Source organism: Oligoflexus tunisiensis, from assembly GCF_001748245.1.
In the GTDB taxonomy this organism is placed as follows: Bacteria; Bdellovibrionota_B; Oligoflexia; order Oligoflexales; family Oligoflexaceae; genus Oligoflexus; species Oligoflexus tunisiensis.
The window spans coordinates 2,316,471-3,239,216 of sequence record NZ_BDFO01000001.1 but is presented as its reverse complement, the minus strand read 5'-3'; the positions used below and the strand labels follow the sequence as shown (position 1 = coordinate 3,239,216).

Sequence of the window (922,746 nt, the reverse complement as noted above, 5' to 3'; positions counted from 1 at the left end):
CAGTCCCTCTTCCATATCGGTGGGAATCCGGTCGACCAGAGCGTCCAGGGCCCGGTCCTTCCATTCCAACAGACCACAGCCTGACAATAAGAAACAAAAGAGCAGCAAAACTCGCATGCCATGCCTCCCAGGGAACACCGCCTTTCACCATAAAGGAATCGCCTGCCGAAGGCGAGAACGAAAAATTCAGGTTCGCATGACTTTTCGGCCGTCTGCGCCGCTGAAACCATTGCCCAATCCGGGCAAAACCACTATAACCCGGCAAAGGCCGCATAACGCAGGCCAGGCGGACCCTACGAGGAGCGATACCGGTGCGATTCATCATCCTCTCCATTTTCCTGATCCTGTTATCAGGCTGTGTCACCACCCGTTCGGTCGCCACGCTGGCGGAAGTGGAACAGGCCAACGCTGAAGGTGAACTCCTGCTGGTGGAACCTGCCTTCGCTCAGGAACTCCTCAAGGCACCTCTTTCCAAGCCGCTCCTTTTGGAATTTTACGCGGACTGGTGTGGGCCTTGCCAGACCCTGAGGCGTCCGCTTCAGCGCGCAGCCCGCGATGGAAAGGGTCGCTATCTGGTGGCCAAGGTGGATGTCTCGCATCGGCCCGAGGTCATGGACACCTTTGGTATGCGAGGTTCCTATCCGTCCTTTATCCTGCGGGCCCCGGGCAATCCGGAGCCTTTGCGGAAATACGGCGCCGATAAATTCGAGGGTCTGGTCACCTGGCTGAAGGATGAGAAGAAATCCATCACCGCGCCTTTGAAGTTTTCAGAGTCCAAGGAGCGACGTGGTTACAAGGCTGTTCTGGTGGCCGGCAGTTCGGGCAATGCGAATTTCATTCAGGAGCTGTATTTCATGCAGCGGATTCTGGTGGATAAAGGCCTCAAGCCCGAAGAGGTCGCGTGTTTTGCTGCGGCCCCCGACTTTGTCGAATATCATCTCGACAAGGAGCAGTTCGAGTCGCTCAAGCCTTTCATTCAAAACTGTCGTCTGGCGAAGCGTGAGGCCATCCTCGCCACGATTCAGACCTCGATCAACCAGAACCCGGATCAATTTTATCTTTATGTTTCTTCGCATGGCGCCGCCCCGGTGCCGGCAGAAAACAGCGAGCGTTATAAGGAACTCTGCTTGAGCCAGGCTCCCGCTTTGGTTCTGGATGAAGAGGAGGAAGGCTGCCAGGCTTTGCAGGATCTCACGCCCGACGCCCTGGCGGCGGTGATGATGAGCGCCAGCGCCACCAAAAAATATATCATTCTTCAGGGCTGCTATACGGGTGGTTTCATTTCCACGACCAGCGATCCCGCGGAAAACCCCAGCTCCCTCGCCGCTCTTCCCCGGATGACCATTCTCACGGCCTCACGTCCGGATCGAACCAGTTTTGGTTGCCATCCGGGCTGGGCCATGACGATTTATGGTTACGCGGTGATCAGGACCCTGGCGGGTTCGCAGGCTTCGCTGGACGCAATCCCCTGGGCGGAGATTGCACGGGATGTGGACCAGCATGTGCAGGACGAGGAAAAGAAATTTTCCATTCCCACTCGTCTCAGGTCGCATCCGCAGTTCTTCCAAAATCCTTGACCAGGACCAGGCCGCGGCGAAGAAGTCAGGTTTACGGTCGGGGGGGCATTTGATAAAGTAAGAACTTCAGTTAATTTTGAAGAGATCAGCTCCATGCTTACCCTTCGCCAGCTCGTCAATCGCCGCCTGCTGACTGCATTCATCATGGGTGTGGCCTCCGGCCTTCCCCTTCTGATTACCATTACGCTCATGCAGGCTCGCGCGAAAGACGCGTCCGTCAGCCTTGAGAACATTGGTCTCATGTCGCTCGTCGGTCTGCCCTATACCTTGAAATTTGTCTGGGCTCCTCTGTTTGACCGCTATGCCCTGCCCTTTCTCGGTCGGCGGCGTGGCTGGATCATCGCGACCCAGGTGCTGCTGATGCTGGCCATCTGGGGCATGGGGCTCACGAATCCCGCCCAGGGCGACTTCGGACTTTGGGCCTTCGTGGGCATGGCCTTTCTCGTTACCTTTTTCAGTGCGAGTCAGGATATCGTGATCGATGCCTACCGGCGCGAGGATCTCACGACCGCGGAATTGGGCCTCGGTTCGTCCTATTATATTTATGGTTACCGCCTCGGCATGCTGGCGGTCAGCGGCGGCGGCTTGATCCTGGCCGACATCCTCGCCTGGCCGGTGGTGTTCTTTATCATGGGCGCCTGTCTCATTCCCGCGATTATCGCGACCTTTTTCTCGCCCGAACCTGTGGTCACCGAAACCCCACCCCGCACCCTGCGCGAATCCGTGGTGGAGCCTTTTCGTGAGTACTTCTCGCGTGACCAGGCCTGGCTGATGCTCTGCTTCATTCTTCTCTATAAGGTCGGTGATAATCTCGCTGCTGCGCTCACAACGCCCTTCTACCTGGATCTCGGCTTCAGCAAGACGGAAATCGGTGCGATCGTCAAACTCTTCGGTTTTTGGGCCACTCTGCTCGGCAGTTTCGTGGGTGGTGTCGTGCTCCTGAAGATCGGCATCAACCGCGCGCTCTGGCTCTTTGGTTTTCTGCAGATGGTGTCCACCGCGGGTTTTGCGATTCTCGCCTCACGCGGTCATGACCTTGTGATGCTCGGTGCTGTCATTTCCTTTGAAAATCTGGCGTCCGGAATGGGGACGGCGGCTTTCGTGGCCTTCATGGCGAGCCTGGCGAATAAGCGTTTTACGGCTACCCAGTACGCGCTGCTCTCAAGCCTCATGGGCGTTCCACGCGTTCTGCTCAGCTCCGCCACCGGTTTTTTAGCGAGCAGCATGGGCTGGTTTTGGTTCTTTACCTTCTGCACGGTCGTCGCCGTTCCTGGCATGATGATGCTGGGACGCTTTGCTCCCTGGCGCCAGAAGGATCCCGTCGAGGCCCTGCCGGAATCGTCCTCCGAAGCCGTGGTGTAATTCCCTGCAATATTGCGAGTCATGGGACGTCCTTGGTAGGTTAACATCCCTTTATCATCAAGGAATCCCATGCCATGACAGCCATTACGATTACCCAGACGGACATCGCCAAAGCCAAGGCCACCAAATTTATTGCGGACGTTTACACCCGCATGATCCTCGCCGTTCTGGCCTCGGCCGTGGTCGGCTACGTTTCTCTGCAATCCGGCCTGCTCCTGAGCGGCCTTATCAACATGGGTCGCGGTCTGACCCTTGGGATTTTTGGCACCCAGCTTTTGACTGTGATTGCCTTTCAGGGTTCGGTCTTCAGCATGAAGCCGGCGCTGACCCGGGCCCTCTTTGCCGTATATTCGGTGGTGACCGGTTTGACTCTCGGCTTGATCGGATTGCTGTACACTCTGGATTCCATCCTGATGGTCGCCGGACTTTCCGGCGCCTCGTTTGCCGGTCTTGCGATCTATGGGAAAACCACCCAGCGCGACCTGGGCCCCATTGGAACCTTTGCCCTCTCGGCTTTGATCATGCTCATGCTCTATGGTTTGGGTATTCTTCTCGCCTCCTTTGTACCCGCGCTGCAGCCCTACATGGACGCTGCCATCAAATTGCACGCTGTGATTGGGGCTGTACTTTTCTCGGCTCTCATCGCCTATGAATCTCAAAAACTGCGTACCGTGGCCTGGAAGCTGGCGCAGCAATCGGCGCATGATGATGAAATTGAAATCTTTGTGAACAGCGCGGCTTTGAATATGTATATGAACTTTATTGGACTCTTCCTGAGTTTGATGCGGCTGCTCGGCAGTCGCCGTTGATTTGCGCACGGACCTTGAACTTGTTATAAGAGCAAACATCGTCCCCACCCACACACGAGGTGCCCGATGCGTGCTCTTGCCTCTTTCCTCCTGCTCGTCAGTCTCACTCCCGTTGGCTATTCCCAGGTCTGCGAACCCCTGCACAAGGGTTTTCCGGACGCCAGGCTGGAGAGCATCACGCAGGGGGTTCTCACCATTCCGGCCAGCGAAGCCACCTTTCGTAGTGAAACAACCTTCAAGGATCTGCCGCGCTTCTGTCGCGTGCGAATCCAGCACCGGCCCAGGCCAGACTCCGACATTGGTATGGAGGTCTGGCTGCCGGAAACAAACTGGAATGGCCGCTACCTTCAGGTCGGGAATGGAGGATTTGCCGGCACCATTCATCATCATAGCCTGGTTCATTATCTGAAACGTGGCTTTGCCGTCGCTGGAACGGATAATGGTCACAAGGGTTATGATGACGACACCCGCTGGTCCATCGGTCATCCCGAAAAAATCGTGGATTTCGGTCATCGGGCTGTGCATGAAACCAATCAGCTGGCGCAAACCGTCGTTCAAAAATTTTATGGAAAACCCGCGGTTTTTCGTTATATGACCGGCTGCTCCGATGGAGGCCGTGAAGGTCTGATGGAAGCGCAGCGTTATCCCGAGGACTTCCACGGTATTCTTGCAGGTGCCCCGGCTCTGCGGTGGACGCATGGTTTCACCGCACTTCTGCATGTCCGGCAAGTGCTCGACCGCCTGCCGGATAAACTGCAGCCCGCGCATATTCAGGCGCTCCGCCTTGAGTCTCTGAAGCAGTGTGATGCCGCCGATGGATTGAAGGATGGCATCGTCGATCCGATGGCGTCCTGTGAACCGAATTTCAAAGGCCTTATGTGCCCAGGTCCCAAGCCTTGTTTTTCAAAACAGCAGATGGCGGCCGTGCAGGCGATTTACGATGGCCCCCAAGGCGTTCACGGTTTCCGTTACACCCAGGGTTTTGAAGACGGACCCTTTCAATGGCCCACCTGGTTTACCGGCCCGACCATGTGGGGTGCGCCGGAACCTTTGGCGAACAGTCTTTCCTATGCTTTCTTTGGACCGATGGTTTATCAGAACGCAAAGCTGGATGTTCTCCAAATTTCCGTCCAGGAGGCTGTGGCGAAAGCGGATCGCGAACTGGCGTCGATTCTAAATGCCGATCGGGATACGTTATCACGCAAGCGTTATAAGATCCTTCACTATCACGGCTGGGCGGATGCGGCCGTCCCTGCACAACATTCGATCGACTATTACACGAAGGTTTTAAAGAAATATCCACAGGCTCAGGATTTTTACCGGCTCTTCATGGTGTCGGGCATGGGTCATTGTTTAACCGGATCCGGTCCGCAAATTTTCAACGGCACCGTGGATAATCAAGGTGCCCCGGAGGATCCGGCTCATGATGCGCTGCTGGCCCTGATGGATTGGGTGGAAAAAGGCCGCGCGCCCGAGGCTCTGATCGCCACGCAATTCGTGGATGATGATCCGAAAAAACCCGTGCGCCGAACCCGACCTCTCTGTCCTTATCCGCAAAGAGCACGATGGGATGGCAAGGGTGATCCCAACCTGGATTCTTCCTTCACCTGTCGCTAGAGCTTCCAGAAACCTGGACATCCCTCCATATTCCTGCACAAGGGCTGCCTTTGACGGCTGCCCAGTCAAACCCCGTATTGAATTTTTTGCAAGGACTTAACTCCCGCCGTCTCCTCATCCCACCATCCAAACCTTTTGGCCCCGTATTTGCTCTCTGATAGACACAGAACGCAACCAGACTTGCCAATTCGACAAGTCGGATTGTTTGTCATGGAGGACACTATCATGAAACCGTTCATCCTCTGGATGATCACCGGCCTGGCCGCGACCGGCACGAGCCAGGCCTGTCCCTTGATCTATGCTCCTGTTTGCGCCGATCCCCCGGGCAAGGGTCCCGCCGAGATTTTCAGCAACAGCTGTGTCGCCGAATCCGAGGGCTATATCCCGCGCCCTGAAGGGGCCATGATTCAGTTTGATATCGTGGGCGAGGAGTTCTGGGTTTATACCACATCGGCATCAGCGATAAGCGACGCGAAAGGCCTTCTCACCAACGGCGGTACGCTGGTCCCGATGATGACCCTGGCCGATGGCGCGTCCTGCAGTGGCTCCTGGACTTTTCATGCCGTTCCTGATTCTCTCACCTTTGAAAGCCTTACGATTGAGCTCTGCGACGGCCGCCCTTCCTATGTTGAAGCCAACAAGGCGGAATGGCTAAGCACGGTGAAAAGCTTCTGTCCATGGGCTGCGAAGGTTGTTGGCGTTTACGATCTACCCTAAGGAGTTTCTATGAAATTCGTATCAACCGTTCTCGGCGCGCTGCTGCTGCCCTTTTCCTCAGCCATGGCTGATTTGCAGCCCCCCAGGCAGGAGCCCCTGCTCGGATTGCGGGTGAGCAGCAAGGGCATCACCTATTTTGTGTACACTGCAGGCTGCACCCAAAAAAGTGATTTTGAGGTTTACACGCTGGAATCCTATCCGCCCCAACTGAATCTCGTCAGGATCAAGCCGGACACCTGTGATGCTTATGTTCCCGATGGCAAGGCGATCTTCTATCGCTGGGAGGAGGTGGGTCTGCCGCGAGGATTCCCGTTCAAAGTGAATAACCCCGTGCAGAATTTTGTGGTTCCTGATTAAGCGGACCGGCGGCCCCGCTGTCCGCCACATGACGGGCAGCAGGGACATCCGCATCCTCAATCCAGCCAGCGCAGTTCTTTCACGATAATGGCAGGACGGGCGCCTGTTTCCAAACCTGGCAATTCAATGAAATCGCCTTCCACTTCAAAAGGCAGACCATTGAGCCGCGACAATATCCTGCGGTCCTCGCGGGTGACAACCAGCTCATAGCTGACATCCGGGTTTTCAAAGGTCCGCAGAGCGATGCCGGTGGTTTCGCCACCGATGGCCACGATTCCTGTCACGACCTGACCGCTGACCGTGATCGACTCATACTCACCGATCACGCAGGAACCAAGTCTTGCATCATAACGACTTTCGACGGGGCAGAAACAGCGGCTGGGTTTGCCCCAGGGATTAAGGTCCTTGGTGCAGCCAAGGTTTTCGGTTGGGAAGATTTCAGCACCTTGAGCGGCGCTGGTGACACTGATGAGACTGAAAAGAATGGCATTGAAAAATTTCATAAAACGTCCTCCTTGTGATGGGACTCAGTGCTACCACGGTTCCGCGCGCAAAGTGGAGAGCTGGCTGGCCAATTCAAGTCTGATTTTTGAGGAAGAAATTTTCCAAACCCTATCACGGAATATGGTCTGAATATTGTTTGGGAAAAGGCTTTCAACCTGAATCGACCAGGAGTCGAAAAAATGAAACAACGGCTCACGTCTTCAATTCTTTTCAATCTGATGGTCACGGCCGTTCCTGCCTGGGCTGCCGGGGAGGAACTCTTCCCCAAGAGCCTGGCCCAGTGGCAAACTGGAACTCTAAAGAGAGCGGCGCTCAGGTCGCGCGATCCGGAGCGCCTCTTTCCCTCTTAAAGCGCGACCGTAAATTCCGTCGTGCCCGTCAGCTGGCTCCTGTAACAAACCGCCGTTAAGCCTTCGGTATCCTCGATCCCGGCCTCCACCAGCTGCTGCCGGAGACCCGGAATGGGGCTCGCACAGCTCTCCGCCGACTGCGCCCAGACCTGATCCTCCACCGTCACCGAACAGGACGTGGTCGTCGGGACAATGCCACAGGCCGGCTCGGAACGCTTCATCAGGGCCTGAGTCACCGAGCAACGAATCAGCGCCGGATCATAGTCCACTCCCGCGATGGTCAGCTTCTTTTTCAAAGCGATCCGGGCAAAACACGTGTTGCTGCCCTCAGCCGAATACTCTTCATAGCTGCAAACAGCCGGCTGATAAACCATGGGACACATGGGTGTTGGAGGAAACTGCACCGCCTCGAGCTGAGCGGAAAGCCCGAAGAGACCCAGAGCCAGGGCTGCCATACGAAATGCTGTCATGTGAATTCCTTTCTCCAATTGCGTTGGCCCTTTGGAGAGCAAGATCAATACCAGGCAAACTTCCGCAGAAATTCAACGGTGGGGCAGCACCCCTCCGCCTCCTGATGGATACGACTCTAGGAATTTTGTCCAGACACGGGGACATATCCGTTCAGAGGTATGGACATGGCCTGTCGCCGCTTGAGAAGACGCAGGCGCGATTGGAACGCCTGAATCCAGGCACCATCATCGGGGGCCTGGGCCATGATAATGGGAAGCGCAAGTTGGATGGCGCGGTCGATCACCTGTTCATTCCGGCTGATGATGAGTTCAGCCTGGGGCAGGGCCTCCGGATCGGCACTCAATTCGAAAGGATCCAGCTCGGCCTGGGACACATGCTGCGCGGCCACGGCCTTCAGCTCATCGTCCAGCCAGATCAAAGGGGAATGGGACTGGTTCAAACGCACGATCGGAGCCACCGGGCCAGGCCGCGTTTCGCTTTTTTGAGCAGCGATGACCGCGTTGGGGAAAATCAGCATAAAGCGCGTGCCCTCCGCGCTGGAGCTCACATCCACACGCCCTCCATGCGCGCGCACCGTGTCACGGACGATGCTGAGGCCCAGTCCATGCTGCGGCTGGGATTCATGCCGGCGGAAGACCTGCACCTGCTCCGCCGGCATTTCAGGTCCATCGTTTCCCACATCAACGATCAGATCCTGCCCTTGATCCTGAAGCCTGACCTTCACCTCATTGGCTCCGGCCTGAAAGGCGTTCAGGACAAGGTTGGCCAGGGAACGTTCAAATTTATCAAGGTCCAGATAAAGCTGCAGCGAGGGCGGCATGTCGAGCTGCAGTTGCGTGGGAGTCGGGGCAATCGAGGCCAGAAAATTCTGCAGATCCTCGGCCGTCAGCGTATGCGATTCCATGCGGATCAGGCCTTCCAGTTCCGCTTTCTTCAACTTCTCGATCATGGCGTAGAGCCTTTGCAGATGGCTCTGCAGCTGGGGACGAAGTTCCAGAAACTGAGCCGGGTCCTCGACGTAGGCCACGCGCTGAAAAATCATGGCCGGGAGTTTCAGATCATGGCATATGCGCGCACTGAGCCGCCCAAGGGCCGCCTCCTTATGATGTTTTAACTGCTCGCGATAATAGGTCGCCACATGCTGGCGGAACACCCAAAAGACAAGAAAAAAAATCAGGAGAGCGACGAGCCCGACAAGGAACACGTAAGGAAAGTAGTGCAGCAAGGAATAACGGTAAACAAGGAACGCGAAGCAGTTCTGTTGATCGGCTCGGAGACAAATGGGAATTTCGATGGACGCACTCAGGGCGGGCGGCTCATTGCCGGTTTCCGCACCGAGTACGAAGAGCGTTCGGGTTCCACTGCGGAAGGATATCTCGGAAAAGTTTTCCCCGATATTCTGCTTCAGGATCTTGAGCACCGTGGCGTTGTTGCCGATCAAGAGATCATTGCGCACGGTCTGACTCAGATGCTTCGCAAACTGCCGTTGCAAATGGTTGCGAATGCCCATGCTCAGCAGCATCGCCACCATCATAAAAAAGCCAAGGGCCAAAAGGCCCCGATAAAACAGACGACGCAGGAGCGGTCTCAGTTCAAGATCTTCAGGATCACTCAGCATAACGGATCAGATGAAAGGGATTGGCGATGCTCAAGGGGGAAAAATTCATGACCCAGGGCTTCCGGATCAAAGCACCCGTATCATAGTTCCAAAGGGGAATCACCGCGGGATTGGTCCAAATGGATCGCAGATGAGCTTCCTTCAGAAGGGCCACGCGCTTCTGGGTGTCCTGCTCGGTCACATACCGGCGAATCCAGACATCGGGACTCACGCCGCCGGCATCGAGCAGCCCGGTGACCAGCATCGTGCGGATGGTTCCCACTTCCTCATAGGTGGAAAGGTCATAACTTTTAAAGCGCAGATCGACCGGAGCGTCCGGCTTGGAGGCAAAGACCACCGGCCAACGCAGGAGCCGCCGCTTCAGGCAAGGCACGAGCTGCTCGCTTATATAATTGGGAAAGCGGATACGCACTTCCCGGCTCAGAATCGTGATGCGATGATTCTTGCGCGCCGTTTCCAACGACGCTTCCTCGGCCGGTGTGAGCATGCCGACGCCGGAGGGTGGAATCAGGACGTGCGTCGGGCGCCGCACATGATCCTGCCTGGCTGAGGCGAGGCAGAGGCGTGTGGCTCCCTGCAGGCGCAGGATGATCTGCCGACGTGCCTCGACCGTATGCCGCTTGCGTCCTTCCGGAGTGAAAAGGAGAAGACCCACGCCCATCGGCAGGGTCGTGATGGTGTTGACCTGATCACCAAGGTTTTCGGCGAGCGTTCGAAATTCAAAGGGATTCAAGGCCGAAAACCGCGCGGCATGGTCAATCCTGTTGGTCAGAAAATCCTCGGTCAGGCTTTCAGGACTGGCATTCAGCCCGGGAATCAGATGAACTTCCTGGGGCATGTCCGGCTTGTAATTAAAGTGATAGGGATTGGCTCGCAGAATGGTGCGCGCCAGATCCTGGTTATCCAGGGTATAGGGACCGGAACCGGCGGCATGATTCTGGATCGTCACGCCATCGGGCGCGAGGGCAGCCTGCGGCACGATGCTGGTATCCACCGCCGTCAGAAGCTGTGGCAGGATCGCCAGAGGATCGCGGGTTTGAATGGTCAGCACCTGACCATCCGCCTTAAGGCCAGGACAGGCGTCCTGGATGCTTTTCAAACGCTTCGTGTGACAGAATTGTTCGACGTAAAATCCGTCCGCATCCTGCTGCAGAAAGGCCGCACGTTTCAAGGAAAGCGCGGCATCAGCGGCCGTGATAAACTGCCCATCCGCCCGACGATGTTCACGCCGCAGGGTCAACACCATGGTGTGCGGATCCTTCCAGCTGAAGCTTTCGGCCCAGCCCGACTTCAACTGCGCATTGGCATCCAGTTCCAGCAGCGGACTGTAGAGGGCCTGCACCATACTGGACTCAAAATCCATTTGCGTACGCGCAGGGTCCCACGCGCTGGTCCGAATCGGATCATCAGGATAATCAACCTTCAGCGCGGGAAGGGAGGGCTGTCCGCCCACCAGCCATTCGCGGCCGAAAAAAGTCGCAACGCTGACCAGGGCCAGCGTGATCCCAGTCCAAAGAATTATTTTTTGTCGGCCGTGGCCTCGGCTTGGGCTTTGCAAGGCTGCTCGATTCCTGTTCCTGTTGTTCCATGTAGCACGGCCTCAAGCGCAGCAGGACTGCCCTGCTCGTGCTTATTGCAACCGGTCGCGGCCATCAGGCCGACTACAGATTGTATATCACAATCAGGCAGGCCAGGTACACAGAGAGGAACAACAACCACCGCTTCATCGGGCCTGGCGTGCACCTGAGTCGCCAATCCCACAAGACCCACAGCCATGAACAGTTTTTTACAAATCATACTTGGAGCTCCCTTGGAAAAATGGATTTCCATTCAGACGCCGAGGATTTTCCTGCAGGCCATATTTTTGCCTTTTGGCTGCCAATGAACTGCGTGAAACCCCCAGGGCGCGAACAGCATCGTTTACAGTCGTATGACGTGTCAAGGCACAATTTATTACAATTCTTTCGTAATCTTCGAGTGCCTGATCGAGTGGCACGTCCTCGGTGAGAGCGCGCATGACCTGACGAATCATATCAGAAGAAACGAGTGAGCTTTTGTTGACAAAGGAAGTTTCAGCTGTCTGCTGTCCAGGCGCCAGCATGGTTTTGAACACCGGCAGGTTACGGGCTGTGATCTCTTCGACGTTATAGGAGCTCATCACGACAAGGGATTGCAGAGCTCGATAGAGCTGGCGGATATTGCCTTGCCAGTAGTAACCGCGACAGCGTTCGATGATGTTTTGCAGTTCCTGTTCCGGAACCGGAATATTTTCCCGGGCAAAGAACAGACGCACCAGCTGGGGCATTTCATCGAGGCGGTCGCGCAGGGGCGGCAGCGCGATATCAAGCCCGGTGATGCGCATTCGGAGGTCGAGCAGGAACTCATCGCGTTCGGTCGCGGCGTCGAGGTCCTTGGTGCTCGCGGCGATCAGCTGAAAGCGGGAATATTGAACCTTGGTGGAGCCCAGAGGTTCATACGAACCATCATTCAGCGTGCGCAGGAGTTTTTGCTGGCAGTCCTTCTCCAGGGTATGAATCTCATCCATAAACAGGATGCCGCCGTCCGCTTCCCCGATGTAGCCAAGATAATTCGCCGTCGCGCCCGTGAAGGCTCCTTTGCGATGTCCAAAGAGCATCGACAGAGCCATGCTGCTATTCAGCGTTGCGCAGTTCACCGCCACAAAGGGAATCTCCCCTTCCGCCTCCCGCCGATGCTTGTGAATGAGCCGCGCGAATTCTTCTTTTCCTGTGCCTGTCTCGCCATAAATCACGACCGGCAGGCTCCGACTGCGCGCCACCTTGCGGGCAATCTCCCGAAAATTCGCGGCGAGCACGATCCCGTCCTCGGCCTGCAGATCCGCATAGGTCGGATGCCCACGCCGCAAACCATCCAGGTTGGCCTGCTGGTTGCGATTCTGCATGGCATTTACGATGGCGATCTTGAGATCTTCTGCACTCAAAAGCGGCTTACGTAAAAACCCGTAGGCACCGTTCTTCAGCGCCTGTTGATAAATATCGAGGCTCGGATCGGACGAGGTCGCAATCGGGAGGATCTGCGGCGACTCCTGATGAGCCAACTTGATAAGCTCAAGCCCCTCAGCGCCAGCGAGCCGCTGGGATAAGTGGACATCGACCAGCATGATATCGAACGCGCTCTTCTGCAAGAGTTCCCGCGCGCTTTCAAAGTCCAGTGCGCCGCGTGTTTCAAACCCGGCTGCCTTGCCGAATTCCAGGTAGTTTTGCAAGACAGCTGCTTCGTCTTCCACAATCAGGAGTCGTTGACCTGCCGCTTTCATGTGCCCACTCTCAAGGATGTGTTCCGAAAAGGTGCCAAGGGTAACACCATTAAGCGACTAATGTCCAGACCACGGTGGACATGGGTTGCGTCTGATAACATTGGCGGAATGAGGGTTTGGCACCCTGCTGACTCGCACTTCATGCGCACTTCCATTTCAGCCTGCATAAGCCACCTAGGGATAAATAGCAGAGTCCCCTTCCGGGTTGCTGTTGACTCTTGCTGTGGAGATTTCTATGGGGCACCTCAAAACCTTGGCACCATTGCTTTTCATGACCCTTGCAGCCGCCAGCTGCCAGCCAAAGGACCAGAATCACAGGCACCGCGGTATTCCAGAGGAAGCCGTCCCGGGCAGTTTCAAAGTTGTCCTCGATAGCTGTATTCCGGAAGCCGAGAGGCTGCCGCATCTCAGGACAAAAAGCGAGGAAGTCGGCACGCAGATCGGCTGCCAGGTCTCCAGCGTGGAGGCCCTGTCCTTTGAAAATCCGGTCGCTGACCTTCGCATGACTTATCACGTGCAATTTGATAACTGCTCCATGGACACCGAAAAGCTGCAAAAAACTCTCACGATCTTTGAGGAGATGAGCGGTATCAAGGAAGTGGAAGCTGAAGCGGTCATCACCTCCACTGAAGAGGAGGATGCCGTGGGGAGTGACCCCTTGCGGAGCAAGCAATATTACCTTAACACCATCCACCGCGATGAGGCTTGCAAGGCTCTCGCAGCCAGCAGCGCTCAACCCGTGATCGTCGCGGTCGTGGACACCGGTGTGGACATGGATCACCCAGATCTGGTCGATAGCTTTCTGCGCGATTCCAAGGGAAAAGTCATTGGCGCGAATTTTGTCGGCAAAGGCAGCCGCAACGCCCCCGATGACAAGTGGGATGATCCGCGCGGGCACGGCACGCATGTGGCAGGACTGATCGCAGCGACCGCACGCAATGCAAAAGGCATGGCGGGTGTGGGCGCCTGTGCTCCGATTAAGATCATGCCGGTGCGCGTGCTCGGCAGCAATGGAAAAGGCAGCACTCTGACGATCGAACGGGGTGTGGAATGGGCCATCGCCAAGGGCGCGGACATCATCAACCTTTCGCTCGGTGGCACCCGCTTTTTCAAAAGTGCGAGGGACCAGCACCGCAGCAGTCTCTATGAACTGGCCAAATCCAAAAATGTGCTCGTCTTCGCTTCGGCCGGAAATAGCTCGTATCGGCTTGGAAAATACTACGAAGTTGTGGACGAGGATACGCAGAAGAAGCTGAAGGGTTACGTCTATTCCTTTCCAGGAAGTTATGACAATGTCGTCACCGTCGCGGCGACCAATTCGAAAAATCAGCTGACCGGCTTTTCGAATCGCGGGTACGGCGTTGATATCGCGGCTCCTGGCAGTCGGACGCTCTCCACCTACCCGGGCGGTACTTACCGCAACATGTCAGGAACATCGATGGCGGCGCCGATTGCAGCGGGCAGTTATGCTCTCGTGCTCAGCGGTGTTCGCCAATCCAAAACGAAACGCTTCAGCTATGATCAGATTTATCCGCTTCTGACGAAAGCCACAGGCGGGGCGCTTTTAAGCAAAGATGATGTCTTGTCCAAAGGCGTCGTCGATGTTCAAAAGCTTCTGCTGACGGCGAAGGATAAGTTTGTTCCCGAAGTCGTTCCTGATGAACCCAAGCCGGAGGATCCGAAACCCGAGGATCCAAAACCCGTGGACCCGATTCCCGACACACCGGCTCCGGACACGACAGCCCCCGAGGAGCCAGCGCAACCGCCTATGGACACCTGTACCTTTGAGCGGTAACACGCGCCAGCTCCGGACATGCAAACCACCGACAGCCGTCGACAAGTCAGCCCACCGACACGTCAGCCCCGGAGGGGCCTCTGCCAGCCACCGACACGTCAGCCCACCGACACGTCAGCCCACCGACACGTCAGCCCCGGAGGGGCCTCTGCCAGCCACCGACACGTCAGCCCACCGACACGTCAGCCCCGGAGGGGCCTCTGCCAGCCACCGACACGTCAGCCCACCGACACGTCAGCCCCGGAGGGGCCCTCTGCTAACCACCGACACGTCAGCCCACCGACACGTCAGCCCCGGAGGGGCCGCAGATGCCCTGGACACCTGCATATCTTTGAGGATTTTCCTCCCGCCTGTTTCCTCTTACGATGAACCGAATGGGCCCTTCGGGCCCTTTGGCTGAGGAGACGCCTCATGGCAACGACACCAACAGAATCCGAACCCTCGTCCGGAAATGAAGAGTCCCTCGATCAGCTGATGGCCTTGGCCATTTCACTTGGCATTCCCGTCCATGACGGAGTCAGCCGCGAGGAACTCCTCTACGCGATTCATAAAGCCCAGGGAGGCGACGGCGGGCTCAGCATTTAAGCCCGCTCTCAATCCTTACGGATTGTTGAGATCGTTGATACACGTGTTCATCAAAAGATCCACCGGTGCAAGGCAGGTCGGATTCGGAATATAGTCCCCGCGGAAGGGCAGTATCATCCGCTTTTTCTCATGCACGTCATTCACAGCCCGACCATAAAACAGGTTGAATTCCTCCCGGTTCAGGCGGCCACCCGGAGTACTGAGCGCCACCCAGCGGCTGGCAAACGGCTGCCTCGTCAGGAGCTGATCGAGCTGCTTCTGATCGATCTGCAGTTCCTTCATCACATCCTCGCTGGTCAAATCCTGATGGTAGTAACCAAATCCGAGCTGCACAACATCGGGCTGGAACGGATCGATATTCATCTTTTTCAAAGCCGCGAAATGGATCTTGTTATCATCGTCGATGGCCTTTCTCAATGTCGCTTTGTCGACATAAAGTTTGCTGACCTTATCCTTTTCCGACTGCGAGAAGTTGGTCGATACCTGAGCGAACTCGCGAACATTGTCGTCCTGAACCAAAAACCCACGCGCATGACAGGACATACACGAGAATCCGTTGACGATATTGGACTGCAGGCGCCGCGGCCCATCCTCCTTGCGCACCACCGTCTGCGGTCCACGGTCAATGGAATTCCCCTGGCCGTTCAGGAGGTAATAACCCAGCATGCCGTTCGGCAGATGGAAGATCACTTCGCCACCGTCCTGTTCAAAGGCGCGGTTTTCAAAGCCGATGCCGACGGGACCCAGCGGATTGTTGAAGATATTCTGGTTGTCCTCTTCCAGAGCGAAGTCATAACTCAGCCAGTAACTGCGTCCGGATTGGGAAACATGGCGCTCGATGATACGGTTCTGAGAGGATACGTTCGATCGCTTGAAACCTGACCGCATCACGGCATTGTCCCGGATATTGCGGAAGGCGTCGATCCCGAGCCTGTTCTCCAGGGATTGAACCGTGTTCGGCAGATTCAGGAATTCCTGATAGGGAACCGGCAGCGTCGCGGTGGCGACAAACCAGTCGGCACGGACCATATAAGCTTGCGTTCCTGTGGCCTGACGAAGGAAGTTATGATCGGCGGCCGCGGTCGCTGAGGTCGGATCGCTGGCCACGTTATTAAAGGTTTCCATAAAGGGATAGTACGACTCGACCGTATTGTCGAAGTTATCGCGATTCATGTCGATGGCGTTCAGGTTCACCCGTACCAGGACGCCCTTGTCCCCGACCGGAGTTGGTATTACGATCTCATCGGCAAAGGAAAGGCTGTTGATGGTCTTGTTCAAGGCCATGTTCAGAATCGCCATCTTCTTGTCGGGCAGCCCGCGATTGTAAACATTTTGAAAGCTGAAATATCGGGTGGTGGCGCGCTCGGCAGCGGGAACATTCTGTTCCAGATCCTGCCGCATCATGGTCAGGAGCGTGGCATCAGGAATCGGCGTGCGCGGCTTCGAACCGAGCGAAAGGATCCAATCCCGTACCAGTTTGCGATCCTCTTCCGAAACCGTCTGGCTCGGAGGCATGTTGCCTTGCGGCGCGAGGGTCGTGTATACCAGCGAGGCGTCCGGCTGTCCGGGCACCAGGTAACGTCCACTGTCGATCATTCTTTGCTCATCATCCGCGCTATCAAAACCGCCCACCGGGTTTTTCAGATTATGGCAGGCGGCACATTTTTGCTTGATGAAGGTGAATCCCTTATCCTCCTCCATCGGCGACGGGCCTCCTTCCTTGGCCAGAATGGGGTTGGATTCCCCTTCCGCCACCGGTGCGACCGTATTGTCTTTGGGTTGATCGGACGACACCGAACTGGTGCTGCTCTTTTGAGGAGGCCTGACACACGCCACCGGCAGGATCAGGATGCCACCAACGAGCAGAATCTGAACAAAGTTGCTTGCATGGCCACAAAACTTCATAACGCACTCCCCTGGAAAATGGATGCAACAGTCCACGGCTGCCTGAGTACAGCATGTTCTGTATGAACTCTGTTCTTTGGAAACAAGCCACCCCTGAGGCATGCACGCAGAACGCGAGCTTGCAAAAAGCCAAAGGTAGCATCTGTTTAGCTTATGGTTCGTTCTGCTTTATACAATTTGAGTGCCAAACCTTACTGGCCGTAAAGCCAGCTAAATCCGCATAACTGCACAGGGCGCCGGCGGGAAGCGCGGGACCGACTCCTGAAATTTCATTCAGGTTTTTCCGATTCCGCCAAAATTTTTTCCACTGTTCGCTTTCCCAACATCCTCGGGTTTCAAGGGTTTAGGATTCAAAAGGTCGGCGGGCGTCACAATTCAGACGATTATGTCCGGAGTTCGATCATACGCTGCCAGCGTCTCGGTATTAGTTTGCAGCCAGTACGAATTACGTCAGAAAAAATTGCTGTCTTTCCAGGATAAATTCGTCAAAGCACTCTGACACAACAGTTTGGGATGAAAAAAATTAACAAAGCGGCGCTGAAAAACCGCTTGCCCGGTTCACCATTTTGTTTGTTATAACTACGATCATAATTCGTCCCGCGTGCGAAGGTCTTCATCCGCGGCGCCCTGTGGCGTTGGCCAGGAACCGGCACGCCTTGAAACCACTCAGGAGAAACAATGCGACTTTCATGGACAGCAGCAGCACTGACTCTTGCTCTGGCATCAACGTCAGGGGCCTGGGAGCGCCCCGTGGCCAAGGATGCCTCACTGATTTCCCAAAGTCTTTGCTGTGGGTCAGGCGTAGCCGATCAAAATTTCGGCTTCCAGGCTACTGTCGATGCCGGTCGTTATCATCATCAGGCCCGTGCTCTGCTCGGCTTTGATCTGAGCGGCATCACGGCGAATGATCGGGTCTGGCTCGTGCTTCCTGGCCAGACCGTGGGCGCGGGACTGCCGGATTTTACTCTGAGTCTTGTGCAGGGTGACTGGAATGAAGCGACAGTGACCTACAACACGGCGCCTGACAGTGAACCGCTTTCCCTGCCGGCATCCTGGGTGGATAACCATCTGCGTTTTGATGTCACAGACCAGGTGCATGCGGCGCTGCAAAGTCAGCTCGTGCAGCTGAGCTTTATTGTGGATGCCCAGGGTTCCACCAACCTTTTCATTCCCTCACGGGAAAACGCCAGCGGCTTGCGTCCCGCCTGGCTGGACGTGACAACGGGTCAAACCCCGTCGGATGAAGGCTGACGAACCGTGTCCCCTTCACCGGCGATCTGAATGCAACGCGACAACAGGCTCAAGGTTGAGTCTGTCTGCATCTTTATTGCCTTAAGGGGGTACACTATGATGTTTTTGAAACAGGCGGTTCGCTGGATCCTGCCAGGGCTTCTCGTCGGCTCCATCTCAGGACAGGCCGAGGAGTTCACGGCGGATCGAATTCCCATTCAGGTTCGCAACAACTGTCCCTTTACTCTCTGGATTCATGCCTTCGGCTCCCAGGAGGTACTGGGACCGGATGATGCCCCGCTTACGACCGGGGCCACCCGCGTTTATCATGCGCCTTCCCTCTGGACGGCGGCCCGGGTCGAAGCTTATAAGAACGGGCCCAGGCAAAATCAGATTGAAAAGGTGGAAATGACCTTCGATCGCAATCCTCATGGCGAGCAGGTCCTGCATTACAACATCACGTATGTGGATTGGGTTGGACTGCCGGTCTCCGTATCCTCCATCGGGGGCGGCGGAGACTGCCGTCCAGCGGGCTGTAACCGGCCTGTCTCGCAGATTCTGAATGGCTGCCCCGCGCATCTCAGGACGGCCGACAAATGTCTCTCCGCCCGCACGTTCTGCCTGGACCCTGGCACGCGGCATCACGCCTACTGTCGGGCGCTCGATGGCAGAATCAATGAATGTGCGGATCGTTACGGGGACTGTCAGGGGGCACGGGGAGCCAGCACAGCCGAGGTTTATGCATGTTCCGGTCCGTTCTTCAGTCAAAATCCCAAGTACTGTGCCGCCCTCAATCGCGGCATGCTGCATGATCCCTACAATGTCAACACGGGGAATTACTATAAGAACCCACCCTACAATACCTATGCGCGGTGGGCACATGAAACCTGTCCTGGAATCTATGCTCTGGCGTACGATGACTTTCCGCCGGCAGCTGAGGAAAGTGGGTTTCACTCCTGCGTGAATGGGCAGCAGTTGAATATCACCTTCTGCCCTGCAGGTTGATACCGGGTCCATCCTACCGGTCGACCCCAAAGCGGGGTCGGCCTTTTCCTTTCAAGCCAGCTTCAGCGAGCGCGCATAGATCCCAAGAATGGTCAGCACATCCTCGCGGTGATTCACCAGAATCGCCTCCGGTCCCTGGCTGAGCAGACCCTTTTCTTCAAACAGCTGAAGGAACTGCTCCATCTTCTGCCAGGCTCCGTCCACTTCCCAAGGGAGATGATACATCTGCTTGAGGGCTTCATACTGACTGAAAAAATCCTCCCGGATCGCGTCCCGCAAAACCATGTTGGAATTCACGAGGTGCCGCGAGAGTAGGTGAGGAATGACAAAGCTATGGATCACGTTATTGCGGATATAAGTCGACCGCAGACTATCCATCGGCGCAAGGAAGACCTTTTGTGCCTGGCGTCGATCGCCCTTCCGCAGGTTCCTTTGCGCGGCTGTCACCTGTGGTGAACGTCGTTCACTGCGGCGGCGACACTGGTTGAGATAAGGTATGGCCGCGAGCGTGTCCTCCAGGCTCGCTGCCGAATGTTTGAATTCCATGCCATAGGCCTTGGCCCAGAATTCCGAGGTCGTATCCACATAAGCCATCAGCTCACCTGCCGACAGGGCTCGTCCCTGGCTGGCCAGGAGGGCCGTGGCAACCAGCGAGCCGGGCGTCAGCGGCGAGATGCGATTGATCTCAACGCAGGCATAGCGGGCGATACGATGAGCCAGTTCACGAATCCAGGCATCAGGTATGGCCTCGTTTCGCGTCACAGGCAGGGATTTCCAATCCGGCCGATGCGCATCCAGAACATCATTCAGGAAGATAGGCGCGCCGGCCTTCAGGTAGGCGCTACCCTTGGGTGGTGCGCTGATGATCGCTTTCAGCAGGCTTCTGGCTTTGCTCCACAGGCTCCGCTGCTTCCGGGCACTCACATGCTGGTCAAAAGCCTTTTTATGTTCCTCATCCAGAGCGTTCCGTTCCTGACGGAATTCAAAGATATGCTCCAGATAAGAGTCTCCCTCGACCACAAAATCATAGGTGATGTTGATCGGAACAAACACGATGGGACGAGCCTGCTGCTCGACATAGGCATTGATGTACTGGGACACGATACCGGCCTTGGGCTGCAGGACCTCGCCCGTTTTGCTACGAGTTCCTTCCACAAAGACCATATGGGGCTTGCCATAACGCTGCATGGCGTTGATGTACTGATAAAGGATCGCGTTATAAAGAGGGTCCATCTTCTTGCGACGAATAAAGTAGCCAGAGACCATTTGAATGATCCTGACCGGAAAGAAATTCAGATGATTGCTGGTGGCGATATAGGGCGCTTCGATCTGATGTTCATAGAGCAGATGCGAAATCGCCAGGAAATCGATATGGCTGCGATGGGTCGGCAGATAAACCACCTGGTGCTTCCGTTCCAGCTCCAGCATGCGCTCGACGCCTTCCAGTTCCACGCGGAAGAAAAACCGCTTCAGGGCCTTGAATACCACGAAATTCACGAGCTTCGAGTAAAAGTAATGCCGTTCCCCGATGATTTCCTTGAGATACTTTGCGGCCAGCTTTTCACCGTCGACGCCGGACTCTGTCATCACGCCGACGAATTTTTGCACCTCAGGGGAATGGAGAACCTCACTCTGCATGACATCCCGCGGCAGGATATGATAACGGGAGTCCTTGCCTTTCAGCTCATCCAGACCGTGGGCGGCGTGGAAGATAGCCCCGACCTCCTCGCTGATCGCGCGGAAAGCCTGGTACCGGTCTTCGTGCGCGGCCAGCACCTCGTGCAGGGCGATGGCATGGAGCGGGCCTTTGGCGTTCTTCGGCTCCAGCACATAAAGCATCGCCTCCTGACCTTGTACGACCTGATCCATCATCTGCCAGAGCAGGGTTTGAAACCTATGGTTGGGAAAAAAGCGAAAGCTCTTTTTCCAGAAGGGAACCAAAGGCGCCGACCGCCACTGCGGGAAATGCGAGCGGAAGAGGCTCCAGCGATCCCGGAAGCGGCCTTTGTAGCTCACGATCGCTACTGTTGACTGTGAGGCTTGGACAGGTTGCAGCAGAGAGGAAACCATAAAAAGAACCCCTTGACTCCGTTGAAGCATCACCCGTGATTCTTACAAGACATCAATTTTATTAATGGGTTGCTTCACAATATGATGCAAAAAACCATCCAGACTTAACGGGATGATTTTTCACAGCAACTCTGGCGTCAGATAGCCCAAGGGTTCGACAGAGGTGTATTTTCTGACAGTCATTCCAGGATCCTATCCCTCGCGTATGGAACCGGAGGCCAGGTAGCCCCGCTCCAGGGCCTGCCAGTGGAGAAGACTGAGCTGAAGTTCGTGCATGCTCTGCTGCCAGTTGCCAATGGCCTCGCGCTTTTCCCGTTCGGCATCCATGAGAGGCTGCAGCCCGATCACACCCGTTTCATAGAGGCGGCGCTGCGCATCATAGAGCTGACCGGCCTGCTGATAGGCTGCACGGGAGTACCCGAGCGATTGGTGCAGTTCCGCAATCAGGTTGCGCAGACGCTCGGTTTCCATGTTCACTTCATGGCGGGCGACCTCCACTTCACGATGGGCCGCATTCTTTTCTGCAGCTGCCGCGCGGATCAGGTGGTCCTGAGAGCGATCCCAAAGATTCCAGGAAAATTCCAGCTGCAGCGAGGTACCGTTGGCTTTGCTGAGAGCTTTTTGGTCGGCATCATCGAGCAGCCAGCTTCGGTTTTGATCGCGTCCCAGCGTGCCCACCAGATCAATCTGCGGCATGAAGCGGCGGCGATAATTCTGATCCAGAGTGATCTCCGCGCGTTTTTGCTGAGCGATGGAACTTTTTTCCATGAGGGTCGGTCCGGGAACCGGTTTGAGTTCCGGCAAGGCCTCGGGCAGGGGAAGGGCCGCCTGGGTCAGCGCCTCGATATCCTGCTTCAGACCCTCGGGGGATTCCTGAGGGCCGAGAACATTCAGGAGCTTATGATAAGCCTGCTGCCTTTCGATGGAAGCCCGGGCCGCGGAGGACCGCGCCGCACTTTCCCGCATGCCTGCCAGGTGGATATCAATTTTTCCGACCTGGCCCGCCTGAAATTTACGTTCAGCCAGCGCACGCAGTTCCTCGGCATCGGCCAGCGAAGCCGCATCAATCAGCTGCCGAAAATAACGGAAATTATAGTCGAGCGCGGCCTCGGTCACGCGGAACGTGAGCCCTTCGCTTTCGTGAAATTTCCGAATTTCGGCCAGCGTCGCGTCCTGCCTGGCAAGATCCACCTGACCGGCATCCTGCCCTCCGCGCCACAGGTTTTCCCTGAGCACAAGGCTCATGCTGTGGCCGTCCGCCTGCGATTTCTCCTCGTTGTTCAGGTCTTGCCGTTGCTCCTGCCTGGCGCTGGCATTGACGGAGAGAGTGGGCTGATAATGACCCTGTGCGGCATCAACTCGGGCGCGGCTGGCCTGCAGTTCGGCTTCGCGGATCTTCAAAGCGGGATGCGAATCCATGCCTCGTTTTACAAGGCGCGCCATGGCCGCTTCTGCTTCCTTGGCCGCCGCGGAATCCTTGCTGGCATCAAGGCCGAGCAGTTTCGCAACATCCTGCATGCGCTTCGTTTGAGCGTAACCCGGAGCCGCCGCGAGCGCCGCCAGCAGAACCAATATCCATGAAGAAGACGATGACATAGGACTCCTTTTCATTCACTTCGCAGCGCTTCGCTGGGATCAAGCTTTGAGGCGCGCAACGCCGGCATCATTCCAAAGGTCATACCGCACACGACGGCGGTGCCAAGACCCAGGATCAAACCCAAGGGATTCAAGAGCAGCTGCCGCGGGATCACTTCCGGCAACGCGGCATGACCCACGAGAGCCACCACATTGCAAAAGACCGCGCCAATCACGGTTCCCACCACACCCGAGACCACACAGAGCAGCATGCATTCCACCAGAAACTGCCAGACGATATCCCGGCCGGTGGCGCCCAAGGCCTTGCGCAGACCAATTTCCTTGATCCGCTCGGCGATCGTGACCAGCATGATGTTCATGATCCCAATCCCACCGACCAGGATGCAGAGACCGCCGATGAGAGTCGTCAAGGCCTGAAAAATCGTAATGAAGAGCATGATCTGGCCGATGAATTCCTCGGGAACTTCGGCGCGGAATGGATACTTCATGGCGGTTTTCAGCCGCAGATAATGCACCACCGAGTCCGCCAGCCAGCGATGGGAAACGCCGGGCTTGGGAACGACCGAGATCCAGGTGCTGCGTTTGTCAGTGGTGTAATGCATCAAGAGGGATAAAGGCACGAAGATGCGGGCATTGATATCCTTCTCGCTGAACGTGGTATCCCGCTTGCCCAGCACACCGACGATGGTCACCGCCGTTTGCAGGCGACCGCGCAGCGAGATGATTTCGCCCAACGGAAACTCGGGATTCGTGTAGCGACCCGCATAGTGTTTGGGGAACATCGATTCGGCAAAGTCCGAACCGACCAGCGCCACGGCCCCGGCTTTATCAAATTCATGGGGGGCGATCATGCGCCCCTTGGTTATCTTAAGGCCTTGATCGACAAAGTCATGCAGACTGCCAAGACTATCGAGCTTGACTTCGGTCGAGACTCCTCCCACGACAGCATTCTGATTGAAGTCCCCCCAGAGCATGGAAACGCGTCCATAGTCGGCAAAGGTCGCCTGCAGACTGGGAAGATCCTGATCAACATGCACACCCTGCCAATACCCGTTGGTATTCGTGCGGGAGGCCTGATAATCAAGCCCTATGTAAATGCGGTCGGCCCCGACGCGATCGAAAATTTTGAGAATGACATCCTGCGCCGCGGTCCCCAGCGTGAGCATGGTCGTGATCGAGGTCACACCAATAATCAGCCCAAGGCAGGTCAAGGCTGAGCGCAGTTTCGAGGACACCAGAGCCTGCCAGGCCTGACGCAAGGGCGCCAGCGATTGCCATTGGGAAAACCAGCCCGGCCTGGGAACATCAGGGGTGGAAGGCTTTGGGGCTGCGTCCGTGTCCAGGGGTATTCCCGGCTGCTCAAAGTCTCCGACGATCACACCGTCCTTGAGTTCAATGCGTCTTTTCGCAACGCGGGTGACTTCGGGATCATGCGTGATCAGAATCACCGTACGGCCTTCAGCATGAAGCTGCGCGAAAATTTTCATGACCTCGGTGGAACTATGGGAATCCAAAGCACCCGTCGGTTCATCCGCAAGGAGCACGGCGGGGTTGAGCAGCAGGGCGCGGGCAATCGCGGCTCTTTGCTTTTGTCCGCCACTCAAACTCGTCGGCAATTTCAGAGCCTGATCCTGGATCCCCAGGCGGCCCAGCAATTCCATCGCCCGTTTTTGATACTCAGCCCGCACGGTGGCGGTCGGCCGCGGCTGCATGTAATTAAGCGGCAGCATGACATTTTCCAGAATGGTCAGACGCGGCAGGAGGTGAAACTGCTGAAAAACAAAACCGATGGTACGGTTGCGCAGGGAAGCCAGGGCATCCGGCTCAAGATTCGCCGTGTTTTCCCCGCTCACGGCAAACACACCTTCCTGGCTGGTGGCCAGAGTCCCCAGAAGATTCATGAGAGTGGACTTGCCGGAACCCGAGGCACCGGTGATGGCTACGAATTCGCCCTGTTTGATCTGCAGCGAAATATTTTTCAGAGCCAGGAAAGCGGCAGCATCACGTCCATAACGATAGGAAAGTTCCTGAATATCGATCAGCGAAGCGGAATCTTTCACTGCTTCACCACCTCTTTTTTCGGAGCCGCATTTTGCGTGCCCTGGGCGACATCAAAAATCTGCGGTGAGGCAAAGTCGATTTCCATCACCTGATCGCCTTCCTTCAAACCGGAGACGATCTGCACATCCGTAGCGTTCACCGCTCCGGTTTCGACCGGTGCATAGCGAAAGCCCGAAGCTTCCTTGGCATCCGGCAGCCGCACATAGGATTGCGTGGGAAGCATGAGCACGCAGGACACAGGCAGCGTCAGAGCATTTTCCTGCTCTGCGAAAATCAAATCCACGGTCGCATTCATCTCAGGCAGGAGGCGCGCATCCTTTTGATGGATGCCCACATAAACATCGAAATAGGTGTAACCCGCCTTGGATTCCGCGCGGCCCTGGCCCCCGATCTGTTCCACGCGACCGTCGTAGGCCACATCCGGATAAGCATCCAACCGCACCTTGACCGGCAGACCGGCCTTGACGAAACGCAAATCCGCTTCCATGACCTTGATCTTCACCTGAATATTGGTCATATCCGCGACCACCATCACCATGCGCTCGTTGCTCCCGCCGATTTCCGAGACGCCGGCGCTCATGCCAGCGCCACCCAGAACAAAGTCACCGGGCCTTTTATCCACAAGCGTGACAATCCCTTCGATCGGCGAACGCACATAGACGAGTCCAGTCGAGACGGCCGACTTCCGCACCGTGGGTTCCGCCTGGGCCAGTCCCAGATTGGCTTCCATGATACTGAGCCGTTGCCGGGCTGAAGCCAGCTCCAGTTTGAGTTTTCCGAGTTCACTTTCCTCACGAGCCACCTGATCCACGCCAATCAAGTCTTTAACCAGATTCTTATTTTTGACGAGTTTTGCGGCCGAACCGACTTCATGCTCCAAGGCCCGGACGTGCGCGCGCAGATTCATGAGATCCGTTTGTCCGGCGGCTTCCAATTGCATGGTGAAGAGGCGGTCACCGGCTTGAACCTTGGCGCCTTCCTTGACGTCGAGGGAAATGATGCGCCCCGACTGTTGCGCGGTCACCACCATGGTCTTTTCCGGAACGATCTTGCCTGAGAGCTGCAGCGTCTGAGCTATGTTTTTTCTTTGTACTTTGAAGAACTTGGATGCGTCCTGGGGGTTGGATTGCATCTGCTTCCAGCCGATGGCAGCCAGCACAAGGACCACGAGGCCCAGACCAGCCAGAAATTTCCGACGACGGGTGAAAGGTCCCGGCTTGAACGCTTGGATTGACATGACATGCATCCTTAAAGGTTGGAAGGGAAAAGGTCTTCGCCTAGGTTCAGACGAAACCCTGGTCTGCAATATTGCAGAACCGTCCATGAAATTCACCTATGACTTGCTGAAATCGTCCGCGGAAGTAAGAGATCGGACCGGCTGCTGGCTCGGGGACCCCTTGCCCAGCATGGGCTTCCCGGCACAGTTCAATTTCTTTGAATTCCTGCCGATACGTCCATGGTTGCCCTGACTTACCTCACGTCGGACAAAGATTCATGATGAGAGCCGTGCTGCATTTCATTTCTTTTCTCATATTACTGATGCCATCAGGCTCCCTTGTCGCGCAGCCTGCTCTCACTCTCAGCACCTCGCACCAGGGTGAACCGATTGGCTTTCATCTGAGCTACGTCCTTGTCTCCGATGATCAGGCATGGGCTCGGCCGCCTGCGTCTCCCCTGCCCGCCCTGGCCGTCAACACCAGCCCCACACTGGATGCCGGCTTTCGGAAGGGGACAGCTTATGCGCGTTTGATCCTCCGCAACGAATCCCAGGTGCCGCGCACCATTTATCTGGAGCAGCGCCACGTCTTTACCCCATCCATCCAACTTTTTGACGAAAACTCTCAAGCACTGCACACGCTGTCTTACGCGAACACAGGCACGCGGCTGGCCGGGCAGATCCATAACTTTCCGGTTTTCAGACTCCAGGTTCCTCCCGGTGAACACACCTATTGGTTTGAGGTGAGAGGTGTTCCCAAGCGTTTGAACCTTTATCTGTGGGACGAAAACAGCTTTCAGGAGGGAGGCCAGGGGCAATTCATTCTGCTCATGATGCTCATGGTCATCCCTTTGATCTTTATACTGCAGCATCTTTTCCTCTTCCTGACGCATCGCGATCCCACGCACCTGGCCTATGTGCTTTTCCTTTCATCCGTCTGGGCCATGAGTGTGATCAGCCTGGGTCTCACCCGATTCATTTTTTCTGAGGCATGGAGCGCGTGGCTTTATCAGAAGGGCATTTACCTGACCTACCTCTTCATATCCATCACCGCTCTGCGTTTTTGCCAACTGATCATCCCGAGGGATCCGACCCCGCGCCTGGACCAGGCCTTGAAAAAGTGGGAACGGGTCCAGCTGGCTTTATTGTTCATTCTGCCTTTTCTGCCGTTTGGCGCACATTTTTTGAACGTCCTGCTGTTCCCTCTGGGCAGCGGACTCGTGGCCGCTCATTTTCTGGTCTGCTCGCTCCGTTCCGGTCAAAGGGTGGCACGCTACTACATTGTCGGGGCCACACCCATGCTTTTTCAGCTGTTTTATAGTGTCTCAATAATCTTTCTGAATGCGCCCTATCTCGGGCTGCTGGAGCTGTTAACGCCCATCAGCCAATCCTCATTGGCCTTGGCGCTTTCGCTCGGTCTCGGAAAACTCATCGAGCAGAGGGAAAAGAGCGACTCCGAAAAGATCGCGCGCCTGAACCAGGAACTGCGCGAGCACCTTTTGAACGTGGAAGAGATCGTGGCCTCGAAAACCGCCAAGATTCATTCCATCCTCGCCCATATCAAGCAGGCGATTTTCACGATCAATACGGATGGCCGGCTGGATTCTGAATACTCGGCCGTGGCCACGGAAATTTTCCGCGATCGCAACATCGATGGGGCCGATGCGGTGGAACTGTTTTTCGATCGCACGGCTCTCACAGGCGATCAGCTGTCGCAGATACGCAGCGCTCTGGTCAGCGTGCTGGGCGAGGATGCTGTCAACTTCGACTTGAATCGCAGTCTTTTTCCCTTTGAACTGATTCGGGAACTCGCGGACGCCAGCCAGCAGATTCTGGAATGTGATTGGATTCCCGTGATCAATCAGGAGGGAAAAACGGAACGCATCCTGGTCGCCATACGGGATGTGACCGAACACCGCAAATTGCTGGCGCAGAACCAGCAACAAACGGAAACTGTGCTCATTCTCAATGAACTTCTCAATGTCAATCCTCTGCAGATGAGCCGCTTTTTCCAACAGGCCCAGGAATACCTGGATCAAAGCCTGCCGGCCCTCACCCTCCTGGCTCATGGAGACAAGGAATCCCTCGCGGATCTCTTCATCAGAACACATACACTGAAAGGCATTTCGCGCCTTCTGCATTTTAAACAACTCACGGACATCCTTCACAGCATCGAGGATGAATTGCAGAAAGCACGCAACCATACTTTGACCGGCGATAGTCTCGAGAGGAAATTTCAAACCTTTGCTGACCTTTTGCAGCGTTTCCAGGAGCTGTCTGCATCGCTCTTTCGCAAGGATGAGGCCTCCGCGGCTTCCCACGAGCCCCAAAAGGATTTGCAAAAGGCTCTGCAGCTCCTGGATGGTCTCTCTCTTCCGACTCAGGTCCGCGAGCAACCCGCTTACGGACAGCTGCGGGAAACCCTGGAAAACGCCTGTCTTGTGTCTATGGATGGTTTTTTGGACGAGTTGCGGACAACCCTAAGGCAACTCGCCCGCAATCTAGCCAAAGCCGAGCCCGTTCTGCAGATCGAGCAGGCTGCAGTGCGTCTGACACCCAGGCAGGACATTGTTCTGCGCAATATTTTTATTCATTTGACCCGTAATGCCATGGATCATGGAATTGAAACAGACGCGGAACGCATTCAGTCCAACAAAGCGCCGGGTGGCACCCTGATGCTGTCCATTCAACCCAGGTCTCATCACATCATCATCCAATTTTCTGACGATGGCCGGGGCCTCGATCTGGAGAGCATTCGGTCCAAAGCCGACCGCCAGGGTCTGATCCCAGCCGCCCGTGCCTGGAGTGCAGAGGAGCTGGCGGATCTCATCTTTGCGGACGGCCTATCAACGCGCGACAACGTCACGGAAATCTCGGGACGCGGTGTGGGGCTTTCTGCTGTCAGAAAGATGCTGGAGGATGCCGGTGGTTCCATTCGCGTGGTTCTGCGGGACAGCCAGGGGTCCACGCGTCGCTTTTACTTTGAAATGACCCTCCCCAAATACGACGTGCGAAGGACTCCGGATGCGGCCTGAACTTTGCCTGCTCAGGAATATTACCAATTAATCCGACACAAAAGAGTCTGGTTCTTCCTGCAAACAACCTTATATAACGGGGTCTCAGGAATCGGCCGGATCCGCTGGCTCTGTATCCCTGCTTCTTTTTGGAAGGAGATTCTATGAGGCTGTTTGTTCTGCTTGGTTTTCTCGGATGCTCAACTCTGGCGCAAGGCGCTGTGAAAAATCTCATCCTGGTTGTCGGCGACGGCATGGGCTATGGACAGGTCAAGGCGGCTGGCATGTACTTTCATGGGCGGGACGGGACTTTGAATTTTGAAGCCTTCCCGCACAAAGGCGATATGACAACGGCATCGGCTTCCGACAAGGTCACCGATTCGGCCGCCGCTGCCACGGCAATGGCGACCGGCGTGAAGACCATCAATGGTTATGTCGGACGTGATGCCAAGGCGCGTGATGTGCCCAACATTACGGAAATCGCCAAGCTCGCGGGAAAAAGCACCGGGCTTCTGACGACTGTGGCCGTCTCGCATGCGACCCCTGCGGGCTTCGGCGCCCATGAGGATTTTCGCGAGAAAACCAATGGCATCGTCGACAGTCTTTTGAGCGACGCGCGGCCCAATCTTTTGTGGGGCGCGGCCACGGAAATCAATCCCGAATGGGCTCAGTACAAGGGCTATTCCTTGATTTCCACGCTCAGCGAAATGGAAAACCTGTCCCCGGATCTGGGCCAGCGCCGCATCGCAGGACTCTTTGGCAATAACGAGCTGGCCTGGGAGCAGGATCCTCAGGGCCAGGCACCCCGACTGCATCAGATGACCCGCAAAGCCTTGCAGATGCTCAGCACGGATCCGGATGGATTCTTCCTTCTGGTGGAAGGCGGCAAGATTGATTGGGCCTCGCACCATGCGGATCTCCAGAAGACCGTTCACGAGGTCAAAGGCCTGGAGCAGAGTGTCGGCGAGATTCTGAACTGGATGGAAGGTCGCACTGATACGCTGCTCATCGTAACAGCGGATCATGAAACGGGTGGATTGAAAGTGGGATCGAGTCGCGGTGTGCGCAACCTCCCGGAGTATCAGTGGACCATGCCCAAGGCCAGCGATGGAACCCTTTCGCACAGTGCCGCGAATGTTCCGGTTTACGCGATCGGCGCCGGCGCGGAGGCCTTTGCCGGATCGCTCGATAACACGGATATTTTCCATCGCAGCATCAAGGCCCTAGGTCTTGAGTCCATCCATCGCATCATGAGCCAGAATCTTTAATATTTCGAACGTCGTGGCGAGGGCCCGGGCGGCCCTGCCTCATGATCAACGCAGTTCCTTGGTATCCGGCTGCATAGTCCCGCCCTGAACACCCCAACCCACAGCCACACCCTGCGGATCAATGTCGTCAGGGAAATGGACGGCGGATATATCATTTTCCTCGGAAAAATAAGCACAGGACAGCGAACCCTGAACGATGGCAGCATAGCCGACATGGGGACACTCTTCATCGATCAGAATTCGGCTCCGTGTCTCGCCCTCTTTTTGCAATTGCAGCACAAGATGATCAAGACCCTGCTCATCAAAAGTCGGTTCCAGTTTGAAGGTATAGGCTCCCACCGTCAGGGAAGTTCCTTGCGCCGGATGAAAGAGCAGATTGCAGCGGAACTGATCCTCATAGCCGCGCATGATGCGCCGGTAACACTTCAGCTGGTCCGGAAAATAAACAACATCCAGACGCCGGCGAGGATTGGGATACGCAAAATCATAGGTCTTCACTTCGGAATAGAAAGAGAAGATCTTTTTCGCCTTGCCGCCAAAGATCGCCACCATAAAATCCTGGCTGGACTCATAGGCCGCTGCACTGATCGGAGGCAGCGGCGGGATGACTTTGATCTCCGTAGGAATGGGCTCATCCCGTGGTGGCACGGTATGGGGACTGGCGGCCTGCGCGGCCCCGAGACTGAGGCTGGCGATCAGGGAGGCCGCCAGGATTTCACATTTCAAGAACATCGACATACTCCTTTCCTGTCTGACAAATCGAGGAATAGGCGATATTCCCGGCCGCGACAAGGCAGGATTCCCCCCAAATGCGCTAAGTGTTTTCAGATGGAAAACATCCGGACGTTATCCCGCCAGATCGTGGCCCTGCAGGACCGGTTGGCTGGCCTCAGCGTCCGCCCGCGCGTCGAGCAGCTGATAGCAAAGGAGGGTGGCCTTGGGGTCATCGCGCACCGTAAGGCCGCGGTCCCGCAGATCGACTTTGACAAACCTGCTGCGTTCATCGGCTTTCAAACTGCTCCAGACCCTCTCCTGAAGAATCAGGACACTGGACGGCGGCCTTTGTGGGAATAGGGAGTTGCGCATGGCTTCATAGCGCGTGGCCAGAACGATGGACCGTCCATGCAGGTCGTATTCCTTGGCCCCCGATTCCGGGTAAAAGCCTGCGATGGCATCAAAGGCGATGCCAAGTCCGCAGTGAATGGGTTTGTCATATTCGAGCTGCCGCACTTCATCCTTAAAGACCTCATGAAAATCCAGCGCGAGGTCCACCGCGTCCCGGGCGAGGGACTCACCGTGGGAGCGGAAGGGATAGCCGACACTGCAAAGAAAGCCATCCCCCATCTCCTTGATCCGGTAACCGCGGGCGGCCATATCAATGCCGTTGTAACCTTCCATCATGATCGTGTTGCAACGGGCAAAGATGTTGCGCAGAAATTTTTTCAGATTTTCGTGCTGAATCTGCGAGCTGCTGATGATGTCAAAGCAGATCACGCAGGCCTCGCCAGCCGCAGTCGGCATGGTCTGTTCCAGCTCCCTGGCGCGTCGGATCATTTGGATCTGATGCGGGTAGAACACCTTCTCCATTTGCCGAAAGGCGTGGCGGATGGCAGTGATGCGCGATCGGGCCAGCAACGCCACAGGGGTGAAGTGCACAAGCTGAAAGAGCATGAAGATGATGGTGAATTTCTCGTGCAGCGTGAAGTCCCCAAACGCCACCATGGAATGGAAGACAAACACAAAGTAGACTCCGCCATAGAGCAGAAGATTCAAAAAGCTGGCGCCACCCATAAAGAAAGACACGAGGCCATAGGTAAACCAGAAGTACCCTGGATAGACATTGATGACATCCGGCAGCTGCCGCAGCATGGTACATGTTCCAACCGTCCCGTGAATAAGAATGAAAAAGAACGTCAAATGTTTGACGAGGAGTTTTTTCGTCTTTCTTTCGGTGGCAAAGCGCATGGGAAGATTAAGGAAGAAAGCCAGTGAAAACGGGATGGAAAGGAGGAAATGATTGAAAATGTAGGCGAAGAAATCAAACCGGACCTCAAAGCCCCCCAGCGAAATGAAGAGGTGGGTCATCAGGGCTGCGACCGCCGCGCAACCAACGGCCGAATAGGGTCCTATTCCATTCAGTATGCGTCTTTTACTGAACTTAATAAGAGGTTTTTTGGTTTTTTGGGAATCCACTCCGTCTCCCGAATTCTTCGACCTCAGTAAGAATTATCGGAGTCCAGCATGGGGACTTTACCGGAGGGGTTTGCGGGTTCATGCAGGCATCGTGAAAGAGGCCTGCACGGCGGCTTACAGGGTTTTATTCACACCAGCCGATCAATTTCAGCGTGGTATCGGCGGTCACCGTCACGGTCTGTTCCACGACGCCGCAGAAAGCACCATCGCCCGTGACGCGATAGGTTCCAGACGGGACCAGAAAGCCACTTTCCGATTCACTGATCTGCCCCTCCTCCAGCATTTCGCCGCTTTGGATATCCTGCATCAGCACACGCACATCGTGGGAACTCATGGGCTGACCGCTGTAATAATCCTGCAGAGTATAGGTGACTTTAAAAAGTGGATCCTGATCCGCGGCAAGCGCCGCCCCGGCCAAGGACAATCCGAAGAGACCTGTCAGGAGAATGTGAGCCGGATTTTTCATAAGACATCCTTTCGTGTGGATCTTCTGCGCCGTTGCACACGATTTGTATAAGCGTCACCGCTTCTTGTCAAAAGAAAATATCCAGCGTCCTGGCCTTTGGACATCTGTCCTTGGCCATGGACATGAGACGGTTAAACAGCCTGAAGCAGACTCTCCGTATGAAGCTGATCAAATAGTTCGGATGGCAGGGTCACAAGAAAGGAGAACGCACAGAAATGATCCCGCGGTGTCTCAAGCCGCAGGGAGATATCGCCTCCCATGCTGCGAATAAAGCGTCGCACTGCATCCATGCCCACCCCGCGTCCGGATATTTCGGTGACCTGATCCGTCGTCGAGAATCCGGAATGAAAGATGAGGTCCGCGATCAACGCGTTGTTGTCCTCGTCCGGCGCGCGCAGAAGACCGCGCCCTCGTCCTATCTCACGAATCCTTTGCAAATCAAGACCCCGCCCATCATCGGCATAAACGAGCACGACCGTGGACTCACGACGTTCCAGCGCGATCGTGATCCGCCCCTGCCGGGACTTGCCGGCCCCCTGCCGTTCCGCAGCTGTCTCCAGCCCGTGATCCATGGTGTTCCTGAACAGATGGACAAATACATTGCGGAACAAATCCTCACACTGGCTCCCGAGGCGAATGCCACGCGTATCGATCTGAACCTGAGGCACCTCCTTCTTCAGATCCTTGGCGAGGATCGGGAGGCAGGCACTGATCTCTTCCAGCACCTCGCGGGCGTCCCGGAAGATTTTATAGTGGAACAGCGCCTTGACTTGTTCAATCCCCTGCATGGCTTCGGCCGGCAGGGCCACCTTCATGGTGGACCGGCAAAGATCCTGATAGGCCGCCTCGATCTGCTCAATGCGAAATTCCACCACATGACTGTGATCGATGCTGCGACCGAGCTTTTCCTCAGCGATCCTCTCATAGAATGCGACCATCTCCAGCGCCTCCTCCAGATCCTGGCGCATTTTATCCGCGTTCCAGGGGGCATTGCTGTTGGCCTGAAGATGGGCATAGTACTGTTCCACCTCGTGGAAGATACCCGCCATTTTCTTGAGACACAGCGAGCGGGCCGCGCCCTTGATCGTATGCATATTGATAAAGAGCATCTTTAAAACGTCCAGGTTGCGCTTCTGAACACCCTGGGAACGCGTCAGCTTGAAATTTTCCTGGATGAGGTCACGGCAGGACTGAATAAAGCGCAGGAATTTTGTGGTGGGAATGGCCAGGATTTCCCCCAGAAATTCCAGTTCCTCCTTCTGATCCCGCGCAAGCTCCTGGAGTTTGCGGATCTCGGTGACATCGCGCATGGTCACCAGAATCTTGTCCACCTCTTTTTCGGCGTTTTCAATGACGTTCCAGGTGAGGTCGAAAATCTGCGGGGAGCCTTCAACGACAGGACGCCTGAGTTCCAGCGGCAGGGACTCGACATTCATATCAAAATTGATCCGCTCCTCCCCGAGCGAGGCTGCGAGACAGCTCTCGGCACGGCTCCGTTCATCGGAGTTCAGGTGACTGCTGCCGAAGATGAGATCGGCAGCCTGGGATTTCTCAAGATCCTGGCCCCGAAAAATTTCCCGCAGATAGCGGGAGTGGTAACGATGGATCCTGAAATCCGACTTGATCATGAAGATGCCCAGCGGAATATGTTCCATGATCGAAGTCAAATCCCGGGTCTTTTCGGCCACCAGGGCCTCAAGGTTCTGATTGTTTTCTTTCAATCTATTTTTCAGGTGATTGATCTGATCCGCGAGGCCAAGCGAAATGATAATCATTTCAAAACAGAGGCCGATATTCAGGGAATTTTCCGTCAGAACATTGCGCCCGATGGTGTCATACTCGGCCAGAACCCAGACGAGGCTGGCCGCTGCAAGACCGAACCAGCCGAGCACGTAAAAGCGCATGACCCGGTGCCGGTGCGGGGGAAAAAGGTACATGATCGAGAGGCCCAAGACGGCCACCAGGATAAGGTTCATATCCGTCAGATAAAGAACCTGCTTGCTGAAGCCCATCAGCAGGAACGTGCCACCGGCCAGCCCAATGACCGTGACAACATTGAGGAGGCGATGCAGAAGTGGATACAGGGCTTTGATGTTCAGATAGGCTTGCGCGAAAATGATGGCGGTCGCCACCGAATAATTTCCAAAGGCCGGTGCCAGATAATTCCACTGATCGCTTTCCAGAAGATAATACGAGAGCCCATTCAAAAGAAAAATGTCCGCGAACAGACAACAGGCGGCCAGGGCGTGCAGGCAAAAGACGGCATCCCGTGTGAGGACAAAGAGCCCAATATTGAAGATGAGAAGACCCGCGATGATCCCAAAGAGCAGGAGCACGGCGAAGATGGTGCGATCGGTTTTTTCCTGCATTTTCAGGCTTGTGGGTTCCAGCTGCAGGCTCAGATCATCCTGCAGGCTGAACTGCATTTTGAGCAGAACAACCGTTTCCTGCCCGGGTGCCAGAACCAGATGAAGAACCGGCAGACGAGCCTGCAGGCGCGATAACGCAGGAGCTTCATCGGATGCAGGGGGCAGTGCGAAATACTCGAAATGCTTGAGCACCCTGTTATTGACCTGAATCCGAACCGCCCGCGGCTCCGGCGCGCTGTTGCGCAAAGCCACGCGAACCCAGTAATGGCCGTTGTGATAACCGCCCTCCATCAGGTCCTTGGCTTTCTTTCCAATCACAGGAAAAAGCTTCAGAATCTCTTCGGGTGTGGCCTGACCTTCCTGTTCCAGGAGGGCCCATGCGAGCGGCGTGATATCCTGCCTGGCCTGCAGAGCCGCCACATCCAGGACGGATGTCTCCTGAGCCTTCGCTGATCGCGCCAGCAGACAAGAGATCAGCATGAAAATAAGCATGAAAAGACGCATAAGTTTCAACCTTTGTGTGGATTTTTGCACATTGGCCTTAAGCAGTATCAATGATACCGCAATATCGCACACGCGCGTAGGGCCAGCATCAACCGCAAGCCGAACGCGGTCCCCAGCGGACAGTTATGCCATTGTCGGTCCTAACTCGACTGGCGGTCACCAGTCGCTGCAAATCAGGGCACACTCATTCCCCCAACCCCTCGCATGGAGATCCCAACCAACATGATTTGATTCTGATCCCCAAGTTGAAGTGATTGTTGAATTTGATGTGTCCACCATTGCACCGAGTTGTCTATGAAACCTATTGCAAAATCCCTATGGGTCGCGCTTTTCGTCCTGACCGCCTGCGGCCCGACCCGATCCCCTGAAACAGCCAATACCAGTCAGCTGGCCAGCCTCACCGTTGGAGAGTTTAAACCCGCGGCAGGTCAACCCCAGTGGACGGACGTGAATGTCCAATTCGATCAGCTCAGACCGGAACAAAGCCGCATCGAAAAAACCTTTCCGCAAACCGCTTTTGCCCAGGGCAAAACCGAGGATCTCGAACTGAAAGTCCCCTATGGAGACTATCAGCTGCGCCTGACCTACAAAGGTGCGGATGACAAGGTACTCTATCGTTCCTGCGCCGATCAGGACGAAACGGTTCATGAGATCAAGTCACCAGAATACACCGCCCAGGTCAAAATCTGCGCGGAAAACAGCCAGGATCCCGGCGGCAGCGTGGACATCAAACCGTCCAGCGCCGTGACCATCACACCTGTTCCAGGTGGAACAACGCAGCCGGAGCCCACAACGCCAACACCCCCAACGCCGGCACCGGGCGGTGGCAACCCCGGCAGCGGTCTGGGTGCCCGTCTTTTGATCGGTTACTGGCACAACTGGGATATCCCCGAAGTGAAGTACATCCGTCTGCGGGATGTGTCGCCAGCCTGGGATGTGATCCAGATTGCTTTTGCTGAACCTGCCAGCCCTGGTTCCGCACGAATGAATTTTGCTCCGGACAGCCGTCTGACCACGCCTGAACAGTTCAAGTCGGATGTCGCGTATCTGCAAAGTCAGGGCAAAAAAGTTCTGATTTCCATCGGTGGTGCGAATTCCCACCTGGAGCTGAAGACGGATGCGATGCGCGCGGAATTCATCGAGAGCATGCTCGGCATCATCAACACCTATGGTTTTGATGGCCTGGATCTCGATTTGGAAGGGGGTTCCTTCACCCTGGCCGCGGGCGATACTGACTTCAAAAATCCCACGACTCCTGGGGTGAAGAACATGATTGCCGCCGTCAAGGAAATCCACCGCCGTCTGAACGGCAAACTTCTGCTGACCATGGCGCCGGAGACAGCGTATGTTCAGGGTGGTTATGGCAACTACGTGAATGCCTGGGGTGCTTATCTCCCCGTGATTCACGGCTTGCGTGATCTTCTGACTTTCATCCATGTTCAGCATTATAACACCGGTTCGATGAACGGTCTGGACGATCGTGCCTACTCGCAGGGCAGCGCGGACTTCCAGGTCGCCATGGCTGAAATGCTGCTAGCCGGTTTTCCTGTGGGTAGAAATGCGGCGGCCGTGTTTCCTCCCTTGCGTGCCGATCAGGTGGCCATCGGTCTTCCCGCTGTCGGCCCGGCTGCGCCCGCTGGTGGTTTTACCTCCGTCGCCGATGTTCAAAAAGCGTTTCTCTATCTGGCCAAAGGTCAATCCTTCGGTGGCCAGTATACGCTTAAAAAAGCCGGTGGCTACCCGGCCCTCCGTGGACTCATGACCTGGTCCATCAATTGGGATGCGAAGAATAACTTCGAGTTCTCAAGAAACCATCGGGACTTTCTGAATCGTCTTCCGTAAGCTGAAAGGAGTCTCTGAACACCTGTTCAGAGACTCACCCCCGCCTTGAATAAACCGCCTGTAATTCGCGACAGGACTGCTGTCGGCGAAACAAAACAGAAAAATTTTCTGTCATAAAAAAGTTGTCCAACCTTGCTTCGAGTGTTAAACAAACTCACGTCCATTCCCATTCACGGGAATGATATCTCTCACGGGAAATAACGATCAGCTTGCGCACGCTCCGTGCTGCATCCAGGGTGGCCACATGGATGCCGGCTGTCGCATATTTCCAGGATGAAATGTGAGATGTTTCTCAGGAAAGGCAATTTTTTATGAATTCAAATCCTCTTTCCATTGGACTGATCTGCGCTCTCGCTCTGATGCCTTCCGCTGCCTGGAGTTCCTCCAGCATCGACTGCGTAAAGTTTGAGACCAGTTTTTCGGAAACGACCCAGATCGCAGGACTCACGCTTGTCAACCAATGTGGGCGCTCACTCGACTTTTCCGAAGCGCGTATTCAATTCTCGGGGACCCAGGCCTTGAGCCAGCCCTGGGGTCAGAATCCAGCCTATTTCAGCTGGATCGGCTGGCAGGCGGATGAGCATGGCTTCCATTATAAAAAGGACCAGGCCGCCACCTGGATTCGGGTGAACCTTCAGCATGGCGACAGTCTGAAGTTGAATTTCAATGCCAAATCTCAGCCGCAGAATCCTCAACTTTATCTGGGCACGTACACACCAGAACCCCAGCCGCAACCTCAGCCGGAACCGGAACCTCAACCGGACCCCCAACCTGAACCCCAGCCGCAGCCTCAACCGCAGCCTGGCACAGGGAACAAGGAAATCGTCGGCTATTACGAGAGCTGGAGTGCCGGCTGGGCCTCGAGCGGGGCGGATCATAGTCTTTCGAAGCTGCCGCCTTATATCACGACCGTGCTCCTGTCCTTTGTCAGACCTGAAGTATCGTATCGCGCCGGACAGAATTCCTGGCTGGGAACCGGGATGGACTTTTCCTCGGATTTTGCCGTGGTCAAGGATGCGATTCGAATCCTGAAGACCAAAAATCCCCGCACGAAGGTTCTGCTGTCGGTCGGTGGGGCGACCTATGGAAACTGGTCGCAGGTGAATCCCGAGAGCGTGGCCGCTTTGGTCCACGATCTGGGTGTGGACGGTGCTGATATCGATTATGAGCCGGCCGGAGGCGCCTGTGCCTGGGGCACCGGAGGTCAATCGTGTCCGGATGATCAGCAGTTCATCCAGATTATTCGACGTTTCCGTGCCGCCCTGCCCCGCCCTTATATGGTGACCACTGCGGCCTGGAGTACGGGAGCCTTCGGTCCTCAGTCGTATGAGGCCAGCCAGTTCTCAGGGAATTTGATCGGCGCCAATTTTGGTTTGTATGTGAATCCGTTGAAAGAGGTGGGGCATCTTTTTGATGCTGTTTACATCATGTCCTACGATGCCGGCGGCCCTCAGGCCCCGCATGGCAATCCAACCGGTTATGATCCCAAGCTGGCTTTCGATGCTTATCGGAAACTCTATAAAGGCCCATTGATGCTGGGCGTTCAGGTTCCACCTGAATCCTGGGGCGGTCATGTTTCGACGCCGGAAGAGGCCCAGGATCGGGCGCGCTATGTGTTGAGCCATGGTGGGCAGGGTATGATGATCTGGTCGCTGCAGAAATCAGGGAACCCCTCGAGCAGCGCCTTTGTCCAGGCCATGTGCCGGACGTTGCAGCTCTCCGGTTGTGATCAACCACTTCCCGCAAGATAAGGTCTTTGAGGTTGCCGGGCTTGGCCCGGCACCTTATCAAAAACCATACTTCTCCTGCAGAGCCTTCACGGCTTTCTGTTCAGTCTGCAGGAACTGATCAAAGGCCGTGATGAGGTCAGGGTAACGAAAGCTGGAAAAATGATAATGGCTTTCCACCAGCGGCATGTGTTTGGGATCGGGCACCAGCCCCTCAGGTTTCCCCATTTCCTTGAGATGATAGCGCGCGACTTCCAGCGCAAGATTCCCCCCGTCCACGCGTCCACTCATGATCATTTGAATCAGACTGACCGCACCGGGAGCATCCGACACACGCAGGCGCCCGGCCTTGATCTCCTCCATGTGTTTCCAGGGCTGAAAGCCAATGATAATGCCCAGCGTGCGGAGCGGCTGTCCCAGGCGGTCGGGTCTGACCATGATCGCATCCTGAAATGTGAGCGCAGGTCGGGAATGGTGCACCTTGAAGCGTTTACGGTCGGCCGAAACCCATTTGGGATTATCCGGAAAAATGCAGTCCACCGTGCCCTTCTCATATTCCTTGATCAAGCGGCGAATCGGATAGGGCACGTAGCGGAATTCTATCGCCTCGTGACGGGCAAACATATCCAGAAGATCACGGGTATAACCGGTGAATCGTCCGTTCTTCAAACTGAAAATTGGGGGATAGTCCACATCCTCCACACCGACCTTGTAAACGGCAGGCGCGGCCCTGGCTTCCCCAAAGCCTGTCAGCAGACTCGCCAGGAAAAACATCCAAACTCTGGTTCTGGTTCGTGCAAATTTCAACATGATACCCATTCCGATGCGACAAGGGTTCCTATCCAGGATATCCCTGAATGGAAAATCCATCCACCCTTGAAACCTGCGGAATGGGTATATTTCCGGGCCCGGCGGCCCGAATCGCTGTTATGATGGCCGCTTCGCGGCGGCATACATCAGATCCGTATGTCGACTCCACTGCTGAACGTCGTCGGGCAGGGCCGGCGAGGTCAGGCGTTTACCGGTTATTTCGAGGACCTTCCCAAAAGGCAGGACTTTTTTCCTGCGAACAAAGACGCCTTTGGCCAGCACAGTCGCCTTCAGGGCATCGTTCTGATAGAAGTCATGACGGAAAATCCACGAGCGCTCGTCCCAGCCCAGGATGGTGCTCTTCACCTTGAACTTCCGAAAGGGGGCAATCTCCTTATAGTTGACCAGCTGCTGAGCGGTCAGAACCGGAGTACAGCCCTGACTGACCAGCCTGCCCAGCACGCCCTGATCAAACATGGCGGAAATTCGCGCCAGATCGCAGAAGCTTGCATAACGCGAGTTCGTGATATGCAGGTGAAAATCACAGTCGTGCGGCAGGCACCAGAATTCCGCCTCCGTGGTTTCCAAAAGGGGCAGTTGTCCGGGCTGTCCGATTTTTTTCAAGACAAGCAGCAGAAGTCGAAAGATAAGATTCATTTCCCCTCCCAATCTTTGGAAAGACGTGCGACGACTTTCAAACCGGATTCCACTCCGGCTTCATGCCAGCCGTAACCGAAATGCGCTCCGCAATAGTAAATCCCGTGCCGCTGTTCATTCAGCGCTGGCATTTCCTTGTGCGTGGACAAAGCCTCGGCGGTATAGCGGGCGATTTCCACATCACGAGCATGGATTTCCTTGGAGGAATCGATGGGTTGAATCGGGGCCCAGCTCACGACCACATCCTTATCCAGGCGCGGATGAAGCTTGCTGACGAGATAGGAGGCACCACAGCGGTCGCCACGAGGATCGATGAACGGATTCCAAAAGCCGCGATGGATGCTGCGAGACGGCAGGACAGACTTGTCCTTGTGAATGGACATCCGCAGGGTTGAATATTTCCAAGGGCTCAGGATGCGATGCTCGAGCCGGGTCGGTTCCTTCAGGAGACGCAGGGCAGAAGCCGGAGGCGTGGCCACGATCACGGCATCGAATTCCTGAGTCGGTTGATTTTTATGATGTACGAGCACCTTGCCGCCGGCGGTTCGTTCAATCGACCGCACGTTGGCTCCGGTGTGGACCCTGCCCTTGATGCTCTCCTGCAGCCTGGAAATATACGTGATCGTTCCATTTTCCCAGCCGCGCCAGGCGGTGAGCGAGGAATGATGGAGCAGCTTATGATGATAAAGATGTTCCACCAGAAAACGCGCCGGCATCTGCCGGATTTCGGCTGGAGGCAAACCCACGAACATATGAACCATCGGCACCACAAGGCAGGTGATTTCGTATTCAGACATCCGGATTTGCTGAAGGAACTCATAAAAATTCAAGGAATCGATGCCTGAATTCCGAACGTTTTCCACCACGCCGCGCGACAGCTTCTTGAGAGAGGCCACGGTCTTGAAAATCGTCATAGGCTTGGCGAGCATACCGGCCGCCTTATAGGTCATCATGAACTCAACGCCCTTGTCCGTGTGAAAACACAGATCCTGTTTGAAGCGCTGCGTTTCACCATAAACGCCCAGTTCCTTGATCAAACGTACAAAGTTTGGATAGGCCTGCTCATGAAACGAAATGACCGTGGTATCCATGTTCACACCGTTATGCCGATACGTGTGGGCATGGCCACCGACCCGGTCCTGGGATTCAAACAGCGTGATATCAAAGGCATCCTGCTTGCTTAATGTGTAGGCTGCCGTCAGCCCTGATATGCCGCCACCGATGACAGCAATTTTCTTTTTTGCACTTGTCATGCTTCCTCCCGTTTTTTTTTAGGCGATAGTGGGAGCAGAAAATGCAAAGTTCAGGTAAAACCCTCAAGACATTGAAATTTTGTGATTTTTTGGTAAGAAAAGACGCCAAAAACTGTCCAGAACCTGGCGCTCGTCCATCAGCTTGACAAAGGCCAGGGCCCGGTTTTGGGCGGCGTGCCAACATCTTGTGTGCTATACTTGAGGGCAATGCGAAAAAAGAAATTGGGATAAGGAAAGTGGTTGATGCAAAGAAACTGGCTCTGCCTGATATTTGCAATTCTTGTATGCCTGGCGGCAGAATCACGAGCCGCCGTCACCGTCAAGGATGGTGTTCTCGATCTGCGCGGCGTGTCACTCGATGAGCCGATTATGGCCCGTGGCCAATGGGAGTTTCACTGGAATCAGCTGCTGACTCCCGATACCGTGACGACCGCTACGGCGTCCAAGACCTATATCAAAGTCCCCGGCCTTTGGAATCAGGGCCCAGCCGACTTTCCAACCCTGGGCTACGCCACCTATCGCATGACGGTGCAACTGGATCAGCCCAAACCCATTGCGCTCTTTTTCCCGCCAGGGTTCTGGTCCTCTTCGCGTATTTTTGTAGGCGGCAAGGAGATTGCGAACTTTGGTGTGGTGGGCACCGATGCCAGCCGCTCAAGCGGGGCCGTGGGCCGCAAGATTTATGAATTCACACCCGAGTCGACCGAATTTGATGTCGTCGTGCAGATCGCCAACTTCGAGATTTTTCTGTGCGGCATGGTCACCCCTCCCCACGTGGGAACGCTGGAATCGATTACGGCCATGCGTTCGAAGTCGATTTCCATCGACCTCTTTGTGATTGGCGCGCTGTTCATCATGGGCATGTATCACATCGTTCTCTATGTTCTGCGAACCGAGGATCCCTCGACCGTCTGGTTCGGTGTGCTTTGCCTCAGCGTGGCTGTTTATATGGCAATGGCCATGGATGGCGCCCTGACGATCTTTTTCCCGAACATGCCCTTGCCGACCCGCCTGCGCATCTTTAATATGGCCTGGATCGCGGCCGTGCCTTCGTTTGTCTGGTTCACGTCCTTTGTGTTCCGTGATAAGTTTTCCCGCCGGGTCTGCTGGGCCGCGAGCGCCATTGCTCTGGGCTACTTCGTACTCATCACGGGCACTTCGCACCGGATTTTCGTTGATATCGTCAACTATTTCCATGCGGTGACGCTCGTTCTGGTCGTCTACTGCTTCTATGCCATCGGTCGGGCCTGCCGCAGTGGTGCGGAAGGGGCCTGGGTCTTTCTCGGCGGAGTTCTTATCATGGCCTTCACCACAGTGCACGATGTGCTGGCCATTCGGCAGATCGTCGTCTCACCCCCGCTCACCGGCCTCGGGCTTCTGGGTTTCATTTTTTTCCAGTCGACCATGATTGCCATGCGCTTTTCCAAGGCCTTCACCCGCGTGAAAATCTCCGAACAGGAAATCCGCGGCCTGTCCGAAGATCTCAAGCAGGAACACGCCAAGGTCAAGGCGCTCAACAACAACCTCGAACGCCTGGTCGATGAGAAGACCCGGGATATCCGTTCGATGATGGAGCACATTCCCTTGGGCGTCTTCATGATCCAGACCGATCATAAGATTCACAAGGATCATTCCCGGTATATGGATTCGCTCTTCCCGCAGATCGATACGGAAGCGATGGAAGCGACCGATATCATCTTTGCCCGCAGCACGCTGAGCGCCGATGAGAGGAACCAGGCCACCGCCAGCATCCAGGGCATCCTGGGCGATGATGTGGTCAACTTCGAAGCCAACGCTCACCTCCTGCCTTTGGAACTCAGAGAGATCATCGGATCCACGGAACGGATCTTCGATCTGACCTGGAATGCCATCGAAACGTCCACAGGGGAGGTCGATAGAATCCTGGTCACCATGCGCGACGTGACCGATCTCAGGCGCCTGCAGGAACGCAGCCGGGAGCAGCAGGAGGAACTGGAATTCATTGGCGAGATCCTGCGTATTCCGGCACCACGCTTCCTGCGCTTTCTGCGCTCCTGCCGTGATTTCATCGAGGAGAATGAAAAGCTCATCCACTCGCATGGCATCGAAAAACGCAACCTGGAAATCCTCAAGGTGCTCTTTGTGAACATGCATACGGTCAAGGGATCCGCGCGCTCCCTTTACCTGAAAAAAATGTCCCAGGTCTTTCATGAGATCGAGCAGTATTATGCCCACCTGCAAAACCATGAATCGGCCGTCTGGGATGTGACGAAGATGGCGGCGGATTTGGAAGAGGCCAAAAAGATCGTGGCGCTATATGAAACCATCGCCCGGGAGAAGCTGGGGCGCAGTTCCGAGCAGAACCGCCTCGTCGAGTTCCCGGTCGATGCCATTCGCTCGCTTTACAAGCGCCTGCAGGCCGCGACGGCCCGGAAAACCCTGCCTCAGGATTTGGCCGAGGTCATCACGCAGATCCGGATGCTGCTTCACGTCAAGATCTTCAAGGACGCGCAGCTCGTGTTCCAGGAAATCTTCGGCTGTCTGCCGGTGCTGGCCAAGGATCTGCACAAGGAGATCCCCGCGGTGCAGCTGGAAACCCATGGTTTTCTGCTCAGCGATCAGGCCGATGAACTGTTCCGCAGTATCTTCGTCCACCTTCTGCGCAACGCCATGGATCACGGCATTGAAACCCCGGCCGAACGCCTTGAGGTTGGCAAGAACGCACAAGGCCGGATCACCATCACCATGGAAAGGCAGGACACGCGCATGCTCCTGACTTATGGTGATGATGGACGCGGTTTGCATCTCAGTCGGATCCGCGACATCGGTCTGAAGCGTGGGCTTCTGAGCGCAGAAGAAGCCCATGAGCCGCAGAATATCGCGAACCTGATCTTCGACTCCGGCCTGTCCACAGCCAATCATGTGACCGATATCTCAGGCCGCGGCGTCGGCATGGATGCTGTCAAACGCTTTATCATGCGGGCCGGCGGTCATATCAGGATCCAACTCCTGAATCCAACGAACGCGGCCGGCGATTTTTATGCCTTCCGCTTTCTCGTCGATCTGCCGTTTGAGCTGTTTGAAGAGCATCCTGGGGACGCATTGAAGACGCTCGCGTCCGTGTCCTGAGCTTCTACATCAGACTCGCCGGAGGATCCTTCGGCACAGTCCAGACATAGATCGTTTTCCCGTCAACGCTTTCCACTTTCTCGGGTTTCCATTCCCCCATGTGGAAGGCGTGCGAGACGACCTTGGTTCCCGGTTTCAGCTCTTTCAAAAGCTTGGGCCGCAACTTGCGGTTGATTTCGGGCAGAAGATAAAGCGTCACCACGGTGGCTTCGCTCAGATCCGTTTTAAAAAGATCCTCCTGCACGAAGCGAACCTTATCGGTGACTCCGGCCTTCCGGGCATTCTCATTCGCCTCCTGGATGCGGACCGGATTGATGTCAACGCCGACGGCACGGGCTCCATACTTCTGAACAGCCGTGATGGGAATACGTCCATCTCCACTGCCAAGGTCATAAACCACATCATTCTTATCCACCTCACCCAGCTTGAGCATCGCATCCACAACCGGCTGCGGGGTCGGTACATAGGGAACATCCCCGGGGCGCTCCTGGGGCTTGAGGTCGTTGTCGGTGCGTTGGATGGCTGCAGGCTGGGGAGCCGCGAGGCCCCAGCTGAATTCAGCCAGGACCACACATCCTATGAGAGCGGTTTTTATCTTCATATCAGGTCACCTTGTAATGGAAGATTAACAATGGAAAATTCCTATGATGATCAGGATGCCTCGTCCTAGTGAACCAGAGGTTTTCGGGAGACACCCTCGCCTAGAAAAAGAAAGGGAATGCCGAGCACCACCACCACGACGCCCACCATCGCTCCAATTCCCGTATAGGCCAGGCTCGAATAAAGGAGATAGCCGCTCGCTGCACAGAAGAGCAAGGGCGTCAACGGATAAAGCGGCACGCGAAAGGGTCGTTCGACATGCGGTTCGCGATGCCTCAGGATGAATAGAGACACGCCCGACAACAGAAAGAAAAACCAGAATACGGGCGCTGTATAGTCCACCATGGCCTCAAAACCACCGCGGGTCATGGAACCAAAGGCCACCAGGGTCAAGGCAATGATCGCCTGAAGAACATAGGCAACGATCGGGGCGCTGGCCTGCGCCTGCCAATGACTCATGAATCGGAAGAACATGAAGTCCTGTCCAAGAGCGAAGTTCGTGCGTCCGCCCGTGAGAATGGAGGCATTCAAGGAACCAAGGGCGCAGATCACCACGAGCAAACTGATGAAGACCGCACCGGAGTCTCCCATGCTCTGGCGCAAAAGGCCGGCCGCGACCGCATCGGATTTCGCCATGCCTGCCCGGCCCAGACTGTGGAGGAGCGCCGCATTCACCAGCAAATAGATCACGGTAATGATGCCGATGCTCCAGACGAGCGAGCGCAGGATATTGCGATTGCGGTTGCGAATCTCGGCCGATATGAACGCGGCCTCGTTCCACCCTCCATAGGAAAGCAGCACGAAAACCATGGCGAGACCCAGGCTGCCCGAACTGTTCGCCATGGGGGCTATGATGCTGGGCGCAGCCGTAGAATTTGAAAGACCCACGATGATAAGCAGGGCGAGTCCCACGACCTGGGCCGCCGACAGAAGATTTTGAGCCCATTTCCCGAGCTTCAGACCGATGATATTCAACGAGGTGAAAAGAACGATGACCAATGCCGCATAAAGCGAACTCGACCGCGGTCCCAGGGACCAGATCTGGGCCGCATAGTCACCAAAGACAAAGGCCAGCAGGGCAATGGAACCGGTCTGCACCACAGCCATCCGCGACCAGGCGAAAAGAAAGGCGGTCTGATGACCAAAGGCCTTTTTCAAGTAGTGATAGGTTCCACCGGCATCCGGATAGGTTGTAGCGAGCTCGGCATAGCACAGGGCCCCGACCAGCGATATGAGGCCTCCAGCCAACCAGAACAGCAGAACCGCTGTTGCGCTCGAGGCATTGGCCGCCACCAGGGACGGGGTCTCGAATATGCCCGCGCCGATGACGATACCGATAATGATGGCAATGGCATCGATGAGATTCAAGGACGGACGTGGAGCAGAAGCTTGAGCATCCGATGCTGCACCTGGCCGCGAAATGGGTTCGGGTCCGTCCATAGTGTCCCTCCCTCAGCGAAGTTCCAGCAGGTAGTCCTGCTCCTTGTTGTCTTACAGAAGACGGCTCGCCAAAACAATCCTTGATCTCCCCCAAGCGGCGTCCACCTCAACCGCGATTCTGGCTTCACTTCTGACAGCGAACCGCCGTCTCGATTTCGTCTCCTCATGCAACGCTCGGACTTGATACGAAAATAAACGGATGCCCAGAGAATTGACGGCATCAGCGTCCCGGGCTTCCTTTTAAATTGTTTCAATTATTATTAAATTGTCAGGAATTCAAAACCGGATGCCGGCGCCAAAGGTCTCGCGTGCGATCACGCGGTTACCATTCCCTTGGAATTGCAGGGCTTCCTGCATGCTCTACTCTGTGGCGTTGCCCTTGCATAGGCGCTTTTTAAAATCAGAGGTCGCACATGAAAATAATGGTTTTCACTCTCCTGCTTGGCTGTCTTTCCATCGGCTGCTCGAAATGGGAAGGAAAAAAGAAGAACCTGGTTGCAGGTACGGCCACCCAAGGTGGGACCGGGGCAGCAGCCGAGGTCGAACTTCCCCTCGCCTTGCGACGCATTACAAAATCTCAGTTTCTCAATACAGTGCGGCTGGCCCTGAGCCCCGAGCTTGTCTCCCGAACCGCCTTGCCGGAGGACCCGACCAAGGATGAGCTGATCGCAATCGCCACCCGGAATTCGGTATTTTCCCTGCGTGACGCCGAGCTTTATAACAACGCCGGTTGGGACATCGCGGGTCAATTCACCGAGTCGGCCGACATGTTCAGCCGGCGCTTCGATTGCGCCTGCAACGATATGAATCGGGCCTGCCTCGCCAAAGGCCTTGATCCCATTGCCAAAGTTCTTTTCCGTGGGCGGTTTGATGATGCCGATTTTTATCTGAAGCTCTTCGAGGATGTGACGAGCAATCTCACCAAAGAACCCAGCACCACCCCGACGACCACGACCCCCAGCTGTCAGGGCGCGCGCACCGTGCTCGCCGCCATGATCGGTTCACCGCGGACCTTTTACTATGATTATCCGCTCGCTTTCGAAGTCCAGGGCATCAATGATGAGCAAAAGAAAACGCTGGGACTTGGCGTGGCCAACCAGCTGTCCTATTTCCTCTGGAATAGTCCACCCGACGCCAAACTCCTGTCGCTCGCGGAGTCCGGCGCTCTCGCGGATCCCAAGACCCGCTCCGAGGTCATTCGTTCCATGGTCAACGACGCCAGCCGATTCAACGCCGGGATGAAAGCCCTGTTCGACGACTGGCTCGCGATGCACGCGGTGGAAAAGATCGCGGACACAGCCAACGCTCAGGCTGATATCGCCAAGGCGGCCCTCGTGGAATACCGGGCCCTGGTCGACACCAGCTTGAAGAGCACGGATTTCCTGAACACATTCTTAACCTCAACAGCAACCGTATTGGATGCCAACCTCGCCACAGTCTATGGCGTCGCCGCGAGTGCCACGACGCTGCCGGCTACCGATCGCGCAGGCTTTCTGACCCGTTCCGCGTTTCTCTTGCGGTCCGGTCCCGGTGCCACGTCGCCGACCAAGAGGGGGCATTACATTCGGGGGCACTTTCTCTGTGAGGATATTCCTCCCCCACCCCCTGGTCTGGATTTGACCACGGGCGTACCCCAAACGGAGGACAAATATGAAATTATCAAAGCCCGTTTGAACAACAATAACTGCAAGAGCTGTCATGTGCTGATGGATCCTCTTGCGATTGGTCTGGAAGGCTACGGTCCCAATGGGCAGGGCGTTCCATTCCCGAATATCGCCTCCTATCAGCTGTCCGCCAGCGTCTTCGAACAACCTTACAGCGGTGGGGCTGAATTGAGTCAGATCCTCGCAAAAAATGACAAGGTGCTCACCTGCTTTGCCAAAAATGCTTTAAGGATCGGACTTGGCAAAATGGAATCGGTATCGGAAAAAAAGGTGATCGAGGAGGCTGTCGAGTCCTTCCAGAACGGTGAAAACAAGGCATTGAGTGAACTGATTTTCCAACTCTTAAGCGGCATCATGTAAGCCAAGGCAGGAGCACACGCTATGTTTTTACGTCAAAAAAGACTTGATCGACGCACGATCATTCGGGGCATGGTCAACGGCTCTCTCATCACGCTCGGCCTGCCGCTGCTTGAGATCATGCTCAATGATAACGGTGATGCTTTGGCCCAGGGCCAGGAAATACCGAAACGCTTTGTGCTCTTCTTTTTCGGTGCAGGCGTTTCCAATGACTTTTTCCCGACGGCCTTTGGCAACACCTGGACTCTGACCACACCGCTTCAGGCCCTCGCGGCCTATCAGGCCCAGTTGAATATCGTCTCCAACATTTCCGTTCCCAATCGTGGTCTGGATCCTCATGCCACCAAGTATTTTATGCAGCTGTCCGGCAGTTCGCCAACCCAGGAACGGCATTCCTATCCCACGCTGGATCAGTACATCGCGGAAAAAATTTCCGCGAAGCAGACTTATAAATCGGTTCAGTTAAGGATCAGCAACTCAACGGATTCCGATGGCATCGTCGAGAGATCGGATGTTCTGTCGTATCAGAGCATTCCGGGACAGAACGGACTGGTCCCTCTGCCCCCTGAAATCGATCCGGCCGCGGCGTTCAATCGCATCTTTGGTGGCGTTCCTGATAAGCGGGAATTTCTAGCCAAAATGCTGATGATGAATGCGCTCAAGGAGGACAGCAAGAAACTGATGTCGGCCGTGGGCAAAAGCGACAAGTACATCATTGATGAGTTCCTGGGCAGGGTCAATGATCTTGCCAAGGTGATCGACGACAAATATAAAGGCACCTGTGATCCCAATGCCATCACCGTTCCTCCCAGTATTGATGTCAACAACCTCGATGAAAGAATGCGGCTGATGTCCGCCATCACCACCCATATGTTCCAGTGTGATTTGACCCGCGTGGTCTCCATTCTGCACTCGGCTCCGGCCAGCAGCCAGATCTATCCGAGCGTGGATGCGAACAACCATCATCACGAGTTGACCCACCGTCGTGATGCGGCCAAAATCTCGGCCATTTCCGGCATTATTATGAATCATCTGGGCATGCTGCTGACCTCACTGGGCAATGCCACCGAAGGGGATCACAAGATCCTGCAGCAGACTCTCGTCTATGCGGTTTCGGAAGAGACCTTCCCCTTCCATCAGTTTACGCGTGTGCCCATTATCATGGCCGGCGGTGCGGGCAACCCTGCCTTCAAAGGCGGTGTCCACATCAATGCAGCCACCGCAACGCCTGTGCGTGCGGCCTTGACCGCACTGAAAGCCCTGAATATCGACCCCAAGGACTGGCCGCATGATGATACGGCCGTTACGGATAAAACCACCGGACATTTCGCGGAGGTTTTCTAAATTCCAGACGGGCAATCCTTTGCCCGGTTCTCACTCCTAAGTATTTCTATCCATATGCGTTTCCCGATACGCAGCCTTCCGCACATGCTAAAATAAAAGCAAATTGACGACATCCCGTCCCGCGGAGACAACATGTTGGTTCGTCCTCAAAGGCTGCATACTTTCATGGTGCTGATGGCTTTCCTGCTGCTCCCATTCATGCAGGCTGGTCAGGCCATGGCGGTTCCATCCGTCCAGGCCGGGAACGGCATCTTTGAATTTTCAAGCTGGGATTTCACCGCGCAACCCATCGTTCGGCTCGAGGGTGACGTGCCTTTCTATTGGCAGTCGTTTCAGATCTCGGCTCCCGATCCTGGTGCACGGGAGGAGCGCATCCGTATCCCGGGCTCGTGGCATAAGGTCAGCGACCGCCCCCTTTATGGTCACGCGACCTTTGCCTTCGATCTTGTCAGTGACAAGGAGCGGGCCGTTGCGATTGATTTTGGCTTGATCGGAATGTCCCATCGTATCTATCTCAATGGCCAGCTGGTTCATGCCAATGGCCAGCCCGCAGCTGACCCAGCGAAGTATCAGATGGCTTCGGCCAACAAAATTCTCTTCAGCTTCACTCTTCCCGCGGGTTCCACGCGACTGGCCATTGAAGTGGCGAACCATGATTACATCCTTGCGGGCCTGACCAAGCCCATATTCTTTGGAACGCCGGAAGCCGTGCTGGCCAATCGCCTCCTGCCCTTGCTCCCAGCCTTTCTTCTGTTCGGCGCCTACCTCGCGATCGGGCTCTATCATTTTGGACTTTATTCCCTGCGCCGCCGCGATCGCAGTTCCCTTTATTTTGGACTTTTTTGTTTGGCCTCCATCCCCAGTATACTGGTCAACAACCAGGTCAATAGCCTGGATATGATCATAACCCATTCGGTCGCCTTCGCCGTCCTCCTCGCCAGTTCCCTGGCTCTGGCCATGGCTTTCCTCGGGCTTTTCCTGGCCTATCTTTATGAAGATCGGGTGCCGCGGATCGCATCCCAGGTTCTGATGGGCGTTTATCTGATTCTGTCGGTCGGCTCCTTCTTTCAACTCAGAACCTTCCTCGCGCTGCTCGTCCTGCTTATGGCGGTGGGCCTGCCCGCCGGTCTGGTCTTTGTCTTTTCCATTATTCGGGCTGTGCGGGCCGGCAAGCAGGGAGCCGTTCTGATGCTGGTTTCCATCTGCACCGTGCTGCTGACAGCTGTTCAGGACTATGCGAACTTCAACGGATGGATTCAGTCCATTCCTCTGTCGGCGATCGGTTCGCTCGCGTTTCTGATGATTCAATCCTATCTGCTTTCCGCCCGCTTTTCCCGGGCCTTCACTCAGGTCGAGATCTCGGAGCGCGAGGTGAGGCAGCTCTCCGAAAAAATTCAGGCTCAGCACGATCATGTGCTGGCCATCAATGAAAACCTGGAGCAGCTGGCCGAGGAAAAGACGCGGGAAATCCGGTCCATCCTGTCCCACATTCAACTCGGTATTTTCGCCATCCAACCGGAACGCTTTCAGATTCATAAGGATCACTCGCAGCACATGCGGGAAATCTTTGAGGTGGATGACGTCAGCAGCCTGAATGCCTGTGATCTGCTTTTTGCCCCGAGCAACCTGAACTCAGACGAGACGAGCCAGGCCGTCAGCGCACTGGAGGCCTGCCTCGGAGAAAACGCTGTGGTTTTCCAGCTGAACAGCCACTGTCTGCCGCAGGAGATTCAGTATCGAGTGCCGTCGGGCCGCCTGAAGCTTCTTGAACTCAGCTGGCATCCGGTGACCGATCAGGACGACAGCATCGAAAAAATTCTGGTCACGGTGCGGGATGTCACCCAACTGCGCGCCCTGGAGGAGGAGGCTCAGGATAAAAAAGAGGAACTGCAATTCATCAGTGAACTTTTGAATATTTCTGCGGAGTCCTTTCGCCGATTTATGCAGAATGCCGATGATTTTATTAAGGAAAATCGCAAGCTCATCAATTCCCAGAGCATCCAGTTCAAGGACATGGAGGTTCTCAAGGTTCTCTTTATCAACATGCATACCATGAAGGGCGCCGCGCGTTCCCTCTATCTGAAAAAGATGACCAAGGTTTTCCACGACGTGGAACAATACTATGCGCAACTGCAAAATGATCCGGCTGTGCATTGGGATGTGCAGCGCATGAACCTCGATCTCGATGAGGCTGAGGCCATCCTGCGAACCTATGAGTCCATCAACCAGGGCAAGCTGGGGCGCAAAACCCACGGTGAACGGGACGTTTCCCTTTCGGAATCGGTACTGATGCAGCTCTACCAGGAATACCGGATCGCGAGCGCGCGCCGCGAGGAAGCCCCCAACTTTCTGCAGTCCCTGCAGTCGTTTTTCATCAGCTCGCTCTTTACTCCGATGCACCAGCTCCTGACGGAACTCTGCCAATGTACGGAAACTTTGGCCAAGGATTTGAAAAAAGAAAAACCCGTGATTCACCTTGATGTCACGGATCTCCATATCAATGGAAACGGAGACCGCCTGATCCGTAAGATTCTCGTGCATCTTCTCCGGAATTCCATGGATCACGGTATCGAGGAGCCGGCCGAGCGTCTCCGGAAACATAAACCCATCAACGGCACGATCTGCATGACCGCTCATTGGCAGGACACGGCTGTGGTTCTGACTTATCAGGATGATGGTCGCGGCCTGGACCTGGAGCGCATCTGCAGCCTGGCTCGGGAAAAAAAGCTCATCAGGGCGACCGGCCAACTCACACCGCAGGAAGCGGGTGAACTTATTTTTTATCCCGGACTTTCGACAGCCAGCCAGGTGAGCGATGTATCCGGACGTGGCGTCGGCATGGATGCCGTCCGCAGTTACCTTGAAAAACTGGGAGGTTCCATCACCGTGCAGTTCCCTGCGGCCACACCATCCGCTCAAGGATTCCAGCCCTTCCTCTTCGAGATCAGACTGCCTGGGGATCTTTTCTCACAACCTCTTGCGCGACACGAAACATCTGCTGCCTGAACAATTCCTTCCTAAACATACAATTTGCTAAGAGCTTCTGAATAAATATTTGCAACGCCCTACCGATAGACTGGGAGTTAAGAAGGAGTACCGCGGTTTGAAATCCCAGATACCAGGAATTACTCTTGAAGCTGAGCCGATTGTATCGGGCCGCAATATCGTCTTTCGTGCCCAGGATGAGCAGGGACGATCGCTGATAGTCAAGGTTCTGGGAGAGGACTACCCATCGGCCCAAAGGATCGCCCGGTTCCGTGCTGAATTTAACATGGTCACTACACTCCAGGGTCCTGGCGTGGAGAAGACCGTTGGCCTGTATCCCTGGGAAAATACGCTGGCCATGGTGCTGGAAGACAGCGGCCCCGATCTGCGCGGGGTGTTGGATGGCCAAACTCTCGCATTGCCTGAATTTTTCGACATCGCCATTGCCGTGGTGGAAGCCATCCGCACGGTTCATACGGCCCGGATCATTCACAAGGACATCAACCCGAGCAACATCTGCTGGAACCGGGAGAGCCGGGACCTTCGTTTAATTGACTTTGATATCGCCACGGAATTCGAAGCCGAAGGCCAGGCGAACGAAGCGGCCCTGGAAGGTTCGCTTCCTTATCTGGCTCCGGAACAGTCCGGACGCATGAATCGGAAGGTCGATTATCGCAGCGATTATTACTCGCTGGGCATTACTTTTTACGAAATGCTGACCGGAAAGCTGCCGTTCCAGGCCGAGGATACCCTGGAGTGGATTCATCAGCACCTGACCAAGGAAGCTGTCCCCGTTTCTGACGTTCGGTCCGATGTTCCACGCGCGGTTACAGCCATTATCAGCAAGCTGATGCGTAAAAATGCGGACGAACGCTACCAAAGCACCTTTGGACTCCTGCATGACCTGCGCCTCTGCCGTGAGGCCTGGCTGAAGGGTGAAGTCAACCCGCCCGACTTCAAGGCCGGAGCCTGTGACGTTTCCGAAAAATTTGCATTTCCTCAAAAGCTCTATGGACGTGAGGCGGAATCCAAAGTCCTGACGGAGGAACTGGCGATCGTCAAGCGCGGTTCGAAGCGCCTGGCTTTTGTCCTGGGTGATGCGGGTGTGGGTAAATCCGCGTTCGTGAAGGACCACTTCCGCCTGTCCCTGGACCAGCACACCTACTTTGTGGAAGGACAGTTCGAGCAGGAGGCCAAGGATACCCCGTTTTACGCCTTCCGCATGGCTCTGCAAAATCTGGCGAAATCCCTGCTCTTGGAGCAGGAAGACGAACTCCAGCGCCTCCGCAAGGACCTGGCCACCGTATTTGAAGGTCAGGCCGGTGGCCTTTTGGCCCTCGCTCCGCAGCTGGAATGGATCATCGGCCCGCAGCGCGGCAACGAGGATCTCGACGGCGAAATTGCCCGCAACCGCTGTATTTATCTTTTGATTCAATTTTTCAAGACAGCGGCCCGGAAGCAAAGACCCATCCTTCTGTTCCTCGACAATATTCAATGGGCGGATAACCCCTCAATCGAACTCATGCGGCAAATGGCAGCCCAGGATCTGCGTTATCTGATGATCCTGACCGCCGGGCGCGATCATGAACTGAAAAACGACGCGCCTCTCCTGCAGATGATGGAAGAGATCAAGGAATTGTCGGACGTTCAGATCACGCGGCTCGAGCCCCTGCCCCTGCCCGCCATCCGGCAGTTTCTCGCGGACACGCTGGCCAGCACCGAGGATCGGGTGGACGCCCTCGCCAGTCTTCTGGTAGACAAAACCAACGGCAATCCCTTCTTTCTGCAATCGCTGCTCAAGCATCTTTATGAAGACGGCAGCATCATCTTCGACCAGGAACAAGGGATATGGAGCTGGGACGTCGCGGCGATCGCTCAGATGGATATCAGCGACAACGTCATCGACGTCATTTTGAAAAAACTGGCTCGTCTTGAGCCTGACGCGCAGGAGATGTTGAAAATCAGTGCCGTGATCGGCACCCGCTTCCGCAAGGACGTCCTGCTCGCCATTCGTGGTCAACTCAAAGAGGATCTCATCGAGCAGGCGCTGCATGACAGTCTGCGTGAAGGTTTCCTTATCAAGGAAGCTTCCGACAAAGCGGAACTCGAAACCTATCGTTTCTCCCATGACCGGATTCAGGAGGCTCTCTATGCCCTGGTTCCGGAAACCTCCCGGGTGGATCTTCATTTGCTGGTCGGCCGCCACCTCTTCCACAACGCACCCGAATCCGAGCGGGAGGCCTGGGCTCCCGAAATCATTCGCCACCTGAACATCAGCATCAGCCTCGTGGATACGGCCGAGGAAAAATTCGAGCTGGCGCGCCTCAACTATAGCGCCGGTGTGAAAGCCTTCCAGGGCACCGCCTATGACTCGGCCAGCGTCTATCTGCAAACGGCGCGCGACCTGACCCAGGACATCGGTTGGAAACAGGACTATGACCTGGTTTACCAGATTCATCTCAAGCTTTGCGAAAGTCTTTACAATTCGAACCGCATCGAGGACGCTCACGCTGTTTATCTCACGGCACGCGAGAAAGCCCAGACGCCGATTGACCAGGCGCGTCTTTGCCTATTGCAGGCGTTGCAACTCAATCTATTGGGGCGTTTGGACGAATCGCTGGATGAGAGTTTGACCGCTCTTCGCCTGCTCGGAGTCCGTCTCAGTCGCTCGCCCAATCCGCTCGGTATCGTCCTGTACCATTTCAGAATCAAACGTCACATGACGCCTGACTTTTTCACCGACTACCAGGCGCGTCTGAAACCGCTGGATGACTCGATTACCCTGAAGATGAAAATCCTGCGATTCCTGACTGTGATTGCCTATCAGCTGAAACTGGAAAACCTGATGGCCACCGGGGTCGTGCTGGCGACTTATTATTCCTGCCGTCATGGGTTCACCAAGGAATCGGCGTCAGCCTTCGTCAATTACTCGGTGATCCTGAGCAGTGTCTTCCGGGAATTCGACATTCCCCCCAAAATCTGCGCGCTCGCTGAAACACTCGACCAGCATTTTGATAGCGTCGATGAACGACCTTATCTCAAATTTGTCATAGCCTGCTTCACCACCAGTCTCTACGGTTCCCTGGCCGACTGCCAGCAAGCGGCCGTCGAGGGTGAAAAATGGGCTTTTCAAATTGGCGACCTGACCCATCAGATCTACAACCGCAATGCCATGATCACAGCACGAAACTTCGTGTTCCAAATTGATCCTGATACGACTTATCTGGAAAGCAAGGTCCACAATATCACCGACACCAGCCCTTATTGGATCTATTTAACCTGGTGTATGCCCGGTCTGGCCCTGGCGGGATTAACCGAGGACCCCACGCGGTTCGATAGCAAGTATCTGCGTGAAGCCACGATCTATGAAAGAAGCGCAGCCAATCCCATTGCCTTGACGGCCCTTAACCTGTTCAAGACGATGCTCGGCGTCATCATGGACAACAAGGAGCTGGGCTTTCAGTATGGCTTGAAGAGTCTGCCCGTTCTGAAGGCCATTTTTGGGCTGACCGAGCAGCTGATGGCACCCTATCACTTTTTGGGTTTCAGCCAGGCCTACCGGCTCCTGGATGCCACTCGTCAGCGTAAGACGCTGCGGGTCCTGCGCCGCATGCATCACCGCATCGAACGCATTGCCCGGAAAGTCCCCAGGAATCTGCAGATGGTGCAATGGCTGATGGAAGCGGAACTGGCACGGATCGCCGATCAGCGTGAGCTGGCGGGCACCCGCTTCGATCAGGCCATCCATGCCGCGCAGCAGGCTGGCTATACCGGATACGTGGCCCTGTTCAATGATATCGCCGGCCGTTTCTATCTCGAAATCGATCGACCCCGGATTGCCGGACTCTATCTGAAGGAAGCCTATTTCCACTATGATCTTTGGGGCGCCAAGGTCAAGCTGGAGGACCTGAAGAACAAGTATGAGGATCTTCTGGGTGAACGGGTGATCAAGCGGGAGAGCAGTTCGCGGACCCAGGTGGCACGCACCACGACCATGATGCGAACGACCGTGCTCGGGACCCGGAATGATACGGCCGGCTCGGAACTCGATCTCATGGCGGTCGTCAAGGCTTCTGAGATTCTGGCCAGTGAAGTCGTCCTGGAATCGCTGCTCGACAAGTTGATGCGAACCACCATTCAAAGCACCGGCGCTCAGAACGCGACCCTGATCCTGAAAGAGGACGATAGCTTCCATGTCTGCGCCACCATCCGCGATGGCCAGGAATCGGGGCTCATGGACATCCCTTACGAAGATTATGAGCACATTCCCCGCTCTCTGATCCAGCTCGCTCTCAGGAGCAACGAACCGGTCGTCATTGATGATCTGAACAACCGCAATGAACTGCTGAGGGATCCCTATATCGCCCAGCATCATCCGCAGTCTCTGCTCTGTGTTCCGATCGTCAATCGGGCCCAGATCGCTGGTGTGATCTACGTCGAGCACATGTCGGTTCAAGGGGCCTTCACCGTGGATCGGGTCAAGGTCCTGAGCGTGATTGCCTCGCAGGCCGCCATCTTTATCAGCAACGCCCGGCTCTATGCGAGCCTTGAAGAAAAGGTCGCAAATCGGACCCGGGAATTGGCGAATAAGACCCGTGATATCCAGACCATGTTGCAGAACATCATGCAAGGGATCTTCACGATCAAACCGGATATGAAAATCCACAGTGAATATTCCGCCTATCTGGAAACGATATTCGGCATGCAAGGCCTCGCGGACCGCGAGGCTATGGAACTGCTCTTCGATCGAACCGACATCAGCGCGGACAAACGCAACCAGGTCAAGGCCGTCGTGGACTTCTGCCTGCACGGGGGTTCGCCGCTTGAATTTATCGTCAACAATCATCTCCTTGTGCGTGAACTCATGCGCAAGGCGAATAACGGCCATGATCAGTTCCTGGAACTCGACTGGCAGGCCATCGAGGGTGAAGACGGTCGGCTGGACAAGCTGATGGTTGTGGTACGGGACGTCACCGAGCTGCGCGAACTCCGGCACGAGGCCGAGCAGCAGCGCCGTGAGCTGCATATCCTGTCGCGACTGATCAGTATCGGCTCACAGCAGACCGAGCGTTTCTTCCGCAATTCCCACGAGAAACTTGCGGCCAACATCGTCATCCTCCATACCGACAACCGGGTGTCACTCGATGAGCTGAAGCTGATCTTCCGGAATCTGCATACCGTCAAAGGCAATGCCCGAACTCTCGGATTCGATGAAGTGGCTGAGGCTGTTCATCATGAAGAGGAGATTTATGCGAAGGCTCTGGCGGGCGATAGTCTGACTCAAAGCGGCAAGGAACTTTTGGAAGGCCAGCACCGTTGCATCGAAAGCCTGGCTGTCTATGAACGCGTCTATCAAAAAACCCTCAAGGACCTGCAGAGCGCACCAGGGGTCCAGGATACCTATCGAGCCTTCTACGAGGAGGTCGGGGATCTGCTGAGCCGCGGGGATACTCAGGATTTGCGCATGCAGCTCACTCAGTGCCTCGAACGCTACCGCATGGAAGGGCAATCGGTGTCACTCGAATCCGTGCTCTCCACGATTCGTGACTCCCTGCCGAGCCTGGCAGAGGAACTGCATAAGGCCATGCCCATCCTTAACGTTGCTCCGTGTCCCGCACGCTTTTTGCCAAATGCTGCGGATGTCATCGGGGATGTGATGATGCATTGTATTCGCAATGCTCTGGATCATGGGATCGAAGTTCCTGACGTCCGGATAGCCAAAGGCAAGAACGAGCAGGGCACCATTACCCTGGACTCCAAAATGCAGTCGGGCTGGCTCCTGCTGCGTCTCTACGATGATGGTCATGGCATCAATTTGCGGGCCCTGGAAGAGAAAGGTCGCAACCTGAAACTGCTGCACCCTGGAGCGGATGATGATGCCATCGCCTCAATGGTTTTCGTGGAAGGCCTGTCCACCAAGGACGGGGTGACCGCCATCTCCGGCCGCGGCATCGGCATGGATGCGGTGAAGATGGCCATCGAAAGCCTCGGTGGATCCATTATGATTGAATTCCTCGGACCGGCCACCGCGGAACGGCGCCGACCTTTCTGTTTGCAGATGGCGCTGCCGGCTTCATGCCTGGCTGGCGACGAGAAGCAGCAGACCGCGGCGTGAGGCGGGGCGTCGTCACCGCCCCTGCTCGAATCAGGGAGACGGAGCGCGGGACGCCAGAATCTTCTCCGTCCCACCCGCCTTCCATGCCAGGACCTGATATTCAGCGTTCGTATTCACACCAAAATATTGATGCGTGCATCCATTCGCGCCTGGCCTCAAAACCCCGGGCGTCTGCTCAGCCAGGTCATCCGCAATCTGCAAATTGCGACAGCTATAAAGCGGGTTGCCATTCGCATCCATGCCCATGGCCACAGCATTGGCTGGCCGGTCGCCGTTGGACGCAGGCACCCATTCCAAATAATCGTCGAACACCCCAGCCGTGATACGGAGCACATCATTTTTATATTGGAGGGTATCCCCGTCATCCGACTGTGACTGCAGGGAATTGCCATTCATGGTCGCATAACATATGGATTTGTCGGCATCGCGGAAGTGCTCAATCATCTTGCCAGGAATGACTTCACCACCGGCATAGACCCGGCAAACAAAAAGATCATCCGTCTGTTCATCCTGGGTGCCGCCTACAACCGCACCGGCAGGAACCTTCGCTCCATCCAAGGCCATCCATTCCAGAAATGAGGACGCGACCGGTGCCCATTCCTGATACTTGACTCCCGCAGCATCCTGAACGGTGACGAAGAATCGGATGGCTTCCTTTTGCGCCTGAACCTCCGCCAGAGACGGAGCCTTCAGATTGATGGCCACATGCCATTCCACACTTCCGTTAATCTCCGCAAGCAGGACCTCCAGGTTACCCGGACTCGGGAGCTGATAGCTCCAGGTCGTGCTGCTAAATTTCGCAGCAAGATTAACCTTGCTGTTGCTCACCTTGTCACGCAGCGCACAGCTCACGACGGCTTCCGGAGCACTTTCGGTCGGAGGTAGAGTTTCGATACATAACAAATAGGATCCTGAGATATTGGAGGGGGGACTGACCTTCTCTTCCGCAGTGGCAGGCTCGGCCGTCATGGGAATCGAAGGGTCGGCCTCAGGCCGCTCTCCGGGTGCTTCCGGAATTTCATTGATGGAGACCGTATGCTGCTCGATGTTGCTGTTCGCAAGAGTGGGACCCATGTCGATGATGGAACTGTGACAGGCGATGCCCGAAAAAACGAAAAATAATACTATGCAGCAGAATTGCAGCACGTCGCGCTCCTCTTGTGTGCCTGATGACCTCTTCTACGTATCGGAGCGCAGCGTTTGCGACTCGAGAATTCTCAAATCTCGACCTGATTTCAGGGGCCTGGCGCTAAAAAACCTAGGCTCCGTGCCGCGCCTGGGCCGGGCCATGAGGCGTGACCGTTGGGTCGGATGATTCATGCGATGCCGCCGGACGCTTGCGCAGGCGCCGCATCATGGAATCCCTCCAATCGGCCAGCGTTTCATAGAATGTGGGAATCACGAGCAGGGTCAGAAAAGTCGAGGTGATGACCCCACCAATCACCGCACGTCCCAGGGGAGCGCGAAAATCGGCGCCTTCGCCTGTCCCAAGAGCCACCGGCAGCATGCCAACGATAATCGCAAGGCTGGTCATCACGATGGGCCTGAGCCTTGTGCCCCCGGCCTCCACGATAGCCGTCTTGCGATCCTTGCCCTCCTGTTCCGCCCACTTGGCAAAGTCGATCAGGAGGATCGCATTCTTTGCGACGATCCCCATCAGCAGGATCACGCCAATCATCGACATGAGGTTCAGTGTGGATCCGGTCACCCATAAACCCAGCATCACACCGATCAATGACAGAGGAAGCGAAGCCATGATTGCAATCGGATCGAGGAAGGAACTGAACTGCATCACAAGAATCATATACATCAGCATCACCGCAATCCCCAGGGCCAGCAGGATGCGACCGAATACCTCGTTTTGATCCTCCGCTTCCCCGCCCTGCGTGATGCGGTAACCGGCCGGCAGCTGCATCGCCGCCACGCGCTCCTGAATGAACGGAACCACCTCCGAAATGGGTCGTCCGTCCGTGTTCGCCCCAACGGTGATCACCCGCTGACGATCGAGGTGACTGATTTGAGCAGGCCCCTGGCTCAACTGCACCCGCGCCACCTGCCCGAGTGGGATGAGCGTGGGCCCTTTCGTTCCGGAAACAACCAGCGGCAGGGCTTCCAAATCAGCCGGACGTTCGCGCGCTTCGGGAGTAAAGCGCACCATCACATCACGCGTTTCACCCGTAGGATCCACCCAGTCCCCGGCGTCAATGCCGGCAAAGGCCGGGCGCAGAGATTGGGCCAGTTCCCCGACAGTCAAGCCCAGCGTGCCGGCCAGCGCGCGATCGACAGTGACTTCAATTTCAGGTTTTTGTCCCTTGGTTGACAGCCCCACATCCACAGCTCCCGGTATCTGCTTCATCTCCTGCTGCAGATTTTCTGCAATACGATTGAGTTCACGCAAGTCTGGACCCCGCACTTCCACCTCGATTTGTTTTTGAGGGCCAAAACCCCCGGTACTGAGGGAAGCGGTGACGCCACCGATACGCTGAATCCGGCCGCGCATTTCATCCGAGATTTCATGCTGGCTCCGATCCCGATCTGCTTTCGGCACGAGGCGCACATATATACTCGCCTCATCCACCACCTCACCTTGCGCCCCGATGCTGGCATAGGTATACGCGACTTCCGGAAACCCGGCCGCAATGCGGGCAGCCTCCTCGGTCTTGAGACGCGTATAATCAAGGTTCGAACCCGGAGGTGACTCCAATTCAATCGTGAACTCCGAAACATCCTGCAGGGGAAAAAATCCACTTCCGATAAGGCCGACCGCAGGCATGGCCAGCGCGGCCACGAAGGAAAGTACCGCAATGGCAAACATCGCTAGCTTGTGCCGCAAGGCCCATTCGATAATCCGCTTATAGCCCTCCGTCTTTCGATCAAACCAGCGATTGAAGATGTCCAGTTTACGGCTGATCCAGGTCCGCTTGCCACCTTCCACCTCGGGGTCACTCCATAGGGCTGAAAGCATGGGATCCAGGGAAAAGGAAACAAACAGCGAAACCATAACAGACGAGGCGATGGTCAAGGCGAAAGGCGCAAACCACTGCTCGGCGACTCCACCCATAAAAGCGATCGGCACAAAGACCACCACGATGGAAAACGTCGTGGCCGCCACTGCCATCCCGATTTCGGACGTTCCTTCGCGCGCGGCCGTCACATGATCCTTGCCCATTTCCATGTGCCTTACGATATTCTCGCGAACCACAATCGCATCGTCGATCAGAATACCGATGGCCAGCGAAAGCCCCAGAAGGGACATCGAATTGAGGGTAAAGCCAAAGGCCCAGACAGCGATGAATGACGCCAGCACCGAAACCGGCAACGCCAGACCCGTGATCACGGTCGATCGCCACGAGGCCAGGAACAGGAAAACGACCAGCACGGTCAGCGCTGCCCCTTCCAATAGCGAAGTTTCCACATCGGCCACCGACTGCTGAACCCGGACGCCGGAGTCGCGGACTATGCGCAGTTCAACGCCTTGCGGAAGCGTCTTCTGGATCCTTTGCACTTCCTCCCGAATCTGATCACTCACAGCCGTAGTGCTGGCATTTGTACTTTTCTTGATATCGATGCCGACCGCCCTCTGTCCGTTAAAAAGGGCCAGGCTGCGCTGTTCTTCCGATCCGTCCCGAACATCGGCGACATCTCCGAGTCGGACGACGCGACCCTGGATCGTCGCAATGGAGACCTGCTTGAATTCCTCGGGCCCTTGCAGGCGTCCAGCCAGTCGGATGGTCCGCTCATCATATTCACCGGTCAGACGCCCGACAGGCGTTGCAAGGTTCTGGCTCTGCATCGCCTGCACGACCTGCCCGACGCTGACGCCTGCGGCCTGGAGCGCCAGAGGCCGGATCTCCACCGTGAGTTCGCGTTCGACGCCCCCCACCACCGTTACGTCCGCAACACCGGTAATGCCCCGAAGCTGGCTGACGATACCAGGATCGGCAATGCGGGTCAGCTCGCCTCCTGAGCGGGTGGACGAGGTCAGAGTCAGGGACACAATGGGAAGATCCTGAGGATCGAAACGCGTCAGCGTCGGTTCCTCCATTTCAGGCGGCAGGTCCGCGCGAATTTCAGAAATTTTATCCCGGATGTCCTGGGACGCCTCCTGCAGATCCTTTTCAAACACAAAGATCACAATGATGTTGGCGAAGCTATCCATGGAAGTTGAAAGTATCTCATCGACTCCGGAAATCGCGGCGATCGCCTCCTCCATTCGATCCACCACCTCCCGCTCCACCGTTTCCGGAGCTGCGCCCGGGTAAGGGACAGCAATGCTGATCACCGGGGGATTCACTTCGGGAAATTCATCGGTATCCACAATCACCAGGGCAATGGCACCAAAGACGATCAGCGCCAGGGTCGTGACGATGGTGACGACCGGATTTTTGATGGCAAAATTGGAAATCCACATGAAGTATCCTCTTCAACTCGCATTGGCGCCCGTGAGCCGCACCGGAGCTCCTGGAGCTATGGATTTGGCAGCTCCTGTCAAGAGCACATCACCTTCATTGATATCTCCCTGTATTTCCACGCGTTCCGTTTGCGGGTCCCTGAGACCGATCTTGACTGGAACCTGCTCGGTCCGTCCGTCCCGGATGCGCATGACGCTGGGGTTTTCGTTGATATTTTCGATCGCGCTCACCGGCACGACCAATGTTTCACGCGTCTCGGCACTGATACGCCCTTCCGCAAAAAGGCCGGCAATCAGCTGACCACCGGGGTTGGGAATCGCAATCAAAATGGGAATCTGACGGGTTGCAGGATCAGCGGCCGGGGCGATCTGCTCGATCGTCCCCGTAAAAATCTGATCGGGATAACCTCGAACCGCAAAGGCTACCGGCGTGCCGATCTTCAAAATGGGCAAGGCGTCGCTGGGTACGGAAGCTTCCAAGCGCATGCTGGAGGGATCGATCACGGTAAAGAGGAGGGCTCCAACAGTCACCACATCCCCTTGATTCACAGCCTTTTCGCTAATGGCTCCATCCATCGGCGATCGTACGGTGGCCGCCTCCAATTGTTCCCGCGCCTGCGCGAGCTGCGCCCGGGCTTGCGCCACCCGAGCCGAGGCGGTCGTCCGCGCACTTTGAGCGACTTCGAGATCTCGCGGCGCGAGCGCCCCACCCTGCACGAGCGCTTGCGTTCGTTCGGCCTGGCGGGCTGCGTTTTGCAGCTCGAATTCTGCGGATCGCAGCGCCGATTGCGCCGAAGCATAAGCATTGCGCAGCGCGGTATCTTCAATTCGTGCCAGGATCTGACCACGGGTCACAGTCCTGCCCATATCAACTTCAACGGACGTGACCGAGCCGGAAATTTCCGCCCGGACGCGGGCCTGCTCGCGTGGTTCCAGGGAACCCGAAAGCCGGGGGCCGGAGCTGATCGCCTCACGACGCACGATGATCGTATTCTCCGGGCCAACCAGCATCGGTGTGGGTTCCTCAGGGGTCGCGCCATTTTCCGCATTACGCTTGCAGGATCCCGAACAGGCGGCTGCGATCATGAAAAGAACAAGATAGTGTTTCATGCTGATCAGATGAATGGAGCGCATGGAAATCCCTCCCCCCTAGTTCGGCACCGTGCCCACTCCTTGAGCTGCTGGCGTCGTTTCCGTGGGTGCTGTGTTCGCAGTCCCTGACGAGAGACTGCCGGTATCGCTGCGCACAATGCTGGCAGCGCTTAATGGAAGATGAGGCAATAAAGTGAACCGCACACGGGCCACCTGCAGATCGCGGGCGGCGCGGGCCCGGTTGGCCTGAGCCTGCTGCAGTTGCAGACGGGAATCGGCCAGTTCCAGTTGCGTGGATATACCATCACGATAACGAATTTCTGCAATTTGATAAGCACGCTCGGCCTGGGAAACGGTCCCCGCGCTTGCTTCCCATTGGGCCTTCGCGGACGCCAGCTGATCCGCAGCACTGCGGGCATCCAACGCCGCCTGTTCCCGTATCTGCCGGGCGCGGGCCTGGGCTTCCTCAAGGTCGGCGGCAGCGCTGCGCTGTTCGCCCTGGATACGCAATCCGCTGAAAATAGGAACGGTCAGCTGCACTCCGGCGGTCCAGTTCCGAAACCACTCCTTCGATTCCGGCAGACCGGACTCGGGATAGGCCGCCCAGCCATAATTAGAAACAGCGCTGATGTTGGGCCAATGCTGTGATTTCGCCAGATCAACTCCGGCCTCGCGCATTTCAACCGCCGTCAAAGCCTGTTCGACCACCAGACGGGAATCCTGGTCCTTCCGGGGCTCCGACAGATGAGCCGTCTGACGGGCAACGGAGGTCAGATCACGCATCTGTTCCTCTTCCAGTGTGGAGGTCAGAACCAGATCCTTTTCCAAAGGAATGTCGAGAAACTGTTTCAGGCGCAGGAGGGCCTGATCTCTCTGCATGCGTGCTGTCAGAAGCTGAGGCCGCTGATTTTCAACGGTCACCTGAGCCCGCAGCACATCGAACTCCGGGCGTGTCCCCTGTCGACCGCCGAGCTTGACCTGCTTGAGTGTGATCTCCGCCTGCTGCAGGGCGGCCTCCGCAATCGTGACAAGCTGCTGGCCCAGGACCGCATCATAGTAACCCTGTACGGTCGTCAGCACGGTCAACGCCCGGGCTGCATCCAGATCCAGTTCAGCGATTTTTCGAGCTGCGTTGCTCATACCCTGGCGGGCGAGACTCCGGCCGCCTGCAAAAATATTCTGCGACAAGGTAAACCCCGCGCGCCAGGTGTTCTCTTGAAAAAAAGGCATGAAACCGGTTCCTGCAGTTGGACCCATCATGCCTGAAGCGGCCAGATCATCAACATCCGGTTCCAGGAGACGATCATAGGACAGGGATCCATTGATCTGGGGATACCATTCGCTGCGCGCCTGCATTTGCTGCGCTTCGGCCCGCTTGACGGCAGCGACCGCAGCGGTGACATCTTCGCTGGCCCGTTCGGCAAGGCGCAACGCATCTTCAATGCTGAGCGTGACAGCAGCCGGGCCAGACGTTACAGGAGCGCGAGTCTCCTGAGCCAGACCCATTCTGTATGGGAAGAAACAGAAAGCCGCGAAGGACAGATTGAAAAGCCAATTCATGACATGACTCCCGGGTGTCCGTGTCAGGCATCGAATTGCAAAAGCCGAAGGACGAACGCCATTGAGAGCGTTTCCATCAATACTTCGGGAAAATCGTGTGCAGGAGCCATACCAGATTTCACGCTTGCGCCGCAGAACAGGATGAAGGGCCGATGCAAACTCAACCATGAGAATGGGCCGAATCGAATCTGCGTCACCCGTCGTGACACGGAAAACTGCCTTGGTAAAGTTTGACCAGCCTTGTCCTCAGCAGGACATCTGTCGCAATTCAGGCACTCATACCTTTGGGGTTTGTTATAAGCCCCGGATGTTCGTTATAAGGGATCGAGGAGGGCCCTTCTGTGCGTACTTTGATGAACCTTTTGATCCTGAGTCTCCTGCTGCCGGCCGCTTGCCACAAGCGTACTTCACCGGACGTCAAGCCCAGCCCGCGCGACCAGAACCTCGAAACACCAGTCACGCCTGCGCCGCAACTTACGGCTTTCCATTGGACCTATCAGGAAGATCCGCGCGATATCGTGAGTCCCGGTCGTGGTTTCTATTCCTGGAATACGGGTGATCAGGACAAAGGCCTGGCGTTGATTCGCGTTGTGCTGACCTCTTATTGCGGCACCGAAATCCTGGATGAGAGCGTAGGCCGGAACCTCGAACAGCGCTTCGCTGAAGTGCGTCAGGTACCGGGAAAACAGGCGATCGTGCGAGTCATCTACGCCGACGATGGTGTGCTCAATCCTTGCGGTCTGGCCGAAGCGGCCCGCCCTGAACTCGCGATCCAGCATCTCAAACAACTGGCCCCTATTTTCAAAGCTCATCGATACGACATCGCGTTCTTTGAAGCCGGCTTCTATGGAATGTGGGGCGAATGGAACAGTGAGTATGCACCGAACGGCCGTGGCTATGCGGAGGATCCTCAGCTCCGTTTTCAGCTCGTGCGGGCTCTTTTGGATGAACTCCCCGATGATTTCCTCATCATGATCCGGCGGCCGCGCTTTCGGGCTGAGCTGGAAAGCCGCCTGACGCCAGCTGAGATGAAGCGCCTCGGCTTTCATAATGATTGCTACCTGGCCTCGGAAACCGACATGGGCACCTATGATGGTGACCGGACGCCGGATCAGTGGAAGGATATGATCGCAACATTATCACGCCAGGGTCAGGCGATCGGCGGTGAAACCTGTGTGGACAATCCGGTTTACACCAGTTGTGAGGCGGCTCTGCAGGATATGGAGCGCCTGGGCATGAGCTATCTGAACACGGGCTGGAACGCGAAGGTGCTGGACCGCTGGAAAACGGAAGGCTGTTATGATGAGGTGGCCACCCGTCTGGGCTATCGCTTTATCCTCGAATCCGCGAAGGCTGTCGTCAGTCCCGACCATAAGCTGACGCTCGACTTGAAGATCCGAAACGATGGGTTTGCCCCGGCCTATCATCCTTTCCGTCCTGAGATCGCCGTGGTCAATGCCGCAGGCGTATCGCAGGCTTTGGAATTGGGATCCGGAGAGGGCCTTGACCCTCGTTCATGGCTTCCCGGTTCAACTCAATCGGTGCGCCTGCAGGCGGACGTTTCCGTCGTGCCCGCCGGAACCTTCGAAATTGAGCTTCGCTGGTCCTACCAGGGCCGCATTCTCCGTTTCCCTGTCCAGTCCGTTTGGGACGAAAACCGCCAGACCTATCGTCTGGGATCGATGGAAATGGTTCGCTTTAAATCCTAACAGCCGGTTCTTTCCCCCATCGATACGCCGAGTATGTTCGAAATACGACTGAAGTAATTGATACGCGCCTGAACCTGAGCGGGGTTACGACCCCCGCATTCCAAAGCGCCATTGATGGTCCGGATGGTTTCACCGAAGCCGGCACCGCTCACGATTGCGTTGTGACTGGTCATCGTTCCCGCTCCGGTTTGGGTCATCCAAAACCAGATAGCCGTCTGCCAGGCGACTTTGGAATCCTGAGCCACCAAATCCGGATTCGCCAGAATATCGACGCCGATAACTCGGGAAGCCGCGCCATAGTTATAGTTCCAGCTCAGCTGGATCGGGCCGCGACCGTAATACTGCTTGCCAGGGGCGCAAGGCGAGACCGTATTGCTTTGATCGCAATAAAGAGGCCAGTTGGCTCGATTGATTTCTTCCACGTACTGAAGATGACCTGATTCGTGCTCGATATTGGCCAGGAAAGCGGCCACTTCACGCTTGCGGATTTCTTCGCTGCCTTCCTTGGCAAAGCCCGGATAGGAGTCGATAGCCGACGCCAGACCTTCATAAGTATAGAACGCGAGGCGATTCGGGAACATCGTGTTAAACATGGCTTCGGTCAGGATACTGCGGAAACCGCTACCGCTTTGACCTGCATTCGGAGCCGGTGCGGGAGCAGGCGCGGGTGCGGGAGCAGGATTTTGCGGATCCGCACAGCTTCCCACTTCATCCCAAAACCAGGTGCTGATCACGGGATCATAACCGGGGTTGGCATGCGTGGCTCGGTAAGTTTTTCCATTGTAGACAACCAACGCACCGGCCGCATAAGGAGTTCCGGCCTGCCAGGCCTGTGTGCTGCTGCATGAGGTCGTTGGTCCGCCGCTGCACGCGGTTGGTTCCCAGTACCAGGTGCTGATGGTGGGATGATAGCCAGGGTTATCATGTTCGGCAACATACGCCTGGCCGTTCAAGATGACTTTATCGCCCGTCCTATACAATTGACCTTGGACCCACTGTGGATAGTTACAGCTGGTGCTGGCAAGGTTGGAAGATGTGCCCGGTTTCAAACAGCCTGAAGCAAAAACGAGGGGAAGGGAAAGCGCAAGCAGAACAAGGGCTGGTCGCATACAAAAGGCTCCTGTCTTTCTAAAAAAAACGAGTCCGTCCGGCTAAGTGCCGACGAACTTTCTTACTTGTCGGAAGAATTTGAACAACCTTGAGATAATTTACTGAGTTGCAGAAATTCCACGATTTTCCCATTGGAAAACGGACACATGACATCCGATTCGACCCCTGCCCTTCACTCCGTCCGCAGCAGGACGCGGATGCCCGAAAAACTTCACGAGAAGTAAAGGCACCTGTTCCCAATGATTCACCTGGATTACTTGAAGCATGCCCAACGCTTCATATCCCCTGGGCGGCCGATCTCAACAACTCAAGACCGGCGCCGAAGATTTGGTGTGGAGGTCTGCCATGCAATGGTTAAGAATACCGCTTATTTTCCTCACCCTGATACTGGGTCTGCCCGGAGCTGCATACGCTGACGCAAGTCCCATTTTTCAGGTCCAGGAGAAGATTCAAGGCGTCAGCCTTAACCCGCATCTGGAATTCTTCGAAGATAAATCCTCGGCCCTTACGATCGAACAGATGCTGGATCCTGCAACGCAGCCGCAATTCTTTCGTCCCGATAAAAAAGTTCTCTCCTTCGGCTTCACCCCTTCCGTCTGGTGGGCACGATTCCAGCTGGAGAACCCTTCCGCAAATCCGCGCCGCATCCTGATCCTCCAGCATTACCCGCTTCTGGATGAAATTGAATTTTATGCCGTCGCTGATGGCCGCATACTGAAACGCCTTCTCAGTGGAGATATGGGACAGCGTGAGACCTCCGACCCGGAGTATCGATCCCCACTCTTCACCCTCGACGTCCCACCTGGAACCGCGACCGTCCTTCTGCGGGCCAGGTCCAAAGGTCCCATGAATTTCGAGATCCAGGCCTATTCGGAAAGGGAATTTCATCAGCATCATAAAATGGAATATACCTTTCTTTTTTCGATGCTGAGCGTGCTCTTCGTGATGGCCCTTTATAACCTCCTGATCTATCTGCAGCTCAGAAAAACCGTTTATCTGATCTATGTGGCCTTCCTCATCACCATGATGCTCCAGCCACTGTCCTATTCCGGGCTTTTCGCCGAACTGCTGCCGCAGTGGCCCTTTCTCTTGAATGAAGGCTATCTGATCGATGGGAATGCCTCATCCTTTTTAGCCTGTCTCTATCCCATCTACTTTCTTTCCTTGCGCAACCGGCACCCCTGGTTGACCAGGTTCTGCGTCTTTGGGATGATTATGGCGACTGTTGCCACCATAATTGCTCTCCTCCTGCCCTATGAGATCGCGGCGATCATGGCCGGAAGCTGCTCCATGTATGCCTCCTTCGCTACGCTCGCCTGCGGCGTCACCTGCTCCATCAAACGCTACCGTCCGGCTTATTTTTTCACCGCGGCATGGTCCTCCTTGATCTTCGCCAATCTCCTGCGGATTCTCACAGCTTTCAGTGTTCTGCCCTGGCTCTTCGTCACGGAATGGGGCACCTTGATCGCCTCGGTGTTTGAAGTCACCCTCCTGTCTCTGGGTTTGGCGGATAAGATCCGGCTGACCGAAAAGTCGGCTCTGGAAAGAATCGGCAAACTCAACACGGATCTGCAAAAGGAGCACGCCAAGGTCGTGGCTCTGAATGAGCACCTGGAAGAAAGAGTGGAGGAGCAGACTCGCGAAGTGAAATCCATACTCACGCATATTCAGATGGGTATTCTGGTGGCGAAAGGCGACCAGCTGGCGATCACGCCTGCCTTCTCGGATCATACGAAGTCCATCTTCCACACCCAGCAGGTGGAAGGCCAGGATCTGGTGGAGTTCATCTTTCAAAAGACCCGACTGAATGCGGATCAAAGATCACAGATCCGCAGTCTTTTGAACAGCTGCATGAATGAGGATGCCATCAACACGGAATTGAATCTGCACGCCCTGCCCCTGGAAGTGGAATGCTTCGATGGATCGGATGGGCAGCTGCTTCAACTCGACTGGAATCCTGTCGTCAACGATGAAGGCGTGGTCGAAAAGATGCTGGTGACCATCAAGGACGTCACTCGCCTGAAAAAACTTGAAAGCGTCGCGGCAGAAAAATCCAAGGAACTGGCCTACATCGGCGAGATTCTGGAAGTTCAACCAGCCATTTTTGATCGCTTCGTCGAATCAAGCCAGAAATTTCTGGCCGAGAATGAACGCCTCATCAAGGCCAACCGCAGGATGAATCAGGACATCCTGAAAATTCTTTTCATCAACATGCATACCATCAAAGGTGTGACCCGCTCGCTGGGTCTGCAACACCTGACGCCTGCGGTTCATGAGGCCGAGCAGAATCTGGCTGCCCTTATGAAGGACGAAAAGCCCTGGAATCAGGCCGCCCTGCTCAAGGATCTCGAGGCCGTCCAGGACCTTCTGGATGTCTACCAGACTTTGAGTCAGAACAAGCTGGGACGCGATGGTTCCGGTCGTCTCGGGATCACACCCGATTATGCCGACAGCCTCGCGCATTTCTTCGGTCTGGTGGAAAAATTCGGCCCCGCGGACTTGCGAGTGGGCGCCAATCCTCTGAAAAAAGTGATCGAAGACCTGATCCTGATACGGGCCGAGACTCTCTTCCGCGAGGTTATGGCCAATGCTGATATGCTGGCCCGCGACCTTCATAAGGAATATCCTCAGATCGAGATCGACGACCAGGGTATTCACCTGAGCCAGCTCGGGCAGAACCTCATCCGTCACACCTTTATTCATCTCGTCCGCAACACCATGGATCATGGCATCGAGAGTGCCGCGGAGAGAGTGGCCCAGGGCAAAAATCCGGCCGGCCTGATCAAGGTGCAGCTCAAGGTCGTTCAGGACGAGCTGATCATCCAGTATACGGATGACGGAGCGGGATTGAACCTTGCAGCTCTGCAGGATCTGGCCCGTGCCAAGGGTCTGCTCAGACCGGACAGTCAACCGTCACCGCTGGAAACAGCCTGGGTCATCTTTGAGCCGGGGCTTTCCACCTGCCATGCGGCGAATGAAATCTCGGGACGCGGCGTCGGCATGAGCGCGGTGAAGGAATACATTGAAGACGCCAAGGGCTCGGTTCATATCCGACTGTTGGATAATCCCTACACCCGGCGTCCCGGCTTTCAAAACTTCATGTTGGAAATCAACCTCCCGCCCGCATGCTTTGTCGTGAGGGAAGCGAGTGAAAAACGATTCAAGACGTCAGCCTAGGTCGCTGGCCCGGGTCAACCGGCTGATGGCCTCCGGGCTCAGCTCAAGCCTTGGTGCCTGCACCAGGTCGCGCAGCTGCTCCCGAGTCGTGGCACTGACGATCGGGGCCGTGATGCCCGGCCGATGCAGAAGCCAGGCCAGGGACACTTGAGTGGGAGTGGAACGGGTTTCCGCCGCCACCTCGTCCAGGGCCTGAAGAATACGCAGGCCGCGCTCGTTCAAATACTTGTTCCTGATCCCCTGACCACGAGGGCTCTTGTTCACATCGGCTGCGGATCGATACTTGCCGCTCAGAAAGCCGCTGGCCAGGGAAAAATACGGAATCACAGCGAGGCCTTCCTCTCGACATAGTGTCTCCAGACCACTCTCATAGTGGGCTCGATCATAAAGATTATATTCGGGCTGCAGAGTTTCATAGCGATGCAGGCCGCGGCTCTTACTGATTTTGAGCGACTCGGCCAGGCGATCAACTTCGTAATTGGATGCCCCGATCACCCGGACCTTGCCCTGCTGAATCAAGGCATCAAAAGCAGCCAGCGTCTCGTCAAGAGGTGTTTCCCGATCGTCCTGGTGAGCCTGGTAAAGGTCGATGTAATCGGTCTGCAGGCGCTTCAAGGAGGCCTCGACCGCTTCCATGATATAAGCCTTTTTCAGACCTTTTCGGTCGGGCCCCATGGGGCTGCCCACCTTGGTCGCCAGCACGATGCTGCGGCGATTGCCGCGCGCCTTCATCCATCGGCCCAGTATGCTTTCCGACTCGCCACCCTGGTTGCCGGGAACCCAACTGGAATAAACATCCGCTGTGTCGATGCAATTGAATCCTTCTGCGACGAAGGCATCGAGTATTTCAAAGGAACGAGCCTCATCAATCGTCCAGCCAAAAACATTACCGCCGAAAACAATGGGAGCGATCTGCAGATCGGTTCGCCCGAGTGCACGTGGTTTCATCAATCATTCCTTTCCCTGGTCTGATGTTCCTCTAATCTTCCTGGGCCAGCATTTTTAAACCGTCGATGATGGCAAGATTGATTTCATCACGGTTCTCCAATACCAGGGTCATTCCGGAAGCATAGAGAATATAGGTTCCGGCCCAATGATCTTCAAGCATTAACCCCATCCCGCGATGGCAAGTCAAGGTAATGGTGGTGCCGGAATAGTGGGTCAAATTCAGCTTAAAGGTTGTGCGCGCCGGCCCGCGATAGGTCGTCTCACTTTTTTTGGCGCCTTCCTTGTCACAATTCGCATGATGAGGTTTATGCAGCGTCGCCAGGCAGGCTGGACAGATGCGAATGCCCCAAATTTCACAGTTGAGCAGATTCAGCTTGCGCACTCCGCAGTGATAACAATGCGGAACGACAGCGCTGACGTCATTTCGTATGGGTTGATTTTTGTTCAAGATATTTCCATACCTCAAAGAAAGATTGCGCTCTCCTCCTTGAATCGGACTCCCGGACAACAGACTTGAACAAAAAGCTTTCGCTGAGCTTTTATTCATAAAGACCATAGAGTTTTTACCGATAATTGAGAGCCGGAAGGAGATTTCGATGCGCATAGGGCTCGTGGATAAGGACCGCATGGTCCTGCAACTTGTTACACAATACATGGCGGATGCTGGTCATGAGGTTGTGGAAGTTGATCCTGAAACCTTGTCCACCTTTGCGGACAGCATGGATCTCTTTGTTATTGATCTCGCCCTGAACAATCAGGTCGGAGTTGGCATCTACGATGAGCTCCGCCAGCTTCCTGGTCATGAACGCACACCATGTCTGCTCATTTCGGGGCGCGTCACCACCCACAGCGCGATGACCGTCCGTGGTGATCCCGCGGCCAGTCTCTTGCTGAAACCCTTCACCCGCGATGTCTTCCTTGATTGCCTGAAACGCTGTCTGAGACACAACCTCACCTGGCGGAGCGGGATGCATGCCATTATCGTGGAAGAGGGTCAGGATGATCTTCAGGCGCTTTCCCCGCAGGAGATCCTGGAGGACTGGCGGAAGGACCTGATTGTCATTGAACAGAGCTTTCATCAGCTGAAGCGCAAGCTCCAGATGGATCCCCGGGAGCTGCTGGACCTGGAACGAAAAAGGCGCCAGGACAACCCCGATGCGGGTCCTTTGGATGAAAAAGCCTTGCGCTCCAGGATTATGCAGGAAACCCTATTAAAATCCATCCTGCTCGTCGTTCGGGATGAAAGCACGTCCAAGCCCATGCTGGAATTGTTTCGTCAAAGGGGCATTTTCGAAGTGCATTGTTTCGAAGACGGAAACAGCGCCTGGCAGGCTCTGCAGGATCAGCGCTATGATCTCATCATCCTGGAGTGGCAGGGCAACATCGCCCTCTATAATCGCGTGCGTGACAATCCCGGTACCAGAACCATTCCGATTCTGGCTCTGACCAATGACACCGAAGAAAAAATCGTTCAGGCTTTGATTGAGGATGACCTCCGCCTGGCCCAGGAGCATCGGCCCATTCCCCTTCAGAAATTGCAGGACAGCCTCGTTCAGCTGGTGGCCGCCTCGCTCTGCTACGAGGAAATTCATAGTGCCCTGGAACGTATCCTGCAGAATTCCTGTCCGCTGGATGTTCTGAAAAATCTGGTGCGGGATCTTTGTGAGCGATTGCCTCAGCTGCAGCTGCATATCCTGGACGTGGCCTATGAGCTGGCTCAAAAGGAGCGCTTCAACGACGCTGAAAAGATCGGCCGCGTCCTCCTCGATCGGCCTGAGTTCATGGTGGGCGCTTCCACTCTGCTGGCCAGGATTTATCATCTGACCCAAAGGTCGGAAGCTGCCAGCGATATCCTGCGTTACCTGACCGCCCTCGCCCCCGATCGCATTGATCGTCTGCTCCTGGCGGCCGAGGCGGAAATTGCCATGCTGCGGCCTCAATCAGCAGACAGTTATATTGCCAAAGCACAGACGATCGATGCGGAGCATCCCCGTGTTCAGGCGGCCATGGTCATATCCGAAAGCATGGCGGAAATCACCGAAGAACTCGGCAGTTCCCAGGCCATGCGGAGTTTTGCAAGCCTTCTGAATGTCGTGGGCGTGACACTGGCGAAATCCGGTCGATCGACCGAAGCCGAACGCTACTATCTTTCCGCCCTGGCTTTTGTTCAGGATCGCATGGACAAGGCCCGGCTTCAGTACAACCTGGGCGTCAATTACCTGCGCAGGAAGGAAAAGGACAAGGCCATGGAGCATTTTATCGAAGCCAATCGCCTCGCCGATGGCAACCTGATCAAGGCCAGCGCCCATCTTCCGCCCACAGGTTCCGACAAAAAATAACAAATCCTCCCCATGGCTCTGCATAAACTAAGGTTCAGCGTGCGCTCTTCCGAAGACTTTGCTGGGGAAATAGGGGTGCAATGCATGAAATGGCTGCTGATCCTGGCGACTCTGGCAAACCTGTCCAGTGGCTGCCGCGAGATCAAACCTGAAGAGCCGCTCTATGGCTATGGAACCGAACCGGAGCAGACGACCGGCGCGGATGCCATTCTTTCTCAACAAACACCTCACAATATTACGTCCGCTGTGGGCATGACGCTCGCAGCTTTTGGTGCCGCCAGTCGTGAATGGCAAACGATCGATCAAATGCTGCAGGCTGAGGATTGGCAGGAAGTGGCCTGTGATGCTCTCCCGGCCGATGCCACGAGTCCGGGCGTTGGCGCCCACGTTCTGGATGCGAATGGCTGGATCACCGAACTGCCGCTGAAAGGTCGCTGTGTGGGAACCAGGCTCTTTCAAGGCGCCAGGGGCAGCTATCCGAGCGGTCGCTACCTCGTCCGATTCTCAGGCGGAGCTTCGCTCTCCGTAGCCGGTGATGCGAATGCCGTGGCCTCCCTCGGGACTGAGCTTGCGGCCTTTGATGTGGTGACGCCCTCCGAGGCCGGCGTGCTGCTCAAAATCAGTTCTCTGACGGCCGGCAATCCGATCCGGAATATTCAGGTCATTGCTCCCGGAGGCGTCTGCGGAAAAAGCCTGACCGAACTTCTGCCTTTTTCCTATTGTCGAACCGATCGTGGGGGCAGCGGCTCCTGTGGCACAGGTCTGACCTGTTTTGATTTTTCAAAAATCACCATTAACACTTCGGAAAGCAATGATTTGAGTCAGTTCAATGACCTTGTCACAGGTCGCAGCAAGGTCTTCTTTCATCCCCTCTTCCTGCAAAGCCTGCGTCCCTATAAATCCCTGGGCTTTCGGCATTGGCTCATGCCGGCCGGCCGCTTTGCTCGCGACCTTGGCACTTTGAATTCCAATGTTGCTCACTTCGCTGAGGATCGTGGTGCACCACCGGAGATCGCGGCGACCCTGGCGAATCTTTTGGAAGCTGATCCCTGGATCAGCATTCCAGCGGATGCCTCCGAGGAGCTGGTCACGACCACAGCATCTCTCTTCAAAGCCCGCCTGAAGTCCAATCTTACCGTTCACCTCGATTATGGGGGAGAATTTTGGATTGAAGGGTCCGTAGCGCGTGATTATATGACCCTGGCGGCCGAACTGTTGCACCTGCCCTCTTATGAAGTTTTCTATGTGCAGCGTCTGTCCACCTTCGCGGCCGCCTGGAAATCCGCCTTTGGAACGGAAGCCGCTCGGATTCAGGTGGCCGGCTTTGTAAATGCTACAGACACGGAAATGCCGGCACGCCTGCAGACGGTCGTCACACCGCCTCCGTTCACGTACTTTGCCACGTCAGCCCATTTCCTCGCGCCCGCCGTCGAGGGCATCGATGAGGAAAGCACAGCCGACTTTTTTGAGGCCATCACTGGTGGCCCTGGTGTTGCTGCGGAAGAATCCTCCTTTGGTCAAACTCAGGCACGCCTGCAGGCCCTGGCCAGCGCAGTATCCACCCTGGGTCTTCCTTTGGTGGCCTATGGCAGTGGGCCGGCGTTTACCCCGGCCTTGACCTGGGACGACGCGCGGGATCCTCTTCGCAATGATGAGCGCATGGGGGCCTTGATCAGCCTCAATCTTCAGACCTGGAAGGACCTGGGAGGCCGACTGATCTTCTTTGACAAAAGCGCGGATGACACGCGCACGGAATCGGGATGGGGCGCCTTGCGCACCCAACAGGATTCCCGCTCCAGACTTGCCAATGCCTTGCGTGAATTTATCGAAGCCAATCCCTGCTGGTGGGAAGGATGTCAAACAACGACCACACCTTGAGCCTGATCAGCGACTCTTCAGGTCATAGGCCACACTGAGGCTGAGACCCTGGTCCTGAATGCGATCCGCACCACGATTCAGGTTGGCGAGATAACCGAACAAGCCTCCCAGATGCACTTCAAAGCGCTGAATCCTGATCGCGAAATCAATGCCGTACGTGAGGGACGGAGCGGATTGCCAGATGAGGCTGCGATCCATGTCCACGGGAACGCTCACACTGTCACCGAGGCTTTCCGCGAGCTTTTCATTGCCATCCTTGATGGAGCCGAGCTGTACCTGGCGGTGGTTGATCCAGGGAAAGACCGTAAAGCGTTTCGCAAGGGTGGCCGCCACGTTAAGACCAAAATCATAGGCGCGCACATCATATTTCAAGCGGGTGCTCGGCGAATCCGTGGTGGAATCCGTGCGCGTGCCCCGGGTTTCCTCAACTGCCGATAGACTGCGGCCACCGACGATCAGCGTGCCACCCAACCAGTTGGGAAGTGAACTCGAACGTAGGGAGACAAATCCATAGATCCCCACGCCGGTGTATTGGGTTTCGCTGTACTCTTCATGGAATGTTCCGGCCGATGTATCCGACTCCGCTTCACGATCGAGGTACTTGACCTGACGCTTGCCGGCTTCGCCTGTGAAGCCGATGCCGAAGCGGTCGGCGGAAAAGGCGATCAACGGCAGGACCGACCAGCCGGTCATTTCCAGGCGTTGATCCAGCTCACTAAAATCCTTGGGCAAATCATCCTGTGAGGGTGCCACGATCAGATCCACCAGCTCCATCTCAAGGGACAACGATATGTTGTCGCGCTTCGGCGTAATGTGATGATTGGGAGCTGACGCCAGGAAGGAGGAGCGGGATTGCCGATGCTTGCCATAGGCATCCTGAAATTCCTGTCGTTCGGCCTGGCTTTGCGTGCTCTGAGCCCAAGCATAATGCGGCAGCACGCAGAGAGCGCACAGCACCACATTTCTTCTGAAGCCTTGAACTCTCAACACGGACATGATCACCCTTTCCCGGAACTGCCGTTCCTAACTTTCTCGGTTGATTTCAGGCCTTTCTTGACATGCCCCCCAACCCACAGCCGATCGTTGGCAATACATACCACAGCAATACCACTCACCCCATTCGAGGGGTTTGTTCATTGCATGGAAAAAGTTAAGTTTTGCTAAATTCCAAAGAATTCACGCATTTCTTCGTTGATGCCGTTGGTCTCTAATTGGTATGGTTCACACAATTTCCCATCAAGGTCTTTGCCGTCGATCGAGGCAGACCCACATTTGAATAACGTGATGCTTTGGAGAGGATCAAAATGAATTGTTCCCCCTACCGTTTCCCTGTGTTTTTTCTTTTGCTCGCCGGTTTAAGTTCCTGCTCGGATGTTTCGGATGGCTCGCGCGTCAGCGGCACGAGTGCTCCAAGGGCGTTCCAGCGGGAAATTGTCGGCTACTATCAAAGCTGGAGTTCAGGCTGGGCGTCCGAAGGCAGCCAGCATCAACTGGCGAAGCTTCCTCCCTACATAACGACCGTGCTTCTCTCCTTCGTGCGCCCGGAAGTTTCCTATCGGCCTGGTCAGCAGTCCTGGGTGGGAACCGGTCTCGATTTCTCCTCCGACTTTCAGGTGGTGAAGGATGCCATCCGTATTCTGAAAACCCGAAATCCGGGGACCAGGGTGCTCCTTTCGGTTGGCGGCGCAACCTATGGCAACTGGCATCAGACCAACACCAATGCGGTGGCGGCTCTGGTGAAAGATCTCGGCGTGGATGGTGCGGATATCGACTATGAACCGGAAGGAGGGGCTTGCTCCTGGGCGGTCGGCGGCACATCCTGTCCCAGCGATCATGAGTTCATTCAGATCATTCGAAAATTCCGCGCGGCTCTCCCACGGCCGTATGTGATCACCACCGCGGCCTGGAGCACGGGAGCCTTCGGCACCGGGAAATATCCGGCCTCTTCGTTCAAAGGCAATCTCATCAGCGGCAACTTTGGGCTTTACATCAATCCCTTGAAGGAAGCCGGACAGGACTTCGACGCCATTTACATCATGACTTATGATGCCGGTGGCAAGTCCGCACCTGCAGGAGCCCCGACAGGCTATGATCCTAAAATGGCTTTCGATGCCTACCGCGAACTCTATAAAGGGCCTTTGATGATGGGCGTGGAAGTGCCGCCCGAAGCCTGGGGTGGTCACGTCTCCACTCCCGCGGAAGCGCAGGATCGTGCGAACTATGTGCTGAGCAAAGGGGGCAGCGGGATGATGATCTGGTCGCTGCATAAGACCGGAAATTACACCGCAACCCAGTTCGTTCAGGCGATGTGCCGCACGATGCAGCTCCCGAGTTGCGAGAGTGCCCTGCCCTGATTCAGGCGGCCATCCCATCAGCCGCGCTGGGAAAAATTTCCGTGGGGAAAGTCAAAACAAAGGCAAAGGGCCGATAGCCGGCGATCGCAGGACGATCGTCGGTGAATTGAATCGCGATTTGCCCGCCAAGGTCCTCAACAAAACGCCGAACGGCAGGCATGCCAATGCCTCGTCCTGATATATCACTGATCTGACCGGCCGTGCTGAGTTCAGGAAGAAAAATCAAATCCGCTACCGCTTCATCTTTGTAGAGCTCAGGACCGGACAGCAGCGCCCGCTCCTCGGCCAGCCGTCGCAGATGCTTCAGATAAAGCCCGCGCCCATCATCCGCAAATTTCAATTCCAGATATCCATGGCGTTCCACGACCGAAACCTTCAAAAGCCCCCGCTCTGACTTGTCAAAGGCCCGTCTTTCCTCCGGCGTCTCAACTCCGTGGTCCAGGGAATTTCGAATCAGGTGCAAAAAGATATTCCGCAGCGCCTCCTCCCCCTGCGGCGTCACCCACAGGCGCGGCAGTTCCCATTGAACAATTGGGGGGGCCTTGCCGAGATCGCGGGCCAGGGACTGAGCCGAGGCAAAAATATCCTGCATCAGGGTTTCCATATCCATGAAAAGGCTCGCACGCAGAGCCCGTGCTACATGTTCGACCTGAGTGGAGGCCGGCAATTTCCGCTGCTCCAGCTGCTGGAGTATCGCGTGAATTTCCAGCGTCACGTCACTGGCCAGTGCAACCGCCTGGGACTTATGAGCCAGGCGCCCCAGTTTCTGCAAAGCGATCGTCTCATAACGACTCAAAAGTTCGTCGGCCTCGCTCAGTCCCCCAAGAACCTCAGCCTGATCCAAACCGGCCCCGGTGTCCTTGAGCATGTGGCTCAATCTCTGTTCCACGCGGTGCAAGGTTTCATTCAGCTGCCTGAGCTGCAGGGAACGGGCCGTGCCTTTGATCGTATGAACATTCATAAAGACAGTCTGAATCAAAGCTCTCAGATCCGACGATTTCCTGTCGAGGAAGAGCTGTCGACTCTCGCCCAGGTAGCGACGACTGGCCGACAGAAAGCGTTGCCAGCTCCGCTCATCACAGCCCATGATTTCACTGGCGATCCGCATGTCATGATCTTTTTCCTGAGCCTTCTCTTCCATCTCCCGCAGATGGGTCACATCATTCAGGGTCACCAGCAGTTTTTCAATGCCGTTGCTGCCGCTGATCGGACTCCACTCCAACTCCAGCATGAGCCGCTGGCCGGAGGTTGCCTGCCAGCGCAAGGTCCGGGGGAGCAGATGCTCATTGAGAGAGAAGGCGACATCCGCTTCCCCCAGGATGGCCTGCAGAGCATTTCGTATCTGATCGCGCTCATCCTCACTCAGCTGGCTTTGATTCAGCAGAAGCGGCAGCAGGGGAACCTGCTCCAGATGATCCCGCTCGAAAAGATTCTGCAGAAAGCGCGAATGGTCGCGATTGATGACGGCATCGCGTCCGGAAATCGTGCAGATACCCATCGGGATATGCTGCATGATGCTTTTGATATCCCGCGTTTGATCAAAGACCCGCTGCTCCAGAGTCTGGTTCAAGGTCTTGACCTGATCCCGCTCGACAGCCAGATCATCCTTCAGCAGGATATTCTGCAGGGCTATTGCACCCTGGGTCGCGACCGATGACACGATCTCGAGACTGCGATCATCGAACAATTCATAGAGCTGGGTGTTGGCCAGATAACAGTACCCATAGTTTTTGCCTTCATAGGCCAAAGGCACAATCATGGCCGAACCCTGTGGTCTTTTATCGGCAGGATCCCGCACGGAAGGACGCACGAGGGGCGTCGCGAGGCTGCGCTGCATACTGGTCGTGGCGAAATTCCAGTCGACCAGGCGCGCGAAGCTCTCGGAATTCCCCAATTCAATATTGCGACCCACTTTGGGTGTCCAGCTGCCGTTCTCGTGGAAAATCAGGACAGCCAGCTCCGAACCGGTTGCAAGGCAGAAGGAATCCAGGATGGCTGTTTCCAGTGCATCCCGATCCTTGATCGCGCTCAGTTTCAGGAATATGTTCAGAAGGGCCTTCACTTCCAGCTGCTGACGAATCTGTCCAGGCTTGCGATTCGTCCCGCTTCGGTGGGTACTGGTCAGCCTTTGGCTGGTCTCCTGCTGCACCCTTTGCCGTTGCAATGCCATGAGCAGACGATCACAAAGACTTTCATGATAGCCCCAGTGGCGCTGGTAGAAATGATCCTTTGCCAGCCGCAGCATGACCTCAGCCTCTTCCGGATTCCGCTTCTTCTCCCAGCCTCCCATCGCCAGCCGTCCTTCCGCCACAACCGAGGCCCAGCCCTGTTTGCCGGCTATGCTGATGCCTCTTTGCAGACAGAAACGTCCCAGTCGGGGCCAGCCAGCGGCATAAAACCATTCCCCCGTCACGGCCCAGGTCTGTGGCCGATAGATATGGGCACGCAGAACCTGGTTGAGCCACGCGGCAGCGATAATGGGCAGGGCTTTGCGCAATTTTTTCAGATGAACGAGAGTTGAGGCATAGACGATCGGCGTGTAAACCGCATAGGCTGACCGGTGCACGCGGATAAAGTAGTTGCGGAAGGCTCGTTTCAGAAGTTCTTCCGCCTTTTCAAACTCGCCCCTGAAGTAATGAACCTCCGCAGGCCCCAAGGCAGCAAAGACGGAATCGATGGAATCATAACCCTGATCACGAATCTCCTGCTCGGCTGCCAGACAGAGGGTTGTATAGGTCGTCACATCCTCGTCCAGCCCCTCCTCAAGAAAATGCCGGGCTGTGATTCCAAGAAAGGTAGGGGCCGACCGCACTCTTTTCCAGAGAGCGATCAACTCGCGCGTGCGCACGCCGGCCTGCCCCGTTTCGCCACCAAAGTAATCAATCTGAATCAGGCCCAAAAGAGCGATCGATCGCCAGAAGGATTCGCCCACGGTTTCCAGATAGCGGACAGCCTCCTCCAGCTTCTGCTGCGCCTCCTGCAGCCGACCGAGTGGAAAGTCAAAGCAGTAGCCCCAGCAGGACAGGGCGTAGCCTTTCAGCATGGGATTGGCCATCTGATCGAAATAGTCATAGGTCTTCTTGAAAAGTTTGGCGGCGGACCGTTCAAAGCCAAACGGAATCAGAATAATCGCCCAGTAGAAGAGCATGATATTGCGGTATTCGTTGTCCTTGTATTTCAAAAGCTCCCAGGTCCTTGGGATGAGATTGGCCATCGCCACAATCGGACGCATAAAGAAAATGGGAATCTCGTATTTGATAAGCAGACGAAAGCGGATGCGTTCAAAGTCCGTTTCCAGTTCACGCGTCTGCCGGCCGAACAGTCGAAAGTAAAGCACATAAAGGAGCAGAACAGGCGTCATGACCAGGATATAGAGATAGGCCACCAGCTCATTTTTGATCACGCGGTCGCCCAGCAGCTCCAGTCCATTGATCGAGGCCTCCAGAGCTCTTTTATAGTCGAAGAGGCTCATGCAGTACTCAAGCTGCTTGGCAAAGATATGCGCGCGTTTCAGCGGATCCGTCAGCGATTCCAGAATCTGGTCATAGAGGGCAATGGCCTCGGCGATCTCCTCGGAAACAGCCAGGGTATCCGCCAGCAGCTCGAGGTATTCGATGCGCTCCTCCACGGTTCCATCCGGACTGGCGGCGACCGCAGCAGCCGCAGCCCGCAGATAATCCTTGGCCTTGTCATAGGCAAAGAGGCGCCGGGCCGCCTGAGCCGCTTCAAACAGCGTGCGGCGCGCATAAGGAGGTAAAGCCTGGGAACGCGTGTGACACAGGTGCCAGGCCGCTTCGAAATGGAAACTATCACGGGCATGGATGGGGATCGTTTCGAGATGCCGGGCGCACCAGAGTCCATACTCGCGATGCAGGAAAAGTTTATCCTCGTTCGTTAGCAGGCTGTAGGCCGCTTCCTGGATACGGTCGTGAAAGAAGGCAAAGCCGTCCGGATGCGGCTGGAGCAGATGCTTTTCGAGCAGCTCCCGATAGCCACGCTCAATCATGCCTTCATGCGAAGCGTCCGCTCCCGGCTTCCTATGCTGCGCAAAGGCCGGCAGGATTGCCTGCAAGGCCTCGCGCTTCATGACAACCCCGGCCAGGCTCGCGATTCCGATCAGCCATTGGGTTTGTTCCGGCAGCGCACGGATACGCTGGGCCACCAGCCCAGCCACGCCAGCGGAAAGTTTGGCATGAAGGATGCGTTCCTCATGAAAGTACCAGCACTTGTCCTTGTCATCGAGAGCATAGACTCCCGACTGGATCGCCGACTTCAGATATTCATAGATGGAAAATGGATTGCCTTCCGTGAATTTGTAAGCCACCTCCTGAAGTTTCGCCACCTCCGCACCGCTTTCGTCGAGAAGCTGCTGAATCAGGGAATCCGCATCGCTTCGGCTGAGCGGGCCAAGCTCCATCACGCTGGTCGGGCAGACATCCAGGACGCTGGTGGTCAGGGCGTGGTCCGGGCTCACTTCATTGGATCGGTAGGTGCCAAGGAGCATCAAATTCGGAATGGCGTCCTGTTGCATCATTCGGACCAGTTCGCCCAGAACGCGCAGACTTTGCCAGTCCGCCCACTGCAGATCATCCACCAGAAGCAGATGCAGTTCACCTGCGGCAGGCAGAAGACTGATGAATTCCGCCAGCGTGCGATTGACGAGATCAAAGTCGTTGTCCGCGAGTTCCGCTGAATGATGAACCGGCAGAAGATCCCGGTAACAGGGAAAGCGTTTTTGAATCAGACCGATGCGTTCCCCCAGGCGTTTTTCCACAGCCTTCTGCCAATGGATCAGCTCGCGGGCGCTCAGCTGGGTCAGGTATTGGCTGTGTTCGGCAAAGAGGACCGAGACCGCGCTCAAAGGAAGATTTTTTTCGTACTCGGAGTATTTCGCAAAACTGATATAGGCCTTCTGCTCGCGGGCCGCATGCAGAACCTCAAAGGCCAGCCGGGACTTCCCGGTTCCGGATGGGGCTCCGACAAAAGCCACGGCCGAGCCGCCCCCCTGGGCTGTTTGAAAGAGGTCTTTTAAATGATTCAATTCCTGGACCCGGCCGACCATGGGAATGTGATAATTCAATTCCCGAAGCTTGTCCTTGGTGCCCAGGGCAAAGGGTGCAATCGTCGAGCCGCCGTCCAGACTTTCCAGGCAACGCTGGATATCGGCCAGAAGACCGAACGCGGAGTGATAACGTTCCTCCGGATTCTTGCGGAGGAGCTTGCTGATGATCCCGCTCAAGGGGAGCGGAAAGTCAGGCAGAATTTCATGAAGAGGCCTGGGCACCTCATGCAAAAGGCGATTGATCAATTCCCGGCTGTCCGAGCCATGGAACGGCGGACTGCCACACGCGGCTTCATAAAGCGAAACGCCCAGGGCATAGAGATCGCTGGTCGCGCTGCCGGCAAGTTTTCCAAAGCCCGTGCGCTCGGGAGGAAGATAGGCCAGGGTCGCAACCCCATCATTACGGTCGAGGATGTTTCCCTCAAGAAATCCGGCGTGACCGAAGTCCACCAGGACAAGTTCGAGGGGCTTCTCGCGGCGCAAACACAGGTTGCTGGGTTTGATATCGCCGTGAAAAAGGTTTTCCTGATGCATGGCAACCAGAACGGAAGCCACCTGCTGGGCGATGGAAACGATTTCCCGGGGACTCAGAAGGGAGGTTTTGCCGTCAACAGCCTCCTTGCGAGCCGCGATAAGTCGGGCCAGGTCGCCTTCGGGTATGAATTCTTCCACGATAAAAGGCATGCTGCCATCCAGTTCCACGGCATGAATCTGAATGGCATGAGGATGATTGATGCGACTAACAGCAAGGCTTTCGCGATGGACCAGCTGGATGGCGTCGAGCTCAAATTCCCGAAGCTTTTGCGGGTCAAAACATTTGATCGCAACGTAGCGCTGCGTGCCCTGGCTTCTCCAGATGGCTCGATAGACTTCGCCAATACCACCTGAGCCGAGATGCTGGACTATTTCCAGTTCGTCTCCGCGCAGTTTCTGCCCTGGACGTAATAAATTTGGCAAGCGTCAACTCCTGATCCATCCGTGGAATGAGATCGGAAGAAACCGGGCCCTGGATGAGTCCGCCATTTTTCGCATGCAATTTGCAGGCACACGGTACGGACATTCCTCTCAAAACCCTAGCGTAAGGGAGCTCAACAATGGAAACGCAGATAGCGGCAGGAATCAATGAGCATTCTTTCCAGAATATTCTCAAAAGTGTGAACGATGACATGCAGGTCTGCATTCAAAACTGTCTGACCTGCCATCAAACCTGTGAGCAGATCATGGTTTATTGCCTGGAACGCGGCAGTGTCTATGCTGCACCAGGTCATATAAAAACCTTCAGGGACTGTGCCGCCACGTGTGCACTGACGGCCGACTTTCTGATCCGTGGTTCGGATTTTCATACCCGCATCTGTTCAGTGTGTGCAGAACTCTGCACGGCCTGTGCAGAAATTTGTGAGCGGATGTCGGATGACGCCATGATGGAAAAATGCGCAGACGTCTGTCACCGCTGTGCGGCCAGCTGTCGACAGATGGGCACGTATCAGCATTAATTTATTACGGACCATGGTCCTATATTTGCATAGTTCATTGATTGCGAATTACATAATTCTGTGAACAGGTTCAAGGAACACACCATGGAAAATCTGTTTCAGTCAAAGAATGACCTTGCCCTACTCACGCGGCCCCATGCCAACCCCTGTTTATCCCTCTACGTTCCCCTGGCCCGGGGCGGCAATCGGAAAGGAGATGAACTCAAGCTTGAACAATTGAAGCGTCAGGCGGAAATCATGTTGAACGACGGAGGCCTCCATAGCAGCAAGGCCTCGGAACTTGTCCAACCGATTGAGAACCTGCTTGAGGATGGAATCCGCCAACTGAAAGGAGAGAAAATTGTTGGCCTGGCGTTTTTCGTCGCGCCGGATATTCAGAGGACCTATCTGGCTTCGCATGCCACGCCCGAAAAGGTTACAGTGGACAACCACTTTGATCTGAGGCCACTGGTGGATCTCCTCCCCTTGGAGGATGAGTTCTTCGTGCTGGCCATCAATAAAAATCAGGTGATTCTGTTTCAGGGCGCCCAAGGAACGCTGACGCCCATCTTTCTGCCTCCGGGGGCCTCGCCCGAGCTCTACGATCGCGCCGCCACGCATGCGCTCACGCCCGACCCGGAGATCGACGAGTCAGGCTCCCTGGCCGCATCGAATCTGGTCGGCAAACTCTATTCCACCGTTTCACTCGACCGTGATTTCAAGTTTGTCGACGAATACATCCGTAACGTCTGTCATGATATCGATCAGTATCTGAATGGTAAAAAGGCTCCCCTGATCATTGCCTCGACCGAAGCGCTGAAACCCATTGTCGAGAAACACCTGAAGTATCGGCACGTGGCCAGCGAGGAGATCCGCACTCCCACGTCCCCCGATCGGAGCAATGCTGCGGAATTGCATCAACAGGCTCAAAGGATTCTGGAACGTTTCCATAACGAGGAAAAACGCAAGCAACTGGCACGCTATCGGGAGGTGGCCGGCACACGATTTTCGGCAACGCTGGTCGCCGATGTCCTGCAGGCCGCTCGCACGGGACAGATCGAGGTGCTGCTGGCCTCCGCGCGGCGCAATCTTTACGGCCGCTACGACCGCGATACCGGTGAGGTGGAAATTCATTCCGAGCGCAAGGTCACGGATACGGAACTTGTGTCGCTCGCTGTCCAGGAAGCCATCAATCATGACGCCAGAGTCTATCTGGTCGATGATGCCGATCTTCCGCCGGAAAGCCCGCTGGCCGCCATCCTCCGATGGTAGTTGACATAAACGATTCCATTCAGACGGCTGCGGAGCGCAGAGCATGCGCTCCGTCGCGCCTCGGAATGGCAACTCAGGACAGAGGAGGAGTTGTTTTTTCAAAAACGTGATAGCATGCCGACAGGTCAGCTGAAGGATCATCCCACATGATGGATGCCATGTCAGAAATCGTCGCTTTTTTGCAGGGTTTTTCGCAGGATTTTGGACTCAGCCGTTGGATCTTTCTCCGGCTCCTGGGTCTTATCTATGGAGTAGCCTTTCTGTCACTCATCGTGCAGGTGCGCGGCTTGATCGGCGAGCATGGCATTCTTCCGGTCACAGATTATTTGGATTATGTCAAAAAACGCTTAAACGGCGACGCCTGGCGCATCCTCCCCACGGTTTTCTGGATGGATGCGCGGGATCGCACGCTGCTGGGCGTCTGTGCTCTGGGTCTTGCGGCCTCCTTCTGTCTCACCATCGGTTTTCTGGAACTGCCTTGCCTGATCCTGCTTTTTATCAGCTATCTCTCGCTCACCATCGCGGGTCAGGATTTTCTCTCCTTCCAGTGGGATATTCTGCTGATTGAAACAGGGTTCCTGGCCATTTTTCTCACGGGCGACCTTTCTCCCGTCATTCTTCTCCTGTTCTGGTGGCTTCTCTTCCGCCTGATGTTTGAATCCGGGGCCGTCAAGCTTTCCTGTGGCGATGAAACCTGGCGCCACCTGACGGCCCTTGACGTTCACTATGAGACGCAGCCTCTCCCCCATCGCGTGGCCTGGTATGCTCACCAGCTGCCCCGGTTTTTGCAAAAGATCTCGGTCGGGCTTGTTCTGGTGATTGAAATCCTTCTCCCCTTTTTCATCTTTCTGCCGCCGCCGTTTCGTTGGATCGCCGCCCTGGGTCTTGTGCTTCTGATGGTGCTGATCTTTTTCACGGGGAACTATAATTTTTTCAACCTGCTGACCCTGGCCCTCTGTGCTCTGCTGATCGATGACAGTGTCTGGCTGCGCCTGCTGCCGGCTTCGCTGCTGCCGGCCATGCCGGAGATTCCGGTGACAGCGGAGGCTCAAAGCCTGCCTCTTCTCTGGCTCGTGCACCTGATTCTGGCCTTGGTCATTCTCATCGTAAGTCTGCCGCAGGTGATTCAGGCTGCCCTGCCTCAGGTGAAAACGCCCGGCTGGATGGAACGGCTGCAGATTTTGATCCAGCCCTTCCATCTCATCAACAGTTATGGATTGTTCCGGCACATGACCGTGACGCGTCCGGAGATCATCATCGAAGGCAGCATGGATGGTGTGCACTGGAAGTCCTATGAATTCCGCTATAAACCAGGAGATCTGCGGCAGCCGCCACGCTTCGTCGCACCGCATCAGCCACGACTCGACTGGCAAATGTGGTTTGCGGCGCTGAGCTCCTTTCAGTCGACCCTCTGGTTTCAAAGCCTGCTCATCCGTTTGCTGGAAGGGTCGCCGGAGGTGCTGCGCCTGCTCAAGCATCATCCCTTTGAAGGCCCGCCGCGTTACATCCGCGCCCTGCTCTATGACTATAAATTTACGACCCTGGCGGAGCGAAAACAAACCGGGGACTGGTGGAAGCGAACCCTGCTCGGCCGCTATTCGCCCACTCTGATGCGTCGCGATGCGGAGGAGAACAGCGCACCATGACCCAACCGGATGCTGTTGTCATCGGCTCGGGACCGAATGGACTCGCGGCCGCCATAACCCTGGCCCGTGCGGGTCTCAAGGTCACCGTTTATGAAGCAGCTGCCCTGCCGGGCGGCGGGATGCGTAGCGAGGAACTTACGCAGCCAGGCGTTATTCATGACGTCTGCTCCGCGGTGCATCCGCTGGCTGTCGCGTCGCCGGCCTTTCAAAGTTTTCAACTCGAACGTTTCGGGCTGGAATGGATTCAGCCACCGGTGCCTGCCGTGCATCCTTTGGATGGTGGACATGCCGTGCGTCTCGAACGTGATGTGTATGCGACCGCCGCGGGCCTCGGAGCCGATGAAAAAAATTACATCAAGGCTTTCGAAAAATACGTCCAGCATGTCGATCCTTTGCTCAAGGACGTTCTGGCCCCGCTGCATGTCCCGCTTCATCCCTGGCTCTATGCGCGATTCGGTCTCAAGGCTCTGCACTCGGCCGAGGCCTTTGTGCAGCGTTCCTTTCGCACGCGGGAGGCCCAGGCTCTCTTTGCCGGCGTCGCCGCGCATTCATCCTTGCGATTGGATGCTCCCCTCAGTGCCGCGGTGGGTCTGATGCTCAGCATCGCGGGACACGCCTACGGCTGGCCGATACCTCGCGGCGGCAGTCAGAGCATTGCGCAGGCCCTGGTCGCCTGTTTCAAAGAGGCTGGCGGAACCCTGCAGCTCAACCATCGCATCACCAGCGTGGATGAGCTGCAGGACGCGAGTCTTAAACTTTTCGATGTGACGCCCAGGCAGCTGGTGGCGCTCTGTGGTGAGCATCTGCCGCGGAGTTTCCGCCAAAGGCTTTTGAAATTTCGTTATGGGCCCGGGATTTTTAAACTCGATTGGACGCTGGACGCCCCGGTGCCATGGGCATCACCCGCCTGTCATGAAACGGCCACGCTGCACCTCGGTGGCGATTTTGCCGAACTGGCTCGCAGTGAGGCTCAGGTCAACCAGGGTCAGATTCCGGATCGACCCTATGTGCTGGTTGCCCAGCCGAGCCTGTTCGATCCCACGCGCACGGGAGATCAACGTCATACGCTCTGGGCCTACTGTCATGTGCCGGCGCAAAGCCTTGAGGATATGACCGAACGGGTGGAAGCGCAGATCGAACGTTTTGCGCCTGGTTTCAGGAAACTCATCCGGGCACGCCATGCCATGAATTCCGCAGACATCGAGCGCCATAATCCCAATTACATAGGCGGCAGTATATCCGGTGGGCTTATGGATTGGCGTCAGGCCTTCGCGCGTCCCGTGCTGGCATGGAACCCTTACCGCACACCTCATCCACGTATTTTCCTGTGTTCCTCCTCTACCCCTCCTGGACCGGGCGTTCATGGGATGTGTGGCGCGGCGGCCGCGCGGACGGCCCTTGCCTCCCTCGGGCGAGTCCAGCGGACTTCACAAAAATCACCAGGTCAATAATCAACAGGTTCCGTGCCTTGAATTGAACTGGAAAATTTTTGCGTCATCCCCTAGAACAGCCTGTCTCACGCAACCATGAGGATCCCATGACGTTCATCCGTAACCTGATTTTTGGCCTTCTTTGTTTCGGAAGCTGTTCCATGGCCTGGGCCGCAAAAACCCCCATCATTATCGACAATGATATGGCCATCGATGATTGGGTCGCCATGCTTTACCTCCTGCATCATCCGGATGCCCAGGTTTTGGGTGTCACCGTTACCGGAGCCGGGGAAGCCCATTGTGAGCCGGGTGCCCAGCATGCGGTAAACCTGGTCGATGTCACGCCGCACAAGGGCATCCCGGTGGCCTGTGGGCCGGAGGAACCCATGGATGGCTTCCATCAGTTTCCAGCTCCCTGGCGCGAGGGCGCGGACACCTTCTATGGTGTTTCCCTCCCGGTCAGCCCACGCAAGCCTGAGAAACAATCGGCCCCTGATCTTCTCATTTCCCTGCTGGAGCGGTCCGAAGCCCCTGTGCGGCTGGTGGTCCTTGGGAATGCCACGAACGTTGCGCTGGCGTTGAGAAAAGCCCCTCAGATCAAAAAGCGGATCGAACGCATCCACTTCATGGGCGGGTCCGTCTGGGCCGGTGGCAACATCATCGTGCCGAACTTTACCGACCAATATAAAAACAAAAGCGCCGAGTGGAATATCCTCATCGACCCGATCGCCGCGCGGGACGTTCTGGAATCCGGTGTGCCGGTGACGCTTGTCTCTCTCGATGGCACCAACCACGTAAAGGTTCTGCCAGCTGATGCGGTCGCGATGAAAAAAGCCGCGAAAAGTGCAGGCGCGAAATTTTTCAGTCGCATCCTCGACAAAACCAAATGGTTCATCGACTCGGGCGAGTATTATTTCTGGGACGCCCTCACGGCTGCCGTGGCCCTCCATCCCGAATACTGCACATCGCAGGACCTTCCGCTGGAAGTGGTGGTGGCCTATTCAGACAAAACCAACGGGGTTCCCCTGCCCGCCTTCAGCAAGGTTCGATGGGATGGCAAGGAGCGCCGGAACTTCGATCCCTACTTCACCGGGCAGACCATCCTCTCGGATCGCGGGGCCATGACCCGGGTGTGCGTGGCCGCAGACGCGAAAACGTTCAAGCAGGACCTGATTCGCACGATCAATTTGTTTTGACGCAGTTTTGCCTCCCGCCTGGCCCGAAATTTGCGAACGATGCGGTGAACTTGAACACCTGGACGTGGAGGATTGAATGTGAAAGATCTCATTCTCATTAAAACGTATCCGGGCAGGACTGAGGCGGACCAGCTGCGCGATTTCCTGCTGGAGCACGGTGTGGCTGCGGTCATAGTGGCGAATAAAACCCCGCGTTCCGGCAACGATGAAACCGCAACGACAGAATTCTTCGACGTCAGGGTGCCGGCCGTTGACGTCGCCAAAACCATAAGCCTTCTGACCCCGGCTGGGGTCAATCCGCTGCCAGCCGATGAATTTGTTGATATGGAGGACGTTGCCTCCAGCACGGAGGCAAACCTTTTGGCTGAAGTGAATCGGCTTCAGGAGAAGCTCGCGGATATGACCGATAAGTACCTGCGTGCATGTGCCGATATTGAAAACATGCGACGGCGGCATGAAAGGGAGCTCCAGCAGAACACCCGATTCAGCCTTGAAAATCTTTTCAAGGATGTCATTCCCGTTTTGGATGGATTTGACAAGGCCTTGCCCGCCGAGGATGCCGTCGGCCCTCAGTTCAACCGCAATGAAATTGAAAAGACCTTCTATCAGGGCATGGTGCAGCTGAAGGATCAGCTCGCGGCTGTGTTCAGGAAACATGGCCTCAAGGAAATCGATGCCTCGGGCGCCTTTGATCCGAATGTCCACCATGCGATCAAGACCCTGGAATCGCACAATGTGGAGGCGGATACCGTCGGGGAAGAGTACGCGCGAGGCTATACTCTCAACGAAAGGGTTCTGCGCCCGGCCATGGTCAGTGTGGTGACGCGGAAAACTGAGACCGAACCGGAAAAGTCAGGGGCGAAGCCTGGAACATCCAAGGCAGCGGAAGACGAGCGGACCTTGCACTGACAGACAGCGGCATGTCGTGCCCGATGGGGGCCCCCGGAGGGGGCCCTATGCGGCATTCAGATGAATCAATCCCTATTAGCTGGCGCTGGCAGTACCGGCTTGTTCAGGAGTCTCAGGCTGTTCAGGTTCTTCACCTTCAGCTGGAGCATCTCCTTTGGATGGTTCTTCGCCTTCAGAGGGCTCAACCTGGTCTGTAGGTTGCTCACCTTCAGAGGGTTGTTCGCCCTGATCGGTGGGTTGTTCACCCTGATCGGTGGGTTGTTCACCTTCAGCTGGTGTTTCACCTTGATCTGTAGGTTGTTCACCTTCAGCTGGTGTTTCACCTTGATCTGTAGGTTGTTCACCTTCAGAGGGCTGTTGTGCTGGTGTTTCACCTTCGGCTGGAGTTTCGCCTTCAGAGGGTTGTTCACCCTGATCTGTGGGTTGTTCACCCTGGTCTGTGGGTTGTTCGCCCTGATCTGTGGGTTGTTCGCCCTGATCTGTGGGTTGTTCGCCCTGATCGGTTGGCTGTTCACCTTCAGCAGGTTGTTCGCCTTCAGCAGGTTGTTGTGCTGGTGTTTGAGCCCCTTCCGTGGGTTGCTCACCTTCAGCGGGTGCCTTGCCTTCTTCTGCAGGTTGCTCACCTTCAGCGGGTGCCTTGCCTTCTTCTGCAGGCTGCTCACCTTCAGTGGGTGCCTTGCCTTCTTCTGCAGGTTGCTCACCTTCAGCAGGTGTTTCACCCTGATCGGTAGGCTGCTCACCTTCAGCCGGGGTTTCACCCTGGTCAGTAGGCTGCTCACCTTCAGCAGGTGTTTCACCCTGATCGGTAGGCTGCTCACCTTCAGCAGGTGTTTCACCCTGATCGGTAGGTTGTTCACCTTCGGCGGGTGTTTCGCCTTTAGCAGGTGTTTCACCTTCAGCTGGGGCTCCTTCGGTCTGACCTTCCGTTGGATCTTCACCCTGAGAGGTTTGCTCCCCTGGTTGGAGGAACTTCTGGGCATAGAAAGCTTCCAGTCGACGGATATTGGCCAGTTCAACTTCATTCCGTCCTAATTCCAGACTCCATTGCTGGAATTCCGTGCGCAGTTTCTGATAGTTGTCCTCAGCATCGGCAGCTGCCTTCATTTGCGAGGAAATGTTCACGTCCGCCAGGGAACTGATGCCGGTTGTCACCGTTCCAATGGATGACTGCAGACCATCCACGCCTTTCTTAAGCGACTCGACCTCGGAATTGGCTTCCGAAATCTGGGCTTCATGGTTATGGATGTTGAGATCAGCTTCGATAATCTGATCCTGGATCTGGTCGAGGCGGTCCATGATCTGCTCACGACCTTCGAGGTCGCTGGCAGGCAGGCCTGTCAACTGACGCACGAGCTTGGTCCGGTTTGCGATCAGATCTGCTCTTTCTTTCTGAGCCTTGGCCAAGGCTGACTCATGTTGAGCCAGTTCCGTCTGGGCATCCATCAGGCTTTTCTTCTCAGTCTCAATCTCTTTCGCCTTCGCGAGATAGGACTGGATGGATTCCAACTGCTGTTGCTCATCCGCGGTCAGGTTGGACTTCTGCTGCAGTGTGTCTGCCCTTTCCTGCAACATGCGCTCTGTGCCCTGCAGCTGGCCCTTGGACGATGAGACCTTGTCCAGCGCGGCCTCGATTCTGCTTACGAAGGACTCTTCCTTCTGGCTGAGCTCCTGCCCTTTCTGTTGGAGACGGGCGCGAACCTGGTCGAATACCTGGGGCAGCTCGTCAAGCGATTTCACCTGGTGTTCGATCACGAATTTCAGAAGCATCTCGAAGCCTTCAGCATCCGAGAGCGCCTGCTCGGTCTCAGCGTATTGCTCCTTGAGATCATTCAGCTGTTCATTCAACTGTTCCAACTTGCCTTGCTGAGACGCTGCGTTACTGGGATTCTTCTCGATATCCTCTTCGATCGCTTCTATCTCAGCTTGTATCCTGCTGATTTCAGCACGGAACCGTTCTGCAGAAGTTAGCAGTACGGCTTTCTCGGCGTCGGACATTTGATTCAAAGCTGCAACCTGATCAGCCGGGGCGCTTGGCTGAACGATATTTGTTTGCGCTGCCGGATCCTTATCACCTTTGCTGCCTTGCCCGCAGGCGACCAAACCAAAGGCTAGCGCGAGACCTACCGCGATATTTTTCGATGCTTTCATCTTTTACACTCCTGTTAAGCAAAAGAGGCAAACACATCATGAAATTTAGATAAGCTTCTCTCACCCAGATGTAAATAGATAAGAACACCAAAAAGGACTTCATTTTACGCAGGCGGAATGCGAATGCATGAGCTTCATCGATCGCTGCATCGCAGTTCATTCATCATGTTTTTCCGCATACACCAATGTTGCTCAACCACAGTCCAGGATTGATGTTGCCAGCTCAACCATAGGCCGATAAGTCTCGATAAAAATTTATCTCTTCGGATGGAAAGTCGATTTCGGATTTGAGAAAAACGACAGGACGGAAGTTAAATTCCGCGAGGAAAGATAAAAAGTGAGATGAAGCAGACGGGAGACAGTTGTTTCGCCATCAGTTCGAAAAGGTGATCCCTGCCAGAAGGCAGGGATCGGGAAACCCTTACTTCAGCTGGGGATAGAGGGCATGGATACCGGCAATGTCACCTTTTGAAAGTTTGCCGGCTGTCAGGTTGCAATAGGACATGACAGAATCGTAGTCCGGGCGACCGACGTAATCTCTTTCACCGCGTACTTCCTTTTCATTCGGATACTCCCGACTATCACCGTCCCGATCCACGCAATCCGGCTCACCAGGATGGTAGTCGGTCCGGGTATGCTCGTGCAGGAGACCGAGGGCGTGTCCGATTTCATGCAAGAGGACACTCCGGGTCGCCAGCACCACAGTGTCTCTTTTTTTAGACGGTCCTTCCGGATATTTATGGTCAAGCTTAATGAAGAGGGTCGCTCCACCTTCGCCATCCAGACTCTTACGCGTCATTCCTACTTTCGATCGCCCCCCACCATAGGAATAGGAACTGTTATTCCAGTTGTATTCATTCCTGAAGCGGACCCGGATGATGTTGTCATTCATGTCATCGCTGGTGCAGTCGCGCCATTTCTGAAAGGCCACGCCCGCGTGCGCGAATTGGTTCACTGTTGTCTTCAGGAGGTCATCAAAAAGATCATCATGCACTGCGTTTCTGTTGAGAAAACAGATCGGGATGAGCCTTGGGTTGGGCCAGCGCCGGGCATCCACGTCGATGACGGATTTCGTGTCGGAATCTTCTGGCGTTTGGGTTCCACAGCCCAGGGAAGAAAACAGGATGGACAAGGAAATGATCTTCAGAATTCTCACGGCATATCTCCTCAATTGTGGTCCGCATCCTGCCCGCAGAAAGTGCAGAAAGGATCTGACCGCATCTTATGATGCGGCACCATAGGTGATGTGGATTCTGATATCGATTTTGAGTTTCTGTAGTTCATGATCACAGAACATGAATCTGTACAGCATCCTGTGATTCGAAAAATGTGAATGGAATATTTTGATTCGCTCAGGATAGTGCATGTCACTTTTCAGCAAGCCGCAGATCATTCATTTGCAATATCCCAGGACAGAAAAACCAGTGAAATTTCATCGATTAATACTAGAACAGCCTGTTTTTGTAGCCATTTTCAGACAAATTAAAGGACAGAAAAATTTAGCCGTTAATGTATTTCGGAAGGGCATGCAGGGGCATTGCTCAGTAGGAAAAAGGCTGTGCTTCATGACTCGAAAACAGACAACGGTTGAAGAAAAACTGAAGGTCCTCGCATTGGCTGAAATCATTGGCAACATCTCGGAGGCCTGTCGCCTGGTGGGCATCGCCCGATCCAGCTTTTATCTCATGAAGGCTGATTTTGAAAAACATGGCCTCAAGGCCCTCGAACCCAGGCCGCGTCGCAAACCCCAAATGCCCAATCAGGCGAGTGAGGAACTTGTCCAAAAGGTTTTGGACCTGACGCGCGAGTTCCCCAGTTATTCCTACAATCGCATGGCGGCTCTGCTGGTATCACAGGGGATGCAGATCAGTGGTGGGGGCGTGCGCAAGATTTGGGAACGGCATGGGCTTCAGACCAAACTCAAACGCTTTCTGTGGGTTGAAAATGAGGCGAGCGCCGGTCGGGGGAGAATGTCCGATCGCTCCAAAAAGCTGCTGAGGGAGCTGAGGCAGCGCGCCCGATACGAGGACAATAATTCACCAGAAATATGAAAATCATGTGATTTAACTGACTGATTTATATGGATTATTAAAAAATTCTAAAGGACAGTTTTTCTTCTGCCGTTAAGAAGGAATGATGAAGAAAACCCTGCTCATGAAAATCACCGAAGAGGTCAAACCGTCCAGTTTCCTGGACTACAAAAATTATTTAGCCACTCTGTTTGCTCTCTTGAAAAAACATACCGAAGGCTATTCCTATATGAAATTCGCTGAAGACCTGGGTTTTTCAGCGACCAATGTCCTGAGCCACATCATTCAGGGGCGCCGGCCCTTGACGACAAAATCGGCCGAAGTCATCGCCAGGAGCCTCAACCTGCGGGGCGTGGAGCGGCTGTATTTTTTCACGCTCGTGGACTACATCAATGCCAAGGTTCCCGATGACAAGGACGGGCATTTCAAAAAAATCTGCGATCTAAAAAAGGAAGTCCTGGCTGCACCTATCGAAAAGGAAGCTCTCTCCTATTTCTCGGAATGGTATCATCCGGTGATTGGGGAGATGACCCGTCTGCCGACCTTCGAATCCGATCCGCACTGGATTGCCAAAAACCTGGTTGCCCCCATCCGGCCAGCTCAGGTTGAAAAGAGCCTGGATCTGCTCGAGAACCTGGGCATCATCGCGTTCGACGAGGGTCAGAACCGGCATATCCGCTGTGATCGCAACATTGCCACCGGGCATGAGGCCCAGGAGATGGCGGTCGCCAGTTTCCATCAGGAAATGATCAATATCGGGCGACAGTCCATTTCGAAAGTCGAGCAGGAGCACCGCGATGTCAGTGCCGTGACCGTATGCATTTCCAAGGACGGCATCAAAAAGATCAAGGCCATGATTCATGAATTTCAGCTCCTTCTTCTGGCGGAAGAGGAGCGTTGTCAGGAGGCCGAGCAGGTGTATCAGGTCAACATCCAGTTCTTCCCCCTGACCAAAATCAAAAAGAGAGCCTAGGATGCGTTTCCTTAAAACAATGGCCCCTTCCCTTCTTACGCAAGCGTTTTGCCTCGCGATCACGCTGGGCTGCGGCATCATCATTGGCAATCCTCCCTCCGTGACAGAAGAGAGGACGGTAACAGGTTCCGCCGGCGTCGGAAATCTCAGCAACGCGCAGGTGACTCTCTATCGCTTAAATGAAGATGGAAGCCAGGGCACGCTCGTCGGCGCCACTCAAACGGATGCCAAAGGAAACTTTTCCATCACAGTAAAATATTTTGGGCCAGTGGCTTTTGTTGTGACAGGCGGTCAGTACCAGGACCCGGCCAGCGGCGAAACCGTGCAGCCAGGATCCACCGCAATTCTACGTGCGGCTGTCGGCGGCATCCGCGCCGATGATGCCGTCAACATCCATGCGCTCACCACCCTGGCGGCTTCCAAGGCCCTGCAGTCTCCTGGCACCGATCTCATAACAGCGATTCGCAAGGCCCAAACGGACGTTGCCGAACTCTTCGCCATCTCCGACGTCGATATCATCGCCGTGCGTCCTGGGGATCTCACTCAACCCGGCAGCCTGGATGCCACAGCCAGCGAAACCCGGCTGGGCCTGATCCTGACCGCCTTCAGCCAAATGCTCAAAGACGAGGGTCAAAAGCCAACCCAGCTGCCACTTCTAATAAATGCCCTGGCAGAAGACTATAAGGACGGAAAACTGGATAACCTGGTCCAGGGCGCCCCCATTCCCGGCACCTCACCTGTCAATCCCAAAACGGTTCTCGAAAAGCTCGATCCGGCGAAACGGAATTTCCTCGACAGTCCACAAAATAAATCCGGTGTGAAAAACCCGGACAGCGGAACCAGCGGGCAGACCCAAACCCAAAACCCACCTGAGGCTCCCGAGCCAGGCGGATCCGGTGGCCCCGGCAACGGGCCCGGAGGCGACGGTGGAAATGGTTCCCTGCAATAAAGTGTCAGTTGGGATGTCCTGACTCCGTTCTCGAAAGATTTTCGGAGGAAATTTTCTGTGATTCTCAATATTTTCAAGGCCGGATTCCCGTTCATGCTCCTGACTACTGCTTCCCTGTCATTCGCACAAGGCGCCCCCTTGGAGAAATTGGCAGCGCTACAGCAAGCCAAGATAACTGCTCTGGAAAAACAGCTGAGAAATTCGGCCTTTGTCGTTGGCTCCATCCAGCAATCCTTCCTGACGGAATCTCAATTTCGCTCTTTGATGGGCGAGGGCTGGGTTCTCTGCAATGGCCAGGACATCAGCCAGTCGAACCCAAAATCAAAATGGATTCAGGTGACAGGAAACTCACGCGTCCCTGACTGTGCCGGCAAATTTATCAGAACGCTCGGCGGGGAAAGCATGCCGCTGGGTGAAACACAGGCTGACGCCACGGCCGTTAATAATATGAGCGCGAGTTCATCGACGTCTCTGGCCGCAGCCATGTCCGTGACCGTATCGGGCACCCTGGAAGGACAGCTGGACACTCGTGGTCATAGCGATGCAGGGAGTCGCTGGTTTTGGGGGAACGGTGGCTCAGGCGGAAAGTTTTCCATCCAAAACGGAGCCATCGCCGGCGGAGGATTTCATGAAATCTTCCCACGCGTCAGCGGTTCCATGCACGGAAACGCCAGCGGCGGATCATGGTCAACCTCCACACAATTGAAATCCAGTGACAGCGAAACCAGACCGCTCAACATTACGGTGAACACCTTTATCAAGGTGGATTAAACTTCCGATTTTCTTCATGGGCTCTCCAAGGCAATGGAGAGCCCAGGCCTTCACTCCTCTCACAGCTCAAAATATCCACAGCAGATCCGCGAAGCTTCTCCAAGGTCTGCTGTTAAATTCATCCCCTCGCAACTCCGATCATAGACCCAGCTGTTATTGATGAAGCAGGCACAGGACTCCATATTTTCCCCTGAACCGCGGTGAATACATGCGGCCAGATAGTTGTTCCCATCCGCACAATCCTGCCACTCCATGCGGGAGGCGCCGGTCCATCCGCCCTTTCCGTCCTGCCAAAGACTGCTCGTTCCGGTCACCACGCAGGCCGGCCCTTCAGCTTCCGGGCCAGGTTCCATTCTTAAGCTGCCGTATGCGGCGCTGGACAACAATCCAACACTGGAAAATACACTCATCAGCTGGCTTATTCTCATCATGAGGTCCTCCATCCTCGCATCCTACCGCTGCATCTTGCCTCTTCACCATGCCTGGAAACACGTAGGAGCCAGTGTTGCCGCGGTTTCATTCTTTACTTTCCTTGCTCTTGTCGACATCATGCAAAGAATGGGCGCGCCTCTTGGATCGCCCCGCCCCCTTTTCAACCAGGAAAGGCAGCACCTATGCAAAATTCCGATATGAGTCTGGCACCCATTCCAGGACAATCTGCAAAAGAGCCCGTGAGCGATCGCGTCAAGCCTGCGAGCGACAAAAATCGTGTCGATCCCATCGCGCGTAGCAGTGAGCCGGGCCGCAAAGGCGAAGACAGTTTCTATGTACCGCCCAGCCACCTGCATCCCGAGCGTTCGACCGCTCAAACCGCTTTTGAAAACCCGCTCACAGCCTCCAGTGGCGGCGGGTATGGTCTCGATCATTTTCTGGACAAGGGATCAGTCGGTGAATCCGCCGCGGGCTCGCCGATGGAACAAACACCCGATAGGGAACAGCAGGTCAAGGCTCAGGTTTCCGACGTTGCCCATCGTGTCTCGCAACGCGTGAAAGGACGCAGCGATCAGGTCGATCAGGCCATCCACCGCAAGCCCTATATGTATGCGCTGGGTGCCCTGGGAGCCGGCATTCTCGTGGGCCGATTCCTCCGGTCTTCACGTCACTGACAACGTCAACGGTTCCCTTCCCATCGCATGGCAGCGGAGGGGAACTCTTACCCTGATGTATTGCTGAAAACCTGTCTCCATCCGATACGCCCATAGCCGGAAATTTTCACGAGGGATCAGGTGCAATCAACCTGCCTTGGGATCCTCCTGACCTTGCTCACCTGGGTTCATGCTCAGGGTGTGCAGGCGCAGGAGCATGCCACATTCGAATTGAAGGATTGGGAGTATCACTGGGGCGATTTCCCGGTGCGTCCCGAACCTTTTCATTTTCAAATCCCGAGGGAGCAGGCGCACTGGACGCCTTTTGAATCCCCTCTTCTGCGTCCCCCCGGGCGCGGGCAGCATACCATCGGCTGGCTGCGGATTCGGCTGCCGGAACATCTTGAGCTGCACAATCCTGCTGTCTTCATTCCTGGATTTGACCTCGCGGCTCATGTCTTTCTCGAGGACACTCTGCTCTTTCAGTATGGAAGTACGGAATTTGAAGGTTTTCGCCATGCCTTGATACGACTACCCGCGGATTATAAGGGCTCATATCTTTATGTGCGGCTCTTCTCCGACCATACCAATCTGGGGCTCTTCCGCGGCGTTTCTCTTGGCAACCATGAACAACTGATCATGGATATCATCCAGAGCAACGCGGAGATGTTTGGGATTGGCCTCTTCTTTCTGGCCACCGCCCTGGTGATGGGCCTCGTGTTCTGCCTCAACTGGAAACGCAAGGAAATCCTGGCTCTGGCCTTGACCTTTGTCTGTTCGGGTTTCGTTCTCCTCTTTGTGCCGACCAACACCCTCTCCCAGTTCTTTATGCCCTCCTATCTCTTCAATCATCTGCTCTTTCAATTTTCCATGTATACCGTTGCAATCCCCTACTCCCTTTTTGTCGAGCGCATGTTTCCGGCCCGAAAAGCCCACGGCTTTTCCCTGTTGCGTGGCGTCGCCCTCACATATGCGGTCGGCGCCCTGACGCTTTCCCTGGGCGGATGGATCCCTCCCATGTCCACCCTTCTGCCCGGTGAAATCCTGATTCTGATCGCCTGTGCCGTGGTCATGACCCGTGTGGTGCAGGCCGTCTGGCATCGGGAACCGCACAGTCTTATTTTTGGACTGGGTTCCTTATGTCTGCTGATAGGCACCGTCCGGGATGTTCTGGTGGAGATGGGTCTGGTCTCGTTTGCCACCCTTCCGATCTCGCTGCACTATTGGGTGCTGTTTTTTTTCCTTTGCATGATCGTGGCCCTGATTCGCTCGATCACCAGAACCTATGATCTGGCGGATCAATACCTGGGCGAAGTCAAACGACTGAATCTGCAGCTGGAAAAGAAGGTCGAAGAGCAGACGCTTGAAATCAAGATGATCCTGCAAACCATCGAGCAGGGTATTCTGATAGTGGATCAACAGGGCTGCATTAAACAGGATCATTCCCACTATGCACTGCAGCTGCTCGGTGAATCGGAGCTGGCCGGGTTGAGCCTCGATCAGGCGGTCCTGGCGAAAACGGATCTCGCCGACGATCAAAAGCAGCAGATTCATCACATCCTGACCGCTTTGATTCAAGAGGATATCCTCACCTGGGAGGTCAACAGCCCAGCCTTTCCCAAATCCTTTCATCTGAAAACGAACCATGGACGGCCCCGGGCGATCGAGGCGGAATGGACGCCGTTCTTTGATGCCGAGGAAAGGATCAGTCACATCCTCTTAACGCTCCGCGACGTCACGGAGATTCTCCAGTACCGGCAGGAGGTCCTGGCCCACGAAGAGGAATGGAAAAACCTGGAGGAGCTGGTGCACGTGCCGGCTGATCGCTTCCGTATGTTCATGGAGCAAAGCCTGCGTCTCGTCCATGCCTGCCAGAGAGCCCTCGCCCGGGACCCGATCCGGGATGCTTTCAAAGTCAGCCTGCGGCATCTACATACATTAAAAGGCAATGCCCGCACCCTCGGTCTCCGCCGTTTGTCGGGGGCCTTCCATGCGTGCGAAGAGAATCTGCTCAGGAAAAGGCGCTCTGAAGATGAGGCCTCGCTGCATCCCATGCTTCTGCAGGAAATCCAGGTCCTGGAGTCGCTCCTTCATGAATATCAACGCCTGAACGATTCTGTACTGGATCGCGGCGGAGGCAGCGTATCCCCAAGTGAAAAATCCAAACCTCGAACTCTCGACTCCCTTATCGCGGATTGCCAGCCGGCTCTGGCGCGCACGGCTCAGAGTCTGAACAAACCGATTCCAGAGGTTGACCTGCACGGCGATACGTTCGTGATCCCCGATGGCCTTTATCAGGATCTCAAGGATGCCTTCCTGCATCTTTTCAATAATGCCCTGGATCATGGCCTTGAGGATGCCGAGACGCGCCAGCGTTCCGGCAAGCCCGCCGCAGGTCGCATCGTCCTCTCCGTCTCGCTTCAGAATGATGCCATCGGATTGGAATGGCGGGACGATGGCCGCGGATTGGATCTGAAGGCCCTGCGGAAAAAAATGCCCACGATTCAAAAGGATGAGGAGCTGGCGGCGCTTATCCTTGAGGATGATATCTCCACCCGGAATTCGGTTTCGGAAATCTCAGGCCGTGGCCTGGGTTTGGCCGCCGTTCGTCAGTTCTGCCAGGACCATGGCGGCAGCATCAGCATTCGTCTGGATCCTGCACAGCCCGGCTCCGATTATCGAACCTTCGCCTTTATTCTTAAACTCGGGCGAGCCCTTCTGGAAAAGGATTCCGCGGCATGACCGCCATCCTTAATTCACCGGCTGAATATCCTCATAGCGCGTCACCGGACGCAGAGTCTGCCCCGTCTCAAACCTGAGTTCCTGAGCCGAAAAACCCACCCGAATCTTCGGATCGGTGAAGACGTTTTCGGTGTCCTCCCAAAAGTCGGGGATGACCGTTCGTTTCATTCGCAGCGGCTCCCCCGATTTCCAGGAGATGGCCTTCATGCTGAGAGGCCATTCCTTGATAAGCCCGCCATCGGCTGCGGTCACCGTCACCTGACCCTGAATCGCCGTAATGGTCTCCGGAAAAAGATTCCTGCAGGTGACATCCAGGATCAGCGACTGCCGCAGCCCGAGCAGCTTTTCCTCATATTGAAGGCTCGCCCGACATTCCAGGAATTGGGCCAGCTTTTCCAGCACCTGCTCATTATATCGGCTCAAATAATGCTGCTGATCCCGAGCGTACTCATCCAGCGTCGTGGCGAGGCCTTCCAGACCCATGATCTGCCAGCGCTCGTCCTTTCCCAGCACCAGCAGAAGATTATAGGTCCTGTTCAACCTCGGGACATGAACCTCAAGGTTGGCCAAAGCCCCTGCTCCCCGTCGCGCCACGGAACCAATTTCGAAAACGGTCGCCTCACGAAAAAAATCCCGCGTGGCCAGCAGATTGCCCAGGATCGCATCGGCTGGATCCGGAAGCCTGGTATCCCTGAACCGCGCTTCTATTTCTCTCTGAACCAGATGCAGCTGCTGCGGTTTCAACACCTGACCCACATTGGATTCGATCGTACTCGCCAGCGCCTCCCACCCGCTTCGGGCTGACTCACGAATGCGTCTGGAGTTTTCCGCATCCTCGATGGAGCGGATCACAGCAGGGAGATTGACGTAGGAATAGAACGTGGCCAGATCGCGGCGTGCGGCGGCGCGGCTGATGCGATAGAGGGCGTACTCCGGCGTTTGAAGGACATAAACAAAAGCGACGATAAGTCCAAGCCCTAGGACCACAATCAGCCATTTGGACCTTTTTACCGCCTGGATCACGACATGGGATTGCTTCTTCATCGGCTGCCTCTTTTCCTTGTCCAGAAATCTTTACATAGTTTGGCCTCAACAGAAAACCTCAGATGATCCAGGGGGCTTGTCTAAAAAACAGCCACACCGTACTATGAGATTTCAAGTCTATGATATTCCGGGCACTTCAGCTAATCTGCTGTCAGTCTCATGCGAAGTCAGGGAGAGCATCCATGGTCTCAGTTGAAGACATCGAGGGGTTCGCGGCGTCTCCCCATCACAAAATCCTCGCCGCCATCATCCAGGGCGAGACAGGAATGTCGAGCGCCGGTTTTCCGACGATATCGGAAATTTCCTTTCACCTGTGGATGACGAACGTCCCGCACCTCTTCACACAGGGCTCGGCTCTGCTGGACTGGTTACAGACGATCGAGGAAGGAATAGCGCGCACCACCCCACCCTCGAGCCAGGCGGTCGAATCCTGGCTTCGGGCCATCAAGGTTCTCGAGACGGTGATTCAAACGGCTGCGGTGACCGCACCGACCGATCTCTGGCTGATGAAACATATTCTGACGAGTCATCATCGAGCGGGGATCCTGAAGCTGCTCCAATCACGCAAGGTCGTTTGCCTTCAGGATTTGGCCTCCAGCCAGGGCCTGAGCATCCAGCAGCTGCGCTACGATTTTCATTTCCTGAAAAGTCGCGCTGTGGTCACGGATGCTGACGGAGACGATGGTTGCGCGCTGACGTCCCATCCGCAGATTCAAAACCTGATCGATGCATTTGAGCCGCTTGATCCGGCCGCTCCTGTCAATTGGCTGCCTCTCTTAAACCAGTGCTTCGCCGGGCAGACTATTAGCCGGGAGGACCGGCAGCAGCTCACCGATTTCCTCACGATGCCCGAGGAGCTCAAGCCGGCTCCCAACTGGATCCCCGGGCGGCTTGAAATGGAACTCGGTTATCGTCTTGTTCCACTCCTCCTTGCCTGGCGCAATAGCCCCTACCATCAGGCGAGTCCGGAATGCGTCATACCCGAGAAGGTGGTCCTGTCCCATCTCATGAACGCCTGCCTGATGCAGGCGGGTCTTGTCCATGAAGGCAGCAAACCCACAGCCCTCGGCCGGCGTGTGCTCGAACGCGGCCCCGGACCCTTTGGAATCATCCACGCCTATCACGAATACATGAAACATCATTCCGCTCTCCTCCAGGGCCAGAGAGGGCAGACCTGGGTCGCGCGCGGGGAGAACGTCGCAGCGAGTCAGGATGCGAACCGCAAGACCTTCCTGATGATCAATGACAGCATCGATCGCTTCATGGCTCGGCATAATTTCCAGATGAAAGTGTTCATCGAACATGCGGTGGGCCAGGGAGAAGCGACCCGGCAGCGGTATGCCCGCAGTGGGGCCGATACCATTCAATATTTCGGTGCGGATCTTGAGGACGCAGCGATCGATCGGGCTGTCGAAGCCCAAAAGCGCGGGGAGCTGCCACCCAACATGCGCTTTGTCAGGAAAGCCGATATCGGTGATCCGGGCTACCTCATCAAACCGCTGGAAGCCTGGGGCGTGTCGGTCCAAGGGGCGATCATGGTGGTGGGGAACGGTTTCCATGAAATCAGATCGCAGACCAACGAGAAAATGATCGCCGTCTTCAAAGGCTACAATGAAGCCGGGATCCTCCTGATTTTCACCGAGGAATCCGCCCTCAGTGATGACGATCTCCTCCACACCGGCTGGAACACCTATCACGCAGGCTTCCGTTTCGTGCATGAAATTTCAGGTCAGGGCCTGCGCCCGGCCTATGAATACGATAAGGAAACCGATCGTCTGAGCTGGCGGGCCTGCCTGGAGCGTGCGGGTTACTGGGTCCATCCCAGCTATACAACCCAAACGCGGACCATCTATCCGGTGCCGCGTGCGAATGGATACAATCCCGCGATCAGTGTGAATTATTTTTGCATTCCCACCTGGCTCGCGGGCAGGGTGCGGGAGAATTGATCGTCAGGCTGCGAGGCTCACGTGCCTGGGGCCTCGCAGCCAGCGCTTACTGAAACTTGACCGTAATCTTTCCATCCGCATGAACGGTTGCATGCAGCATCGCTTTGGAATTGTAGGCCGCATGAGTCCGGCCGTCCTTATCCACAGCAATAATTCCACCTGAGCCACCGGCTTTCACCAGTTCATCCTTGATCAAGGCATCCGCCGCCTGCGCCAGGGTCTGACCCTGATAACGCATGCGCGCGGTGATATCATGGGCCACAGCATAGCGGATAAAATACTCGCCATGACCGGTCGCCGAAATCGCTGCGCTGCGATTATCCGCGTAGGTTCCGGCGCCGATGATCGGCGAATCCCCGACACGGCCAGGGAGCTTGCCATCATAGCCTCCGGTTGACGTTCCAGCGGCCAGGTTTCCACAGCGATCCAGAACCGCGGCCCCCACCGTTCCAAATTTTTCTTCATTCTTCGGGGGCTTCACAAAAGCCTTCTTTTCCTTCACATCGAAGTATTCGGGCTTCACCATACGAATCTCATGCTTCGCGGCAAAGTCCTCCGCCCCACCAGCCACGAGCAGCACATGTTCCGACTGCTCCATGACCGAGCGGGCGGCCAGGATCGGATTTTTAATCCGGGTCACCGCGGCCACAGCGCCCGCTTTAAGATTGGTGCCATCCATAATCGAAGCATCCAGTTCGTGCTTGCCCACGCTGTTGGCGATGGACCCGCGCCCGGCATTGAACAGGGGATCATCTTCGAGTATGACGATGGCTTCGGTCACGGCATCCAGTGCCGTGCCACCTGCCTGCAGTTTTTTATGCAGGCGGCGCATCACATCCTCCATGGCCGCGCGATAGGCGGCTTCATTTTTCTTTTTGAAATCCCAGTCGCCGGCACCCCCGTGGACAATCGCGGCAAATCCTGACTGCTTTTGACAGGGAACCGCTTTTCCTGCCGGCGCGGCATCAGCGGCCATAAGATAGGGGGAAATCAGGAACGAAAGAAGCGGAAATCCAATGCGTGCTTTCTTCATCGTACAGACACCTTACTTGGAATGGGCTTGAGTTTTCCTGCCATGAGGGAAATGAGCCGATCAGGCTGCACCGGCTTCGTTATATAATCAGAAAAGCCGGCCGCCAAGGCTTTATCCTTATGCTCGGTGAGGGCATGAGCCGTAAGAGCCACGATAGGAAGTGTGCAGCCCGCTGTCCGCAGCCTGGTGACGGCCTGATAGCCATCCATCAGCGGCATTTGAATATCCATCAACACGATGTCATAAATCCCGTCCTTTAACCTTTCCACCGCCTCCAAACCGTTTTCGACCACATCGACCTGAACACCGGCCCGTTTCAGATGGGCGACGATCAGGGTCACGTTGTCTGGGGAATCCTCGGCCAGCAGGGCCTTCACCCCCGCAATGCTTTGGACGGCCTGGGGTTTCGGTTCCACAAAACGCGAGGTGAGTTTCGTTCGATCCGACGTTTCCACCTTGATCTGAATCTGAAATGTTGAGCCGAGACCGGGACTGCTTTGCAGCAGCTGCACATCCCCTCCCAGAAGCTGCGCAATTTTTTTGGAAAGGGCCAGACCCAGGCCCGTTCCACCGTATTTCCGCGTGTGACTGCCATCGGCCTGGGTAAAGGGCGAAAAGAGGCGCTGTTGCTGTTCGGCGCTGAGGCCGATGCCGCTGTCCTGAATCACCAGCTTGAAATCGCGACCATTCGCTATCATATGCAGACGCACCTGGCCTTTTTCCGTGAATTTAATCGCATTGCCGAGGATGTTGTAAATGATTTGCCGCAAGCGCAAAGGATCGGAATTCACAACCTCCGGAATGGGACCGTCTGACGTCACGGTTAAATCAATGCCTTTTTCCATGGCCTGGGGCTTGAACTCGGCAATCACCTCGGAAATCAAATCCGGCAGCGAGAAATCAACGTTTTCCACGGTGAGCTTGCTCGCTTCAACCTTGGAAAGATCCAGAATGTCATTGATGAGTCGCAGGAGATGCTGACCATTACGTTGCAGGATCTCCAGACAGTGTTCGCGCTCGGCGGGAGTATTCTCCTGAATGGCGAGCAATTCGGCAAAACCCAGCACCACACCGAGCGGTGTCCGCAGCTCGTGGCTCATGTTGGCGAGAAACTCACTCTTGGCCTGGTTGGCATTTTCCGCTTCCGCCCGGGCCGTCTGCGCCTGCGTGAGGTGCTCCTTCAGGTCTTTTTCCCTCTGCTGCAAAAGCTGAGCGGCACAAAGCAGTGAGTCCCGCAGCTGTTCCACTTCACCCACGAGAGATGACTTCACAACGGGAACCTCTCCTTTCGCCAGGACTTTGGCGCCGTCCGCTGCGGATCGGATATTCTTCGCCAGGCGGCGGGAATAAAGGAGAGCAATTCCACCAAAGACGATCAGCAAAAAAATTCCGGCCGTCATCGTCAGGTTCATGGAACGCAGACCCATGCCTTCCAGAACTTCGACCGGCACAGCGATGGACGCTGTCCAGCCGGCAATCGGCGTTCGATAATAGGCAATATAGACTTTTTTCCCTTCAAACGCGCGGTCCCGCACCAAACCCTCATCTTCGCCCGCTATGGCATTCAAGAAAGAGGTCCGCGCGGGCTGGCCAATAAATTCATCGGGATTCTTCGATCGAGCGGCTACCGTGCCCTGAGTATCCACGATGGTCCGGGTCCATTCCTCCCCTGTGGTATCTGATTTTTGCTCGATGATGTTCTGCAAGGAGTCCGTCGCGATAACAGCGGACAGGATATAGACCAGCGAATCACCGACATAGACGGGAATGCGTATCGGAAAAGCATGGCGACCCCGTGGTCCGCGCGCGATATGTCCTACAGTGGGTTTTTTCGTGTCGACCACCTGTTTGAAACTTGCGGCGTCGGCCGGTCCCGTAAGTTTTTCGCCATAGCGACGGGCGGCATTGATCAGAATGTGTCCTTCGGTATCATGAACCAGAACCGTGAGCCATGAGGGCTGGGACTGAAGGATCCGGACAACTTCGGCATGAAAAGCTTCGAGGTTCCCCTGTTCAAGATGCACAGAGACAGCAAGCGATTGCAGTGTGCGAATCGTCGCCTCAATTTCCTGATCCACCGAGGAGCCCAAACCCTGAGCGGACTGAAGCAGGGTTCGCTCACTGGCCTGACGTTCCAGTCTGCCGAGCCAGTTCACCATGATGGAGGAAAACAGAAAGGCCGGGACAAGGGCGGAGAGCACGAGAATGACAAGATGCCAACTCAGTGAATATGGTTTTTTCAACAGAGCCATGTCTGTCTTATCCTTTCATTGAGTCTCATCAAATTCTCTTTAGCAACGATTAGGATAGTTTTGCACTTATGCCAAGGAGTTTATGACTTACAGCCATGGGAAGGACTGCTGCGTCGGGAAAGGACAGCTGGCTAGCCCAATCTTTGCATGCTTTTTTTGACTGAAGACGTTAAAACTTGTGGGGCAGGCGCCTTCACGCACAACGTCACCAAACACGATTATAACTCAAATAAACAGCACTTGTGATAGGCAGCGAGCTCCCATCTGTGGGTCGGATCTGCGCGGTCTATCGATCGTATATGACGCAAGGACTTCAAATTATGAACGACGAGAGCCATCACAAGACACAGGACGACACACGCGCGGCGACGGGAATCTCTGGTCTGGACGATATCCTTTGTGGCGGCTTTCCCAGGAAACGCGTTTATCTGATTGAAGGGGATCCGGGTTCCGGCAAGACAACTCTGGCTCTCCAGTTTCTCCTGGAGGGCATTCGCCTGGGTGAGTCCGGCCTTTACGTCACGCTATCAGAAACCAAGGATGAGCTGACGGCTGTTGCGGCGTCCCATGGCTGGTCCCTGGATAACATCACCATTCACGAGCTGGCGCTCCCGGAAGAAAAGCTGACGCCGGGCGGTCATTACACGTTTTTTCATCCCTCCGAAGTTGAACTCGGAGGTACGACCAAATCGATCCTGGCTGAAGTCGAAAGGGTCAATCCCGCGCGGGTTGTTTTCGACTCGCTGTCTGAAATGCGCCTTCTCGCGCGAGATCCCCTGAAGTATCGCCGGCAAATCCTGGGCCTCAAGCAATTCTTTATCGGCCGAAATTGTACGGTCCTTCTGCTCGAAGATCGCACGTCGTCGGATGGTGATCTTCAGCTGCAAAGCCTGGCGCATGGCGTTGTCATGCTCGAACAGCTTTCCCCTCTGTACGGCGCAGAAAGGCGTCGGCTGCGTGTGATCAAACTCCGCGGTGTTAAATTTCGCGGCGGTTTTCATGATTTCACGATTGAAAAAGGCGGGCTGGCCGTCTTCCCACGCCTCGTGGCGGCCGAACACGGGAACCAGGCGGCCCGACAATCTTACGCGCGGTCTCTCGCGTCAACAGGCATTCATGAACTGGATCAGCTGTTGGGAGGTGGCTTGACAGCGGGAACCAGCACACTGGTCATCGGCCCGGCCGGTTCAGGCAAGTCCGCACTCGCGACGCAACATGCTACCAACGCGGCCCAGCGCGGCGAACAGGTCGCCTTCTTCGCCTTTGATGAAAATATTCACACACTCCTGGAACGGGCCGAGGCGACGGGCTCGCGCTTCCCCGAATACCTGGTGAGCGGTCACATCAAACTAAGGCAAATTGATCCCGCGGAACTCTCGCCCGGTGAATTCGTTCATTACGTCCGCGAGTCTGTGGAGAAGGACGGCGCCCGCACGGTGGTGATCGACAGCCTCAACGGCTACCTGAATGCCATGCCCGAGGAAAAATTTCTTGTCATCCAGCTGCACGAACTCCTGACTTACCTCAACCAGAAGGGTGTTGTCACCATTATGATCGTCGCCCAGCATGGCATGATCGGGTCAGCCATGCAGGCTCCTTTTGATGTGAGTTATCTGGCCGACACGGTGATCATGCTTCGTTATTTCGAAGCCTTTGGCAGTGTAAAAAAAGCCATTTCGGTGGTCAAACGACGAAGCGGCGGACATGAAACTGCGATTCGGGAATATAAACTAACGGCCAACGGGCTCGTGGTGGGTCTCCCTCTCGAAAACTTCCATGGAATCCTAGCCGGCGTACCGCAGATATTGGGAGGGGAAAAGGATAACGGCCGTGAATCATGAAACGACGAACGATTTAAGGGTCGTGATACTGGCTGCTTCCGACGCGGATGCGACGATAACGCTGCGGGTGCTCAACGAAGCGAATCTGCTGGGCAAGGTCTGCGCCTCCATCGAGGAACTCGAAACGGAAATCAAAAAGGGCGCCGGCGCGCTCCTGATCGCCGAGGAGATGATTTTTCCCTTCGGTTTGCAGCCGCTTAAACAGAGACTCTCCCTTCAGCCCCAGTGGTCGGATATCCCGATTATCGTGTTGACCCGTGAAGGTGAGATGACGGAGGCCAGCTATGAAATCATCAGGGCGATTGACGAACTTCGTAACGTGACCCTTCTCGATCGACCCGTCCGGCTGATCACGCTCCTGAGCGTCGTTCGCGGTGCTTTAAAAACCAGGATGCGGCAGTATGAAATGCGGGACCTCCTCGAAAAATACAAGAAGAAGTCGGACGATGCTGAAGCGGCAAACCGGGCGAAAAGTTATTTTCTGGCGAATATGAGCCACGAAATTCGAACGCCTTTGAATTCCATTATGGGCTTCGGCGATCTTTTGCTGGACCCTTGTACGACCGATGAGGATCGGGAGGAATTTGTCGATGCGATTCAACGCAATGGAAAATTGCTCCTCCAGATCATCGACGATATTTTGGATCTTTCCAAGGTCGAGGCTGGGCGGCTGGTTTTGGAAAGCGTTCGCACGTCACTCCCGGATCTCCTGACTGATGTCATGCGTCCCATGAAGCAACAGGCCTTTGACAAGGGCATTGAGGTCAACCTTCTGGTCAGCCCCAATGTTCCGCGCACTCTGGTTACCGATCCCACGCGTCTCAAACAAATCCTGCTGAATATTATCGGCAATGCCATCAAATTCACGCAAAGGGGTCTGGTGGAAATTCACGTGATGACGGTTGTGGACAGTGACAGCGGTCATCTAAAGCTGCAGTTCACAGTCAAGGACAGCGGGCGTGGAATTCCAGAGGAACAGCAGTCGCAGCTCTTCCAACCCTTCATGCAGGCCGATGCGTCCACGACGCGAAAGTACGGCGGCACAGGCCTGGGCCTCGTCCTTTCCCGACGCCTGGCCACGACTCTCGGTGGCAGCCTTTATCTCCAGGAGAGTGCGCTGGGTGTCGGCTCCACCTTTGTCATCACGATTGAGGCGAAGCTACCCGAAGGTTCCTTTCTGGATACGGTGGACCTTCCAAAAGCGGCAGGCGATTCTTCCAGCTTCAATGCCAGACTTTTACAGGGCGTGAGTGTGCTGGTCGTCGAGGATGTGCCGGACAATCAGCATCTGATCAGTCAGATCCTTTTCCGTAACGGTGCCAAGGTTGATCTTGCCGAAAATGGACAGATCGGGGTCGAAAAGGCCCTCGTGCAGGATTACGATATCGTGCTCATGGACCTTCAGATGCCCGTTAAGGATGGTTTCCGGGCCACCGCCGAGTTACGCCGCCACGGCTATCAAAAGCCGATCGTGGCCCTGTCAGCGGCCGCCATGGTTGAGGAGAGGGAACGGGCCATTTCCATCGGCTGCAGTGATCACATCACCAAACCCATTAATGTGGCCGGATTGCTGAAGGCTGTGTGTGTCCATACCGGGCGGGGGTGAGGCAGGCAGGCTGTAGGAAAGGACCGACCAGGGTCGGTCCCGGCGCTTACTGATGCACAGAAATAATATGGTTGCCGAGATACTTGAGCCAATCGTAGGACCGCACGCTGTATTTAGGCGAACGAGCCCCGGGCCCCAGGGAATCTCTTACGTAGAACACTCCCTTTTCGCGGCAGCCACCGTCGCGATCCACAGCAGCCTTGACTTTCGCACCGTACAGAGCTTTGGCCTTGTTGTAGTAGCTGCGAACCATTTGGCAGTTTTCTGAAAGCTCATCATCATAACCGACCACGACGACCACATGCCAGAAGTCGCTATGATTGTAGGTGACCAGAACGGGGCGATTTTTCCGCAATTCGCTCTTCACCGTTTCAACCTGGGCCTCGTCCATGACGGTGACGGCCCACTTGGTATTGTCGTTCAGCGTGGTTCCACCAAAAAACGAGGTCCCTTTGATGGTGGGAACGGCAACCCTGTAGACATCCGGAGTGGGTCGATTCCAGTTGATCTGGGCATCGTAGCCATCATAGCTATTCACAAAGGGAAAGTCCTTGCTCAGAACGGCTCCATTGCCGTTATGGTTGAAGGCCATGATCGGAGCGAGTGTGTCTCCATAACCATAACCGATCGCCGTATTGATCGTATAGGGTTCCGAAAGGTCCGAAGCGCCGTCGTTGGAGGTGTCCACCGTCTTCCCCTCGGCGTCCTTCCACTGGTTCAGGAGAATTTCCAGGGCTCCCGTGGCGGCCATCAGGTTGCATGTCCCGGCGTTTTCCTGATTGGGCGACTGGATCACATAGTTCAAAAGGCTTTTGTGATAGCTGTCTCCGGCCCCGCTGCGGATCATCTCACCAGGCTGGCGCAAACGGAACGTCACAAAATAGAAGGGCTCCTGGTTCTCGGAAGCATCATTCGGGTGTTTGACGGAGAGTTCCAGATCGCAAACGTCCTCAAACTCCTGGCTGCACAAGGCTGTGACCGCGTTGTTGGCGAATTTACCGATCTCAACCTCTTTGTCCTGACCGTTCCACAGAATCTTGTTGTCCTTGAAACTGATGAAACCATCCTCCCGATAGCCACGCTCAAAGGTTTTTCCGTCCGGCGCATGGACGAATGTGACTTCATCCTGTTTGCATGTGGCAAGGTCCATACAGGCTTTTAATGCGACCTTATCCTTGAGGCTGGGATCGATCGACAAGGTCTTCAGGGAAGCATCCTGCTTCCCTTCTCCCTGAATCCCGCAGGCCGTCACGCCTAGAAGTGACACTTGAGCGCAAATCATCAAAATCCGTTTATTCATGAGACCCCCATCGTTTCATCCACAATAGCTGGCGCTGGATTTTTTGAAAAAAAAATCCCCGGTCACCCGAGCTGTTGGATGAGTTGTATCTTTCACTATCTTTCTTGAAAAATTTAATACAGGAAAAAAACAAACCTGGCGATAAGAAATTTTTCCCCATTGCTCGGCTGCAGCCGTGTTGTGCTGTCTCCCGCCGGACAACGTGGAGATTTCCTGGTCGCAGGACGCGCGCGGGGCGCCGCAACGAAATCGTCGCGTATGACAGACGCTGACGGCATCCTGAGATCTTAAGCTGCAAACAATTTCATCGGGGGCGATCGTGTGGCATTCGGGGGACCGGCGGGTCCCCGCTGCGTATTAAGGCAAAGTCTGCACAAACTTCGCCTTGAATTTATCCAAGGCTGTCGCGCGAACGGTGGCGATTTCAGCCGCGTTCAAGGTCCAGCCTGTGGTCCCACTGGCCAGAAGGTTGGTCGTGTTCTGCCGATGCGGCAAACCCAGTTGATGGCCGATTTCATGGGCTGTGGTCCGTCCCTGTTCCGCTTCATCGGCCGAGACAGGAATCTTGTCACCAGGCTTGGCTCCCTTGAAATAACGGGGAGCCGGGGCATCGGCGGGACGCTGGTCATCGACCTTGTTGAGACCGACGTTATCGATCACATAGATTTCCAAAGGCGCTCCGCCTCCATAGCTGATGCCATTGACTCCCGGGTTATTGGGAATCTGCGGAACGAAAAACACATCCATATTTTCCGTAGGATTCATATCGGTCGTATAGGTCGGCAGGATTTCAATTTTCGCCTGCTGCAGAATGCGCTGCGCTTCGGCAATCACCGGGCGGAGCTTTTCCTCGCTTTGCCAGACGTTGGAACCACCCAGATGAAAGACAACGGGGAAACTGAGAGTCTCAGGATCAACAGTAAATTGCGGCGCTGGAGTCGGCGTTGGGTCTGGCTTGGGCTCTGGCGTGACCGGGTTCGTATCGGTCGCCGTGTTGGAATCATCAGACGCATCGGCTGGGTCGGATCCGGTTTCCGATGTGTCGGTCGCTTCCGAATCAGCTGGTAACGTGGATTCTGTCGGCGGGGGATTGCGTTCAAAACTGGGTTTGTAGGAGTCGGAACAGGCGCTTAACATCGCGAGGAGAGCGAGAATCAAATGCGGTTTCATCATGTTCGGCCTCGGCTTCGTGGTTTCTAAAAATCCGCTCAGCAAGACCCGTTCCTAATTTTTTGCCAATGATCGCAGGACCGTAATGCCCTCCCCCTGAAGAGAGGCGAGACAAGGCGTTGGAATTCTGGACAATCCTGTGAGTTGGAGGGCACCTAGCCGGCGAGACTATACTGCTGGTTTTTGTCGAGCTGCGCTCGGAAGAGGTGCGGAGGAAGGTCGATCACCAGGACGAAGGGAACATAACCCCTCGCATTCGGTTCGCGGAGTTCCAGACGAACCCGGGCCCCATGATCCTCGAGATAACTTTTGACCGCGTCCATCCCCACCCCACGACCGGAAATGTCATTGGCCGTTTCCTTGGATGAAAGACCGGGATGGAAAATGAGCTGGCAGACCGTCGCCAGATCGGGTGCGGGCTCCGCGGCCAGCAGGCCTTTCTCAAAGCCCCGGCGCCGAATCGCTTCCACATTCAAACCCTGGCCATCATCCTGAACGCGCAGCGTGAGCGTGCCATCGTCGGCCGCCTCAAGCGCGACCATCAGATGACCCTGACCCGGCTTGCCCGCCTTGGCCCTGACTTCAGGCGTCTCGATGCCATGATCCATGGCATTGCGAGCGAGGTGTATCAGCACGTCCTTGAGCAGACGGGTACCTTCCGGTGTGAAGGCGATCTCAGAATCCGGCAGGGTCACCATCGGTTCGGCCTTGCCAAGGTCTCTGGCCAGGCGGGGCAATTCCGCCACCGCGTCCGTGAAAAGCTTGTGACAAGGCGTATAGTATAACCGGGCCAGGCCGTCCCAGAGTTCCTCGCGCACCTCGTCGCAATTGTCGGGATTCAGGCCCTCAAGAGCCTGCAGATAACGGCTGATCATCGGCATTGTCAAACCGCCCTCCGGATTGCGACCCAGTCGCGTCCTGGCCGTGTTTTCATAGAGCCCAAAGGCCTGGCGCACAGCCCGCAAATCATGTCGCAGTCGTTCGGGGTCAACCTTGACAAGATCCTGCTGCAGGGCCGCAAGATAATCTTCGGCCTGATGAACCTCATGGGCCAGCTGCCGCAACCCCAGGCTGCGCGATGCTCCCTTCAGCGTATGGTAGGCGATAAAAGCCCGATTGATGGCCTGAGTCTCGAGCCGGGATTCGCCCAGAATTCTCTCGATTTCGTCGAGGTGTCCGCGGGCCGCCGTCAGGAAATCTTCAAAGGGCTTAAGGCCTATCGTCATTATTTCATTCACCATCCGCATCTCTTCGCGGCCGAGGCGGGCTTCACCTTCAAGTGCTCTCAATTCCGTTACATCGCGGATGGTCACCAGAATCTTTTCCACCCTGCGGGCTTCATCGGCCACGGGGTGCCATTCCAAAGCCAGAACCTTGCGGCCCGTCCTGCCATGGAATGTCAGTTCGGGGATCAGGCCCTCATGGTTCATCTGATAGTTGAGAATGTCCTCGCCAAGGCTGGCCTCAAGCACGGAGAGGCACTGCGATTTTTCATCCGCATTCAGCTCACAGCGATGGAACAGGAACTGCGCGATATTCTGCCCTGAGATCTGTTCCGTCTCGAAGATATCCTCGAGATACCTGGAATAGTGCTCGCCGATAGTTTTGTCCGGATGCACGGTCAGGATACCCTGTTGAATGTTGGCCATGATCAGCTTGATTTCCTCGGTTTTCTCGCGCACCTTCTCCTCAAGCTGCTCATAAAGCTCGACGCTTTCCAGCGATACCGCAGCCTGCGAGGCCAGGAAATCGACGATGCGGGCCCGTTCGCTGTTAAACGCGCCCGGCACGCTGTTGTTTTCAAGATAAATCAATCCTGCCAGGCGCCCCATGCGCATGATGGGCGTTAGCAGAATGGACAGCACCTTGTTTTCGTGAATATACGGATCGTCCTTCAGGTGCTTGTCTTCCCGCGCATCATGGATAATGACCGCTTTGGGAAGGCGGGTAAAGGACTCGAGCAGCTTCTGGGAGAGCGCAGGACAGCTCCGTGCCTTCTCCCGTTCAAAATCCTCCGCATGGGCTTTGGAAAGCTTCCTGGCGCGAACATGAAATTGCCGGTCATTGTCGTCGATCGTGATGAGAAGGACTTTCTCGGCGCCGGAGTTTTCCACGAGAAATCCGAGCAGCCGGGACAGAAGGCCTTTCACACTGATTTCCGATGACAACGACTGGGAGACCTTCATAACCGTATTGAGATCAAGACTGATGCCACCTGACCTGCCGGCCATCGCCGTGGTCATGGTCAGATCTTTCTGGGTCAACAGCATGGAGACCGATTGAGGCAGACCGTCTTCGGGTAAAACGTCCGCATGCTGAACAAGACCCTGGGCCGCAGCCCGCGCATATATCCTCGGATGCTCGTCCTTGACCCGATTGAAAACTCTCGTGGCACCAAACTGCAGCAGGGCGTTGAGGCATTGAGCCAGGTAAACGTCCTGGAGTTTTTCCGTCCCGACCGCTTTGATATAACGGAACGCGGTGAGGACCGCGATGCATTCCACTTCCTTGGAGTAGCTGCGGGCTTCGGCTATGGCAGCATCATAGAGCCTCAGCGTATCAAGAAAAGGCCGGCCGCGCAGCCGGGCATATTCCGCCTCAAAGAGCAGGGTCGCATACTGGAAATTGGCGGGATTATGCCGGGCCCATTTTTTCATTTTTCCATGAATCACGCCCAACTTATAACGGATGCCGAGCCTCTGCCCCGGGGAGACGGTAGAATATCGGGCGGCACCGATCAGAAAAAACAGGAAATGGGCCCAGAACTCCTCGATATTCCCGACCAGAGCCAGATGACCATAGGTGGTCCTGATTTCGGCATAGGCCTGTTCCATCTGACCATTAAAATAGAGAACCTTGGCCCTGTAGATATTGGGTATGGCTTCATAGGCTGCTGACGAGAAGGATTTGCCATCCCTTTGTTCAATGTAACCTTCCCAGTCCAGACTGTCAGGCCCGGCCGTCAGTCCCTTCAGATTGTAATAAACACCCTTGCCGAGGCGCGTGCCCAGAATGATATCGGCGCTCTGGGATTCCTTGATGGCCTTTTCGTGCTGGTCCACCGTCGTAATAAAATCGTCAACGTGGTTGAGCGGCGGATAGCTGGCCAGCTGGTGGAAAGACAGGAAGGAAAATTTATTGCCCGATCGCAGGGCATAGTCATTGGATTTTTGAATGACAGGAAGGATCTGCCGTTGGTTGAAATGCCAGAAATAGATAAAGCCTTCATAGAGCAGATAGGTTTTTGATTTCCAGGCCAGGTCTTCATATCGCTCCGCCACGGCCAGGGCCGCTTCACCGAATCGCCTGGCCTCCTTCATGTCACCTAAAAAGTGGAGGAGGATGGAATAGGTTGCGTAGACGTAGGACACCTCAGCCGTCAGCCCGTGGCGCAGGGAGAGCTGGATAGCCTTCAGAACGTAGAGGAGCGAGGCATTCTTATCATTCTGCCAATAATGGAAAATGCAGCAGATGATCAGCAGGCGAATCCTGTACTGCAGCATCGGATCCTGGATGGCCGCGCCTTCGAGAAGATCCTGATCCGTCTTGCCGCGAAGAGCGAGCTTGACCTTGATGATTTCCTGGAGAACATGGAGATCATTGGGCCTGGCCGGCAGTTTGATGCCGAGGACCTTGTTGGCTTCCGCAAAGATCTTCAGCCCCTTGCGATGCATATAGAGGCCTTCGAAGTGAGTCATCTGAAGATCAAAGATGCGAACCTTTTCCAAATCCGTCCTTGCGTTGGCGATGAGCTCCTGGCCATACTCCTGGGCCAGATCCGCCTGGCCCGTGAAGAAGGCCAGATCACAGAGTTCGAACAGCGTGGCGCTTTTCAGCTCATAGGCCGTCTCAAAGGTGTCATCCTGCAGAAGGGTTTCCGCAGCTTTGACGAGATTGAAAGCCGCCTGAAAGGATGCGGAATTCTTTGCGATCCTGGATGCCTCCAGGTGGACTCTGACGGCGAAGTGCCGTTCCTCCCGCGTCGTGATCAGATGAAGGGCTTCGCTGTAATGCCGGGCGAGCTCCACCGGCTTGTCCGCACGACCTGCGTCCGCGGCCAGCATGCGGGCAATCTTGAGATGGGTTTTCTGTTTCACCTGCGGATCCAGGGAATCGCAGGAGGCCTGCTGGATTCTGTCGTGCTGGAATTTTAACAATACGTTCGTTTCGTTTGCATCGGACTCACCTTCCGTATCGGACACATAACGGTAGTGGCGGTCGAGGGGAATCACGAGATCGGTTTTGATGGCCGGTTCAAGGTCCCTGAGAACCTGAGCGCGATTCCGCTCGAGCACCAGCGCCAGCGTTTTAAGGTCAAATTCATTGCCCAGGCAGCCCGCTATCTGCAGCGCCTCGACCGCGGCGGCCGGAAGTTTTCTCAGTTTCTCGATCAGGAACGCGACGACATCGTCCGGAACCGGATGCCTTCTGATCTTTTCGATATCCCACAGCCAGCTTCCACTCTGACGATCGAAATGAATAAGGTTTTCATAGAAGAGATCGGTGAGGTATTCCTTGATGAAGAACGGGCTGCCCTCAGTCTTGGTGTGGATGATCCGGGCCAGATCGCCGACCTCGTCCTTGCGCCGATGCACAGCCTCGGCAATAAGGTGAGCGACCGCATCCTGATCGATCGGACCCAAGGTCAGGCTGCCCGGTTGAAAGCCCTCCTCCTCCAGCGATTGAATCATGCGGGTGAAGGGATGAGCCGGGTCCACCTCATTATCACGCCAGGCGCAGATGATAACCAGGTGTCGAATCTGGTTCGACTGGACCAGATCACGGATCAGGCTGATCGAAGCAGTATCCGCCCACTGCAGGTCATCGAGGAACATCACCAGCGGATGGTTGCGCTGCGCGCAGGCCCGGAACAGACTGACCAGCGTCAGCCGCTGTCGAGCCTGCTTTTGTTCCGTATTCAACTCCTGCAGATCCGGCTGCCGCCCCAGGATGGATTCAAAATCAGGGGCGAAGTTGATGACCAGCTGGCCATTGCCATTCAAGGATTTGACAAGGTTTTCCCGCAGGACCCGGTAGTCGTCCTGAGGACGTCGCACGATATCCTCGGCCAGCCCGGTGAGGATCGAAGGCAGAGTACTCAAGGGTGAATTACGGGCAAACTGTTCGAACTTGCCCTGGATGAAGAAGCCTCGCTTTTCGAAGATCCTGGCCTTCAATTCACCAACGAAGCGCGATTTCCCAATACCCGAACGTCCATTGATGAGCAGGAGTTCACAGCTTCCCTGGCAGGCGGTATCGAAGGCGCTGAGGAGAACCCTCAGTTCCTGCTCGCGACCATGGAGCTTTTGCGTCAGCGTGAACTTTTCCGGGATATCGTTTTGGGCGATGGGAAAGACGGCCACCGTTTGCGTGCTTTCCAATTCCTGACAGCAGCGATCCAGGTCAGCGATCAGAGCGTAGGAGCTTTGATAGCGTCCTTCCGGATCCTTGGTCACGAGTTTGGCGATAATATCGGCGATCGCCCGTGGCACCTTGGGATTCACCTGATCCGCCCGCCGCGGCTTTTCCGCGAGGTGGCAATGCACATAACCGAGGTGATCCGCGGCCGTGAACAGCGGCTGCCTTGTGATCAGTTCAAAGAAGGTGATCCCGAGCGAATAGAAGTCGGTTCGATAATCCAGGGCGCGGGAGATGCGACCGGTCTGTTCCGGCGAAATATAAGGCAGGCTGCCTTCGAGCTGGCCTTCGGTCGGGATCTCCTGGCTCTCCTGCTCGAGCTCCGAGGAAATACCCAGGTCGATGATTTTGGTTTCCAGCGTCGTCGGATGAACCAGAATATTCCGCGGGGTAATGTCCTTGTGGATGATCTTCTTCTCGTGCAGCGCGGCGAGCGCCTGAGCCGTGGCACGTGCGATCCGGGTCGCCTGCAGGACTGTAAAGGGCCTCGCTTCCATATACCGGGCGGTGTCGATGGCCTCAAAATCCTCGAGGACTATGGCCACCAGCTGGGGGCTGTCCAAAAATTCGAGGGCCTGAATGACAAAGGGCGAATCCACGAGATTCAGGAGCCGAAATTCACGCTTCAAACCCGCTTTTTCGTGCCCACTCCTCTCAAGCTGGACGAGGACTTTGATGATCACCGGCTTCTGATCTTTTTCACGCACGGCCTTAAGGATTTTTGAATGCTTCGAAACAAAAATCTCGTCTTTGATTGTGTAGCCCGGAATACGGATCATCATGAGGCTCCGAAAGCAGCGCAGCCACTTGTGACTTCAACACAACTGTTTCGGCGCAAAACGTGAAGATCGACTCTTACTTTTTGAGGTAGCGCCCTTCCTGAGGTGCCAATTTATACGTGAAAATCCTTTTTTTGAGCCCGCGTCTGCAGAAGATCAGCATTCCAGGCTTGTCAATTTAGTCAAATTCTGTTAGTGTCGATAAATTCCTCCCCAGGAGAAATTTCGTAAGAACGGAGCCGAATGAAGATTATTGTATGTGGATCCCAAGACTTCCAGAATAAGCAACTGCTCTCCAAGACTCTTCGCGAATACACTCAACGGCACAAAGTATCGATTATCGTTCTTGGTCAGGCACATGGCGCGGAAACCATGGCGGCCGAGTGGGCGATGCAGAACAATGTGCGTTTGTCGATCGTTCCCACGAATCGCAAAATGCAGGCTGTTGAAGCGACGGAAGATCGCAACAAGCGCATCGTCGAGTCCAACCGCGATGCGGCCGCTGTGCTGCATTTCATGGGCTGTGAAACGTCAGAAGACCTCTGCCAGAGAGCCCTTCGTAACAACATCGTTGTGGATGACGTCGTCGGCTGCTGAGCTGATCAGCTGGAAATGCTCACATTCCAGTCACCTTAAGACTTTGATGAGAAAATTATCTCCAACCGGAACGCTCGCAGGGTTTGCCTTTATGACGAAGAGTCAGTAACCTGAAATTGTGTTCCGGAATGATAATCATTAAAGCCGTGGGTGAAACTATGGGTGACAAGAGTCCTAAGGACAAAGCCAAAAACCAAAAGAAAAAAGATGACGCCAAGGTCAAAGCCCAGGAGCAGGCTCAGGCTGAGCGCGATGCCAAGAGCAAGCTCAACGCTCCCAAGGGCAAGTGACGCCGCACCGGGCTGTTCATTTTTGGACAGCAGAACCACGTTCTGCCGTCCGGGACGCTATGGATTTTGAGCAGGAGACTCGGGATTCAGAAGCGGAACGGTCCATAATTGATTCGGCTCCTCATGGCATTGCCAAAGGTGAACGTTTGTTTCCGTTCGCCAGCCATTCCCCGTATTCAAATCAATATCAAGACAGCGCCCGTCGATCCTGGATCGAATGCTGAACCATCCCTCACCGATATCCACCCGATCGAACTGTTGGCTGATGCTGTCCGCACAAGGCGCGACGAGGACGTTATTGCCCTGAGTCCACGGTTCAGTCGCTTCAGCATCAATATCCAGGCATTGGCCGAGCGCTTGAAATTTGTGGACCGTCTCCCCGGTATCAAGCTGAACGGGAACCAGGGTAAATTGCTGATGATCGTCGCCATCACAGGTCGCGACTTCCACGTTGCGATCCGTTCGCCAGCCAGCTGCCGGATCATCATTGACGGCTAGACAAAGGTTTTCCTTGTAGTTGCTGCGAATCACTTCCGCTGACGCCCAGGGACTGCCACAAATGGTGAGAAATAAGCATAGAATCTTTTTCACGTAGAGCTCCCACAGAATTTTCAAGAAGTTGTGAATCCTGATCAATGCAATAAATTTGGATTTTTGTAAAGACGTGAAAATCCGTATGGCTGGTTCATGCCATTCGGTTTCGAAGGTTCAGCGCAGCGCCCTGTCTAAGGCCGGGCAAGAATTTTCATAGTGCCTGATGCTTTCCAGGTGAGAACCTGATAATTGTTTCTAAATTGAAGGGCCAGCTGAAATTCATGGACGCATCCCGTCGCTCCCGGCCGTAGAACACCTGGCGTTTGATCGGCAGGTAACGCTCCATCATTCTGTACGCCGCGGCAGGAATAAAGAGGTCGGCCCTGAGCATCCAGTCCCGTAACAAAAGCATTCGCAGGTGACTGACCATTCGCGGCCGGCACCCACTCAAAGTATTCATCGAAGGTTCCTTGACTGATCAGGAGCACATCGTTGGGCACGAGCAGGGTCTGAGCATCTTCACTCTGTGATTGGATGGCATTCCCAGCCGCCGTGATCGAGTAGCAGATGGATTTGCCGGGATCATTATAATGAGTCAGGAGTTTACCCGGCAGGATCTCGTTCCCTGTATGGAGGCGGCATAGATAAAGGATAGCCGTCGTGCCAATCCATGTTCCTCCCGCTGCTGCCTGACTCGGCACAGGATTTCCGCCCAAAGAGTCCCACTGAATAAAGGGTAAACTGGTCGTGTCGGTTGCCTTGGAACGGACCCCAGCCGCGTCCTGCGCGTCCAAGGAAAATTTTATCGCTCCGATCTGCGCGGCCAGGACCGTTGCATCGGTTCCTTGAATGGAATAGCTCACGTGCCACTCAGGACTCGTTAAAAGCTCCGTGATGGTGACGCTCAAACTGCTGCCCACCGGCAATTCATAACTCCAGCTGGAGCTGGCAAATCGAGTCTTGATATCGACCTTGCTGTTGTTTTTCTCATCCCTTAAAGCACACCGCGCGGCGGCTTCGGTCGCACCAGTCTGCATGGGTTTGGTCAGTTCGCAAAGCAGATAAGCGCCAGCAATATTGGTGGGAGGCGCCACCTTCTCCTTCTCATCTTTATCACCTTTATCACCCTTTTTACTGTCCTCGCTTTGAGCAATGGGCTCGCCTGCGGGTTCCGTCGGCTGTAAATCAACCTGCTGTGACGTCCCGGGCGTTTCAGTGGGTGAAACAGGCCCTTCCTTCAGCTTTAACCCACGGCAGGAGATGGCTGCAAATAGAATTGGAAAAACAGCAAAAGCAAGCCTCGGCATTGCGCCTCCCGCAGTGAATACGTGTGTTTGGTGTACGTATCGGATCATTTGGCTTTCAAGCCGAGGCACGATCAATTTATCAATAATATCCCCGCATAACAGTCAGGTAATTTTCTGTTGGGGGAATCCCCTGAAATCGTGGCTTCCGGGCGCAAGGATTCGATATTTCCCGCGATTGACCGATACGAAACCCGGGCCGATGCGGGAGAAAAGAAGGGTGCGTTCCGGTTTTTGGATACATTTTATAATCCTGACTTTCCTAAGCGGTCTTCCTGCTTTGGCGGTCGCACAACCGATCCAAAACGGAAGGGCCGATCTTACGGAATGGTCCCGCTATCGCATTACGGAGAGTGTTTCCCTGGAAGGCGACTGGGATTTCCACTGGGAACACCTCTACGATCCGGAGGAAGTGAAGACCGTGCCGGTCACTGAGCACCTCAAGGTGCCCGCGGCCTGGACCAGCTGGCACAAATCCTTTGGCTATGGAACCTATCGCGCTCAAATCAAAGTCGCAGTGGAAGATGACTATGGCCTCTTCATCTCAGGCATCTCGAGCGCGACACGCCTGTGGGTGAATGGCAAACTCCTCTTCGAAGCCGGTACCGTCAGCACCGATTCCAGGACCCATAAGCCCTCCCGGAAGATGGGAGTCATTCAACTGCCACCGGCGACGCACTATGATATTGTCATCTGGGTGTCCAACTATGAGCATGTGAACGGGGGCATCAAGATCCCCCTTCGCTTCGGCCTTTACAAGGGACTGGCCGCGGATATTCAGAGGCACACCCTGCTGGATGCCTTCGTGATCGCCGCGATCTTTGCGATCGGCCTCTTCCACCTCGTGACCGCCATGATTCGAAGCGACATCATCCCTCTGTCACTGGCTCTGCTTTGCTTCACGATTTCCGTACGTGCCAGCTTCACAGGCATGCGCGTGATCGATGCCTTTTTCGATATACCCTTTCTGGTCTCTTACAAAATCGAGTATGTATCGTTTTACCTGGTAGGCACTCTATGCGAGCTGTCGATCATGTTCCTTTTCTATCAGGACTATCCGAAGAAGCTGCTCCCGTTCCGCATCGCCTGCCATGCTTTGATCTATCCCCTGCTCTTCACGTCCCTCTTCATCATGTCCAAGTATCTTTGGATCGTCAGCATCCATAGCCTGGGCATCATCGGCTTCGGCATGTATACGCTGCTGCAGGCCGTCCGCAGAAAACGGGTGGGGGCGGGCTGGCTCTTCAAGGGCGCGATCTTCTTCTCGGCAATTGCGACCTTCGATATCATTCAGTCCCTCATGGTCGAGCGCAAGTATATCTACTTTCTGCCGCTTGGTTTTATCGGCTTCATCCTAAGCTTCTCCGCGTCCATCGCCCAGATCTACAATAATATTCAGAAGACCATGCTGGACGCGGTGGAATCGAAGCACCACACGCTCGATCAGCTGAAGAAGATCGTCTACCCTCATCAGATCGAAATGATCGGCGATGGCGAGCCCATCGAGAAAACCATGCCGACCAGTCAAGGCGAAGCCTGCGTGATCAGCTTCGACATCATCAGCAGCTCCAAGATCCAGCACGAGAAGGCCAAGGAATTCTTCCGCAAGGTGTTCATGCGCTGCAGTGAGATCATGATGGAAGGATACGACGGCGTGGAACTCAAGGCCGCCGCTTATCGCATCAAGGAAATGGGCGACGGCTTCCTCTGCAGCGTCGGCTACCCTTTCAAATCCTTGACCGGGCACATGGCTCAGGATGCGCTGAAACTCGCGCAAGAGTTTGCGAGGATCTTCCATGAAGAGGCGCGCCGGCTGGAATATCCCGATCTTCTGTCCTGCGGGGTCGGACTGGCCCTGGAATCCATCGAGGGTTTCTATCCGGCTTCAGGGACCAAGGAATACGATCTCTACGGCAAGGCCATCGTTCTCGCGACCCGTTATGAGGGCATGCGCAAAGCCATCGTGAAAGAGGACGAGCAGTCCTCGATCATCATCCTCCAGGAACGGGTTTATTTCAGTCTCAGTCCGGAGCAGCGTCAGTCATTCCAACTCTTCGATCTGGAGGCAGCCAAGGCCGCCGTGCGCGACGACCCTGCTGCGAAACGGCTGTATTTCCTGAAGCTCTTTGATTCAGCGACCGTGGAATCACCCGACCTTTCAGAGAAGAAAGCATCCTAAAATTCTCACTCCCCTTTCCGCAACAGGTATCGCAGGGTGAGGCCATGCCCTACAAAAGCCGTCAGGACGTGGACGCCCGGCAGCCAAATATAGGGAAAACGGGCGACGAAGGTATTCGCGGGCTCATTCATGAATACGCGGAAAGGCACAGGAGCGGACAGTATGGCTATGATGACAATATTCAGCAGTAGACCAAAGGCCAGAACCCACTGCACCCAGGCCCAAACCCGCGGTCGCGCCAGGCGATTCCAGACAGCGGCCAACAGCAGAGCCGTGACCGCTGCGATGATATCGTAGTTGCGTCCATGCCAGGTCATCTGAATGGGAGCAAGTCCTTCGCGCCAGGCCAGGTCGAGAAGAATCTCCGGCAGAATACGAAAACCCTGCAGCCCCACCAAAGCCCGTAGCGGCACTGCCGTGATAACCCTTCCTCCCCATGGGGACAGGACAATCAAAACAGCTCCTATCAAAAGGCCTGCTACAAAAAACATCAATGGGGGTGGAACGCGCGAGAAATCACTCAACACACCCGATAAGCCGAGCGCCGCCGTCAGCAGGAACACCAGGGAATACCCGAAAAAACCCAGCCAGACATCATTACGCGACGGAAGATAACGCCAAAATCCATAGAGAACCACGGCTGCTGTCGCCAACGCGGAACAAATTGTGAAGATCGCCGTCATCGTCTTAACCTCCAGATACCTTATGGAACATATTGCCAAAAAGCGACAGAGGTGGAAAGCCAAAGCATGGATGGAACCCACTTTGTGTTGCATGAAATCACATTTCAATCTGCGAAAATCTGTGTGATAAAAGCAAAAAAGCTGCCACTTCGAATGCCTAACACATTCGAATCATGTCTTGCACATTCAAACGAGGGGGAATTATGAAAAACCTGATCGCCATGACTTTGCTCTGCGCCTTCAGCATTGGAATGGGATGCCAGGACTCGAAATCGATAAGGCCGATTGAACAGGAAAACGAGCGCACAAAAGACGAAGAATCTCCCAAGCTGCTTGAAGAAACGCCACGTGATCCCGAACGATCATCCCTATCATTCATTCGTCAGGACGGTCGCTTCTGGGTTGATGCATTGGGCAAACAGATGCGCCTGCGGGGAACCAACCTGGGGAACTGGCTTCAGCTCGAATTCTGGATGATGGGTTCGCCCATGAACACGGATGCCGGCCCCATCGGCGATCAGTGTACGCTGGAAAATGAATTGGAAAAACGCTTCGGCGCCGCTGAGAAAGAGCGCCTGATGGCTGTTTATCGCGACAGCTGGATGACCGCACGGGATTGGGACATCATTCAATCCCTGGGTCACAACATCGTGCGTCTGCCTTTCATGTACAATCTGGTTGAAGATCAATACAAACCCTACACGCTGCGATCCGATGCCTGGGTCCACCTCGATCGGGCCATTGATGAAGCGGAAAAGCGCGGCATGTATACCATCATTGATTTGCATGGCGCGGTCGGCAGCCAGGGCTGGGAGCACCACTCCGGCTGCGCGGGCAAAAACCAGCTGTGGGGATCCCAGGAGTATCGCAAACGGACCCGCTGGCTTTGGGAGCAGATTGCTGAACGCTACAAAAATCGCGCGGCCGTAGCTGGTTATGGACTTTTGAATGAGCCCTGGGGTACCGATCCCACAACCCTCGCCAGCTATATGGCTGACCTCTACACGGCGATTCGCGCGATTGATCAGCAGCATATCATCATTCTTCCTGGCCACAATTCAGGCATCGACGCCTATGGTGATCCGGCCAAACGCGGCATGAAAAACGTGGCGTTCGAAATGCATTTTTACCCGGGATTTTGGGGCTGGGGTGAAGGTCAGGATCCCGTCGAAGTTCATCGCGACTGGCTGTTCTGCGGCAGCTCAGGAACGGGCGGCGTCTGTGACTGGAATCGACGCTTGACGGACCTGAACACCCCCTTTCTGGTCGGCGAATTTCAGCCCTGGACGGCTTTGGGGAATCTGGGTGGAGCGATGACAAGACTTCACTATGATACGTATAACGCTTTGGGCTGGGCGGCGACCAGCTGGGCCTATAAAACCGTTTCGCGTTCGGGCTCTGATGGATCCAACGGTTGGAATTGGGGCACGACCACCAATCATGCCAAAGGCGGAGACTTCCCCAGCATCAATATCAGCAAAGCGGATAAAAAAGAGATCGAGGACTATTTCCGCAAGTTTGCCAGCCAGCCTCTCCTGGTGAACGAAACACTGCGCTCGGCCATGACGCGCGAGGCACAGATCGGAGTCCGTAATGAAGCCGAACATTTCAGCTTTCATAAAGGCGTCAGTATTGAAAAATCGTCCGACGCGGACGGCGGGCTCAATGTCGCCTATGCCGATGATGGCGACTGGATGAGCTATCCGATTCACATAGCCAAAACCGGCCGCTATCGGCTGGAACTGCGTGTGGCATCGCCTCATGCAGGCGGTCAGGTGATCGTCGGACGCAATGGCAAGGATCTCGTTTCCGCAGCCGTCCCTCAAACCGGAGACTGGCAGAAGTGGCAAACGCTCGCCACAACCGTGCAGCTCGAAGCCGGTCAGCAGGATTTAACAGTCTGGGTGGAAAAAGGCGGTTGGAATTTCAACTGGTGGGTTCTGACTCCTCAATGACCTTTGGATAATTACACGCAGCTTCGCCTTCCCACTGCGCTCGCAGGAGCGCAGAGGTATTGAAACGATATCCCGTATGTCCTACCATCAATAAGATCAATCAAAAAAAACAGAGGAGAATAGGTGATGACTCACATGCATCAGCGCATTTGTTTTGGACTGTTGACGTTTGCCTTGGTCGGATGCAGCAAGGATGATGACAGCAGCGAAACTCCAGCGACAGCGGCAACGGATACGGTCGTTGCGAGTGAAGTTGTGGCAGCGGCCAAGGACAAAATTAACGACAGCCTGATCATGGCTCCCGGCATGACCAGTCTTCACTCCCACGGTTTACTCAATACCGCATGGACCACAGCCAGTCTATCCAACGAGGCGGGAGAGGATTGCGATGCCATGTCAACACCGAAGGGACACATCCAGGAGTTACAGGATGACACCTGTACCATATCCCCCATTTTTGACCTCAACAATCTTTTTGATGTGCTGTGTGCCGTGACCAACTCTGTGGAAGCGGATGCCACCGGCCTGCCCAAAGCCGGCACATCCACACCGACGGTAACGGCAGCTATTGCAACCGAGTGTGGCATCCCCGATGCCGAGGGCTTCGAAATGCCGACAACTGTGGAGGACGTCGCCGACAACGACAACTATCAAAAGAAAATAGAAGTGACAACAGCCAGTGACAGAACCATTTATATGGGAAAAAACGGGGACGTGGTCAACCTTTCCTTCATGTATGGCGACAGCTCCACGTACCGGGGTTTTTATTCCTATGATCCGGCCACCAAGGAAATGCAATTCGAACTGCAGGCCCACAATGATAGCGCAAATCAGATGACCTTTTTCCGCATCTTCCGGAATGAGGAAGAGACCATTCCTGAAGTAAAAATGGTGGGCTCTTTCCATGATCAGGGTTCCAGCAAAAATGTCCGCTGGACTCTGTATGGCGCAGCGTCCGGCGACAGCAAAATTGCCATTGAAATGGCCTGGAAAGGTCAAACCTCGGGAACCGACCTGAAAACCTGCATCGACCGAGCGGATTACAGCGCTGACGGCACATCCTCCACCTGTGATGATTTCTCAGCCCCTGCGGTCGCTTCCTTTCAGACACTCATGGATTCCATTGTCTCCTCCTTCGGAGGCAAAACTACAGCGGAATACGAGGCCACGTTCGATGCCGATGATCTCGTGAACTTTAATGATGAGACGATTCAGTCCGCGACGCATGTCAACTAAAATCTCCGGATCGGTGGGGGCACTCCCCCACCACCGTGGACCGCAGTTTCATTGAAGCCCGAATCCATAAGGATGGAGCCCGGCCCAGGCCTGCGGCAACCGTCCGGTAAATGGGTAATCACCGAAAAGCACATCCGCGATGCCTTCACCCTGACTGCCTGGCAGCCAGGCCGCGACGAGCGCCTGCCATTGATCCAGTTCCTGGGCAATATCCATGGGCCGTCCCGAAAGGAGCACCACCGCGAGTGGACCGGAGAGGGCTTGAACTTTTTTCAAGAGTTCGCGATCTTCAGCAGGAAGAGTGAGGTCATCGCGATCGCCGAAGTATTCCGCATAAGGCTTCTCTCCAACCACCACCAAACGCAGACTCCCCTTGCCGGCACAGGCCCGATTCTTGAAAACGCCATCCGCCGCATAAATCAACGTCATGCCTTTGGCCCTGGCCGCTGCACGCAAACCGTCCAGAATCGTGTTGGCACCCGGCGTTTTGGATTCATTTCCGATCGTTCCCTGCCAGCCCGTGGTCCAGCCTCCGACCTGAACGCCAAAATCATCGGCCTTCGATCCCGCCACGCAAAGGGTCTGATATTTCGCAGCCGCAATCGGCAGAGTTTGCGCTTCATTCTTTAAAAGCACCAGTGATTTCCGCACCGCTTCGCGCGCCAATTGCCGATGGCTGCTCAGCCCCAGGGTGCCTTCAGGTATGGTCACGGGTACCTGATCCGCACCCAGGGCCGCCAGACCCAGGCGCTTTTTCACGCGCAGAATACGGACGACGGCATCATTGATGCGTTCCTCGGCAATGCGCCCATCCTTGACAGCCTCCAGGAGGAGCTGATGCGCACGGGCATAACGATAGACGGGATCATCCTGCGAAGGGGCCAATTCCAGCTGCCCCTGCACCATGATCATATCGATGCCGGCCTGGACAGCCTGGATCAGCTGATTTTGATAACGCTGCACGGGATCCTTCACGTCAGGCACGGGCAATTCATCAATGGCATTCCAATCGGATATCACAAAACCCTTGAAACCCAATCCGCCAGCTTCAGGAGATCCCTTCAGATAATCCGTGATCAGACTGCGCTCGGCATGCATCTTGACGCCATTCACGCTGTTATAGGACACCATGATGGTATCCACTCCCGCTTCAACGGCTTCCATAAAACCCTGGCCATGCAGGGCGATGAGAGTCTTCATGTCCCCGCGCGTGTCACCCCGATCAATGCCGGGTTTGGATGTCGTCAGCTGGGGAAAACCCGTTCCCCAAATCGTTCCGCCATCGCCCAGAAAATGTTTGGCCGTGGCGGCCATATAATGATTCCCAACCCTGGTCTCCTGCAGGCCCTGGATATAGGGCTGAACCAGAAGCGTCTGCAGCTCAGGCCGTTCCCCGAAACTTTCATACGCCCGTCCCCACCGCACATCCCGCGCGACGGAGACCGCCGGTGCGAACGTCCAGTTGAACCCTGTACTTAAAACCTCGCGTGCCACAACACTTCCAATTTTCTGGAGAAGCTCCGGATCGCGGGTCGCACCCAGACCTATATTGTGCGGGAAAACAGTGGCTCCCCGCACAAGTCCATGACCATGCACGGCATCCACTCCGATCAGAAGAGGCAGACCGGCAGGCGAAGTCAGGGCCTCAGTTTGAAAGCGGCTCAACTCCTTGCGCCAGGCCTCAGAGGTATTCGGAGTGATCAAGGAATCCCCACCCGCGAGCACCGATCCGAGAACGAGTTCGCTGATCGGATGCTCGTTGCGATCCATGGCTTTTTTGATGTCGAGAACTTCAGCCTGGATCATCTGCCCGATTTTTGCAGGCAGACTGAGGCCGGACACATAGGTTTGAATCTGCTTGTCCTCAGCAGGCGTGGCCGCCATCAATGAGCTGGTGGCGCTTCCAAGAATAAGCAAGGAAACGAGTCGTGAGAGTTTGCTTGTAAACATGCTATCGGCTCCTTCACTGGAAAATTGGAGCCAAGCTACCTGGATTTAGTTTGTTAGGAAAACAAAATCGAAGGAATGAGGGATCGCACTCATTCCAGGATGAGGGCATGACTACGTTTTGATTAGACGTCTGGGATTATGTCGCTCTCGCCAGCGACTGCTTCCATGCCGCCACCTTCTGACGAAACAGGTCCCTGCCGGCCAGAAACTGAGCGTGACGATGACCATTGCTGCCGCTCGTATGGGGGAAGCCCCAGAGCGTTCGCGCTTCAAGAGTCGGGTCCTGTCCGGCCAGCTCGCGCAAAACGCGTCCCGGATACTTGCCCATGGGAACGATGAGAGTTTGACGGCTCTGGCGCTGAACATGCGCAAGGAAGAGGTGCTGGATCATCGATTGCAGCCAGGGATCCTTATGGGCCGCATCCGTCCCGCCATAGTTCCTGAGTTCAGATCCTACAAAAACGGGATAACGCAGCATGGAATAGGCGGCCATCAGATCCTGTCGCGTCGTGAAAAGTTCGGCGGCTGTCGGCAGCTGCAGAGCGTCCGCCACACCGATGTCATCCAGGTAACGAATCAAATTCAAACGCGTGGGACCGGCGAACACGACGTTTCGATTGAACAGCGATTCATAACGCTCACGATCGCCGTCCGCCTGCTGCCAGGCTTCATAGGCCAGCCGCGCTTGAGCGAAACCCGGAGTCAGCCCCACCATCAGCAGCGGGACCACGCGCGGACGCTGCAACCCGAACGGAGCATAATAAACCTGCAACCGGGACGTCTGATGGAGGAGCAGCGCATCCGGAAGGTCACGCGGCGACGCCAGGTGTTTCAGATCCAACGAGCGGCAGACCTGAAGCAGCTGAGGCTCCTTCCGTCTGGCAAAGTCCTGCCAATCCTCTGCGGTCGGCGTCATGGTTTGTATTGTCTTGCCAGATTGCATACGGTGGCAATCAGTTCATTGTTCAGGACCGGTTTACCCAAAAGAGTTTGGAATCCGCAGGCCATCAGCTCCTGGCGGCTCAGCGCCCCGGCATAGGCCGTCAGAGCGATCGATGGGATGGCACGCCGTCCCTGTTCCCGCTCCATTTTGCGAAGGGTTTGGATGAATTTCAAACCATCCTCCTCCGACCCGAGATTGATATCACAGAGCAGGACATCCGGCTGCCTGCGTGACATCATGTCCAGGCCTTCCATGGCCGACTGAGCGACCATGACCTTCGCGCCAGCCCGCTCCAGCAGGGTCTGCAGAAGCTGCCGTGCATCCGGCTCATCGTCGATGACCAAAACCTTGCAGCCTTTCAATTGGGTGGACCTCTCCTTCTGGTCCATCTCCATGTGTTTCACATGGGGCGATCGTCCATCATCCAGCACAGCGGCGGCCATGGGAATCCTTACGGTAAACGAAGCGCCATGACCCTTGCCCGAACTGTGAGCCGCAACCGTGCCTCCATGAAGCTCGGCGATATGTTTGACGATCTGCAGCCCAAGGCCAAGACCCCCTAATTTCTTCGCCATCGCTATGTCCTCCTGCCTGAAGCGATCAAAGACATAGGGCAGAAACTCGGGATTGATTCCTTGTCCGGTATCAGAAACACAGAATTCAATCATGGAAAGATGCCGGCGGACCACCAGCTTCACTTTTCCGCCTTCTGGCGTGAACTTGATGGCATTGGACAGAAGATTCCAGAGAACCTGCTTCAGGCGCCCATGATCTCCAGCGATGGACGTCAGGTTTGGATCGACATCCGTCTGCAGCGTGACGCCTTTCGCCTGGGCGCTGAATCGGACCGAATCGGTGGCATCCACGACCAGCTCGCTGATACTGACGACAGAAAAATCCAGACTCAATTTTCCCGTGATGATCCTTGAGACATCCAGGAGGTCAGCGATCAACTGGGCCTGCGTCTTCGCATTGCGCGTGATCGCGTCAATGGCATGATCGAATTCCGGCGTACCCTGCTCCTCAAAGCGCAGGAGTTCAGCATAGCCGACGATCACATTCAAGGGCGACCGCAACTCATGGGAAACGACGGCCAGAAAATCATCCTTGGCTTGATTCAATTTTTCCAAATTCGCCGACCTGGCTTCCAGCGCCGCATTGATCTTCTGCATCTCCTTGTGCTGGATGACATCGACCACGCCGCGTCGCAGATCATCAGCGCTTTCCAACTCCCATGCCTGCCAGGGTTCAGCCCGCATGTGAAGCGCCTCTTTCCAGATTTCAAAGGACTTCCGTGGCGTCAGATGCCTGGCGCCATCCTGCTCGACAGCCTTGTGTGGATTGCCACCCCACTTCACGGTCTCTATGATCTCGGGCCGAAACCAAAGAATAAAATGCCCCTGGATGGCATCCACCGTCGCGGCCAGGACCCCGCAGGCGACAGCCTTGAACGCCTGAGCGGGTGGATAAACCCTCGGCAGATCATCCGCATGAAAGATGCTTTCGTTTTCCTTTTGATTTTGCTGCAGCCAGGTCCTGAGGCTCTTCAGTTCCGCAAGACCCGGCGTCGCCCCGCAAAGGTTGATCTCCTCGCCAACCATCAATGCGGCCCCGCCTGAGCTGATAAGATCGAGCAGATTCGGCTTCGACTCCACAAGCCCCTTGGCCACCCCTTGCTGAACCACATTGCGGAGCAGATGAGCCTTGATGGAGTGAGTCTTCAGTTTCTGTTCATAGATGTCCTGGGACTCCAGCTTGATGAGGTGGACCGACAGCGCCTGGCCTATGAATTCACACAGGGTCCGCTGAGCATAGGGAACGTATCGAGCCTGTCGGTCCGTGCAGCTGATCAGACCCCAAAGCTCGTTGTCCTTGATGATCGAGATGGACATCGAAGCGCGCGCGCCGAAGTTTTTCAGATACTGAATATGAACAGGCGATACGCTGCGAAGAACCGAACCACTCAGGTCAAGCGGTTCACCAGTCAGCGGATTCATCTCGGGCACCAGAGCGGCCGGTTCATAGAGGGCATCCGGAATGATACGAAGCCAGTTGCGAAGGTAGAGCTGGCGGGCCTGCGGTGGAATATCGGACGCAGGATAATGTAGGTCCAGGAAGGAATCCTGATCGTCCGCCTTCGTCTCCCCCACAACGTGACCGTTCCATTCACGGTCAAACCGATAGATCAGCACCCGTTCAAAACCCGTCAAGTCATGAACCATGCCGGTCGCCTGCGCAAAGGCGTCCTGGAGCGTCCGGGTCGACTGAATCAAGTGGGTCAGCGATCGAATACGGGCATGAAAGGCATGGGAATCGCTCGGCCCGGCCAGGTCGGTGGGTTCCAGCTCCAAGACGCACAGCCCGTTGCTGCGATGCAAAATTCCGTCATATTTTTTACCGGATGTCCTGATTTCGATATCAAGCGGATTGCACAGCAAAAGATTATCAGCCGTGAGCGCACCGCGAATCCTTTCGGTACTGGCGGCTGTCAGCTGATCCTCAAGGGTTTGTGTGAGCGCCTGCTCCGGAGTCGATCCGAGTATCGCCTCGCAGTTGGAAGAGACCTGGATCAAGCGACCGTCCGCTTCCATGAAGGTCAGAAGCAGTCCGTGTGGCTGAATTTTTCCCGGAATATGGATGGGCTCCTGGGCGCAAATCGCGAGTGCTTTGTCGAGTTCTTCCTGATTCATAATCCCCCCTCATCAGCCCATGCAGTGACACAGAAGTATGAATTTGTCCAGGAGTTTACGCCGCGACTTGGTGTCTGGGGGAAATTGAGTAGGCTCACAAAAAAGCCCGGACCCTGGCTGGACGGTCAGCTAATCGCGTTCCAAAAAATAGCGTTTTCACGCGGAATTCTGCAGGAAACTGAACCATCTTAGCGTTCCTGGACAGAATAAAAACTTTACTTCAATAAACGCTTTCCTTGGTCCTACAACGCATGTATATAGCGGCTTCGTTGAATACGCGCTTAAGAACACTTTGGAGGATATCTCATGTTACGCATCACTGCTCTCAGCATCTGTCTTCTCGTCAGCAGCAGCGTCCTGGCCAGCTCCCCAGTTAAAAGATGTGAGCAAGTCAATCAAGGCGGCGAACTCAAAGTCGTTTGCGAAGTCTACGTTGACAGAGAAGCCGTGTTGAGAGACGTGTCCATCACTCCAGCCAACGGCGGCATCAACCCACAATTTTCTGCCCAGACCGTGAGCGGTATGGTTGTCCTTGGCAGCAACAAGTGCGAAGCACAAGGTCTCAAGGCTGCTTTTGTCACAAAGAAAGTTAACGGAAAGAATCTGCTGGTCGCTCGCGTCTCCGGCTGGCGCCCTGAATTCCGTTTCTGCACCTGGGAATACCAGCCCGTTCTGGTTCCTGTTGAGACCACGGTGCGTGGCAACGTCAACCTCATCGCCAACACCATGATCAAGAACGTGGATGAATTCGGCACTGAAGTGGCTCTGAATTCGCCTTGCTTTGAGCCAACGTGGTGCACCATGGAATACGAGCCATATGTCTGCTCCATGGAAGGCATCAACCGCCAGTTCGAAGGCAACAATGAGTGCATTGCCCGCGATCAGGCCCGCCGCAGCGCCTGTTTCCGCAACGTGGACGTGAGCAATCTGAGCTGCGAAGCTCTTCCATCCGCGATCTTTGCCCCTATCGAGACCCTGGAATAATTCTGACGAACGTTGGGCTGCCGTGCACATGGCGGCAGTCCTGATCTGGTTCCGGTAAGTTTATTCTTCTTCCTAATTTTCTTCGCTTTTCCACCCGACTCCACGGAAAATTGCCTCGATCACCAGCGCCTTACCCCCCTTAAATATTGAGCATATTATTCCGTCTTGCCGGGTTATCAAGTTCCCGCCCCTTGCCGCCGATAAGTATCGTGAAACCATATAGCATTTTTCACCGTGTGGGGGGCCTCGATGTGTTACCAAAAGTAAAACTATTGCCCTGTTTTCTCATGATGAGCCTGGCGACCGCTGGGTGCGTCAAGTCCAAGAAAGTCAGCGAATCCGAGCCTGACCAGGCCATCGCAGGCGACAGCGAAGGCGAAGGCGAAAAAAACGACAGCTCGGTTCTCTCAACATCCACTGACAACCTCGAAAAGGCGGAATCGCCATCAGCTCAAGGAAGCAATCCGGCGCTGGACAAACCCAAAACCTATAAGAAACTGGATCAACCCTGGTCCCTTGATCTGGTCAACGAGTGGGTGCGGCTGGACCAGGCCAAACGAGGAGCGGATGCTCCCTTCATTAAGTACACCTACCTTCCCGAAAAATTTCTGGTCAACGAAACCGAGACGAACTATGCACGGATCGGTATCGCCAAGGCTTTGAACTCTCTTGCGATCGAGGCCGAGGATATCATTCCCCTGGAGGATATCAGCGGTCATGGTCTCGCCTTCGCCCTGGACATCAGGAAATTTCTGTCTGGGGATGCGGCCACCAAATGGAATTGGATAGCCCAGGGGCAGCCCATCGCGCTGGGAGGCGGCGGCTTTCAGGATCTGGCAGGCCCCTTAAGGCTCGCAGCCTTTGACCCGGCCGCTGTAGTGCCGGCCGACCGCCTGGCCTATAATGCGCTGCATGGCGGGATCTATACGGCCCTCTTGGACACGCCTCCCCTACGTTCCAATCTGGAAACGCAGCTGGGCCTAGGCGAAAGGACGACGAAGCTGGCGTTCGAGCATGGCATCACGTTCGGCATTCGCTACGCGGAGCGTCGGACCTTCACTCAAACCTATAAAAACGGCCAGACCCGGGAAGGGTTCTATTGGATCACCTTTGATCCCTTTGATCCAGGTCCAGGTCTGGATGATGTTCTCCCCTGGAAGGAAAACGGCGGCCGCGTTCCGACCTTCAACGCGACCGGTCTGATGGTCGACTATCGGACGAACGTCGCCACGGAATCCTATTATTCCATGAAGAATGGCCTGTTCGCTTACTATGTCTGGGGCAGCAATGATCAAAGGCGGTCCCGAGCCGACCCGCGATTCGTTGTCGATCCCTTGCATCGGGACGACGCGAACGCCCCGCAGGACGTTGTCACCGGCCTGTGCGCCAACTGCCATGTGAACGGCGTTCAGGGGGCCTACAATGAGATGGCGGAAGCCATTGAGAAGACCACGGTCACCAACCAGGCGGCCATAGATTTCTGGACACCGAATGGACAGTCTTACGCCACCTTTCAAAAAGATCGAGCCATCTTTAAGAAGGCCATGGAAAAGATCATCCTCAGCATTTCGTCCGGATCGGGTCTCTTTAACGAGAAGATCGTGGAAGGTTCCGATCAGAAGGAACCTATCTACTATCTTCTGCGCTATATCGGCAATCATTCCGGCGATACCACGGGCCTGAGACGGCGGCGCGCCGATGGCGTTATCCCCGGCCTCAACGGCAATGTGGGGCAAACCACTCCTTCCGCCCCTATCAACCGTGTTCTCACGTTTGCAGCGGATATCCTGCCGATCCTGAGCTCCACGAGTCCCGGGAAAAACTATCGCTGCACCCTTTGTCACGCGAATTTTTCCAATGAAGCGAACCTGAGTGCCGCGACATTGGATTCCATCATCTCAACCGTGACGCTGCAGTACATGCCGGTCGGTACCGGAACGGACAAACTTGGCCAGCCGGATATTGATGTATTGAAGGCTTGGAAAAAGCAAAAATTTGGGATTTAAAGATTGCGGCTGACCCCGGATCGGGGTCAACATTCTGGAATCAACCCTTGATGTCTTCAACCCTCATGCTGGACGGATAATACCGCTGGGCACGCACCAGTTTCTTTCCAGCCTGCTGCGGGGTCGGCGCGTCCTTGTCAATATGATAAACATGCCATTCAGCTTTTTCCCTGTCCATGGAAACGAGCGTATACCCATAATAGATGGCTCCAAAATCCGTGAAATGAGGATTCACCAGCTTCAGTTTGTCATCGAATATACGTTCGGCCAGCCAGCCTTTGGTGTAGTGGGATCCCACAAAGTTATAAACGCGATCCAGGAACGTCTTTTTTCCTCCGGGCGCTGCTTTCGCCGACAGCTGCAGACCGAGGGCGAAATTCGCGGACGTGATGGACGGCGTCATCAACTCAAAGCCCACCACGTTGTCCTGATCCGAGTTGCTGGCTTTGTTGTAATTGATCTTCACGAATGAACTCAAATACGTATGCAGATCACCGGTGAGCACGAACAGATTCCTGACGCCCCGATTCTTCAACTCCCGCAAAACCTTTTGCCGTTCGCCGTGGTAACCATCCCAGGCATCATATCCAGCCAGGAGCATGAGCGTTCGGTGGGAAATCCTTTCCAGGACTCCAAACTGGGAAAGCAGAGTCTGATTGCCCCAGAGTTTCCAGTGGGCTTTGGACTGAGCCATGCCGTTGACGAGCCAGCTGCGCTGCTCGGCCCCCAGCATCGTATGGCTTGCCGGGTCGTCCGTGGCCTCCATCGCAGCGTCGGCCATGCTATCAACCTGCGGAGTTCGATAGCTGCGGGTATCGGTCATGAAAAGTTCGGCCAGGTTGCCGAACTGAAATTTGCGGTAGATCTTCAAAAAGGCAAAGGGGTGGCTGGCATTTTCATCGAGCTGCACCCGGGCCGGAACATATTCGGTCCAGGCCTTTTGAGCAGCAAGTTTAAGGGTACTCAGGGCCGCGGCACCCGCCTCGAAATAGGGATGGGCTGGTGTCACGGACAGCGTATCCTTTTCATAGTTCCACGCGGCATTATCAGCAGTTTCATGGTCATCGGCCGTGATGATCCAGGTGTGGTTTTCCATCGCACGCTGCAGACTGCGATCCCGGCGATAGGTCTTGTAAATGGTGCGATAGTCATCGAGGCTCAGGGCCACGGAGTTGGGAATATCCACCCGGCGGGTGTGGTCATCCATATCCGGATACTGAGCATATTCATAAATAAAGTCACCGACGTGTATAACAAAATCCAAATCCTCGTTCGCAAGAGCATCGAAGGCATGGAAGTATCCACAGGAATAATCCTGGCAGGTAATCAGGGCATACCTGATGTGATCAACATTCTGATCCGGGGCCGGTGCTGTCTTGCAGCGTCCGATGCGACTGCTGACGCCGCGATAGATGAAGCGGTAGTAATAACGTGTGCCAGGTTGCAGCCGGGCTTCCGGCTTTTCATCAAGATCCACTTTGACTGTAAAATCGTAGCTCGCTTGCACCGTGTTGCCCGCCACGGTTCCCAGGTAGAGAACGTTACGGAACGAGGCGTCCGTGGCGACCTGAAAATACAGGGGTTCTTCCGGGTCCTGAATCACGTCAGGGTTCAGCCTGGTCCAAAGGATCACGCCTTGAGGCGTCGGATCACCCGAGGCTATGGAACAAGGGAAATAGCGATCGGATTCCAGCGTCGAGGATTCCGCAAAAAGCACTTTGGGTAAACTGATCGTGTAAGATGCTGAAAAAGCAAAACCAAGTGTTTTGATGAAGCTACGACGATGAAAGCTCATGGGAATTTCCTTGCTCAAATGATGCGCTCTCCTACCATTTACGAGTATGCCATTCAAGCATTTTGATGAGGCAAGCGGCGCCTGCTGAAGACCTGGCGCCAGGGAGCCTCAGCAGGCGATGGCCTCAGGTTATGAAGCCTGGCAGAGATTCGTGGCCAGCTTAAGATTCAGGGGCTGCCATTGACCACTGGCACAGCTGTGGAATTTCTGTCCATCATAGATCACATCACCTTCCGCGTATTCCGTATTCCCGTGTTCGCACGAAGACGAAGTTGGTCCCAGGATTGGTCTCCAATTGCCGTTGTGACATTCAACGATCTGCGTGCCATCAAAGATAATGCTCCCTTCCGGATGCACTGTCCCTGCCGCGGTGCAGGATCCGCTCCCGGTCCCCGGGACAGCAAGATCGCCCTGAAGGAAACTTTCCCAGGCGCGATTCGCGGCGAACTCGGGTCGTTGGCTCAGCACCACCAATCCGTCCCGATCATCCTGTTGAATCTCTGTCGCTGTCCCCGCCCCTCCCATCATCAGGGCGCCTGGGTCAACTCCTTCGTCATAGCTTCGATCGCATTGATAATAGCTCGGCGCATAGAGATCACAGAGCCCCCACAAATGACCCACTTCATGCAGGATCACGTGGGAATAATCAAAACCAACCGAGGCTATGCCGGGGCAAATCATGATCCTTCTTGTATCAGGATCCGCGAACGCCACCCCATCGCAGAATTCCCTGGTAACTTGCACGGTGGCGGATTGCGCGTTGCCCTGCTGACAAGGAACGACGTTGAGGTGCCTGTCTCTTCTGATCACAGCCGCCCACTTTTTAATGGCCGCGATGGTGACCTCCTGGTCTGTGCCGCACACCCGGATCGTTTGCTGCGGAGGAACGTTGATCAACCAGTTCTGATAACCAGGCGACAAGGGTATATGGGCCCAGTCGAGTTCCGACACAGGTTGATTCGCAGCACGACAATGGCTTAACAGCAGAGATGTGGAGGTCAGCAGCAGTGTGGTCCATACTTTCATAAAAGGAATCTCGCTTTTTACATGTGAGGTTTTTGGCAAAGCACAGCCTTTCCCTCATGCCATAGAGTGAAAACTCCCAGGCAGAAGGTAGGTACCATGCCGTTACAACTGTTTTCTGAAATATCTTTTCGGTTTTGCAAAACATCTAAAAAGATGCGGTGAGACTTACAAGGAAAGCGGAACACATGTAAATTAAACCCTGGTAAATCTGCAAATTCCAGACAGCACGGTAGGACCGCACAGTCCGTCAACGAGCCATCACTCAAGTCTGCCGCAAAAATCCAGTCCGGGCGTTTGCTTCATAAGGGAGGGCGTCGTTCGCCAGCTCCTGCTGAGAACGATATTTTCCAACCACGCATGAATCCCTTTGCGGACGTGGCTTTCCTTGTGTAAGGAAGCCGCTGGTCATGCGCTTGTGTCATGATAATTTGATAAGGAAATTCCAGTGAAATCCTCCCTCAGCCTGACTTTTCTCGCCCTTCTTCTGGCTTGCGGCCAGCCCCGCATCGAAAGTGTGGATGACAAAGTTCTGGAACAGGCCAACGCCGACAAAGCCGCTGCGAGTTTAAAGCAGGCGCAAATCGCCCTTCTGGGCACCTGGCGCTCCTCCTGTGTGGAAACTGCCGAAAGCACCGCCTCGCTTTATGAATATGCTCTGACTCAGGATGGTCAGGCCAGCCTTGTTAGCTTCGAGTATGGGACCAGGGACTGTAAAGGTGAGACTGTTCAATCCACCTTTTTAAGCGCCAGCTGGACGCTTATCCCGGTTGCGGACACGGAGAGTTTCACGCTTGAATTCAAATGGAAGGATGGCAAAAAGCTTGATTCTCAATATCGCCTCGCTGGCAACAGTGCCGAATTCCCCAGGCTCTTTGAACTCAGGGATCAAAGCGATCTTGCGCTGGTAGAGCTGAAGGAGAAGGATCATTTCCTGACCCTGGAAAAGGTTCCTGCAGGCGAGGCCGAGGAGCTGCGCAAGAAATCAGAACTCCTGGTCATGGAATACGCCACGAGTCTTCTGAAACGACCCGGCACGTGGGAAAGCGCCTGTGCTGATGGCAAGCGCAGTATTCTTACATTTAAAGTAGGGAACACCATCACTCTGTCCCACACCAGTGCTCTCTATGATGACAAGGATTGCAAAACTCTCAAAGGGGATGAATCCAGAATCAGCGAGAAAAAGTTCACCATGGCTGCGGTGCCCGATCTCGCTCAAAAGAAAATCGTTCTCGACGCTGACGGGAATCAGGGTACGCTCAAAGTTTCTTTCGACAGGATCGACCAGTTGGAACTCAGTGACCTGATCAACGGCAAGAACACGCTCACCCTTTATCGCTATGCGGCGTCTGCAGGAGTCACTCCATGAAAGTCTGGACGCTTGCTCTTTTATTGCTCAGCAGCGCCGTGCTTGCCGAACCGATCCCCTATCGGCAAAGCGTGCTCAAGCACGGCGTAAATGCCTCCGCCTATGGTGAGGCTGTCTTCCAAAAGGATGAGTTTCTGAAAATGGATTTGGCCAGTGCCCGGGTGCAGGGCGGCTGGCTCCTCTCGCGAAACAACCTGTTCGCCACCACCCTTGGAGCGTCCTATACCGGGCTTCTTGGCAATGCTCAAAAAGGAGAGCAGGGTGTGGTGGAATATCGCTACTACGGTCCTGTTTTCGAGGTCATCGCGCTGCCTGAATCACGTTTGACCCCGATTTTCAGCTATTCCTACGAGCATGGCTTCGTCAAACGGAGCACATCCAAGGATGGGCTGGATTATGGATATACCACGATGAAAATGCAGGAGCTGCGTTTCATGCTGGCGCTTTCGGTGGGCCGTTACCAGCAGCTGATCCTTGGCACGGCCGGTCAGGACATTCAGCACAGGCATTTTTATAAGTATGACGCCGACGGGGACCTCTACCGGCGCCGCGGTCGGAGCCAGGAAAACTCGCGCTCGTATTTTGCTGGTTTCCGTCTGGCCGCTTTCTAGTGAAAAAGACCAGCTGGATCCAGCGGGCTGGTCATCAGACAGGACCTCGGCCGCCTTAGGCGAGGTCGTTCCCGCGCCTGTAGGATCCAGGCTGCACCTCCCGAATGGTCCGTTCTTTTTTTCAGCTCCGGCATGACCCTTGCTTTCTCTCCCCATCGTGTGTTCTCGCCTGTGCGATTCGCACACGTGTCACTTATTCAAAGGAAACCGTCATGACCAAGGATGCAACTATCAGGGACGTTGTTGGAGTCAGAAGCCGCATTTCGTGGGGGGCAGTCTTTGCGGGTTTTTTCATAGCCCTTGTGTCTGTTGTTTTGCTGACGAGTCTGGGCTCAGCCATCGGCTTTACGGCTGCTCAGTCCGACGGCGTAGGCCTGAATCAAATCACAACGGGCGCGGCCATCTATGGCGTGATCATCACGCTGATCTCACTTTTCGTGGGAGGATGGGCAACGAGCCAGTGCGTGGCGCGTGAAACCAGGCTGGAGGCCGCGTTCTCAGGAATGGTCCTCTGGGGTGTTACGTTTCTGGCATTAATCCTCCTGGCCCTGAACGGCATCAGCCTGGGGCTGGGATCCGTCATGGGCATCAATACATTGCTCAGCAACCACATGATGACCATGGAAATCCGCGGGATGGCTGAGCACCTTGGTCTGACACCGGATCAGTTGACCCTGTTCCAGGAAATGATGCGGGATACGATCAATCAATCGAATGTTGCAACCGCAACCTGGTGGTCGTTTCTGGGGCTGATCCTTTCTGTACTGGCCACGGTCCTGGGGGCAGTCGCCGGCAGCGGTCCGACTCCATCCCTGCGGAAAACCATTCCCCGTCATTCGGTCAAGGGGGCCCAGGTCGTTCGTACGTAAATGGAAAAGGCAGGCCCATGCCAGCCACCACCGAGGGGGGCGCGGAAAAGCCCCATCCCCCTCATCGCCCCGCGCGTCATAGCCTCGCGCCATCTCCTCACATCGTCGCCTCACATCGTCGCCTCACATCGTCAGCTCCCTCACGTCAGCTCCCTCACGTCAGCTCCCTCACGTCAGCTCCCTCACGTCAGCTCCCTCACGTTAGCTCCCTCACGTTAGCCCCCTCACGTTAGCCCCCTCACGTTAGCTCCCTCCTCACGTCACCCTCCCCCTCACGTCATCCCCGAAGGGGACGTATCCCTCCACCCCAAAGGGGCCCGACCGTCACCCATGTAAATACGGATGCCGGGAACCTCCACTTTGGATAGGATTTGCTAAATCTCCACAAGAGATCGAGCGCAAGGTGGCCTTTCAGTACGATCAAACAAACGGAGCCAGGTATGCCGATTTCAACAGATAGGCTTTCTGATTCGGAGATCTCAAAACTATCCCCAGCCGGTCAAACCCTCATAAAATTAAGGGATCGCATCGAGAAAAAATGGGCGGAAAAAGCCCGTCAGGAACTCAAGTCAGCAGCCGATTTGGACACTCCCATCCTGATCGAAACGTTCCCCGGTTATCTGGAAAATATAGCGGAATCTCTGACTCCGAATTACCCACGTTCCAATGCTAGTGAACTTACGACAATCGCGCAGGAGCATGGCGGAGAACGAGCGCGACTCTCAAGCTTTGACCTTGACCAGCTCATTACCGAGTATCATCTCCTGAGGGATACCATATTTGAGGTCATGGAAGGTGAAATCAACCTTTCCGCAGAGGAAAAAGCCATCATTGAATCCTCCATTAACATGGGAATTCGCGAGGCGGTAACAGCCTTCGCCCTTGTTCAAAATAATATTCGCGAACAGTTTATTGCAACCCTGAGCCACGATATGAGACAACCCCTCAACACCATAAGCATGGCGGCTCAAATGTTGCCTGAGGAACCTGTTGACGATGACGGCTTTGATGCGCGCACCATGATTTTGAATGCCGTTCGAAAAGCCGATGCGCTCATCCAGAACCTATTGGATGCGACCCTCATTAAAACCGGACAACGCTTACAGCTCGAATTCAGCGAATGTGATATGCGCCAAATCATAGACGAATCTGTGAAAGAGCATGCGTTGGATCAAAAAGCCCGCATTGAGGTTCACGGAGAATCCGTCATAGGACAGTGGAGCCCGCGCGAGCTGGAACGCGCCATCGATAATCTCATAACAAATGCAATTAAATATGGCGACCTAAGTCAACCCATCCGCATTAATCTTACAGAATACTCTGGAAGGGTTATGGTTTCCGTCCATAACGAAGGAAAACCCATTCCAGCCGACGAGCAGGAGACTATATTTCAGGCCTTCCGAAGATCCCAGGCCGTTCAAAAAGGCGACAAGAAAGGCTGGGGCCTTGGCTTGCCTCTCGTGCGAGGGATAGTTGAAGCGCACGCCGGAAGCGTTCATGTGGACAGCTCTGAGGGCCGCGGCACGACATTCATAATCGATATGCCCAAGGATGCCCGCCCCTATCAGAACGCTCCTGTCCTGCACTGAGCCCCTCACCTGGCCGCCATTTCAGGGTATCAGCCAGGCTTCAGCCATTCTTCGGGCCAAAAGGAACTCGGGTTCTCTTCACCGGCCCAGTAATCATCGATCTCCTTGCCGTCCTGGGTAATCCGTCGGGGATTCCGTTCGATCCGCTTGTGCGAATCCGGATACTCACAGACGTCAGCCTTGTTGCGATTGGACAGGGCGAAAAACACAAAAGGCTCAGGACCAGGGTTAAAAAACTGATGACAGACCCCGGTCGGAAAGAAAATCAGATCGCCGGTCTGGACCCGACGAAAATTCCCATCCTGCCGCAGCACGCAGGAGCCCTGGAGTGCGATAAAGAGTTCCTCCTCACCCTCATGCCGATGATAAGGGCAGGAAAATTTCCCAGGATCCAGGGTCTCCAGATGGAAACCCAGCGCCTGAGCTCCCCATTTCTCAGCCAGAGGCCACTCGGCGCCCCCATAATTATCGCCATGGCTCCAGGGCTCAAAATTTTCCAAGCTGAGTTTCTGTAGCGAGACGATTCGTTCCATTCTTCACCTCTCTTCCGAAGTATCACCGACGTCATTGCTGAAAGAATGTACCCGAACGACCCGGATAACTCCATACGGAAGGCAGGATAGGTTCGCGCTTTAGGTCTTTGCTCTTTTAGCGTTCGCGCATGGCCTCGCGGGCGGACGACACAATGGGTTTCAGGAGATATTCCGCCAGAGTCTTCGTCCCCGTTTTGATTTCGGCTTCCAGGCTCATGCCGGGCAGAATGGGTTGGTTGCCGAGCGGCGACTCCAGAAGGCGTCCCGGGATGATGGCCTGCGCCCGATAAAACAGGTCACCCGAACTCGCCTGACTGGAAATAGGCGCAATCGAAACGAGCCTGGAATGAACGCCACCATAACGCGCATAATCATAACTGTGAATTTTCAAAAGCACTTCCTGTTGAAGCTGAATGTGGCCAATCTCCGTGGCAGGGATCTGCACTTCGGCCACCAGCCTGGATGTTTCCGGCACGATCTCGCAAAGCGCCTGGCCGGCCTGAAGCACCTGGTTCGGCATGATCTTGAAATTGTAGATCCAGCCGCGAACGGGCGCTCGGATTTCATTATCCTTCAGATAGCGCTCCACCTGCTCAATGCGATATTCAAGATCCCGGATCTGACCCTTGAGTTCTTCACGGCTCATCTTCATATTCAGAAACGCCAGCTTGGAATTCAGCCCCTCCCGTGTCAGCTGCTTGCGGGTCCGATACTGTTCATCGAAATAGCTTTTACGCTTCCGGGCTGTTTCAAGCTGCAGTTTCAAACTCCCCCGTTCATCCTCCAGAATGCTTTTGTCCAGGACCGCCAGTGTCTGGTTCTCAGCGACCAGTTCCCCCTCCTGAACCAGCACGTGACTGATGCGGCCGCCCTTCGGGTGCTGCACCCGGAAGACTTCCTCAAAGGGCAGGACCTTGCCCTGCGCGACTGTCACTTCATCAAGGTAGGTTTTGTTAACCCAAAACAGAGTGGCCCCCACCAGCATGATAATCGCGATCACGCTATATTTCTGCCAGATCATCTGGTTTTCTTCCTGTTGCAGGAGCGAAGCGTCGAAACGAGGACTATAGCGTCTTCGAAAAAGGCTCATGGTTATCTCCCTGCCGCTTTTTGTAAGATCGTGGTCATTTCCTGGGGCGATCCGAAGAACTGGACGCGACCCGAGTTCAGCCAAAGCACCTTATCACACACCTCAAAGTAATCCGTGTTCTTGGAGGCAATGATGATGGTGGCCTTGCCTTTGAGGGACTTGATCACCTGCATGATCTCATTGTTTTCGCCCTGCACGGCCCCCGGATTATCGAGCAGCCAAAGCTTGGAATCCCGCAGGAGCAGCATGGCAAGATTCAACCGTTTCAGAAACGATTGACCCAGGTGCGCCTGCTCCTGGCGGTCCAGTACAGTATCCAGCTGCCTGGGCAGCGATCGTATCCCTTCCCAAACTCCCAGTTCACTCAGGACTTTTTGCACTTCAGCGTCCGAGGCTTTGGGCGCATACATCTCGAGACTCTGCCGAATGGTTCCCGAGAAAACGGTCGGTTCCTCGGGCAGGTAGGCGATGTTTTCGCGGAGGAAGGTCGGGTTGATCTGACGACTGTGCTTATTATCGATCAAGACCCGTCCGGCCTGGGGTATGTAGAGACCCAAAATAAGCTTCAGGACCGAGGTCTGGCCGCTGCCACCGTGACCAAAGATCACCAGAGTTTCATTGGGCTCCACCTGAAAATTCACACCGAGCAGAGCCGGATGAGCATCATTCGAGTATTTCAGGGAAACCTGCTGGAAATGGACGCTGCCTTTGATTTCCTTATCGATCTCATAAGCGTCTTCGGAAATCTCTTCCAGCGGGAGCGCCATCAGGCGATCCACCTGGCCGATGGTTTTTTTCACTTTATCGATCTGCAGCAGAAACGAGAAACCATTCCGCATGGGGGCCAGGATTTTCCAGGTCAGGAGCATCGCTGCCATAAGGCTGCCCGTGTCCAGCGACCCTTCCTTGACCCGATGCACCCCGATGATAATGGTCGCAAGTCCGGTCAGCGTTACCGTGAAATAGGAAAACGAACTCACCAGACTTGTAAGACTGGCTGCCCGGAAGATGCTGACGGAAGCACGTCGGGCGACTTTCAGGAAGCGTTCCTGCCAGAACGGAAGAAGATACTGCACCTGGATCTGTTCCAGATTGTTCAGCGTATCCATGAAAAAGTCGTGCCGTTCCTTGCCATGCTTCGACGCTTCCGAGGAAGCATACTCGATTTTCTTCCGCATCAGATAACCGAAGACGGCAAAGATCGCCAGAGCGGAGAGCGGCACCAGGGCCAGAGGGCCGGCGAGCAGGAACATGGCCAGCACCATCATCAGAGCGAACGGAATATCCAGGAGGGCATCCGTTCCCAGACCTGGAATGAACTGCTGAATGGTATCAAAATCCCGAATCCGGGCCATCTGGGCTGCCACCGAGGCCACTTCCGTATAGGAGGGCGGCAGGTACAGAATGCGTCGCATCACCTGGCTTCCAATCAGATATCCAACGCGCGAGGAAAGATAATTCAGGACCTGACTGCGGGTCAGGCGAATGACAGTCAAAAACGAAATATAGAGACCCAGCCCATAGAGAATGTTCAGCAGGTTCTCCAGGGATTTGGCGGCTTCAATCTGGTTAAAGACGATAATGATGATGAACGGAGCCACAATATTTAGAAGGTTGATTAAGAACGAAAGGGAAAAAACGTAATAACCGTAAGCTCTGAAACGCGACACCATGCGGGTGAACCAATCGCTCTGGCTGTCATGCAGCGAAACCTCATCCTTTTCGAGGCGTTTGAAACGGATCGTCTCATGAACAGCGCCGCTTCGTTTCAGCTCCACCTTCTGCTCGCCCAGGATATCGAAACCCTCCAGGCTTTTTTCATGCAGCTGGACCAGCAGAAGGGGCCGCATTCTATGCATCACGATGCACGGCAGCTCATCCTGGGTCAAGTCCTTCAGGGCCAGGCGGTCCCGCATGGGAGCAAACCGCAAAGCGGCGAGCGTCTGCAGCAGGTCGTGCAAGGTCATCTGGTATTTATCGCCCCTTATGAATTTCTCCAGAAAGGACCGATTGCCCCGCCAGCGCAGGCCATCCAGAATCAGAAAGAGGCTGTGATAAAAAGGACTCAGAGCCCGTGGCTGGAGTTGTGGCTTCATGCAGCCCCCTTCCGAACCGGCACAGGGTGCGGCAGGCTGCCGATGATGTTGCTGTTCATGATCCAGGCTTTCAGGAGACGCTGGCGGAACAGCTCATCATGGATGAGAATGTGTGACTTTGCATAATCCTCGTAGTCGAGGATCATCTGCAGAAAATGAGCATCCTCTATGGTCTGAGGAATGTAAGGGGTGCCCCAGATCTCGATCATCTTCGCGCATTCCTCGCGATCATAATGCCGAAGTTTGTCGTAAAGTTCCTGCATGGCAGTTTGCAGCCAGACATGATCGCAGCCCTCCTTGCCCGGCTGAATGGTCTGGAAACCAAAGATGTGGGCAAAGATCTCGCCGGAAAGCGACCGCTCCCGTCCATGGAACATATAAGTCAGAATCCACTGCAGGGCATCATCAGGCCTCCATCCCGTCAGCACGTTGTCCAGCACCTTATGGAATGGGTAGTCCTTGTTATCAAAGTCGAGCTGATGCTGAAGCCAGGCCCGCAGGAGCCGGCGCTTATGAACAAGGAAACCCTCCCTCCCCTCAGAGTAGGCACTCTGCACGGTCTGCTCCACCTGGATGAAAAGCTCCTTATGAGCCGCGTCGTGCGAGGCCATCTTTTCCCGATTCAGGATCCTGGCAAAGTCCATTTCATTCTGGAAAAGGTTTCGGATCTGACTCATGCCCTCGCGCTCACTCATCCCCTCTTCCACCAGATGCATCAGGTTCAATAAGGATCGCGTGATCTGCAGCGTATTGCGATCAATAAAACCACATCCACTCATAGGTTGCAGCAATACCATAGCCTCATAGTCACCTGTGGCTGAGGCATGGTCCAACGCCTCCTGCAACATATGATCCTGGTTCATCCTTTTGAAATGAGCCAGGAACGGGTGCATGATTTTCGCATGAAGTTCCATCTCGTCGATAAAGTGTCCCTTGGCCAACTCACTATGCAGTTTGACAAGGCCCTGATAGATCTGCCGCTTGTGCTCCTGGTCAACCTTGGTTTTCAATCCCACATTCTGATGGATAATCTGCTCACGGCTCAAATAGGCTTCAAAATAGGCGGCCAGGCGCTCGAACTTGGCTCGGAGCAGCTGGGGCGAGATTTCAAACGTCGCATGCTGTTTGCTGGCAACAATGGAGTTGCGGCAATCAAAAGCACAGCGAAGAAGGGAGCGCCGATCCCAATCCAGCACGGTGATTCCCGTACCTGGCATAATGGGTGTCAGGTCACGCCAGTCCCTGGCCGTGAGGACGATCCAGTTTTCGAATCGTTGACGATCAAGCGAATGCGTTTGTTTTCTATCCGTTTGACTCATGGCTAGGCGGCCCTTGATTTTTTGTCCGAGTCCCCTTGCGGCGACCTGTTTTTCTCGAGTTTTCGCAATCTGCCATTCTCTATCGTATAGAGGCTATCCATAAGATTCAGAACGTCTTCATGATCTGAAACCACTACCAGCGTACACAGTCCTTTGATTTGCTTCAGCGTATCGAGGAAGAGGATGCTCGTCTCAATATCCAAACTGCGGTCGAAGTGGTCAATGAGAAGGATACGGGGACGTGCGGCAAGTGCCTTGATGAACGCAACGCTTTTCAAAAGACTGAGGGGAAAGGTCCGGTTTGAGGTGCTTTCCACAGCCGATGTATAGCCCTGATCGAGTTTGGCAATCCGGGAATCCAGTCGCAACATGGATGAAGCCTCGATACTGGCGGCATGAAGGCTTTGATCGAATCCACTCAGGTTATCCAGAATATTTCCGGTCAGAAGCTTATGCTGTTCCGATAGAAATTCCACAGTACCAAAGAGCGAAGCTGGGTTGATGGCGGAAAGGTCATAATCATCGAGATAGATTTGCCCTTGATTGGGTTTCAGCCAGCCGGAAATCAGGCGCAGGAGCGTCGTCGTTCCCCGCGAGCCACCGGCCTTTATTCCCACCATGGAGCCGGCCGTAATGGAAAGGTTGAGGTTTTCAAAGACCGGCTGCTGCGCGCCCTCATATTTAAAACTCACATTGATCATGCGCACATGGCCGGCAATGCGGTCGGGCGCACTGGCCTTGCCAGCGGAATCGGAATTATAGAGTTCGTAGATCTCATGGACCTTCTGCCGCGCCAGGGCAAATTCGGAGTTTTTCAGCCAGAAGGTGCAGATATGAATCACGGGTCCGATCGAACGACTGCCGATCAGCATGCAGGCGATCATCAGACCGATCGACATTTCACCCTGATAGACGGCAACCGCTCCGAAGGCAATCACACCGAACTGCGTGATCTGGGGCATGATCGTGTGAAAGATGTTGGAGATATGGTTCACCATACCAAATCGGAAATTATTCTGATTGTGCTCATTTTGAATGGTCTCATAGCGAGCCAGAAGTGGTTCCTCGATAGCCATGGCTTTGATGAGATGCATGCGCGAGAAGATCTCCAGCGCCCACGACATGCGACGATTCTGCGAATCATCCTGCCGCGCCCGATAGCGCTCATAGAAGATTTTATTCAGCGCGGTTATCGTCAGCATGCTCACGTTAATGACCACCATAAAGCGTGCGATGTCACTATTCAGAGTAAAGAGGAGCCACGTATAGAGAGCCACCATGGGCAGTTCCAGGACGACTTCAAAGATCTGCATGAAGTAGCCATTTTTAAGGTTTTGAATCGCCTGAATGCGGTCCAGATGGACCGTAGTGTCATCGCGCGAGAAGCGGGCGATATCGGCTGTCAGGAACGCTTCGTAGGCTCGATGGATGAGTTTGAATTCATAGCAGCTCGCGGCCCAAAGGTTAATGCCGTCGCGGGCATAGCGCAGGAGGGTTTCACAGGCCACGGCGACGACCGCTCCGACCGAAAGCCAGAGCAGGGTGCTGCCCGACTGCGAGGGAATGATGCGATCATAGACTTGCATCACAAAGAGCGGCATGGCGAGGCCGAGGACATTGATCCCGGTATTGGCCAGCACCAGATAAGGCAGCTCGCGATACGACTCCTTCAAAAAGCCCCACAGCGAAGCGGGAGGAATGGGTGACCGATGTTTCCTCATCCGCCCTCCCCTGTTTCCTGGAGCAGCCGCGAGACGGAATCCCGATAAAAGATCAGGTTCCAATAAGCCAGCCAGCTTTCAAAGGTATGGCCAAGGAGATCGCTCTCAGCCTGGAAGAGGTTATCCTGAGCCAGAAAAAGTTCGGACTGCGTATTGGCCCCTTCGGCGAATTGCCGTTTGGTATGTTGAAAATGTTCTCGAGCCGACTGCAGGGCAGACTCAAAAAATCGACGGGAGTCGAGCAGAACCCGTAGACGCTCCCGTGCTATCTGTTGATTCGATAGAAGATCACTTTGCTGAGCCTGCAGATTCAAGCGGGCCGACTGCAAAAGCGAGCTGGCCTGGGAGCTTTCGTGCTGCGTAACGCGCGCGGCATCAATGGGCCAGACGAAGTTCAAAGCCAAAGAGCTGCGGACACCCTGATTCTCATCCATGAAGTCCCGATAAAGAAGGCCTTCCAGTTGCAGTGTCGGGCGGGTTTTTGATTGAATCAACCGCAGGTCGGCCTGGGCCACTTCGATATCGGCCTTTGAAACATTCAGCAGAGGCGTCGAGGCGTTGGGACGGCTCTCAAGGGCTTTGGCCCAAACGGATTCAGGTGGCAGCTGCAGGGTTTCAGGAACAGGGCAGAGGCAAAGCCGGTAGAGGTTCAGTTTCTGCTCCATGATCTTATTCTTCAAAAGGGCAATGTTGGCTCTTGAGCGCTCGATCTGGGAATGAATCTGACTGGCATTGGTGAGATTCAGTTCGCCGAGTCTAATGCGGCGCTGAATCACGGCTTCCTCTTCCAATTGCAGGGTCAACTGCTGGGTTTTCAGGGCCGCCTCCGCCAGGTATTGCGCCAGCGTAAAGAACGCCGTTCCGGTTTCAAACAGCAGGCGTTCCGTGGCATCCTCCACCTGAGCCCTGGCTCGTTTGCCCAGCAGGCTTTCCCGTTCCTGGGTTCTTGGCAGTTTTTCATCATAGAGAGGCTGCAACACACCCAGCTGAAGCTGGAGGCTATCCGAGGAGCGGGTCATTTCCCTTTCGGTCAGAGGCAGATCATGCAGGCGGCTGCCTTCAACCGCCAGCGTAGGATACCAGCCGGCGTCCGCGCGCGATTTCGCATAGCCCTGGGCCGCGGCCTGGGCCTCCTGGGATTTCAAAACGGGGCTATTGAGTTTGGTATTTTTTAAAAAATGAAATAGGTTCGCGCTGGTTTGAGCCTCGGCAGCAGGGGTTAGCCAGCCCAGGATCAAAATGAGTCTCTGAATCTTTTGCAGATTAAGAGGCATTGAAACGTTTCGCTCCTTCCCTGGTACGAAACATGATTCTCCAATTCCAACCATCGGTATAAATTTGCGAAGTCTATAGACAAAACGTAGGGGGTGCCCAGGCTTTCATCACCCAATTCGTAAGTCTATGTTATTGATATTACAGATCTTAATAGCCAAGTTTTGATCCCGCTGAAGAACGGTCGATGGGGGTCTTATAGAAGAGGAAGCAGGGCTTTCATGGGATCCTCCAAAGGAGCTGCCAATGGCTTTTAAGAATTTAAATAATGAATCCTTGAACCAAGCCGTGGTGAACGCCGAACGGAGCGGAGGCGAATCCCAGGACTCTGATCTTCTCGGTGAGATGGAAATCCGGCAGGACAATCAACAACTGAAGGCTCAGGAGCATGGCAAGATCCATGAAGAGAAGAACGATAGCGAGCGCGATATCCTGACCAATTTTACCGGTGGCAACCTTGCCACGGAAAAGGCTTCGGAAGGCTCAACGTCGCTCCATGCAAACACCCAGGAGCGGAGCACGGTTTCATTCAAGATGACAGAATCCGAGGTAGCCTTCAGCGGGCCATTGAATGGTAATGGTTCGTCCTCGTCATTCGCCGTGCGATCTCCAGCAGGTTCCAGCCCCACGCAATTCTCGCAGGAATCCCAGATTGGGTCCCATACCGCTCCGCGGACCAACACATCGTCCGCCGATGAGAATCAGGCTGATGGGCCCCGTTTCGGTGCTAACCTTGTCACTCATGAAGTCACGGCAGAGGAGCCGGCTGCAGCGGCTCCAACCCAGCCGGGAACAGCTTCTCATACTGCACCTGTTGAAGGCGGAGCCGATACAACTGAGGCTCAAATTATAACGGAATCTGGTGCGACACCAGATGAGGCAACCGAAGCTCAAGCCCCTACCGAACCTGTCACCACTCCGGCTGAGACAGCCACTGTGGAGCCGGGTGCTTCTGCTCCCACTCCAATGGAAAGCAGTGCACCAGCCCATGAAACAGCGACGACTCAGACCAGCGCAGCGCCTGAAGTAACAACGGATTCTACAACCCAGCTTTCGACTAACACAGACGCTCAACCTACAGCGGAAAATGCCCCCATCAGCGAGACGACACCTTCTGCGACGGATGCCTTGGACAGTGCACCTGTCATGGAAGCTTCCCCTGCCGTGGATATGGCTCCAGTAACTGACAGTGCCCCAGCCTCTGAAGCAGCCCCAACAACAGACACGATTCCACTTGTGGACGCAGCTCCTGAAATGGAAGCCTCAACCGAAGAAGCACCAGCGGTTGAAACACCTGCTGAGGTCGATACAACTCCCATTGCTGAGTCCGCTCTACCCAATGAATCGACGGCCCCGGCCATGGAAGCCACCGCACCTGTGATGGAAGCAACACCGGCTGTTGAAATACCACCTGAAGTCGACACAACTCCCATCGCTGAGTCCGCACCATCAGACGAGACGACAACTCCTGCGATGGAAGCAGCACCGGCTGCCGAACCCTCTCCTGTTGCTGAGACAAGTCCAGCAACAGACCCAGGACCGGACTCTGCTCCCCTCGTGGACACGACCCTTGCGATGGAAGGAGCCCCTGCAGCCGAGCCTGCAAGTCCAATTATGGAAGCAGCTCCGATATCGGAAACTGCGCCAGAGATGGAAACATCGCCCGTCGCTGAAGAAGCTCCACCAGCAGAACCAATCCTGGATTCCACTCCAATTGTGAACACAACCCCTGCAATGGAAACTTCACCTGCAATAGAAGTTCCCCCTGCAGTCGAGCCTGCGAGTCCCGAAACGGAAGCAGCTCCGATATCAAATACAGCGCCGGTGATGGAAACATCACCAGTTGCGGAAGAAACTCCAGCAGCCGAACCAGTCCTGGACCCCGCTCCTATTGCTGAGACGGCCCTGACAGTGGAAGCGTCGCCAGTTTCGGAAACAACACCTGCTGCCGAGACTTCGCCCATAGCAGAATCTGCCGCTGAACCCGCACCTTTGGAAACAGCTCCTGTCGCAGACACAACACCAGTACCAACGCCTGCTGTGGAAACCGCCCCTGCGGTCGAACCCGAGCCAGTGCTCGAAAGTTCCCCAGCGGAAGCGACTCCTATCGTGGACAGCAATCCGGTCTTCAGTCCAACACCAGATGTTGCACTTGCCGATAATACGGCACCTGTCATCGACCCAGCTCCAGTCGTTGAGACGGCTCCTGCTACAGAAACAGTAGCTGAAACAGCGCCTGCTGCCCCAGCTACAGAAATGCCTCCAGTGGCTGAAACAGCACCTGCTGTTGAGCCAGCGCCTGCTGTTGAGAATTCACCTGTTATCGAAACAGCCCCTGCAACTCCAGCAGCACCAGTCGGCAAAGATTCGCCTCTCGACCATGACAACGGCCGCGGTAACGACTCCAAGCACGACCGCGACGATGACGATCGCGATTCCGGTAAAGACAAACGTTCCGCTTCGGAAAGAGACTCCGACCGGGACGATAACAGAGACCGCGGCAACGACCGCGCCGATGACGATCGCGATTCCGGCAAAGACAAGCGTTCCGCTTCAGAAAGGGACTCCGATCGGGATGACAACAGAGGTCACGGCAACGACCGCGACGACAACAGAGACCGCGACGATGACCACCGGTCAGGCAAGGATTCCGACCAGGACCACGATCACGGCTCCGGCAACGATTGGAAGCTCACAGCGAATATGGACGACAGCAATTCGAGCGCCGAGCATGACATTCATGATCTCTTCGTCTCCGAGATTCAAACGAACCATTTAACCATCGATCAGGCTCTTGAGCCCGACGACAGCCAGCACACAAGCAGCATGCAGGACGCATCATGGTTCAGGAACGACGACTTCGACGACGACGATCATGGCAAAGGCAAAAAAGGCAAGGATCACGACGACGACAAACACGACAGCCACAATGGCAAAAACAGCCACTTCAGTGATGTCGACCATGATCCTGTTGAATACAACAACGATTACGGATCGCATCACCATTAATCAATAATCATGAAGCCCCGGCCCAAACCGGGGCTCTTCATTTCGTCCGCCTTAACCCGCCTCTTCCATCGACCCGGGCTGGCGCCAACGAACAACCAGAAACGTACAGTCATCGTCCGGTGGATGCGTCTTGCAGATGGATTGGTTTGCCGCCAGGATTTCGTCTTTAAGGTCCTGCGGGCTCTTATCATAGCTTAAAAGCTTCCCCAACGCCTTCTGGGTGAGAACCCGGTTATCCGGTCCCTGATTCTCGATCAGACCATCGGAATAGAGAAACAGAGTATCATGAGGAGCCAGTGTCACCGAACGCACCATCATCTCGTGAGGCCCGGGAAAGCCCAAAGGCGTTCCCGGCTGCAGCAGGACTGAAACCCGCTCCTTGCCGATCAGGAAAGGCGGCAGATGCCCGGCATTAAGAAAGGTGAACTGACCCGATCGAAGATCAAGACAGGAAAAGAACATCGTCATGCCACGGTCCATCTTTTGACTGGCATCCAGAACCGCCTCATTCGCCGCCTGATAGAGTTCCTTCAGGACCTCCTCGGCACTCCAATGGAGCCCCTTCTGACAAACGACCGACAAACCACCTTTGACAGCGCCCGCCACCGCGATGGTGACAAGGGCAGCCGGCACACCATGGCCTGTCACATCACCGACCAGGCAGTAGAGTCTCTGCGAGGCTTCATCAAAATGGACACCAAACCAATCCCCTCCCGTGAGCTCGGCCGGTTGAAAATGATAAGCGATCTCGACTCCGGGAACGCGCGTCGCGTCATAACCCAGGGCCTTGTATACGTCCTGGGCCTGGGCCAGCGTGGACTCAATGGTCAACCGGGCTGAGGTTTCCCGGGCCAGAGCTGTTCGCGAGAGCGTATTGCGCACCCGGAGAACCACCTCCTCGCTCAGGATAGGCTTGGCCATATAATCATCCGCGCCCAGCGTTAAACCAAGGAGCCGATCCTCCTGCGAAGCCCGCGCCGTCAGCAGGATGACGGGAATATTTCTAAGCTCAGGATTCTGTCTGACTTCAAGCAGAATATCCTCACCCGAAAGGCCGGGCATCATCAGGTCCAGAAGCACCAGATCCGGCTTGTTCGCCTTGATTCTCTCAAGCCCCTTGCGACTGTCGGTAAATATCTCGACCGGATAGCGATGATGGGCCAGGATCTCTCGAATCACATCACAGTTCACATCGTTATCATCGATGACAACGATATCGTAGGGTTCAGGGACAGGGGCCAGTGCCTCCGCATGACCCGGAACCACTCCTGCCGAAACGATGGACGGAGTCGCCACGTTCGACGGCTCCATGGACTTTTGAACTTCAAAATGCACATCCTTTTGCTCAGGAACTACAATCTCGAATGTGCTCCCCGCGCCCAGCCGGGAGCGGAGCTGGATCGTGCCTCCCATAAGGTCGACGATTCTCTTGACCATGGCGAGACCGAGTCCGGTCCCCTCGTAGGCCCGCCGCGACCCTTCATCAACCTGCTTGAACTCCTCGAAAATGATATCCCTCTTGTTCTCAGGAATTCCGATACCGGTATCCGAAACCCGGATCGTGACGTGTCCTCCCCCCAGTTCCAGGTCCAGATGCACGTGATTGGGCCGCTCCGGGTCACGGAATTTGAAGGCGTTTCCCAGAAGGTTCCGAATGATGGCCATCAGCTGATCGCGATCATTGATGAACAAGGGTTTATCCGCAGCTCCCCATGAGACGCCAAAGGTGAAGGACAGATCCGGAGATCGAATCTGCAGGCTTTCCGCCAGGAGTATGGCCTGTTCCTTGACTTCTTCAAGCGGGATGCGTGAGTTGCAAAGTTTAAGGTGCCCCGTCTGGGACTTGGCCAGATCGAGGATGGTATTGACCTGGATCTTCAGCGACTCCGTCAGATTCCGGACTTTTTTGAGTTTTTCCCTGACCTTTTCGCTGGTCTCGCCATAGTGATCCTTTTGCAGAAGATCGATGTAACCGATCACCCCATTAAGAGGCGTCCTGAGCTCATGGGATGTGTTATGGAAGAAAATCGTGCGCGCACGCTCCTTCTCCATCAGGTCCCGGTTCAAACCTTCAATCTTCAGCCGGTTCTCGATCTGCTCCAGCTCCCTCTTCTGAAGATCCACGATGAGTTTTTGATTCATGGCGTCAGCCTCCTCCTGGGCCAGGTTTATGCGATCCGCAAGGCCCAGCGACAGGAGCACGACTTCCATCAGCGAGCCGATCTGCAATCCATAGTCGGTGAGGAAGTTGGATGGCAGCAGACCGGCACTGGCCAGGGCAAACAGAAAAACGCCGACCAGCAGGGACGAGAAGGCAATGAGAAAGTATTTGGCGGGTCTAAAACCCATGCGAAGACGCACGATGTTGGCAAGGAAGACGAAAATAACGAAGAACATAACTCCGAAGGTCACGAGCTTGATGGCTACATCATATCCCAGAATAAAAGCCGAAGCGATGGCCACCAGCGAATAGATTCTGAGAGCGAGGAGTACCCAATGGAGTCGCGGCGTATGGGTCTTCGTGTTGAGGTAACTCGCCATGAAGAGCGTCAGGGTCGCGAACGACAGCGCCTCCAGCACCGGCACCATAAACCCATTCCAGGCAGGATAGGTTGGCCATATGTATTGGAACCCGAAGCCATTCAGGGCCAGCATCGCGAGGCCGTAGCTGGTGATGTAGAGCACATAATAGAGATAACTGATACGACGGATCGAAATATAAATGAAGAGGTTATAGAGAACCATGACCAGCATGATGCCGAAGTAAGCGCCCAGGGCGAGCATTGATCCGCTGACATGCTCCGTAAAGGGCTGGGAATGCCAGAGAGTGAGAGGCAGTTTAAGAACTCCCATGGACTTCACGCGAAAATAAACCGTCTGGATGCCGGCTCCGGGGATGATAAAGGTAGGGTTGCGATAATTCATGTCCCGCTGCGCGAACGCAAAGCGGTCCCCCGAATGCCGTGCCGACCATAGGCCCTTGTCCTGATAGTAGACCGAGATTTCGTCCAACGGCGGGTAGTCGACCTCCAGGATCCAGGAACTTTCGAGGCTGGGACTTTTCATCTGCAGACGAAACCAATAGGCGGATTTCGTATAACCGAAGTTCGGCACATCCACTTGGCTTTTTTCCCAGGTGAAATTCCCCGACTCATGACTGACGTCATCAATCGTGAGCGCACCGGAGGGGTCTTCAAGGATCTCCAGGTAGGGTCCCAGAAGGTATTTTCCCGTGCCGGGATCAAGGACCAGGTCCGGCTGAGCATAGGCTGCTTCATGCAGCAGCATGGCGAAGAGGAGACCCGTGAAACAGAGTATATTGAAAAGGCGTCTGTTCAGGTTCGGCTCCTTGGCAAGGGGGGCTTGGGATCGCTTCGCTTGAGGATCGACGGTCGCGGGAAAATTTTAAGCCATGAATCTATAATTTTGCGTATGACGAAACACCTCAGAGTGGCCGCGACCGATAACCTATAATATCCAATACTTTCCATGCTTTAGATAGGTAAGAATGTCTTAAGTTTCCCGCTGGCCGTCCGATAAGGATAGGTCGAACACAATTTATTTTCCTCGCGCGCCGGCACACCGCGGGAGGATGTGTGAGATCATTGAGGAAAGCCTATGTTCCGCTGGAGAGTTTTGACAACTCTGATCCTGTGTGCCGCCTGTGGATCGTCGCATGATCCGCCTGGCAGTCGGACCGCACGAACCCGATCCGAAAAACCCAAAGTCATCCTTGCCTATGAAGTCACGCGACGGCCTGGTGAAAGCCTCCGAGCCATCAGCCAGCGCTATCGTGCACCTTTAAGTCTGCTGGAGCGATTCAATCCGCGTGAAGGTCACGGCCGGCGCGGACGCAAAGTCTATATTCCGGTTGCCAGCCTGACCAATCTGAAGAAGCCTTCGGGCAAAAAACTTCCGAAAATTGTCAAAGTCATGCGCGATCCATTCCTGAGGCCTGTGAAGATAGGCGACTGGTCGGCAGCTCTGCAGGAGAATTTTCAAAGTCTTGACGAATGGTTTCTGCCTGATGAGTCCCAGCGTTTGCGCTTTCCGGTGGAAGGCTATATCTCGTCGGGATTTTCCTGGCGTTGGAATCGTTTCCATAAGGGCATTGATATAGCAGCTCGCGCGGGTACTCCGATCCTTGCAGCCCAGGATGGTGAGGTCACGTATCGCGGCTGGAAACGTGGATTTGGTCTTCTCGTGATCATCGAGCACAAACAGGGGAAAACCTACTACGCGCACTGTCGATCGACCCAGGTCAAAGCCGGTCAGAGAGTTTCCCGCGGGGATGTGATTGCTCAAGTCGGCGCGACAGGACAATCGCGAGGTCCTCACCTGCATTTTGAGTATCGTGACAACAGAAATCAGCCGGTGGATCCCACGCCTTTTCTGTTGCCACCCTGTTCACAACCTTTGATCCTGGCGACGCAAGCGCCTCATTGCCAAAGCTCGAAAATGTAGAATTGAGACCGATGGGTCAGGTATTTGATCCATCCACCATAGTTTGAAGTTTCTGCAGACCCTGCTCGAAATTCGTCCCAATCATCTTATCCATATCCATGAAAAGGCAGGCTGTCTTCGCGAGAAGATTCTGAGGCATCACAACTTTCCAGGATACCCTGGTGCCCTCGGCTATGGGTTCCAGCTCCATAATGGAAACCTGTGACATTTCCATGGGTTTCAGATAGGTCAGTTGGGTTTTCACGAGACGATTGGGAATGCTCTCAACGATCTCCGATTTTCCAATTCCCATATCCCCTGTGCTTTCCCATGAGGCTTGCGAGCCTACGCCTTCCGCAGGACCGTTGTAGCTCATCTTCAACGCAGGATCCATGGATACCCAGGGCATCCATTCATTGGATTTCTGCGAGCTATTCAGATAAGGGAAAATAACCTCGGGACCTGCTTTGAGGACAATCTCCCGGGATACTTGCAACTCGTTCGGACGGGTGGATGCATAGATCAGAACTCCCACGACGATCAGCGCCAAAGCCAAAAGAATCTTTTTCAACATAAACGTCCCCGAATATTGATAGTTTCATCTATCGTAGAGGCCAGGAGCGCATTTGCCAAATGATTTTCTGACGAGGCACCATCCCCTGTCGCCAGACCTGCTGTACACCCGGTACTTCCCGCAAAAAGGCTGCGGCCCTAGCATTCCCGTCAACAACTTGTCCAGTGAATTTTTTTCCATCGACTCACCTAATGTCTCACGTTAGAACAAACTCGCTCTGATAAAGGTCCCACATGGGTTTGGGCAATTCGCCTAGCCGTATCCAAACCTGTCTCAAAGATTAAACAGCGAACACCATAAGGCCCGTATGTGCCTGTGGGGAAGGCTGTGCCTTCACGGGGCCGATGCAGAAACATCCATCTGTAAAATTCCGAAGGAAACTTCCGGCAGTCGGAAGGTATTTGAGTCGTATAGAGAGGATAAGAAGATGCTACACCTGAAGAGTTTCCTTGATCTGAAGATGATCCTTCCCACGATGGCACTCTCCGGCATGATAATCGGCTGCGGTGCGGATCGCGAATCAAGCGCTCCGAAGATCGTTGGCGGCAGTGTTGTGGGATCGTCTGCGAGTGGACCGGAAAGGGTTTCCACAGTTGGACTCAATGGCTGCACCGGCACAATCATTGCCAGGGACTTGATCCTTACAGCCGCCCATTGTTACAACCCTGCGGTTCAGGGAGGCTATGTCCTGTTCGGCACGCGATTCAATGGTAGTGATCGACAAGTCCTTCGTATTGCCAGCGCTACGGTCAATCCCGGTTATTCGGGCACCGACAATGATATCGCCATGCTGAAACTCGCTGGCGAAATCCCAGCAGGATATAAACCCGTGAAGCTTCTCCCTTCCTCGTCTCCTCTTCAGCGTGGTGAAGCGGTGCGGCAGGCCGGATACGGCAGCAACAATCAGCCCAATTCTTTCGGAACTCTGCGAACCGTGGATACTCGGGTCGTGAGTGTCATGAGTCGCGGCAGCATTCACGTTCAGAACGGAAGCACGGCCGCCTGCAGTGGTGATTCCGGTGGTCCCCTCTATGCGGTAAGGAACGGCCAGTGGTACACGAGCGGCATTGCCTCGACAGCATTCGTGGATAGCTCAAAAAAATGCACAGGCGGGAATTATTATACGAGCGTCAGCCACAATTATGACCTGATCTTGAGCATGGCCCAAAGGCTCACCGGACGTCAGGCCCCGCTTCTGGAAGTCGACTCGTCCGAATCGGAATCGGCGGGTGATGAGGCTTCGCCCGATTCCTCCGCTCGATTTCAGGTTCTTACAGATTTGAATCAATCAGGCAAAACCTTGAGCATCCAGCTCCAGAATATTTCTGGCCGCGCCGTCCATGGTTGCTCGTTTGGTGTGACTCCCATTCGTAACTACGGAGGGCAATACGATGTGACCTACAATCTCTGGACCGAGGACGTCCAGGAGGTCGCCGACAACCAGCAGGTCCAGGCTCAGTTCCATGATCCTTATGAAGGTTTGCAGGGATACGGAAGCATCAAGAGCGCGACCGTCCGCATAACCTGCAAGGACTGAAACCGGCCTGCTCACTCTCTTAAGCCTGCATAACGATCCGTCGCAGCCACCAGAGCCCGGCAATTGCCGGGCTCGCCGGCGGCATGTCCGGCGTCAGGCACGATCATCAGCTCAGCCTCGGGCCACTTCTTATGCAGGGTCCAGGCCGATGTCAGCGGGCACACGACATCGTAACGACCGTGAACGATGGTCGCAGGAATATGCCTGATGCGATCAATGCCTTGCAAAAGAAAATCGTCCTTGTCAAAGAAGCCCTTGTTGACAAAATAGTGGCATTCGATGCGCGCGAAAGCCAACGCGAACTCCGCTCCATCGAAGCGATCCACGAACGCTGCCTCGGGCATCAGCTTGCTGGTCCGCCCTTCCCAGACGCTCCAGGCCCGTGCGGCTCGCAAGCGAACTTCGGGATCATCCGATGTCAGACGCTTATAATAAGCCGACAGGAAATCATGCCGCTCGGCTTCCGGTATCGCATCGCGGTAGGCTTCCCAGGCGTCAGGGTAAATTTCGCTGGCGCCGAACTGATAGAACCAATCAATCTCCTGTTTTCTGAGCAGAAAAATCCCACGCAGTACCAGCTCGGTCACAGCATCCGCGTGCTTTTGAGCATAAGCCAGAGCCAGGGTGCTCCCCCATGATCCGCCGAAAACCTGCCAGCGTTTAACCCCAAGGTGTTGTCGCAGGGCCTCCATATCGGATACGAGATGCCACGTGGTGTTCTCTTCGAGGCAGGCATGCGGCGTGCTCTGGCCGCAACCCCTTTGATCGAAGAGAATGATGCGATAAAGCTCGGGATTGAAAAAGCGCCGGTGACTTGCATCCGTTCCGCCCCCGGGTCCCCCGTGTACAAACACAACGGGTTTGCCTTGCGGGTTGCCCGACTCTTCAAAATACAAGTCGTGGATATCGGAGACTCGCAATCGACCCTTACGGTAGGGCTCGATCATGGGATATTGCCAGGTCACAGGATCACGTCGAAGCGCCATAATTAACACTATCCTTTGCCTCGGAATTCGGGAGGCCGTTGGGTTGAAAGTTTCATGTCCTGCTTAACCTATATTCGCGCTTCGAGGCAACAGGAGGCGGGCCCTGCATTTTTCTGCCAGCTTGTTCTTTTCCAGGAAATGGGCAACATAAGGGGCAAATTGGAGGGAGTAAATATGGCTACACCGCAACATCCCAAAAAGGAACGTTCATCCGACAAACCGCAGTTCAAAACTGCGGATTCGGATGGTGAGGAATCAGAAAAAGGCAAGATAGGCCTCACTCCAGGTTTGGCTGAGGGAGACCGGGAAACGGTCGACGAATCCATCAAGCAGCATGAGCAAAAGGGGGATCTCTAACCTCGCGGACAAGGGCAGACGACCTCAGCGTCGTCACCCCGACCCGGCAACGTCACCGATCCCAGCGCCGTCACCGATCCCAGCACGTCACCCCCGAAGGGGGCCGGTTACTCGTCGTTGATCTTCACCTGATACAGAGACATCTCAACCCTGGCATTACCACTAACACCGCTCCGAACCCCAGGCGCATACTTCTCGATCGTATTAATCGTATCCATGTAATCATCGTCATCCGTAAACGTCCCGGCTGGGAGCGCATCCACGATCTTGCCAGCCAGCTGTCCGACGATGCCGGCAATGGCAATCGTGGTGGTCTGGGTCGGATCGATAATCGACGTCACGATGCTGGTGGCGGCTGTGATGAATATTTTGGTCAGATCAGCATAGTTATGGCCTGAATCATGTTCAAAAAACGCGATATTCGCGATCTGATAGCGATTCTTCGGCCAGAAGTGCACGATTTGACGCAAATCATAGCGCTCACCATCGTAATCAACCGACGGAAACTCCACGAGTTCGCTCGTTCCCTTGCCGTCCTTGCCGATAAAGCTGACGACCCCATAAACCTCGGCACCGCCTTTGATCCATGGTTCATGATCATCCGAGAATTCCAGAGAATTCAGCATCAAGCCGCCGTCCGCCGCCGGATCATCAGCCAGTCTCAGTTTGATAGCCCCTTCGATTTTCTCGGAAAATCCAAGAGTGATAAGCGGGAAAGCCAGGGCCTCCACGTTGTCCGTTCCATCCACCAGGTCCTTGCGACCTTGCTTATCGACAACCTCAACTTCCTTCAACTCGCCGGAATCATCCGAGACGTCCGGGATAAAGGCCCACTGCGGCGACGCCAGGCCGCGTTTGTTATTGGGATCCACGAATTTGAGCACGAGCCGGTTATATTCCTCGGCCGTGAAAGCTTCCCGAATGATCTTCACTTCCTTGTCGCTCAGCCCGTAGTAGTCTTTTTTCGCAATGACCTCGCTGAGTTTGAGTTCATCATTGGCCCGGGTTGCCGCATCAACATCAGCGATCAGTTTATCATTCGCCGTCGAGGCGATACTTTGGACCGCGCTTTTCTGTTCGGTATGGCGACCGCAAGCGACACTGAGGGCAGCGAGCATGATTCCGACTGTGATTTTTTTCATGAGGGTTCCCCATTGAAGTGGCTTCTACTCGGAGTTTCAGCAAAGACTATGCCCTGCGGCGCGGCCATGATTCCAGTGAATTAAGGTAAATCGTATGTTGGAATTCTCGACAGTTTGTTTAAAAGGACTGCAAATTTCCAGGCATTGGCAACGGGGGCCACAAGCTTGCGTAATTTGATCGCATAAGTCTGTCTAACGCGAACCGGGGACAGGGGCAAAGGTCGGAAGGGCCCCGGGCGCATGGGGGTACATTTGCATCCCATTCCAGCTGGGTCTACAAAGAATTCCAGCCTCTTCATTTTTCTCGACACCAGCGTAAAAGTCATGAGAATAGCGGACCTAGGGATAAGAACCAACAAAGGATAAAAGAAACCTTATGGCAGAAAAAGCAGAAGCAGCCTCATTAAAGCGAGTGTTTGGCTTAACCACGCTTGTGATCTACGGAGTCGGCGATATCCTCGGCGCTGGAATTTATGCAATCGTGGGAAAAATTGCGGGCCTTTCGGGCTCTGCAGTTTGGATATCATTCCTGGCCGCCATGGCCGTCGCAGCATTGACCGCATTAAGTTACGCTGAACTCTCCAGCCGCTTTCCCAAAAGTGGAGGCGTCGCCACCTTTGTGCAAAAAGCCTTCCGCAAGGACTGGCTCTCCCTGCTCGTGGGCTGGCTGATGTTTTGTACCTGCCTCGTTTCCATGGCCACACTCTCGAAAGCCTTTTCGGGTTATTTATTGGCCTTTGCCCCGATGATTCCACCCGCCGCTATCATTCTCGCCCTTTTCCTGGGTTTGGCATTCGTGACGTTCTGGGGCATGCGGGAGTCTTCTGGGCTCAACATTTTTTGCACGACGCTCGAGGTCTCCGGACTCATTCTTGTCATTCTGGTTTCCATCCTTTTTCTAACGGGCATTGAAGGAGGCGCCGCCGGAGCTGCTTTGCAAAACGTTCCCAGTGCCGCCGGCGAAGGCCTGGGCTGGACTCCGATACTGCAGGGAGCCGCGTTGGCCTTCTATGCCTTCATCGGCTTTGAGGATATTGCCAATGTCTCGGAGGAAGTGAAAGATGCGGAGCGGAATGTTCCAAGAGCCATCCTGCTTGCTTTGGGAATCGCCGGGATCATTTATATCCTCGTCGCCTGGCTTGCGGTTCGTGTCGTCGGCCCTGCGGAACTCGCGACCTCAAGCGCCCCGCTCCTCGACGTCGTGCGCCGGGCGGAGCCTGATTTCCCGCCCATAGTCTTCTCAGTCATAGCTATGTTTGCAGTCCTCAATACGACTCTCCTCAACATGGTCACAGCGTCCCGGCTGCTGTTCGGCATGTCCCGGGAAGGAATACTGCCGGCCTGGCTAGGAAAAGTGCACCCCAAACGCGCGACGCCTCACCGCACGCTTCTTGTGATCCTTCCCGTCGCGATCTTCCTGGCCCTCTCCGGTACTCTTCAGTTCCTGGCGGGAACGACGGCAACCCTGATCCTAGCGATGTTCTGTCTGGTCAACATTTCCTTGTTTGTGATTAAACGTCGGGAGCCAAGGACAGTGGGCTTTCAGATTCCTCTTCTCATACCCATTTTAGCTTTCCTTTCCAACATAGCGCTCGCCGCCTTTGCCTCACAGGAGAGCCATATCCTGGCCATCGTGTTCACAGCTGTCGGGGTTCTGTTGGTTTTCATCAATCTGGTTCTTAAAGGCAGGCGTTTGCAGCGTCTCCGGAATTAGCCAGGCCTGGAGGGCGGTTCAACCCGCAGAATCGTAAGCCTTGACCAGAGTACTGCGTTCCCGGCTCGCGCGGGTCTCAGGCAGGTGCTTGAAATAAAGCCTTTTGGCGGCAGGGTCATCCCGAACAACAAGTCCTTCGTCGTGCAGGTTGTACTCCGTGAACGTGTTGGCCTCCTGCTCGTCAAGGCTGAGGAAGACCCGGGCCTGCAGAATCAGAACGCTGGCGTTGATCCGGCTGAAGATAACCTTCCTCATGCCTTCATACCGGGTGGCCAGGACTATGGATTTGCCGTACAGATCGTATTCCTTGGCGCCTGTTTCCGGATAAAAACCCGTGATATGATCCAGGGCTATTCCTATGCTGCAGTAAATCGGCTCCCGGTAACCAAACTTTTCGACCTCTTCCTGAAACGCATCATGAAACAGGGTCGCGACGTCCAGAGCATCCTTGGCCATGAATCCGGTTTTGGACTTGAACGGATAACCGATGCTGCAGAGGAAGCCATCGCCCATTTCCTTGATGCGGTAAGCATTGGCCGTCATGGTATCGGGATCATAGCCACTCATCATGATTTCATTGCATCGTCGAAAGACATTCCTGAAAAAGTCTTTGGTCTTTTCATGCTGGATGGTGGAGCTGGCGATGATATCAAAACAGATCACGCAGGCCACCCCTGGGTGGGTCGGCATGGTGGATTCGAGTTCCGCCGCCTTCTTTATCTGGCTGATCTGATGCGGATAGAACACCTTCTGCAGCTGCCGGAAGGCATGCTCGTTTTCCTGATTCATCTTTTTCTCCTGCAACCTGGCCTTATAGCTGGTGGCAAAAGAGAAGAGGATAATCTCGAGGGAGAATCCAATAAACCCCGAGAAGTGAAACGCATAGTCCACCGGAAACAGGAGCTGTATGAAGCCGACGATAAACCCAATAAAGAAGAGGGACCAACCATAAACAAAGAACGCCGCCGGTTTGTAACCCTGTTTCGTTCGGACGAACGCGCAGGCGATGGCGACGGTAATCAGGAAGGGGGCAAAGAAGATGGCCATGCCGCCTGAAGTACTGAACATCGACCAGGTGACACCCGCCACGTGAAGCAGAGTCAGCGCAAGAAAAACCTTGTAGAGTTTCGGAGTATAGGTCTTCAGATTCAGAGCCGACGATTTAAAAAGAAAGAGGAAAATTCCGCTGATAATGATCGGCAGCCGCCAGAACAGGTTCATATCCGGGTGCGGAATGCTGCCCGCACCATAAGCCAGTATCGTGGCAAAGCCCAGGACGTAGGGGCAGTAATAAAGAAAATAAAGGTTTCTGAAGAAGTAGAACATCGACATGTTGTAGACACACATGGCGATGGCGATCCCAAAAATCACTCCATAGAAGTTTCCTCGCCAGAAGTGCTGCACAGCAAAGTCGGTCGACTTCAGCAGTTGATAGCGGATTTTGGTCGCTTCATAGGTGCTGTTCGACACTTCGATAATGATGGTATTGATCCCCGGTTTGAGGCCGATCTCAAAGGTTGGCTTCGGCTTGAAAAAGCTCTCTTTGACGACAGCCCCGTCAGCATTCACAAGAATCATTCTGAATCGCGTGAGAGGATCAAACGTAAAATCGTGAGCCAGCGTATAATTCCCGCTGACCTTCGAATCCAGGATCACCCGGGCAAAAACCTTCTGGTGACTGTCCGTCTTTGTTTTGATGTCTTCGGATTCGGAAACCAGCCAGCCCAGTTCAGAACTGGCCGCCACGTCCTCGATCGTCAGGCTGCCTGAGTTGTCAATATAGTAGGAAAACGGGGCGCCTACCTTGACGACTTCATCCTTCTCTTCAACAGCAAGAATCGGCGCAGCTCGCGCCAGCAGGGGCCGCGTGATCCACGTTGAGCCGCTGAGTATAAATACCAGCCACCCAACCATCAGCTTAGGAATACACATAGGACACCCGTCTGATCAAACCGATTTATAGGACTGGAATATCCACCTTGTTTTGCCTGGTTCATCAAAATATGCATGAGCAGACAAGGAACGACGACGCTTATCATTTCTCGGGCTGGCGCTGGTGTTTCTAAAGAGCAGGAAAAAAAATTAACGTCCCATGGAAAACCACCTAACCCAATCTTTTCATCGAGGCAGAGTCATCAGCAGCAGAAGCCCGCAAAACTATGACAGTACGGAAAGGAACGAAATCCATATTCCCAACATCCACGCTTTGCGCCACCGCGGGATCCAATGGCTCCAGATAAATCACGGACCCAAAGGGTTCCAACAGGAGGCGCACGGCATTCATACCCATGCCCCGTCCGGCCAGATCGGAAACCGCATCCGCCGTGGAAAATACCGGGGCGAAAATGAACTCGGCCAGCTGATGAAAGGTGAGCCGCTGGCGAGGCGCAATCAGCTGGAGTTCGCACGCTTTCTGCTTTATTTTGGCAACATCCAAACCAGGGCCATCGTCGTAAATGGTCAGGCGCTCCAGCTCCGATGCGCCCTCCATCCCCACATGCAGGGTGCCACGCTCCGCGCGCACGCCATGCACCAGGGAATTGCGGAACAAATGGCCCAGGGCATCCAGCAGCGCATCACGCAATTCCACCGGGCAATCAAAGGCCCGATCCGCCTTAAGAATGAGGCTGGGGGTTGCCTTGCCCAGGCTCTCCGCAAGGCGCAGCTGTTCACGCCCCAACTGTTCAATCCAGTCCTTCAGATCCCAGCCCAGCTTGGAGCGGATCAGAAGACGGATATCCTCGCGGACGTTCGCACCGGACTCCAGCCAGAGGCGCAGGGTGCTCGTTTCCGAGGCCGAGAAGAGGCTGAAGGATTCCTCCTCCTCCTGACCGAAAAAGCGCAGAAAAACCTTGCGATAACGCTCCAATTTGGTCTCCAGCACTCTGAGGCGGGCAACCAGCTCGATACGATCCAAAACATGGTTTTCCGTTAAGGCAAGCCGCAGCGGCTCTTCAGTTGCATGGCAGAGGTCGGAAAGCTCCTTGAGATGCAGCTGCCGCGCATTGCCCTTGAGCGTATGCAGGTAAACAAAAATTGTTTTCAAAGACGTCATCGTGATCTCGCGATCGCAGGCCTGGAACATCAGTTCCATGAGTTTTGTCTGCTTATGCAAAAAACTCTGAATCATGGTCTTGGGAGCAAAAAGGAATTCCCTGAGGATGCGGAAGTCCTCTTCCTGTTCACGCGATTCGGCTTCAAGCCTTTGCAGCTCAGTAACATCATGGATGATCCCCAGGAACTGCACGATCTGCCCTTGATTTTCAATCGGATGCCAATGAAGGCGATAGGTCCTGTTATCGGCGCTGAGGAATTTTTCAGCCATGTGCTCACGATTCAGTTCCCAATTGATGCAGTCCTCGCCGAGCGAGGCTTCCAGTATCGAATCCACCATGGCCACTTCCTGAGCCGGCATTTGAAAACGCTGGGTGAAAAGGTCCAGAATGGGTCGTTCGGTCAGTCCCCTTCCGGGAAAAACAGCCTGGAGAAAATTCGAGTAAGGCGGCGTGATGGTTTTGGTCCGATCGATAATAAACAGCCCTTCCGGTATGTGATCCATGATATGGCGGATTTGGCTGGTTTGTTTCTCGACCTCCGATTGCAGGGAAACGCTCAGATGGGCCGCTCGACTGTAGGCGCTGGCAAAGCGCTTGGCCAAAAGCTGGCTTTGAAGGAAAACAAAGAGCGTTCCAGCAAAATGTCCCAGTCGTATGGATCCCCCCATGCGCGAATGCAGGATTTCCAGGACGAAGATAACAATAGGAAGGATCGAGGCAGCCAGCATGTAATAGGCGCCTTCCTCCTTGTTCCTTATGGCCCGAATTAGAAGGCGGACGAGGTAGACGAGATTAAAGACAGCGAGGATTTGAATCAGGAGAACGTCGGTGCGCACATGTTCAATCGTTCTGAAGCAGCAGGAGAGCATGTAGAGGACGCTCAAGGCGCACATGCCCAGGACGATGTGTTTCGAATGCGTCACGGACCTGAAAGTCGTTGTGATGAAGGGCAGCATGGCGAAATTCAGAAGCCCAACCGAGAGATACTCCATGCGCCGGGAGAAGTTATAGATCAGGGATGTTGCCACCGGATCCAGGAGTTCACACAGGATCATCTCCACACCTACAATGCGGAGGATGAGCCCGAGGCATATCAAAGCTAAAAACAGGCTGGGGTAGTCATCGCGTCGCCGAACAAACATCATGGTCATGTAGAAGACCATAATAATCAACGAGCCGCTGGTGGCATAGACCAGGCTGGAATGGATATGCTTCTGTGTTTCGAGCGTATGACCAGGGGCAATTCGAGGCTCGGACCAGAGTCCTCCTGTATCGCGTCCCTGGAAGGAGAAGTTGATCACCAGAAACCAGCGCCCCTCAGGTCCCACCACCAAAGGCACGATGCGTCGGATCGCGGTTCGCAGCTCGGTGTCTTCGCTCAGGCCTTCCTGCCCGCCCGAGATGAAAAGCCGCCGCTCAGGTTCAGCTGCATTCCAGAGCCAGGCTGTGTAACCATGATTCAGAAAATCAAGGCTGAGCTGATAAAAACCCGGTGTCAGAGGAGGCAGCGCGTACCAGTAAGCACCGATTCGCTTGAAACCGGCATCAGAAGGGGCCATCCCATCAAAGATCCAGGGATATCCGATCGCCTGACCATCGGCAGGAGGCGTGCCGCCTTGCACTTCCTCCCAGCTGAGCCAGCGGTTGAAGACGAGCCGACCTTCTGCAATTTTTTCCTGAGCCGGTGCTCGCCCGGTCCAGGCCAGGATCATCAGCATAAAGGTCAGAATAAACTTTATCATGCTTACCCTTTGCGGCCAGCTCCCGCAACATTGATCAGGCACTGCGTTGCAGTCGATCCCAGTCCTGCTCCTGAGGTGGAATATCAATCTCAAACTGGGTCCCAAGCCCTGCCTGAGAAAACACCGTAATGGTGCCACCCAGCTTTTGCACCAGCTCCTTGACCGCATCCATGCCCACACCCCGTCCAGAAAATTCCGTGACCTCATCACGCGATGAAAGCTCAGGAAGAAAAAGCAGTTCGACTTTCTGCTGCTGGGTCGCCGCCTGGGCCTTATCTTCCGTCCAAAGTCCAGCCTGGACAGCTTTTCGGGCCAGCTTGTCCGCATTCACACCCTGGCCATCGTCCCGAATGATAAAGTGAAGAACGCCATCAGCCTTGCGATAAGCGGCCCATTGGATGGTGCCTTGGGCCGGTTTACCAAGCTGCTTTCTCACGTCCGGGCTTTCAATGCCATGGTCGACACTGTTGTGGAGGATATGATTGAAAACGGCATCGAATTTCTGCACCTCGAAGGAGGCAAGTTCGGCGCTATCCGGAGCAAAGGTGAGCATCACCTGCTTGCCGAGTTTCTCGGCAGTGCTTTGCAGATAATGCTCATAGCGCGCGAAAACCTCCTGGAGTGGCTGGCGCAGACAGTCCGTCAGCAGCGATTGTAAAGCGGAATCCCTCTGCACGGTCGCATACTGCATAATCTTTTCAAACTTCGATTTGATCATACTGATGCGGCCCGCCCGCAAATTCAGACCCAGAACCTGGGCTATGTCGGTCGTTTCAAATTTCCAATGATCCTTGATCTGCTCCCACGCTTGCAGAACCGAGGCCCCGTGCACGCCATGATCTTCGATCAAGGACTCGAGATTATGGATTTCCGTGGCCAGATAACTGAACTCGGCGGTGGCCAGCGTGCCCTTCAACGAATGGAGGTCGTGTTTCAGCTGCCGGATTCCCGCAGGGTTTAAAGCCTCCAACTTCTGCTGAAAAACTGCATCCACTCGTTTGAGGATTTCCACGGCTTCATCCCGAAACGCCAGGTAATCCTCGGTGCGTGCGGCAGCTCTTGTGATTTTCTTGACCCGTTCGGCCTGGAGGAGAGCGTCCTTCTCCTGCTGCAGCTTTTGAGTCACATCCGCCACGACCACGACGACGCGTTCCAACCCACCTTTGGCATGACGGAGGGGGCGATATTCAAGATGAATGATGCGCTGGTCAGGAAGGACCAGAACCTTGGGTAAAAGACTCAGGGGAGCGGAGAGGTCCTGGAAATAATCTCCGTGGGACTCATCCCAGAGCATGCGGAGACAGGAGGCCACATTCTTACTGGCACCTGGAGCGTACTGGCTGACAAAGTCCTGCAGGTTCCTGATGTCCCCGCTGCCTGGCAGGATGGTCAGCAGAGCCTGCGACCGTTCTTCAGCGATCCGGCCCGTGCTGTCAAAAAAGAAGAGACCTTCACTGAGAACATGCAGCAGACTCCGGGTATTGTCATCGGACCTTTCCACCTGGCGCGATAGAAGGGTGATCGTTGCGGTGATCAAAATGATGCCAAGCAAAAGGGTAACGCTGACATGGAGGAGAGAGCGCATATTCTTTTCATGCAGCTCTTCGCTGGCTTTCTTCAGGTCTTCGGCGCCGATTTCCGCCAGCTCACGGATGAGCGCTTCATAGCCCTTTTTGTGGACCTCGTACTGATCAAAGTACATCGCGCGGGCCTGATCCACATTCTCAAATAGTTTTTCCAGAACCCGGGAGTCGATCGGCCTCAGCTTCTGCTCATCGTACTCCTGGAGTTTGCGGAGCAGGTCCTGGAGGCGCTCCGAACTGACTTCCTGCTGCAGTTCATTCAGAAGCTGCTTATGGTCATCATAGGCTTCAATTTTCTTGGCCGAGAATTTTTCAAGCTGATTCGGGTCGATCAGCATGGCTTTGGATGCATCGTCCTGCAGCAAAAGGAGTGACAGAATACGATTGGTTTTGGATTCGATGCGCAGGACATCAGCCAGATGCGAGGCATTGTTTTGAAGTCCCCGTAACGTCATGGCACTGACCGCTATGGAGACCAGGATCAGGGGAACCACCAAAGTCAGGTGAAACTTTGTAGCCAAGGGCAGTTTTTTTTTGACTAAATTAAACAAATAAAACTCCGATCCCCTTGAAAGACGTTCCAACTGCTGTGGAATCGGCAATTTATCGAAAAAAATTAGGGAAAAAAGGGCCGTGCGGAGCATTTTCGTGACATGTTTGACCCTGGGATTTGTGCTGGCTTCGCAGGACGCAGGGGCGTCCGGCGTGGATCAGGCCACCAGGAAACTCTATAAAAGACCTTCGGGTATCCCTTTTCCGAAGGACAATGCTCACTCGTCCGCGCGGGAATCCTTGGGAAAAACCCTGTTTTTTGATCCGCGCTTATCCGGATCCAATTGGCTATCGTGCGCGACCTGCCATAACCCAGGCCTCGATTGGACCGATGGTTTACCCAGGGCATTGGGTGTTGGTATGAAGCCCCTGCCCCGCCGGACCCCAACTCTTTTGAACCTCGCCTGGAGCGAGCTGATGCTGTGGGATGGCCGGTCGCACTCGCTGGAAAGTCAGTCGCTCGAGCCCTTGGCCTCCGAGAGTGAAATGAATATGCCTCCGGAAAATCTCGTAGCAAAGCTCCGCAAGATTCCAGGGTATGGCGCGCTCTTTGAAGCGGCCTATCCTGAAGAAGGCTTAAGCATCGCCACGGTGACCAAGGCTTTGGCAACCTTTGAACGGACCATAGTTTCAGGCACCGCTCCCTTTGATCGTTGGATTCAGGGCGAGGAAAAGGCTCTGACGCCTGCAGCCGTGAGGGGATTTGCTCTGTTCAATGGGAAAGCCCTCTGCTCACGCTGTCACAGCGGATGGCGATTGACAGACGACAGTTTTCACGACATCGGTCTGCCTGATGCCGATCTGGGGCGTGGTGCAATCCTGCCCGACGTTGAGATCCTGCAGCATGCTTTCAAAACTCCCACCCTACGCAATGTCGATCGACGGGCTCCGTATATGCACGATGGCAGTATTGCGACGCTGGTCGACGTTATCGAATTTTATGATCAGGGCGGCAAGGCCAGGCGTTTGAGCCAGGCCGAAGACGTGCGTCCACTGGGTTTAACAAGCCAGGAAAAAGCCGATCTTTTGTCCTTTTTAAAAACCCTGACCAGTGCGGACAAATCGGTCGTCCTTCCGATCCTGCCGCGATAGCTTGAGAGGGAAATCATGTCCCATGGAATTTCAGCAACATTGGCTCTGTTCCTCGTGTGCCCCACCCTCTGGGCCAAGGATCACGTCATCACGCAAAAAGGTCGGCAGTTCTCCAGGAGCAAGATCGTTATCCACCCCGGGGACACCATCGTCTTCAAGAACGATGATGACACTCCCCATAATGTTTTCACGACCAGCGAGGTCATGAAATTCAACCTGGGCGTGCAAAAGGCCGGCACCGAGCTGCGTCATGTATTTTCAAAGGCCGGGGAAGGCGAAATTCGCTGTGCCATCCATCCTAAAATGAAACTCAACGTTCGTGTCAGCAAATAAGGCGAATTCCTCAATTCTTCACCGAATAAACCGTTTCTCCGGGCGGAATATCCTTGATCGTATGCACCCATCCATTCCTATCATGGAAATTTACGCTTAGGGCATGATCCCGCGAGGGATTGAAAGCTACGAACGTATACCGCCCGTGCTTTTCAAATACTCCATAAGCCGGTGCATCGGCTCGAAAGCCTGCCATGGGACGTCCAAGCTGATTCAGATTGTGAATAAAATGATAAATAATGGACCAGGTCTCGTGATCGTGAAGTGGACTATATTCCTGCCCCGGAAGCCCCGCCATCTCACCGAACTGATAGCGTTGCACGGCGGCCTGCGGGTCGACCAGCGCCTGAAAATTCAGCATGGTTCCATGCCAGGTGTCGAAATCAGTGCCTTTCGCCTGTCTGTTGGTTTGGGACATGAAATCCCATATTTTCCGGGTATAACTCCGATTCAGACCCATATGGAGTGTGGCTGGAGTCAAGGGAAGCAGCTGAATGCCAAAGTACTCTTCAATGTTCTGCGAACCCCAGTGAGTTTTAAACTCATAGGCGCCTTCACGGAGGATGCCAACCAGAGGAAAATCATAGGCAGGATGATGAACGTCACCATCAACATCAAGCCAGTACTGATCGACTGCCGATCGCTCCGTCCAGTAGAGATAGAGCCCAAGATCACGATACTGCTTTTGTCCGGTCACCTGGCCCCACTGGTAAATGGCCTGCCACGCATTGAGCGCCTCGGAGCTGGATTCGAGATCATTGCCATCATAATAGCCGAACCAATAAAAGCCACTGGCATAACTGCGGCCGGAATAAGGATCAAAGGCACGGAGGTAGGGAAATTGGCGATCCTGGCGATCTGGTGCCGCAATATTCCGAATCAAGCTTTCGACGGCCCAGCCATAGTCTTTGATAAATTGAGGATGATATTTCGCCAGGAGAGCGGCCGCATGAATCCAATAACCATAGTGCAGATGATGATCATTCAGAGCCGGCGTGCCGTAGGAGGCCCGCCAGCCCACAATGTGTCCCCAGTCGCCATGTGTCGGCAGATAGTTTGAAAAATACTTGTAAGGCTGATTGTCCGCCCAAAAGGTTGGCTCGGAACCTGGACTATAGGTAAACCAGTCGGCGAATTCATTATAAAGCCCTTGCACGATCTCATCATGCAGCCAGTCCATGCCAATGGCCTCGGCAACAGCCAGCGACTGAGCCGCTCTTTGCAGCGCTTTGCCGGTCCCATAAGTATCGACGCCAAACGCGGACTTCACATAGTCTTCCCAGACGATCCACTGTTGATGCAATTCGGCTGAATAGCCCACCGATGCGGAGGGCTGGTTGAGGGTCAGGAGGATGCCTTGATTCTGAAGTTCTGTTCGGAAGCTTAACCCTTTCCAAAGCCGCATCGAACCCCGAAGCGTGGCGTAGGATCCCAGGGAATTCTGCCCTCCCGCGGGCATATTTTTGTATTGGTGCGGGAAAAGTGTTGTGAGCACTTCCGAACTGAATTCGGGTCGCGTGAGCTTTGTTTCAAACCTGAATTCCGTCCTGATAAGAGCCTCCTTCTCCACATGAGTATAGGAAGCCCGGGTTCCCACGATTTTCGCATAAGCATGCTGATAGAAGAGTTGGAAGTCCTCACGTCGCGGCAGGAGCGCCGTGCTCAATTCATTTCCATTCCCTCCAATGATGACCTCCAGATATTCCCCCTGTCGGCGCCACTGGGTTCCCGCCGTGCTAAAGAAGCCCCAGAGGCTGCTCTCCTGGCTGACAGGATGCAGAACCTGCACCAGAATGCGATCCCCAACAAACTGTTCGCCATCCCGCAGGATGGGCTGTCCCTGACCATTCGTAATGTCGATGCGCCCGCCATGACTGTTCAGGCGGATGCGCGGTTGCCCATTCTGAAATTCAAAATAACTGTAAGGCGAGCCGGCGGTCATGGTTGTGTACATCCGGTGACCGCCAGCATCCGACGTTTCTGTGACGATGTGCCAGTCACCATAAGCGTGAAGCCGGCTTTTGGTCGAGGCGCGTTGCATGGAGCTGTTCCAGATCATGAATTGACTCTGCACATCGGAGCCTATCGTCCGCACCTTGCCAGCCGGCAATTCCGTAACGCCCTGCGTGCGTTCCGTGGGCTTTCCGGCCCCTCTGAACGCCACGGCAATCCCAAAGGCTTCACCCTCCGCGGGATATTCATGAATAGCGGAGCTATAGAAAAGCGGAAAAGGCGACATGGTCTTGACTTCATCGCGGACCAGAAGATTGCTCCACCATGTGTTCGATGGAACGGGGCCTTGTATTTGCGAAGTTTTATTAACAGGACGTCGCGCCTGGAATGTTTCCAGCGAATCCTGCGAACCGGATACATGAGCTGGCGCAAAGCTTCCAAGCTGGGCCTGAAGGCCACCACTCCAGACCCAGAGACAAGCGTAAAATACCCAACCCAACCCGTTTTTCATCGGCATGTGATGATCCCCCCTCAGTCAAAAAAGCAATGCTATTTTGTTTGTCATGAAAACTTATCAAGTGAGTGCTGGGGACAGTTCTATATCCTTGGTTCGCAGACCGCAATTTCTAACATTTTGTTTTGTTTTCATGATTGACCTAAATTCACGATGTCATCTGGAGGTAGCGAATCTGAATGAATGAATGAATGAATGAATGAATGAATGAACGTGCAGATTGAATAATCCCAAAAACATGATACATGAAAATGTATCTGATATGACTCCAGGAGATAACCATTGAAGATTGGAAATTTCATATCATCAAAAACAGGGTTAAATCCCTTTCCAAGGTTCACAGGATTCTTCATCCTGGTATTCATCTCAGGGCCTGGCTTGATCAGCTGCATGGGCGAAACGGATTCACCTCGTCCAGCTCATCGCACCGATTCAAGCGCTCCGGTGCCGAACAGTGAACGTCGTGGCGCTGGCACGAAGCCTCTCGTCGCAGTCGACGGGGAGTTCTTCCCTCTCTATGATCGCAACTCTGCCAGGCAAATAAGTCAGAACAAGATCGTCGATGGCATTGCGTACACATATTTTGGTTCAAGAGTGGCTGAACGCCATGTGCGGGAGTCATCCAAATTCCCTGATCCTATTGCCAAAGCCATCATAGGCCGCTATCTGGGCTTTCCAGCCTTCTATTTCGAGCGGCGCAGCTTTGGTGTTGAAGTCATCGACAAGTCAGGAGCTGGTATCCCTGAAATCGTTTTCAATATCACTACGAATTGGCCGATGGACGGCCTGGGTGAAGCCGTTAAGCGCCCTGGAATAACGGGTCGATATTTCTATTCGGCAGCGACCTCTCTCAATGACTATTTCGCGTCAGGCATCTTTGAAGATAAAAGTCCCTCCGAGAACCTGCCTGACGGCCCCTACCTCTACCAGCATGTTCTGCGGAGTGATTTGATAAAACCCGGAGCCTTTATGGAGGTGGAGTTTACGTTCAACCTCCATGCTAAAGACGGTGTTGGTGGTATTGGAGGACCTCCACGCGGGGATGCCAACTATTATTCCCCCGCCTGGCTCTTGCGTTTAAGCGAACCAGGAGTCATCGCCTGGGAGGAAACTGGCGTCAATCCGAGTCAATCGCTGTTCGACGGTCGGGCTGGTCTCCCCCTCCCCGCCAATGCACTCAGCGGCGGTACATTGACCAATTCCGCGGATACCAGCGACGAACTTGAATTCATGCTGGGGCAGCCTGCTCTGAATATGGCACCACAGAATGTGCAAGTTTTTGTCGAAGGCCGCCGACTCTTCCATACAAACTTCGAGAACGGGGAGCATTCCGACAAACGCAACGGAATACTCGACCAGGCTATCGGAAAAGCGGGTCCGCTTTTCGTCGAGACGTCCTGTATTGCCTGTCATGTCAACAATGGCCGTGGGCTACCGCCGAAGGAGGGTGAGCCCATTCACAATATGGTCTTCAAAGTTGGCGAAGCTACAGCTGATCGAAAGTCCATGCCTCATCCTGCATTTGGAACGAACCTGCAAGTGCAGGCTATCAAAGGTATGCCTGAGTCAACTGTGACGGTGGCTTATGAAAGAATCCAAGGTCAATTCGCAAGCGGTGAGGCTTTCGAACTGAGAAAACCAAAATTTACATTCTCGGCGGCGAATATCCGCCAATTCTCGCCGCGAACCACACCGCCGCTGATTGGTCTTGGGCTTATCGAGGCTATTGATGAACAAACGATCATCAGCAAGCAGGAAGGTTTGCCAGGGAGAGCCAGTCTCGTCAAAGATCCAGAAAATGGGCTTATCAGAGTTGGCCGTTTTGGATGGAAGGCCGAAAAAGCCTCTCTTCTTCATCAGGTTGCGGGGGCTTTCCGCGATGATATGGGCGTGAGCTCGGCAATCTTTCCAGACAGGACAGAAGTGGATCCAGAAGTTGACACCGCAAGCCTTGTCAGGATCGTGAGCTACCTTGCAACAACCGGCGTTCCTCCAAGACGCGATGTGAATCATCCTGAAGTCATAGCAGGAGAAGCACTCTTTAAAAAAGCCGGATGCGATGGCTGCCACACGCCGGAAATCAGGACCGGCTCGAACCATCCTTTTGCCGAACTGCGCGATCAACTCATTCGTCCTTATTCAGATTTCCTCTTGCACGATATGGGACCGGAATTGGCCAGCTCACTGCCGGGCGAGTCTGCCCAGGGTGTGGAATGGCGAACTCCACCTCTCTGGGGGTCTGGTTTAACCAGGCATGTTTCAACCACTCCCGTGCAGGTTGGGCCCGATAAAATTGAATATGGTACTCAGCAGGAATCCTATCTTCATGATGGCCGTGCTCGCACACTCATGGAAGCTATTCTGTGGCATGGTGGGCAGGCTGAAGCATCGAAGGAATATGTCAGGACCCGAATGAATAAGACCGAGAGGGATCAGCTGGTTCGCTTTCTGAATTCCCTGTAATGGGGACAGGAACGTTGGGGGCATTCCAAATGCGCACGTCGAAATCCATGGAAAGGCTCAGGGCGCGGGTTGAAGCCATCATGAATCGATTTCAAGCCGCCACGCCTATCCCGCCGCTGGGTCTCATTTACAAGACTCCTTATCAGCTTTTGGTCTCCATGATCCTTTCTGCCAAGAATACGGATGCCATGGTCAACAGCGTGATGGGGCCCCTCTATGAAAAGGAATTCACGCCCCAGACCGTGCTGAATCTAGGCCCGGATGGTTTTCTCAACCTCATCCGCAGAATCGGATTGGCTCCGACCAAAGCCCGTAACATTCATAAAACCAGTCAAATTTTAGTTGAGCGTTTCGGTGGAGAAGTCCCTTCGCGTCGCGAGGATCTGGAAAGCCTGGCGGGAGTGGGACGCAAGACGGCCAGCGTGCTGTTGGGCGAACTCGAGGGTGAACCTATTCTCGCTGTCGATACTCACGTGTTTCGCGTCACGGCGCGCCTTGGACTGCATAATGAGCCGACACCGGAAAAGGCTGAAAAGGTGCTTCTGCAAATCATCGATCCCAGGTATCAGCATGGACAACATCGGTACTTCATAGTCCATGGTCGGCAGACCTGCAAAGCTTTGAAGCCGCTCTGTGATCAATGCATCCTGAGTGATCTGTGCCCGAGTTATGAAATCCTGCGCCCCCGACCGGAAGGAATGCCGCCCAAGCGTTCGCGGCGATTGAACACGCGCCCCAGCGTCCGTTCATGAGGCGAACGTCTGCAGCTCAGGAATACTGCCCAAATGCGACGAGGCGCTGTCTCTCATCACAGATTTCGAAGGCATTGCCATTGAAATGGAAGTCGAGGACCTGATCGACCAGAGCCGGACGAGCAAAGGTAATGGATATCGATTCGGCCGGCGAACCTTTCACCTGCGTGGCATAATGCAGAGTCAGGTTCATAACCCCAAATCCTTGCAGGAAAGGGCGTTTCTGCCCACAGAGCCGGGCGCCCCAGGTCGTGGTATGGATGATATTGTGATCACCGGAAATACGGCCGTAATCGAGTCCAGCCTGGGCTCCGAGACGATGCTGACGTTTGACCGTGTTGCCATCCCAGGTTTGCCAGCTGCTCATGCGCTTCGAAAGTCCCCGGAAGCGCTCGGCGAGTTCCACCTGATCGGAGGCTATCCCTTCGAGAAAGTGCGGCGGACACTTCTTCACGAACCAGAAATCCTTATGCACGCGCACCACGCGGCCGTTCTCATCCGCAAGTTCCGTTCTCATGATGAGGATACACTGGTTCTTGCGGGGGACAACGTCTGACAGCTCCATCTTCATCGTATAGACACTGTCGGGTTTTACAGTCTCGAGCGGGGCGGTCAGCTCGTAGTTCGACTGAAGGTGCAGGATCGTACTGAAGTTGATCCGCAGTGCGCCCAGAATCCGGAACAGGCAGAAGGCGCCTGCGCTGTTGTAATAGGTCAGTGGAGCCTGGATGTGATCCTGGGTCTGCGCAATGAATTGATGCCAGTCGTGGCGGTCCAGCTCACTGAAGCGAACCTGGGCCGTGGCGGCCGGCACTTTCTTCCGCAAGCGAGGCCGATGCCTGCGGGCCATACCGCGAATCAGTTCGCCGAAGTACTGGGGCCGGTAAAGAGGGCTTTGAATATCGACCAGTTGCGGCTGAATTCCTGCCCCGATCGGTTGCTTCAGAAGTGTACTCAACGACTTTACATAAGCAAGATTCATGACACATCCATGCATTGTGATGAGGGCCCGGACCGGACGTCCACCGGGCATTCCACGTCATCATTTGAAGGAAACGCTGCTGGTTGGCAAGGATAAAATGAATGGATAAGTCAATCTAATGCATATCCGATCCTTCCAGGGACAGGATTGCGCTCGGGGGTTCCTCCAGGACAAAACTTCGGTTCTTGTCATGCACCTGACAGACCAGTTTCATCCTTGAGGGGATAGTACAAAGCATTCGAGGTTGCGGGCCCCTCGAACATGAATCAACGACAAATGATGGAGCGTCAACATCGGGCACGAGGTTGTTCAAGAACAGCACCTGACTGTTGTTCTTGCAAAAATCGGAATCCAGGCACGCGAAGTCCTCCGGAACAACACCGGGAACAGCATGGCCCTGATAGTAAACCTGTTTGGAATCAACAGCATAATTTGGATTGATTTTATCCAATGTCAGCGATCCTGGGTCAGCTCCGACGACGATCTCACCATTGAAGTAGGCATGATTCTGGTCCTTGGCCCAACCGGATGCCAAAGCTGTGAAGCTGCTTCGATCCGCGCTCTCCAGGACCTTACTCAAAAAATAAACTCTTGAGTTGTCCCAGGCATAGCTACCGAGCGCTTCAAAGCTGGCAAGATCGAGAGGCATGAGCCGCTCATCCCGATAATAGACGGCAAGTTTGCTTTGCTGGAAGGATGGCGCAGATTTCATGGATTTTGGCTGAAGGGCCTCGTTCAGCTCGCTCAGAAGCTCAGATGGGATGACACCAGTCAAGTCGGGGGAAACCTCCCGAACGCAGCCCAGATCTGGCGATGCCAGGATCTCGGACGAGCCGTCCGATCTCTTAATCTTTAATCTGATTTGACGAAGGTCATAGCCTCTTGCGGAAGTCTTACAGACGACGCTGCGGTCAAACATCGATTTCGGAGCGCCGGCCAGGCTTGCAAAAATCGGCTCTTTCAAATCATCACCATTGAACAAAAAAAACTTATCAGCTGAGTCGCTGCCGCAGCCGCTGTTGACGAAATTGGAATAGGAATAGGTCACGCTTTCGAAAGGCGAACTCGATGCCAGGCCAGGTTCTTGCTGTAAATCAGAGTTTTGATCCCGGTTCCTGCTGCATGCCATCGGCATCATCAGCTGCACACCGAGAGTTACCAATGCTCTCCAGCTCGTCACAAACTCTCCCTCTAATCTTGAGAATGTACGGAATAACTGCAAAAAATGCGCCATTCACAACCTACTGGAAATCAAGACTCGCGAGCGCCCATGCTGTGAACATGGATAAACTTTGGAACAGCTGAGTCAGCAGGATCGCTAGTGTAGACCCACAATCATCTGCTGGCAGGTTCCATTGGAAAGGCAACACGTGAGATCACCACCATCCCCAAGCCTGCCGGCTTCATCAAAATAGAGCGCATGCTCCTGGGAGATGATCAATTCCTTATCCTGGCTTGAAACCAGATTCAAACATCGTTGGAAAGTCACCTGGTAGCTATGATCCCCTTTCGGCGACTGAACCGTAATGTCCATTTTTGCATCCGAAACGGACGACCCGGCCGGGAAATCGAAGGCGAACTGTTGTCTAATGTAAGGAAGATAACTTTCCCGCGAGAGAACCATGGGAATGATGGTTTTCCCTGCAGCTGCGACCTTGACCTGTTGGTCACTGCTGGTGGTCATCTTGAGGATGATCCTCCTTTCCCCTGGTTCCGTGTGAATCCGTTCGCATTGAACAGCCAATTCATCAGGACCCGAGGAACCGAGCGGAGCGCGCTCCAGGATCGCACCGGCAAGCTGAGGCGTGGGCACAGGCTGGGGGTCAGCCGATACGCTGTCTCCTTGCGTCGGGCCGACAGCGAAGTTGTAATTCACAATCATATGACGAAAATCGTCACTGGGATAACCTACGCTGCCTGCAAAGTCGCAGTCCTTGAAACTCAGTGGCCCACTGCTGGCCTCATCATCATTCACTGCAAACTTGAATTGGAGGCTTTGATTCCGTTGAGCCGGCGTCAGGATATGCCGCAAGCGGCTGAGCCTGGCCTCTGACCCTGGCACAAATTCGCCGCCTCCGTCGGACCATTCCGCGCTTATCCTGGCATTTTTATCAGTAAGGGATGGAGCACTGAAAACATAGGCGGTCATGGTATAAACGGAAGGATCCAGGACTTCGCGCTGAGGCAGGGAGGCGGTCGTAGCCTGATCCTCATTTTTGCGGGCGCAATGAGGCAACAGGCACAAACAGGCCAGGATAAGTCCCCGATTTCTCATGAAGTCGATCCTCTATTTTTCCTGACCTATCGGCATTTCAGGGATTTTCTTGATAACTCCAGAAAAACTTAACCCGCCATAACCTAGGCTGATGCCACCGATTGTGCTTTGGGCTTATACGGCTTCATCAAATTGATCAGATGCCGGGCGCGAAACGGCCCGAGCACACGGATGGCCGTCAGGACGCCCGCGCTTAAAGCCCCGCCGACTCCACAGGTCACGATGTCCTGCCCTGTCAGGTACAAATTCCGAACGGGTGTGTCGGTTCTCAGCCAGCGCTCCTTAAAGCGCTGGGGGTCGTGATTGATGCCGTAGATCTCGCCCTTCTGATAGTTGCTGAAATGAGCCGTGGAAAGTGGACTCGAAAGTTCGGTGTAATGGATTTTGTCTTTCAGCTGAGGGAATTTTTCCAAAAGGATGGAGAGCAGGCGGTCCGTGATATCCTGCTTCAGTTGCTTGTATTCAGAACCGCGTTTTTGCCATTTCGTGTCCTTCCACTTCTCGAACCATTGATAGGGTGCCGGGACCACCATCTCGATGGTGCCTTTCCCCGGATGCTTCGTCTCCCAAGCGGGATCTTTGCTGGAAGGAAAGGAGATATAGACGACCGGGAACTCCAAGCCAGGTTCGGGCATGAATTGGGCCAGATTCGCATCATGATGTTCGTTGGGGTAAATCCAAAGGTTGGTCGTGGGAATACCGAGCTCGCGAGGGTTGACCTTGAGCCCGATATAAAGACACATATGGGCAAAAGAAGGGCTTACGTACTGGAGATTCTTCAGATATTCGCCTTTGACGGAACATGTGTCGGGTAAGAGCTTTTGAAAGGTATTGATGACGCCAGCCCCGCTGACGACGTTCTTCGCATGAATAATGCGCCCATCCACTAATTTTACGCCCGTCGCTTTATTTCCCTGTGTGACAATGGACTCCACTTCGGCGCTTGTGATCAACTGTGCCCCATGATTACGCAGCACGGCATCCAATTCCTGCGCGATCACAGCCGAACCACCCACGGGATAGGCGGCACCATTGAGATAATGTTTCGCAACCATGGCATGGATGACAAAACTCGACTGGCTGGGAGGCAGACCGTAGTCGCCCCACTGCCCTGTCAGCACCGCAATCAACTTGCGGTTTTTGGTCAGCCCAAGAAGAACCTCCTCCGTGGTTTGCGATGCATAATGCAGAAAGTTAGCGGTGAGTTTTTTATGAAGAATTTTTGCCAACCAGGAGGGAAGAGCGTGTTCCATGAAATACGAGGACGAGCTTCGGTTGGCTTGTTTGACCAACTTCAAATATTCAATGATCGCGTTTCTTTCCTCAGGAAACCTCTGGATCATCCGTTCCCGAAAGGCGTCCTCGCCCTTCACATAGTCAAAGGATTCCGAACCAATATAGATGCGATCATAGACCTCTTCCATCTCAGCCCACTGGATGCGTTGATCACTGATGTAATCAAACACACGACGCAGGGTGGACCCCTCGCGATGGACGTCGCCAATATAATGAACACCCACGTCCCACTCATAACCCTTGCGTTCATAGGTATGAGTAAACCCACCGGCTGTGTAATGACGTTCCAGCACCAGGACCTTTTGCCCAGCCTTGGCCAGACAGACTGCGGTCGTCAGTCCCCCGATCCCGGATCCTATCACGATAGTATCATAATGATTTTCAAGGCTTGCCCGACGTAACAACGTTCCGATCGTCATGCGCACGACTCCTGTATTGACTCTTCTTCCTTCTGCATACTATACGAATGTTGTCACCGTCAACATCGGGAGCGGATCGCGAGGAAATGACCAAAAAATATCATCATGGTGATCTCAGGGAGGCCCTGATTGCTGAGACCCTGGAAATGCTCCGCAATGACGAAGGCGCTTTGATTGGCTTTCGTGAACTGGCGCGGCGTCTGGAGGTATCACGCACGGCACCCTATCGGCACTTTGAAAGTGTGGAGCATCTTCTGGCCGTGGTCGCGGAGGAGGGTTATCGGAAATTTGTGGACGCTCTGGAACTGGTGACAGCGAATAGAAGCCTGTCTTCAAAAGAACACGTTTTGGAGCTCGGCGTTGCCTATATTAACTTTGCCCTGGATAACTCGTCCCACTATCGGCTGATGTTTGATCCCAAGTTCTTTCAGGACGAGCGTTTCAGAGAAATCAAACAGCTGTCCTCGAAATCCTTTGGCTTTCTCAAACAGGCGGTGGCCACCTGCCTTCCACCCAACTCCACGGAAGAAGACACGACCCACATGGCGAACCTCGCCTGGGCTATGGTCCATGGAATGTCGCGCCTTTTCATTGATGGTCAATGGAACAAGATACATGACCGGCAGGATTTTATCCGCAGGTCCTGCCGGCAGCTGCTTGCGATCCTATAAATCGAGACATCGTTCAAGTCGAAGCATTTTGTGATAGAGGCTGTGATGAATCGTCCTGCCGTCTGTATCCGCTTGTCTCAGTCAGACGCTCCCGAGTCCGTTTCGCAGCCGCAACCATCCTCGCGAGCGCCGCTTCCACTTCCGGCCAGCCGCGGGTCTTAAGACCACAGTCTGGGTTGACCCACAACCTGGCGACCGGCAGCACCTCCGCCGCGCGCTGGAGCAGTTCCTCCATCTCCTCCTGCGTCGGGACACGGGGAGAATGAATGTCATAAACTCCGGGTCCCACTTCATTGGGATATTGGAAATGACCAAAATCCTGCAGGAGTTCCATGTGCGAGCGCGAAGTTTCGATGGAGATGACGTCAGCATCCATGGCTGCAATGGCTTCCAGAATATCACCGAACTGCGCATAGCACATATGCGTGTGAATTTGCGTTTCACAGCGAACGCCGCTGGTGGCCAGACGAAAGGCATCGACGGCCCACTGCAGATAAGCGCTCCTTTCTCCGCGTCTGAGGGGCAGCCCCTCGCGGACGGCCGGTTCATCCACCTGAATAATGGGAATGCCAGCCGCTTCCAGGTCGACAAGTTCATCGCGCAAGGCCAGAGCCAATTGCATGCACGTCGCGCTGCGCGGCTGATCGTCCCGCACAAAGGACCATTGCAGTATGGTGACGGGTCCCGTCAACATCCCCTTCATGGGCCGGGTTGTCAGGGATTGAGCATAACGGGACCATGCGACGGTCATAGGGCCCGTGCGCCGGACATCACCATAAAGAACCGGTGGTTTAACGCAACGCGAACCATAACTCTGCACCCAGCCATTCTCCGTAAAGGCAAAGCCTTCCATCTGTTCACCGAAGTATTCGACCATATCATTGCGCTCGAACTCTCCATGCACCAAAACATCGAGCCCCAGTTGTTCCTGCCGTGCGACGCAGTTCTGCGTTTCCTTCTCAAGGAACTCCTGGTAATCCGCCTCACTCATGCGTCCCGCCCGCCAGGCAGCCCGTGCGCCGCGTACATCTCCTGTCTGCGGAAATGAACCGATCGTGGTCGTCGGCAAGAGAGGCAGGCCCAGGCGCTGTTTCTGCTGTCGATTCCTCACCACAAAAGGCTCGCGCTGCAGCATGGCCGGTGTCAGTTCCCTGAGTCGCGTCTGCACTTCGGGCCTACAGGTCAGGGGTGATCGGGCCCGGGTGGCCACGGCATGTCGGGCTTCGACAAAGAATTCATTCTGGGGAAAGTTCTCCGTGGCCGCATCAGCCAGCGCCTTGATCTCGTGAAGTTTCTGTGTTGAGAAAGCCAGCCAGCTGCGGATGATGGGATCCAGGCTTGTTTCACGGCTTAAATCCACGGGGCTATGGAGCAGCGCACAGGAGGGCGCGATGATCACCCGATCCGTGCCGAGCTGAGTGACAGCCCGCCTGATCAGTCGATGAGCCCGATCCAAATCCGTTCGCCAGATATTGCGGCCGTCGACAACACCGAGTGAAAGGATCATCTTGGAGCCTATTTCTTTCAGAACGGAATCGAGCTGCTCAGGAGCACGCACCAGATCAAGATGCAAGGCTTCAAAGCCTGATTCCAAGGCAAGGGCAAGGTTATCGCCAAGACCACCGAAATACGTTGTCAGGACGATCCGGGGCCGTGCCTGATCCCCGCTCAGGAAAGCAAAGGCCTGACGATAGGCTGCCCGTTCCAGCTCATCCAGATCCAGGGTGAGGCAGGGCTCGTCCAATTGTATCCACGAAACCCCTTGCTGTTCCAGCAGGCCAAGGAGCTGACGATAGCAAGGAAGCAAGGCCGTCAGAAGTTTCAAGGTGGAGTCACCCGTCTCCTGGCTGCCAGCCCATTTGGAAAGCTTGAGAAAAGTAACAGGACCAGGAATCACTGGGCGAACCTCCAGACCGAGCGCCCGAGCCTCTTCAATCTCGCGCAGAATCTTTTCGGGACTCAGCGTGAATGTCTGCTGGCGTTCCAGTTCGGGGACGATGTAGTGATAGTTGGTATCAAACCATTTGGTCATTTCCAGAGCCTGCAGATCGATCCCGACTGCAGCGTCCTGGAGCCCCCGGGCCATCGCAAAATATCGGCTCAGAGGGTCTGTGATTTCCTGGTAACGCTTGGGAATGACCCCAAACAGTTCGGCCGCATCCAGGATATGGTCATAGAGCGAGAAGTCATTGCTGGGGATAAAATGGATGCCCGCCTCTTTCATGATCAACCAGTGCCTTTTACGCAGGCTCAGGGCGTCTTTCTGAAGATCCTCAGCCGTCGATCGTCCAGCCCAATACCCCTCAAGGGCTTTCTTGAGTTCTCTTGCCAGTCCGATTCTTGGAAAACCCAAATTGCTTGCCGCTACAGTCATGGTCCATCTCCATTGATTATTGTCTAGCCCAAAGTTATTGCCCAGAGTATTAAAGGATTGCTCCTTAATAAAATTAAATGGATTGAAAGTAATGTGTAATGAAACTTAACGATATGGATCTGAATAAACTGGCTGTTTTCATGGTGGTCGCCCGTCTGGGAGGCATTTCAAAAGCCGCTGCTCAACTGCGGCTCACACCCTCCGCTGTCAGTCAGAGCATTAAGAATTTGGAAGACAGCCTTGAAGCGCGACTGTTTGATCGCGTGGGGAAGAGTTTTCATCTATCACCCCAGGGCCAGAAACTTTACGAGGGACTGGAACACTATCAAACCGGTTTGAGTGAAGCCCTCAGCCGCGTGCGCGGCAGTCGCCACGCGATCAAGGGTGTGATTCGCCTGGGTGTCTTCTATGGATATTCGAACACGGATCTCGCGGCCTTTTTAGCCTGGATGCATCGGGAAAATCCTCAGATTCAGATCGATATCACCTTTGCGGCGCCTTCGGAATTGGACAGGCTGGTGCATGAAAAGCGTCTGGATTTTGCGATTAATCTTTTTCGTTCGGAACGCTCGTTGGGACTTGAGCAAACGGAAATCCTGGCCGAAGAACTCTGGCTCGTGTCCGCTCAGAAACCCCCGCGGCGCTCGCTCGAAACCAGCGAGCTGCGCAAGGCCCCCTTTATTGATTACTATCGGAAGAGCCAGCTCATCGCAGCGTGGACTCAGCATCACTTTGGCAAGAGGATTCGTGACTTTAACGTCGTTATGCACGCGGCTCATTCCGAGCTCGTCGTCCAATTGATACTGAAAGGTGTTGGTATTGGAATTGTGGCTTCGTCAATAGCCCGCCCCCACGTCGAGGCCGGGCGCCTCTTCGTCATCCGGGGTCGGCAGGCGCAATTGAAAAGTTCGATTTGGATTAAGGAGCAAACCGGATCTGACAAGGATCCAGCTCGCCTATTCTTCCGGGATCATCTTTTACGGTATTTTCACGAATGAACTTTACGATCCCTTGCATGTGATCAAGGCGGAGCAGTTTTCCTGTACAAACTCGGGCAGACTCGATGTCGGATTTTTCGTCACATAGGCTGAAAGATAAGCATCGGTATCGGGATTCACATCCATCACCAGTTTGGAAACATCTTCAGTCCGGCAGATGGCGGGATCATTCTGAACAAAATGCCGCCGACACATCAAAGGTCGCGCGCTATAGATCCTGCAATTCTGATCATCTCCCAGGAAAATACAACGTCGTTCTTCATAGGAAAGCTTCTGAAACGAGCCGTTCTTCATGGCAGAGGCCTGTTTCTCGAGTCGACCGGTATCGACTTCAATCCTGTTTTCGGCAAGATGCTGCCTGATCTTATCCCCTTCAAGCGTTCCCAGATCCACTTTCTGATGACAGCAGGCGCCGCAGCCCGCTTTGCAGGAAATCGGCGGCCGCGCTCCAAGCGACACCTCATTCAGCACGATCTGAATTTTGCCCAGGGCCACTTCATAAGCATAGTCAGCATCCATGCTGCGGAGCTGTTTTTCGTAACTTGCCAATTTCTGATCGAAAAAGTCTATTCTGTCAGGATTGCTTGAAATCCTGATCAGGACGCCATGGGACGTTAAATTAAAATCCACTGGCTTTGGCTTCGAGGGGGCTTTCCGGTCTGCCTTGGAGCGCTTGCTCATTCTGCTTCCTTCTCGTGGTTCTCTCGGGGCATCAGGTTTATTGTAGCAAGATCACCCGCTCAAAAGCACCGGCTGCCCCTGCGTTGAGCATCTCCGCCGCAGTCTCTACATATTTCATGGCACTTGTCCCCAGGCCTGCTTGCTCTATACTACCGCAGGAAATTCAGCGGAAATGGTGAACATCAACATGGGAGCATTCATGCGACTCTTTCGCTTCCCGAAAACGGGAAATTTGGACGATCTGACCCTCATGGAACAGGGCATACCAAAACCAGCGGAGCGTCAGGTCCTGGTGCGACTCCGGGCAGCTTCGCTTAATTACCGCGACCATGCAATTGCGATGGGACGCTATGGGATGGGGGTATCGCCTGAGAATCTCATTCCCCTTTCCGACGGAGCGGGAGAAGTCGTCGACCTTGGTCCTGGCGTCACCCGGTGGAAGACGGGCGATCGAGTGGCCAGCACGTTTTTTCAGGCCTGGCCGCGTGGCGAGGCTCAACCGGCCGATTTCGCGACAGCGCTCGGTGGTGCCATCGATGGCGTTCTTACCGAGTACAGGGTCTTCGATGAAAACGGTCTGGTGCACCTGCCGGCCAATCTCTCGTTTGAGGAGGGAGCCACGCTTCCTTGCGCGGCTGTCACAGTCTGGAACGCGCTTTTTACCCAAAGGCCTCTGCGTGCTGGTGAAACCGTGTTGACGCTTGGAACCGGTGGTGTCTCCATGTTTGCGCTTCAGCTCGCCCGGGCCGCAGGGGCTCGTGTGCTCATCACCTCATCGAGTGATGAAAAGCTGGAGCGTGCGAAACAGCTGGGGGCGTCAGGCACTGTCAATTATAAAACTCATCCCGAATGGGACAAGGAAATCCTGAAATTGACCGACGGACGCGGGGTGGACCATGTCGTCGAGGTCGGAGGGCCTGGCACGCTGCAGCGTTCATTGAATGCCGTTCGCATCGGTGGCTTTGTTTACCTGATCGGTGTGCTCACCGGGGGTGACATCAATCCTCTTCCCATACTCGGAAAGAATGCCACGGTGCGGGGCATTTATGTCGGCTCCAGGGAAATGTTTGAAGCCATGAACAGCGCCATATCCGTGAATGGCATACAGCCCGTCATCGACAGGGTTTTTTCGTTCGAAGAGACCAAGGATGCCTATCGGCATCTGGCGAGTGGCTCGCATATGGGAAAGGTCGTGATCCGTTTCCCGTAACAAAATGCGTTGCAGGCTTATGGACGCCAGAGCGTCGGCGGTTCATGCCGGCTCTGGCCTTATCGCTCGAGTCGCGATGTTTTTAGAGTATCTCGATATATCCATCCGTTCCATTCACCCGGATTCTCTGCCCGTCTTTGATCAGCTTGGTGGCATTCTCCACTCCGACAACGGCTGGCAAGCCATACTCACGCGCGATAACGGCTCCATGGGTCATCAGTCCACCCACTTCGGTGACCAGGCCTTTAATCGATACAAATAATGGTGTCCAGCCAGGGTCCGTGAAAGAGGTGACCAGGATATCTCCATCATCGAGATTGGCAACTTCCATGTTTAAGATGACCCGGGCTCGTCCCTCTATAACTCCGGAAGAAACAGCCAGCCCGACAATAGCGCCAGCTGGGAGATTTTCCCGCTTGTACTCACCTGTGAGTATTTCGCCATCAGACGTGATAACCCGTGGGGGTGTTAGCTTTTCAAATAGTTTGTACTCGTCTTTTCGTCTGTTGATGACCCCATAATCCAGTTTGCGGGTGCGTACGACTTCCCGCAGTTCTTCAAACGTGAGATAGTAAATATCCTCTTTTTCATGAATAAGGTTGGCCTGTACCAGTCGTTCGGCTTCTTTAAGTAAAGCCTGTTTATAAACAAGGTAACGACTGATCATGCCGTATTTTGGATATTCACGGTAACCGATGAAGTTCCGGATGAGGCCGATCACTCGTTTTGTTTCGTTGGCCTTTTGTTCTCCGTCCGGCAGTTGCTTCAATCGATCCAGTATCTCCTGTTCTTTTTTCAAAGCCTCCTGGAGCCCTTGCTCAAATTTTTGATGACTGGCATTTGGACCGAAAGCCTTGATATTGCCAAGTATCATGGGGATAAGTGTGGTCGGTTTTTCACTCCAACGCGTTTTGGTAATATCGATCTCTCCGCTACATCGCATTCCGTATTTGCTGAGATAATCACAGATGGCCCGCTGAATTTCCTTTCCACCTTCAAACCTGACCAGCTCATCCAGGAAGTTATCCTCTTTAACATGCTGCAGGTAATCAATGACTTCGGGATAAGGACGAATCACATCGGCGACATTCAATAGATCCAGGCCCATTTCCGAAGTGATATTGTTCGGAACAGATTGAGAAAGCGTATCGGCTACGTTTTTTTCACCCAACCACTCGCTCATTTTCTCATTGATCCATGATGAAGCATCCATAGCCGTCATGAACACACGGCGGCCCAATGGGTCATACAAAAACTTCTTGAGTTGCTGAATATCCTCTTGAATAAAATCAAATAAATCCGCCCCTGATTTCGTTTGGATGCCTTGTTTTAACTGTTCGATCGAAGTTTGGCAGTTTTTAATCAAATCAGGAACGATCGTCGGATCGTATTCAATTTGAGCCTGGAAGCCTGCCGGTGGCTGACCTTGGTTGGGGTTGCCAGGGCTCACTCCTTTGTTATCATCTGGCAACAATTTTACAAAGTCCCGCTCAATTATAGTCGTAAATATACCTTTCATGAGCGGATCGGATTTTCCCAGAACATTGACTAACATGTTCCTGCCGACAGACGAAGACAGTTGCTGCCTGATATCAACAAACAACCTGCCACCCGCTATACGCATGGGCGCAGGGGTGACCAGAAGGAAAAAAGACAAACCCAAGGGTTTCATGGGATCAGTCATCATCTGTTGATGACCGACAGATACATAGACATGATTTTCCTGATCATTCGCTTCAGGAATCGGGTATAAGGTCGTGATGGGCCGACTCTGGACTATATAAAACGTCTCATCAGCCAAACACCATTCGATGTCTTGAGGATGACCGAAATGTTCTTCGATCGTTCTGCCTAATCCCTCAAGCTGGAGTATTTGCTCATCCGTCAGTGCCTGCTTAGTCTGCCTTTCAGGCTCAATCCCCTGTTCTTTCGTCCCGCCATCTTTTAAGGGATAAATAGCCAGTTTCTTAGTGGAGATCGTCTTATGGATAATCTCGCCGCCGCGCACTTTATAGTTATCGGCACTCACCAGGCCGGAGACCATGGCCTCACCAAGTCCGAAGCTGGCATCAATGGATACGATTTTCCTATTGGAGGTGACAGGATCAGCCGTAAACAGGATTCCCGCCACCTGTGGGAAGACCATCTTCTGGACAACCACGGACAGGTGAACTTTACGGTGGTCGAAACCATTTCGAAGGCGGTAAATGACGGCTCTCTCGGTAAAGAGGGAAGCCCAGCACTTGCTGATATGCTTGAGGATGGCATCCATTCCAATAATGTTCAGATAGGTATCCTGCTGTCCTGCAAAGGATGCCGTCGGCAAATCCTCTGCAGTGGCGCTGGATCGGACCGCATACGCATTTTTTTCACCAAGTCTGGAGAGGTAGCGTGTAAGTTCCTCAATCAAGTCCCGAGGAATGGCTATCCCTTCGATGCCCTTGCGAATCCTGGCACTCAGCTCACGGATTTTCACTAGGTCTTCCATCGTCAGAAGCGACAACTGATCCAGCCATTCATTGATTGACGGCGTTTCCCCAATAACTTTTTTAAAAGCTTCAGTGGAAAGGCAAACGCCGTCCGGTACGTTGATTCCTTCAATCCTGGCAAGCTCTCCCAGGTTCGCGCCTTTGCCCCCGACCGTGGCATGCTTTGTTTTATCGATTTCCTGAAAACGAAGTATGGTGGAACTCATATTTTCCATCTGTTGAGAGGTGGACGAATATTGCTGACTCAAATTTTATATGTGTTGGATTACCATATTATCCATTTTATTAGGCAAATATCCACAACTGATTTCACAGGCCTTCCCCTTCGACCCGACGCGTCCCACGCTTCAGGCTGCTGTCAACCAGCCAACCTTTACACAAATAATTTTTCTGCAGCAATTTTTGATCCGGGTCGTCGAATCAACAGAAGTCCTATCAACCTGACGAGGAAAATATGCAAAAGTTAATGATTCGGCTCCTTCGAGTCTCGTCTCTTGGCGCTGCCTTCCTGAGTCAACTTTCAATCGCCAACGCTGCAGAAATCGGTGTGAATGCCGTTCAAAACTTCGGAACATGCGCGAATCATCTGCCAAACACCGTGGCGGATGCCGCAGGGTTCCTGGACCATCGACCGGGTGACTTGACAGCCAATTACTTCTTTGCCGATGACAATGTCTGGCAGCAGGATTGGACAACAGCGGATTATACCAGCAGTGGGGACACCGCAACAGGCTTTGCCGGCGCTGACTCCAGCATGCTCACCTACCTGGCCACGCATGGTGACAGCTCCGGCGGCATCTATTACGGATCACTCTCCCAGGCGCAGGGCTGTTCCTTTAATAACTCCAACATGTCGCTCGGCGACGCCAAAAACCGCTATCTCTTCCTTTCGACCTGCTATGGCCTGATGCTTGGCAATGGCCAATATCTTCCCGAACATCCGGCCCATTCAGCTGAGGACCTGCAGCAGACCTGGGACAAAGGTCTTGTTGGGACACGCTGCATTTTCAGCTATGGGACGGTCTCTCTTGATAGTGCTGATTACGGCAAACTCTTTTGGGAGAAATGGAACCAGGCAGGTGTTACGAACGCGAATGCCTTTCTCAATGCGAGCTGGGCTGTATCCACGCGGCAGCAACCCGTCGTCATGTGCTTCGGTCGTGATCTGAACGACGCCAATGGGAAACTGGATGAGACTGTTTTCAGCTACGATGCCAGCAGTTATGGATACAATGCCTGGACCTGGTATGATCCCGTGGCCTTCCGCGCCGGCCCTGATGCTTCCTTACGTCGGGCCGATGTGCCACGTCGCATCCGATTTACGCGAGCCACAGCGGACGATGCCGCCCTTGCTTTTCCTGCTCTCCCGCGTCGCGCGGCACGCAAGACATCGTCGTTCGCCAGCGATCGACAGGCTTCGCCTCTTGACGGGGAAAATGTTCTGGTGACGACCAGAGGCTGGCGTTACGTCAAGCCTGATCGTGACTTTGGCGATCCGCGTCCACGGTCCGTTCTGATCACGGATGATGATGCCATTCGCATCGCTCAGGCGAGCCTCAATCAGCTCCGTTTGCAGGGAACAGACGGAAACCTCAAAGTCGCCTATGTGCGGCAACAGAAAGCTGCTGACTCGGTCCATCCTCAGCCGACGGTCATCAATCGGATGGTGGCTTTCGAACAGGACGTTGTGAATGGATACTCCATGCTGGGCTCGGATGGAAAGCTCTTCGTTTCCGTCGACGCAGCGGGTGAGGTCAGAGAAATTGAGGACACCCGGATCAAGTCTGTAGCCACTGCGGATCGGACACGCGATGCAGGCATCACGGTCGCTGCAGATGAAGCCGAAAAAGCTCTTATGGCCTTGGCCCGGAAGCGCTGGCCTGGGGCGAAAATTCTGGCTGCTCCCCTGGAGACGGGTTACCTTGCGGACGGTGAGAACACCGCGCGTCTTGTGGCTCGTCTGGCTTTTACAGCGACCCAGGGGAACTTTTCCAAGGCTGATGAAGTGACTCTGCCGCTCCAGTGAACCTTTCGATCGGGAGGGCTTCTGTCCTCCCGACTGGCCCCTACCCCCTTCCCCGCCTCCTATCACCTGGGATGACTCATTTTTTTTCTCCGTGTTTGGTTTTCCGTAATAAGACCTGCAACATGCTGCTTTTCAATTTAAAAGCGGAATTCCTGCCAAGGTCATGGAATTTGTCCGATACGTTTTTTTGTATATGCCACACATCAATAAACTGTTGAAGAGGCTCAAAGCATGATAAAACGCGCTTTCATTGCGACCACTTTGCTTGCCATCATCGCCCAGGCCTGCGGGACCGGCACGGAATTGCACCACAGGCAGAACAACAGCCCGTCCGCTGAGGATCATTCCCCGAGCGAGCCCATGGACGAGTCCGCTGAGACCAATCTCGTAAAAATACCCATCGGTCCATTGAAAGAAAAAATCTGGTCCGCGATTCAATCCGAACGGCAAAAACATCTGGACGCCTACCTCAGGACAAATCAGGAGGCACTGGATTCCTTTACCAAAGCGCCGGTGGGTTTTAATGGAACGCCGGCTGTAATTTTGCGTCTGCTGCCCGATGTGCTTCCCGGTTTGTGGTCGGATGCCTCGGTCGCGTCGTTTACCGGTCTTTTTAAGAGCAAGCCGACGGATCCATTCTACTATGGGATGAGTCTCACCAAAGCTCCAGGCACCGCGCCGTCTCCTTCAACAGTCCAGTTTACCTGCGCCGCCTGTCACACAGGTCGGGTGATCGGCGCCGATGGAAAGATAGACATTCTGGTCGGCGCGCCGTCAACACAATTTGATATCAACGGCTATCGGACTCTGCTCACGGCCTCTGTGAGTCATCCGGATTATCTTTATGAAAAGTTCCGTGATGCGCTGTTGAGCAAAGCGGATGGGATGCTTTATGGTCCTGACCGTATTGCGGATGAGCGCATGGATAAAGCCATTTTCATGAGCGGTCCAGCAGGCGGGCCGACGGTGGGGCAAGCGATCGTCTCCCAGTTCAAGTCCACGCTTCTGCAACGCGGTGCTTTCGTGCAGCAGACTTTGGGTGCCTACAGCTATCACGGCGACATGAGCCTTCTGAAAAACAGCCCGGGTCGCGTCGAGGCCTTTGGCTTTGCCACTCTCGCTTTCCTGCCCATGCAGGAATTCCAGGCGGATCCCACCGCCACGGTGCAGAAGTACTTTGCCGTCAATCCCTCCATTGCGGACATCATGAGCGTCTGGCGTCAGGCGGATCGGGTTTCGGCTCAGTGGGATGGCAACATCCGCAATAACCTTATTCGAAATTTGGGTGCCGAACTCGGCGTTGCCGGTGACCCGCGTGTTGTGAACTTTCAAAATGCGGTGCTCACAACTCCATTTGTGGCTGATTTGCCGGCGCCGGTTTACCCTTTCAAAGTGGATCTGAAACAAGCCATCCAGGGTTTCGGCATCTATCTGAAAGCCTGCGCGGGCTGTCATGAAAGAGAAACCTTCATGGGCGTCGACGAGGTCGGTACCGAGCCTGGACGTGCCATGGGTTTAACTCCAGACGCACGTCTCCTTCTGGTCAAGAATCTGAAAGCGTCCTGCAGTGATCTGGCCAATCCGGACTGCGAGGCTCCGGATGAGGATATCATCGTTCCCCGTCAGGACAAGCCTGGATATCTCTCTTTGCCTCTGACTGGCATTTGGGCTCGCGCTCCATACCTGCACAACGGCTCCGTTCCAACCATGGCCCATCTTCTGGTGCCTTCAACGCGTCCGTCTTCCTTCAGGACGGGCAACCTGAAGTATGACGAAGACAAAATGGGTTTTGTCTGGAATCAGGACGGCAAGCTCTATGACACCTCATCCCTGGGCTATTCGAATCAGGGCCACGCTGATATCAAGAAATTCAACGGTGGCATTGATTTTGGCAAACATCCCAAAAAACTGAAAGCCTTGATCGAGTATTTGAAGACGCTTTAAGAGTTTCGGCTGTCGGATCAGCACGTGGTCCGACAGCTCAGGCCGCATCCTTCCGGCTTTTCTCCTCGAGGAGGATAAACACCGGAATGCGCCCCTTGCCTTTGATATCCCGTTCACCCAAGGGCTGAAACTGGAAGCTGCCCTGCAGACGCTGATAGGTGGATTCCGTAACCTGAATTTTGTCAGGCACACCCGACGATTCCATGCGGCTTGCGGTGTTGACCGTATCACCCCAAAGGTCATAAAGAAACTTTTTCGTGCCGATCACGCCGGCCACAACCGGGCCGGTATTGATGCCGATGCGCACCTGAAGCCGCTGACCGCGCGACCTGCTGATTTCCTGCAGGGTATGCAGCATATCGAGGGCCATGCGAGCCACGGCTTCGGCATGATCACTGCGCTTCTCGGGCAGTCCGCCCACCACCATATAAGCATCGCCAATGGTTTTGATCTTCTCCAGGCCATGCTTTTCAGCCAATTTATCAAAGGCCGAGAAAACCTCGTTGAGCATGTTGACCAGATTTTCCGGGCTCACCTGAGTGGACATTCGGGTGAAATCGACGATATCCGCGAAAAGGATCGTAACTTCCGCGTAACTTTCCGCGATGACTCCCGACTGTTCCTTCAATTTGTTGGCAATCGCATCAGGCAGAACATTGTGCAGAAGGCGCTCGGATTTGCCTTTTTCCGCATCGAGCAGCACATGCAAATCTTCGTGGGTCTTCAGCATTCGGTTGATGGAATCCGACAGCTGGCCGATTTCATCGTTGCCATTGGCAGTAATCCTGCGGCTCAAATCCTGGCCTTCGCCCAGGGCCACCACCTCGGCGGACAGACGCGTCATCCGGGAAAGGACAAAGCGTTCCAGAAGCCAAAGAATCATCGCCGAGAAAACACTGGCGCAGATTACAACAGCGGTGATGAGATAATAGAGACTTTTCTGGCCCTGCATATAGATCGTGCGCGGCAGATCCAGGATCATGTAAAGGACGGGCTGTCCATCGAGATCATGAATCAGCTCAACCGCAATCAGATTCGTGTCATTGATGGGCTGGATCACGCGCGCGTGATTCGCTTTCAGGTTTTTGGTAACTTCGTGAAAACGGCTGTTAGCGTTCCGGCTCTGCACCGCCTGCCATTGAAGGTTCAAGCGGGTCTGCTCGGCCAGACGTTGATTTTCAGGCTCCGAAAGCAGACGGCCGGTCACCATCACCCCCATCGTGGGTCCATTCAGATTACTCTGCAGGATTTCCCTGGCCACCACCATCATGACCCCCTCCGGAACCTGCAGGAGTCCGCTGATCGCAGTTCCGGGCTTCTGAGGACTCAGCCGGGGGAGACGGGAGCGAATCGCATGTTCCCACGCCGAGGGAACGGCCATGTTCTCTTTTTGCTCCAGATCAAAGGCGCCCTTGTAAACGACGTGTCCCTTCACATCAAACAAGAAGAGAAAATTCCAGCGCGTATTGCTGTAAGTTGAGTCCACAAGGTTCACGTCCGCGAAGGTACGATCCTTGGTGATCATATAGTTATAGAGATCATCCCAATAACTGTAATCCTGGGTCGTTCGATCCATATTCTCAAGCGAGCCCATCAGAGCATTCATGCCACGATCGAGATTCTGCCCGGCATCTGAGATTTCAATCTGTCGATAGCTTTCAAGAAGGATGAAGCGGAGGCTGACTGTCAAAACCACCAGCAGAATGGCCAGAGTCATGCTGGTAATAACGAGTGTTTTTAAACGTAATGACATAAGCTCCCACTTCGCGCAAAGTCCATGGGGGAAGGGATCGGTAGAAAGAGAATGAACTGAATTCACTTTTGAATTTTTACCAACAAATGCCATTTTCTTTTTGGCTTTCGCATGGCCTGTGTCCGTTTAGGGAAAGGCGAATGTCTTTATTGATCATGTCTAACACCCTAAAAAGCTTGACACTTTTCCGTTTTATTCATAAACATTCCAGCATTTTCCGATAATATACGATACCCCGAACGGTAATTCAGTGTGCGAGGACATCATGATTGGCTCGATGTTCAGTGTATTGGCAATCCTCCTCGCGTTCCATTCCGCCTGCACCAAGGTGTCTCCAGCCAGTCAGGGCATCTGGAACGATAGCGTCTCTCTCGTGGAGCTCATTCTGACTGATAAACTCGAAGTTTGCGGTGAAGAGAAGATATTCACATATCCAATGAGCGGTCGTCAGCTTACTGCAAAGCGCATTGAATTGTTCAAGTCAATAAAACCCATAAGATTTGATGCATCGTGTCCTGGTACAGACAGTCTTGTCAGTCGGGAAGCTCTTGTCATGAGTCCCGGCGCTCCAGGAGAAATCCTTTATGCAACGAACCGCGACGCCTGCCTTTACTCTCGAAACTTCCAGGGTGAACTTCGAATCTTATCCGACGCGGATTTTGCAAGAATCCTGTCAGAACTTACCCCGAAACGCATCGGACTGAGAAACTACAAGAAAAATGAAACTGACGTCTTTTATGGGCCAGAATTCGACAGTGAGAGAGGGCCATTCGGTATTGTGCTGGAGGGTGCCGAACCCACTCATTTCCAGCCTTATGGTGATTTGTATGGAAAGGACGAGGTATCGGTGTGGTACATGGAAAACCGGATCGACGGCGCCGCCCCTTCCACGTTTACCCCTCAGGACCAGGGGTGGTCACGTGATGCGAGCCATATATTCTTCAAAGGCGTGGCCTTGCCTGATGTCGATCTGAACTCATTTCAGATCATCCGTGGCAATTATTCCAAGGATCAAAAGTCCGTTTACTATGAAAGCCGGAAGATTGCGGGAGTCGATCCCCTCACGTTTCAAGCCTACGCCCTCGGTACCTACAGCCGGGATCGCGACCTTATCATTTTTGACGACAAGGTCCTGGAAGGCGTGGATTCGGCAACATTTACCGTGACCCTGCACTATGCAAGGGACGCCCGATCCATCTATTTCGGGGGCAAGAGATTGGACTTGGATCCGACGACCTTCAAGGACTTTAACAATGGATATTTCGGCGATGCGAACAAGGTCTACTTTCAGGATATTCAACTGGCAGGCGCTGATCCAGCAAGTTTTGAGACTACGCCTTGTCTGGGTCTCGTTGGAACGAATGCTCAGGCTTTGACTTTGCAGTGCCGTTACTCTGATTCATCCTGCATCGCGAAAGACAGGAATCATCAATACCGAAACGGCATCCGACTGCCTTGATGGAAAAGGCATTACTTCCCATGCGCCAGGTCCATGGCTGGGAAGGACAACTCCGTCAGCCAACCAAAGTGATCGGAAAGATGCAGCGTTTCCACTTTTCCATCCACCGCGATCTCAAAAGTTTCCTCAATTGCCGTACCACTTCTCAAACCCTTGATGTCTGCGCCAGCGACGAGGATGAAGTCGATCCTGCTGCTCGGGGCATAGCCGCTGATATCCGTCCCACCTGAGACCTTCGTACTTCGTTTGATCTGTTCGTTACGCTCGTTGTCCCAGGTGAAGCATGACGGGGCGCAATGGGACTTTGCAAGGTCGAAGCTATCCATCATATGAAGGCTTTGAGTCAGTTCGTTGTATTCGGGAGTGAGCCTGGACGGATCGAACTGGCCGCTGCCGGCATCCCAGACATACGGATGTGTATTGATATCTCCTCCGAAGATTTTGTAAGGACTCGATCCAGCTTTGACCATACTTGATATCTGGCGTATCTGCCCGAGCATGGTCGCCTGCCGTGTGAAATCAAAGTCTTTTCGTTTCAGGTCGAAAGGCAAATAACTGGTCTGCGAGGTGAGAAGATCGATGCGACCGATCCGAGGGACGTTGACCGTAACTTTGAGAACACCTTTGTTGGCAAACCGGTCATTGCCGATAACCTCATCAAAGGATTTAAATTGCGGTTCATTGATGATACTGATGCCGTCTCTGACGAGGATAAGAAGACCGTTACCAAGGAAGTACGGAGGCCACCAGGAACGCGATTCCATGTCCGCCGCGAGATAGCCGCGTTTCCGCATGGCTTTCACCAGGGATTTTCTATCGCCCTTGCTCCATACCTCCTGCACGAAGATGATGTCCGCTGCCGTCCTGGACAACGCATCAGGAAGGTGATTCAGACGCGCTTTAAGGCTTGCGTTGGAGTTGTCGTCGGCCCCAAGAAGAAAGGCATTGTAAGTCAAAACCACGAGATTCGCTCTGGAACTGACCTTTGCAGAGTCATCTCCACGAGCAGGAGCGACCACGACGGATATAAGCAGGACAATCAAGAATTGAAGGGAACGCAACACAAAAAGGTCCTCGCATTGATTCGCCGAAGGTCCCTCTTCGAGTCGATGTCTGTCGTTGATGCCACTGTGAATGATAGGTTCATTACAAGAACCATGCCAGGAAATTGGCTTATGATTTTACTTGATGGATTGACAAGGCTTTAGACATCGTATGGCACGTTAGAAAGGGTGTGCGCGGGCAGGGGATGAGGCAGATCCGATCGAGTGAATTCAAAGATCTGGGAACTCTCCTGGCTGGCAAAATTCAGGTCCACGAAGCTTTGAGAAGCACTTTGTGCTTCAACCTTATAGAGAGTCCTGACGATGGCTGTGCACCACATGCCTGAGGAACACTTGATTCGCTATCAATTCAGGTTCGAACCGGCATCCTGAATCCTGCCATTCCTTCCTCGTGTCTCACCATCCAGCCCCTTATGCCTTGCCTTTGGCATGAGGGATGGGTGGACTGTTAACGGAACTTCCCCCGGAATGAACCCTCGATCGCACTATCGCTCAGATTAATCCAGAGCTTGATATCCAAGCGGTCCACCAACGCCATGACCTCATTCACCTCCCCGTCATTCAAAGGGACGCTGAAAGCATAGCCCTGGCTGCATGCCGTGGCACCGTTGGCGAAAGCCCCGGTATTGGCACTGGCCGCCCACTTCGGAGCATTGGCGCCGGCACTGATATTGCGACAGAGGAAATTGAAGTTCGCCGTACAAGCGATATCGTTCATGCGACCCAGAGGGCCGCTGGTGAGACCCGAAAAGTTCTGATGATTGATCTTGCCATTGAGTGGCACAAACTCCACACAGTCTTCTTCCGGGTTGAGGCCGTTGGGTTCACCTCCCAGCCAGTAGACCAGTGATGGGGCAAGACTGATCGAGCCACCGACAGTGGTCGTGAGTGTGGCGGAAAGGAAGCCAGGGACACTTAAAACCACCTGCACTTGGGATAAGGGCATGGTTGCTAAATTTTCCTGCACAACCCATTTCAAAGCCAGAAGATCCTGGTTAATGATGCCAAGCGGACTGCGATTGCCCTGGGCATCAATCTTGTAAAACGCGGCACTGGCTATCGGCACCGTCACCTCGAGCAACGGCGCCACTTCACAATCCATGCGATAGCTCTCACTTCCCTGCTTTTGACCATCCTGATAAAGACAGGTGAGGTAGGCTCCACCGATGGGCACAGGTTCCATCGCGGTCTTGTTATCGATGTCATCATCATCTTCTTCCACCGCAGGAGCTGGCTCAGACTGTTCCGCGACCACGCCCGGAGCCTCTATACCTTCTGAACTGACCGTAGTGGGCTGAGACACGATATCTTTTCCGTCATAAGGCTTCTCGCCACTTAACCCAACACCCTCGCCTACTTTATGACTGGAATTGCAGGAGCCCGCCAGGGCCAGAGTCAAACCAATAATTACGGTTATTCGCTGCTTGGGCATGCAATCCTCTCGTTTTGTCTATTTCTCTAAATGACTTATCGGAAGAGGCCTGCAGCCGCTGCTAGTTTTCCATATTTTTATCGTAAAAACAATGGCTTATCATCTTTGATTTGGGTGCAGGCGGAGAATGATCTTACGCTCTCCACCTGGTTCGGGTGCTCATCATTCATTACGGCGTCGTGATTTTACCCTGAAGATACTGACAAATGGCACCGTTGCCTCCAGCGGTCACCGGTGCGAATACATTCTGGATATTATACCAGTTGGGGTATTCCATCTCGCTGCGCAAGGCTTGAAAACGCGCATCGCCGGCCAATCGTAGTTTGCCCACAAGCTGCGTGGCAAGCGGCAGTGTCGACGCAAAAGCCTGCTGGAGGAAAGCATCATTGGCCGCCAGGGCCGCCAGGCTCTGGAGAGTTATCTGATCATCGAGAGTCACGCCGCCACCATACCAGAATCCACGTGGTGTACCAGGCCCTGTCGTGGCTGTCGAGCCAGGCTCCTCAAGATTCAACTCCTTACCCGGGTCAATGCCAAGCAAACGGTAGAGTTTGTATTTGGCATCCAGTCCAGTGTCATTGCCGTAGCGAGCGCTGAAGGCGGAATCGGAGCTCAGCCTTTGACTATATAATTCGGCGACGCGCTGATCGATAGCCTGTCCTGCTGGGGCACCCCTGCAGGTCATGAAGTCGCCATAGGCAAGGAGAGCCCACTTGAGAGATTCATAGGCCGGATGTGATTGAAGCCGAATAAAAGCGCCATAGGACACGGTATTCTGCAGCGAGTTCTGAAAATTGGTGTTGGGAAAGTTATAAGCGCGCTCGTTAACGGCCGTAAAGCTGGAGCCATCAGCTGCGGCTTTGATCTTCAAGGAGCTGTAACGAGGACTGGGCAGTCCCTGTTCGACAAAGGCCTTGAAATTCTGCTGGTCCTCGCTCGCGATCTGGTTGATATGATCGAGATAAACGCCTGGCCATTTGGGGTATGACCCCCAGATGGGCCGTGCCGGCTTCCCGTGACAGCCTTCGCACTTCGTGGCATCAAGGTCGAGCTTCGGTCCACCTTCTGCAAAGGTCAGAGTCCCATATTCATAGAGACCCGTGGCTTCATTGAATGAAGCGAACTCGACGGTTTTGGCCTGTTCGTCTCCTGGTACGCCTAACATAAAGCGTGCATCCCAACCATAAAGGATCTGCCGCGGCCTTGTACCGGTCGCCATCTGCTGGGAGCGGCTGGCATGGACCAGCACGAAATTCCCAAGATAACCGGCCGGCAAAGACGCAAGCAGGCGATCAATGCCGCCCTCGGGCTGCTTCTGAGCCAGAGCCAGGAGTGCATCAGGATCCAGGGTGCCAGCGACGGTAGGGATTCGCTTGGAAGGCGTGGAACCGCCTCCTGCCTTGTCACCAGGCTGGCTCCTGGTGCCCCCTGTTTCGGTAGGGCCATCGGTCCCTTGATTTGGGTTGGTCATTGACGGATCAGTGTTGGGCCGCTTGTCAGTTGCTTCCTGCGGCTTCGGGCTTTTGGACGAACAGGAAGGGGCCATGGCCGTTGCAAACGTGCAGAACGACAGAATTCGGATGAAGTTTTTCACAGCAGAGAGTTCCATTCATGGGTGCCAGGACCTCAACACAGTGCTGAGGCCTGGCCGCCTATGCAGATTCCTTGCCGCTTCCAGCCAACCCCTTTCGCTGAACTCAGTTTGCGATGGCATCCACGTCGAACTCGGTAAAGAACGTACCCTGTCCCACATTCGCCGCGACCCACATCAGATAGCGGTAGGATCCTAGAGAGCCTTCGGAACCGGCAACCGATGAACCGTGAATCCCTCCATCACCCAGAGGACTGCTGTTGACTTCCGCGATCAGACTCCATTCCGCAGGTGTCACTTTCGAAAAGTCCGGGCGCTCCTTCGTCGAACCAAAGAGGGCAAAACGTTGGGGGGCACGATCGGATCGGTGATAGGAATAGGTATTGATGCGGGCAATCGCGACCGGCTTTTTCAGATCCAGGATCATGCGTCCCTGGACCCCATCGTACCAAACACAGCGGTCGGTATCATCGCTCGAACGCGCAAAATCCCCATCATGCAGCCGCGGAAGGAGCTGGCCCTGGGCTCCGGACTTTTCATGAGGGCGAGGCCCTGCATACTGCACGGTGACTCCATTGCCACTGCGTGCATCGGCAAAGTCATTGTTCCTTGGCGGGCCCATTTTCAGCTGATCAAATGATTCCTTCCTATCCACGCTGGCCTGAGCCAACGGAGGCCCAAAAAGCGGTTGATAGGAATACGGCTGCAGGACATTGCGCCCTTTGAATTCATCATAGAGAGGTTGAGCGGCCCGGGTCGCATCATTGGGATTTTTGGCCAAGGTTACAGCGAAAATCTTGATCTTCGGATTGTCAGGAAGGGTGAACTCCCTGGTGTCCCGGGGCAGCTTGAAGCCATACTTGAACAGATAACTGAAGATCCAACTGTCATCCCGGCCATCTGCCAGATGCCTGTGCGTCGCAAACCAGGCGATAGGATCCTTTTTGATAAAACCAGGCTGGATATCCTTGACGCGCGCCTGATCAATCCATGTTCGTCGGTCGAAGGTTCCCAGAAAACCAAACCACTTTTGAATGGATTGAATCACCGGCCGGCCCTGAAGCCGGAATGTTGCGGATGTTTCCTCATCGGCAGCAGCCAGCACATAAAGTCGATCATAATCTCCCGGAGGCAGTTGAATCGTCTGTCCCCTTGCTGTCACAGCATTGGCCTGTCCCGAACCGGTGGGTCCGAGTTGGAACAGGATATCCTCGCTGACGAGTGTCTTCGGGAAAAGCTCCGCAGGATAGCTGGCTCCTGCGTCCGACATGGACCCATCGGTTTTTTGGTCGGCAGGGCTGGCCACATCCTGATCGAACACCAGCGGAACAGGCATCGACTGCGGCAGGGTCTCTGATGAAGAAGGATCGGACAGCCTCACAGCAAAGCTGCGTGGGCTGAACCTGCCGATGCGGAGCTGGAGGCTATGGCCGGAGTATGATACTTCCCCGATCTTTTGCTCCTGCCCATTGACCTCGTAGGCCTCGACAATGGAAGCTGGAAAGGTCAGCTCCACACCATCATGATCGAGCCCGGCGAGCTCCTGCAATCTCACGATGAAAATATTCCCGGAGTCCTCGGCTCGTTTGATTGCTCGAATCGCGACCTGAGCTGTATTGAGCGACGCGAAAGAAAAGGCCTTGCCGAGCGCACCATCATGCTTCCCGGTTTCGAAGGCCAGGAGAGGCTGATTGAGGGCAGCACCTTGCCACATCGATTGTCCCTCTCGCCAATCGCCAGCATGTCCGTAGAGGGCATAGGTGAATTCATGATGTCCCCAATCCTGGGTCGCATTCCAGGGGTGTCCCCCCAGTTCTGTGTTGGGAGTATAGAGCAGAGTCAGACGGAGCGTGTTATCAGAAGGCTTGTCCGAACCATACTTGCTATCTTCGAGGATGGACACTCCATAACTGCCATCCGTATCCGTGAGATCGAACCATTGATGCGAGGGGACCTCATACTTTTTAGGATCGTTGCTCCCGCGCTGAATGGTTCCCAAACCCATGTTATAGGTGGCCTTGGCCTGACTCACGGTGAGCGGAAAGGACGCCTTCAAGGATGAATTGCGGGTCAACCAGTCAATGGAAGATTCAATTTCAACCCGCCGCGAACCACGAACGAGTTGAATGCGCTGGCTGAAGATCGAGTTCTGAGCTCGCCGCTTGATTTCAAGAGAGACGCGGACAGGGCCTTTCTCCACGATCCTCACCTCAGCAGGTCCATCGACATAGGCATAAGGTGGCTTCTGTCGGTCTTTCCAATCCATATTCCAGGCCGGGTAGGCGCTCGGCTTTTCATAAAGGAATTCGAGTCGAGCCGGGCTGGCCAGCATTTCCCTTTGATGGGCCTTGTCAAAGACGCTCGCGATATCCCCCGCCTCGTTCAGCTGAATTCGATATTCATCGCTTTCGAGGAACTTTTCCGTGATGCGCAGGCCTGATTCCGGGTCGGAAAAGGCCTTGGTCGCGGGCCGAACATCATAAACCGCGGCACCGACCGCGGGGACTTCTGCCAGGAACACGAACTCGATCAGACCTGGAGTCCGATTCAGGATCTGTGAGGGTACCTCGCGTCCATCCCGGTCGAACACCCGAATGGCCGCTGGGGCTTTCTCCTGAGCGGGATCATAGTTAAAACGCGCTTTGACAGGATCATGGCGGGCTATGGAGAGGGGATTATACACCACGAGGGCTCTACCGTCCGCACTGGTGTCGAGACTTCGGGATATCGCTCCGATCGCATTCCCAAGAACGGACGCGAAACCGTTCAGGGCGACAACTTCATTGTTGTAGGCATAATCATAGGCCTGAGGAATGCTGGTCCCGGTCACCATATCATGCATTTGACTGGAAAGGACCTTGTTCCAGGATCGATTGATCTTCTCCAGTGGATATTGAGCAGAACCCAACCACGCGGCTGTTACGGAGGCTTTCTCCGCGCTGTCGGCCAGAAGCTCGTTTTTACGATTCCATCGCTTCATATAGGCCTTGGACGTTAAGGTTCCCGCGGAGTGTTCGGTGAGGAGCAGATCTCCCTTGTAGCGCGGGAGGCGGCTTTGCTGCTGGGGGGTAATGTCCTTGAAGATCTGATCCGCTGAGTTCGCGACAATCCGCAGCGGTCCATCCTGTCCCATACTCTGAATCAGGTGAAGGATATCACTCTCGCGCGGGGCGCCTCCTTGATCTCCGACACCGTAGTAGTGATAGTCGGCAAAGACTCCGTACTTCTGTCCATTTTCCTCGACCCTTTGCAGCCACGAGGGACTTTTATTCAAGTCCTCATGGATTCCCCCAACATACTCTCCGGGGTTCAGAGCCGCGACGATGGAGCGGCCGTCAGGACCTTCCCACATGCCCAGATTGAAGGGAATCCCGACCGCGGATCCCCAGGTCAACTTTTGCGTCGAAAACCCTCGAAGCCCGGCATGAGCCAGGACCGAGGGCAAAGATGCCGGAAAACCAAAGCTATCGGGGAGCATGTAGTCGACGCTCTCGGTGCCGAATTCCTTTTTGTAGAACTGATTGCTATAGAGAATATGGCGAAATATGGATTCTGATGAAGGGAGATTGACATCGTTTTCATCGACATTCGAACCGACGACAAACCACCGCCCCTGTTTCACATAGTCTTTCAAGCGTTCGTAAGCGCCAGGATAGTATTCCTTGAACATCTGATACCGGGCTGCCCCGGTGAAGTTGAAGCGATAGTCGGGATACTTCTCAAAACGCTGGAAATTCTGCTCCAACGTATTGCGCAGATATTCATCGATCGTATCCTTATAAGTCCATTGCCACTGCGTATCAAGATGAGCATAGCCAACGACATAGAGCACCTTCTCCTTCGATAGATCCAAAGTTCGCTCCTGGAGCTCCGGAATCATGCCGACAGCCGTTCCTTGGAAACCGAGACCCAGAAGCACAAGCGAAAGACTCATCCAGGCTTTATGCCGATGTGCCTTCATGAAAACACTCCCTAGTTTGAGGCCAGTGATCTGGCTTGAACAAAAGTTTCGGACGAATATTGTCGCCCGACTATAGGGGTGTTCCGTCATCAGAAACAATAGCAGCAGAATACCATTTATTGGACTCCTGATTCATGGGCCAGCAGATCCTGACAGAGAAGCGCATGGATCGCCTGAGGACTATTCTCCGTCCGAAGCGCATGACGGAACTCCTCACGCATCACTTTCCTCGCAAGGTTGGAGATAACCTTCATATGCTGCTGGGTCGCGCCTTCCTTCATGGCAATGAGGACAATACAGTCGACTGTCCCGGCGCTCGATTCACCCCAGGCAATCGGCGCCTTCAGACGCAGGAAGGCTATGGAATTGGCGGTCACCTGTCGCGACTTGCAATGAGGAACAGCGAATCCGTAGCCAAGCTGAGTCGCATAAACATCCTCGCGAAGCCAGATATCCTCCTCAAGGGCAATGGAATCCCGGGTTCTGCCGTTCCGATCGAGGCGATGGACAAGCTCGCGGATGGCCTCCTCGCGATTCTCACAGTCGGCTCCCAGGATAACCAGGTCCACGTCCGTAAGATCACGCGCCTGATCCTCCCAAAAGCATTCCAGAACAGTTTTGACATCATGCGCTGTTCCTTGTGCGAGAAGCCGGTCGACGAGTTGCACGCACGACGCTGGATCCTGGCGCTCCACCGCCATCCTGATGTCTGGAATTTTCTGACTGGATAGACTGATTTCGTCGACGCCGAGACCGAGCAGAATCGGAACCTTATCGACCTGCTGGCCCATCTCACCGCAGAGACTCACCCGCACACCCCGCGCATGGGCATCCTGGACGACCTTGCGAAGGAGCCTCAAAAACGAAGGATGGAGATCATCATAGAGGTAGGCGAGCTTTTCACTTTGACGATCGCAGGCGAGGAAGTATTGCAGGAGATCATTGGTCCCGAGACTGATGAAATCACAGTTCACGCAGACCTTATCCAGAGCGAAGGCGATGGACGGTATCTCAACCATAAGGCCCACGCGTATGCTTCGATCAAAAGCGATTCCCTCCTGATCGAGTTCCTGCATGATGGATTCCAGCCTGGCCCGGAAACTCAACCATTCCTCCAGACAGCTGATCATGGGAACCATGATACGCACATGGAACTGGGCGGAGACTCGCAGTATGGCACGGATCTGGTGACGAATCAGAGTGGAATACTCATCATAGAGCCTTACGGCTCGGTATCCCAGGAAGGGGTTCGCCTCGGGCGGAATCTTCAGATAGGAAAGTTCCTTGTCGCCTCCGACGTCCAGCGTTCGGATCGTGACAGGTTCCGGATGAAAACTGGCCGCGACAGCCGCATAGTCACGGTACTGCTCCTCCTCGTCGGGAGCCTGATCCCGGTTCAAAAACAGCAACTCCGTGCGGAGCAGTCCCACACCTTGCGCACCCTGGATGCGGGCGGCAGGCGCTTCATCGCGAAAACCAATATTGGCCCGTATCATAACCGGGACCTGTGGATGGGTCCGCGCAGTGCTGCAGAGTTCCTGCGTCTGCTGGCTCCGAATCAAGGATGCTTCGCGCCTCATGTAGCGTTGAATGACAGGACTGAGGCTGTGGAAGATCGCCCCCCACCGTCCTTCGATGATGATCTCCTCACCTTCCCTGATACCGCCTGAAGCCAGGTCTGCCACGACCAGTGGAATACCCAGCGAGCGGGCCATCACCACAACATGGGATGTGGGTCCACACTCCTGCAGGCAAAGACCCTGCAATGGCGCACTACGGAGCCAGAGAAGTTCACTGGGATTCAGGCTTTCCGCCAGGCAAATGAAAGGCCCTTCGGGAAGCGGTCGTTTCGAGGCGATCGTCCTGCCCAAAAGATTTTCCAGCACCTGCTCCGCGATATCATGAATATCGATCCACCGTTCCCTGAGATAGGCCGTTGTCGATTGCTGCAAAAGTTCCTTGTACTGATCGCGGATCCTCATCACGGCCTGACTTGCGGTGTATCCGCTCGCAATGGCATCGCGCAGGTGAACAAGCCAGTCCCGGTCTTCCAGAAGGGAAAGATGGGTTTTCATGATGGAGAAAATTTCTGCGTTCTCCTGCAACTCAAGATGGGCAAGCAGCTTGCCTTTAACACACTCCATCGCCTTGTCGAGGCGCTCCTTCTCATTCCGTGTGCTGGTGAAGACCTCCTGGGAAGCCAGATCATCGAAGGATGGTGTCCTGAGAAAAAAAGCTCTGCCGATCGCCACGCCTTCGGCCAGAGGTCGAGCCGCTATGAAGTCGGGTTTCAGATTCCTGAGAGAGCGAGGCAGGCGCAGCGAACTGCCCTGAGGTTCGGTCTCAACAAGAGGTTCTTCCCGGGCAGCCAGGTCCTCCTGGACGAGTTTCGTCAACGCATCGAGAGCCTCCTGGCTGTCTGCGCCCGATGTTTCCAGAAGGCACTCGTCGAGCCAGCGAAAATCAGCAGACAGAATGGAGAGGACGCTTTTCGCATCTGCCCTGCGCCCGTTCCTGCCATTGCTCAGGTGAATGTCTGCAGAAAAGAGACTGGCTGTGCTTCTGATGGCCTCAGCAGGCCGCGCGTGCAAACCCTGCTGCAAAGAAATGGCAAAGCGGTACTGGCAACTCATAGGAGTCATAAGCAGAGGCTCGTGAATATCCCCTCAGGATTTTTCAGAGCGTCCTGGACGGAGACTTTGACCTTGCGGATCGCCTCGAATCGCTCCGGGGCTTCAATGGCAATATCGCTGGCCAGGATTGCCAGGTCGGCACTCTCGATATCCTTGACGGTGATAGGATTTTCGATACCCATGGCTCCCTGGGTCTCGACTTTGATGTGGTGCCCTAGCTTTTTCCCTATTTTTTCGAGCTGCTCGGCGGCCATGTAAGTATGGGCGATTCCAGTCGGGCAGGCCGTGACGGCAACGATATTCATGCATGTTCCCCTTTCTGCAGAAACGAATGTCTTTTGAATAAATTGATCAGGAGTGCCGTCGCACAGGATCCGATCGCAATAGCCACAACATAAAACAGTTTATTGTCGACCACAGGAAGAACGATTGGACCGCCATGGGGCGCATGATCGCCGACTCCGCCCAGCATGGCGACGACAGCACCGATCATCGAGCCGATCATGATACAGGGTATGACGCGAAGCGGATCCGCGGCTGCAAAAGGAATGGCCCCTTCGGTAATGCCGATCATGCCCATCGCGAGACTTGCCATGCCGGCCTCTCGCTGCTCCTGCGTCCACAGCTTTTTAGCCAAAAGGGTGGCGAGACCCAGTCCGAGCGGAGGGATGCAGATCGCGGTGGCAATGGCTCCCATGATCGCATAGTTGCCCTCCTTGATCATGGCGGCTCCGAAAAAGAACGCTGTCTTGTTAATAGGTCCCCCCATATCAAAGGCGATCATGGATCCTAAAATCATAGCCAGGACAACAGCATGCCCTTGGTCCATGGTTCTCAGCCAGGAACTGACCTCCGCCATGAGCCCCGCGATGGGAACGCCGATGACCTTGAGCATGAGGACACCCACCAGCAGGGAGGACAGGATGGGTATGACAATAATCGGCATGATGGGTTTGAACGCCGGAGGTATCTTGAGTGTTTTGATACGGTTGACGACGAAGCCAGCGCAGAGACCGGCAACGATAGCTCCCAGAAAACCGGCACCGATGTCATTGGCCAAATACCCTCCCACAAATCCAGGAGCCAGGCCCGGCTTCTGAGCGATCGACCAGGCTATGTGAGCGGCGAGGACGGGCAAAAAAACCGCAAAGGCGGCCGTACCAATCGTCATGATCATCTGCAGGAGAGGCGAGGAACTAAAGTCAGGACCTTTCGGTCCCATGGGAGCCAGCGCGATCGCAGTGGCAATCAGGATTCCTCCGCACGCGATGATAGGCACGGCAAATGATACTCCTGTGAGGAGGTGCTGCTTCAGCTGCAAGAGATTTTCCTTGATCCGGGCCTTCTGCATCGGCTCCTCCTCCTTAGTGAAATTGGACTAATGAACCCGTGTGACATGACGATCAACCCGCGTAGACCTGAGTTATCCAGGTATAGGTGATTCTTGCGCTTGAAAAAATAGGAGACATGTACCATTTATTGGACCATCGTAACCCCTGTCAGGATAAGGGCGCATTTCCCATGATGGAGAGCCATATCGTGCATGATTCACTGCAGACCTTCCTGGATGAGCATCACATCCAGGGCCTCCGTGTCGCCAAAAATTCGATTCCGCCCCCTCCCCTCGCCTATATCGTCAGGTTCCCCCGTCTGGCGATCACATTAGCAGGCACTCATAAGATGGAGCTGGAGGTCGCAGGCGCCCCGCAAATGGTCACGTCCTATCCAGGTGATGTGGTCTTCATTCCGGCCAACTGTTGGAACAGGCCGGACTGGCAAGCGAATGGAAAGGTTTTGAATATCCTGTTCGGCAGAAAGCAGATAGGACTCAGCCTGGTTCAGCAGAGCATACCACTGGACACTCCGGAAACGGTGGTGAAGTCCGCTATTCCCGGATCTCTCGACCATGCCTCGCACAAGATCCTGGAGGCTCTGCATGACTTCGGGCAGCAGGCTACGGCCGACGCCATCTGCCGGTCGCTCGTCCAGGCTCTGCTGCATGCCTGCATGCGTTCCATGAATGATTTGCCGAAGGCCCAACAGAACAAATCGAAGGTCACGTTTGAGTCGATCTGCGCTTATGTGCACGAGAACTTCTCCAAGCCTATCTCCCGCGAGCAGGTTGCGGACGCATTTGGACTTAGTCCGAATCATGTGTCGCGCCTCTTCCGAAAGGAAGGCTACATGACGTTCAGCGATTATCTGACTTTTGTTCGGATCGATCGCGCAAAATACATGCTGCGTTCCTACCTCGCGATGAATTTGGATGAGATCGCGGCGTGCTGCGGTTATCAGGATACGAGCTATTTCTGCCGGATCTTCAAGAAGATCACACGCAAGACGCCCAGCTCCTATCGTTTCATGGGGGATGAACAAGCACCATGCAACTAATGCCCAGCTTGCCGCCACTATATGTCAGTGGCACCCGCAATTCAACGCAGCCTCGAAAGGCCAAAAAAATCCATGGCTAGGATCAGGCTCGCATTTGCTCTCCTTTTAATGTTCCGACTTTCATCGGCGCATGGAATGCCATCTGGGGCTCCCCAGGTTTTGGATCTATCCGACTGGGATATGGGAAGACAACCCACCCTAAACATCACCGGACCCTGGGATTTCTACTGGCAACAGCTCCTGGAGCCCCAAGACTTCGCAGCAGGGACGCTGCCAGAAGCTCAGCAGTTACCCATCCCAACATCCTGGGCCAGCCAGAAGCTGGGTAATAATACGATTGGCCCCAACGGATTTGCCACGTATAGGCGTGTTGTTAAAATTCCAAATACCGATCGCGCCCTGGCCCTGCGGATTTTGGAGATCACCAGTGCTTATCGGCTCTGGATCAATGGCAAGGTCGTGGCCGAAGCCGGCCTGGTTGGAACGGAGAAGGACGCTTCGCAGCCTTCAAGGAAAACCAGGATCATTTATCTGCCCGCCCATGCCGATGAACTGGACCTCATCCTGCAGATATCGAATTATCACCACCGCAAGGGGGGTGCTCACTATGCGATTCAAATCGGAACAGCAGAGGCGATCAACGACGGTCTGCATCTGAATCTTTCCATTGATGCGATTATCGTCGGCGGCCTTCTGCTGATGGCGGTCTATCACTTCGCGCTCTTTTTTATCCAGAAGAAAAACTATTCCGCACTCTCGCTCTCCGCCATATGCCTGTTTATCGGCATGCGCACCATCGTGCAGGGCAAGGGACAGTTAGTGGATATCTTTTTTCCGCAGGCCTCGTTTTTTTGGACGTATCGCATCGAGTACCTGGGCTGGTATGCGAACATCGCCGTGATAGGCGGGTTTGTGCAACTCGTTTTTCCTAAGGACAGAAAACCCTGGATGTTCTGGCTCACATGGGTACCCAGCGGCCTTCTGGTGCTGCTGGTGCTGGTCACGGACCCTTCGGTTTTCACCCGCAGCTTTTTAGCTGGAGCCGCCCAAACCGCCCTTGCCTGTTTTATCAGTCTTTGCGTTCTCTCCCGAGCGGTTTATTACCGAAGAGAGGGCGCCCTGCTTTATCTCGTCGGTCTTGGCATATTCTTCGCCAGCGTCTTCTATGATCTCTTCATGACACTCGGCTATCTGATCATCACGCCGAGCTATCTAAAAGCCAGCATCAACTATACCCCTTTTGGGCTCTATATCTTCCTGCTCATGAAATCCATCCTTCTCGAACGGAATTTCACCAGCGCCTACTACCGCGTGCAGAATGCCGAACGTGAAGTATCCGAGCTCAATATCAAGCTGCAGCATCATTTGACCAATGTGGAAGCCATCGTTGAACAGAAGACGCGTGAGATCAAGTCGATACTCAAGAATATCAAGCAAGGCATCTTCCGCTGCGTATTCGATTCCAACAGCAATGCCTGCGTCGCCGAAGGTTACTCCCCCTACCTGGAAGAAATCCTCGGCACGAGGAACCTGGCTCTGCAACCCATCAAACGCGCTTTGTTTCATTCCAGTCAGTTGAGCAGCGACCAGGTGGATCAAATTGAAAACGGCATCAGGGCCTGCCTGGGCGAAGACATTCTGATGTTCGAAATCAACTCCCACCTCCTTCCAAGGGAATCGACTCTTTCCCGCAGCCAGGGCGTCCAGATCCTGGAAATTGACTGGCACCCCATCGAAGACGAGCAACACACAGTCAGCGAAATCCTGGTCACCCTGCGTGACGTCACGGCCATGCGCCAACTGCAAAGGGAAAGCGAGAGCAAGAAAACCGAGTTGAAATTCCTCCTCGAAATCATTGCTGTCCCCAGGATGCACTATTTTGCATTCATGCGAACCAACCAGACCTTGATTCACGAATCCCTCAGTCTCCTGGCATCCGATCAAACCAGGGGATCCCTGCGTCGTATCATGATCAATCTCCATACGGTCAAGGGTGCCGCACGATCCATCGGTTTCCAAAGTACCTCGTCTCTCATCCATGAAGTCGAGCAGAAATTTGCTGATGTGATGAACAGGGTGGAGATCAGCCCGGAGGAATTGCAGAAAGCCCTTCACTCCGTCGTTGATCATCTGGCAACCATCCATGAGCTCGGCAGGAAGGTTTTTGAGGATAGGAAGGAGTCTAACGAGGGCAGCACCCGCTATGCGATGCTGGAACAGTGCCTATGGGAGCTCCACAAACTCTTCTTCGCGGACCGGGTTCCACCCCTGGAGCTTTTCAAGGGCATCCAGGTCCGCATGCAACGCTGCCTCTTTGATCTGGCTGGCCACTTCCTTGGCCATGTTTTTGACGACAGCATTTCAAACCTGGCCGAACAACTGAACAAACCTATGCCTCGGGTTCGCATCCACGATCCCGGCATCGCTCTTATGTCTCCCGCTCGCGATCTTTTGCAGAAAGTCTTTATTCACCTGGTTCGCAATTCTCTCGATCATGGCATCGAAAGCCCCGAGGAACGCCTGGCAAAGGGCAAGACTGCGGAAGGGAATATTTCCGTCGATCTGATTCAGCAGGCGGACGCGCTCTTGATCCGCTATCGTGATGATGGACGTGGTTTGAACTTGAAGAAATTGCGTGAGATGGGGACGCAGGGCTCGCTCCTTTCCAAGGATCAACTCACGAACCCTTCAGAGATCGCGGCTCTGATCTTCCGTTCGGGCCTTTCCACCAAGGATCAGGTCGACGAGATATCGGGGCGCGGCATAGGCATGGATGCGGTCAAAATCCTGTTAGAGGAAAACTGCTGCCGCATTGAAATCAAACTCCTCGACAGCTCCGAAATGTGCCCGTTTGAAATCCAGATCAGTCTGCCCCATGAACTTTTCCTGCCAATGGCACCCCAACTTGAAGCCGCATGAAGGCGTTCAGCTGAAATCCTGGAGCGCATATTTTCCCTCAAAGCCTGCCGAAGTTCGGAGTTGGTCGATGGTGCATGACCAACCCGCGATTTCAAATCTTGCGGAAAAACATAAAAAAACAATCTTCTGTTTCTACCAGGACGCGGTAAGTTCTAATAACAGTCGAGCTTGCATAAGCCGAATTTAGACTTTGCTCGCAGTGAAAGTGTCTGCACGGAATCATTCAATCGTAAAAAGCTGGAGGTCTGCATGCAAACCCCAAGATTTTCAACATGGATCATCTGCGTCCCGCTAGCTCTCTCTCTGTCTTCAGCATACGTATGGGCGGTAGGGCCACGAGCTGAAAACCCGATTTATGCCGACTGGACGACCGATGCTCCAGGTGTTGAGCACCACATTAAGCCTTCCGACCTGCCCGTTCCGGCAACGTTCACGGCTCCCGAAGGATCGGTGGGCAGCAGCGCTGCCGTTATTAAGCCGCCGCAGGGTGCTTTGCCCAAAGTTCCGGATGGTTTTACGGTGGAGGTTTTCGCCAGCGGATTCAATCAGCCACGTACGATGAGGGTCGCGCCGAACGGCGACGTTTTCCTCTCGGAGAGCGGTGCGGGACGGGTGCTTGTCTTCCCTGCAAAAGCGAAGGGCGTGCCGCAGACTCCTGAGGTCTTCGCGGAGAATCTGGATCGTCCTTACGGGATTGTTTTCTATCCTCCCAACAACCCCAGGTTTGTGTATGTCGCGGCGGCGAACCAGGTTGTTCGCTACCCGTATCGCAGTGGTCCTGCTCAAGAGGGGCTCGCCGAAGTCATCATCGACAATATTCCAACGGAGCGACACTGGACGCGCGATCTGGCGATTTCTCGTGACGGGAATCGCCTGTTCCTCGCTGTCGGCTCAGCGTCGAATCTGGGGGGAGACATGATGAATATACAGCCCGCGAACATCGAGCAGTATGAAAAAACTCATGGCCTTGGCGCGGCCTGGGGCGAAGAGGAGAACCGTGCCGTGGTGCGCGTCTTCGATCCGGAGGGAAAGGAAATTCGCAACTATGCCACGGGATTGCGCAACTGCTCGGGCCTTGCGATGCAGCCCGAGACAGACAATCTGTGGTGTGTGGTGAACGAACGCGACCACCTGGGCCCATACCTGGTTCCCGATTTCATGACACGACTGCGGGACGGTGACTTCTATGGCTGGCCCTGGTATTACATCGGCAGCAATGAAGATCCAGCGTTGGCAGGAAAGCGCCCCGATCTGAAAGGTCAGGTGCAGGTGCCCGATGTTTTGATTCAGGCGCATTCATCGGCTCTGAGTGCGGCTTTCTACGATCAGAACGCTTTCCCCGCCGAGTATCACGGTGATGCCTTCGTCGCGCTGCATGGCTCGCATAGCCGCCCCCAGAGGACGGGATACAAAGTGATCCGCGTTCGCATGAAGGATGGCATCCCTACCGGTGGATATGAAGACTTCATGACTGGATTCGTGGTGGACAACGATACGGTCTGGGGTCGACCCGCTGGGGTTGCCGTTACAAGCGACGGCGCCCTGCTGGTGAGCGACGATGCGAACGGCACAATTTTCAGGGTGTCGCGTAAATAAAGTTGGGTTGAGACTCAGGGGAAATATTATTCCCAATCAGGCGTCCATGGTGAAACCGGGATGCCTGGTATTGATTTGGACTGGTTGAAGGATCAATCCTGCTAGTAACCCATCGCGGCCCCATCTCCACGAGGATCGGCGCCTCCTTCGAACAGCCGGCTTTTGCGGTCTATGCGAATCGCCTGGGCATGCCCCAGCGTGCCGTCCCACGGGCCGGCCATCTTCACCGGCTGTCCTCGCAGTCGCAGCTCACGCACCGTCTCAGCATTGATGCCTGGCTCGAGCCAAAGATCGTGCGACTCCATGCCCCAGGTGCGACCCATGAGCCAGCGTGGTGCTTCAATCGCTTGCTGCACATCGTATCCGAAGTCGATCAAGCGAGTTAGCAGAGCCGCCTGCGTTTGCGGTTGACCTTCGCCACCCATGGTTCCGAAAGCCAGAACCGGCTCTCCGTCCCGGAGCATCATCGCAGGGATGATGGTGTGAAAGGTGCGTTTGCCTGGCTCGAGCCGGTTGGGATGCTTGTCGTCCAGTGAGAAGAAGCTCCCACGGTTCTGCATGACGATCCCGGTGTCACCGGCTATCACGGCCGAACCGAAATCGTGGTAGATGGACTGGATGTTGGAGACAACTAGCCCGCTTGCATCACAGGCGCATGAATACACCGTGTCGCCGCCGGGGCTGCGCCTGTCGGACCTCGCGCCGTACGGCACTCCCGCTTTGATTTGATCGCTAACCAGCGCTCGCTTCGCGTTGATCAGTTTGCGACGAGCGCTCGCGTAGTCCTTGGAAAGCAGCTGATCGAGAGGGATTTGGACGAATTCGGGATCCGTCAGCCACTCATCGCGGTCAGCGAACGCAACTTTCACCGCCTCCACCATATGATGATAGTAGTCGGCGGTTCCGTCGCCCCAGGTTGAGACGTCGAACCCTTCAAGCAGATTCAAAATTTGCAATGCGGAAAAGCCTTGCGTGCTCGGTGGCATTTGAAACACTTCATATCCGCGATACGTGGTCGAAATCGGCTTGACCCATTGCGCCTTATAACTGGTGAAGTCTTCAGGGCTCAGCGGCGAGCCCGCGGGAGCCAGCGCTGCACAGATGCTTTTCGCGATGGGCCCCTCATAATAGGCTGCGCGAGCACCCGATTCCGCCAACTGCTCAAACGTGTGAGCCAGCCTGGTCTGAACCAGTCCGGAACCTTCCCGCTGCACTTTGGTTTCGGGCAGAAAGATACGAGCCGTGTCCGGAAATTGTTGAAGAATCGACTCATCCGCGGCGAGCCAATCGGCGAGCGAACGGGTAATAGCGATTCCATTACGTGCATACTCAATAGCATCTGCAAAGAGAGACGCCCATTGAAGCTTGCCATGGCGCTCATGAGCGGCGCGCCATCCGTCGACGGCGCCTGGAGTTGTCAGAGCGGCCAGTGGACCGCGGGCCGGAATCTGATCCGTGCAGCCGTGCTTCCGGAAGTAGTCGCGCGTGGCCTTGCGGCCTGCGGGTCCGCTGGCGTCAAGCGCCTGAACACCACCGGTGTCAGGTCCTGCAATCAGCCAGAAGCCATCTCCGCCGAGACCGGTCATGTGGGGATAAACAACACACAGCGTTGCGTTTGCGGCTATCATGGCATCGACCGCGCTACCACCGCGGCGCAATGCGTCCAGACCGGATGCTGAGGCGAGGTAATGCGGCGTGCTCACCATGCCGCGCGAGGCAATAACAGGAGGCCTCCCTGTGCGGGGACCGTTGGGGTGAATCATGACTGAACTCCTTCTTGCATCAGTTTCATACTCTAGTCATCGGGTGCGGCTGACGGCTCAGGAGAGCACACCAGTCGTGCTATGGGTGGAATGAGGCCGCCGACGCCGAGCGCGGCGAGTCCTATCCATAGGAGAAAGCGAGGGCCGCTGGTTGTTCCGATGCTGATAAGCGGGAGCGCAATCAAAAACAAGATGAACGACACGCTCAGATACGCAAGCCGACTCTTAAGCAAAGCTACCATGATCGACTCCTTTCACTCCACGAGCAGCACCAGCAGGACCGTTGCCATACCAGTGAGAAGAAACGCGACCAACGTCCACGGAAGGGTCTTTCGCATAATGGCGCCCTCCTGTCCGCTGATGTCGGCAGTACTGGCGCCCATTACCAGGTTGGCTGGCGCGATGGCATTGCCAATCGCTCCGCCGGCGCTCTGCGCGGCGAGAATGGTGGCTTCGGGCAAGCCCTTGAGCCGTGCCACAGCCACCTGCAGTTCCGAGAACAACACATTGGACGACGTGCTGCTCGATGTCGTGAATGCGCCAATGATACCGATTCCGTTCGACAGGAACGCGAAAGCCTGAGCAGGAGCAAGCGCCGAAATTCCGAGCGCCAGTGTTTGGATTTGCCCAGAGTGACCCATCAGCGCGGCCATTATCAGAAAGGCCAGAATCGGAACAGATGCGGGAACCGCGCTCTCGAACAGGCCTCGCCAAAGGCTCGATTGCTTTTCACCTGTTGTTTTAGACCAAGCCTCGTAGTAACCCCGCGCCCGATAAATGGTCCAAGTCACAAGGGCAGTGATAAAGAGGCTGGTGCCGGGATGTGTGAGCGGAGCGAATTCGGAATATCGCATGGCAGCCGCATTCGTGACGCCATAGCCGGTCGTCACTTCCGGAAAAGGCAAGCCGAGGGTGAAGCTGCCGAGCGCCTTGTTCAGAGGATCGATCATGACGGTACATAAGGACAATATCGTTAAGAGGATATATGGAAGAAAGGACATGCCCTGACCCATTGGTGGCACCTTTTCGGTATGATATTCAGAACGGCTTGCCCGCATTGCCGGACTATCGACGATATCAGTGACCGGCTCCGCATAGCGCGGCCAGAGCGACAGCGGGTACAGAGCGAGCATCGCTGCTGTAGCAGGAATGAAGGCAGCCAGCACAGGATCGATGAACACGACAATGACTTGTCCCAAGCCGTGGATAGTGGCGATGATCAGGACCAGCGGCCAAGCGTGGCGAATTGCGGGCCAGCGTCCATACATCCAGACGACGGCAAATCCGCTCAGGATGGTCTGAATGATGATCAGCAGTGCCGACTGGAAGGCCGTGGCAGTGACCTCGGCATCGCTCAGATCGACAACTTGCAAAGTGGCGAGCCAGCCGACGCCAAGCGTTCCAAAAAACTTCCCCCAGATGTGCGCGATGATCGGGATCGCCACGGCGTAGACCGGCCTTACACCGAACGCGACCAGCAACGGCGCGACGATGGCAATCGGTGTACCAAATCCGTCAATGCCCTGAAGGAACGAAGCGAAAACCCAACCGAGAGCGACGATAACAAAGAGCTCGTTGCGACTCATGCGGGTGATCCCTTGTCGCAACGCATCGTAGCCGCCTGCCTTATTCATGATGTGATAGAGAAGCAGGGCAGGCCAAATGACCAAGAGGATAGACAAAGCATCCCACACGCCCTTGGCGCCTGAGACAGCGAGCGTCTCCAGCGGTGTCTGGAAAATAAATAAGGCAATGGCTGCGGCAACGAAAATACTTGCCGCGCCTGCTTGTTGCGCGGTCCATCGCAACTGCACCAGCAGGAAGGCCAGGACCAGGATAGGTAGAAGCGCCATTGACCAATGTAGAAAATCGACAGGAACCTGCATGCTTTTGCTCCCATGTCCGACCGCTCACTGCCGTGGTTCAAACCGATTTTCCCGTCTTGCAACAACAATCTTGCGCATGCAGCCGCCAGGTGACATCACTTCATAATCTCAAATATCGTGATAGCAAGGAGTGGAATACTTCTCTTCCGCTTTCTCTTCAAGCTCGCATCATTCCCAAGGGATAAACTCCCAGGACTGCACTCTGCTTCTCATCCCGCCTTGTCCTTGCTGTCGATTCCATTGGCCCTCTGCCGCACCATCGGATTCGGCAGAGCTTGGCATATGCCGGCAACTGTTCTTGTAGCGCGTCTGAGCTTTGAAACCAGAGAGCAGGTAAAAGCTGTGGCTTCGGTATTGCATGATGAACCCCGGTAGGGGTGACCATGAGAGTAGGAGATAAGGACATGCAAAATGACACGAGAACAATCGTCGGAGCATTCAGCTCTTATTCCAACGCACAGAGTGCAGCGGATCAGCTTCGCCATGCGGGATATTCCAAAGTAAAGCTGGTGGAAAACTCCGCGGCAGATCGTCATTCAGACAACACCGGCCCCAACTATCCTGGAAAACTTGCCACGCCCAACAGGGAGCATGAGAAATCAGGTATCGCCGGATTTTTTGCGCGTCTTTTTAATTTTAACGAACGCCCAACCTGGAAGCCGAGCTCAGAATCGGAAGCATACTTTCAGGAGGCTTACCGGAGAAACCAACACCTGTTGATTGTCGAGGACTGTCATGACATCCGCCGTTGCCATGAGATCATCCAAAGCATGGGAGGGACGGTTGAAGAGAGGGCAAGCCAAATATACGAACGCGAACTTCAGCGCGTCATGCAACTCCGTGACGAGGTTTTGGATGTTCGCAAGGATCATGTGCAAACCGGGGACGTTCAGGTGCGCAAGGAGATCATCACAGAGACCAGAAGTATTGAAGTGCCGGTCACTCGAGAGGAAATCGTTGTGGAACGGTATCCTTTGGAAGGCACCTCAACATCCGGAAATAATACGAACGCCCATGTAACGAGGCAAATCCGAATCCCCATCAGTGAAGAACAAGTCCATGTCGAGAAAAAGGTTGTGCCTCGGGAAGAAGTTCGAGTTTACAAGGATAAGATCACCGAGAATCAAACAGTTTCTGAAGACCTTCGTCATGAAGAAGCCCGCCTGGAAACCGAAGGCAAGGTCAGGATCAGGGATATCGGTGTGAAAGACAGGCCCAAGGCATCAGATCATGACCACCAGGCGGGTGTCCCATAGTGGTTGGGATGCTGGCGCGATGACCTTTAAAACCCGCTCTGGAATCCTTGCGCAACACGTCCCTCTTCAATGGGACAATGTTTGCGCATGCAAGCGCCAGCCTAAAGCGCTGCCTGGGCGTGATACATTGCGCTCAGCCAGGTAATGTCGGGCGACCGCTTTGTCCCCAAGCCGCAGAGCCGCCTGGATCAGAGTCAGAGTCAGAACATCACGCTGGGCATGGCTGCCTCCAAATTGGAAAGCCCGGTCCCGGACAGCCATTAGTCCTTCCATCGCTTCTCTCCAGCGCTGCTCGCCAAAAGCAAGGAAGGCTTTCGCCAAGGGCATTCCAACCTGGTGAATCATGCGGCCATTTGTTGTCGTCACCGATCGGGACGTCCAGGCTTCAAAGTCATCCAAAACCCGCGCAATCCCCTGCTTTTGATCAGCCAGGATAAATGCCATGAGAGCATGGATATCATTGAAGGCTAAAAAATCACGTTCTTCGTCAAGCTTTTGGTGCCAGGCGGCGGCCACCCTCTCGGCGCGATCCCCCACGTCAAGTCCAAGCAAATGCAGACGCCAGAGCAGCGAAGTTGCATCCAGCAAGGTCAGGGAAAGGTCGGTTGGCTGAGGCAGGATCCTTTCATCGAAGAGTTGAAGGACCCGGGCAAAGTCACCCCGATCCAGATAAAGAAGAGCGAGATGCCACCAGTTGTGAAAGGCAAAGCCATTGTCTGGCGCCCAGTCGCGTTCACGGGACTCCAGCCAGGCGATCCCCTCTTCGACCTGCCCTCGCATTTCGTAGACATGAATGCCCGCATGCACGGACCAGGCATCCCTGGGTTCGATCTCCAGGGCGCGCTTCGCGCAAAGTTCCGCATCGCGATATTGATTGCACTCTTCGAGGCCAAATGCATACATGCCCAGAATAAAGGAATAGCCCGGGACGCTTGGACTCCAATTGGGCAGAACTCTCATGACTCGATTGCGAAGGTTCAGGGCATCGCCCTGATAGAAGTCAAAGAGATGAGCTGTCTGAATGGCAAAGGCATCGCGTGGAAAATGTACCAGAACCTTATCCAGAGTCGATGAGGCTTGATACCAGTCACCGTCCACCAGTTGTCTCATGGCGCGTATGAGGAGCTGCTCTCTTGGGTTGGCTTTGTCGAAGAGTTCTTCGGCTCTATTAACGCTTTCCTGTGCGAATTTTGCGAAGCGCTGCTCGCTGAAGGTCATCAGAACCCCAGCCTTGAAGATGTGGCCTAGAATAAAGTCTGGTTGAGCCTGCAAGGCCTGCTGGATGGTCGCAACGGCATCGCCGAAATAAGATTGGTATTGAGTCAAGGCCGTCTCGTACAGATCCAGCGCAGCTTGATTGCTGCAACTCACAGGTGTGCCACGAATATCGTTGCTCATGGCTCTTCCTCCTGTTTTTGTGGACGTAATAAAGATCGGTGAGCTGATGATGCAGAAGCGGTCCTGACGTGTAAATTGGTAAGAGTATCCAGAACCCTGCTTTGCAAGTTGCCGGATGGGCCTTAGACGAAAAGAGAGCCTTGAAGGCTCTCCCAAGTCGCATCACTCCGCATGCAAGTCTTCAAATGGAAGGATTAGACCCGGCTCAGGGAGTCTGACTGTCTCTGGCTCCTGCCAGACATCCACTTCCTGTATAGCCAGCGTCCCACTGCGATCGCTGCAAGACCTTTGACACCGTTTCTTACACCTCTGCGTCCTGCAAATGTGGAAGCTGATCCGCTGAGTGCATTGAGTAAATTCATATTAACTCCTTCCTCAAAACGTTCAAAATCTCCTTTCCTGGAGTTGCAGGATCAGTACCAAAATTATGAAGCTGGGCCGCAAGGTGTATGTCAATAGAGCCGGCACTGTCCGCATCTCAGCTACGACAGCAGCAAAAGCTCTTTGGATTTCGCCTTGAACGAATCCTTATCGACGACATTCTGCCACTTGTTCTTCACCATAACCTGCCCGATCGCCCCGCCAAGACTCGAGCCCGGCCCCAAAAGCCAAAGTGCGTCTGGCGCGAACTCTTTTAAAGCCACGGTGACGGCAGCGTTAAAATCATACGTAGCATAGACTTGATGCCCCAAAGTGTAATCGTAAAGTTCGTCGACATCCGTAGCATAAGGCTGCCAGATCCTGCCACGCCCGTCGATGAGTGGCAGCTGCGGCCGATTGAAAAAGCGCGCTGGTATCAGTTCCATCGCGCGGCGGGACGTCTCGTACAGAAGCGGGGTATGAAAAGCCGCGTGATTGACCAATTGAAATGGATAGTCCCCGACCTTTGGCAGATTCTTGAGCAAGTACTGAAGGCCCGGCTGGTCGCCCCCGATCACGTAGAAGCCGCCCAGCCAGATCGAAACGTGAGCCTGACCGATACCCTCGCCATTGACTTTTTGAATCAAGGCCTGCACGCGCTGCTCGCGCTCATCGTCGGGCTGCCAGGAGTCGTCCAGCACAGGATAAATGATCTGCCCACCGATGATCTCATGCTTCATCATCGAGCCCATGGTCTGAATGACTTGAAACGCCCCTTCCGAATCGAGAGCGCCGGCAAAAGCCATGGCCAGATACCAACCCATGGAATTGCCCGTGACCGCGACGATCTCATATTCGTCGCGAGGGATCGCCATGAAGTCGAAGTAACTGCAGGCATAAATCAAAGTCGAGGCGTGCTCGCCGCGCGTGTGCAACGACGGCGAGAATTTTTCTTTGGCGTCGAGCTCACTGATCGCCGGCTCACCGATCGCCTGCCTCTGCCGGTCGAGATTCGCTAAAAATTCCTGGCGAGGATGCTTATGCTTTTTCAAATAACCCAGAGTCTCAGTCGTGTAAGAACCGCGCCCGGGCGCGATGACAACGATTCGCTTTTTCATATACCTTTAAGCTCCAAAATGCCCGCCACGATTTCGGCCTTTTTCGGGAGGCCCGCCGCAGCCGCAGGGCCGAGCGGAATAAAGCAGTCGTCGGCCGCGATCACCTTGATTTTCGGGAACCTCGGCTCACCACCCGCCCACGAACTTTCGCCAGCGCCGCTCCAACGCTCGACAAGGCCCGCCACCAGCTGCTCGCTGAAGCTGCCGGTCTTGCGGCACTCTTCAACGATGCAGACGCGCGTGAAATTGCGCGCCAGCGGCATCAGTTTCTCCCAATTCACCGGGGCGATCCAGCGCAAGTCCACGACCGTACATTTCACTTTATATTTTTCGCGCAACTCTTTCTCAGCCTGACGGGAATAAAAATAACCGTTGCCGTAGGTGAGAATCAAAACCTCGTCGTCCGCCGCAACTTTGCCTGGCACCGCCACGCCGTGACTGTAAACCCCGAAGTCACCTACGGCGATCTCTTCTTCGAGCGGGGGGTAAGTGAAGCTCCATTCCTTATCGCCCTCGGCATGAAGATCTTTCGTCATATAGAGCGCGATCGGCTCGATAAAAATCACGACCCTGCCCTCGGTCTCGGCCGTACGCACGCACGCCCGCATCATCTTCACCGCATCGGCGCCGTTCGATGGCACCGCGATGATCAGGCCGGGAATATCGCGAAAAATCGCGAGCGAATTGTCGTTATGAAAGTGGCCGCCGAACCCCTTTTGGTACGCGAGGCCCGCGACCCGAATGATCATCGGGTTCGTGAATTGGCCTTGCGAGAAGAACGCCAAAGTCGAGGCTTCGCCGCGAATCTGATCTTCGGCATTGTGCACGTAAGCCAAAAATTGAATTTCCGGGATCGGCAACAGCCCGTTATGGGCGAATCCGATGGCATTGCCCAAAATCGAAGTTTCATCGAGCATCGAATTGAAAACCCGGCGCGGCCCGAACTTCTTATGCAGACCATCAGTCACGTTATACACGCCGCCCTTTTGCGCGACGTCTTCTCCAAAAATGACACTATTTTTATAGCGTAATAAAATATCGGCCAGGCCGTAGTTGATCAACTTCGCCATATGCTGCGGCATCGAGGGCAGCTTATCGAATTCCTGCCCGAAAACTTTGCGACGAGCGTCGTCCGACGGCATCGGCGGCAAAGCGCGCGGATGCCGATTGGCCGTCAGCGATGCCCGCACCTCTTCGGCCCCCGTGAGTTTCGGGAGATTCACGACGTAATCCGAAATCTTTCGCACCCTTTCGCGAACGCTCTCGTAAAGTGCCAGAATTTCTTCTGCGCTGAGGAGTTTGTTTTCTAAAATAATCCGCGCCGAATGAAGAAGCGGGTCGTTGAATTCCGTGCGTTCGATCTCCTGGAATGTCTTGTAACTCCACTCAGGGTCGGAGCCCGCATGTGCCATCAGGCGCACGACGCTCGTATGCAAGAACACCGGCTTGCGGCGGATGCGCGCATAAGTCTCGGCCTCGCGCGTGACTTTATGCAAATGCAGAAGATTCAAACCATCGGCCCAAAAATACTTCATCTGCGGTCGATTTTCGAAACTGGACTGAATCCAGCCCTCGGGTGTCGGTACCGAAATCCCGATGCCGTTGTCTTCGCATAAAAACACAAGAGGGATCGGAATATTTCGATAAGCCACATGGCTCGCGGTGTTAAACGCCACTTGGGCCGTGGCGTGATTGGCCGAAGCGTCGCCGAAACTGCAAATCACCACGCTGTCGTCAGCCATCACCTGCGAGTATTGCAGATCTCTTGCCCGGCGAATCGAAAGCGCCGCTCCGACGGCTTTCGGTAAGTGCGAAGCGATCGTGCTGGTCTGCGGCGGCACCAGAAGCGGCCTGCTCCCCCAGACTTTATGCCGACCTCCCGCGATCGGCTCATCACTGGCAGCCACGAAACTAAGCAGCCCATCGTAAAGCGGTGTCGATGCGGGAAGCTGCTTGGCCCTCTGCACCATAAGGGCGCCGCTGCGATAGTGCAAAAAGGCCATGTCGTTCAAACGAAAGACCCGACCGAAAACCGCATTGCCTTCATGACCGGAACTGCCGATGGTGTAGAAGCACTTGTTTTCGTTTTTCAGCTCGCGGGCGCGTAAATCGAGCGCCCGACTCATCACCTGCGACTCAAAGAGATCCACCAGCTGCGGACCCGTCAAACCGCTCTCTCCCAAGGTGATGTCGACCCGCGCTTGCGGGAAGGGACCACCCTCTTTCAGTAGACGCCTAAAGTTCTGCTCTATAATTTCTGCACGATTATACATACGGCCTCGATGTCGCTCTTAAGACCTGGACTCAAAAGAATTTTCCAGAGCTTGCCACCAAATTAATAACAAGGCTAGAATCAAAACGTTCAAACTTCAGCCCCAGAAACCGGCAAATTTGTCAGCTAACGAGGATTGCGATGGCAGCTTACACATCTTTAAACTACATGGATTTCGATAGCCTTCTGACCGACGACGAATTGATGGTACGCCAGAGCGTTCGCGATTTCGTGAGCAAGGAGGTCATCCCGGTTCTGCAGGAATGCAATCGCAGCGAAACCTTCCCCAAACAATTGATCCCACGCTTCGCCGAGATGGGCCTATTGGGCACGAACCTTCACGGTTACGGCTGCCCCGGCTTGAACAATGTAGCCTACGGCCTCTCAACGATGGAGCTCGAGCGCGGCGACTCGGGCATTCGGTCGTTCTGCTCGGTTCAAGGCTCACTCGTCATGTACCCAATTCACGCTTATGGCAGTGACCAGCAAAAAGAAAAGTACCTGCCTCGGTTGGCAAAAGGCGAAATGATCGGCTGCTTCGGTTTGACCGAACCCGATGCCGGCTCGAACCCCGGCGGCATGCGCACCAAAGCCGAAAAAGTCAAAGGCGGCTACAAACTGAACGGCAATAAGATGTGGATCACGAACGGCTGCATTTCGGATATCGCGGTCGTCTGGGCGAAACTCGACGGTGAGGTGCGCGGCTTTATCATTGAAAAAGGCACGCCTGGTTTTACGACGTCGACCATGAAAGGCAAATTCTCGCTACGCGTGAGCGTGACGAGCGAACTTCACATGAAAGATTGCGTCGTTCCCGAAGAGAATATGTTGCCGAACGCCGTCGGCTTGAAAGGCCCCCTCAGTTGCCTGACTCAAGCGCGCTACGGCATCGCCTGGGGCGTGCTCGGCGCCGCGAACGCCTGCTATCACCAGGCTCTCGACTACGCGAAAGAACGTATTCTGTTTGACGGCAAACCCTTGGCCGCTTATCAGCTTGCGCAAGCGAAACTCGCGATGATGGCGACTGAAATCACCAAAGCGCAATTGCTGGTTTTGCAACTGGGTCGCATGAAAGACAAAGGCACGATGAAGCCGCATCACGTTTCGATGGCGAAAGGCAACAACTGCAAGATCGCCCTCGATATTGCCCGTGAAGCTCGCGACATGCTGGGCGCAAACGGGATCATCGACGAATATCCGGTGATTCGCCATATGATGAACCTTGAAACCGTGAAGACCTACGAAGGCACGGAAGACGTGCATCGTCTGGTCGTCGGCCAGGAGATCACCGGCATCGCGGCGTTTCGCTAAAAGTCTCCAGGGCGGAAGGCTGAGCGCTTGAAAAATTCGGCCCAGACTTCCGGCCAGGTACCTTTATTCGATGAGTCCACGCCGATCTTCTTGATGAACCCTTCACCCGGCGTGGAGGCTGAACCCAGCCAAGCCCAAACACTGGACTTCTCTAAAGCACGATCTATGTTGCCTAGCTGCGAGCCAGCATCGCTTGGATTTCGGCATCGCCTTCGAGCAATTTTTTCTGGAAGGCTTTGTTGACATTGGCAACGATGATATCGCCGACTTCACTTTTCACCTCGCTGAAAAATCCGAGCTTCTTCATACCTTCAACCGCCCGATGGTTGTCTTCGGTCGGGGCCAGGTAATGAATGGAATCAGATTTATAGCGATGCACTAAAAAACTCTGCATCAGCGTCATCAGACGTTTTTTGCGATATTCAACTTTTATCGTCGACTGATTGCGAATCGAAAGAATATTACGACCCTGGCGATCCTGGATGCCGGTGAAAATCACGCTAGCGATTTTCTCTTCTTTTTGATCACCGACGCTCAGCTCGAGTAAGTCGGAGGACCCCGTGACAGGGCGCAGCCGGGCATGCAGCTGGTCCGTAATCTTATGATACGTGAGCCAGCAGGCCAACCAGCGGTCCAAAGTCTTGATTGGGAACTCGGTCGGCATCAGATGCTGGGTTTGAGTCGAACCCTTGCCCATGGCCCGGGTGGTGGATGTATTGCCCGAACTGGCCGTAAGAGCAGCATCAAAGCGATTGCCACCCACCCAGGATTGCGGTGTTTTGTAGGGAGAATCAATCAGGCGGAGCCGACGCTGCAGAGTCGCCAAGGCCAACATCCCGTCTTGCTGCAATGCCAGAGCAAATTCTTCGGAAGCCAAGCCATCAATCTGGTGTCCTCCATAGGTAATGAAGTTGAAGACAAAGCCCATTTTGCCAAGTTCGATGGGAAAAGCTTTCATCTGCTCATCGCTCATGCCGGTGGTATCCCAGTTGAACGATGGTGAGAGATTGTAGGCCAGCATTGCATTGGGAAATTCCTGGTGAATCGCTTCAGCAAATTCCTTGGCATCTTTCAAATCTGCAGTTTTGGTTTCCATCCAGATGAGGTCCGTATAAGGAGCGACGGCGAGCGAACGGGCAATCGCATACTCAATGGAACCCTTAACCTGATAATAACCATCCGGGGTACGAACCTTTTCCGGATCCCAGGATACATCGACACCAAGGCTCAAGGCTTTCTTCCTGGCTTCATCCAGTGGAGCTTTTTTGGCGAATTTGAGCCAATCAGCTGGGTCGATGGCGGATTGCATGCCTTCTTCAAGGCGTGTTTTGAGAACCTCAAAGACCGCTTGTCCAAATGTTTTTACGTTCGCGTGATTTTCCCAGGTCTCGGCGAAAGCACCGATGGCATCATCGAGAATGCTCTCGACATGGGCTTTCTTGTCTGATTTGCCTTTGGCGATTTTTTCCTGCAGCATAGTCGCTATGCCGGTATCCTTGAAAAAACTCTCAGCTTCTTCAAAGCGATGGGCCGCGAGATTATAGATGAGATGGCCGTTGACGTCCTCGAATCCTTGCTCATGAAAGGTCTTCAAGATATAGAGATAGCATATTTTAAAGGCTGGAGTGTCGGGATTAGTCGAACCTAAGACAAAAGGATGATCACGCTCGTCAGCGATGCTTTCCAGGAGAGTAGCCGACTCCGCATCGGTCCGCGCGACGATGATGCCGGGCACTTCCATTAAATCGAGTTGGAAACGCGCAGTATTGAGCCGCTTAATCTGCTCATCCACGGTCACTAAAACTTTGCCACCCTGGTGACCGCATTTTTTTGCTCCGGGTTTTTGGTCTTCAATATGATAGCCTGGCACTCCCGCTTCTACAAAACGCTTGATCAAGTTACGCACGTGTGCGTCACCACCATGCCCGGTATCGGCGTCGGCGATGATGAAAGGGCGATAATCATAGACCGGAGTATTCTTCGCCTGCTCGTCGCTCATGCGTGCGCGGGTAAAATATTGATTCCTGTCGGCAGCGACGAGCGCCCGGACTATGGCAGCGGCCTCATCAGGAACGCGACTGAGGGGATAGGATGCGAGGTCAGCACCTGGATCTTCATCAGCGGATCCTTTTGCCGATGTCGCCCAGCCTCCCAAATAAATACCTTTGATGCCCTGACGTTTGATCATCACGGCCTGACCAGGAGAGTAAGGTCCAAAGGTTGTGATCGATTCGCCTTTTTTATAAGAAGCACGAAGAAAGTCGTGGAATTCCTCGGCAGCTTTTTTGGCAATAGAGTATTCACGACGGATCGTGCCGCGCTGCTCGACAACCTGCCGAGGGGAGTAAAAGCGCGTGATACCTGCAAACCTTTCGCTTCTAAACCACTTTCTGGTGCGTTCGATTTCTTCGTAGAATTCTTTTTCCATACATTTCTATCCTTATCCTGGAGTTGATTGGTGGCAGCCTTAGGTACGAAGTCTAGACTTTATGAAAATCGACGTTCCGAGTGATCCTGGTATTGCTCTGATCCAATTCATTGAAATACAGCTGGATTCTTTTTTTCGCTTCCTCCAGATCATGGTTACCGATATTCAGATTGAGCAAATCAACATACCAGGGGGCTTTGATGGGCGAGAGGACCAGGGCCTGCATGATCTCGCGGACGATAGGCAGCGTTTTTGTTTTGGAGTCCTCATGCACGTCTTTGGGGTTGGCTTTGAGGAGCTTATCGTATTCTTCGGTCAAGAGTTTCTTCCAAAGCTCCTGGCTGAAAGTATCGCCTTTACGGGCGCCACTGCGCTTATCATCCTCGGTGAGCCTGGCGCCCTTGTGCAGCCACTCCCAAAGAATGCTGGCGCGAATCTCTCCTGTGGCCATATCTTCCATCAGATAAAGCACGCTGGCATCACCGAAATAATCGGCCGCTTTTAAGGCCGCCGCTTGATGGCCGGTGAGGAAAGCGTTGCCATATTGTAGGGCGATACTGAGCAGACCGCGAGCACCATTAACGGTTCGCGGGGCGGGCTCCAAGGCTGTGAGTCGGGCGGCGTCCTCAGCACCATAGCCGAGACGTGGAAACGAGCGCCCCAATTGGTTATCTTTGCCAACTTTCTGCCAAACTTCACGGGCGATATGCACCATTTTCCAATGGGCGACCCACTTGCCGCTCGCACCCGCATCGTGCTCGCGTTGAGCCCCCGCGACAGCCCGGACCATAGCGTTTTTAACCGCCGATTCCGTGCCGACGGGAATATTGGGCTCCATACCACCTTGCCAAAGCGCGCAATGTCCTTCGATGTCCGGTGTGTTCACACAACGTCGGACACGATCTTCATATTCCCGCATATAGCTATAGGTCATGGTGATAGCTTCGATATTGGGATTAACAAAATTTTGATCCCAGGCCATGGCATCGGCCACGCTATTGATGTAATCCCAGCGTCCGGTATTAAAGCCCACAAAGTGTGGTCCGAGTGCGGCGCGTATTTCCATCAATTGAAAGGCTGCTTCCAATTGCTCGACCAGGACATAAACTTTGAGTGCACCGCGCTTCAGCTTGAGATGATCCTCCAGTGCATTGAGAATTTTATTCCAGTAGGCCGCTTCCGCGGCTCTTTGAATTTTTGGCAGATAGAGGACGATGGAACGATTCTGCTGCTGGAGGTTGGCATAATTGTTCACGACATAGAGACAAAGGTCGACCAAGGAAGCACCGACTTCCGAACCGTCACCCCATGTGAAATGCCGATCGTCGAGATGCAGGCCGCGTGGACGAAAGATCCTTGTGGTATAATCCAATTGCGTCTGCCAGTCCTGGATGATATCGCGAGCAAAAAAACCTTGAGCCCAGCGATTCATTTCCTGTGCGACATCCGCAGCCACCTTCATGAAAAGTGGATCTTTAGCGATAGCCAATTTTAAATTGCGTTGATTATCGAGGGACATGGTTTCGATCTGTCCCAAGGCGTCCTCTCCATCAAACATCCAGCCATCTGCGCCTGACAGCAGTGCATAAGCCACATTTCTTAAGCTCGATTGCAGATCAGCATGGGGTTTCGTAGCTGGGCCGGTGCCTTGAATCCACTGCCGCTTCAAGTCATGGGGAATGGCTGAACCCACAAATTTCCCAACCCGAGCATCTTGGACTTTTATCTTGGTGCCTTCAATCACATCGTTGGGATCGAGAAAGCCTAGGCTTTTGCGTTGGGTAAAACGTTCTCGTCTTCTTTCGAGACGTTGTTCCATCAGCAGTTTCCGACCTACATCGAGTGGATAAAGGGATTGGATAGCGCCAAGAGCTTCGGGGCTGATGATGAAGTGATACTCCTGATCGAGCTTCGAGCGGATAATCAAGGAAGCGGCTGGTTTTCCATGGCTCATGTCGATAACCCCTTTTTAGGAGGAAAATTTGTTCTAAGGTAGCAAAACTTTTACTCTGTCGCCACATTTTCGCAGACTTGGCGCTTTTTTGTCCGATTCGCACGGATATTTGAGTCGACCCTCATGAGTCGCCCCAGGAAATCCTCCTCCGGCAGGGTTATCAAATTTCAAGGTTTCAGTGGGGAGCAAGCCTGGGCGCAGGTCGAACCTTCTGGAAAGATTCATCAGTGTTATCCGCTGGATAAATTTTTTACTTTTGATTTCCATGAAACTGACCGAAGAGGAATCGGTGCCTTTTCAATTCGAACACCGGGGGGATTGCCTTTGAACTATAAGCCATGGCTTGCCGTATTTGCAAGCGCGAACCTTTTGTTACCATCATTGAGCTTCGGACACGCCCGCCTCAGTGTAACAGCCGCTGGCAACACGATTCCTCGACTCATTCCGCGAAATTCCAGTGATGGCAATAAAGGCGACGCTGCATCGCCATGTGGTCCCGCTATCACCCGGAGCGCGAATCCAGTCGTTCTCGTCGTTGGTGAAACGGTGACAGCGGAATTCGAGGAGACCATTGGCCATGTTGGAACATTTCAGCTGAATTTTTCTCAAACAGGCCAGGTGAATTTTACTACTCTGGCACCCGCTCAAACTGATGACAATACGGCCGTAGGGGCTGTCCCCAATAAAGGTCAGTTCCAGTTTACGGTTCCCAATACCCCATGCACCGATTGCACGATCCAGTTTGTGCAGGATATGGGCGGGACCCTGCATTATAAGTCATGCGTCGACGTCATCATCACACCTGCTAACGCTCCAGCTCCAGCTCAGCCAAGCGGCTTTGCTGTAACAAAATAAGAAGGGAGCGCAGAAAATGAATTTAACTAAAACTGCAGTCGGCCTTTCTTTGACGCTATTTATGGCTGCCCTGGTTCACGCCTGCCAGCCCGAAGGGATTCAAGACAGCCGGGGTGCGGCCACAGGCGCGACTGCACCGCAAGCCAGTAAAGCAGACGATGCAGCACCTGAAGACAAGAAACCTGGCGCGCCAGCAACCAACACGGGTAACACTCCCGCGGCACCTGCCGCAAACTATACAATGACCTGGGATGTTTCTGCTGATGCCGCTATAGTCTCTTACAAGGTATTTGTTGTGCCTCCCGATCGAAACCCACGATTTCCGGGAAAGTTGGATGTTCCCGTTCAAATAAAGAACTACCCTATCGCTGACCTGCAAAAGAATGGCGAAAAATATTCCGTGGTCGTCAGCAGTGACGAGATCAAGGCAGCTTTAGGTTCCACGGTCACAACGCCGATATCCTACTGCTTTACAATTGTTGCGGTCAATGCGGTGGGAAATTCCAGCCACTCGCCAGTCATTTGTCCCTAGTCCGGATTGAATTCGAAATTTCATCAAGCGGCATTCCAGTGCCGCTTTTTTATTTTGAGATGTTTTTAAGGTCTTGCAATAAATCCTGTCGTTCTTTTTCGCTCAATTGGTGGCGTGCAAAATGAGGAGGCATTTGCTTGTTCTGAAGTCTAAATTGAATAAGATCCGCCCTTTTTTTGATATTTTCCAGCACCTGGGCTTCGTTTTCGCCTGCCAAGAATGGTGGGGGTAAATCCTGGTAAAGATGGCATTCACTGCAGAATTTAAGAAAGGACTGCAGTCTTTGATCTTTAATGGAAGAAGGATCGAGGAAAATTTTCTTCTCTATCTCTTTCTTTGCGGCCAAGGCAAGGTTTGTTTGACAGCAGAGGCTCGCCGCGTATTGAGTTCCTAATTTTTTATCAAGTGCCTGGAGAATGCTCTCTCTCGAAAGCGGATCATTCTGCGTCAAGGGCAAGGCGTCAATAGCCTTTGCGAAGCGAAGCCATTTGTCTTTTGGAAAACAATTCAGTTGCATGTGTTGCTTGCTGTCTCCTTTTGAATTCAAACTCTGAAGAAGATCAGCTGGATCCGGTAGACAAGTTCTGGCGGTGTCCCTTTGCGGTGCCGAACGCGGCTCGGGTTTCCCACCGAGCAAGGAGCGAAAGTGATCGAAGTCTTTCTCTGTAAAAAAGCTTTGCCCCATGCCTTTTACAAGAATGTGGAATTTGTAGAACTGAAGTCCCAAGGGATCGCTTTTGGAAGGCATGATGATTTTCATACGCTCGCGGGGCAGACTGGGATCCATTTCTGGAGGCATATGATAGGACAGCTGTCCTTTGACTACGGGATTATGATCGGGCAACTTTTCAGAGGCCAAATCGATCGTGCCATCACCCAACACCGAGACAAAGCCACGTAGTAATTCGAGGTCGGGTTCCAATGAGAGCTTGTCGTATAGATTTGTGACAAGCATCCACCGAATGAGTTTCTTCTTACATTCAAGCTTATGCCTGGTCAAAGAGCAGATATCCTGCCAGGCTTTTTGATAACCAACCAATAAGGCTCCGAACCGAACCATATCTTCAAAATTCTCTGGCCTTGGAAGAAGTTCGTATTTCGATGAGGGGTCATCACGAGTGAGAGGGATTCCAAAGTATTCTTTGCTGCCAATAGCAGCTATGGACAATTTCTGCAGCTCCGAATTAAACGCTGTTGTTTCAAGCCACTCGCCTCCGGCAAAGATGGGAGTGCCTCCCTGATGGCAACGCAGGCAGAGCGAACGAGGCACGTAACGGGCTTGAGCTTTTCCACCTGGATAAAAGTTATCGACAATTTGGAACTCATAACGACCCATCATGGGGTTGAAGCTGATAACTTCCAGTTTTTTGGTTGCTTCCACATAAGCGATAAAGAGCCGCCCCCGAAAGTGGGTGTTCATGCTCTTGCTGAGTTCACTGGTTGCGACCAAAACCCGAGGAAACTTGAGGGACTGGGGGTAGGCAGCCATCTTTTGCAGGGATCGCCCGAAGGGAACGACAGACGTAAAAAAGGAGGAGTGTTGGTTAAGCTTCTTGAGCAAGGCCTCAAAGGGGTGAGGTTTTTGAGGCAAAGGCTTGCCATCATAGTTTGTTCCTATGATATTTTGCATATGGTCAAAGAAGGAAGCTCCTTCGACAGGTATATCCTGGGCATGAACTTGTGAAGAATTAAAAAGATGAGTGGCCAGTAGTAGGCCCATTATCGCTTTTTGGAGCGCTTTTGTCATTATTCAGACCTTGGATGAGATGCAACAGACTACTTTGGCTTTTCCATCTTAACGCTTTTGCTGTGGGAACGAGAAGCCGTGGGCACAATCTGCTAATAATCGGGGTCATCCTCGTTATGATGATAAATCGGCTGATTAAACCAAACATAAATAGAAACTTACGTCACATGCGGGCTTCGGCGCTCTTAATGGGTCAACATCTCTGGTGGGGCCGCTCGTCAACTTTTCGCTCCTTTATCGAAGTGCGCAACGCTTTCTGCTCCCGCCCACGCGCACGGTCTCTGCGTCGACGCTACGACCCAACCTGGTAAGGCCCTGAACTGAGTTAAGTTTATTTAACCCGTCTGAGAACGAAGAAGTTACCCATCTGCCACGCGGGCGCTTTTTCGGTCACTCTTCGAGGGTTATAAGAGCCCGCAAACTTTGCCTTGCAATACTTCCAATAAACACACAATGAGGTATTAATGAGAAAGTTAATCTTTGTGTCAGCTTTGTCAATGTCAATTGGTTCTGTCGCCATCGCTCATGAGGAAGAGCATATGGAAGTCACGGCACCGAACGAGTGCTGCACCACTCCATTGCCGGGAGGACTTGGTATGCTTGCCGGCTGGGTGGGCGCATCGGGTCCTAGTGGCGCAGCCTCGCTGAAAGAGGCTGCACTCAAAGCCGCTATCACAAAAGCGGCGAAGCAAAAAAGTAAGAAAGAAGAAAAGAAAGAGGCCGAAAAAAACGAGTACGACAAGGCGACTGATGGCAAGTCCAACAACGACTCCCTTTACCGCGAGCTCGGTCTAACGTTCCGACAGTTGTTCGATAACGGTGGTCGACTCAAGGTTAAACAAACGGTAGAACATCCGGATGGCCGGAAGGAAACGCTGGAAATTGAAGATTGCGTTCCGTCAGGCCCTCTAAATCCGAAAGAGTTGAATTGTACAATGCAAAAATTCGAACTCTTTACGGACCCGACGGATGGCGTAGAGCGGTGGGCGCTGACGTTAGCGGTGGTCGAACCTGCCTACAATCCGAAGCACTACGACGCAAACGCAAGAGGTTGGTATCCAAAGGTGATCGACGACCAAACTTTCACCATTGTTTTCGAAACCGAGGCCGACTTGTTCTACCAACTAGACAGAATTGACGGAAGATAAGTAGGGAGCCGAAATGCGGTACGCGTGCGTTGTCACCGGAACGATGGCGCTGATAGCAGTCGTTCTTTTCACTCGATTTAAACTGGGGTGGGTCGACGGGGTTGGCGCCCAGCTGGCGGAGCTTTGTCTCTGGGCCGTGGCGGCACTCGCATTGTCGAAGACGCTGCTACAAAATAGAGTTGGTGGCACGCGACCGCTTTTCAGATTTCGCGAGCTCGTTATAACCATCAGTATAGTATTCACTACCATCTGCGCGAATGTCGGCATTCAATCGGCGCAGGTGCAGATTTTCGGGAAAACGTACAGAGCCTCCTATGCAGATCCTGTGCCGCAACCCAGGGCGGCGGAGGTCCCGTCCCCACGGACTGTCCCCGAGAAACTCGCAGAGATGGCAGCTTCCGTTTCAGCGGAAGAGGTTTCCTCTCGATGGATAATACTCGGAGCGTTGCTAATGCTGATGTCTCCCGGGTGGGCGCTTCTCCTCTCGAGTCTGCTCTTCGCGATGCAACATGCAATCGTTCCAATCCTTGGTGGCGTGCCCGAGGTTGGCCTCTTCCACCTCGCACCGACATTTGCCATCGGCATCGGATGCGGGATCGCGTTCCTGAGAAGTGGTCTCACCGCGGCGATCCTGGTCCACTTTCTAGTGAATATGGTTGGATTGTTCGCGGACAACAACACACAAATTGCAGACACGGTCATCTTCGGCTCAGCCTTCGTCGCACTGGTCGTGCTCCCGCCGACGCTGTGGCTCACGAGAAAACCGAACGCCTATTCTCACAACCGCGACCACGCGCTGATCAGCGCAGCTGCAGGGGGCAAAGGTCTTTAGATTAACCCCAGACTAAACCGCTGGGTGCATTTCATTCTCCTTTACCGTTATAAGCCTGCCGTTAATAAGCTCAATCTCGAAAATAATGGGTTTGGTGAAAGAGTCGATACTTCGGATAATTCCAACTTGCTGAATGCCGACATTCCCGGTCGTCGAGACAAAAATATCCCCTGACTGAAATCCCGTATCGAGAATCCGGGTCCTGGCGCGACGGGCGGCCTGAATAGGGGATTCCTCTCCATTATCTTAAAGTGCGCAGGATACGACGATCGGTGTCGGAATTTGTATGTGGAGACGATCAATATACATTCACAGCGCCTCTCCCAAATGTACCAAGGGCCCCAAAGGGCCCGCCGCTATCATTCCGGGCGAAGCCCAGCCCAACAAAAACCCCGAACAGCTTCCGCCATTCGGGGTTTTTGTATCGAAACAATCGCAGGGATTATTTCGAGTAAAATTCGATCACCTGACCAATCTCAATCGGGAAAGGCACAGAATCACGATTCGGCAGACTCACCACGGTGGCGTCCTTGTTGCCTTCATCAAACCCGATCCACTCAGGGCGGACCAGAGCGAGTTGCTCCAGGGAAGCCTGAACGTGATTGAACTTGGCAGCCTTCTCATGAAGGCTCACTTTGTGGCCTTTCTTCATCAGGAAGGAAGGCTTGTTCACGCGCTTGCCATCAACTTTGATATGGCCGTGAACGATCAGCTGACGGGCAGCTGGGATGGTCGATGCAAAACCAGCACGGAAGACGAAGTTGTCCAGGCGACGCTCAAGGAACTGAAGGAGGTTTTCGCCAGGATTACCGCGCATCTGGAAGCTCATGTCCACGAAACGACGAAGTTGTTTTTCGCCGAGGCCGTAGTTGAAGCGCAGTTTTTGCTTTTCACGCAGCTGGGTACCGTAAACGCTCACCTTCTTGCGATGGCGGCCTTGGTGCATTCCAGGGGGATAAGCTTTACGCTCGTCCCACTTCTTACGGGACAGACCAGGCAATTGTACGCCCAGTGAGCGCATGATTTTTAAACGGGGGCCTTTAAAACGAGCCATTCTAACCTCAAAAATACATCGGTTTCTCGTCAACGGTGGCGAGAATTACACGATTTGACGCCCAGGATCAATGAAAATATAGGCTTGGCAAGCTTTTGCAGGCGGGAAGAGGCGGCTGCTACGCCGCCATGACACGAGGAAAGGACGCTCTTATCAATCCAGGGTAAGGAAAGGATCCTCTCCGCTATAATCGCGCGCCCGGCCCCTGTTTGTTTTGGCAGGGAAGAGGCTCAGATCCTCCAGCATGCGCTCCAAAACCCGGGTGCCGCCACCGAGCGCGACCTGCTGGTCCCCGCGGAAGCTGGGCACGAGCCACTCATTCACGGGCACCGCACCGGCCTGCCCATGGATGGCCTCAAGCTGCGCGACCAGCGTTTTAAGGCGCGAGGTCTGGCTGCGCCACAGACCGCCGATCACCATGCGGTCGAGTTGCAAAAGTGTCTGCGCATTGTAGAGCGTTAACGCCAGAGGCTCAGCCGCCGCGTTGATCCATTCTTCCGCGCTGACATCACCGGCCGCGGCCGCTTCAAAGATCTCACTCAATTTACGCGGCCGGGCTGCCTTTTCACCGATGCGTTCATGCAGGCTTTGAATTTTCGCTTCAGTCTCGTGAAGGAGTTTGCCCAGCTGTCCGCTGACACCGTAACTCTTCTGTTCATCGCGAATCAGCAGGCCAAATCCCAGGGTTTCACTCAGCTGAAAATAACCCACATGCCGCGGCTCGGATTCCTGATTCCACCAGAGTTCCGCCAGCGCCCCGAAGTGAGCGTCCGAATCCAAATAAACCGGTATCGTGAGTCGCTCCCGCAGCAGGTTTTCCCAGCTGGCAAATTCCATCTCCTGGACAGTCGGATGAGCGAGCGCCACACCAATCAAGGGCATGTTCTCACGGAATGCCTGCGCCGCCGCCTCCTCGATCATCGTGTGCACAAGCGCCAGGGCCTCGGCAGGTTGTTCCAGAACCTTACAGGGCTGGGTCGCCCAACGCCGCACAACGCCGTTCAAATTGAGAGTGGCGGCCGAGACGGAATGGGCACTGATCTGAAACCCAATTATCGAAAACGCATCCTCCTGAAAGGCCAGCATCATGGGCCGGCGGCCACCATTGGAGGGGCCGATGCCGGTCTCGGTCACAAGACCCCGCTCCAGGAGTTCTGTAACGATGGCGGAAACAGTCGAGCGGCTCATCCGGGTGATGCGCGAGATTTCAGCTCGTGAGATCCGATGATGTTTCCAAATGAGCTTAAGCAGAATGCTGCAGTTCATGGCCCGCATGTGGGCCGCATCGACTGTTTCCATACCTTCTCCTGCGAAATCGAGTTATCCCTCAAATACCTTGATGCATATGGCTTTGAGCCCGGTGTAGTTGGGCGTTACCCGGAAAGATTCAACCTTGTAATCCAGGACAGACGGTATTTACAAGTCAATAAAGCCGTAGTCTGAACGTAGTGTAATCGCAGGGAAAATCATTAGCGGCAAACCTTACCGGCGGTAAAATTCGCGGTTGAAATTCGTGGGTTCGTCTGATAATTGCCCTAACCCCGGCATGTGCAAATGCAAATCGGGATGTGCCGGCGTCGGAGCCGTCGTGGGACCATGTCTTGCGGGAGAAAAAACGAAAGAAGGGAGGGAGCCCCAGCCCTGAAACCAGGGCCGGACGCCGTTGAGAGAGCCATTAATCCGCAGCGCGGAGCTCACCTGTGATCTGGTTGATGTCGTCCTTCAGATCCGGACGCGACCGTAAAAGACGCTCGGCAAAGGGATCGAGCATTCCATCCACCCAGGCCAGCTCCAGCAGCTCAGGGAGATCGATCCGACGAACTTTAGCCACGGTTTTTTGCATGCGACCGATCAATTTGCGAAAGTACTGCTCGCTGAAGGAATCAGACGATTCCACAGCCTGATTTTCGGTCTCTGCGTTTACTACTTGCGTTGTCATACTTCCCCACTCCAGTCAGCCAACAGGCGGCCAGGGGCCTTACCTTATTCAAAAACCTCAGCTTTTCCAGCTGGCATCTATATTCAGAAGACTTAACGATGACAAGCAAAAAATTATCCTGCGCACAATGCGGTCAAGCATTTTTTTCCGCTGCGATTTTCAGAGGCTGGAAGATTTCCTGAAGTTTGAAAAGAAAGATTTCGGAAGATAAGAGGGGGGGACAGGGACTGAGGGCGTGCTCACACTTGACTCCAGTTTCCCCGAGACAAATGAGCGCACACCCCAGGTGCATTAAGGAGTCTTGCCAGCTTCAGGAGCAGGAGTTTCGGCAGGAGCAGGGGTTGCCTCTTCCTGTTGTTCGTAAGAAGGAACTTCCTCAGCAGGAACTGGGGTTTCTTCTTTTACAGGGAACTCTTCTTGAGTCTTCGTAGCGTCCTGGGATTTCTCTTCAGTGCTGGAAGAACCGCATTTGCCGGCCATTGCAATAGCCGAAAGGCCAAGAACAACGAGAAGCTTTTTCATACGTGAGACTACCTCTTAATAGTGAACAGCGAGTTTAACCTCGCTTTGGGTAACCATACAACCTTTGCTCGCTGCAGACCGAATCAAAATTGGGCCCTGGTCCGCCGCTTGAGCCCTGCCATGTGTGACAGAGCTACAGCTCAGCGCAGTAACATAACCAAGACGCCAGGCGATAGCAAGGTGAAAAAGCACGCTTTTTTGGCCAAACAAAAGACCTTGAGCCCGTTTTTATGATATGTTATCACATTAGCGTTTTAGCAGGCTAAAACACTTCCGCGCCAGGAGAGCCTAAAATGTCCGAACGAGACGCCGCCCGCATCCAAAGTGGCAAAGACCCCGATCACTGGGACGAACGCTATTTAACTGAACTTTACGCGGCCTTAGGGTCCATCCGCAATGCGGATGAGTTCAGCCGCTTCTTCGAGGACCTGTGCACACCGGCGGAATTGCGTTCCATGGCCGATCGCTGGCGGGTCGCCAAACTTCTCGACCAGGGCCTCTCGTATCGTGTGATCAATGAGAAAACCGGAGTGAGCACCGCGACCATTACCCGCGTGGCTCGCTCCCTGACTTACGGCACCGGCGGGTACCGGATGGTCCTGCAACGCCAAGAGGGAGAGCCCAGTGAGTAAGCAGTTACGAATCGCGATTCAGAAGTCCGGCCGCCTCAGCGACAAATGTCGCGACCTCCTGGCCCAGGCCGGCATTACCTTCGAAGCTCGCACCGATCGTCTCATCGTGCGGGCCAAGGAACAGCCGATCGACCTGATGCTGGTGCGGGACGATGATATCCCCGGCTTTGTCAGCAATCAGGTTTCCCAGCTCGGCATCTGCGGCTTGAACGTGCTGGAGGAAAAACTGGGTCGCGTCAGCCAAGGGGAAAGCGATGTCCAGATCATTCGCTCCCTGGGCTTCGGTCATTGCCGCCTGTCCCTGGCCCTGCCGAAAACCGTGTCCTACGAAGGACTCAGCACCTATAGCGGCAAACGCATAGCGACCTCCTATCCCAACATTCTGAAACGCTTTCTCGATGACAACGGCATCAAAGCCAGCGTGGTGCAGATCACCGGTTCGGTGGAAGTGGCCCCTTCGATTGATGTCGCGGACGCGATCTGTGATCTCGTCTCCACCGGAGCGACTCTTGAATCCAATGGTCTGCGGGAAACCACCGTCCTTTTGGAAAGCGAAGCCGTGCTCGTGCGTCCGCGTCTGCAGCTGAGTCACGATCAGGAGCAGCTGATTGCCCGTCTGATGGCCCGATTCGATGGACTCGGCAGAGCGAAGAACGCCAAATACATTATGATGAATGCTCCGAAAGAGGCGATTTACCGGATTTCGCAGCTGATCCCCGGCATGGAAAAGCCAACCGTAATGCCGCTGATGTATGACGACAACAAGGTCGCGATCCACGCGGTGGCCAAGGAATATGTGTTCTGGGAAACCATCGAGAAATTGAAGGAAGCGGGCGCCAGTTCCATTCTGGTGCTGCCCATTGAAAAAATTATTGAATGAGGGCGGTTATGCGTATCCACACATGGCATCAACTGACCCGGGATGAACAAAGGCTGCTCTTGAAGCGGCCGGCATCCTCTTCCTCGGCGGATCTGCAAAGCCGGACCCGCGATATTCTGCATGACGTGCGGGAGCGTGGTGACCCGGCTCTCTTCGAGATGACGGCTCGGTTTGATAAGGTTGACTTGGAAAACCTGCGGGTCCCACCACCGAAAGTTCAGGAAGCCCTGGAGCGACTGGATAAAGCCACACGCCAGGCTTTGGAAACCGCCCGTGATAACATCGAACGCTTTCACCGGCAGCAGCTGCCGCGACGCATTGAAGTGCCGACGCTGCCGGGCATCCGTTGTTTCCGGGAGACGCGACCGATCGAACGCGTGGGATTTTATATTCCAGGCGGTTCCGCTCCCCTGCCCTCCACGGTTCTGATGCTCGGTGTGCCTTCGCTGATCGCTGAAAATCCTGTGCGGGTCCTTTGCTCGCCGCCGCAGCCACACGGTGAAATTGATTCGATCGTTCTCGCCACGGCTGCCCTTTGCGGCATCGATCAGGTGTATCGGGTCGGAGGCGCTCAGGCCATCGGCGCCATGGCCTTTGGCACGCGTACCATTCCCAAGGTGGATAAAATATTCGGGCCCGGCAATGCCTGGGTAACGGAGGCCAAACAGCAGGTGGCCGCCCATCCTGAAGGCGCCGCCATCGATATGCCGGCCGGTCCTTCCGAAGTCCTGGTGATCGCTGATGATGATGCCAATCCCCTGTTTGTGGCCGCCGATCTTTTATCCCAGGCGGAGCATGGACCCGATTCCCAGGTGATCCTCATCAGCACCAGTGAAAGGATGGCCACGGCCTGTCTCGCCGCCATCGATCGTCTTTTGCCAAGGCTCCCCCGACGGGATACTGCGGCCGAAGCCCTGGCCAACAGCCGCTGCTTTGTCGTCAAGGATATGGAAACCGCCCTGCAGATTTCCGATGACTACGCTCCCGAACATCTGATTCTGCAAATCAACGAACCGGAGGTCTGGGCCCGACGCCTGCGGAATGCCGGGTCGGTGTTTCTCGGCGCCTATTCCCCGGAATCCGCCGGTGACTATGCGAGCGGCACCAATCACGTGCTGCCCACCTATGGTCATGCCCGCGCCTGGAGCGGCCTGTCGCTGGAATCCTTTCTGAAACAGATCAGCTTCCAGCATCTTTCGCGCGAGGGACTCGCCGCGATCGGCCCTGCCGTCGAGCATCTGGCTCGCCTGGAAGGACTGGAAGCCCACCGACTCGCTGTGAGCGTGCGCCTGCGACCGGAGGACGCGTGAATGCAAAAGATTCTTTTTCTCGACCGTGATGGAACGCTGAACCTTGAGCCGGATGATTTTCAGGTGGATCGGCTCGACAAGATCCGCCTTGTGCCGGGAGTGATTCCGGCACTTTTGCGTTTCAAGGAGGCGGGCTATGCCTTCGTCATGATCACCAATCAGGATGGTTTGGGCACAGACTCTTTTCCGCAGGCGAACTTTGAAATCTGCCAGAATTTTATCCTCGATCTTCTGGAGAGCCAGGGTATTTGCTTTGAAGCCATACTCGTGTGCCCGCATTTCCGCGAGGACGGCTGTGCCTGCCGCAAACCCCGCGTGGGCCTCGTGCTCCCCTGGCTGCAGCGCACTGATTGGAATCGCGCGGCCTCCGCCGTGATAGGGGATCGCGAAACCGATATGGAACTGGCGCACAATATGGGCATCCGTGGGGTCCGCATTCTTTCGCCTTTTGGTGAGGGACTGACCTGGGCGCAGATCGCCGATGAACTGCTGCTGGCGGATCGCAAGGCGAATGTTCAGCGCGCGACCAAGGAAACAAAAATCCAGGTAGCCGTGAATCTGGACCAGGCTCAACCTGTGACGGTGAAAACCGGCGTTGGCTTTTTCGATCACATGCTCGATCAGATCGCCCGTCATGCCGGGATCAGCCTGCAAATCACCTGCGAGGGTGATCTGGTCATTGATGATCACCACAGCATCGAGGATATCGGGCTTGCCCTGGGCCAGGCTTTGAAGCAGGCCCTGGGTGACAAACGCGGCATTCAACGCTACGGTTTTGCGCTGCCGATGGATGAGGCCGAGGCACAGGTGCTTTTGGACCTCGGCGGGCGTCCTTACAGTGTTTTTGAAGCGGATTTTCAGCGGGAGAAAATCGGCGAACTCAGCACCGAGATGATCCCGCATTTTTTCCGTTCACTGGCCGAAACCCTGGGCGCGAACCTGCATATCCGGGCCCGGGGGCAGAACGATCATCACATTGCAGAAGGTATTTTCAAGGCTTTTGCCCGCAGTCTGCGCGAGGCTGTGAAAAAGTCGGGTACGGATCTGCCATCGACCAAGGGTCTTTTATGATAGCGATCATCAATACCGGAGTGGCCAATCTGCGTTCCGTTGCCAATGCCGTCGAACGCCTGGACCATGCCTATGAATTGACCACCGATGCCGGCGTAATCGAGGCTGCGGATCATGTGATCCTGCCCGGCGTGGGCCATGCGCAGGCGTCCATGAAGAGTCTGCAGGACCTGCAACTCATTCAGGTGATCAAGCAGCTGAAGCAGCCGGTGCTGGGGATCTGTCTCGGCATGCAAATTCTTTATGAGTTTACCGAGGAAGGGGACATTCCCTGTCTTGGCATTTTGCCCGGCCGTGTCTCGCGCATTCGTGAATACGGATTGAGTCTGCCGCATATGGGCTGGAACAGTCTGGACTGGGAGCAGCCGACGCCGCTTCTGAAGGACCTGCAACCGGGATGTCGGGTGTACTTTGTGCATTCCTTCCGGGCACCCATGAATGCCGCCACCCGCGCCAGCTGCCACTACGGGGAAACGATTCCGGCTCTGGTGTCGCAGGACAACTTTTTTGGAACTCAGTTTCACCCGGAACGATCCGGGGCTGTGGGTTCCTTGATTTTAAGGAACTTTCTAACGCTATGAAGATCTATCCCGCCATCGACCTTATGAATGGACAGGTCGTGCGTCTCGCCCAAGGGCGTTTTGAGGATCGCACCACCTATGAAAAATCGCCGTTCGAAGCCGCCCAGGACTTTGCGCAGAGCGGCGCCCGTTACCTCCATGTCGTCGATCTGGATGGAGCCCGGGAAGGGCGTCCAATGCAGCGCGATCTGCTGCAGAACCTGGCCGCCAGGGTGCCTCTGAAACTCCAGGTCGGCGGGGGCGTGCGTAGCCTGGAGCATGTGCAGGCGCTTCTGGAAGCCGGGGTGGATCGGGTGGTCATCGGCAGTCTCGCCATTCAGGATCCAAGCCGGACCAAAAGGATTCTGGAATCCTTTGGCGGCGAACATATCACCCTCGGCCTGGATGTTCTGCTGGATGAAGCGGGTGAACCACGGGTGGCAACTCACGGCTGGCAACAGCTGGCGTCGATATCCGCGCATGAAGTCCTCGATACATATGTCGGCATGGGGCTTCAGCAGGTTCTCTGCACGGATATCAAGCGCGATGGCATGATGCGCGGCCCCAACTTTGGTCTTTATCAAACCCTGCAGCGCCAGTACCCGCAGCTTTGCATCCTCGCCTCAGGCGGCATGCATCAGCTGGATGATATCCGGCAACTGAAGGCCGATGGCATCGGTGGTGCGATTATCGGCAAGGCGCTTTATGAAGGGGCCATCGCCCTTGAGGAGGCGTTGCAATGCTAGCCCATCGAATCATTCCCTGTCTGGATGTGCGTGATGGCAAGGTCGTCAAAGGTGTGAAATTCAAGGATCACGTCGTCCTCGGCGATATCCTGGATCTGGCCCGGCGCTATCGGGATGCCGGTGCGGATGAGCTGGTGTTTTATGATATCACCGCCAGCGCCGAGGGACGCACGGTCGCGACCCGCTGGATCGAGGACACCGCACGCGTCATCGATATTCCGTTCTGCGTGGCCGGTGGCATTCGCAGTGTGGAGGACGCCCGCCGTGTTTTGCATTCCGGTGCGGACAAGGTTTCCATCAATTCACCGGCCATCGAAAATCCCTCGCTGATCAACGCGCTGGCGGATGAGTTCGGAAGCCAGTGTGTGGTGATCGGCATCGACTCCATTGAACAGGATGGGGACTATAGGATCTGGAAATTCACCGGCAGTGAAAAAACCGCACAAAGCGCCGGAAGGAAAACGCTCGACTGGATCCGCGAGGTTCAGGATCGTGGCGCCGGTGAAATTGTTCTGAACTGTATGGCCGCGGATGGAACGCGGGCTGGATATGATATCCGTCAGCTTCAGGCCGCCCGTGATCTCTGTCGCGTGCCTCTGGTCGCGTCCGGTGGGGCCGGTCGGCCTCAGGATTTTCTGGAAGCCTTCACCAAGGCACGCGTGGATGCGGCCCTGGCCGCGGGAATTTTCCATCGCGGGGAAGTCACGATTCCGGAACTTAAAGCTTATCTGCAAACAGCAGGTTTGGAGATACGATTATGATCGACACAAAAAGCATAGACTGGGAAAAATGTGCGGGACTCATTCCTGCCATTGTTCAGGATGTCGGCGACGATAGCGTTCTCATGCTCGGCTATATGTCGCCGGACGCTCTGCAAATCACAATCGATACGGGCCTGGTGACGTTTTACAGCCGGACTAGGCAGGAGCTTTGGACCAAAGGGGAAACATCCGGGCATTTCCTTCGCCTGAAAAACCTGGTCCTGGACTGCGATCAGGACACTCTTCTGGTCAGGGTGGAACCCATCGGCCCGACCTGCCACACCGGTAGCGACACCTGCTTTGGTCCGAAAACGCCATCCGTGAATTTTTTGAATCAGCTGCAAAGCGTGGTGGACCACCGTTATGAAGAACGACCGGCGGGATCCTACACGACCCGTCTCTTCGAGGACGGCATCCAGCGCATGGCACAGAAAGTGGGAGAGGAAGGCGTCGAGGTCGCGCTCGCGGCCATGACGCCCGGCAATGCCGAACTTCTCAGTGAGGCGGCGGATCTTCTCTACCACCTCACCGTGCTTCTGAAAGGCCGCGGCCTGCAGCTGGCCGACGCCGTGAAAGTGCTGAAGCAGCGGCACGGGGAATAATGGCCCGCGCGGCCTCAGGAACGCAGAGCCTCCAGCTCAGCCACTTCCTTCGGGCAGTCGGTCAGATTCCGATACCCTTGCGCGGTCACGAGGATATCATCCTCGATCCGCACCCCGATGCCATGCCAGCGGCTGTCCGCATAAGGGCAACCCGGCTGAATGTAGATCCCAGGCTCCACGGTAATGACCATGCCGGGCTCCAGAGGACGGCGCTGGCCTTCGACCACATAGCGGCCGGCATCATGAACATTCAGGCCAAGATAATGCGATACACCGTGCGGGTACCAGGCCTTGAAGGTATCGTTGGTCCGCGCTTCCTCGTAACTCAGTTTGATCACGCCGTGTTCAATCAACCCTTGGGTCAGAAGTTTGATGGTGGCTTCCTGCAGATCCGGAATTCTCACGCCGGGTCGCACCATTTCGATAATGGACTTTTGCGTGCGCAGGACCAGCTCATAGATTAAACGCTGATCCGCCGTAAAACGCCCATCCACGGGCCAGGTGCGTGTGATATCGGAGGCGTAACCTTCATAGGCGCAGCCCGCATCGATCAGGACGAGGTCCCCGGATTCCAGCGCGCAGTTGTTCACATTGTAATGCAGACAGCAGGTATTGCTGCCGCTCGCGACGATGCTGTGGTAGGCGGTAAAGGGTGAGCCCCCCTTTTTCATTTCGAGTTCAAGCCGGGCCTGCAGCTCCAGTTCCGACAGGCCCGCGCGCGCATCCTGCATGCAGCGCCTGTGTGCGGCGGATGAAATGCGATTGGCGGTTTGCATGAGTTCGATTTCGAAATCATCCTTAATCAACCGGAAATCACCGAGGAAACCCCAGAAATCCCGGACTTCGAGACCGTCAAAGGCGATCCTTTGGCGAAACACGATGTCGCTGAGGATGCGTTCCACCCCGGGATGATGCTGGCGGTCCGTATAGAGCATGGTGGCCTTCTGCATCAGCTCGGGCAAAACGCGTGGCAGATCGTCCATGGGAAAGACGCGATCAAAGCCCAGTTTCGCGGCTCCATCGAGGCCGATCATGGGACCGTTCCAGATTTCAGTGGCGTCATCGCGATTCTCGACGAACAGGATCGACTGCGGTTTTTCCCCAGAGGCGAGCAGCACCACGCCCTGGTCCTCGGTGTAGAGACCGCTCAGATAATAGAAATTCGGATCCTGACGATAGCGAAAATACGAGGCATCATATTTATGAAAGGCCGGACGCGACGCGGCCAGGAGCAGTCCACCGTTCAAGGCCTGAAGGATCCGCTGGCGTCGTGCGACCAGCGCCTCGACCTTCTGCGGGGAAAATTGAACACGGGCTCCACTTTTCATAGAAACTCCTGCACTTAAACGCGGATCACCTGCAAAAATTGCTGCAGGCGCGGATTTTTGGGACGTTCAAAAAAATCCTCCGGAGCGGCCCGCTCAACGATCTGCCCCTGATCCAGGAACAGGCATTGCGTGGCCACCCGACGGGCAAAAGCCATTTCATGGGTGACGATCAGCATGGTCATGCCCTGCTGGGCGAGATCCTGAAGGATGTCGGTCACCTCATGCACAAGCTCCGGATCCAGAGCCGAAGTCGGCTCATCACACAGCAGAACGCGCGGGTCGATGGCCAGGGCCCGGGCGATACTCACCCGCTGCTGCTGACCGCCGGAGAGTTGCGCGGGATACTTGTGAATGTGATCCCCGAGCCCCACCCTTTTCAAAAGGTCAACCGCCTTCTCAGCGGCATCGGCACGACTCATTTTTTTCACGAGCCGCGGACCGAGCGACACATTGTCCAGAATGCTGAGATGCGGAAAGAGTTCAAAGCGCTGAAACACCATCGCCGTATGCTGACGGATGCGATGCACCGGCATTTTGCTGGTTTCGTAGTCCAGACCGCAGACTTCCACGTGGCCCTGCTCAATGGTTTCCAGGGCATTGATCACCCGCAGACAGGTGGACTTGCCACTGCCCGAAGGTCCAATCAAGCAGAGGCGATCGCCCTGAAACACATCCAGATCGAGCTGCCGTAAAACATGATGCGTGCCGTGCGCGCCGACGAAGGACTTGGACACGCCGCGCATTCGAATCAAAGCTTCCATGGGGGCTGTCTTCCTTTCATCGGGTGCCGACCCGCAAACGTTTTTCCAGATAGCGTCCGTAGCTGCTGAGACTGTAGTTCAGCACGCAGTAGATCACCGCGATGACAAACCAGGTTTCAAAGCTGCGGAAACTCACCGACACCACGTTCATGGCGGATTTGGTCAGGTCGGCCACCGACACCACGGAAACCAGGGAACTGTCCTTCACGAGGCTGACGAACTGTCCCACCAGCGGGGGCAGCATGCGCCGCAGAATCTGAGGCGCCATGACCGCCTTGGCAATCTGCCAGCGATTGAGGCCCATGGCCTTGGCCGCATCGAGCTGACCCTTTTCGAATTCCACAACGTTGGCGCGAAAAATATCGGCGACGTACGCGGAACAGAAAAGGCTCAGAGTCAAGACCCCTGCCACTTCCGGGCTGAGGTCGAAGGCGGTGCCGACGATAAAGTACATCACATAAAGCTGCACGAGGACCGGGGTGTTGCGAAAGATATCTACAAAGAGCGTCGCGGCATGACGGGCGATCGGTTCGGGACCGATCATCAAAAGCCCGACGACAAGGCCCAGGCCCGTACCGAAGAGGATCGACAGGAAACTGATATAGAAGGTGCCCCAGAGGCCCTGCAGAATCAGACCCGGAGTATTGGACTCCGGTTCCCAGATGTAATCGAGCAGAAAGCGGAAATCCCAGTCGTATTCCAGACTGGTGAAACTGTAAATGAGCATCCCGCCCAGCAGCGCAAGAAGCGCGACGCTGAGCAGGGTGTAAAGCCAGGGTAATGCGCGTGGATGCATGGGAACTCAGAATTGATTGGGGAACTGTTTTTTCCAGGTCAGATCCTGGAACATGGCCTTGAAGGCAGCATCATAGCCGCCGTTGGCTTTCCACGCATCAAGGAAGCTGTTAAAGGCCTCGATTAAATCCTTATCCGTTTTGCGAGCGGCGAGACCAAAGCTTTCGGTGGAGAGAAGATCCGGCAGGAGAACGACCTTGCCTTTGTGTCCGCTCTCATAGATTTCCATGAAGGGCTTGTCATAAATAAAGGCATCGCCACGGCCCAGGACCACCGACTGCGCGGCGTCCGCTTCACTATCCATGCGGCGAATTTTGGCCTTCTTCAAATTTTTGGTGGCAAAGATGTCCCCCGTGGTTCCGAGCTTGACCAGCACCGTATATTTTTCATTATCCAGCGCGGCGAGGTTTTTCACCTGACCCTCGAGTTTCTTCCCGATCAGGATCTTGAGGCCAGCATCATAGTAGGGCTTGCTGAAGAGGACGATTTTGGCCCGTTCCGGGGTGATGGTCATGCCCGACGCGATCAGGTCGTACTTGCTCGCCATCAGACCAGGAATGATGCCATCCCATTTCGTGCTGGTAAACTGGACCTTGACCCCCAGGGACTTGGCGAAGGCCTTCATCATCTCCACATCGAACCCCACCCATTCATCCTTCGGGGTGCGCATTTCAAAGGGCAGAAAGCCGGGCTCAACGCCAACCTTCAGCGTTCCACTCTTCTTGATCCGATCGACAGCCGGTCCCGCCTGCAGCGACCCGGACGTGACCAGCAACACCGATAGACACAAGATAGCTTTCAGTAGATAGCGGCGCATCAATCCCTCTCCATGGAGTCTTTAAACAAGTTCCGAACTTAGCGGACACGTGTTTGAAAGAAAAGGTTTTTTCGCCCCAAAAAGGAATTCCCCGAAGGGTTACTCCGGGGAATCATGAAAGGGCACACACGAACGATAGGAGGTCGAACATCGTCAGCTCTGCGAAAGGGTGTCAGATACCTCCTAAGACATCTGACCTTGCAGGGCTTGGTCACTCCCCCTATATTGCATTCCTCATACCAGCGTTTTCTGCAGACAACCTCCGAACTTCACTTGGACTAATCAGGATTTCGGCTGTTGGTAACCCCGTCGTGGTCTGCATTCCAACGGGATCTTTCCTTTCATCCCTCTGTTATCTTTGGCCTTTTGACCAAACACCCCCGCGACATGCGACTCTGTGTGTGATCAAACGACAGAAACATCATAATCAACTAAAATCATTGTATTATTGCAGCAAGTGAGACAACCACCGATTACAGCTCAGGAATTTTCACTCCAACGACACCCTCGGTATTAGCTCCCGAGAAAATGGCGCCCGTAATGTCAGTCAGGGTCAGATTGGAATTGGCCATATTAGCTTGAGTAAAATCAACCTTCGTCAGATTGGAACTGGTAAAGTTGCAGCTCACCAGATTGCCCAGCACAAAACGCGCTCCCGTCAGATTCGAATACGAGAGATCGCAACCGGAAATATCGGCATTCGAAAAGTCAGCACCCGCGAGATTGCAGTTTCGGCACTGGCGGGTCGTTTTCACCTGCTCGACCAGACGAGCCAGTTCTTCTGAACTGGGCGGGAATTGAGCGGTCTCCACCTGGTTCGCAATTTCCGATGCGCGGCTGGCGTCCAGGGTCCGCGCGGTTCCGCCTTCAATCCAGACGGTGCCGTTGTTAGCGGCTCCGGCCTTGTATTGAATTTGATCTCCGGCTGCATCCTCGACTTTAACAAATATAAGATCATCGATGCTGGTTGGTCCTTGAATTTGGAAGGCACCCGTGGCATCCGCACGCACGGCTGCGACCCGGCTGCCATCAATCTGCCAGTCCTGATCCTGGCGGCGTATGCGCACCGTCTTTTTCGGAGCGCGGACGAGGAGGATGCCGACGCTCGCAGGCCTGCCCTCAGGATCACGCACCGCACCGGCAGAGCCTCGTACGGTCCAGATATTATCCTTGGATTCAATCGCGAGTTTGGCAGGATCGATCAGATAACCGGGCAAACCTTCGCCGGTTTCTGTGGGTCGATCGGATTTGGCTTCCGTGGAACCACCGGTCACCATGGTTTGAATATCATTGGTGCTGCGAGGCAGTGAGGATTGGCTGCAAGCGCTTGAGAAGAGTATGAATCCGGCCAAAAGCCAGAATTTTCCAGTCTGTCGCATGAAGTGCCCCTGCCTGCCAGCTCCAGAATCTTCGCGGGATCCCGGAACGTGTGTGGTTCTTCGACTGGGTTTTTCGGAAGAATGGGGACTTTTCTTAAGAATTTATAGGAATAGGCTGATTTCCTAAGTGAAAACCTGGAAGATATCCCGGGTTCGACCATCGCTGGTAAGCAAACTTCGCGATTCATACTCTGCCTGAGCTAGTGCTGCGAGGTCATCGCTGCGGGAGCGTAAAAGCCAGCGGGCCGCAGCCGCCCAGTAGAGGAGTTCCTTTTCCACATTAAAGAGTCCCTGGGCCGCGCTCAGGCTTTCCCCGACCTTGTGCAGGCGCTGGCTCATCGGGCGCTCGGTGTCATAGGCTTCCTGCAGTGTGCGGGCGAGGTTCAAAAACAGGTCCTGCCGCGGCACCTCGAGATCCTTGCGGCGCCGCAGGTTTTCCAGTTTCGGTATGCGCTCCAGCCACTGCCGGGAGGAGGTGGCCATCGCCAGCACGGAGAGTTCCACAAGGTAACTCGTGTGGTAACAGGACTGTCCTTTCCGAGTGAGCATCAGGAGCGGGACCAGATCCTGAGTGGCTACAAAATCGTGCAGGGCTTTTTCCCAGGACAGTTCGCGCCGGGTTTCCTCGCTGAGATCCGTGGCTTTGGTGAGCTGGTCCAGACGTTCGGTGGCCAGATCCTTCTCACCCAGAAGGCGCAAGCAGATCAGAAGGGACAGGCGGCAGCGCTCCAACAGCGAACCGGTGACAAGGCTTTCGGCCTTTTCCAAATACCCCCGGGCGAGGCGCGTGTGCCCAAGACGCATGGCCCGATTGCCGAGCGAAAGCTGCTGAAATCCCTCACCCCCGGGCGGCTCGCCGCGGGTTGCGTGGTAACCCATGAACTGATGCCAGGCGGCTGTCCAGTGGCGGCCTTCCTGCCTTTCGATCTGGCTTTGAATAAAATGCAGTTCACCATGCAGAAACGAAACCCGCGACCGTCCCTCGCGAATGCCCTGGGATTGCAGAATGGTGCGGGCATGCTCCAGAAGCCTTTCATAGCGGCTTTGGGTCAGAAATGGAAAACGGCTGTGATGCACGAGGGCCGAGACGAGATAAACGAAAAGATCCAAAAGCTCCGCGGACTTTTCACTGCCTTCGTATTCCTTCAGGCGGTCGAGAATCAGCTGCTGCCGCGCCTCGGGTCCCGCCAGGTTTTGCCTTTGATCCAATTCGTCTTTGATCCGCTGCTTGCTGGCATTGATTTCGGCTTCGGTCCAGTAATCACCGGATTTCATCATCGCAGATCCCCCTGCCCTTCATTATAACATAGGGCCTTTAATTCAAAGGGTCTGGTGTCCGCAAGACCAGCCGCGCAGGATGAAGCAAGGGCTTTTGGACAATCTATTGCATAAGGGCTGCTGCGGTGGAGCCTTCCACCCTTTTTTGGGAGCAGTCATGAAGCTGATTCGATTTGCCCTTGCTTGCGCTCTGTTGACCTCCGGCTGTCTTCGCCAACTCTCCGATGACAAACGATCCAAAAATCGGGATCAGCAGGCGGCACCCTGCGCGCCGGCCCTTGAGGCTTATACTCAAAACATCGAGCCCATCGTCGAGCAGCGCTGCATTCGTTGCCATGTTTCAGGTGGAGGCGGGGCCATCGCCGCCGCCTTTCAATCGGGGAATGCCGTATGGAACATGGCTGTCTTCAGTAAGCTGAAGAACGGTGATGCCGAAGCCATCTTCAAAAAAGCGAGCAATCAGGAAAGCCATGGCGGTGGACGCCAGCTGGAAGACGGCGAACTCGAGAACCTCAAGGCCTTCTTCGCGGCGGCGGCTCAATGTTCCGGCCCCTTGGCGGGTGGACCTCAGGCTGCTCTGTGTGATGGCAAATCCCTGCCGCGCCGCGTGACCTTGCTCTCGCGTCTGGAGTATAGGAACACCGTGCAGGCGATCGCCGGAGTCACGGTCGATGTGAATATCCCGGCTGCCGCTGCCTTGGAGGACGGCAACAAAAATCCCCGTCTGGCTTTCAGCAATGATCAAAAATCAAGGACCATCGATTCCAATCTGGCCTTTCAAATCAAACAGGCGGCAGCAACGATCGCCAGGGATTTTGCGCCGGAGAAAAAGGCCGCACTGGGTTGCAGCACGGAACCGGTGAGTGATGCCTGTCTGAACAATCTCGGGACCCAGGTTTACCGGCGTCCTTTGACCGCCGACGAGACGGCTGAACTCAAGGCACTCGGCGGCTTTGTCAATGTCGTCACCTATCTCTTTCAGGCACCGGATTTTCTTTACCGTACGGAACTCGGCAACGAAACGTCCGGCAATCTGATGACATCCTATGAAATCGCGGCGGCTCTTTCCTATCTTCTGACCGCCATGCCGCCGGATGCTGAGCTGATGCAGCTCGCCGGGCAGGGTGCGCTGCATACAGCCGCCACACGTCGGGCGCAGGCGGAGCGTCTTTTGAAAGGGACCAATGGGCTCAGCGAGCCTTTGCAGAATTTCCTGGTCGAATGGCTGGAGCTTGGTCCGAGTGAGATGGCCAACAAGGTGGGAACCTATGATGGCAAGGCGGTCTTTGCTGAAGCCCGGACCTTTCTGAATAAAGTCATCCAGGAGGACGGCAGTCTGGAAACCCTTCTCACGAAAGACGAAGGCGGCCGCCTCGGCATTCTGCAGCAAAGAGCCTTCCTGGCTTCGCACTCCAACAATAACAGCACGTCTCCTGTGAAGATTGGCAAGACCGTGGCCCGCAACATGCTGTGTCTGGCCCTGCCGCCTCCACCGGCCAACGCAAACAATAATTTGGCTGAAACACCGAATCTCAAGACCACGCGGGCGAAGCTGGCCATGCATACCGCGAATCCAGCCTGCGCGTCCTGTCATGTGCGGATCGATCCCTTTGGTCTGGCGTTTGAAAACTTCGACCAGCTCGGCATGAGCCGCACGGTGGAGAATGGAGAACCCGTGGATACCCGGGTGAATATCGCTCTCGGACTCAGCATCGACAAGGCCTATGAGAACTCGGGCGAGCTGATTCAAAGTCTCAGTCAGAGCCGGGAACTCGCGACCTGCTTCGACAGTTTTTTCCAGCAGTATGCCTATGGAACATTGAGCTGCGAGGCTCAATCGGTCACGTCAGGCACAAGCCTGCGGGACTATATTTTGAATCTGATCAGTTCCGATCGCTTTATCACGCGGATTCCATAAGGGAGAGATGACCATGAGACAAAGAACCCGTCGAGCCATTCTCAAGGACCTTGGAATTCTCTCCGCGACACCGCTGCTCGGAAGTTTCGGTCTGAGCCTGTTTCCCATGGAACAGATCTTTGCGCAAACGACCGGCGGCAAGCCGCTCAAGTTCCTGGCCATCTCCTTCCCTCACGGCGCGGTGAATGGAGACTGGGAACCCAAGCGTCTGCCGGACGGCAGCGTGACCCTTCTGGAATCCAAAATTCTCGCACCGCTTGAGCCCTTCAAGAACCGTCTCGCCATCTTCTCGGGGCTCGGCCATGAAAACCTGAAGCCGGTCGGCAGCCTGAGTTCGATCAGTGCTCATGCCGGGCTCGCCGCGTCCTTTACCGGGCATGCCACCGGGGATTCCCTGGGGGCCTCGGCCTCGATCGACTATGCGCTCTCCCAGAAACTTTATCAGGCGGATAAGGTCCTGCGGGTGGGCTGTTTTCTCTCCTATAACGCGGCGCAGGGTCTCGATGATCGGCCGAGCGAGATTTGTTATTCGGGTGCCGGGGAAAGCAATCGCCTGAGTGTCATCGCCCATCCGCAAAAGTCCTTTGAAAAAGCCTTTGCCGGTTTCACCTCCAGTGCACCCACGCCTGAGGAGACCGCGAAACAGCAGGCCGAAGACACTATCAATAAGCTTGTGCAAAAGCAGCTCAGCCGTCTCGAAAAACGCCTGAAAGGCGATGAGCGCAATCTGCTCTTGAAGCATTTGGAAACCATCGAAGGTCTTGGCAAGGGCGTGAAGGACTTTACCTGCCAGACGAAGCCCACCGTGGACACGTCCGGCTTTACCGCCTCAGAAACCTCCATGGCGGCCCTGACCCAAAGACAGGCGGATGTCGTGGCCGCGGCCCTGGCCTGCGGAACCGTGTCGCTGGCCAGCATCGAAATCATGTCCCGTTCTCACGGCAGCTATAATATGAGTGCTGTGATTAAGAACGATCCGCGGACCGCGATCAAGGATCCTTCCGCTCTCCTGAATTCCACCAACTTTCACAATGATGTCGCCCATCGCTTGAGCACTGAGGGCAATTTCAATACGGAAGAGCAGCGGGCCTTCAATCAGTCCCAGAGCTGGTATATGGAGCAGATCGCCTATATCCTGGGCCAGCTCGAAACCCGTGGCGTGCTCGACAGTACCGTGGTGATGATCGGCACGGAAATGGGCCATCCGCAACACTTTGGCGACGCCGCGATCTTCATGCTTGCCGGTGGCGGATTCAAAATGGGTCGCTGGTTTGAGCACAAGGCTGAAAAAGTTCAGACTTATCAGCATCGCTGCACGCCGCATAATCATCTGCTTGTGAATGTGGCGCAGAGATTTGGCCTGAATGTGAATACCTTTGGCGACAGCCGTTTCACGGGTGGTCTGCCGGCGGATACACGCGGGCAGATGCTTGAGCCTGTCAGCTGAACTGAGAAAATGTAAACTTTGTTAAATCAAATAACTATGTTAGTTTGAGAGTCAGAGAGCGGGGCGTAAGCTTTGTCAACAAGCTTTCGGGCACGTTCGCTTGAGAGTTGGAGAGCAGGCTTCTCCGCAGGGCTGAGACCTTCTCAGCAAAGCTTCGAGCACGGTTTTTGCTTGAAGCCTCGTTCATTCATGGAGGAAAGGACATTGAGAGGTCAACTTCACCGCATTCCAATTAGTCTCGCCATCCTTGCATTGCTAACAGGCTGCCTGCAGCAGCAGGCTCCCAAAACCAGTAAAAGCCTGCCAGAACAGGCTTCCACAACACCAGAAGCTCCCCGTCTCACGGCCGAACCCTCGCTGAATCCGGCGACGATTCGAGCCACGCTGGAAAAGATCCTCGCGGCCGACAGCAGCTGTCCTGAAACGCCGGCTGTCAGCAGTCGGCGTCAGTTGCGTTTGCTCACCCGCGATGAATACAATCGTTCGATAAAAGACGTCTTCCGCCTGGGTGGGGACTATCGAGGTTCCCTGCCTGTCGAGCAAAAGGTGTTAGGCTTCAGCAACAATGCCCAGTATGCGCTGGTGAGCTCCGATCACGCGGCCGCTTATGACAAGACGGCCAAGGAGCTGGCCCAGCAGATCGTGGCCACGGAATGGAGCCGCCTCGTCAAATGCCAGGTGAACGAAGGCGCGGCCTGTGCGGAAACCTTCATTCGCACCTATGGTCCCCGGATCTGGCGCCGGCCTCTGACCGAGGATGACGTGAAGGCTCTTTTGCGCGTGCATCAGGTGGGGGCCGACATCAGCATGACCGCCGCCATGGAACTTGTCGTCCGCGGTCTCGTCAGTTCACCGCATTTTCTCTATCGCAGTGAAACAGGACAGGACGGAACACTTAACGCTTACGAAAGGGCCAGTGCCCTCTCCTATTTTTTCTGGGGCACCACACCGGATGAGGAGCTGATGCAGCTGGCGGCCAGCGGCGCCCTTATGCAGGAAGAGACACTGCTCGCCCAGGCCCGACGCCTTCTGCAGGATGACAGGGCCAAGGAAGGCATGAAGGCCTTTTCCAATGCCTGGCTGAATTATTCCGCAGTCCTGAGTGTGAGCAAGGACGCCACCGTTTATCCGAACTTTGACGGCATCCGGGCTAGCCTGGCCCGGGAAACCGAGGATTTCTTCGACTATCTGGTGCGGAAAAAGCAGGCGGACTTTCCGGAACTGCTGACCGCCGACTATAGTCTGGGGGATCAGCGTCTGGCCGATTTCTATCGGGCGCAGCTGACGACCGAAGGGGATCAGCAGAAGCTGACCTTTCCCGATCAGCCGCGGCTTGGAATTCTGGGTCATGGCAGCATCCTCGCATCACTGGCCTATGCGACGGAAACCGGTCCCATTCAAAGGGGCAAGTTTGTCCGCGAGCATCTGCTCTGCGACATCCTGATGCCACCGCCGCCTGATCTCATGATCATGGTGCCCGCGCCGAAGGAAGGCGCCACCACCCGGGAACGCTTTGCAGCCCATACCGCGGCTGCGGCCTGTCGCGGCTGTCATATCAAGATTGATGGCGTGGGTTTCAGCATGGAGGACTTCGATGCCGTGGGCCTCTATCGAACCATCGACAATGGCAAACCGGTCGATGCCTCGGGTCAAGTCTTTGCACTGGATGGAAAGAACGTCGATATCAATGGGGCACGGGAACTGAGCCAGGCTTTGGCCACCTCGCCCCGTGCGAAGCAATGCTTTGTGGTTCAAACGTGGCGGATGGCCCAGGGACGTTTGGAATCCGCGGATGATGTCTGCGCAATTCGGCAGTTGGCCAGTACGTTTGTGCAGCAGGACATGAGCATGGCCGAGCTGCTGGTCCAGTTGATTACCGATCCATCCTACATGCAAAGGAGCCACTAGAATGAAAACCTTGCAAGCTGAACTCGATCGCCGGCGTCTTTTGCGATATCTGGGAAATGCCGCTCTCGCCCTGCCTTTCACGCGCGTGCTGATGGAAGAACGGCTCTTTGGAGCCACACCGGCCAAACGCGCTGTGATGTTTTACTTTCCGGATGGCATTATCAAGGAACGCTGGCATCCCACCACCACCGGGAAAAATTTTCAGTTTCAACCCATGACCGCACCGCTCGAACTCGTGCGGGATGATGTGATCCTTGTGAAAAACGTCAACTACTCCACCGAAGGCAGCCATGAGGGAGGCGCGGCCTATACCCTCTCCGGTGTTCGGGGTTTCAAAGGCGGCATCAGTCTCGACACCTGGCTCGGTGAGAAATTCAAATCGAATGTTCCGCTACCGGTCGTGCGTCTGGGTGTGGGTGCCAACTTTCAAACCGGCTCGCACATTTCCTACTTTGCTCCGGGCTCGGCCTCGCCGATTGAGGATAATCCCGCCAAGGCCTTTTACAATATCTTCGGCGGCGCCGCGGGTCCCGTCGATCCGGTGGCCAAGAACAAGCTGATTGCGGCTGAGATGAGCATCCTCGACCTTTGCATGAACGACATCAAAGGTCTGCAGACGAAACTCGGTTCGATCGAAAAACAAAAGCTCGATGTCCACCTGGAATCCCTGCGGGAACTCGAAAGGCGGGTGCAAAGCGCCGCCAGTGGGCCCGTTGCAGGAGCCTGCACCAAACAGGTGGATATGCGTGGCCTGAGCTTTCCGCAGCCGGATTACAACTATCCGCCGGCACCGCATAAGAATGAACACTTTGGAGTGATCGGTGATATCATGACCGATCTTGCCGTGCAGGTCCTGGCCTGTGGCGTCTCCAACGTGCTCTACTTCCAATGGTCCCATCCGGTCAGTCCCACGTCCTTTAACTTTCCCGGTGGCACGGGCCTCGCGCGTGGGCATCATGATATATCTCACTATGGGGACCTGAATGGTTCCATGGCGCTGGAATTTATCAAGGCCCAGGCTTGGTATATGGGACGGCTGGCTCAATTTCTGAGTCGATTGAAGGCGATCAAGGAAGGGGATCAGTCGCTGCTCCATCACACGGCGGCGATGGCCTTCACCGAGATTGCCGATTCCAACCTGCATGACTTCAAAAATGTAGGGTTGGTCCTGGCGGGACAGGCGGGTGGCGCCTGGAGCACCGGACGTTGCCTGGATGGTCAGGGGGCGAGTCACAACCAGGTTCTGGTGGCCATGCTGCAGGCCATGGGTCTTCCTGATACGACCTTTGGCGACCCCATGCTGGGCAGCGGTCCCCTGCCCGGGCTGGCCGGCTGAAATCCTGGACTTAAAAAAACTGTGGGAAATCCCCTGGATTTCCCACTTCTATGGATGCTTTTAACCTGCAAATTTTCCTGCACTATTGCCGACCCCTTAAGTTTTTGCCAATTCTTCCGATACGATTACCAGGAAGGCATCAGCAATTTTAGAGGTAGGCATGTTGGAGCTTATTATTTTTTCGTTCTTTATTATGACGTCACTACTCCTAGCCTTCGCCAGTCGTTTGGCGATCAGCGCGACACTCACCTTGCTGTTCTTTCTGTTTCTACCCCTTGGACTTGTGATCGGCTGGGCGTTGCCCTATGTGCTGAACTGGGTCCAGACCAGGTGGCCAGGCCGTAACCTGGCTTGAATCCGCCTTATTCCAAGGAAAAATGCACGGCGATCGGAGCGCTCGCGGCCAGCGGCGCTCCGCCGGCATCCACAAACACTTCGCTCATATCCTTCCATGCGATCGGCTTAAAGACGGTATTGCTGCCGGAACGGAACAGCACGCGATCGAATTGATTATCAAGCCAGCCATGCAGCGACTCCGCGGGATCCTGCAGATTCAGTTTCGACTTGATGGTCGGCTTCGCGCCGCTCATGTTGAAGTCACCGATCAAAATCACGGTATGTTCGGCCGGCGATTCCAGCCCCACATACTGCACCAGCTCCAGAGTCTGAAACTGCCGGGCCGCGGCATTCAGCTTTTCCTCGCCCGGCTGCATCTGGGTATTATAAAGATCCAGAATATGGCCGTTCACATCGTAGCGCATCAGCAGAATGCCCTTGGACGTGTCATCGTTCACCAGGTTGACCTGAGCCTTGTAGTGGAGTTTTTTGACTTCGATCAGAGGAAAATTGGAGAGACTGGCGAGACCGGAGTTCGAACGATGCCACCAATAGGGTCGTTCATTAAAATAGTACTTGTTGGGATGATGAGCCGCGTTGAGCAGGTCCTCGCACTGGGCAAAGCAGCCCTGAATGCCGGCGATATCAAAGTCATCAAGCTTGTGACCGATGACCGGCATGTTTTCCGAGGACGCGGATTGCACCTGATAGGTCAGCACAGAAAAAGTGAGAGGCGTTCCTGAGTTTTCCGCTGCCCGCGCTGATCCACTGGAATAGAGGCTAAAAAGGCACAGAAGGCCCAACCATCGCTTCATGTCTGTATCCTTGTCTGGAAGTTCTTCTCATCTTTGTGCATTTTTTCATAAGGCTCGGTCAACGCAAAGTCGACGTTTGCGACAAGATAAAGAATGGGAAACCACTTTTTGGTGGTTGTCATTACGAAACTCGCATCTTTATCCTTGACAGATCATCCCAGAGTACAATGAGTCGCTGGATTCGCTGATCCCACCTGCGAGAGGCTTGGCAAGCCTTTCATCGATTGGAGAACACTTCTACGCCCGAGATGGCGTGGAATTGCCTGGCAAAACAGTGATACTATAAGGTCATGTACTCCGTTCGTTACCGCAGGTGGTGGGAAACCGCAACCCTCTGCGTTCAGCTATTTTAAAGGAGCATCCATGGCCAACTATCAATCCGATCTGCGCGACATTAACTTCAACCTCTTTGACGTCCTTCAGGTTCAAAAGCATAGCTATGGACTCGAACGCTCGGACATGGAAACCATCATCGGTGAGTTCGACGGTTTTGTCGGCAAGGAGATCTTCCCCACCCGCCAGAAGACGGATCTGAATGGCGCAAAATGGACCGCTGAGGGTGTGAAGGCACCAGCCATTTTTCAGGACGTGACCCGCAAATTCTATGAAAATGGCTGGTTCGCACTGGGTCTGCCCGACGCCATCGGCGGCAGCCCTGTCCCCGAAGCCATCACCACGGCCTGTTTGTCGCTGGCCACCGGAGCCAACTGCGCCTGGTCCATGTACCCCGGCCTCAGCAAAGCGGCCCTGAATGTGATCCTGCACGTCGGCAGCAAGGAGCAGCAGGCTGTTTATGTTCAGCCCATGATGGAAGGCCGCTTCGGCGGAACCATGTGCCTGACCGAAGCCGACGCCGGCAGCGACGTGGGCAACCTGCGCTCAACCGCCAAGCCCCTCGGCAATGGCCGCTACTCCATCGAAGGCACCAAGATCTTTATCTCGTCCGGTGACAACGACCTTTATGAAAATATCGTGCACCTTGTGCTGGCCCGGACCCCCGGCGGATCCCCCGGCACCAAAGGTCTCTCGCTGTTCATCGTCCCCAAATATAAAATCAAAGCTGACGGTTCCCGGGGCGAATCCAACGATGTGAACTGCTCCAAGATCGAGGAAAAAATGGGCCTGCATGCTAACGCCACCTGTGAGCTGGTGTTCGGCAAGAACAAGAAGTGCGAAGGCTGGATGATCGGTGAAGAATTCGATGGCATGAAAAACATGTTCATCATGATGAACGAGGCTCGCCTCTACTGCGGTGTGCAGGGTGAATCCCAGGCGAACCTTGCTTTCCAGCTCACCAATCAGTATGTGTTTGAACGCGTGCAGTTCGGCAAGGCCATCATCGAGCATCCCGATGTCCGCCGCACGATGCTGAAAATGCGGGCGATGGCGCGCGGTCTGCGTGCCCTTTGTCTTTATACCGCGGACCTCTTCGATCGCAAGGAAGAGGATGAAGTGGGTCTTCTGACTCCCATCTGCAAAGCCTATGCCTCCGATGAAGCCATGCGCCTCTCGAGCGACGCCGTGCAAAGTCATGGCGGCTATGGCTTCTGTACGGAATACGGCATTGAGCAATTCATGCGCGACATCAAGATCGCGGCCATCTATGAAGGCACCAACGCGATTCAGGCGATCGACTTTGTGATGCGCAAGATTCTGAAAGACAACGGCAAGACCTTCGGCAACCTCGGCAAGAAAATCATGGCCGCCATGCAGAAGCCCGAGGCGCAGAAACTCTTCCCAGCTGAGGTGCAAATGCTGGGACTTTCCCTGCAAAAAGCTCAGGAAATCCTGGGGAACTTCGGCAAACTCGCGATGGCGGGTAAAATGGATGCCGTGCTGCTGCACTGCTCGGACTTCCTGAAGTACTCCGGTCACGTGGTCACCGCCTGGCGTCTTCTCGAGCACGCGCTGCTCGCCGACAGCAAAAAAGCCAGCGCCAGTGGCGAGGAAAAAGCCTTCATCGAAACCAAGGTGCAGGACTTCCGAATTTTCTGTCAGTTCTTCCTGACCGAAAATATCGGCCTCGGCAAACTCCTGCTCAACACCGATATCGACCTGAGCTACAAAGCCTAAAGCTTCCTGCGCCCCGGGGCCTTCCGGGGCGTTACACTCCCCCCGCTTTCACTCACTCCCCGACATATCAATCAGCGGAATCGACTGCACGGCGATAAACAGGGAAAAGGCCCAGGGCCCCAGCACCGCACCTGCCACACCGAAGACGGCGATGCCACCGACGATCGACATGAACAGCCAGAAAAAAGGCATATCCGTGGCGCCGGAGCTGGAATTTTTCATCAGAAGGGGCCGCAGCACGTTATCGGTGAGACCGATGACCACCGCCATGCACAGAATGAAAATTCCAGCGAAGACGCGATCATGGTAGAAGGACCAGATCGCGGCCGAGATCATGACCGGCGCGGTGCCGAAGACCGGAATAAAAGACAGGAAGAACGCCAGCGCGCCCCACAGGAAAAATTTGGGAATGCCAAACGCCGCGAGGGTGAGCACCACCAGAAGCGACTGCACGAGAGCCAGCACGATGCTCGCCAGGACCACGGCACGCAGCACATCGCCAAGCGTTGAAGCCAGCATGCCTCGCTGTTCGCCCCAGGGTATCAGGCGCGGCAGGAGAGCCTGACGCTGGCTTTTGCCGTACACCAGAAAATAAACCCAGGCCATCCAGGTGATAAAGAGGAAGAGCAGAAGCTCGGGCGTGGCACTGAGGGCGGAACCCAGGTAGCCCGCGACATTCTTCAGCATCGGCTGCATAAATTCACGGAGTCGACCCTGCATGTCGGCGAAACTGAGATTGAAACCAAAACCATGCAGCAGCGGGGTAATTTTCTGATCCATCCAGCCCAGAATCTTATAGCCGGTTTCCACGGCCGATTCATTGCCGCTCATCCCCTCCCAGAAGAGCAGGAGCTCCTTGGTCGCCGACCAGGTCAGGAGCAGGAGAGGCACAATAAAGAGCCCCTGAACGACCGCGACCATGCCGATGGATATCACCCAGCGCCAGCCGGGGCGGGTCAGACGCCAGCGCTCTATCAAACGTTCGACGGGACCTTCACACAGATAGGCAAGCGTAACGCCGGTGGCCATGGGAAACCAGAAGGGCTTCAGCACCAGTAAGCAGAAGACAACCACCAGCACAAAAAAAATCCGCCGCCGAAGCTGCATGCACTCCTCCATGCGAAATAAAAAAGGCTGGGAGCCCCACCCTCTGAATACTTTTTAGCATCCCGAGGGCTGTGCTGCCAGCCTTTGCATGTATCATGCAAATCTTAGTAACGGCCACCGCGCGAGCGGTTGTTATAGCCTCCACCACCGCCGCCGCCGCCTTCACGAGGCGCCATTGGCTTGGCTTCATTAACCGTCAAAGGACGGCCCGAAAAATCCTGGCCATTGAAACGATCGATAGCGGCTGTTGCTTCCGCATCGCTCGACATTTCAACGAATCCAAAACCTTTGCTGCGTCCGGTTTCACGGTCAAAGATAACTTTGGCCGACTCAACCTGACCAACTTCCGAAAATGTGTCCATGAGGACTTGATCGGTTGCAGAGAAGGGAAGATTGCCGACGTATAATTTTTTGCCCATGAGAACCTCCTTAAGGCCAGGGCGCCACTAAAGAGGGTGAGGCACAAGACCCGAACTCAGTAGAAGCAGGTGACACTATCCCGTACTCTAGCAGGATTCTGGACATATGTCCTCCTGCTTTGGAAAAAAAATATTACCAGGTCAAATCACAAGGGGGGCACCTCAGGACCCCACCACCACAGGCAGTGTGACGCTTGGTGCCTGGTAAACGAGATCCAGTCTCCACTGCACCCGGCCATCAAGAGGAATGTCGAGAGTGCCATCTGCCAATTGATAAAGGACGCTGCCAGCTGGACCGTAAACGGTCAGGGTATAGGCGTAGCGCGAACCAGCGAGCAGAGCCAAACGATCTGGCAGGACATAATTACCGTCCTCAAGAACCAAACTTGTTTCAAAGCGCCCTCCCCCATCGAGCCGGATACCCAGACGCACATCCTGAATCCATTGCGAATGGCCCGCGCTGCTCACTTCGTTGACCTCCTGCAGGAAGGCGCGAACGGCTGCGGCCTCCTCGTCCAGCACGACCTTCGCGTTCGGCGGCATTTTCGTCGCGCCATTGGACCCTGTAAAGGAATTCACCATTTTATTCAGGATCTGAGCCAGCGATTCCCCTGCGGTATTTTTGTAAGGATAACTTTGCAGATCAAGACCCGCCGTCGGTCGCGCACTGTTGTGGCAAGTCTGGCAGTTGTAATTTTTCAGCAGCGCGCGCACCGGTTCCGGCTCGGCTGGTGTCACGACCGGTGCATCCGGATAATTCACAAGCTCCAGGGCTAGATGGAAATCAAGCTCCACCGCAGTTGGTTGGATGGGCTTCAAAACCAGCTGGGGCAGCGTCTGCGTCCCCGGTTGAATCACGGTCCGGAGCGTGCCCTGGGCGAGGGCCTGGCTCTCGGCACCGAGCAGGGCGACCTGAAATTCGACCGCGCCTACGGGCAAACCCTCGAGGGAGTAAAGGCCGGCTTCTGTGACAGGAAACGTCCAGGCTTCGCGCAGCTCACTCCCCAGCACGCCCTCGTTCACTCGAAAGGCACGGATCACCAGCTGGTTGGCACGAGTTGCCAGTTCGGCCAGCGCGGTGCGCGGCAGACTCAAGGTCGCGGAGTTGGCGGCAGGCTGGACGTTCGTCCCAGGATTCAGAGGGGCCACTTTATTGGCTTCCAGACATGCGCTCAAACTGAGGGCAAGTCCAAGAATGCAGGATAAACCGGCTGAATTCATCGTTGTCTTCCTTATGTAAACTGTCAGTTTTCTATCAGCATGCGCCTTCCGTGGGTACTGCAAAAAATGGAAAGCCCCGTCGCTGTCCGTACCGAACACCGTGGAACCGTGTAAAGGGGCGGCTTCCCTCGGCAATTCGGAAAAGTCATTTCGGACTTGCTCAAGACCTGAGCTACGGACGCGGTCCTCAACCATCCCGTAAACCGCGCCCCTGTGTGCCCAAACCGTTGAGATGACGATCAAATGCTTCGCACAAAACGAGTATGCCGACTGTCCATGACCGCTGGCACGATTGCTGTATTCAATGGAGAACAACATCCCAGAGAGTCTACGTCGAACCAGAGGAATGGAACATGAAGGTTAGAGTTGGTTACCATGCGATGATCATACTAAGCGTGAATCTCTGCATCCTGGCCTGCGGGCGTCGGAGTTCGGAAACCCCTGAGCTGGGTACCCGGGATCTCCCTTCACAAAAAGCGCTTGATGATGATGAGGATCGCTTCGCGGAGTTGGAAAAACTCATCCGCGACCAATCGGAAGCTTTGACCAAACTCAGTACCGATAAATCCACGCTGCAGGAAAAATCCAATAACCTTGAGGCCCAAATCAAAGCCCTGACCGAGCAGCTGGAATCGAATCGAACCCTGACGGAAACACAAAAAACAGAGATGCAAAAGCAGATCACCGATCTGCAGGCCCAAAAAGCTACGCTCGATAAGCAAATCACAGAACTCAACGCAAGGAACGCGGAACTTCAAAAGCAGCTGGATGCGGCCAAGGCGGAGAATGCGCGCCTGGAACGCGAACTGGCTGCCGCGAAGGCCGCTGCGGCCAATGGGGTCGCCACCAGCACCAGCACTACCACCCCCAGCGCGGCGGCCAGCCAATTCCATGGCTTCCGCTATGCGGACCCGGACAAGGTGAAAAACGACTGCCTGGGCGTGCCTGGAGGCAGCACCGTGGATAACGTGCAGCTGACCTCGTCTGCCTGCAGCACGACGGCTTTGAATCAGCAGTTTGCGGTGCTCGACCCGGCGAACCAGTATTTCTTCATCAAACCACGCCTTTCGAATAAGTGCATGAGCGTGATCAGCAGCACGGAAGGCACGGCCGTGGTGCAAAAGACCTGCACGAACACCACGGACCAGTCCTGGGAATTCTTTGTGCGTGGCTCAACCGAGTTCCGCATCCGGAACCAGTTCAGCGGCAAATGTTTAAAGGTACTCACAGATGGCAAACTCGTACAAGGAGATTGCAATCTGAATTCCACTTACTTCACCTGGTTTACGGCCGGATGAAGATCCCCCTCCCCCGTTAAGTGGAAAGGCCCCCGGAAATTCCGGGGGCTATTTTATTTTGCAGCCATCCGCAGGCTCTGTTATGATCCCGCCCTTTCCACTGCTGCTGTAGAAAGCCTATGAAAAGCCAAATCATTCTGAAACCTGGTAAAGAAAAATCCATAAAACTCGGTCACCCCTGGATCTTTAGTGGCGCCATTCAAAGGGCCCAAAATGCTGAGCAAGCCGGGGCCACCGTCGATGTCTGTGATCATAAGGGACAATTCCTGGCCCGTGCCTATTACAATTCCAAAAGCTCCCTGGCGGCCCGGATCTTCAGCCGACAGCCCGGCCAGGAGCTGGATCAAGCCTTTTTGGAGCGGCAAATCCGTGCCGCTCTGGCTCGTCGCCCCGCCTTGCGCCCGGGGGTTCAAACCATGCACCGGGTGGTGGCGTCCGAAGCGGATTTTCTCCCCGGTCTGATTGTCGATCAGTATGCCGGGCATCTCGTCTTTCAGATTCTGACCGCCGGCATGGAATTGCAGCGCGAGGCGATCCTTGAGACCCTGAAAAAAATCTTTGATCCCGAGGTCCTGATCGAGCGCAGCGATGAAGCGATACGCAGCAAGGAAGGTCTGAGCGAACGCAAGGAAATCCTGATCGGCCGTCCCGAGGATGTGCGGACCGTGGGACATGAAAATGGAATGGCTCTGACGGTCGACTGCTGGGAAGGTCATAAGACGGGTTTTTATCTGGACCAGAGACTGGCCCGGCAGCTGGTCGAATCCTATGCGCAGGGTGCTGAGGTTCTCAATTGCTTCAGCTACACTGGTGGCTTTTCCATAGCCGCCAAACGCGGTGGGGCACGGCGCGTGATCAGTGTCGATGAAAGCAAGGCGGCCCTCGATATCCTGGCAGGCAACTGGCAGCAGAATCCTGGCAACGATGACTGTCAGATGGAAAATGTGCGAGCGGATGTGTTTGCCTACTTGCGTCAGCTGCGCGAGCAGGGAGCGCGTTTTGATCTGATCGTGATGGATCCACCCAAATTTGTGAGCGATCGGGCGCACATCGATCGGGCCTGCCGCGGGTATAAGGATCTTAATCTCCTCGCCATGCAGCTCCTGCGTGAAGGCGGCCTTCTTGCGACGTTCTCCTGCTCGGGCCTCATCAGCCGCGATCTCTTCCAGAAGGTGGTGTTCGGAGCTTCGGTGGATGCGGGCGTGGACATGCAAATTCTGCATCAGCTTTCGCAGGCCGATGATCATCCCCTGCTGCTTAGTTTTCCGGAATCGCTTTATCTTAAAGGTTTGCTCGGACGTAAAGTCAGTCTGAGCTAGGAGTTTCTGTGTCTCAGCATCCTCCAGAGGATCCTGGCCATCGCGGATTTCTGTTTGCCGGTTTTGCCAGCCTGTTCATAGCCGCGTTCATGGATAACGCGCGGGGCCCGGTTTTGCCTGTGCTCTGCACGCAGCTCAACATTCCCTATGAAACGGCGGGGCTGTTCCTCATGATCGGCAATGTGGCCGCGGTGCTCGCGACCTTCATGCTCGGCCGCCTTCTGCCACGCATCGGGGATCGCAAGGCGGCGATCATCACGAGCTGGCTTGCGGTGATCCCTGGGCTGGTGGCTCCCTTTGTCAGCAGCCAAGGCAGTCTCCTTTCGTTGGGGCTCCTGTTGGGAGCGAGCGTGGCCCTCGTGGGCTCGTTCAGCCATATCCTGACCATTCGCGGCAGTCCGGAGGCCACGCGGGGACGCTTTGTGTCGATGCAGCAGGTCATGTATGGAATTGGTTCCTTGATTGCCCCTTTGATGTTCAGCGCGCTCATCCTGGTCAAGGAACCCTGGTGGTGGCTGTTCACCGGCTCCTCGCTGGTCACCCTCATTTTGGGTTTTATCTATTTGAGGATTCTGCCCAAGGAAGCCCCGACGCCCGCCCCCACCCGGCGCGAGGACAGCCAGCAGGTTTGGAATGGAGCGTCGATCCTTGTGCTGCTGATCACCGCCTTTTATGTGGCGGGCGAAGTGCTGGCCTCCATGTGGATGAACAGTCTGATGGTGGGACAACACAACCTGAGACCGGAAGTGGCCGCGCAATATCAAATGGGCTTTTTCCTTCTTATGGGTGTGACCCGCTTTCTCTGTTTTCTGTTGGTCAAGCCACGGTTTGAAACAAGGATTCAGGTCGGCTGCCTGATGCTGGGCGTGATCTTTGCCCTCCTGGGTCAGCAGGGGCAAAGTTGGGCATTGCCGCTCATGGGCGTACTCGGACCATTTTTTCCTTTGACCATGGCCCGTATCAGCTTCAAGTTTCCTCACACCTGGAAGCAGATGATGATTCATGTCAACACAGGCATTCAATTCATGTTGGCTCTGATGCATGTTTCGGTCGGGCGGGTGGCGGATTCGCTCGGCATTGACCAGGCTTTTCTCCTGGCTCCGGCTTTTCTATTGGGTTCGATGCTGCTGCTCGTGCCCTTTTTGAAGGAAGGCCCCGTCATGCGCAAGGTCCCGGCCTGATGTCAAAAGACTGGTCATGGTCGGGATTACGACTTCTTTTGGATTTATACCGTGCTGTATTAATTGGAATTTTATAAGGAATAGGCCTTGCAACTCATCCAGGGAATTGCTCATTCTTAGGAGAGAAGACTATGCGCCCCTTGATTCTGATTCCTATTCTCTTGCTGCCGTTGTCAGCCTGCATGACCCAGCGCGATCGCACGATCTGGCAGGAATTCAAAGCGGAAATTTCCAGCGAAAAAGCTGAGGTCACGCCTGTGGAAACGGAAGCAGCCGATACTTCGGAAGCGGTCACGCCTCCGGCTCCTGTGGAACAGCCTCAGGGTTAACCCGAAGGGGCCCTCTGGCCCTTAAGAGGTTTTCTTCAGCGGTTCCTGGCGACCCAGCTGGTCGAGCTGCGCCTTGGCCTTTTCATAATTCGGATCAATCTGCAGAGCTTTTTTCAGATGCTTCGCAGCCGCCTCATGGTCGCCGAGGCGCCGATGAGAAAGCGCGATATTGAAATGAATCAGCGGCTTCAGCCGATTCGTTTTCAAAGCCCGCATGGCCGTTTCATAAAGTTTCAGGGCCTGCTCCGGTTTGCCGTCCCGCACCGCGGCCACCGCCGCATTATTGAAAAAGCCGGCCGCTTCATCCTCGGACACGCTATTTTTGAAAAGCCCGAGAGCTTCCTCAACCTCGCCCATTTCGAGTTTGATCTGTCCCATCTGCCGATGCGCAGCCGGTGCCATATCCGGATCCAGGTCAGCCGCCTCTTCATAACACTGCAGAGCCTTGTCCAAATCGCCTTTGCCATAGCAGGCATCACCGATCAACACAAGTCGCTCAGGATTGGACGGGCTCAGGATCTGAGCACCCTCCAGAGTCTCCAGAGCTTTGTCCCACTGCCCCTGCTTCATCATCGCCCGGGCCATCAGGTTCATGGCTCTCAGGTTATGCGGCTCACGGGCCACCAGATCCGAGGCCAGGACCAGGGCCTCCGTATACTTTTGCTGCCGGAAAGTCAGGTTGCCGAATTCCAGCTTCACCTTGTTGTCATGCGGGAATTTCTGATAAAGCTCATCGATTTTGGCATCGAGCTTTTTCTGATCGTACTTGTAGCCCTCGGCACGGCTTTCCCGCACCAGACGGGCGACCTCGCTCTGGTCCTGGGACACGGTCACCATATCAAGCTCATTGCCCAGGTTCAGGCTCGCGGATCCATAGCTATAAACCCGATCGATGAGGGCATCATTGGCGAAGGCCAGAATGTTGGGCGTCACATCCGGAACGATGAGAACGCGAATCAGTTCCGTGGCCGTACTCGTGCGACTGAAGTTAAGATGAAACTTGCGCGTTTGAGATTCATCCACAGCCTGCCAGTCATGGACCAGAACACTGGGTTTGAATTCAGCGATAGCGGAGGTCACTTCACTCAGCGCACTGATGAAGCTGACTCGATAATTCCCCATCGCCAGCGTCTTACGCACCAATTCACGATTTTGCTGCGCACAGAGTGAAAGGACTTTACGGCTAAGCAAATCGACCATCATCTTCCCTCTTGGCAATCTAGGGAAATTATAAGCGATTCCATTCCCCTCCACCAGCCAACTACGAATTCTTAATTCACTTTCATTGCAAATCATTGAATTGACCCGTTGGAGGGCCCCAGTAGGATGGCCGCCAGATGCTTTTCCAAACATTAGTAAAAGGAGCCGATTATGAGAGGAATGCTGGCGGCATGGACTACTCTTTTGGGTGTGGGTGTTTCCGGTCTTGCGTTTGCCGAAGCCCGCATGATTGATTTTGAGCAACCCCATAAACCGCATCGTTATATCGTGCGTTTAAAAGATGATATAAACACAGCGCGCTCCCTGTTCCGCGCGGCTGGTGTAATCCCCGTCCACAGTTTTTCCAGTTTCCATGCTTACGTCGTTGAAACCGACAAGTCCACGGAAGCGGACGCTTTGAAAGCGCTTCGCCAGAATCCTGCGGTCGCCTATATTCAGGCCAATCGTATATTCAAAATCTCAAAAATCCCCAATGACCCAAGCTATGGTTCGCAGTATCACCATAAAAATATCGCCAGTACCAACGCCTGGGAAGTCAACACAGGCAGCAAGGAAGTGGTGGTGGCCGTGCTCGACACCGGCGTCAATTATAATCATCCGGATCTGATCGACAACTATTGGACCAATCCCGGCGAAAGTGGACTCGATGAGAATCGCCAGGATAAGCGCAGCAATGGAATCGATGATGATCAGAACGGTTATGTCGATGACTTTCGGGGCTGGAACTTTGTGAAAAATACCAATGACCCCATGGATGACCATGGTCATGGCACCCACTGCGCCGGTGTCATCGGGGCCAAGGGCAACAATGGCGTTAATGTCGTAGGTGTCAATTGGGACGTTAGTATTGTCGGCCTTAAGTTTGTGGATGGCCAAACCGGTGAGGGCGACATGGAAGGGGCCCTCAAGGCCATCGAGTATGCCAATAAAATGGGCATTCCCATCACCAGCAACAGCTGGGGTGGCCAGGTGGATGACACCTATGATCCCAATGAACCGGATGCCCTGAAGGAATTGATCGCGCTCGCTGGCGAACAGGGTTTCCTTTTTGTGGCTGCCGCCGGCAATGATGGATCGAACAATGACAAGCTCGCGACGCTACCGGCCAGCTATGATCTCGATAATATTATTTCCGTGGCCGCGACGGGCAGCAACGATAAGCTGGCCTTTTATTCAAGCTACGGTCCCACGACTGTGGATGTCGCCGCGCCCGGCAGCAGCGTGCTTTCCACCTGGCTCAACAAGGGCACTCAAAAATTGAGCGGCACATCGATGGCAGCGCCCGTGGTGGCAGGAGCCGCCGCTCTCTTGAAGGCTGCGCATCCGGAATGGACAGGCAAGGACATCAAGGCCCGTCTCCTGGAGACGGTGGATCCCGTTTCAAGCTTGAAATCCAGGGTTTTGAGTGGCGGTCGGCTGAACGTGGGACGCGCGCTCGCCGACTGATGTTTTCATTCTGTGATATCCTTCCAAAGAAGGCCCAAGCGGATAAGCCAGTGCTGGCTTATCCGCTTTTAATTTTTTGGGAGACCTTTCCATGGAAGTCGTGGTTCTCTTCGACAATTACTGCACGATCTGTCGCGCGCTCGCGTCCATTCTGGACAACAATCCGCCACGCGGCTGGCGGGTGCTGGCCTGGCAGGAATCCAAGCTGACTGAATTTTCCAAGGACGCGCGACCGAATGAATTGCAGATTCTGCATAAAGGTGAACTGCTGTCCGGTCTCGAAGCCTGGAGTTTTCTCATCGAACATGCTCCGCAGATGAAAACCTATCAGCGCATGGCCAGTCGCATCGGAATTGCACCGCCGCGGCAGGCTCAATTTCTCCGTCTGCTGGGACACAGCCTGCGGCGCCTTTGCCCGGGCTGCTCGCCCTGACAAAGCCAAAACGCTCGCAAGCACCAGATTGCGGGAACGACAATCCTGTCGAGCTTACCGTCATGTCCTTCCAGGCGACGCAGGACGTGGAAAGCTTTCCATTGCAAAGGTAAGGGATATCACCTAAGTAACTACACTGTCCCTTTTGTCTGAAACCTTTGTCATTCAAGGAAGGAATCTGCGTATGATTCGCATCCGCCCGATCGTGGCCTGCGGCGCACTTGTCAGTTTGCTGGCGTGCGCTGAAGGAAGCAAAGTTGAATCTGAGCAAACCCAACGTCCCGCCAATCTTCAATTGGTTGATGCCTCGGCGCAGAGCGCACGCGGCGAACTTCTTGAGTCCACGCATGTTGTCAGCCTGAGCAAGGCTGAAGTTGCTGGAAAGCTGGCCCCCATTCTGTCCGCTTTTAATCTTCAGGCTCAAAACGGTGTGCACATCTATCGCGTGAAGTATCAAACCCAAACCCCGGCCACCCCAGCGGTTCCCGTGGTGGCCTCCGGTCTGATGATCGTTCCGGACGTTCAGCACGCATCGAATGCCTGGATCAGTGTTCAGCACGGAACCAGAACCAGCAAGGGCGATGCCCCTTCGGTGACACCGTCGGAGGGCATCTTTGAAGCCTCCCAGGGTTTTGTCACGCTGGTGATGGATTACCTCGGCTATGGAGCCTCAAGCCAGGTGTTTCATCCCTATCTTGTGGAGCAGTCCTATGCTGATGCGGGCGTTGATTTTCTGAAGGCTGCGTCCACGTTCGCTGCCATCAATGGTGTGCTTCAGGGCCCCCTCTTTCTCAGAGGCTATTCGGAAGGTGGTTATGCAACCCTCGCGCTGCAAAAGGAAATCGAAACCCATCATGCCGGAACTTTTGCTTTGATGGCCACAGCCTCTGCCGGCGCACCCTATGACCTGGAGGCCGTCGCCACCGAGCTGTTGCAGAATGAAATCCTGCATCCAGTGAATATTCCTTTCCTGATTCTCTCCTATACGAAATGGTTATCGCACAACGACTTCAATCCGGAAGCGATCTTCACCTGGCCGGTCGCAAACGTGGCCACGCTCTTCAATGGCCAGTTTAATAACGCGTACATCGGCAGTCAGATCCCCACGCGAAAGGTGGAAATGCTGGAGTCCGATCTGGTGGCTGACTTCCTGAGTGCCCGCCCTCAAACCAATGAAGCGGTGAAACTGCACAGCTATCTCCAATCGCAAAGTTTGACCAACAAAGGCTGGCAGCCACGCGCCATCACCATGTTCCTTCACTGCGTGGACGATGAAGTCGTGCCGGTGAGTTCGGTGAAAAAGATCAAGGACGTCTTCCCCGGTGACAACGTGTCGGTCATCACGATTCCGAGCCTTGCCGATAGCCCCAAGTATACACATGGGACCTGTCCGGCGATCTTTTCACCAGTCGCGGCTTTCCTGGACATTCTTCAAAAATCGACAGCGCAGTAAACAGAAGGGAACTCCATCATGAAAAAAACATATATCAGAAATAGTGCCGTTCTCGCCGCGCTCGCGGCTCTTGCTCCCGAGGCGCTGGCCGGTGGTTATCAGGTCATGGAAAAGAACGCACGCGGTCTCGGTCGAGCTTATGCGGGCGAATCCGCGGCGGGCGATGATGCCTCCACGGTGGGCAGCAACCCGGCTGCCATGAGCCGCTTGAAAAGACCCCAATTCACTCTATCGGCTGCGACGATCGACGCCGATCTTGATGTTGAAATCGAGGAGTCGACTCTCGTCGTCCCGGCTCTCCAGGCCGCTGGCCTTCCAGCCATCCGTGCCCAGGGCGTTTCCCATGCGAATGCCGCCCCTGACTATCCCCTCATTCCCGCTGTCTATGCCGTCTATCCTTTGAGCCAGGACTATGTTGTCGGGATCGGCGTGTTCTCGAACTTTGCGAGCGAGACAGGCTACGATGGGGACTTTGCCGGTCGCATTGCGGCGGAAAAATCCAACGTGCGCACGACCAACATCAACCCGAGCGTATCCATCCAGCTGAACCCGCTGCTGTCCCTTGGCGCTGGCTTCAATGCCGTGTATGCCGAGGCGGAGCTGACGGCAGCGAATCCATCGGCCGGGCCCTTTCTGCTCGCACCAGGTGTGGTGGCTTTGAATCCACAGACCGGGGAAGCGATCATCGCTCCGAATGGCGAATCAATAGGCACAAGCAGCGTAAAAGGTGATGCCTGGGGTTATGGCTGGAACGCCGGTCTTCTCCTGACCTTCTCGGAACACAGCCGCCTGGGTCTCTCCTATCGCTCGACCGTGGATGCTGACCTCGAAGGCGACACCCGCTTTCACAACACACCCACCACGGACTCATTTCAGGATTTCGCTGCGACCGCACCTTTGCAGTTACCCGAAATCATCAGCCTGAGTTACATCCAGGGCCTGGGCGCCGGGCTGCAGCTGAGCGCGGATATCACGCATACGGGATGGAGCAACTTCGAGGACCTCAACATCTATCACAAGGACAGCGGGGCCCTCGCCAGTCGCGTGGATGAGCGCTGGGAGGATGCGCTGCGTTATGCGATCGGCCTCGACTATGCGGTCACCACAGGCCTGACGCTGCGCACCGGTTACGCCTACGATAACTCACCGGTTCCTAATGAAAGGCGCACGCTTCGCATTCCGACCGGCGACATGCGCTTTTACTCCCTGGGCGGCAGTTATATCCTCAATGAAATCGCCTCCTTTGACCTCGGCTACAGCTACGTGACCCAGGCCAAAACCGGAATCAATGACATTCGCGAATTCGAGGGCCAGCCCTTTTATGCGCGTGTGGTGGGATCTTCGGAAGCGACCGGCAATATTTTTGCGGCGCAAATGAATATCGCTCTGTAATTCCAGCTGGTTCCCGCTCCCTTGCGGGAATCACCCCTTTTCCAGAACGGAAAGCTCAACCGTAATAAAACCCGCGAGCTGACCCGTCTTGAAGCAAATACTCCCTTCCGGCATTATTCATCGCAGTTTTTTCATGGCAGCGAATCCAGGCGTTTGATAGGTAAGAATCTGCGACTGGAGTGAGTCGCATCCTTAGTGAATTTGGGAAAGCCGTTTGTCGAAAAAGCTCCTAAAACGAGTTGGATTCGGTAAACCTGTATTGAAGTTTGGGGGGAGGATCGGGTTCCGGTTCTCCCCCAAATTTTTGTTGTCATGGGCCTTACACTGTCTGCCCAAGGACTTGACAGTTGTCAAAATTCTTCCAGGGATTTCAAACCAAAAAGTCAGGCATATTCCTTGCTTAATTGAAAGCCTAACTGCAACAAGGATGCACCATGGGAACGACTAGCAAGATCCTCGTCATGGCTTTCACCCTGTCCGCAGCAGCCTGCTCGGGAGGTAAATTCAAAGGCCAGACCGATGCTGCGACCGCTGATGGCGGAATTCTTGAAACGGAGTCCAGCACGATCAGCACCAGCGATGCCACAGCCCCAAGCGCAGACGGAACTCCTTCCGGTCCTGTGGCGGGCTGCAATCAGAGCGCCGTGGGCATTACGCAGGCCAAACTTCTATCCAGCGGCATCAGCACCCAGCTGGGCACGCAAACCCTGCGTTATGAGCTCTCTGTCCTGAATTGCAAGGATGGTTCGGTTCAATCGCTGAAGGATCAGCCGATACTTTTTGATTTGGATGCGAGTCTCGCCACCGGCTTTCAACCGGTTCCGTACTCGATTCTTGATACCCAAGGCGCAATGATTTCCACCGCGACTCTGCAGGTGGTGACCGGCAGCGATCTCTTTGGCAACACCGGGAACTTCGCGCACTGGACCACGGAGAATTTCAGTTACTCGAATCAGCTTGAAAAACTGATTCTGGAAATCAAACTGGAGAACGTACAGGTGCTGCCGCGTAACGCGACAGACCTTGCCATCAATAGCTTCCTGCGGATCGGCAGTGCCCAGGCTGTGACCCAGCCTTTGACCATTACCGAGTGAATCAGAACGTGACCTGCCGTTTGGCCGTTTCCTGGTACTTCGTCAAAGTTTCCCGCGCCGCAGCATCCTGGGTTTGAGCCAGGAGCTGCGCGAGTATTTGCAGGGATGACTCCCGATGCTTCCGCACCGTCCCAACCAAAATTTTGGCCAGCGTGATCTTGTCGTCATCCGGGAGCGGATGATTCAGGAGGCCTTTGATGGCCGAAAACCAGCCCGCATCCGGCGTCCGAAGACTGAGTGCATGCAGGATCTGCCGGCGCACTTCCGCCGAGGCCTCGCCCGGATACTGACGCACCAAAAACTCAGGCGCATGGTTGGGCCTGGCAAAACGCAAGGCAAAGAAGGCCTGGCTGCGAATGGCTGGATCCGGGTGCGTGAGCCAAGGATTCAAATCCTCGATGCGACTGACCCCGCAGTTGCCGACCACGACGAGGGCCTCGGTGATGTCCGCCAGATCCTGGGCCGCCTGCAGATGTCTTAAAGCCAAAGCCTCCAATTCCGCGGCACGCTTCTGGGCTTCCGGATCGGTCTTCTGACTCAGACGCTGCCCCATCAGGCCAAGGGCCAGTCGACTGCTGCGGCGTACAGCGGAATCCTCTGCAGACTGGCTCAGAAGTTCCAGCGACTTCTGTGCCTCCAGGGTGGGTTCAGGCACCAGGCCAAGCGTCGTGACGATTTTTCTGGCGAGCGGCGCATCGGTGTGCCGCTGATTCAGAAGATCGACCAGCGCATTCTGGGCTTCCGTCTGCCCGGCCGCTGCCAGCGCCCGTATGGCCATTTTCAAGGCCGGATCGGACTCATCCAGGTTACGCAGGCGCTCCATGAGCCGCTTGATCTCAGCCGGATGCAGAAAGATCCAGGCTTTGAGTTTCAAATACAGTTCCTGGGAATTCTGTGTCCCGGGCTGAAACATCTGACTCCAAATCTCATCCAATCCAAGGCCGCCAAGCGCCACCTTTTGCATGCTGGAGTCCTGGCCTGATCCGGCCTCACTGCGGCTTTGTCCCCAGCGCGCCTCGAGGCTCGCCACCCGGGCTTCCGCCAGGGTGTCCTGCTTGAGCCATTGCAGAGTCAGGACGGAATCACTGGTCCAGTCTTCTCCATTCAGGACTTGAACCTCCCGCGCATCCGCCTGAAGCTGGTCCAGCCCTTCAAAGCGGGGCCGCAGGATGACCAGACTTTCCCCGCTGATGCTCTGCTGAGGTTGAGTCGTGGCTTCGAAGTATTTTTGGATGTAAATTTTTTCCGCCAGCAGTCCCGGGCTCAGATGCGTGGGATCGAGTTCATAACGGGTCGATACCGAGCTACCGGCCATGACTTCCTGCAGCTCCCAGATCGGTGTCTGCAAAACAGCGGGCAGGTCCACCTGCATTCTTTCGCAAAGGGACAGCCAGAACTGGGAAACGGTGGGATCCATGTTCGAGTCCAGCTGCGGTTCGATTTGAAAACCACGGGAGGCCATACGTGCGCCGGTGCCTTCGATCCAGGCTTTCAGCAGGTTCGACCGCAAGGGAACCGGCACGTCGTGGAGCTGCGGCGCCCCTTCGGGCCTGATGCTGAGCCAGACCCGATAGCCGTCGGTCTCCTCGGAGAGCACCACAACATGCAGGGTTCCCAGGAGCCGCACTTCAAACGCCTGATCGGTCTCTCCCGGAATATGCCCGTTGCCGGTATAGGTCAGGTCATAGACCAGCTCCTGACCGCGGACCAGGGTCCACGTGGGAACTTCCTGCGGCTTCCAGATGGCAGCTTTGCGCTGTCCCCCTGTGGGCACCGCCGCTGGATCCGTGGCCTCGGGGCGCTGAACATAAAAGACTGTGGCGGCCAGCAGGGTGGCCACGCCGCTACCCAGAACGATGAGGAGGCGTTTCTTCATGAAGCCCCTTTCCCGCAAAATGGAGGGCAGGGCTTCGCGGCATGCGAGACCCTGCCTGTCATGACAAGAAATATCTTATTTCAGGATAGCGACCCGATCGGAATAGTCAAAGAGCAATAGCACAACCGGTCCAGCCCAGTGGAATTTTGTCAAAGAACCAAATCCGTCCCGGGCCCTGATCCGGACGTGACCACTCGGGATCTGGAGCCCCACAGCGTTTTTTTCAACGTCGCAGGGGCGGAGGATTCCAGCTGCCGTTCAGCGCGCTGTCCCGAGGTGCGTAGAGGCGCATGGTCAAACCCATGGCCCCCTCCGGAGCTGGCAGCCAATTCGCTTCCTTGTCCGGACCTGGATTCTCACGCTGAATGTAAAGGTCGAGGGAACCGTCGGCGTTGTAATGCAAGGGATCACGATCGCCCAACGCAAAACGGTCTATAGGGTTGGGCACCGGGAAGCCCTGCGCGTCATACATGGTTAAAGACCAAAAGGCATCGACGGGCGGCAGCTCATCTTGATTGAAATGCAGCACATAGTTGTATTCTCCGCTCATAGGGCGGCCGTCTGCATCCGCAACAGCGATAGGATAGATGGCATCTTCCGGGAGGTTGGCACCAAGTCCCGCCATCGCGGTAAATGCGCGATTGAGATAGCTGTTGCCATAGACGCCCAGTGTTTCGCGGTTGATCTGCCAGCCATTGACCTCTTCTCCGAAGCGCCCGGCGTGACCTTGAATTTTTTTCAACCCCTCACCCGCCCCCTGCTCCAACGCCTCTTGAATCAGCGGATTTTGGATATTCAGACTTTGCCCAGGCACAAGACCCAGTTTTTTCAACCGAAAGAGCAGAGTCTGATCGGTGGTGTGAGGCTTATGCAGTTTCATCAGTTCGGCGGCATAACGAAAATAATCCAGGGCAGGCATCCGATTCACCTGCTCCAAGGGTGGTGTGGTCATATCCACGCTGGGATCAGGGGTTATGTCGGAAGCGGGTTCCTGGGCGGCTGTGTCCATGGCGGTGATGGTGAAACCATCCTGGACGGCATTGACGCTTGCAAAATCCTGAGGGCCATTCGTTTGGATCCGCCCGATGATCCAAACATGGGGAGTGGGAGCTTCGATTTTGTGAGCCCCTGGAGGGAGCTGACCCTTCCAGCCTTCAGAAACGACAACATACTGAGCAGCATGCGTGCCGGTCGTGCGTTTGCCCGGGACGGCAAAAACATCGGTCCACATATCCATCATGGGCAAGAGGTAATAGCGCCCCTGAGTATCCGGCGTATGGATCACGAGGGGGCCTTTTGTCAAATCCAACCAGGCTACGGAATACAGAGTATCAAAGTTGGGGCGCACGACATCTTTCATGTCGGCAGCCGGAAAATGGCGAAGGTGATGAAAGACATTCATAGGGCCACGTCCCAAACCATTCCCACCGGGAGCGTTGGTCGCGACTTTGCGCGTCACATCCATCGTCACGAGAGGATAAAAGTAAATATAGGCTTCGGCTGCAATGTCCCTGAGTTCCTGCTCCATCGGCGCGTCGGGTCCTGGCGGCCTGGCTTGTGCCCATGTCGTCAAACTGGATGCGAGAAGAAATATCCAAAGATAAAAGTGTTTCATAATTTCTCCTTTATGAATCCGATCGTTGGCTCCAGTACCTTTTGTGGCTGGTTTATACTTTTAGCGAACTTTGGAAAATCCGCAGTCGTACCAGCGGAACTTTCTCCAGCTTGATGAAGATGAAGGTTATTGGCGTGGGCTATCTTATTCTGAAGGCAGGGTGTTGGGGCCGGGCGGCTTTTTCATTCCAGCCCGGGGTGAAACGATCGGCAGGACCTGGAGGGGGTATTCAAGAGCCCCGAGCCCCATAGCGCGTTTCCACAAGCCTCGGCAGGTCCTTGTCGCAGAGTAGCTGCCATAACTCCTGCGCGGAATCACGGGGGGCCACGAGCTGACCGCTCTTATGGAGCTGACGGAAGCGCTCCACTTGTGGAAATTCCTCCACCCGGCTCTTGCGCAATTCGTCCTGCATGGGAGTGTCCAGCACACCCGGCTCATAAATCACAAGGCTCAGATCGCATCCCGACACTTCCGCCTCGGTCGCCATCACCTGAGACGCCATCCGCAGACCGGCTTTGCTGGTGCAGTAGACGCCCCAGCCGGCATAAGGCTTATGGGCCGCACCACTTGAAATTTGGGCAATACGCAATTTCTGCTGAGGAAAGCGTCGCAGCAGCCAATTGCTCAACTGCAAAGGTATGGTTAAATTCGTATGGAGGCTGGCGGCGATCGACCTGGCATCGAGCTGCCCCACAAGACCGACCGGTTGCACCGTGCCTGCATTATTCACCAGCGTCACGGTTTGCCAGGCCGCGGCATCCAGAATAGGTGCGAGAGGCTGCAGCAATTGATCGATGCCATAGTCCATGATGCTGAAATCCACCTGGATCTGTTTCAAATGCGGATGCTGGAGTTCCACCCGACGGCGCGCAATGCCCACGACATAAGTCTTATCCTGCAGGCAAATGTCGAGCAGGGCCCGACCGAGTCCCGAACTGTGGCCCGTGATGATCACAAGATGTTCATTTGATTTCATGTGCCCCTCAACGCAGAGTCGTCATCCATTGTTCCACGCGCCGCTCCAGGAGAGTCAGCGGCATGGCGCCGTTGTCCAGTATCATGTGATGAAATGTTTTCAGGTCGAACCGTGGCCCAAGCGTCGACTGAGCTTTGGTTCGCAGATCCAGGAATTTCAGCATTCCAATCATATAAGCACAGGCCTGGCCTGGCATCACCACGTAACGCTCCACTTCGCGGATGGCATGAGGCTGCGCCACGCCCCCTTCCCGATGCAGATAGTCGATCGCCTGCTCACGGGTCCAGCGTTTGGCATGAAGACCGGTATCCACCACGAGGCGCGTCGCACGGAAAAGTTCCGCGCGCAGGCGACCGATGGAATCAAAGGGCTCTTTCTCCAGTCCCGCTTCAAACGCGAGCCTTTCCGCATAGAGCGCCCATCCTTCCACAAAGGCGGTAAAATTCACTTCCCGGCGGAAGAGCGGCAGGTCTTTTAGATTTTGACTGATGGCGATCTGCAGATGATGCCCGGGTATCCCTTCATGATAAGCCAGGGTCCGCATGCCGAACTTCACTGTGTTTTTGATATCGCCAAGGTTGGCGTAAAAAACACCGGGACGTTCCCCATCCAGTGAAGGGCTGGCATAGGATCCCGCCGGCGCGCCTGCTTCCATAAAGGGAGGCACGCGCTCCACCTTGATGGGGGCCGAGGGCATCTCCGTAAAGTGGGAACCGAGACTGCGGGCGGCTTCATCAATGATGGCCTGATAATCACGCAGGATCTGGTCGCGTCCGGCCGCATCATCACTGTAATAAAACCGCGGTTCGGCACTCAGTTCCTGGAAGATGCTACCCAGATCCTGCTGCGTGTTATAGCCCTGTTTCTGGAGCATAGCCCGCAGCTCGTCCTGGATACGCGCAACTTCCTTGAGACCCAGTTGATGCACCGCCTCCGGATCCAAATCGAGCGTGGTGTGCTGAGCCAGGATGAAACGATAGTACGCGTCCCCTTGCGGCCATTTCCAAACGCCGGCATCCGCTGTGGCCTGTTTGCGCTGCTCCTCCAGGAACGCGATCAGTTTCGCATAAGCCGGATAAACGGCATCCCGCAGCGCCTCTTCCGCGCCTTCCCGATAAATCTGCCGATCCTTTTCCTTGATGGACGACGCCTCCTCCAACTTGCGAGCAAACGACGCGTAAAGCATATTTTCTTGCAGCGGGACCGCGATAAAGGTCCGCATTTCTTCCAGCACGCGATCCAGGATGAAATCCGGCGGAACAATGCCTTTCTCCTGACGAATCCTGAGCCCTGCGATCAGCTGTTCAAATTTTTCCCGCACAGCATAGAGCCGGGCCACGTAATCGCTGGCTTCCGCCTTGCTCGTCACGACATGCACATCCTGCATGAATCGCGGAAAGGAATTCTGTACTCCATGCAGGGGATTCACGGGGTAATCATAAAAGCGCCAGGGACCGTTCGTCTCGAGGAGCGAACGCAGATACCACTGAAAAATGTCGTACGATAGCGCCTGGCGCTCATCGAGATCGGCCCGTTCATAGCCCTGCAGAGTTTTTTCGGTTTGCTGCAGAAAACGCTGCTCGCGATAGAGAGCGTGCACCGAAATATCATCGAGCTGCTTGCGGTGCGAGGTAAGACCGTACTGATCCAAAACCCGTACGGTGGATAAATATTCGGGGCTTTCCAGGGAATAGAGTAAAAATGTACGATCAAAAAAATGATCGATGTTGAAGGGACGTAGAAAGAGCAGACGGACCAGCCAAAATCCGAGCAAAGTGAGCAAAAGGAGAAGTCCGTATTTCCAATAAGATCGCATCCGCTGGCCTCAGTTCCTAAAATGATTGCAAAAGATTGACACCAAAGTATATCAAGCCTATACCTTTCGCAAGGCGCTCGCTGCTCAGAATGAGGTTGCTTGATGAAGTCGCGACTCCATGGATCATCTTTGGTGCTGCTCGCTCCTCTTTGCCTGTTCCTGCTTCACGCCTGGTTCTACCGATCCTACGGTATCTTTCGCGATGAGTTCTACTACTTTGTCTGCGGCCTACGTCCCGATTGGGGATACGTCGATCATCCCCCACTGGTCGGCTGGATCAGCTACGCGCTGTCCCATCTTTTTCAGCAGGATTTATCGCTTTACCGATTCTGGTCGTTCGCGATCGCAGCGGCGCATTTGGCGCTGGTTTTATGCTGGGTGCGCAAGCACCACGGAGGCCCACTGGCGCAATCGCTGGTCGCTGTGGCGCTGATTATGTCGCCCCTGCGATTGGGCATGGATCATTTTTTTTCCATGAATAGTCTCGAACCTCTCATCTGGTTTGCCATTTTTTGGCTCTTTTCGCAAGTCGCAAAGCTGCACGCTCCAGGGATCCTGGGTCTTGGCGCTCTGATCGCAGTCGGGACTTTGAACAAACACAGCACCGCAGTTTATGCTGTTCTGCTGAGTTTTTGCTTTTTCTGGAATGCCGCGGATCGTTGGCGTCTTTGCAAAAAAATTCTCGCGGTGGCGACCATCAGTCTCGTCCTCATCAGTCCGCATCTCATCTGGCAGATGCAGCAGGGCTGGCCGACCCTTGAATTTCAGCATAATGCGCGCCTCTATAAAAACGAAGCGCTCACCGCCACGGCGCTCCTGGGTGAATGGATCCTGCATCATCATCCACTCGTCGCCTTCCTGTGGATTCCAGGTTTTTTCATCATTCTCACGCAATCGCGCTGGCGCTTCTTGCGGCCTTATTCCTGGGTCGTTTTGCTCTTTGGCCTTCTCCTGATCCCGGCTCACGGCAAAAGCTATTACGCAGCCGGTCTGATGGCTCCCTTGATTGCCGTCGGCGCTCTGGAGTTTGAAGCCCTGGATCTGCGCCTGCGCTGGCTCTTTCCGGTACTGATCGGCCTGAGCGGACTTTTGCTGATGCCGCTCAGTTTACCTGTGCTGCCCGTTTCCCTCTTCCAGTCGTATCAGGATGCCCTGGGATTTCGGCCCGAAAGTGGAGAACGACATGCGGAAGGCGTCCTGCCACAGCATTATGCTGACATGTTTGGCTGGCGGGAACTGGCGGAACACGTGGCGACGCTGTGGCATGAGCTGCCTGTGGCGGAACAACGCCGCACGATGCTTTTGGCACAAAATTATGGCCAGGCAGGTGCGTTGGATTACTACGGTCCGGCTTTGGGTTTGCCTCCGGCATCCTCGGGTCACAACTCCTATTACCTCTGGGGTTATTATCCGCGCGATGCCACGCAGATTCTGATCGTCGGCGGGCAACGCGAGGATCATGAAAAATTCTGCGGAAAGCTGGAAACGCTCGGCGAGTTCGATCATCCCCTGCGTATGCCCTATGAACGCGATCTCGTGATTTATCTCTGCCAGGATCTGAACCAACCGCTGCAGGATATCTGGCCTTTGACGCGCAAATTTATTTAGAGGACGTTCCGGTGAATCACCCCATGACGCTCGCGGTCCGGCAGCTGCTGGCTGAAAAAGTGGCCTTTACCCCTCATCTTTACACCTATGAGGAGAAGGGGGGCACAGCGGTATCCGCCCGCGAATTGCAGGTCGCTGAGCATGCTGTGATAAAAACCTTGATCATGGAGGATGAGCAAAAGCGCCCGCTCATTGTTCTGATGCACGGCGATCGGCAGGTCTCGACCAAGGAGCTGGCGCGCCATCTGAAGGTCAAAACCATCAGCCCGTGTAAACCCGAGGTGGCCGATCGTCATTCCGGTTATCAGGTGGGGGGAACCTCACCCTTTGGCACCAGGCGAAAGATGCCGGTGTACTACGAGGCCAGCATGCTCGCCCTGGATAAGGTTTATATCAACGGCGGCAAACGTGGCTTCCTCCTCGGGATGAATCCTTATGACATCATACGGATTCTTCAGGCCGAGCCTGTGCAGGTGGCCATCCCATAACTATCCATTCTGGCACTATACTATTGCAAAAGTCTGCTTTAAGAAGGCACTTTGCCTCTTCCTTTTTTATACCAAATCAGGTTTTATGGGGACTGTCAGGCCTTTCCTAATGCAAGGGGCTTGCAAGTAGTGACAAGACAACAGGATGTGACCATGAAGAATGTTCAGGTGCTGATGGGCCTTGTGACAGTCGCGACCTGCGCCTGCAGCAAGGATGAGAAAAAGGAATCCAGCCTGCCGGAAGGCTCCTTTGCTGGTCAAACTTATTATGTCGTCGAAGCGGGTGATCTGGAACGCAGTGAAAGCCTTTTGCGAGGATCGGGCGCCATAGTCTTTGCATCGCCCTTGAATGCGATCGCGTCCCAGGATAACTTTGCGTTGGAATTCACAGTCAACGACGGCGGGACGCTGGGCCTGGTCACTCATGCCAACAACGCTTTGGAACAGGGCCTGACCGTGCAGTTCGAACGAGCCGGCACAGAATTGGTTGCCATTTTGAACGCGGATGGCGCGGGCACGGACGATCATGCGTTGAGTGGAATTGACGCTTCCGGACCCGTTGCGCTGGCGATCGATGTTCATAATAATGAAACGCCGGCTCATGTCCTGATCTGGAATGCCGTGAACGGCAGCTGGGAGGAGGATGCGGCGCTTTATAATTCAGAAAGCGATGCGGATGCCCCCGGTCAGGGAAAAGCTCTGCTCTGGGGCCTTGTTTTGCGCGATGCGGAACTAAAATCCGTGACCCGCAGCGCTGCGAAATTCACCGAATAAGGAACGAACGATGCGCCTCTATTGGCTGACCATCCTGGGATTCTGGAGCGCTGCGGCCTGGGCTCAGGATCCGAGCGGGCTCAAAATATCGGCTGCGGTGGACCTCGTCGGTTCCTATAAGGCGGATAAAAACAGCGAAGCCCCGGATCAATTTGCGCCACGGGAGGCTGAGATAGTCCTGACTGCGCCTATCGACCCCACCTTTGATGGGGTCCTGAGTTTTGCCGCGCACAATGAAGAGGGCGCAGCGACCGCGGAACTTCATGAAGCCTATATCAGCAGCTCGCGCCTGATACCGCGCTCGAATATTCGGGCGGGTCAGTTCTTTCTCGGTGTCGGGCGTTTGAACCAATTGCATCGCCATCAATGGCCCCTGATCACCGCACCGAAAGTTCATACGGAATTTTTCGGCGAGGAGGGCGCCCTGGATTCCGGCCTGGAATATTCCTGGCTCGCCCCCCTGCCCTTTTTTCTGCAAAGCACCTTCGGAGTGACCAATGGCTTTACCTATGGTCATGCCCATGATGCTGGCGAGAAGCCCAAGCAACCCACACACTATGCGCGCCTCGCCACCTACTTTGAAATGCCCGGTGCAGGCGGGGCTCAGGCCGCCGTGAATTATCTGAGCCGCACCGATGCCGTGAAGACCCGCATGACTCTGACCGGTTTGGATTTCACTGCGAAGTGGCGCGAAGCGGGTGTCCTGAATTTTCTTCTGCAGAGTGAAATCTGGCATCGGACTCTGGCCCCTGACGGAGCGGAGGCTGAGAAAACGCTGGGCGCCTATATCCTGCCTCAGTATGCGTTTGATGCTCAGCTTTATCTGGGTCTGCTCATCGATTACTATAGCGTTCTCAATCTCAAGGATGCCATCGGGCAATCCCTCGACAATTCGGTTATGGCTGTCGTTCCAACACTCACGTATCAGGCCAGCGAATTTTCCACTCTGCGCCTGGCCTGGCATGATACAACGTCCTCGCGCGAGGATCAGCCGGATCATCGGGAAAAACGTGTGGAATTTCAAGCCAGCTTTACCATAGGAGCCCACCCCGCTCATGATTTCTAAAAAAATTCTTTGCGGTTTTGTCCTTGGAGTGTGTTGGAGTCTCAGCGCCTGGGCTGCGGATCGCATCAAGGTCGTGACGACCCTGCCCGACTTTGCCTGGATGGTGCAGGAAATCGGGGGCGATGCCGTCGAAGCCAAAGCCCTTTTGCGTGGCACGGAGAATCCGCATTATGTGGATGCCGTGCCTGATTTCATTCGCCAGGTCGCCGATGCCAAAGTCGTCTGTCTGGCCGGATTGGATTTGGAAGCGGGATACATGCCCGCGGTTCTCGCGAAGTCGGGCAACGCCGGTGTGCAGCCGGGAGGCGCAGGCTACTGTGAGATTGGCAAAGGAGTTACGACGCTCGATAAATCCACGGGCCCCATCAATCGATCGATGGGCGATGTGCATCCGGGCGGCAACCCTCATTTTTTTCTGAGCCCGAAAAGCCTCGCGTCCGGCAGCGTGGAAGTGGTCAAGGCCCTGTCCCGGGTGGACGCTGCGCGGGCCGCTCACTATGAAAAAGCCGGTGCGGCCTTCAAGGCGAAAATGGACAGTCTGAGTCAGGAGATCCAGGCGCGTCTCGAACCGTTCCGAGCAGCTCAGAAGGGCAAGCCCATTCTGATGGAATATCACAAGGAGTTTGCCTACTTTTTACAGGACTATGGCCTTCTGTCCTTCGGCAGTATCGAGGAAAAGCCGGGCATGCCGCCTTCCGCGGGACGTCTCGCCTCCATCGGTGCGGCCGCGAAGGCCGCCGGCGTCAAGGTTGTGCTCGCCGCCCCTTACAATCCTGCAAAAACCCTGCAGCGCTTTACGGAGATTTCCGGCATTCCTGTGGTGGTGGTGCCGACCATGATCCAATCCAAAGGACCGGCAGCAGGTTATGGGGAGCTGCAAAAACACATAGCCGATGCCCTGGTGCAGGCCCTGCAGCCCAAAGGAAAGTGAAGGTCATGACGCAACTCCTTCAGGTCCGGGATCTGGCCTATTGTACGCCGGATCGCAGGCCGCTCATTCATCGCTTGAGCTTTGACCTGAATCAGGGTGAGCTGATCACCATCAGTGGGCCCAATGGCATTGGCAAGAGCACCCTTCTGCGCCTTTTGCTCGGTGAAAGGCGGCAGACCGCGGGCACCATGCAATGGCAGTTGCCCCGCGAGCGCATCGGTTTTCTTTCCCAGTTGCACAATCAGGAATTTCATATCAGCCTGACGCTGGCGGACATCCTGAGCTTTTCCCGACCGGTCGCGCGGCATGAAATTCAAAGTCAAAGCCACGGTCTTCTGCATGAAGCGCATCTGGCCTTGGCCTGGAACACGGCGAGCGGTGGGGAACGGCAGAAAACCCTTCTGACCCGCGTTTTTCTGCAGGACCCCACGGTCCTGATCCTGGATGAGCCCATGAATCACTTGGATAAGAGCAGCCGTCAGCAGGTGCGCGCGGCACTCCGGGATTTCATTCAGGATGGCCGGCATGCCGTGATCATGGTCGGGCATGAGGACGCTCTGGATCCTGCGGAATGGAATCCGCATCGCATGATCGATCTGAAAGGATATATCGCCTCGTGAGTCAGCTTCTTTCCATCTATGGCTGGACCATAGCTGCCAGCATGATACTCGCCGCCGGCCTTGCTCTGCTCGGCACGCAGCTGGCCGCCCGCGATCGGGCCATGCAAACGCTCTGTCTGGGTCAGGGGGCGATGCTGGGCGTCCTGCTGGGACTCGGCCTCGCCGTGCATCCGGTGTTTCCCCTGGTCGCGGCCCTGGTCAGTGCCGCTCTCACCTTTGCCCTCAGTGAATTTCTGGTGGCGCGGCGCATGGCGTCAAGCAATACGCATTTTTCCAGTCTGTTTGCTGTGCTGCTCGCGGGAGGCTATCTGATCAGCGCGCTCTTCCCGGCTTTGGAAAATCACATGGCGCAAAAGTACTTCGGGGATCTGGCCACACTCAGTACGGAGGAATCCTATTGGGCTCTGGTCCTGGGTCTGGTTTTACTGCTCGTCATGATCGTCCGGCACCGGCGCTTTACCTGCGAATCCTTCGAAAAAGCCATCACCGGCCCCTCGCACAAGAGCCGCTTGCCCTTTTCCAGCTTTGATATCATCACGCTCGTCACGCTCTGCTTCTGTGTGCAGACCGTGGGTTATCTTTTCACGATCGCCTGCCTTTTTATTCCGACTGCAGTGGCTTCGAGGCAGCTCCCGGCGGGACTCAGACGCCATCTATGGTTTTGCGGCCTGACAGCGTTTCTGGCGGCTGGCTTTGGCTTCTGGCTTTCCCTTGAGTCTGCTCGTCTTCCTACAGTCCCAACCATTGTCGCTATGTTGCTGCTCGTGAGCCCAGGCCTGGCGCCAGCCTTTGCCGGTCGCAGGTTGCATCGGTAATCTTTGCTATTTATCCATTCCGTAAAAAGACCATAATCACAAGCGAGGCATACATCATGATACCCGATTCTCGTTGTGGAGGAATGAAACATGAATATTGCCACTCGCAAACGCCCGATCCTGAATTTTGATTCGGATAAGCTACGCATGCACGGCTGGATCATGGGCATCGTCCTATTGCTCGCGAGTCTGCTGGTCGCATCGTCCGTCACTGCTGTCATCAACTTTATCCTGATCGCCATTCCGCTTCTGACCATTGCCGCCGTCATTGCCATGTTTGTGGCCGGTGTCCCCATGGTTGCGGCCGGTATCGAAGCCAACCGTGAATTCAACGCCCGGGCCAACGAAGGACCCACGGTGATGAGTCTGGAAGGATTTTGGAAGCATCCTCAGTCGTGGGAACGCGGTCATCATCCCCAATTCCTCGGTTTTGGACCGATTGATCATGACATTGTGATTCACCTGGATTCCAAGTCCGATGACAATTCCATGACGATGGGCGAGTTCATGAAAATGACGTCAGGGGGGGAAAAAAACAGAAATCGTGAGGTGGAAAAAAGTCTGGAAGGTCTGACCGATTGGCGACGGATGTAGGCCGGCTTTTTATAAATAAAAGGAAGAGCGGCCGCTCTTCCCCTTGGGCTTTCTCTAACGCCTTATCAACCATCAAAATCTGTGTCATCACTCTCCAGTTTATCCGTGTCGATAAAGAAGAGATACAGACGTCCCTGATCATCCCCAACGCTGAGCACTTCCTGCTCCCAGTGCAGCGTCTGCGCATTGAAGTCCTTGCCAGCGTCCAGATAGCCCTCCAATTGCAGCAAGCGCTCCTGGCAGGCACCGTCACGGTCAGACGTCGCCACCTGATAGAGGTAGACACCGGCCGCATCATTGGCTGTGAACAGCAGCCCATGACTCAAGGCTGTTTCCAGAGTCCAGCTGCGCTCGCGCGGAAGATCCGCACGAATCACCGCCGGGATATGAAAGAGCGGCTTCTGATCCATTTGGCAGAAGGCCCGCACGCCCATATCACCGAGTGCTGTCATCACTGTTTCCCGACCCATGTGAATGGTGCCGGGGTGTGCTGTATCCATGCTGCCAGAAGTCAGGATTTGGGTTTTCATCTGCAGGTCTGCATCAAAGGCCACGAGAGCCGCTGGATCCTTATGAAAGGCCCAGACGGTTGACGATCCCTGGCTGAGCTGTGTCCAGCCTGGAACCTTGATCGTCCCGGTCACAAACAGGTCCTTTTTTTGCAGCGTGACAAGCTGCGAACTCTGCGAGTCGAGAACCAGAATCTTGTCCTGGGTCACAGTCAGGGCTGTGACATAAGGCAGTTCGAGCGACTGAAGTTTAAGGTCATCGCGCCACTCGAAATCCTGAATGGAAAGGCGACCGACCACCGGCCCTTCCGGTGCTGCGCGTGTTCCCACAAAGTAAATTTGCTGACCATCAATCGCCACATTCTGCACCGCCACGGAAGGCAACTGTACTTCAGCACGCAACACAGGATGTTCCGGATCGGCGAGATCCACCAGGGCCAGAACCCCATGCCTGCGATCACCCTCACCCGCATAGGCCACGACCAGAAGAGTGCCGTCCTGCACGAGTCGGGTGACACGCAGCGACCTGCCTTCCACAACAGGCGCTTCCAATGCGCTGGCCAGACGCACAATCAGAAAACGGTTTTCCACTGTGTTCAGATTGCCAAAGGCACTGAGAATTTTGATTTCGCGTTCCTCTAAAATCTGTCTTTCGGTATGAAGCTGATCGCCGCGCAACACAGTATGATCGATCGGCATCGTACGGCGTAATCCCGTCTGGGGCATGGCGCAAGCTGTCACAAGAAGAGCCAGGCCTCCAGGCAGGAAAGGAAATCTGGAGAGCATAATCTCCTCCTTTCTTGGATTTACCTATCGACAGGAGGCGCTCTTTGATTTCTGACTTTCCTGATTACGTAATTTTATACAATAAAATCAATAGGTTAAAATCTCAATATAAACAGGCATTCGCAGGGCATCGAACCTACGCCCCGATTTCTCCAGTGTTTCCTTGCGCTATGCGCAGTGGCTCTTCATTCCACTCGATGCCGTCCATTGCGCAACTCGACAGCGGGAAACGCCCGCGGCGACAGGTCCTGAAGAAGTAGAGGTAACATTTGAGCTGGTAAAGCAGGAGCCCGGGATCGGACCAATCGATGATTACGTCGCGCGCCCTGAGGCATTCGCGCAAAGTTTTCCAGGCCAGACGCGGACTCGCCCAAAGATCCGGCAGGGCCGTCATCACCCCAAGGATAATCTGGGCGCGGGTGCGCGCGGCTTTTTGCGGCAAAGGACGTTCAGGATTCAGGATGGCCTGGGCCAGCACATCGGGATGAAAGAGGTGAATGCCGCTCGTGATGCGCGGGTTGCATTCCAGGGCCAGGACCTCGCCCGTGCTGGTCCTTTGAAAATCAAAAGAAAGAAAGCCATGATAAGCGGACGTACGGACAAAGGTTTCGATCCATTGTTCAATGCGCTCATCGCGGATGCTTTGAAAGACAACTCCAATCGAACCAAGCGTGACGGAAGGTCGATACAGTTGCGTTTTCATGACCCTCCCTTTCTGAACAACCGAAAAGGAGCAAAGGGTTTCCCCCGCGATTCTCTTTTGAATGAGCCAACTGCCATCCAGCGGCACATCACAACTTTGCGGATCGGTACCGGCCTGGGCGAAGATCACCCGTTGGCCGCCGCGTGAATAGCAGCGCTTCAGCACATAATCATCCTGCACGAGCTTTTGCACGACCCGGCTGTCCTTGACGAGCGGCGTGGAATCAGGCACCGGCAGTCCCATCGCATGGGCCATATCGTTGAAATTCTGCTTGTGGTGGCACTGCAGAAGAAGCTCGGCATCCGTGAAAAAGAACGCGCAGTGTTTTTTGATCTCATCGGCAAAGGTGGCCAGATACAAAACCTCTTCGCTGGCCGGCACCAGGAGATCGATCTTTTCCCGCTGGATGATATCAATGATGGCGAGTTCATAGGATGCCGGTTGCAGCCGCGGCGGCGGCACCACATAGGACCTGGCCACAGCCCGCGAGCCTTGACACAAAAAGGTCGGATAACTATCCGCAACCACCACGTAACAGCCGGCGCGCGCCAAAGACCGGGCCAGTTCCAGAGCGCTGGGTACACGCCCGGACGTCAGCAGGATACGCTTAGCCACATTGCCCCCTAGATCAAGGCAACATCAACGTAGGGAGCCTTTTCCCCGGATGCCTTCACGAGGGCAGGTGACTCCGAAGCTGCTTTGACTTGATGTGAAAAGAGATGAACCTTTGTCTTGACCCGGATTATAGCGCGAAGACATTGTTTGAGCCTATCATTTTCGTGAAAGCCGACGGCCACAAACTGATGCTCACCCTGCTGCCTGACCTCACGCATGACGACGCGAATGAGGTTCCGCAGAGCAGCAACAGCTGTAGGCTGACAGGCAGGCCAGCGCAGATAAAGATAACGCAGGGGACGCCCTTCGACCGGCACCGGGGGCACTTTCCAGACCGCTCCAAGCCAGGCGAGCAGACGCACCACAAGCCGGAAGAAACGACTGAGACGAACCGCCACTGTACGGCGCAGGGACTTTTGGTCCCAGGTTCCGAGGCAGGCCAGAATCTCACCCGTTTCATTTTCTGCAATCCAGATATTTTGCAGTCCGAAGGAACCATGGGCTTCCATGCAGCGCGCCAGGTATTCCTCGGTAAAGGCGGGGGCGCCGGGGCTGTTCTCATAATTGCGACTGAGAAGGGCCGCGATGGCAGGCAAGTCGGTGGCCTCCGCCTTGCGATAGCGATACTGCTTCGACGGTCGATAATTCCAGATCGGCAGCAGCTGATAGAGGTCTATAGCGCCATCATAACATACCTTGATCGCATCCCCGAGCAGGCGCTGGGCTTTGACAGGAGCGATGTTGCCCTCCATGATTTCTGCGCTGCCGTGATGATAACCTTCACTCAAAAGCTTCTGCCGATAGATCTCGACAAACTTCGCCGCAATGCGGGTTCCTCGCCAGGCCGGATGGGTCCGCAAATCCCCAATATGAAGAACCTTGACCTGCTTGCCCTTCCAGTATTCCTGCCGTTCGATCAGGACAACCGAGCCCACCAGATCACCGCGCATATCTTCAGCCACGTAGATATAGGAACGATCACCCTGCAGGCGGGTCATGGCAAAGAAGTCCGGATAACGATCAAGGTACACCTGCAGTTGCCCACGCATCGGACAACGGCGAATGAGTTCGATCAACCTCTCGTTGTCATCCAAGGCAGCTTCACGGATACGATAGGATAAGGCCATTACGTCCCTCTTTGGCAGACTTAAACGCTGAATATCATGGCGGTTAAAAGCCTTCTTCATCCGACGAATGAATGGCTTTGTCAAATGAGAATATCAAGATCACGCCACGCGGACAGACGCTCACTTCTTCGCCGTTGCGCGAATGCAATGAAAGCCTTGTCGGTTCTGATGTTCTCACTGTCTTGTCAATTGACACTTCACACGTCAAACGATAGTATCCGGCCTAGATTCGAAACAGGAAATACCAACGCCATGCGCGCGATATTCATCCTCTACATCCAGATCATGGTTTTAGCCTCGGGCTTCGCCCAGACGGCTTATGGACTGCAGTTCCAACGGTATCATGGCCAGGATGAAATCGCTCATTATCTGCGAACGCGCGCGCAGAATTATCCGGATGTCGCTCGCTTTGTCGTCCTGGGTCACTCCCTTCAGGGACGTGAAATCGCTTACGTTGCGATCAGTAAAAACTGGAGTCCGGATGTCCCGGCCATCTATTTCAACGGGACGCATCATGGCAATGAAAAGGCTTCGACCGAAGCGGTGCTGGGCCTGATCGATTTTTTGATCAACCAACGCGACCGCACCGACATTGATCGGCTGCTGCGAAAGTATCGTATCGTGCTCCAGCCTTTGGTGAATCCCGATGGTCACGCAGCCAATCTGCGAACCGACTCGCAGGGCATCGATCCCAATCGGGATTATGCCAGCCCAACGCGACCGGAAGCGGAAGCCTTCCGTTTGGTGGAGACGAGGCTCGTGCGCCGTCTCCTGGGGAATGAACGCGTTGTGGCATCGGCAGCGTTCCACTCCGGTCTTGAAGCCGTGCTCTGGCCCTGGTGCCACACACCGTCCACGAGCCAGCACGATCCGGTTTTCAAAGCCCTGGGCCAAAGCGTGGCGCGGACCATGGGAATGCCGAAATATACCCAATCGTTCCATGACTATCAGACCGACGGTGAGTTCATCGACTTCGCCTATATGAAATTTGGCGCCTATGCCCTGACCCTTGAGGTTTCGCAGGAGGCGACGCCGGAGAGCGAACAGCTGCCGGCTGTGGTCCAGCGCGCCGTCAACGGCTCACTGACCTTTATGAAGGCCGTGGACCGGGTTCTGCCCAACACCCCGGTGCAGCAGGTCAGCAACAGCAATCCGCCCAAGGTCGCCCGGCCCGTACTCTAAGAGTCCATCGCGGGCACCACGGCGGGACGGACAGCGCCGCGGCAAACCGAGCCCGCAGCTTCACCCCATGACCCTCTGTCACGCCACTGGATTTTCCCCGGCAGCCCCGGTATGCTGACTCATGTCACGATATCAGGGGAGCACAGGTGAACCCAACGCAGTCTTGGGGTGGGATGCAAGGTCGCGAGTCCCGCCAGGAACCCATATTTTGGAAACAGGACATCAGCGCGGCCCTCCTGCGCGATCATCAATTTCTCTGTCACGGCCTGGGCCGCAGTTACGGTGACAGCTGTTTGCCGAGTGGTGGCACCGCTCTTCTCCTCAGCCCCCTGCGCAAGCTCCGCAGTTTCGACGAAAAAACCGGACTCCTCTCCGCCGAAGCCGGCCTCAGCCTCGCCGAGCTGCTCGACTTTATCGTGCCGCGCGGCTGGTTTATTCCCGTTTCCCCTGGCACCCGGTATGTGACGCTGGGCGGTGCGATTGCCAACGATATTCACGGCAAGAATCATCATAAACGCGGAACCTTCGGCTGTCATGTCACGGAAATGGAAGTCCTGCGTTCGAACGGGGAAACCATCATCTGCAGTCCCTGGCGCGAGCCCGAATTTTTTGCGGCCACGATCGGCGGCCTGGGTTTGACCGGAGTGATCAGCTGGTGCACCGTGCAGTTGATTCCCATTGCCTCCGCATTTCTGGAAACGGAGACGATCCGTACCACCGGACTCGATGATTTTTTTGCACTGGAGGATGAATCGGCCCGCGACTGGGAATATTCCATGTCGTGGATTGATTGCATGGCGCAAGGCTCGAAACGGGGCCGCGGTATTTTCTTTCGCGGCAATCATGCTCCCTATGGGCATCCGGCCGAGGAGTATGCTGCCCAGGCCCAATGGAAACTGGCCATCCCTTTTCAGGCTCCTTCATGGTGTCTCAATCGCTGGTCCATTCGCGCCTTCAATGAAGTGGTCTATCAGCAGCAGCAGAAGCGTCTGAAACAGCGTCGCATGCCGATCGATCCTTTCTTTTATCCTTTGGACAAGGTGCTGCATTGGAATCGGCTCTATGGCAAACGAGGTCTTTTGCAGTACCAATTCGTTCTGGCGACCGATCGTCTGGATGAACTGAAACGGATCTTCGATATCATAGCCCAATCCGGTCTCGGTTCGTTCCTGGCCGTCCTGAAAAAATTCGGTGATATTCGCTCGCCAGGCATGCTTTCGTTTCCGCGCGAAGGCTATACTCTGACCCTGGATTTTCAGAATCAGGGCGAGCGGTCCCAGGCCCTGTTTCAAAAACTGGACGCCATCGTCCTCAAAGCGGGCGGACGCCTTTATCCGGCCAAGGATGCGATGATGAGCCCCGAACTCTTTCAAAGCGGATATCCGCTGTGGCGTGAATTCAGTCGCCACATCGATCCCAAGTTCACTTCACAATTTTGGCAAAGGGTGAGCCGTGGTTGAAGCAGACAAGGATCCCGTGATTGCCATCTTCGGAGCCAGCTCGGGCATGGCCTTCGCAGTGGCCCAGATTTATGCGCAGAGACGGGCGCGACTTTTTCTGTTGGCGCGGGATAAGCAGAAGCTGAACGATATGGAACGCGATCTCAAGTCGCGCGGCGCCACTGAAGTGCAGTCGCTCGTGGCTGATCTCAGCAGTGCAGGCGGAGCCCGGGCCGCGACGGAACTCCTCATGCAGCGTGTGAATCACCTGGATGTGGTTCTGATCGCGTCCGGCCTGCTCGGCGACACCGAAGGGCTTTTAAACAATTCGCAGGCCTGTGAGTATCTGTTTGATGTCAACGTGCAGGCCCCCATCGCCATCAGCAATGCGATCCTGCCTCTTCTTCTGCAGCAAAAAACCGGGGTTCTGGGAATTTTTTCCAGTGTTGCCGGGGATCGCGGCCGTGCCAGCAATTTCATTTACGGTGCGAGCAAGGCCGCCCTTACCGCCTATGCCTCGGGTCTGCGGGCCCGTCTTGCGACCAGCGGGGTGCATGTCCTCACCATCAAGCCAGGGATCGTGGCGACCGCGATGACCGCGCATCTGCCACGCGGGCCCTTGACGGCCGAGCCGCGGACGGTCGCCAAACGAATCGTTAAAGGCATCGATCGGCGTGTGGATACGCTTTATGTTCCCGGCTTCTGGCGCTGGGTGATGGTCGTGATCACGCACCTGCCCGAATTTATTTTCAAGCGTCTGCGCTTTTAGAAATTCCGCCCCTGCACCAGAGTCTCCGCAAAGGGATTCAGGAATTTTCCGCCTGGATCCCAGCTCTGCCGAATCCGGTTCCACTCCTCAAAGCGCGGATAAACGTCCATGGGATTGCGATAAAAGAGCTTGCCCCAGTGCGGGCGGCCTTTGATTTTTCTAAACTCCTCCTCGAGGGTGCGGAAGTAGCGTTCAAACCCTGGACCGAAGGAGGGAAAGACCTGAGCCGCAAGATAGGAGGTCGGCTGTCCCAGCGTCGGCGACAGCATCGAACCCTTGTCACCGCCGAGGAAGCGAACTTCACCGGGGAAGCTGGCATAATAGCGTTCCGCTCCCTGCTTTTGGGCGTAGAAACGATTCACATCATGATAGGCGGCCAGAGCCGCATTGATCTGATCGAGAGGGAAGGCATATTCCATTTCAAAGAATCGCACCCGGCGAATCGAAGCCATCACCTCATAAGCCCGTCCCACATAATGCTCTTCACTGGCCAGATGGGTCATCAGCCCCATCACCGATGCAATTTTTGAAGGCCAAAGTGAAGTCAGCCGCAGCACGGTGGCCAGGAGAAAGTTTTCCATGAAGACATCATTAAACCAGGCGCCCAGCTTGCCTTTATCCGCGGTCCTGGTCGTGCGATCGCGGGTGAGCATCAGCACCTGATCCTGAAAAGGAAAGGTAAAATATTCGAAGTGATCATGCGTCTTATAAAGAGCAGGATCGGCAGCTTCCTCTTGCGGGACGACCCGGCTGCAGAATTCCAGATGATGCGCATCATCGAGCTGATATGTCAGCGAATAGATCACACCAAGACACCCGAGTCCGAGACGCGCGGCCTCCAGAAACGTTGCATCCTCCGGACGATCCGCACGCAGCTCCAGCAGTGATCCGTCGGCGAGCACGAGTTCCATTCCGATCAGGATCTGTCCATCCGAAAAGGAACCCCACTGCAGTCCCGTTCCATGTGTGCCGGTGGAAACCAGACCGCCCATCGCCTGTTCCGCAATATCACCCAGGCTGGGAAAGGCCAGTCCGTTCTGCCATAGAACCGGATTCAAATCCTTGAGCTTGATGCCCGCTTCCACTTTCACCTGTTTTTTCGCGGCATCGAGATGCAGAACGCGATTCAATGCATCGGAATGTATCAGCGTATCAGGCGTAGCCACACAGGCGTTAAAGCTATGGCCTGTGCCGAGCACGCGCACCTTGCGACTTTTTTTGACAAGACTCTGCAGTTCCGCAAGGCTTTGCGGTCGGGAAACCTCCTGGGGCTTGACCTGAACCAAACGAGACCAGTTACGAAACACCTCTGGTGATGCCACGTTTTCCTCCCGAGCGACCGGCGATCCGTTGCCATGTGCATGGAACCTGCATTATGATTCCTTTTTTCTGCTCCGCATTGTTAAGGATTTTTATGGCAACCGCAACAGCCAATCCGCCCCGTTATGAGACTTACGTGTCGGCCATTCAAGGGCAACCCTTGCCGCTGGCCTATATTGATATGGACCTCCTGGATGCCAATGCCCAGGCTCTGTGCCAAAGAGCAGGTCCCTATCCCTTGCGTCTGGCCACCAAGTCGCTGCGTTGTGTTTCCCTTCTGCGTTATGTGCTCAAACGCTATCCGGGATTCCGCGGACTGATGACCTACTCGGCCGCCGAAGCCGCGCTGCTGGCCGAGGCCGGGTTCAATGATCTTCTCATCGCCTATCCGACCATGGAGCCACGCGATATCAAAGCCTGCCTGCCATCCATCCAAACCGGCAAGCGCATCATATTCATGGTCGATCATCCCGATCAGCTCCGGCTCTTGCAAAAGCACGCGGAAGCCGGGGTGACCACCATTTCCGTTTGCGTGGACCTCGATCTCTCCACGCATTTTCCACTCCTTCATTTTGGTGTTTTCCGTTCGCCTTTAAGGCAGCCCAAGGATCTTGTGCCTCTCCTCGACACGCTGCGGCAGTGCCATCTCCTGCAGCTGGAAGGGCTTATGGGCTATGAAGGACAGATTGCAGGTGTGCCGGATCATCTGCCGCATTCCAAAATTTACAGCCTCTTTGTACGCTTCCTGAAGAAACGATCGGCGAAGGAGGCGTTTGCCCGGCGGGTGGAAACCGTCGAATTTCTGCGCAAAGCCGGGTTCCCCCTCAGTTTCGTGAATGGCGGAGGCACCGGCAGTGTGGATGTCACGCGGCGGGATCCCAGTGTCACCGAGATCACGGTGGGCTCCGGTCTTTACAGTCCTACGCTCTTTGATCACTTTCGTGATTTTAAATATGCACCGGCGGCCGGCTTTGTTCTGCCTGTGGTGCGCCAGGCGCGGCCGCACATCTATGCCTGCAGCGGTGGCGGTTACATCGCATCCGGACCGATTCACGTCGACAAGCAGCCGCAGCCTTTCATGCCAGGTGGCTTGACCCTCTTTAAAATTCTGGGAGCCGGGGAAGTGCAAACCTCGCTGCGCGCGCCCGAGGAGCTGCAGCTCGGTCAGCCGATTTTCTTTCGCCATGCCAAGGCCGGGGAGTTGTTGGAACGATTCAATGAAGTTCATCTTCTGCGGGGCGGCAAGGTCGAACAGGTGGTGAAAACCTATCGCGGCGAAGGCTGGTGCTTTTTTTGAACGACGCGGATCGGCCGCGTGGGCCGACCTGTGGGCTCTTAGAACCGCACGCCAAAATCCATCCCGAAACGATCCAGCGTGCTGCTGCGACCGGCGCCAACGAACAGGGACCACTGATCCCGCTCCACACCCAGGCGTAGTTCCGCGCCCGTGTCGGTGAAGTTCCTGTCTGTTTCATAGCTATGAACCACACCGGCCAGTCCGCGCACACCGGCGACATAACCGGCGTTCTGATAGCCAGCCATCGGAGCGAAGTGCCAGGAGCCCAGACGGTTGCGGTTGCCTTCAGCGTAAAGGCTGGCCAGCACACCCGCTTCCAGACGAACATTGGGATGGACGGCGGGCACATAGGCAACATCGAGTCCCGGCGCAAAATATTCGGCGCGATCTTCAATCCGCGTGGTATCGAAACCACTGCGTAGAGCGGCTCGCCAGCGTCCCTGGGTCCCCGAGGTCGTGGCGGTTCGGGTCGCGATCGCATCACTGGTGCCGAGCGCGGCTACGCGGGTACCCGGAATTGGTTCACCGGTTTCGTCTTCTGCCCCGGTGATCAGGATCGCCACGCGACTTTCGAAATCCCGCTCGCCGTACCCCCTGGCCTTGACATCCAGACCTTTCACGCGCTTTTTCAAGGCGTTTGTAACGGCCCTGGCCCGCTGCTGCGACAGTTTCAAATTGTGAGCGGACGCCCCTTCTTTCGAGGCAAAGGCATCGACGCGGAGCCTGTCACCGGACTTCAGATCCAGGATATCCACGCACACGTCAAGGGCCCTGGCATCGACCCGGGCGCTATTGTATTCAAAGGTAATCTGGCAATTTTTCTGCGCAGAAAACGCGGCCGGGCTCAACACAGCCAGTACCATGGCACAGGTGGTCAATGTCAATTTCATAAACTCCTCCACAGCGGACGGATCGATCCATTGATAGGAAGAGTTTGCTAGCAGGCTTTGAGGGAAGTGTCCAGTCAGGATTGAAGGATGCCACGCCAACACACAGGGGGATCAGGAAACCTTCCACCAGCCCGAACGATCGGCCAGAACCAGCCCCCGCAGGAAGTAGGCCTTGCGCCTTTCGTCTTCGCGGCCCTGGAAGAGACTGACTTCATCAATGGAAATCTCGCTCGGTTCCTGCCGCGTATCCGCCGAGCCCAGGTTTAATTTCACGCTGATGTTCAAACGCCGCGCATCCAGAATGCGTTTATGAAGGGATTCGGCCCGGGCATAAACCGGGCTGGGACCACGGTCCATCGCGGCCTTGATATGCACGGATCCAAGATTGGGATCCTCGTTTTTCACACAGGCCAAACCCAGATTGTAATCCACGATGGCCCTAAGGTCCGGTCGATCCTCGGGTATGATTTTCGAGCAGTTTTTATAAAGCCGCATGCCTTCCGCAATGTCGCCGGTTTTGACGAAGGCCACGGCCATGTTGTTGAGATACGCAATGACTTCGTGGGCGTTGTTCATGCTTTTCATCAGATCCAGCGCCCGCTGCGTTTGTCCGCCCGCGACCGCAACCTTGGCCTTGGCTTTTTTCACCAGAGGCGAGTCGTCATCCATCGTCGCGGCCTTTTGCAAGGTATCCTCGGCGGTATGAATGTTTTTGGTTTGCAGGGCGACTTCCGCCAGATTACAGAGACGCTCGATATGTTTGGGACTCAGCTGGGTGCAACGCTGCAGAAGCAAGAGGGCCGCCTGAAAATCACCGAGTTTGATCAGACACTTGGCGAGCATCGCTGCCACGTGAACATTATCGCCGGCCGCCTCGTGGGTGGCCTCGATCAGGAGGACCTTGGCCTCAAAGTATCTCTGCTCATGATAAAGGATGCAGGCCTTGAGATATTTCTCCTTGATCGGGTCCCGCGTGGAGATGGCCTGAAAACCGCGGAGGATCTGCCGGGCGCGTTCGGTTTCCCCGCGCTGCAGATGAGCCACAATCTTGCGTTCAAAGCTGCTGCTCTCGGTCGGCATCCGCGACTGGGACAGCGCCCAGGCCGCCGCCATCAGAAACTGCTGCATCTTGAGCGGCCGCCGCAGAACCTGGGCCACTCCCATCTCGCGCACGAGCTGACTGTCGGTCCGATCCAGAATCTCCGTCAGCACCAGAATCGGCGCTTCATGCTGCCCTTTCTCGCGAATTCTTTGCAAAAGGAAGGGCCCGGATAAACCTGGCGTCTGCCATTCGATGACGTAAAAATCGAAGGAACGTTTCTTGATGATTTCCGCGGCCCGGATTCCGTCACTGCAATGTTCCACGATCTGAAATCCAAGATCACGCAGGCGCTGCTGCAGGACCAGCGAGGTTTCCGACACAGGGTCCACCAGCAAAACCGAGGTCATATGGTACTGATAGGCCAGACTCCGCATACTGCTCTCATCCTCTTTCAGGAGGATGCTGCGGAGCTGCATGACCTGATCGGCCATCGCCGGATCATAATATTCAATGGTTAAAAGCAGATTGCGGGCCTTTTCCGTTTCACCAAGCTTGGCGTAGGCTTCCACCTGATTGAGACGGAGCATGTCATCATACGGATAAAGCCGTAACAGCTGATCCACCAGATGCAGGACATCGGCCCAGCGTGACTGGGCTTTGTAATAAGTTTTCAGATAGGAAAACGCGATCATGCAGGCATTGACGTTCGGCTCGATTTTCTTGTGGAGTCGAAAAAGTCCCTGAGCAATGTCCTCGGGATTGTCGGTATTTTCATGCCAGCTCATCAGCCCACAGTGGAACAGGTCCGGCAAATGCGTCAGGTCCGCGTCGCGGATCATCACACTGAAACAGACGCCATCGGTATAACCACCGTCCTGCAGATTCTGCAAATAGGTCAGAAGCGTTTCGCCCTCTTCATCCTTAAAGCAGGCATAGACCCACTGAATCTCGCGCTTGTCGAGCGCGACCGTCATATCAAAAAAGCTTCGGAACCAGCGCACATTGCGTGTTTGCAGAAGTCCAAAGGCATCCATGATCTGGCGCCTTTTGATTTCATTTTCTGCAACCACAGCCACGGCTGCCGAACCTTGTTTGATACCTGCAAGATCCAGTACCACCTTGCAACCTCACTGATCTATACAGTCGAACGGTTCCAAACGGGTCAATAAATTTTCCTGAGCTGTCTGCACGGCGAGACCCACACGGGTCATTCCCGGCAAACCGACCTTGTCCCCCAGACGCGAACGTCGCATCCAGCGCACCACCAAAGGGATGCTCTCCTGACCTTCAATGCACAAGTGCAGGACATCCCCGACGTGATTCGGAAAGCCGCTCGCCAGAAGGCCGAGTCCACCGCGGGAAACATCGAGTAAAACGACATCCAGGTCGCATTGATCCGCGCCGCGCAGGGCCGCAGGGACCAGTCCACTGAGACCATAACGTACGTCCACGCGCTGGTCCGCGATTCCATCCAGGTCAGGCAGCTCTATCCGACTCTCACGCCGCATGCAAACCTCCTGAATAAACTCATCGGCATGATGTTGTAAGAATTAAGTGACAGCTGTTATCCCATGAATCAACAAAATTTCCGGCTCACGGCGAGGGAGCGTTACCATTCAGGGTTGATGGACTAAACAACTGTGCGCATGGGCGGCTCTTACATAGAAGTAAGAATATCCCGGCGCCAAATCAGGATTGGGACTTGTTTTCCCGAGCTGTGCCACGCGGGAGGTCAAGCTCCTGTTGAAAACTTTACATTTGACCGGCTCGCCGATCGTTGCTAATCAGATGCAAAGTTCTCTTCAAATTCCAACGCCCAAGCTCTTTTGAAGAGGACTCACACACTGAGAGGACATTATGACTCGATTGTTTGGCCGTCGTGCCATTCTAGGCATCCTTGCGTGCCTGGCGAGCCCAAGCCACGCCAATGTTTTCGATACCTACGGTCTCGGAGCCTCGACTGTGGCGCTAGGCAATGCCACAACAGCCGGCGGACCCACGGCCTATGCTGCTTACAGCAATCCCGCACTCCTGGTGAAATCCGATCGCAGTGAAATCGCTTCCGCCGCAATGCTGACTCAATTCAATCTTCAGGATCTGCCCGCGGGTGAAGCCGGGCGCCTGCCGGCCGACCTCGATCGCGAATCGCAGGCGGATGCTCTGCAGGGCGGCAGTCTGGGCTTGAATTTGAAACTCACCGACACGCTGCATTTTGGGTTGGCTGCTTATCTGCCTCAAGGCAGGTTCGGTCGCATCAAAGGTCTGTCTCCCTATGAGGCGACCTATCTTCGTTATTCCGAACAACAGCAGAAACCGGCGGCCTATACGGCCCTGGCTATCCAGGGGCCCTGGGATCTTTCCTTCGGGGTGGGCGCGTATTATTCCTTGCGAGCCCGTGGTCTTCTGCAGGTGTCGCTTGACAGTCAGGAATCGGAAGGCCGCATTGAATTTCTGATGGAACCGGTGGTGGTGCCTTACTTCGGTGTGTCCTGGTCGGTCGGCAACTGGGTGCTCGCCGCCATGCATCGCGAGGCCCAGGAAACGGAATCCTCCATCGAATCCTCCTTTGCCTTCAGCACCGAAAGCGCGATGATTCCCTTTGATGCCTCCACCAGTTTGATTCCATTTTATGATCCGGCGCTGACGCGCATAGGCTTTGCCTGGACCGGCGAGCGCCTTCAGGTCATGGGCAGTGTGGAACGCGCGTCCTGGTCACGTTTCAATGCTCCGGTCGTGACCATTACCGGTGCGGATGTTGCCGCGCTGTCCGTGGAAAATCGCCCCGGCAGCGCCAATCTTCGTGATACGCAGGCCGTGCGCCTCGGCCTTGCCGCACCCTTGGCCATCCTGCAGGATCGTCTGGAACTGCGCGCGGGTTTGGAGGCCCATACCTCCGCCAATCGCCCGAAAACCCCCAGCTATGTCGTCGACCCTGAACGGCGCACGCTGGCTTTGGGAACCGCTTACAACTTTGCCCCCGACTCACAAGGTCATCAACTGACGCTGGATGCGGCTTATCAATTGAGCCAGCTGTCCAGTCTCAGCGTGCAAACACCAAAAGGGCTGCCTATAGCTCTGGATGGTTCGAGCACTATCCAGACCTTTGTCGGAGGGCTTCGCTATGCTCTGTAGGAAAACAGCTGTTCTTCTTGTCTGTGCCAGTGGTCTGCTCAGCTGTTCCGGAAAAAAGGAATTATCACGGGGTGAAGGCTTTGCCTTTTTCAAAAACCCCGAATCCAATGAAGCCTGTCTCAACACCAATCTATCCCAATGGGAGTTGAGCGGCGAATTTCTGCACAGGATGCTGACCTGCGCTTCCAATCGCAGCAGCGACGGTGGGGAAACCCTGCCTGCCACCCGGAAGCTTTTGGCGGAATTATCACCCGATAAAATACAAAAACTGGTCGACTTTGCTCTCATGCCCGACGAAAGCGCAACCACGCATGAAGAGCGTTATCCTTATCTCCTGGCGCTGTCCAGCGTTCTCGATCGCGGCCTGACCGAAGGCCAAAAGCAGGGACTGAACCTGGCGACCGAACGGCTGGAGCATCTGCAGCCTTTTCTTTTAAGCCTTGATCCGTCCCGTTTGCAAAGGCAGCTGACGCTCTGGTCCCAATCGGGTCGTCTGGACGAACTGCTTGCGGAACTCGGCCTTCTGATCCAATCCCTTGAAAAGGACAGCCTCTCGGCATTGACCCACGAGGTCCTGCAAGGCGCGCATTTTGGTCCGCGCTTTGTGAGAGTCAGCACCGCCGTGCTCGGGCAGGATCCGCTCATGGAAAGTCTGGATGCCGCCTTGAGTGCTCAAACTTTGCGTGCTCCCGATGCGGAGAGTCAGGCCCGGATTCTGCATGACTGGCGCCAGCCGCAGAGCCCCGATGCCCCGGACCGCCCGTTGCCCTCCCACGCCACGGCAAGCGCGCCGACCAGCTTCGCGCAGCATCTCGATCAATTTACCCAAACACTGAGCGATGATGAAATCCAAAAGCTCAGCAATTTTCTGATCAGCTTTTGGAATTCCTATCGCAGTCTCGATCCCGAGGAGAGGGACTTTATCTCACGCCGTCTTGCGGATGGTTTCGAACAGGGTCTGGATCAACAAAAAAATATAGCGCGCTGGCTTTTGGCCCTGGCTCAGGATCTGAGCACCATGCCGGCTGCGGATCTGAATTCCATCAGTGAGACGCTCGGTCGCCTGCTCGAACCGTCCAATGATCCATCTCTGGATACATTGCGGGCCAAGCTCTGGTCCAGTCGCATCATGGAGCAGCTGCTGGAACTGCTGACCCAGGGCGGGGCCGTTCCAGGCTGCTCCGCTTTGACGATTCCAGGTTTGAAGGATGCGGCGCCCACGGATTTTGCGCCTACCTATGAAATCCTGCGGACTCTGAATACACCGCAGGCCGCCTGTGACGGACAGATTCCCATCACGGCAGCCCTGGAATCCTGGTCCAACGTTGCTGTGGGACATGCCTGCACCCAGCAAAACTGTCTTGAATTGACCGCGAAAGCCAATGATCCCGACCTGACCGCATCCTACTGGAGCGAGCCTTATACGGAGCCGGATCCTAAACTTTTGCAGGAACTTTTGCGTCAGGCGCTTCAGGAAAGTCGCCTGAACCTGGAGCGGGATCGCTATCATTGGAAAAATATCGGCGTCGCCAATCGCGCCGTGGATCCTGCGACGGTGGACCAACTGCTTGAACAGCTGCAGAAGGCTGCGCCTCAATCCCTGCGTGATCTGGCTCTGTGGGAAAAGGCGTTAATGCAGGATTCCAGGTTTCAGACTCTACTGGCTGCCGATCCGATCGAAAAGCTTCTCAGTTTGAAAATCGAGCGCCTAGGCAGTCTCAGTCAGCAGTTTCATGAACTCGTTCCCGAGGGCACGCGGGACGTTGACAAGACCACCAATCAACGGGCGGCCCGGGTCTTTGCGGGTGTGTATAATCAGGGTCCATTGGAACAGGCTTTACGCTATAAACTGCCCGCGACCTTGGAAGGCCCCGAGGATATTCTGCAGGATGCGAGTTTCAACTGGCCGCAGGATGTGCGTGAGACCTTTGCGGACGATCGAGCCCTTTTCAGCCACTTTTTGCATCGTTTTAAAAATGCGGATAGTATTTTCCGCAATCCGGAACTGGGATCGCTGGTCGATGGTGCGGATGTGGTGATGGCGAGTCTCGGCAGTCCGGGTCGTTATGTGGGCTTTGAACAGTTGGGTCAGGTGTCCATTCAACCCGGCATGGACACCCGCATGATTCAGCCTCTGCAGTCGGTACGTCCAGCCAGTGAGGATCCCGCAGGCTGGGGTCTTTGGTATCAGCAGCTCATGAGCAGCGGCCTTGTAAGCAAGGATTTGCCGCCGGAACAGATGGGAGGTTTTCACGACTTCTCCGCGCAGTTTATTCAAAACATCAGCGCCGATGCCCGCTGGGCTGATCTGGTGACGGCGGATGAACCCACCTGGAGTCAGCGCGCGCCTGGCCTGGGCTCGGAATTTTTTGATGTCGAGCCCTACACCCCCGCGGATGCGCGCATGCTGGCGCTCTATTATCTGCGCCACTACCATAAGATCCCTCTCGCCTTCCCTGCCGAAGCCCAGCTCGGGATCGTGCCAACCGGCGGCCTGCGCGGCTTTTTCAGTGCGGCGGCGATGGTCAGAAACATGGACGCGGATTACGCTCTTTTTGTGAAACTTTTTCCGGAACAGCTCGGAGCCGCGGTTCCCTCCCTCGAAGCATTGGGGGCTCAGGCTTTTTCCACGGCACTCTTTACGCCGACCAAAGTCAACCCGGTCACGCGTGTGGGTCTTCTGGAAAATCGCTACGCGGAACTTCTGGCCAACCCCAACTTTCAACTGCTGTCGACCTTCAATCTTCTCGGCCTGACGAAATCAGGCAGCTCCTGGTACATTCAGCCTCTGATCGGTCTGGATAACACGAGCTGTGCGACCGCGGACGGAACACCGGCCGGCTGTGCCCTGGAACTGCGAGGTGCGGACACCGGCGTGCGTCAATCGCAGTATCAGGATTTTATCGCCTCCCTGATCGCGCATAATTTTTGTCCTTTGCTGACCACCGATCAGTTCGGGTCGCGCGATGTTTGGGTGCAGCGCTTGCAATTGAAACCGGCTGACGCCAAAACCTGTCAGGACCTGAAACTTCTTGAAGCCAAGGTGGGTGATGAGGTCCGTTTTCCCGCCTGGCTCACGCGGCGCATTCTGAATGATGTCTTCAGCATGGGGCGCAAGGCGCGCTTGAAAAAAGGCCTGGCCCAAATTCCCGCAGCCCTGCGATTTCATAAGCTGGCTCAGGAGGAACTCTCTGCGAACGAACGCGCCGGGCTTTGGCTCCGCCAGGCCCGGGGTCATTGGAGCGCCTTGAATGCCGCCACCCAAAGCCGTCGTCAGTCCTATGCGGTGCAGTTCTGGGCCGCGCAGCCCAATCTTTTGAATGCCGCGCTCGGGCAATGGGAGCAGGACATTGAAACCATAAGCTGGACCGATTTCCTCGCCCGCCTCGCCCAGCGTGACGGCAACGGCACGGCCCAGGATGTTGTACATGAGGTTCTGTCCCTTGTGATCAGTACGCAACAGGACAGCGCACGGGCCGGGGAATCCCTCCTGGAAATGGCCTTCACCCTGATGGAACGCATCAGTGCGCGACCGGATCTTTTGGATGCCGCGGGCCATATGCTCGGCAATTTTGCCAGCGCGGAAAACTACGATTTTGTGGGGCGCGATCTGCCTTATGCCATGAGGCTGTTCACGGTCTTCAACTGGAATGAGCCGGGGCTGCGCTTGAGCAAATTCCTGGCCCAGAAGGAATCCATTCGTCTTTGGGCCCTGCTCTGTGAATATTTCAGTCCCGATGAAATGGGGCGCTTTTTGAATCAGTTGCAAAAGAGCAGTGTGGAGCTTGGGGAAAAATCCGAACGGGCTGGCCTGTTGCAGCGCTTTTTGAAGGAGCAGGTGGCCCTCGGCACTCTGCTCGAGAATGAATCCCAGCGCACGCTGAGCGATCGTTGGAATACAATCCTCCTGACCTGGCGTGCCGCGGATTTCGGCAGCGGTTTCCTGAAGGATTGGGAAAGTCTGCTCGCGTCCCTCGATCAGCCTTTGCAAACCCTGGACGGGCGCGCGACGCACAGCACGGCCCGGATCCTGGAACTTTGGCTGCCGCAATTTTTAAGGCAGGGCATCGGCCTTTTGCAGCTGCATCAGGAGGCAGGTGCGAGTCCCGAAACATCCTTCTGGTCGAAGATGACGTTGGATCTTCTGCAGTCCATACAGGCTGAGCCGCTTGGTTCCCGCGCCCTGGCACGCTTCCTTGCTGATCCCAGGCTGGGATTTGTTCAAACCGATCTTTGGGTACGGGCGTTGACTGACGCCAGATACCGACAGCCGATGGCTGAAGGTTTGATCAGTCTTAGCTCAGTTTCTGAACACCTTTGGCGGGAAGCGCTTGTGGAATCTAGCGATCTGCTCGCGCGTCTTGGGAAAGCGCTTGGCTACATGAAACAGCGGATGGTGTGGAAAGAGGATCCGGAGCACAATGCGTATCGCATCGTGATCGATCAGCTCCATGCGTTGAGTCATGATGCTGTTCTGCGCGACAGCCAGATCGAAATATTGAAGCTTTGGTTTCGGGATGAGGAGGGTGAGCCAAGGATGGCCGAATCTCCAGCCCGTCCGGATAGAGACAACTAAGGGAAAAGCACTCGAATTTGAGGGCCTGTTGCCTCTCAAATCCCAAAGTCACACAAAGGAGTTCTTATGAAATCATGGATCGCACTCGGAATGGGTTGCCTGTTGGCTGGTCACGCGGCAGCCGCGACTGTCCCCACACCCAAGGATGTCGCCAGCTGCGCGGCCGCCATTGCCGAGCAACGCTATTGCATTGAAACGGATGCCTCCGGTTTCCCGATCAATGTGCGTTTCTTCATCGTGGTCGACAAGGAAACCTATCCGACAGTCGAAGGTCTTCTTGAAAAATATCTGGCGTTCGATCAGTGGCCGGCTTACACCGAAACTGTGGGCTCTGACGCGATCGTGTTCAACAAGAGCGCGCGCCTTTCCGATCTGACCGCGGCGGATGGCAGCCTCATTGCCCGTCATTACTATGACTATAAAATGAAGTCACCGATCGGTTACCAAAAGGTGCGTGGCCTCTCCCATAACCAACGCCTGGCCACCCCTTACACCGGCGCTCTGGGAACTATCGAGTTCGTGGCTCAAACCAGCGGTCCTCAGGAAGTTCCCGCGGGTGAAAAGCCTTTGAACGGCGTCGAAGGTGTGAAGATGCAAACGGGTAACATCAACGCGATCGAATGCGTGAACAATGAGCTTTGCAGCGAAGATCAGTGGCTCCTGACCTATGAGTCCTCGATCACGCCAGCGATCACGCTCCTGCCAAAAGTGGCCGCTTCCTCGATCGAAGCCGGTCTGGAAACCGTTCTGGTTGGCATGTTGTTCAACTGATGCATTCCGTCCCGGGCTTCGTGCCCGGGGTTTATCCCCGCCGTGCTTCAACTCCGCTCTGGCAAGTTCCCAGTCAATCAGCTAAGAAAATAGACTCTCAAAGTTCCCAGCAAACAGATGAGGTCCACGATGGCTGGTGCATCACGCGAAGAAGTTTACGACGTCCCTGCCGAGAAATTTTATGCAGCAATAACAGATTATGCCAGTTATCCAGAGATTCTGGGTGAAGTGGATGAAGTCAAGGTTCTCGATTCCAGCGAAACGAGTGCCCGGATCCAGTACACGATTAATATCGTGAAGTCCTTTTCCTATGTCCTGAAGATGACCCAGAAGCGCCCCGAGCTGGTGGCCTGGGCCTTGGAATCAGGCAGCATCTTCAAGGTCAACCAGGGCAGCTGGAAGATCACACCGCAGGGGCCGAACTCCTGCAAGGTGCAGTATGAATTGGAAGTGGACCTCAAGGTCTTTGCGCCGAAAGCCATCACCAACAAGCTGGTGTCGGTGAACCTGCCGCGGATGATGAACTCGTTTTATGAGAAGGCGAAGGGGATGTGAGGGCCCGCGATGCGGGCTGACGGTTGCGGCGCGCATGCAAGCCGCTGCGACCTATAACCCTTCCCGATAGCTGCGGACAGTTTTAAGCGCCCGGCGCACCAGCGGCTCCAGTCGGGCGTCATTGCGCAGCTGAGGCTGGAAGGGACTGGGTTGATAATCGGGATCAAGAATTTGTTCCCGGATGATCATTTCCAGGAGCTTATGAAACTGCCGGGAACTGAGATGCCGCCTTTGGGCCATGAGCTGTTCGGCCAGCAGGCATACGGCATCACCCGTGATACGATTTTCGTCATTCAACTTTGCACTGCGCAGGCTCACCACCTTCATCAGGCGCCCGAGGTCGGTCCGCGCGAGGGCCGCAGCCTCCACCATGAGTTGCCGGTAAAAACGGGTCAGACGCATCAGCTCCTGAACATGAGCCGGACGAACCGCATGGGCATCATCCTGAGCCACCCAGGCCAGCGAACGAGTGAGCAGATCCCGCGCCTCCTGCGTGGTCATATTCCGGTCGATGGTCGCGGGCAGATCCCGAAGCAGACGACGCATGACATAGAGCACGTTCCAGTTGATGCCATCCGGCACCCGATAACGGCCCTTTTTGGTCTTGGCGTATTCCAGATGCATAAAGGCTTTTTCCAGGGCCGTCACGGTCTTCGGCTGCTGAGCGAGCAGCTCGGCCGCGAGGGATTCCGTGAGACCCAGACGCCGCAGAAGATTCAGGCGGCGCGTTCGTAAAAAGATTTTGTCGAATTCCTTCAGGGCCGCATGCCGGGCAAAGCGCTCGATCTTTTTCTTGCGTCCGGTTTTAAGGAAGTCGATCATCTGCGCAAAGGTCTGCACCATATAGCGCGCCTTGGCCCGCTGTTCCTTCAGATTGGTGGACCAGCGCTCGTGATCATCGAACCGGTATTCATGAAAGAAAAGACCAAACTGGCGAATGGAACCATAATCAATGATCCCGGCATCCGCCAGGATATTATCCCCGTCCCACTCCATCCAGCAGAATATATAGTCGGCTTCAAAACGCGCCGCGGCTTCCGCAAAATTCCGCGTCATGGCCTCGAGAAAATAAACGTAAGGATCCTGTCCAGGCTTGATGGTCCAGCTGCCGTTGTTCACCTGCCTTTGCACGTGATAGTCGACCATGGCCTTCAGGCGATCCCAGCGGCCCTGTTTCAGATGCAGAAAGAAATGCGAGGGCCGCAGAAGGTTCTCCCCAGCTCGAACGGTCACGGCAAAGCCCTTGGAAAATTCAATGACGCAGAGCACACGCTCGGTCCGCAGTCCATTGCGATGCAGAATTTCGCTGAACAGAATATCGATCAGACCTTCATGCAGTTTGCAGTAGCCGCAGCCATAGGACACATGCGGATCACCCGAACGGAAAAAAGTCCCGGTCTTGCTGCTCGCCGGCGAAAGACAGGTGGCACCCGTTCCGCAGCTGCTGATATCCCATGTTTTTCCGGCGAACTTCCAGGAACCGTTCCAGATGCTGCGCCCATCCCCCGAAGTCAAACCACGGCGATCGGCATGCTGCAGCTGGAGATAGCGGGTGGCCATATAAGGTTTGGGTTTAATGGTCGCCTTGTCGAGGCGGTCGGGATGCATTTGATCATATTCGTTGACGATGAGCAGGCTGAAGGTTTGCAGAAGCACGGATTCCAGCTCGGCATTCATCTCGTGGGCATGGCCGGGATCGATCAGCCCCATTTCCTTCGCCAGCGTAAAGTTGAAGAAGGCGACCTTGCCTCCGGGACGATAGCGGACGTGATAGGGCACATGGGAGAACGGCACCTGCTCCTGAATCGGATGGCTCCCATCAATCTGCGAGAAGCCCGCATACGATGCGGCAGTCTTGAGTTTGATGTGCTTGAGTCGCGTCAAGTCTCGCCTCCGAAAAGATAATCTATACTCTTCAACCCTCGGCATATTTTGAGAAAACTTAAGAAAATGACGAAGCTGTGCGGGAATCAAACCAGGTTTATGAATCATTAAGGCAGGTTGGAGTGCTTTGCGAAGCAGCTCATAAAAGCAGCATCGCCTGCAATTTCCCGGGCTTTTAGGGCCAGGCCACGCATTTTTAGGGAAAAACCGCGTAAAATTACCGAAAAGGCAGGAGAAGTCGGACCCTTATGAATCAAGAGCGGAGCAGAAATGGGCGGGTAAAAGGCTCTGCAATGCAGGACGCTTTGCTCGCTTCATCAGGTTTCTGCCCATGCGTACCGAACCGTCTTTTCATTGGGTCACGGAGACCAACGCCTCGAAAAGGAGGGGAACTTGCTCGATCACTCAGCGCCGCGCGAAGTCCGTATCCTGCTGGTCGAAGACAACGACGTCAACAGCCGGCTGGCCGCGCGCATGCTCACGCGACTCGGCTATACGGTCGACACGGTGAATAATGGTCGGGAAGCCATCCGTGCCCTGCAGCAGCAGGCCTACCCCATCGTCCTCATGGATCTGCACATGCCTGAAATGGACGGCCTGGCCGCCACCCGCTGGATCCTCGACCATCCCGCTGAACTGATTGTTGTTCCGACGATCATTGCCCTGACCGCCAATACCCTTCCGGAGGATCGCAAGCGCTGCGAGGAGTCGGGCATGGCGGATTTCATTGCGAAGCCGATTGGCTTTGAATCCCTGTCCACCGTTTTGGAAAAATGGTCCCGCCGGGTCAACTGAATGGGGACGGATTTTTTATGTCCGGGGCCATTTCTCACATTGCATGGCATCCAGCCGATCGACAATACTAGGAGGACCTCCTCGCACCGAAGGGTCCCGCATGTCGAGTCTTCCGAACGAACCATTGGCCAGGTTTACCCCCTATCAAAAATTTGTTGTGGCGGTCCTGGCATTCTTGCAGTTTACCGTAATTTTGGATTTTATGATTCTGTCGCCACTCGGCGCGATTCTGATGCCTACCCTGAACATCTCACCGTCGCAGTTCGGCCTTGTTGTGTCGGGCTATGCGTTCAGTGCCGGGGCTTCCGGGCTGATGGCCGCGGGCTTTGCCGACCGCTTTGATCGCAAGAAAATTTTGATGTTCTTTTACACCGGTTTTATTCTGGGCACACTTTTTTGCGGTCTCGCGCCCAGCTACGAATATCTCCTGGCAGCGCGGATTATCACAGGACTCTTCGGTGGTGTCGTCGGTTCCACTTCCTTCGCCATTATCACCGATCTTTTTCCCTTCGCCATGCGCGGCCGCGTCATGGGCATTATTCAAACCTCTTTCTCCGCGAGTCAGGTGCTGGGTCTGCCGTTCAGCCTTTATCTGGCCAATAACTGGGGCTGGCATGCTCCCTTCATTCTGATCGTTCTGATTGGAGTGATGGCGGGTCTTCTCATCGGGATGCGCCTCCAGCCGATTCGCGAGCATCTGCAATTCGAGAATAAGAAAAACCCCTTCGCCCATCTCATCGGCACGGTCAGCCAGAAACAGTATCTCCAGGGCTTTGCCACCACCGCGCTTCTGTCGACGGGCGGCTTTATGCTGATGCCGTTTGCCAGCGCCTTCAACGTCAATAACCTCGGCGTGAGCCTGGAGGAACTGCCCTTGATCTATATGGTCACGGGCATGGTCTCCATTTTCACCGGGCCCCTGGTTGGACGCTTGAGCGATCGCATTGGCAAGATGCCGATCTTTATGCTGGGCTCGGGGCTGACCATCATAACGTTGGCGATTTACACGCGCCTGTCCATGGTCCCGCTTTGGGAAGTGATCGCCATCAATACCGTGATGTGGATCGGTGTTTCCGGCCGCATGATCTCCTCTCAGGCCCTCATGTCCGCCCTGCCCAAGCCCCAGGATCGTGGAGCTTACATGGCGGTGAGTTCCTCGATTCAGCAGATATCCGGAGGTCTGGCCGCGGTTCTGGCCGGTTTAATCGTCGTCGCACAGCCCAGTGGAAAGCTGGATCACTTTGATCGGCTGGGGGATGTGATCATCCTTTCCACAGTCATCACCATGGTGCTGATGTCTCTGATCAGCAAGCTGCTGACTCGCGCCTCGCTTCAGCAGCAAACCTGAAGTTTAACCGCGGAGTTTGAAACGACTGATGAGGGTTTCGAAGTCCCGGAGGTATTCATCGTAATAGGCATGGTCCATGGCATAGGTCAGCACGATGATGGCGGGATACGTTTCCTTAACCGTGAGTTCGTCCTCACGCTGCGTCTTCTTACCCGGCAGGATTCTATCATGCTTCCAGGCATCGGCCGTCCTGGGGCGGACCAGGAGCAGCTTGAAACGCATGAGGCGGTGGTCGGGATTGAGCTTCAGCTGGTCTGCGTTCGCCAGATCCGCGACCACTTCATAAGTTTCCGCTGAGCCGATCGTTCCCGACCTGGTTGCGGTGATCGTGGTCACATAATTTTTTCCGATCACAGCCCGATCCACTCCGTTTCCGACAAACGTAAAATACTGGCTGCTCAGGCGTTCCACGTAGTCCTTGGCTATGATGGGCAGTTTGCGTTCAGCCATGGTTTCCGGCAAAGGTGAACTTTGGACCGAAATCACACCGTTGGTCTCCCGATGTTTGAACACCAGATCGGTGCTCTTCACGTAAAGCTTTTCCTCGTGACCACTGCTGCTTTTGCTTTGCACGTGATGAGTATCGAACGACCGCGGCTGCCCCTTATGATCAGCCTCAAGCTTCCACGACTTGTTGATGAAGAGCTTCTGCTGTGGCTCGGCATAGGCAAGTTGATAGCCGAGTTTATCGTGAGAAAAGCCCTGGGGCCCAATGTGGCCCGACGTTACGCAGGCCGAGGAAAGAAGAACAAGACAGGAGACCAGGATGCGCATCATGGGATAACTTTCATGAAGTTGAAAAAAACGTTCAGAAAAATGACGCGCGAAGCGGGAAATGATTGCAGGAAACAAGGAAAAAAAAGGCCGTCGGAGGAGTTCGATCCGACGGCCGTTCTAAGGGGGCACACTCGAAAACTGATTTACGAATGTCACCGGGCAGATTTTTTCAAGTTTCGACAGTCATTGGGTTTGGCTGCCGACGAAGGGGAATCTATGCGAGCTCTCGTAAGAAAGCTACAAAAAAAATCGCGACCGGCCCGATTTTTTGCGCTTTTGTTGTAATTATACACCACAACCTGGCTCATCCAGTATGCCTTCCGACAGGGTATTAATTCTCAAGGATGAGGGACTTCGACAAGGATACATTTAAGCGAACAAATCATCGCCGAATCCGCCAAAACTGAGCCGAATTAACTCATCTACTGTAAATTAGCCAGCGGGCCAACTGCAGACTTGCAATCTTGATGTCGCTGAGTTACATAAATATCTGACCCCGCTGAAATCCAGCCGGGGAAAGCCTTTGGTTCGGAAGTCCCGGTTTTTCCGGGAGACTTTGAATCAAAGCAAGGCTTGTGCAGCCGTTTAACGTGTTGTGGTTTTCGCATCATGAAGAACGGAATGGGTACAAGGATTCGCCATTTATCCTTCAATAAAAGAAGCAGGGTTTCGGACGAAACCCTGCTTCTTTTTTTGTTTTTCTGAGGTTCAGGAACGGAAGAGTTCGCCCATTTTCTTCCCAAGCAGAAGCGAGGCTCCCATGATACAGGCGGCAAGGATGGCCATCCCAATGACGCCCAGAGCGCTGGCCAAAAGCTCGCCCGACCCTTGCTCCAGGAACAGAACATAGATCGCCTTGGTCAAAGGATAGAAATTCTCCTTCATGGCCAGGATCAAGGAATCACTCACGTCCAACATCGCGTACGAGAAACAAAGCAGAGCCCCCGCGATCAGGTTGGCCGTGACCAGCGGGACCGTGATCTTCCGCAGCGTATGGAATCGTGAGGCCCCAAAGGTCGTCGACGCCTCCTCAAGCGAGGGACTCATCTGCTGCAGTCCAGCTGAAGCCGACCGCACCATATAAGGCAGACGGCGTATCGCATAGGCGATGACCAGGAGCGGCACCGGATTGTGCAAAGGATCCAGGAAGGTATCCGAATAAGTCACGACATAACCGAAGGCCAGGACGATACCGGGCAAGGCCAGAGGGATCATGACCAGGCCATCGAGGAGACCCGGGAATGGGATGAGTTTTCGCACGATGACATAGGCGATCAAAAGTCCCAGTATCAGATCCACCAGCGTGGACAGACCGGCAAAGATAAAGCTGTTCTTGATCCCGATCAGTGAAAGACTGGTTTGGAAGACCTGAGAAAAGTGATCGAGCGTATACTGCTCGGGCAGCACGGTCATAAACCACTTGTTGCTGACCGCGGTAATGATCACCGCAATATGGGGCACCAGCGCAATGAATACGGTCAGACCCACCAGAGCATAGATCAAGGGCAGACTCACCCAGCCCGCCTTGCGTTTGCCCGAGGTCACATGCCCCTTGGCCATCATCTCGTATTTCTTGCTGCCCAGAGCCAGCTTGGAAAGGAGGAAGAAGGCGATCGTCATCAGGATGACGAGGAACACCAGGGCATAGCCCACCGGGTTTTCATTCACATCGGTGATCATGTTAAAGATCTGGACGGGTATGGTCTCATGATAGCCAACCAGCAGCGGGGTTCCAAGATCCGTCAGAGCCCAGATAAAGACGATGATGGCTCCCGCGAAATAACCTGGACGGGCCAGTGGCCAGACGATGTCCTTGAGCTGCTTCCACTTGGGCACGCCCAGTGTGGTCGCGACTTCCTCGACACTGGGATCCACATTGGCCAGCGACGCGGAAAGGTTGAGGTACATGATCGGATAAAGGTGCAAAACTTCCAGCACGACAACGGCCCAGAACATATTCTCCGGCCCCAGCCAGTCGATGGGCGTATCAATCCATTCCATATCCATGAGGGCCAGGTTCACCGAACCCCGCCGGGCAAAGAAGCGCAAAAGGCCGATGGCACCGACGAAGGGCGGCATGACCATGGGGACCAGAAGCAGACCCATCAGGAGGCCCTTGCCTGGAAATTCCCACTTCACATTGATCACGGCCAGAGGAAAGCTGAGAAGTGTGGCCAGAATCGTGGTCATGATGCCGATCATCAGGCTATTGCCGATCGAATGCATGAGCAGTTCATTCGAGAAAAGCAGCGGGAAGTAACGGAATGTGATCTCGCCATTGTTGTAAAAAGCGCGAGCCATGATGGTCGAGACGGGCAGAACGAGAAAGAAGAACAGCATGGCGATGGTGGCGATCACCGTGCCATAGCCCACGAGATCCGCAAAGCGTCGTTTACTGGTCGAGGTTGCGTCGGCGGTTTGCATCTGCATCAGGTTCCTGGCCCTATTTCTTTCTGGGGTGGAAGAACAAGCACGTCCTCGGGAGCGATCATACAGCCGATGCTGTCACCTTCACGGAAGTTGTGCTCGGGGGCATGATAGAAATTCACCTTGATCGCCTGACCGCTGGTGCTCCGCAGCTGGAATTGCTCGGATTCGCCGAGATAGGTCAAATGCTCGACCTTCAATTGGAAGTAATTCGAACCCTGACCCTTCCTGTCCCAGTCGATGGCTATGGCCTCAGGGCGCATGGAAATGGAAACGGTCGCACCAATCGGGAACTCCTTGACCTGATGCGTGGCATCGAAGCGACCCAGCGGGGTTTCCACTGTGGCCGTTGCGCCCTGCCGCGCGACGACCTTGCCGTGAATGAGATTGGTTTCACCGATGAAGCTGGCAATGAAGGGAGTCTTTGGGTAGTTGTAAAGAGAGCGTGGACTATCGGTTTGAATGAGGTGTCCCGCATGCATGACGGAAACCCGGGATCCCATGGACAGCGCTTCCCGCTGGTCATGGGTGACATAAAGTGTGGTGATGCCCGTCTGCTTGTGAATGCGCAGAATGTTGTCCCGCATCTCACCCCGAAGTTTGGCATCGAGGTTGGACAGCGGTTCATCGAGCAGGAGGACATTCGGACGAATGGCCAGAGCCCGCGCCAGAGCCACCCTTTGCTGTTGCCCGCCGGACAGCTGGCCGGGCAGGCGATCGACATATTGGGTGAGGCGGGTGATATCCAGCACATCATCGATGCGCTTTTTGATCTCCGCCCCTGTGAGTTTGCGCAACTTCAGACCGTATTCCACGTTCTTGTAAACGGTCATATGAGGCCAGAGCGCATAGTTCTGGAACACCATACCGATGCCACGATCCACCGCCGGTTTTTTGGTGACATCCTCACCATTGAAATACAGCTGACCTTCTGTAACCTGTTCCAATCCCGCCAGCATGCGCAGGGTTGTGGTCTTGCCGCAACCGGATGGTCCCAAAAGGAAGTGCAAAGCGCCCTTCTCGATGGTCAGGTTGAGGTCGTGCACGGCCGTGGTTTGACCGTAGCGCTTGTAGATGCTCTTGAAGACGACTTCCATGATGCTCTCATCCTCGCGCCCTGGTCTGCATGGCAAACCCCGGCTCTTGCTCAGTGGATCAAATTACTGCAGGCTCTTATACTTCTCACGGGATGCGGAGACCCAGGCATTGATGGTCTTGTTCCGCACAACTTCGTCATCCCATTTATCAACCAGCTGCATGAATTCAGCTTCCGACAACGCCGGCTTGCCAAAGGCAGCGACCTGAGCCGGATCGATCTTTTTCTTGCCCCGGACAATTTTCGTCCAGGCTTTTCTCAGATCGTCATGTGTATCGACCAGGGTCGCCCCCACCAGATCGTTGAACACGCGCTGCATTTTGGTCGCGCGTTCCAGATCCAGCATGATGAAGTCCTTCTGGGTGAATGGATTGACCGGAGAGATGCGTTTCCCTTCGGTTTCAGCATAGGCCCGGGTGTTCACCGCCATACGGCCGAGTGAAGAATGCCTGGGGCCACCGGGGGCGTCCTTGGGCAGAAGGAGGAGCTTTTGCGCTTCGGCACTCAGCACATACTCAACAAAACGCTCCGCGACCTTGCGGTTGGGAGCCCCTTTCAGAATGGCAATCGGATCGGGGTCGAGCACCGACTGACCTTGCGGCAGAAGAAAGCCGAGATTTTTCGGACCGAGGTCACCGATCTTGGCCAGCGCATAGAAATCGATCGCCATGGCCAATCCCGCATCGCCCGACACCACCGCCTTGATTGGATCACTACTCGAGTGCGTAAAGGAACGGGCGTTGCCGGCGATGGTGGTCAGGAGTTCCCAGCCCTTGTCCCAGCCCATGGTCTGCAGAATGATCGCATTCATGGTGTTGGCGGAACCCGAACGACGAGGATCGGTCAGGCTGATATTGCCCCGATAAACCGGATTGCCGAGATCCTGCCACGTTTTAGGCTCAGGCAGGCCGTCCATTTTCATGATGATCTTGTTGAAAAACACGCCGAACGAAGACATCGCCGAGGCGTACCAGGTCTGCGTTTTGTCATAGAGCGGAATGCCAGCGGCTTTTTCAGGAACCTCGGCTTTCAGACTGGCCGGCAGCTTGAAGGTGGCAAGGAACCCATCGCGCTGCAATTCCATGAACGTGGCTGTGCCGCCGCCCCAGAAAATATCGACGCCCGAGGACTTTTTACCGTTGGCAAACTTTGCACGCAGAAAGCGCACATCATCCGACGTCCCGCCCTGGTCAAGCCATTGCACGTCAACTTCGGTCTTGTAGGTCTTTTTGTAATATTCGGTAAACGGAGGAACGAACTCTTCCTGAATGGACTTGCGGTGCGGCGACAGAATAACCAGAGTATCCTTCGCCCAGGCGGAGACTGAGCTGCAGAGAAGTATTGAGGCCACTAGCCAGGACTTCATAAGGCTTCCTTCGTTGCTTGACTGTTCCCAAGGGCGCATGGGCAGGCTGCATAACAGCCGACGCAAGGCGTCCTCCTTACTGGTAACCAAGGTGCATCTTGGTAGAATTTAACCCCAAAAAAAGCAAGTCTTTTTGTGGACTCAAGACCTTTATTAGGCGCGGTGGACCGCACTTTTTTTCTCATGAAGCCGCAGCCACGATTCATGGATCGCGGCCGCCGCATTTCTGGCCAAATCGCCTTGCAGCCTCGCGCAAAGCTCCAAAAGGCGTTGCTGCTTCGCGTCGCGATACTCTCCAGGCTGAGCCAATCGGGACAGTTCGTCGGCGGCATCGGACGGAGAAAAATCCTGAATGAATTCACGAACCAGGCCCGTATCAGCGACCAGATTCACCAGACTGATGTGCGGCAGTTTCACAAAGCGCTTGGCCAGCTGAAAACTCAACGGCTGCATGACATAGGCCACCGCCATGGGTGTGCCGGTCAGCGCGCATTCCAGCGTCGCTGTGCCTGACGTCACCAGAGCGGCATCGCAGGTCTTCATGAGATGAATGCTCTGCCCCCGGACCAGCGTGGTATCACCCTGTCGGTAGACCGCGAGGTCGCCCGTTTCAATCACAGGTTCGCCCAAAGGCTCACCCAGAAGGCTGGCAAACAGTTCCGGTTTCAGACTCGGGGCCATGGAGAGCGCAAAGCGCAAATTCGGGTTCGCTTGCCGCAGCGCTTCACGGATCTGAATCATGCGCGGCAGAAGACGCCGAATTTCACTGGCGCGACTGCCCGGAAAAAAACCAATCGTGGTGGCTGCATTCAAAGCAAAGCGGTCGCGATCCGCCACGGCGAGGCGGGCCCGGTCTACCTGAGGCGTGCCCACATAGCGGAAATTAACCTGACGCTCGCGAAAAAACGCGGCTTCAAAGGGCATGATGCCGAGCACTTCATTCGTGACCGCGCGCAGCGTTTTCGTCCGTTTTTCACCCCAGGCCCAGAGCTGCGGAGCCACGTACTGAAACACGTAAACGCCGCGCAGACGCAGGGCATCCGCGAGTCGCAGGTGAAAACCTGGGTAATCGACCAGGATGGCGATATCGGGCTGCCGCCGTTCGATCTGTTCGAGCAGACTGAATTCGAGATGCTTGAGAAAGGGCAGATGCTTGATAACTTCCACAAACCCCATCACCGAGAGTTCCTCGATGCCAAAGAGGGCTTCAGCGCCGTTGGCCCGCATGCGGGGCCCACAGATGCCAAAGATCTCAGCGTCGGGCCAGAGGACCCGGAGTTCGTGCAACAGTTCCGCGGCCAAAAGATCGCCGGATGGTTCACCAGCTGATACGAAAATGCGAGGCGGCCTCATGCATCCTCTTTCGTTCGGGTTTGCGCATTGACATTAAAGAAGTTCGACCGGCGAACCGGTTTCCACCAGTGGACGTGTACGCTGTAAAGCCAGCTCCACAGCCTGTTCCACGAGGTGTACGGACTCCACCAGCTGTTCGTGTGTGGCCAGATGATGCTCGCGACCGGACAGGAAACGATGCAACTGGTCCAATTGAATTTTCAAAGTCTCCTGCTTTTCCACCGGCAGCAAAGCCCGATCCAATGGGCCCTGACTTTCCAGCCACTGGAGTTCCGGCAGAAGGTTCAGCGCACGTTCCCGCAGGCCAAGACCGGAAATTTCGCAGCTCTGAGCGATATAATCCACGGTGCAAACAGCGTCGGTACCGGTCACGCGAATGCTGCGCAAACGCTGAGGGGTCAGCCAGTTCACATGCACCGAACCGGTCGCGCCCTGACGGCCGGCGACCAGAATTTCTGCTGTATCAAAGATATCCTGCAACTGGGTGCTGTGGCCGATGCTGTTGAGCACCTGCAAAGGCCCGAGGAGCATGCGGAACACATCCAATTCGTGGACGGCCAGATCCAAAATCACATTATTGCCGGGTTTGACGTTGCGCGGAAATCCGCCCGCCCGGGTTCCGGTCAGATGCACGAGGCGCCCCAGTATGCCCGATTGAATCAGACGGCGCAGCGCTCCCACCACCGGATTGCAGCGTTCGATATTGCCCACAGCCAGATGCAGAGACCGTTCCGCAGCGATCTGGACGAGTTCCCGGGCTTCCTGCATGGTGCCGGCGGCTGGTTTTTCCACCAGGACGTGGCGGTTATGTTCGAGGATTTTTTTGACGATCACATAATGGAGTTCCGTGGGTGCCGCAACAACGGCCAAATCCCAATCAAGGCTCAGCGCTTCTTCCACCGTGCGCAGGAGCGGAACCGCGGGGTCGGGCAGGACATCCAGAATCGGATCCACCACAGCCTCAAGCTGATACCGGGGATCAGACTGCAAGACCCGGAAATGGTTGCGGCCCATATTGCCCATGCCAAATAACACAACTCGAATCAACTGCATGTTCCGTCCTCGTATTCCGGTTAGAGGCCGCCACTATAGCGAATCAAGGGAAGCTTGCCTAGCGAGGATTGCTCAGGTCCGTATGACTTCTTCAATGTTCAGCGCAAAACGTTGGCCAGCCCTGTCTCCCCCTTCAACCTGATCGACCAGGACCAGCAGCGTGTTCAGCAGATCGAGGTTCAGGACACCATCAGTTGGCAGAGCCAGGACATCGTCCTTTTCGAAATTCAAAGGGCAGACGTCGCGTTGAGTTTGCTCGTTCACTTTGAAGGACAGGGGCAGGCCCTGCGTGCGACAGATAATGGGTCGGACAGGATAGATTTGACAGGCACCCTGGTCATCCAGAAAGCGGCAGGAACCGGGATTTTCCGGCTGATTTTTCAGCTTTTCGATCAAGGCGGGACGCTGCAGCAGCCAGTCGCGAATGGCGAGGCGTTCCACCGAAAAAACAGTCAGATGAGGCTGACAGCAGGAGGAACAACCTTTCCTGCATTGCAGCTTTTGCGCATAGCGCTCCTGAAATTCCTGGGCCTTGGCATCAACCTTGGCCACGAGATCCTGATAACGGGACGAGCTCATGAATGGTTCCGTAGCACAGCGTAAAACATGGTATCCGCATCAGCGACTGGATTACCACAGAGCTGCTGCGTTTCCAAGTGCAGGCCGGGATGTGCTTTCAGGGCCGCGGCGATCACATCTTCATTTTCTTCCGGCAGCCAGCTGCAGGTGGCGTAAATCAATTGTCCGCCCTTTTTCAGAACCGGCAAAACTTTCTGAAACAGGCCGATTTGCAGAGCCTGAAGCGCGCTGAGTTCATGGGCATCACAACGGTATTTGCTATCGGGGCTGCGGCGCCAGGTGCCGGTGCCGCTGCAGGGGGCATCGATCAGAATTGCATCCACGCCACCGTTTTTTTGCCACTCGCGCGGCATGGCGTTCCATGCCTCCCCGTTCCAGGGCAGAGTCCAGACGGACGCAAGCCCTGCCCTCTCCGCCCGACGTTTGACTTCATCCAATTTATAGCTGCGGACATCGGACGCGAAAACAAGACCGCGTCCCTGCAAACGCGAGGCGATCTGCAAGGTCTTTCCACCACCGCCAGCGCAGCAGTCCCAAACCAGGGGCTCATGCGTAACATCAATCGCAGCGCCAATCCTCTGGGAAGCGTAGTCCTGAATTTCCAGAATGCCACGTTCCAGACACTCGAGACTCTGCAGGTTGCGCGCCTCCTCCACTTTCCACGCGGCATCCTCCTCGGTCCAGATAATTCCATGCTCCTGCAGTTCACGCCTTGCGGCTTCCATTTCCGCGGGCCGATTGACCCGCAGCCAAAGCGGAGCCTTGACGTTTTGCCTGGCAAGAAAGGTTTCCGTTTCCGCGGGGGACCACTGGCTGAGGGTTTGACGGCGCTCCAACATCGGCGCGAAGAAAGGCGGAAGGCCCCAGCTCACGAGGCTTTTCCCCTGCTTCAAGGCATCGAGTCGAGCCTTTTCCTCGGGAAAACGCGTCTCCTCGGAATCCGCACGCTCCAGACTCAACCAGAAAAAGAGCCGTTCTGCAGAAAGCTCCCGCAGCTCATCCCAGTTTCCTTTCAGGTCCTGACTTTGATACTCAGCGCTCAGCACAAGGGGACCCAAACGCAAAGCCGCGAACACGGCATCGGCATACCACTGCCGGTCCTTTTTTCCGAAGCGTTTTTCGGCGCGAAAAACCTGAGCGAGCCAGCGATCCACCTGCGGCAGTTCACGGCAGGCCTGCAGCTGCTGCCAGATGCGAAAGAGATGCGGCGCCCGTGGCGTTTCAGTAAAGAAGAGACGGGCTGTCATAGAAATGAAGATTGCAAAAGGCTCAGCGATGCGGCCGAACCCGAGAGCTGTCTGGATTTGGGATCGCGACGCGCCAGAGCTAGAAAGGAGCGAGGCTCGCTCGTATCGTTGCCCAGAAACTGTTCCGCCAGATCCTCGCCGTTCAGTTCCTCGGCGGCCAGCAAAACCCGACCGGCGATATGCAGACCAGCGCCTCCGGTCATCACCGCCGTGACGTTCCAGCCCGGAAGCCAGGGTCTTAAACTCGTTTGAGGAGGCACGATGCCACGAAAGAGCGAAGTTTCGGGCGCGGCAAAGATCATGTCCCAGGTGGAAACGCCGGGAGCCGCTACATTTTCGGGCTGTTCACGGAACACGCGAATGGAAGGAATGCTCAGACCGCGCAGGGCTTCCGGCTTGACGATTTCCACTTCAACCGCTTCCACAGGAGCGCGCACGACATCCACCGGATGCCGCGACAGGATAAAGGCAGCCAGCGCTTCGGCGGCACTTTCAATCAAACGGAAGTGCCCCTGGGTCAGGATAAATTTGATTTCCTTGATCAGGGCTGCGTAATCCACGCTCTGGCTCAACTGGCCGGATTTGGCGGCCAGACTGGTATCCAGGTACAGCGCCACATGCAGGTGCAAGGGCTGGGTTCGCAGCTTTTCTTCCGGATAAATGCCAATCGTACAGGGGACCACGAGGTCCTTCAGGCGAATTTCATCGAGAATACGACCGGTCTTTTTTGAGCGTACGCGCATTGTGCCTCTCCCAGGGCCATGGTTGTATTACGCCCTTTCCCCATTGGCAAGCTGACCTTGGTCCGGCTTGTGAAAAAGTCACGGTGACAAGCGTGGGGCTGACTAGGCAAGGGCCCAGCCCTGTGATAAGTTGCCGCCGCATGCGGAGCTTAAGTAGGAGGCCTGTCACCATGGAAACCGCACCCCGTCCGGAAATTAAACTCGTCAGCCATGATGATCACATCTTTGCCGGCTCCAACTATCCCAAGCCCTTCTCGTTTAACAAGGAAGTGGCTCACGTATTTGATGACATGGTCCGCCGCTCCATCCCGCTCTACCTGGATGTGGTTCGCGCCACCGCGGATTGGGTGCAGCATTTTTATCGCCCTCAGACAGCCATCATCGATATCGGCTGCTCCACGGGTACGACCACTCATCATGTCGCGCACACCTTGCAAAAGCCAGCTCAATTCCTGGCGGTTGACCTTTCTGCATCCATGATTGAAAAGGCCCGGGAAAAACTGGCTGATCTGCCGGCCCGGCATCAGCTCACCCTGCTGGCCCAGGACATTCGGGAGACGCCCCTGCCCCGCGCCTCGGTTGTGATCATCAACTATACGCTCCAGTTTCTGCCGGTCGCCGACCGCCTCGCTCTGCTGTCCCGCATTTACGAGGCGCTGGTCCCGGGCGGAATCGTGATCATCAGTGAAAAGGTCCGCTCGGCCACGCCCCAGTTCCAGGAACTGACGACCATGATCTACGAGCGCTTTAAAGAAGAGCAAGGTTACAGCCGCAATGAAATCGAGCGGAAAAAGGAAGCGTTGGATCAGGTCCTGATTCCCTTTACGGAGCAGGAGCATCGGCAGAACCTCACCCTGGCTGGCTTCCAGGCGATTGATTCCCTGATGAAATGGAATAATTTTCTGACCCTGATTGCACAGAAGGAGCCGCGACCTTGAGGGCTGCAGAGGAAACCGGCTGGTGGTCCCTGGTTCAGGATCCCGAGCTCAGGCAGAACATTCTTCGGGCTCGTGATGCCGCGCAGACGCGCCTTCTCGATTCCCGCTGGGATCCGGAACGGGCGGCGGTCGCTTCGGTGCAGGATCTGCGCGCGTCCGGATATCAGGCAGCTGGTCCGGTGGTATCCATCGGCCAGGCTCAGGATCTCAAGGCGGCGGAAGCGGTGCGTCTGGAAGCGGCTTTGAAAGCCTTTATTCCCTGGAAAAAGGGCCCTTTTTCCATCTGTGGTCAGATGATCGATGCCGAATGGCGCTCCGATTGGAAATGGGAACGTCTTTGGCCTTACGTTCGTTCCCTTGAAGGTGAGGTGGTGGCCGATATCGGCTGCAATAACGGTTATTATATGTACCGCATGCTGGCCGCCGGAGCGAAGCAGGTCCTGGGTTTTGAACCCATGCCGCGTCATGCCTTGAATTTTGAACTGCTGCAAAATCTTTATCCCACGCCAGGCCTGGACTTTGAAATGCTCGGTGTCGAGCATGTGGATCTTTTCCCAGGAGTCTTTGACACCATCTTCTGCCTGGGCATTCTCTATCATCACACCGATCCGGTGGGTCTTCTGCGCAGAATGGCCAAGGCTCTGCGACACCGCGGACGCCTCTTCATCGACTGCCAGGGCATTCCCGGCCGTGAATCGGTGGCGCTCACGCCTGCCGGTCGTTATGCAGGAGCCGGCGGTGTCTGGTTTCTGCCCACCCGCAGCTGTCTCGAAAACTGGATCCGTCGGGCTGGTTATACGCGCCTCACCTGGATTCATGATGCGCCTCTTTCAATTACCGAGCAGAGGGCGACGGACTGGGCTCCTGTGAAGAGTTTGCCGGAATTTCTGCATCCTGATGATCCGACCCGGACCATCGAAGGCTACCCCGCGCCGGAACGATTTTACGTGATGGTGCAGCTCTGACCCCAGGTTTCCATTGAGCCTCCGGTCGACTGTTCGTTACAATGAGCTGTTGATCAGGAGGTTGACCAATGCCGCAAAAACCCAAGGCCGTTCTTATCTATGGTGGACAGTCCACAGAGCACGAAGTATCCCGCCGCAGCGCCGCTTATATCTGGAAAAACATCGATCGGCAAAAGTTCGATGCCTATGCGATTGCCATCGACAAGGAAGGCCGCTGGCACGCTCAAAATCGTCAGGAACTGGAGCGTTCCCACCCGACGGAAATGCCCCTTCACGCCCATGACAAGGCCGATGCCGAGTCCGCTGCCGTCCTGAAAAAAATCTGGACCCAGGGCGCGGATAACAGCGATCTCGTGGTCTTTGAAATCGTGCATGGCACCACCGGTGAGGACGGCATGATGCAGGGCTTCTTTGATCTGCAGCGTATTGCCTATGTGGGACCTGGCATCCTGGGTTCGTCTGTCGCCATGGACAAGGTCGTGGCCAAGCAGCTGGTGGAATATGCCGGCGTGCCTGTTGTTCCCTACGTGGCCTTGCGCCTGCATGAGTGGCTGGAACGTAAAGCGGACATTCTGGAGGAGGCGCGGCGCAAACTGAAATTTCCGATGTTTGTCAAACCGGCAAGTCTCGGCAGTTCGGTCGGCATCAATCGCGTGGAAAATGAAGCGGCATTGGAAAAGGCCGTTCAGCATGCTCTGGAATTCGATGATCGCGTGCTGATTGAAACCGGCGTCAACGCCCGCGAGATTGAATATGCCTGCCTGGGTGGTTATGCTCCGAAGCTGACCGCTCCTGGGGAAATCGGTGTGCCGACCGGTTTCTACACCTATGAAGAAAAATATTCGAGCGGCAGCAAGGCTGAAGTTCTGGTGCCGGCTCCACTTGCGTCCGACCTTGCGGAAAAAGGTCGCGCCCTTAGCCGCAGGATTTTCGAGGCGCTGAATCTTTATGGTCTGGCCCGCATCGATCTTTTTCTCGACAAAACGACGAATGAATTCTATTTCAACGAAGCCAATACCCTGCCTGGCATGACGGCGATCTCCCAATATCCCAAACTTTGGGAGCACGAAGGCCTGACCGGTACGGAGCTGATTTCCAGGCTGCTGGAGACCGCACTCGAACGGCGGAAAATTCAGGTGAGTTTAAAGCGCAGCATTTAACGGAGCGTTTGAATCAGGACCTCAGCCTCATGGCGCAGGGCGGGGTCGATGCCTGGACTCTGAAAACGGGTTCGGGCTTCCACGGCACACTGCAGGGCTTCATCCCGACGATGAGCAAGACGCGCCAGAGCCCTGCCCTGCAGGAGACTATAGCGTCCCTGATAGGCCGGGTTTTCATCACGCTGGGAATAGATCCTGCGATTCTCCTGAAGGATCTGCACAGCCTCCTCCGTCCGATTCATCTCCAGAAGACAGGTGGCCTGATTGCGAACCTGATCCAGGATGCGCACATGAAAAGGATCGGCGCGATGCAGGCGCTGCGCCGCCTCCCGGAACATGGCTTCCGCAGTTTCCCATTGCCCCATGCTCTGCAAGGGTCCGGCATAGCGCCCGAGAGCGGCAGCGGTCAGCGGGTGATCCGGGCCCCGCTTGATCGTGAAAAGTTCCACCGCTTTTTTACCCTCATCCGCTGCTTCTTCCAGGCGGCCCATGCGATGCAGAAACAAGGAAAAATTGGAGCGACAACCGGCTTCCTCATCCGGGTGACCCTCGAGAGTCTTCTGCAGGGCGGGCAATCCACGCTCATAATCACCGAGATCACACAGCGCACCCCCGAGAAAATGCCAGGCTCTGGTCATATCCAAATGCTCCAAAGGCAGCACAGGCTCCAGGATACGAACGCCCTCGAAGGCCATCTCCACGGACGGCTGCAGCTGACCCAGCAGACCGGTTATCAGCGACTGACGGACCAAAAGGCGACCGCGGAGGGGATGTTCCGGATAAAGCAGCTGATCAGCCAGTGACATGGCGTGGAAGAGAATGTCCTGCGCCCGGCGGCGCAGGCCAACATCGTAATAAATGGACCCAAGTATATCCAGGCCTTCAATGGTATCGAGCGTGGGCGGTCCCTGCTCCTGTTCCAGAAGGCAGAGAGCGTTATCACAGAGCGCCAGGGCCTTGTCCAGAAACCCCTGATCCCGGGCACAACGCGCTTCCATCAGCCAGAGATAAGGCCGCCAGTGCTGGGCTCCCATGCGAGCCAGCACATGTTCAGCCTGTTCCAAAAACAAGGATTCCCGTTCCGTGGCATCGTCGTACTGCGCACGCGTCAGTTGCGCGAGACTGAGATAGGATTGAAAACGAATGATATCAACACCGGCCGCATCAGCCTTCATCACGGCCCGTTCAAACGCACGCTGAGCCTGGGATACCTGCCCTATCTGGCTGGCAAAGCGGGCATATTCATAAAGAGCGGCCGCTTGAATATCAAAGGGCAAGGCAGCACCGCAGCCTTGCACCAGACGCGTCGCCGTTTCAAAATTCTGCGGCGTGACCTCATGCAAAACATAGCGGCGCAACTCCTGGAGAAGCGGGTGTACACCGGGCATGACCTCGGCTTCAACGGCGGCCTCCTGATCCGCAATCAGATCGCGAACAGCGCAACCGAGCTGACGCGCGAGCTGATCCAGATGCACCATCTGCACGCGCGTGGTCTGTCCATGCAGCCAGCGGCGCAAGGTCCGCGGCGTGACACCGATTTCCTCAGCAAGGAGTTCACGTTTAATATGGCGACGATTGACCTCGTCCAGAAGTTTCTGTCGATTCAAGGTCACGCAACTGTCAGGAGCCGGCATCGGTCAGTCCACAGTGAAACCATTGTTATCGTCTGTTTCCACGGCGGAAGTTTCGACCGGCGCGTGCAGAGTGACTTTCACCCGTTTTTTCAGTTTTTTGAGCACCGGATCATTCGGATCGATCGGATTGCCGACCAGATCCAATGTTTCCAGCCGTGGCAAACTCAAAAGCGGTTCCAGATCGTAGACATCATTGTTGCGTAAGGACAGTTTTCTCAAACGCGGGGTCTTTTGCAGAGGGCTCAGATCGCTTACCCGATGCCCATTCAGGTTGAGCTCTTCCAGGAAGGGCAAGGCCCGCAAAGGACGCAGATCCTGGACTTTCAAGGAACCGGCGCTGCGCAGCGTCAGCTTCCGGCTCTTCCGCAAAATGTCCTCGGCTTCTTCGCAGTCATGCGCATTCAGATCGTTCAGGATGCGTGAAACGGTGTGCTCCTGCTCGTAATTCCAATTATGTTCGCGACAGTAGGCGCTGAACGTCACGGGCACACAGGATTTGGTGCGGGGGTCGAGCTGCTGCCCATCGGACCAGCACTGTTCACGCGTCGGTGGCAAAGCCCGACAGTTTTGACTTTCCGCATCCCATACGGCCCGCGTGCCGCAATCGATGTCCAGGGGCGGAGCGGTCACGGGCTGAGGAGCCAGGGTCATCTGAGTGGCCAGATAAAGAGCCAGGGTGGTCGGCAGCATGGGTTCATATCCTCGACAAAGGAGCTTGGGTCACAGCTTACTCCTGCAGAGATGCCAGAGATCTGATGATTATTGCATGAGAAAACGTTGGAACCCGCAATTGGGTCCCTTTGGAAAGACGAGGGAGCGAGGAATTTCCTGCATTGTATTACATAATGGCGTGGATCAATCCATGGTGAGAACATACTCGGGTTCGGTCATCGCCTCATCCGACAGGGTATAACCCCAGTTCATTTTGATATGAACATTGATGTTCTTGGCCTTCTCAATGGCAAAAGGCTGGGCCAGGGTCAGGGTGGGATTGCTCATGGTAAAAGTCAGAGGCGTGTCTTCGGAATCACCTCCGGTAATCTCAGGGGCAAAGGTCAGTTCAATGCTGCCATAGGAATTACCCACCAGCTCATCGATCTTTTTCGAATAGATCAACTGCTCGCGATCGACGATGCGAAAGATTTTTTCCTCTTCGCCATCAAACAGATTAGTCGAGCTGGCCCCATCCTCGCTGATGATATCCACTTTCACCAGCTGATAGCTTTGAAACTTGGGATCCCGGGTTCCGGTTGCCCCTTCCGGCGATTTGCTGACCCCATACATGTCCACGGACAAAAGATGATCCGTCGTGAGACTCCCGCAGCCAGGCAGCATCGCGCTCAGCAACCATCCACACAAAATATCGGTTATGGTAAGTTTCATCACAGTCCGCCTCCCCTCCTGCTATCGGTCGGATCGGCAATCAATTGATGGATCTGCTACAATATCCCAGGAATTCCAGTGTTTTTAACGGAGCCACCCATCCATGCGATATGCCATGAAAAGCTTTTGGATTCTGTTTTTTGTGATCATGGCCCTGGCACTGGGTCGTTGCGGGCGTCTGTCGAACAGTTCCAAGGACATCGCCACGCCCGATGCATCTCTTTTCATTCCCGACGGTTGGGACGGTGAAGGGGACTGGCAGGACAACGCCCTCAAGATCGAGGACATTACCCCATGAAGAGTCTCCTGACGATTTTCCTCCTGCTGCCGACCCTGGCAGCAGCCCAGAGGCCCCTGCGTCTGGAGCCGAAACATTCCGCCGCCCGGGACCTCATCTGGACCGATGGCATGATGCAGCTGAGGCGTCCGCATCCGGCCGCGGCGCCGAAACTCGGCTATGCCGTGCTCAAGGCGCGTCCAGCCCCAAGCCTGGAACGCCTTCTGCCCCAAGGCTATGCGCTGGCGCCCCTGCCCCAGAGCCTGGATTTGAATTACTACGCGGTGCCGCTCGATTCCGTGGAGCGCTTGCAGGCGCTTGCCGCCTGGGCTCATGAAAGCACAGGGCTCTGTGGCAGCATTGAATTTGTGCGGGCGAATGCCTCCCTCGCGACCAGCACGCAGATTTATGCGCCGATCTATGGCGGGCGAGCGGTCTTTGAAGAGTCCAAAACCCTGATCGATACAGTTTCCCTGCCGGCCATGGATCAAACCATCGATACCCTGACAGCCCTGCCCTCGCGGCATTTCCGGCATCCTCAGGGGGAAAGCGCCCACACCACCGTGCGGCAGATCTGGGAGGCGCAGATTCTGACGCCACGCTGGACCATAACCGAGGAAACGCAGAGTCTCAGCAACCAAAAATCCCTGGTCGCGCGCCTTGAAGGTCTCACCAAACCCGAGGAAACTTTGATCATCGGCGCGCATCTCGATAGCATCGTGTCACGCGGTTCCGCGGCGGATGCTCCCGGGGCTGATGATGATGCCTCAGGCGTGGCCGCGCTCACCGAAGTTCTGCGCATCATCGAAGCGGGTCAGCTGACGTTCGATCGTTCCATTGAACTGCATGCCTATGCCGCCGAGGAAGCGGGCCTGGTCGGGAGCAAGGAAATCGCCGCGCGCTACGTGGCTGCCGGCAAAAAAGTGGCCGGCATGTTTCAAATTGATATGGCTTACTACAGCGTGCCCGGGAACAGTGGTGTGATTCATCTTCTGCAGGACTACACCAGCCGCGATCTCAGGCGGCAGGCGATCGAGTGGATGCGGAACTACATGGGCCCGATCTATAAGCTCGGCTTTTTGCCCCGGGGTTCCTCGTCCGATCATAAGGCCTTCTATGATCAAGGCTATCCCACCCTCTTCCCCTTCGAGGATCCGGTGGACCATAATCCCTATATTCATAGTCCAAATGATACCCGGGCGCATTTCGATGACGGGCTTCTCCTGCGTCGCATCACGCAACTGGCTCTGCTTTTTTCCATTCATCAGGGTGGTTTGCAGTCGGTGGCGGGCGCTTATGAGGCTTTGAAAAAAGATCTTTTGCCCGAGGAAAAGCGACAGGGACTCCATCTCGCCATTCAGAATCTCGACAATCAACTGTATGTGACGGTCAGCGCTCCACTGGAAACAACCACCGTCGAATTCTGTCCGATTGATGAGGGCGTGAATCCCCACTGCCTGCAGGAGCGGGCGGCGCTGGGCGAGGACACGAGCGGTCCCGCGCGCAAGTTTTTTTACAGTTCCACAGCTGTGACCTGGGCAGCGGATCAAAAGTGGCGGGTACTGGCCTATGATGCCAACGACGAGCTGATTGCCTGGCGGCACTTCACTTTGAAAGCCCCTTAAAAGTCGACCCAAAGCGCAAAGTGCGGCATGATAAAATCATCCGATTCCTTGGATGGCAAGGATTCGGTGGTGCCGTTATAAATCCGCTTTTTGTAGTCCATGTGCAGGACGCTGAGCAAAGGTCCCACGCGGACACTGCCGACCTGGAAGCCATAGCCCAGATCCAAAAGTGTCGCTGAACTGGCCGGATACTTCACACCAGTGGTCGAGCTGCTGAAGCCGTTGTCCACCTTGTCGTTGACGCGTTTCTGCCCCCCGATGAGGAACGTGGCATGCGCCACCCATTCGTTCACGGAGGCCCCCAGGGTCACGCCGGGACCGCTGAACGTTTCCGTGCTGGTGACCGAGGTGCTGCTGGTCGAATTGCTCGCACGGGTTTCGACACCGCCCTGCAGATACTTCAGACCGATGCAGAACCAGTCCATGCGATAGCAGAAGCCAAGGGCCGTGAACGTATAATTGGTCTTCGTCTTCAGCGTATAGGGCTCGTCGTTGTTATCCGTCAGACTCCGCACGCCGCTGTCATTCATATAGAAAAGCGCGATCTCGGCGGTCAGCGATTCGGCCTGGGCCAAAGGTTCCATCATTCCCAGAAATAGCAGGGCCAGGAGCCAGCGTTTCATCAATTGCATCCTCCTTCATCATGTGTCCCTCCATCGACACCCTGGGGGAAAGCTTGATAGGCAAATCCTGCCGCGTGGACGTTTCCGTGCGCTCCCGGCGGATTATCGTCAACTCGGACTTTTACGCTAAACCCGCGTCTTGACGCGGGTTTTTTCTCCCTGATTTGACTTTTTGAGCAGCCTGCCGAACCTTCTGCATAATTTTCGAAAGAGCCTGGGAGCTGCCATGAAATTTTACCAGACACAAATAATCAGCCTGCTACTGCTTGGTTCCGTCGTTGCTTGCGGCAAGAAGTCAGAGGATGAATCCACCACCCCATCCACCCAGACCATTGATCCGGACGCTGTTGCCGTCACCGGGACTTTGGCGTTGCAAACCCTGCGTTTGGAAGGTGGCGATGTTTCTCACGTGGTGGCGCTCAATGTGGAGACAGGTGAAACGGCTGTTGCGGAAGTCGATGCCGAAGGAAACTTCGAGCTGGCGATCGGCAAGGAGCAGCCCTGGGTCCTGAACTATGTGGATGACAGCAAAACCGGTAACGAGATGATCGTTTCCAGCTTTCAGTCGGAAACGCTGGATACCCTGAGCGCCGGTGAAGATGCCGAGTCCATCGCGATGGGCACCGTCGATGTTTCAGCCGACACGGCTGCCATGGATATGGCCGCAGCGGACTTTCTTGCAGCCATCAAAATGTCAGCCAGCGCCGCCGCCACGATGGGAGCGCTCGATGATGTTTCGCGGCGCTACAGCAATCCCGATATTGATAACAACAGCAAGATCGATGCCGTGGAAGGCAAATCCTATCGCATCGATTTCCATAACCGCTTTACCGCCCAGACCGCCGCGGGCAGTGCCCTGTCCATTACGGATCTGAAAAATGCCTTCTATCCGGATGATGTGGTGTTCTCCTATACCGGAACCGGCATCATGCCCCAAATTCCCAAGGATGATCTGGGTGGGACGGCCCCCAGTACGTACCGCTGGACCTTTACCACGGACATTCCGGTCGCCACAAATGGCGGCAATGTTTGCGAAGGCATGACTGCGGGTGATGTGTTGACCGCGGGCACGGCCTTTCAATTGACTTACGATTCAAACTCGGGTGCGGACGCAGACGCTTTTACCTTCTCTCTTGAAACGGCCAACCTTAAGGCTGGCGACTATAAACTGGAAACCGGTGACAAGACGTATCAGTGGACGAACGTGGCTGTTTCCGATTTCTCAGCAGGCAAAGGCTTCCTGGCTCTCTTTATCCGCATCGATGTGGATGCGAACGAGAAGATGACGGGTATCAGCTACCAGTGGAAAAAGAAAACGGACACGGGCTATACGCTGGCCAGCGTCGAAGAGATCAAACTGATCGTGAAACTGCGGGATGAGGAAACAGACTTCGGTGGTTACATCAGCTTGAAATATCAGGGCGACGAACCCAAAGGTTCCATCGGTGTCAGTGTTCCTGTTACGCAAGCGGAAGGCTCGGTTGTGCTGGCTGATGGTCTGGAAACAGGACAGGTTAATGTGAATGGCACCGTGCTCACCGAACAAATGGTGAAGGATGGTGTGCTCTTCAGTGACTTCACGACCAACCCTGGCGTCAGCTATGACGACAAGCTGGGCATGCGCTTTTTCTTCTAAGAGGGGTTGAAAAGGCCCCTCATTCTGCGTTGCTCGGTCAGCTCCGCTCCTCATGTACCAGCGTGTACACTCCGGTGCTCGCCTCACTCGCGCCTTGCCTGAGGGGCCTTTTCAACACCCTCTAAGCTTCCGGCCCCCCGCGCCGGGGGCCTTTCCTCAAGGAACCTCAGTCATGCCGGGCAGCGGCACCGGTTGCTGAATCAGCCACTGGCGGGCCTGTTTCGAGTTGGTAAAAAACTTCTGATCGGAACGACCAATCCTGATTTCGTACAGACTCATTTTGTTCTCATCATGATGCACATTGGCAAAGGCAAAGCAGCGTCGGTTGCGCAGCATGGTGATGTGCAGTTCCCCAGGATCATCGAAAAGATCGGCAACAGCCGGGCGCATGCCGTGGTTCATAAGGATTTCAGGAATCACAAGGCGCATGGCCTTATGCGCTTCCATGTCCACGGGCTCAAAACCATTGAGATCCAGGAGCAGCCGAAACAGGCGGCCATCCGGAATACGATCCAATTCCTCATAAAGACTTTTTTTCCAAAGCTCAACATCATCCCGCGTCACGGCTCCCTTGAGTTCCGTTTGCAGAATGGACAGGGTATCATCCCAATGTGAGGCTTGATGTGCTTGCATAAGGCGTGTCCTCCAGCAGAGTCCTGCCCCACACTATCTGATCAGGGGGTCTGATGTCCATACATCGTCGTCGGCTTGTCTTCGGCATTGCATCCGGTCTCCTGATGGAAGGGCTGAACAAGGTTTCGCCCTTGCTGATTCTTTATCATGCCCAGAAATACCTGGGTCTCGCCGCCTTTGGATCCGCACAGTTCGGCATCGCCTGGCTGGAAATCATGCAGCCGCTGGTGGCCTTTGGCTATGCAAACTATGCCGTGGCTGCGATCAGTCGCGGCCACGACTCGGCTCGCCTGCTCGCGCCGATCACCGTTTTGAAAATCGTGCAGATGCTCCTCGTTCTTTTGGGCATCTCCGTCTTCAACCTTTGGCAGCATGCCGGGCATCCCCTGCAGGACTATTTCATGCTGCTCGTTCTCCTGCTGACCGGGACAGTCCTGGATGCCTCGTGGCTGGCCCTCGCCCGACAGAAAGTGGCTTATTTTTCTGCGTTCAGCGTCGTCCTGCGCCTCATGAGCCTTGTTGCCATTTTTCTTTGGGTCCGGGCTCCCAAGGACCAGGAGCTTTTTATTCTGCTTCAGCTCGCTCCGCATGTCCTGATGGCTTTGGCCACGGCCTACTTCGCCTGGACACGACTGGGCTGGTCCGAGGTGCAGGCGCGAACGCTGCCGGGCCTCGTGCGCGCGGCCCTGCCTTTTGCTGGAATCAGTCTGCTGCTCGTGACCTACGATCGTTTTGATTTATTTTTAATGGAACGCTGGTTTGGTTTGGAAGCAGCCGGAGCTTATGCCGGTCCAGCCAAGGTCGTGCAAAGCCTGGCCGCACTCGGGTCTTCGGTGGTGGCGGCTTTTTCTGCAGAAATGGTGCAGGTCCAGGATCGAGATTCCCTGGCCCGACACACCACGCTGAGCCTCTGGTGCATGCTGGCCATCGCCACACCCATTGTGTTTGGTGCTCCCTTTGTGGAAACCGAAGCGATGCGCCTTCTGTTTACGCATGAGGCACCCGCCGCACGCGGAATTTTCAGCTGGCTCTGTCTCAGCATCTTCGCTCAGGTTTTTATCACGGTCTACGGTCTTCAGGTTCTGCAGCTTAAGGGCGAACCCTGGCGGCTTTTTCTTTGTTTAATACCTGGATTGGTCCTGGGTCCTCTACTCGCCTGGGCCCTGCGGACACCTTACGGCTGGCCGGCCATGGCCTGGGCGGTGGTCGCGAGCAAGGGCCTTGCCGCAGGTCTGGTGGTGAACGCGGCCCGATCGCTCACGGGATCCCTTCCCTGGTCACCTATTTTAAGAACTCTTGCACCTGGTGCTTGCATGGCCATAGCTTTATATGGGATCGTGCTGCAAGGAATCATTCTCAATCTGATCGTCGGTGGTCTCATTTACTTAAGTTGTCTGGCTCTTTTGAATCGACAAAAGGTGGCTTGGGTTTTGAATCACCCCAAGATAGCCCGCGCCTGGCGAGGACGAATCTGATGCAAAAGGTGGCCCTCAGCCTGCTTTGGCAGGATGGAGATCAAGCGAACCTGGATCACGCCCGAGCTTATGCCCAGGTCGTGCCCCGGGTTTTTGTGATTGATCGACGGTCCCAGGGCGAAGCCTATGCGTCCCTCGCGGATCCACGTTTGCACTATGCTCCCTTTCGTCAGAACGTGTCGCTCGGCACGGCCTTGAATCGCGCGCTCCATCTTGCTCACGAGGAAAATTATTCATGGCTCTGGATCACCGAGACCAGAACTCTGATTTCCGGTGAGCAGCTCCTGCATTGGAGCCAAAAGGCCTCATCTCCGACGAGACTCTATCGTTTTGAGGATGCCGCCGAGACGCCGAACCTTTTACGCAGGCCGGTTTGCGGCTGCCTGATTGAAGTGGACATGGCGCGCTCTTTGGGCGGCTGGGACCCGGCATTGCCGGCACAGCTGGCCCTGCAGGATTTCCAACAGCGCATCCAGTCCGCCGGTGTCATCACGGAAAAGGGCATTCAGGTCCAGCATATCGGCTCCGGACTGGACCTGGCGCCCTGGGAAACCGTGCAGAGTCTTTGGACCCTTATCCGGCGCCGATTTTTGCCGCCAGGGGTAAAAAGCCGCTGATGATGTCACTCGCTTCTGTTATCGTGGGTGACCTATAAGCGCAATCGGGAGTGCAATCGGCTATGGCAGCAAGCCTTCACATATTTTCGCCCGAAGTCTGTTTGGCAACGGAACTGATCCACGAGCTCAGTCAGTGGACTCAGGAGCAGCTGGCCCAGACCCTTCTGATTGTGCCCACTCAAAGACTCGGGACCTATATCCTGGCCGGAATTTTGGAACGTCATGCCGCAATTCGCACGCCGGGCATTATCACCCTGGAAAAACTTCTCAGCCAGCAGGCCCAGTTGCCGAACGTGAGCCCGGTTCCTGATAGCGCCGTGGAATTGATTCTGCACCAGGAACTTGAAAAGGGTCACTTCACGCAACTGCAGGTCGGTCATGAGCGGGAGCTGCGTCTTCTGCATAATGAGCTTTATGAGCAAGGCATCCGCGGAGACGCGCTGGATACTTTGGAACGGGTGATCGCCGAGGATATCTATAAGAGTGAGGATCATCTCGGGTCCTTGCATGTGCGGGCCCGCGAAATCAAAACGATCCTGCAAACCCTCGATGATATTTTGAAAGAGCGTGGGCTGCTCACCCGCAGCGCCCTGCTCGCCGCCTGTGCTGAAAACATCAGCAGCGCCTGGAATGAAAACACCCTGCAGCCCTATCAGCACATTCTGTTCTGTGCCTATACAAGTGTGGCTCGAAGCTGGCGTCCCGTTCTGGAAAAATTGCTGCAGGATGATCGCGCTTCCTTCTGGCTTCATGAAGCGCCTGATCTTTATCACAGCTCGAGTCCTTTGAAGGAACTGGTGGCCTGGATTCGCGCCCAGGCCGGAGCGGTGCCGACCGCCAGCAGTCGGGTGCCGCCTCGTGAACCTTTGCTTCCCAAGGCCTGGACGGCTGCCTCGGCCATGGAAGAGGCGCGCTGGGCCATCAGCCTTGCGCAGGAATGGATGGAGGCGGGGCTGCCGCCGCATGAAATCGCGATCCTCGTGAGCAAGGAAAGCACCTATGCCGGACCTTTGCGGTTTTTCGCACGCGGCATGGATTCGTGCAACATCGCACTCGCGCAAAGTTTTGCAGCGCTGCTGCCCGGACGCTTTCTGCAGCTCGTGCATAGTCTTTTTCACGGTGATGAGGAATGCAGTCACCTTCTGGCTCTGATCCAGCATCCGGCCGTGGAACATTGGATCCGGGATCATTCCAATGCCCCGCATGTGATCGAACGTTTGCGCGAGGGCCTCCTGCATGCCGGCATTCCCCGCGACTTCGCCTTGATCAGTCAGGAGCTGCCTGATTCGCTCGGCGAAATCATCAAAAATCTGCTCCAAATTTTTTCGGCCTTTCGACCCGATCGTCAGGCGAAGGTCAGCGTCTGGCAGCATGATCTCGATCAGCTGGTCAAGGAATTCGATATCTTTTATTGTGCCGAGGACGCCGATATTCTGCAGTCGGCTGAGGATCTTTACGCGAGCTTTGTCGATTCGCTGCGCGTTCTCGATAGCGTCAGCTCCGGTTTGATGAGCGGCCGTTTCTTTTGGGAACTGGTCACTCGCCACCTTCTGGGTGGTGATGTGCGCGGCACCGGGGAACCGCTCGCCGGACTGCAGGTGCTGAGTATTCCGGAAGCCCGCTCGATGCCCTTCACCCGGGTGATCCTGGTCGGCTGTCAGGAGGGATTTTTTCCCCAGGCCCTGCCGCAGGATGTGCTGCTCGATAACTACCTGAAAAAATCGATGGGGCTCCCCGGCTGGGAAGTTTTGGAATCGATGGAGGATCAGACCTTCCATCTTCTGCTGGCCCGCATTCCTCAGATGGTGCTTCTGCGTTCGAAGCGTCGCGGCGATGAACTCGTGGTGCGTTCCCGTTTCACCGAAGGCCTCATGGTTCAGCATCGTCTGGAGGAGCAGGACCTGCCTCTCTGGACGGAAGTCTTTGCGATTCCATCTGCGGGCGTCGAGCCTCTGCCGGATGAACTGGAAGGAAAAATTCCGGTCGATTTTGAAATGATCTGGTCGAGCATGAGCGCCAGTCGATTGGAAAAGCTCATCCGCTGTCCTTATGCCTTTCTTCTGCATCATCTGCACGTTCAGGATTTCCGTCCGCCGCCCTGGGATGGAGATGCCCGTCGGGAAGGGGTCTGGCTGCATGCCGTGCTGGAAAGTTTTTTCAGCGGCCTTTATGAAGGCAAGCGTCTTTTGCCGGCCTGGGATGGGACAGGCGAAGGTTTTGCGGAAGCCGCCCTGGAGCGTCTGATGACTCTGACCGAGCTTTTGGCGCCCACCGAAATGAAGGATAGTCCGATCAAACGTCATCTGGAGCAGCATGCCTGGCCGCAGTTCATTGCGCATCTGCAGCTTCTGGGAGCGGACAAGCCCAACAAAAGGCGGGAGAATCGCCGGGAAATCGGGTTTGGCCCTGGTACCCAAAGGGAAGTTAAAATTCAGGTGGGTGATCGCTGGCGTCTTTTGATTGGACGGATCGATGCCCTGGATCGTTATGATGATCTCACCGTGATTACCGACTATAAGCGGCGCAAAACACCTTCCATCACCGCCTCGGAGCGTGGACTCGCGCCGCAGTTGGCCATCTATGCCCTGGCTCTCGCCTGCTTTGATCCGGCTTTGAGTGAACAGCCGCTGCTTCTTGGCTACTGGAATATCTACGAAGGTCAATGGAAGACCCACGGCATGAACAAGGCCGCGCGCGATCATGCCCTGGCTCGCATGCTGGGTTCCAGGCAAACACCGGATATTGAAGCCTTGAAGGAGGGCATCACCACCAACTGGCTTTGGCGTGAAGAGGAAATTCGCCGTCGTGAACGTTTCTTCGCGGATCCGAGTGCCTGCGAACTTTGCATTTATGATGGCATCTGTCGCAAGGAGGATCCCCGTGCCCGTCGCCGCATCCAGCAGCAAAACTTCTGGGCGCAGCGTTTGAAAGGTCACGTTCAGGAAAGGGAGAGCGATGCTGCTGAATAATCCGCAGAATCCCTATCGCAGTTTTGTCGTGCGGGCGTCGGCCGGCAGTGGAAAAACCTGGCAGCTCTCGCGGCGCTTTCTGCAGCTCGTGGCCGCCGGGGCGCATCCCGGCTCGATCCTGACGGTGACCTTCACGCGCAAGGCTGCGGCTGAAATGCGCGAGCGTATCCTGGACAGCGCGGCGCAGCTGCTGATGGATGAGGAGCAGCGTGCCACCTTTGAAAAGGATCTCCTGGATTTTTATCAGAACATGAACCGCACGGAACCGGATCGCAAGCTGCCGCCTCCACGTGGCGCGGAAGCCGCAGCCCGGTTGATTCTGGCCAGCACGCAGTCGCTGCGCATTGCCACGATCGACTCCATATTTTTGGAGTGGATTCGCAAGTTCCCATTTGAAGCATCCGCGGGCGGTGCCCTGCGCATCCCGACCGGTTTTGACCTTCTCTCCCAGCGCGGCGAGGAACGTCTGCTCAGCAAGGCCTGGTCCTCGCTCCTCAAGGAAGCGCAGAAACAGGGCTGGCTGCGGGACTGGGTCCAGCATCTTTCAACCGATTTTCACCTGCTGGATATTCATAACCGTATCAAGGAACTGAGCCGTCACGAGTCCTTTGTCTGGCTCGTGGAAAAGCAGGCCAATAAAGTCTACCTTGAGCATCCGCTGCCCCCTGTGCTTCAGGGAAACTTTATCACCCGTGTCCAGAGCGCTCTCGAGGAAATCGCTTACCAGCTGCCCCCGGATCGCATGAGCCAGGCCCTGGCCGCCATCCAGTCTCATGACCTCGCGCAGCTTCAGGAATTGCGTATTTTGAAAGGTGACGGAACGGTACACGGCGGTACCTTCCGTGGCAAAAAAAAGGAAATGCTGGCCCACGCCATCGAAACGGTGGACCGCGCGGCTCTGGACTTTCTCGCCGAGCAGCAAAAATATTTACTCAACCAGCGCGGCCAACTGCTCTTTCACATCTATCAACTTTTTGATGCCGAGCGGCGACGTGGGAAAGAGCAAACACGCAGTCTGGCCTTTGCAGATCTCATCAAGGGTGGTTATCACCTCTTCAGCGAGGCGGAAGCCGCGGGCATACGCTTCCTCCTGCATCGCAGCATCCATCATCTTTTGCTGGATGAATTTCAGGACACCAGTATTCTCCAATGGACAGTGTTTCGCGCCATGGCCACGGAAATGCTCGCAGGGAAAGGCCTGGAGTCCAAGGATCACCTGCCGCCTTCCGTCTTTATCGTTGGCGATGCAAAACAGTCCATTTATGGGTTTCGTGAAGCCGAAGCCTTGATCCTGGATGAGGCTGCACAGCATCTCAGTCAACGCTCAGCAGCCGCCATCAATCTGAGCGTAAGCTACCGCACGAGCCCTCTGCTTCTGAATCTGGTCAATCGCGTTTTCTGCGATCGCATGCGCGATTTCCCGGAACATGCGACAGCAGTGGATCCGCGGACTCAGGCCGTGGTGGTGCCTGGGCCGGCGAGCGTGACTGTGGTTCCGCTTTTCACCAAAAGTGAAAACTGCGAGGATCCGATTCAGGCGGAAGCTCAGTTTCTTGCCGAGCAGCTTGCCGAATGGATCCACGGCACCAGGCCGAAACTGATTTACGACAAAAAGCGGAAAGGCCTGCGACCCTTGGAGGCCCGCGACTGCGCTATACTCTATCGTGCATCCACTCAGGCGGCTGTCTATGCTGAGGCTTTGCGTTCGGCTGGATTTGCCGTTCGTATGGAGGAAGGTCAGAGCTTTTTTGAAAGGCTCGAAATTCGCGATCTTGTGGCTTTGTGCCGTTATATGGCCAATCCATCGGACACGCTGAGCCTCATCGAGCTGCTGAAGAGTCCCCTCATGGCGATTCCCGACACTCTCCTGCTCGAAGGACTGGGCCTGTTTCCTTCGCACAAGGATGAGAGTCGTGTCGAGCGGCACCAGATGCTGCTTGAGTGGCTCGTGGAACGTGGACAGACGATGGCAGGACAGCTCCTGAACGCCATGGAACAGCGGCAGGTCCAGCGGCCGGCTCTTTTTCTGCAGGACTGGATGCAGTCGATCGATTTTCCGCGACGCTATGCCGCGGCCTTCGGGGATGAGGAAGGCGCTTTGGCTCAGGCCAACGGCGCGCGTTTCGCGGAGCTTCTCTTTGAAATGGAAAGCGCCGGCATTTACGACTGGTATCCTCTGCTGGATCGCCTCGAACAGCTCGCCGCAGAGAAGGCCATCGGGCTGGCGGAAGTCTCCAGCAATGCCGTGCAGCTCATGACCATTCATAAGTCAAAAGGTTTGGAATTTCCCCTCGTGATGCTGGTCGGCACCGGTGAGGAATGGGACCGCGCCGATCCTTATTGGGCCAAGGTCAAGGAACACCGCTGTGGCACCGGGGTCTTTTATGTGGGTCGCAAGACCGATCAGCCGGCTCAGGATGAGCACATGGAAGGGATCCATCGACAGCTCCTGCAGGAATCAACAGCGGAAAATTTGCGCCTCCTTTATGTGGCTCTAACCCGGGCTCAGTACTGTCTCGTTATCTCAGGACATCAGCGGAGGCCACAAAAGCCGGTGGAACTTTCCTTCCACAGTCTGATCGAGAACGCGGCTCAGGCGCTGGGTGCGGCTGGGAAACGGCGCGGCGGCATTGAAGTCCTGGAGCTGACGCATGAAGGCAGCGTGGGACCTGAAACACCGCTGGTTCGCCCGGAGGATCGCGGCATTCAGAATTTCTGGACCCTGCCGTCCTTGAAGGGACGTGGTCGTGATGAGATTCGCACCCTGGCTCCGGCCCGCCTTCTGCAGGAAAGCGGCAGCCATTCCCACCGCGAGGCTCATCCTTTCGCCACCAGCTTCGGCAGTTTCGTGCATATGGGACTGGAAGCCGAGCTGAAGGGTCAACGCTTTGATGCCGAAGTGGTTTGGATGAGTCTGCGCACACAGCATCCTTTTACGGAATATAAAGCGGCCCTGGGCATGGCCCAGGCAAAATTGGAAAAGATTTTGCAGTCTCAACTGTGGAAGGAACTGCTCGCGGATTCTGTGCAGTCCTGTGCAGAGATGCCTGTAGCCTTTGTCAAAGATCGACAGTTGGTACGTGGTGTCATTGATCTTCTTCTCACAAAACCGGATGGCTCACTTTTGATCGTCGACTACAAGACCATAGCGGACATACGTGCTGGTCAGGATTTCGCGCCTTTGATTGCCGAGAAAAAATATGATCAACAGCTCGCTCTTTATGCGGAAGCTGTGAGACGATTAAACCCTGGTAAACCTGTGCGCGCGGCGCTTTTATTCACGGAATTGCCGGAACTTGTAGCGATGGACAATCATATTTAGCAGGAAGGTTTTGAGAACGGACTTGTCCTGGGTGGTTCGCCACCCTAATATGGCACCATTATGATCAAATCACACTAAGAGGAAACTGGCCGCCGGCCGGCGTGCCGAGACCGTGAGGAGACTATGGAAGGTCGCGTCATCTTAAAAAATCAGGATATGGTTGCCGTTCGCGTGATCGATGGAACGTATAGCGTGTTTCGCTTGAAATCGCCCTGCTCTGTCGAAATCGGCGATGTCTTCCTGGGTCCACTTTCTGCTCTGGGTTATCAACTTCTGCTGCATAGTGGATCCGACGCGATTGTCGAGGCTCACGTTAAACTAGCTGGCAGTCAGGTCGCCGCGAAAACCAAGCAGCTGGTCGGCATGCGGCGGCGGAGTTAAGGCCGTGTGTTCGCGTCCCCATTGACGATCGTATCCTAAGCAAAGGGCCCGGTGGCATGCGCCCCGAGCCCTTTTCCGTCCATGATAAGACACAGGTGTGATCAGTTGCGTTCCATGGCCAGCAGGAGACGACTCCGCTGTTTGCGTGGCAGCCGCAGAATCTGGATCGCACGGTGCAGCACCGTATGCGCCTGCTCGGAAACGGGGTAACAATCCACGACGCTGGTGGGAATCCTGGCACGTTCCGCGTCCAGGTCCTCATCGGGCGTGAGCAGGATCATCGGCAGGGATTGAAATAACTTCTCGAGATATTCCGCCACTTCCAGTCCGGACAGCGGATACATGTCCCCATGCACAATCGCAGCATCATACTCACGTAAACGCCCCACATAGCCAATGTCATGCATCGATGAAAAATAGTCCAGATGATGCCCCTCATGGGCGGCAGCAGCCCGATAGGTGGCGGCTGTTACACCATCACCACCAAGCAACACGAATTTCCAGGGAGTCTCACTCGATCTCATGAACGTCTCCTCTGCGAATGGGGCTGGGCCCACCCTGCCCTGAGTTGGAATTATCAGCTTAGAGTTTTAGGCAAGCGAGGTCTTGATGTCCACGATAAAGGGGATAAAATGAGGGAAAGATAAGACGATGAATCCTACCGTCTGGTAGAAACTTTCAGTGGAATTCCCTATGAGCTTGTGAAAGACCAGCTTAATAGCTGGTCGTCTTCGCCTTGCGAGTCGACTTGAGTTTGGCGTCGAAATCATTGAGCAGCGTGCGTTCCGCTTCCTGATTCCGCATTCTAAGGACCATGCCGATTCCATAGATGGAGTGGAGTTCGACATTGTCACTGACTTCGCGCAACGCCCGGCGCACTTCAAAAATTTTGCGGTCCAGGGCATTATCGCTGACCGCCAGCGAACCCCACAGTTCGCGCTTCAGAACGTCCTTGGGCACAATCGTGCCATGGGCGCGAATCAATTCGGCCAGCAGATCGATCTCGCGTGCAGAAAGTATCAATTGGCTTTTGCCGCCACTGATTGTCTTGTGTTTGAGGTCGACTTTCAGATCGCCGAATTTGAGGAGGTTCATTCGATTCTTGTCGTTCAAGTCCTCGATACGGACCCGCAGCCGCGCGACCACTTCCGCCGGTGATATCGGCTTCCGCACAAAATCATCCGCACCCGATGCCAGAGCCTGGCTAATGCTCGTATCCGACTCATCACCACTGATGACGATAATAGCAGTCGTCGGCCATAGCGCACGAAGACGGGGAATGATGTCGAGACCGCATTCGCCTTTCAGGTGGATATCCACAAAGGCCCCAACTGGCGACATCTCGCCCGCGCACTCGAGCAGCTGCTCGCTCTGGGTAAAGGCAAAATTTTTCAATCCCAAGGTTTCCTCAATGATTCTCGCCATTACCGGGTCATCATCGAGCGTCACAATATAGGGTATTTGTGAAAGATCCTTGAGTCGCGACAGCATGTGCTGCTGGTTTGCCATATAAAAAACCCTCATTCTTGCAATCACCATCTCTGTTCTACAGGAATCCGAAGCCGAGTTCCAACCCTTTCAAGCTGACAAACGGCCCTCTCAACTCAGGATTTTCCTTTTCTTTGCAGGCCTTACCAAGACTGGGCTTCGGGAATCGGAACTTACACTCATCAAGTCCCCGCGGACCCTGCCGATAGAATAATCGAAAACTGCTATTAACCGAAGGGACTTGTCATGGCTGAGTCCGATCTGGAAACCAAGGCTGAGCAGGGCGATACCGAGGCCCAGTGTTCGCTGGCTTTTCTTTATGAAATCGGCATGGAGCGCGAGCAGGACTATCGCAAAGCCGCGCACTATTGGCAGATGGCAGCCAAGGCCGGCCGTCAGCTTGCCATTGATAAGCTTAAGTTATTACTGGAAGAAGGCAAAATCGAGGCTTCGTGGCTGGACCCGATCGAAGAGGAAGCGTCAGCCCCTCGCATCGTGGCTGAGACCCGGCCTGGGCAGGAGATGGCACCCAAAATTCTCATGGCCGACGATGAAGACGAATTCCGAACTCTCATGGGCGAAGTTCTCGAGGCGGCCGGCTACCGCGTGGTGCATGCGTTGAATGGCGAAGAGGCTGTGCAGAAGGTCTTGGCCAACCCCGATATCCTGCTCATTATTACCGATTTGAAGATGCCAAAATTAAATGGACTGCAATTTGTAAAAACTCTGCGCCGCATGCGCCTCGCGGAATCGGCTCGCGTAATCGTCATGACGGCCTATTCCCAGCCGGCGTTGATCACTGAAGGAAAGAAACTGGCCATCGATTCCTGGCTGGTGAAACCGGTGCGTCCGGAGACGCTGATGGAAACCGCTAAACGTCTGCTGGAAAGGAAGAATAACGTTGCCTAACCGTTTTGAGGAAAAAGCCATGCGTTGCCTCGCCATCTCGGCGAGTAGCTCGCAGCGTCAATTGCTTTCTTCCGTGCTGAAAGAAATCGGTTTCAGCAACGTGGTGGTGGTCAGCGATATCAAGACCTGTCTGGAAATGATGGAAGCGGAGGAAGTCGGCTGGATCATTGGTCCTTTGCAGGATGCCAGCAACGCTTCGATTCTGCAGCTCCTCGACGTGATCAATCAGCAGCCGGTGCTGCGCCATGTGAAAGTTTCGATCCTGCGTGATCAGGATCATGAACTCCTACCCAAGGCCTTCGCCATGGGAGCCCTGTCCTGCCATCGATTTGCCATGACACGCGAGGCCTGCCTTCCCGAGTTCAAAAAACTTCTCGAACGCCTCACGGCGCATGAGCATGACTTTATCAAGGTCGCCGCCAGCTATCTGCAGGAATATCTGCACGAGAGGCGCGAGTTCGGTGATCTGCGCACCCTTTATACCGGACTTCTGCAGGTTTATCCCGGCAATGCCGACTCTATGCTGGCGTTGGCGCATACCCTGCTGGTGATGGGCGAACTCGAGACCGGCAAGGTGCTTTTGCATCAGGTAAAAATTACCGGCGGTGACAAGCTGGATCGCGTCCGCGAGCTCAGTCGGGAATTTTTTGAAAGCGAGGAAGTGCCGGATGAACCCGATGTGGTTCTGGCCGAACACTTTGGTTTCCGCAGCTGCCTGGTGGTGGATCCCACCCCGGAATCATTGAATCTCATGAAACAGACTCTGCTGAACCTCGGCTTTGGCGAGGTCTACTGCCACCGCGATCCCTTGAGCGCTTTGAAATGGTTAAGACAGAATAAAAAGCTCGACCTTTTGATCTGTGAATGGAAACTTCCAAATCTGCCGGGACCGGTGTTCCTCTATAAACTCAGGAACCGCCTGGGATTGAATATCCCGCTCCTGGTCATCAACGAGTCCATCGAGGAACGCGAGGTTCCCCTCCTGAGCGAACTGGGTGCGAGCCGCCTTTTGCAAAAGCCGATCGATGACAAACGCCTCAATGCGGATATCATCTGGACCTTGCAGCAGCATACCAATCCCACGGATCCCTTTGTGATCAAACAGAAGCTGCTCCTGGCTTCCAAGCGCCACGATGTGGCCGAAATCAAAAAGCTGAAGCAGCTTTATTTCGACCTCCCCGCGCTTTTGGAAGCGGATAAATTGCTGATGGAAGCGCAGATCGCCTTTGATTCCGGCTGTTTCCTGCATGCCAAGAAACATGCGCTCGACGCCATGCGACTCGGCGGCAGCTCACGCGAGGCCATGGAGATACTCGGCAAATCGCTGATGAAGCTGCGGGATTTTGATGCCGCGGTGCGCTGCCTGTCGAATGTATCGTTTATTTCACCGATGAATGTTTCCCATCTTTGCAATCTTGCTGAGTGCCACCTGGAACAGGGCAATGATCAGGCTTATGATCAGGTGATGAGCAAGGCCCAGGACCTGGATGAAGACGCGGCCCAGGTCATCGAAACCGCGGCCAAGGGTGCCATCAAACGCGGTCACACCGAGACCGCAAAGAAGCTGCTCAGCCGCCTGAAATCATTCAAGGAAGTTCTGGCGTTTATGAACAATCGCGCGGTAAGTTTGATACGCGTCGGCAATTTTGAGGAAGGCGTCGAACTTTATAAACGCACGCTCGAATCCCTGCCGGAGAATCAGCAGGAGATGCGGGCTCTGATTCACTACAACCTCGGCCTGGGTCTCACCCGTGCCAATCGCCTGGAAGATGCCCTAAAAGCCCTGTCGGAAGCGGAACGCAGCCAGAACCAGCAGAGGATCATCAAAGCCAAAAGTCTGAAAACCCGGATTGTCGCCGCCGTCAATTCCGGGGAAACGCTCGTCCTGAAATCCGATCCTCCCATCAGTGAGCAGGCGGAGCAGGAAAAGATGGATCAGATGAGGCAGATGGAGGCGAGCCTCGCGGCTGCAGAGAAAATCACCCGGTCCGATTACTGCCTGATCAATATTTATCGCACCACCTTGGGTGAAGATCGCGCGCAGGAATTGCTGGCTAAGAAACTCAACTTCAGCCCACGCGGCAAGCTGGTCAAGGATTATCACCGCGGCCTTGTGCTGCAGGACACGAAGGAAGCAGGCTAAGCCCCTGACGGGTGCAGGGGTGATACGTGATGCAGGATTGATTTCAGGAATGGGGAAACGGCCTGCGGAATCAGGCCACTTCAGATAGGAACGAGAAGTAAAGCTCGGGGTTGTGATCGCACTCCATCTGCTCACCGCATTCGGAGCACTTCATCTCGGGGCTTTCCATGTAGGATTCCAGCCCGGCCTGGATGTCCTTGCCGACGACCAGGATCATGCTATCCTCATGCCCACAGCTGGGACAGACGAATTGCGTTTCAAAGGAATCCACCACACCGTGGCGGCCAATGAACTCAGGAATCATCGAAAACTGAGTGACTATCACGGATGAACAATTGATGTAATGGATCTTCGATTGGTTTTTCACAATCGCTTTGATCCATTCCCGCACACCGCAGCTGTTGATACGAGCGACGTCGCGCAAGTCGATCCAGACTTCCTCTTTGAACTTTGGCAACTCCTCGTCGATCGAGAAATTCTCGTCGATGGTCCCTGAGATTTTCAGGGTTCGGTCGTTGATCCAGCGAAATTCACAGCGGCTCATGGTATGGCTTTCCTCAAACTAGACAACAGCTTTAAAATCTATCGGCCATCATTCCCAGGACTTTATTCAAAATACCTTTAAAAGACAGCAATGACCCTATCCCAGCGGAATGACGACTTTAAACCGACACCGACGATCACTCGCAGTCCTGCGTAAGGTTTTCCCATCAGGGTCATGACGCTCCTAAACGGTGACCCTTATTCCATCGTAGCGGACGCACCCAGGCTTGAGTTTTTCGCATATAAAAAAAATTTACCCAAGGCGCATCAGGCCTTGGATTTTCTTCCAGAAAGGATTAAACGGAGAGCTCTTCGTGCACCGCGAGGTTTTCGAGGCCATCGTCACCGACGCCGCGATCCAGCCTGCGGTCCATTTCATACTTGGGATCCCAGGCAAAGCGGGAACCGGCTTCATTTTGGACGAGCGGAGCACGGAACAGATACTGACTCTTACGCAGCTGCTCAGCAAAATTACGCACGAGTTCCCCTGCCCCACCCAGGCTGCCGGCTTCGTTCACGGCCTCGCGGAAAGGCTTCACGCCCTGCCAGCCCTTGGCATACCAAAGCAGATGCTTGCGCATGCACACGGCCGCACCGGGCTGATCGCCGTATTCCTCCTGCTGCCAGGCGAGGTGCCGCAGCACAGTCTCTTCCCATTCATCGACGTTCACAGTTTTGTCGCGACGGCGGATTTCCTTGAAAAGCCAGGGATTCCCCATCGCCCCGCGACTGATCATGACACCGTCCACACCGGTGACGGCTTTCATATGATCGACATCCTCGAACTGAAAGAGGTTGCCATTCCCGATCACCGGGATCTTCAAGGCGGCCTTGATCTGGCGAATGCCTTCGAGGTTCACCGGCATGCCATAGTCATCGGACCGCGTGCGCCCGTGCACGGTCACCCATGCGGCACCACCGGCTTCCGCGGCCTGCGCGACTTCCAGTCCGTTCAAGGAATGTTGATCCCAGCCCAAACGAATCTTGGCTGAGATCGGTTTGTCGGTGGCGGAACAGGCAGCCTGCACCGTTTTGAGAACACGCTCGGGATCGCGCAGGATCGCCGAACCACAGCCCGTCTTCACCACCTTTTTCACCGGACAACCCATGTTGATGTCGATGGTTTCAAAGTCATGGCGGGCCAGGATTTCCACCGCACGGCCCATATCATCCGCCGAGGCTGCGGTGACCTGCACACCCAGAATCGACTCCGAGCTGTGACGTTTCAGCATGTCATAGGTACGACGGCTCTCGTAGAGCAGGGCCGTGGCCGAAATCATTTCAACATAAGTCAGATCCGCGCCCTGGGCGGCACAGCTTCGCCGAAAGGGATGATCCGAGACTCCGGCCAAAGGTGCCAGGAGCAAGGGATCCCGGGGCAGACCCAAGGCTTCAAAAGGATTTGACTTATTCATAGGAGCCTCTCGTATCATAAGTTTCCATTCGAGCAGGATTTCTTAGGTGAAAATGTGGAGATGGTCCAGCCTTTTTTGACAGCCCTGGAGCCGCCCTGCGTCTGGACTTTCCATGGCAGGGCGCCTTCTGTATGATGGGCGCCTAAGTTGAGTGGGCTATGAAGAACCCGCAGCGTTTGCCAAGGAAAAGGAAGCTGAAGATACCATGCTCGACATTAAATTCATTCGCGAACATCCGGATAAAGTACGCAAGGCCATCCAAGATAAACGCATGGGCGTCGACCTCGATCGCCTGCTCGCAGCGGACGAGCACCTGCGGAAAAAACAAGTCGAGATGGAACAACTTCAGGCCGACCGGAATCGCATTTCCAAAGCCATAGCCAGCGCCAGTCCCGCTGAGCGTGACACCCTGAAATCCCAGGTGGCCGCATTCAAACCCCGTCTTGAGGCTCTGGAAAATGAAGTGCGCGAGCTGAACACGGAGTTTGAACAGCTGATGCTGCTCGTGCCCGCCCCGGCCCGCGACGACGTTCCACTGGGCAAGGATGATAGTGAGAATGTGGAAGTCAAACGCTGGGGTGAAGTGCCCCGCTTTGATTTCAAACTCAAGGATCACGTCGAAATCGGTGAAAAACTCGATCTCTTCGATGTGGAACGCGGCGTGAAACTCGCCGGCAGTCGCTCCTATGTCCTGCGAGGACTCGGCGCGCAGCTGGAGCAGGCCATCCTGCGTTTGACAGTCGATTCCCTGAATAACAAGGGTTATACGCAGCTCGCCATTCCCGTCCTTGTCAAAGAGGAGGCGATGGTCGGCACCGGATATTTTCCGGTGGGACGCGAGCAGGCCTACCTCGTCGAACGCGATGAGATGGTTCTGGTCGGCACTTCGGAAGTGTCCCTGACCTCGTATCATGCCGGTGAGATTCTGAAGGATGAGCAGCTGCCTCTCCGTTACTTTGCGCAGAGCACCTGCTTCCGGCGCGAAGCAGGAACCTATGGCAAGGACGCGCGCGGTCTTTATCGGGTGCACCAATTCCAAAAGGTGGAACAGGTCATCATCGGCCATGCGGATCCTGAGGAATCGGAACAGCTGCACGCGGAAATCCTGGGCAATGCTGAGGCCGTTCTGCAGGCTCTGGAACTTCCTTACCGCGTGGTCTACGTTTGCACGGGTGACCTGGGTCAGGGGCAGGTGCGCAAGCACGATATTGAAACCTGGATGCCCTCACGGAATGCCTATGGCGAGACGCACAGCTGCTCGACCTTTTACGACTTCCAGGCCCGCCGCCTGAAGCTGCGTTACAAGGATAAGAATGGGCAGAATATCCACGCCTTCACCCTGAACAACACGGCGATCGCCACACCGCGCGTTCTGATTCCGTTCCTGGAAAATCACCAAACAGCGGATGGAAAGGTACGCATTCCAAAAGCTTTGCAACCCTACCTCGGCGGCCGGACCAGCATCGGCTGAGGATTTTCGCAGACTTGCCGATAATCGACTCAGGATTTCTCAGGAAAGTTGGGGTCGATGAGCGGTTTTCCGGCACAATCCGCGCTCGTGCTGCTGAGTCTTGGGCTCGGCAGCGGGTGTGCCTATGCCGCCGATGGCCCCCTGTCCAGTCTTTGGCCCTGGCTCAGCCTTCTGCTCGCCCTATTACTCGGCGCGGCCATCTACTTTTGCTTCGTTCTACAAAAGGAAATCACCAGGCTTCAGCATCGCCTTCGCGAACAGATCATCAAGACCGACAACGCGTGCAAACATCGGGACGAGGTGCTGGCCGAGGATCGATTCCGCACCACGCTTTTTCATGGCAGTTCTCATGAGTTACGCACCCCTCTCAACGGCATGATGGACTTTCTGCAGCAGCTCCTTCAGGGTCATTACGGTCCCCTTCCACAGGATGCGCGCCTGCAGCTCAGCACGTGCATGCGGCTCGGGGAATCACTGCGGCATCAGATCGCCACCATATTGGATCTGGCTGAAGGGCGCCGCGGAAAACTGCAGCTGCATAATTCCCGAATAGCCCTGCCCCAGCTGATGCTCGACATGGAAACCATCGCCGAAGACCTGCGCCTCAGCTACCCCGAGGTGCAGTTTGAAAGCAAAAAACTCTGGAAGGATGAGGACGAGGTCTTCATCCATGATTACGCGAAAATTCTGATGATACTGCGCAAACTCGTCAGCAATGCCTTCAAGTTCGGCAAAGCCGAGGAACGCAATCACGTGCGGCTGGTCATCGGTCGCCGTCATCGGGCGCTGACCATTGAAGTCAGCGACCAGGGCGTGGGTTTGACTTCTGAACAGATCAGCCGCATCTTCGATGATCAGGAGGAGCCGGATTCGAGCGGCCTGGGACTGGCCATGGTCCGTATTCTTTTGCGCCTGATGCAGGGTGAAATGAAAATCAGTGCGGAGCCTCAGGTCGGCAGTCGCTTTACGCTCGTCATTCCTGAGCAAAGCGTCGTGCATGACGAGAACCCGGTGACGGTATCCCCACTGGCCGCTCAGGGCAAACAGGAGCCGACGCCTGCATCCAGCGCACCCAGTCACAACCTTTTGAAAATGGATGGTCATGCGGTCCATATTCTGGTGGTCGATGACAATGAGATCAATTGCGAGATTATCCACGAGATACTCACGCCCCAGGGTTATCGGGTCAGCCGTGCCTTTGGAGGCCGCGAGGCGCTGACCCGCATGCGGGCCGATCGCCCGGATCTGGTGCTGCTCGACCTCGCGATGCCCGAGTTTTCCGGTGAGCAGGTGATGCAGGAAAAACAGCTCGACTCCAGCCTCGCGCCCATTCCGGTGATTCTGATCACCGCCCGCGCCGCGGAAGAGGATCGCATGCATGGGCTTGATCTCGGTGCGGATGATTATCTGAGCAAGCCCATCATCCCGCAGGAACTTGTCCTGCGCGTTCGCAATATTTTAAGCCGCCAGCGTTTGACCAAACGCATCGCCCTGATGGAAGAGCGGGAAAAGCTCGCGCAGCTCGGGGAATTGATCACCGATCTCAGTCGCGAAATCCGCCACATCTGGGCGGGTCGTCATGCCCCGGATGCCGCCCAGCGGCTCTGTGAGGAGGCTCTGCAGGCCTTGCCCGCCGCAGAACGCCTGGGCCCGGGATTCAGCCAGGTGTTTTTGAATGAACAGGAAAGTGCTGAGGATATTGACCTTGAAGCGCTGCCTCTGCCCAAGGATGGAAAGCCTGGCCTTGACCTTTTGCGGGCCCTGCGTCTTCAGCTTGCGCCGGCTCAGCTGCCGACGGCGGACAAGACCAGAATCTGGCAGGTCCTCCAGGAGCTTCCTCCTTCCCAGCTGGACCTCCTGGAACGGGTCGTGGCCCTGGCCGGCACGCATATGCATCTTATGAACCTGGCGCAGAAATCCCGCCTGCTCATGGACGGCATTCTCGCCTTTCATCAGCCCCATGGATCCCAAAGGCTCTGCCGGCTCGATCAGACGCTGACGCAAACCGTGAATCTTCTGGGTCCGCGCCTGCGTTTAATCGGTGTGCGTTTGACCACGACGCTGCCGCAGGAAACGCTGATGATCCATCCAGCGGACCTGATGCAGGTGAGCATCAGCCTCATCACAACCCTTTGTCAGCGCCTGGAGATGCTCCTGGATCAGGATAAATGGCTGGACATTACCGGCATGACCTTCGTCGATCATGTGCTGCTGCGCTTCACCTGTGGGGGGCCGCGTCTGACAGAAGCCCAGGCCTTGCGGCTATTCGATCCGGTCACGGAACGTTCCGAGGGTTCAACGAACAGCGGCCTGCATGTGGCGCGCAGAATTGTGCTTCGCGCGCCGGGTCGTCTTGATTTTAATTTGAATGAAGCGACCACCTGCTTTGAGCTTGAATTGCCAAAGGCTTTGGCAGGAATTTATTGAAGGACCATGGGGCAGCATCGGGATATTTGTACCTTAAGGTAAGGGCGCGGCAAAAGATGCCGCTCAACTCCGACCAAGGGGGGCCGATAGGCTGAGTGGAGATGGGAGTTTCATGGGCTTAATTGATTACAAAAAGATTGCTCCGGGGCTTTACTGGGTGTCGGTCCCCAGCAGGAAGGTTTTCCTGCAGGCTGGCTGTCCCGCCGATAGCGTCAAGCATCTTATCAAGCATGGTGTGATTCGCAACCAGGCGAACAACGCGATGCTGCATGAAACCGGCCCCAATTGCCTCCTCCTGTCCGACCTTGGCATTCAGAATGGACAGTTCGCGAACCTTGCTGAATTTACCATGCTGCAGATGTTCTACCGTCAGGGCATGTTGATTCCGAATCATCCGGGCTTCTCCAAGGACAAACCCATCATGATCGGCAACCCTGAGCAGATCGGGGCCCAGCTGGATTATGTCTTCCGCGGCAACTACGGTCTGATCGATGAGAACGAGCTGGTGGAAGCGGGCATGTCGCGTGAGCAGGCGGCGGAGATGATGCGTTTGAAACTGAAGTTTGCCTTTGGCAGGATTCAGGCCACGCATGATCTGATCGACTGCCGGCACCTCGGTGATGATCCCATGAACATCAACGGCGTTTTGATCCGGCGCACCGGCATCAACAAGTTCCGCATCAGCGTGGAGCAGGATTCTGTCGACGTGGATCTGAACCTCGCGCCGCATGAAGCCTATCAGCCGACCTATAAGCTGAACTTCCAGCGTTTCGCACCCGAGTTTTTCTCGGTCATCCACAGCGGTGAAGGCGATGGCTGGGATATTCACCGCCCGGCGATGGCGAGTATCATTTGCTATGGTCCGGATGTCTATCTGATCGATGCCGGCCCGCATATCACGCATACCCTGCGTGCGCTGGGTCTCAGTTTGAATTCCATCCGCGGGATATTTCAAACCCACGGTCACGACGATCACTTTGCAGGCCTCACCGAACTCATGCTCGGCGACCGCAAGCTCGAGTACTATTCCACGAGCGTCGTTCGTCATTCGGTCAACAAGAAAATGCAGGCGCTGCTGTCGGTGAAATTCCCGGTTCTGGAACGGTTCTTTACCATCCATGACCTCGTGCCCGAACAGTGGAACAATATCGATGGTCTGGAAGTGCAACCCAGTTACTCACCCCACCCGGTGGAAACCAACACCTTCCAGTTCCGCACCGTGACGGAAAATGGTCATCGTACCTATCATCACCTGGCGGATATCTGTTCCTTCTCCGTTCTGCAACGGATGATCGAACCCGATCAGCAGAAGCCTGGCATCACGATGCAATATTTCCAGCGCATCAAGGACCTCTATCTGCAGCCCGCCGATCTGAAAAAGATCGATATCGGTGGCGGCATGATTCACGGTCATGCCGAGGACTTCCAGGGCGATCGCAGCAAGAAAATCATTCTGGCCCACACGGCTGACGAACTGACGCCGAGTCAGCTGTCGATCGGGACAAGGGCGCTTTTTGGTCAGATCGATCATCTGGTGAAAAGCCATATCGATAACCGTCATGAAGTGGCGGCGCGTTCCCTGCATCACTACTTTCCGACGGTCCCCTTCAGTTCGTTCTATGAACTGCTGAATCAGCCGATCGAATCCCTGGAGCCCGGCAGCGCCCTGGTTCGCCAGGCCGGCCATGCCCAGGATATTTTCCTCGTGCTGAGCGGGATCGTGGCGGCTCCGAAAAGCGAAGTGCCCTTCGGCCTGGAGTATGTGGCGGGTTACCTCGTCGGGGATGACCCGGACTGTCCCCTGCATCAGTTGATTTCGAAAAGCTTTGCCGAGATTCTGCGCATTCCCCGGCGGATCTTTGATTCCTTCCTGGAGCGTTACAACCTGAAGGAAAGTTTCAGCAAAAACATCAGCCGTCGGCGCATGCTGCAAAACAGCGACCTCTTCCAATCGATCAAGTGGTCGCCCCTTTTGAACAAGATCGCCAAGTCGGTTTACGAAATTCAAATCAAGGATCAGCAGGTGATCTCGCACTTTACGGGACACTTCGTCTTTATCCTGGAAACCGGCCGCCTCTCGCTCTTCCGCGAAGGCTATGCCGAGGAATTGAAGCCTGGTCAGTTCTGTTACGAGGACAACGTGATCACCGATCATGCGCCGCTGGAACTGCAGCTGAAGGCTTTGGAGAACAGTCGCGGCTATCTCATTCCCCATGTGGTGCTGAAGGATATTCCGGCTGTTGAATGGAAACTGCTGGAAACTTACAAGCGCCGATCCCAGGCCATTCAAAAGTCCCCCATCCTTCACAAGAATGCATCTTGAACAATTTTAGTTCGGATAAACCCGCGGAATAGGCGTGTCATACAGGCATGAATACCTGATCCGGTGCCATCCTCATCCGTCAGAGCACAGGCTGCGGCGGCCTTTCCCAGGCGGTCCTTCAGGAATTCTATTGGCCAGGCGGCCATGAATGGAAAACAAAATGAGCGCGATGATCATCCATCCCTCAGCTCACACGCGCGGCGATCGACCACGTTGCGAATGATCTTCCCCTGTCCTGGCACGATGAACTTGAGGCAAAGCTGAAGTTTTATCATGACTCCTTGTTTGATCGCATGAAGAGCAACAAAACCCGCTATCCCATGCAGCCAAAGGCTTGACCGGCGAGCCAGTTAGTGGTTTTTTGAAACCAAATCGTTAGCTGGCCGTTCATTCAATCGTTCTGAGGACGCTTCTCAAAAAAAAAAATTTCAGCGCCTGGTGGTTCAGCCAGGCGATTCTTATTCAGCCTTTAAACCCTTGCGTTTCAAGATCTTCCGGATTTTCTTCAGCATCATCTTAACGACTAACCGGCTGGCCAGAAGCCCATCCTTTGAAAAAATAGTGCATACTGATGCTTGATTCGTCCGAAAAAAAGCATAGATTGGAGATGTCAGCAGATGATGCTGATGCAATAAAAAGACGATGAGATCGTCTGATAACCGGAAGCTGATTTCAATTCATGCGCGGCTTCAGGAAGTTCAAGACCAGCGCAGTTCAGATAAAGGAAAGAAGTCATGAAAACCATCCATCACACACCCGAAGAAAACAACCTCATGGACGTCATGTCTGAAAGCGTAATGGCGACTTTGATCCTCGGCCTGGGTGTAGCCGCAACGCTGGTCGCTATCTTGATGGTTGTTGGTGCCTGATCAATCGGAACTCCTATGTTCCTGTAACTTATACTAAGCATCTTTGAAGCCGGTTCCTCGGAACCGGCTTTCTTTTTTCTTTCGTGGAACTACTTCGCTTCGGGAGGCGTCGTGGGAGCTTTCGCAAGGTAGGCGCGCGCCAGTTCCTTCTGCCGATGATTCAGGTCCATATCCTTCCCGGCAATCCAAAGCTTCTGCACCGCACTTTGTGGTTCGAAAGGATCACCGGACCAGAGCACAAGGTCAGCACGCTTGCCGACTTCAATCGCACCCCGATCCTTAAGACCCAGAACACGAGCCGGAACACTGCTGATGGCCGCGAGCGCGGACGCATAAGGCAGGGAGAAGGCCACGGCGCGTGCCGCCTCCTGACGCAAACGCCCCACCCGCACATCGTCCGTGCTGATGATCACATCCACTCCGGCTTCCATCAGCAGTGTGGCCTGATCATCCCGCACACGCAGTTCATCAAGGCTGCGGGGCATTTGCCGTGATGGGGTGAGGATCACCGGAATTTTCGCCGCGGACAGTTCCTTGGCCGCCAGCCAGGCTTCCCCCGCCCCACTCAGGATCAACTTCAAAGGAAAACCCTGCGCGGCCATTTCCTTCTTCCACTGAATCGCCGTCAGGACATCCGCCTGACGATGCAGGGTCAGAATCAAAGGCAGACGCCCCTGCATGACTTCGTAGAGCGCGTCCAGATGCAAAGGCCGGAGACTCAGCTGGGCGGCATGCAGGGCCTTGAGACCCCCCTGCTGTTTGTAATAACGGGCATCTTCAAAGGCCTCGCGCAGTTTCAACCAGGTTTGCCCCCGGTTTTTTCCGCCGGTGAGCGAACCGAACATGAGCGGCGTCGCAGGTGTTTGCGTAGCGGTCACGCTGGTGGAAAGGTCGAGCGCTGCACCCTGACCGGAGATGATTCCACCGCTGGGTTTGGCCACGACCGTGGTCACACCCTGTTCCCGGGCGATCGGCATGCGGAGTGAAAAGGGATCCCAGCCATCCAGGGCGCGGAAGGCCGGATTCAATCCCTCGCCGGCATCATGATCCTGCCCATCCTTTTCCATTTCCACCACCAGCGCGCCCATCGCCGTTTGACTTTCAATGAAGCCGGGCGTCAGCACCCGTCCCTGGGCGTCCACGCGTGGAATTTCCGGGGCCGCGCTGTGGGCACCAATCGCCTGGATCACGCCCTTTTCCACCCAGACGCTGGTATCAGCCAGGCGTTGACCCGTGCCGGTCTCAACCGTGGCATGTTCAATCACGAAACTATCGTGAAGCCGTGGCTCAGCCGGAAGCGGCGTCTGCACCTTCTGATCCGGAATGCCAATACCCGGCAGCGGATCCTTTTGCGAACCGCGGTCACCCAAACCAAAGTTGCGAATGCCGCGCTCCATATCCCCAAGCGGATAAACCTGCGGGCCGCGATCAAAGAGGATCTCGCCGCCGACCAAAACCTTGTCGGGCTTGGCATAGGCCGAGAAGGGATGACGATCCCACAGCACGATATCCGCCATCTTTCCTTCCTCAATGGTGCCTGTTTTCTTATCGATGCCGAGCACGATCGCCGGATTGCGGGTGATCCATTGCAGAATTTCGTCATCGCTGATTTCGATGCCGAACTCACGCGCTGCCGTCTGCGCTTTCGCCGCTTCAAGATTCAGATAACGAATTTCGTCCTCCGAATCCGAATGGATGGTCGGCATGCCTCCGGCTGCATGCAGCATGGGAGCATTGAGGGGAATGCCGTCGAAGGCTTCCATCTTGAAGCCCCACCAGTCTGCCCATGTGGCGATCGCCACCTTTTCCGCCACCAGACGCTCGCGAAGCTTGTAAGCTTCGAGCGCATGATGAAAGGCATGAATGCGGAAACCATAGGTCCTGGCCAGATCGAGCATGATCGCCATTTCATCGGCACGATAGCAATGCACGTGGACCAGGATTTCACCATTCAGGATCCGCGTGATGGTATCCAGCGCGTGATCGCGTTTGGGCGCCACGGGGCGGTCCTTGTCCCCATTTTTCTTCCAGCGTTCCATGGCGTGCTCATGATCCAGCCAGCTCTGGCGATATTCCCAGCCTTCCTGAAAGAGCTTGCGATACCCGGCGACGTTGCCCATGCGGGTCGAAGGCCCGCTCTTGTCGCCATAGACGCGCTTGGGATTTTCGCCACAGGCCATTTTTATCCCCTGAGGCGCTTCGGGAAAACGCATGGCCGCCACCGAAGGGGCCGGTTTCATATGCAAGGTGACCGTGCGTCCTCCGATGAGATTGGCGGAACCAGGCAGCACATGAATGGTGGTCACTCCCGACGCCAGTGCCCGCCAGATGGAAGGATCCTGCGGCCAGAAACTATGTTCCGCCCAGACATCCGGCGTGGTGGGATGGGTGGCTTCGTTGCCGTCCTGATGCGCCTTGGCACCCGGCAAAGGATAAACACCGATATGCGAATGCATGTCGATGATACCTGGAGTCACAACCTTGCCGCGTCCATCGATGCGAAGGGCATCCTTGGTTTCAGGCGCCGCGCCTTCACCGACTTTGTGAATGAGTCCCCCTTCGATATACACATAGCCCTGCGGGATGCTCGCGCCCGTCGCCAGCATGATCCGGGCATTTTCGATGAGGATGCGCGGCAGTTTTTGAACATCGGTGTTGGACTCAGGGTAAAGCGGTTCGGGAAGTTTGGACCAGAGACCGGGTTGCTCCGTTGCAGGGTGTTTGTCCTTTTTCCACTGACAGGCCGGCAGGAGCAGCAGAAGACTGAGGAGACTAAGCTTTCGAGACAGGGTACGCGACATAGGCGACATCCATGGCTAGGGAAAATCGGTTTTCCTCTTATCCAATCAGTTGCCAACGATGTCAATGACCGCATTTTGCAGGGGCCGGTTGGCCCCAACGGGTTCTCAATAATTGTACCAGGGGAGTAACTTAGAGCTGCGCGGCGGTTTCCACCGGTTCGCGTAACAGATAATCGACAGGAATGGGACCTTCGCGACTGACCAGTGCGCTGAGTTCAGGATCCGCCATGATCTGTTTCAGAGGCTGCATTTTGCCGTCCAGCATGGCCCACGAACCCACCAGCCGCAGACCGTGGCTGTAATCCACATAACGATCCCCGTGCCAGGTGGAAAGCGGCTGAATGTTTTCGCCGTTCCGAATGTTCTGCCAGCCATAGATCGCAATTCTCTTGCCTTGATGCACCAGGCGCGACGAGAGCACGATATCTTTTTTATGACCGGCGACAAGGCGGGTGAAATCCCATTCCATAAAGCGCTGCGAACGAATCAAATCATTATGGGCTTCCAGCCAGGCGACACTGTTCATTTCCGTGGCGGGACTGAAGATGCGCGGCCACATCACGCATTCCGCCTGATGAAAGATGGCATCCACCATCTTCGGTGTGGGCAGAACGAAATCCCAGCTGCTCGCGAGTTTGCGGGCGCTCACGAAGCTCAAGGGTATCAGCACGGAATCCTCATTGTTGCCGATAGCCACATAATCCGGCATGACCCAAAACGTGAGCGTATGACCTTTCTCCTGAATGGTCACCGCCTTCAGCTTTCGCATGAAATCAGGAAAGTAGCCGCGCTGCAGAGCATCGAGCACGGCCTCTTCGCGTTTACGGATCGGAGCATCATGATAAGCCGCGAGCAGGGCTTTGCCGCCGGGGATGGGCGTCGTGGGACGCTGGGGCATCCGACTGGTTAAATACGCCGACATGCTTTCATTGAATTCATCAGACGTCCACGCGGCTGCAGACGTCGCAAGGGCGAGACCGAAGACCAATCCGGTCAACGCAAGACCCAAATGAATTCTCATGGGGATACTCCGGGATAAAGCTTTCATATCTCCTCGGAAAAATCGGCCAAAACTTGAGAAAAATTTCATTTTTCTTAGGATTCTTACCAACTTGCAAAACTTGCGAAATATGCAAAAAACCGGGTTTCTGGACGAGCCAGAGACCCGGTTATGGGCAAAAACTTATGGAAATCCATAAGCCATACTAATTGAAAATCAAAGGCCCAGGAGCGGGGCCATCATCGCAGCCAGGGCATCCTGCCAGCGTGGGGGTTGGAAGCCGAAACTTTCCTCGATGCGGGTCAAGGACAGACGGGAATTCCGGGGTCGCTTCGCAGGTGTAGGATAATCCGAACTGGGGCAGCCGTCCACTTCCTTTACCGCAAGATCCACTCCGTAGCTGCGGGCGATACGGAAAATTTCCGTGGCGAAGGCCTGCCAGTGGGTGCAGCCGCGATCGGTCAGATGATAAACGCCCTGATGGACGCTGAAAGTGGCCGGAAAACCGTGCGTACGACCGAGCTGCACGAGGTGCTGGACGAAGTTCGCCAGCGTGCGGGCACTGGTGGGCGCTCCGTGCTGATCATTCACGATTTTCAAGGTTTCGCGTTCGCGACCAAGTTTCAGCATGGTTTTGACAAAGTTATGGCCGTAGACACCATAAACCCAGGATGTACGCAGTGTGATAGAGGCGGCCCCGCTGGCCATCAGATTGGATTCACCCTGCCACTTGCTTTGCCCATACACATTGATCGGCGCAATGCGTTCATCCTCGTGATAGGGACTGGTGCCTTCACCGGAATAGACATAATCCGTGGAAAAATGCACCACGGCGGCTCCCACCTCGCGCGCCACGCGACCGATCACCCCGGGAGCGGTGGCATTGACCAGGAAGGCCTTGTCCTGCTCGCTCTCCGCCTTGTCCACCGCGGTGTAGGCGGCCGGATTGATGATGAGGTCGGGTTTCACCTGGCGAATGGCCTGCTCCAAGGCGGCGGCATCGCACAGATCAAGCGTTTCGGCGGGAATGGCCGCAACCCGATCATGAGGTCCTTTAAAAGCGCTGATATCGGCCAGTGGCGCCAGGGCCTGCCAGATTTCAAATCCTGCCTGTCCATTGGCTCCTGTGAGGAATATCCGCGGGCGCTTCATCATGCTCCACCTTCTCAGCTGCATGTTATTGGGGCAAACCCTTGAGCAAAATCTTCTCGTCTTCGAACTGCATATTCATCGCGCCGAAGGCCGTGCCGAGATGCAGCCGGGCCGACAGCTTGAGTTTCAGATCCTTGGGATTTTTCATATACTTCTTCATCAGCTGCAGCGCCACCTCGGGGTCCACGGAAAAGGGCAGACGGGCCGTGCTGTGTTCCTTGGCTTCCAGCACAATCGGTTGACTGTGCTGACCCTTGCCAAGCTCCATATCGAGTCCGCGGACCCGATAGTCGAGGTTTTCGATTTCCACCCGAAAGGCGTTGGGATTGATGATATCGAGCACAAAAACCAGCTCGATGCGATGCACGCTGAAGGACTGGACATCGATCTGAACCAGCTGGATTTGAGGTTTTTCCGCCACCCAGCCGATCATTTGTCGGAAATACGTGCATCCGCCGATCGCAATCAAACCCGATACCGTCAGCAGGATACCCAAACGCCGCCGATCCAACATCAGCCCCTCCTCGAGTGTGGAGCGACGGCTTAGACGTCTGCCAAAAGCTTCAGGACGCGATCATTGCCCAGTTCCTTGAGGAAGCCCGGCAGACGTGGACCTTGATCGCGACCGATAATCTTCTGATAGACGGCGCTGAAAAACTCTTTGCCATCGCAGCCTGTCGTATGAATGATATCATCATAGAGGCGCTGGTTTAAATCCTTCGCTTCGATGGACGCGAGGTCAAGTCCTTGCAAGAGTCCGCGCAGAGCCACGACTGCCGCCTTCTGCTGCTCCGACATCGCCACAGGAACCGCTTCCTTGTGAATGGAGAAACGGAACTCGTCCGGCGCATAGTCCTGCACCCAATTCCAGGCGCGTTCGGCCCGACTGCGGAAGGCCGCTTTTTCCTCGGGTGTGACCGCCTTGTCCTTGTAATAAACGGCCCAGGTCCGCTCCACATCACCATCGCAAAGCTGCAAACGGCCCGTGAGTTCACGGAAGGGCGCGCGATAGGGAGCTTTAGCCGGCACTTCGCCCTCCCCCAGGCAGGACAGTTCATAGGCGCGCCGCATGACCGGCCATTTGCCTGGATTTTGCGGCATAGGCTGCAGAACGAACTGCTCGGCGCGATCGAATTCATCGTAGACCTTGATCACATCGGTATCAAAGGCGATCGCAAAATCGGTGTTGGGTCTTTGGTTGGCAAAGATCCACCGCACCATTTGGGGTTCATAGACTGCCATGGCTTCCGACAGGGTGATCAGTTCGCCTTTGGACGAGGACATTTTCCCCGTTCCGCCTTTGATCAACACGAAATCGTATTGCAGGTACTGCGGCGCTTCCCGGCCCCAGACTTCCTTCACGATGCGCTTGCCGGTGTCATAGGAACCGCCATCACTGGAATGATCCTTGCCACCTGGCTCAAAGTCCACGCCTTCATAGGCCCAGCGCATCGGCCAGTCGGTTCGCCAGTTCAATTTCAAATTGGAGGTTTTGCGGATATCGATCGTTTCCTCAAGGCCGCAGCTGCCGCACTTATAGGAATAATCATAACCGCCTGGATAACGTTCATATTCCATGCGATCGCGCTCGCAGCGACTGCAGTAAATCGTGGTCGGCAGCCAGTCGGCGGCCAAAGGTTCCGCCCGGAAGGCATCCAGGATCTTGCGAATCACATCGCGTTTTTCCAAAGCCACCTTGATTTGTTCCGCATAAAGACCGGAACCATAGCGTTCACTTTGATACAAAAATTCAGGATCGATCCCGACCTGCTTCAATTCCTCTTCAAAGACGCGTTCATTATGGGCTGCGTAGCTCTTGTCTTCGCCGTAAGGATCGGGAACACGGCTGATCGGACGCCGCAGATTTTCGGTCAGCATCTCCTGATTGGGCAGGTTGACGGGAACCTTACGCAGTGTATCAAAGTCGTCCCAGCTGTAGATGAAACGCACCTTTTTTCCCAATGAGCGCAGGGCTCGCGCCACGAGGTCGACCGTGATGACCTCACGGAAATTACCGATATGGACAACTCCGCTGGGCGTGATACCACTCGCCACGGTATACGAGTCTTTGTCGCCGCATGCAGCTGCCACGCGTGCGGCAGCCTGGTCGGCCCAATGGGGGGTCAGGGGCTTCATGAATTACCTTTGTTCTTGGAAATGCGTTTACGAACGGAACCGGTTAGTTTTAGCATACGAAGGGCTCAAGGCAAGAGAAAACCGGGCTAGACCGCCGCCTTGAAACCACTGACACGCCATGAGGACTTGGATGAAAAAAGAGCATATTTACCGCGTACGATTTGTGGAAAAAAGCCAGACAGCCCCGATGGAAGCTCTGGTGCGGCAGGTCGAGCCGAGCACGTTGCCCGGCTTGGTTTGTCTGAGCGACTTTGTGTTCAAGGATGCCACCAAGATGATTATCCTTCCGGAAGAGGACGCGGCGAGCAAGCGCTTCCGCAATACCATCTCCATGCATATCCCGTATCACAACATCCTGTTTGTGGAAGAAATCCATGACGAGCCGGTCGATGTGAAGGCGCTGCCCTTCCTGAAAGAAGTCCCTGATGACAAGGACGAGGACTGACTTGAACAGATTGACTCCTGATCCTTATCCTGCCATTGGAAAAGAGTCCGCGTCCCGCCGGCAAATTCATCGCAACTTTCAGCCATGCCGTTGATCGCAGAGCGCTAATTGCAGCGCTCGTGCTGTTAAGGAATCTTAACTCAATTAAAACGCCACGCCTACGAAGGAGGGTGGAGTGTTGCGTCACGGCAAAGGAAAAAAGATGGCTTCCGTTCAAAAAATCCAGCCCCGAAAACAGTCGCTTCAAACTCAGGATTCGGAATCCCTGGCCCAAAAAATCTGGGGTCTGGACTGGAAACTGCATTTCCCCCGAACTCTGACGGCGAACATCGTGGTCGATCGCATCGCGGCTGTGGAGGCCTGGCCGCTGGTTCATCAGCTTTTTCCCGAGGTTTACCAGCGCGATGCCACGGAGAGTCGTTTCAAGGACGACGGCGCTGCCGATGCGAAACAGAAATATTACGAAGAGCTCGGCGATTTTTTCGTCTTCCAGGATCTGGCAGAGAGTGATCGCGTCATGGGTCTGGCTGTGGGTTCCCTGCTCGACTGGAGCAGTTATAACTTCCGTAATATTGCCGTTCATCCGGATTATCAGAATCTGGGCCTCTATCCCATGTTCTTTGAACTTTTGGCCAGCATCATGAAAGACCATGGTGTGCGACGCATCGAAGGTGATGTGGCTCCGAGCAATCAGCATCATCTTCATGTGCTCAACAAGATGGGCTGTGTGGTCAGCTCGCTCGGTTATTCGGAACGTTGGGGTGTTCTCCTGCATATGACCCGCTATTTGCAGGATGAGGACCGTGAGCAGTGTGCGCGGCTGTTCTCCATGACCGCGTCCAGTGATATCGCCGCGATGCAGCGGCCGGCGGGCAAGAAATAGCAGGAAATGGGGATGGGCCCCAGAAACCATATTCAGGAGTCGTACCATGAAAAAGAAATACGCTTTGACAACTCTGTGAGTTGAAACTGGACCCGCTTCGCTTCCTGAAGCGGGTCTTCACTTGCCACAAGGGTTTTCCCATGGAAATCTATCACAATCTAACGCATCATATTCAGAATTACTTTCGATCTCTGAAAAAATCGAATCGCTTCTATCAACGCATCTTTGATGGCAGCCTGACCGTCACAGAACTCAGCAGCTTTCTGCAGAACGTAAGTTTTCTGACGGCGCATACGCCGCAGCATCTGACTCTGGCCCGGGATCTCGCCTCGACCCAGGGTTATCCGGTCCTGGCCGCTTATTTTGCGGAAAAATTGGGCGAAGAGGTCGGGCACGATCAATGGGGTCATGACGATGTGAAGGCCCTCAAGGAACGTTTCCCCCAGATGGTGGCGGGACCTGGCATTCTGCCTGAGATGCGTGCCTTCATCGCCAGCAACGAGGCCATGATCCGCCGCAATCCTTTCGATTATTTTATCTATGTGCTCTATGCCGAATACTTTACCGTTCTGGCTGGTCCGGCCTCGCTCAACGCCATTGAACGCAACAGCCGGATTCCGCAGAGCATGATGACCATCATCGGCAAGCATGCGGAGCTCGACCAGCACCACGTAGCGGAATGGGCTGAGGCTGCCGTCCGGGTCGGTCTTACCGTTGACCATTGCGCGGACTACTGTCGCGTGTTGGATGGCATCATGGAACGTTACTGGCAATTCTGCACAGCCTTGAGTCAGCCCCATGAACAAGCCGCTTGAAGCCGGGCCCCAGCTTGAGCTGGCCCCCGGTTGGACTTTGATCGATGCCTTGGAAGAAACCCGCATGATCGCGGACTGTCGTCTCCATCTGCGCGGTTATGCCTGCCAGCGCGCGCAGGATCAGAAGGTGATCACAGGCAGCTGGGCGGGCTGGAATGAACCTTCACTTGATATTGCGCAGCTCGAATTGCAGGAGCGCCTGGCTTTGATGCGGGCACTGGATCAGCCGGCTCAAAAGGTCTGGCCCTTGCTCAGTTTAACGTCCCGGAAAATTGGTTTTACGAGCGGTGCCATGCTTTTTCAGAAGTCACCGGATCCGGAGCACATGCAGTATGCAAAATCCAACGGCGTGGCGCTCGGTGTGAATTTTCGGGACGCCGTGGAGCGGGCAGCCTGTGAGGTCGTGGAACGTCACCTCGTGCTCGCCAGCTGGTATGGAGCCTTACGGCCGCAGGGGATCCCCATGAATCTGCCGGCGGCCCTGGAAAGTCTGCAGGGGCTTTACGAATTTCGGCTCTTTGATTTTGGTTCGTTTCTTTTGAAGGATCTGGGCAGCATTCAGGTGCGGGGCTGTTTTCTTTGGCCCCGGCATCCCGGTCATCCGCCCGTCTATGGCTTCGGTGCGGCCCTGGATTCCGCTGCGGCCATGCACAAGGCCCTGGGGGAAGCGGTACAGCGTCTGGCTTTCCTGGATCCTCTGGAGGTTCCCACGGACGAGCCGCAGTTCACGCCGACCCCGGATTTTCATCAGGAATATTTTCTACACCCGGCGCGCCGGCCTCTGCTGGAAGCCTGGCTGAACGGGGCGCCGACGCATCCGACGGCGGCTGCCCCCATAAAACACGCTGGCGAAGCTTTGGCAGTGGATCTCACGCCGGAAGGGTCACATGCGGGTGTGGTGGTACGCGTTACGATTCCTGGGACGCTTCCACTGGTATTCGGGCGATTTCAACCTTCTGAATTCCCGCAGCTCCCGGCATGTCTCTGGATTCATCCCGTGGTGTGAAATCGGTCTGAGCCTGCTGCAGGCGAATCACAAAAGCCGAACCGTGAGGCGCCTCCGATTCGGTCAGGTTCAGACTGCCTCCATAAAGTTCAACCAGCCTTTTGGTTAATTTCAGGCCAATGCCTTCCTGTCCCGGGAGGCGTTCCGCTTCCTCGGTTATGAATTGAAAATTCTCCAGGGAAAGGCCGGTGCCGTTGTCCCGCACAATCAGATCCACATGCTGGGCATCCAGCGCATGAAATTCCATGACGAGGCTGGGATTTTCCACCCTGTGTTCCAGAAGATTGGACACGGAGTTGGAGTAGAGGTTGAGAATGATCTGATTCAGCTCGGGCTGCGGAAAGGAAACGCGCAGCTCGGGATCGACGTCACAGCGGAGCGAAAGTTTCGCGTAAGCCGGCCGCTCATGCAGATACGAGAGCATGCGCGTGGCCGCCTGATGGGCAAGATAAGGCGAGGCCTGATGGGCATTGACCGTGCTGTCGCGCAGCGAGAGGCGCAGGTTGCCGATAAAATCGCTGATCTGCTGAAGACAGAAACGCAGCCGTTCCACATAGCGCCGGGCCACAGCCTGATCGTTCGGCTTTTCCTCCAGCTGCGTGAGCGACAGCCCCATGATGGTCAGCGGCGTGGCAAGATCGTGGATGAAAAGTCCTGTGACACGACCCAGCTGAAGGTAACGGGAATCCTCGGCCTTGCGCAAAATCCAGCGGTGGATTTCCTGCTCATTGGCGACGTTGCGTTCCACAAGGTCGTTGAAGGTTTTCTGATAAAAGGCCAGCGTGGGATTGGTGCTGAGCGGCAGCCCCCGCGGATCCAAAGGCTTGCCTTCACGACTGAGATAGGTGATGAGCGACTCAAGGCCCTGCGTAACCTGACGCCGACTCGTCGCATGGATCTGGCTTACGAAATAGATGCCAAAGCCGGAGAGATAGAGAATCTGCAGCAGGGACAGCCAGGGAGAATCCTGTCCCCCTTCAAAGGGAATCAGACAGATCATTCCCACCCAGAAGACGAGGACGCCGAGCATGGCCAGAACTTCAAAAAGTTTAAACATCGACTCATTCGGCAAGGGATCGATGGCCCGGAAGACTTCGGACCAGTTGCTTTTCCGATGCACGATTTCCAGGGTTTCACTCACCTGGTTGTGATAGCCGAGAAAGCCCATGCCCACCCCATAGGAAAAGGTAAAGGCACAGACGGCAAAGCCCTTGAGGATGATTTCAATCGCGGTGTAGTGATCGCTCCAGACCCAGAGGCCATAGGCGAAACCTGGAATAACCTTGATAAAACTCACCGCCAGGATATAAAGCGCCCTTTGCCGTGGAAACTCGGCCATGGCTCTGTACATGTCCATACGCTCTTTGAAGTCCTGAATGTCAAAGAGCCGCGGATTCACGTCAGGAAAGAAGAGGCGTGTTTTGGGGAAATAGCGATGAAACAAAGGGATTTCAAAGGGACGCATGGCAATATAACAGAAGGAATCAACCACAAAAAAGCCCACGAGCTCCCAAAGAGTGGGTCGGAAGAAAACGATGATCATGGGCAACAACACCATGGACATGGCCAGATGGATTTTGGGCTTGATGATGACGGTGTCGCGTTGCATACGGAGGACGCTCCCGATGAAGGACGAAATATCCTGAGTCGGCTATTCTTTCTGCTTTTTTACCGCCAAATGCCAGCCCAAAATGAATGCGTCTACAATTCGACATGACTTTGGGGGAATAATTGACCCGGATTGCCGTCAATACGCCAATTCGCAGGCTATCCCAAAACGCGAAACAATGACCGCCTTATTCCACGGTTGCGGTCGCCGACTCCACCGGGCGCCTGCTTTTCCTCTTATTTTCCCCGGCAGGTCTGCCGATGCGCTCAGGGTAATCTCCCCAAAGGAGTTGTCATGAAACGTTCCAGTGTCTATTGGCTGCTGCCTGCCGTTGATGATCATCATCATCGACGCGCCAGCATTCTGGACGACATTGGTTATCATGTTTTCTTTTTCGAAAACTTCGAGACTTTAATCAAGGAAATCTGCGTCAAACGCGCACAAATACTCATTCTGGGCGATGAATGGCCCAGCGCGGAAGCCATCGGCTATGCGCATGCCTTTGCCAATATCCCCGATATCAATGGCGCCAGGCTTCTGGTTTCCAACTCGCGGAATGACTTTGCGCTGATGGACGCAGCCATGAACGAGGGCTTCCGCGATATTATTCCGGCTGACCTTGATGATCACGAATGGCTGCAGCGCTTTGAATTTGCCACCTCGGGCGTCGAATCCGTGCTTTCCCTGCACAGCGATCTCGAATTCGTCGCCGAGCCCATCGACATTGTGGTGCCGGCCCGCCTTGTATGGATTGGAGCGCAGCAGGTCTGGCTCGAAACCAGGAGCTGCCCGCGGGTGGGCGATACCCTGAAAATGGAGGGCGGCTTTGCCAGCGCGCTCGGGCTTTCCACAGTGAACGTGCAGGTGCAGCAGAAGCAGCAGACCAACCTCACCTACCGTTTCTCAGAAGCCATCATTGCCAGCTGGTATCAGGATGCCGTGATCAATGCCGAACCCCAGAAGATCATTGATACACTCGACACACTGCATCGCGTCGACCTCGGACAAAGGCCGAAGATTTTCCTGGCGATTCAATCCCCGGCGCTGCGAACGACGCTGCTCAAGTATCTCGATAAACGCAAATATGAAGTCCATACCGCCCTGCAAAAGCAGAGCCTGATCTACGAGCCCAAATTTTTCAGCCCGGATCTCGTGTTTGTTGAGGAACGGCTGACCCAGGGTGAATCCAAACGCAATTTCTATGAACTTCTGCGTTATCTGCCCGAGCATGCCTGCATCGTCACCATCGGCGGCAAGGAAAGTCCCACCGCCAAGAACAGCAATGCGCCGCGGCGGACCTGGACACTCAAGCATGTGCCGGTGAATCTCTCGGAACTCATCGAGCGCGAATATCTGGTGGGACTTGCGCAGAGGCGTCCGACTTCGAATGACAAGCAGGCGTCCTTTCCACCCGCTGATCATGCCTATTCCTTCGCCCAGCTGCATATGACCGCGGAACTGGTGAAGGCGGATTATCTGCAATTCAATCTGCGCACCACGACGCGCATCGGCCCCTACTCGCTCATCAAAATCACGAGCCCGCACTTCCAGGAAAAGCTGGGCGGCCCCCTTTATGTCAAGGTCATCGAAAGCCCTGACGTGATTGGCCCGGGTCCCTATCTTTGCAACGCGCATATTTGCAACCTGACCCAGGCGCTGCGCCAGCCTTTGGCCGGCTCGTCGGATCAGGTCGCAGGTGAATCCTAGACACCAGTTAAATCTTAAAGATCATCCGTCGGCATCTCTCCCGTGATGCCCTGGGCCACACGTTCCGCCAGAGCCGCAATGGTCGCCGATGGATTGGCTCCAACTGCGGTGGGAAAGAGACTGCCATCCGCCACATAAAGATTCCGGTAGTGATGCACGGCGCCGAAGGATTCCGGCTGACTGCTGGTCACACCCTGATCCGGACCCGAAGCCAGGCGACAGCCGCCGAGGGGATGCACGGTCACGTTGCGGCGCAAAGGCCAATTCCACGTCGGCATGTGAAACATGATGCGTCCGTTCACCACTTTTTTGAACTGGCGAACCGATTGATCGATCGCATCATAGAGTTTGCGACTGTTTTGCGTTGGCCAATGAATGGCGAGCCGTCCGGCAGCGTCGAGGTCCATGCGGCCATCGCTTTTATCGAGCCCCATGCAAAGATGCACGCTGGCTTTGTACGACAGGTCATCGCCCAAAAAGCGGGTCAGGATGCTACCCATGCGGCCGAGCGTCGGATACTTGAGCAGCGTCCGCACCGTTTCCTTTAGCCCTTGCCAGAAGGCCCGCATCTTGAAAACCAAAGGCTTTTGCCCTTCGATAAACCAGGCGAGGATATTGGGATAGGAGGCGTCCTCCATGATAAAGGCGCGGTCCTTGTCGAAATTTTCAAAGAGATTGAAATCGATGCGCTGGGTGATCACCGGTCCATAATTGGGATTCGCCGGTCGATCAGCGTCAACGATAAAGGACAGGAAGTCGCCATTGCCGGAAAAACCTTCGCCAAGTTTGGGGCTGATCCGGGGCAGGGTTTTCATGCGGTCGCGGCACTTCAGGAGCAGTTCATTCGTTCCCAGAGTCCCGGCAGAACTGATCACCCGCCTGACGCGGAAGGGTCGTGTGTTGCCGTTGGTCAGATCGCGCACCAGCACTTCATAACCGTACTGCCCATCCGCTGTGGGATCGGCATGACCTGATGCATTCAAGGGCACGATGCTCTGCGCCTCGTGTTCGGTGAGGATGCGGGCGCCATACTTGTTTTCCGCGACGTGAAGATAATTCACATCCGTGGAATTCTTTGCACGGATATTGCAGCCGAGGTCACATTCCGCGCAGTAATTGCAGGAACTCTGCAGGGCGCCGTAGCGGTTGGTTTCCTGCAGACCAGGGGCCAGGGGTTTGGCCGGATCCTTGCCGAAATACACCATGAGCGGAACCAGCTCCGACTTTCGTCCCAGGGCACTGGCCGCTTTCGCGAAGTACTGCGTGCGGGTCATGCTGCGACGCGGATCATGATCCACGGGAATGGTCCGGGCCCCGAGGACTTTTTTGGTCACTGCATAGTAAGGTTCAAGGTCCTTTCTCTTGCAGTTCGCAGGCCAGCGTTCATCAAAGACCGCCTCCGGTGGCTCCAGGTAAACATTCGCATAGATCAGCGAGCCACCGCCCAGCCCCGCGGCCTGCACCACATCGATGTGATCATAGCTGCGAATATCAAAGAGGCCCGTCGTGGAATCCTTGGGAACAAAGCGCGGGCGTTTGTGTCCGTCCTCTCTTTGTACGAAAAAGTTGTTGGCCATGTCATGCGGCGAGCGGGCAAAGGCGCCGAAGCCATAACGCTTGCCGCGTTCCACGACCATGACGTCATGCGGCCATTTTTTGGCCAGACGACAGGCGAGAACGCCACCACCAAAACCCGAACCGATCACCAGAGCTTCTGCATCGAACTTCATACGCCCGCCTCCTTGCCTTGCAAAAAGGCCAGAAGACCGGGGAATATATCCCGAGCTGCATGCTGGCCCATGAAGATATCCTGATGGCCGTAACCCGGCACTTCCCAGTAACGAACGGCGAGATCCGCGCGACGCTTTTTCAATTCCTCATAAAGCACGCGATTGGCACCAGGGAAAATATGATTCTCCCGGCCACTGATGAGGAGCAGGCGCGGCTGTTTTTTCTGACAGAAGGCGTCGAGGTAGGAGCCCGGCAGCGTAAGATCCCCGCGGGCCCCGGGTTTCATGGGACAGGCCTGACCGTTGCCCACCATCTTGCTGATATGCCGATAGTAGTTCATCGAAGTGCCACCGAAGAGATCAGCCAGGCGGCTGTGCGTCAGCACACTCATGTTGCTGTGCTGATAGGCGGCCGGATGACCCGAGCCCCACATGAAACTGATGAAGTGACAGGCGGGATCACGGCATTCCCTATGAAACAAGGCCAAAACCGGGACCAGCCATTTGCCCAAGGCCAGGCCAGGATACTGCGGCATGCGAGGGCTGACATAGGGATAACGCAGAACCTTTTCCACCAGGAAAGGCGCGAACATCAGTTTCAAACGTGACCAGGTGCTGACGCGTGGTGTAAGCCCGACGCTATTGATCGTTACGGATTCCAAGCCGGGAAAGGACTGCAGAGCCATGCTCAGCATGGTACTGATGCCGCCCACGCAGTGTGCGATGATATGCAGCCGCGCCTTCGGACCCACCGCCGCGCGGATTTTTTCCAGAGCCGGGGGAATATCATAGGCCGCGACATCATCCAGGGTGAAACTGTGAGGTTCAAGGTTATAGGTATAGCGTCCACTGCCCCGCCAGTCCAGGGACCAGACATCACCGTAGCCCTCATCCAGAAGGTACTCCACGAGGTTCTGATGCTCGGGCATGATAAACATATCCGTGGATGTGGTGAGCCCATGCAGGATCACAATCACATCGTCGGAGGGCTTGCGCTGAAAACGCTGCAGACCCAGGGTGAGTCCATCCCTGGTATCAAAGGGATGGTGGGTGATGGTGGCTTCGCTCACGCCACGGTCGGTGTGCACGGGGATGGCAACCTTGGACCAAAGTTCCGGTTCCGACTGCATGAAGCCCGGGGCATAGGACTGCCAGAGGTTGCCCATAAATTCACCACCGAACAGAGTCAGAGCGCGAGCGCGTTCCAGAATCGTGCGACCGGAGCTGCGAAAGGTGGTGAGCTGTCGCGCAAAATCCTCGGCCGTCAGGTGCAGGATACCCTGGGCCTCGACCTTGTCCGGAGCCTTGTCCGAGTGCCCCTTCCAGAGCCTTGTATAAAGAGTGGTGGTCTGATCCCAGACCTCGGCCATGGCTCCATCGCGAACCGTTTTATAGCCATAGAAGGTCCAGGGCTCTCCCTTTTGATTGCGCAGATAAAGGGTGTAATGCATCTCGCGGGCAATGGTGCTGGCCTGGTCGGACGCAGGCTGGACAAAAAGATTAAAGGTGCCTTTTTCCACTTTCAGATCACCGCCTGCCGCATCCGCCTCGACTTTGCCGATGGCTTCGGCGCAGAGCTTGGGATCCTTCACAAAACGATCGATATCCGGAATCTGAATGGTCAATCGGAACTTGACGGCGCGGCCCTGGGACTGGCCCTGTTGGAACGCGTGCTCATAGCACTGCTGATCGTCACGACCAAAGTCCTGGTTGTTTCCATCGAAATGACAGAAACCGTGCATGTCCTCAGTAAAGGCCAGGGAAACAGGCGCGCTGCTCATGGGCATTCCTTCATTCAAGTCCGTAACGTTAATCTGTGAAATTTATTATAAACAATTCCTTCGAAAAGCGTCAGAACCCTTGGCACTCTGCGCGTTCATGTACATAAATTCACGCGTATATAAACTTGGTGGAGCTGCAAAAAAGCGACGAAAACGAAGTCATTTATCAGCCGCGAAGAAGCATTGTCCGCACCCCTTTAACCTCCGGACCTCCCGCCCCTCAACTTCCCACTCAAAAGAGCCGAGAACTCATCAGAATTAATGGGATTATTTTTTATGCTCTCTGTCCTGAACATGGGGATTCTTTTCGGGCTGCTGCTGGGTTGGATGCAACCTCTGGCGGCCGCGACCCTTGTGCTGTCCGGGGACAAGGGACGTTATGATCTGGTGCCTTATCTGAGCGCATTCGAGGATCAGGAGAGCCGTCTTTCCATCGAGGACATCCGGAAGATCGATCAGGCCGGTTCCTTCACGCCGGTGCAGGATCTTCACAAAAGCGGTTTTGGCTTCACCCGCAGCACCATATGGTTCAGGCTCTCCCTGCGGAATGAAAGCCCGCGCGTGCAGTGGATCCTTGGCTCCCTGCGACCTGATTTTTATCTCTTCGAGGTTTATGTCTGGCAAGGCGAGCAAATGATCGCAGCTAAAAATATAGGCACGCTGCATCAGCCGCGCGATCCCTATACCCGCATGCCTTTTGGCCGCTTTGATCTGCCCCAGCAGCAGGATCTGACGTTTTACTTCAAAATCAGAAGCGACCTGCAACTCGCCTTCAACTTTCTTCTGCTCGATGATCAGCATCATCTGGATCAGTCCACGCTGGAAAGTTCGATTTTTTATGCCTACTATGGCTGCCTCTTCGCGCTGCTCGTTTATAACCTCTGCCTCTTCATATTTATCCGTTACAAAGATTACCTGATGTACGTCTTCTTTTCGGCGTCCATGCTCCTCAATGCGATCCTGCAGGGCGGTTACGCTGAAATCTGGGGCCTGCCCTGGCCGCTCGAATCCACCCGCGATTCCCATTTCGTCATCTGTCTGCCGGCCATCTCTGCCATGCTTTACACGCGAAGTTTCCTGAACCTCGCGCGGATCGCCCCGCGCCTCGACAAGGTGATGCAGTTCGTGATCACCCTCGCCGTCGGCCTCGCGCTTTTGCTGATAACGCCCTGGGGTTTCCCCTTTTCACGCTTTGTGAGTTTCTTCGATGTCTGCTCGCTCTTTTTCGTGTTCCTCGGCGCCGTCACCGCGATTCGCCACGGGGATCGGACGGCCGTCGTGTTCCTGTTCGGCTGGGGTTCCCTGGCCAGCAGCGTTGCGATCTGGGTGCTCGGTAACGTGGGGATCATCAGCAAAACCACCTGGGTGGCGGTTTCCCCCTTGCTCGGCAATATGCTGGAGATGGTGCTGATGTCCATCGCCCTCGCGCTGCGGATCAAGGAGATCCAGCAACGCAAGATTGAAGCGGAAATGAAAGCCCGGGAACGGGACAATTTGCAGCATCTTCTGCGCATGGTGTGCCACGACATCAGCAATCCCATCTCGATCATCAAAACCGTCTTTTTCCTCGCCTCACGGCGGAGTCAGTTGAAACCGGATGAACAGAAACAATGGGAACGCATCAAGCGTGCGGCGGATTCCATTGAGGGCATCATCAACCAGGTTCGCCGTTATGAAGCCTTCCGTTCCGGCAAACTCGAGTTTGAACTGCGCCCCTGCTCGCTCCGCAAGGTGTTTGAAGACATCGACTTTTTCTTTCAGACCAAGGCCATTGAAAAAGGTGTGAAACTCTCCTGGCGTTTTATTCAGGAGAGTAATGACATCCTGGTTCTGGCCGATAGCACCTCGCTCACGCACGAGATTTTCAACAACCTCGTGTCCAATGCGATTAAATTTACGGCAGAAGGCGGAGCGGTGACTCTGGAGGCGGAGCGTTTGGGTGAGTACGCAGTGATCACCATACGGGATACGGGCATCGGCATCCCACGGGATATCCTGCATCTGCTCTTCGATCCCAAGGCCAATACTTCAAGGCGCGGAACCAATAACGAAACCGGCACCGGCTTTGGGATGCCCCTGGTCAAAACCTTTTTGGAAATGTTTGGCGGCAGTATTCATATTGAATCGGTGGAGCAGCAGACCGGCAACATCCAGCACGGCACCACCATTGAAATTCGGCTGCGCGTCGCCGCCAATGATGTGGCACTGCCTTCGGTCTAGCTCTTGGCAATAATACGCAGAATGCAGCGTCCCACCCGCACTTCATCGGTGGGCTGAACCCGGTGCATGCCGGTCATGCGTTGGCCGTTAAGGAAGGCGCCGTTGGTGGAACCCTGGTCCTCGACGAAGACTTCGCCGGTATCGTTCAGCTTAATCATCAGATGCTTCCGGGAAATCTCGGAATCCTGATCAAAATGCCCAAAACTGGAAGCCCGTCCGATATAGGCCACCTTCTGATGCAGGTGGATCGTCTCGCGGCTGCCGTTGCCGTACTGCACAATAATCTCCAGGTGGACCTTGTGGGCCTGCTTGAGTTCCTTCTCAATCAGCGTATCGACCAGGCTGTTGCTGCGATCCTGTTTTTTGGTGGAGCTGAAGAGTGTGGGAATATGCCGAACGTTCTTTTCATCCTCCAGCGCAAAACGAAAGACGGTTTTGCCAATTTCAATGACATCGCCTTCCTTCAGCTTGGCTTTGACGATGCGTTGCCCATTGACAAAGGTCCCATTGCTGCTGTTCATATCGAAAATGTGGTAGGAATCTTCAATGCACTGGATTTGGCAGTGGGTGGCGGAAACTTCGGCATCGGAGACAATGATATCGGCCTTTTCACGCCCGAAAATCGTATTATCCCGGCGGAGTTTAACCAGCTCATTTTGACTTTTGCCAGAAATACAGACGAGGACGCCGCGCTTGTCTTTGTCCGATTTCCCTTTGGTCGTCATGTTTTCCTCGTATGGTCTACCGATTATGATACCTAAATGGCTTGGCCCATACCAGTAAAACTGAGCTGCTTGGTATCAAAATTAAACCTGTCACTCATGCAGGTCAAGCTTCGGACCGGACACAATCCGTATGAATCAGGCCTTTCCGGTGATTCTCAAGGCTTTCACAGACTGGCATGCTCTGTGCTTATTTACATAAGAAGCCACCACGAGCACTTGAGGATGACGTAGCCATGGACTGGAATGCTAGCATCGCCGAAATCAAGGATCTCTATTATCAATGCCAATTCAAGCGCGTTAGCCAATCAGTGGATCTGCACTGCCAGAATAACCCCTCGGTCGACGACTTCTTCACGCTCCAGTTGTATAAGTCCCAGGCGCTTTGGGAAATGCATAAGGTGGCTGAATCGCGGGCCTTGCTTCGCGAGCTGACGCAATATCATCAAAAGCAATCGGACTCCTATCTTTACACGACGGCACGCCTTGCCTATGTGGATCAGGAATATGAAATGGCCGAAAGGCTGTTCCGGCTTCTGGCGGATCGCAGCGAGACGGTGAAAGATTACTTCAAAGCATTGCTTGGCCTTGCGAACGTTTATTATTCCCTGAAGAAAACCCAGGACATCGGGCGCCTCGTGCGCGAGATGGAGGAGCTGGAGGATCTGGTCAGCGTCGACCAGCGTCTCAGCCTTTATCTCTTGCGGGCCAACGTCGCGTATATCTTTCAGCAGGATACCTCTCTGGCGAAGAAGTTCTTCCAGGCTGTGATCAAGGAATCAACCAGTCGGCAATGGAACTACTTCATTATTAAGAGCCTCTATGGTATGGCCTGCATGTACAAGGATTTGGCGAAGTACGATGCGCTTGAAGTCAGTCTGGATTTGCTCGATTGCTATCTGGATCCCGAGGAATGCACGTACCTTACCTATTTGGTGAACGAGAAATTCAAGGACCTCGACTACTCCTTGAGTTGTTCTCTGCAAATGGATCCTGACTTACGTCGCATCTGTGTTCAAGGGAAGTGGGTTGCGCTGCATGATAAGCCGCTGATCTATGACTTCCTGGAGCTGCTCTTTAGCCGCGGCAGCTTTGTTAGCAAGGCCGACATAGCCGCACGACTCTGGCCCGAGGAAGAGTATAAGCCCAGAACCCATGACCCACGTATTTTTGACCTTGCACGACGTATTCGTGCTTTGATTGAACCCTATGAGAATCAACCTCTCTGTTTGCTTTCAGGCAGACAAGGTTATAAACTGGCTGGACGAGACCAGTCTCAACACAAGATCGACCAAGATATCGAACGGAGGCCCAATTATGAAGTACATGAATCACCTGAGGAAGCTGGCGCTGCTCAGCAGTTTGGCGCTTAGTTTCACTGTGCATGCCGATGGGACCTTGCCTCTGCCTGGAATCAAAGACCGTCCCATTGAACTGATTGGCATTGCGAAAATGAATCAAGTTCTTTCGGAAGCGGGTAATGTCCGTCTGGAAATGAGAGTCGACGGCACAGAGACCGCAGCTGATATTTCAGGATTTGGCAATCCTTGTGAACTCAACGCGACCTTTCACGATGTCGGCGGTTCCGTCTTGCATGGCAATGTGGAATTCAACGTGGCTGGCGTCTGTATTCCAAAAGGTGCGATTTCGACGTCACCTTCAGGATCCGTCCAACGCACCGTTGTGGCAACCAATGGCAGCAACCTTCTGCTTCTGTCGGGTCCTGTCACTTACAGGGCGAACGAGATTACGAAGTTTAGCGGAAATCTCACTCTGAAAGGCGCCGCCGAAGCGCCGGTCATGAAGTTTGAGCTGAATCCGATTAACTGAGTTTTTGTCCATAAAGCTGAGACCTGTCCTCCCTGCTCCGGGGAGTCACAGGTCTTTTTTTATCGTGCCCCACACTCCCGCCATCCGTGGTATCAATAAAAGTACGAAAAAATTTTGCAATATGCCCGGTCTCTTTCCTGTCGTTCCTACAGGAGCAGGGATCTGTCTGTCATGGCGAGGAGAGAACTTTGAAGACATTCGTGTTATTGGCCTTCCTACTGTCCCTCCAGGGCTGCGTAACCCCAGCCGTGTGCACCATGGAAGGAGCCTTTGATACCGGCCGTCAGGCAGCGTTGGATGGCAAGCCCTCCGATTTCGATCCCGGGAATGTGTGCACGGGAGAGGACCGTGAAACGGCGCGACAAAGTTATCAAAAGGGCTATGACGCCGGCCGCACTCTCCTGTGCAGTGTGCAGAACGCCAGTAACGACGGAAAAGATGCCGGACTTCAGGGAGAGAATCTGCAAGGCCTGCCGCTGCGCTATCAGCTCTGCACGCAGGATAAGGACCAGCTGGAAAAATCATTCATGAGTGGATATCGGTTGGGACTCGAGGAATTCTGCAAAGTGGATACCGCGAAGAATCGAGGCGATCAAGCCGGTCGAAGCAACCAGCCGGAATTGGATGTGGACGCAGCGTATCTCAGCTGTCCGCAGGCGCAGAGGAGCAAACTGAAACAGGCCTGGCAGAAGGCTTATCTGCAAGGCCTGCGGGCCTACTGCCAGCCCGCGCAGCATCTCGAAAGCATACGGCGCGAGGCGCAGGCATCAGATCGTCCCGCGTTTGATCCCGCCACGTTTGGCAATTGCGCTCAGCGTTTTCCAGAGCTTCTGGAAGAATATCACGCCCTCTTTGATCGCGAGCGCAAGGCTGTCGTTCAAAAGCTTTGCACCTTTGAGAATGGTCTGGATCAAGGCAAGGCCGATGCACTGAAAACCAATCAACGACGCGCGGGGTCGCCGGAGTTCTGTGATGAGAAGGCGGCGCACGCCTGGCTCAGGGGCTACGATCGCGGCTGGTTGGAACAAAAACGCGAACTCTGTCTTCTTGAGGATTTTCACGAACGCGGCTATCAGGATGCGACGCGCGGCCTGCCGGCGGATCCGCGTTTCCCCGAACTCTGCCCTTCCGATTATTACCATGATATGCGGGAGCGGTATCAGGCCGGCTATGAACGCGGCCGGGGTCATGGTCCGCATCATCCGCATCATGATGACAAGCATGAGGATCTGGTGGATGCCTGCGGACGCGTCTTTAGTTTCAGCAGTGAAAAACTGGAATGCATCAAGGCAAGTCAAAACATTCGACATGGAGCGGCTGATGTGATCGCAGCCTGCGGTCAGGCTTTTACTTTCAGCTCGGATCGCATGAAGTGCATCATCAGTGCGGCCGGGCGGAGTTACAATTCCACCGCTGTCATCCGAAGCTGCAAGACGACCGCAAGTTTTGCCTCCGATGTGCAGGTCTGCATCAGCACGGTGAAGGAAGTGCGCTATAATCCGGCGCGAGCGATTGATGCCTGTCATCAGGCTTTTCCATTAGGAAGCGACCGGAAGGAATGCTGGAATCATGTCGCGAGGGAACCCCGGGATCCTTCAGAACGAATTCAATCGTGCCGGAAGACGTTTCAATTGGGATCCGATGTTCTGAAGTGTCTGCGTTCATGACGTTATGAGGAGCGGAGGGTCGCCGCGGCGGCCCTCATTCCCCCAACTCCGGCGCCACCTGTTCCGCCAGCCATAGCCAGTCATGATAGGCCCCACGCTCCCGGATTTCCGTTCGTTCCTGATAAAAGACATCCTCCGGCTCCAGCCAGACTTCCATTTCCGGCGCAGGCCTGAAATTCAAAAAAGCCATGAGGGCCGCAGCGGATAGCGTCATGGCCGAGGCATAGAGCCAGACCCGATGCGCACGCGTTTTCCTATCCTTCCGGGTGCGGGCCAGGATCCGCTGCCATTCATCAGCCGGCGCAGGCGGCACCGGGGGTTGATGCTTTTTCAGATAATCATGCAAGGGATCGTTCACAGCACCTCCCCTTCCTTTTCAAGCCAGCTCTGCAGTTTCCTGCGGGCGATGCAAAGCCGAGATTTTACCGTGCCCTCGGGAATCTTCAAGTGTCGGGCGATATCCTCGAGACTTTGTTCCTCCCAATAAAACAAAACCACAGCGCTCCGCTCCTTGAAACTTAATTTTTGCAAACCCTGCTGCAGAATCTGATGATCCCCAAGCCGCGCCTCCGCATTCGGTCGGAAGTCGCGCCGATCCTGAACTGTGGCCCCAGGTTTCAGAAACCGCTGCCAGCTCTGGGACCGATGGATATCCTGGGCCGTATTGAAGGTGATCCGATAGACCCATGATTTTAATGAAGACTCACCACGAAAACCATCGAGATGCCGATGAATCTTCAGAAAGACTTCCTGCACGCCATCGTCCACATCTGCTGCGGGCAGGAGTCCGCTCAGAACCCGACGCACGAGGCCGGCATAGTTCGCATAAACTTCAGCGAAGTCCGTCATCGGCTCACTCACGGCGGGTGGCGGCGGGTCGTGTCGCCCGGGCCGCAGCGCGCTGACTTTGTCTTAAACTCTGAAAGGCGGCCCGTTGCTGTTCGGAGAGAACCGCACGGATCGCCAGCATGCGTTCAAAACGGGCTTTTTCCAGGGCCATTCTCGTATTTTGGAATTTCTGAAAGGCCTGCCGAACCGCTTCGTCCTCAGCATTGGCATCGAGCTGCTCATTCAGCTCCGCACGCTGTTCATTCAGTTCCTCCCGCAAAGCCTTCACCCGGTTGCGGCTTGACTCACGAATCTGCCGCACCTTGGCCTTTTGCTCAGGGTTGAGCTGAACCGTTTTCAACACCTCCTGAATCTGTCGTTCAGGATTTTCGGCCGGCTTTTGGGCCAGTGCCATATCAGGATGGAAAAAACAGGGCAGAAGAAGCAGGGCTATTCCAACAAGGCGCATACCAAATCCTCTCAAACAAGGAAGCTCACATGCCTCCTTGGACGAGAATGATCAGCGCAAGGTTCAGAGCCAAGTAAAAAATTTTGTGCATCCCCTCCCACTGCGGCCTTTTTGCCCGCAATTCTTCTGATTTTGTGCCTTTTTTGCCAAAACCAGTCAGACGACGAAGACGGGAAACCTCAATCCTCCGCGCGGATCGACCGAAAAGATGTAAGGAGGATAATGGTCTTGACCCTGAGCCTTACCCAAATTTTTCTACCGGCGGAAATGCAGGAGCTGGCGAGCCAGAGCGAAGTCCTGATCCAGGACTTTGTCGTGGACGCGCCCCTCGACAAGGTGTGGGCGGTCGTATCCGAACACGACCTCTTACGCCGCAGAATGGGCATGAGCATGGTGAATTTTCAATTTCGCCCAGTAACCGAGGGCGGATCGATGCTCGAGGGCGAGTATCCCATTCCCTTTGGCAAAGCGCATTTTTATGAGCGTCCCTATGAATGGATCCACTGCTCCTATTGCCTGGGGACAAGGCTCTTTGATCAGGGGCCCGTCCGCTACGCGTTTCTCGCCTTTTACCTGGAACCCGTCCACGCGGAGCAGACCCGCGTCAAGGCCGAGATGAGAGTCGTCCTGAAGGGGGCTCTCAAAGCCATCGTGCTGCGGAAGCTCCAGAAAGCAGCCTTGAACTTTCCCCAGGTGATTCAGGAGCTGGCCCGCAATATCCAGTCGAGCCAGCCCCAGAGTTTTGAAGCCTCCCTGAGCCCGCGGCCCGATGCGAACAGGAAGCAGCATCTGCTCGAGGCCCTCAAAAAACTGGAACCGTTTCACGCGCAAATTGAAGCCGTGGCGGATTATGGGGCACGGGCCGGCGAACGATTCCTGCAGCGCCTCAGGCCCTATGAGATCGCCGATTACTATAATTTGCCGAGGCAAAACACCCTGGCCTTCTTCCTGGAAGGCACCCAGGTCGGGCTCTTCACCCTGAACTGGGATATCCTTTGCCCGGCCTGTCGTGGGGCCAAGAAGCAGAGCAGAAGCCTGCGCGAGCTGGAAAAAAAGGTCCATTGCGAAGCCTGTGGCATTAATTTCGAAGTCGTTGAATCCAAGGACGTGGAATTGTCCTTCCGCTTTGCCGGTGAAATCGCCATCGAACCGGCGCCGATCTATTGCATCGGCAATCCCGCTCGCAGCCCGACCATTCATGTGCAGATGCCGCTCGCGCCCCACGAAAAGCGCAAGCTATCCCTGCATTTGCCTGGCAAGACCTATCGCCTGCGCGACATGAAACAGGGCCATCTTCTGCGCCTTGTCGTGCATGACAAGGGTCTGGCGGAACTCCACCATGCGGATCTGGAACGACTGCGCAAGCAAAACGAAGTGGCCGTGCAGCCTCACCTGCAGCTGCACTGGGAAAATACCGGCGATCAGTGGCAGGTTCTGCGCTTTGATTGTCTCGATCCGCACCACGATGCCGCGACCGCGGATCAGGTGGCGGCGCTGCCTGCGTATCGCCATCTCTTTAGTGATGACGCCCTGAGGCCCGGCATGCAGCTCGGGGTGGGACACCTCGTCTTTTTATTTTCCGATATCCGCGGCTCCACGCAGCTCTACCGCGAACTCGGCGATTCCAAGGCCTTCCGCCTGGTTCAGGATCACTTCGCGCTGATGGACAGCTTCATACGCAAAGAGGAAGGCTCCATCGTCAAGACGATTGGTGATGCGGTCATGGCCACCTTTCTGGACGAAGAGGCAGCGATCCGAGCTGCAATGACCATTCAAAAATATTATGAAGAGCATCGGCAGGACAATAACCTGGCCGGCCTCAAAATAGCCCTGCACAGCGGTCCCTGCATTATGGTGAACCTCAATGATCACATGGATTATTTTGGAACCACTCTGAACATCTGCTCACGTCTGCTCGATCAGGCCACCGATGAGGACATCGTGGTGTCGGGCAGCCTGTTCCAGATGCCCAAGGTTCAGGCCTTCCTGAGCCAGCAGAATATCACCTGGACCCAGGACGAACAGATCCTGCGCGGGTTCCAGGGAACCAAGACCTTCTACCGCCTCAAGCTCCTCCGGACCATGCCCAAGCGTCTTATTTCATGACCTTGCTTTGAATTTCCTCCCGAAGTTTTTGCACCAGCGCGTCCACACTGAGGGACTCGAGCCCGTCCGCATCGCGTGACCTCAGGGAAACCCGTCCGGCGGCCACTTCCTGATCGCCTATCACGACAGCATAGGGAATGCGCTCGCCACGGAATTTTCGAATGCGGTTGCCAAGGCTTTGCGCATCGGCATCCAGTTCAACGCGGATGCGGGCTTTTTTCAGCTCGGCCTGCACCAGCCGGGCGAAATCCTCGTGCCGATCGGCAATCGGCAGAAGACGCACCTGGACCGGCGCCAGCCAGAGCGGAAATTTACCCGCACAGTGTTCGATCAGAATCCCGATGAAGCGCTCCATGGAACCATAGATCACGCGATGAATCACCGCCGGATGTTTCCTCTGTCCTTCCCGATCCACATACTGGCAATCGAAACGTCGCGGCAGTTGAAAATCAAGCTGCAGGGTTCCCATCTGCCAGTCGCGGCCGAGGGCATCCTGAATGAGGATATCAATCTTCGGTCCATAGAAGGCTCCATCCCCGGCAGCAACTTCATAATCACCGGCATGCTGATCCAGGACCCGCCTGAGACACGCTTCCGCGCGCTCCCAGTCCGCGGCTTCACCAAGCGCATCGGACGGTTGGGTGGCCAGACGAAAGCGATAGGACAGACGGAAGACCCGGTAGAACTCATCGACGAGCTGCAGGATGCGCAGAAATTCCTGATGAATCGCATCCTCGTGGTCTTCCACAAAGATATGCGCATCATCCTGCTGGAACTTCTGAACCCGCAGAAGTCCATGCAAGGCACCCGAGCGCTCATGACGATGCAGAGCATCACAATCGGATAAACGCAGGGGCAGATCGCGATAGCTATGCCGTTCATGATTGAAGACGATCATGGCGTTCGGGCAATTCATGGGCTTGACGCCATAAACTTCGTCTTCATTCAGGGCCATCACAAACATATCATCCCGATAATGATCCCAGTGCCCGGAGATTTCCCAGAGCTTTTTGGAATTGATGAGCGGGCTGCTGATTTCCGCATACTGCTCCCGCTCATGAACGTCGCGCCACCAGTTGATCAGCTGGTTCAGGACAGCAAAACCCTGCGGCAACCAGTAGGGCATGCCGGGAGCGGTGGCGTGAAAGAAAAACAGCTTCAATTCCTTGCCGAGTTTTCGGTGGTCGCGCAGCGCGGCCTGTTCCAGGCGCTCATTATGCTGCTGCAGTTCGGCCGCATCGGCAAAGGCCAGAGCCTGAATGCGCTGCAGCATGGGACGTTTCTCGTCGCCGCGCCAGTAGGCTCCGGCGATCTTAACGAGTTTGAAACTGTCGGCGGGAATTTCCTGACAGGACTTCACATGCGGGCCGCGGCAAAGATCGATAAAGTCGGCATGCTGATAAATGGAGATGGGTTCGGCGTCGACCTGATCCCGAGGCTCACCGTGTTCATCAAAACCGCCCTGCACGAGACCTTCCAAAAGCTCCAGCTTATAGGGTTGCGCGGCGAAGAGTTTGCGGCCTTCGGCGGCGTCAATCTCCCGATAATGAAAAGCATGACCTTCCTGGAGAATGGCCTTCATACGGGCTTCGATGGCCGGCAGGTCCTCGGGCACCAGGGCCCGTGGCAAACCAAAATCGTAGTAAAATCCGTCCTGAATCGGAGGACCGCCGGCGAAGTGCACCGGTCCTTCCTTGTGAAAGTGATCGCGGACAGCTTGCGCCATCACATGAGCCAGACTGTGGCGCAGACGGAAAAGTGCGGAATCCATGGGCTTACTCCCTGCTCGGGCCCAGGCCTCCGCGCCAGCACATGCCCGGACACAGAGTGCCTGGGCATTTGTTTTGGACAACAAAAAACCCAGGTGCTGGGACCTGGGTTGTATCAAGCTCAAATCATAAAAAGCTCAACAACGCCAAGGCCCTGCCTTTGTTGTTGTTGTCGTCGTGTTGAGATTGCGGATCGATTTCATAAAAAAATTCCTCGCTCCCTACTCTTATAACAAAATTCTTTTCGGCAGAACAAGCCTCGGCCTTGAGTCTGCGTCCTCAAGGGCCTTTCAACTTGCTTTTTACCTGTTTTTTCGCAAGACTTCCCGACCGAGCCGCTACTGAGGGAGGGCTTCTGTATGTCACTATCGCTTGATGCCACCTATGCCCTGATGAAGGAAAAACTGCAGGGCCTTGTTCCAGAGTTCGAACTGGAGCATAAAGCTGAATTGGCTTATGAAATCAATAAGCTCAAGGAAGAACGCAACGCCATCATTCTGGGTCATAACTATATGGAGCCCGCGCTGTTCCACGCGGTCGCTGATATCACAGGGGACTCCCTGGAGCTATGCCGCAAGGCCGCAGCTACGGATAAGGATATTATTGTCTTCTGTGGCGTGGAATTTATGGCGGAAACAGCCAAGATTCTGAACCCCACCCGGAAGGTCTTGATTCCTTCCAAGAAGGCGGGCTGCTCCCTGGCGCAGAGCATTACAGCGGCGGATGTTCGGCAGTTGCGTGAACAATTCCCAGGCGTGCCGGTGGTGACGTATATCAACAGCTATGCGGATGTGAAGGCGGAAACGGATATCTGCTGCACGTCAGGCAACGCGGTGAAGATTGTGAATCAACTGGAGAGCGACCAGGTGATTTTCATTCCCGATGAGTTTCTGGCGAAGAACGTCGCGAAGCAAACGGGCAAGACGATTATTTTTCCGGAAACGGATTTGAATAAGGCGATGCAATCGGGTGGCGACCTGAAGAAGGTCTTTATCGGCTGGCATGGCCGCTGTGAAGTGCATGAACTCTTCACGGTGGAGGACATTGCACAGGTTCGCGAGCAGTATCCTGATGTCGTGGTGCTGGCGCATCCTGAGTGTCCGCCGGATGTGGTGGATGCTGCGGATTATTCCGGCAGTACATCGGCGATGATCAAGTACGTGCAGGAAGTGAAGGCCTCCCGGTATCTGCTGCTGACCGAATGCGCGATGGCGGATAATATCATCGCCGCGAATCGGGACAAGGAAGTGCTGCGACTTTGCAGCCACCGTTGCCCGCACATGGCGCAGATTACGTTGGAAGATACCTTGGCTTCGCTGCAGAATCTGCAGTACGAGATTCATTTGGAAGAGGACCTGCGGCTTCGTGCGAAGCGTTCGATTGATCGGATGCTGGAGATGTCGTGAGTGTTGTGCTCCGGCCTCCCTGTCCCCGCCTCTGCCAGCCGCTGCCAGCCTCTGCCCAACCCCGGCGTCAGCCGCGGGGGGCAGGGGGCTGGGGCAAGCAACCGTCACCCCGCGAAGCGGGGCCACATATCCGAACCTAATCCCCCTTCGCCTTAATATCCTTAACATCCGAAAAATCCAGACTCAAAGGCCCCACCGGCGAATTCACAGTCACCGTCGCCTGCAAAGTCACCGGCAGTTCTTTCAACCCCGGGGAATAATAAGCCTGCCCAAACTTCAACGCTGAAGCCGTGGTCAGAGTCAAAGGCAGCTTCACCGCCTGCTTCACCCCTGGCGGCAGATGAATGGCTTCCAGCGCCTTCCCCTTCCCGAGCGTCATGCCCAGGGCATCCACCTGATATTCAATCCCCGAAAGATCCAACGCATAATCATTCGGATTCAAAACAGCCAGCGTCGCAAAAAGCTCAACTTCGGTTATACTCACCTGCCCCAGCGTAACATTCGTCAATTCCACCTGCGGCTTCTCAGGCACGATATTCATCGTCGTACAAGCCGCCAGAATCCAACCCACAAGCAGTACCCAAACCTGTTTCATTCTGATCCTTTCAAACACTCTCAACAAACTGAGTCACCAGTTTCGAAACTATCCCATAAATCGACAGCTGCGGATTCGCCCCCACACTGGTTGGAAACAGCGAACCATCCCACACCCAAAGATTCTCCAGCTGATGATGGCGCCCCTGGCTGTTCACCACTCCATAACGCGGCTGCTCACTCATCCCACAGCCACCCATCACATGCGCACTGCCGAGCCGCATGCGCATCGTTTCAAACGCAAAGTTATCCACGTCCCGGCGGAATTCCTGAAAACTCTTATAATCCCGTGCATCGCCATGCCCTGGAAAATAAGCCTCCGCCCCGGCCGCAAAATAAATCTCACCGATCGCGATATAGGCCCGCTTCACAGCATCCATCACATAATCCGTGATCGGATAATCCAGCACCGGCGCCCCCTGCCCATCGATCAGCACCGCACCGCCCTGGCTTTCTTCATGAAAACCATCCCGCAGCAACGCCAAGGATCCCGCCGTATGATCCAGCTGCTCCATCCGGTGCCGATGCCGTGGGCCGTGCCCGCGCATGATGACCGAAGCGAACAGCGGCTGCAAAGGGGCGGCTTCAATCTTGAATCCCATGCGTCCGCTGACACCGTGCTGCCATTGATAATGATCGGTGTACACCGACTGGGGCGCACCGTGAAAGGGATCGGTCGCCTCGGCAAAACGCGCAAAGGCAAAGGCGCAGGGATGCAAAAACGTGCGCCGACCGAGCGTGCGATATGGGTCTGGCGCTTCCGAACGCAACAGCAGACTGGGACTGCCGATGGCTCCCGAGGCGAGCACGAAATATTTCCCGCGCACCCGCAGGGTCCTGCCCGTGGGCCGGTTTCCATCGGGGCCCAGCGCCACACCCACGAGCTCCTGCACCCCGTTCGAACTCAGATTTAATTTTTGTGCGCGCACGCGGTGCACCAGCCGTGCCCCACGTCGCAGCGCTTCCGGGATGCTGGTCACCAGCATGGATTGCTTGGCATTGGTGGGACAGCCGAGTCCACAGTAACCAAGGTTCCAGCAGCCTTTCACATTGCGGGGAATGGCTTTCACAGGAATGCCCAGTTTTTCACAGCCACGCAGCAGGACTTCATTATTTCGATTGGGAGCGATCCATTCCACGATACTGAGTCGCTGCTCCACCGCAGCAAACCAGGGCGCCAGCTCCGCAGCACTCAGGCCTTTCACGCCAAAGGTTTGGGCCCAATATTCCAGCGTCGGTTCCGGCGTGCGAAAACTCGAAGTCCAGTTCACCGTGGTCGAACCACCGACCGTGCGGCCCTGCAGAATCCCGATCGCGCCATCCCGTGTCGTACGGGCCATTCCTTCCTGATAAAGACCGGTGTATGCGGCCAGCTCCTCCAGCTGAAAATCCTGCGAGGTATGCAGCGCCCCTTCCTCGATCATGATCACCCGCAGTCCGGCCCGGCTCAGAATCTCTGCTGCCGTGCCACCGCCTGCGCCCGTGCCGATGATAACGACATCAGCCTCCCAGACCTCATCGCGGGTGAATTCAGCTCCGTTGAACACCTGCCATTTTTCGTCCTGCATGGCCTGTGCAAAAACATCCGGCAGACTCATTCCCGCACTCCTGCCGAAAAACGCCGCAAAAAGGGTTGAATGGCGGCGGGCACATCCGGATAGCGCAGGGCCACGGTATTGGCGCGAACCCCGTAAAAAGCAAACTCAAGGATCTGCACCAGCGATTGATAGCCAAAGCGCTTGAGGCTGATGGAGCTGCGTTCCCACTGATTCAAAAACTCTTCCACCTCCGCGCGCGGAGCCTTGTCCCAACGGGTCCAAAGGCCAAGCAACGCCCGGGTCAGAGGCATCGATAAAAGATCGAGGAGCAGCATCAGATCCTGGCGACTGCGTTCCGAGAGACAGTCGATCACATGATCCAGGCCCTTCAAGGTCAGTCGGAGAAGCTTTTGATCCTCGGGATGATCCGGATCCAAATCCACACCCAAAGCCGCAGGCAGGAGCACCACAAGAACCTTGTGATCGCTCGGCCGCAGATGTTTAAAAGTCACATCCTGGACAAAATCCGGAGCATCCGCAGCCAACAGCCAAGGCGAACTCACCAGAGTCGGCACGGCCACCAGAGTCTGGGCACTATAGGTCAAAAAAACACGCCGCGAATGAGGAGTATCCATGCAAGCCTCATAGATGAAAGGCATTGGGAGAGCGATTTTAATGCAGCGCTGCGAAAATTCCCAGCCGCCAATTGGAAAGAATATGGACTTGCTCTGGACATGAGGCGCTGCATTGGTTAGCAAAGGACTGGCATTTATGCCTCCCTGCGGCAAGGAGCACCCATGTCTGATCTACAAAACTTCATTGATGTCCCCACCGGGGCGCAGCGCTTTGTGCCACGCACCCTTCAGAGCATGAAAACCTCGCTGGCCTTTATCGTGGATCAGCGCTGGGCGTCCCTCATTTTTCTGCTCGTCTATTTGGGGTTGATGTACTGGGACTATCAAAGCGCTCTGGGTCTTCCCACGCCGCCTCCACCGGAGTGGACGGAGAATTGGCCGGAGTTTCTGGATCCGATTAAAACCCAGCTGGCTCGGGAAGGGCTCACGACCTGGCGGGCGATGCTCGCGGGATTTGTGACGCTGCTCTACTGGGGCAATGCCCTGCTCTATATCGCCGACCGTTCGGCCGCCTTCCCGGGCGACTCGGTGGTGGGGCTGGGACGCTATATTCTGCGTGGCATGGCCATTGCGATTTTGCTGAGCGTCCCTTTGGGCATCGGCCTCATGCTTCTGATCATCCCCGGCCTTCTGGTCGCCGGCATTATGATGGCAGCCGCCACCATCACCATGTTCCGCGAATTTGGAATTTTCCGCGCCATCGGTGAGGGTTTCCGCGTGATCACCCAGAATCTGCCCGGACAGAAGCGAATCCTCGGCTTCAGCCGCAGCTTTGTCCATATTGTGGGCGCCTATGGGCTGGTGATTGTGGTCTCGTTTCTCGTGACCCTGCTCGCCATTTTTGTGGCCTCCGGTCTTGGGGCCCTGGTTCCCGCTCTTTCCCGGCCCCTGGGTTACCTGCAGTCCGTGCTCTCCAACCTGATCGGATCGTTTTTGAATCTCAGTTTTTCCATTTTTGTATTGAAATTGTATGCAGAGTATCGAACGCTTATGCGGAGTTAGCATGACCAGGGCCATTCCTGGCAGAAATGGCCATCAAAGCGGGAGTTGCGTGCGATGAAGATCTGGATTGATGCGGATGCCTGCCCACGGGCGATCAAGGATGTGGTGATACGCGCCGCTGAACGTTTAAAAATTCCGACCACATTCGTGGCCAACAGTTTTCAACAGCTGCCGCGTTCCGCGGTTCTGAGCTTTGTGCAGGTTCCCAAGGGTTTTGATGTGGCGGACAGTTATGTCCTCGCGCACTGTGAGGAAGGTGATGTGGTGGTGACCCAGGACATTCCTTTGGCAGCGGAGCTGGTGGCCAAAAAAGTTCATGCCTTGAATCCACGCGGCGAGCACTACACCGAGAGCAATATTCGGGAACGCCTCAATATGCGTGACTTCATGGATTCCATGCGGGGTGCTGGGATGGCGACCGGGGGGCCGCCGCCATTCAATGAGCAGGACGTCAAACTCTTCGCCAACAGCTTTGATCGACTCTTGACGAAGCTGACCCGACCTTAGTCCGGATCTGCTTCGGGTTCAACTCATCCAATCATGAATATTCCAGGCATGCGGTCGATGCATCCACTCCTCCTGCTCGACCAGATCGCGATAAAGCTGATGCCAGTAGCGATCATGACCGAATTCAGGAAATGCGCGTTGAAACGCAGGATCATCGCGTCGATGCGCAATCCACGCAGCAAAGTGCACCATGCGCATGGCCCTGAGTGTTTCAATCAAACGCAGGCTTTCCCAGGGAAATGGCCGCATCTGCTCGTAGGCTGTCAGAAGATGCTGGAGCAGCTGCTGGGCATAGCGATCGCGTCCGGGCAGGAGAAGCCAGACATCCTGGACGGCCGGCCCGCGCATGGAATCATCGAAGTCCACCCAAAAGAAATGGCTGCCATACTGCAGAAGATTTCCGAGATGACAGTCGCCGTGAATTTGAATGCAGTCGCTATGCGCAAAGAGTTGCTTCGCCTGTTCCGCCAGGCGATGCACGAGATCCGCAAAGGGCTGGCGCAGGGTTTCCGGGATCAGGTGTTCCCCCTGCAGATACTGAAAGTTTTTGTTAAGGAAAACCTCAGGGGTGAGCTGAATACGATGCTGCGCCTGCATCCGGGCCCCTACATTATGCATGCGACCGAGGAGGCGTCCGATCTGCTCGACATCCTCGGTTGTCAGCTCCTGCGGGGAGCGTCCGCCGACCTTGGGAAAGATTGCATAATGAATATCGCAGTCCGGCAGCTTGTGCAAAGTTTGACCATCGACCAGCACCCGGGGCGCCACGACCGGTATTTCCACATCCTGCAGCTGCATCAGGAACTGATGTTCCTCAAGGATCTGTTCCCGGGTCCAGCGGCCTGGACGATAGAACTTCGCGATGACCAGGTGATCGAGCGACTTGCTGCGTCGCGGCCCCTCGTCCACGTCCAATTCCATTTCGTAGACCCGGTTCTCCATGCTCGCATGCGCCATGGTACGGCCCGTGCAGCGTAAACCCAACGATTTTTCCACCGCATCAAGCACGCGCTCCGGCGTCAAACCGTAGAAGTATTGTGTTTCCTGGGATCCCCACGCTGATTGCACCATACCGACTCTCCTCCAACCTATGCTATCTACTTAGACAAAATCCGCTTTTTCGGCCAGCACCAATCCAAAACCGGAAATAAAATAACGCAAAAGTAATCCTTGCCGGTACCCAGCCCGTCCATTTATCCAAAAAAAATACTGAGTGTTTTCAGAAGATTGTTCCGGGCCCGCTCAATACCTTACGCAGAACGCCGAATCATTCACCAACGAAAGACGCGTGAGCCTAGTATTGTGAAAGGACTGCACATGAGAACGAGCCACTCTGTCAAATGGATTTTGGCCGGAGCCTTGATAATGCCGGGGCTCACGGGATGTTCGTTCTTCGGAGGAGGAGACGAAACCGAGGAAGTCGCGACCAGTGAGGAAACCTTGGAAGCTGCGCCGGAAGGTGAAGAAGGCATGCCCGCGGAAAACATGGACGCGGAAGCCATGGGCGCCGAATCCAATGCCATGGGAATGGACGGCAATGCCATGGGAATGGATGGCATGGGCGCGGAAAGCAATGCCCTGAATGATGCCGCCGTAGCCGAAGCCGCGGAAGCTGCAGCCGGTCCTGCCGGTGGTGGACTGCCAGGCAGCGAAATCCCACCTGAACTGCTTGCCAACGGCGGCATGCCGTCTGCAACGGATCCGAGTGCGGCCGCCAACGCCATGGGAACAGAATCTTTAGCCCCTCCAGGCGGGGGATTTTCGGCAGCGCCCGGTGGTGTGCGGGTCTACTATGTGAATGCCGCTTCGGCCACCTTGCATAACAGTCCGGATGCGACCAGCCAGTCGGTGGGCGCCTTGAATAAAGGTGATCCTGTCCTGGTGAAAGTCGAAGGCAACTGGGCCAATGTTGTGAACCGTGGATGGGTGGAACTTGCTTCCCTCTCCATGAGCCCTGTGTCTCGCGTCAAGCCGGCCAAAACCTGGAACTAAGAGTGGACATCAGAGGGGTTTGCACACTATGGTAAACCCCTTTTTTCAGCTTCCTGCCAGCAGGGAGGACTCCAATCCTCCACTCATCTTCAGAAACTTCCTGTCATCTCATTTCACTATGATCAGCTGATGGACCGCCCAAGGGCGACGGCCGAACAGGCTCGGTAAAGAGACGCCAGACCTCGTCCCAATTAAAACGGGCCTTCGGATCACGGCCTTCGAGCAGCGAATCCACCAATTCCTTTTTCTCGCCATGCAGCGTGTGAATCAATTCCTCAATCGTGCCCCGGGCCCGCATTTTGTAGACCGTGACGGCCTGTTTCTGGCCCATGCGCCACGCGCGATCGCTGGCCTGAGCTTCCACCGCGGGGTTCCACCAGGGATCCATATGAAACACATAGGACGCGCGGGTCAGGTTCAGCCCGGTGCCACCGGCTTTCAAGGAAATCAGGAACACATCGCCTTCCCCGGCTTGAAAGGTATTGACCAGCTCCTGCCTTTGAGCAATGGGCGTCTGCCCATCCAGATAAAGCACGCGAATGCCCACCCGCAAAAGCTCATCTTCAATCAGGCGTAAAAAGCCGGTGAATTGGCTGAAAACCAGGGCAGCGTGTCCCGCCTCCTTCAGCTCCAAAAGCCTTTCGGTCAGGATATCGATCTTGGTCGCCCCGCCCTGCCATTCGCTGTCAACCAGCGTGCGATGGCAGGCCGCCTGGCGCAAACGGGTCAGGGCCGCGAGCACCTGTATCTTCTGTTTTTGCAGGGCCTCATCATCCGCCGCGAGCGTTTCCACCTTGTCGATCGCTTCCCCGCGCAAGGCATCATAAAAGGTCTGCTCCTCGTCGTTCAGATCCACCCACAGATCGATTTCGGTTTTGGGGGGCAGCTCGGCGAGGTGATCCTGCTTCAAACGTCTTAAAACGAAGGGTTGAATCTTGCGCTTCAGCCGCTCGCGTGCCGTGGACGATTGATCGCGTTCGATGGGAAAGGCAAAGGATCGGCGGAAGCGTTCCCAATCCCCAAAAAGTCCAGGGGAAATGGTGCGGAACAGCGACCAGAGTTCACCCAAATGATTTTCAATGGGTGTTCCACTGAGCGCCAGGCGCCACCCGGCGGGAATATCCTGCACGGCCTTGGCGGTTTTGGTTTGGGCGTTTTTCACCTGCTGGGCCTCATCGAGCACGAGGATATTCCAGGAGGTTTGGGCCAGATGCTCGCTATAACGCATAACGAGACCATAGCTCGCAATCACCACTTCACCCGCGGTGAAGGTGCGACTGCGGCCGCGATCACCCAGTTCACGCAGGACGACGATCTTCAGTTCGGGACAGAAACGGGCGGCTTCGGCCTTCCAGTTATAGGCCAGCGAACTCGGTGCGATCACCAGCGAGGGGCCGCGGTCCTTGTATTTTAATAGAATGGCGAGCGACTGCAGCGTTTTGCCAAGTCCCATGTCATCCGCCAGGCAGGCGCCCAGTCCGGCTGCTGCGAGATGATTCATCCACAAAAAACCATCCTTTTGATAGGAACGCAGGTCCGCCCTCAAACCGGCAGGAAGCGCAGCATCCGCCTGACGGCTGCGTTTGGCTTTTTGTACGAGTTTCCAAAAGCCCTGGGAGGCTTCGGTGAAATCGAGTTTTTCCAGAGCCTCCAGCTGCTCATCCGATTCCAGTGCGGCGAGATTCAGCTGACAGCCTTCCTCATCCTCGTCGATGCTTTGCACGAGGGGTTCCATCTTCTGGCGGAATTGTTCGGTGATCACAGCCCACTTGCCATCGCTAAGGCGCAGGTATTTTTTCTTTTGACGGCAGGCGGCGAGCAATTCCCGCAGCGCAATTTTCTGACCGTCATCCATTTCAAGCCAGCCATCGACCGCGAACCAGTCGCGTTTTTCACCGGCACTCACACGCAGGGCCTGATCCTTCACCAGGGCACTGACGGCATAAGGTTTCTCCTTGCCGGCGAGGGCGGCGGGCCATTCGATCAAAAGATCGAGATCCTTTTTATGTTCCTCGATGCGGGCCATCAGGGCGAGCGCGACTTCATCATTGTAGGCGATGAAAATGGAGTTTTCCGGTTGCGGCAGGATATCCAGATCAAGGAGCGTTTCCACCCGCCGGGACAGCTGCCGTTCAGCGGCAAAATCGCGAATGAACTGCCGCAGGGCTCCGCGGCGGCTGCGCTCCCGGAGTTCCTCGGATCCTTCACCGGCACGCACGGAGGTGCCGGGACTCAGCTGAATCCAGACCTCGACCTTCATGCCGCCGCGTTGAAAGGGGCTCAGACGCAGCATGGGTTGCGGAGCTTCGACGCTGACCCGCTCCACGGGACGATCGCTCCAGAGGACGGCGATGCCGGGATCGAGTTTTTCGATAAAGTCCAGCATGGCATCACGATCCTGCAGGGGAATCAGACGCTTCTGCTGCTGCACGCCACTGATGAGGCCTTCGCTGCGTTTATCGAGAGGACAGATGAAAAGCATCTGAGCGGCTTCATCAAACGCGATCAAACCATGCCCCGGCACGAGTTTCCAGGGTGGCAGGCGACCCGGGCCGACTTCGATATGCAGACGGTAACCGTCCTCTTCCTCGCGAATGCCGAGCTGCCAGGTGCCAACCCGCACCTCAATGGGATCGCGCGTGTCGCGGTTTTCCAGAACGATGGAATTGTGACCTTCGACGAGGCGCAGGATTTCAAAGAGTTCCTGATCCGGCCGCTGACCGCCTTGCAGCAGGGACGTGCGCAAACTCTGTGAGATGGGATCCTTGAATTCCGCCAAAGCGTGGATGAGTTCGCTGGCTTGCCAGCGGCCTTGCTTATGCCAGCTGGCGTCCTTTTCATAGCGCGGTTTCGTATAACGCTCGGCACTCAGTCCTCCGGAGGACGGATCCCAGAGGAGGAGCCAGCGTTGTTCGAGCAGGAGTTCCTCCTCGATGGCCAGACTGTCTCCATCTGCATGCAAAAACGTTTGCAGCTGGGCCAGCGCGTCATCCGGTTTTTCCTGTTTCAGAATATTATCGAGCCGGTGCGCCACGACTGTTTGCGCCAGATACATATGATGGCAGCGGATAGGATCCAGGCTCAGCGCGTCGCGGAGGCAGCTACATTGAATTAAGGTAAAGTCGCTGTCGAGGTCGAACAGCGGAAAGGTCATGTCCACTTTTTGCAGCTTGCCCTGATCCCGCACCAGAACCAGAAGGTGCTCGCCCGACAACTGTAGCTCCTCCACCGCCTGCGGCCCGAGTTTATTGGCTTTGGTGCGATGTTTGGGCTGATATTCGCGCTCCAGATCGCGGCGCAGATATTCACGCAAATTGACACGGACTGTGGATTCCAGGTCGATGAGAATAGGATCTATGGGTTCCAAGAACGAACTCCGCTCGAAATTGGCAATTGTTGGTGCCGACCAGGATGAAAAATCGTGCTGGCTCCACCCGCAGACAAATTCCAGGATGCTTCATCGTTTCAATTTTGATAAGGATAAAAAATGCAAATCAGAAGAAATGGGGGGGGGGATCGGGATTCGATCCTATAGGTCGGGGAGCTCGCCCTAGCTCCACCGACACTAGAGGGGATCAAAATAACTCGAAGGAGTCATTTCCAGTTCTAACAGCATCTGAAAAATTCATGAAATTATTTATTCTTATAAAACGCGATCAATTACACTGTTGCATGGAAACAAAAACCCTCGCTGAAAAAGCCCCTTTGTTCATGCCTCTCGACACCGGCGTTCAACTGCAGGAAGCGCTTGGCAAAACGAGTGATTCATGGCTAGAACTGTCGACAGAGTCGACATCAAGTTGCTTTTAAAGCGTATTTTTGACGGAGTAAAGTATGCAGTTCAGGATTCCAGCCGTGCTGGCGGCCACTCTTTTGGCCCAAATTGCCACGGCTGCCGCACCCGCGACCCCGGCGCCGTCCAGTGCCATCCCTGATCGTCGGGAATTTCCAGTCAATCCCAACATCAGCCCCTGCGAAAACTTCTATGAGTATGCCTGCTCCAACGTGATCAGCTCGTTCAAGCTGCGCGACGACCGCAGTTCGCATACCTTTGCGTTTTCTGATTCCCGTGAACGCATTCTCGACAAGAAAAAAGCTTTCCTTCAGGATCTCGATCAGCAGCTGCGCAGCGGCAAGGCCCTGTCCGACCGCTCGAAAACCCTGGCGACGGTATACGGCGCATGTATGAACGTCGATGGTCGCAAGAAGGAAGAGCAGGAGTTGGTGAAAGACACCCTCGCGAAGCTCGACAAAATCAAAACCCGCGAGCAGTTCCTGAAATTTCTCGCCGAACAGCGGGACGCGGCTCTTCCCACCTTCGTCGATGTCGGCAGCACAGCGAATCAGGATAATCCCGATCACTACGATTTCCTCTTTATGGGCAACCTGATGACTCTGCCCGAGCGTTCGTACTACCTGAAGCCGGACGTCGCGGGTGACTATCAGAAAGTCATCGAAAAATTCTTCACCACGATCGGTGATAAAAAAGCCGCGGAAAAAGCCAAAACTGTTTTGGCCATGGAAACCGACTTTGCCAAGGTCTATCCTTTGCCGGCCGAAATGCGCGAAATCTTCACGCGCAAGACTTCAATCAGCAAGGGCGATGTCCTGAAGAAATATCCAAGCTTCCAACTCGCCAAGGAACTCGAGCGCGTTCCCAACAACACCAACATTCGCCACTTCGTTCCGGAAACCTATGCCTATCTGGAAAAAACCCTGGCGAAGGAAGACCTGAACAAGCTGAAGATGCTTTACGCCTATCAGGCTCTGTCGCCCGTTATGGATGATGCCTATCCGGATTTCTTCAACACCCGTTTTGCTTTCCGTCAAAAGCATCTCGGCGATTCGAAGGTCCGTCCTGAGCGTCAGGAACGTTGTACGCAGATGGTGATGCGTTCCTTCAACAAGGAGCTGGATGCTGAAGTTCTGCCTTTGATGTTCCCCAATTTTCCTGAGGAAAAATTCATTGCCCTGGCCGAATCGGTTCGCAGTGCGATCATCGAGGGCGTGAAGGAAAACAAGTGGCTGACTCCGGAAGGCAAGGCCGGCGCCATCGCCAAGATGAAGAACGCCAAGCTGCAGCTCGTGAAGCCGCGGAATGAAGAGGAGTGGCACTTCAATCCAACCGCCACCTACTCCCTCACCACGCCGCTCGCCAACCATGTGGCGCTGGAAAAAGCCCTGACGGAACGCATGTATAAGGAACTGGCTCAGAAGCGTAACAAGAACCGCTGGGGTATGGGTCCTCTTACGGTGAATGCCTACTATAGCCCAGCTGACAACAAGTTTGTGATGCCGATCGGTATTCTGCAGTATCCGTTCTATGATCCCAGCCTGCCTGTGGAAGTGAACCTGGGCGCGGTTGGAGCTGTGATCGGTCACGAGCTCGGCCATGGCATTGATGATCAGGGTGCCAAGTATGATGATACCGGCAAACTGCGTCAGTGGATGAGTAATCAGGATGTCGACAACTTCAAGAAGCGCGGTCGTGCTTTTGTGGAGCAGTTCAACGAGATCGGACACAATGGCGAGCTCACTCTTGGTGAAAACATCGGTGACCTGACCGGTGTGACCTTTGCCTACCGCGCCGCTTTCCCGAATGGCAAGGGTGACAAGGAAAAGAAAAAGGCATTCTTCCTTCAGTATGCACGCGTCTGGTGCGGCGTTGAGCTGCCCAAGATGGCCGAAGCGATGCTGAAAACCGATCCCCACAGCCGCGGCTGGGCACGGGTGAATCAGCAGGTGAAAAATCAGCCCGCGTTTGCCGAAGTCTTCTCGTGCAAGAAGACGGACGCCATGGTGCTGCCTGAAGACAAGCAGGTTCGTATCTGGTGATAGCTTGAAGAACGGGTTCCCTCCGGGAACCCGCTTCTTTCATGCCATCCCCGCACGGGTGCCATACTCCGCAACCAACGGGTCACCCCAAGCGTCATCTGACTCCACTTGCGTCATCCCCCAGGGGACGCCAACTCCCAAACCACCGTTTCACACCAAGCGTCATCTGACTCCACTTGCGTCATCCCCCAGGGGACGCCAACTCCCAAACCACCGTTTCACACCAAGCGTCATCTGACTCCACGTGTCATCCTCGAAGGGGACACCATCGCCCAACCACCGTTTCACACCAAGCGTCATCTGACTCCACGTGTCATCCTCGAAGGGGACACCATCGCCCAACCACCGTTTCACAAGCGTCATCTGACTCCACATGTCATCCCCGAAGGGGACGCCATCGCCCAACCACCGTCTCACAAGCGTCGTCCCCGAAGGGGACACCATCGCCCAACCACCGTCTCACAAGCGCCATCCCCGCAGGGGACACCATCGCCCAACCACCGTCTCACAAGCGCCATCCCCGCAGGGGATCCCCATCCGCGCCAAACCACTGTCATTGTTTTCTCATCTGGAATCTGCTTCAATAATAGCTCCCCACGCGCGAGAGGAGCCCGCCGTTGACCGACAGAAAAGATCTCAAAAGAATCAAAACCGGGCTTTTCGATCGCAGTCTCAGCCTAACCAAACTGGCCATCAGATCCGGCGCCGGCATCGCGGTGAGCGGCATCAAGGGCATGCTCTCCGACTCGGATACCAAGGAGCTGCAGTTCAAAATCCTGCTCGAAAGTCAGGCACGGCTTCTGGCCAATGAACTGGGGAATTTGAAGGGCAGTCTGATGAAAGTCGGACAGATGCTGGCCCTTTATGGCGAGCATTTCTTCCCCGAGGAAGTCGTCCGCTCCCTCAAAACACTCAATGAACAGAGCCCCACTGTCGCCTGGCCGGAAATTCAACGCATCCTCAGCACGCGCATGAGTGCCGAACGTCTCTATGAACTCGACATCGACCCCGAACCTCTGGCCGCAGCCTCCATGGGCCAGGTGCACCGCGCCCGCATCAAAGCCACGGGCGAGGAGATCTGTCTCAAAGTTCAATATCCGGGCGTCGATCAGGCCATCGACACCGATATCAAAGCTCTGCGTTCCATCCTCGGCATGTTCAAAATCATACCAACGCAAAGTGAAGGCTACGAGCAGCTCTTCCAGGAAATCCGCACCATGCTCAAATTTGAGCTGGATTACGAACGCGAGCTGCACTTCACTGAATTGGCGCGGGAACTGCTCAAGGATCAACCCCAGTTCGTCGTTCCCCGATGCCATGCGCGTTATTCCTCGAAACGCATCCTCGCGACAAGTTATGAACCTGGTTTCAACCTGGACAGCCCCGAGGTTCAAGGCCTTGCGCAGGAACGGAAAAATCGCCTGGGCGAATCCTTCGCCTGGCTCTTCGTGCATGAACTCTTTCACTTCCGCATGATGCAAACCGACCCGCATTTTGGCAATTACAAGGTCCGCATCAACGCGTCCGGCGATGATCAGCTCATCCTTCTCGACTGGGGTGCTGTTCGAGATTTTGACGAGGTTTTTGTCACAAGTTATCGCCAAATGCTGGAAGGCGCACTCACGCAGAATCGCAGCATGATGATTGCAGGTGGCGAGGCCGTGGGTTTTCTGCGGCCCGAGGACAGTGAGAAACTGCGGGACTCCTTTGCCGATATCTGCTCGGTGGCCACCGAACCCTGGCTGCCGCCGACGGATCCGCGCGTTCCTGCCGCGCTGGTGGATGGCAAAGGCTGCTATCTTTGGTCACGCAGTGATTTACCCACGCGCATCACGCAGCTGGCGACCCGCTATGCCTTGTCCTTTAAAATGAGGCCGCCGCCGCGCGAGGTCCTCTTTTTGGATCGCAAAATCGGCGGCGTCTTTATCATCCTCAAGATCCTCGATGCCCGTTTTCAGGGTCACAAACTGCTGGCGCAATGGCTGCAGCGGGGCTGAAACCCCACAGCTGCATTGCACGCGCCAGGAGCACCCCGTCGCCACTGCAAAGTTTAGACATAAAATCCCTCTCTTTCGGTGAGTCTTCAGAAGTAGTTCTTCTAAGCGCTCATCGCCAGCGGGAAATGCAAAAAGAGTTTTTCGAAATGATCAACTCAACATGGTCGCTGATTTGGCTTTTATGCGATCGCGATAAACATGATCAGAAAAGGCGGGCGGCCAAAGCGTTCAGGTCATCCCACACCAGCGCGCGCTCCTGGTAACCATCTCCCGCTTTGATGCGATCCGTATCCACCGCACCGAGATGGTGATAGAACTGCATGGCATTGTCATTGCCAATCATACAGTAGAGATACATGTTCTGAGCAGCAAGCCCAAGGGCATGTTGCACGCAGGCCTGCATCAGAGCTTTGCCGGCACCCATTTTTTGAAAGCGCCTGGGAATATTTATCACCCAGAGTTCACTCTCATAACCCCAATCTTCCCGGGGCGCGCCGGCCGATCCAAAGCCGAGCAGCTCGCCATCCCGAAACACCCCAAAGTTGGCGAGACGGTTCTTGGGATTTTCTTCCGTCAGGATACGCCTCCAGTTCAGCTCCGTCCGGGCATCATCCAGCGCATCCAGGCGACTGTCAGGCATCAAACCGCGATAGGTGTCGCGCCAGGTTTCATTATGGAGTCGTGCCGTTGCCGCGGCATCCTCCAGCATTAAGGGGCGCACTACGAGTGTCATGACCAGTCCCTCCTCATGGAACGCAATTTGAGCCATTCTACGGCATGCTAATGGCCGGTCAACTGCCAGCTTTCCCCAGGCCGCGCCTCAAGGTAATAATCCACCACCGACTGCAGGTAAGCCTGAGCCTGCTTCTGCGCCTCGTCCCTTTGTTCAAGGGGAAAACTGTTATAGAGGATACGATCATTCTCCTGATCATAAACCAGTTCGCCACGATCGGTGACCCAGCCTACCCCGCGACCGATTTCATAGTACGCATAGGATGGAGCATTCTTATCAAACAGATCATTGCCCCAGGGATAGGCACTGCTCTCGAGCTTCATCTGATGCAAAAGTGTGGTGGTCAAATCCACCTGACTGCCCACCCGATCCCAAAGCCGACCGCGGAATTCAGGACGCAAGGCCCCGCCCCAGAGCAGCAAAGGAATGCGTCGATAGCCTGGCTGCCAGTTTTCACGCGGCCTGTAACTGCTATGACTATGATCCGCGACCAGAACAAACAGCGTATTCGCGAACCAGGGTTCCTTCCGCACGCTGGCAAAAAACTTCCCCAGCGCGGCATCCGAATAGGTTGCAGAACACACATAGGCAGCTTCACGCCCTTGCCTCGTGCAGTTTTCACGCCCTGGGAAATCATAAGGCGCATGACTGCTCAGGGTGAAAAAAGCGGAAAGAAAAGGCTTCGGCCTTGTGTTCAAATGCTCCGCATAGACGGGCGCCACCACTCCATCCGGCGCTCCCATCGAGCCCTGCGGCAGCTGGGGAAGATCGTCGTCCTCAGTGATCAGACGAAAGCCGTTATTCAAGAGAAAGGCCTTGATATTGCCGTACTCCAGCTGCCCGCCATAAAAAAAGTCGGTCTCGTAACCAAGGGCACCGAACGTGGCGGCAAAGCGCGGCAGCGTCTGACTCTTCCCCGGGTTTTCCGTAATGGTCACCACCGGCAGAGCCGGAAAACCGGAAAAAATCGAGGCGATGCCCTGCTGGGAGCGATTGCCGTTGGCATAAAAACGCGTAAAAAGCAGACCCTCATGAGCCAGGGCCGAAAAATTCGGGGTAATGCCCGGCTCTCCGCCGAGTTCCTCGACAAGATCCGCCGACCAGCTCTCCAGCACGATAAAGACCAGGTTAGGCCGTCTGTTGCGCAGAATCGAGACCGGCTGAGGACGTCGCTGTGCCGGTTCCCGCAGTTTCTGCAGCGTGTGCCGCGCCTCTTCACGACTCATGCTTTGAAATGGATTTTCGCCCGATAGGAATTTTCCGTTATGACTCAGATCGAGAAGAAAGAACCAGGCTGTGTTCGTCGCCGCATCATTGAGAACAGCATTCTTCGAAAAATACACACGGCTGACGTTAATCGGAATCGCCTTGATCCCGCCGCGCGCTGTCACTCCCAGGATTGCCGGCCAGAGCACGAGCAGCAGCGCCACGTTCAGACTGATATGCGTCTCCTGAAACGGCAGCCTTTTTTGATGGCGATAAAGGCCAAAGATCAGAAGAACACTGACCCCCACTGCAAGCCCGAGCCCCAGAAAAAACTGCGAGGCCGCCGTCACCTTCCACACTTCGCTGGGTCTTTGCAGACTGGAAAGGGCAAGGCTATTGATCTTGGTTTTCCATTCCGGATACAAAAGGGCATCCGCAACAGCCAGAAACGTGACGGCCAGAAGCAGCACGGACGTCACAACATTCGCGGCCGTGCGGGCCTTACTTTTTGGAAAGGGCAGACTTACGAGAACGAAAAACCAGGCGATCACCGTGGTGTAAGCTGCCATCGCCGTGTCGAGCTTCAGCCCCTGTACGAAGCTGTTCAAAAGTCCCCAGAACTCCAGTTCCTGAGGGACAATGGACCCGACATTGATGGTCAGAAAAATCAGGCGATGGACTGCAAAGGCCAGCAGCCAGTAAAGGTAGATGAAGAGCAAATAGAAATGCATGAGCCACCGTTCAAAACGCTATGGCTCCACTGTCGGTTGTTCGATGGGGACAGTTAACCAGCCCCTGACAGCCATCATTAATGCATTGATTTTATTGAATTAATCCAACCGACGAGGCAGGTAAATCGGAACGTCAATCGGAAACCCGGCCCGGGCCTGAGGCTTCGCTTCCATGAATCCTTCTGAAACGTTTCCATAGGCCATGGAGCATCTGCCCTGCGGTGATCAGCACCAAAAGCAGGAAAACCAGGGCCGCAGCGTTGTTGACCCAGGCATCGGGAAAGTTAAAGCCCAGCTTATTATGAAGAACGTATTGAATAAATGAATGCGGCAGCACCCGTTCCCCAAGCTCGCGTTTCACCGACCAATGCAAATCGGTCAGGAAGCAATAACCCCAGCCGTAAAACGCTCCAAGACCCAGCCATGACAGGGTGGTGAGCAATAGGGTCCAGCGGTGCAGCCGGCGCGTGCGCGCCCACATCCAGCCGAAGACATTGATGCCAATGACCAGCAGATGAACCAGCATCAAGAGATGATCCAAAAGGCCCAGAGCCCACACCGGCGCCATAAACTAAAACTGCCTCGTGCGCAGCAACACAAGCGTGCAGGCTTCCTCGACTTCGATGCCCTTCTCCTGGGCCACCTCAATCAGCCGATCGTTTTCGGCGCCAGGATTCAGAATAATCCGCTGCGGATTCAGCTTCAGTATGCCCGGAATCATGGGCTCAAGCCGACGCGGGTTCACATAAACTGTAAGGGTATGCGGGCGAGCAGGCACATCCTCCAGCCGCGGCACCACCTTCACGCCGTCAACATCCTTCAGATCAGGATGCACACCAATAATGTTTTCATAGCCATGCTTTCGAAGAAGATCCATGGCCATATGACTGTAACGCCGCGGATCATCGGACAGCCCCAGGATAACCATCAGATCATTGGCTTGCGGCATGTTCAGCTCCTTTGCTCATCGCGCGTCATCCCATCGCCTTTCACGCCCCACCTTGGGACGCGGCCCGCTCATAGTCGCTGAGCCGGGCGCCGGATGCAATAAGCACTCTTTGCTGGGCCGCCCATGTCGCTTTTCCTCGGCATCCCGCAGAGGGGGAATTCCGCCCTTTTCAATAGCCGGTAGGCGTCCCCTTCAAAAGGCTGCTATTATTTTCCTATGATGCCGGTATTTTTTTGCCACAACACGGCCGGGGAGGCTTCATGTTCCCGATACTCCATGGTTTGCCCAGAAGCGTTTACTTCCTCCTGCTTGGGGTGATCGTGGCTTTGGGCGCTCCGCTCGGCTGGTGGATCTGCTCGCGCTTTGTTCCGCCGGAACATGCGGAGGAGCTGGTGTATCTCTATATGGCTATTGGCACGACGCTGACCTTCGGCAGCTTCGGTTTTCTGATGGGTCATTCGCAGGATCTTCTTTATAAACTCATCGAGAAGGATTCGCTGACGATCCTTCTGAATCAGAAGGCCTTTTACCGGCACATGGAAGCCTACTATCAGATCGGTCTTCGGTATAATGATTCGATTGGTGTGATCATGCTGGACATCGACAACTTCAAGCAGGTGAATGATCAAAACAATCACCTCGTCGGCAGCGATATCATCAAACAGTTCGGTCAAATCCTGGCGATCATGACCCGCGAAACTGATATCGTGGCCCGTTATGGGGGCGATGAATTCATCATCGGCATTCCCCGGGTGGAAAACGCCGCGTCCGCGATGAACATGGCGGAGCGGATTCGCTCCACCATCGAAGCCCGCGTGTTCTATTCCCGTGGCGCCAAGGTTCAGGTGACGATCAGCATGGGGCTTGTCGTCAGTCTCTGCAACAGCTCCACCAGCATCGATCAGCTGGTGCAGGAAGCCGATCAGATGCTCTACAAGGCCAAACGCAACGGCCGCAATCGGGTGGAGGCTCTGGTGAAGTCGGGCGACAGCATCCAGGCCTCGGCGTCCTGATCAATATTCATCGCCCTGGGGCGCCTTGCCGTTCGGCGGGTTCGTTCCCTGCAAACTCAAAACGAAAGCGGTCACCGCTTCCACCTTTTGCTGTCCAATGATCGGTCCCCAGGCCACCATTCCCATCGCGGGGATGCCATCGCTGACAGAAGCCAGCACCATCTCCGGTGTGCCGCCATGAATCCAGAATTTATCCGTAAGATTGGGCCCCACGGTCCCCTCCCCCTGCTGCCCATGACAGGGCGAGCAATGCGCCGCATAGAGGCCCTTGCCTTCCTGAATCAGCTTCGGCTCCTGAAGTCTGGCCACGATATCGTCGGGACTTAATGCCACCTGTTCACGGGCCGCCATGAGCTGCTCATGCGTTTTGCGATCCTGAACAAGATCCTCTTTGAGGCCCGGCTTGTTCAAAATATGAAACCAACCGAAGTACCCCAGACCAAAGATCATGGAAAAATTGAAAAGGGCCACCCACCAGGTCGGCAGCGGATTATCCAGCAGTTCGATTCCATCAACCTTTTCAGGACGCAATTCATCCTTGTTCTTACGCATGGCTCACGCATCTCCCTTTACTGTTTGCCATCGACCACTCCGAGTTTTTGCAGATAAGCAATCAGCGCGATCAGATCCGCCTCGGCCTCGACTGTGATCTGGGCCTGGGCCAGGTTCTCCTGAATTTTCTTCGCCTCCTCCTGATAGAGCAGCACAGGATCTTCATTCCCATATCTGACGCCGAGTTTTCGCAAAGTCGCGTGACGGATGGCCAGCGCCTTGAAATTCACCCGCTTTTTCAGCAGCCAGGGATAGGCTGGCATCGGCGTGCCCGAGGTCATCGTCTGCGGCGTGATCAGATGCTGATAGTGCCAAAGATGAGGATAACGACCGCCGATCCGATGCAGGTCCGGTCCGTAGCGTCTTTGCCCCCAAAGCGCAGGCCGATCCTGCTGATATTCCCAGCCTTGCGAAGCCGGACCAAAGCGCAGCTCCTCCTTGAGGGCCATGCGCACGACCTGAGTGTGACAGCTGTGGCAGCCTTCCCGGATATAGACGTCGCGCCCATATTGAGCCAGGGGTGTATAAGGTTTCAGATCCGTTTGCGGACTCGGCAGCGGCAGAAGCTGAATGAGACTGCTGATGATCATGAGCGCCACGACAGCGAGGGCCAGAGCTTCCGGGCGGCGCTCCAGGCGCTCCCAGCGGTTTTGTGGTTCGGGAAGAATCAACTCCTCAACCGGCTTGCTGGCGTCCTGCAGCTGACCACGCCGGGCGGTTTGAAAGAAGTTATAGAGCGCGAGCAGACTGCCACCCAGAAAGAGTCCGGCACTGACCAGCCGCAGCGTATGGAGGCTTTTGAGCGGCCGCACCGTGCTGATAAATTCAGGATAAACCAGAAGACCATTATCCTGCATGGCCAGCCAACTCCACCCTTGCTTCACTCCGGAAATCCCGAGCGCCAGCACCATCAGGACCAGACTGAGCAAGCTGATGGCAAAGTGAATCCGCCCGAGATTGCGGCTGTACAGAGGATGCTGCCAGAGCTTGGGCACTAAAATATAAGCCATCCCGCAGATCATGGAGCCCACCCAGCCCATCATCATGAGATGCGTTTGCGCGCTGATCACATCGGTGTACTGAACCACGATATGGATGGACTTGAAGGCCAGCAAAGCTTCAAACAGCACATAAACACCAAAGGACGCGAGTCCCAGACCGAAGAAAAGGACAGCCGGGTTGCGCCAGACCTTGATATCATCCCGACCAATCGTGAGAAGTCCATTGATCACGGCAGCCCACCCCGGCGCCAGGAGCAGCAGGCAAAAAACAAGGCCGAGCGACTGCATCCATTCCGGAAGGCTCGTGGAGTGCAGTCGCGCTCCCGCGGTCCAGACGCTGAACAGCACCAGAGCCCAAAACTGCAGGATGGCGAGAGGATAGGAATGCAGCGGTTTTTTCACGATTTTCGGTAGAAAATAATACATGAGGCCGAGGCACGGCAGGGTCAGCAGAAAACTGTTCACGCCCTGTCCATACCAGGCCTGAATCATGGCATCCGCCACGCCGACAAAGAGCGGATAGCTTTTCCCAGGACCAGCGGGCCAGGCCAGGGCATTGACGGTAAAGATCAGACCAAAACCCACAGTCGCGGCGATATAAAACCAGAGCGCCACATAAAGAAAGGGCGTCCGCCGCCGGTGAAGTGTCATGAAAAGGTTGAGACTGAAAAGCCCCCAGATCAGGAGCAAGGCGATATCAAGCGGCCATTCGAATTCCGCGAGGGGCCGTCCCTGGGTATAACCCAGAGCCACCGTCACCAGACCGGTAAGCTGGATGATCTGCCAGGCCCAGAAATGAATCTGAGCCAGGTGATCCGACCAGATGCGGGTCTGACAAAGGCGCTGGACCGAATGATAGACGCCTGCAAAGATCGCATTGGCCGCAAAGGCGAAAACCATCAGATTCGCATGCAGGGGACGCAGGCGACCGAAGCTCAAAAAGGCTTTCTGGGACTGGCCTGACCCAAATTTAAGCTCGAAAGCCGCATAAAATCCGAGAAAAAGGGCCAGGAGCCCCCACCCGACTGTCGCCTGCAGGAAACGGCCGGAGATCCGATCATTGTATTGAACCAAACCAGGTCCCCCTCAACGTCGCACTATCATGGAAGTTCGATCATTATAGCGCAATCGTGCGGGGGATGCTTTAGTGTTTGATGATGCCATGCTTTTCCAGGCGATAGCGCAAGGTGTGGCGCGAAATGCCGAGCAGCTCGGCGGCCTTGGTTTGATTGTTGCGGGCCCGTTCCAAAGCCTGCAGAAGCAGGTCGCGTTCCAGGTCTTCCAGGTTGATACCCTGCTCGGGCAGCACCATGGGACTCGGTCCGGCCTGAAAGGAGCCATGGCCGTTCAAACTGCCATCATGATTCATAAGGGTCGGGGCTGCTGCATGATAGCTGAGGGGTTCCACGATCATATCCAGTTCGATGTGGTGGGCCTGAATCTCGGTTGGTCCGTAAAAGACCAGGGCCCGTTCCAATACGTTCTTCAGCTCCCGCATGTTGCCAGGCCACTGATGCGAACGCAATTTCTCGCGCGCGGCCCCGCTGATCCCAGGCGTTTCCATGTCCAGTTCAGCTGCAATACGGCCGACAAAAAACGTGGTCAGGGTTTCCAGATCATCCATGCGCTCCCTGAGGGGGGGCAGATAAACCGGCAGCGAACTGAGACGATAGTAAAGATCACTGCGGAAATTTTTCTTTTGAATTTCCTCCAAAAGATTGCGGTTGGTCGCCGCCACAATCCGGGCGGAAAAGCTGATATCCTTGGTGCCGCCGAGACGCTTGAAACGTCGATATTCCAGGGCCCGGAGAAGCTTGGTCTGCAGTTTCATGGGCATCTCGCCCATTTCATCCAGGAAAATGGTTCCGTTTTGCGCCAGCTCAAAGAGCCCGAGCTTGCGATCCCGCGCATCGGTGAAGGCGCCCTTTTCATAGCCAAAGAGCTCACTTTCCAAAAGCGTTTCCGGAATGCTGGCACAGTTGATTTCCACAAAGGGGCTGCTGGCTCGATCGGACCAATCGTGAATGGCCCGGGCCGCCAGCTCCTTGCCGGTTCCACTCTCCCCGAAGACCAGCACCGTGCTGGCTTTGGAGCGTGCGATGCGTTCGAGCTGACCGCGCACGCGTTTCATCGCCGCCGATTCCCCCACCATCTGCAAAGGCTCGCGATCCACCTCGTGACCGGTGAGCTGACTGACTTTCTGCCTGAGAAACGAAAGCTCCGCCCCGCGATTGACTGCAGCGACCAGGGCTTTCAAATCGAAAGGCTTTTGCAGATAGTCAAAGGCTCCCAGGCGCAGCGCATCCACCGCCGACTCCACCGCACCATGCGCGGTGATCAAAATGATGGGCATATCCGGTTTTTCAAAACGCCATTTCTTGAGCAGCTCCATGCCGCTGCCATCCGGGAGGCGCAGGTCGCAGATCACCAGATCCGGACTGAAACCCGGAAAATTTTCCAAGGCCGCACGCAGCGTATTGCAGGACATGACGTCCGCACCATTGGACTTGAGTTCCGTTTCGATGCTCCATGCCAGGATTTCTTCATCATCGACGATGAGGATCCTTGTCCCATTCAATGCATGTCTGGGAAGTTTGCCTTTGGACATGAGTGTGATTCTCCTTCCTGTCCAGCTTCCATAACAAGAAGCATACCACGCCAACCTTACAAGTTTTATCCTCTGATTCCGGCAGTTTGAGAAACCCGGCCAGAAATACTGCTTAATTTCAAGCAGCGCCCTGTGTGGTATCACGCGGTGGGCCTGATGGGTCAAGTCGATAATATGACTTCCTTTCTGGTTCGTATTAATCTAATACACGCTGATTCCATGTTCGCGGGTATGCAGCCCATACACGCAGGAACTTTTGCTTTCGGTCCACCAGGAGTCTGCCATGCGTTCTTTCCTTCTCTACTGTCGCGCCGGTTTCGAAAAGGACTGTGCGGCCGAAGCCCATGATCGCTTTGCGGAAAAAGGCTGGAACGGCTATCCCCAGATCCAGGAAGGCCAGGGCCTCGTCATTTTTAACGCCGACCCCTTTGACCCTGAGGATCGCAGCATACATCCGCCCTGCGGTCTGGATTTCGTCTTTGCCCGGCAGATGGTCGACGACGCCCAGCTGGTGAAAGGGCTGGCGGACGGCGACCGCGCGACGCCCCTGGTCCAGGCCCTCGTGTCGCTGGCTCCCAAAGGCGTCTATCGCGAACTGCGGCTGGAATACCTGGAAAGTCAGGAAGGGCTCGGCATCGCGCCTTTTTATAAGAAATTCAGTCCGGCCCTGTTCAATGCCCTCAAAAGGCAGGGCCTCAAGCACGAGCGCCAGGACGCGCGCGCTCCGATTCTTCATATCCTGATGCCGTCCTATGAGGAGGCCTGGGTGGGACGCAGCTGGCCGTCCCGCACGTCGCCCTGGGTCAACGGGATTCCGCGTCTGAAATTTCCCAAGGATGCTCCGAGCCGTTCCACCCTGAAACTCGATGAAGCCTTCCTCACCCTTTTGGATGAAGAGGAACGGAAGAAGCTTTTGGAAAATCCCGGCACCGCCGTGGACCTGGGGGCAGCGCCAGGCGGCTGGACCTTTCAGATGGTGCAGCGCGGCTTTTTCGTAACGGCCGTGGATAACGGCGCCATGGACCAGGCTCTCATGAACACGGGTCTGGTCGATCATAAAACCGAGGATGCACTCAAATTTCGGCCACGACATGCGGTCGATCTTTTGCTCTGTGATATGGTCGAGCGGCCGCAGAAGGTCGTGCCTCTTATGGCGTCCTGGTTCAAGGACCGGCTCTGTCGCTGGGCGGTTTTCAATCTGAAATTGCCCATGAAAAAACGCTTCGAGGAATACGAAAACAGCCTGCAGCAATTCTGGGAACTCAGCGGCCTGAACCCGGACACCCATGTTCTGCGCGCCCGTCAGCTCTACCACGATCGGGAAGAAATCACGGTCCTCGTTCGCCCAAAAGTCCTCGGCCGCGGCTAAACCGCTTCATTGCGACGGGGATGTGGGGTCCGCAAGGCCGGGTCATCCGGCTTTGCGCCCGCGTTTCCCGTGGTCTCCCCCTGGGAAAATGATTATAGTCCTTCTTCCATGCCGTTGGATCGGAGTGAACAGGGGGATTTTCTCATGCCACAGGACTACCTGCACTATCTGCAAGGTGAAATTCAAAAATTGAAAGATGCCGGCCTCTACAAGCGCGAGCGCGTGATCACCACCGCCCAGCAGTCGCGTATTCAGGCCGAGGGCCGGAGCGTTATCAACCTTTGCGCCAACAATTATCTGAGTCTGGCCAATCATCCGGAACTCGTTCAGGCCGCCCGCGATGCGCTCGAGCAATACGGTTACGGCATGGCCTCGGTTCGCTTCATCTGCGGGACGCAGTCGATTCACAAGGAACTCGAAGCCAGCATTGCTTCGTTTCTGGGCATGGAAGACAGCATCCTCTACAGCAGCTGCTTTGATGCCAACGGCGGTCTTTTTGAAACGCTGCTCGGACCGGAAGACGCCATCATCAGTGATGCCCTGAATCATGCCTCGATCATCGACGGCATTCGCCTTTCGAAGGCCCAGCGCTTCCGTTATGCAAACAATGATATGAATGACCTTGAAGCCAAACTGAAGGAAGCCGCGGGCTGTCGCTTCAAACTGATTGCGACCGACGGCATCTTCTCGATGGATGGATACATCGCAAAGCTCAAGGACATCTGCGACCTCGCCGATCGCTACGGGGCGATGGTGATGGTCGATGATTCCCATGCGGTGGGTTTCATGGGAGCCCGCGGCCGCGGCACGCACGAGCATTGCGGTGTCATGGGCCGCGTGGATATCATCACCGGCACGCTCGGCAAGGCTCTCGGTGGCGCCTCGGGCGGATACACGGCGGGTAAAAAGGAAGTCGTCGACTGGCTGCGGCAAAGATCGCGGCCCTATCTCTTTTCCAATAGTCTGGCGCCGGTGATCACGGCCACCTCCATCAAGGTGCTGGAGCTTCTTTCGCAGAGCGACCAGCTGCGCGAGCGTTTGCACGACAACAGCCGCTACTTCCGGGCTGGCATGACTCAGCTCGGCTTCAAGCTGCTTCCTGGTGAGCACCCCATCATTCCGGTTATGATTGGCGACGCGGCCCTGGCCACGCGCATGGCCGATGCCCTCCTCAATGAAGGGATTTACGTCATCGGCTTCTCCTATCCGGTTGTGCCTCAGGGGCAGGCGCGGATTCGGACCCAGATGTCGGCGGAATTGACCCGCGAACAGCTCGACCAGGCGATCGCTGCTTTCGGAAAAGTGGGACGACAACTCGGGCTGATTTCAGGTTAGGATATTAGACCAGGACCTTGAATGGGAGTGAGATATCGTGACGAAACTTATGCGTGCTCTTGTGAAACGTCATCGCAAACCCGGGATCTGGATGGAGGAGGTTCCGGTTCCTGAGCTGGGTGCGGATGACGTTCTCATACGCGTGAAAAAAACCGCCATCTGCGGTACTGATTTGCATATTTACAACTGGGACCACTGGGCTCAGAAAACCATTCCGGTTCCCATGGTCACCGGTCATGAGTTTGTCGGCGTCATTGAACAGCTGGGATCCAACGTCTCCGGTTACAAGGTCGGCGACCGCGTGTCGGGCGAAGGCCATATCACCTGCGGCCACTGCCGCAACTGTCGGGCCGGACAACGGCACCTCTGCCGCAACACGATCGGTGTCGGCGTCAACCGTCAGGGCTGTTTCGCCGAATATCTGGCCATACCCTATGGCAACGCGTTCAAGATCCACGAATCGATCCCGGATGATGTTGCCTCGATTTTCGACCCTTACGGCAACGCCGTGCATACGGCTCTGTCCTTCGATCTGGTCGGCGAGGACGTCCTGATCACGGGAGCCGGTCCCATCGGGATCATGGCGGCTGCGATTGCCAAACACGTCGGCGCCCGGCATGTGGTGGTCACTGACATCAATGATTATCGCCTGGAACTGGCCAAACAGTTGGGCGCGACGCGGATCGTGAATGTGGCCCGCGAAAATCTTCCGGATGTGATGCGGGAGATTGGAATGGTCGAGGGTTTCGATGTGGGTCTGGAAGTCTCGGGGAATGCCAAGGCCTTCCGTTCCATGCTGGATACCATCAACCACGGCGGCCGCATCGCCCTGCTCGGCATCTTCTCCGAGGAGGTCGCCATCGACTGGAGCACGGTGGTGTTCAAGGGCCTCACGATCAAAGGGATTTACGGTCGCGAGATGTTCGAGACCTGGTACAAGATGAGTGCCATGCTGCAAAGCGGTCTCAATATCGCCCCTGTGATCACGCATCATTTCAAGGCGGAAGAATTTGAACAGGGCTTTCAAATTCTGAATGCTGGCAAGTCGGGCAAGGTGATTTTGGACTGGACCTGAGCTTTCAGGGCCTCCTCATAACGGGGGCCCTTCACAAATTTTTCTAAAATTAAGATAACTCCGGCCTCCATTTTTTCACTTTTACTTCCGATCAATATCGCTCTTACCTGCTTTAATACTCTGGAAAAAAGCCTGCATTTCCCCCTCCTTCCTCCGCGTACTCAAGTTTGCGCGGATATGCTGCAGACCCCCTATTTCGTAAGTTACGACAATGCACAACAATTTTATTTTTTCGAATTCAAGCCAAACCCCTCTTTTGGCGATAAGCATTTTAAGCCAAGCACTAGGGGGAATGAGAATGACCATGAACTGGTCCGACAAGCGCCGCGAGTTTCGCTTCCAGCTAAAGGGCACCTTCGATGGCTACAACTTCGCCATCGGCGCCCATACAGTGGCTGTGGAGCCCATCGACATCAGCCGCAGCGGTTTGGGAGTCATCGTTGACACCCATCTGAACCATGATGAAGAAATCGACCTTAAAATCCATTTTCCGGACTCACGTCCACCGGTCACGCTTCATGTCCGCTTCCGGACCTCAGAACGCGATGCCGCCACCATGAAGGCGCGTACCCGCTGCGGTCTCGAACTGAGCGACAAGGACAAGCGCCGTGGCATCGACCTGATCGCGCTCTTGAGCGGAACACCTAAATTACGCCTGCTGTGCGCAAGCTGAGCTGAATCCCGGATCGCGACAACAATAGAGTTTTCTTGCCTGTATCCGTCTTTCAGCTTTGATTTACGTATCTCCATCTCTTGTGACCAGGGCCCGTTGAACGGGCTCTTTTTTTTTGCTATACGACATTGATTAGTACTATCCAGTAGTTAAAGAAATATTTCTGTAGCCAATTTGACTTGATGTCTTTACTGATTTCGGCTAAGTATCGGCAGTTAACCTCCCGTTACCTGGAGTTGGGACATGCTGATACGAATCGTAATTTCATTCCTGCTTCTGCAAACCCTCTCCTGCCAGAAAGTAACCAACGCCCTATCCAACATGAGATTGGATTGCGGTCAGGAGATCAGCTGGAATGACCCATACCTTAAATTCGTTGACGGCCTCGGCAACCCCCTCTCGGAAAACATGGTCGAATATCGATCACTCGAGGATCAACCTTCACAAGAATTGAGGCTGAGTAGCAAGGGCTGCCTGGCATTGGAAAAAAATGGCCTTTGGATGATCCGTCACCGCGAGAAACCGACATGACCTGCGCGGTTATGAAATTAGTTTTTCTTTCCGTTCCGATAGCCTTCAAAGAGAGTGGCCCCGGCAGAACTTCTCATTTCTGCGACCCATTGAGCTCGCAGGTGTCTTCCCGGAAGGGAGGGTAAACGTCGACCTAACCGTCATAAACAATTTCCGTGCTGGGGAGCAGACCACCAAATCCTGCTCCGTAAAATTTGACTATACGGGGCCTGCGATTCTGGCTTCTCTCCAGCAAGGACAGCCTAAATCGTACAAAGGTCGTCCGTTTATCGCCTTGAGCTCGGAACTGGACGTTCGTTTTACCTCGTCAGCTGATGACTTTTCCTCTTTCGAGGTCTGCTACCAAAGACGCAAGGACTGGGATTCCGGCGAAGGTATGAACGGATTCAACCCTCTCTGCGAAACGCCGGAACGAATTCCAGCTGATCGCCCTGTCCCTTTCGAAGCCAGACAGGGCTTCTGGCAAGTGCAATATCGTGGCGTCGACCCAGCTGGAAATGCATCCAACTGGTCGGAACCATTGATTGTCCTCTTTGAACAGCAGAATGCTCGGCAGAAAATTGTCAACCGAGCGAATATTCAGGCTTCGGAAATCAGCGCACGAGGTTTCTCTGCAACGCCCATGGGGATGCTAACAAGCCTCGAAATCTATAGTGAGTGGCAAAAACTTCCAACCGCTTATGAGAGGGAACAGTTGGAATCAGCCATACTCCTGACCCTCCACCGCCCTTGGATGGAACCAAGTGTCCAGGTGAATATGAGAGTTGTGCCGCAGGATCACTATCCGCGGATTGCATTTCCAGTTCTGGGTGGGAAGAAATTTATATCCATTGAAATCGTATCCGAACTGACAGGAGGATGGCATTTTGAGGCCGTTCTCACAGATATCGATTCGTTAGTTGAAAAAAGTCTACCGCCGCCCGACATTCTACCTAACGGCTGGCAGGTCTCAAGGGACGGAACAAGATTTTTTTGGTTTACTATGCACTATGTCTACTATGGAAAGTTGAATGGAGACGACATCAAATTCCATACACTGGATTACAAGGATAATTACATCAGCAGTGTGCGCTTCATCAATGACGACTCACAACTTGTAGTCATGACAAGTACGGTTAACAAGCTCATCTTTTTTAGCGCTCAGGATGAATTAGTCGAGATCAAAGAGGAGATTATTCCGATTGCTCCGCACAGCACATACGAAGTTCCAAGCATTGTGACGATCACCGATGACGCAAGAGCATTCTTAATGCCCGATTCTGAAAATAATAGCCTCAGCAAATGGTCGCTTTTCGAAGAAGGGTCGCGAACGCCGGTGGATTTTAACCCTGAATTAATTCCGGAATTTTCGATTGCCTAAGATGACATCAAGGTTCTGGACACAGACAAACATTTCTTTGTCTCTTTCAGTTACCCGAACATCCCGTACTGCAGTTACTATTACTACGAAGCAGAAAAGCCAGACCATGAAAAGGCGAAAATGCTATTGGAAGCGATGCCGTGCAATGCAGTTGACCACGGCACACCACTTGGAAACGAAGTATGGATGAAAGGCCCCGAGGATCTGGCGACTGTCGTCTATAAGCCGGGCTCCGCTCAATTTCGAAAGCCGGTTTTGAACCCTGGACTGCCTGCCGATCTAAGCCAGGGGCAATCTTTGAATCGCCACATAACAGATTCCGGAAAATGGATGTTCAGCGGATCCATGGAGGATGACGAGTCGGGCGAGGATCATGGCCGTGCTCGAGCCTGGAAACGGAATGATAAAGGAGAGTTTGAGCAGGTAGCAGAATTCTGGACCTGCGATGAAGTCAGCGAACCTTATGCATTTCAATTTGATGAAGAGAACCAGGTCCTCTATCACATCTGCAGTAATTACTATGGCCAATTTTCAGCTTGGAATTTGGCCGTCAACCCACCTCAGCTCATCAGTACGATTGAACCAGGATCATCAGTCAGCGATGCACTCCTGCTAGATAACCAGCTTTTCCTTGGCGGCACTTTGGGCAATGTCTATGTCTACGATCTGCACGGCCGGGAAAAACCCACCTTGAAGACGACCTTAAAGTTAGGCGATCAAATCGTCACAGGGCTAACATTCGACCCAATTGGAAAGACACTTTATTCAACCGAAGCCCGTGGCGATAAGCAAATAAAAGTATGGGATATGAGAGATTTAACAAAACCCAGAGCTACATTGGCTGCATCCATGAGAGAAGTGGTCCGAACCGAGTTGTCCCGGGATCGGAAATATCTGGCGGCAGCCTCTGATGAAAACTCTCGTGTCCTCGTTTGGAACACGGAAACCCTCCAACCCATTGCTTTTAACGAGCACACGGGCCTGATACGAGATATCAATTTTATAGGAAACACTTCAATCCTGGCCACTGGATCCTCAAATGGGGATTTGAAACTCTGGGATGTCAAGAATCCAGACATGCCGTCCGTCACATTCTCTCCAGGTTTGGCACGCCTGATCAAGAATATTGCCACCATGCCTGGTTCCAACGAATTCATTGTTGAAACCGACAAGTCAAAGGTATTCCATTATCGATTGGATTCCCTTGATGGAATTTTGCGTCGCACCTGTGACGCTCTTCGAGCCTTTCTGTATCATACCCGAGACACTTATCCGAATCAGGCTGCGTTTTGCAATTCTTTCCAATAACCTCAGTTCCAGAGAATGGGATTCGATGCGCTTCCTCAGTGCGACTCGAACCCACTTGCATATTATGCCGCCTGACTGACGCAATCCAATCCCTTAAATTCATAAACCAAAGCAACTATACTTCCATTTTCATCAAGGTATTCGACCGCATTTTTATCGAGTCGAAGCACCAGGCAAACTTTTTCCTTCTTTCCTGTCGTGGAGATCACCTATAATCATCTACATTCACAACTTTCTGACTGGAGAAGTTCAATGGAAGCAAAGAAATTGGGCATGATCGCCGCTGCTGCTCTGACTGTTTTGGCTGCACAAGCCAATGCGGGCGACAACAAAGCAAAGAAAGCTGCTACGACTCAGCCTGCCGCAACCACTAGCGAAATGTGCCTCAGTGCCAAATGCGGCAGTGCAGGTTGCGCTAACAAGTCCGAACTCAAAACTACGGACGACAAAAAAGTCGCTGATGCTGCGGCCTGCAAAAAACTCGGCGGCAAGTGGGGAAAACCTGTTACCGCTGCTGCCACCCACAAGCACTAATGTTCCCGGGGAGCCACGGCTCCCCTTCTCTTCCTTCCTGAGGTCTCCATGCTGCAACAACTCGGTTTCGGGGTTGGTCTTCGTCCCGCACACTATCCAGACTTCCACGCAAAAAACACCCCAAAAATCGACTGGCTCGAGATCATCAGTGAAAACTTCATGGGCATCGGCGGCCGTCCGCGACGACATCTGGAAAACATTCGTAAAGATTATCCGATCGCCACACATGGTGTCGGGCTTGGGATCGCCGGTCTTGATCCGCTCAATAAACGGTATTTGAAACTCCTCAAGGAACTCATCGACTGGCTTGAACCGGCCATGGTCACCGACCATCTGTGCTGGACTTCGTGGAAGGGACAGAATTCCTATGACCTTCTCCCCTTCCCTTTGAACGAAGAAAGCCTGAATCACATCTGCGCCCGCGTGCACAAGGTGCAGGAGGTTCTGAAGCGCCCCATGCTGCTGGAAAATCCCAGCATGTACATCGACTTTCTATCATCAGACATACACGAACCCGATTTCCTCAACGCCATCTGTGACCGCACCGGCTGCGGCATCCTTCTTGATATCAACAACTGCATGGTGAACAGCAAGAACCTCGGCTGGGATCCTGAATTCTATATCAACCGTCTGAAACCCGAATACGTCGCCCAATTCCACCTCGCCGGTCATTCGGTGAGCCCGGACATCTGCATCGACACGCACGATCAACCGGTTCCGGACGAAGTCTGGAACCTTTATCGCAAAGCCGTCAGCCGTTTCCCCGGCGTCCCCAGTCTGGTCGAATGGGATGGCCAGCTGCCTTCTCTCGATCGCCTGGGTGAAGAGGTTACGGCCGCCCGCCGGCATGCGGCCGAAGCCCAGCTTGAACGCAAGGCGGAAACCATTCCCGTTTTCATCCCGGACCTTCACGCGGAACGCAAAGGCGATCTCGCCACACATCAGGAAAAATTATTCGCGATCGTCAAGCGGCAGGAGTCGCATGAGTCGATCACCGATCTTCTGCACAGCACCAACGTGAAACCTTTGTTCGGCCTCAACGCCTACGTGAACAATCACTTCCTCGGTCTTCTGGATGCGTTAAAACAATCCTTCCGCACGCTGCATGCGATCGTGGAAGACGAGGCGATGGCGGAAATCGTCGCGCAGTATATTCGCCACATTCCACCCGAGGATTTTTCCATCAACTCCGCCGGATCGCGGCTTCCCACCTTCCTCAGGGAACATCCGCTCGGGATGGACTTCGGTGTGCCGCAGGCTTTGATCGCCGAACTCGCCGCCTTCGATGCGGCGCACATGGACCTGGCGATGCAGCCTGATGCTGTGATTCCAGCGCTGGACGTCAACGTGCTACTCAGCTGGAGCCCGGACGCATGGGATGAAGCGACCTTCGTATTCCGCAGCGAACACCGCCTCGTCTCTTTGCATTGGGATGTGCTTAGTGTGTACACGGGCCTTCAGTCGGGCGAAATTCCTCCACCTCCGGAGCCTGCGTCAGCGCCGATTTTGATGAACCGGACAGAAGAGGGAATATTGTTTGACCCATGCCCGGAAAACATTCAAAGCATGCTAACACTTCCGGAGAGCCCGTTCACACTGGTGGATTTGGTGGAAATTTTTAAAACGTCCCAACGCAGCGAGGAAGAGGCCACCGAGCTGGCTTTGGACGCACTGATTGCCGCCATCAAACGCTCGATGATCGGTCTCAAGCCCGAGCAAAAGCCAATTTGACGCCAAATGCTCCTCATCCTTCTCTCACCTGCCCTACGGGATTCTGTTAGGGCTGGCATTTGCGTATCCCGACTGCGACTCTTTCCTCGCCAGGTTGCGGTGTGAATGCTAAACAATTACTTCATAAAGTTCTCCTCGTGCTGTTGGAAAAGGATCACCATGAAATGCTCTCTCAAGATATCTCTGGTCGTACTGACCTGGGCTCTGTCGTGGCAGGCCTCTGCGGCTTTCACGCTGGATCAGACGTTTGATCTCGCCCTGAAGAAATCGGAAACCCTGACCTTGGGGCAACTCGAAATCGAACGGGCGCAGCAATCCGGCGAAGCCATTAAAACCCGGAAACGGCCACGGCTTCGGCTTAACGGCGACTTTGACCGCGTTTATTCCAAAGTGGGCAGTTCCGATATTCATGGTGATTGGCAGCCGACGCTGCAAACGGAACTTCGCCATCCCCTCTATGAAGGCGGCAGTATCAAAGCCCAGCTGCAAAGCGTGGAACACCTGACGACCGCAGCCCGCTGGGACCTTGAAGCACAAAAGGAGGGACTCTATCTCCAGGTCGCGCAACTTTTTTATCAAATCGTCGGCAGCAACGCTGACCTCGCCAACCTTCGTGAATCCGAACGCATCTACCGGGAACGCATCAAGATCCTGCAGGGTCGCGTCCGCATCGGCCGTTCACGGGATGCCGAAGTCCTGGCCGCGCGGACTCAGCTCGATACGATCAACGCGCAAATTCAGGCGGTCAGCACCACGCGCGATATTGCGCAAAGGCGTCTGGCCTGGCTCACAGGACTGCCCGCGCCCCTGTCCCTGACCGATCCCCTGCGTATTTCCGATCTTAAACTTGCTGCCTCGAAGACCAAGACTTTGCCTTCCGTGGAAGCCGCCCGTGCACGCGTCGCCCTTGCCGAAAGCCGTATCGAGGAATTCCGCACCGCCGGCAAACCGCGCGTTGACCTCATCGCAGCGCATAACTGGAACTACCCTTTTCCGGATGGGGAACAGGCCAATCGCCTGAGTTTTGGTGTGGGACTGACCTGGACCCTTTATGATGCCGGTGAAGTGGAAGCGAATGTGAGCACGGCCGTCATTGAACGGACGCAGGCGAGTGTGACCGAAGCCCTGGAAAGTCGGGAAAATCGCCTGATCCGCGAGCAGGCGGAACTGGCTTTCCGCGATGGCCTGGAACAGATTCGCCTCTATGATCAGGCCCTCGCTGCCGCGGAACGCAACGTCAAGGTCCATCAGGAGGAATTTGAAAACGGTCTTCTGACCAACCTCGAAGTCATGCAGGCGATCGATCAAAGGCTGCAAATCAAACGCAGCCGCGATCAAGCCGTCTATGATGCAAAACTCGCCTACATCGAGGCTGAACTGCAAGTCCGCGGTCTGCCGAAGGCAGGCAAGCCATGAACATTTCCGAGCTCTCGATACGCAACCACGTCTTCACCTGGATGCTGATGTTCGGGCTCATTTTTTTCGGAGCCCTCGCCTACCGGGAAATGGGCGTCAGCCTTAACCCGGACGTCGACTTCCCGGTCGCCAATATCCGCGTCAGCCACCCGGGTGCTGCACCCGAGGTGATCGAAAAGGATGTCATCGAACCTCTGGAATCCGCGGTCGTCGCGGTTCCTGGCATCAAATCCCTGACCTCCGACATCCGCACCGGCTCGGGCAGTATCAGTGTGGAATTTGAACTCGGCGAGGATATTGATATCGCGATTCAGGAACTGAACTCGCGCATCAGCCGCGCGCGGCGTCTTCTGCCCGAGGACCTTGAGCCTCCCGTCCTGTCCAAGAGCAACCCCGAAGACAGCCCTATCCTGTACCTGGCGGTGAAGGCCGGCAAGCTTTCTCCACGCGAACTCATGATCATGATCAAGGAACGCATCCAGGATCCTCTCTCGTCCGTGGCTGGCGTATCCGAGGCCTCGGTGTTCGGTTATCTCGAGCCGATGATCCGGGTCGATCTGGATCTGAAAAAACTCAAGACCTATGAACTCACGGCAGATGACGTGATCCAGGCCATTGAACGGGAACATAAGGAATTGCCATCCGGAGCCCTGACCCTGGGCGAAAAAGATCAGGCGCTTCGTGTTCTCGGGGAGGTCGGCAATGCCGAGGAACTCAAAAAGGTGCAGATCACGCGGCGGGGCGGAAGTCCAGTTTACACCAGCCTGACCCTGGGCCAGGTCGCGCATATTTATGAAGGCACCGATGAAATCTCGCGCATTTCCCGTGTGAATGGCGAAACGACAGCCACCATCGGGATCCGCAAGCAGCGCGGTTCGAATGCAGTGGAGGTGGCCGATTCCGTGAAAGCGAGAATCGCGGAGCTGAATAAAATCCTCCCCGAAGGCACCGCCATTGAAGTGAACTTCGACAGCACCACCTTCATCCGGGAATCCGTCGAGGAACTGGTGGTGACCATCGTTCTGGCGGCTGCACTCACCTCGCTCGTCTGTTGGCTCTTCCTTGGTTCCTGGATCGCGACCTTCAATATTATTCTCGCCATCCCAACCTCGATCATCGGCAGTTTCATCGTTCTGAGTTTACTCGACTTCACTCTCAACACCTTTACCCTGCTCGGGCTTTCCCTCGCCATCGGCATCGTGGTGGATGACGCGATCATCGTCCTGGAAAATATTTTCCGGCATCGACGCACCGACAAGGATCCGGTCCGCTCGGCCTTGACAGGCAGCCGCGAAATCACCCTGGCGATCCTTGCCACCACGGCAGCGGTCGTGGCCATCTTTTTACCGATCGCCTTTATCAAAGGGATCGTGGGACGTTTCATCTTTCAATTCGGTGTGACCATTTCCGTCGCGGTTCTGCTGTCGATGGTGGAATCGCTGACCCTTGCTCCCATGCGCATCTCGCGTTTCAAGGGTGATGGCAGCCGCACGACCCGTTTTGGACGCGGATTTGAGGCTGGCATGGATTGGCTGGGGCGCGCCTATGGACGCAGCCTCGGTCACGCCCTGCGCTTTCGTTGGCTCTATCTTGGCCTCTCCCTGCTGGCGTTTGCCGGCTCACTCTATACGATCAAACTTTTGAAAACGGAATTTGCTCCCGCCCTCGATGAAGGCCGCGCCTATGTTTCGGTCAAAACCCCCGAAGGCTCCTCGCTGGAATACACCGACGCTCGCATGAAGGAAGTGGAAGCGGCCATTCAAAAGCTGCCCTTCGTTCAGCGCTACTTTTCCTCCATCGGTGGATGGGGAGGTGGGGGTCGCAACAACTCGGCCACCATGATCGTCATCTTTGGCAAACCCAAGGAACGCGGTCCGGAATGGGATCTCACCGAAATCGAAAAAAGTCTGCGTGAAGCCGTGAAAAGCGTCCCTGGCGTGCAAGGTTTCGTGCGGGCCAGCTTTTCGGCAGGCATCGGCGGTGGCCGTGGTCAGCCGGTGGAATTCATCGTGAAAGGACCAAATGACAAGGAACTGCGTGCCGCCACCAAAAACCTGATCGAGCAGCTGGAAAAAACCGGCCTTTACGTGGGCATCAATGCTGACAACCTAAACGCCATTCCGGAAACGCATGTCATCCCCGATCGTGAGGCCGCGCTGCGTTACGGTGTGGATGTTGCGACGATCGCCGGCGCACTCAACACCATGTTCAGCGGCACGCGGGCGGGCAACTACTCGCAGGGTGGACGACGTTACCCCATCATGGTGCGGCTGCCGAAGGAAACCCGGAATTCCATCGATGTCGTGAAATCCATTGAGGTGCGCAACAATCGGGGGCAGATGGTTCCTCTGCATTCTGTGGTTAAAATCGTGACGGAAGAAGGACCCCTGACGATCTTTCGTGACAATCGGCAGCGTGGCATCGAGGTCAGCGCAGGCCTTGTTCCTGAAGCTTCCCAGGGCGTGGCTCTGGAACGAGTGCGGACCGAGGCGGCGAAAATTCTGCCGCCGGGTTATTTCGTGGATCTGACCGGTTCCTCGGAAAGCTTTCAGGAATCCTTCGAAAGCTTTATGATCGCTCTGGCGCTGGGCATACTCGTGTCGTATATGGTGCTGGCTTCGCAGTTCAACAGCTTTATCGACCCGATCACCATTCTGATGGCCTTGCCCTTTAGCGTCTCCGGCGCGCTGCTCGCGCTCTGGGGAACGGGACAGTCACTCAATATGTACAGCATGATCGGCCTCATCCTTCTGATGGGGATTGCGAAGAAAAACTCGATCCTCCTCGTGGAATTTACCCATCAACTCCGCGATCAAGGTTATGGGTTGTTTCATGCCATTCAGGATGCGGGACGCCTGCGTCTGCGGCCCATTTTGATGACAACGCTGGCCACCGTGGTTGGAGCCATACCGGCCGCGTTGAGCCTCGGGCCCGGTTCGGAAACGCGCATTCCGATGGCCATGGCCGTGATCGGTGGCGTGTTTTTCTCAACGCCTCTCACGCTTTATGTGGTGCCCATCGTTTACAGTCTCTTCACCCGCGAGGAGGCCAAGGCTGAAGCCCCGCTCTTCGCTCATGAAGCGTCCGCAGAACTGTGAAAAAAACTTTGGGGACTTATCCACAATCTTGAGGATGTCCCCTTTGGTTTTCCTATACACTCATCGGCAGGCTCTTGTTATCCACCCATGAAGGAGTCGCTGATGATACATGAAAATAGGGAGCTGGGTTACAGCGTCGTTGAAGAAGGCCTTTTCGTTCCCCCTGCGTCCGACCTTCTGCATCACCTGCGGATTGAGGAAGCACGGACGGAAGCGCGGCATCAACTCGCACAAATCTCCGGCATCAGCAATGAATCCATTCTGAATGACCTTCTGGAACATGATGTGACCGCCGCGACCGTCGTGGCTTTGCCGTTTGTGCCTTTGGTTCTGACCGCCTGGGCGGATGGAGCCATGGAACCGCCGGAGCGGCAGGCAATCCTGAAAGCGATGGGCGATCATGGTCTGATCCCCAGCCAGCCGGCGTATGAACTCGTGCAGACCTGGCTGGATGTGACGCCGGAGCCGTCGCTCTTTGGCGTCTGGCAGATCTATGTGCGCGGGATCCGGGGCAGCATGGATGACAAAACCTTTGTCGAATGGAAGAACCGGATCATGGATCGCGCGGAATTTACCGCCGCCGCAGCGGGCGGTTTTATGGGAATTGGTTTCACGATTTCGGCTGCGGAAAAAGCCATGCTGGCCAAACTGGAAAATTCCTTTTCCACCTAGCCTTGGCGGCGCGATCCGCCGGCAGCCCCACCTGGGTTCCCTTGCGGGCCCGGTGGATGGCTGGTGGAACGCCCCTCATCCGGGCTCCTTTCTGTGAAACGCGAGAACCTGCCTCTGTATGGAGTCAAGAGACGACCTCGTCAGCTCGATGTTTTCCGCCACAGCTTCGATGTACGTCTGTTCATGGTGATTGATGTCGCCATCACTGAGCGCCATGATATAAAGAATCCAGAGCAGAAGGTGTTTCAACGCCGCCTTGGGGAACTTGCGCTCTCGCCCCTTGCCCAGGTAACGGGACTCAAAGGCTCGCAGAAGGCTGGCCCTTTCCCGCTCATCCAGATCCAGGGGAGCATGAGCCAGCAGAATGTCCCGGGCCTGTTTCTCTTCAGCACGAATCCTGTGATCCGCTGTCATGAGCGAATTCACATAGCGGCACAGCTCCAAAAAATAATCCCGCTTTTGTGTTTCCGTAAGCCGATTCAAAAGAAGCTGCAACACGGGTGTGGACGTATGAAGCGCGTCCCGCCCGATTTCAGCCACGATGATCGGATCCTCACGGATGGCCTGGATCATGTCCTGCATCGACAGCGATACCAGCCCGAGTTGCACCATCGGCCCCATCCAAGCCCCCACGGCTTCGACCGCAGATGGCGTGTCCGCCTTGGCAAAGAGGTCCTTCCACTCGGCTCCATACACCTGTAAAAGATGCCAGGCGGCTTCCAAACTGATTTTCAAACGGGCTTTCTCATAATCGTAGAGCGTTCCCTGCCGCCAATCGAGCTTTTGCTCCACCGCCTTCTGCGTGAGCCCGGCTTTCTTTCTCAAATTCACCAGCCGCTCAAGAACCTGCGGCTCGGGAAACGGATCCCTGATCGTCATGAAGGCCTCCGTCATCATTCGTTCCATACAACGATATTTTCACGGAATTATTGCAGGCGATTTGAAGTTATTTTTTCATGGCGGGATATTGGCAGATTATCAATTATTTTGACGTAAAAAGGATCCGCAGCTGCGGATCCCCTTTGGGTTTGTGCCTTGGATCAAACGCCGGGTTGGATATTATCCTTGTTGGGGCTCGAGCTCAAAGGCGGACGGGTGGTGTCGCTCCGATCCTTGACGGAGACCCGGCCATCCGAATCCACATGGGCTTCTTCACGACGGACTTCCTCGGAAACCGATTTGGTGTCGGTGATTTTTTCCTTCGACACCCGGACTTCCTCGCGAGGCGCCACTTTCTTATCAATATGAACGAATTCCTCGCTCACAGGGATGCGGATCTCCTTCTCGGTGTCCAGGCCTGCCGTATCCAGGGAACCCTCCTGAGCGACGCCTTCCAGAGGACGGCGTTCCACCACGATTTCCTCACGGGTCACGGGAACGTCAACCGATTTGGTCTCGGTGATGATTTCCTTACGAAGTTGAACTTCGCCGGTCTGCATGCGCTCCGTATGAACATCGAGCTGTTCTTCACGCAGTTCCATCACGCGTTCCGAAGCCAGATCGGAATCCATGCTCGTATCCAATCGCGCTCCGGAAAGAGACTGATCGCGGTTGAAATCGTTGGTACGGTCGGTAAGAGTTTGATCCTCCATGAGTCCTGAGCGGTTGCCAGCCAGAGATGTATCCCGATCAAAATCCAGATTGGAGCCTGTGGTGGACTGATCCAGGCGGGAGCCGGTATTCAGCGACTGATCCCGATCGATGCGCGTATCGGAAGATAGCGTCTGATCCATGCCCACGCGGGAACCTGTGCCCGTCAGCGTATCATCCGTATCGAGACGGGAGCCCGTGCCGCTGAGCGACTGATCACGATCCAAACGGGAGCTGGAAAGCGACTGATCGCGGTTCAGGTCGCTGCCGGTGCCGGCCAGACCTTGATCGCGATAGCGTTCGGTTTCATAATACTGACCGCCTTGTTCTTCAATCTGACCACCGAAGCGGGTGATGACTTCACGACAAACGGTGAGGTCACTGCAATCCTCCACGATCACGAGATGATGTTTGCGATCGTAGGCATTTTGGAAATAGGCTTCGGAATCACGGCTCAGATTCCAGGTTGGACGATCATCATCAAAACCGAAGAGACGGGAAAAGAAAGCACCGATCCCGGTTTTCTTGTGTTCGGCGTTCAAACCATGGGCGACATCACCGCTGCTGGCGCCCTGGCGCTCAGCTGTGCCGGTGAAGGTCACATCCTGATCGTTCTCCACAAGGCGCACCGTGGAAATTCCAAGGCTGCGCAGTTCGTCTGTGGCGTGTTTTGCATCCGTTAGTTCGGAAAAAATGCCGATTATGGTTCTGCTACCTGCTTGCATGATTTGTCTCCTTGTCAGTGGATGGCTCGATGCCGACAAGGAGGGTTATGCAAATCAGGGTCCAATTCCAAGGGAACGCGAGCTCATGCGCTTGCCGCCGCGTCACAGCTCAACCCTGGGATCCTCAGCGCTTCTCAATCCCAACGAGGGCCTGTTCAATTTTCCCTACGGTGTCGCGACAACATTTCCGCAGTGCAGGATAATCAAGGCACCGATGGTGCGGCTCGCATGAGAACCTCATTAAAATGTACAGGCCGCACCAATTACATGACCGGCCCGCGCGACTTCCTTGCAACCCGCCGGCAAAGGATCGCTATCAACAAAGAGCCCAAAGGGGGAACGCTCGGATCCCACCCGCTCCCCAAAGCAGAGTCCGACCAGGGGATAAGGCCGTGGTGTGGTGCGAAAAATGGTCGCCTGGTCCCAGGGCCAATCAGGGAGGCGCTCCTTGAGCTCATGACAGTCCTCAAAGGCAAGAAAGCGTTCCGCCGGTGTCTCGATATAGAAGGGACGCCATTCATAGGCCATATATGTGGCGGCGCTGCCTCCGATCAGCAGCAGGAGCACCAGACGAAACCGCCGTCCCGACTCCGAGTGACTGAGGTCATCGAGGGCCGCCTGGAGGATCAAACAGACAAAGGGAAGAGTTCCCATGAAATAATAACGGTGATAATAGCTGTGCGCTCCATCCAGCACTGCAATGGCCAGGATCTGTAACAGAAGAAGCAGCCAAAGGCGGGTCAGGGCTCGGGTTTTTCTGAAGACGGCAAGTCCGAAAAGCAAAGGCAGTCCTGCATAGAAACTCAGTCCCTGCAAAAAAAGATCGCCGAGTTGCGGCAGCTCGCTCAGAAATTCCTGCAGAGCCTGCCAGGGATGTTGCGGATCCACGCGATAAAGCGATTCCCCACCGGCCAGGGATTGAATCCAGCGGGTGCCTTTCAAATAGTAGAGGACTGTGACACCGAAGGACAAAGCCAAGGAAGGCAAGGCACGACGCAAGGCGTCCTTGAGCTCAGGCGCCAGCAGCAAAAGCGCCAGCACGATCACCGACGTGGGTTTCATCAGAAAACCGCACAGCAGGAGCAGAGTCGCGAGGCCGTAATTTCTCTGCTGATACAGAAAACTGGTGGCGGCCAGCACCAGCAGCATGGCGGTCGCATCCGGAATGAATTTGGGAAAAAAGACCAGGCCAAGGCCGATCAGAGGCATCCATCGGAAGGCCCGGCTGGCTTCAACATCACCCGGCTTCAGTCCGCGCCAGAGGCGAAGATTCCAGAGCACCAGGGCAAGGTTGAGCATCAGCACCAGCGCACGCGCCAAAGTCGTTCCCCAGGCCGGTCCGAATTGAAAAACAGGAGCCGCCAGAAGGTTCAGAAGCGGCCATTCCATGGCCATAAGGCCTGAACTCTCCCCGCTGTGCAGAACCGCCGGGAGAAGCGGCCAGGGACTTTGCGTTTCGACTGTCCAACGCAGCCAGTAACGCAGGCTGACCCCCAGGGTATCGATCTGCCTCCAGACATGCGGATGCCCGAGCGGCAAAAACAAGGCGACCGTTGCAAAAAAACAGCGAACCCACCAGGCGATTTTCAAAGCCCGCGTATCATCCATAACCTGTCGATCCTTTAGTTCACGCGATCCAAAAGCTGGTTAAGGTCACGGATCAGATCCGCAACGTTTTCAATTCCGATGGATAAACGAATGGAGGTCGCATCGATACCGACTTTAACGCGCTCCTCGGCACTCAGATCCCCGGCAAAGAAAAACAGCGCCGGAGTAATGAGCGATTCCGTGGACCCAAGGCTGGCCGCGAGTTTAAAGAGTTGACCACGGGCCACGATATCCTCGATGGAATAATCCTTATTCTGCAAACTGAAGAGGAGCATGCTGCCGAAGTCCTCATAGGCTTCACGGAAATGGGCATGTTGGGGATGACTGGGCAAACCAGGGTAACTGACGCTGGCGATCTTGGGATGCTCTTCCAGCCATTGCGCGATGGCCAGAGCGTTCTCACACTGCGCGCGGCGCCGCAAATGATAGGTTTTCATGCCCCGCAGGATCAAATACGCCGCGTGAGGATCGAGGGTCGCCCCGAGCAGAATCAGGTTTTCCTCAAGTTCATGGCGCAAGCTCTGGCTGGTCAGGATCATGCCGCCCATGACATCGCCATGGCCGCTGGCGAATTTGGTGAGACTATGAATCACGACATCACAGTTTTCCACTTTCAGCTTCTGAAAACCAGCAAAGGTATGATCGAGTATGGTCAGCACCTTATGCTGTTTCGCGTGGGTGCAGATGAAATCGATATCGGGGGCCCGAACCTGCGGGTTGGTCATGCTTTCAAACATGACGGCCTTGGTATCAGGCAGGGCCAGGGCGGCTTGAATCCCGGCCTTGTCGTCAATCGAAAGGCGGGTCAGCTGCACTCCCATTTTCCGCAGGATCTTTTCCGCAAAGACCCGCGAGGGACGATAGGATTCAATAAAATAAACCAGCCGATCTCCCGACTTCAAAAGACTTAAAAGCGTGCCGGCCAGGGCCGCGATGCCGGTGCTGGTCGCGAGCCCGGCTTCCTGGCCCTGCAGTTGAGCCAAAAGGTTTTCCAGCTGGGCCACGGTGGGATTGCCATGACGCGAGTAAAAATAGCCGGTGCGCTCGTTGCGGAAGATCCGTTTGAGCTCATCAAAATCCTCGACGGCAAACTTCACACTTTGATAAATCGGGGTGGCCAGGGCGTAGTTGTCAGCTGGCAGCAGCCGGGTTTCCAGGTGGCTGCAAAGGGTTTCCGGCGCCATTGTATTCTGATCCATCAGCTCGTCCTCCTGTTCCTTGACCCACTACGCCTGTGTCGGGCGCAGCACAGCTGTTGCCGGGAACCGGCTCTTTTCGGGGCATTGTACGCCAAAAAATACAAGCAATCTTCAGGTTTTCCCTGCATGACCACGGGAACGTGCCTTGCACCAGGGCTTTGAGCGCGCCTTGTGCACCAAAGGAGAAATGCACCATGAACTACGAGATCCTTACCCGATTCAGTCCTCTGGCTTTCATCCCCCTCTTATTTGCCTGTGGGGTCGAAATCTATCACGATCGCCCGGCCCGCGTCGATCACTATGTATCCATGACTCTTAGCGAAATGTCCGGCCGCCGGAACATACTGGCTAACGAATGTATTGACCTTTGGGACAGCGCCCATGGGGGTTCGATTGATGTGGACAGTCCCTGGCTCAGCGGTGATTTGCGCATCGACTGGCGCAATGTTGCGGGTCAGATTGAGCTTGAAGTCAGCGACGCCTGGGGTCCACTGAGCAGCCATAGCTATGAGGAAGAGTATTTTCAGAACGGCGGCAGCAGCGAGTTGACCGTTGTCACAGAAGGGCGGGATTACCTGCTTCAGCTCTCCGGACCCTATTGCCAGCAGCGTTTATGATTTCATGCCGCAGGGAAAAGGTGGGGGATTTGTGGCCTTGTACCCATCCCCCTCCACCGATCAGCTGTTATAGAACCATTTGAAATAATCGCGTGGTTCCCTTGGCACCAGAATATTAGCGAAGAGCCGATCTTCCAAACTTTTCTCCGAGTCCTTGAACCCAAACAGGCGACGCAATTTCTTAAACAATAGATTTCCCTCCGTGATGCGATAACGTCCCCATCTTAAAAAAACAGCGCGCGAACCTCAACTGATAAAAAGAGGCTTTGAATGCTTGCAGGAATTGACGCCAAGGCTTTAAAATTTTTCTTACATAAGGAGAATTCAATATGCGTCTTGCCTGGATCATTCCTGTCTGCCTATCCTTACAGCTCATGTCCTGCACGAAGAAGAAGCCCACGGAGTCGGCACCAGCACCTGCCGAAGCCTCGCCAGCGGCTGCCACGCCGCAGGATGCGACCCACGCCAACTTTCCTTTAACCGCACGGCCGTCGGGCGAAATTCGCAACGACTGGGTTCCCACGCCCCAGGAAAAAGCCCAGCTGGATGTTCTGGAGCAGGAAGCGAAGAAGTTCGCCGGATTGAAGAATCAGGCCGACAAAGCTCGCGCCCTCTTCAAACTGCACTGTGCGACCTGCCATGGCGCCGAAGGCCGGGGAGATGGACCCGGTGGCGACAGTCTGCCCGTTATCCCAACCAACTTTCATGAGTGGCCGATCAAATACGGTCGCGCGCCGCATGAAGTGGCGTTCACGATTATAAACGGGCGTAATGAGGAAGTGATGCCTCCGTTTGGGGCAGTCTTGAAAAAAGAGGAGCTGTGGTCACTCGTCTGGCTTGTGACAACGTGGATTGAAGCCAGACCCGATAACAAAAAGCCCTGAAGTACGGGCTGCGGCCCCTCAGTAGGCGCCGCGGCCAGTCAGCATTACCCAGATGGTCAGCACGATCAGCTTCAAATCCAGCCACAGTGACCAATTGTAGACGTATTCCATGTCCATCCGCATCCATTCCTTGAAAGACAGATTGCTGCGTCCACTCACCTGCCAGATGCAGGTGCAGCCCTGCTCGACCACCAGACGACGGCATTGCCATTTTTCCCAGTGAACCACTTCCGAGGGTAGAGCGGGACGCGGGCCGACCAGACTCATGTCGCCGATCAGAACATTCCAAAGTTGAGGCAATTCATCCAGACTGGTCTTGCGCAGAAAACGTCCGACCCGCGTGACTCTCGGGTCATTGCGGATTTTAAACACCGGACCATCGAGTTCATTTTTTGCGAGAAGCGTTTGTTTCAACTCCTCAGCATTGGTCACCATGGTCCGAAATTTATGCAGACGGAAAAGACGCCCGCCACGACCGACACGCGTTTGCGAGAAATAAACCGGGCCGGGACTGTCCAGCTTGATCGCCAGAATGATCATACCGGCGATTGGAGCCAGCAAAATCAGGGCACTTCCGGTCAGGACGATGTCCATGAATCGCTTCAAAAAGCGTTGGACGGGGCGCTGGACCGTTTCCCGGTTCAGCATGCGTTTCAAATCGGGACTAAAGCGCAGACTCGCGCGACCCAGATCATCGGTTTGCCAGACGTGGGGCGTCGGGCGCCATGTTTGGGGCGCTTCAATGCGAATCCCTTCAATCGACTTTGGCTGAGGAACTCCGCTTTTCGGTTCAGGCAGCTGGTTTTGATCCATATCCATAAGAACTTACCTCTTGGCCAAGGCGCGCTATGCGCCTTGGGCCTAAAAGAGCAAGTTCGGATCCCAAGCTTAATTTATTGGAATGATTGGAAAATACGGAAAGAATATGAGGTCAAAGACCCGACTCCTGTCAGCTTTCTCGACAGTCAGGAACCGGGATCAGGCGACTGTCACCCGGTTTCGGCCTTCCCGCTTGGACGTGTAGAGCGCTTCATCGGCCTTTTCCACCAGAATGGTCTTGTCCTTCACATCCTCGGCGAGATAACTCACGCCCAGGGAAATGGTGACCTTCAGCGTGGTGTCGCCATGGGGAATGGCCATGGTCTCGACCGCTTTGCGAATCCGCTCTGCCACCAGCGTGGCCATGTCGGGACTGGTTTCGGGAAGGATGACGGCCATTTCCTCACCACCATAGCGGGCCACCACATCCGATTTCCGGCAGGTGTCGCGGATGGCGCCGGCGACGCGTTTCAGGACGAGGTCACCGATCTGATGGCCCCACTTGTCGTTGAAACCCTTGAAATGGTCGATGTCGATCAGGATCAGCGAAAGGTTGCGCAGGTTGCGCTGGGACTGCAGCATTTCCTGTTCGAGCATGCTTTGGAAATAGTCGTGGTTATAAAGTCCCGTCAGACCATCGGTCGCAGCCTTCACGGACAGTTCCAGACGTCCTGCGGCCGCGAGACAGATGATCTCGAGCGTTTCAATGCGTTCCGCCGTGAACGTGCTGTTGGCCCGATTATTTTCGAGATACAAGAGCCCGACGATTTCGGTCTCGGCTCCGATGCCTACGGTAATGGGAATACAGAGGATCGACCAGACCTTGTTCTTTTGAATATAAGGCTCGCGATGCAAGCCGGGCAGGACATCCTGGGCGATGCTCGCATTGTCGATGACGATGCCCTTGCGCGCACGACGCACATAGTTGATGACCATCTTGGACAGGTTATGGCTGTGTTCCACCGCCACGGACTGCAGAATTTTCGGAGCCTCCTGATCCACCGAGCTTTCCGCTTCGATGAAGAACTCCCCTTCCTTGCGCAGGAGCAAAGCTCCTTTCTGGGCGCCGGCGAATTCAATGGCACTGGAAATGATTTTCTCCAGCATGCGGCTGTGGACATTCTCCTCCGCTATCGCCAGGAGCGCGCGCTTCAGGGTCGTGATGTCGATCGTCGATGAGGACATCGTGGCGAGCGAGCCGGTGAGAGCGCGTTCGCCCATGTGACCGCTGAGCATCTGCGGATACTTCTCTTCGAGCATGCGGGATTTGGCTGTCGCACCCCAACGCTCGTAGTTGTAACGGGCCCGCTTCATGTAAGCATAGGCTGCCGTGTGACGGCCCTGGGTCAGATGGAACTTGGCCGCCAGTTCGTTGGCCAGAGCTTCATCCTGCAGATACTGGTTGGCCTTGGCGAGCGCGATCGCCTCATCATAGGCCTGCTGCGCATCATAGGGCTTGCCACGCAGGGCCAGCCATTCGGCGCGTAAAAGAGCATGCTTATGCTGAAAGTTCATCGGAGCCATGCGGCTCCATTTCTTATAACGAGCGAAATTCTTTTTGATGATACGACCGGCGACCTTCCGCTCGGCAGGGGTCAGCATAGTCCAGCGACGCATCAGAGCAAGGCAGTAGTAGTAGAAGAAGACGGCACCGGTCACGGTACCCATGACCACTTTGAAAAGAGGGGCCGCCTTGCGGGCTGCGGCCAGCGCCTCTTCAGCATTGTCGAAGGTATAGGCCAGCAGACACTTCAGGAACCAGGTGCTGAAGAGGCCATTGGCATCGTGGTTATGCTCATAGATGGGAAGCATGCGCTCCTCATCAAAGGTATCCCCCTTCAGAACATGCGGAGGGTGGCTCTTGAGTTCGATCAGATTTTGAATCGCTTCATGATAGAGCCGCAGTTGCTCCTCATCCCCGCGCTGTCCGAGCTGCTCGGTGACCACGGAGAACTTGGTCATCTCCTCAGCCAGAGGGCGCAGCTCACTGCCGACCAGGAAACTGCGAAGACAGTAACCCGACACACCGTGCGCGGCGAATTCAAAGTCACCGGCATCCAGTCCGGCCTGATGCGCCTGCAGAAGCGGTCTCAGGGTGCTGCGAATATGATCCTTCCAGGGACGGATGAACATATTGAAGCAGACCAGGGTCGCCGATTCGATATCCTTGGCGTTCAGCTTCTCATAGAGCTTGATGCCGAGTTCACCAAACTTGTAGCCCGTTTTCACATCACCCAGCATGGCCGCCATCAGCATGCCATACGTGGTATAGGCCAGAGCCGAGGTTGAGGTATTGCCATAACGCAGTGAGGTGCGAATCAGGCTCCCGGAAATCAGCGGCACCTGACGCGGGAAGAAATAGAAAATCGCCTGCGCCATGGAATAGAGAAAATGCATTTGTGCCAGGTGCAGAGGATCCTTCATCTCCGGCAGGTTGAGGAAATCCTCCTGGGTCCGGTTCCGCACGATCCAATGGGTATACAGGAAGGAGCCGGCGATACGAATCCAGCTCGGATTCTGCGGAATGTGAACGCCCAGATCGGCGAGGATCTTTTTCCCCAGGGCGATGGCCTCCTGCATATCATTGCGGGCGACGGCGGCATGCACCTTGGTTTCGTAGGCCGGGATTTTTTCGATCAGCGTCCGCCCACGGGCGAGCACCACATCGATGGCTTCATGCATCGTGTCATAGGCTTTGGCCAGGAAAGCCAGCTCGGCCGTTTCCCGATAAAGATCGAGCATCAGCGTGTGATAGTTGCCCCAGTCCTCGTTTTTTTCCTGGGTGGCGGCGGCCTGCAGGTATTCCAGAGCGGTCTGATAGGCCGCGGAAATTTTGGCTTTCTTGGCCGCATAGAGATTGAGCTGGATCAGTTCGATGCGCTCGGCGTCGGTCCGGATCAGTTCCAGACTGCCGTTCAGATGATTCACAATCGCGAAGATATAATCATCGCGCCGCGCACCCTTATGCAGATCCAAAAGGCTGCGGCCCACCTTATAGCGAACGAGCTTGCGCGAGCCCTCATCGATCAGGTCATAGGCGGCCTGCTGGATGCGATCATGGGTGAACTTGTATTCGATGCGGAGATCCTGGCTTTCGATGGGAATTTCCAGCTCGACGAGGCGGTAGCCATCCCCGATCGGAACGATCAAACCCTGTGACATGGTTTCGCGCAGGAGCCCGGCCGTCTCCTGCATGCTTTGCCCGGCAACCTGGGCCAGGGTTACGAGGTCAAAAGTCTGACCGATGCATGAGGCCAGCTGAATGAGTTCACGCGTCGGCTGACTGAGTTTTTGAATGCGGGTGCTCATCAGATCGACAACGTTATCAGTCATGTTCGCGGAATGGATTTTTTCCAGATCCCATTCCCAGGTGCCCTTTTCCGGATTGAAATAGAGCAGCTGATCGGTATAGAGCGAACGCAGAAATTCATCGGTGAAGAAGGGATTGCCGCCGGTTTTTTCCAGCACGAGCGAAGCCAGCGGCTGCACGCGTTCCACGCTGGTATACAGCGCATCCGCAATCAGTTGGCAAACTTCACGGCCGCCGAGGGAATGGAGCTGCAGTCGGCCGAAGGCCAAATCCTGGGCTTCCAGCTCCTGCATATACATGGCGAGCGGATGGGTGCTGCTCACTTCGTTGTCGCGATAGGAGCCCACGAAGTAAAAATACTGCAGGCGTTTATCCTGCATCATCAGGTCGATGAGTTTCAGTGAGCCCGTATCAATCCACTGCAGGTCATCGAGGTGGAGCACCAAAGGATGCGCGCTTTCGCAGAAGACCTTGACGAAATTCTTGAAGACGAGCTTGAAGCGATTGTCCGCTTCATTGGGGCCCAGCGGCGGCACCGGGGACTGGGGGCCGATCACCAGCTCCACTTCCGGAAGGACATCGATAATGATCTGTCCATTGGGACCCAAGGCCCGCAAAATCTTTTGGCGCCACTCGACGAGGCTGGACTCCGGTTCCCCGAGCAGCTGGCGCACGAGCTCGCGGAAGGCATCCACAAATGCGGAATACGGCGTGCTGCGACGAAACTGATCGAATTTCCCGGTGATGAAGTGACCGTTATGCTGGGACACCGGTTTTTGCAGTTCACGGATCAGCGAGGACTTGCCCACCCCGGAATAACCGGCCACAAAGAAGACCTCACGGCCGCCGTCACAGACCTTGTCCAGGCCTTTGATCAGCTGATCCAGTTCCTTCTGCCGTCCATAGAGGATCTCAGGGATATGGAAACGATCGGGCACATCCTGAAGGCCGAGCGGAAATTTCTCGACCGTTTTTTGCTCGCGGAGACTTTTGAAAATCTTCTGCAGATCGATCATCACGCCCCAGGCGCTCTGGTAGCGATCCTCGCAGTTCTTGCTCAGAAGTTTCAGGATCAGATCCGCCAGCACTTCCGGAATCTGATGATTGAAGTGCCGGGGCGGGATGGGTCGCTTGGCAATATGCGCGTGGATCAGCTGCAGCGGATCCTCGGATTCAAAGGGCAGGCGCCCGGTAAAGAGCTGATAGAACGTCACGCCGAGACTGTAGAAGTCGCTGCGATAATCGATAAAGCGGTTCATCCGACCCGTCTGTTCCGGCGACATATAGGGCAGACTGCCTTCGGTGACGCCGCTGCTGCTCAGCTCAGCCTGCTCGCGCAACAGTTTGGTCGAAATACCGAAATCGATGACTTTGACGTCACCCGTTTCCCGGTTATAGAGAACATTGGTGGGGTTAAGGTCCTTATGAATAATATTCTTGCTGTGAATCTCGACCAGGGCCTTGGCCAGCTTGCTCGCAATGTCCAGGCCCTCGAGCAGCGAAACCGCACCGGCGCGCAGCACTTCCTCAAGGGACACACCGCCGGTGTCCTCGAAGACGAGCATGGGCAGATTTTGGTGCTTTTCATAAGCCAAAGCCACCGGGGCGCAAGTTAAGCCCGATTCCGTCACGATGCGATACTGATTCTTGTAGCGGGCAATTTCGTGCCGTTCCAGAAATTCCTCCTGGAGCAACTTCAAAATCACCTGCTTGTGATCGGAATCGCGCATGGCTTTGAAGACCACGCTGCGCGGGCTTTCAAAAATCTTGACAAGGTGCGTATAGCCCGGCACTCGAACGAGATCGAACTCTTCCGCAACGGCCTTGGGTTTGGCTGCTATCCCCATAGTGTCTTCCTTGCTTGACCTGGTTTCTCAGCAGGACTATCGGCCCCATGCAAAGGAACCTTGAAGAAAGGAAGAGCACGCCCACAAAAAACTTGAATTTCCCGGTTTGGTCGATCCGACAAGACGGGGACGCTTCATCCATGAACATCGCTTGCTGGCAGCAGCATGCTTTGCTAGTCTAGGCAGCGCAACGGCCACACAAGGAGATTGCCATGCAGGATGCGCTGGTCGAGATGAGTCGTCATTCGGTGACCCGACAATTACTCAAGCGAATCGGCATCCGTCCCCCGCTCCCCCTTCTGCGATCCTATCGGCCATGGTCTGACGCCCTGCTCGGAGGCAAGCGGGTTCTGGTCAACAAGGGCGGACTTTATGCAGAGCGACTCATCCCGGGACTGCAGGCCCAAAAGGCAGCTGTGGATCATCTCGGCAGTCTGGCGGAACTTTCAGCAGACACCCGTTTGCCCGTCGTGGCCACGGTCTATCAGGGCACCTTATTCGATGCCACCGATTTGCGGGAAACGTCCCAGCTGCGGGATCTTTATAATTTCTTCCGCCCCGCACTCCATCATCTGGGCTCGCATCATCGCATTGTCATCCTGCTCGCCGATGCCGATCCAATGGGTTCGCCGGAACAGAACGCGGTCATCAGCGCGATTGAAGGTTTTGCGCGGAGTCTGGCCAAGGAAAGCGGTCCCCGCGGTGTGAACGTCAATTGCATTCGCGTGCAGGCCGCAGCAGATAGTCTCGAACGCCTGGCGCCGATCGTCCATTTCCTTCTTTCCGATTATGCCGCGTTTATCACCGGACAGGTGATCGACTGCACGGCCATCGCTGCGACACGCCCCATGCCTTCCCTGGTGGGATCGCTGGCCGGTCGGCGCATCCTGGTGACGGGAGCTGCGCAGGGCATCGGTTATGCCATCTGCCGCCGGCTTGGGGAAGAGGGCGCGCATGTCATCTGTCTCGATCGACCCGAGAACGAGAAAGCGCTGGAGGAGCTCGCGCAGCATATTGATGGCGAAATCATGATGATGGATCTGGGCCGGGCCGATGCCACCCAACAGATCGCCGATCGTCTGCAAACCTCACCACCCTTGGATGGTCTCGTCCATAATGCGGGGATCACCCGCGATCGCACTCTCTTTGCGATGGATGGCAAGTATTGGGATCAGGTGATGAACATCAATCTGCAGGTGGTGGTGCAGTTGACCCAGGAGCTTCTGCATCGCGGGCGGATTGCGGATACCGGTCGCATCATTTGCATGTCCTCCATCAGTGGTCTTTCCGGCAATTTCGGTCAGACCAATTACAGCGCCTCGAAAGCCGGCCTGGTGGGATTCGTCAAGGCCCTCTCCCGACATCTGGCCGCGCAGGGAATCACTGCGAATGCTGTGGCCCCCGGCTTTATTGAAACGTCCATGACAGCCCGAGTGCCTTTTATGGTGAAGCAGATCGCCCGCCGTTTTTCCAGTTTGGGCCAAGGTGGATTGCCGGATGATGTTGCGGATCTCATCTGTTTTCTGGCCAGCCCCTGTTCGCAGGGCGTTACGGGAAGCGTCATCCGCATTTGCGGCGGGAATTTTATTGGAGCATAAAGTGTTGCGGCCGGTTTTTATCTTGAAAATATTGGGCCCCTTCATATCCCCGATATGACCGGCAAAAACAGGAACTCTTAAGCCCGATTGAAAATGCCTCCGAAAGCAGGATTAGCTTTTGGAGGAAGTCCCCGTGAATCGTATACTTTTACCTTTTGTCACTGTTTCGGCAAGCGTCGTCCTGAGCACGGCCTGTGGCTCAGTTGAGGAGCAGAACCTGCGTAAAGTCGCGCACGGTGCCCTCGATGCTCAGCCTGCCAGGCTCATTGATTTCTCCTTTATGCTTCCCTCGCGCAGCAATCTGGGGCTGGATCAGTCGATCCTCCAGGAGAGGATGACTGGCTATGCCTGGCGCATAGAAGGTCAGGGCGAACGCTGCACGGACGAAAAAGTTCACGAATCCTTCGGGCCCTATGAAGATGCGCGCACCTATGCGATGCAGCTCCTCGACAACTGCAATTATCTCGTCAAGATCATGGTCGGCGAGCTGGCGCCACAAACAGCCCTGAATCTGACCGCGACCATCAACTATGACGAGCACATCAAGCCTGTGATTCAAAAGGAATGTGTCAGCTGCCATGCGGACTACACCGACTTCGCTGTGATCCAGGCGAATGCCAGCAGCATCGTCGCTCACATTGAAAATGAAACCATGCCGCCCAACTCACCGCTCGACGGCGCGACCATCGCCATGTTCCTGGCCTGGGGTGATGATGGCTTCCAGGAGAAGAACCCCAACCCGCCCCAGCTCACGCCCGCGGATACGGCCCTGAGCGCGGTCTACTATCGCAACAACACCAACGACTTTATCATGTCCTATGAGCTGATGGGCCGCACCACCTATGAGTTGCGCCGCTCGCTCTGGATTCAGCCGGACGGCGAAGCCCTGGGACTGGACAATCAGCAGATCTATACGTTCCGTGTCGCCAGCCCCACAGCAGACGACACCGCGGAACAGGAATAAATCCAGGAGCCCGCCATGCGACAGGGCTTCCGGACGATCCAGGGGCCTTTACCAATTGCGAAGTGTGACAGGGCTCCCAGAAAATCTGGGAGCCTTTTCCATATCTTAGGTCCAGCCCCCTCAAATTTTTTAAGGTGCGTCCGAAAACCCAGGAAGAAGGGGGAACGACAGTGGCACGCGTAGGACTCAGAAAAGAACAAATGAAGAGCATCCTTCTTTGCAAGGATCGCGACTTCAAACGTAAAGCTGTCGGCCATTTGAATAACTCGGCGTTCGCTGCGGAAAAGTTCGTCGTGGAAAAGATGGGCGATGCCCTGGAGATTCTGGAACGCGACCTCGATGTCGAGAACTTCGTGATCGATGCGTCCCCCATGAGCTCTGAAGAAATCAAGAGCATGCTCGAACTCTATCAGCGCCGGGCCAAAAACCCCGAAGTGCGCTTTCTGATCTATCTGGATGAAGTCTATCAGAGCAAGGAAAAGGACGTCATCCTGGGGTTACTGCCCAAAGCGCAGGTCTTCTGTCTGCCGCTGGCCCAGAATCATTTCAACAAGGCGTTTCATGGGGGGCGCGTCATACCCGAACCGCCACCACCCAGCCCACCCGAGCAAGCCTCGAAGGATGGGCCCGCCCTGGCCTTGATCGAGACGTCCGCGCATATCAAGGAAACCGTGGAGCTTCTGAATTCCGTTTCCAAGGACCGTTCGCGGCTGGATATCCTGAAGCAGATCGGTCAACGATTTAACGGCATCATCGGCACCTTTTCCTTTTTCGTCGGCAAGCCGGGTTACGCCAAGGTCAAGGACCTCGCGACCATCATCGACGACATTTCCCGCACCTATGAAGATTCCGAGGATCACAATGCCTTGACGGAAAAGCATTGGCAGCTTCTCATGGAAAGTGCGAAGACGCTGTATCTGATTCTCAAGGATCTTCGCGAAAATCGCCCGATCACGACCTCCTATGGGGACAAGGCCACGACCTTGATTGCCCTTTATAAAAAGGACGGTGATATCCGCAAACGCTCCAGCCAAAGCCAGGACGAAGTGGATCGCATCGTCGATGTGGCCAACGAACTCCTCAAGCACAGCAGCTAGTACATTTCGACGCTTACTCTCTCATAAAAAACCAATGCTGAAGCAAAAGCCACCCTATGTTATAAGGTAGTCGTGGAGAGTGGCGTTCCGAATCTGTTGTTCATGAGGGAGGAACTCTATGTACCTGGCGGAAACTGAAGGCATCTCTGTCAACGTTGAGCCGCATTTTATTGCCAAGGAAAGCAATAGCGGAGTCGACTACTTTATTTACTCCTACACCATTACGATTCGCAACAACAGCCAGTCCAGCTGTCAATTGTTGAGCCGGCATTGGGTGATCCGTGATGGTCTTGGCCGCGAAGAGCATGTGGTCGGTGAAGGCGTGGTCGGCAAACAGCCTATCATTCGGCCTGGTGAATCCTACACCTATCGCAGCGGCTGTCCTCTGGCGACTGCCACGGGTAGTATGCGGGGAACCTATCAGATGACCGGTTCCAATCATCGACGTTTTGACATAAAAATTCCCTTGTTTTTCCTCCGACCGGATTGCCCACGCTATGGTGCAACCAACATGACGATGCAGCGGTAATAAAACAAAAGGCTTCCCAGGAGGAAGCCTTTCCAGCAGGAATGCTCAAGAGTTACAGTTCAGATGGAGACGTTGTAGCTGACCGCCAGTTCCCGCTCAAACGGCTCGATCTCGGTCGGATAGCTGTAGTGAAAGAAGTTGTATTCGGCCATGAAGTACATGTTGCGCGAGAAGCGAATGCCGGCCCCGAAGCCGGAATGCGGATTGTACGTCGGCCCCACCGTGATCGAAGTCGGGTCCCGACCCAGCTCTTCCTTGTCAATGATACGCTGCATCGCTGTCACGCCGATTTTAAAACGCAGGATAAAAATCGAAAAGCTTGGATCCAGCAGCAGGGAAAACTTTCCAACGCGTTGGGTTTCGGTAATTTTGACCTCATTGTCCGGCTGATCGGTATCCATATTCAGGTCCTTGGCAAAGTCGATTTTACCGTATTCATCGACGGCCTCGGACACCTTGGAGGTCGTTGTCAGCTGGCTTTGACCCACCGAAAGCTGGGTTTTAAAGATCTTCCAGAAGCTGACAGACGCTTGAATCCCATATTCCTGACGTTGTTTGATGGTTTCGTTTTCCTTGGAAGGGTCTTTCTTTCCAGGGGTTACGCTTTTCGTTGATTTAATACTGGCATAGGGCGAGATTGTCACCCTGGCCCAAGCTGGTGAACTCACTAGGAAAAATGTAGCGGCGAGGGCGGATTGCCAAAATATACGGTTCATCGCAGACCTCCTGGCGTTCTGACCATGCGATCGGCAAAATTTACCGTAACTTGAGGCCATCAGGGGGATTCTCCAGGCTTGTGAGGTTGGGTGGACTCGTTTAAAACAGAGCCTCTGTCTATCCAACTGCTGAGGGAGACCATGCAAAAACAGATACTCGGGTTCTTCGCCCTTATTTCCGCCATAACGACAAGCGTCATGCTTTACAATAGAAGCCTCGACACGGGCCTCATTGCGAGTGTTGCCACTCTCATCTTTATCGCTCTGCATCTGCGCTTCCAGGGCAGGAAAGTGGAAGAGGTCAAGGAACCGAAGCCAGGCATGAAATTAATCGATGAGCTCAATGAACGATTGAATGCCAGCAAACATCAAGTCCAAAGCCTGCAAGCCCGCCTGCAACAACTCGAGGCGGAAAGCAAAGCCGCTGACAATGAGGATGCCGCGGTGCTGATGTTCCTGCGCGTCCTGCAGGAAAAAAGTCGGCTCCTCGATTTCGCCCTGACCGATATCGCCCGGCTTCCGGATCCCCAGGTGGGGGCGGCCGCACGCGTCGTGCATCAGGGTCTGCGCGGTGTGCTGCAGGATTCCTTTGAAATCAAGCCCATCGCGGAAGCCAATGAAGGACAGAATCTCCAGCTGCCGGATGATTTCGACAGCTCGCGTTATCGCATTCTGCAGCAATCCGCGGCGGAGCAGAAGCCTCAGGGCGTCGTGCTGCATCGCGGCTGGGAAGTGAAAAAAATGAATCTTCCGCGCACGCTCCGGCGGCCCGGTGATCCGCTGCCTTCGGTTCTGGCTCCGGTGGAAATTGAAGCGCGTGAGGTCCTGCAATGAGTGAGACAACCCCATTGGTGCGCGGCATCGATCTTGGGACTTCGAATAGTGCGATGGCGGAAGCCGATCTCAGCGGTTCCGTGCGGCGTCTGCAGCCGATCGCGCAGCTCGATGGCCCAGGCCGCATTATCGAACATGAACTTTTGCCGTCCGTTGCGTATCTCGCGGATCATCGCGATATGAGTCCGGCGGATCTCGCCCTGCCCTGGGATATCACCGGCCATGCACCTTTGGTCGGACGCTGGGCCCGGGATCTGGCGCTCCTGAATCCCGAGAAAGCCATACTTTCCGCCAAATCCTGGCTTTGCTATGGCGGACAAAAACTTGCGCGTCTGCCGCAGGGTGCGCCCGAGGAAAAATCCTGGACCGCCGTGCAGGCTTCGGCTGCCTATCTGCGGCATATGCAGGCGGCCTGGGAACTCAAGCATCAGGATGTTCAACCGGAACTCACGGTGCTGACCGTTCCCGCCTCGTTTGATCTGGTCGCGCGTCAGCTGACCGAGGAGGCGGCAAAGCAGGCTGGTCTTGCGTCCGTGACTTTGCTTGAGGAACCGCTGGCCGCATTTTATGCCTGGCTCGGCGCTCACGAACAGCATTGGCAGGATGTCCTGAAACCCGGGGATCTTGTGCTCATCTGCGATATCGGCGGCGGCACCAGCGATTTCAGTTTGATTGCCGTCTCGCAGGATCAGCGCATGCTGCGCCTGGATCGCATCGCCGTGGGACGTCATCTGCTTTTGGGTGGCGATAATATGGATCTGGCGCTGGCGCATCATGTGCAGGCGCAGATGGGAACCACGCTCGACACCTGGCAATTTCTTTCACTGCAGCAGCAGGTGCGGGTGGCGAAGGAAGGTCTTCTTTCCCTGAATGCTCCAAGTCATTGGCCCTTGGCCATCGCCAGTCGCGGCAGCAATCTCTTCGCGCAGACGCTGCGCTATGAATTGCATCAACAAACCGTACAGGATCTTTTGGTCGAGGGTTTCTTCCCACTTGTGAAAGCGGATGAGGAGATTCCACGTCCCACCCGCAGCACAGGTCTGGCCCGCATGGGTCTGCCTTATGAAAATGATCCCGCCATCACCCGGCATCTGCTGCAATTCCTGCGTCAGGCGCAGACGACCATTCGTCAGTCCCAGGAATTGCAGGAACGTTTGGGAGACGCCTACCATTCCGATCAGAAGATGGTCACACCCACAGCCATCCTCTTCAATGGCGGCGTTTTCCATAGCGGGGCCTTGCGGGATCGCGTGTTCACCGTCGCCCAAAACTGGGCGGGACACACGATCAAGGAACTGCAAAGTCCGGGTTTTGATCACGCGGTGGCGCTTGGCGCGGCCTACTTCGGACGTCTGCAGGCGCAGGGCGTTGGGGTGCGGGTCAGGGCCGCGGCGGCTCGTTCGTATTATATCGGTTTGGAAAGCAATGAGCCGGCGGTTCCCGGTCTGGTGCGACCGCTTCGTGGTCTTTGCATTCTGCCTCAGGGCACCGAGGAAGGTTCGCATTTGGCCTTGCCGGAGCAGGAATTCGGTCTTTGGACCGGCGATGATATTTCGTTCCGACTGTTCAGTTCCGCCACGCGCAGTGGCGATCGCCTCGGAACCATCGTACCGGATGCGGAAGGGGAATTGGAGGAGGTCAGCGAACTCCACGCGCAGATCGAAAGTGAAGAGGAACAGGGGCTATTGCCGGTGCATTTGCGTGCGGACCTGACCGATGTGGGCAGTCTGCAGCTGGCCATGCAGCATAGCCAATCCGAACGCCAGTGGAATCTTGAATTCCATCTGCGCGAGGAGGCAGGATCCGGGCATGCTTGACAAGGACCACGGTTCCTATGTGATCGGCATCGACCTCGGCACAACCAATTCCTCCCTGGCCTTTGGTCCACGCGCCGGTGGAGATGATCAGCCGGTGGAGCTTCTGGACATTCCGCAGTGGGATGGGGAAGGCCGCCTCTTCAAGGATGTGAAGCTCCCCTCCTTTACCTGGATCCTCCCGAAGCCGCTGCAAAAAAACGGCAGCCGCCGTCTCCCCTGGCATGCTCCTGATGCCCAGGTGAAATGGGTGGTGGGGCGTGAGGCGAAAGCCGAGGTTCTCAAGGATCAAGGCCGCGTGATTCATTCGGCCAAGTCCTGGCTCAGCGTCGGTGCGGGCAGCACAAGGCAGACTGCATTTTTACCCTGGGGCTCGGCGGCGGCGGGAGCCGATGAAAAGCTGAGTCCCGTCATGGTGCAAAGCGCCTACCTCGAACATCTGAAGGAGGCCTGGGATGCCTCCCAGCCGGAGCCTTTCATCGAACAGAGCATAGTCATCACAGTGCCGGCATCCTTTGATGAGCTGGCCCAGCGATTGACGCTCGAAGCCGCACGCCAGGCGGGTTATCCGGAAGGCATCCAACTGCTCGAGGAACCGCTCGCCGCGTTCTATGATTTCTGGCAAAAGGATGCGCAAAAGCGGCAAACGGGTTTGATTCTGATCTGTGACGTCGGCGGCGGCACCAGTGATTTTTCGCTGCTGCGTGTCGAAGGCTCGGCCACCGAACCCCATATGGAACGGATCAAGGTCAGCGAACATATTCTGCTCGGCGGCGATAACATCGATCTGCACCTCGCGCATCTTTTGGCGAGAAAAATGGGTCCGGATGAACTCCCACGCAGCAGCTGGTCGCTCCTGCTTTCCCAGGTGCGCAAGCTGAAGGAGGACGTGCTGAGCGCAGCGGGCGCGCCCGATGAGGAATTCTTTGTCAGCGTGCCCCTGAAACCGCAGCTTCTGCTCGGGGGTTATGCCTCGGCTTCCATCACGAGGCAGGAACTTTTGCACAGCATCATGGAGGGATTTTTTCCCGCCGTGAGCCGGGAGGCGCGGCCCGAGAAAACGTCCAGCACAGGTCTCCGCAGCTGGGGTTTGCCCTTTGCGGAGGATACGGCGGTGACCCGGCACCTGGCGGCTTTCCTGGATGGCGCCACGATTGATGCGGTGCTCTTCGCCGGCGGCACCCTTCTGCCCCAGGCCCTGCAGAACCATATTCACAGGGTTTTGCAGAGCTGGCAGCCAGCGCATCCGATTCAGCATCTCCAGCAAACCGATCCGGATCTGGCGATTGCCCGTGGTGCGGCGCGTTATGCGGGACTGAAAGCCCGGGCGTCGTCGGTGGTGCACAGTCCTTATCCGCAGTCGCTTTATGTGGCGCTGCAGAACAAGGAAGGATTGGAGCAGCTCGTTTGCCTGATTCCACGCGGCTGGCCACGGGAAGAGCCGGCTGTTCTGCAGATTCCCGGTTTGAAACTGCGCCTTGGTTCCGAAGTCGTTTTTCGGCTCTATGCTTCACCGGATGGCAGTGCAGGCATTGGAACGGATGCGCCTGTCGACGCCCCCTTGCGGGCGCTGCCTTTGGTTTCCACCCTGCTCGACAAGGGCGCCGCTGAAATTCCCATCAGTTTACAGGCGATCGTCCGGGAAACCGGCATCCTGGAGCTGCACTGTCTTGCGGAGGATGGCAGCGGCCGGCGGTGGCTGCTCGATTTCGCCATTGAGGGCCAGACAGACAATGTAAGCGAGACAGGCACGCCCCAGGATGTCAAACTTCCCCCACGTTTTGCAGAGGCGGAAAAGGCCGTACGCGCGCATTTTCCAAAACAGGGCCCAGCCCCCGGTGTTTCTTCACTTCCGAAGCTTCTGGAGGAATTTCTAGGCCCCAGAAGCGAATGGAATATGGCGACCCTTCGGGGTCTCTGGCCGGCCCTGGCCGACGCCATGTTTCGCCGGCAAAAGGGTGTCGATGGCGAGGCTGCCTGGCTTTATCTCGCCGGCTTCTGTCTGCGTCCCGGCTTTGGGGCCAGTCGTGACAGCGAACGCATGCAAAGTCTTTGGCGGATCTTTGATCAAGGTTACAGCAAGGGTGCCGCCGAGAAAAAACTGGAGGAGCAATGGTATCTGCTCTGGCGGCGCGTGGCGGGTGGTTTGAATCGCGCTCAGCAGAATCGCATCATGGATCGCATTCTGCCGGCCATTCGCAAGATCGGTGAAGCCGGACCGGAGATGATCCGCCTCGCCGCCAGCCTGGAACGGGCCGATGCTGCGAAGAGAATTCAGCTGGGTCGCACCCTTCTGCAGCAGATCGTATCGGGCAACAAGGATCAGCTCGATGCCCGCATCTGGGCGCTCGCCCGGGTGGCGAGCCGTTATCCGCTTTATGCCGGTCCGGAGGCGGTGCTGCCGATCGCCCTGATCGAGGAATGGGCCGAGCAGCTCAAGCCCCTGTCCTTGCGCAGCAAGGCCTGGCAAAAACTCAGCCTGTTTTATGGGTGGGCCGGCCGCCGCCGCGGTGATGTCTTCATGGATTTGGATGAACACTGGCGCGCGCATTTCATCGAACGCCTGCTTGAAGCCGGAGCGGACGCTGGGGAAATTGAGGCCGTGGCTTCACCGCACGGCCGTGATCAGAATTTCCTGCAGGACATGTTTGGCGAAAGCCTGCCTCTCGGGTTGGTCATCCGCTGATCTGTCCCTGGAGGGAGTTGAAAAGGCTTTTTCAACTCCCTAAAAAAAAGAACCAGAGCCTCATACGAGCTCTGGTTCGAAACACACTAAGGGACGGAAACATTCTCGCCCAAAATCAGATCGGATTGAACAGCCGCAAAGCCTGAATGAACAGTTCCTCAGGACGACTCAACCGGAATTTTCTTTTTCCAGCCTGCTGGTCCGTACGAGGACTTGTTGATTTTCATTTGCTGACCTTGGAATATAAATAAACGGTTTTCCGAATCAGATAAAGGATTTTCTTTATGCGCTGTGTGAAGCATGTGCCCTTCCTGTTCTTGCTCGGGTTTGCCAACTTTGGGTTCGCTAAAGAACTGAGCCTGATGAGCGGATTTTATCGGGGGCAGGACGGGGATGGTCAGCCGACGAAACGCGAGATTTCGGTCGGGAGTCGTTTCGGTTTCGATATCGTGGATCGCCGGATGTGGTATCTGCAGGCACGCCTGACCTCGACTTCATTCAGCGGCGATAACGCTCCGGATGGCTCGACCGGGCTGCTTTTGGGCGGCGGGCAGTACTACTTCCTCAAATCCTTTGAAAAAGGCATACACAGCTACATTTCCTGGCTCGGCTACTTCATGAATGAAACCAATTCACCGAGCGCTGGTACGGAAATCGAAACCAATGGGCTGTTCTATGCGGGCAGTGCGGGTTTCCGCTTCGATTTCACGAAAGCGCTGATCATGGATATCGAGGTCCAGTTCTTCAACAGCGGCCTGACCTCCAAGACCACGACCACCAATACCGCCGGAGGCGTGAGTACCGAAACGTCCACGAAAAGGACGGAGCTCTTTGCCCAGACCTTCGCCGGCGGCACCAACGCGATGCTCTTTAATCTTGGTTATCAATTTTAAACAGAATCAGCGAACGCTGCGGGCCTCGCGCAGCGCCTCATCGCGGCCCGCGTGATCACCACGCGCGGCACGGGCGCGGGCAATGAGTTCCCAGGTCTGTTTCCGGTGGCCCTTGTATTTGACTGGCAGGGAACCCAGTGCTCTTTGCGCCCATTGCTCGGCGTCATCCGGAGCGCCCGCGGCAAGACTGATTCGCGCCCGCATGAAGAGCACGCGATAGTCGCGACCATCCATGCGATAGGCGCGCTCGGCATGCGCTTCCGCTTCCTGATACTGCTGACGTTCCAGGGCCGCCTGGGCCCGGCGCAGAAGGGCATGAACGGCTGGAGGCAGCGGTTCCTTGATCAATTCCAGACTCGGGGCCGCGACCGTCGCAGGCGGCTCCTCTTCCGTCGGCGGGGTCACCACCGGTTCAGGCGCATGCACGCAGGAGCTGGCCAGACCCGCCAGAATCAGGATTAGAAAAGCCCCAAGGGTGAAATTTTTGAGTTTGCCTGGCATATCGCGATTTATTTTCATTGCATGAGTTTAAAGAGCCAGTCCAACATTGCCGGCTCCTGGCCTGTGGTCACCGGCGGCTGATCCGGATGCACAGGATCCGGCAGAACCGGACAGGGCACCGATTCCTTGGGCGCGGAATGACCCACGAAAGGCAGATAGCGCACCCCCTGACAATCGGAGGAACTCAGCAGCCCAGTGGCATTATCCACCCACTGATACTGCACGCCCGGCGGTGCGTTCAAGGTCAATGACTTGTGACTGACCCGGGACATGATCTGCGCCCAGACGTGCAGACCACCGCTGCTGCCGGTGAGTTTGGTCGGATCGTTGGCATCGTTGCCGACCCAGGACACAACCAGTTTATCGCCGGTAAAACCAGCAAACCAGCTGTCACGCTGATCGTTGGAGGTTCCCGTTTTTCCCGCCGCCGTTAAATCACCCGGCATGAAGCTGAAGGCCGCGCGGCCGGTGCCTTCGAAAATGACCGCACGCATCGCATACTGCATCAGGTGCATCACCGAGGGTTCAAAGATTTTTACAACCTTGCTGGGATAGGCCTTGATTCGCTTGCCGTCATGATCCTGCACGCCGCGAACCGCTTTCAAGTCCGTCCGATACCCGCCGGAGAAGAAGGTATAGTACATGCCGGCCACTTCATAGGGGCTCATGCCCAGGGCGCCGAGCATGATCGAAGGATTATCCGGAATATCACTGTTTCCCGTCAGCTTGCGGAAGGTTTCCTGAACTTTCTTGAGGCCCACTTCCTTGCCCAGACGAACCGTGGCGCGGTTATAGGACTGCGTGAGCATGGTCAAGAGGCTGACATAACCGTGGTCGCTGTAGTCGATATTCTGTGGCTCCCAAACCTGACCGGAGCTGAGCGGAATGCTCACCGGCCCATCGGAAATATGGGTGGCCAGGGTGTATTTCGAAGGCTCATTCAAGGCGGTGAGAAGCACCACGGGCTTGGCGAGCGAACCGATGGAACGCTTCGCATCGAGCGCCCGATTGAAGCCCTGAAAACCGGCGACCTTGTCCCCGATCACTCCCTGCACTTCCCCACTCTCGGAGACAACCACGGACGCCACCTGCAGTTTGCGAGCGGCTTTGCCCTGGCGCCTCATGAAATCCGCGATGGCTTTTTCGGTTTGCACCTGAATGATCGGATCCAGGGTCGAGAAGATGCGCAGCCCTTCCTCGGCCAGATCCTTCGTTTGATAGTCCCGATCCAGATGCCGCCGGACGAGGTCGAGAAAGGCCGGGAAACGGTTCGGAGTCCAGCGAAGGGACGGCCGCACTTTGATCGGCTGACGACGGGCTTTCTCATAAGCCGCCTTGGTGATTTTCTTGTCTTCCAGCAGAAGCGTCAGGACTTTATCGCGACGTTTTTTCACACGTTCCGGATAGCGGGCGGGATTATAGAGGGACGGTCCATTGGCGATGGCGGCGAGCACGGCCGCCTGGTCGAGGCTCAAGGCCTCCAGCGGCCGTCCAAAATAAAACTCGCTGGCGAGGCCAAAGCCATGCACCGCGTTGTCACCGCTGTGACCCAGGTAAATTTCGTTGATATAGGTCTCGAGGATTTCATCCTTGCTATAGTGCAGTTCCAAAAGCACGGAATAAATCATCTCCGTGAACTTTCTTTTGATGGAACGCTCCGGCGTCAGATAGAAATTCTTCACGAGCTGCTGGGTCAGAGTACTGCCGCCCTGCACCCAACGGCGGGCTTTGAAGTTGGTCCACATCGCCCGGCTGATGCCTTTGATCGAGACCCCGAAGTGTTCGTAAAAATCACGGTCCTCGATGGCAATCAGCGCATCGATCACATACTTCGGGACCTGCTTCAGCTGCACGAGTTTGCGATCTTCCTTATGCGTCGCGTAAATGCCGCCGATCTTCATCGGTTCGAGGCGGCTTAACTCGCTCGGCTGTTGATTCTGGTGCAGGTCGGCGACCTTGGATTTGACGATGCGAAACTGAATCCGTGTGGTGGGTTCCGCACCTTCCCAGAAAGGAAAAGGCCGCCGCTGGATGTCGAACTTATCGCCGTGACGCGCGTATTCGCCAGGCTGTTGCGGATCCTTGACTTTAAAATAGCCGAGTTCCTGCAACTCCATTTCCAGGTCTTCATCGCGAAGCGGTGCGCCTTCGTAGAGTTCAAGTGGTCTGGCGTAAACCAGCGAGGGCAAACGCCAGCGCTTGCCTTCAAATTTTTCGCGAACGATGCCATCCATTTGGTAAAGCATGATCGCAGAGAATGCCAACAGGACAACCACAGGCACAGGCCATAAGCGGAGCAGGAAACGAAGTTTGTCGCGTGATACCGACAGTCGCATAGCTTGTAAAATCCGAGTGATCAAGGGAGCTTGGCGATCTTTCTCCCGGTTGAGACCGCAATTTAGTCTTTCAAATTTGAATCCGCCACAAGAAAAGGGGCTGGAGCGACCGGGGTTTTGGGCGGCCCGAATTTATACATAAATTCGGGCACTTGGCAGGTACGTCAGAGATTGATGATGCTACACTGTGCCTTGTCAGCATCGCAGTTCGGCGCGCTTCCCTTGGCCTTTTGGCATTTTTTGGCCAATTTGGACCGGGCCTTGTTCAAAGCCTGGTTTGGATTTTTGCCGGGATGCTTGCTGATGAGCTGATGGGTGCCGTCTTTTCCGGGCACGGACAGGCGGCAAACCGCAAAGGCTTTCTTCCCGCCCTTGCATTCCCGCCAGAGTACTTCGTACTCCTGACGAATTTCGCCGTCCACGGTATCGACCGTGAAGAGGCCCTGCGTGTCTTCATCAGGAGCCTGCAACGTCAGCGCGGCGTCGATGGTGAAGTCCTTCTGCTTGTTGCTCTTGCAACCGCTCCACTTCAGGCTGCTGATGGGCACTTCCTGCGAGTTGATGTAGTCATCCTCATAAGGACCGACCAGAGTCATGGTGCTGCGCGCCTGCTTGCCGACGCCACCAAACCGCAGATCCTGCTCGCCACGCACGCCAGCATCGAGACCGGCAAAACCGCGATAAGTCACAGCGAAGATCGCATATTCCCAGCCGGCATCCTGCTCGGTATCAAAGACCACGCGACAGGTCTTGCGCTGATTCTGAATGCCCAGACTTGGGCTCACTTCCGCGTAGAATTCACTGAAGCTCAGGGTAAACGCCTGCTGATCATCCGAGATATTCACCGCCACAGTGCCGATGGGGCAGCCGGTTCCATTGCTTCGGATATTGTTGATGCGAAAGCTGTGGGGAGCATCGTCCTGGGCCAAGGCCGGTGTCATCATCCCGGCCAACAAAAGCCCAAGTCCGAACGTTTTCAGTTTGTGTTGCATGAGGTCCCTCGCTCAAGATTGGTGTTCTGGTTCGTGCCTCTTGCACAGATCCTGCCAGGTCCTGAGCGATCCTCATGCTGCTGAAATTGTTGAAGCGGGTGTTCCGCGAAGAGTCGACAGGTACTAAGATTCACCAAGATGAAACCTTAATGTCCGCCGAGATAAGCCTTCTGCACGTCCTTATTGGCCAGGAGTTCCAGCCCCTGACCGGTGAGCGTGATGCGCCCGTTGGTGAGCACATAGGCCCGATCGGCCAGGCGCAAAGCCTGATTGGCATTCTGTTCGACGAGGAAGATGGTCATGCCCTGTCCGGCGACCTTTTTCAAGGTTTCAAAGATAGCTTTCACCACCAAGGGCGCCAGACCCAGACTCGGTTCATCCAGCAGCAGAAGCTCCGGTTTCGCCATCAGCGAGCGGCCGATGGCCAGCATCTGCTGTTCGCCACCGGAAAGCGTCCCGGCCCTTTGCAGCTTGCGCTCCTCGAGACGCGGAAAGAGTTTGAAGATGGTCGCAAGATCCTCGTCCACACCCGTGGGGTTGGGACGCGAAGTCAAACCCATCTTGAGATTCTCGACCACCGACATCGCGGGAAAGATGTGGCGTCCCTCGGGGACCAGCGAGAGGCCGCGCCGGGCCACGCGATGCGTGGGCACTTCGGTGATATCCTCGCCCCGGAAGATGACCCGTCCATCCCGGGCGCGCGGCGCACCAAAAAGGCTTTTTAAAAGCGTGGTTTTCCCGGCCCCATTGCTGCCAATCAGCGTGACGATTTCCCCAGGTTTCACATCCAGCGAAACACCATGCAGGACTTCGGTGGGACCATAGGCCACTTTCAGATTTTCAATGGCAAGCAAAGGCTGAGTCATAGATTCGGCTCCGTCCCGAGATAGGCGGCAAGGACTTTGGGATGTTCCTGAATGGCCTTGGGTTGATCGGCTGCAATCACCTGACCATAATTCAAAACCACAACGTGATCCGTGATGCTCATCACGAGGGACATATCATGTTCAATCACCAGAACCGTGGTCCGATGCTCCTCGCGCAGGGCCCGGATCAGATCCGCGAGTTCCCGCGTTTCGCGCGGATTGAGGCCCGCGGCGGGTTCATCCAGACAAATCAGTCGAGGATTGGCGCACATCGCCCGCGCGATTTCCAGACGACGCTGATTCCCATAGGACAGGGAGCCCGCCAGGTGATTCGCATAGTATTCGAGCTTCACCGTCTTCAGCCATTGATAGGCCCGGTCGACCGCGGCTTCCTCGGCATGACGGAACGAAGGCAGCTGAAAAAGGCCCGAGATGATATTGCGATTCACCAGTCTGTGCTGGGCAATGAGCAGGTTTTCCAAAACGCTCATTTCATTGAAGAGACGAATGTTTTGAAAGGTTCGTGCCACACCAGCCCGGGCCACGAGATGCGTGCCTCCAAAAAATCCGTAGCGGATTTTCTGGAGAAGCTTGCGTGGATCCGTGAGATCATCCAAACGCAGCTTCGCGCCCAGGAGGGTGCAGATATTCACATCCCCGTCCGCGCCCTTGAACCAGATGGCTCCGCCATGGGATTTATAGAAGCCCGTCAGACAGTTGAAAACCGTGGTTTTTCCGGCTCCGTTCGGGCCGATCAGTCCCGTGATGGAACCTTCGGCCACTTCAAAATTGACTTTGTTGAGGGCCATGATGCCCCCGAAGCGCACGCTCAAATCCTCGACTCGCAGCAAGGGATTCATCTTACGACTCCTTCACAGCGAAGAAAGGACGTCGCAGCTGCACAAGGCCGCGCGGTTTCACGATCATGATTAACACCATGGCCATGCCGAAGACCAGAATGCGATAGTCCGAGAATTCGCGCAAAAGTTCCGGCATGATGGTGAGGAACAGGGCTGACAGCACCACGCCTGTCAGAGAACCCATGCCGCCCAAAACCACGATGGCCAGCACCAGCGCCGATTCAAAGAAGCTGAAGGACACCGGTGAAACAAAACCCTGATAGGCCGCAAAAAACACGCCCGCAACACCACCGATCGAAGCGCCCATCGTAAACGCCGAAAGTTTGATATTCACATGATTCAGACCAAGCGAACGGCAGGCGATTTCATCCTCGCGCAGGGCTTCCCACGCTCGACCGATCGGCATGCGCCTGAGGCGATGCACTCCATAAAGCGTGATCGCCACGGCCACGAGCAGGGTCAGGAAAATGAAGCCGTCGAGCAAGCCTTTTGAATATTCAAAACCAAAGGCTTCGTGAAACGGCACCCCGCCCTGGCTGGCAAATTCCTTGAATTCCCAGCCGAGGAAGGTCGGCGGTGGCGCGTCCACCCCGTTGGGACCGCCGGTGAAATCAAGCCAGTTGTTCAGAACGAGACGAATGATTTCCCCGAAACCGAGGGTCACGATCGCCAGATAATCCCCATGCATGCGGAGCACGGGAAACCCGAGCACGGCTCCGAACAGACCAGCGGTGAGAGCCGAGAGCGGCAAGGCTCCCCAGAAGCCCAAATCCAGATATTTGAAACCGAGCGCATAGCCGTAGGCACCCACTGCAAAAAAGCCGACAAAGCCCAGATCGAGCAGTCCCGCCAGCCCCACGACGATATTCAGTCCGAGACCAAGCAGAACATAAATCAGGGCCATGATCAAAACCGCGATCCAGTATCGGGAAGCCCAGAACGGGATGCTGGAACACAGAGCGAAGACGACCAGAAATCCCAACGCCATCTGCCAGGGTTTGAAAACCGCAGGCTTGGGCGGCAGCTCCGGATTTCCGTGGCGCAGCCGCTCCATCGGCACCAGCGCAAAGGTCAGCCGCGCGATCACGGCAAAGGCGGCGAGGATCAGAGGCACTTTGAAATTGGTTTGAAAGTCATAGCCATCGAGGATGATGCCGGAAATGGGCCCGGTCATGATCAGCGCGGCCAGGCCCGCCACCACCAGAGCGAGAAGAATGCGGAGAGGTTTTTTCTTTTGCATGCTTAAACTTTCTCCACCACGGGTTTGCCCAAAAGACCGCTCGGACGAAAGATGAGGATCGCCACCAGAAGGCCGAAGGCGAACACATCCTTATAATCAGAATTCACAAAGCCGGAAAACAGGGATTCGGCAAGCCCGAGAAGGATTCCACCCAGCATGGCCCCCGGCAAGGAGCCAATGCCGCCGAGCACTGCGGCCGTGAAAGCTTTGATGCCGGTCACAAAGCCAACATAGAAATCAAAGCTGCCATAATTCAAGGTAATCAAAACTCCGGCAACAGCAGCCATGGCGGCGCCTATGGCAAAGACAACAGCAATGATGCGATCGGTGTTGATGCCCAGAATTTCCGCCATGCCCCGGTCCTGCTGCGTGGCCCGCATGGCTCGACCGAGAGCGGTGAAACGCACGACCGCGTTCAGAATGCCCATACTGAAGAGGGCCACGAGGATAATCATGATCTGGGTATAGGTGATTTGAAAGAAGTGATCGGCCTCGCCAATGCGCAGGGCACCGCTGATCAGCGTCGGCACACCCTGGTTCTTGGCACCCTGGCTGAGCTGCACATAGTTTTGCAGGATCAGCGACACCCCGATGGCCGAAATCAGCGGCGCCAGTCGATTGGCTTTGCGCAAGGGCCGATAGGCGAGACGTTCGATCACCACCCCATAGGTGCTGGTGACGACGATGGCAAAAACCAGCGTCAGAGCAATGAGGAGAAACGGCGATTGAATCCCCATCCAGGCCAGGACCGCAAGCCCGATCGCAGCGAGATATGCGGAAATCATATAAATTTCGCCGTGAGCAAAATTTATCATGCCGATAATCCCATAGACCATGGTATAGCCCACTGCGATCAGGCCATAGGTCGCCCCCAGGACGAGGCCATTGACAAGCTGTTGACCCAGTACGTAAAGATCCATCATGACACCAATTGGAAGTTAGGAAATAAAAGCGCCCGCGTTCCCACGCGGGCTGCCCATGACGCGACGAGCACCCTTGTGCGGGGTGCCCGGGGTTTTATCACAGTTTGTTGCCAACTTCAGCGTACTTGCCTTTGGTGTCCCAAACATACATCACGTAGCCGGACTTTTGGAGGTCGCCCTTCTGCGTCCAGTTTTGCTTGCCCATCACGGTGTCCGCACCATTGTCGAAGAGCCACTTGGAAAGTTTACGACCGTCACGGGTTTCACCCGTTCCTTTGATGGCGGCTGCGATGGCCTGCACGGCGGCATAGGAATAAAGGGTGTAGCCTTCGGGCTCATAACCGGTCTTCCGGAAGGAATCGACGACCTTTTTGCCATTGGGAAGTTTCCGTGGGTCGGCGCCGAAGGTCATGTAGGCTCCGCTGACGAATTTCTCGCCGCCGGCCGATGACACGAATTCCTCGGACACAATTCCATCGCCTGAAATGAAAGCCGCTTTCAGACCCTGCTCCCGCATCTGACGGATCAGGGGACCGGCTTCGGCGTGCAGACCACCGAAGTAAACAGCATCGGCCTGAGCCGCTTTGATCTTGGTCACCAGCGCGTTGAAGTCTTTTTCGCCGCGGGTCAGACCTTCGTAAATGACCGGCTGCTGACCCAGGGTTTTCAGATGCGCTTTCATTGCGTCCGCCAGTCCCTGACCGTAGGTGTCCTTGTCATGAACGATGGCGACTTTCTTCGCTTTGAGAACCTTGTGGACAAACTCAGCGGCTTCCACACCCTGCTGATCATCGCGCCCGCACATCCGCATGATGACGCTGTGATTCTGCAGTTCGCACTTGGCCTTCTTGCCGGCATCAGTGATACCCGAGCAGTCCCGGGGCTTGAACGCCGCATCTTCCGTCACGCGAGGATTGGTCGAGGCGGGCGTGATCATCAGCACATTATTTTCCCGATACACGCTGGCCGCAGGGATGGTCGATGACGAACAGAAGTGCCCGACCACAGCTGACACGCCTTCCGTGTTCACCAGTTTGTTGGCGACCGACTTGGCCTGGGCTGGTATACAGGCGTCGTCCGCTTTCACCGCACGCAGTTTTTTGCCGTTGATCCCACCGGCATCATTGATGTCTTTGACAGCGGCCTCCGCCCCTTTCCAGAGCTGCAGCCCAAAAGGGGCGTTCGCACCGGTATGCGGACCAGCGACGCCGATCACGATGTCCTTGCCTGCGGCCCGCAGCAACTGACTCTGGAGGCCCAAGGCTGCCACGAGTGTCATCCCGAGAGTAAAGCGATTCCTGACTGAAAACATAAAAAGCTCCCTGTGTCGTAAGACCAACTCCACTTTCCCTTCGGGCGGCTCACGGAGCGGCCCGAGATCCTGTATCTGCACCTTGGTGCTCAGACTGGAGCGGAGTTGAGGTATTCAAATTCTCAAAAAAGAATTCATTTTTCCATAAAAATTGCAAAAGCCGGATTGGCCCAGGGGCAATCCGGCGATTTTTTCAGCAGACATGACCGTTCTCAAGGGGATGACCCAGGCTCGATCCAGAGCTTTCGGGTGCGCGCTCATATTTTTTTGTGAGCTGACTCAGACGCAAGTCCACCCTTTGTCAACGGGTGGACGCATGCTTGATCAGTGAGCCTGCTGAGTCTGAGGCGTCCGGGGAGCGGGAATACGCGGCATTTCGTAGTAGATCTTGAACGTTGCCCGGCGATTTAGCATACGACTCGACTCGATCGCGTTGCTGACCTTGGGCCGTTTTTCGCCCCAGCCGACGGTCAGGAGTTTCTCGGGGGGGATTCCGTAATTCCGCATGAGCCAGCGTTCGATGGTATCGGCCCGCCGATCGCTCAACCCGAAGTTGTAATCATCCGTCCCGAGGGCACAGGCATGACCCTCGATCACCACGCGCTCGATATTGCGATTGCTCTGCAAAAGCTCTTTCAGCCTTTGCATGACTTCATAGCCTTTGGGATCGCGAATGGCGGTGGAATCGAAGTGAAAGTAAATATCATCCAGTTCCACGATCGCATCCGGAGCCCGCTCGGTGATGCCCGGTCCCATGACCGGAACCACAGGAGCCACAGGGGCCGGAGCGGGCGCCACCTCCACGGGTTTCGCCGGCGTGAGGTCAGTGGTCCAACGGACCCCGGCATAAAACCGATTGTCGGCGGAACTCAGCGCATGGCGCATTTCCGAGCCGTAACCACCATAAAGGGTCCAGGCGTCATCCAAAGGATATTTCAGACCAACGAGGCCTTCCATGATCGAAGTATTCCGCGGGGAAAAACTCGAAAAATCCTGCTTCGCATAGGAACCGTAGACTTCGGCCTGCACCGTGAGGTCGGTCGCCGGCAGCTTCACATCCACGCCGGTCGAGGCCACCCATTGATCTCCGAAACGCTGCACGGGGAGAACCTCCTGCAGCTCAGCGGTCGGCTCACCATGATGCCAGCGATAGCCGACGTTGGTGGACCAGGTCAAGAAACCAAAATCAAGAGTCCCCAGCAGTTCCAGCGCAAACGATGGCCATTCCATGTTGCCGGAATAGGGATTGTTCTGAACGCGATTATGATTGGCGGTTGCCATCAGGCCCAAAGACAGGAAATCCGTCGCCAGCAATTGAAATTTGTTGGCGATCCGCAGCTCGGTGATGCCGAGTCTTGCAAAATAACCATGCAGCTGGTCATCCTTTTCCACCGTTTGGGCCACAAAGGAAGGCAGGGCCAGACTGATATCCCAGAACGAAGTGATGCCGTAACTCACGGCCAATTCCAGGCCGGTCACAGAATTGCTGAAGGATTTTTTCTGATCGATGTTGGGCAAACCTTCTTCGTTGAAGTAAGGCAGAGTATTGACCGCATTGTTGGCAAAGAGGCCGAGACTCAGGCGACCGGAACCCATGGTTTTGGCGCCATGGACCGTAACGCTATCCGCAGGCGTGTACGATGCATTAAAATTTTGCAGATCCGAACCTGTGATGTTGGCTCGGGCTTCGACCGCCATTAAACAGGCGACAGCCAGCGAACCGACTCGCAATGTGTTACGCATGAACTCACTCCCCTCTCCATTTCCACTCCAAATAAACAGCTCAGCACAGGGATCCTCGGGGTCCCCCAATTCATGTATTGCAAGACTGATTCCGCCTTGCCTTCATTCGAAAGAACTGGTTTAAAGCAATGGTTATAGGAGGTTAATGACCTGCGGAAATGCCGGCAGGGGTCTGATCATAAAGTAAAAATTGAACACGCCTGACAACTGCAAAAATTTTTGACAGCGCCTGTCGCAATCCTTTCAGGGCGAAAGAATGTTGATCAGCTGGGATCCTGTGTTACGATAAATAAAAACCACCAACGAGCATTCCATGGGCATTCATCTGGAGCAGCAGCGCTATTCCGCGATTATCGGATCCGAGGGACAGATTTTCCTTCGGGGTGGCCTCGACGAATCAGCGGATTTGCGCCAGACGATTGAGCTGATTCAGGAGCGGCACAGGCTCGCCCCCTGCGAACCCATCCAGCTTGATTTCATGCATCTCATCTCCGGCAGCTGGAATGGATTTCTCGCCCTCGATACGCTGCTGGCGGAACAAAATCTCAATTATGTGCTGCGGCATGTGTCCTTTGACTTCTTTCGCTACGTGGCCCTCCTGCCGACGCTGCGCAAGGCCCGGCTCGGGGAAATTGAGCTGGTGGTTGTCTCCGAGGACCGCAAGGTGAAAGTCAATGGCCTCGACCGCCTGACTGCCTCGCCCTCGGGCCGCTTTGCAACCGTGGATGGTCATCAGATTGTCGGACGCCACAGTTTTATTTGCGGCGATCGACTCCCGGTGTCCAGGTCGGGCTGCTTGAAAACAGAATTCGACATGTGGTACGACTATATCTCGTTTGCCACCATCACCCTTGCCTTATCCGAGGATCTCGCGCGCAGCATCGCCATCTCGGTCATTCGCCTGGCCAACGAACTGGCCGCGGAATACAAGGCCCAGGCGCATTGCATGAAAATCCTGAAAAATATTGAGAAATCCGTATGGGCACGGGAAGCTGAGGATGAAGCCAAAATCCTCGGCGATCGCGCCCGCGATACGGAATCCATTTATGGGCGGATCATCCTGGGCATCAACCGGATCGTGCAAATGACCGCGGGAATTCAAAAGTCACTGCATGGCGCCGAGGAGCAGGACCGTCGCGTGACTCTGGATGCCGTCCAGGGCCTCTCTACCGTGCGGCGCCACCTGCTGGAGACGGTGCAGCTGATTGAAGACGGTGGAACGGAAACCTTTGCTCTGCTCATTTCCGTGCCAGGTAAAAAACGCTTCGATGATGCCTATAACGCGGCTCCCACGCCCAGCGCGGAATCTCTGGCCTGCGTCCGGGAAAGCTTGAACATCATGGACCCTTTAAGCGAAGACAGCTGGGAGGAAACCAAAGCCGCCATCTTTCTTCGCACCCAGGGTATCGAGCAGCTGGTGTCCAATCTCATCGTCCTGACCCAAGGCTTTGACCTGCTGCGGCAGATCATCGAGCATCGCATCGCCGAGATCGAAACCATCGAGGCCTATCTGAACCGTGGCGCTCCGGATGATGAGCTGGAAAACTTTACGAGCCAGCTGCATGATCGCATCCGAAAAAAGCTGGTCACCGATCAGGAAAAACTGTCGGTCGACGCTTTTATTCCCGACGTCCTCGCCGAGCATGGGGCCGAGGCTCATAAACCCGGCGCGGTCCTTCTCTTTTAAATTTGCAAAATGGGCTCCGCATTCTTCGGGAATTATCTGTTTCATTAATAAAAACTTAAGCTTATAATTTCAACTTGTTTGCAGAATTATCCTGCCGATAAGAGATGAAGTGAGCGGAGGTTGGCCGTCATGAAACAGGCGCGGATTCTTAAGAATGTCAGCAGCAGGATATCGGTCACCCGATTTCTGGATTACAAGGCCTACCTGGAGGCCGTGTATCAGGCCATGAAAACGGAAATGGATAGCTATTCCTACATGCAGTTCGCTGAGGATCTGGGTTTTGCTCGCAGCAACGTCATGTACCTCATCATCAAAGGGCAAAGACCCTTGACCAATAAAACCGGCCGCAAGATTGCGGAGGCGCTCGAACTCAAGGCGGTCGAGCGGAAATATTGGGATGATCTGGTGGCCTACTTTGATAGCGACCTTGCCCCGGAGCGGGAGGTCATCCTGCAGAATCTGGTCAAACAAAAAACCCGGACGATTTCCGATTCCGATGAGCTGATGGCCCAGCTGGAATACTTCACCGAATGGTACCACGTCGCCATCTATGAATTCAGTTTCACGCCGCACTTCACCGATGACCCGCAGGAGCTGGCCGCTGCTCTTATTCCCCGCATCCGCCTCGATCAGGCGAAAAAATCCCTGATCCTTTTGCAAAAGCTTGGCCTGCTGGCACCCGATCCGGAGACGAAAAAACTGAAGCCCACGCAGGCCCGCATTTCCACCGGTCATGAAATCATGTCGATGGCCCTGGTGCGTTATCATTCCAAAATACTGGAGCTGGCCAAGCAGGCCCTCATGACGATCAGCGTGGAGGAACGGGAGATCAGCGCCACGTCCATGGCCATCGCTCCCGAGCGCATGCCCAAAATCAAAAAAGAGATCCGTAATTTTCGTAAAAAGATCATGGATCTTGCCGCGCAGGATCCTGAGCCCGAGCGGGTTTACCAGCTCAGCCTTCAGCTTTTTCCCATGACCCGTAAACAACCATGACGCCCGATGCCTCTTTAGGTTTTGGCGGGAGTCCCCCACAAAGGACGGAATCAACATGAAAAAGTCGGCCCTGCTCTCTTTTGCGATCCTGACCTGGGGGCTTCTGGTTTTCAGCCCGGGCTGCGGTACCGACGTGGGCAATTCCGGCAAACCTGTGACCGGCGACGGCAGCGATCTCGCAGCGGTGGTCGCGATGCAGCATGATGAGGTGATCAGCTCCATCAACGACGGCAGTGACAGCAGCGCAACCCCTCTGGCTCTGCACCAGGAGCAGCATAACCCTGCGCTGGCGGATGGCGAAACCACCTGCACAGAAAATACGGACGGCAGCATCAACGTCAAGGTCACCTTAAGCCTGGCGTTCGAGACGGAATATGGGCGTCCCGTCCGACGCAAGCTGCAGAAGGATACCTTCGATACGATGGTGGATATGAACTATGCCGTGCCCGGCACGCTCGGGGCGCTGGCCTGTAACAACAACCGTCCAGTGCTGAGCTGGGCGCAGCTCGCAGCCTTGAAAACCAGGACGCAGCTGAATAAGAGTCGCAAACGCTCGGTGACGCTCAAAGCTGATGGCAGCACCCTCAGCGAATCGGACCTGACCGTGAACAGTGAGAGGACGGTGGAGTTCTCCCGGGTTTCCAGCACGCTGGATCCTCTGACCGTGCAGCGGAAATCGACCTTTTCCAGCACGGTTTCACTCCTGAGGCAGAACCGGGACGTACCACTCACCCGTTCCATTGCGACCCTTGCGGATGAACCCATTATTCTGGAAAAAACCCGCACGCGCGGCGCCGGAGTCACCCGTGTGGAAATCATCTCCGGGGCTGTGACGTCGACCGATCCCGAGGCTGAGACGGTGATTCTGCGCTATAGGAATCTGGTCCTTTCCCTCGGCAGCAGCTGCCATCCCAGCTCCGGATCCGTGGAAGGTCAGGTCTTTGCGAACGGCAGCGATACAACCGCAACCGCCAGCTTTACTCTGGTCTTTGACAGCGACGGCGCCACCCTTATCCATAACGATGGAACGGAAGAGGACCTCGCCCTCGAGGGCTGTCAGGTCCAATGATGTCGGGAGGGGGCCGCGTGCTCCCTGTTTTTTACTAACCCCAACGACGATGTCGTTCCCACCGTCAGGGTATTTGAGCATTTTTTAACCGCCGAACTTTGCCTCCCTCACGATTTTTCTTAAACCTTCTTCATCATATGAATCAATAGCACGGCCCGTACCGGTTTTATGCCTGTCCAGACCTGGGTTTTAAGGGTCCAAAAAGCATCAAAATGTCGTCCATTCATTTTTTTTGACTCCTCTTTCCTGGATGACCTGGCTAGTCAGTCAGCAGAGATGCTTGGTTTTTTGATAAATTTCCAAACTCACAAAAGGTAGGCGTGCATGAAAAGAATGGCAGGATTCAACAAGGCTTTGGCATTGGTTCCCTGTTCGATCGTACTGTCGATGGCTGTCGGTTGCGGCTCCGTTGGTGAAAGCACCAGCGACCAGAAGGTATACGGCGGCACACGCGTGCCTGCAGGCAGCTGGAAAAATGTCGTAGCCATCACGCAAAAGAGCGGCGGTATGTACTGTACTGGAACCGCGATTGCACCCACTGTGGTGATCACGGCAGCCCACTGTATCAAGGGCTTTAAAGCTTCCAACGTGGCTGTCTACGTCGGCGACGGCAAGGAAGGTGGCCGTGTGACGGGTCAATACCAGGCCAAGTCCATCAAATATTCTCCCAAATACAACACGACCAATGACATCGCCTATATCGTGCTGACCCAGGAAATGGATCTCGAAGAGAGCGACATCGTTCCTGTGCTCACGGATTCCGAGGAAATCGATGAACTGCTGGCGATCGGCGGCATCGGCCGCATCGTAGGCTTCGGCAACCGTGACGACGGCGGCTTCGGCGTGAAGTTTGAAGTTGACGGCAAGATCACCCGGCTGACCAGCAACGAGATCAGCATCGGCGGCGGTGGCAAGGACTCCTGCCAAGGCGATAGCGGCGGTCCGGTCTTTGGCCAGCTTGAAAACGGTGAGTGGCGCGTGTACGGCGTGACATCACGCGGCGGCGCTTGCGGCACCGGCGGTATCTATGGTCTGATGCATGCGAACATCTGCTGGGTCCAGGAAGATTCCGGCGTTGATCTCGGCCTGCCCGAAGGCACTTGCGAGTAATTTGCCAATCGTGCCGGCTTGAAGGAACCCATCCCGCCCTCTGGGCCTGGATGGGTTAATTATTTTGGAACGCAAATGGCCTCTGAATTGAAAAATTCAGAGGCCTCTTGCTTGGGACGGATACCTTGTTACAAAGTCAAGGGACATGCTTCACAGCAACGTCTTTGAAGACGGCGTTGCTGCTATCCGTTTTCGTGGTACCGGCGGGCGAAACAGTAAAGGGAACAACAAAGGACTCATAGCCGTTGGTATTGTCAATCACCTGATTGACGTCCGCAGGCGCTTTGCCGGCATCCAGAGCCGGGGTATTGGCCTCGGTAAATTCCATCCAGATCTTGTAATCACCTGTCATCATTTGCGCTCCGGCCTTGTCCTTGAGATCCCAGGTCGCGGTCACCGGAATACCGGCGGCGGGTGTCGTCTGCGTGGCGCCGGAGGTTGCATCCAGAGTCCGCGCCGTGAAAACCTGCCAGCGTTTTAAATGCACAGCCCTTTGCCCGGCAAAGGCATGGATGGTCTTGATGTACTGATTGTTGGCATCCGTAATCCAAACGCTCCGAATATGCCCGCGATTGCGGTAAGGTCCCGCCGGGGTTGGTGGAATGATATTCACGGTCACGGACACGCTGCCCGTCGCGGGAACAGGGGCCGCGGGAGGGGTATTCGTCACAGGCGTCGTTGAGGTAGAATCATTACCAGTGGCTGGAATGGTTGCATCAGTTTTTTCACTGCTGCCCGTGATCCCGGAATTGCCTTCATTGGCGGCAGAACCTGCAATATCGGTATTCGGGCTGGCTTCGGTACGGTCCGGATCAGGACGCGCGATTTGATAAGGGCGAAGGACCGATTGCGAACATCCGCATATCAGAACGGTCAGGCCGAACATTGGAAGCCAGGCTTTCATGAATATATCCTTCCCAGGTCATTGGAACGGCAAGCGACGATGGATTTTCTATCGGCATGAGGAACCTTTTGCTGCATAGGACTTAAGTCGTAATCAGCGGAACTCAAAGGATTTTTTTTCGAATAGGACCTTAGTCCTAGGAGGCTCTGGAGTATGGCCGACGAGAACCTGACCACCCGGCAGAACTGGATCCTCACGGAACTGCTGATGATAATGGTGGCCTTGTTGATTTGGGACTGCTGGTACGATCTGCGAAACGGCGTGGACACGGCCCACGTGTATATGGAATTTCTTTGCGGCTTCCTGGGACTGCTCGCCATTTTCATTATCTGGCATCGGCGCATCGTCCCTTTGGAGGGGGCTTTGCGCTCCACTGAAAAAAGTCGAAAGGCCTTGGAAGTGGAACTGGAAGGCTTTCGGCGTTCCATCGCGCCTTACGCGGCCAATATTCGGCAGGAAGTGGAACGGCAGTTTACAGCCTGGAATCTGACCGCGGCGGAAAAGGAAACGGCTTATCTTCTGCTCAAGGGTTTGAGCCTCAAGGAGATCGCGCGAGTCCGCGACGTCAGCGAGAAAACGGTCAAGCAGCAAAACCTCACGATTTATCAGAAGTCGGGGCTGGCGGGACGGGCGGAACTGTCCGCGTTTTTCCTGGAGGAGCTCCTGAGTTCACCGGAGACGCCGGAACCAGCCCTCAGCACCAGCGCAGCGCAATAGGAAAAGGCCCCAACCTCGCGGAAGGGGCCTTCTTTCATTTCAGCGATTGGCTGACTCCGTCAAGTAAAGTCAGCCTTCGTCATCTTCAGCTGGCTGGCTTGGCAGCAGCAGCGGCAGCGTTGGCAGCCTGTTGCTTCGCAGCAGCGGCGGCGGCGTTGGCGGCAGCAGCGGCAGCCTTGGCAGCTTCAGCTTCTCTGCGAGCCGTGTCGGCATCAGCGCGAGCTTTGGCCGCATCCTGCTTGGCCTTTTCCACTTGAGCCTGAAGATCCTTGTTCTTGGTTTCAAGCTGCTCATACTTCAGCTTAAGGGCTGTGAGTTCAGCCTGCAACGCGGCGGCGCTGGCTTGGGCTGCACCCAGGTCCATCTTGGTCTTGCCGAGATCTTCCTGAGTTTTGGTGTAAATATCTCTCAGCTCTTCATAACGACCCTGAAGTTTCTGGAGGCTGTCTTCAAGTTCACGGATGCGGGTGTTGGCCGCTGTCAGGTTCTTTTGAAGTTCCTGGTTTTTGGCCTGCATGGCGGTTGCCTCTGCCTGCAGCTTGCGGTTCGCTTCCTGCTGCGCGGCGAGATCGCTCACCATCTTGGCGTTTTTCTTTTCCATGTCATTGAGCTTGGCCACCTGCTGATCGTAGGCAGCACGTGCTTTCTTGATGTCTTCAGCCAGTTTAACAGCCGTCGATGTTTCGGACGTCTTGGCCTTCGCCAATTCCGTCTTCAACTGATTGATCAGGCTGTCCTGAGTCTTGGACTTGGTCTCCAGTGATGCGATGTCCTTCTGGAGTTCAGCCTGCTCAGCCGCGGTGGGTGCGTTGTCCAGTTGCACCTTGAGTTTGGCCAGCTCCTCTTTGTACTGAGCCAGGGTTTGATTCTGGGTATCCAGCTGGGTTTTATAAGCTGTCTCGACCTGAGAGCCGTTTTTGTTCAGCTCCTCGATGCGTTGTTGCAGTTGGCTCACTTGAGCGTTGTTCGTCTCCAAACTGTTGGAGATCTCGGAACGCTCGTCCCGCAGACGTTCGACTTCCTGAGCCAGCTTTTCATTGTTGGCTACAGCTTTTTCAAATTCTGCAGTGGAGAGTTGTTGATCCTGGCCTGAGCCGCAGGCAGTAACCAGAAGCATTGCGAGAAGGAAATGTCCACTAAGTTTCATAATAAGGCCCCTTGCGAATACTACGACAGTTGGAAGAAGTTGTGTGCCCTTCTGCAAGAGCCAGGCCCACGATGCATTGGTCAATGATTCAAGCGGGATAATGCAAAAAAGACCGTCTCTTTGGTCCGAAATTGTGCGGGACGCCGACCCTATTCTGCCTGCAATTCTTACCTGAAATCCTATTTTTGCAGGACCTTATCCCGGATTTCTTGAGAAACTGTAAAAATTTGTGTGGCGTCTAATTCTTGAACGGGGGACGTCAGGATTAGAATTGGAGAGAGATCTGGAGGCCATGAGATAGCAGTGGATTCAGCAATTCCAATTGGAATTGCCGGCTCTTATATTCCACAGCGAACAGGCGCAAGGCGGAAGGATCCGTCGCGGCAAAGCGGGAGCGCGCCGGTGGACGCAGGCCGGCTTCCAGCACACTGGCACCATAGGCGGCTGCCGCCAGGGCCAGGGAAAGCTGCGAGGTCTGGCGCGAGCGTTTGGCAAAAGCCTGGCTCTTGCTGACGAAATCGGTGAAGACGGGATTGATATCATCACCGGATTGAATGGCTCGAATACGGACCGCTTCCAGGTCGGCTTCCGCTTTGTTCGCCTCCTGGTCCTTGGTATACGCATAGAAAAGGCCAAAAGCCTGCGCGCCGCCAAGGGCCAGGCCCAGGAAATATTTCTCCTGCACCAGTTGATTAAGGCCGAAAGGCAGATAGGTTTCGAAGCGATCAAAGGCGTTTGGTACATTCTCCGTTTTGGTCACCGTGCTGCTGCGGGTCGGATTGCGACCGTCCCGCACATCATCAAAGAACCGCTGCGCGCGGCGGCTGCGCACGACCTCCGGCAGTTCCAGATCAGGATCTTCGTCCAGAGCTTTTTTGAATAGAACGCGGGCCTTTTTTTCCCGATCCAGCTCCAGCACCGCGGCCGCAGCCAGCACCAGAGCTTTGGCGCGACGGGAGCCCCGCTTCTCACGGGCCAGGTCCATGGCCTTCTTATAGGATTTGGAGTATTTCTGATCGCTATAATCTTCCAAAGCCTGCTTGTACGTGGCGGCGTGCACTGTCACAGGCCCAAGCAGGGTCACTGCTGCCAGTATATGTAAAATCAATCTCTTGCGGATCGAATCCACCGTTTTCGCGCCCCCATGACTTCTCTCTCAGATCATGTTGCAAAGGTAGTGCCGCGGACAAGTGTGGGAAATTTATGACCCCTGGTAGGACAAGCCAGGGCCTTTCGCCTATAATGGACCTACGCCGAACCAGCTAAAATAGGATCCCGCATGCAAAAATACAATTCTCTCGTCGCGATGCAGCAGGAATCATGCAAAACGTTTGCGGACCGTCCCATGTATGGGACCAAGTTCAAAGGCCAATGGCGCTGGATCACCTTCAAGGAGTTTGGCGACTACGTGGAGCATGTCCGCGGCGGGCTTCGGCACTATGGTTTGGAGGAAGGGGACACGGTCGCCATAATCTCCCGCAACTGTGTGGAGTGGGCCGTGGCCGCTTATGCCGCCATGGGTTTGCGCGGCCGCGTGGTGGGTATGTATGAAAATCAAACCAGCACCGAATGGGAATATATTCTGTCCGACTGCAAAGCGTCCATCGTCTTTGCCCATAACTCGGTCATCCAGGATGTGATTGAACGGATCAGCCTGAAGCTGCCGCATATCAAGCATGTGATCAACATCCACGAGGATGAAACCGAACACCTCTGTTTCAACAAGCTGATCAAGATTGGCAAACAGCACCCGACACCCGTGATTCCGGCCCAGCCCGATGACATCATGAGCATCATCTACACCTCGGGCACCACCGATAAACCCAAAGGCGTGCTCCTGAGCCATGGCAATCTCCTGGGCCAGATAGATGCCGTGAAATCCCGTTATGATTTTACTCCCGACGATCGCACGCTCTCCTTCCTTCCCTGGGCACACATCTTCGGCCATAGCGGAGAAGTCCATCTTTTAATCGCGCTCGGCTTTTCCGCGGGGCTATCGGAAAGCGTCAGCAAGATCCTGGAGAATCTGGGCGAAATCAAACCGACGATGCTCATGTCCGTGCCACGCATCTTCAACCGCATTTACGAAAACGTGATGAACAAAATTCATCGCGGTCCTGCCATCACCCGCTGGCTCTTTAAACATGGAATGGCCGGCGCTCAGAACCGGAGGGAGGGGCGGCCCAGCACCTTCCTTCAAAACTTCTGCTTTGGTATTGCCGACAAACTCATCTTCAAAAAAATTCGCGCGGCCTTTGGCGGCCGCCTGAAATATGCGATCAGCGGCGGAGCTGCCCTGCAGATTGAGGTGGCCTCCTTCATCGCCAATCTTGGCATCACGGTCTATGAGGGCTACGGGCTGAGTGAAACCAGTCCGATGGTGTCAGCCAACTACCCCGGCAACATCAAGATCGGTTCCGTTGGCAAGACGCTGACGGGCGTGACCGTGAAGATTGATACCAGCGTCGGAGAATCCGACATTGCCGGTGCCGGCGAAATTATCGTCTACGGTCCCAACGTGATGAAGGGTTACCATAATCTGCCCCAGGAAACAGCAGCGGTCATGACGAGCGATGGCGGCTTCCGCACGGGCGATGTCGGTTACTTTGATGCCGAGGGCTATCTCAACATCTGCGGCCGCGTCAAGGAACAGTTCAAGCTGCAGAACGGCAAGTATGTCGTTCCCTCTGTGATCGAAGACCTCATCAACCTCAGCACCTATGTTTCCTACTCTCTGATTTACGGTGACAATCGTGAGTATACGGTGGCTGTGGTCAACGTGAATCTGGATGAGGTCGTGCATTTCGCCAAATCCCGCGGCCTCTATCATCAGGTCCATGATGTGATTCCAAAGGAGGATGTGGATAATCTTTTGAATCACGTGGAGATCCAGGCCCTCTTTGAAAAGATCATTCGGGACCAGTGCGCCAGCGTCCGCGGTTATGAAGTACCTCGGAAGTTCATGCTGACCGCTGAAGAATGGAGCGCGAATACCGGCTTTCTCACTCAGACCTTCAAACTGCGCCGCATGCCGATCATCAGTCATTATGCGGATCATATCGACCTTCTATACCATGAATCCCGCAGCTTTCTGGAAGTCGCCAACGCCTGAGTGTCACCATGCAGCCGGCTCTTTTCGCCCTGGCCCTGCAAGTCCTGCGCTGGCCGGTTGATGCACCTCCTCAGGTGGATGGCCGGCTCGACGAAGCCTTCTGGCACAAGGTGCCGGAGTCGACGGAATTTTATCAGGTTTTGCCTCAGGCCGAACTGCCAGCCCCCTTCCTGACCTCCGTGCGCCTCGCCCGCGACGATCATTCTCTCTATATCGGTGCCGTGATGGAGGACCCTCCCGGCGCCGCGCGGCAGTCGAATGTCAGCCGCCGGGATCACATCGCAGCCTCGGACGACAGTCTTACGCTGATCCTGGATCCCGAGGGAACCCGGGTCTTCGGTCAGGTTTTTCAGGTCAATCCCGATTGTTCCATCAATGATGGCCTCTACAAGGAGGCGACGCTCAGCACGGATCTTTCGGTGGATTATTTCCATACCGTGGCCTGCGAGCAAACCGAAACAGGCTGGAGCGTGGAGTGGCAGATTCCACTGCAGGAACTGCGCTTCGCTCAGGATCAGGCGCAGCCCTGGAATCTCCTGGTGCAGCGCAATCTTGTGCGGGACCAGCGCCGCATGGTGGCGAATGCCCCCCTGCCCCGCGATCCGCTTTGTCTTTTGTGCCTCGCGCCCGCTTTGGAAAGCTCAGGCCCCTTGCCGGAGCCGAGTTTTCTGCGCATCACGCCCTATGCCATGGCCCGCCGCACGGATAAGGTGCGGATCAGCAATGGTCTGGATCTCAAGTATCGGGTGAATGCCGCTTCGATTTTGGATGCGACCGTCAATCCTGACTTTTCCCAAGTGACGCTCGACGAGCCGCAGCTGTCCGCCAACACCCGATTTGCTGTCTCCTATCCCGAGAATCGCCCCTTCTTTTTGGAAGGCGCGGATATTCTGGAAACCCCGCTCAAGGTGGTGGCCACGCGCTCCATTATCCAGCCGAGCTGGGGTCTGAAATATACCCAGCGCTCCACGGATAACGACACCATGATCCTGATCGGGGATGACCGCAGCGCCAATCGCATCCTCCTGCCGGGCGCCTACCGCTCGCGTTTTCAATTGATCCATGCGCGGCAAAAATTTTTGATCGGCAGTTCGCAGTGGAAAGCGGAGGACTGGCAGCTGGGTCTGACCTGGACCAGCCGATCGTATGAAGAACTCGGCTCCAATCAAACGCTGGGCCTCACCGCGATGCATTACCTGAGCCGCGAGAATTCCCTGCGCTGGCAGTCGATCCTGAGTCAGTCGCATGATGCCTGGGACAGTCCCAGGGAAAAAAGCGGCAACGCGCATTTTCTTATGTTTCAGCATAAGGGCGGGACCTGGCACAGCAGCCTGGAGCTGAAATCGTTCAGCGATGCCTTCCGCTCGGACCTGGGTTTCAATCCACGCAATGCCTATCGGCTGGGGATACTGACCAACAGCTGGCATCAGGATTGGGATGAAACTCATATCGCCTGGTATGTGAGGGCCAGTCGCAAAACGGAACTTTCGCCCCGGCCGATCCAGGATCAAACCGCACCGGGCGTGACCATCACCGGGCTCTGGGGCGCTGAGCTCAGCTGGGAGACGCGGCCCGACACCTGGGAACGCACGCACGCGGATGGTCCTTTGCATCGCTATCAGCAGCATTATCTCAGCCTTGGTTTTTATCCCGGATCCCTGCTCACCTGGCTTCAGTGTGACCTGACCTGGGGAGAGCGCCTGGATGTGACGGATGATCGCGTGCGACCCGGGCGCGTGGAAAACTGCACGGCCCGCCTCGCCCTTGGCAAAAAAGTGGAATGGAATGCGAGTGTCAGCCAGGAGCGCTTGAATGAGGAGCACTGGCAGGATTCTGAACACAGCGTTCTCGTGAACCGCGCTCTGCGGCACCTAGTGGTCGTGCCACTGAATTCCCACCTCGCCCTGCGTTACATAAGGCAGGAGGAAAAAGCCAGAAGAATCGGCCTTTCCCCCTCGCATACGGAAACGGATTCGTGGAATGTCAGCTATGAGGATCACGAGTCCTTGACCATCCACGTCGGTGCCACAATTTCCCGTAACTCCCGGGAAACCCTACGAGACTATTATCTGAAGCTCTCCACCTCCCTGCCTTGGAATTGATCGAATTCCAGACACTCGATGCCCCTTTGACAAATTGTTGTGAATTCTTACCGCTTCTTATCCCTGGTCCTGAACTTGCACAAACAGGGCGTTAAGACAAATCACCGCGAAGAATGGAACTGTTATGAAACAGCGTCATCTCCAGCTATCAATAGCTTTGCTGCTGATACTTGCGATCGCCATCATTGTATGGAAAGCACAGCGTTCTGCACAGCTTGCGGCTATTGATTCTCAGCCAGAACCTGTGGTGATTCCGACTGAAATGGAAGAGCCCCATACAAACGCGGCTCCCGCATCCGAGCCTGTCGCCATCGCGACACCAGCTCCGGCACCGGAACCGGCTCCGGCCGCGGATGAAGCGGTGACGTCTCCCGAGGACGTGGAAAGCATCACCGCCATCATCGAAGCTGTCAATCCCATGAGCATGCAGGATATTCAGCGCGCCGTAAGAAAACTCAGAGAGCTTCCACCCGAACAGGTGAGCGCCTCGTTCATGCAAAGCCTCAAGGAGTTTGGAACGAGCCGCCCGGCGGATCGGGATCGTCTCGTGATGGTCGCCAATAGCCTGCAATCGAAAACGGATCTTCCATTCTGGGAGGATCTGGCGAATCGGGAAACACCACGTTATCCCGAGGAAGACAAAGTGCGCAACCCGCCCCATCCCACATTGGAATCACGCTTTGTGGATATGGAGCAGCTGCAGGCCATTCGCAACATTGGATTGCTGGCCCGGGAGGATCGTGCGGCCCGCCGGGTCCTGATGGAAATTATTCTCAAACCCAATCCATCGGCGCACCGCACCCTGCATCGACAGCAGGCCTATACAGCATTAAAGGAAGCGGATCTCGCAGCATCGCTGCGGGTCCTGAAACAACTGGCAGCGGAAGATGAACTTCTGAAACGACTCTAATTCCATGCAAGCAGGGGTATGATCATGACAACACAAGCATTGGGCACCGCACTGATCCTGACTCTCGGCCTCGCGGCCTGTCAGCAGTCAGGCAAGGTCAATCAACGTCAGGGCCCACAAGGTCAGACGGTCACAATCCTGAATCAGGGGGTCAACCTTCAGATTCAAGGTCATCAATTGGATGCCTATGATTACACGTTTGGGTCCCAGGCGCTTCAAATCAAAAAAATCGAAGAGAAAGGATCGAACGCTCTGGACAGCACGCGTCAGGTTTTTGTTGCGTCGCCTGCGAGCCTGGGCGACGACATCAAAGCGGGACTGAGCAGCCTTTGCCAGGACATCGGCCTGAGCACGTCGGCCCAGGAATTTACGGAAGCAACAAGCCTGCCCGCGAATGGACTCGTCTATGCGCACTGGCGCTCGCATTATTCCCTGACCCAGAAACGTCAGCTGTCAGCGGCCCTGGAACAGGTGAAAGGGGCTGTCCGCTGCCTGCTGAAAATTCAGGTGGGTGACGCGGCCGCTCAGCAATACGCGATCATCGCATTCGATCCGGTTCCCGTGGAAAACCAGAATGTGGCGGGTACCGATAAAATCCTCGAAGCGGTCGAGGAAGGTGTGATGCTGATCGATAAGACACCGGCTCTGGCGATGGATCAGGGCCAGCTCCTGACGGTTGAAAGCCCGGCTGACATCAAACCGAAAATCACCGCCCTTAACAGTGTCGATGTCAAGTCGCAGCTGAGCAACAGCACGGGCGCACCCTGCCGTTTGCATACCCTGAATGGCCAGACCAAGGTAGGCAATCCCACCGCCCTGCGCAGCTATCAGTACAGCCTGAGCAGCGCGAAGGCCTATACGCTCGGCAGTGTCAGCGCGCAAAGCATCAGCGGCCGCAATCTGCAGGCCTGTACGAAAGTCAAAACGCAGGTGGTGGACAAGAGTGTTCAGGCGGATGTGGCCTGCGGTGACTATCGCAGTATCCAGGAGGAAGGCCTTGAAGCCGGCTGCCAGTGGTCGGTTGAGGTGGTCAACCCGAACGATGTCGGCAATGCCCTGGGTTATAACATCAGCATGGAAAAGATGACATTTGAAACCATCGACGTCAGCACCCCGGGTGGCGCTGCTGTCGCCATTCCCGAAGCGCCCAATAACCCCGTCCGGGCCAAGAGCACGACCTTCACGGGCTTCAATGCGGCCCAGCTGTCTTCGATGGAGCAGGCCTTCGATTTCTGGATTGCAGTGAGCCCGGCTTCCTTCGCCGCCCACTGGGATAAATACATCACCAACGTAAATTATCTGGCCCGCACCGGCGCTGCCTGCAGTGAGGCGGGTGTGCTCGCCTATGTGGAGCAATTGAACTCCACCGAAATGTTCTGGTGTGAAGCGGCCGGCATGAGTGCCGCTGCCGTCAGCTCCCAAAATTCACCTTTGGCGATGCTGCTCATCGGTGTCACGGCCTTTCACGAAAACCTGCATAACCGGGGTCGTGAACATGACTTCGATGCGCCTCAGTATCAGCCTTGCAAGGGCACGTCGGAGTCCGCGCTGCTGTCCTTCGATGCGATTAAAACCTGTACCGCCGATTATTGTCTGGCCTTCAAGGACTTCGCTCTACAGGAATACATCGCCGAGCTCGACTACAGCCTGGAAGCCGATGCCCGTCGCTTTCAGGGTCTCTGCCAGACCTGGAATGCCGGCCTCGGTCTGACCGCGGCCAACTTTGGGACTTGAAACTTTAATTGATTTCAACCGCGGTTGACGAAGGTTGGAAACAGCACCATGACCAGGGCGAGCAGAACAAATGCGAGAGCGGGGTAGAAGAACATCTCCCCGATCCGCAGAACGCGCTGCATGGGTGTTGCCGCGAACGCGATGAAGCTGTAGCGCATCACGCCGGACTCGGGACTGATCGTGCTCAACGTAAACGTGCGAACACCCGCACTGCTGAGACGCAGGTCCAGTTTCTGCTGCCAATGGCGGCCCACGCGTTTGGGTTTCACTTTTAATTTTTTCTGAAGCTGATCCTGACCTTCCCGATCGCTGATGTGAAGGTTCAGGCGCAGCGCCGCAGGAGGACGACGCTCCCACTGCAGGGTCAGGCTAACCGGCACGTCCTCTCCGCCTGTCACAGGAAGGATGAGACGACCGCTGCCTGGATTTTGACCCGTCATCGTTCCTTCCGCCAGGACGGACGGGGGCCGTCGCGGAATAAAAGACGCGGCAACGAGGCTTAGCAACAGCAGAGGCAGGCTAAAGCCTAGCATTCTAAGGCCACGATATTTCAGATTTTTCTGCCAACCCGCGTCCACATCCCCTCATCACCTTTTATATGTCACTTAAGCGCGACTCTCGCTTCGCAGAGTATCAACCGTTTTTTTGCAATAAAGACCAAACTGCATCGTCTATTTGATGAGCGAGCCAACCGGCTCCGAAGCGAGTTAAAGAGGGCGACCTACCGGTGGTCTGGGATATTTCCCAGCCACCCGTTCCCCACACAGCCAGATGATGATCTGGTTCCAGTCTGAAAAACTTACCAAACCATCCCTTCCCCAATTTCTGCCATCGCCCTAATCTTTCCCGCGCTCAACGCACCATGTCGGCCACGGTCCGACACCAGATATCCTCAGCGTTGAGCGAGGGAATCAGCTCCAGTTTTTCACCGCCTAGATTTTTCCAATCCTCGACGCCGCGCATGCCGATCTCTTCCAGAGTTTCCAGACAATCCGCGACAAAGGCCGGACACATCACCGCCAGACGTTTCACACCCTTTTCCCTCAGTTCAGCGAAGACGTGATCGGTATAGGGTTTGATCCAGGGATCCCGGCCCAGGCGTGATTGGAACGACGTGCTATAGGCGCCTTCCTTGAGACCCAAGGCCTTCACCAAAGCCCGCGTGGTCGCATAGCACTGCGCCCGATAACAAAAGCGATTTTCGGGTCGCACCGAGGCGCAGCATTCCGCATTGAACTGACAGGTCTCGGGCTTGCGCACCGACTTGGTCATCTGTTTTTCCGGAAGTCCATGATAGCTGAAGAGGACATGATCCGGCTGCAGATCGCTCAGGCGCGGCTGGGCCACAGCGGCAAAGGAGGCGATGAAGCCTGGGTGCTCGTAAAAGTCCGGCAGCACCTGCAGCGGTGGAAACACAAAGTCCTTGCACAGTGTTTTCATCACAACTTCCACCGAAGAGGCCACCGAAGCCGCGGCATACTGCGGATAAAGCGGGAGCACACGCAGCTCTTCGACATCGGCCTCGCGCAGAATCTGAATTTGGCTTGGGATGCTGGGTTCACCATAACGCATGGCGGTGCGCACAAGGTAGGAAGGGCCGAGCAGCTCCTGCACCTTATTCTGCAGCTCGATCCCGTAATTCACCAAAGGCGAACCGGCCGGGGTCCAGATCTTTTGATAGGCATGCGCGGATTTGGGGGAGCGAAAGGGGGCAATCACCCCATTGACCAGAACATAACGCGCCGGGGCTGAGACATCGATCACGCGGGGATCGATGAGAAATTCCCGCAGATACCTGCTCACAGCCGGTGACGTGGGAGCCGCAGGGCTGCCGAGATTGATAAGAAGAACTCCGATCCTGCTCATGAATACCTCGTATGGAAAGGCGCTTCGATATTTTGATATGCCAGGGTCATAGCAGCTGACCAAGGGCTTTTTTAATCCCGCTTGCAGGAAGGCCCGGCTTTCCCGCACAATGAGCCTCTTTGCTGGCTCTCCTCTGCGTAGGGAAATTGGATCATGCCCTGGCCTACCGTTATCGCCCTTTTGGCTCTTGGACTCGGCCTCTTGCTGGAATCCCGCGGATGGTTTGCGCCTCGATTCAAAGGCAGGATTGCCCTGGCTTTGATCAACATCTTTTATCCGAGTCTGATCCTGTCTGCGCTGCTTCTCAAGCTCAATGCGGCATCCCTGGCTTCGATCTGGCTCCTGCCGTTTCTCATGGCGCTGGTTTTGTTCGTGGGGCTGGCGCTTGGAATCAGCCTGGAACAAAGGGTTGGTCTTCCGGATGACAGCCAAAGGCGCAGCTTCCGGTTTATTTCTTTGCTCCCCAATTATTCTTACTTGCCTTTGATGGTGGCGCAAGCCCTTTGGGGCGACGATGGCATCACGCTGGTGGTCATTGCGGGAGTTGGCGCGGACCTGGTCCTATGGACCGTGGGGGTGCCGCAAATCATGCAAAAGAGAGAGATGGATCTCCGCCGCCTCTTTTTGAATCCACCGCTGCTGGCCCTGGTTCTCGCCTTGATTCTTTTGCAGGCACCGTTTGATGCGGCGCGTGAAATGCTGCAGCCGGGTCTGGGTGTTTTGCGGCAGGTCGGAAGCGCGACCATTCCGGCTTCCATGCTGCTCCTGGGAGCGCATCTTGCGCGGCGGACCAGTGCTCATCAGCCACGCCGGGCGCATGGGGTTTTATTGGTCCTGCGCCTCATTCTGATTCCGGCAGCCCTGAGTCTGCTCTTTATGCTGTCCCCCGGACTGCTTCCCGCTCTGCCACGGCAGGTGTTGATACTGGTGGCCTCGATGCCGGGAGCGATCGTGACTGTGGTGCTGAGTGAAGTGCATGAAGCGAGCCCTGATTTTGCGGCCCGGCATATCCTGCTCGGGCATATCCTTTGGCTCGCGACGGGACCCTTTTGGCTTTGGCTCAATACGCAGCTGGCAGCGGGCGCCGGTGTTCCTTGAATGCCAGCATGCCCAGAAGAATCAGGGGCAGGATCAGAATCTTCACCAGGAAATAGACATAACCCAGGGTGCCAACCACCGATCCAAAGAAAAAGCAGCTGATCAGCAGGGTATGAAAGGTAAAGCGCCCGATTCCAAGTCGCTCCCAGAAAGCATCCATGGCCGCGGTAATGACCCGTTCCCTCTTCCAGGTCAGACGCGCGTTGTGGCAGGCGGCCCCCAGCTCAAGGCCGATATCCGTGACCACTCCGGTAATATGCGTGGTCCGGATGATGGTGCCCGAGGTATGGCGTAGCATGGCATTCTGCAAACCCATGGCATAGGCCAGAATCAAAGTTGTCAGACCGACTTGATCGATCGTGATCCAGAAGAGGCCATGGAACAGCGACAGCAGGAGAAAACTGAGCAGGCATAAGGCCTCCAAAACCACTGGCGCGGTATACTTCACCCGCTTTTCCACCACTGTATGCCCATGCAAAAGAAAGGACGTGGTAAAGGCCCCGCCGATAAAGAACACCAGCTCCAGCATGAAGACCAGGGCTGCGGCGGTATTGCCTTCCGCATATTCAACGGCGGAACGGGAGGCATGACCGGACATGTGAGAAACAAAGGTGCCGAACTGGAGAAAGCCCACGGAGTTGACCACGCCTGCAATAAAAGCGAGCAGAGTGCCGAGTTCGAGGTTTTCATGAAACCGGCGCAGGAACTGCCGAGCGTGACGGAGAACCTTATAATGCAAGGGACGGTTGGGCATGATCAGGCTGGAGCCTTTTCCTGAAGCTGTTTGCGGATGCGTTCAAGGAGCACCTGGAGCTGCTCCAACTTCACAGGTTTGCGCAGCATGACCTCGGCCCCGGCGGCCAGGGCATCCTTTTCACTGATGTCGGTGAAACCTGTCATCAGAATAAAGACGGGTTCATGCGGCTTCTGCTTGCGCACGCGGCGGATCATTTCGACCCCATTTTCGCCCGGCATGCGCACATCAGAGAGGACGATATCGACCCGGCCGTTCATGATTTGGTGATAGGCCTGGGCTGTGGTGGTGGCGGTGCTGGTCTCAAAACCAAAATCCTCAAGGACGTAAGCCAATGACTCACAGAGATCCTGTTCATCATCAACGATGAGAATGGCAAATCTTTGTGGCTCAGCCATGGGTTCATCTCCCGGATTCACTCTTTTAGTCCATTGTACTTGAGCGGGACGAAAGCTGCCAGCAGATCGAAGGCTTTCGCTGACAAAAGACCTTGGGTGTGGTTAGAATAGCGGCTGGCAACAGGGAGCTGCAAGATGTTTAAGAAGTATTTTCCCCTCGTGTTCATTTCCATGCTTTGGTCCTGCGGCGCGGCGTCCGACGGCTCCAGTGTGATCAGGCCGACCGATACGATCAGCAGCAGCGTCAAGGTGCGATTTAACAGCGGGAGTGACACCGTTACCGTGTTGGAAACGGGCCGTGATCCCCAAAGCGAAGTTTTCGAAGCGTGCACATTCAGCATGAGCCCCATTACCGGCGATCTGCCTTATGAACTGGTGGATCAAAATACGCTGGAGTTGGGCACCGGCAGCTTCAGTTACAAGCGCGCGCTCAAAACCCCAAAAACAGAGGAGGGTGTCGAGGATCGCATCTTTTCCGTTTGGGGCAGCCCGGACGTGATCACCGATGGTGTGACCCTGTCGCTGGAATTGGAAGTGGAGCCGGAGCTCCTCACCTTTCGCATGAACTGCACAGGCTAACGCCCCAGCGATCGGAACATGGAATAGAGGCTGAGCAGTAGAAAGGCGGCCAGTAAAATTTTCTTGGCATACTTGCGCAGGTAGTAGCTCTGCATAAACTCCTGGTGGACCCGGGGCCCGGCTTGAGACGCGGGCTATTATGAACCGGATACCAGGCTTTGAAAATAGCTATCGTCGATTTCATCCTCGGCCACTTTATCAGCTGGTGCGTTGGGCGCGGGTTTGACACCAAAGTCCATGGCACCAAATTCCACGTCCTCCTGCTCCAGCGATTCCAGTCCCTGGATACGCTTGACCTCAGTCACAGCCCCGCCCTTGGCTTTATGGCCTTTCAGAATTTCCACATTATGACTGGCCTTGGTGAAGTTCGCGTCCAGCGACGCCGCCTGTTCAAACGCGGAGAGCGCCTGAGCCGACTTGCCCCATTTGACCAGGCCGATGCCCATATTAAAGAAAACCCGGGACAAGACCTGGGTGTCGCTCGATACATAGGTGACCGCGGATTTATAAAGGCTGAGCCCCTGCTTGTAATGCCCCTGACGGATGGCCATGATCGCCGCGCTGTTGAAAATGGAGGCAAGTTCGTGGGGCGTCTCGATCTGTCCGAGCATTTTCATGGCCTCGTTCACATGACCTTCGAGCATGCTGCATTGGGCCTTGCCGACTTTGGCTTCCTTGAAATCCTTGTCGAGTTTCAAGGCTTCATTGAACTTGCCCAGAGCCTCCTCTGTCTTTTCCAGATTGAGCAGGATGTGCCCCAGGTCCACGAGTCGATCCACGTTATGCGGGCTGATCAGCCAGGCTTCATCGAGCAGCTTCTGGGCCTTTTCAAAAAAACCCATCTTCATGAAACAACGGGCCAAAAGATGCTGGGCCCGGAGATCACCATTGCTGGCCGGATGCACCTTCTGCATCCAGAGCAAAGCATCCTTGTAACGTCCGAGATCGAACAGCGTCGCACCGAGTTCCACGGCCGCGCGGATATTGGTGGGTTCTTCGCCACAGAGTTTACGCAGAATGGGTTCGGCTGCCGCCAGATCTCCGCTCTTTCGCAACGCGGCGATGTCACGAAAAGCCTTGCGGCAGGCCGGTGACAGGGTTGAATATTTCAGCAGCTCATCGAGGTTTTTGACGATCTGGGCCTGCGAGATCTCACCGGTGTGGATCTGCATCACATTATATTCGTTGGCGACCGCGATCACGCGTTCGGCCAGGTCCAAAGCAATAAAGTAAATGGGCCGGGTATCAACGCGGAAGGGCCCCTGAGCGGCGCGCAGGACCTTGGTCACATTTTGCTCACCGTGTTCCCAGTCGACCACGAGTAAACTTTCCGGGTTCTTTTGGAGTTCCTCACAAACCTCAGCGACACTTTCGAAGGCGTTGATTGTGGCAATCCCGTAATTTTTCATTTCCCGGACAATCACAGACCGAACGGTGTTGCGGCTGATGAAAACTGTGGCAGACTTTACCGACAGCTCCCGTGCCGGGACCCCGTTCGGGTCCTTTCCGTTAAAATCGAATGCGCGGGCCGTTGCCATAATTCTTTCCTGGGCAGCAGTGTCCAAGTGAGCCAACCACTGAGAACTAGCGTCAACATCGGCAGGGCCAGGAGCGCCCTAAAGGGTCACCCAAGTCCCGGAAAGCACTGGCGATACTAGCAGAATCCTTCTTCTGTAACACCGCCGAGTAGTGCATTCGTATCGAAATCGTCCGTTTCCACCTTGCCTTCGGTTGAGCCGTCGTCACTTATCAAAGAGATCGGCTCATTGGACAAATCTGTCGATTCGGGTTTACGAGCCTCCGGATGAACAACAGTCGAAACATCATCTTGCGCATCCGCTGTTTCCGTTACATCGCTCACAACCTTGAAACCCTGTTCCGTCCATACAGCCTTTTGGGTTAGTTCCTCCACATAAGGCATGGCTTTGGCAAAGTCCGGACCGCCGGTCCTGGCCGAACGCATGAACCAGAGCAAAGCCTTGCCGCCCTTGTGGTGGCGGAGATAGCCCAGACCCATATTGAACATGACCTTGGCCTTGACCTCATGATCACGAATAAAATGCAAAGCGGATTCATAGTGATGAATCCCTTCCTGCAGATGTCCGCTGCGAACTTTCGAGATGCCGATGGTATTCATCAGGCTGGCAAAACTTTGCGGGAAGGATCCACTTTCCGTTTCTTTTTGCAGATACTCCAAGGCGTTCATGGTCAGGTCATAACCCTTTTGGGCCCGCTCCCAGCGGGCGTCGATGGTCAGAGCGCGCTCGAAGCTGTGGCGAGCGTCATCCAATTGACACTGATGCAGATGCAGCTCACCGAGATGGCAGATGCGTTTGAGATTGTCCGGGCTCAGAGTGTCCGCCTCTTCCAGCACCGCGATAGCCTCGCTATGACGGCCACTGGCATGCAGGACCTTGCCCAGTTCATTCAGGGCCAGCACGTTACCCCGATCCTCGCGCACGACCTGCTGCAGGAATTCACGGGCCTCATCCCAGCATTTTTCCCGACTCAGATAGCGTCCAAACATAAGGAGCAGCGGCGCCGGATACGGGGCGCTTTGCAGAAGTTTTTGCATTTTCCTGACTCGCGGCAGGCCCTGGACTTTGTCCGCTTGCAGCAGCTGACGCAAAGGCTTTTCGTGGGCATGCACCCAATCGAGCTCGTTCTGCAGGCTCTGCACCGCCTCGATGAAAACACCGGCCGTGAAGGGTTTCTCCACCAGGCGGGTCAAGGGGAATTCCTCCAGGAGGCGAAAGTCATTGCGATCCACGAAACCCGACATCACCAGGATCGGCACCGAGACAAAGCGCGGATCATGTCGCAGACGATTGTAGGCCTTCACCCCGGAGTTGGGACCATGGGCATTCCAATCCAGAATCAGCAGGTCATAGGTGTCCACGTCCTGCGCGCACAATGCGTCCACATCGCTGCAGACCTCGAGTTGCTCGATGCCGCTATCATTCGCATAACTCTGGATCTGACTTGCAAAGAAAGGATCCGTTTCGAGTAACGCCGCACGGCGAAACCCCAGAGTTAGTCGTGATGTCAGAACTGAAAATTTCATAGTTGGACCTCACGTCTTATGAAATCCATCGGCTGCCCACCTGGGACCCCTGGGCAGGCGGAAGTTCGGTTGGCGGGACGGGGCCTTACGGGAAAGTATTTTTTAGAGCTGGCCGGTCAGCTCGTCGAAGACATCGCGTTCGAGCACCACCAGCTGGGGGTCGATCACCCAGGTTTGCAGCACATAACGTGTGGTTGTGGGCGGCAGGACCTCATGCGGATGGGTGAGCTGGGCCGGGAAGACCACAGCATGGCCCTGCCGCGGCTTGACCTTGACATCCTGGGCCGGGAAATGCAGCTCCCCGCCTTCTTCCACATCATTCAAAAAGAAGATCATGGTTGCGAGGCGCAGGCCATTGGCGGGCGGCACCGGACTCTGATAGTCATCGTGCAGGGCGCAGATATCCCCAGGACGATAACGGGCGATCACAAAGCCATCGTTTAACCATTCCTTCGGTTCCGCGGCCCGATACGGCTCGGGAAGGCGGAAAAATTCCGTCAGGATGGGATCCGCCAGCTGAGTAATCTTTTGCACCTCACGCAGCCAGTCGAATTGCTGGGAAATATTCAAATAAGAGCGGGTGCTGTATTCGGGCTGAGGATCCACCTGAACGCGCGCATCCTTTTCAAAGCGATCGATCAGGGCCTCACAGTATGTGGGACTCAGGGCATCGGAGTACTGTTTGATATAGCGGGGCATGGTTCTTCTCTTGTTCGGTTGGCAGCCTGCGGATATCACAACGCTCAATAAAAACAACCAAATATTATAAACAGCTGAAATTATTGGGATAGCATCACCGAGCCTTAGGCCGGAGCTCATGTCCCCTTCGAAACCGACCGATGACACAAACGGACGAGGGCTTGTGAGCCCCTAGTGGCGACGGAGCGTTACGACATGAGCAGTGCCATCCCAATGGATCAGTTATCTTCCCTGGATGATTTGAAGGGCCCTCTGGAGCAGTTTGCTCAAAAATATAGCCTGTCGAAACGCGAGCTCGATGTGTTGAATCTTCTCGTCCAGCAGGTGGTCAGCGCCGAGGATATTTCCGACAAGCTGGGCATCAGCCGCAACACCGTTCGCATCCATTTGAAAAACATCAACACCAAGGTCGGCACCAACAGCAAATCCGAACTTCTGGGTCGCTTTATTGAATTCGTGATCCAGAACAAGAAGTCTGAGGAAAAACTCAGCACCCAGCGCCTGACGATTCTGATTGCGGATGATGATCAAAGCTATGTCGATCTAGTGAGAAAAGCGTCGGAAAGTGTCATCGGCGCCAACGTCACCTTCGAGCACGTTGTCGACGGCCAGAATATGATGGAGTACCTGAACCGCGTGAAGCGCAATGAGGCCGGCACCTCACGCCCGCACCTCATTCTGCTCGATCTGAACATGCCCAAATTGAATGGCTTTCAGGCTCTGGAGCGAATCAAAACGGATCCCATCCTGAGTGAAATTCCGGTCGTGGTCTTTTCATCGTCCTCGACCCCTTCGGATATTTCCAGCATTTATGCACTCGGCGGGAATTCCTATGTGACCAAGCCGGGCGGCTATCAGGAATTGAAGAAAGTCATCCACGGCATAGTCTTCTATTGGGGGCAGATCGGAGCGCTGCCCGCCACCAAACAAGGCTAGGATTTTCCACGCACAAGCTTCCTTCCCGTGCCCTTTTCCCTTTTTTTACCCCCGATGCGTTAAATTCGGTTGTCCTGGCTGCATAGATTTGCAATTATACGTCTATTATGTACAAATATGCAAATTTCATGCATATTATGTCTGACCATGTAGACGGGGCCCAAGAGGATGTACGAATTCGTCGTGAAGGTTGCGACTCAGGATGAAGTTCATTTCGCTGTGGAGATCAGCCAGGAAATGGAAGCCAGCGCGCGGGCGCGGGGGACAGGCATCGCAAAAAGAACGCCGGAATATCTGGCCGAAAAAATGCTGTCGGGCAAGGCGTTCATCGCGCTGGAGACGACTCAAAATAAAGTGGCTGGATTCTGTTATATGGAAAGCTGGAGCAACGGCGCGCACATCGCCAACTCCGGACTTTTGATTTTTCCCGAATATCGCCGCTATGGGCTGGCGCGTCAGCTCAAGGCTTTTGCCTTTGAGGAATCCAAACGCCGCTTTCCCAATGCCAAATTTTTCGGTCTGACCACCAGTCTCGCCGTGATGAATATCAACAGTGAGCTGGGCTATCGGCCGGTCACCTACAGTGAGCTGACTCAGGACGAGGACTTCTGGGCCAGCTGTCAAAGCTGTGTGAACTACCCGACTCTCGTCAGCAAGGAAAAGAAAAACTGTCTTTGCACGGCGATGCTCTATGACCCGGAATGGGAAAGGAAGCGTCTGCAGAAACTGTCAACTGGTGGCATGGTCGCGCGCGAACCGGAACCGGTCCGGACCAGCGGCAATCTTGCTTTGGAAATGTAAGGCTCGTTCTTTTTGAGGAGAACCCTATGCTGCGCGCTGCGATCATCGGCGCTGCCGGGTATACCGGTGGTGAACTTCTGCGACTTCTGCTCAACCATCCGGCGATTGACACGGTGGAGGCGGTGAGTTCCAGTCATGCCGGACAAAGTTTCTGCAAAGCTCATCCCGATCTTCTGGCTTTTGCGAAGCAAAGTTTTGTGTCCGCCCTATCGGAAGGCCCCCATGATGTGGTGTTCCTCTGCGGCGGTCATGGTGAATCGCGACGTCTTATGGATCAGCATCAGCTCTATCATAAGAATACTTTGATCATCGATCTGAGCCAGGACTTCCGCCTGCCGGATGGCGAGCATGATTTCGTCTATGGTCTGCCGGAAGCTTTCGGGTCGATGCTTCCTGGCAAAAAGCGCATTGCCAATCCCGGCTGCTTCGCGACCGCCATTCAGCTCGCGATTCTGCCTTTGGCAGCTCAGGGCTGGCTCAGCGACGAGGTCCATATCACCGGCATCACCGGATCCACCGGGGCCGGACAAAAGCTGCAGGACACGCTCCATTTTTCCTGGCGGCACGACAACCTCTCGGTCTACAAGCCCTTTGCGCATCAGCACCTGGCCGAGATTCAGGCCACGCTCCGCACGCTGCAGCCCGAGTATGAAAAGACGCCGCTCTTTATTCCCATGCGCGGACCTTTCACACGTGGGATTCTGGTGTCAGTGCATACCCTTTGCAAGGCCTCAGCGGATACCCTGATTCGCGCCTACGATGCCTATTATGAGGACGCTCCCTTTGTGCACCGCACGACCGAGGAGGCGGATCTCAAGAGCGTGGTGAACACCAATAACGCGCTGCTGTCGGTCGAGAAATATGGCAGTCACGCCCACATCGTCTGTTGCCTCGACAATCTGGTGAAGGGTGCCAGCGGACAGGCCGTGCATAATATGAATCTGGCTCTGGGTCTGCCCGAAACCATGGGTCTGGGACTGAAGCCTTCAGCTTTTTGAGGGGGATGGGCGATGCGCCCTTTGGCGGTTTATGCAAAATTCGATCTGGCTCTGACGCGGGCATCCGGCCTTTATCTTTATGATGACAAGGGTCGTGCCATCCTGGATTTTTACAGCGGCCACGGCGTGATTTCGATCGGTCATAGTCATCCGCATTTTGTCGCGCGGCTGAAGGCGCAGATGGACCGCCTTCTTTATTATTCCAATGCCGTGGATTTTGAAGAGCAGTATGAACTCTGCCGGGTGCTCGGGGACCTGAGCGGCTGCGCGGACTATGATCTGTTTCTGGCCAACTCCGGAGCGGAGGCGGTGGAAAATGCCCTGAAGGTGGCTTCGTATGTCACCGGTCGCAAAAAAATGGTCGTGATGTTGAACGGCTTTCATGGCCGCACGTCCCTGGCGGCTCAGTGTACGGAAGCTTCCAAAATCTGTGCGCCGATCAATAGTGGTCTGGACGTGGTTTTTATTCCGCTCGGCGATAGCGCGGCGGCCAGGGCGGCGATTGATGATCAGACCGCGGGCGTCATGATCGAAGGCATTCAGGGTGTCGGCGGCATTCGTGAGGCGCCCCCTGCATTCTGGCAAACGCTCCGCACGCTTACGACGCAGCATGGGGCCCTGCTGATTGCCGATGAAATTCAATCCGGCTATGGACGCAGCGGCAAATTTTTTGCCTTTCAGCATCATGGCGTGAGTCCCGATGTGATCTGCACCGCGAAGGGCATGGGCAATGGTTATCCCGTATCCGCGACCTGGGTGAGGCAGGGACTGCCGATGGCGCAAGGCTCCCTCGGCACCACCTTCGGCGGTCATCCGCTGGCCTGTGCGGCGGCCACGGCTGTCTGTGAAGTCATCCGCGATGAGGGCCTCATCGACCATGCGGCGGCGATGGGGGAACTCCTGCTCCAAGGTCTGGCTACGCTGCCTGGTGTTCATAATATACGTGGTCGCGGCCTGATGATCGGCTTCGATCTGGATCATGACAGCTATGCGCTGCGCTCCCGGCTTTTGCATCAGCATCAGATCATCACCGGCAGCTCACGGCTCAAGGAAACGGTGCGCATCCTGCCCCCGTTGTCCGTTCAAAAGTCGGAATGTGAACACTTTCTCGAACAGCTTGCTTTGGCTTTGAGGTCTACCTAATGTTGAATCAATTTTTCAGTGCCGATGATGTCAGCGACTTTCCTGCGCTCATGGAGGATGCGCTTTATCTGAAACAACATCCCTTTGCCTTCTCCGACCTGGGCAAGGGCAAAACGCTGGGGCTGGTCTTCTTCAATCCCAGTCTTAGAACCCGCCTAAGTTCCCAGAAGGCGGCCCATCATCTGGGGCTGCATGTTCTCAGCATCAACGTCAACCAGGAAGGCTGGACGATCGAGACGCAGGATGGTGTGGTGATGGACGGGGCTGCCGGGGAGCATCTCAAGGAAGCCGCCGGGGTGCTGGCTCAGTACTGCGATATCATCGGCATTCGCTGCTTTCCCGGGCTTAAGGATCGGGAGGCGGACTATCGCGAAGAGGTTCTGACCAAGTTTGCCCGTTACAGTCAGCGGCCGATGATCAGCCTGGAGTCCGCCACCGGCCATCCCCTGCAGGGCTTTGCCGATGTGATGACCATCATCGAACGGCAGCGGCGGCCGAAGCCGAAAGTGGTTCTGACCTGGGCGCCGCATATCAAGGCTCTGCCTCAGGCGGTGCCGAATTCCTTTGCCCAATGGACCCTGCGCGCCGGCTTTGATCTGACCATCGTGCATCCGGAAGGCTATGAACTGGATGAACGGTTTACCCGTGGCGCCACCATCATGCACGATCAGGATAAGGCGCTGGAGGGCGCGGACTTTGTTTATGCGAAAAGCTGGTCCTCGTTCCGCGAGTATGGGCAGATCCTTTGTCATGATCGCAGCTGGATGATCACCGACGAGAAGATGGACAGGACCAATCAGGGTTATTTCATGCACTGTCTTCCTGTGCGCAGGAACCTGAAGGTGGCGGACAGCGTTCTGGACAGCCCCCGTTCGCTGGTTCTGCAGCAGGCGCATAATCGGATTTTTGCCGCGCAGGCGGTGATGAAAAACATGCTTGAATCGATGTGAGGGTGGGTTTTGGAAAAGCCGGAACATGCCCGATTCGATGGAGGGCTGGCCTTGGAAAAACTCCTCATCTTCAAAATCGGCGGCCGAATTCTGGACCAGCCTGCTGAGCTGGAAGCCTTCCTGGAGGGTTTTTCCCAAATTGCAGGTCGGAAGATTCTGGTGCATGGTGGTGGAATTTTCGCCGATGACCTGGCGCGCAAACTCGATATTCCCATCCACATGCATGAGGGTCGGCGGATCACCAGTGCCCCGATGCGTGATCTCGTGACGATGGTATATGGTGGGCTCCTGAACAAGCAGGTCGTCAGCCGTCTGCAGGCCTGCGGCTGTGATGCGATCGGCCTGTCTGGAGCGGACGGTGCCCTGCTGAAAGCCGAGCGGCGGCAACCGGAGCCGATCGATTATGGTTTTGTCGGGGACATCGTGGAAGTCCGCCGCGACCTTCTGGAAATGTTTCTGGATCGCGGGATGACACCGGTCCTCGCACCTTTGAGCTGGGAAGCCGGCAGCGGGATTCTCAACAGCAATGCTGATGGGGTGGCGTGTCGGATCACCGAGGCTTTTTCAGCTACCTATGAAACTTATCTTTTCTACTGCTTCGACAAGCCTGGTGTGCTTTTGGATGTCGATAATCCCGATTCCCTGCTGGCGGAACTGGATCGCCCGCAGTATGAATCACTGCGCAGCCAGAAACTTGTGAAGGATGGCATGCTGCCCAAGCTCGACAGCTGCTTCCGCGCCCGGACGCTGGGAGCCCATAAGGTCCTGCTGGCCTCCCCAGTCCAGAGCCTGAAGTATGCAGCGGGTGAACCTTATCGGGGCACTCTTATCCATTGAAATTAAGTCGATATGGCCCATCAATGCCAAAACCTGCAGCTTTTGAGCCACCTGGGGTAAAACCCGGGTGTTCTGAAAACGTTTTCTGCAGCCCGCCCCCAGACTGGCGTTGACGAGGATTCGCGCAAACTGCTAACAACGAACTCCTTCGTGCGTTGGCACGACAAACCGCGAACCCAAAGTAGGACCGAATCCATGAAAATCAAAGCCCTGGCCTTCCTGATCGCCCCTGCCCTGCTGGCCGCCTGTGGTGACTCATCGTCTCACGATTCTGATGTTTCCTCGAACAAGAAAAAATTCATTGTCGTCTGCGACGGTGCCGTGTTCAACAACGCCGATCCGTTTGGCAAGCGCGTGACCCTCCTGGCCAAAGGCACCAAGACTTACAAGGCCGGCGAATTCGATGCGAACAAGGAAAAGGCTGAACTGACCAAAGTCGCGACGGCCTTGCGTCAGCAGTGTAACGGTGGTTACACCATCGTCAACACCTCGATCTGCGATCAGATCGATGTGGTGAATACCGATCTTGCGTTCCACAGCCTGTCTCACAGCGTGAATGGCTTTACCTACAAAGGCAGCTATTCCTGCAATCTGGCTGAAAAGAAATAAGATACCGTGCAGGGCTGAGAGTTGATCTCAGCCTTCACCTTGCCATGCCTTCAAGGGGCAAGATCGTAGTACTTGTAAGGGAACGGCACCATCATGTTGCGCTTGAAGTTCCTGACGCTTTTTTGCTTCATGCCCACCACCGCATTGTTAATGAGCAGGATGAGCGGAACCTCGTCTTTCAGTATCGCATCCATTTCCGCAAAAATTTTCCAGCGCTCCGGACCGTCTTTCATGTGACGGGATTTCAGATAAAGTTCATCATAGCGCGCGTTGACAAAGTGCCCCGTATTGGGCCCTGGGGCCACGTTCTTGCCATAAAGAAGAGAATAGAAATTCTCGGCGTCGGGATAGTCGGCGTTCCAGCCGGCATCGGCCAGCTGATAGTTGCCTTCGTCCGTCTTCTTCAGAAAGTTGGAGAAGCTTTGAAAATTGGCTTCCACCTTCACACCGATTTTGGCCCACTCGTTCCGCAGGTATTCAAAACGCTGTCTCTGGTCCTTGTTGGTGCTGCGATATTCGATGACAAAGGTCGGCAGGCCCTTGCCGTTTGGATAACCGGCTTCCGCCAGTTTTTTCTTCGCGGCCTCGATATCCGCCTTGTGCCAGGTCGAACCGGTTTCGCGGGCGCTGCCCTGAATATCATAGGGGATAAGCGATTCGGGAGCGCTGCCCCGGCCGTTGAACATGAGATTGATGTAACCCTGGGTATCCAGAGCCAGGACCAGGGCCTGACGGACCGCCTTCTTGCTGAGCACCGGATCCCGCAGACCAATGCGAATAAACTGGTTTCTCAGGCCGTCCACAGTATAGAGGTCAAAGTCCTTGGCAAATTCCGGTTTCAGCACGAAGTCCTGGCCGTTGCGGTCGACCATCACTTCAAAATCATCGCGATTCATGCCCACGTAAGCGAGCTGGCCTCTTTTAAACTTCAGCATCTGCGGCTGCGTTTCCACGATCAGGGGCAGATGCACTTCATCGACGAACGGCACCTTTTTCCCGGCCGCTTCCAAAAGACCGGCGGCCTTGTCCTCCGGCATGCCCTCGGTGGGATAGGTGCCATGATAGTTAGGATTGCGAACCAGAATCGTGGTGCCGCGCCGGGAATAGGTCTTCATGACAAAGGGTCCTGTGCCGACCGGATTCTTATCGAGGTCGTCACCATATTTTTCCACGGCCTCGCGGGGCAGAATGGCAAGGCCATTGAACGCCAGAGGATGGAAATTCAGAGGACTGTCCTGAACGAAGGTGATCGTGAAGGTATAATCGTCCTTCTTTTTCACGCCGCTGATTTCGTGCTTGTCATAGGAAAATTTATTGCCTTCCTTGCTCGACAGCGCGCGGAATTCGTCCATGCCGACGACCAGCCCCTGGATCAGGATATAGGTGAGGCGATTGACGTTGGCGTCGGCAAAACGTTTGAAGGAATAGATCACATCGTCCGCTTTCATCTCGCGGCCCTTGCCTCCGGGAAAGCAGGCGTTATCATGAAAGCGCACACCCTTTTTCAGAGTGAAAAGATACGTGCGACCATCCGCCTGCTTCTCGGGCATGTGGGTCAGGAGATTCGGGACCAGCTCATAAGGCCGCTTCAGATAATGATAGCTCAGAAGACTGTCATAGAGATTGCTGACAAGCTGATGGGAAACTTCATCAAACTGCTTCATGGGATCGAGACTTTTTTCCTCGGCCTCACGCAGATGATAAAAGATTTTCACGGAATCGGCTGCGGCCGTTTCACTGCTTTTCTTTTTGATACAGGCGCCGAGCAGGCAGGTCAGGCTGATGGCCAGGATGATGTTGATGCGAGCTAACAAGAGCGGACCTCCTCTGTTGGGTGGCAGTTCCCGCTCATTGTGCATGGATTTTATGAGCTTGTCTTGTTCAATCGCTAGGCGTTCAGCCGATCGGTGAGCGGAAGGTCCTGAAACGATTCAATAAAATCGTTGATATGCTTCCGATCCGACAAAGTTTTCTTGAAAAAAACAAAGTTGGCCTTGCCGTGATTGACCCGCAGGAATCCGGGAATTTTGTACTCGGAGGCCCCAATCTCGAGCTGCCAGGTGCCATCAAACTCAGCGGCAGCGCTCATGAGACCCGGCAGCGTGATGCCGCAGCCATTCAAACTCACGTCGTCCAGAATACCTTCAAAACGGAATTGATCCGCGTGGGTCAGAACAACAGCCAGGCCTTTGACCTTGTAGCGCGCCTGCTGACGGCGTTCGCTGGCCCGGGCTATCGCCGCATCACCATACAAAACGCCCTCACCTTCGTAAGGAGCATCGAACAGGAATTGTAAGATCGTCTGATTGATGAGCTGCGGACGGCGCAAAGGCAGCAGGTGATCGGCTTTTTCCAAAAGGACAAAGTCACCGTTTTCAAAGCAGCCGTGCACTTCGAGGCTCTGATCCGGCGTCGTGTAATGATCATAAGCGGCCGCAAGAACCAGCGTGCGAACCTGGAAATTGCGCTGCGGCAAGCGTTCCCGCAAAACCCGCGCCGAATTAGATCGATAACTGGCAAGGTCCTCAGGGCTCAGACGTCGAATGGAGTGGATCAGACTTTCCACAAGGCCGAGCGACAGTCCCGTGGCATCCATGGCATTGAGGTTGAAAAAGGCCTGCGATGCGGCTTCGGAGTCCGTGTTGATAGTCTCCGGATTAAAATTGTCGACGGCATACTGCAGGATCTGCTTTTGCGTATGCCTGAGATCAAGGCTGCAGCCGACCAGGATCAACTGCTCCAGACGCATTTCGTAGCTAAACGCATAGGTATAGGCCAGGAGCGAGCCATAGGAATAACCGGCCAGAGCCACCTGCTCCAGACGGAGTTCCTGAAAGAAACCTTCCAGAAGGTCAGCCATATCCCGCAGACTGAGCATGGAGGCGTCGCGGGTTTCCTTGTTGCTGGCCTGACCGGGCAAGGCGACGAGGAGCACCGGCATTTGCGGCAGATAGGCTTTCACATCGTTCATAAAGGAGGCAAAGGACTGAAACGCCCCACCGAGCAAAACCAGCGGCGTTTGATTCCGGTGTTCCGAGCGACAGAAACCCATGTAGTTGATGGTCCAGCCGTTCACTGTGACCGTAGCCGGTTCATCACGAAATGCCTGGACCGTGAGATCCCCGTATTGATAGATCATTGCAAAGCTCCTGGACGTGTCATGGTAGACAGGAGATTCTGCAAAAAAGCAGCCAGATATTCGTCTCCATCATTTCCATGGGTTAGTCGCTTCCGCGGGCGGATTTGTCGCAAGCCTGGTCAGGCAGTGCCTTGATATTATTAGATATTCGTAAGAACTTTATTACCCTGACTTTTCTTATGGTTCGAATCTGGATACTATGCCCCGAACGGATTCCCGTGCATCTCTACCGAAAGGAATATGGAATGTTTCGTCGATGTGGACTGCCTCTCCTGGCTCTCGTAACACCGTTGACCCTGGCCGCTGCTCCCAAAGGCAAAGGCGATGGTCTGACTCAAAAGGAAATCGTGGATGTGATTCAGTCGCACAGCGACGACGCCCGCGCCTGCTACCAGGAAGCGGTCGACAAGGATAGTACGGCTGAAGGCAAAGTGAAGATTCGTTTCTTGATTGGACTCAAGGGCAAAGTTGAAGCCAGCGAAGTCGAGCAAAATACCTTTAAAGACAAGGCGATCGGCAAATGTCTGCGGAACAAGATGAAGGCCTGGACCTTCCCCAAACCGCGCGGCGGCCAGCAGATCAGCATCGCCTATCCGTTTGAATTCAAAAAGGCTCCGCCTCCACCGCCTGCGCCGCCGGCCCCTGAGGCTGCTCCGGCCGCGCCTGGAACACCAGATACGCCGGCGACGGCACCGGCCACGCCGCCCACACCTCCTGCTCCTGAATCCCCTCAGTCGCAGAGTGACGGTTAAGGATAATGCGGCGGCTTTCGTATTCGCAGCACGAGGCCGCCCACAGCCCCAACCGGTAGACGCGACGGCGTTCGTGTTCGCAGCACGGCGCCGCCCCTTGCTTACCGGACGGCATGATGTTTGTATAGCCCAACCCGCACGCACGGAGTGCGGGCCCTAGCTTTCTTACCTGCCTGGAATAAATAACCTATCCTCTGTCAGAGGCCTGGACGTTGTCGTCCAGAGATCAGTCATAATCCGGTGTCACGCCTGATCCGCACAAACCATTTCACCTGGTTAACGAGGTGCCTGGCAGGGCTTGGTTCTTGCGAGAGGAGAAGGATTGACAGAATAAAGACTCGACATGGATTGCACGCTTCCAACGGAAGCCTAGAGGGAGGGCATCGGATGAAAAGCATTCTCGCAACGTCTTTGATCGCAATGTTGGCTCTGTCGACCGCCTGCAGCGAGAAAAAAGCACAGGACAAGCAGGAAGACCAGGGCGAGGCAGCCAAGACCGAAGAAACCGGCGAGAATCAAACCGGTGACGCCACCGGCGACACACCCGCTCCCGCAGAACAAAAGCTGACCGATCTTTATCCACCCGCCATCGGCGTGTATCCCTTGTCGGCTCCTGATGTAGGCCGCTCCCTTTATTTTGGCTTCTCCACTGATGGAACCGAGAAATTCGAAATGATCTGGGTCTATGCCGTGGCCGCAGTGCCGGATTTCAGCCAGGCCCTCGAATTGCCGGAATTCGCTTCCCAGGCCGAATTCGATGCCTTCATGGAAAAATGGGCCGCGGAATTCCAAAGCCGTCCGGAAATGTTCGATGCCCTCACGAAACTGCAGAATGAATTTGCTTTCAAAGTGGATCCTGCGTTCCTGAACGATGCTGCAGTGACCATTCCCGCAGCGGCGACCGCAGGCCAACCCAATTATGTGAAGATCACCCAGAAATTCTTCGCCCGTCGTTATACGACCAAAGCTGTTGGCAACACGACCATCAGCGCGACGGTGGACGGAGTCAACTTTAGTGTGCCTGTTGTGATCACTGGTTATACCACGGCTGGCATTGCTGCAGGCAAGCTTCGCTACGATGCGCCTGTGAGTGCGGACGCTGCCCTTAATGGCTGCACGAGCTGCCATGGCAATGCTGCAAGCGGTGACGCGTTCGCGAAACATTCCTCAGATTACCTGGCCTATGCCACTGACGCCGAAATTTTGAATCTGGTGAAAACCTCGACCTATCCGGACGGAACGCAACTCAATGGCGGCACGCACCTGTTCACGTTTGCCACTGCAGCTGACGAAACCAACATCGTCAGTTACCTGCGCAGTTTCCCAACCTCGTTTGATAAACTGCAACCCGTCGCGGAACAACCCGCAGCTCTCCGTCTGCGCTAAGCAACAGAAAAAAACCAGGCCGCTGAGTGCACCTCAGCGGCCTTTCCTTTTTCCCCCGCCCGCCCCCATTTTTATGCACAACCCATGACACCCAAAAATATTGACTACGAAATTTTCTTCGAGTTGGATTTTCCCTGCAGCTCTGTATGAAACACGCTGCATGTTCCAGCCTTCAGGCTTTCTCATAGTCGCGTCGCGAAGGCTTTTCGCAAATGGCATGTATTGTGAAAGAAGGGTCGCCGAGTTCACGAGGTGAACCCACACTCACCAAAATCGGGAGAATAACCATGAATTGGGATCAAGTTGAAGGCCAGTGGAAGAATCTGAAAGGCACCATTCGGGAAAAATGGGGCAAATTCACTGACGACGACCTGGAAACCATCGCCGGCAAAAAGGATCGATTGGTCGGTAAACTTCAGGAACGCTATGGCCTGGAAAAGGATCGTGCCGAAGCGGAACTCGATCAATACATTGCATCCATGGACTATGATCGTAATCGGTCCATGTCCTAAATATTTGAGTGGTCTTGAGTATCACTCACAAGGGCCATTGGCTTGGACGGGAATTGGGTCATGAGGATCCAATTTCATCGAAGCCAATGGCATTGCCTTTTTTAGAGGCTCACACCTGTCCAGTTGCGCAGCCAGTTCAGGTGATAGGCGACGTTGGTGTAAATACTCGACCCTCGACAGCCCTGCTGTCCGCGTGAGGTGGCGCCGATGACCTGCAGCGTACTGCCGCTCGACACATAAGCCGGTCCACCGGAATCCCCATAACAGGCTCCTGTTCCACCCTGATACACGGTAATTTCATTGCTGGTCTGACCGGATACACCCACCGAGGTGTAATAGAGGCGACCGCTGCCACCACTGTCCGTTTGACCGAAACCAGCGAGCGAGAGCTTGCTGCCCTGCGATACGGTTCCCTTGTAAATCGCCACCGGATTGTAGCCTGCCGGTGCGGGCGCGCTCAGTTCGATCACCGAGATGTCAGCCGGAACATTTTTATTGAAGTTGCCGGTGTAGCTCGGATTCACTTCGTAGTCTGTGGCCTTCACAAACTTGAATTCGGAACTGCTGCGACCAAAGCCGATATAAAGAGTCCCGCGAAAATTCGCCAGACAGTGGGCGGCCGAAACCACAAAATTTTTGTGGATCAGCGTGCCGGTACAAAACACCTGGCCGTTGCTGGAGGCCAGGGCCACGGTCGACTGTTCAATGGCACCGCCGTCCGGGGCCAGCGTGCCATTGATAATCTTCGTCTCACTCGTGGGATCACCCGTTCCGCAAGCTGAGAGAGCCAGTAACGCCAGAGGCAGGCTCAAAAGTTTAATAGAATGCATCTTCTCACTCCTGTGTCTTGAAACAAAAAAAATTGGTTTGACTGGACAGCCAACGGTTTCGCATGAGTTGCTTGAAATAACAACCCTGCGAGATTTCTGAAATCTGCAATTGACAAGGAGTGGAGAGGCTCGCTACGAGGCGAGCCATGAATAGCTTCAAGTTGGCGAAATTTTTTGAAAAGACTGATTCGGTATACAAGCCTGCGAATGAGTTTTCTTTCAATTTTAGAAAGACGTTCTATTGCAACCAGACCTGATAACGTTTTTCGTCGCTTTGCATTTCAAAGAGAATCTGCGGCGCATAGCCTGACTGCTGAATGCGACGCTTGAGAGTGGCGAGGTCCAGCTTTCGCTCCTGCATCCGACCGAGCGTATCGTTCGGAAGATGTTCCTCCAGCTTATCGACCGCACGGCTCGGGAGTTCAATCCGAACGAGTTCATTCCCCTTTTGATTCTGGATGACCACCAGAAGTTTCTTCGCCATCGCTCCGGTGCTGGCACGGTGTCCACTCTGCAGCTGGGACAGAACCTGAGGCGTCGGCCCGGTTGGAGCCGGCAGTTTCAAAGCCATCAGGCTGGACTTGATGGAAACCGGCACCTGCAATTCCGAGAGCGCGTGAATAAGCCCTTGCATGGCACGCAGGAGCAGCAAAAACCAGGGTGGAACTGCCGAGCGGAACCACCAGCGGTCCTCACCCAGCACGCGCTCAAAATGCTCCTTCAGATCCCAGTGTCGGACATCGAAGGCGCGATCCTGACAGAAGGGTTCGAGCAGCCTTTCCAGAAGGCAGGGCAGCCGTTGACTCAAGCGCAAAAGTTTCTGCGCATCAAAACCGAGCGCCACCAGAGCATCAAAGGGCACGATATCGAGTTGGTTCTGATAGGCATGAATCAGATGCCAGAGAATCTCCACCTGGTGGGGCTCAAAACTCATGGTTGAACCAAAATCATAGAGCACCAGCTCATGGTTCCAGATTCGGTCGGCGGATCGCGCATGACGAAAACCGAGATTGCCGGGATGCGGATCGGTATGAACGCTGCGCGCCACGAACAGGGCATGAAGAAAATAGTCGAGCAGGATACGGGCACATTCACGGCGTGCCGCATCCGGCCACCACGGACGAATGCGGGCGATCGGGCTCGACGCTTCGAAGCTCTGGGTGAGGATGGTCGTGCAACTGTATTCCGGATACACATGCGCGATGATGATAGGCTTGTTCTGCGGCAAAAGACGGGTGGCTTCCATCTGTCGCTGCGCTTCCCCGCGATAGTCGATTTCCCGAAGGAGCGACTGCCCGCAATAATCGAGGATGGCCTCGACTTCGAACTGGAATTTTTTCGGCGGTCCGGTCTTGCTCACCTGGCGCAAAAGGTCAAGCTGCTCTTCCAGATTTTTTTGCAAATCAGGATACTGAATTTTGATGGCCACGGTTGCGCCGGAACGCAAACGGCCCTCATGCACCTGGCCGAGCGAAGCGACCTGGGCCTTTTCGCTGATTTCCACCAGTTCGGCGTGCAGCCGGGGGCATGCAGCTTCGATGTGGGATTTGATCCAGGGCAGCGGCAAGGGTTCCAGGTGCAAAGGATTTTGCCCGTCGCCCGCGCCGAGTTTCATCGCCAGAAATTGTGCGGCTTTCGCACTGACGCCAGGAATGCTTCCGAGATTTTCCAGAAGGTAGTGGCGACTCGCGGCTTCGTTCCAATTTTTAAGAACAACAGATTTGGCAAGAATGGATGAGTATTTCAGTCCAGTGGCCAGTCGCGACAGGGCTGTGGTCATGTCTTCCTCTCCCCTTTTGAGGCTCAGACCATTATCTGTCATCGAATTCCAACTGTCGAGACGGGTGGGATTGGACACAAATCCAAACTGTCGATACGGGCGGGATTGGACATGAGAGGGAATAGCGCCAACAGCCGGCGACTCAAACGAAGATCCGCACATCTTCGCCGGCTGCTTTCGCCATTTCAACAGGAAGTCCCAATTCAATCAACTCAGTGTGTGAGTCTACGGCCAGCGAATGCCCTGTAAATAGCGAGCAGAACCATGGCACCGATTACAGAAGCAATGAAGCCTGCCGCCTCATTGGTTGTGTAAAGGCCCAAAGCGCGGCCCAGGAAATTGGCTGTTAATGCACCACCGATACCCAGAAGAATGGTGATGATAAAGCCTCCAGGATCACGACCTGGCATCAGAAATTTAGCGATAAGACCGACAAAGAAACCAATGATGATCGTCACGATGAGTCCCATGAATAGCCTCCTATGGACATGACTCTGCTTTGGGCATTGCAAAAGGCAGACCACGTGCTCAATTTTCAGAAAAGAGAGCGGTATCGTATCCGCGTCCATTCCTATCAATGCACGTTGTGCACGCTCTTCACCGTCATCACTCATCAGGTGAAACCGGCGCTGGTTCGACCGGCTGTTTCCAACAACCCACGTACACTCTTCGAGATACTATTGACTCCAGTGGATGCTTCACCCAGCGGAACTTGCGACCAGCATATTATCGGCGCATTTCGCCGAAGCGCAGGCTGGGGTAAAATCATCAGGTTGCTCATGGCAAGGAGCCCGCACAGATTTGCACGGGCTGTGTGGATTGGCGCCCGGTCGGGTGAGCTGAACTGGGATGATTGGATTGTAAGAACAAGGAGTTGGATGTGGATGGATTTCTGCCTTTCAGCCGTGCCAGCTTTGTCCTGGATTTCATTGCTGTGGCCATGGCCGCGGTGATTCCGGTCATGATGATCAGTCTTTTCCAGGTTCGAAAGCGGAAAAACATCGACCTGCATCGCCGCCTTCAGATCATCCTGGGCGTGGTCCTGGGGCTCGCCATCCTGATCTTCGAACTCGACATGCGACTCTATGGATGGCGGCAGTATGCGGAGCCTTCCCCTTACTATGATACTCTGGTCATGCCTGCCCTCCTCGTCCATCTCGTCTTTGCCATCCCCACCCTCCTGCTCTGGATCTTTACGATTTTCATGGCCTTACGCCACCGCATCCATACCAGCACGGGCAAGCATCGGATTCGGCATAAGCTTTTTGGCAGGCTATCTGCATATGCCATGCTGGGCACAACAGTCTCGGGTTGGTTGTTCTTTTGGTTAGCGTTTATGGCATAATAGAAGGGAATTCAGACAGGGCCCTCCCTCAGTGTCGGAATCTCAAACACCTGATGCATGGGACTCTTGCAATATTGGCTCTGTCTAAATATACTCTTCTGGTTCGACGAGTCGAAAAGCTCCTGTATCAATTGAGCTTTTACCCCTGACTCAAATGTCATCTTTTCCAATCCGAAGAGTTGTCCATCATTCGGTCGAGACTCACCGAACTTTGGAGTATTCAGTCGGTCGAAGTCTACCGAACTTTGCAGCAGTCAGTCGAAGTCTACAGGATCTGGGAAGAGTCCATATCCTTTCAACTTTTATATAGGAGGCCGTGTCATGGCATCGAACAAGCCCTCGGATGGACTGGAGTCCAGGGCAATTCCCACGTTAAGAATGGTTTCCCCCGGCGGCATTCCTTTGCAGCTGTCGCAGGACGCCATGCTTTTTCTTCTGGAAAAAGTGCAGGCCGGTGAACGCAACCTGGCGCGCAGCATCATCAGCCGCTGCCTGAACGTCAATGATGTGGTTGCGGAATACTGTCTGCGTCATCTCGAAGAAAAATTGCGTGATGAACCAGCGTACGTTGATCGCGTGATCACCCAGCTGAACGTGCTGCCGGCCGCACAGCCCAGCGATCAGCTCAAATTCCTTGGCTACGCGTTTGGCGTGCATGGCCCGGTTTCCATGGCGATTTTGAATTATATCCGCGCCGTCGCCCCTGCTCCCTGAGCCATTTTCCGGCCCACCGTTCGGTCTTTTTTCGCTCAGGGGCGCGGTCCGAGCCTTTATTTCCTTCCCTCGATTGATTAAGTTATCTAGCGCTACCATCTGTTTCTGAAAAAGTCCGCGGAAGGAGTCCAAGCTATGAATTTATGGCAAAAGCTGGCGCTCACTTGGTGCCTGCTCATGTCCTGGGCAGGCGTGCAGGCGGCCGAGGCCAGGTTCAATAGACCGATCCACGATGAGATCTTCTATTTCGTGGTCATGGATCGCTTCAATGACGGCGATCCGGCCAACAACAAGGGCTTGGATCGGATCGCGGTCGACGCCAAGGACTCCAAGGACGACATCCTGCGGCATGGCTATCAACCGGAACTTGAAACCTTCTATCATGGTGGTGACTTCAAAGGAATTACGCAGAAGCTCGACTATCTGCAGGGTCTGGGCGTGACGGCCATCTGGCTCTCCCCCATTCTGAAGAACCGCGCGACCCAGACCGGCGATGGCCCCCTCGGTGCCAGCTCCGGTTATCATGGCTACTGGCCCCTCGACTTTACCACGGTGGATCCGCACTGGGGCACCGAAGAGGATTTCCGTAATCTGGTCGACGCCGCGCATCAGCGGGGCATGAAACTCTTCGTCGATGTCATCACCAATCATACCGCCGACGTCATCAGCTATCGGGAATGCTGGGACTGCCCCTATCGCTCCCGCGAAGACTATCCTTACGTCACGACCAAACATGGCAAAAAATTGAATGAAGGTTTCGTGCCGGGAGACACCAGCGCCGAAAATTTCGCGAAACTGAAGGATCCAAACTACGCCTACTCCCCTTACATCCACGATCCTCGTATCAAAAAGAAACCCGACTGGCTGAACGATATCACGCTCTATCACAATCGGGGGAATTCCACCTTCTCAGGCGAAAGTTCGGAAATGGGGGATTTCTTTGGCCTCGATGATCTGATGACGGAAAATCCCAAGGTCGTGCAGGGCATGATCGCGATCCATGCCGACTTCATTAAGAAGTACAAGGTCGATGGCTTTCGGATCGATACGGTCAAGCATGTGAACATTGAATTCTGGGAGGAGTTTATTCCGGCCATGCGCAAGGCCGCCCAGGAAGCCGGCGTGCCCCACTTCTATATGTTCGGAGAGGTCTTTTCCAATGAACCGGCCCTCCTGAGCCGCTATACCCGCCTTGGAAAATTTGATTCCGTCCTGGATTTCGGTCTGCAGGCTGCCGTCAAGGATGTCTTTGCCGATGAGCATGCGATCGAGCGCTTGCACGAGTACCTGGCTCAGGATGATGTGCATCGGCTCGCCAGCGCTCCCCAGAAGATGATGAATTTCATCAGCAACCACGACATTGGACGCCTCGCCTATTTCATGAAAGAGCACTTCAAGGACGCGAGCGACGCCGAGATTCTGAAGCGCCTGACTCTGGCCAACGCCTTCATGTACTTTGCCCGCGGGGTGCCGATTATTTACTACGGGGATGAGCAGGGTTTTGTCGGCAAAGGGGGCGACCGCTGGGCTCGGGAGGATATGTTTGTCTCGAAGGTCAAAAGTTATCGCGAGATCAAACCGGTAGGTGTGCCGCATGACCCGGACAAGGACAGCTTCAATGTCAATCATCCGCTCTATAAAACGCTGGCCGGCCTGGCGCATATTTACCAAAGTCATCCTTTGCTCCGCACGGGCGAGTATTTTCCGGTTCGGGACTTTGGCCCGGATGTCCTGGCTTTCCGTCGGACGCTCTTTGAGAGCAACGACGAGTATCTTTTGGTCTTCAACATGAAAGAGGCTGCGATCCAGCTGCCCTGGACCCGCACGGGCTATGGGCTTGTGCATCCGGCCGGTAAACTCGGCAAGGAGCTGAGCCTCCCGCCGCTGTCGTTTGCCATTCTGAAAGGTGCGAAATCCAGGGAGAAAACCCGGGTGGCTCTGGCTCCGAAGTTTTCCAATCTCGAAGAGGGGCAACGCGTGGCGGATCTTTTTCATGGGGACGTGACGCTGCCCGAAGGGGAATACAAGGTCACCTTCTCCATGAAGTCGGACAAGGACAAAAGCTTTAAACCTCTTTATACCGACGTGAACGCGCCCTTCCGTGCCTACGTGGAAGGCCGTCAATTTCCGAATGGCACCAGCCTGATTCTGAGAGCGGATGTGGTCGCCCGCAATGGAGCCCGAGCCAACGTTCAACGCAAACTGATCGTCGATGCGCGCGAGCCGCTCGTGACCGTGCACTATGAAAATGGCAATAACCGCAGCCGCGTGTACACCTTGAGTCATCGCGGCACGATCGCTGTGCCTCAGAACCTGGACAAGGGCCAGTTCACCTTTGCCTGGCCGCTCCAGGAAGCCAAGGAAACCTTGATTTTTGAAGGCCGCAGCGATCCGGAGGATGAGGATTCGATCGCCTTTGATCGCCCCATCCTTTTAAGCTTCAAGGATCAGATCAGCCCGCATATCAAGGCCGGGCCTCAAGGGGAACCGGTAGTGACTGTTTACATCAACAACCGGCATGAGGTGAGCTTCGATGCCATGAAGCCGGCTCCGGAGACCAAACCTCTCGCTCTGCCGAACAATCTCAAAGCGAAGGCACCTCTCGACAAGGATCTTTATGTACGGGGCAGCATGAATAGCTGGAGTCCGGAACATGAACTGGAATATGCCGGGAACTACACGTACCGCACAAAAATAAAACTGGGCAGTGGCGGCACCGAATTCAAGTTCGCCGATGAAGGCTGGAGCACGGACGCGAACTTTGGAGCGCCGGTCGAGGAGCAGGGGCTGACCAGTTCCGGCGGCAGCAGCAACCTCACCTTTGAAGTGCCGAAGGGTGAGGCGGGAAAGTATGTTTTCGATTTGATTTACATACCGGCCGAGGTTCTGTCCAGCGATAAACCGCTGACCTTTTTCCGGGTGGAAAAAGCCCGCTAAAGGAAACAGACAGACCGTCAGCGATCCCTTGAGCTGACGGTCTGCTTTAATGGAAGGCCAAAGCTTTTTCTTAAGCCTCTAGCATCACCTGGTCCCAAACCACACGGTTCATCCCTGCCGTGTATGATAAGGATTTCGGCACAGAATTCCGTCTGTTGATATTTTCCCAGGACAGTCGCCGTATCAAGGCTTTGCCGCGAATATTACAATCTTGTACTGGTCGGCGACGGAGGATTTTCCGTGGGGAAGGCCTCACTCAGCTCGGAACAGAGCTGCTTCAGATAAGGCAGGGCCTGACCGCAGGCATGCGGATCGCTCAGGTTTTTCGGAAGGGGCCAGCTGCCCGATAAGGCAAGAACCTGCCGCGCTTTCAGAAACTGCTTGTGGTTGCCCACCTCAAGACCACCCGACACACAAAAACGAAAATCGGCGAAGGGGGCCGCCAGTGCCTGCAGGTAGGCCGCGCCCAAAGCAGCCGCGGGGAAAAATTTCACGGCGCGCAGGGGCGTGCGAGCCACCTGCATCAGATCCGAGGCTGTGGTCACGCCAGGCAAATAGGGAAGATCCAGTTTTTGGGCTGCGTCCAGGAGCGAGCTTTCGGTCCCAGGACTCACGGCAAAGCCGGCGCCGATGTCGTGAGCCCGCTTCAGATCATCGGGCTCCAGAACGGTGCCAACCCCGATGGTAAGCTGGGGCCAGTGCTTTCGTAAAAGCCTCACGCCATCCCAGGCATAGGGTGTGCGCAACATGATTTCCACCGCCTGCAGCTGACAGTGCTCGAGAAGTTCACCGAGGCCCTGCCAATCCTCAGCCGCATGCAGGGTCACCGCCAGGAGAAGGCGGTTGTGCTTGAGTATATCCAGCATGCGATGGGCGGCGTTTGTTTTCATGAGAGCCCTTCATCAAAAACCGAGGCGGCACCGATGAGGCCGGGCTGGGGCGCTGTGATGACAAAGGTCGGGATCCTTTCCACATAACTCCGAAAGCGTCCCTTGCTTTCGAAACGTTCCCGGAAAGGACTTTGTTCCGCGAGAAATTCCTTGAACCGTGGAACGATGCCACCGGAGATATAAACTCCGCCCTGGGCTCCCAGTTGCAGGGCATAATCCCCGGCGACCGAACCCAGGATCGCACAGAATCGTTCCAGGGTCATAAGGCAGGTCGGATCCGAGCCATCGAGCGCAGCCGTGGTGATGGAGGCCGGATCCTGATAGATCGCCGTTACCTTGTGCCAATCACAAAGGCCGCGATAGAGCGTCACGAGTCCGGACCCGCACAAAAAATCCTCATTGGCGCAAAAGCCCTGACGGCCCCTGATTTCCGCAGCAAGATGCGATTCGAATTCATCCTGCGGCGCAAAGCAGGCATGGCCCCCTTCCGTGCCGAGTGGCAGAGGTTTCGGAGAGTTCGGCACCAGCGCGGCCATGCCAAGGCCCGTCCCGGGTCCCAGCACAGCGATGGCGCGATGCGGAACGGCTTCCCCGCCGCCGATGCGAAAGACTTCGCGCGCCCCCAGATAGGGAATGCTGAGCGCAATCGCTTCAAAGTCATTGATCACTTTCAGATACTCAAGACCGAGTCGCGCCTTCAGCTCCTGAATGGAAAAAGACCAGGAGTTATTGGTGAAGTGAACGAGGTCTCCCGTCACCGGCGAGGCCACCGCAAAACAGGCTTTTTTAGGCTGCAGAATGCATTGCGCCCGATGCAAATAAGCGTTCACGACATCGATCAGGTGCGGATAATTCTTGTTCGAGAGCGCCTCGATCCCAAACACCTCATTGCCTTCCGGTGTCACCAGACCGAGCCTGGCATTTGTGCCGCCGATATCCGCTACCAGATAATGATTCATGATGCTCCATTCCTTATGATCCACGTGGCTTTCTTTATAGCCTACGTCCGCGGACGCCACTACACCTTTCCGTGTGAGTCTCCGATGCAGGAGACGCGGCGGGCGGATTTGCCCGCCTATATGACATTAACGCTGGCCTGCCTCGGGAAAACGCTCCACCCAGGACGCATAGGTCCTGAGAAACGTGTTCAAAAATTCGCGCGTGGAATCCTGGCTGATTTCCCCCCGCTCATTGAACAGCTTGTTCGCCCCGCCGACATAGGCTTCCGGCTGCTGCAGGATAGGCATATTGAGAAATACCAGGGACTGCCGCAGATGATGGTTGGCGCCAAAGCCGCCGATCGCCCCAGGGGAAACACTCATCACGGCCGCGGGCTTGCCCTCCCATACGCTCTTGCCATAGGGACGTGAACCAACGTCGATGGCATTTTTCAGAACGCCGGGCACCGAACGATTGTACTCGGGCGTAACAAAGAGCACGCCGTCATACGTTTTGACCTTTTCCCGAAATTCAATCCATTCACGTGGTGGATTTTCATCAAGGTCCTGATTGTAGATCGGGAGCTGACCGATTTCGACAATCTCAAGCTGGAGCGAAGACGGCTGCATGGCCATCAGAGCCTTGGCCATCTTTCTATTATACGATTCCCGACGAAGACTTCCGACCAGGACAGCTATATGTTTGGTTGCCATAACTTTTCCTGCTCCCATATGGTTGGCTTAGGAACTCATTTGGATATTAGCGCAGTCTGGAGTTTAAACAAGGCTGGCTCCGGATCCGGGTTTCAAACCCCTCAAAAGTTGTTTTTTTCCTTCAGTTCGGTTGCCATGCCGACATAACTTACCCATTTTTCAAGCCATAAATTCAAGAGTTTATCAAAACAAAGCCAGGGTGGCCTTATCCAGATGGAGAGGCTGCGCAAGAGAAGAGCTGCAATTTCCGGTCATTTGCCCTAAAAAGATAAACGCTTGTCAGCAGGAAGTTTCCGTGGTTATTTAACGCCAACTTACACAGTATCCAAGTTATTCCCAGCAAGAGGAGTCTGCCATTAACATTCTGCAGAAAATCCAAAAGACGAGGCCCTTTTTGAGCAAGTCTGAGCTTAAGGTTGCAGATGTGGTGTTAGCCGATCCGAATGCAACCATTCGCTCCAGCATCGCGGCTTTGGCCCGCACAGCTGATGTCAGCGAACCGACCGTGAATCGTTTTTGTCGAAGTTTGGATTGCACCGGGTTTCCGGATTTTAAACTGCGAGTGGCCCAAAGCCTGGCCAACGGAACGCCCTATGTTAACTCCAATGTCGAAGCCAATGATTCGGTGCGCGATTTTTCCGTCAAGATTTTTGAGATGACCATGGCTGCACTTGAGGATGCCAAGAGCAATCTGGATTTCGACACCCTCGGTCGTGCCATCGACGCCCTGGCGGGCGCACGCAAGATTGAATTTTATGGACTGGGGGCCTCAGCTTCCGTAGCCCTTGATGCGCAGCACAAATTTTTTCGTCTGAACACGCCGGTCGTCGCCTATACCGACGTGATGGTGCAACGCATGTCGGCAGCTTCGGCCGGACGTGGGGATGTGATTGTGATGATCTCTTACACAGGTCGCACGATCGCCACGGTTGAAGCCGCCAAGCTCGCCCGGGAAGCCGGTGCGACCGTGATCAGCATTACGATGCCCAACTCGCCGCTGGCGCAACACAGCAGTATCGTGCTCGCGGTCGAGACATCTGAGGATACGGATGTCTATACGCCGGCCATCTCCCGGCTGGTGCATCTGACCATCATCGACGTGCTGGCCACCGGGGTCACCTTGAAGCGCGGTCCGGATTTTGTGGAGCACCTGAAAAAAATCAAGAACTCGCTCAAGGCCACGCGGTTTATCAAGGACGAGTCCCGCACGGAATAACAATCGTGTGGTGAAAATTTACCGAGCCGGCGGGTTTAGCTGGACACCTCGCCAACAAAATGGTGTTTGTTTGGGATCAAGGGGGAGCATTGTGGAAACGCAGCTGAAAATCACCAATCTGAGCAAGCTCTACGATAATAAAGTCCGGGTTCTGAACAATATCAATCTGGAAGTGAAGGAACGGGAATTCCTGGTCCTGGTCGGTCCTTCGGGTTGTGGCAAGTCCACCCTGCTGCGGACCATCGCCGGTTTGGAAGAGGCCACTCAGGGCGCCATCGAAATTGGTGGGCGTGAGGTGACCTGGCTGCAGCCACGGGATCGCGATATCGCGATGGTGTTTCAGGATTACGCTCTTTATCCCCACATGACCGTTCGTGACAATCTCGCCTTCGGTTTGAAAATGCGGAAGACGCCCAAGGATCAAATCGATCAGGAAATCAATCGGGCCGCCCGCATTTTAAAAATTGAAAGTTATTTGGATCGCCGTCCTTCCCAGCTTTCCGGTGGACAGCGCCAGCGCGTGGCCATCGGTCGCGCCATCGTTCGCCGGGCGAAATTATTTCTTTTCGATGAACCCCTCTCCAATCTGGATGCCAAGCTTCGTGCCCAGACCCGCATCGAACTCGCCGATCTGCATCAGAAGATTGGCGCCACCTCCGTTTATGTCACGCATGATCAGGTCGAGGCCATGACGCTGGCGGATCGCATTGTGGTGCTGAACGGCGGCGATATCCAGCAGATGGGGGCTCCGCTGGAACTCTATCATAAACCCGCCAACAAATTTGTGGCCTCGTTTATCGGCAGCCCGACCATCAACCTTCTGGATGGCATCCTCAGTTTCGCGGGTGGCAAGCGCACCTTCACCGCAGGGTCCCTGGCCCTTGACCTGAGTGATGCACCCTGTCCTCGGGAAGCGGGTCCTTATACCTTGGGGCTGCGTCCGGAAGCGATCAAGGTGCTGGCGAACTCCGGTCGTGAGGCGAGCGGCACCGTGGACCTGGTCGTGGACATGCTGCTGTGCGAACCGCATGGTCATGAAGTGCATATGGTCGGTGAAGCCTTCGGACATCAGCTGATCATTCGCAGTGCCAACCCCCAAAGGCTCGAAATCATCAGCCAGGCCAAACGTGGAGACAAGTTGCCTTGCACCTTGGATCGCCAGGCCCTGCACTGGTTCAGCGCCGATGAACAGGGACGGCGCGTGGAGCCCTGAGAGGCCGCGCGACGCTTCGCCCCATTTTGACAATCCAAGAGGATATTCATGCTTCGCTTGACGCTTGCTCGTGACCATTTGCTCTGCGGCTATGGAACCAACCTGGATCCCAGCGTCGATTTGAAATTTTCGGGAGAATCGACCGCCGGGGCGCGTCCCAGCATCTTTTTTGGACCCAGGCGCGACGCCTTGAATCTGATTACCAAACGCCTGCATCACGCCCTCGTGGTGCGACCCAAAACGCTGATGGATATGAGGCCCCGTCTGCATGTCCTGGCCTTTCCCGGGGGTGATCCCGAAGTCGCCCGCATCTGGCAGGAGCAGGCGCAGAGCCTGGCTCAGCAGATTCGTCCCAAGGTGGTGCTGGGCGAATGGCAACAGACGGCGAGCGTTTTGGAAGCGGATGCGGATATTTATCAGCAGGAATTCAGAAGCACCGGCGACCTTGCCCTCCAGTTGCGCGTGCACGCCTGCATCGAAGACGATGCCTTGCGGGAATCCTGGCAGCTGTCGGGACTGAATACCAGTGACTACGAAGCCTACCTCATCTACTGGTTTGAATCGGAAATCGGTGCCGGTCATCAGATGCAGTCCACGCTTTTTTATGAACCGGCGCGGGCACTGACCGCCTATCGGGGTCAGGTTTGTTTTGCCCTGCAGGCCCTGGAAGGCGACCAGAGTCTGCCCTTGGCCTTTGCAGAATGCGGCACCTGGCAGCATCAGGCGCGCACCGCCGGGCGTTTTGCGGATATCCTGCGAAGCATCTGGGCGCGGGATGAGCTGGTGGGCTTCTCCCAGGCGGGAACGCAAAAAAGCGTCTCGTCCTGGCTGCCACTGGAACCCAATTCCCTCGCGGCCCTCGGTCGCACCGATGGCATCATCGCCTGGCATGTGCCGGTGGAAGGCAGTTTTGAACTGCGCTTCCGTCTGACGGAAAACCTGGATCAGCTCATGCAGCCCATGAGCCCCATTGAAGAGGCCTTGCGTCAGGTCCGCGAGACCGATCAGACCTGGCTGCGTTCCCTGAAGAAGGCGCCGGCTCATGTTCCGGACCTGCAGCAAAAACAGTATCAGCGCACTCTCCTGACCTTGAAACAGATGCAGGATTCCACCGGCGGCATCATCGCGGCTCCGGAATTTCATTATGATCTGACCCATTGCGGGGGCTATGCCTACTGCTGGGGCCGTGATGCCGGCTTTATTTCCTATGCGATGGATGTGTGCGGGATGTTCAAGGAATCGGCGCGCTTCTATCGTTATATGCAGACCTGTCAAAGCGCAGACGGCAGCTTTTTGCATCGGCATGATATGGATGGCAACCTCGGATCGAGCTGGGGCCTTCTGCAGCCGGATGAAACCGCGAGCGTGGTCTTTGGTTTCTGGCAGCATGTGAAGCTGGCGGAAAACAAGGCTCTGGCCGAGGAACTGAAGCCCATGGTGGATAAGGCTGCGAACTGGCTCAGCAGCAGCCGGCATCCCCTGGATCCCGAGCTGCCCATTCCGGGTTTTGACCTTTGGGAGGAACGCGAAGGCGTTCATTACTATAGCGTCGCGGCGATGGCTGCCGGTTTGCAGGCCGCCATTGATCTTTATTCCTATATGCAGTGGCCGGTGCCCTCAGCCTGGACAAGCCGGGCGCGGGAGCTGGTGGCTCTCTGCAATTCCGAACGTTTCGTCCAAAACCATCGCTTCGCGCGCACTCTTCTGCGGCGCGTTTCCCCCTGGCAACGCAGCCTGATCGAGGAGCAGGGCGAAACGCTGAAGATGTATCGATCGCCAGCGGGACGACCGATTTATGCTTTGGAACAGGATTATGTCGTGGATATTTCGCAGGTGGCGGCGGTCTATCCCTATGAAGTTCTGGATCTGAAAAAACATCGCGCGGCTTACAATGAGCTTCTGGATGCCGTGATGCAAAGACTCTGGCGCGCCGAAGCCGGTGGCCTGGGACGCTATGAGGCCGATCATTATCGCGACGGCAATCCATGGATCCTCACCACCATCTGGCTGGCCCTGGCGGCCGTTTATCAACAGGATGATGAAAGCGGACCCAAGGAAAAGCAGTGGCAGGCGGCACGAACCGCCTGGCAATGGACCTTGCAGCATATTCCGGCCGAGGGCCAATTGCCGGAACAGGTGGATCCCAACTCGGGCCGCCCGTCCTGGGTGATGCCTCTGACCTGGTCGCATGCCATGTTTGCTTTGGCCATACAACAATTACCGAAAGAGGTGTATTCATGAAGCGGATTCTCATTCTTCCCAGCGCCCTCGCCTTCTTCGCTCTGACTGCAGGTGCCGTCCAGGCGGCTCCGGTGAAAATCAATTTCTGGGAACAAAGCCCACCGGATACCGGCGCCGAGATTGACAAGTGGATCACGGTCTTTCAAAAATCCAATCCGAATATTCAGGTTGTGCGTCAGCATTATGAAAACGAGGAGCTGCGGACCAAGTTTCTGCGTTCCTCGGTAACCGGTGATGGCGCGGATATCGTATCGGGTCCCAACGATGTGGCTGGAGTCTTTGCCACCGCCGGTGTGATTCAACCCGTGGATGGCATGATCAAGGCGGATCGCTTTACCCCCAAGTCCCTCGACATGGCCCGCATCAACGGCAAAGTTTGGGGTGTGCCGCTGAACGAAGGCAATCACCTGCTCCTTTATTACAACAAGGATCTGGTGAAAAACCCGCCGGCGAACACCAAGGACCTGATCGCCCAGGCCAAGGCCTTTACCAATGAAAAACAAAACAAATATGGTCTGGCCTTCTTCCAGTCGGAACCCTTCTGGTTCGTGAGCTTTCTGCACGGCTTTGGCGGTTCGGCTCTGCAGGTGAACGGCAAGGACGTGAAGGTCACGATTGATACTCCCGAAATGCAGAAGGCCCTGCAGTTCCTTGTTGATCTGAAGGACAAGGAGAAGATCCTGCCCAAGGAATGCAACGTGGACTGTGCCAAGTCCATGTTCCTGAGCGGCAACGCACTCTTCCATATCAGCGGCGACTGGGAACTGGTCACCTATGCCGAGAAACTGGGCGACAAGCTCGGCATCGCGCCTTTGCCGGTGATTTCGGAAACCGGCAAGCCCATGGCTCCCATGCTCGGGGGTCTTTTCCTCTATGTGAACGCCGGCACCAAGGATAAGGAGCTGGAGGCGACCAGAAAATTCCTGCAGTTCCTGACCAGCAAGCAGGTGCAGCTGCGCGTGGCCACCAAATTGAACAAGATTCCGGTCACGCTTGAAGCGCGGGCGGATGCAGCGGTGAAAAAGAATGCGATCCTGAATGCCTCGGTTAACGCCGCCGCCATTGCCCATCCCATGCCACCGCAGGTGGAAATGCGCGCCGCCTGGGATGGCATGCGCATCATGGTCCAGCGGGCTCTGTCCGGCAAGGAATCTGTGGCTCAGGCCGTGAAAACCGGCCAGAAGGCAGCGGATGAAGCCCTGAAAGGCATTCAACAGAAACCTGTGAACGAAACGGAAGCCAGTGCGGATGCCAGGGCAGGTTGATCACCTTACGAGAGGCAGGGAGGGACCGGAATGAACTTATCGATGATGCCTGCGATCCTTGAGCTTATGAAGCTCGGCCTGATCCTTCTGCTGCTCCTCGGGGCAGCGTTTGGCTACATGCTGATCAACTACAAGGTGTGGAACGACCGGTTCTATCTGCCGATCAAAATCATGTTCGGCATCAGCCTGGGTCTTTTCTTCAAGGCCGCGGGCTCCTCGTGGATGACGGCTGGTTTTGCCATGACCCTGCCCATTCTGGTTGGCCTCTATTTCAAATACCATTTGAAAGGTCGCTATGTGGCTGCCGCCTGGTTTTTGGCGCCAGCCGTCCTGGGTATCACCCTGCTCTTTGTTTACCCCCTGCTCTATGAATTTTTTCTCTCCTTTCATGACCTCAGTTTGAAAACCTTTGCCGACTGGATTCGAAAAGGGGAAGTCCCGCTGGCGGGAGCGTTTGGGCTTGAGAACTATTTTGAAGTCTTCCGCGATCGCGCCACCGGGCAGTCCTTTGTCGTGGTGCTCGGCCGCACGATCCTTTGGACTGTGGTGAATGTCGTCTTTCACGTGGGACTCGGTCTGGCTCTGGCGCTTTGCCTGAACACACCGGGCATGCGCGGCATGGGCCTTTATCGCACCATTCTGACTTTGCCCTGGGTCATGCCGCAGGTCATCGCCGTTCTGGTCTGGCGGGCGGATTTCAATGAAAGCGTGGGCTTCATCAACCAGTTCATCCAGGTCACCAATCAGCTCGTGTCCTTTGAAATCGGCGGGCGACTGATCGAACCTCTGACCTGGCTCGGCTTTCAAACCCGCAGCTGGTTTACCGATCCATCCGCTCTCTTCACCGCGGCCTGTATTGTCAATATCTGGCTCGGCATTCCCTTTATGATGATCAACGCCCTCGGGGCGCTGCAGTCGATTCCCAAAAGCGTTTATGAAGCGGCGCAAATCGATGGAGCGGGGACATTGAGCCGCTTCCGGCATATCACGTTGCCGCTTTTGAAGCCGGTGATGGTCCCGGCGTCGCTTCTGGGAGCGATCTGGACCTTCAATAATCTGAACGTGATTTATCTGATGACCGATCGCGGGCGTTACGAAGGGGCGGATATTCTGGTCACCGACCTCTTCAAACAAAGCTTCACCTATTACCGTTATGGTTTCGCGGCGGCCTATTCGTTCGTGATCTTTGCCATCCTCTGTGTTCTGACCTGGCTCCAGCTGAAGCTGACCGGCGAGAAAAAACCGGAGGACATCAAACCCCGCTCGAAACCCAAGGAAAAGGAAGCGCCTCTGGCACCCGGTACCAACTTCAGCTCTTCGAGGGTTTAACCATGAGCCGTATCGCCACGAGTTCCCTGCCGCGCCTGGCCCTTGTGCATGGCATTCTTCTGTTCGCCTGTGCGCTTTCCACCTTCCCCATCTTTCGGGTGGTGGCCATTTCCTTTCGCAATACCGATACGGTCAGTTCCATGGCCAGCCGCCCCTTTCCGCCACGCGGGGAGGCGACCGTTCTGGACTACCTGAAATTTATCGGCGATGCGATCGTGCCGAAGGATTTGATCGATGCGATGCGTCAGCCGCCTGCGGCCCCGTCCGAGGCCACCGCACCGGAGGAAACCCCGGCTCCTGCCGCGGATGATCCCTTCGCCGAGCTGGATGCCGCCAGCGCCGAGACAGGTCCCCGCGCCTGGTACTCCAACTACACCGACCTTTTCACCCGCCATCTGTTTTTGCAGTGGATTTATAACAGTCTGATCATTTCCATATCAGCCTCGCTGATCGGCGTTTTTCTGGCTGCGACCGCGGCCTATGCGTTCGCCCGCTTTGATTTTCCCGGCAAACGCTTTGCGTCTGGCTTCATGTTTATGACGCAGATGATTCCGGCACCGCTCATGATCATTCCGGTTTACCTCGTGATCAAGAGTTTGAATCTCGGAAATTCCTATGCGGGTCTGGTCATTGCCATGTCGGTGACCACCCTGCCCTTTTCGATCATGGTGCTCAAAGGCTATTTTGAAACCGTGCCGAAGAGTTTGGAAGAGGCCGCTCGGGTCGATGGCTGCAGCGCCGCCTCAGCCTTTTTCCGCATCCTCCTGCCTCTGTCGACCCCGGCCCTGGCCATTGCCTTTCTCTTTTCCTTTACCTACGCCTGGAGCGAATTTCTGCTCGCCTCCACGCTGATCGATGATGTGTCCCTGCGTCCCTGGACCCTGGGTCTCATGGAATTCAGTGGCAGCTACGACGCCCGCTGGGGTCTCTTTGCCGCCGGTTCGGTGGTGATTGCCCTGCCGAGCATGGCTCTCTTTCTTTATTCGTCCCGGTTTGTGGTTTCCGGCCTGACGGTCGGTTCAGTGAAAGGCTGACCTTTATCAGTCAGACTGCTCCAAACTGCGGGCGGGCATAAGGCAGAATTATACATAAAGCCCCAAAAAATCATGGGCTTAAACAATTATTACACGCCGTATTGACACCAGCATGCGGTCCGCCTATAAGGCCTTCAGCAAGGACTCTTGGGGAGTCCTTTCACCTCCATGCTGGGCCTTTTATGCTGCTGCTGACCAACCCCTTCCGAATGATCCTTGTCCTTTGGTTTCTGCTCGTCCTTGTGAGCTGTGGTGAGGATCACGTGAACTACGATACGAGCACCTACACGCCACCGGCCAACCTCTATATCGATCCCGACCTGAAACCGCACCTCGATGCGTACATCGCGGATGCTGCGGCAGCTGGCGTGCCGGTTTCCGAAGAGACGCTTCAGGATTTCAAAGGACTGATGTGGACCGATCACGTCAACATCCAGGCAGCACCGGACGCGACCCTGCTCGGTCATTGCCAAAGACGGCCCGGCCTGCGCTTTGTGGAAATCCTGCGCCCGAACAGCGAAGGCAAGGCGGGAACCACCCTGGTGGATGCCATCACACTCAAGATCATGGTTTATCATGAACTCGGTCATTGCCTGCATGATTTCTCGGGACACACGAGTGGCAGGAGCGCCGCGGTGATGAACGCGTATCTGCAGCCGGCCCGTTACTTCGATTTGGGTGGACTCCTGCGCGATCATTTTCAAATGCTGAAGAAAATGCAGGACGATCCTTCGTTCCGTCCTTGAATCCTTCCTAAAAAACACCGGTGTCCGAAGCCCTTGCCCTTCTGCGTCCCCGGTGCCTTTCTTAATTTTGACTTGCTCGCAAGCAGCGTGAAATCGGCCCCCACCCTCTGCTACAATTCAGCCAAATCGAATCCCTAAATTTTCGCGTGACAAAGACGACCTGGATTGTTTTAATTGAGCAAAGTTTAAATGGAATGTTCCTGTCCGATGCGAACCGCAAGCCGCGCGCTGCAGGTTTTTATCCAGGATCTTTGCCGAAGGTCGGTTTCGCACCTCGTAAAAGGAGTTGTTGCGATGGCATCCAAAACGCTTTTGGCGGAGCTTCAGGCAGCACTCGCCAGCTATTTGGACAATCATAAGAATCTCAGCATTCAATCGATCTCGAACAAAACGGGCGTGAGTTATTCCACGATTCGCCGCATTTTGCAAAACGAGGCGAACGATGTTCGGGATGAAACAATACTTTCGCTGATTCTTGTCGTGATGCCGCAAGCCCAGCGCCTGCAGTTTTTGCAAACCCATTACCCGGCGCTCGGCGCCCTGCTCAAGGAAGCCCAAAGTCAGCCGGCCGAGGAACCCGGGCTTGATCACTTCAAGCTGCGCATGTATCGCTTCAAAGACCCGCACAATTATATTTTGAAGATGGCTCTCACCGCGCATGGCACCACCCGCAAGGATGTGTTTCGTATCCTCGGCGAGCGGGGCGTGACGGCACTGGATGAGATGCTGGAAGACAAGTTCCTGTTTGAGGATCGCAATAACCGCGTGAGTCATCCCTCCCGCGGCTCCTTTATCATGAATGCCGATGACATCCTGCATCAGATCAAGAAGGATGCTGATTACTACGATAAGTCCCTGGTTGGTTCCCAGTTCGCGCGTCTGGCCCACCTTTCCGCCTCGCTGAGTCTGTCGGCGTACAAGGAGCTGATCGAACTGGTCAGTGAGTTTGCCAAAAAAAGCGATCGTTTGAAGGAGGCCTCGCAGAACCAGGGAGCCATACCAGTCTTTATTGACATTATGGTCAATACTTATGACCGAGCATCCCTAACAGGAGTCAGTTGATGCGCGCAGCCATTTATGCTCTGATGACCACCCTATGGTTCACCGCCAGTCCGGGCTTCGCCCGAAATGGCGAAACCGGCATTTTGATCATGCTTCAAACCTTTGAGTTTGTCCAAAATGAGCAGCATGAGGTCACCACGCTGGTGCTCTGCAGCGGGGATCTGGCTCGCATCAGTCATCTTTTGGAAGAAGGTTACGTCACCAGCATTTATCTGCCGGGTTATGGCGTCTATGAAATCGAGGCTACGCCAGAGGGTGAGATCAAGCTCCACCAGAACAACATAGGCATCCAGTCCCGGGAATGTTACCTCACCGCCGACACCAACTGCTGAAACCCAGCGTTTCCCGCAAAAAACTTGGGCCTGCGTTCGGCAGGCCCACAAAACCAAGAGATCAAACCTCAACCTTGGGATCATGGGAAGACCTTGGCCTTCCATCCTTCCGGCTATCGTCTTTCTTCAGCGATAGAGCCATTAAATGCGAGGCACCAGCCGAAGTCAAACACGATTTCCGGCCGGCCGTCACGACGCCTGTTTTTCATCCTCGGCTTCGAAATCCGCATTGGGATCGGACCGGAGCCGTTTGATGGTGTTGATCGCAATCAAAGTGCGCGTCATCATCGTCGGATGAAACGTCAGAGTCGTTTTTTCGCCGGCTTTCTTCAGCTGCAAAAGACCGAGTTTTTCTGCGGATTCAATACTGACTTGATCAAGAGGGAGCTTGACCAGGGGTTCGAATTTTTCCGCCAGCTCCGCGAGCTCGATGCTGAAGTTCTTTGTGATATCCCCACCGGTCTTCTGAACATAGGAGCTGAGGCCAAACAGCACGCGGCGCTGCTTGAAAGGAATCGAGGACTGCACGAGGCGGCGATTCTTGCCGGACTTTGCGCTGTGCACGAATTCCGAGTACCACTTGAGGCGCAGGGCGCCGGTCAGCGACAGAACCTCCTTGCCGTGATCCTGTTCGATCTCGACTTTCATCAGGCCGGTATTTTTAAAGATGTCGAGCACGCGATTGAGCTGGGATCTTTGATAGCCAAGGCAGCTTTCGATCAGTGATACGAGCTCATCGAGCACGATCATCTCGCGGCCATCAGGGAATTTTTTCGCCTTGAATCGCCCGAGTTCAGCCAGACAGTCGGCCACCTGCGTGGAGATGAGCAGAGGATCCAGCACGTGATCCATCAGATCGCTCTTTTCGTTGTAGGTCCTGGCGAACTGCTCATTCATCTGCCCGAGGCGCTGGGCAAATTCCTTGAGCACGACCTGCACCCATTTCGGCAGTTTGGCCAAGGGGTCCGGCATGCCGTCCCTTCGTTCTATCATCTGACCTTCGACATGAGTGCGTGCGCGGGCCGAGGCCAGGCGACGGCCGTGACTGAAAAAGGTGAGGACCCCCACCACTTCCCCTGCGTTCTGCACGGTCAGGATCACTTCGCCCTGCGGCGTGTCCTTGAACACTTCCACGCTGCCTTCCTTGATCATCAGCATGGATTTGCTTTCATCGCCCTGTTTGAAGATCATTTCGCCTGGTTTGTAGGTTATGAGCTCGTCCATCGTATTTTCCTCATTGGCATGGAACCATCTTAGCAAAAAAACGCCGATCGATCGACGCCAGCCTAACATATTGCATGAGACAGAGGGACGAACCTATTCTACGGGCTGAAGTGTGCAGGAAAGGAGCCTCCTTATGAAAGAATGCAGCGTGCGATCCCCCTTTGATCAAAAGGTCCTCGCCACGCTTCCGTTCGACCGTGAAGCGGACGTTGAAGCGCGTGTGGAGGCCGGTTACCGCCTGAGTCAGAAGCCTCAGAGCTGGACCAAGGACAAACGCCTGAGCTTTCTGCAGTCTGTGGCGGCCGCGCTCGCCAAGGACAGCGATGCGTATGCGCAGCTGATCGCCACGGAAGGCGGCAAGCCCTTGCAGGACGCGAAAGTGGAGGCCATGCGAGCGGTCCAGACCATTCAGGCGACCATCGCGGCCCTCTATGAATGGCACGGTACGGAAATTCCCATGGGTCTGAGCGCCGCCACGAGCGAACGCTGGGCCATGACCCGCCGGGAACCGCGCGGACTCGTGCTGGCCATCAGTGCCTTCAATCATCCCTTGAATCTGATCGTGCATCAAGTGATCCCCGCGCTGGCCGTGGGCTGCCCCGTCCTGATCAAGCCGTCTCTGAAAACGCCGCTGACCTGTCAGCGTTTCCTTCAACTCCTGAATGACTGCGGTTTGCCGGAGTCCTGGTGCCAGTTCCTCCTCATCGAGGATACGCTCACCGAAAAACTTGCCGCCGATCCCCGGGTCGCAGTGCTGTCTTTCATCGGTTCGGCTGCGGTCGGCTGGAAACTCAGACGCCAGCTTGCGCCCGGTTCCGTCGCAATTTTGGAACATGGCGGCACGGCCCCTCTGGTTCTGGCCGAAGATGCTGACCTTGACCAGGCGATTCCTCTGATCGTCAAAGGCGGAACCTACCATGCCGGTCAGGTTTGTGTGTCCGTGCAGAACGTCTTTGTCCCTAGGCAGCTGCGGGATGCCTGTCGGGAACGGCTCATCGCCGCCTTGCAGAAACTCGGAACCGGTGATCCCCTGGATCCGCAAACGGATGTCGGTCCTTTGATCCGTCCTCAGGAAGCGGATCGCGTGCAAAGCTGGATCGTGGAAGCCACGACCGGCGGCGGCCGACTCCTCTGCGGTGGCGAGCGTTTGAGCGCGAGCTGTCTGACACCCGCGCTGGTGGAGGAGGCGCCGCGCACCTGTTCCTTTTACAAGGATGAAATCTTCGGCCCCGGTCTCGGTCTTTATGCTTACGATGACCTCGGTGCCTGCATCGAACGCATCAATGCGAGTCGCTTCGCCTTTCAAGCGGCGATCTTTACGCAGAACATGGCGAAGACCCTCCAGTTCGTGCAGCAGGTGGACGCCAGTACGATCCTGGTCAACGACCACACCGCCTTCCGCGCGGATTGGATGCCCTTTGGTGGGCGCAAGGAATCGGGGCTCGGCGTCGGCGGTATCCTGCCGAGCATGATGGAACTCAGCCGCGAAAAACTGGTGATCCTGAGGTCGCCTTACACCCTCTGAAGCTTCACAAGGAAACAGTATGCAGTATCGTCGATTGGGAAAGTCCGGGCTTAAGGTAAGTGAACTGTCCCTGGGTTCCTGGGTGACCTTTCATAATCAGGTGGACTATGAAAAAGCCAAATATCTGATGAGCGTGGCCTATGAAGCCGGCGTGAACTTTTTTGATAATGCCGAAGCCTATGCGAGCGGCCAGGCGGAGGTCATCATGGGCCGGGTGCTGCGCGACACCAACTGGGGCCGCGACACCTATATCGTATCGTCCAAGGTCTTCTGGGGCGGGCAAAGGGCCACCCAGCGCGGGTTGAGTCGCAAGCATGTCCGCGATGCCTGAGATGCCGCTTTGAAGCGACTGGGCGTGGATTACCTCGATCTTTACTACTGTCACCGGCCCGATCCCACGACGCCTGTTGAGGAAACCGTGCGCGCCATGCACGAGCTGATCATGCAGGGCAAGGTCCTTTACTGGGGCACCTCCGAATGGAGCGCCCAGCAGATTTTTGAAGCGCATGGCATCGCGCGGGAATTCCATCTCACGCCACCCACGATGGAACAGCCTCAGTACAACATGTTTCATCGGGAACGTTTTGAAGCGGAATACGCGCGGGTGTTTTCCGAATTGGGTTACGGCGCCACCATCTGGTCGCCGCTCGCGTCCGGAATTTTGAGTGGCAAGTATAACCTCGGCATTCCTCCCGAATCACGCATGACCCTGAAAGGTTATGAATGGCTGCGGGGGGAACTGGAATCGCCGGAAGGTCAGATGCGCATCATGAAGGTGCGTGAGCTGGAAAAACTCACGCGTGAGCTGGGCATGAGCATGGCACAGATGGCTATCGTATTTTGTTTGAAGAATCGCAACGTCAGCTCAGTGATCCTGGGGGCTTCACGTCCGGAGCAGCTGCTGGAAACACTCAAGGCCGGCGAACTGCAAAACCGCATGGATGACAAGGTCCTGGATGTGATCGAAGGCATCCTGCAGAACAAGCCGATCGACCCCAACGCACCGATGTGATCACAGTTTGCGGCACTTGGGACGACCCAGTTCGTCCTGCACGACCTTCGCCGGAATCAGGAGCCGCAGGCGATCGGCGTCGGCGGCCAGGATATTCTTCAGGACATTGCGCTGGGGGGCTTTGGCCGGAAAGGCCTTGCCACCCTGCAGAATGAAACCCGGCTGACAGGCTTCCGCCTGCGGATCACAGCCGGCCGCCTCCTGACGTGCCTTCAGATAACGCACGACCTCGGCCGACGGTTCCGCCTCGCCCAGCCAAACCTTGTGGCTGACCGTAAGAAAATCATGATTCCAGAGGCGATCGAACTGTCTTGCGGATTCCGACGCCAGCGCGGGATCATCGACCCAGACCGCATATTCACGAAAACCGCCGGCCCAGGTCAGGGCATCAAGATCCGCGCTGCCGAAGAGGGCGAGGCGGCCATCAATGATGATGGTCTTGGCGTTCAGAGCCTGGACGAGGTCACTGCGATCGCTGCGACCAAATTTTTGGGACGGATGAAGCGGCAGAAACCATTTGATGGGCAGTTCGCTTTCCTTGATGATGCGGCCGCTGTCATCGACGAGCTGTTTGGATTCGCGCCCATCCACGAGACGGCGTGGCGCCTCCGCGAGCATATAGGGCAGCACCGCATTGCCGAGAGCGCTCAGACGGGTCTGCTGATCCAGGATGATGCGCACCTTTACGCCGCGGGCCATCGCTTCCTTCAACGCCATGGCCAGGGGCCAGTTGTAGGCGACGCGGCCATGGATATCGATGCTGCGTTCCGCGGCCATGATCTGCGGTATGATGCTGGTATCGAGGTTGCGAATCTCATCATTGGCACTGACCTGGAGCGGCTGGACGCTCACCCAGCCTTGACCTTTGATCAGGGTTGGTGTCGTCCGCAGGGTTTCGAGACGCTGCTGCACCGACTGCAAAAGTTTTTCATCGTCCGCATTCAGGCGTTTGGTTTTCTTCGCCTGATCCGCTGCCCAGAAAAGATCGCTCTGATAATGCAAAAGGGTTACGACGGCCGCCGGGCCACGGATCACCACGCCCTGATCGGGATAAAATGAACCCGCGGAATCCACAAGGTTGCGTGACGTGACGAGGACATGCGGCTTGAGATTCGCATACTCGTCGGGCGACTTCGTATAAAGTCCATCGATGATCATGATCTTGCTGTGATCGCTTTTGCCGTCTACCGACGTGATCAGATCCATCAGACCGGAAAGCGTGCCCCCGAGTTTTTCCAGGCCCACAGGCAGCGATGAGGCCCGCTGCGGCGGACGGATATTGGCGTCCAAAGCGACGAATCGAGGATGCTTCAGGGAAAACTGCTTCGCTGCCTGCCAGAGTGGATCCATTTCGTTGCCGACCGAAAACTTGGAGACGTTGTCGTGCAGAAGGACCACCTCGACCCCGCGGTCGGCGGCGGCTCCCAGGTCATGCAGGATATCGGCGCCCCAGCTGCCGCCGAGCATAAAGATATCCATCACGATATTATGCTGCGCGCCGCGAATGAGATCCTTGAGGGTGCTGGCCATGGCACTTTCCAGGATGGGATTGTCCTGGTTGAAAGGCAAAGGCTGATCGAAGTTTTGAAAGACCTTACCGGCCATATCCGGAGTGAAACGATCGGCCTTGCCGAGCCAGTCGCGATAGATGCGATGGTAGGTGGAGAGGGCCAGGGTATCGGCATCATTGCCGGCACCGGGACCGAAGAGATCCTGGGTATCGTTGATCCATTCCACATCGTTGCAGGGGATCCAGGGAGACTGATCGCGTTTGCGGGCTTCCTCAGGACCGGGATAAAAGCCATCGGCCGTGCAGCTGGTATCAGGCTTCAGCCATGACTGCAAAGTGATCGGTTCCTGGCAATTGGTCTGCAAGGAATTCAGTTCGACTGCAACGGGACGAACAGTCTTGCAACTCAGAGGGACGAGGAGACTGATGAAGAGTCCGCAGTAAAGGCTTCGCACGTGTGGCTCCGCATGCTCAAGAGGGAATGATTCATGATAGAGTGGATCCCACGTGCGAACAAGGTTTTTGCAAAAGAATCAAAAGGCACTTAAAAGCCGAGGCTCAGCGCGAGACCGATGTCATCAAGGTCCTCATGGGCCTTGTCATGGGCCGCTTTCACTTCCACTTCCTGCAGGCCCTTGACCAACCAGAAATTCAGAGCCGCACCGCTTTCGAAGGGCAGACCGAGACCGATTTTAAAACGCAGGCCGCGCACCGCGAGGTCAGCCGTCTGTCCGCCTTCGGTTTCCGCTGTTCCTTTGGAAACCAGGGAATAGGAGGCGCCGGCCAGGAACTCCAGGGTTTCCAGTGGCGCCACAAAGCGAATCTCAGGACCGAACTCGCGATCATCCGCTTTGGAATCAACTTTTAAGTCATCATTGGAAATATCCCAACGGGTGGTGCTGAGATAAGGTCCCACGGCAATCGCATCATTGAGGTCAAAGAGATAGGAAAAACCCAATTCTGTCCCGTTCCAGTCGACATTATTCACCTGGCCCTTGCGCGCCGTGACATTGAAATCCAGGGTATTGGCCCAGACGGATGAGGTTACGGTCAGAGCCAGGCAGGTCAGCAGCATCTTGGACAGCATGAGGAACTCCAGTTGGTGAATCCAAAGACAAGACCGAGGCAGCTTGCAAGCTTGATGCCTCGGTCTCTGTTCCATGAAATCAGGGATTTGTCTGGAGCTTCGGTGTCATGCCCACGACCAGCTTCAGGGCATGGCGACGACCCTGTTTAAATAATCCGTCAGGGTTTTGATCTGTTCGCGCGTGAGGGCCATGTTCTTGGGCATGCTGCCATTGGCGATGCTCTGGGCAAAGGCGGCCGCGCTGGCCTTCACGCTGGGAAAGGTTTCCGCACCGACGTGACAAGGGGTGCAGTAGGTCTTGAGCAGCGGCTGCACGGTATTGATAAAGTAAGGGTCCAGAGCCGGATCCGCATTGATATCCACGCTCAGCTTCAGGGGATTTTGTTCAAAGATTTTCCCAGCCATGAGTTCAAAGGTGCGGCCGACATAGGCGAAACCACCGTCCGCTTCCGCGCTGACGAGCATCGCAAGGTCGGTGGGATCCTCACGCAAAACTCCGGCGATGTCCACCCGGAAGCTGCTGATCACCCAGCGCCAGCGATCCTCTCCCGCCTTGCGAAGCAGCAGAAGATATTCGGGGGCCAGAAACCAGAACGCCTCCTCATCCTGCATGAGGCCGGCCGAGGCTATGGGCACGGGAGTCCCATCGCGCATTTTGGGAAAATCGAGGGCAATGACCCGCGCTCTGTCACCGTCCAGCAAGACGATATTGGTTCGCTTTTCGCTGGCCAGGATCATGCGCTGCGGCCCGGCGTAGAGCACGCGTGGTGGATTTGCGGGATCCTTCATCAGATCCGGCACGATGTTGACGAGAGTCAGTTGGCTTGGATTTTGGGAAAGAGTCGAAGGAAAGCCCAGATTATTCCTGCCGACGAGCCAGAAGTTTTGATTTTCCAAAACATAGAGGCGTTCCCCTTCGGGCGGGCTCAGGTCCAGCGACAGGCGACTGAGAACCCCGCCCTGGGTTTCATCGAGCAGCCAGGTTTGTTTGGATTTGCCAAAGACGAGGGTCCGGTTCGCATCGATTTTGTGAATTGCGAAAATATCCTGCATCCAGCCTGCTGGCAGAGTGCTTTGATCAACCTCGGCCGCCAGACTTAACGATGGGATAACGTTGCCATCGAAGACGACGGCCTGGTTGGGATCGCTCGACATGATGATGGTGTCCTCGGTGGTCACCTCTTCATCCTGTGGAACGGCGGGCTGAACATAGAGGTGGGCCCGGCCACGCACCGTTTCCTGGCCTGGGCCACAAGCAGTCACCAGGAGCGCGCACCACAGGGCGCGTCTCTTAAAAAAGTCCATTGGTCCCCCCTAACTTTGCATGAAAGCTACGGTTCTATCGGACCTGCCCCTCGGGAGCCTAAACTTTCTGCGCGTACGTTTTTGGGACCGCCCAATACCTTATTCACATCAATATGTTACAAATTCTTACAAAGCGGTAAGTGCATTCAAGGCGGCCGGCAGAATCACGGTAAGAATTGTCTTTTTCCTCGACACGAGGCGCGCAGAAATCTTACGTCTGCGAAAATAGGGCGCAAAACTGCTGAAGTTTTTCGTGGTACACCCATTGCACATGGGCTGCCAAGCACCTGCTGTAGCCGTACCTCGTTAGAAGTGAGATGCACCATGAAGCTGATAGGACTGATTCCCCTGCTCGCGTTGACCCTGCTCATCGCCCACTGTGGCGGCAGTAAATTCAAGGCCGGATCGGCAAGCGCAACCGGCTCTCCTCCGTCCCTGGCTTTTGATGAAACTCCTTTGGACATTTCCAAACTTCCGAACAATTTGGATACCCGTGACAGCGGCGGCCCTATTCCCGGCACGTCCACGCTCGTGGAAAGTCCCTCGGATCTGAGCTGCGAAATGAGCTCGGAAAAAACGATTCGGGTTTCGCCGGAAGAGAACGCGGACATCAAGGTTCAAAATGATGCGCGCGTGGTGATGAACGTCAAAGGCCGTTTCTGTCCGACTGTCTCGGATAACCTGACCGTGCTCTTCATCATCGACTTCTCCGGATCCATGGGTCCCAACACACCGGATCCTGGCAGCATGAGCTTTCAACCGGCCACGGGCAATGATCCGCGGACCATGGTGGGCAATGTGAAAAGCTGCGGTCGCCTGCAGGCGGTCGAAGCGATCCTCGCCAAATTCAAGGCCGGGGATAAGGTGAATGTCGGCACGGTGACCTTTGCCAGCAATATCGTGCGTTCGCACACCACCGCCCCGGTGGATGCGGAAACCTTCAAAAGCACGCGTCTCGACGAGGCCAGCAAGCTCAGCAATTTCTGTAGCTATATTCCGCCCGATCCGAGTTATGCGAATCAGGAGATGGCAGTGAATAACGCCAACGTCTCCGGCTCCACCAACTATGCGGCGGCATTTGATCAGGCTTATGATTTCCTGCGGAATGTGAAGGGCCGCAAGGCGGTTTACTTCATTACCGACGGTCGCCCGACAGCGGGTGGCGGGGATCCCGTGGCAGCTGGACGCAATGCTGCAGCGAAGCTCAAGACGATTGAGAACCTCTTTTTCAACGCGTTCTTTCTGCAGAACAAGCAGTCCGGATTGCAGGAGGATAAGCAGGGCTTCGATAACCTCGTGCAGACCATCGGCGCTCCGGAACGTGTGGTGCGGGTCGATTCCGCAGCCCAGCTGGCCGTGGAAGTGGGCAAGGATCAGGCGGTGAGCTTCGATCCCACGCAGATTTCTGCGACGCTGACGGTCGAGCCTTACGAACCGGAAGCGGATTTGAAAGTTCTGAGTTTTGCTCAGGATGCGGCGAACCCGAAAGCCTGGGTTTTTGAGACGCAGACCTTTGTCCTTCTGGGCAAAGGGGATGATGTATATCCGCATGTGGTGAAAGTTGCCGCCAAGGCCAAGGATGGGACGATGCATACGAGTTTGGTGAGGATACTGTATCAAAAGTCGTTGTGACCTGGGGACGGCTCCTTGACAAAGTTCGAAGACGACTCAAGTTTGTCGGAGAACGAGGCAGGAAGGAGCCACCTATGGACTTCAATCGATTTACAGAGCGGACTCAGCAAGCCATTAAAGAGGCTCAGAATTTTGCCATAGCGCAGGGGCACAGCGCCGTTGACGCAGAGCATGTTCTGAAGGCCCTTTTGGCTCAGGAAAACGGTATTATTCCCAAGCTGATTCAAAAGCTTGATATCCCCTTGGATCGACTGACGAGAATGGTCGATCAGGAAATCCAAAAAAAGCCCCGGGTTTCCGGTTCAGGCTTTGATCCGGAAAAAATATACATCGCCCAGAATCTATCCGCCCTGCTGGCCAAGGCCGAGCAAACGGCGAAAAAACTCAAAGACGACTATGTCTCCGTTGAACACGTCTTTCTTGAAATCATCCGCACCGGCGAGCAAACGCCAGCGGGTCGAGTGCTGAAAGAATTCAACCTGACCGAACAGCGTTTTCTGGAAGCGCTCACCGATCTGCGCGGCAATCAGCGGGTGACCAGTTCCAATCCCGAAGCCACCTATGATGCCCTGAATCAATACGGGATCGACCTCGTGGCGGCCGCGCGAGCCGGGAAACTGGATCCGGTCATCGGCCGTGATCAGGAAATCGCCCGCGTGGTGCGTATCCTGAGCCGCAAGACCAAGAACAACCCCGTCCTCATCGGTGAACCCGGTGTGGGGAAAACGGCGATTGCGGAAGGTCTGGCGCAAAGGATCGTGCGCGGTGATGTACCCGAGGGTTTGAAGGATCGTGCCATCTTCTCGCTCGATATGGGTTCGCTGATCGCGGGCGCCAAGTATCGCGGTGAATTTGAGGAACGCCTCAAGGCCGTCTTGAATGAAGTGAAAGCCAGTGAAGGCCGCATCATTCTCTTTATCGACGAGATTCATACCATCGTCGGCGCCGGCAAGGCCGAAGGCTCGATGGACGCCGGCAACATGCTCAAGCCCATGCTCGCCCGCGGGGAACTGCACTGTATCGGGGCCACCACCCTTGACGAATATCGCAAGTATATCGAGGCCGATGCGGCTCTGGAACGACGCTTCCAGCCTGTGATGGTCGATCAGCCCTCGGTCGAGGATACGATTTCGATCCTCCGCGGCCTGAAGGAACGCTTCGAGCTTTATCACGGCATTCGCATCAAGGATAGCGCCCTGGTCGCCGCGGCCACACTCTCCGACCGCTACATCACCGATCGGTTTCTGCCCGACAAGGCGATCGACCTGATCGATGAATGCGGCGCCATGATCCGCACCGAGATCGACAGCGTGCCCGAGGAACTGGACAAGAAACGCCGGAACCTTATGCGCCTGGAAATCGAGGAAGCGGCTCTGAAGAAGGAAAAGGATGAGGGCAGCAAAAAGCGCCTCGAAGCCCTGCAGATGGAACTGCAGGATCTTCGCAAGGAGACCAAACTGCTCGAAGATCAGTATGAAAACGAAAAGAACCAGCTCAAGCGCGTGCAGGATATCCGCCGCGAACTCGAACAGCTGGGCATTCAACTCCAGCAGGCGGAACGCAACTACGATCTCGATAAGGCCGCTCAGCTGCGTCACGGTCTGATTCCGGAAACGGAACGGCGCCTGAAGTCTGCGGAAGAGGAAGCGCGCGGCAAACGCAACACGACCCTTCTGCGTGAAGAGGTTTCCGAAGCGGAAGTGGCCCAGGTGATCAGTCGCTGGACCGGCATTCCCGTGGAAAAACTGGTCGCAGGCGAACGCGAGAAACTTCTGCACCTCGACGAGGCTCTGCATAAGCGCGTGGTCGGCCAGGAGGAAGCCGTCCAGGCCGTGGCGGATGCCATCATCCGGGCCCGGGCGCAGATCAAGGATCCACGCCGTCCCATCGGTTCGTTCATCTTCCTCGGCCCTACGGGTGTGGGGAAAACCGAGCTGGCCAAGACTCTGACCGAACAGATGTTTGATACGGCCGAGAATCTGATCCGTATCGATATGTCCGAGTATATGGAAAAACATGCGGTTTCACGCCTGATCGGGGCGCCTCCGGGCTACGTGGGCTATGATCAGGGCGGGCAGCTGACGGAAGCCGTGCGCAGGAAACCTTACTCGGTTGTGCTGTTTGATGAGATCGAAAAAGCGCACCCGGAAGTGTTTAACATTCTGCTGCAGCTCCTGGATGATGGTCATCTGACCGACAATCAGGGGCGCAAGGTGAACTTTAAGAACACGATCATCATCATGACGAGCAACATCGGTTCGCAGTATCTGATCGAAGGCATTCAGTCCGACGGTCACCTGAAGGAATCGGCGGTGGAGAAGGTGCATGCGGAATTGAAAGCATCCTTCCGTCCTGAGTTCCTGAACCGGGTGGATGATATCGTTCTGTTCAAACCTCTGCAGATGCAGCAGATCACCAAGATCGTCGAGATCATGGTCGGCGAACTGCGGAAGCGTCTGGAAGAACAGAGTGTGCGTCTGGAGCTTTCGCCTGAGGCCAGCGAGTTTATCGCCAGGTCCGCCTATGACCCGGTCTATGGCGCCAGGCCTCTGAAGCGTTACATCCAGAAGGAAGTGGAAAACAAGGTGGCTCGGCAGATCATTGCCGGAAGTATCAAACCAGGTGATGTTCTGAAGATCCAGCTCAAGGATGGCCAGCTTGCGTTTGAGACAGCGACTGGCTGAACGATTGAAGTGAAAGTGCTCCTGCCCCCCGGATCCCATATGGTTCGGGGGGCTTTTTTTTGCCTGCACCACGGGCTATGATAGGCTTTTGTTTTTCAAGGAGCCCATCATGATTGGCAAAGTTTTTCACCTCGGTCTCGACCGGGACCAGCTGCAGCATATCGACATCGCCTTCCTTCCCGGTGACCCGGGGCGTGTGCCGAAGATCGCCGGATATCTCGAAAACCCCAGGGATTTGGCCTTTCACCGTGAGTATCGCTCCATGCGCGGCACGCTGCATGGGCAGGAAGTTCTGGTCTGCTCCACGGGAATTGGCGGACCTTCCACGGCGATTTGTGTGGAAGAGCTGGCCATGCTCGGCATCAAACGCTTTGTTCGCATTGGCACCACCGGGGCCTTGCAGGATGCCATCAATCCCGGAGATGTGATCATTCCGACTGGTGCTGTCCGACTGGATGGGGCGTCGCGACATTTGGCACCACTTGCCTTTCCAGCTGTCGCGGATTTCCGCCTCGTTCAAAAGCTGGTCCAGGGGGTGGAACGCCAGCAGTATCCCTATCACCTGGGCGTTTGCGCCTCGAGCGACACCTTCTATCAAGGTCAAAATCGACATGATTCTTTTAAAAAAGGCTGGGTGCACCGGGAAATCGCCGAGCAGTTGCAAGAAATGAAGAACCTCAACGTCTTGTCCTTCGAGATGGAAGTTGCCACGCTTTTGACCCAATGTGCAACATTTGGCCTGAGCGCTGCAGCCGTATTGGGTGTGCTGGTCAACCGGAATCGCGCGGAATTTCCCGACGCGGCCCAGCACGCCCAAATTGAAGATCGTGTGATACGTGCAGCCCTCAGCTGCCTGGGATAATAAACAGAGGACAATGCCATGAGCCTGACGATTCAGAATCTGTCGAAGACATACCCGAACGGTGTGCATGCCCTGCAGGGAATCAATTTGAATATTCCCGCCGGCATGTTTGGACTGCTGGGCCCGAACGGGGCCGGCAAATCCTCGCTGATGCGAACGATCGCCACGCTTCAGGATCCGGATACGGGTTCGATCTCGTTTCATGGCAGCAATGTTCTGCAGGATAAGACCGGGTTGCGACGTCAGCTCGGTTACCTGCCGCAGGAGTTTGATGTTTATCCCAAGACCTCGGCCCTCGATCTGCTCGACTACATCGCCCAGCTGAAGGGCATCGCCAATGGCCGGGAGCGCAAGGAGCTGGTGGAACGCCTGCTGACGCTCACCAACCTCCATGATGTTCGCAAAAAAGCGGTGGCCACCTACTCAGGCGGCATGAAGCAGCGTTTTGGTATCGCCCAGGCATTGATCGGCGATCCGAAGCTGATGATCGTCGATGAACCCACCGCCGGCCTCGATCCCGAGGAACGGGTGCGCTTTCACAATCTGCTGGCGGATATCAGCAGTGACGTCACGGTGATTCTGTCCACGCACATCGTCAGCGACGTCAGCGATCTTTGCCAGAACTTCGCCATCATCAACAAGGGTCAGGTCCTGGCGCAGACGACACCGAAGGAGGCCCTGGCCTCGCTGCGCGGGAGGATCTGGGAAAAGCGGATGCCGCGCGGTCGCCAGGACGAACCGGTCCCTATCGAACTGATCTCGATGCATCTGTCCATGGGTGATCAGGTGATGCGGCTCTACGGCAAGGACTGGTCCGCGACCGGGGCCACACCCACCGAGCCCACCCTTGAGGACTTTTACTTTGCGTCGATCAAGGGGTTGGTCCTATGATGCAAAGTCTGATAACCAATCTCAAGATTGAACTCACGCTCCGAAAACGACTGATTTCCACCTATGTCTACTTTCTGCTGATGGCAACGATCGCCTTTCTGGTGGTGTATTTCACCGCCGGGGGTCTCAAGGGAATCTCCATCTCCCTTGGCAATTCCCCGAAGACCTTGTTGAATGGCCCCTATGCTCTTCACAACGCCTTTTTCCAGATCAGTCTCCTGGGAATGCTGATCATCAGCCCCATCTTCGGCCAGGCGGTCTGCAAGGATTATGAAGCGAAGATTGATCAAATCGTACTCGCCACGCCCACCCATCGCATCGGCTTCTATCTGGGCCGTTTCCTCGGCGCCATCGCGTTCAGCACTTTTATTTTCTCGGGCATAGGGCTCGGCTATCTGCTCGGCACGTTCCTGCCCATGCTGAAGCCGTCGCTGCTCGGCAACACACAACTCAGCGCCTATATCCTGCCCTACCTCACCACCATCATTCCGAACATCATCATCTTCGGCAGTATCTTCTTTGCGGTGGCCGCCTTCACCAAACGCATGGGGGCGGTCTATGTGATGGGCATCCTGCTCTACCTCGGCTATATCTTTTCGATGAGCTTCAGCCAGAAAATCGAATACCTGACGCTGCGGGGTCTGGTGGATCCTTTCGGTTCGACGGCCGGCGATATCCTGACGGAATACTGGTCACCTATGGAACAGGATACCCGACCGATAACCTTGACCGGCATCCTGCTCTACAATCGTCTTCTGTGGCTTGGCTTCAGTCTTGTGATGCTGGTCCTTGGCCTTTTCTTCACTCAGAAAAATCTGCAGCGGCGGCTGCGGGACAAGGCGGAATCCACACTGGAAAGCGTCCCACGCTTCACCTGGAAGGCCGTGCCTCTGCAGTTCGATGCCGCGTCCCGTCTGCGTCTGCTCGGGCGTCAACTTCTCTTTGAAAGCATCGCCTCCTTTAAGAATATCTTCTTCGTCAGCATAGCTCTGGCCGGGATTATCTTCATTCTGATCTCGGCACCCCATATCGGCGAAATGTTCGGAACCGTCACCTATCCCGTGACTTACAATATTCTGGAGACCACGGTCGGCATCTTCATTACCTTTCTGATCGCCATCCAGATTTTTTATACGGGCGAACTTCTGTGGCGTGAACGCCAGAGCCGCATGAGTCAGATTTTCGATGCTCTGCCGCAACCCGGCTGGTTGCCGCTCATCAGCAAGTTTCTGGCTTTGCAGCTGGTGATCCTTTCCCTTCTGGCCCTCTGTGGGCTCACCGGCATGGTGATTCAAGTCTTTAAAGGTTATACAAACTTCGAACTGGATCAGGTTGTCCGCACGCTGTTTTTAATCTCCTATCCTCGCTTTCTCATCCTGAGCTGCTTTTTCTTCTTTGTTCACGTCCTCGTGAATAATAAATATCTCGGGCATACCCTCTGCGTGGCGTTCATGCTCGTCCAGGTGGTGGTGCTGCCGACGCTGGACTTCAGCCAGGTGCTCTATCTTCCAGGAAAGGTCCCAGGGTCGGTGACCTACTCGGATATGAATGGCTACGGTCATTTCCTGCCGAACCTCCATGCTTATCAGCTGTACTGGGGGCTCGGCGGACTGATCGCACTGATCGCGGCCTATCTTCTCTGGCCTTACGGGACGGACTCCGCTCTGTCTCTTCGTCAGAAGCTGGCGCGTCAGCGCCTCAGTCGCCCCTTGGCCGGGGTTCTGGCTCTGATCCTCGTCGCCTTCGCGTCGCAAGGAGCGTACATCTATTACAATACCAACGTCCTGACTCCCTACCTGAGCGACGAGGAGACCGAGAACCTGCTGGCCTTTTATGAAAAGACCTATAAGGCCGAGTGGGAGAAACGGGATCAGCTTCAGTACATCGCCACGGATTTGAAAGCGGATATTTACCCGGAGGAACAAAAGCTCAAGACCGTGATGTCATCCACGCTCGAAAACAAGGCGGCTGCGCCCATCGACCGGATTCTCCTGCACATCCCCGTGGATCAGGATCAGTTCACGCTCGAATTCGATCGCCCTGCCGAACTTGTTCAGCATGACAAGAACCTTCATCTTTATATCTACGCGTTCCAGGAGCCGGTTGCTCCCGGCACCAAAGTTCACATGACCTATCGACTGGACTATCAACCCCGTGGCTTTCGCGAGCGGGCCGAGGAAATATCCCTGGTAGCCAATGGAACCTTTTTCAATAACGGCACCTTTTTTCCCGATATCGGCTATGAACCTGGCCGCGAACTCTCGCTCGACAAGGATCGTGAAAAGCATGGCCTTGCGCCCAAACCCCGTGCCAATCCCATCGATGATGTGGACGCCCTGAAGTTCACCTACATTGGAAAGAGTGGAAACTGGATAGACTTCTCCGCAACGATCAGCACCAGTGCCGATCAGATTGCAATGGCCCCCGGCTACCTGCAAAAGGAGTGGACGGAAGGCAATCGGCGTTATTTCGAATACAAGATGGATAGGAAGATTCTGAATTTCTATTCCATCGTTTCGGCTCGATATGAGGTGAAGAAGGATCGTTGGAATGATGTGGCGATTGAGGTCTATTACCAGAAGGGCCATGAGTACAACGTCGACACCATGATTCAAGCGTCCAAGGCCGGGCTCGAATATTTCAGCAAGGCCTTTGGGCCTTATCAGCATCGCCAGTTCCGCATTCTGGAGTTTCCGCGCTATCGAACCTTCGCGCAGTCCTTTCCCAATACCGTCCCGTTTGCCGAAAGCATCGGCTTTATTGCCAAGATCGACCCGAAGAGTACCGAGGACTTCAATTATCCCTTCTATGTCACCGCGCATGAGCTGGCCCATCAGTGGTGGGCGCATCAGGTCATTGGGGGTGATGTGCAGGGTTCGCCGGCGTTGACCGAAACCATGGCCCAATACAGTGCCACCATGGTGATGGAAAAAGTTTTCGGCAAGGAGCACGTGGAACGCTTCCTGCGGCATGAGGGTCGCTCCTATTTGATCAAACGCACCTCGGAGCCCAAACGGGAATGGCCTCTGGCTTTGAATGAAAACCAGCCTTATATCTACTACAACAAGGGCGCGCAGGTGATGTACGCGCTCAAGGAAGTCGTGGGCGAGGACGCTTTGAACGCAGCCATCCGGCGCTTTGCTGATCAGGTTCGCTTTCAGGAGCCCCCGTTCACCACCGCTCCTGCCCTGGTCAACAATCTCAAGACCGACCTGGGCGCTCACACATCCTTGATTGATGAGCTCTTCAACAAAGTCATCCTTTACGATAACCGCATCCAGTCGCACAAGGTCACCGAAAATCCGGATGGATCCGTGACGGTGGATCTGGAAATCCTCGGTCGCAAGATCGATGTCGATGAGAAAGGGGCGCAGAAGGATATCGACTTCACCCTGGATATGGAGGTCGCCGCGCGCAGTGCCGATGACAAGCTGCTGCCGGGCAGCCACCATGTCATCAAATCAGGAGTAAATTCGATTCAGCTTAAGTTCGCTCAGAAACCGAAGTCCCTCGCCCTTGACCCTCTCTCCATGTGGATCGATTTGAACCGCGAGGATAACAAGGTCTCACTCTAAACGCTCATGGCATGGCTCTTGCTCCTGCTTCGGCAGGAGCAAAGGAGCCGCATCATGAAACTTCTGAAATGGAAAACCTGGAAAGATCTTCTCAAGGACACCTTCAACCTTTGGCTGGATGTCAGTGCCACGCGGCTGGGGGCTGCCCTTTCCTATTATTCGGTATTTTCCCTGGGACCCATGCTGATCATTGCCATAGCCATCGCCGCCTTTTTCTTTGGCGAGGAAGCCGCCCGTGGGGAAATCTTCAATCAGTTACGCGGCATTATCGGTGATGCGGGGGCCGCCTCGGTGGAGCTGCTGGTCAAAGCGTCCTCCAAACCTGTCTCCGGCGGGATCGCCGCCGTCTCCAGTCTTCTGACGCTCTTTATCGGTGCCACGGGTGTCGTGGTCCAGCTGAAGGATGCCTTGAATACCATCTGGGGCGTTCGCGCCAAACCCGGCCGCACCTTGAAAGTCTTTCTGCGCACCTATGTGCTGTCGATCGCTTCCCTTCTGGGCCTGGGTTTCATTCTGGTCGTCTCACTCATGGCGTCGACCATCCTGCAGGTGATCGGTGACTATATGGGAGGTCTTCTGCCCTTCTCGGATGCCGTCCTGGGCCTCATCAACTTTCTCTTTTCGTTTTCCATGATCAGTCTCCTCTTTGCCCTGATCTTCAAGGTGCTGCCCGATGTCGAAATCCGCTGGAAGGATGTGATCCCGGCCGCGCTCTTCACCGGCATCATGTTCACCATCGGGAAAAGCCTGGTCGGCCTCTATCTGGGGACCCAGTCTCTTGATTCATCCTACGGCGCCGCCGCTTCGGTGGTCGTGATCCTGCTCTGGGTTTACTACCTGGCCCAGGTTCTCTTCTTCGGCGCCTGCTTCAGCAAGATCTACGCGTTGCATCAAGGCCAGCCCATCGAAGTGAGCGAGGACGTGCAGTTCGAAAAACCCGCTCCCCCGCCGCTCGGCACGCCTGGACTGCAAAGCTAACCATCAAAGCCCGGCTCCTGCCGGGCTTTTGTCCAGGCAGACCTTGAATCCTTGACTCCTGTCCGGAAAACTCGCCACGTTTGCCTCAAAATTTGCTAGCATAATTGCAGAAAACAATCGAGGGATGATCATGGGCAATTGTGGCAAAGTACTGCTGGTTTGTCTCGTTCTTGGCTCGGGCTGTAAACTGATTAGCTCCTCCTTCCGTGGCAAACACAGCAAGAACACGGAAAGTCCGGCAGACCCTGCTCCGGCGACGAGCGCCGACGGAACGAGCGAACAGCCGAATATTCCGCAGACAGGGCCTACGGTTCCTGAGGAATCGTTTCAAATTCCAGAGCCCGCCCCGGATGTTCCGCTGGAAGGCAATGTGGTGCGACGCCCCAGTGGAGGCATCGAAATCTCGGGTGCGATCGGAGGCATCTGGGATAAAAAGGTGCAGCCCGTTTATGTCGTCGGCGACATCACGCTCAAATCTGGCAAAACTCTGGTGGTCAAGGAAGGCGTTCAGGTCCTCTTCGACCCCAACGCCCGCTTTTATGTCGAAGGCGCCCAGTTGAAAATCAATGGAACCGCCGCGGAGCCGGTGCTGTTTACCAGCCTGAGCCCGGAGCAGACCTGGCAAGGCATTCGGGTCTGTTCCGCCACGGCCTGTGAAACCGAAGAAGTCAAAGGCAAGGTCGAAATCCGGCATGCGATTTTCGAGCGGGCCCGCAAGGCCGATCTCAATCCCAACGACGTCACCTGGCGGCGCGGCGGTGTGTTCAATATGCGCATGACGGAAACGATCATCATCGAGGATACGATCTTTCAAAATAACTTCAGCCAGGAACGCGGTGGTGCCATCGAAATCATCGCGGAAAATCCCAACATCATCTTCCGTCGCAATATGCTGCGGGACAACTCCAATGAAGGCGGCGGCGGTGCACTGCAGATCACCCATGGCCGCAATCTGAAAATCGAACAGAACACCTTCATCAACAACTCGACCAAGGCTGAAGGCGGCGCCATTGCGTTTATCGATTCGGCCGCCATCCTGCTGTCGAACAACGTCTTTGAAAACAATCGTGCCGAGCAGCCCGGTGGCGCCATTGCCTGCGATGGTCACGGCTTGACCATCAATATCGACAGCAGCAATGTGTTCAAAGGCAATGTCCCGAACGACAAACTTTGCAAGGAAGAGTGAGGCCGCACGTGTCCCAGGGTAAGAAGGAAATCGATGTCGCCTGGATTCCCACGGCGGAAGCACAGATTGGAACGGCCCAGGAACCTCTGCTCATCCAGGCCTTCCTGCAGCATCGGCAGTGGCTGCGGGAACAGAAGGAAGCGGCCGTGCAAACCCGCTCGCTGGAAAAAATCGACCAGGTTTACCAGAACGGTCAGCAGCCCATCAGCTGTGCTGCGGGCTGTGCCGCCTGTTGCCATGCACGCGTAGATATTTCCAAGCATGAAAAACGCCTGATTCTGGCCCACCTGAAAACCAATCCCGTGACGATCGACCGTGAGCGCCTCGCGGTCCAGACGCAGGCCCTGCGTGAAGGAACCTGGGACCAGCTGCCCTTTCCGGCCCGTCAGTGCGTGTTTTTGGATAAGAGCAGCCGCTGCTCGATTTATGAAGCCCGGCCGCTGCTCTGCCGTCGGTATTTTGTGACCTCGGATCGCCAGCATTGTTACGCTGAAAACTGGAGTCAGATCTCCCGCGTGACCAACCCCGATGCCGATGCCTTTCTTTCCGCTGTCTTCACCAAATTCAAATTCGAAGCCCTGCCGGTCTTTCTGAGCGAAAACCTGGATCGGCTCTGAGCACGTTGGAGCAAGTCATCAGCCGGCCCTGTCTGGATCGTTACACCTTGAATACAGCCGACTACGCTCGGCAGGCTGCAGTACCAGCGGAACGCGCGCTAGGCGGTTCCATCATTGCGAATGGCCGAGATATGTCCGGTTTCCTCGAGCACAGCGAGCCGGACCTGCTCGGGGGAATCGACTCCCATGCGTCGCAGCGCGGCCAGAAGCTCATCCTCGGTCAGACCTTCATCCTTCAGCGCCTGGGGCAGGATACGTCCCTGGCGGATCAAGGGCCGCGGCTGCTCGCGGAGCAGGCAGCGGATCGTGGGATAGCGCTGGCAGAGTCGGGCCAGGGACACATGCAGGGTAAAGACGGTGGCAATGAAGATTGCGGAATTCCAGTGGCCCTTCACCAGGGTCAGATTCTGCAGGACCACACCGAGGGAAATGAGAATGATCAAATCGATCGTTGTGGTTTGCCCGGCCAGCCTTTTTCCGGCCATGCGGACAATGAGAGTCAAACCAAGATAATAAAGACTCGCCAAACCGATTTGCTGCATAACGTCCAGAACTGACAAGTGCCACCTCCTCCTCCGTTCCACCTGCCCCTCTTGCAAGGCCTTTGCCAGCGTTTCATGAGGCTCTCGAAACGAGGACGAAAGCGTTCTCCATCAAGGATTTCCTTTTGGAATGGCCTCCGCCTCCATGTTAAGGAGGAAGAGACCGTTCTTGCAGGAGATCCTTATGTCTGTTTCATTTCCCAGTCTCATCGAAGTGCCCATGCCCATCCTGACGCCAAGGCTGCTGATCCGTCCGCCTCAGCCCGGTGATGGACCGGCCTTCCATGCCGCCGTCAACGCCTCGCGCGACCATCTGAAGCGCTTTCTGCCCTGGGTGGATACGTCCCATCATACGCAGGAAGAGAGTGAAAATTTCGCGCGCCTGAGCCAGTCCAAATTTCTGACGCGCAGCGACATGGCCCTGGCCATCTTTGATCGCACGGCGCAGACGCTTTACGGGGGCACGGGTCTTCATCGTATCGACTGGGATCTTCCCAAATTTGAAATCGGCTACTGGGTGCATCAGGATCATCAGGGTCGGGGTCTGATCACGGAAGCGGTGAACGCCCTCACCCGTTATGTCTTCCAGCAGCTCCAGGCGAAGCGGGTGGAGATCCGATGTGAAACGGACAACGTGCGCAGCCGCGCGGTGGCCGAACGCCTGGGATATGAGCTGGATGGGCGTCTACGCCACGATCGCTACAAATACCAGAGCCAGGAATTGACCGACACCTGGATCTTCTCCCGGTTGAGTATGGCAGGTTTACCCGAGCTCTCCGTATCCTGGTAAAACACCGCAGAAACGCTGGCCTGGCCGCGTTTTTGCAAAAGCCCTACGGCCCGGCGTTTAATGACTCTGCGTGAGGAGATTTTGCAATGCGTTTGAAACCAACCAGACAGGACGGCAGTCGATGGGTAATTATTGTAGGCGGGGGCTTTGCTGGCATGAAGGCGGCTCAGGAGCTGGCCAATCAACCTAAAATCCAGGTGCTGCTCCTCGACCGGAACAATCACCATCTGTTTCAGCCGCTCCTTTATCAGGTGGCCACGGCGGGTCTTAATCCCTCGGATATCGCTGTTCCGATTCGCGCGCAGTTTTCCGACGCCAGCAATATTGAAGTGCATCTCGGCAAGGTGAAGTCCGTGCACCTTGATGAAAAGTATGTGGTCACGGAAAATCATGAGATTGAATTCGACGACCTCATCATCGCCACGGGCACGCAGCATAATTATTTCGGTCATCCCGAATGGGAAACCTATGCACCAGGGCTCAAGACTTTGGAACAGGCCACCGAAATTCGGCGCCGGGTTCTGTCAGCTTTTGAGCTTGCCGAAAATGTTTTTGATCCCGTCCAGCAGAGGGAGCTTCTGACGTTTGTGGTCGTAGGTGGTGGACCCACCGGTGTGGAGATGGCCGGAGCCATCGCTGACATTGCCCGCACGGTTCTGGTCAAGGATTTCAAACATATCAATCCCGCCCACGCGCATGTGATTTTGCTCGAGGCCGCACCACGCATCATGAATTCGTTTGATGAAAAGCTCGCGAACCGGGCCAAACATGATCTGGAAGCCCTGGGCGTGGAAGTTCGCACCGGGGCCATGGTGAAAGACATCAACGCCGAAGGTGTGCTGGTTGGCGATCAATTTTTACGGGCACGCACGGTCATCTGGGGCGCCGGCGTGCGGGCGGCTCCTTTGCAATTCATTCCGGAAATTCCCCTGGATAAGGCGGGACGCGTGAAGGTGAACAAGGATCTTTCAGTTCCCAACTATCCCAATGTTTATGTGGTCGGCGACATGGCTTCGCTCGAGCTCGCGCCCGGACAATTCCTGCCAGGTCTGGCCCCGGCCGCGATGCAGGCCGGTCGTCATGCCGCTCAAAATATCCTGCGGACGCAGGCGGGCAAGCCACGCAAGGATTTTGTTTACAAGGACAAAGGCCAGATGGCGACCATCGGCAAACACCGGGCTATTGCTCAGGCCGGTCGCCTGCGCCTGACCGGGTTTATCGCCTGGCTGGCCTGGCTCTTTGTGCACGTCTTTTATCTGGTCACCTTCCGCAATCGCCTTTCGGTGATGGCCCAGTGGTCCTGGAGCTACACCTTCTCCAAGCGAGGGGCACGCCTCATAACCCAGCGGGAATGGAAGCTCAGCACCTGAAGACCTCCCTTCAGGAGCATGCGCAACGCGACAAGGCTGTCCCTTGTCGCCTTCACGTCATTAACGACGCACTTGAAATTCCGCGCATTTGACCTCGGTCTGCTTTTTGCAACCAGCCTGGGAAGTCCGCTTCCGGACTCATGTCCCCCGGAGTCATCGGTATGCAAAAGCCACTCATTTGGATTCTGCCCGTCCTGATATTACCGCTGACAGCCTGTCTCTCGACCCTCATGGGAACCAAGGATACCCACAGCCGCAGCTACCGCATTCCGGAGCCCGGCGACGGATGGGTACCGATTGATCCCGGTGATGCCGATCGCGCCTTCCGCAATTCCCGTGATCAGGCGATCCTGAATGTCACTTCAGTATGTGGCGAGACCACCTACAAGCCTTTGGAGCAGCTCTCGACCGATATCCTAAGGCAGCTTCCCGAACATGAAGTGGTGGAGCCGCCCCAAGCCACTGTCGTCAATGGTCACCCGGCCCTGATCACGGAGGCGCGAGGCCAGGTGGATGGCAAGCCCTTGAATGTGCGCGTGGCGGTGGTTCGAACGCCGAACTGTCTGTTCGATTTTATTCTGGCCGGATCGCAGCTGGATCGCAGCAGTCGCATCGCCTTTGAACAGTCCCTGCAAGGCTTTCGGGAAAGATCGGCGCGATGACCAGAAAAGCCCACGCCATGCAAATCTTTTTGTATCACGTCGGCACGCCGCTGGCCCACGCCGGGGAAGTGGTGGCTGATTTTCTTTATATGACCCGTGACGTCATCCTCAGCATTCCGAAAGCCCTGCAATCCCCCGGCGTAATCATTGCCCGCTTTCATTCCCTGGTAATCAGCGCCTGGTTCCTCGTGGTCATCACATCCTTTGCCACCGGCGCGGCCATGGCCTTGCAATTTGGTCAGGGCATGTCGCGCTTCGGGGGAAAACTCTATGTGCCGAACATCATCGCCTTCGCCATCGTGCGAGCGCTCGGACCGGTCTTCGCGTGCCTGATGGTGGCGGCCCGTTCCGGTGGAGGTGTGGCGGCGGAACTGGGGTCGATGCGTATCACCCAGCAGATCGATGCCCTGCGGGCGCTTGGCACCAAACCCGAGGAAAAGCTGGTGGCCCCGATCGTGATCGCTCTGGTTTGCGGCATGCCCTTTCTCACGTTTCTGGCCGATGTCGCGGGTATCGCGGGAGGCCTTCTGGTTTCGGTCAGCAGCCTCGGCATTGCGCCCTCGCTTTATATTCAAAAGACCATGAACGCCGTGCCCTTTTATGATCTGCTGTTCAGTCTGGCCAAGACCTCCATCTTCGGTGGGGTGATCGGTTTGATCTCCTGTTTCATGGGCATGCGCACCCAAACCGGAACCGCCGGCATCGGCATTGCCACCACCACAGCGATCGTGGTGGCGAACATCTTTGTTCTGGTGGGTGACTTCTTTATCACCAAATTGCAGTGGATGCTGCAATGGTAACAGAAACCGGGACACCCCTTTTGTCAATTCGCGGTCTGGAGACGCGCTTCGGTTCCAAAACCATTCACAGCGGTCTTGACCTCGACGTGCAGCGCGGGGAAATCCTGGTGCTTTTTGGTGGCAGCGGATCAGGGAAAAGCACCCTGCTTCGGGCCATTATCGGCCTGGATGCGCCCAGCGCCGGGGCCATTTTTCTGGAGGGTCAGGACATCACGCAGTTTGACGAAAAGCAGTGGCGTGAGGTTCGCAAAAAAGTCGGCTATGCGTTCCAAAATGGAGCGTTATTTGACAGTCTGACCGTGGCCGAAAACCTGGAGTATCCTTTGCGGGAACTCACGGATATGTCCGCTGAGGAAAGATACAAGGCTCGACAGAACATGCTGGAACGCATCGGCATGCCGGAGATCGGCGATCTTTATCCGGCCGAGCTGAGCGGTGGGATGCAAAAACGTGTGGGCATGGCCCGGGCTTTGATGCTCAACCCGGCTCTGATTCTTTACGACGAACCCACGGCGGGACTCGATCCCGCCAATATCAAAAAAATTGCCAATCTTATGCTGGACCGCAAGGCCGAGGGCCAGACGGGAATTCTGGTAACCCATGATGTGGCCTGTGCCCTGATGGTCGGCGATCGCATTGCCTTTCTGAATGAAGGCAGGATTGCCGTGATACAGGAACGGGCCGCCATCGACCGGGAACCGGATGAACGCATAGCGGCCTATATCAAGGGGGATGTGGAGTGAAAGTCGCCAATGTCAAAACCAAGATTAAACTGGGTGTCTTCGTCATCTGCGTGGCGGTGGTCGCGGGACTGACCCTGCTGCTCGCCGGTGACAATGTCAATCTCTTCAAACAGTCCCGGGAATTCCAGGCGCATTTTACCAATACCTCGGGCCTTATTGAAGGCGCCCCGGTGCGCATCGGTGGGGTCGAGGTCGGTCATGTCTCGAAGATCAAAATTGAATCACCGAATGGAGGGCTGGCCATTGTCGCCAGGCTGAAGGTCGACAGCCCCTACTTCGACCTCATTACGCCCAACGCTTCGGTGGCTCTCGAAACCCAGGGACTTTTGGGGGACAAGTTTGTCTCGCTTCATCCGGGCAGCAGCGCCGGCAATGGCGCGCTTCCCGAAGGTTCCGTCATCGCCACGCGCGAGGCGGATAATTTGGCCAGAATGGTGGAAAAATCATCCCTCATCATGGATCAGCTGAGCACCACCACCAAAAAAATCGATGAATTTGCGGCCGGCCTCCCGGATTCCAAAACAGTTGAGTCCGCCAGTGAAGATGTGACCGTCTCCACCCGCGCCCTGCGCAAGATCATGACGCAGATGGCAGCCGAGGATTCCATGTTCGCCATGCTGAATGATCCGGACGCTCAGCGCATGCTGCGGAACAGCCTTGCGAATATGGAAAGTGCCACCGCGCATCTGGATTCCGTGGCGCAAAAGATTGATGCCGGACAGGGAACGTTAGGGGCGCTGGTCAACGATCGCAGCATGTATGAGGATATGCGTTCCATTCTGGGCCGCATCGATCGGGGCAAGATCGCCCGGCGCGTCTTCATTGAAGCCGCAGACCAGGACGGAGAGGAGAAGGCTCGATAGAATCAGGCGGCGTGCAGAGTCACGCCGATCTCATAACAGCGATCAAAAGTTTCACGCATTTGATCATCACTCATATAAAACGGCGTCCCTTTGGGTCGTGGCAGCACGATACGCCGATGGAACGTGTGGCGATCCAAAGCCCCCAAACGACCAAAATCATAAGAAATCATCCACTTCTCCTGGGTTTTCAGGCACGATGTGAAATTGTTCTTCAGAAAACCCCCATCGATGCAGCCATCGAAATGCGGCACGAAATTGGTCAGAAAGGGAATGGTCGATGATTTGATTATCGTGCGATAGGCATCTTCCGTCGGGTGGATCAGAATATCTTCCATGACAAAGCGTCGATTCTTGAGGCTGACATAGCCAACAAAGAAGTGTTTCAGGCCATTTTTGATAAAGCTCTCGTGAGTCACGATAAAGGGATCCGCCAGGATGCGAATCGCCTCGCCTTGCATGTCGTAGGGTGGCAGAAAGCGTTTCAAGGGCTTGCTGGTCAGAAAATCACGCGATGCCTGAAAGCAGGACAAGGCCCGAGATGCATCGCAGTTGCTGTAGGCGAGATACGCTGCATGACTACCCGAAGAGACAGAGCACACCACATCAGGAACCAGGCGCCGTTCTTTCAAACCGCACAGAAAACCGGTTAAACCGATCCCCCAAAGACCGCCTCCTGGCAAGGAAAATTCCAGCATGATCATCACCTCCGCAAATTGAGCTTTCCTTGAAATCGGGGGCCGTCTCGCGATGCCCTTGAAGCAAATAATGCGAATTCAATGCCATGATCGGAATGAAAAAAGGGAAGCCTTCTGGCTTCCCTTCTCAATGTCGCTAGTTCAAACCCATTCACGTTCGCTGCGCTCGATGTACGAGTCGCAGCAAGAGTAACAAAACAATCGCACCGATGAAGGCCACGAAAATCGTTCCCGCCAACCCACCGAAAGGAGCACCAACGCCGAGTTCGCGGAAAAGAAAACCGCCGATAAAGGCACCGACGATACCGATTACAATATCACCGAGGACGCCATAGCCTCCGCCGACGACAGCGGATGCCAGCCATCCGGCTATCAAACCAATAACCGCCCAAATCAAGATGGTTTCCAAAGTCATATATGTCCCCTTTACGCAGGTTGCTTCGTTGCCACTTCATGCTTTGCAAGAGCTTTGCCATGGCCTGGAATTCCTGCAGAATGCGAAGAAACATGGAACTTTGGATTTTTATGACGTGAGTCCAGCGCATTGTTTCGGATGCGTTGCTTCCGAATTTCCATACACGGAGGGCTGGAGACCAGGCTCCTCCCCGTTCAATCGAGGACGGTTCCCTGCAACGCGGCTTCGTGGGCGGGAATGGATTTCAACCAGCCCGCGAGCGAAAGACGCTGCCGCCGGGTGGGTCGCACTTCATGAGGAAAGCGTTGGCTATCAAAAATCACCAGAGTGCCGAAGGTGGGAAGGACTGTTTTGAGAATCCGATCCTCCGCCTCGGGATCGAAGAGCACCAGCTCACCTCCATCCGTGCTGCACCAGTCGCGATTCAGATAGAAGGCCAGTGACAGGCGGCGGCCATTGTCCTTTTGAAAACGATCCCGGTGTTTCTGATAAAACGCACCGGGCTCATAACAAGCAAAGTGGCATTCAAAGGCATTGATGGACAAAAAAAAGCTTTGATTGATCGCGCGACTCCAGCTCCGCATCACGGCAAACCAGGCGGCCACATCCGGCTGGGGGTCGCTGGCCTCCAGCCAATGAATGCGATCGCTGCGAATCGATTGCGCCTCGTGCTTCTGTGCGCCTTTGCCGATCTGCGCCGGGGCCGCGGCTCCCGCTGCATAGCGCCTTTGCCATTCCTGCAAAAGTCCTTCCGTCAGCGCGCGCGGCAGGGCATCGGCGATCACCAGATAACCGTCAGCCGCCAGTTGATCCAGAAGTTCCGGTCGATCCCCAAATCCTGTTTCCATCAGTAGGGCCATGGAAAGTTCGAATAGTCCTGCTTGCGTTTTTCCAGGAACGCGCGACGGCCTTCTTCCGCCTCGTCCGTTCCATAGGCCAGGCGCGTGGCTTCCCCCGCAAAGAGCTGCTGACCCACGAGGCCATCATCGATCAGATTGAAGCCGAATTTCAGCATGCGAATGGCGGTCGGCGACTTGCTGTTGATCTCACCTGCCCATTCCAGGGCCACATCCTCAAGCTGCTCATGCGGCACGACCTTGTTCACCATGCCCATCTCAAAGGCTTCCTGAGCACTGTAATTCGCGCCCAGGAAAAAAATCTCCCGCGCCCGCTTTTGCCCCACCATGCGAGCCAGGTACGCGGAACCGAAACCGCCATCGAAACTCGCAACATCAGCATCCGTCTGTTTAAAGATGGCATGTTCGCGGCTCGCAATCGTGAGATCACAGACCACATGCAGGCTATGACCACCACCCACAGCCCAGCCAGGCACCACCGCGATCACCACCTTGGGCATGAAGCGAATGAGCCTTTGCACTTCCAAAATATGCAGGCGGCCGAGACGGGTCGGCGCCGCTCCATCATCTTCATATTGATAGCCGTCCTTGCCCCGTATCCTTTGATCCCCACCGGAACAGAAAGCCCAGCCGCCGTCCTTGGGCGACGGGCCGTTGCCGGTGATCAGCACCACGCCGACATCCGCGCTGCAGCGGGCATGATCCAGGGCCGTATAAAGCTCATCCACTGTTTTCGGACGAAAGGCATTGCGCACTTCGGGACGATGAAAGGCCACCCGGACCGTCCCCTGCCCGACCGCACGGTGATAGGTGATATCCGAGAAATCAAAGCCAGGAACTTTCTCCCAGCGGTTCGCACGAAAAAGCGGAGAAACCATGACATACCTCATGTTGAACCGATTCAGGCCTCATTTATTCAACAGATCAGTCATAGCGTCAAGGGCGGGATCTTCCAAGGCCTTCCCAGGCTGCTCCGAGGACGACCAGCAGCGGGGCCTAGTGATCACGGTCGGATGGTTTTTACGAAACAGAGGCTGAATAAAACGGGGTTCCAGCAGAGCCTTCCAGTCTCGGGCCTGCAAACGATCCTGCAGCCAGATCTCAAAGTCACACACCCAGTCTGGCACAGCCAAGCTGGATCTCTGCCCTTTGCGCCGCGGAAAAACCACGCGCGGGATAATGAAGCGTCTTGAGTTGATCACCGAAGCCGGCGAAGTCATGAATGGTCGGCAGCGGATCCGCACAGGAAATTTGCACCGCATGTTCCTACCAGTGCTCGGAGATTACGAGGATGCCTTGAGGGCCTTGGTCGGCGCTCCATGCGAAACAAACAGAACAGGCATACGGATCGGGTTGGACGGTGGCGTCTTTCCCATCAGTTGGTCCCGGTATTTTGATTCCGGGCGCTTGAGATGATGGCCTGACAGAGCTTGTCGTAGTCGACAGGTTTATTCAAAAGATCACGGGCGCCCAGCCTTCGGGCTTCTTCAAGACTGATTTCCGAGTAGCCGCTGACCAGAAAGACCATAGGTTTGCGCTTGGTCATATTGCTGATCCGGGTCAACAATTCGACACCACTTCCATTGGGCATGCGAACGTCACTCACCACGACATCAAAATCATTCTTGCAGATCAACTGAAACGCGGCGTCGCCGCTTTCCGCCTCGAGTACTTGAAAACCCTTATCGATTAATATAAACGCGACCAGTTCACGCAACACCGGCTCGTCATCAACCACCAGCACCGAAATTGGATTTTCGTTCATTTGTAACACCCATGAGACTTTCGCAGGCCTTAGGTCCTTATAATACAGAAGGCCCCGGGTTCCCTCAGCTTTTTTTTACTCTTTGGGAGTTCTTCGCAAAAGGCCGACGGAGCTCGGGTCCCAGGGGCCTTATCCTTGCGCAAATATAGCCGATACCAGTCATTATCGAACCCGGCGCTCATGACGAGGCGGCGATGCCGACACAATCCGCCAAATACAGCAAATATCAGCAGAAAATCATCTGGGCTCTCAGTTCCTGCGGGTGGCTCGGGCTGGGCCTTTGGATTGGGTCCGACGCCTCAACCTGGATGTATGGGAGTTTTCTTCCATGGGCCGTGTCCGCAGCTTTTTTCTGGGACAGAAAAGCCCCCTTCGTCGCGACCGGTTTCTTTCTGACTGCCTTGGCCTGCCTGCAATGGGATGTCCTGTCCACGAATCCCTGGCTCTGGCTCAGCAGGCAGGGACTTTGGACACCGCTGATTTTCCTGAGCTGCCTGGCCAGTTCTCTTGGGGTACGGCTGCGGCAAGAGCAGGAACTTGTGCAGAAGCTCGGACGTCAGCTCTCCCATGCAGCGCGATTGACTGTGCTGGGACGCTTGTGCAGCGGGATCTCTCATGAAATGAAAAATCACATCGCCGTTGTTATGGGTTATCTTGATCAGCTGCTGGAGGAGGAACCCCTGATAACGGCCCATCAACGAAAAATTGAGCGCAGCCTCCTCGCCAACGAAAAAATGCTTCAGTTCCTGACTCAACTTCGGCAGTTGACGCGCGAGCTGGGGCAGGAACGGATCCAGCCGACCCGTGTGCAGGATTCGATCCAGAACACAGCTCTTTTGCTGGACCGTCCTCTTCAGTATCGCTGCATCACCGTCGCGTCAACCGAGGACGCAGCGGCTTTCGAGGTCATGGGCCATGCTCCCTGTCTGCAGACTCTCCTCGTGCATCTCATGCTTCACAGCATGGAAAATTTTGATCGGCACCCTATCCGGGAAGGTCAGATCATTCAGCTGGAAACGCGCCGCCGGTCTGATGAAATTGACCTGCACTATCGCGACAACAGTCGTGAACCCCAGGGCATGACGGAGATGGATCGCATCATCGCCCAACAGCTGATGGCCAGGCAGGGCGGACAACTCGAGTGGGCGCCCGCGGATGCTTCAGGCTGGGCGGTGATCCTTCGCTTCAAGTCCGTCCCGCACCAGGAAATCCCACAGGATCAGGAAGCCCGCGCCGCATCGTGATGCAGACGCGAGAGCAGCAGAAGGATATAGCTGATATCCAGTGGTTTCAGCGCGACGCAATGCAGTTCATTGTTGAGAAGTTTTTTCAGAGGTTCCACCAGTTTGGGTTGGGAACTCAGGAGAATGAAAACGCCGCGATGGGTCTTGAGTCGGGCCAGATCCTTCTGCGCCTCTTCCATTCCCAGATCATCGATATCAAAGACGATGGGAAGAACGCGCGTGATCGCCTGCTGGACCAACTGGTCGATGTCACCGCCCGTGATCACGGTAAAATTCAGGGCTTCAAACAGTTTTTTATAACGCTGGCGGGTTCCAACATCCCGGGACACGATCACCAGCGATTCCCTGATCAAATCCTTTTTCAGACTTTGCGCCGATTTCAGATAAGCGCTGGTCATGTCCGTGACCGTGAGCATGCCGAGGATATCCTTCGCATGGTTCGAACCATCGCTCACCGGGAAATGGCGCAAGCGTCTTTCAAAAAACATGGTCCGCACATCGTCTTCCAGATGCGCGAGGCGGGCAAAGCTCACGGGTCTTGTCATGAATGCAGCGACGCTGGCATGAAGCTTCTCCTGCTTTTCGAGCAGCGTGAACTTCTGCACGATGTCGCGTTCCGTCACGATACCAACGACCTCACGGTCGTGATTGAGCACGAGGACGCTGCTGATATTCTGGTCGCGCATGGTCGCCACGATTTCCGTCATGGTCTGCTCAGCGTCGACGAATACGAGATGGCGTTTGATGAGTTCTTTCAAGACAGGACCCTCCCCTCCCTCCATTCTCGAGGGAGTCCGGGGGTCCGTCAATGATTTCAGCTGCGAAGATCCCGGAAAAGAGGAGCGGGTTCGGGGGCCAGATTAGGTGGATTGATAACAAAGCGGCGAATTTCACGCTCTGGCAGTGGCATATCCCGCGATTGATTCAAGACCTGAAAGAATTCTTCCTTGCGAAGCCGCGGCAGAGCGGCCTTCTGCTCGGGACTCATCTCCTTCAGCGCGCCCTTCAGGTAGTAGAGCGCCTGGAGCTGCAAAACGCGCCCCTTTTTCCGAACAGCTTTCTGGTAGCGGGAGCCAAGCTCGCTGTCCGACGCGTTGTGGTAACAGCCGACCCATTTGCTCGAGCAGCGTTGGTAGATGTATTCGCCAAAAGTTTCGAGCAGATATTCCACCTGAGCGCTCGGTGAAAGCATCCGCACGGGGTCATGACCGAAGCCCTCCTGGTGATAGCTCCAGTTGAACTGCATGGCGCCAACATCCACGCTGCTCGACTTCGCCGAGCCTTTGCGGGATTTCTTGCGCAGATCTTTTAGAAAATCGACGGCAGCGGTGCCCTTGTAAATGCGAGCACCTTTCTCGGTGTTATGGCGCGCGATCAAAAAACGAAAACTTGATTCCTGATTGGCGATCTGCCAGATGATGTCGGGATTGGTCGTTTGGCAGGCCGCGTAGGCCAGCTCTTCCAGGTAGGGGCGTTCCCCGTTGGTCAGCACATTGGGATTAACTTTCGCAGCGGTTTCCTGAAAGACCGTTTCACAGTTTTGTCCGGCGTGAGCAGCCGCATACAAGATAACGCTGAGGGTGAAAGGACCCATTTCTGACAAGCCTCTCGAGTGGTGGTAGAGCCTTGCTGCAAAAGCCATGCATGGACGGCCTTTGTATCAAAGCAATGACTTCACAGACACACTAGACTGTAAAGCCGACACTGTTGTCGCCCCCATTAGGGGTCGAATGAATATTACGTCGAGACGGGAAAAAATGGAAGCCCAGGAATCATGCAGAGTCGAATGGGCTGATTCAGGCTCAAGCGGAATCGCTCCAGGGCGCGTCCAGGGCCTTGTCCACAGCATCACCCCAACGCACAAGAAGAAAAGTTACATCGTCAGATGGCTTATGTTCTTTCCAAACATGAAAGGCTTCTTCGAGAATTTGGCGCCTTAATTCCTGAGGTGATCGTGAGTTTTCCAGGATCTTTTCCAGCGTCCTCAGGTTCATCTTCTCGCCCTGTGGGCCTACATTTTCGAGGAGTCCATCGGTAAAGAGGAACAGCGCATCGCCTTTTTCCAGTTGAAAGCTCCGCGGTTTCCAGTTGCCATCGCTGCGATGACCCAAAGGACTTCCTGCAGCCTTCAAACCACTCACGCGCTGACGACCGAGCAAAAGACCAGGCTGGTGGCCGGCGCTGATCATCGTTCCTGCCCCGGTTTTGGTATCGATCCCAATGAAAACCATCGTCATGAGTCGATCGACTTTTGCACCGGTCTCCAAGACGGTTTGATTGGTCGCTTTCACCAGGGTGAGCAGAGTATCCTCCAGACTCAGCTTAACACTCGCTGAGCGGAAGGCATAGAGGGTCGAGTATATGGATCCTGCAGCAGTCCCGGTAATCAAGGACGAGGGCACTCCGTGACCCGTGACATCGCCCACGAAAAGGTAGAGCCGCTGCTGATCCTCATCCTCGAAATAACCAAACCAATCCCCGCCGCTGATTTCAGCTGAACGGTAATAATGCGAAATAGCGTAATGTGGGCTGATGGATTGATTTGGCAACAGGGCACTTTGCACTTGCCGAACCTCGCGGAATGAAGCTTCCAGCGAACTCGCCTTGGACGAAAGTTCGATACGCCCGGCGGTGATTTGCGCGAGCAATTCCAGAACTTCTATTTTCTGCCCATTGAAGGCGTGCGAGGTTTGACGATGCTCGAGATAAAGCGCCCCCAGAAGTTCATAGGCGTCCCGATCACCCGTGATGATCGGCAGGCAGACGATCGCCCGGACACCGGTTTTAATGATGTAAAGCTCTTTTTCCAGTCCCGGTAGCATGCTCTGAGCAACGTGCGCATCGTCGATCACCAGCTTGCTTCTGGTGCGTTCGATATAACCGATCACAGGCCAACACACGCTTGAGGAATCCTGAATAGCATCAGGATTTTTAACGTCGACCTGACCGTCCTGGAAGCTGGCAATCACGTTCCAGCGATGCGATACGCCATCACGGGTGAGCAGCTGCCCTCTTTGCGCGCCGGAAAGTTGCGCGGCATAGGCCACCACTTTCTTGAAGAGCTGGCGATCCTCGGACTCACGCGAAATATCGGCGATCGCGGTGCGGAATGAAATCAATTCATTGTCGCCCGTGCTCACCAAATCTTCGATGGGGGCCATCGGCGAGTTCAGAGCCACTTGATTCAGAAGCGACTGGGCCTTGCGCACGCCACCCCATTCTGCATAGAGTCGCAGGGCCAATCCAAGCCAATGATCAGCGCTTTCCTGAAGTTTCATCGCCTGGCACAGGAAGCCGAGTCGCTCGGCGGCCAGGGCCTCTTCAAAGCCAAAACCCGAGGCTCTGGCCGCGAGCATGGCCTCATGAAGGAGACGCATGGCCTCCTCGGTTTTGTAGCCCAGGATCGCCCATTCCGCCTGCAGAATAAAGACTCGATGCTGCACGTTGCAGGGCACCTGATTCATGAAACGCTTGAGCTGGGCCAAATTTTTTCGCGCCTGCCGTTCGAGCTTGCAGCGCTCACGTCCCTGCTTGTGGCTCACTCCGCGCAGGCAGGCCAGCGCTCCATAGAACAGGACCGTGCTCAGGCCCCAGGAGCCGAGCGCGGCCTCCCGGAGTCGCAAGGCTTCATCCGCGTGATGGCAGGCACGATCCCACTCATCCGCATAGAAAGCCACCATGAGTTTGGCGGAATGGTAATAGAACGCGCAGTCCTGGACGGTATGGAGGAAGTTGCTATATTCCTCCTCATCGAAGGCAGGGCCTTTCAAGGCGAGAGGATCATTCGTTTCACCCAGAAGAACAGCAGCCGCCTCGACGAATACGCTGCGATGCGGGATCAGATGCTCCTGATGCAGCTCATCCAGGAGCCGCGCGTATTTTTGCATTTCATCCTGGAAAATTTTCAGAGGACGGCCCGACTGAAAACTGTAAATGGCATAAAGGTTGAATGAGTGCGTGGCGAACTCGTAGTCGCCACAGTCGAGGGCTTTTTGAAAGTTACCCAGGAGCGACTGGATACTGCGTCCAATAGGTTCGATCCAGGGCCGAATAAAACCCTGGTATAAAAGTTCCACACGGCAGCGCATGCTCAGGCTTCCGATTTTACGGGCCTGCGTGCGGGCCAGAGCGGAAAGGTCAGCGGCATAGGAAACGCGCCCGGTGAGAGCCAAAAGGATGAGCGCAAAACTCTGACAGATCATGGGCATGGAGGGCGTGTAGCCTTTTTCATAACCAACCTGGATACCGCGGCAGACAAAGAGTGGCCCTAAATAAGGTTCGACCAGGTAGGCCGCCGTGGAAATGCGTTCGCCCAGACGGAAGCCGGCGTCCACGCGGGCTTCCTCATTGGGTCCATGGCTCATGATGTGTTCCATCACATGGCGCGGGTCACCCAGCCGGATCACGCGAATCAGTTCGTTCATGAGCTGTGGACGACCGGCAAAATCCGGAACAGCCAGACCCAGCTCATTAATGACGCGTTTGCCATAAAGTATGCCTTGAAAAATATTGCGACGGAGCAGGTCCTCGACCATCAGCTCCTGACAGGCAAAGGCATCGAGCGGGTTGCGGGCGTTTTCCACGACCTCGCGCACGGCGGCATCCAGATCTTCGCGCAGCTCATACATGAAGGCGGCGGCGGCTTTCTCGGTCAAAAGGTCGATACTGAGCTGATAGTGCTTTTCCCAGCGATCCGCACTCAGGCAGGACAAAGCCTGCTCGACCAGGTGCAGGCAGAGTTCATAGTCACAAATTTTGCGGGCTTCACGCGCGGCCATCAGGTTGATGCGGGCCACTTCCTCGGCATGGAAAAAGGCCTGTTGAAAACGCGCCTGGTCCAGGCAGCGGGCGGCTTTCATTAAATTCTGCATGCGCAGGCTGCCGCTGCCTTTGATGCGCAGGTACAAATAGATTTGCTCGTGGATCAGGCGTCCTTCAGCCGGTGTCAGCTGATTGAGGATGCTGTCACGCCAGCCTTTGGCAGCGAACATGAAGGTGCAGGGCCGATTCGGATCCACCTGGAATTGTCGGAATTCACTGGTGCGCACCGCCACGATCATTCCACTTTGAATGGCGTCATGCAGCGTATCGTAGAGTGCGCAGCGCACGGTCCCGGGAGGGAGCAGGGCATGCAGATCGTGGCTCTGAAAGCTGATGCCGAGGATGGCCGCATATTTCAAATATTCGTAGCCGGGATGCCAACGCCATTCTTCCTGCACGCTCACCATATTCGGCGACATGGCCTGGCAGATGCGCACGACATCATCACGAACCTGCCAGGCATGCCGGGCCGGATCAAAGCGCAGGGCGCCCATGCCGCAAAGTTTCTCGATGATCATGGCCACCATGCTGACATCACCATGACTCATGAGATGCAGCTGCTCCCCCAGCGCTTGAAACTGAGGATCCTCACTGCGGGCCATATCCTGAATCATCTGCACCATGTCCTGCCGCTCGGGACGCGGGACATGAATTTCCAGATAGGAAGGCTGCGCGGCGGCCTGCTGCAAAAATTCCTTGAAGGTCGGTGACGCTTCGGGATCCTCTTCCCGGAAGGCGCCGATGAAGAGCAGATGCGGCACGGGATCATGCAGCGTGAGACTGATGAGGAGCCGCGCGGTGCTGCCGTCCAAAAATTGGAGCTGATCCAGAAAGAGCAGCAGCGGATGATTGGGTTCGCAGAGGACCCGGACCAGGTTTTTCAGGGTCAATTCAAAACGGCTTTCCTGCTGCTTCGGTGGCAGATCCGGCAGCGGCAGCGTTCCCGGGCACAGGACGTCGAGGCTCGGGAGCAGATCCATCAGCACGGCGAGATTGGAGCCGCAGGATTCGGTAATTTTTTTGCGCCAGTATTCCAGTTCGTTTTTGGGGCGATGCAGAAGCTGCATGATGTGCAGGTCCAGAACGAGCGCGAGACTTTCATAGGGAATGCCGAGGCGATGCTTTTGCAGGCTGCCCTGCAAAAGGTATCCCCGGCTCTTCGCCAGGGGTCGCCAAAGTTCCTTGACCAGCAGTGCCTTGCCCGCAAATTCCGGACCGCGCAACATGATGAAGGTCGGGCGACCTTCCAGAAATTGATCCACACCGCGAATCAGGGCCTGCAGGGCTTCGCTGCGTCCATAGATTTTTTCCGGAATGGTGAGCTTGTCGAGCACATCGGTGCTGGCCAACGGAAAGCGCGTGCTCATCGGAGCCTGACCTTCCACCATCGCCGCCGCCTGGTTCAAATCCGTCCGGATGCCTTCGAAGGTGAGATAACGATCCACCGGAACCTTTTCGAGCAGTTTATGCACGATCTGGGACAAGGGAATCGGCAGGCCTTCGACCACCTTGTGCAAGGGTCGGGGTGTCACCGAAAGATGCTGATAGAGAAGTTCGCGCGGATCCTGGCCCAGAAAGGCATTGGCTCCGGAAAAAATGCGATAGAGCACCTGCCCGAGCGCGTAGTAGTCACTGGCGCGCGACAGGCGGTTTTCAATCTGTCCAAACTGTTCCGGCGCCATGAACGGCAGCGAGACCTGGGGGAATGGAATATCCTGCACCAGAGCCCCGCGGTGACCTTCATGAACCGAGAAATAAAGATCCTGAAAGAGGATCCGCTGGCCATCCTTGCTGATACGAATCAGATGCGGACAGAGCGTGCGATGAATGAGCGAAACCTCGTGCATCATGCTCAACGCATCCAGAATGCGCTGACCAATGCGCAGTTTGTCCGCAAGGCTCAGGGTTTCAATGTGCAGGTAGTGATCAAGACTCAGCGTTTCATGGAATTGATAGGCCGCCCAGGTGGTCGACTCCTCCTGCCAAAGACTGATCAGCTCGGGAAAACAGGGCAGACGGAAGCTTTCCAGCAGCTGAGCCTCGGCCTCAAGCAGTCCAACATCCCATTCGGGGAGCTGGGCGCGGTTGAAGGATTTGAGCAGGATCCTGGAACCATCCGAAGTTCGCGCCCGCGCCACACGAATGCCACAGAGCTCATAGAGACGCTCGACATCGGTGAAGAGTTGGCTGTTCCAGACGCTCATCGGCCCTCCCTGGACCCATGGAAATCCTTTAAATCCCCTTTTCCTTTCGGGCTTTCCGCTGAAATATTGAGCCACGCTTGACTTGGAAATTCACCCAGGGTAGGAAAGTTTTTCCCATTGATCCGACGCTTTGAGATCATGAACAATGGAATTATGGAAAATCGCTTTACAGTAAAAACAGTCCAGTTGGCTCAGGAACGTTTTGAGCTGGAACTCTTTGCGGATCTTGACCGCGAATTTTCAGCCCATTTTGATGAATTGAGTGATCCGGCCAAGGACCTGCCGGAGCCGCCACTCTTTGGCAGTCTGTGGCCGTCCGCCGAAGGTCTGGCCTCGTGGCTTCTGGCCAAAACCTGGCCCCTCCGCGGTCAGCGGGTATTGGAAATTGGCTGCGGCCTGGGTTTGCCAAGCCTCCTCTGCGCCCGTCTGGGGGCCCAGGTGGAAACCATGGATCATCATCCGGGTGTGGCGTCCCTTCTGGCCCGCAATTGTCAGCGCAATCAGTTGAAGTCACTGACCTTTCATCTGACCTCGTTTCAAAATGCCAGAACCCGGCTCGGCACTTATGATCTGATCCTCGGCAGTGACATCCTTTATGAACCCGACCTCTATCCGCAGCTCGAGGACTTCATCCTGCGGCATGCCGGACAAAAATGTCACGTTTTGATTGCCGATCCGGGGCGTTATGCTGTGTCCCGCTTCGGTTCGACTCTGAAAAAGAAAAGTCATTATGAAAACGAAAAGGTCATGGTGGATGGCCATGACCTTCCCATCGATATCCATCATTTCAAATTGGGCTAGGCCGCGGCACCCGAAGTGGTGTCAGGCGTTTCCTCTGCCTCCTCGTTCGCAGCCACGTCATGCATCTGATTGGCCCGGAGCACCCGCAAGGCATCCTTCAAACGGGATTTCAGATTCCGCTGCGTATCCGCCAGGGCGTATTTGTTTTCATCGACCAGCATGTGCATCTGCTCCTGCACCAGCTCGCGGCGCGGCGCTTCGATGCTGGCCATGATCATGGCCTTCTTCTGTTCATCCGGGAAAGCTGACAGCAAAACCGCCAGCTCATAGTTGGAGAAAGGTCCGAGCAGATCGTTGCGCACGGATTCGGACTGCGTAAAGAAACTGCCGATCGTGACCACGCGACGGCGCAGCTGCTGGCCGATGTTGGGATTGCTGCGACTGATCTGTTCGATCAGATCGTCTTCCATATCCTCACCACTCTGGGCAATGATGGTTTCATAGTGAGCCAGGTAAGGCAGATAACGATCCTCACGCTTGCGGGTGAGATACTGCTGCACGATGCCATCAATCTCACGATCCGCATGCCCCGCATCCAAAGCTTCCGGCATGGCCGCCAAGGACCTGAGCGCCAGCTCCCTTTCCTGCGGATGGCGTTTGAAACCCTGCATCAGCTGCACAAGGCTTGGGGCATCGAGATAGAGCATGAAGCGGCGCAGACCGTCCTCGGTTTTCAACTGCCGGGCGATCAGGCTGAGTTCATCCGCTTTCAGTGTTCCAAGCGCCCGCTGCAGATCCTCGTTCAAAGCCGCGCGCGTGCCACCCTTCCAGTTGGCCGCCAACAGACGGGTTTGATAGGCTTCCGCGAGTTCATAGAGGACTTCCGTTTTATCCGTCACCGCACGTTCCGTCTGATTGATCAAACGCAGCACCTGATCCTTCTGATCCGAAGCGAGCTGTTCAAAGATGCGATTGGCATTTTGCGGCCCAAGGAGTTCCAGCACCAGTACGGCTTTGAAAGCCTGGCCGCTTTGCGTTAAAAAATTCTGCAGCATTTCGATGACAATCGCATCCGCCTGAGGCTTATGCTGCTTTTGAATCTCCTGGAGGATCCCGCGAAGTTCGGGATAGCTCGGCTGCTGGGACTTGCTGCTGGTGGCCACCGAGGATGCCGCAGGGGCCGTTGCGACAGCCGCGGCCTGCACCCGTTCCATGCTGTCGCTGCCACTGCTGCTGCCGGCGCCTGAGCGGGCCATGGAATCCCCCACGCCTTTGATGGATTTGGCGATGGCTCCAAAGGCATTTTGAATCGCCCCCAAACCACTCGACATCGAGCGTGAAGGCAGAAAGGCCAGCGTGAAGATGCCGCCATAGATCAGGATCAGAACGATGGCGGCTCCCATCGGATTGGCCTTGGCAAATTCCCAGAAACTTTGAAATGCGTTCTGACTCGCCGGCGCAGTAACAGTTCCGCTCCCGCTTTTGCCATTGTTCACGATTTTATCCTGCATTTCCCGCAGTTCCTCACGGAATTGCTCGCGCTCCTTGTCCAGCTGCGCCTTCAGCTCCTCGACCTCACGCCGCGAGTCCACGGTCGTGCCGCCTGCGATAGGACTGAGCCCAGGAATGGGTCGGGCCGGTTCCTCGACGTTGAGTGGGACACTTTGCAGTTCCAAAGGAACCGCGGTTCCCATCAGCTGTTCCAAATGTCGGGCCAAAAGTCTTTGGAGCGTGGATTTGGTCTGGCCTTCCATCCACTGCGGCACCAGAACCTTGACTTTCAGGTCCTGCAGTTTTTTGAGCTGCGCTGCGCTCGGCAGGCCCTGAAAGGATTCGGCAATGATGCTATCGGGTGCATAAGGGACGTCGCCAATGCCCGGAGCATTGGCTGGCAGCTTGAATTGGACATCGACCGCATACTGATGCGGTTTCAGAAATTTCTGCAGTATCGTCTGCAGCTCGTTCGCAAAGGCATGACGGACCAGAGCCGCCTGGGACTCAGCGGAGGCTTTGATCGGTACCTCCTTATTGCGCGCGCCTTGTGCCCATGAAACGCCGGATGTTAGAATGAGGAAAAGCGCGAAGGCTGATAGCTTGCCACTGGCCATGGGATCTTCCTTTACGGACACCGACAGGGCGGATTGCACCTGATATCTGTGCTTATCGACTGTTATCTGCCGGGGTTAAGGGAATTATGAAAAAGAAAATCTTTCTGATCAGTTATATAAGCTTATCCCTGGCCAGCGCTTGTGCCACCAAAACCCTGACCCTCGTCAGCAACGAAAAGGCCAATGTCAGCCTCGTGGACTATGATGACCAGGCAGGTGAAGGCGATCTGGTCGGTGAAACACCCGTCGCCATTGAAATTGATAAATTGAAAAAGCAATATATCCGGGTCTGGGGTGAAGATGTGCACCCGCAGTTCTGGGTGGTCAAACCGCTTGAAGACGCCAAAACCGAAATCACCCTGCGGCTCGAACGCAAGGACGATAGCGCCGAGAATGATGCCGCCTCGCGCATCCAGGATCTGAACCGTTCCTTCCGCATGCTGATGCGGGCCTACAAAGCACTGACGGCCAGGGACCTCGATACATCCCGCGAAATATCCAAACAAATCAATCAATTACAGCCTGATATCGCGGCACCCCATATCATCACCGGGCTCAGTTTCCTGGCGGAAGGCAACAAGCCCAAAGCCCGGGCGGCATTTCTCAAAGCCAAAAACCTGGATCCCGAGGATCGGGACATTGAAGAACTCCTGCGCCTGAGTCAGCCATGAAAAAACTTCTGCTGCTGCTCATGCTGACCGCTCCCGCTTTCGCTCAGGATCGCGATGGCGAGGGCAAGGTGACCAAGACCATTCCCGTGCCGACGAAAAATCCCTGGGATCTCGATCTGCATTTCGGCGCCGGATTCGGCACGTTCACGACCAAGGACAATTTTTCGAAAAGCTTTGGCGGCCTCCTTACGGGGATGTCTGTCTACAACGAATATCTGTTCTCACGCTTCTCCAGTGCCGCCGCCCTGGATCTTCTGATCGATGCAGGCAGTCTGCAGGTCATTCGCAAAGGTGTGAACGGCAGCCTCACCTGGAATTTTCTGGGCGGCAAGAAACTGCAAATCCATCGCCTGAAGCCTGGCATCCTGGCCAGCAGCAACACCTTCGGTCTCGGCTGGGTCTGGCGTCTCGGCTATGCGAGCTTCTCCGCCACACCATCCGCTGTGGGAGCGCTGGAGCTCACGGGTTCCAACGTGCATCTCGACACTGGACTACGCCTCACCTGGAAGTATGGTACGCAGGCCAGTCTCGGGCTTGATGTGATGACCACCGTGCTCTCCATGGCCATGAGCATCGAGAAATCCACGCAAAATGCCTCCGAGTTCACCTTGTCCTGGCGTTATTACCTTTAATCATGAATTGCGAAAGCATCCTTCCGCGTAGAAATTAACGCGGCCAAACATCTCGGCTTTGCGCGATCCTTACCACGCGTCATGATCGTCCCCCACCCCACGCCTCAAGTTCGGGAAATCTTAGCCGAAGCTTCCTATTGATGGGCTTAACTCTTATTTGGCTTGGGGTCTATGCAAACGCGAAATTTCGCATTGACGCTCCTCCTCTTCTTCCTGCTGTCGTGCAACAAGTTGCAGACCGCAGGGGAAAGCAACCCCATCACGTTTTCCGGCATCACCGGCGTTCAGGCCAGTTCTGATAATAGCTATATCATCACCTGGAAGATCCCCTTTACGGTCTTCATCGAAAATTATGAAGTCTATGTCCAGCCCATTGATGCAGAGCAGGCCAAAACTTTAAGCGACGCGACCACGACGCCGGACACCAGCACGGAAGAGAAGGAAACGACCACCGCGGAAGGGGACATCTCCCGGATCGTCACGACGACGGCCGACCTGAACCCCATGAGCGAGGGGCGTCTTGTGGCTCTTGTGAGCGCCGATCGGAGTTCGTTCCGGACGGCCAGCCTCGACGAGGGCTATTACCTGTTCCAGGTCCGCGCGCTGTCCGTGGATGGACGTCGTGACAGCAACACGAGCGCCCGCCTGATTCAGGTGAGTGCCAGCCAGCTCTTCAAAGGGCTGCAGATCGCCGAAGTCATCGGTAGCGATGCGCATCTGAAATGGATCCCCTACCCCAACATACGTGCGACGGATACCTATCAGTACATCGTTTACAAGGGTCCGGCGTTTAACGAACGCGTGGCCTATACCAAGGAATCCGAGATCGCCATCTCCCTGCTCAGTGAGAATGCCGGTGACACCCTCTACTACGGTGTGCGCTTTGTCGATGCTCGAGGCGTCGAGGAAACCAACACCACCCTACTGCCTTTGACCGTACCCGTGATCAACAAGAACTACCTGGGCTGCCTGTCCGTGCAGGGTCTGGGTGCGGATCGGGTGAAAGTGAATTTTGAATGGCCTTCCGAGAATTACAGTGCGATGCGCATCTATCGTGATCAGCAGGAGGCGTTCGTCACACTCGATCGCTCGGTCACAAGTTTTATCGATCGCGGCCTCGTGGAAGGGGAATACTACACCTATACCTGTCAGGGCGTGGCCGGCAAGGATATCATCGCCGGCAGCAACCAGATCAAGGGAGCAACTCTGTCGAGCAATTCGCCCACCTTCCGCGGCATCACCAACGTGCAGGCGGACAGTGCGCATAAGGCCACCGTCTCCTGGGGCGTGACCACTGGCGTGCCGGCTCAATCTTTCCAGGTTTATGCCAACCCGGGCACATCCGTGGACTGGGCCTCCACCCCGGCCTCGACCATTGAGCCCAGTGTTCTGAGCACGGCTCTGACTGGACTCGGCGATGATCTGCCCTACGCGTTCGGCGTGCGGGCCTGCGGCGTCAGCGTCTGCGATCCCAACACCGAGCAAATTCAATTGACCATGCCGGATGATGGGGCTCCCAAAACCATAGGGGCTGAGAGTGCCGTCGTGAGCAGCGGTCAAATCGTGATCCAGGTGCCCTGGAGTCCCGCGCACGGCGGTGTCCTGAAGCGGAAGGTTTACACCAAGATCGGTGGCGAACCGAACACCGATATCAGCACGTACACTCTTTTTCAAACCATTAACGTTACGGATGTCACCAATCCGCCACGCACGATCACACTCGCGAACATGGCCGGCGGCAAGACCTATCACATCATCGTCAGGGATGAAGATCAACACGGGCAGATCAGCAGCAACACCCGCGTCGTGACGGTGGCCGTCGGTGACCTGAGTCCGCCGGCTTTCAACGGCTTGAGCGCCAATGGTCTTGCGGCAGGTCCAGCCGGTCAGGAGGAAACCACGCTGACGGCCACCTTCCAGGCCATTCAAAATTATCAGCAGCATCCGCGTGGCGCCTTCGCCTATCGCTTTTATATTCGGGAAGGCGGCGGTGCAGCCTGTGCCGAGGATTATTATAAGTTCAGCGTGGACGCCCTCCTGATTCCCGAAGGCAGCACCACATACACCGTTCCAGGTCTCACGGCCAGAACTCTTTATTCTGTCTGTATCAAGGTCATCGACGCCAACGGCAACCTATCCACCAACACCAACTATCTGAGCCGGCAGACCCAGGACAAAACCGCACCTGACTTTGATGGTCTGCAAACCCTGACCTTTGATGCGGATCGTGGCGTCGTCAAGCTCACCTGGAACCCTTCCACAGCCGCGGACATCAGCACCTATAAGATCGATACCTGGCTGACGCTCAAAAACGAGACCACCGCACTGCCGATTACCATCCAGCAGAGTGCCGCGCAATCGCCCAATTCCTTCAGCTTTGACAGCACCGTGGTTCCCTTCCAAAGTGAAGCCACACTGGAAGTGGTGGTCAACGCCTGTGATAACGCCGATGTGATCAACGGCGGCACAAAAAACTGCAGCCCCTTTGCGCGGGCCCAGGGTCTGTCGATGACCTTCGCGGATATTCAGCCGCCTCCCGGCTTTATGGGGATCGCGGCATCCTCGGATCTGATCGCGGCCACCGAAGGGCAGATCACGGTGAAATGGATCGAGCCCAGCGACTGGTCAGACTACGCCGGCTTTCAGATTTATACGTTGGATTCCAGCAACAATCTCACCCTCGTCAAGGACTGCGCCTGCACAATGATGCCGGGCTGTCTGGATCATCTGAACGCCTGTGATGTCACGGGTCTCGATACCTTCCGCACCTATCGATTCCATGTCAGAGCCTATGACACGGCGCGGAACTACACCATACTTGATCCGATGATGTCCTTTGCCGACAAACGAACGGTCGACCTGACCAAACCCGTCTTCGTTTCCAACCTTTCGCTCAGCTTTCAGGACGGCGGTTCTCTTCTCAACTGGGCCGCCGCCACGGATAATCAGTATACGAACGAGGAAGGCGCGGCGCTGCTCTATCGCATTTATCGCAAGACCGGCACCAACTTTGGCAACCTCTTGAATCCGTCCGCCTCCGGCCCGGCGCTGGCTGAGATCGCCGATCGCACCTATTTTGATGCGGCCAATCTCGTCAGCGGTACGACCTACTATTATACCGTCTGTGCAGTGGACACGAGCGGCAATGAAGCCTGCGACGGCACTTATAAATCCGTGCAGACTCCCGACCTGGTGCCGCCAACCATCAGCGCGTTTGCCACCAACAAGACCAGCACGTCCAAATCATGGGACCTGACCTGGACCGCCGCGGACAATACCTCAAGCAATGCGAATCTGCTCTTCCGGATCAAAGCCCGTATGTCGAGCGATCCCACGGAAAAGGTGCTGGAATCCGACGCCACCATCTACACGGCCACGGGCAGTGTCACAGCCACCGGCCTGACCGGCCCGATGAACACCGACACCTACATTCATTATCTGCTTATGGTGACCGACGAAGCCGGCAACACCACCACGAGGCAGATCGATATCCATTCGCAAAACCTGATCACGATCAGTGCCGTGCGCACTTCGGAAGGTCCCACCACAGGCAACCGCCTGATCCTGATCGAAGGCAGTGGCTTTCATAGCAGCTCAGCAGTGACCATCGGCGGCACGTCCTGTCAGAACATTCAGATTGTCTCGTCGCGCCACATCCTTTGTCGCACGCCGGCCAAATCCCAGAATACCTATTCGCTGACCATCAGCAATAGCGATGGCTCATCAGCCACCATGAATAACGCCTACACTTACTGCACAGCGGACGTCAACTGCACGAATATTTGCAACAACCCGGCGAGCTGGGAAACCACCTTTGCCATGGAAACCGGTCGGGGCACCACGCTCGCGACACCTTATATCATCTGCAATGCCACCCATCTGAACAACGTGCGAACCATCGCCAACGGCCGCTACTTTTCCATCATGGAAAATATCGATCTCGACGGCGTGGCCTGGACACCTCTCGTCACCAACTCCAGCACCAGTTTCCAGGGCAACCTCACGGGCAATGGCAATATCATCGCCAACCTCAGCCATAATAATGCCAGCCAGGACTATTATGGTTTTATCCGCATCATCGCCGGCAATAGCAAGGTCTCGGATCTGAAGCTCGTCAATGTGAGCATCACAGCCCGCGATCGCGTGGGTGCGCTGGTCGGTGACACATCCAATGACGCCAACACGATCGTTCAGAACATCATGATGTCAGGAACCGTAACCGGACGTCAGGACGTGGGCGGCATCATGGGGCGGGCTTTGGTCCAGACCTTTGATATGGCCGCTTATGGAACGGTGACGGGCACGGTCACAGTCGGCGGGGTCATCGGCTATAAGAATAAGAATGCATCCAATCTCTATTTCGAAGGGACCGTCAGCTCGAATCCAACGGGAAGCGCCTGCAATACCGGGGGTGTGGTCGGCTATTGGGATGGGAACGACGGGACTGCCAGTGAAATCAATGCGACCGCCACCGTCCTATGCGAGCGCGATTCGGCAACCGACGTCCTGGAAACCGGCGGTCTGATCGGACGGTTAAATGATCACACGCTCAGCGACAGCTGGTTCATTGGTTCCGTCACCGGGGATCGACGGACGGGCGGCGCCGTGGGCGGCCTGGTCCGTAGCACGATCGATGGTGTTCAGGTCCAGGGAACGGTGACCGGCGGCAACTCATCCTATACCAGCGGCTATGAAACCGGCGGCATGGTCGGTCTGCTGCATCGCGGTGTTCTGACCAATTGCACCACGTCCGCTACGGTTACGTCCTATTACAGCCACGTCGGTGGCCTCGTCGGCAACTCTGCAGGCGGCGCCCAGCCTTCAGGCACGGAACGACGGAATCTGATTCAAAGCTGCAGTGCCTATGGGGATGTCACCAATCTTGGCACCTACCGCACCGGCGGTGCAATCGGCAGCGCGTCCAATACCGATGTCACGGGCACCTCGGCCAACGGTGATGTCAACGGTGCCCGCGGCCAGGCAGGTGGCTTCCTCGGTTGGGCCGAAACCAGCGTGGTCATCGACGCAAGCTTTGCCAACGGCGATGTGGTGGCCACAGGCTACGATAACGTCGGTGGCTTTGTCGGCGTCATGGATTCCAGTGGCGGCCATGTGATCACCAACTCCTTTGCCAAAGGCGATGTCAGCGGCAATAACTACGTCGGCGGATTCGCCGGGCAGTGTCGCGGCACCTTTACCAAGGACTATGCGACCGGCGTGGTGGTGGGCAACTCCATGGTGGGTGGCTTCTGCGGACGCAACTATGATATCTCCGGCGGCGTGCACACCATTATCGAAGAAAGCTACGCGACCGGTTCGGTGAGTGCTGCGGTGGATCACGTCGGGGGCTTTATCGGCTATGTCTATCGCAACATGGAAATTCGTCATTCCTATGCCACGGGCGAAGTCACAGGCGACGCCAACGTCGGCGGATTCGCCGGTTCCATCGACACGACTCCCGCCCTCATCGAGAAAAATTATTCGATCGGCCGGGTGATCGGCAAAACGCGGGTCGGTGGTTTCCTCGGCTACGGTTATCGCTATGATGCCGACATTCAAGTGATGAACAACTATTCGCGCAGCGCTGTGCAGGGTGAATCAGATGTGGGTGGCTTTGCCGGTTTAACCGCGGCCGTGATCACGCGCTCCTACTCGACCGGGGCTGTGACCCAGGGATTGACTGCATCCAACCTCGGTGGCTTTATTGGACGCTTCGTCAATGGCGGCACACTGTCAGCCCCGGAATGTTATTACGATCAGAACACGTCCGGGCGCAGCACCAGTGCCGGTGGAACAGGTAAAACCACCTTTGAAATGAAGGATCCAAGCACCTTTATCAACTATGATAGCGACATCTGGGACATCAAGAGCGGAGCCTATCCCACCCTCTTCGGGCCGGGGGGTTGAAGCCATGAAACATTTCCTCCCATGGTTTCTGACCAGCCTGAGCCTGATCCTTGGGGTGCTGGGCTGCGACAAGATTAAAACGGTTCAGGAATCCCAGCCCATCCTCTTCAAGGGGCTCAAGGCCATCGAGATATCCTCCAAAGGCGGACTGATTTTGATGTGGGATCAGCCGAGCGCGATTACCGTGGTCGGCTATCAGATTTATCTGCAGGACCTCACGGCCACCGGAACGCCGTCCTCCGACGATCTGAATCCCAAAAAGCCGAACACCGACCAGCCCAGGCCGGAAAATCGAGGCCCGGGCGAACAGCCGGAAAAACCCATTTTCGACTTTCTGAAGCCGAAGACGCGGACCGTCACCTGGCTGCAAGGGGATGGCAGCACCTCCACTGGGACATCCACCGTGCTTCTCGATCTGCCGGATTCGGAGGCTCCCGTCACCAAGGGCAAACTTCTGCAGGTGATAGCCGGGGATTTGAATTCCTATGAAATCGATTCGCTGCTGCCCGGCAACTATGCTTTCCAGGTTCGGGCCGTGGCTGCCGACGGACGCAGTGACACCAATCCGCGCGTGGTGATCCTGAGCATTGAAAGCGCCGTGGGCTATGAGGGAATTTCCAAGGCCGAACTGATTGGTGATGACGTTTATCTCGAATGGCCCACCCTGGTGACGAGCCTGAAGGGCCAGGATGTGAACTATACTGTTTACGAAGGTCCCGCGTTCAGCAAACCGGTCGCCATCACCACGGATACCAAGCTTCAGATCTCCGTTCGTGGGGTTCGGCCGGGCACCATCCTGAGCTATGGCGTGCGTTCCACCGACCCCAAGGGCCGGACCGATCGCAATACCAAAATCATCACCGTGACCATTCCGGAATCCAGTGCCGTGTTCGAAGGCTGCATCGAAGGTGAGGCGCGCGGCGCCGATCGCATTCGCATCAACTTCGCCTGGCCGGAAGAGGAGTTCGAAACATTCAAAATTTATCGAAACGGCGCCCAGGTTTTCGCCACCCGTGACAAGGGTGTGACGGAGTATATGGACATCGGTCTGCAGGAAGGTGAAGTCTATCAATACTCCTGTGTGGCCACCTACAAGGACCTGGCCTTGACCGGCAACACCAAACTCACAGTTGGGACCCTGACCTCGAATGCCCCGACCTTTAAAGGCATTCGCACGGTGGAAATTACCTCCGCGCATACCGCGATGGTACGCTGGGGCGTCAGCACCGGCGTTCCCACGCGGACCTTCAAGGTCTATGCAAACCCGGGCACAACGGTGAACTGGGAGGCCGATCCCATCGCAGCGGTGGGCGGGGATACGATGGAAGTGGAACTGACGGAACTCGGTGATGACCTGGCTTATGCCTTCGGTGTGCGCGCCTGCTCCATCAAAGGCATCTGTGACAGCAATACGCTGGCGCTGCTCGCCAGCACGCGCGATGATGGTGCTCCCAAAACCACCGGCGCCTCCGCGCTCACGGTACGGGAAGGCGGCCTTGTGATCACCGCACCCTGGACTCCGTCCCTGGGCGGGATCAGCAAACGTCTCGTCTATATCAAGAAGGATGGGCCGGTTTCCAGCAATCTTGTCGACTATACCAACGCGATGACTGTTCCCGTGACGACTCCAGGACAGGTGCCTACGGAGCTGGTTTACACCAATATCACCGACAACACCACCTATCACGTGATCGTTCGTGATCAGGATCCAGCTGGCAACACCAATACGGTAACCACAGCGCGCACCATTTTTTCCGGTGACACCACGGCACCGAATTTCCCGGGCATGACCAGTCTGATTCACGGCAGCACGGGTCAGGAGGAAACCACTCTGCGGGCCCGCTTTACCGCATTGGAGTTGGAATCCGACAGCAACAAGTACGGGACCTGGGAATACATCGCTCTGGTTCAGCCCGGAGTTGGCAACGCCTGTTCCTTGACCTCCATACATCAAATATTTGCGGCGAGCGATTTTACGGCCGCGCAGGAAGGCGAAGCGATCATCACGGGTCTGCAGCCCAAGACCACGTATAGTGTCTGCTTGAAAGCGCGCGACAAGGCCGGCAACATATCGGCCACCACGCTTTCCCTGAGTCGCTCCACACTCGATACCACAGCCCCCGGCTTTGATGGGGTTCAGTCGGTAACGTTCGACAAGGAAACAGGCCAACTGACTTTGGTCTGGAGTCCCTCAGCGGCCACCGACGTTTATGAATACCAGGTGCAGATCTGGAAGAGCAATCCCGATCCCACGCAGGTTCCGGTCACTCTTTTGAAACTGCCCCAGGCGACGGCCCAGTCCGGCACAAGCCTCAACAAGAGTACGATCAACCTGAACAGCGGCGAGGATATTTATGTGCTGGTCAATGCCTGTGATAACGGCGGCAGCATAGCCGGCGGGACGCAGAACTGTTCGGCGCTGACCGTGCCGCAAACCTTGACCCTGCCGGATATTGAACCACCACCGGGCTTCCTCGGCATCGGCGCGGAGCCTGATTTGACGACTCCGGTGGAAGGCACGGTGAACGTGGCCTGGATCGCGCCCAGCGACTGGACCGACTACAAAGGTTTTAAAGTTTATCTCGTCGATCCGACCACCAATGTTCTGCTGGATGCCCCGGTGTGGGATTGTCCTTGCACGGCCCAGGGTTGTCCGGTTCCCCTGACCTCCTGTCCGATTACCGGTCTGGATCCGTTCCGTTCCTATATCTTCCATGTCCGCGCCTACGATGCGGCGGGTAACGTGACCCAGCTGGATCCTTTGGTCAGCGCCACCAAAAAGCGCACGAGTGATACCACCTCACCCGTCTTTGCTTCCCAGCTGACCGCCGTGTATGCCGACGCCAGCACCGAGTTGAACTGGAGTCTGGCGACCGATAATCAGTATGCCCTGGAACCCGGCGCCGTGATCAACTATGAAGTCTGGCGCAAATCAGGGACCACCTTCTCCAATCCGAGCGATCCGGATACAGGGGATGCCTCGCTGGTCCAGCGCACCTCGGATCTGACCTGGACCGATCCTGGAACGGATTATGCGAGCGGCATCACCTATTTCTATGAAGTCTGCGCCGTCGATGGCACGGGCAACCGCACCTGTGATGCCAACGTGAAATCCATCACGACACCGGATCTGGTGCCTCCGGTGATCAGCAGCTTCACCAGTGACAAGACCGATTCCAGCTGGAATTGGACTCTGAGCTGGACCGCGTCCGATAACGCCACCGCCGCCGGTTCCATTTTCTATCGCATCTATCAGAAAATTTCCAGCAACCCGGATGACAAGGCCAACACCTCGGACACCGTGCTGGCCGCGCAAGGGGGCACCACCACCAAGGCCAACCTGCAAGGTCCGATCAACACCGACACGTATATTCATTATCTTCTGGAAGCCCAGGATAGTGATGGCAACAAGGCCACCAAACATCTGACCATAGAATCCAACAATCGCATGACCCTGACCTCGGTGCGCTCGACCGAAGGGCCCCTGGCAGGCGGCAATACGCTGGTGCTGGTTGGTGATGGCTTCAAACCCAACGCCACGGTCAGTATCGGTTCATCCAACTGCTCATCGGTTGACATTATTTCGCGCAAGCATATCCTTTGCAACGCTCCGCTCGCGGCAACCGAAAGCACCGTGGCCGTTACGGTTCAAAACCCGGATGGTTCGTCGGCTGTCCTGGCTGAAGCCTATCATTACTGTGATCCGAGCGGGGGCAGTTGTACGAATATCTGCAATCGGCCTTCCGACTGGGATGCGAATTTCGCCGATGGATCCGGGTTGACCGCAGCGGATCCCTTTATCATCTGCACGGCCGCGCATCTGAATAGCATTCGCAGCCAGCCCTATAGTCGCTACTATGCGCTCGGGGAAAACATCGACCTCTTCGGCCTGGATTTTGATCCTCTTACCAATGACTCCGTCAGCGAATTCCGAGGCACCATCCGTGGCAATAACTACATCATTGCCAACTGGAGTTATGATGATATCAACCAGGACTTTGTCGGCCTCTTCAAAATTCTGAACTATTCCGATGTGCGCGACCTCGGTTTGATCAACTTTCAGGTGCGCGGCCGCTCGTATGTCGGCATGCTCGCGGGCGGTGTGGGCACGGTCAGCTACAACGGAGATGCGACCGTCGGTGCCGAATACATTACGCTGGACGGTATTTTCTCCACAGGTGACGTCATCGCAGCCGACGCCTATGCGGGCGGCATCATCGGACGTTGCCACGGCAATGCCTTTAACATGATGTCCTTTGCCACGGTCACCGGTCGTCGCTTCGTCGGCGGGCTGTTTGGTCGAAAAATTTGGGGCGGCAGCAATCTGGAATTCAACGGAACCGTCCTGGCCACGGGCAACAGCAACCAATGCTATGCCGGGGGTCTGGCGGGACACTGGGCCGCCAGCACGTATTCCTTGAGCGGCGCCACTTCCTCAGGCTCTGTCACGTGCAGCGATGATGCCGGACAGGGGGCTCAGTACACCGGCGGCCTCATCGGTCAGCTGACGAACGGGACTCTGGATGAAATTGAGTCGAGCGCAACCGTGGTGGGTCGCAACTATGTGGGTGGTCTGATCGGCGAAACCAATACCACGGAATTTACCAACGCCAGCTTCAGTGGATCTGTTACCGGTCGTTACTATGCCGGCGGACTCTTTGGTCAGCTCACCTATGGCAACGTCATCAACTGCAATAACAACGGAACCGTGGTCGCCGAGGTACCTGTGCAGGTTCCGCCCGTCACAGGCTCGGATACCGCAGGTGGGATCGCCGGTCGCATCTACGGCCGGTCGACCACACAGCGGGCCCTGATCAAAAACTGTGTGAATTTGAAGACCGTCACGAGCCCAGCGAAGGCTGGTGGTCTGATCGGTTATGGCGATAATTTTGAAATCGATAACAGTTCCTCGGCCGGGGACATCACAGCCGTGGGTTATGCCGGTGGGCTTGTCGGTGAAATGCGCCGAGGTTTGATTGTGGATTCCTTTGCGACCGGCAATGTCACCTCGCTCAACGGTGACTATGCGGGTGGACTGGTGGGCAGGGCTTACGCGGATTCCGATGGTTCCACGATTACCAGGGCCAGGGCTTCCGGCACAGTCGTCGGTCGGAATGAAGTCGGTGGCCTTGTCGGCTATTATCGTGGTGAAATTACCGGCTCCACGGCATCAGGCAGCGTCACCGGGAATGCTGAAGTCGGTGGCCTCGTGGGTTATTTGGAAAACGGCAACACCACCCGCCTGAACAATTTGCAGCAGAATACAGCCACCGGAGCCGTGACCGGCGATACCCGCTGTGGGGGCATGATCGGTCGCGTCCGCGCCTATGCCTACATCAGGCAGAACGCAGCATCGGGTGCAGTCACCTGCCCCACCTACGCCGGAGGTTTGATCGCTCAAATCGAAGGAGCCGAGGTTGAAGTGAGTCAAAGTCTGGCGCTGGGCAATGTCACAGGGAACACCAACGTGGGTGGCTTCCTCGGCCTTGCGTTCCGCAACAACAGCCATAACGTGTCGATCACCGACTGCTATGCCCGCGGCACGGTCAAAGGCAATGAAAGCGTCGGCGGTTTCGCCGGGCAGGTGGGGGATGTGATCCAGAAAGTTTATGCTTCGGGCAAGGTGGACAAGGTCTCCAGTGAAAGCAACTTCGGTGGTCTGGTCGGAACCCTTTGGAACCCGGACGGGCCGCAGGATGCTCCTTACAGTTACTGGGACAAGCAGGCCTCCGGTCGCAACACGAGCGATGCCGGTATCGGCAAGAACACCAGTGAAATGCTCGGTTCTTCGCTCTATTCCAATTGGGATGGAACGATCTGGTCTTACTCCAGCCAGGATTATCCGCGTCTGCTCTGGGAGCTGCCTGTTCCGTAGGTTATACTGGATGCAGAGCTTATGGCCCAAGAGATCGGACGGGTATGTTCATGCAGAAACAAACCAGCAGGCCCCGGGCCGTGACCCGGATATGGCGCGGCATCGTCTGCGTTCTGGTCTTTTGCATGCATTCCGGAGCCCATGCGGCCTGGAAGGAAAACTGCCAGGGCAGTTATGAGCCGCTGGATATGGCACCCGCTCTGCCCGGAGCCATACGGCTTCTGGAAACCACAACCCGGCCGGATGCCAGGGCTCTGGAAAAACGCCTCCGTTCGCACCTCGTGACCCAGTCCCGGCTGCCCACACCGATATGGAATGACACGACCAGTCAGGATCTCGTGCGCGAGGTTCAGGAATTTTTATTTCGGCATAAGCCGGAAGCCCTGGAATCCCTGCGTGTGCACTGGCTGCTTTTGATGCTGGCGCAACGTCAATGGGATATTCTGGAGCCCGCCTTGAAACAGGGTGCCGGTCCTCTCACCATCTGGCTGCAGGCGGAAACCCGGCTCGGTTTTCGCGATTATTCCGAAGCTCTGCGCCTATTCCAACGCTTTGATGCGGACGCACTACGGCCCTGGATGAGCTGGCGTCGCATGGAAACCCTGCTTTTGCTGGGGCAAAGTGAAGCTTCCCTGGGGCAGCTGATCCAGGTCCTGAACTCACCCCTTCTTGCGGAACCCAGGGTGCGGGAAAAATTTCAAACCTTTTTGCAATCCTTTGCCGTGCGTGGTCGCGCTGTCGAGCCTCTCCTGAAGCTTCTGCAGGTCAAGGGGGATCAGGATGCCATCGGTCAGGCGGCCTTTTGTGTTCTGACGCAATCCCCGGATCCGGATGCACGCCGGGCTGCTCTCGATGCCGTCCTGAATCTGAAAGAGCCGCATTCCCAATCCTTGCGCCTGGCGAGCCATCACCTTGAGAAACTGCTGAAGGAACCCGCGCATATTCCGAGTCTGCTGGAAGCGCTGGAGGCCTTTTCCCGGCATGCGGCCGCACGCTTGCGCCAGGCGGACGACAAGCGTCGCACGGATGATGCCTTTCTTTTTGCGGCGACTCAGCAGAAGGCGGCTGATTTCCTTCTGAAAAGTCGCAGTGTGCGGGAATCCTCCGCCGTCCTCGAACGGCTGGATCAGCTCATGCAAACATCGATCGCCGCCCTGCCCCCGCGCTGGGATGTGACGGACGTTCTGCATCTGCGTGGCCGCATTTTGCAGGAAGCCCATCGCTATGCCGACGCGGCCCTGGTTTATCGGCAGCTGGCCTTAAGCGCCACCGCACCGGCCCAGCGAAGGATGTTTGCGAATCTCATGCTGAAAAATTTTGGTCTGACCGCATCGAATGTCGAGCTCGATGAATCGTTTATGGATGCCTGTCGCATCTATCAAAAGCTGGTGCCCGATGGGCGGCAGGAACTGAGCCGCTGCGATCTGATGATGGCCCGTCAGGCGCTGAAACAGGGTCTCGCGGTCGATGCCCAGCAAAAACTGTGGCAGATCGTCTACGCCTTTCCTGAGGCCATTGAAGGTCAAACGGCTGCCGAGCGCCTGATCGAACTCACGCGTTCCCATCCTGATGAAGTTTATATGACCACAGATAAACTCCTCAATATTCGCAATTTCCAAAGCGGCCCCTGGGGCATCAGGCTCAAGGACCTGCGGCGCCAGAGTTCCTTTCAACGGATTGCCCAGCTCAGCACGACCGATCAGGCCGAGGCCTATTTCGTCTTTGCGCAAAAGGAAAAGGGTGATCCTCTCGCCAGTCGCAGTCTTTTGACAGCGGTCACGTTGGATCAAAATGCAGGCCGCTTCGCGCGGGCCATGGATCGTCTCGAAACCTGGCTGCATGACTATCCGAATGCGCCCGAGGCACCGGCGCGACTGCTCGATCTGATTTCGCTGGCGGAACGCACGGTCCAGATCCCGCGGGCACGACGCTACCTGCAATGGACGCTCGCCTATCGCTGGACGGGGGAACAGAATGATTTCATTCTGCAGAAGACCTGCCTCTTCGATATTTTGGAGCAGCCGCTTTTGGGTTTGCGCAGCTGTGAAAAATTAGGAGCGCATCTGACCCAGGGCATTCCTCTGCGGCTGCGTCTGGCCCGGGCGCTGGCCTATGGCGGTTACAGTGAGCAGCTTCAGACTTATGCCATGAATCAGCTGCTGACGCGCGAGGATCTGAGCGTGGATCAGAAAATGCTGGTCCTCGATCACCTCCGTCGGGCCAAAAGCCTGACGCCGACGCGCGACGAAACCATCAAAACCATCATGACGAATTTTTATCTGGAGCTGGCGGATAGCCTCGGTCCTGAATCACGGCGCCTGCTCGGGGGGCTAGCCTACCACGAGGCCCAGCAAGGCCTTGCCGCCTTCCAGGCCCTGCCCGTCTACGGTACGCGCTCGGACGAGCTGATCAGTTCGATTCAGGTAAAAAAACAGGCTTATGATGAGCTGGAGGCTCTTTACAATAAGGTCCTGCAAACCCGCGATCCTCATTGGGGAAGCAGCGCACTCTGTGATCTCGCTCTGGCCGCGGAAAATTTTGCAGAGGCCTTGAATCGCCTGCCGGAAGTGGAAGGTCTGGATCGCAAGAAAATCATGAGCCAGATTGCGAGTCAGATCGCGTCCTGGCGGGCCAAGGCCAAAAGCTTTTCCGGAGCGGCCAGCAAGACCATCGAACGGTTTGGCACTTTGCATGGAGACAATCCCCGCATCATTCAGGAAGCTCATCGCCTGAAGGAAGACGTCATTCAATTCCACGATTGGATTCCCTCCCTGCTTGACGCCGAGGATGCCGCCAGCCGCACGTTGAGCTGGACCCGCTGGGACGAGGCCGTTGCGGCTCTGCTGAGCGCCAGCCAGCAGAATGCAGGAGCGCCGCCGGCTTCCCTGATGCTGCAGGCCATTAATTTTACCCTGCACGAACGGGATTTCATTCGCGCCGAATGGCTCAATGAACGTCTGCTCCAGGCCGCTGATCCTGCGTCACAGGCCCTGGGCCACTGGCAACAGGGCCGTCTGGAGGCCCGCCTGGATCATTTCACCAAGGCTGAGGAGCATTGGCAGAAGGCTCTCGCGTTGCAACCCGATCACCTTGAAGTGCGGAAGCAACTGGGCCTTCTTTATGCCCGCTTCGGATTCTTTGCCAAGGCGCTTCAGATGCTTCAGCCTCTGGAACAGGATCCGCAGGTGGCCTGGACTCTGGTCGCGATGGAGCGGCAGCTCGAATTGAATGAACCAGCCGATCATCGCTGTGAAGGTTTGACCGCACCCGGAGCTGCCACGCCCGAGGCTTTTTACAACTGCAGTCTCCTGGAATTTCAAAATCATCGTCATGCAGCCAAGGCCATCACCTGGATGCAGCAGGCCCTTCGCCTCGCTGAATCCTCCCCTGCTCTGGCCGAGGCCGCGCGTCAGCAGCTCGCTCTGATGCAGATCTGGAAAGCCCGCTTTCAGCCCGATCACTGAGCAGAATCTGCCGACTCAGACCCACGACTTTTCATTCTAAAATGAAGATGGACATCGAACGTCAGCCGCCATTTCTCGGCAAAGGTAGCGTCATGGGAAGTTTTAACTTCGGAACCGTCTTCGCATTCGTGGGCTGCTTTGTCATTGTCCTTGTCAGCCTTATCATGTCGCTGGAAAACCCGTGGATTGCGTTTGATTTGCACTCCATCGTCCTGGTGCTCGGCGGCACGCTTTTCGTGGCCTCGTCCTGCTTTCCTTACCGTCAGGTCATGAATCTCTTTAAAGTCTTTATCAAAGGCATAGCCCGCAAACCGGCCAACACGCATGCTGAGGTTTTGGAATCCGTCATTCAACTGTCGAAGGCCCGTCTGCAAGGTCGCGAGGCTTTCAAAAATGCCTCGGAATCCGTTAAACACCCTTTTCTGCGGGAATGCTCGCAGGTTTTGCATTGGACCGATGCGGATATCACCCGGAATGAATTGCGTGAGCTCCTCGAGCTGCGGGCTGAGACCATTTTCGCCAGCTACAACCAGGACGCGGCCATCTTCAAAACCATTGCCAAGTTCCCTCCCGCCTTTGGGCTGATGGGGACCACGATGGGGATGATTGCGCTGCTCCAGGCGATCGGGAAAGGCAATTCCGACAGCATTGGTTCCTCGATGTCGCTCGCTCTTCTGGCCACGCTCTATGGCCTTGTGCTGGCCAACGTCGTGTTTCTGCCGATTGCCGAGTATCTCGGCAAAAAATCCCGTGATGAATTTGTGATCCGTAAAATGATTATCGAAGCCATCATGTTGATCCACGAAAAGAAACCGGCCAAGTTCATCGAGGAAAAGGTGAAGTCCTTCCTTCTGCCTGGCCAACGTCAAATGAAGAGAGCCTAAAGCATGGCCAGGAGCCCGCACCACATGGAGCAGCATGAGGAGAGCGACGAGGGATGGATCGTCTCCTACGCTGACCTTGTGACCTTGATGCTGGGCTTTTTTATCCTGATGTATAAGGTGGTGGCGGACGAAGGTTCCGTCAAGAAACTGGAAAAGGCGATCGGCGATGCCATGCTGGGCAACAAACGGGCCTCCATGGAGCAGGTGCTGGAAGAGGCCAGCGAGGAGCGCAAAGCCCGAGCGTTTCAGCTGCTGGTCACGATGCTCGACCTCGGCGATAGTGCGGAGAATGCGGTCGGCAATATCGAGCGCAAATATGCGGAAGCCGGTAGTGCGGAAGCCTTTCAAAAAATCCTGGACCAGGAGATGAGCCCCAAGGCCAAACAACAGCTCCAGGTGTTAAAAGCCGGTCCCCTGCAAAAGGATATCGCGCTGCGGATTGTCATTCCCAGCGATACGACCTTCCGCAGCGGCGAGGCTGACATCAACAGTCTCACGCGGAATAACCTCGCGGAACTCGCCAGGGGTCTTCTGCCCATGGATGATCTTTTGGAAGTGGAAATTACCGGCCATACCGATGAGCAGCCGACCCGGGCGGGTGGCAAGTGGGCCAGCAACTGGGAACTTTCCGCGGCGCGCGCGGCCGCCGTGGCCGCTGTCATGCGGAGTGAAGGTCTGTCCGGCGAAAAATTGCGAATCGCCGGTGTCGCTCATTTTCAACCCCTGGTTCCGGTCATCGGGCTTGCCGGGGAATCCCTGCTCGATGCACGGGCCCAAAACCGTCGCATCGAAATTGCTATCAAGCGCAAGCGTCCGGTCCAAAAGCAGGAAACGGATGCGGAAGGAAAGGTGAAGCCATGAGCCAACCCAAAGCTCAAGCCTGGCGTCGCTGGGGTTTGCGCCTGCTCGCGGCCTCCGTGCTCGCTCCGCTTGTCTCGATGGGAACCCTGCTCCATTTTTATCTCAAGGATGAAATCGAACAGCGTCGCACCCTGGCCTTCATGAATTTCGAGCAGCAGGCCTATCGTATCAAGGATATGCTGCGCGATGAATCCCGGCACTTCCTGGACCGTGTGGACGGTGCCTGGCAGCTGCGTTTCACCCGGGAACCGCGGGCGCTGCTCCTGATGAATGGCAGGCAGCTGCAGCCCGTTCGCGGCCAGGTCACCCCCGAGGAATTGAAGCAGCTGAATCAAAAGACGGAACACCACACGGAACTGGAAACCCTGAAAATTCAGGGGCAGCTGGTGATCGTAACACACGTGCGCCTGGATCATCCGACCCAGTTCGCCGACAAGGACCTGAAGCCGGGCCTTTATCGGGCTCTTTGGAATCTGGATGCCAGCTTTCTGCCGCGCAACCTGCCGGACAATACCCAGCGCCTTTATATTATCAATCAGGATGCGGCTCTGATTTATTCGTCCGTGCCGGAGGATACCGAGGAGCTCATCCTTAAGCAGCCCCTGGTACAGGAGTTCATTCGCTCGCCCCTGTCCCGGGCCGGAACCCCTCTGCGCGTGACCAGGGATGGTGGTGAATACGGGTTTTATATGGCCATCCCGGACAGCAACCTGACCTTCTTTGTGGAAAGCTCATCCGCGCTTTATTTCGCTCCTTTGTTGGTGCCCGCCACCATCGCCCTCGGTCTGCTGCTCGGTTTCATGGGCCTTACCGTTATGGTCTGGCGGAGCACGGTGTCTTCGCTGCAGGACGAGGTGCAGCGGCTCGCGCACTCCCTGGACGAATTCTCCAAGGGCTATCTGATTCCCACCCAGTTGACACCGCAGACTTTTCTTCTGGAGCTGCGTCCTCTCGTGGAATCGATCAACAAAAATACCCGAGGCGTTCGTGAACGTGTCGACCTTATGGAAAAACAAAAGAAATAACGTCATGCTGCTCACGGCTGCGTGGCTCCTCAGCCTCTCCGCTCAGGCTCTGAGCGAGGCGCGGCAGTTCGTAACCGTGCGGCGCAGCGGCACCATCTGGATCATGCCACCGCTGGGTTCCGACTGGCAAAAGCTCAGGACGGCGAATTTCGATGAGGGCAGCCTTTTGCGCCTCGATCCAGGGTCCAGCATTGAACTGAAACAAACCGGCCGCACGCTGTCGGCCGCTGAAACGGAGGCCCGCCTGCGTATCGCCGAACCCATGATCGTGCGACTGGATCGGCATATTTTCAAGGAACTGCGTTTCAAGGATTATGTGGTCGATGGCCTTTGGAATGAAGGGGCCTCTCAGGAAAAGGAAGCGACCGGGCATCCCCTTCTGAGCTTCGGTGCCGCTTTCGTCCGTCATCTCCTTTCCATCGAAACCGCCCAGGAACTGCCGAAACTCAAAGCCGACCCGCAGAAGGAAAACCTCGAAAGCGCCCGGAAAATCAGCAATCTCGCTCTGCTTTCCCCAGGCCAGGACAGCCTGCACTTCATCAGTGACAGGACCGCTCAGATTCCCCTCTATTGGGAAAGCCCGAATGATCACCTGCGTTTCAAAATCTTTCTCTGGCCGGCTGGTGATATCAAGCGCGAGCCTCTGGCCACCGTGCAAGGACATCGTTATCTTCTGACCATTCGTGAGCCAGGCTCCTATCGCCTGCAGATCTCCAGCGTCGACTATCACTATCGGAGCGAGGTTCTGCGGTTGAATGTCGACCGTCCTCTCGCGTTCATCCCGGCCGAGGATCCCCTGTCCAGGGAATTGACCAAGGCGGGCATCAGGCAAAGTCCGACCTTGCAAATCCAGTATCCTCCGCAGGATCTGGAAATTGCCGCCACGGCCTCCAAGGCGGAAACGCTTTTCATTTGGACGGATCGGGATGGGCTTCGCGCGGGAGATCAGTATCGACTCGTGGTGCAAGGGGAAAACGGCAAGGAATATGTAAAGCCTGCCACACAGGAGACCTTTGTCAAACTGCGTCTGCCTCCCGGCACCTGGCATTACTTTGTGATGAAACAAAATCGTGTGACACGGGACGCGCCGGTGGCCAGTGCCAGCCGGCAGCTGCGGGTTCTGGATCGCACCCTCGCCATCCAGTGGCGAAGGCTGGGACGCAAGGCTCACGAACTCAAACGGGATGAGACCGTCCTGCTCAACCTGCGTTGACTTACTGCAGGGCCTCGTAGAGACGGACAACTTCCTCGGGGAAGTCACGCACAAACTGCTTTTGACCGGCCGAGTCCATTTTCGAAACCTTCACATACTTATCGAGACACTGAGCTCGGATGACTGTGATGGTGTCTGTATCGCGGGCACATTCCAAATAAAATTCGCGAAAACTTTCGGCCTGCTCAGGATGCTGAGCTTCCAGTTCGGCAATCTCACCCAGACGGCGTGCGGCCTCAAGCGTGGGCCGGGGCATATGATGAACCTCTTCCGTTTTGGATTTGGCGATAACGTCCTTTTTTTGAAAGGCCTCGCGCGCCACCTGGAAGTTTTCCTGAATTTTTTCAGCCACCGGCTCCTCAACCTGGGTGCTTGCAACCGGATCGGGTTCAACAGCAGCTGTGGTTTTGGCCTTCTGAGCAGGCTCAGCAGGAGGATCCTGCACGATGTCGGGCCCCGCGGCCGGCTCCGTCGTTGTCATCGTATCATGATTCTCAACAGGTGCCGTTTCGGGCACGGATCGATTCAGGAGAAAAAAGCCCACCGCGAGCGCGGCGGTCAGGGCCAGAAGCAGCAAAACCTTTTGGCGTTTCATAGGCCCCTCATGGACGTTGGGATGGGATCAGCGAGAAGGCTGAAATATCAACCTTGTCAAAGCCCTTTTCCGGCGTTGCATCCAGGTTCGGCAACTGGCCGTTGCTGCGTTTCACAACCCGGGACACGCTATCGAGGTAAAAGGACTCCAGGATCGTCTTATCGCCAATGGAACAGAGGTCGCCACACTTCTGGATATAGGCCTTCAGGATTCTTGCGCCGACCGTGTAAGGGCCATTCGCATTATCATCACAGGCGAGTTGGTTCACAAACTCCGGGGCGATCCCCGCTCCTCTGGGACAAAGCGTGTGCATAAAGCCAAGGCTCCTGGATACACTGTTGCCATCCGCATGGCGCGCTTCATGGAAAAGGGTGTCCACGCGAACCGCGGTGTTGGCATAAGACTCGGGATTGGAAGCGTTGGGCATGAAATCGGGATGGAAGAGTGCCGGTCCGAGTTGCATGACGCCGTTGCGCTGCGTATTGATATGGACCCAGTTGTCGTTCACTTCCACGATCAAATAGTTGATCTGAGGAAACCGGGCGCGCATGCTCTTGCCATACGAATACAGAGCCGTTCCCGCCATGACAGCGGCCACGTTGCGCGTATCCTCTTCACTGGCGCCTTCCAGCTGGGTCATTTGATAGGTTCGGGATCCGGACATGACGAGTCCAACCCGATAGAGCGAGAGGTCAGGATTCAACATATAGCGGACACGGGCTTTCAGCCAGGTGCTTAACGTGCCACCACTCAGATCCGGCACGTCCAGGATCGCTTTCAGAACGGCGTCATTGTCAGTGCCGCTTGTCAAATCGAAGCGTTCAATGCGGGCAAAATCCCGAGTCAGCCCTGCCTTGGCAGTCTCACTCACATGACGATCGAAAACCATATGGTTCTTAAGATCGACAGCGGCGGGCTGAGTCTCATCGATATGGCCGGAACCGGGATTCAAAGGCACAGGCGCAGGCACGGGCTGGGAACTGCCTTTTTTGGACGACCCCCCGTCGCCGCAGGCGGAGAGGTGAAGGCTGAACAACACACTAACACCGACGGTTTTCAACATTTTCACAGGTCATCTCACTTCGTTAGTGGAGCGAGCCGGGTCCTCGCTCAATCCATGCCTCTTTAGGGGCATACGCACAACAAGATAATACGGATCAAATAATTTTCTTGTCCTGGAATGCGCTGGCGCAGGGCGGATTATCCGCTGGGAAATATAGCGTAATCATAATGAGATCTTGCTAAGCAAAAATCGGTAAGTGACTGAAAAGATGTGATAAAAATAAACACAGGCCCGGGCGGTCTGCGTGGGTCGGAACCGGTCTTTTGAGACTCAGTGGGCTTCCTGATCGGCTTTTTTTCTTTCGATATCCAGCTGTTTCGCTTCGATGCGGGACATCAGAACACGAGCCTGGGAGCGCGTGTCGGCGTCCGCGCCATCCGCTTCCAGAACATTCTCCAAAAACTTCTGACTGCGGGCCACATCGCCCTGCACATAAAAGGTTTGAACCGCGAGCAGATAGTTGGCCAAAGGATGCTCGGCATTCAGATCGAGCACGGTCAGGAAATCCGCTTCGGCCTCCTGAAAACGCCCCAAAGCCTGAGCGGCAGCCGCTGCCCCGAGGGTCGCCGCGAGACAGGAGTCGCAGATTTTTTTTGCGGTATTGAACTCCGCATGGGCCGCTTCGAAATTTCCAACTTCCAGGTTGATCGAACCGAGATTCAAAATCGGCGCCAGACTTTCCGGATTCACCTGATGAGCGAGATTGAAATAGGCGATGGCTTCGCGATAGTCCTCCATGAGCACCGCACGCTGCCGCTGCAGAACACCCATGAGATTCAAGGCCATCGCATGTTTCGGATGCCCTTTTAAAACCAGTTCCGCATAAAACTGCGCGCGATCAATCTGACCTTTCGCGGCATAGGCGATGGCCAGAAATAGGAATGCATCCACATTGCCCGGATGATCCTTGAGATGTTTTTCCGCCTGTTGCACCACAAGATCCCAGCGTTCCTCGGATAAAGCCTGCATGGTCTGCTCAAAGGCATTCTGTCCTGCATAGCGCCGGCGAATCTCCTGCATATCATACCGATGCAGCTGCAGCCTCTGCCCCACCGTCGAGACCCGCAGGGCATCGGTCGGCGTGCGGGATGGGGTTTCAGTCGTTTCCAGCGTTTGACATCCGGTCAGAACGAGAATCAGAACAAACAGTGCTTTCATTCCGCACTCCCCTGGGTAAAGGAAAAGGAACTTGTATCAGCCATTTCTGAAGGCAGAGCCAGATAATTGATCTGACGGGCGGCGGCGGACGCGGAATAACGCCAGAAGGTTTCATCCCCCACGCTGAGTTTCAGGATCCAGTCCGGCAGGGTATTGCCGTGCTGGATGGCATCCGCCAGGCGCTTTTCCAGGGCTTCCGTTTCCTGGGTGAAGAAGGTGTTGAGTTCCTGGCGAGCCAGCATGATTTCAGGACCGGGCTGCTCCATGCTTAAATCCTGCAGAAGGCCGCGATACCTTTGCGCCTGGAACATGGTTTCATAAAGGGCGGGACCGCAGTGACTGGCATAAGGCACCTGGCAGGCTTCCGCATAGGCACTTCGCACGCGTTGATAGTTATCCTGAATCGTCTGGAAAATATTGTCCTGCCCGCTCATCAGCGACTTCTGCACCAGGGCGAAGCCGCTTTCCGCATCCTTGCGGGCCCGTTCAAAGGCAATCTGGCTCATCAGGTCGCTGACCACAAAGAGCGACGAGCCCTGATCCCGCAAGCGCAGCGACACGCTCTCTCGCAGCTGGGGACTGCCGCTCTGATTTTCACGATAAGCAAGTCCCGCAAGTCGGGCTCTCAGTTCGGGTCGATCGGGAAGATTTTTTTCCAGCATCGCAAGATCCTCACGGATCCACTGATTGTTCAAGGTCGCCTGGTGCACGCGCATAAGCCTTGTGCTGAGACTATTGACCTCCGCATCCTCCAGATCACGACTGGCCAGGAGAAGGCTGATGGAGGAGCGAGCTTCGTCATGGCGGGCCTTCGCCATAAGCCCGTCGATGATGACGAACTGGGCCTCACGGCGGCGGCTGTCGTTCGGAAAGTATTGAATGAAGGCGGAATAGGTCTGAACGGATTCCGCAAGTTCCCCTTGAGCCATGAGGAGCGCACCCTTGTCCAGCAGAGCCTGGCGGTAGATTTCATCACGGATGCCATCGCGTTCAATCGCCTGCAGCTGCTCCCGGGTTTCCGCAAATTTTTGCAGATTCTGATAGGAGCGTGCCACAAGATAGCGGGCCCGATTGCGACGCCCGGAGGGTTTCAGTTCACTGATGAGCTGCGTGAGTTTCTGGATGGCCAATTCATGCTGGGCGGTGGACACCAGGGCATCGGCCTGCTTTTCCAGGGCCACGAGATAAAGTTCATCACGGGTCCTATGGACATCCACGGGGCGCGTCAGTTCCAGATCCATCCGACGCCCGAGCAGGCCAAGGTTCTCCAGATCCGCAAAATCCTTGTTCGCGAGCGCATAAGCGCAGAGAGCGGTAAAACTTTCCGTCCGCAGCGATCGATCGGGCAGCCGTTCGAGCGACTCACGGAGCTGCTGTCGGGCCGATTCGTGCAGTCCGAGCTGGCGATCGATCACGGCCAGGTTCAAGGTCTGATGGGCCCTTTCGTTCTCCGGAGTTTGTTCCCGGATCAGGAGCATGATCTGCTTCAAACTGCCGAGGCTGGCCTCATCCTTTTCGGACTCATTTTTCCAGGGATTGGCGATGTTCCAACCCACCGTTTTCAGTTGCAGGGACAGGGCCTGATTCAGATACTGACTCCGGACCACTCCAGAGGAACCCTGAGCAAGGCTGGTCAATGTGCTGACCGCTTCCTGCGGGAAGCCCTGAGCGGCCAGAACATCCGCCCATTTCGCGCGAATCGTGCGAGCATCCGGATTTTCTGCCGAGCTGTCCATATACTTCTGATAGAGAGGACGAAGGGCGATCAGGAAGGCCGATGCCGGATGGGGCGCAAGGCCCTTGTTCAACTCCTGATGCATGAATTCATCATGCAGCTGCGCGATTCGGATGCCATAGGGTGTGCCTCGCCAGGTCTGTTGAGAACTGATCAGAAAATCCTGATAGGCTGCATTTTTCCGACCCTGCAGGTACTCACTCCGCAGAATCAAAGCTATTTTCAAGTTGATCTGCTGCTTTTGCCTCGGGACCGAGAGCCTGGTACTCAGATGCTGATAGAGGGCCAGCGCGCGATCCACCTGTTGGCGACGGACGGAAGCCTGAGCCATGCGTTCGAGGAAAGCCGGGAACTGACGGGCCTGTTCATAACAACTGATATTGAAGGGCACAGGATCCCACTGATGATCAAATCCCTGCTGGAGCGACCAGATGCCAAGAGTGAAGTCGAAGATTGCATTTTTCTCGGCAGGCGTCAGCGACTGACACAAACGCGAAACATAGCGGAGGTAGGAGGCATAGTCCGGTGAAGGGTCGGCCACAAGACGGCCGCTGCTGGAGAAACCAGCCAGGCTGCGGGCAATCGCCAGGGAGGCGAGGCTTGAAAAACGGCGATCCAAACGATTGGCCAGGGTCTCAAGCTGTTTGATCGCCTGCCGACGCTGATCGGTCCGGGCTTCATGAAGCGCTTCCAGGCGGGTCAGAAAATCGACCAGCTCCAGATGCTTGGGATGGGTCAGCTGTGCCCGAATCTTCCCGAGATTGCGCACGGCCTGGCTGCGTTTGTCATCATACTGAGCCTGGGCCAGGAGCAGCTGCAGAAGCACAGCAGCCTGTTCCCTGGGTGCGTTCAGGTCCTTGACGATCTGCGGTCCGAGCACGAAAATTTCCTGATGCGTTTCCTGCAGAATCTTCAGACTTGTGGCCGGATCTGCCGCATTCGGACGATCCCCGACCACGACAGCCTGCCAGTAAAGGGACTTTTGCACCAGCCGATCGAACAATCGCATGCGCAGGTAGGTATAACGCTCGGGTGGGCTTTCCGCCAGCGCCTTGCGATCGGCTTCGAGAGTTTGCTCCAGACGCGCGAGACTTTCCTCGGTTTTCGGAATCAGACCCTTGCGGTTGGGATCCATCAGGATCTGCCGGTAAAGCGGCAGGGTGCGGACATCCAGATCCAGTCCCAGCACGGGATCCTGGGAGTTGTCGGAAGCAGCGGGAGCGGTACGGACCCTCGCCGCCGCGTGCATTCCAGAGACTGCCAGGAAAATGGCGAGGAGAAGATATTTCATATTAATTCCTCTGCGGCTGATAGCTAAAACCCAGATAAACTTCCACGCCCACAGGTTGAATTTTGTGGGTCAGGGAACGATTGAGGTCCGTTCCTGGATCTTCGCTATAGTTCAAGCGTTCCGATGGGGCCGCGCCGCCATCGAAGGACTGTTTAAAACTGTAGAGAGGGACGCTGCTCATGCTGCCCAGGGCCACGCCCCAGCCGCGATACTGATAGCGCAGGGCTGCATGAAACCGTGGGGCGACAAAGAAAAAACTGGAATGGGCAAAAGCCAGCGCCTCAGCACGGCCGCTGGTCGTATCCACATTCAGCGCCTTGAACTTCACCTCGGAATAAAAAAGATCGAGGCCTGGCGCCATATCCAGCATCAAACCATCCCATAAGGTCCAGCGCCAGCCCATTTCCCCATGCACAGCCTGAGCGCTGATCCGCGTCGTGGTGCGCGCCTCCAGGGTGGTTTGAATGTCATCATAGGTGGACCGGGACTGAGCCCGATCGTAAACGTGATAACGCCAGCCAAAGCCGACCGTGCGACTCAGACCCTGCATCAGGTTCAGGGAAAAGCCTGCCCCGACAACAGCCTTCAATTCACTTTTGTTTTGCACCCAGAGGCTGGAACGATCCAGACTCTCTGCACTGATCGTACGATAACGCAGGCCTTGAAACGCAGCGACCGGCATCAGAGGCAGTGTCTGCAGAATGGTGACATCCACCGCCTGATGCAAAGGAGTGGGAGGAATTTCAGGATCCATTCGTTCCGCATTGTCATCATCGTCCGAGGCATCCGTCAGCTCCGCCCGCACCGGCAGGAATTGATACTGGGTGGAACCTTTATCCTTGAGCGCTTTTTTGATGGCGGCAATGGTTTCCGCCGTTTCACCGGTATCCCTGGCACGCCGCGGTTTGCTGCGGCGAATCTTTGGAATAAAGATTTCCGGAAATTCACCGCCTTCGATGGTCGGCGTATCCGCTTCCAGACGTGGTGCATTGCCTTTCGGGAGCTTCGGCTGTTCCGCCTTCTCCGTCTGAATCTTTTGGGCGCGTTCGGCGTCCTGCTGCTCCCCGAGGTAGCTGCGACCAAAACTGGTGGCATCGCGGTACGTGAGCCCATCCGGTCCGCGTTCACTCACATAGATCCTCTTCACCTCGACCCGACTTCCCACCTGAAAGCGGGCCATCATGTTCGCGGGCAGAAAGACCAGAGGTTTGCGGGTGATCCAACGAAACTGAGCTTCACAGAAGGGCAACGGGAGACTCGCGTGATAAAGACAAAGACGATCGCCATCCTTCAGGTCACTGGCAACCTGATCGAGCAGCAGAAAGTTGACATCTTCATCCATGTAAAGCACTTCAGACCCCGATTCAGCAGCCCATGCGGATTGCATCCAGGCTGTGAAAGCCAGTATGTAAATAAGAAGCCGCACATCGTCTCCCAGGAGCTCTGTCCTGATCATGGCTTCGGCGTAATATTTTCGAACTTGATGCTGGGTAAGTTTTGCTTTCGCAAAAACCCCCTCTCTGCGCCCAAAATCGGCGCAAACAGCGGCTTTTTACCAGCTCTCCAAAAGGGATTAAAACCCCGAATTTATATGGCATTTTTGACGATCTAAAGTTCAAGACCAAGGCACCGATAGCAGCTCTGAAGAAAGGCGGGTCGTGGCGATGAAATGTCTCCGGACTGTCGGGGCGCTTTGCTGGATACTGCTCAGCTGCACCGAACAGCCTGTCAAATCAGAAGATGAGCTGGTCGAAGGACGGGCCCTCACGGCAGCCGACTATCTTTCTGTGCGCATGCTGCCCGACAAGGCTGAGGTGCCTGCCGGCCGCCGCCTGCCGCTGACGGTGGTGGGTATCCTGCCTTACGATCGCGATGCGGAACTCACCCAACTCGGGACGTTTGAAAGTTCCGATCCTGAGGTCTTCGATTTCTCCCAGGATGAACCCGGGCTCGGCCTCGCCTTGAAAACAGGGACCGCCACTCTTACCTTCACGTATGAACAGCTCAGCGCCACGGCTGAAATCACAGTTGCGGAAAAGGTTCTGGACCAGTTGCATCTCGCTCCGGAATCGCTCGACGTCGCCATCGAAAAGATCGGCAGCACCTATGAGGAACGCCACATCACGATGCTGGCCACCGGCATCCATAGCGATGGATCCTCGCAGGACATGACGGATCAGGTGCAATGGACCCTGAGTTCCGAGGAATCCCTGACCATGCTCAGCGATCATCCCGGTGTTCTCGTCACCAAAGCCCCCGGTCGCACGCAGGTGACCGCCACGCTCGGGGATAAAGTGCAAACCCGGACGATTGATGTTGTGCAAGGCCGCACCGAGTTGAAACAATTCAGCATCAGCCCCACGCCGCTTGTTTTTCCTTTACAGACCGCACGCGATATTGAAGTCACCGCCCACTACACCGATGGCACCACTGTGCCGATCACGGAAGACGCCACCTACAGTCTGGATCCCGCAAATCTCGCCACGCTTTCGCCCAACGGCAACGGTGCCCTCACCGTTACGAGCCAGACGACCGGCAATGGGACTCTGACCGTCAGTTATCGCGACATCAGCCAGAATTTTGACCTGGCCGCGGTCGATGCTGAGGCCAGCCTTCTGCGCCTCGTATCCGCTCGTAATTTTAGTCTCGCCAAAGGAGAAGTGGAATCCTTTGAGGTATGGCTGGACGCTTCGGATGGCACGCAGGAGAATGTCACGACCCGCGCCACCTGGAGTGTCAGCAACACATCCGTCCTCACCGCGGTGGTCGGCTCACGCGGACGTTATACAGCCATCCGGGCTGGAACCAGCACAATTTCAGCCCGACTGGGCTCCCTGACGGTCACGCAAACCGTTCAGGTGAGTCCTGCTGCAGTGTCATCCCTGGTTCTCACTGCGTCCGCGAGTGGTACACTCGGCCTCTATCAGACCCGTGATTATGTGGCCACAGCCACCTATACGGACGCCACAGTTCAGGTGGTCACCAACGACGTGACCTGGTCATTCCTTGCCGATACGGGCGCCGGGACGTTTGATGCCACGGTGAAATCCCGCTTTCAAGGAACAGGCAGCGGCACGGGAACCATCCGTGCCACGCTCGGCAGTGTGTTTGCGGAGACGAGCCTGGTGATTGGGCCTGTCGTTCCCGTGACCTTGAATCTGCAGGCTTCATGGAGCAGCCTCTCGCTGGCCGGTGGCTCAAACACCTTGACCGCCTATGTTGTCTACAGTGATGGCAGCTCGCTGGATGTGACTGCGGATACGGAATGGAATTATCAAATCGTCGGGTCCGGTCTGAGTTTCGCCGGTTATGTCAGCAATGAGACCGGCAGCAAAGGTGTTTGCGTGCCTCTGGCCACGGGCCTTTTCAAGGCCAAGGCCAACTATCAAGGATTGAATGGCGAAAAATCCATTCAGGTTGTGCCATGAACGGAAGGAAATTGATGCTGAGGATCCTCGTGACAGTGCTGATGAGCACGCTCCTCCTTGCAGGCTGCAAGGAAGGTCAGGAGGCTTTGCAGCAGGGCCTTGCGGCGGGAGCCTCCGGTGGCATCGATCTCACCGGCGTTCCTCCGGAACGCATCATCCTGTCGCCAGCGGATCAAACTCTCGCGACCGGGGAGCGCCTTCCCATGGTCGCCACGGGCGTTTATATGAAAGGCTATGCGCAGGAAATCAGCGAAGGCATCACCTGGAGCAGCAGTGCCCCGGAAATTTTTGCGATCGATGCCCAGGGGCAGGGTCTTGGGCTCAATGAAGGTCAGGCCACCATCACCGCTGAATATCTGGGCGTCAGCGCCAGCACCCGAATCTTTGTCAATCCAGCAGCCATTTCCCAGGTTCTCATTTTTCCCGAGAATCTGACGGTCGAACTGCCCTTGGAAAATGGTCAGCTCGTGCCCCAGGATGTAGGTTTGAAAGCCTATGCGCTCAAGACCGATGGCCAGTTGGTGGAACTGACGGATGCAGTCAGCTGGCAAATTGATGAAGGCAGTGGCCTGAAGGATCCGGGGGAAGGACCCGGACTTTATTCGGCCCAGAGCGTGGGAACCTGGTCCGTGCGCATCACCTATGATGGTTTTGAAGCCAGCCGCCAGGTGAACGTCACCCAGGAGAAAAAAACTCTCGTCAGCATCAGACCATCCGTTACGCCTTTGGTCCTGCGCCTTGGGCAGACTCTGACGCTTGAGGCCATCGGTATCTACAATGATGCCTCGGAATCCGCCTTGCCCGCCTGGACCTTGGGCGACACCACGGACCTCGTGACGATCAACGGCAAGCAACTGACCGGCGCAAAAACGGGTTCCCTGGCGACCACTCTCAAGGCTCAGGGCCTTCAGGTGCCCCTCGATCTTTATGTTCAGGAGCCCGAACTCACCGCCCTCACCATTACACCGCCTTCCTTTACTCTTTATGAGGGCGAAATCGCTCTCTATACAGTGATGGCCAGCTATGGGGATGGCACATCAGCCGATGTCACGAGTGCTGTCACCGCCGAATCCACCGACATCAATGTTCTGACCGTGAATGCCGCCACTGCACGCATCCAGAGTGTGGCCCAGGGTTCCGCCAACCTCAAAGTCACCTATCATGGCCGCGAGGTAACCGCGCTTGTAGCCGTGGATAATCCCGTGCTGTCGCGTTTGGAAATTCGTCCTTCCGCGATTCGTGTGGTCGCCGGGCGCACGGAAAACTATCAGGTCTTCGGCATCTATTCCAACGGCACGGAAGCGGATATGACGGCGCTCGTGAACGCCCAGACTCTCTCCACATCGCGTGCGGAAGTTCCTTCGGGACAGCCTGGAGATATCCTCGGCCGCATCAGCGGCTCGACCATACTGAGTGCCACCTACGTGGATCCGCTCACAACGCGCAACGTTTCCGGTACCGCAACGGTTACCGTGGACCCACCGGAACTTCTGGCTTTGACCTTTGACCACAGCACCGCGAGCATCGCGCTCGGCCGCAGCTATGATTTTGGTGTGCAGGGCACCTATTCCGATAGCACGCAGGTGGATGTCGGCAGCCGCATTCAAATCACAGCCGATGTCAGTTCCCCCGGCCTGTCCTATGTCGGCAGCATCACGCGCACCACCGGCAATCGCATTCGCATTCAGTCGGTCGCGGAAGGCAGCATGCAGATCATTGCGACTCTCGACGGCATCAGCGCCAGCGCCACCATCACTGTTACGGAAAAGGAACTGGATCTGGTGCAAATCCGTCGGGAGCAGCCTTATACCAACGCTGGCTTCATGCTCAAGGGCAGCACCGCGGACTTTACCGCCGTCGCCACCTTCAGTGATAACAGCACGGTGGATGTCACCAATACCAACGGCAACTATACCGTGACCTGGACACCTCCCAACCCGGTCGTCGCCAGCTTCACCGATACCGGTGATGGAGAAAAACGATTGACCGGCCTTACGGATGGGGACGCCTACTTCACCATCACTGTGCAATCGCCACAAGGCAATGCGTCCGCTTCGTTTGGTATCGGCGTTTACATACCCTGCTCCGGCGGCGGTCAATATCATAGCTATCAATGCTGGTTCCTGGGAACGGCGGGCAACAGCTGCGATACCACCTGCTCCGCGGTTGGGCGTGTGACCCACGATGCGACCATATCCGTGGCCGGCAGTGGCGCCTCGAGCAGCAATGAATGCAGCAATATTCTGAACAGCCTCTTCCGTTCCTCGATGAATTCATTTAACTCAGCCGCCACCGCCAGTCAGGGGATCGGTTGCTCGATCTTCACGCAGTCCGGTTTGAACCTTGGTCTACGGGAAGCCACACATGCCACAACTGGCGCGGCGTCCCTGGCCAATTTCAGGAGGGTTTGCAGCTGTGAATAAGCTATGGCTGACCCTGCTTTTCTTAAGTCTTTGGTCCAGCGCCTGCGGAACCAAACAGGTCACGCAGTCGTCTGCAGTCGATCAGGAGAAACTGGAACAGATCAAAAAATTGATCACCGAGCAGGCGCAGCAAACGCAGACCGGTTCGTCCGGTGGCTCGAACCAGACAGACCCTTTGGACCCCAAGGCCTATGTCTCCCTTGCCGTCCGCCCGGCAAAATTTGAAATAACCGAAGGCCTGATCGACGACACCCTGCGGGTCATTGCCACCCAGCGCAACGGTGAGGAACGAACCCTGAGCCGCGATGTGAGTTTCCAAATCGAGGACGAGAGTCTTTTGGAAATCATCGACGACGAGGATTCCGCCCGCTTTGATATCAAGGCCCTGAAACCGGGAACAACAAAGGTCACTGCGGCCTATGACAAGCTCTCCATCGAATTTTCAGTCGAGATCAAAGCCCCGCAGATCCAGTCCATTGAGATCGTGCCGAAGGCCATCTCACTGGGTGTGCCCACGCGTTTCCGCCTGTCCGCGCAGTACGATAATCTCACCCAGGCCGACATCAGCGATGGCATCGTCTGGCAGTCGAACAGCACAAGCTACCTGCAGGGGGCGGCGGACAGCGGGACCACCGGTATTTTTACCGGCTACAAGGTCGGATCCGTGGGTCTGAAAGCGGAATATCAGGGTATGAGCATCGTCAGTCGCACCCAGATTCAGATGCCCGCCATTCGCAGCATTCAGGTCACGGCGGACAGCAACACCTTCCTGCTCGGAACCTATGCTCCCGTGCAGGCGATTGCCACCTTCCAAAACAACAATAGCTTTGACATCACGAGCTCCGTCAACTGGAGTGTGAATGACCCTGTGGTCGGTGTGGTGAACAGTCAGGGCATGCTGGATGCCCTTTATCCGGGCGAACTTGTGGTGCGGGCTCAGTACGGGGATGTTTTTGGCGAGGAAACCTTCAACATTTCGAGCGTAAATTTCGCGAGCTTTCGGCTGTCCCCGCCCAGTGCTTCCTTTCCTCTTGGCATGAGTCAGAACTTTAAACTCTATGGGGTGCTGGCTGATAACACCGAGCAGGACATCACCGCGTACGCGCGCTGGACCAGTAGCAACGATCTCGTGGCCAAAGCCGGTGGTATGGATGAACCGCCGGTTCGCGGCCTCTATTCCGCTGTTCAAAAAGGAACAGCCGTGGCGCTCGCGAAATATGGCAGCACCACGCTGCAGGCCAACATCACGGTCACGGATGCCGCCCTCGCCTCACTAACCATTAAAACGGACAATCCCGAAGGCGTCTGTGGTGTCAACAACCCGCAATTCACTGCCGAAGGTCTGCTCTCGGACAACAGCAGCAAGGATATGACCGCGGCCGTCACCTGGTCGGTGGAACCGGCGGAAGCAGCCATCCCCAGCACCGATCCCAGCCAGCCGGGTCTGATTCTGACGAAACAGGTCGGCACGGCCACGGTCACAGCCAGTTACTTTGAAACCGCCACGCAACAGCTGATCACAGCCTCGGCCACGATCAATATTCAGACCGCGGTGGTCACCGGCGTAGGCATCACCGCGCCTCAGTCGTCGCTCGCCATAGGGCAAAGCGTTCAGATGAGCGCCGGACAAATCATGTCGTGCGGAACGGGAGCGGACTATACCACCCAGGTGACCTGGAGCAGCAGCGATCCCAGCCTCGTGACCATGTCCAACGCCTCCGGCACCAAAGGTCTTCTGACGACCTCGGGCAGTATCAGCACGCCGACGACGGTCACCATTTCCGCCATCGGCGGTGGTTTCAACGGCACCTTTGAAATGGAAATACGGCCCAAGGAGGTGGAGTTCATTTCCGTGGTGCCGGTGCAAAATGCGCTGATCGTTGGCACCGGGACAACCACCGCCACCGTGAATGCCACCTTCACGGACGGCAGCGTCGAGAATATGACAAATATAGCGTCCTATCCGGGTTACACGCTCCAGTATTACCTGACCGATTGTGCGACCACAGGCTGCGGTTCCATTCATGCCACGAGCGGTCTGGTGACAGCAGGAAGTCTGGAGGGTTTGATCAAACCACGGGCTGTGCTCACCACACCCCAGGGCAAGGTTATCATTTCCCCCTCCGCCAGCATCAAAGTTGTGAGCAAGTGCACGGGCACGGGCACGCTTTCCGGCTATTACTGTGTCTTCCTCAGCGCCAAGGGCGCGAGCTGTGATCAGACCTGCAGCGCCACCGGGCGCACGTATCATCCCGCCACACTTTCGGTCTATGGCAGTGGCGGCGACCCGATGGAATGCAGCAACGCTCTTTATGATCTGGGTTACATCAGGAAGCTGGAAACGGACAAATTCAACCACGGCCTGGGTCTCGGTTGTTCGATCTGGACCGTGCCGGCTTTGAATATTCAACAGTCCGTGCGGGAAACAGCAACGCCGACCAGCTCCAGCGACAGTGATCCCGATTTTGAGCGGGTGTGTGCATGCCGGGAAACCTAGGCACTGCGCGTCGCAGGATCCTCTTTTGCAGTTCCTTCCGTGTTGGGAAACAAATCGCTGGGCAGCTCGATGACAAACTCGAAGGGAATAAATCCCGGGATGGTTTCATTGTAAAGCTCGATCGTAAGCCGGCCACCCAGCTGCCGGACCAGCCCCTGCACGGCATCCAAACCCACACCGCGCCCCGCATAGGAGTGCGCGGATTCCAGCGAGCTGAAACCTGAGGTGAGGACCAGCTCCTTCAGGCGTTCCTTTGAGATTTTCTTCTCGTCCGTCACAAGCCCCAGCAGGGCCGCCTTGCGCTGGATACGGGCCGTATCAAAGCCCCGCCCATCATCCCGAATGGACATTCGAACCTTATGGTCCTGCCGCACGAGACGGATTTCAATGAGACCTTGCGGCGCCTTGCCATGCATGCGTCGCACCTCAGGGGCTTCAATGCCGTGGGCCAGCGCATTCTGCAGGATATGAATGAAAATTTTATCGAGGTTTTCCGTGGCCCGTCCATCCAGGTAAACCACTTCACTATGAATTTCCAGCCTGGGTTCCGGTCGCCCCAGATCCACGGCAATACGTCGACACCAGCGATGCAGTTTGGTTTGCAACTGATCGAAGTTCATATAAAGGATACTGTGAATATCATGTAGCAGACCCCGCAGCTCCTGTCTTTCCGCGCCATACTTTTCGGCCAGTTTCCCAATCTGCTCTCGCCAGTTGTCGAGCTGGTCCAGTTTTACAAAAACATCCCGATCGCCCATGATGCCTTTCAGCCGTTCATGATAGATGCGTTGATAGGAATGCAAAACCTCCTGGGTTTCCAGGAGTAGCGTCTGTAGCGTCATCTGGCTCATGGGCTCCTGCCCCGAGCGCATGCGGGACATGCCGTCCTCCAGGCGATGGCAGGCCTCAGCCAAATCCAAAAGGCCCAGCGAACGCGACTCGCCTTTCAGCGTATGAATATCGATGAAAATGTTCTTGAGGACGTTCAGAGGATCCACATGCATGCTGATCGACAGATGCACATCCAAAAGCCTTTCGGATTGGCTCAGAAACTTTCGCAGGAGCTGGGGATCGGCTTTCGTCATCTGTTGCAGCTTGCCTAACATTTCGTTCTGGCTCGCCTGAATCAATTCCAGTTTCTTCCAGTCCGTGACATCACGGAAGACGATCAGAAAGCGATCGATGGCCTCATGGGCCTGAAGGATGGGCGTCCAATCCACCACCAGATCCCGCAAGCCTTCCTCTGTTTTCAGTCTGACTTCGCTTGGAAACTGGCTCGCGTTCAATTCAAAGGCGATGAGGCCATCCATCAGACAGACTTGCAACGCAGACTGCACGCTCTGGCGCTGGTCCTCGCCAAGGTCCAGCTTGTCGAGAAAAGCTTTTTTCAAAGGGATTCCGGTTAAGGAAGGAGTCCGAAGGGCCTGAAGCGTATAAGGCGAATGGTCCGCTTCGATCAGAAGGTCGTGACCACGGACGGTCATGATTCCCTGCTGCACGGTGGTGAGGATGGAGCGTATGTCCTCGGTTTTTTCCGCCACGATCGTTTCGATGGAATCGAACGTGGTCTGAAGCTCCTGATGGCTGGACGCCAGGTTCTTGCGCAGAATATTGAGCTGATCCGCGAGCGCAAAGGAAAGCAGCAGGGCTTCAACCAGCATGGCCCATTGCACGCTGTTCTCGGTCACTACATTGCGCGGAATCACCCCCAGCTTGTTCAAGGCCAGGACAGCAGCTGCATTCAGGAACATGCTCCAGGCCACGATATAGAAGTATCCTTCCCGCTGACGCTTCAGGATGGAGTTGACATTGATCACAAACCCCAGCGTGATGGCCATCATGATCAGGGCTATGGTGATTTTGATGGCCAGGCGATAGGGCAGCGCGAACGAGACCACATGATAGGCGGCCACCGACAGCAGGAACAGGCCTACGTAACGATAGAGCCGTGGGAAATGATTCCGTGTGCGCATGTACTCCATGGCGAAGGCGGCCGCAAAGAAGGTCACCCAGTTCAACGGCTTGTCGACCATGTAGTTATTGAGGGCCGGGAAATCCGACCAGACATAGCGGAAACCCATGCCGGTAAGACCCGCCTGGAAAGCGACGAAGGAAAGGGTGAAGAACACATAATAGAGATAAGCCAGATTTCGGACCGAAATGAAGACGAAAAAGTTATAAAGCACCATCATCAGCATCGCGCCATAGTAAAAAAACTGCGGCATCATCAGCAGAGCAGCTTCCCTGTGAAATGTCTCCTGCTCCCAGAGGACTATGGGCACCTGCATGGCGCTTGTGGAATAAATCCGTAGCACCATCATCGTGCGATCAGCACAGCCCACCGGCACGGCAAAGCTCAGGTGATCAATCGGCCGGGATTTGAAGGGCACCGTGTCGCCGAGCTGGTAGGTACGCACCACCTGCTGCGCGGCCACTTCCCAGATTCGGACGTCATCCAAAAGCGGATAGGCTACCTCAAAAATGCGTTTCTGCTCCACCGCCGCACAGGCCGGCAGCTGCAAGCGGAACCAATGCACGTTGGGGCTGAAGCCAAGGTTCACGGTCTGCCCGCGCGCGGAAATCCACTTTTCTTCGGGTAACGCCCGGATGCTGTCCAGGGTCTCGCGCCCCTCGGCGTCCACGATGTAATCCAGCTGTCCGCTCAGCACAAGCCCGCCCTCAACTCCCAGGGCGTGAGACCCCCAGAGCCCAAGGATGGACCAGGTGACGAACAGGATCAGACCACGCATCATTACAACGATACACTCCCTCGGAAACTAGGCAACGCTCTGCCGGGTTGGAATTGGATCCGCTTCAAAGAAGCGCCTGGGCAGAACAATATGGAACTGAAATTGATAGTACCCTGAGCCCTGGGGATATTCGTTCCCCAGGTGGATTGAGACCTCACCATCATGCTCATGAGCGAAGCGTCGCACGGCATTCATACCGATGCCACGACCGGATATGTCGGTCACATGCCGGGCGGTCGACAGGCCGGCGTCAAAAATCAATTCAGCGACCCGAAGGGGATCGCGACTTTCCACAACACTGAGCAGTTTCCTTGCAAGAGCCAGTTCGCGTATACCCGCCAGATTCAGGCCGCGGCCATCATCCTCGCAGGTCACCAGCATCTGCCGATCCTCCAGCTTCATCCCGATGCGGATCAGACCGTGGCGCGGCTTCTGACCCTGCAGGCGTTCCTCCGCTGTTTCAATGCCATGATCCATGCTGTTGCGTAGTAGGTGCAGAAAGATGTTGCGCAGGACCTCTTCCGCCTGATCCTTCACAAAAAATCCGTCCACCTGGAGTTCAAGCGTGGGCTGTTCCTTATGGAGATCCCTGGCCAGCGTAGGCAGGCAATCGCCAATCTCCGTGAACACATCCCGGGCACTGCGGAAAACATGCCGATGCAGGAAGCTGCGCATCTGATCCAGACCCAGGATATTCTGGTCGGTGAGTGTGCGTTCCTGGATCGCACGCTTCAGGACGAAGTAACCCTGCTCGGCCTGTTCGATGGAAAGCTCCACAGAGCGGCTTTGTTCCAGGTTCCGTCCGAGTTTCAGCCGGGCCATGGTTTCATATTGATCCAGCAGCTGCAGTATGGCCGTGATCTCCTGCTGCATACGCTCCAGATCCCAAGTCTGTTCAGGGTGCTTTTGCAGTTCCGCATAACTCTGCTCCATGTCATGGAGCATCCGCGTCATGCGCCGGAAGTAGAGACTGCGGGCCGCGCCTTTGATGGTATGCGCATTGATGAAGAGCAGCTTGATGACCTCATCCCGCTGTATGTCAGTGGCGTGGGACAAAAGATAGGCGTTATCCTCCAGCATGGTCCGGGTCGAACGGACGAAGCGCACAAAGCGTTGGGCAGGGACCGCTATAATTTCTCCAATTATTTCAAGCTCTTCCTGCTGAGCCTGGTTATGTTCGAGGAGCGTGCGCATCTCGGTGACCTCGCGCATGGTCACCAGGATTTTTTCCACCCTGCCCTCCTTGTCCTCGATGGGATTCCAGGTCAGATCCCAGATTCGATTCTCACGATCGCGCAGTTCACGGGGTAGCATGTGGGCATTCACTTCAAAGTTGATGATATTTTCCCCGAGGGAAGCCATGATCGTGCTCATGGCCTGGCTCTTGTCATCCGAACTGCCTTCGAAACGTCCGAACAGAATTTCAGTGGCGGGATTTGTTTCCAGCTCCTGCACCGGAAGAATATCCTCCAGAAGCTGAGAATGATCCTTGTGAATGCGGTTGTCGCTCTTGATCATGAAGACGCCCATGGGGATGTATTCCATGATGGAGCGAATATCCCGCGTCTTTTCCTCGATGGTCTGCTCCAGATTCCGATTGTAGTTGGAAAGCGTATTTTTATAGTGGTTGATCTGATCCGCGAGACCCAGCGAAACGATAATCAGCTCAAAGGCCAGACCAAGCGTCATGGCATTTTCCGTAAAAGTCGAGCGTTTGAGAATCCCATATTCTGAAGCCAGCCAGATCAGAACACACCCAGCCAGACCCATCCAGCCTATGATATAGAAGCGCATGACCCGGTGCCGACTGGGCGGGAAGAGATAGGCGGTGGCGAGGCCGATGATGACGATCGCTAAGAGGTTGACGTCGGTAAAGTAAATGATAGTCTTGGAGGCGCCCAGAGCAAGGAGTACGCCCCCTATGATGCCTATGACCAGGCCTATGTTGAAATACAGATGAATGCGCGGATGATTGTGCCGCGTCTCAAGATAGACCTGACCAAAGGCATTGTTCGCGGCCACCCCGAAGCAGCCTGCGACCGGCAGAAAGCGATTCCATTCATCCACATTGAAATAGTGATAAGTCAGGCCACTCAAGAGAAAGACAGCCCAGAAGACCATCCCCGTGGCCACGGCGTGCAGAAAGAAAATGATCTCGCGGGTCAGAAGGGAGAGACAGATGTTCAAAAAAATCATACCAATGATAACGCCAAAAGCCATTTCCTGGATATTGAAGGGAGCGCCGTTGGTATCATCGGCAGCGGGAGGCGGCGGCTCCACGTAGAAGCTCACAGTATCCTGCAAACCGAACTTCAGTTTCATGATGAGACGCAATTTTTGCCCAGGAGGCAGGGTCAATTCCAGGGTCGGGATGGAGGCGCGAACGCGCTTGATTCGGACCTGGCTTTTCTGCTCCGAGTCCGGGATGAAGTATTCGAAATAGTATGTCAAGCGATTGGCGGTAATCAGATGCACCGTTTGCGCCTCGGCGGATTCATTCGCCAGGAGCAGGCGAACCCAGTAGAAACCATCCCGGTAACCGCCCCAGAGAAGGTCTGAAATTTTCAGCCCTTCCGTTTCAAGACGCGCATTCATCTCGTCAAAGGAGCGATTGTCATTTTCGAGGAGAACCCGACCATAGTCATTGATATTCACGCGGGACGGCAGCGTGCCGACGTCAAAATTGGCAGAAGCCTGCCCTTCGCCTGACCTGAATAGGAATTCCAGGAGCGAGAACAGGAGGATCCACGAGAGTGAGGAGGCCTTTCGCAACGCTTTTGCCTTTGATTGTGACTCCTCTATTTTACCAGTTTCAGCGGGCTTTTATATGCAGCAACCCTGGCAAATTCTTCCTGGTTCAGGCCTTCAGAAGGCATCCAAATTCGCCACGAGACCGAGCGTGATCGCAGCAAGGTCCATCCAGTTGCCGCTGAAGCCCTCGCTGGCGGGATTGTCCTGGACCCGGGCCCTGTCGCGTGAACCTGCACTGATATAACGCAGGCTGGCGAACGTGCGAAAGCGAGGGTTGATTTGCGAGCTGAGTTTGAGGCTGGTATCGATCAGAGCCCCGGTGGTTTCACTCTGATCGTCGCCATGAAAGATGGCTGACGATGCAGGATTGCCTTCCGCTTCGAATTCGAATGCAAAGGTCGAATTCAGGCGCCAGTTCAGAGCCAGGGCGAGGAGCGGAACGGGACCAAGACCCCGATTGCTGACGAGGGTATCCCCATCCAGAGTCATGAACTCGGTTCGGGCATTGCGGATCTGCAGGGCAAGGCCAAGATGCAGCGTGTAACGATCCGTGACCATCGTTTCCCAAAGCCAGGTCCCACGATAATAGGGAAAACTATAAACGAACTGCATGGGCGTTCCGGCGGCAAAGGGCACCTCATCCACCAGGATATCCCGCTTCAGGCTGGTGCGTGATCGCAGCTCCAGCGGTTGATACACAAAGCGCAGGCGATCGCCGTCATTCATTCTCATTTCGGCCGTGTATCGGTGAAAGGTGTCCAGATTATCCTGGCCACTCTCTTTCACATAATCAAAGTGTGTCTGGTCCCGGCTGTACATGATCCGGTGATGGATCACACCGAGCACACCCAGCTCCGACTGCACCTCCACCGCATCCGAGGCATGCGTGACCTGCTCCTGCGCATCAAGCACGGGCGGATAAAGGTTGGTGAAAAAAGACAGGCAGCTGACAAGAAAGGATCGTTTCATGGCATCCTCCTGTTCTCCGTCCGTGCCTCCTCCTGGGCCCCCAGGTAATCACCAAGGGCGCGCATCAAAATCGTGCGCGGGAAGGGATTGATCCGGCCTGATTCGGTTTCAAAGGCGACCGGAAAGGCCATGCCCCAGTGGTCCGTGCCAAGGACAGCCAGCAGTGTGGAACGGAAAGGTTTCTGCTCCGGGTTGGCCAACTGATGGAGTTCAGGCCAGAAAGGAGAACGGTCCAATGAAATCTGCGAATCATTCAGACTCATTCCCGATTCTTCCCAATAACTGTAATAGGACGCACGCAGCATCCGATAATCCATGCCGCGCGGTTCGTAGGCGAGAGGATTGGCCGTGAGCGGTGCGACTCCGGTTTCCGGTGTGGAAGGATCCGGCATCGTGCTCGTGATCGCATAATAATGCAGCTGCTCCGGCAGGCGATGCGTTTTCATCCAGGCGAGGCAGGCCTCCGTCCCAAGGGATAGAACGCCCTCCTGGGCTTCCTTGACAAACAGTTTGAAACGCCGGACGTTCTGCACGTAATCCGTGAAGGGTCGATCCAATTGAAATTTTTCAAGGGCGATATCGCGGAACATTCGTGCCAGAAAGCCAATATCAATCGCATCCGACTGGATATTCTCAAGCTGCAGACCAGTCGGAGGCGCCATCTCACGACTCATCGCTGCGATATCCGCAAGGGCTGCAGCCCAGCGGCCTGTGTTGCGCAGCATCATACCAATTGTATCGACGGCACCCGCCTCCGGAATTTCCAGCGTATCCGCCAGCTGATGGATCCGTTGCAGGATCCTGCCTTCCACCCGCTCGGGATTCAGCGCGCGATCCGCCACGGCCGAACCATAGGTCACGCCGCCCAGACTGATCAGGCCTTGAAAGCCTCGAATCCAGGGAAAGGCGCCGGGATCGGTGGTGCTCACCAATTCCATGCCAACATTCAAACCACGCGAATAGCCGAGAAAATAAGCGTGTTCCGGTGGACCCAGGCGGTTAAAAATTTTGGTCAGGCGCCTTTGATAGATGGCGGTGGTTTCGGCCAGCGTTCCCAGACTTTCGAGGGACGCCTTGGGAGCCTTGAGCAAAAGGATGCGAACCCTTGCGTTTCCGCTCGCATCATCCAGACTCCCCGCCTTCACCAGGTCCCTTATAGGCTCGCGGTGCTGCTCCATGCTGTCAAGATCCAGAACCGGATCCGCGAAATCAGGATCCGCCGTGACCTGGGCCCAGGTTTGAGCGAAGCTCGTGGCTGGATCCGCAAGAATTTCTTCATAAGGAATATGATCGATAAATTCCCCAAAAATCCCGGGCAGGATTACGATGGTGACCGGATGTCGGGGCGTGAGAACGTCCTCAGGATGCGGTATGTGAGCCGCTTCGCGATACAACTGGCCTGGCAGGATTGTCTGCAGGCGTGAACGGTGGGCGGCGAGGACATCCTCCACACTGGCCAGTCCATCCAGGCGACGCTCGAGCACGGCACGGTTAGGCAAAAAGATCAGCTGCCGAATTTCGTCCGGACCATAGGAGGCCGCGGCATGCCCGGCGAACAGTTTGCGAAACTCCAGGGCTGCCTGGTATTCCCGCTCCATCGGAGTCATGGCGAAGACGACGGGAATGACGCCCAGTCCCTGCAGGGCCATGAACAGAATACAAGACATCCACCTTCGCATAAGACCTCCTCCTGACGTCAGAGCGTGCTTTGCAAGAGGCTTGCCTCAAATTCCGTCAGCGCTGCTGGCACAACTTTGGCATTTGAGTTTTCGACATTCCCGAGCAATCCGGTAGGAGTATTTATGTCAAAAGTTGCGTCTCATTCGCCGGCCAGTCTATGGAAGATTGAAGACTGGCCGAATTCCGCGGACCAGGTGCCGCATAAGTCAAACGATGTCTGTATCATCGGCGCCGGCATTGCCGGACTCACCTCTGCTTATCTGATGGCCATGGAAGGCCTGCGTGTCACGGTTTTGGAAGCCTCCATGCCCGGCGACGGGGAAACCGGCAACACGTCCGCTCACCTTTCCAGCGCGCTCGATGACCGCTTTACCGAGCTGGAGGAACTTTTCGGGAAAGAAGGCTCCTTTCTGGCTGCGGAAAGCCATCGCTGGGCCATCGACATCATTGAATCGATCTGTTTGCGGGAAGGGATCGACTGCGATTTTGAAAGGGTTGACGGCTTTCTTTTCACCACGGATCCGGCCGAGGAGGAGGAATTGCGGCGTGAATTCGAAGCCGCGCGTCGGGCCGGCTTTACGGATCTCGAATTCCTGCACGCCCCGCCCCTGCGCTCGCGACGTCAGGGTTCCGCCATACGCTTTCCCAACCAGGGCCACTTTCATCCTTTGAAATACCTGAAAGGCCTGAGCAAGGCCGTTCAAAAATATGGTGGCCACATACTTTTAAACCATGAAGTCATCGACATTCATGGCCATGAAGCGCCTTACACCCTTACGACCCGGCAGGGCAGCACGTTCACCGCCTCGCATGTCGTGATTGCCACCAATACCCCCTTCAACAATCGCTTTGTGATGCACACCAAGCAGGCGGCCTACCGCACCTATATCGTGACCATGGCGATTGAATCCGGTGCTGTGAACAAGGCCCTTTACTGGGATATGAAGGATCCCTATCACTATGTTCGCCTCTATCAGCCGAATGAACATCAGACCCTGCTCATCGTCGGCGGTGAGGACCATAAGACGGGGCAGAGCGAGGATCCGGATAGTTCCTTTGCCAGGCTGGAAACCTGGGCACGGGCCAATTTTCCGGAAGCCGGTGAAGTGGTGACACGCTGGTCGGGTCAGGTGATCGAACCGGTGGATTCGCTCGCCTTCATCGGCCGCAATCCGGGCGATGATCAGATCTATATCGCCACAGGAGACTCAGGTCATGGCCTGACGCATGGAACCATAGCCGGCATGCTGCTCAACGACCTCGTGCACAAGCGCAGCAATCCCTGGGAAAAGCTCTATGATCCGGCTCGCAAAGCGACGTCGTTCGCCTCGCTGAAAGAGTATTTCACAGAAAACATTAACGTCGCGTTGCAATATCGGGACTACTTCTCGCCCGCTGATCTCTCACGACCCAGCGAGGTGCCCATCGGTGAAGGCGCGATCGTGCGTTATGGTCTGCAGAAACTGGCCGTTTACCGCGACCATGACAATGAATTGCATATGCTTTCCGCTGTGTGCCCGCACCTCGGTGGCATCGTGCGTTGGAACAAGGTCGAGAAAACCTGGGACTGCCCCTGCCATGGCTCGCGCTTCAGCTGCAAGGGCGAGGTTATCAACGGTCCAGCCATGACGAATCTCAACAAGGCTGAGCTGCGTTAACAGCGTTTGGTGGTAAAAAAGAGCCGGGATTCAGCGCGGAATGTCTTGTCATCGACAGTCAGCGTATTGAATCCCACAGGCTGTCCCTTCAGGCGGATCATGGTCCGCATCGTCAGCTTTTGTTTGCCACCGCACTTCGTCCATTTATGCCCTGGGCTTTGACTCGTGACAAGATAGTCACCCACGGTTTGGGCAGGCCAACTTTGAGTGTTTTCAAAGTCCAGCCCGGCCCCCTGCGCGTGGTAGCGTCCAATAAATTCTGCATCCGCGCCGCCTGAGGTATCGATAAAGCCTCGATGCTCGGTGCGATACCAGGACAACGCCAGGCCCTGAGGCACTTCAAGTTGCAGCTGCACGTTGCAGGATTTCGTCGACTCACCTGGCAGTTCGGCAATGAACTGACTGAAAAGAATCTGGAGCGTCTGCTGATCCGAGCTGAGGATATGATCGGTGCTGCCGGGCGGGCAGCCGTTGCCACTGGCGTGAAAGGAAGTCACAAGAATCTGGGCTTGAACCGAAGCCCAGGGCCACAGCAGCACGAAAGTCATCCATAATAGTTTGCGCATATTTCCTCCTGCACGTCGGGATTAACGTTTTCCCACAAAAGTCCTCAGAATAACGGATCGAAATCAGAGCTGGCAAGTTCTACTATGGTCGCAGTGTTCTCTCCATGTTATGTAGTCCTGGGAGAGAGGAGAGGCCAGATGGTTGAAGCCTTCATTCAATTCGGTCTCATGGCTGTCGTTATCGTCATCGCTGGTGTGTTTCTCACGCGCTCGGCCGATGCGATTTCGGATAAGACTCAAATGGGGAAACTTCTCGCAGGCAGCATACTGCTAGCGGGCGCCACGTCACTTCCGGAGCTGATGATAGATATCAGTGCCATTCGCAAAGGAATGCCCGATCTGGCCGTTGGCGACCTGTTCGGAAGCTCGCTCATGAACCTTTTGATCCTGGCCATCGTCGATTTTCTGCACCGCAGTCCCCATAAAATGTTCTCGCGCGAGGGAGCCGAGCACGCTCTCTCGGCCTCCTTGAGCATTACGGTCACGGCCCTGGCTGCCCTCGCCATTTTCCTGAGTTCCAGGTTTGGAAACTTGGGTATCTGGGAATTCGGTATTGGTCCTATCGCCATTGTTTTATTTTACGTCCTGGGTCTGCGGGTGGTTTCCCGGGATCAAAAGATCACATCGGCTGACGAACCCGAAGTGAAAAAGAATCACAAGGGACTGGTTCGCGACATTTCCATTTATATCGCCGCCGGCCTTGCCATTGTCATTGCCGCCCCCTACCTGGCGGAAGCGGCGGGCACCATCGCGGAAGAAACAGGTTTAGGGAAGACCTTCGTGGGAACCACCCTGGTTGCACTCTGCACTTCACTCCCGGAGCTGGTTTCCACCATTTCCGCCGTCCGTATGGGAGCCTTTGATATGGCGGTCGGCAACATTTTTGGCAGCAACGCTTTTAACATGATCCTCCTGCTTCCGCTGGATGGCTTTCATCGGGGCAATCTGCTGGCCACCGTGTCCAACTCCCATGTGCTGACCGCTTTGGCTGTCATCCTTGCTTCCTCGGTGGCTGTCATGGGCCAGCTTTATCAGGAGGAGCATCGCAAAAAGCTGATCGAGCCCGATGCTGTGTCCGTGATCGTCCTGGTCCTGGGCAGCTTGTATCTTCTCTATTGGACCGGGGCCACCTGAATCGTGCCGATCGACCCTCACATACAAGGCTTGACCATGAAAAAAGCATTGATCGCCATCGACCCCTCAGAAATGCCAGAGGAAAATCTGGAAAGCCTCAGCGGCATCATCACTCATTTTCAAAGTCGCGGCTTTTTTTCTGAACTCTCGATTGTATCGGTGATTCATCCTGATATGTATTTGACACCACTCCAGTGGTTCAAGGAAATGAAGCCCACTCTGGTCAAGCAGGCCGTCGAGCAGATCGCGGGCAAGCTGGGCAACCGATTTCACTTCACCAGCATTAAAATCCTCAGCTCCGAATCGGATGGCCTCGAAAGCCTGACACGCGTGGTCACCCGATATGGGAAACGCACCGGCCATCGACTTTTGGTGGTCGCCAGCCACAATCGCAAGGGGCTGCCGCACTGGTTTCTCGGCAGTTTTTCCGAAACGGCTGCGCTGACCGCCGCGCTCCCCATACTCGTGGTCAAGCCCGACCTGGCGCTGGAGGAATTCAGCCCGGAACCGCTGATCGTGATCGGCGTCGATCCCGCTGTCCCTCTTCCGGCGTCCACTCTGCGTTGGATCGCAGACTGCTGTCGCGGGACAGCGGCGCGCATCGACCTTATTTATGTGAAGCCACGCCCTCGCCCACTGTGGGACAAGCTGCAGCCCCCGCGGCAGGGGAAGGATCCGCTCCTCATGTTGCAGAATCTCGTCACGAAATTGAACAAGGCAGGCGTTCATGCCACGGCGCTTCAGAAGGACGAAACCACGTCCGTGGCTCAGACGCTCGTGGATCATGCGGAACAGGAGCGGGCCTGGGTCATCATGACCCTGAACGATCAACGCATCACGCTGCGCAAATTGCTTCTCGGGTCCACCTCGCGCCGGACTCTTTGCTTGACGCGACGCCCCTTCCTGAGCTTGCGTTTGGATTAAGGGCCTATGGATGTCCGAGGTAAAACATGACTCTTGTTGTTGGCACGAACCTTTGTACGGAAACAGAGTTTCTGACGGAAATCGCAGCACGTCTGGCCAAACGCATGGGTGAATCCCTGCGTCTTGTGCATGTCGTGGAAGAACCTGTCCTTTCCCATCGGCATGAACCCCTGCGCCTCCGATTGAAGGAGGAGGCGGAACGCCTGCAAAACCTTTGTGGTGCGAAGGTGCGGGTGCATCTCGCGGCCGGGTCGGTTGATGATGTTCTGGCCAAGGTCGCCGAAATGGAAGTGGCCACCGCACTGATCGTCGGCAGTCGTCCGCAGTACGTCCCTCACTTTCCGGGAAACAGCCCGGTGCCGTTTTTTCTTTTGCGTGAAGCCCCGCGCCTGAAGGCCTGGCTTCAGGATCAGGCTCCCCTCCGCATCCTGATTGGAGCGGACGCCGGGCATGCCGCCACCGCCGCGCGTGCTTTTGGAGCGAGGCTGGCCAGCCTTGGCGGGTGCACGGTGGATGTCGTTCATATCGTCTCGCCGGCCGCCGCCAGCAGGCAGCTGGCTCTTCCTCTGGCCGCCTGTCAGGAACTGACTCCTGAACTGGAAGCACCGCTGCTTCATGAATTGCAAAACGCCGCGCCACCCGAGGAACAAGCGGCTCGTCCGCGGGTGATGATGCTCCACGGCAACCCCGAAACCCATCTTGTGACGCTCGCCAGGGAGGAGGGTTTTGATCTTATTATCATCGGCCAACGGCAGCATTCCCGTGTCGAACAACTCTGGAACGGCTCGGTGGCCTGGGCCGTGATGCGGGATGGGCCTGTGAGTGTCGTCTGCGTTCCACCGCCTCCCGCCAGCCTCCCGCGACCCTTCGAACCCTATCGCACGATCGTGGTGGGCGTGGATTTCACGGCAACAACCGACCAGGCTCTGGTGCACGCGCTGGGCCTGCTCGCCCCACGTGGCACCCTGCATCTGGCTCACGTTGTGCCGTTCATCAGCTTTCCTTCGGATGCCCGGGAGGCTCAGGAAGGCGCCTGGTACAAGCTGAGCAAGATGGAGCTTCCGGATTCCCTGGGTCATGCGCGCGAACTGCAGGAACACGTTTTGGAAGGCGATGCGGCGGAACAAATTCTGGCTCTGGCCAAACGCGTCGGTGCGGATCTCATCATCCTCGGCACGCGCAGTCGCCCGGCCCTCAGCCGCACGGTGCTGGGCTCGGTGGCGCGCGCCGTCACAGAACATGCGCGCATTCCGGTTTTACTCGTGCCCTATGGCAAACTCTAAGTCGGACCAAAACGGAGAGATGGCCTGTGATCGGTGTTAAACTGCAAAACTATTCGCTTGAAGCCATCCTCCTGGCCGGCTCGCTTCTGCTTATTCTCTCCGTTCTGGCCAATCGCGTTTCATCCAAGCTGAGCATGCCCTCGCTTTTGCTCTTTTTGGGAATCGGGATGCTGGCAGGATCCGAGGGACCGGGTGGCATTGACTTTGATGATTATCCTCTGTCCTTTGCGATCGGCAGCATTTGTCTCGCCCTGATCATTTTCGATGGCGGCATGCGTACCTCCTGGAAAAGTGTGCGACCGATCCTGCCTCTTGGCATTTCCCTGTCATTTGTGGGCACCGTGGTCACCGGAGTGGTCACCGGAGTCTTTGCGCATTATGTTCTTGGCCTCCCATGGATGGCAGGTCTTCTGCTGGGTGCCATCGTTTCATCCACGGATGCGGCCGCCGTTTTCGGTATTCTGCGGGCCCGGAGTCTCTCCCTGCATGGATCGTTGAAACAACTTTTGGAATTTGAAGCCGGCAGCAACGATCCCATTGCCGTATTCCTGACCGTAAGCATGCTCCTGCTTATGACCGATCCCAGCCAGGGACCAGCTTCCATTGCGACATTCTTTTTGATGCAGGCCGGCCTGGGGTTGATCATGGGCTGGCTCGGCAGTCATGTGATCCGCTGGATTATCAATCACGTCGGCATTGAATACGAAGGGCTTTATGGAGTCCTGCTGCTCGGTCTTGTGATCCTGCTGTTTGCCGTCACAGCGTCTCTGGGCGGCAGTGGTTTCCTGGCAGTTTATGTGCTGGGTCTCAGTCTGAGCAATACTCATCTTTTGCATAAGGGCAGCATCAGCCGCTTTGTCGACGGCATCGCGTGGATCGCCCAGATCCTCGTGTTTCTGACCCTGGGTCTTCTCGCATTTCCTTCGCACCTCCTGGAGGTTTGGAAGGAAGGCCTGATCCTGAGCGTCTTTATGATGTTCGGAGCCCGTCCCCTCAGTGTCCTCATCGCCTCCGCCGGCGCGCGGATGAGCCGCAACAAGCGCATCTTTATTTCGTGGGTGGGTCTTCGCGGAGCCGCACCGGTTATTCTTGCGACCATGCCTTGGACCGTCGGGATTCCCCAGGCGGAGTATTATTTCAACCTGGTCTTTTTTGTGGTTTTGATCTCCGTGATTGCCCAGGGGATCAGCATTCCTTTCATCGCGAGTCGCCTTGGTGTCACCGTTCCGCTCGAAGCGGATTCGGAGCAGCAAAGAGAAGGTCTCGAGGATTTCCTTCCCGAGGGTTTCATCCTCGTGGATATCGCGATCAAGGAGGATCCCGCCATCAATCAGAAACGCATCCTGGAATTGGGTTTGCCTTCGGGGGTTCTGCTCATCAGTCTGGAGCGCGATCAACGTTTTACCATACCCAAAGGCGATACCGTCCTCAGGGCTGGTGACCATGTAAGGGCGCTGGCCCGTCCCGATCATCAGGACGAGCTGCAGAAATTGGGAGCCGTCAGGATAGTGTCCCTGCCAGCCTCCGAGGACCATGCGGGCCTCCCGTAAGAGACCCACCCCAGCCTCTTACTCCGCCAGCGCAAAGTTCTCCTTCCCTAAAGCCTTGTTGATACCCAGGGCCGCGCGGGTCCCTTCCGCTGCGGCGACCACAGCCAGGTGCACGTCCTTGATCATATTCCCTGCGACATAGAGTCCAGGAATGTTGGTGGCTTCATAGTGACCCGTTTTCACGCCGCCATTGTCCGTGAACTCACAACCGAGGCTTTCCGCCAGCCCTGACTTTTGCGTGCAGGGCAGATTGAAAAATAAAAAGTCCCGGGGCAGACTGTCGCCATTGCGAAAGCGGATCGCCTGAAGCTTCCCATCCTGCCCTTCCAGACATTCGATGGGCTCCTCCCGCACCGCTATGCCATGGCCATCCAATATTTTCTTTTGTCGCATCAAAAGACCCGAGGGCCCATCCGTGCAAAGCACCAGATCCTGGGTCCAGCCAAAGAGCGCCCGCACCATGGTAAAACCACGGGCCCCGCGTCCATAGATGGCCGTCGGCTTCCCACGGGTTTCCCAGCCATCACAATACGGGCATTGAAAAACGCTTCTGCCAAAAAAATCCACAGCGCCCGGAATGGGCGGCAGCTCATCCGTAACGCCCGTCGCCAGGAGCAATTTGCGACCACTGGCGGTGCGTCCATCCTTCATCATGATTTCAAATTCATTCTGCCAACGATGCCCGCTCACCACTTCATCATCCCAGAAGGTCACCGTTCCCAGCGCGGCCAATTGCTCACGCCCCTTGCGCACCAGCTCCCGGGGGTTCAGGCCGTCCAGGGCAATGAAACCGTGCAGGCTTTTCGAGGCCCAGTTGCGAGGTTGATTGGAATCACAAAGCAGAACCGTACGACACGCGCGCCCCAGGACCAGAGCCGCGCTGAGTCCCGCCGGTCCGCCTCCGACTATGATGACATCAAAAAAATTTTGTTTTCGCATAGGTTCACCGCCCAAGTTCATGCAGTCCACCGGGGATCCAGCCTTGCAAGACTTGAACCGCCGTTTTCCTGTGTGAATTGACGGAATGGACCAGAGCTTGACTCCCACCTCACGCAAAGCTAGCTTGAAGGCAATTGCGATCATGCCAAGTCGGCTAAAGAGTACAGACAAAAGCTGGAGGAGACGCGGAATGATTCAGATATACGGCCCCGCAGGATCGAGTGCCGGACGCTGCTATTGGGCTTTGGAAGAGATCGGTCTGACCTACGAAGCGGTGCCCGTGAACTTTAGAAACCAGGATCATAAGAAACCGGAATACCTGCGCATGAACCCCAACGGCAAGGTCCCGGTTTTGCGTGATGGCGATTTCGTGCTGTGGGAATCCATGGCCATCAACTTTTATCTGGCTGAAAAATACAAGCCGGCCCTCCTGGGTGCGGATCTGCAGGAAAAGGCCGATATTCTGAAGTGGAGTTTCTGGGGCCTCGCAGATTATCAAAAGCCGATCATCGATGCCTTCATTCAAAAGGTATTCGTGCCCGAAGCGCAGCGCGATCAGGACCTCATCGCCCAATGTCTGGAAAAGATCGTGCCGCTCAATCAGGTCCTCGATGAGCATCTGCAGGGCCGCACCTTCATGGTGGGCACAGACTTTTCGCTGGCTGACATCAACGTCGCGTCGGTGGCCAAGCTCTGTCCCCTGATCGGCGTCGATCTCGCGAAGCATTCGGCTTTGCAACACTGGTTGCATCGCGTGCTGGAACGACCGGCTGCTCTGAAAGTCGCGCAACTCGAAAAGCGCTGAACCGAACCGCGCGGGGAGCGGCAGCTCCCCCTGGCCTGGCTCTTAAAAAGGCCTCATCCCGCCTGTGAAAAACTCGTCCATAAAATTGAGGATACTCTTCCACTGAGGCATATGGCATGGTCTTTACGCTTTTTTCGCAACGGATGCTTGTCGTTCTGGGATTCCTATCCCTGCCCGCCATCGCACAGGATTGGCGCACTGCGGATCGCAGCAGCATGGGACTTGCGTCCCTGCCAGAGAATGAACCCGATGCTCTGGTCCAGATCTATGCGGCGCGCGCTTTTCGCTGGCGTGGTTACTTCGCGGTTCACACCTGGGTGGCCACCAAGGACAGGAATGCTCCTGCCTACACAACTTATCATGTCACCAGCTTCGGTCTGCGCCGCACGGGAAGCACGATCCAGGTAAGGGAGGATGTTCCCGATCGCCGCTGGTATGGAGCCGAGCCTGATCTGCTTTACGAACTGAAAGGACCCAAGGCGGAGCGCGCCATCAAACAAATCAAAGCGGCCGTTCAAAGCTATCCCTATCACAATTTTTATAGGGCCTGGCCTGGTCCCAACAGCAACACCTTCGTTTCGCACATCATCCGGGAAAGTCCGGAGCTTCGCTTCGAGCTGCCGCCGCATGCCATTGGCAAGGATTGGATCGGCACCGGAGATTTGGTCGGCGTTTCGGAAACGGGGACCGGGGTTCAGTTCTCGCTGTTCGGGCTGCTGGGCCTGACCATGGGCCTCGGCGAGGGGATTGAGGTCAACCTCCTCGGCCTGTCTCTCGGCGTGGATATCCTGCGCCCGGCCCTCAAACTGCCTCTGGTTGGGCGCCTTGGCATGCGCGATGCAGAACCGCCATTCGGCTCCGAAGAGCCCTCGAAAGAGGTCCAGGCAAGCACTTTATAATTCCAACACTTGGGCACCGCGCTCAGCTCAGGCAAACCTTCTGTCGATAAGTTCCTTGCCCACGAACAAGGAGTTTGCCTGTGCTTCGATTCTTACTCCTCGGCGTTTTTATGATGGCCGGTTGCCATGATTCCAAGCTGAATCGTGAGATCACGGAAAAGCCTTTGGATACTGAAGAAGATAGTTCCGATCTCTCCGACAATGTCGCCATCGAACCGACCGCGATCGGCGGTGCGTACCTGATCTGTGCCGATGATCCTGCGCTTCATTCCGGAACGGGGGGCTTTGGCTGTCGTCTGGAAGACGAGCTGGGTGGCCGCCTCGAAGGTTTTATGCCCCAGACCACGGATATTGTGGCCATAATCGGCAATCAAAGTTTAACGCCTGATGTGCAGCAGGATACCAGCAGCTTCTGGCACTGGACGTTTGCTTATCAGGACAGCGATCGCAGTGCCTATACGATCAAATTCCTGATTCCGTTCCCTGGCCTGGCCAATCCTGAAACCAGCATTCTGGAGGCGCATCCCGGTCAGGCGCCCAAGGCTCCGGGAACACCGGCGACGTCGGCTCGATCTCACATCATTTTTGTGACCAGCACCGCTTATGGCATTGGCGAAGACAGTGCCCAGGAGTTCAACAGCCTGGAGAGCGCGGATGCCAAATGCAATCAGCACGCGAGCAATGCAAAACTCCCCGGTTCCTTTCGAGCCATGCTCTCGACGGCGAATACGGCCGCTCGCGATCGGATTCAACTGTCCGCTCCGATCATACTCACCGACGGCGACGTGATCGCCAACGTCAATCTCTTTTGGAGTGAGTCCCACGCCAAACCCATCATTCGCGATGAGTTCGCCAATTCCATCGGCGGCGGCACCGTGAAGGTCTGGACTGGAACCTTATCCAGTGGTCGAACAGCACCCGAGGAACATTGCGACAACTGGACAGCTACCGACAGCGACGCCAAGGGCCGCTACGGTTTGGGTGACAAAGAGGATGTCTGGATCAGCGATGGACAGGAGGGTTGTGATCAGAGCCTGCGGCTTTACTGCATCAGCCAGTAGGGGTTCGGTGTGTTGACCTGATTGATCTTCCATGGTAGCTGTAGAAAAATCCCCAGGCACGGAGGGAACATGCCAGCCACAGATCATTTGGGTAACTTCAAGTCCTGGACCACCAGTTTTCCCGTCGGGGAAACCATCTATAAAGAGCGGGAACCCTATACGGTGCTCTCCGCCGGAACCGATTTTTTGGTTCTCAAACGCAGCACCGATGGATCCATCGTCAGGATTTTCCGCAACACACCGGAAAGCTACGATTACGCCGCCTCACCCAGTCCGCACTCAAGCGGACGGGCCACATGACAGGGCCCGTTTTTTCACCCAACCTGTGGTCGAGCCCGCTCTCCATTCCCGCAAATGGCAGGAAAGCTGCATGCAATCGCATGATGTTTCATGATGCAAGCTGGAGGACGTATCTTATGACCAAGAAGCCCCTCAGTCCCAAACATACCAAGGATATCCCGCACCAAAAACGCATTGAGGAACTGGCTGCGGATGATTACGTCGAACGCGATCGCGGGGAAAACTACTCGGATAGTGATATCCTCGCGCCCCAGGGCGTGACGGTGAAAAATTCCGACAACGAATCCCGGGAACTCGGAGCCTCCAGGACTCTGGCCCAGGATGAAAACGAGGAACATGAACGCCGCGTGGAGGATCTGCAAAAACAGTCCATCGAGTGGTTGCATGAACGGGCCAAGGCGAGCGGAATTCCGGACTGGAAGCAACTGTCGAAAGGCGATCTGGTCCAACGTCTTTCTGAAAATTCCGCGCCGGCTCATTGAACCGCCTCCCAGGACAACAGGGCGCATGCCCTGTCCTGGGGTCAGGGCTCATACGCCCAGATTGCCCACATCATGCGGATTGGCTCCGGGTGCTCCCGTGTTTTGTCCCAGCTGCGCCGCGGCGTCCTTGTCCTCCTTGCAGCTGATGCAGTATTTGGTGTAGGGAATGGCCTGCAGCCGGGCATAAGGGATCTCATCCCCACACTCCTCGCAAAGTCCATAAGTACCTTGATCCATGCGGGCCAAGGCATTCGTAACCAAAGCCAGCTCGGCCCGTTCCCGACGAATCAAGGCTATTCCTTTGTCATAGTCTGGATCACCCACAACCATATCGGCAGGATGATTGTAATCAACCTGTGTCTCCTCATCCTGATCGGGCGCCAGCAATTCCCGCAGGGCATGCTCACTATTGACGGTGATGGTCTGCAGCTCCTGTTTTCTTTGTTCCAGCATTTCGCGCAGTTCGTCTATTTTTTGCTGTTCCACCTGAGTGCTCCTTTTGGAATACATAAATAAAATCAGTGGCCCTATCCTCGTCAAATCCTTGCGCAGCATAAATTGTGCCGGCTTGCGCCTCCCTCTGGATTTCGTCTTTTCTTTCCTGCCATGAACCAGTAAATATCGCCTGTTTCGATTAAAAAAGAGGATCCACCTTGTCGCAATTCCATCCCAGCCTTTGCGTGTTCGTCCTTCTCTTCAGTTCACTCGTCGCCTGCCAGAAGTTCTCCAGGGGCTTCAAGGAAAAGGCCTTTACCTGTGGCGTGGAACCGGGCCTTTATCAGGACCATGCGCATCTGCTGCAAATTCTGGATGCCGGGAATCAACCTTTGAGCCCGACGCGCATTCAAACGCTGAAGGTCGGACAGAGGCAGGACGGTCAATGGACCAGCCTTGCCATCAGTCGCGGCGGCTGTGTGGTCGTGGAGCCCGAGGCCTCACTGGATATCCTCGTCCAGGATCCCGTGCAAAATGAAGCCGCGTACCTGCATCTCGAGCCACGCGCGCCGGACCATATCCGTCTTCCTCTGCAGAAGCGTCGGGCCTTTTCCATGCGTTTCTCCTGTCCTGTGGAAGCCTACGCAGCGGATGAGCAGCTCGATCTTAACGCCTTCTACGCCGGAGATGGCGCGGCCCAGGCCGGTCTGTGGCTGACCTTCGAGGCTCATCGTTGGGATGAAGCGGTGAACACCCTTGTTCCTGAAAGCGCCCATAGCCTCTGGGATCATGCGCTCGACCAAAAATCCTTTCCCCAAAGCTTGAATATGAGATCCCTGCCGGAAGGCCGTTATAAACTCATCGCACGCGCCGGTTATCTGCAGCCGGACCAGAGCCCTCAGGATCTGCCCGTCCTCGGCCCACGCGAAGGCTGCCCCTTGCATATCATCAGGCAGCAGCCTGCGGCTCCACGCTGGGCCCAGTCCACAGCCGCGTTGCATGAAGCGCAGCCACCTGAACTCGTGGTCCCCGTCCATGAACCCCTGGCACTGATCAAGGATGCCGAACTGAAACTCGAATACTGCGTGGAAGACGCGGCCCAACCTTTGACAGGCTGCGAACCCCGCACAAACTGCAAGGGATCCGCGGCCGTGTTCACCCAGGCCGAGACGATTTCCCTTCCGGAACCCGGCTCGTGGGCTGTCTTTGCCCGCACCCGTGATGCCGCTGGTCACCTCTCACCACTCACCTGTGCCAACGTTCGCGCCTCCGCCACAGCTCCTGGTTTTTCCGTGCAATGGTCCGAACCCGCGTGGAACACGCCCTTCCCTCTTGTGTCCTTGCCGCCGGTTCAAGTGCAGGCCCTGGTCACGGATCTGCAGCATCCGGTCGTGGGCCGTCATGATCTGGAACAAAGCCTGGAATGTCGTGTGACCGTCACCTCATCCATGGGCAACGCGCGGCCGGCTCACTACAGCCGCTGTCTCAGTGGGCGTTGTGCCGGGCATGCGCTGCGCGACTGGCAACCCTGCTCGCCGCATATCACAGTGGATCTCAGTCAGGAATGGCTGCGTTCAGAAAACTGGGAAAGTTCCATCACGCTTCACGTTCGTGCCAGCGATCAGGCGGGACATCCCACCGAAGTTCGAAAAAATCTGTGGTTCTCAGGGCAACGTTGGTCCATGCACGAGGTTAAACTTCCGGGCTCAGACCCGGATTCAGAGTTCTGGGACACGCAACTGCTTAAGACCCTCGATGGAAACTTGTTCACCAATGCCGGCGGCGGGTCACGGCTCCAGCGATCCTCCACGCGTTCCGAACTCCAGTCCGACCCCGGCCTTGAGACCATGATTCAGAAGCGCCGTTTGCATCAGGTGGAACTGGTCGAGGACGCAGAGGCCGTTTCGCTTTGGGGCTTCTGGACCTTTCAGGAAAGGCATGCTCCGGTCCTGGGCAAAAAAAATGGAGAGAGCTGGATCTTCAATCCCAAACCCGAAGCGGGCGGTCCGGATCAAAACTGTCTTGCCTTCGGCCGCAGTCATCAGGCTCAGCTCCTTTGTTTGAACGAAAGCTCCCTTTCCGTGCTGGATACCCGGCTCCGCTGGCAAAAAAAGCCCTTGCTGGATAGCACGGGACATCAAATAAACTGCCCGACCGAACGACCCTTGAGTCGTCGTTATACGGAATCCAAAACTGGCCGCTGGTTCCTCTGTGATGACACGACGCTTCTGTTTCAGACGTTTGATCAGAGCCATTGGCAAAAGGCCAATCCGCCAGCTGCCTTGCTGAGCGACTATCGCAATATCTTCACCAGCGCGGATGGGGACGTCTGGATCCTTGGGAATGTGAATGACGTCGCCGCAAAAATTCTCGCGCATCACACAGGACAATGGGAGGACCGCAGTCAGGGTTTCGAAGAACCCTTGACCCTGTCGATGGACGATGATCCCGCCCATGATTTGCGCAATTTCCACAGCCTTCCTTCCGGTGCCTTGCGCTTTGGAACGCAGGCCTATGATCCCGCGGTCCAGCGCTGGCGCTCCCTGCTGCCGGACAGCCTGCAAAAATATGAAGGCCTCGCGGAGGATCATGAAGGAGGACTTTGGACCATCGTCGCGGAAAAAGCCCTGCTGCGCTTTTATCCCAGTCCTATCATCATTCCTCTTGAAATGCTCGGTCTCCAGGCCAGCTCCCGACTGATTGATGTGGCCCGGGATGGATCCTCTCTTTGGCTATCCCTGGTGCCATCAGGTTCCATCATTTATCAGGGCAATATTGGAATTTTTCAGCTGGACCTTCAACCCTGGCAGAGCCTGCCTTTTGGCTTTGTCCGCACGCCCGCCTATGACGAAGCCTGGACACAGATGATCAAGGATTCCCAAGGCCGCATGCTCCTGCAGCGGGAGAATGGTGAACTGGCTGCACTCGACCCGCACACCGGCTGGAGTCTTCTCTCGCTTCCGGCAGATCGTCCGGCTGCCTTGAAAAAGGATCTGACTCTGGTTCCGCAGGGGGAAAATTTTCTTGTGCAGGCAGCCGATGGTGATCTCTGGCTCTGGGATCTGAAATCCTTCGAGGCCATCCCAAGTCAGGGTGAATCCTGGAGTCAAGCCCCTGATCTGCGTTTCTCTCGCGTGGATGGACAGGGCCGGATTTGGGCGGACGCTCAGCTTTTGGGGGAACCCTATACCCTCTTTCAGCGGCAGGACAAACGCTGGATACGCGCCATGCGGGAACTGCCGCCTGAATGCACCGGTCGTCTCATATTTCATGAGGGGGATAGGCTGCTCTTTTCCTGCGGCGGGCGCGGCCTGGTGATCATCTATGGGGAAACCATAACCTGGCTGTCCGAGGCCTTTCCTGAAATCAATTTTCAGGATCCGGACCTCATGACTTTCACGATTCCCGTGAATGATCCCAACACACCCTATATTTTCTTCAGCACCTTCCATTTTCAAAGCAGGGAACAAATCCTCCACCGCTATGAGCCGCGTACCGGCCGCAAAACGCAGTGGACGGTCCCTGATGACGGGCGCCTGCATCTGCGCGAGGATATATTCTTCGAACACGTCCCCCTCGATTCCATTGTGCTGGATCCGCAGCAGCCCGAACGCTTTCTCATCACGACGTTCCGCTTTATTCTGCGCCCCGAGGCTGGAATCCTTAAGGTCGCGATGGATGGTGGAGACCTGGTCAGGAGCCGCGGCCTCCACCTGGAGCCCGGCTCGGGCCGGATCCTGGGGCTTGATCTGCAGCGTCATGGTGAAGTGTGGATTCTGATGCGCGAGCTGGGGCTCCTGCGTTACGATGGGATCTGGAACGCAGAAGCCCAGTAGCCGGAGTCTCATTCCTGCTTTTCAGCCCCCGGAATGCCAATGATGGATGTGGAGGAATTGGGATCACCCGGTGGGCAGTCGATAGGATCCATCCTCCCGTTCTGTTCCACATTATTGTCCGAAGGTGGCGTTGTTCCCGGAGGGGGACAATGGAAATAACCCTGATTGAGATTATTTTGTGCACTGTCAGCGCTTTCATCGGCTCTCGCCTCACGGGAACCTGGTGATGTGGCTGCAGGATCGGAATAAGGGCCTTCAGGCATAGGTTCGGGCACATTCAATGGCGTGGGATCCCGCGTGGCCTGTTGATTCTGTCGATTGCAGCCGATGGTCATGGCCACAAGAACCGAAGTGAAGAGATAGGTTTGATGTCCTGGCGTTCTCATGGTGAGCCTCCTTTATGTACGCACCCGGCCTTTTTCATGCAAATCTGCGTCCAACGAATCCGTCAGGAAGCCCATAACCCGAACCTCAAGGGTGGTACAAAGCGTGCACTGTTCCAGACAGCTTCCACGCTATCCATCTTTTGAAAGGGTCTCACCATGAAACAGAGCTTGTTAGGCACAGTCCTGATCCTTCCGCTCCTGATTTTCTCGTGTACCGAGGACCATACGGAGACGGAGGATCGCGCGACACGCTGGCAGGAGCCCACATTGCCGATCTCCAATACAAAAACACCCAGCACGAACATCAGCATCCAGGAAGGGACCATTCCCCCCATGGGTGATCGTGAAAATATTTCCCTGACCCAACCGTCTCCAGAACCCAACTGTGAATCGCTCGCGCTCATGGGATCGGATGCCAACAAAATCAATGACACCTGCGGTCTGACCGGAGTGGAATACATCAATCCTGTGACCACCTCCCAGTCCGGGACAACCCCCAGGTCGCAATAAGACGGCGAGGGAGCCCATCATCAGGCCGGGCCGGGATCCAGCAGGGCGGCCAGCGGAAGGCGGCCCTGATCCTTTTGCAGGCTCGCATGGGCTCGCTCCAGCAGCCGGTGCACGGGAAACGACTCGGAGCACGGCCGGGTTCGAAACCACTGCCGCGCCTCCTCACTCAGCTTATCCACGATCTCCGCGAGGCTGATGCGATCCAGCGGAAAACCAGGATAGACCGTCAGCTCCAGCACGTCATTGGCGACGTCATCCTTGTTTTCGGCAGGTCGCTTGACCAGAACAAGGCCCAGTTCCTCCGCAATAAACAGAGCCTCGCGCACCCAATACGGAGGCGCATCCAGCTCGACCGCCAGATTTTTCCCGAGGGTTCCCGCGCCGCGCTCTTTCAAAAAGCGGGTTCCCACCAGCAAAACGCAGACGAGGGGCATCACCGCACGGACCTGGAGATCCCGGAGATGGATGGCCTCATCTTCAATCTGCTTGGATGGAACGGCCTCGTCCGCGCGTTTCACGCGAAAGCCATGATGCGTCCGCCAGGCGATGATCGCGCTGAAGAGAATGACAAACCAGGCAAGATAAAGCCAAAGCAGAAAGAGCGGCACCACCGCCAGGGCTTCATAAATATTCTGATTCCATTGGCTGTGGGTGGAATAAAGGCCAAAACCTGCGGAAGCCAGCCGAATCATGAGCGTGGCCGAGAGTCCGCCGACCAGAGCCGCCTTGAAGGAAACATGACAGTTGGGGCCGATTTTGTGCAGGACGGTAAAGAAAACAAAAGTCGCGGCCAGATTCACCAAAAAGGACAGCGTGCCGCCGACAGCGTCCGGTGCCGTGGCTCCCGAATAAGGCAGGCGCTCCAGCACATGAAGCTGGGAAAAGGCGGCCACAACAACAGAAATGCAGACGGTGCCAAGGGTGGTCGTGATCCAAAAGAACAGGAAGCGTTTGAGAAAAGGCCGTGTATGAGGAACCTGCCAGATGCTGTTCAGAGCCAGCTCAATATCATGCAGAAGGATCACGATCAGCACAATCAGAGTCATAAATCCGGTCAACCCGATTTTCGCCACATCGAGATTGGCTAAAAAAGTCTCAAGCAGCTCCACCATCGACTGGCCGGAACTCGGAGCCAGGTTTTCCAGAATAAAGACCTTGAAAGTAGCAAACCAGCTGGCATCGGGAACCGCGATCGGTTGAAAGGCCGAGATGATGGCAAAGGTCAAAGCGAGAAAGGGGATGATCGAACCCAGGGTCATGTAGGACATGCTGCTGGCATGCAACAGCAGATTGGTCTGCTTGATATCGTGCCACAGGGTGCAGAGGAATCCCCAGATTTTGTGCAGTCCTGCGGGCATGTGCTTCCAGTGAAACCATTCCCTTGTTGTTTGAAGCCATGCCGGGTTGGACATACAGTTTCCCTCGCCGGAAATCGCCGGCCTCCTTCATCCCTTGCAGCATCCATTCCAACTGACGCGCTGTACCTCCCTTTTTGACGATGCATGACAGCGAAGGCACGCATGTTGCATTGCTGATCGACGTGATTCTCTTGCGTATTTTTCACACTACCCATCAAGGAGTGACACACATGACCGTTTCCTTGCTACGCAACCTGGCCCTGGGGATTTCAACCGTGCTCCTCGCAGCGGCTTGTACCTCATCTCAAAGTGACATGACAACGGACCGCACGGGCGAGGTTGCCGCAGGCGACCAGGATACTGCTCGCGAGAATGTGAAAGAAGGCTGGCAGGATGTGAAAGAAGGAACGAAGGAAACTGCCGACGACGTCGGCCAGAAGACCCGCGAAGTCAGCCGCGAAGTCAGCGCGGAAATCAAGGAAGCCGGCACGGAAATGAAAGCCAGCGCCTGCCCTGTGATCGGCAATCGCAACACCAAACGCTACTACACGCAGACGGATAAGGACTATCCCGAAATGCTGAAGGGCGAAAAGATATTGAGTGCCGACAATCGCGAATGTTTCATGACAGAGCGCGCGGCCCTTAATGACGGTTACATCAAAGCGCGTTAAGACAAGTTTTTTCCAGGACAATGCGCTTCATCTGAAGAGCGCATTGTCGCGAGAATTCTGCCTTTTAAGCTGAGACTCTGATCCGGCAAGTAAGAAATTCTCCTCATTGTTCCGCAGCGATACATAACAAAAAGCTATGGAACCCATACGATAAAAATATTGTACAAGAATCGCCATGATACCGATTCTTAATAGGAATTTGTGCGGCAAAGGAGGAGCCAATGAATCGGCTATTTATCGTATCACACCGCCTTCCTTTCAGCGGATGTTTTGACAATGGTGAGCTCCGTCTTAAGCCCTCTGTGGGCGGCCTGGCGAGTGGCCTTCTGCCTTTATTGAACGAGAATACCATCTGGCTCGGCTGGGATGGTTTGACGCAAAAAATGAGCAAAGCACAGAAGACCATGGTCAATAAGGCCTTCCAGGACCAGGGCTGCGCCACAGTACGATTGCCCATGCGCGCTCATCATGCGTTTTACAATGACATTTCCAACGGCGTGTTCTGGCCTCTCTATCATAACCAGACGGGCCGTTTGCCTCTCACTCTGCCCCACTGGGCGGACTATCAACTCATCAATCGTCTTTTTGCGGATCGACTGGCGGAACTCGTGAAACCGGGTGACACCGTTTGGATCCAGGATTACCACCTCCAGCTTCTGCCTAAAATGATCCGCGATCGTGATCTGGGTGTTCACATCTCCTTTTTCATGCATATTCCTTTTCCTCCGTCGGAAATCTTTCGGATGCTTCCGATCCGCGACGAAATCCTGGAAGGCATGCTGGGAGCTGACACCATTGGTTTTCATACCCAGGGCTACGCCGATCATTTTAAGCAGGCGGTGGAAAGCATCGTCTCCCATCCGCGCGTTCCGGATGGGCTCATGGTCCATGGTCGCAAGGTTTCGGTCGTGGCCGCACCTTTGGGTGTTGACGGCTCGCGCTGGGCAGAGATCGCTGCGCACGAGGAAGGGGGCACGCTGGTCGAGGCCATTGATAAAATGCGGCAGGACAATCCTGAGCTGAATGTTCTCTTTTCAGTGGACCGGCTCGATTACACCAAGGGCCTGTCCCGCAAGTTTCTGGCTTTCGAACGACTGCTCGAGCTGCATCCTGAACTTCTTGGGAAAATCACGCTCATCCAGATTGCACCGACCTCGCGGGATGAATTGCCCGCCTACAGTCGCTGCAAACAGCAGGTGGAACAGCTGATTGGTTCCATCAATGGACGATTTGGTGTTCCCGGTTATCAACCCATCCAGTACTTCGCTTCGGCTTTCAACGCCGAGGAACTCGGCCAGGCCTATGGTAAGATCAATGTGATGCTGGTGACACCACTGATCGACGGCATGAACCTCGTGGCCAAGGAATTTGTCGCTTCCCGCGCTGATCTCGACGGCGTTCTGGTTTTAAGCGAGTTTGCCGGCGCGGTCGATGAAATGCGGGACGCTCTCATTGTCAACCCCTATGATATCGATGCCACAGCCCAGGCCATGTACCAGGCGCTGACCATGCCCCAGAGCGACAGGATGCTTCGTATGAAAAAACTCAGAGAGGCCGTTATGAAGTTTAACGCCAGAGAATGGGTTCAGCAGTTTTTCAGTCGAGCCCCCAGGCCTTTGCCGGCACCGGGACCCGAGCCGGAAAAGGTTTTTTTGCAGGCTCATGAACTGCCTGGTCTGGTGTCCAGGCTCAAGGCTCCCCTGGCGCTTTTCATTGATTACGACGGCACCCTGTTTCCCATCGTGCGCCGCCCCGAGCTGGCCTCACCGGATGCCAGCCTGATGATGCTGCTCAAAAGACTCAGCCACACCCCTGGCATCGAGGTCCACATCGTGAGTGGCCGCCGCTTTGATGAGCTTTTTCATTGGTTCTATCGCCTGCCACTTTACCTGCATGGTGAACACGGCGGCATTTCCTATGATCCGCATACCCGGCAAAGGAGTTTGCTGCTCGATCCCAAGCGGGATTTAACGGCACTGAAAAGGGTCCACGATCTTTTCGAAACCTATAAGGACGTCTACAAAGGGCTGCTGGTCGAGAAGAAGGCGTTTTCCATCGTGCTCCACTATCGCATGATGGAACAGGGTCCGGTCGAGCCCATGCTGGAGGCCCTGACGGCTGAAATCCAGGCTCTGGAAGGCGTGGACATGCTCGAAATCCTCCAGGGGAAAAAGAACCTGGAAGTGCGCGCCAAAGGCATCAGCAAGGCCCACGTGGTGCAAAAACGCATGCAGCGTGGCGACCCCATTTCCTGCATTGCCATCGGCGATGACACCACCGACGAGGATATGTTTCGGGTCATTCAGGAAAACGGCATGACCCTGCGCGTCGGCGGCGAATCCTCCAAAGCCCAATATCGGCTGCGGGACAGCGCCATGGTTCGGGAATTTCTGCGGGTGCTGGAGGTCCATCTCAGCCATGAGACAAAGTCCACGCGCCCCTTGAACTTCGTGGCTCCAGCCGGCGTGAAGTAAGCGGCCCTAGGTTTTGTCCTTATAGATTCGGAAATAATCACGGATATCCGTGTTGATGAAGTCGAGCTGACGCTTTTTGTGGATGATCTGGTAAATGGAATGAGTCCAAAGTTTTTGGCTCTCATTCAATTTCACCAGAGATCCACTGGTTAGCTCTTTTTGTATATAGGGTTTCGGCAGAAAGGCCACACCCAGTCCCTCGACGGTGGCGCGCACCACAGCCGCCAGGATATCGCTTTCAAACACCATGGTCTGCCGGATCCGGGCCTTTTGAAGATAAATCTCCGTCTCGACCCGCAACTTTTGATCCTCCATCGGCAGGACCAGCCCCAGATCCAGCTGCTGGAGCCGCTTCGCCAGCGTCTCCCGGGCCGTGCTCTTCCGATAGGGCTTCACCACTTTCGGGGCCGCGACGGCAATCACCGGCATGGGGATTTCCGCGAGCACCGTAAAATCATCGCCGTGGGCTGAGTGATTGCTGAGCAGCACATCCAGTTCACGCCAGCGCAGCTGTTCGAGCAGAACCCGGTGTTTACCCGACCTCATGCTGACCTGGGTCTTCTGATTCTTCAGGCTGGTGCGGAAGATCCGCTGGATTAAATTCACCACAAACGGCCGTTCCAGCTCGTCCCCGACCCCGATCCGAATGCGTTTCTGCATCCGGCTTTCCTTGCTCAACAGAAAATTATGAAGATCCTCGACATGATCAAACATCTTGCGGCAGATGGAATAGAGCACCTCTCCATCCTGTGTCAGGGCAAGGCCCCGGCCGACCTTCTTGAAGAGGATGCGATGGGTATGAGCCTCCAGAGCCTTGATCTGCGTGCTCAGGGAGGGCTGCGCGATGTGCAGGTACTGGGCGGCTTTCATGATCCCGCCCAGACGGGCCACGGTGTAAAAATAAAAGAGATGATTGTAGTTGTACATGCGAATCCTTGGCTATCCCATTCCCTTGTCAAACCCCATCCTATCCTACCGGCAACTTTTTACCTATTCAGATGCGTTCTGAAAAGGCCGTTACGCTGTGGGGAACACATCAGAGAAAGGGACGGTCCTGAACATGAGACCCGATGGCACCATGAGAGCATCACCGCCACAGCCGCCTGGCAGGCGATTCGGGACTCTTGCGCTCGGCGCTCTGCTTCTCTGGACGTTCAGCGCCGGTCCCCTGGCAGCGGCTGAGCCGCCCTCCGCGCTCGATGTGGCCGCAGCCTTGACCGAAGGCCGGACCGTGAAGCTGACAGGACCCTGGGAATTTTTTCCCGAAGCGCTCGTGGAACCGGGGGATACCCGAACCGCTCTCCACACTGCGGAGGCCGGCAAGGTCTGGGATGCGGCCGAAGCACAATGGGGACTGAATCCTCTGAAGGGCTTTGCCAGCTATCGTCTCCGTCTGCAGGGATTCCCCGAGGCGCCTGAGGCTTATGAGCTGGCTGTCCGCAGTGTTGCGTCGGCTTACAAGGCGTTTCTTTATCCTGAAGGCCGGCCGGAATCGGCCATTATTTTTCAAAACGGCAAGGTCGGCACAAAGCTCGCCGAATCCATACCTGCGATGCTGCCGCGCGTGATGACCTTTCAACCCGCTGGACCGCACGAGGTGTGGGTGCTGCTGATCCAGGTCTCCAATTTTCATTACGGACGCTCCGGCCTCTGGGTCAGCCCTGAAATCGGCCCAGGAACCTATTTGAGTCGTGCCTATCACCTGGAGCATGAATCCTATCTTCTGGCGGTTGCGGTTCTCATGGTGATGGGGCTTTATAACCTCGTCATGTATCTGCGCCGTCCCGAGGACAGGGCCAGCCTTCTGCTCTTCTGTTTTTGTTTGATGTCAGGCTTAAGGGCTCTGGCGGCTGGTTACCTTCTGGACTACTATGCGGATCAACCCCGACTGATCCTCTATCAATGGAAGGCCTGGCTGGAATATGCGGCAGTCCTGGCCGGACCGCTTTCATTCATGGCGTTTTTAAACAGCACCTTTCGCGACCAGGTGCCTCAGCTTTTCCTGAAGATTCAGTTGATTCTGGGAGCCATCGGGCTGCTTTCCACCATGGTGCTGCCGTTGGACGTTTATTCCCGGGCGCTGCCGTACTATCAAATCTATGCTTTGGTGAATGCGGTTCTCTGTTTCCATATCATGGTCAAGGCCATGTATGGGAAGAGCAGTGGGGCACTTTACGCCTTCAGCGGCACGGTTATCATGATCGCAACGCTGGCCTACGATATCCTGATCGTCTATGGTCTGCTCCCCTATCCTTACCTCACGCAATATGGAACCTGCGTCTTCATCTTTATGGAAAGTCAGGTCGTGGCCAAACGGTTTGCGCTTGCCTTTCGCACGGCTGAGCGCCTGCAGAAGGATCTGACCGACGAGGTGGACCGGCAGACGCGTTCCATTCGCTCCATATTGAATACCATGGAGCAGGGGCTTCTGATCATTCAGCCGGATCTCACCATTCATGAGGAATACTCCCAGCATCTTGAAATCATATTTGAAGTCCAGGACCTTAAGGAAACGCCAGCCATCCCGCTCCTTTTTGCCCAAAGCACCTGCGATCAGGAGCTGATCTCCCAGGTCGAAAGCATTTTGATCGCTTCCTTTGGTGAGGACCTCCTGTGCTGGGAACTGAACGCCTCGCACCTGCCGCGAGAAATCACCCTGAGTTCAGCTCAGAGCAGCCGGAAGATTTTGGAACTTGAGTGGGCTCCCATGTTGAATAAACAGAAAACGGTCGCACAGATCCTTGTCACCGTGCGCGATGTCAGTTCCGTGCGGGAACTGGTGGCAGGCAAGCAGCAGCATGAAGAGGACCTGCTTGTGATGAGCGAATTGATCGCCATCAAACCCAGTCTTTTCCAGCGTTTCGTGCGACAGGCCAACGACACCATGAATAACGCCCAGACCCTGTTCCAGGATGAAGCCTTGCCCGCCCGTGAGCGGTATGAACGCCTGCTGATTCTCTATCACACACTCAAGGGTTCGGCGCGCAGTCTGCCCTTAAAACGACTGACATCCCTCGTGCATGACGCCGAGGAAACCATTAAGCAGCAAATCCAGGATCCGGAGCCGGATCGGGTCCGGCTGTTCACGCTGCATCATGGCATTCGGGTGGTGCTGGATCGTTATGCCCAGCTGGAGCGCGATCTCATGTCCCGCGCCATCCCCGTTGCGAATGAAGGCCAGCTGCATGAAGACGATGTTCGCCTCCTGCAACAATGCCTGCTGGCACCCCCTGATTCCGCAACATGGCAGAAGCTGTCCGGACAATTGGGACCCAGGCTGTTCGTCCGTCTGGAGGACATGATCCAGGATCTGATCGAGGACGCAGCGACGCTCGCCGAACAGCTCGGCAAGGCCCGCCCCGACTTTCACCTGACTCTGCCACGCTCCTGGCTGCATCCCGACGCCGAGCGCGCTCTGCGGCAGGCGATGACTCATATCATACGAAATGTTCTCGATCACGGTCTGGAATCCCCGGCCGAGCGTCTCGCGCAAGGAAAAAATGCGGCGGGACTCATCAGTCTGGAGCTGCAGAAAGAGAATGGCGCCTGGACCCTAAGGATCTGGGATGACGGCCGCGGTCTGCAACTGCAGCGCATTCTCGACAAGGCACGGGCAGCGGGTCTTGTGCCGGCAGGAGTCCAGTGGTCACCCGCGCAAATCGCCGAATTGATTTTTGCCGCAGAAGTTTCCACCGCGGAAGCCGTTACGGAAATTTCAGGACGTGGCATCGGCATGGCCGCCGTGCGTCATCTCCTGAAAGAAATCGATGCCCACATTGCAATCCGAACGCTGGCCGAACCGAAAACCGGCGGCTGCCCCTTTGTTCTGGACCTGGTTCTTCCGCCTCACGCTCTCCTGGATTTTCCAAACCGGGAGCATACGGCTCATGCCTCCTAGGTAATATACCTAGCAGCCGAAGCCCTGGAATTCTGATAACACTGATGCCGCCTTGACTTTCATTGAAGCAGGAGGATGAAGTGAACTCAGACATCATGAGGACATGCAAAAGAGTAGGGAATAAGTTCGTATCGGTTGCCGCCTTGCTGGTCGTCGCGCTGCTGGTCGATTGGGGCGCCGGCATCCAGGCCGATCCCACGGTTCGAGCCGCTGGGGAGCTTGATCCGGCCTTTGGAACAGGAGGCATGGTCGGGATGGACTTCGGCGGCGGTGATGGCGAAGTTTTTGGAATGGCCCTGCAACGGGATGGGCGCATCGTGCTCGCCGGATCCGGACGACCCAGCTCCAATCGTCTGGTGGATTTCGCGTTGATGCGCCTGAGACCCGACGGCAGCCTCGACACCGGTTTTGGCGTCGGCGGCAAGGTCACCACATCGTTCACGGAATACTACGGTTCCGCAGCGAAGGCCGTTGCCGTGCAGCCCGATCAGAAGCTCGTGGTCGTAGGCTATGCCCGCAATCTTTCCTATGCCCATGATACCTTTGCGCTGGCCCGTTACGACAGCAGCGGACGATTGGATCCCACCTTCGGTACCAATGGAAAAGTGCTGACGCCGATCTATCCGCAAACCGGCGCCGGAGTCAACGATATGGCCCAGGCCGTGGCCATTGCCCCCGATGGAAAAATCGTGGTCGCTGGCGTCACCGGCACATTCCTCGCCGACTTCGCCGTCGCGCGCTATCATCGTGATGGCTCACTGGATACCAGCTTCGGCGGCGACGGCACCGTGGTCACCGATATCGGAGGGCAGGACAGTGCGAATGCCGTTCTCATTCAACCGGATGGCAAAATTCTGGTGGCCGGCGGTGGCTGGACCAGCGGGCCCCATGTAAATTTCACGTTGGTGCGTTACAACAGCAACGGCAGTCTCGATACCAGCTTTGGAAGCGGCGGCATTGTCACGACGGATTTTAACGGCGGAGCGGATCGCGCGCAGGGTCTCGCGTTGCTGCCCGATGGTCGGATCGTGGTGGCAGGTGTGGGCCAGGTCAGTGGCGGATGTTTTCCCAATCCCTGTGAACGCTATGGAGTCGCGCTCGCGCAGTATCACGCCGATGGCACGCTGGATACCAGCTTCGGATCAGGCGGCGGCGCTCTCTATGATTTTCTCTCCACGTCAGGAACCTATGCGCTGGCGCGACGTGCGGATGGGAAATTGGTGCTGGGTGGACATCACGGCAACGAGGACTTTCTGATCATCCTTTGTCACGCAAACGGGGCTCTCGATGAAAGCTTTGGCGGTACGGGCGCTGTGGTGGTCGGGTTCGGTCCCGGCGCGGACCGGGCCAACGCTCTTGCCATCCAGCCGGATGGCATGATCGTGGCGGCAGGTCGCGCGGCACCGGATACACTTCTGTCCCAGTTCGGGGTTGTGCGGATTCAGGCGCCACCGCACAATCGCTGACAGAACTTATTCCTGGTCGGGAGCTTCAGCATCAGCCGATGGCGAAGCTGCGGCTCCTGAGCCTCCGGTATAACTGACCTTGCTGACCTTGACGGATTTGGAGGCCACAGCAGGGTCGGAATAGAAAATAACCCGGACCGGGGTCGCAAGATTCGTGAGTTTCCAGGCGGTACGACCGCAGAATCGGCTTGATCTCCAGCCCGCAGCATCTTCCACGATCACGTGATCGTATTCACACTGGGGATGAGGTTCGGTATCCACGGCCACCGAGAAATTCACATAGCGGCCCTGTGCGCTTGGGAGGGTCATGAGTACCTTGGCTTCATTGTGACCGAAGGGACCAAAGCTGGCCACATTTTCAGGAGCGGGAGTTGGTGTGGGTCGTGGTGCGACGGCTCCACCATTGGTGCCACCGCCGAGTTGCGGATAGAGATACTTAAGACCGGCCACATCTCCTGCGGAGAGTTTCGTCAAACTTGAGTTGTGACAGTAGTTCATGATGGAATTCGCATCAAACGCACCGACGTAAACCGTCCGATCGGTATTGCGAACCTTATCCTCATAGTCGCCGCAACCGGGAGCATCCGTTCTTTCATGCTCATGCAATAGACCCAGGGCATGGCCGAATTCATGAACGGCCGTGGCGCGGGTTTGGGTCACAGCAAAATTTCTGGACCAGGCGCTTGCCGCAGGATAACGACCATCCGCGCTGATATCAAGACGCATGGTACCACCGGCACAACGCGTGCCGCAGGAATATGGCGAAGCTCCCACCATGGAAAGACCACCACCGGCTGTCACGCGACCACTACCCCAGTTGTGAACACGGCTGAAGTTCACCCGGATCACACGCGCATTCATATCAGCTGAGGTGCAATTGTCCCAACCGGTAAAACCAATACCCGCTTTGCTGGCATAATCAGTGGTCACGTGCGACTTCACATCATTGAAAAGTTCATCCGAAACTTGACTGCGGTTGATGATACAAACCGGAATAGCCTTGGGATTGGGCCACTTGTTCTGGTTCAAGACCACGGAGCTCGTATCGGACGTCTCCGTATTCTGCTGACCGCAGGCGAATGCCCCCAGGAAGACCATGACAGCTGTGATTCTACATTTCATTATCAACTCCTACGTTGAGTGAAGGGTTTCAAACCCGCCAGTGCAAAGATTACTCCCGCGTAAGGAAGTTGAATTGCCCTGTATTTCCTGTGGATTTTAATCGGGATGAAGTCGCAGGCATGCCACTGACTTGACAGTCTGTTCGAAAATTGGACGGCTGGCCAGGTCAGGGCCTTGACCAGGCCCAGATTGCAGCCGCCATCCATTTGGAGTAGGAAGGGTTAAAATTTGCGCCCGATATGCAGTCGCAGCGAGGCTGGTTCCACCGGGTGGTAATGCAGATCCTCCTGGGGTTCGGTCTCACCTAATAGCTGAGATTCGTAATAATAGTCGATATCATGGTCCTTGCTATTGAGGGCATTCAGAGTATCCAGTGCGAAGTCCCAGCCATCGGTTTCATAAGCAACATGAAGATTCAGAACCCGGGTCGGATCGGATTGCCTGCGGCCATCTGCAGTCAAGGGTCGTTTGCCAAAATATCGCAAACGCGCGGCTCCCGACCATTTTTGAAACTGACTTCCCAGGCCCAGCATGGCCACGAAAGGCAAATGCCCTTCCACCTGATCGCCTTCTCCAAGCGGATCCGACTGAAATCGGGCCCGGGCCCAGGACAGTTCAAAATCTGCATGAAACAAAGGATCCGGAGCCAGTTGCAGGAGCCAGTCCACACCTTCACGGCGGCTGGCGCTCGAAGCTTCCGTTGTCCCCGCGTCACCGATATAAATCAGTTCGGAATCCAGCTGAAGGCGCCAGAGAGCCAATGAAATTCGCAACGCATCGTCCGCTTCGTAACTGCCTCCCACTTCGTAACCACGCACAGGGACAAGGCCCGGAGCAGCCACACCTTCCGCGGTCACGCCCCTCGCGTCATTGCTATGAAAACTTTGGCCGCCGCTGGCGAAAACCTGAAGGCCTTGAGCCAGGCGATAGCTCGTTGTGAGTTTGGGACTGGTGATGCGAGCCTGCGCACGCTTACGGGCATCATTCATCCTGTCATGATGTTGGAATTGAATCTGATCATGCCGCACCGCCAGCGTGCTGCGAAAATCAGGACTCCAGTGCCATTCCTGGCTCACATAAACGCCAGCCTGCTGTTCATTCACAGAGGATTCACCCCGCGTGGCCGTGCGTTGTCGCGCGATGGTCTTATAGAGTCCCAGATTATCAATATGATCATAGCGCTGCTGCGCCCCGACAGTCAGCGTACCGGGAATGGTGCCCATGCTCCACTTCCGGCTGAAGCGCGCGGAGGCCCCGAGGATGGAGCGCCGATCTTCCTGCTCAAATTGATCACCCTGCACCGGATCTTCGAGAAAATAACTGAGGTTGGACCAAAGATTCAGACCATAACGCACGCCATAAACCTGAAGGCGCAGGCTGGAATCCCCCCAGGATTTTTCCCCGATCCAGCTGAGGCTATCCCTTTGCGTCCGTCCTCCGGTGGTCGGGTCCAGCGTGCCGCGACGGTTGATAAGACCGTCCGTCACCGCCCGTGCTGGTATCTGATCCGCCGCATTCCACGAACCTTCATAGTGCTGCAGGGTCACCGTATGCCGCCCATCCGCAACGGGCTGAACAAATTTGATCCAACCCAGTTTTTTCCGCAGCTTTTCATCCATGTCCGACCAGGGTCCCTGGTATCGTGTCCCTTCCAGCGCATAACTCAGGTAGCCCGATTCACCAATCTCGATGGAATCAAGAACAAGCAAACGATGGTAGTCATAACTCCCAACCGTATATTTCACCAGACCATGAGGCAGGACGTTCCGCGTGCTCATGTCCACATAACCGGCCCCGCTGAAATTTCCGTAAGCTGCCGCGTAAGGACCCTTGCCATAGTTCAGATGATCCAGAATCTCTGGAATGAGAAAGTTCACATCCGTGTAGCCCTGGCCATGTCCATGCGAAGGCATGTTGATGGGAATGCCATCCACAAACGTGGCGAAGTCGGTTCCATGGTCGAGATTGAAGCCACGCAGAAAGTATTGGTTGGCTTTACCCGTCCCACTATGCTGCGTGGTGATCAGCCCGGGAACTGACTCCATAATTTCACCAGGGCGCAAAATGGGTCGTTCCTGAAGCTGTTCATGATTGACCTGCCCTTCGCTGGCTGTCTGGGCGGATTCCAGCCAGGAGTGGCGTTGGCCATTCACTTCCATGTGTTCGGATTCAGTGGCAAGAACGGGAGTGCTGAGCGCGAGCAAAACAAGACGACGTCGCATGCAAAACATGCAAAAACCTCCGCGGGTCGGGAACGCATGAGTGGGATCTGGCTTACCGGAATCGGCTTACAGTTGCGGGACAGCGACGGACTTGCACCGTTCTTCACCGGCTCATGCGCAGTTCAGATGTCGGCAGCACTTTGGATGAATTCTGTTTTGAGTGCAAGCTCAAGCGGAGCTTTCCTGCATAAAGTTCAATGTGACGCGACAGAAAGCGTTTTACTTTGGAGTGTCCTTTCACGATAAGCTAAGGTCTGAAAGAGCCTCTCAGCTCGCTGTCTCGTCTTACAATCGCGAAAAAGGAGTTCCTATGAAGATCCTGTTCATGTGCGTGACGAATGCAACCTGCAGCCAGCTGGCGGAAGGATTGGCCAAAAAAGTTCTGTCGGATGAGGTCAAGGTTGAAAGTGCGGGAACCCATCCGTCCAAGGTCGATCCTTTGGCGATCAAGGTTCTGCACGAGATTGGAGTGGATACGAGTGATCTGCGGACCCAATCCGTTACGGATCTGTCCGAAACCTTTCTCCACGATTTGGACTTTGTCATCACCTTGTGCAACGAGGACATTCAATCCCCCCTTCTGGCCCAGGCCAAACGGGTGCACTGGCCGATCCAGGACCCGGCCGCGCTGCCCGGCTCCGAGGAGGAACGGCTTCAGCGTTTCCGGACCACACTGGGGCATATCGGCACGCAGCTCGAAGAGTTCGGTCGTGAATACGGGGTCTTAAGGCAGGGCTGAGGCGTGCGGACCGGCTGATTTTCCGGTGGCCAAAAATGTCTTGTCTATGATATTGATTTTCATTATCATATATAAGAGAGCCGTGGGAGGTCATCATGGTCGGCGAATTTCTCTGTCTTGCGATATTCCTGCTGGCTGCCCTGACCGGGGTCGCTCGATTTCGCTTCCAGCCGTACTGGGACGCGGTCAGTCTTATGATTTCCAAGGGCGCAAACTATAGCGGAACGTTTCTGCTGGCGGCCTGTGTGTTGAACTATCAGGATGCCTCGTATCTGGTGCCCCTGTCGCTTCTCATTCTGATGCACGGGACGGCGTTCATCTTTAAAAACAATTTTCCCCAAATCATCGGTCTGCCCCTGGTGATCGGGGAGATGCTCATGAGTTTTGTGTTCAGCGATATCCAAAACCTGTTCAGGAGTCCTGTGACCCTGATGCTGGCTCTGATCTTCCATATGGGATTCATGGGATTGATGTTCAAGCTTCTCCTGAGGCTACATCCTCAGGATGGCCGGCTCCCCGCGTGGAGCCCTTACTCCCTGTCCCGCAAGCTTCAGGAACACCGCCGCATCTATTCCTGGCCCAAGCCGGCTTCTTAATGCCTACCTCGTTTGAGGCCCTTAATAGCTATGCTCAGGATTCTCGACCTGATGGCTTTCCACCTTTTCCCCCTTGCCGGTGGTTTTCTCATAGCGAGCATAGGCTTTGAAGCACTTGCGGCTGAAGCCTTTGTTTCTGACCCGCGGCTCATCGTGGCGACTCAGACAATCATAGGCATAGCTATCGCTCAGCGCCTCGCACCTGAACTTTCTGATTTCGGGCGTGCACGCCTGCAGAATGGTGTCAGCCGCATGAGCTGAAGGCATGCCGACCATGGGAAGGAATAGAAACAGGGGTCGCAATAGAACCTGGATTTTCATGGTAATGACCTCCAGTCAATTATCAACGCGTGTCGAAGCTTACTCCAGGGCCCTGGCGGGCATGCCGCGTGACCTGCTCCGCGGCATGCCTGATCTTGCGCCGATCACTCCACACCGTACGCAGCGAAAAGTTCCCCTTGCTTTCGCGCAGATAGTCCCGGACCCGATCCTCCACCTGCGCCCATGATTCCTTGCGATTCGGTTCATCCAGCCTTGTCAGCGAGGGCGTGGATTTGAGAACCGACGCATGGAACCTTTGCAGAAGACGTGGATAGATGAAAACCATGCCCAGCACGAGGACGAATGCCACCACAAGACCCGCAAGACCCAGCGCAAAGTCAGGACCGAGCCCCGTGACCGCCATGGACTGCAGAAGAGCTCCATACATCAGCATGCCCAGGAGCAAAGCCACCGACAGAAGAATCAAAATGACTTTAACCGCGAGAGTCCGCCGCATCCTACCGTACTCCTGCAAAGCCTCCAGGAAATGACCGAGGCGTTCGCAGTGCGTTTCAATATAGGTTGCAAGATGATCCAGTCGATATTTGGGTGCCTGAACAATGGCCTGTTCCAGTTCGCGGCGTTGATTGCCTAGCTGGGACAGAAACGCAGGCCGTTCCCGCGCCTGAGTCCCCTCACGTTCGGACCAGGTCAGGAAAATGTGCGGAATATCCTTCCGTCCCGTCATCTGCGAAAGGTTCCAGCACAGCGTGCCATAGACTCGCAAAAGATCATGCAGAGTTGTGCATTCGTCGATGCGATTCAGCACAAACACGATGCGGTCTTCCGACGTTCCCTGCGGCAGCGTCTGGCGCAACGCTTCATAAGTTTCGCGCACGGTGCCGGCCTTGTGCGGATCGAAGAGGAAAAGGATGAGGTCGGCGACGCTGGCGAGTTCGGCCAGCACTTCCTGGTAATTGTAGCCGCGATCCTTCTCCGACACAGAATCCAGCATGCCCGGCGTGTCGATGATCGCCACGTTCTCCAGGATGGGAGCGTGCACCATTTTCAAACGAAAGTGTGAGGCAAACTTTTGCCCGTGCCTTTTTAAATGGGTAAAAGGATACTGGGGATCATTCAGAAGAACCATGCCGTCACGCTCGTCCATGGCTCCTGGTGTTGGATTGTGACTGATAACCGTAAAGGAATCATCCGTCGGAGCCTGCCCCGTCTTCTGAATATCAAGGCCCAGAAGTTCATTGATGAGCGTGGATTTTCCTGACGAGTAATTCCCGACAATCAGAACGATCGGCCGCCACTTGATCTTGTCTTCCAACGGCGTGTTTGCATAGCCATACTTCAAGGCCACCGGTGTTAACCGGGATCGAACGGCTTCCACAAGGTCAAGACGCAAACCATCCATCGCTTGGGCTTCGGGACCATGATTTCCTGGCGAGGCTTTGAACATCCGAGGTTTCCTTGAAAATGCAAAAAATCCAGACCTGCCGCCACCCCAGGATCGAAAACGAGGTGGCGGCTCCGGAAACATGCTGGACATCATAACAGACCAGGGGGCGTCACTCCCTTCATTTTTTGCGACGCTCGGATGCTCCGTGGCCCTTGTTCTCAGGTTCCACGATATTGGGCTTATCATGATCGTCATCATGAACGTGAACGTCATCATCAGCAAATGAGCCTTTGCCTTCCTTGGATTTCATCGAGATCTCGGCATTGCTCGGCTCACGCTCATTTTCGAAATCGGAATCTTTCTTCTTGCCCCGTTTCATCTGGAAACTCCTGTTTGTCGAAAGCATCTCCCCTCTTTATAAACTGCAAAGCCCATACCAGGTAAAAACAAGGTTGAGCCTGCTGGTTAGATCGGATGATGCTCCGACAGTGCATTTCTGGAACGAGCCGATGGTGGCTGTGTTTTAGGTGTTGCGAGTTTCTGATAGTATTTTGACACCTCCTTTTGATATTGATCGGTTAGAATCCGATCCGGATCATATGGAGGTGCCTGCCGCACCTCATCCTGAGTCATCGCCACCTGAATTTTTCGATCCGCCCAGACGATATCGTCCACCATGCTCCGATCGAGGATCACCTGTCCCCCGGGCCACCATTTCCGACTGTCCGCGATCAAATGTGTGATGCGCCAATCATGGGATCCGAAGAGCAGATCATCCAGTTCTCCGATGTTGCCGTCTGTCGCGCCGATGCCATAGCCTTTAATTTCCTTGAAGCTGCGGAGATGAATTTCCTCACTCCGTTTGGCATCCACCCGGGCCCGGGCTTCTTTCCCGATACCGGAAGGCAAGGTCCCATCTGGCGGAAGAGATGAGTGCGGATAAATATTCGGCCAGCGATAAACGGACGAGGGCGTCAGCCAGTAAGGAGACCATCCATAATATTCGCTCAGGCACTCTTCATGCTGACGCGAAACGGTTTTCTCAGAATCAGAAGGAGGGCTGTCCTTGATCTGCTGTTGGGTCAGGGTTGTGGTTAAAACATTGGCATCCCGATGGATGCCGGTCAATGCCTCCGGACTGATCAGCACCTTCCGCCCCGACAACCAGCTGCCTGTATCCACCACCAGGTAGCGAACGATCCAGGTCACATCATCGAAATAGAGATCACTGACCGCACCGAAGAGGCCATCAATCGCTTGAATCCCAAGCCCGGTCACCGTGGTTGCAGGGTAGAGCATAAGCATTCTCCTTTGGAATCGATTCATCCCGAACAGGTCAGCCCTGTTCTGTGCAATATACATTCCAGGACGGCGGACTTTACAATGCCACGTTGACGTCAAAGAATTTCTTTTACTTTATTTCGTCATTCGACGATAAACGAAGACCTGAGGAGTCTGCTTATGAAAGAACGCTGCGCGCCGAATTTGAACGCAAGATCGCAGAAAGGATTTTCCGAGGACGCTCTGGCTGCCTTCTGCAAAGCCCTGGGCCATCCGGTTCGCATCCGGTTGATCCGCATCCTCATTGAAAAGGGCGAGTGCATTTCTGGGGATCTGGCTGATGAATTTTCCCTCGCAGCGTCCACAGTTTCCGAGCATCTGCGGATCCTCAAGGAAGCCGGCCTCGTGCAAGGCACCATCGACGGTCCACGACGTTGCTACTGCGTAAACGGTGAAGCCTTAAATTATCTGAAGACTATGATGGAAAAGCTATAAGAGTGAGGACAACGTTCATGTCGGTTCAAACGTCCACCCGGACCCGGCGGCTTTCCTTTCTGGACCGCTATCTGACGCTCTGGATTTTTCTCGCCATGATCCTGGGCATCGCCATCGGGAACTTTTTCCCCGGCCTCATGCCCTGGCTCGATTCCATGAGCTACGGCACGACCTCCATTCCCATCGCGGTGGGGCTCATTCTGATGATGTACCCGCCCTTGGCCAAAGTTAAATATGAAGAACTGGGTCAGGTCTTCCGCAACCGGAAGGTCCTCGCTCTCTCCCTCCTTCAGAACTGGATCATCGGCCCCCTGCTGATGTTTGCCCTCGCTGCCATCTTTCTGCCTGACAAACCTGAATATATGATCGGGCTCATTCTGATCGGCCTGGCCCGTTGCATCGCGATGGTCATCGTCTGGAACGAATTGGCCGAAGGCAGCACGGAATACTGTGCGGGGCTGGTGGCTCTGAATTCCATTTTCCAGATTCTGCTATTTCCCTTTTACGCCTGGCTCTTTCTGTCAATTTTTCCCAGGGTCTTTGGACTCCAGGGTGTTGACATCAACCTTACGATGGCTGAAGTCGCCCAATCCGTTTTCATTTACCTGGGAATACCCTTCGCTGCCGGTGCTCTGACCCGACTCTGGCTCAGAAAAGCCAAAGGCGCGACCTGGTACGATACCAAATTCATCCCGAAGATCAGCCCCATGACGCTGATGGCTCTCCTCTTTACCATCGTTCTGATGTTCAGTTTCAAAGGGGAACAGATCGTTTCCGTCCCCGTAGACGTTCTCAGGATTGCTCTTCCCCTGCTGGTCTATTTTCTCATCATGTTCGCCGTTTCCTTCTTCCTCAGCCGCCGTTCGGGAGCCAACTACCCGCAATCGGCAACACTGTCCTTTACCGCTGCCTCCAATAATTTTGAGCTGGCCATCGCAGTCGCCATCGCCACCTTCGGCATTCACCACGGGGCCGCCTTCGCCGCCGTCATCGGCCCGCTTGTGGAAGTCCCCGTCCTGATCGGTCTGGTGAACGTCTCGCTGTGGATCCGAAAACGATACTTTACCAACATCCAAAGGAGTTCCCATGAAGATCCTGTTCATGTGCGTGGCTAATTCCGCCCGCAGCCAGCTGGCTGAAGGCGCGGCCAAAAAAATCTTCTCTGACGCCGTGCGAATCGAAAGCGCCGGATCCAATCCATCCCTAGTCAACCCTTACGCCGTCCAGGTTCTGCAGGAGTTCGGCGCAAACACCCGCAACCTCCGCTCCAAACGTGTCGAGGATCTTCCCGCCGATTTCCTGAACGACCTCGACTTTGTCATTACCCTCTGTGCCGAGGAAGTCTGCCCTACCCTCCTATCCCAAGCCAAAAAACTCCATTGGCCTCTCCCCGACCCAGCCGGCCAACCGGGAGACGATGCCGAGCAGCTGGAACGGTTCCGGGGCACGCTGGGGCAAGTCAAAGCCCGTCTGGAGGAATTTGGCCGGGAGCACGGCATTATTAAAGTTTGACAGCAAAGCAGCCGATGATATAGTTGTTAGTAACAACGGTTGACTGACAGGAGTTGACTCATGGCAAAAGATGCTGAAAACACAGAGGATTCCCTCCTGGATAGGCATGCTCATGAGCTCTATGAGGCCTTGAATCAGCTCGTCCGTATCTATCAGTTCCGGGACCGCGATCGGATTTGCTGCTACGACGTGTCCGTCACCCAATGTTCAGCTCTTGAAGCCATCATTGAAAAAGGCCCACTCCGACTCCAGGCCTTGGCCGAACAGCTGCTTCTCGACAAGAGCACCGCGAGTCGTGTGATCGAAACGCTTGTGCGCAAGAACTATGTAACCCGACTCAAGGACCCTGAGGATAGTCGGGCGATTCTCATTGAAGCCACCCCGCAAGGTCGCAAGCTGTTTCGAAAGATCCACGCTGAACTCGTGGAGGAACAGAAGGAAATGATCGCTGACCTCGCGCCTGATGTTCGCGTGGCTGCCACCGAACTTCTGCAAAGATTGGCCGGCGCAGCCAGCAAAAGAATGGGAATCGGGTCCAGCTGTGCGACGGATGAAACCAGCAGCTCCGGTTGCTGCTGATTTTTTTTATGACATTAGTTGTCAGTACCAACCATAAGGAGATTTTCCAATGAACACGTCCCATTACCCTATCGCCGTGATCGGCGCCGGTCCTGTCGGCCTGGCTGCTGCCGCCCACCTCCTGGCCCGCGGTCTGACGCCCATTGTTTTTGAAGCCGGATCCTCAGCAGGCGCCAGTATACTGAAGTGGGGCCACGTCCGCATTTTTTCGCCCTGGCTCTATAATATTGATGCAGAAGCCAGGCGCCTGCTCCAGGCTGAAGGATGGCAGGAGCCCGATGGCGCGAGCTACCCCACCGGACGGCAACTGGTGGAACAGTATCTGAAACCGCTCGCGTCCACGTCAGCACTGAAACCAGTTATCCGTTATGAATCCAAGGTCACAGCGGTCACGAAATTCAGAAAGGATCTTATGAAAAACGAGGGACGTGGTGATGCTCCCTTCCTCCTGCGCATCCAGACTCAGGACGGTCATGAATACGATCTGCTGGCCCATGCTGTCATTGACGCTTCGGGCACCTTTGAAAAACCCAATCCCATGGGCTCCCATGGCATTCCCGTTGCCGGCGAACAGAAGGAAGCGGAATCCATCGCCTATGGCATTCCCGATGTCTTCGGTGCCGAGGCTGACGTTTACGCCAACAAACGGGTTCTGGTGGTCGGCAGTGGTCATTCGGCGTTCAATGTTCTGCAGGACCTGGTCCGCCTGAAGGAAAAGGCTCCGGCCACAACCATCCACTGGGCCATCCGGAAAACGTCCCTTGATCTGGTGTTTGGTGGCGGCGAAAACGACAAACTCCGGGAACGTGGACGTCTCGGCTCCACCGTTCGGCATCTGGTCGAACAGGGAGACATCACCCTTTTTCCCGGCATTTCCATCGACCGCCTCGAAAGAAATCAGTCTGGAATCGTTGTGGAAAGCAACGGCGATCAGCTGCCCTCTGTGGATCGCATCATCGTCACCACCGGCTTTCGTCCGGATCTTCAGATCATCAGTGAACTGCGCCTCGCCCTTGATCCCGGGACGCAGAGTCCCACTGCACTGGCTCCACTGATTGACCCGAACCTGCATAGCTGCGGGACGGTCCGGCCGCACGGAGCGGAAGAACTCAAGCACCCGGACGAAAATTTCTATATCGTCGGCATGAAGAGCTATGGCCGCGCTCCCACTTTTCTCCTTCTCACCGGTTATGAACAGGTGCGCTCGGTCACCAGCGCTCTCGCAGGGGATTGGGATGCGGCGCGGCGCGTGGAGCTTGTCCTGCCGGAAACGGGGGCATGCAGCACGAAAGCCCGGCCGCAGACATCCTCGGCTCAACCCAAAGTTTGTTGCGGCTAAGGAGAACACGTGTCGCAGGATCAACGCAGAATGGTCTGGACCCTTGGGATGGCTCAATGCATATCCTGGGGGATTCTTTTCTATGCTTTCAGCGTCCTCCTTCCTCCCATGACGGCCAGCCTTCCGATCAGCCATAGCTCCATCAGTTTCATGGCCACGCTTTCCGCTCTGATTGCTGCCATGATCTCGGTGCCTGTGGGGCGCAAACTGGATCGAGGTGGGCATCTTCGGCTCATGATGGGCGGGTCCTTGCTCGGCGTCATCGGCTGTGGAATCTGGTCCTGGTCAGGGACGGCCTGGGGACTTTATTCCGCGGCCGTTTTCATAGGTGTCGCTCAGGCCGCGAGCCTCTACGATCCCGTTTTCGCTTTTCTGCTCCATGCCTTTCCTGACGAGAAAGAGCGAAGTTCAGCCATGATGCAGGTGACCCTTCTGGGTGGACTCGCCAGTACAATGTTTCTGCCTCTCACGACGTGGCTCATCAAGATCCTTGACTGGCAGGGCGCCATCCGCATTCTTGCCCTTCTCCTCCTCATACCGGTCGGCATCTACAAATATTGGGATGGGAAAACATCATTCACGAGCACCCCGACGCCAACCCCAGGCCGTCTATTCTCTCTCGACCTGACCTTTCTCAACAAGGATGCCCGTAGGATCTTTGTGACTTTGATTCTGGTCTTTCTCCTCAATGCGATCGTGCATACGACCCTGACCACCCATCTTCCTTCCGCTCTTCAAAGCTGGGGATTTGGAGCCATGGAAGCATCCTGGGCCGTTGGCATCATGGGAGCATCTCAACTTCTGGGTCGCATGGGTGTCGGCCCCTACCTGAACATTTGCCAGAGGGGCCCTCTGCTGACGGCTCCACTTGCCATCATGTCGGTGGTCCTGATCCTGCTGCCTTTTTGCCAACAGGATTCCCTACGCTGGCTTTTGCTCATTGTTCTCGGCTCGGCCTCCGGGCTGTTAACACTGCTCCGCCCGACCCTTGTCAGTCGTTTATTTGAGAGTCAGATCTTCGGCCGGGTCAATGGAGTTTTGGCCTTGAGCTATCAGCTGGCGCGCGCCGGAGGCCCGATAGGAGGAGCCTGGGTTTACGAAATCTCGAAGGGATATGCTGCGGTTTTTGTCGTCATGGCCTTGATGTTGACGGCAGGGGCCTGCCTGTCCCAACGCTTACAGAAATCACCGCGGCCGCCCTCGGTTTGAGGGAACCCATTCGTCGCACAGGGCGTGCGACGAACAAGTGGACCGTTCAAACGTACTGGCTCAGGATATCAACATGATTTTTCAGAACGGGCAGGATCTCTGAATTGATGAGCGTCTTCGACAAAGGACCCAGATTCCCACTGCGGACAGCCTTTTGACATTCCTCGATCATGCTCTGCTCGCCTTGCATCAAGCTTCTGACTGTTTCCCGATTGTCGTCGAGCTTCTGGTTCTTGAGAGAGGGGACATCGGGCCATTGCACGTTGCTGTTCGGCCCCAAATTCCCGCCGAGATCCCGAATTGCATGGTCGAGCTTGCCCGCAGCCTGATTGTGATCATTCCGGATGCCGACAAGATCCCACACCGCACGATCATGACTATTTTCCGTGGGAATCACTTTATTAAAGGTAGCGGCAGCCTTCTTTTCATAAGACAGAATTCTATTCAATATCGAAATTTCATTGTCGTTGGCCATAGCAAGCGTCCTCCTATGAAAGTCATGGACAGGCATGGGCTTTCGTCCCACCCCCAACCTTATATAACATGTCTCCGCAGTGAGAGACATGCACACACAATTCAGTATCCTGCCATCGACGGAACGATGGGAAAATACATGCACCAGCCCGCAAACCAAGGCGTTTCATAGAGTATTATCCATAAATTCCAACTCTTTATGGCTGAATCCCCAGGCCCGTTACCCATTCAAGCTCACGGCATGATGTATACTATGGGGACAAACTCTCAGAGAAAGAAGGTGGCTCGCCATGCGAAACTTTCGAACCTGGTCCTTCATTCTGTTTTTGCTCCTGGCCATGCCTGGCTTAGCCGCCGTTCCCGAAGTTGGCCCCGGTGACGTGAGAGAACTTCTGCTCGGCCGTCATGTGATGTTATTGGAAGATCCGAACGGAAAGCTGACCCTCGACGATATCCGGTCCGGGAAGCACGATCATGAATTCCAGGCTGCGACGCGGGATTTTCCCGGCCTCAATAACCCCGACGCGATGTTTTGGGTCAAGTTTTCCATACAGAACAACAGTCCGGCTGCCCGCGATCTGATTTTGGAAAACCGCTATCCTTTGCTCGATTCCATGACCCTTTACCAGGTCGCTGCGGATGGATCCCTTGTGGAAGAGACGCTCGGCGATGAGATTCCCTATGAAAAACGCAGCGAGGCCTTCCGCTACCCCGTGTATCCCATACACCTCGAGCCTGGGGTGAACCACTACATTCTCAAGCTTCATAACAAAAGCACGTTCATCGTCAGTCTCTTTCTCTGGGACCATCGGAATTTCGAGGACTATACCCGCCGCGATAACCTGATCCTTGGCCTCCTCTATGGCAGTATCGTGATCCTGATCCTCTATAACATGTTTTTAACCATCTCCTTCCGAAGCCCAACCTATCTGATCTATGTAATTTATCTCGTGACCTATATCAGCTACCAGTTCGGCGTTCAGGCGACTGGCATCGAATGGATCCGTGGGGATCTGGGACGCTGGGTGATGAATCAGGGCTGGCTCATCATGGTTTCTGTCAGCCATGGCATGAGCTGCCTTTTCGCGATGCACTTTCTCAACATGCAGACGTTCATGCCCCGCTGGCGTCAATGGCTCCTGCTGCTGATCGTCATCAACGCCGCGGTCTTCTGTTGCAGCTTTTTCGCAAGTTATGGCTTCGTGAGTCAGGCCGTGACCTATACAACGCTCATCACCAGCCTGACCCTGATCGCCTCGGGCATCACCGCCGCCTGGCGCGGCTATCGTCCGGCAATCTTTTACACACTGGGCTGGGCCTGTCTCCTCATGGGGAACATGGCGATGGCCCTCATGTTCAACGGCCTCTTTCCCTTTAATTTCTTTGCTCAGTGGGGCAACCTGATGGGCGGCGCCATGGAGGTCGCTCTGATGTCCCTGGCTTTGGGCAGTCGCGTGAACGATATGCAGCTTCGCTCGGAACAGACGATCAAGAGTTTGAATGCTGCCTTGAAAAGGCAGATTCAGGAAGTCGAAAGCATCGTGGCCGAGCGAACCCTGACCATTCGTTCCATCATCGACCATGTGAAAAGCGGATTCTTCACCGTCAACAGCCGCCTCGAAGTGGAGGCCGGATTCACCCGATCCTGCCACCGGCTCCTGGGGGATCGGATCCAGGCGCAGGCTTCTCTCCTTGATGTCCTTGGGCTGAATGGCGAACGGCGCAGCATCTTTCAGATGGCCGTGCAGCAGGTCTTCGCAGACAGCATGCCGGAGGAGGTCAGCCTCGCGCAAATCCCCCGAACCTTTCGCATCGGCGATAGCATCCTGATCCTGGAAGGTGGCCTGATTCGCAACGAAAATGGCCAGCCCAAGGCGATCCTCTTTACCCTCAATGACATCACCAAACTCCGCATGAAGCAGCGCGAAGCCCATCGCAGTTCCATGCTGATCAAAATTCTGCGCAATATGGATGCCTTCCGTTCGTTCATCAAGATCACGCGCGAAAATCTGCGGCATCTGGCCAACCCGGACGTCCGCAACAAACGAAAAATGGCCGCTTTCATCCTGCATACGCTCAAGGGCAACTGCCTCATCTTCAATATGAAAGCGCAGGCGGATCGTATTCATAAACTCGAGTCTGCGTCTGAGCTTACGATGGACGATATCCAGGCTCTGGAAAGAAGCTTCCAGGTTTTCCTCACCCGCCATGCCGATATTTTGAGTATCGACTGGGATGAGCAGCATGATGAAGACATCATACTCAAGCACTCCAGCCTGCTCCAACTGCGCGAGGAGCTCCATCGCCTGGGTGTTTCCAGCGACTTTATTCAGTTCTATGACGAATGGGTCCGGGGCATCACCGCACGATCCGCCGGCAGCCTGCTCGGACCCATTGTCGATGACGTGCAACTCCTGGCCAAACGCAGCGGACGCAAAGTGAATTTTGAACTCCAGGGTGCTGCTGTCAAAATTTACTCGGATCCGGAAAAACAGCTGATCAGGAACCTCGTGCATCTGGTCCGCAATGCCGTTGTCCATGGCATCGAAACGGATCGCGGGCCAAAGCCTGGGCAGGGAAGCATCGTCCTGCAGTTCAAGGATAAGGGCGCACAGCTCGAAATTCGCTGCCAGGACGATGGCCGCGGGATGGATCGCCAGCATATTGTGCAGATGCTCCTCGAGAAAGGTCTGGCAGGCTCGGACGATATCGAAAAGAAAAGCATCTCAGAGCTGCTCGAAATTCTCTCGTCAGAGGGATTCACCAGCACCCGGGAAGTCGATCTCTATTCGGGCCGCGGTGTCGGTGTCGCCTCGGTCTATGCCGCCGTTCGGGAATGTCGGGGCCAAATGAAAGTTGAAACGAAACAGGGACAGGGCACCGAGTTCATCATCACGCTGCCACGGATCAAGGAGAATCAGCCCGCGAGTCTCAAAGCCAGTTGAATTTGTCATATTCAATACCACTTAGGAACCATCACCCGAAATTCCTGCCACATGAGAGTCAGTGAAAAATTATAAAGACACTTGAAAACCAGTGAAAACCTCCCAAGAGCCAGAGTAAGGTGGGAGGTGAACTGGTATTAATGTGGTATGGATTCTTTCCCGCCACACATCGAATTTGTTTTAAGGGGGCACACATGAATCCTGTCATCACTCCGAACGCACCTCCGTAGGTGTTCACGCAAAAAAATTCTGCGTTCGAATCGGGTGAAGCTTCCTGATTGGGGAGCTTTTGCCTGAATGGCCCAGCCATGGGTACGGCCGATCTTTGCCTAAATTGAAAGAGGAGTTGCTATTATGATTAATAAAACACGCTTCAGGGCCTTGTGTCTCGGCCTCTTGATGGTCAGCGGCCCGTTCGCGTTCGCTTGGGATGATTCCGTACTGGAAGCGGAGCAAGCAGAGTCGCTTCCGACCGACGAAGAACTCGCACCGAACCTGCCCGAACCACAAAGAAACCTCGGCGACAAACTGCTCATCGGCTACTGGCATAATTTCGACAACGGCTCAGGCTTTATGAAGCTCCGCGATGTCTCACCTGCTTATGATGTCATCCATGTGGCCTTTGCGGAATCAGTGGACGCCTCACAAAAGATGGCGTTCACACCCTACCGTTACTCCGAGAGCGAATTCAAGGCGGATGTCGCCGCTTTGCAGAGCCGTGGAAAGAAAGTCTTGATTTCCATCGGTGGCGCCAATGGCTATGTTCACCTCGATAATGAAGACAGGAAGAGAAATTTCGTGGAATCGATGGATCGGATCATTCGAACCTATGGTTTTGATGGCATCGACATCGACCTTGAGGGCGCCTCGCTCAGCCTGAATCCTGGTGACAATGATTTCAAACGCCCTGTGACACCCGCCGTGGTTCATCTCATCGCTGCCATCCGCGAGCTGCACGCCCGATCGGGGGGCAGACTGCTTGTCACCATGGCACCGGAAACATTCTTTGTTCAGATTGGTTATGCAGCTTATGGCGGCGCAGCGGGAGCCTACCTTCCCGTGATTCATGCCTTAAGGGGTATCCTGACGTTTATTCATGTTCAACATTACAACTCAGGTTCGGTCGAGGGGCTGGATGATAAAGCCTATGCCTCAGGAACGGCTGACTTCCACGTGGCGCTGGCTGAAATGCTGATGACCGGCTTTCCCATCGCTCGCAATGTCCAGGCGTTCTTCCCCGCCTTGCGCCCAGATCAGGTTGTGATTGGTCTGCCCGCCACACCTCAGGCCGCCGGCAGTGGATTCACGCCTGCAGCTGACGTGCAGAAGGCCCTTCGCTATCTGGCCAAAGGGCAATCGTATGGGGGACAGTATCGACTGAAGAATGCTTCAGGCTATCCAGGCATTCGCGGGATCATGACCTGGTCCATCAATTGGGATGCCTACAGCCGTTTTGAGTTCTCGACGCCACACAGGACCTTTCTCAACAGTCTCTGAGAGCCCCTTTCACGAAGAAGGAGAATCCAATGGCTCGATGGCTTTCATTTTTTAAGGGATTGATGCTTGTATTCACGCTGGGACATCTGACAGGCATGGCCTATTCCGCGGAAGGTCTTGGCAAAAGGCTTCTCATCGGATACTGGCATAATTTTGACAACGGCTCGGGCTTCATCCGCCTGAAAGATGTTTCACCGGCCTGGGATATCGTCAACGTATCCTTTGCGGAACCAGCCGGCCCCTCCCAGGCGATCGTCTTCACGCCCTATGGTTATGCATCCGCAGATGATTTCAAGGAGGATGTGAAGGAACTCCAAAGCCGCGGCCAGAAGGTGGTCATCTCGGTCGGAGGAGCCAATGGCCAGGTTTCCCTGAAAACCTCGGATCATCGCCAGAACTTCGTTCAATCCATGATTCAGATCATCAGCACCTGGCAGTTCGATGGCATGGATATCGATTTTGAAGGACATTCCCTTTACCTCGAAGCCGGTGACACGGATCTCCAGCATCCGAGGACACCCGTGATTACCGAACTGATTACGGCCATTCGCTCCATCCGGAATCATTTTGGTTCCAAATTTATCCTGACCATGGCGCCTGAAACTTTTTTTGTTCAGGTCGGATATGCCCATTATGGAGGTCTCGGCATCGCAGACCCACGCGCAGGCGCCTATCTGCCTGTGATTCACGCGGTCCGTGACATCCTTACCGTTCTACAGGTGCAGCATTACAATTCCGGTCCCGTCATGGGCCTCGACGGACAATACCACTTCATGGGCGGAGCGGACTTCCACATTGCGATGGCTGAAATGGTTCTTCTGGGTTTTCCGATCGCAGGAAATCCCCAGAACTTTTTCCCGGGACTTCGGGAGGATCAGGTGGCCTTCGGACTGCCAGCCTCAGTCCATGCCGGCAATGGATACACATCCGAGGCGGCCGTGCATGAAGCCCTCAGCTGTCTTGTTAAAGGCAAGGCCGGAGGATGTCCGCATCGCTTGCAAGCCCCCGAAGGTTACCCTGGGCTGCGCGGGCTCATGTCCTGGTCCATCAATTGGGATGCTTTCGGCGGGTTTACATTCTCGCGAGCCCACAGGGCTTATCTTGATTCCCTATCGGACACCCGTGCTGCTCCCTCACTGATCTGGCGTCAGGCAAACATGACCCATTTCACATCCTATCCCGATCCCGGCAGCGAGGAATGTATTAAATACAATGGATGCAAATGGGCCGGCATGTTCGCGGCGCTACCAGGCAAACAGCCGGAAAGCTGGGTGAAAGCCAATAACATAGCGGCCGTGCATGCGAAGGATTTTCCAGGTCTGAAATTAAAGACTTTGCGCCTGCGGAAGGATTCCCGGCAAATCGATGTCAAAGTGTACGATATGTGTTCCGATTCTGATTGCAATGGCTGCTGCACTCAAAACAGTCAATCCACAGGATTTCTGATTGATCTCGAAAGCTACACGGCTGAGCGCTTCGGAAAATCGGATGGCATCGTGGAATGGACCTGCCTGGACTGCTAGGAAAGGCTATGGGAGGGCTCCCTCGGGGCCTCCGGGCCAGCGCTGTCCTCCCGATAGTGGACGACTCCTCCCACAACCTCAGCCATGGGCGTCAATTCATGGGCCTTGGCGGGTTGCTGGGACAGGATATGCCTGACCTCGATGCCACGGGCCAGGAGAGCATCCGCTACAAGACGGCGATGACAACGCCACCACACAGCTTCCGAACACATCATGGCGACCGTACTCTCCTGGGCCTGATCCAAAAGTTCATCAAGGCCTTGGTTGAATTCCGGAGTCAGCATGTAAAAAGCATAGGCTTTGAACGAAGGGTTGCGCCATCCATTGGACCCCGTGGCTTTGATCCCTTTTCTGAATCCTGTGAGAAGCGGGAGATGAACATAGCCCATTCCCAGAGCCGCCAGGGCAGGAGCCAGATTTTCCGTATTAAACTGGGGATTCGCGCGCGACCGGGGCATTTTCCGGATGTCGGCGATTTTGTTGACACCGTGAATCCTCAGCAGCTCGATAAAGTCTTCGAGCGTCCGGTTGGAATGGCCAATGGAAAATATGCTGGGATTTTGCGGCATGACGTGTCCCCTCCCAAGAGAACTCATTGCGTTTAAAGTTGAACGGGCATATGAATGACTTGTCAAGCTTTTCTGTTTTTCAACGGAAAAACAGATGAGTTGCTCGATCGACCTGGTTTGAAAAACACGGGAAAATGAAGGCCATGATGGCTCTTAAAAGCGCACGACTCCCCGAGCATCATTTTGCACGACGAATATCCACCAGCCTTTCTGAAATCATGGAAATGCGGCGACGCCAGCTTAAAGACCTTGAACGGCAGCGCCTTCAGGCTCTTATGAGGCTGTTACCATGGATGGCCGGGGCGTTCGGGATCGGAATTGGAGCTATGTCGCTCCTTGGCTGGCACCTCCAGCGTCCCTTGCTTTCCCAGTGGGATACGACCTTCGCTCCCCAGTCTTACAACTCTGCCATGACTTTCATAATACTGGGCCTTGGCCTCTTGTTCCTGAAAACGTCCTGGAAGCTGGCTGCGGCTGTTTGCAGCGTACCACCCGTAGCGCTTGGCTTGACGGTCATATACGAATGGCTCACGAATATATCGACGGGCATCGAGACGACAATATTCTCTTTTTTCTCTCCCCTTGGGCTGAACTATACAGAGAAGACATCCCCAAACTCGGCTGTTGCTTTCGTGTTTCTGGGGCTTTCCCTCTTTCTGAGCGCGACCCAAAACACGAGGCGCCAGCCGAGTGAGACGATTCAGGGGTTTATTGCCGCAGCGGGAGCGATCGCGGCCTCACTGGGTTCCTTGGCTCTGGTTGGCTATGGACTGCATATTCAGTCGACATATGATCTCGGCGCCATAGCACGCATGTCACTCAATTCGGCCATCGCCTGTTCCATCCTGGGCTTTTGCCAGGTGGGATGGACTTGTGCAGAAGGCATGAATCGCGGCCGAAGCATGCTTCATTGCCTAAGAACACCGATCGTATTTTTTATCCTGTCCGGCTCCATCGTCATAGCAAGCGCTGTCTATGGCAGATCTTTGGATTTGCAAAAGATAAACGCTCAATTGATGGCACAGGACATTAAGAGTGAAGTGATGGCAAGAGTTGCGCTTCCCGCCAATGCTCTCGCGCGCCTTGCAACGCGAACCATTCGCATGACAAGCGCTCGTGTTCCAAAATCGCAGGAAGAGTGGCAGGCCGAAGCCCATGAACTCATTTCTGACATGCCGGAGCTTCTCCATGTAACATGGCTCAGTTATGCGGCGTTACCTGCGTGGACAGCAGGGAGTAATTTCGCACCCGGAATCGACAGGAGCGTAGCGCATGCTTATGACGGCTTGATGCGCATCCAAGGGTGGGATCCGGGTTCATCCTGTCTACCGCAGCTTTCTTCAACCTGGGAAGGCTCGCAACCACCTAAAATCATGATGATATCCATCCCGGTCGGCTGTGGATCACCCTATCCAGGCATAGTCGTTGGAAGCATAAACATGGAAAGAATAATGCAAGGAGCCCTCCTCCATGCTGAATCCGCAGGATATGGAGCGCGCATCAGCGACGACAACATCCGGCTTTATGAAACTCAAGATGCCAATATTTCTTTCGGTCCCATGCTGAGCAGCATGACGGTTCCAATGTATGATCGACTGTGGAAAGTGGAACTCTTTGCAGGGCCAGGCATCGAAGCTGGAGTTCCTGATGGCGGCCACCTCTACTTCCTCGTGCTCGCCTCCGGTCTGCTGATGGCGTTGCTGGTCGACACCGTCATGCGACTCGCGGCCACGACGCGACTTCGCGAGGATAGTCTGGCCATGACAGTCGCGGAACTCGACGAGGAGGTCAGCCGCCGGGAAGCGATCGAACGTGATTTGCGAAAATCAGAGGAAGCAGCTGAGGCGGCTCAACAGGTTGCGGAAGTTGCCAGCCGGGCCAAGACTGAATTCCTGGCGAATATGAGCCATGAAATTCGCACCCCCATGGGAGCCATTCTGGGCTTCTCGGAGCTCATGCTGAGCCCGACCGCAACACGCGATGATCGCATCAAATTCGCTGGGATCATCCACCGCAGCAGCCGCAATCTCTCAAGACTCCTCGATGATATCCTCGACCTTTCGAAAGTGGAGTCAGGACATCTCAGTATCGAGAAACGCGACATCGTTCTGGAAGATGTGATATTGGATGCGACAGAGCTTTTGAGGAAGAGAGCGGACGACAAGGGTCTGCCGCTCCGTGTCTCGATGGATCCGGACGTCCCCAAGCGGATTATCACGGATTCGGCCAGGCTCACTCAAATCATGATCAATCTTTTGGGCAATGCCATCAAATTTACTGAGAAAGGTGAAGTGAGCCTCACGGTTCGCCCTGCTGCCGCTCAAGATGGCAACGATCCGTCCCTGCAAACCCTGACTTTTGCGATTGCTGATAGCGGTATCGGCATCAGTCCCGAGCAAGCCTCGCATCTCTTTAAGCCATTCAGCCAGGCGAATGCTTCACCCTCCCGCCGCTACGGAGGCACGGGCCTCGGTCTGGCCTTGTCGCGCCGACTCGCTCAAATGCTCGGGGGAGACGTTGTCCTGGCGGAATCCATCATCGGCAAGGGAAGCCGTTTTGAAGCGACCATTCAAGTCGAACTCCCGGCTTCTCAAGGTGCGACCACCGCTCACGTGAAGCGTCCGATCACTCCAGCATCCCTACAGAGTCTCGCCGGCCGCAGAATTCTGGTGGTCGATGACGCCGAGGATAATCGCCTCCTCCTGGATCTCTTTCTACGCAATATCGGTGCGACGGTCGAATGTGTTGAGAACGCTCAACTTGGTATTTCCCGTGCCCTTTCGAAGCCCTATGATGCGATCCTCATGGACATTGAAATGCCTGATGTCGATGGGTATCAAGCCACAAAGCAACTGCGGGAAGAGGGTTATCAGGGCCCGATCATTGCCATCACGGCTCACGCCACGCAGGACGTGCGATTTAAATGCATTCAGGCAGGATGCAATGATTTCATGACGAAACCAATCAATCGGGATTCGCTGCTGAGACAGGTCGGGCACCTTATCAAGGCCAAGGCGTGACCTGTCTCTCTTGTTCTATTTTCTGATATGAGCCACCATCGTCGGATGATAGCTGCACTTATAGGAAATCTCATCAAATCCCTTCAGCGTCACAGTCCAGGTCTTGCCAGACGCTATCCCGCCTGAGTCGAACTGCTGACTCGTGACCGTGTGGGGAAAGATATCCTCATTGGTCCAAATGATCTGATCTCCGGCTTTCGCCTTGACGACGGGAGGGTCGAAGACCATGTTTTTAATCTTGACGTGATGCACGGTTCCCTTGGGCTCCGCCTGGCTGCTGGAGCTGCCAGCCAGGGTTCCGGCCGCCAGGGCTATCGCAAGGTAATATGGCGCCGCCCACCTCATTTCTTCGCTCCAAGCTTGGCCTGTATTTGTTTGGCATGACCAAGATGAGCGGCAATCGCGGGTCTGACCTGCGCGATGAGGCTCTTCAATTCGGCATTTTTAGCGCTTGGAAGAAGGGTCTTGTCAATCGCGTCCAGTACGGCCTGATGGTAAGCGACTTCATGATCAACATAGGCTTTATCAAAGGCTGCACCTTTCAGTGTTTTGAGATGGGCGAGGTTTTTCTTGCCGCCGTCGGCCAGACTCTTGCTCACGTCGCTGTCCTCAGGTTTGAGCTTGAGTTTGGCAGCCAGGTCGCCGGCCTGTTTGTTGACAGCCGTATGGTCCACCACCATGCGCTTGGCAAAGTCCTTCACTTCCTTATTGCTTGATGTCTTTTCAGCAAGATTGCCGGCATCCACATCAACAGCATTCGCGGTCACCACGATTCCAGCGATTTGCGCATCGCTTGGGCCTTCAGCGGCATGGATGACGGCAGGGCTGAATACCAGCGACACGAAACCAAAACTGATCAAAAGCCTCTTACGAATTGACATGACTTACTCCTTATCGCATTTACGAAAAGCAAAGCGACAGACATTGCCGCCTCGAATGATGCATTCCTGATGATCGACCTTCAGCCCCGAGAATTTCTCAAGGAGTTCAATGTCGAACTGGCAAACTTCCGGATATTCGCGCGCTAAATTGTGGTAGACGCAGTTATGAGCTTCAATGCTCGGAATTTCACCGGTCGGATCAGCTGAGACAACAGCTTCATAGGACAACTCATTCATGATCGTGACGATCGCCTCCGTGCGCCCTTGTCCGCTCGATCCGTGGACACGCGTCTTCATTTGCGAGACGATGCCGCGCGCGATCTCGCGCAAACGGTTGGCCAGGCCCTCGCTGCCGAATTCGGCCCTCAGTCCCCCAAGCAGCAGGCTTGAAAACCATGAATATTGTTTCGGAAAGAGTTCGACGCCGCGTTCCGTGAGTCGAAATCCACGTCCCGGTCGTCCGCGCGTCACGACGCGCAGGGGACCTCGGTCGACATAGCCTCCCTGCTCGAGAGCGACCAAATGCTGTTTGACGGCTGTCCGGGTGATCGACAATCGGCTGGCGAGTTCATCGATCGTAAGCCCCGACTTATGCGCATGCAGGGCGCGCAGGAGAAGCTGCTGTCGCTCACCAAATGTTTCCAGCATAGTCACCTCCTCATGACGAACGGTTTCCAAACTTCCCTCAGATCCCGCTGATCTTCAGGAGATCATGCAATTCCCTTCGAAGCTCCGGGTCATCCTTAAAGGCACCGGCCATGGAAGTCGTAACCGTCCGACTCGCCTGCTTTTCAACCCCTCGCATCATCACACACATATGATAGGCCTCGATGATGACGGCCGCTCCGCGTGGCGCGATCCTCTCCATGAGTTCCTGGGCGATTTGCTGCGAGAGTCTCTCCTGGATCTGAAGGCGCTGTGCGAAAGCATCGACGATGCGAGGTATTTTGGAAAGGCCAATTACCTTGTCACTGGGCAGGTATGCGACATGAGCCTTGCCATAGAAGGGCAGCATATGATGCTCGCACAACGAAAAAAGTTCAATATCACGTACCAGGACCATCCCGCTGTCCGTCTGCGAAAAGACAGCTTCGTTTGTAATCTTGCCGAAATCGGCCCGGTATCCGCTGGTCAGGTCAAGCATGGCGGTTGCGAAGCGCATCGGTGTCTTGACGAGGCCTTCGCGGTCAGGATCTTCCCCGAGCAGGATGAGCACAGAACGGATGTGATGCGCGATCTCCTCTTCAACGGAACCCGAGACCTGCGAAAAATTTCGATTGGACTGGCAAGAACCCATAGATGAACTCCCATGAGGGGTCGCACGCTTGATGCTTATCGCGACCAATGACCTCTTATCGGTATTTTATATATTTAACATAGAAATATGTCAAAAATATATTAACTAATTGATATCCCATGATTTATTTTTTTGAAGGATGGGTCGAAATACCAATAGCGGGCGATTTTGCTCTGGCGTCATGTTCCGGATGATCGGTTTGAAGAATGAGATAGAGAGGAAGAAGAAGATGGCGTCCCCAAGGGGATTCGAACCCCTGTTACCGCCGTGAAAGGGCGGTGTCCTGGGCCAGCTAGACGATGGGGACAGGACTTGCAGATCGTTGGGAGTGACAAGTGAGCCCTGCTGGATTCGAACCAGCGACCCGCACATTAAAAGTGTGCTGCTCTACCAACTGAGCTAAGAGCCCTTTTTTCACTTTTCCGCTCCCGCGGAGAGCCCCTTGTTTACGTAATTTAGAATTTTGGGTCAACTTCTTTTTCTCATCGTGCCTTACAGAGATTTCCCAGCATTCCATTCGTAAAAATAATGACTATCAAATCAAGACGATAAACCCTAAATAGCACCCCGGCATAAGGATTCCCGTAACCAAGCCGATCTGTCTTAGGCAGCCCCTATCAAGAGTAGAGGTCATGGCAGAAAATAAATACGTCATATCAAAAGCTGTTCGCGACAAATTTAAGGTTACGCCCATAACAGATGCGGACCTGAAGAAGTTTTCCAATCTGAGTCTTGAGCTCTTCACTTACCTCAAGGAAGTCAAGGCTCTCGACTTCAAGGTTTACTTCCGTGTTGATATGGAAATGATTGAATTCATCACGCCAAGGAATTTTGCGGAAGACCTGGTGGAAGCCATCATTTCCGCTCGTAATAAAGAGTACAGCAACCTCGACATTTGCGTGGAGCGCAAGGATTATCCGAAATTCGAATTGCTGATCCAGAATATTCGGCAAAGGAAAATCGAAAATCTTCTGAAAAAGGATCCCAACCTCGATCGCAAAACGATCGAAGTCTTTGGTGATCTCAGCCAGGCCAGCCAGATGATAGTCCGTGGTGGCATCAATAAAACCGTCGCTCAAAAAGCCCAGATGGCCGCAAGTCGCCTCATCGACAACCTGCTCGACAGTGAAGTGGCGGTCGGCACCCTATCTCGCATGATTCTTGCGGATGAAACACTTTATGATCACAGTGCAGCTGTTGCGATGATCGCCGGCATCATTGCCCGCAACCTGCTTGGCAAGAGCAAGGACGAGGCGGAGCAGATTGCCCGCTCAGGTCTCTATCATGATGTCGGGAAAACCTGCGTTCCCGGCCACATTCTGAACAAGCCAGGCAAATTCACACCTGAGGAGTTCGAGATCATCAAAGGCCATACCTCACTCGGCTATGATGAATTGAAAAAAGCCATGGCCAATGGCGCTCCCATCGAGGAGCAGGTGGCCCTGGTGGCCCTTGAGCATCATGAAAAATTCAAGGGTGGCGGCTACCCGATGGGCAAGTCAGGCCGCCTGGAAGAAAAGTTGGACGGCATCCATGAATACGCGCGGATCGTGACGATTGCCGACGTTTATTCAGCGCTTCTGATGAAGCGTGTGTACAAGGAAGCCTATGACCAGGAAAAGTCACTGACCCTGATGCGCTCCTTCGCGCCGAATGACTATGATCCAGCGATCTGGGACAAGTTTGAAAAAAGCGTCACCCAATCGATCGATTACTATGCAGCGATCGAAAAGGCCAGTGATACCAGAAAGGATCACGGTCGCATCATCGTCATCGATGAAAACGGCAAACGCACCACCATCGGTCAAAAGAACAAATCCGCTTGAACTTCACTGATTTATCCTTAAAGAAATAAAGCTCGGCTTCCGGCCGGGAAATTCCTTCTTGAGAAATCCCGTCTTATGAATCCTTACGGAACGCTTTCAGCTCTGCAGAATCATTTTCAAATCTCCTGAAGGGAAAGGAAAGGATTCATTTCTCAAGAAAACTAACCATGACGCCCGATGCCTCTTTAGGTTTTGGCGGGAGTCCCCCAAACCCTCTTGGAGGAATGAATATGCAGCCTACAACTCGTTCAGCTCGACTTGCGGTCGGCCTCTGCTTGATCGCAGCCGGCTGCTCGGATGAAGCACAATTTACAACCGGATCCGGTCCTGTGACCGCTACCGTTGGTACAAGTTCCACAACAGCAGACGCCATAGCTGAAGACAGTGATCTGGTACCGGAAACGGAAGTTCCTGATTCCCTGAACGGTGACGCGCCCCAGGTGGCTGACACCGCACTGGATCCCAGTGAAATCATCGCAGGGCAGACGGGAGCAGCCGATCAGACGGTCGTCGATCAGTTCCAGGCTCTTTGTAGTCAAGGCACGAAGAAAACCGTCACCCAAAAGATTCGTTTCCCGGAAACGAAGAACTGCCGCTTTGGATCAGCAGGCAACCTGGCTCGCAAGGACGCCTATTTGCAGGCCATGGAAGCGCAAACCACATCCATTACCTTGCCGGGAAAAGCTCAGCTCTGTGGAGTTTCCGTCAACTCGGAAGTCAGCACCATTCAGTATGATGACTTCATGATTTTGACTTTGAATGGTTACGTTCTTCTGAGCAGCAACAGCAGGATACTGGAAGGTTTGGAAGGCAGCGCGGATACCGCCTACAAATGGGACTTCAGTAGGATTCGCGGCGTGCCCGTGGATTTCGACAGCTCATCCTACTGCATGGGTATGAATGCATCACTTTGCACGGTTCCTGTAACTGACACACCGGGCCAGTTCCAATTCAAGGTTGATCCCACCAGCCTGATCCACCTTGCTGATCAGGTGGTGGAAAATCATACTCTTAATTTCGCATTGGTGGCGACAGGTGACAATGATGATCAGGACTGTTGGCACACCGAATTAAATTTGGACTTCACGCTTCAGTATGTCGAGGCTCCGTGAGCCTCGGCAGTTTTCTCAGCGACCCAGGCCAGGGATCTTTACCTTGCTCTTGACCTTATCCTTGGCCTTTTCCTCCTGCTTCTTCTTCTCCTCATTCAGCTTCTGCTCAGCCTCAGCTTTTTTATTATTAACCGTGGCCTGCAGCTGATCCTTTTGTGCATCAAGCTGCGATTTCGTTCCATCTGCCTCCTGCTGGACGGGATTCACCTGACCTTCCCAGACTTTGAGCTGGTCCCGCATGCGGGCTTCAAGTTTGGCCTTTTCCTCGGCCATGCGCCTATCGAGCTCCTGCTTCAATTGATCCTGCATAGCAGCGATCTCCTTGCTCAGCGCCTGCCGCAAAGCCTGGCGAAGCTGATCGACCAAATTCGAGGTCACGGTCCACCGAAGACCCTGCCACGGCCCTTCCGCTTTGGCTGCGATTTGGACCTCGGTCATCGGCCCAAAGACTCCATCCAGGAGTGTTTTCACCCGCTCCGTCTGCGATTCCACTTTCCAGCTGAGCTGCTTCAGGAGGGAATTCAATTCCAACTCCACCTGATCGCCTTGCAGGACAAAGTTCATTTGCAGGCTTCCCTGGGCTTTATAAAAACCGAGAGCATAATCCGGCGACTGATTCAGCATGCGCTCCGCAACCGGAAAGGAGGCGATCGCCATGTTGATCGCATCGCGCGCATGCCCCTGCCGATGATCCAGCGTGGCCTCCGCTTTCAGACCCTGGATGCCCAACTGCTGAAAGCTGCCTTCCAAAAGCATCTGAGTTGGTTGGGCAACCAAAGCGGGAGCGCTGCTCAGGTCCGTGATCTTGCCGAGCACATCCCCAAGGGGGCCATCGCCGGTTTCCTTCGATGTGATCTGCATTTTTTTCAACCAGAAGCCGGGCAGGCCATTGCGGTCGGGAAAGCTCACGTCGGTCCCGGCCAGGCGCAAGACTTTCCCAGGGGCCGGCTTTTCCTTGCTTTCCAGATAGGGTTTTACCTTGGCGTAATAGACCTCGAAAACTTTGATATAGCGTTTGATTTCGGGTCCGCAGATTTCCTCGGCCAGGTTTTTGAAATCCAGATCGGGCAGCTTGAGCTTCTGGCTCAGAACCGCAATATCCTGCTTGACCAGATCATCCAGGAACCTGATGCGGTTGGTGATTTGTCCACTTTCGTTTTTCAACTGCTGGGCCACCCACTCCACCTTATCAGCCTGCGCCTGCGCCTTGCCCTTTAACCCATCAATGGCCGCCAGAGTCGCCTGAATTTGTGCAGGATCCTGGGGTGGTTTGATCGCGTTGGCTTCGGCCTTGATGGCCTGAAAGTCCGTAGGTTTAGGCAGCGTCGCCAGCATCCCTTGCATCATCTGCTGGCGGTTGCTCCAGTCGCCTTCGATCTGGCGAATCGCCTGGCGCGAAGGGAGATCATCCCAGTTGATATCCTTGAGTGGGTTGGTGAGCCCCTGGTCTTTAAGAACGCTCATGGCATTGGCGACAGCTTCATCCTTGATCGGATTCAGCAGCTCCTTGGACGTGTCCGCAGCTTCAGGCTCCTCAGGTTCCGACGGAGGCGGTGGCAGAACGCGACCGGGTTTGCTACGTTTGGAGAGGATTTGAATATCCTGCATGGTGCCGTCTTCCACAATGAGCTTGCCGCGCAGGAGTCCATCGGAGCCAAGGTCAAAACGCATCTTGCCCACTTCCAGGCGGTTGAGCTCCGGTGCCTCGGGATCGGTGAGCTGCACCTTTTGCAATTCGACATAAAATCCGCTGAGACTGGTCTTAAGACTTCCGATATTCACTTCTGCGCCGTTCGCATCGGTGGCCAGTTTTTCCAGCACCCAGCGCAGCTGCTGGTCGAGCAGGAGGAAGGTATAGAGCACCAGAGCCAGGATGCCAACCGCCAGGGGAACACCGAACTTCCAACGAATCAGACCGCCGTAAGATTTCATCTTCTTCACCTCAAGTGTTCAGGCCCGCAACGAGCGGCGAATGGTCAAACTCAAAACAATCCAGACCGGCATCAGGGCAAAGGCCAGCACCGTGGCCCCCATGACCATGGAATTGTTAAAGCGGGTCCAGGGCAGCACGGGGGCATTGTACATTTGCGTCCAAAGCCCTTTTAAAGCGGGCTCCCGCAAAACCATCAGTCCCAGCGCATCAATGCCGATATCCGCCCCCACCATGCCCAGTGCCCAGCATGTGGCTGTCACGATCACCAGAAAAACAAGGGGCAGGCGGACGATACAGAGGCTCAGAAGCAGCAGAATCAGGTGGATACTGGCAAGGCCAGGGGAAAAGCCCAGCCAGCTGCCATAAATAAACGTCAAAACCAACTGAATGAACGAAACGCCGTTCGGAATAATTAAACTCCGACCAGGAAAGGAAAGCGCCATCCCTTTTGCTCCTGTAATGCTTGGAATATTTGACAGGATATCAAGGTAACATACGGTTTCCAATGCCCAAAGCATAAAACACGAAAATCGTCCGAAAATTCAAGAGTTTCGGCTCCGGTCCTTCAGCCGGAAAACAGTCTCAAGTTTCCGGGATTTTGTGCCGATACCAAGGTTCAACGTGGAACTAACTGATGACAGCCCCGATCAGAGGATGAGAATGAGCTGTAAAATCCTTATTGTCAGCACGCTTCTTATATCTGTGCTGACGGCTTGTGGCGATCCGGAACCTGTTTCCACGGGAACCAAGGCGCCTGGAATCGCCCGCGCCGCGGCCAACCAAAACGCTACTCCTATAACGGGCGACGCCACCAAAGGGCAGACCGCTCTGACGACCAATTGCAATATCTGTCACGGCACGCCTGCGGCTCATAAACTGAACAAGGCAGATGTGCCTCTTGTCGATGCGGCCGGAACGAAGTCCTATCACAGTACCGTGGCCGCAGCGTTCACGGCCAGTGGTTCCGATATCAAAGCTTATTTGGTAACGCAGTGAAATCAACGAGGGGGCGAGATAAAATGAAAGTTCTAGGTCTGGTCGGTATTCTGTTGGTGACGGCGGCTTGTAACAACACAGCGCCGACCGCGACGACTTACAAGGAGCAGCTTGGTGCGCCCGCTGCGGTGGCTGGAAACAATAATACGGGCAATGCTAACGGTGGTGCCGTTGATCCTGCTGCAGGGCAGGCTGCGCTGGCGGCGTCTTGCGCAAGTTGTCACGTTGAAGGTGGAGTGGGTCGCGTTCTCACTGCAAATGAAGCTGACTCAATCGCAAAAAGCGGGCCGGTAACATCTCAGCCTTCCTTTCATACTTCGCTGAGTGATACGTTTGCAAAGGACGGCGCTAACATGGCCGCCTATCTTAAAGGTGGTGCTACTGGTGGCGGCGATGCACCTGCCGCAGGGGCTGGCGACGCAGCCAAAGGCAACGCACTGCTGACTGGCACTTGTGGAGCATGCCATGGAGTGAGTGCTGTTGCTCTCGATTCTTTTGCAAATTTGGAAGGGCAAGATCAAGATACAGCTGCACACCATCCAGCCAATATTCGGACAGCAATTAAAGATAATCGCGCAGATCTCGAGGCTGCAATAAAAGCCCTCCCCTAACACATCAGCACATTAAGTCTGGCCTATGGCCAGACTTTTCCTATGAAATTTCAGACGATTAGCATTAAAATTTAACACTTGACCAACATTTCAATTTGACGTAGTAATAGGGCGTATTTTTGACCTCATTGAGGGAAATATGCTCTACCGAATGTTACACCTTATAATCCTTCCCCTTTTCATCCTGGCCTGTGAAGCCCTGAAAAATCGGACAGATCATATCGCCATTGAATGCGGCATACCTCAGGACAGTGTCGGTCAAAACAGTTACATTAAGCTCCTGCGTTCTTCAGACACCGGATATGTAAATTCGGATCTTCCATCAATAAAAGTGCGATTCCTCCAGGACAAGGGTGAAGATCAGCCGATTGCGATGACGCCGCGGGCCTGCCTGCAAAAGCCCAGCGAAGCAGGACTTCTCCAAGTCGTAGACACACGAAATGGCGAGTCGTTAACCAAACGTATCGAGCCAACGACAAACTCAAGAAATCTGCTCGCGCTGAATCTTTCTCCGAAACCGGAATTTCAGGCGTTCCTCGCCTGTCCCGACGAAGGAATCTTCGCATCAGAAACTCTAAAACAGCCACTCTTTGTCAACACCTCTGAAGTCGCCGGCCTTGATATCCGCCTCGACCTCTTTACACATGAAAACAACTTGATCAAAACTTTATTTCGCAAACCGATGGGGCAGACAGATCTCGGTTTTCCTGACAGCATAGACATACGCGATGTCAGCGAAGGCTCCTATCTTCTCAAGATTTATGGACATCATATTTCCGATGGAATCGACAGCCGCCCGCTCCTATTATCATCAGAGAAAATTTGCAAATTCCATATCCTCCGTGGAGAGGTCTATGTCAGTGGACTGGACGCAAGCACCAAACAATTGGTCTTTCCCCCACGCGCAAGGTTACCTTGGGGCATCCAGAACTCCTTTGAAAAGCTCTTTGCCTGTCGAGAATCCCGTTCGAAATCAAACCTCGCAATGTCTTTAAACCGCGAAACATGTCAGCCTCAAAATGCCTGCTCAGACCCCGCCAACTTCAAGGAAGTATCGCAGATTAGTACCGAGAGCAGCACAGGGATTTTTGACTATTTTGTCTACGTCGAAAACAAGGCAGGAAAAAGAAGCTCGCTTTCGTGTCAAACCGTTATTGTTTCGGACACACCACCGACCTTGGCCGTTACCTGGGCCCACGACGATCTGAAAAAGCCCGGATCCATCCTGCGCCAACCGTATGCAATTTTGAGGGCTGATATTGAGACGTCTCATAATCTGCTCTCAAATCCAGAAATTGAAATCAATTTGCAATGCAAAGTTGACTTTGAAATAAAAGGCGAGAACACATACTCGGAAAACAAGGTCCTCTGCACGGAAGGACGCTGCGAAGGAAAATCGCTCGCTGACTTTGTACCTTGTGACAAACATGTTGCTTTTACTCTAGTCGATGTTCTTAATCAGCCTATGGTTCTTTCATCGCGCTTACGTTTGACTGTCCGGAGTACAGACGGTGCTGGGCACACTGCCGAAGGTCAGGCTTCAGTCTGGATCAATCAGTCTACTTGGGTGAAAGATATTTTTGACTTCACTATCGACGATACCCCATTAAGTCTTATCAAATTTCGGGCGGACCCTTCTGGTGACTTGCTTGGAACCTTCAGTGGAAGCGCCTCCAATGAATTGGCTACCTTCGTCTCAGGCCGTTGGATAGGTTTAAAACCTGACGAGCGCAATGCTTTCAAGTACCACATCGCTACTGCTCTTGATGGCTCACTACGAATAGCGCGTCTTCTCCGCTACGACGATAAATTCAAGGTCGATATCTATGGATATAAGTATGTTCAGCTTGTTCCTATTGCGACGACCAGCGATGACAATCTCATACCCACTTGCAGTGACTTTCATATGGGCCCTAACGAAACAGCCTACTGCATGGGTATTAACATTAATCAAATATTTCAACTCATTGGAAACAAATGGGTCCAACTGCCCTTAGCTACTGCTGCAGAAGATCCTGCGATCTCAAGCTATCCTGTTTGGAAGGTCCTCAGCAATGGGAATGTCGCTGCAACGACAGCGAAGGATCTCTTTACATGGGACGGCAGATCCTGGACGAGAACAGCACTTGGTCTCGACATTGGGCCACATTCGAGTCCTGATATTATCGAAGATTTCAAGGGGAGACTCTGGATTTATGTTCTCCCAAGAGAAAAAGATCATGGTCTTTTTAAGGTGGAGTTGAGCAAGCTTGTTCATTATCCATCCCCAGCGCCTCTTCCCAAGTTCAACATTGGACAATTGGACGCCAATGAGTTCATAAAGCCTACTCATTTTGTGGCCGATATGCATATTTTTAGTTTCAGTACTGATCAATGGGAGACCATGGCTTACCCGTTAAAATTTCTTGCTGATATGAGCAGCAGAAATTCAATCATGAATAACCTCAACCAAACTTTCGTGCTTTTAGAAGATAAGGGATTCATTGAAAAGACAAATGAGTTACTTTACTGGCCAGTTAAAAGTTTTGGCATGTCTACAAAGCTCTTGTGGAATTCTGCTGTGCGGGTAGGAGATTCCTTATATTTTATCGAAGAAAGCTTGAGCAAACACAGACTTTCTCGTATAAGACCAACCTTCATTTCGTCTTTTGATTCAAGTATGACTGGCTCCAGTGAAGGACACATCAACGGGGCTTGGTCCAATGCTGAAGGTAAGACCGTCCTTAACTTTTCTGACGGAACACAATTGAAAATTCATGAGGATCATATTGAGAAATTAAGAGCTCCGGCCATATTCCAGGAAGCGCTTCAAGTGACAGCATTGGCGTCAGACAGATTTTGCGTCTCAAGCATGTCTGGACTCTGGTTATATAATGCAAAATCGGGGCAGTCTCTGAACTTTGCAACAGATTTAGGTACGGGTCGGCTGTGGCATTGTACTGAAGATGCATTGGGGCATCTTTGGTGGTTTGATTTCGTTGACAATACCGTGAACATTTTTAATGGGCAAGGCGCTTACGCACTGGACTTTCAGTTTTCTGAAGGCGAGAAAATTCTTTCATTGAATTCTATTGCAAACAAGTCAAAACTACTGATAGCGACCAACCAAAGGATAATTATCTTTGACCTGAATGAAAAAGTAAGTAAGGTCATATCTCTTCAGGAAATTGCAAGTACTTTGCCCGCTGTAAGTATCAAATTCGTCGTCAAGTTGAACGATTCTGAAATTCTTCTTGAAACATTGAATAATACAAATCAACGGCTGTTTTTTAGCGTCAACCTTGAAACCACAGTTTCAACGCCGGAGACTGAGTTTAAGAAGATCAATGGCGAGTTCGGAATTTCTCGATCAGCACAATGGCAGGATAAATCCTATATCTTAACCAGCGGCCCACGTGCAGTTATCATACAAAGAGCCAATGGCAAATGGAAGAAGCTTGGCAATCTAAACGATTTCAAGCACATTTCACCGCAAAAAGAAATCAAACCCTGGTGGTTCACAGTCGACAACTTCGACCGCATCTGGTTCGTTACTAACGGCTCCCCCTACAAACTCGGCCGCCTCGACCCCGAATGGGTCCCCTAATTCCAAAGGGCCCCAAAGGGCCCCTTCCCTAAAACGCCCCACTCAACGGCATCGACGGCCACACGGCCGAGCCCATCAACCCCTTCTGAATCAACGCTAGCTTCCCAACCGCCTCAATCAAATACTCCTTCTGCACCGGCTTGGGAAAAAACGCCTGGTACCCTTCTTCAAAACTCCGTTGCATCGCCTCCGCATTGGAATAAGCCGAGACAGCAATCGCCGGCACAAATCCCCCTTTATCAACGGAATGAGCTGCACGGAACTTACGAATCAGATCGAACCCGTCCTGCTGGGGCATGGCGAGATCACTCAAAATCAAATTGGGATGAAAACTATCCATCAATTCGAAAGCCTCGGGAACCGAAGTCGTCCACCTGACGTGGGCACCGGCATTGATGAGCATGCGGGCCAGGAACAAGGCTGCGTCTCCGTCATCGTCCACGACGAGGATACGGAGGCCTTTGATGCTGCCTGGCTGTTCGTCATCCATGCTTCCTGGGTTGACGTTAACGTCGGCAAATCCTGATTCATCTTTGAATTTGGAAATCTTTTTCATGTGAACTCTCGCTTGAACGTGGATTAACGATCATGAGCCCCCTCCCTAAGGAATAAAGCCTGCGATGTCACATGGCAAATGTTTGACGCGATTTATGTACTAAAAACTACCGGAGTGAACAGTTGTTTCGGTAATTTGTGCGGCCATAAGTCCAACCTGAACAGGTTCATAACCTTCAAACCGATTGCATTCGAGAGTACAGAGCGTTTTGTTGCGAACTTGTCAACTCAAGCGTAAGCATCATCACGGTTAAATTTCCAGGATGCAATCCAGCAAAACCGTTCCAAACTGGTTCCGTGGTGAATCCATCGAATGGAGCACCGAGGCCAACGCCGCATCACGACTCTCCCCTGCTTCGCTGTCCACCACCAGTGCGCTCGCGGTTAAATTCCGCCCACCCTGATTCCAGACCTCCATCAGACCATGCCCAAAGACTTCAAACTGAGCCCGTCGCGAAACCAAATAAGCCAGCTTTCCCTCACTATCTAGACTCCGCAGCAGCGACCGCACGGCCTGCGCGTCTTCATCAGCCCCTATAAAATACGCGACACCACCTTCATCAAAACGCGTGAGCGCATCGGTCAAATCATTGCGCAGATTGCCCGTCAGAGCCGGAGGAGTTTCCAAATACGAACGATAGGCTCGCTCATGCAGAGCATATTTCGCGCGTGGAAACTGCAGCCATACGAGCGAATTAAAATAGTCATGAAGATTCCGCTCGCGCAAAGGGATCTGATGATCCTCGATAATGGAACTCTCATAGCGCCGCAGCGTCGGTCGCCCGGCCTCGCGTTTGTGTTTGGTGAGATTGCGTTTGCGTCGCTGCCCGATTTTCACTTCCGGAAACAGGCGCAAGGGATGCGGAAGATTTTGAAAGAAGGGCTGCGCATCGAATTTTTCCTGCCAGTATCCAACATCCGGCCAGTCCTCCTGTCCAAGGACCTCGGGGACAGGCGCCCACAAACGGCAGAGGCGCGGATGCTCGGCCATGAGACGCAGGCTCTGGACTGGATAAAACAATCGGGCTCACTCCATGCTCGGAAAGCCAAGAATTAACATAAAAGAAGCCCGCGGTTCAAAAGAAACCGCGGGCTTTTTTGTGTTGGAATGTCATCTTGTCTCTGTTGCCCCGACCTTGCCACTGCTTGCTCAGCGTCAGGGGGGTCGAGCATCATTCACATTATTTTTATAAACCGTTGGGGCCCCCGTCTCCAGGTTAAAAGAACGATCTGTTCTGTGAGGACTGCGGCGGGTGAACATGTTGATTCCTATGGACATAATCACTTGTGGCGTGGAAGAAAGCGCGGAGGTTATCCACAGGCCCGGTGGAAAAGTCCCCCAGCCCCCCTCGGAAGACGGTGCGCAGCAAGACTTTGCCCGAGTTGCGTATTTTTTGAACAGGGCAGGCTTCGGGCCGGTTTTATGACACAAATGAGGAATTCCTAATGACAGCCTCGTCCAGGTTGGATAGGAAAGTTACCTTACGCTCACAGGAAGAATGTCATGGATGCTTTTCAACAACGTTTCAATGGAATCGCGCGTCTTTATGGTGAGGTCGCGCTTGAACGCTTTCGTCAGGCTCACGTGGCCGTGGTGGGTGTCGGCGGCGTGGGGTCATGGGCCGCAGAAGCCCTGGCACGCACTGGCGTGGGTCGTTTGACCCTGATCGACCTGGATGAAGTCTGCATCAGCAATACCAACCGGCAGCTTCATACCCTGACGCCAACCATTGGACGAAGCAAGGTCCAGGTGATGGCCGAACGGCTGCGGTCCATCAATCCCGAACTCGATGTGCACGCTGTCGATGATTTTTTTACGAGCAGCACCGCCACGCAACTTCTGAATCAAGGCTACGATGGGCTGGTGGATGCGATCGATAGCCTGAAAAACAAGTGCCTCCTGATCGCGCGCTGTCAGCAGCTGCGTATTCCCCTGGTGACCGTCGGGGGTGCCGGCGGACGCCGTAATCCAACCAAAATCCAGGTCGCCGACCTCGCCGCTACCAGCAATGATGGCCTTCTGCGACAGGTCCGCCGTGAGCTGCGGCAGGAATATAAATTTCCCAAGGACGGACCATTTCAAATTCCAGCTGTCTTCAGTACCGAGGCGCCCGTCTTCCCCACGCCCGAGGGCGGCATCTGCAATAAACCTCAGCCCGGGCAAAGCGGCAAAGGCGGCTGCGAACAGGGCTATGGCGCTGCGAGCTTTGTCACCGGCACCTTCGGTTTCGCCGCGGCATCGGTCATGCTTGATGAGCTGCTCCGCACTCCCGCCTCCTGAATCTGGCCTGGCTCCTGCAATGGATTCGTTATTAGGGCCACGCGCCCTGCTTACGCAGCTGGTAAGAAGCGATGGAATCTGGATTTTCTCAAAGCTGTAATCGCGCAACCGAAATCACTGGATAAGCAAAAACTTCTTTAATATCAGGATCATGACCCAGAATTGGCCGCTATCCACGAAGGCCATGGCTTGCCATCAGGTTCGTGCCAGTGTTTTTTTTAAATCATTCTCACTTATTAAAGTTCAGTAAACCCATAAGACTGAATTCGACCGGCAATTCCTGATCATCCTCCACCCCCAGCCAATAACATTTTTCTTAATAATTACAATATATTAAGTAACGTCCTCCTCCCGGCCTCATCCTTGCAAAAATGGTACGGCACCCTCAACGGTAGGAGGTCTCTCCCATGCTTCGCCCCATGCACGCTTCGATCCTCGTGATCTGTGGTCTGCTCAGCTTTGCCTGCGCGGATGAAAAGAACCCCTATAAGAATCGTTATGAAACGCAAGGCAGCACTGCGGGCACACCTGGTGCCGCAACCGGCACTGTCAACGCTTCGGCGGATGCCTCCGGAACCCCGGCCACCCAGGTGAGCGAAGCCGATACCAAAACCGCAGCCGATACGGATGATATAGCCAAGGAAAGCCTTTCCGCAGTTCAAATGATCTGTGGCAATCAACCGAGTCTCGCGAAATACGCGGCTGAGATGGCTGTTCTCTGCGTGAATGGTCAACCCTCCCAGGCCTTTGCCAACGCGTTGGCCGCTCCCTATAAAGGCGGCGCCAACCCACCTTTGGTGATCGTGAAGTCGGTGGATAACAACGGCATAAGTGAATTTATTTTGCTGGCGGTGCTGGAAGTTCCTAAACCGATCGCCGATGTCTTTGCCAAACGTGATCTCACTCACAAGGGAACCATCACAGAGGGCAATGCCACCGTCACGCAAACTGAGTTGTCCGCCACGCCAGGTAATGGCGCCGATCAACTCGGCAGCTACGATGTGCAATTCGATTTGAATGTGCGGGTCGGTATTATCAACGTCGCCGACACCCGCATTCTGCAGCAGGATTTTGTCAGTCTGAACGCTGATAAATCCCTGATCGCTTCGATGAGCTATCTGAAGCCCGGTGCTGCGGATAACGCTGACAATATCCTGGCCACCGCCGTTTCCTTTTGGATTGGGGAAGGCGCAAACACCAAGCTCGTTTCCGTCAATCATCAGATGACCGATAACCGTGGACAGGCGGCCACCGCCGAGCAAACCGTGACGACCCTCGGTCGCCGCACCATGACGGAATCCTACAACACGTTCTCCCAGTAACCGTTGACACAGGGGATCGGCGATGCGCAGGCTGCGGGCAGGCTTTCTGAAAATAGTGACAGGGATCGGCCTCATGCTGACATGCGGGTCCCTTCCGGCCCTGGCCAACGATATCTTCGACTATCAGGGCCCTTATACGCACGCGTCCGGTGGCGCCGGGGTGATCATGAGCCGCAGCGGTGCCGCCGTGCTGCATAATCCCGCGAACCTCTGGGCCAGTCCCACCACCGATGCCTATGTGGACTTTGCCCCCACCAATCTTAAATACGAGGTCACCACACCCAGCACGACGGTTAAACCGGGAACGATCAATGTTCCGATCCTGCCGCTCACTTCGGTCGGCGGCAGTTATAAAAATCAAACAGGACCCTTGAGCTTTGGTTATATGTTCGTGCCGACCGGTATTGGCAGCAGTGTCAAGGTCGAGGATTTCCCCATTTCCGTGAATGGCCAGTATCAAAGCGCCAACATCAATTCCACGCAGAAGGGTTTTCGCTTTGGCATCGGCTCCGCGTACAAAGTCATGTCCAACCTTTGCCTGGGCTTTAGCATTCTGAACAACACCAGCAGCAACACCACCAAAATCAGCGTCGGCGGTCAGGATTTCCTGGAGCTGCAGAATACCTCAAGCTCGATGCATCTGGCCGTGGGAGCACGCTATGAAATCGAATCCCTGGGCACGCTCGGCTTGATTTTCCGCCCCTCGACCGATATGCATTACACGTTGAAGATCAAGGCGCTCGGCTCCGACACACAAAGTTTTTATCGGCGCGATTACCGACCGACCCTATACGGGGCTGGTCTGCTTAGCAAGCCTCTGGGACGTTTTGAACCTTACGCGCAATATTCCTATGAACGCTGGACGCCGGCCACTCTTTATGCTCAGGCACCGACCCAGGCTGTGAATGGCGCGCTACCCGTGGAGTATCTCAATACTCATAGCTATGTGCTGGGTTCGCGCTATGCGCTGCAGGCCCATCGTCATCTTTCCTTCGCCTATAGCCACTATACAAAAAACAAGGGCGCCGGTATCATGGATGGCTCCGGGCAGGTCCTCATGCAGGGACGTGGTGCCCAGGATTTCGAAGCCCTGGACCGCACGCATTATACCGCAGGCCTGGAATGGAACACCAAACCCGCTGATTGGCTGATTTATGGCAGTTACATACACGGCACTGCGGAAAGTCCTGAGAACACGCCAAGCGCCGGTTTCTATGAATTGACCGCGCTCATGGTCGGCCTCGGCTATGTGAGCAAGTAGCCGTCTGTAACGATCGACGGACTTGCGGGACTGTCGTAAAAAGTTCAGAATGAGTTCCTGTTGCGGAAGGAACCGAACATGACAGCTCATCGACTTATTTGCGATCTTCAGGGACTCCAGCTCTTTCAGCTGCCGGTTTTGACCGACAATTATATTTATATACTCTATGACAAGCCCAGCCATCAGACGGCGGTCATCGATCCGGCGGTCGCTCAGCCCGTATTGAACTTTTTGGAAAGCCGAGGCTGGTCCCTCGATGTCATCTGGAATACGCACCATCACGGCGATCATGTCGGCGGCAATCTTCAACTGCAGGAACGCTATGGCTGTGCCATCTATGGTTCCGACTATGATCATGATCGCATCCCGGGCATCACGCAAACAGTCAGGGATCAGGAGGAATTTGCCTTTGGATCGTGGCGCGTGGAAGTTTCCTCCACACCAGGGCACACCCTGGGTCACTGCATGTACCATATTCCAGCAGCGGACATACTCTTCTGCGGTGACACACTCTTCGGCCTTGGTTGTGGGCGGCTCTTCGAAGGCACGCCGGAGCAGATGTGGAATAGCCTTCTGAAGATTCGCAGTCTGCCGGGCACCACTCGCATCTGCTGCGCCCATGAATACACGCTCAGCAATGCCCGCTATGCGCAAAGCCTGCCAACCTATTCGCTGGGTCTTCTGAATTACGTGGCCGAATTGCAGACGCTTCGCAACCGTGGCGAGCCCACAGTCCCGACGCAACTCGCGGCAGAAATTGCCTACAATCCCTTTTTACAGGCCGATCAATCGCCCATGCGGGAAGCCATCGATCTCCCGCAGACGCCCCCGGCTCAGGTGTTCGCCTGGCTTCGTACCGGCAAGGATGATTTCAGAGGTTGAAACGCCTTTGGTTCTTTTCTGAAAAATAATCGAAAAGCTCTCTCCTTTTCTGCTGACGGTTTTTGGCATCTTACGAACCAGTAAAGATCATTCTCTCTTGCGTCGAAACAAAAGAGCGGAATGGTCGAGCAACCTGGTTTTCGTGAGGCGAACTGTGAGCACATGGCCTTTCAAAAAAGTGAAACTCCAAACTCCTGTGCAGCGTTTGGTTTGCAGTGTTCCCTTGCCACGTGGCTGGCAGGGCAACTGGCAGAACACAAATGAACCGCCTCTGGAAGCGGCCTTGATTCGCATAACAGAAACCTGGGATGCCGCACGCTTCGAAAAGAAAATGCAGGCCGTGACGGAGCTCTTCCCGCTCCTGCGTGCCTCACTCAGTCCTCAGCACAAGGCGATTTCCATTCGGGAAAATCAAAAAATCAACTGGCGTCTGCTCGATCAATCGGAACTTTTGGAACAGGTTCTGCACAAAGGCTGGAATTCCGAAATCAATGCCCTCTTGCGTATGAATCCGACTCAGAATCAGCTTTGGGAAGCCCTGGTCGCCGTTCAGGAAGACGGTGAATTTCTGGTTTGCCTGGTCGCGCATCCCGCCATTGCAGACGCCAGCATGTTGCATGCGGCTCTTGCTTATCTTGAACTGCAGTTCAAAAATCAGGCCCCCTCGCCGACGCAAAGGGAAATCATGGCCCGTGACCGGCTGGATATTCTGCAGAAAACCGCATGGACCAGCTATCACAAGGATACCGTTTCACCGGCCCTGGATCTGCCGGCGACGCTGCCGCGCAAAGCCCGTGACCCTGACAAAGGCAGCAGCTGCTCCTTCCGTCTGCCGGCTCATGCCTGGGAAAAAATGAGCGTCCATGCCCGCACGCTCGGCCTGCCCTCGTTCACCGTGGCGGCGATGCTGATGCGGGCGGCCTTGCAGCGTCTTTTTCCCGAGGACGTGGGCCCCATTCTCTATAAAAACAGTCTTCGCTTTCCCAAATCCGCCCATGTCCCTGCAACCAGTGGCTGGGAAGCGATATCGGTGCCCTGCACGGTCGAACAGAATTTTACAGACATTCTTAGCTCGGCGGCCCAGACCGGTTGGGTTCCGATGTCCTATCCGGAAGCCAAAGCCTGGGCGGATGGACTCTGGGTCGGCGTGGGCCTCCTGCCCAGCTCCAGTGAAGCCCAGCAGTTGCGCATCCTCAGCACAGATGCCGGTCCCACAAGCCTGCTTTGGCTTTGCCCGGATGGGGATGGCGAAACTTTCCTGACCTGGACTGATGGCGCCTGGGATGCGGAATTTCCATTGAGTCTCGCCGCGATCCTGAAGGAACTCGCGGAAATGTGGAGCGAGTCTTTGGAGCAGCCGCTTAAAGCCTTGCCGATCGATCATATCGTTCTACCTCTCTGGCAAAGATGGAACAATACCTATGAAGCCTGGCCGCTGGAACAAACCATCCCACAGCTTCTGGCGATGCCTTTGCAAAAGGCTGGCGATGCGGTGGCCATTCGCAGCCGCTCTGGTGATATGAGCTATCGCCAGCTCGATATGCAATCCAAACAGCTGGCCCTCTGGCTGCGCGCCAAGGGTGTTGGTCCTGGTGATCTGGTGGGCATTGCCCTGCCGCGCATTCCTGGAATGCTCGTGGCCCTGCTCGGTGTTTTGCGCTCGGGTGCGGGTTATGTGCCTCTGGATCCTGCATTCCCGGCGGAAAGACTGCAGTACATGCTGAACGATGCGAAGGTCAAAGGCTGCATCTGTGAGGCCGTCATGGAACCCCTTGTTGAATCATCATGCGAAGCCTGGATATGGAATGAAGTCCAGCAGAGACTTCCCGAGCACATGGCGGATCAGTGGCAGGATCCAGGTCAGGATCCCTCATCGATTGCCTATGTGATCTACACCTCAGGTTCCACGGGTCAACCCAAGGGCGTCATGCTCGGGCACCGTTCCGTGGTGAACTTTCTGCTTTCGATGCAGCAGTGCCCCGGCCTGGACCGTACCGATCGCGTTCTGGCGATCACCACGCTTTCGTTTGATATCGCTGTTTTGGAACTGCTTCTGCCTTTACTCTGTGGCGCGAGCCTTTATCTTGTCAATGCGGAGGAAGGCAAGGACGGAAGTCTTCTGCGCTCTTTGGTGGAAGAGGAAGGCATTACCCTCTTTCAAGCGACGCCGTCCAATTTCCGTCTTTTGCTGGATGCGGGCTGGAAAGGCTCGAAAATCCGCAAGGCTCTCTGCGGTGGTGAGCCCTTCCCCATCGATGTCGCGCGTCGCTTGCTGCCGATCGTCGATGAAGTCTGGAACATGTATGGGCCCACAGAAACCACAGTCTGGAGCACCGTGCATCGCATTCAAAAATTGGATGGCATCGTTCCGATCGGTCGTCCTATTGCGAATACCGGCGTCTTCATTCTGGATGAACAGCTGAAACCAGTGTTGCCAGGTGAAAAAGGGGAAATTTACATTGCGGGTTCAGGCCTGGCCCTCGGCTATCTCGGGCGTCCGGATCTGACCGCTGAACGTTTTCAGATGATACCTTCCCTGGCGGCTCTGGCCTATAAAACAGGGGATATCGGCCGCTTCATGTGGAACGGCGAACTGGAGATTTTCGGTCGTGCCGATCACCAGGTGAAACTGCGCGGTTATCGTATGGAGCTCGGTGAAGTGGAAGCTGTGCTGGCCACCCTGCCTGGCATCGAACAGTGCATGGCAGCAGTAAAAGACTTCGGTCCTGATGATCCCCGGCTGGTGGCTTACGTCACCACCACGGCACCACTGGATGAAAGAAAAATCCGCCAGCTGGCGAGGGAAAAGCTGCCCAATTATATGCTGCCAGCCCACTATGTGGTGCTGCCGAAAATGCCCCTGCTGCCGAACGGTAAAACCGATCGCAAGCAGCTGCCGCATCCACTGGAAATGCGATCGACGGGCGCAGGGGAGGCTGCCGACAATGTCGTGCCCATTCCCACTGCGGTTCACTCTGCGGTCCCAGCGCCTCAGGCCGTCCAGCCATCTCTAGCCGAGCCGGATATGCCGCCGTCCGGTGCTGCAGCATCAGTCGAACAGATTTCGGTCACCACCAGAACCGTGGCACCACAGAATCCCATGGCATCCGGAACAACGGCAACGCCGAAGCCGTATTCTGCGGCATCCACGCCTGCTCCAACGCAGAATCAGTATTCCGCAGCTTCCATGGACTTCTCCATGCAGGCCACCGCACCATCTCCTGCACCGTATGCACCTGAGATCCAGCTGGTCACACCGCATCAAGAGGCTCCGGTGCCGATCACGCCATCACAGGCCCGCATGCTCTTCGTGGAAGACTTTTACCCTGGCACCACCGTCCACAATCTGGCTGGTGCCTGGCTGATCCAGGGCGTCATGGATTTTCAAGCCTTCCGTCGCGCCCTCGAGACTTTAATCATGGAACAGGACAGTCTGCGGATGGCAGTCGTTCAAACTGAGGCAGGCTATGAGCTTCAGATCAGTCCACCCTTTGCTCCTGAACTTCGCATTTATGGCCGCGAAAAATCCAACATGACGTTGGATGAAGTCAAGGCTGCCATCGTCAAACTCTCACAGGAAAGAATCGACCCCATGCAGGTCCCGAACTTCCGCATGGGCATCTTCCGTCTGCACACGGATGCAACGGTATTCTTCTTGATCACCCATCACATCTTCTGGGATGGATTTTCCTACGGTGTACTTTGGAAAAACATCCAGCGCCTCTACAAGGAGGTTCTGGTCTCCGGTCGAGCCTTTCCCCAGCCACCGGCTTTCAACTATTCCCACTATGCCGTTCAACGTCAGGAGGAATTGAAGTCTCCGCACGTTCTCGAAGCGATGGACTACTGGCGCAAAGTTTACCAGGACCTGCCGGAACCTCTGGAACTGCCCTATGATTTCAGCCGACCCGCGCAGCTGCATCACGCGGCGGCCACCGCCTGGATTCCCTGGGATCGGAGTGTGGACACGCGGCTGCAGCAGGTTGCCAAAATCATGAGCTGCAGCGTCTATCACGTGCTCCTCAGTGCCTACTATGCGCTGCTCTATCGCCTGTCCGGACAAAACGATCTCGTGGTCGGCACACCCGTGCATGGCCGGCAGCAGGTCGAAGTCTTCGAACTGCTCGGCAACTTCATCAATGTCGTGGCTCTGCGTCAGAAGCTGGATGCAGACATGACCTTCGTGCAACTCGTGGAACGCGTGAAGGTCATCACCACGGAAGGCATGACCCATAGTGATCTGCCCTTTGAAAACCTGGTCGCCGCCTTGAAACTGCCGCGGGATGCCGGGCGTACGCCTCTCTATAACACGATGTTCTTCTATCAGGATCAATCGCTGCAGCGCATTCAATTCGGTTCAACGCAGGTCGAAAATCTGCGTCTGTCCAGCAACACCGTGGATACCGACCTCATCCTATGGGTGGAACGCTATGCGCAGAACACCTATGCCGGTTTCAATTTCCGCGTGGATCTTTGGGAACAGGGCACGGTTGAAAGTTTCGGGCAAACCTTCCGACAGCTCCTCGATGCCCTGCTGGCCAATCCCGAACAGACCCTCTTGCAACCAACGCTGGTATCGCCCTCGCAGCTCGAGGATCTGATTCTAAAACGCAATCAAAGCATCCTGCCGGAACCGGCTGACAAAACACTGCCTGATATCATGGAGGCCCGTGCGCGGGCTACACCGGAGCAGGTGGCCGTCCGCGACCTGAATGGAGGCAGCATCAGCTGGCGCGAGCTGGATCATCGTTCCAAACAGCTGGCTCAGGTTTTGCGGCAAAAAGGTGTTCAGCCGGGTTCGATTGTAGGCATCTGCCACAGCCGCAAACTCGATCTGATCATCGGCATGCTGGCCACTCTGCGTGCCGGTGCCGCTTATCTGCCGCTCGATCCGTTCTTCCCGGTCGATCGTCTGACTTACATGATCGAGGATGCCCAGGCCAAACTCATTCTCACGGAATCGGCTTTGGTGGATCTGCTGCGCGGCACAACCGTCCCCCTGCTTTGTCTCGATAGGGATAAAGGCAGCTGGAGCCATCTCAACCCGGATCACGATCAGGGCCCTCGGCCTGCTCCGACGGACCTGGCCTATATCATTTATACCTCCGGCTCCACCGGCAAGCCCAAGGGCGTGGAAATTCAGCACCAGGCTGTGGCCTGTTTTCTGAATTCCTTCCAGGCGGCTGTGGAGATGCCCAAGGATCTACGCACGCTCGCGATTACGACGATTTCCTTTGATATATCCGTGCTCGAAATTTTCGGAACGCTGGCCTGGGGTGGTACGGTAACATTGGTCGAACAGGAAAAGGTGATGGATGGTCCGGCTTTAATCAAAGCCCTGAATGATCATCACATCAATCTCCTGCAGGCGACACCCGCGACCTGGCGTTTGCTTCTTGAGTCCCGCTGGTTTGGTCAGTCGGATCTCACGGCGCTCTGCGGCGGGGAAGCCCTGCCCCGTGATCTGGCTCGTGAGCTGCTGTCCCGAACCCGTGTGCTGTGGAATGTTTATGGACCGACGGAAGCCACGGTCTGGGCCACCGTTTCGCGCATCGAAAATGCCGAGGCGCCCATTACCATCGGCCGCGTGCTTCCCCAGTATGAAGCTTATATCCTCGATGATCAGAAACGTCCCCTGCCCGCAGGCGTGATCGGCTCCCTCTATCTCGGTGGACCGGCCTTGGCCCGTGCCTATCGGAATCGGGCGGATCTGACAGCTGAAAAATTCATCCCGCATCCATTCAAAGCCAATGCCCGTGTTTATGATACCGGCGATCTCTGCCGCTATCGGGCCGATGGCCAGATTGAATATGTGAGCCGCAAGGACAATCAGATCAAACTGCGCGGTTTCCGCATCGAACTCGGGGAAATCGAAAGCTGCATGGCAAACCTGCCGGAAATCAAACAGGCGGTTGTCATCGTGCGTGAGGACCAGCCCGGTGATCAGCGTCTCGTGGCCTATGCGGTTTGTCATGAGGGTCGCACCATGGCTCTGCCCACGCTGCTGCAGAATCTCAGACAGAACCTCCCTCCTTATATGCTGCCTAACCATCTGGTCATTCTTCCGCAATTTCCGCTTACGGGTAGTGGAAAAATTGACAAGAAAGCTCTCCCCGCGCCGCAGCCGGAACGGGAAGCATCAGCCGGCACCGCGAAAGGCTCCGGGGAAACATTCAGCCTCAATGAGGAGCTCCTGGCTGCCATCTGGCGGGACATGATTGGCATTCAAAAAGTTCGCCGTTCGGATAATTTCTTTGATCTGGGTGGTCATTCCCTCCTGGCCTTGAAGGTTCTTCATCGCTGCCAGCAGGAACTCGGGGCCAGCTTTAAGGTGCGGGATCTTCTCCTGATGAATCTCGCGCAGCTCGCCTCACAGTTGCCAGGGGACAGACCGGCCAATAGTCGCATTACAGGAGAAAGATCATGAGCGCACTCCGAAGCCAGCCGCTCTTTCTCAACACCATGGAGCAGCAGATTTTCACGCTGCACTATCCCGCGGAAAGTGGAGCCCGGGATACCATAGTCATCTGTCCACCTGCGCCGCAGGAAATCATGCGCGCTCAGGCCGCTCTGGGTCAGCTGGCGCGACGTCTGCAGGACAATGGCTGTCACGTCGTCCGTTTTGATTACAGTGGCACCGGAGATTCCACCGGGGCGTCCGATTCGGTTTCGATCGATCAGTGGCTGAAGGATCTTCAGCAGGTTTGCGACTTTGCGAAGCAGCAGGCGCCGGATACGCGTCTCTCGCTCCTTGGTCTGCGCCTGGGTGCAGCGCTGGCCATCCGGGCCAGTGAGCAGCTCACCGTGGACCGTCTGGTCCTTTGGGATCCGGTCCTGGACGGCATTCATTATCTGCATGAAATGGAAGGCTCGCATGCCCGGATGTTTAAGTTGAATTCAACCGAGCCCCCGTTCGCGTCCTGGCGTTACGGCAAGGAACAATGCTGGGGCTTTCCCTGGTCGGAATCCTGGCGTTCCCAGATTGCAGCCGTAAGTCCGGCCACCCTCAAGCCGCGGGCTCAAAAGACCCATGTGATATTAAGCGCCACCAATCCGATCGTTCGCGATATCTGTCAGATTTGGGAAAGGGAGGGCTGCGCGATTGATCTCCAGCATGTGGGGGAACCCATGCCCTGGAGCGATGAGCGCTACATTAAAATTCGCGCCTTCCCTTCATCCCATCTACGGCGGATTCAGGCTCTTTGGGAGACACAAGAATGACTAGAATTGCCCTGCGTTTTGGCAGAAACGAACACCTGATCGGTGTGATCCACGAGGCGGAGAATCAGCCGCGACCTCTGGGCATTCTGCTGTGGAACACAGGCATCTCACATCGCATCGGTCCCTTCCGTGTGCATGTGGAAATGGCTGAAAAACTAGCCCAGCTCGGCTTCACTGTGCTCCGCTTCGATCTTTCCCGTCTTGGCGATAGCGATCTTGCGGAACACGATGCCTCCATTCAAGAGCTTTTTACCCGTGATATTAATGATGCGGCTCAAATCCTTGAGGACCGATATCAAATCAAGAGTCTCATTTCGGTCGGCATCTGTTCGGGTGCCGTTGACGCCTGGTATCATGCGCGTCAGGATCCCAGGATTCGCGGCCTCGTGATGGTCGACAGCTTCGTCTATCCAACCTTCCGGCATGAACTGCAGTTTTTTCTCAAACGCCTCTTCAGCTCGGGCCGCTGGAAACGTGTCCTCGTACGCACGCTCCTGCCCTGGACCGCACGTCAGGCGCTGAATCCGGTCAATGATTTTCTGGATCCCAATTATCCAACGCCTGCCGACGCCGTGAGCGATACCCAAAAGCTGGTGGATCGCGGCACCGAACTTTTGGTCCTCTATACAGGCGGCTTTCAGCCCTGGTATGGCTATAAAAATCAGTTCAAGGCCATGCTCCGTGGCGTCAACTTTGGCAAGCAGCTCCAGCTCGAATTCTGGCCGGACGTCGATCACCTTTTCACCTTGATCGAGGATCGCAAGCGCTTTCTGCGTCTTGTGCAGCTCTGGGTTCAGGAGAAATTCCTGAAGCCCATGATGGATCGCGAGATCGCCGCGCTCAAGGCCGCAAAAGAACCCGAAGTGGTGGCGTTGGAAAGCGCCCCGGACACCGTCCCTGAACCCGTGGCCAGCGTGGAAGAAATGCCCGCCATGCCGGTGGCAAAGGCGCCGGCGCACGATGCGACAGAAGTCATGCCCATGCAAAAGCTTGTGCTCGAAACGATGAACGAGGTCATATTCCCAGCCAGTCTTGAACTGGATGATAATTTCTTTGACTATGGCGGCAACTCCATCCTTGCGATCAAAGCCGCGCAGATGCTGAGTCAGAAGCTGGGCCGTCAGGTCCCCATTACCCTGCTCTATATTCACCTGCGCCCCAGGGAATTGGCCAAAGCCCTCCTCATGCAGAAGGACGACAACACCGCCCCTTCCGTTGGCGTCACGCCGCTTCCCACGGATCGGCCGGTGGATCGCGCTGTGTCCAATGAAGCTGTGGCCATCATCGGTTATGCCTGCAAGGTTCCTGGCGCTCGCAACGTGCAGGAATTCTGGTCTCTGATACGGGAAGGACGCGAAGGCCTGACTCATTTCAAACCCGAGGAACTCGATCCCTCCCTTCCGGACAGCCTGATCAGGCATCACAACTATGTGGCGTCGCGCGGTGTGATCGATGGCGATCGCTTTGATCATGAGTTTTTCAGCATGAGCCGCCGTGAAGCTGCTTTCCTGGATCCGCAGCAACGCGTTCTCATGGAAACCTGCTGGCAGGCTCTCGAGGATGCCGGCTGGGCTCATCGGCGTCAGTCCGCGCGCATTGGTCTTTATGCGGGCGTCGGCAACAATACTTATCAATCGCGCAACCTCATGCAGGGTCATGCGACGCCGCATTCCGAAGAGGAATTCTTCGCCCAGATGGGGAACGACAAGGATTATGTGGCCACCCACATCGCCTATTATCTGGATTTGAAAGGCCCGGCGGTTTCCGTTCATACCGCCTGCTCCACCTCCCTCGTCGCGGTGGTGGAAGGCATCAAGACTCTCCTGACGGATGAGGCGGATCTTGTTCTCGCCGGCGCCGCATCCGTGAATGCGCCGATGGCGAGCGGTCATCTCTATCAGGAGGGTGGAATTTTCAGCCGTGACGGTCACTGTCGTCCGTTTGCCGAGGACGCCACGGGAACCCTGTTCTCCGATGGCAGCGCGGTGGTGGTCCTCAAGCGCCTCGACAAGGCCCTGGCGGATGGTGATCCCATTCGGGGTGTGATCCATGGCTGGGCCATGAACAACGATGGACGCAATAAAAGCAGTTTTCTGGCGCCCAGTGTCGACGGCCAGGCTCAGGCCATTGCCAAAGCCTATGAACGATCCGGCTGGTCCCCGCGTACCGTGTCCTACATCGAATGCCACGGCACGGCCACACCCATCGGCGATCCGATTGAAATCGAAGGTCTGCGTCAGGTCTTTCAACGCAGCACTCGGGATCAGCATTTCTGCGCTCTGGGTTCCGTGAAAGCCAATATCGGTCATCTGACGGCAGCAGCCGGTACCATAGGTTTGATCAAGGCCGCTCTGGTTCTGGAGAAAGGCGAAATTCCACCGGCCCTGCATGCCTGGCCTTTGAATCCTGAACTGCGTTTGGGTCAGAGCCCGTTCCATATTCCCCGCAGTCTCCAGACCTGGCCGGCGGATGCCCCACGGCGTGCCGGCGTCAGCTCGTTTGGAGTCGGCGGCACCAATTCCCATGTCCTGCTGGAAGCAGCTCCGGCTTCGAGAGCGGGACAGCAGGATGCGAATCCCTTCGATCCCTGGTTAACGCTTACCTGGTCAGCCCGCAATCCCCAGGCGAATCAAAGACTGCAGGATGCCCTGAATGCTGCCTGGCACGATCCTGATCTGGCACCGCACGATCTTTGTTATACCATGGGCCGTTATCGGTCCCGCTTTTCGCATAGACAGAGCGTGACCGGGCGTGGACCCAAGGATTGGCAACAGGCTCTCGCGCGTTTAAGGAAAAACGCGGCCTTTTATCCCGAAAAAGAGCCACCCGTGCTGGTGATGTTCCCGGGTCAAGGCAGTCAATACCCAGGCATGGGTCACCAACTGGCGCAAGCCTGGCCACGCTTCAAGCAAAATTATGATAGGGCTCTGGCAGCCTTTCAACAGCGCTTCGATCTGGATCTGACGCATGCTCTGGATGGTGTCGAATCCGAGCACGGACCGCTACTCAATTCCACGATCTATACTCAGCCCGCGCTGTTCTGTATGGAATGGGCCCTGGCGCAGAGTTTGCTGGACTGCGGATTAAAGCCGGCAGCCGTCATGGGACATAGCATTGGTGAAATCACAGCGGCTACCGTGGCTGGCGTTTTCCACTTCGAGGATGCTGTGCATCTCGTCTATCACCGCGCCCGCGTTATGCAGTCCGCATCCCCTGGACTCATGCTGGCGGTTCGCGCCTCCCGCGAAAAAATGCAAAGCCTTGTCCCTTCGGATCTGAGTGTCTGTGTCATCAATAGCAATGAATCCTGTGTAATCGGTGGGGAACGTGCCGCCGTCGAGGCCTTCATGCCCATTCTGAAAAACAAGGGCCTGGCCTTCAAAGCACTGGAAACGTCGCACGCCTTCCATTCTGCCATGATGGACGAGGTCCTTGAGGAATTCCGCAAGTCCATCCAGGATTTGCCGCGACACAAACCGACTCTGCCGATTATTTCAACAGTCACCGCCCAGCGGCTTCGCGATGACGAAGCGATGGCTCTTGATTATTGGGTGAACCAGATTCGCCAGCCGGTCAACTTCCTCAGCGCTGTGCAGTATGCGGCCACCCAGTATGAAGCCCTTTTTGTGGAGGTGGGACCGCGCGATGCCTTGAGCCGCTTCGTACAGCAGATTCTACGAGACGAAGGCCGTTGGCCATCGCAGGCGCTTCTGCCGAAAAGTGCCATTCATGGTGGGGAGGATGTTGCGTTTGCCGAAGGCATCAGCGAAATGGCCAACTATGGTGTGCTGCTCTTTGTCCCCGATCAGGGCCGCGTAATTTCCGCTCCGGTTTATCCCTTCCTCGGTGAAAAACTGTGGCTCGAGCCCAGGACGCTGACGAACCGCGAGGTCACCTCCATCCGCCCGGCACCAGCTGTGACGGCTCCTGAGCCGCAGACGAGCGCGCCGATGCCGGACCCCTGGTTGCAAAAACTGACGGCTTCCCTGGCTCAGATCAGTGGACTGGAAGTCCATGAAATTGCGCACGAGGCATCGTGGGTGAGCCTTGGCCTGGATTCGCTGGTCCTGACCCAATGGTCCCTCAAAATGCAAAAGGAATGGGGCATCAACATGAATGTCAACATGCTGCAAAACGAATTGCAGAATTTGAAGGCCCTCGCGGTTCATCTGCAAAGCCTTCTCCCGCAAGATGTTCCGGCCCATGCCGCGACCGCGCCAATGGCGATGTCACCGCAATTAAGCATGCCATCCACGTTGGACACTCCGAGTATCAGCATCTTGCTGCAACAGCAAATGGTGCTCATGAACAAGCAGATCGAGCTGATCACCGGACTGATCGGCCGCTCCAATGCCCTGCCAGCCATGGGCCCGCCCGCAGCTTCAGTCCAATCGGAAAGCGCTGCGGATCGCAACACCAGGTCCCATGAAATAACTACGCCTGATCCGTTGGCCGCTTCGCCAATTAAATCCCCCATGGAACCCTTGCCAGGCTTTCTGAATCGACTGGTCCACGAAGGCGAAATTGAATTCGCAAACGATCACGGCGTCCTGCGTATGCCTCGCTATCGTGGGGCCTTCCTTGCGCTGGACAGTGAGGGTCAACCCGGCCTTTTTATCGAAAATCCTGATCAATCGGGAGAATACTGGCAGGTCGCCTGTGAATAATTCATAGGCTTGCATAAAAGAACGTGATTGGACAAAATCCTCAAATTCCTTCAAAATCCTCTTGGGCTCGACACGGAGCGAGCTTCCAGCGTCGTAAAGTCCAAGGGGTTGAAGATGATTCTCTTTTCTTCCCTTTCCCAGGGCACTTTACGCTTGACCAGGTGGTGATCTGAGAGCAAAGATCACACGCATAAAGCAAAGCGGTCCTGTGACCCGCAAAGCGGCGACTGAGGCAGAATTCGCCTGACTTTGCGGTGTTCGACTGGCCGCGTTTGGGGGTAAGGTATGAATCGTCAGCAAGAGTCGAAAAGTTGGTCAACACAAGATCTCATTCCTGATTACGTCAAGAACCAGAAGTTGATTCAATGGGTCAAAGACGTAGCAGAGCTTTGCGAACCGGATCGCGTCTATTGGTGCGACGGCTCCCAGGAAGAGGCCGATCGATTGAACCAACAAATGGTCGCCAGTGGAACCTTGATTCCCCTCAATCCGGCCAAACGTCCCAACAGTTTTCTGGCACGTTCTGATGTGAGTGACGTCGCGCGTGTCGAGGATCGGACGTTCATTTGTAGTCAGCGCAAACAGGATGCCGGCCCGACCAATAACTGGGCTGAGCCTGCAGAAATGAAAACAACGCTGACCAATCTCTTCCGCGGTTCCATGCGGGGCCGCACAATGTACGTCATTCCTTTCAGTATGGGTCCGCTCGGTTCGCCGATCGCCCATATCGGTGTGGAAATATCCGACTCCCCCTACGTCGTCGTGAACATGAGAATCATGACACGCATGGGTCGCAAGGTTCTGGATGTTCTCGGCGATGGCGAATTTGTGCCATGCCTCCATTCGGTTGGCGCCCCGCTGGCTCCCGGTCAAAAGGATGTCGCCTGGCCTTGCAACAGCGAGCAAAAATACATCGTCCACTTTCCTGAAGAGCGCTCGATCTGGTCCTTTGGATCGGGTTACGGCGGCAACGCGCTGCTCGGCAAAAAATGTTTTGCCCTGCGGATCGCGTCCGTACTGGGTCGCGACCAGGGCTGGCTGGCGGAGCACATGCTGATTCTCGGCGTGGAATCGCCTCAAGGTGAAAAAACCTACGTCGCCGCCGCCTTCCCAAGCGCCTGCGGAAAAACCAACTTCGCCATGCTGGTACCACCCGCTGGCTTTGAAGGCTGGAAGGTCACCACGATCGGTGATGACATTGCCTGGATCAAGCCGGGTGAAGATGGTCGTCTCTACGCCATCAACCCCGAGGCTGGATACTTCGGCGTAGCCCCCGGAACCTCGCCCGTATCCAATCCCAACGCCATTGCCACGCTGAAGGAAAACATCATCTTCACCAACGTGGCTCTCACTCCCGATGGCGACGTCTGGTGGGAAGGTCTGACCGATGCACCTCCCGCCAAACTCATCGACTGGCAGGGCAATGACTGGACGCCGGATTCCGGCCGCAAAGCCGCGCACCCGAACGCCCGCTTCACCGCCCCGGCGTATCAGTGTCCGTCGGTTGATAAGAACTGGGATAATCCAGCCGGTGTTCCCATCAGTGCTCTCATCTTCGGGGGCCGTCGCGCGACGACCGTGCCTCTTGTGATGCAATCGTTCAACTGGAACTTCGGTGTTTACACCGCCGCCACCATCGGCTCGGAAATGACCGCGGCCGCCGCCGGTAACATCGGCCAGGTGCGTCGTGACCCGATGGCAATGCTGCCTTTCTGTGGTTACCACATGGGCGATTATTTCAACCACTGGCTGGAAATGGGTCGCAAGATTTCCAATCCGCCACGAATCTTCTGCGTGAACTGGTTCCGCAAGGATGAAAACGGCAAATTCATGTGGCCTGGCTTCGGTGATAACATGCGCGTTCTGAAGTGGATCGTGGATCGCATCCACGGCCGTGCCTTTGGCGAGGAAAGTCCTCTGGGCTGGATGCCGCGTTACGATGATATCGAATGGAAGGGCATGAAGAACTTCACACGCCAGGACTTCCGCCGCCTCATGACCATCGACCGTGAAGAATGGAAGAGCGAGATTCTGTCGCACGAGGAACTCTTCGAGAAGCTCTACGACAAGCTGCCTCGCGAATTCATGCTGATGCGTGAACTCCTCCTGTCGAGTCTTTGGCGTTCACCTGTGAAATGGGAAATGGCTCAGGAACGTTATCTGGAAAACTGATCCATTGGCTTGTGGCCCCGCCTTGTGCGGGGCTTTTGCCGAGCGCTCACAAGACCAGGTTCGCAAACTTTCGCCGATACTGATGGGTCAACTCGTGATCCGGCCCCAGCACCTCGAACAAAGCCAGCATTGCCTGCCGTACCTTGCCTTCCCCATAGTTCTTGTTCCGCGCAATCACCTGAAGGAAACGATCCATCGCTTCCTGAAACCGATCCTCGAGCGTCAGCACCACACCCAGGCGATACAAGGCCTCCAGGTCCTGCGGATCCTTTTGCACGCGCGCCTCGCATTCCTCGACCGTTCCATATTCCGAAGCGGAACTCGCATAGTCGATCATCTGCTGCAGACTTTTCACTTCGCTATGCGTTTCGGGCAAAGCTTGCAGGGCCTCACGCGCCTTGTCAAAATCATGCTGTTGAATGAAAGCACGCACCAAAAGAAGACGGGCATCATCCAGACCTGGATCCTCCGTCAGGAGCGCTTCCAAAATGCCGATGGCTTCGGCCGTCTGTCCACCACCGATCAGGTGTCGCGCCACATCCAGGGGTTCATCCTCAAGGTCGGCACAGTGGGCATCCAGAAAGCGGCGAACCTCACCCTCCGGCTGGGCGCCTTGAAATTCCGCGACCAGGGCTCCATCCTTGAACAATTTACAGCTGGGAATTCCACGGATTCCGAATTGACGAGCCAGATCCTGGTTCTCGTCCGTATTGCATTTGGCGAGAATAAAGCGACCGCCGTATTCCGCCGCCAGTTTTTCAAGCACAGGCGTCAGGCTTTTGCAGGGTCCACACCATTCCGCCCAGAAATCCACGAGCACGGGAACACCCTGGGAACGCCGTACCACTTCCGCCGCGAAATTTCTTAAGTTGACATCGATGACATTTGGCTTATTCATGAGGCCCTCCTAACAAGGCTTCATGCTAGCATTTGCCTGCGTTTTTTGCCAACATGGAGTCCGGACCTCACTCCCAGGAAGGACGGACGTCATGAGCATGGTGTTGGAACAGCTGGTCAAGCTTATGGATCTGCGCGCGATTGAAACCAATGTGTTCGTGGGCAATAGTCAGGATTTGGGATTCAAGAGTCTTTTCGGTGGTCAGGTTTTGGGGCAGGCCCTGGTGGCTGCAAGTCGCACGGTCGAAGCCGACCGTCCGATCCATTCTCTGCACGGCTATTTTTTGCGCGCGGGGAAGCCGAACGAACCCATCTATTACGAAGTCGATTTGATTCGCAGTGGCAAAAGTTTTTCCACCCGGCGCGTGGTGGCCAAGCAGGGTGGTCTGGCCATCTTCAGCATGTCGGCCTCTTTTCAGACGGTGGAAAAGGGCTTCGAGCATCAGGTCGAAAAGCCTTCCGTTCCTGGCCCTGATGGAATCCTGAGTGAGCTGGAACAGATTCGGAAGGTACACGACAAGATCCCCGAAGGCCTTCGGGATAAACTCACCGCTGATCGCCCCATTGAAATCCGCGTGGTGGATCCCGTGGATTTCTTCGCACCGCACAAGCGTCCGCCGCTGAAATATTCGTGGTTCAAGACCAACGGCAAACTTCCGGATGATCCTTTGATTCACACGGCGATGCTGGCCTACGCGTCGGACTTTGGTCTCGCCACGACCGCCATGCTTCCCCACGGTGCGACGTTCTACGATCCGCGTGTGCAGGTCGCGAGTCTGGATCATGCGATGTGGTTTCATCGTCCGGTTCGCATGGATGAGTGGCTTCTTTATGTAAAGGACAGCCCCTCCGCAGCCGGTGGCCGCGGCTTCAACCGGGGACAGATTTTCAATCAGGATGGAATACTCGTCGCCTCTGCCGCCCAGGAGAGCCTGATTCGTCGCATCGATCTCCCCAAGGGTCAGGATTCGATGAAGGGGCTGGTGACGTGAAAAGCCATCCATAGGGAAGACGCCTGCTGATGCTGTCTCGGTCGTGAGGAACATACACACAAGTCGACACCGTCGGCGGTGTCACCGAATGCAGCCAGCAGGTGATCAACACCGGCGGCTCCAATTCCACAACATGGCTGGCTCCCTGAAGACTTCAGGGTCTCTCCCCCCCTCTCCCTGCCAGCTCCAAACACCCATTTCATCAGTAAATTCAGTCAATAACAGAAACGCAATATGAAGGTCCCTTTTGCGTCATTAGTTCTTGTCATGTTCCTTCAGATAGGGCTCCTGTCATGCAAAGTATAGTCAAAAAAGTCGTTGTGATGCTGGTTCCCTTCCTCTTCATCTCATGCGGAGACGGGAGTCGTCGGCGGGCTCCTGATCGGGACACCTATGAGTCATGTCTGGCCCAGGAGAAGCTATTCATTGCGGGCTCCTGCTATGATGGAGCCGGTCTGAAGGGGGCGGATCTTAGAACCCTGCTCTTTGGCCACACCCCGTTTCTGGAGTCCCTCCATAAGGATCACCTTGAAATCTGCATACTGACTGAACCCAGGTTTCATGGCATTCGTCTGAAGCTGGAAAAGGAAATTCGCAAAGCGGTCTTTTCATGGATTGAGCCCTTGAAAACCGTCAGTCATTCCATGCCAAGGAGCATCGGATTCGTTTATCCGGATTTTTCAAGGTCTGAACCTGATGATGGTTCTGCCACTCAGAAGTGTCCTGCGACGCGTGACGCAACCATTTTTTACCTTGGCAACTTATCAGGTACAGTTTACGGCGATGAAGACCGTGCTTTCGCCAACAGTGAAGGAAAAGTGATCTGGCTCAGTCATGATAGCCTCAGACCCGGCACAATCCTGCATGAGTTTGGTCATATTTTTGGGCTGGCCGATATCTATATTGAAGACGCCTGGACCTGTCGCAAGGACTTTCCCAACTCAATCATGTGTCAGAGTGAGTGGAATTCAGTTATGCCGACCGATAAGGTCGCCGTTCAGCGCAACTATTGCTTGTTCACGGACGGCGAACATCCGAACTGCTTCAATCATGAAAAAAAGGAGTTGCTCTCGTTTCTTCCAAAACGAAGACGTTCGCCAATTTTTGACCACAGCTTCAGGGACCCCTATCTCACCTGCGAAAACGAAAAAAGCAGGTTTTCCTTCCAGCCCTTCTCTTTTCTCCTGGGACCAAAATTTCTGTCCCATGAGCCTGGCGAGACTTACTTCCTGGGGCTCTATGCCAGCGATCCATCAGCGATTGATGAAGTTTATGGCAAGGAAAGCTTCCAGACAACTTTTTCAGTCGAGAATATGAGCGAACTTCCTAAGGATCGTCAAACCATTCCGCTCCTCATGGAACTTCGGGGCGAGCAGCTTCATGTTCAATTCCCGGTCGGGGATCAGCAGCGTCAGGAGAGCTTTTCATCCTGCTATGTCGACGCGCGGCTCGTGGAATACTTCAAGAAAAAAGGCGTTAACTTTCCAGACTCCCTTCTTAGCCATCAGAAATTTCACCTCTTGAAGAGCCAGCCGACTCGCATTGACCTTGAGGATGAGATCGACCCCAAGGGAACGCTGAAAATTTACCTTGAAAAAAGCCCGCCCAAAGGCACGCTGGAAATTCTAATATTCCAGCGGGAAAGCCATGACTTAATCAAAGCTCTGCCTTTCGATGACGTCGCACAAATTCAGGAAGGACATACAATTGGCTACGTGTTTAACGTTGCCGTTGAAAAGCTTCAACTCACGGCGGGATCGTATGAAATTTTTATCGTTGCTGACGACTACGTTTATCACAACGTGATGTTTAGTATTGCGAATTAACGGAGGCCCGAAACGGGACTCCACCCTACCGAATCACCGCCCCCGGAAACTGATAAACCGTGTGACACTGCTCACATTGGAAATAATTCGGCTGACTATGGTTCGGCACCTGCACCTGGGCCGCATCCTGAGCATGACATCCACGACATTCCGTGGGTTGCCCCTGATACACACCCTGATTGTGACAAGCGCGGCACTCCGTAACCCGGTGTGCCCCGCGCAGCGGGAAGCGGGTCAGGTTATGATCAAACTTCGTGTGCTGCCAGAAGTTCTGCGTGTGACAATCCTGACAAGGGAGCAGCTGTCCATTATGCGGATCATCCTCGTGGTGACACTGGCTGCACTCCTGACTTGAACCCTTCAGTATCCGCTCGTTCACATGGCATTCCTTGCAATCCAGCTGCAGATGCACGCCAGTCAGGAGGAAATCCTTGTGATACTCCGAGGCATTCTTCCAACCGCTCTCGTTATGGCACTTGGTGCAAAGCGGGCCATTCGAACCACGGTGCGGATCCTCATGACAGGTCTGGCAGTTCCGCTTCGGCAACTCTGGGAACAGATACTTGCCTTTGAAATTCTTTGGCGGCCAGCGGAATCTCTCCTTGGTGTTCTCATGACATTCTGCACACTTCACCTGCTTGTGCTTGCCCCTCAGCTCAAAGTCCGTCTCTTCGTGATCAAATTCCTTGAGCTTCGTGAATTTCTCGGTCGTATGACACACCGCGCAGGGCTTGTTATAGAACTTCGAATGGAACATATCCTTATGTTCATTTACGTGGCATTCCTCGCAGAACCCGCGGTTCGCCCCTTCAAACATGAATTTTGCGCCTTTACGCGGCGGCTTGGTCGGCAACGTGATATTGCTGGGCTTGTGGCATTGTGTGCACTGCTTGCCAATCTCTTCGTGCCGGCCGGTGAGTTTAAAACGTGTAATATCGTGATTAAACTCAGTGAGCTTGGCAAAACTACTGGTAATGTGACAGCTAGCACAGGATTTTTTCTGGAACTCGCTGTGGAACTGGTCCTTGTGAACGGTCGCGTGACAGTTGAGACAGTACTTTTCGTCCTTGCTCTCATCAAAGTCAAACTTGTGAGCCGTTTTTGGTGGTCGGGTCGGCAGCTTGGCCTTGGTCGGGACGTGACATTTCTCACAGTTCTTCTCGAATTTTGCATGCTGTCCATCAATCTTGAAGTTTGTGATGTCATGTTGGAACGGAGTCCGCTGCGTGAAGTTCGTCGTCGAGTGACATTTCGCACAGGACATGTTGTAGAACTTGTCATCGAACTGCTTCTTATGCACACTCGCGTGACAGGTCACACAGAAATCCCGATCTGCATTCGGAAACCTGAAGGTTTCCTTGCCGTCCTTCGCATGACAGAGCTTGCAGTTCAAGGTCTTATGCTTGCCGGTCAGCGGGAATCGGGTTCTATCATGGAAACCGCGGTCGGCCTGGATTTGCCCATTCAGGCTCATGATCTTCCAGCCATCCGTCGTGTGACACTTGTCACAGGAGATACCCCTGAACTTTTGTTGAAACGCCTTCGTATGCGGCGTGATGTGACAGGTTTCGCAACTCTTCCGTGCCAGATCCTTGAAGGCATAACGACGAAGATCGTAATCCTTGCCCAGGACCTTATGTCCCGGAAAACCTTTGAAAGCCTGCGGCGCTGTGGTGGGACGGTGACATTCAAAACACTTATTTTCCCTGTGTTTTCCCGTGATCGGAAACACAGTATGAATATTGTGATCGAAGCGCAGCGAGTCCTTCCACCTGATATCGTTGTGGCAGGTATCGCACTTCCGCAGAGGACCCTGTTTTGCGCTAATTTCCCTGCCATAGCCATGATAATCCTGATGACAGGGAAAGCAGTCTCTCTTCAGGCCCACCCAATTGAAAGCGCCCGGACCCATCGACAGGACGGCCGGTGTTTGCTTGTGACAGTCCTGACAGGCGATGCGATCATGCGCACCACGCAGAGGAAAACCTGTCACGCTATGGTCGAATTTCTTCTGCGCCTGCAGGGGCATGCCCCACAGAGCCATAAGAAATGCGAAGATCCATAAGGTCATTCCTCTCATAGACTTAACTTCCAGGTGTCTTGACCGTGGCAGACATCGCACTTGCCGTTGCGGAAGCGCGGACTCAGACGGTTCTTGTGATGATCCAGGTGACAGGACAGGCATTGCCTGGTTTCAACAGGGAAATCATAGCGCACATCGGTCTTCGAACGCCTCGTGTGGCACTTCTCACACTTGTGTTTGGCATGAACCCCGATCAGAGCGTATCCGGCTTCCTTCGCATGATCAAAAGGTTTGGCCGGTTTCCACTTGTCTGTCGTATGGCAAAGACTGCATTCCTTCTGCTTGAACTTGCCCTTGTAGTAGTGCACATCGTCTTTCATGTGACACTTGTTGCAGGAGTTCACCAGCCCCATATAACTGATATCCGTCTGCCGAGCAGGTTTGCTGGCTGGCCGCTTCGCAGTGTGGCACTTCGTGCAGTCAATCTTTGCGTGCGCACCATCCAGTTCAAATCCCGTCAGTTTATGTTCAAAGGTTTTCGGGTTGATATACATGGGATCGAAATTGCGACCTTTATGATCCTTGTGGCAATCGATGCAGGCCTTGTTACTCATCAGCCCGTGAAAATGCTGCCGTGCCTCCACATGCGCTTTGACTTCCTTGTGACAGGCCATGCAGTTGGTATTGGGAATCCCACCGGCCGGCTCATGACATTTCAAACAGTCGTTGTGCGTATGTTCCAGGTTGTCGTGACCAAGGGTCAACGGCCCCGGGGCAAGCAGCTGATTGAGGAGACCTTCAAAATTCAGCTTGCTGTCCTGACCCTGGGCTGAAGCCGGGGGAGGTACAGCCAAAAACAGAAGGGTGAGAATGAGTCCAAGCTTCCGCACCTTACATTTCCTCAAATCTTGCCGGTCTGGTTCTGGGCGATGATGCCGATTTTCCAAACTTGTATCCGAACATGATGAAGAGAGCACTCGCGTCCACCTTGCTGTCGCTTTCCAGCTCATAACCCAACGCGCCGCGAATATCATCCAAAACGAAAATCCCCGCATCCACCATCATAATGGTGCGCTTGTTGGTGGTGCCATCATCATAATCTTCGGTGGAAAGCGTATAGGACAGCCCCACACTCAATGTTGCTCCCCAATAGTCATAGGCGATCTTGGTGAAATTATCCTTGCTCAGGAAGTTCTGCCGTGTTCCAACCTGAAGGCGCGTGGAACTGGTATCCCCAAGCACCCGCGGAAACAGCAGGCCGGCCGTATATTCCGTGCGAACTTTCCCATCCACCGTGCGGGTTCCCTGGCTGGCACTGACATCCACGCTCATGGCAGAACTCAGACGATAGCGGGCATCCAAATCGATCGTTCGCACCGAACTCGGCACCAGCACATCCTGAATCACCTGTTTGATCAGATAATCCTCGGTCGTCGTCTGGTTCAGGTAACCGCCAGCTCGCAGCCTCTCCGTCTGGTAATAATACGAAAGATAACCGCGGCGCAGACTCGACTTCGGTGCAAAATCAAACTGCACGAGACTGCCGATGCGATGGTTTCCACCAAACGTGAAAAGACCCTGCTGATAGTAGTAGAGGTGACTATCGGCATCGGTAATGTCATAGGTCGGGGCCTGAGCCACCGCATTGGTCAGATAACTGCTGTCTTCCGGAGTATCCTTGGACTCATAGTTGTAATACGCACCAAACTGCGTCGTGGAAATGTCGCGCGTATCCGGATCCACATAGAGCGGCGCGATGATGTCCTTGGCTCCTTGACCGGCAAAGGCCCCATAGCGGCTGGATCTGCTGGTTCTATAGCCGAATTCCGCGCCATCGTTGGCAATGATATTCGCCTCGGGAAGGGAAAAGCGACCGACGGTGAAATACGTGCGATTCGATTCCCAGGGCCTCTGATAAGCCGCCAGGCGCAATTGACGTCTTTCGTAATTCGACAAAAGCAGGTTTTCCCGTTCCAGTTTCCCAAAGCCATCACGCTTATCGCGGAAATCAAAAATAAAACGATCTCCGGAGTCGTTCAGGTCTTCGGCACTGGCTTTCAACTGAAGATTGATAACCTGTTCATCATTGTTGGTTTCACCTGCGGTTTGGCCCAGATACGCGCCCTTGAATTCGACCTGACGCGAATAATGTCCAATGCGAGCGTCACCTTTGAACTCCGCGGCTTGCAAAGGGATGGCCCCTTCGACAACGAGAGTGAGGACTCCAAACAAAATTCCAGCGTTAGCGAAAACCTTTCGGCTTCGCATGGCTGGCGACTGACTGTTGGCAGTAATGAGCAAGTGCGATCTCATTGGAGGAATTCAATTATTTCCTCCAGTGTATCAGGTCATGGCGGGAAGGTGGACACGAAACGTGAAAAAAAAGTTCTGCTGTTTCTCAGTTGACTTTCCACTGCGTTCCGAATCGATGACAAGCTACGCAATCCCCGCGCAGCTGCCCGTTGGGTGCGTGCGCCGCAGGATTGAATTTCGCGGCTTCACCAGGCAGATTATGGCAGCCAAGACACGCTGGTGGTGTCGGACTATGGGCATAGAACTTGGGTTTCCAGGTCGGGGCGGCCGCGACATATTCATGGCACTCGGCGCACTCACGACCAAAACCATGAGCCACAATAGTTAGATCCTGGTTTGGAGGCAGACGGCGATACTCGTGACAGGCTCCGCAGGAATCTGTAAAACGCGTGTGATCCGCGACCGGCGAGGCAAATTTAGGATTCTCAACTTTCGGTTGCTTCACGCCGCACTGCGACAGCAGTAAACTTACAAATAGCGCGGATATACAGACGAAAATCACCTGTAGCAGTTTCTTGTCAGTCATGTCATGAACTCGCTTTCACGGCTTCACCGTATTTGGTATCAATCATGATGCCAAGACTTTTCAGGAAGGCAAAAGGCAGAATGGCACCAGCGAAAACAAAAAGAAAATCATTCTGCAGTCGCAACATTTGCCCGTTCATCTTTACGATTAAATGATCCCTTTCAATCTGTTCAACCGTTGTGTTGTAACAGATCTTCACCATACCCCTGCGCTCATAATCCTTGATGATATTCTGGTTTTCTTCGTTACAACGGTCGAACGTGGGACCGCGCACGAGGAGGAAGACCTTGTTCCGAAGACCCGGTTTGCAAAGGTATTGCGCCGCTTCCACGCCTGCGTTACCACCACCGACCACCGCGATCCACTTCTGCTGATACTGATCCGGATCCAAAAGGTTATAAGTAACCTTGGTCATCTCTTCGTTCGGCAGATTCAATTTCCGCGGTGATCCCCGCACACCCATGCCAAGGATCACTTTCTTCGCAGTCATGATACCCTTGGATGTTTCGACGTGGAATACGTCGCCCTTCTTTTGCAAATTGATAAAACGGCAACTTTCGATCATGTTCAAGTTGCTTTGCCGCTTCAGATGCGCCCAAAGGCTCAAAAGCTCCTCTTTGGACACTTTGTTCTTGTTGAACTTGAACTGTCCAACGAGCGGGAAATCCAGGGGATGGGACATGACAACTTTTTGCTTGGGGAAGTTGTAAATTGTTCCCCCGAACTTGTTCTGTTCAATACAAATGTATTTGACCTTGGCTTCCGCACAGGCCAGAGATGCAGAAAGTCCGGCCGGACCGCAGCCCACGATGAGGACATCAAACTGCGCGCCGCCACCACCGCCGAGAGTTTTCGCGGCATGCGTGGCGGCAAGCTTGCCCTGCTTCACGGCGTTTCGAATCAGCCCCATGCCGCCCAACTCGCCGGCGATGTAAAGGCCTGGCACGTTGGTCTGGAAATTGGGGTCAATGCGCGGCAATTCCATTCCGCGGGTTTTGGTGCCGAACACCAGCTGAATGGCATCATAAGGACAAGCCGCCTGGCAGGCCCCATGACCCACGCAGGCCGTTGGCTCGACCAGCACGGCCCGGTGATTGATCAGCCTGATGATCTCACCTTCCGGACATGCGGCCACGCATGCTCCGCAGCCCCCGCAAAGGGTCGGATCAATTTCAGGATGCAAGCTGGCGGGTTCATTCATCTTTTTGGCGACAGCGTCATCCCATTGACGCTTCGCTTCTTTTTGATGCTTATCGCGCTGGCGCATGCCCCAAAGCGCGAGACCGACCATAAATGCAATCCCTAGCAACCATATGGACTGCGAAAGGAAGACGTAAATCTTCATCAACATTGGCATCACTCTGATAAAAAATTACAGGATGCTATCGGCTCGCAGCCACGGGTACTTAAGTGGATTCGAAAGAGCGAGAAATATTCGCGGTTTAGACCTTGAAAATCAGGGACGAGGCGATGTGGATGATAGCCACAATATACATCCATACCGCAAACGGTGAATGGAAGGTGCGCCAGTACCCAAAGAGGATTTGGTAAAAATGCATGGAGAGGAGGCGGCGCCGCAAGAGAGCCCATTCCCGCAGCTTCACACGGAAGGGTTTCCCCTCCTGCCAGGGCGTGGGCGGGAGCGTGGCCATCATCCGCAGTTCACCCGAAATCGACTTGACCAGAAAGCCCATCAGACCCAGCCTCTGGAGCTCAGGCCCCTGGACCCCTCCGGCCATGGAAAAGGCATGAGCCTTGGCCATCACCAGCGCCTGGGCCGGGATACGATTGCCGGATCCCCGCTGATACTGATCAAAGGCTTTTTCCAGCATATCAATCTGTTGTTTCAGCACGGGCTTGGCCTGAAGCAATTGCATATAGAAGTAACGTCCAACGATGCCGCTGAGGAACGAGATCACCATACTCCAGAAGCTGATGCTCACCAGACCACGCACTTTAAAATCGCAATGAAACAGAATAAAAGTGGGGCCAAGCATACCGAAGAAAATGTGCCAGTTGAGCCAGCCCTGAAGACTGCCCCACTTCTGCATCACAAGCAGGCGTTTGCGCAATATATAGAGATTGGTCAACGCCATCACGCAGAAACCTATCCAGCCGAGAGCATAGCTCAGTGGTTTTCCTGGCAAAGGCGAAAGAGTTTTGCAATGCCCAAGAATTTTACAGGCCCCGAGAGTGATATAGCTCGGACCGTTGTACATCTTGTGCAACACGGCGTATTCGTAGAACATAAAGCCGGTTATAAGCAACCAAAGGTAAACCAAAGGGCGCAGTTTCATGCTTACAATTCTCCAGTTGCCTTCATGTTAGCACAGACTCCTGCTCTTGAAAAAGACAGGCGGATGCCGATAAGAGCCTCGTCGTATCCCCCAAGCTGGAGCCATTGTATGAAGACCTTTTTCATCATGCTGGCACTTGGACTCAGCACAGGCAGCCTTCTGGCTTATGGACCCTGTGATGAAGATGTCCAGAAATTGTGCAAAGGTGAATTTCATCAGGAAACCGAACGCACCTGTCTTCACAAGAAAATCGAGCAGCTCAGCCCCGAATGCAAAACCTTTGTGAAGGGCAAGGAAGACAGCTGGAAAAAACTATTGTCCAGCTGGGACAAGGTGAAGGGAGCGTGCCAGAAGGAAATCGACAAGGAATGTGCCGACGTCAAGACCAAGGCGGATGAGCCTATCAAGGCGCTGCAGGTCTGCCTGATGATGACCGGCGAAACTCTCGGCAGCGAATGCAAGAAAGACATCAATCGCCACATCAAGGAATTCCAACCCAACATCCGTGAAATCCCCTGATGGACAACGCGAAGCGGCTTTAATTTTCGTGAAGCCACTTCGCAATCCCCCTCTCTTGACAGTGGAAACGACTTTGCCCATGATCCCCTGAACGATTGACAAGGAGATCAGGATGAGATTCCAAGCAAAGTTCGTCAGCACAATGGGAGCGGGCCTTTTCAGTCTGACTCTCATGGCCGCCATGTCGCGTGCAGAAGAAGTCCCTGCTCCGACTGAGACCACACCTCCCACCTATCAGGATGTCGCGTCGATTATCGCCAACAACTGCGGCTACTGCCACACCGGTGGTGCCGATGCCATGGCTGGTGTTTCCTTGGATAACGAAGCGGAAGTTGTGGCACGTGCGGCCCAAATGTATGCAGCGGTGAGCAGCGGTTTCATGCCCTATGGCGATAGCGAGTGGCGCAACACGCCCGATGGCATCAAATTGCTCGCTTATTTGAAATCGCAAATGCCTGCGGAATCCGAAGAGGAACCGGACCCGACGGAAGCCGCGCCAACATTACCATAAGCCACAGCATGGTGGAGTAAAATATTCAGTCATTGAAGACGGTTGGAACTTTTCCACGGGCACCTGCAAGCCGTCAGGTGCCGGATCTGGTCCTGATCGTTCCGCGCACAATTCCAATTTTCCGCCCAAAAATCTCGACATTCCCCCCAATTTGTTATAGGCATTTGAGCCCGTTGCCTGTCTTGAGGCCAGAAACACACTTTGGAGGAACCCCGGTGACCAACGATATATCTGTCCTGCTGGAGCAGCTCAAAAAATATTTTAAACCTCATCCATGGCATGGCATCCCCGTCCAGGCTGAGTCGCCGGCCTTCGTGAATGTCTTCATCGAAATCGTCCCGACCGACACTGTGAAATATGAGCTGGATAAGGCATCCGGTTATCTCTGCATCGACCGCCCACAAAAATTCTCCAACTATGTGCCCGCACTCTACGGTTTTATTCCACGCACCTACTGTATGGAACGCGTCGCCGCGTTCGCAGGAGAAAAGACCGGTATGCAAAATCTGGTCGGTGATGGTGACCCTTTGGATATCTGCGTGCTTTCTGAAAAGCCCATCACCCATGGCGATCTTCTGCTGCAGGCCAAGCCGATTGGTGGTCTACGCATGATTGATAACGGCGAAGTGGATGACAAGATCATTGCAGTGCTGAAGGATGATGCGATCTACGGCAGCTTCGAGGACATCGAGGATTGCCCACCGAAAATCCTCTCGCGACTCAAGCACTATTTCCTCACCTACAAAGACATTCCCGGTGAAGGGGAACGCAAGGTCAGCATTGAAGCGATGTACAATCGCCGCGAAGCGTTGCGGATCATCGAGCTTGCTGCTCAGGATTACGAGGCTGCTTTTCCGTTTCCTCGTCAGATTTAAACAGCTTTCAGATTGGGCGTGAAGGGTTCCTCATCCCGTGGCACGGTGATGATGAACTCAGTCCCCTGCCCCGGCTCGGTTTTGATGTCCATCCTTCCACGACAGGCGCGAACCGCTCCATAAACCGCCGCCACACCCACACCCCGTCCGGAGTAAAGATCCACTTCCGTCGTCGTGCTAAAGCCGTCATGGGAAAGAAGGTCAATCAGCTCAGAAATGGATTTATTTTCGATATTCTGCGCCCCGGCCAGACCCTTTTCCACGATCAGGCGCACGATCTGATCGCGATCGATGCCCAGGCCATCATCCTTGCAGCGAATTTCCAGGAGCTCCTTTTCCGCCCGGAACTTCAGGACGACCGTCCCGCGCGCGGGCTTGTCCCCGCGATCCGGTTCGATGCCATGCACCACCGCATTGCGCACAAGATGGACAAGGTTTTTGATCAGGTGCTTTTCCGTATCGGAATAAATCTTGACATCCGCTCCCTGCAGATCGAACTGAACCTTGCGTCCACTGCGCCGGGCCAGCTGCTGCACATCATCAACGATCGGACCCAGAAGGCTCCGGGCGGAACGCGCCGTAATGCTTTGCACCCATCGATCAAAGAAACCTAAAAACTCCTGTGACACACCCAGGCGATTCAATTCCTGCCTGAGATTGCGCAGAGTCGAATGCTTCAGCACCACATCCTCGTCATGCTCATCATCCCAATTGATGCTCAGGATATCCGCATGACGGTTCAGGAAGAGCTGAAAACTCCGCTCCAGAGCCTCGATATCCGCGACCTGCAGGGCGTCCGCCTCCTCCAGCTTGTGAATGCGGTCGGCCTGCGCCTTCATATTGAAGATCAGACAGTTGCCTTTGAGCGTATGCAGGATAAAGGCTGCCATCTTTTGCTTGCTTCGCACTTCCGGATCACGCAGATGCTTCAGATTCTCCCGTGTGATCTTGATAAAGGAGCGGAAGGCGTCCATGTTCTTCAGAATCTTGATCAGCATCGAACTGCGCAGCGCTTCACGCTGTTTCATGCGCAGCTTGGTGATGTCGTTCACGGTAAAGAGGATGGCCTTGGGTTTGCCATCGTCATCGCGAATCAGCCCGCCTTCCAGGATCAGAATGCTGTCCCCGATGCGAAAATTCCTCGGGATCTGGGTAAGGCTGACTTCTTCCGGCATGCTATCGGCAAAAACCTGTTGCACGGTCATTTGAAAAATACTGCGCCGCGAACCCTCCAGGCCCAGCACATCCAGGATCGAAGCCTGATCCCGAATCCGATCACCCAGCAACCGATAGCAGGCTTTGGTAAATCCGGCTTCCACTTCCAGCTGACTGTTGATGGTAAAGAAACCGCTCTTCACATGATCAATGATCGAGCGAATGGTTTGCGTCCGTTCGGCAACGATGTGTTCCACTTCCTCGATATGCTTGGTGAGTGCAATATTGAGTGTCTTGATGGTTTGTTCAGAACGGGCCTGCATATAGTTCATGCGGCTGCCCAGAGCCAGGGACATAAGCGCCACTTCCAACGCGCCACCCAGCAGATTGCCCCATTGCGCGAAGAAGTTCATGGGGAAGAGACCGTTGAACATCAGGGCCAGCGCCACATTTCCAAACAACAGAAAGGCCCAGGCGAGCGTATAAAAAATCGCCGGACGGAAGCCGCGCCAGCTGGCAGTCAGACCGGACGCAATCAGAGTCACGCTGACAACCACAGTGGAATACGTGAGCTCAAGCCCCAGCAGGGCATAGTCGGCAAAGAAACCATGCACGGTCATGGCGAGGTGCGCAAAGATCAGAAAGAGCATCCACCTTCGCCAATGGGGCATGTGCTTATGCATATTCAAAAAACGCAGGGCAAAGAGACAGGAAAAGGCAAGGCTGAGGCACGAGAGGATCAGCCAGCCTCGATTCATGATCCAGTGACCGAAATCACCGCCGATCCATTCGTTGGCGGTGGCCTGGAGACCAAGCTGCGTGGCCAGGAATGTCAGCAGATAGAGCACATAAACCAGATAGGTCTGACTGCGGAACGAGAACATCAGGAACATGTTATAGAGCATGAGCACGATGACGCTGCCGTTGAGCAGTCCCAGCACAAGGTTATCGCGCCGCGCATAGTTGTCAAAGTTTTTCCCATCCCAAAGGAAAAGACTGATGACGAAGGGGCCCTTGTTTTGCATCTTCATGATAAAGTTGTTGCGGCCTGGTTCCAGATGAATGGGATAAACCGGATAGCGAAAGGCCACCGGCCTGTTCTCATAGGCCACCTCGTCACCCAGAGTCAGTTCCTGGCGTCCGCCATCAGCCGCAAATTGATAAAGAGTCAAATAATCCAGCAGAGGATAACGGTTCTCCAGAATCAGATCACGGGCTTCATTTTTGTTATTTTGAATCGAAAGCCTGACCCAGAATGTACCCGTGGCATTGTGAAGACCTGGAAAATCACGCGTGGCGGCTTGAAACTCATGATCATGGCGGCCGGACCGTATATCATCCACGGTGAGCTGGCTGGAACGATCCTCCAGAATGGAAATACTCCGGCTCAGGAGCAGCTCACGCACATCACCCGATCCCACTTCCGGCACGGCTGCCAAGCCCGGCAGGGCAGTCAGCAGAAGGACAAGCCAGAGGCAAGGCCAGGATGTGCGTTTGAGTTGACCCGATGACATGACGTGATCACCTTCCATGCGTGGGATTCGCTTATGGTATCGGCCAACGGTCCTGAATATTGATGGCAACCGGCTGTCCACGCGATTCCCGCTTTTGGTCCTTTCACCAATCCCGCTCCAATCCCGATGCTTTTTCGATCCAGCTTCCCACCGCCCTCAAGTGAAAACTTACCCTTCCGAAATGGATTGGTGAATTCATACGCAGGGGTAATGACCTCGAGCAAAGGATAACACCATGAGTTTTCTGCGCATCCTGGGGATTCTGTGGGCGGTTGCGTTGGGACTGAACGAAGCTGTGCTGTTCGGGAAGGAGTACAAGGAATACGAAATCAACTGGGAACCTCTGAGAAAGCGTCCGGAGCTTTATCAGGAATACTGGACTCTTTACAGTGACAGCCGCGAGCAAAAAAACCTGACCCGCGAACAGCTCGCCCGCAGTTTCGAGATCACGGAAACCATATTGAAGACCAATCCCCGCTGGGTCGATGGCTATTGGATATTGGGCAGCACAGCGTTTCAGTGGGGTTCCTCCTACACGAATGAGAAGGACCTGCCCCAGGCCCGGGAAATTTTCGCCAAAGGCAAAAAAGCCACTGAAACCTGCTTAAAAATCGATCCTTCACAACCCCTGTGCAAATTATTTCTGGGTTCCGCCATCGGCAGCATCAGCAGTATCGATGGAATCCTGGCTTCGCTTAAAAATGCCAGGACCGTGGAAAAGTTGTGGCATGAGGTCATGAATTCCAACGTCAACTATCAATTCCAGCCGAACGTCACCATGCAGGGCAGTGTGCGCTATGGTCTGGGAATGTTCTATCGTCTGGTTCCGGATATGTGGCTGCTGCAGTGGCTCTTTGATGTGCGGGGCAGTCTGGATAAATCGATCAAAATGCACCGCGAAGGGGTGGCTGTTGATGGGGCGAACGCCTGTGCGGACATCATGCTGGCGGTTTCGCTGATCTGCCGGGCCAAGGGTGATCGCAGGACCCCATTGGGACAGGAAGGATTTGCTTTGCTGGATAAAGCGGCCAGCAGCAAAACGGAAAACATCAATCTCAAGGTCTGCGTGAACGATGCGGAAAGACTGGCTTCAGAACCCTCCCGCGCCTGTGGTTATACCACCGCGAAGCAGCAGGATGTGCGTGAGGAATCTGCCATCAAGCAGACCACCATCTGATTCAGTGTTTATGCTTTGTCTTCAGCAGTGAAAAATGCTGCTGAAGGAGGGCCTGGAAGGATTGAAAGCGCTCTTTCGGAAGCGAGGCGCTCATGAGCTGATGCGTTGTCTCAGGCAGATGCCCACGAAAATCATGCAGACAATGGCCCAGTTCATGATAAACCACGGTTCGGAGCGTCAGGGCATCCATTCGGGTCGAACCTACATATCCTCTCGCATCCGGACGCCGAATTCGGATCGTCCGAAATCTCATGTCCGGGTCCGGATGATTTTCGTTCAGGCGCTCACAGCGTCCCAACACAGTCTCACCCCCTTGCGTTCCTAAATCATTTTGCCAGTCAACCTGAACCAGTTGGCGACGAAACTCCGGAGCGACTGGCGCGCCGGCCATGACAGCCTCGGCCTCATAGGCCGCGACCAGCGGCATCAGGTCAGCGGCAAAGCTCGACTCCGGTTTGACGACCGGGCTATCATTCTCTGTCGGCTGGGAGCCACAGGCAACTAAAGCCATAAGTATACAGAAATATTGAATGATTCTGGAGAGAACCGGCATCAAAGGTTGGGAAGTCAAGGAGGTCAACAGAAGCAGCATTTCACACCCAGCAGCAGCTAAAAGGACACCCACAATCGTCCCTCAGGACGTCGATTTGACTGTTTTAAGCCAAACGAAATCCGGAGTCAAGCTTTTTTGACGCGGATTTCACCCCGCAATTTTTCAATAATTCCAATCGATTATAAATGTGTCCAAGAAGCTCTTTTGATTTGATCAAGCTGAGGCAGCAATATTCAGTTACGACAAAAATGTAGTTGAATGTCCCTCAATTAAGATTTATTAATCCGCAAACTGTTGCTCAAAGCTCGCAAGGGCTTTTTTTTAGCCAACCGGACTGGCTGGATGGCCGACCGAAGATGAAGAGGCTGATATGCGGATCTCGAGACTCCTGTATCCAACTACCTGGCTCGTCGGACAATTATTCTGTCTGCAAGCAGCCTCCGCTCAGACGGTGGTGACGGAAAAAGTGGAAAGCAAGCCCATAGGTTTGCACCCGTCGGTATCCACCTCCTACCTGCGCAGTGCCGCGGATGAGGACTCGGCCTACTATCAATCCATCGCGGCCATGGAATTCAACCTGGGATATACCCTCCCCGATTCCGGCAGCCTGCTCCTGTCCACCGGAGTTTCCCGTGATCTGGATGCTCTGGAGGAGCGTAACATCTGGTCGACCACGGCGCTGACTTATGCCAGCAAGGCATTCGATGTCGCGGATGATTTGACCTTTCGCTACAGCGCGACCGTCGTGGCTCCCACGAATGCAGACATGCGCGATTATCTTTCCTATCGCGGCTCCCTCAGTGCAGGCGCTGGCCTGACTCGAACCTGGAATGGCCTGCCGGTTGGCAAGAGCCTGGCTCTTGGTCTCTCCGGAACCGGCGCCCGTAACTTTTTTGAATATGATGCGACCGAAGCCGGCTGGCCGAACACCATGGTCACGCTTGGAAGTTCTGTCTCGGCCTTGCTGGAAATAACGGACATGATTCAGCTGTCCGGCAACTATGGCTTCAAGAAAGTTCAGAAATCAAACGGCACCTGGCAGGATATGCGCTACGAACACGAGATCGCTGCTGGCATCGACTTGAACGAGCAGCTCTCTGTGAGCGTCAGCGAAAGCACTGAAAATCGTGCTTATAGCTACGATGCGCAGACTGTTCAATTCGCGCTCTATGATTTCCAGACAACCATTTATGAACTGGCTGCGACCTATACGTTTTAATGCTCGAGGGTGATCTAGAGGCGGCTTGCCTCGCTGATTGGAAAGGAACTACGTATGACGATGTTTAGGGGAACATTTGGAGCGATCCAAACGCTGGCACTCGCCGGCAGTTTTGTGATCGGCCTGGGCCAGACCGGCTGCGAAAAAAAGCGCGGTCTGCGATTTACTCAGGGCTCAGGGGACAACCTTTACGAAATCACGCAATTCGAAGGGGACACATTCAAAGTCAAGACTGGCGCCAAGCGATTCAAAGGACAAACGTCGCGCGCTGACGAACTCCTGACTTTGAATGGATTCGACAAGATCAACAATCTTGATGCGGTTGAATTCGAAATCGAAGAAGGTCTGTTCGCTGGAATCGACATTTCCGACTTTAACTTCTACGGTCGGGAGAATTTTGAGTACACCTTCAAATATAGTTTCACTGACTACCACGTAATCCTTTCCAAGGTAGCGGCGAAATCTGACATCCCCAGCCAGGAATTGACCTTTGCCACTGAAATCGGCAATGGCCAGTATGAAGTTCCTTTGATGGGTCTGCCCATCTCTCTCTTCACAGTGGAACAGGTGAAAGACGAGCGCGGCAAGCCTACCCGTCAGCTCAATACCTATAAACGTGATTTCCTGAATCAGGCCTCTCACTTCAAAGTGAATCCGGGCCAGGTGAAATATTTCGACGCTCCAGCAAAACCTGACCTGCTGACCGCCGACTTCTTCAATCCTAACGATGAATGGTTCTTCACCAAGACTCTGGTGGGTCGTTCCATTTCGTCTGAAGAAATCCTGGGTTCGACGGAATCAGCCTTGAAGATCAAGTTTGCCCGTACGAATAACTCTCTCCTCGGTGTTGACCTCAACATCGCCAAAGAGCAGGAAGTCCTTGACCCGACCAAGACCATCACCGCTCTTGAAATTCCCGTGCAGTGGGTTGACTTCAGGACCGAAACCGCCGGCTCCGATGCACGTTTGAAAGAAAACATGCTGGGTGACAAGGAAGGTTCCGCTCCTTTCTGGAAAGAGCGTAAGTACGCGCTTGTTGACTTCAACAACGCTGACCGTCTGGACAAGGCCTTTACGCTGGATAACAAGCTCGAGAAACTTGAGCTCAGCGAAGACTACGTATCCTTTACCATCTATGAATCCTCGAGCGGCAACACCTACAAGTATTCGTTGGCAAAATCCAACCGCAAGGTGGAAGGCCAGACTTTGTTCGCTGATGACGCCAAGATGTTCCACATCTTCACACAGCGTCGCACCGTTATCCATGGCGCTCTGCAAAGCCAGGATCCGGATATTGACCGTTTGATCTATGCGACCCGCTTCTATCCAGAAAACGGTGAGATCGTTTATCACTTGTCCCAAAACAGTCCGAACGATCCTGAGTTCCTGGACGCAACCAAAGCCGCTATTCAGGCCTGGGATGATGCCTTCCAGGAGGCCAACACCGGCATTCGCGTGCGTCTGGCCGATGAGCGTGTGGAACTCGGTGACGTTCGTTACAACACCATCGTTCTTTATGGCTATGAAATCGATTCTGGCAACCTCCTGGGCTTTGGTCCCTCCGTTCAGGATACTCGTACTGGCGAAACATACTCGGCTGCGACCCACATCTACCTGCGCGCCTATCGCGAAGGTTTGATTACCAGCATCCGCAACTTTGTTCGTAACGAGCTTGGCCTCTACGATGACAAAGCCGTTCAGCAAATTTCAGCCTTCGCCGAAAGCGACAAGTACGTGCTCGGCGGCGGTCTTATGAACACTTTGACCCCGAACCTCGGCCACGTTGCCCGCCTCAAAAATTATATTGACCAGAAAGACATGTTTGCGGCTGAAATCGACAGCAGCATGAAAGTCAAAATTTTTGGTTCCAACGTTCTGTTGGAGGCCATTGATGAATACAATGCTGAACAGAAATCTGAAAACGCCAAGAAAGACAGGCAATCCATCTTCACCAAGAATGGTCCTAAATGTGAATATGGTGCTGTCGCTTCGGTGGCCAACAGCTGGGAGAAAATTCGTCGCGTTTGTGCCTCCGGCAACACGAAATTCGCTGATTACCTGGCGCGTCTGAAAGCCGAACACACCGCTGATTCCAGTGTTTTGAACGTGGACGGCGAAGAGGAAGCCATTCTCGAGTGTGCTCAACCTCTGATGCGTGATCTCTTGACTTCGACACTGATCCACGAAGTCGGCCACAACCTTGGTTTGGGCCACAACTTCTCGGGTTCGAGCGACTCCGTCGAAAACCAGGCGCGCAATGCCGATGGCACCATCGCCTACCCATCCTCGACCGTTATGGATTATCCTGATCGCGACTTCGACCTCTTCAGCAAAGCTGGTCCTTATGATGTGGCTGCGATCCGTTTCCTCTATGGCCGTCAGGTGGAAACAACGGACAAGCAATTTATCACCGTTCCCAAGAATCAAAGCATGTTCGCCGCGGCTCGCAAGCAGGGCAAGGAACTGAGACCCTTCAAGATGTGTACGGACTATGAGTTCGACTTTAGGGAAGGTGCGCCTCAAAACATTCCCACCTACGACCCTATGTGTACGCGTTGGGATGTTGGTTCGACACCTGAAAAATATGTGAAGTGGGCGATCTCCCAAATTCACGCTGACCTGATCCAGAACGGCTATCGGTATAATAACAAGGGCTTCAGCGGCGCTATTCGTTCGTTGAGCTACCTTGATCACTTCAAGCAGATCCAGGAATATTTCCGCTTCCTGGTTCGCAATCAGGCCGGCGTTTTCTTTGAGAAACTCAACGGCACAACCGCTGAGGAGAAGAAAGCCGCTCTTGAGCGAATCATCGAGAATTCCCGCGAACGCGATCGTGAACTCCTGAAGAGCTACTACGCTGCAGTGAATGAGATTTTCAAGTTCGGTCGCGAAGTGATGGATCTTCCAAGCCGCGTCTGTGTCATCCAGGATGCTCAAGGGAAAGTGGTTGACGTTCTCGAGTTCGTGCCCCTGCGTCAGCGCATCTTCGAAGAAAACCAGATTACCGTCCAAAACTGTAAGGACGCCGCTCTTCATGCTGAGAAAGCTTTGACCAATCTGGAAAAGCCTTATGCAGCAAACGTGAGCACCATGAAGTTTGAAGATCGCGGTATCGAGCTCACCGGTTTGGAATTGGACCTTGACCCAGCAGCGGCTGCCGATAAGTGGAAGCAGTTGGCGTTTGCAACTTATGATGCGGACCTCGACCCACGCTATTCGTCAGGTACCTCGCTCTTGAAGTCGTACATGGCCTTTACGTTGACCAGTCGCGTGAGCTCGTTGCTGGTGGCCGAAGAAGCTGGTGTTGGCTCAACGAACTTCCTTGACTATCCATGGTTTGCTGAAGAACTGTATCAGGATGCCTGGACCAAGCTCCTGGTCGGCACCAAAGGTGAGCTTCTGGATGATAAACTCCTGAAGGATAAAACGCTGCAGCACTACCAGGAATCCGTCGGCATGCTTTCGGGCTATCTGTACCTGCTGTATAGCGAAGGTCTGCATCCTCTTTCAGAATCTCTTGGCTTTGCTTACGCCATGCAGCCTAAGAAAGAGAGAAGTCTCTCGGTATTTGAACAGGGCCCCGGCAAGTCGGATTCTCCGATCTGGTACGCAACCAATACGGCGAATGAAGTTCTCTATGCCGACTCAGGTGTAGCCGCTCAAATCATCCGGACCTATGTCCAGATTACTCAGTTGAACGCGTCCTACAGAACTTATTCGGCGACCAACGATCCTGCTAAGTTGGAATCGACTCTTGAGACCCTTAAGACCACGTTGTCCTCTTTGGACTCCTTGACCTCGGCTGATGAGCGCATGTTTACAGCAGCCGCTGAGTTCCTGAAGGCTCAAGGCCTGAGCAAGCTGCAACCGGCTCAAAAGGTTCTGCTCCGCAGCTACCTGAAGAAGGAAGCCGCTGCCGTTACGGGCGACACGACCGAAGATCGCAACACACGTGAAGCGAAAATCGTGTTGAGCGGCCTGGGTAAATTCTCTGATATTGAAATGCTGGATACACGCATCTTCAATATGGCCGTCGAAGATTCTGACAACCTGTCAGCACTTCTGACCACACTGAACGTCCTGATCAGCCAGTTCTAAGTTCAGCTTCAAAGTGTAATTACATCAGGGAGTGGCTTCGGCCACTCCCTTTTTACGTCTGGTCCATAAGCGGCATCAGGATGGAACCCGCCGCTGCAAAAACTCCAGAAATATCTCCGCCGTTTCATCCACCCGTTCGATCATAGGCGCATGACCGCAGTCAGCCAGGATTTTAATTTCAGCCTCGGGCTTAACTTTCTTCACAGTTTCCGTTGCAGAGACGTTGATCACCCGATCCTTATCCCCCCAGAGAACCAGTATGGGAACTTGAATGTGCGGCAGCGCGTCCTCGACCACTGTGTTCTTGTTTTCGATTTCCTTGAAGATGCGGCGATTCCATTCCCGGCGTGGGAAACTCTTTTCATAAATATGATCGACCACCACAGACGGAATGAAAGGCTTACTATGGAAGTTGAAATCCAGCAGCTTATCCATATCCTCGCGGGTCTCGACCACCAGAGGATTGCGTCCCTTCTCCAGCTCCCGGCTCAACTCGCTGCGTTCGGGACTGCGAATGCCTCCGGAGTCGATCAGGGTGAGGCTTAAAACCTGATCCTGATGCTCCCGGGCATAAACTCCTGCGATCATGCCGCCCATGGAATTGCCAACCAGATGCATTTTTTCAAGCCGCATGGCGACACGCAGTTGCTCAATACGCTCGGCCTGTTCCTTGGGCGCATAGGAGTAACCGTCGAGACGGCTGCTGTCACCGAAACCTGGAAGATCAATGGCAATCACATGATAACGATCGGTGAGTTGACGGGCGAAGCGGGTCCAATGTTCCTTGTCGCCCCCAAAGCCGTGGATCAGGAGGGCGGTGGGACCCTCTCCACCTTCAAGGTAAGCGATATCAAATTCGCCGACTTTGATGCGCTTTTCTTCGAGATTGCTGCGCCAGCGTTCAACATCCACAGCCCATTCAGCCAGCCGGGTCGCACAACCCGTCTGGCTGAAGGCACCGAGGAGAACAAGCATGCGGAGGTATTTCTTCATATCTGTCCTATCCTGAAAAAGTTGGTCGATTTCAGGAAACTAGCACAGATTGAATCAGGATCAGGGCAGGATTTTTTTCAATAGCATTTGTCCGGTCTTTTGCAAGGCCGCTTCGAGCAGGGACTTGACGATGGCACGCGAGGCAAAACTTACGGTTTCGCTCACCCAGTCGTCAGTCTGTGATTTTTGCGCGCGCACCACAGGCAGAGGCCGGGCTGATGCGTTCGGGAAGGCGATGACATTGGCCAGCAGCTTGCGACGTTGGAAAACCCGCAAAATACTGGACGACGGCACCACACGGGGATCGTAATACACGACAACACTGCCGCTGACTTCATTCGCCGCCACCCGCTGCACGCCGGGCAACGCAGAAAAATCACGCACTAAAGTGCGACAGAATGGAAGATTTCCTTTAAGGGAGGCAATGCGCACGCGCATCCGACCATGCGTCTGATGGATGAAGCAGTCCAAGTCTGTCCTCACACTGGTTGGATTTTTTTTCAGTATAGGCGAGTGAAGAACAATCTTGAAACGAAAAAAGTGCGGCCGCTGATGGAATTTACCAGCGGCGTCTTGTGAGTGTCTTTTTAGCGTTTTCTTTTCGGTTCGGAAGAACGATCCATGAGGCCTGCGGCATACATGATCATGGTCATACCCGCCGGCAGGAACTTGCCACGCGTCATCTGGCCGATGCCGAGCGTGGTCAGGACGATCACCACAGCGGTCCGCATATCGACACGACCATCGGACACTTCACCCAGAAAGCGATCCGCCTTCTGAATCATACGATTCCAGCTCTCATGCAGCGATTCAGGCTGTTCCAATGTGCGAACAGGCCTCAGCTCAATCACATGAGCTTCCGATACCTCTTCCAAAGCCGTCTGCAACTCGGCATCGTTATCCGCTTCCAAGAGAATGGTACGCGTCACGGGATTGCCCTGCACCCGCCTCAGGTTGGGAGAACGCTTGAGGGCCTGCACGACGTCCTGCAGTCGAACCTGGCTGAAGTCCTCTTCGGCCACCTGAAGCCGCATGCGTCCTGGTGCTCGATGTTTCACAGAAGCTGCAAGTGTCATAGGCTGCCCTTTCAGGATTTATGCGTGGCTGCTGATTTTACGGTTTTCGCAGGTTCAGATGTCGCTGTTGCCGTGGCACCCGCACGTTTCGTCACGGGACGTTTGGGACCCTGCCTGGCAAAATGCTCTGACCGCACTTCCGCGAGCATATCCTCAAGGGTTTCGGTGAACTCAACCACCGATTCCCGGGTTTTTTCCATCACGGTTACGCCGGCTTTTAAGAATCCTTTGATCACAGGTCGCATCACACTCGATCCATTGGCCAAAAGATCCCGGGAAACGAATCCCGCACCGAAGCCTAAAACAAAACCTGTGCTGAATCTGGAGAGGTTAAACATTGTCATTTGTCCTTACGTTTGGAATGTCTCCCGACGCTGAAGCCGATCAGCGTCGTCCTACTTTCATCAATTCCAGAAGCATTATCGGCCATACCCCATGGGCCAGACTCCACCTCAATTGCTTTGGGCTCAACCTTTCATTGCCCAGAAGACGCCGGAACCAGGGGGATACCACGCCCATTGCAATGGTCCCGCCGGCCAGACCCATGGCTCCATAAATTCTTTTGTTGCGCGGAAAGCCTCCACGAATTAATCCGCGACTATCGGCTGAAGCCGACAGGGTATGCAGGATCTGGCTCGTCGTGAGGCTCACAAAGGCCGCCGTGGTATTGACCGCCCGATCGCCCTGGGAGCGGGGGGCCTGTTCATAGGCCACCAGCGATCCCGCACTCATCAGTCCGGCTTCCACGAGGAGCCGCAGTTTTGCGAAGTTCGAAAGCAAAGGTTCCGATGGGTCAGCAGGCGGCTGTTCCATCACATCGTCAGCCGGAGGATCCAGCGCCAGGGCCAGGCCCGGCAGCACATCCGTCAGCAGGTTAATCCACAACAGCTGCATATGATTGAGCGGGGAACCTCGGCCGGCAGCGGTGGCCACAAACATCACGAGGATTTCACTCAGGTTGGTGCCGAGCAGATAGCGAATGGACTTGCGCAGATTCGATCGCACGGAACGCCCCTGCTCAATCGCATAGTAGAGCACGTCCAGATTATCATCCTTAAGCACGATATCAGCCGACTCACGGGCCGCGGAGGTACCCTGAAAGCCCATGGCAATGCCCACATGAGCCGCTTTTAAAGCCGGGCTATCGTTGATGCCGTCTCCGGTCATGGCCACAATCCGTCCGCGCTTCTGCAGAGCCTGAACGATGCGCAGCTTATCCGTCGGACTCACGCGCGAAAAGACCTGAACCTCTTCCGCCAAATCCGCAATGGCTTCCAGGCTGAGATCCTTCAGGTCCCGCGCATCAAAAGATTTCAGTTTGCCGCCATTGCCATTGAAACCCAGGGCCCTGCCCACGGCCTTGGCGGTATCCGTCTGATCACCGGTCATCATAATGGTCTTAATACCGGCTCGATGGAACCGCTCGATGAGTTCGCCCATGCCTTCGCGCGGAGGGTCCATCAGACCAACCGCACCCAGCCAGACCAGAGGCTGATCCTGGATCGAAGTCATCCCCTGTCCTTCGACAAAGGCAAAACCGAGGACGCGCAAACCTTTTTTTGCGAGTTCCCGATTATGATCCCGCAGACCTTGCCGCCATTCATCCGTCAGCTCCCGGAGAACGCCCTGATCCAGAACCCAGGCGCTCATATCCAGCAGCTGCTCCGGATTGCCTTTTACCGCGGCCAGGTTGCGATCCTGATTCCGGAGGTTGTGATAGGTCACCATATACTGGCGGCTTTCGGTGCGATAGCTGACCTTGAAGCGGGGCAATTCCTTTTGAATGGACTCCACATCCAAGCCCATCAGTTCCACAACTTCAATGATCGCTTTTTCTGTCGACGAACCGCTCCAGCATTGACCTGGCCCATCCGGATTTTTGATTCGCTCGACGTCCGTGCAGAGAGCCGCAATGAGACTCCATTTGCGGGAAGGCAACAGATCGGTCGTGATTTCCTTGCTTTTTTTCTTCTTCAATTCATGGAACTGGGACCGATGCCAGTATTCGTTGCCGAAGTAACCTTCCTCGGCGATCATTTCATTCATGGTCAGCGTCCCGGTCTTATCCAGGCAAAGGACCTCGACCGAGCCCAGGGTTTCCAGAACACTCAGGCGACGGACCAGAATGTTGCGCCGTTTCAGATTCGAAACCCCAAGGGCCATCGTTGTTGTTCCGATGGTGGGCAGTCCCTCGGGCACAGCTGCGACAGCGAGCGAGATGCTGGACTGCAGCATCTGCGAAAGACTGCGCCCACGCAGAACCCCCAAAAGGAATACTCCTCCGCAGATGGCGCTGGAGATCAGGATCGTCTGCCGACCAATATCTTCCAGATCTTTTTGCAGAGGTGATTCCTGCTGCTCGGCATGATCGACGAGCCGCCGCACGCGACCGATTTCCGTATTCTGCCCCGTGGCGATGACCACCCCGAGGCCCTGCCCCGAGGTCACGATCGTGCCGCGGAACAGGAGATTGCGGCGGTCCGAAATCGTGCGCAGCTGATCCCGATCGATGGGATGATGATGTTTGGACACTGGCATGGATTCACCGGTCAGAGGTGACTCATCCACCATCAGACCTTTGGATTCAATCAAACGGATATCGGCCGGAACCACCCCATGGGAAAGATTTACGATGTCGCCTACGACGAGCTGATGATCGAGAATTGTGCAGTAGGCCCCGTCGCGCAGCACTCGCACATCCTGAGGATCGATATGACCAATCGAACTGATGACCTCGTCAGCACGGGCTTCCGATAGATAGCCGATGTAACCATTCATCAGAATCACACCGCCGATCATGGCGACATCAAAGAGGCCTCCGGTCAGAAGTGAAAGGCCAGCGGACCCGGCCAGGAGCAAATTCTGCGAATTATTGAACTGCCGGCTGAAGAGGACCCAATGACTGGTGGGCCTGGTCTCTTCCATTTCATTGCTGCCGTAGAGCTGTCGACGATCCTTGACTTCCGAGGTCGCCAGGCCCTTTTTGGAATCAACCCGCAGCTCTTTCAAAATGCTGGCCGCGCTTTGGCTGCAATACACCAGCTGCAGGTCCTGCTCCAAAAGAGCTTGAGCGGTTGTGCTCGCTGCCAATTCCTTGAAGCGATAGACGTCGGGGTTTTCCAAGGCTTCTTCAATGCAGCGCCGCAGAAGTTCGGTTTGGAGCTTATGATTGCGGTTATATTCAATGACCAGAGAACCGGTTTCCGGACGTGCTTTCACCGCATGGACAAAGCTTTCCATGCGCAGTCGGCCTTCCACCGCTTCACAGGCTTCTTCATCTCTATATAAAACATCCAATTGAAAGCGGGAGCGCCCCGGTGTCACATGCGCCAGGTGAAGTTCCAGGGAGATGGCAGGGGCAGCGGATTCCGTATCCGGGAGACGTTTGGCCTTCATCATGACTCCTACGTCCTGAGTATGTAAGTCCCTCGAACCATAAGGGTCGCTCATAAATGTTTAGGAAAGACCTGATGAAGTTTGGATGAAAGTCCAGCGATGCATCCAAGAAGGAGCTGAGTGGCATACACGATCGACCCTATCGTGTGAGATCAACTCTCAGGTTCCGTTAGGGTCGTAACATATTCTTTTTTTTGCCGCTACTGTTCCCCAAATCCTCTACAGGATCATGTGTAACGGTATGGGGACATTTTCTTATAGGCGTTCATGCGTACAAACACTGTTCTGTAAATTGAGAGCATGGATTTGAGGCTTGAGTTCGCTGCAGAGGTTTTTGTAGATGTCTGAAGCGGACAGGGACCAGTAGACCAGCTCGTTATGTTCATTGAGAGCGAAGGTTCGAAGTGTGGTTGAGGCGATGGCCAGACGCTCGTTGCTGCTCCTGGAAATCTTCATAGATTCCCAGACTGAAATTCCATCATTGAGTTCCGGGTTCCAGAAGACAAGGTCACTTTCACTCAGTGAAGCAATCAACCGGAAATCCCGGCTTCCGGCAATGGCCTGAATCGGAGCAGTATTAAACGAGAAAGCTTGAATGCCACTATCTTCTTTCCACATATGCAGCGAAAAAGTCTGTGTCTGCATCACCGAGCCATTGTCAAAGATAAGCTCAAGCCCATTCTCGTGAAACAGACTGGACCTGATGGCAATATCTGGGCCGATGGTCACCATTCTATCGTCTTTCAAGTTCCAAACCTGGGCCTCTCCGTAGTCACAACTGATTAACAAATTATCTCCCTGTGGAGAGAACCTCAGTGCGCGTGCGTCCTTAGGAAATATACTGTCCGGTGGTGTACAAAAATCACTGCGGGTATTCTGAAGATAACCGTCAAACCAGACACTGACAAACGTCTCTTCTTCACGCCGTTCTCCGACTGCGATGCTGCGTCCATCGTCAGATAAAGCCAAACCTGAAAATTTCACACCCGCCGCAGGGTGTTCCAGGGGTTTAAAGCCTGCGTCATCCCTTTTCCAGAGTTTAAGTTTACCATCCACATCCACTCCTGCAAGTTGACCAGAGGCGCTCAAATACAGAGTTCGAGACCTTACGTGCGATGGGAATTTATGAAGTTCGGAATGAGTCTTAAGGACCATTCCATCAAAGTCAAAAATCTTGACATTACCATTGGCGTCCTGTGTGAGAACTGTTTTGCCCTGATCATCCACCACGATCTCTTTCATGTCAGATGCCAGAACCATTCCCGCTTGTTGAGTTCGGAACATGGAAACTTTGCTGCTTGAAATAATGCCTATTCGACCATGACTCAAAAACTTGCCTCTCGGGTAGTGAGAATCGGTAAGATTCTGGATAATATCGCCTGGCACAACTAAAGACTTATTGCGAAGGACAAAATTGCCATCGGAAAAGCTCCAATACGATGCCGTGCCGTTTCCATGCTCGAGAATCACCTCCTCGTTCCGAGGGCTAATTGTCGCATTGAAGACAGTTTGCGGCTGATGCGGGTCAAAATCCAAAGTTCTCTCATAGCTTTTTTTCGACTCATTCCACATCCACACTGCAATAGGTCGACCTGAGTATATTGTCGGCAAAACCATCAACATCTGACCATCCGGGCTGATGATGACATTGGAGAACATTGATATAACTTGATCCATGATTTCAGCCTTCTCTTGAAAGGATTTCAGGTCAAAGACCCTCATGCCTCCTTTGAACCAAAGGACCAGCTCCCGCTCGCCAAAGTTTGCCTCGAGTTCCTCGTCTGATTCCTCTGGTACTTCCAGTTCGTAAAGTGTCTCCCAGCTATCAGGATGAGCTGATGTCCATTTGAGAAGTTGATGGCGGCCCAGCAGGAAGACCTGGTTTTGCTCGCCCAAATAGATCTTGCTTATGACCCTGGCCGGAATCGCAGGGAGTTTCTTCACAGTAAGGTTCGGTAACTGAACCAAATAGGCTGAATCTTCAACTCCAAGGTTGACGACCAGCATCTGGCTTCCATCGTGGCTCAATCGGCAACCTGTTCCGCTCATGGGTAATGTCGTCTTTTTTTGATCAACCAAATGCAAAAGATGGACCTGATCCTTGACCAGGTCTGCGTAGCACAACCATTCACCGTCCAGGCTCATATCGTTCCAATAGGCGACCGTTTTTGATTCACTGTAAGGCACAGTCAGAAGAGGAGCCTGAGGTGCCATGTAATTCTTGAGTAGCGCCCAGTAGGTAGACAGACTCTGGCGATCACGTTGGACAACGCTTGGCAGGAGTTGACGCTTTTCTTCCGCACGCAGTGAATCCAGCATGGTTTGCACGCTTTTTCCTGCGACGGCCCGGGAACTGGCTGCAAGGCTTGCGACTTCGTTTTCTTGAAACGAGTTGACGATCAGCAAATTCCTGCTCATGATCGTGGAAGCATTCCCTGCCGCATCCACGGCAAGATAACGAACTACGACTTCCCCCTGCCATGCAGAAAGGTTGATGGGCTTCTCGTAACGCATATTAGGTTCGCAAGGAGCGTCACTCCCTGATTGCAAGCAATAGAATAGCTGACCTTCATTCGTCGTGAGCTGAAGTGTTCTCCTGTCATCTACTTCCGTCAGAATTTGTGGACCTCTTACATGATCAGCGGTCGCTTCCACCTCCACAGTAGGCTGTGGGGGCGTCCTGTCCATGTTCAGCAAACATTGCACAGGATCACTCTCGCGCCGAATCAAATCATGAAGAGTAAGAGACAGATGGACGGGACCTTCCGGTAGATTTTCAGGAAGAGGAAAGCCGCCAAGCGTTTGGCTCCTAAGGTTAACTCTCGCATGGAAGATCGGTTGCAACCCTGATTCATCGGAAAGGTTCACAATCAGTTCATAGGACTCCCGCTGCGCGGCATCCTTCAGATTCAGATAATCTTGAAGATTCAGCTCTGACCTAACCGATTTCTCAGGAGAACACGTAACCTTCAATCGGGGTTCCTCGGGTCGTCTTAATATAGCGGGACCTCCGGCAAGCTCTCCCACAAAGCCGAGAGGTCTGTTCCTATGGCGAATGAGGACCGGAGCCGAGGGTCGCTCCACACAGCCTTTTGAACTCACCACCAGCGGTTCACGCTCCTCTGTCAGGAAAACAAAAGCTTCCAGATCGCTTCCAGGTAAGCGCTTGCCGTCCGGATCCAATATAGTGACTGGGTTGGAGCCTTCGAAATCCAGGCCGCAATCGAGGGCCAGCCTGTCATGTTGATTGGAAAAGCGTGTACAGGCCAAGGATGCAACGGAGATCAATAGGAAAGCTAAAAAAATCCTCATTACCACCTCTTGAGGCTATGTAATGAGGACTGGATATAGGATTCGCAGCTTTATTTAAAGCAAAAATTCAGTGAAAGAGTTGGGTTGCATAGATTCCTTTGGGAGAGCGAGCAACTCCAACACCGATATAATGGATGCCGTCGCGCAGCATGTTGTCCCTGTGACCCTTACTATTCCACCACATTTGAACAAATTCTTCGGCCGCATCTTCAGGATCAGTCAGGCCATTGGAAAACATGGCAATGTTTTCCCCTCGCATACTAATCTTTAATCCAGGAAACTCCTGCTTTATGGTCAGCTCCCTGCTATCGGGAAATCCATTGTGATTGAAACTATCATCCACACTTGCCATATGCAACGAATGAACCCGCGCCGCATAAGACGCCTCAAAACTATGCGTCAGCGCCGCCACTATCCCCGCCCGCTTCTGATTGGTCTTTTCCACAATCGCCGCTTCCACCGCACAGACCCATTCATCCCCTTCATAGCAGGAGGTCAAGCGCGTGTACGCTGTGGAATCTTCATTCTCGGGAGCATTTCTTAAATTGGGATCCAAGGGGTTGGCGTTCGAACGTTGGCAGCCCAGGATCAGTAGAATCGTGAAGGTAATCAGCGACAGTCGTTTCATTTCATCCTCATTAACAACAGCACAATTAAAACGACTTTCCTTTTAAAGCATTCCTTTCGCGCAACGCAAGTCGCGATTTTCATCTTTCCGTATTGCTTACGAAAAAGCACGAGCATTTCCAGTTCATCAACTGGAAATGTTTTGTGCTTGTTCTGTTGCCTTATGGAAACACTGTGAAATGGCCTTTGGCCAAAAGCTTGTTGCCTTGGCAGTGCAGCTCAAAGCGGTTGCCCTTCACCACAAACGTGACCATCTGTCCGGAATAAGCCGGGCGCGTGAAGATCACGGACATGGTCTTGACCGGCAGGTGCATATCGTTCATCAAAAATTTAAGAACGAGGTTGGCGGTAAACGCCCCCTGCACGAAAGAACCGCGATGACCGAGAAGCTTGGAGAAGATCCTGGCAGTATGCAGCGGATTCAAATCCCCCGAAACCACGCCGTAGCGCAGGCCGGTGTCATTCGATAGAAAGTAACGACCGCTCCAGTCCGCGGTCTCCAGGCTAATTTCCGGCTCCTGTTTGGAGAGGCCACGGTATTGATCGGATGACTGTCCATGAATTTCGGCGATCTTGTCGAGACGCTCCACGTCAGCCTTTTTCAAGTTGGCGAGGATCATCATGTCCCTCTGCACGACGATGGGTTCACCCTGCTCATCGCTGACCACCGAGCGGAAATGAAGCAAAGCGCGGTCGTGATTAAGATGCAGAACTTCCTTGAAGGCACTGGAATAATGATAATGCTGCGAAGGCAGAAAGCCCGCGAAAGGGCGCGTGAGCTCCACGTCGATGCCGAGCTGCATGATGTTGGCAAAATTCAACTGCATCTTGCTCAGCGCTTCGAAGAGATAATCGCGGGACAAACGGTTGTAAATCATCTGCAGCGGCTTGGGATACCGTGGATTCACCAGGAACAGGTGATCCCACCGGGATTTCAAGGATTCAGGGAATTCAAAAGCGGCCGCGAAAGGATAGCCGCTCTTCGGCACGGCGAGCTTCTGACGTCTTAAGAGATTGACCATCAGGCGCGAATAGTATTGTGGATATTCCACGCCTTGAACGGCCTTCAGTTGCACTTTTTTTCGAGTCACGACTTTTTCCACGGCTTCTCTTTCTCCAAACAAGGTCAATTACCCAAGCTACGGGACTGAATACACGAAGCGGACCAGGAACAACCCGGAACGGATTCATGGCGTTAACCCAGCCCAACCTGTTCACCCCGCTCATCATGTCAACCATTTTGACAACAGTTCGCTCATGTAACCCCTTCATTACCTTGAGTAATTGTGAGCCAATTTCGCATTACGCTCACTCATCCGAAAGCAGCGGCCCTCAGGCTTCCTGTGATTTTTCCGATGAAATATCTGGAGGATACAGTGTCACCACGCCTTCTATTACAAATCAGTCGGGAGTCCTGGGATCACAGGAACCCCAACGGCATTTATCAGCTCATGCTGCTGAAGCTGATCCTCGGCTGCGGCCTGATCTATATCCTGGTTCCACTTTATGTATCCATTTTTGTCCGCGGCAGTCTTGGTCATATCTTCGTGCTGCAAGCCCTGATGTGGATCAGCTGCCTCGTCTCCTACTTTCACGTGCGCCATGACCGGCAGGTGTATCGCGCGAGCCTTTTTATTGTCACTCTCTTGAGCGTCTTGCTGTTGAGCATACTGATCACCACCAGACTCGGCGACATTTCGGGGGCGTATCATTACGTTGTTGCGCTGGTGATGGCGGCTTCATTTCTTCTGGGACCGCGTCTGGCCTTCCCCTACTTCTCCGCCTTCCTCGGATTTTATATAGCCGTCGGAATCGGGCTTTGGGCCACCATGTTCCCGGGTTTGATTCCGGCTCTGCATCCGGGCCGTTCCTCACTTTACATCGATCGCTGCCTTGGGCTCATCGGGGCCTTTGCACTCGCGTATGTATTTGATCGCTTGAAGAACAGCCAGCAGACGCGACTCAAGGATCAGGAACACGAATTCGCCAATAAGGAAAAGCAGATTTCCCTCAGTCGCATGGCGGGTGGCATTGCGCATGAAATCAATAATCCGCTGACCATACTCCTCGGTTACCTTGAGCTCCTGGAACGGCATGATTTTAAGAAGGCCGATCTGGAGCGCATCAATCCCCGCATTCAATTGGCCGCCAAACGAATTCAATTCGTGGTCTGGAGTCTGAATCAGATCAATAATGATCGACACCGGAAAAGCGGCATCGCGCTCCTGGAAAATGCCATCCAGGATGTACAGCTCCGCATCCGCGATCTCAATCCCAAGTTGCCCTTGGAATGGGACCTGGGGACTGGCCTTAAAATCCGGCTGGCCGCCGAGGATCTGCAAAATATCCTTTATACCGTTCTGGAAAACGCGGTCGAGGCCGTGGCTCAGAGAGCGGATGGCCTGATCCAACTGAAAGTTCTGCCGGCGGCTGAGTTTGTCCCCATCGAAGTCTGGGACAACGGCTCGGACGTGATCGTCGCGGATCTGCAAAAATTCACCGACCCGTTCTATACCACCAAGCTCGATCGCCCGGGTCGGGGAATGGGCCTCGCGCTCGCCGCTGCCATCCTCCATTCGGTGGGCGGCGACCTCCACTATCGGCGCGAGGGGGATTGGACCGTCGCGACCATGACGCTTCCCGGATATGACGCTGCCATGCTATATGCTTCCTGATCCCTTGTCCCTTGAACAGGAATTACGGCATGCCTCGCATTCCCCTGGCCTCGCTCTTTCTGGTCTTCGCCAAAACTTGGCGTCACCAGTTTTGGTGGTCCACTGGCCCATATTGCCCTGATGGATCATGAGCTCGTTCAAAAACGACAGTGGCTCACGCGCGAGCGTTTTCTCCATCTTCACGCCCTGACCCAGCTGATTCCAGGCCCCAATTCCACGGAACTGGCCATGATCCTCGGTCGGCAGCTGGGCGGACACGACAGCTTCCGGCACGCCCTCTTGGGATCGTGGGAACCCTGGCCCTCGCCTGCAAACTCGCAGGACTGCCCGACCTGCTCATCCTCTTCCTCGGCGGGCTTGCCGTTTTTCTCCATTCACGCCGGACAGAATTCCGGCAGCATGCCTGGTTTTTGGGTTCTGCGCCTTCGGCCGAGATCTTCGCCGTTTTCTTTAAAATAGGCGCGGTGCTCTTCGGATCAGGTTATACGCTCCTCATCTATCTCAAGGATGATCTGGTGCATCGCCTGGGCTGATTGACGGAAACGCAAGTGTTGGATGCCATCACTGTGGGCCAAATCACGCCAGGGCCTTTGTTAAGCACAGCAAGTTTTATCGGTTATTTACTGCAAGGCTGGACGGGAGCTGGCCTGGCAACATTAGGTATTTTCGGACCCGCTTTTCTCATGATAGCTTGCAGCGGTTACTCTTGCCACGACTGGAGCGCCGCCCGGAAGTTCCTCATGTGCTGCTTGGCGTCAATGCTGCAGCGATGGGGCTGATGGTGCATGTCTGCTTTGGTCTGGCGAAAAGCTCGGTGACAACCCTTCCCAGTATGGCTTTGGCCGTCGCGGCTTTTGTCCTGCTGGAAAAGGCGCGAATGGATGCGGGACTCCTGATTCTTTTGGGAATCGTTGTAGGTTTTGCCTCATATTTCTTTTAGGGATGGCTGCCATGATGAATATTCAGGAACATAACCGAAAGGCCTGGAATACCCAGGCCCGCTTTGGCATTCAATGGTCCGAAAGTGTCAGTGACCACGAAATGGAAGCCGCGCGCAGCGGTGACATTCGATTGCATCTCAGCCCGACCCAGCCGGTGCCCAAGGCCTGGCTTGGCGAGCTGGACGGTCGTCGCTGCCTGGCTCTGGCCGCAGGCGGGGGACGCCAGGCGCCTCTTCTGGCGGCAGCCGGGGCGCGCGTGACCCTGGTGGATATTTCCGAAGAACAGCTGGCTCGAGATGCGATGATCGCTCATCGCTGGCACCTGTCCCTGGATATGCATCGCTGCTCGGCGGATGATCTCGGCTTTCTGCAGGATGCGAGCTTCGACTGTATCGTGCTGCCCCTGGCCAATTGTTTTTTTGAACGGCTCGAACCGGTCTGGAAACATTGTGCGCGCCTGCTCGTCCCTGGGGGACGCCTGCTTTATGCGTTCATCAATCCTCTGGCCTGGAGTTTCGATTTTGTAAAAGCCCAGGCGGGAATTTTTGAACTCAAGTATCCCGTCCCCTACTCGGATCAAAAGAGTCTTGATACCGAGGACTTCAAACGATTTGTTTATCCGGAAGTGCCGCTGGAATTCGGCCATAGCCTGAGTGATCAGATGGGCGGACTGATGCGCTCCGGCTTTATGCTGGCGGACTTGTTTGAAGATCACTGGCAGCCGCTGGAAGCTCTGGATAATTTCTTTCCACCGCTGATCAACGCTCTGGCCATCCGCCGCTAAACTCCGGCGGGACTTTTACAGCTCAACCACAATACCAATCTCAAAGACCTGGTCGGCCGGCAGTTTAAAGAAGTCGGTCGCCTTTTGACTGTTGCGCGTCATAAAGGAAAAAAGGTGCTCGCGCCAGCGGGCCATGCCGGGCCTCCTGGTCGAAACCAGCGATTCGCGTCCCAGGAAATAGGTCACAGCCTTCGCATCGTAAGGGAAGAGCTTGCCTACACTCCGTTCAAGACAGGCCGGAACATCCGGCATTTCCATGAATCCGTAACGAATCCTCGCCGAGTAAATCCCGGGATGGATGAGTTTGATTTCGATCTGCTCCTCTTCAGCGACGTAAGGGATGCTTTCCGTTACAACCGTCAGCAGGATCGTATGCTCATGCATCACATGATTGTGCCGTACATTGTGGACGAGCGAGGGCGGTGTACTGTCGGGTACGCTTGTCATGAAGAGGCCGGTTCCGCCCACGCGATAGGGTTTTTCAGTTTCCAGTTGTTCGATGAAGCGATCCACCGGCAGCGATTTGAGCTTCAAACGCTGGCCGAGAATGTAACGACCCCGACGCCAGGTCACCATGGATGTAAAAATAACAAGGCCAATCACCAACGGAATGAAACCGCCATCCAGCAACTTCACCAAATTGGCGAAGAAGAACGACAGATCCACCGTCAGCAGCACGGCAGAAACCAGCAGCGCGATCCACGGTCTCCATTTCCACAGATCCCGCGCTACATAATAGATAAGGATGGTGGTTATCACCATGGTCGCTGTCACGGCCAGACCATAAGCGGCTGCGAGACGACCGGATCGTTGGAAGATGAGGACGAGGGCCACTGTTCCCAGGAGCATGGCCCAGTTGATGAGCGGCACATAGATCTGGCCAATTTCATGATGCGACGTGTGCCTGATCTTCTGTCGCGGCAAATAACCCAATTGAATAGCCTGGTGCGTGATGGAATAGGCGCCCGAAATCAACGCCTGCGACGCAATAATCGCGGCCATGGTCGACAGAAAAACCAGCGGCATTGTTGCCCAATTTGGGGCCAGGAAATAAAAAGGGTGGTGGTAGGCCTCGGGGGACTCAAGTAAAAGCGCTCCCTGACCGAAATAGTTCAGCGCGAGACTGGGGAGGACCAAAAAAAACCATGCGATATTAATGGGCTTTCGACCGAAATGTCCAATATCCGCATAAAGGGCCTCGCCACCGGTCGCGACCAGGAACACGGCACCCAGCGCAAGAAAGCCATGCCAGCCATTCGCAAGAAAAAATCGGACGGCATGAAGCGGATTGACGGCTTGCAGCACACTGGGATTATGGCGGATGCCACCAATGCCCAGGGCGCCGATTGTGATAAACCAAATCAAAATGATAGGACCGAACGCCTTGCCTATCTTGTCGGTCCCGTACTTTTGGGGCAGAAAGAGCAAGCACAGTATAAGGACCGCGATCGGAACGACGTAGGGTTTGAACAGAGGGGTGGATATTTCCAAACCCTCCACTGCGGATAAAACGGAAATGGCTGGCGTAATCACCCCATCACCGTAAAGCAGTGCCGCTCCGAAGAGGCCCAGAAAGATCAGAAACTTTTTGGGATCCCGGCCCTCAAGCTTCGGCTTCGGATGAGCCAGGGCCATCAGAGCGAGAACGCCTCCTTCCCCACGGTTGTCCGCTCGCATCACATACAGCACGTACTTGAGGGAGATGACGATGATCAGCGCCCAAAAGACCAACGAAAGAAGGCCCAGTACGTTGCCCGGCGTGACAGGGAGCCCCGAGCCATGATGAAAACATTCCCGCAAAGCATACAATGGGCTCGTGCCTATATCCCCAAAGACAACGCCCAACGCGCCAAGAGTCAAGTTCAGCATATAGCGTGGATGACGGGCGGGAATAACAGCGGCGTGAGCGGTCACAAAAGCACTCCTAGTCGGTTTGTGAGGGGTGCAACCTTGTCCAGCGTTGCCTGTCCTATACAATACGGAAAATCACGGCAAAGCAATCCCCTGAGAGATGCTGCCCAGTCAGGAAACACGTATACAAGTTGTTGGCCGCTTGGTTTATTTTTTTGGTGTACAGAGCTCGTCTCCTAAACGTTTCCAAGGCCTTAGACCCGCTCTGGGCCTCGGTTTTTATATGTTTTTTATTCTTTTGGACGATTTTTTTATGTGTTTTTTTATTTGCTTTTCATAAGGCAGTTTGGGATTTGTCTAAATGATTAAATAAGCTCAACGCTGGATCGGTCACTAAACAAGGAAAATGGGCCAGACATGGAAATCGTTACCGCCTCAACGACAACAACGCCTGGGAGCGCCATGAAGTTCGAGAGCATCGCTCGCAACGTCGATAACCACGCCCCATGGCTGGCTGTGCTCGGTTCTGTAGCCTTGCATATTGCGTCAGTCCTTGTGATGCGCTTTGGTGATACGGCGCCGACCTATGTAGCTCCCGAACCGCCAAAAGTGGCCAAAGTTCGAATTCTTGCGAACCCGCATGGAAACCCGAATGCAACCAAGACCAAAGCGGTCGAAATTGCCAAGCCCAAACCCAAGCCTAAGCCTAAATCCCGGAATATCGCGAAAAAAGATATCGCGAAAGAAGAGCCCAAACCAGAACCCGTTGTCGCCAATGACCTTCCACAAAGCTTTGGGGATGACCCCACCGGCGGTGTAGTTGGCGTAGGCGTCAGTACGACCTCGGGTGACAGCGATCCGGGCGTCACGACAAACTGGCAGCCGATCGAACAGATCAAGCCTGATATGCCGCGCGAAGCCGCTCTGAAAGGCATTGAAGGTTTTATCAAGTTCCGCGTTGATATCAACGAAGAAGGTCGCCCAGAAAACATCACCGTGATCGAAGCGGAGAACCGCTCGATTTTCGAACGCGAAGCGCGCAAGGCTCTCCGGAAGTGGAAGTATCAGCCGCGTATGGTGAATGGTCAGGCCGTCCGAGTGGTAGGCCATACGATCGTGATTGAATTCAAGCTCACCGATTAAATCAAGGCGACATGGTTCGTTTTCACAGCGAACCTTTTCATTTGTCGAAATGCAGAGAATCAGATAGTTGTGTGGATCTGACTCCTAATTTCATCACGAACGGCGACATTTGTTGCGAGTAGGATAGAGCCTCTTTGGCAGAAAGGTAGTGCAATGGAAAAACAATTCAACATCGTCGAAGAACTTCTCCAAATGACCCTCCTGGGAACTGAATGGGTCTTGTGGCTCCTCATCATTCTCAGTGTGGTCTCGATCGCCATTGCGGTGGAACGTATGTGGTACTTCCTCCGTCAGGGCCGATTGAAACAGGAAGTTATCGAGGATTTTTACGGCAGGCTCCGGAGCCGCGACTACACCGGCGCTTCTGAACTTGTCAGCAACTACCCCAACAGCCTTGAGGCCAAAGTCGCTTTGGAAGGTCTGAATCACCGTGAAGGCGGCCTGGGTTCCATCCAGGAAGCGACCACGGCTTACCTCTTGCGTCAACGTAAGATGCTGGACCGCGGTCTGGTGGTTCTGGCGACGCTGGGTAACAACGCGCCCTTTATCGGTCTCTTCGGAACGGTTCTTGGTATTATTAAAGCGTTCCACGATCTCGGTACCAACCCAGCAGGTGGTGCACAGGTTGTGATGGCAGGTATCTCGGAAGCTCTTGTTGCAACTGCTATCGGTCTCTTGGTCGCTATCCCAGCCGTTATCGCGTTCAACTACTTCCAACGTCAGATCAAAGTTATCGCAACGGACGCGCAAGCCATGGTGAGCACCCTGGTGGCCGGTCTGGGCGACGACTTCAACTCCAAAGGCAAATAAGTTTTATAAGCCTGAAAGGAAAACGACATGGCTGGTGGAGCAGCGGATAACAATGACGAAGAGATCTCGGGTATCAACGTAACGCCCTTGGTCGATATCATGCTTGTTTTGCTCATCATTTTCATGGTGACGGCTACCTTTATCGCAAACAAAGCGATTGAACTGAAACTGCCAGAAGCGGACTCAGCTCAGACGCAAAAGCCGGACGAGAAAACCCTCAACTTTGCCATCGATAGAGAAGGCAAGCTGTGGATGGACAATGCCCCCGTTGGATTCGACGAGGTGGGTCCCAAGATCCGTGCTGAGCGCGAAAAGAAACCTGGAGTGAACCTGGCAGCGAGCATTAGCGCTGATGCCAAGACTCCCTATGAAATGGTTGTGAAGCTGATCGATATCGTTCGCAAGAATGAAATCATCGACTTTGCGATTACAACCGATCCGGTCTCGAACCCGGTCGGTGGTGAAGAGGCTGCACCCGCAGCACCTTAAATTTTAGACTTTGCAGAGCCTGTCAGGTATTGTCGTCCACGATGGCAATATTTGGCAGGCTCTTCTTATTTCCGCCTTGTGAGGCTCTTATTCCATGCCCGTGCTGCCCCCACCGTCCAGCCAGAAACGGCAACTCATCACCTGGCACGAACTCAAGATTTCCATACCGATCCTGACGTCGGTCTTCCTGCTCGGCACCTTGATTGAACCCTTTATCGGGCATGTGGCGGTTGGCATTTTCTTTATGATCGCCATCGCTGTCTCCGGTCTCTTCTTTGCCCGCATTACGATCTTCAGTCTCGCCTCGCTTCTGATTCTGATCTACTACTACTGGCTCTTTCCACCGGATGAGCCCAAGGATCTGCCGACTGTGGTCGCCCTCTTTATTGCGGCGGTCAGCATCGGCGGTCTGGTGAACAAGCTGAAGAATCAGGCCAACGCCCTGCATCTTCGGGAGCAGGCCACGCAGCTGCTCTTTACCCTGGCGCGGGAGCTGGCCCAGGCCCAATCCCGGGATGATGTGGCCCAGATTTCCTGTCAGGCCATGAGCGATCTCTTCGATCAAAGGGTCGCCCTGGCCTTTATCACCTTCGGGGAGGAGGACGGGCCACCTCAGCTGGAATGGCATCCGAAAAGTCAGATCAAGGCGAGCCCGGAGGAATGCCAGGAGCTTTTGGAAACCTTTGCCAACGAGAGTTCCACCCGTGACTTCGCGTTGTACCGGACGCATTCCGGGCGTCTCTATCTGCCTTTGATCGGCCGTGACGGATTGGTCGGCATCCTGCTCGTGGCCAATGCAGCCATTCTGGAAAAGAGCGAGGATAAGCAGCGTCTTGCCGCCACCTCAGCGCACCAGATCGCTGTGGCGATCGAACGTGAAAATTTCCAGGCGCGGTCCCGCACGGTTGAGGTCATGGAGCGGACCCAGATGCTCTATAAAACGCTCCTGAATTCCGTTTCTCATGAACTCAAGACCCCTTTGGTGGCCATTACAGGCTCATCCAGCGCCCTGATGGATGAAACGACCAGCCGCGATCAGCACCTCGTCCAAAGTCTGGCGGCCGAAATTCTCACGGCATCCAAGCGTCTGCGCAGCGTCGTGGAAAATCTGCTCGATATGACCCGTATTGACTCGGGCATGCTGAAACCCCGACGCGAGTTCTGTGACATTCGTGACCTTTTGGCCGTTGTGGTGCAAAGGCTGGAATTGGAAGGCAATCGGAAGGCCATCCATCTCGACGTTCAGAAAGACATACCCGAGATTTGGGTGGATCCGGTGCTGGTTGACCAGGCTCTGGCCAACATTATCCATAATGCCCGGGCTTATACGCCAAAAGACACAGCCATCGAAATTTCTGTACGCGCGTCGGAAGATTGTGCCTATATTTGCATACGGGATCATGGACCAGGCTTGGCCGAGCCAGCCAAGGTCTTTGAAAAGTTTTATCGTGGTTCGCCGCAGAATCCTGGAGGCCTCGGTCTGGGTTTGTCGATAGCCCAGGGATTTATTGAGGCTCAAAGTGGGCGTATTGAGGCCGCGAACCACCCCGAAGGCGGAGCGATGTTTACCGTGATCCTTCCCTGCCATCAGCAGGCGCTCCCCACGTAGCCAAGCTTGACCTTCACCGGAGTGAACATGAATCAGAGCAAAAAACAACATCTGCTCGTCATTGACGATGAAAACCAGATCCGTCGTTTCATTCGCCTGGCCCTGGCCCCCCATGGATATGAGGTCATGGAAGCGCGAACCGGTGAGGAAGGCATCCAAATGGCCATTCAACAAAGTCCGGATGGAATCATCCTCGACCTTGGCCTGCCGGATATGGATGGCATCAAGGTGTTGCATCAGCTGCGCGAATGGTACCAGGGACCCATCATCATTTTGTCGGTGCGGGATGACGAGGAAAGCATCGTCAATGCACTGGACTCAGGCGCTCATGATTACATTCGAAAGCCCTTCATGCTGGGCGAGCTTCTGGCCCGTTTGCGTCTGGCGATGCGCAGTCATCAGGTGGGTCTCGCCACGCCGGTTTACAGCTCAGGCGGCCTTGTGGTGGACCTCGCCACGCGGAAGGTGACTCTGGACGGCAAGGAAATTCGCCTCACGGTCACGGAATATGAACTGCTGAAGTGTTTGATCAAACATCGTGGCAAGGTCCTGACGCACAATCAGATCCTGACCGAAGTTTGGGGTCCCAAATCGGTCGAACACATCCAATATTTGCGTGTTTATATTGGGCATCTGCGGCAGAAGCTGGAAGCCGATGCCAATAAACCCAAGCTGATTATCACGGAACCCGGGGTTGGCTATCGCATGCAGAACCTTGAAGCACCGACCGCGGAAACGCCGGAGCCGGTGTCATCCGAAGCCTGATCAGTTGAAGCCGTAAAGATAGGGTGCTGTCTGGCCCTTGCGATCGACGATCACCCAATAAAGGTGATCGGACAGCGTGGGCACGGACAGGAAAAAGATCCAGTTGTCCTGCATGCTCTCGCCTTGTTCCGGCGGATAGACCTGGCCTTGAATCGTGCGTCCCAAATAAAGCGACAGCGAGGTTTTGGGGTTTTGCATCTGCTCGCGCAGGAAACGACGGACCTCCACCTTCTCATCGAGATTCAATTTTCCCGTCAACTTTTGATTGTGGGTTGAAGCCCAGCCGTCCGCGGCGATATGCAAAGGCGCTTCGATTCCCTCAAAATCTTCAAAGATAACAGCAAGGGCGAGCTGGGTGGCTTTGGAGACGGAAACCCTATCGGCAGGGCCAGCATCAATCTGCTGCTGCAGGGTTTCGACATCCGCCTGCAGGCGCAGCTGAGGAAATCCAAAATCCTCCTGAATGATGCGATCCGCGCGGGCGATTTCCGTTACAGCATCTGCGGAAATAGCGGAACTGAAAGGACTCACGGGTTCTCCCTGGCATTGAAGAGGAACGGTGGCACCGAAGCTGCCATGGACAGAATCAAGCATCAGGTAAGCGCGAAATTCCGTTCGTGCCGCTGGCATGTGTTCTGGCAGCAACAGAAAACTCTGCTCCACAGCCGGAACAGGATCCAGCACAAACTGCTGATAGTGGTGATAATGGATCGGCCGGTAGTTTGGATTCGCAAGGATACCGGCTCCCTGAGATTGAGCCGTGGCCCAGCAGGATCCGCCGTCGACGCAATCGATGCCATACTCCAAACTATAATTGAGACGGGTATGGCCAAAGCCCAAGGCTTCCCAGCGTCCCTGCGTTTTCACTTTCAGATGCCGGCCCTGGCTGGCAAAGTCCGGCGGTGATCCGCAGTTCAACGTCATGGCCTGAGCGCCTGCCACAGGGGTGAGACCAATCGCCGCAAGCATAATCAATATTTTCAGCAAGGTGGATCTCCGCACAAAAAAAAGTCACCCTCCGCTTCTATAGCTTTTCGCTGGCAAACGAAACTGACTTTTTTAGGGGCCTGGACTCCAATAATTCGAGAGTATTGGAAAAAATCCACGGACATGATGTTCCCCTGTTATTCTTTGTTCGTCCTGCTCGGCAAAAGTAAGAATACCCGCCTTGAACCTGCCCCTGGGAAGCCGACACGCTCGGTGGGCAGATAGGGGGAAAAGGCCGTTATGAAACAGAATCCGACCTGGCAGAAACCCTGGCTGATGCGTGTCCGACGAGCGCTCGCGGCATCCCTGAATCGCTGGAATCGGGCCACAGGCTGGCCGCTGCAGCCATTGGCCCAGCGCCTTTTCCTGCTGACTCTGCTTCCCTTCTATGTCGGCCGGCTCGGCCTGGGCCAAGGCCTTATGACGTTTTATCGCTTTTTATTAGGCGAGAACGGCTTTGTCATCGACCGGTCGGAACGTGATCCCGGCCTGATGATTCGCGAGGACAGCGCCGATGCCTGGGAGTTTCAGCAGGTCTTCATCCTCCAGGAATATCGACGGCTGGCCGGTCGCCACGATGTGCGCGTGATAATTGATGCCGGTGCGTCGGTGGGATTTTCATCGATCTACCTGGCCGAACTCTATCCGCATGCCTTCATCTATGCCCTGGAAGCTGATGAAATCAGCTTTCAGGCCATGCAGCGCAATACCCGGCATTATCCCAATATCAAACCCATCCAGGCAGCACTCGCTCAGGAGGATGGTGTCTGGGAGCGCGACAGCAGCGTGCCCACCATCACCGTCTCAAGTCTGATGGAACAATATCGCATTCCCTGCGTCGACATTCTTAAGATGCAAATCAAGGCAACTGAGGCCCGGATGTTCGAAACTCCGTCCTGCCATGCCTGGCTGGGGTCGGTCCGGGTTCTTGCGATGGCCCTGCATCCCTCTTTGGATTCCGATGCGGAACACCCCGTGCTTGAAGCCCTTCAATCCTATGAATTTACGGTGCGTTCCAGCGGGGGAAATCTGATCCTCGATTTCTCTCCGGCTGCGGATGCTGCGGGATTGAAGACACCGCAAAGACGCTTTTCCTGAGCCCCGCAATCCTGTGAAAAATTCCTGAAGAAAAGCTGGTATACCCAGGGCAGGAGGGCTCCTGTTGTGCGCTTTTTTCTGATCGGATCTGCCAGCTTCCTCATCCTTCTCCAGGCCATCGCCTGCCAAAAATCCAATTTTCAACGTGGTGATGCAGTTCATACGCCGCCCTTGAAGCAGCCGGATCCTGTGACAACTGAGCCGCTGCCGCCGCCCGATTCCACCACTCTGCCCGCCCCCGTTCCGCTGCCGCCGGATCCGGTGCCGGAGCCGTTATTCCAGGACTGTGAAAAGGATCCCGATCGCCACATGGTGGCCGATCTTTATACTTTGCCTCCGGGCACGCCGCATCTTCCTGACTTCACGAGCCTCACGGCAACCAAAAAGCTTTGCCTGAAGCAGCTCGATATTACCGACCGCGATTTCAAGGAAGGGTTTCCAGGAGTCGAAGGTTTGATTGAATGGTTTGGTTTGGATATTCGTTTCAAATTGCAGGTGCCGGTGAGCGGTGATTATGAGTTCAGTCTGAATTCCGATGACGGCAGCCGCCTTTTTATCGACGGTCATGAGGTGATCGACAACGATGGCCAGCATGCGCAAATTCAAAAGTCAGCGGTCGTGGTTTTGACAGAAGGCTTGCATGAGGTACGGGTGCCCTACTTTCAGGGACCGCGTTATCGGATTGCCCTTGAGCTGCAGTGGAAAGTTCCCGGGTCGGAGAACCTCACCTCGATTCCCGCCACGTTTATTCTGCGTCCGTGACCGGATCGATCCAGCGAATTTCGAACATGCGACCATCGGCCTCTTCCACCAAAAGTCGCCGATCCGCGCTCTTCTCAATTCCCTCGATAAATTCCCCGTAACGGATCAGCTGCCTTATGATGGCTGTGACCGTGGTCTGCCGCTCCACGGCCCAGGCCTTGAGTTTTTCCACTTCATCGATGGGCAGTGTGGTTTTGATACGGACGCGCTCGGTCGTCATAAGAACTCCGATTGGGTGAACTCACGCGTGGGTCCCGTGAGTTATAGCAGGATCCTGGAGTCACCGCAACCGATCGACAGTCCCTATTCCGCGTATATGTAATCCGTGGTCTTCGCAAACACGCTGGTATCACCAATTTGCTGCTGGGCTTCCTCACCATCAATATAGGTGTCATAGGCAGGAATGCCGGCGAGAAAGACCTGACTCCACGCCGTCATATAACGGGCGATGGTCTCATGAAATCGTCCTCCGTTCGTGATATCGCCGTGGCCGAGCTGATTGAACTTCGCATAGGCCTTGGGCTCATTCGTGGTGAAGTTCTGGAAGGCGGATAGAATCCGATTGGGGGAAGCCACCGTATCCTTCGTGCCAGTAATGAAGAGCATCGGGATGGGATTCATCGGTGTTTGCGGATTGAAAGCGCAGAACGTTACGGCCGACCGCACCCGTTCATCCAGATCGTTTGCGGCCAGGATCGTCCCCGCACCGCCATAGGAAAAGCCCATCAGACCGATGCGCTCCGGATCCACGCGTCCGGCTATCGGCGTGCTGTCCTTATCGCTTTCCACGAGCAGCGTCTCCAGCGAAGCCTTGTGTCCCTTCGACCAGGTCCTGGCATCCAAAGAGTAAGGATGGGTCGGCGTGAAAACAGCCACAATAAAGCCATGACTGGCCAGGTGCTGTCCCATCCATGACAAGTGTTCCTTGGTGTTGGTGAAACCGCCGGACAGTGTGGTCGCGGGCAGAGTTTCATCCAAAGGAGCCTCGGGATAATAAATGATCACGGATTTATATCCGGAGTTGCTGCCGGACGGCAGATAGGACTGAACCCGGTAAGGTCCGGTGAGGCCTGGATTGTGGAGAACGAGCGCCTGCTCTCCATCCAGACCATAGCGCGGGGATCGGAAGTCCGTCCCACAGCCCACCAGCACAAACGACAATAGTATCCCGACCAGACTCCGCATGGCGGTTCCCCCCTCGATCCGTGGATAGACTCGGAAAATTATGTAAGATAATAACGACGGGGAACCTGGGTTTGGTATTCAGAAAAATTAAGCGATTACGGAATTATGACACAGATGGTGGCGACTCAGAGATGGGCATGCTCAGCCATCCAGCGATGCATGGCTTTGGTGGCGATTAAACGGAAACGGCGCAGGTGGGAGAGCACGGTGTTCTGCTTCATCTTCAAATGCTGTCCAATCTCCTTGATGGAACGCTGCTCCAAATAGAAAAGACAGGCGATCTCGCGACGCAAAGGGTCCTTGTGGCTTTGAATCAGATCCTGCAGCACCGCGAGATATTCCTCCAGCTGCAGAAGGGTGACTTCAAACAGTTCGTGTCCCGGCGTGGCTTCCACTTCATCCGGCACGCATTCCACGGACACAAGATGCCTTTGCTTCTTCTGGATTCTGATTTCATTGAGACACTCATGGCGGGCAATGACCTTGAGCCAGGCACCCAGAGCGGCCTGATTATCGAGCTGATCCAGACCTCGCCAGGCCTTGATAAAAATATCCTGAACAAGGTCATCCGCGGCGGCATCATGAAAATGAAACTGGCGCACGATGGCACGAACGAGCAGCTCATGGGTTTGATAAAATCGATTGAAATCGATGGGGAGCCAGGACTTTTGAGCAAGAGCTTGCATGGTGATCCTCTCTGATCCAGTGACTGTGCCATGCTGTTCGGGAGAGTGTTGAAAGGCGTGTGTCCCAAAGAACAGCGCGAAGCCATAAGCAAGGATTTTGCCAGGCTTCGCGTATTCTCATCTGAGCTTCAGTTATTGCGCGTAATATCCAAAGAAAGTGCCTTTGGTTCCATCGTTTCCATTCAGGCTGCCGCGGAATTCGCCTGACTCCGTATCGATCACGTTGACCGAAAATCGACCGCTTTTGCCATCCAGGGTATAGTTTCCGGACACAGACTTTCCGTCATCACTGTATACGACCTGACTCAGTGCGCCCTCTTTGCCGGTTTCGGTCAGCAGAGATCCCTTGTCCTCGTAGGGTTGGAAACGCAAAGGCAGGGTGCTGGTGGGGCCGATTTTCATGTAGGCGCGGAAGGTGCGTCCTTCAAAATAGTTGACGCAGGGTTTGAATTGCCAGTCCCAGGCCAGATCCACATCCTTGCGTGCCGTGTCGAGCTCAATCAGCGATTGACCACCAGCTGCCTGCTGCAGCTTCAGAGTCAGATCGGTGCCCAGGGTCACATAGGTATCGTGATTGGCGCAAAGCAGAAACTCTGTTTCCACCAGATCACCGCGGCAGGTGAAATCACCTTCACCGGACCAGGGAGCCTTCTCGTTCGTTCTCTCGGCAAAGCGACCGGCCGGACGCACATCGTAGGTGACGTGAATGGTGCCTTTGCTGGCCCCTTGAGGCTGGATGCTGTAGGCGCCTTCGGCATAAGCCGCGCGCGGCAGAAAACGGTAGCCGGCAGGGATGCGAATCACCGCATCGAGTTTGCAGGTGCGTTTCACTTCACCAGGCCGGTTGGCCTGAATATGGAAGTCATTGAAGTGGACCCGCAGCGACTCACCGAGGATACCCTGGGCTGCATTGGAATTGGCGGCGGTTTCCGCGATATCATAATCAAGGTCCCCGCAGCCGGCATTGGTCTGAATGGATTCCACGCTTGCGATCGATGCGAAGGCCGCCTGCGAAAAACCGAGAGCAGCCAGAATACCAAAAACTTTTTTCATGACAATTTCCTTCTAGGATCGGCAATCGATGGGAACCAGGTTCAAACGATCGAGCCTAATCTCTTCAATTTGCGATGATGCCTTGCCGTTGATGGTGGATTCCACAAAGAGCGAGACGGACCAGGTAAAGTCCTCGGTGCAACTCGTGGGCACATCGGGCAGCTGGGCTTTCAAATCCATTTTGACAATTTGTGTCAGCTCTTCGGTCGTCGGTTCGGAATATTGCATCAGCTGGAAATCACGACCGGTATGGCGGCCCAGGCTGAATTTCAAGCGTCCGGTAATATTATCAATCGTTCCGTACAGCGTGCCTTTGATAACGGCCGCGAGCGCCACGGAAGGATCCAGACGATAGCCTTTGGGAATAACGATTGTACCCGCAAGACGGCAGGCGGCCCGATATTTCCCCAGAGCAGCTTCACTGATCAGGTCATCAAACCCAATGTGAACCGCACCGGACTCATCCTTTTCCACCTTGTATCCCGTGCCACAGGCGCTTTCCTCGGGGATGAGCGTCAGGTCCACGCGTTCGATTATTTCCGGAACAGGTTCGGGACGATCTTCCGTGCCTTCCGATATGGGATCGCAGGGTGCGGCCGCGGTCAAGGACGCCGTCATAAGCAGGCTGATAAACGATGATCGGATCAACATGATGAATCCCATCCTGGTGTGTTGGAGAAAAAAGGGGCGGACGGATCACCGCCCCTTTTCACAGGAGATCAGTGGCAGGGTTTCACTTTCACCTTACAGATGGTGTAACCCTGGGTGGCCGACACGCCCTGATCCAGATCGATCTGGGTCAGACCCTCGTCGCTGGACGGCTGAGTGGCCGAAGCGTAAACGGAGGTCTCGAGTGGAATGCCCGAGGCACCGCACGAGCCGTAGTTTTGCAACTGATAGCCGAAGATCGAGCCGACGAAGTTGGTGATATCACCGGCAACTGGGCTGCCATTCGCCTGGGAGAAGAACACGGTTTCACGAACGGAGGGCGCATTGCCCACGCGATGCGAAACGGTCAGACGGGCGATGCCTTTTTCGGAGAGGTTATAAATGCCGTCCACAGCGAAGTCGAAGACGTCGATCTGATAGTTCGGATGAACCGACAGTTTAAAATCCAGTGTGCAACGGCGTTTCTGATACTGCGAGCCGGCTTCCGCGATGGCGTTCATCGAACCATCAAAGAAGGCTTTGATGTAATATTCACCGTTTTCCTCCACAACGCGGATTTCCGAATCCTTCGCGCAGTCTTCATTCACAATCGGTTCGCTGATGGTGAAGGGAGTCGCGTATACGGCAGAACTCAGAACCAAAGCCAGGGGAGCCAAAAACTTTTTCATACGAAAACCTCTTTGTGGGGTATTGCACTGGCTGAACTTTTTTTCAGCGTCTACTAACAGAACGACGAATCGAAAAATTGTTGCAGCGCAGGAGAAACTTTTTTCAAAGAATTATCTTTTGGGTGAAACAATGTAGCTGATTTCAGTTAAGGTAGCGCCCGTTCCAAACACCGCCGTGGTTGGGATTTCTTGCATCCTTCCAGCTGCCTTTGAATTCACCGGTCGAGTCGCTGACGAGTTGAAACACAAAGGTTCCACCGCTACCGCTCGCTGACCATTTGCCCTGCACGGTACGCCCGCGATTGCTGTATGTCACATGAGTGAATTTGCCGCTGAAACCCGAGGTTTTGAAGGTTCCTTGCGAGCCCGAGAAACGGACGGTCGCGGGAATGGCCTGACCATTGTAGGCGACGTAGGTGGTTTTGAAGTCGCGATCCTCAAAAGGAATCGAGCAGGAGAAGAGTTCCCAGCGCCAGGACAGATCATGATTCTGGCGCGAGGCGTCGATCTCCATCTGGGAAAAGTTATTCCCGCTCTGATGGATGCTAAGGTCGATATTGGTATGCAGATTGACCAGAGTGTCCTCAGTCGAGCAGCCCAGCACAAACTGTTCATCAAGTTTGGCGATGCAGTTGATATCACCCTGACCTGTGAACGGAGTTTGATTCGACGCTTCCGCGCCCCAGCCGGTCGGCTCGACTTCATAGCTGACACGAATGTAGCCCTGGGTCTGGCCCTGGGGCTGCAGGAAATACGAACCTTCCGCAGCGGCCGAGACCGGACGGAAACGGTAGCCGGCGGGGATTCTCACCTCAGCATCGAGCACACAGTTTTTATGAACGGTTCCCGCGTAGCTGGTCGCCAATTGGAAATCGCTGAAGAAGACCCGCAGCGATTCACCCTTGGTGTTATTAGTCGTATTGAGCGGGGAAGTTTCCACCACGTCAAAGCTTGGGCTGGTGCCACAATCGCCGTTCGATGAAAAGGCATCAACACGAACTTCCGCGGCCTGTGCCGCGCTTGCTGTCAGGATCAGCAGTCCCAGGGAATGTTTCAATGGCATCGCAGTTCTCTCTTCAATGAATAATTTCTCTCAAGCCTCAAACGTTGGTCAGCGGGGGCTTGTATAATCCTTATGCATCGCCGTCAAGAGCTAGAATGAAATGCATAAACAGAAAAGAGGAGACCTGATGCCAAATACCGTTTTCGATTGGTGAATCGTATTTATAAAATTTTTTGCAAGAGAATCGCTCGATCTTCGTTACTTAAGGGGCGACTGCGTGGTGGCATCTGCCCGGCATCCGTTCGCTGCAAACGATCGACCAATTTGTCCCGGTCCGTCACCCAAAGGCTCGGAAGCTCGGCGTAGGCTGGCTGCCGGGTCCCACGACTATGGCAACTGGTACCGCTACAGCTTTGCTGGACAATGGGACGGATGACCTCCCAATCCGCGGCGCTCAGTTCGTCCGGCTGCGTACCGGGTGTTCCTTGCGTCATGGCCTGGTACAACTCTGTCGACACAATCAACTGATGCATGAGGGCCCTTGGTCCGGACGCCACCCAGCTGCGCACGGTGCTGCGAACCGGCTCCGGGGTCTCATTCCAACGCTGTCCCGAGAAATCCTCCCACGCTCGTCGCGCCATGCAGTCTTCAAAACCGGGACCGCGCTCCACAAAACTCTGCATCAGAAAGCGGGGCCCCTGTCCTTCCTGACCAAAAGCATGAGCCAGGTTGGAAATTTTCGGCTGATACACCCCACGGTCCGTCCAGGGCATCACCGCACCACCAAGATTATCCAGTGCATAATGACAACTGGAACAATCCGCCTTTTCCGCATGAGCGCGGTCCACTTTCTTGAGGCTTGGATTGACAAAGGTTTGAATGCCATCCGTGTTCAGGGTGGGATTGACATCCTGACAGAGAAAAGAGCGCGTGAGCCCTGCAATGCGTGAGCGAAAATTATTGTACTGCACAAGAAAACCCGGGGCGGTGGCAATCCCTGCACGTTCCGCTCCTTCTGGAAAGTCAAGGGTCACCGCTGCATCCAGAGGCAGACCGCGCAGGGTTTGCAGCAGCTCGTCCGTATAAATCTGCGGGTTGGTCTGCGCCAGACTTTGAACATAAAGCCAGTAGAGCCGCCTGGTTCCTAAAAACCGGGGAGCCGCCAGGAGATCCAGCCAGGTCTGATCGCTTTGATAGACCTGCACAGCCCGCGCGGAAAATTCCCGCTGCACTTCCTCCTGTAAAAGCTTGGCATCCTCACCTGCGATGCACCGGATGCGATCCGGCCCACAACCACAGGCCGGATGCAAAAATCCCTGACGTCCGGGTTTCGTGCAGACGATAGCCTTGCCCTCCACGGTGACGGTCAGATCCGTCTGCATCAGATTCGGACAAAACAGAGCCTGGGACCCCGGGGGCAGCCACCAGGCTTCGGCACGAACGGCCTCGGCCTTGGGGCAGCCGCCTTTTCCCGGGGCAAAGTACACACCATCGGCTGATTTCGAAAGCCGCGCATTCTGTGGCAGGACGTTCAGCTGGTCGCGAAATCCCATCATGTCATCGAAATACCGTTCCATGCGCAGCTGGTGGGCCTCGCTCGTGAGCCATCCCTGGAGCAGTTCGGACCATGATACACGACCGTGCTGAAGCGCCATGACTTCATCAGGGCTTGGACCATGATCACGAATCATAAAGGAATAGGTACGGGCCTCGCGGAGAGAAAGTGTGCTGCGGGTTGCAGCTTGAAGACAGCCCACGATCAGCAGCAGTCCGATCCATTTAAGAGAAGAGCCCATGAACAGCCTCCTTGCCGAGAGTGGATTGAGCATCAGGCAAACCCATGCGCAGAAGAATGGCCCCTGCGATCGCTTCATGCGTCAAAGCATTAAGGTCGGTGCGCGGGACGGGCTTCTGGTTTTCCCAGCCCATGGCCTCCGCTTTGGCATTGGTTTGACCGATGATGACGTTATCGCGCACGCCCTTGCCCATGAGGATGGCCGAAGCCGATTTCCAATGATCCGTTCCATCGGCCCCATTGAATCGAGGTGTCCGCACGAATTCCGAACCAATCAGCAGCGTGGTGGTATCGGCAAGACTGCGATCAGGACGCGCGGGATCAGGGGTTTGCCGCAGATCCTGCACCAGAGCGGCCAGGGCCCGCGCGAAGTCCAATTGTCTGGGCTTTTGTGAATTGAGTTCCTGATTGTGGGTATCAAAGCCTTTCAGCAGGACAGTCACATAAGGGGAAAGTCCGGTTCGCAGCAGTTGCAAGGCCCCCAGCATGAGCCCGGCATTATCCCCTGAATTCGCTGCACCGTAGGCTTCCTGCTGGGCAGAATCGGCGACCAGAACCTGATCCAGGCGTCGATCGTAAATTCCATCGAGAGAGCTTTGCAGCCGGATCCAGTCCTCCATGGCCGGTTGCCGCAGGGGCGAAGCCAGGCGGCTTTCCAATTGATTGTAGTCCTGGAGCAGACCGCGCAGAAGCTCTCTCTGCGGTGGATTCCAGTCGGCATCCACGCCCGGTTCAGCCATCATTCCCCGCATGCCTTCGATGTCGTTGGAACCCAAGGGTGGCGTCCGGACCGCCGTCTCTCCGAGTGGAATGCGACCACCAAGCACCAGATGAGCCGGAAACACGGCACTGCTGGCTCCCATTAAAGCTGCAAGCGCGGGATACTCCCGGCTGCGACTGAGACTCATGCGGGCGGAGAGCGCATACTGTTCCGCCAGAGGATGCGCGGTCACATCCACATAAAGACCGTTGATAAAGGCCGTGGGCAGAGCGGCAAAAGCTGAAAGGGCCGGCAAAAGACCGGAACCCACGTAAAGACGATCCTTGCCTGGAACAGTCCGCACCTCCTCCTTCAGGTAAGCGGGCTCGTAGGCGCCCGACTTTTGTTTGTCCCCCAGGACCGGATCAACAGCCAGGGCGGAATCCCAGCCGCCTCTTAAGAAAATGTGCAGGAATCGATGGGGATCCTGGCTTTGCGCGTAAGCCCTCTCGATGAATTCCCCCTGGGTTAAAAGTTTAAGACTTCCGAGCTGGCTTAACACGAGTGTACTGAGCGTATGACGCAGAAGGTGGCGCCGCGATATGGGATAAGGTTTCATAGGTACCAGAACTCCACGGAGGCAAGGAGGGTATAAACCACAGCGGTCCAGGCCTGCTGCGGCGAGACGTTTTGCTGCAGGAGCTGACGAAACCTTTGCTCCAGGAACTGGACCTCCTGATCCAGCGCTGGCCTGCTGTGAATGCGTATGTAAAATTTTTGCAGCTGATCCTTCCAAAGGTCCGGCTGCGGCTCAGGTGTGGGCAGCGCGGCGGAATTTTTCTCGATGATGCGGACCGCCGCTTCCCAGGCGATGGCCTGGACCGCGAGAAGATGCTGGACCTTGAGATCCCGATCACGTTCATAAATCGTGTCGTGATCCAGACCGCCGAGCGGCAAAAGATAACGTTGCAGAGCCGAGGTGCGACCGCGCCAGGGTTTGGAAAGATCCAGCCCAAACCTGGTTTGAATGTGCGTTGTGAATTGCTCCGGCGTCATCAGACGCCGGGCCGTTAAGGATGATGACATCGACTTTCCTCCCATGATGGCTGGAGCTATAGACGGGAGTCCCAGGGATTGGGTTCAAAAAATTTTTGAGGCATAAATTCTTACGTGTCGGCAGAAAGCTTGAGTCATTTTTCCCTGCCCACTGCCACGCTTGGAATAAAAAGGCCTTCCGTCCCGCCGTCATTTGTAGGTCAACGCCGTGCTTTAGCGCATCAGACCGGAAAATTTCAAGTTTCGGCGACCCGCGACGAAGGGGCCTTCATGTCCGTATCATCCGCCTCTTTTCTGCAGGGGAATTCTATGCAAGTCCATAATGGTGTTTCGCAATTGTCTGACGGAGCCGCCGCGGTCGCCGCGATCGTGAGTCAGTGGCCCAGGACAAAACCGAGTTTCATTTTCGTCTTCCATTCCACACAGCAGGATTCCAATGCTGTGGCACAGGCCGTGGAAAAGCACTACCCTGGAGTCCCTTGTGCTGGCTGCTCCACTTCCGGCGAGCATATGAATGGAGCGCATTACAATGGCAGTCTGGTGATGGCCGGCATCTGGTCGCCTGAGATTCGCTGGCAGGCCACCGTTCTGGATAAACTGAACTCTTTGGATGAAACCCGCGCCCGTAAAACCGTGGATCAGATGCTACAAAACTTTGCGCTGGACCGTGATCATATCAATCCGGACAGGCAGTTTTGCGTGACGTTTATCGACGGCCTTTCCATGAAAGAGGAACTGGTGTCGGCGCTGGTCGCAGACGCCCTGGAAGGCATCCCTCTCCTGGGTGGCTCGGCAGGTGATGATCTGAAATTCAAGGAAACCCGGATCATCGTCAATGGCAAAAGCTATCCGCAGGCCGCAGCCCTGATCATGGCTGACAGTCAGGATGGTTTTCGCATCATCAAACATCAGCACTTTTTGAAAACGCCGCGGCAGCTCGTGGTGACCCGCGTGGACACTGCCCAGCGTCGGGTTTATGAACTCGACGGCATGCCGGCTTTGGAAGCCTATGCGGCGTCCTTGGGGATGCCCGTCAGCCAGGTGACCGCGGATGTGGCCTTCGTCAACCCGCTGCTCTTTCGGGTCAATAACGAACTCTATGTGCGCTCGGTGCAGAAAATTGAAAGCGATGGCTCGATCGTATTCTACTGCGGGGTGGAAGAGGGCATGGTGCTGGAGATCGGCGATCACCTGGATATGCCGGCAGCCCTGCAGAAGGATATTCAATCCTTCCAATCCGCCCAGCAGCCGGCCGAATTTTTCCTGGCCTGCAACTGCATCCTGAGGGCTTTGGAAGCTGGCAAGGATAACAACTTCCCGCAGCTCGGCAACAGCCTGCAGAGCATCAGCCGGAATATCATCGGCTTCGATACCTACGGTGAACAATTAAACGGACTGCACATCAACCAGACACTGGTGGGTATCGCCTTGGGGAGGAAAGCCGCATGAGCCAGCCAAAAGATATCAATGCATGGCAGAAGAAAGCGGAAGCTGCAGAAAAAACGGTCAATATCCTGAAGCACAAGGTGATTGAACTGTATAACGCCGGGGCTCAGTCCGTCATCCATCGGCAGATGGAAAAGGCCCGTCAGCGCGATGAGGAAAACCGTCGTAAACGCGAAATCATGGAAGTGCGTAACCAGGAGCTGAAGAAGTACTCGGAGACGCTGGAGCAGCAGGTTGAATCGCGCACGGAAACCATCAAGACCATCCTGAACCATGTGACCTTCGGTTTCCTTGTGGTGGACCGTAACATGGTGATCCATGATGAATACACCAGGTCCTGTCAGACTCTGTTCGGCCAGACGAAGCTGGGCGGCCTGACTATCGTTCAGGCTTTGAAGATGAATAAACGCGCGGCCGAGCACTACGGACTCTGCATGGATCAGGTTTTTGAAGACATCATGCCGTCTACGGTGACCCTGAGTCAGATGCCCGAGCGTTTTGAAATCAATGGCCGCATCCTGCGCTGTGAACCCAGTATCATTCGCAAGAATGGCAAGGTCGATCGCATACTTTATACCATCAGCGACATCAGTCAGCTCGAAGCGGCCCAGCGGGAGGCTCAGACCAACCGCATCCTCGTCGGCATCCTGCGGCGCAGGGAAGGTTTCCAGGAGTACATGACTGAAGTCAAGGAACAGATTCATCAGGCCCTTGGCCTGGCGCAGGCAAAGAACCAGGAAACCGTGCGCAGAATCCTGCACACCATCAAAGGAAATGCCGCGTCGTGGGGCCTTGTGGATATTGCCAGCGTGGTCCACGGCATTGAAGATGAACACACAATCACCAAAGCCCACGTGCAGCAGGTGGAGGAGGCCTTCCGTTCCTTCATCAACACTCACGCCCAGATCATAGGCTTTGAATATGAAGGCCTGCATGAGGTGAACTTTGAAGTGAGTTCGACCCAAATCGAACGCCTCAAAACCCTCATTTCCGATCTTCCTGGCAATCAGGCTTCGCGCCTGCAAACCTGGACCGCTGTCGTTCTGCAGAAACCGGCTTCCCTCCTTCTGGGGCCGACCGAAGAGTTCGTGGCGAAGCTGTCCCACCGCCTCGGCAAGGATGTTCGCTTCGTGACAAAGGGTCTGGATACGCTGGTCGATGTCGATACCATGCGCGGCGTTTTGCAGGGCGTCATGCATCTCATTCGCAATTCCATTGACCATGGGATTGAAGAGGAGGGTATGCGTGGCAGCAAGAATGCGACCGGCCGGATAGAATTTACGATCGACTGCAAGGACAATCATTATCAGGTGATCGTGAAGGATGATGGCCGCGGCATTGATGTCGGAAAGCTGAAGAAGAAAGCCGTGGCCCTGGGCCTGAAAACGCAGCAGGAAATCGATCGAATGAGTCCACAGGAGCAGTTGGAACTCATCTTCCTCGATGGGCTTTCCAGTGCCGATACGACAACGGAAATTTCAGGCCGCGGGGTCGGGATGTCGTCGATTCTTGCGGCTGTGCGCCGTGTCCATGGCCGTTTCCACATCGAATCGCGTTTCGGGGAAGGCAGCACCATGCGGCTGGAAGTTCCCGTGCCTGAGAGCCTGCGGGTGCCACTCAAGGATGTAGCCTGAGCCATAAAAAAAGGGGGCTTGAAAGCCCCCTTCTTCTTTTGATCTACTTGGCCGCACTTCCCAATCCAGGCGTAACCTGGGACGTGACTTCCTGTTCCCCCTTGGCACTGTTCATGTAAACAATCTGAAAATAACCAAGACCCGGCATGGTCTGCTTCATGAATGCACCAACCAGGTTATGGTCATTCAATGGAATCATGCCGGCCTTCCAGCCTTCATTGTAGATCACATAAATAAGGACCAGCTTGCTATCGCCGTGAAGACGCAAGGTCGCATCAAGATCCTCCAAAGGCAAAGGCAGCTGAATGGTCAAAGGTTCAGCGACAGCCGGTGGCGGGACCGACGTAAATCGGTTCCATGGTCTGCAGAGCATCCGTCACACCCAGTTCCGCAAGAATCCCTGCACTCTTGTCCGTGGCTTCACCGAGGGAAATTTCGGTGGATACGGTCAGCGATCCAGGAGGAAAGGTTACGGCTGCATCGGCAACGTTTGAGGACGCGCTGGCCACGATCATCTGATCGGTGGTGGCCGTGGAACTGACCGTTCCGGTTACCACACCATCACTCTCGGTCACGGGAATATTACTGGTCAGACCTTTCGATTCCAGGTCCTCAATTTTACTGTCACAGCCACTCATCAGAAGCGACGCCAGAGCGAAGGTCACAAATAATTTGGTTTTCATGGTGTGTTTTTCCTTTGGTTAATCAGAAGAGCCAGCCGATACGGAAGAACGAGATATACGGAATGCTGGTTTTGCCGACAGCTTCCGCGGCTTTTTCAACATCCTCCTTGTTCTCCTTATAGTCTTCCGAATTCTGAACCGCCTGCTGACTTGCAGCCGAAACATTATCAAACGAAGTCTGGAGTTCGGACTTCACTCCCGACGGCATCTGATAACCAAAGTCAAAGCCCAGGGTCAAACCGGAATCCCAGCGGGCAAACCAGCCGATCTGAGGCGTAAGGTAATTGCTTTCCACTTCCAAACGCAAGGTGGTGGGAACGGTCAGGGTCACGCCGGCTGTGGTGGTCTCCACGTCGGTTTTAAGCTTGCCCACAATTCCCTGGTTGCCCAAGGCGGCGCCGATGAAAAAACTGCCCAGGAAAGGATAGAACCGCACCGTAGCATCCCAGTTCCGAATCTCCAGCTCAGTCTCATCCACCTTGAATCCATAGCGGCCACCGGTCAGCGACACGGAAATGAGATCGGCATACACAAGATCCACTCCGCCGGTCAGAGGATGGGGCAGGCCAAGCGCCACGCTGGGCCCAAAACGCAAATCCCCCAGAAGGCCCTTGCCCTTTGCGGCGGTCGCGTCTGGCGATTCCGCAGCTTTTGCCGTCTCCTGGGCGGGCTCAGCCTCCGTGTCCTGAGTCTGGGCAGGCTCATCCGTCGTATCCTGAGCCTGTGCCACCTGGGTGAAAATTCCGACACTAAGAAACGCGGAAAGCACAGAAACCTTCCAGCTCATGGGGTCTCCTTTGGTAGAGGGATTTCCCCTATTATAACGGACACCCAGTTAAAGAGGAAACGGAAGGAAAAGACTGCCTACGCTCAGACCGATCAGCTTATTTTTTCATAGCGTAGACGCAGCGCATTCGCAATCACGGAAACCGAGCTGAGGCTCATGGCTCCGGCTGCAATCATGGGGTTCAGGAGGAGATGGAAGAACGGATAGAGGACGCCGGCTGCAATCGGAATGCCGGCTGCATTGTAGAAGAAGGCAAAGAAGAGGTTCTGTTTGATATTGCGAATGGTGGCCTGGCTGAGCTTGCGTGCCCGCACAATGCCCATGAGATCACCCTTGATCAGAGTCACCCCCGCACTTTCCATGGCCACGTCCGTTCCTGTGCCCATGGCGATTCCGATCTGGGCTTTGGCCAGAGCGGGCGCATCGTTGATCCCGTCTCCCGCCATGGCTACCATTTGTCCCTTTTTCTGGAGCTGCGCCACGTACTGAACCTTTTGCTCCGGCAGCACCTCGGCCACCACATCGTCGAGGGCCAGCTTGCGTCCGACAGCCTGCGCGGTCGTCCGACTGTCACCGCTCAGCATGAGCACGCGTATGTCATCGTCCTGCAGGGTTTGAATCGCCTGCCGGGCTGTATCCTTGATGGGATCAGCGACACTGATCAAACCAGCAAGTTGACCTTCGATGGCGGCAAACATCACGGTCTGCCCTTCGGCCCGCAGGTTTTCCGCCTGGGACCAAAGGGCATCCAGGGGCAGGGCGAGCGTTTCCATGAGGGACCGGTTCCCGAGCGTCACGGTTTGACCTGCGACCTTGCCCTGCACGCCTTGACCCGTGATGGAGGTGAAATCCTGAACCGGCAGCAGGGGAATGCCGCGTTCCTCCGCGTCGGAGGCGATGGCATGCGCCAGGGGATGTTCACTGCTTTTTTCCAGAGAGGCCACGAGACTCAAAAAATTCTGTTCATCCACACCGGGAAGGACGACCACCTGCGCAAGTTTAGGTTTGCCAAGCGTCAGCGTCCCTGTTTTATCGACAACCAGGCTATCGACTTTCTGCAGGAGTTCGATCGCGGCTGCATCACGAAAGAGAATTCCCATCTGCGCGCCACGTCCAGTGGCCACCATAATGGACATCGGCGTCGCCAGTCCCAGGGCACAGGGGCAGGCGATGATCAGCACCGCGATGGCATTGACCAGCGCATGGGCCATCCTGGGCTCGGGCCCTATCGTCCCCCACACCAGAGCGGTGAGAAGCGCGATGACAATGACGATCGGCACAAACGTAGCCGCCACGCGATCCGCCATGTTTTGAATCGGAGCCCGACTGCGCTGGGCTTCCGCCACCATATGAACGATGCGGGCGAGCAGCGTGTCCGAACCGACCTTTTCCGCCTGAAATACAAAGGATCCGGTCCCGTTGATAGTGGCGCCCACGACCTGACTTCCGGCAATTTTTTCCACCGGCATGGGCTCCCCGGTTATCATTGATTCGTCGACGGAACTTTTTCCGTGCAGGACGCGACCATCGACGGGAACTTTTTCGCCGGGCCGCACGCGGAGGTGATCGCCCACCTGAACCTGAGCCAAAGGCAAATCCTTTTCCGCACCCTGGGCCGTCACCACGTGAGCCATCTTCGGAGCCAGGTTCAGAAGCTTTTGAATGGCCGAGCTGGTTTGATTGCGTGCTTTCAGCTCAAGGACCTGCCCCAGCAGAATCAATGTGACGATCACAGCTGCCGATTCAAAATAAAGGGCGACGTTCCCGGCATGATCGCGAAAGGAAGCCGGAAAAATATCAGGCATCAGAGCGGCGAGAACGCTATAAATATAGGCCACGCTCACCCCGAGAGCGATGAGAGTGAACATATTCAAACGTCTGCGAACCAGGGAATCCCAGCCGCGCACATAAAAAGGCCAGGCCGCCCAGAGGCACACGGGCGAGGCCAGGACCAGCTCAAGCAAGGCCCGGCCTCGTGCCCCCAGCGCCGCTGAAATCGGAGCGCCGGGCAGCATATCCCCCATGGCAACGACAAGGAGTGGAATGGTCAGAAGCGCCGCGCCCCAGAAGCGCCTGGACATGGCGCGCAACTCGGTATGATCCTGGGTATCAGGCAGAAAAGGTTCCAGGGCCATGCCGCAGATGGGGCAATGTCCAGCGGCCGGTTTGCGAATTTCCGGGTGCATCGGACAAACCCACACGGTCTGGCCTGGAATAGTTCCGGACGCATGGGCTCGACCGTCTTCAGAACCTGTCGCGCCCTGAAAAATGGGGGTTTGCGGATGATGATGAGATTGATCCATAGGACCTCCCTAGGAAACAGACTGAAAAGCTCGGGAAACTATAGAAACTTCGAGCGACTGATAGAATACCTGTTTTCACGCAGTTTCTGCGTTCAGGCTGGGCGGGCGGCAAGCGAGCAGGCTTGGACCCTATCTGAAAAAAAGGGATGATTTTCCGTGATGGGGTCGTACCCTGGTAATAGTTCTCAGGCAGGATGTTTTCTGCGTGGCGCGCGTCCCAATCCGATCAAAAAATATCCACTGAGCCAAAGACCGAGCGCACCGAGACTGAGGCCTTTCAACCAGGGATTGTTGAAGTCCTCGCGCTCCTTGAAATCCATGATGTGAAGCATCCAAAGAAAATCATAGACGCGCCAGAACATATTGCGGCGCGCGAGAACACGACCGGACCAGGGATCAACATAAAGCCTGGTCCCGCGAACATCGGGAAGAAGGATTTGATAAACGGGAATCGGACCTTTGTAATCTTCGGTTCGGGTTTCCAGCAGCTGCACCTGGGACGGTTTATCCTGGCTTTGAATCTGCTGCATCGCGAACTGGATCGCGCGTTCGCTGCTGAGCTGAGGGCCAGGTTCACCTGTGAGGGCATCGAAAACGGCCACCGCACCGGCCGTGGATTCCAAGCGATAGAAGAGACCGGCGGGTGCCTGCTCCAGACGCAGCGTTTTCGTCACAAAGTTTGCAGGAATTTTCAAAGTCGATGCCGGCACCACCTGATTCAACGGCAGAGCGGACACGGCTGACTCCGTCTTGCGATCATCATCCCGAATGACCTGAATCGGCACCCAGGCAAAGTAAACCCCGCTTGTGATCCACAGCAGCAATTGTATCCCGATCAAAATTCCGGCCCAACGATGAAACTTTCTGACCTGAACCCGCGCTGCTTTGGAAAACATCACAATCCGCCTTCTATCCTGAATCATTCGTGATCCTGTTCATAACAGAATCCCCAACCGCAGCCAATCCTGGTTTATGCTGCTGGCCAAAGCCCTGCTAAAACCGACGGGCAGGGTTTTTCCCCGCACTTGCGTTGCAGCTGGCCCCTACTGGTGAAAGTTTCCCCGTGAAAATGCATCATGTGTCTGCCCTCATGACCTCCTGCGTTCTCCTGGCCAACTGCAACGCTTCTCAAAGGCTACGGACATATTCTGTGTATGCATGATTGAAAATTATCCCCTGCAATGGTTTAATATTTAAAGCAAATCAGAAATATCTCACGATTCGCACAAAAAACCCGATAAGTTTTCTGTGTATGACTTCTGAGAAAATTGCCCTACATCCCAAAATTCGTCTGGTCGGATCCCACAGATCCGACCACATCTTTTTAACCAATTGATATCAATAAATTTTTTTCCATTTTTCCCTCAAGATTTTCTCAAAACGAACCGATAAAGCGGGAAACGAACACCGAGGGACGAACGTGAAAAAGTATCAAGCTGCGCTTGCGACGAGCGCCTGGCTCATCCTCCTGCTTTGCGCCTGTCGCAATGGGGGAGACGCCCCTCAGCTGCAAGGTGATGAACAGGTTTCCTCAACAGGGGACGCTGACGTTCTGCCTCCGGTAGAGGTTTACGATAGCGTATTGGGGCCTGTGGCTCCCGCAGTCACCGAACCGGAGGAGACACCCAGTCCCCAACAGACTCCGATTCCAGTGGCTCCTTTTTACCCGGAGAGCTGTGCGGCCATCAAAAAAGCCAGGCCCGAGGCTTTGAGTGGGCCTTATAAAATTTACCTGGACGCAAATTTGGAAACACGTCAGGCCATCGATGCATCCTGCGATATGCAGACCGATGGCGGCGGCTGGACTTTGATGCTGAGCTACAATCACAAGGGCGGAACAACACCGGCTCTGGCGGCTCGCACGGAAAATTTGCCTTTACTGGGGAGTGATATCCTGGGTGAGGATGAATCCACGAAACCTCTCTTTTGGGGACACGCGGGCAACGTCCTCTTCACGAAATTTGCCAGTGCCAAGGAGCTTCGCTTTTACTGCCGTTCGTCACAAAACACGCGCGTGGTTCACTTCAAGACCAGCGAGTCCACATGTCTGGCAGCTGCCAGAACAGGTCAGGGCAATTGTCTGAGCGTACGCAACAGTTTTACGGCGCTGACGGGTCACAGCGCAAGCATTCCCGGCAATATCAATCGCAGCGACAGCAATCAATTGAATTTCGTTCTGACCTTTAATCCCTTTGGCAGAACGATCGACAATGCGCCAGACGTCATGTGGAGCATTGCCGGCGACGCGGGTCTCAATACCTGGGAATGCGATTTTGGAAGCGATTCGGCTGCATTTCATACGATTCATCGGGTCTGGTTTCGCTAGACAAGACCACCCAGGAGACCCAGCGAAGCATGCATGTCAACGCCATCCGGCCTGTAAAAAGGCCTATTTTTTGCAATCAGTAGAACGCCGAAAAAGGTTTTGGAAGGAGGCGAGGAGAGTTGAAAAGCTGCTGCAAAGAGTGGGCTCTCAAAGTCGAACCACGCCAGGCATGTCCAGACAACCAGGTTGGGTTTGAAGAGGAACATGCCTGCCCCACCTGTCATGAAAATTATCTGCTGTGGTTCACCAGTATCGGCAGTCCCGATACGAAGGGCGCTCAAACTGTCCCGGTAACAATTAAACCGGCCCAGGATATCCTGGATGCTTAAGCCTACATGAAGCCCATTGAAAACAGTCGAAACTCGTTGCGCCGGTCAAGGCAGGATCTCCATAGGATCAATCAACTCCAGCGGAGGCGATGCGATGCCGTTCTCGGCCAGACGCCTCTCCAGGAAATTTTCAAACGATTCCGTCTGCAGTTTTTTCTGAAGCGCATCTTCCAGTCTTTGCACCACATCAGCTGGCAAATTTCTGGCAAACCCCAGATGCATCGCCATCCGAATGTTTTTGAATTCATAGCAGTGCAACGCGGCCTCGATCCCGGCCTGATGAGCCGCCAGAAGAAGGGCTTCCGGTTTCGGAGTGTAGATGGCATCGACCCGATTCTTGAGCAGCATCTGCAGCATGCGCAGCTGGGCATTTTCGCCGCTTACGGGCAGACGCGGCAGATCGCGCAAAACCGAAGGCAGGAGGGCGCCGCGCACATGGACGAGGCGACTGGAGGAAGCCAAAGGTTGTTTGTGGAGTTCCGTCCTGGTGCAAACACCAACATTAAGCCAGAGGAGCGGCAGGCGACTGTAGCGGGTATAGGCTGCGCGCTCAGGTGTTCTAAAAAGCATCAGAACCAGGTCGAGCCGATTGCTGCGCAGCTGCTCCAGGGAGCGGCCGATGGAAACGGCCTGATACTGCAGAGGCAGGTTTGCGGCCAACAGAATATCCCGGGCATATTCCACGATCAGACCATCCGCCTGCTGGCCTTCGATGGTCGCAAGGGAATTGAATTCAATCAAACCAACGTCCAGACTTCGCTTTTCTTCAGCGCGGGAGTCCAAAGTATCAAGGAAGGGAAATAGGAGAAGAAGGCCTGTAAAAATTCCGGAAATCCATCTCATGCGCTTTCTCTCCGATCCTGTTGAGAGGACACGCTGGCTCTATCGATTAGTCAGTGATTTCAGGTATACGGACCTGCCCCCAATTGTCCACAAGAAATGAGAAACATTTCAACTTTTTCATAAAAATACATAAAAGCTCTGAAGCGTCATTTGTTACGAGATCCGGCATGGTTGCTGCAAGAGTACCCTTGCGCGACGCAATTCCCCTGCCCTCACGGCTTTTCCCAAGACTCACTCTCTTAATTATCCCTGCTAATTCAAGGCTCTAAAGCATAAGCTCTGAAATCAACCACCAATTTGTGAACTGTTGCCTCTTGCACTCCTCATTTCAACTTGCAATATCAGCTGGTTAATCGAACCCAGAACGCCACCTCAGTTTTATTCTTCCAGTCTGTGGACATGAACGCCTTTTCGTTTGTGCACAAGACGGCTCGTAAATTTCCAGACTTAGCTGGGCGGCGCCTTGGGCCTTGGCCTTGCAATTCCTTCTCTCGGACGGATCAACATAAGCTAAGCAGGACAGGAGAGGGTTCATGAGGATACACAGTAAATGGGTCTATATCTCGGTGCTGACAGTCGTGATAGGCTGTACTCTTAAGAAAGCGGATCGCTTCACTCCAGGTGATTCGACGGCTCAAGAGCCGGCGCCTGTCGTTCAAGCAGGTGAAACAACAACACCTACAGCGAATACCGGGGACGCCGCGGAGAAGCCGGTTGAGCCCATCGTCGCCAAGACTCCAACAGAAGCCCAGCGCGATGCCAAAACTTTCCTCGCGTTGAGTGAAGAGGAGCCCATGCATGGACTCAAGCATGGCGAAGAACAAATGAAAGTTGTGTGCGCGAAGATTGCCGCCGCGCCCAACATGGCGAGTAATGCTGTTCTGCAAAAGTTTTGCGTGCAGAACATGCGTCCCAAGAGCCTGATCGAACTCCAAACCATCCTTGGCCTCAATATTGTGGACCCAACCCTGACAACACGTGGTGATAACGGCTCCGGAGGCAACCCGGCCTTTGCAGTTCAAGGACATTCCAGTTCGCTCGTCGGTCGCTTCGTATCGGCCATCAACCCTCGCGTTCTGCTCATGAGCGCTTCAGCCGTGGGCCAGGCCGATCCCAATTACGTGATCATGGGTTTTGTTCGGGGCGAACAGTTCGCTGAAATCATTGTCAACACGCCGACCGGCCCTGAGTTTTTCCTTGCTGGTTTCAAACAGGCCTGTAACAGCCGTCCGGAAGGCTGTAATGCCGGTGAATTGCTCACGCCTGCTGTCGAAACCGGCTGGACGGAATTTTCGCTTTATCATGAAGACGAAATCAAGAACAGCATCGTGGACTGTCGTCAGTGTCACCAGACCGACGGCCCAGGCACACCGAAACTGCTCCGGATGCAGGAACTCCAAAACCCATGGACGCACTTCTTCCGCGATAACACGGCGGGTATCAACCTCATCAATGATTACTATGCAGCCCACGGTACCGACGAAACTTATGGCGGCATTCCCGGTCCTATGATTCGCGCGTCGGATCCAGCCAACCTGGAAGATACCGTGCGGGATAATGGTTCGAACACTCAGCCCAACGAGTTTGATACGGGCACAATTCAGAATGAAGTGGAAAATTCATCGCCGAACCAGCCAGAGGATAACACCATACCAGGCAGCAGCCCAACCTGGGATGCTCTCTTCGCGCGAGTTTTGACGGGTGAAATGATTCCTGTTCCTTATCATGATGTGAAGGTGACGGAACCTTCCCTGCTGGCCAAGTTCACGAAACAATACCAGGATTTCAAAGCCGGCCTTGTGCCGCTCGAGAAATTCGAGGATCATCGCAATGTTCTGCGGACGGATCAAAAGCAGCTGGGTGACATGGGCTTTGCCGTGGCGCCTGAGATGACGCCGCAGCAAACCTTGATGCTGGCCTGTGGTCAGTGCCACAACTCACGACTGGATCCGACGATTTCGCGCTCACGCTTTAACGTGAATCTCGCCTCCATGCAAAATGCAAAGGCCGAGATCGACCTCGCGATCTCCCGTATCAAACTCGGTCTTACTCCTGAGCGCCTGAAGCAGGAAGGTTTCAAAATCATCTCGCCCATGGGTCAACCCGTGGAGATGGAGAGAGGTGAACATCTTTTGACCATGCCGCCACGCCGCTTCAAGCAGCTGACGGATGCGCAGATCGATGCTCTGGTGAAATACCTCGAGGAGCAAAAGAAAACGCTGCCCTAATAAACCCGATCCAAGACCATGCCCCCAGGCGATCCTGGGGGCTTTTTTTTCTCCGCCAATCCCATGGACAGACGCTTTGGAAAAAGGTAGGACTGGGGCGTCATCACTCATGTAACTGGCAGGAGTAATTATGAAGGTTTCTTTGACTGTGTCTTTGGTCTGTGTTTGGTTTTTGACTGCATTCGCCAATCCCGCTTCCGCCATGGGTCAGAGGGCTCAATTGTTTGAAAAATCAACCGAGGCTGGAATCTGGGATCACGGCAATGAATTCTATCTGCGGATGGATCTGGCCGAACTCGCGGACCTGAAGGATCAGAAATTCGTCTGGGCCGGGTTCAAGCTTGGAACCGACGGCCTCTTCCACGGCGAGGTTGTAGCGGATGACTTCGGCGTCAATGAAAAGCACTTCCCCGCCCGGGCCAAACTTGTCAGCGACACCTCATCAGGCCGCTATTTTATCATCGAAATCCTGAATGAGAAAGGCGAGGTCATCAAGGAATTTTTCCTGAAAGGCCCGCCTTCGCTGCTGCCGACGCGGTGAGCATGGCTTGAGTTTTCTGCTGGGGCGATATCCGTGTGACTATCGCCCGGTTATTTGCTGAATGCTGGTAAACGGCAGAAAGTTACCTCGTCGTCGTCCAACGGAAAACCAATTCTTCGGTCGCAGTCTTGAGTGTTAGATTTGGTCCATCGATTTTATAGTCCGCTCGTACGATGGACTTATAAGGCGTGACCCATCTTGCCCAAACGCCGCCTTCTTCAGGACTGGAGGAACAAGGCCTTCCTGTAATATCCAATGTCTGATGCAAGGGCCAGGTATCAAAGCCACATGATTGGATTTGTTCAGCCACTCTCTTCAAGTTCTCATCCTTCAGTATGACGTCTGTCTGCCTGAGTCTGGCAATAATTCTGCCTTCTCTTGCTTCATAGGAAGACACATACCGTATGCGCATGAGGGGTTCTTCGCAAAGTGGATCCTCATATTGGCTTTCGGCCCAGATCAAGGAACTGGGGCTGGTGTTTATCACATCCAGGCAAAAGCTCTTGCCACAAGGTCTGCATTCAGAGGCCCATGTTCCACTCGTTATGACGGAATCATCGGAATAGGAGAAGAGACTTGGAGTGCTTGCGAAGGGCGGAGCATTGGGTTCAACCTTATCTTTTTTGTTCTCGCCGCAAGCTGTGAGAACTATAAGAGCCAACGTTGCCAATCGTACGCTGATAATCATTAGGTTTTTCCTTGTAATCGTAAGATTCAGTTCAACGGTCCTTAGCCTGAATGAAGCTCATGGAGCCTTCAGGAGCAGAATTGACTAGGAGACGCCATCAGGCTTGATATATTGCATGAGCAGCAAGAAGGTCGTAGGATTAACTATGTAACCCGGATGCAATATTACGGTTTTGGATGGATCCAAGGATGAGGAATGGATTCTGGCCAATAGGATGACGTATGAAGCTCGAAATAATTCTTCTTAGCCTTGCCTTTTTGATGGTGCACTGCCAATCCATTCATAACCGAGCGAATGGAATAGCGGTGCAATGCGGAGTCAATGCAGCGGAGGTTAAGGCAAATAAGTACGTGAAATTGTTGAATTCTGATGAGAGAGAAATATCAGGATCGGAACTCAATGCTCTTGAGGGAATGATCGTCATGGATTTGCTGGCCAGTTCTCCAATTTATTTTACCAGCAAAGGCTGTGTCATAGTTCCCAACGTCCCAGGAACCATTCATGTGCGCAACCCCAAAAGCGAGTCCACGATCTCATTCCCAGTTCAAGACCTCAGCCAGCAGCCAGATTTCTTAATCAAACATATGCTCCCCTACCGAGGACTGTGGTTTCGTGTGACATGCGACTGGCCTGATCCGTATACAGAGCGCATGATTAAGATTCCAATTGAGATCGAGCATCTGCAAGATCCGGGAGGGTTGGCTTTGAGTATTCAGCTCCACCCCCTCGACACACGAGACGCAGGAATGAGGGTGCTATACACCAAGAAAATTGGTCAACTTGAGTTGGATCTGCCTGAGGCGTATTCCCTGGAAACGATCCCTGCAGGAAACTATATGATTACAGTTATGGGCCGGCACATCGGCGAAAATCTCCACGGCGCTGACCGCAAGCTATCTCCAGACTACTGTGTCATGAATTTGAAGTAGCACCCGCGTTCCGAAACCGGGCTGGCATCGCATCCTGATAAGGAAACATGGAAAAGTAAGGCTGAGCTTCCGCGAGGACCCGTTGCATGGAAGGTCGGGCGATGAGTCGTTCAAAATAGGCCGTGGTGTGGGGATGGTCGTTTCCGAAGGGCTCGACGATGCCGGCGTAGAATAAGGCCGGGGCGGCGGCACAATCGGCCATGGTGAAGTCAGAACCGATGGCCCAGGTTCGGGTGGCCATTTGATTTTCGATCATGCTGTAGGCTGTTTTCAGGGTGGCGCGGGCCTCGGCCACACCGATGGGATCATGGCCGTTGTCAGGCCTCAGGCGATCGACGACGATTTTCTGCAGCGGAACCTGCACGTAGAGGTCATAGAATCGATCCCAGAGGCGGGCTTCCAGACGTGCGGGCTCGTCCCGCGGCAAAAGGGGGACGGGGCCGGGATAATTTTGATCGAGATACTCGATGATGATGCTGGTCTCAGGAACCGTCCGGTTTTTGGTTTCATCCCGTAGCACCGGTATTTTGCCGACCTGCCACACATTAAGGTAACGCGCGTGCTCCTCACTGTTCATGAGATCCACGATGCGGGCCTCAAAGGGCGTGTTGTTTTCATAAAGTGCCAGAAGCACCTTATGACAGAAAGAAGCGAGCGGGTGCAGGTAAAGAGCGAGCGTCATCGAATCGTTCTCCCAGGTGGATGAAATCAGTCCCCTGGTTTTACCATTCCGGACGCCCCACTTCCATTACGAACCGATATGCTCCAGGTTCAGGCGCAGCTGCTCCTGTTCCTCGCGGCTGAGCTTGCGATAAGGAGGCATCTGCCCCGGGCCGGTTTTTTGAATACGCTCCAGAATTTTTTTCATGCCGGCTCCATCGCTCCCCTGCAGCCAGACCCGCAATTGACCTGAACTATCAAACGGAATGGGCGGCGCGCCCTGCGCTGCGGGGTTGATGGTATGACAGCTCATGCATTCGCCGAAGACCGTGGGGGCATTCCGGAATCCGGTATTGGCAGGTGCCGTCGGATTCATGCCCTGCAGCTGCTGAAGGCTTTCCGTTTGCAGACTCGCGCAGTTGAAGCGGGCCCAGGTAAAGTCATAACCACCGCCATTGGCATTCACCAGCTTTGGGCTCAACCGTTGAAAAATATCGGGAGCCACGAGGGCCATATTACTGGCCAGGTCGGCATCCAGATTGCTCGGAACACTCATAAAATAGGGATTGGGCCCTTGACTGAGGGTAAAGTCGCGGGCATCGACTCCAGCCAGATCAAGTATGAAATAGAACTGGGCCACCGTTTGGGTTTCAGCCGCCAGACGTTCGAGATCGATCGCAAACAGTGTGGGGCTGTTCGGAAAGAGTTTTTGATAGCGATTGGATTGATAGGACTTGAGGCGACGCCGCGCCTCCTTCACCCGCTGATGCCAGCCGGCAAATTCCGTCTGGATCCGGCTCTGCCAGACTCCCGGGAAAAATGCGGCCAGCTTCCGGGCGGCGTTGGCATCGTTCGCATCCACCGCACAGTGATTGAGAACACCCAGCAGGGCTGGAACCACCTGATCAAACGCTCCCGGCTGTTGCTGGAGGCGTGGGAGCGCGGCGAAAATTTGCAGCTGGTTCACATACTGGGTGAAAGTTTCAATGCCATCGAGCCCACGATTGTTATTACCGGTCGGGACCGGCCACTTCAAACGCTGATAGATCCCCTGCTTGGGGGTCTGCTGCCGAATCTTTTCATAAGCATTTTTTTCCGCCACGGTTCCAAAGCGGGCAATGGCACTGCCATAGGCATTCGGCCAGAAATCATAGGGATCCCACAAAGGTTTCGGCGTGGTCCCATGGCAACTCTGACAATTCCGTGGCTGATCCTGAAAACGCGCCCCATCCGCTCCGAATTGCAGCTCGGCAAACTGGAATCCCTGGCTCAGCTCGTCGAAGGCGATCACTTCCACGGTCCGCTCCTCGCGTCGCGGATCCTCGGCGAACGCCAGCATAAGCCCATCACCGAAAAGGATGACCCGCGGTCGCTCCCGATCCGAGTACTGCAGGCTGCCGCTGTCATGGATGAGCACGGGGTTTTCAAAGAGGACGGGCCGTCGCTCCGCGATATAATCCAAAAAGTCTTCATAGGATTGCAGATGGGGGATTTGAGCCCGTATTTCCTGCAGACGGAGGCGATCGGGAGGCAGGAACGCGCTCATGCTGAGTTGATAATCACCGCTCAGACGTGGCCCAAAAGTCGTGAAATCATAGGGCTGGGCCCGGCTTACGGAACTGAACACCAGGAGGAATGCAAGGAGCATGATACGCATAGACACCTCATCAGCTGAGCCGGATAACCACCCCTTTTCACTAGACGGTGGCCGACACTTTTGTCAATTCCGGAGTTTGAAATGCGCGGATACGGCAATTTTCGATTCCATTTGCTTTCCTTTCATGGTCATGTTTGTGCTCAAAATTAAATCAGGAGAGCGCTCGACATGACCTCGGTTTATTCTCGCAAACGATTTGTCATTACCGGTGTGACCTCGGGAATAGGACGTGACCTCTCGCTTCTGTTGAATGAACAGGGAGCACGGCTGGCTTTGATTGGATTGGAAGAGGATGAACTTGCGAGGTTGCGGGTCGAACTCCAGCGGGATGCTCCGGATGTTCTCCTGTTTCAGGCGGATGTCAGTGACCCCGAGCGCATGGAGGCCATCGGCCGCGAGATCCTTGCCCAATGGGGAGGGGTGGACGTTGTGATCGCCAATGCCGGCATCGGTTGCCTCAACCCCGGTTATGCCTTTTCATTAGAACTCGATCGGCGGGTTTTCAACGTCAATTACTTCGGGATGCTCCATACCTTTGCGCCTTTTCTCAGGGCCATGCGGCACCAGAAACAAGGCAGCCTCGTCGCGGTTTCAAGCCTGGCGGCATTCCGTGGCGTGGGCTCGGCCTCGTCCTACTGTGCTTCGAAGGCCGCTCAAATGCGGGCTTTGGAAAGTTTACGGATCGATCTGAAGCCCGACTCGATCGATGTCATTTCCGTGCATCCTGGCTTTGTTACCACAAAGATGGCCGAACATCGTGAGTTTGCCATGCCTTTTGCCATTCCCGTTCGGGAGGCGAGCCGGGAAATTTTGAAGGCCATCGCCAAACGCAAAACACGGCATCTCTTCCCCTGGCCCATGAAAATTCTGGTCCAGTTGAATCGTCTCTTGCCTGGGCCGATTTATGATCGCTTTCATGGGTGGATTGCGCAAAGGCAGGGCAGAAAGGAACCCGTTTCGCTGGGTTTTGCTGGAGAGGCGTGAGCACGCCCGCTGGAGGCATGCTCACAACTTGCTCACGATCACAGATCCCAAAGGAACGCTTCAAGGGCATCGCGATCCGCTTTCGGCAGCTTCTTGTAGAGGTTCACCGAAGCCTCAGCCTGGCCACCATGCCAGAGGATGGCTTCCGGAATGCTCTGCGCGCGACCGTCATGCAGGAGCTGAATGGGATTGCCATTCGCCGTTTTCTGCGTCTGGGTGAAGACGATCGTTTGCTGTCCGGGTGGATACAGCCCAATATGAGCGTTGGTCGAATGCTTCACATTCTTCAGGCCCCACAAAGGAGCGGTTCGCCATTTTCTGGCATAAGGACCCTGGCTGGCATCCGCAAGGCCCTCGCCCATATCGTGCAGCAGAAGGTCGGTAAAGGCCTGAACGGTCTGACCACTCAATTCCGGGAATTTTGAGGTTCCCGTCCGCAGACTCTTCACGTGACAGTTCTGGCAGCCGAGCTGTTCGAAGATTTTTTCACCGCGCTGAACGGTGGCATCCGTCGGGTTATTGCGTGGCGGCACACCCAAAAGCGCGACGTAGGATTCGATCTCATCGATCGCCTTGTCGGGAAGAGCGGCCTTTCCAGGCTGACAGTTGGTGCAATCCACGGTGGTCGCATTGCGACTGGTGACACCCATATCATTGTTCAAGGCCCCGACGATCTGATCCTTGACGCCAGGATGATTCGCTTTCCAACCGAAGCGGCCGATGCGGCCGTTGACCATGCGCGCTTCGCCCTTGTTCTGATTCGCGAGTTCACGAATCACACTGTCAGGCACCGCTTCCAAAAGGCCCATACCAATCAAGGCTTGTGGCTTGCGTGGAGAAAGGCCGAGGTCATCGGTGGCATAAAGCGGGTTTTCCACTTTGAAAATAGGCTTGCGCAAAGTCACGACGGTTCCATCGTCCAATTGCACCGTTTTCTTTTCAAAGCGTTCGACTTTCAACGTTCCTTCCGCATTCTGACCACTGGTCTGCAGCTGTTGACCGAACTGAGCGTGGGCATTGCCCGTATTCTTGTTCATGGTCTTGACGATGATGGCATGAACCGGCTGATTCAGGTTGCCTTCATCCGGCAGCAGACTGATACCATTGTGAATATGACAGCCATTACAGGACTTGACGTTAAAGGCTGAGGCAGCATAGCCGCTGCGCTGAGCCCGCATCTCTTCAAAGAACGTGGACGGCTTATCATCGGAAATGTCACCGATGTGCTGACCGCTCACGAAGTCCGTATGGAACCAGGTCCGGCCCGTCAGGAAGTTTTGAGCATTGGCGAAGGTCAGGTTGTTCGCCTGCTGCTGCAAGGCTTTCCAGGGTTCCACACGCACGGTTGGAATCGTGGTCCAGCCACCGCTATAGCGGGCAGGTGCCGGCAGAGCGCTGGAACTTCCCAGATTCTCGATATAAAGTCCCGCTTCACCAATACGGATACGGAAAAATTCGGAATAATAGGCCGACAGGTTGTGCGGGTTGAAGGCCTTTTGCTTCTGCCAGGTTGGAAAGCTTTCATCATTGAAGAAACGGAATTCAAAGATGAGCAGGGCGCCCTTCTTCAACTGGTCCGGGAAGGCATTGAAGACATCGGGACCAATGGTCGCTTCAAAATGCCGTTGATTGGCGATATGAGCCATTCTTTGGTTGATGGCGAATTTACTGCGCAGCGTTTCCGATCCGGCAGCGGGGTCACCGGTATAGATCGCCGAGAAATCAGGACCGCGGTTCGGGGTATAATCCTGCGGCCATTCCGTCTTCAAGGTGAACTTGATCCGGTTCTCACCGCTTGGCGTGAAGTCCTCAACTTTGAAGTTGGTCAAGCGACCTTCCCAATAGAAGGGGTTGAATTTCGCGAAGTCCATATCATTTTCATGGCGGCGACGCACCCTAACGATCCCTTCGGTCACAGCCACATTATTGACCATCGAACCGGTTACATTCGGCCCGATATCAGCAAAGGATTTAATGCTGGCCGATGGATTGACGGGACCGGCCGGAACGGTTGGAGTCGCCGGTGTCTCTGGAGCGTTGGGCTGGCTTTTGGCCACGGCTTCGATCCGGACGTTATCAAGCTGCACATGGGCAGCTCCTTTGACTTCAAGCACAAAGGGATCGATGACCGAGCCAATGGAAAAACCTTCGAGCGGCTGAAGGTCCTTGAGCGACACCGCATATTCGCGCCAGCTCGAGGACATGGCCTCAATACAGGTGGCCATGAAAGGATCGGAAGATTGCTTGAGTATCTCCAATTCACCAGCTTTTTGAGCATTTTCGATGACGGCCTTGCGGCTTTCGCATTCAGGGCTGGAAGCGGCTGTTCCCTGGGTGGAGAACGCCAGCTGATACTCAGCCCGCTGGGGATAGACGCCACTCAATTTCACCACGAGAGTTTCGCCGCTGCCACCGGTCTCGAGAACCCGCAAATCAAATTTGAGGGTCCCTTCCGCATAAGCGGCCAGGGAACGGGAACCGGCATTGAACTGCGCATGAGCCACAGCACTGGCGCCGGCCTTGGTTTGGATGTCCCAGACCTGACCGCGGCCTTCCACGGGAAGAACAGCTTGTTGGATCTGGTCGCCTTCAAGAGGCCACTTCTTCATCGTTAATTCATCATGGATCGCGTCCTGGAAGATGGGCAATACAAGCATCTGGCCTGTATCATCGAGAGAACTATGATTCCTGTTATTGGAGCAGCTCATGAGCCACGAGGAGATCAGCAGGAGATAGGCATGACGTTTCACAGGGTCCTCCAAAGCGTGCGTATACGGCTCGATATGTCCGGTGACCGGGCATGAGCCGCCCAAAGCAATATACTAGCCACTCGAACCCAAGGATTTGGGACCAGAATTTCCCCCTGACCGGCACCGGAATGCCTTGAAAGGCCTGAACCTGCCGCCGATCTTGGCCGCTGGAATCGCAGCAATTTTACGTGAAATGATCAGGAAGGAGCATATGCAAAAAGGAGGCTAGTGCGTTCCCGCTAGTCCCTTTGTGGTCGTGGAAGGATCGCCGACACCCTGTTCATGGTGTCGAGATTTCGAACAGGATCAACGCATCTGACTCAACAAAGCTTTGGCTTCATTCTTTAGGTTGACGCGCGTTCCGTTCAGAATTCCGCGCAGACGGGCCTCTGTGTCCAGAACATAGAGATGCTCGGAGTGCACAAAGCTCGGTGTCGGCGATTGACGCCGAAAGGCCTGACTCGCAAAGGTTTTTTTGGCAAGTGAATAGATGGTGTCCTTATCGCCCGTCAGCAGAGTCCAGTTCCTGCTGGTATCGAGGTTTCTCTCCTGCGCATAGGCCTTCAGTCTCTCGGGCGTATCCTCTTCGGGATTCACGGTGAGAGCCACATACTGGACATCCTTATGAATACCCTGAATTTCCTGGTCCACGCTTTTCATGCCCTGCAGAAGAAAGGGGCAGAAGCCCGAGCAGCTCGTGAAGATGAATCCCACAACGGTGACCTTGTCCCTGAAAAGGGATTCATCACGGGTCTGACCGTCCTGATCGATCAGCTGCAAGCGAGGAATGGTGACGATCGGCGTATCCTTCTGGAGAACCCAGATGGGATTCAGGGTTTCCACCGTAAAAAAAGGAGCTCCCTGTCCCACGGTGTTCACCTGATCGACCAGCGTATGACGGTGGCGTTTGATCGCAGCGTCAAAGCTTTCGCGTGGATGGCAGCCGGCAAGGGAAAGCATGGCCACGAGCAGCATTCCTATTTTTTTATGACTTCCAGTCTTTTGCAAAATTCGCCTCCCTTCATTCCAACTTTTTCGCCGGCCTGATACACGTAGTTATAGAAAGGAACGCCATCGGCCACCCAGGACTTGTGGGCCAGCTCCTGTTCCTTTTCATACAGATTGAATTCCGCGAGCCGCCCATTCGCGTGCCAGGCCCAGGTCTCCCCGTCCACCACGCCGTGGATATAGTTTTTGAGGCTTTTCACCTTGCCATCGGCGTACCACTGCTTCCAGGGACCATGGGGCAAACCGTCCTGATAGGGCCTTGAAGCCATGAGAGCGCCGTTGTCATACCACACGAGTTCCACACCGATCCGTTTGCCTTGCCAGACCATGAGGGCATGCTGGGGCTGGTACGAAGGGAAAAGGCTATAGGCGATGCCGGAAAAGGGTCGTCCCTTGTAGTGATACTCATAACCAACGGGCACAAAGGCAGGATGGGACCTGTCCACGACCAGAGGGGAGAAACAGAGGGCGCCAAGAGCCGTCGCGATTGTACCCAGCATCCATCCCAAGCCTTTGAGCCAGCGTTTCATGACGATTCCTCACTGACAACCGGTACAGGTACCGGGCGTCCCCTTATAGTAGCCTGTTGAGATAAAGTATGCGGAGTCCGTGCCGTTGGTCTGCAGGTTCACATGGTAATGGTACACGGCGGTGTTGGGGCTGTCGGCAGTTTTGCTGGTCTTGCCACCCTGAGCATCGAGGCCTGTGACCGTGGCTCCGGTCTCATAGTCGTTGCGCCCATAAACAGGGTAGCCATCTCTCAGAACACCAACGAAATTGGAATCCGAATTGGTAATGGAGCTCGGCTCGGTGTGATAATGATAACGGCTGGACGAATCCGGATGACCATCGCACTTATCGAAGGTGGCCTCCTCTTCATAGATGTCGTCTCCAGGGGCCGCGGTATTGGCGTAAATCGCGATGCCGTTCAAGGTCATCCCGATCACTCCACCTGATGTCGACCTGGGCGAGGCGGCGGCTGTCGGCGCATAGGGCACCGTCATGGTAATGGTTTGGGCTGCAATTTTGTTCGGATTGGCTCTCCGCTCGGTCGAGGTAAAGGCTTCGTAGCAGGCATCGGTTGTGTTGAAATAAAAGGATTTGGTGTCTGGCTGGTTTTCTGATGTCAGCACCACATTCGCGCCGCTTTTCGTCAGCGTGACGTTACACGAAAACTTGAGCCAGAAACCGGTTAAACCCTGGGCTTCCCGTTCGGCTTTGCAGGCGCTTGTATCCCGAGTAAGGAGAGCACAACCATAGGTATTGGTCGTGGTTGTGGCTGTGGTGTTGGTCGTCAGGGAGCAGCTTCCCGATGTGTCCGTCGTGTCATCTGTCGTATCATCCGTCGTATCCGTATCTGTGCCGTCATTACGTCCCAGGGTCGATGGTTTGGTATCCTCGTCGGATTTCGAATCTCCGCAGCTGCTCAAGGGAATCAGAAGCACGGTGCAAGCGAGGCCGCACACGATTTTTTCATTCAGTGACAATCTCATTCAAACTCCTGTCAAAGGGTGTTCGCGTCTCTATTGGTTTCGGCCTCAAGCGCTTGATTTTTAAGAGTGAAATCCTTACATTCGAGTATCCTTATGAGTAACAGTTCAGGGAAAAATGAAGATCTCGTCATGACTGGGAATTTACGAATGGGATCGCGTACCATTTCAGGAGGTGGTCCTTGGCCTCACCTGGGCAATTCCTGCCCCTCAGAAATTTTGCGCAGGTACCGAACATAAGTTCGTGAATCTGTTTGTGAACGCGGAGCCCGAGTCATGTTCAAATACTGGTTGACCTTACTCCTGGTGATCATCGCAGCGACCGCACGCTCGCAGGAAACCCTGGACGAGGTCTATGAAATATCCAAACGCGTCATTCCCGAAGGATTCGAGGATTGGCCGGAGGACAGGCGCAGCACCTGGCTGGCCCAGCAGCTCGCCGTTACCACCGATCCCGCCACGATTTATGTTTTGAAGCGGACGCTCTTCCATGAAAAGCTCGACCAGGATGATGCGAAAGGCGCCGCCCAGGTCTGTCTGGAGATGACTTTCGTTGCCGATGATTTTCCTCTGCGTTTGCGCTGCATTGATGCCGCGGACGGGATCATGTCGCATGAAGAGGCGCGGCGACTCCTGGTCGCCATCCTGCAGGAAGCCCGGCAATTGAATCGCATTGCCGATGCCGTGGATGCCCTGAATAGCCTCGCCTGGTTGCATTCCCAGGACGGGGATGTTGCCGAAGCCCTGGCGAGCTATGCTGAGGCTCTCGAGCTTATTCCCAAGGATGATGAACGGTCCCGCTTCAATGTGCTATTCAATCTGGCCACCAACTACATCATTCATGGAAACGACACTTACATACGCAAGGGCATCGATCTTCTCACCGAGATCAAGGTTCGAGGAGCCGAACGCGCGAAGCAGGCTGATAAGGCCGAAGCTGCCCTCTTCCTCGCGGATTCCCAGCTGGCCGCCTTTAATATCGGGATTGCCCATACGCTGCACCTGGAGGACTACGAGAGAGCGATCCAGGAATTTGAATACGCTAAAAACCGGGGCGACAGCAGCAATCGCGTCGAGGCCTTGACCTTCTCCGCCCTCGCCGCTGCGGAAATCAAGCGTCCGGATTTGGCCAAAAAATTTATTGCCGAAATCAAGGGCGAGGCGAGTCATTATCAAATCAAGGAAGGTTATTTGAAATGCTATCGGGCCCTGGCTGTGCGGCACTGGGACCCACATAATTCACTGGAACCCTGCTTCACGCTGCACCCTGACACCACGCTTGAAGTGGTGGCGGATATCAACAAGCGCCTGTCGCGACTCAAGGGTCAGCCCGAGGAACTCGAAGGTCTGCGCGCTTATGTAAAAATGTATGAAGAGAGAATCAAACCGGAGTATAAGAATCGAGCGGCCAAGGCGGCTTCGAACACGGAATTGAAACGTCTGGAGGCGGAGTCCAAACTCAAGGACGAGAAGATCGCGCTGGGTGAGAGGATCAGGATCCTCCTTTACGTGGTCCTGGTCATTTCCGCCCTGCTCCTCGGCCTCATGCTGGTCGTTCTCCGCAGTCGTCGCATCATCAAAGCCCAGGCGCAGGACATCCATCTTCAGAAGCTAAATCTTCAGCATGTTCTCGATAACATCGACGAGGGCATCATCGCCATTGATCGCAAGGCCCGGATTTCCTCGGTCCATTCCCGGCATGCAGCGCACATTCTGAAACAAAGCCCTGATCAGATGGCCTTGCCGGAGCTGCTCGTTAAGCTGGGGCTGGAACGTGATGCGCTGGCGGCCGCTCAGGAGGTCCTTAATGTGGTGGTGGGGGAAGAGCCGTTGAACTGGGAGCTGAATGAGGGCCTTCTGCCCCAATCCGGGTACATCCATGGGGCTCCCTTCCAATACTACTGGTCGCCCATTGTTACGGACGGCCGCATCAGCGAAATCATCCTTTCGATGCGTGACGCCTCGGCGACCCTGGCCTTGCAAAAGGAGACCCGCAACCGGACCCGAATTCTTTCCGTGGTCAATGCCGGCTCTCTCGGCCACAATTTTGTATGGGATCTCAATCATCGGCTCCGTACACTGCGGCAGACCCTGAACAAGGAAGGTGCCGCCCAATGTCTCAGGCTGGCTCACACCATCAAAGGTGAAGCCCGCAGTCTGGGTTTCAGTGATCTGCAGGATCAGCTTCATCTTTTCGAACAGAGCCTTCTGAAGGAGGATTTTGTTCAATCCAGCCGCATCATGGAAAACATCAGCGTCACCGCCCAGGCTCTGCATGACTCCTTCGACCTGATCAAGCGCGGGGACCGCCGCGTGAATGGCAGTCCCCTCATGGGGCTTTTGCAGACGGTCCTCATGGATGCTTACAAACGTCTGCGGGAAGCCGGTTTTGAACTCATCTCCGATATCCACCTGAACTGGGTGGAACTCAGTGATGATGAGATCAGCGCGTTGCGGGATATACTGATTCATGGGGTGGCGAATGCCATCGATCATGGCTACCTCCTGCCTCGACAGCGGAATCTCCCATGCGATCCGCTCGCGCGCATCAGTGTGCAGCTCCATCTTGAAGACGGGAATATCCACTTCTCCATCATCGACCATGGTGTGGGGATCGATTGGAAAGCCCTTGAGGAAATCGCCCGCAAACGCAGTTGGACACCGCCCCATGATTCCGACCTGGCGGATATCGTCTTCGTTGACAAGGTCAGCACCGTGGCCGGCATTCAAATCAGCAGAACCTCGGGTCGCGGCATCGGCATGGCTGCGGTGGCGGAAGCTGTGAAATCCTTGCAGGGTGTGGTCAAGTTCGGACCAGGCTTCCATCATCACGGGGCCCGACTGGATATTCGCTGGCGACACCGTGGCACGGCGAAGGATACCCGGACCCAGGCCGCGTCCTGATTGCAGTCTGGAATCAGGGACTTATCTTCATGCATTGAGCATTATTACCCATTAGATCTAATTAGTTGTCTTATCAAACTAAATCAGGGTAGCCTGCCTTCGATTTCCCATCGGGCTTTGACACAACACTCGGAGTGAAAAATGCAAAACAGGTTTTTGCGGCGTTGTGCCGCATTATGCGTCGCCCTTTCCTGTCAGGCAGGGGCTGAGGATAGGCAGGCCTTGCGAGCTGATTACGATCCCGGAGAAAAATGGCAACTCGTTTGGCACGATGAATTCGAAGGCTCTCAGCTGGACACGAAAGTCTGGTCCTATGATCTGGGTCAGGGTCAGTGGGGCTGGGGTAACAATGAATGGCAGGTCTATACCAACAGCGCCGAGAACATCTGGCTTCAAAACGGTCTTCTTCATATTCGTGCGTTGCGGAATTTCACTGGAAATGGCGGTTATACATCAGCCCGCATCAATACCAAGGACAAGAAGCAATTTTATTTTGGCAAGATCGCGGCCCGCATGAAGCTGCCCCGTGGCCGCGCGATCTGGCCCGCCTTCTGGATGATGGGCAGTGTTTCGGATCTGGATCCATGGCCGTTTTCGGGCGAGATCGACATTATGGAAATGCGCGGAGGCCAGGCGCACGAATTTAAAGACGGCGACGGCGGTGATAAAAAAATCTACGGCAGTCTTCACTATTTCAATTCCCTGGCCAATGGTCACGTGGCCTATGGAGAAGCGGCGAGTTTGGATCGGCCCTTCGCGGATGATTTCCATATTTTTGAAGTGGAATGGTATGACACGCACATCATCTATAAACTTGACGGCAAGGCCTATGGGATCGCCCAGTACAATGGCGTGAACGAAATGCACGAGTTCCGGGCCTGGCCTTATTACCTGCTCCTGCAAGTGGCCGTGGGCGGTCCGGACACACTCTTTACCGGGAAATTGATGCCGGATGACTCGATCTTTCCGCAGACCATGCAGGTGGACTGGGTGCGAGTCTACCAGACCGAAGACATGATGCAGAAGGAGGAAAAGCCTTATCAACGTCAGGGCATCACCTATAACGTCTCCAGCGAGACCCTCGAACAGCAAGGTGAATCCGTCGCGACAGGCTTGCGTCTGGATGTCTGGAATACCAATGGATTCTCGGTCACCACCGACAAGGATGCTGCCGAAGGCAACGAAGCCACCGTTCTTCGCAGCGATGGATCGCAGAGCTGGTTCGGTGTGGGCTATACGATGGGCAGCAAGGTGGATCTCGGTGGCTACCGCTTCCTCACGCTTTCCCTGCGAACAAAGTCCCAGGCCGCCTTCAAGCTTGGCGCCAGCCATAGCTATGGATCCTGGGTTTACTTTGTACCCGGCCATGATCCCTATGGATTCAAACGTGATGGTCAGTGGCATACGCTGCACATCCCGATCAGCGACTTCCTGCAGCCGGAATTTGATTGGGCGCATGTCGACTACCCCTTTGCGCTGGTGGCGGGAGGTCTGAAAGGCCCTACGGAAATCGCGATCGATAATATTCACTTCGACAACAAGTCGAGCAATCCTGATGACTACCTGCTGATTCCGAAGGCCACGGAGTATTACTTCGAAAAGGACGATCGGCTGGGCGCAGCGGACGAACTCAAAGGTGAAATGAAATCCCAGATCTGGACCTACCAGGGATTCGAACGGACCAAGGCGACGGCAAACTGCGCTCGTGGCCAGGAATGCACGCGCTTCGTTGCGGACGGCAGCGGTCACTGGTTCGGAGTCGCCTATGCCGGCACAAGCCTGACGAAACTTCAGGGTTACAGGACGCTTGAATTTACGATCCGGACACGGTCCCAGGGTCAGCTCAAGGTGGGCATGATTGATGAAGACGGACAGGAATTCTGGTTCAAGCTCCAGAATTCACCGCAGGCCCTGCCCCGCGATGGTCAATGGCATACGATCAGCCTGCCGCTCAGTGATTTTACTGGAGTCAATACCAAGGCTCTCAAGACCGTCTTCGCCCTCGTGGGTGAAGACTCTGTTCCCTATGACATCGAACTGGATGCTGTGAAAATTCGGAAGTGATACGTTGCGATGCCGGTTGAGCCTTATGACAAGGCTCAACCGGTTCTGCCCATCAAACGAGCTTCCTTTCCTGACTCCATGAGTGTTCATCCGGGCTTTTAAAAAGATTTTGAATCAGCTATCCCTACCCCAGTTTCTGTCTTAACCAACATCCTCTTTGAAATTCTGAGGTTTCACAGATGAATTCGCCTCGATTCATGGCTGTTCTTGCCATATGGATTTTTTTGCTCGGAAATTTCAGCAGCGCCGCCGAGCCCAACCAGCTGATGAGCCCCTGGGCAGCGGACATTGATGAAAATCACGTGCGACCGGAATATCCCCGCCCCCAAATGGTTCGGGATTCCTGGCTGAATCTCAACGGATTGTGGGACTATGCCATCAGACCCCTGGCCGAAGATGTGGTGACAGATTTCGACGGTAAAATTCTCGTACCCTTTGCGGTTGAATCCGCTCTGTCACGCGTGGGCCGCGCCATCCATGGAACGCATCATCTCTGGTATCAACGCACATTGCAGATTCCGGCGTCATGGAAGGAGCAGAGGATCAAGCTCCACTTCGGGGCTGTGGACTGGCACACGACGGTGTGGATGAACGGAAGGCTCGTGGGTGAGCACAAAGGTGGATTTACGCCCTTTTCCTTTGATATCACGGATTATCTTATTTCCTCTCCAGAGCAAACTCTGACAGTCCGGGTCTGGGATCCCACGGATGCCGGGCAGCAGCCGGTGGGCAAGCAAAGCCTTAAACCCGGAGGCATCTGGTACACGGCTGTCACAGGAATCTGGCAAACGGTCTGGCTGGAGCCGGTTCCTCATACAGCGATCGAGCGCCTGAAAATCACTCCTGATATCGACCGCCAGCAGGTTCAAATTCAGGTGCAAGGCGCGAACCTCAGGAAGATGCGGATTGAAATCACAGCCTTCGATCAAGGTCAGCCCATCGCAGCATTTCATGGCACCTGGCGGGACTCACCCTATGCGCTCAGCATCAAGGATCCCCGCCTCTGGTCACCCGCCGACCCGCATCTTTACACATTGCGTGTGCGCGTGAGCGACGGCACCCGCATGATCGATGAGGTCAAAAGCTACTTTGCCATGCGCAAGGTCAGCCTTGGTGCGGATGCTCAAGGCATCACTCGCATTCTGCTTAACAACGAACCCCTGTTTCAGTATGGGCCGCTCGATCAGGGCTGGTGGCCGGATGGACTTTATACGGCACCGACCGAAGAGGCCATGGTGTCCGACATTGAGTTTACCCGGAGCGCCGGCTTCAACATGATCCGCAAGCACGTCAAGGTCGAACCCGCGCGCTGGTACTACCACTGCGATCGGTTGGGCCTCCTGGTCTGGCAAGACATGCCCAGCAGCAAGCGCAATGACAAGAGTTCGGCAGCCCAATTTGAATATGAACTGCGTACGATGGTGGAGGTGCTGCAGCCTTTTCCCAGCATCATCATGTGGGTGCTTTTCAATGAGGCCTGGGGGCAATACGATACCCCGCGTTTGACCCAGGAACTTAAGGCCCTTGATCCCTCACGTCTCGTGAACAGCGCCAGCGGCTGGGATGATTTCCAGGTGGGTGACATCAGTGATATGCACCGCTATCCAGGGCCGGGCCGGCCGGAACTGGAAACGCGGCGTGCCGCTGTTCTGGGTGAATTCGGAGGCCTGGGCCTGCCCATCAAAGGTCACCTCTGGAAGGATCAGGATAGCTGGGGCTATGAAACGTACACGAGCAAGGCCGCACTTCAGAGCGCCTATGCCGAGCTCCTGCAAAAACTGCGTCCCTTGATTCACGAAGGGCTTTCCGCAGCGGTTTATACCCAGATCACCGACGTCGAGATCGAAGTGAATGGCTGGCTGACCTATGACCGCCGTGAGCGGAAGGCGGAAACGGACGAACTGTTTCAGCTCCATCGTGAACTTTTTTTTGAACCGTATCGCCTGGCGCTTTGAAGTACAAAAAATTAGGGAGATGCCGCGTGACGCCTCAAATTTTTTCTTATCAAAGTTTCTCAAAGTTCGTATTCTTCCTGGCGTGTTTATGTTGGACGGGATCCTCAGAAGCAAAGGTGACGAAAATGAATTACGGACAGCTGGCCGACGGCACCACAATTGATAGCTACACTCTGACAAATCGAAACGGCATGACAGCCAAGGTCATCACCTACGGCGCGATCATCACCGAACTTTGGGTTCCTGATCGCAAAGGACAACTGGCGGATGTGGTCCTGGGTTTTGAGAACCTGCAAGGGTATCTGGGTGAGAGCCCCTATTTTGGAGCGATCATCGGTCGCGTTGCGAACCGCATTGCGGCTGGGAAATTTACCCTGGATGGAAAGGAGTATAACCTTGCGACAAACGATGGGCCTCATAGCCTGCATGGAGGGGCCAAAGGCTTTGACAAGGTCGTCTGGCAAGCTGAGCCGCTGCAGGTCAGCAATGGAGCGGCACTTCAGTTGAAATATCTGAGTCCGGATGGAGAGGAAGGGTATCCGGGGAATCTGAAAGTGACTGTGGTGTATACCCTGACCAATGAGAACGAACTCAAAATTGAGTACACAGCGCAAACGGACAAGGCCACACCGGTCAACCTCACCAATCACAGCTACTGGAATCTCGATGCGTCCGCAACCATACTCGACCATCAATTGCGGCTGCTCGCCGAACATTTCACACCAGTGGATGAAACACTGATCCCAACCGGCGTGATCGCACCCGTCGCGGGCACGCCGATGGATTTCACCACACCGATGCCCATTGGTTCGCGACTGGATCAGCTCAAGGGCAATCCCGGTGGCTATGATCATAACTATGTGCTGACCGATAAGAAGAATCCATTGAAGTTGGCCGCCCGTGCGCGTGGACCTATCAGCGGGCGGGTGCTGGAAATCTGGACGACCGAACCGGGCGTCCAGTTTTACTCAGGAAATTTCCTTGATGGCAGCATTACGGGAAAATATGGTCGTGTTTATGAAAAACACGCAGCGTTCTGTTTGGAAACGCAGCATTTTCCCGATGCTGTCCATCATCCCAATTTTCCATCCATCATCCTGCGTCCTGGAGAGACGTTAATGTCCACGACCGTTCACAGGTTTTTGAGCGATTGAGCGTCAGGATTCGCCGATGCACCTGTAAACAGCTTTGGCGATAACAATGGCATTTCGTCCGCAGCGTGCTTCCGCCTGAGGGGCCACCTGCCTGATGTGAGTCGCGCAGGCCTGAAGGTTTCCCGACTGGCAGGTGGCAAAAATCTCACGGGCATGGGGAAGCAGTTCGGACTGGCACCATCTGGCATAAACACTTAAAGGAGGAATGTGAAGATGTCGGATCAGGCACGCGCCCGCCAGTGGGCTCCCATCACCCGTGTCCAGCTCGCCCAAATCCTGCGCACCGGCCTGGTGCCAGCTGGAGCCCAGGGCCAGAAACAGAAGAAACGAATTCACTACTTTCATGTTCATGTCCCTCACTTGTTGCAAATCCCCGTGGGAAGATTCAAATCAATGCCGGAATCGTCCTGTATCCAGCAAAGGTGGGGATCGATACGAGTCCAGACTCCACCCTTGCCGCATTCCCGGCCACGTGAAGCGATGCCGAGGACCCGCCATTCTCCACTTCCGAGTTGAACGTAAGCGGGTCCCCCACTATCCCCACCACAGGCGTCACGGCCCGCGCCGCCCATCTTCACTTCCTGGGCGTTGAAAGCCGTGATCCGCACTGTGGTCTCATATTTGCTGCCGTAGACTTCATTTTCCCTGAGCCCGAAGCCGACGATCGTGGCCTCCTGTTCCGCTCGCAGGACAGCCGCGATATCTTCCGGCTGACTGAGGACCGGAATCAGATCATGCGGATCGATGGGCATCGGTTCTTTCAATACGATAGAGGCGATATCGTTATACCCCTCTGGATTGGGAGCAAACTTCGGGGAAAGGATGATGCGTTCGACCTTGCCCTGACCTTGCAGAGGCAGCTCATCGTGCCCCGGCCCGCTATAAACTTCGAGGGTATCGTCCGCGCCCTTCACGCAATGAGCCGCCGTGATGACAAGACGCGGATGAACCAGAACCCCGGAGCAGTCCGCCGACTGCCAGGTGAGCAGCGCGACGGCCGTAGGCCAGCCTTCGGCGGTGGACGCCCGGCCACCAAAGATCGTGACGGCGGAATTATCCGCACGGCCGCAGCTCAGGCTTGCGGAGAAAATCACAGCGTTAAGGAAGACGCCGAAGGTTCCTGATTTCATGGTTCACCCGCACCTTTTCCTTTTCAATGATGAACGACAACAGCAGCGAAGTAGCCTTTGGCCACACTATGGCAAGTGTAACGGACGGGATTCAGCTTGCCATACGCATGGTCACAGTTCGAATACATGTCCTTCAGCAGATTGACATCGCACTTTTTCTTATCGGTAGGGCTGTCGTAACAGATGTCATGCCGCGCGCAGGGACCGCGGAAATTCGCCTTAAGATAGCTATCCGGCGAATACGAGCAGTAGTCATGGGTCGTGCCCAGTTTGGGGTTGTATACATAACCTTTGGGGATGCCGACGTATTTCCGGAAGGTCATATCTTCATCCTCAAGGCCGGCATCATCGGTCTCGGGAAGGTCCATTTCCAGGACCTCGGCTTCAATTTCAGCTACATAATCCAGGATATTTGTGTTCTCCTGGACATCCTGAGCCTGCGCGATACCAGAAAGAAGACCGACAACAAACAAAAGCTTTTTCATGAGAGATCCTTTGTGATGGTTGGAAGATTCCTTAACCTTTGCATGGCACGCTTTTACCGACAAAGGCCTTCACGGAGCGATTGTCAATTCGAGAGATTTCAAGAAATTGTTTTCATTTTGAAAACAGCCAAATGAACCTCACTTGCGCCCGGCGGAGAGAACGCTCGTCCAATCCTTTGACACTAATCCGTCGCAATTCCCGCACACTTGACGGACGCAAACGAGTGATATATTGCTTTGTAGCCCATGCTGGTATTGGGTTTCTAGCTGTCACGCGTCTGTGGAGTTGTGAATGAAGAAGTATCTACCGCTTTGTCTCGTCCTTGCCGCCTGCGGACCATCCCCGCAAAATTCCGAAACAAAATGGGCCCATTCATCCGCTGAACGATCATGGGGAACCATCCCAGCCCTCCTCGACTATCTCGATCTCGGCTTCAAAACGAATTATGACAAACTGCGCGTCTGTGTGCAGGGCTCGGAATCATTTCAGGGATCCGCTCTTCTTTTCGAAACTAAATTATCCTATGCCGCCTGGCTGAAGGCCAGTGGTCAAGGCACCGAGGCCTCCTGGGATCGCTTCGAGTTTGAATCCCAGGATATCTGCGAGCCAGGCGATACCAGCTTTGGTTCCGTGGTGATCGTCGAGAGCGAAAACAAGGGCTCTGCGGATCGCGATCCCGGCGAGGGCTTTGCCAAAGCGACTGTGAGCTGCCAGAAGTCGGGATTCAGCATGCGTTGCAGTTCCGGATCGACCACGTATGGTTGGGGCGGTCCGGCCGCGATCGGCTACAGCTATCGAACCCCAAGCCGGTGGGAGAGCATCAGCAATCGCTCCCCTGCTTCGGTCCGACTCAGCCCCTATGTGCGCTGGAGATCCTTGGAATCCGACCTTCTGGAGCAGAAAGGTTTGACGGAAGGGGATCGGAAATCCAAACTTGAATTGTATCGCGGGTTGGTGGCCAAAGCTGAGACCGTAAGCTACAGCGAGCTCCTCGATTTCATGAAAGGCCTGAGCGACTCCAAACTGATCGCCGTTGCCGATGGCAGCTTTCAAAAGCTTATGCAGGATTTTCAAAAGAGCGGCGCCACCACGCTGAATCAGGAATACACACCCACGGCCACCGGTCTTCATGTTCTTTTGCATGAGATCGGGCATCAATTCGGAATGGATCATGCCGACAATCCGTCCCGCGATGCGGAGACTGGAATCGTCGTGGACGGTGAGCAAAGAGGATCCCAGTGGGTGACCAGTGAAGCCTCCATGGCCTACGGCAAACCCTTCCTTTATTTGACCGCCGATGATCAGGACGGTGCCCTGGATCTGGGTCAAAAAACTTTGGCGTTCCTGAAAACCAAACGCTGAAAAAATAGGCGGGAGCCATCCCGCCTCCACGCCCCATCCTCACAGCCCCCTTCGCCCCTCCTCAATGAATGATTCCTTGTAGGATCCCGTTCCCCTGCGAGCCCGTCTTCTATGAAAATTAACTGAGTGAATACAGTATACCTGTGGTAAAGTGTGCAGAAAGACATCAAGAATTGTTGCGAGTGTTTCGGTGCCAGGGCTGACACCCTATGGAGTAGCTGGTATGACCCCGATGAGTATCAGAAAAAAGCTTCTTTTCTCTTCCCTCGGCGTGGCTGCCCTCGTCATGCTGCTGGTTACTCTGGCCTCTATCTATTTGATTAATCGACAGTATTCCATGTTCCTGGGCTTTATGGAAAAAAAGTCCAGGCTATTCATTACCGACCTCCAGGATTCCAGCGCGCGGGAGCAGGAGACCATCGCGACTGAAAGCATGGAGGCCCTGCGGGCCAAAGCCGGATCCCTCGTCCGCAAGGACTCGCTGGCCCTTGGGATTGCATTGGCTGAAAATTCCATTGGCTTTGTCCGGGACTATATCCGTGAGTCCGTGGCGCTCGATGCCGACGTTGTGGAAGGCGCCTTCTACGCCGTGGCCGGTGACCGAATCGACCTCTGGCAGTATTCAACCGAAGCGCTTCTCAATGGAGCACCCCTGGGATCACGCTATGACAAGGCCAGCGGCGCCTGGCAGTTTGCAGGAAAGTCGCTGCCCGATCCGACCCTGGAAGAGGTCCTGAAAAGTCAGAGTGAATCGATCCGTGAAGTCGAAAGAAATGGCACAAAGCATCTCGATGTTTCCATTCAGGTCGTCTCCGAGACGGGTTCGATCGGTTATATCCGTTATCTGCTGACAACCGAAAACATCAGTCGATCCATCGCGAAAGCCAAAAAGAACCTTGAAGCGGCTCTGGCCGCAGAACAGGCCCGGGAGGAAGCCTCGGCCCAGCTGATCGCGGACGACGGATCCCGTATCAAGTGGGTCTCCTTTGGGATGCTGGCGTTGGCCGTGATCATCTCGCTGGGCTTCACCGTCGTGATTTCAAATTATGTGGCGGGTCACCTGACCGATCCTATTTATAAATTGGAGGAAGGTGCCAATCGCATCGCGAACGGCGACTATGATACGCCCCTCGCCATCCATTCCAACGACGAAATCGGTTCCCTGGCCAGAAACTTCGATTCCATGCGGCAGCAGGTCCGGGACTTCACTCGCGATCTTCAGTCCCTTGTGGAAGCCAGAACGAAGGATCTGGCCGAAGAGCTCACGCGGACCCAGGCGATCCTGAATACGATTGAGCAGGGCATCATTACGATCTCGGGCGATGATCTGCTGATTGACGAGAAAATGTCGTCCTACGTGGCGGAAATCTTCCAAAAGCCCTGTGCGGATCTGGTCGGTCGAAGCCTCTGGCACCTTTTGGTTGAGCCCGCCGTATCCTTGGACTATGAGACCAAGTCCATCATAGGCGAGGTTCTCCATAACTGTATGGGTGAGAGCGAGTTTACCTTTGAGGTCAACCGGAACAAGCTGCCAAGGGATCTGACCGTGCATATCGCTGGCGAGGATCGGGTCTATCAAGTGGACTGGTGTCCCATGTTGAATGAAGATGGTGTCGTGCAGCGCCTGCTGGTGGCCGTGAAGGATCTCACAGCCTTCAAGAGGAGCGAAGCTGCCCTGAAAGCGGAAATCGAAGCCCAGAATCGCGACATTACCAAGATCGCGTCGATCGTCAGCAATTCCAAGGAATCGCTGCTCCTCTTTGTCTCGGATATGCGCAGAAGGCTCGTGACCATCAATAATCATTTGGCCGAAAGCGCACTGGACCGACGCAAGGAAATCTATCATGAGCTGCATACCATCAAAGGTCAGGCGCGTTCCTTGAAGCTGTCCGACATCGCCAACGAAACCCACATCGCCGAGGATATGTTGAAGGATCACTCGGGACCCGACGACCTATCGCTCGCGCAGCAGGTTTCCCGGCTTGTCGACATCTTCGATGACTATGTCGGCGTCATCTCCAAAAAGTTGGGCTGGTCGATCGATGAACGCGGCGTGGATCTCACCAGCCTCATTTTCAAGGAATTCTGCGCGTTCCGTTCCGCACTCGTGGACAAGGGAATCACGGTGCGGGATCTCTCGATCCGTGACGCGGTCATCACCTGGAAGGATACGGTGATTGCCGATCTACGGTCCATTGTCACCCATCTCATCAGCAATTCCATCGATCATGGTTATCTTGCACCCTTCCATGATGGCAATATTCGCGTCGGGTCCCTGCATTTCCAGGCGACGATGGACGAGGAATCGGTTGAGATCATTCTTGAAGATGGCGGGGCCGGGTTCAACACCGATCTCATTCAAACCAAAGCACAGTCGATGGGGATCGATTTAAGCCGCTTCGCGAATCCGATTGAAGTCGTGACCACTCCCGAGTTTTCGACAACGGCGATCGCCTCGCTGCGCTCAGGACGGGGCGTGGGTCTTTCCGCAGTCAAAAGTATAGTGGATTCGTATCACGGAACCATGTCTCTTAAAAACCGATCCAACGGGGGTGGAAGTTGCATCACCATCAGAATCCCGGCCTATCGCGTCGTTGCAGGAGTGACGAATGAAGCTGCTGCGTAATCTTTTGTTTGTAACCTTCCTGACTCATGCGGGAGCGGCTTCAGGACAGTCCGTGGGCGTGTTCCTGCCTTGGATCTATGAGACCAAGGAACTGGTGGCGTCCATGAAGTCCGACCCCGTGCTGGCCAAAGCGGACATCATGGTTTTTCAGAAGCTCGAGGATTTTCAACTGGCGTCGACGTCCAAGCCTTTTGATATCGCCATTCTTCCTGCTTCCTATGGGCGCTACAATTCCACTTATGTGGAAAAAGTCCCCCTGGTCCCGAAATCAGGGGAAAAGTCATTCAAGCACCTTGTCGTCTCGTTCAAAAAAGAGGCGCCGGCAGATTTCAGTGTGGGCGTCATTGATGAAGTGGGCCGTAAAAATCTCAGGAAGTGGATGAAAGAGGTATGCTCCCGTTGTGGGAAGCAAAAGGATGTTAAAAAGGCGAAGGATCTTTATAACATGTTGGCTCTCGGTTCCGTGGATGCGATTATGGTCAGTCCTTTCAATCTTGAAGCCATCAAACGCGAAAGTGCCGCCGAGTTGTTCGTCCTGTTCACCGCTGAACCGGAAAACCAGCCCATGATCTATGTACCGAAAGGAGGAAACTTCAAAGGCCTTGAGAATATCAAGCCTTCGACCTTTTCGCCTCTGGGATTGAAAGTTGGAGCGGGCAAATGAAAAACGCACTGATCATGCTGACCCTGTTGCTTGCGAACCTTGGCCTGGCTGCGGACATTCTGGTCATTAGGCCGGATGCGGATGAGTTTCGGAAACTGAGTGAAATGATCGAGAAGAACCTGAACAACGAGTATTCCCTCGTGAACTCGACGATCGCCAAATCAACCAGCTATGAAGAGTTTGAAGAGAAGATCGCAAAATCAGGGGCCAGGGTTGTTGTCGCCATGGATAATCAGGCGATCCGTCACCTCAAGAAATACTTTGAGTTGAAACCTGAATCCAAAATCCGCGGCATCGCGGCGATGGGCGTCAACCTCAAGGACCTCATTCCGAAGAACAAATACATAGCCGGCGTCGCCTACGAGGTGGCAGGTTACCTCGCGATCAAAGGATTCAAATCCGCCACCCAAAGCAAGGCCCGGAGCGCGTTGGGTGTTTACCGCTCCTCCGTGTCCAGGATATTTGCTGAGGAGGCCAGAACACAGCTGGCCCGCGAGAAGATTGATCTCAAGCTGCTCGACCTGGAAGGCAAGTCGGAGGAGGACATCAGCGATGCGATCAAGTATGAAGTCAAGAAAAACACCCCCGAGGCCATCTGGTTGATCAATGACAACAAGATCATCAACTCCAGGACCATCTCCACGCTCTGGCTGGAGGCGGCCCGGCAGCAGAAAATTCCGCTGATCTGTGGAATTCAGCGACTGTCCAAGGAACTGGGGATCTGCGTATATTCTGAGACGCCGACCCTTCATGGAACGGCGGAGAAAATCACGGGGATTATCTATGGATATATCGCCGATGAGAACGACGCGGACTTCTATGGGGTGGAATATATTCAGGAGACCGAGAAGACGACCAATAAGTACCTTATGGATGCGATCGGGATTAACCCCCTGAAGCAGGTTGATGGTGTGGAAATCTACTCGGGCGAAATCAACGGCCTGTAATTCGTGGAGTGGAAGGCCGATGGCTTCCACTCGCCCTTCCTATTTGAATTTCTTCAGAATATCTGCGTAGGTGGCCTCTTTGAGGGGAATATATCCCACTTCCTTCGAAAGAGTCGCAGCATTCTTCAAAAGGAACGACACAAAGGCTTTGGCTTCAGGCCTTTGAGCCGACTTATCATTCACATAGATCAGAAGCGGACGGGACAACGGGTAACTCCCATCTTCAATCGACTTGTCACTGGGTGCAACAGCATCCTTACCCTTGGCCAGGGGTACGACGTTGAGCACTCTCTTGTTTTCGACATAGTATGCGTAACCAAAGTAACCCAGAGCATATTTGTCCTTGGAAACCCCAGTTACCAGAACATTATCATCCTCGCTCGCCACGTAGTCGTTCCTTGAGAGACGCGCCTTGCCCATGACTTCTTCCGTGAAAAAGTCAAAGGTCCCTGAGTCCGCGCCCGGACCGTAGAGTTTGATAGGCTCATTGGGCCACGCTGGATCAATGTCTTTCCAGGTTTTCACCGTGCTGCCCGGCTGCCAGAGGGCTTTCAACTGGGCCATGGTTAACTTTGTAGCCCATTTGTTGGCTGGATGGACCACCACGGAAATCCCATCATACGCCAGAGGCATCTCAGTGTAGGCGATATTTCCTTCCTGGGCCTTCCTGGCTTCTTCTGGCTTCATCTTACGCGAAGCATTGGCGATATCGATTTCACCATTGCTAAACTTTTTCATACCCCCGCCGGTTCCGGACAGACCCACGGTCACGCGAACGTTAGGATAGAGCTTTTGAAACTCCTCGGCAGCAGCTTCAGCGATTGGGAATACTGTGCTCGATCCGTCCAGCTTAACGTCGCCCTTCAGATTTTTGTCGCCTTGATTGGCGGCGTAACTATGGTGGGCCAGAGCAAGGGTGGTCAGAGCAAAGACGAGGTTGCGAACTTTCATGCTTTTCTCCCAGATTCCTGTGTTCGGTGAAGGTTGACTCATAACCTGCAGCGCCGTCATACAATAGATTTATGAAGTTAAAATAAAGGGCACATTAAAGTGAAGGAAGGGGATCAACGGCTTGAAGTCTCGAGCAGGCTGTGGCAGATATGGGCCGCCTTACATAATTTGAGGGAGGTTCATGATGAAGGTTTTTGGAACTTATTTGACTTTGGCTGGATTGGCTCTGACTCCGATGGTTTACGCGGTACCGGAAGTAGAGGTTGGATCAGAATACCAAATCAATGTCATCAACTCGAATGATGGTTTGAATGACAAGGATCTCGGCAAACAAACCAAGACCACAGCTCTCAACCTGAAGGGAGCAAAAGTCGTATTCAGAGGCAAACTCTCCGATGAGATTGCCTGGACCGTGCTCTATAAGCTGAAGGAAGCTGAGCTGGAGCGTTTCTATCTGACCTATAAACCCTTCGCTAACCTCGATATTACAATCGGCAAGCAGAAGATCAAGACATACGGCCTGCATCGGCGTTTGTCCAGCAGCACCACGACACCCGTTACGGGAGCCTATCTGGACTTGAATCCTCTCAAGGACAGAGTCGCACTCGACATCACCTATAAGTTGGGTGGCAGCTGGTCGCTCCAGCTGGTCGATGACTACAGCAATTGTTCAGATAAGACCACCTATACCAACAATCCAGCCACCAATCAGGTGACCGCGAGCACCACAACGACTTGCACAAGCTGGAACAGAGGAAGCAGTGCCGGCATTGTAGCCAACAGCAAGGAAAAGCAGACCACACAAAAGCAACCTGCTGTGGCGCTTGAATGGTTGGGCTCGTTTGGAGCCTTTTCCCCCTTGGTTCAGTATGCCATCTACGATCTTGGCAAAAGCAGCACGGCTTCCGCGGGACTTCGTTACCAAAGTGAAGGAATGGATTCCTATGTGAGCTACACCCTGGATACGCGCCATAACAAGGGTGTCGATCCCGTCGAAGCAGGCCGATTTGTGGAAGAAAAAAATGTGTATATGGGCCTCGTGGCTTATGCTGAATATAAGGTTGCAAACTACACACCCTTTATTCATTTCTCAACGCTCCAGACCGATCCTTACGAATCGGATGGGTTGACCGAAGATAAGAAAATTGCGCTTGAGGCCAATACGCAGGGCAAATTGGACAGAAATGAAAACACTATCGCGATTGGCACCCACTTTGACCACTGGGGAGCATACTATCGTCCCTACGTGGACGTTGTGGTCGCTTCGGGCGAGTTTGTGGATCCCGTTGATCCCGCCAGTAAAAAGGATCTTACCAGGACAGACCTGGTTGTCGGCCTGATTGGAAAATTCTAAAGGAGTAGAGGCCCATGATTTTATCATGGGCTTATTCTTTCAGCGGATATCGTACTCCAGCTCAAAGCTTTCGCAGAAAAAATCTTCCGCTTTGACTTGAACCTTTCCCGTACCTTGCGCGACACCCGACAGGGAACCTTCCCAGATATGATAACTGGTTTCAGGGTTCGGAAGTCTACGGCCCAGCTGTGGGTTGGTTATCATGAAATCGTATTTCTCCCGATAGAGCGGATCAAATTGCGGCGCGAAACGCATGGGCTGCCATGGCCCTTCAACCCCTTTATCACTCACAAAGCGCATGAAGACTTTCGCCATTTCGGACAGATTGAAAAGATTGGCTTTAATGTGCAGGCTTTCCAAAAGCGGAACGTCTGGACTCAAGTAAATGGTCCCTTTCGGATGACCCTCGTGGCGAGTGGGATAAAACTCAATATTGTAATATGATTCATTGATGGAAAGAACTGTGTAGCCGTTGGGTGTTCCATCCCGCATCGTCGTCTCGGGAATGCCAGATTCGTCAAATTTCCCGGCCCACCAGCTTCCCGAAGTCGTGCCTGCATTGAAGTGATGATGCGGTTGAGCAGCTTCCCAGCCGCGACCATCCTCTCTGCGGAAGAAGTAACTCTGCTGCATGTGGCTATGAGCGGACAGGCTCAGAACTTTTTTGAAAGGGCTGAGAGCCTGGAGCAGGAATTGAAGGTCGGATTCACGCCAGGAATGGAACAGAGGAATATGCATACTCACCACAAGAGTTTGATCATGGTCGAGCTGAGCGAGCAGATTGGTCAACCAAACCTTTTGATCCTCCCGCAATCCTCCAATATAGCCGCCTGAAGCCGTTGGATAATAGACATCATCAATATTCACAAAGGTTGCGCCGGCATAGGAAAACGCATAGTTTGCAGGACCAAAGACGCGCTCCCAGGTTTCATCAGCCAGACCGTCCTTCTGATCGGATGTCAGGGTGGGAAAGTTTCGCGCATCGTAATTCATATCATGGTTGCCATAAACATAGAACCAAGGCAGCTTAAGGCGACCTGTCGCGTCGATGACCGCCGGAAAGAGATCAAGATTATCATTCACGATGTCGCCGAGCGATATCCCAAAGGCAAATCGCTCCGGATGGGAAATTTGATCGACGATGTCCCTTTGATAGTAGTCAACATCCTGAAGGCTGTTGGGTTGAGGATCGCCAAAGATCAGCACGGAAAATTCCTTGGGCTCGTCATTGCGCTGCAGAGGAAAATCAACCGATGCAGGCAAGGCTCCCGTTGGAAGCACACCCTTGTACTTCAATTGAGGCGATCCCGAGGGTTTATGGACAACGTGAAATTTCTGAAGCCCTCCCTCCATGGGCAGCTTCCACCCACTGGGTTTGATCACATGAATGATCATATCGCTCTGAAGAGGAAGAACATAGCGCCCTTCCGCATCCGTGCGATTGACTTCTCGCCCGTTGGATACGAGGACATCCGCCAGGCCATTTTCGAAAGCCTGCATTTGCCCATCACCATTGGAATCATGGAAAACATATCCACGTATTTCATCCTGAGCGAAAAGGTTCAGAGGCAGCAGGGTCAAAGCGAGGGCTTGAAAAACATGCATGCGATAGTTCATGAATCCTCCTCATGATTTGAGAAATTTTCGAAAGCATAGGACCTGGATTGAAATTGGCAATAAGGTTTGGGTAAAGATTCACAACTGCGCTTGACAGCTGCCTTCTCCCTTACTAGGCTTCTCTGCAAAAGTTCAGGGGCTTGATCATGATGCAGAACAATCGCCGCGAATTTCTCATAGCCTTATCAGGTCTTGCGGGCGCCGCGGGGGTTGCAGGCCTGTTCCCTCCTGTCATACAGAAGGCACTCGCCGTATCAGCCCATCGCCGGACTGGTACTCTGCAGGATGTTGAGCACATCGTTATACTGATGCAGGAAAACCGTTCCTTCGATCATTACTTTGGAACCCTGCCCGGGGTACGAGGCTTTGCGGATCCATTTCCCGTTCCTCGTCCCGCCTTCCATACCATGCAGAACAAGAATATCTGGCTCCAGCCTCCTGCGCCTGGGAGCACAGCTCAGCCCGCTCTGGCTCCCTTTCATCTGAACACAGAGCGGCATTTCGAATACATTCGGGTCGAAGGTACGCCTCACACCTGGAATAATGCTCAGTACGCCTGGAGTCATGGGCGCATGGAGGAGTGGCCCAGGCACAAACAGAACCATTCCATGGGTTATTATAGGGAGGAAGACATCCCATTTCAGTTCGCTCTCGCCAATGCTTTTACTATCTGTGATGCCTACCACTGTTCCTTTCAGGGCGGTACCAACCCCAACCGCCTGTTCCTTTGGACTGGCACCAATGATCCTTTGGGTGTGGGACACGGACCCGCTATCTACAATGAATATGACTGGTTTGATGCCGATCCGGGATCGCATGGAGGCTACACCTGGATCACGTATGCGGAGCGACTCGAACGCGCGGGCATCAGCTGGCAGATCTATCAGAATATGGGCGATAATTTCACGGACAATCCATTGGCTGGATTTCGCAGCTTTCGCGATGCGTGGTTTCAGAGGCCGGGTTATTCCGAATCGCTGCGGCATCGGGGTGTGGCGACCCGCGACCTCGATAAACTCGCAGATGATGTGAGAGATGATAAACTTCCTCAAGTCTCGTGGATCGTCGCCACCGCGGAAGGATCGGAGCATCCGGGACCTTCAAGTCCTGCCCAGGGCGCGGATTATACCGCACGAGTGCTGGAAGCCTTGATTGCGAACCCAACGGTTTGGAGTAAAACGGTTCTCATCGTGAACTTTGATGAGAATGATGGGTTCTTCGATCACGTGCCACCGCCGGCGCCGCCGTCCTATATCAGCTGGCACTCGGATCCCGGCCGGGCAGTCCTCGCGGGCGCCTCGACGGTGAATACCCGAGGGGAATATCACGAACGTCTGCCCGGTTATCAAAATACTGCGGATGAGCGGGCCCTTCTTCATCGGCCGTACGGCCTTGGACCGCGTGTCCCCTGTTACATCGTTTCACCCTGGAGCAAAGGCGGTTGGGTGAATTCTGAGGTCTTTGATCACACTTCGATCATCAAGTTCATCGAGAAACGGTTTGGAGTGAATGAACCCAATATTTCTTCCTGGCGCCGCGCTGTCTGTGGCGACCTTCTTTCGTCTTTCAATTTTTCCAGGCCCGATGATCAGGCTTTCCTTCTTCCGGAGACTCTGGAACGAGCGCGAAGAGCAAGGGCTCTCACGCAGCGCACCACGCCGCCCGTCCCTTCCCAACTGATCATGCCGGTTCAGGAGGGTGGCATCCGCCCATCGCGGGCCTTGCCTTACGAACTGCATGTCATCAGCCGCGTGCCTGACTCACGCCAGGTCACTCTTGAATTCAGGAATACCGGTCGCGCCGCGGCTGTGTTTCATGTTTATGATCGTCTGAATTTAAGCGCGGTGCCACGACGCTTTACTGTTGAGCCGCAGAAGTCCCTGCAGGACCGTTGGTTGACGACTCCAGCCGGTGACTATGACCTGTGGGTCCTGGCACCGAATGGCTTTCATCGACACTTCACAGGACGAAGTGGCATCGAGCAGCAGGTGGACTTCGAAATGGATTATGATAGACCGAATGATGCTCTGCGTTTGTTGTTCAGAAACTCAAGCGAGCGCGACCATATCATAACCTTGACGGCGAACAGGTATGAGTCTTCAGAGCCTGTGACGCTCCTTATTCCGGCAAAAAGCAGCCGCACGCTCAGCAGGCCTCTCGTGAATGGGCCTTGGTATGACGACTCGGTTCGACTGCAGGGATATCCTGGCTGGAGCCGGCGCTTCGCAGGCCGAATGGAAACGGGCCAGGATTCCACCAGTGATCCGGCGATGGAGGGGGAAGCGATCGCGGAACAATCGATCGGTTGATCCAACCTTCCCCTGCCAGAAAACTGGACACCCTCCATCACGCTGGACAGCGTCCAAGCCAAAAATACAATGTAATTTCAGCTACTTATGGTTTTCACTCCCTTTGCATGGAACAACGGGCGGTTGCCCTGGTGGAATACGAGTGGAGCGGAAGATCCGATGAAAACCAAAGCCCCTGTGATGCAGCTTTCCCTTTCCGGAATCATGCGTACCATCCCACGCCGGCTCTTCGTAAAAAGCCGGCTCCGGTCCTATGCCTCCATCCTGAAAACGCTCACGTTCCTGGTCGGCGGCTATGGTTTTGTCCTGTTCTGCTCTCAGCAGGAGAGCTGGATCAAATGGCCTTTGGGGCTGGCATTTTCCTGGTGGTTTCTCGGAACAGCCTTGACCGGAGCCTTTGATCTGGCCCACGACGCGGCCCATCGGTCGCTATTTCCCGGGATCCGGGAGAATAACATCTGGGGGCATTTCCTTTCGTCACTGGTGGGCTGGCCCTTTCATCTGTGGCGGCTTTCACATAACATTCATCACACGCATACCAACAATGCAAAAAAGGATATCGCCTGGGAGCCTTATACCGAGGCACGGCTGCAGCGGCTGCCGCCCTGGATACGCTGGCAGTATACGATCATTCGGTCCCGGATTGTGGTGCTTTGGGTCGGCGGGTTTCTGCATCTCCTGGAGCAGTTTTTCATGTTCCGTAAAGGCAAACGCTTTCGGCCGGAGGACCGTTCCTCCATTTGGCTTTCCACTCTGATCACCGGCATCATCTTTGGGGCTTTCATGGGCTTCAGCCTCCATCTGGGGCCCTATGTCTTCTGCATGGGCTTCGTTGTGCCTCTTGTTCGCTATTACTGGTGGCTTTCGGTCTTTACCCTTCTGCATCACACGCACCCTGAGCGGCCGTTCCTTCGGGACGATGCGTGGAACGCTGGCGTGGCTCAGCTGCTCGGTACCATCAACGTGCGTTACGGTTGGTATGTGGATTGGCTCACGCACAATATCGCCTGGCATATTCCGCATCACGTGACAGTCGCCATTCCCCATTATCACCTGAAAGAGGCGACCCGGGCCCTTAGGAAGGCCTACCCTGGGCTTCTCCATGAGGAGAGGTATTCCTTGAGCTATCTGCTTCATGTTCTCAAGAATTGTCAGCAGGTGGAGAGCATGGAGAATCTTTCCTGGAAGCCATTTTCGCGACAGCCAAAGCTGGCAAGACAGACGGTTCCACGAACTTACTGAAGCACCACATCATCGAGGACCGTGGGCTCACCGGATTGAATTTCAATATCCTCGACGACCAGCGTCTCAAGGCCATCCTTGCTGAATTTCGCGGAATAGAGACCAGCGGGAATACCGGATTCAATCAGGCCGGCGCCCTCTTCGATGGTGGTGCCACTGGCTTCATAGCCTATAAGGTTGAAGGCCACACCATCAGGCGTATGCCCCTCAGGAACGCGGACACGCACAGCCAGTCCTCCCACCTTTTTCGTCTGAATCGTCCCGATATTCATGCCCTCACCTGCCTTGAAGACTATCCCTTGGACAATGACTTTATCCAGATCCCCCATGGAGCCGACGATGCTATAAACGCCATCCTCCGGGGGAAAGACACCGAAGCGCCCATCCGAATCAATGCCTGTATTCTTTGCAAGCGGCGTTTCACCATCCTCCCGATAAAGTTCAATCGTGGAGTCCGGATTGGCTTTTCCATTCTCATTGACCAGGACGCCGACGATCTCACCTTCCCTGGGTTCCAGATCCTCATCATCGGCAGCCTTGTATCCCCCACAGCTTTGAACCGTGAGACCCATCATCAACAGAAACAACAAAAGCGCCTGATTTCCCATGGAAAAACTCCTGAAGAACATCCATAAACTCTGGAAACGCGATCAGGATCTGACCGAGCCCAGCTGTCGTCCGCGACCAACCCTTGATGTCCTCCTATTTTCGACTCATCGCCGCCGTGGGGCAAGCTCCAAGTTCCGCATCCTGCCCTATTAACTTGCAGATCAACTGGCCCTATGCGGTCACTGGACTACATAATTTCTGCTGCCACTTCCGTATTTCCTAATAAGCCTCAATGGAATAGATTTACACAGGTATGCTCATGAATTGGTTCGGCACTTGAGGTGAAAATTGCTTTTCGCGGATAATGGAAGGCTGACAGAAATTGAGCGTCTGCGAGTTATGGAACGGATTGCCGAAGAGCGATTCCATCCGATCACGAAGCTCGCGTCCATCATCTGCGAGACACCCATTGCCTTCATATCCATCCTTGACGATATTCAGGAGCATTTCCTTGCCCGTATCGGCTTTGACGTTGTGGTATTGCCGATCGAGAAGTCCATCTGCGGCGATGTCATCGAGCAGGATGACGTTTACATCGTTTCCGACATAGCAAAGGATGAGAGATTTTCGCAGCTCCAGGCTGCCATCGGCAAGCCAGAGCTGCGTTTCTATGCGGGTGCTCCCTTGATGACCCACAACAAGGTCAAGCTCGGCGTTCTGTGCGTTCTGGACTACCTGCCACGTGAATTAAATCAGGGTCAACAGCTCAGCCTTGCAACCCTGGCTGAGCATGCCATCATCAAACTCGAAGACGAGCTCATCAAGGACGAGCTCAACCTGGCAGTTGTGCGCTTGAAAACCCTCATTGACAACTTGAATACGGCCATCATTCTTGAGAGCGAATTCCGATCCATCGCTGCCATTAATGAAAAATTCTATGAATTGTTTGACATCAGGATCGAAAACGTCATCGGCAGGAATGTCTTCGATTTATTCTGTACTATCAAATCGGCGTTCAAGGATCCTGACGCCTTCATGCGCAAGGTCATGGAGTATTCTCTGTCTGAAGGGACTTCCCAAGGATACGAGATTGAAACCAGGAACGAGCGATATTTGGAATTTTCCTATACGCCTATATTTGTCGACAATGAAGCCAGAGGCTTGCTCTGGATATTCAAGGACATAACCGAAAAGAGAGAGTCCGAGCGCCTGATCGAGATCCACAAGGCACAACTGGTCATGTCTTCGAAGATGGCGGCTCTTGGCGAGGTTGCTGCCGGAATCGCCCATGAAATCAACAATCCGCTCTCTATCATTCAATCGATAGGCTATGTCCTGAAGCATGGTTCGAAGGACAGCCTCGTGCGGGACACCATCGTACGTGAGGCCGGCGATCGCATCGAACAAACCACGAAGCGGATTACCAGAATCATTAAAGGTCTCCTTCAATTTGCGCGGGAAGCCGAACCCGAGCAAAAGATGAACGTCATGATTCGCTCCGTATTGGATGACACCCTCAGCTTTGTGCAGGAGAGGTTTCAGCATCATGGGATACAACTTAAGGTTGAGGACTTTGATCCAACCCTTCAGCTCCACTGCAGCCCGACGGCTCTTTCGCAGATCCTCATCAACCTTTTGAGCAATGCCTTTGATGCCGCCTGGCCGTCCACCGACAAGTGGGTGACGATCAAGGTGCGTGACATCGGCAAAGTCCTTGAAATCGAAGTCAGTGACAGCGGCCAAGGAATTCCATTCGCCATACGCGACAAGATCATGCAGCCCTTTTTCACAACGAAGGAAGTTGGCAAAGGCAGTGGACTCGGCCTGAGCATATCCAAAGGTCTGGCAGAAAAGATGGGCGGCAGGCTATTTCTGAGCCTGGAAACGCCTTACACCAGTTTTGTCCTGGAGCTTCCCAAAGGCTAGGCTGCGTCCCTGCTATCATCCGCGGCATCCGGAAAGAGTTTGATCGGCAAGTCGATGACGATGGAAAATGCCGCGAAGCCTTGCCTGGGCTCGTCGATGTTCAGACCAACAGCGCCACCGGCTTCCAGGACGAATTGCCTGATCGTATCCATACCAACACCGCGACCGGCCACCTTGCTGACGCGATCGGCGGAACTGAAACCGGATGCAAAGATACAGTCCAGGATTTTGTCCTGAGTGAGACTTTCCTTGTCCTGAATCAATCCGCTTTGCCTGGCTCGTTTCTCAATGGCCTTCAGGTTCAATCCTTTTCCGTCATCATGGATCGTAATGGTGACCCTTTTCCCCTGCCGGGCGAAAGCGATCATCATCGCACCCGCGGGTGGTTTCCCGAGAGCCGTCTTGACCTCTGGGGGTTCAAAGGCATGATCCAACAGTTCGACTTCCGGGGCCGTGGACGCTTGGCTTGCCGCAGAGATCAGGAGGGAGAGAATGACAACCAGGGTTCCCCTATGAAATCGGCAGCTTTTGGAAAAACATGACCTTACGAAGAATTGCGGCGTATGCCGTTGATATTACTGCAATAGCACACTCCAACCCACGCGACGGTCAGGATTTTTCTGCACGCGGTCGCTTGCCTTGCCCCACGGAAGCTTTGGCCTGCTCCAGGGCTTCGGGATGCTTCTGCATCCATCTGTTGAATCTCTCAATGATTTTGGGATGTTTCATGGTCCCCAGGTGATAATCCATGAGCCTGGCGTACTGATCATAAAAGTAGAAAGACGTCTTCACCTTGGGATTGAGGCGGATCCATTCCTCAGCAGCATCAAAATGCAAATAGACCAGGTCGGTGCGTTTGGCCATAAGCACTCTCATGGCGCTATTCACACTATTCACGTACTCCAGTTTAACTCCTTTAAACTCGCAATCCTTTTCGAACAACACGGCGACCGTGTAGCCGGCCAGAGTCGTGATGCTGTTGATCTTCGAAGGATGGAGTTTGGGATCAAGTCCGATAAAGCCGGCTCGACTTTGCATGAAGGGAATGGAGAAGGTCATGGCTTGACTGGACGAGCCTTCTCCCCACCCAGGGTTGGACGGGACAATAAAGTCAATCCGTCCCTCCTGGAATTCCACAAGATAACGGCGTATGGGGTAAAACTCGAGGTCCAGCACCATGCCTTCGTCTGCCGCGAACTGACGGATCAAGGCCGGAACATAGCCTGCGAGTTTGCCTTCGTCATTCCAGTACTGTGGATAAAGCTGCGTATCCGGGAGGCCAACAATATAATGAGCTGGTTTATGCCCAAGCAGGATGGGCACTGCAAGACACAACAGGAGGAAAGTCCATAATCTCATGATTCCGCCCCAAGCATGCCCTCGCAACTTCCGGTGCCGAATGTATCATAAGATTCCATCACTCGCCCATATTTTCACGCTTGTTCCTGTCGAGTCAGCTGCTACATAGAGGCCAAGTGTCCTGGTCGCTGGACATATTCTGTCCATGGATCTGGACCTCGGAGTTTGAATGGCAGGACCAAATTCCCATCACGTGGCAGGCAGCCCCTGGCATATGTCTTGCTGAAGCCTGACAGAAATTTTCCACACAGGAGTTTGTTATGGAATGCAAAGTCTTGCGCCTTGGTCTGGCCTTCATTTTTGCAGCGGCTTGTCTTGAAGCAAAAGCCCAGCCTCAGGAAGACGATCCTGCCCGAATCGCCAGCATCATCAGGCATGGACTGGTTCAGGCCGAGTCCAGCACACGTAACTTAAACGTTAGGAAAGATGAGGCGCTCGATAAGCGGGTGCACGAATCCCTTCAACTCACGGAACAAGCAGGTTTCCAATTCGGTGGTACGTCCAGGTTCAGCCTCGATCCTGTGAATCCGCGGGATGTTCAGGCGGAACCGTTCGAAGATCTCCTGGTCGCAGGATCATTTGCCTCCCGACTGACTGACGATGGCGGCGCTCAGGCGATCGCAGTCATGATGGATGCAAATGATCCTTTCCCTGCATGGACTCTGACGCTGCCGGAGTCCACGCACGCCGCCGTTGACGAAGAGGGTGGCATTCAATTTCGGATGATAGTGGATGGTATGGAGCTGGTTCTTGATCATCGGCTCGAAAAACCTTGGGCCGTTGACGCCAAAGGCAGACAGCTCGAGACCTGGTATGTACTGGAAGGGTCCACCCTGGTGCAGCATGTTGATTTTTCAGAAGCGGAATTTCCCATCGTCCTGGATCCGCGTCTGACATTCGGCCTTGGCGTTTACCTGAACATGACCGGGGCCGAGATGAAAGGCATCGCGGCAGCTATCGTCGCGGCAGGAGGGGTGGCCGCTGTCGCCACATGCTCCGGAGCGACCAAGCTTCCGTCGCCGATCGCCAAAGCCGCCGCCGTGATTTGCACCGCCGTGGGCGCCCCTACGCTCAAAGGCATATATAACGCGATCGTCAGCATCGTTAAGAGCAAGAAAATTGACAGCGGCGCCTGCTATCAGAAGAAAATCATTCCGAATACCGGTTCGTTCAAGAAAGTCAAGTTTGCCGGGAACTGTCGGGCCTAAGTCCGTTCGTGGCAAAAGCCGAGCCCCGATGTGCAGCTGCCCAAGGTCCAGCGAGGCAGCGCGCGTCAGGTGAACTCGGTACGCTCGCAAGCCAAGCCCACCAAGTTTTTCACGACACACAGAGTTTGCATCAAGGCTGTCACCATCAAGAGACAGAAAGACATTATTCGCAAAGCATCGCGATAAATAACATTTTATGAAGACTTTTCCTGCTCACTTGTAATACATATGGGCCGTCGCATTCGAGCCCGCTGAGGGAACGAAAAAATCACAAAACATTGTGAACAGTCAGCTCATGAAACGAGCCAAACCTGGAACATTGGAGTGACTTGTGAAAAACAAATTATGGCTAGGTTGTTTGATAGCACTGCTGTCGGCATGCGGAAACGAATCGGAAGAGCAGCACAGCACCACATCCGCTTTTCTGGAAGATTATTATTGGAAAGTTGGAGACAGCCCCTATATCCTGAAACCCGGTTCCACGATTGCCGTCTGCGATACCGGCGTCAAGACGGGAGTCGCTGATCACGTCGTCCGCGCGGTTCGTATCTGGGCCGATGCCGGTGGACGCGATGAACGCCTCAGGATCGTCAAAGGTTGTAGCGGGGATCGTATCATCAAGCTGGTCCGGGTTTCCGATGACGTCACATACTTTGGACAGGCTGCTCCCTTGAGCGGACGCATTCACACGGTCAGTGTCCCTAATAAATGGGCCGGCCACTGGACTGCCAACCATGAAGTGGGTCATATTTTTGGCTTCGGGCATATTTTCGAAAGAACCACTTCGATCATGAACAGCGAAGACAATGGCACGTACATGAACGGTGGCAAGCTTTCCAGCTACGATTATTCCGAAATCAAGAGAATGCTGAGGCGCAAGGAATTCACCGAGGTGAACAAGCTTTGGGCCCGTCAAACCACTGTCGTGACCCACACGGAGACCGTTCCCGAAGAGCCGAAGTCCTGCATTGGAGCGAACGGCACAACAGTTTACGAACATGGTACAGTGACGACTTACCGTGGCAATACCTATACGTGCAATCAAGGCAAGTGGACGTTCTCCCCAGGCGTCTGAAGTTTCTTTCCAAGAGGCCAGCTGCCGAGCGGATTTCCGGCAGCTGGCTATTTTATGGATCACGATGCGGGTTAAATGCCCGACGTACAGACGACCTTGGCAGGATCAATCTTGATATTGTGGGCGTTGGCATAGGACTGCAGGGCTGCGCGTGCAAAGCAGCGATTGCTGCCTTCAATGCTGATATCCAGATACGTGCAGACGGTTGGATCATATTCCAGTGTGCAGCGGACGGACTCCGGTTTTAATTTCACGCGCTCATTGTCCAGGGGCGCACGTTCTGTACTGAAGGCGATGTTGCTGAGAAGGATGGCCAGGAGGGAGACATATTTCATAACGAACTCCTTGAACGGAAGGCGCCTTTTCGTCACCATGACGCTGTCGACGCTTGCTGTTGAAGAGCCCTCAGCAAAAGCAGAACCAAACGGCAATATCCTAAAATTATTTGGACACTTGGATTTATGGGAATGCCACATAAGGAATTTTGTCCAGAGCACAGGACACGATGTCCAAAACTTACGTTTGGTATTCAGTCGCGAGCAACAGGAAAGGCTCATTTTTAGCTCAAATCGAGCAGGAAAGACCTGTCAGAAAAATCGATAGCACGCGATCGACCGTCAAAACTCAAGTTTTGTTCCGCCTGGGACGAGGCGGGCCGTTTGGAATGTGGAAGTGCGAAATTTCCTGCCATTTTAAGTCATTAAAAACACTCCGTGACACACCCGGTTCATCCCCTTCGTCATAATTCTGAAAAATAAAATTAATATGCCGAAATATTAAGAATTGAAGCTGCCTTCACCGAATAGCGTTGAAAGTGGATTTCCAAATTATTTTGGAGTCGCCTATGAAAGCGCTCATCGCTCTGTCCCTTTGCATCTGTCTGGCATCGTGCACCAAGCGCGGTGGCAAGGGTGGCGCTGCCGGTGACGACACCACGGAAACCGGGGCGGAGACAACAGAGACCGGCACCGGGAGTGGCACGGATAATCCTGAGGATGAGAATTACAAGAGTAATGATAAGGATGTGGAAAAGGACGGCGGCACGACTCCCCAGAACGGCGGTTCCACAGGTGATACGGATGACTCCAGCAATAGCCCAGGCAGCACGGACACGGACTTTGACGGTGTCACCGATGATAAGGACGTGTGTCCCGGCGAGGATGATGCGCTTCAGGTGACACGATATAAGCTCGTCGATGCTGATAATGATACTTATGCCGATAGCGCTCCCTCAGCCAAAGTCTGCCCGTCCAATACCGAATATACTCTCACGCAAGCTCAGGCGGTTTATAACGATTGCAATGGTTCGGACGCCACCCAATGGCAAATGCTGGCCTACGCCCACCGGGATGCTGATGGTGATGGCCATTCCGTGCCCAGCACCGGCTCCATTTGCACGGGAAGTGCGCTACCGATAGGATATTTGAGCAGTGCTCTTGGAACGACCGATTGTGATGATAGTAACGGTTCCTATCACACCACGGCGACTTATTATGCTTACAGCGAGGATGCTACAACCTCAGATCGCTACAGTCGCCTGAGCGCATCGACCTGCGTGCCCGCGGATGGATATGGGTCGATCGATGCTTATAAGGAATACCGGCTGGTGCCTGATGTTATTTCGGGCTCAGGCGTCACCAGCATTGGAAACTTCCATGAATTTGGGGGCAAGATCTATTTCAAGGCCAACAATGGCACCAATGGGTCTGAACTTTGGAAAACGGACGGCACGTCGGGTGGCGCGAGCCTGGTCAAGGACATTAATCCCGGGCTCGATCCCAGCAGCCCAGGAAACTTTATGAGCGCCGCGGGAACATTATTTTTCACCGCGCACGACGGCAATGCCGTTCATCTTTGGAAAACTGATGGGACGGAAGCGGGAACCGTGAAGGTGAAAGCAGTCACCCCAACCCTGCTCACGACCGCTGGTGGATTGCTTTATTTTGTGACGTCGAGCGGCTTCTATGGTGAGGAGCTTTGGAAAAGTGATGGCACCGAAGCCGGGACGGTCATGGTCAAGGACATCTATCCCGACGACACTGGCTCAAGTCCCACATATTTAACCAATGTCAACGGCACTCTGTTCTTTGTAGCAAATGACGGAAATGGTGATCGGGATCTTTGGAAATCGGATGGAACCGACTCTGGAACCGTAAAAGTTAAGGACCTGAACTCTGCGTCCCCTATGGACCTTACGGCTGTGGGTGACACCCTCTTCTTCACAGCGTCCTTGAGCGCCTTTGGACGCGAGCTTTGGAAATCAGATGGAACGGAATCTGGAACCGTGATGGTGAAAGACATCCGGGTCGGCAACTCGCCGGGCATCCTCGACAGTGGATCATCATTTTTTGCCACAATCAACGGACTCCTTTACTTCCGAGCCGATGATGCTGTTTCCGGCATAGAACTTTGGAAATCTGATGGGACAGAAGCCGGAACCTCGATGGTCAAGGATATCGTGATAGGACCCAGCGGCAGTATGCCAGAGAGCTTAATCGCGGTGAATGGGAAACTCTACTTTACGGCTACCGATGGAACAGTTGGTTCGGAACTCTGGAAATCCGATGGTACCGATGCCGGTACTGTTCTGGTCAAAGATATCAGATCAGGCGACGGCATAACCATGACGGCCCCAACGGCCGTGGGCTCCATCCTTTATTTCCGTACTGACGACGGAACCCATGGCCATGAGCTCTGGAAATCCGATGGCACGGAGACCGGAACGCTTCTCGTTAAAGACATCAACCCAAGCGGCTCCAGCTCCAGCAACCCAACCTCTCTCGCAACATTTGGCAACCAGCTCGTCTTTGTTGCCACAACGTCCGAGGGCTCAAGGGCTCACATAACACCACTGGTCCTGCCCTAGAACCTGGCGATTTGTGACAATCGAAGGTCGCATTTAAGCATCACAAGTCGAACTCTCCTGAGCTATGGCTGTCCATGCACAGCCATGCCTACTTGCAAATCAGCCCATCCAAAATCTTCCCGATTGCCAGACTCATCCATTGACTGCCATTATCCCTTGCGAAACCTGGAGGTAGGGAAATGAAGAGTCTGCTGTTTGTTACTGTCATAAGTTCATCGGCCCTTGGTTCGTCGTATCAGATGTTTTGCATGAATCCAGAGGGAACCGTATCACACAAGGACGGCATGTCCATTAAGGAAACTGTTGTCACTAAACGACAGTATGTAAATGGAAACATAAGAGACGAAAAAATTCGGCTCAATTCTCCGATCATACAATTTAGCAATCGTCAGACAATTTCCGTAACGGATCGCTGTGACCCAGCCTTCAGTGTCTTCTATCGAACCATTCTGGAATATAGGAAGGCTTATATCACGGACTCCAGCCTAACGTTTCCGTCAGAAACCGTGGGACTTGACAGCGAGACAGGCTGGGTAGTGACAGACCTGCTCTGCCAGACATTCATTAACTCCGTCCAGACATGTAACAGCCCTGCCCAGGAACCTCCCTCTTAGACAGTCATAGGAATGGCTAGGGTCGACCTGCGGACCAGGACATATCCCCATTCAGACCCAGTTGATCCACAGAAACTTCACGTCTGACTGATTTCCTGCCAGGACCCGCGCCGGCCTCTCGCTTGGAGAGGCAATAGGCAGGCGGCGGGAGTTCTCTTACCAGTGATGCAGGAATTGGATAAACTTAAGATCTTCAAAGCTTAAATCCACGGCCGGCAGGCTGCTGACATCTCGGATCTGGAAAGACGTCGGACTCTGGGAATGTCCAATAAAACTGCCCCACTCATCCCTATCAATCCACTTATCACCTAAAGATGTCATGCCGAAACCTCGGTTCACGGGTCCAAGCACCTGATGAAAAATCCGGGATGTTCAGCCACTTTGTCACTCTTTATCCGCTTTTTATCGATCCCGCTTGTCATAGGTTGCGGAAGATTCCACCGAGGCATACTATGATGCGAGCCAGATAGAGAGCCCAAATGACAGAAGAAAATTTTGATGAATCTCAATTCACGAAGGAAACTCAAGCCCAAGGATGCCGACCGTTTCGCAGACGCGGAGCCTGCTCTATTTAGGGAGCTCGCCAAGGTCGTCTGTGCAACAGGAATGCTTCCTCAAAAGGAACTGCACGAGTGCTGGCAGATGGCCAATGTTGTGCATAAGACGTTTCCTGAAAGCCTTCACATCGCGGATATGGCAGCAGGCCATGGACTGCTGGCATGGATTCTCGTGCTTCTGGCGAGATCAAGCGAGATTCCCATTCTGAGAACGGCAGTAGCGGTCGATATTAACCGTCCAAAGTCTGCCGATGCCCTTGCGGTGTCGATAACAGATCGCTGGCCGAATCTCGTGGATGCCGTTCATTATGTGGAAGGAAGCATTGATGCTGTGATAGCGGAGGATGGACCCGGCACTTTACTCGTGGCAGCCCATGCATGTGGAAGCCTCTCCGATCGTGTTCTCCTGGCAGCCATCACAAGTCGCTGCCCAGTTGCGATCATGCCCTGCTGCCATTCGTTGCGAAAACAAGCCGCAACCCTTTCGTCCCTCGCCCTCGCGTCCGGTCTGCCTCCCTCAGCGGCTGCCGTAGGAAATACAGCTTCGATTGATCAATTCCGAATCGATGCGCTTGCTGCTCTTGGTTACCAAATAAGCGAGGGCTCCATACAGACAGACATCACACCATTCAACCGCATTATTATGGGCAAACCTCCCAGAGAGACCTCTCACAGCGTTCCTGTTCATCAGGTCTCAGGTTCTGGGGGACGAGTCAAACGCCTTGGCGAAATTCGTGCATTTGAGAAGATTCAGTCTCTCAACGTGGCTAATATCGAGGAAGCTCAGGCGCTATCCAAACGCCCTTCACGGGAGTGGCTTCGTTCTTTTGATCTGAGTTACTGGGTCGATGATGAGGCCATGGGGCACCGCATCGCGGCAACTCTTGATTTTCTCACGCAACGATTTCAACTCCCGCAATCGTCAGGTCATTCGGCAGCTCCGGCACCAGTCGACGCTGCAATGGTCGCGAACATCACAATTCGTGACCAATATATCCATCCGACGAGCCAGCGCCTTGCTTTCACCTATCGGATCGAGATCAGAAGTTCCACGGTCGTCATCACAAAGGACGACGCCGCCCTGTTACGAAAAAAACTGTGTCGCGCTCTGAGGAGCCTGGCGCAAATGCATCATGCAAATTTCGCTTTGCGCGGGGAATGATCCCGGTTCTTTATCTATGCCAACATGACCGCCAAAAATGCCTCCAAATAAATTGCAAAAAAATTTCGTCGCCGGCGTAGGAAGAGTGAACAACTCTTAAGGAGAAACAAATGCCAGGCTCAAACGGAATTCTCAAAAATCTCGCAAAATTCATGATCGCAGCAGCATGCGCCCTGACCTTTCAGGCCTGCGGTGGACCTGACGAGGAAGGCTCGCAATTGCACCGTGCTGTCGGCGGCGGATCGGGAACATCGGGCGGCAAATGCAAGGTCGTCAGTGGGCCCAACAAGGGTAAAACCGGAACATTTGATGGCGAAGGTTGGTGCACAGGATCCTGGGGTGGAACAGAATGCGTAGGGTCAGACGGAAAATCCAACGGCAAGTGCCAGGCCGCAAAACAGGTCGGCATTACACGCCCCATCGACGTTACGCCCGTCGTTGGAGGCATTCTGCACTAAAAATCCAAAAATTTCCAAAGGCGGCGTTTCGGGATTCCAAGCTCGGAGCGCAGTCTTCCCGGACGCGCGGGCAATTCCCTAGGATTAGAGCAGGAAAGGAACCAATGCCTTGCGGTCTTTAGGATACTGCGCAAAGTGATTCTGGTACCAGGCATGGGTGCGCAAGGCTCGGCCCAGAAGGTAACCGCAGGTCCAAATAAAGATCATATAAGCACCAAGATGTCGGCTCATCAAAACGATGCCGAGCCAGGCACACAGTTCCATCAGATAATGAGGAGCTGTCACGTAATGGAAGAGCCCGCCGGTAGGAATCGCATATTCTTTCTCCTGATCACCCTTTCGCAGCTTCGCAAGCAACCTGTGATGATAGAAGTTAAAAAATTCTCCAAAAATAAAAAGCCCTAGACCCAGCAGGAACAGAAAATCAATCTGAAGGATTGTTACGGCATGAAGTTTCGCCAACAAAAAGGTGGCCAGCGAATAAGCCGAGGCAATTTGAACGACAGTGAATACATCGATAGGGCCTGAGTACTTATGAAGGAAGAGAACCTCCAGGCATCGTTTTCCAAAGTGCCCGACAACGGCTGCAAATAAGATCCACTGAATCAGCGACGCTTCCATCAGCTGCGGACCGGAGAACAGCGCATAAACCATCATAGGGACAAAGTAGAGCAGAAACATTCCTGTCCGACTGCTTATCCCAGTCGATTTTCTAAATTTGCTGTAGTTTAACCTCACGATTCCGTATTTTTCCAAAAAACCGAAACCCAGACACAGCAGAGCGAAAGAAGAGTAACCCACTGTGTTCCAAAAATCCCATTGAGGCCAAATGATAAAATCCACGAATGGTCTCCCCGAGCCTGTCTTATCTCTCTACAGTCAGCGTCTGACAAGAGCAAGCCAGTCAGTAATTCAAATACCTGTAATTATTAGATATTCTTACTTTCCATCTCTTTAAAGCGAAGGATACCAGGAGTGTTTGCAAACTTATAGCCAGGATGGGCAAGGTGGGCGGGCTGGATCAGGCCGCCATCTCCCCCTGCAAGATGGATTTGGGGAACGAGCGATAATAACGTATAGGGAGACGAATGATGATATTGAAGGGGACATAGGCGGCCCCCATTCCATTCTGATCAGGCAGGAGCTTCAGAACCAGGGTTCCTCCTGCGTTTTCCGTATAACTCTTGATTGCAGACATGCCGACTCCCCTTCCGGAAATTTCATTTACGGAATGGCTGGTGGAAAATCCAGGCAGAAAGATGAGGTGAGCAAGCTCCTCTTGACTGAGATTCGCTGTTGAATCCACCATCCCGCGGATCAAAGCAATTTCCTTGATCATCTGCAGCGCCAGACCCCTGCCGTCATCATGATAGCACAGCTCCACCTCGTCATTTCTTTCCGTAAGGGACACAGCTATGGCTCCATGCGAGGGTTTGCCGGCAGCCAGCCGTTCCTCTCTGCTCTCGATGCCATGATCCATGGAGTTTCGGATCAGGTGACTGAAGATGTTCCGAAGGAGATCGGCACCCTCGCGAGTCAGAAATATGCCATGGTCCGCAATGGAAATTTTCGGGGGTTCCTTGCAAAGGTCCTTGGCCAGCCTCTGAGTCGCAGCGAAAATTTCTGTGAATACCAACTCAGCGGGCTGATGAAAGGCCTTGGACAGCATGAAATCAATTCTCTGAAAGAGTCTTCGCGAATCGGGTGAAAGAGGCTGCTTATGCAACTCGGTGATCTCGTGGAGAACCGCCTCCACCTTGGACATGTCGAGCTCAATGCTACTGCGGCTGCTGCCTCTTTCCAGTATTTCATCATTCACATGGCGGTAGTATTGGAAGGTTTCCTTGACCGAGTCCAGGTCGTGCTGGAGGCGGGATTTATTCCAATCGGCCTGGCCTGCCTGGAGCTGCCCCACATAATGCTCAGCCCCATGGACAACTTCCGTCAGCTTCTTGAGGCCCAGCGCACGCGCCGTACCTTTGATGGTATGCAGGTTAATAAGGATGATCTTCAAGGCCTCCATGTTCTTCGTCGAACTGGCTGCAATCAGGCTTTCGTTCTCCTCGATATGCTTCTCTGCAGAATTGACAAATCGCGAGAAATGTTCGCGTGCGACCGGGACGATTTCAGCGATGAATTCCAATTCCTTTTTCTTCACATTTGCGACCTGCTGCAGGTCCCTGAGTTGCGTGACGTCACGCACGGTCACCAGGATCTTCTCGATGATATCCCGACGATTGACAATCGGGTTCCAGTCGAGTTCCAGGATCTGTTGGCTTCCGTCCGTGCCCGTTTTTTTGATCTCCCGAATCAAAGACCCTTCGTTTAAATCAAAGCTGAATTTAGGCTCACCCAGCGTGCTCTGCAGGATACTGCTGACCTGGCTGAGAGCGTCATGATCCGAATCGCAGCCTTCGAGGAGGATTTCGACGGCCTTGGCCCCTTCCAGACCCCTCTTTTGAAAGATCTGTTCCAGGTATGCGGAGTAATCCTTATGGATCCGGCCGTCGTCGACCACGGTAAAAATTCCGAGGCGGATATTCTGCAGCATGGATCGTATATCACGCGTTTGCTCTTCCACGCGAGCTTCCAGATGCTCGTTCAGCGAAACAATCTTCTTATGTTCCTCCTGCAACCGTTCATTGAGGTGCTCGATTTTGTGTTGAGCATGAAGCTGCTCGAATTTGATTTTATCGCCCAGCGCGACGGAAAGCAGGAGCATTTCCATGGCAGAGCCGAAATGCGCGCTATAGGTTGCGATGAAACCAGGTTCTATAAGCCCAAACGAAATGAATTGAGTTACGGAAATCCCGATCAGAAAGGCAGCAAACGCGAGAACGAAAAAGTAAGCCGGTCGGTAGCCTTTTCGCAAACAGACTATCCCCGCCCCCAGTATTACCGGCGCCCCTGCCATGGTTATACCAGCTGCCAGCTTGATGCCGAGGCTATAGGAGAAGACCGTACTGACCAGGGAGCAAACAGCAAATGCCATGAAAATTCGAAATACAACCACCATCCTTGCGGAGTACTGTCGCAATTGGAGGAAGTCTTGCGCGAATAGTGCTATGAATATACAGCCAAATCCTATGGAGACGGGCACCGCATAGTTTGCGAAGAGCGGCGATTCGGGGGTCACATATTGATAAGTGAGTCCGAACAGCGAAACCATTGTATAGCCATAGAAGAAAACGTAGAGAACATAGTAGAGGTGACTTCGATCCTTGATGTTGAGAAAAAGAAAGAAGTTATAGACGACCATCGCGAGCAGGAGTCCGACATAGAGCGCAAAGCCAACCAGCTCATTACTCGCCTTCTCTATAAACCTTTTGGGAGTCCAGAAGACGAGAGGACCTTGAATGGAACTCTCTGAACTGAGTTTCAAATAAAAGGTCAGGGTTTCACCGGCAGCCGCGCTTATGATGAAATTCGTCGTCCGGTAGGCGATATCCCGCTCGGCAAAGGGCCGGCGATCACCGCCTTTTTTCTGCGTGACGTGACCGTCTTCGTGAATGACGTAAAGATCAACCTTATCAAGGGGAGCATACTGCAGCTCCAGAATCCAATCGCGGAGAATACTCTCGTTGTTTTTGGCCCGGAAAGTGATCCAATAATCTGCTTTGGCGAATCCGAAGCTGAAGGCAGGCCTCTCGTTGAGCAACCATCCATCCTTGTTGCGCACATCCTCAAGTTCCGTGTTACGTGCCGCATCCACCCAATAGGAAAACTGGCTGATGACCACCTCTTCCGCTTCGGACTGCAGCTCAATGGTCTTGTCAAATGGCACCGCACCCAGGGCGCTGCGCGGAAGAAGGCCAAGGGCCAGCAACATGATCATCAGAAAACGCATACGACGCTCGCTCTTAAAAGAAAGGATGTCCGACAGAACAGGGCATCTCCTCTTCGGCCATTAATCCTTTGTTCTTCAGAGATTGGCGTCGAAAACCGCAAGACGGACTTGGGGTTTTTCCAAATAGCGGCAGAACCATCATGGGATTTTCAGAGATAAGCAGACCAGATAGGAGTTGGAGCAGGGGATAGTAAAACGAAGCCCAAGGACACTTCGCTGGCTTCGTTATCACTGGATTTTCTATTTCCAAGGTTCGGGCTTAATATTCTTCGGGCATGACTTCTTCAGGCATTTCTTCTTCCAGAGCAGCTTCTTCAGGCATAAGATCCGTAATCGAAGCAAGGACCACGTGGAGTGTGATATCGCCACAGGTAATCTTGCCGGTTCCATTTCCAATATCGACAAGCGTGCAGCTCGTGCCAGCAGGTCCGGGAGGGCCCATCGGTCCCGCATCACCTTTGGGCCCGCGTGGACCTTCGTCACCAGAAGGTCCCTTCGGGCCTTGTGGTCCGCGCGGACCTTCATCACCAGCAGGACCCGTCCCTGCAGGACCGACATCACCTTTTTCGCCTTTCTCACCTTGCGGACCAGCAGGACCAGGCAACCCTCTCGGACCGACTTCACCTTTTTCACCCTTTGGACCTTGGGGGCCAGCGGGACCTGCGTAACCAGGATAGCCCATCGGACCAATATCACCTTTAGGACCAGCGGGACCTGCCGGCCCAACATCCCCTTTATCGCCTTTATCGCCCTTCTCACCCTTACGACCCTGAGGACCGGCGGGTCCAGCAAGTCCGGTGTCGCCCTTATCTCCCTTCTCGCCTTTTTCACCTTTTGCGCCAGCCGGGCCAGCAGGACCAGTTAGTCCAGTCTCACCTTTATCGCCCTTGTCGCCCTTATCTCCCTTGTCACCTTGAGGACCAGATGGGCCAGCAGGACCAGTTAGTCCAGTCTCACCTTTATCGCCCTTCTCGCCCTTATCTCCCTTGTCACCTTTAGGACCTTGCCAGCCGGTGTCCCCCTTATCCCCCTTTGGTCCGGGATCGCCTTTTTCTCCCTTTGGGCCTTGAGGGCCGGGAGGGCCGGGAGGGCCTTTATGCCCGTAACCGGTTCGAGCCTTATTTTCATCGGCGATCGCCAATGATCCTACGCTGGACAGCAACAAAGCTGACACGAAAGTGTACGAAAGTAATTTCACGGAGAACTCCAGATAAAGTTAGGCTGCCATCCTACAGCAAAAAAAAACAAATGAGAATTTACAATGCTCAATAAAGAACACGGCTCAAGTTGAATCGAAAGCATGAATTATTCAGGATAAAAGGCGCGAATTTATGAAAAAGCAAAACGCTGACCATGGAAGAATTGTTTCCTTATTGGTCAGCGTCATCTGTCGAGACACGTTGCGTTCCGCGCGTGAACTGTTAGCGAATCCAGACACGATGAAGTGTATGAAAGGTCGCGCTGTTCGATCCGTAGTCGCACTCCCAGACTTGTTGACTGGGCTCCGCACGAATACTCCACATGCGATCCGGGGTCTCGGCTTCCGTCTTGCCGAATGTGTTATAGGTCAAGGTTTCATCAAACCTATCGAATTCTGCGCGATCCAAAGAAGCGGGCAGGATCGCGGTATGATCGTTCATGGGAATGAAATTATTCCTCAGATTCCCGCAGCTGCCATTTCCCAATTGCACAGCCTCTATGCAGGACACGTCAGCCGTCTTGAAGTGTAAAACTCGCGTATTTTCCGAGGAACGACAGTAAAAGCGAAGCTCACGGAAACCCGTAAGAGCACGCAGCATTTCGTTGCCGGCATGCCCCCAATGCTCAAATTCAAGCGATTCGTCAATCCCGAGAACATCGCTCCCCGGGAGCGGCAGACTATCAACTCGAACGGCCAACTCAGGGTTGGTCGTACCTTTGTGATTGTAGTTCAAAATCAGAGTCCAGCCGCCGCCGTCCGTTTCCATATCACAGTAGGCTGGCATCGCCATTCCCTGGAGTGCCCCGTTCTGAGGATAAATGTTGTAAACCGCACTCGGCAGAGACGGATCCGCGGCCTTCAAGGCCAGGCAGCTCTCAGGAAAAAAGTCCTCTTCCTGAGAGTCGACATCAGCCTTGGGAAGCTCCTGAGGCTCCGGCCCTTCTTCCGGTCCCTGCGGCAAGTCGTTGGCATGGCCTTGGACTCCGGATTCGGCACCAATGACAACGGAGGTATCGCCTTCATCCGGAGCACGAGGTTGCTCTCGCGCGTGACAAGCGAGCAGTGGAACAAAGACGAAACAACCAAGCATGACACGGTTCATCGCAGGGTTCCTTTATAAACTTGGAGAAATGGAACCTGTTCCTGGGAGCGTATACTGCAGTCCGATCAAGGCATCGGGTGCAACAGGCACAGGAAAGGTAAAGGTCGAGCCTTTGCGGACATAATCATCCGTCTCGACTCCATTGACATAGACCTTCCAATGGCCGATTTCAGGATTCTCAACGCCGGGCAAAGTGAATTCCGATTGCGGCTCGTAATACTGATAGGTCACGACAAATTCCGTGCGACTTCTGACGCCGCAGGTGCTGATAAGTTGATCATCCATCAACTCCAGTCCCGCTCCGAACTGACAGCTATGATCCCCCTGTTCCAGTTGGGCACTTCGAGGAATGGGCTTATGCGCAAGAGGGAATGTCCGGGTGCGAGCATCCGGCATCTCATACTGGAGGGTGAGCGTCTTGCCGGGTCGATGAACTGCAGCCGGAATGGTAAAGAGTCCCTCATTCTCGGCAAAGGGCACCGACCAGGTCCCATCCCAAATCTTGTGGCCGCTGCTCTCGGTGGCGACAGGCAGAGCATAGGTCAATTGCGGCCCCACGCGTGAGGTCCACGTCAAAGCAATTTCAGAACCATAGGCAGGAGCCGGGTCGAAGACGATTTCCAGTCCCCGGGCATCAACATGCCAGGCCTGGGTGGGCTGACCATTAATGGCAACCTGAAGCGAGTCCGCAAGGGCTGGCGACGAGAGACTGAATTTTTTGTTCAGCGGCTTATCGAGCGCATAGTTGATACGAACCACAGCGTTCGCTGGAGGAAAATCAGCAAATTCCAGGTTTCTGTCGTTCCACTGGTACTGGTGTTTCTCGAGCAGCTCATCATTGATGCGAACTTCCAGTGTGTCCTGGCCGGGTTTTTCCGCGAGTGTTAGCTTTTTCCACAAAGGTTGGCCTGCAACCAAATAATCGGCCACCAGATGGGCACTGGCAGGGGGTTCATGGCCAGGAGCAAACAGGATTGTCCTTTGATTCAGGCTGAATTCATGAGGCTCCAGAATCTTTTCCGTCCCTCCGCTCAGGACCAGCTTCAGCTTGAGGCTGTCCGGCAGGGGCGTCTCCTTGAGCTCAAACTGACTGCCAAGGAGGACGGCGATGTTGTCGGAAATTCGATTCAAAGTCGTCTTGTAACTGGCATCGCAAATGTTTCCATAATTCACCATACCCTGGGCCTTGTAATCCACCAGTCGCTGGTATTGCAGTCCAACATTCGGGGATGTCTGGCAAGGGTCAGCAGGCGGAGAGAAAATCCCATAAAAGCCGGCATTTTTACCGATTTCCCGACCCAGCGTTTGCTCAACAAATTGAATGAGGTAATTTTCGTTTTCCGCAACACTGCCGCGACAATCCACACCATCCGCACTGCAATTATCTTCATCGGACACTATAAGTACGGCCACGGGCGTCTGAGAGCGCAGCCAGGGGCGCGAAGGACAGGAAAGGCCGACCACAGCTTGAAGGATCCCTTGCTCATTCGAATCACCGGTGGTTCCCGCCAGGACCGCGGTTCTGAACTTTGCGGCAGCATCGGGTTCCGTCGATCGGATGACGTTCATCAGACATTGCGGTTCACCGTTTTCAAAAACGGCGGTTGTGGAGATAACTCCTATCTGCCAGTCACTGTTTCCTAAAGATGCGACCAGATCGTGCATCTTGTCGCTCAAATTTATCTGCTCTTCCGTCATGGAAATACTGTTGTCAATAACCAACAGTATATCGACAGGTCCCTTCTGCGCCTGTTGGTCAAAGACATCCTGTTTCCCTTTGGGAGGGTGCCCCTGCTGAAAGGTTTCCATACGACTTTCGCGAGCGACCTGGCGGAAAACTTCCCTCTGTTCCTTATGGATATCCTTGAGTTCAAACTCGGTCGTGACCACTTGTGTATCAATGGTGAAGCGAAGCTGATCCGTCAGGACCTGGGCCGCGGGATACCGTCCCTCCAAAGTATCGGGATTCATGGCAACCGGAGTCGGCAGACTGGTCTCCTGGCTTTCCAGTGGCGAGACAGAGACGTCTGCATCGAAAACGGGCGTTTGCTGCACCGGAGTGGATCCATGGAATTCTTTACTTCCGCAAGCGGTGATATGGAGGATGGGGAGAAGCAGGAAAAGTCGGTAAGTTCTTGAATCAAAGAGATGAACCACAACGAGCTCCCTTCCTAGGCTTTAACCGATTCAGGGCCTACATCCTGTAGGCCCGCCTTATATCGGAAAAGGCCAGGCTTACCTTGAGGTCATGGGAAGCTCACTGCGGCAGTCCACACCGCGCATCGTTTAAATTGTAAAACTGGGTTGTGCGAGATCTTATGGTGCCTCCTTCACGTGTGATCGTAAACGAAGAAACCTATCTGACAGCCTTGTCCTTCAGGACCGCTGATGACCACACGCGCGTTGCGGAAGGAAGAAATTTCATCGAGCCGGAAAACTCCAGGGTTGTTGGGCAATGGATTGGCCTTCGTGTACAGAGTCTGGCGCAGAATTCCGACCTCATCGATCCGGATGTCCTGACAATCGTCAGGAACTTTAATGGCGATATCACGCGCATAGTAGGCCGAATTCAACTGCAGGTTGCCTTGTTTGTTGGCACCACCGGGAAAGTTTAAAGTGCCAGCTTCAACCCATTGACCAGGTAAATCCGGCTCCGGCTCCGGCTCTGGCTCCGGCTCTGGCTGCGGTTCTGGCTGCGGTTCAGGTTGTGGTTCCGGTTCTGGTTCTGGTTCCGGCTGTGGCTGCGGCCCGGGGACCTGATCGAACGTCACCAGGGTGATATCACAGGTTTGGTCGGCGTACCGGGATTGAAAACGAAACTGGACTGAGTGGACATCTTGATCGTCTGTGGTGAAGACTGAGCCGTCATAATAAGCATTGTCCCAGGACGATGCTCCCGGATACCAGACCCCAACGCTGAGATAAAATTCGTTACAATCTCGACTCGGCGTATAAAAAATTTGAAAGGGATTGATATTTTGAGGCCTGGGCAGACGCATATTGTACCAGGAGTCTCCGCGCGGAATGTGCAGTCTCACCCTCAGAACTTCACGCGAATTAGCTGCAAAGCTTAATTGCGTACCTGCAAGAGTCAAAAATGTGGCTACGAGGAATCGTATCATCAATGATTTCCCTGTTCGTTCGAGTTTGTTCAATAATCTTTTATTGTGAATAGCGGGGAGTTTTAGGAGCTGTCAATCAAATTAGGGAAGACAGGAAAATCAGCCTATTTGGCCACATCCCGCTTCCGCGAGATGGGCCGGTTCCTTCTCGAGATCATTCTGCATAGACTTTGACAGATTGGATAGGCTTGTCACCTTTCAGAATGATGTTTCCAATCAGAAAGTCATCATGGTCGTCGACCCCGGAAGGGGTCGTAGCCGGGCCCGGTGCTTTGGGTTTGCCAAGGACATTTTTCGAGGTCACGACGACTGAATAAGTTCCCTTTTGAAGCTTGAAAGCGGGGAAAGGTGTCCAGACGGGTTGAGCAAGTTGAGACGCATCGGTCGGAAGAACTTTTTCGGGAAGCTGCTCGGTTCCGCTATCGCTCCTGATGACGGAGACAACATTGGTATCCGCCCGGTCCACGCCACAGATCTTGCCTATGGACAGTTCAACCTGTGTATCATCATTTAACACTTCGAATTGGAAGTAGTAGATCGTGCCTTTGAGATCGAAGGATTTGAGTTCCCCGACACACGCACTTTGAGCGCCCGCTGTCCCATCCCCAATGCGAAAGACCCCATCCACTCCAAACTCTGCGTTGACCGTGGGGGTGGCATCTGCTGTTTTTTCCGTTTCGACGGGTTTTTCCAGCGGAGCCTGAGCACTGGAACCTCCGCCCTTGAATCGACCATCCGTGCAGCCCATGACGAGTCCAAGGATTCCCAAAGTCATGAAAAGGCGGTTTCGCAGCTTCATATGGTGTCACTCCGGATGTAATGTGGCACCAGTCTATCGGTCGAAACGGGGTAAAAGTTTAGAAATTTGTGCAGGAGGGAGAGATTCCGATATTTCGTCTTTTCGATCGTCATTACAGCAAGTTGCATAAAGCATCGCCTCATGCGAGGCGAGCCTGCTTTAGAATTAAATGTCGATCTGGTCGGGACCGGCTTCCGTATCCGCGTATTGCCAGGCCTTTTTGTAATCCGCAAGGACCTGTGCAGCTTCATCGAGTCGATGCTGTGCAGACAGACTTGTATAGAGTCCAAAGAGGGCCCAGCCGTTTTTAGGGAATTCGTCCAGATCCTCCCGATAAACCCGCTCGGCATCAGTATAACGTCCAGCCGCCTGGTAGGCTTTCCCAAGAGCAAGACGCATCGACTGATACCAGGCAGGTGGTTCAATGTAGGTAAGACTATCCTGCCGTTCCACAGCCTGATGAAAGTGTTGGATGGCCTGGTCGAAATTCTTTTGCATGAAGGCCAGCTCGCCTTTGACTTCCTCCACTCCAATCATGAGCACATGGGCGGCTGGATTGAGTCCTGCGAGCAGCGAGGTTTTCATATCCTCCCGCATGGCCAGTTCTTCCATACGCATGATTTCAACGGAGGCTTCCGCGACCTTGCCCATGCTGATCATGGCTCGGGCGCGACCGAAATGCCAGAGAGCTCGGGCATAAATCCAGCTCTCTCTGGGTTCAGCTTCCTGCATGACACTGGTCCAGTCCTGAAACCGAATCGCGGCGAGCAGAGGGGTGATCCAGAACTGCTGGAGATCCACAGCTTCGGGAGACTGCTGCGCATAGGGTTCAATGTACTTGCGCAGGTCCTGGGCAGTCTTACGGGCAAGTTGCTCGCGACCTTCGAAGATGGCTGCAGCCACCAGGAAATGATAGTTGTGGGGCACATAGAGAAGGCGATAGGGATTGTCCGGATCCGGGCACATGGCCAAATATTCCTGATCAGCTTTGATGGCAAGTTCGTTCACTCGCACCGCATCGTGGTAGCGCCCAACCCGGATATAGATATGCGCGGCCATGTGTTGCAGGTGGCCTGCGCCTGGGACCAGATCCACCAGACGATCGGCCTCCGCTTCAGCCAACTCAGGTCGCTCCTTTTCCACAATGTGAATCAGGAAATGAATGGCTCCTGGATGCAAAGGATTCTTCTCGAGCACGTTCTTTAGGGTCCTGATCATCTCCTCGGTACCTTCCCGAGGTTTTCCATCGGGGGTCCAATAATTCCAAGGCATCGTGTCCATGAGCGCTTCGACGGCCAAAGTCGCGATATTCTCATCATCCGGATAGGCCTTGGCAACCTCCTTCATGGCGTTGGCATAGGCCTGATCCAGGACGACGCGATCGTCCGCAGGATTCGCTGTATAGCGTGCTGACAGCGCGCGGATCAAAGCAGCTTCTTTGGTAGTAACTTGATCGAGTCTTTCAATGGCCTCGCTGATCGCGTGAAATGCCACGGGAACAGCCTCGGCGGGCATGGGTGCATTGATGTTGGGTCCTTTGACATAAGCCAAACCCCAATAGCACATGGCACACTCAGGATCGAGTTTCAAGGCTGCTTCAAAGCGTTCCTCAGCGGCAGCGTGATTGAAGCCGAAGGCCCAGTTTATACCTTGATTGACGAGCTTTTGAACCGCTGGATTCGTCGTGGAAATTGGGAAGGTATAATTTCCCAGCTGGTGGTCCGCCATCTCCGAGCAGTGATCTTCATGAGGGGTATTCCCATGCGCCATGGCCTGTGCAGTCTGCAGGCTTAGAGCAAGGAAAATTCCCAGGGATAGGAAGCGAGTCATCAGAATTACTCCTTAGAATAATGATGGCCATAAGAACTTTGCGTTTCTAGTTAGCCAGCTCACTGTCAAGTGTCAACGCAACGAAATATACAATTTGTTAAGATTCAGAATTGAGAGTTGCTACTCAGCGTCACAGCCTACTGATTGCGATAAAATATGAGCGGTTTTATACCTGGGATTCGAGAAGGAAAACCCATGGAAGTATGGCACTTAACGTCGGGGATCATGAGCTGGCGTAAATGAAATTCGCCGTGGAAAGGCAGGGGCCTCGTTTGCCAGAAGGCTTACGAGCCCTACCCGGTTGGTTCCGTTGAGCCTTCTACTTAGGGACATTCTTCCACAGGCGGCTGGCCGAGCATGGCATTCAGCAGATCGCCATTATCGGAGTCGATTTCCCAGCCGAAGATTCCCGCAAGTCCATTCTCCTTCACATATTTATGCTTGTAGGAGGTTGAACAACTGTTGTCATAGCTGATCAGTTTTTTCCGGGTGGCAGACCAAAGATAGGGAGCTTTGGCTTTTTGATCAAAGATGAAAGTGAATTCCGGATGATTGCGGTAGCGGCTTTGGATGAATTTATAATCCATGACTCCAGGTTCCCACATGCCCTGTTCCAAAGCCCAGGCACTGGCAAGATTATCCGTTTTGGATGCGCTCAATGGCGAGCCTGCTTCCGCTTGAATATCCTGCCAGGCGCGTCCATACATGGAGACGCCCAGGACCAGTCGCTCGCGAGGAACACCAGCCTGAATCAGATTCTGAATGGATTCATGACCGTTGAATCCTGGCAGCACGGGATTCGCCGCAGGGAAAAGCCCTGCGGTATGACCCCGGATGCCGTCCCATGCACCGTAGTAGTCATAGGTCATAGCAAAGATCAGATCGAGTCCGGGACGCTGAGGATTGGTGTAGAGTTTTTCATAGGGAACCTTGGATATTTTCGCCGGCGCTGATCCCACGGCTGCGGTGAGGAGATAGTGCTTCTGCTTCTCAGCGCCAGCCTTGTCCAGGGCCGCACGCATTTCCTGAACCAGCGCTATGAAATTTTCCCCCTCATCCTCCGAACCAAGACTGCTATTGGCTCCACCTCCTGCCGGATACTCCCAGTCCAGATCAGCTCCATCAAAGATGGGATACTGCTCGAGAAAGCGAACCACGGAATTGATGAACACAGCACGGGATGCCTGGGACTTGACCAGATAATGGAAAGGGTCGGACAGGCTCCAGCCGCCAATGGAAATCAGCACTTTAAGATGAGGGTGCTTTTGCTTCTGCTGAAGGAGCTTCCCGTAGTTGTTGTGAGTCGACCCGAGGGCAGCCCAGGTATCATGGATGGTCACCTCATAGTCTTTCTTGTTGAGACATTCCTGAAGGAGAAGGGCATGACCGTTGGGATTCAAAACTTTCAAACTTTCATTGGGTCCACAGATGGGAAGGAATGCATACATGAGATGCGTGATCTTGTCGAAAGGTATGCGCTCAACAGGATACTGCCGCATATACACGGCCCACTCCGGATAATAGGTGGCCACCACCCTGGGTGCCGTATCGGGGATGTTCGCGACGGCCTTCGCGCTGTTGACTGATAAGATCAATCCCATGACCATGGCCCAGTTCTTCAGTTTCAACATAATGCCTCCCTTAAATTTTCAGCTGGAGAAACAACGTCTGCCGTGTCCTTTTGAAAATCTTCACTTTGTTTGCATGCTGCATGAAATTAGAAAAGTAATACCAATCCCAAACCAATTTAGTCCAATGTTTCTTCGTCAGTTCTTATGAATTTTTATAAACACAAGTGCATTAGATAGTTACATGCAAATACAGAATATCACTCATGCTGCCAGCTGGTATTAATGTGGCATTCGCAGATAAAAAAAAAGCACTGACCCGGAGGTCAGTGCTTCGACGAGCTGACTTAAGCAGCGATCATTCAATACTGTCGTTACAGCGGTCGAGGACAAGGCGTCCTTCGAGCTGTCTCAGGTACCTATAGTATTCGAAGATGTACGAGGCTTCGGCTTCCACCGCGTATCCGTTCGACCAATCGGCAGCGATTGGGGTGAGCATATCGAAGGTATAGGGGTTGTCAGAACTTGAGGCGATCAGATAGTTGCCAGCGAACTCGACGATTGCGATGCTGGACTTCTGACCAAAGAACTTGGTGGCCAGACCCTTATCCGACAGGATCTGCTCCTTGCGCTCTGGAACCAGATTCACAGCCTTCAAACGCGAGGTCACCTGGTTTCCGGCCTCGTCAACACGGATCTTATGATCCGGGTCAAACGCGGGGAAGGCATTCAGCTCAGGCTTGAAGTATGTCTTCATATTTTCAGCCGACAGACACTTGATGTCCGAACGCGAGCGGAGTTCATAATCCGAGCTGTAGAGGTAGTTCGTCACCGTCTCCGCGTACAGCATGCGACCGAAGTTGATGAAGCCCTGATAGGCATCAGGCTGGTTCTTCAGGTTCACCTTCAGGATTTCCTCGAATGCGCTCGAAACACTGCGCAGACTCAGGAAGGAGAACGGAGCCGAGTAATCTTTCACCGAGTATTGGATTTCAGGCGCACCGAACAGGAAGTAGGCGGCATAGAGCTTGTCCGGACCGATACCGATCGTGCGCAGCGAGCCGTTCTTGGTCACGTCGTCAAGGAAGGGACGTTCCGCTTTCGACTGCTGGATCACAGCATGATAGAAGGCGGCCACCATCAAACCAGCCTGATACTGGTCATTCTTGATGTCGCGACGGATCTCATCACGCTTTGCCGTGTCGAAGTCGAACTTGCTCAGTTCCGTATCCATCGTCGAATCAAAAGTCTGGAACGCGAAGGGCAGGAACTTGCGCAGCTGCATCATGGTGTTGAAACGCGAGTCCGCATAGCTGAACGAATCCCAGTAGGCGCGACCAAAGCGTTTGTTGGCAACAGCGTAGCTGTCGTCATAGTTTTCGATAAGGCTCAGCGCAACCTGAGAAGGCGTTGTCCCCTTGTCGTAGACGTTACACATGGCGTTGAGGCTGCGGTGCTCGTCCGTACAGTAGAGGTAAAGGGTATTGTTCTCTTTTGCCAGGTCGATCTTGCCGCTCGAGTAGGCAAAGGCCAGAGCTGCCTCATCGTACTTGCCCCACTCAAAGGTTTCCCGGATCTCGTCCACCAGGTCCTGATAGTCCATCACGGAGGCCGTGCTGACTTTGGAGCGAACAGGCTTGCCGTCGGCGCCGACGATGACCTTGCCTTCGCGATCGATCAGATCCTGATCGCCATGGAAGTTCACGCCATCGACACTGCCCATGAAGTTGTGGCGAAGGTTCAGGTTGTGTCCGAACTCATGGATGGCCACCCGATAAAGGATGGAATCGATGATCTGCTCGGCTGTCATGCCGTTGATGTCAGCATCACCCAGACCCTGCGCGGATTCATCAAGATAGTGGATGGTGTTGGCATTGGCCGCTCTCTTCGTCAGGCGCTGGCGCAGCTTTTCCTGCTGAATTCTGACCACATTTTCTGTGGCCCGGGTCAGTTGCGGAAGAGCCGATTCCACTTCGAAACGGTCCTTATAGTAGTTCTGATACCGGCGCTGATCCAGGTCGAAGGCGGCGCCAGGGGTGGCCTGGAACAGGTTGGGATCCACGATGCGAGGGCTGATCTCAGCATACGTGTTGAGTTTCTTCAGGATGTCGTTCGCAACCTTGACTTCAGGCGACTCCATGCCGGCTGGCAGAGAGTAAAGGCTGTAAGGCGCGTAGGTATACTTGGGCAGGAGGAGGTGGAACACGCGCGCGGCATCGGTGGCAAATTCGGCTTTATCGCCTCTCTGGACAGTTGTCAGAGGTGCGGCCGTATCCGTCCATTGGTCAGGACCGGTTTCATCGCCAAAAATATCTGCGATCTTGGAATAGAGGTCGCTTGCAGACTGATTCTCACGCGAATCAGCCGACTCAATCGCGGCCTTGATGCGTTCCACATAGAACTTCAGACTCGAGGTCCAGATGATCGAGTTCGAACCGATGAGCTCACCCGTGAATGGGTTGGGATCGGATGGACCGTAGCCAAGGGGAGACTCGGACGAGGACTCCTCGACGAACTTGACAAAGCTGTAACCCAGGTCACCGAACACCACGCCTTCCGGTGCGTCCTCAATCTTGAAACGCATTTTGATATTGTGTTTGGCCAGGATCTCGTTGGTACGAGCCATCACACCGAACTCGGGATGATTGTACAGCCACTTGTGCTCGGCGGGGAAGCCAGGAGCAAAGTAAATGGTATGGGTCTTGTTCGGATTCCAACGGTTCATCAGGAACACGTTCTCGAGGCGGTTATCCTCGCGCTTGGCTTCCACCACGGTCGTGAAATAACCATACTTATCGAATAGAGGATCAGTGTCGTCCGTATAACGGTATGGTGTGTAGTCGCCATTCGCAGGAGCTGGAATGAACGAGTAGCGCACACGGACCGTGTGAGTCGTCTGCTCGGAAAGAGCACGCTGGATGTAATTCAACCAGCATTCATCCTTGAGACGGTAGGTATAATCCACTTCGAAGGACATACGATCAGCTTTGATGCTTTGCGATTCGGGAACGAGGCTCTTGGTCACGTTCTCGAAGCAGCTGGCCTCACCTTTGGTATCCATGAGGGTCAGATCGGCTTCGGAAAGATCGGCCTTGAAGTAACGCTTCTTGTTCCACTCAAGGTAATTATTCTCTTCCTGACGGTTGGACACCTTACCGCCGCTCTCGCTCAGGCGGTATTCCGAGTGTTCCACGTCCCAGGAATAGATGACCGAATCAAGCGTTTCCTTGTTGGCATCATAGGAGGCCGCGCGGATGAACTTCAGCTTGTCCTTGCTGAATTCGAACTTGCCCGCAACGACGCTGGACTGAAGGCCGACGAAGCCAAAGCCGCCCAGCGTATCAGTCGCCACGATCGTTTCTTTCGCGAACCATGTGTCCGAGTTGACAAGCGGCGCTTTCTCGAAGCGGTTCTCATTGATATCCGGAACTCGTTCAGTTGGTCTGGTCTTCGCGCAGGACAGAGCCATCCCGATGATCGGCAAACAAAGTAAAATCTTCTTCATATGGTTTCCCTAAATCATGTACTGAGTTATTCAACGTTATAAACAACGAAACCAGCGAGCAGCTCATCACTAAAGGCCAACGTCAGACCATGGGTCCGTGCGCCTTGTGGTGCCAGATGAAGCTCAGAAGGTACCCGTTCGGCACCGTATCCGGGAGTCAGGAAGCGTTTGCATGACTTCACTTTCCCATAGATGGTGTCAAAATCCTGGCCTATAGCCACATTGATTTTGTCGTTGCCGCACTCCAGGGTCAGGACCATGCCGCTTGGGAAGCTTTCCAGACCGAGCGATTGAATGGCGATTTTTTGAGCGGTTTCCGAGCGTCCGGCAATGCGCTTGCCAGCGATCGTCAGACCACGCGAGGCGACCACAACGTCCTGAACACGGGAAACCACGGTCGTGCCGTCCGTCAAATTCTGGGCGATCCTTTCGCCGAATGAGCCGTAGTCCACAGCTTCCGATTCAGGATCGAAGTTCAGCATTGCATAGCGCATGCTGCGATCGAAGGGATCCATCTCGAACACGGATCCTGGGATCTGAGCGCCATAAGCAACGTGCAGCCCCTGAACGATCACGGGAGCGTTCAGATTGATGGAATAGCCATCTTCGCTTCTGGTCATCGCGGTCAGCGCAGCATTGTAGTTGTGGAATTCAGGTTTGATCAGACCCGTTTCAAAATGGAGGTCCTTCGACGATTCCGAGAAAAGGACTGTAACTTCAGTTCCTGTCCTGTAGTCATCGCTGTAGAAACCAAAGGTTTTGTAGAACGTGGCTTTTTCTGCAAGCGAGCGGACACCACCCGTCACGTATTCGATGACATGGGGATGGTTTGCTTTTGCCGCTTCAACCAAGGCATTATAGGCCTTATGAAAGATCGTTTTACCAAAGCCGAGCCCAAGGTCGAGGGTACCGGCCAGAGGATCCTGGGCGCCTGGGTTAAAGAGTGCGGAGAAGGTGACGTTCGCGTTGACAGACGTGATTTCAACGGTCTGGATATTGCCGTCTTCGAATTTCAGCCAATCCTTAAAAGCAACCGGCACAAGCTCCACAAGGGCATGCTTCGTTGTGGAGATCAGGTCGGGACGAAGAGCCGTCTTTACGCAGCCTTCCTTGAGTTTCGAAGCGGGTACTATCGAGGCAGCCCAATAGCTGACCTCAGGTTCGCCTTCGGTCTCAAGGTCGGTGCTGCCCCTGGCGACCAGCCGCTGTCCGGAGATGGCGATCGTTTCAGCTTCCTGCGTGGCGTTTGCAGGTTTTTCCGTCTTGCAAAGCTGATAGGAGAGGACTTCCTTGGCAACACTGACGGTGCCTTCATAAGAATGGCCAGCGTACAGCCCGGAAAGCTGATCGGCATCGACGGGAGCCCGACCGGCACGATTCAGGATCTCGGAACGGTTGAATATGAAGCCGAGGTCGTTCTCCAAGGTTACATTGAAATTGCGAAGATTGCGTCCGAAGTCACGTGGTTCCACGAGCGCTTCGAGTTCGCCTGCTTTGCGAACATCAGCCCAGGTCGACACGCCGCCGTTTAGAGCCACACCCTCGACATCGCTACGGCTCAGGGCCCCGGAGAGGAGGTCAAGGTTCCAGGGATTGCGGAAGGCACCGGGATCCGGGGTACGTTGCAAAACGCGAATCTCGAAAATCTTCTTCTCAGGTTTGGTGGGGTCGTCCTGGAAGAGGATCTGCAGTGTGTTCGTCAGAGTAAACAGTTTCAGGTTGAGTCCCTGGATGGATTGGCAAAGCAATTTCTTCACGCAATCGTCAACGCCAGGATTGAAAGCCTTGTAAAGCTTTCTCATGTATTCCTGTTCGCCACCTTCGGCCGCGAGGATGGGAGCCAGATCGGTGCCGACCTTCAGATTGAAGGTCTCGACCGCTCCCAGATAGCCGTTGCTGGCCACAAACATATCGACTTTGGTTTTGCTCACGCGATCATAGAAGATGAGAATTGTGCCGCCGCCGTAAACAGCGACAGGCCGAAGGTAGTTGTCAGTCACCACGAAATCAGGCTGACCCAGCTTGTTTTCGATATCGGCTCGTTCCATCGCGGTATCAACGCCGGCCATTCCATTGCCAGGCTTGATGGCAGCATAGATGGCATCGGTAAGACGCTTGGCTTCCTCTTCCGAGGTCGGCTCGGTGTACCAGCCATCGACCAGACCCGCTGCGGGACTTGTCGGGGCGTCGGGAACCTGAGTGTAGGACGGATCGGCTGACTTGTCGATCCGTTGGTCACCTGGTGCATGGTACTGCTTGCGGCTTTCCTTGCAACCAAGGCCGAGCAGCATAATAGCGAGACCGGCAACAATCTTCTTGGAACGCATATGTATCCTCCACAAAAACTAGATCGCTGATTAAATGCTTAGAATTCCCGAGAAGCTGACACGTAGTATTGAGTCGTTTCCTCATCAAACAGATAGACGTCAACTGTCCCCAGCTGCTCCGCGCGATTGCCTTGACTGTAACCAACCGCAAAGCTGGTTTTGGCATCGAACTCATAGCCGAGGGATAGATCGAAGCTGTAGTCATGATCGGGCGCGTGCGATCCGTATGGAGGATCTTCATAGTGACGCTCGACCCACTGATTGCTGGACGTGAGAGACAGGTCATGAGGCAGCTCAACCGTGGCATCGAACAGGATGCCGAGGCGATAGCGCACAACCGTGGTCCCGCTGTCGTCCTTATCCATGGTCTTGTATCTGTTCACATGGAAGCGTCCGTAGGGCCGCAGAAGCAGACTCACAGGCCCGAAGTCCCGCGTTGCCGTCACGTGTCCCGTAAGAACGGTTCGGATGTCCTGTTCACGGGAAAATTGGGAAGTCGGCAGGGTCGCCTCCGCTCCCAGGCTGATGCCTGTTCCGGCTGGACCGGTTTCAGACGGGAACAGCTGATATCCCACGCGCAAACTGGTATCGGCGGCCGGGAACTCCTCGTCCTCCGGATCGACTTTGTAGAGTTTCGTGAAGCGCTGAACCACCGACCAGGTCATGACATCGCTCTGTTTAAAACGGGCGGTCACATCAAAAGTCGTTGCGGGATCGACATCCTTCCTGGCGCCAACACTGTGGGCGACTTGAATGGCAAAAGACAGGCCCTTTTTTTGCGCTTCGATGCTGCTGGCGTCCTGAATCTCGCCCGCCTGGGTTTCGGTCGGAATCGCTGGTTCGGAGGGTTCGGTGGCCGCTTTGTTCTCTTCACTGACCGGAGCATTGTCCTGAGCCTGCAGACTCGACAAAGGCCCGACCAGAAGGCTCGCGAGCGCCCAATGGTATGGCTTCATTGAAAACATAGTCTGTTCCTTCATTACGACTTGGCTCCCGCGTTATCTCAACTGTCAGCCTGGAGCCTCACGGGCTGGGCGGCCAGTTCAAGCTGGCGTCCATCTTTCTGCAGATTACTTGAACATTTGCCAAGCAATATTTTAGTCTATATTAATATTGTTTAGGCTTGATGAAATAAACGAATGATCTCAGTGACAAGTGTTTTCCGCCCTGGGGTCGAAATTGCGGCTATATAGAATGTCAATATGACGCTTAAGCGACAATGGCTGGGCTTAAGCTACTGAAGGGGAAGGTTGGTGGATTGTGGTCAGGCTACTTTCAGCGGCAATTTGATCTCGAGCGTGAAAGGAATATAGTCCCCCTCGTCCTTAAGAAGGCGAATGCCTATCGTGCCCCCGCCGTTCGATATGAATTTCTTAACGGCATCCATGCCGACCCCACGCCCTGAAATCTGGGACAGGGTCTCTGCCGTCGACAGACCCGGCAGGAATATGGTCTCTGCAATCGATTCGATACGAACAGGCTCACGAAGACACCCAGCCTTGACAGCTTTTTCCTTCAATTTTTGGATGGCGAGCCCGCGACCGTCGTCATGGAATTCGATCACTATCATATCGTTATCGACACGAGTCCTGACCTCGATGAGGCCCGTCTGGTCCTTGCCTTTGCCCTGCCGCTCCTGGGCCGGCTCAATACCGTGGTCCAAGGCATTGCGCAGGATGTGGATCATGGCGTTGCGCAGCACCTGCTCGCTCTCGCGCGGAACCTGGATTTCGCTGGTCGCAAGCTTGATCACAGGAGCCGGTTTGCCGAGGTCCTTGGCGATCTTGGCTGCTGGTTCCAGACATTCCTCCAGGATGTGCGTGTCGGACTTGAAGATAAAACTGGCCAGCTGGTCCTTGATGACCCGAATGTTGTCGAGCAGAGCCGCTGGGGAGCTCTGGCTTTCGCTCATCATGGACGCAAGGGTTCTATAGTGTGACTTGATGAATTGGATGTCGACGGCAACCTGGTTGCCGTTCATCTTCCGCCCCAGCTTGTCGCGATTGATCGTGATATAGAGGTTGAATTGCGCCCAGGCCCGATCGATGTTGACCGCGAGGGATTCCTGCTGGGGCTCCATCTGACCTTTCGTGATCTGGGCGTATTCATGCTCGATCTCATGCAAGGTATTGGCAAGACCTGACAGTCCGAGGGTCCTGGCGCCGCCTTTCACGGTATGGGCATTGACGAACATGATCTTGATGTCGTCGGGGGATATCGCCCCGGCCTGAATGAGTCGCAGGTTCTCCGCGAGAAGGGCTTCCGAGGCCCGGGTGAAGATATCGAACTTGTTGGGCTCGCATTGCACAAGCTCCTGAATGATTAAGAGATCCTGACGCTGCTTTTCGCTCTCCACCTCCAGACGCTTCTTGTCGGTCACATCCTCTATGGTCATCAGAACGCTGGCAACCACGCCATCGCTGGTCAGCTCCGGCCCCCAGGTCAAGGCATAGAACGAGCTGCCGCTTTCACGGTTGACTCTCACCTCCAGGGGGAAGTTTCCTGAATTGAGCGTGAAGCTCAATTGATCTTCACCGATGCTGGCTTCGAGGCTCGCCATCATGCGGTCCATCGCATCCTGCGACAACGTCGTCCCGGTGAAGAATTCCATGATCGAACGGCCTCCGAGCTCTTTCCGCTTCAGGATGGTCTCGAGATGCTTCGAGTAGTTCTGGGAGATGATCCCTTTCCCATTCAGGGACGCCACACCCTGAGGAATGTTGTCGAAGATGGTCTTCAGTTCCCGCGTCCGGTGTTCAACCTTGACCTCCAGGTTATGGTTCATGTCCTGGATCTCACGGTTCTTCTCGGTCAACTGGCTATTGAGGATTCCAGCCTGACGATAGGCCTCTGCGAACTGGCGGCCGATGATCAACGAAGACGAAAACGTCATGGCCAGGAGACCCAGCGTTCCCACGCGGAACATATCGATTTTGCCAAGTATGATCATCGCATCGAGTCCGATCAGGATAGGGCCCGCGACGTAGCCGAACAGACCGAATGCGGCGCCTGGTATGCGCTGCCGCCATGCCTTGACGAACAACCAGGCTGCGAGCAAGGAGGATAGGAGCAGAACCAGTGTCAGTAGGGCGAGAGCCTTATCCTTTACGTGCCCTGGAAATACCGGATTCAGGTGGACCGAGCCGATCGTGAGAACGGTGATCACAAACATCACGAACAGAGTGATGATATATTTCCTGGTATAGACAGGTTTGATCAGGAAGTAGGATACCAGGAACGACATGCAGTTGAGGAAGATGAAGCGGAGGAACTGAATAGCTGAATTGAAAGTTGCGAGGCTATCGGACTGCTCGAAATAGAGCGCGAGGATCTGCTCTTCAGCAACACAGCGCATGATAAAGACGAGGGCGGCGAAAGCCAGCATCAGGTTTGACAGATCTTCACGGCGCAGGAGGAAGATCGCCAGCTGATAGACGAACACCAGGATCAAGGCGCCTGTACACGCTACCTGATAGATTTGTCCCGACTGAACCCGGGTCCGAAGCCGCTCGGCCTCATCGAACTTCATGCTGACGATGCCAAGGGAGGAGTAGACCCGATTATCGAGCTTGTAAGCGGGGGCCGAGGTCTGGACGAGCAGCCAAAGCCCACCACTCTCGTAGGAAAAGTAAGCCTCGTGCGAGCCAAAGGGAACAAGACGATAGAAGTTCTGTGTGGCGTCTGCGCTCACCCGGCCATCTTCATGGAGCAGGGAGATTTCGTTCCCACGGATCAAGAACATGCGGTAGGATTCGTTAATGTTGAAGGAAATGCCCTTTTTGCCAGGCTGATCCCCACTCAGCTCGATCAGGTAAGTCCCGAAATGCTCGCTCTTCGGTGCAGCAGCTCTGCCTTCTGCAGCGGAAGGCGTCATCAGGGGCGAATAGATTGCCTTGCTGTCGGGCCAGGTGACTTCCCTGCCTTGCTGAGTGGCAATCATCCGCAGCTCATCGGCGGGAGCAGGTTCCAGCAGCTGTTCGGGAAGAAAGTAGACATGCCGAATCTCGGGGCGAGCGAGCGCTTCGAGGCCGAAAGCCAAATGGAAGAAACACGCGAGGAGGAGCAACAGTCTACTGGTGATCATAGCAGGAAACTCCCTAGGCTATTGCATTCAACGAATTTGTATCCTTGACTGTATCCACCTGGGTCTGATCGAGAAACCGATAGTAAAGTCTGACTGCGGCTGGATCATCTCTGATCACGAGTCCTTTCTCTTTAAGATTGACCTCGATGAAATCTGTACGATGATCGCGGTCTATACTGTGATAGACCCTTTCTTGAATGATGATCACACTTCGAGGCTTCTCGCCTCCAAACAGGATTTTGCGCATTCCTTCATAGCGGGTGGCAAGGATAATGGCCGGCCCAAATAGATCGTACTCTTTGGCGCCAGTTTCGGGATAAAACCCGTTCAAGGATTCAATGGCAATGCCCACTCCGCAACAAATCGGCGACTCAGGGTGAAGATTTTCGGCCTCTTCCTTGAGGATTTGCGCAAATTTCATCGCGAGATCGAGAGAGTCGTTGGCGGGATTCTTTGAAAGCGATTGAAAGGGATATCCCACGGCACAAAGAAAGCCGTCGCCCATTTCCTTGATACGGTAGGCACGGGCCTTTAAACTCCGGCCGTCATAGCCTTCCATCATGATATCATTGCATCGTCTGAAAACATTTCTAAAGAAATCGGGGGCATTGATATGCAGAATCTTTGAACTTCCCACAATGTCGAAGGAGATAACGCACGCGCGCCCTGGGCCCGTGGGCATCGTGTTTTCCAACTGCTCTCCATGTTTGATAAGGGCGATCTGGTGCGGATAGAACACCTTGGAAAGCTGCGCAAAGGCGTGTTCGCTGTCTTTTATCGCTTGGGTTCGCTCTTCAAGCAGGCTGGCTTCACTTAACCTCGCCTTCTGTGCCATGGCAAAACTAAAGGCTATCGCCTCCACAGCAAAGCCAAGAGGCATGAACCAACCTGTGAATACCAATTTACCAGAAAACATGCCCACGCTGCTCAAGGCGAGTATCGCAAAAAGCAGAAGCCATCCCACCAGCATGGCATAGGCAGGTATGTAACGCCTATAGGCAGCGGTCCACGCAAGGACAAAGCAGAGGAAAAAGCACGCTGGAGTTGTGATGTAATTAGCTGCGGCCGCCAACGGGTAACCCAACAGCACACCTAAGAATGCCAGGGTTTGAAGGCCAATCTGAAAGAGACCGATCTTATAGAAAATCTGATATTTGCTTCTGGCGCTCAGCAGCTCAAACGACAGGAAAATGACAAAGGTTCCCGACCCCCACATGGACGCATAGAGGATAAATACGGCAGGATCGCTGTAGGGAATAGCGCCATTGACCAGCAAAAGGTAATATAGTGCACTGCTGGCATAGAGAATGTAATATAAGAGATAAATCTTTCTTATAATGAGAAAGAGCACGAGGTTATAGACGATCAATGTGAGCATGATGCCGGAGATGCTGCTCATCGCGACCAGGTCCTGGCTCTTTTGCTCTTCAAACTCTTCCATGAAAAATGCTTGCAGCTGCAGCTTCACGAGGCCCGCGAAACTTCCTCTTTGAACCTTCAGGAGGAGACTTTTCCCGAATTCCTTCTGTGTTATGATGTAGGCCCCATAATGATGCTTTAAGAAGGGCAAGGGACGTGCTCCCATGTCCTCCAACACAAAGAGCCTCGTAAAATAAGGGCGATCATTCTTATCAGCATTCATGATTCGATGAGTCAGTATATATTTTTCACTATTCAAAGACGGAGCGCGAAGCATTAAGAAATATTCCGTATCAGCCTCAACCGATATCCCCACACCATTCTCAATGTCGGTCCATCTAAACTGGCTTGGATCTTTCGCGACATCTTCAGGAGTGAACTTTCCCGAAGGTGCGGAAAAATATTTGATCCCACCTATGGCCCTTGTCTCGGCATGGGCTTTCCCCACAGAGACAAGGAGCAGATGAGTTAGCAGTAATATGATCAAGTTCCGAAGCAAAGAGCCTCCAGTTTACGTATCCAGTTCACTCTATCGTAAGAAATAGAGAAGAATTTGACGGAAAATATTGCCTACTGGAGGGAGCGCGAGACATTCCCGCGCTCTTTTTGCTGATTTGTCTCAGAGGGCTGAGGGCAGGGTCACGTCTCGCGCTTCCAGATCTGTGGGCAAAATCCACGTAGAGGCGGCACTGAACGTTGGAGTCGAGATCAGGGTGGAGGACGAGGTACAGGTCGTAGCCCACTCCACATCATCTGTTGTCACGCAGAAATTGTTCTTGTAACGATCAGCTATGGGCGTTTGTTCGCCAAAAGCGGCACCGTTCTGACACTGGCTGCTGAAGTTCGTGCAGAAATCAGCCACTTCCCAATCGGAAAACGCTGACACATCACTGATCGTATTCTTCACCATGTAGAGCGCGCCGGTCGTGTTGGTGCTGTCGCCTGCAAAGTCTGTATAGATGAACATTTTGGTCTCAGCCGTCGGTGTGGTTTCACAGGTGTTATTTCCTAGCCAGCGCGGCAGATACATCATGGCTTTGCCTTGCGCAACACCTTCCACGTATTTGATATTAATGGCAATGGATGCTGGGGCCTGAACGTCATTTCCGCTGCATTCCATTCCATCCAGAAAAAGGTCCACTTCGAAGTTGTTTTCATCGGTGTAGGTGATGGTTGTCTCCACACTCGCCGGGCCACCCCCGTCGCCTTCGCCTTCTTCTTCATCCGAGTTGGCCCCATCAAATTTTATTTTATAAACATTGTCGGCAACGTCCAGATGCATGAAAGGACCTTTGGTGCTATGAATCAAGAACTTGAATACAGTATCTGATGTAATTTCATAGTCGACCGTCGTACCGTCATCACCTTCGAGAGTACCTTTTTCGTCAGGGAAGCTGCCAAAGGTCTCTGTAATCTGAGTTATCATGGTGCTGGACATTTCAACCATGCTTTTGCCCATGCCCAGATAAAGTTTCAGCAGCTGGGGCTGGCAATCAAAAAAGCCGTCGGTGCCTTCGCAGGGATTACCCTCAAGATTCAAGCTGGTGCTCAGAATGAGAGATCCCGGTACCATGTTATCGCTCACAAAATCAATGTTCGTGGTGGCAGTCGCCACGTCCGGCGTTGATGTTGCGGCAGCGTCATCGTCTTCCTTCTTATCGCATGAGAGACTGGCGGTGACCAGCAATGTCACGAAGCTCAAGGTTTGAATTCTACTTGTCATGGAAGGCTGTCCTCATATGTTGCAGTTTCTTTACCTGTATAAAATATCGGCTGGGCTTTGCTGGGAGTGAATGGGGTCTTCTTTACCTTTGTGTTCAGTTTCATCCCATCAACCCAGGCAGGGATAGGGGAACTTTATGTAAGCTCGCGACCCATGACTAGGGCCTAAAAATAAACATTTTCCTGCTGCAAGCGGAGAAATCCAAGGCCGTAACCTCACTGCGCTGCACATCAACATCTTGCGGGCACACGACAACGGCGGCTCTCTCTCCATCATTTTCATCAGTCAGGGTGATCGCGTTAGCGAAAGTAGCCTTTTGTCCAGCTGGAATGAGAACTTCCGTGCTTAGAACTTCTGTTTTAGTTAGAAGTTCTCTTTCAGCGCGATCGTAAATCATAAGATATATCTTCACGGGTGTGCTGGCGATCACTTCAAAATTGATGCGATCGCCAGCCTGTGCCTCATTTTCAGAAAATGTTACAAACTCACCGTTCCGCTCAGCGATGACTGAGATCTGAGTTTCGCCTTTGAACGTCACCGTAGGCTGATCATTTTGTTGAACGATGGGAACTATGATGAAGAGCAAGGCCGCGGATGCTATCGCCAGGCCCGTTAACCAGGGAAATAGGAAAGAAGACTGTTTCTCTTTTAATTGCAGAGGACGCAATTGAATACTATCTATTTCCTCCTTTTCTTTCGAGGGCAGATCATCTGGACTTACATCGCTCTTCAGGTTCAAATACGCCAAATGCCTTTTATACCGCGACGGGTTATCCTTATCCATACTCACCTCAATATTTTTTCAATCTTTTCCTTGATTTTTGCCCAGTCTCTCTGGATGGTCTTTTTCGAAACTCCCAGCAATTCTGCGATTTCATCGAAGATCATTCCATCGAACACGATATAACTGAAAATTTCCGCTTCCCGGTCTTTGAGCTTGCCAAGGCAGAAATTGACGAGATCCTTTTCCAAAACAAGGTCACGGTACTCCAAGCCAAGTGTGCTGACAGCAAAATCCATCGTACACTCCTCTCGCCGCGCCGCCGCCGATCGCAGGTAGTCGATGGCTGCGCGATGGCTTGACTTATAGATCCATGCATAGAGCGCTCTTTCATGATCGAATGTCGGCTTCTTTTGCCATAGCTTCATAAACACGTCCTGCACGATCTCTGCTGCCACATCATCCCGTCCGATCATGGCTTTTACCTTGTGAACAGCATATCTGGCCATCCCTTGATAGTAGTGCTGCACCAATTGGGAATCACTGCAATCAATAGGCTGAGCTTCCCTATCAGCAGCAGCCAACATGAAGAGAAACATCTCTCACCACCTCTCTAAACGATCCAGTTGATGCTCGGAGGACATTTCGCATGCAAATTCAGGAAATGATTCATAAATTATCAGAGCACCAGGCCCGCTCCGATCAAGCTGGCGCTAAAGGCGATCATGCTCTCCTCAGGTCCTTCCAAAAAAATGCCTTCCCGCCTAAAAAACAAATGGATCGCCGTTGAGTCCGCCCTCAAATACCGATACCCGAGAGAGAAGGCAAACTTGGACCCTTGAGTCGCCGGCTCATCCGGCGGCGCCGTGTTCCAATTACGCTGCTCAATTTCTGCTCCACCATTCATGGAAGCGATAAACCAATGGCGGTGATCCTCGGCGAATAAACGCCCAGTGGCCATGATTCCCAAGAGGCCACCCATGCCGCGCGATATTCCAGAATTGCCACGGTACTGTAATGGATTTTGGCGGACGGCGGCCGAAACCGTTGGTCTGACCCATAATCCACGGATATTCACACCGCTCCACTGGTAGCCGATTTCAAGGAAAGGGCCATTGTTGGAAAGGGGGCGAACGCCTTGATGGATACCGAGAGCCAAGGTCCATTGCTCGCCCAGGACATGCCCCTTTGATACGAGAAAGGACTGAAAATCACGGTCGATTTTAAGTTGGGCGAGGTCGATGGTTTCGTTATCTTTCAGGACATCAACCAGCCCATGGCCCCGGTAATAGGTATTGGAAACGGCTATTTTATAGCGACCGGGCAACACACGGATGCTGGTTACGGCATGTTCCGCTTTATCAACGCGAAAAATCTGCGCTCCCTTTTCCTGGGCCAGTAGAACTGTACCGTACACTTCCGGTCCCAGGATAAGTCGCACGGTTTCCTTCTGAGGGCGTGTTACGACGAGGGTCCCTTGACCTTTCAGGTTGATATCGACCTGAGGACGCTGCTGGGATCTGCTCGGCAGGGTCAAGGTATAGAGCTTCATCTCTCGGAACACGTATTGATAGATTTCATCAATCGTCACCAAACCATCATCATTGGAATCAGCCTGACCATACAGGCCTGACACGAGATAGTGAGTGAAGAGGCTTCCTTCCAATTCTCCAATTTCGTAAGCAAACTCACTTTCCGAGGTGGCGGCAAGGAACACGATTCCGCTGGGTTCATCGAAATGAGCTTTGGGTAAGGCAAACGAGGTTTCCATCTTGATGCCTTTGGCGGTCAAAGCTCCTGCGAAACAGCTATCGAGAAAGACCAGCTTCGTCTTTGCCTTTACGTCCTGTAGCCACTGATGGAGCTCGGCCCGAGGCAGCTCACGATCAAGAAGATGAAGGCCTTCGCTATCCGAGTGCCCGGAGTAGTAAAGTACGAATTTAACAGGTTCTCGAATGGCTGCGATATGCCGCTGAATCTGTTGGATCATGGACCTCAGCTGCTGATAGCTCACATCGCTGCCAAAGAACGTATCTTCCTTCCGCACGCCTCCAATCCTTTGCAGGACGCTCTTGACTCGGCCCATATCCGTCTGGGTGAACTCCAGCTGGGGGAGCCCCAGCTTGTAGGAACTCTTGTTCCCTATCGCAAGCAGAACGGTTCGTGCTTCGTTGGCCCGAAGCACAGGGGAAACAAAACAAAATATTACCAAAAGTAACAGTCGCAACCCTTGTCTCCCAGCAACTCGATGATTATGCACGATTATATCAGATAGCTGAGAAAAGCCAAAAAAGAATGTCCTTCGATCCAGCTCTGGAACGTTCAGGTCTTGAAATCAAGAGACACAGGCGCCTCCAGGGGCCAATGATTTCGCTTCTCAATCAGCAAGGTAATGGGAGAAAGAAGACATGAAAAAGGCTTGCACACTTGCCAAGGCGATTCTGGCTCTGATGTTTCTGCTGTTCGGCATCCAGGAACCGTCCTATGGCGAAGCCAGGGATTGCTCCCACTATATTTTTTATAGATGCGATGGCATCGGAGCACACGCTTTTTACCGCCCCCATATCATGGTGCTCGAAAGCGGGATGGAGGCTGTCTACTATCGACGCGTCGATCAGTATCCCTATGGAAGGGGCTTCAAGAACACCGTTCACTCCATACTGAACGCAGACAAGGTCATCCATGAATATGGTGGGTATGGCAAGTTCTTTAAGGATCAGTTCCTTCCTCAAAAAACCGGGGCCTTTGCCCCTAATTGGGGATGGCATCTTCTGGGGGGCGGCTTCCGTGCCAGGCTGCTTGAAGAATATTATTCCCACAACGGAATTGAAAATGCCAGACTGTGGTCCTGGCTCACTCTTTACCTGGGACACTTCGGCAACGAAGCGGCTCAAGCTGAAAAAGCAGACCATGGCACTGTCGATGCTATTGCTGATTTGATGTTCTTTGATTGGGCTGGGAAGGTTCTTTTCAGCTACGATGGCTTTGCCAATTTCTTCAGCCAAACCCTGCATCTCAAAGAGTGGACCTATCAAATGTCCTATGATCCTCGAAACAATCGCTTGGTCAATAATGGCCAGCAGTATTGGTTGCGTGTTCCTCTCACGGATCACTTCAGTGTAAGCATGCTGACTGGCAATATGCACAATTCCGTTTCTTTCACAGTAAACAATGATTACCAGCAGCAGTGGACGCTGGGCGTTGGGCTCAAGCCGGAGGCCATCACCTGGAAAAAGAAGGAAGCCAAGTCAAACGCCACCTCTTACTCCATTATGATGGCCTACTCTGAACGCGATAATCCGATTGTGACCGCGTTTTATCAGGACAATACGAACCTCGTCACGAGTGCAGGAGGCGAGCTTGATGAGTTCGATGATATTTCAAAAAGCAGGAAATTCATTGTGAACATCTATCCGAAATGGATCAGCCTGAACGAGAAAAAGCTTGGAATGACTTTTGGCTACCTTTATGGTGGATATTTTCTCGGCTTTACGACAGGAGACGCACCTTTTGGGCTGGTCGCGCATACCGGAGCTGAAGATAGGTTTATGGATGATTTTTAATAGCTTATTAGGAAAGCTGTTGAAATCATAAGCAGACCTGTCTAATTTCTGGGTCGTCTGTTGTCGAGGCCGTGCTGTATGTCTGCTGAGGTTGGCGTAGGACAAGGGCGGGACGAAAAATCAGGTGGAAAAAGAAAGTTCAAGATGAGGTCAGAACAATGAAAGTTTATGTTTTCAAATCTCTGCCGCCGTTTCTTTGGGGCTACACGCGCGACATCCGTGCGATGTGGGCACTGGAAGAGTGTGGAATCGCATATGAACCCATCGGCCTCGACTGTGGGCCGAACGGTCTTCAGGATGAATCCTGGTTCGAGGCGATTTCGCCATTCAAACAGGTTCCTGCGATAGACGACGACGGATACCTCCTGGCTGAGTCGGGCGCGATTCTTCTCTACCTCGCGGAGAAGTCAGGAAAATTGATTCCTGCCGATCTGAAAGGGCGCGCGCAAGTTTATCGCTGGATGATCACGTCTTTGAATAACATCGAGCCGTTTGCGCTGCCGATTTTCTTTGCCGATCTTCAAGGCGATTCGAATCCCAACATGAAGGCCCTGCGTCCATGGCATGTCGATATACTTGGGCGTTTCTTTCCGACGATCGACGAAATGTTGAAAAACCAGCCCTTCGTGACCGGCTCTGATTTCACCGTCGCCGACATTGCCCTTACCGGCGTGCTGCGCGAACTTCGCAAGACGGAGGTCCTGAGCCAATATCCGCAGATCGAAAAATACAGGCATCTCTGCGAAGAGAGGCCGGCGTTCGTGAAAGTTATTAACGAGTACGAAGACCGATTGGGCATTGCTCGTGGGAGTGCACGGTAGGTCCGTTGAAAGCGATCTGATGGTGAAGGAATGGGCAGCACTTGCCAGGCCGAGCTGTATTTCGGAAGAGGTAGGTACCTTTACCAATGTTTTCAAATTGAAAACAAATTTCTTCAAATATTCCATGTCGCAATTGAAAGCAGCATCGAAAAGTTATAACTCAGCATAAGTGTCACCTTCACTCCCACAGCGAGAATTAAATCAGCGTCGAGTTAATGGAGGTTACTTTTTATGCTACTGAAACACTTTTCGTGCTCATTGCTTTTACTTCTGGGGATGTCTACAGCTGCCCTTGGCGATGCCCCCAGACCGGAAACGATTGACGAGTTTGGCGACTATCCCGAGGCTATTGAAGAGGCCCCTGCCGACCTTGAGTTTCCAACTTCCCCAGCTGAACCCAGCAGCTTTAGTGTGATTAACGAAAGAAGGGAATGCAAGTACGCGAGCGAATGCCGTTGGGACTGGGCGAAGAAGTGTGAATGGTGGTGCCAGAATGTAGGAGGATTTGATATCATGCAGTCTTGCAGCTGGGGCAAGTCGAGGTGTTGTTGCAACGGCTGAGGTTGGATTTGGCATTTTGAGATTACGTTAGGATGGAAGACGCGAAGGCCAGTTGTGCCCGCGGGACCTGCAGGATCAGTAGCACCGGTGTTACCTCTATCGCCTTTATTACTTGAGGGCCGCTCAAAGCCATTCCATTTGCTCAAGTGGCGCTTTGATGACGTTGACTGTATTTTCAAGGCGATTTTTCCATAGAACGAATCCAGTACGCCCCCCATCTGTTCACAGCATTCTACAGTGAGCAGTAAGGCTGGAGGGGACCAGGTTATGAAGTCAGCTTGGACAGAATCTCACCAGCCAGGCATCTCATCGAGCGTCAGCACCCGGTCGGAGCTGTAAAGCGCCGGCAAAGTTTTACGATTTTCTTCGATAAAATCCGGCCAGAGCATGGCATAGACCCACTTGTTTTGCTTCGACAGCAGAGCTGCTGTCGGCATGAATTGGCATTCGCCGATAGCTATGGGTTTGCCCGCCGCAATGCGAAGCATGGTGTCATAGTTGTGTTGGGTGTAACCCGTGTTATAAACGTCAAGCGTCGCCAGATCAAAGTATTCGGGCCCAGGACTGTAGGCGTCGACATCACTGCTCAGCGTGGTGAAATCCTGGATATTCCAGGCCCAAATCAAATTGTTCAGGCCTTTGCTTTTCGTCAGGTAGTCATGCGTCATACGAAAGAGTTGCGCTGTTCCGTATGTTCCCTTGTGACAGGACCACCAGAACACGCATTGATTCACCTCATGGAAAGGTCGAAAGACCACGACGACTCCGGCTTGTTTCAGATCTTCCAGGAATACGGCCAGGGTATCGAGGCGGCTGATCCAATTCTTGTACAGAGCCGTGCCGGGCGTCAGGAGCTCGCGAAACTGCGCATCATTCAGTTTTTGCGGATTCTTCCCGCCGATATCATCCCAACTGCAGTATTCATCTCGCGTCGGCGAACAGGCATGGTACATCAAAGTCACGAGGCTGCCCTGACGGAATTGCCTTTTCGCTTCTTCCATCAACTCCTTCCGATAGTTGACAGCGCCACTGCCAAAACCAAAATCACCTCCCCAGAGAGACGACGAGCGCCCCGTGATCGACGTGATCACCTGGGAATCAGAGGATGGCGTCGCAGCGTTTTTATTTTCAATGCCCACCAAAGTCTTTTGCCCAGAAATCCCTCGGAGGTATTGCAGTATACCAGCTTTTTTCAACGCGACCGTCGCGGCCGGACTCTGATTGAGAGCAAAAGTTTCCCAACCCTTCAAGGCAGCGCCGCTGGCTGTAACGGACCCACCGCCACCGTCTTGCGCTGAAATCCAGAGGCCCGTGGCAACCACTTGCAATCCGATTGAGTCACCCCAGGCAATCGGCCCGCTGCCGTCGGCTTTGACGATTTTAAAGTCGGCCGCATCCTGCTGGTTTTTGCTAGCCACTGCCAGACTTCCGTTTTGCACCTGCACGAAAAATCCACCGGATGTCCGCAGCTGTACTGTGTCACCGCTCTCCAAGCTGTTACCACTGCTGTCGATGACATAGAAGACTTCCCAATTTTGAGGAGTGGTGGCAGTAGCAGACAGGGTCGAACCGCCCGCATTGAGAGCTGACAGATACAGGTTTTGAACCTTCGTTCGCAGCGTAACTTTCTCTATTTTCGGCAGTGCTGTGCGCTCAACAGGATCACTATTGGTCACGACGGTGTGATCGTCCCCCGGTTGAGGAACTGGGGCGCCATTTGCAGGATTAGGACTGGGCGCGACCGTTTGATCACCTTCCGGTTGAGCAGGCGGGGCGGTTTCTGACCCAACAGGATTCTGCTGCGAGCCACGAGGCGCTCCGCAAGCCATCGTAAACATTAAGCACAAGTATGCAATACGTTTCATTTTTACTCTCCCTACTCTGACTGGAATCAACATAATCCACCAACGTCAGCTGCGGTTAAAATTTGGATCAACACATTTTGCTTCTCCCCAATCACCGGCGATCGCCGGATTCAACCTGATGTGCCTATTGAACGGCCGGAAATTTTCACCTTGGCAATCATTCGCCGAAGTGAAGTATGCTGACCATCGGCAAAGAAATCGATGCCATCCTGCCCTCGATGGCAGATCTATAGTTATAACTATACGAATGCGTGGCCACTTGAATGCCCTTTGCAGCCGCAACTTACTTGTTCCAGAACATGGTGGGCCTCACTCTAATTCCGGCGACTTTCGACAGCATAGAGTCCACGCCGGAGTCTGAGGAGTCGCCCCTGCTTCCTTTTTTATTGGAACTGCCATAATACGAGGGTCCCCCCTGCCAGCGATTATTCTGCCGAGGTCAGCAGGTCTCCAGGGTTTCCCGGCCGTCCCCCTACGGTCTATCTAAAAGGGCGGTGATCAAATGAAATCATCAATATTATCCATAGTTTAATTAGATCCAAAACACCTTCAGGGAAAATTTTCCGGGGATCTCAGTATCGTTCCTGTTCACACCTTTTATGGATGTCAAATAATAACAATATGTTACATGAAAGGATGCTTATATATCAGTCGTGCCATATGCCGTTCCTCCTTCAGGAATGTTTTAATCTGCTGTTCGACTGGAATCGGTATCTGCTCGGAATGTAAACCGAAATAATGGCGGGTCCGTATGACCAATTGACTAAAAAACCATTTGACTCCTAGTCCACTTTGGACGATAAGGGAATGGAGGGCAGGGAACCTGCCTGAAACCCTTTTGGGGAGATCGAGATGTCGAGTGCAAGGAAAGGCGATGGGAGCTGGCCCCTGTCGGAAGCCAAGGCAAGAATTTCTGAACTTGTCAGGCTTGCCCAGAGAGAGCCCCAGCGCGTTCAAGTCAGCGGAGAACCCGCAGGCGCGTTCATCAGCGAGAAGGATCTGCAACTTCTGATGGATATCAAAAAGCAGAGAATGGCCAGAATGCTTGAAAGGATCATCCGTTCCTCCCAGGAGGAGGGTGTTCATTCAGAGGATTTTGGCGAACTTAGAGGTCCGATCAAGGACATCGAGCTGAAGTGATGTGGAGGCGTCTTTGATCATCGATACCAGTGTCCTCGCCCCCCTGTTCAGCAAGGATCCCAAAAGACAGGCCGACGTCGCGAAGTTCCTGCAGGAGCAACCCCGCATTCTGACTTCTGCCATCGTCATCATGGAGATCGAAGCCGGCCTGCAAAAGCTCGGCTCCCAAAAAACCCTCGCCGACTTTCATGAGTTCGTTGAGGATGAAACGCTGCTGGACATCATCCCCGTGGACACAAAGATTGCAATGCTTGCCGCTCAAAAGCGGGCCGCGATGCAAAAGAAGGGTATCATTCTTCACAGCGAGGACCTTCTCATCGGCGCCACCGCACGGCTTCTCGGAGTTCCCCTGGCCACTCAGAATCGGAGGGACTTTGAGCCCTGGGATATCGAAATTATTTCGCCATTTTCCTGAATTTGAAAAGGTCCGGGCTGGTGCTGGCCTGGATTGCCAATTCTTTTCGCCGCAGGAAAGAAGCGCCTAATTGAATGTTTTTCAGCTTGTTCATTCGAGTCGGTCGACATAGGCAGCGTTTTAGACCCAACAGAAGTTACGAACGAAAGTCCAGGAGGCCAATTGGAAAGTGGGTCAAGATCCGAATGACATAGATTCAGGAGCGAAGTCTAAACCGAACGCCATTGCCACGATTCGGGGAGAGCCCTTTTTACTTCCTGAGCCGGGCCTGCCCTCGTCATTCTTTCGCATGCAGCTCCGCAGCCAGAGCCTGAAAGAGTTCACGGCTCCAGGCGCTGACTGAGCTGGCCTGAGTAGGTCCAACAAAAGGTCTTACGTCGTCTTGAGCTTTCTTGAAGTCCACGTTCGATATTTTCTCCAAGAACATCTCCCTCAAACGCGAAATACTCAGCGAACCTGCATCCGTATAATGACCTGATTGACGGAGTTTAGCCTCGAGGTAAACCATGTTCAGGCGAATCTTTTTCTGGATGTAAAACACAAGATCGAAATAGTCACGACCTTTGACGCGATTCTGAAACTGCCGTGCTAGTATCGCATGCATTTTTCCCGCAAAAAGCGAAGACTCATCGAGGGTTTTGATCAGGAAGACCTCGGGCTGCGTCAGCAGCTTATTCTCAAAAGTCGCGCCCGGTGGATTGCTTTTGTCCAGTTCCAGTTTAACCTGCAGCAGCTCGCTTTTTTGTGCTCGACTTCGACTTTCGATCACAAGGAGGCCATTGGCCGTCGACTGCTTTACAAAAGCTGAGCCCACGATGTGATCGGATTCATCTTTCTTCGCTTCAAATCGTGCATCGAACCCGTATAAGCGGAGTTCCTGTTCAACTGCGGTCTGATACCTGGCCCACTTGAACTGTGAATCCATTGTCAGCGAGCAAAAATCCAAGTCTTCGGAGAAACGCTCCAGGCCATACATGATCCTAAGGGCCGTCCCACCATAGAACGCCGCTTCTTCGAAAAAACCATGCCGATGGAGTCCTTTAAGGCAGATCTTTTGCAAGATTTCCTTTAGCGCATTCTTTTCATCTTGAGCCGTTCGAATGGTTCCATAGGTTTCCAACATCGATTTGATCATTGGATTCATGATTTATAACTTTCGACAAAGAGGTTGACAGCGCGTGAAATATAGAGAGGAGCAATACGACGAAGTTCCCGCCTGGATAGCTTTTCCAGTTCGCTTTCATCAATTCGCAAACTGTCCCGGACATAGTCCCGCATATCCTGAGCTTTTAAATTGTCTGACCGGAGACGAGCCCGGCTCAAGGTATCGAGCAAAGATTTTTCAGGACTTGCGATGCGAATGCTATAGTCGGCCTTCGCTTCGATTCGGTAAGAAGATCCAAAAAGATCCGTGGTCTGCTCATGAAACGCAAAGTCACCCACAGCCGTCTTAAAGCGGGTTGCATGTCGATCCGTGACCGACATGACAATTTCAACTCGCTCCGGAATAAGTCCATAGTGAGCCAGAGCTGTTTCGAATGAAACATAGGAAGGTGAAACCAAACGATTGGCTGCCAGGAAATGGTCAAAATTTTCCAGCTTTGCATAGAGTCCACGCCGGAGTCTGAGGAGCCGCCCCTGTTCCACGAGTTGCGACAATTTATGTGCAGGGGATGCATATTTTGTCATAAAGACCTTGGCTTCGGCCATCTCGAATACGGCTGGTAATTTTTTCAGAATCACATCAAAATCATTCATAGGAGGATAGCCATATATTACAATCATTTAAGCATATTAAAAGAAATAATGCCATCTAATGGAGGCCAAGAAAATGAATAATTTCTTCATTTTCTAAACCCTCGTATTATGGCAGTTTTCCAATAAAAAAGGAAGGCACCGATGGCCAATCGTCTACAGGCGGTGATCAGAATCTGATTCCCCTGCCCGCCCCGCGGGCTCCAAACAAACCCATGTGACCGCGCAGCGGGCACCGCTCTATCTTGATTTTGGATTTCTCGGGAATTCAGAAGAGAGAAGAAGTGGCGGACTCGACAGGAATCGAACCTGTATCAACGGAATCGGAATCCGTTATTCTATCCATTAAACTACGAGTCCACTTCTTGGATCGAAGAGCCATCAAATTAAAAGATTTGAGATTTTTGTCAACAGGTTAATGCCTGGGAATCAAGTTTGCTCCTGCTGGGAAAACTCCAAGGTGGCGTGATAAGATGTCAAAAACCCCAGGGAGTTCAAATATGCCAAGTGAGCGCATCGAGAAGCTCGATACCGCACGTATTGCACTCATAATGTCGGTCGCGCTGGAGGAATTCGCCCGGCATCGCTACCAGGATGCGTCTTTCAACCGAATCATCAAAGCCAGCCAGATGGCCAAAGGCACGATGTACTACTACTTCACCTCGAAGGAAGACCTCTTCACCACGCTCTACAAAGCCACGGTCAGGGAGTTCAACCGCATCCTTCCCCTCACCCGGCAGCTGCCAAGGCAGAAGCAACACTACTGGCAGACCACCCAGGAACTCATTGAAGGCCTGGAACAAACTCTCCAGCAAAAACCCGGCATCAGCCAGTTCGTGCTCAACTTCCTGGTCGGCGGCGAGCAACAGGACGAACACCCGGCCCGCGCCACCGCTCTGGCCGTGGACGCCTGGCTGCAGCAATGGATCACCCAGGGTCAACAGCTCGGCGTTCTGCGAAACGACCTCCCCGCCTCCCGCTTGACCGCGATCACCTGGGGACTTTGGCAGGCCATTCATCCTCTCCGAACGCCGTCTCATGGGACCGGGGATCAATCGGCGGTGCTGATCGACCTTTTGCAACGCCTCATGCGGCCTGACACTTTAACAAGCCAAAAGCCGGCGCTCCCTCTCGATGCGACGGAAGGCCGTGCTGACCTCAATTTTTGATGGCTGTTTGTTGCCCTGACCTCAGCGAGTGTTTATAGTGATCGCTGGACCCTGACACTGCTGATGGAAGAGCTGCATGCAAGCCTATCTCGACCTTTTAAAAACCGTGCTGGACAAAGGCGTCACACGACCGGATCGCACCGGCACAGGAACCCGCAGCATCTTTGGATATCAAATGCGCTGTGATCTGAGCCAGGGCTTTCCTCTGCTCACCACCAAGAAAGTGCATCTGAAATCCGTCATTCATGAACTGCTCTGGTTTTTGAGCGGGGACACCAACGTCAATTATTTGCGCGAGCACGGTGTTTCGATCTGGAATGAATGGGCCGATGAGCAGGGCGACCTGGGGCGGGTCTACGGCGCACAGTGGCGTTCGTGGCAAGCTCCCGATGGCCGCACCATCGATCAGATCAGCCAGGTGATGGAAAATCTGCGCCGCGATCCCTATTCCCGGCGTCACCTCGTGGTGGCTTATAATCCCGGCGAAGTGGAAACCATGGCTTTGCCGCCGTGCCACGCCTTCTTTCAATTTTATGTGTCCGAGGGCAAACTCTCGTGCCAGCTCTATCAACGCAGCGCGGATGTCTTCCTCGGTGTGCCCTTTAATATTGCCAGCTACGCGCTGCTCACCATGATGATGGCCCAGGTGCTGGACCTGAAACCTGGTGACTTCGTCCACAGTTTCGGTGATGTGCACCTCTATAACAGTCACGTGGAACAGGCCCAGCTGCAGCTCAGCCGCAGCCCGCGGCCTCTGCCCACCATGAATATCAACCCCGCAGTGCGTGATCTCTTCCAGTTCCGTTACGAGGATTTCAGCCTGCAGAACTATGATCCCCATCCGGCGATCAAAGCTCCGGTGGCTGTATGAAATTTTCCCACATCGTGGCCTGCTCCAAAAATCGTGTGATCGGACGAGAAGGCAAACTCCCCTGGCATCTGCCGGAGGATCTGAAACTTTTTAAAAGACTGACCACCGGCCATGTGGTGATCATGGGACGCAAAACCTATGAATCCATCGGTCGTCCCCTGCCCAAGCGTCTCTGCATCGTCGTTTCGCAGCAGGACCTGGATCTGCCGGCGGAAGTGCGCCGCGCCTCCAGTCTGGACGAAGCGCTGGCACTTTGCCAGGCGCTGGAAGGCCCCTGGGGTCATGAGGCCTTTATTATCGGGGGCGGTCAGATATATAATCAATCCCTGCCCATAGTGGATAACATCTATATGAGTCAGGTGCCTCTGGAGGTTGAGGGGGATACCTGGTATCCGGAAATCGATCCGAACCGCTTTGCGGTGAAAAGCCAGGAGCTGATTGATGGCGCCACGCCCTTTACCTTCACCGTTTATGAGCGTCAATCCACGACCAACTGATGGACTGCGCCTCGTCCACTGGAACATCAAGGAACTCGACACCGTAAAACTCAGCCTGCCGCAGCACCTCCAGGTGGAAGCGGCCGCCGACATCCTGCGCGGACTCGAACCGGATCTTTTCTCAATCAATGAAGTCCACTGCGACCCGGATCGGGATAATCTCGGCGATTTCCTGCGGCGCTTCGATTCGGATCGCACCCTGGCACACTACCGCCTCTCCCCGAGCAACACTGGTCTGCGCAGTGACCCGACCCGAAAAATCCTGGATCGCAGCAACTTCGGCTTCTTCCCAGGGCAGTATGCAACCGGATTTGCCAGCCGTTTTCCTTTGGAGAAAACCCTTGAAATTCAAAAGCTCCGCTGGAAGGACTTTGAACCGCAGAGCGACCTGAGCGGCTTCAACCTGGGCGGCGTCAGCCCGGATGAAATTGAACTTTTCGATAAAAGTTTTACAGTCCATTGGCTTCAGGTGAAAGGGCGCTCCCTCGCTGTCATCTGTCTGCATACCGTGCCTGCTTTTCACTTCGGTCAGGAGAAAAGCCCCAACACCGAACGCAATCGGGCCCAGCTTGAATTTCTACGCTGGTTCCTGGTCGGTGAACCCCGGCCGCATTTAAGCGCCCTCGGCATCGAACCCCTGCCACCGGATCAGGCCTTTATCGCTCTCGGCGACTTCAATTGTCCGCTCCGCGATGCTCATTATTCCGGTGGCGCTGTTCTTCAATCACTCCTGAACCATCCGCGAATACACAATGAAGTGGCCCGCATTCCCAAGGAAATTTTATGGGATCTGCCCCGCCTCGATCCCACCATCACGTTCTTTGCGGATGGCTGGGACTATAATCGCCTGCCCACGGAACTTGATTACGTCCTCGTCTCGCACGAGTTGCGCATGGATCAGCTGACCGTGGTCTTCGCCAATCCCGATCGTCGCATTCACGGGCTCTTTGATCCGGATTCGGATTTAACTCCATTGCTCGCAGCGCTGGCGGAACCGGGTCGTCAGGTGGGTCTTCAGCGTGGATCCGCGTTTGGCCGCACCGATCAGGTGGCGGTCGTATCCGTGCGTGAGGATTTCGCCCGCCTGCGTGCGGGCAGTGATCATCTTCCTTTGGTCCTGGATTTTGCCTGGCAGGATTGATCAGCGTTCACAGAAAACCGGCTTGTAGATCACCTGGCCATGCGCGTTATGCTGCGTATCAAACGTCACCGTGAGAAGATCCCCGACACGCAGGGCGCGGGTGGTGACAATATCGTCGCGCTTCAACCAGGTCATGCCTCCATAAAGATCCGGCCTTCCGTCCTTGTCGATAAAGATACAGCAAACGGTGGAACCCTTGATATTGAGTATCTTCGCTGTCGTACCCAGGTCGGGAGAAATATCCTGCATCGGAGCCCTCCTCTGGCCTTCCTTTTCGGATGCGGACCGTCCCGGCTCAAATCATTCTGCAAAGTCCCGTCCATCCAGGGTCTTGATCGGGTGGATTATTTTGCACTCAAGGGCGCAATTCTTACAATCCTGCAAAATTAAAAAAAGCCTGCCATCCAGCAAGGACAGCAGGCCTTGAGTCTATTTGCGCTTTATCCCTGCCACCCCTGCTTGCCGGAGGGGCGGCTGACAGGTCATGGTTGAGTCAGCTGCCCCGAGTATACGTCATGCCCTGTGCCTCTTGTCAAGGAAGGCAAATACGCATTTCAGAGAAATTTTCCAACACTGAATCCAAAAACCGGCAGGGAAAGATCCTCAAACTTTTTCAGAGCCTCGACCAATTTTTGCTGAATGACCTGCCCCTGCTGCGCTTCCGCCTCCTCCAGATTGCGAGCATCCACGTCGGCTGGACTGCTCGCTTCGGGATTGCGTATGCGGACGACAGTTCGCACAGACGAATGAGCCTGTATGGGAAACGACCAGCCTGAACTCAGCGAGAAAAAGTAATCGGTTTCACCGATGTCCCAACGATAGCCAAACGTCGGTCGCAGAAGACCTTGCTGCGTGCGGGTCGCAGCCTCTGCCTGAAATAATGTATTGGTCATCATCCGGTCCTGCGGATCAATGATTTCGAGATGGCTCTGCACAAGACTCTCAATGGTCACAATTCGTGACTCCCACGCAAGCATTAAATAAAACGATGAGGCGAAAGGTCGAAAGCTCAACCCCGCCCCGTGATGCGGTCCCAGCTCGACATCGAAAGGCAAATCGATATCCGGACTGCGGATGATAAAGCCATCGCGGTCCACCAGTTTGCGGCTCTTGATAAGGGTTTTCACCTGAAGGACGGTGGGCCGATGATAAAAGACGTGAAGGGAAAATCTGGGGCTGCTTATGTACTGCAATTCGGCGCCTAATCCTTCAGGAATGCCGATCGGAAGCCCGAGACTCCAGCGCCGGGTTCCCTCGCCTTCCTGAGCGCGAGCTGTCGTACACAGGAGGAGAAGCATACCTATCCACGCACGCAGACTCATAGACCTCCCACCCCGGAACAGAGTCGCTTCGCCTCCAGGTCCAGACGAAATTTTTTCTGGATGGCCTCGGGCTTTTGCCAGTGCTCCGTCGCCGTCATATGCAGGATATGACCCTGCGCGATATCCTGGCTGATGATGAGCTGGCGGCTGATTTGAAGCTTCCGCCAGCGGCCATCAGGATCCCGCCAGCCGGTTTGCATCTGAAGGGTCTGCAGACTGGTACCCGTGCTTTCCAAAATTTTTTGATAATCGAGAAGAAGGCCAGGCAGAGTTGTGTTCACGTCCTCTTCATAAACCTGCTCTCCAACCCGTGCGTCGAGCGAAAAGCGGGTGTCCCCAGGATTGTCGCGCGTCCGCAGAAAATGAAACTGAACACCACGTTGATCCAGATGGAACCAATCTTCCGGTTCGCTCTGTTCATGAATCACCTTCCAGCGCAGATCCGAACCCTGGCGTTCCTTCAGATCCGCTTCCTCATAGAAGGACTGTCCATCCATTTCAATGCCAAGCTCAAAAAATCCCAGCTTGGTGATCGCATCCATATCCCCAGGAATCTCGGGTTCAGGCAAGGCTTCCGTCGGTTGAATGCGGCTCAGGAAAACGGTCTCCAGGAGAACGCGTAAATCCCCAAAAGCCTCCAGACCAAAAATATCCTGCGTGCTGATCGGCACACAGGTCCCCGCCTTCAGATCACTGAGATAAGGCGAAGTCGGAGTTCCATCGCGCTGAGCCGCGGCGGCCACCGCATCACGAAAACGGCGGAAGACCGCACGGATCTGCTGACGGCCGTCCTCATGATAACGTTTGAGCAGCGCATCACGTCCCAGTGTTTTGATGTCATCGAGATGCTGCAGAAAATCCTCGACCGTATTCCAGGTTTGCAATTGCTCGGTGGTGATGGTTGCGGCTTCTATGGGATGATTGGGCTCCGCCCCCGTGCCCTGGGTACGCTTGCCAACCCGTACAACAATGGGCTGACAGGCGCTCAGGAGGAGGGTCATGACACACAGTATGGACACGCGTCCGCACATACCGGAGACCCCTGTTTCATATCATAATTCAAACTAATGCAAGAAATTGACCAACTTTATCAGGAGTTTGCACCTCTTTTTACTCCTTGGAAACACTCGGATAAACAAGGGCTGCCCCGGCTTTTTGCGGGTATCATCCTGTCAACAGTGTAAACACTGTCTAATAACATGACGTCGGATGCAGTGCTTGCTGATGGAGGTATAACTTCGCTAAGATAAACGCTGGTCACCTGGGTCTGCTGCCATGAGGAGTTTTCCATGCTTATTCGCCGTCACAACGGATTTGATATCAAAGCCTCTGAAATCACCCCGGAAGCCATCTACCAGGATCGCCGTCGTTTTCTGCAGACCGCCAGCCAGCTCGCGCTGGGCTCGCTTTTTTTGCCGCTCGATGAAGTTCTGGCCGCACCTGAGAAATATAATTATGCGAACATTCCCGGCATCAAGCCCAATCCTCGCTATCAGGACAAGGATCTGAAAAAGATCATCACGAGTCCCGAGGATTTCAGCTCCTACAATAATTTCTATGAATTCGGCATGGACAAGGACGACCCCAAGGACAACTCCAAAAAGTTCAAAACCAAACCCTGGACCATAAAAGTTCATGGTCTGGTCAGTAAACCCGCTGATTATCAGCTCGAGGACTTCTTAAAGCCTTATGAGCTGGAGGATCGCATCTATCGTTTCCGCTGTGTCGAAGCCTGGTCGATGGTTGTGCCCTGGGTCGGTGTGCCCTTGCACAGGATACTGAGTCGCGCTCAACCCACCAGTGCCGCGAAATATGTGCTGTTCAAAACTCTTCAGGATCCCGATCAGTTTCCCATGCAGAAGACCAAAATCCTGACCTGGCCTTATCAGGAAGGTCTGCGTCTCGATGAAGCCATGCATGATCTGACTCTGCTCACCGTCGGCGCTTACGGCAAGGTGCTGCCGAATCAGAACGGAGCTCCCCTGCGTTTGATCGTGCCCTGGAAATATGGTTACAAAAGTATCAAATCGATTGTTTCCATCGAGCTGGTCAGCGCGCAACCGAAAACAGCCTGGGAAATGAGTGCCCCGGATGAATATCCCTTTTATTCGAATGTAAATCCCGAGGTGCCGCATCCACGCTGGTCACAGAAAACGGAACGCGTCCTCGGCTCTGGATTCTTTAAGGCCAAGCAGAAAACCCTTATGTACAATGGCTACGCGGATGCCGTGGCCTCCATGTACAGCAAATTTGATAATAAGAAACTCTATTAAGGACGTGGTTTCATGAGATTGTGGTTTGGCGCGCTCTGGTTTCTCAGCCTGCCTCTGTTCGGGCAGAGTCTGACGAAACATGACGCGCACGTTTTGGAAGGAAAGGCCCAGGGCAGCACCTGGCGGGTGCTGTATCAGGGCCAGGAACAGAAGGACCTTAAGGCCGCAGTGGAAAAAGAGCTCGCGGCCTTTGATAAGATATTCTCCAATTATCGCCCGGATTCCGACATCAGCCGCTTCAATCAGCAGCCGAGCACCGACTGGTTCGCCGTGGATGCTGACCTGGTCACGCTCGTGGAACTGGCCCGCACGGTCAGCGAAAAATCGCGCGGTGCCTTTGATATCACCATCGGTCCCCTCCTTCGCGTCTGGGGTTTTGGCCCCTTTCGCGCCAAGGATCCTAAGATTCCTGGTGACAACGATATCAAGGCCGCGCAGAAGGATGTCGACTATAAGAAACTCCTGAGCCGCCGCAAGCCTCCGGCCTTGAAAAAAGCCAATCCCAATCTTCACGTGGATCTCTCCGGTGTCGCCCAGGGTTACAGTGTCGATCACGTGGCGGCTTTTCTGGATCAGCGTGGTATCGCAAGTTACATGGTGGAAATCGGCGGCGAGATCAAAACCAAAGGACGGAAAGCCGATGGAAAGCCGTGGACGCTAGGCATTGATACTCCGGATAATTCGGGTGGCGTGGCCGCGGTTCTGCATCTCGAAGGGCGTGGATTAACCACGGCCGGTGATTATCGGGAATATTTTGAAAAGGATGGCAAACGCTATAGTCACACGATCGACCCGCGCAACGGTCGTTCTGTTCAACACGCTCTCGCTTCCGTGTCGGTGATCGCTCCTGCGGTCTGGGAAGCGGACGCCTGGGATACGGCGTTCATGGTGCTGGGTCCCGAGAAGACACGCCGGATGGTGCCGCAACTGAAGACGCTCTCGGTCTATATGATTCTTCATGAAGGCCGCGGCTTCCGCACGGAAAGTCTCGGTGGTTTTGACAAATATCTCAGCGAGGGCAGCAAGCGTTAGCCACCCGCTTGCGACCGCTTTCAAATTCCGCATAGCAATAGCCCTTGGGTGTCGGAGTCGGGTTGAAACCGCACTGCGGGTTTGCTGGAGTTTGCGGGTCCGTTGGCACCACCACCGGCGGCTCACCTGGACCTTCCCCCGTATCGCGCAAACCTGAGAGCGTCCATTCCACGGGATAATGATCGGAGACCTGCTGGGCCTCGGCCTGGGTCATGCCGTAGGCGGTTTGGAAATTAAAGGGTTTCGCAACGCTGCTGGCGCGCGGCAACTGACCAAAGGCCAGCACCCGATCATAAGTGCAGGTGGTGTTGGCCACGGTCGTATCCGCGTCCTCGGGCACGAGCGGCGTCACAGCATCACGAAAAAAATCAAAACCCTGACGGAAATTGTAGTAACTGCAGTCGGCATTCAGGTCACCGACGATAAAGATGTTGCGGCTACCCAGTTTTTGTTTGGCGTCATCATAAACCGGCGGCAGGGCATTAAGTTCCGCGTCCACATCCGATGGGCTGGTGTGCACGCCGATCATCGTGAAGGAATCGTTACCGAACCGGAAACGCGCGACATAAGGCTCGCGTTCAAAGAGATCGCGGCTATCGTGATACACATAGGCCTGATCCGGCATCACTCTGTCCGGATTATAAAGATAGGCATACTGCTCCTTGGAGACCGTACGGCCCAGGCGTTCGCTGACGATGATCTGATAGTGTTTGGAACTTTGTTCATTGAGGCGCTGCAGGAGATCGTAGATGGCGGTGTCTTCGGAGTCGCGGATTTCCATGATAAAAACGAGGTCGTAGCGGTCGAGGATGCGGATCAGGGTCGAAACTGCGGCGGCTTTCTTCATCTTGGACTGGCCAAAGATCTGGATGTTGAAGGAAGCCATTCGAAGCGGCGAGTCGGCGGCCCTTGCCCCTCCGCCGGGACTCCAGCAGAGAAAGATGAGGCAAAGACTCAAAAATAAAGAGACAGGCCCTTTTCGCAACACGGGTCTCATCAGGACTCCTGCTTCGAATTTTTCGATGGGTGACATCTACTCATAATCCTGGGACAGGTCAACAGTTTCTCTCATAAGATCACCTACGTCAATTTAGGGGAATTCAGGCCCTACGATGCCATGGCCGCTGGCCCTCCGCTGGTGATCGCCGGCCTCCGGTGCCGTGGCCGCTGGTCTTTCACTGGTGGTCGCCGGCCTCCAGTGCCTTGGCCGATGGTAAACCTCCCACACGCCGCTTATGGCCCACCGTTGCGGGCGACGCGACCAGCCGTATTCGTTAGCTTTTAACACTATATTTTAAGCGCGTTGCCGAGCCAGGCTGGGATCCGGTCGTATTTCAGCCATCAGAGTTTCGAGGCGCTGGTCCTTGTCCTGATAAAGTTTCAGAAGCCAGGCGGAACGACCCTCGGGATCGGAAGGCAGGGACTCAATCGGATAACGTTTGATCTCCACGGTCACCGGCGTGCCCTGGCCGGACAGGAGATCCCAGAGCGTCGGCGCCCGATGGGGATAGGCGATCGTGAGATCATAGACAGCGTGCAGGTGTCCTTCCAAACCCTCAAGGGTGGCCAGAAAACCCCGCACCCGGGGGATCAGGACATGCCGGGGCACCGGCAGCTGACTTTTGCGGGCGAATTCCTGGGCCGCGGCGAGCTTGCCCGGCTTCTTGCGGGTGCCCTCGGGATAAATATTCACCCAGACCGGCACGCGATCCTTTTGAAATTTGCGCAGCTGTTCCACGACCCGGGCCCGATCCTCGGACCAGTTGCGTTTCATAAAGATGCATTCCAGGAACACCATGCCCCAGCCAGGACCCGGCACCCATTTCAGGACGTCCTTGACGAAAAATTTCATATCGCCCAGCCGATTGTAGACCCGGCCGACGATCAATTGGACCACGATGTCCACCGCACTCTGGTGATTGGCCAGAACCAGCGCGTTTTCATCATATGGCAGGCGATCGCCGATGAGTTTCACCGAAATGCCGCCGAAGGTTTGCGCCATGTACCCAACGTAGGACCAATAGAGGTTGGCCCAGAAATTGTTATAGCGGCGAAACCATTTCAAACTGATGGGCTTCCACAGGATGCTCAGCATTTGGAAGGCATTGATGATCAGCAGGGGTAGAAATGCAAAAACGCTAAACAGAATAGCTCGAATGAAGCTCATAGAGACGCCTCCGGCGTGAACCCAGGAAAGCGTCCATCCTATCACAGGGATCGGGGCGAACGAAGAGAGGCAGTTGTACGCGCCAGGTCTTACAAGGTGGTCCCGCGGATGCCGAACACATAGAACTGGGTATCGATCTTCCACTTGGAAGCGTTATAACGTTCCCAGAAATCGTGAAAAGTCCCGGGCTCGGATGCCGCGCGGAAAACCTGATAGGAAGGCGTTCCCGTCACCTGGCGGTTGCCGGCTCCCAGAAAGACCTGAAACCCCGGGCGGAAGGTATAATTTACCTGAGCCATCACTTCCCTGACGACAAGGCGTGACCGCTCCATTTTTGTGATCCCGCACTCTGGTTCATCGGTCGGGCAGGTGATCCCAAAGTCGCTGGAACCATCACCCTTGGTGAAACTGAAGCCCTCGCCCTGGTGACCGGCCACCGAAAAATTGAACAAGGCATCCGGGAAAAGATGAAGCTCACCCACCGGTCCGCGATAATCAAATTGTGTGCGGCTGGCTCCGGCCTTGGTCCAGTTTTTTTGCGCAGTATAAAATCCGACCTTTTGATAACCGACCGTGAGACCGGCGAAGCCGATGCGCACCAGCTGAAAGCCGGCCTTGAGCCGGATGGAACTGTAGGATTCCTTGTTGCGCCACTCGCCTTTATCCACACTCAGATCCCCATGAACCGCAGCGTTCACGCCGTTCACAAAGAGGGTTTTGGTGTTCGCCAGGAGGGTTGGGCTCAGACTCAGCGCAACGGTGAGGAGCAGCGCATTCTTACCTAAGGTCATCATCTCACGTTCTCCCTTCAGCAGTGTCCGGACGGCCTTGAGCTGCAAAGAGTGAGCCCCGAGTCTGGTCAGCAACTCTTTGAAATGGCAGGACGCAGTCCATCCAGGGCTGAAGCCCTGGACGACACTGTCAGCTGTTGCGACATTGTTACTTGGAAATTCGAGACTTACGCAAGGGAAGAATGCAAAAGCGGCTATTTCAGGCCAGTGAATCGTTTCAGCCGATCACCCCAACTGGATTTGCCATCCGAATCCAGCATCACATTCGGATCCTTCATGGCATTTTCGTCGCTGGTTCCTTCCGGGCGTCCGCCGCCACGGCCGCGTCCACCACGGCGCCGGCGTTTCTTGTACTTCTTCTGACCGCCATGGCCGGCAGCCGCCGGTTCCTCATTCAACCTGGGGAAATCACCCCATTCAAACGTATAAACTTCGTCGGCCAGTGAAATCAGGTCGCGATGGACGGTATTGGCATGTCCGCACCAAAGTGAAACGGTCACGCCATGTTCCTTGGCCGCTTCGACCGCCGGGACAAAATCACTGTCACCCGCGACCAGGACGGCATGCTGAATATGTCCGGCGGCGGCATGGCGAACAAGGTCGACCGACAGCAAAACGTCCACGCGCTTTTGTTCATAATACTCGCGTTGACCTTCCCAGCGTTTCTGCAACTTGCCCAGACGAATGGCCCACCGACCCAGACTCAATAAATTTTCGACGAAAGTCTTGTGGACCTCCATGCGTTTCAATTCATCTTCCGTGGGTTCGGGCGACATATAAGGGGCACAGTCGTAGTAATAGCAGCGAAGCAGATCCAGCGGAAAGGACGAGCGCAGGGGATTTAGAAAATAATCAGCCATGTCAGCATAGTCAGGTTCGATCTTATGCATTTTGAACTGAGTTCTCACATAGGCCCCATCGATAAAGATAGCGGCTCTCAAAAGTACCTCCTTGGTTCCGTACCACAGTTAGGCTTGCGGATACGTGTCATACAGACTGATTTTAACAGTCTGGCTCCCAGCATTCATACACGAAAGTGCCAGGACCTTCAAACACGCCTCGCGATCATAGCATGATTCTGCAGAATGAGGAGATGGTCGGCTCGTCACCACTCTTAAGGCAAGGTCTCCTGCCACTTCCCCAGGAACTTTTCCGCCCCCTGCCGGATGGCATCCAGCCGGTTGGATTGAATCCGCTCGATCACATCCACAAGGTAATGCGCCGCGACGATTCTTGGGATAAATACGTACGCAGCGCCCTGGGCATACATTTGTCGAGCGGCGTCGATGGTCTCGGCGGTGACGATATGCAGGGCCTGAGGAGCAAGATCCTGCAGCGTGCGCAGTAGTTTGAGATTGCTCGTTCCTTTGAAGAGATGATCGGGCACCGTGGAAATAATAATGGCCGCTTTATCAAGATGAAGATGCCGGAGCGTTTCACTGTGCGCGACATCGCCATAAACCGCCTGCACATTGCGTTCATGAAGTTTGGCCAGAGTCTCGGGATTATAGTCGACGACCAGCACATCCTCCAAAAAGGTCTGGGTGTGGCGCCTTGTGATCTCCTCCAGAAACGAGCTGGCCTCCCGATAAAAACCGAGCAGCACAATGCGCGGCACCTTGTGCTCCGGGTCCCCGGCATGATCATCCCGTGGCTGGGAATCGCGGATGCGCAGACGCGCGAGCCATGGCCCCAGAAAACCATGGATCGCATGAACCTTCGGCATCAGAACCGATGACAGAAGAAAGCTCGCGACCAGAGCCAGAATACAGGCCGAAAGAAAATCCTTCGGCACATGTCCGAAGCTCACGCCCAACGTGGCCAGAACCAGGGAAAATTCCGACATCTGACCGAGGTTGATGGCCGGCACGAGACTCCCCCGTGAGCCATAACCCAGAAACAGAAGCACAGGGGATACGGTGAGGAGACGACTGGCGATCACAAACAGAGTTAACCATCCGGCCAGGGTAATAACCTGAAGGGTGGGACTGGGGATTTGCATCCCGAGGGCCACGAAAAAAAGCGTGATAAAAAAGTCCCGAAGGCTCGTGATCTTCGCGGCGATATCGGTGTGATAGGGAAAGGCCGCGATGCTGATGCCGGCCACCAGCGCTCCCATTTCCCGCGACAATTGCATGAAACCAGCCAGGCCACTGACACCAAAACACCAGGCCATCGCCGCGACCAGCACCAGCTCCGGTTGTTTGCCGATCCGTTTGAAGACCCAGGGAAGGACGAAACGGGCCAGAAGCCAGCTCATCACGATCAAAAACACCGCCTTGGCCAGCGAGAGAAGAACGGTATCCACGGCCAGTTGATTCAGGTTGGGCTGCAAGGCCAGGAAGCTGATCGCCCAAAGATCCTGCAAAACAAGGATACCGAGCGTGATGCGGGAGGTCATCAGGTCGAGTTCCAGGCGATCACTCAGGACTTTGACCACAACCAGCGTGGAGGACAGTGAACCGGCGATGGCCAGATAAGTCAGCGTATAATCATTCCCTCGATTTTGATAGCCAAGCAGATAGAACATCCCCAGAGCCAGACCCGCACAACCGAGAAACTGGGTGACGCCATTGATCATGACCGCTCGACCCGCGCGCATGAGTTTGCGCAGATCGATTTCCAAACCGAGGATGAACATCAAAAGAACCAGCCCAATCTCCGAAAGCGTGGCGATGCTCTGGGGATTCCGCACGAGGCCGAAACCAAGCCCGGGGCCCAGAATCAAACCCGCCGCAAGGTAAGCCAGCACCAGCGGCAAGCGCAGCCAGTAGGCTGGCAGTCCCAGGGCCGCGGCCCCCAGGATCGAAAGCGCAACATCGGTCAGCAGCGAATGATCATCCATGAATATCCAGGCCCTTTCATATAGGTCGGGGAAAGACTCGCGATCCTGCGCTCTTTGTTTGGTTCAAACTCTTATTTTACGGCACTTTCGTGCAAATTCCCAATGCTGTCCAAACGCGGTTTCCATCATCGCTTGAATTGACCTTTTCGAAACAAATACAAGAAAACAGCTATCGTTTCACGTTTATGCAACTCATAAAAATGAGTTGACCATTCACATACGACTCTTCTACTGTGTGAGAAGACGCAACGCACAATTTGCATTTGGGAGGAAGTGATGAGTGTTTCAATCACAAGATGGACGCTACTTTCCGGCTTTATTGTTAGCGTATCATGGGGCTGTGGACAGTCCACCCAGGACACATCGGATTTGATGATACGTGGTGGGGAGGAAGTGAAGGCTGATGATCTCAGCACCATTCGTCGATCGACTGTGGCTCTCACCACCGACTATGTGAAGGAAGGCAGCTGGAGAGCCGCCCAATCCCTGCTGGAAGCGGGGCATTCGTTCTGCAGTGGGACGATCGTCGCACCCCGCGTGATCGTAACCGCGGCTCACTGCGTCCAGGAGCTGATCAATAACAACGAAAAAGGCGGCCCCCTGCTGCCCAAGCCTGAAAACTTCATTGTGCACTTCGATACGAAAATTGCCATGGAAGGCAACTACATCCGAGCTGAGAAAGTGATACCGCACCCGGATTGGAGTCCATCCCAGACGCTTTCCCCTTTCCCGCTGGGCAAGCCTCATGATATCGGCGTCGTGATTCTGTCCGAAGACATTCCGGAAGGCATGATGCCCGTGAAGATCGCGGATCCGAGCATCAAGATCAAAGATAAGCCTGCGGTGCTGGCTGGCTTTGGCGTCACCAAGGACCGCTTTAACAACGACACCGGTATCCTGCGGACCATCACTTCGGTCTTTTCCGCAGAAAATGGCAATGCCGCTCGTGTGACCCATGGCACCTGGTTCAAGGGAATCTGCGCCGGTGATTCCGGTGGCCCCGCCTACATCGAAGTGGAAGGTGAACTCCAACTGGTGGGCGCTGCCTCCACCGGCGCAGAAATTCCGATCCTCGGCTGTGCAGGCGCCAACTGCGCCGGTGATTCCGGTGGCCCCGCCTACATCGAAGTGGAAGGTGAACTCCAACTGGTGGGCGCTGCCTCCACCGGCGCAGAAATTCCGATCCTCGGCTGTGCAGGCGCCAATAGCAATTCCACAGACGTTCGTCATTATAAGGATTGGATCGAAAGCGTTAGCCTCTAAGGCCGACACAGGTCAAGCCAGGAGGTGATCCGCCGCATCCAGACTCTGACAAAGGGAGTCCTGGATGCGATGTCTGAAGCGAAAAATCTGGGATGAGACCGTTCCTTTCGAGGTATGCGTCATGGCCGCGATCTCGTGAATCTTGTAGCCGCCCTGATAGTGCATCTTGAAGAAACGTGACTCCGGGCGTTCCTGGATATCATCCAAGATCTTTTCCAGCAGGGCGCGTTGCAGACGGCTGCGACGTTCCTCCTGCTCCTCGGGAATGTTGTCGAAGAACTCCGGCTGCAGGCCCCGCATATAACGCCGGCTGCGGCGATAGGCGTCCACATGAAGATTGCGAGCCACCGTGACGAGCAGACGCCGGTAGTCACCTTCCACATCCTTTTGCAGGATGGGATAGCAGCGCAGAAATGTTTCCTGCAGGATATCCTCACAGTCCTCTGCACTCACACCGCGTTTCAATAGAAAGCACTTCAAATATTCCTGATGTTTGACAAAAGCTTGCGCAAAGCTCCGCCCCGAGCCTCTGTTCATGGCTTTCTCCCTTGAATGCATTGTGTTGATTGAATGTACGGCTGGAACCCGCCTGAATCAAAACTAGCACCGAGGGTTCGGCACGGAATAGTAGATAGTTTTAAGAAGTGCCGGGCGATTTTAAGGAAAAGTTACGGGGTGCAGCCTGATTGACATACACCCCAGGTTCCCCTCAAAAGCCAAGGCGGGTGACAACAAAGCAGCCGCCGTTGCCGGGGTTATAGGCTTGGAAGGTAACGTAACTATTGGAACTTAGGAGGTCCCGCATCCAGTGCGTACCTGTTGATGATGACAGGTAGGAGTTCTGTCTCTGGTTGGGCGCTGTAAAGATCCAGGCCACCGCCCCGGGACTGGTTTGCCGCAGGCAGGGTGGTTCGTTCGGGCCAATCGCGCGATCCTGCCACGAACACTGTCCGGGCTGAAGACCGGACGGAGCCGGACCAGGGGCCTTGGTATAATAAACGAGCGCAGAATTATCGATAGTCGAGAGTCCCAGGGTGAGGCCGCTGTTGCTGATGCCTCCACCGCGGCAGGTCAATGGATAAGTCTGCTGAGCCTGAGCCGCTCCTGCGAGCAGCAGAGAAGAGATCATGATCCAACGTTTCATAGCGTTCCCTTTCCAAAGAGTTCACCCTCTGAACGCCGGTGCCGGAATTTTCTTGCAGAAAATATTTCGGATTGAAGACGGCCGGAGGCTAAGATGACCTCCGGCCTTTACCTATATTAGTGGACAGGGCGGCTCAGCATCCGTGGTGCATCCGCAGAGAGGCGGGCATCAAACGGAGTTCCGGCCTGGCAGGAAGGATCGACCAGGAACGAACCGAGATGGGTGACTCGACGCGGCATATCATCGTTTTTCAGATGACCCGACATCGCCGCCTGACCGAAAGGCTGGAAGGGCGAGATATGATAGAAACCATCAATGACGTTTTGATCGCTGGAGTGGCAGCCATTGCAGGTGTTGAGATTGAACACTCTCGCCTTCTCCGCATCGCCGTTCACCGTCCATTGCGGGCCATTATTCGCCACCTGGGCCTTGGCCCCTTTCATGTTGGCTGGAATATCATAGTTATTCCGGATAAGATTATCGAGCGAGATACCGCTCACGAAACGATTCAGCTCCGCGCTGTTGTTCACCGCCTCCTTGGGTGTTTTCTTCACGTCCACCTGAATAAGACGGGCATTGGCACTCCCCGCCGCCGGCTGCAAGGTAAATTCACGCAGCTCCCAGGGATCCCCAAAGGCAATTTCATTGGTCCGCGCCTGACTCAGGCGGGCCTGCACAAAACCACCCTGATTGCGATGCGTGAACATGCGGGTGATTTGCGCCAGCCGTCCGACATAGGCATCACAGGACGATGCGCTGCAGGGCTGTGACCCCAGTTCATGCCAGAGCTGAGCCCAGCGGCTGATCTCGCTGTCGCTGCCCACGGAAATCTTATATTCAAAGATCAATGTGAAAGGCCGGGCATTGACGCCGGCATCCTGGGGACGATCCGTGGTGCGTTCGAGCAGGGCAAAAGCGAGCCTCGCTTCACCGGCATCACCCGCCACCAGAGGATTACGCAAATCCAGGCGATTGGTAATTCCGATCAGGCGGAACGGGGCGATGCTCAGATCCAGACCTTCCACACCACGGGCGTCGGAGGCCTCTCGCCATTCCGTCAGCACCTGAATAAAATCAGGCCGGGCGCGCGCTGTATCACCACTGGTGAAACGGGTTTCCGCCTGCCAGTTCTGAACCCAATTGCCGAAGAAGGCATCCACCTGAGTCGGGGTGGGATTCCCGCCGAGCAGTTGCTTGACGATTTCACCGATGTGCCAGGAGCCTCCGACCTGCGCTTCCCGGCTGCGGAACACGGCGGCTTCACCGACAGCAAGTTCTTTCATGGCCTGGATCGAAGGAGGCGTACAGTCTGGACCGGACGCTTGGAAAAGTTTATGAAAGCGTGAGCTCAATTGCTTCTCAGCCTGGCTGGCGTTGAAGGACACATCCCGCGCATCAAACACCAGGGCTTGATTCAACTTATTCAGGGTCGCATTCAGAATGCGCGCTTCCTCGTCGATCACCACCCTTTGCGCCTCGGCCTCCTGAATTTTGGTCTTGAGGCCTGCGAGATCGCTGTTCACCTGATTCAGGGACGCCTGGGCATCAGCCAGCGCTTTTTTCAATTCCGAAACGTTCCCGTCGCCCTGAGCCGCTGCAATGCGGTCCTTCAGTTCGACGATCTGCTTATCAAAGGAAGCGAGGATGCCCTTCAGCTGAGCGATTTGCGCCGGATTACGGGCCTGCACCAACTGCTGACGAATTTTTTCCCTCTCGCTTTCAGCAAACCTGAGCGCAGCCTGAAGCTCCGCCACGTTCTCGCCCGAGGGTGTGCCGCCGCCCTGATTGATCTGTTTCTGCAAATTTTGAATCTGAGTCGTTAGACTGGCCTGACGCTCCTGCAGGGTGTCCTGATCGCGATGAAGAGTCTCCAGGGATTCGTTCACGCGATTGCGGCTCAAGGTGATATCGGCTTCCAGCTCGCTGCGAAATACATTGAGTTTCCTGCTGGCACGCAGCGTTCCGCAGTCCTGCACGCCACGCGGCGCCGCCACCTGGCATTCGCGCTGGCGGACAGTGTCCCCTTCCAGAAGATAGAGAAAGGTCCGGGCAAGCTTGCCTTCCTTATCACTTAAATTCGTGGCAATCGATTGAACATGGGAGTCCGTGGGTTGATTGTCCGAACAGGCTGTCCACAACCCGAGTACACTCAGGAGTACCGGCAATTTTTTCATAGGCTCAGATCCTCGCGATGAAATGAAGAGCAATTCCGGCCTGCTCTTTGCGAGAAAAGTGCCAGGCATTTTTGCTTTGATTTTGGACAGGATTGCCGGAAAAGAAGGCAAAATCAGGGGTTGCGGCGACCAGTTTGGCTACCTTGACACAGAAGAACCACAAAGATGGCTTTGATCTTGGAACATCTTAGTTAAGAGGCCGATCGAACGAGGGGGGTGGACCGCGATCGGCAGGGAAGCGCATGACGAAAGTGGTATAAGGTTCCCTGGAATCGACGAAGAATCGCCCTCGATGGCTTTCCACAATGCCCTTGGCAATACTGAGTCCAAGGCCCGAACCCTTGCCGATCTCCTTGGTGGTAAAAAAGGGCAGCATGATCTTCTCCGAGATGTCCCGAGGAATGCCAGGTCCCGAATCGACCACGCGCAGGGTCGTATAATTGCCATCGTGCAGCACCTGAATTTCAATCCAGGGATTCGGACCGGGATTCATCTGGAGGGCGTCGAAAGAATTATTCAAGAGATGGACCAGGACCTGAGTGATCTGCAGCGGTCGACACCAGAGAGCCAGGTCGGGAGGAAAGGGCGTGACGCGCAGCTGAAAACCATAGTTGCGAATCCGGGATTCACAAAACATCAGAGCATCATCAATAATGCGCTGAACAGGAACCCGTTTCGGTTCGGACTGATTATCCTCACGCGCGAAGGCCCGCAGACCCTGGACGATCTTGACGATACGACCCACCGTCTTTTCAATGCTCTCCACGGTACCTTCCACCAATTCACTGGTGAGAGCATTCCGACGAAAAAGCAGACGCAGTCGATGAGCCTGGCCTTGAATGATGGCCAGGGGATTATTGATTTCATGGGCCAGCCCCGCCGCCATTTCCCCAAGGATGGCCAGTTTTTCAGCCTGGACCACCTGCATCTTCTGCCGTTCGATTTGCTCCATGGTCCGGCGTGGTTCGGTCACATCATGGAAGATCCAGATATGCCCGCGAAACTGCTCGTTATCCACGGTGGGAATATAATCAAGTTCCAGAATACGCTCATCGACCGTGTAAAGCTCCACACCAAATCTTTTACTGCGCTCCTGCATGAGCGTTCGCACCAGATCCAGATAGTCATCAGGCTCGCTAAAGACCTTGTGAAGATGCTCCACGAGGGGCTTGCGCTGACCATCGCCCTCTTTTTGATCCAGAGCTTCGGGAAAGAGGTTCTTGAACGATTCATTCACATAAAGAATGCTGCCCGCCTCATCCTCAATCAAGGCAGCGAAATTCATATGATCAAGAAAGGTATGCAGCCTTGTAAGGGTGACACTCAAAGCCACGGCATTCATGGATTCCTCGAGCTGAACCACGATCTGTTGCGCCAGCTTCTTGAGCACAAGGACCTGTTCCGGCGACAGTGTCCGCTCACGATAATCCAGGACGCAGAGCGTTCCCAGATTGTGCCCACGGGAGGTCAGGAGCGGGGCACCGGCATAAAAACAAATACGCGGCTCACCTGTGACCAGAGGATTGTCCTGGAAAAAGGGATGCTCGAATGCATTGTTCACTATAAAAACCTGGTCATGCAGGATCGCATGAGCACAAAACGAAACATTACGGGGTGAGCCCTCGATATGAAGACCAACCGTGGCGCGAAACCATTGCCTATCGCTATCTATCAGGGAAATCGCCGCCATGGGTGCGACGCAAATGGTTGAGGCCAACAGCGTGTAATTCCCATAGGATTTTTCCACGATATTTTCCATGGCCTTGAGGCGCTTGAGCTCCAAAAGTCGCTCGGATTCATCGTGTGGACACGCTGGGTTTGACAAGGATGAGCTCTCATGTTTCGTGTTTCGTAGGTATCTATAGCAAGATTGTTGGAATGAAGTCAGTAGCCATCAGCAATATTCTGATAAAAAAACTACCTATGGCTGGTCTGCGGTGTGATTCTGCCAGCCTTAAGAGTGATAGGAAACGACTTAGTGGACGGGATGTATGACAGGCTCCGGCTGCCGCGACCGCGCGTTGGGTGGCCGCGAACCCCAGAGAGCGTTCATCACATCCTGATCGGTCACCTCGTCGAAGTTTTCATAGAACTGTGCGACCGCATGAAAATGCGGCGGTTGATCCAGAATGATCAATTCATCCACCTCCTGCTCCAATTTACGCGCGGTATCCGGTGGGGCGACGGGTGCGGCCACGATGAGTTTCGCCGGATTTTGAGCGCGCAGACTCTTGATGGCCGCAAAGACTGTGGAGCCCGTGGCAATGCCATCATCGATCAGAATGATGATGCGGTCGGCAGGATTCAGCTTGAGTTGATCCAGGCGATAGGCACGTCGCCTTTCCTCGATCAAGGCGAGCTGACGATTCAAGGCCTGTTTGAAGAGGCTCTCGGGAATATGGTAACCAGCCACATCCGGGTTGTGATAGACGAAACCTCCTTCGCTGACCGCACCGATCGCATATTCCTCATGTCCGGGCAGGGAGATTTTCCGGGCCAGGATCACGCCGAGTTCACCGTGCAGTTCATCAGCAATGATTTTCGCCATGGGCACAGCGCCACGCGGCAAAGCCATGATCAGTGGATTTTGGCCATTGTAACGGCCGAGGCACACCGCCAGCTGCTGAGCGGCGGTGGTTCGATCTTTAAATATCATCGTCCAACTCCTTCATAAACCAGGCTCTAGGAAAAACGATTGGCCAGAGTCGCACCCGTCATCTCATGGGCGATCTGCCGGCTGCTAATGGAGGCGAGCGCGTTCTGCAAGCGGGCCAGGATCTGCTGCAGATCATCGGCGGTGACGATCCCGACGAGGCTGCCACGCTCGTCCACGATCGGCAGGCGACGCACACCGGCCTCACTCATTCGTTCGATCGCGGTCAGAATCTCATCAAATTGGTTGATCACCTTGGGGTGACGGGCCATGACATCTTCAACGCGAACGCTTTCGGGCGCAATATCCTCCCCGACTATCAGCGTAACGATATCACGATCAGTTAACATTCCAACCGGACGAAGGGTTCCATGTTCACTTTCCACCACGACGACATCCCCCACGTGTTCTTCCCGCATGAGATGCGCAGCCTCCAGCACCGAGGCTTCGGCATGGATATGCACGACATGACGATTGCAAAAGTTTTTGATGTGAGTCATGTCCCTCTCCCCTTTCAAACGTAGTGATTCACCTCAGGCTGTCGGGAATGCAGATACAGCGAAAACCACTGTTCCGCGAGATTCGCAACCTGAGTCAGCGCTCCCGGTTCCTCGAATAGATGGGTGGCCCGTGGAACGATTTCCAGTCGGCATTGGGTTTGACTCATCCGTTCCCTGGCCTCCTGATTCATGCGCAGCACCTCGTGATCGTATCCACCTACAATCAAAAGCGTAGGAGCCTGAACGTCATCAAGATATGCAGCTGCCAGGTCCGGTCGACCGCCACGGGATACCACGGCCTGAATCAGTTCAGGCTGGATCGCCGCCGCCACCAGCGCCGCGGCGGCTCCGGTGCTGGCTCCAAAATAACCAATGCCGAGCCTTTGGGCCAGTTCATGCCGTTTGACCCAATCCGTGGCGAGCAGGAGTCGTTTGGCTAAAAAACCGATGTTGAATCGCAGCTGGCTCGTGCGGATATCCAATGCCTCTTCTTCCTCAGTGAGCAGATCCATCAGCAGCGTCGCCAGCCCCCGACTGCGCAGGTGTCTCGCGACATCCTGATTTCGTGGACTCAGGCGACCACTTCCGCTGCCATGGGCAAAAAGAACGATGCCCTGAGCACCGGTCGGGCAACCCAGGAGTCCCTGCAAAAGAATGCCATTGCGTTCTATCTTCACCGCTTCAACCCGGTCATTATCCATAAGAAACCTCAGAAAAAGGATGATTTCATGTTCCTGCCCTCGCTGTTGTTCACTATAAAACGCAACATTGATGCCAAGACCTGAGCCTGGCTCAGCGCTTGACCACTACAGATGAACATGCAAAGCAAATGCGGCTTAAAAGTGCGATTTGGAGCCGTCTTTTGATGAATTGGGACAGTGAGAGGAACGCTGAATAAACCGTCTGGCATAGTCAAACGCTGCGAGGACGCTGATGAGCCCGGTGAGATAAATGAGGTACACATTATACTTCGGCAGAAGAGGCAGACTGAACAATGTGATCAGTTGAAAACCCGTAGCCCACTTGCCGAGACGCGCCGGTGCCATATCACGGAAAGCGGAACCGCGGCCAAGCAGAAGCAGGATCAGACTGGAAAACGCTACAAAAAGATCCCGCATCGCCACCAGCAGGAGTTGCGGCAGTGTAATAAGATCCGCTCTTAAAAACGTCAGCGCGGCCGCCATCACAAAAATCTTATCCGCCACCGGATCCATAAGCTGGCCAAAGGCACTGACGGCCCGCAACCGGCGCGCGAGAAATCCATCCAGGAATTCCGACAAGGTTCCCCAGATGAGAGCCGGCAGCCAGCTCACAGCAGGCAGCCAGGGAAAAACCAGTCCCAGCATGAGCCGACTCATGGTCAGTGTATTCGGGATCTGAGCGCAGACGTCCTTGACTGTTACCCGGTGCTGGATTTCATTCATGAAACACCTCATACGATATCGCAGCGGGACACTTCCCTTCGCACGAGTCAGCGAACAATTTACCATCGGAACGCCCTTCCGATCTTTCGCCATTTCCTGTTTGTTCATGTGTGCCGTTCGTCACAATCTCTTGCCATTCCTCAAACCCGGAAACCTTCACCTGGACATCTTTACGTAATAGCCGGGTTCGGTCCTTGGTGCGTCAAGCTTCCTGCGAATGGTTGGGCCTGCTCTTTGCAAAGTCCTTATCCTGCTACGCGGTGGGATCATTTTTGTGCGCCCCGCAATATAGCCACTATCCTATTGTCCATTATCTGATACATGGAACTGTTCGTTGGAAAATTCAGGAGAAAACAATGTCAAAAATCTTGGCCCTGCTGGGACTTATTACCTTTGTCGCGGCCTGCGACAACAAAAAGGATGATTCATCCAAGGAGCCCGATCAACCAAGTGGTCAGATCGGGCCTGTCACACCGATACCTGAACCGACCGCAACTCCGGTTCCGGAGCCAGTTCCGGCGCCCGAGCCGAGTCCTGAGAACACCCCGACTCCGGTGCCCACTCCCGATGTGACGCCGCCTCCGGTTCCACAACCTGAGCCAACGCCAACTCCGGTGCCGACTCCCGAAGTGACACCGACACCTGTTCCTGAAAATCCAACACCGACGCCCGAGCCAACTCCGACGCCGGAGCCAACGCCAGGACCGACTCCCAATCCAACGCCGACGCCTGAGCCGACCCCGGTTCCGACACCTGAACCGGCTCCGGTCCTCAGCGGTTTGAATATTACGGTTGAAGGCGAACCCATTGTAGGCGCAAGCCTTCAGCTGCGTACAGTGGCTACCTGGGAAAACCCGACCACCAGCAAGGACGTGCAGGCGGAATTGACTCTTGTTCAGAACGATGCCGCCGCAAAACTTCAGGCGCACGGTGTACTCGTGGCTGACAGACATGGTTCCGTGACCGTCGAAGCCAGCTTCGAAGGCAAAAAAGCGACTGCCACGGTGCAGTTTCAATATCCCTCTCAGTTCTGGGTGTATCGCGAGGACGGCAATGGTCTTCTCTTCAATACACCCTGGGATAAGGAGGAAGGGGACGAAATCAAACGGTCCGCGGAAGGTGTTCCGGACTTTGCCGTTGCATGTCTGAAGAAAAGCCAGGAGGCTCTGGCCGCGGCTGAGGCCGATGGCTCTCTGAACTGGAATGCCCTGGCCAGCAAGGGTGCCACGCAAAAAATGGTGTACCTCGTCAATGTTGTCAGCCGGAGCAATCGTCTGCGGGCTTTACGTAATCTCGATCGGGATGCTTACTTCTGGCACTGGACTTCAGAATCGTCACGGCCTTATCTCGCGATGAGCAACTTCAAACGCGGGACCTTTGTCTGGGAAGTCGTGGCAAGTCCGGAAGCCTGTGTCCAGCCTTCTATCCAGGAAGCCCAACGTTACGTCGACTACGCGGCCAAACGCCTATCAAAGAAATAAGCGAGGATACAGCCCCTTATGAAAGCGATGATGAAACCTTCTCTGCTGGCCCTGACTCTTCTGAGTATCAGCTGTCAGGAAAATAATACAGACAGTTCAATCAAGGTCACTTCCGTCAAACATACTTCGGTCAAGCGTCAGTCGATCGGCAACTGCTGGCTCTACGCCCAGGCCACCTGGCTTGAGTCCTTGCTCAAGGACACCACGGGTGAGGACGTGGACGTCTCCGAAACCTACTGGACCTACTGGGACCTTTATCACAAGCTTTTGGAAAAAGAGCCTGTTCCCGAGGAGGAGCTGAACACCGGTGGCAACTGGAGTATGTCCAGCAATATTATCAAAAGGTACGGCTGGGTCACCGAAGCGGAATTCATCGAAAGTGATGCCGCCGAAACGATGTCGGAAGCTCAGGCCTGTGCGGAAGACTATATCCTGAAGAACGGCAAGGAGAATGGATCCTTGTACGATGTGAGTCTCCGGTCTGAAGCCTATGTACGGGCGGAGCTGGACAAAGCCTTCAGTTGCGATGGCAAATATCAAGTTGATATGGAAGCCGCCCTCGCGAAAAGCCGCAAGGCTGATGAGACGATGCTCGTGGATGTGAAAACCAGTGAAGAGTATTCCTTGACTGAGATGCTGTCCCGCTGGAGCCAGGTCAGTGGCCCGGGCAACCGTGGGGTCTATGAGGGCAAGAAGCTGCTCTCTGAGGTGGAACTTGACCGTTACCGTAACCTGGAGCTACGGATCAAGAAGGCCCTGAATGATCATTATCCGGTGGTGATGTCGTTCTATGTGACCTTCAATGCGCCGGATCAAAATGGTGTCTTTAACCTGAATACACTGGCTGAAAAAGGTGAACTCGGCAGTGGCGGTGGACACATGGTGGTGTTCCATGACTATACCGTGGATAACGTTCCGTCCGAGGACGGCTTTGTTTCCCTGGGTGAAGGGGATATGGAGCCTGAGCTGAAGGAAAAAGCCCTGCTTGGAGATATGAATTACCTTGTCGCCAAGAACTCCTGGGGCGCCAACCGTTGGGATCGACCCTGGCTGCGGGATGGTTTCAGCCGCTTTACCTGGGATTATCTGCAGAACCGTTACTGGGATGAAGAGAGCGAAGTGTATCGCTCGTTCCTACGGTCGGTGGTGTTGCCGGCTGGGTATTGAAGCTTGGGTATGAAAAAGGCGATCGCGAGATCGCCTTTTTTTGCTGTTAACGAGGAACGAAGGCTGTTCCGCCCAGTGCGCTTGCATCGGTGGGACCAAAGTTAACATCCGTCTCGCTGGAAGCTGGATCAGCATCATAGTCGAGGGAAACGTTACCCGCTCCACTGGTATTTGCGTATTCTTCGAAAGCCTGCACACTGCCGCTGACCAGTTTGTTACCTGCCTTTCTCTTCATAAAATATCCGTCAGCCATCAGCAGCGTCGCATCGAAACCGGTGGATTCAGAAAGATCGGTTGCCGCAAAGACAAAATCCCCTTCTGCAGGACAGACATTGGCCGTCTCGGTACTGACGCTACCCCGGAAATGTATTTTGTCTTCGTTTGCGAAGAGGTTGACCGCACAGAGTTCATGAGGGGCAGTCATGACGGCTTGCACCGACTTTTCCGTCTGGTTGGCGATGATATGGACGATGGTGCCCGCTTCATTTGCAGTCTGGCTGAAGGACGAGAGATAGCCATCGAACAGGTTGTTTCCGTCCGCTTGTGGGGTGACTTTAACAACGGATGCGGTGACAGGTCCGCGTTCATAGATATAACTGGTTCCATCGGTGTCCTTGCCCCAAATCATAAAGCTGTCGGTTTCGAGAGTATCATAGCACTGGACTTTAAGAGCAAAGGTCTGCCCATCGGGCGTTACAATGCTGGCGTCGGTTGGCGTTGCGGTGATGCATTCGGGAACAGCATCAACTTCCATATCGGCTATGCGTGCATTGAGTTCGTCGATGCGGGCCTGGAAAGCTGCGATCATATTGGGGATGGAGTTGCCGGCCTCTGTGAGATACAGACGGTCGCGGACCTGGGTGAGGACGGCCTCATTGGCTAAATTGAGGGTAGTTTGGGTTTGCAGCTGGCTTGGGGTTGACTCGCTGACGATTGTGCTGGTGTTGAAGTCAAAGACGCCCTGACCATACTTGTCTTTGCTATCGTCCTTGCATCCCCAGGTTAGCGCGGCCAGGCTTGAAAGTGCAGCGAACGTTTTTACTGTTTTCATATTTTCCCCACTCAATAGATAGTTTCATCCATGGTATCAAGTTTTGATGGAAAAGGGGGCGTAAGCAGCGAATGCTCCTGGAATTGGAGTTTTGATAAGTAAGGATGGAAACGGCTGAGGTTCGACGAGCAAGGTGCTTGATCCCATAGGTCGTCAAGGTGCTCACCGGTTTGTTATTTACCATCATACCGGTTAGACTTGTGCTTTGGCTGGAAAATCACAGTCCATCCCATCCTTTTTTCGGGGTCAATCCATGCTCTTTTTTACTCAGCGATGCTCGAGTCCACTGAAGTTTTTGCTTTTGGTGGCTGCTTTTACTGCTTGTGGTGATGGAGAGAAAAGTAACAACGGCGGGAAAGCTCAGACCTATAATTTCACCTCTTCTGCCTCAGTTCAACTCAAGTCAACGGCGTTTCCATTGATGCAACCCGGTTTTGTCACGGCCAGTCCTCCCAGTTGTGTCGATAACATCTGTTTAACCCCGACGGAATTAACCGGCAAGTACTATGCTGTCGGGTTGATGATTCAATCCGGCGGCAACGGGATGAATGCTTACTTTGGACAGGACCAATGGTCTGATATCACCGGAACATCTCCTACGTTCGATTTCAGCTTTAAATCCCCAATTACGCAAGCGGGCGATTTAATTTGCTGTACGAGCGAAGGCGACCTGTCGGGTGATAATACTTATTTTTCAGATGCCATCTATTTATTCGGTTACATAGATGCCACCTTTACTATCGCTGCTGACAGTGGCGCACATGGGGATGCCGTCGGTACCCATACGGTTCGATTCGTTCTTGCCGATGATAGCATCAGTGGCGGCAAACGTGGCGATCTCCTTATCAAGGATGCCGAGGAGTTCAAGTGGATGGACGCTGCGGGAGCCCTATCCACATCCCGACCAGCCGATGCTATTACCATGAATGAAGACGTTGTTGCCTTTCCCGATCCCTATGGTGACGGAAAAGGGACTATCGCCATACCGATCATCAGAACCTCGGTGAACGCCCCAGCCTCTGGCGAAGTTTTTCAAGTTTCCGAAGAGGAACTTAAGATTGCAGACCGCACGTACTCATTCGATTTCAATGCCAGTGGATTTGTGTGGTTCCCCACACTTCTGCAAAACGACATTGGAATGCTGGAATCTCGAAAGGCTCTGTTGAGCAAAATCCACATGCAAGGGCTACCCCATAGCCAGTATGGGGATGGCGGAGCTTATGGTGCCTCTGGTGATACAACTTTAACAATCACGGCTCCCTGACTCAATTGATGACACTTATCATATTGAAATATCCGTGGTTCACCAAGGATTTCCCGAAAATGACCTACCTCTGACGAAACCAATCGGCCAGGGTATGGCCGCTGGTGAAGAGCTTGCGCCACTAAACCCTGGCAGCTTTGTGCCGAAAGAGTAAGCATTCGGCCACTCAAAATGTCAGAAGGATGAATTATGAGCCGTTGGTTGCCCCTCCTCTTCGTATCTCTTTTTATCGTGCAATGCCGTCCCGGCAATCAACCGACGAGCTCCAATGCACGTGGCGCGAACCGAACGGATGGGGCTGACGCAAAGGTCCAGGGTCCCGACTGTATGGATGAAGGCTGCCCGGCCTACCAGGATTACGAAGATGAAGAGACCGTGGCCATTGAGCCGACCAGTGTAGCCGGAGGCTTCCTCACCTGTCTGAAGGCGGCTGATCCGGCTTTCCTCGCCTGCCAGGTCCAAAACGAGAAAACTCAGGTTCGAGTTCCATCCAGCGCCCGCCTCGATTGGTCCGTCGCCTCCGGGGGCAACTCCCTGCCGACGACGGCCAAGGTTCATGATGCGCTCGCTGCGGGCACTTACTTCTATGTGAATATGCCTGTCGGAGATGTCGCTTCCGTCAGCCTGAGTGTTAAGGAAGGAGAAGCTTCCGATACACTGAGCTTTGCGATGACAAGTCTGCCGCCAGACGACACAACCATAACGTTGGCCGCCATGCCCGCCGTTGAGATTCCTCCGTCTTCGATAGACTCAACAGGTTCGTTTGAGTTGGAGCAGACCCTTGGCAACGGCGTCCTGTCCGATGAGAACGATGGCTGCCTCGGACAGACCGATGGCAATACCGCAAGCCAGACCGTCACCAAGGATATCAATTATGCTGATGATGCCGGCAAGGTCAGTCTCTATGCGGATGGCATCTGTGGTCTTCAGAAAAATAATGTTTATATGGCGCTCACGGCTCAGCCACCAGCCAAACAGGTGCTCGTGAAGCTGGTTCCGAATGCCAAGCGGCTCTTGATGTTCAAAAACCTGGATTTTGTTCCGGGTCCGATGTCCTTTACGTTCGGCTATCAAGGCAACGACACGCAGGATGACGTCAGGCTCGGATCCTTCACATTCGTGCATTGAACTGGTTTGCAGACTGGCGTCAAACACGAGGCCAGTCGTCTTCCAGCACCGCGTATAACACGGAGTCCCGCCAGCTGCCGCGCTGCAGTACATTCTTCCGCAGATACCCCTCGCGTTTGAGGCCTATTTTTTCCAGGACCCTTTGCGACGGCACATTGTGTGGCGACGTTGTGGCGAAAATTCGGTGTAATCCAAGTTCGGTGAAACCGAAGTGGATGACCGCTCGGGCAGCCTCGCTCGCGTATCCCTGGTGCCATTGATCCCGACGCAAGGTGTAACCGATCTCGGCTTCTCGGGTTTGGGGGTTGCGAATATTCAGCGAGACGTTGCCGATTAATTCGTTAGTAGACTTCAGAACCAAGGCTAATGCAAAGTTCACTCGTGGTTGCGCGTCAATTGCCATGAGCGCCTTGTTCATATAATCCATGGTCTCGTCCCGGGTGAGCGGTCCCCAGGATGAATGGGTCGCAACTTCCGGGTCTCCGGTAAAGCGCAGGATGCTCTCGAGATCGGAACCATCCCTTGCATAGTCTCTCAGGAATGTTCGTTTGGATTCGATTTTGATCATGATAGCCTCAATAACGTGATCCGTGGAAGCGGGTTGGTGTACACGATTACAGATTCAGGCATAAGTCGTATCTGTGCAGTCCCGGCCCATATCCGTTCAGAGTTTCTTTCTCGACCCGGAATCCATATCGCTTGTAGAAACCCAAGCTCTTCTGGCTTGTATCCATGTGTAAGACTGAAGCTCCGGTCTTACGAATCGCCTCCAACCGCTGATCGAATAGAAATGTCCCAATTCCTTGACCATGCACGCTTCGCTCCACCATCCCCCAAGCCAGGTCCGCCTCGCCTCTCTCTATCACGAAACCGCCACAAGCAACGATAATGCCTTGACCGTCTTCGACCACGAAATACGGTAAGCGCTCCTTCGTCAGATACCGCTCGAAAGCTTCACGCTCCTGGAACGCAAAGAATTCGGGTGTATTTCCATCAAAGATCGCCAGGCACCGGTCGTGATCCTGGCGCTGGCAGTCCCTAAAGCGTAATTCCTGAGGCATAGTCCATCCTTCATTTATCACGATGCATAGAGCGATGTGTAGCGATCTCAAGGAGCCAAACTACCAGCGAAATGTGTTCAATCACCGAAGGTATAAATCACGTTCGGCAGCCTGAAGGGCCGCTTCCATTCGCTGGGATTTTCCCTCAGAATCTGGACCTGCTCCTGCACAAAAGTATCCGATGGATTCAGTTCCAGAGATTTGCTGGCAAGCGCCAGGGCTAAATTCATATCACCCTTTTCATGGGCTGCGATTGCGAGATAATAATGAGCCTGCGCGCTCTGCGGGTAGTTTTGTAGATGTTCCTTGACAAGGTTCTCGATCTTTTCCACTTCGTCCCTGTGCATATGGTATTTGAAGCGATAGGCCAGCGCATCTTCAGGATTCTCTAATTCTGTTGTCTCAGCCAGAGCTTCAAACTCATCAAGGTAAGTTATGTCCATGTAGGCAAGATCCGTCAGCAAGGAAAGCCTGAGATTTTCAAGACCGGCGGGTGCATCCCGGGACTCCAGTTCATCAAGCAGGGCGAGAATGCTCAGGATATCCGCGGCGGTCTTGTCGTTTTTTCCGCTGCGCGCATACAGCTTGCTGAGCAGCACATTGGCTGGCAAGTCCTGGGCGTCGACATACTCCGTGCCGATATCAATCAATTGAGTCTTCAATCCGATGATAGGGGTGAGGCAGCTGGATGCGTGAATACCCGCTTGGCAAGCTGCCCGGATCTCTTCGAGGTTTGTTCCGCCCCGTCCGGATCCGGTTTGCAGGGCCTGCTGACAAGCGTCGCTGATCTGGGCTTCCTGCCGCATGATGCTTCGCATCAGCTCTTCACTCGATAGCAGGGCAAGCCTATCGTATTCCATTGCACAGGCTGTTTTATCTTTTTCTGCTGGCTTGTAGTCAAACGGCTGAGTTAGAGCGGAAAGGTCAACGTTCTGAGGCTTTTTCCTTTTTACCAGGTCAGCTTCCCGGGCTGTGGATCCAGCTGTGACGGGGTTTTGATGGATCGAGACCGACGGCTCGCCCTTATCAAAGAGGGCTTTGCCTAGAACTATGACCAGGCCGCCCGCCATAACGCCGGCCACAAGGCTAATCCATTTCCGGTTTTCTGTATTCACCTCTGTACCTTTCTCTGTAGCCACGAGATAAGCGGCTTCCATCGAAGCAGAATCAACAGTCCCGCAAGGCCGAGAGTCCATGAAACCTCGGCGTACCCTGTCTTGCGGGCAAACATATAATGCAGACTGACCAGAAGTACATCAGGAAACATGAGGCGATGCGGAGTTTTGCATTTGCGATCGGTTATTCGGCGCCTGCGGAATGAATCGGGATGAACCCAACCTTCAGCATTGGACAGCTCAGCTCTCGAACTGAATGGACAGTTTTCGCAGTCCGATTCCTTGTGCCAGAGATTACGGTTTCCATGCTCTGTTGATGCCATGGAACAAAAACAAAAAAGGCGATCTTGCGATCGCCTTTAAATCTTTCATTTGGAGGCGCCGACCGGATTCGAACCGGTATGGTAACGATTTGCAATCGTTTGCGTAGCCTTTCCGCCACAGCGCCGAGAGCTAGAGATATACAGACTCGACCGAAGAGTGTCCAGCATATTTTTTTAAAAAACTGTTTGCTCCTGCCATCTTAGCGTTTCCGCCATTCCCGAAAAATAATCAAAAGAATTTCCGTGTCACGCAGGTAACGCCTCACCAGCCGGCGTGGCTGCTGGCACATGCGGAAAATCCATTCCGCCCCGATGCGCTGCATCCAAACGGGGGCACGGCGGACAGTCCCGGCACAGAATTCGAGGGCGGCGCCGATGCCGAGGAGCAGACCGGATTTGAGCTGCGGGGCGGCGCGGTACATCCACAGTTCCTGCTTGGGAGCGCCGAGGGCCACGAAGACGATATCGGGGGCAGAGGCTTGAATTTTTTGCAGGATCCGGGCTTCCTGTTCCGGGTGGTTTTCGAAACCATAGGGAGGACAGTCCGTGCCGCAGACCTGAAGGCCCGGATAACGCTCCTCCAATTTTACTTTGGCCAGATCGGCCACTCCGGGTGGGCCGCCGAGCAGATAGACACGCAGACCCAGTCGGGCCGCCTCCGCACAGAGGCGGGGCATCAGCTCGGACCCGGTCACCCGTTCGGGGAGAGGCTTGCCGAGAAGACGCGAAGCCCAGACCAGCGGCATGCCATCGGCGATCACAAGATGCGCGGCCTCATACACACGACGCAAATCCGCCCGCGTTTCCAGCTGCACAATATGATCACTGTTCGGTGTGACAACAAAACGGCAGGGAGTTTGTCCTGCGAAGCTGACGGCTCGCCGCAAGGCCTCGTCCATATCCACTACATCGATGTTGGCATACCCGAGGCGGAGTTTGTCACTCACCGGTCCTTGGCCTTTCGCATGGGGGCTGAACTTTCATTTTAGCCTTTTTCTTGCACCGCGCAAAGGATTGCCTCTACGATGGTTGAGTCAGACGAAGGAGTCTTCATGCAATCAACGTCCCCTCTGCAACCCATGCACATGAACATCACGAGCCAGGACCTTCAGGGCAATGGCCGCCTCGGTCGCTATATTTTGCTTCCCGGATCCGATGGTCGCGCCGAAGCCATCGCGCAACGCCTGCAGAATGTCAAGATGCAGCCTCATTCACGTCGGCACAACTTTTATATCGGCAGCTGGCAGGGCATCGATATCGGTGTGATGAGCTCCGGCATGGGTTGCCCGAGCATGGATATCATCGCCACTGAACTTCTGCATCAGGGCGCGCGGCGCATCATTCGGGTGGGAACCGCAGGCTCCCTGCAGCCGCAGCGCCTGAGGATCGGCAGTCTCGTCGTTCCCACCGCGGCTGTCCGCGATGAAGGCACGAGTCGGCATTATCTCGATCGCAGCATTCCTGTGCTGGCCTCGCTGGAATTTCTTGATGCGGTGCGGCGCGCGGCCGTCGAGCATAAGCTGAATGATCGGCTTTTTATGGGCCTGACGCACACCAAGGATTCGCTTTATGCGCGCGAATTTGGTGAAGGCCCCCTGCAGGCCGAACATGAGCGCTACATGCAGCACCTGCAGGCCGCCGGTGTCCTGGCCTCGGAAATGGAATGCGCTCAGCTTTTCACGCTGACCCAGGTGTGGAATCAAAAACTTCTGCAAACCGAAACCGATCGTCCTCTGGTCCGCTCGGGGGCCATCCTTGCTGTGATCGGGGATGATCAGCCCTTTGCGGATGGCCAGGAGGTCAAGACCACCATTGAACGCGCCATCGATCTTGGCTTTGCCACTATCGCCAGCTGGCATAAAAACGAGGACCGTCCATGGTTATGAGTTGGGACCAAATTTTATCCCTGGTGGGAGCCGCTCTCCTCCTGTCGGCCTATGCCCTGCAGGCCATCGCTCGCGAGGGCGCCTATAAGAAGACCAATCTTTTGATGAACCTTCTGGGTTCATCGGCACTGACCGTGACTGCGGTCGTGAACAATCAGATCGGCTTTATCCTGCTCGAAGGCATCTGGGCTTTGATCAGCGTCTGGTCACTGTCCCGTGTTATCCTGAAGGAACGCTCCTGAATTTTCAACTGCACGAGGTCCATCATGCTGCGACAAAGTCCTGGCGTCTGGCTGTTTTTGCTGTTTTGCACCAACCTGGCTCAGGCCGCTGAATCGGTTCGTTTCAAGATTCCGGCCCAGCCGCGGCGGATCAGTCCCGAGATCTATGGTTTCGGCACTTACATGCATGAGGACAGGGACAACGAACAGATCTGGGAGATGCAGCCCACCAACTACCGCTGGGGTGGGAATACCAGCAGCCGCTTCAACTATAAAATCGATGCCTGGAACGCCGCTCAGGACTGGTTCTTTCACAACTATGCCGCCGACAAACCCAAAATGATTCCGCGCTTCATGGCGGAAAATGTGAAACGAAAGGTGGCCTCGTATATCACGCTGCCCATGCTTCCCTGGATCGCCAAGGACGGCAAGTCGATGAGTTTCCCACGCTCCCTGTTTCCCGCCCAGGAGCGCTTCGATGGAGATGCCGGCAATGGCATCAGTCCGGATGGAAAAAAATTGAAGGCTGATCCCAAACTCACGAGCATTCCCAACAGCCCGGAATTTGTCGCTGGGTGGGTGAAGGAACTGAAAACCCAGTTCGGGCCCTATCCCCACTATTACATCATGGATAACGAGCCCATGCTTTGGAACAGCACCCACCGTGATGTGGTGCATGAACCCCTGCGCTATGATACCTACCTCGCCCGCTATATCAGCTTCGCTCAGGCCGTGCGCAAGGCCGATCCGGCTGCGGTCATCGTCGGGCCGGCCGCCTGGGGCTGGATGGAAATGCAGTATTCCGCCTGGGATATCGAAGGACCGCACAGCGGTGGCAAGCGGCAGATGGATCGAAAGGCGCACGGCGATCAACCTTTCCTCGAATGGTTTCTGGATCAGCTGAAGAAAAAGGAAAAGGAGCTGAAGATTTCACTCCTCGATCAGCTCGATGTGCACTATTACCCGGAAATGGATCGCTGGCCCTCCGGTGACGACAGGACCCCGGCCCGGCGCCAGGCCCTTCTGAATTCCACACGTTCCCTCTGGGATCCGCAGTATAAGGACCAGAGCTGGATCGATGAAAAAATACAGTTCATCCCACGACTGCAGGCTCTGGCCAAACGTCTGCGACCGGACGTAAAGGTTTCGATCGGGGAATATAACTTCCGTTCGGAATACGACATCGCCGGCGCCATCGCTCAGGCTGAAATCCTCGGCATTTTCGCTCGCACAGGGCTGCATGCCGCTCAGTACTGGGACTTCCCCAAACGCGACGGCACCCACCGTTATGCCTTCCTTCTGTTTCGCAACTACGATGGCAAGGGGTCGACCTTTGGTGACGAATGGATCGACAACACCGTGAATAGTCAGGAGCATGTCTCGGTTTTTGCGGCAAGACACAGCAAGTCCCGCCGCGTGACCTTCGTTCTGCTCAACAAGCATGTGGATCAAAAGCAAACCCTGAAGCTGGATCTCAAGCCCTGGGCATCACCCAAGGGTTTGCGACTTTTCAGTTATTTTTCTCCCAGCAATGATGGCAAAATTAAAGGAGAAAATCGCAAGCTCAAACCGGGACCCGAGGTTTCCATCAGCATGCAGCCTTTAAGCATGCACCTTCTCGAGCTTGCCTACTGAGGATCGTTCATGCTGCCTATCGCCCTGCTTGCACTGCAGATCATCGGACAGGCCATCACTCTGCCCTTCAGCTGGCTTATGTTCCGCATTTGGGATACTGCGGTGCGGCGCCTGGACAAGGCCAAGGGGGCCCAGGGCGAGCCGATCACTAACTTTGTCATCCTCGTGCCGGCTCACAACGAGGAAGGCAGCATCGCCACCACGGTCCGCAGTCTGCGCGCCCTCGACTATCCGCGTCAGCAGTTTGAAATTCTGGTGATTGCCGACAACTGCCAGGATCAGACAGCAAACGTGGCTCGAAACGAAGGCGCGGAGGTTCTGGAGCGTTTTCATGACACAAAGAAAAGCAAAGGCTTCGCGCTCGAATACGCCCTGGAAACCCTGCAAAAACGCGAACACCAACCCGATGCCGTCGTGATCATCGACGCCGACACCACTGTCGATGCCGATCTCTTGAAGGCCTTCGATCGCCGCCTGCAGAGTGGACAGGACTGGCTGCAGGCGTATTACACCGTGTCCAACAGCAACGATAGCTGGCGCACGCAGATGATGCGGCTGGGCTTTGCGCATTTCAATGGGCTTTGGCTTTTGGGACAGGATACGCTGGGCCTTGGTTCCGCGCTGCGAGGCAACGGCATGGCCTTCTCCTGGAACGGGCTGCAGCGCTGTCCCTGGCAGGCTTATGGCCTCGCCGAGGATTTGGAATTCAGCTGGCATTTGCGCATGAGAGGCGAGCGGGTTTTCTTTGTTCCGGAAGTCAAAGTTTACGGAGAGATGATCGATAACAATCCCGCCGCCGTCGCCTCACAGCGTCTGCGCTGGGAACATGGCCGCAAGCAGCTGCGTAAAACCTTTGGCCGGACCATTCTCCGAAGCCGCTGGCCTTTGGGTCGCCGATTTACTTACTGGAGCGATCTGAATATGCCGCCGCTGGCCGGCTTTGCTCTGCGCCTTCTGCTGACGCTCGGCATCGCCATCCTGTTTTATCAGACCGAGTCCACGGAGCTTATCGAAGGGATACAGGGGATCTGTCTGGGTCTGGCCATCGGGCAGCTGCTCAATTTTGCCATTTATCTGACCATGCCCTTTGTTGTTATGGACATCCCCCGGAGCTATTTCAAACTCTTCTTCATCGCCCCTTTTTATGCGGCGTGGAAGGCGGGACTCTGGCTCAAGCGGGCGCCGGCGACCTGGGTTCGCACCGAACGCAAAAATCGCCAGGGTCCTCTTTAAAAGAGATCCGCAAAACTCAACATGCTCCGCAGCCCATGCGCGACGCTTTCATCAGGTCGCGCCGAGATATTCACAGGCAGTCCGGTACGGGTTTCCAGGTTTCGGGCAAGAAGCTCCAGAGGCAGGGCGGAACCGGTCAGCGTCAGCCCTCCATCGTACAGCTGCGGATCATGAAGGGCACGACCGGCCTCTTCCAAAATACCGAGAAGTCCCTGATACACGTCCTCACAGAAAGCCGGCAAAAGACCCAGGAAATCATTTTTGTTGAGAGTAAAACCCACCGCACGTTTCAGCTGCAGATGAAATCCTCGGTAAATCCACGGTCCAGGATCCTGTTCAGGATGTAAAAGCCGCCACTGCACAGACTCGACAATGTTGCGACAGGGGCGCAGAGCATACTGCTGCACCAGGATGCGTTCAATTTCTTCCGTCAGGCGATCGCCGGACCAGGAGAGGGTGCGCGCCGCGAGAATGGTTCCTGAACCCAGCAGCGCCAGTTCCGTGAGACCGGCTCCGACATCGATGATGACACCGGCGCATTCCTGCATCAGATTCAGGCTTTCCGCTGCGGCACTGGCGATATGTTCCTCGACAAGGTGCACGCTGCGCAGGCCCAGATCGCGCAGGAGATGGCGCAAGGCCAGCTTTTCAGCTGCGGAAAGGCCGAGCGGCACCCCGACCACCAGCTGCACATTTTTGGGTCGCAGCCCGAGCTGTTCCAGAAAAGTCTTCAGCATCATGGCGGCCGCTTCGAAATCATGCACGCGCCCCTCCTTCAGGGGACGGGTGATCACGATCGAATGCGGTGTGCGTCCGAACAAACGGGCCGCTTCGCGTCCCACGGCCAGCGGTTTGCGGGTCCGCTTATCGAAGCCCACAAGGCTGGGCTGCTTGCAGAGAATGCCATGGCTTTCATCTGCAATGATGGTTTTGGCTGTTCCGAGATCCATTGCCAGTCGACATACCATGGTGTTCCCTCCGCAATGAAGCACACCGGGGGAATCGGACCATCAATCCCCAGACCTGTCCAGTGAAATTCAAGGGTCCGGGCTGGGATTCCTCCCCTATCGGAAGTTTAACATGGCTCCGGGCCTGGCGTGCCTTTCTGCCAGAAACCGGCTTGTGATAGCATCATGATGAGGAGGATTGAGCCATGGCGCAGACCAGCATGTTTCAAACGGAAGTGCAGGAGTCTTTCATTATCCCGGCTGCCGGCAGGGAGGTTTTTGCGACCCTGATGCAGTGGGCGCGCTATCCGGAATGGAATCCTTACATCACCCGCATCGAAGGCCAGGCTCAGGTGGGTGCGCCCATCCAGGTTTATTTCTTCATGGGACTCGGCCCCCGCCTGCCTTTGTCCTGTCGCGTGGCGCAGACAGATCATGAGAATCAGGTTCTGGCCTGGGATTACAAGGCGACTCTCAGCTGGCTCTATAGTGCCCGGCATTCGTTTGTCATCGAGGACCTGAAGCCAGGGCAATGCCGTATCGTACAAACCGAAAAAATCCACGGGCTCGCCGCCTGCCGTCTGCTCGGATGGTTCCATCGCCTGTTGGGACAACGGTTTCAAGCCATGCATGAGGCCCTGCGCGATCAGGTCCAACGCTCAGCCGCATAATGGCCAAACTTGCAACTCAGAAAATTTCATCTCCGAACAAAGATGCCCTGAGACCAAACGGGAAGTTTCCGAACTCATGGCTAAAAGTCGGAATGGCCAATTCCAACCAGCATCTTTCACACTGTCGTTTAGTTTTAGTGAATGTTGCTAGGCAATTTCCTGTAATAGCCATTTAATATTAAATCAAAGCGACCTTAGCGGAGAATTAAGATGCTAAAAGAAAAGAGATTTTGCCTGGCTCTAATTTTGACTGGCTGGACAGTTATGAATGGCTGCGGAGACGGCACCACCGAGGTGAGTGAAGTCAAATCCATCTGTGGCCAGACTGAGGACTTTGTCGCCATCAACAGTTACCGTGGCAGCGTTTCCCATGTGCAGACACGCGAAGAATCCGTGGGTCGCTTGAATCGCAACTGCACGGGCACCTATATCGGGACCGTGGGCTCCTACAAAAACCTTTTTCTAACCGCGGGTCACTGCGGAAACAGAGGCGCGAGCGCTTCGGTGGAATTCAACTATGAAGCCAATGCCGATGGTCCGGTGCGGACCGTGCGCGGCACTTTCATTGAATCGAGCATGTCACCCGACTTTGCGCTGATCCAATTGAACTCGGATCCCGGCGTGGCCCCGACTCCGATCAGCACGTCGGCGACGAGCACCCTGACCATCATTCAGCATCCCGCCGCCCGCCCCAAGTCGGTGGCGTTTGGCAGACTCTCGGGCAGCGCCAGCGGTTCCCGCATTTACTATGCGGGTCTTGATACGCTCGGTGGAAGTTCCGGATCGGGCATTCTGAATTCGAGCGGCCAGCTTGTGGGCGTGCACACCCTGGGCGGCTGCAGCTACTCAGGCGGCACAAACAGCGGCTGGACGATTTCCGGCATTCGCGCCGCGTCCCGCGTCCTTTAAGGACTTGAGGCGCCTGCGGGCGCCATGATTTCCTCATTGACCTTCAGCTGACGGGTGAAGATCCGCCCGTCAGGACAAAGTTGTTCGAATTGCCCCCCACAGCGGGCGGTCTCTTCAAAATAGTTCCTTTTCCATTCCTTCTCCGCCACGAGCTGCCGCAGTTCCTTTTCCAGCACCGACTTCGTGCTTTCATGCTTTTTTGCAAGCCAGACATAAGCAGGCATCGTGACCAGATTATGCCGAAAAATGCCCGGAAACTGCTTCAAATCGGGGGATTCAACCTCCAGTCGCGCCGCGCTGGCCAGCAGACAGTCCATGCGATCCCTCTGCATCATGACCAGCATATTGCGATAGCTATGAACAGGGGACACCTGAACGCTTTTATCCTGAATGTGCTGGACCACCCGTGAGGCCAGCATACTGCTCTCCAAATAGGCGACCCGCGGCTGTTTCAACGCTTTCATGCGCCGTGCATCCTTGTTGCACCAAAGGGCAAGGGTCGCATACAGGAGAGGAACATCGAGGCGGACATAATCCTGAACGCCATGCAGGGTCACCAGATCATCGACCCGACCAATGCTTCCATCGAGGCGCTTGTTTTTCAGCTCCTCAATTCCGCGCCGCCAGGGAAAATATTCCACCACAACCTGCATACCCATGGGCCGGAACACACCTTCAAAGGTACTGATGAGCCTGAGGGCGGCATCCGAATCCTTTCGAAAGGCTATATCAAAATGTACCAGGTTGTGGGGATGGCCAGGCACCGAGGCCCCGACTCCTGTCGCGGTCAAGCCCAGACTTGCGCCGAGCCAGCACCTGAACAACTGCTCATGGAATTTCACGTCAAAAAGCCTCAAGGTCCTTGAACTCTGTTGATTATGTTCCCGTTATACGGCTTTCCATTTGAGTTGCCAAGTTTCATGCAAGCAGGAAGCCCAGGCCGCGCTGAAGTTCAACATAGGACTTTTCGGATGGCGCGCTTTCATGCCACTATAATCGACGATCATTCTTGGATTCATGTTCCCCACAGGAGCCAGCATGCCAGCCAGGGAAACAGGCTTTTTTACCAGCTCGGACGCTACGGACATTTGGTATCAAAGTATCGGCCAGGGGCCTATGACGCTGGTTCTGTGTGATGGCGTGGCCTGCACAGGTTATATCTGGAAGTATTTCATCCCGCATTTTTCCCAGCACTACCGCATCATTCATAGTCAGTATCGAGGGCATGGCGAATCCGCGATCCCGCAGAATCTGGAAACGATGACCGTGGAACGCTTTGCTCAGGATATCAATGAGCTGCTGGAGTATCTCGATGTCCAAGGCCCGATCCTTCTGGTGGGTCACAGCATGGGCGTTCAGGTCGTCCTGGAATGCTATCGGCAAAGAAAAGAAGCCTTTGAGGCACTTATTTTAATCAATGGTCCCTTTGGTGAAGCGCTGCGGCATGTCCACGGCAACCCCGTCTTCGCCATGGCCCTGCCCTGGCTGAAAAAAGCCTTCATCAAATGGGATCAGTATATTCAAAAGCTCTGGCGTCCCCTGCTCGACTCGGAGATCACGTATCTCTATGCGGTGCTTTTTGAGGTGAACCCGTGGCTGACGCGCCGGCACGATTTCCGCGTTTATTTCGAGGATGTGGGTGCGATGCAGCCTCTGGTTTATCTCGCTGCTTTGGAAGGAGCCACCCGTCACTCGGCGGAAGACCTTTTGCCGGAAATCAAGGTTCCGGTGCTGGTCGTCGCGGGCGACAAGGATCGCTTCACGCCCTATCCGATCTGTTTGAAATTGCATCAAGGCATTCCCGATGCTGAACTTCTGACCCTGCCCACCGGAAGTCATATCGGGCCCTTGGAATTACCGGAATTCATCCACCTACGCATTGAGAAGTTCATCGCGGAACGGGTGAAGCCTGCAGTGCAGGTGGCCAGGGCTCCAGCGCAGGCTGCGGCCAGAAACAACAAGCCGACACCGAAGGCGAAAAGGAAATCGAAATCGCGTTAGGTGCTCTTCCTGGAGGAAGCATGACCGATCTTCTCGCAGCGCGTTTCCAGATGGCTCTCAGCCTTGGCTTTCACATCGTGTTCGCAGCGGTGGGCATAGCCATGCCTTTTCTGATGTCGATTGCCCATCATCGTTATCTTAAAACCCGTCGCTCCGAGTTTCGGGTTCTGACCAAGGCCTGGTCCAAAACCGTGGCGATTTTTTTCGCCGTCGGGGCTGTCTCGGGAACGGCACTGTCCTTTGAACTGGGACTTCTCTGGCCAGGATTCATGATTCATGCCGGGCCGATTATCGGTATGCCCTTTTCCTGGGAAGGGGCTGCCTTTTTTCTGGAAGCCATCTTCATCGGAATCTTCCTTTACGGCTGGAAGCGCCTGCCGGAACGCAGCCACTGGCTCAGCGGTGTGATGGTGGGTGTATCCGGAGTGGCCTCCGGATTTTTTGTGATCTGTGCCAACGGCTGGATGAACAGTCCCGCAGGTTTCGACTGGAACAACGGGCAGCCCATCAATATCGATCCCTGGGCCGCGATGTTCAATGACGCCGCTCTGGAGCAGGGCGTGCACATGATCATCGCCTCCTTCCAGGCCGTTGGATTTGCCTTTGCCGGCGTGCATGCGCTCCTCTATTTGCGTCTGCAGCATCCGGTGCATCGGGAGGCGATGAAAATAGCCTTTTTCGTAGGGGCCGTGGCCGCTCTGATTCAGCCGATCAGTGGTGACCTTGCAGCCAAGAGTGTGGCCGAGAGACAGCCGATTAAGCTTGCGGCCATGGAAGGACACTTCGAAACGGAAAAAGGAGCCCCGCTGCTCATCGGCGGCCTGCCGGATGAGGAAGGCGGACGCACGGATTATGCGATTGCCATTCCGAAGGCTTTAAGTTTTCTGGCCTTCGGTGACTTCGACGCCGAGGTGAAAGGGCTCAAGGATTTTCCACGCGAGCTCTGGCCACCGGTCGTGATCACGCACATCGCGTTTCAGATCATGGTCGGGATCGGAACGCTCATGGCTCTGGCGGGGGCACTGGGGCTTTTCTGGCTGTGGAAAAGACCGGAGAACTTCTTAAAACCGCTTTGGTTGAAAGCCCTCGTGCTGATGTCACCCCTCGGTTTGATCGCCATCGAAGCCGGCTGGGTGGTGACGGAAGTGGGACGTCAGCCCTGGGTGATCTATGGCTATTTGAAAACCGCGGATGCCCTCACGCCGCGGCCTGGGATCATTTATACCTTTATCCTTTATCTGGTGATTTACCTCGCCCTCAGCCTCGTCGTCTACCAGCTGGTGCGACGGCAGATTCTGACCCTGCAGCAGGACCTGGGCCAATCGCAGGATAAGGAGGGTCCCGCATGAGCCTCGTGGATGTAATCCTGGTTTTTCTGGGGCTGGCTTTGGTTTTTTACGTTCTCTTCGGCGGCGCGGATCTGGGCGCGGGCATCATGGAACTGTTCCTGAGCAAGGATACGCGGGAGGATGAGCGGGCCCTTATCACCCATGCGATGGCTCCGGTCTGGGAAGCGAATCACGTCTGGCTGATTCTGGCCGTGGTGATCATTTTTATGGGTTTTCCCCTGGTTTACACCGAAGGCTCAACGTATCTGCACCTGCCTTTGATGGCGGTTCTGGTGGGAATCGTGGCCCGCGGCTGTGCCTTTACTTTTCGCTATTATGATACGACCCGCACCTACCGTCGCACGTACACCCGGATATTTGCCTATTCGAGTCTTTGGACCGCTTTCTTTCTGGGCGTGCTCGGCGGCTCATCGGTGGCCGGGCTCATCGATCCTCAGGCGCAGACATATCGGGAACTTTTCCTCGATCCCTGGCTGAACCCATTCTGCGTCAGTCTCGGGCTTTTCACGGCATGTTTCTGCACCATGCTGGCCAGCATCTTTCTGGTGGGGGAAGCGGATGAAATTGAACTCACCCGCATTCTGCGGCGCAAGGCAAAAATTGCCCTCCTGATCACCTCGCTTATGGCGCCTGTGCCTCTGGTGCTGGCGGAGATGATGGGCCGCCCGCTCTTCAGTTTGATCATTCAGAATGCCTATAGCCTCGTCTTCTTCGGGATGGCGATTCTTCTCGGGCCTCTGGTCTGGATCAGTCTGAATCGTTCGATCTGGACAACCTGGGCCCGGACCTTCAGCGTGATGCTGGTGGCTTCCATCATCGTCGCCTGGTTCGCAGCGCAGTATCCAACCGCGCTTTACTATGCGACCGGCAACCAACCGCCGACCCTTTCCTTTTTTGCGGCCGCGGCTCCACCGGCCACGCTGCGGGTTCTGGTGGGCGCCCTGGTGGTGGGTTCCCTCTGCATATTTCCTGCGCTGGCTTATCTCTTCAAGATCTTCAAGTGGGAAACCCTGGACGAGGAACGTCGCTACAAACCTTGAATAAGGCCAGGGATAGTCGGATTTCTTGCGAACAGGTCCACACACCGGCCGTTCGCCCCTTAAAAGGCTGACTGCAGAAGTTTAGCGGGAGGAAAGGAAATCTGTTAGAATTAACAGGAATATATTCCACTTCCGTTGGAGCCATGCGGGATGAAAGAAACCAATCATGATCTCATTGCCACTCATGAAATCATAAGGGTTCTTGAAACTTCGTTATATTTTTCCCGCAACATCATCGACAATCAGCCTGACATCATCATCATCACCGATCAGAACGGCCGCATCTATCGCCTGAATCAGCATGGCATGAACTTTTTCGAGCGCTCCAAAACGGAAATCCTCGGCCGGACGATTGACGAGCTGTGCCAGGGTCGGGTGAAGCGCACCTTCATCGACATTCTGAAGAAGGAGCCCTTCGAGAACGCCAGCTTTTCCAACGAGGATATGAGCGACGAGATCAAGATCTACTGGCAGATCACCCGTATGGTGGACAGCCATATCAAGATCCCTCTCTTTCTGATCAAAGGCACCGACACCACCGAACTGCATCGCGCCTATAAGAAGATGGAAGCGATCAATTCGGAGAAGCAGAAGATCGAGGACGAAATCAAGAAGGCCAAGATCATCCAGGAAACCCTGCTGCCCGACAGCACGCTGCCGCCGGCGATCAAACTGGAATCGATCTTTGTGCCGGCCGCCGAAACCAGCGGCGACTGGTTTGGCTATCACTATGATGAGCCGGACGATATCTTCAACGTCTATGTCGGGGATGTCACGGGTCATGGTCTTTCCTCGGCTCTGCTCACCGGTGTGGTCTATGGCGCCATTTACTCGACCGAGCAGCTGTTCCATGACCAGGAAAAACTCTTTGCCTCCTACACCCAATCGCAGCGTCTCATGCTCCTGGCCTCCGCAGCCAACAGCATGATTCTGAAAGCCGACGCGCGGCTGTCGATGACCATGTTCTTTATTTCGATCGAAATCAGTACAGGCAAGACCTGCTTTCTAAACGCCGGTCATCGCCTGCCCTTCCTCTATCAGGCCAAGCAGGGGCAGCTGTCCCGCATCAAGGGCGGCGGCGATATCCTTGGCTTCAGTCCGGATCCCCGCTTTGATGTTTATGAATTCGATATGCAGCCCGGCGATACGATCGTTCTTTACACCGACGGTCTGCTCGAGAACAAGGACAGGAAAGGCCAGGTGATCAAGGAAAAGGTCGTCCGTCAGATGATCGTCGATAGGAAGGGCGATATTCACCAGCTGAAGACCGACTGTCTGGAACTGATGAAGCAGAGCTGGGAAGGCACGGAAGTCGAGGATGATGTCGCGATGCTTTTCATCTCCTATAAAGCCTGAGGGACCCATGCACGCTGAGCAAATTCATCACAATCTTGAGCACTCCATCACCGACATGTTGTCTGAATTCTTTCAGAAGCAGGTCCCCTCGGAAAAACTCAACATCGTCGCCATCCCCAAAAAGGACCTGGCTTTCTCAGAACACATGGTCATCATGCTGCTCAGCAATGCTCAGATGCGCATGTTTCTGAAGATTCACTTTCATATGGACGAAGCCAAGCGTCTCGCAGGGGTCCGTCAGCACAAGAGCTGGAACGAAGTCTCCGACAAGGTGGCGATCGATTTCATGAAAGAGTTGTGCAACGTTCTGGGTGGCCGCCTGAAGCGCCATATCTCGCATCTGGAACTGGAATTGGGACAGAGTATTCCGCTGGATCTGGAAGGCTTCTGTGAGATCTTCTTTGAGGATGTGAACTGGAGCAGCCAGACCCTGGTCTTCCGCGTCTCGAATCAGCAGCTGCAGGTTCTGGTCTCGGCTCAGTATGAAATCACGGGCCAGGAAGCTCGCGAGAAACTGGCGTCCCTGACCGATGAAAGCAAGGCCAAGGACGAGGATGATATCGAATTCCTCTAGGACTTGCTGCGGGAGCGGATTTCACTGAAATCCGCTGGATAACGAGCCCATTCCTTTTGATAGAACTGCCGCAAAAGATTCCAGTCGGACTCCTGCTGGCCGGTGAATTGCACAATCGGCCCAAGCCCGAGCCTTTTATTTTTGAAATCAATAAAGACCAAAGCCACCGGCAGTCCGGTTTTCAGGGCGATCAGGTAAAAGCCGCTCTTCCAATGATCGGTCCATTTTCGTGTGCCCTCGGGCGACAGCGCCAGGATCATTTCATCCCGTCTCTTCATTGCCTCGATGGTTTGGCTGACGACCCGGTGCGGCTTGGAACGATCGATGGGAATGCCACCCAGCGCCTGCAAAAGACGACCGATCGGCCCCACAAAGATGGTGTGTTTGCCGAACCAGATGGTCTTGCGCATGGCTTTCCAATGCAGCCCCAGCGCCAGCGCCAGAAAAAAATCCCAGTTCGAGGTATGCGGGGCGATGATCGCAATCAATTTTTTCTGAGGCGGCAGCTGTCCCACAACCTGCCAGCCTGCAAGCCGCAATGCGAAACCGGCAAACCTTGCCAATCCTTCCATAGGCGCTGCTCCTGTCCATCTTCATAGGCAATCATAGCATATTTCGGCTGCGGGTTTTATTGCAACGCCCGAGTACCCAGTCGTTCGCGTCCCCCATGTCTCGGGCGTTCTGATTTTCAGCGGCTTTCCTCCCCCTGAGCGCGATTCCAGACGCCTTCAGACTTGCCAGAGACGGGTGCTCTTGCTAGCTTGCACCGTCTGTCAGCCCATAATGTAGCTTTATAAGTGTCAAAATTGCGTAGAAGGAATTCCTATGAAACATTCCATCAGCGGTCTTGGACTGAGTCTGGGCCTGGGCCTGAGCAGCCTGCTCCATGCTGCGGCCGCTCCAACTCCGGCCAGTACCAAACCTGTGACTGTGGAAGAAGCCAAAGCCTTTGTCGCCCAGGTGGACAAGGACCTCAGGCGTCTGCTCGTCACCCAAGCGAAAGCCGATTGGGCCAAGCAAACCAACATCACTCCAAAAACTGAAGCGGCGGCCGCTGCTGCGAATGCGGAATACCTGAGCTACTCTACCAAGGCGATCCAGGAATCCGCACGTTTTGTGCCGATACTCGACAAGCTTGATGCGGATACCCGTCGTCAGATTCAATTGCTGCGCACCAGCGCAAGTCTCGTGGCTCCGACCGACAAAGCGAAGGCCGAGGAGCTGGCGCGTGTCGCCACATCGATGGATGCGGAATACGGCAAGGGCAAAGTCTGCGACAAGCAGGGCAAGAATTGCAAGGATCTGGGTGCGCTCGAGGATATCATCGCCTCCAGTCGCAACAGCAAGGAACTCGAAGCCGCCTGGGCCGGCTGGCACGATACCCTGGGGCAGAAAATTCGTCCGCTCTACAAACGCTTTGTTGAGCTGGGCAACGAAGGCGCGCGCAGCATTGGTTTTGCCGATATGGGTGACCAGTGGCGTTCCGGTTATGATATGAGCCCGGCCGACTTCGAAAAGGAAGTGGATCGACTTTGGACGCAGGTGGAGCCTCTTTACAAGGACCTTCACTGCTATGCGCGCCAGAAGCTGAATGCCCGCTATGGCGAATCCCTGGTGCCGAAAAAAGGCGGTCTGCCGGCGCATCTGGTCGGCAACATGTGGGCCCAGGATTGGAATTACATTTATTCCGATCTGGAGCCTTACAAAGGACAGCCGGAAGTGGATGTGACCCCGGCGCTTCAGAAGCAGAAATACACGCCGGAAAAAATGGTGAAGCTGGCGGAATCCTTCTTCACCTCGATTGGCCTGAAGCCGCTGCCCAAGACCTTCTGGGAACGCTCGATGCTGGTGAAACCGAAGGACAAGGAAGTTGTCTGTCACGCCAGTGCCTGGGATCCGGAATACAATGGTGATGCGCGCATCAAGATGTGTATCAAGATCAATCAGGAGGATCTGGTCACCGTTCATCACGAACTCGGACACAACTACTACTATCTCTATTACTACAATAAACCGATGCTTTATCAGTCGGGAGCCAACGATGGCTTCCATGAAGCGATCGGTGATGCCATTGCGCTGTCCATGACGCCTGACTATCTGAAAAAGGTCGGACTCCTGGAAACCACTGCCGACAATCAAAAGGCTGTGATCAACTCGCAGATGCAAAGAGCCCTGGATAAGGTCGCGTTCCTGCCTTGGGGTCTTCTGGTCGACAAGTGGCGCTGGGATGTTTTCTCGGGCAAGGTGGCGGAAAAGGATTGGAACAAGCACTGGTGGGATCTCCGCCTGAAATATCAGGGCGTCGTGCCTCCGGCTCCTCGTCCAGCCGATGCGTTTGATCCCGGCGCGAAATACCATGTGCCTGGCAATACGCCTTACATGCGTTATTTCCTCGCGGATGTGCTGCAGTTCCAATTCCATCGCGCGCTCTGTGACGCCGCGGGACACAAGGGTCCTCTGAACACCTGTTCGATTTACGGCAACAAGGCTGCGGGTGAAAAGCTGCGGAAGGTGCTGGAACTCGGTGCGTCGAAGCCCTGGCCGGAAGCTCTGGCTCAGATCACAGGCAATGACAAGATGGATGCTTCGGCGATGATCGACTATTTTGCCCCGCTGCAAGCCTGGCTGAAGGAACAAAACAAAGGCCAGTCCTGCGGCTGGGAAGGCGCGGCGACTTACGCCAAAACCCTTTAATCCCGCGAGGTGAGGGGCAGCTTCTGCCCCTTTTTTATAGGGAGGATCACGGATGGAATACAGGATCGCCTCCTCCATGGAAGGCATCCAGGACACCGACTGGCTCCCGCTGGAAGATCCGGATTTTCCGTTCTTTGACCAGCCCTTCCTCAAGGCGCTGGAAGCGACCGGCAGTATCGGTGGGGATTCGGGTTGGGATCCCATTTACCTGCAGGCCTGGGATGACAAAGGACTGGCCGGCGTGCTCTGCGGTTTTGTGAAATCGCACAGCTACGGTGAGTATATTTTCGACTGGGAATGGGCCCGCTTTTTTCAGCGCTTTCAACGGCCCTATTATCCCAAACTTCTGCATGCCGCTCCCATGACTCCGGCCACGGGTCGGCGGATTCTGCTCCGTCCGGACAGCGATGCCACGGGTGTGCGCGAACGTCTGATTCAATTTTCCCTGCAGCTCGGGGTGAAGGGACGTCTGTCCTCGGTGCATGCACTTTTTATTCCTGAAGAGGAATGCGCGGCGTTTCAGGAGCAGGGCTTTGTCATACGTCACTCCCTTCAGTATCACTGGCGCAATCAGGGCTATCGGGATTTTCAGGATTTCCTCGACAGCTTCGTCGGCAAACGGCGCCGTGATATTCAGCGGGAAAGACAGCGGGTCGCGACCCATGGACTGGACATTCAATGCCTCAGTGGTGCCGATCTTAAGCCTCAGCATGCGGCTCTGATGGAAGAGTTTTATCTCACCACTGCGGAAAAGAAGAATGCGATTCCGTACCTGCGTGAGGGTTTTTTTGAACAGGTTTTTTCCAGCATGGCGGATCGCATTGTGCTGGTTCTGGCATCGAAGAATGAGGAACCGGTGGCGGGCGCCTTGAATTTTTTCAAAGGCAAAACCCTGTTCGGACGCTACTGGGGAAGCCTCGCGCCCTATCAGGATCTTCACTTCGAACTCTGCTATTATCAGACCATCGACTTTGCCATCCGGCAGCGCCTGGAACTTTTTGAAGCCGGAGCGCAAGGAGAACACAAGATTCAACGTGGCTTTCGCCCCAGCCTGACCCGCAGCGCCCATCGCATTATGGATCCGGATCTGCGCGAGCCGATCGAACGGTTCATTCAATCCGAGCGTCTTTTGATCCAGGAAGCCATGGCGGAATTGGATCGCAAAAGCCCTTATAAAACGCCTGAAAAACTGTAGCTATCGCGCGACAGAATTCCTGGATGCAGACCTTTTCGTTTTCCTGATTCCCCATGAAATGAAGTATCGTTCCCGGAAAAAATCGAGTATTTCCTTGAAGGCGATGGAAGGAGAAAATCCATGAGGATGCTCGCGGGACCTTTGTTTCTTTGTCTTCTCAATGGCCTGGGCTGCAACAATCAGCGTTTGGAATCCCAGGTGACGGCGACGCCACGCACCCCACAAAGTTTTGTGCAGGTCGTGAATGGACGCCTCCAGGTGGAGGGCCAGCCCTTTCACTTTACAGGCAGCAATGTCCATCGCCTCGCCCTGGCGGAAGCCTTTCAAAGCCAGATCATCAGGGAAAACAAGGAGGGTCGCGCCACCTACCCCGGGATTGATCGGGCGCTGGAACATTATGCGGCCACGGGATACAAGGTGATCCGTCTTTGGGGGTTTTCCTGCGAAGGAGCCAAAGGCAGCCAGGTCACCCCGCCTTTCATCAACAAGGATCTGTCGCTGAACATGGACGGCATTCAGCCGCTCGACTATACCATCGCTCGTGCGGGGCAGCATGGTCTGCGGGTGATTTTGCCGCTCGTGAACCATGAGCCGGAATCCTGTGGCATGGACTGGTGGGTGGAGCACGCGCTGGTGAAGACAGGAGGCACGGACAAACGGAAAATAACCTGGTCCTGTGTCGCGACACGCCAAAATCAGGTTTTGAAGCTGACCTACAATCCGGATGAGTGCCAGGCCTTGCAGCGTCCGGATCAACCCGTGGAAGCCATCGTCACCCGGGAAGCCTTTTATTTCGATGAGACGGTGAAAAGTGCGTTCAAGAATCATGTTCAAAAATTCCTGACCCGCATCAATCCTTATACAGGCCTCAGCTATCGCGATGATCCCGCGATCCTTGCGGTGGAGCTGAGCAACAAAGCGCGCACGGCCGATTACTATGAGTGTCTGAGCACTGGCGTGGGGCAGAAGACTTTCCAGAGTTGTGCGGCGGAAAACCCCGCAACGTATAAGGCCGGGGAACTCGTTTACAACTGGCTCGCGGACATGTCGGAATTTGTGCGCAGCGTGGATGCCCGGCATCTGATCACCACTGGCGAGGAGGGTTTCCGCAGTTCGCATCAGGATCCCGGCTGTTTGCAAAAACATGCCTGGATTCATAATGGAATGAAGGGTGTGGATTTCGCCCGTAATGCGACGCTGCCTCATATCTCCTTCATGACCACGCATCTCCATCCGGAAGATTGGAGCATTCCCACCACGGATTTGAATTGGTTGCAGCGCTGCGTGATCAAGGACAGGGCGGCTCTGGCTGCCCGTCACGGCAAGCCTATCATTTTGGAAGAGGCCGGTTTCAGCGGGGAGGCTCAGGATCGGACCTATCTGCTTTCGCGCCTGTTTCGTGACGTAAATAAAGCGGGATTTCAGGGCACCATGGCCGAGGATGATCCCGCCGAACAGCTGGCGCTCAAACAACAGATCAGCTGCCAGCAGAATCTGGTTCGCGGGCAACCGCTTTCCCGTTGCGTCGGCATCTGCCCGCGCGGGACAACGGTGGATGCCACGGGTCATGGTGTGGACCCGCAGGGTTCCCGCTGTGTTCTGCCCCTTCTTTAACGATACAGCCGGCAGGGATGGTTAGCCCGCCTGGCTCTCTTTTTACCGCGGGCCTGTGAGCCCGCGGTATCCTTCCTGCCACTCCAGTTCCTCGCGCATGCCGCGAATGGTGAGATAACAGACAACGGCGTTCAAGGAATGCCAGAGAAAGTGCGTGCCGTAGGGCCAGATCGAGCAGAGCTGCTCATCCAGGCTTCGGAAGACGAGCGAGGCGATGAACACGCAGGCAGCCCGCGTCAGGGTTTGGGACTTTGACAGTTGCCAGCTTTGCTGGACACCGAGGGCGAGCAGGAAGAGGGCGACACCGAAATAACCTTGCGAGCCATTCACGGGCAACCGCAAAAAGATTGCGTAGAGAAGGCCGGAGAGTCCGAAAAACATCAGCATGAAATAGACACTGTACCGCAGGGCAAGGTGCAGAATGGACCGCGCCCAGAACCAAAGAAAGCAGACCACAAAGAGGCCGATGAACCCGACATCGCAGATTTTCGCCCATTGGGTGGCGTAGCTATGAAAGAGGGCGGAACCACATCCTACCAACAGCAGCAGGATCAAGAGGCACCACAGCGATCCCGCGCGCCGCACGGAACTCCGCCAGATTTCGTAAAGAGCCAGACCCGCGGCCACCCAGAACAGGAGGTTGCTGTAGAGATTCAGGGGCTCGGACAGGAGCTGAAAATCGATGCGTTCGCAATATTCGTCCACCTGATGGAACAAGTCGATCATGGCTGCCTCCTTGAAGGGCCATTTTACAATAGGTTGGCGGGCGTTGCCCAGCGGGAGATAACGGGGGCTGTTCGAGCTGCCTCGCGCCTTTCGCGCGCAGCTTCAACCATGTCCGGTCGCGAGGCTCTGACTCAAAAGTTCAAGATCGCTGCTTTCATCGAAGATAACGTGAGTCGTGCAGTAGAAGACTGCATCCTGAATCCGAAGGAGCCAGGAATCCACCGCACCTCCCAGCAGCTGATAGGATGGTCTTTGACTCTTGCTAAAAGCCTTCGATAAGGACGCCTGGCTGATGCCAGTGATCAGGCCCGCCGCCTGGCAATGACGCTGCAAATGCACGAGAATCTGGTCCGTGGTTTCCTGCATCTGAACCACCAGCTGCTCATCCGTGACATCCGGCGCGAGCTTCCCGTGCAATTCCTGCAACGCACGCCCATCCTGGGTATCGAACTGGATGCGGGCCCCGATCTTAAATCCAGCTCCCAAAAGGCAGGACTGGGTCGACCAGGTCGCATAAATATGCGGGTCCTCGACAAAGAGGGGCTCTTCGAAAATATCCACCGAAGCCTGTTCCACTAAAATCTTACGAAAAGTATGACGCAAAAAACGCTGAGTCGCCTGCAAACTGTCCCGCTTTTCCGGACTGAGCGACTTGGGATTGATGGTCAGAACCTGAGCCGGGCGCATGGAACCTCCTGCCACATACCAACAGGATCGGGAGGATGCAGGTTGGACTTGTGCGGGAACCAAAATCCCAGGAAAACTGCACCTTACGCCCTGCCTATTTCCCTTTTTCTCCAGCAAAAACAGGTGCGGAATAATCCATTTAAGAGACCAAATCTTTCCACCTGGTAGACCAATGTTCAAGCAATCCTGTCGAGAACCGAAGCATCAACCCAAACCAGCCGCCTCAAATCGCAGAAACTCGCGGAAAAATTTCCGGCAGAATTGTGGCAAGCATCGTGCAGAAAGGGAGGCGCAAGACTTGGGACGGTTCACCAGGGAGCTCACCATGAAGGCTAGCCTGACCCAGTGGCAAAGACATCGCATCGCCCAAACCCTCTGGCAACAAAATTCGGGACGTATTGGCTTTCGCTGGTTTCATGAACAGGGACTGCCGGCGCCTTTTGTGCTGGACGAAGTTCAGATCGAAGTCACCACCGAACTGTCGCCCGATATTCTGCAGCTGCGTCTGCGTGCGGCGCAAGCCGATGGGCGTCTTCTGCAAACGAATAACCGGGAAAAATGTCGAGACAGCTTCGACGCCCAGGCTGTCCATATCAAACTCATCCTGCGTGACCAGCTGGTCGCAGCGGGACGTCTCCTTTTTCTGGATGGTCAACGCGAACGCTCGGAAATCTCCAGTGTCCTGGTCCCTCTGCCGGATACGCTCATCACCGCCCCGGGCACGGTGGAAATTTCCCGTGTCTGCACGCATCCCGACTTCCGCCGCGGCCATCTTCTGACCCTGCTCCTGGCCGAATGTGCCTGGGCCGCCTTCAAACGCGGGGGGCGCATGCTCCTCGGTTACTGTGTCAAATCCCTGATTCCGGTCTACCTCCGTTTTGCCGGTGAACTTTTGCCCTATTCCGGTCGGCACCCTTTGTATGAGGGACGGGAGTCCTGCGTCGTTTGCATCGATCTGGAGAAGGTCATGCGCGGCGAAAATGTTCCCTTTCTCGCCTGGGCCCGATTTGTGGCGCCGCATGTAGACGAGGCCCTGGGACCGGCCGCCAGGGACTGGGTTCTCCGCGTGAAAACCCAAAGCGTCCGCCTGATCCAGCCCTGTCTGGATGAAGTCCTGAAGTTCACCCTATCCTGCAGCGTCTAAGCTAACATCCTGTTATCCATGTCAAATACGCGCAACTTCCCCGAGGGCTCCTGAGAAAAATACTCAGGAGTCGTAAAGAAATGGTTCCGAGTCGTCCGCAAAGTGTCATACCATAAGCTGTCGATCAATGTTCATTCGCCTCGGAGGCCTTGATGGATTTCGAACCTCACAATTTCCCCGCAATGGTAACATCAGTCATCCGTTCCGATACGCGATTGGCTGAGCCTTTGAAAGAATTTTTTATCGCTTATGCACGCAATGAAGACCTGGAGGAGATCTGGTCGCGCATCGACAGCAAATTTCATCAGCCGCTGCGCCTGATCCTGGATGACCTCAATGAAATTGAAGATCCGGTCAGCCTCGATCAGGAAGTTCAGGTCCTGCTGCAGGCGATCGATGAGGCCTTGAGCGGGGCGGAACAGGACGCCGCGATGGCTCCGGAATCCGACGGTGAAGAAGAATCCACGGACGCCAAACCCAAAGCCAAAAAGAAGGCCCGCAAGCCGGCCGCCAAAAAGAAGGCCGCAGCCAAAAAACCTGCCGCTGGCAAAAAGAAAGCTGCGAAGAAAAAGGCGGCGAAAAAAGCCCCCGCCGCCAAAAAGAAAAAAACGGCCAAGGCTGCGAAGAAAAAAGTCGTGAAAAAAGCCGCCAAACCCGCGAAGAAAAAAGCTGCGAAAAAATCTTCGGCGGGAAAGAAGGCCAAGCCGGCCCGCAAGAAAAAGAAAAAATAAGTCCGCTCTGGCCCTTGTTTTCTGAACAAGGGCTTTTTTCCTTCCATGGACTGGATATCTCTTGAACACGACGAAGACTCAAACACCTGGACTTTCCTTTGAACCCTACGAAGACTCAAACACCTGGACTCTCCCGCATTTTAAAACTCGCCTGGCCGGAACGGCGACGGCTGGGTCTCGGTCTGATCTTTCTGATTCTGGGAAGCAGCATGCTTCTCATCTACCCGCAGGCCGTCAAGGTCATTATTGATGAGGCTCTGGGCTCCGGACAGCCCTCGGCCGTGGACCAGGCCGCCCTGATGATGCTGGCGGTATTCTGCGTGCAGGCGCTGGCGGGTGGCATGCGCTATTATCTTTTTACTAGCGCGGGCGAAAAAATCGTCGCCAGCCTGCGGGAGCAGCTCTACCGTTCGATCATGGAACAGGACATCGCCTTCTTCGACAGCCGCCGAACGGGTGAACTGATGAGTCGCCTCGCATCGGATGCCACGGTTCTGCAAAACGCGGTGAGCGTGAATATTTCCATGTCGATGCGAAATCTCGGCGCCGCGGTCGGTGGTCTGATCCTCTTGATTTACACCTCGCCGGTGCTGGCGTTTGGACTGCTCGGCTGCGTTCCGCCCCTGGCGATCGGCACCGCCCTCTTTGGTCGGCGCGTGCGGAAGATTTCACGCGACGTGCAGGATGCCCTGGCGGAAACCGGAATCGTGGCCGAGGAAACCATCTCAGGCATTCGTACCGTGCGGGCCTTTGCCAAGGAATCGAGTGAAGTGCAGCGCTATGCGAAGGCCGTGCAACGTTCCTATGGCCTAGCGCGCCTCAGGATTCGCAGCATTGCTTACATCTCAGCCCTGGCCAGTCTGCTCGGCTATGCGGCCATTGCCGGCGTGCTCTGGTACGGGGGGCGCCTCGTGATCGCGGGAGAAATGTCCGTTGGCGATCTCACCAGTTTTATCCTTTATGCGATGACGGTGGCGGTTGCCGTCGGGGCCCTGGGATCGCTCTGGACGGACTTCATGTCAGCGACCGGAGCCGCGCGGCGTGTTTTTGAAATCCTGGACCGGCAACCGGAAATCCCTCTGCGCGGCGGGCAGACCCTGCCCCGGGTGACGGGATACCTGCAGTTTCAGGCTGTGGATTTTTATTATCCTTCGCGTCCGGATGTGATGGTTCTGCAGGAGCTGGATCTCAATATTCGACCGGGCGAGGTCGTGGCTCTGGTGGGACCTTCCGGCAGCGGAAAGTCCACCATTGCGAGTTTGATCTGTCGTTTCTATGATCCTGCGAAGGGCCGGGTGTGTTTGGATGGACAGGATGTGCGCACGCTGGATGGCGAATGGTTGCGCCAGCAGATTGGAGTGGTCTCGCAGGATCCTGTGCTTTTGAGTGCCTCGATTGCCGCCAACATTCGCTATGGCAAGGCCACGGCCACAGATGCCGAAGTCGAGGCGGCCGCGCGGGCAGCCCATGCGCATGAGTTTATCAGCGGTTTTCCTCAGGGCTATGACACCATCGTCGGCGAGCGTGGCATTCAGCTCTCCGGAGGACAAAGGCAGCGCGTGGCGATTGCCCGGGCCATGCTCAAGGATCCACGGATTCTGATTCTGGATGAGGCCACCAGTGCTTTGGATGCGGAAAGTGAACACCTCGTCCAGGAGGCGCTCGACCTTCTGATGCAGTCACGCACCACGGTGGTGATCGCTCATCGCCTCTCCACGGTGCGAAATGCCGATCGTGTCCTGGTGATCCAGGGAGGACGGATTGTGCAGAGCGGAGGCCATCAGGAGTTGATGAATGAACGTGAAGGGATGTATTACAAGCTGGTGAACCGGCAGTTTGTGGTGACGTAAATGAACGAGCCCCGCTATCTATCCTATGCCGATTTCGTGGAATGGGTTGAAACCATCGCCGTCGATGCCCGGGTGGAAGAGGACTGCGTGATCAGTGGCGACCGCACTCTGCGCCTGCCCCTGATTCTGCGGCGGGCCGGCTGGTCCACGCTCGATGAACTGCGGGACGCCATTGATGATCCCGCCTGCTATGGTTTGATGCTGATCCAGGCCGGACGCGCGTCCGTGGCCGTGGCGCAGGCGGATGAGATCCTTGAATCCAAACAGATCCAAAAGTATATGGTGCGCAAAACCCAGGGCCGTGCCCAACTCACCTACCTGCAGGAAAAGGGCAAATCCCGCCTGGGTTCGCGCATCAGGCTGCGGCAGTCGCAACTTTTCTTCGAGGAAATCCATGAACGCATGCAGGGCTGGAGCCGCATCCACCCTTTGACGCAAATTTTTTTGAGCTGCACACCTAAATTGAAAGGGGCCTTCTTTCAGGCTGTCGCGGCGCCGGCGATTGCGAAGGATGATCCGCGCTGGCGTCGGGTGCCCTTCATGGTACGACCGCCAGGGCAGGAGGAGATGCAGCGCATTCACCGTCTCCTCTGCCGGGCCGAATTCCTTTGATGCCGCCTCTCACCAAGCCTGCCATTTCCGGGCCTGGTCGGTGACCTTGAGAAGCTTGAAGGGGAAGGCACGACCCTGCATCACGCCACGGGCGATGGCGGGATCACCTTTCATGAACTCCTCCGCATCCGCCTGATTTTCGGCTTCGAAAACCACCAGGCCGTAATTATCCTTGGGCGCCGTATCCGTGCGACCCACGAGCATCACGCGACCATGCTTGATGGCCTGATTCAGATAATCCGCATGCTGATTGAAAACCTCTTCCACCCGCGCATCCCATGCAGCCGGGTCTTGATAGTCCGGTTGCAAAGCCAGATCGTAAATAAATAGTTTCATGGAGCAGCCCTCCTTATGGCGAAGGTATTAAAGCACAAAGCGGACCAGCAAGGCCACCTTGTCAGACAAACGCAGACCTCCTAAACTTGGATTAACCAATAGGCTTATCCAGACGAGGTAGCAATGATAAGGAAACTGGTCGCTTTATCTGTCATGTTTATAATTATGCAGGGCTGCAAGGGCGATACCACCGAGCAGGTGATTCACAATACGATAGCTCCGGAAGACGAAGTCGCCTTGATTCCCACGCAGTCGCTGATTATCTCGGGCAGCGTGGCCAATGGCGAGGATCCCTCCAATACCGCTGTTCTGCAGAACAAGGAGGTGGAGCTGCTCCGGAATGATGGAGTGGTGGTCGCACAGGGCACCACGGATACGTCCGGGAATTTCGCGGTGGATGTGGCAGCCGGTGCGCTGATTATCGACTCCAGCTTTTCCACGGAAACCGGGCTGGCGGAATCCGGTGATGCGGCCACGGCTGATGATTTTCAATATACCCTGCAGGTGAAGGTTCCCGATGATGGGACCGGTCGGGCTCTGGGTGTGCGTCGCAAGCTCGACTTATCCGAGGATCTGCTGACCGCCGAGAGCAAGCTGGAGACGGGACAGTCCACCCTGAAAGAGGTCACCGCCATCACCGGAACGCTCGCCTTTGCCGATGCGAATGTTACCCTGGCGGGTGCGGATATCTTTATTCCCGGCAAATCCTTTTTCGTGCGCACCGGCGATGATGGGACCTTTAGCCTCCTCTTCGTGCCGGCCGGGACTTACAATATTCGCGTCACCAAGGGCTATTACATCAAGGACGTCAGCGTCAGTGTCACAGCCGGTAAAACATCCGAGCTGGGCACCATCACCGTCGCTTCCAATGAACGCAATCCTCTCCCTCTGGCTGCCGTGCTCCCGGGCACCTGGCAGGTGACCTGCTCCTATACTGATATTGCAAACGGCACCACGCCGGAGAATCCGGTCACTGGAACCATCGTGGTCACATCCCTGACTCAGATCAGTGTCACCACCGGAGGATCCTGTCTTCTGCGGACCATGGCCGCCGCGGACAGTTTCGCGAATTTCAGCAAACTGATCCTCATGGGAGATGGGGCGATTGTTGGCAAGTTCACGTCCTATTACTCCTCATTCATCACGAGCTATACCAATGATCAAATTGTAATGGATGTGGATAGCACCAGCCTGGGCGGCGGAACCATGATCGAGATATGGAACCGAACCAACTGAGGCGCGGCAGCCTCCGGCTGCCCCCTTTCTCAAACCTCCGAAAAACCGGCCTTCGCAACCCACGGAATTTCCACGTATAATCGCCCTCTTTTCAAGTTATTCCCCAAATATCCGATACGTTTGTTAAGAGGTTCGCAAGACAAACATCGCTAGAGGGAACAATATGCGTCGACCCGTGAGCATCATGCATCGTCTGGCCCGTCCTATCGTATTTGCCGGTATGCTTGTGATGTTTCTGCCCTTTGGTGTGCTGGTCGGCCTTGGTAAAGCCATAAAACTACTCGCGAAAGACGCGATCTAAGGTCTTTCCGTGCTTTGGCTATTTTCTTAGAGAAACGGCTTCGATCCCTCGGGATCGAAGCTTTTTTTATGCTCCCTGGCCTTTCTTCGTTTTTCCACCTGAACAAAACTGTCCAAGTGGCCAATACGCTTGGGCATCCTGTCCATATCATGGATTTTTTTGTCATTCGCTCAAGTTTTTCCAAGAAATGCCGATAACGGGTCTGGACGACGGTCAATACACAAGGGAACCACCAGAGGACCATTATGCTTGAACTTTGCCTGTTAGCACTTTTCGTGAGCGGAATAATCGCCATGATCAAGTCGAAGCGTATTCGCGCAGCGGTGCTGGTGACAGGACTCGCGGTACTTTTTATGCCGTTTGGAGTTCTGGTCGCAATCGGGTGGGTTCTGCCCAAGGCCCTTCAACTTATACTTCCTTATGCTCCCCTGAAGGACGTCATCTCCTGAGGTAAAACTCAGGGAGAAAACACCGAGAAAAAAACAAAGCCTGGCTCCGCGAAGAGCCAGGCCTTTTTTTGTCTGAATCGTATTTACTTCATAAGTCCGGAAAACCAGGACGGCACCAGGCCCATGAACACGGTGAGGACGGCCGCGAGTCCCACCACCGCGGAGCTTCCCGCCCAGCGGTGTTCGGCCGTGATCCCTTGCTCACCGGGACGCATGTACATGTAAACCAGAGGGCGCAGATAGAAGGCCGCGGAAATCACGCTGCCCACCACCGCAAGAACGGTGAGACCGAGTTCACCCGCTGACAGCGCACTCATGAAGAGATAATACTTGCCAAAGAAACCCGCCGTGGGCGGAATGCCGGCCATGCTGAGAAGGAAAAGACTCAACGCAAAAGCCAGATAGGGACGCCGCTGTCCAAGACCAGCCAGATCCTGCAGACTGGGTTCATCACTATCTTCAGGACTGAGCAGCGTGAGGACAGCGAAACCACCGAGGTTCATGACCACATAAAAGAGCGTATAGGATACGATGGCATCGGACGCACCTTCCGTTTGCCCCATGATCAAAGCCAAAAAGCCGAGCAGAACATACCCGGTGTGCACAATGGTCGAATACGCGAGCATGCGTTTGAGACTCGTTTGCCTTAGACCCACCAGGGCTCCAAAGATCAAAGTCACGGCAATGATCGCCCACAGAATCCAGTAGAAGCTGCCGCCCACAGCCAGGAGCCCGGGCAGCGCAAAGACATCCGCACTGAAGCGCAAAAGCGCGCCGATCGCAGTGGCTTTGACCCCGGAGATCATGAAGCCGGTGACAGGAGTTGAGGCTCCTGTATAGACATCGGGAATCCAGACATGAAAGGGCACGGCACCCACTTTAAAGAGAAAGCCGATGCCGACCATCACAAGACCGACGACCGGCAGCATGGGCAACTCGTTTTGCCAGAGTCGATTCAAGCCTTCACCGATCACATCAAATTTCAAACTGCCGGTACTGCCGTAGAGCAGGGTCACTCCATAAAGGAGAATCGCACTGGCGACGCCGCCGAGCAGAAAGTATTTCAAACCCGCTTCGGCAGCCGTTGCCGCCTGACGGCGCATGCTGACCAGGACGTAAACGGCGAGCGACATCAATTCAAGACCGATGAAGAGCATCAGCAAATCCCGGGTGCTGACAAGGATCATCATCCCGACCACCGAAAAGGCGATCAGGGCATAAACCTCGGATACCAGGTTTTCACGCCGATCATAGCCCAGGGTCATGAACGCACCCGCCAGACCCGCAGCAACCGCCAGAGCGGAGAAGACCTGACTCAGCCGGTCGATAACCAGGACCCCACCCATGATGGACACCGGCGCGTCGGGTACCGAGAAACTCAGGCTCAAAAGAGCGAGCACCGAACCGGATACCAGCGTGGTAAACGAGGCCAGACGTCCCCGATTATGCCAGGGCGAAAAAAGAAGAGCCAGGACCGAGCTGAGGCTCATGAGCAGCAAAGGCATCAAAGCCTGCCATTGCTCGGCCGCTAAGATTTGAATGGGAAATAGTTCTTCGAACGACACAAGGACTCCTCTTGCTCAACATCAGAAGGTGGAAACACGACCCGATTGATCGGGTTGCGTGGGTTCGGGACTGATGTGTTTCACAGTCGCCTCGATAGCCAGTTTGGAACGATCCAGATATCCCTGTGGCGCCACACCAATCCCGACGACAGCGGTACTCAGGACGGCCATCACAACGATTTCCTTGACGCTCAGATCCGACCAGCTCACAGCCGCGGTGTTGCCCTCCGTGGCCCCAAACATGGTCCTTTGATAAAGGTTCAGCATATACACGGCGCCGAGCACCATGCCGGTGGCCGCCAGGATTGTGGCTCCACTTTCCACGCGGAAGCTCGACACCAGCACCATGAATTCACCGACAAAGCCGTTGGTTCCCGGCAGAGCCACCGACGAAAGCACCATCATCATAAACGAGGTGGCCAGCACCGGCGTGGTTTTCGCCAGACCACCAAAGGCGGACAGTTCAAGACTGCCACGACTTTTTTCCAAGTGCCCGACCAGCAGGAACAGTCCGGTAATGGCAATCCCGTGGTTGACCATCTGCAAAAGCGCACCGTTCATGCCCGACGGCGTCAGCGAGAAAAGCCCGAGCAGGATGTAACTCACGTGCGAGAGCGAAGAGTAGGCGATGGCCGTTTTCAGATTCTTCTGGGCAATGGCCAGCAGGGCTCCATAAACGATGCCGATCGCGGCGAGCCACATCAGAGTGGGACCAAAGGCGCGCGCAGCTTCCGGGAAGAGGGGCAGAAGAATTTTCAGAATACCGTAGGTTCCCATCTTCGAGAGCACAGCGGCGAGATAGATCGTCACCAGCGTGGGCGCCTGCGTATAGGTCGAAGGCAGCCAGGCGTGGAAGGGAACCAAAGGCGATTTTACAAAGAAGGCGGCGGCAAAGGCTGCAAACAGCAGACCTTGAGCGGACAGAAGTCCACCCCAGCCCGAGGCGGGATCAAAGGCAAAACGCAGGTTCTGCAGATCCGCGATGGAGGCACTGAATACACCCGTCGTGGACTTTTGCGCATAGATCATCCAGGCGATGCCGACCAGCATCAGAAGCGAACCGGCAAAGGTATAGATGAAAAATTGCAGCGTGGTCTTCACGCGATCCGCGCCACCGTACATACCGATCAAAAGATAGGCCGGGATCAGAATCACTTCCCAGAACACATAGAACAGGAAAAGGTCCTGACTCAGGAACGTGCCGAGCGCCCCGCATTCCATCAAAAGCACCAGAGCCGTCATGCGCTTCTGCATGCTGTTGGTCGCATCCGCCGGCAGCGACCAGGTTCCCAAAAAGGCCAGGGGTGTGAGCAGCGCGGTGAAGACCACCAGCGGCAGGTTCAAACCATCCAGGGCCACATCGAACGAGATGCCGAGGTCCGGCAGCCAGGGCTGCTTGATCCCAAATTGAGGACCCAGCGCCTGGGTATCAAAGTTGAACCAGAGCATCAAACCCATCGCAGCCACCACGGCGCTGATCAGCACCCCGAGCGGCCTCGCGAGCCTGGCCTGCGGCAAAAGAAGAATAAGACCGGCACCGACAGCCGGAAGAAAAATCATCCAAGAGAGGAGCTGGTTCATACGTTCGTCCAGAAGAGAGAGATTGCCACGATGAGCGAAAGTCCGGCCAGGAGTATCAGAGCAAAGACCTGAAGATCTCCGCCCTGCAGAGCCCGCAGACGATCACCGGACCACGACGAGCCCACGCCCATCCAGTTGCCAAGGTTCTGCATCAGACGTCCTTCCAAAGTGCGGGCGATCAGATCGCCGATCCAATAGAGAGGACGCACAAAAACGGCGTTATAAAGTTCATCGACGTAATACTTGCCCTCCAGGAGTTTCCCGAGGGAAGGAATCGGCAGCGTGAACGTTCTTTTGAAGAGCACCAGGCCGACCGTGATACCGAGCACACTCAAGGCGATGGCGAGAATCGACACGAAGCCTTCGCTCATTGGCGCGGCATGCAGATCCACAGCCGCGGCGGGTACGACAGGCGACAGCCATTCCCCGATCAGGTGCGACGGCAGTCCCAGGGTATGGGCCAGTTCATGCGGGACTCCCAGGAAACCTCCAAAGGTCGCGAGAACGGCGAGAATGATAAGCGGCACCGTCATCACCCAGGGCGACTCATGGCCATGAATACCACTGCGCGCCTGACCCCAGAAGGTCATGTGCATCAAGCGGAAGGTATAAACAGCGGTCAGGAACGCGGCAACGGCACCGGCCGTAAAGAGGCCCATGCTGCCGCGCGGCATCGCTTCCGCCATGAAGAGAATTTCATCCTTGCTGAAAAAGCCACTGAACAGCGGAATCCCCATGATGGCGAGACTGCCGATCAGCATGGTCGCATGCGTGATAGGCAGAGCCTTGCGCAGCCCTCCCATTTTCCGCATGTCCTGCTCCCCATCACAGGCGTGGATCACCGATCCCGCTCCGAGGAAGAGCAGCGCCTTAAAGAAGGCATGAGTCATCAGATGGAAAACAGCGGCATGATAAGCGCCAACGCCCGTGGCCAGGAACATGAAGCCCAGCTGCGAAACGGTGGAGTAAGCCAGCACCTTTTTGATATCATTCTGAGCGAGAGCGATGGTGCCACCGATCAAGGCCGTGAAGGCCCCGATCCAGGCCACCGTGGTCATCACAGCCGGGGTCAGTTCAAAGAGGAAATGCATCCGTGCGAACAGGTAAACCCCTGCGGTGACCATGGTTGCGGCGTGAATTAGCGCCGAAACCGGGGTGGGACCCGCCATTGCATCGGGCAGCCAGACATAGAGAGGAAACTGAGCGGACTTGCCCGTCGCCGCGAAGAAGAGCAGCACCGCGACACCAGTCAGGAAACCGGCTTGCGTGGGTGATATTTGCTCCAGAAGCTCCGTAAAGGTCAGCGTGCCGAATTTCGCATAGAGCATGCACATGGCGATCACGAAACCAAAATCACCGATCCGGTTCACGAGGAAGGCTTTCCGGGCGGCATCGGCGTTGGCGGACTCGCCATACCAGTAACTAATCAGCAGATAGGAGCAAAGGCCCACGCCTTCCCATCCGAAAAAGACAAAGAGCAGGTTATCGCTGAGCACCAGGATCAGCATCGCAAAGCAGAACAGGTTCAAATACGCAAAGAAGCGCGCGGCGCCTTTTTCATGCGACATGTAGCCGATACTATAGAGATGAATCAGACTGCCGATGCCGGTGATGATAAGCGCCATGATCGCACTGAGTCGATCCAGATGGAGATTCAATCCCACCGAGAAATCGCTCATCGCCACCCACTGATACACAGTCGTATGCAGGGCGCCAGGAACAGCGGCCAATTCACGGAAGGCGCTGAAGGCGAAAAAGAAGCTGGCCAGCATCGCGAGCGTGGCCACCAGACCGGAGATCGTGTTGTTCGTTTTCGAAACACCGCGGGTCAGCAAAGGATAAATCACACCATTGAAGACAAAACCACAGAGCGGCAGCAGGAGTATCCACAAAGGCAGGTTGGAAGGAACAAGTTCGCTCATGGGTCAGCCTCGCAAGGTCTGGGTACGGTCGGTCTTGATACTACCGAAATTCCGGTAGACGTTGACCAGAATGGACAAGCCCACAGCCGATTCCGCGGCTGCGACGGTGATAATAAAGAACACCTGCAGCTGGCCGACGAGCTGCTGCAGCTCATGGGCAAACGCCACAAAGGACAGGTTCACGCCGTTCAGCATGAGCTCGATCCCCATGAGCATAACCAGAGTGTTGCGACGAATACAGATGGCCAAAAGCCCCATACAGAATAGCCAGGCCGATAGAATGTGCAGAAGAACACCGGTATCCATCAGTCCACCTTTCTTTTGGCCAGAACCAGGGCACCGGCAATGGCGACCAGGAGCAGCAACGAGATCAGTTCGAATTGAAAATAGGCCTGCGAAAAGAGCAGGCCGGACACCGCCACGACGTTGCCGCCTATCTCTTTAATCTTCTGCACGGAGTAAATGTCCGGGGTCGGGAGTCCGGTTTCCTGTGACCAGTTGAAAAATGCGACGGCCAGAAATCCGACGAGGCCCAGGCTCACGCCCAGGGCGGCATAGGTTTTCCAGGAGGCAAAATCAACCTCTCCTTTTTCCTCTTCCATGTTCAGGAGCATGATGGAGAAAACGAAGAGGACCATCACCGCACCCGCATAGACGATGATCTGCAGGGCGGCCACGAAATGAGCTCCGATGAGAGCGTAAATACCGCCCAGCGCGACCATCAAGCCCACCAGCGAGATCGCGCTGCTGATGGGATTTTTGGCGAAGATCATGCCGAGGCTCAGCAGCATGATGATAACGGCGAGGACCAGGATCACAGGATTAACCACGGCCTTTGACCTCCCTTTTCAAATGATCGAGATCATAGAAGGCTTCTGCCCGGCTCGTGGTGGCCAGTTCGTAGTTACGGGACAGCTTGATCGCATCCTTGGGACAGGCTTCCTCGCACATGCCGCAGAAGCAGCAACGCAGAGCATCGATATCGAAGCTCTTGGGTTTCTTTTCTTTGCGCACCCCATAAACGTTCTCTTCAGGGTCCCGTTCCTCCGCGATGATGGTGATGCATTCCGCAGGACAAACGGTCTGACAGAGATAACAGGCCGTGCAGTTCTCGGTCTTGTTTTCATCGACCGAAATAAAATGCATGCCGCGGAAACGCTGCGAGTAGTTGCGTTTCACTTCCGGATACTGAATGGTCGTGGCCTGACCTTTGAACAGGGTCTTATAAAACTGTTTAATGGTCACTTTCAGACCAACCGCCAGGGCCGGGAGATAAAACTTATCCCAGTAGCCTTCCTTGCGTGTAACAACTTTGGTTGCCATATCACACCCCTACCAATGCAATGACGATCGCGATGAAAAGCAGGTTGGCCAGGGCGATGGGGAAGAGAATCTTCCATCCCAGATTCATCAGCTGATCGAATCGGAAGCGGGGCAAAGTCCATCGGACCCAGACAAAGAAGAACATCACGCAGCCCACCTTGAAGATGAAGCCGAGTGCCTGAAGGATCGCGATCAGGTTTTGTGTTCCAACAGTGCCCAAACCGAAAAGGCCGGCGACACCGTTCGACAGGAGCCCCAAACCGGGCAGCAGTGCATAGCCGCCGGCGAAAAGAGTCACAAAGAGCGAGGCCGCCATGATCATCGCCACATATTCAGCGAAGAAGAACATGGCGAATTTTGTCGCGCCGTATTCCACGTGATAACCGGCCACCAGCTCCGAATCGCCTTCCGGCAGGTCGAAGGGCAGGCGGTTGGTTTCTGCGAAAATCGCAATCAGGAAAATAATAAAGGCGATCGGGTTCATGAACATGCCCCAGCGCGGGATCACGCCGAACCAGTAGTGTTCCTGGTATTGAACCATCGCATTCAGATCAAGCGTGCCATAGATCAGCAGCATCGAAACGAGCGACAGACCCATACCGATTTCATAGCTGACCATCTGACTGCTGCCGCGAAGCGCGCCGAAGATCGCATACTTGTTGTTCGAAGCCCAACCGGCCAGCATAAGCGGATAGACTTCCAGGCCGGCAAAGGCCAGCACCGCAAGGACGCCCATATCCAGCTGCGCGATCTGCAGAGGCACTTCCCGCCCCCCAATGATCATGTAGCTGCCAAAGGGAATCGCGGCAAAGGCTGCCAGAGGCGCAACGGCCGCGATGGCCGGTGCCAGGTGATAGAGGAACTTGGAGGCCTGAGCCGGAACAAAGTCCTCCTTGAAGACGAACTTGAGCACGTCCGCCACCGGCTGCAGAAGTCCAAAGGGACCCACCCGGTTGGGGCCGATCCGTCCCTGAATCCAGGCCGAACCACGACGTTCGAACCAGACCATGACCGGTACAGCATTCAGGGTCACACCCAGCACAAAGATCAGCTTCAGAGACAGAGCGATGCTATCAAACAGAGTCACGGGCTACCTCACGCGCGGCCAGGACAGGTGCGTTGGCTTTCAAGCGCATCCCATCCAGAATTTTTTTGACCGAAGCACTGGCACCATGAGCCTGAACAACCGCTTCAAAGCTTTGCGTGACACCATCACACTGGATGAAGGTTCCGGCTTTTTCCACGGAGCCCAGGCCGGGCATGACCGCTGCAAAGCGTTCCACTTCAGGACTTGTGAAGACACCCCAGGCGATTTCCACCTGGCCCAGTTTTTGTGCCGGTATCGCCGCGCGACCCGAGCGGAAATAAATGGCCACATCAAAGCCCTGGTCCTGCTCCGTCAGCGGATGCAGACCCAAAAGCTCCATGCCTTTGGTATTCGGCGTTTTATCCTTGCGACGGAGGAGGTGATCGATCGGCTCATCGTCGGTCGACGTCCGCACCCCGTTCGTTCCATTGTGGAAACGCGGCACTACCTCACCCTGGGTAAAGCCGGGCAGAATCTGCATCAGCGTGGCCGCCTCTTCACTCGTGGCATCGGTGCCGATGACGAGCAGCGTGCGTTTCGCGCTGGCCAGAAGCGGCAGAAGCCAGGACACCAGGGTTTCCCAGTTGGTGGCGACGAGCTGTCCCTGCGCCCGCAGCATGGGATGCAGTATGCGTTCCCGGTGCTGATAGGTGTGGAACGAGACGCGCCCCTCATCACAGATCCAGTGACCGTTCACGGCTTCATTGTGCCGGGCCCGATACCGATAGATGACGTTTTTTTCCTGATCAGCATAGATCGAACAGCCTTTCGCACAGCCGTCACAGATCCCGGTTTTTTCCTTCAAAAACCAGACGCGCTTTTGAAAGCGGAAGTCGTTGAAGGTGATCGCACCGACCGGGCAGATATCGGCGATATTGCCCTGATACTCGTTGAACATCCCCTCTTCCAGCGCGGTGGTCAATTCCTTGCGCCAGCCGCGGCTGTTCATCAGAAGTTCATTGGTCTTCGTCACATCCTCCGTGTAGCGCACGCAGCGCTCGCAGTGGATGCAGCGGTTCATGTTGAGGGTCAGACGGTCCGACAGAGGCTTGGTCTGGGCTTCGACAAAGACCCGCTTTTCCTCACGGAACTCGCTCGTTCCGGGACCATATTCGTAGTTGTATTCCTGCAAAGAACATTCACCCGCCTGGTCACAGACGGGGCAATCCAGCGGGTGGTTGGTCAGAAGGAATTCCATCACGCCGGCGCGGCTCTTGCGAACCTTCTCCGACTGCGTGTGGACGACCATGCCATCCGCTGCGGGCGTGGAACAGGCCGTCATCAGTTTCGGGGCCTTTTCCACTTCCACGGTACACATGCGACAGGTACCCGCGACCGGCAGGCCGGGGTGATAACAAAAACGGGGAATGCCCTGATCGATATGCGCGCGTTCAGCCGCCCGCATGATGGTATCACCGGGCTGGAATTCTATGGCCTGCCCATCGATCGTAACTTTGGGCTTAGGGGTTTCAGTCGTACTCATTCCTGACTCCAATCAAAGCCGGGCGCTGGCGTGGTGGTCGTGCGGACGGACGTAATGCTCTGGCTTGGATGGACAGCGCCCCAGACGCACATGCTCTTCAAACTCCGCACGGAACTTGCGAATTGTCGACAGGGCAGGACCGGTCACCGCATCGGCGAAAGCACAGATGGTTTGACCCGCCATATTTCCGCAAATAAGCGCGATTTTATCGAGGTCCGCAGCTGTTCCCTGCCCCGCTTCAATACGGTTGAACATGCGGGCCAGCCAGTGGCTGCCCTCGCGGCATTGACTGCACTGACCGCAGGATTCGTGCTCGTAAAATTTCAAAAGACGGGCAGCGGCCTCAACAATACAGGTCTGATCATCGATGACGATCACACCGCCGGATCCGGCCATGGTTCCTGCCTTGGCCAGACTGTCAAAGTCCATCGCGACATCGATCTCATCCCCGCGCAGCATCGGAGCCGAGGCTCCACCGGGAATCACGGCCTTGACGCTGCGTCCGCCGCGGACACCGCCGCAGTGGGCAATGAGATCCTTGAGGTTCATATGAATAGGAAGTTCATAGACGCCGGGTTTTTCCACATGACCGGACACACAGAAAAGGCGCGTTCCACCGGAACGCTCGGTGCCGATCGCTGCGAATTTCGCCGCGCCGTCCTTAATAATCGTGGGCACCGCACAGAAGGTTTCCACGTTGTTCACACAGGACGGCATTCCAAAGGCGCCGACCTGAGCGGGAAAGGGTGGTTTCAAACGGGGTTCCCCGCGACGGCCTTCGAGGCTGCTCAAAAGCGCCGTTTCCTCGCCGCAGATATAAGCTCCGGCACCACGATAGACTTCAATGTCAAAGTTCCAGTGGCGGCCTTTCACGTTTTTGCCCAAAAGGCCGGCCGCACGCGCTTCCTTGATCGCCGCTTTGACGATCTGCGTCTCGTGATAGAATTCACCACGAATATAGATGTAACCCTGACTCGCGCCGATCGCATGCGCCGCGATGATCATGCCTTCGATCAGCATATGGGGATGCTGAGTCAAAAGCAGACGGTCTTTAAAAGTTCCAGGTTCGCCTTCGTCCGCATTGCAGACAAGGTACTTGGGTTTGGGATTCCCCTGAGCGTCCACCGGATTCTTCGGCATGAATGACCACTTCATCCCGGTGGGAAAGCCGGCACCGCCGCGACCGCGGAGGTTGGATTTCTTCACCTCGTCGATCACAGCATCCGGTGTCATGGTCAGGGCATGGTCGAGGGCCGCATAGCCGCCAACCGACTTATAGAAGGCCAGGGTATGGGAATCCTTGGCTCCGTTGTGTTTGGTGAGCAAGAGTTCAGCCATCGAGCAGCTCCTTATCCAAACGATCCATCAGCTGGTTCAGCGATCTCTCGTCCAGATTTTCATGATAGTCATTATTCACCTGAACCACGGGAGCCGTGCCGCAGGCGGCCAGGCATTCCACAGCAGTCAGCGTGTAACGACCATCCGGAGTCGTCTCGCCCTCATGAATGCCGAGTCGTTTTTCAAGGCACTGCAGAAGGTGGTCGGCGCCGCGCAGATAGCAGGCGATGTTGGTGCAGATCTGAACGTGCTGCTTGCCGACGGGTTGGCGGTTGTACATGGTATAGAACGAGACCACTTCCTCGACCCGGGCTACGGGCAGGTGCAGAAAGCCGGCGGCTTCCTTGATGGCTTCCTTCGAGATCCACCCTTCCTTTGCCTGAATTTCATGCAGAAGCGGCAACAGCAGGGCTTGCTCGGTTGGAAACTGCGGTCGCAGTTCGTCGATGCGCTGACTGATATGTTGATCGATAATCATAACGGGAAAGCTCCTGTACAGCCAATCTCAACGGTCGAGTTCGCCGGCGATGATGTTCAAACTGCCGAGCACCGAAATCGCATCCGGGATCTTGGCCCCTTTGACCGAATGCTCAAAGGTTTGGAAGTGCAAAAGCGATGGTGACTTGATTTTGATACGCCAGGCCTTGGGACCACCGCGACTCACGATGTAAAAGCCGAGTTCGCCGTTCGGTGACTCGATACAATTGTAGGCCTCACCCGGCGGCACATCGATGCCTTCCATGAATATTTTGAAGTGATGGATCAAGACTTCCATCTTTTCATAAACGTCTTTTTTCTCGGGGATGCGCACGCGCCGATCCTCGACCCACAGAGGGCCTTTGGGCAGCTTCTGCATGCACTGCTGCAGAATGCGGATGCTCTGCCGCATCTCTTCCATACGCACCAGATAACGGTCATAGACATCACCGTTCTGGCCAATCACCACATCGAAATCGAGTTCCGAATAGGTGTAGTAAGGACGGTCCCGACGCAGGTCGAAATCCACGCCCGAGGCGCGCAGGCAGGGACCGGTCACGCCGAAGTTAATGGCTTCTTCCGCCGTCAGGGTTCCCACATCCTTGGTCCGATCGACCCAGATACGGTTGGTGGTCAGAAGCTTCTCCACGTCTTCCAGGGTGCGCGGCAGGCCGACGACGAATTTCGCCATCTCGCTGGCGAAGTTGTCCGGCAGGTCGTACATCATCCCGCCGATCCGGGCATAGGATGTGGTCAGACGCATCCCGCACATGCCTTCGATCATCGTGTAGGCTTCCTCCCGCCAGTGGTACAAGTACCAGAAGCAGGTCAAGGCTCCCATGTCGAGGGCGTTGATGGCCACACAGATGATGTGGTCGATGATCCGCGCGAGTTCCATACAGATCACGCGAATCCATTGGCAGCGCTCGGTGACGGTGATGCCGAGCAGGTCCTCGACCGCCATCACATAAGCGATGTTGTTGGCCAGAGCCGAACAATAGTTGAGGCGGTCCGTATACACGATCCACTGATGATACGTGCGATTTTCCGCCAGTTTTTCGATCGCGCGGTGGAGATAACCGATCTCGCAGGTGGCGTCCTCGATCACTTCACCGTTCACGCGACACATGGCGCGGAGCGTTCCGTGCATGGCCGGATGGGAGGGACCGATGTTCACGAGCACGTTCGGATTGTAAAAATCCGCCAGGCTCTGCCGTTCCTTGACCAATTGTTCCCGCAGCTGCGCGGTTGACATATTCTTCACATTGGATTGAGTCATGGTGCACTGTCCTTCAGGCGTTCGGTGGCAGCACGGGGAGCAATGCGGGCCGGCAGCGAGTCGCTGAACGGCTGACGATCCTTAAGCTCGTATTCCTTGCGCAAAGGATGGCCCTGGAATCGTTCGTCCATCATGATGCGACGAAGATCCGGGTGACCTTCGTACCGAATGCCAAAGAGGTCATAAACTTCGCGTTCCAGCCAGTTGGCGGCACGCCAGATACCCGTCAGAGTCGGCAGGGATTCATTCTCGGCGACCAGCACCTTGAGGCGCAGACGGATGTGATATTTCATGGAATAAAGCTGATAAACACCCACAAAACGCTTCTGACCATCCTTCTGATCCACGTTGTCGTAAGCGGTCAGGTCGGAGAGGCGATCGAAGAGGAGTTCCTTGTCGTCCCGAAGGTCCTTGGCGAGTTTTGGGAGCTGCTCGGGCTTGTTCAGCCACAAAACAGTCTCCTGAATGCGATCACGCTCAAGTCGAAACTCCTTGTAGGCGGCTTCGAGATGAGCGTGCATTTTGTCCTGTCTTTCGCGAATAAGGGGAACGGGGTCACTCATTTCGGTTCACCTACCTCTTTCGTTTCCTGCGAACCCGCAATGAGCTGATCGGATATCACCTTGCGATAGCTCATCGCATTCACGGCCTCCTCACGGGTCAGCCGATGCATGCGCGGACGCGGGGCGCCTTTTTCCACGACATCCTGCAAACGGAGGATGGCGTAAATCAGGCCTTCCGGAATCGGCGGGCAGCCAGGGACATAGATATCAACCGGCATGATTTCATCGATGCCTTGCAAAACGGAGTACGTATCAAAAATTCCGCCCGACGACGAGCAGGCGCCCATCGCGATGACCCATTTGGGCTCGAGCATTTGGTCATAGATCTGACGGATGACAGGGCCCATCTTGTTGGTGATGGTTCCGGCCACAAGCAAAAGATCAGCCTGCCGTGGGGCAAAGCGCACGACTTCCGAGCCGAAGCGCGAAATATCGTAGGTTCCCGACAGGGCGGACATCATTTCAATACCACAGCACGATGTCCCGAAAGGCATCGGCCAGAGTGAGTTCTTTTGGGCCCATTTGACGGCGAAATCCAGTGTCGTTGGAATAACGCTGGCGCTTCCATCCTTAGCCATAACAAGCCTCCTTTAGTCCCAATCCAGGCCGCGACGGCCCAGCAAATAAAAATAACCTGCAAGGAGAATCACAAAAAATGTGATCATCTGCAGCAGGATAAAGGATCCCTGGGACAGGAATTTCTTATAGACGATCGCCCATGGATACATGAAGACGACTTCAACATCGAACAAGAGGAATACTATGCCGACGACATAGTAGCGAACAGAGAATTGCTGTCGTGCGTTGCCGACCGGTGGCACGCCACACTCGTATACGTCGTAATGCTGCTTTACCTTTTCACGGATACGGGCCCCGAGGAAGTGGTTGGCGGCGATGAGGACGATACCAATGATGGCACCGATAGTCATTAGGATCAAAATCGGCAGATAGTGGTAGGAGTCTGGATCAACCCACATGCGCGGCCATTCCTTTCGCACAGATGAAGCCTAAATGAGGTCGGAAAACAACCATAGATTCCTTGACTTGTCAACGAAACCCCTCATGGATCTGGCTTTTCATGGTCCGTCGCGTCACGTGATCGCTTGGACTAGCCAAAAAGATATAGGAGCTCGTCGATAAACCCTTCTATTGTGACACATGTTCACTCAAGTTTTCGCGCATGACTTTAGGATTTATGGGGGCCAAACCCAGAAAGGTCGCAGCGAGAGTCGGTATTGAGTGAGCCTGGAACCTGGGACCACGGTGGGCAACAAGCGTTTCCCAAGCGGCCTCCAGTTGTCTTCACGCAAAAACTACCCACGCATCTTCTATCAGCAATCGATTGGATGCAACACGTCGCTTCTGCTCTATGAAATTCCCGAATCGACTCCCGCCGCACTTTGTTATAGATATTTACAAAGAAGCAGAAGGTACAAAACAACAGTCAGATCTCACGCATGCGTGGGACCAATTTCACATGGAGGTGCCATATGAAGGGACACAAGCGTTTGCTGTCCGGACCCGCTGGCCGAGGATGGGCCGTCCTGTCTTTCACTCTCATGCTTGCGACTCCGGCGTTTCCTGCGGCTGGGACGCGGGTTGAAGCGGAGGCCGGCACGGGTGGTGTTGCGGTTCAAGTTTCGGCCGGGCAATGGCCTGGGGCTCATGCCAGCATGCCGAAGGTCTTTGCGACCGAGGCCGGCTTGAAAATTGTCACCGCTCAGGGCCGCGAAATAAGCGTACCCAGCGGTAACCCGTGGCAGGATAAATTCTTCACGCTCTGGTGGAAACTGCACGACCCGCGGAACGGTTACTTCAGTTCTTACAATTTGCCTTATCACGCTGTGGAAACTCTGATCGTGGAGGCTCCCGATCATGGTCATGTCACAACGAGCGAGACGTTCAGTTACTGGGCCTGGCTCGAAGCGATGTATGCCCATTACACGGGTGACTTTGCCCCTCTTCGTTATGTTTATGATCGCATCGATTCCTATGCGGTGCCGCCCTACCAGCCCTCAATCCAATCCTACAATCCCCAGTCTCCTGCCACTTTCGCACGGGAGAACAGCACACCCCAGGCCTACCCTTCTCCCCTGGAGGCCCAGGTCAGCGTCGGCCAGGATCCGCTGGCGGAGGATCTGAAGCGCACCTATGGCGATGGTGCGATCTACGGGATGCATTGGCTCCTTGATACCAGTAACTGGTATGGCTTTGGGAAGGACGACTCTGGGAAGTCGAATGAACCCGTCTGGATCAATACCTTTCAGCGCGGGCCGCAGGAATCCGTGTGGGAGACGATTCCGCATCCTTCCATTGAAGAGTTCCGCTTCGGTGCCCCCAACCAGGGTTACTTAAGCCTCTTCATTCAAGATGGATCCGGTTACAAGCGGCAATGGCGTTATACCAATGCTCCGGATGCCGATGCGCGTCTGGTGCAGGCCACCTGGTTTGCCCGCAATGTGGCCAGGGAGCAGGGCCAGGCGGCGGCCATTGAGGACCTGACGGCCAAAGCCTCGCGCATGGGCGATTACCTGCGCTACGCAATGTTCGATAAATACTTTAAACCGATCGGCTGCCACCAGCTCACCTGTCCTGGCGGCAAACACTATGAAAGCGCCCACTATCTTCTGGGTTGGTATTATTCATGGGGTGGTTCCCATCCGGACGATAGCGCTGCGCGCTGGTCATGGCGCATCGGCAGCAGTTCCGCGCATTTTGGTTATCAGAATCCTTTGGCCGCTTATATCTTAAGCGAGGATCCGGAATTCATTCCGCGCTCGCAGGGGGGACAGCAGGATTGGGCGCAGAGCCTGGATCGTCAGCTGGAATTTTATCAGTGGCTGCAGTCCGAGGAAGGGGCCATCGCCGGTGGCGCCACCAACAGCTGGGCGGGAGCCTATGCCGAACATCCGGCTGGTGTGTCCACCTTTCACGGCATGGCCTATGAAAAGGATCCCGTTTATCTGGATCCTGGTTCCAACTCCTGGTTTGGCTGGCAGGCCTGGTCGATGCAAAGGGTCGCGGAACTTTATGCGCTGACCGGTGATGCCCGGGCGGAAGCGTTGCTGAATCGCTGGGTCCCCTGGGTGATGAGCGTCACGCGTCTTTTGCCGGACGGTGGTTATGAAATTCCGGCAACCCTGGTCTGGAGTGGCCAGCCGAAGTCCCAATTGAGTGTGAAGGTCATGGATCATACGCAGGATCTCGGCATTGCCTCCGCTTTGGCCAAAACCCTGATGTTTCATGCTGCCGGTCGCGCCCGCCATCAAGGGCAGGTGGATCACGCTGCGCGGGATCTGGCCCGGGAACTGATGGAACGCATCTGGAAGCATGAGGACGCGAAAGGCCTCTCCGTCCCGGAAGTGCGGAAGGATTATCATCGCTTCTTTGATCCGGTTTATGTTCCATCCGGTTTTCAGGGAAAAATGCCGGATGGCAGTCTCATCAATAGCAGCGCGACCTTCATCAGCCTGCGCTCGCGTTATCGTGAGGATCCGGACTTTGCCCGGGTGGAAAACTACCGGGCCGGTGGTCCGGCGCCGGTGTTTCACTATCACCGCTTCTGGGCTCAGGTGGAAGCGGCGATGGCTTATGCGGAGTTTGATCGTCTCTTCGAAGGTCAGTAAGCATTCCACTGGCTGATGCTCTGGAAAATCCAGAGTGTCAGCCGGTAGGTGCCATAAATGGAAAGTCCCAGGGCTGCGATCAAAACCAGCCCAATGAGGCTGACGAACCAGAAATCCTTGCGCGCCGCTCGCGGTTGCCTCAGGTTCCGTTCGAGCAGGCGCACATTGCGTTCGTTGGATTTATAAAAGGCATCGAAAAGATCGCCGAACACGGGAATCGCTCCGACCACCATTTCCACGAGAACATTAAAGCCCATCCGCACCAGCGTCCAGCGCGAGGCCCCCATTTGGAAAGCCAGTCCGATGATCCCCATGGACAGCGCGGAACCGATGACATCACCGGCCCAGGGAATCAAACCAATGACGGCATCCAGCCCAATCTTGAATTGCGTGCCTGGAATCCGAATCGAGCTGTCGAGCAGCCAGGCGAGACGCCGAATCAAAGCTTCCTGACTTTCCCGCGACTGGGGGTTCCTTGTGTTCAAATTCCAGCTCCTTGTGCCATGTCCAAGGCTATTTCGCGCCACCATTGTCCTGCTCCCGGCCCACCGTTGCATGAGCCATCTGATTCACCGGGACGTTTCACCCAAAGAAAGGCGTCCACGCCCTCGGTGTCGGTTTGCAATGTAGGTGTCCGGCCCAGGGCCCGTGACCTTGGATTGCACCAGACCCCCTCTGGATCCGGACCTCGTCCATTGCGACTGGTATCAATCACAAAGGTTTTTCCGGTCAGCCGTGACCGGATGGTCCTGCCGTAACTTATATTGGACTCAAGCGTCTGAAAATTGGAAACATTCAAAGCAAATCCATCAGCCGCCATCGCTCCTGCTTGCAAAAGGCGTTCCGCCATCACATCCGCCGGATGCCAGGCAGGATGGCCCGCATCCAAATAAACCCGTGCACCCGGCGCTTTTTTCAAAATTTTCACAGCATCCTGGAGCAGAGTCAAACGTTCCGACTGACCCGCGGGCGCAAGACAATCCAGCTGAGCTACGGCGTCCGGTTCCACAATCAGCAGAGCCTTTTGGGAACCCAAACCGCTGACGATGGATTCCACCCACTGCCGATATTCACTCGCCAGTGTCCCACCCGCGGAATGGGATCCACAGTCGCGATGAGGAATGTTGTAAAGAACGAGCGTTAAAATTTTTCCAGTGGCCTGACCCGCGAGACGCCGCACGGTTTGTTCCACATCCCCGCTCCACCCACCGAGCCAGTGGGCCATCGGTTGATCGGCGATGTATTGAATCCGCCGGTACGCCTCCGGATCGGACTCGCGCAACGTGCGGGCATCATTCGCGGCCGCCGATTCCGGATCGACCCAAAGTTCATGACTGGGAGCTGCTAACATGTGTTGGGATACAGGCGCAGAGTGTGAAGAGTCTCCGGATCGTTCCCCACAGGCCCAAAGCAGACCAATTGCGACAGCGCTGCCGCACAACAGTTTCATGCCATTCATTATGTTTATCCTTTGGTTTGACATTACGAGTGCGGAGATCAAAATCGCGAGTTCGCCGCGAAAAGTCAAGGGCTGGAGTGAACTGTCGCCTCTTAGAGAGCGATCCGTACTTCATGGCCGGAGCCGCTGGCAACAACGGATCCCGAGGGAAAGAGAATACTGATGTCGAATGGCAACAGCTGCGCTTCCGTATACGCCTGGGCCATCTGATTCCAACGCAGGCGTGCTTTCCAGGTGCGTAGTTCCCTGGCAACAACTTCCATGCCGACCCCACGCCCCGAGACTTCGGACACATCTTCCGCTGTGCTGAAGCCATGCATGAAGATACTCTGCACAAGCTGTTCGGGATCCTGGGCCAGAGCTTCCCGGAGACCAAGCTGCATCGCGCGGTTGCGAATTTTTTCCAGATTCAGTCCACAGCCATCATCCACGTAATCCAGAATGAATCCACGTCCCTGGGGACGGAAGGTGATGGTCACCTGACCGCGCTCAGGCTTGTTCGCCTGGCGCCGCAGCTCCGGAGTTTCAATCCCATGATCGAGGCTATTGCGGATCATATGCACGAGGATATCATTCACCGCCTTGGCGAGCGCGGCATCCATGAAAAGTTCATTCGGAATATCGAAGTGAATGGTGGGTGCCGGCTTGTTCAATTGCGCGGCGATTTCATCAAAGCCATGCACGAGATCGGCAAAATACGGCTGCGCCTGGCGATAGCTCATCATTTGAATATCCTGCTGCAGCTCCGGCAATTCCAGGGCGGCGTGCTCAGGCGACAGATGTTCCCAGCGGTTTTTAAACATCCGCCAGAGTCGGGGATGAACATTATGCTCCGTCTGTTGCTCGGCACGGCTCAAGCGGGCCACCACATCGGTCTCGACATTTTCAATATGATGAAGCGTATCCAAAAGATCCTGCAGGATGAACACGATCTGTTCGCTCTCCATGTTTTCCGAACGCCGTTTCAACTCCTCGAATTCCTTCTCCACCTGATGGGCATTGTCGGCCAGATCCTGCAAATCAAAGGTGCGGGCGTTGCCCTTGATGGTATGCACCTCGCGGTAAAGACCTGTGATCTGCTCATCCGTCAGCTGTCCCACCTTCATCGCCTCCACATAGGGGCGAAGAGCATTCTGGGCGCCCACCACAAAATCCTGGATACGTGGGACCGAACCGTTCAACACGGCTTCAACGATTTTGCTGCGCAGCTTGGCCCGCTGCGATTCCCGTTCGAGCCGCTTGACCTGTGTGACATCACTGATGGTGAGCAGCACCCGGGTGATTTGATTATTCTCGGCCATGACCGCACTCCAGGTCAGGCCCAGCACCTTGATGGAGCCGCGGATGGAAGCCTGGAATTCCTTCACCAGAAGATCGCTGTTGATGTCAAAGTTCAGAACGGGCTCATCAAAGCTCAGGGCCAGCACACTGCGCATCTGGGCCTGAACATCCATGGGGACCGACGAATGGGCGAAGAGCAGCTGAAAGATATCCCGGCCTTCGATATTCCCCGTTTCCAGGATCCGTTCCAGAGCCAGGGAATACTCAGGCAGTATGCGAAAGCTGGCATCGAAGGCCATGATGCCTTCAGGCAGGCTCTGCAGAATCAGGCTGAGATTCTGCTTTTTCTCATAAAGGTCATGCGTTCGCGCGGCCACGGTTCTTTCCAGATTCTGATTGACCTCTCCGACATGCATCAGGAGCTGACGGTTCTGGGTATAGGTTTCGGCAAAGATCACGGCAGTCAGGTAAAGGATCGAGGTGGTGGAGATCAGCGTGCCGAGGAAGATGAGGCTCGTCGAGTGGATCAAACCAAGAGCCAGAAGAATATCATGCACGCTGCAGACAAAAAAGGTCGCTTCCCCGAGCAGCAGGATAAACAGCCGCGAGTTGGCCCTGAACGCATGCCAGCAGTTCCAGACCAGATGCATGGCCATCCAGAAGCTATAAAGGAAGGTGACCTTGCGAACGATTTGGAAGATGAACATATTGAAATTAAACGTCATGGCCACGAGAAGGCCAGCGAGGGCGGCCACCACGATGAAATTGATGCGGTTGATCCGGGGCGTGGCCTTCCAAAAGTATTGCGAATAGGTCACATGTCCCAGGGCCAGGCAGTTGATGCCAATATAGTGCAGAATCCAGAGCTTTTCGGGGTCCACAAGTTTGATCATGTTGTCATGAGGAAAGGCATAGAAGGGGAAAATGCCGATACCCGTAAGCCCGGCCGCGAGATAAAGCGCATAGCGCGTTCTTGCATAAACGGCCAGAAAGAAGAGACCGAACACCAGAAGGACATAGGCCGAGATATTGCGCAATTCACCCGCAAAGAGCTGATAAAACGTGATCACCGGGTCAAATTCCCGATACGGCCGCAGCTGGAACGGCAGCTGATAAACTCCCATCATGAGCCGCGTGTCCACCCGCATGGTGATGACATGCCGGGTTTCCGTAATTTCGAAAACCACCGGAATCGGCTGAATGGAATGATACTGCTCATGCGTGTGACGGCCCTTCCGCGACATGATCTCCTTGCCGTCGAGGAAGATCTGCAGCCGGCTCATATACGCATCCACGTAAAAAACCGCTTTTTTCCCGATCAGCCGGGAATGGAACCGAAAGTTGCCGCGATACCAGCCCACTTCAAACGTTTCCCCATCCTCATAGGCGTTGTTCCAGGTGCCCGGGGCGTCGATCGTGATCCACGAACTGGTGTCGGTTTCCGGATCCTTATTTTGTGGCAAGTCTTCGCGTGTGAAGAGCCAGCGGCCTCGCAGATCCAGGGGACGCTTGAGCGATCGCACCTTGATGTCGCAGGAAAAGCAATTCTCACGGCTTTCGGCCACGAGAAGTCCGCCCCACAAAAAGCAGGAGAGCAGGGCGAAAATCAGCTTTCTTGTGCTTCGCACCAAAACGTCATCCTTGTTGAGATCGGTCCTGAGGAGTTTTTCGGCTCAAAAGCTTTGGATCATGAATGACGTTTTCGTTCGGATAGCGAACGGCGGAGAGCCGGGGCAGGACAAAAGTTCACAAATTATGAAAGCGACCAAAATCCGGACCGCACGTCCGCTCATGGTTGTTGCCTTTCAGAAGGTCCTGGACTTGTCTATACTGAGTCGATGGAAAATAAGGGAGGTTCCCGGATGCTTCGATACTTTGCATGTCTTCTTTTGACCCTTGGCGCCTGTCAATCAACCTCGGCCCCAACCAGCCAGGACAAGGCTTCTGCGGCCAATGAGGATAAGGGTCCCCATGTCAACGATCTGGTGAAACCAAATCAGGAGAAGTGGCTGGCCGGTCAGGTGCAGAATCCGGCCAAAGCCAAAATCACCAAACTCGTGGTCTTTGGCGATGCCCTCTCCGATCCGGGGCATCTGAACAAGCTCACGAACGGTGCCGCGGTTCCTCCGCGCGTCTACTACAAATCGCGCTTCAGCAATGGCCCCATCTGGCCGGATTATGTGGGCGGTGGTCTCAACTGGACGCTCGATAATTTTGCAGTGGGCCTTGCCGAGACCCGGCAGACCGGAACGATGGGCGAAACGGATATCCCTTCCCTTTTGCAGCAGATCAGCAATAACAAAAGCGAACTCAAGAAAATGGATTTTGCCAGCACGCTGGTCGTGGTCTGGATCGGGCCTCAGAATTATGTTCGCAACGCGGTGAAGGCTCAGGACGCCAATCAAAATCCTGTGAGCGAAATCCTCGACCGACAGGTGAAAGAGGCCATCAGCGATATTCAGGATGGCATCGAGGATCTCAAGGATATCGGCTTTCGGCACTTCGTTATCGGGACCATGCCCGAACTGGGCGGCCTCAATCGCAATCCCAAGGATCCTCCCAAGGCGAGCGATGCCACGCTTTATGCGGCGACGGCAGCGCACAATACAGCGCTCCGTGCCATGCTGAAGGAACTGACCAAGGATATGCCGGAAGTAAACATCACCATTTTCCAGGCTTATGAGATCAATCAGAAGACGACGGAAAATCCAAAGAACTATGGCTTCAATCGCATTGATGCGCCCTGTTTTGTCGGCAGTTTGCAAGGTCGCTTCGATGGGGCGAAGGCATTCTGCACGGATCCTTCCGGATTCAAGTATTGGGACTACGTGCATCCCAACAGTAAAATGCAGTGCATCTATGCAAGTCAGTTCCTGGCTGATATCAGCGCGGCAGGCAAGGTTGCCGGTTATGATCAGACCAAAGCCCTGGCCCGTTGCATGGAATTGTGATATATCCTAAAGAGATCCACATTCCCTAGAACGAGGTTTTCGACGTGCGAGTGCCTGCTCTTTTGTTTTCCCTTTGGCTGGTCGTCCCTTCTGTCCAGGCGCGGAGCAGGACGGCTGCCGCCGCCGAATATGGTCCTGGCCAGGTGCTTGCGGCTTTGCGCGAACTGCGGGAACAGCGTGGTGATCCCAGTCCTCCGAAGCTCTCCGTCTGTTTGAAAAGTTCCTCGGGTGGGCAGTGGAGTGATCTGCAAGCTCACTTTTACTGCTGGCTCAAACCTGATCAGCGGGCCTGTTTCACCGGAGCAGTCGATGGCGAGTTCAAGGACCATCCGGAATTGAAGGGCAACTATGATAGGGCCTTTACACATTGTCAGGAGGCCAAGGGACGCGCCTATGGGATCAACTTTGATCGGCCGATGGCGCGACTGACCGCTGAGCAGGCCGAGGTCTTCAAAAATGTTCTGTATCGCCAACCGATGTTTTCCAAGGACGATCAGCGCAAGATTCTGGAGGCGTTCTATGCGAGCGCTGCTCCCGAACGCAAGTCCTTCCCGGCGCCCGCGCCTGAACCCACGCCGCCGCCTCCGGCCATGAGCATGTCGGCGACGCTCGTCAATCCCGATATGGGCGACATTGAAAATGCGACACCTGAGGCTGGATATCCCAAAACCTGCCAGGTGAAATCCGCGCATGCCCGCGCGCTGCAAAAGCCGGATTCCAAAAGTCCCATCGTTGCCATCCTGGATCCCACGACGATCCAAGTCACCGGCCCGGCTCAGGCGTCCAGTGGAACGGATGTCCAGCAATGGTATCCGGTGGAATTTCCACACAAGGGCCGGCTCGTGAAGGCCTGGCTGACTGTTTCTCTCGTCAACTGTCGGATGTGATCAACGCAAGGGGTTTTCGGAGAGACGCTCAGCATCAGGCCGCGGGAACGCCTGCAGCAGCCTGACCGTATAGGGATGCAGAGGATTCTCTGCAAGCTCCCCCGCTGTCTCCATCTCCACAATGCGGCCGCCCGACATCACGGCTATACTATCACAAAAATCCAGAGCCAGCGGCAAATCATGGGTAACCAGAATCACCGAAAAGCCCTGCTTTTCCTGTAGATCCCTGAGCCGTCCCAATATTTCCGCTTGCGTCACCACATCCAAGGCGGTGGTCGGTTCATCCATCATCAAAAGCTGCGGCTCCAGGGCCAGAGCCATGGCGATCACCACGCGCTGGCGCATGCCGCCCGACATTTCAAACGGATAGGATTTCAACACACGCCGCGGCAGTCCCACCCAATCCAGAAGTTCGTGACAACGGGTCAGCTCCTGCGTCCGGGTCCAGTCGGTATGCACCCGCATCGCATCGACCAGCTGGCGTTCCACCGGCATCACAGGATTCAAAGCGTCGAGTGAACTCTGGACGACCAGAGCGATCTCGCGCCAGCGCACTTTGTTCAGGCCTTCCTCATCCAGTTGAAAAAGATCCCGGCCCTTCCAGAAAATGCGGCCGCCCGCGATATACGCCGGCGCCCGGAGACTGCGGAGGATGGCCCGGCACAGCGTGGACTTTCCGCAGCCGGATTCGCCGACGAGGCCCAGAATTTCCCCGGCCCTGATGTCGAGGCTGATACGATCCAGGCAGAGGATGTCCTGCTCCGCATCCGCAAAGGCCACACTGAGATTTCTAATTTCCAGCAACCTGGCTTCGTGCATAACGCAACTCCCTGGCAAGTGGTGTGATGCCGATGGCCCGTTTGAACGGATCCTGCAAACGGCGCCGCAGTATGGTGTCCGCCCGCAAACCGGGATTGTTTACCGCATCCACCGCATAGGACACGAGCGTGAGCGCACTGCAGGACAGGGCAATGCCAAGGCCGGTTGGCACGAAGATCCACCACGAGCCGGTGAGCAGGGCCGCATCATTGCTGGCCCAGTAAAGGTTGGTGCCCCAGCTGATACGATTCATATCCCCAAGGCCCAAAAATTCAAGACCCACCTGCGCGCCGATCGCATAAATCACCGAACCGATCACACTGGAGGCAAACGAAGCGAGAAGATTCGGCAGAATTTCAAAGCTCAGAATGCGCAGCCGCGATTCCCCGACCATTTCTGCGGCCAGAATAAAATCCTTGTTGCGCATCGAGAGCGCCAGACCACGGAAGACGCGGGCCGTCCAGGCCCAGCCGGTGATGGTGAGGACCAACAGCAGAGTCCAGGGCCCGGACGGTAAAAACGCTGCCAGAACAAACGCCAGAGGCAGACCCGGAATCACGAGAACGATATTGATGAAAAAGGAGAGGATGCGGTCGATCCTCCCCCCGGCGTAACCCGCCATCAGACCGATGAAAGCTCCCAGCGCGGTCATGGCAAATCCCGTGATCAAGGCCAGACTCAGGGACGCGGCCGTCCCGGCCACAGTCTGACGCCAGACCTCCTGACCCTGCCCATTGGTTCCCATGGGATGTGCCCAGGATGGGGGCAGCAGAGGTTCCGCGGTGTATTCCGTCGGATCACCGATCACAGCGAGCAGAAGCCATGAGCCCAAAAATAAAAGTGCGAGTAGCAGCAGGCCCATGCGCGACTCGGGATGATCCCTCAAGGCGCGCGCGAGGGGTGTCTGCCGGAAAGATTTTGCAAATTCCTTCATGCCCGTGCTCCTCGGGTGCGGGGGTCAAGCCAAAGATAGGCGAGGTCCACCAGCCAGTTGGCCAGCAGAACCGCGACTGTGATGCAAAAGAAGAGGCCCTGCATAAGGGGGAAGTCCTGGTTGCGAACGGCCTGAACCAGAAGATAACCTTGCCCCGGATACGAAAAGACAATTTCCGTCAGCATCGATCCGGCCAGAACATAACCGATGGCCATGCCAAGGCCCGTGATATTCGGTAAAAGGGCATTGCGCATCGCATAACGATAGAGCACCGCTTTCTGAGGCAGTCCCTTGGTTTGGGCCAGGCTGATGTACTCCGTTCCCAGCACGCTGATCATGGCATTGCGCATGTTCAAAATCCAGCCGCCCATCGT

The 922,746-nt window shown here is 55.0% G+C and carries 714 protein-coding genes, 4 tRNA genes and 2 pseudogenes (1 of these 720 cut by a window edge); 362 read left to right on the top strand and 358 right to left on the bottom strand.

Features of this window, described 5'->3' with window-relative positions; translation table 11 throughout:
* Window positions 1-117, bottom strand: the 5' end (the start) of a protein-coding gene (locus OLTU_RS13610; RefSeq protein WP_141733314.1) for a M48 family metallopeptidase. Its footprint begins 708 nt before the window's first position; 117 of the gene's 825 nt are visible here — the first part of the coding sequence; the start codon lies at window positions 115-117; the stop codon falls past the left edge of the window.
* A gap of 194 nt (window positions 118-311) precedes the next feature.
* On the opposite strand from OLTU_RS13610, the gene OLTU_RS13605 reads away from it, so the two are divergent.
* From OLTU_RS13605 to OLTU_RS13580, 6 genes are all read left to right on the top strand, one after another.
* A complete protein-coding gene (locus tag OLTU_RS13605; protein ID WP_176736601.1) occupies window positions 312-1,577 on the top strand; it encodes a thioredoxin domain-containing protein in 1,266 nt (421 codons plus the stop codon).
* 93 nt (window positions 1,578-1,670) lie between these two features.
* Window positions 1,671-2,939 (top strand): AmpG family muropeptide MFS transporter, encoded by a 1,269-nt coding sequence (locus tag OLTU_RS13600; RefSeq protein WP_141733312.1) that lies wholly within the window; start codon window positions 1,671-1,673, stop codon window positions 2,937-2,939.
* A 74-nt stretch (window positions 2,940-3,013) separates the two neighbouring features.
* On the top strand, window positions 3,014-3,748 hold the full coding sequence (locus OLTU_RS13595; protein ID WP_141733311.1) for a Bax inhibitor-1/YccA family protein: 735 nt from the start codon (window positions 3,014-3,016) through the stop codon (window positions 3,746-3,748).
* Window positions 3,749-3,814: 66 nt separating this feature from the next.
* Window positions 3,815-5,365, top strand: a complete 1,551-nt coding sequence (locus OLTU_RS13590; RefSeq protein WP_141733310.1) for a tannase/feruloyl esterase family alpha/beta hydrolase — start codon at window positions 3,815-3,817, stop codon at window positions 5,363-5,365.
* 225 nt (window positions 5,366-5,590) lie between these two features.
* The gene (locus tag OLTU_RS13585) at window positions 5,591-6,082 is read left to right on the top strand and encodes a BP74-related protein (protein ID WP_141733309.1); all 492 of its coding nucleotides are present in this window, start codon (window positions 5,591-5,593) and stop codon (window positions 6,080-6,082) included.
* 9 nt (window positions 6,083-6,091) lie between these two features.
* Window positions 6,092-6,439 (top strand): hypothetical protein, encoded by a 348-nt coding sequence (locus tag OLTU_RS13580; RefSeq protein WP_141733308.1) that lies wholly within the window; start codon window positions 6,092-6,094, stop codon window positions 6,437-6,439.
* A gap of 56 nt (window positions 6,440-6,495) precedes the next feature.
* Here the strand turns inward: OLTU_RS13580 and OLTU_RS13575 are convergent, their stop codons facing one another.
* A complete protein-coding gene (locus tag OLTU_RS13575; RefSeq protein WP_141733307.1) occupies window positions 6,496-6,942 on the bottom strand; it encodes a hypothetical protein in 447 nt (148 codons plus the stop codon).
* Between the two features lie 180 nt (window positions 6,943-7,122).
* Here OLTU_RS13575 and OLTU_RS31905 point away from each other — a divergent pair, with 180 nt between their 5' ends.
* Entirely contained in the window at window positions 7,123-7,293 is a 171-nt protein-coding gene (locus tag OLTU_RS31905; protein WP_176736600.1) for a hypothetical protein, read from the top strand.
* Here the strand turns inward: OLTU_RS31905 and OLTU_RS13570 are convergent.
* The 5 genes from OLTU_RS13570 to OLTU_RS13550 form a co-directional block, all read right to left on the bottom strand.
* Window positions 7,290-7,763: a hypothetical protein gene (locus OLTU_RS13570; protein ID WP_141733306.1), complete on the bottom strand. Its 474-nt coding sequence runs from the start codon at window positions 7,761-7,763 to the stop codon at window positions 7,290-7,292. The genes OLTU_RS31905 and OLTU_RS13570 overlap by 4 nt on opposite strands.
* A 116-nt stretch (window positions 7,764-7,879) precedes the next feature.
* A complete protein-coding gene (locus OLTU_RS13565) occupies window positions 7,880-9,382 on the bottom strand; it encodes a sensor histidine kinase (RefSeq protein WP_141733305.1) in 1,503 nt (500 codons plus the stop codon).
* Entirely contained in the window at window positions 9,372-10,940 is a 1,569-nt protein-coding gene (locus tag OLTU_RS13560) for an ABC transporter substrate-binding protein (protein WP_141733304.1), read from the bottom strand. The genes OLTU_RS13565 and OLTU_RS13560 overlap by 11 nt, the downstream gene beginning before the upstream one ends.
* Window positions 10,901-11,179 carry a hypothetical protein gene (locus OLTU_RS13555; RefSeq protein WP_141733303.1) on the bottom strand — a complete coding sequence of 93 codons (279 nt, stop codon included), beginning with the start codon at window positions 11,177-11,179 and terminating at the stop codon, window positions 10,901-10,903. Before OLTU_RS13555 ends, OLTU_RS13560 begins: the two co-directional genes overlap by 40 nt.
* Window positions 11,169-12,677, bottom strand: a complete 1,509-nt coding sequence (locus tag OLTU_RS13550; RefSeq protein ID WP_141733302.1) for a sigma-54-dependent transcriptional regulator — start codon at window positions 12,675-12,677, stop codon at window positions 11,169-11,171. The genes OLTU_RS13555 and OLTU_RS13550 overlap by 11 nt, the downstream gene beginning before the upstream one ends.
* 271 nt (window positions 12,678-12,948) lie before the next feature.
* On the opposite strand from OLTU_RS13550, the gene OLTU_RS13545 reads away from it, so the two are divergent.
* Window positions 12,949-14,472, top strand: coding sequence for a S8 family peptidase (locus OLTU_RS13545; RefSeq protein ID WP_218110022.1), 1,524 nt, complete (start codon window positions 12,949-12,951; stop codon window positions 14,470-14,472).
* A gap of 411 nt (window positions 14,473-14,883) precedes the next feature.
* Complete coding sequence (locus OLTU_RS31900) at window positions 14,884-15,057, top strand: hypothetical protein (protein ID WP_176736599.1); 174 nt, start codon at window positions 14,884-14,886, stop codon at window positions 15,055-15,057.
* Between the two features lie 15 nt (window positions 15,058-15,072).
* Here the strand turns inward: OLTU_RS31900 and OLTU_RS13540 are convergent, their stop codons facing one another.
* The gene (locus tag OLTU_RS13540) at window positions 15,073-16,962 is read right to left on the bottom strand and encodes a c-type cytochrome domain-containing protein (protein ID WP_176736598.1); all 1,890 of its coding nucleotides are present in this window, start codon (window positions 16,960-16,962) and stop codon (window positions 15,073-15,075) included.
* Window positions 16,963-17,640: 678 nt separating this feature from the next.
* Between OLTU_RS13540 and OLTU_RS13535 the strand changes: the two genes are divergently transcribed.
* The gene (locus OLTU_RS13535; RefSeq protein WP_141733299.1) at window positions 17,641-18,213 is read left to right on the top strand and encodes a DNRLRE domain-containing protein; all 573 of its coding nucleotides are present in this window, start codon (window positions 17,641-17,643) and stop codon (window positions 18,211-18,213) included.
* A gap of 96 nt (window positions 18,214-18,309) precedes the next feature.
* Window positions 18,310-19,197: a beta-1,3-glucanase family protein gene (locus tag OLTU_RS13530; protein ID WP_176736597.1), complete on the top strand. Its 888-nt coding sequence runs from the start codon at window positions 18,310-18,312 to the stop codon at window positions 19,195-19,197.
* A gap of 51 nt (window positions 19,198-19,248) precedes the next feature.
* Here OLTU_RS13530 and OLTU_RS13525 read toward each other — a convergent pair whose 3' ends face one another.
* The 4 genes from OLTU_RS13525 to OLTU_RS13510 form a co-directional block, all read right to left on the bottom strand.
* On the bottom strand, window positions 19,249-21,213 hold the full coding sequence (locus OLTU_RS13525; RefSeq protein ID WP_218110021.1) for a 1-acyl-sn-glycerol-3-phosphate acyltransferase: 1,965 nt from the start codon (window positions 21,211-21,213) through the stop codon (window positions 19,249-19,251).
* Between the two features lie 246 nt (window positions 21,214-21,459).
* The gene (locus OLTU_RS13520; protein WP_176736595.1) at window positions 21,460-22,863 is read right to left on the bottom strand and encodes a TolC family protein; all 1,404 of its coding nucleotides are present in this window, start codon (window positions 22,861-22,863) and stop codon (window positions 21,460-21,462) included.
* Between the two features lie 11 nt (window positions 22,864-22,874).
* Window positions 22,875-24,923 (bottom strand): ATP-binding cassette domain-containing protein, encoded by a 2,049-nt coding sequence (locus tag OLTU_RS13515; protein WP_141733295.1) that lies wholly within the window; start codon window positions 24,921-24,923, stop codon window positions 22,875-22,877.
* Window positions 24,920-26,161 carry an efflux RND transporter periplasmic adaptor subunit gene (locus OLTU_RS13510; RefSeq protein WP_176736594.1) on the bottom strand — a complete coding sequence of 414 codons (1,242 nt, stop codon included), beginning with the start codon at window positions 26,159-26,161 and terminating at the stop codon, window positions 24,920-24,922. Before OLTU_RS13510 ends, OLTU_RS13515 begins: the two co-directional genes overlap by 4 nt.
* Before the next feature lie 302 nt (window positions 26,162-26,463).
* On the opposite strand from OLTU_RS13510, the gene OLTU_RS13505 reads away from it, so the two are divergent.
* Both OLTU_RS13505 and OLTU_RS13500 read left to right on the top strand, forming a co-directional pair.
* Window positions 26,464-29,175, top strand: coding sequence for a 7TM diverse intracellular signaling domain-containing protein (locus OLTU_RS13505; RefSeq protein ID WP_218110020.1), 2,712 nt, complete (start codon window positions 26,464-26,466; stop codon window positions 29,173-29,175).
* Window positions 29,176-29,318: 143 nt separating this feature from the next.
* Window positions 29,319-30,422, top strand: a complete 1,104-nt coding sequence (locus OLTU_RS13500) for an alkaline phosphatase (protein ID WP_141733292.1) — start codon at window positions 29,319-29,321, stop codon at window positions 30,420-30,422.
* 45 nt (window positions 30,423-30,467) lie between these two features.
* Here the strand turns inward: OLTU_RS13500 and OLTU_RS13495 are convergent, their stop codons facing one another.
* The 4 genes from OLTU_RS13495 to OLTU_RS13480 all read right to left on the bottom strand — a co-directional run bounded on the left by OLTU_RS13495 (window position 30,468) and on the right by OLTU_RS13480 (window position 35,930).
* On the bottom strand, window positions 30,468-31,154 hold the full coding sequence (locus OLTU_RS13495) for a hypothetical protein (protein ID WP_141733291.1): 687 nt from the start codon (window positions 31,152-31,154) through the stop codon (window positions 30,468-30,470).
* A gap of 114 nt (window positions 31,155-31,268) precedes the next feature.
* On the bottom strand, window positions 31,269-32,615 hold the full coding sequence (locus OLTU_RS13490) for an adenylate/guanylate cyclase domain-containing protein (RefSeq protein ID WP_141733290.1): 1,347 nt from the start codon (window positions 32,613-32,615) through the stop codon (window positions 31,269-31,271).
* A 124-nt stretch (window positions 32,616-32,739) separates the two neighbouring features.
* Window positions 32,740-33,081, bottom strand: coding sequence for a hypothetical protein (locus OLTU_RS13485; protein WP_141733289.1), 342 nt, complete (start codon window positions 33,079-33,081; stop codon window positions 32,740-32,742).
* Window positions 33,082-33,212: 131 nt separating this feature from the next.
* A complete protein-coding gene (locus tag OLTU_RS13480) occupies window positions 33,213-35,930 on the bottom strand; it encodes a 7TM diverse intracellular signaling domain-containing protein (RefSeq protein ID WP_218110019.1) in 2,718 nt (905 codons plus the stop codon).
* 318 nt (window positions 35,931-36,248) lie between these two features.
* On the opposite strand from OLTU_RS13480, the gene OLTU_RS13475 reads away from it, so the two are divergent.
* On the top strand, window positions 36,249-37,796 hold the full coding sequence (locus OLTU_RS13475; protein WP_141733287.1) for a chitinase: 1,548 nt from the start codon (window positions 36,249-36,251) through the stop codon (window positions 37,794-37,796).
* Window positions 37,797-38,107: 311 nt separating this feature from the next.
* Window positions 38,108-39,547 (top strand): glycosyl hydrolase family 18 protein, encoded by a 1,440-nt coding sequence (locus OLTU_RS13470; protein ID WP_141733286.1) that lies wholly within the window; start codon window positions 38,108-38,110, stop codon window positions 39,545-39,547.
* A gap of 36 nt (window positions 39,548-39,583) precedes the next feature.
* Here the strand turns inward: OLTU_RS13470 and OLTU_RS13465 are convergent, their stop codons facing one another.
* The 3 genes from OLTU_RS13465 to OLTU_RS13455 form a co-directional block, all read right to left on the bottom strand.
* Window positions 39,584-40,333: a substrate-binding periplasmic protein gene (locus tag OLTU_RS13465; protein WP_176736593.1), complete on the bottom strand. Its 750-nt coding sequence runs from the start codon at window positions 40,331-40,333 to the stop codon at window positions 39,584-39,586.
* Between the two features lie 117 nt (window positions 40,334-40,450).
* Entirely contained in the window at window positions 40,451-40,990 is a 540-nt protein-coding gene (locus tag OLTU_RS13460) for a thioesterase family protein (RefSeq protein WP_141733284.1), read from the bottom strand.
* Complete coding sequence (locus OLTU_RS13455) at window positions 40,987-42,243, bottom strand: FAD-dependent oxidoreductase (RefSeq protein ID WP_141733283.1); 1,257 nt, start codon at window positions 42,241-42,243, stop codon at window positions 40,987-40,989. The genes OLTU_RS13460 and OLTU_RS13455 overlap by 4 nt, the downstream gene beginning before the upstream one ends.
* Before the next feature lie 243 nt (window positions 42,244-42,486).
* On the opposite strand from OLTU_RS13455, the gene OLTU_RS13450 reads away from it, so the two are divergent.
* A complete protein-coding gene (locus OLTU_RS13450) occupies window positions 42,487-45,351 on the top strand; it encodes a 7TM diverse intracellular signaling domain-containing protein (protein ID WP_141733282.1) in 2,865 nt (954 codons plus the stop codon).
* Window positions 45,352-45,355: 4 nt separating this feature from the next.
* Here OLTU_RS13450 and OLTU_RS13445 read toward each other — a convergent pair whose 3' ends face one another.
* Entirely contained in the window at window positions 45,356-45,952 is a 597-nt protein-coding gene (locus OLTU_RS13445; RefSeq protein ID WP_141733281.1) for a class I SAM-dependent methyltransferase, read from the bottom strand.
* 65 nt (window positions 45,953-46,017) lie between these two features.
* Entirely contained in the window at window positions 46,018-47,391 is a 1,374-nt protein-coding gene (locus tag OLTU_RS13440) for an APC family permease (protein ID WP_141733280.1), read from the bottom strand.
* A 413-nt stretch (window positions 47,392-47,804) separates the two neighbouring features.
* Between OLTU_RS13440 and OLTU_RS13435 the strand changes: the two genes are divergently transcribed.
* From OLTU_RS13435 to OLTU_RS13420, 4 genes are all read left to right on the top strand, one after another.
* The gene (locus OLTU_RS13435) at window positions 47,805-49,415 is read left to right on the top strand and encodes a DUF1592 domain-containing protein (RefSeq protein WP_141733279.1); all 1,611 of its coding nucleotides are present in this window, start codon (window positions 47,805-47,807) and stop codon (window positions 49,413-49,415) included.
* Window positions 49,416-49,436: 21 nt separating this feature from the next.
* On the top strand, window positions 49,437-50,756 hold the full coding sequence (locus tag OLTU_RS13430) for a DUF1552 domain-containing protein (protein ID WP_141733278.1): 1,320 nt from the start codon (window positions 49,437-49,439) through the stop codon (window positions 50,754-50,756).
* A gap of 132 nt (window positions 50,757-50,888) precedes the next feature.
* Window positions 50,889-53,762: a 7TM diverse intracellular signaling domain-containing protein gene (locus OLTU_RS13425; RefSeq protein WP_141733277.1), complete on the top strand. Its 2,874-nt coding sequence runs from the start codon at window positions 50,889-50,891 to the stop codon at window positions 53,760-53,762.
* A 97-nt stretch (window positions 53,763-53,859) separates the two neighbouring features.
* A complete protein-coding gene (locus OLTU_RS13420) occupies window positions 53,860-59,856 on the top strand; it encodes a protein kinase domain-containing protein (protein ID WP_141733276.1) in 5,997 nt (1,998 codons plus the stop codon).
* A gap of 30 nt (window positions 59,857-59,886) precedes the next feature.
* Here the strand turns inward: OLTU_RS13420 and OLTU_RS13415 are convergent, their stop codons facing one another.
* The 4 genes from OLTU_RS13415 to OLTU_RS13400 form a co-directional block, all read right to left on the bottom strand.
* The gene (locus OLTU_RS13415; protein WP_141733275.1) at window positions 59,887-61,002 is read right to left on the bottom strand and encodes a DM9 repeat-containing protein; all 1,116 of its coding nucleotides are present in this window, start codon (window positions 61,000-61,002) and stop codon (window positions 59,887-59,889) included.
* 112 nt (window positions 61,003-61,114) lie between these two features.
* Window positions 61,115-64,267, bottom strand: coding sequence for an efflux RND transporter permease subunit (locus OLTU_RS13410; RefSeq protein ID WP_141733274.1), 3,153 nt, complete (start codon window positions 64,265-64,267; stop codon window positions 61,115-61,117).
* A 12-nt stretch (window positions 64,268-64,279) separates the two neighbouring features.
* Complete coding sequence (locus OLTU_RS13405) at window positions 64,280-65,401, bottom strand: efflux RND transporter periplasmic adaptor subunit (RefSeq protein ID WP_141733273.1); 1,122 nt, start codon at window positions 65,399-65,401, stop codon at window positions 64,280-64,282.
* Between the two features lie 15 nt (window positions 65,402-65,416).
* Window positions 65,417-66,919: a TolC family protein gene (locus OLTU_RS13400; RefSeq protein ID WP_176736592.1), complete on the bottom strand. Its 1,503-nt coding sequence runs from the start codon at window positions 66,917-66,919 to the stop codon at window positions 65,417-65,419.
* Between the two features lie 341 nt (window positions 66,920-67,260).
* Here OLTU_RS13400 and OLTU_RS13395 point away from each other — a divergent pair, with 341 nt between their 5' ends.
* Entirely contained in the window at window positions 67,261-68,628 is a 1,368-nt protein-coding gene (locus OLTU_RS13395) for a DUF4832 domain-containing protein (RefSeq protein WP_141733271.1), read from the top strand.
* On the opposite strand, the gene OLTU_RS13390 is transcribed toward OLTU_RS13395, so the two are convergent.
* The gene (locus OLTU_RS13390; RefSeq protein ID WP_141733270.1) at window positions 68,625-69,737 is read right to left on the bottom strand and encodes a glycoside hydrolase family 19 protein; all 1,113 of its coding nucleotides are present in this window, start codon (window positions 69,735-69,737) and stop codon (window positions 68,625-68,627) included. The genes OLTU_RS13395 and OLTU_RS13390 overlap by 4 nt on opposite strands.
* A 346-nt stretch (window positions 69,738-70,083) precedes the next feature.
* Between OLTU_RS13390 and OLTU_RS13385 the strand changes: the two genes are divergently transcribed.
* Window positions 70,084-72,915 carry a 7TM diverse intracellular signaling domain-containing protein gene (locus OLTU_RS13385; RefSeq protein WP_176736591.1) on the top strand — a complete coding sequence of 944 codons (2,832 nt, stop codon included), beginning with the start codon at window positions 70,084-70,086 and terminating at the stop codon, window positions 72,913-72,915.
* On the opposite strand, the gene OLTU_RS13380 is transcribed toward OLTU_RS13385, so the two are convergent.
* Complete coding sequence (locus tag OLTU_RS13380; protein ID WP_141733268.1) at window positions 72,907-73,863, bottom strand: aldo/keto reductase; 957 nt, start codon at window positions 73,861-73,863, stop codon at window positions 72,907-72,909. The two genes, OLTU_RS13385 and OLTU_RS13380, sit on opposite strands and share 9 nt — an antisense overlap.
* A gap of 31 nt (window positions 73,864-73,894) precedes the next feature.
* Entirely contained in the window at window positions 73,895-74,467 is a 573-nt protein-coding gene (locus OLTU_RS13375; RefSeq protein WP_141733267.1) for a hypothetical protein, read from the bottom strand.
* Between OLTU_RS13375 and OLTU_RS13370 the strand changes: the two genes are divergently transcribed.
* Together OLTU_RS13370 and OLTU_RS13365 are read left to right on the top strand one after the other, a co-directional pair.
* Window positions 74,460-76,202 carry a response regulator gene (locus OLTU_RS13370; protein WP_141733266.1) on the top strand — a complete coding sequence of 581 codons (1,743 nt, stop codon included), beginning with the start codon at window positions 74,460-74,462 and terminating at the stop codon, window positions 76,200-76,202. The genes OLTU_RS13375 and OLTU_RS13370 overlap by 8 nt on opposite strands.
* An 84-nt stretch (window positions 76,203-76,286) precedes the next feature.
* Window positions 76,287-78,080, top strand: a complete 1,794-nt coding sequence (locus OLTU_RS13365) for a hypothetical protein (protein WP_141733265.1) — start codon at window positions 76,287-76,289, stop codon at window positions 78,078-78,080.
* Between the two features lie 6 nt (window positions 78,081-78,086).
* Here OLTU_RS13365 and OLTU_RS13360 read toward each other — a convergent pair whose 3' ends face one another.
* The gene (locus OLTU_RS13360; protein ID WP_141733264.1) at window positions 78,087-79,076 is read right to left on the bottom strand and encodes a hypothetical protein; all 990 of its coding nucleotides are present in this window, start codon (window positions 79,074-79,076) and stop codon (window positions 78,087-78,089) included.
* A gap of 335 nt (window positions 79,077-79,411) precedes the next feature.
* Here OLTU_RS13360 and OLTU_RS13355 point away from each other — a divergent pair, with 335 nt between their 5' ends.
* Entirely contained in the window at window positions 79,412-80,434 is a 1,023-nt protein-coding gene (locus tag OLTU_RS13355; RefSeq protein ID WP_218110018.1) for a glycoside hydrolase family 18 protein, read from the top strand.
* 1 nt (window position 80,435) lies between these two features.
* On the opposite strand, the gene OLTU_RS13350 is transcribed toward OLTU_RS13355, so the two are convergent.
* Window positions 80,436-86,453 carry a protein kinase domain-containing protein gene (locus OLTU_RS13350; protein ID WP_141733262.1) on the bottom strand — a complete coding sequence of 2,006 codons (6,018 nt, stop codon included), beginning with the start codon at window positions 86,451-86,453 and terminating at the stop codon, window positions 80,436-80,438.
* Window positions 86,454-86,590: 137 nt separating this feature from the next.
* Here OLTU_RS13350 and OLTU_RS13345 point away from each other — a divergent pair, with 137 nt between their 5' ends.
* From OLTU_RS13345 to OLTU_RS13320, 6 genes are all read left to right on the top strand, one after another.
* Window positions 86,591-86,989 carry a four-helix bundle copper-binding protein gene (locus OLTU_RS13345; protein WP_141733261.1) on the top strand — a complete coding sequence of 133 codons (399 nt, stop codon included), beginning with the start codon at window positions 86,591-86,593 and terminating at the stop codon, window positions 86,987-86,989.
* Between the two features lie 84 nt (window positions 86,990-87,073).
* Complete coding sequence (locus tag OLTU_RS13340; protein ID WP_141733260.1) at window positions 87,074-88,240, top strand: baeRF3 domain-containing protein; 1,167 nt, start codon at window positions 87,074-87,076, stop codon at window positions 88,238-88,240.
* 146 nt (window positions 88,241-88,386) lie between these two features.
* Complete coding sequence (locus OLTU_RS13335) at window positions 88,387-89,886, top strand: lipase maturation factor family protein (RefSeq protein ID WP_141733259.1); 1,500 nt, start codon at window positions 88,387-88,389, stop codon at window positions 89,884-89,886.
* The gene (locus OLTU_RS13330; RefSeq protein ID WP_141733258.1) at window positions 89,883-91,337 is read left to right on the top strand and encodes a phytoene desaturase family protein; all 1,455 of its coding nucleotides are present in this window, start codon (window positions 89,883-89,885) and stop codon (window positions 91,335-91,337) included. Before OLTU_RS13335 ends, OLTU_RS13330 begins: the two co-directional genes overlap by 4 nt.
* 86 nt (window positions 91,338-91,423) lie before the next feature.
* Window positions 91,424-92,512 (top strand): nucleoside hydrolase, encoded by a 1,089-nt coding sequence (locus OLTU_RS13325; protein WP_141733257.1) that lies wholly within the window; start codon window positions 91,424-91,426, stop codon window positions 92,510-92,512.
* Window positions 92,513-92,590: 78 nt separating this feature from the next.
* Window positions 92,591-93,421 carry a nucleotide exchange factor GrpE gene (locus OLTU_RS13320; RefSeq protein ID WP_141733256.1) on the top strand — a complete coding sequence of 277 codons (831 nt, stop codon included), beginning with the start codon at window positions 92,591-92,593 and terminating at the stop codon, window positions 93,419-93,421.
* Between the two features lie 75 nt (window positions 93,422-93,496).
* On the opposite strand, the gene OLTU_RS13315 is transcribed toward OLTU_RS13320, so the two are convergent.
* Together OLTU_RS13315 and OLTU_RS13310 are read right to left on the bottom strand one after the other, a co-directional pair.
* Complete coding sequence (locus tag OLTU_RS13315) at window positions 93,497-95,569, bottom strand: hypothetical protein (protein ID WP_141733255.1); 2,073 nt, start codon at window positions 95,567-95,569, stop codon at window positions 93,497-93,499.
* Window positions 95,570-95,990: 421 nt separating this feature from the next.
* Window positions 95,991-96,725: a M12 family metallopeptidase gene (locus OLTU_RS13310; RefSeq protein WP_141733254.1), complete on the bottom strand. Its 735-nt coding sequence runs from the start codon at window positions 96,723-96,725 to the stop codon at window positions 95,991-95,993.
* Window positions 96,726-97,134: 409 nt separating this feature from the next.
* Between OLTU_RS13310 and OLTU_RS13305 the strand changes: the two genes are divergently transcribed.
* The 4 genes from OLTU_RS13305 to OLTU_RS13290 all read left to right on the top strand — a co-directional run bounded on the left by OLTU_RS13305 (window position 97,135) and on the right by OLTU_RS13290 (window position 100,292).
* A complete protein-coding gene (locus OLTU_RS13305; protein ID WP_176736590.1) occupies window positions 97,135-97,620 on the top strand; it encodes a helix-turn-helix domain-containing protein in 486 nt (161 codons plus the stop codon).
* An 82-nt stretch (window positions 97,621-97,702) separates the two neighbouring features.
* Window positions 97,703-98,572 (top strand): TIGR02147 family protein, encoded by an 870-nt coding sequence (locus OLTU_RS13300; RefSeq protein ID WP_141733252.1) that lies wholly within the window; start codon window positions 97,703-97,705, stop codon window positions 98,570-98,572.
* Between the two features lies 1 nt (window position 98,573).
* On the top strand, window positions 98,574-99,521 hold the full coding sequence (locus OLTU_RS13295) for a hypothetical protein (RefSeq protein WP_141733251.1): 948 nt from the start codon (window positions 98,574-98,576) through the stop codon (window positions 99,519-99,521).
* Between the two features lie 264 nt (window positions 99,522-99,785).
* Window positions 99,786-100,292, top strand: coding sequence for a hypothetical protein (locus OLTU_RS13290; protein ID WP_218110017.1), 507 nt, complete (start codon window positions 99,786-99,788; stop codon window positions 100,290-100,292).
* A 59-nt stretch (window positions 100,293-100,351) separates the two neighbouring features.
* Here the strand turns inward: OLTU_RS13290 and OLTU_RS13285 are convergent, their stop codons facing one another.
* Window positions 100,352-100,723, bottom strand: a complete 372-nt coding sequence (locus OLTU_RS13285; protein WP_141733249.1) for a hypothetical protein — start codon at window positions 100,721-100,723, stop codon at window positions 100,352-100,354.
* A gap of 183 nt (window positions 100,724-100,906) precedes the next feature.
* Here OLTU_RS13285 and OLTU_RS13280 point away from each other — a divergent pair, with 183 nt between their 5' ends.
* On the top strand, window positions 100,907-101,398 hold the full coding sequence (locus OLTU_RS13280; protein WP_141733248.1) for a hypothetical protein: 492 nt from the start codon (window positions 100,907-100,909) through the stop codon (window positions 101,396-101,398).
* 120 nt (window positions 101,399-101,518) lie between these two features.
* Window positions 101,519-104,119, top strand: coding sequence for an ATP-binding protein (locus OLTU_RS13275; RefSeq protein WP_141733247.1), 2,601 nt, complete (start codon window positions 101,519-101,521; stop codon window positions 104,117-104,119).
* Window positions 104,120-104,128: 9 nt separating this feature from the next.
* Here the strand turns inward: OLTU_RS13275 and OLTU_RS13270 are convergent, their stop codons facing one another.
* Window positions 104,129-105,163, bottom strand: a complete 1,035-nt coding sequence (locus OLTU_RS13270; RefSeq protein WP_141733246.1) for a DUF2939 domain-containing protein — start codon at window positions 105,161-105,163, stop codon at window positions 104,129-104,131.
* 182 nt (window positions 105,164-105,345) lie between these two features.
* Between OLTU_RS13270 and OLTU_RS13265 the strand changes: the two genes are divergently transcribed.
* On the top strand, window positions 105,346-107,109 hold the full coding sequence (locus OLTU_RS13265) for a hypothetical protein (protein WP_141733245.1): 1,764 nt from the start codon (window positions 105,346-105,348) through the stop codon (window positions 107,107-107,109).
* Between the two features lie 46 nt (window positions 107,110-107,155).
* On the opposite strand, the gene OLTU_RS13260 is transcribed toward OLTU_RS13265, so the two are convergent.
* The gene (locus tag OLTU_RS13260; RefSeq protein ID WP_141733244.1) at window positions 107,156-108,142 is read right to left on the bottom strand and encodes an isoaspartyl peptidase/L-asparaginase family protein; all 987 of its coding nucleotides are present in this window, start codon (window positions 108,140-108,142) and stop codon (window positions 107,156-107,158) included.
* Complete coding sequence (locus tag OLTU_RS13255) at window positions 108,139-110,394, bottom strand: hybrid sensor histidine kinase/response regulator (RefSeq protein WP_141733243.1); 2,256 nt, start codon at window positions 110,392-110,394, stop codon at window positions 108,139-108,141. Before OLTU_RS13255 ends, OLTU_RS13260 begins: the two co-directional genes overlap by 4 nt.
* 320 nt (window positions 110,395-110,714) lie before the next feature.
* On the opposite strand from OLTU_RS13255, the gene OLTU_RS13250 reads away from it, so the two are divergent.
* Window positions 110,715-112,235 (top strand): ATPase domain-containing protein, encoded by a 1,521-nt coding sequence (locus tag OLTU_RS13250; RefSeq protein ID WP_141733242.1) that lies wholly within the window; start codon window positions 110,715-110,717, stop codon window positions 112,233-112,235.
* Window positions 112,225-113,841 carry an ATP-binding protein gene (locus tag OLTU_RS13245; protein ID WP_141733241.1) on the top strand — a complete coding sequence of 539 codons (1,617 nt, stop codon included), beginning with the start codon at window positions 112,225-112,227 and terminating at the stop codon, window positions 113,839-113,841. The genes OLTU_RS13250 and OLTU_RS13245 overlap by 11 nt, the downstream gene beginning before the upstream one ends.
* A gap of 46 nt (window positions 113,842-113,887) precedes the next feature.
* Here the strand turns inward: OLTU_RS13245 and OLTU_RS13240 are convergent, their stop codons facing one another.
* The 3 genes from OLTU_RS13240 to OLTU_RS13230 form a co-directional block, all read right to left on the bottom strand.
* A complete protein-coding gene (locus tag OLTU_RS13240) occupies window positions 113,888-115,108 on the bottom strand; it encodes a C1 family peptidase (RefSeq protein ID WP_218110016.1) in 1,221 nt (406 codons plus the stop codon).
* Window positions 115,109-115,498: 390 nt separating this feature from the next.
* Entirely contained in the window at window positions 115,499-116,314 is an 816-nt protein-coding gene (locus OLTU_RS31895) for a hypothetical protein (RefSeq protein ID WP_176736588.1), read from the bottom strand.
* Window positions 116,315-116,466: 152 nt separating this feature from the next.
* Complete coding sequence (locus OLTU_RS13230; RefSeq protein WP_281181268.1) at window positions 116,467-122,508, bottom strand: protein kinase domain-containing protein; 6,042 nt, start codon at window positions 122,506-122,508, stop codon at window positions 116,467-116,469.
* A gap of 243 nt (window positions 122,509-122,751) precedes the next feature.
* Here OLTU_RS13230 and OLTU_RS13225 point away from each other — a divergent pair, with 243 nt between their 5' ends.
* Both OLTU_RS13225 and OLTU_RS31890 read left to right on the top strand, forming a co-directional pair.
* Window positions 122,752-123,105 (top strand): SLOG family protein, encoded by a 354-nt coding sequence (locus OLTU_RS13225; RefSeq protein WP_141733238.1) that lies wholly within the window; start codon window positions 122,752-122,754, stop codon window positions 123,103-123,105.
* A 128-nt stretch (window positions 123,106-123,233) separates the two neighbouring features.
* A complete protein-coding gene (locus tag OLTU_RS31890) occupies window positions 123,234-123,395 on the top strand; it encodes a hypothetical protein (protein WP_176736587.1) in 162 nt (53 codons plus the stop codon).
* A 57-nt stretch (window positions 123,396-123,452) separates the two neighbouring features.
* Here OLTU_RS31890 and OLTU_RS13220 read toward each other — a convergent pair whose 3' ends face one another.
* Window positions 123,453-123,986, bottom strand: coding sequence for an RICIN domain-containing protein (locus OLTU_RS13220; RefSeq protein ID WP_176736586.1), 534 nt, complete (start codon window positions 123,984-123,986; stop codon window positions 123,453-123,455).
* Between the two features lie 134 nt (window positions 123,987-124,120).
* Window positions 124,121-125,236, bottom strand: a complete 1,116-nt coding sequence (locus OLTU_RS13215; RefSeq protein ID WP_176736585.1) for a DM9 repeat-containing protein — start codon at window positions 125,234-125,236, stop codon at window positions 124,121-124,123.
* A gap of 277 nt (window positions 125,237-125,513) precedes the next feature.
* On the opposite strand from OLTU_RS13215, the gene OLTU_RS13210 reads away from it, so the two are divergent.
* Window positions 125,514-127,412 carry a 7TM-DISM domain-containing protein gene (locus tag OLTU_RS13210; protein WP_218110014.1) on the top strand — a complete coding sequence of 633 codons (1,899 nt, stop codon included), beginning with the start codon at window positions 125,514-125,516 and terminating at the stop codon, window positions 127,410-127,412.
* A 5-nt stretch (window positions 127,413-127,417) separates the two neighbouring features.
* Here OLTU_RS13210 and OLTU_RS13205 read toward each other — a convergent pair whose 3' ends face one another.
* The gene (locus OLTU_RS13205) at window positions 127,418-128,095 is read right to left on the bottom strand and encodes a hypothetical protein (protein WP_141733234.1); all 678 of its coding nucleotides are present in this window, start codon (window positions 128,093-128,095) and stop codon (window positions 127,418-127,420) included.
* 203 nt (window positions 128,096-128,298) lie between these two features.
* Between OLTU_RS13205 and OLTU_RS13200 the strand changes: the two genes are divergently transcribed.
* A complete protein-coding gene (locus OLTU_RS13200; RefSeq protein ID WP_176736583.1) occupies window positions 128,299-130,050 on the top strand; it encodes a cellulase family glycosylhydrolase in 1,752 nt (583 codons plus the stop codon).
* A 126-nt stretch (window positions 130,051-130,176) separates the two neighbouring features.
* Window positions 130,177-131,286, top strand: a complete 1,110-nt coding sequence (locus OLTU_RS13195) for a hypothetical protein (protein ID WP_141733232.1) — start codon at window positions 130,177-130,179, stop codon at window positions 131,284-131,286.
* A gap of 48 nt (window positions 131,287-131,334) precedes the next feature.
* On the opposite strand, the gene OLTU_RS13190 is transcribed toward OLTU_RS13195, so the two are convergent.
* The 3 genes from OLTU_RS13190 to OLTU_RS13180 all read right to left on the bottom strand — a co-directional run bounded on the left by OLTU_RS13190 (window position 131,335) and on the right by OLTU_RS13180 (window position 136,869).
* Window positions 131,335-133,236, bottom strand: a complete 1,902-nt coding sequence (locus OLTU_RS13190) for a glycoside hydrolase family 3 protein (protein ID WP_141733231.1) — start codon at window positions 133,234-133,236, stop codon at window positions 131,335-131,337.
* 136 nt (window positions 133,237-133,372) lie between these two features.
* Window positions 133,373-134,152 (bottom strand): hypothetical protein, encoded by a 780-nt coding sequence (locus OLTU_RS13185; protein WP_141733230.1) that lies wholly within the window; start codon window positions 134,150-134,152, stop codon window positions 133,373-133,375.
* Window positions 134,149-136,869: an ATP-binding protein gene (locus OLTU_RS13180; RefSeq protein WP_141733229.1), complete on the bottom strand. Its 2,721-nt coding sequence runs from the start codon at window positions 136,867-136,869 to the stop codon at window positions 134,149-134,151. The genes OLTU_RS13185 and OLTU_RS13180 overlap by 4 nt, the downstream gene beginning before the upstream one ends.
* Before the next feature lie 306 nt (window positions 136,870-137,175).
* On the opposite strand from OLTU_RS13180, the gene OLTU_RS13175 reads away from it, so the two are divergent.
* A complete protein-coding gene (locus OLTU_RS13175) occupies window positions 137,176-137,853 on the top strand; it encodes a hypothetical protein (protein ID WP_141733228.1) in 678 nt (225 codons plus the stop codon).
* Between the two features lie 251 nt (window positions 137,854-138,104).
* Window positions 138,105-139,859 carry a hypothetical protein gene (locus OLTU_RS13170; RefSeq protein WP_141733227.1) on the top strand — a complete coding sequence of 585 codons (1,755 nt, stop codon included), beginning with the start codon at window positions 138,105-138,107 and terminating at the stop codon, window positions 139,857-139,859.
* Between the two features lie 40 nt (window positions 139,860-139,899).
* Here OLTU_RS13170 and OLTU_RS13165 read toward each other — a convergent pair whose 3' ends face one another.
* Both OLTU_RS13165 and OLTU_RS13160 read right to left on the bottom strand, forming a co-directional pair.
* Complete coding sequence (locus tag OLTU_RS13165) at window positions 139,900-141,654, bottom strand: alkaline phosphatase D family protein (RefSeq protein WP_141733226.1); 1,755 nt, start codon at window positions 141,652-141,654, stop codon at window positions 139,900-139,902.
* A 129-nt stretch (window positions 141,655-141,783) separates the two neighbouring features.
* Complete coding sequence (locus OLTU_RS13160; RefSeq protein WP_141733225.1) at window positions 141,784-142,680, bottom strand: hypothetical protein; 897 nt, start codon at window positions 142,678-142,680, stop codon at window positions 141,784-141,786.
* Between the two features lie 445 nt (window positions 142,681-143,125).
* Between OLTU_RS13160 and OLTU_RS13155 the strand changes: the two genes are divergently transcribed.
* From OLTU_RS13155 to OLTU_RS13140, 4 genes are all read left to right on the top strand, one after another.
* Window positions 143,126-144,046 carry a hypothetical protein gene (locus OLTU_RS13155; protein WP_141733224.1) on the top strand — a complete coding sequence of 307 codons (921 nt, stop codon included), beginning with the start codon at window positions 143,126-143,128 and terminating at the stop codon, window positions 144,044-144,046.
* Complete coding sequence (locus OLTU_RS13150) at window positions 144,043-144,657, top strand: hypothetical protein (RefSeq protein ID WP_141733223.1); 615 nt, start codon at window positions 144,043-144,045, stop codon at window positions 144,655-144,657. The genes OLTU_RS13155 and OLTU_RS13150 overlap by 4 nt, the downstream gene beginning before the upstream one ends.
* Before the next feature lie 212 nt (window positions 144,658-144,869).
* Window positions 144,870-145,526, top strand: coding sequence for a hypothetical protein (locus OLTU_RS13145; protein ID WP_141733222.1), 657 nt, complete (start codon window positions 144,870-144,872; stop codon window positions 145,524-145,526).
* 788 nt (window positions 145,527-146,314) lie between these two features.
* The gene (locus OLTU_RS13140) at window positions 146,315-147,115 is read left to right on the top strand and encodes a sensor histidine kinase (RefSeq protein ID WP_245676821.1); all 801 of its coding nucleotides are present in this window, start codon (window positions 146,315-146,317) and stop codon (window positions 147,113-147,115) included.
* 29 nt (window positions 147,116-147,144) lie between these two features.
* Here OLTU_RS13140 and OLTU_RS13135 read toward each other — a convergent pair whose 3' ends face one another.
* The 6 genes from OLTU_RS13135 to OLTU_RS13110 form a co-directional block, all read right to left on the bottom strand.
* Window positions 147,145-147,648, bottom strand: a complete 504-nt coding sequence (locus OLTU_RS13135) for a cupin domain-containing protein (protein WP_141733220.1) — start codon at window positions 147,646-147,648, stop codon at window positions 147,145-147,147.
* A gap of 115 nt (window positions 147,649-147,763) precedes the next feature.
* The gene (locus tag OLTU_RS13130; RefSeq protein ID WP_141733219.1) at window positions 147,764-148,738 is read right to left on the bottom strand and encodes a beta-barrel domain-containing protein; all 975 of its coding nucleotides are present in this window, start codon (window positions 148,736-148,738) and stop codon (window positions 147,764-147,766) included.
* Window positions 148,739-148,740: 2 nt separating this feature from the next.
* Window positions 148,741-150,834 (bottom strand): peptidase domain-containing ABC transporter, encoded by a 2,094-nt coding sequence (locus OLTU_RS13125; RefSeq protein ID WP_141733218.1) that lies wholly within the window; start codon window positions 150,832-150,834, stop codon window positions 148,741-148,743.
* Complete coding sequence (locus tag OLTU_RS13120) at window positions 150,831-152,153, bottom strand: hypothetical protein (protein ID WP_141733217.1); 1,323 nt, start codon at window positions 152,151-152,153, stop codon at window positions 150,831-150,833. The genes OLTU_RS13125 and OLTU_RS13120 overlap by 4 nt, the downstream gene beginning before the upstream one ends.
* 2 nt (window positions 152,154-152,155) lie before the next feature.
* Window positions 152,156-153,874 carry an ABC transporter transmembrane domain-containing protein gene (locus OLTU_RS13115; RefSeq protein ID WP_141733216.1) on the bottom strand — a complete coding sequence of 573 codons (1,719 nt, stop codon included), beginning with the start codon at window positions 153,872-153,874 and terminating at the stop codon, window positions 152,156-152,158.
* Window positions 153,871-155,148 (bottom strand): TolC family protein, encoded by a 1,278-nt coding sequence (locus tag OLTU_RS13110; protein ID WP_176736582.1) that lies wholly within the window; start codon window positions 155,146-155,148, stop codon window positions 153,871-153,873. The genes OLTU_RS13115 and OLTU_RS13110 overlap by 4 nt, the downstream gene beginning before the upstream one ends.
* A 244-nt stretch (window positions 155,149-155,392) precedes the next feature.
* On the opposite strand from OLTU_RS13110, the gene OLTU_RS13105 reads away from it, so the two are divergent.
* Window positions 155,393-158,155 (top strand): MSCRAMM family adhesin, encoded by a 2,763-nt coding sequence (locus tag OLTU_RS13105; protein WP_141733214.1) that lies wholly within the window; start codon window positions 155,393-155,395, stop codon window positions 158,153-158,155.
* 51 nt (window positions 158,156-158,206) lie between these two features.
* Here the strand turns inward: OLTU_RS13105 and OLTU_RS13100 are convergent, their stop codons facing one another.
* Window positions 158,207-161,443, bottom strand: a complete 3,237-nt coding sequence (locus OLTU_RS13100) for a 7TM diverse intracellular signaling domain-containing protein (RefSeq protein WP_141733213.1) — start codon at window positions 161,441-161,443, stop codon at window positions 158,207-158,209.
* Window positions 161,444-161,773: 330 nt separating this feature from the next.
* Between OLTU_RS13100 and OLTU_RS13095 the strand changes: the two genes are divergently transcribed.
* Window positions 161,774-162,619, top strand: a complete 846-nt coding sequence (locus tag OLTU_RS13095; protein ID WP_141733212.1) for a M23 family metallopeptidase — start codon at window positions 161,774-161,776, stop codon at window positions 162,617-162,619.
* 16 nt (window positions 162,620-162,635) lie between these two features.
* Here OLTU_RS13095 and OLTU_RS13090 read toward each other — a convergent pair whose 3' ends face one another.
* Window positions 162,636-163,172, bottom strand: coding sequence for an SRPBCC family protein (locus OLTU_RS13090; protein ID WP_141733211.1), 537 nt, complete (start codon window positions 163,170-163,172; stop codon window positions 162,636-162,638).
* Window positions 163,173-163,599: 427 nt separating this feature from the next.
* Here OLTU_RS13090 and OLTU_RS13085 point away from each other — a divergent pair, with 427 nt between their 5' ends.
* Window positions 163,600-164,709, top strand: a complete 1,110-nt coding sequence (locus OLTU_RS13085) for a S1 family peptidase (protein WP_176736581.1) — start codon at window positions 163,600-163,602, stop codon at window positions 164,707-164,709.
* A gap of 11 nt (window positions 164,710-164,720) precedes the next feature.
* Here the strand turns inward: OLTU_RS13085 and pip are convergent, their stop codons facing one another.
* Window positions 164,721-165,695 carry a prolyl aminopeptidase gene (gene pip / locus OLTU_RS13080; protein WP_141733209.1) on the bottom strand — a complete coding sequence of 325 codons (975 nt, stop codon included), beginning with the start codon at window positions 165,693-165,695 and terminating at the stop codon, window positions 164,721-164,723.
* 174 nt (window positions 165,696-165,869) lie between these two features.
* Between pip and OLTU_RS13075 the strand changes: the two genes are divergently transcribed.
* Entirely contained in the window at window positions 165,870-166,052 is a 183-nt protein-coding gene (locus OLTU_RS13075; RefSeq protein ID WP_141733208.1) for a hypothetical protein, read from the top strand.
* Window positions 166,053-166,159: 107 nt separating this feature from the next.
* Here OLTU_RS13075 and OLTU_RS13070 read toward each other — a convergent pair whose 3' ends face one another.
* Window positions 166,160-167,170: a DUF3103 family protein gene (locus OLTU_RS13070; protein ID WP_218110013.1), complete on the bottom strand. Its 1,011-nt coding sequence runs from the start codon at window positions 167,168-167,170 to the stop codon at window positions 166,160-166,162.
* A gap of 400 nt (window positions 167,171-167,570) precedes the next feature.
* Between OLTU_RS13070 and OLTU_RS13065 the strand changes: the two genes are divergently transcribed.
* The gene (locus OLTU_RS13065) at window positions 167,571-168,908 is read left to right on the top strand and encodes an APC family permease (RefSeq protein WP_141733206.1); all 1,338 of its coding nucleotides are present in this window, start codon (window positions 167,571-167,573) and stop codon (window positions 168,906-168,908) included.
* A gap of 18 nt (window positions 168,909-168,926) precedes the next feature.
* Here OLTU_RS13065 and OLTU_RS13060 read toward each other — a convergent pair whose 3' ends face one another.
* From OLTU_RS13060 to OLTU_RS13050, 3 genes are all read right to left on the bottom strand, one after another.
* Window positions 168,927-170,840 (bottom strand): 7TM-DISM domain-containing protein, encoded by a 1,914-nt coding sequence (locus OLTU_RS13060; protein WP_141733205.1) that lies wholly within the window; start codon window positions 170,838-170,840, stop codon window positions 168,927-168,929.
* 172 nt (window positions 170,841-171,012) lie between these two features.
* Window positions 171,013-173,706: a 7TM diverse intracellular signaling domain-containing protein gene (locus OLTU_RS13055; RefSeq protein ID WP_176736580.1), complete on the bottom strand. Its 2,694-nt coding sequence runs from the start codon at window positions 173,704-173,706 to the stop codon at window positions 171,013-171,015.
* 34 nt (window positions 173,707-173,740) lie between these two features.
* Complete coding sequence (locus tag OLTU_RS13050) at window positions 173,741-175,840, bottom strand: ATP-binding protein (RefSeq protein ID WP_176736579.1); 2,100 nt, start codon at window positions 175,838-175,840, stop codon at window positions 173,741-173,743.
* A 97-nt stretch (window positions 175,841-175,937) separates the two neighbouring features.
* Here OLTU_RS13050 and OLTU_RS13045 point away from each other — a divergent pair, with 97 nt between their 5' ends.
* Window positions 175,938-176,933, top strand: coding sequence for a cytochrome-c peroxidase (locus OLTU_RS13045; protein ID WP_218110012.1), 996 nt, complete (start codon window positions 175,938-175,940; stop codon window positions 176,931-176,933).
* Between the two features lie 15 nt (window positions 176,934-176,948).
* Window positions 176,949-177,266: a plastocyanin/azurin family copper-binding protein gene (locus OLTU_RS13040; RefSeq protein ID WP_141733201.1), complete on the top strand. Its 318-nt coding sequence runs from the start codon at window positions 176,949-176,951 to the stop codon at window positions 177,264-177,266.
* Window positions 177,267-177,276: 10 nt separating this feature from the next.
* On the opposite strand, the gene OLTU_RS13035 is transcribed toward OLTU_RS13040, so the two are convergent.
* The gene (locus OLTU_RS13035) at window positions 177,277-179,736 is read right to left on the bottom strand and encodes a glycosyl hydrolase (protein WP_141733200.1); all 2,460 of its coding nucleotides are present in this window, start codon (window positions 179,734-179,736) and stop codon (window positions 177,277-177,279) included.
* Window positions 179,737-180,015: 279 nt separating this feature from the next.
* Here OLTU_RS13035 and OLTU_RS13030 point away from each other — a divergent pair, with 279 nt between their 5' ends.
* Window positions 180,016-182,196, top strand: coding sequence for a di-heme oxidoredictase family protein (locus OLTU_RS13030; protein ID WP_141733199.1), 2,181 nt, complete (start codon window positions 180,016-180,018; stop codon window positions 182,194-182,196).
* Window positions 182,197-182,276: 80 nt separating this feature from the next.
* A complete protein-coding gene (locus tag OLTU_RS13025; RefSeq protein ID WP_218110011.1) occupies window positions 182,277-182,948 on the top strand; it encodes an endonuclease III domain-containing protein in 672 nt (223 codons plus the stop codon).
* Between the two features lie 16 nt (window positions 182,949-182,964).
* Here the strand turns inward: OLTU_RS13025 and OLTU_RS13020 are convergent, their stop codons facing one another.
* The 4 genes from OLTU_RS13020 to OLTU_RS13005 form a co-directional block, all read right to left on the bottom strand.
* Complete coding sequence (locus OLTU_RS13020) at window positions 182,965-183,930, bottom strand: hypothetical protein (RefSeq protein WP_141733197.1); 966 nt, start codon at window positions 183,928-183,930, stop codon at window positions 182,965-182,967.
* A gap of 115 nt (window positions 183,931-184,045) precedes the next feature.
* Window positions 184,046-185,164 (bottom strand): DKNYY domain-containing protein, encoded by a 1,119-nt coding sequence (locus tag OLTU_RS13015; RefSeq protein WP_141733196.1) that lies wholly within the window; start codon window positions 185,162-185,164, stop codon window positions 184,046-184,048.
* Window positions 185,165-185,248: 84 nt separating this feature from the next.
* Window positions 185,249-186,205, bottom strand: a complete 957-nt coding sequence (locus tag OLTU_RS13010; protein ID WP_141733195.1) for a hypothetical protein — start codon at window positions 186,203-186,205, stop codon at window positions 185,249-185,251.
* A gap of 83 nt (window positions 186,206-186,288) precedes the next feature.
* Entirely contained in the window at window positions 186,289-187,920 is a 1,632-nt protein-coding gene (locus OLTU_RS13005) for a phytoene desaturase family protein (protein ID WP_141733194.1), read from the bottom strand.
* An 86-nt stretch (window positions 187,921-188,006) separates the two neighbouring features.
* Here OLTU_RS13005 and OLTU_RS13000 point away from each other — a divergent pair, with 86 nt between their 5' ends.
* A complete protein-coding gene (locus tag OLTU_RS13000) occupies window positions 188,007-188,591 on the top strand; it encodes a TetR/AcrR family transcriptional regulator (RefSeq protein WP_176736577.1) in 585 nt (194 codons plus the stop codon).
* A gap of 13 nt (window positions 188,592-188,604) precedes the next feature.
* Here the strand turns inward: OLTU_RS13000 and metE are convergent, their stop codons facing one another.
* On the bottom strand, window positions 188,605-190,965 hold the full coding sequence (gene metE, locus OLTU_RS12995) for a 5-methyltetrahydropteroyltriglutamate--homocysteine S-methyltransferase (RefSeq protein WP_141733192.1): 2,361 nt from the start codon (window positions 190,963-190,965) through the stop codon (window positions 188,605-188,607).
* Between the two features lie 98 nt (window positions 190,966-191,063).
* Between metE and OLTU_RS12990 the strand changes: the two genes are divergently transcribed.
* On the top strand, window positions 191,064-191,963 hold the full coding sequence (locus OLTU_RS12990) for a LysR family transcriptional regulator (RefSeq protein WP_141733191.1): 900 nt from the start codon (window positions 191,064-191,066) through the stop codon (window positions 191,961-191,963).
* A 3-nt stretch (window positions 191,964-191,966) separates the two neighbouring features.
* On the opposite strand, the gene OLTU_RS12985 is transcribed toward OLTU_RS12990, so the two are convergent.
* Complete coding sequence (locus OLTU_RS12985; protein WP_141733190.1) at window positions 191,967-192,644, bottom strand: YkgJ family cysteine cluster protein; 678 nt, start codon at window positions 192,642-192,644, stop codon at window positions 191,967-191,969.
* Between the two features lie 199 nt (window positions 192,645-192,843).
* Between OLTU_RS12985 and OLTU_RS12980 the strand changes: the two genes are divergently transcribed.
* Window positions 192,844-193,854, top strand: a complete 1,011-nt coding sequence (locus OLTU_RS12980; protein ID WP_141733189.1) for a zinc-dependent alcohol dehydrogenase family protein — start codon at window positions 192,844-192,846, stop codon at window positions 193,852-193,854.
* An 82-nt stretch (window positions 193,855-193,936) separates the two neighbouring features.
* Here the strand turns inward: OLTU_RS12980 and ppsA are convergent, their stop codons facing one another.
* Entirely contained in the window at window positions 193,937-196,549 is a 2,613-nt protein-coding gene (gene ppsA / locus OLTU_RS12975; protein WP_141733188.1) for a phosphoenolpyruvate synthase, read from the bottom strand.
* Window positions 196,550-196,797: 248 nt separating this feature from the next.
* On the opposite strand from ppsA, the gene OLTU_RS12970 reads away from it, so the two are divergent.
* Window positions 196,798-198,369, top strand: a complete 1,572-nt coding sequence (locus OLTU_RS12970) for a DUF6345 domain-containing protein (protein WP_141733187.1) — start codon at window positions 196,798-196,800, stop codon at window positions 198,367-198,369.
* Window positions 198,370-198,600: 231 nt separating this feature from the next.
* Window positions 198,601-200,313 carry a c-type cytochrome gene (locus OLTU_RS12965; RefSeq protein ID WP_141733186.1) on the top strand — a complete coding sequence of 571 codons (1,713 nt, stop codon included), beginning with the start codon at window positions 198,601-198,603 and terminating at the stop codon, window positions 200,311-200,313.
* 37 nt (window positions 200,314-200,350) lie between these two features.
* Here OLTU_RS12965 and OLTU_RS12960 read toward each other — a convergent pair whose 3' ends face one another.
* Complete coding sequence (locus OLTU_RS12960; protein ID WP_176736575.1) at window positions 200,351-202,066, bottom strand: adenylate/guanylate cyclase domain-containing protein; 1,716 nt, start codon at window positions 202,064-202,066, stop codon at window positions 200,351-200,353.
* 277 nt (window positions 202,067-202,343) lie between these two features.
* Between OLTU_RS12960 and OLTU_RS12955 the strand changes: the two genes are divergently transcribed.
* Complete coding sequence (locus tag OLTU_RS12955) at window positions 202,344-203,525, top strand: DKNYY domain-containing protein (protein ID WP_176736574.1); 1,182 nt, start codon at window positions 202,344-202,346, stop codon at window positions 203,523-203,525.
* Window positions 203,526-203,536: 11 nt separating this feature from the next.
* Here OLTU_RS12955 and OLTU_RS12950 read toward each other — a convergent pair whose 3' ends face one another.
* The 7 genes from OLTU_RS12950 to OLTU_RS12920 form a co-directional block, all read right to left on the bottom strand.
* Window positions 203,537-204,487: an endonuclease/exonuclease/phosphatase family protein gene (locus OLTU_RS12950; protein ID WP_218110009.1), complete on the bottom strand. Its 951-nt coding sequence runs from the start codon at window positions 204,485-204,487 to the stop codon at window positions 203,537-203,539.
* Window positions 204,488-205,037: 550 nt separating this feature from the next.
* Entirely contained in the window at window positions 205,038-206,021 is a 984-nt protein-coding gene (locus tag OLTU_RS12945) for a C-type lectin-like domain-containing protein (RefSeq protein WP_141733182.1), read from the bottom strand.
* Between the two features lie 169 nt (window positions 206,022-206,190).
* Window positions 206,191-207,492 carry a hypothetical protein gene (locus OLTU_RS12940; RefSeq protein ID WP_141733181.1) on the bottom strand — a complete coding sequence of 434 codons (1,302 nt, stop codon included), beginning with the start codon at window positions 207,490-207,492 and terminating at the stop codon, window positions 206,191-206,193.
* 226 nt (window positions 207,493-207,718) lie between these two features.
* Window positions 207,719-211,573, bottom strand: a complete 3,855-nt coding sequence (locus OLTU_RS12935) for an alpha-mannosidase (protein WP_176736572.1) — start codon at window positions 211,571-211,573, stop codon at window positions 207,719-207,721.
* A 116-nt stretch (window positions 211,574-211,689) separates the two neighbouring features.
* Window positions 211,690-214,206 carry a phosphoenolpyruvate--protein phosphotransferase gene (ptsP, locus tag OLTU_RS12930; RefSeq protein WP_218110008.1) on the bottom strand — a complete coding sequence of 839 codons (2,517 nt, stop codon included), beginning with the start codon at window positions 214,204-214,206 and terminating at the stop codon, window positions 211,690-211,692.
* 5 nt (window positions 214,207-214,211) lie between these two features.
* The gene (locus OLTU_RS12925; RefSeq protein WP_141733178.1) at window positions 214,212-214,511 is read right to left on the bottom strand and encodes a PTS fructose transporter subunit IIB; all 300 of its coding nucleotides are present in this window, start codon (window positions 214,509-214,511) and stop codon (window positions 214,212-214,214) included.
* Window positions 214,508-215,557, bottom strand: a complete 1,050-nt coding sequence (locus tag OLTU_RS12920) for a PTS fructose transporter subunit IIC (RefSeq protein WP_141733177.1) — start codon at window positions 215,555-215,557, stop codon at window positions 214,508-214,510. The genes OLTU_RS12925 and OLTU_RS12920 overlap by 4 nt, the downstream gene beginning before the upstream one ends.
* Before the next feature lie 116 nt (window positions 215,558-215,673).
* Between OLTU_RS12920 and OLTU_RS12915 the strand changes: the two genes are divergently transcribed.
* The 3 genes from OLTU_RS12915 (at window position 215,674) to OLTU_RS12905 (ending at window position 221,112) form a co-directional block, all read left to right on the top strand.
* Window positions 215,674-216,597 carry a helix-turn-helix transcriptional regulator gene (locus OLTU_RS12915; protein WP_141733176.1) on the top strand — a complete coding sequence of 308 codons (924 nt, stop codon included), beginning with the start codon at window positions 215,674-215,676 and terminating at the stop codon, window positions 216,595-216,597.
* Between the two features lie 180 nt (window positions 216,598-216,777).
* Window positions 216,778-219,516, top strand: a complete 2,739-nt coding sequence (locus OLTU_RS12910) for a 7TM diverse intracellular signaling domain-containing protein (RefSeq protein ID WP_176736571.1) — start codon at window positions 216,778-216,780, stop codon at window positions 219,514-219,516.
* A 249-nt stretch (window positions 219,517-219,765) separates the two neighbouring features.
* Complete coding sequence (locus tag OLTU_RS12905; RefSeq protein ID WP_141733174.1) at window positions 219,766-221,112, top strand: PQQ-dependent sugar dehydrogenase; 1,347 nt, start codon at window positions 219,766-219,768, stop codon at window positions 221,110-221,112.
* A 101-nt stretch (window positions 221,113-221,213) separates the two neighbouring features.
* Here the strand turns inward: OLTU_RS12905 and ggt are convergent, their stop codons facing one another.
* Genes ggt through OLTU_RS12890 form a run of 3 tightly spaced genes read right to left on the bottom strand, consistent with a single transcriptional unit; the run spans window position 221,214 to window position 224,761 of the window.
* Window positions 221,214-222,875 (bottom strand): gamma-glutamyltransferase, encoded by a 1,662-nt coding sequence (ggt, locus tag OLTU_RS12900; RefSeq protein WP_141733173.1) that lies wholly within the window; start codon window positions 222,873-222,875, stop codon window positions 221,214-221,216.
* A gap of 32 nt (window positions 222,876-222,907) precedes the next feature.
* On the bottom strand, window positions 222,908-223,117 hold the full coding sequence (locus OLTU_RS12895) for a hypothetical protein (protein WP_141733172.1): 210 nt from the start codon (window positions 223,115-223,117) through the stop codon (window positions 222,908-222,910).
* Between the two features lie 12 nt (window positions 223,118-223,129).
* Window positions 223,130-224,761 (bottom strand): L-lactate permease, encoded by a 1,632-nt coding sequence (locus tag OLTU_RS12890; RefSeq protein ID WP_141733171.1) that lies wholly within the window; start codon window positions 224,759-224,761, stop codon window positions 223,130-223,132.
* 404 nt (window positions 224,762-225,165) lie between these two features.
* On the opposite strand from OLTU_RS12890, the gene OLTU_RS12885 reads away from it, so the two are divergent.
* Entirely contained in the window at window positions 225,166-226,017 is an 852-nt protein-coding gene (locus tag OLTU_RS12885) for a YsnF/AvaK domain-containing protein (RefSeq protein ID WP_176736570.1), read from the top strand.
* A gap of 66 nt (window positions 226,018-226,083) precedes the next feature.
* On the opposite strand, the gene OLTU_RS12880 is transcribed toward OLTU_RS12885, so the two are convergent.
* The 3 genes from OLTU_RS12880 to OLTU_RS33350 form a co-directional block, all read right to left on the bottom strand.
* Entirely contained in the window at window positions 226,084-227,415 is a 1,332-nt protein-coding gene (locus tag OLTU_RS12880) for a tetratricopeptide repeat protein (RefSeq protein WP_141733169.1), read from the bottom strand.
* A 482-nt stretch (window positions 227,416-227,897) separates the two neighbouring features.
* The gene (locus OLTU_RS12875) at window positions 227,898-228,893 is read right to left on the bottom strand and encodes an ACP S-malonyltransferase (RefSeq protein ID WP_141733168.1); all 996 of its coding nucleotides are present in this window, start codon (window positions 228,891-228,893) and stop codon (window positions 227,898-227,900) included.
* Window positions 228,890-231,166: a thiamine pyrophosphate-dependent enzyme gene (locus tag OLTU_RS33350; RefSeq protein WP_141733167.1), complete on the bottom strand. Its 2,277-nt coding sequence runs from the start codon at window positions 231,164-231,166 to the stop codon at window positions 228,890-228,892. The genes OLTU_RS12875 and OLTU_RS33350 overlap by 4 nt, the downstream gene beginning before the upstream one ends.
* 140 nt (window positions 231,167-231,306) lie before the next feature.
* Between OLTU_RS33350 and OLTU_RS12865 the strand changes: the two genes are divergently transcribed.
* Window positions 231,307-232,476 (top strand): acyl-CoA dehydrogenase family protein, encoded by a 1,170-nt coding sequence (locus OLTU_RS12865; protein WP_141733166.1) that lies wholly within the window; start codon window positions 231,307-231,309, stop codon window positions 232,474-232,476.
* A 172-nt stretch (window positions 232,477-232,648) separates the two neighbouring features.
* On the opposite strand, the gene OLTU_RS32890 is transcribed toward OLTU_RS12865, so the two are convergent.
* Together OLTU_RS32890 and OLTU_RS12855 are read right to left on the bottom strand one after the other, a co-directional pair.
* Window positions 232,649-234,904, bottom strand: coding sequence for an isocitrate lyase/phosphoenolpyruvate mutase family protein (locus tag OLTU_RS32890; protein ID WP_141733165.1), 2,256 nt, complete (start codon window positions 234,902-234,904; stop codon window positions 232,649-232,651).
* Window positions 234,905-234,956: 52 nt separating this feature from the next.
* Entirely contained in the window at window positions 234,957-236,858 is a 1,902-nt protein-coding gene (locus OLTU_RS12855; RefSeq protein ID WP_141733164.1) for an aldolase/citrate lyase/malate synthase family protein, read from the bottom strand.
* A gap of 123 nt (window positions 236,859-236,981) precedes the next feature.
* On the opposite strand from OLTU_RS12855, the gene OLTU_RS12850 reads away from it, so the two are divergent.
* Together OLTU_RS12850 and OLTU_RS12845 are read left to right on the top strand one after the other, a co-directional pair.
* Window positions 236,982-237,713 carry an SCE4755 family polysaccharide monooxygenase-like protein gene (locus tag OLTU_RS12850; RefSeq protein WP_141733163.1) on the top strand — a complete coding sequence of 244 codons (732 nt, stop codon included), beginning with the start codon at window positions 236,982-236,984 and terminating at the stop codon, window positions 237,711-237,713.
* 16 nt (window positions 237,714-237,729) lie between these two features.
* Window positions 237,730-238,245, top strand: coding sequence for a hypothetical protein (locus OLTU_RS12845; protein WP_141733162.1), 516 nt, complete (start codon window positions 237,730-237,732; stop codon window positions 238,243-238,245).
* Between the two features lie 49 nt (window positions 238,246-238,294).
* On the opposite strand, the gene OLTU_RS12840 is transcribed toward OLTU_RS12845, so the two are convergent.
* Window positions 238,295-239,992, bottom strand: a complete 1,698-nt coding sequence (locus tag OLTU_RS12840) for a hypothetical protein (protein WP_141733161.1) — start codon at window positions 239,990-239,992, stop codon at window positions 238,295-238,297.
* Between the two features lie 464 nt (window positions 239,993-240,456).
* Between OLTU_RS12840 and OLTU_RS12835 the strand changes: the two genes are divergently transcribed.
* Both OLTU_RS12835 and OLTU_RS12830 read left to right on the top strand, forming a co-directional pair.
* Window positions 240,457-241,140, top strand: coding sequence for a hypothetical protein (locus OLTU_RS12835; protein WP_141733160.1), 684 nt, complete (start codon window positions 240,457-240,459; stop codon window positions 241,138-241,140).
* A gap of 13 nt (window positions 241,141-241,153) precedes the next feature.
* The gene (locus tag OLTU_RS12830; protein ID WP_141733159.1) at window positions 241,154-241,972 is read left to right on the top strand and encodes a CPBP family intramembrane glutamic endopeptidase; all 819 of its coding nucleotides are present in this window, start codon (window positions 241,154-241,156) and stop codon (window positions 241,970-241,972) included.
* A gap of 442 nt (window positions 241,973-242,414) precedes the next feature.
* Here the strand turns inward: OLTU_RS12830 and rpsD are convergent, their stop codons facing one another.
* The 4 genes from rpsD to OLTU_RS12810 form a co-directional block, all read right to left on the bottom strand.
* Entirely contained in the window at window positions 242,415-243,026 is a 612-nt protein-coding gene (rpsD, locus tag OLTU_RS12825) for a 30S ribosomal protein S4 (protein ID WP_141733158.1), read from the bottom strand.
* Between the two features lie 153 nt (window positions 243,027-243,179).
* Window positions 243,180-244,325, bottom strand: a complete 1,146-nt coding sequence (locus OLTU_RS12820) for an ROK family transcriptional regulator (protein WP_141733157.1) — start codon at window positions 244,323-244,325, stop codon at window positions 243,180-243,182.
* Between the two features lie 376 nt (window positions 244,326-244,701).
* Complete coding sequence (locus OLTU_RS12815) at window positions 244,702-244,965, bottom strand: hypothetical protein (RefSeq protein WP_141733156.1); 264 nt, start codon at window positions 244,963-244,965, stop codon at window positions 244,702-244,704.
* A gap of 291 nt (window positions 244,966-245,256) precedes the next feature.
* Window positions 245,257-245,487 carry a hypothetical protein gene (locus OLTU_RS12810; protein ID WP_141733155.1) on the bottom strand — a complete coding sequence of 77 codons (231 nt, stop codon included), beginning with the start codon at window positions 245,485-245,487 and terminating at the stop codon, window positions 245,257-245,259.
* A gap of 293 nt (window positions 245,488-245,780) precedes the next feature.
* On the opposite strand from OLTU_RS12810, the gene OLTU_RS12805 reads away from it, so the two are divergent.
* Genes OLTU_RS12805 through hisIE form a run of 8 tightly spaced genes read left to right on the top strand, consistent with a single transcriptional unit; the run spans window position 245,781 to window position 252,049 of the window.
* Complete coding sequence (locus tag OLTU_RS12805; RefSeq protein ID WP_218110007.1) at window positions 245,781-246,119, top strand: YerC/YecD family TrpR-related protein; 339 nt, start codon at window positions 245,781-245,783, stop codon at window positions 246,117-246,119.
* Window positions 246,112-246,999, top strand: a complete 888-nt coding sequence (gene hisG / locus OLTU_RS12800) for an ATP phosphoribosyltransferase (RefSeq protein ID WP_141733154.1) — start codon at window positions 246,112-246,114, stop codon at window positions 246,997-246,999. Before OLTU_RS12805 ends, hisG begins: the two co-directional genes overlap by 8 nt.
* A gap of 8 nt (window positions 247,000-247,007) precedes the next feature.
* Window positions 247,008-248,309, top strand: coding sequence for a histidinol dehydrogenase (gene hisD / locus OLTU_RS12795; protein ID WP_141733153.1), 1,302 nt, complete (start codon window positions 247,008-247,010; stop codon window positions 248,307-248,309).
* Complete coding sequence (gene hisB, locus OLTU_RS12790) at window positions 248,310-249,380, top strand: bifunctional histidinol-phosphatase/imidazoleglycerol-phosphate dehydratase HisB (RefSeq protein ID WP_141733152.1); 1,071 nt, start codon at window positions 248,310-248,312, stop codon at window positions 249,378-249,380.
* Window positions 249,377-249,961, top strand: coding sequence for an imidazole glycerol phosphate synthase subunit HisH (hisH, locus tag OLTU_RS12785; RefSeq protein WP_141733151.1), 585 nt, complete (start codon window positions 249,377-249,379; stop codon window positions 249,959-249,961). Before hisB ends, hisH begins: the two co-directional genes overlap by 4 nt.
* Entirely contained in the window at window positions 249,958-250,686 is a 729-nt protein-coding gene (gene hisA / locus OLTU_RS12780; RefSeq protein ID WP_141733150.1) for a 1-(5-phosphoribosyl)-5-[(5-phosphoribosylamino)methylideneamino]imidazole-4-carboxamide isomerase, read from the top strand. The genes hisH and hisA overlap by 4 nt, the downstream gene beginning before the upstream one ends.
* Window positions 250,680-251,447 carry an imidazole glycerol phosphate synthase subunit HisF gene (gene hisF / locus OLTU_RS12775; RefSeq protein ID WP_141733149.1) on the top strand — a complete coding sequence of 256 codons (768 nt, stop codon included), beginning with the start codon at window positions 250,680-250,682 and terminating at the stop codon, window positions 251,445-251,447. Before hisA ends, hisF begins: the two co-directional genes overlap by 7 nt.
* Entirely contained in the window at window positions 251,444-252,049 is a 606-nt protein-coding gene (gene hisIE, locus OLTU_RS12770; protein ID WP_141733148.1) for a bifunctional phosphoribosyl-AMP cyclohydrolase/phosphoribosyl-ATP diphosphatase HisIE, read from the top strand. Before hisF ends, hisIE begins: the two co-directional genes overlap by 4 nt.
* A gap of 14 nt (window positions 252,050-252,063) precedes the next feature.
* Here hisIE and OLTU_RS12765 read toward each other — a convergent pair whose 3' ends face one another.
* The 6 genes from OLTU_RS12765 to OLTU_RS12740 all read right to left on the bottom strand — a co-directional run bounded on the left by OLTU_RS12765 (window position 252,064) and on the right by OLTU_RS12740 (window position 258,407).
* A complete protein-coding gene (locus OLTU_RS12765; RefSeq protein ID WP_141733147.1) occupies window positions 252,064-253,377 on the bottom strand; it encodes an aminopeptidase P family protein in 1,314 nt (437 codons plus the stop codon).
* 14 nt (window positions 253,378-253,391) lie between these two features.
* Window positions 253,392-254,138 (bottom strand): amino acid ABC transporter ATP-binding protein, encoded by a 747-nt coding sequence (locus OLTU_RS12760; protein WP_141733146.1) that lies wholly within the window; start codon window positions 254,136-254,138, stop codon window positions 253,392-253,394.
* Between the two features lie 16 nt (window positions 254,139-254,154).
* Window positions 254,155-254,934: an amino acid ABC transporter permease gene (locus OLTU_RS12755; protein ID WP_141733145.1), complete on the bottom strand. Its 780-nt coding sequence runs from the start codon at window positions 254,932-254,934 to the stop codon at window positions 254,155-254,157.
* Window positions 254,935-254,940: 6 nt separating this feature from the next.
* Window positions 254,941-255,750: a transporter substrate-binding domain-containing protein gene (locus tag OLTU_RS12750; RefSeq protein WP_141733144.1), complete on the bottom strand. Its 810-nt coding sequence runs from the start codon at window positions 255,748-255,750 to the stop codon at window positions 254,941-254,943.
* A gap of 473 nt (window positions 255,751-256,223) precedes the next feature.
* Window positions 256,224-257,129 (bottom strand): pentapeptide repeat-containing protein, encoded by a 906-nt coding sequence (locus OLTU_RS12745; RefSeq protein ID WP_141733143.1) that lies wholly within the window; start codon window positions 257,127-257,129, stop codon window positions 256,224-256,226.
* Window positions 257,130-257,252: 123 nt separating this feature from the next.
* Window positions 257,253-258,407, bottom strand: coding sequence for a hypothetical protein (locus OLTU_RS12740; protein ID WP_141733142.1), 1,155 nt, complete (start codon window positions 258,405-258,407; stop codon window positions 257,253-257,255).
* 157 nt (window positions 258,408-258,564) lie between these two features.
* Between OLTU_RS12740 and OLTU_RS12735 the strand changes: the two genes are divergently transcribed.
* The 5 genes from OLTU_RS12735 to OLTU_RS32325 all read left to right on the top strand — a co-directional run bounded on the left by OLTU_RS12735 (window position 258,565) and on the right by OLTU_RS32325 (window position 265,371).
* Window positions 258,565-260,325, top strand: coding sequence for a DUF1588 domain-containing protein (locus tag OLTU_RS12735; protein WP_176736569.1), 1,761 nt, complete (start codon window positions 258,565-258,567; stop codon window positions 260,323-260,325).
* 13 nt (window positions 260,326-260,338) lie between these two features.
* The gene (locus OLTU_RS12730; protein ID WP_176736568.1) at window positions 260,339-261,772 is read left to right on the top strand and encodes a DUF1552 domain-containing protein; all 1,434 of its coding nucleotides are present in this window, start codon (window positions 260,339-260,341) and stop codon (window positions 261,770-261,772) included.
* A gap of 204 nt (window positions 261,773-261,976) precedes the next feature.
* Window positions 261,977-263,680, top strand: a complete 1,704-nt coding sequence (locus OLTU_RS12725; RefSeq protein WP_176736567.1) for a DUF1592 domain-containing protein — start codon at window positions 261,977-261,979, stop codon at window positions 263,678-263,680.
* A 1-nt stretch (window position 263,681) separates the two neighbouring features.
* A complete protein-coding gene (locus tag OLTU_RS12720; RefSeq protein WP_141733138.1) occupies window positions 263,682-265,016 on the top strand; it encodes a DUF1552 domain-containing protein in 1,335 nt (444 codons plus the stop codon).
* Between the two features lie 193 nt (window positions 265,017-265,209).
* Window positions 265,210-265,371 carry a hypothetical protein gene (locus OLTU_RS32325; protein WP_218110006.1) on the top strand — a complete coding sequence of 54 codons (162 nt, stop codon included), beginning with the start codon at window positions 265,210-265,212 and terminating at the stop codon, window positions 265,369-265,371.
* 7 nt (window positions 265,372-265,378) lie between these two features.
* Here the strand turns inward: OLTU_RS32325 and OLTU_RS12715 are convergent, their stop codons facing one another.
* A complete protein-coding gene (locus tag OLTU_RS12715; RefSeq protein ID WP_141733137.1) occupies window positions 265,379-266,167 on the bottom strand; it encodes an exonuclease/endonuclease/phosphatase family protein in 789 nt (262 codons plus the stop codon).
* A gap of 363 nt (window positions 266,168-266,530) precedes the next feature.
* On the opposite strand from OLTU_RS12715, the gene OLTU_RS12710 reads away from it, so the two are divergent.
* Complete coding sequence (locus OLTU_RS12710) at window positions 266,531-268,240, top strand: acyl-CoA dehydrogenase family protein (RefSeq protein ID WP_141733136.1); 1,710 nt, start codon at window positions 266,531-266,533, stop codon at window positions 268,238-268,240.
* A gap of 48 nt (window positions 268,241-268,288) precedes the next feature.
* On the opposite strand, the gene OLTU_RS12705 is transcribed toward OLTU_RS12710, so the two are convergent.
* The 3 genes from OLTU_RS12705 to OLTU_RS12695 all read right to left on the bottom strand — a co-directional run bounded on the left by OLTU_RS12705 (window position 268,289) and on the right by OLTU_RS12695 (window position 270,987).
* On the bottom strand, window positions 268,289-269,347 hold the full coding sequence (locus OLTU_RS12705; protein ID WP_176736566.1) for an AI-2E family transporter: 1,059 nt from the start codon (window positions 269,345-269,347) through the stop codon (window positions 268,289-268,291).
* A gap of 104 nt (window positions 269,348-269,451) precedes the next feature.
* On the bottom strand, window positions 269,452-269,766 hold the full coding sequence (rbp, locus tag OLTU_RS12700) for an RNA-binding regulator (RefSeq protein ID WP_141733134.1): 315 nt from the start codon (window positions 269,764-269,766) through the stop codon (window positions 269,452-269,454).
* A 162-nt stretch (window positions 269,767-269,928) separates the two neighbouring features.
* A complete protein-coding gene (locus tag OLTU_RS12695) occupies window positions 269,929-270,987 on the bottom strand; it encodes a c-type cytochrome (protein WP_141733133.1) in 1,059 nt (352 codons plus the stop codon).
* A 353-nt stretch (window positions 270,988-271,340) separates the two neighbouring features.
* Between OLTU_RS12695 and OLTU_RS12690 the strand changes: the two genes are divergently transcribed.
* From OLTU_RS12690 to OLTU_RS12675, 4 genes are all read left to right on the top strand, one after another.
* Complete coding sequence (locus OLTU_RS12690; protein ID WP_176736565.1) at window positions 271,341-272,285, top strand: RICIN domain-containing protein; 945 nt, start codon at window positions 271,341-271,343, stop codon at window positions 272,283-272,285.
* Window positions 272,286-272,404: 119 nt separating this feature from the next.
* Window positions 272,405-273,604, top strand: coding sequence for a class I SAM-dependent rRNA methyltransferase (locus OLTU_RS12685; RefSeq protein WP_141733131.1), 1,200 nt, complete (start codon window positions 272,405-272,407; stop codon window positions 273,602-273,604).
* A gap of 8 nt (window positions 273,605-273,612) precedes the next feature.
* On the top strand, window positions 273,613-274,785 hold the full coding sequence (locus OLTU_RS12680; RefSeq protein ID WP_141733130.1) for an MFS transporter: 1,173 nt from the start codon (window positions 273,613-273,615) through the stop codon (window positions 274,783-274,785).
* A 131-nt stretch (window positions 274,786-274,916) separates the two neighbouring features.
* On the top strand, window positions 274,917-275,114 hold the full coding sequence (locus OLTU_RS12675; RefSeq protein ID WP_141733129.1) for a hypothetical protein: 198 nt from the start codon (window positions 274,917-274,919) through the stop codon (window positions 275,112-275,114).
* 21 nt (window positions 275,115-275,135) lie between these two features.
* Here the strand turns inward: OLTU_RS12675 and OLTU_RS12670 are convergent, their stop codons facing one another.
* Window positions 275,136-276,317 (bottom strand): tetratricopeptide repeat protein, encoded by a 1,182-nt coding sequence (locus OLTU_RS12670; protein ID WP_176736564.1) that lies wholly within the window; start codon window positions 276,315-276,317, stop codon window positions 275,136-275,138.
* Window positions 276,318-276,485: 168 nt separating this feature from the next.
* Here OLTU_RS12670 and OLTU_RS12665 point away from each other — a divergent pair, with 168 nt between their 5' ends.
* The 5 genes from OLTU_RS12665 (at window position 276,486) to OLTU_RS12645 (ending at window position 282,153) form a co-directional block, all read left to right on the top strand.
* Window positions 276,486-277,781 carry a S8 family peptidase gene (locus tag OLTU_RS12665; protein WP_141733127.1) on the top strand — a complete coding sequence of 432 codons (1,296 nt, stop codon included), beginning with the start codon at window positions 276,486-276,488 and terminating at the stop codon, window positions 277,779-277,781.
* A 91-nt stretch (window positions 277,782-277,872) separates the two neighbouring features.
* Window positions 277,873-278,214, top strand: a complete 342-nt coding sequence (locus OLTU_RS12660; RefSeq protein ID WP_141733126.1) for a hypothetical protein — start codon at window positions 277,873-277,875, stop codon at window positions 278,212-278,214.
* A 184-nt stretch (window positions 278,215-278,398) separates the two neighbouring features.
* A complete protein-coding gene (locus OLTU_RS12655; RefSeq protein ID WP_141733125.1) occupies window positions 278,399-279,667 on the top strand; it encodes an alpha/beta hydrolase family protein in 1,269 nt (422 codons plus the stop codon).
* 18 nt (window positions 279,668-279,685) lie between these two features.
* On the top strand, window positions 279,686-281,059 hold the full coding sequence (locus OLTU_RS12650; protein WP_141733124.1) for an OmpP1/FadL family transporter: 1,374 nt from the start codon (window positions 279,686-279,688) through the stop codon (window positions 281,057-281,059).
* 434 nt (window positions 281,060-281,493) lie between these two features.
* Window positions 281,494-282,153 (top strand): hypothetical protein, encoded by a 660-nt coding sequence (locus OLTU_RS12645; protein ID WP_141733123.1) that lies wholly within the window; start codon window positions 281,494-281,496, stop codon window positions 282,151-282,153.
* 1 nt (window position 282,154) lies between these two features.
* On the opposite strand, the gene OLTU_RS12640 is transcribed toward OLTU_RS12645, so the two are convergent.
* From OLTU_RS12640 to OLTU_RS12625, 4 genes are all read right to left on the bottom strand, one after another.
* Window positions 282,155-284,029, bottom strand: a complete 1,875-nt coding sequence (locus tag OLTU_RS12640; RefSeq protein WP_141733122.1) for a hypothetical protein — start codon at window positions 284,027-284,029, stop codon at window positions 282,155-282,157.
* A gap of 223 nt (window positions 284,030-284,252) precedes the next feature.
* Window positions 284,253-285,644, bottom strand: coding sequence for a DUF1254 domain-containing protein (locus tag OLTU_RS12635; protein WP_218110005.1), 1,392 nt, complete (start codon window positions 285,642-285,644; stop codon window positions 284,253-284,255).
* A gap of 229 nt (window positions 285,645-285,873) precedes the next feature.
* Window positions 285,874-286,620 (bottom strand): SDR family NAD(P)-dependent oxidoreductase, encoded by a 747-nt coding sequence (locus tag OLTU_RS12630; RefSeq protein WP_141733121.1) that lies wholly within the window; start codon window positions 286,618-286,620, stop codon window positions 285,874-285,876.
* A 7-nt stretch (window positions 286,621-286,627) separates the two neighbouring features.
* Entirely contained in the window at window positions 286,628-288,436 is a 1,809-nt protein-coding gene (locus OLTU_RS12625) for a DUF885 domain-containing protein (protein ID WP_141733120.1), read from the bottom strand.
* A 102-nt stretch (window positions 288,437-288,538) separates the two neighbouring features.
* Between OLTU_RS12625 and OLTU_RS12620 the strand changes: the two genes are divergently transcribed.
* From OLTU_RS12620 to OLTU_RS12585, 8 genes are all read left to right on the top strand, one after another.
* A complete protein-coding gene (locus OLTU_RS12620) occupies window positions 288,539-290,044 on the top strand; it encodes an ArnT family glycosyltransferase (RefSeq protein WP_141733119.1) in 1,506 nt (501 codons plus the stop codon).
* 23 nt (window positions 290,045-290,067) lie between these two features.
* Window positions 290,068-290,532 carry an aminoacyl-tRNA deacylase gene (locus OLTU_RS12615; RefSeq protein ID WP_141736784.1) on the top strand — a complete coding sequence of 155 codons (465 nt, stop codon included), beginning with the start codon at window positions 290,068-290,070 and terminating at the stop codon, window positions 290,530-290,532.
* Between the two features lie 153 nt (window positions 290,533-290,685).
* The gene (locus tag OLTU_RS12610; protein WP_141733118.1) at window positions 290,686-291,306 is read left to right on the top strand and encodes a hypothetical protein; all 621 of its coding nucleotides are present in this window, start codon (window positions 290,686-290,688) and stop codon (window positions 291,304-291,306) included.
* Between the two features lie 10 nt (window positions 291,307-291,316).
* Window positions 291,317-292,372 carry a hypothetical protein gene (locus OLTU_RS12605; RefSeq protein ID WP_141733117.1) on the top strand — a complete coding sequence of 352 codons (1,056 nt, stop codon included), beginning with the start codon at window positions 291,317-291,319 and terminating at the stop codon, window positions 292,370-292,372.
* Window positions 292,362-293,303 (top strand): metal ABC transporter substrate-binding protein, encoded by a 942-nt coding sequence (locus OLTU_RS12600; RefSeq protein ID WP_141733116.1) that lies wholly within the window; start codon window positions 292,362-292,364, stop codon window positions 293,301-293,303. The genes OLTU_RS12605 and OLTU_RS12600 overlap by 11 nt, the downstream gene beginning before the upstream one ends.
* A gap of 5 nt (window positions 293,304-293,308) precedes the next feature.
* Window positions 293,309-293,923 carry an ABC transporter ATP-binding protein gene (locus OLTU_RS12595; protein WP_141733115.1) on the top strand — a complete coding sequence of 205 codons (615 nt, stop codon included), beginning with the start codon at window positions 293,309-293,311 and terminating at the stop codon, window positions 293,921-293,923.
* A complete protein-coding gene (locus OLTU_RS12590; protein ID WP_176736563.1) occupies window positions 293,920-294,738 on the top strand; it encodes a metal ABC transporter permease in 819 nt (272 codons plus the stop codon). Before OLTU_RS12595 ends, OLTU_RS12590 begins: the two co-directional genes overlap by 4 nt.
* A gap of 90 nt (window positions 294,739-294,828) precedes the next feature.
* Window positions 294,829-295,332 (top strand): hypothetical protein, encoded by a 504-nt coding sequence (locus OLTU_RS12585; RefSeq protein WP_141733113.1) that lies wholly within the window; start codon window positions 294,829-294,831, stop codon window positions 295,330-295,332.
* Between the two features lie 65 nt (window positions 295,333-295,397).
* Here the strand turns inward: OLTU_RS12585 and OLTU_RS12580 are convergent, their stop codons facing one another.
* The 3 genes from OLTU_RS12580 to OLTU_RS12570 all read right to left on the bottom strand — a co-directional run bounded on the left by OLTU_RS12580 (window position 295,398) and on the right by OLTU_RS12570 (window position 299,132).
* Complete coding sequence (locus OLTU_RS12580; protein WP_141733112.1) at window positions 295,398-296,627, bottom strand: LVIVD repeat-containing protein; 1,230 nt, start codon at window positions 296,625-296,627, stop codon at window positions 295,398-295,400.
* A 136-nt stretch (window positions 296,628-296,763) separates the two neighbouring features.
* Window positions 296,764-297,945, bottom strand: coding sequence for an ATP-grasp domain-containing protein (locus tag OLTU_RS12575; protein ID WP_141733111.1), 1,182 nt, complete (start codon window positions 297,943-297,945; stop codon window positions 296,764-296,766).
* A gap of 8 nt (window positions 297,946-297,953) precedes the next feature.
* Window positions 297,954-299,132 carry a GNAT family N-acetyltransferase gene (locus tag OLTU_RS12570; protein WP_218110003.1) on the bottom strand — a complete coding sequence of 393 codons (1,179 nt, stop codon included), beginning with the start codon at window positions 299,130-299,132 and terminating at the stop codon, window positions 297,954-297,956.
* A gap of 192 nt (window positions 299,133-299,324) precedes the next feature.
* Between OLTU_RS12570 and OLTU_RS12565 the strand changes: the two genes are divergently transcribed.
* The 3 genes from OLTU_RS12565 (at window position 299,325) to OLTU_RS12555 (ending at window position 302,462) form a co-directional block, all read left to right on the top strand.
* Entirely contained in the window at window positions 299,325-300,254 is a 930-nt protein-coding gene (locus tag OLTU_RS12565; protein ID WP_176736562.1) for a M14 family metallopeptidase, read from the top strand.
* 173 nt (window positions 300,255-300,427) lie between these two features.
* Complete coding sequence (locus tag OLTU_RS12560; RefSeq protein ID WP_141736783.1) at window positions 300,428-301,714, top strand: FAD-binding oxidoreductase; 1,287 nt, start codon at window positions 300,428-300,430, stop codon at window positions 301,712-301,714.
* Window positions 301,707-302,462 carry an SDR family NAD(P)-dependent oxidoreductase gene (locus tag OLTU_RS12555; RefSeq protein WP_141733108.1) on the top strand — a complete coding sequence of 252 codons (756 nt, stop codon included), beginning with the start codon at window positions 301,707-301,709 and terminating at the stop codon, window positions 302,460-302,462. Before OLTU_RS12560 ends, OLTU_RS12555 begins: the two co-directional genes overlap by 8 nt.
* Here OLTU_RS12555 and OLTU_RS12550 read toward each other — a convergent pair.
* The gene (locus OLTU_RS12550; RefSeq protein WP_141733107.1) at window positions 302,459-303,784 is read right to left on the bottom strand and encodes a D-arabinono-1,4-lactone oxidase; all 1,326 of its coding nucleotides are present in this window, start codon (window positions 303,782-303,784) and stop codon (window positions 302,459-302,461) included. The genes OLTU_RS12555 and OLTU_RS12550 overlap by 4 nt on opposite strands.
* 92 nt (window positions 303,785-303,876) lie before the next feature.
* Between OLTU_RS12550 and OLTU_RS12545 the strand changes: the two genes are divergently transcribed.
* The gene (locus tag OLTU_RS12545; RefSeq protein ID WP_141733106.1) at window positions 303,877-305,079 is read left to right on the top strand and encodes an alanine racemase; all 1,203 of its coding nucleotides are present in this window, start codon (window positions 303,877-303,879) and stop codon (window positions 305,077-305,079) included.
* A 38-nt stretch (window positions 305,080-305,117) separates the two neighbouring features.
* Here the strand turns inward: OLTU_RS12545 and OLTU_RS12540 are convergent, their stop codons facing one another.
* From OLTU_RS12540 to OLTU_RS12530, 3 genes are all read right to left on the bottom strand, one after another.
* Window positions 305,118-305,969: an OmpA family protein gene (locus OLTU_RS12540; RefSeq protein WP_141733105.1), complete on the bottom strand. Its 852-nt coding sequence runs from the start codon at window positions 305,967-305,969 to the stop codon at window positions 305,118-305,120.
* Between the two features lie 111 nt (window positions 305,970-306,080).
* Window positions 306,081-308,129 carry a response regulator gene (locus tag OLTU_RS12535; protein ID WP_141733104.1) on the bottom strand — a complete coding sequence of 683 codons (2,049 nt, stop codon included), beginning with the start codon at window positions 308,127-308,129 and terminating at the stop codon, window positions 306,081-306,083.
* 9 nt (window positions 308,130-308,138) lie between these two features.
* Window positions 308,139-308,519, bottom strand: coding sequence for a PilZ domain-containing protein (locus tag OLTU_RS12530; RefSeq protein WP_141733103.1), 381 nt, complete (start codon window positions 308,517-308,519; stop codon window positions 308,139-308,141).
* A 349-nt stretch (window positions 308,520-308,868) separates the two neighbouring features.
* On the opposite strand from OLTU_RS12530, the gene OLTU_RS12525 reads away from it, so the two are divergent.
* The 4 genes from OLTU_RS12525 (at window position 308,869) to OLTU_RS12510 (ending at window position 316,045) form a co-directional block, all read left to right on the top strand.
* Complete coding sequence (locus tag OLTU_RS12525; RefSeq protein WP_141733102.1) at window positions 308,869-310,143, top strand: OmpP1/FadL family transporter; 1,275 nt, start codon at window positions 308,869-308,871, stop codon at window positions 310,141-310,143.
* Window positions 310,133-314,719: a hypothetical protein gene (locus OLTU_RS12520; protein WP_141733101.1), complete on the top strand. Its 4,587-nt coding sequence runs from the start codon at window positions 310,133-310,135 to the stop codon at window positions 314,717-314,719. The genes OLTU_RS12525 and OLTU_RS12520 overlap by 11 nt, the downstream gene beginning before the upstream one ends.
* A gap of 66 nt (window positions 314,720-314,785) precedes the next feature.
* Window positions 314,786-315,490 carry a hypothetical protein gene (locus OLTU_RS12515; RefSeq protein WP_141733100.1) on the top strand — a complete coding sequence of 235 codons (705 nt, stop codon included), beginning with the start codon at window positions 314,786-314,788 and terminating at the stop codon, window positions 315,488-315,490.
* Window positions 315,491-315,619: 129 nt separating this feature from the next.
* Window positions 315,620-316,045 (top strand): type II toxin-antitoxin system RatA family toxin, encoded by a 426-nt coding sequence (locus OLTU_RS12510; protein WP_176736561.1) that lies wholly within the window; start codon window positions 315,620-315,622, stop codon window positions 316,043-316,045.
* A gap of 51 nt (window positions 316,046-316,096) precedes the next feature.
* Here the strand turns inward: OLTU_RS12510 and OLTU_RS12505 are convergent, their stop codons facing one another.
* The gene (locus OLTU_RS12505) at window positions 316,097-317,929 is read right to left on the bottom strand and encodes a protein adenylyltransferase SelO family protein (RefSeq protein ID WP_176736560.1); all 1,833 of its coding nucleotides are present in this window, start codon (window positions 317,927-317,929) and stop codon (window positions 316,097-316,099) included.
* Between the two features lie 393 nt (window positions 317,930-318,322).
* Between OLTU_RS12505 and OLTU_RS12500 the strand changes: the two genes are divergently transcribed.
* Together OLTU_RS12500 and OLTU_RS12495 are read left to right on the top strand one after the other, a co-directional pair.
* On the top strand, window positions 318,323-318,724 hold the full coding sequence (locus OLTU_RS12500; RefSeq protein WP_176736559.1) for a response regulator: 402 nt from the start codon (window positions 318,323-318,325) through the stop codon (window positions 318,722-318,724).
* Window positions 318,725-318,824: 100 nt separating this feature from the next.
* Window positions 318,825-320,072: an MFS transporter gene (locus tag OLTU_RS12495; protein WP_141733096.1), complete on the top strand. Its 1,248-nt coding sequence runs from the start codon at window positions 318,825-318,827 to the stop codon at window positions 320,070-320,072.
* Between the two features lie 3 nt (window positions 320,073-320,075).
* Here the strand turns inward: OLTU_RS12495 and OLTU_RS12490 are convergent, their stop codons facing one another.
* The 9 genes from OLTU_RS12490 to OLTU_RS12450 all read right to left on the bottom strand — a co-directional run bounded on the left by OLTU_RS12490 (window position 320,076) and on the right by OLTU_RS12450 (window position 330,713).
* The gene (locus tag OLTU_RS12490; protein WP_141733095.1) at window positions 320,076-320,849 is read right to left on the bottom strand and encodes a hypothetical protein; all 774 of its coding nucleotides are present in this window, start codon (window positions 320,847-320,849) and stop codon (window positions 320,076-320,078) included.
* Window positions 320,850-321,557: 708 nt separating this feature from the next.
* Complete coding sequence (locus OLTU_RS12485; protein WP_141733094.1) at window positions 321,558-323,279, bottom strand: ABC transporter permease; 1,722 nt, start codon at window positions 323,277-323,279, stop codon at window positions 321,558-321,560.
* On the bottom strand, window positions 323,279-324,373 hold the full coding sequence (locus OLTU_RS12480; protein ID WP_141733093.1) for an ABC transporter ATP-binding protein: 1,095 nt from the start codon (window positions 324,371-324,373) through the stop codon (window positions 323,279-323,281). The genes OLTU_RS12485 and OLTU_RS12480 overlap by 1 nt, the downstream gene beginning before the upstream one ends.
* Window positions 324,374-324,436: 63 nt before the next feature.
* The gene (locus OLTU_RS12475) at window positions 324,437-325,738 is read right to left on the bottom strand and encodes an ABC transporter substrate-binding protein (RefSeq protein ID WP_176736558.1); all 1,302 of its coding nucleotides are present in this window, start codon (window positions 325,736-325,738) and stop codon (window positions 324,437-324,439) included.
* Window positions 325,739-325,891: 153 nt separating this feature from the next.
* A complete protein-coding gene (gene lpxB, locus OLTU_RS12470) occupies window positions 325,892-327,091 on the bottom strand; it encodes a lipid-A-disaccharide synthase (protein ID WP_141733091.1) in 1,200 nt (399 codons plus the stop codon).
* Between the two features lie 33 nt (window positions 327,092-327,124).
* Entirely contained in the window at window positions 327,125-328,144 is a 1,020-nt protein-coding gene (locus tag OLTU_RS12465; protein WP_141733090.1) for a Gfo/Idh/MocA family protein, read from the bottom strand.
* Window positions 328,145-328,216: 72 nt separating this feature from the next.
* Entirely contained in the window at window positions 328,217-328,723 is a 507-nt protein-coding gene (locus OLTU_RS12460; RefSeq protein WP_141733089.1) for a YkgJ family cysteine cluster protein, read from the bottom strand.
* Entirely contained in the window at window positions 328,720-329,970 is a 1,251-nt protein-coding gene (locus tag OLTU_RS12455; RefSeq protein ID WP_141733088.1) for an RsmB/NOP family class I SAM-dependent RNA methyltransferase, read from the bottom strand. Before OLTU_RS12455 ends, OLTU_RS12460 begins: the two co-directional genes overlap by 4 nt.
* The gene (locus OLTU_RS12450; protein WP_141733087.1) at window positions 329,967-330,713 is read right to left on the bottom strand and encodes a dihydroneopterin aldolase; all 747 of its coding nucleotides are present in this window, start codon (window positions 330,711-330,713) and stop codon (window positions 329,967-329,969) included. Before OLTU_RS12450 ends, OLTU_RS12455 begins: the two co-directional genes overlap by 4 nt.
* Window positions 330,714-330,883: 170 nt before the next feature.
* On the opposite strand from OLTU_RS12450, the gene cmoA reads away from it, so the two are divergent.
* The 3 genes from cmoA to OLTU_RS12435 all read left to right on the top strand — a co-directional run bounded on the left by cmoA (window position 330,884) and on the right by OLTU_RS12435 (window position 333,776).
* Window positions 330,884-331,651, top strand: coding sequence for a carboxy-S-adenosyl-L-methionine synthase CmoA (gene cmoA, locus OLTU_RS12445; RefSeq protein WP_176736557.1), 768 nt, complete (start codon window positions 330,884-330,886; stop codon window positions 331,649-331,651).
* Window positions 331,648-332,616 carry a tRNA 5-methoxyuridine(34)/uridine 5-oxyacetic acid(34) synthase CmoB gene (gene cmoB, locus OLTU_RS12440; protein WP_141733085.1) on the top strand — a complete coding sequence of 323 codons (969 nt, stop codon included), beginning with the start codon at window positions 331,648-331,650 and terminating at the stop codon, window positions 332,614-332,616. The genes cmoA and cmoB overlap by 4 nt, the downstream gene beginning before the upstream one ends.
* Window positions 332,617-332,684: 68 nt before the next feature.
* Window positions 332,685-333,776: a D-alanine--D-alanine ligase family protein gene (locus OLTU_RS12435; protein WP_141733084.1), complete on the top strand. Its 1,092-nt coding sequence runs from the start codon at window positions 332,685-332,687 to the stop codon at window positions 333,774-333,776.
* Here the strand turns inward: OLTU_RS12435 and OLTU_RS12430 are convergent.
* From OLTU_RS12430 to OLTU_RS12420, 3 genes are all read right to left on the bottom strand, one after another.
* Window positions 333,773-335,410 (bottom strand): tetratricopeptide repeat protein, encoded by a 1,638-nt coding sequence (locus tag OLTU_RS12430; RefSeq protein WP_141733083.1) that lies wholly within the window; start codon window positions 335,408-335,410, stop codon window positions 333,773-333,775. The genes OLTU_RS12435 and OLTU_RS12430 overlap by 4 nt on opposite strands.
* 3 nt (window positions 335,411-335,413) lie before the next feature.
* Window positions 335,414-336,100, bottom strand: a complete 687-nt coding sequence (locus tag OLTU_RS12425; protein ID WP_141733082.1) for a leucine-rich repeat domain-containing protein — start codon at window positions 336,098-336,100, stop codon at window positions 335,414-335,416.
* A gap of 165 nt (window positions 336,101-336,265) precedes the next feature.
* Window positions 336,266-336,793, bottom strand: coding sequence for a hypothetical protein (locus OLTU_RS12420; protein ID WP_141733081.1), 528 nt, complete (start codon window positions 336,791-336,793; stop codon window positions 336,266-336,268).
* 115 nt (window positions 336,794-336,908) lie between these two features.
* On the opposite strand from OLTU_RS12420, the gene OLTU_RS12415 reads away from it, so the two are divergent.
* Both OLTU_RS12415 and OLTU_RS12410 read left to right on the top strand, forming a co-directional pair.
* Window positions 336,909-337,091, top strand: a complete 183-nt coding sequence (locus OLTU_RS12415; RefSeq protein WP_218110002.1) for a hypothetical protein — start codon at window positions 336,909-336,911, stop codon at window positions 337,089-337,091.
* Complete coding sequence (locus OLTU_RS12410) at window positions 337,088-338,695, top strand: M20/M25/M40 family metallo-hydrolase (RefSeq protein WP_141733079.1); 1,608 nt, start codon at window positions 337,088-337,090, stop codon at window positions 338,693-338,695. Before OLTU_RS12415 ends, OLTU_RS12410 begins: the two co-directional genes overlap by 4 nt.
* Here the strand turns inward: OLTU_RS12410 and OLTU_RS12405 are convergent.
* A complete protein-coding gene (locus OLTU_RS12405) occupies window positions 338,692-339,318 on the bottom strand; it encodes a hypothetical protein (protein WP_141733078.1) in 627 nt (208 codons plus the stop codon). The two genes, OLTU_RS12410 and OLTU_RS12405, sit on opposite strands and share 4 nt — an antisense overlap.
* 226 nt (window positions 339,319-339,544) lie before the next feature.
* Between OLTU_RS12405 and OLTU_RS12400 the strand changes: the two genes are divergently transcribed.
* Window positions 339,545-340,954: a hypothetical protein gene (locus tag OLTU_RS12400; RefSeq protein ID WP_141733077.1), complete on the top strand. Its 1,410-nt coding sequence runs from the start codon at window positions 339,545-339,547 to the stop codon at window positions 340,952-340,954.
* Window positions 340,955-341,110: 156 nt separating this feature from the next.
* Here the strand turns inward: OLTU_RS12400 and OLTU_RS12395 are convergent, their stop codons facing one another.
* A complete protein-coding gene (locus OLTU_RS12395; protein WP_141733076.1) occupies window positions 341,111-341,587 on the bottom strand; it encodes a hypothetical protein in 477 nt (158 codons plus the stop codon).
* Window positions 341,588-341,640: 53 nt separating this feature from the next.
* On the opposite strand from OLTU_RS12395, the gene OLTU_RS12390 reads away from it, so the two are divergent.
* The 5 genes from OLTU_RS12390 to OLTU_RS12370 all read left to right on the top strand — a co-directional run bounded on the left by OLTU_RS12390 (window position 341,641) and on the right by OLTU_RS12370 (window position 350,351).
* Window positions 341,641-343,062: an oligosaccharide flippase family protein gene (locus tag OLTU_RS12390; RefSeq protein ID WP_141733075.1), complete on the top strand. Its 1,422-nt coding sequence runs from the start codon at window positions 341,641-341,643 to the stop codon at window positions 343,060-343,062.
* A complete protein-coding gene (locus OLTU_RS12385; RefSeq protein ID WP_141733074.1) occupies window positions 343,062-343,679 on the top strand; it encodes a glycosyltransferase family protein in 618 nt (205 codons plus the stop codon). Before OLTU_RS12390 ends, OLTU_RS12385 begins: the two co-directional genes overlap by 1 nt.
* 62 nt (window positions 343,680-343,741) lie before the next feature.
* Window positions 343,742-346,648 (top strand): PD-(D/E)XK nuclease family protein, encoded by a 2,907-nt coding sequence (locus OLTU_RS12380; protein WP_141733073.1) that lies wholly within the window; start codon window positions 343,742-343,744, stop codon window positions 346,646-346,648.
* Window positions 346,635-349,970, top strand: a complete 3,336-nt coding sequence (locus tag OLTU_RS12375) for a UvrD-helicase domain-containing protein (protein WP_141733072.1) — start codon at window positions 346,635-346,637, stop codon at window positions 349,968-349,970. The genes OLTU_RS12380 and OLTU_RS12375 overlap by 14 nt, the downstream gene beginning before the upstream one ends.
* 123 nt (window positions 349,971-350,093) lie before the next feature.
* Window positions 350,094-350,351: a hypothetical protein gene (locus tag OLTU_RS12370; RefSeq protein ID WP_141733071.1), complete on the top strand. Its 258-nt coding sequence runs from the start codon at window positions 350,094-350,096 to the stop codon at window positions 350,349-350,351.
* Between the two features lie 101 nt (window positions 350,352-350,452).
* On the opposite strand, the gene OLTU_RS12365 is transcribed toward OLTU_RS12370, so the two are convergent.
* Complete coding sequence (locus OLTU_RS12365) at window positions 350,453-350,875, bottom strand: hypothetical protein (RefSeq protein WP_141733070.1); 423 nt, start codon at window positions 350,873-350,875, stop codon at window positions 350,453-350,455.
* A 190-nt stretch (window positions 350,876-351,065) separates the two neighbouring features.
* Complete coding sequence (locus tag OLTU_RS12360) at window positions 351,066-351,860, bottom strand: response regulator transcription factor (RefSeq protein ID WP_176736556.1); 795 nt, start codon at window positions 351,858-351,860, stop codon at window positions 351,066-351,068.
* A gap of 225 nt (window positions 351,861-352,085) precedes the next feature.
* On the opposite strand from OLTU_RS12360, the gene OLTU_RS12355 reads away from it, so the two are divergent.
* Together OLTU_RS12355 and OLTU_RS12350 are read left to right on the top strand one after the other, a co-directional pair.
* Window positions 352,086-352,748, top strand: coding sequence for a response regulator (locus OLTU_RS12355; protein WP_141733068.1), 663 nt, complete (start codon window positions 352,086-352,088; stop codon window positions 352,746-352,748).
* A 19-nt stretch (window positions 352,749-352,767) separates the two neighbouring features.
* Complete coding sequence (locus OLTU_RS12350) at window positions 352,768-354,891, top strand: response regulator (RefSeq protein ID WP_141733067.1); 2,124 nt, start codon at window positions 352,768-352,770, stop codon at window positions 354,889-354,891.
* A 70-nt stretch (window positions 354,892-354,961) separates the two neighbouring features.
* Here the strand turns inward: OLTU_RS12350 and OLTU_RS12345 are convergent, their stop codons facing one another.
* Both OLTU_RS12345 and OLTU_RS12340 read right to left on the bottom strand, forming a co-directional pair.
* Complete coding sequence (locus OLTU_RS12345) at window positions 354,962-355,435, bottom strand: hypothetical protein (RefSeq protein ID WP_141733066.1); 474 nt, start codon at window positions 355,433-355,435, stop codon at window positions 354,962-354,964.
* A 295-nt stretch (window positions 355,436-355,730) separates the two neighbouring features.
* Window positions 355,731-356,849 (bottom strand): tRNA dihydrouridine synthase, encoded by a 1,119-nt coding sequence (locus OLTU_RS12340; protein WP_176736555.1) that lies wholly within the window; start codon window positions 356,847-356,849, stop codon window positions 355,731-355,733.
* Window positions 356,850-357,000: 151 nt separating this feature from the next.
* Here OLTU_RS12340 and serS point away from each other — a divergent pair, with 151 nt between their 5' ends.
* The 3 genes from serS to OLTU_RS12325 all read left to right on the top strand — a co-directional run bounded on the left by serS (window position 357,001) and on the right by OLTU_RS12325 (window position 363,070).
* A complete protein-coding gene (gene serS / locus OLTU_RS12335; protein WP_218110001.1) occupies window positions 357,001-358,320 on the top strand; it encodes a serine--tRNA ligase in 1,320 nt (439 codons plus the stop codon).
* 57 nt (window positions 358,321-358,377) lie between these two features.
* Window positions 358,378-360,747 (top strand): response regulator, encoded by a 2,370-nt coding sequence (locus OLTU_RS12330; RefSeq protein WP_141733064.1) that lies wholly within the window; start codon window positions 358,378-358,380, stop codon window positions 360,745-360,747.
* Window positions 360,748-360,859: 112 nt separating this feature from the next.
* A complete protein-coding gene (locus OLTU_RS12325; protein WP_141733063.1) occupies window positions 360,860-363,070 on the top strand; it encodes an MBL fold metallo-hydrolase in 2,211 nt (736 codons plus the stop codon).
* A 610-nt stretch (window positions 363,071-363,680) separates the two neighbouring features.
* On the opposite strand, the gene OLTU_RS32885 is transcribed toward OLTU_RS12325, so the two are convergent.
* Window positions 363,681-363,806, bottom strand: coding sequence for a hypothetical protein (locus OLTU_RS32885; protein ID WP_281181165.1), 126 nt, complete (start codon window positions 363,804-363,806; stop codon window positions 363,681-363,683).
* Between OLTU_RS32885 and OLTU_RS32880 the strand changes: the two genes are divergently transcribed.
* Window positions 363,805-363,939 (top strand): hypothetical protein, encoded by a 135-nt coding sequence (locus OLTU_RS32880; protein WP_281181164.1) that lies wholly within the window; start codon window positions 363,805-363,807, stop codon window positions 363,937-363,939. The genes OLTU_RS32885 and OLTU_RS32880 overlap by 2 nt on opposite strands.
* Before the next feature lie 89 nt (window positions 363,940-364,028).
* Here OLTU_RS32880 and OLTU_RS31885 read toward each other — a convergent pair whose 3' ends face one another.
* From OLTU_RS31885 to lysS, 5 genes are all read right to left on the bottom strand, one after another.
* Window positions 364,029-366,740, bottom strand: coding sequence for an amidohydrolase family protein (locus OLTU_RS31885; protein ID WP_176736554.1), 2,712 nt, complete (start codon window positions 366,738-366,740; stop codon window positions 364,029-364,031).
* Window positions 366,741-366,870: 130 nt separating this feature from the next.
* Entirely contained in the window at window positions 366,871-367,761 is an 891-nt protein-coding gene (locus OLTU_RS12315) for a hypothetical protein (RefSeq protein ID WP_141733062.1), read from the bottom strand.
* A gap of 195 nt (window positions 367,762-367,956) precedes the next feature.
* Complete coding sequence (gene rfbD / locus OLTU_RS12310) at window positions 367,957-368,895, bottom strand: dTDP-4-dehydrorhamnose reductase (RefSeq protein ID WP_141733061.1); 939 nt, start codon at window positions 368,893-368,895, stop codon at window positions 367,957-367,959.
* 22 nt (window positions 368,896-368,917) lie between these two features.
* Window positions 368,918-369,406, bottom strand: coding sequence for an LEA/WHy family protein (locus OLTU_RS12305; RefSeq protein ID WP_141733060.1), 489 nt, complete (start codon window positions 369,404-369,406; stop codon window positions 368,918-368,920).
* 29 nt (window positions 369,407-369,435) lie between these two features.
* Window positions 369,436-371,028: a lysine--tRNA ligase gene (lysS, locus tag OLTU_RS12300; protein WP_141733059.1), complete on the bottom strand. Its 1,593-nt coding sequence runs from the start codon at window positions 371,026-371,028 to the stop codon at window positions 369,436-369,438.
* 118 nt (window positions 371,029-371,146) lie between these two features.
* Here lysS and OLTU_RS12295 point away from each other — a divergent pair, with 118 nt between their 5' ends.
* The 4 genes from OLTU_RS12295 to OLTU_RS12280 all read left to right on the top strand — a co-directional run bounded on the left by OLTU_RS12295 (window position 371,147) and on the right by OLTU_RS12280 (window position 374,177).
* Window positions 371,147-371,473, top strand: coding sequence for a DUF1820 family protein (locus OLTU_RS12295; RefSeq protein WP_141733058.1), 327 nt, complete (start codon window positions 371,147-371,149; stop codon window positions 371,471-371,473).
* A gap of 202 nt (window positions 371,474-371,675) precedes the next feature.
* Window positions 371,676-372,356 (top strand): GNAT family N-acetyltransferase, encoded by a 681-nt coding sequence (locus tag OLTU_RS12290; protein ID WP_218110000.1) that lies wholly within the window; start codon window positions 371,676-371,678, stop codon window positions 372,354-372,356.
* 140 nt (window positions 372,357-372,496) lie between these two features.
* A complete protein-coding gene (locus tag OLTU_RS12285) occupies window positions 372,497-373,171 on the top strand; it encodes a heme oxygenase-like domain-containing protein (protein ID WP_141733056.1) in 675 nt (224 codons plus the stop codon).
* Entirely contained in the window at window positions 373,155-374,177 is a 1,023-nt protein-coding gene (locus tag OLTU_RS12280; protein WP_141733055.1) for a YcaO-like family protein, read from the top strand. Before OLTU_RS12285 ends, OLTU_RS12280 begins: the two co-directional genes overlap by 17 nt.
* On the opposite strand, the gene OLTU_RS12275 is transcribed toward OLTU_RS12280, so the two are convergent.
* Complete coding sequence (locus tag OLTU_RS12275) at window positions 374,080-375,786, bottom strand: sensor histidine kinase (protein WP_141733054.1); 1,707 nt, start codon at window positions 375,784-375,786, stop codon at window positions 374,080-374,082. The genes OLTU_RS12280 and OLTU_RS12275 overlap by 98 nt on opposite strands.
* A 294-nt stretch (window positions 375,787-376,080) precedes the next feature.
* On the opposite strand from OLTU_RS12275, the gene OLTU_RS12270 reads away from it, so the two are divergent.
* Window positions 376,081-377,493, top strand: a complete 1,413-nt coding sequence (locus OLTU_RS12270; protein ID WP_141733053.1) for a hypothetical protein — start codon at window positions 376,081-376,083, stop codon at window positions 377,491-377,493.
* A 14-nt stretch (window positions 377,494-377,507) separates the two neighbouring features.
* Here OLTU_RS12270 and OLTU_RS12265 read toward each other — a convergent pair whose 3' ends face one another.
* Window positions 377,508-379,223, bottom strand: coding sequence for a GMC oxidoreductase (locus OLTU_RS12265; RefSeq protein ID WP_141733052.1), 1,716 nt, complete (start codon window positions 379,221-379,223; stop codon window positions 377,508-377,510).
* Window positions 379,220-381,004, bottom strand: a complete 1,785-nt coding sequence (locus OLTU_RS32320; protein ID WP_218109999.1) for an alpha/beta fold hydrolase — start codon at window positions 381,002-381,004, stop codon at window positions 379,220-379,222. Before OLTU_RS32320 ends, OLTU_RS12265 begins: the two co-directional genes overlap by 4 nt.
* A gap of 294 nt (window positions 381,005-381,298) precedes the next feature.
* Here OLTU_RS32320 and OLTU_RS12255 point away from each other — a divergent pair, with 294 nt between their 5' ends.
* A complete protein-coding gene (locus OLTU_RS12255; protein ID WP_218109998.1) occupies window positions 381,299-383,224 on the top strand; it encodes a sensor histidine kinase in 1,926 nt (641 codons plus the stop codon).
* Here OLTU_RS12255 and OLTU_RS12250 read toward each other — a convergent pair.
* On the bottom strand, window positions 383,221-383,949 hold the full coding sequence (locus OLTU_RS12250) for an FHA domain-containing protein (RefSeq protein WP_141733050.1): 729 nt from the start codon (window positions 383,947-383,949) through the stop codon (window positions 383,221-383,223). The two genes, OLTU_RS12255 and OLTU_RS12250, sit on opposite strands and share 4 nt — an antisense overlap.
* Window positions 383,950-384,182: 233 nt before the next feature.
* Here OLTU_RS12250 and OLTU_RS12245 point away from each other — a divergent pair, with 233 nt between their 5' ends.
* The 3 genes from OLTU_RS12245 (at window position 384,183) to OLTU_RS12235 (ending at window position 387,443) form a co-directional block, all read left to right on the top strand.
* Window positions 384,183-385,319 (top strand): helix-turn-helix domain-containing protein, encoded by a 1,137-nt coding sequence (locus tag OLTU_RS12245; RefSeq protein WP_141733049.1) that lies wholly within the window; start codon window positions 384,183-384,185, stop codon window positions 385,317-385,319.
* Window positions 385,264-385,776 carry a hypothetical protein gene (locus OLTU_RS12240; RefSeq protein ID WP_141733048.1) on the top strand — a complete coding sequence of 171 codons (513 nt, stop codon included), beginning with the start codon at window positions 385,264-385,266 and terminating at the stop codon, window positions 385,774-385,776. Before OLTU_RS12245 ends, OLTU_RS12240 begins: the two co-directional genes overlap by 56 nt.
* 188 nt (window positions 385,777-385,964) lie before the next feature.
* Window positions 385,965-387,443, top strand: coding sequence for a hypothetical protein (locus OLTU_RS12235; RefSeq protein ID WP_141733047.1), 1,479 nt, complete (start codon window positions 385,965-385,967; stop codon window positions 387,441-387,443).
* Window positions 387,444-387,477: 34 nt separating this feature from the next.
* Here OLTU_RS12235 and OLTU_RS12230 read toward each other — a convergent pair whose 3' ends face one another.
* The 3 genes from OLTU_RS12230 to OLTU_RS12220 are packed head-to-tail and all read right to left on the bottom strand — an operon-like array spanning window position 387,478 to window position 388,740.
* Window positions 387,478-387,801, bottom strand: a complete 324-nt coding sequence (locus OLTU_RS12230) for a hypothetical protein (protein WP_141733046.1) — start codon at window positions 387,799-387,801, stop codon at window positions 387,478-387,480.
* Complete coding sequence (locus OLTU_RS12225) at window positions 387,798-388,292, bottom strand: RNA polymerase sigma factor (RefSeq protein WP_141733045.1); 495 nt, start codon at window positions 388,290-388,292, stop codon at window positions 387,798-387,800. The genes OLTU_RS12230 and OLTU_RS12225 overlap by 4 nt, the downstream gene beginning before the upstream one ends.
* A gap of 4 nt (window positions 388,293-388,296) precedes the next feature.
* Complete coding sequence (locus OLTU_RS12220) at window positions 388,297-388,740, bottom strand: Spy/CpxP family protein refolding chaperone (RefSeq protein WP_141733044.1); 444 nt, start codon at window positions 388,738-388,740, stop codon at window positions 388,297-388,299.
* A 222-nt stretch (window positions 388,741-388,962) separates the two neighbouring features.
* Here OLTU_RS12220 and OLTU_RS12215 point away from each other — a divergent pair, with 222 nt between their 5' ends.
* A complete protein-coding gene (locus tag OLTU_RS12215; protein WP_141733043.1) occupies window positions 388,963-390,846 on the top strand; it encodes an adenylate/guanylate cyclase domain-containing protein in 1,884 nt (627 codons plus the stop codon).
* Here the strand turns inward: OLTU_RS12215 and thrS are convergent.
* Entirely contained in the window at window positions 390,836-392,617 is a 1,782-nt protein-coding gene (thrS, locus tag OLTU_RS12210; protein ID WP_141733042.1) for a threonine--tRNA ligase, read from the bottom strand. The genes OLTU_RS12215 and thrS overlap by 11 nt on opposite strands.
* 357 nt (window positions 392,618-392,974) lie before the next feature.
* On the opposite strand from thrS, the gene nadA reads away from it, so the two are divergent.
* The gene (gene nadA / locus OLTU_RS12205) at window positions 392,975-394,021 is read left to right on the top strand and encodes a quinolinate synthase NadA (RefSeq protein ID WP_141733041.1); all 1,047 of its coding nucleotides are present in this window, start codon (window positions 392,975-392,977) and stop codon (window positions 394,019-394,021) included.
* 136 nt (window positions 394,022-394,157) lie between these two features.
* Here nadA and OLTU_RS12200 read toward each other — a convergent pair whose 3' ends face one another.
* Genes OLTU_RS12200 through OLTU_RS12190 form a run of 3 tightly spaced genes read right to left on the bottom strand, consistent with a single transcriptional unit; the run spans window position 394,158 to window position 396,788 of the window.
* Complete coding sequence (locus OLTU_RS12200) at window positions 394,158-394,616, bottom strand: LEA/WHy family protein (RefSeq protein ID WP_141733040.1); 459 nt, start codon at window positions 394,614-394,616, stop codon at window positions 394,158-394,160.
* A 10-nt stretch (window positions 394,617-394,626) separates the two neighbouring features.
* Window positions 394,627-396,213, bottom strand: a complete 1,587-nt coding sequence (locus tag OLTU_RS12195; protein WP_141733039.1) for a GMC family oxidoreductase — start codon at window positions 396,211-396,213, stop codon at window positions 394,627-394,629.
* A complete protein-coding gene (locus OLTU_RS12190) occupies window positions 396,210-396,788 on the bottom strand; it encodes a hypothetical protein (protein WP_141733038.1) in 579 nt (192 codons plus the stop codon). The genes OLTU_RS12195 and OLTU_RS12190 overlap by 4 nt, the downstream gene beginning before the upstream one ends.
* A gap of 162 nt (window positions 396,789-396,950) precedes the next feature.
* Between OLTU_RS12190 and OLTU_RS12185 the strand changes: the two genes are divergently transcribed.
* Together OLTU_RS12185 and OLTU_RS12180 are read left to right on the top strand one after the other, a co-directional pair.
* Window positions 396,951-397,790 carry a hypothetical protein gene (locus OLTU_RS12185; protein ID WP_141733037.1) on the top strand — a complete coding sequence of 280 codons (840 nt, stop codon included), beginning with the start codon at window positions 396,951-396,953 and terminating at the stop codon, window positions 397,788-397,790.
* Window positions 397,791-397,844: 54 nt separating this feature from the next.
* The gene (locus OLTU_RS12180) at window positions 397,845-398,297 is read left to right on the top strand and encodes a YaiI/YqxD family protein (RefSeq protein WP_141733036.1); all 453 of its coding nucleotides are present in this window, start codon (window positions 397,845-397,847) and stop codon (window positions 398,295-398,297) included.
* 18 nt (window positions 398,298-398,315) lie between these two features.
* Here the strand turns inward: OLTU_RS12180 and OLTU_RS12175 are convergent, their stop codons facing one another.
* On the bottom strand, window positions 398,316-399,368 hold the full coding sequence (locus OLTU_RS12175; RefSeq protein WP_141733035.1) for a serine/threonine protein kinase: 1,053 nt from the start codon (window positions 399,366-399,368) through the stop codon (window positions 398,316-398,318).
* A gap of 246 nt (window positions 399,369-399,614) precedes the next feature.
* Between OLTU_RS12175 and OLTU_RS12170 the strand changes: the two genes are divergently transcribed.
* Window positions 399,615-400,289 (top strand): SH3 domain-containing protein, encoded by a 675-nt coding sequence (locus OLTU_RS12170; RefSeq protein WP_141733034.1) that lies wholly within the window; start codon window positions 399,615-399,617, stop codon window positions 400,287-400,289.
* Window positions 400,290-400,392: 103 nt separating this feature from the next.
* Here the strand turns inward: OLTU_RS12170 and OLTU_RS12165 are convergent, their stop codons facing one another.
* Entirely contained in the window at window positions 400,393-403,656 is a 3,264-nt protein-coding gene (locus OLTU_RS12165) for a DEAD/DEAH box helicase (protein WP_141733033.1), read from the bottom strand.
* Between the two features lie 44 nt (window positions 403,657-403,700).
* On the opposite strand from OLTU_RS12165, the gene OLTU_RS12160 reads away from it, so the two are divergent.
* The 3 genes from OLTU_RS12160 to OLTU_RS12150 all read left to right on the top strand — a co-directional run bounded on the left by OLTU_RS12160 (window position 403,701) and on the right by OLTU_RS12150 (window position 408,121).
* The gene (locus tag OLTU_RS12160) at window positions 403,701-404,099 is read left to right on the top strand and encodes a hypothetical protein (protein WP_141733032.1); all 399 of its coding nucleotides are present in this window, start codon (window positions 403,701-403,703) and stop codon (window positions 404,097-404,099) included.
* Between the two features lie 24 nt (window positions 404,100-404,123).
* On the top strand, window positions 404,124-406,124 hold the full coding sequence (locus tag OLTU_RS12155; protein ID WP_141733031.1) for a M13 family metallopeptidase: 2,001 nt from the start codon (window positions 404,124-404,126) through the stop codon (window positions 406,122-406,124).
* A 617-nt stretch (window positions 406,125-406,741) separates the two neighbouring features.
* Window positions 406,742-408,121 carry an ABC1 kinase family protein gene (locus tag OLTU_RS12150; protein WP_141733030.1) on the top strand — a complete coding sequence of 460 codons (1,380 nt, stop codon included), beginning with the start codon at window positions 406,742-406,744 and terminating at the stop codon, window positions 408,119-408,121.
* Window positions 408,122-408,323: 202 nt separating this feature from the next.
* On the opposite strand, the gene OLTU_RS12145 is transcribed toward OLTU_RS12150, so the two are convergent.
* From OLTU_RS12145 to OLTU_RS12130, 4 genes are all read right to left on the bottom strand, one after another.
* Window positions 408,324-408,854: a GNAT family N-acetyltransferase gene (locus OLTU_RS12145; protein WP_176736550.1), complete on the bottom strand. Its 531-nt coding sequence runs from the start codon at window positions 408,852-408,854 to the stop codon at window positions 408,324-408,326.
* A gap of 47 nt (window positions 408,855-408,901) precedes the next feature.
* A complete protein-coding gene (locus OLTU_RS12140; RefSeq protein WP_141733028.1) occupies window positions 408,902-410,791 on the bottom strand; it encodes an LTA synthase family protein in 1,890 nt (629 codons plus the stop codon).
* Window positions 410,792-410,924: 133 nt separating this feature from the next.
* Window positions 410,925-411,359: a DUF2784 family protein gene (locus tag OLTU_RS12135; RefSeq protein ID WP_141733027.1), complete on the bottom strand. Its 435-nt coding sequence runs from the start codon at window positions 411,357-411,359 to the stop codon at window positions 410,925-410,927.
* Window positions 411,360-411,362: 3 nt separating this feature from the next.
* On the bottom strand, window positions 411,363-411,740 hold the full coding sequence (locus OLTU_RS12130) for a CoA-binding protein (protein WP_218109997.1): 378 nt from the start codon (window positions 411,738-411,740) through the stop codon (window positions 411,363-411,365).
* Window positions 411,741-412,000: 260 nt separating this feature from the next.
* On the opposite strand from OLTU_RS12130, the gene OLTU_RS12125 reads away from it, so the two are divergent.
* The gene (locus OLTU_RS12125; RefSeq protein ID WP_141733026.1) at window positions 412,001-412,753 is read left to right on the top strand and encodes a GGDEF domain-containing protein; all 753 of its coding nucleotides are present in this window, start codon (window positions 412,001-412,003) and stop codon (window positions 412,751-412,753) included.
* Here OLTU_RS12125 and OLTU_RS12120 read toward each other — a convergent pair whose 3' ends face one another.
* The 3 genes from OLTU_RS12120 to OLTU_RS12110 all read right to left on the bottom strand — a co-directional run bounded on the left by OLTU_RS12120 (window position 412,754) and on the right by OLTU_RS12110 (window position 416,914).
* Window positions 412,754-413,305, bottom strand: coding sequence for a c-type cytochrome (locus OLTU_RS12120; protein ID WP_141733025.1), 552 nt, complete (start codon window positions 413,303-413,305; stop codon window positions 412,754-412,756). It abuts the gene before it with no gap.
* A 17-nt stretch (window positions 413,306-413,322) separates the two neighbouring features.
* A complete protein-coding gene (locus OLTU_RS12115; protein ID WP_141733024.1) occupies window positions 413,323-415,380 on the bottom strand; it encodes a cbb3-type cytochrome c oxidase subunit I in 2,058 nt (685 codons plus the stop codon).
* 70 nt (window positions 415,381-415,450) lie between these two features.
* Window positions 415,451-416,914, bottom strand: a complete 1,464-nt coding sequence (locus tag OLTU_RS12110; protein ID WP_141733023.1) for a sigma-54-dependent transcriptional regulator — start codon at window positions 416,912-416,914, stop codon at window positions 415,451-415,453.
* Window positions 416,915-417,197: 283 nt separating this feature from the next.
* Between OLTU_RS12110 and rlmM the strand changes: the two genes are divergently transcribed.
* The 11 genes from rlmM (at window position 417,198) to OLTU_RS12055 (ending at window position 432,016) form a co-directional block, all read left to right on the top strand.
* Window positions 417,198-418,283 carry a 23S rRNA (cytidine(2498)-2'-O)-methyltransferase RlmM gene (gene rlmM / locus OLTU_RS12105; RefSeq protein ID WP_141733022.1) on the top strand — a complete coding sequence of 362 codons (1,086 nt, stop codon included), beginning with the start codon at window positions 417,198-417,200 and terminating at the stop codon, window positions 418,281-418,283.
* Between the two features lie 144 nt (window positions 418,284-418,427).
* On the top strand, window positions 418,428-419,618 hold the full coding sequence (locus OLTU_RS12100; RefSeq protein WP_141733021.1) for a glycine C-acetyltransferase: 1,191 nt from the start codon (window positions 418,428-418,430) through the stop codon (window positions 419,616-419,618).
* Between the two features lie 49 nt (window positions 419,619-419,667).
* Entirely contained in the window at window positions 419,668-420,693 is a 1,026-nt protein-coding gene (gene tdh / locus OLTU_RS12095) for an L-threonine 3-dehydrogenase (RefSeq protein ID WP_141736779.1), read from the top strand.
* A 304-nt stretch (window positions 420,694-420,997) separates the two neighbouring features.
* Window positions 420,998-421,366 (top strand): PilZ domain-containing protein, encoded by a 369-nt coding sequence (locus tag OLTU_RS12090; protein WP_218109995.1) that lies wholly within the window; start codon window positions 420,998-421,000, stop codon window positions 421,364-421,366.
* Window positions 421,367-422,171: 805 nt separating this feature from the next.
* Window positions 422,172-423,257 carry a hypothetical protein gene (locus tag OLTU_RS12085; protein ID WP_141733019.1) on the top strand — a complete coding sequence of 362 codons (1,086 nt, stop codon included), beginning with the start codon at window positions 422,172-422,174 and terminating at the stop codon, window positions 423,255-423,257.
* A 120-nt stretch (window positions 423,258-423,377) separates the two neighbouring features.
* A complete protein-coding gene (locus OLTU_RS12080) occupies window positions 423,378-424,565 on the top strand; it encodes a WD40 repeat domain-containing protein (RefSeq protein WP_141733018.1) in 1,188 nt (395 codons plus the stop codon).
* Window positions 424,566-424,763: 198 nt separating this feature from the next.
* Window positions 424,764-425,099 (top strand): hypothetical protein, encoded by a 336-nt coding sequence (locus OLTU_RS12075; RefSeq protein ID WP_218109994.1) that lies wholly within the window; start codon window positions 424,764-424,766, stop codon window positions 425,097-425,099.
* A gap of 48 nt (window positions 425,100-425,147) precedes the next feature.
* Window positions 425,148-426,830 (top strand): MNIO family bufferin maturase, encoded by a 1,683-nt coding sequence (gene bufB, locus OLTU_RS12070; RefSeq protein WP_141733016.1) that lies wholly within the window; start codon window positions 425,148-425,150, stop codon window positions 426,828-426,830.
* A 159-nt stretch (window positions 426,831-426,989) separates the two neighbouring features.
* Window positions 426,990-428,246, top strand: a complete 1,257-nt coding sequence (locus OLTU_RS12065) for a TolC family protein (protein ID WP_176736548.1) — start codon at window positions 426,990-426,992, stop codon at window positions 428,244-428,246.
* Complete coding sequence (locus tag OLTU_RS12060; protein ID WP_141733014.1) at window positions 428,243-431,344, top strand: efflux RND transporter permease subunit; 3,102 nt, start codon at window positions 428,243-428,245, stop codon at window positions 431,342-431,344. The genes OLTU_RS12065 and OLTU_RS12060 overlap by 4 nt, the downstream gene beginning before the upstream one ends.
* Window positions 431,345-431,446: 102 nt before the next feature.
* Window positions 431,447-432,016, top strand: coding sequence for a hypothetical protein (locus tag OLTU_RS12055; protein ID WP_141733013.1), 570 nt, complete (start codon window positions 431,447-431,449; stop codon window positions 432,014-432,016).
* A 75-nt stretch (window positions 432,017-432,091) separates the two neighbouring features.
* Here the strand turns inward: OLTU_RS12055 and OLTU_RS12050 are convergent, their stop codons facing one another.
* The 4 genes from OLTU_RS12050 to OLTU_RS12035 all read right to left on the bottom strand — a co-directional run bounded on the left by OLTU_RS12050 (window position 432,092) and on the right by OLTU_RS12035 (window position 437,138).
* Window positions 432,092-432,922, bottom strand: a complete 831-nt coding sequence (locus OLTU_RS12050; protein ID WP_141733012.1) for a helix-turn-helix domain-containing protein — start codon at window positions 432,920-432,922, stop codon at window positions 432,092-432,094.
* Between the two features lie 134 nt (window positions 432,923-433,056).
* Window positions 433,057-434,331, bottom strand: coding sequence for a YsnF/AvaK domain-containing protein (locus OLTU_RS12045; RefSeq protein WP_141733011.1), 1,275 nt, complete (start codon window positions 434,329-434,331; stop codon window positions 433,057-433,059).
* A gap of 240 nt (window positions 434,332-434,571) precedes the next feature.
* On the bottom strand, window positions 434,572-435,939 hold the full coding sequence (locus tag OLTU_RS12040; protein ID WP_141733010.1) for a hypothetical protein: 1,368 nt from the start codon (window positions 435,937-435,939) through the stop codon (window positions 434,572-434,574).
* Between the two features lie 14 nt (window positions 435,940-435,953).
* Window positions 435,954-437,138 (bottom strand): trans-sulfuration enzyme family protein, encoded by a 1,185-nt coding sequence (locus OLTU_RS12035; RefSeq protein WP_141733009.1) that lies wholly within the window; start codon window positions 437,136-437,138, stop codon window positions 435,954-435,956.
* Between the two features lie 194 nt (window positions 437,139-437,332).
* On the opposite strand from OLTU_RS12035, the gene OLTU_RS12030 reads away from it, so the two are divergent.
* Both OLTU_RS12030 and OLTU_RS12025 read left to right on the top strand, forming a co-directional pair.
* The gene (locus OLTU_RS12030) at window positions 437,333-437,755 is read left to right on the top strand and encodes a hypothetical protein (protein WP_141733008.1); all 423 of its coding nucleotides are present in this window, start codon (window positions 437,333-437,335) and stop codon (window positions 437,753-437,755) included.
* Window positions 437,756-438,084: 329 nt separating this feature from the next.
* Window positions 438,085-438,639, top strand: a complete 555-nt coding sequence (locus tag OLTU_RS12025; protein ID WP_141733007.1) for a c-type cytochrome — start codon at window positions 438,085-438,087, stop codon at window positions 438,637-438,639.
* An 18-nt stretch (window positions 438,640-438,657) separates the two neighbouring features.
* On the opposite strand, the gene OLTU_RS12020 is transcribed toward OLTU_RS12025, so the two are convergent.
* Together OLTU_RS12020 and OLTU_RS12015 are read right to left on the bottom strand one after the other, a co-directional pair.
* On the bottom strand, window positions 438,658-439,458 hold the full coding sequence (locus OLTU_RS12020) for a sugar transferase (RefSeq protein WP_141733006.1): 801 nt from the start codon (window positions 439,456-439,458) through the stop codon (window positions 438,658-438,660).
* Between the two features lie 159 nt (window positions 439,459-439,617).
* Entirely contained in the window at window positions 439,618-444,615 is a 4,998-nt protein-coding gene (locus OLTU_RS12015) for a diguanylate cyclase (protein WP_141733005.1), read from the bottom strand.
* 212 nt (window positions 444,616-444,827) lie between these two features.
* Here OLTU_RS12015 and OLTU_RS12010 point away from each other — a divergent pair, with 212 nt between their 5' ends.
* From OLTU_RS12010 to apaG, 4 genes are all read left to right on the top strand, one after another.
* Window positions 444,828-446,213, top strand: a complete 1,386-nt coding sequence (locus OLTU_RS12010) for a 3-oxoacyl-ACP reductase (protein WP_141733004.1) — start codon at window positions 444,828-444,830, stop codon at window positions 446,211-446,213.
* Between the two features lie 133 nt (window positions 446,214-446,346).
* Window positions 446,347-447,177: a hypothetical protein gene (locus OLTU_RS12005; RefSeq protein ID WP_141733003.1), complete on the top strand. Its 831-nt coding sequence runs from the start codon at window positions 446,347-446,349 to the stop codon at window positions 447,175-447,177.
* Between the two features lie 200 nt (window positions 447,178-447,377).
* A complete protein-coding gene (locus tag OLTU_RS12000) occupies window positions 447,378-448,274 on the top strand; it encodes a hypothetical protein (RefSeq protein ID WP_141733002.1) in 897 nt (298 codons plus the stop codon).
* Between the two features lie 118 nt (window positions 448,275-448,392).
* The gene (gene apaG, locus OLTU_RS11995) at window positions 448,393-448,803 is read left to right on the top strand and encodes a Co2+/Mg2+ efflux facilitator ApaG/CorD (protein WP_141733001.1); all 411 of its coding nucleotides are present in this window, start codon (window positions 448,393-448,395) and stop codon (window positions 448,801-448,803) included.
* A gap of 59 nt (window positions 448,804-448,862) precedes the next feature.
* Here the strand turns inward: apaG and OLTU_RS11990 are convergent, their stop codons facing one another.
* Window positions 448,863-449,519, bottom strand: a complete 657-nt coding sequence (locus tag OLTU_RS11990) for an acyloxyacyl hydrolase (protein ID WP_141733000.1) — start codon at window positions 449,517-449,519, stop codon at window positions 448,863-448,865.
* Window positions 449,520-449,660: 141 nt separating this feature from the next.
* Here OLTU_RS11990 and OLTU_RS11985 point away from each other — a divergent pair, with 141 nt between their 5' ends.
* From OLTU_RS11985 to OLTU_RS11970, 4 genes are all read left to right on the top strand, one after another.
* Entirely contained in the window at window positions 449,661-450,353 is a 693-nt protein-coding gene (locus OLTU_RS11985) for a DUF2760 domain-containing protein (RefSeq protein ID WP_141732999.1), read from the top strand.
* A complete protein-coding gene (locus OLTU_RS11980; protein WP_141732998.1) occupies window positions 450,350-452,170 on the top strand; it encodes an Hsp70 family protein in 1,821 nt (606 codons plus the stop codon). Before OLTU_RS11985 ends, OLTU_RS11980 begins: the two co-directional genes overlap by 4 nt.
* The gene (locus OLTU_RS11975; RefSeq protein WP_176736546.1) at window positions 452,163-454,853 is read left to right on the top strand and encodes a hsp70 family protein; all 2,691 of its coding nucleotides are present in this window, start codon (window positions 452,163-452,165) and stop codon (window positions 454,851-454,853) included. The genes OLTU_RS11980 and OLTU_RS11975 overlap by 8 nt, the downstream gene beginning before the upstream one ends.
* A gap of 284 nt (window positions 454,854-455,137) precedes the next feature.
* Entirely contained in the window at window positions 455,138-455,746 is a 609-nt protein-coding gene (locus OLTU_RS11970) for a hypothetical protein (protein ID WP_141732996.1), read from the top strand.
* 6 nt (window positions 455,747-455,752) lie between these two features.
* Here OLTU_RS11970 and OLTU_RS11965 read toward each other — a convergent pair whose 3' ends face one another.
* From OLTU_RS11965 to OLTU_RS11925, 9 genes are all read right to left on the bottom strand, one after another.
* On the bottom strand, window positions 455,753-456,247 hold the full coding sequence (locus tag OLTU_RS11965; RefSeq protein ID WP_176736545.1) for a tetratricopeptide repeat protein: 495 nt from the start codon (window positions 456,245-456,247) through the stop codon (window positions 455,753-455,755).
* 14 nt (window positions 456,248-456,261) lie between these two features.
* The gene (gene mrcB / locus OLTU_RS11960; RefSeq protein WP_141732994.1) at window positions 456,262-458,583 is read right to left on the bottom strand and encodes a penicillin-binding protein 1B; all 2,322 of its coding nucleotides are present in this window, start codon (window positions 458,581-458,583) and stop codon (window positions 456,262-456,264) included.
* Window positions 458,584-458,747: 164 nt separating this feature from the next.
* Window positions 458,748-459,575, bottom strand: coding sequence for a DUF4360 domain-containing protein (locus OLTU_RS11955; protein ID WP_141732993.1), 828 nt, complete (start codon window positions 459,573-459,575; stop codon window positions 458,748-458,750).
* Between the two features lie 146 nt (window positions 459,576-459,721).
* Entirely contained in the window at window positions 459,722-460,441 is a 720-nt protein-coding gene (locus OLTU_RS11950) for an ABC transporter ATP-binding protein (protein ID WP_141732992.1), read from the bottom strand.
* Complete coding sequence (locus OLTU_RS11945; protein WP_141732991.1) at window positions 460,438-461,301, bottom strand: ABC transporter ATP-binding protein; 864 nt, start codon at window positions 461,299-461,301, stop codon at window positions 460,438-460,440. The genes OLTU_RS11950 and OLTU_RS11945 overlap by 4 nt, the downstream gene beginning before the upstream one ends.
* A 1-nt stretch (window position 461,302) precedes the next feature.
* The gene (gene livM / locus OLTU_RS11940; RefSeq protein WP_141732990.1) at window positions 461,303-462,541 is read right to left on the bottom strand and encodes a high-affinity branched-chain amino acid ABC transporter permease LivM; all 1,239 of its coding nucleotides are present in this window, start codon (window positions 462,539-462,541) and stop codon (window positions 461,303-461,305) included.
* Between the two features lie 2 nt (window positions 462,542-462,543).
* Window positions 462,544-463,461: an ABC transporter permease subunit gene (locus OLTU_RS11935; protein WP_141732989.1), complete on the bottom strand. Its 918-nt coding sequence runs from the start codon at window positions 463,459-463,461 to the stop codon at window positions 462,544-462,546.
* 100 nt (window positions 463,462-463,561) lie between these two features.
* On the bottom strand, window positions 463,562-464,776 hold the full coding sequence (locus tag OLTU_RS11930; RefSeq protein ID WP_218109991.1) for a branched-chain amino acid ABC transporter substrate-binding protein: 1,215 nt from the start codon (window positions 464,774-464,776) through the stop codon (window positions 463,562-463,564).
* A gap of 324 nt (window positions 464,777-465,100) precedes the next feature.
* Entirely contained in the window at window positions 465,101-466,519 is a 1,419-nt protein-coding gene (locus OLTU_RS11925; RefSeq protein ID WP_141732988.1) for an OmpA family protein, read from the bottom strand.
* A 313-nt stretch (window positions 466,520-466,832) separates the two neighbouring features.
* Between OLTU_RS11925 and OLTU_RS11920 the strand changes: the two genes are divergently transcribed.
* From OLTU_RS11920 to OLTU_RS11905, 4 genes are all read left to right on the top strand, one after another.
* Window positions 466,833-468,206 (top strand): hypothetical protein, encoded by a 1,374-nt coding sequence (locus OLTU_RS11920; protein WP_141732987.1) that lies wholly within the window; start codon window positions 466,833-466,835, stop codon window positions 468,204-468,206.
* Window positions 468,207-468,335: 129 nt separating this feature from the next.
* Window positions 468,336-469,202, top strand: a complete 867-nt coding sequence (locus tag OLTU_RS11915; protein ID WP_141732986.1) for a TIGR02147 family protein — start codon at window positions 468,336-468,338, stop codon at window positions 469,200-469,202.
* A 55-nt stretch (window positions 469,203-469,257) separates the two neighbouring features.
* The gene (locus tag OLTU_RS11910) at window positions 469,258-470,271 is read left to right on the top strand and encodes a hypothetical protein (protein ID WP_141732985.1); all 1,014 of its coding nucleotides are present in this window, start codon (window positions 469,258-469,260) and stop codon (window positions 470,269-470,271) included.
* A gap of 324 nt (window positions 470,272-470,595) precedes the next feature.
* On the top strand, window positions 470,596-471,381 hold the full coding sequence (locus OLTU_RS11905) for a S1 family peptidase (protein ID WP_141732984.1): 786 nt from the start codon (window positions 470,596-470,598) through the stop codon (window positions 471,379-471,381).
* A 136-nt stretch (window positions 471,382-471,517) separates the two neighbouring features.
* Here OLTU_RS11905 and OLTU_RS11900 read toward each other — a convergent pair whose 3' ends face one another.
* Window positions 471,518-472,285: a DUF2271 domain-containing protein gene (locus tag OLTU_RS11900; RefSeq protein WP_141732983.1), complete on the bottom strand. Its 768-nt coding sequence runs from the start codon at window positions 472,283-472,285 to the stop codon at window positions 471,518-471,520.
* Window positions 472,286-472,438: 153 nt separating this feature from the next.
* Between OLTU_RS11900 and OLTU_RS11895 the strand changes: the two genes are divergently transcribed.
* Window positions 472,439-473,002: a helix-turn-helix transcriptional regulator gene (locus OLTU_RS11895; protein ID WP_141732982.1), complete on the top strand. Its 564-nt coding sequence runs from the start codon at window positions 472,439-472,441 to the stop codon at window positions 473,000-473,002.
* Between the two features lie 85 nt (window positions 473,003-473,087).
* On the opposite strand, the gene OLTU_RS11890 is transcribed toward OLTU_RS11895, so the two are convergent.
* On the bottom strand, window positions 473,088-474,149 hold the full coding sequence (locus tag OLTU_RS11890) for a coiled-coil domain-containing protein (protein WP_141732981.1): 1,062 nt from the start codon (window positions 474,147-474,149) through the stop codon (window positions 473,088-473,090).
* Between the two features lie 265 nt (window positions 474,150-474,414).
* The gene (locus OLTU_RS11885; RefSeq protein WP_218109990.1) at window positions 474,415-475,233 is read right to left on the bottom strand and encodes a hypothetical protein; all 819 of its coding nucleotides are present in this window, start codon (window positions 475,231-475,233) and stop codon (window positions 474,415-474,417) included.
* Between the two features lie 195 nt (window positions 475,234-475,428).
* Between OLTU_RS11885 and OLTU_RS11880 the strand changes: the two genes are divergently transcribed.
* The 4 genes from OLTU_RS11880 to OLTU_RS11865 all read left to right on the top strand — a co-directional run bounded on the left by OLTU_RS11880 (window position 475,429) and on the right by OLTU_RS11865 (window position 482,007).
* A complete protein-coding gene (locus OLTU_RS11880) occupies window positions 475,429-477,261 on the top strand; it encodes an AMP-dependent synthetase/ligase (protein ID WP_141732979.1) in 1,833 nt (610 codons plus the stop codon).
* Window positions 477,262-477,269: 8 nt separating this feature from the next.
* Window positions 477,270-479,363 carry a carbohydrate binding family 9 domain-containing protein gene (locus OLTU_RS11875; protein ID WP_141732978.1) on the top strand — a complete coding sequence of 698 codons (2,094 nt, stop codon included), beginning with the start codon at window positions 477,270-477,272 and terminating at the stop codon, window positions 479,361-479,363.
* 124 nt (window positions 479,364-479,487) lie between these two features.
* A complete protein-coding gene (locus tag OLTU_RS11870) occupies window positions 479,488-480,273 on the top strand; it encodes a hypothetical protein (protein ID WP_141732977.1) in 786 nt (261 codons plus the stop codon).
* A gap of 24 nt (window positions 480,274-480,297) precedes the next feature.
* Window positions 480,298-482,007: a hypothetical protein gene (locus OLTU_RS11865; RefSeq protein WP_141732976.1), complete on the top strand. Its 1,710-nt coding sequence runs from the start codon at window positions 480,298-480,300 to the stop codon at window positions 482,005-482,007.
* Between the two features lie 14 nt (window positions 482,008-482,021).
* Here OLTU_RS11865 and OLTU_RS11860 read toward each other — a convergent pair whose 3' ends face one another.
* Together OLTU_RS11860 and hemH are read right to left on the bottom strand one after the other, a co-directional pair.
* Window positions 482,022-482,540: a hypothetical protein gene (locus tag OLTU_RS11860; RefSeq protein ID WP_218109989.1), complete on the bottom strand. Its 519-nt coding sequence runs from the start codon at window positions 482,538-482,540 to the stop codon at window positions 482,022-482,024.
* 319 nt (window positions 482,541-482,859) lie between these two features.
* Window positions 482,860-483,873 carry a ferrochelatase gene (gene hemH, locus OLTU_RS11855; RefSeq protein WP_141732974.1) on the bottom strand — a complete coding sequence of 338 codons (1,014 nt, stop codon included), beginning with the start codon at window positions 483,871-483,873 and terminating at the stop codon, window positions 482,860-482,862.
* 153 nt (window positions 483,874-484,026) lie between these two features.
* On the opposite strand from hemH, the gene OLTU_RS11850 reads away from it, so the two are divergent.
* Entirely contained in the window at window positions 484,027-484,971 is a 945-nt protein-coding gene (locus tag OLTU_RS11850) for an AEC family transporter (RefSeq protein ID WP_141732973.1), read from the top strand.
* Here OLTU_RS11850 and OLTU_RS11845 read toward each other — a convergent pair.
* Both OLTU_RS11845 and OLTU_RS11840 read right to left on the bottom strand, forming a co-directional pair.
* A complete protein-coding gene (locus tag OLTU_RS11845; RefSeq protein WP_141732972.1) occupies window positions 484,934-485,725 on the bottom strand; it encodes a YoaK family protein in 792 nt (263 codons plus the stop codon). The two genes, OLTU_RS11850 and OLTU_RS11845, sit on opposite strands and share 38 nt — an antisense overlap.
* A gap of 2 nt (window positions 485,726-485,727) precedes the next feature.
* Complete coding sequence (locus OLTU_RS11840; RefSeq protein WP_141732971.1) at window positions 485,728-486,123, bottom strand: response regulator; 396 nt, start codon at window positions 486,121-486,123, stop codon at window positions 485,728-485,730.
* A gap of 135 nt (window positions 486,124-486,258) precedes the next feature.
* Here OLTU_RS11840 and OLTU_RS11835 point away from each other — a divergent pair, with 135 nt between their 5' ends.
* Window positions 486,259-486,702, top strand: coding sequence for a hypothetical protein (locus tag OLTU_RS11835; protein WP_141732970.1), 444 nt, complete (start codon window positions 486,259-486,261; stop codon window positions 486,700-486,702).
* Between the two features lie 137 nt (window positions 486,703-486,839).
* On the opposite strand, the gene OLTU_RS11830 is transcribed toward OLTU_RS11835, so the two are convergent.
* The 3 genes from OLTU_RS11830 to OLTU_RS11820 form a co-directional block, all read right to left on the bottom strand.
* Window positions 486,840-488,240 (bottom strand): tetratricopeptide repeat protein, encoded by a 1,401-nt coding sequence (locus tag OLTU_RS11830; protein WP_141732969.1) that lies wholly within the window; start codon window positions 488,238-488,240, stop codon window positions 486,840-486,842.
* Window positions 488,241-488,356: 116 nt separating this feature from the next.
* Window positions 488,357-489,766 carry a response regulator gene (locus OLTU_RS11825; RefSeq protein WP_141732968.1) on the bottom strand — a complete coding sequence of 470 codons (1,410 nt, stop codon included), beginning with the start codon at window positions 489,764-489,766 and terminating at the stop codon, window positions 488,357-488,359.
* Window positions 489,767-489,868: 102 nt separating this feature from the next.
* Window positions 489,869-490,465 carry a prolyl hydroxylase family protein gene (locus OLTU_RS11820; protein ID WP_176736544.1) on the bottom strand — a complete coding sequence of 199 codons (597 nt, stop codon included), beginning with the start codon at window positions 490,463-490,465 and terminating at the stop codon, window positions 489,869-489,871.
* Window positions 490,466-490,660: 195 nt separating this feature from the next.
* Between OLTU_RS11820 and OLTU_RS11815 the strand changes: the two genes are divergently transcribed.
* From OLTU_RS11815 to OLTU_RS11785, 7 genes are all read left to right on the top strand, one after another.
* Entirely contained in the window at window positions 490,661-491,401 is a 741-nt protein-coding gene (locus OLTU_RS11815) for a response regulator (protein WP_141732966.1), read from the top strand.
* Window positions 491,402-491,569: 168 nt separating this feature from the next.
* Window positions 491,570-492,202, top strand: a complete 633-nt coding sequence (locus OLTU_RS11810) for a GNAT family protein (RefSeq protein WP_141732965.1) — start codon at window positions 491,570-491,572, stop codon at window positions 492,200-492,202.
* Between the two features lie 26 nt (window positions 492,203-492,228).
* Complete coding sequence (gene argC, locus OLTU_RS11805) at window positions 492,229-493,200, top strand: N-acetyl-gamma-glutamyl-phosphate reductase (RefSeq protein WP_141732964.1); 972 nt, start codon at window positions 492,229-492,231, stop codon at window positions 493,198-493,200.
* Between the two features lie 12 nt (window positions 493,201-493,212).
* A complete protein-coding gene (locus OLTU_RS11800) occupies window positions 493,213-494,343 on the top strand; it encodes an aspartate aminotransferase family protein (protein WP_141732963.1) in 1,131 nt (376 codons plus the stop codon).
* Between the two features lie 2 nt (window positions 494,344-494,345).
* Window positions 494,346-495,293 carry an N-acetylornithine carbamoyltransferase gene (locus tag OLTU_RS11795; protein WP_439956692.1) on the top strand — a complete coding sequence of 316 codons (948 nt, stop codon included), beginning with the start codon at window positions 494,346-494,348 and terminating at the stop codon, window positions 495,291-495,293.
* A gap of 9 nt (window positions 495,294-495,302) precedes the next feature.
* Window positions 495,303-496,130 carry an acetylglutamate kinase gene (argB, locus tag OLTU_RS11790; protein WP_141732961.1) on the top strand — a complete coding sequence of 276 codons (828 nt, stop codon included), beginning with the start codon at window positions 495,303-495,305 and terminating at the stop codon, window positions 496,128-496,130.
* A gap of 195 nt (window positions 496,131-496,325) precedes the next feature.
* Entirely contained in the window at window positions 496,326-496,739 is a 414-nt protein-coding gene (locus OLTU_RS11785; protein ID WP_141732960.1) for a hypothetical protein, read from the top strand.
* A gap of 50 nt (window positions 496,740-496,789) precedes the next feature.
* On the opposite strand, the gene OLTU_RS11780 is transcribed toward OLTU_RS11785, so the two are convergent.
* On the bottom strand, window positions 496,790-498,553 hold the full coding sequence (locus OLTU_RS11780; protein ID WP_176736542.1) for an ABC transporter substrate-binding protein: 1,764 nt from the start codon (window positions 498,551-498,553) through the stop codon (window positions 496,790-496,792).
* 74 nt (window positions 498,554-498,627) lie between these two features.
* The gene (locus OLTU_RS11775; protein WP_141732958.1) at window positions 498,628-499,878 is read right to left on the bottom strand and encodes an alpha/beta fold hydrolase; all 1,251 of its coding nucleotides are present in this window, start codon (window positions 499,876-499,878) and stop codon (window positions 498,628-498,630) included.
* Between the two features lie 245 nt (window positions 499,879-500,123).
* Between OLTU_RS11775 and OLTU_RS11770 the strand changes: the two genes are divergently transcribed.
* The 3 genes from OLTU_RS11770 (at window position 500,124) to OLTU_RS11760 (ending at window position 502,528) form a co-directional block, all read left to right on the top strand.
* Window positions 500,124-500,630 carry an AgmX/PglI C-terminal domain-containing protein gene (locus tag OLTU_RS11770; protein WP_176736541.1) on the top strand — a complete coding sequence of 169 codons (507 nt, stop codon included), beginning with the start codon at window positions 500,124-500,126 and terminating at the stop codon, window positions 500,628-500,630.
* 387 nt (window positions 500,631-501,017) lie between these two features.
* A complete protein-coding gene (locus tag OLTU_RS11765) occupies window positions 501,018-502,016 on the top strand; it encodes a hypothetical protein (protein WP_141732956.1) in 999 nt (332 codons plus the stop codon).
* A gap of 287 nt (window positions 502,017-502,303) precedes the next feature.
* On the top strand, window positions 502,304-502,528 hold the full coding sequence (locus OLTU_RS11760) for a CsbD family protein (RefSeq protein ID WP_141732955.1): 225 nt from the start codon (window positions 502,304-502,306) through the stop codon (window positions 502,526-502,528).
* Between the two features lie 101 nt (window positions 502,529-502,629).
* Here OLTU_RS11760 and OLTU_RS11755 read toward each other — a convergent pair whose 3' ends face one another.
* From OLTU_RS11755 to OLTU_RS11745, 3 genes are all read right to left on the bottom strand, one after another.
* The gene (locus OLTU_RS11755) at window positions 502,630-503,358 is read right to left on the bottom strand and encodes a S1 family peptidase (RefSeq protein WP_141732954.1); all 729 of its coding nucleotides are present in this window, start codon (window positions 503,356-503,358) and stop codon (window positions 502,630-502,632) included.
* Between the two features lie 238 nt (window positions 503,359-503,596).
* Window positions 503,597-505,138 carry an AarF/UbiB family protein gene (locus OLTU_RS11750; protein WP_176736540.1) on the bottom strand — a complete coding sequence of 514 codons (1,542 nt, stop codon included), beginning with the start codon at window positions 505,136-505,138 and terminating at the stop codon, window positions 503,597-503,599.
* A 212-nt stretch (window positions 505,139-505,350) separates the two neighbouring features.
* Complete coding sequence (locus OLTU_RS11745) at window positions 505,351-505,608, bottom strand: GlsB/YeaQ/YmgE family stress response membrane protein (protein WP_141732952.1); 258 nt, start codon at window positions 505,606-505,608, stop codon at window positions 505,351-505,353.
* 410 nt (window positions 505,609-506,018) lie between these two features.
* Between OLTU_RS11745 and OLTU_RS11740 the strand changes: the two genes are divergently transcribed.
* The 3 genes from OLTU_RS11740 (at window position 506,019) to OLTU_RS11730 (ending at window position 510,134) form a co-directional block, all read left to right on the top strand.
* Window positions 506,019-506,483 (top strand): DUF420 domain-containing protein, encoded by a 465-nt coding sequence (locus tag OLTU_RS11740; protein ID WP_141732951.1) that lies wholly within the window; start codon window positions 506,019-506,021, stop codon window positions 506,481-506,483.
* A 321-nt stretch (window positions 506,484-506,804) separates the two neighbouring features.
* Complete coding sequence (locus tag OLTU_RS11735) at window positions 506,805-507,197, top strand: hypothetical protein (RefSeq protein WP_141732950.1); 393 nt, start codon at window positions 506,805-506,807, stop codon at window positions 507,195-507,197.
* Between the two features lie 135 nt (window positions 507,198-507,332).
* Window positions 507,333-510,134 carry an alpha-amylase family glycosyl hydrolase gene (locus OLTU_RS11730; protein WP_141732949.1) on the top strand — a complete coding sequence of 934 codons (2,802 nt, stop codon included), beginning with the start codon at window positions 507,333-507,335 and terminating at the stop codon, window positions 510,132-510,134.
* Between the two features lie 203 nt (window positions 510,135-510,337).
* Here the strand turns inward: OLTU_RS11730 and OLTU_RS11725 are convergent, their stop codons facing one another.
* From OLTU_RS11725 to OLTU_RS11715, 3 genes are all read right to left on the bottom strand, one after another.
* The gene (locus OLTU_RS11725; RefSeq protein WP_141732948.1) at window positions 510,338-511,024 is read right to left on the bottom strand and encodes a bifunctional 4-hydroxy-2-oxoglutarate aldolase/2-dehydro-3-deoxy-phosphogluconate aldolase; all 687 of its coding nucleotides are present in this window, start codon (window positions 511,022-511,024) and stop codon (window positions 510,338-510,340) included.
* On the bottom strand, window positions 511,021-512,007 hold the full coding sequence (gene glk, locus OLTU_RS11720; protein ID WP_218109988.1) for a glucokinase: 987 nt from the start codon (window positions 512,005-512,007) through the stop codon (window positions 511,021-511,023). The genes OLTU_RS11725 and glk overlap by 4 nt, the downstream gene beginning before the upstream one ends.
* 102 nt (window positions 512,008-512,109) lie before the next feature.
* On the bottom strand, window positions 512,110-512,676 hold the full coding sequence (locus OLTU_RS11715) for an NADPH-dependent FMN reductase (protein WP_141732946.1): 567 nt from the start codon (window positions 512,674-512,676) through the stop codon (window positions 512,110-512,112).
* A 355-nt stretch (window positions 512,677-513,031) separates the two neighbouring features.
* On the opposite strand from OLTU_RS11715, the gene hexR reads away from it, so the two are divergent.
* The 9 genes from hexR to OLTU_RS11670 all read left to right on the top strand — a co-directional run bounded on the left by hexR (window position 513,032) and on the right by OLTU_RS11670 (window position 523,114).
* Window positions 513,032-513,892: a transcriptional regulator HexR gene (gene hexR, locus OLTU_RS11710; RefSeq protein ID WP_141732945.1), complete on the top strand. Its 861-nt coding sequence runs from the start codon at window positions 513,032-513,034 to the stop codon at window positions 513,890-513,892.
* 91 nt (window positions 513,893-513,983) lie between these two features.
* Window positions 513,984-515,105 (top strand): ABC transporter ATP-binding protein, encoded by a 1,122-nt coding sequence (locus tag OLTU_RS11705; protein ID WP_141732944.1) that lies wholly within the window; start codon window positions 513,984-513,986, stop codon window positions 515,103-515,105.
* A gap of 48 nt (window positions 515,106-515,153) precedes the next feature.
* On the top strand, window positions 515,154-517,346 hold the full coding sequence (locus OLTU_RS11700; protein ID WP_141732943.1) for a glycoside hydrolase family 15 protein: 2,193 nt from the start codon (window positions 515,154-515,156) through the stop codon (window positions 517,344-517,346).
* The gene (locus tag OLTU_RS11695; protein ID WP_176736539.1) at window positions 517,343-518,611 is read left to right on the top strand and encodes a sugar ABC transporter substrate-binding protein; all 1,269 of its coding nucleotides are present in this window, start codon (window positions 517,343-517,345) and stop codon (window positions 518,609-518,611) included. Before OLTU_RS11700 ends, OLTU_RS11695 begins: the two co-directional genes overlap by 4 nt.
* Before the next feature lie 30 nt (window positions 518,612-518,641).
* Entirely contained in the window at window positions 518,642-519,940 is a 1,299-nt protein-coding gene (locus tag OLTU_RS11690; protein ID WP_141732941.1) for a carbohydrate ABC transporter permease, read from the top strand.
* Window positions 519,941-519,942: 2 nt separating this feature from the next.
* Window positions 519,943-520,974 (top strand): sugar ABC transporter permease, encoded by a 1,032-nt coding sequence (locus OLTU_RS11685; protein WP_141732940.1) that lies wholly within the window; start codon window positions 519,943-519,945, stop codon window positions 520,972-520,974.
* 182 nt (window positions 520,975-521,156) lie between these two features.
* Window positions 521,157-521,720: a hypothetical protein gene (locus tag OLTU_RS11680; RefSeq protein WP_141732939.1), complete on the top strand. Its 564-nt coding sequence runs from the start codon at window positions 521,157-521,159 to the stop codon at window positions 521,718-521,720.
* Window positions 521,721-522,014: 294 nt separating this feature from the next.
* Window positions 522,015-522,782: a hypothetical protein gene (locus tag OLTU_RS11675; protein WP_141732938.1), complete on the top strand. Its 768-nt coding sequence runs from the start codon at window positions 522,015-522,017 to the stop codon at window positions 522,780-522,782.
* Window positions 522,782-523,114 carry a hypothetical protein gene (locus tag OLTU_RS11670; protein WP_141732937.1) on the top strand — a complete coding sequence of 111 codons (333 nt, stop codon included), beginning with the start codon at window positions 522,782-522,784 and terminating at the stop codon, window positions 523,112-523,114. Before OLTU_RS11675 ends, OLTU_RS11670 begins: the two co-directional genes overlap by 1 nt.
* Window positions 523,115-523,303: 189 nt before the next feature.
* Here the strand turns inward: OLTU_RS11670 and OLTU_RS11665 are convergent, their stop codons facing one another.
* The gene (locus OLTU_RS11665; protein ID WP_176736538.1) at window positions 523,304-524,338 is read right to left on the bottom strand and encodes a Crp/Fnr family transcriptional regulator; all 1,035 of its coding nucleotides are present in this window, start codon (window positions 524,336-524,338) and stop codon (window positions 523,304-523,306) included.
* Between the two features lie 133 nt (window positions 524,339-524,471).
* Here OLTU_RS11665 and OLTU_RS11660 point away from each other — a divergent pair, with 133 nt between their 5' ends.
* Window positions 524,472-525,863 carry an aldehyde dehydrogenase family protein gene (locus OLTU_RS11660; protein WP_141732935.1) on the top strand — a complete coding sequence of 464 codons (1,392 nt, stop codon included), beginning with the start codon at window positions 524,472-524,474 and terminating at the stop codon, window positions 525,861-525,863.
* Window positions 525,864-525,882: 19 nt separating this feature from the next.
* A pseudogene (locus OLTU_RS11655) lies at window positions 525,883-526,875 on the top strand (potassium channel beta subunit family protein).
* Here OLTU_RS11655 and OLTU_RS11650 read toward each other — a convergent pair.
* From OLTU_RS11650 to OLTU_RS11640, 3 genes are all read right to left on the bottom strand, one after another.
* Window positions 526,876-528,840 (bottom strand): phospholipase D-like domain-containing protein, encoded by a 1,965-nt coding sequence (locus OLTU_RS11650; RefSeq protein ID WP_141732934.1) that lies wholly within the window; start codon window positions 528,838-528,840, stop codon window positions 526,876-526,878.
* An 89-nt stretch (window positions 528,841-528,929) separates the two neighbouring features.
* Window positions 528,930-529,472 carry a hypothetical protein gene (locus OLTU_RS11645; RefSeq protein ID WP_141732933.1) on the bottom strand — a complete coding sequence of 181 codons (543 nt, stop codon included), beginning with the start codon at window positions 529,470-529,472 and terminating at the stop codon, window positions 528,930-528,932.
* A 123-nt stretch (window positions 529,473-529,595) separates the two neighbouring features.
* A complete protein-coding gene (locus OLTU_RS11640) occupies window positions 529,596-530,777 on the bottom strand; it encodes a hypothetical protein (RefSeq protein WP_141732932.1) in 1,182 nt (393 codons plus the stop codon).
* Between the two features lie 324 nt (window positions 530,778-531,101).
* Here OLTU_RS11640 and OLTU_RS11635 point away from each other — a divergent pair, with 324 nt between their 5' ends.
* The 8 genes from OLTU_RS11635 to OLTU_RS11600 all read left to right on the top strand — a co-directional run bounded on the left by OLTU_RS11635 (window position 531,102) and on the right by OLTU_RS11600 (window position 543,202).
* Complete coding sequence (locus tag OLTU_RS11635; protein ID WP_141732931.1) at window positions 531,102-532,409, top strand: vWA domain-containing protein; 1,308 nt, start codon at window positions 531,102-531,104, stop codon at window positions 532,407-532,409.
* Between the two features lie 74 nt (window positions 532,410-532,483).
* Complete coding sequence (gene clpB, locus OLTU_RS11630) at window positions 532,484-535,093, top strand: ATP-dependent chaperone ClpB (protein WP_141732930.1); 2,610 nt, start codon at window positions 532,484-532,486, stop codon at window positions 535,091-535,093.
* A gap of 106 nt (window positions 535,094-535,199) precedes the next feature.
* The gene (gene udp, locus OLTU_RS11625) at window positions 535,200-535,955 is read left to right on the top strand and encodes a uridine phosphorylase (protein WP_439956691.1); all 756 of its coding nucleotides are present in this window, start codon (window positions 535,200-535,202) and stop codon (window positions 535,953-535,955) included.
* Window positions 535,956-535,973: 18 nt separating this feature from the next.
* A complete protein-coding gene (locus OLTU_RS11620; protein WP_141732928.1) occupies window positions 535,974-536,846 on the top strand; it encodes an ABC transporter ATP-binding protein in 873 nt (290 codons plus the stop codon).
* The gene (locus OLTU_RS11615) at window positions 536,843-540,421 is read left to right on the top strand and encodes an ABC transporter permease/M1 family aminopeptidase (protein ID WP_141732927.1); all 3,579 of its coding nucleotides are present in this window, start codon (window positions 536,843-536,845) and stop codon (window positions 540,419-540,421) included. The genes OLTU_RS11620 and OLTU_RS11615 overlap by 4 nt, the downstream gene beginning before the upstream one ends.
* A 54-nt stretch (window positions 540,422-540,475) precedes the next feature.
* Window positions 540,476-541,399 (top strand): YihY/virulence factor BrkB family protein, encoded by a 924-nt coding sequence (locus OLTU_RS11610; RefSeq protein WP_176736537.1) that lies wholly within the window; start codon window positions 540,476-540,478, stop codon window positions 541,397-541,399.
* Window positions 541,400-541,529: 130 nt separating this feature from the next.
* Window positions 541,530-542,585 carry a right-handed parallel beta-helix repeat-containing protein gene (locus OLTU_RS11605; protein ID WP_176736536.1) on the top strand — a complete coding sequence of 352 codons (1,056 nt, stop codon included), beginning with the start codon at window positions 541,530-541,532 and terminating at the stop codon, window positions 542,583-542,585.
* Between the two features lie 8 nt (window positions 542,586-542,593).
* Window positions 542,594-543,202, top strand: a complete 609-nt coding sequence (locus tag OLTU_RS11600) for a YkgJ family cysteine cluster protein (RefSeq protein WP_176736535.1) — start codon at window positions 542,594-542,596, stop codon at window positions 543,200-543,202.
* 98 nt (window positions 543,203-543,300) lie between these two features.
* Here OLTU_RS11600 and OLTU_RS11595 read toward each other — a convergent pair whose 3' ends face one another.
* Window positions 543,301-543,762, bottom strand: coding sequence for a DUF421 domain-containing protein (locus tag OLTU_RS11595; RefSeq protein ID WP_141732923.1), 462 nt, complete (start codon window positions 543,760-543,762; stop codon window positions 543,301-543,303).
* A 166-nt stretch (window positions 543,763-543,928) separates the two neighbouring features.
* Between OLTU_RS11595 and OLTU_RS11590 the strand changes: the two genes are divergently transcribed.
* From OLTU_RS11590 to OLTU_RS11565, 6 genes are all read left to right on the top strand, one after another.
* Window positions 543,929-544,534: a GNAT family N-acetyltransferase gene (locus OLTU_RS11590; RefSeq protein ID WP_141732922.1), complete on the top strand. Its 606-nt coding sequence runs from the start codon at window positions 543,929-543,931 to the stop codon at window positions 544,532-544,534.
* An 86-nt stretch (window positions 544,535-544,620) separates the two neighbouring features.
* Entirely contained in the window at window positions 544,621-545,904 is a 1,284-nt protein-coding gene (locus OLTU_RS11585; RefSeq protein ID WP_141732921.1) for an NAD(P)/FAD-dependent oxidoreductase, read from the top strand.
* Between the two features lie 161 nt (window positions 545,905-546,065).
* Complete coding sequence (locus tag OLTU_RS11580; RefSeq protein ID WP_141732920.1) at window positions 546,066-546,566, top strand: hypothetical protein; 501 nt, start codon at window positions 546,066-546,068, stop codon at window positions 546,564-546,566.
* 17 nt (window positions 546,567-546,583) lie between these two features.
* Complete coding sequence (locus OLTU_RS11575; RefSeq protein WP_176736534.1) at window positions 546,584-547,366, top strand: MlaE family ABC transporter permease; 783 nt, start codon at window positions 546,584-546,586, stop codon at window positions 547,364-547,366.
* Window positions 547,360-548,109 carry an ABC transporter ATP-binding protein gene (locus OLTU_RS11570; protein WP_141732918.1) on the top strand — a complete coding sequence of 250 codons (750 nt, stop codon included), beginning with the start codon at window positions 547,360-547,362 and terminating at the stop codon, window positions 548,107-548,109. Before OLTU_RS11575 ends, OLTU_RS11570 begins: the two co-directional genes overlap by 7 nt.
* Complete coding sequence (locus OLTU_RS11565; RefSeq protein WP_141732917.1) at window positions 548,106-548,972, top strand: MlaD family protein; 867 nt, start codon at window positions 548,106-548,108, stop codon at window positions 548,970-548,972. Before OLTU_RS11570 ends, OLTU_RS11565 begins: the two co-directional genes overlap by 4 nt.
* Before the next feature lie 2 nt (window positions 548,973-548,974).
* On the opposite strand, the gene OLTU_RS11560 is transcribed toward OLTU_RS11565, so the two are convergent.
* The 6 genes from OLTU_RS11560 to OLTU_RS11540 form a co-directional block, all read right to left on the bottom strand.
* Entirely contained in the window at window positions 548,975-549,667 is a 693-nt protein-coding gene (locus OLTU_RS11560; RefSeq protein WP_141732916.1) for a patatin-like phospholipase family protein, read from the bottom strand.
* Between the two features lie 151 nt (window positions 549,668-549,818).
* Window positions 549,819-550,082 carry a GlsB/YeaQ/YmgE family stress response membrane protein gene (locus tag OLTU_RS11555; RefSeq protein WP_141732915.1) on the bottom strand — a complete coding sequence of 88 codons (264 nt, stop codon included), beginning with the start codon at window positions 550,080-550,082 and terminating at the stop codon, window positions 549,819-549,821.
* A gap of 194 nt (window positions 550,083-550,276) precedes the next feature.
* On the bottom strand, window positions 550,277-550,942 hold the full coding sequence (locus tag OLTU_RS11550) for a 2OG-Fe(II) oxygenase (protein ID WP_141732914.1): 666 nt from the start codon (window positions 550,940-550,942) through the stop codon (window positions 550,277-550,279).
* Entirely contained in the window at window positions 550,930-551,817 is an 888-nt protein-coding gene (locus OLTU_RS11545; protein ID WP_141732913.1) for a 1,4-dihydroxy-2-naphthoyl-CoA synthase, read from the bottom strand. Before OLTU_RS11545 ends, OLTU_RS11550 begins: the two co-directional genes overlap by 13 nt.
* A gap of 229 nt (window positions 551,818-552,046) precedes the next feature.
* Window positions 552,047-552,196, bottom strand: a complete 150-nt coding sequence (locus OLTU_RS31880; RefSeq protein WP_176736533.1) for a hypothetical protein — start codon at window positions 552,194-552,196, stop codon at window positions 552,047-552,049.
* A 118-nt stretch (window positions 552,197-552,314) separates the two neighbouring features.
* Window positions 552,315-552,704: a response regulator gene (locus OLTU_RS11540; protein ID WP_141732912.1), complete on the bottom strand. Its 390-nt coding sequence runs from the start codon at window positions 552,702-552,704 to the stop codon at window positions 552,315-552,317.
* A gap of 194 nt (window positions 552,705-552,898) precedes the next feature.
* Here OLTU_RS11540 and OLTU_RS11535 point away from each other — a divergent pair, with 194 nt between their 5' ends.
* Window positions 552,899-553,948, top strand: coding sequence for a sensor histidine kinase (locus OLTU_RS11535; RefSeq protein ID WP_141732911.1), 1,050 nt, complete (start codon window positions 552,899-552,901; stop codon window positions 553,946-553,948).
* Here the strand turns inward: OLTU_RS11535 and OLTU_RS11530 are convergent.
* The 3 genes from OLTU_RS11530 to OLTU_RS11520 all read right to left on the bottom strand — a co-directional run bounded on the left by OLTU_RS11530 (window position 553,924) and on the right by OLTU_RS11520 (window position 560,973).
* Complete coding sequence (locus OLTU_RS11530; RefSeq protein WP_176736532.1) at window positions 553,924-554,706, bottom strand: CBS domain-containing protein; 783 nt, start codon at window positions 554,704-554,706, stop codon at window positions 553,924-553,926. The genes OLTU_RS11535 and OLTU_RS11530 overlap by 25 nt on opposite strands.
* 56 nt (window positions 554,707-554,762) lie before the next feature.
* Window positions 554,763-555,515, bottom strand: a complete 753-nt coding sequence (locus OLTU_RS11525) for a hypothetical protein (RefSeq protein WP_218109985.1) — start codon at window positions 555,513-555,515, stop codon at window positions 554,763-554,765.
* A gap of 235 nt (window positions 555,516-555,750) precedes the next feature.
* Window positions 555,751-560,973: a trifunctional serine/threonine-protein kinase/ATP-binding protein/SpoIIE family protein phosphatase gene (locus OLTU_RS11520; RefSeq protein ID WP_141732908.1), complete on the bottom strand. Its 5,223-nt coding sequence runs from the start codon at window positions 560,971-560,973 to the stop codon at window positions 555,751-555,753.
* Window positions 560,974-561,111: 138 nt separating this feature from the next.
* On the opposite strand from OLTU_RS11520, the gene OLTU_RS11515 reads away from it, so the two are divergent.
* Window positions 561,112-561,774, top strand: coding sequence for a class I SAM-dependent methyltransferase (locus OLTU_RS11515; protein ID WP_218109984.1), 663 nt, complete (start codon window positions 561,112-561,114; stop codon window positions 561,772-561,774).
* On the opposite strand, the gene OLTU_RS11510 is transcribed toward OLTU_RS11515, so the two are convergent.
* A complete protein-coding gene (locus tag OLTU_RS11510) occupies window positions 561,771-563,822 on the bottom strand; it encodes a hypothetical protein (protein ID WP_141732906.1) in 2,052 nt (683 codons plus the stop codon). The two genes, OLTU_RS11515 and OLTU_RS11510, sit on opposite strands and share 4 nt — an antisense overlap.
* A gap of 86 nt (window positions 563,823-563,908) precedes the next feature.
* Here OLTU_RS11510 and OLTU_RS11505 point away from each other — a divergent pair, with 86 nt between their 5' ends.
* The 9 genes from OLTU_RS11505 (at window position 563,909) to OLTU_RS11465 (ending at window position 584,354) form a co-directional block, all read left to right on the top strand.
* Window positions 563,909-564,493, top strand: a complete 585-nt coding sequence (locus OLTU_RS11505) for a hypothetical protein (protein WP_141732905.1) — start codon at window positions 563,909-563,911, stop codon at window positions 564,491-564,493.
* Window positions 564,490-565,125, top strand: coding sequence for a hypothetical protein (locus tag OLTU_RS11500; protein ID WP_141732904.1), 636 nt, complete (start codon window positions 564,490-564,492; stop codon window positions 565,123-565,125). The genes OLTU_RS11505 and OLTU_RS11500 overlap by 4 nt, the downstream gene beginning before the upstream one ends.
* Window positions 565,126-565,296: 171 nt before the next feature.
* On the top strand, window positions 565,297-571,032 hold the full coding sequence (locus OLTU_RS11495) for an IPT/TIG domain-containing protein (protein WP_141732903.1): 5,736 nt from the start codon (window positions 565,297-565,299) through the stop codon (window positions 571,030-571,032).
* A 4-nt stretch (window positions 571,033-571,036) separates the two neighbouring features.
* Entirely contained in the window at window positions 571,037-576,907 is a 5,871-nt protein-coding gene (locus OLTU_RS11490; RefSeq protein WP_176736531.1) for a GLUG motif-containing protein, read from the top strand.
* Between the two features lie 50 nt (window positions 576,908-576,957).
* Window positions 576,958-580,371, top strand: coding sequence for a tetratricopeptide repeat protein (locus tag OLTU_RS11485; RefSeq protein ID WP_141732901.1), 3,414 nt, complete (start codon window positions 576,958-576,960; stop codon window positions 580,369-580,371).
* Window positions 580,372-580,412: 41 nt separating this feature from the next.
* Window positions 580,413-581,255, top strand: a complete 843-nt coding sequence (locus tag OLTU_RS11480; protein ID WP_141732900.1) for a motility protein A — start codon at window positions 580,413-580,415, stop codon at window positions 581,253-581,255.
* Window positions 581,256-581,279: 24 nt separating this feature from the next.
* Window positions 581,280-582,116 (top strand): OmpA/MotB family protein, encoded by an 837-nt coding sequence (locus OLTU_RS11475; RefSeq protein WP_176736529.1) that lies wholly within the window; start codon window positions 581,280-581,282, stop codon window positions 582,114-582,116.
* Complete coding sequence (locus OLTU_RS11470; protein ID WP_141732898.1) at window positions 582,113-583,141, top strand: hypothetical protein; 1,029 nt, start codon at window positions 582,113-582,115, stop codon at window positions 583,139-583,141. Before OLTU_RS11475 ends, OLTU_RS11470 begins: the two co-directional genes overlap by 4 nt.
* A 4-nt stretch (window positions 583,142-583,145) precedes the next feature.
* A complete protein-coding gene (locus OLTU_RS11465) occupies window positions 583,146-584,354 on the top strand; it encodes a hypothetical protein (RefSeq protein ID WP_141732897.1) in 1,209 nt (402 codons plus the stop codon).
* 1 nt (window position 584,355) lies between these two features.
* Here the strand turns inward: OLTU_RS11465 and OLTU_RS11460 are convergent, their stop codons facing one another.
* From OLTU_RS11460 to OLTU_RS11440, 5 genes are all read right to left on the bottom strand, one after another.
* Entirely contained in the window at window positions 584,356-584,949 is a 594-nt protein-coding gene (locus tag OLTU_RS11460) for a hypothetical protein (RefSeq protein ID WP_141732896.1), read from the bottom strand.
* A gap of 7 nt (window positions 584,950-584,956) precedes the next feature.
* Window positions 584,957-586,018: a hypothetical protein gene (locus tag OLTU_RS11455; RefSeq protein ID WP_141732895.1), complete on the bottom strand. Its 1,062-nt coding sequence runs from the start codon at window positions 586,016-586,018 to the stop codon at window positions 584,957-584,959.
* Window positions 586,019-586,282: 264 nt separating this feature from the next.
* Complete coding sequence (locus OLTU_RS11450; protein ID WP_141732894.1) at window positions 586,283-587,170, bottom strand: tetratricopeptide repeat protein; 888 nt, start codon at window positions 587,168-587,170, stop codon at window positions 586,283-586,285.
* Window positions 587,167-590,196, bottom strand: a complete 3,030-nt coding sequence (locus tag OLTU_RS11445; RefSeq protein ID WP_141732893.1) for a tetratricopeptide repeat protein — start codon at window positions 590,194-590,196, stop codon at window positions 587,167-587,169. Before OLTU_RS11445 ends, OLTU_RS11450 begins: the two co-directional genes overlap by 4 nt.
* 1 nt (window position 590,197) lies before the next feature.
* Window positions 590,198-591,652 carry a hypothetical protein gene (locus OLTU_RS11440; RefSeq protein ID WP_218109983.1) on the bottom strand — a complete coding sequence of 485 codons (1,455 nt, stop codon included), beginning with the start codon at window positions 591,650-591,652 and terminating at the stop codon, window positions 590,198-590,200.
* A 208-nt stretch (window positions 591,653-591,860) separates the two neighbouring features.
* On the opposite strand from OLTU_RS11440, the gene OLTU_RS11435 reads away from it, so the two are divergent.
* From OLTU_RS11435 to OLTU_RS11425, 3 genes are read left to right on the top strand one after another with little or no spacing between them, the layout of a single operon-like run.
* Window positions 591,861-593,624: a hypothetical protein gene (locus OLTU_RS11435; protein WP_141732891.1), complete on the top strand. Its 1,764-nt coding sequence runs from the start codon at window positions 591,861-591,863 to the stop codon at window positions 593,622-593,624.
* A 14-nt stretch (window positions 593,625-593,638) separates the two neighbouring features.
* Window positions 593,639-596,047 carry a hypothetical protein gene (locus OLTU_RS11430; RefSeq protein WP_141732890.1) on the top strand — a complete coding sequence of 803 codons (2,409 nt, stop codon included), beginning with the start codon at window positions 593,639-593,641 and terminating at the stop codon, window positions 596,045-596,047.
* Window positions 596,040-598,544, top strand: a complete 2,505-nt coding sequence (locus tag OLTU_RS11425) for an Ig-like domain-containing protein (RefSeq protein ID WP_176736528.1) — start codon at window positions 596,040-596,042, stop codon at window positions 598,542-598,544. Before OLTU_RS11430 ends, OLTU_RS11425 begins: the two co-directional genes overlap by 8 nt.
* Here the strand turns inward: OLTU_RS11425 and OLTU_RS11420 are convergent.
* The 4 genes from OLTU_RS11420 to OLTU_RS11405 all read right to left on the bottom strand — a co-directional run bounded on the left by OLTU_RS11420 (window position 598,541) and on the right by OLTU_RS11405 (window position 606,693).
* Window positions 598,541-601,297 (bottom strand): 7TM diverse intracellular signaling domain-containing protein, encoded by a 2,757-nt coding sequence (locus OLTU_RS11420; RefSeq protein WP_141732888.1) that lies wholly within the window; start codon window positions 601,295-601,297, stop codon window positions 598,541-598,543. The genes OLTU_RS11425 and OLTU_RS11420 overlap by 4 nt on opposite strands.
* Window positions 601,298-601,321: 24 nt before the next feature.
* Window positions 601,322-604,066 (bottom strand): 7TM diverse intracellular signaling domain-containing protein, encoded by a 2,745-nt coding sequence (locus OLTU_RS11415; protein WP_141732887.1) that lies wholly within the window; start codon window positions 604,064-604,066, stop codon window positions 601,322-601,324.
* A 93-nt stretch (window positions 604,067-604,159) separates the two neighbouring features.
* Window positions 604,160-605,014 carry a hypothetical protein gene (locus OLTU_RS11410; RefSeq protein WP_141732886.1) on the bottom strand — a complete coding sequence of 285 codons (855 nt, stop codon included), beginning with the start codon at window positions 605,012-605,014 and terminating at the stop codon, window positions 604,160-604,162.
* Window positions 605,011-606,693, bottom strand: a complete 1,683-nt coding sequence (locus OLTU_RS11405) for a hypothetical protein (RefSeq protein WP_141732885.1) — start codon at window positions 606,691-606,693, stop codon at window positions 605,011-605,013. Before OLTU_RS11405 ends, OLTU_RS11410 begins: the two co-directional genes overlap by 4 nt.
* 123 nt (window positions 606,694-606,816) lie before the next feature.
* Between OLTU_RS11405 and OLTU_RS11400 the strand changes: the two genes are divergently transcribed.
* A complete protein-coding gene (locus tag OLTU_RS11400; protein WP_141732884.1) occupies window positions 606,817-608,352 on the top strand; it encodes an FAD-dependent oxidoreductase in 1,536 nt (511 codons plus the stop codon).
* Here OLTU_RS11400 and OLTU_RS11395 read toward each other — a convergent pair.
* On the bottom strand, window positions 608,349-608,918 hold the full coding sequence (locus OLTU_RS11395; protein ID WP_141732883.1) for a DUF4360 domain-containing protein: 570 nt from the start codon (window positions 608,916-608,918) through the stop codon (window positions 608,349-608,351). The two genes, OLTU_RS11400 and OLTU_RS11395, sit on opposite strands and share 4 nt — an antisense overlap.
* Before the next feature lie 138 nt (window positions 608,919-609,056).
* Here OLTU_RS11395 and OLTU_RS11390 point away from each other — a divergent pair, with 138 nt between their 5' ends.
* From OLTU_RS11390 to OLTU_RS11375, 4 genes are read left to right on the top strand one after another with little or no spacing between them, the layout of a single operon-like run.
* Window positions 609,057-610,052, top strand: a complete 996-nt coding sequence (locus OLTU_RS11390; RefSeq protein ID WP_176736527.1) for a sodium:calcium antiporter — start codon at window positions 609,057-609,059, stop codon at window positions 610,050-610,052.
* A gap of 36 nt (window positions 610,053-610,088) precedes the next feature.
* On the top strand, window positions 610,089-610,976 hold the full coding sequence (locus OLTU_RS11385; RefSeq protein WP_141732881.1) for a universal stress protein: 888 nt from the start codon (window positions 610,089-610,091) through the stop codon (window positions 610,974-610,976).
* A gap of 26 nt (window positions 610,977-611,002) precedes the next feature.
* Window positions 611,003-612,259 carry a universal stress protein gene (locus OLTU_RS11380; protein WP_141732880.1) on the top strand — a complete coding sequence of 419 codons (1,257 nt, stop codon included), beginning with the start codon at window positions 611,003-611,005 and terminating at the stop codon, window positions 612,257-612,259.
* A gap of 26 nt (window positions 612,260-612,285) precedes the next feature.
* Entirely contained in the window at window positions 612,286-613,809 is a 1,524-nt protein-coding gene (locus OLTU_RS11375; RefSeq protein WP_141732879.1) for a potassium/proton antiporter, read from the top strand.
* Between the two features lie 18 nt (window positions 613,810-613,827).
* Here OLTU_RS11375 and OLTU_RS11370 read toward each other — a convergent pair whose 3' ends face one another.
* Window positions 613,828-614,748 carry an NAD(P)/FAD-dependent oxidoreductase gene (locus OLTU_RS11370; protein ID WP_176736526.1) on the bottom strand — a complete coding sequence of 307 codons (921 nt, stop codon included), beginning with the start codon at window positions 614,746-614,748 and terminating at the stop codon, window positions 613,828-613,830.
* A gap of 190 nt (window positions 614,749-614,938) precedes the next feature.
* On the opposite strand from OLTU_RS11370, the gene OLTU_RS11365 reads away from it, so the two are divergent.
* The 5 genes from OLTU_RS11365 (at window position 614,939) to OLTU_RS11345 (ending at window position 618,295) form a co-directional block, all read left to right on the top strand.
* Window positions 614,939-615,553: a glutathione S-transferase family protein gene (locus tag OLTU_RS11365; protein WP_176736525.1), complete on the top strand. Its 615-nt coding sequence runs from the start codon at window positions 614,939-614,941 to the stop codon at window positions 615,551-615,553.
* Window positions 615,554-615,669: 116 nt separating this feature from the next.
* Complete coding sequence (locus OLTU_RS11360) at window positions 615,670-616,452, top strand: DUF3750 domain-containing protein (RefSeq protein WP_141732876.1); 783 nt, start codon at window positions 615,670-615,672, stop codon at window positions 616,450-616,452.
* Window positions 616,453-616,532: 80 nt separating this feature from the next.
* Window positions 616,533-617,513 (top strand): hypothetical protein, encoded by a 981-nt coding sequence (locus OLTU_RS11355; RefSeq protein WP_141732875.1) that lies wholly within the window; start codon window positions 616,533-616,535, stop codon window positions 617,511-617,513.
* A 69-nt stretch (window positions 617,514-617,582) separates the two neighbouring features.
* Window positions 617,583-617,813: a hypothetical protein gene (locus OLTU_RS11350; RefSeq protein WP_141732874.1), complete on the top strand. Its 231-nt coding sequence runs from the start codon at window positions 617,583-617,585 to the stop codon at window positions 617,811-617,813.
* A 116-nt stretch (window positions 617,814-617,929) separates the two neighbouring features.
* Window positions 617,930-618,295, top strand: coding sequence for a hypothetical protein (locus OLTU_RS11345; protein WP_141732873.1), 366 nt, complete (start codon window positions 617,930-617,932; stop codon window positions 618,293-618,295).
* Window positions 618,296-618,343: 48 nt separating this feature from the next.
* Here OLTU_RS11345 and OLTU_RS11340 read toward each other — a convergent pair whose 3' ends face one another.
* Entirely contained in the window at window positions 618,344-618,781 is a 438-nt protein-coding gene (locus OLTU_RS11340) for a TraR/DksA family transcriptional regulator (RefSeq protein WP_176736524.1), read from the bottom strand.
* A gap of 167 nt (window positions 618,782-618,948) precedes the next feature.
* Between OLTU_RS11340 and OLTU_RS11335 the strand changes: the two genes are divergently transcribed.
* On the top strand, window positions 618,949-622,566 hold the full coding sequence (locus OLTU_RS11335) for a hypothetical protein (protein ID WP_141732871.1): 3,618 nt from the start codon (window positions 618,949-618,951) through the stop codon (window positions 622,564-622,566).
* A gap of 8 nt (window positions 622,567-622,574) precedes the next feature.
* Here OLTU_RS11335 and OLTU_RS11330 read toward each other — a convergent pair whose 3' ends face one another.
* Complete coding sequence (locus OLTU_RS11330) at window positions 622,575-622,952, bottom strand: hypothetical protein (protein ID WP_141732870.1); 378 nt, start codon at window positions 622,950-622,952, stop codon at window positions 622,575-622,577.
* A 156-nt stretch (window positions 622,953-623,108) separates the two neighbouring features.
* Here OLTU_RS11330 and OLTU_RS11325 point away from each other — a divergent pair, with 156 nt between their 5' ends.
* The gene (locus OLTU_RS11325; RefSeq protein WP_141732869.1) at window positions 623,109-623,462 is read left to right on the top strand and encodes a hypothetical protein; all 354 of its coding nucleotides are present in this window, start codon (window positions 623,109-623,111) and stop codon (window positions 623,460-623,462) included.
* Between the two features lie 20 nt (window positions 623,463-623,482).
* Here the strand turns inward: OLTU_RS11325 and OLTU_RS11320 are convergent, their stop codons facing one another.
* On the bottom strand, window positions 623,483-624,820 hold the full coding sequence (locus OLTU_RS11320) for a YihY family inner membrane protein (protein WP_176736523.1): 1,338 nt from the start codon (window positions 624,818-624,820) through the stop codon (window positions 623,483-623,485).
* A 230-nt stretch (window positions 624,821-625,050) separates the two neighbouring features.
* On the opposite strand from OLTU_RS11320, the gene OLTU_RS11315 reads away from it, so the two are divergent.
* Together OLTU_RS11315 and OLTU_RS11310 are read left to right on the top strand one after the other, a co-directional pair.
* A complete protein-coding gene (locus OLTU_RS11315) occupies window positions 625,051-625,491 on the top strand; it encodes a hypothetical protein (RefSeq protein ID WP_141732867.1) in 441 nt (146 codons plus the stop codon).
* A 221-nt stretch (window positions 625,492-625,712) separates the two neighbouring features.
* A complete protein-coding gene (locus OLTU_RS11310) occupies window positions 625,713-627,965 on the top strand; it encodes a bifunctional alpha,alpha-trehalose-phosphate synthase (UDP-forming)/trehalose-phosphatase (protein ID WP_141732866.1) in 2,253 nt (750 codons plus the stop codon).
* Between the two features lie 6 nt (window positions 627,966-627,971).
* Here the strand turns inward: OLTU_RS11310 and OLTU_RS11305 are convergent, their stop codons facing one another.
* Complete coding sequence (locus tag OLTU_RS11305) at window positions 627,972-628,892, bottom strand: LysR family transcriptional regulator (RefSeq protein WP_141732865.1); 921 nt, start codon at window positions 628,890-628,892, stop codon at window positions 627,972-627,974.
* Between the two features lie 151 nt (window positions 628,893-629,043).
* On the opposite strand from OLTU_RS11305, the gene OLTU_RS11300 reads away from it, so the two are divergent.
* Together OLTU_RS11300 and OLTU_RS11295 are read left to right on the top strand one after the other, a co-directional pair.
* On the top strand, window positions 629,044-631,863 hold the full coding sequence (locus OLTU_RS11300; RefSeq protein ID WP_218109982.1) for a 7TM diverse intracellular signaling domain-containing protein: 2,820 nt from the start codon (window positions 629,044-629,046) through the stop codon (window positions 631,861-631,863).
* Window positions 631,864-631,958: 95 nt separating this feature from the next.
* Entirely contained in the window at window positions 631,959-633,329 is a 1,371-nt protein-coding gene (locus OLTU_RS11295) for a delta-60 repeat domain-containing protein (RefSeq protein ID WP_218109981.1), read from the top strand.
* Window positions 633,330-633,335: 6 nt separating this feature from the next.
* On the opposite strand, the gene OLTU_RS11290 is transcribed toward OLTU_RS11295, so the two are convergent.
* Entirely contained in the window at window positions 633,336-634,451 is a 1,116-nt protein-coding gene (locus OLTU_RS11290) for a hypothetical protein (RefSeq protein WP_141732862.1), read from the bottom strand.
* 221 nt (window positions 634,452-634,672) lie between these two features.
* Window positions 634,673-636,673, bottom strand: a complete 2,001-nt coding sequence (locus tag OLTU_RS11285; protein ID WP_218109980.1) for a TonB-dependent receptor — start codon at window positions 636,671-636,673, stop codon at window positions 634,673-634,675.
* A gap of 310 nt (window positions 636,674-636,983) precedes the next feature.
* On the opposite strand from OLTU_RS11285, the gene OLTU_RS11280 reads away from it, so the two are divergent.
* The gene (locus OLTU_RS11280; protein WP_141732860.1) at window positions 636,984-637,412 is read left to right on the top strand and encodes an arsenate reductase ArsC; all 429 of its coding nucleotides are present in this window, start codon (window positions 636,984-636,986) and stop codon (window positions 637,410-637,412) included.
* Between the two features lie 95 nt (window positions 637,413-637,507).
* Window positions 637,508-638,008, top strand: a complete 501-nt coding sequence (locus tag OLTU_RS11275; RefSeq protein ID WP_141732859.1) for a hypothetical protein — start codon at window positions 637,508-637,510, stop codon at window positions 638,006-638,008.
* A gap of 21 nt (window positions 638,009-638,029) precedes the next feature.
* Here OLTU_RS11275 and OLTU_RS11270 read toward each other — a convergent pair whose 3' ends face one another.
* The 4 genes from OLTU_RS11270 to OLTU_RS11255 form a co-directional block, all read right to left on the bottom strand.
* A complete protein-coding gene (locus OLTU_RS11270; protein WP_141732858.1) occupies window positions 638,030-638,329 on the bottom strand; it encodes a hypothetical protein in 300 nt (99 codons plus the stop codon).
* A 22-nt stretch (window positions 638,330-638,351) separates the two neighbouring features.
* Complete coding sequence (locus OLTU_RS11265; RefSeq protein WP_176736522.1) at window positions 638,352-639,737, bottom strand: dynamin family protein; 1,386 nt, start codon at window positions 639,735-639,737, stop codon at window positions 638,352-638,354.
* A 118-nt stretch (window positions 639,738-639,855) separates the two neighbouring features.
* Window positions 639,856-640,056, bottom strand: coding sequence for a hypothetical protein (locus OLTU_RS11260; protein ID WP_141732856.1), 201 nt, complete (start codon window positions 640,054-640,056; stop codon window positions 639,856-639,858).
* An 86-nt stretch (window positions 640,057-640,142) separates the two neighbouring features.
* Window positions 640,143-640,976 (bottom strand): YlmC/YmxH family sporulation protein, encoded by an 834-nt coding sequence (locus tag OLTU_RS11255; protein ID WP_141732855.1) that lies wholly within the window; start codon window positions 640,974-640,976, stop codon window positions 640,143-640,145.
* A gap of 162 nt (window positions 640,977-641,138) precedes the next feature.
* Between OLTU_RS11255 and OLTU_RS11250 the strand changes: the two genes are divergently transcribed.
* The 6 genes from OLTU_RS11250 to OLTU_RS11225 are packed head-to-tail and all read left to right on the top strand — an operon-like array spanning window position 641,139 to window position 646,092.
* Window positions 641,139-641,453, top strand: coding sequence for an ArsR/SmtB family transcription factor (locus tag OLTU_RS11250; protein WP_141732854.1), 315 nt, complete (start codon window positions 641,139-641,141; stop codon window positions 641,451-641,453).
* Window positions 641,454-641,470: 17 nt separating this feature from the next.
* Complete coding sequence (gene arsB, locus OLTU_RS11245) at window positions 641,471-642,568, top strand: ACR3 family arsenite efflux transporter (protein WP_141732853.1); 1,098 nt, start codon at window positions 641,471-641,473, stop codon at window positions 642,566-642,568.
* Window positions 642,540-642,965, top strand: coding sequence for an arsenate reductase ArsC (locus OLTU_RS11240; protein WP_141732852.1), 426 nt, complete (start codon window positions 642,540-642,542; stop codon window positions 642,963-642,965). Before arsB ends, OLTU_RS11240 begins: the two co-directional genes overlap by 29 nt.
* A gap of 60 nt (window positions 642,966-643,025) precedes the next feature.
* The gene (locus OLTU_RS11235; RefSeq protein ID WP_141732851.1) at window positions 643,026-643,544 is read left to right on the top strand and encodes a MarR family winged helix-turn-helix transcriptional regulator; all 519 of its coding nucleotides are present in this window, start codon (window positions 643,026-643,028) and stop codon (window positions 643,542-643,544) included.
* A gap of 49 nt (window positions 643,545-643,593) precedes the next feature.
* On the top strand, window positions 643,594-644,883 hold the full coding sequence (locus OLTU_RS11230) for an FAD-dependent oxidoreductase (protein WP_141732850.1): 1,290 nt from the start codon (window positions 643,594-643,596) through the stop codon (window positions 644,881-644,883).
* A 9-nt stretch (window positions 644,884-644,892) separates the two neighbouring features.
* On the top strand, window positions 644,893-646,092 hold the full coding sequence (locus tag OLTU_RS11225; protein ID WP_141732849.1) for an MFS transporter: 1,200 nt from the start codon (window positions 644,893-644,895) through the stop codon (window positions 646,090-646,092).
* A gap of 46 nt (window positions 646,093-646,138) precedes the next feature.
* On the opposite strand, the gene OLTU_RS11220 is transcribed toward OLTU_RS11225, so the two are convergent.
* Entirely contained in the window at window positions 646,139-646,567 is a 429-nt protein-coding gene (locus OLTU_RS11220) for a hypothetical protein (protein WP_141732848.1), read from the bottom strand.
* 289 nt (window positions 646,568-646,856) lie between these two features.
* Here OLTU_RS11220 and OLTU_RS11215 point away from each other — a divergent pair, with 289 nt between their 5' ends.
* The 3 genes from OLTU_RS11215 (at window position 646,857) to OLTU_RS11205 (ending at window position 652,531) form a co-directional block, all read left to right on the top strand.
* A complete protein-coding gene (locus tag OLTU_RS11215) occupies window positions 646,857-649,511 on the top strand; it encodes a 7TM diverse intracellular signaling domain-containing protein (RefSeq protein ID WP_141732847.1) in 2,655 nt (884 codons plus the stop codon).
* Between the two features lie 354 nt (window positions 649,512-649,865).
* Window positions 649,866-651,008 (top strand): chitinase, encoded by a 1,143-nt coding sequence (locus tag OLTU_RS11210; protein WP_141732846.1) that lies wholly within the window; start codon window positions 649,866-649,868, stop codon window positions 651,006-651,008.
* Between the two features lie 29 nt (window positions 651,009-651,037).
* Entirely contained in the window at window positions 651,038-652,531 is a 1,494-nt protein-coding gene (locus tag OLTU_RS11205) for a chitinase (RefSeq protein WP_141732845.1), read from the top strand.
* Here the strand turns inward: OLTU_RS11205 and OLTU_RS11200 are convergent.
* Window positions 652,528-653,100, bottom strand: coding sequence for a DUF488 domain-containing protein (locus OLTU_RS11200; RefSeq protein WP_141732844.1), 573 nt, complete (start codon window positions 653,098-653,100; stop codon window positions 652,528-652,530). The genes OLTU_RS11205 and OLTU_RS11200 overlap by 4 nt on opposite strands.
* 632 nt (window positions 653,101-653,732) lie before the next feature.
* Between OLTU_RS11200 and OLTU_RS31875 the strand changes: the two genes are divergently transcribed.
* Window positions 653,733-656,120: a response regulator gene (locus tag OLTU_RS31875; protein WP_218109979.1), complete on the top strand. Its 2,388-nt coding sequence runs from the start codon at window positions 653,733-653,735 to the stop codon at window positions 656,118-656,120.
* Window positions 656,121-656,135: 15 nt separating this feature from the next.
* On the opposite strand, the gene OLTU_RS11190 is transcribed toward OLTU_RS31875, so the two are convergent.
* From OLTU_RS11190 to OLTU_RS11165, 6 genes are all read right to left on the bottom strand, one after another.
* Window positions 656,136-656,465, bottom strand: coding sequence for a cupredoxin domain-containing protein (locus tag OLTU_RS11190; protein ID WP_141732842.1), 330 nt, complete (start codon window positions 656,463-656,465; stop codon window positions 656,136-656,138).
* Window positions 656,462-657,001, bottom strand: coding sequence for a DUF4142 domain-containing protein (locus OLTU_RS11185; RefSeq protein ID WP_141732841.1), 540 nt, complete (start codon window positions 656,999-657,001; stop codon window positions 656,462-656,464). The genes OLTU_RS11190 and OLTU_RS11185 overlap by 4 nt, the downstream gene beginning before the upstream one ends.
* 3 nt (window positions 657,002-657,004) lie before the next feature.
* Window positions 657,005-657,649 (bottom strand): helix-turn-helix transcriptional regulator, encoded by a 645-nt coding sequence (locus OLTU_RS11180; protein WP_141732840.1) that lies wholly within the window; start codon window positions 657,647-657,649, stop codon window positions 657,005-657,007.
* A 37-nt stretch (window positions 657,650-657,686) separates the two neighbouring features.
* Window positions 657,687-658,238: a GTP cyclohydrolase I FolE gene (gene folE, locus OLTU_RS11175; RefSeq protein ID WP_439956690.1), complete on the bottom strand. Its 552-nt coding sequence runs from the start codon at window positions 658,236-658,238 to the stop codon at window positions 657,687-657,689.
* Window positions 658,239-658,528: 290 nt separating this feature from the next.
* A tRNA-Glu gene (locus OLTU_RS11170) sits at window positions 658,529-658,605 on the bottom strand.
* A 29-nt stretch (window positions 658,606-658,634) separates the two neighbouring features.
* Window positions 658,635-658,707 (bottom strand) — tRNA-Lys (locus tag OLTU_RS11165).
* Between the two features lie 223 nt (window positions 658,708-658,930).
* On the opposite strand from OLTU_RS11165, the gene OLTU_RS11160 reads away from it, so the two are divergent.
* Window positions 658,931-660,124: an HD-GYP domain-containing protein gene (locus OLTU_RS11160; RefSeq protein WP_141732838.1), complete on the top strand. Its 1,194-nt coding sequence runs from the start codon at window positions 658,931-658,933 to the stop codon at window positions 660,122-660,124.
* 230 nt (window positions 660,125-660,354) lie between these two features.
* Complete coding sequence (locus OLTU_RS11155) at window positions 660,355-661,236, top strand: hypothetical protein (protein ID WP_141732837.1); 882 nt, start codon at window positions 660,355-660,357, stop codon at window positions 661,234-661,236.
* A 15-nt stretch (window positions 661,237-661,251) separates the two neighbouring features.
* On the opposite strand, the gene OLTU_RS11150 is transcribed toward OLTU_RS11155, so the two are convergent.
* Together OLTU_RS11150 and OLTU_RS11145 are read right to left on the bottom strand one after the other, a co-directional pair.
* Window positions 661,252-663,168 (bottom strand): TIGR03545 family protein, encoded by a 1,917-nt coding sequence (locus OLTU_RS11150; RefSeq protein ID WP_141732836.1) that lies wholly within the window; start codon window positions 663,166-663,168, stop codon window positions 661,252-661,254.
* Between the two features lie 18 nt (window positions 663,169-663,186).
* Window positions 663,187-663,612, bottom strand: a complete 426-nt coding sequence (locus tag OLTU_RS11145; RefSeq protein WP_141732835.1) for a DUF2062 domain-containing protein — start codon at window positions 663,610-663,612, stop codon at window positions 663,187-663,189.
* A gap of 217 nt (window positions 663,613-663,829) precedes the next feature.
* Between OLTU_RS11145 and OLTU_RS11140 the strand changes: the two genes are divergently transcribed.
* From OLTU_RS11140 to OLTU_RS11130, 3 genes are all read left to right on the top strand, one after another.
* Entirely contained in the window at window positions 663,830-664,165 is a 336-nt protein-coding gene (locus OLTU_RS11140; protein ID WP_141732834.1) for a hypothetical protein, read from the top strand.
* 23 nt (window positions 664,166-664,188) lie between these two features.
* Window positions 664,189-664,776: a c-type cytochrome gene (locus OLTU_RS11135; protein WP_141732833.1), complete on the top strand. Its 588-nt coding sequence runs from the start codon at window positions 664,189-664,191 to the stop codon at window positions 664,774-664,776.
* Between the two features lie 139 nt (window positions 664,777-664,915).
* Entirely contained in the window at window positions 664,916-668,362 is a 3,447-nt protein-coding gene (locus OLTU_RS11130; protein ID WP_141732832.1) for a hypothetical protein, read from the top strand.
* Window positions 668,363-668,390: 28 nt separating this feature from the next.
* Here the strand turns inward: OLTU_RS11130 and OLTU_RS11125 are convergent, their stop codons facing one another.
* On the bottom strand, window positions 668,391-668,918 hold the full coding sequence (locus OLTU_RS11125) for a response regulator (protein WP_141732831.1): 528 nt from the start codon (window positions 668,916-668,918) through the stop codon (window positions 668,391-668,393).
* 249 nt (window positions 668,919-669,167) lie between these two features.
* Complete coding sequence (locus tag OLTU_RS11120) at window positions 669,168-669,938, bottom strand: DUF3025 domain-containing protein (RefSeq protein ID WP_141732830.1); 771 nt, start codon at window positions 669,936-669,938, stop codon at window positions 669,168-669,170.
* Between the two features lie 483 nt (window positions 669,939-670,421).
* On the opposite strand from OLTU_RS11120, the gene OLTU_RS11115 reads away from it, so the two are divergent.
* From OLTU_RS11115 to OLTU_RS11080, 8 genes are all read left to right on the top strand, one after another.
* A complete protein-coding gene (locus OLTU_RS11115; protein WP_141732829.1) occupies window positions 670,422-671,198 on the top strand; it encodes a tRNA threonylcarbamoyladenosine dehydratase in 777 nt (258 codons plus the stop codon).
* Between the two features lie 407 nt (window positions 671,199-671,605).
* Window positions 671,606-672,520: a hypothetical protein gene (locus OLTU_RS11110; protein WP_141732828.1), complete on the top strand. Its 915-nt coding sequence runs from the start codon at window positions 671,606-671,608 to the stop codon at window positions 672,518-672,520.
* Between the two features lie 73 nt (window positions 672,521-672,593).
* Window positions 672,594-673,781, top strand: coding sequence for a hypothetical protein (locus tag OLTU_RS11105; protein ID WP_218109977.1), 1,188 nt, complete (start codon window positions 672,594-672,596; stop codon window positions 673,779-673,781).
* A 78-nt stretch (window positions 673,782-673,859) separates the two neighbouring features.
* A complete protein-coding gene (gene gloB, locus OLTU_RS11100) occupies window positions 673,860-674,663 on the top strand; it encodes a hydroxyacylglutathione hydrolase (protein WP_141732826.1) in 804 nt (267 codons plus the stop codon).
* 196 nt (window positions 674,664-674,859) lie between these two features.
* Window positions 674,860-681,090 carry a non-ribosomal peptide synthetase gene (locus tag OLTU_RS11095; RefSeq protein ID WP_218109976.1) on the top strand — a complete coding sequence of 2,077 codons (6,231 nt, stop codon included), beginning with the start codon at window positions 674,860-674,862 and terminating at the stop codon, window positions 681,088-681,090.
* Window positions 681,087-681,884 carry a serine aminopeptidase domain-containing protein gene (locus OLTU_RS11090; RefSeq protein WP_141732824.1) on the top strand — a complete coding sequence of 266 codons (798 nt, stop codon included), beginning with the start codon at window positions 681,087-681,089 and terminating at the stop codon, window positions 681,882-681,884. Before OLTU_RS11095 ends, OLTU_RS11090 begins: the two co-directional genes overlap by 4 nt.
* The gene (locus OLTU_RS11085) at window positions 681,881-686,551 is read left to right on the top strand and encodes a type I polyketide synthase (RefSeq protein ID WP_141732823.1); all 4,671 of its coding nucleotides are present in this window, start codon (window positions 681,881-681,883) and stop codon (window positions 686,549-686,551) included. The genes OLTU_RS11090 and OLTU_RS11085 overlap by 4 nt, the downstream gene beginning before the upstream one ends.
* Before the next feature lie 285 nt (window positions 686,552-686,836).
* Window positions 686,837-688,723: a phosphoenolpyruvate carboxykinase (GTP) gene (locus tag OLTU_RS11080; protein WP_141732822.1), complete on the top strand. Its 1,887-nt coding sequence runs from the start codon at window positions 686,837-686,839 to the stop codon at window positions 688,721-688,723.
* 46 nt (window positions 688,724-688,769) lie between these two features.
* Here the strand turns inward: OLTU_RS11080 and OLTU_RS11075 are convergent, their stop codons facing one another.
* Entirely contained in the window at window positions 688,770-689,621 is an 852-nt protein-coding gene (locus OLTU_RS11075; protein ID WP_141732821.1) for a thioredoxin family protein, read from the bottom strand.
* A 91-nt stretch (window positions 689,622-689,712) separates the two neighbouring features.
* Here OLTU_RS11075 and OLTU_RS11070 point away from each other — a divergent pair, with 91 nt between their 5' ends.
* Together OLTU_RS11070 and OLTU_RS11065 are read left to right on the top strand one after the other, a co-directional pair.
* Window positions 689,713-690,612, top strand: coding sequence for an acyl-CoA thioesterase (locus tag OLTU_RS11070; protein ID WP_141732820.1), 900 nt, complete (start codon window positions 689,713-689,715; stop codon window positions 690,610-690,612).
* A gap of 293 nt (window positions 690,613-690,905) precedes the next feature.
* On the top strand, window positions 690,906-692,438 hold the full coding sequence (locus tag OLTU_RS11065) for a hypothetical protein (protein ID WP_141732819.1): 1,533 nt from the start codon (window positions 690,906-690,908) through the stop codon (window positions 692,436-692,438).
* A gap of 25 nt (window positions 692,439-692,463) precedes the next feature.
* Here OLTU_RS11065 and OLTU_RS11060 read toward each other — a convergent pair whose 3' ends face one another.
* The 6 genes from OLTU_RS11060 to OLTU_RS11035 all read right to left on the bottom strand — a co-directional run bounded on the left by OLTU_RS11060 (window position 692,464) and on the right by OLTU_RS11035 (window position 699,597).
* Window positions 692,464-694,509 carry a cytochrome c3 family protein gene (locus tag OLTU_RS11060; protein WP_141732818.1) on the bottom strand — a complete coding sequence of 682 codons (2,046 nt, stop codon included), beginning with the start codon at window positions 694,507-694,509 and terminating at the stop codon, window positions 692,464-692,466.
* Window positions 694,510-694,514: 5 nt separating this feature from the next.
* Window positions 694,515-695,351: a hypothetical protein gene (locus OLTU_RS11055; protein WP_141732817.1), complete on the bottom strand. Its 837-nt coding sequence runs from the start codon at window positions 695,349-695,351 to the stop codon at window positions 694,515-694,517.
* Window position 695,352: 1 nt separating this feature from the next.
* Window positions 695,353-696,729 carry a hypothetical protein gene (locus OLTU_RS11050; RefSeq protein ID WP_218109975.1) on the bottom strand — a complete coding sequence of 459 codons (1,377 nt, stop codon included), beginning with the start codon at window positions 696,727-696,729 and terminating at the stop codon, window positions 695,353-695,355.
* Between the two features lie 130 nt (window positions 696,730-696,859).
* Entirely contained in the window at window positions 696,860-697,300 is a 441-nt protein-coding gene (locus tag OLTU_RS11045) for a hypothetical protein (RefSeq protein ID WP_141732815.1), read from the bottom strand.
* A gap of 1 nt (window position 697,301) precedes the next feature.
* Complete coding sequence (locus tag OLTU_RS11040) at window positions 697,302-698,645, bottom strand: NAD(P)-binding domain-containing protein (RefSeq protein ID WP_218109974.1); 1,344 nt, start codon at window positions 698,643-698,645, stop codon at window positions 697,302-697,304.
* A gap of 97 nt (window positions 698,646-698,742) precedes the next feature.
* Complete coding sequence (locus tag OLTU_RS11035) at window positions 698,743-699,597, bottom strand: hypothetical protein (RefSeq protein ID WP_141732813.1); 855 nt, start codon at window positions 699,595-699,597, stop codon at window positions 698,743-698,745.
* 108 nt (window positions 699,598-699,705) lie between these two features.
* On the opposite strand from OLTU_RS11035, the gene OLTU_RS11030 reads away from it, so the two are divergent.
* The 3 genes from OLTU_RS11030 to OLTU_RS11020 all read left to right on the top strand — a co-directional run bounded on the left by OLTU_RS11030 (window position 699,706) and on the right by OLTU_RS11020 (window position 701,502).
* Window positions 699,706-700,116, top strand: coding sequence for a hypothetical protein (locus OLTU_RS11030; RefSeq protein ID WP_141732812.1), 411 nt, complete (start codon window positions 699,706-699,708; stop codon window positions 700,114-700,116).
* 112 nt (window positions 700,117-700,228) lie between these two features.
* Complete coding sequence (locus OLTU_RS11025; RefSeq protein ID WP_141732811.1) at window positions 700,229-700,627, top strand: hypothetical protein; 399 nt, start codon at window positions 700,229-700,231, stop codon at window positions 700,625-700,627.
* Between the two features lie 215 nt (window positions 700,628-700,842).
* A complete protein-coding gene (locus tag OLTU_RS11020; RefSeq protein WP_141732810.1) occupies window positions 700,843-701,502 on the top strand; it encodes an inorganic pyrophosphatase in 660 nt (219 codons plus the stop codon).
* Here the strand turns inward: OLTU_RS11020 and OLTU_RS11015 are convergent.
* The gene (locus tag OLTU_RS11015; RefSeq protein ID WP_176736519.1) at window positions 701,499-704,171 is read right to left on the bottom strand and encodes a 7TM diverse intracellular signaling domain-containing protein; all 2,673 of its coding nucleotides are present in this window, start codon (window positions 704,169-704,171) and stop codon (window positions 701,499-701,501) included. The two genes, OLTU_RS11020 and OLTU_RS11015, sit on opposite strands and share 4 nt — an antisense overlap.
* A 235-nt stretch (window positions 704,172-704,406) precedes the next feature.
* On the opposite strand from OLTU_RS11015, the gene OLTU_RS11010 reads away from it, so the two are divergent.
* Window positions 704,407-705,348 carry a hypothetical protein gene (locus tag OLTU_RS11010; RefSeq protein ID WP_141732808.1) on the top strand — a complete coding sequence of 314 codons (942 nt, stop codon included), beginning with the start codon at window positions 704,407-704,409 and terminating at the stop codon, window positions 705,346-705,348.
* A gap of 1 nt (window position 705,349) precedes the next feature.
* Here OLTU_RS11010 and OLTU_RS11005 read toward each other — a convergent pair whose 3' ends face one another.
* A complete protein-coding gene (locus OLTU_RS11005) occupies window positions 705,350-705,859 on the bottom strand; it encodes a hypothetical protein (RefSeq protein WP_218109973.1) in 510 nt (169 codons plus the stop codon).
* 412 nt (window positions 705,860-706,271) lie between these two features.
* On the opposite strand from OLTU_RS11005, the gene OLTU_RS11000 reads away from it, so the two are divergent.
* A complete protein-coding gene (locus OLTU_RS11000) occupies window positions 706,272-707,120 on the top strand; it encodes a hypothetical protein (RefSeq protein WP_141732806.1) in 849 nt (282 codons plus the stop codon).
* 54 nt (window positions 707,121-707,174) lie between these two features.
* Window positions 707,175-711,218 carry a zinc-dependent metalloprotease gene (locus tag OLTU_RS10995; protein WP_141732805.1) on the top strand — a complete coding sequence of 1,348 codons (4,044 nt, stop codon included), beginning with the start codon at window positions 707,175-707,177 and terminating at the stop codon, window positions 711,216-711,218.
* Between the two features lie 75 nt (window positions 711,219-711,293).
* On the opposite strand, the gene OLTU_RS10990 is transcribed toward OLTU_RS10995, so the two are convergent.
* From OLTU_RS10990 to OLTU_RS10955, 8 genes are all read right to left on the bottom strand, one after another.
* Complete coding sequence (locus OLTU_RS10990) at window positions 711,294-712,211, bottom strand: alpha/beta fold hydrolase (RefSeq protein WP_141732804.1); 918 nt, start codon at window positions 712,209-712,211, stop codon at window positions 711,294-711,296.
* A 60-nt stretch (window positions 712,212-712,271) separates the two neighbouring features.
* Window positions 712,272-712,694, bottom strand: coding sequence for an HMA2 domain-containing protein (locus OLTU_RS10985; protein WP_281181155.1), 423 nt, complete (start codon window positions 712,692-712,694; stop codon window positions 712,272-712,274).
* Window positions 712,695-712,798: 104 nt separating this feature from the next.
* Complete coding sequence (locus OLTU_RS10980; protein WP_141732802.1) at window positions 712,799-713,287, bottom strand: HMA2 domain-containing protein; 489 nt, start codon at window positions 713,285-713,287, stop codon at window positions 712,799-712,801.
* An 11-nt stretch (window positions 713,288-713,298) separates the two neighbouring features.
* A complete protein-coding gene (locus tag OLTU_RS10975; protein WP_176736518.1) occupies window positions 713,299-713,625 on the bottom strand; it encodes a DUF5132 domain-containing protein in 327 nt (108 codons plus the stop codon).
* A gap of 46 nt (window positions 713,626-713,671) precedes the next feature.
* The gene (locus OLTU_RS10970) at window positions 713,672-716,686 is read right to left on the bottom strand and encodes a cation-translocating P-type ATPase (RefSeq protein ID WP_176736517.1); all 3,015 of its coding nucleotides are present in this window, start codon (window positions 716,684-716,686) and stop codon (window positions 713,672-713,674) included.
* A 252-nt stretch (window positions 716,687-716,938) separates the two neighbouring features.
* Window positions 716,939-719,971 carry a WD40 repeat domain-containing protein gene (locus tag OLTU_RS10965; protein WP_218109971.1) on the bottom strand — a complete coding sequence of 1,011 codons (3,033 nt, stop codon included), beginning with the start codon at window positions 719,969-719,971 and terminating at the stop codon, window positions 716,939-716,941.
* Between the two features lie 91 nt (window positions 719,972-720,062).
* Entirely contained in the window at window positions 720,063-720,623 is a 561-nt protein-coding gene (locus OLTU_RS10960) for a CAP domain-containing protein (protein ID WP_141732798.1), read from the bottom strand.
* Window positions 720,624-720,783: 160 nt separating this feature from the next.
* Complete coding sequence (locus OLTU_RS10955; protein WP_141732797.1) at window positions 720,784-721,713, bottom strand: MaoC/PaaZ C-terminal domain-containing protein; 930 nt, start codon at window positions 721,711-721,713, stop codon at window positions 720,784-720,786.
* A 285-nt stretch (window positions 721,714-721,998) separates the two neighbouring features.
* On the opposite strand from OLTU_RS10955, the gene OLTU_RS10950 reads away from it, so the two are divergent.
* The 6 genes and pseudogenes from OLTU_RS10950 (at window position 721,999) to OLTU_RS10930 (ending at window position 725,022) form a co-directional block, all read left to right on the top strand.
* The gene (locus OLTU_RS10950) at window positions 721,999-723,297 is read left to right on the top strand and encodes a sensor histidine kinase (RefSeq protein WP_176736516.1); all 1,299 of its coding nucleotides are present in this window, start codon (window positions 721,999-722,001) and stop codon (window positions 723,295-723,297) included.
* A gap of 21 nt (window positions 723,298-723,318) precedes the next feature.
* Window positions 723,319-723,534: pseudogene (locus tag OLTU_RS33165) on the top strand (chromate transporter); the annotation flags it as partial.
* 50 nt (window positions 723,535-723,584) lie between these two features.
* Window positions 723,585-723,830: a hypothetical protein gene (locus OLTU_RS32645; protein WP_245676819.1), complete on the top strand. Its 246-nt coding sequence runs from the start codon at window positions 723,585-723,587 to the stop codon at window positions 723,828-723,830.
* A gap of 15 nt (window positions 723,831-723,845) precedes the next feature.
* Window positions 723,846-724,076, top strand: coding sequence for a chromate transporter (locus OLTU_RS33160; protein ID WP_369696345.1), 231 nt, complete (start codon window positions 723,846-723,848; stop codon window positions 724,074-724,076).
* Window positions 724,004-724,237 carry a chromate transporter gene (locus OLTU_RS10935; RefSeq protein WP_176736204.1) on the top strand — a complete coding sequence of 78 codons (234 nt, stop codon included), beginning with the start codon at window positions 724,004-724,006 and terminating at the stop codon, window positions 724,235-724,237. Before OLTU_RS33160 ends, OLTU_RS10935 begins: the two co-directional genes overlap by 73 nt.
* 11 nt (window positions 724,238-724,248) lie before the next feature.
* Window positions 724,249-725,022, top strand: coding sequence for a class I SAM-dependent methyltransferase (locus tag OLTU_RS10930; RefSeq protein WP_176736515.1), 774 nt, complete (start codon window positions 724,249-724,251; stop codon window positions 725,020-725,022).
* A 15-nt stretch (window positions 725,023-725,037) separates the two neighbouring features.
* Here OLTU_RS10930 and OLTU_RS10925 read toward each other — a convergent pair whose 3' ends face one another.
* Window positions 725,038-726,891: a potassium transporter Kup gene (locus tag OLTU_RS10925; protein WP_141736776.1), complete on the bottom strand. Its 1,854-nt coding sequence runs from the start codon at window positions 726,889-726,891 to the stop codon at window positions 725,038-725,040.
* Window positions 726,892-727,290: 399 nt separating this feature from the next.
* Between OLTU_RS10925 and OLTU_RS10920 the strand changes: the two genes are divergently transcribed.
* The 5 genes from OLTU_RS10920 to OLTU_RS10900 all read left to right on the top strand — a co-directional run bounded on the left by OLTU_RS10920 (window position 727,291) and on the right by OLTU_RS10900 (window position 731,689).
* A complete protein-coding gene (locus OLTU_RS10920; protein ID WP_141732793.1) occupies window positions 727,291-728,016 on the top strand; it encodes an energy transducer TonB in 726 nt (241 codons plus the stop codon).
* A 153-nt stretch (window positions 728,017-728,169) separates the two neighbouring features.
* Window positions 728,170-728,826: a MotA/TolQ/ExbB proton channel family protein gene (locus OLTU_RS10915; RefSeq protein ID WP_141732792.1), complete on the top strand. Its 657-nt coding sequence runs from the start codon at window positions 728,170-728,172 to the stop codon at window positions 728,824-728,826.
* A gap of 27 nt (window positions 728,827-728,853) precedes the next feature.
* Window positions 728,854-729,315, top strand: coding sequence for an ExbD/TolR family protein (locus tag OLTU_RS10910; protein ID WP_141732791.1), 462 nt, complete (start codon window positions 728,854-728,856; stop codon window positions 729,313-729,315).
* Window positions 729,316-729,409: 94 nt separating this feature from the next.
* Complete coding sequence (locus tag OLTU_RS10905; RefSeq protein WP_141732790.1) at window positions 729,410-730,924, top strand: sensor histidine kinase; 1,515 nt, start codon at window positions 729,410-729,412, stop codon at window positions 730,922-730,924.
* Window positions 730,925-730,951: 27 nt separating this feature from the next.
* Window positions 730,952-731,689, top strand: a complete 738-nt coding sequence (locus tag OLTU_RS10900) for a response regulator (protein WP_141732789.1) — start codon at window positions 730,952-730,954, stop codon at window positions 731,687-731,689.
* On the opposite strand, the gene OLTU_RS10895 is transcribed toward OLTU_RS10900, so the two are convergent.
* Window positions 731,690-732,676: a hypothetical protein gene (locus OLTU_RS10895; protein ID WP_141732788.1), complete on the bottom strand. Its 987-nt coding sequence runs from the start codon at window positions 732,674-732,676 to the stop codon at window positions 731,690-731,692. It abuts the gene before it with no gap.
* Between the two features lie 240 nt (window positions 732,677-732,916).
* Here OLTU_RS10895 and OLTU_RS10890 point away from each other — a divergent pair, with 240 nt between their 5' ends.
* A complete protein-coding gene (locus tag OLTU_RS10890; RefSeq protein ID WP_141732787.1) occupies window positions 732,917-733,774 on the top strand; it encodes a class I SAM-dependent methyltransferase in 858 nt (285 codons plus the stop codon).
* 66 nt (window positions 733,775-733,840) lie between these two features.
* Window positions 733,841-734,536, top strand: a complete 696-nt coding sequence (locus OLTU_RS10885) for a PA14 domain-containing protein (protein ID WP_141732786.1) — start codon at window positions 733,841-733,843, stop codon at window positions 734,534-734,536.
* Here the strand turns inward: OLTU_RS10885 and OLTU_RS10880 are convergent.
* From OLTU_RS10880 to OLTU_RS10835, 10 genes are all read right to left on the bottom strand, one after another.
* Window positions 734,520-734,756, bottom strand: coding sequence for a hypothetical protein (locus tag OLTU_RS10880; protein ID WP_141732785.1), 237 nt, complete (start codon window positions 734,754-734,756; stop codon window positions 734,520-734,522). The genes OLTU_RS10885 and OLTU_RS10880 overlap by 17 nt on opposite strands.
* An 83-nt stretch (window positions 734,757-734,839) precedes the next feature.
* Complete coding sequence (locus OLTU_RS10875; protein ID WP_141732784.1) at window positions 734,840-735,721, bottom strand: alpha/beta hydrolase family protein; 882 nt, start codon at window positions 735,719-735,721, stop codon at window positions 734,840-734,842.
* Between the two features lie 125 nt (window positions 735,722-735,846).
* Complete coding sequence (locus tag OLTU_RS10870) at window positions 735,847-736,407, bottom strand: RNA polymerase sigma factor (protein WP_141732783.1); 561 nt, start codon at window positions 736,405-736,407, stop codon at window positions 735,847-735,849.
* Between the two features lie 132 nt (window positions 736,408-736,539).
* Window positions 736,540-737,460: a DUF4360 domain-containing protein gene (locus tag OLTU_RS10865; protein WP_141732782.1), complete on the bottom strand. Its 921-nt coding sequence runs from the start codon at window positions 737,458-737,460 to the stop codon at window positions 736,540-736,542.
* A gap of 12 nt (window positions 737,461-737,472) precedes the next feature.
* Window positions 737,473-738,111: a hypothetical protein gene (locus OLTU_RS10860; protein ID WP_141732781.1), complete on the bottom strand. Its 639-nt coding sequence runs from the start codon at window positions 738,109-738,111 to the stop codon at window positions 737,473-737,475.
* Between the two features lie 68 nt (window positions 738,112-738,179).
* The gene (locus OLTU_RS10855; RefSeq protein WP_141732780.1) at window positions 738,180-738,797 is read right to left on the bottom strand and encodes a hypothetical protein; all 618 of its coding nucleotides are present in this window, start codon (window positions 738,795-738,797) and stop codon (window positions 738,180-738,182) included.
* Between the two features lie 142 nt (window positions 738,798-738,939).
* The gene (locus OLTU_RS10850; RefSeq protein WP_141732779.1) at window positions 738,940-739,860 is read right to left on the bottom strand and encodes a DUF4360 domain-containing protein; all 921 of its coding nucleotides are present in this window, start codon (window positions 739,858-739,860) and stop codon (window positions 738,940-738,942) included.
* Between the two features lie 161 nt (window positions 739,861-740,021).
* Window positions 740,022-741,596, bottom strand: coding sequence for a hypothetical protein (locus OLTU_RS10845; protein WP_141732778.1), 1,575 nt, complete (start codon window positions 741,594-741,596; stop codon window positions 740,022-740,024).
* Complete coding sequence (locus tag OLTU_RS10840) at window positions 741,580-742,914, bottom strand: DUF1501 domain-containing protein (RefSeq protein ID WP_141732777.1); 1,335 nt, start codon at window positions 742,912-742,914, stop codon at window positions 741,580-741,582. Before OLTU_RS10840 ends, OLTU_RS10845 begins: the two co-directional genes overlap by 17 nt.
* Window positions 742,911-743,381, bottom strand: a complete 471-nt coding sequence (locus tag OLTU_RS10835) for a hypothetical protein (RefSeq protein ID WP_141732776.1) — start codon at window positions 743,379-743,381, stop codon at window positions 742,911-742,913. Before OLTU_RS10835 ends, OLTU_RS10840 begins: the two co-directional genes overlap by 4 nt.
* Before the next feature lie 279 nt (window positions 743,382-743,660).
* Here OLTU_RS10835 and OLTU_RS10830 point away from each other — a divergent pair, with 279 nt between their 5' ends.
* Together OLTU_RS10830 and OLTU_RS10825 are read left to right on the top strand one after the other, a co-directional pair.
* Window positions 743,661-744,800 carry an FIST N-terminal domain-containing protein gene (locus tag OLTU_RS10830; protein ID WP_176736514.1) on the top strand — a complete coding sequence of 380 codons (1,140 nt, stop codon included), beginning with the start codon at window positions 743,661-743,663 and terminating at the stop codon, window positions 744,798-744,800.
* Window positions 744,797-746,431, top strand: coding sequence for an ATP-binding protein (locus tag OLTU_RS10825; RefSeq protein ID WP_141732774.1), 1,635 nt, complete (start codon window positions 744,797-744,799; stop codon window positions 746,429-746,431). The genes OLTU_RS10830 and OLTU_RS10825 overlap by 4 nt, the downstream gene beginning before the upstream one ends.
* A 43-nt stretch (window positions 746,432-746,474) precedes the next feature.
* Here the strand turns inward: OLTU_RS10825 and OLTU_RS10820 are convergent, their stop codons facing one another.
* The 5 genes from OLTU_RS10820 to OLTU_RS10800 form a co-directional block, all read right to left on the bottom strand.
* The gene (locus tag OLTU_RS10820) at window positions 746,475-746,744 is read right to left on the bottom strand and encodes a hypothetical protein (RefSeq protein ID WP_141732773.1); all 270 of its coding nucleotides are present in this window, start codon (window positions 746,742-746,744) and stop codon (window positions 746,475-746,477) included.
* 4 nt (window positions 746,745-746,748) lie between these two features.
* On the bottom strand, window positions 746,749-747,114 hold the full coding sequence (locus tag OLTU_RS10815) for a hypothetical protein (protein ID WP_141732772.1): 366 nt from the start codon (window positions 747,112-747,114) through the stop codon (window positions 746,749-746,751).
* Window positions 747,115-747,136: 22 nt separating this feature from the next.
* Window positions 747,137-747,901, bottom strand: a complete 765-nt coding sequence (locus OLTU_RS10810; protein ID WP_141732771.1) for a hypothetical protein — start codon at window positions 747,899-747,901, stop codon at window positions 747,137-747,139.
* Window positions 747,902-747,993: 92 nt separating this feature from the next.
* On the bottom strand, window positions 747,994-750,204 hold the full coding sequence (locus tag OLTU_RS10805; RefSeq protein ID WP_245676818.1) for a copper-transporting P-type ATPase: 2,211 nt from the start codon (window positions 750,202-750,204) through the stop codon (window positions 747,994-747,996).
* A gap of 185 nt (window positions 750,205-750,389) precedes the next feature.
* Window positions 750,390-751,100, bottom strand: coding sequence for a PepSY domain-containing protein (locus OLTU_RS10800; RefSeq protein WP_141732770.1), 711 nt, complete (start codon window positions 751,098-751,100; stop codon window positions 750,390-750,392).
* Between the two features lie 524 nt (window positions 751,101-751,624).
* On the opposite strand from OLTU_RS10800, the gene OLTU_RS10795 reads away from it, so the two are divergent.
* Both OLTU_RS10795 and OLTU_RS10790 read left to right on the top strand, forming a co-directional pair.
* The gene (locus OLTU_RS10795; protein WP_141732769.1) at window positions 751,625-752,530 is read left to right on the top strand and encodes a fibrinogen-like YCDxxxxGGGW domain-containing protein; all 906 of its coding nucleotides are present in this window, start codon (window positions 751,625-751,627) and stop codon (window positions 752,528-752,530) included.
* Window positions 752,531-752,649: 119 nt separating this feature from the next.
* Window positions 752,650-752,859, top strand: a complete 210-nt coding sequence (locus OLTU_RS10790; protein ID WP_141732768.1) for a hypothetical protein — start codon at window positions 752,650-752,652, stop codon at window positions 752,857-752,859.
* A 45-nt stretch (window positions 752,860-752,904) separates the two neighbouring features.
* Here the strand turns inward: OLTU_RS10790 and OLTU_RS10785 are convergent, their stop codons facing one another.
* Complete coding sequence (locus OLTU_RS10785) at window positions 752,905-753,702, bottom strand: substrate-binding periplasmic protein (RefSeq protein ID WP_141732767.1); 798 nt, start codon at window positions 753,700-753,702, stop codon at window positions 752,905-752,907.
* A 533-nt stretch (window positions 753,703-754,235) separates the two neighbouring features.
* Here OLTU_RS10785 and OLTU_RS10780 point away from each other — a divergent pair.
* The 3 genes from OLTU_RS10780 to OLTU_RS10770 all read left to right on the top strand — a co-directional run bounded on the left by OLTU_RS10780 (window position 754,236) and on the right by OLTU_RS10770 (window position 758,088).
* Window positions 754,236-755,930, top strand: coding sequence for a hypothetical protein (locus OLTU_RS10780; RefSeq protein WP_141732766.1), 1,695 nt, complete (start codon window positions 754,236-754,238; stop codon window positions 755,928-755,930).
* A 130-nt stretch (window positions 755,931-756,060) separates the two neighbouring features.
* Window positions 756,061-756,471: a hypothetical protein gene (locus OLTU_RS10775; RefSeq protein WP_141732765.1), complete on the top strand. Its 411-nt coding sequence runs from the start codon at window positions 756,061-756,063 to the stop codon at window positions 756,469-756,471.
* 909 nt (window positions 756,472-757,380) lie between these two features.
* Window positions 757,381-758,088, top strand: a complete 708-nt coding sequence (locus OLTU_RS10770; RefSeq protein WP_141732764.1) for a hypothetical protein — start codon at window positions 757,381-757,383, stop codon at window positions 758,086-758,088.
* Here the strand turns inward: OLTU_RS10770 and OLTU_RS10765 are convergent.
* Both OLTU_RS10765 and OLTU_RS10760 read right to left on the bottom strand, forming a co-directional pair.
* Window positions 758,072-758,770 carry a glutathione S-transferase family protein gene (locus OLTU_RS10765; RefSeq protein ID WP_141732763.1) on the bottom strand — a complete coding sequence of 233 codons (699 nt, stop codon included), beginning with the start codon at window positions 758,768-758,770 and terminating at the stop codon, window positions 758,072-758,074. The genes OLTU_RS10770 and OLTU_RS10765 overlap by 17 nt on opposite strands.
* A gap of 66 nt (window positions 758,771-758,836) precedes the next feature.
* Window positions 758,837-760,405 carry a cytochrome c gene (locus OLTU_RS10760; protein WP_141732762.1) on the bottom strand — a complete coding sequence of 523 codons (1,569 nt, stop codon included), beginning with the start codon at window positions 760,403-760,405 and terminating at the stop codon, window positions 758,837-758,839.
* 168 nt (window positions 760,406-760,573) lie between these two features.
* Between OLTU_RS10760 and OLTU_RS10755 the strand changes: the two genes are divergently transcribed.
* Window positions 760,574-761,389 carry an SDR family NAD(P)-dependent oxidoreductase gene (locus tag OLTU_RS10755; RefSeq protein WP_141732761.1) on the top strand — a complete coding sequence of 272 codons (816 nt, stop codon included), beginning with the start codon at window positions 760,574-760,576 and terminating at the stop codon, window positions 761,387-761,389.
* A 38-nt stretch (window positions 761,390-761,427) separates the two neighbouring features.
* Here OLTU_RS10755 and OLTU_RS10750 read toward each other — a convergent pair whose 3' ends face one another.
* The 4 genes from OLTU_RS10750 to OLTU_RS10735 all read right to left on the bottom strand — a co-directional run bounded on the left by OLTU_RS10750 (window position 761,428) and on the right by OLTU_RS10735 (window position 766,640).
* On the bottom strand, window positions 761,428-764,139 hold the full coding sequence (locus tag OLTU_RS10750; RefSeq protein ID WP_141732760.1) for a di-heme oxidoredictase family protein: 2,712 nt from the start codon (window positions 764,137-764,139) through the stop codon (window positions 761,428-761,430).
* Window positions 764,140-764,445: 306 nt separating this feature from the next.
* Window positions 764,446-765,147 carry an SCO family protein gene (locus OLTU_RS10745; protein ID WP_141732759.1) on the bottom strand — a complete coding sequence of 234 codons (702 nt, stop codon included), beginning with the start codon at window positions 765,145-765,147 and terminating at the stop codon, window positions 764,446-764,448.
* Window positions 765,117-765,677, bottom strand: a complete 561-nt coding sequence (locus OLTU_RS10740) for a toxin-antitoxin system YwqK family antitoxin (RefSeq protein WP_141732758.1) — start codon at window positions 765,675-765,677, stop codon at window positions 765,117-765,119. Before OLTU_RS10740 ends, OLTU_RS10745 begins: the two co-directional genes overlap by 31 nt.
* 9 nt (window positions 765,678-765,686) lie before the next feature.
* On the bottom strand, window positions 765,687-766,640 hold the full coding sequence (locus OLTU_RS10735) for a YHYH protein (protein ID WP_141732757.1): 954 nt from the start codon (window positions 766,638-766,640) through the stop codon (window positions 765,687-765,689).
* 273 nt (window positions 766,641-766,913) lie between these two features.
* Here OLTU_RS10735 and OLTU_RS10730 point away from each other — a divergent pair, with 273 nt between their 5' ends.
* The 4 genes from OLTU_RS10730 to OLTU_RS10715 all read left to right on the top strand — a co-directional run bounded on the left by OLTU_RS10730 (window position 766,914) and on the right by OLTU_RS10715 (window position 774,714).
* Complete coding sequence (locus OLTU_RS10730; RefSeq protein ID WP_141732756.1) at window positions 766,914-769,541, top strand: Hpt domain-containing protein; 2,628 nt, start codon at window positions 766,914-766,916, stop codon at window positions 769,539-769,541.
* A gap of 222 nt (window positions 769,542-769,763) precedes the next feature.
* Complete coding sequence (locus tag OLTU_RS10725; protein ID WP_218109968.1) at window positions 769,764-771,605, top strand: glycoside hydrolase family 16 protein; 1,842 nt, start codon at window positions 769,764-769,766, stop codon at window positions 771,603-771,605.
* Window positions 771,606-771,802: 197 nt separating this feature from the next.
* The gene (locus tag OLTU_RS10720; protein WP_141736774.1) at window positions 771,803-773,560 is read left to right on the top strand and encodes a glycoside hydrolase family 2 protein; all 1,758 of its coding nucleotides are present in this window, start codon (window positions 771,803-771,805) and stop codon (window positions 773,558-773,560) included.
* A gap of 125 nt (window positions 773,561-773,685) precedes the next feature.
* The gene (locus OLTU_RS10715) at window positions 773,686-774,714 is read left to right on the top strand and encodes an aldose epimerase family protein (RefSeq protein ID WP_141732754.1); all 1,029 of its coding nucleotides are present in this window, start codon (window positions 773,686-773,688) and stop codon (window positions 774,712-774,714) included.
* A gap of 3 nt (window positions 774,715-774,717) precedes the next feature.
* On the opposite strand, the gene OLTU_RS10710 is transcribed toward OLTU_RS10715, so the two are convergent.
* The 3 genes from OLTU_RS10710 to OLTU_RS10700 are packed head-to-tail and all read right to left on the bottom strand — an operon-like array spanning window position 774,718 to window position 776,329.
* Window positions 774,718-775,059, bottom strand: coding sequence for a hypothetical protein (locus tag OLTU_RS10710; protein WP_141732753.1), 342 nt, complete (start codon window positions 775,057-775,059; stop codon window positions 774,718-774,720).
* An 11-nt stretch (window positions 775,060-775,070) separates the two neighbouring features.
* On the bottom strand, window positions 775,071-775,844 hold the full coding sequence (locus OLTU_RS10705; protein WP_141732752.1) for a S1 family peptidase: 774 nt from the start codon (window positions 775,842-775,844) through the stop codon (window positions 775,071-775,073).
* Window positions 775,845-775,867: 23 nt separating this feature from the next.
* On the bottom strand, window positions 775,868-776,329 hold the full coding sequence (locus OLTU_RS10700) for a phospholipase A2 (RefSeq protein WP_141732751.1): 462 nt from the start codon (window positions 776,327-776,329) through the stop codon (window positions 775,868-775,870).
* 292 nt (window positions 776,330-776,621) lie between these two features.
* Here OLTU_RS10700 and OLTU_RS10695 point away from each other — a divergent pair, with 292 nt between their 5' ends.
* The 4 genes from OLTU_RS10695 to OLTU_RS10680 all read left to right on the top strand — a co-directional run bounded on the left by OLTU_RS10695 (window position 776,622) and on the right by OLTU_RS10680 (window position 781,929).
* On the top strand, window positions 776,622-777,692 hold the full coding sequence (locus tag OLTU_RS10695) for a hypothetical protein (RefSeq protein ID WP_141732750.1): 1,071 nt from the start codon (window positions 776,622-776,624) through the stop codon (window positions 777,690-777,692).
* 223 nt (window positions 777,693-777,915) lie between these two features.
* On the top strand, window positions 777,916-780,318 hold the full coding sequence (locus OLTU_RS10690) for a HAMP domain-containing protein (protein WP_141732749.1): 2,403 nt from the start codon (window positions 777,916-777,918) through the stop codon (window positions 780,316-780,318).
* The gene (locus OLTU_RS10685; RefSeq protein WP_141732748.1) at window positions 780,302-780,982 is read left to right on the top strand and encodes a hypothetical protein; all 681 of its coding nucleotides are present in this window, start codon (window positions 780,302-780,304) and stop codon (window positions 780,980-780,982) included. Before OLTU_RS10690 ends, OLTU_RS10685 begins: the two co-directional genes overlap by 17 nt.
* Window positions 780,979-781,929 (top strand): type 1 periplasmic-binding domain-containing protein, encoded by a 951-nt coding sequence (locus tag OLTU_RS10680; protein WP_141732747.1) that lies wholly within the window; start codon window positions 780,979-780,981, stop codon window positions 781,927-781,929. Before OLTU_RS10685 ends, OLTU_RS10680 begins: the two co-directional genes overlap by 4 nt.
* 39 nt (window positions 781,930-781,968) lie before the next feature.
* Here the strand turns inward: OLTU_RS10680 and OLTU_RS10675 are convergent, their stop codons facing one another.
* On the bottom strand, window positions 781,969-782,880 hold the full coding sequence (locus tag OLTU_RS10675; protein ID WP_218109967.1) for a PstS family phosphate ABC transporter substrate-binding protein: 912 nt from the start codon (window positions 782,878-782,880) through the stop codon (window positions 781,969-781,971).
* A gap of 181 nt (window positions 782,881-783,061) precedes the next feature.
* Here OLTU_RS10675 and OLTU_RS10670 point away from each other — a divergent pair, with 181 nt between their 5' ends.
* Window positions 783,062-784,234, top strand: coding sequence for a hypothetical protein (locus OLTU_RS10670; protein WP_141732745.1), 1,173 nt, complete (start codon window positions 783,062-783,064; stop codon window positions 784,232-784,234).
* 39 nt (window positions 784,235-784,273) lie between these two features.
* Here the strand turns inward: OLTU_RS10670 and OLTU_RS10665 are convergent, their stop codons facing one another.
* Entirely contained in the window at window positions 784,274-785,851 is a 1,578-nt protein-coding gene (locus OLTU_RS10665) for a calcineurin-like phosphoesterase C-terminal domain-containing protein (protein WP_141732744.1), read from the bottom strand.
* Between the two features lie 146 nt (window positions 785,852-785,997).
* On the opposite strand from OLTU_RS10665, the gene OLTU_RS10660 reads away from it, so the two are divergent.
* Together OLTU_RS10660 and OLTU_RS10655 are read left to right on the top strand one after the other, a co-directional pair.
* Complete coding sequence (locus tag OLTU_RS10660) at window positions 785,998-788,160, top strand: phosphocholine-specific phospholipase C (protein WP_141732743.1); 2,163 nt, start codon at window positions 785,998-786,000, stop codon at window positions 788,158-788,160.
* Window positions 788,161-788,319: 159 nt separating this feature from the next.
* Window positions 788,320-789,402: a fatty acid desaturase gene (locus OLTU_RS10655; protein WP_176736513.1), complete on the top strand. Its 1,083-nt coding sequence runs from the start codon at window positions 788,320-788,322 to the stop codon at window positions 789,400-789,402.
* On the opposite strand, the gene OLTU_RS10650 is transcribed toward OLTU_RS10655, so the two are convergent.
* Window positions 789,396-790,010, bottom strand: coding sequence for a hypothetical protein (locus OLTU_RS10650; RefSeq protein WP_141732741.1), 615 nt, complete (start codon window positions 790,008-790,010; stop codon window positions 789,396-789,398). The two genes, OLTU_RS10655 and OLTU_RS10650, sit on opposite strands and share 7 nt — an antisense overlap.
* Between OLTU_RS10650 and OLTU_RS31870 the strand changes: the two genes are divergently transcribed.
* Both OLTU_RS31870 and OLTU_RS10645 read left to right on the top strand, forming a co-directional pair.
* Entirely contained in the window at window positions 790,009-790,164 is a 156-nt protein-coding gene (locus OLTU_RS31870; protein WP_176736512.1) for a hypothetical protein, read from the top strand. The two genes, OLTU_RS10650 and OLTU_RS31870, sit on opposite strands and share 2 nt — an antisense overlap.
* Before the next feature lie 186 nt (window positions 790,165-790,350).
* Entirely contained in the window at window positions 790,351-791,877 is a 1,527-nt protein-coding gene (locus tag OLTU_RS10645) for a GAF domain-containing sensor histidine kinase (RefSeq protein ID WP_141732740.1), read from the top strand.
* Here the strand turns inward: OLTU_RS10645 and OLTU_RS10640 are convergent.
* Together OLTU_RS10640 and OLTU_RS10635 are read right to left on the bottom strand one after the other, a co-directional pair.
* The gene (locus OLTU_RS10640; RefSeq protein WP_176736511.1) at window positions 791,874-792,311 is read right to left on the bottom strand and encodes an ATP-binding protein; all 438 of its coding nucleotides are present in this window, start codon (window positions 792,309-792,311) and stop codon (window positions 791,874-791,876) included. The two genes, OLTU_RS10645 and OLTU_RS10640, sit on opposite strands and share 4 nt — an antisense overlap.
* A gap of 175 nt (window positions 792,312-792,486) precedes the next feature.
* Complete coding sequence (locus OLTU_RS10635; protein ID WP_141732738.1) at window positions 792,487-793,236, bottom strand: substrate-binding periplasmic protein; 750 nt, start codon at window positions 793,234-793,236, stop codon at window positions 792,487-792,489.
* A gap of 260 nt (window positions 793,237-793,496) precedes the next feature.
* On the opposite strand from OLTU_RS10635, the gene OLTU_RS10630 reads away from it, so the two are divergent.
* Window positions 793,497-794,444: a hypothetical protein gene (locus OLTU_RS10630; protein ID WP_141732737.1), complete on the top strand. Its 948-nt coding sequence runs from the start codon at window positions 793,497-793,499 to the stop codon at window positions 794,442-794,444.
* Window positions 794,445-794,775: 331 nt separating this feature from the next.
* Window positions 794,776-795,519: a hypothetical protein gene (locus OLTU_RS10625; protein ID WP_141732736.1), complete on the top strand. Its 744-nt coding sequence runs from the start codon at window positions 794,776-794,778 to the stop codon at window positions 795,517-795,519.
* 71 nt (window positions 795,520-795,590) lie between these two features.
* Here OLTU_RS10625 and OLTU_RS10620 read toward each other — a convergent pair whose 3' ends face one another.
* Window positions 795,591-795,854: a hypothetical protein gene (locus OLTU_RS10620; protein ID WP_141732735.1), complete on the bottom strand. Its 264-nt coding sequence runs from the start codon at window positions 795,852-795,854 to the stop codon at window positions 795,591-795,593.
* Between the two features lie 509 nt (window positions 795,855-796,363).
* Here OLTU_RS10620 and OLTU_RS10615 point away from each other — a divergent pair.
* The 3 genes from OLTU_RS10615 (at window position 796,364) to OLTU_RS10605 (ending at window position 801,176) form a co-directional block, all read left to right on the top strand.
* Window positions 796,364-798,385: an ELWxxDGT repeat protein gene (locus OLTU_RS10615; RefSeq protein ID WP_141732734.1), complete on the top strand. Its 2,022-nt coding sequence runs from the start codon at window positions 796,364-796,366 to the stop codon at window positions 798,383-798,385.
* A gap of 1,112 nt (window positions 798,386-799,497) precedes the next feature.
* Complete coding sequence (locus tag OLTU_RS10610; RefSeq protein ID WP_218109966.1) at window positions 799,498-800,718, top strand: methyltransferase; 1,221 nt, start codon at window positions 799,498-799,500, stop codon at window positions 800,716-800,718.
* Window positions 800,719-800,828: 110 nt separating this feature from the next.
* Entirely contained in the window at window positions 800,829-801,176 is a 348-nt protein-coding gene (locus OLTU_RS10605) for a hypothetical protein (protein ID WP_141732732.1), read from the top strand.
* Between the two features lie 84 nt (window positions 801,177-801,260).
* Here OLTU_RS10605 and OLTU_RS10600 read toward each other — a convergent pair whose 3' ends face one another.
* The 18 genes from OLTU_RS10600 to OLTU_RS10515 form a co-directional block, all read right to left on the bottom strand.
* Entirely contained in the window at window positions 801,261-802,019 is a 759-nt protein-coding gene (locus OLTU_RS10600; RefSeq protein ID WP_141732731.1) for a methyltransferase, read from the bottom strand.
* 178 nt (window positions 802,020-802,197) lie between these two features.
* Window positions 802,198-805,023, bottom strand: coding sequence for a 7TM diverse intracellular signaling domain-containing protein (locus OLTU_RS10595; RefSeq protein ID WP_141732730.1), 2,826 nt, complete (start codon window positions 805,021-805,023; stop codon window positions 802,198-802,200).
* A gap of 259 nt (window positions 805,024-805,282) precedes the next feature.
* Entirely contained in the window at window positions 805,283-806,221 is a 939-nt protein-coding gene (locus OLTU_RS10590) for a collagen-like domain-containing protein (protein ID WP_218110415.1), read from the bottom strand.
* A gap of 223 nt (window positions 806,222-806,444) precedes the next feature.
* Window positions 806,445-807,326 (bottom strand): fibrinogen-like YCDxxxxGGGW domain-containing protein, encoded by an 882-nt coding sequence (locus OLTU_RS10585; RefSeq protein WP_141732728.1) that lies wholly within the window; start codon window positions 807,324-807,326, stop codon window positions 806,445-806,447.
* Between the two features lie 12 nt (window positions 807,327-807,338).
* Window positions 807,339-809,381, bottom strand: a complete 2,043-nt coding sequence (locus OLTU_RS10580; RefSeq protein ID WP_141732727.1) for a vWA domain-containing protein — start codon at window positions 809,379-809,381, stop codon at window positions 807,339-807,341.
* 275 nt (window positions 809,382-809,656) lie between these two features.
* Window positions 809,657-810,448, bottom strand: a complete 792-nt coding sequence (locus OLTU_RS10575) for a hypothetical protein (RefSeq protein ID WP_141732726.1) — start codon at window positions 810,446-810,448, stop codon at window positions 809,657-809,659.
* A gap of 154 nt (window positions 810,449-810,602) precedes the next feature.
* On the bottom strand, window positions 810,603-811,247 hold the full coding sequence (locus OLTU_RS10570) for a hypothetical protein (protein ID WP_141732725.1): 645 nt from the start codon (window positions 811,245-811,247) through the stop codon (window positions 810,603-810,605).
* A 165-nt stretch (window positions 811,248-811,412) separates the two neighbouring features.
* Window positions 811,413-813,077 carry a tetratricopeptide repeat protein gene (locus tag OLTU_RS10565; protein WP_141732724.1) on the bottom strand — a complete coding sequence of 555 codons (1,665 nt, stop codon included), beginning with the start codon at window positions 813,075-813,077 and terminating at the stop codon, window positions 811,413-811,415.
* A gap of 323 nt (window positions 813,078-813,400) precedes the next feature.
* Window positions 813,401-814,708 (bottom strand): glycoside hydrolase family 18 protein, encoded by a 1,308-nt coding sequence (locus tag OLTU_RS10560; protein ID WP_141732723.1) that lies wholly within the window; start codon window positions 814,706-814,708, stop codon window positions 813,401-813,403.
* Between the two features lie 295 nt (window positions 814,709-815,003).
* The gene (locus OLTU_RS10555; protein WP_141732722.1) at window positions 815,004-818,150 is read right to left on the bottom strand and encodes a zinc-dependent metalloprotease; all 3,147 of its coding nucleotides are present in this window, start codon (window positions 818,148-818,150) and stop codon (window positions 815,004-815,006) included.
* 26 nt (window positions 818,151-818,176) lie between these two features.
* Window positions 818,177-820,477, bottom strand: coding sequence for a hypothetical protein (locus tag OLTU_RS10550; RefSeq protein ID WP_141732721.1), 2,301 nt, complete (start codon window positions 820,475-820,477; stop codon window positions 818,177-818,179).
* A gap of 38 nt (window positions 820,478-820,515) precedes the next feature.
* Complete coding sequence (locus OLTU_RS10545; protein ID WP_141732720.1) at window positions 820,516-821,442, bottom strand: hypothetical protein; 927 nt, start codon at window positions 821,440-821,442, stop codon at window positions 820,516-820,518.
* Between the two features lie 299 nt (window positions 821,443-821,741).
* Window positions 821,742-824,561 (bottom strand): ATP-binding protein, encoded by a 2,820-nt coding sequence (locus OLTU_RS10540; RefSeq protein ID WP_141732719.1) that lies wholly within the window; start codon window positions 824,559-824,561, stop codon window positions 821,742-821,744.
* Between the two features lie 13 nt (window positions 824,562-824,574).
* Window positions 824,575-826,467: a 7TM diverse intracellular signaling domain-containing protein gene (locus tag OLTU_RS10535; protein ID WP_218109965.1), complete on the bottom strand. Its 1,893-nt coding sequence runs from the start codon at window positions 826,465-826,467 to the stop codon at window positions 824,575-824,577.
* Window positions 826,468-826,599: 132 nt separating this feature from the next.
* Window positions 826,600-827,703: a hypothetical protein gene (locus OLTU_RS10530; RefSeq protein WP_141732717.1), complete on the bottom strand. Its 1,104-nt coding sequence runs from the start codon at window positions 827,701-827,703 to the stop codon at window positions 826,600-826,602.
* A 157-nt stretch (window positions 827,704-827,860) separates the two neighbouring features.
* Window positions 827,861-828,487 carry a hypothetical protein gene (locus OLTU_RS10525; protein ID WP_141732716.1) on the bottom strand — a complete coding sequence of 209 codons (627 nt, stop codon included), beginning with the start codon at window positions 828,485-828,487 and terminating at the stop codon, window positions 827,861-827,863.
* A gap of 2 nt (window positions 828,488-828,489) precedes the next feature.
* Entirely contained in the window at window positions 828,490-829,023 is a 534-nt protein-coding gene (locus tag OLTU_RS10520; protein WP_141732715.1) for an RNA polymerase sigma factor, read from the bottom strand.
* A gap of 80 nt (window positions 829,024-829,103) precedes the next feature.
* Window positions 829,104-830,609 (bottom strand): caspase family protein, encoded by a 1,506-nt coding sequence (locus tag OLTU_RS10515; RefSeq protein WP_218109964.1) that lies wholly within the window; start codon window positions 830,607-830,609, stop codon window positions 829,104-829,106.
* 265 nt (window positions 830,610-830,874) lie between these two features.
* Here OLTU_RS10515 and OLTU_RS10510 point away from each other — a divergent pair, with 265 nt between their 5' ends.
* Together OLTU_RS10510 and OLTU_RS10505 are read left to right on the top strand one after the other, a co-directional pair.
* The gene (locus OLTU_RS10510; RefSeq protein WP_141732713.1) at window positions 830,875-831,987 is read left to right on the top strand and encodes a hypothetical protein; all 1,113 of its coding nucleotides are present in this window, start codon (window positions 830,875-830,877) and stop codon (window positions 831,985-831,987) included.
* Between the two features lie 158 nt (window positions 831,988-832,145).
* Complete coding sequence (locus OLTU_RS10505) at window positions 832,146-832,808, top strand: glutathione S-transferase family protein (protein ID WP_141732712.1); 663 nt, start codon at window positions 832,146-832,148, stop codon at window positions 832,806-832,808.
* A gap of 851 nt (window positions 832,809-833,659) precedes the next feature.
* On the opposite strand, the gene OLTU_RS10500 is transcribed toward OLTU_RS10505, so the two are convergent.
* Window positions 833,660-835,267 (bottom strand): glycosyl hydrolase, encoded by a 1,608-nt coding sequence (locus OLTU_RS10500; protein ID WP_141732711.1) that lies wholly within the window; start codon window positions 835,265-835,267, stop codon window positions 833,660-833,662.
* Between the two features lie 819 nt (window positions 835,268-836,086).
* On the opposite strand from OLTU_RS10500, the gene OLTU_RS10495 reads away from it, so the two are divergent.
* Together OLTU_RS10495 and OLTU_RS10490 are read left to right on the top strand one after the other, a co-directional pair.
* Entirely contained in the window at window positions 836,087-836,374 is a 288-nt protein-coding gene (locus OLTU_RS10495; RefSeq protein WP_141732710.1) for a type II toxin-antitoxin system prevent-host-death family antitoxin, read from the top strand.
* Between the two features lie 13 nt (window positions 836,375-836,387).
* Window positions 836,388-836,789 carry a type II toxin-antitoxin system VapC family toxin gene (locus tag OLTU_RS10490; RefSeq protein ID WP_176736509.1) on the top strand — a complete coding sequence of 134 codons (402 nt, stop codon included), beginning with the start codon at window positions 836,388-836,390 and terminating at the stop codon, window positions 836,787-836,789.
* Between the two features lie 277 nt (window positions 836,790-837,066).
* On the opposite strand, the gene OLTU_RS10485 is transcribed toward OLTU_RS10490, so the two are convergent.
* From OLTU_RS10485 to OLTU_RS10475, 3 genes are all read right to left on the bottom strand, one after another.
* Window positions 837,067-837,909 (bottom strand): nucleotidyl transferase AbiEii/AbiGii toxin family protein, encoded by an 843-nt coding sequence (locus tag OLTU_RS10485; protein ID WP_176736508.1) that lies wholly within the window; start codon window positions 837,907-837,909, stop codon window positions 837,067-837,069.
* Between the two features lie 20 nt (window positions 837,910-837,929).
* Window positions 837,930-838,547 (bottom strand): type IV toxin-antitoxin system AbiEi family antitoxin domain-containing protein, encoded by a 618-nt coding sequence (locus tag OLTU_RS10480; protein WP_141732707.1) that lies wholly within the window; start codon window positions 838,545-838,547, stop codon window positions 837,930-837,932.
* Between the two features lie 282 nt (window positions 838,548-838,829).
* Window positions 838,830-838,904, bottom strand: a tRNA-Arg gene (locus OLTU_RS10475).
* Window positions 838,905-839,044: 140 nt separating this feature from the next.
* Here OLTU_RS10475 and OLTU_RS10470 point away from each other — a divergent pair.
* From OLTU_RS10470 to OLTU_RS10455, 4 genes are all read left to right on the top strand, one after another.
* A complete protein-coding gene (locus tag OLTU_RS10470; protein WP_176736507.1) occupies window positions 839,045-839,713 on the top strand; it encodes a TetR/AcrR family transcriptional regulator in 669 nt (222 codons plus the stop codon).
* Window positions 839,714-839,789: 76 nt separating this feature from the next.
* The gene (locus OLTU_RS10465; RefSeq protein ID WP_141732705.1) at window positions 839,790-840,584 is read left to right on the top strand and encodes a thymidylate synthase; all 795 of its coding nucleotides are present in this window, start codon (window positions 839,790-839,792) and stop codon (window positions 840,582-840,584) included.
* Window positions 840,581-841,081 (top strand): dihydrofolate reductase, encoded by a 501-nt coding sequence (locus OLTU_RS10460; RefSeq protein ID WP_141732704.1) that lies wholly within the window; start codon window positions 840,581-840,583, stop codon window positions 841,079-841,081. The genes OLTU_RS10465 and OLTU_RS10460 overlap by 4 nt, the downstream gene beginning before the upstream one ends.
* The gene (locus OLTU_RS10455) at window positions 841,056-842,222 is read left to right on the top strand and encodes an endonuclease/exonuclease/phosphatase family protein (RefSeq protein WP_218109963.1); all 1,167 of its coding nucleotides are present in this window, start codon (window positions 841,056-841,058) and stop codon (window positions 842,220-842,222) included. The genes OLTU_RS10460 and OLTU_RS10455 overlap by 26 nt, the downstream gene beginning before the upstream one ends.
* Here the strand turns inward: OLTU_RS10455 and OLTU_RS10450 are convergent, their stop codons facing one another.
* From OLTU_RS10450 to OLTU_RS10440, 3 genes are all read right to left on the bottom strand, one after another.
* Window positions 842,223-842,471 (bottom strand): hypothetical protein, encoded by a 249-nt coding sequence (locus tag OLTU_RS10450; protein WP_141732702.1) that lies wholly within the window; start codon window positions 842,469-842,471, stop codon window positions 842,223-842,225.
* Window positions 842,472-842,776: 305 nt separating this feature from the next.
* Window positions 842,777-843,520, bottom strand: coding sequence for a hypothetical protein (locus OLTU_RS10445; protein WP_218109962.1), 744 nt, complete (start codon window positions 843,518-843,520; stop codon window positions 842,777-842,779).
* A gap of 20 nt (window positions 843,521-843,540) precedes the next feature.
* Window positions 843,541-844,575, bottom strand: coding sequence for a hypothetical protein (locus OLTU_RS10440; protein WP_141732700.1), 1,035 nt, complete (start codon window positions 844,573-844,575; stop codon window positions 843,541-843,543).
* Window positions 844,576-844,833: 258 nt separating this feature from the next.
* On the opposite strand from OLTU_RS10440, the gene msrP reads away from it, so the two are divergent.
* Window positions 844,834-845,817 (top strand): protein-methionine-sulfoxide reductase catalytic subunit MsrP, encoded by a 984-nt coding sequence (msrP, locus tag OLTU_RS10435; protein ID WP_141732699.1) that lies wholly within the window; start codon window positions 844,834-844,836, stop codon window positions 845,815-845,817.
* Between the two features lie 12 nt (window positions 845,818-845,829).
* A complete protein-coding gene (locus OLTU_RS10430; RefSeq protein ID WP_141732698.1) occupies window positions 845,830-846,849 on the top strand; it encodes an FAD:protein FMN transferase in 1,020 nt (339 codons plus the stop codon).
* Here the strand turns inward: OLTU_RS10430 and OLTU_RS10425 are convergent.
* From OLTU_RS10425 to OLTU_RS10405, 5 genes are all read right to left on the bottom strand, one after another.
* Window positions 846,827-847,735, bottom strand: a complete 909-nt coding sequence (locus OLTU_RS10425; protein ID WP_281181266.1) for an exonuclease/endonuclease/phosphatase family protein — start codon at window positions 847,733-847,735, stop codon at window positions 846,827-846,829. The genes OLTU_RS10430 and OLTU_RS10425 overlap by 23 nt on opposite strands.
* 408 nt (window positions 847,736-848,143) lie before the next feature.
* Entirely contained in the window at window positions 848,144-849,016 is an 873-nt protein-coding gene (locus OLTU_RS10420) for a lysophospholipid acyltransferase family protein (protein WP_141732696.1), read from the bottom strand.
* 89 nt (window positions 849,017-849,105) lie between these two features.
* Complete coding sequence (locus OLTU_RS10415; protein ID WP_141732695.1) at window positions 849,106-849,810, bottom strand: hypothetical protein; 705 nt, start codon at window positions 849,808-849,810, stop codon at window positions 849,106-849,108.
* Between the two features lie 191 nt (window positions 849,811-850,001).
* Entirely contained in the window at window positions 850,002-850,748 is a 747-nt protein-coding gene (locus tag OLTU_RS10410) for an NYN domain-containing protein (protein ID WP_176736506.1), read from the bottom strand.
* Between the two features lie 173 nt (window positions 850,749-850,921).
* Window positions 850,922-852,652 carry a cation:proton antiporter gene (locus tag OLTU_RS10405; RefSeq protein ID WP_141732693.1) on the bottom strand — a complete coding sequence of 577 codons (1,731 nt, stop codon included), beginning with the start codon at window positions 852,650-852,652 and terminating at the stop codon, window positions 850,922-850,924.
* A gap of 276 nt (window positions 852,653-852,928) precedes the next feature.
* Here OLTU_RS10405 and OLTU_RS10400 point away from each other — a divergent pair, with 276 nt between their 5' ends.
* Entirely contained in the window at window positions 852,929-853,915 is a 987-nt protein-coding gene (locus tag OLTU_RS10400; protein ID WP_141732692.1) for a S1 family peptidase, read from the top strand.
* 12 nt (window positions 853,916-853,927) lie between these two features.
* On the opposite strand, the gene OLTU_RS10395 is transcribed toward OLTU_RS10400, so the two are convergent.
* From OLTU_RS10395 to OLTU_RS10360, 8 genes are all read right to left on the bottom strand, one after another.
* Window positions 853,928-854,452, bottom strand: coding sequence for an RNA polymerase sigma factor (locus tag OLTU_RS10395; RefSeq protein ID WP_176736505.1), 525 nt, complete (start codon window positions 854,450-854,452; stop codon window positions 853,928-853,930).
* Between the two features lie 172 nt (window positions 854,453-854,624).
* Entirely contained in the window at window positions 854,625-855,059 is a 435-nt protein-coding gene (locus OLTU_RS10390; RefSeq protein ID WP_141732690.1) for a hypothetical protein, read from the bottom strand.
* Between the two features lie 116 nt (window positions 855,060-855,175).
* A complete protein-coding gene (locus OLTU_RS10385; protein ID WP_141732689.1) occupies window positions 855,176-857,233 on the bottom strand; it encodes a hypothetical protein in 2,058 nt (685 codons plus the stop codon).
* Between the two features lie 187 nt (window positions 857,234-857,420).
* A complete protein-coding gene (locus OLTU_RS10380; protein ID WP_141732688.1) occupies window positions 857,421-859,058 on the bottom strand; it encodes an ATP-binding protein in 1,638 nt (545 codons plus the stop codon).
* Between the two features lie 150 nt (window positions 859,059-859,208).
* Window positions 859,209-859,889, bottom strand: coding sequence for a phosphoribosyltransferase (locus OLTU_RS10375; protein ID WP_141732687.1), 681 nt, complete (start codon window positions 859,887-859,889; stop codon window positions 859,209-859,211).
* Between the two features lie 26 nt (window positions 859,890-859,915).
* Window positions 859,916-860,386, bottom strand: coding sequence for a CBS domain-containing protein (locus tag OLTU_RS10370; RefSeq protein WP_141732686.1), 471 nt, complete (start codon window positions 860,384-860,386; stop codon window positions 859,916-859,918).
* Between the two features lie 14 nt (window positions 860,387-860,400).
* Window positions 860,401-861,087 carry a dienelactone hydrolase family protein gene (locus OLTU_RS10365; RefSeq protein ID WP_141732685.1) on the bottom strand — a complete coding sequence of 229 codons (687 nt, stop codon included), beginning with the start codon at window positions 861,085-861,087 and terminating at the stop codon, window positions 860,401-860,403.
* Window positions 861,088-861,222: 135 nt separating this feature from the next.
* Window positions 861,223-861,810, bottom strand: coding sequence for a CDP-alcohol phosphatidyltransferase family protein (locus tag OLTU_RS10360; protein WP_176736504.1), 588 nt, complete (start codon window positions 861,808-861,810; stop codon window positions 861,223-861,225).
* 356 nt (window positions 861,811-862,166) lie between these two features.
* On the opposite strand from OLTU_RS10360, the gene OLTU_RS31865 reads away from it, so the two are divergent.
* Both OLTU_RS31865 and OLTU_RS10350 read left to right on the top strand, forming a co-directional pair.
* A complete protein-coding gene (locus OLTU_RS31865) occupies window positions 862,167-863,291 on the top strand; it encodes a hypothetical protein (protein WP_176736503.1) in 1,125 nt (374 codons plus the stop codon).
* Between the two features lie 18 nt (window positions 863,292-863,309).
* Window positions 863,310-864,458 (top strand): C1 family peptidase, encoded by a 1,149-nt coding sequence (locus OLTU_RS10350; protein WP_141732683.1) that lies wholly within the window; start codon window positions 863,310-863,312, stop codon window positions 864,456-864,458.
* A gap of 46 nt (window positions 864,459-864,504) precedes the next feature.
* Here the strand turns inward: OLTU_RS10350 and OLTU_RS10345 are convergent, their stop codons facing one another.
* On the bottom strand, window positions 864,505-865,509 hold the full coding sequence (locus tag OLTU_RS10345) for a hypothetical protein (RefSeq protein WP_141732682.1): 1,005 nt from the start codon (window positions 865,507-865,509) through the stop codon (window positions 864,505-864,507).
* Window positions 865,510-865,762: 253 nt separating this feature from the next.
* On the opposite strand from OLTU_RS10345, the gene OLTU_RS10340 reads away from it, so the two are divergent.
* Window positions 865,763-866,773, top strand: a complete 1,011-nt coding sequence (locus tag OLTU_RS10340; protein WP_141732681.1) for a hypothetical protein — start codon at window positions 865,763-865,765, stop codon at window positions 866,771-866,773.
* A 189-nt stretch (window positions 866,774-866,962) separates the two neighbouring features.
* Window positions 866,963-867,901 (top strand): hypothetical protein, encoded by a 939-nt coding sequence (locus tag OLTU_RS10335; protein WP_141732680.1) that lies wholly within the window; start codon window positions 866,963-866,965, stop codon window positions 867,899-867,901.
* A gap of 19 nt (window positions 867,902-867,920) precedes the next feature.
* On the opposite strand, the gene OLTU_RS10330 is transcribed toward OLTU_RS10335, so the two are convergent.
* The 5 genes from OLTU_RS10330 to OLTU_RS10310 form a co-directional block, all read right to left on the bottom strand.
* Window positions 867,921-868,469: a GNAT family N-acetyltransferase gene (locus OLTU_RS10330; RefSeq protein ID WP_141732679.1), complete on the bottom strand. Its 549-nt coding sequence runs from the start codon at window positions 868,467-868,469 to the stop codon at window positions 867,921-867,923.
* A gap of 46 nt (window positions 868,470-868,515) precedes the next feature.
* On the bottom strand, window positions 868,516-868,962 hold the full coding sequence (locus tag OLTU_RS10325) for a GNAT family N-acetyltransferase (RefSeq protein ID WP_141732678.1): 447 nt from the start codon (window positions 868,960-868,962) through the stop codon (window positions 868,516-868,518).
* A 77-nt stretch (window positions 868,963-869,039) separates the two neighbouring features.
* Window positions 869,040-870,119 carry a tetratricopeptide repeat protein gene (locus OLTU_RS10320; RefSeq protein ID WP_218109960.1) on the bottom strand — a complete coding sequence of 360 codons (1,080 nt, stop codon included), beginning with the start codon at window positions 870,117-870,119 and terminating at the stop codon, window positions 869,040-869,042.
* A 331-nt stretch (window positions 870,120-870,450) separates the two neighbouring features.
* Window positions 870,451-870,525: transfer RNA gene (locus tag OLTU_RS10315), tRNA-Cys, on the bottom strand.
* Window positions 870,526-870,600: 75 nt separating this feature from the next.
* Window positions 870,601-871,347 (bottom strand): WecB/TagA/CpsF family glycosyltransferase, encoded by a 747-nt coding sequence (locus OLTU_RS10310; protein ID WP_141732676.1) that lies wholly within the window; start codon window positions 871,345-871,347, stop codon window positions 870,601-870,603.
* A 105-nt stretch (window positions 871,348-871,452) separates the two neighbouring features.
* Between OLTU_RS10310 and OLTU_RS10305 the strand changes: the two genes are divergently transcribed.
* From OLTU_RS10305 to OLTU_RS10290, 4 genes are read left to right on the top strand one after another with little or no spacing between them, the layout of a single operon-like run.
* Window positions 871,453-872,286 carry a nucleoside phosphorylase gene (locus OLTU_RS10305; protein ID WP_176736502.1) on the top strand — a complete coding sequence of 278 codons (834 nt, stop codon included), beginning with the start codon at window positions 871,453-871,455 and terminating at the stop codon, window positions 872,284-872,286.
* Window positions 872,277-872,528: a CBU_0592 family membrane protein gene (locus tag OLTU_RS10300; RefSeq protein WP_141732674.1), complete on the top strand. Its 252-nt coding sequence runs from the start codon at window positions 872,277-872,279 to the stop codon at window positions 872,526-872,528. The genes OLTU_RS10305 and OLTU_RS10300 overlap by 10 nt, the downstream gene beginning before the upstream one ends.
* A 24-nt stretch (window positions 872,529-872,552) precedes the next feature.
* Entirely contained in the window at window positions 872,553-874,142 is a 1,590-nt protein-coding gene (locus OLTU_RS10295) for a glycoside hydrolase family 44 protein (protein WP_141732673.1), read from the top strand.
* Window positions 874,143-874,151: 9 nt separating this feature from the next.
* Window positions 874,152-875,375, top strand: a complete 1,224-nt coding sequence (locus tag OLTU_RS10290; protein ID WP_141732672.1) for a glycosyltransferase family 2 protein — start codon at window positions 874,152-874,154, stop codon at window positions 875,373-875,375.
* Here the strand turns inward: OLTU_RS10290 and OLTU_RS10285 are convergent.
* On the bottom strand, window positions 875,372-876,343 hold the full coding sequence (locus tag OLTU_RS10285) for a rod shape-determining protein (RefSeq protein ID WP_141732671.1): 972 nt from the start codon (window positions 876,341-876,343) through the stop codon (window positions 875,372-875,374). The two genes, OLTU_RS10290 and OLTU_RS10285, sit on opposite strands and share 4 nt — an antisense overlap.
* Window positions 876,344-876,528: 185 nt before the next feature.
* Here OLTU_RS10285 and OLTU_RS10280 point away from each other — a divergent pair, with 185 nt between their 5' ends.
* A complete protein-coding gene (locus OLTU_RS10280) occupies window positions 876,529-876,993 on the top strand; it encodes an SRPBCC domain-containing protein (protein WP_141732670.1) in 465 nt (154 codons plus the stop codon).
* Between the two features lie 246 nt (window positions 876,994-877,239).
* Complete coding sequence (locus tag OLTU_RS10275) at window positions 877,240-877,902, top strand: trypsin-like serine peptidase (RefSeq protein WP_218109959.1); 663 nt, start codon at window positions 877,240-877,242, stop codon at window positions 877,900-877,902.
* Here the strand turns inward: OLTU_RS10275 and OLTU_RS10270 are convergent.
* Window positions 877,899-878,666 carry a transporter substrate-binding domain-containing protein gene (locus OLTU_RS10270; RefSeq protein ID WP_141732668.1) on the bottom strand — a complete coding sequence of 256 codons (768 nt, stop codon included), beginning with the start codon at window positions 878,664-878,666 and terminating at the stop codon, window positions 877,899-877,901. The two genes, OLTU_RS10275 and OLTU_RS10270, sit on opposite strands and share 4 nt — an antisense overlap.
* 274 nt (window positions 878,667-878,940) lie before the next feature.
* On the opposite strand from OLTU_RS10270, the gene OLTU_RS10265 reads away from it, so the two are divergent.
* The 5 genes from OLTU_RS10265 to OLTU_RS10245 all read left to right on the top strand — a co-directional run bounded on the left by OLTU_RS10265 (window position 878,941) and on the right by OLTU_RS10245 (window position 884,222).
* Complete coding sequence (locus OLTU_RS10265) at window positions 878,941-879,903, top strand: alpha/beta fold hydrolase (RefSeq protein ID WP_176736501.1); 963 nt, start codon at window positions 878,941-878,943, stop codon at window positions 879,901-879,903.
* 20 nt (window positions 879,904-879,923) lie between these two features.
* A complete protein-coding gene (locus tag OLTU_RS10260; RefSeq protein WP_141732666.1) occupies window positions 879,924-881,252 on the top strand; it encodes a cytochrome ubiquinol oxidase subunit I in 1,329 nt (442 codons plus the stop codon).
* Complete coding sequence (locus OLTU_RS10255; protein ID WP_141732665.1) at window positions 881,249-882,292, top strand: cytochrome d ubiquinol oxidase subunit II; 1,044 nt, start codon at window positions 881,249-881,251, stop codon at window positions 882,290-882,292. The genes OLTU_RS10260 and OLTU_RS10255 overlap by 4 nt, the downstream gene beginning before the upstream one ends.
* A 150-nt stretch (window positions 882,293-882,442) precedes the next feature.
* A complete protein-coding gene (locus OLTU_RS10250; protein ID WP_141732664.1) occupies window positions 882,443-883,648 on the top strand; it encodes a SpoIIE family protein phosphatase in 1,206 nt (401 codons plus the stop codon).
* A 7-nt stretch (window positions 883,649-883,655) separates the two neighbouring features.
* Window positions 883,656-884,222, top strand: coding sequence for a hypothetical protein (locus OLTU_RS10245; protein WP_141732663.1), 567 nt, complete (start codon window positions 883,656-883,658; stop codon window positions 884,220-884,222).
* Here OLTU_RS10245 and OLTU_RS10240 read toward each other — a convergent pair.
* Window positions 884,219-884,794, bottom strand: coding sequence for a 1-acyl-sn-glycerol-3-phosphate acyltransferase (locus OLTU_RS10240; RefSeq protein WP_141732662.1), 576 nt, complete (start codon window positions 884,792-884,794; stop codon window positions 884,219-884,221). The genes OLTU_RS10245 and OLTU_RS10240 overlap by 4 nt on opposite strands.
* A 253-nt stretch (window positions 884,795-885,047) precedes the next feature.
* On the opposite strand from OLTU_RS10240, the gene OLTU_RS10235 reads away from it, so the two are divergent.
* The 3 genes from OLTU_RS10235 (at window position 885,048) to OLTU_RS10225 (ending at window position 889,725) form a co-directional block, all read left to right on the top strand.
* Window positions 885,048-886,916: a M2 family metallopeptidase gene (locus OLTU_RS10235; protein ID WP_141732661.1), complete on the top strand. Its 1,869-nt coding sequence runs from the start codon at window positions 885,048-885,050 to the stop codon at window positions 886,914-886,916.
* 52 nt (window positions 886,917-886,968) lie between these two features.
* Window positions 886,969-888,111, top strand: a complete 1,143-nt coding sequence (locus OLTU_RS10230) for a GNAT family N-acetyltransferase (protein WP_141732660.1) — start codon at window positions 886,969-886,971, stop codon at window positions 888,109-888,111.
* Window positions 888,112-888,231: 120 nt separating this feature from the next.
* Entirely contained in the window at window positions 888,232-889,725 is a 1,494-nt protein-coding gene (locus OLTU_RS10225) for a glycoside hydrolase 5 family protein (RefSeq protein ID WP_141732659.1), read from the top strand.
* A gap of 42 nt (window positions 889,726-889,767) precedes the next feature.
* On the opposite strand, the gene OLTU_RS10220 is transcribed toward OLTU_RS10225, so the two are convergent.
* Together OLTU_RS10220 and OLTU_RS10215 are read right to left on the bottom strand one after the other, a co-directional pair.
* Window positions 889,768-890,451 carry a hypothetical protein gene (locus OLTU_RS10220; protein WP_141732658.1) on the bottom strand — a complete coding sequence of 228 codons (684 nt, stop codon included), beginning with the start codon at window positions 890,449-890,451 and terminating at the stop codon, window positions 889,768-889,770.
* 102 nt (window positions 890,452-890,553) lie between these two features.
* Window positions 890,554-891,138 (bottom strand): hypothetical protein, encoded by a 585-nt coding sequence (locus tag OLTU_RS10215; RefSeq protein ID WP_141732657.1) that lies wholly within the window; start codon window positions 891,136-891,138, stop codon window positions 890,554-890,556.
* 325 nt (window positions 891,139-891,463) lie between these two features.
* Between OLTU_RS10215 and OLTU_RS10210 the strand changes: the two genes are divergently transcribed.
* The 4 genes from OLTU_RS10210 to OLTU_RS10195 all read left to right on the top strand — a co-directional run bounded on the left by OLTU_RS10210 (window position 891,464) and on the right by OLTU_RS10195 (window position 895,475).
* Window positions 891,464-892,282: a GNAT family N-acyltransferase gene (locus tag OLTU_RS10210; RefSeq protein WP_176736500.1), complete on the top strand. Its 819-nt coding sequence runs from the start codon at window positions 891,464-891,466 to the stop codon at window positions 892,280-892,282.
* A 182-nt stretch (window positions 892,283-892,464) separates the two neighbouring features.
* A complete protein-coding gene (locus OLTU_RS31860; protein WP_218109958.1) occupies window positions 892,465-893,013 on the top strand; it encodes a hypothetical protein in 549 nt (182 codons plus the stop codon).
* 98 nt (window positions 893,014-893,111) lie between these two features.
* Entirely contained in the window at window positions 893,112-894,863 is a 1,752-nt protein-coding gene (locus OLTU_RS10200; RefSeq protein ID WP_141732655.1) for an ABC transporter ATP-binding protein, read from the top strand.
* Entirely contained in the window at window positions 894,864-895,475 is a 612-nt protein-coding gene (locus OLTU_RS10195; RefSeq protein WP_141732654.1) for a VLRF1 family release factor, read from the top strand.
* Window positions 895,476-895,484: 9 nt separating this feature from the next.
* On the opposite strand, the gene OLTU_RS10190 is transcribed toward OLTU_RS10195, so the two are convergent.
* Window positions 895,485-895,811 (bottom strand): YciI family protein, encoded by a 327-nt coding sequence (locus OLTU_RS10190; protein ID WP_141732653.1) that lies wholly within the window; start codon window positions 895,809-895,811, stop codon window positions 895,485-895,487.
* 153 nt (window positions 895,812-895,964) lie between these two features.
* On the opposite strand from OLTU_RS10190, the gene OLTU_RS10185 reads away from it, so the two are divergent.
* From OLTU_RS10185 to OLTU_RS31850, 3 genes are all read left to right on the top strand, one after another.
* A complete protein-coding gene (locus OLTU_RS10185; protein WP_218109957.1) occupies window positions 895,965-897,047 on the top strand; it encodes a carboxypeptidase regulatory-like domain-containing protein in 1,083 nt (360 codons plus the stop codon).
* A 163-nt stretch (window positions 897,048-897,210) separates the two neighbouring features.
* A complete protein-coding gene (locus OLTU_RS31855) occupies window positions 897,211-897,348 on the top strand; it encodes a hypothetical protein (RefSeq protein WP_176736498.1) in 138 nt (45 codons plus the stop codon).
* Between the two features lie 245 nt (window positions 897,349-897,593).
* The gene (locus tag OLTU_RS31850; RefSeq protein WP_218109956.1) at window positions 897,594-897,797 is read left to right on the top strand and encodes a hypothetical protein; all 204 of its coding nucleotides are present in this window, start codon (window positions 897,594-897,596) and stop codon (window positions 897,795-897,797) included.
* An 83-nt stretch (window positions 897,798-897,880) separates the two neighbouring features.
* Here the strand turns inward: OLTU_RS31850 and OLTU_RS10180 are convergent, their stop codons facing one another.
* From OLTU_RS10180 to OLTU_RS10115, 14 genes are read right to left on the bottom strand one after another with little or no spacing between them, the layout of a single operon-like run.
* On the bottom strand, window positions 897,881-899,362 hold the full coding sequence (locus OLTU_RS10180; protein WP_141732651.1) for an NADH-quinone oxidoreductase subunit N: 1,482 nt from the start codon (window positions 899,360-899,362) through the stop codon (window positions 897,881-897,883).
* Between the two features lie 21 nt (window positions 899,363-899,383).
* Complete coding sequence (locus OLTU_RS10175; RefSeq protein ID WP_141732650.1) at window positions 899,384-900,943, bottom strand: complex I subunit 4 family protein; 1,560 nt, start codon at window positions 900,941-900,943, stop codon at window positions 899,384-899,386.
* A complete protein-coding gene (gene nuoL / locus OLTU_RS10170; protein ID WP_141732649.1) occupies window positions 900,940-902,865 on the bottom strand; it encodes an NADH-quinone oxidoreductase subunit L in 1,926 nt (641 codons plus the stop codon). Before nuoL ends, OLTU_RS10175 begins: the two co-directional genes overlap by 4 nt.
* A 3-nt stretch (window positions 902,866-902,868) precedes the next feature.
* Window positions 902,869-903,171 carry an NADH-quinone oxidoreductase subunit NuoK gene (gene nuoK, locus OLTU_RS10165; protein WP_141732648.1) on the bottom strand — a complete coding sequence of 101 codons (303 nt, stop codon included), beginning with the start codon at window positions 903,169-903,171 and terminating at the stop codon, window positions 902,869-902,871.
* On the bottom strand, window positions 903,171-903,695 hold the full coding sequence (locus OLTU_RS10160) for an NADH-quinone oxidoreductase subunit J family protein (RefSeq protein WP_141732647.1): 525 nt from the start codon (window positions 903,693-903,695) through the stop codon (window positions 903,171-903,173). The genes nuoK and OLTU_RS10160 overlap by 1 nt, the downstream gene beginning before the upstream one ends.
* The gene (locus OLTU_RS10155; protein WP_141732646.1) at window positions 903,688-904,188 is read right to left on the bottom strand and encodes a NuoI/complex I 23 kDa subunit family protein; all 501 of its coding nucleotides are present in this window, start codon (window positions 904,186-904,188) and stop codon (window positions 903,688-903,690) included. The genes OLTU_RS10160 and OLTU_RS10155 overlap by 8 nt, the downstream gene beginning before the upstream one ends.
* A gap of 1 nt (window position 904,189) precedes the next feature.
* Complete coding sequence (gene nuoH, locus OLTU_RS10150) at window positions 904,190-905,275, bottom strand: NADH-quinone oxidoreductase subunit NuoH (protein ID WP_141732645.1); 1,086 nt, start codon at window positions 905,273-905,275, stop codon at window positions 904,190-904,192.
* Window positions 905,262-906,758, bottom strand: coding sequence for an NADH-quinone oxidoreductase subunit G (locus OLTU_RS10145; RefSeq protein WP_141732644.1), 1,497 nt, complete (start codon window positions 906,756-906,758; stop codon window positions 905,262-905,264). Before OLTU_RS10145 ends, nuoH begins: the two co-directional genes overlap by 14 nt.
* A gap of 12 nt (window positions 906,759-906,770) precedes the next feature.
* Window positions 906,771-908,096 carry an NADH-quinone oxidoreductase subunit NuoF gene (gene nuoF / locus OLTU_RS10140; RefSeq protein ID WP_141732643.1) on the bottom strand — a complete coding sequence of 442 codons (1,326 nt, stop codon included), beginning with the start codon at window positions 908,094-908,096 and terminating at the stop codon, window positions 906,771-906,773.
* Window positions 908,089-908,574 carry an NADH-quinone oxidoreductase subunit NuoE gene (nuoE, locus tag OLTU_RS10135; RefSeq protein WP_141732642.1) on the bottom strand — a complete coding sequence of 162 codons (486 nt, stop codon included), beginning with the start codon at window positions 908,572-908,574 and terminating at the stop codon, window positions 908,089-908,091. Before nuoE ends, nuoF begins: the two co-directional genes overlap by 8 nt.
* Window positions 908,575-908,601: 27 nt before the next feature.
* Complete coding sequence (nuoD, locus tag OLTU_RS10130; protein WP_218109955.1) at window positions 908,602-909,852, bottom strand: NADH dehydrogenase (quinone) subunit D; 1,251 nt, start codon at window positions 909,850-909,852, stop codon at window positions 908,602-908,604.
* Complete coding sequence (locus OLTU_RS10125; RefSeq protein ID WP_141732641.1) at window positions 909,849-910,415, bottom strand: NADH-quinone oxidoreductase subunit C; 567 nt, start codon at window positions 910,413-910,415, stop codon at window positions 909,849-909,851. Before OLTU_RS10125 ends, nuoD begins: the two co-directional genes overlap by 4 nt.
* Window positions 910,412-910,993 (bottom strand): NADH-quinone oxidoreductase subunit B, encoded by a 582-nt coding sequence (locus tag OLTU_RS10120; protein ID WP_141732640.1) that lies wholly within the window; start codon window positions 910,991-910,993, stop codon window positions 910,412-910,414. Before OLTU_RS10120 ends, OLTU_RS10125 begins: the two co-directional genes overlap by 4 nt.
* Before the next feature lie 12 nt (window positions 910,994-911,005).
* Window positions 911,006-911,392: an NADH-quinone oxidoreductase subunit A gene (locus OLTU_RS10115; protein WP_141732639.1), complete on the bottom strand. Its 387-nt coding sequence runs from the start codon at window positions 911,390-911,392 to the stop codon at window positions 911,006-911,008.
* A gap of 513 nt (window positions 911,393-911,905) precedes the next feature.
* Here OLTU_RS10115 and OLTU_RS10110 point away from each other — a divergent pair.
* Entirely contained in the window at window positions 911,906-914,041 is a 2,136-nt protein-coding gene (locus OLTU_RS10110; RefSeq protein ID WP_176736496.1) for a glycoside hydrolase family 48 protein, read from the top strand.
* On the opposite strand, the gene OLTU_RS10105 is transcribed toward OLTU_RS10110, so the two are convergent.
* The 3 genes from OLTU_RS10105 to OLTU_RS10095 form a co-directional block, all read right to left on the bottom strand.
* Window positions 914,035-914,526 carry a DUF4112 domain-containing protein gene (locus OLTU_RS10105; RefSeq protein ID WP_176736495.1) on the bottom strand — a complete coding sequence of 164 codons (492 nt, stop codon included), beginning with the start codon at window positions 914,524-914,526 and terminating at the stop codon, window positions 914,035-914,037. The genes OLTU_RS10110 and OLTU_RS10105 overlap by 7 nt on opposite strands.
* Window positions 914,523-915,392, bottom strand: coding sequence for a glycoside hydrolase family 6 protein (locus tag OLTU_RS10100; RefSeq protein ID WP_176736494.1), 870 nt, complete (start codon window positions 915,390-915,392; stop codon window positions 914,523-914,525). The genes OLTU_RS10105 and OLTU_RS10100 overlap by 4 nt, the downstream gene beginning before the upstream one ends.
* Window positions 915,393-915,592: 200 nt before the next feature.
* Window positions 915,593-918,409, bottom strand: a complete 2,817-nt coding sequence (locus OLTU_RS10095; RefSeq protein ID WP_141732635.1) for an Hpt domain-containing protein — start codon at window positions 918,407-918,409, stop codon at window positions 915,593-915,595.
* Between the two features lie 234 nt (window positions 918,410-918,643).
* Between OLTU_RS10095 and OLTU_RS10090 the strand changes: the two genes are divergently transcribed.
* The gene (locus OLTU_RS10090; RefSeq protein WP_176736493.1) at window positions 918,644-919,732 is read left to right on the top strand and encodes an SGNH/GDSL hydrolase family protein; all 1,089 of its coding nucleotides are present in this window, start codon (window positions 918,644-918,646) and stop codon (window positions 919,730-919,732) included.
* A 44-nt stretch (window positions 919,733-919,776) separates the two neighbouring features.
* Entirely contained in the window at window positions 919,777-920,619 is an 843-nt protein-coding gene (locus OLTU_RS10085) for a hypothetical protein (protein WP_141732632.1), read from the top strand.
* On the opposite strand, the gene OLTU_RS10080 is transcribed toward OLTU_RS10085, so the two are convergent.
* From OLTU_RS10080 to OLTU_RS10070, 3 genes are all read right to left on the bottom strand, one after another.
* Entirely contained in the window at window positions 920,620-921,438 is an 819-nt protein-coding gene (locus OLTU_RS10080; protein ID WP_141732631.1) for an ABC transporter ATP-binding protein, read from the bottom strand.
* Window positions 921,410-922,372 carry an ABC transporter permease gene (locus OLTU_RS10075; protein ID WP_141732630.1) on the bottom strand — a complete coding sequence of 321 codons (963 nt, stop codon included), beginning with the start codon at window positions 922,370-922,372 and terminating at the stop codon, window positions 921,410-921,412. Before OLTU_RS10075 ends, OLTU_RS10080 begins: the two co-directional genes overlap by 29 nt.
* Window positions 922,369-922,746 (bottom strand): ABC transporter permease (locus tag OLTU_RS10070; RefSeq protein ID WP_141736771.1); only part of this gene is annotated, 378 nt, incomplete at its 5' end. The genes OLTU_RS10075 and OLTU_RS10070, both read right to left, overlap by 4 nt.

Bases quoted from the DNA above. Each gene is read 5' to 3' on its own strand.
- OLTU_RS13600 (WP_141733312.1), top strand. From the start codon at position 1,671: ATGCTTACCCTTCGCCAGCTCGTCAATCGCCGCCTGCTGACTGCATTC.
- OLTU_RS13595 (WP_141733311.1), top strand. From the start codon at position 3,014: ATGACAGCCATTACGATTACCCAGACGGACATCGCCAAAGCCAAGGCC.
- OLTU_RS13590 (WP_141733310.1), top strand. From the start codon at position 3,815: ATGCGTGCTCTTGCCTCTTTCCTCCTGCTCGTCAGTCTCACTCCCGTT.
- OLTU_RS13585 (WP_141733309.1), top strand. From the start codon at position 5,591: ATGAAACCGTTCATCCTCTGGATGATCACCGGCCTGGCCGCGACCGGC.
- OLTU_RS13580 (WP_141733308.1), top strand. From the start codon at position 6,092: ATGAAATTCGTATCAACCGTTCTCGGCGCGCTGCTGCTGCCCTTTTCC.
- OLTU_RS13575 (WP_141733307.1), bottom strand. From the start codon at position 6,942: ATGAAATTTTTCAATGCCATTCTTTTCAGTCTCATCAGTGTCACCAGC.
- OLTU_RS31905 (WP_176736600.1), top strand. From the start codon at position 7,123: ATGAAACAACGGCTCACGTCTTCAATTCTTTTCAATCTGATGGTCACG.
- OLTU_RS13570 (WP_141733306.1), bottom strand. From the start codon at position 7,763: ATGACAGCATTTCGTATGGCAGCCCTGGCTCTGGGTCTCTTCGGGCTT.
- OLTU_RS13565 (WP_141733305.1), bottom strand. From the start codon at position 9,382: ATGCTGAGTGATCCTGAAGATCTTGAACTGAGACCGCTCCTGCGTCGT.
- OLTU_RS13555 (WP_141733303.1), bottom strand. From the start codon at position 11,179: ATGATTTGTAAAAAACTGTTCATGGCTGTGGGTCTTGTGGGATTGGCG.
- OLTU_RS13550 (WP_141733302.1), bottom strand. From the start codon at position 12,677: ATGAAAGCGGCAGGTCAACGACTCCTGATTGTGGAAGACGAAGCAGCT.
- OLTU_RS13545 (WP_218110022.1), top strand. From the start codon at position 12,949: ATGACCCTTGCAGCCGCCAGCTGCCAGCCAAAGGACCAGAATCACAGG.
- OLTU_RS31900 (WP_176736599.1), top strand. From the start codon at position 14,884: ATGGCAACGACACCAACAGAATCCGAACCCTCGTCCGGAAATGAAGAG.
- OLTU_RS13540 (WP_176736598.1), bottom strand. From the start codon at position 16,962: ATGAAGTTTTGTGGCCATGCAAGCAACTTTGTTCAGATTCTGCTCGTT.
- OLTU_RS13535 (WP_141733299.1), top strand. From the start codon at position 17,641: ATGCGACTTTCATGGACAGCAGCAGCACTGACTCTTGCTCTGGCATCA.
- OLTU_RS13530 (WP_176736597.1), top strand. From the start codon at position 18,310: ATGATGTTTTTGAAACAGGCGGTTCGCTGGATCCTGCCAGGGCTTCTC.
- OLTU_RS13520 (WP_176736595.1), bottom strand. From the start codon at position 22,863: ATGTCATCGTCTTCTTCATGGATATTGGTTCTGCTGGCGGCGCTCGCG.
- OLTU_RS13510 (WP_176736594.1), bottom strand. From the start codon at position 26,161: ATGTCAATCCAAGCGTTCAAGCCGGGACCTTTCACCCGTCGTCGGAAA.
- OLTU_RS13505 (WP_218110020.1), top strand. From the start codon at position 26,464: ATGCCATCAGGCTCCCTTGTCGCGCAGCCTGCTCTCACTCTCAGCACC.
- OLTU_RS13500 (WP_141733292.1), top strand. From the start codon at position 29,319: ATGAGGCTGTTTGTTCTGCTTGGTTTTCTCGGATGCTCAACTCTGGCG.
- OLTU_RS13495 (WP_141733291.1), bottom strand. From the start codon at position 31,154: ATGTTCTTGAAATGTGAAATCCTGGCGGCCTCCCTGATCGCCAGCCTC.
- OLTU_RS13485 (WP_141733289.1), bottom strand. From the start codon at position 33,081: ATGAAAAATCCGGCTCACATTCTCCTGACAGGTCTCTTCGGATTGTCC.
- OLTU_RS13480 (WP_218110019.1), bottom strand. From the start codon at position 35,930: ATGCTGATCTCTTGTCTGCTGGCGCGATCAGCGAAGGCTCAGGAGACA.
- OLTU_RS13475 (WP_141733287.1), top strand. From the start codon at position 36,249: ATGAAACCTATTGCAAAATCCCTATGGGTCGCGCTTTTCGTCCTGACC.
- OLTU_RS13470 (WP_141733286.1), top strand. From the start codon at position 38,108: ATGAATTCAAATCCTCTTTCCATTGGACTGATCTGCGCTCTCGCTCTG.
- OLTU_RS13465 (WP_176736593.1), bottom strand. From the start codon at position 40,333: ATGTTGAAATTTGCACGAACCAGAACCAGAGTTTGGATGTTTTTCCTG.
- OLTU_RS13460 (WP_141733284.1), bottom strand. From the start codon at position 40,990: ATGAATCTTATCTTTCGACTTCTGCTGCTTGTCTTGAAAAAAATCGGA.
- OLTU_RS13455 (WP_141733283.1), bottom strand. From the start codon at position 42,243: ATGACAAGTGCAAAAAAGAAAATTGCTGTCATCGGTGGCGGCATATCA.
- OLTU_RS13450 (WP_141733282.1), top strand. From the start codon at position 42,487: ATGCAAAGAAACTGGCTCTGCCTGATATTTGCAATTCTTGTATGCCTG.
- OLTU_RS13445 (WP_141733281.1), bottom strand. From the start codon at position 45,952: ATGAAGATAAAAACCGCTCTCATAGGATGTGTGGTCCTGGCTGAATTC.
- OLTU_RS13440 (WP_141733280.1), bottom strand. From the start codon at position 47,391: ATGGACGGACCCGAACCCATTTCGCGGCCAGGTGCAGCATCGGATGCT.
- OLTU_RS13435 (WP_141733279.1), top strand. From the start codon at position 47,805: ATGAAAATAATGGTTTTCACTCTCCTGCTTGGCTGTCTTTCCATCGGC.
- OLTU_RS13430 (WP_141733278.1), top strand. From the start codon at position 49,437: ATGTTTTTACGTCAAAAAAGACTTGATCGACGCACGATCATTCGGGGC.
- OLTU_RS13425 (WP_141733277.1), top strand. From the start codon at position 50,889: ATGTTGGTTCGTCCTCAAAGGCTGCATACTTTCATGGTGCTGATGGCT.
- OLTU_RS13410 (WP_141733274.1), bottom strand. From the start codon at position 64,267: ATGTGGATTTCCAATTTTGCCATCAAAAATCCGGTCGTCACCATCGTC.
- OLTU_RS13405 (WP_141733273.1), bottom strand. From the start codon at position 65,401: ATGCGCTCCATTCATCTGATCAGCATGAAACACTATCTTGTTCTTTTC.
- OLTU_RS13400 (WP_176736592.1), bottom strand. From the start codon at position 66,919: ATGAATTGGCTTTTCAATCTGTCCTTCGCGGCTTTCTGTTTCTTCCCA.
- OLTU_RS13390 (WP_141733270.1), bottom strand. From the start codon at position 69,737: ATGCGACCAGCCCTTGTTCTGCTTGCGCTTTCCCTTCCCCTCGTTTTT.
- OLTU_RS13385 (WP_176736591.1), top strand. From the start codon at position 70,084: ATGCAATGGTTAAGAATACCGCTTATTTTCCTCACCCTGATACTGGGT.
- OLTU_RS13380 (WP_141733268.1), bottom strand. From the start codon at position 73,863: ATGAAACCACGTGCACTCGGGCGAACCGATCTGCAGATCGCTCCCATT.
- OLTU_RS13370 (WP_141733266.1), top strand. From the start codon at position 74,460: ATGCGCATAGGGCTCGTGGATAAGGACCGCATGGTCCTGCAACTTGTT.
- OLTU_RS13375 (WP_141733267.1), bottom strand. From the start codon at position 74,467: ATGCGCATCGAAATCTCCTTCCGGCTCTCAATTATCGGTAAAAACTCT.
- OLTU_RS13365 (WP_141733265.1), top strand. From the start codon at position 76,287: ATGAAATGGCTGCTGATCCTGGCGACTCTGGCAAACCTGTCCAGTGGC.
- OLTU_RS13360 (WP_141733264.1), bottom strand. From the start codon at position 79,076: ATGTCCGTGTTGAGAGTTCAAGGCTTCAGAAGAAATGTGGTGCTGTGC.
- OLTU_RS13345 (WP_141733261.1), top strand. From the start codon at position 86,591: ATGGAAACGCAGATAGCGGCAGGAATCAATGAGCATTCTTTCCAGAAT.
- OLTU_RS13340 (WP_141733260.1), top strand. From the start codon at position 87,074: ATGGAAAATCTGTTTCAGTCAAAGAATGACCTTGCCCTACTCACGCGG.
- OLTU_RS13335 (WP_141733259.1), top strand. From the start codon at position 88,387: ATGATGGATGCCATGTCAGAAATCGTCGCTTTTTTGCAGGGTTTTTCG.
- OLTU_RS13330 (WP_141733258.1), top strand. From the start codon at position 89,883: ATGACCCAACCGGATGCTGTTGTCATCGGCTCGGGACCGAATGGACTC.
- OLTU_RS13325 (WP_141733257.1), top strand. From the start codon at position 91,424: ATGACGTTCATCCGTAACCTGATTTTTGGCCTTCTTTGTTTCGGAAGC.
- OLTU_RS13315 (WP_141733255.1), bottom strand. From the start codon at position 95,569: ATGAAAGCATCGAAAAATATCGCGGTAGGTCTCGCGCTAGCCTTTGGT.
- OLTU_RS13305 (WP_176736590.1), top strand. From the start codon at position 97,135: ATGACTCGAAAACAGACAACGGTTGAAGAAAAACTGAAGGTCCTCGCA.
- OLTU_RS13300 (WP_141733252.1), top strand. From the start codon at position 97,703: ATGATGAAGAAAACCCTGCTCATGAAAATCACCGAAGAGGTCAAACCG.
- OLTU_RS13295 (WP_141733251.1), top strand. From the start codon at position 98,574: ATGCGTTTCCTTAAAACAATGGCCCCTTCCCTTCTTACGCAAGCGTTT.
- OLTU_RS13290 (WP_218110017.1), top strand. From the start codon at position 99,786: ATGGGCGAGGGCTGGGTTCTCTGCAATGGCCAGGACATCAGCCAGTCG.
- OLTU_RS13285 (WP_141733249.1), bottom strand. From the start codon at position 100,723: ATGATGAGAATAAGCCAGCTGATGAGTGTATTTTCCAGTGTTGGATTG.
- OLTU_RS13280 (WP_141733248.1), top strand. From the start codon at position 100,907: ATGCAAAATTCCGATATGAGTCTGGCACCCATTCCAGGACAATCTGCA.
- OLTU_RS13270 (WP_141733246.1), bottom strand. From the start codon at position 105,163: ATGAAGAAGCAATCCCATGTCGTGATCCAGGCGGTAAAAAGGTCCAAA.
- OLTU_RS13265 (WP_141733245.1), top strand. From the start codon at position 105,346: ATGGTCTCAGTTGAAGACATCGAGGGGTTCGCGGCGTCTCCCCATCAC.
- OLTU_RS13260 (WP_141733244.1), bottom strand. From the start codon at position 108,142: ATGAAGAAAGCACGCATTGGATTTCCGCTTCTTTCGTTCCTGATTTCC.
- OLTU_RS13255 (WP_141733243.1), bottom strand. From the start codon at position 110,394: ATGGCTCTGTTGAAAAAACCATATTCACTGAGTTGGCATCTTGTCATT.
- OLTU_RS13250 (WP_141733242.1), top strand. From the start codon at position 110,715: ATGAACGACGAGAGCCATCACAAGACACAGGACGACACACGCGCGGCG.
- OLTU_RS31895 (WP_176736588.1), bottom strand. From the start codon at position 116,314: ATGATGAAACCGCATTTGATTCTCGCTCTCCTCGCGATGTTAAGCGCC.
- OLTU_RS13230 (WP_281181268.1), bottom strand. From the start codon at position 122,508: ATGATCCGTATTCCGGGCTACACAATCAAAGACGAGATTTTTGTTTCG.
- OLTU_RS13225 (WP_141733238.1), top strand. From the start codon at position 122,752: ATGAAGATTATTGTATGTGGATCCCAAGACTTCCAGAATAAGCAACTG.
- OLTU_RS31890 (WP_176736587.1), top strand. From the start codon at position 123,234: ATGATAATCATTAAAGCCGTGGGTGAAACTATGGGTGACAAGAGTCCT.
- OLTU_RS13215 (WP_176736585.1), bottom strand. From the start codon at position 125,236: ATGCCGAGGCTTGCTTTTGCTGTTTTTCCAATTCTATTTGCAGCCATC.
- OLTU_RS13205 (WP_141733234.1), bottom strand. From the start codon at position 128,095: ATGACGGCGATCTTCACAATTTGTTCCGCGTTGGCGACAGCAGCCGTG.
- OLTU_RS13200 (WP_176736583.1), top strand. From the start codon at position 128,299: ATGAAAAACCTGATCGCCATGACTTTGCTCTGCGCCTTCAGCATTGGA.
- OLTU_RS13195 (WP_141733232.1), top strand. From the start codon at position 130,177: ATGACTCACATGCATCAGCGCATTTGTTTTGGACTGTTGACGTTTGCC.
- OLTU_RS13190 (WP_141733231.1), bottom strand. From the start codon at position 133,236: ATGTTTACAAGCAAACTCTCACGACTCGTTTCCTTGCTTATTCTTGGA.
- OLTU_RS13185 (WP_141733230.1), bottom strand. From the start codon at position 134,152: ATGACGCCGACCGCAGAGGATTGGCAGGACTTTGCCAGACGGAAGGAG.
- OLTU_RS13180 (WP_141733229.1), bottom strand. From the start codon at position 136,869: ATGAATCAGGAAGAACTCGACAAAGCACTCGCGATTTGCGCCCAGGAG.
- OLTU_RS13175 (WP_141733228.1), top strand. From the start codon at position 137,176: ATGTTACGCATCACTGCTCTCAGCATCTGTCTTCTCGTCAGCAGCAGC.
- OLTU_RS13165 (WP_141733226.1), bottom strand. From the start codon at position 141,654: ATGAGCTTTCATCGTCGTAGCTTCATCAAAACACTTGGTTTTGCTTTT.
- OLTU_RS13160 (WP_141733225.1), bottom strand. From the start codon at position 142,680: ATGAAAGTATGGACCACACTGCTGCTGACCTCCACATCTCTGCTGTTA.
- OLTU_RS13150 (WP_141733223.1), top strand. From the start codon at position 144,043: ATGAAAGTCTGGACGCTTGCTCTTTTATTGCTCAGCAGCGCCGTGCTT.
- OLTU_RS13145 (WP_141733222.1), top strand. From the start codon at position 144,870: ATGACCAAGGATGCAACTATCAGGGACGTTGTTGGAGTCAGAAGCCGC.
- OLTU_RS13140 (WP_245676821.1), top strand. From the start codon at position 146,315: ATGGAAGGTGAAATCAACCTTTCCGCAGAGGAAAAAGCCATCATTGAA.
- OLTU_RS13135 (WP_141733220.1), bottom strand. From the start codon at position 147,648: ATGGAACGAATCGTCTCGCTACAGAAACTCAGCTTGGAAAATTTTGAG.
- OLTU_RS13130 (WP_141733219.1), bottom strand. From the start codon at position 148,738: ATGAGCCTTTTTCGAAGACGCTATAGTCCTCGTTTCGACGCTTCGCTC.
- OLTU_RS13125 (WP_141733218.1), bottom strand. From the start codon at position 150,834: ATGAAGCCACAACTCCAGCCACGGGCTCTGAGTCCTTTTTATCACAGC.
- OLTU_RS13120 (WP_141733217.1), bottom strand. From the start codon at position 152,153: ATGAGTCAAACGGATAGAAAACAAACGCATTCGCTTGATCGTCAACGA.
- OLTU_RS13115 (WP_141733216.1), bottom strand. From the start codon at position 153,874: ATGAGGAAACATCGGTCACCCATTCCTCCCGCTTCGCTGTGGGGCTTT.
- OLTU_RS13110 (WP_176736582.1), bottom strand. From the start codon at position 155,148: ATGCCTCTTAATCTGCAAAAGATTCAGAGACTCATTTTGATCCTGGGC.
- OLTU_RS13105 (WP_141733214.1), top strand. From the start codon at position 155,393: ATGGCTTTTAAGAATTTAAATAATGAATCCTTGAACCAAGCCGTGGTG.
- OLTU_RS13100 (WP_141733213.1), bottom strand. From the start codon at position 161,443: ATGCTGCTGCATGAAGCAGCCTATGCTCAGCCGGACCTGGTCCTTGAT.
- OLTU_RS13095 (WP_141733212.1), top strand. From the start codon at position 161,774: ATGTTCCGCTGGAGAGTTTTGACAACTCTGATCCTGTGTGCCGCCTGT.
- OLTU_RS13090 (WP_141733211.1), bottom strand. From the start codon at position 163,172: ATGTTGAAAAAGATTCTTTTGGCTTTGGCGCTGATCGTCGTGGGAGTT.
- OLTU_RS13085 (WP_176736581.1), top strand. From the start codon at position 163,600: ATGCTACACCTGAAGAGTTTCCTTGATCTGAAGATGATCCTTCCCACG.
- pip (WP_141733209.1), bottom strand. From the start codon at position 165,695: ATGGCGCTTCGACGTGATCCTGTGACCTGGCAATATCCCATGATCGAG.
- OLTU_RS13075 (WP_141733208.1), top strand. From the start codon at position 165,870: ATGGCTACACCGCAACATCCCAAAAAGGAACGTTCATCCGACAAACCG.
- OLTU_RS13070 (WP_218110013.1), bottom strand. From the start codon at position 167,170: ATGCTCGCTGCCCTCAGTGTCGCTTGCGGTCGCCATACCGAACAGAAA.
- OLTU_RS13065 (WP_141733206.1), top strand. From the start codon at position 167,571: ATGGCAGAAAAAGCAGAAGCAGCCTCATTAAAGCGAGTGTTTGGCTTA.
- OLTU_RS13060 (WP_141733205.1), bottom strand. From the start codon at position 170,840: ATGTGTATTCCTAAGCTGATGGTTGGGTGGCTGGTATTTATACTCAGC.
- OLTU_RS13055 (WP_176736580.1), bottom strand. From the start codon at position 173,706: ATGATAAAGTTTATTCTGACCTTTATGCTGATGATCCTGGCCTGGACC.
- OLTU_RS13040 (WP_141733201.1), top strand. From the start codon at position 176,949: ATGTCCCATGGAATTTCAGCAACATTGGCTCTGTTCCTCGTGTGCCCC.
- OLTU_RS13035 (WP_141733200.1), bottom strand. From the start codon at position 179,736: ATGCCGATGAAAAACGGGTTGGGTTGGGTATTTTACGCTTGTCTCTGG.
- OLTU_RS13025 (WP_218110011.1), top strand. From the start codon at position 182,277: ATGAATCGATTTCAAGCCGCCACGCCTATCCCGCCGCTGGGTCTCATT.
- OLTU_RS13020 (WP_141733197.1), bottom strand. From the start codon at position 183,930: ATGAATCTTGCTTATGTAAAGTCGTTGAGTACACTTCTGAAGCAACCG.
- OLTU_RS13015 (WP_141733196.1), bottom strand. From the start codon at position 185,164: ATGGCGCATTTTTTGCAGTTATTCCGTACATTCTCAAGATTAGAGGGA.
- OLTU_RS13010 (WP_141733195.1), bottom strand. From the start codon at position 186,205: ATGAGAAATCGGGGACTTATCCTGGCCTGTTTGTGCCTGTTGCCTCAT.
- OLTU_RS13005 (WP_141733194.1), bottom strand. From the start codon at position 187,920: ATGACGATCGGAACGTTGTTACGTCGGGCAAGCCTTGAAAATCATTAT.
- OLTU_RS13000 (WP_176736577.1), top strand. From the start codon at position 188,007: ATGACCAAAAAATATCATCATGGTGATCTCAGGGAGGCCCTGATTGCT.
- metE (WP_141733192.1), bottom strand. From the start codon at position 190,965: ATGACTGTAGCGGCAAGCAATTTGGGTTTTCCAAGAATCGGACTGGCA.
- OLTU_RS12990 (WP_141733191.1), top strand. From the start codon at position 191,064: ATGAAACTTAACGATATGGATCTGAATAAACTGGCTGTTTTCATGGTG.
- OLTU_RS12985 (WP_141733190.1), bottom strand. From the start codon at position 192,644: ATGAGCAAGCGCTCCAAGGCAGACCGGAAAGCCCCCTCGAAGCCAAAG.
- OLTU_RS12980 (WP_141733189.1), top strand. From the start codon at position 192,844: ATGCGACTCTTTCGCTTCCCGAAAACGGGAAATTTGGACGATCTGACC.
- ppsA (WP_141733188.1), bottom strand. From the start codon at position 196,549: ATGAGTTCCACCATACTTCGTTTTCAGGAAATCGATAAAACAAAGCAT.
- OLTU_RS12970 (WP_141733187.1), top strand. From the start codon at position 196,798: ATGCAAAAGTTAATGATTCGGCTCCTTCGAGTCTCGTCTCTTGGCGCT.
- OLTU_RS12965 (WP_141733186.1), top strand. From the start codon at position 198,601: ATGATAAAACGCGCTTTCATTGCGACCACTTTGCTTGCCATCATCGCC.
- OLTU_RS12960 (WP_176736575.1), bottom strand. From the start codon at position 202,066: ATGTCATTACGTTTAAAAACACTCGTTATTACCAGCATGACTCTGGCC.
- OLTU_RS12955 (WP_176736574.1), top strand. From the start codon at position 202,344: ATGTTCAGTGTATTGGCAATCCTCCTCGCGTTCCATTCCGCCTGCACC.
- OLTU_RS12945 (WP_141733182.1), bottom strand. From the start codon at position 206,021: ATGCCCAAGCAGCGAATAACCGTAATTATTGGTTTGACTCTGGCCCTG.
- OLTU_RS12940 (WP_141733181.1), bottom strand. From the start codon at position 207,492: ATGACCAACCCAAATCAAGGGACCGATGGCCCTACCGAAACAGGGGGC.
- OLTU_RS12935 (WP_176736572.1), bottom strand. From the start codon at position 211,573: ATGAAGGCACATCGGCATAAAGCCTGGATGAGTCTTTCGCTTGTGCTT.
- ptsP (WP_218110008.1), bottom strand. From the start codon at position 214,206: ATGAGTTGCCAGTACCGCTTTGCCATTTCTTTGCAGCAGGGTTTGCAC.
- OLTU_RS12925 (WP_141733178.1), bottom strand. From the start codon at position 214,511: ATGAATATCGTTGCCGTCACGGCCTGCCCGACTGGAATCGCCCATACT.
- OLTU_RS12920 (WP_141733177.1), bottom strand. From the start codon at position 215,557: ATGCAGAAGGCCCGGATCAAGGAAAATCTCTTGCAGCTGAAGCAGCAC.
- OLTU_RS12915 (WP_141733176.1), top strand. From the start codon at position 215,674: ATGTACCATTTATTGGACCATCGTAACCCCTGTCAGGATAAGGGCGCA.
- OLTU_RS12910 (WP_176736571.1), top strand. From the start codon at position 216,778: ATGGGAAGACAACCCACCCTAAACATCACCGGACCCTGGGATTTCTAC.
- OLTU_RS12905 (WP_141733174.1), top strand. From the start codon at position 219,766: ATGCAAACCCCAAGATTTTCAACATGGATCATCTGCGTCCCGCTAGCT.
- ggt (WP_141733173.1), bottom strand. From the start codon at position 222,875: ATGATTCACCCCAACGGTCCCCGCACAGGGAGGCCTCCTGTTATTGCC.
- OLTU_RS12895 (WP_141733172.1), bottom strand. From the start codon at position 223,117: ATGGTAGCTTTGCTTAAGAGTCGGCTTGCGTATCTGAGCGTGTCGTTC.
- OLTU_RS12890 (WP_141733171.1), bottom strand. From the start codon at position 224,761: ATGCAGGTTCCTGTCGATTTTCTACATTGGTCAATGGCGCTTCTACCT.
- OLTU_RS12885 (WP_176736570.1), top strand. From the start codon at position 225,166: ATGCAAAATGACACGAGAACAATCGTCGGAGCATTCAGCTCTTATTCC.
- OLTU_RS12880 (WP_141733169.1), bottom strand. From the start codon at position 227,415: ATGAGCAACGATATTCGTGGCACACCTGTGAGTTGCAGCAATCAAGCT.
- OLTU_RS12875 (WP_141733168.1), bottom strand. From the start codon at position 228,893: ATGAAAAAGCGAATCGTTGTCATCGCGCCCGGGCGCGGTTCTTACACG.
- OLTU_RS33350 (WP_141733167.1), bottom strand. From the start codon at position 231,166: ATGTATAATCGTGCAGAAATTATAGAGCAGAACTTTAGGCGTCTACTG.
- OLTU_RS12865 (WP_141733166.1), top strand. From the start codon at position 231,307: ATGGCAGCTTACACATCTTTAAACTACATGGATTTCGATAGCCTTCTG.
- OLTU_RS32890 (WP_141733165.1), bottom strand. From the start codon at position 234,904: ATGGAAAAAGAATTCTACGAAGAAATCGAACGCACCAGAAAGTGGTTT.
- OLTU_RS12855 (WP_141733164.1), bottom strand. From the start codon at position 236,858: ATGAGCCATGGAAAACCAGCCGCTTCCTTGATTATCCGCTCGAAGCTC.
- OLTU_RS12850 (WP_141733163.1), top strand. From the start codon at position 236,982: ATGAGTCGCCCCAGGAAATCCTCCTCCGGCAGGGTTATCAAATTTCAA.
- OLTU_RS12845 (WP_141733162.1), top strand. From the start codon at position 237,730: ATGAATTTAACTAAAACTGCAGTCGGCCTTTCTTTGACGCTATTTATG.
- OLTU_RS12840 (WP_141733161.1), bottom strand. From the start codon at position 239,992: ATGACAAAAGCGCTCCAAAAAGCGATAATGGGCCTACTACTGGCCACT.
- OLTU_RS12835 (WP_141733160.1), top strand. From the start codon at position 240,457: ATGAGAAAGTTAATCTTTGTGTCAGCTTTGTCAATGTCAATTGGTTCT.
- OLTU_RS12830 (WP_141733159.1), top strand. From the start codon at position 241,154: ATGCGGTACGCGTGCGTTGTCACCGGAACGATGGCGCTGATAGCAGTC.
- rpsD (WP_141733158.1), bottom strand. From the start codon at position 243,026: ATGGCTCGTTTTAAAGGCCCCCGTTTAAAAATCATGCGCTCACTGGGC.
- OLTU_RS12820 (WP_141733157.1), bottom strand. From the start codon at position 244,325: ATGGAAACAGTCGATGCGGCCCACATGCGGGCCATGAACTGCAGCATT.
- OLTU_RS12815 (WP_141733156.1), bottom strand. From the start codon at position 244,965: ATGACAACGCAAGTAGTAAACGCAGAGACCGAAAATCAGGCTGTGGAA.
- OLTU_RS12810 (WP_141733155.1), bottom strand. From the start codon at position 245,487: ATGAAAAAGCTTCTCGTTGTTCTTGGCCTTTCGGCTATTGCAATGGCC.
- OLTU_RS12805 (WP_218110007.1), top strand. From the start codon at position 245,781: ATGTCCGAACGAGACGCCGCCCGCATCCAAAGTGGCAAAGACCCCGAT.
- hisD (WP_141733153.1), top strand. From the start codon at position 247,008: ATGCGTATCCACACATGGCATCAACTGACCCGGGATGAACAAAGGCTG.
- hisB (WP_141733152.1), top strand. From the start codon at position 248,310: ATGCAAAAGATTCTTTTTCTCGACCGTGATGGAACGCTGAACCTTGAG.
- hisH (WP_141733151.1), top strand. From the start codon at position 249,377: ATGATAGCGATCATCAATACCGGAGTGGCCAATCTGCGTTCCGTTGCC.
- hisA (WP_141733150.1), top strand. From the start codon at position 249,958: ATGAAGATCTATCCCGCCATCGACCTTATGAATGGACAGGTCGTGCGT.
- hisF (WP_141733149.1), top strand. From the start codon at position 250,680: ATGCTAGCCCATCGAATCATTCCCTGTCTGGATGTGCGTGATGGCAAG.
- hisIE (WP_141733148.1), top strand. From the start codon at position 251,444: ATGATCGACACAAAAAGCATAGACTGGGAAAAATGTGCGGGACTCATT.
- OLTU_RS12765 (WP_141733147.1), bottom strand. From the start codon at position 253,377: ATGAAAAGTGGAGCCCGTGTTCAATTTTCCCCGCAGAAGGTCGAGGCG.
- OLTU_RS12760 (WP_141733146.1), bottom strand. From the start codon at position 254,138: ATGGAAGCTTTGATTCGAATGCGCGGCGTGTCCAAGTCCTTCGTCGGC.
- OLTU_RS12755 (WP_141733145.1), bottom strand. From the start codon at position 254,934: ATGCATCCACGCGCATTACCCTGGCTTTACACCCTGCTCAGCGTCGCG.
- OLTU_RS12750 (WP_141733144.1), bottom strand. From the start codon at position 255,750: ATGCGCCGCTATCTACTGAAAGCTATCTTGTGTCTATCGGTGTTGCTG.
- OLTU_RS12745 (WP_141733143.1), bottom strand. From the start codon at position 257,129: ATGCGACAGACTGGAAAATTCTGGCTTTTGGCCGGATTCATACTCTTC.
- OLTU_RS12740 (WP_141733142.1), bottom strand. From the start codon at position 258,407: ATGATGAAATCCGGTGATTACTGGACCGAAGCCGAAATCAATGCCAGC.
- OLTU_RS12735 (WP_176736569.1), top strand. From the start codon at position 258,565: ATGAAGCTGATTCGATTTGCCCTTGCTTGCGCTCTGTTGACCTCCGGC.
- OLTU_RS12730 (WP_176736568.1), top strand. From the start codon at position 260,339: ATGAGACAAAGAACCCGTCGAGCCATTCTCAAGGACCTTGGAATTCTC.
- OLTU_RS12720 (WP_141733138.1), top strand. From the start codon at position 263,682: ATGAAAACCTTGCAAGCTGAACTCGATCGCCGGCGTCTTTTGCGATAT.
- OLTU_RS32325 (WP_218110006.1), top strand. From the start codon at position 265,210: ATGACGTCACTACTCCTAGCCTTCGCCAGTCGTTTGGCGATCAGCGCG.
- OLTU_RS12715 (WP_141733137.1), bottom strand. From the start codon at position 266,167: ATGAAGCGATGGTTGGGCCTTCTGTGCCTTTTTAGCCTCTATTCCAGT.
- OLTU_RS12710 (WP_141733136.1), top strand. From the start codon at position 266,531: ATGGCCAACTATCAATCCGATCTGCGCGACATTAACTTCAACCTCTTT.
- OLTU_RS12705 (WP_176736566.1), bottom strand. From the start codon at position 269,347: ATGCAGCTTCGGCGGCGGATTTTTTTTGTGCTGGTGGTTGTCTTCTGC.
- rbp (WP_141733134.1), bottom strand. From the start codon at position 269,766: ATGGGCAAAAAATTATACGTCGGCAATCTTCCCTTCTCTGCAACCGAT.
- OLTU_RS12695 (WP_141733133.1), bottom strand. From the start codon at position 270,987: ATGAATTCAGCCGGTTTATCCTGCATTCTTGGACTTGCCCTCAGTTTG.
- OLTU_RS12690 (WP_176736565.1), top strand. From the start codon at position 271,341: ATGAAGGTTAGAGTTGGTTACCATGCGATGATCATACTAAGCGTGAAT.
- OLTU_RS12685 (WP_141733131.1), top strand. From the start codon at position 272,405: ATGAAAAGCCAAATCATTCTGAAACCTGGTAAAGAAAAATCCATAAAA.
- OLTU_RS12675 (WP_141733129.1), top strand. From the start codon at position 274,917: ATGCGCCCCTTGATTCTGATTCCTATTCTCTTGCTGCCGTTGTCAGCC.
- OLTU_RS12670 (WP_176736564.1), bottom strand. From the start codon at position 276,317: ATGATGGTCGATTTGCTTAGCCGTAAAGTCCTTTCACTCTGTGCGCAG.
- OLTU_RS12665 (WP_141733127.1), top strand. From the start codon at position 276,486: ATGAGAGGAATGCTGGCGGCATGGACTACTCTTTTGGGTGTGGGTGTT.
- OLTU_RS12660 (WP_141733126.1), top strand. From the start codon at position 277,873: ATGGAAGTCGTGGTTCTCTTCGACAATTACTGCACGATCTGTCGCGCG.
- OLTU_RS12655 (WP_141733125.1), top strand. From the start codon at position 278,399: ATGATTCGCATCCGCCCGATCGTGGCCTGCGGCGCACTTGTCAGTTTG.
- OLTU_RS12650 (WP_141733124.1), top strand. From the start codon at position 279,686: ATGAAAAAAACATATATCAGAAATAGTGCCGTTCTCGCCGCGCTCGCG.
- OLTU_RS12645 (WP_141733123.1), top strand. From the start codon at position 281,494: ATGGGAACGACTAGCAAGATCCTCGTCATGGCTTTCACCCTGTCCGCA.
- OLTU_RS12640 (WP_141733122.1), bottom strand. From the start codon at position 284,029: ATGAAGAAACGCCTCCTCATCGTTCTGGGTAGCGGCGTGGCCACCCTG.
- OLTU_RS12635 (WP_218110005.1), bottom strand. From the start codon at position 285,644: ATGAAACACTTTTATCTTTGGATATTTCTTCTCGCATCCAGTTTGACG.
- OLTU_RS12630 (WP_141733121.1), bottom strand. From the start codon at position 286,620: ATGAAATCAAATGAACATCTTGTGATCATCACGGGCCACAGTTCGGGA.
- OLTU_RS12625 (WP_141733120.1), bottom strand. From the start codon at position 288,436: ATGCGATCTTATTGGAAATACGGACTTCTCCTTTTGCTCACTTTGCTC.
- OLTU_RS12620 (WP_141733119.1), top strand. From the start codon at position 288,539: ATGAAGTCGCGACTCCATGGATCATCTTTGGTGCTGCTCGCTCCTCTT.
- OLTU_RS12615 (WP_141736784.1), top strand. From the start codon at position 290,068: ATGACGCTCGCGGTCCGGCAGCTGCTGGCTGAAAAAGTGGCCTTTACC.
- OLTU_RS12610 (WP_141733118.1), top strand. From the start codon at position 290,686: ATGAAGAATGTTCAGGTGCTGATGGGCCTTGTGACAGTCGCGACCTGC.
- OLTU_RS12605 (WP_141733117.1), top strand. From the start codon at position 291,317: ATGCGCCTCTATTGGCTGACCATCCTGGGATTCTGGAGCGCTGCGGCC.
- OLTU_RS12600 (WP_141733116.1), top strand. From the start codon at position 292,362: ATGATTTCTAAAAAAATTCTTTGCGGTTTTGTCCTTGGAGTGTGTTGG.
- OLTU_RS12595 (WP_141733115.1), top strand. From the start codon at position 293,309: ATGACGCAACTCCTTCAGGTCCGGGATCTGGCCTATTGTACGCCGGAT.
- OLTU_RS12585 (WP_141733113.1), top strand. From the start codon at position 294,829: ATGAATATTGCCACTCGCAAACGCCCGATCCTGAATTTTGATTCGGAT.
- OLTU_RS12580 (WP_141733112.1), bottom strand. From the start codon at position 296,627: ATGCTCTCCAGATTTCCTTTCCTGCCTGGAGGCCTGGCTCTTCTTGTG.
- OLTU_RS12570 (WP_218110003.1), bottom strand. From the start codon at position 299,132: ATGAAGAAGGCTTTTAACCGCCATGATATTCAGCGTTTAAGTCTGCCA.
- OLTU_RS12565 (WP_176736562.1), top strand. From the start codon at position 299,325: ATGCGCGCGATATTCATCCTCTACATCCAGATCATGGTTTTAGCCTCG.
- OLTU_RS12560 (WP_141736783.1), top strand. From the start codon at position 300,428: ATGCAAGGTCGCGAGTCCCGCCAGGAACCCATATTTTGGAAACAGGAC.
- OLTU_RS12545 (WP_141733106.1), top strand. From the start codon at position 303,877: ATGGCAACCGCAACAGCCAATCCGCCCCGTTATGAGACTTACGTGTCG.
- OLTU_RS12540 (WP_141733105.1), bottom strand. From the start codon at position 305,969: ATGAAATTGACATTGACCACCTGTGCCATGGTACTGGCTGTGTTGAGC.
- OLTU_RS12530 (WP_141733103.1), bottom strand. From the start codon at position 308,519: ATGCGGCGTGAGAGTCGGATAGAGCTGCCTGACCTGGATGGAATCGCG.
- OLTU_RS12525 (WP_141733102.1), top strand. From the start codon at position 308,869: ATGACTCGATTGTTTGGCCGTCGTGCCATTCTAGGCATCCTTGCGTGC.
- OLTU_RS12520 (WP_141733101.1), top strand. From the start codon at position 310,133: ATGCTCTGTAGGAAAACAGCTGTTCTTCTTGTCTGTGCCAGTGGTCTG.
- OLTU_RS12515 (WP_141733100.1), top strand. From the start codon at position 314,786: ATGAAATCATGGATCGCACTCGGAATGGGTTGCCTGTTGGCTGGTCAC.
- OLTU_RS12510 (WP_176736561.1), top strand. From the start codon at position 315,620: ATGGCTGGTGCATCACGCGAAGAAGTTTACGACGTCCCTGCCGAGAAA.
- OLTU_RS12495 (WP_141733096.1), top strand. From the start codon at position 318,825: ATGTCGAGTCTTCCGAACGAACCATTGGCCAGGTTTACCCCCTATCAA.
- OLTU_RS12490 (WP_141733095.1), bottom strand. From the start codon at position 320,849: ATGATGCGCATCCTGGTCTCCTGTCTTGTTCTTCTTTCCTCGGCCTGC.
- OLTU_RS12485 (WP_141733094.1), bottom strand. From the start codon at position 323,279: ATGCAGATGCAAACCGCCGACGCAACCTCGACCAGTAAACGACGCTTT.
- OLTU_RS12480 (WP_141733093.1), bottom strand. From the start codon at position 324,373: ATGGAAGTCGTCTTCAAGAGCATCTACAAGCGCTACGGTCAAACCACG.
- OLTU_RS12475 (WP_176736558.1), bottom strand. From the start codon at position 325,738: ATGAAGTCCTGGCTAGTGGCCTCAATACTTCTCTGCAGCTCAGTCTCC.
- lpxB (WP_141733091.1), bottom strand. From the start codon at position 327,091: ATGAGGCCGCCTCGCATTTTCGTATCAGCTGGTGAACCATCCGGCGAT.
- OLTU_RS12465 (WP_141733090.1), bottom strand. From the start codon at position 328,144: ATGCAGTTGATTCGAGTTGTGTTATTTGGCATGGGCAATATGGGCCGC.
- OLTU_RS12460 (WP_141733089.1), bottom strand. From the start codon at position 328,723: ATGAGCTCGTCCCGTTATCAGGATCTCGTGGCCAAGGTTGATGCCAAG.
- OLTU_RS12455 (WP_141733088.1), bottom strand. From the start codon at position 329,970: ATGACAGCCCGTCTCTTCTTTACTGAAACGCCACGGGCGCCGCATCTC.
- OLTU_RS12450 (WP_141733087.1), bottom strand. From the start codon at position 330,713: ATGCGCGTACGCTCAAAAAAGACCGGTCGTATTCTCGATGAAATTCGC.
- cmoA (WP_176736557.1), top strand. From the start codon at position 330,884: ATGGAAACCGCACCCCGTCCGGAAATTAAACTCGTCAGCCATGATGAT.
- OLTU_RS12435 (WP_141733084.1), top strand. From the start codon at position 332,685: ATGCCGCAAAAACCCAAGGCCGTTCTTATCTATGGTGGACAGTCCACA.
- OLTU_RS12430 (WP_141733083.1), bottom strand. From the start codon at position 335,410: ATGCCGGCTCCTGACAGTTGCGTGACCTTGAATCGACAGAAACTTCTG.
- OLTU_RS12425 (WP_141733082.1), bottom strand. From the start codon at position 336,100: ATGCTGCCGACCACCCTGGCTCTTTATCTGGCCACTCAGATGACCCTG.
- OLTU_RS12420 (WP_141733081.1), bottom strand. From the start codon at position 336,793: ATGAAACTTACCATAACCGATATTTTGTGTGGATGGTTGCTGAGCGCG.
- OLTU_RS12415 (WP_218110002.1), top strand. From the start codon at position 336,909: ATGAAAAGCTTTTGGATTCTGTTTTTTGTGATCATGGCCCTGGCACTG.
- OLTU_RS12410 (WP_141733079.1), top strand. From the start codon at position 337,088: ATGAAGAGTCTCCTGACGATTTTCCTCCTGCTGCCGACCCTGGCAGCA.
- OLTU_RS12405 (WP_141733078.1), bottom strand. From the start codon at position 339,318: ATGAAACGCTGGCTCCTGGCCCTGCTATTTCTGGGAATGATGGAACCT.
- OLTU_RS12400 (WP_141733077.1), top strand. From the start codon at position 339,545: ATGAAATTTTACCAGACACAAATAATCAGCCTGCTACTGCTTGGTTCC.
- OLTU_RS12395 (WP_141733076.1), bottom strand. From the start codon at position 341,587: ATGCAAGCACATCAAGCCTCACATTGGGATGATACCCTGTCCATTCTG.
- OLTU_RS12390 (WP_141733075.1), top strand. From the start codon at position 341,641: ATGTCCATACATCGTCGTCGGCTTGTCTTCGGCATTGCATCCGGTCTC.
- OLTU_RS12385 (WP_141733074.1), top strand. From the start codon at position 343,062: ATGCAAAAGGTGGCCCTCAGCCTGCTTTGGCAGGATGGAGATCAAGCG.
- OLTU_RS12380 (WP_141733073.1), top strand. From the start codon at position 343,742: ATGGCAGCAAGCCTTCACATATTTTCGCCCGAAGTCTGTTTGGCAACG.
- OLTU_RS12375 (WP_141733072.1), top strand. From the start codon at position 346,635: ATGCTGCTGAATAATCCGCAGAATCCCTATCGCAGTTTTGTCGTGCGG.
- OLTU_RS12370 (WP_141733071.1), top strand. From the start codon at position 350,094: ATGGAAGGTCGCGTCATCTTAAAAAATCAGGATATGGTTGCCGTTCGC.
- OLTU_RS12365 (WP_141733070.1), bottom strand. From the start codon at position 350,875: ATGAGATCGAGTGAGACTCCCTGGAAATTCGTGTTGCTTGGTGGTGAT.
- OLTU_RS12360 (WP_176736556.1), bottom strand. From the start codon at position 351,860: ATGGCAAACCAGCAGCACATGCTGTCGCGACTCAAGGATCTTTCACAA.
- OLTU_RS12355 (WP_141733068.1), top strand. From the start codon at position 352,086: ATGGCTGAGTCCGATCTGGAAACCAAGGCTGAGCAGGGCGATACCGAG.
- OLTU_RS12350 (WP_141733067.1), top strand. From the start codon at position 352,768: ATGCGTTGCCTCGCCATCTCGGCGAGTAGCTCGCAGCGTCAATTGCTT.
- OLTU_RS12345 (WP_141733066.1), bottom strand. From the start codon at position 355,435: ATGAGCCGCTGTGAATTTCGCTGGATCAACGACCGAACCCTGAAAATC.
- OLTU_RS12340 (WP_176736555.1), bottom strand. From the start codon at position 356,849: ATGAATAAGTCAAATCCTTTTGAAGCCTTGGGTCTGCCCCGGGATCCC.
- OLTU_RS12330 (WP_141733064.1), top strand. From the start codon at position 358,378: ATGAGCGGTTTTCCGGCACAATCCGCGCTCGTGCTGCTGAGTCTTGGG.
- OLTU_RS12325 (WP_141733063.1), top strand. From the start codon at position 360,860: ATGGGCTTAATTGATTACAAAAAGATTGCTCCGGGGCTTTACTGGGTG.
- OLTU_RS32880 (WP_281181164.1), top strand. From the start codon at position 363,805: ATGAAAACCATCCATCACACACCCGAAGAAAACAACCTCATGGACGTC.
- OLTU_RS32885 (WP_281181165.1), bottom strand. From the start codon at position 363,806: ATGACTTCTTTCCTTTATCTGAACTGCGCTGGTCTTGAACTTCCTGAA.
- OLTU_RS31885 (WP_176736554.1), bottom strand. From the start codon at position 366,740: ATGTCGCGTACCCTGTCTCGAAAGCTTAGTCTCCTCAGTCTTCTGCTG.
- OLTU_RS12315 (WP_141733062.1), bottom strand. From the start codon at position 367,761: ATGAGAATTCATTTGGGTCTTGCGTTGACCGGATTGGTCTTCGGTCTC.
- rfbD (WP_141733061.1), bottom strand. From the start codon at position 368,895: ATGATGAAGCGCCCGCGGATATTCCTCACAGGAGCCAATGGACAGGCA.
- OLTU_RS12305 (WP_141733060.1), bottom strand. From the start codon at position 369,406: ATGTTGGATCGGCGGCGTTTGGGTATCCTGCTGACGGTATCGGGTTTG.
- lysS (WP_141733059.1), bottom strand. From the start codon at position 371,028: ATGAAGCCCCTGACCCCCCATTGGGCCGACCAGGCTGCCGCACGCGTG.
- OLTU_RS12295 (WP_141733058.1), top strand. From the start codon at position 371,147: ATGAGGACTTGGATGAAAAAAGAGCATATTTACCGCGTACGATTTGTG.
- OLTU_RS12290 (WP_218110000.1), top strand. From the start codon at position 371,676: ATGGCTTCCGTTCAAAAAATCCAGCCCCGAAAACAGTCGCTTCAAACT.
- OLTU_RS12285 (WP_141733056.1), top strand. From the start codon at position 372,497: ATGGAAATCTATCACAATCTAACGCATCATATTCAGAATTACTTTCGA.
- OLTU_RS12280 (WP_141733055.1), top strand. From the start codon at position 373,155: ATGAACAAGCCGCTTGAAGCCGGGCCCCAGCTTGAGCTGGCCCCCGGT.
- OLTU_RS12275 (WP_141733054.1), bottom strand. From the start codon at position 375,786: ATGCAACGCGACACCGTCATCATCAAGCCCAAAATCCATCTGGCCATG.
- OLTU_RS12270 (WP_141733053.1), top strand. From the start codon at position 376,081: ATGAAACGTTCCAGTGTCTATTGGCTGCTGCCTGCCGTTGATGATCAT.
- OLTU_RS12265 (WP_141733052.1), bottom strand. From the start codon at position 379,223: ATGAAGTTCGATGCAGAAGCTCTGGTGATCGGTTCGGGTTTTGGTGGT.
- OLTU_RS32320 (WP_218109999.1), bottom strand. From the start codon at position 381,004: ATGAGCAGCGCGCCTGTTTCCCTGGCCTTTACTGAGGACATGCACGGT.
- OLTU_RS12255 (WP_218109998.1), top strand. From the start codon at position 381,299: ATGGGGATTCTTTTCGGGCTGCTGCTGGGTTGGATGCAACCTCTGGCG.
- OLTU_RS12250 (WP_141733050.1), bottom strand. From the start codon at position 383,949: ATGACGACCAAAGGGAAATCGGACAAAGACAAGCGCGGCGTCCTCGTC.
- OLTU_RS12245 (WP_141733049.1), top strand. From the start codon at position 384,183: ATGGACTGGAATGCTAGCATCGCCGAAATCAAGGATCTCTATTATCAA.
- OLTU_RS12240 (WP_141733048.1), top strand. From the start codon at position 385,264: ATGAAGTACATGAATCACCTGAGGAAGCTGGCGCTGCTCAGCAGTTTG.
- OLTU_RS12225 (WP_141733045.1), bottom strand. From the start codon at position 388,292: ATGACGGACTTCGCTGAAGTTTATGCGAACTATGCCGGCCTCGTGCGT.
- OLTU_RS12220 (WP_141733044.1), bottom strand. From the start codon at position 388,740: ATGCGCCTTGTTGGAATAGCCCTGCTTCTTCTGCCCTGTTTTTTCCAT.
- OLTU_RS12215 (WP_141733043.1), top strand. From the start codon at position 388,963: ATGGTCTTGACCCTGAGCCTTACCCAAATTTTTCTACCGGCGGAAATG.
- thrS (WP_141733042.1), bottom strand. From the start codon at position 392,617: ATGGATTCCGCACTTTTCCGTCTGCGCCACAGTCTGGCTCATGTGATG.
- nadA (WP_141733041.1), top strand. From the start codon at position 392,975: ATGTCACTATCGCTTGATGCCACCTATGCCCTGATGAAGGAAAAACTG.
- OLTU_RS12200 (WP_141733040.1), bottom strand. From the start codon at position 394,616: ATGAAACAGGTTTGGGTACTGCTTGTGGGTTGGATTCTGGCGGCTTGT.
- OLTU_RS12195 (WP_141733039.1), bottom strand. From the start codon at position 396,213: ATGAGTCTGCCGGATGTTTTTGCACAGGCCATGCAGGACGAAAAATGG.
- OLTU_RS12190 (WP_141733038.1), bottom strand. From the start codon at position 396,788: ATGGATACTCCTCATTCGCGGCGTGTTTTTTTGACCTATAGTGCCCAG.
- OLTU_RS12185 (WP_141733037.1), top strand. From the start codon at position 396,951: ATGTCTGATCTACAAAACTTCATTGATGTCCCCACCGGGGCGCAGCGC.
- OLTU_RS12180 (WP_141733036.1), top strand. From the start codon at position 397,845: ATGAAGATCTGGATTGATGCGGATGCCTGCCCACGGGCGATCAAGGAT.
- OLTU_RS12175 (WP_141733035.1), bottom strand. From the start codon at position 399,368: ATGGTGCAATCAGCGTGGGGATCCCAGGAAACACAATACTTCTACGGT.
- OLTU_RS12170 (WP_141733034.1), top strand. From the start codon at position 399,615: ATGAGAACGAGCCACTCTGTCAAATGGATTTTGGCCGGAGCCTTGATA.
- OLTU_RS12160 (WP_141733032.1), top strand. From the start codon at position 403,701: ATGAAAAATCGTGCTGGCTCCACCCGCAGACAAATTCCAGGATGCTTC.
- OLTU_RS12155 (WP_141733031.1), top strand. From the start codon at position 404,124: ATGCAGTTCAGGATTCCAGCCGTGCTGGCGGCCACTCTTTTGGCCCAA.
- OLTU_RS12145 (WP_176736550.1), bottom strand. From the start codon at position 408,854: ATGACACTCGTAGTGCGCCCCTTAATGCTGGAGGATGCCGCGGCAACG.
- OLTU_RS12140 (WP_141733028.1), bottom strand. From the start codon at position 410,791: ATGCATTTCTATTTGCTCTTCATCTACCTTTACTGGCTGCTGGCCTTT.
- OLTU_RS12135 (WP_141733027.1), bottom strand. From the start codon at position 411,359: ATGGCGCCGGTGTGGGCTCTGGGCCTTTTGGATCATCTCTTGATGCTG.
- OLTU_RS12130 (WP_218109997.1), bottom strand. From the start codon at position 411,740: ATGCCGCAAGCCAATGATCTGATGGTTATCCTGGGGCTGTCCGATGAT.
- OLTU_RS12125 (WP_141733026.1), top strand. From the start codon at position 412,001: ATGTTCCCGATACTCCATGGTTTGCCCAGAAGCGTTTACTTCCTCCTG.
- OLTU_RS12120 (WP_141733025.1), bottom strand. From the start codon at position 413,305: ATGCGTAAGAACAAGGATGAATTGCGTCCTGAAAAGGTTGATGGAATC.
- OLTU_RS12110 (WP_141733023.1), bottom strand. From the start codon at position 416,914: ATGTCCAAAGGCAAACTTCCCAGACATGCATTGAATGGGACAAGGATC.
- rlmM (WP_141733022.1), top strand. From the start codon at position 417,198: ATGCGTTCTTTCCTTCTCTACTGTCGCGCCGGTTTCGAAAAGGACTGT.
- OLTU_RS12100 (WP_141733021.1), top strand. From the start codon at position 418,428: ATGCCACAGGACTACCTGCACTATCTGCAAGGTGAAATTCAAAAATTG.
- tdh (WP_141736779.1), top strand. From the start codon at position 419,668: ATGCGTGCTCTTGTGAAACGTCATCGCAAACCCGGGATCTGGATGGAG.
- OLTU_RS12090 (WP_218109995.1), top strand. From the start codon at position 420,998: ATGAACTGGTCCGACAAGCGCCGCGAGTTTCGCTTCCAGCTAAAGGGC.
- OLTU_RS12080 (WP_141733018.1), top strand. From the start codon at position 423,378: ATGCTATTGGAAGCGATGCCGTGCAATGCAGTTGACCACGGCACACCA.
- bufB (WP_141733016.1), top strand. From the start codon at position 425,148: ATGCTGCAACAACTCGGTTTCGGGGTTGGTCTTCGTCCCGCACACTAT.
- OLTU_RS12065 (WP_176736548.1), top strand. From the start codon at position 426,990: ATGAAATGCTCTCTCAAGATATCTCTGGTCGTACTGACCTGGGCTCTG.
- OLTU_RS12060 (WP_141733014.1), top strand. From the start codon at position 428,243: ATGAACATTTCCGAGCTCTCGATACGCAACCACGTCTTCACCTGGATG.
- OLTU_RS12055 (WP_141733013.1), top strand. From the start codon at position 431,447: ATGATACATGAAAATAGGGAGCTGGGTTACAGCGTCGTTGAAGAAGGC.
- OLTU_RS12050 (WP_141733012.1), bottom strand. From the start codon at position 432,922: ATGGAACGAATGATGACGGAGGCCTTCATGACGATCAGGGATCCGTTT.
- OLTU_RS12045 (WP_141733011.1), bottom strand. From the start codon at position 434,331: ATGCAAGCAGGTAGCAGAACCATAATCGGCATTTTTTCCGAACTAACG.
- OLTU_RS12040 (WP_141733010.1), bottom strand. From the start codon at position 435,939: ATGGATGATACGCGGGCTTTGAAAATCGCCTGGTGGGTTCGCTGTTTT.
- OLTU_RS12035 (WP_141733009.1), bottom strand. From the start codon at position 437,138: ATGGATCAGAATACAATGGCGCCGGAAACCCTTTGCAGCCACCTGGAA.
- OLTU_RS12030 (WP_141733008.1), top strand. From the start codon at position 437,333: ATGAACTACGAGATCCTTACCCGATTCAGTCCTCTGGCTTTCATCCCC.
- OLTU_RS12025 (WP_141733007.1), top strand. From the start codon at position 438,085: ATGCGTCTTGCCTGGATCATTCCTGTCTGCCTATCCTTACAGCTCATG.
- OLTU_RS12020 (WP_141733006.1), bottom strand. From the start codon at position 439,458: ATGGATATGGATCAAAACCAGCTGCCTGAACCGAAAAGCGGAGTTCCT.
- OLTU_RS12015 (WP_141733005.1), bottom strand. From the start codon at position 444,615: ATGGGGATAGCAGCCAAACCCAAGGCCGTTGCGGAAGAGTTCGATCTC.
- OLTU_RS12010 (WP_141733004.1), top strand. From the start codon at position 444,828: ATGCAGGATGCGCTGGTCGAGATGAGTCGTCATTCGGTGACCCGACAA.
- OLTU_RS12000 (WP_141733002.1), top strand. From the start codon at position 447,378: ATGAAGAGCATCCTTCTTTGCAAGGATCGCGACTTCAAACGTAAAGCT.
- apaG (WP_141733001.1), top strand. From the start codon at position 448,393: ATGTACCTGGCGGAAACTGAAGGCATCTCTGTCAACGTTGAGCCGCAT.
- OLTU_RS11990 (WP_141733000.1), bottom strand. From the start codon at position 449,519: ATGAACCGTATATTTTGGCAATCCGCCCTCGCCGCTACATTTTTCCTA.
- OLTU_RS11985 (WP_141732999.1), top strand. From the start codon at position 449,661: ATGCAAAAACAGATACTCGGGTTCTTCGCCCTTATTTCCGCCATAACG.
- OLTU_RS11980 (WP_141732998.1), top strand. From the start codon at position 450,350: ATGAGTGAGACAACCCCATTGGTGCGCGGCATCGATCTTGGGACTTCG.
- OLTU_RS11975 (WP_176736546.1), top strand. From the start codon at position 452,163: ATGCTTGACAAGGACCACGGTTCCTATGTGATCGGCATCGACCTCGGC.
- OLTU_RS11970 (WP_141732996.1), top strand. From the start codon at position 455,138: ATGCGCTGTGTGAAGCATGTGCCCTTCCTGTTCTTGCTCGGGTTTGCC.
- OLTU_RS11965 (WP_176736545.1), bottom strand. From the start codon at position 456,247: ATGCCAGGCAAACTCAAAAATTTCACCCTTGGGGCTTTTCTAATCCTG.
- mrcB (WP_141732994.1), bottom strand. From the start codon at position 458,583: ATGCGACTGTCGGTATCACGCGACAAACTTCGTTTCCTGCTCCGCTTA.
- OLTU_RS11955 (WP_141732993.1), bottom strand. From the start codon at position 459,575: ATGCAACACAAACTGAAAACGTTCGGACTTGGGCTTTTGTTGGCCGGG.
- OLTU_RS11950 (WP_141732992.1), bottom strand. From the start codon at position 460,441: ATGACTCAGCCTTTGCTTGCCATTGAAAATCTGAAAGTGGCCTATGGT.
- OLTU_RS11945 (WP_141732991.1), bottom strand. From the start codon at position 461,301: ATGAATCCCTTGCTGCGAGTCGAGGATTTGAGCGTGCGCTTCGGGGGC.
- livM (WP_141732990.1), bottom strand. From the start codon at position 462,541: ATGCAAAAGAAAAAACCTCTCCGCATTCTTCTCGCTCTGGTGGTGGCG.
- OLTU_RS11935 (WP_141732989.1), bottom strand. From the start codon at position 463,461: ATGGATCTTTACGTACTGGGTCAACAGCTTGTCAATGGCCTCGTCCTG.
- OLTU_RS11930 (WP_218109991.1), bottom strand. From the start codon at position 464,776: ATGTTTTCAGTCAGGAATCGCTTTACTCTCGGGATGACACTCGTGGCA.
- OLTU_RS11925 (WP_141732988.1), bottom strand. From the start codon at position 466,519: ATGCGTAACACATTGCGAGTCGGTTCGCTGGCTGTCGCCTGTTTAATG.
- OLTU_RS11920 (WP_141732987.1), top strand. From the start codon at position 466,833: ATGGGCATTCATCTGGAGCAGCAGCGCTATTCCGCGATTATCGGATCC.
- OLTU_RS11915 (WP_141732986.1), top strand. From the start codon at position 468,336: ATGAAACAGGCGCGGATTCTTAAGAATGTCAGCAGCAGGATATCGGTC.
- OLTU_RS11910 (WP_141732985.1), top strand. From the start codon at position 469,258: ATGAAAAAGTCGGCCCTGCTCTCTTTTGCGATCCTGACCTGGGGGCTT.
- OLTU_RS11905 (WP_141732984.1), top strand. From the start codon at position 470,596: ATGAAAAGAATGGCAGGATTCAACAAGGCTTTGGCATTGGTTCCCTGT.
- OLTU_RS11900 (WP_141732983.1), bottom strand. From the start codon at position 472,285: ATGAAAGCCTGGCTTCCAATGTTCGGCCTGACCGTTCTGATATGCGGA.
- OLTU_RS11895 (WP_141732982.1), top strand. From the start codon at position 472,439: ATGGCCGACGAGAACCTGACCACCCGGCAGAACTGGATCCTCACGGAA.
- OLTU_RS11890 (WP_141732981.1), bottom strand. From the start codon at position 474,149: ATGAAACTTAGTGGACATTTCCTTCTCGCAATGCTTCTGGTTACTGCC.
- OLTU_RS11880 (WP_141732979.1), top strand. From the start codon at position 475,429: ATGCAAAAATACAATTCTCTCGTCGCGATGCAGCAGGAATCATGCAAA.
- OLTU_RS11875 (WP_141732978.1), top strand. From the start codon at position 477,270: ATGCAGCCGGCTCTTTTCGCCCTGGCCCTGCAAGTCCTGCGCTGGCCG.
- OLTU_RS11870 (WP_141732977.1), top strand. From the start codon at position 479,488: ATGAAACAGCGTCATCTCCAGCTATCAATAGCTTTGCTGCTGATACTT.
- OLTU_RS11865 (WP_141732976.1), top strand. From the start codon at position 480,298: ATGACAACACAAGCATTGGGCACCGCACTGATCCTGACTCTCGGCCTC.
- OLTU_RS11860 (WP_218109989.1), bottom strand. From the start codon at position 482,540: ATGCTAGGCTTTAGCCTGCCTCTGCTGTTGCTAAGCCTCGTTGCCGCG.
- hemH (WP_141732974.1), bottom strand. From the start codon at position 483,873: ATGAGCAGGATCGGAGTTCTTCTTATCAATCTCGGCAGCCCTGCGGCT.
- OLTU_RS11850 (WP_141732973.1), top strand. From the start codon at position 484,027: ATGCCCTGGCCTACCGTTATCGCCCTTTTGGCTCTTGGACTCGGCCTC.
- OLTU_RS11845 (WP_141732972.1), bottom strand. From the start codon at position 485,725: ATGCCCAACCGTCCCTTGCATTATAAGGTTCTCCGTCACGCTCGGCAG.
- OLTU_RS11840 (WP_141732971.1), bottom strand. From the start codon at position 486,123: ATGGCTGAGCCACAAAGATTTGCCATTCTCATCGTTGATGATGAACAG.
- OLTU_RS11835 (WP_141732970.1), top strand. From the start codon at position 486,259: ATGTTTAAGAAGTATTTTCCCCTCGTGTTCATTTCCATGCTTTGGTCC.
- OLTU_RS11830 (WP_141732969.1), bottom strand. From the start codon at position 488,240: ATGGCAACGGCCCGCGCATTCGATTTTAACGGAAAGGACCCGAACGGG.
- OLTU_RS11825 (WP_141732968.1), bottom strand. From the start codon at position 489,766: ATGAAATTTTCAGTTCTGACATCACGACTAACTCTGGGGTTTCGCCGT.
- OLTU_RS11820 (WP_176736544.1), bottom strand. From the start codon at position 490,465: ATGCCCCGCTATATCAAACAGTACTCCGATGCCCTGAGTCCCACATAC.
- OLTU_RS11815 (WP_141732966.1), top strand. From the start codon at position 490,661: ATGAGCAGTGCCATCCCAATGGATCAGTTATCTTCCCTGGATGATTTG.
- OLTU_RS11810 (WP_141732965.1), top strand. From the start codon at position 491,570: ATGTACGAATTCGTCGTGAAGGTTGCGACTCAGGATGAAGTTCATTTC.
- argC (WP_141732964.1), top strand. From the start codon at position 492,229: ATGCTGCGCGCTGCGATCATCGGCGCTGCCGGGTATACCGGTGGTGAA.
- OLTU_RS11800 (WP_141732963.1), top strand. From the start codon at position 493,213: ATGCGCCCTTTGGCGGTTTATGCAAAATTCGATCTGGCTCTGACGCGG.
- OLTU_RS11785 (WP_141732960.1), top strand. From the start codon at position 496,326: ATGAAAATCAAAGCCCTGGCCTTCCTGATCGCCCCTGCCCTGCTGGCC.
- OLTU_RS11775 (WP_141732958.1), bottom strand. From the start codon at position 499,878: ATGATCTATCAATACGGGGATCTCACGGTCCAGGCATTTCGTGATGAA.
- OLTU_RS11770 (WP_176736541.1), top strand. From the start codon at position 500,124: ATGTTTCGTCGATGTGGACTGCCTCTCCTGGCTCTCGTAACACCGTTG.
- OLTU_RS11765 (WP_141732956.1), top strand. From the start codon at position 501,018: ATGAAAAGCATTCTCGCAACGTCTTTGATCGCAATGTTGGCTCTGTCG.
- OLTU_RS11760 (WP_141732955.1), top strand. From the start codon at position 502,304: ATGAATTGGGATCAAGTTGAAGGCCAGTGGAAGAATCTGAAAGGCACC.
- OLTU_RS11755 (WP_141732954.1), bottom strand. From the start codon at position 503,358: ATGCATTCTATTAAACTTTTGAGCCTGCCTCTGGCGTTACTGGCTCTC.
- OLTU_RS11750 (WP_176736540.1), bottom strand. From the start codon at position 505,138: ATGACCACAGCCCTGTCGCGACTGGCCACTGGACTGAAATACTCATCC.
- OLTU_RS11745 (WP_141732952.1), bottom strand. From the start codon at position 505,608: ATGGGACTCATCGTGACGATCATCATTGGTTTCTTTGTCGGTCTTATC.
- OLTU_RS11735 (WP_141732950.1), top strand. From the start codon at position 506,805: ATGGCATCGAACAAGCCCTCGGATGGACTGGAGTCCAGGGCAATTCCC.
- OLTU_RS11730 (WP_141732949.1), top strand. From the start codon at position 507,333: ATGAATTTATGGCAAAAGCTGGCGCTCACTTGGTGCCTGCTCATGTCC.
- OLTU_RS11725 (WP_141732948.1), bottom strand. From the start codon at position 511,024: ATGAAAACAAACGCCGCCCATCGCATGCTGGATATACTCAAGCACAAC.
- OLTU_RS11715 (WP_141732946.1), bottom strand. From the start codon at position 512,676: ATGGCAACCAAACATATAGCTGTCCTGGTCGGAAGTCTTCGTCGGGAA.
- OLTU_RS11700 (WP_141732943.1), top strand. From the start codon at position 515,154: ATGCTTCGCTTGACGCTTGCTCGTGACCATTTGCTCTGCGGCTATGGA.
- OLTU_RS11695 (WP_176736539.1), top strand. From the start codon at position 517,343: ATGAAGCGGATTCTCATTCTTCCCAGCGCCCTCGCCTTCTTCGCTCTG.
- OLTU_RS11690 (WP_141732941.1), top strand. From the start codon at position 518,642: ATGAACTTATCGATGATGCCTGCGATCCTTGAGCTTATGAAGCTCGGC.
- OLTU_RS11685 (WP_141732940.1), top strand. From the start codon at position 519,943: ATGAGCCGTATCGCCACGAGTTCCCTGCCGCGCCTGGCCCTTGTGCAT.
- OLTU_RS11680 (WP_141732939.1), top strand. From the start codon at position 521,157: ATGCTGCTGCTGACCAACCCCTTCCGAATGATCCTTGTCCTTTGGTTT.
- OLTU_RS11675 (WP_141732938.1), top strand. From the start codon at position 522,015: ATGGCATCCAAAACGCTTTTGGCGGAGCTTCAGGCAGCACTCGCCAGC.
- OLTU_RS11670 (WP_141732937.1), top strand. From the start codon at position 522,782: ATGCGCGCAGCCATTTATGCTCTGATGACCACCCTATGGTTCACCGCC.
- OLTU_RS11665 (WP_176736538.1), bottom strand. From the start codon at position 524,338: ATGGACGAGCTCATAACCTACAAACCAGGCGAAATGATCTTCAAACAG.
- OLTU_RS11660 (WP_141732935.1), top strand. From the start codon at position 524,472: ATGAAAGAATGCAGCGTGCGATCCCCCTTTGATCAAAAGGTCCTCGCC.
- OLTU_RS11645 (WP_141732933.1), bottom strand. From the start codon at position 529,472: ATGCTGTCCAAGATGCTGCTGACCTGCCTGGCTCTGACCGTAACCTCA.
- OLTU_RS11640 (WP_141732932.1), bottom strand. From the start codon at position 530,777: ATGGACTTTTTTAAGAGACGCGCCCTGTGGTGCGCGCTCCTGGTGACT.
- OLTU_RS11635 (WP_141732931.1), top strand. From the start codon at position 531,102: ATGAAGCTGATAGGACTGATTCCCCTGCTCGCGTTGACCCTGCTCATC.
- clpB (WP_141732930.1), top strand. From the start codon at position 532,484: ATGGACTTCAATCGATTTACAGAGCGGACTCAGCAAGCCATTAAAGAG.
- OLTU_RS11620 (WP_141732928.1), top strand. From the start codon at position 535,974: ATGAGCCTGACGATTCAGAATCTGTCGAAGACATACCCGAACGGTGTG.
- OLTU_RS11615 (WP_141732927.1), top strand. From the start codon at position 536,843: ATGATGCAAAGTCTGATAACCAATCTCAAGATTGAACTCACGCTCCGA.
- OLTU_RS11610 (WP_176736537.1), top strand. From the start codon at position 540,476: ATGAAACTTCTGAAATGGAAAACCTGGAAAGATCTTCTCAAGGACACC.
- OLTU_RS11605 (WP_176736536.1), top strand. From the start codon at position 541,530: ATGGGCAATTGTGGCAAAGTACTGCTGGTTTGTCTCGTTCTTGGCTCG.
- OLTU_RS11590 (WP_141732922.1), top strand. From the start codon at position 543,929: ATGTCTGTTTCATTTCCCAGTCTCATCGAAGTGCCCATGCCCATCCTG.
- OLTU_RS11585 (WP_141732921.1), top strand. From the start codon at position 544,621: ATGCGTTTGAAACCAACCAGACAGGACGGCAGTCGATGGGTAATTATT.
- OLTU_RS11580 (WP_141732920.1), top strand. From the start codon at position 546,066: ATGCAAAAGCCACTCATTTGGATTCTGCCCGTCCTGATATTACCGCTG.
- OLTU_RS11575 (WP_176736534.1), top strand. From the start codon at position 546,584: ATGCAAATCTTTTTGTATCACGTCGGCACGCCGCTGGCCCACGCCGGG.
- OLTU_RS11570 (WP_141732918.1), top strand. From the start codon at position 547,360: ATGGTAACAGAAACCGGGACACCCCTTTTGTCAATTCGCGGTCTGGAG.
- OLTU_RS11560 (WP_141732916.1), bottom strand. From the start codon at position 549,667: ATGCTGGAATTTTCCTTGCCAGGAGGCGGTCTTTGGGGGATCGGTTTA.
- OLTU_RS11555 (WP_141732915.1), bottom strand. From the start codon at position 550,082: ATGACTTTGGAAACCATCTTGATTTGGGCGGTTATTGGTTTGATAGCC.
- OLTU_RS11550 (WP_141732914.1), bottom strand. From the start codon at position 550,942: ATGGCCCTACTGATGGAAACAGGATTTGGGGATCGACCGGAACTTCTG.
- OLTU_RS11545 (WP_141732913.1), bottom strand. From the start codon at position 551,817: ATGGTTTCTCCGCTTTTTCGTGCGAACCGCTGGGAGAAAGTTCCTGGC.
- OLTU_RS11540 (WP_141732912.1), bottom strand. From the start codon at position 552,704: ATGAACGAAAATCCAATTTCGGTGCTGGTGGTTGATGACGAGCCGGTG.
- OLTU_RS11535 (WP_141732911.1), top strand. From the start codon at position 552,899: ATGCCGACACAATCCGCCAAATACAGCAAATATCAGCAGAAAATCATC.
- OLTU_RS11520 (WP_141732908.1), bottom strand. From the start codon at position 560,973: ATGAGCGTCTGGAACAGCCAACTCTTCACCGATGTCGAGCGTCTCTAT.
- OLTU_RS11515 (WP_218109984.1), top strand. From the start codon at position 561,112: ATGAACAATGGAATTATGGAAAATCGCTTTACAGTAAAAACAGTCCAG.
- OLTU_RS11510 (WP_141732906.1), bottom strand. From the start codon at position 563,822: ATGGCCAGTGGCAAGCTATCAGCCTTCGCGCTTTTCCTCATTCTAACA.
- OLTU_RS11505 (WP_141732905.1), top strand. From the start codon at position 563,909: ATGAAAAAGAAAATCTTTCTGATCAGTTATATAAGCTTATCCCTGGCC.
- OLTU_RS11500 (WP_141732904.1), top strand. From the start codon at position 564,490: ATGAAAAAACTTCTGCTGCTGCTCATGCTGACCGCTCCCGCTTTCGCT.
- OLTU_RS11495 (WP_141732903.1), top strand. From the start codon at position 565,297: ATGCAAACGCGAAATTTCGCATTGACGCTCCTCCTCTTCTTCCTGCTG.
- OLTU_RS11490 (WP_176736531.1), top strand. From the start codon at position 571,037: ATGAAACATTTCCTCCCATGGTTTCTGACCAGCCTGAGCCTGATCCTT.
- OLTU_RS11485 (WP_141732901.1), top strand. From the start codon at position 576,958: ATGCAGAAACAAACCAGCAGGCCCCGGGCCGTGACCCGGATATGGCGC.
- OLTU_RS11480 (WP_141732900.1), top strand. From the start codon at position 580,413: ATGAAGATGGACATCGAACGTCAGCCGCCATTTCTCGGCAAAGGTAGC.
- OLTU_RS11475 (WP_176736529.1), top strand. From the start codon at position 581,280: ATGGAGCAGCATGAGGAGAGCGACGAGGGATGGATCGTCTCCTACGCT.
- OLTU_RS11470 (WP_141732898.1), top strand. From the start codon at position 582,113: ATGAGCCAACCCAAAGCTCAAGCCTGGCGTCGCTGGGGTTTGCGCCTG.
- OLTU_RS11465 (WP_141732897.1), top strand. From the start codon at position 583,146: ATGCTGCTCACGGCTGCGTGGCTCCTCAGCCTCTCCGCTCAGGCTCTG.
- OLTU_RS11460 (WP_141732896.1), bottom strand. From the start codon at position 584,949: ATGAAACGCCAAAAGGTTTTGCTGCTTCTGGCCCTGACCGCCGCGCTC.
- OLTU_RS11450 (WP_141732894.1), bottom strand. From the start codon at position 587,170: ATGAAAGCACTGTTTGTTCTGATTCTCGTTCTGACCGGATGTCAAACG.
- OLTU_RS11445 (WP_141732893.1), bottom strand. From the start codon at position 590,196: ATGAAATATCTTCTCCTCGCCATTTTCCTGGCAGTCTCTGGAATGCAC.
- OLTU_RS11440 (WP_218109983.1), bottom strand. From the start codon at position 591,652: ATGATCAGGACAGAGCTCCTGGGAGACGATGTGCGGCTTCTTATTTAC.
- OLTU_RS11435 (WP_141732891.1), top strand. From the start codon at position 591,861: ATGAAATGTCTCCGGACTGTCGGGGCGCTTTGCTGGATACTGCTCAGC.
- OLTU_RS11430 (WP_141732890.1), top strand. From the start codon at position 593,639: ATGCTGAGGATCCTCGTGACAGTGCTGATGAGCACGCTCCTCCTTGCA.
- OLTU_RS11420 (WP_141732888.1), bottom strand. From the start codon at position 601,297: ATGATGCGTGGTCTGATCCTGTTCGTCACCTGGTCCATCCTTGGGCTC.
- OLTU_RS11410 (WP_141732886.1), bottom strand. From the start codon at position 605,014: ATGAAACGATCCTTTCTTGTCAGCTGCCTGTCTTTTTTCACCAACCTT.
- OLTU_RS11405 (WP_141732885.1), bottom strand. From the start codon at position 606,693: ATGCGAAGGTGGATGTCTTGTATTCTGTTCATGGCCCTGCAGGGACTG.
- OLTU_RS11400 (WP_141732884.1), top strand. From the start codon at position 606,817: ATGTCAAAAGTTGCGTCTCATTCGCCGGCCAGTCTATGGAAGATTGAA.
- OLTU_RS11395 (WP_141732883.1), bottom strand. From the start codon at position 608,918: ATGCGCAAACTATTATGGATGACTTTCGTGCTGCTGTGGCCCTGGGCT.
- OLTU_RS11390 (WP_176736527.1), top strand. From the start codon at position 609,057: ATGGTTGAAGCCTTCATTCAATTCGGTCTCATGGCTGTCGTTATCGTC.
- OLTU_RS11385 (WP_141732881.1), top strand. From the start codon at position 610,089: ATGAAAAAAGCATTGATCGCCATCGACCCCTCAGAAATGCCAGAGGAA.
- OLTU_RS11380 (WP_141732880.1), top strand. From the start codon at position 611,003: ATGACTCTTGTTGTTGGCACGAACCTTTGTACGGAAACAGAGTTTCTG.
- OLTU_RS11370 (WP_176736526.1), bottom strand. From the start codon at position 614,748: ATGCGAAAACAAAATTTTTTTGATGTCATCATAGTCGGAGGCGGACCG.
- OLTU_RS11365 (WP_176736525.1), top strand. From the start codon at position 614,939: ATGATTCAGATATACGGCCCCGCAGGATCGAGTGCCGGACGCTGCTAT.
- OLTU_RS11360 (WP_141732876.1), top strand. From the start codon at position 615,670: ATGGTCTTTACGCTTTTTTCGCAACGGATGCTTGTCGTTCTGGGATTC.
- OLTU_RS11350 (WP_141732874.1), top strand. From the start codon at position 617,583: ATGCCAGCCACAGATCATTTGGGTAACTTCAAGTCCTGGACCACCAGT.
- OLTU_RS11345 (WP_141732873.1), top strand. From the start codon at position 617,930: ATGACCAAGAAGCCCCTCAGTCCCAAACATACCAAGGATATCCCGCAC.
- OLTU_RS11330 (WP_141732870.1), bottom strand. From the start codon at position 622,952: ATGAGAACGCCAGGACATCAAACCTATCTCTTCACTTCGGTTCTTGTG.
- OLTU_RS11325 (WP_141732869.1), top strand. From the start codon at position 623,109: ATGAAACAGAGCTTGTTAGGCACAGTCCTGATCCTTCCGCTCCTGATT.
- OLTU_RS11320 (WP_176736523.1), bottom strand. From the start codon at position 624,820: ATGCCCGCAGGACTGCACAAAATCTGGGGATTCCTCTGCACCCTGTGG.
- OLTU_RS11315 (WP_141732867.1), top strand. From the start codon at position 625,051: ATGACCGTTTCCTTGCTACGCAACCTGGCCCTGGGGATTTCAACCGTG.
- OLTU_RS11310 (WP_141732866.1), top strand. From the start codon at position 625,713: ATGAATCGGCTATTTATCGTATCACACCGCCTTCCTTTCAGCGGATGT.
- OLTU_RS11305 (WP_141732865.1), bottom strand. From the start codon at position 628,892: ATGTACAACTACAATCATCTCTTTTATTTTTACACCGTGGCCCGTCTG.
- OLTU_RS11300 (WP_218109982.1), top strand. From the start codon at position 629,044: ATGAGAGCATCACCGCCACAGCCGCCTGGCAGGCGATTCGGGACTCTT.
- OLTU_RS11295 (WP_218109981.1), top strand. From the start codon at position 631,959: ATGAGGACATGCAAAAGAGTAGGGAATAAGTTCGTATCGGTTGCCGCC.
- OLTU_RS11290 (WP_141732862.1), bottom strand. From the start codon at position 634,451: ATGAAATGTAGAATCACAGCTGTCATGGTCTTCCTGGGGGCATTCGCC.
- OLTU_RS11285 (WP_218109980.1), bottom strand. From the start codon at position 636,673: ATGCGACGTCGTCTTGTTTTGCTCGCGCTCAGCACTCCCGTTCTTGCC.
- OLTU_RS11280 (WP_141732860.1), top strand. From the start codon at position 636,984: ATGAAGATCCTGTTCATGTGCGTGACGAATGCAACCTGCAGCCAGCTG.
- OLTU_RS11275 (WP_141732859.1), top strand. From the start codon at position 637,508: ATGGTCGGCGAATTTCTCTGTCTTGCGATATTCCTGCTGGCTGCCCTG.
- OLTU_RS11270 (WP_141732858.1), bottom strand. From the start codon at position 638,329: ATGAAAATCCAGGTTCTATTGCGACCCCTGTTTCTATTCCTTCCCATG.
- OLTU_RS11265 (WP_176736522.1), bottom strand. From the start codon at position 639,737: ATGTTCAAAGCCTCGCCAGGAAATCATGGTCCCGAAGCCCAAGCGATG.
- OLTU_RS11260 (WP_141732856.1), bottom strand. From the start codon at position 640,056: ATGAAACGGGGCAAGAAGAAAGATTCCGATTTCGAAAATGAGCGTGAG.
- OLTU_RS11255 (WP_141732855.1), bottom strand. From the start codon at position 640,976: ATGCTCTACCCTGCAACCACGGTGACCGGGCTTGGGATTCAAGCGATT.
- OLTU_RS11250 (WP_141732854.1), top strand. From the start codon at position 641,139: ATGAAAGAACGCTGCGCGCCGAATTTGAACGCAAGATCGCAGAAAGGA.
- arsB (WP_141732853.1), top strand. From the start codon at position 641,471: ATGTCGGTTCAAACGTCCACCCGGACCCGGCGGCTTTCCTTTCTGGAC.
- OLTU_RS11240 (WP_141732852.1), top strand. From the start codon at position 642,540: ATGAAGATCCTGTTCATGTGCGTGGCTAATTCCGCCCGCAGCCAGCTG.
- OLTU_RS11235 (WP_141732851.1), top strand. From the start codon at position 643,026: ATGGCAAAAGATGCTGAAAACACAGAGGATTCCCTCCTGGATAGGCAT.
- OLTU_RS11230 (WP_141732850.1), top strand. From the start codon at position 643,594: ATGAACACGTCCCATTACCCTATCGCCGTGATCGGCGCCGGTCCTGTC.
- OLTU_RS11220 (WP_141732848.1), bottom strand. From the start codon at position 646,567: ATGGCCAACGACAATGAAATTTCGATATTGAATAGAATTCTGTCTTAT.
- OLTU_RS11215 (WP_141732847.1), top strand. From the start codon at position 646,857: ATGCGAAACTTTCGAACCTGGTCCTTCATTCTGTTTTTGCTCCTGGCC.
- OLTU_RS11210 (WP_141732846.1), top strand. From the start codon at position 649,866: ATGATTAATAAAACACGCTTCAGGGCCTTGTGTCTCGGCCTCTTGATG.
- OLTU_RS11205 (WP_141732845.1), top strand. From the start codon at position 651,038: ATGGCTCGATGGCTTTCATTTTTTAAGGGATTGATGCTTGTATTCACG.
- OLTU_RS11200 (WP_141732844.1), bottom strand. From the start codon at position 653,100: ATGCCGCAAAATCCCAGCATATTTTCCATTGGCCATTCCAACCGGACG.
- OLTU_RS11190 (WP_141732842.1), bottom strand. From the start codon at position 656,465: ATGAGGTGGGCGGCGCCATATTACCTTGCGATAGCCCTGGCGGCCGGA.
- OLTU_RS11185 (WP_141732841.1), bottom strand. From the start codon at position 657,001: ATGTCAATTCGTAAGAGGCTTTTGATCAGTTTTGGTTTCGTGTCGCTG.
- OLTU_RS11180 (WP_141732840.1), bottom strand. From the start codon at position 657,649: ATGCTGGAAACATTTGGTGAGCGACAGCAGCTTCTCCTGCGCGCCCTG.
- OLTU_RS11160 (WP_141732838.1), top strand. From the start codon at position 658,931: ATGGCAGAAAATAAATACGTCATATCAAAAGCTGTTCGCGACAAATTT.
- OLTU_RS11155 (WP_141732837.1), top strand. From the start codon at position 660,355: ATGCAGCCTACAACTCGTTCAGCTCGACTTGCGGTCGGCCTCTGCTTG.
- OLTU_RS11150 (WP_141732836.1), bottom strand. From the start codon at position 663,168: ATGAAATCTTACGGCGGTCTGATTCGTTGGAAGTTCGGTGTTCCCCTG.
- OLTU_RS11145 (WP_141732835.1), bottom strand. From the start codon at position 663,612: ATGGCGCTTTCCTTTCCTGGTCGGAGTTTAATTATTCCGAACGGCGTT.
- OLTU_RS11140 (WP_141732834.1), top strand. From the start codon at position 663,830: ATGAGCTGTAAAATCCTTATTGTCAGCACGCTTCTTATATCTGTGCTG.
- OLTU_RS11135 (WP_141732833.1), top strand. From the start codon at position 664,189: ATGAAAGTTCTAGGTCTGGTCGGTATTCTGTTGGTGACGGCGGCTTGT.
- OLTU_RS11130 (WP_141732832.1), top strand. From the start codon at position 664,916: ATGCTCTACCGAATGTTACACCTTATAATCCTTCCCCTTTTCATCCTG.
- OLTU_RS11125 (WP_141732831.1), bottom strand. From the start codon at position 668,918: ATGAAAAAGATTTCCAAATTCAAAGATGAATCAGGATTTGCCGACGTT.
- OLTU_RS11115 (WP_141732829.1), top strand. From the start codon at position 670,422: ATGGATGCTTTTCAACAACGTTTCAATGGAATCGCGCGTCTTTATGGT.
- OLTU_RS11110 (WP_141732828.1), top strand. From the start codon at position 671,606: ATGCTTCGCCCCATGCACGCTTCGATCCTCGTGATCTGTGGTCTGCTC.
- OLTU_RS11105 (WP_218109977.1), top strand. From the start codon at position 672,594: ATGCTGACATGCGGGTCCCTTCCGGCCCTGGCCAACGATATCTTCGAC.
- gloB (WP_141732826.1), top strand. From the start codon at position 673,860: ATGACAGCTCATCGACTTATTTGCGATCTTCAGGGACTCCAGCTCTTT.
- OLTU_RS11090 (WP_141732824.1), top strand. From the start codon at position 681,087: ATGAGCGCACTCCGAAGCCAGCCGCTCTTTCTCAACACCATGGAGCAG.
- OLTU_RS11085 (WP_141732823.1), top strand. From the start codon at position 681,881: ATGACTAGAATTGCCCTGCGTTTTGGCAGAAACGAACACCTGATCGGT.
- OLTU_RS11080 (WP_141732822.1), top strand. From the start codon at position 686,837: ATGAATCGTCAGCAAGAGTCGAAAAGTTGGTCAACACAAGATCTCATT.
- OLTU_RS11075 (WP_141732821.1), bottom strand. From the start codon at position 689,621: ATGAATAAGCCAAATGTCATCGATGTCAACTTAAGAAATTTCGCGGCG.
- OLTU_RS11070 (WP_141732820.1), top strand. From the start codon at position 689,713: ATGAGCATGGTGTTGGAACAGCTGGTCAAGCTTATGGATCTGCGCGCG.
- OLTU_RS11065 (WP_141732819.1), top strand. From the start codon at position 690,906: ATGCAAAGTATAGTCAAAAAAGTCGTTGTGATGCTGGTTCCCTTCCTC.
- OLTU_RS11060 (WP_141732818.1), bottom strand. From the start codon at position 694,509: ATGACCTTATGGATCTTCGCATTTCTTATGGCTCTGTGGGGCATGCCC.
- OLTU_RS11050 (WP_218109975.1), bottom strand. From the start codon at position 696,729: ATGCGAAGCCGAAAGGTTTTCGCTAACGCTGGAATTTTGTTTGGAGTC.
- OLTU_RS11045 (WP_141732815.1), bottom strand. From the start codon at position 697,300: ATGACTGACAAGAAACTGCTACAGGTGATTTTCGTCTGTATATCCGCG.
- OLTU_RS11040 (WP_218109974.1), bottom strand. From the start codon at position 698,645: ATGAAGATTTACGTCTTCCTTTCGCAGTCCATATGGTTGCTAGGGATT.
- OLTU_RS11035 (WP_141732813.1), bottom strand. From the start codon at position 699,597: ATGAAACTGCGCCCTTTGGTTTACCTTTGGTTGCTTATAACCGGCTTT.
- OLTU_RS11030 (WP_141732812.1), top strand. From the start codon at position 699,706: ATGAAGACCTTTTTCATCATGCTGGCACTTGGACTCAGCACAGGCAGC.
- OLTU_RS11025 (WP_141732811.1), top strand. From the start codon at position 700,229: ATGAGATTCCAAGCAAAGTTCGTCAGCACAATGGGAGCGGGCCTTTTC.
- OLTU_RS11015 (WP_176736519.1), bottom strand. From the start codon at position 704,171: ATGTCATCGGGTCAACTCAAACGCACATCCTGGCCTTGCCTCTGGCTT.
- OLTU_RS11010 (WP_141732808.1), top strand. From the start codon at position 704,407: ATGAGTTTTCTGCGCATCCTGGGGATTCTGTGGGCGGTTGCGTTGGGA.
- OLTU_RS11005 (WP_218109973.1), bottom strand. From the start codon at position 705,859: ATGGCTTTAGTTGCCTGTGGCTCCCAGCCGACAGAGAATGATAGCCCG.
- OLTU_RS11000 (WP_141732806.1), top strand. From the start codon at position 706,272: ATGCGGATCTCGAGACTCCTGTATCCAACTACCTGGCTCGTCGGACAA.
- OLTU_RS10995 (WP_141732805.1), top strand. From the start codon at position 707,175: ATGACGATGTTTAGGGGAACATTTGGAGCGATCCAAACGCTGGCACTC.
- OLTU_RS10990 (WP_141732804.1), bottom strand. From the start codon at position 712,211: ATGAAGAAATACCTCCGCATGCTTGTTCTCCTCGGTGCCTTCAGCCAG.
- OLTU_RS10980 (WP_141732802.1), bottom strand. From the start codon at position 713,287: ATGACACTTGCAGCTTCTGTGAAACATCGAGCACCAGGACGCATGCGG.
- OLTU_RS10975 (WP_176736518.1), bottom strand. From the start codon at position 713,625: ATGTTTAACCTCTCCAGATTCAGCACAGGTTTTGTTTTAGGCTTCGGT.
- OLTU_RS10970 (WP_176736517.1), bottom strand. From the start codon at position 716,686: ATGATGAAGGCCAAACGTCTCCCGGATACGGAATCCGCTGCCCCTGCC.
- OLTU_RS10960 (WP_141732798.1), bottom strand. From the start codon at position 720,623: ATGAAACGACTGTCGCTGATTACCTTCACGATTCTACTGATCCTGGGC.
- OLTU_RS10930 (WP_176736515.1), top strand. From the start codon at position 724,249: ATGATGAATATTCAGGAACATAACCGAAAGGCCTGGAATACCCAGGCC.
- OLTU_RS10925 (WP_141736776.1), bottom strand. From the start codon at position 726,891: ATGCTGAACTTGACTCTTGGCGCGTTGGGCGTTGTCTTTGGGGATATA.
- OLTU_RS10920 (WP_141732793.1), top strand. From the start codon at position 727,291: ATGGAAATCGTTACCGCCTCAACGACAACAACGCCTGGGAGCGCCATG.
- OLTU_RS10915 (WP_141732792.1), top strand. From the start codon at position 728,170: ATGGAAAAACAATTCAACATCGTCGAAGAACTTCTCCAAATGACCCTC.
- OLTU_RS10910 (WP_141732791.1), top strand. From the start codon at position 728,854: ATGGCTGGTGGAGCAGCGGATAACAATGACGAAGAGATCTCGGGTATC.
- OLTU_RS10905 (WP_141732790.1), top strand. From the start codon at position 729,410: ATGCCCGTGCTGCCCCCACCGTCCAGCCAGAAACGGCAACTCATCACC.
- OLTU_RS10900 (WP_141732789.1), top strand. From the start codon at position 730,952: ATGAATCAGAGCAAAAAACAACATCTGCTCGTCATTGACGATGAAAAC.
- OLTU_RS10890 (WP_141732787.1), top strand. From the start codon at position 732,917: ATGAAACAGAATCCGACCTGGCAGAAACCCTGGCTGATGCGTGTCCGA.
- OLTU_RS10880 (WP_141732785.1), bottom strand. From the start codon at position 734,756: ATGACGACCGAGCGCGTCCGTATCAAAACCACACTGCCCATCGATGAA.
- OLTU_RS10875 (WP_141732784.1), bottom strand. From the start codon at position 735,721: ATGCGGAGTCTGGTCGGGATACTATTGTCGTTTGTGCTGGTGGGCTGT.
- OLTU_RS10870 (WP_141732783.1), bottom strand. From the start codon at position 736,407: ATGCAAGCTCTTGCTCAAAAGTCCTGGCTCCCCATCGATTTCAATCGA.
- OLTU_RS10865 (WP_141732782.1), bottom strand. From the start codon at position 737,460: ATGAAAAAAGTTTTTGGTATTCTGGCTGCTCTCGGTTTTTCGCAGGCG.
- OLTU_RS10860 (WP_141732781.1), bottom strand. From the start codon at position 738,111: ATGTTGATCCGATCATCGTTTATCAGCCTGCTTATGACGGCGTCCTTG.
- OLTU_RS10855 (WP_141732780.1), bottom strand. From the start codon at position 738,797: ATGAAAAAGTTTTTGGCTCCCCTGGCTTTGGTTCTGAGTTCTGCCGTA.
- OLTU_RS10850 (WP_141732779.1), bottom strand. From the start codon at position 739,860: ATGCCATTGAAACATTCCCTGGGACTGCTGATCCTGACAGCAAGCGCG.
- OLTU_RS10845 (WP_141732778.1), bottom strand. From the start codon at position 741,596: ATGGGCTCTTCTCTTAAATGGATCGGACTGCTGCTGATCGTGGGCTGT.
- OLTU_RS10840 (WP_141732777.1), bottom strand. From the start codon at position 742,914: ATGAAACCTTATCCCATATCGCGGCGCCACCTTCTGCGTCATACGCTC.
- OLTU_RS10835 (WP_141732776.1), bottom strand. From the start codon at position 743,381: ATGTCATCATCCTTAACGGCCCGGCGTCTGATGACGCCGGAGCAATTC.
- OLTU_RS10830 (WP_176736514.1), top strand. From the start codon at position 743,661: ATGCAAGTCCATAATGGTGTTTCGCAATTGTCTGACGGAGCCGCCGCG.
- OLTU_RS10825 (WP_141732774.1), top strand. From the start codon at position 744,797: ATGAGCCAGCCAAAAGATATCAATGCATGGCAGAAGAAAGCGGAAGCT.
- OLTU_RS10815 (WP_141732772.1), bottom strand. From the start codon at position 747,114: ATGAAAACCAAATTATTTGTGACCTTCGCTCTGGCGTCGCTTCTGATG.
- OLTU_RS10810 (WP_141732771.1), bottom strand. From the start codon at position 747,901: ATGAGCTGGAAGGTTTCTGTGCTTTCCGCGTTTCTTAGTGTCGGAATT.
- OLTU_RS10805 (WP_245676818.1), bottom strand. From the start codon at position 750,204: ATGGATCAATCTCATCATCATCCGCAAACCCCCATTTTTCAGGGCGCG.
- OLTU_RS10800 (WP_141732770.1), bottom strand. From the start codon at position 751,100: ATGTTTTCCAAAGCAGCGCGGGTTCAGGTCAGAAAGTTTCATCGTTGG.
- OLTU_RS10785 (WP_141732767.1), bottom strand. From the start codon at position 753,702: ATGAGATGGATTTCCGGAATTTTTACAGGCCTTCTTCTCCTATTTCCC.
- OLTU_RS10780 (WP_141732766.1), top strand. From the start codon at position 754,236: ATGAGGATACACAGTAAATGGGTCTATATCTCGGTGCTGACAGTCGTG.
- OLTU_RS10775 (WP_141732765.1), top strand. From the start codon at position 756,061: ATGAAGGTTTCTTTGACTGTGTCTTTGGTCTGTGTTTGGTTTTTGACT.
- OLTU_RS10770 (WP_141732764.1), top strand. From the start codon at position 757,381: ATGAAGCTCGAAATAATTCTTCTTAGCCTTGCCTTTTTGATGGTGCAC.
- OLTU_RS10765 (WP_141732763.1), bottom strand. From the start codon at position 758,770: ATGACGCTCGCTCTTTACCTGCACCCGCTCGCTTCTTTCTGTCATAAG.
- OLTU_RS10760 (WP_141732762.1), bottom strand. From the start codon at position 760,405: ATGCGTATCATGCTCCTTGCATTCCTCCTGGTGTTCAGTTCCGTAAGC.
- OLTU_RS10755 (WP_141732761.1), top strand. From the start codon at position 760,574: ATGACCTCGGTTTATTCTCGCAAACGATTTGTCATTACCGGTGTGACC.
- OLTU_RS10740 (WP_141732758.1), bottom strand. From the start codon at position 765,677: ATGAAACGCTGGCTCAAAGGCTTGGGATGGATGCTGGGTACAATCGCG.
- OLTU_RS10735 (WP_141732757.1), bottom strand. From the start codon at position 766,640: ATGAGATTGTCACTGAATGAAAAAATCGTGTGCGGCCTCGCTTGCACC.
- OLTU_RS10730 (WP_141732756.1), top strand. From the start codon at position 766,914: ATGTTCAAATACTGGTTGACCTTACTCCTGGTGATCATCGCAGCGACC.
- OLTU_RS10720 (WP_141736774.1), top strand. From the start codon at position 771,803: ATGGCTGTTCTTGCCATATGGATTTTTTTGCTCGGAAATTTCAGCAGC.
- OLTU_RS10715 (WP_141732754.1), top strand. From the start codon at position 773,686: ATGAATTACGGACAGCTGGCCGACGGCACCACAATTGATAGCTACACT.
- OLTU_RS10710 (WP_141732753.1), bottom strand. From the start codon at position 775,059: ATGAAAGTAGTGAATTCGTTTCTTCTGTTTCTGGCCCTGGGCTCCAGC.
- OLTU_RS10705 (WP_141732752.1), bottom strand. From the start codon at position 775,844: ATGAAATCAGGAACCTTCGGCGTCTTCCTTAACGCTGTGATTTTCTCC.
- OLTU_RS10700 (WP_141732751.1), bottom strand. From the start codon at position 776,329: ATGAAAAAGCTTTTGTTTGTTGTCGGTCTTCTTTCTGGTATCGCGCAG.
- OLTU_RS10695 (WP_141732750.1), top strand. From the start codon at position 776,622: ATGAAGAAGTATCTACCGCTTTGTCTCGTCCTTGCCGCCTGCGGACCA.
- OLTU_RS10690 (WP_141732749.1), top strand. From the start codon at position 777,916: ATGACCCCGATGAGTATCAGAAAAAAGCTTCTTTTCTCTTCCCTCGGC.
- OLTU_RS10685 (WP_141732748.1), top strand. From the start codon at position 780,302: ATGAAGCTGCTGCGTAATCTTTTGTTTGTAACCTTCCTGACTCATGCG.
- OLTU_RS10680 (WP_141732747.1), top strand. From the start codon at position 780,979: ATGAAAAACGCACTGATCATGCTGACCCTGTTGCTTGCGAACCTTGGC.
- OLTU_RS10675 (WP_218109967.1), bottom strand. From the start codon at position 782,880: ATGAAAGTTCGCAACCTCGTCTTTGCTCTGACCACCCTTGCTCTGGCC.
- OLTU_RS10670 (WP_141732745.1), top strand. From the start codon at position 783,062: ATGATGAAGGTTTTTGGAACTTATTTGACTTTGGCTGGATTGGCTCTG.
- OLTU_RS10665 (WP_141732744.1), bottom strand. From the start codon at position 785,851: ATGAACTATCGCATGCATGTTTTTCAAGCCCTCGCTTTGACCCTGCTG.
- OLTU_RS10660 (WP_141732743.1), top strand. From the start codon at position 785,998: ATGATGCAGAACAATCGCCGCGAATTTCTCATAGCCTTATCAGGTCTT.
- OLTU_RS10655 (WP_176736513.1), top strand. From the start codon at position 788,320: ATGAAAACCAAAGCCCCTGTGATGCAGCTTTCCCTTTCCGGAATCATG.
- OLTU_RS31870 (WP_176736512.1), top strand. From the start codon at position 790,009: ATGGAAAAACTCCTGAAGAACATCCATAAACTCTGGAAACGCGATCAG.
- OLTU_RS10650 (WP_141732741.1), bottom strand. From the start codon at position 790,010: ATGGGAAATCAGGCGCTTTTGTTGTTTCTGTTGATGATGGGTCTCACG.
- OLTU_RS10645 (WP_141732740.1), top strand. From the start codon at position 790,351: ATGGAACGGATTGCCGAAGAGCGATTCCATCCGATCACGAAGCTCGCG.
- OLTU_RS10635 (WP_141732738.1), bottom strand. From the start codon at position 793,236: ATGAGATTATGGACTTTCCTCCTGTTGTGTCTTGCAGTGCCCATCCTG.
- OLTU_RS10630 (WP_141732737.1), top strand. From the start codon at position 793,497: ATGGAATGCAAAGTCTTGCGCCTTGGTCTGGCCTTCATTTTTGCAGCG.
- OLTU_RS10620 (WP_141732735.1), bottom strand. From the start codon at position 795,854: ATGAAATATGTCTCCCTCCTGGCCATCCTTCTCAGCAACATCGCCTTC.
- OLTU_RS10615 (WP_141732734.1), top strand. From the start codon at position 796,364: ATGAAAGCGCTCATCGCTCTGTCCCTTTGCATCTGTCTGGCATCGTGC.
- OLTU_RS10610 (WP_218109966.1), top strand. From the start codon at position 799,498: ATGAATCTCAATTCACGAAGGAAACTCAAGCCCAAGGATGCCGACCGT.
- OLTU_RS10605 (WP_141732732.1), top strand. From the start codon at position 800,829: ATGCCAGGCTCAAACGGAATTCTCAAAAATCTCGCAAAATTCATGATC.
- OLTU_RS10595 (WP_141732730.1), bottom strand. From the start codon at position 805,023: ATGCGTTTTCTGATGATCATGTTGCTGGCCCTTGGCCTTCTTCCGCGC.
- OLTU_RS10585 (WP_141732728.1), bottom strand. From the start codon at position 807,326: ATGAACCGTGTCATGCTTGGTTGTTTCGTCTTTGTTCCACTGCTCGCT.
- OLTU_RS10575 (WP_141732726.1), bottom strand. From the start codon at position 810,448: ATGATACGATTCCTCGTAGCCACATTTTTGACTCTTGCAGGTACGCAA.
- OLTU_RS10570 (WP_141732725.1), bottom strand. From the start codon at position 811,247: ATGAAGCTGCGAAACCGCCTTTTCATGACTTTGGGAATCCTTGGACTC.
- OLTU_RS10565 (WP_141732724.1), bottom strand. From the start codon at position 813,077: ATGACTCGCTTCCTATCCCTGGGAATTTTCCTTGCTCTAAGCCTGCAG.
- OLTU_RS10560 (WP_141732723.1), bottom strand. From the start codon at position 814,708: ATGTTGAAACTGAAGAACTGGGCCATGGTCATGGGATTGATCTTATCA.
- OLTU_RS10555 (WP_141732722.1), bottom strand. From the start codon at position 818,150: ATGAAGAAGATTTTACTTTGTTTGCCGATCATCGGGATGGCTCTGTCC.
- OLTU_RS10550 (WP_141732721.1), bottom strand. From the start codon at position 820,477: ATGCGTTCCAAGAAGATTGTTGCCGGTCTCGCTATTATGCTGCTCGGC.
- OLTU_RS10545 (WP_141732720.1), bottom strand. From the start codon at position 821,442: ATGTTTTCAATGAAGCCATACCATTGGGCGCTCGCGAGCCTTCTGGTC.
- OLTU_RS10540 (WP_141732719.1), bottom strand. From the start codon at position 824,561: ATGATCACCAGTAGACTGTTGCTCCTCCTCGCGTGTTTCTTCCATTTG.
- OLTU_RS10530 (WP_141732717.1), bottom strand. From the start codon at position 827,703: ATGACAAGTAGAATTCAAACCTTGAGCTTCGTGACATTGCTGGTCACC.
- OLTU_RS10525 (WP_141732716.1), bottom strand. From the start codon at position 828,487: ATGGATAAGGATAACCCGTCGCGGTATAAAAGGCATTTGGCGTATTTG.
- OLTU_RS10520 (WP_141732715.1), bottom strand. From the start codon at position 829,023: ATGTTTCTCTTCATGTTGGCTGCTGCTGATAGGGAAGCTCAGCCTATT.
- OLTU_RS10510 (WP_141732713.1), top strand. From the start codon at position 830,875: ATGTTTCTGCTGTTCGGCATCCAGGAACCGTCCTATGGCGAAGCCAGG.
- OLTU_RS10505 (WP_141732712.1), top strand. From the start codon at position 832,146: ATGAAAGTTTATGTTTTCAAATCTCTGCCGCCGTTTCTTTGGGGCTAC.
- OLTU_RS10500 (WP_141732711.1), bottom strand. From the start codon at position 835,267: ATGTTGATTCCAGTCAGAGTAGGGAGAGTAAAAATGAAACGTATTGCA.
- OLTU_RS10495 (WP_141732710.1), top strand. From the start codon at position 836,087: ATGTCGAGTGCAAGGAAAGGCGATGGGAGCTGGCCCCTGTCGGAAGCC.
- OLTU_RS10480 (WP_141732707.1), bottom strand. From the start codon at position 838,547: ATGAATGATTTTGATGTGATTCTGAAAAAATTACCAGCCGTATTCGAG.
- OLTU_RS10470 (WP_176736507.1), top strand. From the start codon at position 839,045: ATGCCAAGTGAGCGCATCGAGAAGCTCGATACCGCACGTATTGCACTC.
- OLTU_RS10465 (WP_141732705.1), top strand. From the start codon at position 839,790: ATGCAAGCCTATCTCGACCTTTTAAAAACCGTGCTGGACAAAGGCGTC.
- OLTU_RS10460 (WP_141732704.1), top strand. From the start codon at position 840,581: ATGAAATTTTCCCACATCGTGGCCTGCTCCAAAAATCGTGTGATCGGA.
- OLTU_RS10455 (WP_218109963.1), top strand. From the start codon at position 841,056: ATGAGCGTCAATCCACGACCAACTGATGGACTGCGCCTCGTCCACTGG.
- OLTU_RS10450 (WP_141732702.1), bottom strand. From the start codon at position 842,471: ATGCAGGATATTTCTCCCGACCTGGGTACGACAGCGAAGATACTCAAT.
- OLTU_RS10445 (WP_218109962.1), bottom strand. From the start codon at position 843,520: ATGCTTCTCCTCCTGTGTACGACAGCTCGCGCTCAGGAAGGCGAGGGA.
- OLTU_RS10440 (WP_141732700.1), bottom strand. From the start codon at position 844,575: ATGTGCGGACGCGTGTCCATACTGTGTGTCATGACCCTCCTCCTGAGC.
- msrP (WP_141732699.1), top strand. From the start codon at position 844,834: ATGCTTATTCGCCGTCACAACGGATTTGATATCAAAGCCTCTGAAATC.
- OLTU_RS10430 (WP_141732698.1), top strand. From the start codon at position 845,830: ATGAGATTGTGGTTTGGCGCGCTCTGGTTTCTCAGCCTGCCTCTGTTC.
- OLTU_RS10425 (WP_281181266.1), bottom strand. From the start codon at position 847,735: ATGGCTTCCTTCAACATCCAGATCTTTGGCCAGTCCAAGATGAAGAAA.
- OLTU_RS10420 (WP_141732696.1), bottom strand. From the start codon at position 849,016: ATGAGCTTCATTCGAGCTATTCTGTTTAGCGTTTTTGCATTTCTACCC.
- OLTU_RS10415 (WP_141732695.1), bottom strand. From the start codon at position 849,810: ATGATGACCTTAGGTAAGAATGCGCTGCTCCTCACCGTTGCGCTGAGT.
- OLTU_RS10405 (WP_141732693.1), bottom strand. From the start codon at position 852,652: ATGGATGATCATTCGCTGCTGACCGATGTTGCGCTTTCGATCCTGGGG.
- OLTU_RS10400 (WP_141732692.1), top strand. From the start codon at position 852,929: ATGAGTGTTTCAATCACAAGATGGACGCTACTTTCCGGCTTTATTGTT.
- OLTU_RS10395 (WP_176736505.1), bottom strand. From the start codon at position 854,452: ATGAACAGAGGCTCGGGGCGGAGCTTTGCGCAAGCTTTTGTCAAACAT.
- OLTU_RS10390 (WP_141732690.1), bottom strand. From the start codon at position 855,059: ATGAAACGTTGGATCATGATCTCTTCTCTGCTGCTCGCAGGAGCGGCT.
- OLTU_RS10385 (WP_141732689.1), bottom strand. From the start codon at position 857,233: ATGAAAAAATTGCCGGTACTCCTGAGTGTACTCGGGTTGTGGACAGCC.
- OLTU_RS10375 (WP_141732687.1), bottom strand. From the start codon at position 859,889: ATGATATTTAAAGATCGAACCACCGCCGCTCAGCAGCTGGCGGTGTGC.
- OLTU_RS10370 (WP_141732686.1), bottom strand. From the start codon at position 860,386: ATGACTCACATCAAAAACTTTTGCAATCGTCATGTCGTGCATATCCAT.
- OLTU_RS10365 (WP_141732685.1), bottom strand. From the start codon at position 861,087: ATGGATAATGACCGGGTTGAAGCGGTGAAGATAGAACGCAATGGCATT.
- OLTU_RS10360 (WP_176736504.1), bottom strand. From the start codon at position 861,810: ATGAATGAAATCCAGCACCGGGTAACAGTCAAGGACGTCTGCGCTCAG.
- OLTU_RS31865 (WP_176736503.1), top strand. From the start codon at position 862,167: ATGTCAAAAATCTTGGCCCTGCTGGGACTTATTACCTTTGTCGCGGCC.
- OLTU_RS10350 (WP_141732683.1), top strand. From the start codon at position 863,310: ATGAAAGCGATGATGAAACCTTCTCTGCTGGCCCTGACTCTTCTGAGT.
- OLTU_RS10345 (WP_141732682.1), bottom strand. From the start codon at position 865,509: ATGAAAACAGTAAAAACGTTCGCTGCACTTTCAAGCCTGGCCGCGCTA.
- OLTU_RS10340 (WP_141732681.1), top strand. From the start codon at position 865,763: ATGCTCTTTTTTACTCAGCGATGCTCGAGTCCACTGAAGTTTTTGCTT.
- OLTU_RS10335 (WP_141732680.1), top strand. From the start codon at position 866,963: ATGAGCCGTTGGTTGCCCCTCCTCTTCGTATCTCTTTTTATCGTGCAA.
- OLTU_RS10330 (WP_141732679.1), bottom strand. From the start codon at position 868,469: ATGATCAAAATCGAATCCAAACGAACATTCCTGAGAGACTATGCAAGG.
- OLTU_RS10325 (WP_141732678.1), bottom strand. From the start codon at position 868,962: ATGCCTCAGGAATTACGCTTTAGGGACTGCCAGCGCCAGGATCACGAC.
- OLTU_RS10320 (WP_218109960.1), bottom strand. From the start codon at position 870,119: ATGGAAGCCGCTTATCTCGTGGCTACAGAGAAAGGTACAGAGGTGAAT.
- OLTU_RS10305 (WP_176736502.1), top strand. From the start codon at position 871,453: ATGCAATCAACGTCCCCTCTGCAACCCATGCACATGAACATCACGAGC.
- OLTU_RS10300 (WP_141732674.1), top strand. From the start codon at position 872,277: ATGGTTATGAGTTGGGACCAAATTTTATCCCTGGTGGGAGCCGCTCTC.
- OLTU_RS10295 (WP_141732673.1), top strand. From the start codon at position 872,553: ATGCTGCGACAAAGTCCTGGCGTCTGGCTGTTTTTGCTGTTTTGCACC.
- OLTU_RS10290 (WP_141732672.1), top strand. From the start codon at position 874,152: ATGCTGCCTATCGCCCTGCTTGCACTGCAGATCATCGGACAGGCCATC.
- OLTU_RS10285 (WP_141732671.1), bottom strand. From the start codon at position 876,343: ATGGTATGTCGACTGGCAATGGATCTCGGAACAGCCAAAACCATCATT.
- OLTU_RS10280 (WP_141732670.1), top strand. From the start codon at position 876,529: ATGGCGCAGACCAGCATGTTTCAAACGGAAGTGCAGGAGTCTTTCATT.
- OLTU_RS10265 (WP_176736501.1), top strand. From the start codon at position 878,941: ATGCCAGCCAGGGAAACAGGCTTTTTTACCAGCTCGGACGCTACGGAC.
- OLTU_RS10260 (WP_141732666.1), top strand. From the start codon at position 879,924: ATGACCGATCTTCTCGCAGCGCGTTTCCAGATGGCTCTCAGCCTTGGC.
- OLTU_RS10255 (WP_141732665.1), top strand. From the start codon at position 881,249: ATGAGCCTCGTGGATGTAATCCTGGTTTTTCTGGGGCTGGCTTTGGTT.
- OLTU_RS10250 (WP_141732664.1), top strand. From the start codon at position 882,443: ATGAAAGAAACCAATCATGATCTCATTGCCACTCATGAAATCATAAGG.
- OLTU_RS10245 (WP_141732663.1), top strand. From the start codon at position 883,656: ATGCACGCTGAGCAAATTCATCACAATCTTGAGCACTCCATCACCGAC.
- OLTU_RS10240 (WP_141732662.1), bottom strand. From the start codon at position 884,794: ATGGAAGGATTGGCAAGGTTTGCCGGTTTCGCATTGCGGCTTGCAGGC.
- OLTU_RS10235 (WP_141732661.1), top strand. From the start codon at position 885,048: ATGAAACATTCCATCAGCGGTCTTGGACTGAGTCTGGGCCTGGGCCTG.
- OLTU_RS10230 (WP_141732660.1), top strand. From the start codon at position 886,969: ATGGAATACAGGATCGCCTCCTCCATGGAAGGCATCCAGGACACCGAC.
- OLTU_RS10225 (WP_141732659.1), top strand. From the start codon at position 888,232: ATGAGGATGCTCGCGGGACCTTTGTTTCTTTGTCTTCTCAATGGCCTG.
- OLTU_RS10220 (WP_141732658.1), bottom strand. From the start codon at position 890,451: ATGATCGACTTGTTCCATCAGGTGGACGAATATTGCGAACGCATCGAT.
- OLTU_RS10215 (WP_141732657.1), bottom strand. From the start codon at position 891,138: ATGCGCCCGGCTCAGGTTCTGACCATCAATCCCAAGTCGCTCAGTCCG.
- OLTU_RS10210 (WP_176736500.1), top strand. From the start codon at position 891,464: ATGAAGGCTAGCCTGACCCAGTGGCAAAGACATCGCATCGCCCAAACC.
- OLTU_RS31860 (WP_218109958.1), top strand. From the start codon at position 892,465: ATGGTAACATCAGTCATCCGTTCCGATACGCGATTGGCTGAGCCTTTG.
- OLTU_RS10195 (WP_141732654.1), top strand. From the start codon at position 894,864: ATGAACGAGCCCCGCTATCTATCCTATGCCGATTTCGTGGAATGGGTT.
- OLTU_RS10190 (WP_141732653.1), bottom strand. From the start codon at position 895,811: ATGAAACTATTTATTTACGATCTGGCTTTGCAACCGGACTATCAAGAC.
- OLTU_RS10185 (WP_218109957.1), top strand. From the start codon at position 895,965: ATGTTTATAATTATGCAGGGCTGCAAGGGCGATACCACCGAGCAGGTG.
- OLTU_RS31855 (WP_176736498.1), top strand. From the start codon at position 897,211: ATGCGTCGACCCGTGAGCATCATGCATCGTCTGGCCCGTCCTATCGTA.
- OLTU_RS31850 (WP_218109956.1), top strand. From the start codon at position 897,594: ATGCTTGAACTTTGCCTGTTAGCACTTTTCGTGAGCGGAATAATCGCC.
- OLTU_RS10175 (WP_141732650.1), bottom strand. From the start codon at position 900,943: ATGAACCAGCTCCTCTCTTGGATGATTTTTCTTCCGGCTGTCGGTGCC.
- nuoL (WP_141732649.1), bottom strand. From the start codon at position 902,865: ATGAGCGAACTTGTTCCTTCCAACCTGCCTTTGTGGATACTCCTGCTG.
- nuoK (WP_141732648.1), bottom strand. From the start codon at position 903,171: ATGGATACCGGTGTTCTTCTGCACATTCTATCGGCCTGGCTATTCTGT.
- OLTU_RS10155 (WP_141732646.1), bottom strand. From the start codon at position 904,188: ATGGCAACCAAAGTTGTTACACGCAAGGAAGGCTACTGGGATAAGTTT.
- OLTU_RS10145 (WP_141732644.1), bottom strand. From the start codon at position 906,758: ATGAGTACGACTGAAACCCCTAAGCCCAAAGTTACGATCGATGGGCAG.
- nuoF (WP_141732643.1), bottom strand. From the start codon at position 908,096: ATGGCTGAACTCTTGCTCACCAAACACAACGGAGCCAAGGATTCCCAT.
- nuoE (WP_141732642.1), bottom strand. From the start codon at position 908,574: ATGATTATCGATCAACATATCAGTCAGCGCATCGACGAACTGCGACCG.
- nuoD (WP_218109955.1), bottom strand. From the start codon at position 909,852: ATGACTCAATCCAATGTGAAGAATATGTCAACCGCGCAGCTGCGGGAA.
- OLTU_RS10125 (WP_141732641.1), bottom strand. From the start codon at position 910,415: ATGAGTGACCCCGTTCCCCTTATTCGCGAAAGACAGGACAAAATGCAC.
- OLTU_RS10120 (WP_141732640.1), bottom strand. From the start codon at position 910,993: ATGGCTAAGGATGGAAGCGCCAGCGTTATTCCAACGACACTGGATTTC.
- OLTU_RS10115 (WP_141732639.1), bottom strand. From the start codon at position 911,392: ATGTGGGTTGATCCAGACTCCTACCACTATCTGCCGATTTTGATCCTA.
- OLTU_RS10110 (WP_176736496.1), top strand. From the start codon at position 911,906: ATGAAGGGACACAAGCGTTTGCTGTCCGGACCCGCTGGCCGAGGATGG.
- OLTU_RS10100 (WP_176736494.1), bottom strand. From the start codon at position 915,392: ATGTTAGCAGCTCCCAGTCATGAACTTTGGGTCGATCCGGAATCGGCG.
- OLTU_RS10090 (WP_176736493.1), top strand. From the start codon at position 918,644: ATGCTTCGATACTTTGCATGTCTTCTTTTGACCCTTGGCGCCTGTCAA.
- OLTU_RS10080 (WP_141732631.1), bottom strand. From the start codon at position 921,438: ATGCACGAAGCCAGGTTGCTGGAAATTAGAAATCTCAGTGTGGCCTTT.
- OLTU_RS10075 (WP_141732630.1), bottom strand. From the start codon at position 922,372: ATGAAGGAATTTGCAAAATCTTTCCGGCAGACACCCCTCGCGCGCGCC.